The sequence below is a fragment of the Pseudomonas deceptionensis genome, assembly GCF_900106095.1.
Lineage (GTDB): Bacteria > Pseudomonadota > Gammaproteobacteria > Pseudomonadales > Pseudomonadaceae > Aquipseudomonas > Aquipseudomonas deceptionensis.
The window spans coordinates 3,116,739-4,039,484 of record NZ_FNUD01000002.1 but is presented as its reverse complement, the minus strand read 5'-3'; the positions used below and the strand labels follow the sequence as shown (position 1 = coordinate 4,039,484).

The 922,746-nt window shown below is 58.6% G+C and carries 817 protein-coding genes, 4 tRNA genes, 24 pseudogenes and 2 riboswitches (2 of these 847 running past the window's edge); of the genes and pseudogenes, 430 read left to right on the top strand and 415 right to left on the bottom strand.

The genetic code is table 11. The annotated features are described in order from the left end of the window. Window positions 1–2,071: the 3' portion of a DNA polymerase II gene (locus tag BLW11_RS18570; RefSeq protein WP_048360961.1), read on the top strand. Its footprint begins 293 nt before the window's first position; the window shows 2,071 of its 2,364 coding nt (coding positions 294–2,364); the start codon falls outside the window, past its left edge; its stop codon occupies window positions 2,069–2,071. On the opposite strand, the gene BLW11_RS18565 is transcribed toward BLW11_RS18570, so the two are convergent. The 3 genes from BLW11_RS18565 to BLW11_RS18555 form a co-directional block, all read right to left on the bottom strand. Next, the gene (locus BLW11_RS18565) at window positions 2,068–2,346 is read right to left on the bottom strand and encodes a hypothetical protein (protein WP_048360962.1); all 279 of its coding nucleotides are present in this window, start codon (window positions 2,344–2,346) and stop codon (window positions 2,068–2,070) included. The two genes, BLW11_RS18570 and BLW11_RS18565, sit on opposite strands and share 4 nt — an antisense overlap. A 68-nt stretch (window positions 2,347–2,414) precedes the next feature. Beyond that, the gene (locus tag BLW11_RS18560; protein ID WP_048360963.1) at window positions 2,415–2,816 is read right to left on the bottom strand and encodes a helix-turn-helix domain-containing protein; all 402 of its coding nucleotides are present in this window, start codon (window positions 2,814–2,816) and stop codon (window positions 2,415–2,417) included. A gap of 3 nt (window positions 2,817–2,819) precedes the next feature. Next, a complete protein-coding gene (locus tag BLW11_RS18555; RefSeq protein ID WP_048360964.1) occupies window positions 2,820–3,122 on the bottom strand; it encodes a type II toxin-antitoxin system HigB family toxin in 303 nt (100 codons plus the stop codon). A 202-nt stretch (window positions 3,123–3,324) separates the two neighbouring features. Here BLW11_RS18555 and crcB (BLW11_RS18550) point away from each other — a divergent pair, with 202 nt between their 5' ends. Both crcB (BLW11_RS18550) and crcB (BLW11_RS18545) read left to right on the top strand, forming a co-directional pair. Further along, complete coding sequence (crcB, locus tag BLW11_RS18550; RefSeq protein WP_048360965.1) at window positions 3,325–3,705, top strand: fluoride efflux transporter CrcB; 381 nt, start codon at window positions 3,325–3,327, stop codon at window positions 3,703–3,705. 16 nt (window positions 3,706–3,721) lie between these two features. Then, window positions 3,722–4,120, top strand: a complete 399-nt coding sequence (gene crcB, locus BLW11_RS18545; protein ID WP_048360966.1) for a fluoride efflux transporter CrcB — start codon at window positions 3,722–3,724, stop codon at window positions 4,118–4,120. Window positions 4,121–4,208: 88 nt separating this feature from the next. On the opposite strand, the gene kch is transcribed toward crcB (BLW11_RS18545), so the two are convergent. The 11 genes and pseudogenes from kch to BLW11_RS18490 form a co-directional block, all read right to left on the bottom strand. Further along, entirely contained in the window at window positions 4,209–5,384 is a 1,176-nt protein-coding gene (gene kch / locus BLW11_RS18540; RefSeq protein WP_048360967.1) for a voltage-gated potassium channel protein, read from the bottom strand. 90 nt (window positions 5,385–5,474) lie between these two features. Continuing rightward, window positions 5,475–6,533, bottom strand: coding sequence for a HoxN/HupN/NixA family nickel/cobalt transporter (locus BLW11_RS18535; protein ID WP_048360968.1), 1,059 nt, complete (start codon window positions 6,531–6,533; stop codon window positions 5,475–5,477). Between the two features lie 26 nt (window positions 6,534–6,559). Then, a complete protein-coding gene (gene yut / locus BLW11_RS18530; RefSeq protein WP_048360969.1) occupies window positions 6,560–7,540 on the bottom strand; it encodes an urea transporter in 981 nt (326 codons plus the stop codon). A 156-nt stretch (window positions 7,541–7,696) separates the two neighbouring features. Then, window positions 7,697–8,662 carry an urease accessory protein UreD gene (locus BLW11_RS18525; RefSeq protein WP_048360970.1) on the bottom strand — a complete coding sequence of 322 codons (966 nt, stop codon included), beginning with the start codon at window positions 8,660–8,662 and terminating at the stop codon, window positions 7,697–7,699. Further along, window positions 8,659–9,306: an urease accessory protein UreG gene (gene ureG, locus BLW11_RS18520; protein WP_048360971.1), complete on the bottom strand. Its 648-nt coding sequence runs from the start codon at window positions 9,304–9,306 to the stop codon at window positions 8,659–8,661. The genes BLW11_RS18525 and ureG overlap by 4 nt, the downstream gene beginning before the upstream one ends. 70 nt (window positions 9,307–9,376) lie before the next feature. Beyond that, a complete protein-coding gene (locus BLW11_RS18515; RefSeq protein ID WP_048360972.1) occupies window positions 9,377–10,063 on the bottom strand; it encodes an urease accessory protein UreF in 687 nt (228 codons plus the stop codon). A gap of 20 nt (window positions 10,064–10,083) precedes the next feature. Further along, window positions 10,084–10,755, bottom strand: a complete 672-nt coding sequence (locus BLW11_RS18510; protein WP_048360973.1) for an urease accessory protein UreE — start codon at window positions 10,753–10,755, stop codon at window positions 10,084–10,086. A gap of 82 nt (window positions 10,756–10,837) precedes the next feature. Further along, entirely contained in the window at window positions 10,838–12,556 is a 1,719-nt protein-coding gene (locus BLW11_RS18505; protein ID WP_048360974.1) for an urease subunit alpha, read from the bottom strand. Window positions 12,557–12,750: 194 nt separating this feature from the next. Further along, window positions 12,751–13,164: pseudogene (gene ureB / locus BLW11_RS18500) on the bottom strand (urease subunit beta); the annotation flags it as partial. Window positions 13,165–13,218: 54 nt separating this feature from the next. After that, window positions 13,219–13,521 (bottom strand): urease subunit gamma, encoded by a 303-nt coding sequence (locus tag BLW11_RS18495; protein ID WP_048360976.1) that lies wholly within the window; start codon window positions 13,519–13,521, stop codon window positions 13,219–13,221. Between the two features lie 525 nt (window positions 13,522–14,046). Then, window positions 14,047–15,147, bottom strand: a complete 1,101-nt coding sequence (locus BLW11_RS18490; protein ID WP_048360977.1) for an FUSC family protein — start codon at window positions 15,145–15,147, stop codon at window positions 14,047–14,049. A gap of 560 nt (window positions 15,148–15,707) precedes the next feature. Here BLW11_RS18490 and BLW11_RS18485 point away from each other — a divergent pair. The 4 genes from BLW11_RS18485 (at window position 15,708) to BLW11_RS18470 (ending at window position 19,366) form a co-directional block, all read left to right on the top strand. Further along, window positions 15,708–17,075, top strand: a complete 1,368-nt coding sequence (locus BLW11_RS18485; RefSeq protein ID WP_241486150.1) for a metal-dependent hydrolase family protein — start codon at window positions 15,708–15,710, stop codon at window positions 17,073–17,075. 111 nt (window positions 17,076–17,186) lie between these two features. Beyond that, window positions 17,187–17,846: an ankyrin repeat domain-containing protein gene (locus BLW11_RS18480; RefSeq protein ID WP_048360978.1), complete on the top strand. Its 660-nt coding sequence runs from the start codon at window positions 17,187–17,189 to the stop codon at window positions 17,844–17,846. A gap of 141 nt (window positions 17,847–17,987) precedes the next feature. Then, window positions 17,988–18,665, top strand: coding sequence for a type 1 glutamine amidotransferase domain-containing protein (locus BLW11_RS18475; RefSeq protein ID WP_048360979.1), 678 nt, complete (start codon window positions 17,988–17,990; stop codon window positions 18,663–18,665). A gap of 71 nt (window positions 18,666–18,736) precedes the next feature. Next, window positions 18,737–19,366 carry a glutathione S-transferase family protein gene (locus BLW11_RS18470; RefSeq protein WP_048360980.1) on the top strand — a complete coding sequence of 210 codons (630 nt, stop codon included), beginning with the start codon at window positions 18,737–18,739 and terminating at the stop codon, window positions 19,364–19,366. An 82-nt stretch (window positions 19,367–19,448) separates the two neighbouring features. Here BLW11_RS18470 and BLW11_RS18465 read toward each other — a convergent pair whose 3' ends face one another. After that, window positions 19,449–20,540 carry an NADH:flavin oxidoreductase/NADH oxidase gene (locus BLW11_RS18465; RefSeq protein ID WP_048360981.1) on the bottom strand — a complete coding sequence of 364 codons (1,092 nt, stop codon included), beginning with the start codon at window positions 20,538–20,540 and terminating at the stop codon, window positions 19,449–19,451. Between the two features lie 83 nt (window positions 20,541–20,623). Here BLW11_RS18465 and BLW11_RS18460 point away from each other — a divergent pair, with 83 nt between their 5' ends. The 6 genes from BLW11_RS18460 to BLW11_RS18435 all read left to right on the top strand — a co-directional run bounded on the left by BLW11_RS18460 (window position 20,624) and on the right by BLW11_RS18435 (window position 28,519). After that, window positions 20,624–20,923, top strand: a complete 300-nt coding sequence (locus BLW11_RS18460; RefSeq protein ID WP_088500160.1) for an ArsR/SmtB family transcription factor — start codon at window positions 20,624–20,626, stop codon at window positions 20,921–20,923. A 433-nt stretch (window positions 20,924–21,356) separates the two neighbouring features. Further along, window positions 21,357–22,844 (top strand): MFS transporter, encoded by a 1,488-nt coding sequence (locus BLW11_RS18455; protein WP_048360983.1) that lies wholly within the window; start codon window positions 21,357–21,359, stop codon window positions 22,842–22,844. 203 nt (window positions 22,845–23,047) lie between these two features. Continuing rightward, complete coding sequence (locus tag BLW11_RS18450) at window positions 23,048–24,367, top strand: MFS transporter (protein WP_048360984.1); 1,320 nt, start codon at window positions 23,048–23,050, stop codon at window positions 24,365–24,367. Window positions 24,368–24,452: 85 nt separating this feature from the next. Then, window positions 24,453–24,947 (top strand): sigma-70 family RNA polymerase sigma factor, encoded by a 495-nt coding sequence (locus BLW11_RS18445; protein ID WP_048360985.1) that lies wholly within the window; start codon window positions 24,453–24,455, stop codon window positions 24,945–24,947. 23 nt (window positions 24,948–24,970) lie between these two features. After that, complete coding sequence (locus BLW11_RS18440; protein ID WP_048360986.1) at window positions 24,971–25,948, top strand: FecR family protein; 978 nt, start codon at window positions 24,971–24,973, stop codon at window positions 25,946–25,948. Between the two features lie 156 nt (window positions 25,949–26,104). Next, window positions 26,105–28,519, top strand: a complete 2,415-nt coding sequence (locus BLW11_RS18435) for a TonB-dependent siderophore receptor (protein WP_048360987.1) — start codon at window positions 26,105–26,107, stop codon at window positions 28,517–28,519. A 45-nt stretch (window positions 28,520–28,564) separates the two neighbouring features. On the opposite strand, the gene BLW11_RS18430 is transcribed toward BLW11_RS18435, so the two are convergent. Beyond that, complete coding sequence (locus tag BLW11_RS18430) at window positions 28,565–29,716, bottom strand: MFS transporter (RefSeq protein ID WP_048360988.1); 1,152 nt, start codon at window positions 29,714–29,716, stop codon at window positions 28,565–28,567. A gap of 148 nt (window positions 29,717–29,864) precedes the next feature. On the opposite strand from BLW11_RS18430, the gene BLW11_RS18425 reads away from it, so the two are divergent. Beyond that, a complete protein-coding gene (locus BLW11_RS18425; RefSeq protein WP_048360989.1) occupies window positions 29,865–30,287 on the top strand; it encodes a RidA family protein in 423 nt (140 codons plus the stop codon). A gap of 135 nt (window positions 30,288–30,422) precedes the next feature. Here BLW11_RS18425 and uvrB read toward each other — a convergent pair whose 3' ends face one another. Further along, complete coding sequence (uvrB, locus tag BLW11_RS18420; protein WP_048360990.1) at window positions 30,423–32,438, bottom strand: excinuclease ABC subunit UvrB; 2,016 nt, start codon at window positions 32,436–32,438, stop codon at window positions 30,423–30,425. A gap of 324 nt (window positions 32,439–32,762) precedes the next feature. Between uvrB and BLW11_RS18415 the strand changes: the two genes are divergently transcribed. The 9 genes from BLW11_RS18415 to BLW11_RS18375 all read left to right on the top strand — a co-directional run bounded on the left by BLW11_RS18415 (window position 32,763) and on the right by BLW11_RS18375 (window position 44,484). Continuing rightward, window positions 32,763–33,959: an amino acid aminotransferase gene (locus tag BLW11_RS18415; protein WP_048360991.1), complete on the top strand. Its 1,197-nt coding sequence runs from the start codon at window positions 32,763–32,765 to the stop codon at window positions 33,957–33,959. A gap of 65 nt (window positions 33,960–34,024) precedes the next feature. Next, window positions 34,025–34,100: transfer RNA gene (locus BLW11_RS18410), tRNA-Asn, on the top strand. A gap of 426 nt (window positions 34,101–34,526) precedes the next feature. Further along, window positions 34,527–35,234 carry an HpcH/HpaI aldolase family protein gene (locus BLW11_RS18405; protein ID WP_074836949.1) on the top strand — a complete coding sequence of 236 codons (708 nt, stop codon included), beginning with the start codon at window positions 34,527–34,529 and terminating at the stop codon, window positions 35,232–35,234. 20 nt (window positions 35,235–35,254) lie between these two features. After that, the gene (locus tag BLW11_RS18400; protein ID WP_048360993.1) at window positions 35,255–37,351 is read left to right on the top strand and encodes a TonB-dependent receptor family protein; all 2,097 of its coding nucleotides are present in this window, start codon (window positions 35,255–35,257) and stop codon (window positions 37,349–37,351) included. A gap of 75 nt (window positions 37,352–37,426) precedes the next feature. Next, complete coding sequence (locus BLW11_RS18395) at window positions 37,427–38,626, top strand: ATP-grasp domain-containing protein (protein WP_048360994.1); 1,200 nt, start codon at window positions 37,427–37,429, stop codon at window positions 38,624–38,626. After that, on the top strand, window positions 38,623–40,404 hold the full coding sequence (locus BLW11_RS18390; protein WP_048361081.1) for an IucA/IucC family protein: 1,782 nt from the start codon (window positions 38,623–38,625) through the stop codon (window positions 40,402–40,404). Before BLW11_RS18395 ends, BLW11_RS18390 begins: the two co-directional genes overlap by 4 nt. Next, a complete protein-coding gene (locus tag BLW11_RS18385) occupies window positions 40,389–41,531 on the top strand; it encodes an MFS transporter (RefSeq protein ID WP_048360995.1) in 1,143 nt (380 codons plus the stop codon). Before BLW11_RS18390 ends, BLW11_RS18385 begins: the two co-directional genes overlap by 16 nt. Next, complete coding sequence (locus BLW11_RS18380) at window positions 41,528–43,303, top strand: IucA/IucC family protein (RefSeq protein ID WP_082136270.1); 1,776 nt, start codon at window positions 41,528–41,530, stop codon at window positions 43,301–43,303. The genes BLW11_RS18385 and BLW11_RS18380 overlap by 4 nt, the downstream gene beginning before the upstream one ends. Beyond that, entirely contained in the window at window positions 43,300–44,484 is a 1,185-nt protein-coding gene (locus BLW11_RS18375) for a type III PLP-dependent enzyme (protein WP_048360996.1), read from the top strand. The genes BLW11_RS18380 and BLW11_RS18375 overlap by 4 nt, the downstream gene beginning before the upstream one ends. Window positions 44,485–44,813: 329 nt before the next feature. On the opposite strand, the gene psrA is transcribed toward BLW11_RS18375, so the two are convergent. The 4 genes from psrA to phnD are packed head-to-tail and all read right to left on the bottom strand — an operon-like array spanning window position 44,814 to window position 48,430. After that, window positions 44,814–45,911, bottom strand: a complete 1,098-nt coding sequence (gene psrA, locus BLW11_RS18370; RefSeq protein WP_048360997.1) for an iron-containing alcohol dehydrogenase PsrA — start codon at window positions 45,909–45,911, stop codon at window positions 44,814–44,816. Between the two features lie 34 nt (window positions 45,912–45,945). Then, window positions 45,946–46,764 (bottom strand): phosphonate ABC transporter, permease protein PhnE, encoded by an 819-nt coding sequence (gene phnE, locus BLW11_RS18365; RefSeq protein WP_048360998.1) that lies wholly within the window; start codon window positions 46,762–46,764, stop codon window positions 45,946–45,948. A gap of 2 nt (window positions 46,765–46,766) precedes the next feature. Further along, the gene (gene phnC / locus BLW11_RS18360) at window positions 46,767–47,564 is read right to left on the bottom strand and encodes a phosphonate ABC transporter ATP-binding protein (RefSeq protein ID WP_048360999.1); all 798 of its coding nucleotides are present in this window, start codon (window positions 47,562–47,564) and stop codon (window positions 46,767–46,769) included. After that, window positions 47,561–48,430 carry a phosphonate ABC transporter substrate-binding protein gene (phnD, locus tag BLW11_RS18355; protein WP_074836869.1) on the bottom strand — a complete coding sequence of 290 codons (870 nt, stop codon included), beginning with the start codon at window positions 48,428–48,430 and terminating at the stop codon, window positions 47,561–47,563. Before phnD ends, phnC begins: the two co-directional genes overlap by 4 nt. A gap of 109 nt (window positions 48,431–48,539) precedes the next feature. On the opposite strand from phnD, the gene BLW11_RS18350 reads away from it, so the two are divergent. Continuing rightward, window positions 48,540–49,415 carry a LysR substrate-binding domain-containing protein gene (locus BLW11_RS18350; protein WP_048361000.1) on the top strand — a complete coding sequence of 292 codons (876 nt, stop codon included), beginning with the start codon at window positions 48,540–48,542 and terminating at the stop codon, window positions 49,413–49,415. Window positions 49,416–49,542: 127 nt separating this feature from the next. Here the strand turns inward: BLW11_RS18350 and BLW11_RS18345 are convergent, their stop codons facing one another. The 4 genes from BLW11_RS18345 to BLW11_RS18325 all read right to left on the bottom strand — a co-directional run bounded on the left by BLW11_RS18345 (window position 49,543) and on the right by BLW11_RS18325 (window position 53,929). Then, window positions 49,543–50,985 (bottom strand): MFS transporter, encoded by a 1,443-nt coding sequence (locus BLW11_RS18345; protein WP_048361001.1) that lies wholly within the window; start codon window positions 50,983–50,985, stop codon window positions 49,543–49,545. A 60-nt stretch (window positions 50,986–51,045) separates the two neighbouring features. Next, a complete protein-coding gene (gene aroE / locus BLW11_RS18340) occupies window positions 51,046–51,861 on the bottom strand; it encodes a shikimate dehydrogenase (RefSeq protein ID WP_048361002.1) in 816 nt (271 codons plus the stop codon). Between the two features lie 372 nt (window positions 51,862–52,233). After that, window positions 52,234–53,121 (bottom strand): dihydrodipicolinate synthase family protein, encoded by an 888-nt coding sequence (locus tag BLW11_RS18330; RefSeq protein WP_048361004.1) that lies wholly within the window; start codon window positions 53,119–53,121, stop codon window positions 52,234–52,236. A 25-nt stretch (window positions 53,122–53,146) separates the two neighbouring features. Continuing rightward, entirely contained in the window at window positions 53,147–53,929 is a 783-nt protein-coding gene (locus tag BLW11_RS18325; RefSeq protein WP_048361005.1) for an aldolase, read from the bottom strand. 159 nt (window positions 53,930–54,088) lie between these two features. On the opposite strand from BLW11_RS18325, the gene BLW11_RS18320 reads away from it, so the two are divergent. Next, window positions 54,089–54,631, top strand: a complete 543-nt coding sequence (locus BLW11_RS18320) for a helix-turn-helix domain-containing protein (protein WP_048361006.1) — start codon at window positions 54,089–54,091, stop codon at window positions 54,629–54,631. A gap of 46 nt (window positions 54,632–54,677) precedes the next feature. Here BLW11_RS18320 and BLW11_RS18315 read toward each other — a convergent pair whose 3' ends face one another. Further along, a complete protein-coding gene (locus BLW11_RS18315; protein ID WP_048361007.1) occupies window positions 54,678–55,148 on the bottom strand; it encodes a hypothetical protein in 471 nt (156 codons plus the stop codon). A 524-nt stretch (window positions 55,149–55,672) separates the two neighbouring features. Here BLW11_RS18315 and BLW11_RS18310 point away from each other — a divergent pair. Together BLW11_RS18310 and yghX are read left to right on the top strand one after the other, a co-directional pair. Then, entirely contained in the window at window positions 55,673–57,052 is a 1,380-nt protein-coding gene (locus BLW11_RS18310) for a flavin-containing monooxygenase (protein WP_048361008.1), read from the top strand. Between the two features lie 105 nt (window positions 57,053–57,157). After that, window positions 57,158–58,042, top strand: coding sequence for a YghX family hydrolase (gene yghX / locus BLW11_RS18305; protein ID WP_048361009.1), 885 nt, complete (start codon window positions 57,158–57,160; stop codon window positions 58,040–58,042). A gap of 3 nt (window positions 58,043–58,045) precedes the next feature. Here the strand turns inward: yghX and BLW11_RS18300 are convergent, their stop codons facing one another. Then, a complete protein-coding gene (locus BLW11_RS18300; RefSeq protein ID WP_048361010.1) occupies window positions 58,046–58,228 on the bottom strand; it encodes a DUF1289 domain-containing protein in 183 nt (60 codons plus the stop codon). A gap of 3 nt (window positions 58,229–58,231) precedes the next feature. Next, entirely contained in the window at window positions 58,232–58,600 is a 369-nt protein-coding gene (locus BLW11_RS18295) for a hypothetical protein (protein WP_048361011.1), read from the bottom strand. A gap of 429 nt (window positions 58,601–59,029) precedes the next feature. Between BLW11_RS18295 and mqo the strand changes: the two genes are divergently transcribed. After that, on the top strand, window positions 59,030–60,676 hold the full coding sequence (gene mqo / locus BLW11_RS18290) for a malate dehydrogenase (quinone) (protein ID WP_048361012.1): 1,647 nt from the start codon (window positions 59,030–59,032) through the stop codon (window positions 60,674–60,676). Window positions 60,677–60,762: 86 nt separating this feature from the next. On the opposite strand, the gene BLW11_RS18285 is transcribed toward mqo, so the two are convergent. The 7 genes from BLW11_RS18285 to BLW11_RS18255 all read right to left on the bottom strand — a co-directional run bounded on the left by BLW11_RS18285 (window position 60,763) and on the right by BLW11_RS18255 (window position 65,324). Further along, entirely contained in the window at window positions 60,763–61,614 is an 852-nt protein-coding gene (locus BLW11_RS18285) for a CAP domain-containing protein (protein WP_048361013.1), read from the bottom strand. A gap of 49 nt (window positions 61,615–61,663) precedes the next feature. Then, window positions 61,664–62,344 (bottom strand): hypothetical protein, encoded by a 681-nt coding sequence (locus BLW11_RS18280; RefSeq protein ID WP_048361014.1) that lies wholly within the window; start codon window positions 62,342–62,344, stop codon window positions 61,664–61,666. Window positions 62,345–62,347: 3 nt separating this feature from the next. Further along, the gene (locus BLW11_RS18275; RefSeq protein WP_048361015.1) at window positions 62,348–62,902 is read right to left on the bottom strand and encodes a UPF0149 family protein; all 555 of its coding nucleotides are present in this window, start codon (window positions 62,900–62,902) and stop codon (window positions 62,348–62,350) included. 63 nt (window positions 62,903–62,965) lie between these two features. Continuing rightward, window positions 62,966–63,322: a hypothetical protein gene (locus BLW11_RS18270; protein WP_048361016.1), complete on the bottom strand. Its 357-nt coding sequence runs from the start codon at window positions 63,320–63,322 to the stop codon at window positions 62,966–62,968. A gap of 124 nt (window positions 63,323–63,446) precedes the next feature. Then, complete coding sequence (locus tag BLW11_RS18265; protein WP_048361017.1) at window positions 63,447–63,848, bottom strand: hypothetical protein; 402 nt, start codon at window positions 63,846–63,848, stop codon at window positions 63,447–63,449. 25 nt (window positions 63,849–63,873) lie between these two features. Beyond that, window positions 63,874–64,329, bottom strand: a complete 456-nt coding sequence (locus tag BLW11_RS18260; RefSeq protein WP_048361018.1) for a GNAT family N-acetyltransferase — start codon at window positions 64,327–64,329, stop codon at window positions 63,874–63,876. Between the two features lie 17 nt (window positions 64,330–64,346). Continuing rightward, window positions 64,347–65,324, bottom strand: a complete 978-nt coding sequence (locus tag BLW11_RS18255; protein WP_048361019.1) for a threonine dehydratase — start codon at window positions 65,322–65,324, stop codon at window positions 64,347–64,349. 85 nt (window positions 65,325–65,409) lie between these two features. On the opposite strand from BLW11_RS18255, the gene BLW11_RS18250 reads away from it, so the two are divergent. Together BLW11_RS18250 and BLW11_RS18245 are read left to right on the top strand one after the other, a co-directional pair. Then, complete coding sequence (locus BLW11_RS18250; protein WP_048361020.1) at window positions 65,410–66,747, top strand: aminotransferase-like domain-containing protein; 1,338 nt, start codon at window positions 65,410–65,412, stop codon at window positions 66,745–66,747. A gap of 67 nt (window positions 66,748–66,814) precedes the next feature. Beyond that, window positions 66,815–67,039 carry a hypothetical protein gene (locus BLW11_RS18245; protein WP_048361021.1) on the top strand — a complete coding sequence of 75 codons (225 nt, stop codon included), beginning with the start codon at window positions 66,815–66,817 and terminating at the stop codon, window positions 67,037–67,039. An 18-nt stretch (window positions 67,040–67,057) separates the two neighbouring features. Here BLW11_RS18245 and BLW11_RS18240 read toward each other — a convergent pair whose 3' ends face one another. The 4 genes from BLW11_RS18240 to BLW11_RS18225 all read right to left on the bottom strand — a co-directional run bounded on the left by BLW11_RS18240 (window position 67,058) and on the right by BLW11_RS18225 (window position 69,711). Then, on the bottom strand, window positions 67,058–67,735 hold the full coding sequence (locus BLW11_RS18240; protein ID WP_048361022.1) for an RES family NAD+ phosphorylase: 678 nt from the start codon (window positions 67,733–67,735) through the stop codon (window positions 67,058–67,060). After that, window positions 67,735–68,136, bottom strand: coding sequence for an MbcA/ParS/Xre antitoxin family protein (locus BLW11_RS18235; RefSeq protein WP_048361023.1), 402 nt, complete (start codon window positions 68,134–68,136; stop codon window positions 67,735–67,737). The genes BLW11_RS18240 and BLW11_RS18235 overlap by 1 nt, the downstream gene beginning before the upstream one ends. Before the next feature lie 81 nt (window positions 68,137–68,217). Beyond that, window positions 68,218–69,327 carry a DUF1615 domain-containing protein gene (locus tag BLW11_RS18230; protein WP_048361024.1) on the bottom strand — a complete coding sequence of 370 codons (1,110 nt, stop codon included), beginning with the start codon at window positions 69,325–69,327 and terminating at the stop codon, window positions 68,218–68,220. Window positions 69,328–69,369: 42 nt separating this feature from the next. Then, the gene (locus tag BLW11_RS18225; protein WP_048361025.1) at window positions 69,370–69,711 is read right to left on the bottom strand and encodes an FKBP-type peptidyl-prolyl cis-trans isomerase; all 342 of its coding nucleotides are present in this window, start codon (window positions 69,709–69,711) and stop codon (window positions 69,370–69,372) included. A 307-nt stretch (window positions 69,712–70,018) separates the two neighbouring features. Here BLW11_RS18225 and BLW11_RS18220 point away from each other — a divergent pair, with 307 nt between their 5' ends. The 4 genes from BLW11_RS18220 (at window position 70,019) to BLW11_RS18205 (ending at window position 74,565) form a co-directional block, all read left to right on the top strand. Then, window positions 70,019–72,277: a FepA family TonB-dependent siderophore receptor gene (locus tag BLW11_RS18220; protein ID WP_048361026.1), complete on the top strand. Its 2,259-nt coding sequence runs from the start codon at window positions 70,019–70,021 to the stop codon at window positions 72,275–72,277. 125 nt (window positions 72,278–72,402) lie between these two features. Beyond that, window positions 72,403–72,693 carry a hypothetical protein gene (locus BLW11_RS18215; protein ID WP_048361027.1) on the top strand — a complete coding sequence of 97 codons (291 nt, stop codon included), beginning with the start codon at window positions 72,403–72,405 and terminating at the stop codon, window positions 72,691–72,693. Continuing rightward, window positions 72,690–74,228, top strand: coding sequence for a PepSY-associated TM helix domain-containing protein (locus tag BLW11_RS18210; protein ID WP_048361028.1), 1,539 nt, complete (start codon window positions 72,690–72,692; stop codon window positions 74,226–74,228). The genes BLW11_RS18215 and BLW11_RS18210 overlap by 4 nt, the downstream gene beginning before the upstream one ends. Before the next feature lies 1 nt (window position 74,229). Beyond that, window positions 74,230–74,565, top strand: coding sequence for a DUF3325 domain-containing protein (locus BLW11_RS18205; protein ID WP_048361029.1), 336 nt, complete (start codon window positions 74,230–74,232; stop codon window positions 74,563–74,565). A 119-nt stretch (window positions 74,566–74,684) separates the two neighbouring features. Here the strand turns inward: BLW11_RS18205 and BLW11_RS18200 are convergent, their stop codons facing one another. From BLW11_RS18200 to BLW11_RS18175, 6 genes are all read right to left on the bottom strand, one after another. Continuing rightward, complete coding sequence (locus BLW11_RS18200; protein WP_048361030.1) at window positions 74,685–75,353, bottom strand: amino acid ABC transporter permease; 669 nt, start codon at window positions 75,351–75,353, stop codon at window positions 74,685–74,687. A gap of 3 nt (window positions 75,354–75,356) precedes the next feature. Beyond that, window positions 75,357–76,085 carry an amino acid ABC transporter permease gene (locus tag BLW11_RS18195; protein ID WP_048361031.1) on the bottom strand — a complete coding sequence of 243 codons (729 nt, stop codon included), beginning with the start codon at window positions 76,083–76,085 and terminating at the stop codon, window positions 75,357–75,359. A 134-nt stretch (window positions 76,086–76,219) separates the two neighbouring features. After that, window positions 76,220–77,026: an ABC transporter substrate-binding protein gene (locus tag BLW11_RS18190; RefSeq protein WP_048361032.1), complete on the bottom strand. Its 807-nt coding sequence runs from the start codon at window positions 77,024–77,026 to the stop codon at window positions 76,220–76,222. Between the two features lie 183 nt (window positions 77,027–77,209). After that, entirely contained in the window at window positions 77,210–77,740 is a 531-nt protein-coding gene (locus BLW11_RS18185; protein WP_048361033.1) for a glyoxalase superfamily protein, read from the bottom strand. Between the two features lie 74 nt (window positions 77,741–77,814). Beyond that, on the bottom strand, window positions 77,815–79,203 hold the full coding sequence (locus BLW11_RS18180) for a sensor histidine kinase (RefSeq protein WP_048361034.1): 1,389 nt from the start codon (window positions 79,201–79,203) through the stop codon (window positions 77,815–77,817). Next, window positions 79,181–79,864 (bottom strand): response regulator transcription factor, encoded by a 684-nt coding sequence (locus tag BLW11_RS18175; RefSeq protein WP_048361035.1) that lies wholly within the window; start codon window positions 79,862–79,864, stop codon window positions 79,181–79,183. The genes BLW11_RS18180 and BLW11_RS18175 overlap by 23 nt, the downstream gene beginning before the upstream one ends. A gap of 199 nt (window positions 79,865–80,063) precedes the next feature. Here BLW11_RS18175 and BLW11_RS18170 point away from each other — a divergent pair, with 199 nt between their 5' ends. The 9 genes and pseudogenes from BLW11_RS18170 to BLW11_RS23890 all read left to right on the top strand — a co-directional run. Continuing rightward, the gene (locus tag BLW11_RS18170) at window positions 80,064–81,419 is read left to right on the top strand and encodes an MATE family efflux transporter (RefSeq protein ID WP_048361036.1); all 1,356 of its coding nucleotides are present in this window, start codon (window positions 80,064–80,066) and stop codon (window positions 81,417–81,419) included. A 1,002-nt stretch (window positions 81,420–82,421) separates the two neighbouring features. Beyond that, on the top strand, window positions 82,422–83,402 hold the full coding sequence (locus BLW11_RS18165; RefSeq protein ID WP_048361037.1) for a WD40/YVTN/BNR-like repeat-containing protein: 981 nt from the start codon (window positions 82,422–82,424) through the stop codon (window positions 83,400–83,402). Continuing rightward, window positions 83,399–85,825 carry an efflux RND transporter permease subunit gene (locus tag BLW11_RS18160; protein ID WP_048361038.1) on the top strand — a complete coding sequence of 809 codons (2,427 nt, stop codon included), beginning with the start codon at window positions 83,399–83,401 and terminating at the stop codon, window positions 85,823–85,825. The genes BLW11_RS18165 and BLW11_RS18160 overlap by 4 nt, the downstream gene beginning before the upstream one ends. Window positions 85,826–85,979: 154 nt before the next feature. Further along, window positions 85,980–87,224 (top strand): helix-turn-helix transcriptional regulator, encoded by a 1,245-nt coding sequence (locus BLW11_RS18155; RefSeq protein WP_048361039.1) that lies wholly within the window; start codon window positions 85,980–85,982, stop codon window positions 87,222–87,224. A gap of 93 nt (window positions 87,225–87,317) precedes the next feature. After that, window positions 87,318–88,085, top strand: coding sequence for an SDR family oxidoreductase (locus tag BLW11_RS18150; protein ID WP_048361040.1), 768 nt, complete (start codon window positions 87,318–87,320; stop codon window positions 88,083–88,085). Window positions 88,086–88,101: 16 nt separating this feature from the next. Further along, the gene (locus BLW11_RS18145) at window positions 88,102–88,935 is read left to right on the top strand and encodes an SDR family NAD(P)-dependent oxidoreductase (protein ID WP_048361041.1); all 834 of its coding nucleotides are present in this window, start codon (window positions 88,102–88,104) and stop codon (window positions 88,933–88,935) included. 218 nt (window positions 88,936–89,153) lie between these two features. Then, complete coding sequence (locus BLW11_RS18140) at window positions 89,154–90,191, top strand: 3-ketosteroid-9-alpha-monooxygenase, oxygenase component (protein WP_048361042.1); 1,038 nt, start codon at window positions 89,154–89,156, stop codon at window positions 90,189–90,191. Between the two features lie 27 nt (window positions 90,192–90,218). Then, a complete protein-coding gene (locus tag BLW11_RS18135) occupies window positions 90,219–91,400 on the top strand; it encodes an MFS transporter (protein WP_048361043.1) in 1,182 nt (393 codons plus the stop codon). Window positions 91,401–91,435: 35 nt separating this feature from the next. Continuing rightward, window positions 91,436–91,578: pseudogene (locus tag BLW11_RS23890) on the top strand (helix-turn-helix domain-containing protein); the annotation flags it as partial. Here the strand turns inward: BLW11_RS23890 and BLW11_RS18130 are convergent. Both BLW11_RS18130 and BLW11_RS18125 read right to left on the bottom strand, forming a co-directional pair. Continuing rightward, window positions 91,564–93,093 (bottom strand): SulP family inorganic anion transporter, encoded by a 1,530-nt coding sequence (locus tag BLW11_RS18130; protein WP_048361044.1) that lies wholly within the window; start codon window positions 93,091–93,093, stop codon window positions 91,564–91,566. The pseudogene BLW11_RS23890 and the gene BLW11_RS18130 sit on opposite strands and share 15 nt — an antisense overlap. 83 nt (window positions 93,094–93,176) lie before the next feature. After that, on the bottom strand, window positions 93,177–93,905 hold the full coding sequence (locus tag BLW11_RS18125; protein ID WP_048361045.1) for a carbonic anhydrase: 729 nt from the start codon (window positions 93,903–93,905) through the stop codon (window positions 93,177–93,179). Window positions 93,906–94,314: 409 nt separating this feature from the next. On the opposite strand from BLW11_RS18125, the gene BLW11_RS18120 reads away from it, so the two are divergent. Continuing rightward, complete coding sequence (locus BLW11_RS18120; protein WP_048361046.1) at window positions 94,315–95,328, top strand: AraC family transcriptional regulator; 1,014 nt, start codon at window positions 94,315–94,317, stop codon at window positions 95,326–95,328. A gap of 21 nt (window positions 95,329–95,349) precedes the next feature. Here the strand turns inward: BLW11_RS18120 and BLW11_RS18115 are convergent, their stop codons facing one another. Beyond that, the gene (locus BLW11_RS18115) at window positions 95,350–96,405 is read right to left on the bottom strand and encodes a permease (protein WP_048361047.1); all 1,056 of its coding nucleotides are present in this window, start codon (window positions 96,403–96,405) and stop codon (window positions 95,350–95,352) included. Between the two features lie 122 nt (window positions 96,406–96,527). After that, a complete protein-coding gene (locus BLW11_RS18110; RefSeq protein WP_048361048.1) occupies window positions 96,528–97,304 on the bottom strand; it encodes an IclR family transcriptional regulator in 777 nt (258 codons plus the stop codon). Window positions 97,305–97,475: 171 nt separating this feature from the next. Between BLW11_RS18110 and BLW11_RS18105 the strand changes: the two genes are divergently transcribed. From BLW11_RS18105 to BLW11_RS18095, 3 genes are read left to right on the top strand one after another with little or no spacing between them, the layout of a single operon-like run. Continuing rightward, the gene (locus tag BLW11_RS18105; protein ID WP_048361049.1) at window positions 97,476–98,237 is read left to right on the top strand and encodes an ABC transporter substrate-binding protein; all 762 of its coding nucleotides are present in this window, start codon (window positions 97,476–97,478) and stop codon (window positions 98,235–98,237) included. A 59-nt stretch (window positions 98,238–98,296) separates the two neighbouring features. Further along, window positions 98,297–98,953 carry an amino acid ABC transporter permease gene (locus BLW11_RS18100; RefSeq protein ID WP_048361050.1) on the top strand — a complete coding sequence of 219 codons (657 nt, stop codon included), beginning with the start codon at window positions 98,297–98,299 and terminating at the stop codon, window positions 98,951–98,953. Then, window positions 98,950–100,239, top strand: a complete 1,290-nt coding sequence (locus BLW11_RS18095; protein WP_048361051.1) for an NAD(P)/FAD-dependent oxidoreductase — start codon at window positions 98,950–98,952, stop codon at window positions 100,237–100,239. The genes BLW11_RS18100 and BLW11_RS18095 overlap by 4 nt, the downstream gene beginning before the upstream one ends. 4 nt (window positions 100,240–100,243) lie before the next feature. Here the strand turns inward: BLW11_RS18095 and BLW11_RS18090 are convergent, their stop codons facing one another. Beyond that, window positions 100,244–100,465, bottom strand: a complete 222-nt coding sequence (locus BLW11_RS18090; RefSeq protein WP_048361052.1) for a YgdI/YgdR family lipoprotein — start codon at window positions 100,463–100,465, stop codon at window positions 100,244–100,246. Window positions 100,466–100,638: 173 nt separating this feature from the next. Continuing rightward, complete coding sequence (locus BLW11_RS18085) at window positions 100,639–101,313, bottom strand: GTP-binding protein (RefSeq protein ID WP_048361053.1); 675 nt, start codon at window positions 101,311–101,313, stop codon at window positions 100,639–100,641. Window positions 101,314–101,573: 260 nt separating this feature from the next. Here BLW11_RS18085 and BLW11_RS18080 point away from each other — a divergent pair, with 260 nt between their 5' ends. The 3 genes from BLW11_RS18080 (at window position 101,574) to BLW11_RS18070 (ending at window position 104,089) form a co-directional block, all read left to right on the top strand. Beyond that, window positions 101,574–102,278, top strand: coding sequence for a YoaK family protein (locus BLW11_RS18080; RefSeq protein ID WP_048361054.1), 705 nt, complete (start codon window positions 101,574–101,576; stop codon window positions 102,276–102,278). A gap of 100 nt (window positions 102,279–102,378) precedes the next feature. Then, window positions 102,379–103,143: an electron transfer flavoprotein subunit beta/FixA family protein gene (locus tag BLW11_RS18075; RefSeq protein ID WP_074836867.1), complete on the top strand. Its 765-nt coding sequence runs from the start codon at window positions 102,379–102,381 to the stop codon at window positions 103,141–103,143. 16 nt (window positions 103,144–103,159) lie between these two features. Further along, window positions 103,160–104,089, top strand: a complete 930-nt coding sequence (locus tag BLW11_RS18070; RefSeq protein WP_074836947.1) for an electron transfer flavoprotein subunit alpha/FixB family protein — start codon at window positions 103,160–103,162, stop codon at window positions 104,087–104,089. 108 nt (window positions 104,090–104,197) lie between these two features. Here the strand turns inward: BLW11_RS18070 and BLW11_RS18065 are convergent, their stop codons facing one another. After that, entirely contained in the window at window positions 104,198–104,527 is a 330-nt protein-coding gene (locus BLW11_RS18065) for a hypothetical protein (protein ID WP_048361473.1), read from the bottom strand. 604 nt (window positions 104,528–105,131) lie between these two features. Between BLW11_RS18065 and selD the strand changes: the two genes are divergently transcribed. From selD to BLW11_RS18030, 7 genes are all read left to right on the top strand, one after another. Continuing rightward, the gene (gene selD, locus BLW11_RS18060) at window positions 105,132–106,166 is read left to right on the top strand and encodes a selenide, water dikinase SelD (protein WP_048361474.1); all 1,035 of its coding nucleotides are present in this window, start codon (window positions 105,132–105,134) and stop codon (window positions 106,164–106,166) included. Next, entirely contained in the window at window positions 106,166–107,260 is a 1,095-nt protein-coding gene (gene mnmH, locus BLW11_RS18055; RefSeq protein ID WP_048361807.1) for a tRNA 2-selenouridine(34) synthase MnmH, read from the top strand. Before selD ends, mnmH begins: the two co-directional genes overlap by 1 nt. A gap of 189 nt (window positions 107,261–107,449) precedes the next feature. Further along, the gene (locus BLW11_RS18050; RefSeq protein WP_048361475.1) at window positions 107,450–109,114 is read left to right on the top strand and encodes an AMP-binding protein; all 1,665 of its coding nucleotides are present in this window, start codon (window positions 107,450–107,452) and stop codon (window positions 109,112–109,114) included. 16 nt (window positions 109,115–109,130) lie between these two features. After that, a complete protein-coding gene (locus tag BLW11_RS18045) occupies window positions 109,131–109,898 on the top strand; it encodes an SDR family NAD(P)-dependent oxidoreductase (protein ID WP_048361476.1) in 768 nt (255 codons plus the stop codon). Between the two features lie 10 nt (window positions 109,899–109,908). Beyond that, window positions 109,909–111,102, top strand: coding sequence for an acetyl-CoA C-acyltransferase (locus BLW11_RS18040; protein ID WP_048361477.1), 1,194 nt, complete (start codon window positions 109,909–109,911; stop codon window positions 111,100–111,102). A 9-nt stretch (window positions 111,103–111,111) separates the two neighbouring features. Beyond that, window positions 111,112–112,239 (top strand): acyl-CoA dehydrogenase, encoded by a 1,128-nt coding sequence (locus BLW11_RS18035; protein WP_048361478.1) that lies wholly within the window; start codon window positions 111,112–111,114, stop codon window positions 112,237–112,239. A gap of 16 nt (window positions 112,240–112,255) precedes the next feature. Further along, window positions 112,256–113,029 carry an enoyl-CoA hydratase gene (locus tag BLW11_RS18030; protein ID WP_048361479.1) on the top strand — a complete coding sequence of 258 codons (774 nt, stop codon included), beginning with the start codon at window positions 112,256–112,258 and terminating at the stop codon, window positions 113,027–113,029. 58 nt (window positions 113,030–113,087) lie between these two features. Here the strand turns inward: BLW11_RS18030 and BLW11_RS18025 are convergent, their stop codons facing one another. From BLW11_RS18025 to BLW11_RS17995, 7 genes are all read right to left on the bottom strand, one after another. Next, window positions 113,088–114,239, bottom strand: coding sequence for an acyl-CoA dehydrogenase family protein (locus BLW11_RS18025; protein WP_048361480.1), 1,152 nt, complete (start codon window positions 114,237–114,239; stop codon window positions 113,088–113,090). Between the two features lie 3 nt (window positions 114,240–114,242). Continuing rightward, window positions 114,243–115,349 (bottom strand): enoyl-CoA hydratase/isomerase family protein, encoded by a 1,107-nt coding sequence (locus BLW11_RS18020; protein ID WP_048361481.1) that lies wholly within the window; start codon window positions 115,347–115,349, stop codon window positions 114,243–114,245. Between the two features lie 148 nt (window positions 115,350–115,497). Then, window positions 115,498–116,268: a 3-hydroxybutyrate dehydrogenase gene (gene hbdH / locus BLW11_RS18015; RefSeq protein WP_048361482.1), complete on the bottom strand. Its 771-nt coding sequence runs from the start codon at window positions 116,266–116,268 to the stop codon at window positions 115,498–115,500. A 115-nt stretch (window positions 116,269–116,383) separates the two neighbouring features. Continuing rightward, the gene (locus BLW11_RS18010; protein ID WP_016781241.1) at window positions 116,384–116,665 is read right to left on the bottom strand and encodes a peptidylprolyl isomerase; all 282 of its coding nucleotides are present in this window, start codon (window positions 116,663–116,665) and stop codon (window positions 116,384–116,386) included. A gap of 128 nt (window positions 116,666–116,793) precedes the next feature. Next, entirely contained in the window at window positions 116,794–117,675 is an 882-nt protein-coding gene (locus BLW11_RS18005; protein WP_048361483.1) for a lipase family alpha/beta hydrolase, read from the bottom strand. 108 nt (window positions 117,676–117,783) lie between these two features. After that, entirely contained in the window at window positions 117,784–118,872 is a 1,089-nt protein-coding gene (locus tag BLW11_RS18000) for a 3-deoxy-7-phosphoheptulonate synthase (RefSeq protein WP_048361484.1), read from the bottom strand. Between the two features lie 708 nt (window positions 118,873–119,580). Beyond that, entirely contained in the window at window positions 119,581–119,823 is a 243-nt protein-coding gene (locus BLW11_RS17995; RefSeq protein WP_048361485.1) for a DNA-binding protein, read from the bottom strand. 81 nt (window positions 119,824–119,904) lie between these two features. On the opposite strand from BLW11_RS17995, the gene BLW11_RS17990 reads away from it, so the two are divergent. The 20 genes from BLW11_RS17990 (at window position 119,905) to BLW11_RS17885 (ending at window position 143,475) form a co-directional block, all read left to right on the top strand. Next, window positions 119,905–120,285, top strand: a complete 381-nt coding sequence (locus tag BLW11_RS17990; protein ID WP_048361808.1) for a helix-turn-helix domain-containing protein — start codon at window positions 119,905–119,907, stop codon at window positions 120,283–120,285. Between the two features lie 115 nt (window positions 120,286–120,400). Next, entirely contained in the window at window positions 120,401–121,039 is a 639-nt protein-coding gene (gene gacA / locus BLW11_RS17985) for a response regulator transcription factor GacA (protein WP_019826343.1), read from the top strand. A 2-nt stretch (window positions 121,040–121,041) separates the two neighbouring features. Further along, complete coding sequence (gene uvrC / locus BLW11_RS17980; RefSeq protein WP_048361486.1) at window positions 121,042–122,865, top strand: excinuclease ABC subunit UvrC; 1,824 nt, start codon at window positions 121,042–121,044, stop codon at window positions 122,863–122,865. A 32-nt stretch (window positions 122,866–122,897) separates the two neighbouring features. Further along, window positions 122,898–123,455 carry a CDP-diacylglycerol--glycerol-3-phosphate 3-phosphatidyltransferase gene (gene pgsA, locus BLW11_RS17975; RefSeq protein ID WP_048361487.1) on the top strand — a complete coding sequence of 186 codons (558 nt, stop codon included), beginning with the start codon at window positions 122,898–122,900 and terminating at the stop codon, window positions 123,453–123,455. Window positions 123,456–123,521: 66 nt separating this feature from the next. Continuing rightward, a tRNA-Gly gene (locus BLW11_RS17970) sits at window positions 123,522–123,597 on the top strand. 536 nt (window positions 123,598–124,133) lie between these two features. After that, window positions 124,134–125,852 (top strand): ShlB/FhaC/HecB family hemolysin secretion/activation protein, encoded by a 1,719-nt coding sequence (locus BLW11_RS17965; protein ID WP_048361488.1) that lies wholly within the window; start codon window positions 124,134–124,136, stop codon window positions 125,850–125,852. Between the two features lie 30 nt (window positions 125,853–125,882). Beyond that, entirely contained in the window at window positions 125,883–136,760 is a 10,878-nt protein-coding gene (locus BLW11_RS17960) for a two-partner secretion domain-containing protein (protein ID WP_053069572.1), read from the top strand. Further along, complete coding sequence (locus BLW11_RS17955; protein ID WP_048361489.1) at window positions 136,760–137,230, top strand: hypothetical protein; 471 nt, start codon at window positions 136,760–136,762, stop codon at window positions 137,228–137,230. The genes BLW11_RS17960 and BLW11_RS17955 overlap by 1 nt, the downstream gene beginning before the upstream one ends. Before the next feature lie 22 nt (window positions 137,231–137,252). Further along, the gene (locus tag BLW11_RS24310; protein WP_082136273.1) at window positions 137,253–137,555 is read left to right on the top strand and encodes a polymorphic toxin type 50 domain-containing protein; all 303 of its coding nucleotides are present in this window, start codon (window positions 137,253–137,255) and stop codon (window positions 137,553–137,555) included. Beyond that, entirely contained in the window at window positions 137,512–137,877 is a 366-nt protein-coding gene (locus BLW11_RS17945; protein ID WP_241486167.1) for a MafI2 family immunity protein, read from the top strand. Before BLW11_RS24310 ends, BLW11_RS17945 begins: the two co-directional genes overlap by 44 nt. A 1,355-nt stretch (window positions 137,878–139,232) precedes the next feature. Continuing rightward, window positions 139,233–139,478 (top strand): hypothetical protein, encoded by a 246-nt coding sequence (locus BLW11_RS23885; RefSeq protein WP_053069573.1) that lies wholly within the window; start codon window positions 139,233–139,235, stop codon window positions 139,476–139,478. Further along, window positions 139,475–139,783: a DUF3630 family protein gene (locus BLW11_RS17925; protein ID WP_048361492.1), complete on the top strand. Its 309-nt coding sequence runs from the start codon at window positions 139,475–139,477 to the stop codon at window positions 139,781–139,783. The genes BLW11_RS23885 and BLW11_RS17925 overlap by 4 nt, the downstream gene beginning before the upstream one ends. 326 nt (window positions 139,784–140,109) lie before the next feature. Then, window positions 140,110–140,397, top strand: a complete 288-nt coding sequence (locus BLW11_RS17920; RefSeq protein ID WP_048361493.1) for a hypothetical protein — start codon at window positions 140,110–140,112, stop codon at window positions 140,395–140,397. Window positions 140,398–140,835: 438 nt separating this feature from the next. Next, on the top strand, window positions 140,836–141,348 hold the full coding sequence (locus BLW11_RS17910; protein WP_048361494.1) for a hypothetical protein: 513 nt from the start codon (window positions 140,836–140,838) through the stop codon (window positions 141,346–141,348). A 373-nt stretch (window positions 141,349–141,721) separates the two neighbouring features. Then, a complete protein-coding gene (locus BLW11_RS17900; RefSeq protein WP_048361496.1) occupies window positions 141,722–142,045 on the top strand; it encodes a hypothetical protein in 324 nt (107 codons plus the stop codon). Window positions 142,046–142,106: 61 nt separating this feature from the next. Beyond that, a complete protein-coding gene (locus tag BLW11_RS24200) occupies window positions 142,107–142,223 on the top strand; it encodes a colicin E5-related ribonuclease (protein WP_139272562.1) in 117 nt (38 codons plus the stop codon). Window positions 142,224–142,260: 37 nt separating this feature from the next. After that, window positions 142,261–142,341 (top strand): colicin E5-related ribonuclease, encoded by an 81-nt coding sequence (locus BLW11_RS24195; RefSeq protein ID WP_341864618.1) that lies wholly within the window; start codon window positions 142,261–142,263, stop codon window positions 142,339–142,341. Continuing rightward, window positions 142,332–142,652: a hypothetical protein gene (locus BLW11_RS17895; RefSeq protein ID WP_169774231.1), complete on the top strand. Its 321-nt coding sequence runs from the start codon at window positions 142,332–142,334 to the stop codon at window positions 142,650–142,652. Before BLW11_RS24195 ends, BLW11_RS17895 begins: the two co-directional genes overlap by 10 nt. Window positions 142,653–142,681: 29 nt before the next feature. Next, complete coding sequence (locus BLW11_RS17890; protein ID WP_241486168.1) at window positions 142,682–142,999, top strand: ParB N-terminal domain-containing protein; 318 nt, start codon at window positions 142,682–142,684, stop codon at window positions 142,997–142,999. A 41-nt stretch (window positions 143,000–143,040) separates the two neighbouring features. Continuing rightward, the gene (locus BLW11_RS17885) at window positions 143,041–143,475 is read left to right on the top strand and encodes a pentapeptide repeat-containing protein (RefSeq protein ID WP_244156421.1); all 435 of its coding nucleotides are present in this window, start codon (window positions 143,041–143,043) and stop codon (window positions 143,473–143,475) included. 110 nt (window positions 143,476–143,585) lie between these two features. On the opposite strand, the pseudogene BLW11_RS17880 reads toward BLW11_RS17885, so the two are convergent. Then, window positions 143,586–144,312: pseudogene (locus BLW11_RS17880) on the bottom strand (IS256 family transposase); the annotation flags it as partial. Here BLW11_RS17880 and BLW11_RS24020 point away from each other — a divergent pair. Beyond that, window positions 144,290–144,475 carry a hypothetical protein gene (locus tag BLW11_RS24020; protein WP_162200697.1) on the top strand — a complete coding sequence of 62 codons (186 nt, stop codon included), beginning with the start codon at window positions 144,290–144,292 and terminating at the stop codon, window positions 144,473–144,475. The pseudogene BLW11_RS17880 and the gene BLW11_RS24020 sit on opposite strands and share 23 nt — an antisense overlap. Here BLW11_RS24020 and BLW11_RS17875 read toward each other — a convergent pair. After that, window positions 144,450–146,414, bottom strand: a complete 1,965-nt coding sequence (locus BLW11_RS17875; protein ID WP_048361499.1) for an avidin/streptavidin family protein — start codon at window positions 146,412–146,414, stop codon at window positions 144,450–144,452. The genes BLW11_RS24020 and BLW11_RS17875 overlap by 26 nt on opposite strands. A gap of 750 nt (window positions 146,415–147,164) precedes the next feature. Here BLW11_RS17875 and BLW11_RS17870 point away from each other — a divergent pair. Next, window positions 147,165–148,436: an OmpP1/FadL family transporter gene (locus BLW11_RS17870; protein WP_048361500.1), complete on the top strand. Its 1,272-nt coding sequence runs from the start codon at window positions 147,165–147,167 to the stop codon at window positions 148,434–148,436. Between the two features lie 62 nt (window positions 148,437–148,498). Here the strand turns inward: BLW11_RS17870 and BLW11_RS17865 are convergent, their stop codons facing one another. Continuing rightward, window positions 148,499–149,407: a LysR family transcriptional regulator gene (locus tag BLW11_RS17865; RefSeq protein ID WP_048361501.1), complete on the bottom strand. Its 909-nt coding sequence runs from the start codon at window positions 149,405–149,407 to the stop codon at window positions 148,499–148,501. A gap of 127 nt (window positions 149,408–149,534) precedes the next feature. On the opposite strand from BLW11_RS17865, the gene BLW11_RS17860 reads away from it, so the two are divergent. The 11 genes from BLW11_RS17860 (at window position 149,535) to BLW11_RS17810 (ending at window position 161,377) form a co-directional block, all read left to right on the top strand. After that, on the top strand, window positions 149,535–150,362 hold the full coding sequence (locus BLW11_RS17860) for an HTD2 family dehydratase (protein ID WP_048361502.1): 828 nt from the start codon (window positions 149,535–149,537) through the stop codon (window positions 150,360–150,362). Window positions 150,363–150,384: 22 nt separating this feature from the next. Next, complete coding sequence (locus tag BLW11_RS17855) at window positions 150,385–151,548, top strand: acyl-CoA dehydrogenase family protein (RefSeq protein ID WP_048361503.1); 1,164 nt, start codon at window positions 150,385–150,387, stop codon at window positions 151,546–151,548. Between the two features lie 37 nt (window positions 151,549–151,585). Then, window positions 151,586–152,968, top strand: coding sequence for an MmgE/PrpD family protein (locus BLW11_RS17850; protein WP_048361504.1), 1,383 nt, complete (start codon window positions 151,586–151,588; stop codon window positions 152,966–152,968). Continuing rightward, the gene (locus tag BLW11_RS17845) at window positions 152,965–154,170 is read left to right on the top strand and encodes a CaiB/BaiF CoA transferase family protein (protein ID WP_048361505.1); all 1,206 of its coding nucleotides are present in this window, start codon (window positions 152,965–152,967) and stop codon (window positions 154,168–154,170) included. Before BLW11_RS17850 ends, BLW11_RS17845 begins: the two co-directional genes overlap by 4 nt. 35 nt (window positions 154,171–154,205) lie before the next feature. After that, on the top strand, window positions 154,206–155,033 hold the full coding sequence (locus BLW11_RS17840) for an HpcH/HpaI aldolase/citrate lyase family protein (RefSeq protein ID WP_048361506.1): 828 nt from the start codon (window positions 154,206–154,208) through the stop codon (window positions 155,031–155,033). An 86-nt stretch (window positions 155,034–155,119) separates the two neighbouring features. Further along, window positions 155,120–156,112 (top strand): TRAP transporter substrate-binding protein, encoded by a 993-nt coding sequence (locus BLW11_RS17835; RefSeq protein ID WP_048361507.1) that lies wholly within the window; start codon window positions 155,120–155,122, stop codon window positions 156,110–156,112. 149 nt (window positions 156,113–156,261) lie between these two features. Beyond that, window positions 156,262–156,900, top strand: coding sequence for a TRAP transporter small permease (locus BLW11_RS17830; protein WP_048361508.1), 639 nt, complete (start codon window positions 156,262–156,264; stop codon window positions 156,898–156,900). After that, window positions 156,897–158,177 (top strand): C4-dicarboxylate TRAP transporter large permease protein DctM, encoded by a 1,281-nt coding sequence (dctM, locus tag BLW11_RS17825; protein WP_048361509.1) that lies wholly within the window; start codon window positions 156,897–156,899, stop codon window positions 158,175–158,177. Before BLW11_RS17830 ends, dctM begins: the two co-directional genes overlap by 4 nt. A gap of 266 nt (window positions 158,178–158,443) precedes the next feature. After that, a complete protein-coding gene (locus BLW11_RS17820) occupies window positions 158,444–159,655 on the top strand; it encodes a YeeE/YedE family protein (RefSeq protein WP_048361510.1) in 1,212 nt (403 codons plus the stop codon). Window positions 159,656–159,772: 117 nt separating this feature from the next. Beyond that, window positions 159,773–160,636, top strand: a complete 864-nt coding sequence (locus tag BLW11_RS17815; protein WP_048361511.1) for a sensor domain-containing diguanylate cyclase — start codon at window positions 159,773–159,775, stop codon at window positions 160,634–160,636. A gap of 120 nt (window positions 160,637–160,756) precedes the next feature. Further along, window positions 160,757–161,377, top strand: a complete 621-nt coding sequence (locus tag BLW11_RS17810) for a LysE family translocator (RefSeq protein WP_082136281.1) — start codon at window positions 160,757–160,759, stop codon at window positions 161,375–161,377. 31 nt (window positions 161,378–161,408) lie between these two features. Here BLW11_RS17810 and BLW11_RS17805 read toward each other — a convergent pair whose 3' ends face one another. Beyond that, window positions 161,409–162,290 carry a LysR family transcriptional regulator gene (locus BLW11_RS17805; protein ID WP_048361512.1) on the bottom strand — a complete coding sequence of 294 codons (882 nt, stop codon included), beginning with the start codon at window positions 162,288–162,290 and terminating at the stop codon, window positions 161,409–161,411. 285 nt (window positions 162,291–162,575) lie between these two features. Between BLW11_RS17805 and BLW11_RS17800 the strand changes: the two genes are divergently transcribed. Further along, the gene (locus BLW11_RS17800; RefSeq protein WP_048361513.1) at window positions 162,576–163,013 is read left to right on the top strand and encodes an NUDIX hydrolase; all 438 of its coding nucleotides are present in this window, start codon (window positions 162,576–162,578) and stop codon (window positions 163,011–163,013) included. Between the two features lie 351 nt (window positions 163,014–163,364). On the opposite strand, the gene BLW11_RS24115 is transcribed toward BLW11_RS17800, so the two are convergent. The 7 genes and pseudogenes from BLW11_RS24115 to BLW11_RS17765 form a co-directional block, all read right to left on the bottom strand. Beyond that, entirely contained in the window at window positions 163,365–164,066 is a 702-nt protein-coding gene (locus tag BLW11_RS24115; RefSeq protein ID WP_048361514.1) for a S1 family serine peptidase, read from the bottom strand. 346 nt (window positions 164,067–164,412) lie between these two features. Continuing rightward, entirely contained in the window at window positions 164,413–165,465 is a 1,053-nt protein-coding gene (locus BLW11_RS17790; protein ID WP_048361515.1) for an alpha/beta hydrolase family protein, read from the bottom strand. A gap of 247 nt (window positions 165,466–165,712) precedes the next feature. Next, entirely contained in the window at window positions 165,713–166,093 is a 381-nt protein-coding gene (locus BLW11_RS17785; protein ID WP_048361516.1) for a hypothetical protein, read from the bottom strand. A gap of 389 nt (window positions 166,094–166,482) precedes the next feature. After that, a pseudogene (locus BLW11_RS17780) lies at window positions 166,483–166,803 on the bottom strand (LysR family transcriptional regulator); the annotation flags it as partial. 4 nt (window positions 166,804–166,807) lie between these two features. Then, window positions 166,808–166,987 (bottom strand): hypothetical protein, encoded by a 180-nt coding sequence (locus BLW11_RS17775; RefSeq protein WP_074836862.1) that lies wholly within the window; start codon window positions 166,985–166,987, stop codon window positions 166,808–166,810. Beyond that, entirely contained in the window at window positions 166,984–167,319 is a 336-nt protein-coding gene (locus tag BLW11_RS17770; RefSeq protein WP_048361517.1) for a DUF2388 domain-containing protein, read from the bottom strand. Before BLW11_RS17770 ends, BLW11_RS17775 begins: the two co-directional genes overlap by 4 nt. Window positions 167,320–167,351: 32 nt before the next feature. Continuing rightward, complete coding sequence (locus BLW11_RS17765) at window positions 167,352–167,735, bottom strand: DUF1090 domain-containing protein (protein WP_074836859.1); 384 nt, start codon at window positions 167,733–167,735, stop codon at window positions 167,352–167,354. 1,332 nt (window positions 167,736–169,067) lie between these two features. Here BLW11_RS17765 and BLW11_RS17760 point away from each other — a divergent pair. Further along, window positions 169,068–169,229 (top strand): annotated as a pseudogene (locus BLW11_RS17760) (integrase); the annotation flags it as partial. 33 nt (window positions 169,230–169,262) lie between these two features. On the opposite strand, the gene BLW11_RS17755 reads toward BLW11_RS17760, so the two are convergent. Further along, the gene (locus BLW11_RS17755) at window positions 169,263–169,886 is read right to left on the bottom strand and encodes a glutathione S-transferase family protein (RefSeq protein WP_048361519.1); all 624 of its coding nucleotides are present in this window, start codon (window positions 169,884–169,886) and stop codon (window positions 169,263–169,265) included. A 126-nt stretch (window positions 169,887–170,012) separates the two neighbouring features. After that, window positions 170,013–170,474, bottom strand: a complete 462-nt coding sequence (gene soxR / locus BLW11_RS17750; protein ID WP_048361520.1) for a redox-sensitive transcriptional activator SoxR — start codon at window positions 170,472–170,474, stop codon at window positions 170,013–170,015. A gap of 113 nt (window positions 170,475–170,587) precedes the next feature. Between soxR and BLW11_RS17745 the strand changes: the two genes are divergently transcribed. After that, the gene (locus BLW11_RS17745) at window positions 170,588–172,084 is read left to right on the top strand and encodes an MFS transporter (protein WP_048361521.1); all 1,497 of its coding nucleotides are present in this window, start codon (window positions 170,588–170,590) and stop codon (window positions 172,082–172,084) included. 62 nt (window positions 172,085–172,146) lie between these two features. Here the strand turns inward: BLW11_RS17745 and arsH are convergent, their stop codons facing one another. From arsH to BLW11_RS17710, 7 genes are all read right to left on the bottom strand, one after another. Next, window positions 172,147–172,845, bottom strand: a complete 699-nt coding sequence (gene arsH, locus BLW11_RS17740) for an arsenical resistance protein ArsH (RefSeq protein ID WP_048361522.1) — start codon at window positions 172,843–172,845, stop codon at window positions 172,147–172,149. Window positions 172,846–172,854: 9 nt separating this feature from the next. Next, window positions 172,855–173,325 (bottom strand): arsenate reductase ArsC, encoded by a 471-nt coding sequence (locus tag BLW11_RS17735; protein WP_048361523.1) that lies wholly within the window; start codon window positions 173,323–173,325, stop codon window positions 172,855–172,857. Between the two features lie 27 nt (window positions 173,326–173,352). Further along, window positions 173,353–174,636, bottom strand: a complete 1,284-nt coding sequence (locus BLW11_RS17730; RefSeq protein WP_048361524.1) for an arsenic transporter — start codon at window positions 174,634–174,636, stop codon at window positions 173,353–173,355. Window positions 174,637–174,658: 22 nt separating this feature from the next. Next, entirely contained in the window at window positions 174,659–175,006 is a 348-nt protein-coding gene (locus BLW11_RS17725; RefSeq protein WP_048361525.1) for a metalloregulator ArsR/SmtB family transcription factor, read from the bottom strand. A gap of 206 nt (window positions 175,007–175,212) precedes the next feature. After that, window positions 175,213–176,211 (bottom strand): NADP-dependent oxidoreductase, encoded by a 999-nt coding sequence (locus tag BLW11_RS17720; RefSeq protein WP_048361526.1) that lies wholly within the window; start codon window positions 176,209–176,211, stop codon window positions 175,213–175,215. A gap of 78 nt (window positions 176,212–176,289) precedes the next feature. After that, the gene (locus tag BLW11_RS17715; protein WP_048361527.1) at window positions 176,290–177,159 is read right to left on the bottom strand and encodes an alpha/beta fold hydrolase; all 870 of its coding nucleotides are present in this window, start codon (window positions 177,157–177,159) and stop codon (window positions 176,290–176,292) included. Between the two features lie 42 nt (window positions 177,160–177,201). Continuing rightward, window positions 177,202–177,990: an SDR family NAD(P)-dependent oxidoreductase gene (locus BLW11_RS17710; RefSeq protein ID WP_048361528.1), complete on the bottom strand. Its 789-nt coding sequence runs from the start codon at window positions 177,988–177,990 to the stop codon at window positions 177,202–177,204. A 146-nt stretch (window positions 177,991–178,136) separates the two neighbouring features. Between BLW11_RS17710 and BLW11_RS17705 the strand changes: the two genes are divergently transcribed. Further along, window positions 178,137–178,718, top strand: a complete 582-nt coding sequence (locus BLW11_RS17705; RefSeq protein WP_048361529.1) for a TetR/AcrR family transcriptional regulator — start codon at window positions 178,137–178,139, stop codon at window positions 178,716–178,718. Between the two features lie 79 nt (window positions 178,719–178,797). On the opposite strand, the gene BLW11_RS17700 is transcribed toward BLW11_RS17705, so the two are convergent. Genes BLW11_RS17700 through BLW11_RS17690 form a run of 3 tightly spaced genes read right to left on the bottom strand, consistent with a single transcriptional unit; the run spans window position 178,798 to window position 181,570 of the window. Further along, a complete protein-coding gene (locus BLW11_RS17700) occupies window positions 178,798–179,826 on the bottom strand; it encodes an alpha/beta hydrolase (RefSeq protein ID WP_048361530.1) in 1,029 nt (342 codons plus the stop codon). Between the two features lie 25 nt (window positions 179,827–179,851). After that, complete coding sequence (locus BLW11_RS17695; RefSeq protein WP_162200698.1) at window positions 179,852–180,355, bottom strand: cyclophilin-like fold protein; 504 nt, start codon at window positions 180,353–180,355, stop codon at window positions 179,852–179,854. Window positions 180,356–180,382: 27 nt separating this feature from the next. Continuing rightward, window positions 180,383–181,570: an MFS transporter gene (locus BLW11_RS17690; RefSeq protein WP_048361815.1), complete on the bottom strand. Its 1,188-nt coding sequence runs from the start codon at window positions 181,568–181,570 to the stop codon at window positions 180,383–180,385. A 128-nt stretch (window positions 181,571–181,698) separates the two neighbouring features. Between BLW11_RS17690 and BLW11_RS17685 the strand changes: the two genes are divergently transcribed. After that, complete coding sequence (locus BLW11_RS17685) at window positions 181,699–182,592, top strand: LysR family transcriptional regulator (protein ID WP_048361531.1); 894 nt, start codon at window positions 181,699–181,701, stop codon at window positions 182,590–182,592. 151 nt (window positions 182,593–182,743) lie between these two features. Here BLW11_RS17685 and BLW11_RS17680 read toward each other — a convergent pair whose 3' ends face one another. Continuing rightward, on the bottom strand, window positions 182,744–183,289 hold the full coding sequence (locus tag BLW11_RS17680) for a cysteine hydrolase family protein (RefSeq protein ID WP_048361532.1): 546 nt from the start codon (window positions 183,287–183,289) through the stop codon (window positions 182,744–182,746). Window positions 183,290–183,647: 358 nt separating this feature from the next. Between BLW11_RS17680 and BLW11_RS17675 the strand changes: the two genes are divergently transcribed. Both BLW11_RS17675 and BLW11_RS17670 read left to right on the top strand, forming a co-directional pair. Further along, entirely contained in the window at window positions 183,648–184,670 is a 1,023-nt protein-coding gene (locus BLW11_RS17675; protein ID WP_048361533.1) for a GlxA family transcriptional regulator, read from the top strand. Window positions 184,671–185,045: 375 nt separating this feature from the next. Next, window positions 185,046–186,260, top strand: coding sequence for an aldose 1-epimerase family protein (locus BLW11_RS17670; protein WP_048361534.1), 1,215 nt, complete (start codon window positions 185,046–185,048; stop codon window positions 186,258–186,260). A 96-nt stretch (window positions 186,261–186,356) separates the two neighbouring features. Here the strand turns inward: BLW11_RS17670 and BLW11_RS17665 are convergent, their stop codons facing one another. Next, window positions 186,357–187,262 (bottom strand): LysR family transcriptional regulator, encoded by a 906-nt coding sequence (locus BLW11_RS17665; protein ID WP_048361816.1) that lies wholly within the window; start codon window positions 187,260–187,262, stop codon window positions 186,357–186,359. 189 nt (window positions 187,263–187,451) lie between these two features. Here BLW11_RS17665 and BLW11_RS17660 point away from each other — a divergent pair, with 189 nt between their 5' ends. From BLW11_RS17660 to BLW11_RS17650, 3 genes and pseudogenes are all read left to right on the top strand, one after another. After that, window positions 187,452–188,462 (top strand): zinc-dependent alcohol dehydrogenase family protein, encoded by a 1,011-nt coding sequence (locus BLW11_RS17660; RefSeq protein ID WP_048361535.1) that lies wholly within the window; start codon window positions 187,452–187,454, stop codon window positions 188,460–188,462. A gap of 26 nt (window positions 188,463–188,488) precedes the next feature. Beyond that, window positions 188,489–188,743 (top strand): annotated as a pseudogene (locus BLW11_RS17655) (GNAT family N-acetyltransferase); the annotation flags it as partial. Between the two features lie 354 nt (window positions 188,744–189,097). Then, window positions 189,098–189,616: a cysteine hydrolase family protein gene (locus BLW11_RS17650; protein ID WP_048361536.1), complete on the top strand. Its 519-nt coding sequence runs from the start codon at window positions 189,098–189,100 to the stop codon at window positions 189,614–189,616. Window positions 189,617–189,640: 24 nt separating this feature from the next. Here the strand turns inward: BLW11_RS17650 and BLW11_RS17645 are convergent, their stop codons facing one another. After that, the gene (locus BLW11_RS17645) at window positions 189,641–190,861 is read right to left on the bottom strand and encodes a benzoate/H(+) symporter BenE family transporter (RefSeq protein ID WP_048361537.1); all 1,221 of its coding nucleotides are present in this window, start codon (window positions 190,859–190,861) and stop codon (window positions 189,641–189,643) included. Window positions 190,862–191,059: 198 nt separating this feature from the next. Here BLW11_RS17645 and pdxR point away from each other — a divergent pair, with 198 nt between their 5' ends. Beyond that, window positions 191,060–192,571 (top strand): MocR-like pyridoxine biosynthesis transcription factor PdxR, encoded by a 1,512-nt coding sequence (gene pdxR / locus BLW11_RS17640; RefSeq protein WP_048361538.1) that lies wholly within the window; start codon window positions 191,060–191,062, stop codon window positions 192,569–192,571. Here the strand turns inward: pdxR and BLW11_RS17635 are convergent. Beyond that, window positions 192,568–192,945, bottom strand: a complete 378-nt coding sequence (locus tag BLW11_RS17635; RefSeq protein ID WP_048361539.1) for a hypothetical protein — start codon at window positions 192,943–192,945, stop codon at window positions 192,568–192,570. The genes pdxR and BLW11_RS17635 overlap by 4 nt on opposite strands. 308 nt (window positions 192,946–193,253) lie before the next feature. Between BLW11_RS17635 and BLW11_RS17630 the strand changes: the two genes are divergently transcribed. Continuing rightward, on the top strand, window positions 193,254–193,544 hold the full coding sequence (locus tag BLW11_RS17630; RefSeq protein WP_048361540.1) for a hypothetical protein: 291 nt from the start codon (window positions 193,254–193,256) through the stop codon (window positions 193,542–193,544). Window positions 193,545–193,573: 29 nt separating this feature from the next. Here BLW11_RS17630 and chrA read toward each other — a convergent pair whose 3' ends face one another. Continuing rightward, on the bottom strand, window positions 193,574–194,791 hold the full coding sequence (gene chrA, locus BLW11_RS17625) for a chromate efflux transporter (RefSeq protein ID WP_048361541.1): 1,218 nt from the start codon (window positions 194,789–194,791) through the stop codon (window positions 193,574–193,576). A gap of 92 nt (window positions 194,792–194,883) precedes the next feature. Beyond that, window positions 194,884–195,777 (bottom strand): LysR family transcriptional regulator, encoded by an 894-nt coding sequence (locus BLW11_RS17620; RefSeq protein ID WP_048361542.1) that lies wholly within the window; start codon window positions 195,775–195,777, stop codon window positions 194,884–194,886. A 271-nt stretch (window positions 195,778–196,048) separates the two neighbouring features. Here BLW11_RS17620 and BLW11_RS17615 point away from each other — a divergent pair, with 271 nt between their 5' ends. Both BLW11_RS17615 and BLW11_RS17610 read left to right on the top strand, forming a co-directional pair. Beyond that, entirely contained in the window at window positions 196,049–196,480 is a 432-nt protein-coding gene (locus BLW11_RS17615) for a (R)-mandelonitrile lyase (protein WP_048361544.1), read from the top strand. Next, on the top strand, window positions 196,473–197,309 hold the full coding sequence (locus BLW11_RS17610) for an SDR family oxidoreductase (protein ID WP_048361545.1): 837 nt from the start codon (window positions 196,473–196,475) through the stop codon (window positions 197,307–197,309). The genes BLW11_RS17615 and BLW11_RS17610 overlap by 8 nt, the downstream gene beginning before the upstream one ends. Before the next feature lie 85 nt (window positions 197,310–197,394). Here the strand turns inward: BLW11_RS17610 and BLW11_RS17605 are convergent, their stop codons facing one another. After that, window positions 197,395–197,934 (bottom strand): DUF1523 family protein, encoded by a 540-nt coding sequence (locus tag BLW11_RS17605; protein ID WP_048361546.1) that lies wholly within the window; start codon window positions 197,932–197,934, stop codon window positions 197,395–197,397. A gap of 218 nt (window positions 197,935–198,152) precedes the next feature. Between BLW11_RS17605 and BLW11_RS17600 the strand changes: the two genes are divergently transcribed. From BLW11_RS17600 to BLW11_RS17585, 4 genes are all read left to right on the top strand, one after another. Beyond that, window positions 198,153–198,662, top strand: a complete 510-nt coding sequence (locus tag BLW11_RS17600; protein ID WP_048361547.1) for a sigma-70 family RNA polymerase sigma factor — start codon at window positions 198,153–198,155, stop codon at window positions 198,660–198,662. Continuing rightward, entirely contained in the window at window positions 198,659–199,609 is a 951-nt protein-coding gene (locus tag BLW11_RS17595) for a FecR domain-containing protein (RefSeq protein ID WP_048361548.1), read from the top strand. Before BLW11_RS17600 ends, BLW11_RS17595 begins: the two co-directional genes overlap by 4 nt. 273 nt (window positions 199,610–199,882) lie before the next feature. Next, window positions 199,883–202,288, top strand: coding sequence for a TonB-dependent receptor (locus BLW11_RS17590; RefSeq protein ID WP_048361549.1), 2,406 nt, complete (start codon window positions 199,883–199,885; stop codon window positions 202,286–202,288). Between the two features lie 85 nt (window positions 202,289–202,373). Further along, entirely contained in the window at window positions 202,374–203,399 is a 1,026-nt protein-coding gene (locus tag BLW11_RS17585; RefSeq protein ID WP_048361550.1) for a GlxA family transcriptional regulator, read from the top strand. Here the strand turns inward: BLW11_RS17585 and BLW11_RS17580 are convergent. Further along, complete coding sequence (locus BLW11_RS17580; RefSeq protein WP_048361551.1) at window positions 203,392–204,597, bottom strand: MFS transporter; 1,206 nt, start codon at window positions 204,595–204,597, stop codon at window positions 203,392–203,394. The genes BLW11_RS17585 and BLW11_RS17580 overlap by 8 nt on opposite strands. Before the next feature lie 157 nt (window positions 204,598–204,754). On the opposite strand from BLW11_RS17580, the gene BLW11_RS17575 reads away from it, so the two are divergent. Beyond that, window positions 204,755–205,204, top strand: coding sequence for a winged helix-turn-helix transcriptional regulator (locus BLW11_RS17575; protein ID WP_048361552.1), 450 nt, complete (start codon window positions 204,755–204,757; stop codon window positions 205,202–205,204). Between the two features lie 80 nt (window positions 205,205–205,284). On the opposite strand, the gene BLW11_RS17570 is transcribed toward BLW11_RS17575, so the two are convergent. From BLW11_RS17570 to BLW11_RS17560, 3 genes are read right to left on the bottom strand one after another with little or no spacing between them, the layout of a single operon-like run. Beyond that, window positions 205,285–206,466, bottom strand: coding sequence for an acetyl-CoA C-acetyltransferase (locus BLW11_RS17570; RefSeq protein WP_048361553.1), 1,182 nt, complete (start codon window positions 206,464–206,466; stop codon window positions 205,285–205,287). A 26-nt stretch (window positions 206,467–206,492) separates the two neighbouring features. After that, window positions 206,493–207,152, bottom strand: a complete 660-nt coding sequence (locus BLW11_RS17565) for a CoA transferase subunit B (RefSeq protein WP_048361554.1) — start codon at window positions 207,150–207,152, stop codon at window positions 206,493–206,495. 32 nt (window positions 207,153–207,184) lie between these two features. Beyond that, on the bottom strand, window positions 207,185–207,883 hold the full coding sequence (locus BLW11_RS17560; RefSeq protein ID WP_048361555.1) for a CoA transferase subunit A: 699 nt from the start codon (window positions 207,881–207,883) through the stop codon (window positions 207,185–207,187). Between the two features lie 134 nt (window positions 207,884–208,017). Between BLW11_RS17560 and BLW11_RS17555 the strand changes: the two genes are divergently transcribed. From BLW11_RS17555 to BLW11_RS17525, 7 genes are all read left to right on the top strand, one after another. Continuing rightward, window positions 208,018–208,911, top strand: a complete 894-nt coding sequence (locus BLW11_RS17555; RefSeq protein ID WP_048361556.1) for a LysR family transcriptional regulator — start codon at window positions 208,018–208,020, stop codon at window positions 208,909–208,911. A gap of 440 nt (window positions 208,912–209,351) precedes the next feature. Beyond that, entirely contained in the window at window positions 209,352–210,332 is a 981-nt protein-coding gene (locus BLW11_RS17550) for a quinone oxidoreductase family protein (RefSeq protein ID WP_048361557.1), read from the top strand. 13 nt (window positions 210,333–210,345) lie between these two features. Next, complete coding sequence (locus tag BLW11_RS17545; protein ID WP_048361558.1) at window positions 210,346–211,194, top strand: TauD/TfdA dioxygenase family protein; 849 nt, start codon at window positions 210,346–210,348, stop codon at window positions 211,192–211,194. Between the two features lie 42 nt (window positions 211,195–211,236). Then, window positions 211,237–212,289 (top strand): beta-keto acid cleavage family enzyme, encoded by a 1,053-nt coding sequence (locus BLW11_RS17540; RefSeq protein ID WP_048361559.1) that lies wholly within the window; start codon window positions 211,237–211,239, stop codon window positions 212,287–212,289. 90 nt (window positions 212,290–212,379) lie between these two features. Continuing rightward, window positions 212,380–213,711, top strand: coding sequence for an MFS transporter (locus BLW11_RS17535; RefSeq protein WP_048361560.1), 1,332 nt, complete (start codon window positions 212,380–212,382; stop codon window positions 213,709–213,711). 8 nt (window positions 213,712–213,719) lie between these two features. Next, the gene (locus tag BLW11_RS17530; protein ID WP_048361561.1) at window positions 213,720–214,040 is read left to right on the top strand and encodes a Rieske (2Fe-2S) protein; all 321 of its coding nucleotides are present in this window, start codon (window positions 213,720–213,722) and stop codon (window positions 214,038–214,040) included. Continuing rightward, a complete protein-coding gene (locus tag BLW11_RS17525; protein WP_048361562.1) occupies window positions 214,037–215,047 on the top strand; it encodes a YeiH family protein in 1,011 nt (336 codons plus the stop codon). The genes BLW11_RS17530 and BLW11_RS17525 overlap by 4 nt, the downstream gene beginning before the upstream one ends. A 58-nt stretch (window positions 215,048–215,105) precedes the next feature. Here BLW11_RS17525 and BLW11_RS17520 read toward each other — a convergent pair whose 3' ends face one another. After that, window positions 215,106–216,125, bottom strand: coding sequence for an AraC family transcriptional regulator (locus BLW11_RS17520; RefSeq protein WP_048361563.1), 1,020 nt, complete (start codon window positions 216,123–216,125; stop codon window positions 215,106–215,108). Between the two features lie 240 nt (window positions 216,126–216,365). Here BLW11_RS17520 and BLW11_RS17515 point away from each other — a divergent pair, with 240 nt between their 5' ends. The 6 genes from BLW11_RS17515 (at window position 216,366) to BLW11_RS17490 (ending at window position 225,675) form a co-directional block, all read left to right on the top strand. Further along, entirely contained in the window at window positions 216,366–216,932 is a 567-nt protein-coding gene (locus BLW11_RS17515) for an RBBP9/YdeN family alpha/beta hydrolase (RefSeq protein ID WP_193790197.1), read from the top strand. Window positions 216,933–217,041: 109 nt separating this feature from the next. Then, entirely contained in the window at window positions 217,042–218,904 is a 1,863-nt protein-coding gene (locus BLW11_RS17510; RefSeq protein WP_048361565.1) for a DUF1302 domain-containing protein, read from the top strand. 39 nt (window positions 218,905–218,943) lie between these two features. Beyond that, entirely contained in the window at window positions 218,944–220,302 is a 1,359-nt protein-coding gene (locus BLW11_RS17505; RefSeq protein WP_048361566.1) for a DUF1329 domain-containing protein, read from the top strand. A gap of 66 nt (window positions 220,303–220,368) precedes the next feature. Further along, the gene (locus BLW11_RS17500) at window positions 220,369–221,442 is read left to right on the top strand and encodes a WD40/YVTN/BNR-like repeat-containing protein (protein ID WP_048361567.1); all 1,074 of its coding nucleotides are present in this window, start codon (window positions 220,369–220,371) and stop codon (window positions 221,440–221,442) included. A 31-nt stretch (window positions 221,443–221,473) separates the two neighbouring features. Further along, window positions 221,474–224,011: an efflux RND transporter permease subunit gene (locus BLW11_RS17495; protein ID WP_048361568.1), complete on the top strand. Its 2,538-nt coding sequence runs from the start codon at window positions 221,474–221,476 to the stop codon at window positions 224,009–224,011. A 20-nt stretch (window positions 224,012–224,031) separates the two neighbouring features. After that, the gene (locus tag BLW11_RS17490; RefSeq protein ID WP_048361569.1) at window positions 224,032–225,675 is read left to right on the top strand and encodes a fatty acid--CoA ligase; all 1,644 of its coding nucleotides are present in this window, start codon (window positions 224,032–224,034) and stop codon (window positions 225,673–225,675) included. 15 nt (window positions 225,676–225,690) lie between these two features. On the opposite strand, the gene BLW11_RS17485 is transcribed toward BLW11_RS17490, so the two are convergent. The 3 genes from BLW11_RS17485 to BLW11_RS17475 all read right to left on the bottom strand — a co-directional run bounded on the left by BLW11_RS17485 (window position 225,691) and on the right by BLW11_RS17475 (window position 230,580). Next, window positions 225,691–226,812 carry a tryptophan 7-halogenase gene (locus BLW11_RS17485; protein WP_074836854.1) on the bottom strand — a complete coding sequence of 374 codons (1,122 nt, stop codon included), beginning with the start codon at window positions 226,810–226,812 and terminating at the stop codon, window positions 225,691–225,693. Next, window positions 226,802–228,832 carry a CTQ-dependent lysine 6-oxidase LodA gene (gene lodA, locus BLW11_RS17480; protein ID WP_048361570.1) on the bottom strand — a complete coding sequence of 677 codons (2,031 nt, stop codon included), beginning with the start codon at window positions 228,830–228,832 and terminating at the stop codon, window positions 226,802–226,804. The genes BLW11_RS17485 and lodA overlap by 11 nt, the downstream gene beginning before the upstream one ends. 410 nt (window positions 228,833–229,242) lie before the next feature. Then, window positions 229,243–230,580, bottom strand: coding sequence for an amidohydrolase (locus tag BLW11_RS17475; protein ID WP_048361571.1), 1,338 nt, complete (start codon window positions 230,578–230,580; stop codon window positions 229,243–229,245). 188 nt (window positions 230,581–230,768) lie between these two features. On the opposite strand from BLW11_RS17475, the gene BLW11_RS17470 reads away from it, so the two are divergent. From BLW11_RS17470 to BLW11_RS17430, 9 genes are all read left to right on the top strand, one after another. Beyond that, window positions 230,769–231,725: an AraC family transcriptional regulator gene (locus BLW11_RS17470; protein ID WP_048361572.1), complete on the top strand. Its 957-nt coding sequence runs from the start codon at window positions 230,769–230,771 to the stop codon at window positions 231,723–231,725. 186 nt (window positions 231,726–231,911) lie between these two features. Then, window positions 231,912–233,267 (top strand): benzoate 1,2-dioxygenase large subunit, encoded by a 1,356-nt coding sequence (gene benA, locus BLW11_RS17465; protein WP_048361573.1) that lies wholly within the window; start codon window positions 231,912–231,914, stop codon window positions 233,265–233,267. Further along, complete coding sequence (benB, locus tag BLW11_RS17460; protein ID WP_048361574.1) at window positions 233,267–233,755, top strand: benzoate 1,2-dioxygenase small subunit; 489 nt, start codon at window positions 233,267–233,269, stop codon at window positions 233,753–233,755. Before benA ends, benB begins: the two co-directional genes overlap by 1 nt. 69 nt (window positions 233,756–233,824) lie before the next feature. Then, on the top strand, window positions 233,825–234,835 hold the full coding sequence (gene benC, locus BLW11_RS17455; RefSeq protein WP_048361575.1) for a benzoate 1,2-dioxygenase electron transfer component BenC: 1,011 nt from the start codon (window positions 233,825–233,827) through the stop codon (window positions 234,833–234,835). 22 nt (window positions 234,836–234,857) lie between these two features. Then, a complete protein-coding gene (locus BLW11_RS17450) occupies window positions 234,858–235,619 on the top strand; it encodes a 1,6-dihydroxycyclohexa-2,4-diene-1-carboxylate dehydrogenase (RefSeq protein WP_048361576.1) in 762 nt (253 codons plus the stop codon). Between the two features lie 35 nt (window positions 235,620–235,654). After that, the gene (locus BLW11_RS17445; RefSeq protein WP_048361577.1) at window positions 235,655–236,773 is read left to right on the top strand and encodes a muconate cycloisomerase family protein; all 1,119 of its coding nucleotides are present in this window, start codon (window positions 235,655–235,657) and stop codon (window positions 236,771–236,773) included. A 173-nt stretch (window positions 236,774–236,946) separates the two neighbouring features. Beyond that, the gene (gene catC / locus BLW11_RS17440) at window positions 236,947–237,237 is read left to right on the top strand and encodes a muconolactone Delta-isomerase (protein WP_048361578.1); all 291 of its coding nucleotides are present in this window, start codon (window positions 236,947–236,949) and stop codon (window positions 237,235–237,237) included. 41 nt (window positions 237,238–237,278) lie between these two features. After that, window positions 237,279–238,223 carry a catechol 1,2-dioxygenase gene (gene catA, locus BLW11_RS17435; RefSeq protein WP_048361579.1) on the top strand — a complete coding sequence of 315 codons (945 nt, stop codon included), beginning with the start codon at window positions 237,279–237,281 and terminating at the stop codon, window positions 238,221–238,223. Window positions 238,224–238,456: 233 nt separating this feature from the next. Further along, the gene (locus tag BLW11_RS17430; protein WP_048361580.1) at window positions 238,457–239,872 is read left to right on the top strand and encodes an FAD/NAD(P)-binding protein; all 1,416 of its coding nucleotides are present in this window, start codon (window positions 238,457–238,459) and stop codon (window positions 239,870–239,872) included. A 51-nt stretch (window positions 239,873–239,923) separates the two neighbouring features. On the opposite strand, the gene mgrA is transcribed toward BLW11_RS17430, so the two are convergent. Continuing rightward, window positions 239,924–240,961, bottom strand: coding sequence for an L-glyceraldehyde 3-phosphate reductase (gene mgrA / locus BLW11_RS17425; RefSeq protein WP_048361581.1), 1,038 nt, complete (start codon window positions 240,959–240,961; stop codon window positions 239,924–239,926). 335 nt (window positions 240,962–241,296) lie between these two features. Here mgrA and BLW11_RS17420 point away from each other — a divergent pair, with 335 nt between their 5' ends. After that, a complete protein-coding gene (locus tag BLW11_RS17420; protein ID WP_048361582.1) occupies window positions 241,297–242,397 on the top strand; it encodes a polyamine ABC transporter substrate-binding protein in 1,101 nt (366 codons plus the stop codon). A gap of 89 nt (window positions 242,398–242,486) precedes the next feature. After that, window positions 242,487–243,587, top strand: a complete 1,101-nt coding sequence (locus BLW11_RS17415; protein ID WP_048361819.1) for a DmpA family aminopeptidase — start codon at window positions 242,487–242,489, stop codon at window positions 243,585–243,587. A 582-nt stretch (window positions 243,588–244,169) separates the two neighbouring features. Here the strand turns inward: BLW11_RS17415 and BLW11_RS17410 are convergent. Both BLW11_RS17410 and BLW11_RS17405 read right to left on the bottom strand, forming a co-directional pair. Next, entirely contained in the window at window positions 244,170–245,909 is a 1,740-nt protein-coding gene (locus BLW11_RS17410) for a dipeptidase (protein WP_048361583.1), read from the bottom strand. A gap of 103 nt (window positions 245,910–246,012) precedes the next feature. After that, window positions 246,013–246,795, bottom strand: a complete 783-nt coding sequence (locus BLW11_RS17405) for a helix-turn-helix transcriptional regulator (protein ID WP_048361584.1) — start codon at window positions 246,793–246,795, stop codon at window positions 246,013–246,015. Between the two features lie 93 nt (window positions 246,796–246,888). Between BLW11_RS17405 and BLW11_RS17400 the strand changes: the two genes are divergently transcribed. Both BLW11_RS17400 and BLW11_RS17395 read left to right on the top strand, forming a co-directional pair. Continuing rightward, window positions 246,889–247,713, top strand: a complete 825-nt coding sequence (locus BLW11_RS17400; protein WP_048361585.1) for a carbon-nitrogen hydrolase family protein — start codon at window positions 246,889–246,891, stop codon at window positions 247,711–247,713. Further along, window positions 247,710–248,810, top strand: a complete 1,101-nt coding sequence (locus BLW11_RS17395; RefSeq protein WP_048361586.1) for a polyamine ABC transporter substrate-binding protein — start codon at window positions 247,710–247,712, stop codon at window positions 248,808–248,810. The genes BLW11_RS17400 and BLW11_RS17395 overlap by 4 nt, the downstream gene beginning before the upstream one ends. A 1,299-nt stretch (window positions 248,811–250,109) precedes the next feature. On the opposite strand, the gene nikE is transcribed toward BLW11_RS17395, so the two are convergent. Genes nikE through nikA form a run of 5 tightly spaced genes read right to left on the bottom strand, consistent with a single transcriptional unit; the run spans window position 250,110 to window position 255,037 of the window. After that, entirely contained in the window at window positions 250,110–250,910 is an 801-nt protein-coding gene (gene nikE / locus BLW11_RS17370; protein ID WP_048361589.1) for a nickel import ATP-binding protein NikE, read from the bottom strand. Next, on the bottom strand, window positions 250,907–251,680 hold the full coding sequence (locus BLW11_RS17365; RefSeq protein ID WP_048361590.1) for an ATP-binding cassette domain-containing protein: 774 nt from the start codon (window positions 251,678–251,680) through the stop codon (window positions 250,907–250,909). The genes nikE and BLW11_RS17365 overlap by 4 nt, the downstream gene beginning before the upstream one ends. Further along, window positions 251,677–252,522 (bottom strand): nickel ABC transporter permease subunit NikC, encoded by an 846-nt coding sequence (gene nikC / locus BLW11_RS17360; RefSeq protein WP_048361591.1) that lies wholly within the window; start codon window positions 252,520–252,522, stop codon window positions 251,677–251,679. The genes BLW11_RS17365 and nikC overlap by 4 nt, the downstream gene beginning before the upstream one ends. Further along, a complete protein-coding gene (nikB, locus tag BLW11_RS17355) occupies window positions 252,519–253,460 on the bottom strand; it encodes a nickel ABC transporter permease subunit NikB (protein WP_048361592.1) in 942 nt (313 codons plus the stop codon). Before nikB ends, nikC begins: the two co-directional genes overlap by 4 nt. A gap of 2 nt (window positions 253,461–253,462) precedes the next feature. Next, window positions 253,463–255,037, bottom strand: coding sequence for a nickel ABC transporter substrate-binding protein (gene nikA, locus BLW11_RS17350; protein WP_048361593.1), 1,575 nt, complete (start codon window positions 255,035–255,037; stop codon window positions 253,463–253,465). 90 nt (window positions 255,038–255,127) lie between these two features. Here nikA and nikR point away from each other — a divergent pair, with 90 nt between their 5' ends. Continuing rightward, a complete protein-coding gene (gene nikR, locus BLW11_RS17345; RefSeq protein WP_048361594.1) occupies window positions 255,128–255,547 on the top strand; it encodes a nickel-responsive transcriptional regulator NikR in 420 nt (139 codons plus the stop codon). Here nikR and BLW11_RS17340 read toward each other — a convergent pair. Both BLW11_RS17340 and BLW11_RS17335 read right to left on the bottom strand, forming a co-directional pair. After that, window positions 255,538–256,698 carry a phytanoyl-CoA dioxygenase family protein gene (locus tag BLW11_RS17340; protein WP_048361595.1) on the bottom strand — a complete coding sequence of 387 codons (1,161 nt, stop codon included), beginning with the start codon at window positions 256,696–256,698 and terminating at the stop codon, window positions 255,538–255,540. The two genes, nikR and BLW11_RS17340, sit on opposite strands and share 10 nt — an antisense overlap. Continuing rightward, entirely contained in the window at window positions 256,695–257,537 is an 843-nt protein-coding gene (locus tag BLW11_RS17335; RefSeq protein WP_048361596.1) for an SDR family oxidoreductase, read from the bottom strand. Before BLW11_RS17335 ends, BLW11_RS17340 begins: the two co-directional genes overlap by 4 nt. A 136-nt stretch (window positions 257,538–257,673) precedes the next feature. On the opposite strand from BLW11_RS17335, the gene BLW11_RS17330 reads away from it, so the two are divergent. After that, window positions 257,674–258,696 carry a LacI family DNA-binding transcriptional regulator gene (locus BLW11_RS17330; protein WP_048361597.1) on the top strand — a complete coding sequence of 341 codons (1,023 nt, stop codon included), beginning with the start codon at window positions 257,674–257,676 and terminating at the stop codon, window positions 258,694–258,696. Window positions 258,697–258,747: 51 nt separating this feature from the next. Here BLW11_RS17330 and BLW11_RS17325 read toward each other — a convergent pair whose 3' ends face one another. Further along, on the bottom strand, window positions 258,748–259,812 hold the full coding sequence (locus BLW11_RS17325; protein WP_048361598.1) for a LacI family DNA-binding transcriptional regulator: 1,065 nt from the start codon (window positions 259,810–259,812) through the stop codon (window positions 258,748–258,750). A 182-nt stretch (window positions 259,813–259,994) separates the two neighbouring features. Here BLW11_RS17325 and BLW11_RS17320 point away from each other — a divergent pair, with 182 nt between their 5' ends. From BLW11_RS17320 to BLW11_RS17295, 6 genes are all read left to right on the top strand, one after another. Further along, on the top strand, window positions 259,995–261,086 hold the full coding sequence (locus BLW11_RS17320; RefSeq protein ID WP_048361599.1) for a fatty acid desaturase family protein: 1,092 nt from the start codon (window positions 259,995–259,997) through the stop codon (window positions 261,084–261,086). Between the two features lie 25 nt (window positions 261,087–261,111). Beyond that, window positions 261,112–261,432 carry a MocE family 2Fe-2S type ferredoxin gene (locus BLW11_RS17315; RefSeq protein WP_048361600.1) on the top strand — a complete coding sequence of 107 codons (321 nt, stop codon included), beginning with the start codon at window positions 261,112–261,114 and terminating at the stop codon, window positions 261,430–261,432. Then, a complete protein-coding gene (locus BLW11_RS17310; protein WP_048361601.1) occupies window positions 261,429–262,670 on the top strand; it encodes an NAD(P)/FAD-dependent oxidoreductase in 1,242 nt (413 codons plus the stop codon). Before BLW11_RS17315 ends, BLW11_RS17310 begins: the two co-directional genes overlap by 4 nt. 1 nt (window position 262,671) lies before the next feature. Further along, complete coding sequence (locus BLW11_RS17305) at window positions 262,672–263,517, top strand: sugar phosphate isomerase/epimerase family protein (RefSeq protein WP_048361602.1); 846 nt, start codon at window positions 262,672–262,674, stop codon at window positions 263,515–263,517. Window positions 263,518–263,653: 136 nt separating this feature from the next. After that, the gene (locus BLW11_RS17300) at window positions 263,654–264,793 is read left to right on the top strand and encodes a metallophosphoesterase (protein ID WP_048361603.1); all 1,140 of its coding nucleotides are present in this window, start codon (window positions 263,654–263,656) and stop codon (window positions 264,791–264,793) included. 221 nt (window positions 264,794–265,014) lie between these two features. Then, window positions 265,015–266,187 carry a sugar transporter gene (locus tag BLW11_RS17295; protein WP_048361604.1) on the top strand — a complete coding sequence of 391 codons (1,173 nt, stop codon included), beginning with the start codon at window positions 265,015–265,017 and terminating at the stop codon, window positions 266,185–266,187. 76 nt (window positions 266,188–266,263) lie between these two features. Here the strand turns inward: BLW11_RS17295 and BLW11_RS17290 are convergent, their stop codons facing one another. After that, entirely contained in the window at window positions 266,264–266,710 is a 447-nt protein-coding gene (locus BLW11_RS17290) for a hypothetical protein (protein WP_053069575.1), read from the bottom strand. 576 nt (window positions 266,711–267,286) lie between these two features. Between BLW11_RS17290 and BLW11_RS17285 the strand changes: the two genes are divergently transcribed. Continuing rightward, complete coding sequence (locus tag BLW11_RS17285; protein WP_048361605.1) at window positions 267,287–268,273, top strand: hypothetical protein; 987 nt, start codon at window positions 267,287–267,289, stop codon at window positions 268,271–268,273. 20 nt (window positions 268,274–268,293) lie between these two features. On the opposite strand, the gene BLW11_RS17280 is transcribed toward BLW11_RS17285, so the two are convergent. From BLW11_RS17280 to BLW11_RS24250, 3 genes are all read right to left on the bottom strand, one after another. Beyond that, entirely contained in the window at window positions 268,294–268,731 is a 438-nt protein-coding gene (locus BLW11_RS17280) for a YqaA family protein (RefSeq protein WP_048361606.1), read from the bottom strand. A 501-nt stretch (window positions 268,732–269,232) separates the two neighbouring features. Beyond that, complete coding sequence (locus BLW11_RS17270) at window positions 269,233–270,096, bottom strand: DUF4225 domain-containing protein (RefSeq protein ID WP_074836846.1); 864 nt, start codon at window positions 270,094–270,096, stop codon at window positions 269,233–269,235. Beyond that, on the bottom strand, window positions 270,089–270,880 hold the full coding sequence (locus BLW11_RS24250) for an Hcp family type VI secretion system effector (protein WP_338152530.1): 792 nt from the start codon (window positions 270,878–270,880) through the stop codon (window positions 270,089–270,091). Before BLW11_RS24250 ends, BLW11_RS17270 begins: the two co-directional genes overlap by 8 nt. Window positions 270,881–270,931: 51 nt before the next feature. Between BLW11_RS24250 and BLW11_RS17260 the strand changes: the two genes are divergently transcribed. Beyond that, a complete protein-coding gene (locus tag BLW11_RS17260) occupies window positions 270,932–272,974 on the top strand; it encodes a c-type cytochrome (RefSeq protein ID WP_048361607.1) in 2,043 nt (680 codons plus the stop codon). 514 nt (window positions 272,975–273,488) lie between these two features. On the opposite strand, the gene mrdA is transcribed toward BLW11_RS17260, so the two are convergent. Next, window positions 273,489–275,384 (bottom strand): penicillin-binding protein 2, encoded by a 1,896-nt coding sequence (gene mrdA, locus BLW11_RS17255; protein ID WP_048361608.1) that lies wholly within the window; start codon window positions 275,382–275,384, stop codon window positions 273,489–273,491. 193 nt (window positions 275,385–275,577) lie between these two features. On the opposite strand from mrdA, the gene BLW11_RS17250 reads away from it, so the two are divergent. Beyond that, a complete protein-coding gene (locus BLW11_RS17250; protein ID WP_048361609.1) occupies window positions 275,578–276,501 on the top strand; it encodes a 1-aminocyclopropane-1-carboxylate deaminase/D-cysteine desulfhydrase in 924 nt (307 codons plus the stop codon). Here the strand turns inward: BLW11_RS17250 and BLW11_RS17245 are convergent. Next, window positions 276,498–277,046 (bottom strand): cytochrome b, encoded by a 549-nt coding sequence (locus BLW11_RS17245; RefSeq protein ID WP_048361610.1) that lies wholly within the window; start codon window positions 277,044–277,046, stop codon window positions 276,498–276,500. The two genes, BLW11_RS17250 and BLW11_RS17245, sit on opposite strands and share 4 nt — an antisense overlap. A 95-nt stretch (window positions 277,047–277,141) precedes the next feature. Further along, window positions 277,142–278,098 (bottom strand): DUF1853 family protein, encoded by a 957-nt coding sequence (locus tag BLW11_RS17240; protein WP_048361611.1) that lies wholly within the window; start codon window positions 278,096–278,098, stop codon window positions 277,142–277,144. Window positions 278,099–278,202: 104 nt separating this feature from the next. On the opposite strand from BLW11_RS17240, the gene BLW11_RS17235 reads away from it, so the two are divergent. The 6 genes from BLW11_RS17235 to pepN all read left to right on the top strand — a co-directional run bounded on the left by BLW11_RS17235 (window position 278,203) and on the right by pepN (window position 284,828). After that, window positions 278,203–279,093 carry an NAD(+) kinase gene (locus tag BLW11_RS17235; RefSeq protein WP_048361612.1) on the top strand — a complete coding sequence of 297 codons (891 nt, stop codon included), beginning with the start codon at window positions 278,203–278,205 and terminating at the stop codon, window positions 279,091–279,093. Beyond that, entirely contained in the window at window positions 279,093–280,064 is a 972-nt protein-coding gene (locus BLW11_RS17230; RefSeq protein WP_048361613.1) for a metallophosphoesterase, read from the top strand. Before BLW11_RS17235 ends, BLW11_RS17230 begins: the two co-directional genes overlap by 1 nt. After that, window positions 280,061–280,933 carry a rhomboid family intramembrane serine protease gene (locus BLW11_RS17225; RefSeq protein WP_048361614.1) on the top strand — a complete coding sequence of 291 codons (873 nt, stop codon included), beginning with the start codon at window positions 280,061–280,063 and terminating at the stop codon, window positions 280,931–280,933. The genes BLW11_RS17230 and BLW11_RS17225 overlap by 4 nt, the downstream gene beginning before the upstream one ends. A gap of 137 nt (window positions 280,934–281,070) precedes the next feature. After that, complete coding sequence (locus BLW11_RS17220) at window positions 281,071–281,331, top strand: YeaC family protein (protein ID WP_048361615.1); 261 nt, start codon at window positions 281,071–281,073, stop codon at window positions 281,329–281,331. Beyond that, complete coding sequence (locus BLW11_RS17215; protein ID WP_048361616.1) at window positions 281,328–282,158, top strand: DUF2797 domain-containing protein; 831 nt, start codon at window positions 281,328–281,330, stop codon at window positions 282,156–282,158. The genes BLW11_RS17220 and BLW11_RS17215 overlap by 4 nt, the downstream gene beginning before the upstream one ends. A gap of 12 nt (window positions 282,159–282,170) precedes the next feature. Continuing rightward, window positions 282,171–284,828, top strand: a complete 2,658-nt coding sequence (pepN, locus tag BLW11_RS17210; protein ID WP_048361617.1) for an aminopeptidase N — start codon at window positions 282,171–282,173, stop codon at window positions 284,826–284,828. A gap of 64 nt (window positions 284,829–284,892) precedes the next feature. On the opposite strand, the gene BLW11_RS17205 is transcribed toward pepN, so the two are convergent. The 3 genes from BLW11_RS17205 to BLW11_RS24190 are packed head-to-tail and all read right to left on the bottom strand — an operon-like array spanning window position 284,893 to window position 287,073. Further along, on the bottom strand, window positions 284,893–286,119 hold the full coding sequence (locus BLW11_RS17205; protein ID WP_048361618.1) for an alkaline phosphatase family protein: 1,227 nt from the start codon (window positions 286,117–286,119) through the stop codon (window positions 284,893–284,895). 42 nt (window positions 286,120–286,161) lie between these two features. Next, entirely contained in the window at window positions 286,162–286,887 is a 726-nt protein-coding gene (locus BLW11_RS17200) for a FadR/GntR family transcriptional regulator (protein ID WP_048361619.1), read from the bottom strand. 60 nt (window positions 286,888–286,947) lie between these two features. Then, on the bottom strand, window positions 286,948–287,073 hold the full coding sequence (locus BLW11_RS24190; RefSeq protein WP_277620442.1) for a hypothetical protein: 126 nt from the start codon (window positions 287,071–287,073) through the stop codon (window positions 286,948–286,950). 66 nt (window positions 287,074–287,139) lie between these two features. Between BLW11_RS24190 and BLW11_RS17195 the strand changes: the two genes are divergently transcribed. Then, window positions 287,140–287,814: an MgtC/SapB family protein gene (locus BLW11_RS17195; RefSeq protein ID WP_048361620.1), complete on the top strand. Its 675-nt coding sequence runs from the start codon at window positions 287,140–287,142 to the stop codon at window positions 287,812–287,814. Between the two features lie 61 nt (window positions 287,815–287,875). Here BLW11_RS17195 and alr read toward each other — a convergent pair whose 3' ends face one another. Next, window positions 287,876–289,105, bottom strand: a complete 1,230-nt coding sequence (gene alr / locus BLW11_RS17190; RefSeq protein ID WP_048361621.1) for an alanine racemase — start codon at window positions 289,103–289,105, stop codon at window positions 287,876–287,878. Between the two features lie 290 nt (window positions 289,106–289,395). On the opposite strand from alr, the gene BLW11_RS17185 reads away from it, so the two are divergent. From BLW11_RS17185 to BLW11_RS17170, 4 genes are read left to right on the top strand one after another with little or no spacing between them, the layout of a single operon-like run. Beyond that, entirely contained in the window at window positions 289,396–290,433 is a 1,038-nt protein-coding gene (locus BLW11_RS17185; protein ID WP_048361622.1) for an isopenicillin N synthase family dioxygenase, read from the top strand. Between the two features lie 28 nt (window positions 290,434–290,461). Next, window positions 290,462–291,277, top strand: a complete 816-nt coding sequence (locus BLW11_RS17180; RefSeq protein ID WP_048361623.1) for a MetQ/NlpA family ABC transporter substrate-binding protein — start codon at window positions 290,462–290,464, stop codon at window positions 291,275–291,277. Beyond that, window positions 291,274–292,254: a methionine ABC transporter ATP-binding protein gene (locus tag BLW11_RS17175; RefSeq protein ID WP_048361624.1), complete on the top strand. Its 981-nt coding sequence runs from the start codon at window positions 291,274–291,276 to the stop codon at window positions 292,252–292,254. The genes BLW11_RS17180 and BLW11_RS17175 overlap by 4 nt, the downstream gene beginning before the upstream one ends. After that, on the top strand, window positions 292,251–292,922 hold the full coding sequence (locus tag BLW11_RS17170) for a methionine ABC transporter permease (protein WP_048361625.1): 672 nt from the start codon (window positions 292,251–292,253) through the stop codon (window positions 292,920–292,922). Before BLW11_RS17175 ends, BLW11_RS17170 begins: the two co-directional genes overlap by 4 nt. A 9-nt stretch (window positions 292,923–292,931) precedes the next feature. Here the strand turns inward: BLW11_RS17170 and BLW11_RS17165 are convergent, their stop codons facing one another. The 15 genes from BLW11_RS17165 to BLW11_RS17095 all read right to left on the bottom strand — a co-directional run bounded on the left by BLW11_RS17165 (window position 292,932) and on the right by BLW11_RS17095 (window position 307,028). Next, entirely contained in the window at window positions 292,932–293,372 is a 441-nt protein-coding gene (locus BLW11_RS17165) for an EamA family transporter (RefSeq protein ID WP_048361626.1), read from the bottom strand. 49 nt (window positions 293,373–293,421) lie between these two features. Then, window positions 293,422–294,777, bottom strand: coding sequence for an ATP-binding protein (locus tag BLW11_RS17160; protein WP_048361627.1), 1,356 nt, complete (start codon window positions 294,775–294,777; stop codon window positions 293,422–293,424). After that, the gene (locus tag BLW11_RS17155) at window positions 294,753–295,418 is read right to left on the bottom strand and encodes a response regulator (RefSeq protein ID WP_048361628.1); all 666 of its coding nucleotides are present in this window, start codon (window positions 295,416–295,418) and stop codon (window positions 294,753–294,755) included. The genes BLW11_RS17160 and BLW11_RS17155 overlap by 25 nt, the downstream gene beginning before the upstream one ends. Before the next feature lie 90 nt (window positions 295,419–295,508). Beyond that, window positions 295,509–295,952, bottom strand: a complete 444-nt coding sequence (locus tag BLW11_RS17150; RefSeq protein WP_048361629.1) for a hypothetical protein — start codon at window positions 295,950–295,952, stop codon at window positions 295,509–295,511. Between the two features lie 29 nt (window positions 295,953–295,981). Next, window positions 295,982–296,746: a COG4705 family protein gene (locus tag BLW11_RS17145; protein ID WP_048361630.1), complete on the bottom strand. Its 765-nt coding sequence runs from the start codon at window positions 296,744–296,746 to the stop codon at window positions 295,982–295,984. 90 nt (window positions 296,747–296,836) lie between these two features. Further along, the gene (locus tag BLW11_RS17140; RefSeq protein ID WP_048361631.1) at window positions 296,837–297,889 is read right to left on the bottom strand and encodes an ABC transporter ATP-binding protein; all 1,053 of its coding nucleotides are present in this window, start codon (window positions 297,887–297,889) and stop codon (window positions 296,837–296,839) included. After that, a complete protein-coding gene (locus BLW11_RS17135) occupies window positions 297,886–299,409 on the bottom strand; it encodes an ABC transporter permease (protein WP_241486169.1) in 1,524 nt (507 codons plus the stop codon). Before BLW11_RS17135 ends, BLW11_RS17140 begins: the two co-directional genes overlap by 4 nt. 69 nt (window positions 299,410–299,478) lie before the next feature. After that, window positions 299,479–300,495 carry an iron ABC transporter substrate-binding protein gene (locus tag BLW11_RS17130; RefSeq protein ID WP_048361632.1) on the bottom strand — a complete coding sequence of 339 codons (1,017 nt, stop codon included), beginning with the start codon at window positions 300,493–300,495 and terminating at the stop codon, window positions 299,479–299,481. A gap of 262 nt (window positions 300,496–300,757) precedes the next feature. Then, window positions 300,758–302,854 (bottom strand): flagellar biosynthesis protein FlhA, encoded by a 2,097-nt coding sequence (locus BLW11_RS17125; protein WP_048361633.1) that lies wholly within the window; start codon window positions 302,852–302,854, stop codon window positions 300,758–300,760. Window positions 302,855–302,856: 2 nt separating this feature from the next. Further along, entirely contained in the window at window positions 302,857–303,990 is a 1,134-nt protein-coding gene (gene flhB / locus BLW11_RS17120; protein WP_088500163.1) for a flagellar biosynthesis protein FlhB, read from the bottom strand. Next, the gene (gene fliR / locus BLW11_RS17115; protein ID WP_082136277.1) at window positions 303,980–304,780 is read right to left on the bottom strand and encodes a flagellar biosynthetic protein FliR; all 801 of its coding nucleotides are present in this window, start codon (window positions 304,778–304,780) and stop codon (window positions 303,980–303,982) included. Before fliR ends, flhB begins: the two co-directional genes overlap by 11 nt. A gap of 4 nt (window positions 304,781–304,784) precedes the next feature. Continuing rightward, window positions 304,785–305,057, bottom strand: a complete 273-nt coding sequence (locus BLW11_RS17110; RefSeq protein ID WP_048361635.1) for a flagellar biosynthetic protein FliQ — start codon at window positions 305,055–305,057, stop codon at window positions 304,785–304,787. Further along, on the bottom strand, window positions 305,057–305,824 hold the full coding sequence (gene fliP / locus BLW11_RS17105) for a flagellar type III secretion system pore protein FliP (RefSeq protein ID WP_048361636.1): 768 nt from the start codon (window positions 305,822–305,824) through the stop codon (window positions 305,057–305,059). The genes BLW11_RS17110 and fliP overlap by 1 nt, the downstream gene beginning before the upstream one ends. Then, complete coding sequence (locus tag BLW11_RS17100) at window positions 305,821–306,192, bottom strand: flagellar motor switch protein FliN (protein ID WP_048361637.1); 372 nt, start codon at window positions 306,190–306,192, stop codon at window positions 305,821–305,823. The genes fliP and BLW11_RS17100 overlap by 4 nt, the downstream gene beginning before the upstream one ends. Continuing rightward, window positions 306,189–307,028, bottom strand: a complete 840-nt coding sequence (locus tag BLW11_RS17095) for a FliM/FliN family flagellar motor switch protein (protein WP_048361638.1) — start codon at window positions 307,026–307,028, stop codon at window positions 306,189–306,191. Before BLW11_RS17095 ends, BLW11_RS17100 begins: the two co-directional genes overlap by 4 nt. A 446-nt stretch (window positions 307,029–307,474) precedes the next feature. Between BLW11_RS17095 and BLW11_RS17090 the strand changes: the two genes are divergently transcribed. The 18 genes from BLW11_RS17090 to BLW11_RS17005 all read left to right on the top strand — a co-directional run bounded on the left by BLW11_RS17090 (window position 307,475) and on the right by BLW11_RS17005 (window position 321,716). Beyond that, window positions 307,475–308,869, top strand: coding sequence for a sigma-54 interaction domain-containing protein (locus BLW11_RS17090; RefSeq protein ID WP_048361824.1), 1,395 nt, complete (start codon window positions 307,475–307,477; stop codon window positions 308,867–308,869). A gap of 50 nt (window positions 308,870–308,919) precedes the next feature. Next, a complete protein-coding gene (gene fliE / locus BLW11_RS17085) occupies window positions 308,920–309,252 on the top strand; it encodes a flagellar hook-basal body complex protein FliE (RefSeq protein WP_048361639.1) in 333 nt (110 codons plus the stop codon). Between the two features lie 31 nt (window positions 309,253–309,283). After that, a complete protein-coding gene (fliF, locus tag BLW11_RS17080; protein WP_088500164.1) occupies window positions 309,284–310,948 on the top strand; it encodes a flagellar basal-body MS-ring/collar protein FliF in 1,665 nt (554 codons plus the stop codon). Further along, the gene (locus BLW11_RS17075; RefSeq protein ID WP_048361641.1) at window positions 310,920–311,975 is read left to right on the top strand and encodes a FliG C-terminal domain-containing protein; all 1,056 of its coding nucleotides are present in this window, start codon (window positions 310,920–310,922) and stop codon (window positions 311,973–311,975) included. Before fliF ends, BLW11_RS17075 begins: the two co-directional genes overlap by 29 nt. A 10-nt stretch (window positions 311,976–311,985) precedes the next feature. Further along, window positions 311,986–312,678 (top strand): flagellar assembly protein FliH, encoded by a 693-nt coding sequence (gene fliH, locus BLW11_RS17070; RefSeq protein ID WP_048361642.1) that lies wholly within the window; start codon window positions 311,986–311,988, stop codon window positions 312,676–312,678. A 3-nt stretch (window positions 312,679–312,681) separates the two neighbouring features. Then, entirely contained in the window at window positions 312,682–314,001 is a 1,320-nt protein-coding gene (gene fliI, locus BLW11_RS17065) for a flagellar protein export ATPase FliI (protein ID WP_048361643.1), read from the top strand. 25 nt (window positions 314,002–314,026) lie between these two features. Next, the gene (locus BLW11_RS17060; protein WP_048361644.1) at window positions 314,027–314,464 is read left to right on the top strand and encodes a flagellar export protein FliJ; all 438 of its coding nucleotides are present in this window, start codon (window positions 314,027–314,029) and stop codon (window positions 314,462–314,464) included. A 76-nt stretch (window positions 314,465–314,540) separates the two neighbouring features. Beyond that, window positions 314,541–314,822: a flagellar biosynthesis anti-sigma factor FlgM gene (gene flgM, locus BLW11_RS17055; RefSeq protein WP_053069576.1), complete on the top strand. Its 282-nt coding sequence runs from the start codon at window positions 314,541–314,543 to the stop codon at window positions 314,820–314,822. Continuing rightward, window positions 314,819–315,253 carry a flagellar export chaperone FlgN gene (gene flgN, locus BLW11_RS17050; protein WP_048361645.1) on the top strand — a complete coding sequence of 145 codons (435 nt, stop codon included), beginning with the start codon at window positions 314,819–314,821 and terminating at the stop codon, window positions 315,251–315,253. Before flgM ends, flgN begins: the two co-directional genes overlap by 4 nt. 303 nt (window positions 315,254–315,556) lie before the next feature. Then, on the top strand, window positions 315,557–316,891 hold the full coding sequence (gene fliD, locus BLW11_RS17045; protein ID WP_048361646.1) for a flagellar filament capping protein FliD: 1,335 nt from the start codon (window positions 315,557–315,559) through the stop codon (window positions 316,889–316,891). Further along, window positions 316,891–317,274, top strand: coding sequence for a flagellar export chaperone FliS (gene fliS / locus BLW11_RS17040; protein WP_048361647.1), 384 nt, complete (start codon window positions 316,891–316,893; stop codon window positions 317,272–317,274). The genes fliD and fliS overlap by 1 nt, the downstream gene beginning before the upstream one ends. Further along, window positions 317,258–317,575, top strand: a complete 318-nt coding sequence (locus BLW11_RS17035; protein WP_048361648.1) for a hypothetical protein — start codon at window positions 317,258–317,260, stop codon at window positions 317,573–317,575. Before fliS ends, BLW11_RS17035 begins: the two co-directional genes overlap by 17 nt. 2 nt (window positions 317,576–317,577) lie before the next feature. After that, window positions 317,578–318,096, top strand: coding sequence for a hypothetical protein (locus BLW11_RS17030; RefSeq protein ID WP_048361649.1), 519 nt, complete (start codon window positions 317,578–317,580; stop codon window positions 318,094–318,096). 91 nt (window positions 318,097–318,187) lie between these two features. Beyond that, window positions 318,188–318,676, top strand: a complete 489-nt coding sequence (locus BLW11_RS17025; protein ID WP_053069577.1) for a flagellar hook-length control protein FliK — start codon at window positions 318,188–318,190, stop codon at window positions 318,674–318,676. A gap of 63 nt (window positions 318,677–318,739) precedes the next feature. Next, window positions 318,740–319,201, top strand: coding sequence for a flagellar basal body-associated FliL family protein (locus BLW11_RS17020; RefSeq protein WP_048361650.1), 462 nt, complete (start codon window positions 318,740–318,742; stop codon window positions 319,199–319,201). Window positions 319,202–319,208: 7 nt separating this feature from the next. Beyond that, complete coding sequence (locus tag BLW11_RS17015) at window positions 319,209–319,943, top strand: FliA/WhiG family RNA polymerase sigma factor (RefSeq protein ID WP_048361651.1); 735 nt, start codon at window positions 319,209–319,211, stop codon at window positions 319,941–319,943. A 2-nt stretch (window positions 319,944–319,945) separates the two neighbouring features. After that, a complete protein-coding gene (gene motA / locus BLW11_RS17010) occupies window positions 319,946–320,821 on the top strand; it encodes a flagellar motor stator protein MotA (RefSeq protein WP_048361652.1) in 876 nt (291 codons plus the stop codon). Next, on the top strand, window positions 320,808–321,716 hold the full coding sequence (locus BLW11_RS17005) for an OmpA family protein (RefSeq protein ID WP_048361653.1): 909 nt from the start codon (window positions 320,808–320,810) through the stop codon (window positions 321,714–321,716). The genes motA and BLW11_RS17005 overlap by 14 nt, the downstream gene beginning before the upstream one ends. A gap of 73 nt (window positions 321,717–321,789) precedes the next feature. Here the strand turns inward: BLW11_RS17005 and BLW11_RS17000 are convergent, their stop codons facing one another. The 3 genes from BLW11_RS17000 to flgA form a co-directional block, all read right to left on the bottom strand. Next, a complete protein-coding gene (locus tag BLW11_RS17000; protein ID WP_048361654.1) occupies window positions 321,790–322,572 on the bottom strand; it encodes a winged helix-turn-helix domain-containing protein in 783 nt (260 codons plus the stop codon). A gap of 160 nt (window positions 322,573–322,732) precedes the next feature. Next, window positions 322,733–323,605 (bottom strand): lateral flagellin LafA, encoded by an 873-nt coding sequence (lafA, locus tag BLW11_RS16995; RefSeq protein ID WP_048361655.1) that lies wholly within the window; start codon window positions 323,603–323,605, stop codon window positions 322,733–322,735. 109 nt (window positions 323,606–323,714) lie between these two features. Beyond that, a complete protein-coding gene (flgA, locus tag BLW11_RS16990; RefSeq protein ID WP_241486171.1) occupies window positions 323,715–324,425 on the bottom strand; it encodes a flagellar basal body P-ring formation chaperone FlgA in 711 nt (236 codons plus the stop codon). A 200-nt stretch (window positions 324,426–324,625) separates the two neighbouring features. On the opposite strand from flgA, the gene flgB reads away from it, so the two are divergent. The 12 genes from flgB to BLW11_RS16930 are packed head-to-tail and all read left to right on the top strand — an operon-like array spanning window position 324,626 to window position 335,169. After that, window positions 324,626–324,982 (top strand): flagellar basal body rod protein FlgB, encoded by a 357-nt coding sequence (flgB, locus tag BLW11_RS16985; RefSeq protein WP_048361828.1) that lies wholly within the window; start codon window positions 324,626–324,628, stop codon window positions 324,980–324,982. Between the two features lie 5 nt (window positions 324,983–324,987). Continuing rightward, window positions 324,988–325,416 (top strand): flagellar basal body rod protein FlgC, encoded by a 429-nt coding sequence (gene flgC, locus BLW11_RS16980; protein ID WP_048361656.1) that lies wholly within the window; start codon window positions 324,988–324,990, stop codon window positions 325,414–325,416. Beyond that, complete coding sequence (locus BLW11_RS16975; RefSeq protein ID WP_048361657.1) at window positions 325,416–326,141, top strand: flagellar hook capping FlgD N-terminal domain-containing protein; 726 nt, start codon at window positions 325,416–325,418, stop codon at window positions 326,139–326,141. The genes flgC and BLW11_RS16975 overlap by 1 nt, the downstream gene beginning before the upstream one ends. Beyond that, a complete protein-coding gene (flgE, locus tag BLW11_RS16970) occupies window positions 326,138–327,325 on the top strand; it encodes a flagellar hook protein FlgE (RefSeq protein WP_048361658.1) in 1,188 nt (395 codons plus the stop codon). Before BLW11_RS16975 ends, flgE begins: the two co-directional genes overlap by 4 nt. Before the next feature lie 9 nt (window positions 327,326–327,334). Then, window positions 327,335–328,063, top strand: a complete 729-nt coding sequence (locus BLW11_RS16965; protein WP_048361659.1) for a flagellar basal body rod protein FlgF — start codon at window positions 327,335–327,337, stop codon at window positions 328,061–328,063. 20 nt (window positions 328,064–328,083) lie between these two features. Then, window positions 328,084–328,869, top strand: coding sequence for a flagellar basal-body rod protein FlgG (gene flgG, locus BLW11_RS16960; RefSeq protein ID WP_048361660.1), 786 nt, complete (start codon window positions 328,084–328,086; stop codon window positions 328,867–328,869). Window positions 328,870–328,877: 8 nt separating this feature from the next. Further along, window positions 328,878–329,540, top strand: a complete 663-nt coding sequence (gene flgH, locus BLW11_RS16955) for a flagellar basal body L-ring protein FlgH (protein WP_048361661.1) — start codon at window positions 328,878–328,880, stop codon at window positions 329,538–329,540. Between the two features lie 14 nt (window positions 329,541–329,554). Then, window positions 329,555–330,658, top strand: coding sequence for a flagellar basal body P-ring protein FlgI (locus BLW11_RS16950; protein WP_048361662.1), 1,104 nt, complete (start codon window positions 329,555–329,557; stop codon window positions 330,656–330,658). 12 nt (window positions 330,659–330,670) lie between these two features. Next, window positions 330,671–331,798: a lytic transglycosylase domain-containing protein gene (locus tag BLW11_RS16945; RefSeq protein ID WP_048361663.1), complete on the top strand. Its 1,128-nt coding sequence runs from the start codon at window positions 330,671–330,673 to the stop codon at window positions 331,796–331,798. Continuing rightward, a complete protein-coding gene (gene flgK, locus BLW11_RS16940; RefSeq protein WP_048361664.1) occupies window positions 331,795–333,159 on the top strand; it encodes a flagellar hook-associated protein FlgK in 1,365 nt (454 codons plus the stop codon). Before BLW11_RS16945 ends, flgK begins: the two co-directional genes overlap by 4 nt. Before the next feature lie 35 nt (window positions 333,160–333,194). After that, the gene (gene flgL, locus BLW11_RS16935) at window positions 333,195–334,100 is read left to right on the top strand and encodes a flagellar hook-associated protein FlgL (protein WP_048361665.1); all 906 of its coding nucleotides are present in this window, start codon (window positions 333,195–333,197) and stop codon (window positions 334,098–334,100) included. Window positions 334,101–334,122: 22 nt separating this feature from the next. Continuing rightward, the gene (locus BLW11_RS16930) at window positions 334,123–335,169 is read left to right on the top strand and encodes a hypothetical protein (protein ID WP_053069579.1); all 1,047 of its coding nucleotides are present in this window, start codon (window positions 334,123–334,125) and stop codon (window positions 335,167–335,169) included. A gap of 22 nt (window positions 335,170–335,191) precedes the next feature. Here BLW11_RS16930 and BLW11_RS16925 read toward each other — a convergent pair whose 3' ends face one another. Next, window positions 335,192–335,566, bottom strand: coding sequence for an ASCH domain-containing protein (locus BLW11_RS16925; protein ID WP_048361666.1), 375 nt, complete (start codon window positions 335,564–335,566; stop codon window positions 335,192–335,194). Window positions 335,567–335,689: 123 nt separating this feature from the next. Between BLW11_RS16925 and BLW11_RS16920 the strand changes: the two genes are divergently transcribed. After that, window positions 335,690–336,406, top strand: a complete 717-nt coding sequence (locus BLW11_RS16920; RefSeq protein ID WP_048361667.1) for an AzlC family ABC transporter permease — start codon at window positions 335,690–335,692, stop codon at window positions 336,404–336,406. Continuing rightward, window positions 336,396–336,704, top strand: coding sequence for an AzlD family protein (locus BLW11_RS16915; RefSeq protein WP_048361668.1), 309 nt, complete (start codon window positions 336,396–336,398; stop codon window positions 336,702–336,704). Before BLW11_RS16920 ends, BLW11_RS16915 begins: the two co-directional genes overlap by 11 nt. Here the strand turns inward: BLW11_RS16915 and BLW11_RS16910 are convergent. Continuing rightward, window positions 336,691–337,512 (bottom strand): helix-turn-helix domain-containing protein, encoded by an 822-nt coding sequence (locus BLW11_RS16910; protein ID WP_048361669.1) that lies wholly within the window; start codon window positions 337,510–337,512, stop codon window positions 336,691–336,693. The two genes, BLW11_RS16915 and BLW11_RS16910, sit on opposite strands and share 14 nt — an antisense overlap. Window positions 337,513–337,633: 121 nt before the next feature. On the opposite strand from BLW11_RS16910, the gene BLW11_RS16905 reads away from it, so the two are divergent. From BLW11_RS16905 to umuC, 5 genes are all read left to right on the top strand, one after another. Next, complete coding sequence (locus BLW11_RS16905) at window positions 337,634–337,954, top strand: hypothetical protein (protein ID WP_048361670.1); 321 nt, start codon at window positions 337,634–337,636, stop codon at window positions 337,952–337,954. 127 nt (window positions 337,955–338,081) lie between these two features. Then, entirely contained in the window at window positions 338,082–339,368 is a 1,287-nt protein-coding gene (locus BLW11_RS16900; RefSeq protein ID WP_048361671.1) for an MFS transporter, read from the top strand. Between the two features lie 13 nt (window positions 339,369–339,381). Continuing rightward, window positions 339,382–340,857, top strand: a complete 1,476-nt coding sequence (locus BLW11_RS16895; protein WP_048361672.1) for a glycoside hydrolase family 32 protein — start codon at window positions 339,382–339,384, stop codon at window positions 340,855–340,857. A gap of 143 nt (window positions 340,858–341,000) precedes the next feature. Continuing rightward, window positions 341,001–341,429, top strand: a complete 429-nt coding sequence (locus tag BLW11_RS16890; RefSeq protein WP_048361673.1) for a LexA family protein — start codon at window positions 341,001–341,003, stop codon at window positions 341,427–341,429. Next, window positions 341,419–342,699, top strand: coding sequence for a translesion error-prone DNA polymerase V subunit UmuC (gene umuC / locus BLW11_RS16885; protein WP_048361674.1), 1,281 nt, complete (start codon window positions 341,419–341,421; stop codon window positions 342,697–342,699). Before BLW11_RS16890 ends, umuC begins: the two co-directional genes overlap by 11 nt. Before the next feature lie 20 nt (window positions 342,700–342,719). Here the strand turns inward: umuC and glcF are convergent, their stop codons facing one another. The 6 genes from glcF to BLW11_RS16855 form a co-directional block, all read right to left on the bottom strand. After that, window positions 342,720–343,937, bottom strand: a complete 1,218-nt coding sequence (gene glcF, locus BLW11_RS16880) for a glycolate oxidase subunit GlcF (RefSeq protein ID WP_048361675.1) — start codon at window positions 343,935–343,937, stop codon at window positions 342,720–342,722. Window positions 343,938–343,940: 3 nt separating this feature from the next. Beyond that, a complete protein-coding gene (glcE, locus tag BLW11_RS16875; RefSeq protein ID WP_048361676.1) occupies window positions 343,941–345,002 on the bottom strand; it encodes a glycolate oxidase subunit GlcE in 1,062 nt (353 codons plus the stop codon). Beyond that, window positions 345,002–346,501: a glycolate oxidase subunit GlcD gene (gene glcD, locus BLW11_RS16870; protein WP_048361677.1), complete on the bottom strand. Its 1,500-nt coding sequence runs from the start codon at window positions 346,499–346,501 to the stop codon at window positions 345,002–345,004. Before glcD ends, glcE begins: the two co-directional genes overlap by 1 nt. Window positions 346,502–346,708: 207 nt before the next feature. Then, the gene (locus tag BLW11_RS16865) at window positions 346,709–347,131 is read right to left on the bottom strand and encodes a glycine zipper domain-containing protein (RefSeq protein ID WP_048361678.1); all 423 of its coding nucleotides are present in this window, start codon (window positions 347,129–347,131) and stop codon (window positions 346,709–346,711) included. A gap of 164 nt (window positions 347,132–347,295) precedes the next feature. Beyond that, on the bottom strand, window positions 347,296–347,931 hold the full coding sequence (locus BLW11_RS16860) for a glutathione S-transferase family protein (RefSeq protein ID WP_048361679.1): 636 nt from the start codon (window positions 347,929–347,931) through the stop codon (window positions 347,296–347,298). A gap of 196 nt (window positions 347,932–348,127) precedes the next feature. Next, window positions 348,128–349,018 (bottom strand): LysR substrate-binding domain-containing protein, encoded by an 891-nt coding sequence (locus tag BLW11_RS16855; RefSeq protein ID WP_048361680.1) that lies wholly within the window; start codon window positions 349,016–349,018, stop codon window positions 348,128–348,130. 129 nt (window positions 349,019–349,147) lie between these two features. Here BLW11_RS16855 and BLW11_RS16850 point away from each other — a divergent pair, with 129 nt between their 5' ends. Continuing rightward, the gene (locus BLW11_RS16850; protein WP_048361681.1) at window positions 349,148–350,542 is read left to right on the top strand and encodes an MFS transporter; all 1,395 of its coding nucleotides are present in this window, start codon (window positions 349,148–349,150) and stop codon (window positions 350,540–350,542) included. 76 nt (window positions 350,543–350,618) lie between these two features. On the opposite strand, the gene BLW11_RS16845 is transcribed toward BLW11_RS16850, so the two are convergent. After that, the gene (locus BLW11_RS16845; protein ID WP_048361682.1) at window positions 350,619–351,263 is read right to left on the bottom strand and encodes a TetR/AcrR family transcriptional regulator; all 645 of its coding nucleotides are present in this window, start codon (window positions 351,261–351,263) and stop codon (window positions 350,619–350,621) included. Window positions 351,264–351,452: 189 nt separating this feature from the next. Between BLW11_RS16845 and BLW11_RS16840 the strand changes: the two genes are divergently transcribed. The 7 genes from BLW11_RS16840 (at window position 351,453) to BLW11_RS16810 (ending at window position 360,978) form a co-directional block, all read left to right on the top strand. Next, window positions 351,453–353,240 (top strand): ABC transporter ATP-binding protein, encoded by a 1,788-nt coding sequence (locus BLW11_RS16840; RefSeq protein ID WP_048361683.1) that lies wholly within the window; start codon window positions 351,453–351,455, stop codon window positions 353,238–353,240. After that, window positions 353,234–355,000, top strand: coding sequence for an ABC transporter ATP-binding protein (locus BLW11_RS16835; protein ID WP_048361684.1), 1,767 nt, complete (start codon window positions 353,234–353,236; stop codon window positions 354,998–355,000). The genes BLW11_RS16840 and BLW11_RS16835 overlap by 7 nt, the downstream gene beginning before the upstream one ends. Then, complete coding sequence (locus BLW11_RS16830; RefSeq protein WP_048361685.1) at window positions 355,000–355,941, top strand: ABC transporter permease; 942 nt, start codon at window positions 355,000–355,002, stop codon at window positions 355,939–355,941. Before BLW11_RS16835 ends, BLW11_RS16830 begins: the two co-directional genes overlap by 1 nt. After that, entirely contained in the window at window positions 355,941–356,885 is a 945-nt protein-coding gene (locus BLW11_RS16825) for an iron chelate uptake ABC transporter family permease subunit (RefSeq protein WP_048361830.1), read from the top strand. The genes BLW11_RS16830 and BLW11_RS16825 overlap by 1 nt, the downstream gene beginning before the upstream one ends. Beyond that, a complete protein-coding gene (locus BLW11_RS16820; protein ID WP_048361686.1) occupies window positions 356,882–357,643 on the top strand; it encodes an iron ABC transporter ATP-binding protein in 762 nt (253 codons plus the stop codon). Before BLW11_RS16825 ends, BLW11_RS16820 begins: the two co-directional genes overlap by 4 nt. A gap of 11 nt (window positions 357,644–357,654) precedes the next feature. Continuing rightward, window positions 357,655–358,650 carry a siderophore ABC transporter substrate-binding protein gene (locus BLW11_RS16815; protein ID WP_048361687.1) on the top strand — a complete coding sequence of 332 codons (996 nt, stop codon included), beginning with the start codon at window positions 357,655–357,657 and terminating at the stop codon, window positions 358,648–358,650. Between the two features lie 111 nt (window positions 358,651–358,761). Further along, window positions 358,762–360,978 (top strand): TonB-dependent receptor, encoded by a 2,217-nt coding sequence (locus BLW11_RS16810; protein WP_048361688.1) that lies wholly within the window; start codon window positions 358,762–358,764, stop codon window positions 360,976–360,978. Window positions 360,979–361,049: 71 nt separating this feature from the next. Here the strand turns inward: BLW11_RS16810 and BLW11_RS16805 are convergent, their stop codons facing one another. Further along, entirely contained in the window at window positions 361,050–361,937 is an 888-nt protein-coding gene (locus BLW11_RS16805) for a patatin-like phospholipase family protein (RefSeq protein ID WP_048361689.1), read from the bottom strand. 221 nt (window positions 361,938–362,158) lie between these two features. On the opposite strand from BLW11_RS16805, the gene BLW11_RS16800 reads away from it, so the two are divergent. The 6 genes from BLW11_RS16800 to BLW11_RS16775 all read left to right on the top strand — a co-directional run bounded on the left by BLW11_RS16800 (window position 362,159) and on the right by BLW11_RS16775 (window position 366,451). Then, window positions 362,159–362,797 (top strand): cytochrome b/b6 domain-containing protein, encoded by a 639-nt coding sequence (locus tag BLW11_RS16800; protein ID WP_048361690.1) that lies wholly within the window; start codon window positions 362,159–362,161, stop codon window positions 362,795–362,797. Next, the gene (locus BLW11_RS16795; protein WP_048361691.1) at window positions 362,794–363,579 is read left to right on the top strand and encodes a molybdopterin-dependent oxidoreductase; all 786 of its coding nucleotides are present in this window, start codon (window positions 362,794–362,796) and stop codon (window positions 363,577–363,579) included. Before BLW11_RS16800 ends, BLW11_RS16795 begins: the two co-directional genes overlap by 4 nt. A 70-nt stretch (window positions 363,580–363,649) precedes the next feature. Further along, window positions 363,650–363,946 (top strand): pentapeptide MXKDX repeat protein, encoded by a 297-nt coding sequence (locus BLW11_RS16790; RefSeq protein WP_048361692.1) that lies wholly within the window; start codon window positions 363,650–363,652, stop codon window positions 363,944–363,946. Between the two features lie 161 nt (window positions 363,947–364,107). Further along, the gene (locus BLW11_RS16785) at window positions 364,108–364,383 is read left to right on the top strand and encodes a metal/formaldehyde-sensitive transcriptional repressor (RefSeq protein WP_048361693.1); all 276 of its coding nucleotides are present in this window, start codon (window positions 364,108–364,110) and stop codon (window positions 364,381–364,383) included. 19 nt (window positions 364,384–364,402) lie between these two features. Then, complete coding sequence (gene dmeF / locus BLW11_RS16780; protein WP_048361694.1) at window positions 364,403–365,302, top strand: CDF family Co(II)/Ni(II) efflux transporter DmeF; 900 nt, start codon at window positions 364,403–364,405, stop codon at window positions 365,300–365,302. A 147-nt stretch (window positions 365,303–365,449) separates the two neighbouring features. Beyond that, window positions 365,450–366,451: a F510_1955 family glycosylhydrolase gene (locus BLW11_RS16775; protein WP_241486173.1), complete on the top strand. Its 1,002-nt coding sequence runs from the start codon at window positions 365,450–365,452 to the stop codon at window positions 366,449–366,451. 158 nt (window positions 366,452–366,609) lie between these two features. Here the strand turns inward: BLW11_RS16775 and BLW11_RS16770 are convergent. Then, window positions 366,610–366,696, bottom strand: a tRNA-Leu gene (locus BLW11_RS16770). Window positions 366,697–367,030: 334 nt separating this feature from the next. Here BLW11_RS16770 and BLW11_RS16765 point away from each other — a divergent pair. Together BLW11_RS16765 and BLW11_RS16760 are read left to right on the top strand one after the other, a co-directional pair. After that, complete coding sequence (locus BLW11_RS16765) at window positions 367,031–368,077, top strand: EamA family transporter (protein WP_048361831.1); 1,047 nt, start codon at window positions 367,031–367,033, stop codon at window positions 368,075–368,077. 61 nt (window positions 368,078–368,138) lie between these two features. Next, window positions 368,139–368,723 carry a DedA family protein gene (locus tag BLW11_RS16760; protein WP_048361696.1) on the top strand — a complete coding sequence of 195 codons (585 nt, stop codon included), beginning with the start codon at window positions 368,139–368,141 and terminating at the stop codon, window positions 368,721–368,723. Here BLW11_RS16760 and BLW11_RS16755 read toward each other — a convergent pair. The 3 genes from BLW11_RS16755 to BLW11_RS16745 form a co-directional block, all read right to left on the bottom strand. Further along, window positions 368,710–369,438 carry an anti-sigma factor gene (locus BLW11_RS16755; RefSeq protein WP_048361697.1) on the bottom strand — a complete coding sequence of 243 codons (729 nt, stop codon included), beginning with the start codon at window positions 369,436–369,438 and terminating at the stop codon, window positions 368,710–368,712. The two genes, BLW11_RS16760 and BLW11_RS16755, sit on opposite strands and share 14 nt — an antisense overlap. Continuing rightward, complete coding sequence (locus BLW11_RS16750; RefSeq protein ID WP_048361698.1) at window positions 369,435–370,001, bottom strand: sigma-70 family RNA polymerase sigma factor; 567 nt, start codon at window positions 369,999–370,001, stop codon at window positions 369,435–369,437. The genes BLW11_RS16755 and BLW11_RS16750 overlap by 4 nt, the downstream gene beginning before the upstream one ends. Before the next feature lie 102 nt (window positions 370,002–370,103). Continuing rightward, on the bottom strand, window positions 370,104–370,643 hold the full coding sequence (locus BLW11_RS16745; protein WP_048361699.1) for a DUF3455 domain-containing protein: 540 nt from the start codon (window positions 370,641–370,643) through the stop codon (window positions 370,104–370,106). Window positions 370,644–370,870: 227 nt separating this feature from the next. Here BLW11_RS16745 and BLW11_RS16740 point away from each other — a divergent pair, with 227 nt between their 5' ends. Next, a complete protein-coding gene (locus BLW11_RS16740; protein WP_048361700.1) occupies window positions 370,871–371,407 on the top strand; it encodes a DUF4174 domain-containing protein in 537 nt (178 codons plus the stop codon). Window positions 371,408–371,636: 229 nt separating this feature from the next. After that, window positions 371,637–372,248, top strand: a complete 612-nt coding sequence (locus BLW11_RS16735; RefSeq protein ID WP_048361701.1) for a LysE family translocator — start codon at window positions 371,637–371,639, stop codon at window positions 372,246–372,248. Here the strand turns inward: BLW11_RS16735 and punR are convergent. Beyond that, complete coding sequence (punR, locus tag BLW11_RS16730) at window positions 372,184–373,143, bottom strand: DNA-binding transcriptional activator PunR (RefSeq protein ID WP_048361832.1); 960 nt, start codon at window positions 373,141–373,143, stop codon at window positions 372,184–372,186. The genes BLW11_RS16735 and punR overlap by 65 nt on opposite strands. A gap of 119 nt (window positions 373,144–373,262) precedes the next feature. Between punR and punC the strand changes: the two genes are divergently transcribed. After that, a complete protein-coding gene (gene punC, locus BLW11_RS16725; RefSeq protein WP_048361833.1) occupies window positions 373,263–374,444 on the top strand; it encodes a purine nucleoside transporter PunC in 1,182 nt (393 codons plus the stop codon). A gap of 12 nt (window positions 374,445–374,456) precedes the next feature. Here punC and BLW11_RS16720 read toward each other — a convergent pair whose 3' ends face one another. Beyond that, window positions 374,457–375,320: an MBL fold metallo-hydrolase gene (locus BLW11_RS16720; protein WP_048361702.1), complete on the bottom strand. Its 864-nt coding sequence runs from the start codon at window positions 375,318–375,320 to the stop codon at window positions 374,457–374,459. A 127-nt stretch (window positions 375,321–375,447) separates the two neighbouring features. Here BLW11_RS16720 and BLW11_RS16715 point away from each other — a divergent pair, with 127 nt between their 5' ends. Next, window positions 375,448–376,251, top strand: coding sequence for a sulfite exporter TauE/SafE family protein (locus BLW11_RS16715; RefSeq protein WP_277620445.1), 804 nt, complete (start codon window positions 375,448–375,450; stop codon window positions 376,249–376,251). A 54-nt stretch (window positions 376,252–376,305) separates the two neighbouring features. Here BLW11_RS16715 and BLW11_RS16710 read toward each other — a convergent pair whose 3' ends face one another. Beyond that, window positions 376,306–377,001 (bottom strand): pirin family protein, encoded by a 696-nt coding sequence (locus tag BLW11_RS16710; RefSeq protein WP_048361704.1) that lies wholly within the window; start codon window positions 376,999–377,001, stop codon window positions 376,306–376,308. A 267-nt stretch (window positions 377,002–377,268) separates the two neighbouring features. Between BLW11_RS16710 and BLW11_RS16705 the strand changes: the two genes are divergently transcribed. Together BLW11_RS16705 and ggt are read left to right on the top strand one after the other, a co-directional pair. Next, window positions 377,269–379,758 carry a UvrD-helicase domain-containing protein gene (locus BLW11_RS16705; protein WP_048361705.1) on the top strand — a complete coding sequence of 830 codons (2,490 nt, stop codon included), beginning with the start codon at window positions 377,269–377,271 and terminating at the stop codon, window positions 379,756–379,758. A gap of 49 nt (window positions 379,759–379,807) precedes the next feature. Next, the gene (gene ggt, locus BLW11_RS16700) at window positions 379,808–381,640 is read left to right on the top strand and encodes a gamma-glutamyltransferase (RefSeq protein WP_048361706.1); all 1,833 of its coding nucleotides are present in this window, start codon (window positions 379,808–379,810) and stop codon (window positions 381,638–381,640) included. Window positions 381,641–381,755: 115 nt separating this feature from the next. On the opposite strand, the gene BLW11_RS16695 is transcribed toward ggt, so the two are convergent. Then, window positions 381,756–382,034 (bottom strand): DUF1652 domain-containing protein, encoded by a 279-nt coding sequence (locus BLW11_RS16695; RefSeq protein ID WP_420912229.1) that lies wholly within the window; start codon window positions 382,032–382,034, stop codon window positions 381,756–381,758. 252 nt (window positions 382,035–382,286) lie between these two features. Between BLW11_RS16695 and BLW11_RS16690 the strand changes: the two genes are divergently transcribed. The 4 genes from BLW11_RS16690 to BLW11_RS16675 are packed head-to-tail and all read left to right on the top strand — an operon-like array spanning window position 382,287 to window position 386,068. Continuing rightward, complete coding sequence (locus BLW11_RS16690) at window positions 382,287–383,105, top strand: helix-turn-helix domain-containing protein (protein ID WP_048361708.1); 819 nt, start codon at window positions 382,287–382,289, stop codon at window positions 383,103–383,105. A 48-nt stretch (window positions 383,106–383,153) separates the two neighbouring features. Continuing rightward, window positions 383,154–384,560 carry an NAD(P)/FAD-dependent oxidoreductase gene (locus tag BLW11_RS16685; protein WP_048361709.1) on the top strand — a complete coding sequence of 469 codons (1,407 nt, stop codon included), beginning with the start codon at window positions 383,154–383,156 and terminating at the stop codon, window positions 384,558–384,560. Between the two features lie 31 nt (window positions 384,561–384,591). Then, window positions 384,592–384,933: a cupin domain-containing protein gene (locus BLW11_RS16680; protein ID WP_048361710.1), complete on the top strand. Its 342-nt coding sequence runs from the start codon at window positions 384,592–384,594 to the stop codon at window positions 384,931–384,933. Window positions 384,934–384,988: 55 nt separating this feature from the next. Next, window positions 384,989–386,068, top strand: coding sequence for a polyamine ABC transporter substrate-binding protein (locus tag BLW11_RS16675; RefSeq protein WP_048361711.1), 1,080 nt, complete (start codon window positions 384,989–384,991; stop codon window positions 386,066–386,068). On the opposite strand, the gene BLW11_RS16670 is transcribed toward BLW11_RS16675, so the two are convergent. From BLW11_RS16670 to BLW11_RS16650, 5 genes are all read right to left on the bottom strand, one after another. After that, window positions 386,069–387,043: an NAD(P)-dependent oxidoreductase gene (locus BLW11_RS16670; RefSeq protein WP_048361712.1), complete on the bottom strand. Its 975-nt coding sequence runs from the start codon at window positions 387,041–387,043 to the stop codon at window positions 386,069–386,071. 17 nt (window positions 387,044–387,060) lie between these two features. After that, window positions 387,061–388,356: an MFS transporter gene (locus BLW11_RS16665; protein WP_048361713.1), complete on the bottom strand. Its 1,296-nt coding sequence runs from the start codon at window positions 388,354–388,356 to the stop codon at window positions 387,061–387,063. A gap of 64 nt (window positions 388,357–388,420) precedes the next feature. Continuing rightward, window positions 388,421–389,374: a sugar kinase gene (locus tag BLW11_RS16660; protein WP_048361714.1), complete on the bottom strand. Its 954-nt coding sequence runs from the start codon at window positions 389,372–389,374 to the stop codon at window positions 388,421–388,423. Further along, on the bottom strand, window positions 389,367–390,149 hold the full coding sequence (locus BLW11_RS16655; RefSeq protein ID WP_048361715.1) for a sugar phosphate isomerase/epimerase family protein: 783 nt from the start codon (window positions 390,147–390,149) through the stop codon (window positions 389,367–389,369). The genes BLW11_RS16660 and BLW11_RS16655 overlap by 8 nt, the downstream gene beginning before the upstream one ends. A gap of 84 nt (window positions 390,150–390,233) precedes the next feature. Continuing rightward, the gene (locus tag BLW11_RS16650) at window positions 390,234–391,259 is read right to left on the bottom strand and encodes a LacI family DNA-binding transcriptional regulator (RefSeq protein ID WP_048361716.1); all 1,026 of its coding nucleotides are present in this window, start codon (window positions 391,257–391,259) and stop codon (window positions 390,234–390,236) included. Between the two features lie 578 nt (window positions 391,260–391,837). Between BLW11_RS16650 and BLW11_RS16645 the strand changes: the two genes are divergently transcribed. From BLW11_RS16645 to BLW11_RS16620, 6 genes are all read left to right on the top strand, one after another. Beyond that, window positions 391,838–393,280 (top strand): serralysin family metalloprotease, encoded by a 1,443-nt coding sequence (locus tag BLW11_RS16645; protein WP_048361717.1) that lies wholly within the window; start codon window positions 391,838–391,840, stop codon window positions 393,278–393,280. Window positions 393,281–393,411: 131 nt separating this feature from the next. Next, complete coding sequence (locus tag BLW11_RS16640) at window positions 393,412–393,723, top strand: AprI/Inh family metalloprotease inhibitor (RefSeq protein WP_082136280.1); 312 nt, start codon at window positions 393,412–393,414, stop codon at window positions 393,721–393,723. A 122-nt stretch (window positions 393,724–393,845) separates the two neighbouring features. Next, complete coding sequence (locus tag BLW11_RS16635) at window positions 393,846–395,594, top strand: type I secretion system permease/ATPase (protein WP_048361719.1); 1,749 nt, start codon at window positions 393,846–393,848, stop codon at window positions 395,592–395,594. 17 nt (window positions 395,595–395,611) lie between these two features. Continuing rightward, window positions 395,612–396,913 (top strand): HlyD family type I secretion periplasmic adaptor subunit, encoded by a 1,302-nt coding sequence (locus BLW11_RS16630; RefSeq protein ID WP_420912230.1) that lies wholly within the window; start codon window positions 395,612–395,614, stop codon window positions 396,911–396,913. Between the two features lie 13 nt (window positions 396,914–396,926). Further along, the gene (locus BLW11_RS16625) at window positions 396,927–398,270 is read left to right on the top strand and encodes a TolC family outer membrane protein (protein ID WP_420912231.1); all 1,344 of its coding nucleotides are present in this window, start codon (window positions 396,927–396,929) and stop codon (window positions 398,268–398,270) included. A 26-nt stretch (window positions 398,271–398,296) separates the two neighbouring features. Beyond that, entirely contained in the window at window positions 398,297–400,144 is a 1,848-nt protein-coding gene (locus BLW11_RS16620; protein ID WP_048361722.1) for a polyurethane esterase, read from the top strand. A gap of 38 nt (window positions 400,145–400,182) precedes the next feature. On the opposite strand, the gene BLW11_RS16615 is transcribed toward BLW11_RS16620, so the two are convergent. Further along, entirely contained in the window at window positions 400,183–401,817 is a 1,635-nt protein-coding gene (locus BLW11_RS16615; RefSeq protein WP_048361723.1) for a methyl-accepting chemotaxis protein, read from the bottom strand. A gap of 280 nt (window positions 401,818–402,097) precedes the next feature. On the opposite strand from BLW11_RS16615, the gene BLW11_RS16610 reads away from it, so the two are divergent. Together BLW11_RS16610 and BLW11_RS16605 are read left to right on the top strand one after the other, a co-directional pair. Continuing rightward, window positions 402,098–402,928, top strand: a complete 831-nt coding sequence (locus BLW11_RS16610; protein WP_048361724.1) for an undecaprenyl-diphosphate phosphatase — start codon at window positions 402,098–402,100, stop codon at window positions 402,926–402,928. Further along, window positions 402,925–403,362 carry a DUF1294 domain-containing protein gene (locus BLW11_RS16605; RefSeq protein ID WP_048361725.1) on the top strand — a complete coding sequence of 146 codons (438 nt, stop codon included), beginning with the start codon at window positions 402,925–402,927 and terminating at the stop codon, window positions 403,360–403,362. The genes BLW11_RS16610 and BLW11_RS16605 overlap by 4 nt, the downstream gene beginning before the upstream one ends. Window positions 403,363–403,365: 3 nt before the next feature. On the opposite strand, the gene BLW11_RS16600 is transcribed toward BLW11_RS16605, so the two are convergent. Both BLW11_RS16600 and BLW11_RS16595 read right to left on the bottom strand, forming a co-directional pair. Beyond that, window positions 403,366–403,710 carry an MmcQ/YjbR family DNA-binding protein gene (locus BLW11_RS16600; protein WP_048361834.1) on the bottom strand — a complete coding sequence of 115 codons (345 nt, stop codon included), beginning with the start codon at window positions 403,708–403,710 and terminating at the stop codon, window positions 403,366–403,368. A gap of 5 nt (window positions 403,711–403,715) precedes the next feature. Next, window positions 403,716–404,624 carry a LysR substrate-binding domain-containing protein gene (locus BLW11_RS16595; protein WP_048361726.1) on the bottom strand — a complete coding sequence of 303 codons (909 nt, stop codon included), beginning with the start codon at window positions 404,622–404,624 and terminating at the stop codon, window positions 403,716–403,718. Window positions 404,625–404,748: 124 nt separating this feature from the next. Between BLW11_RS16595 and BLW11_RS16590 the strand changes: the two genes are divergently transcribed. Together BLW11_RS16590 and BLW11_RS16585 are read left to right on the top strand one after the other, a co-directional pair. Beyond that, window positions 404,749–405,360: an FMN-dependent NADH-azoreductase gene (locus tag BLW11_RS16590; protein WP_048361727.1), complete on the top strand. Its 612-nt coding sequence runs from the start codon at window positions 404,749–404,751 to the stop codon at window positions 405,358–405,360. A gap of 159 nt (window positions 405,361–405,519) precedes the next feature. Continuing rightward, window positions 405,520–406,551 (top strand): alpha/beta hydrolase family protein, encoded by a 1,032-nt coding sequence (locus BLW11_RS16585; RefSeq protein WP_048361728.1) that lies wholly within the window; start codon window positions 405,520–405,522, stop codon window positions 406,549–406,551. 33 nt (window positions 406,552–406,584) lie between these two features. On the opposite strand, the gene BLW11_RS16580 is transcribed toward BLW11_RS16585, so the two are convergent. The 7 genes and pseudogenes from BLW11_RS16580 to BLW11_RS16550 form a co-directional block, all read right to left on the bottom strand. Next, the gene (locus tag BLW11_RS16580; protein ID WP_241486174.1) at window positions 406,585–406,962 is read right to left on the bottom strand and encodes a tail fiber domain-containing protein; all 378 of its coding nucleotides are present in this window, start codon (window positions 406,960–406,962) and stop codon (window positions 406,585–406,587) included. Window positions 406,963–407,233: 271 nt separating this feature from the next. Next, window positions 407,234–408,421, bottom strand: coding sequence for an MFS transporter (locus BLW11_RS16575; protein WP_048361730.1), 1,188 nt, complete (start codon window positions 408,419–408,421; stop codon window positions 407,234–407,236). A gap of 275 nt (window positions 408,422–408,696) precedes the next feature. Next, window positions 408,697–410,850 carry a TonB-dependent siderophore receptor gene (locus BLW11_RS16570; protein WP_048361731.1) on the bottom strand — a complete coding sequence of 718 codons (2,154 nt, stop codon included), beginning with the start codon at window positions 410,848–410,850 and terminating at the stop codon, window positions 408,697–408,699. 318 nt (window positions 410,851–411,168) lie between these two features. After that, window positions 411,169–412,755 carry an ABC-F family ATPase gene (locus BLW11_RS16565; protein ID WP_074836841.1) on the bottom strand — a complete coding sequence of 529 codons (1,587 nt, stop codon included), beginning with the start codon at window positions 412,753–412,755 and terminating at the stop codon, window positions 411,169–411,171. A 20-nt stretch (window positions 412,756–412,775) separates the two neighbouring features. Next, window positions 412,776–413,088 (bottom strand): annotated as a pseudogene (locus tag BLW11_RS24110) (site-specific integrase); the annotation flags it as partial. A gap of 377 nt (window positions 413,089–413,465) precedes the next feature. Further along, window positions 413,466–413,675 (bottom strand): hypothetical protein, encoded by a 210-nt coding sequence (locus BLW11_RS16555; RefSeq protein ID WP_048361733.1) that lies wholly within the window; start codon window positions 413,673–413,675, stop codon window positions 413,466–413,468. A 670-nt stretch (window positions 413,676–414,345) separates the two neighbouring features. Continuing rightward, complete coding sequence (locus BLW11_RS16550) at window positions 414,346–415,296, bottom strand: LysR family transcriptional regulator (RefSeq protein WP_048361734.1); 951 nt, start codon at window positions 415,294–415,296, stop codon at window positions 414,346–414,348. Between the two features lie 130 nt (window positions 415,297–415,426). On the opposite strand from BLW11_RS16550, the gene BLW11_RS16545 reads away from it, so the two are divergent. The 5 genes from BLW11_RS16545 (at window position 415,427) to BLW11_RS16520 (ending at window position 419,765) form a co-directional block, all read left to right on the top strand. Beyond that, window positions 415,427–415,702, top strand: coding sequence for a DUF2798 domain-containing protein (locus BLW11_RS16545; RefSeq protein ID WP_048361735.1), 276 nt, complete (start codon window positions 415,427–415,429; stop codon window positions 415,700–415,702). A gap of 143 nt (window positions 415,703–415,845) precedes the next feature. Then, window positions 415,846–416,883 (top strand): zinc-dependent alcohol dehydrogenase family protein, encoded by a 1,038-nt coding sequence (locus BLW11_RS16540; protein ID WP_048361736.1) that lies wholly within the window; start codon window positions 415,846–415,848, stop codon window positions 416,881–416,883. Window positions 416,884–417,136: 253 nt separating this feature from the next. Further along, a complete protein-coding gene (gene hdeA / locus BLW11_RS16535) occupies window positions 417,137–417,451 on the top strand; it encodes an acid-activated periplasmic chaperone HdeA (protein ID WP_048361737.1) in 315 nt (104 codons plus the stop codon). A gap of 191 nt (window positions 417,452–417,642) precedes the next feature. Further along, window positions 417,643–418,155 (top strand): hypothetical protein, encoded by a 513-nt coding sequence (locus tag BLW11_RS16530; protein WP_048361738.1) that lies wholly within the window; start codon window positions 417,643–417,645, stop codon window positions 418,153–418,155. A 458-nt stretch (window positions 418,156–418,613) separates the two neighbouring features. After that, window positions 418,614–419,765, top strand: coding sequence for a PQQ-dependent sugar dehydrogenase (locus tag BLW11_RS16520; protein ID WP_048361739.1), 1,152 nt, complete (start codon window positions 418,614–418,616; stop codon window positions 419,763–419,765). Between the two features lie 48 nt (window positions 419,766–419,813). Here BLW11_RS16520 and eco read toward each other — a convergent pair whose 3' ends face one another. Further along, window positions 419,814–420,296, bottom strand: a complete 483-nt coding sequence (gene eco / locus BLW11_RS16515) for a serine protease inhibitor ecotin (RefSeq protein WP_048361740.1) — start codon at window positions 420,294–420,296, stop codon at window positions 419,814–419,816. Window positions 420,297–420,491: 195 nt separating this feature from the next. On the opposite strand from eco, the gene pgm reads away from it, so the two are divergent. Further along, window positions 420,492–422,132 carry a phosphoglucomutase (alpha-D-glucose-1,6-bisphosphate-dependent) gene (gene pgm / locus BLW11_RS16510; protein WP_048361741.1) on the top strand — a complete coding sequence of 547 codons (1,641 nt, stop codon included), beginning with the start codon at window positions 420,492–420,494 and terminating at the stop codon, window positions 422,130–422,132. Window positions 422,133–422,195: 63 nt separating this feature from the next. Here pgm and BLW11_RS16505 read toward each other — a convergent pair whose 3' ends face one another. The 4 genes from BLW11_RS16505 to BLW11_RS16490 all read right to left on the bottom strand — a co-directional run bounded on the left by BLW11_RS16505 (window position 422,196) and on the right by BLW11_RS16490 (window position 426,155). Next, on the bottom strand, window positions 422,196–424,067 hold the full coding sequence (locus BLW11_RS16505; protein ID WP_048361742.1) for a DUF3857 domain-containing transglutaminase family protein: 1,872 nt from the start codon (window positions 424,065–424,067) through the stop codon (window positions 422,196–422,198). A gap of 173 nt (window positions 424,068–424,240) precedes the next feature. Continuing rightward, window positions 424,241–424,714: a YbaK/EbsC family protein gene (locus BLW11_RS16500; protein ID WP_048361743.1), complete on the bottom strand. Its 474-nt coding sequence runs from the start codon at window positions 424,712–424,714 to the stop codon at window positions 424,241–424,243. A 79-nt stretch (window positions 424,715–424,793) separates the two neighbouring features. After that, a complete protein-coding gene (locus tag BLW11_RS16495; protein WP_048361744.1) occupies window positions 424,794–425,804 on the bottom strand; it encodes a zinc-dependent alcohol dehydrogenase family protein in 1,011 nt (336 codons plus the stop codon). 54 nt (window positions 425,805–425,858) lie between these two features. Further along, window positions 425,859–426,155, bottom strand: a complete 297-nt coding sequence (locus BLW11_RS16490) for an ArsR/SmtB family transcription factor (protein ID WP_019822791.1) — start codon at window positions 426,153–426,155, stop codon at window positions 425,859–425,861. Window positions 426,156–426,496: 341 nt separating this feature from the next. On the opposite strand from BLW11_RS16490, the gene hemB reads away from it, so the two are divergent. Both hemB and surE read left to right on the top strand, forming a co-directional pair. Beyond that, on the top strand, window positions 426,497–427,471 hold the full coding sequence (gene hemB / locus BLW11_RS16485; protein ID WP_048361745.1) for a porphobilinogen synthase: 975 nt from the start codon (window positions 426,497–426,499) through the stop codon (window positions 427,469–427,471). Between the two features lie 59 nt (window positions 427,472–427,530). Further along, window positions 427,531–428,307, top strand: coding sequence for a 5'/3'-nucleotidase SurE (gene surE, locus BLW11_RS16480; RefSeq protein ID WP_048361746.1), 777 nt, complete (start codon window positions 427,531–427,533; stop codon window positions 428,305–428,307). A 7-nt stretch (window positions 428,308–428,314) separates the two neighbouring features. Here surE and BLW11_RS16475 read toward each other — a convergent pair whose 3' ends face one another. Beyond that, complete coding sequence (locus BLW11_RS16475) at window positions 428,315–429,250, bottom strand: LysR family transcriptional regulator (protein WP_048361747.1); 936 nt, start codon at window positions 429,248–429,250, stop codon at window positions 428,315–428,317. Window positions 429,251–429,602: 352 nt separating this feature from the next. Here BLW11_RS16475 and BLW11_RS16470 point away from each other — a divergent pair, with 352 nt between their 5' ends. Continuing rightward, on the top strand, window positions 429,603–430,880 hold the full coding sequence (locus BLW11_RS16470) for a Wzz/FepE/Etk N-terminal domain-containing protein (protein ID WP_048361836.1): 1,278 nt from the start codon (window positions 429,603–429,605) through the stop codon (window positions 430,878–430,880). On the opposite strand, the gene modC is transcribed toward BLW11_RS16470, so the two are convergent. The 6 genes from modC to BLW11_RS16445 form a co-directional block, all read right to left on the bottom strand. Beyond that, window positions 430,877–431,965 carry a molybdenum ABC transporter ATP-binding protein gene (gene modC / locus BLW11_RS16465; RefSeq protein ID WP_048361748.1) on the bottom strand — a complete coding sequence of 363 codons (1,089 nt, stop codon included), beginning with the start codon at window positions 431,963–431,965 and terminating at the stop codon, window positions 430,877–430,879. The two genes, BLW11_RS16470 and modC, sit on opposite strands and share 4 nt — an antisense overlap. Window positions 431,966–431,967: 2 nt before the next feature. Next, window positions 431,968–432,648: a molybdate ABC transporter permease subunit gene (modB, locus tag BLW11_RS16460; protein WP_048361749.1), complete on the bottom strand. Its 681-nt coding sequence runs from the start codon at window positions 432,646–432,648 to the stop codon at window positions 431,968–431,970. Further along, window positions 432,649–433,416 (bottom strand): molybdate ABC transporter substrate-binding protein, encoded by a 768-nt coding sequence (gene modA, locus BLW11_RS16455; protein ID WP_048361750.1) that lies wholly within the window; start codon window positions 433,414–433,416, stop codon window positions 432,649–432,651. A 140-nt stretch (window positions 433,417–433,556) separates the two neighbouring features. Continuing rightward, a complete protein-coding gene (gene alkB, locus BLW11_RS16450; protein ID WP_048361751.1) occupies window positions 433,557–434,213 on the bottom strand; it encodes a DNA oxidative demethylase AlkB in 657 nt (218 codons plus the stop codon). Window positions 434,214–434,217: 4 nt separating this feature from the next. Beyond that, the gene (locus tag BLW11_RS24015; RefSeq protein ID WP_088500165.1) at window positions 434,218–434,385 is read right to left on the bottom strand and encodes a hypothetical protein; all 168 of its coding nucleotides are present in this window, start codon (window positions 434,383–434,385) and stop codon (window positions 434,218–434,220) included. Window positions 434,386–434,404: 19 nt separating this feature from the next. Then, window positions 434,405–434,707, bottom strand: coding sequence for a DUF1883 domain-containing protein (locus BLW11_RS16445; RefSeq protein WP_048361752.1), 303 nt, complete (start codon window positions 434,705–434,707; stop codon window positions 434,405–434,407). Between the two features lie 210 nt (window positions 434,708–434,917). On the opposite strand from BLW11_RS16445, the gene BLW11_RS16440 reads away from it, so the two are divergent. From BLW11_RS16440 to BLW11_RS16430, 3 genes are all read left to right on the top strand, one after another. Then, window positions 434,918–435,268 carry a lipoprotein gene (locus BLW11_RS16440; protein WP_048361753.1) on the top strand — a complete coding sequence of 117 codons (351 nt, stop codon included), beginning with the start codon at window positions 434,918–434,920 and terminating at the stop codon, window positions 435,266–435,268. 189 nt (window positions 435,269–435,457) lie between these two features. After that, window positions 435,458–436,108, top strand: a complete 651-nt coding sequence (locus tag BLW11_RS16435; RefSeq protein ID WP_048361754.1) for a c-type cytochrome — start codon at window positions 435,458–435,460, stop codon at window positions 436,106–436,108. Continuing rightward, window positions 436,105–437,031 (top strand): c-type cytochrome, encoded by a 927-nt coding sequence (locus tag BLW11_RS16430; RefSeq protein ID WP_048361755.1) that lies wholly within the window; start codon window positions 436,105–436,107, stop codon window positions 437,029–437,031. Before BLW11_RS16435 ends, BLW11_RS16430 begins: the two co-directional genes overlap by 4 nt. 49 nt (window positions 437,032–437,080) lie before the next feature. Here BLW11_RS16430 and BLW11_RS16425 read toward each other — a convergent pair whose 3' ends face one another. Together BLW11_RS16425 and BLW11_RS16420 are read right to left on the bottom strand one after the other, a co-directional pair. Then, complete coding sequence (locus BLW11_RS16425; protein ID WP_048361756.1) at window positions 437,081–437,362, bottom strand: hypothetical protein; 282 nt, start codon at window positions 437,360–437,362, stop codon at window positions 437,081–437,083. Window positions 437,363–437,393: 31 nt separating this feature from the next. Beyond that, the gene (locus BLW11_RS16420; RefSeq protein ID WP_048361757.1) at window positions 437,394–437,579 is read right to left on the bottom strand and encodes a hypothetical protein; all 186 of its coding nucleotides are present in this window, start codon (window positions 437,577–437,579) and stop codon (window positions 437,394–437,396) included. 263 nt (window positions 437,580–437,842) lie between these two features. Here BLW11_RS16420 and galU point away from each other — a divergent pair, with 263 nt between their 5' ends. Together galU and gorA are read left to right on the top strand one after the other, a co-directional pair. Continuing rightward, on the top strand, window positions 437,843–438,682 hold the full coding sequence (gene galU / locus BLW11_RS16415) for a UTP--glucose-1-phosphate uridylyltransferase GalU (RefSeq protein ID WP_048361758.1): 840 nt from the start codon (window positions 437,843–437,845) through the stop codon (window positions 438,680–438,682). 134 nt (window positions 438,683–438,816) lie between these two features. Next, window positions 438,817–440,175, top strand: coding sequence for a glutathione-disulfide reductase (gorA, locus tag BLW11_RS16410; RefSeq protein ID WP_048361759.1), 1,359 nt, complete (start codon window positions 438,817–438,819; stop codon window positions 440,173–440,175). 56 nt (window positions 440,176–440,231) lie between these two features. Here the strand turns inward: gorA and bcsC are convergent, their stop codons facing one another. From bcsC to bcsE, 9 genes are read right to left on the bottom strand one after another with little or no spacing between them, the layout of a single operon-like run. Further along, complete coding sequence (gene bcsC, locus BLW11_RS16405) at window positions 440,232–443,762, bottom strand: cellulose synthase complex outer membrane protein BcsC (RefSeq protein WP_048361760.1); 3,531 nt, start codon at window positions 443,760–443,762, stop codon at window positions 440,232–440,234. Continuing rightward, on the bottom strand, window positions 443,750–444,865 hold the full coding sequence (gene bcsZ, locus BLW11_RS16400; RefSeq protein WP_048361761.1) for a cellulose synthase complex periplasmic endoglucanase BcsZ: 1,116 nt from the start codon (window positions 444,863–444,865) through the stop codon (window positions 443,750–443,752). The genes bcsC and bcsZ overlap by 13 nt, the downstream gene beginning before the upstream one ends. Window positions 444,866–444,869: 4 nt before the next feature. Further along, on the bottom strand, window positions 444,870–447,197 hold the full coding sequence (bcsB, locus tag BLW11_RS16395; RefSeq protein WP_048361762.1) for a cellulose biosynthesis cyclic di-GMP-binding regulatory protein BcsB: 2,328 nt from the start codon (window positions 447,195–447,197) through the stop codon (window positions 444,870–444,872). After that, on the bottom strand, window positions 447,194–449,797 hold the full coding sequence (gene bcsA / locus BLW11_RS16390) for a UDP-forming cellulose synthase catalytic subunit (RefSeq protein ID WP_053069581.1): 2,604 nt from the start codon (window positions 449,795–449,797) through the stop codon (window positions 447,194–447,196). The genes bcsB and bcsA overlap by 4 nt, the downstream gene beginning before the upstream one ends. After that, window positions 449,790–450,524, bottom strand: coding sequence for a cellulose biosynthesis protein BcsQ (gene bcsQ, locus BLW11_RS16385; RefSeq protein ID WP_048361763.1), 735 nt, complete (start codon window positions 450,522–450,524; stop codon window positions 449,790–449,792). The genes bcsA and bcsQ overlap by 8 nt, the downstream gene beginning before the upstream one ends. Further along, window positions 450,521–450,757 carry a cellulose biosynthesis protein BcsR gene (bcsR, locus tag BLW11_RS16380; protein WP_048361764.1) on the bottom strand — a complete coding sequence of 79 codons (237 nt, stop codon included), beginning with the start codon at window positions 450,755–450,757 and terminating at the stop codon, window positions 450,521–450,523. Before bcsR ends, bcsQ begins: the two co-directional genes overlap by 4 nt. Then, window positions 450,727–452,370: a cellulose biosynthesis protein BcsG gene (bcsG, locus tag BLW11_RS16375; protein ID WP_048361765.1), complete on the bottom strand. Its 1,644-nt coding sequence runs from the start codon at window positions 452,368–452,370 to the stop codon at window positions 450,727–450,729. The genes bcsR and bcsG overlap by 31 nt, the downstream gene beginning before the upstream one ends. Beyond that, window positions 452,357–452,557, bottom strand: coding sequence for a cellulose biosynthesis protein BcsF (gene bcsF, locus BLW11_RS16370; protein ID WP_074836839.1), 201 nt, complete (start codon window positions 452,555–452,557; stop codon window positions 452,357–452,359). Before bcsF ends, bcsG begins: the two co-directional genes overlap by 14 nt. After that, window positions 452,554–454,101 (bottom strand): cellulose biosynthesis protein BcsE, encoded by a 1,548-nt coding sequence (gene bcsE, locus BLW11_RS16365; protein ID WP_048361766.1) that lies wholly within the window; start codon window positions 454,099–454,101, stop codon window positions 452,554–452,556. Before bcsE ends, bcsF begins: the two co-directional genes overlap by 4 nt. 544 nt (window positions 454,102–454,645) lie before the next feature. Here bcsE and BLW11_RS16360 point away from each other — a divergent pair. Then, entirely contained in the window at window positions 454,646–454,882 is a 237-nt protein-coding gene (locus tag BLW11_RS16360; protein ID WP_048361767.1) for an HP1242/YdcH family protein, read from the top strand. Window positions 454,883–454,908: 26 nt separating this feature from the next. Next, window positions 454,909–455,205 (top strand): putative quinol monooxygenase, encoded by a 297-nt coding sequence (locus BLW11_RS16355; protein WP_048361768.1) that lies wholly within the window; start codon window positions 454,909–454,911, stop codon window positions 455,203–455,205. A gap of 64 nt (window positions 455,206–455,269) precedes the next feature. Here the strand turns inward: BLW11_RS16355 and BLW11_RS16350 are convergent, their stop codons facing one another. Beyond that, window positions 455,270–457,042: an acyl-CoA dehydrogenase C-terminal domain-containing protein gene (locus BLW11_RS16350; protein ID WP_048361769.1), complete on the bottom strand. Its 1,773-nt coding sequence runs from the start codon at window positions 457,040–457,042 to the stop codon at window positions 455,270–455,272. Window positions 457,043–457,066: 24 nt separating this feature from the next. Next, window positions 457,067–458,689: an acyl-CoA synthetase gene (locus tag BLW11_RS16345; protein ID WP_048361770.1), complete on the bottom strand. Its 1,623-nt coding sequence runs from the start codon at window positions 458,687–458,689 to the stop codon at window positions 457,067–457,069. Window positions 458,690–458,870: 181 nt separating this feature from the next. Here BLW11_RS16345 and BLW11_RS16340 point away from each other — a divergent pair, with 181 nt between their 5' ends. Next, entirely contained in the window at window positions 458,871–460,673 is a 1,803-nt protein-coding gene (locus BLW11_RS16340; protein WP_048361771.1) for a PAS domain-containing sensor histidine kinase, read from the top strand. A 2-nt stretch (window positions 460,674–460,675) separates the two neighbouring features. Beyond that, the gene (locus BLW11_RS16335) at window positions 460,676–461,299 is read left to right on the top strand and encodes a response regulator transcription factor (protein WP_048361772.1); all 624 of its coding nucleotides are present in this window, start codon (window positions 460,676–460,678) and stop codon (window positions 461,297–461,299) included. Here BLW11_RS16335 and BLW11_RS16330 read toward each other — a convergent pair. Further along, the gene (locus BLW11_RS16330; protein ID WP_048361773.1) at window positions 461,286–462,689 is read right to left on the bottom strand and encodes an aminotransferase-like domain-containing protein; all 1,404 of its coding nucleotides are present in this window, start codon (window positions 462,687–462,689) and stop codon (window positions 461,286–461,288) included. The genes BLW11_RS16335 and BLW11_RS16330 overlap by 14 nt on opposite strands. Before the next feature lie 147 nt (window positions 462,690–462,836). Between BLW11_RS16330 and BLW11_RS16325 the strand changes: the two genes are divergently transcribed. Both BLW11_RS16325 and BLW11_RS16320 read left to right on the top strand, forming a co-directional pair. Next, a complete protein-coding gene (locus BLW11_RS16325) occupies window positions 462,837–463,472 on the top strand; it encodes a LysE family translocator (protein WP_048361774.1) in 636 nt (211 codons plus the stop codon). A gap of 86 nt (window positions 463,473–463,558) precedes the next feature. Continuing rightward, window positions 463,559–464,506 (top strand): site-specific integrase, encoded by a 948-nt coding sequence (locus tag BLW11_RS16320; protein WP_241486179.1) that lies wholly within the window; start codon window positions 463,559–463,561, stop codon window positions 464,504–464,506. Window positions 464,507–464,547: 41 nt separating this feature from the next. On the opposite strand, the gene BLW11_RS16315 is transcribed toward BLW11_RS16320, so the two are convergent. Together BLW11_RS16315 and BLW11_RS16310 are read right to left on the bottom strand one after the other, a co-directional pair. Continuing rightward, entirely contained in the window at window positions 464,548–465,636 is a 1,089-nt protein-coding gene (locus BLW11_RS16315; protein WP_048361776.1) for a polyamine ABC transporter substrate-binding protein, read from the bottom strand. Window positions 465,637–465,686: 50 nt separating this feature from the next. Next, entirely contained in the window at window positions 465,687–466,988 is a 1,302-nt protein-coding gene (locus BLW11_RS16310) for an NAD(P)/FAD-dependent oxidoreductase (RefSeq protein ID WP_048361777.1), read from the bottom strand. Between the two features lie 150 nt (window positions 466,989–467,138). Between BLW11_RS16310 and BLW11_RS16305 the strand changes: the two genes are divergently transcribed. Then, window positions 467,139–468,011: a LysR substrate-binding domain-containing protein gene (locus tag BLW11_RS16305; protein ID WP_048361778.1), complete on the top strand. Its 873-nt coding sequence runs from the start codon at window positions 467,139–467,141 to the stop codon at window positions 468,009–468,011. A 284-nt stretch (window positions 468,012–468,295) separates the two neighbouring features. Then, window positions 468,296–469,843: a TerC family protein gene (locus BLW11_RS16300; protein WP_048361779.1), complete on the top strand. Its 1,548-nt coding sequence runs from the start codon at window positions 468,296–468,298 to the stop codon at window positions 469,841–469,843. Window positions 469,844–469,901: 58 nt separating this feature from the next. On the opposite strand, the gene BLW11_RS16295 is transcribed toward BLW11_RS16300, so the two are convergent. Both BLW11_RS16295 and BLW11_RS16290 read right to left on the bottom strand, forming a co-directional pair. Next, entirely contained in the window at window positions 469,902–472,322 is a 2,421-nt protein-coding gene (locus BLW11_RS16295) for a glucose/quinate/shikimate family membrane-bound PQQ-dependent dehydrogenase (RefSeq protein WP_048361780.1), read from the bottom strand. A gap of 273 nt (window positions 472,323–472,595) precedes the next feature. Next, window positions 472,596–473,489 (bottom strand): LysR family transcriptional regulator, encoded by an 894-nt coding sequence (locus BLW11_RS16290; protein WP_048361781.1) that lies wholly within the window; start codon window positions 473,487–473,489, stop codon window positions 472,596–472,598. 123 nt (window positions 473,490–473,612) lie between these two features. Between BLW11_RS16290 and BLW11_RS16285 the strand changes: the two genes are divergently transcribed. After that, window positions 473,613–474,737, top strand: coding sequence for an NADH:flavin oxidoreductase (locus tag BLW11_RS16285; protein WP_048361782.1), 1,125 nt, complete (start codon window positions 473,613–473,615; stop codon window positions 474,735–474,737). Window positions 474,738–474,950: 213 nt separating this feature from the next. Here the strand turns inward: BLW11_RS16285 and BLW11_RS16280 are convergent, their stop codons facing one another. The 3 genes from BLW11_RS16280 to BLW11_RS16270 all read right to left on the bottom strand — a co-directional run bounded on the left by BLW11_RS16280 (window position 474,951) and on the right by BLW11_RS16270 (window position 477,649). Continuing rightward, a complete protein-coding gene (locus BLW11_RS16280) occupies window positions 474,951–475,376 on the bottom strand; it encodes an N-acetyltransferase (RefSeq protein WP_048361783.1) in 426 nt (141 codons plus the stop codon). A gap of 352 nt (window positions 475,377–475,728) precedes the next feature. Then, window positions 475,729–476,445, bottom strand: coding sequence for a DNA-binding protein (locus BLW11_RS16275; protein ID WP_048361784.1), 717 nt, complete (start codon window positions 476,443–476,445; stop codon window positions 475,729–475,731). A 41-nt stretch (window positions 476,446–476,486) separates the two neighbouring features. Continuing rightward, window positions 476,487–477,649, bottom strand: a protein-coding gene (locus BLW11_RS16270) for an IS3 family transposase (protein ID WP_088500166.1) whose coding sequence is annotated in 2 segments (ribosomal slippage) — window positions 476,487–477,397 and window positions 477,397–477,649 — 1,164 coding nt in all. Because the reading frame shifts where the segments join, the coding sequence is not laid out codon by codon here. A 62-nt stretch (window positions 477,650–477,711) separates the two neighbouring features. Here BLW11_RS16270 and BLW11_RS24105 point away from each other — a divergent pair. From BLW11_RS24105 to BLW11_RS16245, 4 genes and pseudogenes are all read left to right on the top strand, one after another. Continuing rightward, window positions 477,712–477,920 (top strand): annotated as a pseudogene (locus BLW11_RS24105) (antitoxin Xre/MbcA/ParS toxin-binding domain-containing protein); the annotation flags it as partial. Between the two features lie 289 nt (window positions 477,921–478,209). Further along, window positions 478,210–478,416, top strand: a pseudogene (locus BLW11_RS24100) (site-specific integrase); the annotation flags it as partial. Window positions 478,417–478,663: 247 nt separating this feature from the next. Further along, window positions 478,664–479,407, top strand: coding sequence for a fumarate/nitrate reduction transcriptional regulator Fnr (gene fnr / locus BLW11_RS16250; RefSeq protein ID WP_048361787.1), 744 nt, complete (start codon window positions 478,664–478,666; stop codon window positions 479,405–479,407). Between the two features lie 200 nt (window positions 479,408–479,607). Further along, window positions 479,608–480,171 carry a GNAT family N-acetyltransferase gene (locus BLW11_RS16245; protein WP_048361788.1) on the top strand — a complete coding sequence of 188 codons (564 nt, stop codon included), beginning with the start codon at window positions 479,608–479,610 and terminating at the stop codon, window positions 480,169–480,171. Between the two features lie 88 nt (window positions 480,172–480,259). Here the strand turns inward: BLW11_RS16245 and BLW11_RS16240 are convergent, their stop codons facing one another. The 3 genes and pseudogenes from BLW11_RS16240 to BLW11_RS16230 all read right to left on the bottom strand — a co-directional run bounded on the left by BLW11_RS16240 (window position 480,260) and on the right by BLW11_RS16230 (window position 481,873). Beyond that, on the bottom strand, window positions 480,260–480,496 hold the full coding sequence (locus BLW11_RS16240) for an Lpp/OprI family alanine-zipper lipoprotein (RefSeq protein WP_048361789.1): 237 nt from the start codon (window positions 480,494–480,496) through the stop codon (window positions 480,260–480,262). 241 nt (window positions 480,497–480,737) lie between these two features. Then, a pseudogene (locus tag BLW11_RS23865) lies at window positions 480,738–480,902 on the bottom strand (universal stress protein); the annotation flags it as partial. Between the two features lie 65 nt (window positions 480,903–480,967). After that, complete coding sequence (locus BLW11_RS16230) at window positions 480,968–481,873, bottom strand: universal stress protein (RefSeq protein ID WP_048361791.1); 906 nt, start codon at window positions 481,871–481,873, stop codon at window positions 480,968–480,970. A 203-nt stretch (window positions 481,874–482,076) separates the two neighbouring features. Here BLW11_RS16230 and BLW11_RS16225 point away from each other — a divergent pair, with 203 nt between their 5' ends. Beyond that, window positions 482,077–483,036 (top strand): sensor domain-containing diguanylate cyclase, encoded by a 960-nt coding sequence (locus tag BLW11_RS16225; protein ID WP_048361792.1) that lies wholly within the window; start codon window positions 482,077–482,079, stop codon window positions 483,034–483,036. Here the strand turns inward: BLW11_RS16225 and BLW11_RS16220 are convergent. From BLW11_RS16220 to BLW11_RS16180, 9 genes are all read right to left on the bottom strand, one after another. Continuing rightward, window positions 482,978–484,216 (bottom strand): MgtC/SapB family protein, encoded by a 1,239-nt coding sequence (locus BLW11_RS16220; protein ID WP_048361838.1) that lies wholly within the window; start codon window positions 484,214–484,216, stop codon window positions 482,978–482,980. The two genes, BLW11_RS16225 and BLW11_RS16220, sit on opposite strands and share 59 nt — an antisense overlap. A 259-nt stretch (window positions 484,217–484,475) precedes the next feature. Further along, window positions 484,476–486,107, bottom strand: coding sequence for a diguanylate cyclase domain-containing protein (locus tag BLW11_RS16215; protein WP_048361793.1), 1,632 nt, complete (start codon window positions 486,105–486,107; stop codon window positions 484,476–484,478). Between the two features lie 302 nt (window positions 486,108–486,409). Then, window positions 486,410–487,777: a sensor histidine kinase gene (locus BLW11_RS16210; RefSeq protein ID WP_048361794.1), complete on the bottom strand. Its 1,368-nt coding sequence runs from the start codon at window positions 487,775–487,777 to the stop codon at window positions 486,410–486,412. Next, entirely contained in the window at window positions 487,777–488,436 is a 660-nt protein-coding gene (locus tag BLW11_RS16205) for a response regulator (protein WP_048361795.1), read from the bottom strand. Before BLW11_RS16205 ends, BLW11_RS16210 begins: the two co-directional genes overlap by 1 nt. Window positions 488,437–488,447: 11 nt before the next feature. Further along, entirely contained in the window at window positions 488,448–489,092 is a 645-nt protein-coding gene (locus BLW11_RS16200) for a tetratricopeptide repeat protein (RefSeq protein ID WP_048361796.1), read from the bottom strand. A gap of 2 nt (window positions 489,093–489,094) precedes the next feature. Further along, a complete protein-coding gene (locus BLW11_RS16195; RefSeq protein WP_048361797.1) occupies window positions 489,095–489,898 on the bottom strand; it encodes an SDR family oxidoreductase in 804 nt (267 codons plus the stop codon). Continuing rightward, entirely contained in the window at window positions 489,885–490,559 is a 675-nt protein-coding gene (locus BLW11_RS16190) for an iron-containing redox enzyme family protein (protein WP_048361798.1), read from the bottom strand. Before BLW11_RS16190 ends, BLW11_RS16195 begins: the two co-directional genes overlap by 14 nt. Next, entirely contained in the window at window positions 490,556–492,037 is a 1,482-nt protein-coding gene (locus BLW11_RS16185) for an AMP-binding protein (protein ID WP_048361799.1), read from the bottom strand. Before BLW11_RS16185 ends, BLW11_RS16190 begins: the two co-directional genes overlap by 4 nt. Beyond that, the gene (locus BLW11_RS16180) at window positions 492,027–492,704 is read right to left on the bottom strand and encodes a thermostable hemolysin (RefSeq protein ID WP_048361800.1); all 678 of its coding nucleotides are present in this window, start codon (window positions 492,702–492,704) and stop codon (window positions 492,027–492,029) included. Before BLW11_RS16180 ends, BLW11_RS16185 begins: the two co-directional genes overlap by 11 nt. A 184-nt stretch (window positions 492,705–492,888) precedes the next feature. Between BLW11_RS16180 and BLW11_RS16175 the strand changes: the two genes are divergently transcribed. Both BLW11_RS16175 and BLW11_RS16170 read left to right on the top strand, forming a co-directional pair. Next, window positions 492,889–493,434, top strand: coding sequence for a cytochrome b (locus BLW11_RS16175; RefSeq protein WP_048361839.1), 546 nt, complete (start codon window positions 492,889–492,891; stop codon window positions 493,432–493,434). Between the two features lie 201 nt (window positions 493,435–493,635). Continuing rightward, the gene (locus BLW11_RS16170) at window positions 493,636–494,889 is read left to right on the top strand and encodes a ferredoxin reductase family protein (protein ID WP_048361801.1); all 1,254 of its coding nucleotides are present in this window, start codon (window positions 493,636–493,638) and stop codon (window positions 494,887–494,889) included. 72 nt (window positions 494,890–494,961) lie between these two features. On the opposite strand, the pseudogene BLW11_RS16165 reads toward BLW11_RS16170, so the two are convergent. Continuing rightward, window positions 494,962–495,096, bottom strand: a pseudogene (locus BLW11_RS16165) (lysis protein); the annotation flags it as partial. Window positions 495,097–495,885: 789 nt separating this feature from the next. Here BLW11_RS16165 and BLW11_RS24095 point away from each other — a divergent pair. Further along, window positions 495,886–496,095, top strand: coding sequence for a hypothetical protein (locus tag BLW11_RS24095; RefSeq protein ID WP_241486175.1), 210 nt, complete (start codon window positions 495,886–495,888; stop codon window positions 496,093–496,095). Window positions 496,096–496,567: 472 nt separating this feature from the next. Here the strand turns inward: BLW11_RS24095 and BLW11_RS16140 are convergent, their stop codons facing one another. Further along, window positions 496,568–496,795 carry a hypothetical protein gene (locus BLW11_RS16140; RefSeq protein WP_048361804.1) on the bottom strand — a complete coding sequence of 76 codons (228 nt, stop codon included), beginning with the start codon at window positions 496,793–496,795 and terminating at the stop codon, window positions 496,568–496,570. Window positions 496,796–496,911: 116 nt separating this feature from the next. On the opposite strand from BLW11_RS16140, the gene BLW11_RS16135 reads away from it, so the two are divergent. From BLW11_RS16135 to BLW11_RS23860, 3 genes and pseudogenes are all read left to right on the top strand, one after another. Then, complete coding sequence (locus BLW11_RS16135; protein ID WP_048361805.1) at window positions 496,912–497,178, top strand: hypothetical protein; 267 nt, start codon at window positions 496,912–496,914, stop codon at window positions 497,176–497,178. Between the two features lie 74 nt (window positions 497,179–497,252). Further along, a pseudogene (locus tag BLW11_RS16130) lies at window positions 497,253–497,542 on the top strand (DNA cytosine methyltransferase); the annotation flags it as partial. 103 nt (window positions 497,543–497,645) lie between these two features. Then, a complete protein-coding gene (locus BLW11_RS23860; RefSeq protein WP_139272560.1) occupies window positions 497,646–498,008 on the top strand; it encodes a hypothetical protein in 363 nt (120 codons plus the stop codon). Between the two features lie 560 nt (window positions 498,009–498,568). On the opposite strand, the gene BLW11_RS16125 is transcribed toward BLW11_RS23860, so the two are convergent. From BLW11_RS16125 to BLW11_RS16110, 4 genes are all read right to left on the bottom strand, one after another. Continuing rightward, window positions 498,569–499,621 carry a metallophosphoesterase gene (locus BLW11_RS16125; RefSeq protein ID WP_241486180.1) on the bottom strand — a complete coding sequence of 351 codons (1,053 nt, stop codon included), beginning with the start codon at window positions 499,619–499,621 and terminating at the stop codon, window positions 498,569–498,571. A gap of 402 nt (window positions 499,622–500,023) precedes the next feature. Next, the gene (locus tag BLW11_RS16120; protein ID WP_048361841.1) at window positions 500,024–500,443 is read right to left on the bottom strand and encodes a DUF6691 family protein; all 420 of its coding nucleotides are present in this window, start codon (window positions 500,441–500,443) and stop codon (window positions 500,024–500,026) included. A gap of 2 nt (window positions 500,444–500,445) precedes the next feature. Beyond that, on the bottom strand, window positions 500,446–500,880 hold the full coding sequence (locus BLW11_RS16115; protein ID WP_048361842.1) for a YeeE/YedE family protein: 435 nt from the start codon (window positions 500,878–500,880) through the stop codon (window positions 500,446–500,448). 485 nt (window positions 500,881–501,365) lie between these two features. Beyond that, a complete protein-coding gene (locus tag BLW11_RS16110; protein WP_048361843.1) occupies window positions 501,366–502,202 on the bottom strand; it encodes an MliC family protein in 837 nt (278 codons plus the stop codon). A gap of 149 nt (window positions 502,203–502,351) precedes the next feature. On the opposite strand from BLW11_RS16110, the pseudogene BLW11_RS16105 reads away from it, so the two are divergent. Next, window positions 502,352–502,522, top strand: a pseudogene (locus BLW11_RS16105) (arginase family protein); the annotation flags it as partial. 241 nt (window positions 502,523–502,763) lie between these two features. Here the strand turns inward: BLW11_RS16105 and BLW11_RS16100 are convergent. Further along, entirely contained in the window at window positions 502,764–504,098 is a 1,335-nt protein-coding gene (locus tag BLW11_RS16100; protein WP_048361844.1) for an ATP-binding protein, read from the bottom strand. Next, complete coding sequence (locus tag BLW11_RS16095; protein ID WP_048361845.1) at window positions 504,095–504,754, bottom strand: response regulator transcription factor; 660 nt, start codon at window positions 504,752–504,754, stop codon at window positions 504,095–504,097. Before BLW11_RS16095 ends, BLW11_RS16100 begins: the two co-directional genes overlap by 4 nt. A gap of 132 nt (window positions 504,755–504,886) precedes the next feature. On the opposite strand from BLW11_RS16095, the gene BLW11_RS16090 reads away from it, so the two are divergent. The 6 genes and pseudogenes from BLW11_RS16090 to BLW11_RS23855 form a co-directional block, all read left to right on the top strand. Further along, the gene (locus BLW11_RS16090; protein WP_048361846.1) at window positions 504,887–505,210 is read left to right on the top strand and encodes a PepSY domain-containing protein; all 324 of its coding nucleotides are present in this window, start codon (window positions 504,887–504,889) and stop codon (window positions 505,208–505,210) included. 85 nt (window positions 505,211–505,295) lie between these two features. Beyond that, window positions 505,296–505,766 (top strand): DUF2271 domain-containing protein, encoded by a 471-nt coding sequence (locus BLW11_RS16085; protein ID WP_048361847.1) that lies wholly within the window; start codon window positions 505,296–505,298, stop codon window positions 505,764–505,766. Window positions 505,767–505,791: 25 nt separating this feature from the next. Next, window positions 505,792–507,972, top strand: a complete 2,181-nt coding sequence (locus BLW11_RS16080; protein ID WP_048361848.1) for a PepSY domain-containing protein — start codon at window positions 505,792–505,794, stop codon at window positions 507,970–507,972. Next, window positions 507,962–508,966, top strand: coding sequence for an FAD:protein FMN transferase (locus BLW11_RS16075; RefSeq protein ID WP_048361849.1), 1,005 nt, complete (start codon window positions 507,962–507,964; stop codon window positions 508,964–508,966). The genes BLW11_RS16080 and BLW11_RS16075 overlap by 11 nt, the downstream gene beginning before the upstream one ends. After that, complete coding sequence (locus tag BLW11_RS16070) at window positions 508,963–509,664, top strand: VIT1/CCC1 transporter family protein (protein WP_048361850.1); 702 nt, start codon at window positions 508,963–508,965, stop codon at window positions 509,662–509,664. Before BLW11_RS16075 ends, BLW11_RS16070 begins: the two co-directional genes overlap by 4 nt. 413 nt (window positions 509,665–510,077) lie before the next feature. After that, window positions 510,078–510,188: pseudogene (locus tag BLW11_RS23855) on the top strand (IS3 family transposase); the annotation flags it as partial. 197 nt (window positions 510,189–510,385) lie between these two features. Here BLW11_RS23855 and BLW11_RS16060 read toward each other — a convergent pair. Next, window positions 510,386–510,868, bottom strand: a complete 483-nt coding sequence (locus BLW11_RS16060) for a helix-turn-helix domain-containing protein (protein WP_241486181.1) — start codon at window positions 510,866–510,868, stop codon at window positions 510,386–510,388. A gap of 168 nt (window positions 510,869–511,036) precedes the next feature. Here BLW11_RS16060 and BLW11_RS16055 point away from each other — a divergent pair, with 168 nt between their 5' ends. The 5 genes and pseudogenes from BLW11_RS16055 (at window position 511,037) to BLW11_RS16035 (ending at window position 514,375) form a co-directional block, all read left to right on the top strand. Beyond that, window positions 511,037–511,471: a hypothetical protein gene (locus BLW11_RS16055; protein ID WP_048361852.1), complete on the top strand. Its 435-nt coding sequence runs from the start codon at window positions 511,037–511,039 to the stop codon at window positions 511,469–511,471. A gap of 574 nt (window positions 511,472–512,045) precedes the next feature. Beyond that, window positions 512,046–512,255, top strand: a pseudogene (locus BLW11_RS24090) (EamA/RhaT family transporter); the annotation flags it as partial. Window positions 512,256–512,448: 193 nt separating this feature from the next. Further along, window positions 512,449–512,778, top strand: a pseudogene (locus BLW11_RS16045) (IS66 family transposase); the annotation flags it as partial. Between the two features lie 970 nt (window positions 512,779–513,748). Beyond that, window positions 513,749–513,973 carry a DUF2188 domain-containing protein gene (locus tag BLW11_RS16040; RefSeq protein ID WP_017136943.1) on the top strand — a complete coding sequence of 75 codons (225 nt, stop codon included), beginning with the start codon at window positions 513,749–513,751 and terminating at the stop codon, window positions 513,971–513,973. Between the two features lie 60 nt (window positions 513,974–514,033). Beyond that, window positions 514,034–514,375, top strand: coding sequence for a hypothetical protein (locus BLW11_RS16035; protein ID WP_048361853.1), 342 nt, complete (start codon window positions 514,034–514,036; stop codon window positions 514,373–514,375). Between the two features lie 57 nt (window positions 514,376–514,432). Here the strand turns inward: BLW11_RS16035 and BLW11_RS16030 are convergent, their stop codons facing one another. The 4 genes and pseudogenes from BLW11_RS16030 to BLW11_RS16015 form a co-directional block, all read right to left on the bottom strand. Beyond that, complete coding sequence (locus BLW11_RS16030) at window positions 514,433–515,473, bottom strand: DUF4062 domain-containing protein (RefSeq protein WP_074836830.1); 1,041 nt, start codon at window positions 515,471–515,473, stop codon at window positions 514,433–514,435. Between the two features lie 509 nt (window positions 515,474–515,982). After that, window positions 515,983–516,463: pseudogene (locus BLW11_RS16025) on the bottom strand (transposase); the annotation flags it as partial. 7 nt (window positions 516,464–516,470) lie between these two features. Further along, window positions 516,471–516,977, bottom strand: coding sequence for a P-loop NTPase fold protein (locus BLW11_RS16020; protein WP_048361855.1), 507 nt, complete (start codon window positions 516,975–516,977; stop codon window positions 516,471–516,473). A 76-nt stretch (window positions 516,978–517,053) separates the two neighbouring features. After that, complete coding sequence (locus BLW11_RS16015; protein ID WP_048361856.1) at window positions 517,054–517,926, bottom strand: DNA-binding protein; 873 nt, start codon at window positions 517,924–517,926, stop codon at window positions 517,054–517,056. A gap of 78 nt (window positions 517,927–518,004) precedes the next feature. Between BLW11_RS16015 and BLW11_RS16010 the strand changes: the two genes are divergently transcribed. Both BLW11_RS16010 and BLW11_RS16005 read left to right on the top strand, forming a co-directional pair. After that, a complete protein-coding gene (locus tag BLW11_RS16010) occupies window positions 518,005–519,114 on the top strand; it encodes a site-specific integrase (RefSeq protein ID WP_193790201.1) in 1,110 nt (369 codons plus the stop codon). A 350-nt stretch (window positions 519,115–519,464) separates the two neighbouring features. Next, a complete protein-coding gene (locus tag BLW11_RS16005) occupies window positions 519,465–519,935 on the top strand; it encodes an MbcA/ParS/Xre antitoxin family protein (RefSeq protein WP_048361857.1) in 471 nt (156 codons plus the stop codon). 140 nt (window positions 519,936–520,075) lie between these two features. On the opposite strand, the gene BLW11_RS23850 is transcribed toward BLW11_RS16005, so the two are convergent. Genes BLW11_RS23850 through BLW11_RS15990 form a run of 4 tightly spaced genes read right to left on the bottom strand, consistent with a single transcriptional unit; the run spans window position 520,076 to window position 524,928 of the window. Next, complete coding sequence (locus BLW11_RS23850; protein WP_139272558.1) at window positions 520,076–521,431, bottom strand: hypothetical protein; 1,356 nt, start codon at window positions 521,429–521,431, stop codon at window positions 520,076–520,078. Window position 521,432: 1 nt separating this feature from the next. Then, a complete protein-coding gene (locus BLW11_RS16000) occupies window positions 521,433–522,374 on the bottom strand; it encodes an ATP-binding protein (RefSeq protein WP_048361858.1) in 942 nt (313 codons plus the stop codon). A 9-nt stretch (window positions 522,375–522,383) separates the two neighbouring features. After that, the gene (locus tag BLW11_RS15995) at window positions 522,384–524,291 is read right to left on the bottom strand and encodes a hypothetical protein (RefSeq protein ID WP_048361859.1); all 1,908 of its coding nucleotides are present in this window, start codon (window positions 524,289–524,291) and stop codon (window positions 522,384–522,386) included. Next, window positions 524,281–524,928, bottom strand: a complete 648-nt coding sequence (locus BLW11_RS15990) for a hypothetical protein (protein ID WP_139272556.1) — start codon at window positions 524,926–524,928, stop codon at window positions 524,281–524,283. Before BLW11_RS15990 ends, BLW11_RS15995 begins: the two co-directional genes overlap by 11 nt. A gap of 433 nt (window positions 524,929–525,361) precedes the next feature. On the opposite strand from BLW11_RS15990, the gene BLW11_RS15985 reads away from it, so the two are divergent. From BLW11_RS15985 to BLW11_RS15965, 5 genes are all read left to right on the top strand, one after another. Further along, window positions 525,362–526,549: a site-specific integrase gene (locus tag BLW11_RS15985; protein ID WP_157395873.1), complete on the top strand. Its 1,188-nt coding sequence runs from the start codon at window positions 525,362–525,364 to the stop codon at window positions 526,547–526,549. Then, complete coding sequence (locus BLW11_RS15980; protein WP_082136286.1) at window positions 526,546–528,057, top strand: site-specific integrase; 1,512 nt, start codon at window positions 526,546–526,548, stop codon at window positions 528,055–528,057. Before BLW11_RS15985 ends, BLW11_RS15980 begins: the two co-directional genes overlap by 4 nt. Further along, window positions 528,057–530,402: a hypothetical protein gene (locus BLW11_RS15975; RefSeq protein WP_048361861.1), complete on the top strand. Its 2,346-nt coding sequence runs from the start codon at window positions 528,057–528,059 to the stop codon at window positions 530,400–530,402. The genes BLW11_RS15980 and BLW11_RS15975 overlap by 1 nt, the downstream gene beginning before the upstream one ends. After that, window positions 530,399–530,833: a hypothetical protein gene (locus BLW11_RS15970; protein ID WP_048361862.1), complete on the top strand. Its 435-nt coding sequence runs from the start codon at window positions 530,399–530,401 to the stop codon at window positions 530,831–530,833. Before BLW11_RS15975 ends, BLW11_RS15970 begins: the two co-directional genes overlap by 4 nt. 222 nt (window positions 530,834–531,055) lie before the next feature. Then, window positions 531,056–532,228, top strand: coding sequence for a M24 family metallopeptidase (locus tag BLW11_RS15965; protein WP_139272554.1), 1,173 nt, complete (start codon window positions 531,056–531,058; stop codon window positions 532,226–532,228). 156 nt (window positions 532,229–532,384) lie between these two features. On the opposite strand, the gene BLW11_RS15960 is transcribed toward BLW11_RS15965, so the two are convergent. From BLW11_RS15960 to speB, 5 genes are all read right to left on the bottom strand, one after another. Beyond that, window positions 532,385–533,083, bottom strand: coding sequence for an alpha/beta hydrolase (locus tag BLW11_RS15960; RefSeq protein WP_048361864.1), 699 nt, complete (start codon window positions 533,081–533,083; stop codon window positions 532,385–532,387). A 179-nt stretch (window positions 533,084–533,262) separates the two neighbouring features. Continuing rightward, window positions 533,263–534,951, bottom strand: coding sequence for a choline dehydrogenase (betA, locus tag BLW11_RS15955; RefSeq protein WP_048361865.1), 1,689 nt, complete (start codon window positions 534,949–534,951; stop codon window positions 533,263–533,265). Window positions 534,952–534,953: 2 nt separating this feature from the next. Next, window positions 534,954–536,522: a purine-cytosine permease family protein gene (locus tag BLW11_RS15950; RefSeq protein WP_048361866.1), complete on the bottom strand. Its 1,569-nt coding sequence runs from the start codon at window positions 536,520–536,522 to the stop codon at window positions 534,954–534,956. A gap of 142 nt (window positions 536,523–536,664) precedes the next feature. Beyond that, on the bottom strand, window positions 536,665–538,173 hold the full coding sequence (locus tag BLW11_RS15945) for an aldehyde dehydrogenase family protein (protein ID WP_048361867.1): 1,509 nt from the start codon (window positions 538,171–538,173) through the stop codon (window positions 536,665–536,667). A gap of 67 nt (window positions 538,174–538,240) precedes the next feature. Further along, a complete protein-coding gene (gene speB / locus BLW11_RS15940; protein WP_048361868.1) occupies window positions 538,241–539,239 on the bottom strand; it encodes an agmatinase in 999 nt (332 codons plus the stop codon). A 151-nt stretch (window positions 539,240–539,390) separates the two neighbouring features. Between speB and BLW11_RS15935 the strand changes: the two genes are divergently transcribed. After that, window positions 539,391–540,320, top strand: coding sequence for a LysR family transcriptional regulator (locus tag BLW11_RS15935; protein WP_048361869.1), 930 nt, complete (start codon window positions 539,391–539,393; stop codon window positions 540,318–540,320). Window positions 540,321–540,424: 104 nt separating this feature from the next. Here BLW11_RS15935 and BLW11_RS15930 read toward each other — a convergent pair whose 3' ends face one another. Further along, window positions 540,425–541,642: a M24 family metallopeptidase gene (locus BLW11_RS15930; RefSeq protein ID WP_048361870.1), complete on the bottom strand. Its 1,218-nt coding sequence runs from the start codon at window positions 541,640–541,642 to the stop codon at window positions 540,425–540,427. A gap of 160 nt (window positions 541,643–541,802) precedes the next feature. On the opposite strand from BLW11_RS15930, the gene BLW11_RS15925 reads away from it, so the two are divergent. Further along, window positions 541,803–542,369, top strand: a complete 567-nt coding sequence (locus BLW11_RS15925) for a helix-turn-helix domain-containing protein (RefSeq protein ID WP_048361871.1) — start codon at window positions 541,803–541,805, stop codon at window positions 542,367–542,369. A gap of 257 nt (window positions 542,370–542,626) precedes the next feature. Then, complete coding sequence (locus BLW11_RS15920; RefSeq protein WP_048361872.1) at window positions 542,627–544,228, top strand: ABC transporter substrate-binding protein; 1,602 nt, start codon at window positions 542,627–542,629, stop codon at window positions 544,226–544,228. Window positions 544,229–544,313: 85 nt separating this feature from the next. Here the strand turns inward: BLW11_RS15920 and BLW11_RS15915 are convergent, their stop codons facing one another. The 5 genes from BLW11_RS15915 to BLW11_RS15895 all read right to left on the bottom strand — a co-directional run bounded on the left by BLW11_RS15915 (window position 544,314) and on the right by BLW11_RS15895 (window position 552,742). Then, a complete protein-coding gene (locus tag BLW11_RS15915; RefSeq protein WP_048361873.1) occupies window positions 544,314–545,741 on the bottom strand; it encodes a sigma-54-dependent transcriptional regulator in 1,428 nt (475 codons plus the stop codon). Continuing rightward, window positions 545,710–547,188: a sensor histidine kinase gene (locus BLW11_RS15910; protein WP_048361874.1), complete on the bottom strand. Its 1,479-nt coding sequence runs from the start codon at window positions 547,186–547,188 to the stop codon at window positions 545,710–545,712. The genes BLW11_RS15915 and BLW11_RS15910 overlap by 32 nt, the downstream gene beginning before the upstream one ends. A 100-nt stretch (window positions 547,189–547,288) precedes the next feature. Continuing rightward, the gene (locus tag BLW11_RS15905; protein ID WP_048361875.1) at window positions 547,289–548,305 is read right to left on the bottom strand and encodes an SCO family protein; all 1,017 of its coding nucleotides are present in this window, start codon (window positions 548,303–548,305) and stop codon (window positions 547,289–547,291) included. Further along, entirely contained in the window at window positions 548,302–551,109 is a 2,808-nt protein-coding gene (locus BLW11_RS15900) for a multicopper oxidase domain-containing protein (RefSeq protein WP_048361876.1), read from the bottom strand. The genes BLW11_RS15905 and BLW11_RS15900 overlap by 4 nt, the downstream gene beginning before the upstream one ends. Window positions 551,110–551,266: 157 nt before the next feature. After that, window positions 551,267–552,742: a sensor histidine kinase gene (locus tag BLW11_RS15895; protein WP_048361877.1), complete on the bottom strand. Its 1,476-nt coding sequence runs from the start codon at window positions 552,740–552,742 to the stop codon at window positions 551,267–551,269. Between the two features lie 281 nt (window positions 552,743–553,023). Between BLW11_RS15895 and BLW11_RS15890 the strand changes: the two genes are divergently transcribed. Genes BLW11_RS15890 through BLW11_RS15875 form a run of 4 tightly spaced genes read left to right on the top strand, consistent with a single transcriptional unit; the run spans window position 553,024 to window position 558,650 of the window. Then, window positions 553,024–554,370: a hypothetical protein gene (locus tag BLW11_RS15890; protein ID WP_048361878.1), complete on the top strand. Its 1,347-nt coding sequence runs from the start codon at window positions 553,024–553,026 to the stop codon at window positions 554,368–554,370. A gap of 35 nt (window positions 554,371–554,405) precedes the next feature. Continuing rightward, a complete protein-coding gene (locus BLW11_RS15885) occupies window positions 554,406–556,655 on the top strand; it encodes an Ig-like domain-containing protein (protein ID WP_048361879.1) in 2,250 nt (749 codons plus the stop codon). A 57-nt stretch (window positions 556,656–556,712) separates the two neighbouring features. Beyond that, window positions 556,713–557,174 (top strand): curlin, encoded by a 462-nt coding sequence (locus BLW11_RS15880; protein ID WP_048361880.1) that lies wholly within the window; start codon window positions 556,713–556,715, stop codon window positions 557,172–557,174. A gap of 27 nt (window positions 557,175–557,201) precedes the next feature. Next, window positions 557,202–558,650, top strand: coding sequence for a curlin (locus BLW11_RS15875; RefSeq protein WP_048361881.1), 1,449 nt, complete (start codon window positions 557,202–557,204; stop codon window positions 558,648–558,650). 235 nt (window positions 558,651–558,885) lie between these two features. Here BLW11_RS15875 and BLW11_RS15870 read toward each other — a convergent pair whose 3' ends face one another. The 20 genes from BLW11_RS15870 to BLW11_RS15775 form a co-directional block, all read right to left on the bottom strand. Beyond that, entirely contained in the window at window positions 558,886–559,746 is an 861-nt protein-coding gene (locus BLW11_RS15870) for a CsgG/HfaB family protein (RefSeq protein WP_048361882.1), read from the bottom strand. Between the two features lie 31 nt (window positions 559,747–559,777). Continuing rightward, window positions 559,778–560,197, bottom strand: a complete 420-nt coding sequence (locus tag BLW11_RS15865) for a curli assembly protein CsgF (protein WP_048361883.1) — start codon at window positions 560,195–560,197, stop codon at window positions 559,778–559,780. After that, the gene (csgE, locus tag BLW11_RS15860) at window positions 560,194–560,556 is read right to left on the bottom strand and encodes a curli production assembly/transport protein CsgE (RefSeq protein ID WP_231984418.1); all 363 of its coding nucleotides are present in this window, start codon (window positions 560,554–560,556) and stop codon (window positions 560,194–560,196) included. The genes BLW11_RS15865 and csgE overlap by 4 nt, the downstream gene beginning before the upstream one ends. Window positions 560,557–560,582: 26 nt before the next feature. Beyond that, entirely contained in the window at window positions 560,583–561,122 is a 540-nt protein-coding gene (locus BLW11_RS15855) for a type II secretion system protein (RefSeq protein ID WP_048361885.1), read from the bottom strand. After that, window positions 561,097–561,471, bottom strand: a complete 375-nt coding sequence (locus tag BLW11_RS15850; protein ID WP_048361886.1) for a type II secretion system protein — start codon at window positions 561,469–561,471, stop codon at window positions 561,097–561,099. Before BLW11_RS15850 ends, BLW11_RS15855 begins: the two co-directional genes overlap by 26 nt. A 4-nt stretch (window positions 561,472–561,475) precedes the next feature. Then, window positions 561,476–561,949, bottom strand: a complete 474-nt coding sequence (locus BLW11_RS15845) for a type II secretion system protein (RefSeq protein ID WP_048361887.1) — start codon at window positions 561,947–561,949, stop codon at window positions 561,476–561,478. Window positions 561,950–561,951: 2 nt separating this feature from the next. Further along, complete coding sequence (locus BLW11_RS15840) at window positions 561,952–563,784, bottom strand: secretin N-terminal domain-containing protein (RefSeq protein ID WP_048361888.1); 1,833 nt, start codon at window positions 563,782–563,784, stop codon at window positions 561,952–561,954. Beyond that, a complete protein-coding gene (locus BLW11_RS15835; RefSeq protein WP_048361889.1) occupies window positions 563,781–564,305 on the bottom strand; it encodes a hypothetical protein in 525 nt (174 codons plus the stop codon). Before BLW11_RS15835 ends, BLW11_RS15840 begins: the two co-directional genes overlap by 4 nt. Further along, the gene (locus BLW11_RS15830; RefSeq protein WP_048361890.1) at window positions 564,305–564,853 is read right to left on the bottom strand and encodes a GspMb/PilO family protein; all 549 of its coding nucleotides are present in this window, start codon (window positions 564,851–564,853) and stop codon (window positions 564,305–564,307) included. The genes BLW11_RS15835 and BLW11_RS15830 overlap by 1 nt, the downstream gene beginning before the upstream one ends. Further along, window positions 564,840–565,385: a PilN domain-containing protein gene (locus BLW11_RS15825; protein WP_048361891.1), complete on the bottom strand. Its 546-nt coding sequence runs from the start codon at window positions 565,383–565,385 to the stop codon at window positions 564,840–564,842. The genes BLW11_RS15830 and BLW11_RS15825 overlap by 14 nt, the downstream gene beginning before the upstream one ends. Window position 565,386: 1 nt before the next feature. After that, window positions 565,387–566,190: a hypothetical protein gene (locus tag BLW11_RS15820; RefSeq protein WP_048361892.1), complete on the bottom strand. Its 804-nt coding sequence runs from the start codon at window positions 566,188–566,190 to the stop codon at window positions 565,387–565,389. Beyond that, the gene (locus BLW11_RS15815) at window positions 566,171–567,877 is read right to left on the bottom strand and encodes a GspE/PulE family protein (RefSeq protein WP_048361893.1); all 1,707 of its coding nucleotides are present in this window, start codon (window positions 567,875–567,877) and stop codon (window positions 566,171–566,173) included. Before BLW11_RS15815 ends, BLW11_RS15820 begins: the two co-directional genes overlap by 20 nt. Window positions 567,878–567,961: 84 nt before the next feature. Then, window positions 567,962–568,492 (bottom strand): response regulator, encoded by a 531-nt coding sequence (locus tag BLW11_RS15810; RefSeq protein ID WP_048361894.1) that lies wholly within the window; start codon window positions 568,490–568,492, stop codon window positions 567,962–567,964. A 219-nt stretch (window positions 568,493–568,711) separates the two neighbouring features. Beyond that, on the bottom strand, window positions 568,712–569,665 hold the full coding sequence (locus BLW11_RS15805; protein WP_048361895.1) for a peptidylprolyl isomerase: 954 nt from the start codon (window positions 569,663–569,665) through the stop codon (window positions 568,712–568,714). 13 nt (window positions 569,666–569,678) lie between these two features. Beyond that, window positions 569,679–571,229 carry a cytochrome c/ABC transporter substrate-binding protein gene (locus tag BLW11_RS15800; protein ID WP_048361896.1) on the bottom strand — a complete coding sequence of 517 codons (1,551 nt, stop codon included), beginning with the start codon at window positions 571,227–571,229 and terminating at the stop codon, window positions 569,679–569,681. Between the two features lie 9 nt (window positions 571,230–571,238). After that, window positions 571,239–571,883 (bottom strand): SCO family protein, encoded by a 645-nt coding sequence (locus BLW11_RS15795; protein WP_048361897.1) that lies wholly within the window; start codon window positions 571,881–571,883, stop codon window positions 571,239–571,241. Then, a complete protein-coding gene (locus tag BLW11_RS15790; RefSeq protein WP_048361898.1) occupies window positions 571,880–572,542 on the bottom strand; it encodes an SCO family protein in 663 nt (220 codons plus the stop codon). The genes BLW11_RS15795 and BLW11_RS15790 overlap by 4 nt, the downstream gene beginning before the upstream one ends. A 13-nt stretch (window positions 572,543–572,555) precedes the next feature. Next, window positions 572,556–574,484, bottom strand: coding sequence for a YncE family protein (locus BLW11_RS15785; RefSeq protein WP_048361899.1), 1,929 nt, complete (start codon window positions 574,482–574,484; stop codon window positions 572,556–572,558). A gap of 85 nt (window positions 574,485–574,569) precedes the next feature. Next, window positions 574,570–580,392 (bottom strand): manganese-oxidizing multicopper oxidase MnxG, encoded by a 5,823-nt coding sequence (gene mnxG / locus BLW11_RS15780; RefSeq protein ID WP_048361900.1) that lies wholly within the window; start codon window positions 580,390–580,392, stop codon window positions 574,570–574,572. 201 nt (window positions 580,393–580,593) lie between these two features. Further along, on the bottom strand, window positions 580,594–581,205 hold the full coding sequence (locus BLW11_RS15775; RefSeq protein ID WP_048361901.1) for a lytic transglycosylase domain-containing protein: 612 nt from the start codon (window positions 581,203–581,205) through the stop codon (window positions 580,594–580,596). 192 nt (window positions 581,206–581,397) lie between these two features. On the opposite strand from BLW11_RS15775, the gene gspG reads away from it, so the two are divergent. Together gspG and BLW11_RS15765 are read left to right on the top strand one after the other, a co-directional pair. After that, complete coding sequence (gene gspG / locus BLW11_RS15770) at window positions 581,398–581,832, top strand: type II secretion system major pseudopilin GspG (protein WP_048361902.1); 435 nt, start codon at window positions 581,398–581,400, stop codon at window positions 581,830–581,832. Between the two features lie 14 nt (window positions 581,833–581,846). Then, entirely contained in the window at window positions 581,847–583,034 is a 1,188-nt protein-coding gene (locus tag BLW11_RS15765; RefSeq protein WP_048361903.1) for a type II secretion system F family protein, read from the top strand. 953 nt (window positions 583,035–583,987) lie between these two features. On the opposite strand, the gene BLW11_RS15755 is transcribed toward BLW11_RS15765, so the two are convergent. From BLW11_RS15755 to BLW11_RS15740, 4 genes are all read right to left on the bottom strand, one after another. Next, window positions 583,988–585,112 (bottom strand): agmatine deiminase family protein, encoded by a 1,125-nt coding sequence (locus BLW11_RS15755; RefSeq protein WP_048361905.1) that lies wholly within the window; start codon window positions 585,110–585,112, stop codon window positions 583,988–583,990. A gap of 98 nt (window positions 585,113–585,210) precedes the next feature. Next, complete coding sequence (locus BLW11_RS15750; RefSeq protein WP_048361906.1) at window positions 585,211–586,323, bottom strand: extracellular solute-binding protein; 1,113 nt, start codon at window positions 586,321–586,323, stop codon at window positions 585,211–585,213. A gap of 1 nt (window position 586,324) precedes the next feature. Further along, window positions 586,325–587,233 (bottom strand): N-carbamoylputrescine amidase, encoded by a 909-nt coding sequence (gene aguB, locus BLW11_RS15745; protein ID WP_048361907.1) that lies wholly within the window; start codon window positions 587,231–587,233, stop codon window positions 586,325–586,327. A gap of 4 nt (window positions 587,234–587,237) precedes the next feature. After that, window positions 587,238–588,290 (bottom strand): agmatine deiminase family protein, encoded by a 1,053-nt coding sequence (locus tag BLW11_RS15740; RefSeq protein ID WP_048361908.1) that lies wholly within the window; start codon window positions 588,288–588,290, stop codon window positions 587,238–587,240. Between the two features lie 134 nt (window positions 588,291–588,424). Between BLW11_RS15740 and BLW11_RS15735 the strand changes: the two genes are divergently transcribed. After that, entirely contained in the window at window positions 588,425–589,288 is an 864-nt protein-coding gene (locus BLW11_RS15735) for a LysR substrate-binding domain-containing protein (RefSeq protein WP_048361909.1), read from the top strand. Window positions 589,289–589,424: 136 nt separating this feature from the next. Here the strand turns inward: BLW11_RS15735 and BLW11_RS15730 are convergent, their stop codons facing one another. Beyond that, window positions 589,425–590,327: a LysR family transcriptional regulator gene (locus tag BLW11_RS15730; protein ID WP_048361910.1), complete on the bottom strand. Its 903-nt coding sequence runs from the start codon at window positions 590,325–590,327 to the stop codon at window positions 589,425–589,427. Window positions 590,328–590,430: 103 nt separating this feature from the next. Here BLW11_RS15730 and BLW11_RS15725 point away from each other — a divergent pair, with 103 nt between their 5' ends. The 7 genes from BLW11_RS15725 (at window position 590,431) to pvrR (ending at window position 599,240) form a co-directional block, all read left to right on the top strand. Further along, window positions 590,431–591,201, top strand: a complete 771-nt coding sequence (locus BLW11_RS15725) for a sulfite exporter TauE/SafE family protein (protein WP_048361911.1) — start codon at window positions 590,431–590,433, stop codon at window positions 591,199–591,201. A gap of 905 nt (window positions 591,202–592,106) precedes the next feature. Continuing rightward, window positions 592,107–592,634, top strand: coding sequence for a fimbrial protein (locus tag BLW11_RS15720; protein ID WP_019822637.1), 528 nt, complete (start codon window positions 592,107–592,109; stop codon window positions 592,632–592,634). A gap of 61 nt (window positions 592,635–592,695) precedes the next feature. Beyond that, window positions 592,696–593,379, top strand: coding sequence for a fimbrial biogenesis chaperone (locus BLW11_RS15715; protein WP_048361912.1), 684 nt, complete (start codon window positions 592,696–592,698; stop codon window positions 593,377–593,379). A 103-nt stretch (window positions 593,380–593,482) separates the two neighbouring features. After that, on the top strand, window positions 593,483–596,020 hold the full coding sequence (locus BLW11_RS15710; RefSeq protein WP_241486182.1) for a fimbria/pilus outer membrane usher protein: 2,538 nt from the start codon (window positions 593,483–593,485) through the stop codon (window positions 596,018–596,020). Between the two features lie 11 nt (window positions 596,021–596,031). Then, a complete protein-coding gene (locus tag BLW11_RS15705) occupies window positions 596,032–597,072 on the top strand; it encodes a fimbrial protein (protein WP_048361914.1) in 1,041 nt (346 codons plus the stop codon). A gap of 332 nt (window positions 597,073–597,404) precedes the next feature. Next, window positions 597,405–597,851 carry a hypothetical protein gene (locus BLW11_RS15700; RefSeq protein ID WP_048361915.1) on the top strand — a complete coding sequence of 149 codons (447 nt, stop codon included), beginning with the start codon at window positions 597,405–597,407 and terminating at the stop codon, window positions 597,849–597,851. A gap of 183 nt (window positions 597,852–598,034) precedes the next feature. Then, window positions 598,035–599,240, top strand: a complete 1,206-nt coding sequence (pvrR, locus tag BLW11_RS15695) for a response regulator cyclic di-GMP phosphodiesterase PvrR (protein WP_048361916.1) — start codon at window positions 598,035–598,037, stop codon at window positions 599,238–599,240. 190 nt (window positions 599,241–599,430) lie between these two features. On the opposite strand, the gene BLW11_RS15690 is transcribed toward pvrR, so the two are convergent. Continuing rightward, window positions 599,431–600,060, bottom strand: coding sequence for a dTMP kinase (locus BLW11_RS15690; protein WP_048362032.1), 630 nt, complete (start codon window positions 600,058–600,060; stop codon window positions 599,431–599,433). A gap of 168 nt (window positions 600,061–600,228) precedes the next feature. Then, entirely contained in the window at window positions 600,229–601,599 is a 1,371-nt protein-coding gene (locus tag BLW11_RS15685; protein ID WP_048361917.1) for an aminotransferase-like domain-containing protein, read from the bottom strand. A gap of 137 nt (window positions 601,600–601,736) precedes the next feature. On the opposite strand from BLW11_RS15685, the gene BLW11_RS15680 reads away from it, so the two are divergent. The 10 genes from BLW11_RS15680 (at window position 601,737) to BLW11_RS15635 (ending at window position 615,981) form a co-directional block, all read left to right on the top strand. Further along, window positions 601,737–603,023 (top strand): hydroxymethylglutaryl-CoA reductase, degradative, encoded by a 1,287-nt coding sequence (locus BLW11_RS15680; protein WP_048361918.1) that lies wholly within the window; start codon window positions 601,737–601,739, stop codon window positions 603,021–603,023. 5 nt (window positions 603,024–603,028) lie between these two features. After that, entirely contained in the window at window positions 603,029–603,946 is a 918-nt protein-coding gene (locus BLW11_RS15675) for a hydroxymethylglutaryl-CoA lyase (RefSeq protein WP_082136295.1), read from the top strand. A gap of 58 nt (window positions 603,947–604,004) precedes the next feature. Then, complete coding sequence (locus BLW11_RS15670) at window positions 604,005–604,472, top strand: hypothetical protein (protein WP_048361920.1); 468 nt, start codon at window positions 604,005–604,007, stop codon at window positions 604,470–604,472. Further along, window positions 604,469–605,857, top strand: a complete 1,389-nt coding sequence (locus BLW11_RS15665; protein WP_082136288.1) for a tripartite tricarboxylate transporter permease — start codon at window positions 604,469–604,471, stop codon at window positions 605,855–605,857. Before BLW11_RS15670 ends, BLW11_RS15665 begins: the two co-directional genes overlap by 4 nt. A gap of 273 nt (window positions 605,858–606,130) precedes the next feature. Then, window positions 606,131–607,714 (top strand): efflux transporter outer membrane subunit, encoded by a 1,584-nt coding sequence (locus BLW11_RS15660; RefSeq protein ID WP_048362034.1) that lies wholly within the window; start codon window positions 606,131–606,133, stop codon window positions 607,712–607,714. Between the two features lie 29 nt (window positions 607,715–607,743). Next, entirely contained in the window at window positions 607,744–608,940 is a 1,197-nt protein-coding gene (locus BLW11_RS15655; RefSeq protein WP_048361921.1) for an efflux RND transporter periplasmic adaptor subunit, read from the top strand. 154 nt (window positions 608,941–609,094) lie between these two features. After that, window positions 609,095–612,172 carry an efflux RND transporter permease subunit gene (locus BLW11_RS15650; protein WP_048361922.1) on the top strand — a complete coding sequence of 1,026 codons (3,078 nt, stop codon included), beginning with the start codon at window positions 609,095–609,097 and terminating at the stop codon, window positions 612,170–612,172. Between the two features lie 295 nt (window positions 612,173–612,467). After that, entirely contained in the window at window positions 612,468–613,853 is a 1,386-nt protein-coding gene (locus BLW11_RS15645) for a GntP family permease (protein ID WP_048361923.1), read from the top strand. A gap of 29 nt (window positions 613,854–613,882) precedes the next feature. Then, a complete protein-coding gene (locus tag BLW11_RS15640) occupies window positions 613,883–615,520 on the top strand; it encodes an AMP-binding protein (RefSeq protein WP_048362035.1) in 1,638 nt (545 codons plus the stop codon). After that, the gene (locus tag BLW11_RS15635; RefSeq protein WP_048361924.1) at window positions 615,517–615,981 is read left to right on the top strand and encodes a MaoC family dehydratase; all 465 of its coding nucleotides are present in this window, start codon (window positions 615,517–615,519) and stop codon (window positions 615,979–615,981) included. Before BLW11_RS15640 ends, BLW11_RS15635 begins: the two co-directional genes overlap by 4 nt. Before the next feature lie 53 nt (window positions 615,982–616,034). Here the strand turns inward: BLW11_RS15635 and BLW11_RS15630 are convergent, their stop codons facing one another. After that, a complete protein-coding gene (locus tag BLW11_RS15630) occupies window positions 616,035–616,400 on the bottom strand; it encodes an avidin-fold protein (protein WP_048361925.1) in 366 nt (121 codons plus the stop codon). Between the two features lie 234 nt (window positions 616,401–616,634). On the opposite strand from BLW11_RS15630, the gene BLW11_RS15625 reads away from it, so the two are divergent. From BLW11_RS15625 to BLW11_RS15590, 8 genes are all read left to right on the top strand, one after another. Beyond that, entirely contained in the window at window positions 616,635–617,354 is a 720-nt protein-coding gene (locus BLW11_RS15625; RefSeq protein WP_048361926.1) for an IclR family transcriptional regulator, read from the top strand. An 85-nt stretch (window positions 617,355–617,439) separates the two neighbouring features. Then, window positions 617,440–617,832, top strand: coding sequence for a GlcG/HbpS family heme-binding protein (locus BLW11_RS15620; RefSeq protein WP_048361927.1), 393 nt, complete (start codon window positions 617,440–617,442; stop codon window positions 617,830–617,832). Further along, entirely contained in the window at window positions 617,829–619,043 is a 1,215-nt protein-coding gene (locus BLW11_RS15615; RefSeq protein ID WP_048361928.1) for an MFS transporter, read from the top strand. Before BLW11_RS15620 ends, BLW11_RS15615 begins: the two co-directional genes overlap by 4 nt. Continuing rightward, window positions 619,040–619,462 (top strand): SRPBCC family protein, encoded by a 423-nt coding sequence (locus BLW11_RS15610; RefSeq protein ID WP_048361929.1) that lies wholly within the window; start codon window positions 619,040–619,042, stop codon window positions 619,460–619,462. Before BLW11_RS15615 ends, BLW11_RS15610 begins: the two co-directional genes overlap by 4 nt. 100 nt (window positions 619,463–619,562) lie before the next feature. Next, on the top strand, window positions 619,563–620,075 hold the full coding sequence (locus BLW11_RS15605) for a PaaI family thioesterase (RefSeq protein WP_048361930.1): 513 nt from the start codon (window positions 619,563–619,565) through the stop codon (window positions 620,073–620,075). 212 nt (window positions 620,076–620,287) lie between these two features. Then, a complete protein-coding gene (locus BLW11_RS15600) occupies window positions 620,288–621,445 on the top strand; it encodes an acetyltransferase domain-containing protein (protein WP_048361931.1) in 1,158 nt (385 codons plus the stop codon). Between the two features lie 50 nt (window positions 621,446–621,495). Continuing rightward, entirely contained in the window at window positions 621,496–621,933 is a 438-nt protein-coding gene (locus tag BLW11_RS15595; protein WP_048361932.1) for a pseudoazurin, read from the top strand. Continuing rightward, complete coding sequence (locus BLW11_RS15590; protein WP_048361933.1) at window positions 621,930–623,273, top strand: OprD family porin; 1,344 nt, start codon at window positions 621,930–621,932, stop codon at window positions 623,271–623,273. Before BLW11_RS15595 ends, BLW11_RS15590 begins: the two co-directional genes overlap by 4 nt. 66 nt (window positions 623,274–623,339) lie before the next feature. Here BLW11_RS15590 and BLW11_RS15585 read toward each other — a convergent pair whose 3' ends face one another. Next, on the bottom strand, window positions 623,340–623,804 hold the full coding sequence (locus BLW11_RS15585; protein ID WP_048361934.1) for a copper chaperone PCu(A)C: 465 nt from the start codon (window positions 623,802–623,804) through the stop codon (window positions 623,340–623,342). A gap of 29 nt (window positions 623,805–623,833) precedes the next feature. After that, window positions 623,834–624,439 (bottom strand): SCO family protein, encoded by a 606-nt coding sequence (locus tag BLW11_RS15580; protein WP_048361935.1) that lies wholly within the window; start codon window positions 624,437–624,439, stop codon window positions 623,834–623,836. 399 nt (window positions 624,440–624,838) lie between these two features. Here BLW11_RS15580 and arnT (BLW11_RS15575) point away from each other — a divergent pair, with 399 nt between their 5' ends. After that, entirely contained in the window at window positions 624,839–626,527 is a 1,689-nt protein-coding gene (arnT, locus tag BLW11_RS15575; RefSeq protein WP_082136290.1) for a lipid IV(A) 4-amino-4-deoxy-L-arabinosyltransferase, read from the top strand. Beyond that, the gene (locus BLW11_RS15570; protein ID WP_048361937.1) at window positions 626,528–628,069 is read left to right on the top strand and encodes an ArnT family glycosyltransferase; all 1,542 of its coding nucleotides are present in this window, start codon (window positions 626,528–626,530) and stop codon (window positions 628,067–628,069) included. It begins immediately after the preceding gene. A 41-nt stretch (window positions 628,070–628,110) separates the two neighbouring features. Here BLW11_RS15570 and pssA read toward each other — a convergent pair whose 3' ends face one another. The 3 genes from pssA to BLW11_RS15555 form a co-directional block, all read right to left on the bottom strand. Then, window positions 628,111–629,454 carry a CDP-diacylglycerol--serine O-phosphatidyltransferase gene (pssA, locus tag BLW11_RS15565; protein ID WP_048361938.1) on the bottom strand — a complete coding sequence of 448 codons (1,344 nt, stop codon included), beginning with the start codon at window positions 629,452–629,454 and terminating at the stop codon, window positions 628,111–628,113. 160 nt (window positions 629,455–629,614) lie between these two features. Beyond that, entirely contained in the window at window positions 629,615–630,751 is a 1,137-nt protein-coding gene (locus tag BLW11_RS15560) for a glycerate kinase (RefSeq protein WP_048361939.1), read from the bottom strand. Window positions 630,752–630,855: 104 nt separating this feature from the next. Further along, window positions 630,856–631,953: a sugar diacid recognition domain-containing protein gene (locus BLW11_RS15555; protein WP_048361940.1), complete on the bottom strand. Its 1,098-nt coding sequence runs from the start codon at window positions 631,951–631,953 to the stop codon at window positions 630,856–630,858. Between the two features lie 158 nt (window positions 631,954–632,111). Between BLW11_RS15555 and BLW11_RS15550 the strand changes: the two genes are divergently transcribed. The 3 genes from BLW11_RS15550 to rarD (BLW11_RS15540) all read left to right on the top strand — a co-directional run bounded on the left by BLW11_RS15550 (window position 632,112) and on the right by rarD (BLW11_RS15540) (window position 635,612). Continuing rightward, window positions 632,112–633,428 carry an MFS transporter gene (locus BLW11_RS15550; protein WP_048361941.1) on the top strand — a complete coding sequence of 439 codons (1,317 nt, stop codon included), beginning with the start codon at window positions 632,112–632,114 and terminating at the stop codon, window positions 633,426–633,428. A 157-nt stretch (window positions 633,429–633,585) separates the two neighbouring features. Next, window positions 633,586–634,470 (top strand): EamA family transporter RarD, encoded by an 885-nt coding sequence (gene rarD, locus BLW11_RS15545; protein ID WP_048361942.1) that lies wholly within the window; start codon window positions 633,586–633,588, stop codon window positions 634,468–634,470. 260 nt (window positions 634,471–634,730) lie between these two features. Beyond that, complete coding sequence (gene rarD / locus BLW11_RS15540; RefSeq protein WP_048361943.1) at window positions 634,731–635,612, top strand: EamA family transporter RarD; 882 nt, start codon at window positions 634,731–634,733, stop codon at window positions 635,610–635,612. A 16-nt stretch (window positions 635,613–635,628) separates the two neighbouring features. On the opposite strand, the gene BLW11_RS15535 is transcribed toward rarD (BLW11_RS15540), so the two are convergent. Then, the gene (locus BLW11_RS15535) at window positions 635,629–636,924 is read right to left on the bottom strand and encodes an ATP-binding protein (protein WP_048361944.1); all 1,296 of its coding nucleotides are present in this window, start codon (window positions 636,922–636,924) and stop codon (window positions 635,629–635,631) included. A 4-nt stretch (window positions 636,925–636,928) separates the two neighbouring features. After that, window positions 636,929–637,630, bottom strand: coding sequence for a response regulator (locus BLW11_RS15530; protein WP_048361945.1), 702 nt, complete (start codon window positions 637,628–637,630; stop codon window positions 636,929–636,931). A gap of 171 nt (window positions 637,631–637,801) precedes the next feature. On the opposite strand from BLW11_RS15530, the gene BLW11_RS15525 reads away from it, so the two are divergent. The 3 genes from BLW11_RS15525 to BLW11_RS15515 are packed head-to-tail and all read left to right on the top strand — an operon-like array spanning window position 637,802 to window position 642,740. Then, window positions 637,802–638,956: an efflux RND transporter periplasmic adaptor subunit gene (locus BLW11_RS15525; RefSeq protein ID WP_048361946.1), complete on the top strand. Its 1,155-nt coding sequence runs from the start codon at window positions 637,802–637,804 to the stop codon at window positions 638,954–638,956. 2 nt (window positions 638,957–638,958) lie between these two features. Beyond that, on the top strand, window positions 638,959–642,060 hold the full coding sequence (locus BLW11_RS15520) for an efflux RND transporter permease subunit (RefSeq protein ID WP_048361947.1): 3,102 nt from the start codon (window positions 638,959–638,961) through the stop codon (window positions 642,058–642,060). Window positions 642,061–642,101: 41 nt separating this feature from the next. Then, window positions 642,102–642,740 carry a DUF1345 domain-containing protein gene (locus BLW11_RS15515; protein WP_048361948.1) on the top strand — a complete coding sequence of 213 codons (639 nt, stop codon included), beginning with the start codon at window positions 642,102–642,104 and terminating at the stop codon, window positions 642,738–642,740. A gap of 40 nt (window positions 642,741–642,780) precedes the next feature. On the opposite strand, the gene hppD is transcribed toward BLW11_RS15515, so the two are convergent. After that, the gene (gene hppD / locus BLW11_RS15510) at window positions 642,781–643,857 is read right to left on the bottom strand and encodes a 4-hydroxyphenylpyruvate dioxygenase (protein WP_048361949.1); all 1,077 of its coding nucleotides are present in this window, start codon (window positions 643,855–643,857) and stop codon (window positions 642,781–642,783) included. 332 nt (window positions 643,858–644,189) lie between these two features. Here hppD and BLW11_RS15505 point away from each other — a divergent pair, with 332 nt between their 5' ends. From BLW11_RS15505 to gloA, 3 genes are all read left to right on the top strand, one after another. Next, entirely contained in the window at window positions 644,190–645,737 is a 1,548-nt protein-coding gene (locus tag BLW11_RS15505; RefSeq protein ID WP_048361950.1) for an EAL domain-containing protein, read from the top strand. 255 nt (window positions 645,738–645,992) lie between these two features. Then, window positions 645,993–646,352, top strand: coding sequence for a histone-like nucleoid-structuring protein, MvaT/MvaU family (locus tag BLW11_RS15500; RefSeq protein ID WP_048362036.1), 360 nt, complete (start codon window positions 645,993–645,995; stop codon window positions 646,350–646,352). A gap of 538 nt (window positions 646,353–646,890) precedes the next feature. Beyond that, window positions 646,891–647,412 (top strand): lactoylglutathione lyase, encoded by a 522-nt coding sequence (gene gloA, locus BLW11_RS15495; protein ID WP_048361951.1) that lies wholly within the window; start codon window positions 646,891–646,893, stop codon window positions 647,410–647,412. Window positions 647,413–647,468: 56 nt separating this feature from the next. Here gloA and ahpF read toward each other — a convergent pair whose 3' ends face one another. The 3 genes from ahpF to BLW11_RS15480 all read right to left on the bottom strand — a co-directional run bounded on the left by ahpF (window position 647,469) and on the right by BLW11_RS15480 (window position 650,852). Continuing rightward, window positions 647,469–649,031, bottom strand: coding sequence for an alkyl hydroperoxide reductase subunit F (gene ahpF, locus BLW11_RS15490; RefSeq protein WP_048361952.1), 1,563 nt, complete (start codon window positions 649,029–649,031; stop codon window positions 647,469–647,471). Window positions 649,032–649,157: 126 nt separating this feature from the next. Then, window positions 649,158–649,721: an alkyl hydroperoxide reductase subunit C gene (gene ahpC / locus BLW11_RS15485; RefSeq protein WP_003445433.1), complete on the bottom strand. Its 564-nt coding sequence runs from the start codon at window positions 649,719–649,721 to the stop codon at window positions 649,158–649,160. A 192-nt stretch (window positions 649,722–649,913) separates the two neighbouring features. Beyond that, window positions 649,914–650,852 carry a site-specific integrase gene (locus BLW11_RS15480; RefSeq protein WP_048361953.1) on the bottom strand — a complete coding sequence of 313 codons (939 nt, stop codon included), beginning with the start codon at window positions 650,850–650,852 and terminating at the stop codon, window positions 649,914–649,916. A gap of 178 nt (window positions 650,853–651,030) precedes the next feature. Between BLW11_RS15480 and BLW11_RS15475 the strand changes: the two genes are divergently transcribed. The 23 genes from BLW11_RS15475 (at window position 651,031) to BLW11_RS15365 (ending at window position 674,385) form a co-directional block, all read left to right on the top strand. Beyond that, window positions 651,031–652,029 (top strand): DNA-binding protein, encoded by a 999-nt coding sequence (locus BLW11_RS15475; RefSeq protein ID WP_048361954.1) that lies wholly within the window; start codon window positions 651,031–651,033, stop codon window positions 652,027–652,029. Between the two features lie 167 nt (window positions 652,030–652,196). Continuing rightward, complete coding sequence (gene efeU / locus BLW11_RS15470) at window positions 652,197–653,039, top strand: iron uptake transporter permease EfeU (RefSeq protein WP_048361955.1); 843 nt, start codon at window positions 652,197–652,199, stop codon at window positions 653,037–653,039. 8 nt (window positions 653,040–653,047) lie between these two features. After that, a complete protein-coding gene (gene efeO / locus BLW11_RS15465; RefSeq protein WP_048361956.1) occupies window positions 653,048–654,241 on the top strand; it encodes an iron uptake system protein EfeO in 1,194 nt (397 codons plus the stop codon). 17 nt (window positions 654,242–654,258) lie between these two features. Beyond that, a complete protein-coding gene (efeB, locus tag BLW11_RS15460) occupies window positions 654,259–655,563 on the top strand; it encodes an iron uptake transporter deferrochelatase/peroxidase subunit (RefSeq protein ID WP_048361957.1) in 1,305 nt (434 codons plus the stop codon). 61 nt (window positions 655,564–655,624) lie between these two features. Beyond that, window positions 655,625–656,449, top strand: coding sequence for an iron uptake system protein EfeO (efeO, locus tag BLW11_RS15455; RefSeq protein WP_048361958.1), 825 nt, complete (start codon window positions 655,625–655,627; stop codon window positions 656,447–656,449). Between the two features lie 482 nt (window positions 656,450–656,931). Then, on the top strand, window positions 656,932–657,945 hold the full coding sequence (gene arnC, locus BLW11_RS15450; protein WP_048361959.1) for an undecaprenyl-phosphate 4-deoxy-4-formamido-L-arabinose transferase: 1,014 nt from the start codon (window positions 656,932–656,934) through the stop codon (window positions 657,943–657,945). Further along, window positions 657,942–659,933, top strand: a complete 1,992-nt coding sequence (gene arnA / locus BLW11_RS15445; RefSeq protein ID WP_048361960.1) for a bifunctional UDP-4-amino-4-deoxy-L-arabinose formyltransferase/UDP-glucuronic acid oxidase ArnA — start codon at window positions 657,942–657,944, stop codon at window positions 659,931–659,933. Before arnC ends, arnA begins: the two co-directional genes overlap by 4 nt. Next, entirely contained in the window at window positions 659,933–660,817 is an 885-nt protein-coding gene (gene arnD, locus BLW11_RS15440) for a 4-deoxy-4-formamido-L-arabinose-phosphoundecaprenol deformylase (RefSeq protein WP_048361961.1), read from the top strand. Before arnA ends, arnD begins: the two co-directional genes overlap by 1 nt. Further along, a complete protein-coding gene (arnT, locus tag BLW11_RS15435; protein ID WP_048361962.1) occupies window positions 660,814–662,463 on the top strand; it encodes a lipid IV(A) 4-amino-4-deoxy-L-arabinosyltransferase in 1,650 nt (549 codons plus the stop codon). Before arnD ends, arnT (BLW11_RS15435) begins: the two co-directional genes overlap by 4 nt. Further along, window positions 662,460–662,804: a 4-amino-4-deoxy-L-arabinose-phosphoundecaprenol flippase subunit ArnE gene (gene arnE, locus BLW11_RS15430; RefSeq protein ID WP_048361963.1), complete on the top strand. Its 345-nt coding sequence runs from the start codon at window positions 662,460–662,462 to the stop codon at window positions 662,802–662,804. The genes arnT (BLW11_RS15435) and arnE overlap by 4 nt, the downstream gene beginning before the upstream one ends. Continuing rightward, window positions 662,801–663,208, top strand: a complete 408-nt coding sequence (gene arnF / locus BLW11_RS15425; protein ID WP_048361964.1) for a 4-amino-4-deoxy-L-arabinose-phosphoundecaprenol flippase subunit ArnF — start codon at window positions 662,801–662,803, stop codon at window positions 663,206–663,208. Before arnE ends, arnF begins: the two co-directional genes overlap by 4 nt. Next, window positions 663,205–664,569 carry a UDP-glucose dehydrogenase family protein gene (locus BLW11_RS15420; RefSeq protein WP_048361965.1) on the top strand — a complete coding sequence of 455 codons (1,365 nt, stop codon included), beginning with the start codon at window positions 663,205–663,207 and terminating at the stop codon, window positions 664,567–664,569. The genes arnF and BLW11_RS15420 overlap by 4 nt, the downstream gene beginning before the upstream one ends. Before the next feature lie 74 nt (window positions 664,570–664,643). Next, entirely contained in the window at window positions 664,644–666,251 is a 1,608-nt protein-coding gene (locus tag BLW11_RS15415; RefSeq protein ID WP_048361966.1) for an ArnT family glycosyltransferase, read from the top strand. A 192-nt stretch (window positions 666,252–666,443) separates the two neighbouring features. After that, on the top strand, window positions 666,444–666,929 hold the full coding sequence (locus tag BLW11_RS15410) for an Hcp family type VI secretion system effector (protein ID WP_048361967.1): 486 nt from the start codon (window positions 666,444–666,446) through the stop codon (window positions 666,927–666,929). After that, window positions 666,926–667,642 (top strand): DUF4225 domain-containing protein, encoded by a 717-nt coding sequence (locus BLW11_RS15405; RefSeq protein ID WP_048361968.1) that lies wholly within the window; start codon window positions 666,926–666,928, stop codon window positions 667,640–667,642. The genes BLW11_RS15410 and BLW11_RS15405 overlap by 4 nt, the downstream gene beginning before the upstream one ends. A 517-nt stretch (window positions 667,643–668,159) precedes the next feature. Continuing rightward, the gene (gene pnuC, locus BLW11_RS15400; RefSeq protein WP_048361969.1) at window positions 668,160–668,723 is read left to right on the top strand and encodes a nicotinamide riboside transporter PnuC; all 564 of its coding nucleotides are present in this window, start codon (window positions 668,160–668,162) and stop codon (window positions 668,721–668,723) included. Then, window positions 668,720–669,256 carry an AAA family ATPase gene (locus tag BLW11_RS15395; protein ID WP_048361970.1) on the top strand — a complete coding sequence of 179 codons (537 nt, stop codon included), beginning with the start codon at window positions 668,720–668,722 and terminating at the stop codon, window positions 669,254–669,256. Before pnuC ends, BLW11_RS15395 begins: the two co-directional genes overlap by 4 nt. Window positions 669,257–669,642: 386 nt before the next feature. Continuing rightward, window positions 669,643–670,083 (top strand): hypothetical protein, encoded by a 441-nt coding sequence (locus BLW11_RS15390; RefSeq protein WP_048361971.1) that lies wholly within the window; start codon window positions 669,643–669,645, stop codon window positions 670,081–670,083. A gap of 1 nt (window position 670,084) precedes the next feature. Beyond that, window positions 670,085–670,660: a hypothetical protein gene (locus tag BLW11_RS15385; RefSeq protein ID WP_048361972.1), complete on the top strand. Its 576-nt coding sequence runs from the start codon at window positions 670,085–670,087 to the stop codon at window positions 670,658–670,660. 69 nt (window positions 670,661–670,729) lie between these two features. After that, on the top strand, window positions 670,730–671,503 hold the full coding sequence (locus BLW11_RS15380; RefSeq protein ID WP_048361973.1) for a hypothetical protein: 774 nt from the start codon (window positions 670,730–670,732) through the stop codon (window positions 671,501–671,503). Window positions 671,504–671,566: 63 nt separating this feature from the next. After that, complete coding sequence (locus BLW11_RS15375; protein WP_048361974.1) at window positions 671,567–672,247, top strand: C39 family peptidase; 681 nt, start codon at window positions 671,567–671,569, stop codon at window positions 672,245–672,247. 45 nt (window positions 672,248–672,292) lie between these two features. Then, window positions 672,293–673,033, top strand: coding sequence for a hypothetical protein (locus tag BLW11_RS15370; protein ID WP_048361975.1), 741 nt, complete (start codon window positions 672,293–672,295; stop codon window positions 673,031–673,033). Window positions 673,034–673,080: 47 nt separating this feature from the next. Beyond that, window positions 673,081–674,385, top strand: coding sequence for a transporter family protein (locus BLW11_RS15365; RefSeq protein WP_048361976.1), 1,305 nt, complete (start codon window positions 673,081–673,083; stop codon window positions 674,383–674,385). A 68-nt stretch (window positions 674,386–674,453) separates the two neighbouring features. Here the strand turns inward: BLW11_RS15365 and BLW11_RS15360 are convergent, their stop codons facing one another. Continuing rightward, window positions 674,454–675,779, bottom strand: a complete 1,326-nt coding sequence (locus tag BLW11_RS15360) for a sigma-54 dependent transcriptional regulator (protein ID WP_048361977.1) — start codon at window positions 675,777–675,779, stop codon at window positions 674,454–674,456. 330 nt (window positions 675,780–676,109) lie between these two features. On the opposite strand from BLW11_RS15360, the gene BLW11_RS15355 reads away from it, so the two are divergent. Further along, window positions 676,110–676,376: a hypothetical protein gene (locus tag BLW11_RS15355; RefSeq protein ID WP_048361978.1), complete on the top strand. Its 267-nt coding sequence runs from the start codon at window positions 676,110–676,112 to the stop codon at window positions 676,374–676,376. 58 nt (window positions 676,377–676,434) lie between these two features. Here BLW11_RS15355 and BLW11_RS15350 read toward each other — a convergent pair whose 3' ends face one another. The 4 genes from BLW11_RS15350 to cobW all read right to left on the bottom strand — a co-directional run bounded on the left by BLW11_RS15350 (window position 676,435) and on the right by cobW (window position 683,111). Continuing rightward, window positions 676,435–676,989, bottom strand: coding sequence for a vWA domain-containing protein (locus tag BLW11_RS15350; protein ID WP_241486183.1), 555 nt, complete (start codon window positions 676,987–676,989; stop codon window positions 676,435–676,437). 110 nt (window positions 676,990–677,099) lie between these two features. Further along, window positions 677,100–678,107 carry a magnesium chelatase ATPase subunit I gene (locus BLW11_RS15345; RefSeq protein WP_048361979.1) on the bottom strand — a complete coding sequence of 336 codons (1,008 nt, stop codon included), beginning with the start codon at window positions 678,105–678,107 and terminating at the stop codon, window positions 677,100–677,102. Window positions 678,108–678,266: 159 nt separating this feature from the next. Next, window positions 678,267–682,037 carry a cobaltochelatase subunit CobN gene (gene cobN / locus BLW11_RS15340; RefSeq protein ID WP_048361980.1) on the bottom strand — a complete coding sequence of 1,257 codons (3,771 nt, stop codon included), beginning with the start codon at window positions 682,035–682,037 and terminating at the stop codon, window positions 678,267–678,269. Between the two features lie 3 nt (window positions 682,038–682,040). Further along, window positions 682,041–683,111: a cobalamin biosynthesis protein CobW gene (cobW, locus tag BLW11_RS15335; RefSeq protein WP_048361981.1), complete on the bottom strand. Its 1,071-nt coding sequence runs from the start codon at window positions 683,109–683,111 to the stop codon at window positions 682,041–682,043. Between the two features lie 94 nt (window positions 683,112–683,205). Then, window positions 683,206–683,402, bottom strand: a riboswitch (cobalamin riboswitch). 177 nt (window positions 683,403–683,579) lie between these two features. Between cobW and BLW11_RS15330 the strand changes: the two genes are divergently transcribed. Then, window positions 683,580–684,869, top strand: coding sequence for a glycosyltransferase (locus BLW11_RS15330; RefSeq protein ID WP_048361982.1), 1,290 nt, complete (start codon window positions 683,580–683,582; stop codon window positions 684,867–684,869). Here the strand turns inward: BLW11_RS15330 and BLW11_RS15325 are convergent, their stop codons facing one another. Together BLW11_RS15325 and cobF are read right to left on the bottom strand one after the other, a co-directional pair. Further along, window positions 684,870–686,834, bottom strand: coding sequence for an acyltransferase family protein (locus BLW11_RS15325; protein WP_048361983.1), 1,965 nt, complete (start codon window positions 686,832–686,834; stop codon window positions 684,870–684,872). A gap of 69 nt (window positions 686,835–686,903) precedes the next feature. Further along, on the bottom strand, window positions 686,904–687,689 hold the full coding sequence (gene cobF / locus BLW11_RS15320; protein ID WP_048361984.1) for a precorrin-6A synthase (deacetylating): 786 nt from the start codon (window positions 687,687–687,689) through the stop codon (window positions 686,904–686,906). Between the two features lie 103 nt (window positions 687,690–687,792). Between cobF and BLW11_RS15315 the strand changes: the two genes are divergently transcribed. The 8 genes from BLW11_RS15315 to BLW11_RS15280 all read left to right on the top strand — a co-directional run bounded on the left by BLW11_RS15315 (window position 687,793) and on the right by BLW11_RS15280 (window position 697,184). Continuing rightward, window positions 687,793–688,728, top strand: a complete 936-nt coding sequence (locus BLW11_RS15315; protein WP_048361985.1) for an AraC family transcriptional regulator — start codon at window positions 687,793–687,795, stop codon at window positions 688,726–688,728. 140 nt (window positions 688,729–688,868) lie between these two features. Continuing rightward, entirely contained in the window at window positions 688,869–690,179 is a 1,311-nt protein-coding gene (locus tag BLW11_RS15310) for an ABC transporter substrate-binding protein (protein WP_048361986.1), read from the top strand. 118 nt (window positions 690,180–690,297) lie between these two features. Then, entirely contained in the window at window positions 690,298–691,224 is a 927-nt protein-coding gene (locus BLW11_RS15305; RefSeq protein WP_048361987.1) for a carbohydrate ABC transporter permease, read from the top strand. Between the two features lie 8 nt (window positions 691,225–691,232). Further along, window positions 691,233–692,063 (top strand): carbohydrate ABC transporter permease, encoded by an 831-nt coding sequence (locus BLW11_RS15300; protein ID WP_048361988.1) that lies wholly within the window; start codon window positions 691,233–691,235, stop codon window positions 692,061–692,063. Window positions 692,064–692,085: 22 nt separating this feature from the next. Continuing rightward, complete coding sequence (locus BLW11_RS15295; RefSeq protein ID WP_048361989.1) at window positions 692,086–693,189, top strand: ABC transporter ATP-binding protein; 1,104 nt, start codon at window positions 692,086–692,088, stop codon at window positions 693,187–693,189. Between the two features lie 14 nt (window positions 693,190–693,203). After that, window positions 693,204–694,679, top strand: a complete 1,476-nt coding sequence (locus BLW11_RS15290; RefSeq protein ID WP_048361990.1) for a mannitol dehydrogenase family protein — start codon at window positions 693,204–693,206, stop codon at window positions 694,677–694,679. A 67-nt stretch (window positions 694,680–694,746) separates the two neighbouring features. Further along, entirely contained in the window at window positions 694,747–696,240 is a 1,494-nt protein-coding gene (xylB, locus tag BLW11_RS15285) for a xylulokinase (protein ID WP_048361991.1), read from the top strand. Window positions 696,241–696,245: 5 nt separating this feature from the next. Then, entirely contained in the window at window positions 696,246–697,184 is a 939-nt protein-coding gene (locus BLW11_RS15280) for a carbohydrate kinase family protein (protein ID WP_048361992.1), read from the top strand. 158 nt (window positions 697,185–697,342) lie between these two features. On the opposite strand, the gene BLW11_RS15275 is transcribed toward BLW11_RS15280, so the two are convergent. After that, the gene (locus tag BLW11_RS15275; protein WP_048361993.1) at window positions 697,343–698,644 is read right to left on the bottom strand and encodes an OprD family porin; all 1,302 of its coding nucleotides are present in this window, start codon (window positions 698,642–698,644) and stop codon (window positions 697,343–697,345) included. 508 nt (window positions 698,645–699,152) lie between these two features. Here BLW11_RS15275 and BLW11_RS15270 point away from each other — a divergent pair. Together BLW11_RS15270 and BLW11_RS15265 are read left to right on the top strand one after the other, a co-directional pair. Then, window positions 699,153–700,004: pseudogene (locus BLW11_RS15270) on the top strand (ATP-binding protein); the annotation flags it as partial. A 71-nt stretch (window positions 700,005–700,075) separates the two neighbouring features. Then, the gene (locus BLW11_RS15265) at window positions 700,076–700,351 is read left to right on the top strand and encodes a peptidylprolyl isomerase (RefSeq protein WP_003445327.1); all 276 of its coding nucleotides are present in this window, start codon (window positions 700,076–700,078) and stop codon (window positions 700,349–700,351) included. Between the two features lie 43 nt (window positions 700,352–700,394). On the opposite strand, the gene BLW11_RS15260 is transcribed toward BLW11_RS15265, so the two are convergent. From BLW11_RS15260 to BLW11_RS15235, 6 genes are all read right to left on the bottom strand, one after another. Beyond that, window positions 700,395–701,612 carry an amino acid deaminase gene (locus BLW11_RS15260; protein ID WP_048361994.1) on the bottom strand — a complete coding sequence of 406 codons (1,218 nt, stop codon included), beginning with the start codon at window positions 701,610–701,612 and terminating at the stop codon, window positions 700,395–700,397. 41 nt (window positions 701,613–701,653) lie between these two features. Further along, window positions 701,654–702,043: a RidA family protein gene (locus tag BLW11_RS15255; RefSeq protein ID WP_003445324.1), complete on the bottom strand. Its 390-nt coding sequence runs from the start codon at window positions 702,041–702,043 to the stop codon at window positions 701,654–701,656. A 71-nt stretch (window positions 702,044–702,114) separates the two neighbouring features. Then, window positions 702,115–704,367 carry an ATP-dependent DNA helicase gene (locus BLW11_RS15250; protein ID WP_048361995.1) on the bottom strand — a complete coding sequence of 751 codons (2,253 nt, stop codon included), beginning with the start codon at window positions 704,365–704,367 and terminating at the stop codon, window positions 702,115–702,117. Continuing rightward, entirely contained in the window at window positions 704,364–706,013 is a 1,650-nt protein-coding gene (locus BLW11_RS15245) for a VRR-NUC domain-containing protein (protein ID WP_048361996.1), read from the bottom strand. Before BLW11_RS15245 ends, BLW11_RS15250 begins: the two co-directional genes overlap by 4 nt. Window positions 706,014–706,087: 74 nt before the next feature. Then, window positions 706,088–707,569 carry a hypothetical protein gene (locus BLW11_RS15240; RefSeq protein WP_053069586.1) on the bottom strand — a complete coding sequence of 494 codons (1,482 nt, stop codon included), beginning with the start codon at window positions 707,567–707,569 and terminating at the stop codon, window positions 706,088–706,090. Between the two features lie 321 nt (window positions 707,570–707,890). After that, window positions 707,891–708,913, bottom strand: coding sequence for a zinc-dependent alcohol dehydrogenase family protein (locus BLW11_RS15235; RefSeq protein WP_048361997.1), 1,023 nt, complete (start codon window positions 708,911–708,913; stop codon window positions 707,891–707,893). A gap of 278 nt (window positions 708,914–709,191) precedes the next feature. Here BLW11_RS15235 and BLW11_RS15230 point away from each other — a divergent pair, with 278 nt between their 5' ends. After that, entirely contained in the window at window positions 709,192–710,106 is a 915-nt protein-coding gene (locus BLW11_RS15230; RefSeq protein ID WP_048361998.1) for a LysR family transcriptional regulator, read from the top strand. 172 nt (window positions 710,107–710,278) lie between these two features. On the opposite strand, the gene BLW11_RS15225 is transcribed toward BLW11_RS15230, so the two are convergent. Together BLW11_RS15225 and BLW11_RS15220 are read right to left on the bottom strand one after the other, a co-directional pair. Further along, on the bottom strand, window positions 710,279–711,340 hold the full coding sequence (locus BLW11_RS15225) for an SDR family oxidoreductase (protein WP_048361999.1): 1,062 nt from the start codon (window positions 711,338–711,340) through the stop codon (window positions 710,279–710,281). Between the two features lie 36 nt (window positions 711,341–711,376). After that, window positions 711,377–712,093, bottom strand: a complete 717-nt coding sequence (locus BLW11_RS15220) for an SDR family oxidoreductase (RefSeq protein WP_048362000.1) — start codon at window positions 712,091–712,093, stop codon at window positions 711,377–711,379. 134 nt (window positions 712,094–712,227) lie between these two features. Here BLW11_RS15220 and BLW11_RS15215 point away from each other — a divergent pair, with 134 nt between their 5' ends. Next, window positions 712,228–713,130 carry a LysR family transcriptional regulator gene (locus BLW11_RS15215; RefSeq protein ID WP_048362001.1) on the top strand — a complete coding sequence of 301 codons (903 nt, stop codon included), beginning with the start codon at window positions 712,228–712,230 and terminating at the stop codon, window positions 713,128–713,130. A gap of 160 nt (window positions 713,131–713,290) precedes the next feature. Beyond that, window positions 713,291–713,992 (top strand): FadR/GntR family transcriptional regulator, encoded by a 702-nt coding sequence (locus BLW11_RS15210; RefSeq protein WP_425272782.1) that lies wholly within the window; start codon window positions 713,291–713,293, stop codon window positions 713,990–713,992. Between the two features lie 3 nt (window positions 713,993–713,995). On the opposite strand, the gene BLW11_RS15205 is transcribed toward BLW11_RS15210, so the two are convergent. The 4 genes from BLW11_RS15205 to BLW11_RS15190 form a co-directional block, all read right to left on the bottom strand. Continuing rightward, window positions 713,996–714,766 (bottom strand): hypothetical protein, encoded by a 771-nt coding sequence (locus tag BLW11_RS15205; protein ID WP_053069587.1) that lies wholly within the window; start codon window positions 714,764–714,766, stop codon window positions 713,996–713,998. A gap of 156 nt (window positions 714,767–714,922) precedes the next feature. Next, window positions 714,923–716,248, bottom strand: coding sequence for a metal-dependent hydrolase family protein (locus BLW11_RS15200; RefSeq protein WP_048362002.1), 1,326 nt, complete (start codon window positions 716,246–716,248; stop codon window positions 714,923–714,925). Between the two features lie 120 nt (window positions 716,249–716,368). After that, window positions 716,369–717,154 carry an alpha/beta fold hydrolase gene (locus tag BLW11_RS15195; protein WP_048362003.1) on the bottom strand — a complete coding sequence of 262 codons (786 nt, stop codon included), beginning with the start codon at window positions 717,152–717,154 and terminating at the stop codon, window positions 716,369–716,371. Beyond that, window positions 717,151–718,032, bottom strand: coding sequence for a fumarylacetoacetate hydrolase family protein (locus tag BLW11_RS15190; protein ID WP_048362004.1), 882 nt, complete (start codon window positions 718,030–718,032; stop codon window positions 717,151–717,153). The genes BLW11_RS15195 and BLW11_RS15190 overlap by 4 nt, the downstream gene beginning before the upstream one ends. 156 nt (window positions 718,033–718,188) lie before the next feature. Between BLW11_RS15190 and BLW11_RS15185 the strand changes: the two genes are divergently transcribed. After that, window positions 718,189–718,896: a FadR/GntR family transcriptional regulator gene (locus BLW11_RS15185; protein ID WP_048362005.1), complete on the top strand. Its 708-nt coding sequence runs from the start codon at window positions 718,189–718,191 to the stop codon at window positions 718,894–718,896. Between the two features lie 197 nt (window positions 718,897–719,093). Here BLW11_RS15185 and BLW11_RS15180 read toward each other — a convergent pair whose 3' ends face one another. Then, a complete protein-coding gene (locus BLW11_RS15180) occupies window positions 719,094–719,669 on the bottom strand; it encodes a TetR/AcrR family transcriptional regulator (RefSeq protein ID WP_048362006.1) in 576 nt (191 codons plus the stop codon). A gap of 115 nt (window positions 719,670–719,784) precedes the next feature. Between BLW11_RS15180 and BLW11_RS15175 the strand changes: the two are divergent. The 3 genes and pseudogenes from BLW11_RS15175 to BLW11_RS15165 form a co-directional block, all read left to right on the top strand. Continuing rightward, a pseudogene (locus BLW11_RS15175) lies at window positions 719,785–720,699 on the top strand (ABC transporter six-transmembrane domain-containing protein); the annotation flags it as partial. A gap of 299 nt (window positions 720,700–720,998) precedes the next feature. Further along, window positions 720,999–721,322 (top strand): gamma-glutamylcyclotransferase family protein, encoded by a 324-nt coding sequence (locus BLW11_RS15170; protein WP_074836820.1) that lies wholly within the window; start codon window positions 720,999–721,001, stop codon window positions 721,320–721,322. Window positions 721,323–721,329: 7 nt separating this feature from the next. Further along, window positions 721,330–721,821, top strand: a complete 492-nt coding sequence (locus BLW11_RS15165; RefSeq protein ID WP_048362008.1) for a GNAT family N-acetyltransferase — start codon at window positions 721,330–721,332, stop codon at window positions 721,819–721,821. Between the two features lie 150 nt (window positions 721,822–721,971). On the opposite strand, the gene BLW11_RS15160 is transcribed toward BLW11_RS15165, so the two are convergent. Beyond that, window positions 721,972–723,447, bottom strand: a complete 1,476-nt coding sequence (locus tag BLW11_RS15160; RefSeq protein WP_048362009.1) for an aldehyde dehydrogenase family protein — start codon at window positions 723,445–723,447, stop codon at window positions 721,972–721,974. Window positions 723,448–723,534: 87 nt separating this feature from the next. Between BLW11_RS15160 and BLW11_RS15155 the strand changes: the two are divergent. Further along, window positions 723,535–724,449 (top strand): annotated as a pseudogene (locus BLW11_RS15155) (AraC family transcriptional regulator); the annotation flags it as partial. 2 nt (window positions 724,450–724,451) lie between these two features. On the opposite strand, the gene BLW11_RS15150 reads toward BLW11_RS15155, so the two are convergent. Both BLW11_RS15150 and BLW11_RS15145 read right to left on the bottom strand, forming a co-directional pair. Next, window positions 724,452–725,201, bottom strand: a complete 750-nt coding sequence (locus BLW11_RS15150; RefSeq protein ID WP_048362010.1) for an SDR family NAD(P)-dependent oxidoreductase — start codon at window positions 725,199–725,201, stop codon at window positions 724,452–724,454. A 385-nt stretch (window positions 725,202–725,586) separates the two neighbouring features. Continuing rightward, entirely contained in the window at window positions 725,587–726,684 is a 1,098-nt protein-coding gene (locus tag BLW11_RS15145) for a collagen-like triple helix repeat-containing protein (protein ID WP_053069588.1), read from the bottom strand. A 517-nt stretch (window positions 726,685–727,201) separates the two neighbouring features. On the opposite strand from BLW11_RS15145, the gene BLW11_RS15140 reads away from it, so the two are divergent. Continuing rightward, window positions 727,202–727,648 carry an SRPBCC family protein gene (locus BLW11_RS15140; RefSeq protein ID WP_048362011.1) on the top strand — a complete coding sequence of 149 codons (447 nt, stop codon included), beginning with the start codon at window positions 727,202–727,204 and terminating at the stop codon, window positions 727,646–727,648. A 63-nt stretch (window positions 727,649–727,711) separates the two neighbouring features. Here BLW11_RS15140 and BLW11_RS15135 read toward each other — a convergent pair whose 3' ends face one another. Together BLW11_RS15135 and BLW11_RS15130 are read right to left on the bottom strand one after the other, a co-directional pair. Continuing rightward, window positions 727,712–728,056, bottom strand: a complete 345-nt coding sequence (locus BLW11_RS15135; protein WP_048362012.1) for an antibiotic biosynthesis monooxygenase family protein — start codon at window positions 728,054–728,056, stop codon at window positions 727,712–727,714. After that, the gene (locus tag BLW11_RS15130) at window positions 728,053–729,210 is read right to left on the bottom strand and encodes a cytochrome P450 (RefSeq protein WP_048362013.1); all 1,158 of its coding nucleotides are present in this window, start codon (window positions 729,208–729,210) and stop codon (window positions 728,053–728,055) included. The genes BLW11_RS15135 and BLW11_RS15130 overlap by 4 nt, the downstream gene beginning before the upstream one ends. Window positions 729,211–729,284: 74 nt before the next feature. Between BLW11_RS15130 and BLW11_RS15125 the strand changes: the two genes are divergently transcribed. Further along, a complete protein-coding gene (locus BLW11_RS15125; RefSeq protein ID WP_048362014.1) occupies window positions 729,285–730,040 on the top strand; it encodes an ArsR/SmtB family transcription factor in 756 nt (251 codons plus the stop codon). Here the strand turns inward: BLW11_RS15125 and BLW11_RS15120 are convergent. Continuing rightward, window positions 730,018–731,016, bottom strand: coding sequence for a LacI family DNA-binding transcriptional regulator (locus BLW11_RS15120; RefSeq protein WP_048362015.1), 999 nt, complete (start codon window positions 731,014–731,016; stop codon window positions 730,018–730,020). The two genes, BLW11_RS15125 and BLW11_RS15120, sit on opposite strands and share 23 nt — an antisense overlap. Window positions 731,017–731,305: 289 nt before the next feature. On the opposite strand from BLW11_RS15120, the gene BLW11_RS15115 reads away from it, so the two are divergent. Then, window positions 731,306–732,895, top strand: coding sequence for a carbohydrate porin (locus BLW11_RS15115; RefSeq protein ID WP_048362016.1), 1,590 nt, complete (start codon window positions 731,306–731,308; stop codon window positions 732,893–732,895). Between the two features lie 91 nt (window positions 732,896–732,986). Here BLW11_RS15115 and BLW11_RS15110 read toward each other — a convergent pair whose 3' ends face one another. The 3 genes from BLW11_RS15110 to melA form a co-directional block, all read right to left on the bottom strand. Beyond that, a complete protein-coding gene (locus BLW11_RS15110) occupies window positions 732,987–733,769 on the bottom strand; it encodes an SDR family NAD(P)-dependent oxidoreductase (RefSeq protein ID WP_048362017.1) in 783 nt (260 codons plus the stop codon). Between the two features lie 89 nt (window positions 733,770–733,858). Further along, entirely contained in the window at window positions 733,859–735,172 is a 1,314-nt protein-coding gene (locus BLW11_RS15105; RefSeq protein ID WP_048362018.1) for an oligosaccharide MFS transporter, read from the bottom strand. A gap of 177 nt (window positions 735,173–735,349) precedes the next feature. Beyond that, window positions 735,350–736,675, bottom strand: a complete 1,326-nt coding sequence (gene melA / locus BLW11_RS15100; protein WP_048362019.1) for an alpha-glucosidase/alpha-galactosidase — start codon at window positions 736,673–736,675, stop codon at window positions 735,350–735,352. A gap of 147 nt (window positions 736,676–736,822) precedes the next feature. Between melA and BLW11_RS15095 the strand changes: the two genes are divergently transcribed. The 10 genes from BLW11_RS15095 to abaF all read left to right on the top strand — a co-directional run bounded on the left by BLW11_RS15095 (window position 736,823) and on the right by abaF (window position 746,940). After that, entirely contained in the window at window positions 736,823–737,755 is a 933-nt protein-coding gene (locus BLW11_RS15095; protein ID WP_048362020.1) for an AraC family transcriptional regulator, read from the top strand. A gap of 40 nt (window positions 737,756–737,795) precedes the next feature. Continuing rightward, window positions 737,796–738,497, top strand: a complete 702-nt coding sequence (locus BLW11_RS15090; protein WP_048362021.1) for a cyclase family protein — start codon at window positions 737,796–737,798, stop codon at window positions 738,495–738,497. Between the two features lie 73 nt (window positions 738,498–738,570). After that, window positions 738,571–739,242, top strand: coding sequence for a GntR family transcriptional regulator (locus tag BLW11_RS15085; RefSeq protein WP_425272779.1), 672 nt, complete (start codon window positions 738,571–738,573; stop codon window positions 739,240–739,242). A 308-nt stretch (window positions 739,243–739,550) separates the two neighbouring features. Continuing rightward, entirely contained in the window at window positions 739,551–740,369 is an 819-nt protein-coding gene (locus BLW11_RS15080; protein ID WP_048362023.1) for an ABC transporter substrate-binding protein, read from the top strand. 10 nt (window positions 740,370–740,379) lie between these two features. Beyond that, a complete protein-coding gene (gene lhpI, locus BLW11_RS15075; protein ID WP_048362024.1) occupies window positions 740,380–742,146 on the top strand; it encodes a cis-3-hydroxy-L-proline dehydratase in 1,767 nt (588 codons plus the stop codon). Next, on the top strand, window positions 742,139–742,804 hold the full coding sequence (locus BLW11_RS15070; protein ID WP_048362025.1) for an amino acid ABC transporter permease: 666 nt from the start codon (window positions 742,139–742,141) through the stop codon (window positions 742,802–742,804). Before lhpI ends, BLW11_RS15070 begins: the two co-directional genes overlap by 8 nt. 10 nt (window positions 742,805–742,814) lie before the next feature. Further along, window positions 742,815–743,465 carry an amino acid ABC transporter permease gene (locus tag BLW11_RS15065; protein WP_048362026.1) on the top strand — a complete coding sequence of 217 codons (651 nt, stop codon included), beginning with the start codon at window positions 742,815–742,817 and terminating at the stop codon, window positions 743,463–743,465. Continuing rightward, entirely contained in the window at window positions 743,458–744,180 is a 723-nt protein-coding gene (locus BLW11_RS15060) for an amino acid ABC transporter ATP-binding protein (protein WP_048362027.1), read from the top strand. Before BLW11_RS15065 ends, BLW11_RS15060 begins: the two co-directional genes overlap by 8 nt. Before the next feature lie 66 nt (window positions 744,181–744,246). Continuing rightward, entirely contained in the window at window positions 744,247–745,278 is a 1,032-nt protein-coding gene (locus BLW11_RS15055) for a trans-3-hydroxy-L-proline dehydratase (RefSeq protein ID WP_048362028.1), read from the top strand. A 267-nt stretch (window positions 745,279–745,545) separates the two neighbouring features. Next, a complete protein-coding gene (gene abaF, locus BLW11_RS15050) occupies window positions 745,546–746,940 on the top strand; it encodes a fosfomycin efflux MFS transporter AbaF (RefSeq protein ID WP_048362029.1) in 1,395 nt (464 codons plus the stop codon). A 962-nt stretch (window positions 746,941–747,902) separates the two neighbouring features. Here abaF and BLW11_RS15045 read toward each other — a convergent pair. From BLW11_RS15045 to BLW11_RS24080, 3 genes are all read right to left on the bottom strand, one after another. Next, on the bottom strand, window positions 747,903–748,910 hold the full coding sequence (locus BLW11_RS15045; protein WP_048358011.1) for an Ldh family oxidoreductase: 1,008 nt from the start codon (window positions 748,908–748,910) through the stop codon (window positions 747,903–747,905). A 60-nt stretch (window positions 748,911–748,970) separates the two neighbouring features. Further along, window positions 748,971–751,112 carry a bifunctional mannitol-1-phosphate dehydrogenase/phosphatase gene (gene mtlD, locus BLW11_RS15040; protein WP_048358012.1) on the bottom strand — a complete coding sequence of 714 codons (2,142 nt, stop codon included), beginning with the start codon at window positions 751,110–751,112 and terminating at the stop codon, window positions 748,971–748,973. Window positions 751,113–751,718: 606 nt separating this feature from the next. Beyond that, on the bottom strand, window positions 751,719–753,134 hold the full coding sequence (locus tag BLW11_RS24080; protein WP_241486096.1) for a hypothetical protein: 1,416 nt from the start codon (window positions 753,132–753,134) through the stop codon (window positions 751,719–751,721). Window positions 753,135–753,389: 255 nt separating this feature from the next. On the opposite strand from BLW11_RS24080, the gene BLW11_RS15030 reads away from it, so the two are divergent. From BLW11_RS15030 to BLW11_RS15010, 5 genes are all read left to right on the top strand, one after another. Then, entirely contained in the window at window positions 753,390–755,582 is a 2,193-nt protein-coding gene (locus BLW11_RS15030) for a TonB-dependent siderophore receptor (RefSeq protein WP_048358013.1), read from the top strand. Between the two features lie 250 nt (window positions 755,583–755,832). Next, window positions 755,833–757,077, top strand: coding sequence for a multidrug efflux RND transporter periplasmic adaptor subunit MexE (mexE, locus tag BLW11_RS15025; protein WP_048358014.1), 1,245 nt, complete (start codon window positions 755,833–755,835; stop codon window positions 757,075–757,077). A 15-nt stretch (window positions 757,078–757,092) separates the two neighbouring features. Beyond that, on the top strand, window positions 757,093–760,272 hold the full coding sequence (locus BLW11_RS15020) for an efflux RND transporter permease subunit (RefSeq protein ID WP_048358015.1): 3,180 nt from the start codon (window positions 757,093–757,095) through the stop codon (window positions 760,270–760,272). Beyond that, on the top strand, window positions 760,269–761,678 hold the full coding sequence (locus BLW11_RS15015; protein ID WP_048358016.1) for an efflux transporter outer membrane subunit: 1,410 nt from the start codon (window positions 760,269–760,271) through the stop codon (window positions 761,676–761,678). The genes BLW11_RS15020 and BLW11_RS15015 overlap by 4 nt, the downstream gene beginning before the upstream one ends. A gap of 197 nt (window positions 761,679–761,875) precedes the next feature. Beyond that, window positions 761,876–762,931 carry a tetratricopeptide repeat protein gene (locus BLW11_RS15010; RefSeq protein ID WP_048358017.1) on the top strand — a complete coding sequence of 352 codons (1,056 nt, stop codon included), beginning with the start codon at window positions 761,876–761,878 and terminating at the stop codon, window positions 762,929–762,931. Between the two features lie 90 nt (window positions 762,932–763,021). Here the strand turns inward: BLW11_RS15010 and BLW11_RS15005 are convergent, their stop codons facing one another. The 5 genes from BLW11_RS15005 to BLW11_RS14985 are packed head-to-tail and all read right to left on the bottom strand — an operon-like array spanning window position 763,022 to window position 769,540. Beyond that, window positions 763,022–763,399 (bottom strand): response regulator, encoded by a 378-nt coding sequence (locus tag BLW11_RS15005; protein ID WP_048358018.1) that lies wholly within the window; start codon window positions 763,397–763,399, stop codon window positions 763,022–763,024. Between the two features lie 56 nt (window positions 763,400–763,455). Next, window positions 763,456–764,652, bottom strand: coding sequence for a hybrid sensor histidine kinase/response regulator (locus BLW11_RS15000; RefSeq protein ID WP_048358019.1), 1,197 nt, complete (start codon window positions 764,650–764,652; stop codon window positions 763,456–763,458). Beyond that, window positions 764,643–765,230: a chemotaxis protein CheB gene (locus tag BLW11_RS14995; RefSeq protein WP_048359449.1), complete on the bottom strand. Its 588-nt coding sequence runs from the start codon at window positions 765,228–765,230 to the stop codon at window positions 764,643–764,645. Before BLW11_RS14995 ends, BLW11_RS15000 begins: the two co-directional genes overlap by 10 nt. Before the next feature lie 17 nt (window positions 765,231–765,247). Further along, window positions 765,248–766,063 carry a CheR family methyltransferase gene (locus BLW11_RS14990; protein ID WP_048358020.1) on the bottom strand — a complete coding sequence of 272 codons (816 nt, stop codon included), beginning with the start codon at window positions 766,061–766,063 and terminating at the stop codon, window positions 765,248–765,250. After that, entirely contained in the window at window positions 766,064–769,540 is a 3,477-nt protein-coding gene (locus tag BLW11_RS14985; protein WP_048358021.1) for a response regulator, read from the bottom strand. It lies immediately after the preceding gene. A gap of 175 nt (window positions 769,541–769,715) precedes the next feature. Between BLW11_RS14985 and BLW11_RS14980 the strand changes: the two genes are divergently transcribed. The 5 genes from BLW11_RS14980 to cobM all read left to right on the top strand — a co-directional run bounded on the left by BLW11_RS14980 (window position 769,716) and on the right by cobM (window position 772,609). Next, window positions 769,716–770,078 (top strand): response regulator, encoded by a 363-nt coding sequence (locus tag BLW11_RS14980; protein ID WP_048358022.1) that lies wholly within the window; start codon window positions 769,716–769,718, stop codon window positions 770,076–770,078. Window positions 770,079–770,163: 85 nt separating this feature from the next. Then, a riboswitch (cobalamin riboswitch) is annotated at window positions 770,164–770,377 on the top strand. Between the two features lie 97 nt (window positions 770,378–770,474). Then, entirely contained in the window at window positions 770,475–770,663 is a 189-nt protein-coding gene (locus BLW11_RS14975; RefSeq protein WP_019827274.1) for a CbtB domain-containing protein, read from the top strand. Window positions 770,664–770,674: 11 nt separating this feature from the next. Continuing rightward, the gene (locus tag BLW11_RS14970; protein ID WP_048358023.1) at window positions 770,675–771,376 is read left to right on the top strand and encodes a CbtA family protein; all 702 of its coding nucleotides are present in this window, start codon (window positions 770,675–770,677) and stop codon (window positions 771,374–771,376) included. Beyond that, entirely contained in the window at window positions 771,373–771,798 is a 426-nt protein-coding gene (locus BLW11_RS14965) for a cobalamin biosynthesis protein (protein ID WP_048358024.1), read from the top strand. Before BLW11_RS14970 ends, BLW11_RS14965 begins: the two co-directional genes overlap by 4 nt. A 64-nt stretch (window positions 771,799–771,862) precedes the next feature. Further along, window positions 771,863–772,609: a precorrin-4 C(11)-methyltransferase gene (gene cobM, locus BLW11_RS14960; RefSeq protein WP_048358025.1), complete on the top strand. Its 747-nt coding sequence runs from the start codon at window positions 771,863–771,865 to the stop codon at window positions 772,607–772,609. Between the two features lie 281 nt (window positions 772,610–772,890). On the opposite strand, the gene nfuA is transcribed toward cobM, so the two are convergent. Both nfuA and BLW11_RS14950 read right to left on the bottom strand, forming a co-directional pair. Then, window positions 772,891–773,475, bottom strand: coding sequence for a Fe-S biogenesis protein NfuA (gene nfuA, locus BLW11_RS14955; protein ID WP_019827280.1), 585 nt, complete (start codon window positions 773,473–773,475; stop codon window positions 772,891–772,893). 112 nt (window positions 773,476–773,587) lie between these two features. Further along, entirely contained in the window at window positions 773,588–775,885 is a 2,298-nt protein-coding gene (locus BLW11_RS14950) for a fatty acid cis/trans isomerase (protein ID WP_048358026.1), read from the bottom strand. A gap of 155 nt (window positions 775,886–776,040) precedes the next feature. Between BLW11_RS14950 and metH the strand changes: the two genes are divergently transcribed. Next, window positions 776,041–779,751: a methionine synthase gene (metH, locus tag BLW11_RS14945; protein WP_048358027.1), complete on the top strand. Its 3,711-nt coding sequence runs from the start codon at window positions 776,041–776,043 to the stop codon at window positions 779,749–779,751. Between the two features lie 38 nt (window positions 779,752–779,789). Here the strand turns inward: metH and BLW11_RS14940 are convergent, their stop codons facing one another. Then, on the bottom strand, window positions 779,790–786,179 hold the full coding sequence (locus BLW11_RS14940) for an NEL-type E3 ubiquitin ligase domain-containing protein (protein ID WP_048358028.1): 6,390 nt from the start codon (window positions 786,177–786,179) through the stop codon (window positions 779,790–779,792). Between the two features lie 159 nt (window positions 786,180–786,338). Here BLW11_RS14940 and BLW11_RS14935 point away from each other — a divergent pair, with 159 nt between their 5' ends. From BLW11_RS14935 to BLW11_RS14925, 3 genes are all read left to right on the top strand, one after another. Continuing rightward, complete coding sequence (locus BLW11_RS14935) at window positions 786,339–786,557, top strand: DUF2970 domain-containing protein (protein ID WP_048358029.1); 219 nt, start codon at window positions 786,339–786,341, stop codon at window positions 786,555–786,557. A gap of 491 nt (window positions 786,558–787,048) precedes the next feature. Further along, entirely contained in the window at window positions 787,049–788,707 is a 1,659-nt protein-coding gene (locus BLW11_RS14930) for a nitrite/sulfite reductase (RefSeq protein WP_048358030.1), read from the top strand. Then, window positions 788,691–789,185 carry a DUF934 domain-containing protein gene (locus BLW11_RS14925; RefSeq protein ID WP_048358031.1) on the top strand — a complete coding sequence of 165 codons (495 nt, stop codon included), beginning with the start codon at window positions 788,691–788,693 and terminating at the stop codon, window positions 789,183–789,185. The genes BLW11_RS14930 and BLW11_RS14925 overlap by 17 nt, the downstream gene beginning before the upstream one ends. Before the next feature lie 30 nt (window positions 789,186–789,215). Here the strand turns inward: BLW11_RS14925 and BLW11_RS14920 are convergent, their stop codons facing one another. Then, the gene (locus BLW11_RS14920) at window positions 789,216–794,336 is read right to left on the bottom strand and encodes an NEL-type E3 ubiquitin ligase domain-containing protein (RefSeq protein ID WP_241486097.1); all 5,121 of its coding nucleotides are present in this window, start codon (window positions 794,334–794,336) and stop codon (window positions 789,216–789,218) included. Window positions 794,337–794,553: 217 nt separating this feature from the next. After that, a complete protein-coding gene (gene sohB / locus BLW11_RS14915; RefSeq protein WP_048358032.1) occupies window positions 794,554–795,573 on the bottom strand; it encodes a protease SohB in 1,020 nt (339 codons plus the stop codon). 206 nt (window positions 795,574–795,779) lie between these two features. On the opposite strand from sohB, the gene BLW11_RS14910 reads away from it, so the two are divergent. The 5 genes from BLW11_RS14910 (at window position 795,780) to BLW11_RS14890 (ending at window position 800,185) form a co-directional block, all read left to right on the top strand. Beyond that, window positions 795,780–796,490, top strand: coding sequence for a histidine phosphatase family protein (locus BLW11_RS14910; RefSeq protein ID WP_048358033.1), 711 nt, complete (start codon window positions 795,780–795,782; stop codon window positions 796,488–796,490). A 55-nt stretch (window positions 796,491–796,545) separates the two neighbouring features. Continuing rightward, entirely contained in the window at window positions 796,546–796,860 is a 315-nt protein-coding gene (locus tag BLW11_RS14905; RefSeq protein WP_048358034.1) for an SCP2 sterol-binding domain-containing protein, read from the top strand. Between the two features lie 197 nt (window positions 796,861–797,057). Then, entirely contained in the window at window positions 797,058–798,131 is a 1,074-nt protein-coding gene (locus BLW11_RS14900; protein WP_048358035.1) for a phosphotransferase family protein, read from the top strand. Window positions 798,132–798,140: 9 nt separating this feature from the next. Beyond that, entirely contained in the window at window positions 798,141–798,908 is a 768-nt protein-coding gene (locus tag BLW11_RS14895; protein WP_048358036.1) for an SDR family oxidoreductase, read from the top strand. A gap of 170 nt (window positions 798,909–799,078) precedes the next feature. After that, window positions 799,079–800,185, top strand: a complete 1,107-nt coding sequence (locus BLW11_RS14890; protein ID WP_048358037.1) for a Gfo/Idh/MocA family protein — start codon at window positions 799,079–799,081, stop codon at window positions 800,183–800,185. A 257-nt stretch (window positions 800,186–800,442) separates the two neighbouring features. On the opposite strand, the gene BLW11_RS14885 is transcribed toward BLW11_RS14890, so the two are convergent. The 4 genes from BLW11_RS14885 to BLW11_RS14870 form a co-directional block, all read right to left on the bottom strand. Continuing rightward, window positions 800,443–801,003, bottom strand: a complete 561-nt coding sequence (locus BLW11_RS14885) for a DUF1120 domain-containing protein (RefSeq protein ID WP_048358038.1) — start codon at window positions 801,001–801,003, stop codon at window positions 800,443–800,445. After that, window positions 801,000–803,477: a fimbria/pilus outer membrane usher protein gene (locus tag BLW11_RS14880; RefSeq protein ID WP_162200684.1), complete on the bottom strand. Its 2,478-nt coding sequence runs from the start codon at window positions 803,475–803,477 to the stop codon at window positions 801,000–801,002. The genes BLW11_RS14885 and BLW11_RS14880 overlap by 4 nt, the downstream gene beginning before the upstream one ends. Before the next feature lie 62 nt (window positions 803,478–803,539). Next, complete coding sequence (locus tag BLW11_RS14875; protein ID WP_048358039.1) at window positions 803,540–804,244, bottom strand: fimbria/pilus chaperone family protein; 705 nt, start codon at window positions 804,242–804,244, stop codon at window positions 803,540–803,542. Window positions 804,245–804,807: 563 nt separating this feature from the next. Beyond that, the gene (locus BLW11_RS14870) at window positions 804,808–805,449 is read right to left on the bottom strand and encodes a DUF1120 domain-containing protein (RefSeq protein ID WP_053069509.1); all 642 of its coding nucleotides are present in this window, start codon (window positions 805,447–805,449) and stop codon (window positions 804,808–804,810) included. Window positions 805,450–805,911: 462 nt separating this feature from the next. Here BLW11_RS14870 and BLW11_RS14860 point away from each other — a divergent pair. Beyond that, window positions 805,912–806,547, top strand: a pseudogene (locus tag BLW11_RS14860) (IS5 family transposase). A 415-nt stretch (window positions 806,548–806,962) separates the two neighbouring features. Here the strand turns inward: BLW11_RS14860 and BLW11_RS14855 are convergent. From BLW11_RS14855 to BLW11_RS24005, 16 genes are all read right to left on the bottom strand, one after another. Continuing rightward, window positions 806,963–807,622 carry a DUF1120 domain-containing protein gene (locus tag BLW11_RS14855; protein ID WP_048358040.1) on the bottom strand — a complete coding sequence of 220 codons (660 nt, stop codon included), beginning with the start codon at window positions 807,620–807,622 and terminating at the stop codon, window positions 806,963–806,965. 417 nt (window positions 807,623–808,039) lie between these two features. Continuing rightward, a complete protein-coding gene (locus BLW11_RS14850) occupies window positions 808,040–809,134 on the bottom strand; it encodes an NAD(P)H-dependent flavin oxidoreductase (RefSeq protein WP_048358041.1) in 1,095 nt (364 codons plus the stop codon). Then, complete coding sequence (locus BLW11_RS14845; protein ID WP_048358042.1) at window positions 809,131–810,036, bottom strand: enoyl-CoA hydratase; 906 nt, start codon at window positions 810,034–810,036, stop codon at window positions 809,131–809,133. The genes BLW11_RS14850 and BLW11_RS14845 overlap by 4 nt, the downstream gene beginning before the upstream one ends. A 14-nt stretch (window positions 810,037–810,050) precedes the next feature. Next, the gene (locus tag BLW11_RS14840) at window positions 810,051–810,848 is read right to left on the bottom strand and encodes a CoA-transferase subunit beta (protein ID WP_048358043.1); all 798 of its coding nucleotides are present in this window, start codon (window positions 810,846–810,848) and stop codon (window positions 810,051–810,053) included. Between the two features lie 11 nt (window positions 810,849–810,859). After that, window positions 810,860–811,735 carry a CoA transferase subunit A gene (locus BLW11_RS14835; RefSeq protein WP_048358044.1) on the bottom strand — a complete coding sequence of 292 codons (876 nt, stop codon included), beginning with the start codon at window positions 811,733–811,735 and terminating at the stop codon, window positions 810,860–810,862. 9 nt (window positions 811,736–811,744) lie between these two features. Next, on the bottom strand, window positions 811,745–812,638 hold the full coding sequence (locus BLW11_RS14830) for a VOC family protein (RefSeq protein WP_048358045.1): 894 nt from the start codon (window positions 812,636–812,638) through the stop codon (window positions 811,745–811,747). A gap of 186 nt (window positions 812,639–812,824) precedes the next feature. Then, on the bottom strand, window positions 812,825–813,760 hold the full coding sequence (locus BLW11_RS14825) for a bifunctional OB-fold nucleic acid binding domain-containing protein/MaoC family dehydratase (protein ID WP_048359453.1): 936 nt from the start codon (window positions 813,758–813,760) through the stop codon (window positions 812,825–812,827). Between the two features lie 5 nt (window positions 813,761–813,765). Continuing rightward, window positions 813,766–814,977, bottom strand: coding sequence for a thiolase family protein (locus tag BLW11_RS14820; protein ID WP_048358046.1), 1,212 nt, complete (start codon window positions 814,975–814,977; stop codon window positions 813,766–813,768). 144 nt (window positions 814,978–815,121) lie between these two features. Next, window positions 815,122–816,789, bottom strand: coding sequence for a DUF1302 domain-containing protein (locus tag BLW11_RS14815; protein ID WP_048358047.1), 1,668 nt, complete (start codon window positions 816,787–816,789; stop codon window positions 815,122–815,124). 86 nt (window positions 816,790–816,875) lie between these two features. Next, window positions 816,876–817,961, bottom strand: a complete 1,086-nt coding sequence (locus BLW11_RS14810) for an MBL fold metallo-hydrolase (protein WP_048358048.1) — start codon at window positions 817,959–817,961, stop codon at window positions 816,876–816,878. Continuing rightward, window positions 817,954–819,816: a long-chain-acyl-CoA synthetase gene (locus BLW11_RS14805; protein WP_048358049.1), complete on the bottom strand. Its 1,863-nt coding sequence runs from the start codon at window positions 819,814–819,816 to the stop codon at window positions 817,954–817,956. Before BLW11_RS14805 ends, BLW11_RS14810 begins: the two co-directional genes overlap by 8 nt. Next, complete coding sequence (locus BLW11_RS14800) at window positions 819,813–820,886, bottom strand: alkene reductase (protein ID WP_048358050.1); 1,074 nt, start codon at window positions 820,884–820,886, stop codon at window positions 819,813–819,815. The genes BLW11_RS14805 and BLW11_RS14800 overlap by 4 nt, the downstream gene beginning before the upstream one ends. 12 nt (window positions 820,887–820,898) lie before the next feature. Continuing rightward, a complete protein-coding gene (locus BLW11_RS14795; RefSeq protein WP_048358051.1) occupies window positions 820,899–821,528 on the bottom strand; it encodes a nuclear transport factor 2 family protein in 630 nt (209 codons plus the stop codon). A gap of 10 nt (window positions 821,529–821,538) precedes the next feature. Then, window positions 821,539–822,312, bottom strand: a complete 774-nt coding sequence (locus BLW11_RS14790; RefSeq protein WP_048358052.1) for an SDR family NAD(P)-dependent oxidoreductase — start codon at window positions 822,310–822,312, stop codon at window positions 821,539–821,541. A 30-nt stretch (window positions 822,313–822,342) separates the two neighbouring features. Continuing rightward, window positions 822,343–823,077, bottom strand: coding sequence for an SDR family NAD(P)-dependent oxidoreductase (locus BLW11_RS14785; protein ID WP_048358053.1), 735 nt, complete (start codon window positions 823,075–823,077; stop codon window positions 822,343–822,345). Window positions 823,078–823,350: 273 nt separating this feature from the next. Continuing rightward, the gene (locus BLW11_RS24005; protein ID WP_157395861.1) at window positions 823,351–823,524 is read right to left on the bottom strand and encodes a hypothetical protein; all 174 of its coding nucleotides are present in this window, start codon (window positions 823,522–823,524) and stop codon (window positions 823,351–823,353) included. Between the two features lie 479 nt (window positions 823,525–824,003). Here BLW11_RS24005 and BLW11_RS14775 point away from each other — a divergent pair, with 479 nt between their 5' ends. From BLW11_RS14775 to BLW11_RS14750, 5 genes are all read left to right on the top strand, one after another. Further along, complete coding sequence (locus tag BLW11_RS14775) at window positions 824,004–825,335, top strand: spinster family MFS transporter (protein ID WP_048358055.1); 1,332 nt, start codon at window positions 824,004–824,006, stop codon at window positions 825,333–825,335. Window positions 825,336–825,352: 17 nt separating this feature from the next. Continuing rightward, the gene (locus BLW11_RS14770; protein ID WP_048358056.1) at window positions 825,353–826,180 is read left to right on the top strand and encodes an alpha/beta fold hydrolase; all 828 of its coding nucleotides are present in this window, start codon (window positions 825,353–825,355) and stop codon (window positions 826,178–826,180) included. 85 nt (window positions 826,181–826,265) lie between these two features. Then, a complete protein-coding gene (locus BLW11_RS14765) occupies window positions 826,266–828,395 on the top strand; it encodes an oxidoreductase (RefSeq protein ID WP_048358057.1) in 2,130 nt (709 codons plus the stop codon). Between the two features lie 252 nt (window positions 828,396–828,647). Next, the gene (locus BLW11_RS14760) at window positions 828,648–829,001 is read left to right on the top strand and encodes a VOC family protein (protein ID WP_048358058.1); all 354 of its coding nucleotides are present in this window, start codon (window positions 828,648–828,650) and stop codon (window positions 828,999–829,001) included. Window positions 829,002–829,483: 482 nt separating this feature from the next. Next, window positions 829,484–829,786, top strand: a complete 303-nt coding sequence (locus BLW11_RS14750) for an addiction module antidote protein (protein ID WP_048358059.1) — start codon at window positions 829,484–829,486, stop codon at window positions 829,784–829,786. Between the two features lie 60 nt (window positions 829,787–829,846). Here BLW11_RS14750 and BLW11_RS14745 read toward each other — a convergent pair whose 3' ends face one another. From BLW11_RS14745 to BLW11_RS14700, 10 genes are all read right to left on the bottom strand, one after another. Beyond that, entirely contained in the window at window positions 829,847–831,229 is a 1,383-nt protein-coding gene (locus BLW11_RS14745; protein WP_241486098.1) for a DUF1329 domain-containing protein, read from the bottom strand. 109 nt (window positions 831,230–831,338) lie between these two features. Next, window positions 831,339–833,027, bottom strand: coding sequence for a class I adenylate-forming enzyme family protein (locus BLW11_RS14740; protein ID WP_048358061.1), 1,689 nt, complete (start codon window positions 833,025–833,027; stop codon window positions 831,339–831,341). 37 nt (window positions 833,028–833,064) lie between these two features. Further along, on the bottom strand, window positions 833,065–834,219 hold the full coding sequence (locus BLW11_RS14735) for an acyl-CoA dehydrogenase family protein (protein WP_048358062.1): 1,155 nt from the start codon (window positions 834,217–834,219) through the stop codon (window positions 833,065–833,067). An 11-nt stretch (window positions 834,220–834,230) separates the two neighbouring features. Then, window positions 834,231–835,421 carry an acyl-CoA dehydrogenase family protein gene (locus tag BLW11_RS14730; RefSeq protein ID WP_048358063.1) on the bottom strand — a complete coding sequence of 397 codons (1,191 nt, stop codon included), beginning with the start codon at window positions 835,419–835,421 and terminating at the stop codon, window positions 834,231–834,233. Window positions 835,422–835,561: 140 nt separating this feature from the next. Beyond that, window positions 835,562–836,731, bottom strand: a complete 1,170-nt coding sequence (locus tag BLW11_RS14725) for an acyl-CoA dehydrogenase family protein (RefSeq protein ID WP_048358064.1) — start codon at window positions 836,729–836,731, stop codon at window positions 835,562–835,564. Window position 836,732: 1 nt separating this feature from the next. Beyond that, window positions 836,733–837,911, bottom strand: a complete 1,179-nt coding sequence (locus BLW11_RS14720) for a lipid-transfer protein (RefSeq protein WP_048358065.1) — start codon at window positions 837,909–837,911, stop codon at window positions 836,733–836,735. A gap of 18 nt (window positions 837,912–837,929) precedes the next feature. After that, the gene (locus BLW11_RS14715; RefSeq protein ID WP_048358066.1) at window positions 837,930–838,349 is read right to left on the bottom strand and encodes a MaoC family dehydratase; all 420 of its coding nucleotides are present in this window, start codon (window positions 838,347–838,349) and stop codon (window positions 837,930–837,932) included. Further along, entirely contained in the window at window positions 838,321–839,454 is a 1,134-nt protein-coding gene (locus BLW11_RS14710; protein ID WP_048358067.1) for an acyl-CoA dehydrogenase family protein, read from the bottom strand. The genes BLW11_RS14715 and BLW11_RS14710 overlap by 29 nt, the downstream gene beginning before the upstream one ends. Before the next feature lie 10 nt (window positions 839,455–839,464). Next, window positions 839,465–840,442, bottom strand: coding sequence for a bifunctional MaoC family dehydratase N-terminal/OB-fold nucleic acid binding domain-containing protein (locus tag BLW11_RS14705; protein ID WP_048358068.1), 978 nt, complete (start codon window positions 840,440–840,442; stop codon window positions 839,465–839,467). A 54-nt stretch (window positions 840,443–840,496) separates the two neighbouring features. Beyond that, window positions 840,497–841,282 carry an SDR family oxidoreductase gene (locus BLW11_RS14700; RefSeq protein ID WP_048358069.1) on the bottom strand — a complete coding sequence of 262 codons (786 nt, stop codon included), beginning with the start codon at window positions 841,280–841,282 and terminating at the stop codon, window positions 840,497–840,499. A 143-nt stretch (window positions 841,283–841,425) separates the two neighbouring features. Here BLW11_RS14700 and BLW11_RS14695 point away from each other — a divergent pair, with 143 nt between their 5' ends. Then, window positions 841,426–842,211 (top strand): enoyl-CoA hydratase, encoded by a 786-nt coding sequence (locus BLW11_RS14695; protein ID WP_193790153.1) that lies wholly within the window; start codon window positions 841,426–841,428, stop codon window positions 842,209–842,211. Between the two features lie 566 nt (window positions 842,212–842,777). Here BLW11_RS14695 and BLW11_RS14690 read toward each other — a convergent pair. The 7 genes from BLW11_RS14690 to BLW11_RS14660 form a co-directional block, all read right to left on the bottom strand. Next, entirely contained in the window at window positions 842,778–844,364 is a 1,587-nt protein-coding gene (locus tag BLW11_RS14690; protein WP_048358070.1) for a FadD3 family acyl-CoA ligase, read from the bottom strand. Between the two features lie 19 nt (window positions 844,365–844,383). Further along, window positions 844,384–845,415: a ferredoxin--NADP reductase gene (locus BLW11_RS14685; RefSeq protein ID WP_048358071.1), complete on the bottom strand. Its 1,032-nt coding sequence runs from the start codon at window positions 845,413–845,415 to the stop codon at window positions 844,384–844,386. Then, window positions 845,412–847,163, bottom strand: coding sequence for an FAD-binding protein (locus BLW11_RS14680; protein WP_048358072.1), 1,752 nt, complete (start codon window positions 847,161–847,163; stop codon window positions 845,412–845,414). Before BLW11_RS14680 ends, BLW11_RS14685 begins: the two co-directional genes overlap by 4 nt. Continuing rightward, entirely contained in the window at window positions 847,160–848,905 is a 1,746-nt protein-coding gene (locus BLW11_RS14675; protein ID WP_048358073.1) for an FAD-binding protein, read from the bottom strand. The genes BLW11_RS14680 and BLW11_RS14675 overlap by 4 nt, the downstream gene beginning before the upstream one ends. Before the next feature lie 58 nt (window positions 848,906–848,963). Beyond that, the gene (locus tag BLW11_RS14670; protein ID WP_048358074.1) at window positions 848,964–850,151 is read right to left on the bottom strand and encodes an acyl-CoA dehydrogenase family protein; all 1,188 of its coding nucleotides are present in this window, start codon (window positions 850,149–850,151) and stop codon (window positions 848,964–848,966) included. Between the two features lie 219 nt (window positions 850,152–850,370). Then, window positions 850,371–851,945, bottom strand: a complete 1,575-nt coding sequence (locus BLW11_RS14665) for an amidase (RefSeq protein ID WP_048358075.1) — start codon at window positions 851,943–851,945, stop codon at window positions 850,371–850,373. Window positions 851,946–852,081: 136 nt separating this feature from the next. Beyond that, the gene (locus tag BLW11_RS14660; RefSeq protein WP_048358076.1) at window positions 852,082–853,518 is read right to left on the bottom strand and encodes a coniferyl aldehyde dehydrogenase; all 1,437 of its coding nucleotides are present in this window, start codon (window positions 853,516–853,518) and stop codon (window positions 852,082–852,084) included. A 173-nt stretch (window positions 853,519–853,691) separates the two neighbouring features. Here BLW11_RS14660 and BLW11_RS14655 point away from each other — a divergent pair, with 173 nt between their 5' ends. The 6 genes from BLW11_RS14655 (at window position 853,692) to BLW11_RS14630 (ending at window position 859,755) form a co-directional block, all read left to right on the top strand. After that, a complete protein-coding gene (locus BLW11_RS14655) occupies window positions 853,692–854,672 on the top strand; it encodes a flavin reductase family protein (RefSeq protein WP_048358077.1) in 981 nt (326 codons plus the stop codon). A 30-nt stretch (window positions 854,673–854,702) separates the two neighbouring features. Beyond that, entirely contained in the window at window positions 854,703–855,476 is a 774-nt protein-coding gene (locus BLW11_RS14650; RefSeq protein ID WP_048358078.1) for a glucose 1-dehydrogenase, read from the top strand. Between the two features lie 118 nt (window positions 855,477–855,594). Further along, complete coding sequence (locus BLW11_RS14645) at window positions 855,595–856,386, top strand: fumarylacetoacetate hydrolase family protein (protein ID WP_048358079.1); 792 nt, start codon at window positions 855,595–855,597, stop codon at window positions 856,384–856,386. A gap of 21 nt (window positions 856,387–856,407) precedes the next feature. Then, on the top strand, window positions 856,408–857,337 hold the full coding sequence (locus tag BLW11_RS14640; RefSeq protein ID WP_048358080.1) for an acetaldehyde dehydrogenase (acetylating): 930 nt from the start codon (window positions 856,408–856,410) through the stop codon (window positions 857,335–857,337). A gap of 10 nt (window positions 857,338–857,347) precedes the next feature. After that, window positions 857,348–858,370, top strand: coding sequence for a 4-hydroxy-2-oxovalerate aldolase (gene dmpG / locus BLW11_RS14635; RefSeq protein ID WP_048358081.1), 1,023 nt, complete (start codon window positions 857,348–857,350; stop codon window positions 858,368–858,370). 71 nt (window positions 858,371–858,441) lie between these two features. Next, on the top strand, window positions 858,442–859,755 hold the full coding sequence (locus tag BLW11_RS14630) for a spinster family MFS transporter (RefSeq protein WP_048358082.1): 1,314 nt from the start codon (window positions 858,442–858,444) through the stop codon (window positions 859,753–859,755). Here BLW11_RS14630 and BLW11_RS14625 read toward each other — a convergent pair. Then, window positions 859,728–860,807, bottom strand: coding sequence for an NAD(P)H-dependent flavin oxidoreductase (locus BLW11_RS14625; protein ID WP_048358083.1), 1,080 nt, complete (start codon window positions 860,805–860,807; stop codon window positions 859,728–859,730). The two genes, BLW11_RS14630 and BLW11_RS14625, sit on opposite strands and share 28 nt — an antisense overlap. A gap of 124 nt (window positions 860,808–860,931) precedes the next feature. Continuing rightward, complete coding sequence (locus tag BLW11_RS14620; RefSeq protein WP_048358084.1) at window positions 860,932–862,491, bottom strand: L,D-transpeptidase family protein; 1,560 nt, start codon at window positions 862,489–862,491, stop codon at window positions 860,932–860,934. A gap of 143 nt (window positions 862,492–862,634) precedes the next feature. On the opposite strand from BLW11_RS14620, the gene BLW11_RS14615 reads away from it, so the two are divergent. The 3 genes from BLW11_RS14615 (at window position 862,635) to BLW11_RS14605 (ending at window position 864,610) form a co-directional block, all read left to right on the top strand. After that, complete coding sequence (locus tag BLW11_RS14615) at window positions 862,635–863,339, top strand: murein L,D-transpeptidase catalytic domain family protein (RefSeq protein WP_048358085.1); 705 nt, start codon at window positions 862,635–862,637, stop codon at window positions 863,337–863,339. 70 nt (window positions 863,340–863,409) lie between these two features. Further along, a complete protein-coding gene (locus tag BLW11_RS14610; protein WP_048358086.1) occupies window positions 863,410–864,267 on the top strand; it encodes a GNAT family N-acetyltransferase in 858 nt (285 codons plus the stop codon). A gap of 91 nt (window positions 864,268–864,358) precedes the next feature. Beyond that, on the top strand, window positions 864,359–864,610 hold the full coding sequence (locus BLW11_RS14605; protein WP_048358087.1) for a Pathogenicity locus: 252 nt from the start codon (window positions 864,359–864,361) through the stop codon (window positions 864,608–864,610). A gap of 120 nt (window positions 864,611–864,730) precedes the next feature. Here the strand turns inward: BLW11_RS14605 and BLW11_RS14600 are convergent. From BLW11_RS14600 to BLW11_RS14585, 4 genes are all read right to left on the bottom strand, one after another. After that, window positions 864,731–864,805: transfer RNA gene (locus BLW11_RS14600), tRNA-Gln, on the bottom strand. Window positions 864,806–865,049: 244 nt separating this feature from the next. Continuing rightward, window positions 865,050–866,396: a glutamine synthetase family protein gene (locus BLW11_RS14595; protein ID WP_048358088.1), complete on the bottom strand. Its 1,347-nt coding sequence runs from the start codon at window positions 866,394–866,396 to the stop codon at window positions 865,050–865,052. Between the two features lie 22 nt (window positions 866,397–866,418). Further along, window positions 866,419–866,976, bottom strand: coding sequence for a helix-turn-helix domain-containing protein (locus BLW11_RS14590; protein WP_048358089.1), 558 nt, complete (start codon window positions 866,974–866,976; stop codon window positions 866,419–866,421). Between the two features lie 267 nt (window positions 866,977–867,243). Then, a complete protein-coding gene (locus BLW11_RS14585; RefSeq protein WP_074836806.1) occupies window positions 867,244–867,729 on the bottom strand; it encodes a GNAT family N-acetyltransferase in 486 nt (161 codons plus the stop codon). Between the two features lie 101 nt (window positions 867,730–867,830). Between BLW11_RS14585 and BLW11_RS14580 the strand changes: the two genes are divergently transcribed. Then, the gene (locus BLW11_RS14580; RefSeq protein ID WP_048358090.1) at window positions 867,831–868,367 is read left to right on the top strand and encodes a P-loop NTPase family protein; all 537 of its coding nucleotides are present in this window, start codon (window positions 867,831–867,833) and stop codon (window positions 868,365–868,367) included. Between the two features lie 267 nt (window positions 868,368–868,634). On the opposite strand, the gene BLW11_RS14575 is transcribed toward BLW11_RS14580, so the two are convergent. From BLW11_RS14575 to BLW11_RS14555, 5 genes are all read right to left on the bottom strand, one after another. After that, window positions 868,635–869,747, bottom strand: a complete 1,113-nt coding sequence (locus tag BLW11_RS14575) for a cupin domain-containing protein (RefSeq protein ID WP_048358091.1) — start codon at window positions 869,745–869,747, stop codon at window positions 868,635–868,637. A gap of 91 nt (window positions 869,748–869,838) precedes the next feature. After that, window positions 869,839–871,038 carry a 3-hydroxybenzoate 6-monooxygenase gene (locus tag BLW11_RS14570; RefSeq protein ID WP_048358092.1) on the bottom strand — a complete coding sequence of 400 codons (1,200 nt, stop codon included), beginning with the start codon at window positions 871,036–871,038 and terminating at the stop codon, window positions 869,839–869,841. Between the two features lie 64 nt (window positions 871,039–871,102). Then, window positions 871,103–871,741: a maleylacetoacetate isomerase gene (gene maiA, locus BLW11_RS14565; RefSeq protein ID WP_048358093.1), complete on the bottom strand. Its 639-nt coding sequence runs from the start codon at window positions 871,739–871,741 to the stop codon at window positions 871,103–871,105. A 21-nt stretch (window positions 871,742–871,762) separates the two neighbouring features. Further along, window positions 871,763–873,130, bottom strand: coding sequence for an MFS transporter (locus BLW11_RS14560; protein ID WP_048358094.1), 1,368 nt, complete (start codon window positions 873,128–873,130; stop codon window positions 871,763–871,765). An 87-nt stretch (window positions 873,131–873,217) separates the two neighbouring features. Further along, a complete protein-coding gene (locus BLW11_RS14555; protein ID WP_048358095.1) occupies window positions 873,218–873,916 on the bottom strand; it encodes a fumarylacetoacetate hydrolase family protein in 699 nt (232 codons plus the stop codon). 158 nt (window positions 873,917–874,074) lie between these two features. Here BLW11_RS14555 and BLW11_RS14550 point away from each other — a divergent pair, with 158 nt between their 5' ends. Beyond that, entirely contained in the window at window positions 874,075–874,998 is a 924-nt protein-coding gene (locus BLW11_RS14550; RefSeq protein WP_048359456.1) for a LysR family transcriptional regulator, read from the top strand. A 223-nt stretch (window positions 874,999–875,221) separates the two neighbouring features. On the opposite strand, the gene BLW11_RS14545 is transcribed toward BLW11_RS14550, so the two are convergent. Beyond that, on the bottom strand, window positions 875,222–875,437 hold the full coding sequence (locus BLW11_RS14545) for a hypothetical protein (protein WP_048358096.1): 216 nt from the start codon (window positions 875,435–875,437) through the stop codon (window positions 875,222–875,224). A gap of 307 nt (window positions 875,438–875,744) precedes the next feature. Between BLW11_RS14545 and BLW11_RS14540 the strand changes: the two genes are divergently transcribed. Beyond that, window positions 875,745–876,554, top strand: coding sequence for an NYN domain-containing protein (locus BLW11_RS14540; RefSeq protein WP_048358097.1), 810 nt, complete (start codon window positions 875,745–875,747; stop codon window positions 876,552–876,554). Window positions 876,555–876,806: 252 nt separating this feature from the next. Here the strand turns inward: BLW11_RS14540 and BLW11_RS14535 are convergent, their stop codons facing one another. Further along, window positions 876,807–877,454: a TetR/AcrR family transcriptional regulator gene (locus BLW11_RS14535; RefSeq protein ID WP_053069510.1), complete on the bottom strand. Its 648-nt coding sequence runs from the start codon at window positions 877,452–877,454 to the stop codon at window positions 876,807–876,809. 74 nt (window positions 877,455–877,528) lie between these two features. Here BLW11_RS14535 and BLW11_RS14530 point away from each other — a divergent pair, with 74 nt between their 5' ends. Beyond that, window positions 877,529–879,532 (top strand): amidohydrolase, encoded by a 2,004-nt coding sequence (locus BLW11_RS14530; protein WP_206540728.1) that lies wholly within the window; start codon window positions 877,529–877,531, stop codon window positions 879,530–879,532. A gap of 452 nt (window positions 879,533–879,984) precedes the next feature. Here the strand turns inward: BLW11_RS14530 and BLW11_RS14525 are convergent, their stop codons facing one another. The 4 genes from BLW11_RS14525 to BLW11_RS14510 form a co-directional block, all read right to left on the bottom strand. Next, a complete protein-coding gene (locus BLW11_RS14525; protein WP_048358099.1) occupies window positions 879,985–880,368 on the bottom strand; it encodes a VOC family protein in 384 nt (127 codons plus the stop codon). 89 nt (window positions 880,369–880,457) lie between these two features. Then, window positions 880,458–881,576 (bottom strand): S-(hydroxymethyl)glutathione dehydrogenase/class III alcohol dehydrogenase, encoded by a 1,119-nt coding sequence (locus BLW11_RS14520; RefSeq protein WP_048358100.1) that lies wholly within the window; start codon window positions 881,574–881,576, stop codon window positions 880,458–880,460. A gap of 118 nt (window positions 881,577–881,694) precedes the next feature. Beyond that, window positions 881,695–882,663: an ABC transporter substrate-binding protein gene (locus tag BLW11_RS14515; protein ID WP_048358101.1), complete on the bottom strand. Its 969-nt coding sequence runs from the start codon at window positions 882,661–882,663 to the stop codon at window positions 881,695–881,697. A 150-nt stretch (window positions 882,664–882,813) separates the two neighbouring features. Then, window positions 882,814–883,650: a HalD/BesD family halogenase gene (locus BLW11_RS14510; RefSeq protein ID WP_048358102.1), complete on the bottom strand. Its 837-nt coding sequence runs from the start codon at window positions 883,648–883,650 to the stop codon at window positions 882,814–882,816. A 108-nt stretch (window positions 883,651–883,758) separates the two neighbouring features. On the opposite strand from BLW11_RS14510, the gene BLW11_RS14505 reads away from it, so the two are divergent. Next, window positions 883,759–884,670, top strand: coding sequence for a LysR family transcriptional regulator (locus BLW11_RS14505; RefSeq protein WP_048358103.1), 912 nt, complete (start codon window positions 883,759–883,761; stop codon window positions 884,668–884,670). Between the two features lie 9 nt (window positions 884,671–884,679). Here BLW11_RS14505 and BLW11_RS24305 read toward each other — a convergent pair. Together BLW11_RS24305 and BLW11_RS14500 are read right to left on the bottom strand one after the other, a co-directional pair. Continuing rightward, a pseudogene (locus tag BLW11_RS24305) lies at window positions 884,680–884,784 on the bottom strand (lysis protein); the annotation flags it as partial. Window positions 884,785–884,845: 61 nt separating this feature from the next. Next, entirely contained in the window at window positions 884,846–885,151 is a 306-nt protein-coding gene (locus tag BLW11_RS14500) for a hypothetical protein (protein WP_074836804.1), read from the bottom strand. A 203-nt stretch (window positions 885,152–885,354) separates the two neighbouring features. Here BLW11_RS14500 and BLW11_RS24240 point away from each other — a divergent pair. Both BLW11_RS24240 and BLW11_RS24235 read left to right on the top strand, forming a co-directional pair. Beyond that, a pseudogene (locus BLW11_RS24240) lies at window positions 885,355–885,600 on the top strand (hypothetical protein); the annotation flags it as partial. 15 nt (window positions 885,601–885,615) lie between these two features. Beyond that, window positions 885,616–885,945 carry an HNH endonuclease gene (locus tag BLW11_RS24235; RefSeq protein WP_338152522.1) on the top strand — a complete coding sequence of 110 codons (330 nt, stop codon included), beginning with the start codon at window positions 885,616–885,618 and terminating at the stop codon, window positions 885,943–885,945. 974 nt (window positions 885,946–886,919) lie between these two features. Here the strand turns inward: BLW11_RS24235 and BLW11_RS24300 are convergent. Next, on the bottom strand, window positions 886,920–887,054 hold the full coding sequence (locus tag BLW11_RS24300) for a nucleoside triphosphate pyrophosphohydrolase family protein (protein WP_420912186.1): 135 nt from the start codon (window positions 887,052–887,054) through the stop codon (window positions 886,920–886,922). Between the two features lie 553 nt (window positions 887,055–887,607). Between BLW11_RS24300 and BLW11_RS14480 the strand changes: the two genes are divergently transcribed. Then, window positions 887,608–888,570 (top strand): DUF2971 domain-containing protein, encoded by a 963-nt coding sequence (locus BLW11_RS14480; protein ID WP_241486100.1) that lies wholly within the window; start codon window positions 887,608–887,610, stop codon window positions 888,568–888,570. A 172-nt stretch (window positions 888,571–888,742) separates the two neighbouring features. Here the strand turns inward: BLW11_RS14480 and BLW11_RS23840 are convergent, their stop codons facing one another. The 3 genes from BLW11_RS23840 to BLW11_RS14470 form a co-directional block, all read right to left on the bottom strand. Continuing rightward, window positions 888,743–889,399, bottom strand: coding sequence for a hypothetical protein (locus BLW11_RS23840; RefSeq protein ID WP_139272552.1), 657 nt, complete (start codon window positions 889,397–889,399; stop codon window positions 888,743–888,745). Between the two features lie 392 nt (window positions 889,400–889,791). Further along, window positions 889,792–890,895 carry a hypothetical protein gene (locus BLW11_RS14475; protein ID WP_241486101.1) on the bottom strand — a complete coding sequence of 368 codons (1,104 nt, stop codon included), beginning with the start codon at window positions 890,893–890,895 and terminating at the stop codon, window positions 889,792–889,794. A 227-nt stretch (window positions 890,896–891,122) separates the two neighbouring features. Beyond that, on the bottom strand, window positions 891,123–892,049 hold the full coding sequence (locus BLW11_RS14470) for a hypothetical protein (RefSeq protein ID WP_053069512.1): 927 nt from the start codon (window positions 892,047–892,049) through the stop codon (window positions 891,123–891,125). A 509-nt stretch (window positions 892,050–892,558) separates the two neighbouring features. On the opposite strand from BLW11_RS14470, the gene BLW11_RS14465 reads away from it, so the two are divergent. Continuing rightward, the gene (locus BLW11_RS14465; protein ID WP_048358106.1) at window positions 892,559–892,795 is read left to right on the top strand and encodes a hypothetical protein; all 237 of its coding nucleotides are present in this window, start codon (window positions 892,559–892,561) and stop codon (window positions 892,793–892,795) included. A gap of 355 nt (window positions 892,796–893,150) precedes the next feature. Here BLW11_RS14465 and BLW11_RS24075 read toward each other — a convergent pair whose 3' ends face one another. The 3 genes from BLW11_RS24075 to BLW11_RS14440 form a co-directional block, all read right to left on the bottom strand. Further along, window positions 893,151–894,461 (bottom strand): HEPN domain-containing protein, encoded by a 1,311-nt coding sequence (locus tag BLW11_RS24075; RefSeq protein WP_241486102.1) that lies wholly within the window; start codon window positions 894,459–894,461, stop codon window positions 893,151–893,153. A 748-nt stretch (window positions 894,462–895,209) separates the two neighbouring features. After that, window positions 895,210–895,353 (bottom strand): type II toxin-antitoxin system RelE/ParE family toxin, encoded by a 144-nt coding sequence (locus BLW11_RS24295; protein WP_082136218.1) that lies wholly within the window; start codon window positions 895,351–895,353, stop codon window positions 895,210–895,212. 87 nt (window positions 895,354–895,440) lie between these two features. Next, window positions 895,441–899,289 (bottom strand): glycosyltransferase, encoded by a 3,849-nt coding sequence (locus tag BLW11_RS14440; RefSeq protein WP_082136219.1) that lies wholly within the window; start codon window positions 899,287–899,289, stop codon window positions 895,441–895,443. 125 nt (window positions 899,290–899,414) lie between these two features. On the opposite strand from BLW11_RS14440, the pseudogene BLW11_RS24290 reads away from it, so the two are divergent. Next, window positions 899,415–899,507 (top strand): annotated as a pseudogene (locus tag BLW11_RS24290) (ribbon-helix-helix domain-containing protein); the annotation flags it as partial. Window positions 899,508–899,832: 325 nt separating this feature from the next. Here the strand turns inward: BLW11_RS24290 and BLW11_RS14430 are convergent. From BLW11_RS14430 to BLW11_RS14305, 27 genes are all read right to left on the bottom strand, one after another. After that, window positions 899,833–900,354: a lysis system spanin subunit gene (locus BLW11_RS14430; RefSeq protein WP_241486103.1), complete on the bottom strand. Its 522-nt coding sequence runs from the start codon at window positions 900,352–900,354 to the stop codon at window positions 899,833–899,835. Beyond that, complete coding sequence (locus BLW11_RS14425; RefSeq protein WP_048358109.1) at window positions 900,351–900,884, bottom strand: glycoside hydrolase family 19 protein; 534 nt, start codon at window positions 900,882–900,884, stop codon at window positions 900,351–900,353. The genes BLW11_RS14430 and BLW11_RS14425 overlap by 4 nt, the downstream gene beginning before the upstream one ends. A 56-nt stretch (window positions 900,885–900,940) precedes the next feature. After that, window positions 900,941–901,978: a phage late control D family protein gene (locus BLW11_RS14420; protein WP_048358110.1), complete on the bottom strand. Its 1,038-nt coding sequence runs from the start codon at window positions 901,976–901,978 to the stop codon at window positions 900,941–900,943. A 68-nt stretch (window positions 901,979–902,046) separates the two neighbouring features. Beyond that, window positions 902,047–902,256 (bottom strand): tail protein X, encoded by a 210-nt coding sequence (locus tag BLW11_RS14415; protein WP_048358111.1) that lies wholly within the window; start codon window positions 902,254–902,256, stop codon window positions 902,047–902,049. Further along, a complete protein-coding gene (locus tag BLW11_RS14410; protein ID WP_048358112.1) occupies window positions 902,231–903,076 on the bottom strand; it encodes a phage tail protein in 846 nt (281 codons plus the stop codon). The genes BLW11_RS14415 and BLW11_RS14410 overlap by 26 nt, the downstream gene beginning before the upstream one ends. Before the next feature lie 9 nt (window positions 903,077–903,085). Continuing rightward, window positions 903,086–905,710, bottom strand: coding sequence for a phage tail tape measure protein (locus BLW11_RS14405; RefSeq protein WP_048358113.1), 2,625 nt, complete (start codon window positions 905,708–905,710; stop codon window positions 903,086–903,088). Between the two features lie 35 nt (window positions 905,711–905,745). After that, window positions 905,746–905,868, bottom strand: a complete 123-nt coding sequence (locus tag BLW11_RS24185) for a hypothetical protein (RefSeq protein ID WP_254925087.1) — start codon at window positions 905,866–905,868, stop codon at window positions 905,746–905,748. Next, window positions 905,843–906,160, bottom strand: coding sequence for a phage tail assembly protein (locus tag BLW11_RS14400; RefSeq protein WP_048358114.1), 318 nt, complete (start codon window positions 906,158–906,160; stop codon window positions 905,843–905,845). The genes BLW11_RS24185 and BLW11_RS14400 overlap by 26 nt, the downstream gene beginning before the upstream one ends. Before the next feature lie 12 nt (window positions 906,161–906,172). Further along, window positions 906,173–906,676, bottom strand: coding sequence for a phage major tail tube protein (locus BLW11_RS14395; protein WP_048358115.1), 504 nt, complete (start codon window positions 906,674–906,676; stop codon window positions 906,173–906,175). An 11-nt stretch (window positions 906,677–906,687) separates the two neighbouring features. Continuing rightward, on the bottom strand, window positions 906,688–907,851 hold the full coding sequence (locus BLW11_RS14390; protein ID WP_048358116.1) for a phage tail sheath subtilisin-like domain-containing protein: 1,164 nt from the start codon (window positions 907,849–907,851) through the stop codon (window positions 906,688–906,690). 66 nt (window positions 907,852–907,917) lie between these two features. After that, window positions 907,918–909,228 (bottom strand): phage tail protein, encoded by a 1,311-nt coding sequence (locus BLW11_RS14385; protein WP_053069513.1) that lies wholly within the window; start codon window positions 909,226–909,228, stop codon window positions 907,918–907,920. 21 nt (window positions 909,229–909,249) lie between these two features. Further along, window positions 909,250–912,087: a hypothetical protein gene (locus BLW11_RS14380; protein WP_048358117.1), complete on the bottom strand. Its 2,838-nt coding sequence runs from the start codon at window positions 912,085–912,087 to the stop codon at window positions 909,250–909,252. Continuing rightward, complete coding sequence (locus BLW11_RS14375; RefSeq protein WP_048358118.1) at window positions 912,068–912,595, bottom strand: hypothetical protein; 528 nt, start codon at window positions 912,593–912,595, stop codon at window positions 912,068–912,070. The genes BLW11_RS14380 and BLW11_RS14375 overlap by 20 nt, the downstream gene beginning before the upstream one ends. Further along, a complete protein-coding gene (locus tag BLW11_RS14370; protein WP_048358119.1) occupies window positions 912,592–913,230 on the bottom strand; it encodes a phage tail protein I in 639 nt (212 codons plus the stop codon). The genes BLW11_RS14375 and BLW11_RS14370 overlap by 4 nt, the downstream gene beginning before the upstream one ends. Next, window positions 913,223–914,113 carry a baseplate assembly protein gene (locus BLW11_RS14365; RefSeq protein ID WP_048358120.1) on the bottom strand — a complete coding sequence of 297 codons (891 nt, stop codon included), beginning with the start codon at window positions 914,111–914,113 and terminating at the stop codon, window positions 913,223–913,225. Before BLW11_RS14365 ends, BLW11_RS14370 begins: the two co-directional genes overlap by 8 nt. Beyond that, window positions 914,110–914,436 carry a GPW/gp25 family protein gene (locus BLW11_RS14360; RefSeq protein ID WP_048358121.1) on the bottom strand — a complete coding sequence of 109 codons (327 nt, stop codon included), beginning with the start codon at window positions 914,434–914,436 and terminating at the stop codon, window positions 914,110–914,112. The genes BLW11_RS14365 and BLW11_RS14360 overlap by 4 nt, the downstream gene beginning before the upstream one ends. Before the next feature lie 4 nt (window positions 914,437–914,440). Next, window positions 914,441–914,635, bottom strand: coding sequence for a hypothetical protein (locus tag BLW11_RS14355; protein ID WP_048358122.1), 195 nt, complete (start codon window positions 914,633–914,635; stop codon window positions 914,441–914,443). A 55-nt stretch (window positions 914,636–914,690) separates the two neighbouring features. After that, a complete protein-coding gene (locus BLW11_RS14350) occupies window positions 914,691–915,272 on the bottom strand; it encodes a phage baseplate assembly protein V (RefSeq protein ID WP_048358123.1) in 582 nt (193 codons plus the stop codon). Further along, complete coding sequence (locus BLW11_RS14345) at window positions 915,269–915,760, bottom strand: hypothetical protein (RefSeq protein ID WP_048358124.1); 492 nt, start codon at window positions 915,758–915,760, stop codon at window positions 915,269–915,271. Before BLW11_RS14345 ends, BLW11_RS14350 begins: the two co-directional genes overlap by 4 nt. Next, window positions 915,753–916,418 (bottom strand): hypothetical protein, encoded by a 666-nt coding sequence (locus BLW11_RS14340; RefSeq protein ID WP_048358125.1) that lies wholly within the window; start codon window positions 916,416–916,418, stop codon window positions 915,753–915,755. The genes BLW11_RS14345 and BLW11_RS14340 overlap by 8 nt, the downstream gene beginning before the upstream one ends. Further along, window positions 916,415–916,735 carry a head-tail joining protein gene (locus BLW11_RS14335; protein ID WP_048358126.1) on the bottom strand — a complete coding sequence of 107 codons (321 nt, stop codon included), beginning with the start codon at window positions 916,733–916,735 and terminating at the stop codon, window positions 916,415–916,417. The genes BLW11_RS14340 and BLW11_RS14335 overlap by 4 nt, the downstream gene beginning before the upstream one ends. Before the next feature lie 2 nt (window positions 916,736–916,737). Next, a complete protein-coding gene (locus tag BLW11_RS14330) occupies window positions 916,738–917,733 on the bottom strand; it encodes a major capsid protein (protein WP_048358127.1) in 996 nt (331 codons plus the stop codon). 63 nt (window positions 917,734–917,796) lie between these two features. Then, complete coding sequence (locus tag BLW11_RS14325) at window positions 917,797–918,141, bottom strand: head decoration protein (protein ID WP_048358128.1); 345 nt, start codon at window positions 918,139–918,141, stop codon at window positions 917,797–917,799. Continuing rightward, window positions 918,138–919,298, bottom strand: coding sequence for a head maturation protease, ClpP-related (locus BLW11_RS14320; protein WP_048358129.1), 1,161 nt, complete (start codon window positions 919,296–919,298; stop codon window positions 918,138–918,140). The genes BLW11_RS14325 and BLW11_RS14320 overlap by 4 nt, the downstream gene beginning before the upstream one ends. Beyond that, window positions 919,295–920,779, bottom strand: coding sequence for a phage portal protein (locus tag BLW11_RS14315; protein WP_048358130.1), 1,485 nt, complete (start codon window positions 920,777–920,779; stop codon window positions 919,295–919,297). The genes BLW11_RS14320 and BLW11_RS14315 overlap by 4 nt, the downstream gene beginning before the upstream one ends. Continuing rightward, entirely contained in the window at window positions 920,779–920,985 is a 207-nt protein-coding gene (locus tag BLW11_RS14310) for a phage head-tail joining protein (RefSeq protein ID WP_048358131.1), read from the bottom strand. Before BLW11_RS14310 ends, BLW11_RS14315 begins: the two co-directional genes overlap by 1 nt. Before the next feature lie 2 nt (window positions 920,986–920,987). Beyond that, on the bottom strand, window positions 920,988–922,746 hold the 3' portion of the coding sequence (locus BLW11_RS14305) for a phage terminase large subunit family protein (protein ID WP_048358132.1). 257 nt of this gene lie beyond the right edge of the window; 1,759 of the gene's 2,016 nt are visible here — the last part of the coding sequence; the start codon falls outside the window, past its right edge — the gene reads right to left on this strand; it ends in the stop codon at window positions 920,988–920,990.

Here is a 922,746-nt window from a genome sequence, read left to right as displayed (position 1 = left end):
TCGTGCCGGGATCGATGTGTTCGAGGCCGATGTGCGCCCGCCCGAGCGTTTCCTGATGGAGCGCTTTATCACCGCGCCGGTGAGTTTCGGCGGCCTTGCCCAGGGCGATGGTCCGTTGCTGGACACGCGGATCAAACCCCATCCCGACTATCGCCCGCGCTTGAAACTGGTATCCCTGGACATCGAAACCAGCCCCCAGGGCGATTTGTATTCCATCGCCCTTGAGGGCTGCGGCCAGCGCCAGGTGTACATGCTGGGCAAGGCCACTGAGGCCGACACGGCGGTGGACTTCGACCTTGAGTTTTGCGCCACCCGGGGCGATCTGCTGCTACGCCTGAACCAGTGGCTGGCGCAACATGATCCCGATGCAATCATTGGCTGGAACGTCGTTCAATTCGACCTGCGGGTGTTGCATGAGCATGCCCGCCGCCTGGGTATCCCGTTGCTGCTGGGGCGTGCAGGCAGTGAAATGCAGTGGCGCGAACACGGCACCCGCAAAAACCACTTTTTCGCCAGTGCCGCGGGCCGATTGATCATCGACGGTATTGAGTCGCTGCGCTCGGCCACCTGGTCGTTTCCTTCCTTCAGCCTGGAAAACGTCGCCCAGACCTTGCTCGGTGAGGGCAAGGACATCAGCACGCCGTACCAGCGCATGGACGAAATCAACCGCATGTTTGCCCAGGACAAGCCTGCGCTGGCGCGCTACAACCTTAAGGACTGCGAGCTGGTCACGCGAATCTTTGCGAAAACCCAGTTGCTGACCTTTCTGCTGGAGCGCGCCTCGGTCACGGGCCTTGAAGCGGACCGCAGCGGCGGCTCGGTGGCGGCGTTTTATCACCTGTACATGCCCTTGATGCACCGCCAGGGGTTTGTCGCGCCCAATCTGGGCGACAAACCACCCCAGGCCAGCCCTGGCGGCTTTGTGATGGAGTCTCAGCCGGGCCTGTATGAGTCGGTGCTGGTGCTCGACTACAAAAGCCTGTACCCGTCGATTATCCGTACCTTTCTGATCGACCCGCTGGGGCTGGTGGAAGGGCTGCGCGACCCGAGTGACGAGGCCTCGGTGCCGGGCTTTCGCGGGGCGCGCTTTTCGCGAACCCGGCATTGCTTGCCCGCCATTGTCGAACGGGTGGCCAATGGTCGCGAAGTCGCCAAGCGCGAAAAAAACGCACCGTTGTCTCAAGCCCTGAAAATCATCATGAATGCGTTTTACGGGGTGCTGGGTTCCAGCGGCTGCCGCTTTTTCGACACGCGGCTTGCTTCGTCGATCACCCTGCGCGGGCATGAAATCATGCTCAAGACCCGGGCCTTGATCGAGGCCCGGGGTTACAGCGTGATCTATGGCGACACCGACTCCACCTTTGTCTGGCTGCGCAGCGAACACAGTGAAGAAGACGCCGCCCGTATCGGTCGCGAACTGGTGCAGCACGTCAATCAGTGGTGGCAGGCCCATGTACGTGACGAATACGGTCTCACCAGTGCCCTTGAACTCCAGTTCGAAACCCACTACAGCCGGTTCCTGATGCCCACGATTCGCGGAGCCGAAGAGGGCAGTAAAAAGCGTTACGCGGGGCTGGTCGTGCACCCGGACGGGCGTCGGGAGATGGTCTACAAGGGGCTTGAGACCGTGCGCAGCGACTGGTCGCCGCTGGCCCAGCAGTTTCAGCAGGCGTTGTACCTGCGCATTTTCAATCGTCAGCCCTATCAGGACTATGTGCGCGATTTTGTGCGCAGCACCCTGGCGGGCGAGCATGACGACCTGCTGATCTACCGCAAGCGTCTGCGTCGCCAGCTCAGTGATTACGAACGCAACGTACCGCCCCATGTGCGGGCGGCGCGGCTGGCCGATGAATACAACGACCAGCACGGTCGGCCCCGGCAGTACCAGAACGGCGGCACCATCAGCTACGTGATCACTGTGGCCGGGCCCCAACCGCTGGAGAACCGCACCGCAGAAGTGGATTACGACCACTACCTGACGCGTCAGCTACAACCGGTGGCGGACGCGATTCTGGTGTTTGTCGACGACGACTTCAGCGCGCTGGTGGGCGGGCAGATGGGGTTGTTTTAAGCGTCGCTGGCCGGTGTTGTCGACTTGGATTTGGCGCGGTCTTTAGCGGCCTTGGCCTCGGCGGCCAGGCACTCCAGGCAAAACTGCTCGGCGTAGGTCATGATGATTTCGGTGGTGTCGCCTTTGATCGTGCGCGAGCCTGCGAGGATGTAGCGCATGCGCTTTTCGGTGACGCCGATGCGCTGGGCAATCCAGGCAGGGGTCTGACCGATGCGGTCGACCAGTTTGTTGGCGTATTCGGTGGAGTGGTTGTAGCGCTCAGCGTTGGGAAACATAGGGGGTCCATAAACGTGGGGATAAAGCCGGAGGGCAGGGTACTCCTTTTCATCGCAATCGCCTGTATTTAAACCGCCGGGGTGACGGGATACCTGGCGGCTTCGGGTTTTGCCGGCCTGATCAAGCTTTCTGCCGGGATGCCAAACATCTCATGCAGTTTCCAAATCATGGGCAGCGTCAATGCTCGCTTGCCATTGAGCACCTCGTAAACCCGGTTCTGCCTTCCGATAGCGGGCACCAGATCGGCAGGTGACAGCCCGGACTGCTCCATCCTGAAGCGTATGGCCTCTATCGGGTTGGGCAGGTCTATGGGGAAGTGCTTCGCTTCATAGGCTTCGATCAAGGTGATCATGACATCGAAGTAGTCGCCTTGCGGTGTGCCTGGTTCCGGTTCTTTGTCGAACAGAGGGGAAACAGCCTTCAGGGCGTCCTGGTAGTCTTGTTCAGTACGGATTGGACGAATATTCATGGGTTACTCCATTTCAACGGTATCAGCATCAATGGCGTCGTACTGTTTGTGCGTACCGACGAATTTGATGTAAAGGGCGCTGTAGCGGTAAGCCACAGCGACCACGAGTCGATATTCGTTACCTTTGATGTTGAATACGACTCTGCTGCTTTTGAGAATGCTGGCCTGGCGAAACTGGGCCTTGATGTCGACGGGTGTTTGCCAGTTGGCCTGCCTGGCCTGATCTATCCAGCAAAGGAAAGACTGTTTCGAGCCCGGATGCTGTTGCCAAAATTTTTCGAGCGGACTGGTCGCAACAATTCTCATAGAACGATCCTAGTCCCACAGTGGGACTTTCGCAAGTGACTTCCATTTCTAAGCGGCTATTCAATTACCAAGTCCTCCTCGTTAATACCAGACACAACGTTCAAGAAAGTGTGTGGTGCCCCTCATGCTCCAAATCACGTGCCTCCTGGTAATTCTGAACTAGAGTTCCCCCCACTAACCAACAGGCACGAGAGGGAATTTCATGACTGCGCTGGATGTTTTTTGGGTCGGACTGGGAGGCGGGCTGGGGTCGCTGCTGCGCTGGTGGATAGGCCTTCGCGTGGGCCAGTTTTATAAAGGTCCGTTCCCGCTGGGCACGTTTTTGATCAACGTCAGCGGCGCCTTTGTGATCGGGTACCTGAGCATCCTGTTTACCGTGGACTGGCGCGACCGCTATGGAGATTTCCTGAGTGCTGCCGTGCTCACCGGTATTCTTGGCGGCTACACCACTTTCAGCAGTATGCAGCTGGATGCTTCCAAACTGGCCAAAGCCAAGGATCGTGCCTGGGCGGCAGGCTATCTGATCATTTCGGTACTGGTCGGTCTGGCCGCCGCCGCATTCGGCGCCTGGCTGGCGCGCTGACACAGGAGCAAACACCATGCTGAACATGATTATTCTGATTTTCGTCGGCGGCGCGTTTGGCGCCATGTGCCGCGAGTTTGTGATGCTGTCGGTGCCGCGTCTGGCCGATGGCTTTCCCATGGACATCTTTGTCGTCAATATCGTCGCCGCCTTCCTTCTGGGCGTGGCCACGTCGCTGTTCAAGAACAACCGGATCAATCAGTACGTACACGTGATGGTCGGCACCGGGATCATGGGCGGGCTTTCCACGTTCTCCAGTTTTGTGTTCGGCGCCGTTGAGATGATGAATGACCCGACCGGCGTATTTGTCTCCATCTGCTATCTGGTGCTCAGCCTGGTGATCGGTTTTGCAGCCGTTGAGCTGGGTTTGTTGGCCGGGGCCAAGGGCACGCCTGCCCCCGATACCTCGCAATAAAACATGATAAAGCCCTCAACTGTGGGAGCGAGCCTGCTCGCGAATGATCTTCGCGAGCAGGCTCGCTCCCACAGAACACCGCTCGTGTTTACGCCAGCGACGTACGCTTGCCGAAGAACATCTCGGTGATCAGGTCGTTGTTGATCTCATCGCCCTGCAGGGTACGCACCAGCAGCTCGCTGCCCAGCAGCGGCAACGACAGCACCATGGTCGGGTTGACGCGTTTGACCTTGGGCATGTTCCGCGTTTCGTTGACCAGCGCGATGATCTGGGTTTCGTCCCCGGCCACTTCCTTGGCGGCCAGAATGGTGAACACGTTCTCGGCGTCGCTGTCGCACAGGGTCACGATGTATTTGGCATCCGCTGCGCCGGCAGTTTTCAGGGTTGCAGCTGCCGACGGATCACCCTCAATAATGTCTGCCTTTTCGGGCAGGTCGTGCTGGCTGCCGGCGGCGCAGACGACGGTGACATGTTCGCCGCGATCGGTCAGGCCTTTGTAGACGTTCTGTGCCAGAGAGCCAACGCCGACGAGGATGTAGTGATTTTTACGGGACATGTGGGTAATCCTGCCTTTAACGATTCGTTGGATGTTGTTGCTGATCAGCGGGCCGGCAATGGACGCCACCGAGATCGCGAAGATGGTGATGCCCAGCACGATAACGGTCAGGGTAAAGAACCGGGCATCGGTGGTGTGCGGGACGATGTCGCCAAAGCCCACGGTCGACATGACCACGATGGCGAAGTAGAACGCCGAGGGCAGGTCGGTCACCGCCGGTGCAAACCCGTCGCCGATATAGAGCGTGCCCAGGGTGCTGTAGACAATCAGCGAGGCAATGCTCACCACCGCAAAGAAGCTGCCCGTGGCCAGGCTGTAGTGGTCAAACCGGCGCCAATAGAAGGCCAGTACTGCAATCGAGACCAGGGAAAGGATGGTCACGCCATCGGGTTTTTTAAGGATGAAAAAGTCAACGCAGACGGTGGCGATCAACAGCAACAGCGCGAAAAACCAGCTGATTCTGGACTTGATCAACAACCCCAGCGACATCAGCACCAGCACAAAGCCCACCACGAACCCCGGGATTTCCAGCAAGGCCAGAAAACTCAAGGCCTCCTTCCAGGTATCAAATGAGCCTGAGGTGCTATTGGCGTGAGCAACCCCGCGTTGCAACACCGGTAAGAACATGAGGAAGCCATTGATGGCCACCAGCAAGGCGACCCCATAGGCAAAGGTGATTCGATTTTTTACGTCCTGTAATAAAGTCATGGCACCTACGACGCGTCTGTTAAAGGGTGAGGGGAGTGTAGGTCAGGCTTTCCGGGCTGCCACATGCGATCTGCATGCTTGAGCCTCGTATCAGCGATTGGCAGCCAGTTGGTCATAACCGCGGATGTAGTAGTTGAGGGCTGAAATCAGCCAGCACAGCACAAACATGCCAATGATCCAGTAGCCAATTTCGCCGAAGTTTTCACTGATGGCATTGATCGGCGTCCATATACCGCCCGTTAGCTCAAGCTTTTCGGCAATCAGCCCCAGTGCTTCGACGCCACCGATAAACAGCGCGACCACCACCGAGGCGGCGGTGATGGTGATGTTGTAGTAGAGCTTGCGTACCGGTTTGGAGAACGCCCAGCCGTAGGCGCCGATCATCACGAAGTTGTCCAGTGAATCGATCAGGGCCATGCCCACGGCGAACAGCACCGGGAACACCATGATCGACCACAGGCTGATGCCGTGGGAGGCGCTGGTGGCGCTGATGCCCAGCAGGCCGATTTCGGTGGCGGTGTCGAAGCCCAGGCCGAACAGGAACCCCACCGGGTACATGTGCCAGCTTTTATTAACGAGGTTGAACACCCGGCCAAAGATCCGCGCCATCAGACCGCCCTTGTTGGTGGCTATCAGGTCCAGTTCTTCGGGGAGCAGGGTGTGGCCGGCCTTGACCTGTTTGAACTTCTTGTACACCGAGATCAGGATCACCAGGTTGAGCAGGCCGAACAGCAACAGGAACACCGAGGACACCAGGGTGCCGATCAGGCCTCCGGTTTCATGGAACCACTGCATGTCGTCCTTGAACGCCATGGCCGTGGCGGCAATCGCAAACGAGGCCAGCACCACAATGGTGGAGTGCCCCAGGGAGAACCAGGTGCCCACGGCAATCGGGCGCTGCCCCTGTTGCATCAGTTTGCGGGTGACGTTGTCGATGGCGGCGATATGGTCGGCGTCCACGGCGTGGCGCAGGCCGAAGCCGTACGCCAGCAAGGCGGTGCCCATCAATACCGGGTTGTTGCCAAACTCCATGAGAGCCCAGGCCCAGGCCAGAAGGTTGGCCAGGAGCAGCCCGGTCAGCAAATAGATGGCACGCCGCGTGGTGTTCGACGGTTGGGCGTTGGCCGGGGGGTGGGCAATCGCGGTCATGGACAGACTCCGGCACAGGATTAAAGTTATTGGCGGTGGACCGGCATCACATCTTTGTTGGGCACCAGGAATAACCATGAGGCCAGTACAAACGGCATGGTCAGGGTCGGGATACCCACCGGGGCCAATAGGGTATTCAAGGCACCCTGCACAAATACAGTGAAGATCACGCCGATAAGGGTGTAAGTCAGCACACGCCAGCTGGGCTTGTTGAAGGTCGAACCCAGGGCGATGGCGGTCAGCACGGCGCTGAATGCATACATGCCGTTGTTGATGCTGGCGTGCTCGGCCTGCAAGACCACGGCGACCAGCACCGCCAGCAGCGAGCCCAGCAGGGCGAATACGGCGGCCCACAACGACGACACTGCCAACCCGGCCAGAAACAGCACGCTGCCGATCACCGTGCTGATCAGAAACACTTCGGAGATCCCGTAAAACGTGCTTTTGAACAGGTCGATGCCGTCAAACAGGCTGCTGTTGTACGCGACCAGGTCGTGGGGCAGGTTGGGCACGGGCAGGGCGCTGGTGTTCAGGCCACCAAAGGCATAGCTGGCCAGCAGCATGGTCCAGGTCACCAGAACAAAGGGCGCCGTAAGGGCGGCGACTTTCCAGGTTTTCAGAATGTCGGCGATGCAGATGGTGACGATCACCGAGACTATGCTGCCCAGGATGATGCACATCCACAGGACGGGCGTGACATCCAGGAACGTGGGCAAGGCAGCGCCGACGAGGCAGCCGTTATAGCCGTACAGGCCGGCCTTCCATGACGTCTGGTCTCTGAGTTTTCGGCCAGTAAAGGTCGCTACGGCGGTCCCCAGTACGCTGCCATAGGCGACCGCCGAGTTGCCTTCGCCATAGGCGCCCACAAAGATCGCGGCAAAAAACAGCAGTCCGGTCAGGGGGTTGTTCTGGAACATCACCTGGGCACAACCACGCAGCGTGACGTCAATAAATTCAAGGACGACGTTGCCGCTCGCCACTTGTGTCCACTTGGATGCAGCTTCCATATTGACTCTCCCAATTGTGCATTCGGCCAAGAGCCGCCCTGATAATGCAATGTCCCCCAGTGGGAGCGAGCCTGCTCGCGAACAACCTTCGCGAGCAGGCTCGCTCCCACGGTTGATTTTTCTGTAGCCGCTGACGAACAACTCGAGGCTACATAGCTACCGCCAGAGAAACTGCGGCTGCAGTGTCAGGCCCAGAATTTCTTCGCGGGCGACTTTCCAGAACTCGCGGACTTGTGCCTTGACCTCACCGCTGTCATTGCCCAGCACCTTGAAGATCAGGCCGCAGTCGTTCGGCAGGCGGGTGACGCCGCTGGCCAGCCCCGCGGGCATGTCGAACAGCGCCGGAATGCGCGCCACAATCCGGTCGTGATGCTCCTTGGGGGTAAGCAGCACCACGTTGCCGAACACGTCGAAGGTCTGCATCACGCCAATGGCGTCCAGGCTTTCCTTCTTTGGCTCCAGGATGTACTTCTCGACAAACAGCTCGCGGCCTTCAAGGTTTTCGGCCGATACCCGTGAGGAGTACACGTCAAAGCCGAATCGCTCATCGGCATGGTGGTACTTGCGCCCCGACATCAGGATTTCGCAGTAGATCGCCGTCGCCGTGGGGTGGATCTTGATCTGGGTGTCGGTGATGAACCGCGCATTGCGATGGGGGATCAGCGGGTCGGGCATGAACTCCAGATAGCCGTTTTCCTCGACCCGCAAACACTGGATTTGCGAGGCATAGTTGGCATTCATCGAATGCACTTTGGTCGCTGACTGGGTGGTGACGTGCCCGCAGGCACCCACCCCGACATTGACGTCAGTGGCCAGACGGTCGCCCTGCAGCACGCAGCCCGAGGTCGAAATCATGGTGACGCAGGGCAGCTCGGGCATTTCTTCGTCCCAGTACAATGCCCGTTGCACCAGCGACGGTACACGCCGCTCCATATCTGCCAGTACGCTGCGATTGCCGCGCTTTTCAAAGCCCAGTCGCAGGTAGCCGCTTTTGCCTTCGACACCGCTTTGCATTTGCGGTGGTTCGTCCTGGTACTGCGACAGCTCCGGCGCATCGGTGCCTAATGAGTGAGCGCGAAGCCGTGACGGGGTGTTCACGATGTTCAGGCTCTGCGATGTCATGCAGTGACCTCGCTTTTGACCGCCGGTTTCTGTGCGAACAGGAACATGTGTTCGATCATGTCCACCAGTTCTTCAATGCCCTGGCCGGTCTTGCAGTTGGTCAGGATATACGGGCGGTTGCCGCGCACCACTTTGGTGTCGCTCTCCATCACATCCAGGCTGGCGCCCACATAGGGGGCAAGGTCGATCTTGTTGATGATCAGGATGTCAGCCTGCACCAGGCCCGGGCCGTTTTTACGCGGGATTTTTTCGCCTTCGGCCACGTCGATCACGTAGATGTAGAAGTCGGCCAGTGCCGGGCTGAAGGTCAGGGTCAGGTTGTCGCCGCCGCTTTCAATCATGATCAGGTCGCTGTCGGGGAATTTCTCTTCCATTTCCTCGACCGCTGCAATATTCATGCTCGGGTCTTCACGCACCGCCGTATGCGGGCAGGCACCGGTCTCGACGCCCAGGATCTTGTCTTCGTCCAGGATCCCCTTGAGGGTGCGCTTGACCTGCTTGGCGTCTTCGGTGGTCACGATGTCGTTGGTGATGATCAACGGCTTGTAGCCACGGTTGATCAGGATCGGAGTGATCACTTCGATGATCGCGGTTTTACCTGAACCGACCGGGCCGCCAATACCAATGCGAGTAATCTTTTTCACGATGCGTTCCTTAACAAGAATTGAAGCTGATTGAGCGCCGACACAGGCCGGCGCTGTTGATTCAAGTGGATCAGTTCATAAACAGCCGCACGTGGGCCTTCACGTGGACGGCGGCAAGCACATCGACAATCGGCACATAGGAGGACATCTGATCGATATCACCGATTTCGGCGATATCGCAGAAGGCTTCAATGTCGTGGTTGAGCTCGAACAGGATGTGCTGGGTGTCAAGGTGCGTGACCCGCATCAGGCGCATGGCGGCGCTGAGAATGGTCATGGCGACACCGTACTGGTGCATCACCACAACCTCCCTGGCGCCGATGCCCTGGGTCGACATCACCACGGCCTGGGTGACGGGGTAGGTGCCTGCCGCGTTGCCGGCCTTGATCTGTTCCAGCCACCAGCGCACCAAGGGTTTTTCGACGACATGGATCGACATTTCGGCCAGTTTTTTGCCCATGCGCGTGGCCATCAACCGGCTTTCTTCGTTGAGCTTGCGGTTATTGACCGCCCAATCAGCGCGCAAAATCCCGTCGCGGTCATCGGCGACGCATGCCCGGTGAGCGGCGACGACGCCCATGCCATCACAGCTGGCCGCTTGTTTGAGCGCGGTGAGCACAAAGCCCTTGAGGGTCGCGACATCGTGAACGATGCCTTTCTGAATGGCGGATTCCACGCCGTTCGAGAACGAAAAGGCACCGACTGGCAATACGGAGTCGCCAAACTGCATGATGCGAATTAGATCTGATGCGTTCATCAAAGCGCCTTCTGCCGGGTTCAGTGCTTATGGCTGTGAAACGAATGGCCGTTGTCGTGACTGTGACTGTGCGCGTCATGGCTGTGTACGCCCTGGATCTTCAGGGCGGCAGCCTCCAGCTTGTCTTGCGGGCTGGCGACGTGAACGTGGGTGTCGGTTTCTTCGGCTCCGCCAAACAGCAGGCGCGCCTCGGAGGTGGTGAGCAGAGGCAGGATTTCAGCGCCGGCGACAAAGGCGTACGGCAGGTGCTGAAAGCCGTGGGTGCGCATCACCGAGTCCATCATTTTGGTTTCGACCGTGAGGGGGATATACACCTCGTTGTGTTTGGTCACGGCTTTCCAGTGTTGGTTGCCCAGGGCGTGGCCCAGCTCGAAACTGGTCTTGATCAGTACGTCCAGGGGTTGTTGTTTAAGCTCCTTGAGGTCAATCACCATCACGTCGCGCAGGTTGAGTTGCACCACGACGGCGGTGTTGGTGGCCTCATCCCACAGCAGGATATCCCCGTCGCCGAGCACCACGTTGCGCTCCAGCGAGATACCCAGGTCCAGCCCGCCGAGGCTGGTGCGACGGCAGCGGCTTTTTTGCGCTTCACGTTGGTCCAGCACCAGAAGGTCGACGTTGGCGCCTTCGAGTTTTTGCTTCCAGCTCGGATCTTTCTTGGCGTTGCCCAGAATGTGTTCAATCAAAATCACGTCGCAAACTCCTTCCCTGAATCATTTGCCGGGCGTTTGCCACCGGGAATCAATCCATCCCCGGTGGCTGCCCGTTCAGGCGTTAGCCAAAGAAATAACGCTGGTTCATGGTGGCGACATCGATCGGTTTGCACGTGGCGTGCACACCGTCGACTTTCACCGCGAAGGTTTCCGGATCAACGTCAATGTGCGGCGTCTGGTCGTTGCGCACCAGATCCTTCTTGGAGATGCTGCGGCAGTTGCGTACCGCCATGACCTGACGGTCCAGCCCGGCTTTCTCCTTGACGCCGTCATCAAACGCGGCCTGTGACACGAAGGTCACGCAGGTGTCCTGCAAGGTCTTGCCCTGCGCCCCGAACATCGGGCGGTAGAACACTGGCTGCGGGGTTGGCAGGGACGCGTTCGGGTCGCCCATGGCGGCCCAGTTGATCATGCCGCCCTTGATGACCATCTTCGGTTTGGCGCCGAAGAAGCGCGGATCCCACAGCACCAGATCGGCCATCTTGCCGACTTCAACCGAACCCAGAACGTGGCTCACGCCTTGGGTAATGGCCGGGTTGAGGGTGATTTTGGCCACGTAACGCAGCACACGGAAGTTGTCGTTGTCAGGGCTGTCTTCCGGCAGTTTGCCGCGTGAGATTTTCATCGCGTGGGCGGTTTGCATCACCCGCAGCCAGTTTTCACCGACCCGGCCCATGGCCTGGGAGTCACTGGAAAACATGGAAATCACGCCCATGTCCTGCAACACGTTTTCGGCGGCGATGGTTTCGGGGCGCACCCGGCTTTCGGCAAACGACACGTCAGCCGGTACGTTCGGGTTGAGGTTGTGACAGACCATGATCATGTCGAACAACTCGGCCTGGCTGTTGACGCCGTAGGGCAGGGTCGGGTTGGTCGAACTCGGCAGCACGTTGCTCTGGCTCGCCACCTTGATGATGTCGGGGGCGTGACCGCCACCGGCGCCTTCAGTGTGGAAGGTGTGAATGGTGCGACCTTCGAAGGCATCGATGGTGTCTTCGACATAACCGCATTCGTTCAGGCTGTCGGTGTGAACCGAAACCTGGACGTCAAACTCGTCGGCAGTACGCAGCGCATGGCGCAATGCGTTGGAGGTTGCGCCCCAGTCCTCGTGAACCTTGAAACCGGCAACACCGGCAATCAGTTGCTCGACCAGCGGATCGCGGCCAAAGGAGTTGCCCTTGCCGAGCATGCCGACGTTGATCGGCAGCCCTTCCAGCGAGCGCAGCATCTGGCGAATATTCCACGGGCCAGCGGTCACGGTAGTGCCGTTGGTGCCGTCGGTAGGGCCGATGCCGCCGCCAAAGAAGGTGGTGATGCCGTTGGACAGCCCGTGATAGGCCTGTTGTGGCGAGATCAGGTGAACGTGGGTGTCGATCCCGGCAGCGGTCAGGATCAAATGCTCACCGGAGATGGCGTCGGTGCTCACACCCACCACCAGGCTTGGGGTCACGCCATCCATAGTGCTCGGGTTGCCGCTTTTGCCGATACCGGCAATCTTGCCGTCACGGATGCCGACGTCGGCTTTGATTACGCCCTGGATCGCATCGATGATGGTGACGTTGGTGATCACCAGGTCCAGTACGCCGTTGTCGCGGGTCAGGGTGTTGTCGGCCCCCATGCCGTCGCGCAGTGACTTACCGCCGCCGTATACAGACTCGTCTCCGTAGCCGCGCAAGTCCTTTTCGATCTCGACAAACAGGTTGGTGTCACCCAGGCGGATTTTATCGCCCGTGGTCGGGCCGAACAGCCCTGCGTATTCTTTGCGTGAAATGGTTGGCATCGGTGGCTCCTTTCTAATGCCGCGCATGCGTCAATGGCTCGACGGCGCGTATGCAAAAAATGAGAATGCGGTGGTTACTTGTCGTTGACGGGCTTGGACGGCTCGGAGAACTTGAAGCCGTGATCGCGCGCGCGCTGAATGGCTTGCAGTTTTTCCGGGCGCTCATGGTTGCTGGTGAGCTTGTCCGGTGCCCAGCCATCGACCAGGTTGTTGAAGCCGTAAAGGGTTTGCTTGCCACCGAAGGGAACCAACGGCACTTCAATTTCATCACCTGGCTCGAAGCGGATCGCGGTGGTGGACGAGATGTTCAGGCGCTTGCCAAAGGCAGCGGTACGGTCGAACTCAAGTGCACGGTTGACTTCGAAGAAGTGAAAGTGCGAACCAATCTGGATCGGGCGGTCACCGGTGTTGCGCACTTTGACTTTGGTGACAGGACGGTTTTCGTTGAACGTGATTGGCGTGCTGGCGTAGATGGTGCCGCCCAGAGGTACATCGGCTTCATTGCCCTTGTGTACGCCGCCGGGGTTTTTGGCGTGGGGGATGCTGTGGTTCGGGTGAGTGTCCTGGTGCGGACCTGATGTTTCTTTAGTTGTTTCTTTAGTGCTCATGACGGATTCCTCAACACGTGGCTGTCTTGCGTTAACCGGGTTTAAGGCAAGCGGTTACTTGATCGGGTCGTGGACCGTAACCAGGCGGCTGCCGTCGGTGAAAATCGCTTCTACCTGAACGTTGGGAATCAAGTCGCTGACGCCTTCCATTACGTCATCCTTGGTCAGTACTTTGGCGGCTAACTGCATCACATCCTCCACCGACTTGCCGTCCCGTGCGCCTTCCATTGCGGTCACGGTGATAATTGAAACAGCCTCTGGATAGTTCAATTTCAAGCCGCGAGCCTTACGTCGGAATGCCACGTCCGACAAGGTGTAAATCATCAGCTTTTCGACTTCTCTGGGGGTGAGCTGCATAAGCCCTCCTATCAACAGTGCGGTAAAAATTAATGTTCTGGAGTGTCGGTCAGGCGCGCGCGCATGCAAAAACACTTCACACGTTTCTTATGTGCGAAGGCTCGTTGGCTTTGGGGAGTAGTGTCTGGAGCAGGTTGTCGTTTCATAAGGCTCAACCGTTCAAATCCTTTAAGACGGGCGCGACCAGAGCCTAGACCATAATTTCCAGCAGGCCAGGCGATAAGGAATGGAGGTATTGAGGCGGTTGACACGATTGATTAATTGCTATCCTTGCAAATAAATCTATATAAAACAGATAGTTACAGTCATTAATGAAGGGCTGATAGCGACGTTTCTGAGTGTTGAAACGCCGTTTTTTGTAGGTTAATTCCTCACCTTTAGTGCGATAAGTCATCTAAATTAGTCTTAGAAGTCTCGAAATTAACGTCTTGCAGTGCTTGATTCAGTGTTTTTGAGGGCTGTGTGCACAGGCATGCACGTGGCACAGCCACCCTTGAAAGCACCGTTCAGAGGGGCGGCCAAGGGTTACTTTTCATCTGGCAGCTTGCCGTCTTTAAACAAGTGCCTGTGGCCGTTGTGATAAAGCGCGGTATGCAGCTGGTCATTGAAGTCAGTGAGCTGCTTGAGCATTTGCAAGCTCAGCCAGACATAGGCATAAAACGGCGTTTCGGTGATCTTGCCTTCAAGGCTTTTGAGTACCAGATCATTCAAGTCCTGGGTTTTCTGGCGCAGCTCACCACTGATCTGATTGTTTGAAATATCCATGCACAGCTTGTTCTGCAACGACTCGAGTGCCTGGGGGATCAACTGGTGAAGGCCGCTCAAGGCCGGTTCGCTTTCGATCAGCAAATGGCTTTCCCGTGAAGACCAGTACGCATCGATCATCAGGGTCATGGTTGCCAACAAGTTGCGGTGCAGGGTTTGCAGGGACTCGAACACTTCTTTCTTGAGGTTGGTCTCGTTGCTGGCAGGGGCTATCAAGTTGCGCAATTTGATGATCGCATCCAGCTCGTCCTTTAGCTGATCATCCATGTCCGGTCGCTCGGGCACCCTTGGCGAGAAGTACGCCGCATACAGGGTGTTGATCTGGCTCAGGCTTGCGCTGAGTTTGATCCTCAGGTCGGTGTAAGCCCGTTGCGGGTAGATGCTGGTGTACACCATCGCCAGCAAGGAGCCGGCCAGCACATAAATACTGCGGGTTATGGCCGATTCCATGTCATTGGGCGGCGCGCAGCTGACCACCGCCACTGTTGCGCCGATCAGCAAGGCCATATAAGGGCGTTTGCCAAGGGTCAGGTAACCGGCGATAAACATCAGGACTGCGGACCATAGCAGCATGAGGGGGAATGAATAGGTTTCCAGGTACAACCCGATCAGGCCCGACAGCGCGCCGATGATTGTGCCGCCGGTACGTTGCACTGCCCGTGACGAGACATTGCCCCAATAAGGTTGTGGGCCCATCACGATCAGCATGGTAATCAGGGCATAGGAGGCGCCGTCGAGTTTGAAATATCGGATGACGACAAAGGTAATCAGAAACGCCAGGCTGATACGGGTGGCATGAATCCAGCGACTGTATTTGCAGCTCAGTTGTTCCAGCTTTGAAATCTTTTTACCCAACTGCATAAAGTCCCCAACCTTTGTGATGGTTTGGGCTGCCAGCGTAGTTCAGGTTGGGCGGGTCCACCACTTGGGATGGCTCTGAGAGGGGGCGAGGAGGGAGCAGGCGTAAAAAAGGCCATTACCGTCATGGGGATCGGGTAATGGCCAAAAATCTCAACCAAAGAGAGTGTCAGGCATCAACCTGACGGGCGGCAATGTATCAATGCTCAAGTTAGTTAGCTAGCTAAGTGTGTGCGAAACTGTTTTACCTGATGCGCAATAATGGTGCATTGCAATGCCGGCCAGGCATGCCTCCTGCACAGAACCCTATCGGGGAGGATTAACCGCTCCCCGATCCTTGAGCCTCGTAGCCAAGGAATTTCAGTAAGCATCCCGTTTTTCGATCAGTGTTTTTAATTCGACCTATAGTCTCTGTTCCTGAAAATGCTTACGGAAAGCTCGATATGAGGCATAAATCTGCAGCGGGTAGTTCGCGCTTTACACCCAGTCATCGTGTTGAGCTTGAAGTGCATGACAGGTGCACCTGCAGTTCGCCGGACATACAGGATTTTCACGAGAGGATGATGCTCGATCTGTCTCGGCGTGACGTCTACAGCAGCATCAAGCCCAAGGTCGCACAGCTTTCTGATGCACGTTGCGTAAGTCCTTCAGGGCAAGGTGCTAACGCTGAATCGTCCGCAAGCACTCTATTGCTCAAAAATATTCGCTTATTTAACGGTAGCGTTGTGCTCGACGATAACGTCTGCATCCTGATCAAGGACGGGGTGATCGACGCACTTTTACCCGCCAATACTGATGTCGAAGGTGCCGTTGTTATAGATTGCGGTCGAAGGGTGGTGATGCCGGGATTAATTGATGCGCATTGGCACACTACTTTAGCGGGCATCACTCAACTTGACGCGATGAGTGCAGATCCAGGCTATATCCATCTAATTGCCGCCCGCGAAGCAGAACGTACCTTGATGCGTGGATTTACAACGGTGCGCGATCCTGGGGGACCTTCGTTTGCATTGAAGCGTGCAATTGATGAGGGCGTTATTACAGGGCCTCGTATTTTCCCTTCGGGCGCCATGATTTCACAGACGTCAGGTCACGGTGATTTCAGGATGCGATCCGAGATTCCTCGCAGTTCACTCAGGCCGCTGAGTGTTACTGAACAGCTGGGTGCTGCCGCCATAGCCGATGGTGATGCCGAAGTACTCAGGCGGGCAAGAGAGCAGCTCATGCTCGGGGCCTCACAGTTGAAATTGATGGCCGGTGGCGGCGTCGCCTCTGCTTATGATCATCTCGATAGCACCCAGTTTATGGAGTCAGAATTAAGAATGGCGGTTGAAGCCGCTGCCGATTGGGGCACCTATGTGATGGTGCACGCGTACACGCCCAGAAGTATTCAGCGTGCCATTCGAGCCGGTGTGAAATCGATCGAACACGGTCAACTGGCTGATGAGGAAACCGTGCGCATGATGGCAGACAACGACATCTGGTGGAGTCTTCAGCCTTTTCTGCAAGATGAAGATGCCAATGTTTATCCTGATCCTGTAAGGCGTGAGCGTCAGCGTGTGGTGGCTGAGGGCACCGCGAGAGCCTATGAGTTTGCGCAGCGCTTCAACATAAAAACTGCCTGGGGGACTGACATTTTGTTTAATCCGCAAAAGACGCCGAGTCAGGGAAGACAGCTTGCAAAATTGACCCGGTTTTACGCCGCACACGACGTAGTGAACATGGCGACAAAGATGAATGGAGCGCTTTTGGGTATGTCGGGAGCGCGCAACCCTTATCCCGGAAAAATTGGCCTGATAGAGGCAGGTGCATTGGCAGACCTGTTGGTTGTCGAGGGCGATCCCACGGTAAGCCTGGGGTTTCTGGAAGACCCGGACATCAACATCAGCATGATCATGAAAGGCGGGAAAATTTACAAAAAGAACTTTTAGTCATCAGTACCCCCTGCACAAAGCCACTGGAAAGCACGCGCCTGTTTAATTTCAGAATACCTGGCGCCATGACCATACTGGTTGTTCATGGGGTTGATATGAGGACGTGACATGGGTTCCCGGAGACTTAAATACGGCCTGTTGACGGTCGCACTGTTGATGACTGGAGTGGTGATGGCAAACGACAAGACACTGCTCACCGCCGTGAGGGACGGTGAGCTGGGCAGGGTGCAGCACCTGATCGCTGAAGGTGCCAAGCTCGACGATCGTGCGATTGATGGCAGCAGTGCGCTGCTGCTTGCAACCAGTGCGAACCAGATAGACATCGCCAGGGCATTGATCGAGGCCGGTGCCAACGTTAACCAGAAGAACCTGATCCAGGACAGCCCTTATCTGTTGGCCGGGGCAAGTGGGCGCAATGAAATCCTCAAGCTTGCCCTGGCCCATGGTGCCGATCTGAAGAGCACCAACCGCTATGGCGGCACAGCCTTGATCCCGGCGTGTGAGCGGGGCCATGTTGAAACGGTGCGCCTGCTGATCGCGGCAGGCGTTGATGTAAACCATGTAAATCGTCTGGGCTGGACCTGTTTGATGGAAGCCATAGTGCTCTCTGACGGCGGGCCGGCACATCAAGAGATTGTCAGCCAGCTGATTGAGGCCGGCGCCGACTTGAACCTGCCTGACGACAAGGGCGTGAGCCCGTTGCAACACGCGCAAAAGCGCGGCCAGACCGCTATCGCTCACGTGCTGCGCGCCGCCGGGGCTCACTGATTCACGGTCCTTGAGTTTCGGCTTTCCTCGTTGCACGTATTCAACAAACGGTGGTCGTACATAGTCCAGACAGTGCATCCAGCATACGCTCAAGGCAGATCACGTTGCCAAAGGCCAAACCGCAGCAATGAGGGCTAAGACATGAAAGTTCTGATGGTTCTAACGTCCCACGATCAACTCGGGGATACGGGCTTGAAAACAGGATTCTGGCTTGAAGAGTTCGCAGCGCCTTACTACGTCTTCAAGGATGCAGGGGCCGAGGTGGTTTTGGCGTCGCCAGCGGGTGGTCAGCCACCGCTGGACCCAAAGAGTGAATTGCCGGACTTCCAGACAGACATGACCCACCGTTTTAACGCGGATCCTGACGCCCGGCGGGCTTTGGCGAACACCGTCAAGCTGGAGACCGTCAGCAGCAAAGACTTTGACGCCGTGTTCTACCCTGGCGGCCATGGTCCTCTGTGGGATCTGGCCGAGTCGAAAACGTCTGTTGAGCTGATCCAGTCCTTCGAGCGATCCGGCAAGCCCATTGGTTTTGTCTGTCACGCGCCTGGGGCCCTGCGTCATGTGAAGGCCGCTGACGGCGCGCCGCTGGTTAAAGGTCGCCGAGTCACCGGGTTCACCAATGGTGAGGAGGCTGCCGTTGAGCTGACCGATGTCGTCCCCTTTCTGATCGAAGATGAGTTTAAAAGCCTGGGCGGGTTTTATGAAAAAGGTCCGGACTGGGCCCCCTTTGTCATTGAGGATGGCAAGCTGATCACGGGTCAGAACCCTGCGAGTTCTGAAGGCGTTGCCAAAGCACTTGTCGCCCAATTGAAGTAACCGCTGACGGCGCCCGGGCTTGTTGAAAAGTTCGCAAGCTACGGGTGTCCCCCTCATTAGAGAGAGTCTTCATGATCACACTTCACCACCTCAACGCGTCCCGATCGCTGCGTATTCTTTGGTTACTTGAAGAAATTGGAGAGCCTTACACCCTGATTCGCTACCAGCGTGATCCTGCCACTCGTCTCGCCCCGGCCTCACTGAAAAACATTCACCCGCTGGGCAAGTCACCGGTGATTGAGCTGGACGGACACGTACTCGTGGAATCCGGCGCCATAGTCGAATACCTGATCCGCCGGTTCGCACCCCGGCTGGAACCTGCGTTCAGTTCACCGGATTATCTTCAGTACCTGCAATGGATTCACTTTGCGGAAAGCTCGGCGATGGTGCCGGTGCTCCTTAAGCTCTTTACCCAGTTTGAGGTCAATGCAGGGACTCAGTTGAAGTTCCTGGACGGCTATACCCGGACTGAGTTTGATAAGGTCCTGGGGTTTCTGGACAGTGTGCTTGCGAACAGAACTTTTATCGTGGGAGACACATTGTCAGGGGCTGACTTCATGCTGGCCTTTGTTGCCCTCACGGTGGTCGAGCAGATGAAGTCAGGGGCGCAATACCCGCATCTGCAGGCATACCTGCAACGTCTGGCTGCACTGGACAGCTGGAAACGAGCATTGAAGCTTGAGAGTGAACTCGACAAATAGTTGAGGTGCGCGCCGCCCCTGAGAGATGAGAACGGGTGCCCGGGTACAAATGCCGCCAACAGCGCGGCATTTGCGGGGCAACTTATCTGTAGCGCTCAAGCCAATGGGCGTAGGGCGCGGGGAGTGTCCAGGAGGCTTTTTCAACGCCCAGTTCTTTGGCTGCAAAGTACGGCCAGTGCGGATCAGCCAAGTGAGCCCGGCCCACAGACACCAGGTCCAGCTGGCCAGATTCAATAGCGGCGTTTGCCAGTTGCGGAGTACCGAAGCCCCATGCAGACGTCACTGGCAGACCGGCTTCACGACGCACCCGTTCGGCGATCGGGCCCAGGAAGGCGGGGCCCCACGGAATATTGGTTTGCGGGATGGTGAAACCTACACTGACGCTCAGCAGGTCAAGCCCACCGTCCTTGAAGCGCCGCGCCAGTTCAATCGATTCAGTCAGCGTTTGCTCATCGCGACCGTCGTACTCGATGACCCCGAAACGCGCAGTGAGCGGCAGATTCTCTGGCCACACCTCACGAACAGCTGCCAAAGTCTCAAGCAAGAACCGGCTACGGTTTTCAAAGCTGCCGCCGTACTCATCGGTGCGCTGATTGGAGTGCTCCGAGAAGAAGCTCTGGCCCAGATAACCGTGCGCGAAGTGCAGCTCGATCCATTCAAAACCGGCATCACGGGCCCGGCGTGCAGCATCAACGAAGTCCTGGCGCACGCGGGCAATGTCTTGCAGGGTCATTTGCTGGGGGACTTTCGGCAGGTTGGCGCCGAACGCGACAGGAGAGGGCGCAAGGGTCTGCCAACCATTCGGATTGCCCTCAGCGATGTGATCATCGCCTTCCCAGGGACGGTTAGCGCTGGCCTTGCGACCGGCATGTGCGATCTGAATACCGGGCACAGAACCGGCATCCTTGATCGCTTTTACCATGGGCACGAAAGCCTGGGCATGGGCATCGCTCCAGATGCCAGCGCATCCGGGGGTAATACGCCCCTCAGGAGAAACGGCTGTCGCCTCAACGACAACCAGGCCAGCGCCGCCCCTTGCCAGGCTGGCCAGGTGGACCAAGTGCCAATCGTTGACCATGCCGTTTTCTGCCATGTACTGACACATCGGCGGAATGGCGATACGGTTTCTTAAGGTGACGTCTTTCAACGTGTACGGTTCGAACAGGGCAGACATGTGCAGGCTCCGGTAGATTGATTCGCTTGTTCGATAGTATTCGAAATATGGCATTCATTGAAAGCCTTCGTTATCATCGTCACATGCGTGCCTTCAAACATCCCATTCCATCCGACTTCATCCTCGAGCGTTTGCTTTACGCCCTGAGCGACCCCGTGCGTATCGAGATTGTCCGGTATCTGGCGGGTGTCACTGAAGCATCGTGCGGCGAGCTGGATGGCGGTCGACCCAAGTCCAGCATGTCCCATCACTTCCGGGTCTTGCGCGACTCAGGTCTTGTTCAGACGCGAAATGTCGGGACCACGCACATGAACTCACTGCGCTCGCAGGAGCTCAACCTGCGCTTCCCGGGCTTGCTGGATTGCATCCTCTCGCAAGCCTGAGTGGCTGGCGCTGTCTCATCAGCCGCCCGTTGTTTCTCGCCTTCTCGCCTTCTCGTGTTTTGTAGCTAACCTTCTCGAAAAAACCACATCTTGCTCTGCAAAAGTCAGGAGGCCGGCTGTCTGCTGTCGATCAGCATAGCGTCGTGTGCCGACTCTCCATTGTGTCCGATCCGGGCAAGCCAAAACCCATATTCCGGAGCGGGCTCCTATCGACCTGGTTCGAGTCAGCGACTTAACAAAGCTTCACATTTGAACAGCAGGGAAATGGGTGGGCTTCGGTTAGCATCGCGGCCCAGCCCTGAGCCGCAAGCAGGGCAAAAACGGCTTTGGGGATGTTGTGCGACCTCAAAGGCTGACCATTAAAGTGCTGTAATCCAGATAAAAAGGCTTATCTATTTTGTCCAGTGGTCATGCGAACCGTTGGTGGGTCCTGATGTCGGTCATTCTGGCTTTTATGCCGATTGTCCTGGATTACACCATTCTTCATGTCGCGGTTCCGTCACTCACCCTTGCGCTGCAAGCAACGGGTACCGAGATTCTGTGGATCATCGACATATACCCTTTGTTGATGGCCAGCCTGCTGATCCCCATGGGCACGCTTGCGGACAGAGTTGGCCATCGCCGAATGCTGCTGGCTGGTTTGGGTATCTTCTGCGCCGGTTCTGTATTGGCCGCCTTTTCTCCCAATGTTGGAGCGTTGATCGGGGCAAGGGCGTTCATGGCATTCGGCGGCGCCATGGTCATGCCCAGCGTCCTTGCGATTATTCGACAAACTTTTGAAGATGAGGGCGATCAAGCGGTAGCGCTGGGTATCTGGGGCGCTGTTGCCTCCACCGGTGCCGCCATCGGGCCCTTGGTGGGTGGAGCACTGCTTGAGCATTTCTGGTGGGGAGCGGTCTTCCTGGTTAACGTGCCTGTGATGCTCCTGGTCATACCGTTAGTCATTGCCTACATACCGCGACGCAGTGTGGTCGGCGATGGAAACTGGACCATCGGACAGTCCGTGATTCTGATTCTGGGCGTCATGGCAACTGTTTACGCCCTCAAATCGGGCTTTAAGACCGACAGCTCCCTTATCGAAACCGGTGCATGCTTTTTATTCGGTGCACTGATGCTTGTCTGGTTTGTGCGCAAACAGCTTCACACCTCTACCCCAATGCTTGATCTAAGCCTTTTTTCCATTCCGGCGGTCAGCACGGGTGTCGCCATGGCTGTCGTCACAATGGGAGCGCTTGCCGGGTTCGAATTGTTGCTGGCTCAAGAACTGCAGTTCGTCATGGGCCGTACACCCCTGGAGGCCGGTATTTTCATGATGCCGCTAATGATTGCGGCTGCAATCGGTGGGCCTCTGGCAGGCGTCATCCTTCGGGCAATTGGGCTCAGGTGGGTGGCGAGCTGCTCATTGTTGGTGTCCGCTGCAAGTCTGCTCGGGTTGGCCCATTTACACTTGGGCAGCGGCGGGGTAGCCGTTGTTGTGATGCTGGTGGCTTTGGGGCTCTCGCTCAGCATTGGTTTAACCGCATCGTCGGTGGCGATCATGAACAGTATTCCAATAGAGAAGGCTGGCTCTGCCGGAGCCCTTGAAGCCACGAGTTACGATCTTGGTACCGGATTGGGTATATCCGTCTTCGGTGTTCTTCTCGTATCCACCTATGAAAAATCAATACGCCTGCCTGACGGCATTCCAACAGCAATTGCCGAGACAGCCGTCCGGTCTATTGGTGAAACGCTGGTGGCCGCAAACAGTCTTGGAGGCATCCAGGGGCAGCAGCTCGTTGCAGCGGGGCAAAAGGCTTTTAGTGCCTCTCACAGCGTAGTTTTACTGACAGCGGCTGCACTCGTCGGCGCATTGAGCCTATTGGTCTGGTTTGTGTTGAGGCATCACAAACGCAGGTCGGGTGATTCGGGTGCCGTCAGTTGAAAAAGCACGCGCAAGCGCTTCGAGCGCACCCTGGAAGAGAAGCATTTTAAAGTCGTCAGGCTCACCGCCTTCTTGCCGCAGGGCTGGCGGATGCACAGCCCGCTCTCACAGGTTTTGCCGGTGGTTTCTCCAGGATTTGCTATGCTCGCGCCCTCGACCGCAAGCGCCAACATAGGCGTGTCCAGTTCACATTGAGCCTATTTATGTCTGCTGATACTCAAGCCACACCGGTGCGCTTTTCCCGTTCCGACTACAGAACCCTGGGCCTTGCAGCCCTGGGCGGGGCGCTGGAAATCTACGATTTCATCATTTTTGTGTTCTTTGCCCTGATCCTCAGTCAGCTGTTTTTCCCGCCGGACATGCCCGAGTGGTTGCGTCTGCTGCAAAGCTTCGGGATTTTCGTGACCGGCTATCTGGCGCGACCGCTGGGCGGGATCCTGATGGCGCACTTTGCTGACCATCTGGGGCGCAAGCGGGTGTTCAGCCTGAGCATCCTGATGATGGCGCTGCCTTGTCTGTTGATCGGGATCATGCCCACTTACGCCGAGATCGGTTATTTCGCCCCTTTGATCCTGTTGGCACTGCGGATTCTGCAAGGTGCGGCGGTGGGCGGGGAAGTGCCGAGCGCATGGGCATTTGTTGCCGAGCACGCCCCGGCCGGTCGCCGTGGTTATGCATTGGGTTTTTTACAGGCCGGGCTCACGTTCGGCTACTTGCTGGGCGCACTGACAGCCACATTGCTGGCGCAACTGTTCACCCCGGCGGAAATCCTCGATTACGCCTGGCGCTTTCCGTTCCTGCTCGGAGGGGTGTTTGGCGTGATTGGCGTGTGGCTGCGCCGCTGGCTCAGCGAAACTCCGGTGTTCCTGGCTTTGCGTGACCAGCGTGAGGGCAGGGCCGAGTTCCCGTTGCGCACCGTGCTGCGCGATCATCGCGCCTCATTGTTGCCGGCAGCCCTGCTGACCTGTGTGCTGACCAGTGCCGTGGTGGTGTTTGTGGTCATCACGCCTACCGTGATGCAGCAGCGCTTTGGCATGACCGCCAGTCATACCTTTGCCCTGAGCAGTCTGGGCATCGTGTTTTTGAATATTGGCTGCGTGCTGGCCGGGTTGATCGTCGACCGTATTGGCGTATGGCGCAGCATCGTGCTGTACAGCCTGTTGCTGCCGCTGGGGATCGGCTTGCTCTACGCCAGCCTGGTGGGCCAGTGGGCGTTGCCTGGCCTGGCCTACGCATTTGCCGGATTGACCTGCGGGATTGTCGGGGTGGTGCCGTCGGTGATGGTCGGTTTATTCCCGGCGCCGATCCGCGTGTCGGGGATCTCCTTCACCTACAACATCGCCTACGCACTGTGGGCCAGCACTACGCCGTTGCTGCTGATCGCACTGATGCCATGGAGCCCGTGGGTGTGCGTGGTGTTTTGCGCGCTGATGGGCCTGGTCGGTGTACTGACTGCCCGACGCTACGGGTTTGGCGGGGCCAGCCAGGTTGAAAAGCGCATGTTGGCCAAGGCTGAGATGTAAAGCGGCAACCCGGGGTCATCGCAATGATTGCTGCCTTTAATAGGAAGCATTACTATTCGCGCCCCACCCTTGTCAGTCCCGTGCGATGACTCAGAAAGTGCCCCGTCGAACGGGCTTCTTTGAACATTACGAAGAGTTGATCGGAACCTGGACCCGGCGCCTGCGCAATCGTCAGCAGGCGCAAGACCTTGCCCATGACACCTTTGTACGCGTGCTCGAATCCAATCCGGATGCGGTCGAGCAGCCGCGGGCGTATTTGCATCAGACTGCACGCAATATCGCGGTGGACGGTTTTCGCCGTGCAGAGTTACGCGACGCCAAGGAGCAGGCAGCCGTTCCCCCAAGTTCGTCGCAAACCGGCGATCCGGAGCAGTACATGCGCGCTATCCAGTTGGCTGAATCGGTCGAAAGGGCTTTGCAGGAACTCCCGCTTAATTGCCGCAAGGTTTTTGTCTGGCAGAAGATCGAAGGCCTGACCCAGGCCGAGATTGCCGAACGCTTGGGGCTGTCCAAGAACATGGTGGAAAAGTATATGATCCGCACCCTGCGCCACCTGCGTGAGCGGGTGGAGGCTCCGTGATGGCATCGGTAAAGGATTGCAGGATGGATACGCGTGACTGTACCTGTGGCAGCGCCAGCGTGCGCGACGCTGCCGCGACCTGGTTTGCGCGGGCGCAAGCGCAAACCCTGGGCGTGGCCGAGCAGGCCGAACTGGCCGCCTGGCGAGCGCAACACCCCTGCCATGAGGCGGAGTACCAGTGGCTGGCCAGTTTGTGGTCCGCCGCAGACCTGTTGCCCCAGGCCCGACTGCAGGCACTGTGCGAAGTCCCTTCCCCGAGGCTTGAACGTCGATCGTTTTTGGCTTACGGGCTGGCTGCGAGTGTCGTAGCTGTGGCAGCCGGTGCGGGTGTATGGATGCAACTGCAATCGTCTGCGGGTTATCACGCAGAATTTGCCACGGCCCTGGGCGAGCGCAGCACCGTCACCTTGCCCGATGGTTCATCCATCGAACTCAATGGCCGCAGCCGTATACGCGTCCACTTCGAACGCCGGCAGCGCAGTGTCGAACTGGAGCAGGGCGAGGGGATGTTCAGCGTGGCCCATGACGCGGACCGGCCCTTCGTGGTGCAGGCCGGCGCCGGTCAGGTGACGGTTACCGGTACCCGCTTCGATGTGCTGCGCGAGGGCGACCAGGCGCGGGTTGCTGTGGAGTCGGGGCATGTCCGGGTGCAAGGGGGGGATTCGCAGGCAGTGGTCAACCTGACGGCGGGGCTTGGCACTGTGGTCGATGCCCAGGGCCAGGTGGCCGCCGCTCAGCCGGTCAATACCCAGGCGCTGACGGCCTGGCGCAAGGGGCAACTGGTGTTCAATGACGCCAGCCTTGGCGAGGTGGCCGCCCAGGCCTCGCGCTATCGCGACAAGCCGCTGCATGTGAGCACGCCTGAGCTGGCCCGGTTGCGACTGACCAGCGTGTTTAAAACCGATGACACCGATGCACTGCTCAAGGCCTTGCCGCAGATCCTGCCCGTGGCCATCAGGACCCGTGCAGACGGCAGCCAGGAAATAGTCGCCAAAAAATAATCACGGATCAGATTCAGGTTTTTTTCGAGTTCTTCGTCTTCTTGTACAACTGCAACTGGTTTGCATTAACAGTCGCACTCAAGTGCGATCCACAGGGCAAGACTCGACGTGAAAAACAACAATCTTCGTGGGCGACTTTCCTCGCTTGAAACACCTTTGAGCACTCCATCTTCCGTTGCCCGGGCCCGCTGGTTGCCGCTGGCGCTGGCCCTGGCGGTCAGTGCCGCGATGCCCTGTGCGTTTGCCGGCGAATCCGCGTCGAGCGCAATCCATATCCAGTCCCAGCCCTTGGGCGCTGCGTTGAGCCAGTTGGCCCAGCAGACGTCGCTGCAGGTGTTTTTTAGCCCGCAACTGGTGGCTGGCAAGCAGGCTCCTGCGGTCGATGGCAACCTCTCCCCCGAGCAGGCCCTGGCCCGGCTGCTGCAAGGCAGTGGCCTGAGTTACGAGTTGAATGGCGATGCCGTGACCCTGCGTGCTGCGCCAACGGTCAGTGCCGCCGCCTCCGGCCCGTTGGAACTGGGCCCGGTGGATGTGAAGGTGGTCGGTAACTGGTTGAGCGATGCCAATGACGCGGTGGTGCAAAACCACCCCGGCGCCCGGACAGTGGTGCGCCGCGAGGCGATGATCGAACAGGGGGCGATGAACGTCAGTGACGTGCTCAAGCGCATCCCCGGGGTGCAGGTGCAAGCGTCCAACGGCACCGGCGGCAGTGATATCTCGCTCAACGTGGGCGTACGCGGCCTGACCTCGCGCCTGTCGCCGCGCTCAACCGTGTTGATCGACGGTATTCCGGCGGCGTTCGCGCCTTATGGCCAGCCGCAGTTGTCGATGGCCCCGATTTCCTCGGGCAACCTGGACAGCATCGATGTGGTGCGCGGTGCGGGCTCGGTGCGTTACGGACCGCAAAACGTGGGCGGGGTGATCAACTTCGTCACACGGGCCATTCCTGAAACCTTCCAGGGCGAAGTGGGCACCACGCTGGAGACCTCCGAGCGCGGTGGCTGGAAGCACATTGAGTCGGCATTTGTGGGCGGCACGGCTGACAACGGCATGGGTGCCGCGCTGCTGTACTCCGGGGTCAAGGGCGATGGCTACCGGGCCCGCAACAATGACAACGATATCGATGACGTGATGCTCAAAACCCACTGGGCGCCCACCGATCAGGATGATTTCACCCTCAACTTTCACTATTACGATGCCACCGCGGACATGCCCGGCGGCCTGACCCAGAAGCAGTTCGATGCCGATCCGTATCAGTCGGTGCGCGACTACGACAGCTTCACCGGGCGCCGCAAGGACGTGTCCTTCAAGTACTTGCGCCAGATTGACGACCAGACCCAGTTTGAAGTCCTGACCTATTACACCGACAGTTTCCGTGGCAGCAATATTGCCGCGCGCAACCTGCAAACCCTGGCGGCGTACCCGCGCAGCTACCACACCTTCGGCATCGAGCCGCGGGTGTCCCATGTCTTCACGCTGGGGCCGGTCACCCAGGAAGTCGGCCTGGGTTATCGCTACCTCAAAGAGGCGATGCACGAAGAGGCCAGCCAGGTTTACCTGGTCAACAACGTGCCAGTGCCGGGGCCAGGAGCGGATGGCCATGCGTATCAGGACCGCACTGGCGGCACTGAGGCCAACGCCTTCTATATCGATGACAAGATCGATGTGGGCAACTGGACGGTAACGCCGGGCATTCGCTTCGAGCGCATCAGCACCCAGTGGCACGACCGCCCGGTACTGGGCAACAACGGTGTGCCGGTGCTTGAGAAGAAGCGCAGCATCGACAGCAGCGAAGCCCTGCCGGCCCTGAGCGTGATGTATCACCTCTCGGACGCCTGGAAGCTGTTTGCCAACTACGAAACCTCGTTCGGCAGCCTGCAATACTTCCAGCTGGGGCAGGGCGGTGTCGGCGATGCGACGGCGGCTGGCCTGCGCCCTGAAAAGGCCAAGACCTACGAACTGGGTACGCGCTACGACAATGGCGTGTGGGGCGGTGAAGTGACGCTGTTCTACATCGACTTTGCCGACGAGTTGCAATACGTCAGCAACGATGTGGGCTGGACCAACCTGGGGGCGACCAAGCACCAGGGCCTGGAAACTTCGGTCCACTACGATATGTCGGCATTGGACGCGCGCCTTGACGGGTTGTCCCTGAATGCGGGCTTTACCTACACCAAGGCGACGGCTGAAGGGGACATCATGAACTTCAAGGGCCGCGACCTGCCGCTGTACTCACGTCAGGTGGTCAACCTTGGGGCGCGTTATGTGGTTAACCGCTGGACGTACAACGTCGACATGTTCGCCCAGTCCCAGCAGCATGCGCCGGGTACCGGCGGGGTGTACATCACCGATCCGACCCCGGACGGGCAGTACGGTGATATCCCGGGGTATGCGACCTGGAGCACACGCGTGGGCTACGACTTCGGGCCACAAGCGTCGAACCTGAAGGTGGGCGCGGGGATCAAGAACCTGTTCAATCAGGAGTACTACACCCGTTCCAGCGACAACAACTCCGGGATCTACCTGGGTGAGCCGCGTACCTTCTTCGTGCAGGCGAGTGTGGGGTTCTAGGTCAAAAGCGGCCTGACCCTCTCCCGAGGGTCAGGGGGCAGTGCTCTACACCCGCAAAATCCGCCCGCTGATGGCCACGGCCACCAGCATGGCGGTGATCAGCAAAAAGGCACTGCTCAGGCTGCTCGCATGGGCGATAAAGCCGATGGCCGCAGGCCCGGCCAGAATCCCCGCATACCCCAGGGTAGTAATGGCCGGCACGGCGATGTTTTCCGGCATTACGGTCTGCTTGCCGACGGCGGTGTACAGCACCGGCACAATGTTGGAGCAACCCACGCCCACCAGTGCGTAACCGAGCAGTGCGATTTCCCAGTTCGGTGCCAGCGTCGCCAGGGCCATGCCCGCGGCGGCAAACACGCCTCCCAATACAATCACTCGTCGGGCGCCCAGGTGCCTGACGATGGTGTCACCCATCAATCGGCCTGCGGTCATGGTCAGGGCGAACGCGGCATAACCAAGCCCGGCGTAGGCTTCGCCGATACTTTTCTCTGTGGTCAAAAACACGGCGCTCCAGTCCAGCATCGCGCCTTCGGCCAGGAACACGGTAAAACACAGCAAACCGATAAACAGCACCACGCCGTGGGGCACGGCAAATGCCGGTCCGCTACTTTCACTGCCATAAGGCAGCAGGTGCGGGGCCGCTTTGAGCAGGGCGGCGAGGATCAGCACAATGACCACCACAATCGCCCACAGGGGTGACAGGCCCAGCGCGAGCAGGGCGCTGACACCGGCTGCCCCGGCAATCCCGCCGACACTGAACAGCCCATGGAAACCCGACATCATATTGCGCCCGCTGGCGCGTTCGACGATCACGGCTTGCAGGTTGACGGTGGAGTCGACGGCGCCCAGCCCCGCGCCGAACACAAAGAGTGTCGCGACCAGCAACGGCATGGAACTGGCCGTCGCCAGCAGCGGCAGTGCGAGGCAGATCAACAGCGTGCCGCCGATCAATACCCGACGACAGCCAAAACGCGTGGCCAGAACCCCGGCGACGGGCATCGCCAGGATCGAGCCTGCGCCCAGGCACAGCAGCAACAGGCCAAGCGTGGCTTCATCGAGCCCGGCCCGCGCCTTGGCATAAGGCACCAGCGGTGCCCAGGCCGCGAGGCCAAAACCGGCAATGAAAAAGGCAATACGGGTCGACATTTGTTCGAGTCGCCCCGGCACAAGGGGCATTTGGGTGTTGATGGCGGTCATGGTCATCCTTGGGGATCGGGCTCTGGTGCGGTGCGGCGTAACATCCTTGCATATTTGCGGCATGTGCCGCGAGGGCACTGGCATGGGGATTGGCGACAGTGGTTGAATAGCGCGCTTGCCAACTCTACTGCCCCAAGGTGCGAATTTTATGGATAAGAACCTTCACCCTGCCGTGCAACTGATCAACCCGGCCGGGCTGTATGACCCTGCGCCCAACGGATACTCCCATGTCGCACGCCTGGCACCCAATGTGCGTCTGGTGTACACCGCGGGCCAGGGCGGTGAAAACGCCGACAGCGAGCTGTCCCCCGATTTCGCCGAACAGGTGCGCCAGGCATTTGCCAACCTGCAGATCGCCCTGGCGGCGGCAGATGCGCAGATCAAGGACGTGGCCAAGATCACCGTAATGATCGTTGATCACAGCATGGAGAGGTTGCACATTTTGGGCGCCGAAGTGGCGCGGGTCTGGGGCTCGCTGCCGGCGCCGGCCTGCACATTAATCCCCGTCCCGCGACTGGCGCTGGATGAAATGCTGTTTGAGGTAGAGGCGGTGGCGGCAGTGGCGGTGTAAGTGGGAGACTGAACCCGTCGTTAACGCGCAGTTACTGGATAAGCCGCGCTGCCTGGAAGACTTCGCGAGCAGGCTCGCTCCCACTTAGTTGAATTTTTTCTGTGCCCCTGTGGGAGCGAGCCTGCTCGCGAACGGTTAAACCTGCAACAACCGCTCCCTGAGCTTGCCAATTTCGTCGCGCATTTGCGCAGCGGCCTCGAACTCCAGGTCGCGGGCCAGGGCGTACATTTTCTCTTCCAGCTGACGAATGCGCTTGCTGATCTCGCTCGGCGAGCGCAGTTCGTTTTCGTACCTGGCGTTTTCTTCGGCGGCTTTGGCCATGCCCTTGCGCTTCTTGCTGCGCGAGCCCGGCACCACCGCACCTTCCATGATGTCGGCCACGTCCTTGAACACACCTTTGGGGGTGATGCCGTTGGCGAGGTTGAAGGCGATCTGTTTCTCGCGACGACGTTCGGTTTCGCCCATCGCCCGTTCCATCGACCCGGTGATCCGGTCGGCGTACAGAATTGCCCGGCCATTGAGGTTACGGGCCGCCCGGCCAATGGTTTGAATCAGTGAACGCTCCGAACGCAGGAAACCTTCCTTGTCGGCATCGAGAATCGCCACCAGCGACACTTCGGGCATGTCCAGGCCTTCGCGCAGCAAGTTGATGCCGACCAGCACGTCAAACACCCCCAGGCGTAGGTCGCGAATGATCTCGACACGCTCCACGGTGTCGATGTCCGAGTGCAGGTAACGCACGCGCACGCCGTGATCGGCAAGGTAGTCGGTGAGGTCTTCGGACATGCGCTTGGTCAGCGTGGTGACCAGCACGCGCTCTTCCAGGGCGACGCGCTTGGCAATCTCGGAGAGCAAGTCATCGACCTGGGTCAGCGCCGGGCGCACTTCGATTTGCGGGTCGACCAGGCCGGTCGGGCGCACCACTTGCTCGACCACGCGGCCCGCGTGCTCGGCCTCGTAATTGCCGGGGGTGGCCGAGACGAAGATCGTTTGTGGGCTGATGCGCTCCCATTCATCAAAGCGCATCGGCCGGTTATCCAGTGCCGACGGCAGGCGGAACCCGTATTCCACCAGGGTCTCTTTACGCGAACGGTCGCCTTTGTACATGGCGCCTACCTGCGGCACGCTGACGTGGGACTCATCGATCACCAGCAAGGCATCAGCCGGCAGGTAGTCGAACAGGGTAGGTGGCGGCGCACCGGACTCACGGCCCGAGAGGTAGCGCGAGTAGTTTTCGATGCCGTTGCAGTAGCCCAGCTCCATGATCATTTCCAGATCAAAACGGGTGCGTTGCTCAAGGCGCTGCGCCTCCACCAGTTTGTTGTTGGCGCGCAGGTACTCAAGGCGCTCCTTGAGTTCCACCTTGATGCCTTCAACGGCGTCGAGCAGGGTTTCGCGCGGGGTTACGTAGTGGCTCTTGGGGTAGAAGGTAAAGCGCGGCATCTTGCGGATGACTTCGCCGGTCAGCGGGTCAAAGGCGCTGATACTTTCGACTTCGTCATCGAACAGCTCGATGCGAACTGCTTCCAGGTCAGATTCGGCCGGGTAGATGTCGATCACGTCGCCGCGAACGCGGAACGTCGAGCGGGCAAAGTCCATGTCATTGCGGGTGTATTGCAGGTCGGCCAGGCGGCGCAGCAGCTCGCGCTGGTCGAGCTTGTCGCCGCGATCGACGTGCAACACCATCTTCAAATAGGTTTCCGGGCTGCCCAGGCCATAAATGCACGACACCGTGGTGACGATAATCGCGTCCTTGCGCTCCAGCAGCGCCTTGGTGGCGGACAGGCGCATCTGCTCGATATGGTCGTTGATCGAGGCATCTTTCTCGATAAAGGTATCGGAGGAGGGCACGTAGGCTTCGGGCTGGTAGTAGTCGTAGTACGAGACGAAGTACTCCACCGCGTTGTTCGGGAAGAACGACTTGAACTCGCCGTACAACTGCGCCGCCAGGGTTTTGTTGGGGGCGAGTACCAATGTGGGGCGGTTCACATGGGCGATCACGTTGGCAATGCTGAAGGTCTTGCCCGAGCCCGTTACCCCGAGCAGGGTCTGGTGTGACAGACCGGCCTCAATGCCTTCGATCATCTGGCGAATGGCTTCGGGTTGGTCTCCCGCGGGCTTGAAGCGGGTAACAAGCTGAAAATCGGGCATAACGGACCTCTGGGTTTGCCTCTATAAAGGCAGTGGCCTTTACAAGTGCATGCGACTCGGGCCGCAGGAATAAAACAGGATACCGCTAGTTATGGAGGTCATGTCTGACTGTTTCAAGGCACTGCTCTGATACGGGCATCCGCACAAAGATTGCAATTAGACCAGTGGCCTGAAAATAAACTCAAATACTTGGCCAAAACCGGGAATAGCCTGTTGCCCGAATCCTGATCGGCCTTATACTTGCTCCCCGTTTGTGCACCGCTCTAGTGCAATCGGCTGGAGCGTTGTCACCCCCTCCATACTCCATTCAGAGCCGCCGTAATAATGAGCCTGTTCTCCGCTGTCGAAATGGCACCACGCGATCCTATCCTGGGCCTCAACGAAGCATTTAACGCCGATACCCGTACCAGCAAAGTGAATCTGGGGGTCGGTGTTTATTGCAACGAGGAGGGACGAATTCCGCTCTTGCGTGCCGTTGTCGAAGCCGAAACTATTCGGGTTGCTCAGCACGCGTCGCGCGGCTACTTGCCGATCGACGGCATTGCTGCCTACGACCAAGCTGTGCAAAAGCTGTTGTTCGGTGCCGAGTCGCCACTGCTGGCCGCTGGCCGTGTCATTACAACCCAGGCCGTTGGCGGCACGGGTGCACTGAAAATCGGTGCTGACTTCCTCAAGCAGCTGCAGCCAGGCGCTGTGGTAGCCATCAGCGACCCAAGCTGGGAAAACCACCGCGCACTGTTCGAAACCGCGGGTTTTCCGGTGCAGAACTACCGCTACTACGACGCTGCCAGCCATGACGTAAACCGTGCCGGCATGCTCGAAGACCTCAACGCCCTGCCAGCCGGCTCCATCGTTGTGCTGCACGCTTGCTGCCATAACCCGACCGGTGTCGACCTGACGCCTGCTGACTGGCAGAACGTGCTGGACGTGGTCAAGGCCAAAGGCCTGATCCCGTTCCTGGACATGGCCTACCAGGGCTTTGGCGACGGCATCGACGAAGATGCTGCGGCAGTTCGCCTGTTCGCGGAGTCGGGCCTGAGCTTCTTCGTTTCCAGCTCGTTCTCCAAGTCGTTCTCGCTGTACGGCGAGCGCGTTGGCGCACTGTCGATCATCACCGAGTCCAAGGATGAGAGCGCTCGCGTCCTGTCCCAGGTCAAGCGTGTGATCCGCACCAACTACTCCAACCCGCCGACCCACGGTGCAACCATCGCCGCTGCAGTGCTCAACAGCCCTGAGCTGCGTGCAATGTGGGAAGAAGAACTGGCAGAAATGCGCCTGCGCATTCGCGGCATGCGCCTGCAAATGGTCGAGCTGCTGTCGAAAAAGGCTCCGGGGCATGACTTCAGCTTTGTGGCGCGTCAGCGCGGCATGTTCTCGTACTCCGGCCTGACCGTTGAACAAGTGACACGCCTGCGCACCGAGTTCGGTATTTATGCCCTCGACACCGGCCGAATCTGCGTCGCTTCGTTGAATCAGCGCAACATTGAAGCTGTTACTGACGCCATTGTTCAGGTCATCTGAATAATGCGTTGAGAAGTCATCGAAAGTGTTGACTTCTCTATTTATATCAGTAAGATAGACGCCATTCCGCGATAGCTCAGTTGGTAGAGCAAATGACTGTTAATCATTGGGTCCCTGGTTCGAGTCCAGGTCGTGGAGCCAGATAGTAAAAAAGCCGCTAGCGATAGCGGCTTTTTTTTGCCTGAAATTTGGTGTTTAGCGGTCTGATATCACTCAGGCTGAGCCCAGCCCCGTAGTTATCGGCTCACGTCCTCACTATCCACCAGCAGGGCTTTTGGATCGCAAGGGTTCAGAACGACCTCATGCCTCTACCACACCTATCACAGCACGCCACTGCTCAAGCGCCTGGAGATCAAGCAAACACTGGCGTTTAGCCAGCTAGGTACGATCGCCCCCATTTTTTATGCGCTCCATCACGTATATCGCTATTCGATAATAAAAATCGTTTACTCTCATCTGAGAATGATTATTATTGGCTTCAGTGTTGCCTCGCTCAAAGGACCTGTGTCAGTGATAAGAACCTCTCCGGTATTTTCCCGACTTCAAGAAGGGAAGCACGTGTACGGCATGCTCAATTCCCTCCCGTCACCCATGCTCTGCGAAATGCTCGCGTTTGCTGGGTACGACTTTGTAATCCTCGATCTTGAGCACTTGCTGCGTTCCGAAGAAGACATCATGCATTGCGTCCGGGCATGTGAAGCCGCAGGCATTTCGCCCTGGCTGCGCATACCGCAAGTGGATGAAAAAATGATCGGCAGGGCGCTGGACGCCGGTATCGAAGGCATTGTCCTGTCGCGCACCGAAAGTGCTGCGCACGTTCAGCGCGCCATCGAAGCCGCCCGTTTTCCGCCCTTGGGTAAACGCGGAATCACCGGCGGGCGCATTACCGGGTTCGGTCGCCTGCCATTACCCGAATACATCGAGCTGGCCAATCGTCAAACCCCCATTGTTCCCATGATCGAAAGCCGTGCCGGGGTCGACGCCCTCGGCGAAATCCTGCAACTGCCCGGGGTCGGCATGATCATGGAAGGCGCCCTGGACCTGTCTCTCGACCTCGGTCTGGGGCCTGTTCCCCTTGATTCTCAAGTCTGGCAAACGCTGCAACATATGGCCGATGCCTGCCTCGGCGCGGGAATACCTTTCTGCGCCAACCCCCGCACGGCTGAACAGAACGCGCTGTGGCGCGCCCGCGGGATCCGAAGCTTTCTGGCCGGTGAAGACCGAGGCTTGATGCATAACGCGTTGAAAGCCCGCCTGCATTCTCTCCAACAGTAAAAAGAGCTAACGAAGCCCAAATGAAAACAACAACAACTGCCCTGCATTTTTCACTCAGTTTAATCACGCTGGGTATCTGCCACAGCGCCATGGCCGCCGACAAACCCGCAGCACCTGCCAGCAGCGTGGAGCTGGCACCCATGACGATTCAGGGGGACGTCCTGGGCGCAGCCAGCGATCAGGAGGTGCGTACCTATGCCGGCAGCCGTAGCGTCGTCGACGCAAGCGATCTGAAAAAAGCCAGCGTTCGCGGTCTGGACGATGCTTTGCAGCGGGTACCCGGGATCAAGATTTTTGACGAAACCGGCACCGGCGCCTTGCCGCAGATTTCCGTGCGCGGGCTCTATGAGAGTCGCAGCGGCCGGATCCAGGCCTTGTCGGATGGCATTCCCCTGGCGCTGGCGCCTTACGGCCAGACCGGTCTGTCGTTGTTCCCGATGACCATGGCCACCGTCGACCGTATTGATATCGTGCGTGGGGGCGCAGCGGTGCAATACGGTCCGAACAACGTGGGCGGGGTGATCAACTTTATCAGCAAGCCGATTCCGCGCGAGTGGGAAACCACATTGCAGGAGAAGACCACCTTCAACGCTGGCGGGCGCCAGTTGTGGGACACCTACCTGGGCACCGGCGGCTACCTGACCGACAACTTCGGCCTGCAGCTGGACATCAACACCCTGAGCGGCGAATACGGTCGCGAGCATTCCGATACCGATGTGCAGAACTACCGTCTGCGCGGCCAGTGGAACATCGATGATGATCGAGACCTGAGCTTCGGCATCCAGCACTACAAGGCCGACATGGACCTGGCCGGAGCGCTCAGCGTGAAGGACTACAAGGATGATCCGCGCCAGTCGACACGTCCTCTGGACCGCTTCGAGGGCGACACCAATCGCGTCTGGGGCACCTACACCCAGCGCCTGGGCGCCATGGGCCCGTTTGACTCGGTGGAGTTCAGCTGGACCAACTTCGCCCACAACAGCTACCGCAACTTCGTGGTCGGCCTGCCGTTCACCCCGGACGGTACGGCAGTGACCAAGCAGGACGGCCCTCGGGACTTCAAGGTCTGGGGGACGGAGCCGCGCCTGAGCGCCACGATCGATGGCGACAACGTCGGCCAGACCTGGTTGCTCGGCGCGCGTTATGTGAGTGAAAACATCGACTACAAGGTCAACCGTCAGAGCGTCGCCACCGGCGTGACCACGCCGTTCCGCGACTGGAAGTTTGATGACGACGCCCGTGCGTTCTACATCAGCAACGCCATCAGCCTGTTCGACCGCCGCCTGACTATCACGCCCGGCGTGCGCTACGAAAACGCCCGCATGAATTACGGTGACGGCATCACCGGGTTCGAGCGCGAGAACAAATCCGAGGAGTGGCTGCCGGGTCTGACCGTGGGTTATCAGGCGAACGACGCCTGGTATGTCTATGCCAACGCCCAGAAGTCCCTGCGGCCACCGCAGGTCACGCAGATCGTCAAGGAGGGCGCTGTGGGGGCCGAACTGGCGTGGAACTACGAGACCGGCGTGCGCTATACCCCGTGGGACGGCATGCGCGTCGACTTCAATCTGTACCGCATCGATTTCGACGACCAGATCGCCTATAACGCCACGACCGACCGCTTCGACAACCTGGGCAGCACCCGTCACCAGGGTTTCGAAACCGACATTTTCTGGACGCCGCAAGCCATGCGTGATCTGGACCTGCATGCCGGTTATGCCTACCTCGACGCCAAGCAACGCAACGGCGTCTACAAGGACAACGAGGTCCCGTACTCCTCGCGCAACCAGTTCATGGTGGATGCCCGTTACCGCTTTGCCGAGCACTGGACCTACAACCTTGACGGCCTGTACATCAGTAAGGCCTATACCGATGCTGCCAATACCCGCGAAGAAAATGCCTCTGCCAGCGTGGGCGAATTGCCTGCTTACTGGGTCTGGAACACGGCCGTCGAGCGGGAGTTCCCGCTGGCAGACAAGAGCGTCCTGACCGCGTCTGCGGGCATCAGCAACCTGTTCAACCGCGAATATTACTTCCGCGGTATCGACACCAGCCCTTGGGGTCGTCAAGCCGCGCCAGAGCGTTCGCTCACCTTAGGCGTCAATTACCGCTTCTAAACCGCGCAGCCGCGCCTCTGAAAACCAGTTGCCCGATCCCCCGGGACGGGCAACTGCTGCCCCCAGGAAACAGCCATGCAACGTCCATTCGTCATCCTTGCACATGTCGCACACCCCGCTATTCTCGAGGGGTTTTTGCCTGCCGTGCACAAACGCGGGCTGCCGATTGTGGTCATTACGGACCACGCTCAGGAGCACCGCCGGCTGCTCGCCACCTCGCACATTTCACCGGACCGGCTGCACATCATCGAATGTGATGTGTTCAACCCGCTGGCTGTCATCGAGGTACTCAACGGTCAGGGTTTTGACCCCGTTGCCGTGTTCTCCAACAGCGACCACCTGCAAACCGCGACAGCGATAGTAGCCGAGGCATTTGACTGCCCGGGCAAGGACTGGCGCCTGTGCTACGCGGCGAAGAACAAGGCGGCAATGCGTGAGCGCATGCAGCGTCTGGGTTTACCCGGGCCATGGTTCCAGGTGCTCACATCGAATGCGCAACTGCCGGACGATGCACCATGGCCGGTGGTCGCCAAGCCCCGTGAAGGCGTCGCCAGCCTGGACGTTCGGCTGTGCCACAACGCTGCTGAGTTGAGCATTTACTGCGAGCAGTTCTGGCAGCAGCAACCGGACCGGGCGCTGTTGCTGGAAGCCTATATGGAAGGCCCGCTGTTCACCCTCGAAACCCTGGGCGACGGTCGCAATCTGCAAGCCATCGGTGGCTTCGACGTGACCCTTTCGCCACCGCCACATTTTGTAGAGCTCGCCGCGCGCTGGAACGGGCCACTCAGTTGTTCTCAGCGTGCGGGCGCGTTGGCCCAGGTGGCTGCGTTCGGGGTCAATTTCGGGGTCTGTCACAGCGAATTCATATTGACCGCTCAAGGCCCGGTACTGGTTGAAATCAACTACCGCAGCATTGGTGACGGCCGAGAGTTCCTGCTCGACCGGCTGCTGCCACAGGGCTGGTTCGACCGTATCGTCGCGCTGCATCTGGGGGGGAGCCTGGTCGACGCACTGCCGGCGAAATCCTCGGCAACCGTGCATTACCTTGTCGCCGACCGCTCGGGCCGCCTGGACCAGGCCAGCGCGAGCTTCAACGTCGAGCGGGAAGGGCATTGGTGCGATTACCGTGCTCTGCACCTTACTGGCGACACAGTGACCATCAGCCATTCCAACAAGGATTACGTTGGTGTTCTGCGACTGATTGCACCGGATGACGTGAGCCTCGAAACGCAACTGAACTCGACCCTGAGCGATCTGAAATGGGTGGTGGCATGAGCCTGCCTGTACCGGGCGCCGATCAGGCGTTCATTACCCGCCGCATCATCGATTGCTGCCTGCGTGAAGACATCCGCGGGGTGGTGAGCCAGGGTCATATTTGTCCGCTGCCCGATGACCTGAGCCAGCACGCACTGCAGCAGCCCGATGCACGCTGGCTGCGAATCGCTCATCTGGGCAGCGATGAACTCTGGCTGCCGGTGGTCAGGGCGTATCCGCTGCAGGACTGGATCGGTACGGGTGATACCTGGATCAAGGTGTCGGAGCACAATCAGATTGAAGTTCAACGCGGCTATCCGCTGTGGCTGGGCCACCTGAGCCACGGTCTGGATGACGAGAGCCTGACGCTGTTTGCGGCGTATCTGAAAGAAGCGGATTGTGCGACTGAACACCGGACCCTGTGCAATCAGGCCTATCACCAGCACGCTCCCGCACTGGCTGACGTGACCGGGCTCAAGGACTGGTCACAGAGGCTGCTGAAAATCGATCAGCTGGCGAGCTACCTGGACCACCCGTTCTATCCGACGGCACGGGCCAAGAGCGGTTTTGATGCCGCTGCGCTCAAAGCCTATGCTCCGGAGTTTGCACCGCGCTTTGAACTCAAGTGGCTGGCGATCCCCAACCACGCCCTGACCCTGACCAGCCCACAGCCACCGCACTGGCCGGACTTCGAGGAAGTCGGCCTGTCACCGACCCTGCACAACAGCCACTCATTACTGCCCGTACACCCGCTGACCTGGGACGAGCTGGAACAATACGGCCTGCCTGAAGGCACGCTCAAGGCTCCGCGCAGCGCCATGCAGGTCGAGCCCACGCTGTCCGTGCGCACCGTAGTGTGCGTCGATCAGCCCCAATGGCATATCAAGTTGCCGCTGCTGGTCAGCACCCTCGGTGCGCGCAATTTGCGTCTGATCAAGCCCGGCACACTGTATGACGGTCACTGGTTCCAGACCACGCTGTTGGCCCTGGCCGAGCGGGACCCGGCCTTGGCGTCGCGTTATGTGCACGTTGATGAAAAGCACGGGGGGCATGCCGCCGAAAGCCGTCACCTGGCCTATATCGTGCGCCGTTACCCGACGGGGCTGGAGAACACCACCCTGGTACCGGTCGCCGCATTGGCCAGCCCGCTTGCCGACGGGCGCCTGTTCCTCGAACAGCTGGTCGAACGTTTTTATGCCGGGTCATTGCAGCATTGGCTGGACGACTACCTTGACCTGCTGCTGCAGGTTCATCTGCGGCTGTGGCTGCGTTACGGCATTGCGCTGGAGGCCAACCAGCAGAACGCGGTGTTGATGTTCGAAGCAGGCCAGCCTTTGTGCCTGCTGATGAAGGACAACGACGCCGCCCGCCTGTGGCCCCAGCGCTTCGCCGCGAGCTGCCCGGACCTCGCCGACCTGCCGGCCACCTTGCAGGATGAGCGGATTCGCGTCGACAGCAGCCAGCCGTTGGCCGAGATGTTCTGCACTATCACCGTGCAACTGAACATCGTTGCGATCCTGGAAGCGATTGCCAGCGCCGGCCTGGCCACTCGAAGCAGCCTGTACGGCACGCTGCGTCAGCGGTTGATTGATTGTCTGCGGCAGCTCGAAGCCGAAGGCATCGACTGTGACGACGCACGCCGCTGGCTGCTGGACAGCCCGAAACTGCCGGTCAAATACCTGCTCAGCGCCGGCAGCCTGTTCAGCAAGGCGCATTCCGGTGCGAGCGATATCAACAAGTTCTATGGCTATAGCGCGGCGAACTTCCTGCTGGAGGAGGGTCCATGCAGCGCCGTCTGATCAGCAGCGTCTTGCTGGGGCATTACCTGTCGGCCTTCACGGCGCTGGGTATTCCCTTGTATCTGCCGCGCATCCTTGCCGATCTGGCGCCCGACACACCGGGCTGGGCCATCGGTGTGCTGTTTGTATTGCCCACACTGTGCACCGCCCTGGCGGCACCGGTCTGGGGGCGCTGGGCCGATCGGAACGGTTGTCGCCTGTCGTTGCTGCGTGCCCATGCGGGGCTGTTCGCGGGCTTTTTGCTGGCAGGCCTGAGCCCCAACCTGACGGTGTTCGTCGTGGCGTTGATCATCCAGGGCACCTTCGGCGGCGCGATGGCGGCGTCCAACGCCTACCTGTCGACCCAGTTCAAGGAGGGCGACCTGTCCCGCGCGCTTAACTGGACGCAGTATTCGGCACGCCTGGCGCTGATCAGTGGTCCGATTCTGCTCGGGTTGATGATTTCGCGAGGTTTGGGATTAAGCCTGTATCTCTACCTGGCCTGGTTGCCGTTGCTGGCCTTTGTACTTGTACTGCCGCTGCCCAAGGATGCTCCCAGGCATGTCCTGGACCGCAAGAAAACCGAGGCGGCGGGCGAGCTGCCGGATGACATGTCACGGCTGCTCGCGGTGCAGTTTCTGTTCAGCTTCGCGATGGTTGTGACCTTTCCCTACTTTGTGCTCTTCGGCGAGCAACTGAACATAGGCAACGATGCCTTGATCGGTCTGCTCTACAGCTTGCCCAACCTGGTTTACCTGCTGGCGTTGCCCTGGGTGCAGAAGCATCAGGGCAACCTGCTGCTGCCCGGGCTGGCGCTGCTGGCCATCAGTAATGCGCTGCAATTCTGGAGCGTGCAGGCCGAGCCGTTGTTCGCCCTGCGACTGCTCAGTGGCGCCGGCATGTTGCTCAGTTTTGTCGGGCTGCACCGTTGTCTGAGCCAGCGCAGCCGCAAAGGCAGCGCCGGTCGCCTGTTCGGCTGGTTCGACGCCAGTGGCAAGTGGGCCGGCACCGCAGCCGGTGTCACTGCCGCCGTGGTCAGTCAGACCTGCGGTATCGCATCACCCTTTCTTGTTGCGTGCCTGGCGGCCATGGCCGCCATGGTGCTCGCGCGCCCTCTATTGATGACTTCCCGGGAGATTCCTGCATGATGCCTGCCCTGAATACCGCATCGCCCAACACTGTCTCCCTGCATGACCACGCCCTCGATGGCGAAGCCCGGCGGCATGCCATCGAGTGCCTGCTCAATTGCTATCTGCGCGAATACGCGTTGCCGCGCAACGAAGCGGACCTGGATTATCGGGCGCAGGACCTGCCAATGAGCCTGCGCCAGGCCAACGGCCGTTGCATCGGCATTCGCCTGCCCGGTGGCCGGTTGGTTGTGCGCATTGACCGCGCCAGTCTTCTGGGCCGTTGTCACTACATCAGCGCGCCTTACTTCAAAGGCAGCAACCAGAGTTGGCGCCCGCTGGATGCCCAGGAACTGGCGAGCCTGCTGTGTACCCCGCTGAGTGGCGCCGAGCGTGTTGGCGAGATGCTGCAACAGGTCGCCAACAGCCTGCAGATCACCCGCACTTTCCTGCGTCATTCACGCCCGGCCAACGAAGCGGCCGACAGCCTGCTGGCGTCCGAGCAACATCAGCTGTGGGGTCACGCCCTGCATCCGACGCCGAAAAGCCGCGAGGGCATTTCCCATGCCGATTTGCTGGCCTGCTCGCCGGAAGTGGGGGCTCACTTTCAGTTGCACTGGTTCAAGGTCGAGCCGACGTTGATGCGTCATCAGGGCGAGGACCCGCGCAGTACGCTGCGCCAATTGTCAGGGCGTGACGATGCCTACCCGTGCCACCCCTGGGAAGTTGCCCGGGTGCTTGCCGACCCGCTGGTGCAACGTGCGCAAGAGCAGGGTTTGATCGAATACCTGGGGCCGCTTGGGCAGGCCATGTACCCGACATCGTCGGTGCGCACGCTCTACCATCCGCAGATGCCCTATTTCATGAAGTTCTCGATGCATGTGCGCCTGACCAATTGTGTGCGCAAGAATGCCTGGTATGAACTGGACAGCGCCGTGGCCCTGACCCGTCTGCTGCGGCCCGTGATGAGCGAGTTGGCGGTGCAGCAACCGGGCTTCATGCTGATGCCCGAACCCAGCGCCACCAGTCTGGACCTCAGCGCCCTGGGTACGCTGGAGGAGGCCCGTGAAGTCACCGAGTGCTTCGGTATCGTTTACCGGGAAAACCTGCCTGTCGCCGACCGCGAGCGGTATCGGCCACAAGTGGCCATGGCGCTGTTCACCTGGGATCAACAAGGCCGTAGCGTTTGCCGCCAGCAGGTACAGCGTTACGCCGATAACATCGGCTTGCCCGTTGAGCAGGCCACGCTGAACTGGCTGGATGCCTACGCTGCCCTGATGCTGGGCGGCGTGCTGTATTGCCTGTTCCGTCAGGGGGTGGCGCTGGAGCCGCACTTGCAGAACACGGTGATCGGCTTTGCTGAAGACGGGCTACCCGGCCGGGTCTGGATTCGCGATCTGGAAGGCACCAAGCTGGTGCCTGAAATCTGGCCTGCCGAACGCCTGAGCGAACTGGATGAACGCACCCGAAGTTCGGTCTACTACAGCGCGCAAAAAGCCTGGCAGCGGGTGGGTTACTGCGCGCTGGTGAACAATCTGGGCGAAGCGATTTTCCATCTTGCCAATGGCAGCGGCGCGCTGGAACAACAGCTGTGGGGACGGATCGGCGACCTGCTGCACGTGCAGTCCATGCGCCTTGGGTATCCGCAGCCACTGCGCGAGTTGTGCGCCGGCGGGGCCTTCCCCAGCAAGGAAAACTTTATGACGCGCCTGATGATGCGCGCCGACCGGGAGGCCGGTTACACCTTGCTGCCGAGCCCGCTTGCGATCATTGAACAGAGGAAACAGGCATGACTCTTCCGGCTGGCGTCACCCGACGCATCGAGCAGCTCAAGGCTGAACACGACGCGCCTTTGTGTGCCTACGTCTACGACTTGCCCGCCCTTGAGCAGCATGTAAGGACCATGCGTCAGGTGCTGCCCGAGAACTGCGAATTGTTCTACGCCGCCAAGGCCAACCCGGAAGCACGGGTGCTGAAAACCCTTGCGCCGTGGGTGGACGGTTTCGAGGCAGCGTCAGGGGGCGAGCTGACGTGGCTGCATGAGCAGTGCCCCGACCAGCCGCTGATCTTTGGTGGCCCCGGCAAACTGGACCGCGAACTGGACATCGCCATGCAGTACCGGATATCGGCATTTCATGTGGAAAGCGTGACCGAACTGCGTAGCCTGGCGCGCATTGCCCGCGAACGCGGCGTGCGGGCTCCGGTCATGCTGCGGCTTAACCTGAAGCTGGCCCAGGCCCCGCAGAGCCGCCTGGTCATGGGCGGCAAGCCCACGCCATTCGGCCTGGATGAAGAGGGGCTGGCCAGCGCGCTGCAATTGCTGCGCGAAGAGCCGTCGCTGGAGCTCAAGGGGCTGCACTTTCATATGCTGTCGCACCAGCTGGATGTCGATGCGCACCTTGAATTGATCCGCAGCTACTTCCTGACCTTCCGCCAGCTGTGCGCCGACCACGACCTGCAGCTGGCGCTGCTCAATGTCGGGGGAGGGATGGGCATCAACTATCAGGACGCGGCGCAGTCGTTCGACTGGCCAAGGTTTTGCGGGGGGCTCAAGGGGTTGATCGCTGAATACGACATGGGCGCGACCCGCATACGGTTTGAGATCGGTCGCTTTATCAGCGCTGCCTGTGGCTACTACGTCATGCAGGTGCTGGATATAAAAAGCAGTCATGGCGAGTTTTTCGCCATCGGCCGCGGCGGTACCCATCACTTCCGCACGCCCGCGGCTCAGGGGCACGACCATCCGTTCACGGTACTGCGGGGCAACCAGCCAGCACAGATCCGCGATCAGCCGGTTACGCTGGTGGGGCAGTTGTGTACGCCAAAGGATGTGCTGGCCAGGCAACAACCGGTGGCGCAATTGGCCATTGGTGATCTGCTGGTATTTACCCTGGCGGGGGCCTATGCCTGGAACATCTCGCACCAGAACTTCCTGATGCACGAACCGCCGCTGAAGGTGTTTATCGAGGGCTGACACCCCTTTTTTTGCGCAAGGTGTTGCGCGGGCTCAGAGAGCGCCCGCGCAATAAGGCCGGCTAGGGGGCGTTCTCAATCAGTTTGCGCGCCGCGTTGTCGCCTTAAAGCGGGCCAGGCAAGGCGCAGGCCGCAGGTAATGGTTGTTCCCTTGCCAAGGCCTGGAACGCAGCATGGCCCGCTTTAAGGCACAACCCGAAGGGCCGGGCCTGCTGTTGCGCAGGGCTGCGTTGCTCGAAGCTTATTTGGAGTGACCAAACTACGCTTCTCGCGTCTTGCCCTGCACAACAGCAGACCCGGCGCGGCGCGCAAACTGATTGAGAACACCCCCTAGGCACATAGCGCTTGTGAGCCGATAAAGTTTTTGCCTCTTGCACCCTGCATCGCGCAGTCAATCATCTCCCGGGCTTGCAGCGCGGTTATGCCGTAGTCGGTGAACTCGGTTTTCACTTCCAGGCGATGCAGAAACTCGCGCAACTGATCCTGGGCCTTGTGCAGGTCATTACCGAAGATGCGCTGCAGGGTGCGGTCCCGTGCCTGGTCGCGGCCCCAGGCCAGACCCAGCACCAGCGGCAGGCTGAACGAGCAGGCGATACCATGCGCCAGGCCGTAGCGCAGGGTCATTTCGTAGGAGATGGAATGGGCCAGGGCGGTTTTGGTGTTGGAGAACGCCAGCCCTGCCTTGAGTGCGGCCAATGCCATGCGCGAGCGCAATTCCTTGTTGGACAAGTCGCGATGCAGGCGCGGCAGGCACTCCAGGATGTCCTCGATGGCCGAGAGGGCGAGGGTGTCCGAAATCGGGTTGGCGTTGATGTTCCAGATGGATTCCAGTGCATGCGACAGGGCATCCAGCCCCGTTGATACAGTGACCGCAGCGGGAACCGTGAGCATTAACTGCGGATCGATAATGGCCACTTTGGGCCAGGTGCATTCAAGGTGCAGGGAGTATTTCTGTTGGCTGGCCGAGTCCCAGATCGTCGCCCAGGGCGTGACTTCGCTGCCGGTGCCCGCTGTGGTCGGCGCCGCGATCAGCTGCTTGCAGCGCGCAGGAACAAAGGGTTTCCCCGTGGCCAGCAAGGCCAGCAACTCATCGAAACGCCCCGACTCTGTGCCCACGATCAGCACTTTGGCCGTGTCGATGGCGCTGCCACCGCCCACTGCAATAACGGTGTGGCAATCGTGGGCGTTCTGCCAGAAATGCTCGTACGCAGTGCGTAACTGAGCGACGTCAGGATTGGGTTGGACATCTTCGATGATATAGACCAGACGGTCCCCCAGCAGGTCTTGAATCCGGTCGATCAGGCCCAGCCCGCGGGCTTCGGGAAAGGTGACCAGGGCGACCTTCTGGTGTTCGGTGATCGAGGCCAGTTCGACCAGGCTGTTCCAGCCAAAACGGGTATCAACCGGGTTGTAGAATCGTGCGCTCATGGCGGCTCCTTGGTGCTTGTCGCAGGAAGAACGTTTAGTGGCTGGATCCGCGCTGGATGGCGTTGCGCAACTTGCCGGACACCGCATCGGCGGCGATCACCATCAAGGTGATGACAATGATGCAGGTGGCGGTTTCCTGGTATTTGAACAACTTCAGGCTGCTCACCAGCTCGAAGCCGAGCCCGCCGGCACCGACCATGCCCAGTACGGTGGCCGAACGCAGATTGACTTCGAAGCGGTACAGGACCACCGCAATCCAGGCTGTGATGACTTGTGGCAACACGCCAAACACGATGACCTGCAGTGGCCGTGCGCCGGTGGCCTGTAGTGCTTCTATCGGGCCCTGGTCGATCTCTTCGATGCTCTCGGCGAAAAACTTGCCCAGCATGCCCAGGCCATGCAATGCCAGCGCGAGCACGCCGGGGAAGGGGCCCAGGCCGACCGCCGATACAAATATCAACGCCAGAATCAGTTCGTTGATGCTGCGGGTGAAATTAAGGAACTGGCGGGTCGCGTGGAACACCAGGCGATTGCGGCTCAGGTTGCGCGCCGCCAGAAATGACAGCGGCACGGCCAGCAACACGCCGAGCAAGGTGCCCCAGATAGCGATTTGCAGCGTCTCTACGGCCGGAGCCAGTAGCCGTGGGAGGATGCTCAGATCCGGTGGTACGGTGCGTGCGAGAAAATCACCAATCTGCGGCAAACCGGCAGCCAGTTCTCCCACGCTCAATTGCGCGCCCGTAGCGCTCCACTGAAGTGTCAGGATCACGGCCAGCACAATGGCGCCAGTGGTCAACCAGCTGCGCGGGCCGCGTGGCAGATCCACCGTCCACTGATAGTGTTGCTGTTTCATGCTTAAAACCTCAGTGGCGTGGCCGGGATCATTGCGTTGTCTGTTGCCGCAAGGGCTGTATCGGGCTCTGTGGCCTGGCCGGGATAAATGCGCTGCAAATCGGCTTCGGTCATGCTCGAAGCGTCACCGTCAAACACCATCCTGCCGTGGGCCAGGCCGACGATCCGGTCGCCAAACTCGCGGGCATAATCGACCTGATGAAGGTTGCACAGCACGGTGATGCCCAGCTCACGGGTGGCATCTCGCAGGTACTGCAACACCAGGCGTGCAGTCTTGGGGTCGAGGCTGGCCACCGGTTCGTCCGCCAGGATCACCTTTGGCCGCTGGGCCAGAGCCCGTGCAATGCCCACCCGTTGCATCTGCCCGCCGGACAGCGCATCGGTTCGCTGGTGGGCCTTGTGCGCCAGCTCTACGCGCTCCAGGCATTGCATGGCCAAGGCCACATCTTCGCGGCTAAACAGTTGCAGGATCGAGGTGAATGTAGACGCGGCACCCAGGCAGCCGGTGAGCACGTTCTTGAGCACACTCAGCCTTGGCACCACGTTATGGTGCTGGAAAATCATCGCGGCCTGGCGGCGCAGGGCACGGGTGTCGCTGCATGTCAGTGCATCAATGCCTGCCACGTTGAGCGTTCCGGAATCAGCCTGGACCAGGCGGTTGATGCAGCGCAGCAACGTGGACTTGCCTGCGCCGGACTGCCCCAGCACCACCACAAATTCACCCGCCGACACCTCCAGATCAATGCCGCGTAAAACCGGGTTGTCCCCGTAATGCTTGGTCAGCTGGCTGATACGGATCATTTCAGCCTCCGCAGGTCGAGGTTGAGCACTTTTGCCGTGTCGCGTACTACGTCGTACGCAGCATCGGAAGTGGGCTGGAAACCATCCAGCTGCCCCTGGTCACCCCATGGAACATCCTTGATCGAGGCGAGGGCAGCGGCCACTTTCTGCTTGAGTGCCGGGTCCAGATTTTTGCGCCAGACCATGGGCGACTCGGGAATCGGGCGTGAGCTCCAGACCACCTGCATGTCATCTGGCTTCACCAGACCTCTGGCCACGGCGTTCGCCAGGATGCGGTCGGCGACTGCGGCGGCATCAACCTTATGGTTGGCCACGGCGAGGATGCTTGCGTCATGGGAACCGGAGAAGATCACGCGCGAAAACAGAGTGGCTGGATCAAAACCTGCCTGTTCGAGCCCGGCCTTGGGGAACAGATGACCGGACGCAGAGCTGGGGTCGACAAAGGCAAAGGTGCGCCCCTTGAGGTCGGCCAAATCGCGAATGCCGCTGTCCTTGCGGGCCAGGATCAAACTTCGGTAGGCACTCTGGCCGGTGTTTTTGGTGACCGCCACTGCGAACGCTTCAACATCGGCCACCGAGGTCGCCAACACATAGGAGAAAGGGCCGAGGTAGGCCACATCCAGCTTGCCTGAGCGCAGCGCTTCGATAATGCCGTTGTAATCGGTAGCAACGAAAGGCTCGACAGGCATGCCCAGTTTGGTTTCGAGGCTGCTGAGCACCTGTTTGCTGGACTCGATCATGGCTTGCGAGTCTTCTGAGGGAATCAGGCCAATTCTCAGTTTGTCGGCTGCCGCGGCTTGGCCGGCAACACTGATGGATAGGCAGGCAATAGCGGCAACACGCAAGAAGCTGGAGAACTTTTTCATGGCATTCCACGAGGCTGTTTGAAGTTGCCCAAGGCTAGGAATGTCACGTGACAGTCATGCGATCAATTCAATATGGGTTTAAGCAGCCAACTATTGATGGAGTCTATGGATGTCTACCGCCAGGATGCGCGCTTTCCTCGCCGTGGCGCGCCACGGGAGTTTTAGTGCCGGGGCCAGAGCGCTGGGGCTCAGCCAGCCCACGCTGACCACTCAAGTACAGAGCCTGGAGCGCCAATACAACCTTGAACTGTTTCATCGTCGGGGGCGGCGCATCGAGTTATCCGATGTCGGTCGGCAATTACTGCCGATTGCCCAGGCGATGGCGGCACTGGATCTGGATGCACACAACCTGCTGCGCGACTCCGGCCAGCTGGACAGCGGGCAGCTAAAGCTGGGGGCCGTTGGCCCGTTTCATGTGATTGAGATGGTGGACAGCTATCTGAAGTGTCATCCGCGCATCGACGTTTCGATCCGGGTAGGCAACTCGGCGCAGGTGCTGGCCGATCTCGAAAGTTACGTCACGGATATCGCGGTGCTGGCGGGGCGGCATGAGCACCCCGGGCTCTGTACCGTGCATTACGCGCGTCACCCCATCATCCTGTTTGCTCACCATGAACACCCTTTCGCCGGGCGGGGCTCCGTGCGGCTTCAAGAGCTGGAAGGCCAGCGGTTGCTGCAACGCGAACCCGGGTCAACCACGAGGCTTGTACTGGAACAGGCCTTGCTGGCGGCAGAGGTAGCCCCGCGCATTGCCATGGAAGTGGGCAGTCGAGAAGCGCTGCGTGAAGCTGTGCTGCGTGGCATGGGGCTGGGAGTGGTATCCGAAGCGGAATTTATCGCCGACCCCCGTATCTGCACGATCCGCATCGAAGGCGATCCGCTGTACACCGAAACCTATCTCTATTGCCTCGCCGAGCGTCGCTCCAGCCGCCTGATCAGTTCGTTCTTTGATGTCGTCCTGCCCCAGGGCGCTCGTCGCACATGAGGGGCATTGCCGGGTGCAGAGTCGCAGTGCGCAGTTGCTCCGTTTCCCTCGGAGCTTGGGGCCCGACATAAAAAAAGCCTGCATCGCTGCAGGCTTTTTTGTGTGATTCAACTGCGCGCCCTGAGCATTACCTTGTCGCAGGTTGAACCACTGGTTGCGGTGTCACGCTTCCAACGCTGTGAGCTGGCATCATTTCCCAGGCATCACGGGGTTCATCCAGGTCGCGGTTAAGGGTTTCTGGCGTTTTGAACGTGGTGTACAGGGTGATCAGCGTCAGCAGCGACAGGTAGCAGGCAATGGGTACCCATGCGCCGATACCGGCGTTAGGGTCGCCGTCGTTGCTGGCCACGACCAGGGCGATCAGCCCGGCCCCGATCAGCGGGGCAATGCCGCCGGCGATGACGGCCGAGGCTTCCCGGGCGATGGAGACACCCATGTAGCGATGACGGGAGCCGAACAGTTCAGGCATCAGCGCCGCCTGAGTGCCGAACATGCCCCAGGTGCCGATGCCCAGTGCGATGGAGATGGCGATGATGCTCGCCACCACGTTGCCCTGGCTCAGTACCCACCATACCGGGAAGGCCAGTACCAGTTGCAGCAGCGCAAAGGCCCGATAAACCACCACCCGGCCAAAACGGTCGCTGAGTTTGCCGGCAATCGGTACGGTCAACGCGCCGAGGCTGGCGGCGCAGATCAGGGTCAGTACGCCCACCGGCCCTTGCAGGCCGACTACGCTAACGATGTAGCTCACGGCCAGGGCCTGATAAATCGAGGAACCGCCATTTTCACCCAGGCGCAGGCCAATGCCGATCAACAGTGTTGGTTTGGAATGTTTCATCGCGCTTTTGAGCGGGTTTTCGCAGACGCGTTTGAGTGCCTTGAGGCGGATAAAAGTCGGCGACTCCTTGAGTGACAGCCGCATGTACAGGCCCAGGGCAACGATCACCACGCTGCTGAAAAACGGTATGCGCCACAGTCCGCTTTCCAGGACGTTATCACTGCTGCTGACCACCGTGAAGTACACCACCGCCGCGAGGATGGTGCCCAGTTGAATGCCCAGGAATGGCAGGGCTGCGTAGAAACCGCGGCGGCCTTCGGGGGCGTACTCGGTCATCATCACTGCCGCACCGGCCTGTTCGGCCCCTGCGCCAAGGCCCTGGAGCAGGCGCAGGACCACCAGCAGTACTGGCGCCAGGTAGCCGACCTGGCTGAAAGTGGGGAGGGCACCGATCAAGGTGCTGGAAATACCCATCAGCAGCACCGTCGATGTCAGCACGAACTTGCGCCCCACGCGGTCACCGATCATCCCGAACAGCACACCGCCAAGGGGCCGTATCGCGAAGCCCAGGAAGTAGGTGCCGAAGCTGGCGATCAGGCTCATGGTGCGTGTCTGTTCAGGAAAGAACAGCGGGCCGAAGATCAGTGCAGCGGCCAGGGTATACAGGGCAAAGTCGTAGTACTCCAGGGCGCTGCCCAGGGAGCAGGCCCAGGCGGCACGGTGCAAATCCTTCTTGCGTTCAGGCTCGTCGACGGGCGGGGCAATGTCAGATGGGGCGTGATCGTGAGTCATGGCGGTACCTTCTGGTAGGTGCCTTTACGGCATCTTGTTATTGATAGGCAGCAGGGTTACTTACAATTTCAGCCTCTGTATTTCTTCAAGCATGGCCTGTTCCATGATGTCGATGGGGGCATCCTGGCCGGTGTACAACTCGATTTGCCGACACGCCTGGAGCACCAGCATGCGTGTGCCGGGTACGGTGCGGCAGCCCAGCGCGGCGGCTTGCAACAGCAGGGCGGTCTGCACGGGCATGAATGCCACGTCCATGACAATCAGGTGGCTGGCCAGGCGGCCGTCCAGCGGGTTGCTGTCAGGCTGTTTGAAGCCCACGGATGTCGCGTTGATCACGATATCGAAGGCCTGAGCGTCGAATGCGTCGAGGCTGCCGCCCCATTGCGCACCCAGGTCCTGGGTCAGTGCCTGGCCGCGCTCGGCGTTGCGGTTGAACACCGTGACCCGGGCCGCCGCGTGCAGGCAGCCGTAAACCACGGCGCGCGCTGCGCCGCCGGCACCGATCACGGCGACACGCTTGCTGCCCAGTTCGCAGACTTCCTGCAGGGCACGTACCGCCCCCAGGTAGTCGGTGTTGTAGCCGGTCAGTACACCGTCGATGTTATTGATGGTGTTGACCGCGCCAATCACTCGGGCTGACTCGTCGATGGCATCCAAATGCTCCATCACTGCCGTTTTGTAGGGCATGGACACGTTCATGCCGCGCACGCCCAGCGCCCGGATGGCCGCCACTGCGGCCCCCGGGTCTTCGACGCCAAAACAGACAAAGGTGTAGTCCAGACCCAGGGCCGCGTAGGCCGCGTTGTGGATTTTGGCCGAGAGCGAAAACGGCGTGCCCATGATCGAACCGCACAGGGTTGGCAGGGATTGGGGCATGGGGGCCTCCTTGTCTTGGATTTATGAGTGGGGCTATGTCGTCACTTTCAACCGAGGCTGCCTGTGTGTGCCAATCGTTTATGGTGATGCCGTGATCACGGATCGTGATCACCAAAAGAGCGGTGCCGCTGGCGTCAGATGTTTTGTGCTTGCCGCCAAGTGCCGGGGAAGTTTCGTAGCCGCTGAGAAGCGGAGCGAGGCTGCGTAAAACCATGCGGCGCATTTCTTCGGGCTTGAGCACGGTTACCTGATGTGCGGGGACGTTGTCCTCGATCGCCGCCTCGTACCACTCGTCAACTGCTACGCAACCTTCCCCCGTACCTGCAAGGCTGCGACCGGACACCACACAGGCTCAGATAAATCCCGGACTCATCAGCTCAGGGCGTCGAGCAGTCCTTGCAACTGCTTGCACGCGCCATCATCCAGTGCCGATACCGGCAGGCGCGGGTTGCCGGCTTTCAGCCCGGTGCTGCGCAACCCGGCCTTGATGGTTGCCGGCAAGCCGCCCTTGAGGATGAAATCCAGTAACGGCAGCTGACGGTAGAACAGCGCCCGGGCCTGTTGCAGATCGTTGGCCTGAACCGCTGCGTACAGCGCCAGGTTGAGCTCCGCAATCAGGTTGGGGGCTGCGGTGCACCAGCCTTTTGCGCCTGCGGCAAAGGCTTCCAGTGCCAGTGGATTGCAGCCGTTGTAAAACGGCACTTGCCCCTCGCCCAGCAGTTGCAGACGGTGCATGCGCTGGATATCCCCTGTGCTCTCCTTGACCATGGTGACGTTCTCCACGGCATTGAAAATCCGCAGGATCAGCTCTGGCGACATGTCCGTGCCGCTGGTGGCCGGGTTGTTATAAAGCATGATCGGCAGGTCGATGCTGCTGCCAATGGCCTGGTAGTGGGCGAGGATTTCGCTTTCGCTGAGCTTCCAGTAGGACGCAGGCAGCACCATGACCACATCGGCGCCCCGGGCTTGGGCGTACCGCGCGCGGCGAACGGCTTTGGCCGTGGTTAAGTCAGACACGCTGACGATGGTCGGCACGCGTTGGGCCACGTGCTGGATGCTGAATTCGCACACCCGGTCCCATTCGCTGTCACTCAGGTAGGCGCCTTCGCCCGTACTGCCCAGGGGGGCAATGGCATGAACGCCGCTGTCGATCAGGCGGTCGATGGAGAGCCCGAGCGCTTCCAGATCCAGCTGTTCGCCGTCAACTGAAAACGGGGTGATGGTGTAGCCGATGATGCCGTGGATATCAGGGGTCGACATGTCGAATTCCTTGGAGAAGTGGGAGTCAGTTGAGGCAATCGGCATGACGACGCAGGTTTTGCCGGACGTAGTAGTTGAATGCGGCGGTGTGGCGTTTGGGCCTGGCAATCCAGTCATGGGCTTCGCGGCCCAGTTCCGGCTGGATCGGCTTGATTTCGCCGGCAGCCATGGCCAGCAATTGCAGCCTGGCGGCCCGTTCGATCAGTTGCGCAATCACGCAGGCTTCTTCAATGCTGGCCCCGGTCGATAATTGACCGTGGTGGGAAAGCAGCACCGCCCGTTTGTTGCCCAATGCACCGGCAATCAGCTCGCCTTCTTCGTTGCCCACCGGTACACCCGGCCAGCCTTCGAGGAACGCGCAGTCGTCATACAGCGGGCACAGGTCCATGTGCGAAATCTGCAGTGGAACCTCCAGCATCGACAACGCGCTGACGTGGGTCGGGTGGGTATGGATGATGCAGTTCACGTCCGGTCGGGCGCGGTACACCCAGCTGTGGAAACGGTTGGCCGGGTTGGGCATGCCGTGGCCTTCGAGGACTTCCAGATCCTCGTTGACCAGCAGCAGGTTACCCGCGCTGATTTCATCGAAACCCAGGCCCAATTGCTGGGTGTAGTAGGTGCCGGGCTGCGGGCCGCGGGCGGTTATTTGCCCGGCCAGGCCGGAGTCGTGGCCGTTTTCGAACAAAATACGGCAGGTGAGTGCCAGCTTTTGCCGGTCAGTCCACGTATTATCCGCCAGGGTTTGTTGCATTTGACTCAGTGCTTGCTGGACCAGTTGGTCTTTGGGGAGCGCTAGTGTCTTGGCCATACAGGTGTCCTCTGATGCGTTCATTGAGCGTCGAGTGCGCCGTTCACTCATCTCTAGGGAGGGTATGGGTGACTGCAAATGACACGAAAGATCCTATATGACACAATGTGTCATTGGCAAGCGTGAGTCGTTTCCTTTTAACTGAGTTAACTGTTTTTTATGTCTATCCGATTGAAATTACTGAGAAAAAAACTCGGGATAAGCCTGGAGGCCCTGGCCGAAAAATCCGGCATGACCAAGAGTTATCTGTCAAAAATCGAGCGCGGGCTGAATACGCCGTCGATTGCGGCGGCCCTGAAACTGGCCAAAGCGCTGAATGTGAAAGTCGAAGAATTGTTCAGCGAAGAAAGCGCCAGGCTCGACAGCTACAGCCTGGTGCGCAGCGATGAGCGTCAATCGTTGGCGGCTAATGACCAGAGCCTTGGCTACGCGGTGCTGGCCCATCAGGTGGGGGAGCGCAGCATGCTGCCTTTCATGATTTACCCGCCCGCCGATTTCATCGACAAGGCCTTCAAGGAGCACACGGGCGAAGAGTTTTTATTCGTTCACGAGGGGCAGGTCGAAGTGGACTTCATGAATGAGCGTGTGTTGCTCAATCGCGGGGATGCATTGCATTTCAACGCGCAGAAACCGCACCGCATCCGTTCGGTGGGCGAGCAACAGGCACAACTGCTGGTGGTGGTGCATAGCGCCCAAGAGTGAGGCGGTGGGAGGGGGCTCGAAGCCGTGGCGGCTGAGCCCCGGACAATCACTGAACCGGCAGTTTTTCCAGCGCGGTACGCAACTCGTCAGCGGTAGCAAATTCCTGCTGGGAAACCAGCGTGCCGTCGTCCAGTTGCAACCACAGCACTTTCTCTTCAGCACCCGGGTATTGGGCGGCAATGCTGCCGTCGCGGTCGAGCACGACGCGGTAGCTGTAATCACGCATGGCCGGGATCGCGATGAATTTGCCGATCAGCGAAGGCATGCGTTGCACATCGGCGAGGAAAGCGACATTGCGCGCTTCCAGATAACCCTTCGGCTGGTTTTCCAGTGCGGCCTTGACCAGTTTGGAACCGTCCATATTGCGTGCCACCAGCAATACGCGGGTTTTGGTGTCCAGCGTGTAGGGCTGGTCGTGCTGGTCCATCAGGGTCCAGGGCGTCAGGCGTTCACCGATATTCGCCGCGAAGGCCTGCATGGACAGCGCGCTCAACAGCAGCACAAGTACAATTCTCACCGTTTAATACCTCTTGGTTGTGTAGCACCTGATAGGCATCAGGCACGCCGCGCATGGTATCCCATCAAGTCAGAGCAAGACCTTGCATTGAGCAGGGTCTTTGAGGGCGTTTGCATGCTGATTTGCGGCCCAGTCGGTGTCATTGATGCCTGTGATCCATCTCCACACAACCTTGTAATACAAATCCCTATCCGTTATAGGTAAAAGGTAATTAATAACCATAAGAGGCTAAATAAGCTCAATGTATGAGAACACACGCATCTTTTGCCCTTCGGGCCCGCGTTCTGCGCAATGCAGTAACGGATTCGGGCCGAGACATCACCCCCTTTCTCCTGGCTCATTGTTAGCCACACGCTTTCACGTTCCACCCACATCGCTGCGAGATGCCCTTGTTACGGGCAAGCGCAGTCGCTCGGTTCCTCCGCCGACTTTTTGATTTCTGAATGTGTTTTCACCACCCGGGGCTTGGCCTTTTTTGGGTGGGGTTTCTGTTTTTTCAGTTTTCAATCGGTTGAGGAAATTCTATGTCTGTTCGTGTCGCAATTATCGGTGCCGGTCCTTCAGGTCTCGCGCAGCTGCGTGCTTTTCAATCGGCGCATGCCAAAGGCGCGGTCATGCCGCAGGTGGTTTGTTTCGAGAAGCAGGCCGATTGGGGGGGGATGTGGAATTACACGTGGCGTACAGGCCTGGATGAGCACGGCGAGCCGGTTCACGCAAGCATGTACCGCTATCTCTGGTCGAACGGCCCGAAAGAATGCCTGGAATTCGCGGACTATAGTTTCGACGAGCATTTCGGTAGGCCGATTTCTTCCTATCCGCCTCGTGAAGTGCTGTGGGACTACATACAGGGCCGGGTGCGCAAGGCGGGGGTACGCGAATTCATTCGCTTCAATACGGCGGTCAAGCACGTCAGTTTTGACGAGGACACGCGCGAATTCACGGTCACGGTGTATGACTACGAGCAAGAGCAAACACAGACTCAGGTCTTCGATTATGTGATCGTGGCCAGCGGCCATTTCTCTACCCCTCATGTGCCTGAGTTTGAGGGGTTTGAGCGTTTTTCGGGGCGCATCATGCACGCCCACGACTTTCGCGAAGCCACGGAACTCACAGGCAAGGATCTGCTGATTATCGGCAGCAGTTACTCGGCTGAAGACATCGGTTCGCAATGCTACAAGTACGGTGCGCGTTCGATTACCAGCACCTACCGCACGCAGCCCATGGGCTACAAATGGCCCAAGGGCTGGGAAGAACGTCCGCTTTTGAGTCGTGTTGAGGGTGAAATCGCCTACTTCGCCGACGGATCAAGCAAACGGGTCGATGCGATTATTCTGTGCACCGGTTACAAGCATCATTTTCCTTTTCTGCCTGACGAACTGACCCTTAAAACCGGTAATCGACTTTGGCCGCTGGGCCTGTATCAGGGTGTTTTCTGGGAGCAGAACCCGCAACTGATCTACCTCGGCATGCAGGATCTCTGGTACAGCTTTAACCTGTTCGATGCGCAAGCCTGGTTCGTTCGCGACTGCATCCTGGGGCGCATTGCCTTGCCTGAGAAGGCCGTTATGCAGGCCGACAGCGCACGCTGGCGGGCCGAGGAAGAAAGCCTGGACACCACTGCATCCATGTACGAATTTCAGGGCAGTTACATCAAGCATCTGATCGAGCAGACCGATTACCCCAACTTTGATATCGATGCGGTAAATCAAATCTTCCTCAAGTGGAAGACGGACAAAAAGCGCGACATCATGGGTTATCGCGACAAGTCCTACCGCTCAGTGATCACAGGTACTACCGCTGTGCCCCATCACACGCGCTGGCTCCAGGCGCTGGATGATTCGATGGCCGAGTACCTGCGTGAAACGGCCAGTCAGGGCGGGGTCAATACGCTGCGTCAGCGTTAGCCCTCTGTGGTCAGCCTGGCGTTCTGCAGAACACCAGGCTGTTGGGCGATGCATATTGCTCTATGGTTAAGCGGGAACCGAGAACTGTCCAAAGGGAGTGACGCGATGCCCCGCCTTACCGCCAAAGACTTTGCCCCTGAATTGCTTGAGCTCTACGACTACTACGCCCACGGCCGGATTAATCGGCGTGAGTTTCTGGATCGAGCCGCGATTTTCACTGCAGGCGTGTCAGCACTCTCGGTATTGAGTGCACTGAGCCCCAACTACGCCCTTGCCGAACAGGTCTCTTTTACCGACCCGGATATCGTTGCCGAGTACGTCATGTATCCCTCGCCCAAAGGCCATGGCCAGGTGCGCGGCTATCTTGTGCGCCCCGCCAAGGCGACTGGCAAGTTGCCGGCCGTGGTGGTGGTGCATGAAAACCGCGGGCTTAACCCGTACATCGAGGATGTCGCCCGGCGCCTGGGCAAGGCGGGGTTTGTTGCCCTGGCACCCGATGGCCTGACGTCAGTCGGCGGCTACCCCGGCAACGACGAGCAGGGCCTGGCGCTGCAGCAAAAGGTCGACCCCACCCAGCTGATGAACGACTTTTTTGCGGCGGTGGAGTGGTTGATGCAACACGACGCAAGCACCGGCAAAGTGGGGATTACCGGTTTCTGCTATGGAGGAGGGGTGGCCAATGCGGCAGCCGTGGCCTACCCGGAATTGGGGGCAGCGGTATCGTTTTACGGGCGCCAGCCCGGTGCCGATGAGGTCGGCCGGATTCAGGCGCCGCTGATGCTGCATTACGCCGGGCTGGACACGCGGATCAATGAAGGCTGGCCGGCGTTTGAACAGGCGCTGAAGGCCAATGGAAAAGTCTATGAAGGGCATGTCTACCCTGGGGTAAATCACGGTTTTCATAACGATTCCACGCCTCGCTACGATGAAGCAGCGGCGACGCTGGCCTGGAACCGGACGCTGGGCTGGTTCGGCAAGTACCTGACGTAGCGCCTAACTGTTCTTTTTGCGCAGGCTCTTGAGCCGCGTGCTGGCGCGTTGCACGGCGGCCATTTTTTCCGGGCGCTTCATGCTCCGCCACTTGCGGATGTCTTCCTTGGTACGCCCGCAACTCACGCATAACTCGCCACTTAGCTGGCACACCGCAATGCACGGGTTTTCAATGTCTTTTGCCACGGCTCAGCGGCCTGTCTGCTTCTGGGCCAGACGCTTTGGCCAGTTGCCGCCGCAGCTGCGCTGGCATTCTTCTTCGGAGTCGAAATACACGTGGGCCGAGCCATTGCGTACCTTCACCTGGGCATCCGCCAGTGCCTGTGCCGTCAGCTCACCCATAAAGGTGGCCTCGCCATCAGCCAGGGCGAAGTCTTTACTGTCCTGGGTGTCGAATACCCAGACCACCTTCAGGCTGGCCGGGAAGGCCTCGTAGTCGACCACATGAGTCAGCCAGACAAACCCCGGGATCTGTGTTTTGGCCGTTTCGCAGACCTCGGTCAGGGAGGTAATCAGGCGGCGTTCAATCTGTGCCTGAGTGCGCTTGCTTAAAGACATGGGTGAATCCTGTTGATAGGCGGGGCAAAGGCGCGATTATACCTGAGCTTTATGCCCGGATTTGTCCTCTGTAGCCCGGCTGGCACTTCGCCCACCGTGCTGCCTGAGGTAGAATGTCGCGGCTAGTCGGCTGGCCGCCCCGGATTTTCGTTTCCACGCAGCTTCCCGGAAGGAGTTGTGAGCAGGCCGGACATTAAGGGAGTCGCATTAGTTACACCATAAATGTCACCCAAGTAGCTGAAGCCAAAACCAACAAGAGATCAGCGCCCAAGGTACATAAAGTGAGGTCTGTAACGTGCACAGGCCTTATATATCTGCCCGTTCCGGGCTTGAGGGATGACTCGATTGCAGGCGACAAGCCTGTGGTGGGTCGAAGGACTTCATGCTCCGCGTGCCGGGTAGATGGCGTTTTATCTTAGGTACTACAACATGTTCAAAAAAGTGAATAAGGGGCTACTGGGCCTGGCGCTGACCATGGGACTTTCGTCCGTGCAGGCTGCCGAGACCAAACAAGTCGACGTGCTGCTGATCGGTGGCGGCATCATGAGCGCTACTTTGGGTGTCTGGCTCAACGAGCTGGAACCTGGCATGTCCATGGAGATGATTGAACGTCTCGATGGCGTTGCCCTTGAGAGCTCCAACGGCTGGAACAACGCCGGTACGGGCCACTCGGCCCTGGCCGAGTTGAACTACACGCCTGAAGACAAGAACGGCAACGTTGAAATCCCGAAGGCCATTGAAATCAATGAAGCTTTCCAGGTATCGCGTCAGTTCTGGTCGTGGCAGGTCAAGAACGGTGTTCTGAAAGACCCGCGTTCGTTCATCAACTCCACTCCGCACATGAGCTTTGTGTGGGGCGATGACAACATCAAGTTCTTGAAGAAGCGCTACGAAGCTCTGCAGGCCAGCCCTCTGTTCGCGGGCATGCAGTACTCCGAAGACCCGGTTCAGATCAAGAAGTGGGTTCCGCTGATGATGGAAGGGCGTGACCCGAACCAGAAAATCGCGGCCACCTGGTCCCCGATCGGTACCGACGTGAACTTCGGCGAAATTACGCGCCAGTTTGCGGCCTACCTGCAAACCAAGCCTAACTTCTCGCTGAAACTGTCGAGCGAAGTTGAAGACATCAAGCGCAATGAAGATGGTTCATGGCGTGTGGTGTACAAAAACCTGAAAGACGGCACCAAGACCGAAACTGATGCCAAGTTCGTGTTTATCGGCGCTGGCGGCGGTGCACTGCACTTGCTGCAGAAGTCCGGCATTCCAGAAGCCAAGGAATACGCCGGCTTCCCGGTTGGCGGCTCGTTCCTGGTCACCGAAAACCCGACTGTAGCCCAGCAGCACTTGGCCAAGGCCTACGGTAAGGCTTCGGTTGGCGCACCACCGATGTCGGTTCCTCACCTGGACACCCGCGTGCTGGATGGCAAGCGCGTCATCCTGTTTGGCCCGTTCGCGACCTTCTCCACCAAGTTCCTCAAAGAAGGCTCGTACTTCGACCTGCTGACCAGCACTACGACCCACAACATCTGGCCAATGACCAAAGTCGGTATCGAACAGTACCCACTGGTTGAGTACCTGGCCGGCCAACTGATGTTGTCCGACGAAGACCGCTTCAATGCTCTCAAAGAGTACTTCCCGAACGCCAAGCCTGAAGACTGGCGCCTGTGGCAAGCCGGCCAGCGCGTTCAGATCATCAAGCGTGATGAAGAGAAGGGCGGCGTGCTGAAACTCGGTACCGAGATTGTCAGCGCCAAAGATGGCAGCATCGCAGGTCTGCTGGGCGCATCGCCGGGTGCCTCTACCGCTGCGCCGATCATGCTGACCGTGCTAGAAACCGTGTTCAAGGACAAGGTTGCAACGCCAGAGTGGCAAGCCAAGCTGCACCAGATCGTGCCGAGCTACGGCACCAAGCTCAACGGTTCGCCTGAGCGCGTTGCTCAGGAGTGGGCATACACTGCTGAAGTTCTGCAGTTGACTCCACCGCCTGCGATCCCTGCAGCAACCGCTACACCAGCAGCACCTGCTGCGCCGGCCAAGCCTGCGCCAAGCAACCCAGCGGCCGACATGGCGCTGTAAAAAAAAGCCCCACCTGACGGCCGTCGGGTGGGGCTTCTTTGTTCGCTTTATCCTCGCAAGATCCCTTCGCTACTCCCTCTGCGCATTTACTGCGTACCGAACAACGCCGTCCAGTAAATCCCTGCGTCACTCTTCGGGTCTACCGCATAGGCGGCACCCACCTCGCGAAACTGCGGGTTCATCACGTTGGCGCAATGGCCAGGGCTGGCCAGCCAGCCGTCAACCAGCTTGCGCGTGGTGTCTTGTCCGGCCGCGATATTTTCACCGATCTGTTGCGCGTCATAACCCGCCAGTTCAGCGCGATCGCCTGGTGTAGAGCCATCGCGACCTTTGTGATCGAAGTAGTTGTTATTGGCCATGTCCCGCGAATGGGTTTCGGCGGCGGTTGCCAGCGGGGCACTCCAGGTCAGCGGGGCTGCAGGGCCGAAGGCTTGGGTGCCGCACTGGCGTGGCTGGGTGCGGGCGCTGTTGAGCATTTCAAGTACCTTGCGGCCTTCGGCTTGCCAGTCGCCCAAGCGTGCCGCCAGCAGCGGGCGGGCCAGCACGATGCGCCAGTCGCGCTGGTCATGGCTGACGCCGATATCGACAAACTGAGGGTCCAGCACCACGCGACAGAAGCTTTCCTGCACGGCCTTCATGGCGGCCTGGGCATCGCGGGGGCCGGAGAGATTGATCGCCTGCACGTTGACCATCGGGTACGCAGCCCGTCCGAGTGCTTGCTGCAGATCCCCGAAGCTGCTGGCCGGCAGTATCAGCCGGGTGTCCGCCGACAACGGCGGCAGCTCTTGGGAGGGCTGCCCCCCGCACAGCTGGATCTGGCTGCGCCAGGCATTGATTGACTCGATCAGTTGCGACTCTTCGCTGGCGAAGGCCCAAGGGCCAAACGCCAGACCCAGGGTCAAGGCACCGAGGCGGGCCAGGGTAAAGTGAGTACGCATTTAGGTTCCCTCTAAGCGGAGTGCGCCCATGATGCGTTATTTCTGCTTTTTAGTCTTTTGCCTGGGCCACGAAGGCTTTGGCCCTGGCCGTCAGCTGGTCGATTTGACGGTCACGTTTTTTTTCCGCGTCGAGCATCGCCTTTTTGCCGTTGCGTTGCAGCAGGTAGGTATGGATCTGGCGCACTTCAGTGGAGTTGTAGATCGCTGCCACGTCGAGAACGCCCGTCAAGCCATCGCTGCTGTGGTCGCGGGTGTTCATCAGTACTTGCGGGCCGCGGGTACCGATGACTTGCAAACCCATGGCTTGAAACGCCGCTACCCTGGCCACTGAACAGCTCAGTTCGGTATGGGGGTAGCGGCGCACCACTTCTTGCACCATTGCCCGGGTGACACCCAGATGGCGATGGCTGGCCAGTTCTGCCATGTAGGCGATGGCGCAGGCCTGCGGGTCATCCTTGGTCGGCAGGTACAGAGCGAAGCCGGTCACCTTCAGTGGGTCTTGAGCGTCGGTCGCGACGATCAGCTCAACCGCAATACCCTTGGACCCGCCAAGGGCTTGCAGGTACAGGTGCACTTCAAAGCCAATGGCATATTGATAAATGCTGTACAGCAGGTTGCTCGGCGCGATTTCCATCGCGCTGATGTCGGTGAGGTGGTCGACCACCAGCTGCAGGATCTGGCTGTTGATCGGCTCGCTGACCGGGGTGTCGAAGTGGGTGAGGGTGGTCATGGATCAGCGCTGGCTCAACCAGAAGTCATGCAGTGCCCGTGCAGCCGGCGCAATGGCGGCAACAGCTTGCTGATGAGCCACCACGTCCAGGTCTTCGGGCAGTTCGAAGTTGTCCTGCTCGGCACAATCGGCAATGGCTTGCAGCAGGATGGCCTGGGGTGCAGGCAATGCCGGCCAGTTGCAGATAGCAACTGCGCGGGTGTAACCGAAGCACCACTCTTCAGCCAGCGTCACGTCTTGCCCCAGGTGCTCGGTCTGTTCGAAGCGGGGAGCGAATGCAACGCTGTCCTCGGCCAGTTGCCTGGCAAGGGTGTTGATGTGGCGCACGCTCAACTCGATGAACTGCTTGGCTTCCTGCGGGGTTTGCCAGGCCGGGTTCTGACCGCCCCAGATCGCCGGGAACCAATCGGCGATATCCACCCGTGTCGGGCTCGAAACCAGGGCCGTGAAGTAGCCGTCCAGTTCTGAAGGGTTGAGGACAGAGTGATCGTCGCCGTATTTGAGCAGCGTGTTTTCGATCACTTCAAAGTCGCTGGCGTTCAGGGGTTGGGATTGCATGTACGGGCTCCTTGGATGGGCGCGAGGGGCCTGACGTTTGCCGGGCAGGTTGATGACTTAACGTCAGTCCACAGACACGATGGACGAGAGTTCAAAGTATTTGAAGCCGGCCTTGGCCAGTGCCTTTTTGGCCTCTTGTTCGGCATTGAACCGGCTCAGGTCCTTGGAGTCGTGCACGAACAGGGTTTCTTCGCCGTCGAACACTTTGGTTACCCGCATCGTGACGCGAAGGATCGGGCCGCTGCGTTTTTTGGGCGCAGGTGATTGCGCCGGGGCAGGGGCAGCAACTTTCTTCGGGGCAGGCTTGGGGGCTGGCGCGACTTTGGCCGGGGCCGCTTCGACCTCGGGTTGAACAGGGGCAGCAGGTAGGTCAAGGCCGAGCGCTCTGCGCATGTCGTCCTCGGTGAATCCGGCACTCATGGTATGACTCGTTTAATTTAAAAGACGCGCTTATATGGCAGCCATTCGGGTTATGGCAAGTTAAATCATGTATCTGCTGCAAAATACGGCTATTTCATGGCCAAAGGCCCTTGCGAGAGCTGTTTCAGGTGTCACGGAACAGCCCTTGATCATCCAGTAATTTGTAGGCGATTTCGGGGTTTTTTTCCAGGGCCCGGCGAATGGCGGCCGGGATGGCTTGTCGTGTTTTGCGGCAAAGCCCCGGCTGCTCGGCCAAGCGAATGGCAATGCCTCGCATGGTGCGAACTTCAGTGACCCCCGGGTCGATCAGCACCTCAATCCCCAATTGCTCGCGCATGCGGCGGCGCAGATGCTCCAGATCGCTCAGGCTTTGAATATTTTCCAATCGATCCAGCAGCACCTTCTCGGCCTGGCGTGTGAGGCTGAAGATGCGCAGGTCGCTGTCTGGCGCCGCCAACAGCTGTTCCCGCTCGCAAATGCAGGCGCCGGGAGGGCAGGGTGAGCGAAGCACCGTTGAGGGAGTCATTGGGGCAGCATAGCCGCGTGATGATTCAGGCGTCCAGACGCAAGGCCATGATCACTGTGCGCTCGGCCCCGTGAAACTCATCGCGGACTTTTTGAAAACCCAGTTGCGCGTAGAACGATTCGGCGGTCAGCGATGAGGGCACCCGCAACTCTTCGACTTGCGCCGCCGTGGCGACTTCCTTGAGACGTGCCATTAATCGCTGGCCGATCCCGCGCCCCTGATGCCGCGGGCTGACGAACACACTGCGTACCACGGCCTGATCCAGGCTGGCGGTGCCGACCACGTGTTGCTCGACAACGGCCACGTACATCTGGCGTTGCTTCATCAGTGTCAGGATCGCGGCCGGGCAGAAGTGCTGCTCGACCTGGGCGATCACCTCGGGTGAATAGTCCCGGGCATTGGATTCACGCAAGGCGGCGATCACCACTTTGCTGATGGCTTGAGCATCATGGGCGAGGGCGCGTCGAATCTGGCACTGCATGCAGGCTCCTTGTATTTCTACAGTTGGGCAGAAGGTTCAACACCGTCGGCCAGAATCCCGGCATACAGCTGCCGGTCAATATTGGCCCCGCTCAGGATCAGGGCAACCCGTCGGCCCTGTTGCTGCGATTGCTCACGGATCAACCCGGCCAGCGCCGCGGCACCGGCCCCTTCGGCGGTGTTGTGGGTGGTTTCATGGTAGACCCTGATGGCGTGTTCGATCTCCCGGTCCGATACCCGAATCACCCGTGCCGCGCCTTGGGCAATAATGGCCAGGGCTTCAGGCAGCGGCTGGCGGCAGGCCAGGCCGTCGGCAAAGGTGTGGGCCGAGTCTGTGCAGACTACGCGGCCCTGTTCGAAGCTTTGTGCAAAGGCGTCGGCATGGGCAGACACCACGCCCACGATCTCGGTATTCAGGCCCAGCAGGTCACGGGCCTGGATCAACCCGCAAATCCCTGAGCCCATGCCAATGGGGACATACACCGTGTCCAGCTCTTCCACGGCTTCAAACAGCTCCAGCGCATAGGTGGCCACCCCGCGAATCAGATCGGGGTGAAAGGCGGGCACCAGATGCCATTGATGGGTGTTGGCCAATGCTGCGGCTTCGGCCCGCGCCTCATCGAAGTCTTTGCCGCACTCAATCACTGTCGCGCCCAGGGCTCGCATGGCGGCGTTTTTTTCCAGTGAGTTGCCTTCGGGCACCACGATACGGATCGACAGCCCCATGCTTCGGGCCGCCAGCGCCAGGCTTTGCCCGTGGTTGCCGCGGGTGGCGGTGACCAGCCCTTTGGTCTGTGGCTCCCGGGCGAGCAAACCCTGCACATACAGCAACCCGCCGCGCACTTTGAATGCGCCGGTAGGCGTGTGGTTTTCATGTTTGACCCACACGGTGCAACCCAGGCGATCAGCCAGCAAAGGCCAGGCCAGCTGCGGGGTGGGTGCCAGGGTCTGGTGCACGGCGTGTGCTGCAAGGCGAAGGGCATTCAAATCAAACATGGCGCACCGTCATCGAGGGGTTTGACTCGATTCTAGGCACAACGCATTGTATGGGCCGACCCTTATATTGCATGGCCAACAATAAATGTGGATACCGACGCTCAACGACACTGCCCAGCCCCGTTACCTGGCGCTGGTCGAAGCCATTGCCCAGGCCATCGCGTGCGGTGAACTGCAACCCGGCGCCCGTTTGCCGCCCCAGCGGCGACTGGCCTGGGCGCTGGGCTGGAACCCCAGCACCACGATGCAGGCGTATCGGGAGGCGGCGCGTCGACATCTGGTTTCGGGTGAGGTGGGCCGTGGCACCTATGTCCTGTCGGGCAGTCAGGAGGCAACCCTGTTCAGGCTGCAACACGCCGATGAACAGGCGACGCGAATCGATCTGAGGACCAATGTCCCGGCCATCGACCACCTCGGTGAAACGGATGCACAGGCCTTGTCCTGGTTACTCGACAGCCGCCAGGCGGTCCGTTTGCAGGGCTACCTGAGTGCGGTGGATCTGCTCCGGGCGCGTGTGCAGGGCGCACTCTGGTTCAAGGGCCGCGGGCTGGACCTGACGGTGGATAACGTCATGCTCTGTACCGGCGCCCAGCAAGGGTTGTTCACCGTGTTGTTGTCACTGTGCCAAGCCGGTGATCCGGTGCTGGTTGAAGCCTTTACCGCGCCGGGGATAAAGGCCGCCTGCGCGCAGCTGCGCCTGCCGATGCACGGGGTAGCGCTCGACCGGGAGGGCATCGTGCCGGAGGACTTTGACCGGATGATCCGCGCCACGGGCGCACGGATTGCCGTACTGACGCCGACCCTGCAAAACCCGACCTCGGCGGTGATGAGCCTTGAGCGCAAACAAGCGATTGCCCACGTCGCCCGGCGTCACGGGGTCATGGTGATTGAAGATGACGTGTACGGGGCACTTACCGACAGCCCGCCGCTGTACCGTTTTCTGCCCGAGCTCGCGGTGCTGGTCAGCAGCCTGTCCAAGACCGTTGCGGCGGGCGTACGTTTGGGATGGATCGTAGCGAGCCCTCAACTGCTGGGCCGCATTGATCCCTATGCCCAGTCGGCGCACTGGGGAGTATCGCCACTGTGCATGGCCATTGCTTGCCAATGGATCGGCGACGGCACTGCGCAAACGCGTGTGCAGTGGCAAACCCGGGAAGTTGCCCGACGCTGGCGGCTGGCAAAAAAGATCCTGGGCCCTTGGATGTATCAGACACAGACCCCTTCGCCCCATATCTGGCTGACGGTGGGCGAGGGTGAGAGCGCGCTTGCCGAGGCTTGCCGCGCCGCGGGGGTTGATGTGGTGCCTGCGGATGTATTTGCGGTCAAACCCACCGCGACCAATGCGGTGCGCATCAGCCTGACAGCGGCAGCCAGTGTCCAGGATCTGAAAGTGGCACTGGAGCGGATTGCGGGCAGGCGATAAACCTGTCGCACGCTGCTCACACGGGTCTTGTGTATCCTTGGGCGCCCGCATTGCTCAAGGAACTCCCATGCGCAGAGAAATTGGTTACTGGCACCGAGAAGGTCGCGAGTTGTTTTACTACCTGGAATTCATGCCCGAAACCGCTGAGTTCTACCTGACCTGTGAGCACATCCCCGGCGAAGGCGAGGGCAGTGTGCGCTCTGTATTGCTCAGCGAGGCCCGGGGCGAGCGCTACTACGAAGACGCGCTGCTGATCATCAAGGAAGAACTGTTCAAGCAGTACACCCTATAAGGTCGTGCCATCGCGGTTTCAACGCACCACTTCACTGACCTGCAACACCCAGGCGATGGTTTGCGACCTGTCGTCCCACACATAGCGAAAATGCGGGCCCTGCACCGGCAGCGAGAGCGCTGGCGGGCGGAACGCTGCCACGCATTCGTGGCCATCAAGCCGCATGCTGTTGTAGAGCAGGCCCCAGGCACGTTCTTCACGCAGGGGGCGGGCGAAAGCCTGGCAGAGGCCGTAACTGGAAGGTGATGGTTGGTGCAAGCCGGACTCGGCGCGGATGTCGATCATCGGTTGCAGCACCTGGTTGATGTAGGTGCGCATGGTGATCTCAATGCCGGGCTCCTGGGTGGCCCGCCAGAACTGCTCCTGATGAAAGCAGGTTTCGGCGATTGCCGCCTCAACGCTGCTGGCGCAGTAGTACACACCATAAGTGCCGTCGGTAAAGCGGCTGGCGCGGCCGATATGGGTAAAGGCGGCCATCACCGCAGTTGAGCCCTCGCCGCACAGCCGGTCCTCGGGCCTGACCCGGGCCAGCAAACCCGCCGTGTCACGCAGCCGGTCATTGGTCAGGCTTTCGAGGGCAAAGGCAATCTCCAGGTCTGCCGGGTCCAGAGTGTCTTCAAACACGCTGATGGGCGGGAACGCGCTGTTGATGATGCGATAAGCCTTGTTCCATTCAGGCAGCATTGCATCGGGCATCAGCCGCGCACTCCATCCAGATAACGGCGCACATCCGCCAGGTCGACCACCTGGCCTGCGAGCATGTAGCTCAAGGCGCTCTGCCCGTTGAAGGGCGCAGCCGTGTTGGGTTTGTGCACCCACTCATAGGCGCGATCGGGCTGGTTGCTGAACAGGATGCGCAATGCCTTGTGCACGCCCATCAGGTACGAAATGCGCTCCAGTGTGTCGTGGGGCAAGCGCACATTGGGCAGTTTTTTGTACTTGAAATAGGTGGTGTTGCCGATGGCCCCCAGCAGTGTGCATTGCTGCTCCTTGCTGCAACCCCAATGCTCCATCAGGTTGAAGAAAAAGGTCAGGGCCACACGACCGGCATCACCTGTTGTGATGTCGGGTTCGAGGTTTCGGGCTGCGAGTCCCATGGCGTTCTCCTGAATGTCATTAACTTTGACCATACTCCGCATATGAATTAATTCAATGGTTTTATTCGTATCCGAATTTTCTCAGTGTGCCGGTAGTGCCTTCGCCCGGCTAATGCAGCGCTGGCGACGATCATCGACCCGCTTGGCAAACCAGGCCGTGGTCAGTGTGCGGGTAATTTTCGGGCTTTGCAGGGTGATGCCCGGCAGCACGGCGCGGGGCAGGGGTTTGCCTTGCTGACGCTCGGCCAGGGCGAAGACACGCGTGTAGAGGTCAGTGTCATTGAAGTCCAGGCTGTCGCCTTTGAGCAGCTGGTTTCTGATGGCGCTGTCGCTGAGCTTCAGTTGCTTGCCCAGTGCCCGGACCGCCCGCTCGGTTGACCCGAGCGCATACGAGCCGGGCACCGTCAGGTCGCCATCCAGTGCCAGCGGGATGCCGGACGCCTGGCTCACGGCGTTCTGGAACGCGGCATTACGGCTGGCGTACCAGCCGGCATTAAAGTCGGCAAAACGGTACAGCGACTCGTTGTAGTCGACGGGGTAGCCCAGCAAGTGGGCGATGCCGAAATACATGCCGCCGCGCCGGGTAAAGACTTCCTGGCGGATCGAGTGGGCAACCGGGTAGGGATAGTCCCGCGCCCGTTGCTGGGCAAAGGCGATGCTGACCTGCATCGGGCCGCCGGTGTGCACCGGGTTCAAACTGCCAAACAGGGTTTTACCCATCGGCACCATGCCAATGAAATCATCAAAAATTGCGCTGAGCTGGCCTTCGGTGCGGGCGGCATCCAGGCGCTGGTTGTAGGTTTTGCCCGTAGGGGAGGTAATGTTCAGCGCGCTGTTGACCAAAAATTCCGGGATATGCAGCTTGCTGGCGCGACGGTTGATTTCCGTGCGGGCGATTTTGGCCAGGCCCGGCACCGGCGGGTCGGCCTGGAAGGTGGACTCCTGCTCGGTGACGGCGAGTACTGAGCACAGGTTTTCGTCGCTGGGGGCTAGCCCCTGGGCGGCAAAGGCGGCCTGGATGTCGGTGGCCCAGCCCTGGCGATCCGGTGTTTTGGCCGGCATCAATTGCACGATGCGGGCGCGGGTCTGTTCGGGGGTCAGGTTTGGCAGTGTCTGAGTGCCCTGACTGCTACAACCCGCCAGTGCCACTAGCGGCAATACCGATAAAAAATGCCTGAAAAATCGATTCACCCAGCCTGACTCCTTAAAAGTGCTGCTTATGTGCCGCCGCGATCAATCGTCGCGGGTGAGCACTTCCAGCAGTTCGATCTCAAACCTGAGGTTGGAGTTCGGTGTGATATGCGCGCCCATGCTTCTTTCACCATAGGCCAGATGAGCAGGAACCTTCAGTTCGCGCTTGCCGCCGACTTTCATGCCCATGAGGCCGATGTCCCAGCCCTTGATGACACGCCCGGTGCCAATCACGCACTGGAACGGCTTGCCGCGCTCAAAGGAAGAGTCGAACACCGTGCCGTCTTCGAGCCAGCCTGTGTATTGGGTGGTGATCAAGGCACCTTTGACCACGGCTTTGCCGTCGCCCGGCACAAGGTCGGTGATCTGAAGTTCGGTCGTCATGATGTGGGACTCAAAAAGTGAGGGGAAGAGGGCGGCTTGAGGCGGTGTTTCTCTCAATTCGAGGCATTTTTTGCAATGTTTTTAATTTTTTTTCTGTAGGAAAAGGCTCTAAAACAAAGGGATTGGGGAACTTGCGAATGAGGATTAGTGTCAATTGCGCTTTACTCTCAAATGAGAGTGTTTATCATTGCAGTCCTGGCAGTGCCGGGGAGAGCTAAAAAACGTCGTGTCCTTTCGGGTTCGTGCGACAGCGATTTCCAGCCTTTGGCCTGCTGAGCACACTCCATTGTTAAGGGATCAACTGGACATGTCGTCTCGATTCAACCGCAGTCATCTTTCACTGGCTTTCGTTGCCGCCCTGGCGTCACCCACCATTTTAGCCGATGCGCTTGAGCGCGATCGTGACGAGGTGCCGGTGGAAACCACCGACCTGCCGGTCGATGGCACCAGGCAAGCATTGCAACTGGAAGAAACCCGTGTTTTGGGCACTGCTGCCGAAGAGCTCAAGCAGGCGCCCGGGGTGTCGATCATCACGGCCGAAGACATCAAGAAACGCCCGCCGGCCAATGACCTCTCCGACATCATCCGTCGCGAGCCGGGCGTCAACCTGACCGGTAACAGCTCCAGTGGCGCTCGCGGCAACAACCGCCAGATCGACCTGCGCGGCATGGGCCCGGAAAACACCCTGATCCTGATTGACGGCAAACCGTCTTCTTCGCGTAACGCCCAGCGTTATGGCTGGAGCGGCGACCGTGATACCCGTGGTGAAACCAACTGGGTACCGGCAGAAGAAGTCGAGCGCATCGAAATCCTGCGCGGCCCGGCAGCTGCCCGCTACGGTTCGGGCGCCATGGGCGGGGTGGTCAACATCATCACCAAGCGCCCGTCCGACAAACTCAAAGGCTCGGTGACAGCGTACTACCTGTCGCCGGAAGACGATTCCGAAGGCATCAGCAAACGTACCAACTTCAACCTCAGCGGGCCGATCACGGATGATCTGGTGTTTCGTGTGTATGGCGGCGTGAACAAGACCGACGCCGACGATCCGGGCATCAACACCGCCGCGCAAGCCTCGCCCGACAGCGTTGTGGCCGGCCGCGAAGGTGTACGCAACAAGGACGTGAATGGCCTGATCAGCTGGCAGTTCACCCCCGAGCAATCGCTGGACCTGGAAGCCAGCTACAGCCGCCAGGGCAACATTTTTGCCGGCGACACCATGCTCAACAGCGGGGGTGACTTTGTTAACAGCCTCACGGGCAAGGAAACCAGCGTGTTGCAACGCAGCACCTTCTCCGCGACCCACAATGGTTCGTTCGACTGGGGCTCCACCAGCGCTTCGCTGAGCCACGACCTGACCCGTAACGCCCGTTTGAACGAAGGCCTGGCCGGTTATGGCGAAGGCGCACCGTCTGAAAGTGCCGGTAAATTTGAATCGCGCTTGCGCAACACCCGCGCCACCGGCGAAGTGAATTTGCCGTTGACCATGGGCACTCCCCAGGTGCTGACTTTGGGCGGCGAATACCTTTACGAGTCGTTGAACGACCCGGGTTCACTGCGCCCGCAAAGCTGGGATCCAGGTGCAAATGGTACTCCGGGCCTTCCCGGAACCGACCGAACCCAAACCAAGTCCACGGCCAACAGCTACGCGTTCTATGTGGAAGACAACATCGAAGTCGGCGCCAAGACCATCGTCACTCCCGGCGTGCGTTTTGACCACCACAGCGAGTTCGGCGGCAACTGGAGCCCGAGCCTCAACGCTTCGCACCAGATCACCGATGAGCTGAGCATCAAGGGCGGTATTGCCCGGGCCTACAAAACCCCGAACCTGTACCAGTCCAACCCCAACTACCTGTTGTACAGCCGCGGTGCGGGCTGCAGTTCGGTTGAAGTGAACATCGGTGGCTGCTACCTGGTGGGTAACCCGGACCTTAAGCCGGAAATCAGCGTCAACAAAGAAATTGGCCTGGCGTTCGATAAAGGCACCTGGCGCACCAGCGCGACGTATTTCCGCAACGACTACCAGAACAAGATCAATGCCAGCAACGAGGCGGCATTCCGCTTGCCAAACGGGCGTCGTGTCCTGCAATGGGAAAACAGCGGCAAGGCCATCGTACAAGGGGTTGAAGGCAATCTGTTCGTCAACCTGCGCGACGATCTGGACTGGAACACCAACCTGACCTACATGATCGAAAGCAAGGACAAGGAAACCGGTGATCCGCTGAGCATCATCCCCAAGTACACCCTCAACACCATGCTGGACTGGTACGCCACCGAGAAGCTGTCGGTTCAGGTCAGCGGTACTTACTACGGCAAGCAGGAAGCGCCAAAGCGTAACAATCGCGCCAACGAAGCACTCGACAAGTCGGTGCAGCAACCTGTTGACCCATACGGTCTGGTGGGTTTGAGCAGCGGTTATGAGTTCAACAAAAACCTCAGCGTGCGGGTGGGTATCAACAACCTGTTCGATAAGCAGCTGTACCGCAAGGGCAACGCAGACGAGGCGGGCGCACAAACCTATAACGAAGCGGGCCGTGCCTACTTCGCGTCGGTGACCAGTTCGTTCTGATAACAACGCAGGCCTCACTGCTCGCAGTGCAGGCACTTTCAGGCGCGACATCCGTGAGTAACGGGTGCCGCGCCGTTGTCGCATCTGGCACAGGCAAAACGCAGGGCTCGATGAAGGATCAATACATGAAACTCGCAACCTCGGCCTGGGTGCCGATCCTGTCTCGCACACTGGCCGCACTGGTGGGCGGTTATGTCTTTACCTACGCCTTTACTGCGGCGCTGGCCCGGCTGTTGCCGCTGGACAACGTCGACTCGATGATCGTCGCCAGCCTGCTGTCGTTTGTGATCTACACCTTCGCCATTTTGTGGGCGTTTGCTGCGCGCCATCAGTGGTCGGCATGGATGGGCGCGGTGCTCGCGGTGCCCCTGGCCGCCATCGGTTTTTGGCCTCAACTGCTGGAGCGCATGGGATGAAACAGACCCTGACCCAATCCATGGCCTGGTTGCACACGTGGGGCGGCTTGATTGTTGGCTGGCTGCTGTTCGTGATTTTTCTGACCGGCACCCTTGCGGTGTTCGATCAGGAGATCGACAACTGGATGAACCCCGAACTGCCCGCGCACCAGTTGACCGATGAACAGGCAGTGCAGCGTGCGCTGGGTTATCTGAGTGAGCATGAACCCGGCGCCAAACAATGGGGCATCAGCCTGCCTTACGCGCGGTCGCCGCAGCTACAGGCCTCGACCGGCGGGCGCCGTGACGGGGTTTCAGTCACGCTGGACCCCAACAGCGGCGAAGTGTTGCCGGTGCGCGAAACGGTGGGGGGGCGGTTCTTCTTCCTGTTTCACTTCACCTTGCACATGCCGCGCATGATCGGGATTTACCTGGTCGGCGCCCTGGCGATGGGCATGCTCGCGGCGCTGGTCAGCGGTATCGTGATCCACAAAAAGTTCTTCAAGGAATTCTTCACCTTTCGTCCTGCCAAGGGCCAGCGCTCCTGGCTTGACGCCCACAACGCCAGTGCCGTGCTGTTGTTGCCGTTTCACTTGATGATCACTTACAGCGGTCTGGCGATTTTTTTGGTGATCTACATGCCTGCGGCCATGGACGCCTTGTTCGATGGCAACCGCGAGGCCTTTTTCAAGGCCCAGGATACGGCGCCATCGGCGCTTGAAATCAAACGCCCGCAGGCGGTTGAACCTGCGCCGCTGGTGGCCATCGCGCCGCTGCTGGCCAAGGCCCGCGAGATCATGGGGCCATTGAGCGGGGTGAGCATCAGCAACCCGGGGCAGAGCAATGCCGAAATCCAGATTCGCCCGATCCTGGGTAATCGCATCGCCTTGATCAAAGGGGGAGGCATGCGCTTTGACGGGGTCACGGGTGAGCAGTTGTCCGGGCCGACCGAGATGCGCTCCACGGTGCTTACGCACCGGGTGGTTTCCGGGCTGCACTTCGCCCAGTTCGGTGGCTACCCGATGCGTTGGCTCTACTTCATCTGCGGCCTGATCAGCAGCGCCATGATTGGCAGTGGCCTGGTGCTGTTCACGGTCAAGCGCCGGCGCAAATACGCCAGCGAAAGCCGCGTTGCGCAGGTGCTGTACCGCGTGGTGGAAGCGATCAACGTCACCGTCATGGCGGGCTTGAGCCTGGCCTGCATCAGCTTGCTGTGGGGCAACCACCTGTTGCCGGCCGGCATGGCGCAGCGCAGCGATGCCGAGTTGAACGTGTTCTTTGGCGTGTGGGCGTTGAGCCTGCTGCATGCCTTGATCAGGCCACGGATGCAGGCCTGGCGCGAGCAGTTGGCGCTGGCGGGGGTGATGTGCCTGACCTTGCCGCTGCTGAGCCTGGCCACGGTCAACCAGCCGTGGGCACTGCACAGCAGCATGGGGCTGGAGCTGACGGCAATGGCGCTGGGTGCCCTGTTGCTGTGGGCGTGCTGGAAAGTATCGCAACCGGCGGTGGAGCGGGTGCCGCGTAAAAAGACCGCTGTTATGGCCGAGGTGAATTGACATGCTGGCTCATTTTTTTGCTGCGTTGGCGTTCGCCTACCTCGGCATGCTGGCGCTGTGCCAGGGGCTGGAGCGTCATTACAAACAGGTTTGGGGCAAAGCCCCTTCAGCCAGGTTGCGGCGAGTATTGCGGGTTGGCGGCTGGATCTGCCTGGGGCTGAGTTTGTACTTTTGTGGCAAGGCCTGGGGCTGGGCCATGGGGCCTGTTGGCTGGCTGGGGATGCTTTCGCTGGGCGGATTTGGGTTGCTGATGTTGCTGCCTTATCGTCCACGGTTGGCGGTGTGGCTGCCGCTGGGGTTTGTGCCGCTTTGGGCGGTGATTGAAACCCTGACCTGATCACTAACCCCTGTAGCCGCTGCCGAAGGCTGCGATGGGCTGCGTAGCAGCCCCGCTTTCAAGGCCGAAAGCGAAGGCCCTTCGGTCCTTGTCGCAGCCTGCGGCAGCGGCTACAGGTTCTAGCGTTTGACCAGACGATTGGCAATCACATCCAGGCTGCTGCAAAACACGAAGTACACCAGCGCCACAAACAGGAAGATCTCGGTCGGGTGCACCATCACCCGATTGCTGACCTGGGTGGCGACAAACGACAACTCCCCCACGCCAATCACATAGGCCAGCGAGGTGTCCTTGATCAGTGAAATCCACTGGTTGAGGAAGGAGGGCAGCATCATCGGCAAGGCTTGCGGCAGGATGATCAGTCGCAGCACTTGCCAGGTGCCCAGGCCCAACGCCTTGCCTGCCGCCCACTGGCCTTGCGGCAAGCTGCTGATGCCGGCATACACCGAGTGCGCCAGATACGCGCCGCCGATCAACGACAGGGCGCATACCACCGTGGCCAGCGCGGGCACATCGACCTTGAACACGATGGGCAGCAGGAAGTAACTCCAAAAAATCAGCATCACCACCGGAATCGCCCGCAAAAATCCCAGCACTGCGAGCAATACCCAACGTACCTTGCCGCGGATCATCACCAGTGCGACCCCGAGCATCAGCCCCAGCATTGCCGAGATGATCCCCGACAACAGGCTCAGCACCAGTGTCAGCGCCGCGCCGCCCAAAGGCCCGTTGGGCCAGGCGCCGAGCATGAAGTACGAAAAATTGTCGCTGATAACCGAAAAGTCCATGACTTACACCACTCCCTGGCGATACCACTTGCTGCGTGCAATCAATTGGCCGACCACTTCGATCAAGGCAATGCTGAGTACATACAGGATTGTGGCAAAACCGAAGGCCTGGAACGTCTTGAAGGTTTCGGTCTCGACTTGCCGCGAGGCATACGACAGTTCGGCCAAACCGATGGCCATCGTCAGCGACGAATTCTTCAGGGCATTCATGTATTGCCCCAGCAACGGCCCCAACGCCGTGCGCAGCGCTTGCGGGAATACGATGTAGCGCCACACCTGCGCAGGTTTGAAGCCCAGCGCCAGGCCTGCAGCCCGTTGCTCAACACGCACCGAGCTGATGCCTGCGCGAAACTCTTCGCAAATGAAGGCTGCCGTATAGAGCATCAGGCCCCAGAACCCGGCAATGAATTCAAAGGACGGCCATTCAATCTCCAACCAGCCCAATGTCAGGCTGCGCGGCTGGTTGAGCCACATCACCAGGCCTTCGGGCAGCATCGCCGTGACCCCGAAGTACCAGAAAAAAAGCTGCACCAGCAGCGGCGTGTTGCGAAACAGGGCCAGGTAGGCCCGTGCAGGCCACGACCACAGGCGCGAAGGCGAAATGCGTGCCAGGCACAGCAAAAATCCCAGCCCGGTAGCCACCAGGCAGGTCAGCAGGGAAAGGGTCAGGGTCAGAACAAAACCATCGAGCAGCCAGTGCAGGTATTGCGGGGCCAGCAGTTCACCGAACATAAAAACAGCGTCCATCTATAAACGAACAAACCCGTCCGGTTATCCGGGACGGGCTGAAGGATGCAGGAGCCGTGGGAGCGAGCCTGCTCGCGAAAAGCCTTCGCGAGCAGGCTCACTCCCACTCAGGCAGTGGCTTAGCTCTTGTCGCCGATCTTGTACAGACGGGTCAGCGGGGTTTTGGTGGTCGGGCCGAACCAGGCGTCATAGATGCCCTGTGCCTTGCCCTGGCTTTCCAGCTCGGTGAGGGTCTGGTTAACCACGTCAGTCAGGCGCGCTTCACCCTTGGGAATGCCGACGCCGATCAGGTCATTGGAAATGGTGAATGGCGGCACTTCGTACTTGTCCTTGTCCGGCACATTGGCCAGCAGGCCGATCAGCTTCGGGCCGTCCTGGGTGATGGCCTGCACGTTGCCGTTGCGCAGGGCGGTGAAGGCAAACGGGGTGTCATCGTAGGCCACTACTTTGGCACCCGGGAATTTCTCGCGCAGCACGCCTTCGTTGACCGTGCCCTTGTCGACACCGACGCGCCATTTGTTCAGTTCTTCAGGGGAGGTGAGGGTGCCTTTTTTAACGATGAACTGCTGCCCCGAGGCGAAGTACGGAATGCTGAAATTCACCTGTTCGGCGCGCTCCGGGGTGATGGTGAAGTTGGCCAGCACCAGATCCACCTTGTTCGCGACCAGCAGCGGCACACGGTTGGCCGGGTTGGTCGGCTGCAACTGCAACTTCACGCCCAGCTTGTCGGCAATGGCCTTGGCGTAATCCACGTCCAGGCCTTCAATCTGCTTGCTTTTGGCATCGACAAAACCGAACGGAGGGTTGCTGTCAAACGACGCCACCCGCAGCACACCGGACTTTTTGATGTCATCCAGACGGTCAGCGTGGGCCAGGCCAGACAAAACGGCCAGGGTCAGGGCGGTGAGGGCAGTGAGTTTTTTCATTTCGTTCTCATCATGAGTTGGAAGAGTTATGACGAGAGTCTTGCAGGAAATTTAGAGTTTAAAAAAGAATATAAAACGATTTAAATATATCGTTTTGGTATATGCGGAGAAGGTGTAATGACTGTGGTGTGCTTAAAGCACCTCGTGGGCTGCACTGCGATCGGGTGCAAGGCACCGGCAAAATCAGTATTGGCAGAACCTGATCCGATTACCGAAAGGGTCGTACACCTCCAGGACTTGCCCCCAACCTTGCTGAACAATATCCGAGCGCCCGTATTTGTAGCGTTTGCCAAGTAACTCATCCCGAAGCATTTCAATATTCTGCATGGGGATAAATGTCGTCGACCCCGGGCTCGCGTCGCCATGATGTTCGGACAGATGGAGCTGTAGACCGCTTCGGTTGATTCCCAGGTACAACGGTAGATCCGATTCGAACCGGTGCTCAAACTCGACGCTGAAGCCCAGAAAATCCAGATAGAACTCGCGGGCCTTGGTTTCGTCAAATATTCGCAATACCGGAATTGCTTTTTCGAACGTAGCCGCCTGCCGGGGACCTTCCTCTGGGAGCATTGCCGATGCGACGCTCCAGTCCGTGTAGCCCAGTTGCTGCGCGACCAGTTCGAGTGCTGTGGCGTGAGTGACTTCCTGATTGTTTCGGCCTAACGAAGCGTGCAAATTTTCGGCCATTTGCCTGGCTTTCTGGACTGAAATCATGGTTCCTCCTGGAGTTGAAACACTTTAGTGCTGCCATCGCCAACGGGCGATGGCAGCAGAGATAACACCGCTGCTTACCCCGGGTTTATCAGACTTTGCCGGCAGTGCAGGGTCAGCCAGGCGCCGCCGCTTTCACGGTTGCTCACGTCCAGGCTAAAGCCATGCAGGTTGACGATGGCGGCCACGATGGACAAGCCAAGACCAAACCCGGCGTGTGTCTCATCACAGCGATAAAAGCGCTGGAATACCGCCACCCGTTCGGCTTCGGGGATACCGGGGCCGGTGTCGAGAACTTCGATACGCAGGCTGTCGTTGTCGTCCGAGGCACGCAAAATCACTTCTCCGCCCGGCGGGGTGAATTTGATCGAGTTGCTCAGCAGGTTGGCCAGGGCTTCGAACAGCAGCGCACGGTCGCCGGTCAGGCTGGGCAGCGTCGGTGCCACGTCGAGCGTCAGCGTGACCTGGCCTTCTTCTGCCAGCGGCAGGTAAAAGTCATACAGCTCCTGCAGCAGTGGCAGCGGGTCGAGTTGCAGGAAGCCCGAGCGTCGTTGATGGTCTTCCAGTTCCGATATACGCAGCAAGCCGCGAAAACGTGCCATCAGGGTGTCGGTTTCGCCGATGACTTCGTCCAGTTGCAGCGCTTCGGGGGAGCCTTCGCCCGCCTGCTGGCGAATCCGGTACAGCTGGGCCCGCAAGCGGGTGAGCGGGGTGCGCAGGTCGTGGGCGATGTTGTCGCACACGCCCTTGACCTCGTGCATCAGCAGTTCGATGCGGTCGAGCATGGCGTTGACGATGGCTGCCAGCATGTCCAGCTCGTCACGCCGATTGGACAGCGGCAGGCGATAGGTCAAATCCCCCGCGACAATCGCTTCAGCGCTGGCCTGAATCGCCCGGATGCGCTGCAACGGACGGCGGCGCAGCAAGTGCCAGCCGGCAATGCCGGGGATGATGGTCAGCGACACCCCCCAGAACAGCGCATGCAAAATGATCCGGGTGACGGCAAACAGCGAGCCGTTGTCGCGCACCAGAACCAGCCAGCGCCCGTCGTTGGTCTGGGTGGCCACGGCATCGCAACTGTCTTGCGGCAGGTTGGGGTCGTCGGAATCGATGCAGGTGCTCAGGGCGTGGATCTGGCCATCCAGGGGCAAGCCCTCGGGGAATGACCGGATCGGTCCACTGAGCGGCTTGCGCTGTTCATCGAACAGGCCGTAGGCATCCACGGCACGCATGTCGAAGGTCATGCTGGTGGCCAGCGCTTCGTCCAGCTGTTCGCCTTCAAAGCGCGCAAACAGATGTTGGCGCTGCATCAGCGAATGCTTGGCCAGGCTGCCCAGGTAGTCCGAGACCTCGTAATACAGCACCCCCATGAGGATGCAGCTCCAGGCCACGAACAGAAAACTGTATAGCGCCAGCAGCCGGCTGCTGGAAGAACGCCAGCCCTTAGAGGGGTTCGGCAATGACATAGCCCGAGCCTCGAACGGTGCGGATCAGGGGCACCAGGCCCGGTGGGTCGATCTTTTTGCGCAGGCGGCCGATGTGCACGTCAATCAGGTTGGTGCCCGGGTCGAAGTGATAACCCCAGACTTCCTCGAAAATCATCATGCGCGAGAGGATTTGCCCGGTGTTGCGCATCAGGAATTCCAGCAACTTGTACTCGGTGGGCAGCAGGCTCAGCTGTTGATCGCTGCGGCTGGCTTCGCGGGTGATCAGGTTCAGCTCCAGGTCGCAGACGCGCAATGAGGTTTCGTACTTGTCCACCGGGCTCTTGCGCCGCAGCAAGACTTCAACCCGGGCCGCCATCTCGTCGCTGGCAAAAGGTTTGGTCAGGTAGTCATCGCCCCCGGCGCGCAGGCCGCGTACACGCTCGTCGACATCGGACAAGGCGCTGATCATCAGGATCGGGGTACTGACGCCGATGGTGCGCAAGGTGGTGACAATCGCCAGCCCGTCCAGCTCCGGGAGCATGCGGTCGAGGGTGATCAGGTCGTAGTCGCCACTGACGGCGCGTACCAGACCTTCGCGGCCATTGGCTACCCAGTCGACCTCAAGGCCGTGGCTGGTCAATTCAGCCACGATTTCTTTCGCCGTCACGGCATCGTCTTCAATGGTCAAAATACGGGTCATACCGTCACCTGATGGGCTTTTTCAGCGGTAAGCACATTTTGCCTACAAAATGCTGAAACGTTTCTTAATATTTCTTCACGTTCAGCGGGCTGTCAGGAAGCGTAGCCGAAATGCCTTTTATGCCGTGGGCCCAGGATTCAACATTCAGATACATTTGCGGTATAAACCTTTGACGTTTATTTCATCAGGCCCTCTCTTAATGCAAACCCCTTCGCAACGGCCGCTGTGGCAGATCTACCTGATCTTTCTGGCGCCGATGGTGCTGTCCAATTTCCTTCAGAGTTTTTCCGGCACGCTCAACGGTATTTATGTCGGGCAGTTGCTGGGCACCCAGGCGCTGGCAGCGGTGTCGGGGATGTTTCCCATCGTGTTTTTCTTTATCGCGTTGGTGATCGGCCTGGGGGCGGGGGCTTCGGTGCTGATCGGGCAGGCCTGGGGGGCGCGCGAGACCGCAATGGTCAAGCAGATCACGGGGGCCACGCTGACCCTGGGGGCGTTGATCGGCCTGGCCGCGGCGGTGCTGGGCAGCTTGCTGGCGCGGCCTGCCTTGCAGGCACTGGGCACGCCGGCCGACGTGCTGGACGAGGCGGTGGGCTATGCCCGGGTGATGATGCTGATCATGCCGTTGCTGCTGGTGTTTATTCTGTTTACGCAAATTTTGCGTGGCGTCAGTGACACGGTTTCGCCGTTGCTGGCGCTGATGGTGTCTACGGCGGTGGGTTTGCTGCTGACGCCGGCGCTGATCCTCGGCTGGACCGGGTTGCCACCGATGGGCATTCAAAGTGCTGCCTATGCGGGGCTGGTGGGCAACGTGCTGGCCATGCTGTTTCTGGTGCTGCGTCTGCGGCACAAAAACCATGTCATGGCGCCGGACCGCGAGCTGTTGGCCGCGCTGCGCCTGACCCCCGAAATTCTGGGCAAGGTGTTGCGCATCGGCTTGCCCACCGGCGTGCAAATGGTGGTGCTGTCGTTGTCGGAGCTGGTGATTCTGGCGCTGGTCAACAGCCACGGTTCCCAGGCTACAGCGGCCTATGGCGCGGTCACCCAGATCGTCAACTACGTGCAGTTTCCGGCGTTGTCGATTGCCATCACCGCCTCCATTCTTGGGGCCCAGGCTATCGGTGCGGGACGCATTGAACGTATAGGCGCGATCCTGCGCACAGGCCTGCTGATCAACCTGTGCCTGACCGGTGCCCTGATTGTGCTGGGCTACGTGCTGTCGCACTGGTTGCTGGGGCTGTTTATCACTGACGTCGATGCGCGGGTTCGGGCCGAACACCTGCTGCACATCATGCTGTGGAGCATTCTGGTATTTGGCTTCCAGGCGGTGATCGGCGGGATCATGCGGGCCAGCGGCGTGGTGCTGGTGCCGATGGGGATCACCATCTTCTGTGTGCTGTGCATCGAGCTGCCGGTGGCGTATGCCCTCAATGCCCACTTCGGTCTTGAAGGCGTGTGGATGGCGTTCCCCGTGACCTACATCGCCATGCTGGCGCTGCAAACCGCGTACTACCGGCTGGTATGGCGGCACAAGCAGATTCAGCGGCTGGTTTGAGTGTGTGAGGCTGCGCAGCAGTCGTTAAGTCAGCTTCCTCGGTTAATGAGGCACTGCGCGTGTAGCGGTTTTGCGACCGCTTCGCGCTCGTTCGCAGCCTCGTTCTACTCGTCAGCGGCTACAACACGGAATTGCTGGCGAATTTGTAGGAGCTGACGAGCCATGCGAGGCTGCGATCGGCTGCGTAGCAGTCGTAAAGTCAGCTTCCTCGGTTAATCAGGCAAACCGCGTGTACCGGTTTTGCGACCGCTTCGCGCTCGAACGCAGCCTCGTTCTACTCGTCAGCGGCTACAACTCGGAGTCGGTGGCGAATCTGTAGCCGCTGACGAGCCGTGCGAGGCTGCGTTCGGCTGCGCAGCAGTCGTAAAGTCAGCTTCCTCGGTTAATCAGGCAAACCGCGTGTACCGGTTTTGCGACCGCTTCGCGCTCGAACGTAGCCTCGTTCTACTCGTCAGCGGCTACAACACGGAGTCGGTGGCGAATCTGTAGCCGCTGACGAGCCGTGCGAGGCTGCGTAGCAGTCGTGATATCAGCTTCCACGGTTAATCAGGCATACCGCGTGTACCGGCTTTGCGACCGCTGCGCGCTCGTTCGCAGCCTCGTTCTACTCGTCAGCGGCTACAACACGGAATTGGTGGCGAATCTGTAGCCGCTGACGAGCCGTGCGAGGCTGCGTTCGGCTGCGCAGCAGTCGTAAAGTCAGCTTCCACGGCTAATCAGGCATACCGCGTGTACCGGTTTTGCGACCGCTTCGCGCTCGAACGCAGCCTCGTTCCACTCGTCAGCGGCTACCGGTGCAAAACCATTCTCTCTGGCCGTTTTTTCACTCCTCCATCCGGGCTAGGCCGTTTGGACGATGTGTGTGTGACCGACCAGTCCGATGATCGAAGGCAGGTTCTGGCCACTTCGCCGAGGAGGCAGCCAGGGCATCCAAGATAATAAAAAGAGGACTGGCTGCATGAACTCTGCCCAGCAACTGAATCGTGCAGCGAGGCATCTACCATGCGCTCATTAATCGGCTATCTGGTATGCCTGATTGTCGCTGCAACCATCGCGTTTACCTTCTCCCCCCGCACTGCCTCAAACGTCGCCTCGGCCCAATTGCGCCCGGATCGCCTGCAAATCAACGGCATGCTGTACCTCGACCAGCGTGTGGTCGCGGTGGGTGAGCGCGGCAATATTTTGCTCAGTGATGATCAGGGCGTGTCCTGGCAACCGGCTGCGGTCGAGCCGCAGCGTGATCTGACCCTGACCGCGCTGGTGGCGCTGGATGACAAAAACCTGTTGGCGGTGGGCCACGATGGCTGGATTTTGCGCTCCGTTGACAAAGGCGCGCACTGGACCGAGGTCCGCTATGACGGCGAAATCGCCGAGCCTTTGCTGGGGATCTGGAGTGCCGGCGGCAACCGCGTGATGACCTTCGGCAGTTTTGGCAAGTTTTACCAGTCCGATGATGACGGCCTCACCTGGCAAGCCCAGCCCATTGAGGTAGACAGTGCTCACCTCAATGGCATGGACGGCGGTGCGGATGGTCGGCGGATGGTGGTCGGTGAGCAAGGCCTGGTACTGCGCAGCGATGATGCCGGCCGCAACTGGAAAAAGCTGGAGCCGTTCTACAACGGTTCCTTGTTTGGTGTGGTGCGGCTGAGCCCGGATCGTTGGGTGGCCTACGGCATGCGCGGCCATGTGTTTGTCAGTCAGAATTTTGGCCGTACCTGGGACGCGGTGGCGGTGGGGAATCAGTTGCCACTTTACGGTCATGCGCTGTTGCCCAATGGCGGCGGGTTGCTGATTGTCGGGGCTGGCAGCTCCCTGGTGCGTCTGGACGGTAATGGCCACCTGGTCAGTGCCACTCGGCTGTCGGGCCTGGGGACATTGACTTCAGCGGTACTGGTGGATACCGGGCGCCTGCTGGTGGGCGGTGAACGCGGTGTGTTCCAGGGCACTGATGGCAGTGTTGCTGCACTTGGAGGTGCCAAGTGAGTCGCGAAAAAACTGCGGTAAACCGCGCGGTCGAGCGCGTTGCCGATCTGCTCATCACCTGGCGCAAGGGCTTGCTGGCGCTGTTTGTACTGCTGACCCTGGCCCTGGGCTACAGCGCCACCTATACCCAGCTGGACCCGGGCTTTAACAAGCAGATCCCGGTGCGCAACGCGTTTATGGTCAACTTCCTCAACTTCAGCCAGTACTTCACCGGCGCCAACCGCTTTCTGGTCAGCGTCAAGTGGAAGGGCGAGGGCGATATCTATAACCGCAAGTACCTCGAAACCCTGAACAAAGTCACCGATGACGTGTTCTTCATCAACGGTGTGAGCCGCGCCAGTGTGACCTCGCTGTTTACGGCCAACGTGCGTTACATCGAAATCACCGAAGACGGATTCTTTGGTGACGTGGTGGTGCCGCCGCGCTTTACCGGTTCCGCCGAAGACCTGTCCCAGGTGCGCAGCAACGTGGCCCGTTCGGGGCAGGTGGGGCGGCTGGTATCCAATGACTTGACGTCATCGATGGTACGCGCCGACTTGCAGGACCTGGACCCGCAAACCGGTAAATCGGTGTCCTATGCCGAGGTGGCCAAGCGGCTTGAAGATATCCGCGCCAAGTACAGCAATGACGATGTCGAGATCAATATCGTCGGCTTTGCCAAGCTGGTGGGTGATGTGGTCGACGGGCTGACCACCGTGATCGGTTTCTTCGTGATTGCCTTTGTGATCACGGCCCTGATGTTGTGGTTCTATTCGCGCTCATGGCGCCTGACCGTGGTGGCGCTGGCTGTGGCTTTGCTGCCGGTGGTATGGCTTCTGGGGTTGCTGCCTTTGCTGGGGCTGGGGATCGACCCGATGTCGATCCTGGTGCCGTTCCTGATTTTCTCGATTGGTGTATCCCATGCGGTACAGATGACCAATGCCTGGAAGCAGGATGTGCTGGGCGGCAGTTCGTCGGTGGAGGCTGCCCGCGGTGCCTTTTGCAAGATTTTCATTCCGGGCTCCCTGGCGCTGTTGATGAACGCCCTGGGCTTTGGCGTGATTATGCTGATCGACATTCCCATCGTCCATGAACTGGGGGTGACCGCCTGTATCGGGGTGATGCTGATGATCATCACCAACAAGCTGATGCTGCCGATCATTCTTTCGTACTTGAAGCTTGAGCCGAGTGCCATGGCCCAAGGGCTCAAGGTTCAGGGCAAGCACGCCTTGTGGTGGCGCCTGTCGGCGCTGGCCGAGCCGAAACCGGCGCTGGCGGTGTTTGTGATCAGCCTGCTGCTGTTGGGCGTGGGCGCCTGGAAGGCCCGGGACCTGGCGGTGGGCGATATTGGTGTCGGTGCGCCGGAGCTGCGGGCCGACTCGCGTTACAACCAGGACAACCAGAAGATCATCAACAGTTATTCCATCGGCCTGGATGTGATGTCGGTGTTTGTGCAGGTCAAGGGCATCGAAGAAGGTTGCCTGGCGCCGCAGGTGATGCGGGCAATCGAGTCGTTCGATTTTCAGATCCGCAGCGTGGCCGGCGTGCAGTCGGTACAGAGTGTGGCGGGCATGGGCAAAACCGTGATTGCCGGCAACAACGAAGGCAATCCGCGCTGGTCGGCAATCCCGGGTTCCGAGCGTGGCCTGAGTCAGGGCTCCCGGGCATATATGCCGGATGACGGGCTGGTGACGGAAGGCTGCCAGCGCATGCAGATCCTGGTGTTCCTCACCGACCACGAAGGTGCGACCGTCAGCCATGTGGTCAATGAAACCCAACGCATCATTGCCGGCCTGCAAGGGCCGAATGTGGAGTTCCTGATGGCGGGCGGCAACGTGGGCGTGATGGCCGCGTCCAACGAAGCGGTCAAGCAGGCCGAGGTGGTGATGCTGGCCGCCCTGTTCGGCTCGGTAGCGCTGTTCTGCTGGCTGACCTTCGGCTCATTTCGCGCAGTGCTGTGCATTCTGGTGCCGTTGGCGATCGTCGCCATTCTGTGCAACGCCTTGATGGCGACCCTGGGCATCGGCCTCAAGGTCGCAACCTTGCCCGTGATGGCGCTGGGCGTGGGGGTGGGGGTCGATTACGGGATTTATCTGTACGAGCGCATTGCTCATGAGATGGCCGACGGCAAGGACCTGCGCAACGCGTTTTACCAGGCCATGTGCCAACGTGGTACGGCGGCAGTGTTCACCGCGCTGACCATGTCCATCGGCGTCTGTACCTGGGCCTTTGCTCCCTTGAAATTCCAGGCCGACATGGGCGTGCTGCTGTCCTTCATGTTCCTGGTCAACGTGCTTGGGGCGATCTTTTTACTGCCCGCCCTGGCGGCCTGGTTCAACCTGGGGCGCCCGCTGGTCAAGGTTAAAACCGGCAGCCAGGAGGCGCCTGCCGGGCATTACCCGCTCAAGCAGAGCGTGGCGGCCAAGGACTCGTCAAACCGTTGAAACAGACCGCTTGTCGAGCTTGTATGGCGGTCAACATAAAGACACACTGAGTGGCTTTTGCGCAGTGCTACAGTGCATGCGCAAAAGCAGCCGCTGGTAATAAGAACAATAAAAAGGGTCGGTCCCGAACCTGACCCAATGCGAGGAAACATCCGTGGATACAGTGACCCTGAACCACCAAACCCTGGCCAGTCTGGGGCTCGAACTGGCTGATTACGATCACATGGTCGGCAGCTTCTACGACGGTGCGCTGGACCCGAAGATCATGGGGCGTAGTTTGTGCGCCGTACGCAAAATGTTCCAGGCCAACTACGCAACGCTGATCCTGCGAGTGCCCGACCAGCCGGATCTGGGCCTGATGATCGTGGCCGGCGATATCGAGGGCGAGGGTGAGCTGACGTATCAGACTTACCCGCAAGCTAATACCCCGTTCGCCGGGCAGGCGCTTGATCAGGTGTTCACGGTTGAAGACCTGATGAGCGAATCCGAGTGGGTGCAATCGCCGTACTTCAAGGCCTACTGTGCCAAGCAGGATGTCTACCATGTAATGGGCGCCGATATTTCGACCCCCGACGGTGGCAAGCTGCGCTTTCGTCTTACCCGGCCCAAAACGTCCCCCAAATTCTCCAGTGCCGAACGCGCGTTGTGCAGCAGCTTCCTGCCGCATTTGCGCCGGGCCCTGCACCTGCACAACCTGCTCGATCGCAGCGAGTCCATGAGCGAACTTTACGCACAGGCAATCAGCCGCCTGTCCGTGGCGACCATTGTGCTGGATGAAACCGGCAAGGTACTGCGCCTGAACCCGGTCGCCGAAGAAATCCTCAAGAATGCCGATGGCCTCAAGCTGGTGGGCGGCAGGCTGGAGGCGACCTACCCCAGCGACAACCGTGAGTTGCAGCGTCTGGTCAAACACGCCTTTAGTCAGGAAGTGCGCGATGGTGGCGTGACCGCCGACGCCATGTCCGTCACGCGGCCTTCGGGCCAGGTCAGCCTGGGGCTGGTGGTCGAGGCGATCCCTTCGCTGGAATGGGCCGAGGGCAAAAGCAAGCCGGCTGCGGTGATCTACATCCGCGACTCGGTTGGCAAGTCGCTGGCCAGTGAAGTGGTGACCAAACAGCTGTTCAATCTGACCAAGGCCGAAACGGCGCTGGCAATGGAACTGGCCAACGGTTTGTCCCTGGAAGAAGCCGCAGAGAACCTGAATATTCGGCGCAACACTGCCCGTGCGCATCTGCGTTCGATCTTCTCCAAGACCGGTGTGCGTCGCCAGACCGAACTGGTAAGGATTCTGCTGAACAGCGTGGTCGCGTTGGGAAAGCCCAAGTGCGCCTTGCGAGCGGCTGAGTCCGTGATAGTACCGGCGCCACAGTTGGCACGGCCGATTCGTAAAAGCGCTTAAGCACCGTCTACCGGCCGGCAGTGGCGATTGATCGCCACTGCCGGTTGCTCATCAGTCAGGCCACCGTGCGCCTGCATCATCAAGGAAAGTCTTATGCCAGTTACAGCTGTCAGTGGTTCCGCTTCCGGGATCGGCGCCGCCGTGTGCGCCGTTTTGCGGGCTGCGGGGCACCGCATCATCGGGATTGACCGGGCCAGCGCCGAAGTGGTCGCCGACCTGTCGACCCGTGCCGGGCGCCAGGCGGCGGTGGCGCAGGTACTTGAGCAGTCCGGTGGTGTGCTTGACGGGCTGGTGTGCTGTGCAGGGCTGGGGGTGACGGCGTCTTCAAGCAGTCTGGTGCTGGCGGTGAACTATTTTGGCGTCAGTGAGTTGCTTGACGGCCTGGCGGATGCTCTGGCCAAGGGTGAAAACCCGGCGGCACTGGTGATTGGCTCGGTGGCTGCCACTCAGCCCGGTGCAGATCAACAGCCGATGGTCGCAGCCCTGCTGGCCGGTGACGAGGCGCACGCGCTGGAACTGGCCAATGCACTGGGCCAGCCCCACATCGCCTACGCCAGTTCCAAGTACGCGGTGACCTGTGAGGCACGGCGCAAGTCGGTGCAATGGGCCGCGCAAGGCATACGCCTGAACGTGGTTGCGCCGGGCGCGGTAGAAACCCCGCTGCATCAGGCGGCCAAGGATGACGCTCGGTTCGGCAAGGCGGTGCGTGAGTTTGTGGCGCCATTGGGCCGTGCGGGCACGCCTGAAGAAATCGCCCGGGTGGTGGCTTTTCTGCAATCGGACCAGGCCAGCTTTGTGACCGGCAGCGTGGTGTTTGTCGACGGTGGCATGGACGCGATGGTGCGTGCGCAGCGCTTCTGACTTTTAAGGAATTCCCATGAACAAAGTGGCATTTATTACGGGCGCCAGTCGCGGCATTGGTCGGGAAACCGCTCTGGCGTTTGCCCGGGCAGGTTTTGATCTGGCCATCAGCGCCCGTAGCCTGGATGAAGGCGAAAACCATACCCACGGCTTGCGCAACCCGGACGGCACGGCACTGCCCGGCAGTCTGAATGCCACCGCTGCGGCGATCCGCGAGCTGGGCCGCAAGGCGCTGGTGGTACGCATGGACCTGCTCGACAGCGAGTCGGTGCTCGCGGCCAGCCAGGCGGTGCTTGCCGAATATGGCCGGGTGGATGTGCTGGTCAACAACGCGATCTACCAGGGCAGCGACCTTAACGCGCCATTTATGGAGCTGCAGCCCGAGACGCTGGAGCGGGTGTTCCAGGGCTATGTCATGACCCCGTTCCTGTTGACTCGGGCCGTGGTCAGCCAGATGTTGGAGCAGGGCGGCGGTGTGGTAATCAATGTCACCTCCGGCGCCGGTGAAACCGATCCGCCGGTGGCGGCGGGCAAGGGCGGCTGGGGTTATGCCTATGGCGCGGGCAAAGCGGCGGTGTCGCGTTTGTCGGGCATTTTGTCCGTGGAGTTCGGGGATCAGGGGATTCGCGCTTTCACCCTCAACCCGGGTGTCGTGACCACTGACGCCTTGCGCGCCACTATCGGCGACAAAGGCGTGATTGCCTTGCGTGCAGGCTCTGCGCCGCCGCAAGTGCCGGCTGCGGTCATGGTGTGGCTGGCGACCAGTGATGCAGCGGTGGATCATCAGCGCAAAACCATTCACTGCCAGCCGTTTGCCCGTGAGCACGGGATTGTTGAGGATTGGCGCTGATAAAGGCGGGCTCCCACCCTGTGGGAGCGAGCTTGCTCGCGATGGCATCCCCTCAATCTGTCTGAAACGCCGCGTTGTGCGTATCGCAGGCAAGCCAGCGCCCGCATGGATGTGTGCAGGGCGCTGCAACTAGTCCATCTGAACGATGAGCCAGTTAGTCACCTCGGTGAAGATCACTCAGTAAAGCGCCCTGGCCCTTAACCTGAGGAATAATAAAAATGACTAAACTCGCAGAAATCCACGTCGAGAATGCTTTGTCGCCGCGCTTTGGCCGTGGTTGGCATTGCCTGGGTGAAGCGGATGAATACCGTGATGGCAAGCTGCATACCCTGAATATCTTTGGCTCACGACTGCTGGCGTTCGCCACGTCCAAGGGCGAGATCAGTGTGCTCGACGCCCATTGCCCGCACATGGGCGCTGACCTGTCCCAGGGCACCATCGAGAATGACCGGGTAGTCTGCGCCTTCCACCACTGGCAGTACGATGCCAGCGGCAAGTGCGTCGAGATCCCTTACTGCAAGCGCATTCCGCCCAAGGCCAAAACCCGCGCCTGGCAGACCTGCGAAGTGAACAAGCTGCTGTTTGTATGGAACAACCCTGAAGGCAAGCCGCCCGCCGAAGACGTGGTGATTCCGCACCTGCCGGAGATGGACAGCGAAGACTGGCTGCACAGCTGGCACATGGACAAGCTGATCATCAACACCAACCCCCGCGAGCTGGTCGACAATCTGGTGGATGCCCAGCATTTCGGCCCGGTGCATGGCACGCCGACCAAGTACTTCCATAACGTTTTTGAAGGGCATATCGCCCAGCAGATTTTCCACGGTGACTCCGAGCGTCTGGGCGGCGATCTGGTGGCAGAGTCGGCCTATTACGGCCCGGCGACTCACCTGACGCGCATGAGTGCGGTGTTCGACGGGCAGGAAATCAAGTCCATCCTGCTCAACTGCCACGTGCCGATAGGCCCCAACAGCTTTGAGCTGCGCTTTGGCTGCATGGTGAAAAAAGTCCCTGGCTGGACCGATGCCCAGAACGAAGCGCTGGCGGTGGATTACGTGCAGCGCAACCGCGACTCGTTCTACCAGGACGTTGATATCTGGACCCACAAAGTGCGGGTCAACAACCCGGTACTGGCCGAGGGCGACGGTCCGGTGTATCAGCTGCGCGAGTGGTACCAGCAGTTCTTCACCGATGAAGCCAGCGTTCCGGCGAGCATGGCCGAGCGCCGTGAAATCACAACCGTAGATCAACGCTGAAAGAAGACTCCGTGAAGGGCACTGCCGATGATGCTGAATCCACGTAAAACGCTGACCTTTATGTTGGCGGCAAGCCTGGCGTCGACCATCGGCGGTTTGCCCTTCAATACATTGCCCATTTTGCTGGGGGCGCTGGCGGACAGTTTCAGCTTTGCACCGTCGCAAATCGGTCTGTTGGGCTCTGTGTGTTTCAGTGGCTACCTGGTGGGAACGCTGGTTGCGGTGGGCTTTATTGACCGCTGCAACTGGCGTGTCCTGACATTCGGTTGCGCGCTGGGTGCGGCGCTGGCGTTGCTGGCCTCGTCACAATTACCGGCGCCGGCGCAATTGCCGCTGTGGGCTTTGATCGGTTTTTTTGCTGCATTGATGACCTGCCTCGGGTTGCGGATCATGGCCGAAATGCCCAACAAGGAGCGGGCGTTTGGCATCCGTCAGGGCATTGAGCTTGGCCTGGTGGCGCTGGTGCTGTTTGTGTTGCCATCGCTGGTGATCAGCCATTTTCATTACGCCGGAGCCGCACGGGTATTGGCGGCAATGATTCTGTTGCTGAGCCTGAGCGCCTTCGCGTTGCCGCGGCGCAGTGACTTCTCGGTACAGACCGGTTTGGCTGAAGAGAGCTCCCTTCAAGGCCGCTTTCGCTTCCCGGTGCCGGCGTATTGGGCACTGGGATTTTTCTTTGTATTTGGCGCCGGGCAGATTGGCCTGTGGGCATTTCTTGAGCGTCTGGGGCATGGCCTGGAGGTGGCGCCGGGGCAGATGGGCGTGGTGTTCGCGGTGCTTAAACTGCTCGGCGGCGGTGCGGCGCTGGCGCTGGCCCTGATAGGCGACCGCCTCGGTTCACGCTGGCCGCACCTGTTGGTGCTGGCAGTGATCGGCACTGGCTTGCTGTTACTGGCCTACGCACAAGGTTTTGTGATGTACGCGCTGGGTGCCTGGATTTGGGAAGTGGGTTTCTGCTGGGGCTGCATTTACCAGACGGCCGCCGTTGCCCGTCTGGACCCGAGCGGTCGCTCGATCATGCTGATCCCGGCGGCGTTTGCCCTGAGCTCGATGGTGGGGCCGGCACTGGCGGGGCAACTGGTGGCGGACGGGTTTGCCGGGTTGTTGTGGCTGGCCCTGGCCACTGCGGTGGTGCCGGTGGTGGCGTTTGCCGGGTTGCTGGCCAAGCGTTTGGCGGCACCGTCGGTGGTGACGCCCGTACACGCCTGAGGTACAGGAAGATCGTGCAGGCAGTGCCTGCTGGCTGGCTGGCCGAGCCCGACCACAGCCATGCCGACATAGCCCAGCAACCGGGCTTTGCCGACACTCGCTCGTTTTACAAAGCCTTTCGAAAGTGGACGGGAACCATCCGGGGCATCCCCGGCGGTTGATTTCAGGCGGTGGCTGACCCCAGGCCGCGGGTGGTGCGCAGTCGGCCTTCCAGGCGTCGTTTCAACCCCTGAGGTTCAATGATCAGCTTCGAGCCCTTGGCAGCATTGGCCCGTCCCCATTCTTCAAACAACTCCAGGCAGGAGTGATCGATATAGCTCAGGTTGTTGAGGGGTACATGCACGATGCTGCCGGCCGGTACGCGAGCCAGGACCTGAGTCAATGCCGGTACTTTGAGGAAGGTCGCCGAGCCATTGAGCCGCAACTCCATTTCGCCGCTTTGGGGCAGATCAATCAGGCTGATTTTCAGGCGTGCTGCATTCCACGCCAGATTGGCCAGGGTCAGGCCGAAACCCAGCAGTACCCCGGTCAGCAAGTCAGTGAAGATGATTGACAGGGCGGTCGCCGCATAGGTCAGCATCGGCATGCGGCCATAGCGTGCCAGGCCGCGAAAAGCCTTGATGTCCACCAGTTTGATCCCGGTATACACCAGCACACCCGCCAGGCTCGCCACCGGAATGCTTTGCAGCACACTGGACAGCAACAGCACAAAAGCAAGCAGCCAAAGGCCATGGAACATTGCCGAAAGCCGGGTGGTGGCGCCTGCCTGAACATTGGCCGAACTGCGCACGATCACGCCGGTCATTGGCAGTGCACCCAGCACGCCACAGAGCATGTTGCCGACCCCTTGGGCCGTCAGTTCCTTGTCAAAGTCGGAGCGCTGGCCGTTGTGCATGCGGTCAACAGCCGCTGCGGACAGCAAGGTTTCTGCGCTGGCGATAAAGGCCACCGCAAACGCTGCGATCAACAGATTGGGATCGGCAAAGTTCAGCAGATCGGCCGGGCGAAGCCAGTCGATGGCATCCGCCAGATTTTCCGGAACTTCGACGCGCTTGACCTGCAACGCCATGATCAAGCTGACCGCCGTGGTCAAGCCCACACCGAGCAGGGCGCCGGGGACAAAGCGCAGCTTTTGCGGTCGTAATTTATCCCACGACCACATCACCACAATGGTTGCCAGGCCCAGCAGGCCTGCCTGCCAGCCAAGGGTTGGAATGGCTTGTGCCACTGCCTGCGGGAAGCCTGCAAGGTTATCAAGGCCTGAGGGTTTCGGGGCGCCGTCGAGCATCACATGTATTTGCGACAGCACAATCAGCACCCCGATCCCGGCAAGCATGCCGTAGACCACTGCCGGGGCAGTAACGCGGAACCAGCAGCCCAAACGCAAACGTCCGGCCACCAGTTGTAAAAAACCTGCCAGGAGCAGGATCGGCCCCAGCATGGCCATACCATGCTGGCGCACCACTTCGAAGACCAGCACGGCCAGACCGGCTGCCGGGCCACTGACTTGTAGCGGCGATCCCGCCAGCCAGCCTACGACCAGACCGCCGATAATGCCGGTGATCAAGCCTTTGGCCGGTGGCATCCCGGAGGCGATGGCGATGCCCATGCACAAGGGCAGGGCGACCAGAAACACAACCACAGAGGCCAATAGCTCCCGTGGCAATACTGCTTTTAATTGCGCAGCACGCATGATGATTCTCCCTAGGGGATTCTTGGGGCGTGGCAAGGCCTGGCGTCATGCTCGGCCGCCACCGCTACCTCGTTGGGATGTGTTTAGAAGCGCGCTTTAGGTGTCGCACAAGGGATTGCCTGGAGATTGTCCAGTGGCAGGAAGCAGCCTGATTCTGCGTCGTAGGCTTTGATTTGGCTGGTTTCAATGTTGTAGACCCAGCCATGGATAAACAACTGGCCGCTGGCCATGCGCGAAGCGACTGAGGGGTGAGTACGCAGGTGCTGTAACTGAGCTATCACGTTTTCTTCGGTGAGCACATGCATGCCTTCAGCTTCATTGACGCACGCACAGTTCTCCTGAACCATGCTCTTGGCCACTTCGGCATGGCGCAGCCAGGCTTTGACTGCGGGCATTTTTTCCAGGCTGAGCGGGTTAAGCACTGCGCGCATCGCGCCACAGTCGGAGTGCCCGCACACGATGATGTGCTGTACGCCCAGCGCCAGGTTGGCGTACTCGATCGCCGTGCTGACCCCGCCATTCATCTCGCCGTAAGGCGGTACGACGTTGCCGACGTTACGGGTGACGAACAAATCCCCAGGAGCACTTTGGGTAATCAATTCGGGGACGATTCTAGAGTCGGCGCAGGCGATAAACATCGCCCTTGGGCGTTGAGCTGTGGCCAGTTTTTTGAAGAGCTCTTTCTGTTGCGGAAAGACCTCGCGATGGAAGTGCAGAAAACCTTTAACAATGAGCTGCAGTGCTGCGCCAGCATGTTCCGTTTCAGGAGGGGCAGTCGCTGCAGCCGAGAGCTGTGTCACCTTGTTATCCATCGTTCATCCTCTGTGGTGGAGCAGGGGAATAGCTAATGCGAGTCATTTGTGACTCGTCGGTCACGTTAGCGCCCGAAACTTAACTGAACCTTAATTGACCGCTCTAGCACGGGTTTTAGATGAGAGTTCGCCCACTTTTTAGAGACGCTGTTGCGGGGCAATTACGGGAGGATTTATGTAGCCGCTGACGGGCTGCGCGAGGCTGCGATCTGGGGTGGTGGCCGGGCTGTTGTGGCTGGCCCTGGCCACTGCGTTGGTGCCAGTGGTGGCGTTTGCCGGGTTGCTGGCCAAGCGTTTGGCGCCACCGTCGGTGGCGACGCCCGTACACGCCTAAGGTACTACTGGCTTTTTGATCTGCGCTGCTTAAGATGGCCGACATCTAACGGACATCGGATTTGGATCAGGGGCCATGCTGAACAAGGACACCATCTCCATTTATCTGGTGCGCGAGGCTCTGTTGCAGAGCTGTGCGCCGGGTAGCGCCACGGACGAAGTGCTGCACAAGGTCGGCATTGCCCCCGCGCTGCTCGATCAGCCGGATGCCCGTGTGCCTGCATTGGTCTATGCGCGGATGTGGCGGCTGTTGGCGCGGCGTCTGGATGACGAGTTTTTCGGCATGGACCCGCGCAAGTTGCGCTCCGGCAGCCTGGAATTCATGTGTCGAACGGCCATGGCCCAGCCGACTCTGGCCCAGGGGCTTGAGGTGGTGCTGGGGTTCCTGTCGTTGATGTTGGAGCGCTTGCCGGCGCGGCTGGTGCGCCAGCAAAGCCTGGCGGAAATTGTCTTGCAGGAGCCTGACTCGAATCCGGGCCGTGGCTTCACCTACTTCACCTACTGGATGATCGTGCACGGTGTGGCCTGCTGGCTGGCCGGGCGGCGGATCCCGATTCTGGCGATAGAGTTGCGCTGTGCGACGCCCGATTACTGCGAAGACTACGAGGTGATGTTCTCCGAGAACCTGCGCTTTGACCGGCCCCGCACGCGGATGATTTTCGCGGCCGACTGCCTGGATGCGCCGATCAGGCGCAACGCCCAGGAGCTGAAGCGGTTTCTGGCCGAGGCGCCGGCCAATATCCTGGTCAAGTACCGCGACCCGCAAAGCCTGGCCAGCCAAATCAAGCAGGCGCTGCGCCTGCAGCCTGCCGAACAGTGGCCTGAGACCCCGGGCATGGCGCAGAGCCTGTGCATGTCGGCGTCGACCTTGCGCCGTCGTCTGGCGGACGAAGGGCAAACCTTTCAAGGTCTCAAGGACGGTGTGCGCAAGGAGCTGGCGATTGCCTGGCTGGCCGAACCCGACCACAGCTTTGCCGACATCGCCCTGCGCCTGGGCTTTGCCGACACCAGCTCGTTTTACAAGGCCTTCCGCAAGTGGTCAGGGACCAACCCGGGGCACTATCGCAGCCTGATTCTGGGCAGCAGCTGAATCACCGGGTTGCGGTGACTGTCAGAGCAACCACATCCCCACCAGCCCGCTCAGCACACCGACCAGCATGGTCATCAGTGCCACGCTGACCAGCACGCGGGCGTCGAAGTCCTTGCGCAGCATCAACAGCGACGGCAGGCTCACGCTCGGCAAGGTCATCAGCAGCGCCACGGCAGGGGCGGTGCCCATGCCCAGGGCCATCATGGTTTGCACAATCGGGATTTCTGCCGCCGTCGGGATTACGAACAGGGTGCCGATAATGGCCAGCGGCACCAGCCACATCAGGCTGTCGCTCATGGCGCCGTCTACATGGGGGAACAGCCACACACGTGCCGCGCCCAGCAACAGCACCGCCAGCAGATAGACCGGAATGGTGTTCCAGAACAGCTGCCACAAGGTGCGGCCCCAGCGGCTGAAGAAGTTCTGCTCATCAACCAGGCTGGCTTGCGACACCGCATCCAGTGCGGCCTCGGGGATGCTTTCAGGGCGCGAGATGCGTTGCGCGATCAACGAGACCCCCACCACCAGCACGATGCCCGCCACCAGGCGCAGCGCACTGAAGCCCCAGCCCAGCACAAAGCCCATGAACACCAGCGTCGCGGGGTTAAGGACAGGGTTGGCGATCCAGAAGGCGAGTGCGGCGCCGACCGAGACTTTTTGCCGACGCATGCCAGCGGCCACAGGGGCTGCGCAGCAGGTGCACATCATGCCTGGCAAGGCGAACAGGCCGCCGCGCAGGGTCGAGCCCAGACCGGCCTTGCCGAACAGGCGCAGCAGCCAGTCACGGGGGATCAGGACCTGGATCAGCGAGCCGAGAATGACCGCCAGCACGGCCGCTTTCCAGATCGCCAGGAAGTACACCTTGGCATAGGCCAGTGCGGCAGCGACGGGTTCGCCCTGGTTATCGTTGAGGATCGAAGCGCCGATGCTGTGGTTGTCGGCCGCGACAAAGGCCTTGAAGTAGTAGGGCGACCACTTGACGTAGTACAGGCCAATACCGGCTACCAGCAGAAACAGCAAAGGCTTCCACCAGAATGACCAGCCTCTGGTGGGCGTGGCTGGGGAGATACTGGACATAAAGAGTTACCGAACGCAGGGGAATAGCGCGGCATGATAACCGTAGTCGCCGAGGAGCGCAGCGAGGCTGCGATGGGCTGCGACGTTATCGCAGCCTCGCTGCGCTCCTCAGCGATTGCACACTACAGCGTCCTGATCGAATTGCTGATCGCCCGGGCGCACTGGATCACCGAGGAGGCCATCTTGTCTTCGGCATCCTGCAGGGTCCAGCGGCTGGTGGGCACCACTACATGCACGGCCGCTACCGGCACGCCGTTACTGTTGAAAATGGGTGCGGCCAGGGTCATGTCGCCAAGGAACATCTCTTCCTGGTTGGTGGCATATCCCAGTTTTCGGCAAGTCAGCACGCGGTCGAAGATGGCCGCCGTATCGGTCAGTGTGTGCCGGGTCAGCTCAACCCGCTTGCTGCTTGCAAGCAGCCTGTGCACTTCGTCATCCCCCAGGCCGCTCAGGTACGCCCGACCGGCGCCGGTGCAGTACATGGGGATGCGGCTGCCAATGGGCATATGGATCGGGATGAATTTTGGCGCCACAAAGCGCGAGACATAAACCATGTCCAGCCCGTCGGGCTCTGTCAGGTTGATGGTCTCACCGGTGATCTGGTTGAGCTCGGCCAGGTAGGGGTTGGCCACATCGACCAGAATGTCGGCAGCCAGATAGTTGTAGCCGATTTCCATCACCTTGGGGGTTAGCTGGAAGCGGCGGCTTTGAGTGTGCTTGCGTATGTAGCCCAGCTCCTCAAGGGTATGCACCATGCGCTGGGCCGAGCTTTTGCTGATGCCTGCCTCCAGCGCAATGTCGGCCAGCGTCATGGTGCGCCGCGCTGCTCCAAAGCCACGAAGTACGGCCAGGCCCTTTTCCAGTGACTGGTTGAAAAGAGGGTTGTTGCTATCGCTCATGGCGCATCCTTGGCATTTTTCAGGTACATAGATATCGATATGCGATATCTATAAATCTCTTTACGATTTAAGTAAATTGGTTATAGTCGATGCCGGCATTTTGTACCAGAGAGTGCAAGCGATGTTGAGTGCCGCATTGGAACAATAAAAGCGACCACAGGGAGATTCGCTATGCAAAAACCTTTTCAAGTACTGACGCTCGTATGCGCAATGGCTGCCGGATTGATTGGATCTGCCAGCGCCGTTGCAGAGCCTGTCTATAAGGTCGGTGCGACCGCAACGGGTATCCCGTTCACCTTCCTCGACATCAAGAGCGGCAAAATCCAGGGCATGATGGTCGACGCGGCCGAAGCCGTCGGCAAAGCCGGAGGGTTTGATACCGAAATCCAGCAAACCACGTTTGCTGCACTGATTCCCTCGCTGACCACCAACAAGATCGACCTGATTTCCGCCGCCATGCTCAAAACCCCTGAGCGTGAAAAGGTTGTGCAGTATTCCGATCCGATTTTCAGCTACGGCGAAGGCCTGATCGTTAAAGCTGACGATCAAAAAGAATACAAGACCATGGATGACCTGGCCGGTGAAGTGGTCGGTGCCCAGGTGGGTACAGTGTTCCTCGATGCGCTGAACAAGCACGGCGGCTTCAAGGAAGTGCGCAGCTACGACTCCATCCCCGACCTGATGCGCGACCTGAAGCTGGGTCGCATCAAGGCCGCCTTTGGTGATCGCCCGATCATCGCCTACCAGTTGGCCCAGGGCAAAAACCCGGACGTGAAACTGTCGAGCACCTACGTGCCGGTGGTGATGGGCGATGTATGCCTGGTCATGCGTCAGGGCGACGCCGAAAAGCTGGCGCAGGTCAACAAGGGCATCGCAGCGATCAAGGCTGACGGCTCTCTGCAACGCATCATCGAGAAGTGGCAGCTGAACTGATGACCCTGTGGCCCCCGCGTTGCGGCGGGCCACTTCTTGTAGCGTTGCGCAGGTAGTTTATGTTTCTCCAGGACGCGTTGGATTTTCTTCCGATTCTGCTCAAGGGAGCAGTGGTCACCGTGCAGGTCACGGCGGGCTCGTTCGTGCTCAGCTCAGTGATTGGCCTGTTGTTCGCGCTGATGATGGTTTCCAGGATTCGCGCCGTCGCATTGTTCGCCATTGGCGTGGTCAATGTGATTCGCGGCCTGCCGATCATCGTGCAGCTTTTCTATATCTATTTCGTATTGCCCGACTTCGGCATCCAGCTCAGCGCCATGCAGGCTGGCGTGGTCGGTCTTGGGATCGCCTACTCGGCCTATCAGGCCGAGAACTTCCGCGCCGGGATTCAAGCCATCGACCTCGGTCAGATCGAGGCTGCCGAGTCGTTCGGCATGCGCGGCCTGTTGATCATGCGCCGGATCGTATTGCCCCAGGCGTTTCGCATTGCCTTGCCGCCCTATGGCAATACGCTGGTGATGATGCTCAAGGACTCGTCGCTGGTGTCCACCATCACCGTGGCCGAGATGACCCGACAAGGGCAGCTCATAGCGTCTTCGACCTTTGAAAACATGACGGTCTACACCTTGGTGGCGTTGCTCTATCTGTCGATGAGTTTGCCGTTGTCGTATGGCTTGCGCCGTCTGGAAGGTCGTTTTGCGCTACGGAGGCGTACATGAAATCTTCGTCAACCTTGAAACTGCCGCCATCACTCTGGTCAGCCACGGCCCGCCCCGGTGCGCTGACACAACCGCTCAGGGAAAACAGGCACGCCGACGTGGCGATTGTCGGCGCCGGTTATACCGGGCTGGTGACAGCGCTACGGCTGGCGGAGTCGGGGGTCAGCGTGTGTGTGCTGGATGCGGGAGAACCCGGTTGGGGCGCATCGGGTCGTAACGGCGGGCAGGTGATCCCCGGGCTCAAGTACGACCCGGATCAGTTGATCGAACGCTTTGGTGCGGACCGCGGCGAGAAGATCATCCAGGCGTGCGGCGGGGCGGCGGACGAAGTGTTTTCGTTGATTCGCGAATACGGCATTGCTTGCGATGCAACGCGCAAAGGCTGGATCCAGCCGGCCTACTCCAGCAGCACGATGAAGACCCTGGAGCACCGTGCCAGGCAATGGCAACAGCGTGGCGTGGCCGCACAGTTGCTGGACAGCGACCAGGTCTGCCAGCGTATCGGGACCCGGAACTATGTCGGTGGCTGGGTTGACCCGCGTGCCGGCAGTTTGCATCCGCTCAATTATGCGCGTGGCCTGGCCCGATCGGCGTTGGGCCGAGGGGTCACGATCCACAGCGACACCCGGGTGACGGACTTGCGCCGGATCGGCCCGCAATGGCAACTGACCACTGCCCAGGGGCACTGTGTGACGGCCGAGCGGGTGGTGCTGGCCACCAATGGTTATACCGACGGTTTGTGGCCAGGGCTGCGGCAAACCGTGCTGGCGGCCAACAGTTTCATGATTGCGACCCGACCGCTTTCGCCAGAGCTGCGCAAAACCATTTTGCCGGGTGGGGAAGTGTGTTCGGATGCCCGGCGTTTGCTCCTGTACTTCAAACAGGATGCTCAGGGGCGTGTGCTGCTGGGCGGGCGAGGGCCTTTCGCCGAGCCGGGCCGGGCCGAAGACTGGGCGCATCTGGAGCGCTCGCTGGTCAGCGTGTTTCCGCAGTTGGCGGGTGTGGCGATTGAATATCGCTGGAGCGGTCGTGTGGCGTTGAACCACAGCGTGATGCCGCAATTGCACGAGCCGCAACCGGGCCTGTCAATCTTGATGGGGTACAACGGGCGCGGCATTGCGATGTCCAGCACACTTGGCAAACACCTGGCGGCCCGTATTTCGGGAGCCAGCGATGATTTCCCGTTCCCGGTCACACCGATTCGCCAAATCCCCTTCCACAGCCTGCAGCGATTGTATGTGGCAGCGGGGATCAGCTATTACCGGTTGCTGGACGCGTTGAACTAACCCTTCAATCCGACTTGATGGTCGCCACATCGGCGGCCTTGACCTGCACACGCTTGCCGGCGATGTCGACGAACTCATAAAGGCCGTCTTTGTTTGTGGTATTTGGCAGGTCTTTGGTCAGGTACTGCGTGCCGTTTTGCAAGGTTACAACGCTCGGGGTCGCGCAGCCCGCCAGTCCTAGCAGGGCTACCATAAGCAAGGGTAAACCGATAACGCTGATCTTCATGCATGTACCTTGAGCTGTAGGCAAGTAGTTATTGCTCGCGCAGGGCTTGATTGGATTGCCGGCGCTTAAACGCAGTTGCTGCATCTGACAGCGTTTTTTGTCGAGAGTGCGGCGGATAGTCGGGGTTTATGCTGAAAAACTCAAACGGTGAGCCGTTACGCGGCTGCAAGCGGTCAAGTCGGGCAGGCGTGGACGCCGTTGTCGAGGCCTTGTTTGTCGACGCGGCTGAGCAGGGTGGCCTTGCCGTCTTTCCAGGTCAGGGTCAGCACGTGCAGCGAATCAAAGTCATTGCCCGGCCAGTCTTCGGTCAGCGAGGTCTTCTTGCCCAGCGCCTTGCTGGCTACGCTGTTAATCAGTTCAGGCAAATAGCCGTTGGACCAGGCGGTGTAGATCGTTGCGTTGTGATACTTGTCATCGGTCAACTCATTGGCCAGTGCGCGGGTGTCATTGGCCGAGTACTCCAGGTTGATCGGCAAGCCCAGTTTGATGGCGCTGGGGTTGATGGTCATCAGCGGTCGTACGTAGCTGTAGGCGTCATCATCGGCGCCTTCTTCGACCTGGCGTGACGGGTTGGCGGCAAATACGTAGTTGGCCTTGCCGTAGCGTTGTGGCAGCAGGGTAGCCAAATCAATCGCCCGGTTCAGTCCCTGGCAAGTAAGCTGGCCAAGGCCGTCGGCGGGTTTTTCGGCATGGCGCAAAAACACCAGGGTCTGCACGCCGTCTACCGGCTGGGCAAAGACTTTTTCTGCGTGTACGCCCAACGTGACGGCGCCAGCAATCAGTAACAGCGGGATAGCCGCCAGTGCGTAGGGCTTGAGTCGAGGTTTTTTCCAAACGGACTGGGTCATGGGGCTCTTCTGTTTACATCTATTAAGGCCGACCTGCCCGGCACAGCGAGCGAATTCGCCCGTGTGTTGATCCTTGTCATTGACACACAGCCTATGCTCCTTATCCCTGAGCCAAGCGTTTATTAGACGTCTATTTCAAAATTGGTTCGATTTTACGTGCGCCAAATCAGGAATGATCCTATAGGCCGTGGTCTATGTTGGCTTTTTTGTATGACAAAATTGTTCTCATTTATCCAGGTATCCCTACAGAGGCTCCCTCAATGCTGCCAGCACCCCTTAGAAAACCGAGTAATCCCGTGCATGTGCGTGTTCGCGCCTGGCGCGGTCGGGTGGGGCTGGCAATGGTTGCCAGTTTGTCGGTACTGGCGGGCATGACCGACGCCATTGGCTTTCTGGCCACCGGCGATTTCGTTTCGTTTATGAGCGGCAACACCACGCGCCTTGCGGTGGCGGTAGGTGAGGGTGACCTGCGCCTGGTGGTGCGCCTGTTGTTTGCCGTGCTGGCGTTTATTGTCGGCAACGCCCTCGGCGTTTTACTGGCGCGTTGGGGCGGGCGCCGTGCTTTGCCGCTGATGCTGGTGATTGCGGGCCTGTTGTGCACGGCAGCGTTATTGCCGCTTGCCACCCAAGTGCCGGCGTTGCTGGCCGCGATTGTGGCGATGGGCATGCTCAATGCGGCGGTGGAGCAGGTCAATGGCTTACCCGTGGGGCTGACCTATGTGACTGGCGCCTTGTCGCGTTTCGGTCGGGGCCTGGGGCGTTGGATACTGGGCGAGCGGCGCAGCGGCTGGCGCGTGCAACTGGTGCCCTGGACCGGGATGTTGCTGGGCGCGGTATTGGGCGCTTTGCTGGAGGCGCAGTTTGGGCTCAAGGCCATGCTGTTCAGCGCCGGGCTTGCCGCAGTGCTGGGGCTCGCGACGTTGAGAATCCCGCGGCGCTGGCAGCGTGATTACATGCCGCGTTAAACCGCCTCTACCTCGAATGGCCGATACGCCCGCTTCAGCCTGCGGGGTAAGCTCGCTTTTGCCTTGGGCGAATGAACCTATACCCATCGAGGGACAAGCAATGAAGGTGCTGGCCTGTATCAAGCGCGTGGTCGATTACAACGTTAAAGTCCGGGTCAAAGCGGACAACTCCGGCGTTGACCTCGCCAACGTCAAGATGTCGATGAACCCCTTCTGCGAAATCGCAGTGGAAGAAGCCGTACGCCTGAAAGAGCGCTCTATAAAAGAAGGGGGTGTTGAGACTGAAGTCGTCGTCGTCTCCATCGGCCCGGCCAGCGCTCAGGAACAGCTGCGCACCGCGCTTGCACTGGGTGCAGATCGCGCCATTCTCGTCGAGTCCGCCGAAGACCTGACCTCGCTGGCCGTGGCCAAGCTGCTTAAAGCAGTGGTCGACAAGGAACAGCCACAGCTGGTGATCCTGGGCAAACAGGCCATCGACAGCGACAACAACCAGACGGGCCAGATGCTGGCTGCGCTGACCGGTTTCGGTCAGGGCACCTTCGCTTCGAACGTTGAAGTGGCAGGCGACAAGGTTGCAGTGACCCGTGAAGTAGACGGCGGTGCGCAAACTGTTTCGCTGAGCTTGCCGGCGATCATCACCACCGACCTGCGTTTGAACGAGCCGCGTTATGCGTCCCTGCCAAACATCATGAAAGCCAAGAAGAAGCCGCTTGAAGTGCTGACGCCAGACGCGTTGGGCGTTTCGACAGCGTCGACCAACCAGACCCTGAAAGTTGAAGCACCGGCTGCTCGCAGCGCGGGCATCAAGGTCAAGTCGGTGGCTGAACTGGTCGAGAAACTGAAAAACGAAGCGAAGGTGCTCTGAATTGGAGAGCTTGATCATGACTATTCTCGTAATCGCAGAACACGACGGCAAAGCACTGGCCCCGGCCACGCTGAACACCGTAGCCGCTGCCGCGAAAATCGGTGGCGACATCCACGTTCTGGTTGCAGGCCAGGGCGTTGGCGCTGTAGCTGAAGCGGCCGCGACCATCGCTGGCGTGGCTAAAGTGCTGGTAGCTGACAACGCGGCTTACGCGCATCAACTGCCGGAAAACGTGGCTCCCCTGGTCGCTGAGCTGGGCAAGGGTTACAGCCACATCCTGGCTGGCGCCACTTCCAACGGCAAAAACATCCTGCCGCGCGTTGCTGCGCAGCTAGACGTGGACCAGATCTCCGAGATCATCTCGGTTGAAAGCGCTGACACTTTCAAGCGCCCGATCTATGCCGGTAACGCCATTGCTACCGTGCAGTCCACTGCGCCGGTAAAAGTGATCACCGTACGTGCTACCGGTTTCGATCCGGTTGCCGCGACGGGTGGTTCGGCTGCGATTGAAGCAGTTGTAGCCGTTCACGATGCAGGCACTTCGTCGTTTGTTGGCGAAGTACTGGCCAAGTCGGACCGTCCTGAGCTGACCGCAGCCAAAATCGTCGTTTCCGGCGGTCGTGGCATGCAGAACGGCGACAACTTTAAATACCTGTATTCCCTGGCCGACAAGCTGGGTGCAGGCGTTGGCGCCTCCCGTGCCGCAGTGGACGCAGGTTTCGTACCCAACGACATGCAGGTCGGCCAGACCGGTAAAATCGTGGCGCCACAGCTGTACATCGCGGTCGGTATCTCCGGCGCGATCCAGCATTTGGCCGGTATGAAAGACTCCAAGGTGATCGTGGCGATCAACAAGGACGAAGAAGCACCTATCTTCCAGGTTGCCGATTACGGCCTGGTGGCGGATTTGTTCGAGGCTGTGCCTGAGCTGGAGCAGGCGATCTAACCCGCGCCAGAGGGATGTGTTTTTTGGGGAGACTCACGCTAAACATCATATTTCTGAGATGCAAAAAACCCCGGAGATTATCCGGGGTTTTTTATGGGGCAGGGGTTATCAGCTGTAGCTGTTAACTTTGACCAGTACCGGCGCGGTTTGCGCCTTTTCCCAGGTCAGGGTCAAGGTTTGCAGAACGCGCGCCATGTAGTCCGTATCGGCGGCGGCCTTCTTGCCCACGTAGCCTTGGCCACGGCGGTACATTTTGAGGTGGGCTCGCATTTGTGGGCGGTCCTCCTCGAATCTGGTTTCTTCCTTGCACGATGTCACGGCATCGATGCGAACATCACCGGCGTCATTGATCCACAGGATGTGGTCGTTCAGCGTGTCTTTCTGGGCGGCGAACAGTCGAGCCAGCTCATTAACAGTCGGTTGATTATTCAGGTTCATAGCTAACTCCTTGACCACTCGTTGATCTGTCTAATTGATTCGCGCAACTGCACCTGCAGCGCTACGTAGTGTCCATCTAAAGCAGATCCGTCTTGAGTTCGTCATATGTAGTCGTAAAACAAAGCACTACATAAAGAGCGTAAAGCGAAGGAGAGCAGCGTGAACCAGGATGCCAGGGTGACATGACGCATCAACCACAAGCCTCTTGAGGACGTTTCGCCAGCCTCTGTCGTCTTTGACGCGGACGATCAAGCCAGGTCAGCTTCATCAATTCTGCCTTGTGGGCAGTACCTATCCCGGAACAGCCCGACAGCTCGTCGAGCATGCTTGCAACAACCCTTTCCAGCGCTTCCGGTGGGGAAGACGTCTGCATAATGCTGGGGGAAAATCGTGTCGTCAATACATATGTAGTGATTATTTTCAGGCACTACATATGTGACTGGCGGGTCGATTTCCAGCATGCCGGTCATCCCCTTTGGCGAGCTGCTTCCCTGTGTGGGCGGGCTGCCTAGAGGCATTGCGCCCTGTGGTCTGTAGGCAAACGCCTGAGTGGACAGTGGCTCTGCTAGAATCTGGCGCTTTGACATTGACTAGAGGTGCCCCCATGAGCGAGCCGATCCGCCTGACCCAGTACAGCCACGGCGCGGGGTGCGGGTGCAAGATTTCGCCTCAGGTACTGGAAGTGATCCTCGCCGGCAGTGGCGCACAAAACCTCGATCCCAAGCTTTGGGTGGGCAATGCGTCACGTGACGATGCGGCGGTTTACGCGCTGGATGACGAACGCGGTGTGGTGTCGACCACCGACTTCTTTATGCCCATCGTCGATGATCCTTACGATTTCGGCCGGATTGCGGCCACCAATGCCATCAGTGACATCTACGCCATGGGCGGCGATCCGTTGATGGCGATTGCGATTTTGGGCTGGCCGGTGCATTTGCTGGCGCCTGAAGTGGCCCGCGAAGTGATTCGCGGTGGCCGCGCGGTGTGTGACGAGGCAGGTATTCCACTGGCGGGCGGGCACTCGATTGATACCCCGGAGCCGATCTTCGGTCTGGCCGTGACCGGCGTGGTCAACAAGCGCCACATGAAGCGCAATGACACGGCCACCGCCGGTTGCCTGCTGTACCTGACCAAACCGTTGGGGATCGGCATCCTCACCACTGCCGAGAAGAAGGGCAAGTTGCGCACCGAAGACATCGGTGTGGCACGGGACTGGATGTGCACGCTGAACAAGATCGGCAGTCACTTCGCCAGGCTGGAAGGCGTCAAGGCGATGACCGACGTCACCGGTTTTGGTCTATTGGGGCACTTGGTGGAAATGGCCGACGGCAGCCATCTGACTGCCCGTATCGAATACGCCAAAGTGCCGCGCCTGGACTCGGTCGAGTACTACCTGGAGCAGGGCTGTGTGCCCGGCGGCACCTTGCGCAACTTCGACAGCTACGCGAGCAAACTGTCGCCGCTGCAAGAACTGCACAAGCGCGTGCTGTGCGACCCGCAAACCAGTGGTGGCTTGCTGGTGGCGGTCACCCCTGAGGGTAACGATGCGTTCCTGAAAATGGCCGGCGAACAGGGCCTTGCCCTTGAGCCGATCGGTCAGTTGGTTGAGCGACAGACGTACGCGGTTGAGGTGTCATGATGGCTCATGACGTAACCGACTTCCGCGATCTGTTCCTCAATGATCGGCCGATGATGGACACCCGCGCGCCGATTGAATTTCACAAGGGGGCCTTCCCCGGCGTGGTCAACTTGCCGTTGATGACCGACCACGAACGTGAGCGTGTGGGGACCTGTTACAAACAGCAAGGCCAGCAGGCCGCTGTGGTTCTGGGGCATCAGCTGGTGTCGGGGCAGGTCAAGGCCGAACGGCTGCAGGCCTGGGCCGACTTTGCCCGGGCCAACCCCGACGGCTGCCTGTACTGCTTTCGCGGCGGCATGCGCTCGCAAATTGTCCAGCAATGGCTCAAGCAGGAAGCAGGGATTGACTACCCGCGAGTCACCGGCGGCTACAAGGCGCTGCGTACCTTCCTGATTCAGACCGTTGACGATGCCGTGGCGCAGTGTGACCTGATGGTGCTCGGCGGGATGACCGGCACCGGCAAGACCGATGTGCTGGTGCAGCTCGACAACAGCCTGGACCTTGAAGGCCATGCCAACCATCGTGGTTCAAGCTTCGGCAAGCGGGCTACCGGGCAGCCGTCGAATATCGACTTCGAAAACCGCCTGGCGATCGACCTGCTGAAAAAGCGTGCCAAGGGGCACGAGCGGTTTGTGGTGGAAGACGAAAGCCGCACGGTCGGCAGCTGCGCCTTGCCGCTGGCGTTGTATCAACGCATGCAGGACGCACCGATGGTCTGGCTTGAAGACAGCCTGGAAAGCCGCGTTGAACGCATTTTGCGCGACTATGTGGTGGGGTTGAGTGCTGAATTCACCGCCAAAAATGGTGAGCACGGCTTCACCCTGTTTTCTGAGCGTTTGCTCGAAAGCCTGTCAAATATCCAGCGTCGCCTGGGAGGCGAGCGTCATCAGCGCTTGCAAGCAGTGATGGAAGCCGCGTTGCAAGAGCAGGCCAGTTGCGGCGCGGTAGACCTTCACCGGGTCTGGATCGAGGCGTTGTTGCGGGAATACTACGACCCGATGTACGCCTTTCAGCGCGAGAAAAAGGGTTCGCGCATCGCCTTTGCCGGCGACCAGTCGGCGGTGCTGGAGTACCTGCAACTCAAAGCCCTGTAACCGCTGCCGCAGGCTGCGAGCTTTATGTGCTGAAGGTCTTTCGGCCCATATCGCTGCCTGCGGGTTCATGGCCAAAGCAGTCACCCAGCTTGAGCGGTTTGACCATTGTTGCAGAGCCTTCCCGGGGCGATTATCAGCAGGATTTTTCACGGTTCCCATCCTAAAAATAAAGACCGAGGGATTCTGCTGATGCGCGACTATCTGACCGCGATGACTGACTTTGACTACCAACGTACGGTGACGGGCGCACTGGACGGCCATTTGGCGGCAGTCAATGCCTGTGTCGAGTGCTGTGACCGGCACGCTTTGCCTGGTCGAATTGCGTTGTTCTGGGAGGGGCGCGATGCGAGCAGCGCTACGTACACCTTTACCTGGCTTCAGGACCAGGCCGCACGCTTTGCCAACTTTTTGCTGGCCCAAGGCGTAAAACGCGGTGACAAGGTGGCGGGTTTACTGCCACGCGATGTCGAACTGCTGGTCGTTGCCTTCGCCGCCTGGCGCATTGGCGCCATCTACCAGCCGCTGTTTACCGCGTTCGGGCCCAAGGCCATCGAGCACCGGCTCAACAACTCCGGCGCCAGGCTGGTGGTCACGGACGCGGTAAACCGCGCCAAACTCACCGAGGTCAATGACTGCCCGGCAATTGTCACGGTGGCAGGCGCCAAGGGTCAGGGGCTGGTGCGCGGTGATTTCAGCTTCTGGGCCGAGCTGGGCAACTACCCGGCCGTCTGTGAACCGGTAATGCTGACCGGCGAAGATCCGTTCCTGCTGATGTTCACCTCGGGCACCACGGGCCCGGCCAAGCCGCTGCTGGTACCGCTCAAGGCGATTGTCGCGTTCCAGAGCTACACCCGTGACGCGGTGGATCTGCGCCCCGAGGATTCCTTCTGGAACCTGGCCGATCCGGGCTGGGCCTACGGGATCTATTTCGGCATCACCGGGCCGTTGTCCATGGGCCATCCCATCACCTTTTACGATGGCCCTTTCACGGTCGAAAGCACCTGCCGGGTGATCAAGAAACTGGGCATCACCAACCTCACCGGATCACCCACGGCCTACCGCATGCTGATTGCCGCCGGGGATGCGTTCTCCAGCAAGGTCAAAGGCCAGTTGCGTGCCGTCAGCAGCGCCGGCGAGCCCTTGAACCCTGAAGTGATCCGCTGGTTCGCCGATGAACTCAACGTCACCATCCACGACCACTACGGCCAGACCGAAGTCGGCATGGTGCTGTGCAACCACCATGGACTCAACCATCCGGTGCACATGGGCGCTGCGGGCTTTGCCTCGCCGGGCCACCGTATCGTGGTGCTCGATGACAACCATCAGGAACTGCCTGTTGGCCAACCGGGGATTCTGGCAGTCGATCGCAGCCAGTCGCCGATGTGCTGGTTCGGCGGCTATCAGGGCTTCAAGACCAAGGCGTTCGTTGGCGATTACTACCTGAGTGGCGACACCGTGGAGCTCAACCCGGACGGCAGCATCAGCTTTGTCGGGCGCAGCGATGACGTGATCACCACTTCGGGTTACCGCGTGGGGCCATTCGATGTGGAAAGCGCCCTGATCGAACACCCTGCCGTTATCGAAGCCGCTGTGGTGGGCAAGCCGGACCCCGAGCGTACCGAACTGGTCAAAGCCTTTGTAGTGCTCAGCCCACAGTACCTGGGGGATGCACAACTGGCCGAAACCCTGCGCCTGCATGTGCGCCAGCGTCTGGCCGCCCATGCTTACCCCCGTGAAATCGAATTTGTAAGTGAACTGCCGAAAACCCCGAGCGGCAAGCTGCAGCGCTTTATTTTGCGCAATCAGGAAATCGCCAAGGCTGAAATGGCCGCAAACGCCAAAGTCACGGCATGACCCCAAGGAATCAATGATGCAAATCCAAAACAAGGTTTTTATCGTCACCGGTGGTGCATCGGGACTGGGCGCAGCGACCGCCGAGATGTTGGTGGCAGCAGGCGCCAGGGTGATGCTGGTCGACATGAATGCCGAGGCCGTGGCCGCACAGGCGGGCAAGCTTGGCAGCCAGGCCCGCAGTGCCGTGGCGGACATCAGCCAGGCGGATGCGGCGCAGGCGGCAGTTGAGGCCACGGTGGCAGCCTTTGGCGAGGTCAACGGGCTCGTCAATTGCGCGGGCATTGTGCGCGGCGAAAAGATTCTCGGCAAAAACGGCCCCCACGGGCTGGAGAGCTTCAGTCAGGTGATCAACGTCAACCTGATCGGTAGCTTCAACATGCTGCGACTGGCGGCTGCGGCGATTGCCGACAGCAGCGCCGATGCCGATGGCGAGCGCGGCGTGATCATCAACACGGCGTCTGTGGCGGCATTTGATGGTCAGATCGGCCAGGCTGCGTACGCGGCCTCCAAAGGCGCCATCGCCAGTCTGACCTTGCCCGCTGCCCGTGAATTGGCGCGCTTCGGGATTCGGGTAATGACCATCGCACCCGGCATTTTCGAAACGCCGATGATGGCCGGCATGACGCCTGAAGTGCGCGATTCGCTGGCCGCCGGCGTGCCGTTCCCGTCGCGTCTGGGCAAGCCTTGCGAGTACGCGTCGCTGGTGCGGCATATCATTGAAAACAGCATGCTCAATGGCGAGGTGATCCGTCTCGACGGCGCCTTGCGCATGGCCGCCAAATAAGGGGTGTGAAATGACAATTGCCAATGATCCGGTCGTGATTGTGAGTGCAGCGCGCACTCCAATGGGTGGCTTTCAGGGTGACTTCAAAGGCCTGACCGCGCCGCAATTGGGCGCTGCGGCGATCCGTGCCGCGGTCGAGCGCGCAGGGGTTGCTCCTGATGGTGTCGAAGAAGTGTTGTTTGGTTGCGTGCTGTCGGCCGGCCTCGGTCAGGCGCCTGCGCGCCAGGCCGCTTTGGGTGCCGGGCTGGACAAGGGCACCCGCTGCACCACGCTGAACAAAATGTGCGGCTCGGGCATGGAAGCCGCCATCCTGGCCCACGACCGGCTGCTGGCCGGTGGCGTCGATGTGGTGGTGGCCGGGGGCATGGAGAGCATGTCCAACGCGCCGTATTTACTCGATCGCGCCCGCAGCGGCTATCGCATGGGGCACGGCCGGGTGCTGGATCACATGTTCCTCGACGGTCTTGAAGACGCCTACGACCGTGGGCGCTTGATGGGCACCTTCGCCGAAGACTGTGCCCAGCTCCACGGCTTTAGCCGTGAGGCGCAGGATGCGTTTGCGGTGGCCTCGCTGACCCGGGCTCAGCAGGCAATCAAGGACGGCAGCTTTCGCGCCGAGATCGTGCCGGTGCAGGTCACCGTTGGCAAAGAGCAACGTTTGATCAGTGATGACGAGCAACCGCCCAAAGCCAACCTGGCCAAGATCCCGACCCTGAAACCGGCGTTCCGCGAAGGCGGCACCGTCACGGCGGCCAACTCCAGCTCGATTTCCGATGGTGCGGCCGCGTTGGTGTTGATGCGCCAATCCGAAGCAAAAAAACGCGGTCTTAAACCCTTGGCCGTCATTCATGGCCACGCCGCATTTGCCGATGAGCCGGGGCTGTTCCCGACCGCACCGGTGGGCGCGATCAAGCGCTTGATGAGCAAGACCGGCTGGAGCCTGGGTGAGGTTGATCTGTTCGAGATCAATGAAGCCTTCGCGGTGGTCAGCCTGGTCACCATGACCGAGCTGGATATTGCCCACGACAAGGTCAACATCTACGGCGGTGCCTGCGCCCTGGGCCACCCGATCGGCGCCTCGGGGGCACGGATTCTGGTGACGCTGCTCTCGGCACTGCGTCAGCAACATGCAAAACGCGGCGTTGCAGCCATCTGCATCGGTGGCGGTGAAGCCACGGCAATTGCCGTGGAATGTCTGTACTAAGGATTTCATATGCTGCCCACACCCGAACAATTACAAATCAGTGAAGCGGCCCGGCAGTTTGCCCAGGAACGTTTGAAGCCCTTTGCGGCTGAATGGGACAAGCAGCACCGTTTCCCCCGCGAGGCCATTGACGAGATGGCGCAACTGGGGTTTTTCGGCATGTTGGTGCCTGAGGAGTGGGGCGGTTGCGACACGGGCTATCAGGCCTACGCAATGGCCCTGGAAGAAATTGCCGCCGGCGACGGTTCGTGCTCCACGATCATGAGCGTGCACAACTCGGTGGGCTGCGTGCCGATTCTCAAGTTCGGCACCGAGCAGCAAAAACGCGAGTTTCTGGTGCCTCTGGCCAGCGGCGCGATGCTGGGCGCGTTTGCCCTGACGGAACCGCAGGCCGGCTCCGATGCCAGCGACCTGAAAACCCGGGCCCGCCGTGAAGGCGATTATTACGTGCTCAACGGCTGCAAGCAGTTCATCACCTCGGGGCAAAACGCCGGGGTTGTGATTGTGTTCGCCGTGACCGACCCGGCAGCGGGTAAACGCGGGATCACGGCGTTTATCGTACCCACGGATTCACCGGGTTACAGCGTGGCCCGGGTTGAAGACAAACTGGGGCAGCACGCCTCGGACACCTGCCAGATTCTGTTTACCGACCTGAAAGTGCCGGTGGCCAACCGTCTGGGTGAAGAGGGCCAGGGCTATAAAATCGCCCTGGGCAATCTGGAAGGCGGGCGCATTGGTATCGCCTCCCAGGCGGTGGGCATGGCCCGCGCTGCATTCGAGGCCGCCCGCGACTATGCCCGCGAGCGTGTGACCTTTGGGCAGCCATTGGTTGAGCATCAGGCGGTGGCGTTTCGTTTGGCTGACATGTCGACTGAAATCGCCGTTGCCCGGCAGATGGTGCGTTACGCCGCGGCCCTTCGTGATAGCGGTCAGTCGGCGCTGGTCGAGGCCTCGCAGGCCAAGCTGTTTGCTTCGGAAATGGCCGAGCGGGTGTGCTCCAAAGCGTTGCAAACCCTGGGCGGTTATGGCTACTTGAGCGACTTCCCGCTGGAGCGTATCTACCGCGATGTGCGGGTGTGCCAGATCTACGAAGGCACCAGCGATATCCAGCGCATGGTCATTTCGCGCAATCTTTGAACTGAGGACCTTATCGATGAGCTACGAAACCATTCTGTTGGACATTCATGGGCACGTGGGCCTGATCACCCTGAACCGCCCCCAGGCGCTGAACGCCCTGAATGCGCAGTTGATCCGCGAAGTGAACCAGGCGCTGGACACGCTGGAAGCCGATAGCGCGATTGGCTGCATCGTGATCACCGGTTCGAAAAAATCCTTTGCCGCCGGTGCGGACATCAAGGAAATGGCCGACCTGACCTACCCGCAAATCTACCTGGACGACCTGTTCTCGGACAGCGACCGCGTGGCCACCCGGCGCAAGCCGATCATTGCTGCGGTGGCAGGTTTTGCCCTGGGCGGCGGCTGTGAACTGGCGATGATGTGCGACTTCATTCTGGCCGGTGACAACGCCAAATTCGGCCAGCCGGAAATCAACCTCGGCGTGCTGCCGGGCATGGGCGGTACCCAGCGCCTGACCCGCGCCGTGGGCAAGGCCAAGGCCATGGAAATGTGCCTGAGCGGGCGCTTGATCGGGGCAGAAGAGGCAGAACGTTCGGGTCTGGTGGCACGCGTGGTACCGGTGGATGAACTGCTGGAAGAAGCGCTGAAAGTGGCGGCAACGATTGCCAAAAAATCCCTGCCGGTGCTGATGCTGACCAAGGAGTGCGTCAACCGTGCCTTTGAAGTCAACCTGGCTGAAGGCGTGCGTTTTGAGCGTCGGGTGTTCCATGGCCTGTTCGCGACCCATGACCAGAAAGAAGGCATGGCCGCATTTGTTGGCAAGCGCGAGGCCGAGTTTAAAAACCGTTAAAGCTCAAAGCCCCTCACCACGCCTCTCCAGCAGGGGAGGCGTGGTGAGGGGCGCTTGTTCAGATCAGATAATTCTTCAACTCCCGCGCAATCACCATTCGCTGAATCTCGCTCGAGCCTTCATAGATCTGGGTGATCCGCGCATCCCGGTAGTAGCGCTCCACCGGATAGTCTTCAAGGTAGCCATAGCCGCCGTGGATCTGGATGGCCTTGGAGCACACATACTCGGCCATTTCCGAAGCAAACAGCTTGGCTTGCGAAGCTTCTGAGAGGCAGGATTTGCCCGCGGTGCGCAGGCGCGCTGCATGCAGGATCAGCAGGCGGGTAGCATTGATCCGGGTTTGCATGTCGGCCAGCATGTTGGCGATGCTCTGGTGTTCGATGATCGCTTTATCAAATTGCACCCGGTCACGGGCATAACCCAGTGCCGCTTCGAAGGCCGCACGTGCGATCCCCAGTGCTTGAGCGGCAATGCCGATGCGTCCGCCTTCCAGGTTGGACAGGGCGATAGCCAGCCCTTTGCCGCGCTCACCCAGCATGTTGGCTTCAGGCACGGTGCAGTTGCTCAGTGTGACGGCGCAGGTGTCCGAGGCACGGATGCCCATTTTGTGTTCGGTGCGGTCGACGATAAACCCGGGGGTGGCGGTGGGCACCAAAAACGCCGAAATGCCTTTTTTGCCCAGGTTGGGGTCGGTCACCGCAAACACGATGGCCAGCTTGGCGCGTTTGCCATTGCTGACAAACTGTTTGGCGCCGTTGATCACCCATTGCCCGTCACGCAGTTCGGCCCGAGTACGCAGGTTGTGGGCTTCAGAGCCCGCCTGAGGCTCGGTCAGGCAGAAGCAGGCGATGGTCTGGCCGCTGGCAAGCTCTGCCAGCCAGGTTTGTTTCTGATCCTCGCTGCCGTACTTGAGGATAGGCCCGCAACCGACCGAGTTATGGATGCTCATCAGCGCGCCTGTGGCGCCATCACCGGCGGAAATTTCTTCCACGGCCAGGGCGTAGGCCACGTAGTCGACGTAGGTGCCACCCCACTCCTCAGGCACCACCATGCCCAGCAGGCCAAGTTCGCCCAGCTTGGCCACCAGTGCGTCGTCGATCCAGCCGGCTTTTTCCCAGGCCTGGGCATGGGGGGCGATCTCGCGGCGCGCGAAGTCGCGGGCCATGTCGCGGATCATCACTTGTTCTTCGCTCAGTTCGATGTCTTGCATGGCTCAGGCTCCCTTCGCGTTGAAGTCGGTGAAGAAACTGGCGACATGGGCCGGGTCGAGCGCGTCCAGGCTGGGCGGGTTCCAGTGCGGGGTTTTGTCCTTGTCGATAATCAGTGCGCGAACGCCTTCCATCAGGTCGCCACGGTCAAACCACTGGCGGTCCAGGTGCAGTTCCAGGGCGAAGCACTGTTCAAGGCTCAGCTCGCGGCCATGACGCAGTATTTGCAGGGTCACAGCCATTGCCAGTGGTGAGCGGGTTTGCAGCAGGTCAGCGGTTTCGTGGGCCCATTCGCGGGTGTTCGGGTCGCAGACGGCACGCAGGTGGGCGACGATGCGTGGCATGTCGACCTGGGAGAAAACGCTGTCGATCAGGGGTCGCAGCTTTGCCAGTGGCGGGTCGGGCAATACAGTGACTGCGAACGAAGCAATCAGCGTGGTCAGGTCATCAATGGGAGCATTTTGCCATTTGAGGGTGTCGAGGCACTGGTCCAGTTCAGGCAGTTTGCTGCTGTCCAGATAGCCGTCGGCCAGCCCGCAATACAGCGCATCGCTGGCGCGGATCTGCACGCCGCTGACACCCAGGTAGGTGCCCAGTTGGCCGGGTGTGCGGGTCAGGAAGTAGCTGCCGCCAACGTCAGGGAAGTAACCGATTGCCACTTCCGGCATTGCCAGCTTGCTGCGTTCAGTGACCAGACGCAGATTTGCACCTTGCACCAGCCCCATGCCGCCGCCCAGCACGAAGCCGTCCATCAGGGCGATCACGGGTTTGGCGTAGCGGTGCAGGGTCAGGTCGAGGGCGTATTCCTCTTCGAAGAACGCGGTGTGCAGGGTGTCGTTGTTTTGATAGCTGTCATACAGCGAGCGGATATCACCGCCGGCGCAGAAGGCTTTTTCCCCGGCGCCGCGCAGCACCACGGCCTTGACCTGAGGGTCTGTGGCCCAGGTATCGAGATGCTGCTGCAGGCTGCGAACCATCTCCAGGTTGATGGCATTGAGGCCGCTTGGCCGGTTCAGGGTCAGGTGGCCAACATGGTTGCGGACCTCGGCCAGAACCGAGTCCTGAATAAGTGCGACATCCGGTGTCGGTGAGGAGGAAACCTGAGCAGTCATCACTAACTCCCTGCTTTATATTATTTTTAGTGGGTGTTCACGGGCGAACGATAACTGATGCTAACAGTGCAAATTTGCCCATTACAACCCTGATAAGTGCAGGGTTGGTGTGCATATTTGCATGTATGGCATGCAGGAATGCGCGAACTTATTGCGCCAGCCAACCGCCGTCCACATTCCATGCGGCGCCGCGCACCTGGCTACCTGCCTCGCTGCATAAGAACAGCACCAGCTCGCCCAGTTGTGGCGGGGTTACGAACTCCAGGGAGGGTTGTTTTTCGGCCAGCAGATCGTGCTGCGCCTGATAGGGGTCAATGCCCTGGCTGATACGCTGATCAATCTGTTTTTGCACCAGTGGTGTAAGCACCCAGCCGGGGCAGATGGCGTTGCAGGTGATATTGCTGGTGGCGGTTTCCAGGCCGACGACTTTGGTCAGCCCGATCACACCGTGCTTGGCTGCCACATACGCGGCTTTGCCCACCGAACCCACCAGCCCGTGAACCGACGCGATATTGACGATGCGCCCCCAGCCGCGCTTGCGCATGCCGGGCAGGGTCAGGCGGGTGCTGTGGAACACGCTGGACAGGTTGATCGCGATAATGGAGTCCCAGCGCTCTACAGGGAACTCCTCAACACTGGCTACATGCTGGATGCCGGCATTGTTGACCAGAATGTCGATGCCGCCAAATTCACGCTCGGCATAGCTGATCATGTCGGCGATCTGGGCCGGGTCGCTGACATCGGCAGGGTGATGGCCAACTTTGACACCGAACTGTTCGATCTCGGCAATGACTTTGCTGGCATCGCCAAAGCCGTTAAGTATCAAGTCGGCGCCAGACCGGGCCAGGCTTTGGGCGATGCCCAGGCCGATGCCGCTGGTGGAACCGGTAACCAGAGCGGTTTTACCCTTAAGGCTCATATCCATTCCTCAGTACGATGGGTTCGTGACTGAGGAAACGTAGCACGTGGTTTGCAATTGCGGATACGAAACGGCCCACCAAAAGGTGGGCCGTTTTCACGCAGCGCGGGGAGGATTAGTCCTGGCGGCTGGTGACTTCCAGCAGGTGGTAGCCGAACTGGGTTTTAACCGGGCCCTGTACCACGTTGATTGGCGCGCTGAAAACGACGGTGTCGAATTCTTTAACCATCTGGCCTGGACCGAAAGAACCCAGGTCGCCGCCCTGACGGCTGGATGGGCAAGAAGAGTTTGCCTTGGCAACTTCGGCGAAATCAGCGCCGCCTTCGATTTGGGCTTTCAGTTCGTTGCACTTGTCTTCGGTGGCAACCAGGATGTGACGGGCAGTGGCTTTAGCCATGAGGGAGTACTCCTTTCAAGAAAGTGCCGAGCCTACCGGATTCATCAGGGTTTTTCTCGGCAAAAGTGCTGTTTCGGGTTTTTGCGGACTGGCGGATCACTGCCTGCCCGGGTGCTACCGGGCGGTTTTTATAAACCTTTATTTTTCAGAAGCTTGGCGTGTTCGACATAAAGCTCGACCGGATTGACGGTTTTTCTGCTCATGCGTGCCATCTGGTTGATGGTGTCAAGGTGGTCCAGGGGGTAGTCCGAGCGGATCACATGACCAAGGTGCGAGCTGAAGCGCCCGACCATTCCGTCATTCTCTTTGCTCTCTCGGGTAAAAAAGCTGCCGAATACCCGGCAGGCGTTGTGCAGAGGGTCGAGCAGGTTCAATGACTCCGACAGCCGTGAGCCTTTGATAATGCCGCTCCAAGAATAATAGAAAACATCATCCACCTGCTCGGGGCCCATCGCGCCCCAGGTTTCAGGCAGGCCCTGGGGGTATTTGAGGTTGAAGGCCGCGACGCCCTCGGTGGTCAAGGCATTGAGGGCGTTCAGTGCGTGCTGGGACAGGTGCGGGTGGCCGCTGAGGTTTGACAGGAATGCGCTGAATGCCGTGGTCAGTCTCGCAGCGACGGCTTCACCGAACTTTCCCGGGGCAAAGGCCTGACGCAAGCGGTCAGCCAGTTCCGAACCGTGGTTGGGGCCGCTGACAGACGTTACGGAGGCGACGGTTTCAGGGGCGATGGCTGCCACATAGCGCGCAGTCAGGGCGCCCTGGCTGTGGCCTATCAGGTTGACCCGCCGTGCGCCGGTCTGTTTGCGCAGGGCGAGAATTTGCTTGAGCAGCTGAACGCCACGTTCTTCATTGCCATTGGTTGCAGAAATAAACGGAATATAAACGCTGGCCCCACGGTAGTTGAGCGCTTCCTTGATGCCATTGAAATACTGGTGGGAGCCAATACGGTCGAATCCAAAAAGGCCGTGTATCAATAAAATCGGGTATTGCGTACTTGCAGAGTCATCCATGATCAATCTCGCCGGGTATTTTTAACTATAAAAACACCTTAGTCGAAATCGGCTTCGCGCAACCGCGGGCTTTGTCCGGATTGCGCTGAGGTTTGTCGAATGCGGTTGTCAGGCGATGGCGCGGGCAGTACAACGCTGCGCTTGCAGTTGGCGGGCTGCGTTGCGAAGCAGTCGCTCGGTTGCATCCCAGCCCAGGCAGCCGTCGGTCACGGAAACGCCGTAGCGCATGTTCGCGCTCAGAGGCTGGCAGCCTTCGAATAGATGGCTTTCGAGCATCATGCCAATCAGTGAATGATCACCTGCCAGGCGTTGTGCAAGCACATCGTTGAACACATCCGGCTGGCGCAGCGGGTCTTTGCCGCTGTTGGCATGGCTGCAGTCAACCATCAAGCGCGCGGGGATGGCGCTCTTTTCCAGCCCGGCGCGGGCCTTGGCCACACTGGCTTGGTCGTAGTTCGGGCCGCTGTGGCCGCCGCGCAGAACCAAATGGGTGTCGGGGTTACCGCGAGTTTCAACGATTGCCGGATGGCCCTGGCTATCCACGCCGAAGTGGCGATGGCTGTGTGCAGCAGAGCGCATGGCGTCACAGGCGATGGCGACGCCGCCGTCTGTACCGTTTTTGAACCCGACCGGCAGATCAAGGCCGCTGGCCATTTCGCGGTGGATTTGCGATTCGGTGGTGCGGGCACCAATGGCCACCCAGCCCAGCAGGTCGTCGAAGTATCCGGCTGCAATGGGTTGCAGCAACTCGGTTGCAACGGGCAGGCCCATGCGCAGCATTTCCAGCATCAGTTCGCGTGACAGGGTCAAGCCATGGGCCATGTCATCGCTGCCATCCAGGTGCGGGTCGTAGGCCAGGCCTTTCCAGCCCACCGTGGTGCGCGGTTTTTCGATGTAGGCACGCATGACCAGCAGCATGTCGTCGCGAACTTCGTGGGCCAGGGCAGCGAGATGGCTGGCGTATTCAAGTGCGGCGAGGGGGTCGTGGATAGAGCAGGGGCCGACAACAACCAGTAAACGGGAGTCTTCACCGTTCAGAATGGCGCGGATGGCCTGGCGCTGGCTGCTCACCTGTTCGCGAAGCTTGTCGCTCAGGGGCAGTTGCTGTTTGAGTTGCGCTGCGCTGGGCAGGCGACGGGTCGAAATCTTGGTAGTGGCAGTGTGTACGGCTGGCAGAGCTGAAACGGATGCGTTCATGGTGTGTGCTTCCTGGGCAGGCGGCGGGTTCTCCCGCGCGCTCAGCCCTACTGGGGTGTTCGACAATTGGCCAAACTGGCTGTGAGTGCTTGCGTGCCACCAATGTGGGTCCGTTCGGAGGCGGCAGGCTGTCCCGAACGGCGGCTGATAAATCGCCATGCAGTGCAAAGGTCGAAGCGGTAATAAGTGGCGTAGTTCATGGGGTAAATCCTCAAATTGATAATTGTCGGGGCCTGAAAAAACAAAACCCCCGATCGGGAAGCCGACCGGGGGTGAGAATTCTCTGGTAGGCGACCCCTAAGTAGTGGGCGCCGTGTGGGTATCAGGCGCGCCAGTGGCTAAACCAATACCCAAAATAAAATCGTGCAACGGAGTGCATGTTGTTCGCGCACACAGCTGCAGCCAGACGCGAATCGCGTGCGGTCTTGCAAATGTCTGTGGGGGCGTGATGCAACATGGGTTGTCTCCGATTGATGGATCGCAGCTTACTCGAGGCGAATGCACCTGTTCAATAAAAAAATACTATGCGGACTGGCCGTAAAGGCTATCGCCTGTACGTTTATAAGAGGAGGGCGGTATTTCTGCGGGGGCGTCCCGAACACTGGGGAGCCCTGTTTTCGGCCTTTCAGGCCCTGCAGCTGTACATGCAGCAATGGAGGAGAGCGGTCTGAATACTAAATCGGGAGTCACGACCGAATAGGTGCATACTCAAACGATCTCCTCACCTTTCATGTCTACCGAAAGTGTGGTCTGGGGGACGATGATGCCGTCCTTCATGCCCAGAAGAACCGCTACTTTGTGGGCTTCACCACGCTTCCCTTTTTTGCGCCCGGCGAGCACTTGATAAGTGGTAGCCGGGTCGACGCCATGTTCCCGAGCGAACTCTTGAACGGACTTTCCCTGGTGTTCCAGCCAAGCCTTGGCTTGTGCGGCAGTACGAATTCCGGTCATAGTTCAAAACCGTTCAAAGTTGTTTAATATTCATGGATTATACCATCCTTGCGGGTGTTTAAAATGGGATCCTACATCCAAATGAGTGGAATTGGTTTGCGCTTGCGCCAGGAAAGAGAGCGATTAGGTTTATCGCAGAAATCTTTTGGCGAAATTGGTGGCGTCGAGGCGAATGCCCAGGGCAAATATGAAAATGGCGATCGTGCGCCGAAGGCCGACTACCTCTCCCGCGTCGCAGTGCGTGGCGTGGATGTGCTTTATGTCTTGACGGGCACCCCTACGCCAACATTGATCGACAACCTCAGTCATATAGAAGAAAGGGTCCTGATCAGCTTCCGTGTACTGCACAAGGAAGATCAGGCCGCGATCCGCCGGTTGACCACGACCCTGGCCGAGTTCTCTGCGCCTCAATTGTTAAAAGAGCGCCTTGGACTTCAGAAACTCGATCCGGTCAAGGAATGAACCTTTACAGAATTTAACTTTTTAACGAGGATAGTTGACGCATGTCGGTAGGTTGGTTGAAGAGTTTTTGCTAAGGTGTCGGCAATCAAACAAGACCAATTTGCGAGGTGTCGACTTGATTCGGGTTCTAGTGGTCGATGATCACGATCTTGTGCGTACAGGGATCACACGAATGCTGGCCGATATCGAGGGTCTGCAAGTGGTCGGTCAAGCCGAGTCCGGTGAGGAATCACTGCTCAAGGCTCGTGAGTTGAAACCGGATGTAGTCCTGATGGATGTCAAAATGCCTGGCATCGGCGGCCTGGAGGCAACTCGCAAGATGATGCGCAGCCACCCGGACATCAAGGTGGTCGCCGTGACCGTGTGCGAAGAGGATCCTTTCCCGACGCGTTTGCTGCAAGCGGGCGCTGCGGGCTACATGACCAAAGGCGCAGGGCTGGCTGAAATGGTCCAGGCGATTCGCCTGGTGTTCGCCGGCCAGCGCTATATCAGCCCGCAGGTCGCCCAGCAATTGGCGCTTAAGTCCTTTCAGCCTGCCAGTGATTCCCCCTTTGATGCCTTGTCGGAGCGCGAAATCCAGATCGCGTTGATGATTGTCGGCTGTCAGAAGGTTCAGGTCATTTCAGACAAGCTGTGCTTGTCGCCCAAGACGGTCAACACCTACCGCTACCGTATTTACGAGAAGCTATCGGTCAAAAGTGATGTTGAACTGGCCTTGCTGGCTGTTCGCCACGGCATGGTTGATGCTGGTTGACGATGACTGACGTGTTCGATGCAAGTGCATTTCTTTCGACCTGCAGTGGTCGGCCTGGCGTGTATCGCATGTTCGACAGCAATGCGCGGCTGCTTTACGTGGGCAAGGCCAAGCACCTTAAAAAACGCCTGGCCAGCTACTTCCGCAAAACCGGACTGGCGCCCAAAACGGCTGCGCTTGTTGCCCGCATCGCGCAAATTGAAACCACCATTACCGCCAACGAAACCGAAGCGCTGTTGCTTGAACAGACGCTTATCAAGGAATGGCGCCCGCCGTACAACATCCTGCTGCGCGACGATAAGTCCTATCCGTATGTGTTTCTGTCCGACGGTGAATACCCGCGCCTGAGCATTCATCGCGGCGCCAAGAAGCAAAAAGGCAAATACTTCGGGCCTTACCCCAGTGCAGGGGCAATTCGGGAAAGTCTGAGCATCTTGCAGAAGACTTTTCTGGTGCGTCAGTGCGAAGACAGCTACTTCAAAAACAGAACGCGCCCTTGCTTGCAGTACCAGATCAAGCGCTGCAAAGCGCCCTGTGTCGGGCTTGTTGACCCAAAGGAGTATGCCGAGGACGTACGTCACTCGATCATGTTCCTTGAGGGGCGCAGTAGCGCGCTGACCGACGAGCTCAACAGTGCAATGGAGCAGGCCGCCAGTACCCTCGACTTTGAACGTGCCGCAGAGGTGCGTGACCAGATTTCCCTGCTGCGCCGGGTACAGGACCAGCAAAGCATGGAAGGCGGTACGGGGGACGTGGACGTGATTGCTGCGTTTGTGAACCCTGGCGGCGCCTGTGTGCATTTGATCAATGTGCGCGGCGGTCGGGTGTTGGGCAGCAAGAACTTCTTCCCTCAGGTCGGTATCGAAGAAGACGTGGCCGAAGTCATGGCGGCGTTTCTCGGGCAGTACTACATCAGCAGCCCCGAGCGCGACCTGCCAAGCGAACTGATCGTCAACGTGGAACACGAGAGCTTCGGGGCCATTATCGAGGCCATCGAAGAGCTGCGTGGCCGTGAGCTGGCGATCAGCTACCGGGTGCGCGGCACCCGGGCCCGATGGCAGCAGTTGGCCGTGACCAACGCCGAACAGGCCCTGGGGGCTCGCCTGGCCAACCGTCTGCATGTGGCGGCGCGCTTTGAGGCCCTGGCTCAAGTATTGAAGCTCGACGAGATTCCGCAGCGCCTGGAGTGCTACGACATCAGCCACTCCAGCGGCGAGGCAACGGTCGCGTCCTGCGTGGTGTTTGGCCCGGAAGGTCCGATCAAGTCGGACTACAGGCGTTTTAACATTGAGGGCGTCACCCCTGGCGACGACTATGCGGCCATGCACCAGGCGTTGATGCGCCGATTCAGCCGGCTTAAAGAGGGGGAGGGCAAGTTGCCCGACATCTTGCTGGTAGACGGGGGCAAGGGGCAGCTTTCAATGGCCCGTGATGTGCTCAATGAACTGGCCGTACCCGACCTGATTCTGCTTGGTGTCGCCAAGGGCGCGACCCGTAAAGCCGGTTTTGAAACCCTCTATTTGAATGACGCGGCCCATGAATTCACATTGAAAGGCGACTCGCCGGCCCTGCATTTGATCCAGCAGATCCGTGACGAAGCTCACCGTTTTGCCATTACCGGGCATCGCGCCCGCCGCGGCAAAACCCGTCGAACCTCAACCCTGGAAGGCATTGCAGGGGTAGGGCCGACCCGTCGCCGAGATTTATTGAAACATTTTGGTGGCTTACAGGAGCTGTCTCGTGCAAGCATCGAGGAGATCGCCAAAGCACCCGGGATCAGTAAAAAGCTCGCTGAGTTGATTTATGCAAACCTGCACAGCGAGTAGAATGCCACCTCACCTCGTAGCCAGTTGTGCCGATGAATATCCCTAATTTGATCACCGTACTACGCGTTCTACTTATTCCTTTCTTCATTCTGTTGTTCTACATGCCGTACAGCTGGAGTTATGTAGCCGCCAGCTCAGTCTTCGCATTTGCGGCGGCGACGGACTGGCTTGACGGGTATCTGGCCAGACGGCTGGAGCAAAGTACGCCTTTTGGCGCCTTTCTGGACCCGGTAGCTGACAAGCTGATGGTTGCCGTGGCGTTGGTTTTGCTGGTGCAAGAGCATCACAATGTGTGGTTGACCTTGCCGGCAGCGGTGATTATTGGCCGTGAAATTGTCATTTCCGCGTTGCGCGAGTGGATGGCAGAACTGGGTGCGCGAGCACAGGTTGCCGTATCGAACATGGGCAAATGGAAAACCGCGGCGCAAATGCTGGCCCTGATCATCCTGCTGGCCAACCCATCCGATTTCAGCTTCTGGGTTTTGGTGGGGTATGGGCTGTTGCTGGTGGCCGCCGGGTTGACCTTATGGTCGATGCTTCAGTACCTGCGGGCTGCCTGGCCGCATTTGAAGACAACCTCCGTAAAATAAATAAAACTTTTTGAATCAAGGGGTTGACGCATTCTTTTAAACCTATAGAATGCCCAGCACCAAGACGCGGGAATAGCTCAGTTGGTAGAGCACGACCTTGCCAAGGTCGGGGTCGCGAGTTCGAGTCTCGTTTCCCGCTCCAAATTATGGTTATGAGGGCATCAACTGAATTTCAGTTGCTCCCTTAAGCCTGTGAAAAGCGACCTTAGGGTCGCTTTTTTCGTTTGTGGAGTTCCATCAAGATCTCCCTCCAGCCCACGGAAAGTTGTACTGAATTCCGTCTTCTGAAATCGGCTGGCTCCCCCCCCAAAAAGACGACGTATGCAGGACGCTGGCTGATGACGCTGGCCCGGTCGACAGCTGAAAAATCACATAGGAAAAGCCCCGTAGCTGAAAAGCAACGGGGCTTTTTCGTTTCTGATTTTCGATTCAGGGCAACAGCCATGGTTTGAGTCAGCTCTGTGGCTTTGCGGGTGTCTTTGATTGTGTAGTGCATCACCCAAGGATTACCCGCAAGAACATTCTGTCCCTGCTTTCAGAACGGTCCTAAATACTTTTTAACCAAGAAAGTAAAAGATTCCGCCCTCGCTGGACCGCAGCAACTGCGCGGTCGTGCAAAGCGCAAAAAAGGCACTGGCTTGCTCACAGCCAAGTCAATGCGGCATGGACGGAATCAGCATGTTTAAATTTCTCCTTGGGAAGAGGTTGTTATCTTTGGTTTTGTTCGGTTGCCTGGCGGGACCGAGCTCTGCCGTGGCGGCCCCGCTACCGACACCGGGTGAGCAAGAGTTGATTCGTGATCGCCAAGAGCGATTGCTTGAAGAACAACGGCGCCGACTTGAAGAACTCCAGGCGTTACCGGGTAAAAAAGAGCCCCCCGCAACCCCGGTTGCCGCAACAGGCAGCCGCTGTTTTCCTGTTAAAACCATCGAAATCAAAGGCGCCGACAGCCTGTCCGCTGGTGAGCGCGAGGGTGTGCTCAAGCCTTACATCGGGCAGTGTCTTGGCGTAGCGCAACTTAACGAATTACTCAAAACCATCACTAACCTGTACATCGACAGGGGCCTGGTCACAAGTCGCGCTTATCTGCCGCAACAGGACTTGTCTAAAGGTTATCTGCAAGTGCTGGTGGTGGAAGGCAAGCTCGAAAGCTTCAAGAGCTCGGACAACAGTGGTCTGTCGAATCGCGAATTGGCCATGGTCTTTCCCGGACAGGATGGCAGTCAGCTTAATCTTCGAGAAATCGAGCAGGCGATTGATCAACTCAACCGCTTGCCTTCCAACAAGGCACAAATGGAACTGGCCCCCGGCAGTGAAGTGGGCGGCAGTACCGTGCTGGTGAAGAACGATCCGCAGCAGCTTTGGCGCGCTAGCCTGTCGCGTAACAATGACGGCCAAAAGAGTACCGGCGAGCAACAGTGGGGTACAGGTTTTGAATGGGACAGCCCGTTAGGCCTTGCGGATCAACTGGTTCTGCGCGGTGGGCATGACGCGCTCAGTGATCGCCTGAAAACCTCAAAGAACGCGATGCTTTATTACAACCTGCCATGGGGCTGGTGGAACTTCGCTTATACCTATAGCCAGAGTGGCTACCGTTCAGTCGTACAACTTAACGGCCATGGTTTTAAACAATCCGGGGACAGTGCAAACCATCAACTGCGTGCCGAGCGGGTGGTCCATCGCGACGCGATGAGTAAAACCTCCCTCAATACCGGTCTGGCGCATATGCGCTCCAATAACTACATCACAGATTCACGACTGCGCAACAGCAGCCACCGCCTCAGCGAATTTCAGGTTGGCATCAACCACGGCCGGCGCATCGCCAATGCCTTCGTCAACCTGGATGTCGGCATGCAAAACGGCATCGGAGCCTTTGATGCTCAAGGTAGTCACAACCTCAAGCGGGGCATGCCAAACGCCCGATACCGCAAATACACCGCGACCATCAGCTATTTGCATCCGCTCAAGCTATGGGGCGAGTCCTTCAGTTTTACCAGCATGGCCACCGGCCAACGCAGTGAGGATGTGCTGTTCAGCCCGCAACGCATGAGTTTGGGCGGTTCAGCCTCGGTGCGTGGTTACAAGGACCAACAGCTTTCCGGCGACAGCGGCGGTTATTGGCGCAACGACCTGCGCTGGTTGCGCCCGGTAACTCTGGACTGGCTGCGCCCGGTATTTACCGATTACGGCACCAGCCTCGGCTACGACCAGGGAGTGATACGCCACGGTCGCTACAGCCGGGAGCTAAGTGGTCGAGTCTCCAGCAATTCGCTGGAGCTGTTTGCCCGTGGCCGCAACCTCAGCGCCAGCGTGACCTTTGCCCACTCTCTGGAACGACCGGATGTGATCACCGAGCGCGAAGCACCGATCTATTTCCGTATGGATTTCTTCCTGTAATTCAACGCCTTGTTGCATCGAGAAACTGACATGGATGACCGTCTATTAGCCTTTTTGGCCCGCCAGCCTTCGGCGGCCATGCAACTCCGTGAGTCATTCTTGGGAATGCCAAAACGTGGACTGGCCTTTATTTTGGCCAACGCAATTTTCTGGCAGCCACTGCTGGTGCAGGCCGAAGGTATCGTCGTCAGCGGGCCAGGCACAAGCCTGGAAGCAGCGGGCAATGGCGTGCCCATCGTCAATATTGCTGCACCCAATGGCAGCGGCTTGTCGCACAACCAGTTCAGTGACTACAACGTCGGTGCCAATGGCCTGATCCTCAACAACGGTATCGACCGCACGCAATCGACCCAGTTGGGCGGAATCATCCTCGGCAACCCTAACCTGCATGGCAACGCTGCCAACATAATCCTCAACGAGGTGAACGGCGGCAGCCCCAGCCAGTTGCGCGGTTACACCGAAGTTGCGGGGCAATCGGCCAAGGTGATCGTGGCCAACCCGTACGGCATTACCTGTAATGGTTGTGGTTTTATCAATACTCCCAGCGTCACGCTCAGCACGGGCAAACCGGTCTTTGATAATGGTCGTCTTGATCATTATCAGGTCGATGGGGGCGCAGTGACCATCGACGGGCAGGGCTTGAACGCCAGTAACGTCGACCGCTTCGACATCATTACCCGCTCTGCGAAGATCAATGCTCAGATCAATGCGCGCAGTTTGACGGTGATTGCCGGTCGTAATGATGTCAACGCTCAGACCCTGAAAACCATTTCGCGCGCTGATGACGGCAGCGCCAGGCCGCAGTTGGCAATTGACTCCAGCGCCCTGGGCGGGATGTACGCGGGCGCAATCAAGCTGGTGGGCACCGAGGCCGGTGTCGGGGTGAGGCTGGCCGGTACGTTGGCGGCCAGTGGTGGCGATATTCAGCTTGATGCCAATGGGCATTTGAGTATGGCTCAGGCTTCGGCCAGTGGTGCTGTCAATATCAAAGCGGGGAGCCTCGATGCCCAAGGCATGGTTTACGCCGGAACCCACCTTGATGTGCAAGCCACTGCGGGATTGAACAATCAAAAAAGCCTAGCCGCTCGGGACAGCATTACGCTGAGCAGCGGCGGCCAGCTGACTAACGACGGCATCATCGAAGCCGGGGTCAACGCTGACAGTTCGCGCAATACAGATGGTGATGTGCACATCACCGCGCAGAATCTGACCAACACGAACGCGAGCATCATCGCCAGCCGTACCCTGACAACCAATGCCAAAACCCTGAACAACCAAGGCGGCACCTTGAATGCCGGGCAACTCGCCCGCATCCACGCAGGCTCTCTGGATAACCAGAACAAAGGGCGGGTTTTGAGTAACGGCAGTCTCGACCTCAAAGCCGATCGGTTGCTTAACAGCAAGGGCCTGGTTTCAGCCAGCAGCATTGACGCCCGGATCGGCAGTCTGGATAACCGCAATGGCATGCTCAATACCTTTGGTGCGCTGAGTTTGAGCGTTGACGGCACAGTGCAAAACCAGAGTGGTGTGGTGGTGGCTGACGGGAATGCACATGTCACCGCCGCCAGCCTCGACAACAGCAGCGGCCAGATTTCCAGCAAACAGAACCTCAAGGTTCAGGTGCAGGGACTCAACAACCAGAATGGTCAACTGATCGGCCAAGGTGTTGTCCACTTGGCCAGCAACACCCTGGATAACCGCCAGAGCGGTCTGGTCGGCGGCACCCAAGGGGTGCGGCTTGATGTGGCAGATATCGATAACCGCGGTGGCGAAGTCACGAGCCTGGCCGGCGTGACGTTGACCGGTGATCGTCTGGACAATAGAGGTGGCAAGCTCTCCAGCCAAAAAGACAGCAGGCTTGCCTTCAGCGCAGGTATAGAAAATAGCCAGGGTCTGATCAGCACTGAAGGTTTGTTAAGCATTTCGGCAGCGACTCTGGTTAACCGTCTGGGCAGCCTGTCCACTGGCGGCCCACTCAGTATCACCACCATAGGTGCCCTGGAAAACCGGGGAGGAAGCCTGGTAACCAACGCCGGTCTGGACGTGCGCAGCGCCAGTCTCGATAACAGCGAGAAGGGCACCCTGAGTGCCCGGCAGGCTCTACAGATCACTACCGGTCTGCTGAATAACCAGGGCGGCAGCATCAATACGGCCGATACCCTTGCTATCACGGCGGGTGAATTGAACAACCGTGACGCCAGCATCGTTAGCGCCAAAGCCCTGACCGCCAGCATTAAGGGACTGAGCCAGCAGGGCGGGCAACTGACCAGTAATACCGCACTCACCCTGGACCTCAATAACGGTCAGCTCAACAACGAGGGCGGCCTGATCAACGGGCCACTGCTGGTGCTGAAAAATCTCAAGGACGTCAATAACCGGGGTGGCGAAATCTCCAGTCGCCAAGGCTTTGCCTTGATGGCGGACAACCTCGATAACAGCAGTGGTCAGCTCCTGAGTGATGACGCGCTGACTCTGCGTATTACTCAGGCGCTGACCAACATCAAAGGCCTGATCGCCGCTGCGACGGTGGATGGGCGAGCGGCAAACCTCGACAACAGCTCCGGCTCCCTGGCCAGCCTTGGCGATCTGAAGCTGGATGTTCAGGGCCTGCTGAGCAACCGGCAGCAGGGTGTTATCGAAGCGGGCAACACCCTGACGGCCAACAGTGGCGAGTTGAACAACCAAAAGGGTTCGTTGCTGGGCAAGGCCATCACACTGGACTTCGGTGCCGCAACGGGCGACCTGAACAACGCTGGCGGCCTGATCACCACCAAAGGTCCCTTGATCCTCAAGCATCTGCGTGACCTGAACAACGGTGGCGGCGAAATTTCCACGACGCAAAGCCTTGGCCTGAGTGGCCGCAACCTCGATAACAGTACCGGCAAGCTGATCAGCAACAACCTGTTGGCCATCAATGGCGACAGCCTGCTCAATCAGGGCGGGCTGATCTCCGGCTGGCAGGGCTTGAGTGTCACCGGTACAACGCTCGACAACCGAAACAGCGGCAAGCTGTCCAGCCTTTACGGCAACCTTGACGTACACCTCAGCTCCAGCCTCCTTAACAGCGGTACAGGTGCTTTGGTCAGTCAAAAAAAACTGACCATTACAGCGGCCGATCTGGACAACAGCGATAAGGGCAATTTAACCAGTGCGGGCGCCCAAACCCTTCACGTCAGTGGTTTGCTGAACAATGCTCAGGGAGGTGTGATCGACAGTGGCGCGGCTCTAGACCTGAGCGCGCATGACCTCGACAACAGCGCTGGCAGCATCAAGGGAGCCACCGCCACAACCCTCGACCTGCCTGGCACCTTGACCAACACCCTCGGCAAACTGTCCAGTGGCGGCCCGCTGCTGATCCAGAGGGCGGCGCAGATCGACAACCAGGGCGGTGAACTGGTCAGCAGGAGCTTGCTGACCCTGTTGACTGCTGGGCTGGACAACCGCAATCGCGGCACAGTCGCGGCAGATGGCAAGTTAGACATTAGCGTCAGTGGCCTGGTGCAAAACAGCGATGATGGCCTGATTTACAGCCAGGACGCCGACCTGGAACTCACCGCGAACCGCCTGGACAACGCTCAGGGCAAGGTGCAAAGCAAGACTCGCCTGGATCTGGACATTGCCGATGATCTTGATAACCAGAACGGCAAACTGATCGCCCAAAACGGTGATCTGCACCTCAAAGCAGCCAACCTGGACAACCGGAGTGGCGAACTGGCTAGCCTCAAGGCTGACCTCGATGTTCGCGTAGTCGGCGTACTGCGCAACGGTTTGGCTGGTGTTGTCCAAGGCCAGCGTCTGAATCTGATCGCGAGCAGTGTCGATAACGTTGGCGGGCGTATCGCCGCGCTAACGGGGGATACCTTCATTGCCTCCGGCGCTTTCGATAATCGCGACGGTAGCCTCTTTGCCAAAAGCTCGTTGAGCGTTACCGGCAACTTCTTTGATAACGGCGGCGAGGTGGGCGGACGTTTGGCTGCACAGCAAGTCAGCTTCGATCTGAGCGGCGACCTGAACAACCATAAAGGCATCATTGAAAGTGCCAGCACCCTCAATGTCAGAGCCGCCAGTTTGGATAACCGGGCAGGGCAAGTGCGTACGCTGGAAACCAGCGGCAGTACCCTGTTTCAGATCGGCGGGTTGCTTGATAACCGCAACGGCACCCTTGAGAGTGCCAACACTGACTTGACGTTGCTCGCGGGCAGTTTCCAGAACGCTGGCGGCAATGTACTGCATTCAGGCAGCGGCACCTTCGCCATTGATCCCTCGCTCCTCGACAACGTGGGTGGCAGTTTGGTGAGCCGAGGCGGCTTGACCCTCAACCGGGATGTCTGGACCAACAGCAGCGTCATTCAGGCTGCGCGGCTGACAGTCAACGTCAATAGTCTCAATCAAACCGCCAGCGGCCAGTTGCTCGCTTCCGACCACTTTGACGGCACTGGCGCAAATTGGTCCAACGACGGTTTGCTCGCCAGTGACGCCAAACTGCGACTGAACCTCGATGGTACATACTCGGCCAGTGGCCGGATCAGCAGCCTTGGGACACTTGACCTAGGTGCTGCGCACCTGAACCTCAGCGAAGCCGCCACTCTGGCCGGTGGTGGTGATACCCGGGTCACTTTGGCGGGGCAGTTGAACAGCGCCGGGCGCCTGACCTCTGCGACGGATCTGAACCTGATTGCCAGTGATTTGATCAATACCGGCACTTTGGGCGCGGGGAACAGGCTGACAGTCAATACCGACACACTACTCAACCGAGATGGCCTGATTTTCAGCGGCGGCGACATGCAGTTGCTGGCTTCCAGCGTCACCAATGCCTATGCACAGGTCTATGCCCTGGGTGATGTACTGATCGCCAGAGACGCGGGCCAGACCAAAGCCGATTTACTGGATAACCGCTCGGGCAATATCGAGAGCGCGAAGAACCTCACCATCAGCGCCATGACCGTCAACAACGTCAGGGATGTGCTTGAGTACTCGGCCCATGAAAAAAGCTCGGTGACCGTTACCGAGCTTGATTGCAATGCTATCCCCATCGCGGGCTGTGACTTCCGCAGTGGCGGCCGTCGTAATGGCTTGTGGCGAATTGATGAAATCGACAGCCTGAAAATTACCCGCAGCACGCTTGCGTCAATGCTGAGCAGTGGCGCTGATCTAGAGATTAACGCCCATACACTCAATAACCAGAGCAGTACTATCGCTGCCACAGGCAACCTGACCGCCAACGCGGACACCATCAACAACCAGGGGGTGCAAGGGCAGGAGATCAAGACCACCCGCACTTACTGGAACTATGTCACACAGATTTTTGCAGCAGTTCCGGCGGCAGCCCACTTCAATGCCAAGAACAGCCCGACGCCTTCGGCCACTGTTGAAGCAGACCTGAGCTACTTTCTTGGCCTGTTGGGCGGCGGCAAACTCTCGCACACCACCAGTACCCGGAACATCGAGGGTCAGTCCTACGACGCCATCATCCAGGCCGGTGGCAGCGTCAACCTCAATGCCGGGCAGAACATCAACAACAGCGTTGTTCGGCCTTTTTACGCCTACGTTGCTGCCGGCCACACGCCAACCGAAACGGGCGTAGGGAGTGGCTACTCAACGCCGATTCACATCAACTCCCAGTTGCCACCTGATATGGCACAACAACAAGTCAATCCGGTGGGGCTACCCGGTTTTAACTTGCCTGAGGGCCAGAACGGGCTGTTCCGTCTGAGTGCACAAGACAGCAGCACTCCTGCAACCGACGGTCCGCAGAGCTGGAGCCTTGGCGGCTCCAGCGTCACCACGGTGGATCGCTCGCCCACCCCCCCGGTCGACCTCGGGGCCATAGCAGGCTCAGCAACCATAGTCGACGGCCAGACCATCAACCGCGTACAAGGCTTGCCTGACGCAAACACGGCTTCCCGTCCGCACAAGTACCTGATCGAAACCAATCCGGCACTGACCAATCTCAAGCAATTCATGGGGTCGGATTACTTGCTGTCGAAACTGGGCTACGACCCGGACCAGAGCCAGAAACGTCTGGGTGATGGTTTCTATGAACAACGCCTGATCCAGCAAGCCGTTATCGCCCGTACTGGCCAACGCTTTATCGATGGCCAGACCAGCGACGCGTCGACGTTCAAATACCTGATGGACAACGCCATCGCCAGCAAACAGGCGCTCAACCTGTCCGTGGGTATCACCCTCACAAGCGAACAGGTCGCTGCCCTGACCCATGACATTGTCTGGCTCGAAAACGCCACGATCAATGACCAGCAAGTCCTGGTTCCGGTGTTGTACCTGGCCCAGGCCAACAATCGGCTCGCTCCCAACGGCGCATTGATTGCCGGTAACGACGTCAACCTGATCGCAGGTAAAGACCTCAACAACGTTGGCACCCTGCGCGCCACCGAAAATCTCTTGGCCAGCGCGGGCAACAACCTCGTAAACAGCGGCCTGATTGATGCCGGCAACCGCCTCGACTTGCTGACGGGCAACAACCTGTCCAACAAGGCAGGCGGCATCATTGCCGGGCGCGACATCAGCCTGACGGCCAGCGGCGGTGATGTGCTCAATGAACGCACCGTCACCAGCCATAACAGCAGTAATGGCTATCGCACGGAACGTACTGACTTCGTGGACAACGCCGCCCGCATCGAAGCGGCGAACAGCCTGTCCCTGCAAGCCGGGCGCGATGTCAACAGTATCGGTAGCCTGATCAAAAGTGGCGCAGACACCACCATCAAGGCGGGTCGTGACGTCAACCTTGTTGCCTCAGAACAGCGCAACAGCCAGATCGCCGGCACATTGTTCCGTGGCGACAGCACCACCCAATACGGCTCGGTCATCGAGGCGGGCCGAGACTTCCAGATCGTTGCTGCGCGCGACATCAGTGCCATCGCCAGCCAGATTCATGCCGCTCGTGACATCGCCATGGCCGCCACCGGTGACCTGACCCTGGCCTCGGCGGCGAACGAGCAACACAGCTCACTCAATACCAAAAAAGTCAAAACCCGGGACGACCATGTCAGCCAGGTATCGACCACGGTCAAGGCCGGAGGCGATGTGACGTTGAGCGCCGGGCAGGACTTGGCGCTGATTGCCAGCCGGGTGGAGGCCGGTGGTGAGGCTTATCTGGTTGCGGGTGGGAATCTTGAACTCAAATCTGCAGAAGAGCAGGACTACAGCTTCTACAGCAAGACCAAAAAAAGCTCATCCGGAAAATCCTATCGCCTTAACGAAACCGATACCCAGACCAACGTAGGCAGCCTGGTTACTTCGGTTGGGAACAGCACATTGATGGCTGGCGACGATTTACTGATGCAAGGCAGCGGGGTTAATGCCGAGAAAGGTGCTGCCAAATTGATAGCGGGCAACGATATCCAGATCCTTGCCGTCAGCGATTCCAGCAGTGCGAGACTCGAGACCAGTAAAAGCAAAAGCAGTTGGGGTGGACTGAACTCAAGCAAGGTTAAGGACAAGGTCAATGAAACCAGCACCACATCTGTGGGAAGCATGGTTTCGGGTGACACGGTGAGCGTGGCTGCCGGGATAGACGTCAAAGTAACAGGCTCGGCGCTGGTCAGTACCGATGATCTGGTTGTTCAAGCCGGGCGTGATCTGACCGTTGATGCAGCAGTAAATACTTTCTCCCGAACCGAGATGCACAAGGAGAAAAAACGCGACCTGACAGGCGTTCTGACCGGAAACAACCTTGGGCTGGATGACATTACCGGTAATCAGCACCTGTCTATCAGCAGTCAAAAGCATAACGGTACAGCTCAGGAGACGACCCTGACTGGCAGCACCATTGGTTCCAGCAATGGCAACCTGACGTTAGTCGCCGGGCGTGAGCTGACTGTGTATGCCAGCGATGTAGTCAGCACCAGGGACATGAGTCTGAGCGGTTCCAACGTCACCATCGCCGCCGGTAACGAAACCGCGCATCAGACCACCAAAAACAGTTCCAAGAGCCTGGCCGTTGGCCGGGTAGTAGGGGGTATGGCGGTCGATACGGTCAACAGCATTCGTAACGACATAAGGGCTTCGCAGGAGGCTGACGACAGTCGTCTCAAGGCAGTCAAAGGAGCGCAAGCGCTGCTCTCGGCTTACAGCGCAGTCGACAACATGGACACCAGTGCGGCTAGCGTGTCAGAAGGTAAACCCGCCAATAGTGGCGGCTCGGTGATTAAAATCGGCACCGAGTTGGCCTCAACGAACAAGAAAAGCAGCAGCGATTACAGAACCGAAACCGTCAAGCAATCAACCCTCAACAGTGGTGGCAGCCTGGCCATTGTCGCTACGGGCAATGCACCAGACACCCAGGGTGATATTCACGTAATTGGCAGCAGTATCAAGGCCGGTGACACCTTGTTAATGGCGCAGAATGACATCATTCTGGAAAGCGCCCAGGAGAGAAAAAAGTGGGACAACCAGAGTAAGAACGACAAAACCAGTATTGGCGTCAGCTTCAATCTGGGCGAGCAATCAGGCTTCACCCTCGACCTTGGCGCACAAGTGGCCAAGGGCATGGGCAAAGGCCATGAAGTCAACCAGGTCAACAGTACGGTAGACACTGGGCTTCTGGTGCTCAAAAGCGGTCAGAACACGACGCTGGCTGGCGCTCAGGTTCGGGCGGATGCCATTAAGGCTGATATCGCTGGCAACCTGAACATGGCCTCACGTCAGGATCAAGCCAGCCAGAACAACAAGCAAACCAGCGGCGGCATGGGCGCGAGCATCTGTGTGCCACCCTTCTGTGTAGGCGCCCCGGTATCGGGCTCCGTCAACATCGCTGGAAGCAAAATGAACAGCGATTATCAGGCAGTGGCCGATCAAACGGGTCTGTCTGCGGGTAAAGGTGGTTACGACATCAATGTCGGTAAAAACACCACGCTTCAAGGCGCTGTGATTGCCAGCGATGCAACGGCAGACAAAAACCACCTCAGCACTGATCGGCTATTGGTCGGTGACATCAAAAACAAAAGCGAAATAAAAAGTCAGGCCGGGAGTTTGAGCTATTCAGGGGCCATGGAAGGAGAAGGGGTTGATGCCCGCTCGGGCGTAGGTGGCGCAATGCCGGTGCTGCTCAAAGATTCCGACAAGAGTAAAACTCGAAGCGCAATCAGCGAAGGCACCATCACCGTACGTAACCCTGATGGCGCCAATGATCTGGCAGGGCTGAACCGCGATACAGCCAACGCCAATCAGCATCTGGATCGGCCTGACGAAAAGGCCATGCAAGAACGTATTGACCTCATTCAAAGCTCGGCGCAGTTGTCCAGCAGCGTGATTAATACCGTGGCGAAAGCCAAGGCCGACGCGGCCGCCAAGCTGGCCAATGAGGCGACTACCCCAGAGCAAAAACAAGCGGCTGTAATCGCACTTGAAGACGCCAAGAGCTGGCAGGTCGGAGGCGATAAACGGCTGATGGCTGATATCGCATCGGGCCTGATCGCTGCAGGCCTGGGCGGGGCAACAGGGAGCACCGCTGTTGGGATTGTTGCTAACACGTCGTCCAATGAAATATTCAACAAAATCGGCGATTTCGCGACGGAACAACGAGATAAGGCCACTGACAGTGCGGTCAAGGCTGCCTGGGGTGAAGGTGGTGCAGCACGCATTTTGCTGCATGCCTTGGCAGGTGCGGCGATTGGTTTGTCGAGCGGTAGTGCGCAAAGCGGGGCGTTGGGGGCTGTGGCGTCAGCGGCTTTGATGCCGTCCATTGGTCAAGCACTGGCTGGCAGTGGGTTGTCAAAAAAGGAACAGGATGTAGTCGCTTCATTGATTGCGACTGGAGTTGGAACTGCGGCCGGATCTGTTAATGGTGCAGGCGGTGCGGTTGTCGCTGGAGGGGCTGGATTTGGAGTTGAGGCTTTTAATCGGCAGTTGCACAAGCAACAAGAAGTTCCAGTTCTGGAGAAAAAGGCTGAAGAGCTATACAAAACCTTAGGAATGCCTAGGTCTAGTGCTCTTTGGTTAGATTTGTTGATGATTGCTGCTGGTGGCGCCGTGGATGCTGCCGACGAAGCACGTTTGAACGGGTTGGTATTGCAATCAAAAGGTAATGATCCCGAGTCCCGAAATTTTACCGATGACTTGAGTGTTGCCAAAGGCATTGTTGCCCAGTTGGCGGCACAGAAAATCCCTTTGAATTGGAGTGATGGAAGCCAAATCATTGCGAATGGCGAGAAAGTCTTCGCGTTCAGAGCAACCGAAAAGCAGTTCAATGATTCTACGCTGTTCAATACGTCGGTTTTACACGGCCAAGGAGTGGTGTATGACCAGTGGCGGCAGTACGGTCAGGAGCAAACCGGGGAACACTCGAAGGAGATTGGTCAGCTATCGAGCTCTGAATCAAGTATAAAAGCGGCGACCCAGCGTTTGTCGGATTTGGCAGGGAAAGGGATCACAACAATCGCGCCCGAACTCGATGCTGCTATGCTGTTGATGCCTGCAGGTCAGGGCGCTAAGGTGGTTGTTGAGGCGATTCTGGCTAAAGTCGCGGCTGGGAAGGCTGCTGGTGTTGGTGCAAAAGGGGAAGTGTCCGGTCTTCTTCCGAAACCTGGTGCTACATCTATTCCTGCAAGTGGCTTAGGTGCTGGTGCAGCATTTAAGGTAGATTCGAAGCAGCTAGGTAAAAAGCTCGGTAAGCACGTTGAAGATTTCGGCGGCAACGCGGCTAGCCCAGCAGATCGTAAAATGGTACTTGATAAAATTCATGACGTTGGGAGTAACCCTGAAAAAGTAATCCCTGGGACTTTTGCTGGGCAAGGAGCAAATGGCGCACGGGGTGATGTTTTTTTCAGAGTTAAGGGTAATGATGTGGTTGTTACCAAGCCTGATGGAACATTCGTTACTATCCTGAAGGATGGGGTAACTCAGAATCCATCTGTACAGAGCGCATTGAAGGGAGGCGTCAGGTAATGAACTTTTCTGAACTTATGATTGCCTGGCTGTTAACAGTGCTCGGGAAGAAACTACTGTCAGTAAATGCTCTATTCCATGTGTTCTCTTCCGAGAGGGATTCTGCCCCTCAAGAGGTTGGCCTTATATTTGAAACTTCTGAAGTTGGGAAACTCTATGGTGGGCCTGATGGTGCGTCTATCTGTTTTTCTTTGAATCCGATTTCAAGCTGCGATCTAGGCGAATACGGTAGGCAAGAAGTTTTTTGTATTTCTGGTGAGCTTTATTTCTCCGATGTTGTAGGAAGGAGGTTAGTGTCAGCATCACTTGTGCAGTCCTTAGCAGAAGACGTAGTGATAGGCGTTGCTCTCTCGTTTGATAACGGCTTTTGCCTATCCATTTTGAACTTAGGTGATGAACTTTTTATCTATGATGAGATCCCAGAGGAAATAGTGATCAGTGAGGGGGTGAGCCTTACCTCTGTGAGTTAATGGTGCAAAAGCGACAGGCAAACTGCCTGTTCCCAACGATCTTCCGACAAATATCCATGCAGGACAGCAGGGGAAACATATCAGAGGCCATAATAACTTTGAGGAAGGACGTAGTTTTTTTAACAATGGCGTCGACCCGGCTGAACTTTTAGGTGGAGTCCACAGTGGTAAATATCCGATTATTGGTACCGGGGCTCGTGGTAACCCAATTGTGGATTTTGGAAGACCGGTAGGTATTGACGGGCGGACAGGGCAGCCTGTAACCAAAGGTCAAGTCCACTATGGGAAAAATGGTGCCCATATTGTTCCAGATGCGAGGAACTGAGATGCTATTCGCGACAAAATTGCCGGATTGGCTCGTGGCGTGCTTCCGCATTGCACTACTTGGCGAGATATACACTAATATTAGAGCCATCGCCGTCGGATATCATGATAGTGGTTTTGTGCTAATTCGATACTATCTTGATCGTCAGCCAACAGACTTTGATTTGGAGAGCCTGGAGGTTGTAGCTACAAATTTAGATGCACTGGGAGGGAAAGAGCAGGCGATCAACAAAATTGATATCCAGTGCGTGCATGCAGCGGGTGCTAAGCGAGATTTAGATCCGATTAGTGGATTTGTCTACTCTAGACGAGAGCACGAATAAAATGGTGCAAAAGCAACAACTAAGGTAATTACCGAGTTTGGGCCTATGAATCAGGGCCCGTTACCGAAAGGAATCGCGGACACATTTCGTAGCGGTACGTACTCAGAGGTCGTTACTCAACAACCGACCACGTTGTATCGTGTTTATGGTGGGACTTCGCAGGAGCTGGGTGGCTATTGGACAGCGACAAAGCCAGCGGACCCTGTCCAGTCGATTATTGACAGCGCTTTGAAACCCGAATGGGGGAGTACTGCTACAAAGGTGGTCAAAATTGAAGTTCCTATAGGAACTAAGTATTTTGAAGGCGTCGCTGCTCCTCAAGGTGGACTAGTTGGGGGTGGTAACCAGGTGTTGTTTCCGAAAGATTTCAAAATTGACACTTCTTGGATAAAGCAATGAATGAGTGTAATTGGGAAGTTGTAGAGGGGTTTTCATCTCCTAGGGAGTATGAACGATTTTCTGCCTGGATCACCGAACAGGTTAAATCTGGGATAACAGAGCAGACTCCTGTTCAGGACAGCTATGCGGGGCCAGGATTTGAAGAGAAATGGTTCAAGTGTATAGTGTCAAATGAAACGTGGAGATTGGTTTCCCCTCAAGCTCCTTTTAAAGGATATTGGGGGCCAGTTTAGAGAAGCCGGGTATTGAGTTGGTGCAAAAGGTAGTGCGTTCGCTGGGAAAAACATTGATGATTTGTCGAATGCAGGAAAACTGCTTGATCCGGCCGATAAATCAGGACAACTTTCATTAGCGGGTCGAGCACTCCAAAAACACGGTAGTCGTGAAGGCAGTGCGTTTCCTAGCGTTAAAGGGAGCCCTTCTGAAATCAACGCTCAAGGTCAAAAAATAGCTGACGAAATCTTGAGCAATCCGGCGGCCACCGTAACCTACAAAGACACCGGTAGATTTGGGAAGGTTATGGATGTGATTGCCCCTGATGGCCGTGGACTTCGCTACGATTCAAATGGGAAATTTATTGGTTTGTTGGAGCCCCCGAAGCCATGAATCTTTTATCTACTGTAATAACAAGCCCCCCAGATCGAGAGAATTGTGTATTCGAGATTTGGGCGGGGTCGAGTCAGTTGGCTGAGGTATCACATGAGCCAGGAAGACCAATTGAAATAGAAATTTATCCCCCCGTTGAGGGAGGTAAATGGAATTTCAATCTTGAGGACCTTATGACTGCTTTGCATCAGGCGACTAAGACTTTAGCTTCTCACGAATAAGTTGGGGCAAAAGGGACTCCTGCTTGGGATAACGCAATATCTAAAGCTGACGGAGACTTCGGGTATCTCCCGCCTGTCCGGCAAAACTATGTTAAAGATGTTTACGACTTACAAGGAACTGTGGACAAGATGCGTGCTAGCGGCGCTAGTGCAGAAGACGTCGCAAAGTATGCCTATGGCGCAAGAAACGAGCTAAAAATGAAGTGCAGGGAATATACACCTTCGGAAATGCTTGATGTAATTGACGCAAGAAACTTGGAGCGATATGGCAACAAGGTTGGACCTGCATTTGATGATCTAGTTAAAAAAGGTAAAACTTTTGATCAGATAATTGAAAGTTCTACACGGGCTGGCGGTGGAGACCTTTTCCAATGAAGAGATTTATTGATGATAAAGTTTATGCTCTTGGTCGTATGAAGTCTGGGGGGTTGTATGCGGAGCTTATTTCTGATGTGGGCTGGGAAGGTTTCCCTAATTATGCGGAGGAATTTATTAAGCTCTTCTCTGGTAGTATCATTAGTAGAAATGATGCTGTTGATACTAGAGTTTGGGGGGTGATTATAAAAGGCCAGTCCCTACGATTGGTTTACGAAGACTTTCCAGTGATGATTAGTTTGGAGTCGCAAAGTGAAGGGGGGGACCGATTTGTCGAAGAGTTAAGAGAGGTTTTGATAAGTTAGGTGGTACTTCGGGGCAAAAGGCGTTCCCTCTATTCCTGACTCAGGAGCAAGCAGTGCAGCTAATGCTGCTAGACTCAAAATGAAATGGTTGCTGAACAGGCGGCCGGAGCAAGGGCACCTACACAGATCACTAGCTATTCAAATCACGCATTGGAGCAATTTGCAGGAAGGGATGGCGGCATTGGTGTTAGCCCGTCTGCACTCAGTAGCGCTTGGTCTAGCCCTCTAAAAATTGAATATGTCCCTTCAAAGTACGGTCCAACATTCAGGTACACGGGGACGGATGCAGTCATAGTGGTCAATGCTGAAGGTAAAGTGGTCACCGGTTGGGGGAAATCATCTTCGGGGACTGGAAAATGAGCTGTGTCTTAACGAGCGCCCAATGGCAGCTTTTACTTGCGTTGTGCTTTTTAGTGGGAGAATTGCAACTGGAACTAGCTGAGAAATTACTTCATGGTTCAATATCATCGAGTGAGATTGACGAGCTATGCGAGCTGATTTCCAATGAGTTCATGATGAACGGCATAGAGGAAAGCTTTGAACCGAATAGTTATGGCCTTGAGCTAGAACTGCTTCTGGATGCTGTCAACAGAAGGCGCGGTCAAGCGCGTTAGTGTTTTGTAATTTTCCGGCTCTTTTGTTGGTGCAAAAGCCGCAGGTGAAGCAGCAATACCTGTGTCCGGTCGAGTGCAATCTCGTATAAATATTGCCAATGGGCGCACGGAAACTACCCCGCTCCGTGATACTGTAAAACCTGTATCTGCGGGCTTTGATCACGTTTTGAAAGGTCATTTCGACGTAGAAGTCTCCAATTCCCGCTCTGTGTTTACTATTAGCCCAAATGAGTTGAAGGGGGTTCTTCAGAGCAGCCCAGTCGCTAAGTCACCTTTTACTGCGCTACCAGATGGTCAATTTGTAAGAACTGTTGATACGGGCAGAGTCATCGGAACTACTACGTTGAAAGATGGAGGTGTTCCTACATCTGTGATAAAAGTATTTACTGATAAAGCAGGTAATTTGATAACAGCTTTCCCAGCTAAGGCAGTGAACTAATGCGATCTCTCCCTGTGTATGTGTGGCGTGAGCTTCAACTGGCTATGACGCTGCTAGATGAGAGTTCATCTTTAAGGGAGACTCTTGGGGTGGTTCTTTCGTGGATTAGGGGGAACTACAAATACTTCACGGTTGAGCCGTTTTTGACCTATGGGATTGATGAATTTTCGCATATTGATGAGAATTTGATGCCGGTTGAGTTTTCGTCCTTCCTGCCTAGCGATATAGCTCATTTAAAAAAAGTGATTTTTGGGTATCAAGCTAATGAGGCCGAGCCTATTGCGAGATTTCTACGTGACACAATGGAAGCGTTGATAACTGTTGAGGCCGATAGACAATGTCCTAGGTGTCAATCCGACGGGGTGCGTATTTTTATCGGTAGATATAACGGGTTGCTTGCTTACCAGTGTAACGTCTGTGGTCAGTCCACTTACTCAGATGGTTCTAAGGTGGGTGGTGGAGAGTTAGAGTTTGTGAGTGAGAAAAGACTACGAGAACTCAACATGATTTAATGGTGCAAAAGCGACAGGCGAAGCTGCAATTCATGTCCCTGGCCGAGTGCAGTCACGGATTAACCTTCAAACTGGTACAAACAAATTCGGCATGAATCATATCCTCAAGGAGCACTTGAGCGGAAAAGCCAATAAGAGTCAGTTTAATATGCCTGAAGGGGAGTTGCGGCAACTGTTGCAGAGTAATCAGGTGGTTAGCTCACCTGTTGTCAAAACACTTGAAAGCAAGACTCATGGAATTTTGTATGTTAGGCAGGTAGATGTTGGCAGGGCTATAGGGACGGACTACCTAAAAAACAATAATACAACCTCAATTATTACCACGCAACCTGACAGGTTTGGAAATATAGTTACGGCATTTCCGGGTATATAAATGAACAAGGCGGAGATTGAGAGTGAGTTGCTGGGGTCGCGTAAATGGTTCGACTCTAATGAGGCTGTTGCGATTAAGGATTTTCTTGCGAGAGAGTTCGGGGTGCTTATGAGTCTGTTTGTTCTGCATCACCATTTCGGTCAATCTGAAGAGCATTATGTGGTAATGATAGATGGGAAGTATATTGCGGAGCTTGAGGTGAGTAACAGCGAAATTGTGGGTTTTGATAAATATGAGCTTGCCAATTATTTAAAAGATAATCCGAAAATGCCAAGGCTCTTTAGGTTTCGTATAGAGACTGCACAGGCCCTAAGTGCCCTATAAATAGTAGTTTAACGGTGCAAAAGGAATTTCAATAACTATTGAACCAAAGATTGCCGATCAAATGGGCAAGCGGGGCTGGACGGAAAGCTCTACACAGTCTGTCATCGATAAACCAATCAAAACGGTTGTGACGAAAGATACTCGTTTTGATACTGTGTCGGGGGGGGCGCCTCAATGATCCAGCTACTGGGTATATCGCTAAGGACGGCTCTTATGTGGTGAGGAATGATCGCACGGGAGCGATTGTCCAAGTCTCTAATAAAAATGATCCTGAGTGGGTTGCGCCATGGGACTGATTGCAGAAGTGTCCGTAGAAGATTTGCCTGTTACTCCTACATTGATGTGGAATGGTACCCCTTTGTTTGATGTCGGCGATGGAGTTAGACTGGTCGACTATTGCAAAAATAATGGTATTGCAGTTCTTGGTATGGAAGGATTTAAAATCAATGGGAGTAAGAGGGTTTCAGATATAGATTGTATCGTTGATTTTTCTGCGTCGTTAAATGAAATAGATTTCGCTGTGAAGTCGGTGGAAGCGAGCAGGCTCATTATTGAAAGTATGATCGGTAGTGGGGTTTTGATGGAGTTTGTGTTGATTAGAGTTTAGTTGGTGCAAAAGCGACAGTTCAGGGGCCCTTGGTTTCTAAAGGGTCAGATGTTACGCCAGAGATCATTCAAAAAGCATTACAAGGGGATCTTGCTATTAGCGGTCAAAATTTTGTTTCATTATCTGCTATTCAGAGATATGTTGATCGCCTTCTTAAGGGGGATGTCGCTCCTCCAATTAAGATGGTTGGCAATGTGATTGTTGATGGGAATCATCGTTACATCGCTGCAAAAATTTTAGGGCGAAGTCCCGAGGTAGCACCAGGAACTTTGTCACCCAGTAAAGCTGGACAGACCAAATCTGTATCTGATGTGAAAATTGATCTGGTAGATTGGGGGAATAGATGATAACTATCTGCTTTCAGACAGGCGAGACCCTAGATTTGCCTTTGGACAATCTAGCTAATTCTATATTTAGTGGAATGGAGCTGCATCGTGCAATTTTTGACGGTTTTGATGTTTCTGGAGCTGACTTTACAAAATCGAATTTGAGAAATGCGTCTTTTAATTACTCTATATTGAGTGGTGCGGTACTGCATGGTGCTGCTCTTATGAATGCGACGCTAGTTGGGGCGCAGATGAAGAAGGTGGATCTTTCCGGTGTTGTCGCAATTGGGGCTGATTTTACCGAGGCAGATCTTTCATTGTCTGATCTAAGAAATGCTGATGTTTGTGGTGCTATTTTTATAAGGGCTAATTTATGCGGCGTTAATTTTGAAGTTAAAAGAATAGAAGGTGCTTTTTTTTCTGGTGCGATTTATAACGAGTTTACAGTTTGGCCTAAAGGTTTCGATCCTGTGATGTTTGGTGCTAGCGAAGTTTAATTGGAATTCTAGTCGGTGCGGAAGTGACAGTGCAGGGCTTTGAAGCAAAAGCGACAGGTGTCTCTCTGGACAACGTAGCCAGTAAGTGCCTAAACATAACTGATCACTTAACGCACAGTCATGTTGATCGATTCGATGGCGTTGGTGGTGTAGATCACTTTGCGAATTTCGGCTGGCTGGATAGTAAAAAACGGGATCATCCGAGGCCAGTTTCGCCGCCATGACAGGCTGATCGACTGATACTCAGCGTCCCATTTTGCTTCAAATTCGCAGAGCCGTTATTCAGCCAATTCAGCGCTGGCCGAGGTACAAATCAGCTTGAGATCAGCCGCGACTTCCTTCTGCCGTTTCCAGGACACGAAGTTCAAGCTGTTGCGAACCATGTGCACGATGCACAGCTGAATGACGGTTTTCGGGTAACCGTTTCAATCGCCTCAGGGAAGCCTTTGAGGCCGTCCACGCAGGCGATGAAGATGTCCTGCACGCCTCGATCTTCAGCTCGGTGACCAAGTGCAGCCAGAACTTGACGCCTTCGGTTTGCGCGCCCCACAAGCCCAGCACTTCCTTGTGGCCCGCCATATTGACGCCGATAGCCAGGTAAATCGCCTTGTTGCGCACTTTGACGTGAATGCAGCCCAGGTAGAGGATCGGGTGCAGCGCGTCCAGCGGCCTTACCTACCAGAGCTCGACCTTGTCACTCACCGCGTCGGTAATCGCCGAGATGAGGTTGGGAGAGACCTCTGTGCCGTACATTTCCTGCAAGTGCGCCTGATTTTCTCTGACACTCAAACTGCGAGCGTAGAGGGAGATGACTTTGTCATCGAAGCCCGTCCAGCGCACCGTCACCCGGCATAAAAGCAGCAACGGCTACCGCACCGAACGAACTTACTTCGTGGACAACGCCGCCCGCATCGAAGCGGCGAACAGCCTGTCCCTGCAATCTGGGCGCGACGTCAACAGTATCGGCAGCCTGATTATTTGTCTTGCCGAGAAAAGGTAAGGGACTTAACTCGTGTCTGCAAATAGCTATGCTCTGCAGTGGTTGGCGAGCTGGTCATGATCAGGAGGTTCACGTTTTGTTCTTTTAATTCGAGGGTCCCTGATAGAGACCGAGCTGTAGATCCCGCAAGTCCTGCCGTTGTGAGACTTACAGATTGCAATGGCAGCCCGCTGGTCTGGGCATTGATGTCGGTGAAACCGCAGATGTCGACTTCTCCTTCATCTGATGTCAGTCGGCCAAGTACATAACCAAATGCATGGTGACTGCACGCATGGATCCTCAGGCTCAAGCGGGTTCCATCTGTGGCCAGCCAGCTACCGCTCAAGGGGTCCGCTATCTCGGGCAACGATGATGGTGCTGCAAGAGGTCTTTCAGCGTGCACGCTGGCAACCCTGCGGAACGCCAACTTGTCGACGTAGGTTCCTTGCTCAACCCGCTCCGGGAAGTCACTACTGGCTACCAGCAAGTGCGATAGCACTAAAGTGTCTTCTCCCTTCACCCGGTGGATCTGCCCGCATAGCCCTGAAGACCAGTTCCAGCTGGGGTCAGCAGGACCTTCGCCCAGGGAGTGCCATTCGATGGCCAGTGCTATCGGAAGTCCCAGTTCCAGTTCTTGCTGAATGATGGAGGGCACTTGATAGCCGGTGACTTCGTATAGGCCTGTCGAGCCGGTAGATGACTGATAGGTACCTGATATCCGCCCCCTATCGACAGTGAGCGTCATTCTCGAACCGTAATCATTCTGCCAGGTACCCGCGGCCGACAGCGGCAGGAGAGGGGGGGCGGCCCGGGTAACAGAGTCGAGAATGCGCTTTCCTCGGGTTATGGCTCTGGGGGCGATATCGAAGTTTTTTGAGGATGACCGGGTAATGATCTGCGGCCCGTTCGGGCGATTGAAGAGCCATGCGCCAACGGGTGCCAGGGAGTAGGCACCGGGGCAACATTGCACCACGCGATACTCGTAGACGGTGTAGCAAAGCTCCATTACCAGAGAACCGACAAGTACCAGATCGGCAGGCCCCAATGGTTCGAACTGAGGAAGTGTCCGGCCTTTGTCGGGACCCTCCTCAATCAATACGTTGTAGGTGTCGGCCCCGAGGGTGATCTCGCCATCGGCAAAGCCAAGGACCACCTGCGGGTGGTCACCTTGAGCGATTCGTTCCAGGGTGTGGCGCATAAGCCGCTCGTCTCCTTTGAACTGGGAAGAGCCGGAGTCCAGGACAAAGGTCAGGTCTTTGGCCAGGATTTCGCCGCCGACGGCATAAGACATGAGTGGTGTGGACCAGATGTACTCCACTCCAGCCATTTTGCTGTAGAGGGACCATGGCAGAAACAGGTGAGGGCCTTGGGTCTTGCTGGCATCTACAGCGCCCAACTGGCAGCTGCCGCGACCCGAAACGGGATCCCAGTCGAAGGCGATAAAGGGCTGCTGCGGATCAATCTTGCCGGTGTTCATCAACTCCTGGAACACGAACGAACTACGGCCATCGGCATAGGTACTGCTGCAGGGCAGGCCAATACCACCGTCCCAGTCCAATTGGCGAAACTGTGAACTGGTGTAGTCCGTCGCCAGTAGAAGCCGGGTGGGCAGCGTTGTCTGGTTGACGATCAGCACGTCCGATCCCGACTCGACTTGCATCGTTCCCCATGGGCCAAAACTGTAGGGCCTTTGCAGGCAGTCGGTGAAGCTGAAGCTGCTGGAAGTCTTATGGTTAAACCGGCCAGCGCTGTAGTGCTGACAACGATCAGGTGCGCAGAGGCTGGAGGTCACCCAGGTGATGTTGGTTCCAGTGTCCAGTGCCAGCTTTAACGGTTGCCCCGGAGTGCCGATTTGAACGGTCGAGTACCACGGTGTGGCACCGTTGTTCTGGAAGGGGCCGCGATGCATGGCGAGGGTAAACCCCGCAAGCTGATATGTATTGTCCAAGGTGAACTCCATTTCCGACAATCGTGGTTGTCACCCTTGTGGGCGACGAGTTGAAGCAATGGATGCGGCAGGCATCCATGCTTGAGCCGCAATTCAAGCTCAGCCACAGGGTGGCTGATGTCGGTCACTGCCGATTGCTTTCGTCTGAAAGCGCGATAGGGTTCATTTCAGCCCGGTGTCTTGCCCTCGGTTTCGGGAATTAACAGTGCCAACGGCCCGGTTAACGGTGCTACAGCTTTTGCAGTCGGCGGGTATCTTGCTGGTTGTGCAGATCGAGGGTGAATTGCACAAAGAGGTGAATGGCGAAGTACAAAAGAGTTATTAACTTGATATGTAACTTGAGTGTCATGCCCAGGGGAAGTAAGTAAGGCGGTAGCGGGTCAAGTATCAGTGATGTGCTGGAAATTTCATGCGCTGACTTATATATAGATATAAGGCCATAAGCTTGTTTGTTTACTTGCTGAAGTGTGTTTTGGGGAAGGCAGGAGGCTGGGGTGGCGCTGCAAAGCCCTGCGCCAGACAGTTCGTCGCACATTCCGGTAACTTGAAAGTGGGTTTATTACAATGAATCGGAGCCCATAAAGTGTTTAAAAAGTCAGGTTCAATGGGTCGCGCAGATCATCCGGTATTTACGTGCTGAATAACGCGCCTATCTTGTAGAATTGTCCTACAGATATAAGTTTGTTTATAGAGAACAGCCTATGGCGCGCTGATAAAAATGTTGGTAGTTTCCGCACCCGTTGATCACAGGAAACTCTAATAATGAAAAAAGTAATGCCCAAGACCCTCCTTGCGCTTGCCGTTGCACTTTCGTCTTCACCGCTACTGGCCAGCGGTCTTGCTATTAATGAACAAAGCATCAGCGGGATGGGTACCGGGTTCGCAGGCCGATCGTCCTCTGCCGATGATGCCAGCACCGTGTATGGCAACCCTGCCGGCATGGCGCGCCTGAAGCAGGAACAGGTCAGTGCGGGTTCCGCCGTCCTCGTCGCAAAATCCGATATCAGCGATACCCGCAGTACCTTCGGCGGCAAGGAAGACGGCGATATGGTTCCGCTCACTGCGGTGCCCATGGGCTACTACGTCAAACCGATAGATGAGCACTGGGCTTTCGGCGTTGGTTTCTACGTGCCCTACGGTTTGATCACCGACTATGGCAGCGGTTTTGCGGGTCGCTACTTCGCCAACAAAAGCCGGATCCAGGTGATGACGTTCCAGCCAACGGTCAGTTACGCCTTTAACGATAAGGTGTCGATCGGCTTTGGTCCGACCATCAACCGCATCGACGGCGAATTGACTTCGCAGGTGCCAAACGTCCTCAGCCCTGGCAGCAACGACGGCAAGGTGAAGATCAAGGGTGATGACACCGCCTTCGGTTTCAATGCCGGCATTCTGGTGCAGGCCACTGACCAGACGCGTGTGGGCCTGACCTATCATTCCAAGGTCAGCTATCACCTCAAAGGCGACACCAAGGTCACCGGCGGCACGTTCAGCCTGCTGGGCCTTAGCGGGCAGAGCTACGATGCCAAGCTGGACCTGGACACGCCGGAGTCGGTGGACTTTTCGGTCACTCATCAGCTCAATGATGACTGGACCCTGTACATGGGCAGTACCTGGACACGCTGGAGCCGCCTGAAGGACATCACCGTCGAGAACAGCGGTGTCAGCCCGCGCCTGGGGGGTTCGCTCAACACCATCACCGAAGAACAGAACTGGCATGACACCTGGGCCCACGCCATCGGTGCCGCATATCAGCTGAACGCCAAGTGGGTACTGCGCACAGGTTTGTCGGTCGACCAGTCGCCGACCAACAACGCCAACCGCTCACCCCGAATTCCTACCGGGGACCGCACGGCCATCAGCTTTGGCGCCGGCTGGACGCCTGTCAGTAATATTACGGTCGATCTCGCGTACTCCTATCTGTGGGAAGAGAGCGTCAAGATCAACGACAGCTCGGCCACCAAGGGGGCTTACAGCTCCAGGTTCAAGAACAGCGCCAGCGGTTTCGGTTCGTCGATTACTTACCGTTTCTGATCCGTTACCTGCAGCGACTTCGATCCTGACTGCTCCACTGCGGGGCAGTCGCACTGGGGTGTTCAAGCATCCTGCTCTGCGGTCTTGTGGTGCGTCAGCAGGTTGTTGATCAGGGCCCGGGTCACTGTGGGCAGCGCTTGCAGGTCACGCACCAGCACACTTCGCTCACGAACCCGCCAGGGTTCGTCCAGCTCGATCACCGCCAACCCCATGGTGCGTTGATGACGACGGGCTGAAGACTCCGGCAATACGGCCAGGCCCACTCCCGCTTCGACCATCCGGCACATCGCCTCGAAACTGTAGACCTTGATCCGCATGTTCAGGGTCATGCCGTGCAGGGCTACCTGTTCATTCAAAAAACGCAGCAGGGTAGTGCCTTCGTGCAAGCCGATATGGGGGTAGGCCAGTGTCTCGGCCAGTTTGACCGTCTTGCGCCCGGCCAGCGGGTGGTCGAGGGGCGTGACCAGTACCAGCTGGTCGGTACTGAAGTGGATGACCTGCAAGCTGTCGGCCTCGACCGGGCCGGCGATGATGCCCATGTCCGTTGAGCCATCCATGACGCCACGCACAATGTCGCGGCTCAGCCGCTCCTGCAGGTCCACCGTCACGCCCGGTCGTTCGGCGAGAAAACCGGCAAGGATCTCAGGCAGGAATTCGGTGGCCGCCGTGGTGTTTGCGAAGATCTTGATATGCCCGCTGGCCTCGGCGCCGTACTCGGTGAACTCGCTTTTCATGTAGTCCACCTGGCGCATGATCACTCGCGCATGGTGCAGAAACAGCTCGCCCGCAGGGGTCAGCTCGACGCCCCGGCTATCCCGGTACAACAGGCGGCTGGCAAGGTTTTCTTCCAGGCTCTTGATCCGGGCACTGGCTGCTGCCGGCGAAATGAACGCCTTGCGCGCACCCTGGGTCAGGCTGGGGGACTCGGCGATATGGATGAACAGACGCAGGTCGACTAAATCCAGGTGCATGGCTGATGTCCGTTAGATGTGTTCAGCGTTAAGCAAAACCGAACGCCCCCTTACCGAAACGCAGATTCACAGATCGCCCTGCTTTTGGCAATCATGGCCAAAATAACAAGCCACGGGGATATCACCGATGAGCGATAACGCACTGGCCGCCTGGATCGGTCGTACCGAAGAGATCCACGAACATCTGAGCCTCGACCAGGTAACCCGTATTGCCGCCACTCTGGGGGAGCGGGTACCGCAGGCCGCAGAACCCTTGCCGGCGCTGTGGCAGTGGTGTTTTTTCCAGCCGGCGGTGGAAGAAAGCGGCCTGGGAGGCGATGGCCATCCGGCCCGCGGAGGCTTTCTGCCACCCGCCGACAACCGCCACCGCATGTGGGCGGGTGGTCGTGTCGAGTTTCACACTGCGCTCAAGGTGGGCGCCCGGGCGACGCGGATTTCCACCATCACCCATGTTCAGCAAAAGCAGGGCAAGACCGGCTCGCTGCTTTTCGTCACTGTGCAGCATGACTACCTGCAGGGCGGGCAACTGGCGATCCGCGAAGAGCAGGACATCGTCTACCGCGAGCCGACGCCACCCAAGCTCGCGAGCGGCGACCCGTTGCCCGAGGGCGCCTGGCAGGAGTCCGTCACGCCCACGCCCACTTTGTTGTTCCGCTACTCAGCAGTGACCTTCAATGGCCACCGCATCCACTACGACTGGCCTTACGCAACCGAGACCGAGGGCTACCCGGGTCTGGTGGTTCATGGGCCGCTGATGGCCACGCTGAGTCTACGCGCTTTCTGCCGGGCCAATCCCGCTGCACGCCTGCGGCGCTTCGCCTATCGCGGCGTTCGCCCGTTGATTGCGCCTCATCCCTTTGAGGTGAGCGGTCGTGTTATCGCTGCGGGCAAGGCCGAGTTGTGGGTGGGCAATGCCGAGGGTGTGGCCCAAAAGGGCGAAGTGACCTTCGATTGAATAATGACAATAAGGATCTGCAATGAATCCGTATCTGAACGAAGATTACAACGCCATTCGCGAGGGTGTGCGCGCCCTGTGTGCCGAGTTCCCGGCGGAGTACTGGCGCAAGATCGACGAAGAAAAGGGCTTTCCCGAAGCGTTTGTTGGCGCCATGACAAAGGCCGGCTGGTTGTCGGCAATGATCCCTGAACAGTACGGCGGCTCAGGCCTGGGGCTGGCAGAGGCTTCGGTGATTCTGGAAGAGGTCAACCACTGCGGCGGCAACTCCGGCACCGTGCATGGCCAGATGTACAACATGTTCACGTTGCTGCGCCACGGCAGTGAGGAACAGAAGAACTACTACCTGCCCAAACTGGCCAGCGGCGAACTGCGCCTGCAATCCATGGGCGTGACCGAGCCTTCTACCGGCACCGATACCACCAAGATCAAGACCACCGCCGTGCGCCAGGGCGACAGTTACGTGATCAACGGCCAGAAGGTCTGGATCTCGCGGGTTCAGCACTCGGACCTGATGATCCTGCTGGCCCGCACCACGCCGCTGGCGGAGGTCGGGAAAAAAGTCGACGGCATGTCGATCTTCCTGGTCGATCTGCGCGAGGCCATCGGCAACGGCTTGACCGTGCAGCCGATTGCCAACATGGTCAATCACGAGACCAACGAGCTGTTCTTCGACAACCTGCACATCCCGGCCAGCAGCCTGATCGGCGAAGAGGGCAAGGGTTTTCGCTACATTCTCGACGGGCTCAATGCCGAGCGTACGCTGATCGCCGCCGAGTGCATCGGTGACGGTCGCTGGTTCAATGAAAAGTCCGCGCAGTACGCCCGTGAGCGGGTGGTGTTCGGCCGCCCGATCGGGCAGAACCAGGGTGTGCAGTTCCCGATCGCCGAAGCCCACATCGAGCTGGAAGCCGCCGACCTGATGCGCTGGCGCGCCTGTGAGGAATACGACAGCGGGCGCAGCGCCGGCGCGGCGGCCAACATGGCCAAGTACCTGGCGGCCAAAGCCAGCTGGGAAGCGGCCAATGCCTGCCTGCAGACCCACGGCGGCTTCGGCTTTGCCACTGAGTACGACGTCGAGCGCAAGTTCCGCGAGACCCGTCTGTACCAGGTGGCGCCCATTTCCACCAACCTGATCCTGTCCTACGTGGCCGAGCACCTGCTCGAGTTGCCGCGTTCCTTCTAACCAGGCTCTGACATTAGCCCTCGATGGAGAACGCTGCATGAGTCAGCACACTCAAGCGCTCACGGAGTTTTTAGCCAACCTGCATTACGAGCAGTTGCCTGAAGCCGTTATCAGCCGCACCGAAGACCTGTTTCTTGACTGGCTGGGCTCGGCCCTGGCCAGCCAGGCTTCGCATCCGATCCCGTTGTTCGAGCGTTATGCGGCGAAGATGGGCCCGGCCAGCGGGCCGGCCGGCATTTTGGTCAATGGCACGTCCAGCTCCGCGTATTTCGCCGCGCTGGTCAATGGTGCCAGCTCGCACCTGGTAGAGCAGGACGACCTGCACAACAGCTCCGTGCTGCACCCGGCGACGGTGGTGTTCCCGGCCGTGCTGGCTGCCGCCCAGGACCTGGGCAAAACCGGCCGCGAACTGATCGTTGCTGCCGTCGCCGGGTATGAAGCCGGCATTCGTATCGGTGAGTTCCTCGGCCGCTCGCACTATCGCATCTTCCACACCACCGCCACGGTGGGCACCCTGGCGGCGGCGGTCGGGGTGGGCAAACTGATGGGCTTCAATCAGGAGCAGTTCACCGATGTGCTCGGCAGCGCGGGCACCCAGGCAGCCGGACTGTGGGAGTTTCTGCGGGATGCGGCTGACTCCAAGCAATTGCACACCGCCAAGGCGGCCGCCGATGGCCTGCTGGCCGCCTACCTGACCGCCGAAGGGCTGAGCGGCGCTAAAAACATTCTCGAAGGCGAGCAGGGCATGGCCGCCGGAATGTCCAGCGACGCCAATCCGGCCTGCTTGTCCGACCGCCTGGGCAGTCGCTGGGCACTGACTGAAACCTCGTTCAAGTTTCACGCTTCGTGCCGCCACACGCACCCGGCGGCGGATGCTTTGCTGGAGCTGATGCAGCGCGAGCAACTGCGGGCCCAGGACATTGCCAGCGTCACCACGCGGGTCCATCAGGGCGCCATCGACGTCCTGGGCCGCGTGCGGGTGCCACAGACCGTCCACCAGGCCAAGTTTTCCATGGGCACGGTGCTGGGCCTGATCGCTGTTTACGGCAAGGCCGGCTTGCCCGAGTTCCACCAGCATTCGCTGACCGATCCGCGCATCGCCGACTTTTGCTCCAGGGTGTGCATGGTGCTGGACGAGGAAGTCGACGGCGCCTATCCGCAGCGCTGGCTGGGGCGGGTGGAGGTGACCACGGTGCAGGGCCGGACCTTGCGCGGTCGCATCGATGAGCCCAAGGGCGACCCGGGCAATACCCTGAGTCGCGCCGAGCTGGAAGACAAGTTTCGCCGCTTGCTGGCCTTCTCGGGTGCGCGCAATGACGCACAGGCCACGGGCCTCATCGGGCGGGTCTGGCAACTGCGCCACCTTGACGACCTTGGCGTCCTGACCCGCCTCCCGGCTTCTGTAGAGAACGCATCATGACCGACACCATCGCCAAACCCCGCCCGCTGGACGGCATTACCGTCGTCAGCCTGGAGCACGCCATTGCGGCGCCGTTTTGCACCCGGCAGCTGGCCGACCTGGGGGCGCGGGTGATCAAGATCGAACGCCCCGGCTCCGGTGACTTCGCCCGTGACTATGACGAGCGGGTCAATGGCCTGGCCTCGCACTTTGTGTGGACCAACCGCTCCAAAGAAAGCCTGACCCTGAACGTCAAGCAACAGCCTGCCGGGGAGGTACTCGACAAGCTGCTGGCCACGGCCGATGTGCTGGTGCAGAACCTCGCGCCGGGTGCGGCAGAGCGCATGGGGCTGTCTTATGCAGCGCTGCATGAGCGCTTCCCGCGGTTGATCGTCTGCGATATTTCCGGCTACGGGGAGGGCGGGCCCTACGAGCAGAAAAAGGCCTACGACCTGCTGATCCAGAGCGAAGGCGGGTTTCTGTCCGTCACCGGCGGGCCGGGGGAACACGACATGGCCAAAGCCGGCTGCTCCATTGCCGATATCGCGGCGGGCATGTACGCCTACACCGGCGTGCTGTCGGCACTGTTGCTGCGCGACAAGACCGGCGAGGGCAGCCGCATTGATGTGTCGATGCTCGAAAGCCTGGTGGAGTGGATGAACTATCCGTTGTATTACGCCTACGACGGCGCTGCGCCGCCCCCCAGAGCCGGTGCCGCACACGCCACTATCTACCCCTATGGCCCGTTCCCCGCAGGTGACGGCGGCACGGTGATGCTCGGCCTGCAGAACGAACGTGAATGGCAGCAGTTCTGCAACAAGGTGTTGCTACAGCCGGGGCTGGCGCAAGACATACGCTTTAATGCAAACGCGCGGCGTTCGCAGAACCGTGCCGAGTTGCGGGCCATCATCGTTGATGCTTTTGCGCAGATGAGCGCCGATGAGGTCATTGCAAGGCTCGACGCGGCGTCGATTGCCAACGCCCATGTCAACGACATGGCAGGGGTTTGGGCACATCCGCAGCTTCAGGCCCGCGATCGCTGGCGCGAGGTGGACAGCCCCGCGGGCAAGCTGCCGGCGCTGCTGCCACCAGGTCGCAATAGCGCTTTTGAACCGCGAATGGATGCGGTGCCGCATTTGGGGGAACACACCGACAGCCTGCTGACCGAACTGGGTTATGGGGCGGATGACATCCAGGGTCTTCACCAACAGGGAGCGGTGTGAGGCTTTTGCCTCGCCCCCCGGCACGGAGCATCTTCATGGATCAAACCATTGTTCGTTCAGCGCTGTTTGTCCCGGCTACCCGGCCCGAACGTATTGCCAAGGCACTGGGCAGCGGCGCCGATGCGGTCATCGTCGACCTTGAGGACGCCGTTGCGGAAAACCTCAAGGCGCAGGCGCGGGCCAATCTGGACGCTTTTCTGGATGCCAACCCCCAGGCGCGGGTGCTGGTGCGCATCAATGCACCGGAACACCAACAGCAGGCGGCTGATCTGGCGTTATGCCTTCGTCAGCCCGGGGTGGTGGCCGTATTGCTGCCCAAGGCGCAAAGCGCCGCGCAGGTCGAGCGGGCTGCGGCGTGCGGCAAGCCCGTCTGGCCCATCATCGAAAGCGCCAGAGGCCTGCTGGAGTTGCCAGCCATTGCCCAAGCGGGCGGGGTAGAGCGCCTGACGTTCGGCGCATTGGATCTGGGCCTGGATCTGGGCCTGGCCAGCGGCACAGACGCTTCGCAACGGATTCTCGACCAGGCGCGCTACGCCATTCTCCTTCACAGCACGCTGGCGCATCTGGCGCCGCCGCTGGACAGCGTATTCCCGGACATCAAGAACAGCGAAGGCATGACCCGCATGGCTGCCGATGCCCGGGATATGGGTTTTGGCGGCCTGCTGTGCATCCACCCCAGTCAGGTTGCACTGATTCACGACACCTTTATGCCCGGCCATGAAGAGCTCGACCGGGCCCGGCGGGTTCTGGCGGCGGTCGCCAGCGGGGACGGGGTATTCGTGGTCGACGGGCAAATGGTCGATGCACCGGTGATCGAACATGCCCGACGAGTTTTGCGGCGAGCCGGTTCGCCGTATGCCTGAGTCGGGAGACACGCGGCATTTGCAACAAACGAAGTTCAGGCAACACCAGGCACTACCAAACTTATAACAACAAGAGGTATGTCCCCATGTTCAAGCACACCCTAAAGGCGTTGGTCTGCGCATTCCCGTTATTCGCAGGTTTTGCGAGCGCTGCCGACCCCATCAGTATCAAGTTCGCCCACGTCGTCGCCGAGCACACGCCCAAGGGGCAGGGCGCACTGCTGTTCAAAAAACTCGCTGAAGAGCGTTTGCCCGGGCAGGTCAAGGTCGAGGTCTATCCGAACTCCTCGTTGTTCGGTGACGGCAAGGAAATGGAAGCGCTGCTGCTGGGAGACGTGCAACTGCTGGCGCCGTCGCTGGCCAAATTCGAGCACTATTCCAAGCCGATCCAGATTTTCGACTTGCCGTTCCTGTTCAACGACATCAACGCGCTCGACCGCTTCCAGCAGAGCCCGCAAGGTCAGGCACTGCTCAAATCCATGGAGGGCAAGGGCCTGACCGGCCTGGGTTATTGGCACAACGGCATGAAGCAGTTGTCTGCCAACAAGGCGTTGTACGAGCCCAAGGATGCCCGCGGCCTGAAGTTCCGGGTGCAGGCGTCCGCGGTTCTGGATGAGCAGTTCAAGGCCCTGCGCGCCGCGCCGCGCAAGATGAGCTTTGCCGAGGTCTACCAGGGTTTGCAGACCGGCGTGGTCAATGGCACCGAGAACACCTGGTCGAACTACGAGAGCCAGAACGTGTATGAGGTGCAGAAGTTCTTCACCGAGTCCGATCATGGCGCCATCGACTACATGGTGATCACCAACACCAAGTTCTGGAACGGTTTGCCCGCAGACGTACGCAGCACCCTGGATGCGGTGATGGCCGAGGTCACGGTCGAGGTGAACAAGCAGGCCGAGGTGCTGAACGCGGCCTCCCGGCAGCGGATCGTGGACGCGGGCACCAGCGAAATCATCATCCTTACCCCTGAACAGCGCGAGATGTGGCGTGAGTCCATGCGCCCGGTGTGGAAGAAGTTCGAAGGCGACATTGGCGTCGATCTGATCCAGGCCGCCGAACAGGCCAACCAAAGCAGCTAAGCGCAGCCAGGACCCATGACTGTTGCGGGCGCTCCCGTGGGATCGCCTGCGGCAGCGTCTGCGGCGCGAAAGCCGGTGGCCAACATGCCGCCTGGACTTCATCGGTCCCATTGCTCGCTTCTCGACCGCTCTTTCAAGGGAGATAACCCATGCACGCTGTCGTTCGTGTCTGGAATCACGCGGAAGAAATGCTGGTGGCGTTCCTGCTTGCAGGCATGACCCTGGTCACTTTCGCGTACGTGGTGTTCAACAATCTTTATGGCATTTTCTACTCGCTGGGGGATTCGCTGCCCTTCGCCAACGAGGCCATGCTCGGCGTCGGCGACTCCATTCTGTACGTCGCCCAGGAGATGACCTGGAGCGTGGCGCTGACCAAGGCCATGTTCGGCTGGCTGATCTTTGTGGGCCTGGCCTGGGGCGTGCGCATCGGCGCGCACATTGGTGTCGACCTGCTGGTGCGCCAGTTCAACCCCGCCAACCAGAGGCGCATAGCCTTGCTCGCAGTCGCCATCTGCCTAGGCTACTGCGCCCTGATGGCCTACTCCAGCGAACAGTGGGTCGCCACGCTGTACCGGGTTGGTACCGGTGCAGAAGACCTGGACCGTTTCGGCATTCGTCAGTGGCATATCGTGATGATCGTGCCCATCGGCTTTGCCCTGATGTTCGTACGTTTCCTGCAAATATTTGTTCGCATCCTGCAGGGCAAACAGCAAGGCCTGGGCCTGCACAGTGAAGTGGATGACGCCGTGAAACTGGCCGAAAACGACAAGTCGGAGCACATCAAATGACGATCGCTTTCCTGTTTGTCGCCCTGTTCGTGCTGATGTTTATCGGCATTCCAGTGGCCATTTCCCTGGGGTTGTCCGGGGCCATGACCATCCTGTTTTTCAGCAACGACTCGGTGCGTTCGCTGGCGATCAAGCTGTTTGAAACCAGCGAGCACTACACGCTGCTGGCCATTCCGTTCTTTCTGCTGTCCGGTGCATTCATGACCAGCGGAGGCGTGGCCAGGCGCCTGATCGACTTCGCCAACGCCTGTGTGGGGCACATCAAGGGTGGCCTGGCCATCGCTGCGATCCTTGCCTGCATGCTGTTCGCGGCATTGAGCGGCTCGTCGCCGGCCACGGTGGCGGCGGTCGGCTCTATCGTCATCGCCGGCATGGTGCGCTCCGGCTACAAGCAGGATTTCGCCGCCGGTATCGTCTGCAACGCCGGGACCCTGGGCATTCTGATTCCGCCTTCGATCGTTATGGTGGTTTACGCCACCGCGACCGAAACCTCGGTGGGCAAGCTGTTTATGGCCGGTGTGGTGCCGGGCCTGCTGCTGGGCCTCGTGTTGATGGTCACCATCTACATCATGGCCCGGGTCAAAAACATGCCTGCGCTGCCGCGTGCCTCGTTCAAGGAGATCATGACCGCAGGCCGCAAAGCCGGTTGGGGCCTGATGCTGATCGTGATCATTCTGGGCGGCATCTACTCGGGTATGTTCACGCCGACGGAAGCAGCAGCCGTGGCTGCGGTCTATGCCGCGTTCGTGGCCATCTTCGTCTACAAGGACATGACCGTTCGCGAATGCCCAAAGGTGATTATCGAGGCGGGAAAACTGAGCGTGGTGCTGATGTTCATCATCGCCAACGCCATGCTTTTCGCCCACGTGCTGACCACCGAGCAGATCCCGCAGTCGATCACCGCCTGGGTGGTTGAGCAGGGTTTTACGCCGGTCGAGTTCCTGCTGGTGGTCAACATTGTGCTGCTGGTGGCAGGCACCTTTATGGAGCCCTCCGCGATTATCCTGATCCTCGCGCCGATCCTGTTCCCGATCGCCATGCAACTGGGCATCGACCCCATCCACCTGGGCATCATCATGGTGGTGAACATGGAAATCGGGCTGATCACACCGCCAACCGGCCTCAACCTGTTTGTCACCTCGGCAGTCACGGGCATGCCGCTGACCCGCGTGGTGCGAGCGGTATCGCCGTGGCTGCTGGTGATGCTGGCCTTCTTGGTCCTGGTGACGTACGTGCCTTTCGTTTCCCTGGCACTGCCGAACTGGCTGGGGATGTAATTACGACGCGGGGTGGGCGACTAAATCTGTAGCCGCTGACGAGTTGAACGAGGCTGCGCAACAGTCGTGAAGTCAGCGGCCTCGGTTAATCAGGCAAATCACGTGTAGCGGTTTTGCGACCGCTTCGCGCTCGAACGCAGCCTCGTTCTACTCGTCTGCGGCTACAAGCTGTCACCCAATAGCGATCTATACAGGCTCAGCCACCCGCTCAGGTTTATACTCGGCGTCCTCTGAATCAACCTACATCACACGTACCGAGATACCTCATGAGCAGCTCTCTTACCCTGACACCTGCGCGCAAGCCGCTTGCGCCGCTGGTGGCATTTGTCTTTCTGTTGTTTGGCGCCGTGTTCCTGCAAAACAGCGTCGGCTCGCGCCAGGTGCTGTTGCTGATGGTCGGCGCGGCGCTGGGCTTGACCCTTTATCACGCCGCCTTCGGTTTTACTTCGGCCTGGCGGGTGTTTCTCAATGATCGCCGTGGCGCCGGCCTGCGTGCGCAAATGGTGATGCTGGCCGTGGCGGTGGTGCTATTTTTCCCCGCGCTGGGAGCGGGAACCCTGTTCGGTCAGCCTGTGGTCGGGCTGGTGGCACCCATCGGGATTTCGGTCGTGTTTGGTGCCTTCATTTTCGGCATCGGCATGCAACTGGGCGGCGGGTGTGCGTCCGGTACCCTGTTCACGGTCGGCGGCGGTAATGCGCGCATGCTGGTGACCCTGTTCTTCTTTATCTGCGGTTCGTTGATCGCCACTCACCACGTGGATTGGTGGTTTGCGCTGCCCTCATTTCCGGCGACTTCGATCGTTAAAAGCTTTGGCGTTGTACCGGCATTGCTCGTGAGCCTGGCTGTGTTCGGGATTATTGCCGCAGTGACCGTGCGCCTGGAAAAGGCCCGTCATGGCACGCTTGAAGAGGGCGTAACCAGTGAGCACCGGGGTCTGCGCCGCTTTTTGCGTGGGCCATGGCCATTGGTATGGGGGGCGATTGCCCTGGCCTTGCTCAACTACGCCACGCTGGCATTGGCAGGGCGGCCGTGGGGCATCACCTCGGCGTTCGCGCTGTGGGGCGCCAAGGCGGCGAGCGGGTTGGGGGTCGATGTCGGCAGCTGGGGCTTCTGGCTGATGCCGGGCAATGCCAAGGCGCTGGCCGCGCCAGTGTGGGAAGACATCACCAGTGTCATGGACATTGGCATCATCCTCGGCGCACTACTGGCCGCAGGTCTGGCCGGGCGGTTTGCTCCCAGCCTGAAAATCCCGGCCCGTTCGCTGGTGGCGGCGGTGATCGGTGGTCTGCTGCTCGGGTACGGCTCGCGCCTGGCCTACGGCTGCAACATTGGCGCGTACTTCAGCGGCATCGCCTCGGGCAGCCTGCATGGCTGGGTGTGGCTGGTGGCTGCATTCATCGGCAATAGCGTGGGCGTGCGCCTGCGGCCGATCTTCTTCGAGGGCGAGCGCCTGAAACCGGCGTTGAGCGGCTGCTGAAATTGAAGGGGGCCATTTACCGTTTCCCCGTGCGCCGGCGTCGCGCAGCAATAGTGCAATCTCGTTTTGCCATCAGGCTATGATTAAGGTGATTTATCAACCGGACGCTCAAGTCTTATGCCCGTTGACCTGCAAGCTCTCTATCCCAAGCTGATCCACTTGATGCTGGACACGGTCTTTGTGGTCGACAGCGACAACCAGATTGCATTTGTGAGTGATGGCTGTGAGGCGTTGCTCGGCTTCCGGGCCAGCGAACTGACGGGAACCATGATCACCGATTACATGCACCCTGACGACCTGGCGATCACGCGGGCCTCCATTGTCCGGGTCATGAATGGTCAGGCCCACGTCGATTTCCGCAACCGTTACATCCGCAAGGATGGAAGCATCGTACATATTCTGTGGGCTGCTTTCTGGTCCCAGGAGGTGGGCGCGCGGATCGGCGTTGCGCGGGACGTGACGGCGCTCAAGCAGGCCGAGGACGAGTTGCGTTTCCTCGCCCATCATGACCCGCTGACCAAACTGACCAATCGCTCGCTGTTCAATGAGCGACTGGACTCGGCCCTGCGTACGTCGCGCCGGCACAAGAGCGCGCTGGCGTTGCTGTTTCTGGACATCAACGACTTCAAGGACATCAATGATGCTTACGGGCATGCGGTGGGCGATCGTGTGCTCTGCATGGCGGCGCGCCGGCTGGAAGATTGCGTACGTGAGACCGACACGGTGGCCCGGATGGGCGGTGATGAGTTCACGGTTCTGTTGACGGATATCCGCTCACCGGGGGAGATATCCGAGAAGGTGGCGCAGATTATCGCGGTCATGGCCGAGCCCCTGGGTGCTGAATTTGGCGGAATCACAATGCCGTCCTGCAGCATTGGCGTGGCCATTTACCCCGAGGACGGGGAGGACGCCGACACGCTGCTCAGCCATGCAGATGGTGATATGTACAGGGTCAAAAGGCATCGGTCTGCGGCCAGGTAAGCGCGATAACGCCTTCCCCCATTTATGGGAAATGGCTTTGCGCTCTTCGCTATAACGTTACAAGCAACCGGGAATTAGACTTGAGGGAGTGCAGTCCATGCGGTGATTGAGGATAAGAGCGTGCAAGAATTATTAAGCATCAACTGGCTGCTTTGGCTGTCAACCATGGCACCGCTGACCCTGAGTGCAGGTCCTGGCAACTTGATGGTTGCGACCTCCGGAGCTCAGAGCGGTGTACGTCGTTCGGTCCGGTTTATCGTCGGCCTGGACATCACATATTTCTTTCTCGCGGTGCTGGTCGGGTTAGGGCTTTATCACACGCTGATGAACAACCCGAGGCTGGTGTGGGTACTGCAAGTGCTAGGCAGCTTTTATATCTTGTGGCTTGGGGTGCGGCTGTTGTGTCGCCCGCTGAAAGCACCCAGCGACAAAGCCATACACTTGCAGTTTCGAGACGGCATCGTTGTGCAGTTGGGCAATGTGCAAGGCATAGTGATGTTGCTGGTGATGTTTTCCACCTTCACGCCCTCCGGTGAGACAAGCAGCAGCGTCGTGCTGATCTTGAGCGCTGCGCTGATTACGCTGAATTTCTTTTCGCACGTCATCTGGGTATCGATGGGGTCGACCGTGCAGAAACTGATCCAGGCGCGGCCCAAACTGCTGATGATCCAGAACGCGATGTTTGGGCTGATGCTGATCGCGGTAGCGCTCTGGATTTTCCTGCGTACCGGCTCGCTTTAAGCCGTCTTCATGACCCTCCAGGCAACGGTTGCTAGTGCATGGGGGCCGTTTTGCTCTGGAATAACTCCATCAGATAATCCACCACTTGATCGACGCGACCTACGCCTTGTGTGGCCTGATTGCGCAGAAGCCAGATATCGGAGCTGTGCAGGGGGCTATCGGCCAGGACCTGACGCAAGCCTGACTGGTGTGCAACATAGGTCGGTAACGCGGCGATACCAAGATCAGCTTCAACTGCCTTGAGCTGGGCATTGAGATTGGGCACGCGCATCCAGAGCTTCTGGTCGCGGCTCACCTCATTGAGCCATTGCGCGAGCGGCATATAAGACATTTCTTCAGTCCAGCCAATCAAGTAATGGTGCTTCAAGTCGTCAGGCTTCGCTGGCAGCCTGTTGGCGGCGGCATAGCCTTCAGAACAAAAAAGCCCCTGCATCAGTGTCCCGACCCGGCGCATGGTGAAGTTGCCGTTTTCGGGTCTGCGCAATCGGATAATGATGTCGCTATGGCTTTGCGTGAGTTTTGAAGACACCGCCGTGTTGATGAAGTCGAAGCTGATTTCGGGGTATTGATCACGAAAACCTGCCAGTCCAGGCATGATCAGGTGCGTGCCCATTAGCTCCGGGCAATCGATACGCACCTGCCCAGCCATCCGATTGCCTGGCTGCGACATCTGTCGCTCAATGAGTTTGAAGCGCTCCTGGGTCTCTAACGCCAGAGGAAGCAGTGCGCTGCCAGCTTCCGTCAGGAAATAGCCATTGGTGTTTTTCAGGAACAACACGGTGCTGAGCGAGTCCTCAAGTGCGGCAATCTTGCGCGATACCGTCGATGCCGAAACGTTGAGCGAGTTTCCCGCCTCGGTCACGTTGTTCGACTTGGCGACGAAGATAAAAACTTTCAGATCATCCCAATTCACGTTAACTAAGTACTCAAAAATGGAAAATCGATCCCCACTTGTTTCTATTCGAAATAATGAGCGGGCACGTTAATTTTTTTGCATGGAGCAAACCGGCAGAGTACTGAATCGCCCCGGGTTTCCAGGCACGGACCTCCTGGCACCCCATGCGTGCCAAGGTTTTAGAACGCCTTGTATAACAAGTATTATTGCCGCTCAAGAGGCCAGTCAGAATCTTGCCCGCACCCATTGCGTAAAGCTGAATGCGTATGATGGTGAGCTTTCATTTCAGATAAGGATATCGCGATGCTTCTCGAGAAGGTCTGCTCAGTCGTTCTGTCTTCTGCGCGGCGGCCCAAGATCCTTTTGTTCCGTCATCCTCTGGCTGGCGTGCAACTGGTGAAGGGAACTATTGAAAAGGGGGAGGCACCCTGTCGGGCGGCGCTACGTGAACTGGCGGAAGAGTCTGGTATAAACACCGCCACAATAGAAGACGATCTAGGATGCTGGGATTCCGGTCATCAGGGCCAGATCTGGTCGTTTCAACTGTGCCAGGTGATTGGGCCACTGCCCGAGCAATGGTCACATCAGACGCTTGATGACCATGGTCACCTCTTCGAGTTTTTCTGGGCTTCGCTCGACCATTTGCCTTATGGCGATTGCCACCCGGTTTTTCGTCGAGCGCTGGTCTTTTTATGCGAGGTCTTGGACGCACGCGGGCATTTGAGGGGCAAGCATTCTTAACTAAACTGACTAACTTATGCTTTCGGCCAGAAGCAGCCCTCCAAGTCAGCCTTAACGGCTTGGAGGTTTTAGGCAGTGACGGAGTTTTTGTAAAGGATGAAATAAATATACATCATTGCTTTGAAATTAATTTGCGTGCGCAGTATTAAGTTTTCTAATGATTAACGGGCATCAGTCATTGTGAAGTGGGTGTTTATCAATCAGGCGGTACGCAGGGCTAAGTGCGAAATAATTCCGTGCTCTTTTAATAAATATTTCAGGGCGACTGAAAAGTCAGCCCTGAAAATAGATAAGCATAAACTTGCTCGCGCTACGTCTGCAGGCGGTAAATAATTTTATTATTTACATGGCTTATATGTTCAGCGGTTTCAAACCTAATTCAGGGCAGAAATCAGTTTTCGGGGCAGGGGCTGTCGGGGCTTCTTGGTGATTAAGCTGAGCCTGGAACTTTCTCCACTCACGCGCAATAATTGAGTAAGGGACAAAAATACTCACCCTCTTGGCACCTCTTAAATCGGTCTGAGCAGGCACATCGTGTGGTGTGACCGAGTAGTAACCTTCATTGATACCGACAATGCTGCCGTCACTGCCAATGACCGGCCCACCCGACATCCCTTTGATCACTGGGGCATCGTGGATGCCATAAAGATCACCGCTATTTTCTTTTACATTGAGAAAGGGGGTTTGATACACCTTACCCTTGCCCGTGGTGGTCATCAGGTATGGACTTATCCCCACGGCAGTTATGTCCTCACCTAGACACGGTGCTCGCCATGAAGGGTATTGGCCGTCTGCTTTGTGCTTGATGAAGGCGAGGTCACAGCCTGTACTGCAGGAGTATGCGATATCGGGCAAGAATGGAGTATGTCGGGTCGTTACGGCGTAATCCTCGTTCCACTGCACTGCCGAGGCCGTATATAGCAACGGTGCTGGAAAGCCTGAGTAGACTACAAAGTATGAGTCATTAAATTGTCCCGATAAATCGGGCTTTACGAAGCCATTGCATCCTGCAATGGAAAGTGCTAATAGCAAAATACTAATTGTCTTGATCATTATAAATTATCGGCTCATAGGAATAATGCAGTCGAGTGTTACTGTCAGTAGTTTGACAACGTAGGGGATAGCGCCTAAATCATCTGCTTTAGTGGTCGCTGCATTACTTATAGTCGAGTTTTCAATAACATGAGTGCCTAAATCCAGTTGGGGACTATGAATTGCGCCTTGATTCGCAGACCTGTCCGAGCGGCCGCTTTTGGCTGACATCTGCCTTTCGTGATGGGCAGATATCGGCCGCGGCTGTCTAAAAACGTTTTTGATCGTAATAGGTGGCTGGATTCGACACAAAAATTGCGCGCCTGCGCAAATTGCAGGTCTGCCGAGTTGCTGAGTGCAAGCAATCCTAGAGGTCCACTTTGTTGTTCGCGGACTGCGTTAAAAACTCGCTGATCAGCGACGTAACCTGCTGTTGGATTACCTCGCGCGGGCGAGCATTGTCGCCGTCCCCGCAAATGATGCCATCGCCAGGAATGTCCTCTTCGAGCAATGCCACTGCACCTGGTTTGCAAATCGGCAAGAAGCTGAAATGGCTGGCGTCACTGATCTCGACATAGCGGCTGGACGCTTGGGGCAGGCGTGTGGCCAGGTTGGCGGACTCCAACTGAGCAGGCAGTTCCACCGACGGTGCGCCGGCAGCGATAACCAGCACCGGCACCGGCAGTGCCGCAAGGCTCTCATCGGTCATCCCGCGCGAGAGTCCAAGGTCCAAAGAAACCACAGCGGTGACGCGTTGATCGCGCAAATCGCCGGCCAGACCAGCCTTTAATGCCGGAGTACTCTCAGGGTTGATCGTTTGATAATTGGTGCAACTGGATAACTGCGGATGGAGTTTGCAGTCACGGGCAAACTGGGCCGGGTCGAAACGAGCACCGGCGATCTCCATTGCAGTCCAGCCGCCGAGTGAATGGCCCACTGCAGCAATTTGACGCTTTGCGACCACGCCAAATTTTTCAGGTTGAGTGGTGACCGCCTCAATGGCCCGATGCAGGTCAATGGGTCGCTGCCATAGCTGCGCCGCTGCTTTCGGGCTGCGATCATGGGTCGTGGTGCCGGGGTGGTTGACTGCCGCGACAATGTAACCCTTGTGGGCCAATGCACTCGCCAACCAGTTCTGATTGTTCCAATTGCCTCTGAACCCATGGGAGAGCACCACCAATGGGTGCTCGCCTGCAGAGGGTGGCGCGTTGCGAACCGCAGAAGCACCGACAAACACCACATCGTCGCCGATCAACTGTGGGGCGACGGTCGTTGTACTGGGATACCAGACGACCATCTCCAGCGGACGCTCATTGTGTGGGTCCAGCAGGGTGGAGGATTGAAAGCCGACAGAGTTGACGTCAGCGAGAGCGCTGGTCGTCATGCAGGTTAAAAGCAGGGCGCCGAGGGCTGGTTTCAATGGAGTTGTCTTCCTTGATTTAGATAGGGGTTCAGAACCTGAAACCCACCGATAGCGTGCATCACCGCTCGCAAGTTATAGAAATCCAGCGCCGTGCCCATGGGCGCGGCATCACGCCTTGAACGCGGGCTACGGGAAGGCGCTTTTTACACCCACCAGAAAGGCCAGGCCAGATGGCCTGGAGTCTACCCCTCCATCTCCATTCTGGACCTAAGGTACCTCCCCAATGCAAGCCAAGGACTAGCCTTCAGGGCAAAGTCAGAGTGATCAAGTAAGATCCCGACAGCACCGGTTTTCCCGAACCATCCACCAACTCGTATTGTTGATTGTAATAGCGACCGTCTGGACTGCTGGCAGCGAGCAACTTGACTTTGACGCTGGAGTGCCCGGCAGCACTGACAGAGCTGACCGGCTCAACACTGTGCACATTGACCGCACTGCCAAGCTGTGGGCTCGGGCACCTTTTGAACTCGAAGGTCGAACTCATTCTCACATTGGTAATACAGCCCGGCTCCACAATACTGCCGTGAAACTGGATAACGCCTTGGCCTAACGGGACGGCCGCCAAGCTAACACCGTTCAACGCAAAGACCAGGCTTGTACCTATCGCCAATCGACAATTGTCCATGCTAATGCTCCTTTGGATTGTAAGGAACGCATCGATAATTCTGGCTGATATCTTGAGTTTATTTTGGAAACGTCAAATGTTTTTTCTTGAACGTGAATTGCTCCTGATTTTTTAGAGTCAGTGGAGGTCCGCTTTTGTCCGATAGGGGCCTGTCGCAAAGGGCCGCAAACGGTCAAAAGTGGACGTATGCAGCCGGGGCTCCCCGGTTTTAATCACTCGGGCCGCCTGGTTTATGTTTTTCACATTCCGATAGCAAGCTCTTCGACATTCTCGCTTCCAAATAGGTTGTTTACCGTTTCGAAGGCGGTTCCCGGCATGGTTTGCATGGTAAACACTGCGAGCCGAGTCATAGCTCGGGATATGGGGGCATAGTAGAGATTGCGCGCGCGATCCATGTGCTTTTGAGCGAGTTCATGCACGTTCAACGTAATGTTCGGGTAGCGGCTGTAAAAGGCTTCCACCAACGGCCTGACCAAGTAGGTCGTGAAAGTTGGCGTCACCGCTATCCGCAGCGTTCCTCGATGGAGATCGCACACATCATGGATCGCACGCTTGCCTTCCCGCAGCTCCTGCGCCGCCCGCAATGCATAGCGCAGGTAAACCTCCCCGGCCTGGGTCAGGCGCGTTTTGCGCCCTGAGCGATCAAACAACTGCGCGCCGAGGCTTTCCTCCAGCTGCCGCACTTGCTGCGACAGCGCCGGTTGCGACACAAATTTATTTCACGCGAGAGGACGCGGCATTTGCTTTTTTTAGCCGTTCGATACGGCTCTTTTTGGCGTAATCGTCACGTGCTTGTGCAGCACCACCCACTGCTTGAATCCAGTCTCTGGTCGTGCAACCTGAAATACTCACAGTAAAAATAAGGGCGCCGGCAAGTAAAATCATAAGTTTCATGATGACTCCCCCAGTGACTCAGATACCGAGAGCAACAATAAACGTGTAGCCAACTCCATATCACTAACATCCAGGGCGGGGTCAGACGCCCGCAGCGCATTAATTGATGCCTCCAGATAAGGGCCGCGGATAGCACCACCGCTTGCAACAAAACTGCTCGCATCACCAAGTACGGACACGTTCAGTTTGTTGTCCTTGGAAGTGAGATAGGTTGTTCCACCGGACGTGCTGGATATGATCGTTTCAAGCCAAAAATCATTCATGGCCAGTGCCGAACTGGAAAATGTAGCCAGTGCGTAAAACGACATAACCTTAACCCATGCATTGCTCATACTGACTCTCATTATTTAATATCCATACACCACTAATCCTCTGTTGCGCGGGCTAATTGCCTGCGCGCGTGATGCAATTGCTCTCGGCATACTTTAACTTTACTTGGCGCGTCCTCTTCCAGCGCTTTTTCAAGTTGCTCACTTCTGTAAATAACCTCAGCCGCAGCGCTGGCTATTTTATTTTGACGACGTTCAATCGGGTCGTCCTGACAGTACCGCTTTACGTTGCGCAGGGCTGTTTCCAGTCCTGACTGCTTATATCGATTACCACTGAGTTTGGCCTGCTCTAATTGATACAGTATTTCATCACGACGTTCAGCACAGGTACTGTCATTATGACCCGCAGAGTAACCACTCATCAAGAGGCAACCCAGCCCAACGCCTAATGTCCATTGACTGACTACTTTCTTACGCATCTATAGGCCTCGGCACGATAACTTTAATTAAATAACAGAACCACTTTTGGGGCTTAACTTGTCCATCAACAGAACTCAGGTAACCGTCCACCGCCTTTCGCTGATGAGCGCGAGACAACGGTGTGCTACAACGGCCCAGCGCATCTAATGAATCGTGGGGGAGTGTTTGAGCAAACTCTTTATTAAAAGAGTGTGCAATAGGGCTATGGCAGGCGCGGGTGCTGTCTTGCGCAGGGTTAATATGACCACTTCTTGTTCTTTTTCGCCGAATGTTGCAGTCACGAACACAATGCCTTGTTTGTTCACGGCCACTAAGCGCTTCCAGACAGCGCGCCCTCCAAAATTTCCACGTTCAATACACAGCCAGTTGCACGCTACCATCATAAAAGGCAGTGCTATCTGAGTCCTTAAGTGGGTATTACTCAATATTACTCAATCTTACTGGCTTCCCGCGGGCCCTGCACGCACCTGCCATTTGCCGGATCTGGCGTAGATTGTTCGATCACTTCACGTACTGACAAGCAAGGGCTGGTACTGCCCAAAAGTTTCCTGCAGTCATACCTCTTGGCTGAGAACTTACTTGGCTCAATCTGAGGGGGATTTAAAATTTTCTGTGCCATTTTTTTGGTTTGAGCGGGCAGGCGTTAAGTTTGATTTACCGCCTCGCTACGATTTCCTTTAATCCCCCAATTATATGATCGATGTTTTGTTGCAATCGTGCACAGCCTTGATCCGTCCGGCTCTGTTCGGAATTCTGGCGAGCTTGCAGTGCCTGCGGAGTTAATATAATAGTGCTTAAGGCTTTATGTGGAGCTGGCTTGTTTCGTTGGTCTGCGAGTTTGAGTTTAGAATTACCAATGCCATAATTTCACTGGTTGTGCTCAGTAGCCTGAGCTTTTGATAAACCCTTAATTCCAGCAGTGGTCTTCAAAACAGCTTTAAGCTCAGGAGTGTTTAGCTGTTGCGCAGACACTTCAGCAGCTTTCTCAAGTATTTATATTTAACCTCGCCCGGCTTGCCCAATTTATGCGTCGCCTCGATAACGCTGTCGAACGCCCGATGTGTACGCATTGGGGCACTTCCAAGTAAACCTCTAACTCACATTTATTATTAAAAACTCATGCTCAACGCAAGAAACATCCCACTTCGGATAGACTTGTAATCAGGATGATCCCAAAGCAAAGCTGACCGACAACAAATGTCGTGTAGTCGCCACTCTATCGGGCTAAGGCAACGAAGGCTTTCATTTAACGCTCTGAATAGCCCCTGGTTTCGTAGACTCTTTCGAGAGGCTGCTTATGGCCGGTTAGCGACGGTTGCTCTGGTTAGCCATCCTCAGACCATCTATCCACTCGGCAATACGCTCGTATAGTCAAAGGCTGGGTGAAGGCCGTTGGCCTTGATCCAGCCATGTATGGCACACACACCATGAGACGTACGAAGGCATCACTGATCTATCGCAGGACGAAGAACCTGCGGGAGGCTCAACTGCTCTTCCTGAACTGCGAAAAAATCTCTGTTGCAGCGTCATGGAGTTCCATTTCTTCCGTACAGGAGATAGCTTTTTCGACGGCTCAAGCGTTCGTAATAGTCTCTCACGGCAGGAAAGTCCGGATGAGCAAGCGGTGTTTCAAACCACCGATTAACCGACAGCCCGATTGGTATGTCGGCGAGAGAAAACTCGCTACCTATGACGTAGGCTCCGGTTGAATCGAGCTGTCTATTGAGAATCTCCATGTGTCTCGACCAGTCATTGCAAGCGGTTGCCAGCGCATGGCTGTCCTGATGTTCAGGCGAATGCCTGACCAACGACATGAAGGCATAACTCCACGATTTGTTGAGATCAGACGCTTGCCAATCGATCCATTGATCCACACGCGCTTTGGCCCTCGCTTCAATCGGGTAAAGGTTGGCATTGTTGTAGCGGGATGCCAGGTAGCGAATGATCGAGTTTGATTCCCAAAGAATGAAATCGTCATCTTGGATGACCGGCACCATGGCATTGGGATTTAGCGTCAGAAATTCAGGTGCGTGCGTTGACCTGAAGCCAGACCCCCAATCCTCTCGCTCAAAGGGGATTTCAATCTCGGCGCATGCCCAGAGTACTTTACGGACATTGATTGAGGATGCCTTACCCAGTATGCGCAACATTCCATGTCCTTAATTTTGGAGAGTAATCGTGTCGAGGCTATCGCCCTGTCAAGAGAGTTGTCTAGTGTTCCCTCCTGGCCGATAGCACTCATTCACCTGCTGTCGACAAAACAGAACGGGTGAAGCTCACACGGTAGGCGCGGTGTCTTTCTCGAGCAAAACAGCGCCGCTCCCGAGCGAACTTAAACGATCACCCGGATTGCGCAGAGGGCAGTCGTCCATGGAGAGGCATCCGCAGCCGATACAACCGTCGAGCTGATCACGAAGCTGGGTCAGGCTGTGAATCCGCTCGGTCAGCAGGTCCCTCCAGTTTGTAGAGAGATTCGTCCAGTCTTTTGACGTCAGAGGTCGCCCTGAGGGCAGCTCGTCCAGTGCGGCCTTGATGGCGGCCAAAGGAATGCCCGCGCGTTTTGCGATTTTGATAACGGCAATGCGGCGAAGAGTATCCCGGGAATAACGACGCTGATTGCCTGCGCTCCGTTGCCCCTGAATGAGGCCTTTTGCATCGTAGAAGTGGACGGTCGCCACGGTGATGCCGCCTCGGCGGGCTAACTCACCGACAGAAAGTGGCACGCGGACATCGATCATGGGTTTCTACTCTCTCTTGACCTCATCTATACATGAGGTTTTATAAGGAGTGTCGGCTTGCCTTTGCAAGCCTTCATTCGCCGCTGCGGGTGAAATCAAGAGCCGGAGCTAACATGCACAAACGTCACGTGCCATCTGATCACTATTTGAAATCCGGGCCAGAGACGGTGGCGTCTGCGGATATCCCTCCCTCAAAAACGGGTTGGGCCGCTCTACTGTCTGGCTGGAATGGCGTGCGCTCGCTCGCGCTTGCAGGTGGCGTCGTCCTCCATGCGATCAATGTCTATATCGCCACTACCATTCTGCCATCGGTGGTCAGGGACATCGGCGGTATCGACTTTTACGCCTGGAACACCACGCTGTTCGTCACAGCGTCCATCCTCGGTTCAGCGCTGTCGGCGAGGTTGCTCACCAGCGCGGGGCCCCGCGGCGCGTACATCATTGCCTCGTTGGTGTTTGCGATCGGCACGTTCATCTGTGCATTCGCCCCCTCAATGCCCGTCATGCTCGCCGGTCGCATTATTCAGGGGCTAGGGGGCGGTTTTCTGTTCGCGCTGTCCTATGCCATGATCCGGCTGGTGTTCATCGAACCCTTATGGCCACGTGCAATGGCGCTGGTCTCCGGTATGTGGGGCGTGGCAACGCTGATCGGACCTGCCGTAGGTGGCATCTTCGCGGAGCTCGGCGTATGGCGCGCGGCGTTCTGGTCACTTATTCCAGTCGCATTGCTGTTTGCCCTGCTGGCTGTTGCCGTACTGCCGAAACGCAGCGCGGGTAAAACTGAACGCTCGCCGCTTCCACTCGTCCAGCTCGCTCTCGTGACGTCGGCGGTTCTCGTCGTTTCGGCCGCAAGCGTCTCGTCAACCCTCTCCTGGAACATCGGGGGGCTTGGCGTCGCCGCTGTCCTGACGGCGCTGCTGATAGTCACCGAAAGCCGCTCCAGCCGCAGGCTGCTGCCTGAAGGTGCATTTCGGATTACCACAGCGCTGGGAGCGCTCTATGCAACCATGTCGCTGCTTGCGATCACCGTTACCAGTGGCGAAATATTCGTGCCGCTTTTTCTTCAAGTCCTCCACCATCAGTCACCGCTTGCCGCTGGGTATCTTGCCGCGCTGATGGCGGCCGGCTGGACGTCAGGGTCAATCGCAAGCGCCGGGGCGAGCGGTAAAAACATAAGGCGTGCGATCCTCGCCGGCCCGGTCCTTGGCGTGGGCGGCATGGTGGCGCTTGCGGTGTTGATGCGCTCTGAAAGCGATGGTGGCTGGCTGGCGATCACACCAATCTGCGTCGCGCTTGTTGCCATCGGACTGGGTGTGGGGCTGGCCTGGCCGCATTTACTGACGCGTGTGTTTCAGGTTGCATCGGTCGGCGAGCAGGGCCTGGCCGCCGCGTCCATTACGACCGTGCAGTTGTTCGCCACCGCGCTTGGCGCGGCTCTGGCAGGGATGGTGGCAAACGTCGCCGGCCTCACCCATCCAGGAGGCATCACCGGTATGGCGAACGCTGCGGGCTGGCTGTTTGGAGTGTTCGCGCTGGCGTCCTTCCTTGGCTTTTTTACTGCCTTGCGCGTGGTTCGCCTTCACTCCAAAGCTAGACGTTTTTCAGGCTGACTTTGATTTCGGCATGTCCAGGCAACTGAATGATTGCCTCCAGCCATGCCGATGACACCCGTTCAGATAGAACGCTGGTTCACACGCGCCATCAGTTGCTCAGCCGATTCCTTGCGTTCTGAATAGCGATCCACCAGAAACTCCTGTCGGTCGCGCAGCAGTACGGTGAACTTCACCAGTTCTTCCATCACATCGACGACGCGGTCATAGAACGGCGAGGGTTTCATCCGGCCCGCCTCGTCGAATTCCATGTAGGCCTTCGGCACCGAGGACTGATTGGGGATGGTGAACATACGCATCCAGCGTCCCAGTACGCGCAGTTGATTGACCACGTTGAACGACTGCGAGCCGCCACACACTTGCATCACCGCCAGGGTTTTGCCCTGGGTGGGGCGAACGGCGCCGAGTTCCAGGGGAACCCAGTCGATCTGCGCCTTGAACACTGCCGACATCGCGCCGTGGCGCTCCGGCGAACACCAGACCTGACCTTCAGACCACAGCACCAGATCCCGCAGCTCCTGCACTTTGGGATGATCGACCGGGGCGTCGTCAGGCAACGGCAAACCGGACGGGTTGAAGAGGCGAGTTTCAGCGCCAAAGTGCTCAAGCAGGCGCGCGGCTTCTTCTACCAGCAAGCGGCTGAAGGAGCGTTCGCGGGTCGATCCGTAGAGCAACAGGATGCGCGGCTTGTGAGGGCTCGGCGTCGAAGGTTGCGCGCCATCGAACAGGGTCAGGTCCAGGTTGGGTAAATGCTCAGACATAAATGCTCCTTAAAGCATGCCGATTCGATCGAGCCCGGCTTTGAGCTCATCGCGGCTGAGACGGTTAAAGGGCAGCTCGAAAAAGGCTTTGCAGCGTTGTTCGATACGCGCCAACGTGGCGCGGAAGGCAGCGTCAACCGCCGCTTCGTCACCCGTCACATCGGACGGATCTTCCAGCCCCCAATGGGCTTTCAGCGCCGGGCCGAAATACACCGGGCAGCTTTCGCCGGCGGCCTTGTCGCAGACGGTGATCACGATGTCCGGCGGGTTGCCTTCGAAAGCGTTGTTGCCTTTGCTGTACAAGCCGTCAATCGACATCCCGGCCTGCTGCAAGGTGGACAGGCTGCGCGGCAACACCTGGCCTTTGGGGAAGCTCCCGGAGCTCACCGCCTCGAAACCCCAGGGGGCGAGGTGATTGAACATCGCCTCTGAAAGGATGCTGCGGCAACTGTTGGCCGTGCACATGAACAGGACTCGCATGGGTTGCTCCTGCCGCTTGTGGCGGCATTAGAGGCTCAGGCGCAGGGCCAGAGCCGAAAGGGTGATCAACAGAACCGGAAGGGTCAGCAGGATGCCGACCTTGAAGTAATAACCCCAGGTGATGCGCATGCCTTTGCGCTCCAGCACGTGCAGCCAGAGCAGTGTGGCGAGGCTGCCGATGGGGGTGATTTTCGGGCCGAGGTCGCAGCCAATGACGTTGGCGTAGATCATCGCTTCGCGAACCAGCCCCTGCGCGTCGCTGGCCTGGATCGACAGTGCGCCGATCAGTACGCTGGGCATGTTGTTCATCACCGACGACAGCAGCGCCGCCAACAGGCCTGTGCCCAGGGTGGCAGTCCACAGCCCCTGTTCGGCCAGGCGGTTGAGCAGTTGGGCCAGCAGATCTGTCAGCCCGGCATTCTTCAGGCCATACACCACCAGGTACATGCCCAGCGAGAACACCACAATCTGCCACGGCGCTTCGCGCAGCACGCGGCGAGTCGAGATTCTGTGCCCCTTGGCGGCGACGGCAAAGAGGATTGCCGCACAGGCTGCGGCCACTGCGCTGACCGGGATGCCCATTGGCTCCAGCGCGAAAAGCCCGACCAGCAGTATCAGCAGCGTCCAGCCGCCGACGATGAAGGTGGCGCGGTCCCGGATCGCGGTTTTGGGTTCCTGTAGCGCATCCAGTGCGTAGCGTTGCGGCACGTCTTTGCGAAAGTAGACAAACAGAACCAGCAAGGTTGCCGCGACACTGACCAGACTCACCGGCACCATCACCGACGCGTACTCGGCAAAGCCCAGCTGGAAGTAGTCGGCGGACACTATGTTGACCAGATTGGACACCACCAGCGGCAGGCTTGCGGTGTCGGCAATAAATCCGGCTGCCATGACGAACGCCAGGGTCGCGCCCGGTGAAAAGCGCAGAGCCAGCAGCATCGACATGACGATGGGCGTGAGGATCAGCGCCGCGCCGTCATTGGCAAATACCGCCGACACCGCGGCCCCCAGCAGCACGCAAAATGCGAACAACCGGTGGCCACTGCCCTTTGCCCAGCGCGCCACGTGCAGGGCGGCCCACTCGAAGAAACCCGCTTCATCCAGCAGCAAACTAATGATGATGACCGCGATAAAGGTGGCGGTCGCGTTCCAGACAATGGCCCACACGGTGGGGATGTCTTGCAGCGACACGGCACCGACTGCCAGCGCAATCACAGCGCCCAGGGTGGCGCTCCAACCGACGCCGAGGCCTTTGGGTTGCCAGATGACAAGAACGAGGGTGAATACAAAAACGGCAACAGCGACAATCATGGACGGCTCGCTCGATCAGGGGTCAACAGCAGGCGGTTTCGCGCACAGGGCGGCCATCCATGTTCTGCAGGCGGGCGGCGTTGTCCTTGAGCCAATCGGCGTTGGCCTTGAATGTCACCTTCAGGATCTCGTGAACCCAACCCGGCAGGGCTGGGTTGAGACGGTAATACACCCACTGGCCCTGACGGCGATCGAGCAGCAGGCCATTGCTGCGAAGTTGCGCAAGGTGGCGGCTGATTTTCGGTTGGCTGTCGTCGAGCGCACACATGAGCTCGCAGACGCAGAGTTCACCTAGATCAGATATGAGCAGGATGGCGCGGGCACGGGTCTCGTCGGCCAGGCTCTTGAAGACTTCGGGGGGCATGATCATGGAATGTGCTTTTAATATATGGTTAATCGAATATACGTATTTCCATATATTTAATGCAAGGTAAAAATTTGATGGCGGTTGGGTAATTCCACGTTTTGCGTGACAGCCTGAGGCGAGTGCGGCCATTGCAGGTGAGCGGCTGCATCCACCGCCCACAGCAGCCCGTCACGAAGGGCTGCTTATGCGCTGACTTTTTAGTCGGGCACTCACTTGATCGTAATGATCACTTTTCCTTTTGATCGGCCCATTTCCACATAGCTCAACGCATCCGATGTCGATTGAAAGGAGAAGGAACGGTCGATGACCGGTTTGATGACTCCGGCTTCGATGAGCGTGGTGATTTCTTTCAGTTGAGCGCCGTTCGCACGCATAAATAAAAATGTGTAGCTGACACCGTGTTTGCGAGCTTTTCTCCGGATACCGCTGCTCAACAAGCGCATCACTTGCCGCAACACCCAGGGCAAACGTTGCTGTTGGGCGAACGACTCCGTCGGCGGCCCCGAAATGGAAATAAGCTGGCCGCCACGCTTGAGAACCTTGAGTGATTTCTCCAGTACATCGGTGCCCAGGCTGTTCAGCACCACGTCATAATCGTGCAATTCATTTTCAAAATTTTGAGTCTTGTAATCGATGACTACATCCGCCCCGAGTGCCTTGACCCACTCGATATTCGGCGTGCTGGTGGTGGTCGCAACAAAGGCGCCAAAGTGTTTCGCAAGCTGGATAGCGAGGGTGCCAACACCGCCGGCACCGGCGTGAATCAGTACCTTCTGGCCCTTTTTCAATTGGGCGGTTTCGACCAGTGCCTGCCAGGCCGTCAGAGCGACCAAGGGGATGGAAGCGGCTTCGGCCATGTTGATATTGGAAGGTTTGAGGGCGAGCGCGTCCTCGTTCACGGCGATCAGTTGCGCAAATGTCCCGATCCGATTTTCAGGAGGGCGTGCATAAACCTCGTCTCCCGGCTTGAACAGCGTTACCGCCGAGCCGGTGCGAACCACCGTCCCGGCCAGGTCATTGCCCAGTATCAATGGAAATGAATAAGGCAGGATCAGCTTGAATTCGCCCGTTCTGATCTTCGAATCCAACTGGTTCACGCTGGCGGCATGCACTTGAACCAACACATCGTGGGCACCCGGTTCCGGGTCGGGCACTTCGCCAATACGCCCGTTCTGCTTGCCATAACCTTCGATAAAAAATGCCTTCATGATGATGCTGCTCTCGTCGGTACGAATGAGAATGTGGCAGTGGCCCTTAAAACATTGATGCAATAAGACCCGATGCGATCAGGCGTCAAGGAACACCAGCGCCTTCGCCACGAAATCAGCATAGTGCTGGAAAATCCCGCCGTGCCCGGCGTCCTCGTAAATGATCAACTGAGCGTCGGGAATGTGGTTCGACAGCGCAATCGAGTTCACGGTGGGCACCATGATGTCGCTGTCTCCGTTGGCTATCAGGGTCGGAATTCGCAGCCGGGCAAGGTCTTGCGGCGCCTGTTTACCCCATGCCGTAATGGCGCTCAATTGCCGTAGAAACGCGCGGGGCGTTGGGCCTTTGTCCCTATTGTTCTGGCGCTCCTGCAACCTCTTCAAAAAGGCTGACGCGGCGTGGCGTCCGTTGGTCGTTGAGGTAAAGAACAGGTAGAACTTGGGGTCTCGCAATGTCAGCAAGCCTTTTAAAATCAGCGGCCATGCTACCGAGCCGACTTTATCGATGCCTTCGCCACCGGCAGGTCCGGTGCCCGTGAGAATCAGTTTGCGCACCCGTTCGGGAGCCTTCAAGGCGATAGCTTGAGCAACAAATCCACCGAGTGAAAAACCGAGCAGGTCGACCTGATCAAAACCCAGCGCACGAATCAGAGCTATCCCGTCGTCAGCCATTTCACCAACGGTCAGTGGTGCAACTCCACCCGAACCCCCTATGCCGCGGTAGTCGACCGCGATGACCCGTCGTGTGGCTGCCAATCCATCTACGATCCGTGGGTCGAAGTTGTCCAGCACCGCCCCCCAATGATTCAACAGAACCAGAGGTACCGTGTGCCTGGGCCCTAAGTCACGGTAGACAAAGGGTATCCCTTCGACGGTGATCGATTGGTTAACTGCCTTGATGAACGGCATCTGCAATCCAGAGTGGTTTTGTGTACGCGTGGGGCTCATGTTTTCGTCCGAGTGCGTGGCGAGGTCGACATGCTCTAAAGGTCAGACAGGGGCTTGGTATCGTTGCGCAACCACTGACTGTTTGATCTGCGAAAGCAGGCCCTGACGCGCTGCTTGCAAGGCATTCCAGCGTTCACCTTCTTGCAGCGGCGGGATCGTCACTGGCTCGCGACGGTCGAAACCCACCAGTGCGGCATCGACCAGATCACCTGCTTCCATGATGTCGCTCAAGGTATTGATGTCGATACCGGCGCGATCCCAGATCTCTGTACGGGTGGCGGCCGGCAGAACGGCTTGCACGTAAACACCCTGGGGTGAGAGCTCCAGGCTAAGGCCCTGGGAAAGGAAAAGCACAAACGCCTTGGTCGCCCCGTAGACCGACATGCCGAACTCGGGAGCCAGGCCGACCACCGAGCCAATATTGATAATCGCACCGCCCCCCGATTTGGCCAGCCGTGGAGCGATGGCACTGGCGAGGCGTACCAGCGCGGTCGTATTGAGCGCTACCAGATGCGCGATGCTGTCGGTGCTTTGCTCGATAAAGCTGCCCGCCTGCGCGGCGCCGGCGTTATTGATGAGGATGCCAATGCTGGCGTCATCGCGCAGGCGTGCTTCCACGCGCGCCAAATCGCCAAGCTGGGTCAAGTCCGCCTGAAGAACATCGATGGCAACGTTGTGTTCGCTGCGCAACCGGTTTGCCAGTGTTTGCAGACGCCCATGGTCGCGAGCGACCAGGACCAGATCGTGCCCACGTTGGGCGAAACGCTCGGCGTAAATCGCGCCGATGCCGGTGGAAGCGCCAGTGATCAGAACGGTGGGGAGAGTGGTCATGGTGTTACCTCTTTTTCAGGGACGTCTGCAGTCATGCTGCTTTCAGTTATGATGATGATCATAATCTAAGCTGTCAATAATTTTGATTACGTCCAACATCTATGTACCATTGGCGCATGATTTTTGGCGCACATGAGGTGTTACACATGAGAGTGACCAAGGCCCAGGCCCAGGCAAATCGGGAGCACATCGTCGAGACGGCGTCTGTGGTGTTTCGCGAGCGTGGTTTTGACGGTGTAGGTGTGGCCGACCTGATGGCGGCCGCCGGCTTCACCCATGGTGGTTTTTACAAACACTTCGGCTCGAAGGCTGATCTGATGGCCGAAGCCTCCGCCAACAGCCTTGATCGCTCACTGGCTGGCGCCGATACACTCGATGTTCAGGGGTTTATCGATGCATATGTATCGAGGGATCATCGGGACGCCCGCGGCAGTGGTTGCACCATGGCTGCTTTGTGTGGCGACGCGGCGCGCCAGTCCGACGAGTTGAAAGCGGCGTTTGCCGAAGGGATAGAACGCACGTTGCAAACGCTGGGGGCCAAGTATCCATCGGGGCCTGACGCGCCGCCGGGGGAGGGAAGAGTGAAGATGATCGCCATGCTGGCACAGGCTGTCGGCGCGATCATGTTGTCGCGCGCCTGCCCGGATGACTCATCTCTGGCTGATGAAATACTTGAGGTTTGTCACGCTCAGATTACGGCTTCATTGCCTGCCCAGTCAGAGACTTAGCCACAGGGGCGCAAGTCTCGCAGATGTGATAATGCCTTGCGTGTTCGAGGCTGATTTACAGGGTGTGCCAGCTCTGTCGTCACTTCAGACTGCTCTGAAAAAAGCTCGCCAGCTTGTCAAAAGGAATGAGGTCCACACGATCATAGAGGTCAACATGGCCTGCGCCAGGAATGATGACGAGCTCCTTGGGTTGACCTGCGAGCTTGTAAGCTTCTTCGCTGAACTCTCTCGAGTGCGCGTCGGCTCCGGCAATGAACAGCATCGGGCGAGGTGAAATCGTCTCGATGTCATTGAACGGATAGAAGTTCATGAATTTGATGTTGCTGGTAAGCGTCGGGTGCGTGGTCAGCTCTTTGGACGAGCTGGCTGGTGTGTATTCGCCGCGCGGTGTGCGGTAGAAATCATAGAATTCACGCTGGATCGGGTGGGTGTTATCGTCCAGCTGATGCACCGTACCACTGGTGTAAAGGGTTTCACCGCCTGTGAACTCTGCATACCGTTGCTGCGCGGCTTGCGCGATGATCTCTTTGCGTTGCTCAAGCGTCTGCCCATGCTTCAGGCCATTGCGATTGGCTGCGCCCATGTCGTACATGCTGACCGTTGCGATGGCTTTCATGCGGGGGTCGATCTTGGCCGCGCTGATAACAAAGCTGCCGCTCCCACAGATGCCGAGTGCGCCTATCCGTTCTTTATCGACAAAAGGCCGGGTGCCGAGAAAATCCACCGCGGCGCTGAAGTCCTCGGCATAAATATCCGGCGAGACGGCATTGCGTGGCAGCCCCTCGCTTTCGCCCCAGAATGAAAGATCCAGGGACAGCGTCACGAAGCCTTTTTCTGCCATTTTCGTGGCATACAGATTAGCGCTTTGCTCCTTGACCGCGCCCATCGGGTGGCCAACAACAATCGCAGGGCTTTTGGTCTTGGCGTCGACGTTTTTGGGGATAAACAGATTGCCCGACACGTTCATTTGATACTGGTTTTTAAAGTTGACCTTCTGCACGGTCACTTTGTCGCTGGTATAGAAGTTATCCGCGCCGTTGGACATATCGGCTCCTGTTGCTGAGAGTGAACTGACAAGAAGCGTTAATAAGAGAATGATCTTTTTCATTGGAATCCCTATCGATGCAGAGTGGTCAGTTTTGGGAGAACGTCACTTTCACGGTATGTCGACCAAGCACTTGTGCCAGGTTCGCGTTGTCGTCCACACGTCCAAGGCGGGTGTATGGGTATGTCGATTCAAAGGTCGAATAGAAAACAACCAAGGTTTGCGTGCCATACAGCATCAGATCACCCGTGTGGATCGTTCCCGGTTTGCTCGCATTAGCGGGCAGGGCTTCAGAAAGGCTGGCGTATTTTTCATTACTGTTGAGATCGCTCATGTCCAGCGTCAGTGGCAGTAACGTGGCAAACGCGCGGGCTGCTGCGTTGTCGGCCAAGGTAATTGCGAAGCGTTGTTCGCCGACGGTCATCCACATGCGAGATTTCTCCGTGATCGAAGACGCCAACGCGGCATCATTCATAAGGATGTAACTGCCAAGCATGAGAGCTGAATACTGCAAACCACGCCAACGTAATAACCGCATGCCCCCGCAGTGGCGCTGCTCGGCATTTGCCCCAGGGCTAGTACTCTTGGTCATCACCTGTCTCCCGGATCGTCGCGTGACTCAAGCAGTTCGAGAGGGTGTCGAACGTGACGTCAGTAGGGTCACCGCTGCGCCAAGAAGCAGCACGGCAGCGCTAGCGACAAAAGTGCTCTGATAGCCGCGACTGTCGAACAGCAACCCTCCAACGGTAGAGCCCAGCGCAATGGCCAGTTGAATCACGGCCACCATCAGGCCGCCGCCAGCCTCGGCATTATTTGGCAAGGCCTGTGCGATCCAGCTCCACCAGCCCACCGGGGCCGCAGTCGCCAACAGCCCCCACAAGCCCAGCAGCACAGCAACGACAAGGGTCGAGCTGCCAAAAGGAATCAGTGCCAAAGCGATCAACGCCATCAAGACCGGAATTGTTATCAATGTCCGGAACAGACCGCGCCGTAGAAATCGGCTGATGATCAGGGTGCCGACAAAGCCCGATGCACCGATCACCAGCAAGATCAGCGACAGCGTGGATACATCGACGTGCGTTACCGTTTCAAGGAAGGGGCGCAGATAGGTGAACAGCGCAAACTGCCCCATGAAGAAGGCCCCGCAGCCGACCATGCCCAGTGCCACTGACCGATTCCTGAACAGTTTGAACACGCTTGCCGAGCCGGATACGCGTGACGCCACCTTCATGGGTGGCAGGCAGATATACATCCAGACGAGAGCAATAGCCGCGACGGGCACCACACATAAAAAAGCGCCGCGCCAGCCAATAATCGAGCCCAGATAGCTGCCCAGCGGTGCGGCAATTACGGTAGCCAGCGCGTTACCGCCGTTGAAGATGGCCAACGCCTTCGGCACCTGTGGGGCGGGCACCAAGCGCATGGCCGTCGCAGCGGACATCGACCAGAAACCGCCGATGACCACGCCGATGAGTGCACGGCCGACCATGTAAGTCAGATAGTCGGGGGCCAGCCCGACTATCAGTCCCGAGACGGCCATCAGCCCGGCCAGTGCCAACAGCAGCATCTTGCGATCGAGGGTTCTGGCAACCCACGAAATGCAGAGGCTGGTCAGCACGGCAAACGCCCCGGAAATCGCAATGCCTTGACCGGCCATCCCTTCGGTCACGTGAAGATCAACGGCCATCGGCGTCAGCAGGCTGACAGGCATGAACTCAGAGGCAATCAGGGCGAATACACAAAGCGTCATTGCAAAGACACCGCTCCAGCAGGCGGGAGCCTCGTTGCTGGTGGAAGCAGTGTTCATCGAGGCCTCACAGTCATTCGTTTTCATGCCGGTCATGGTGGCGAACGAATACTCACGCGACTAGCTAATGAATACTTAACAAGGCTATAAGTGTGGCTAATCAATACTCATAAAAGGCGTTTCGCACCATGGTCAGAAGGAACCTCAACGATCTGCTGTCTTTCGTGACAGTGGCGCGCGAAGGCAGCTTCACCCGCGCCGCCGGTGTGCTGGGCGTTACCCAATCTGCGTTGAGTCAAGCCATCAGTGGGCTGGAAGCACGCCTGCAGATCAGGTTGCTGACGCGCACAACCCGCAGCGTCTCGCCGACAGTCGCTGGCGAGCGGCTGCTCAAAGCGATCGGTAATCGCTTCGATGAAATCGAGGCGGAGCTGGATATCCTGACGCAAATGCGCGACAAGCCTGCGGGCACCGTACGCATCACCTGCGGTGATCATGTTTTACGCACGACATTGTTGCCCAGACTCACTGAACTGCTACACGAATACCCGGACATCAACGTTGAGTTCGACGTCAATTACGGGTTCAGGGACATCGTGGCTGATCGCTTTGATGCAGGCGTACGCCTGGGTGACACCATCGACAAAGACATGATCGCAGTCCCGATCGGCCCGCCATTGCGGATGGCTGCCGTTGCCTTGCCAGCGTATTTTGCTGCCCGTGGCATTCCCGAACATCCGCGCGACTTGATGAGCCATGGCTGTATCAACCAACGCATGCAGACATCAGGCGGGCTCTATGTATGGGACTTTGAGCAGCAAGACAGGCAAGTGAACGTGCGGGTAGGCGGTCAGCTCATTTTCAACACCTCGACCCATATCGTGGATGCGGCATTGGCCGGGCTGGGCATTGCATACCTGCCCGAGGAAGAGTTAGAACCGCATCTTCGCGAGGGCAGGTTGCAGCGTGTGCTTGAAGATTGGTGCCCACCGTTTTCTGGCTACTATTTGTATTACCCCAGCCGCCGACAACCCTCACCCGCATTTACGCTGGTTGCCAATGCACTGCGCAAAGCAGGGTAGAGAGGGTGTTCCCTTGTTCAAAAACATCAAGGACTGAACCGCACTCACACGGGTGAAGAGCAAGATTTTCGCGTCGGGCGTGGTGTGTCTCCACTGCGAGGTAAAACGAAAAAAATGATGCAAGGTTGTGATTGTTCATTCCCCGGCGGGCTTACGCCGAGAGATAGTCATCCACAGATTTAACCGTGCCGTACCCAAATTCAAAAGCTGCCATCATCGCTGCATGCACTTGAGCGGCTGGCACGTTGACGCCATTGAATGTGAGATCCAGGGTGGCACAGGCGTCATGCAGCACAGTAACCGGATAACCCATGTCCGCCGCAGCACGTACTACCGCGTCGATGCACATGTGGCTCATTGCACCAACCACCACGATATCCTGAACATCGAAAGCATCCAGCTGCTTCCTGAGGTCCGTGTCTCTAAAGGCGTTGATGTGTTTTTTAACAATCACGGGCTCATCACCCTCAGGGGCTACTGCTGGCTGAATTTGCACGCCGCTGGATCCCTTGACGAAAATGGGGGCCTGCGCATTATCGGATTCGTGCCGTATGTGGAAAACGGGGATACCTGTCTGTCGCGCATGGTCGATGACCCGGCGAGCATTCGCCACAGCCGCCTCGATGCCGCTCAAAGGCAATTTGCCTGTGGGCAGGTATTCGTTTTGTAGATCAACTACTACAAGACCTTGTTTCATGAACGATCTCCGATCAAATAATCAAAGTGATGATGCCCGGAGGCTGGGATAGTTGACGGGTAAGAAAACGGCCCTCTGCCTCGGCCCACACGGTTTAAATCAAAGCTTTCTTGAAGCCCTGGGAACGAATCAGCTGCGCATCTTCTTCATGCTGAGTGAACTGGGATGAATCCTGTTGGTACATCGCGCAGACCATTCTGGCCCAGTGCTCTGGAGCCCAACAGTGGCCTGAATGACATGTTTCGATATAATCGGGCCAAGTAATCAGCGCTGCAGGAGAGGCTCAAAGATAGTTGGCGCATCTCTTGGCGTGAAAAAAACTTCCGTGTGAGCGGTCTTCCCATTCTGAGGCTGCCTGATGCAAGCCATACGTGTTGCAGTTCTAGCGTTCAACGGCGTGAGCCTTTTTCACCTTTCTGTTCCAGGCGTTGTATTGGGTACCGCTCAAACCACGCCGGGTGAGCCTGAATACGAGGTTAACTTCTGCGCTGAAGTGCCAGGCATGCTGAGCAGTGACCAGGGCATTGGACTGTCTGTAACCCACGGCCTGGAATTGATGGAGGCGAGTGACGTAATTGTCATTCCCGCGTGGAGTGATCCGTCGGTCGCCGCATCTGCACAGCTTGTGAAGGCGCTGCAACTCGCCCACTCCCAAGACAAGTTGATCGTCGGGTTATGCCTGGGTGCATTTGTGCTCGGCGATGCCGGGCTACTTGACGGGAAAGAGGCGACGACCCACTGGGTGGCCCGCGACGAATTTGCGCGACGTTTTCCAGAGGTCAGTTTTCGGCCTGAGGTGCTCTATGTCAGTGACGGCAACATCATGACCTCCGCTGGAACCGTGGCGGCAATCGATTGTTGCCTGCATCTGGTACGCCAGCGTCTCGGTGCTGATGTCGCCAACCGCACCGCCAAACTGCTGGTGACACCGCCGCACAGGCAGGGAGGCCAGGCTCAATACGTAGAACACCCTGTACCGCAACTCTCCAGTGAGACTCATTTGTCTGATGTATTGGCGTGGGCTCGAATGAATCTGGCCGGTAATCTGTCGCTCGATGTCCTGGCTGACATGGCAAAAATGAGCAGGCGTACCTTTACCCGTCGGTTCAAGGAGGCCACCGGCACGACCGTATCCAAATGGTTAAACGCTGAACGTGTGCTCAGGGCGCAGGCGCTACTGGAAACGACGGAGTTATCAATTGAATGCATCGCGGATGAAGCAGGCTTTGGAACGCCCCTGTCTTTAAGGCAACAATTTGGCGCTCACTTGGGCACATCACCGTCTGAATACCGGAAAATGTTTTGCCTTGGAAAGAATCCGGAAAATGAGAAAAAGAGCGACAGCGTTCTGCAAAGTTGCACACCGGACTCTAGCCTTTAGGCGCCAGGGTGAAAGGACGTGGAGGCAGACAGATTGACCTCCCCGCCAAGATTAAATGCTCAGCAGCTTTTCCTGTAATTCAGCGCTGTGGCGCCAGATCGTTTCGCGCGCAGGATCGAGATCGTGAGGCAGGCCTGCGATATTGAACCCGCCCCCCCTTGGAGTGGCGAAGCAGGCAGCGTTGGCGCTCGGCTTGTGAGTTTTACGGCAGGGGTAGGGTCAGAAAATTTTCTGTCAGCTTTGGTGCCCTTGACTAAATTGCCCGATTTGCCCCAAATCTTTCTTGGTATTTCCCGGCTTTGTGTCGCTTTTTAAGCTTGCTGAAACGTTTCTTCAAGTCTATAAAAAGGCACAACTCCAAGAAAGGCTGCTCCCATGACCCCGCTCAAACTCTTTGTTTCCCTCAGCGCACTGTCCGTTGCCTCCAACGCCATGGCCTGGGATTACGTTCTGCTCGACACCGACAAGGCTGCCCAGAACTGGCAGATCACCAGCCAGCTGCTCGGCGTAAAAACCGACAAGCCCTTCAGCGTCACCCTGCGCACCTTGCACGGCGGTCGGCAGGAGGGTGTCAGCATCGTGGACATCGATAACGGTACGATGAAACTCTCGGTAGTGCCGACTCGCGGAATGAATGTCTTGCAGGCCTCGGTTGGTAATGTGCGCATGGGCTGGGATTCGCCGGTCAAGGAAGTGGTCAACCCGTCCTTCATCGAACTTAATGGCCGCGGTGGTCTGGGCTGGCTGGAAGGTTTCAATGAGCTGGTCACCCGCTGCGGATACGAATGGGTCGGCCACCCCGGCGTCGACAACGGCGAACTGCTGACCCTGCACGGTCGGGCCGCCAACATTCCTGCGAACAAAGTCACCCTGCATATCGATGAAAAACCACCGTACGTCATCACCCTTCGCGGCGAACTGAAAGAGCAGGCGTTCAAGAAGGTCGACTTCTCCGTAGCGACCGAACTGGTCACCGAGCCCGGCAGCGTAGTGTTCGCCCTCAACGACACCCTGACCAACAACGGCGACTATCCGAAGGAATACCAAGCGCTGTATCACAGTAACTTCAGTACCCCGTTCCTGGAGCAGGGCGCCCGTTTCGCTGCGCCGGTGAAACAGGTGTCGCCGTTCAACGACAGGGCCAAGGGCGACCTGCCCGATTGGCAAACTTACCGCGCACCTACCAAGGACTACGACGAAACGGTTTACAACGTGGTGCCGTATGCCGATGCCAAGGGCGATACGTTGACCGTGTTGCATAACAAGGCCGGCAGCCTGGGTGTTTCGGTCGGCTTCAACACTCAGACACTGCCCGTGTTTTCCCTGTGGAAAAACACCGATACCCAAGGCCAAGGCTATGTCACGGGGCTGGAGCCGGGGACAAGCTTTTCCTACAATCGCCGTTTTCAGCGGCCACTGAACCTGGTACCGACAATTGGGCCGAAGGAACACAAGCAGTTCCGCATCAGCTACAGCTTATTGGCAGATAAGGCGGCTGTGGATAAGGCCTTGAAGCAGGTAAGCGAGATTCAGGGTGGGCGGGAGACTGAGGTGCGGCAGACGCCGTTAGTTGATCTGACCAAGGGGTAGCACCGGTTAGAGCATTGTCGGCCGAAATTCCAGAGCCTCGGCCAAAGCAGGCTTTCGAGCTGAGCCGCTTTCTTCCAATTACATCAATGCACTCACTTACTCATCCTGACGATCCAGCCACGCGGTATGTAGCTGTGGAAATCGCGCCTGCAGCCATTCGATAAAAACCTGCACTTGCGGCGCCAGGTGAGTTCGGCTCGGGTACAACAGCGATACAGGCCGGGGGGCTGGTCGACAGGACTCCAGAATCTCCACCAAAGCGCCGCTATCAAGATGCTCGGCGACGGTGATGCCCGGGGCCTGAATAATGCCGAAGCCCGACACGCCGCACTGAACATACGCATTTGACTCGGTGACAGTGATGGCGGTGCTACTGACAAATGTTCGGTCCTGTCCCTGGACCAAGAAATGCCAGGGCAACGTCCTGTTGCTCTGGCCGGACAGAAAGTTGACGCCTCGATGGGCAACCAGATCCTCAAGGGTCTCAGGCCTGCCGTGGGCGTTCAGGTACTCGGGCGCTGCGCACGTGACCATGGTTGCCATCGCGATGGGGCGAGCGATCAGGGTTGAGTCCGGCAGATCGCCTATGCGTAATGCACAGTCGATTCCTTCGCCAACAAGGTCAACGGCTCGATCTGTGACACCCAGCACCATATTGATGCCCGGGAAGGTGTCGGTGAATTCTTTGAGGCATTTGATGAATTCCATTTGTGCGAACGCAGTCGGGATATCGACCCGAAGCCGGCCGACGAGCGTGGCCCCGGTACGATCAAACATCGTGGTCGCAGCAGAAATAGCCGCAAGAATTTCCTGTACCCGTTGATAGAACAGTTCGCCTTCGGCGGTGAGCGCCACTTTTCGCGTTGTGCGCTGGAACAACCGCACGCCCAGTGACTTCTCCAGCTCCTGAATATAGCGGGTGACCTGGGGCCGCCCGATTTCCAGCGACTCGGCGGCTTTCGTGAAGCTACCGAGCTCAGCCAGCCTGGCGAACAGTCGCATCGATTGCAGCAATTCCATGACGTTTCCCTGTGAGCCCCGGATGAATGAAGGCCGTGCAGTGTTTGTTGTCTCAGAATAGAACAATCATGTCTTTTTTTGCGTATTTATTGCGCGCCGCCAAAAGCGAAAGATGGCCCAAGGCGAACCGCTGTCGGTTTGCGACCATTGACGTGCATTTGGAGAATCACCATGAAAGCCTGGTTACTGAAAGATTTCGGACTCGACAACCTGCAATTGGGCGAGGCTGTGACCCCACAACCGAAAGCCGGCGAGTTACTGGTCAAGGTCGGCGCCGTGTCGCTGAACTTTCGCGACAAGGCTATCGTTGACGGCATCTATGAACCCCACATGGTGCCCAAACCTCTGATCCCGGTGAGCGATGCTGCCGGCACTGTGGTCGCGGTCGGTGACGGCGTCACGCGTTTCAAGGTCGGCGATCGGGTCAATTCCCACCTGTACTCCCGTTGGCTGGATGGCGAGCCGGGACCGAACGAACCGGATTACTGCTTCGGCTCACCACTGCCTGGCGGTCTGGCCGAGTACATGATCATCCACGAAGACAGCGCCGTGGGTGCACCTGCCAACATGAGCGACGAAGAAGCGGCCACACTGCCAATCGCCGCGCTCACCGCGTGGTACTCGTTGGTCGATTTTGGAAAGATTCAACCGGGTCAGACTGTGTTGGTTCAAGGCACCGGCGGGGTCTCCATATTCGCGGTGCAGATTGCCACGGCCCTTGGCGCCAGGGTGATTGCAACGTCGAGTAGCGACGAGAATCTGCAAGCCGTGAAGCGTCTGGGTGCGGTGGCCGGCATCAATTACAGAACCACGCCGAACTGGGCGGACGAAGTGCTGAAACTCACCGACGGCAAGGGTGTGGATTTACTCCTCGACGTGGCCGGTGGCAGCGGCATCAATCAATCGGTTGCCGCGACCAAGGCCTCAGGGCTTATTGCGCAGATTGGCTTTTTGACCGGGCAGACCGTTGAACTCAATTTGATGCCACTGATCTTCCGCCAGACAACCATTCGCGGTATCGCGGTAGCGCCGCGCTCGTCGTTCGACCGCATGAATGTATTCCTTGAAGAACACAACATCCGACCTGTTATCGATCAGGTATATCCGTTCGAAAGGGCCCGTGAAGCCTATGAACACCTGGCGAAAGGTGCGTTCGGCAAGGTTGTGATCAAGATCGCCTAGCACTATTCCAGACAAGGGCGGCTACTGTGCAGATACGCAAACTTACCCATGACGATTTGCCATGCGCCAGCGCCCTGTGCCTCGACGCGTTTATGCTGACGGTTGCGCCCTCGCTGTCGGCGCTGGGGGTGGAAACCTTTGCCAAGGTGGCCGCTGCGCAGGCGTTTGCCGACCGTATGGAGGGCGATAACCTGATACGGGTCTGTGTTGCGCAGGGGTCGATTGCGGGGCTGATTGAGTTCAAGAAAGGGCGCCACGTGGCGATGCTGTTCGTTGCACCGGCCTGATCTTTCAGGCGATGGAGAAGCGGTGCGGTGATCTTCGGGCTTGAGCACATGCTGAACACCCCCAAAAACAGGAGTCTCTTTGACCATGGATACACAATGTCCGGTCTGTATCGCAGCTAGTGTTGACGGTTTCATTGCGGCGCCGGGTTGTCAGCCCGGCGCCCTGCAGCTACTGTCAGCTCCATGAATCAACCACGCATTGCCTTGACCACGACCACCACGACCGCCAGAGGCGGGTCGTGAGAGGTGTCGTGAGCCAGTAACACACGAACTTCAAAGGCCCGCCAGTGATGGAAAGGGCCTTTTTTTTGCCCTTGTGTCGCTGGCTAAAACGCAAGGAAATGCACCATGTATGCACTGTTGATTCTGGATATGCAGGTCGGGTTGCTTCACGGCCCGGATAAGCCACAGGGTGGCGAAGCGCTGCTGGCCACGTTGAACAAACTGCTGGATAAAGCCCGGAGTGCGGGTGCCCCGATTTTTCTCGCCCGTCATATCGGTCCCCCGGGTTCGCCGCTCGACGCTGCAAGCCCGCTGACGCAACTGGTGCCGGAGCTGGTGTTGCAGGGAGACGAAGTGATTTTCGAAAAAAGCCGACCCAATGCCTTTGTCAGGACGGCCCTTGCCGATCAGCTACATGCTCTTGGCGTTCAAGGGGTGGTCATCGCCGGAATGAAAACCCAATATTGTGTCGACAGCACCTGCCGTGCCGCCCGAGACAGTGGGTTCGATGCTGTGCTGATCGCCGACGGTCATACGTGCTCCGACACCCCTGAGCTGAAGGCCGAAGCCATTGTGGCCCATCACAATGCGTCACTTGCTGGACCCTTCTGTCGCGTCATCCCCGCTGAGGCGTGGTGTTTCTAAGCGCACACGACAGACCGGTCCGGGTCAGGGCCGGTCTGTAGCGACGACCGGCTCGCGGCGCGCAAAACGGCCGTTGAGTACGGCGTATGCCAACAGACCTATCAGCAACCCCCAGAACGCGCCACCGATACCGAACAACGTAATGTTGGCGGCGCACGCCAGGAAAGTGATCAGCGAGGCTTCACGGGATTTAACGTCAGCCATGGCACTGGCCATGCTGGCGCCAATCGTGCCCAGCAACGCGAGCCCCGCCAGGGTAGTGATGAAGGTTGCGGGGAAGACCATAAACACCGCGGCAAGCGTTACCCCGAAAATCCCGACGAGGATATAGAACACGCCTGCAGCAACGCCGGCGATCCAGCGTCTGGAAGGATCTTCAGAGGCTTCCTTGCCGGTGCAGATGGCTGCCGTGATCGCGGCGATGTTGAACGCATGAGATCCGAACGGTGCCATGAGCAATGACCCCAGCCCTGTAATGACCAGGACAGGGTTGGCGCTGGTTTTGAAGCCGTCGTTGCGCAACACCAGCATGCCCGGCATGTACTGGCCGGTCAGGGTGATCAGAAATAGCGGCAACGCCACGCTGAGCAACGCATCCAGCGAAAACTCGGGCCGGGTAAATACCGGTGCGGCGAATTGCAGTTCCAGCCCCGAAAAATCCACGCGCCCCTGAGTCAGCAGGAAGGCCAGCCCCAGCCCCAGAATACCCACCACGGCGTAGCGCGCGGTAAAGCGCTTGAGCACAACGTAAGCGACGATCAGCAAGCCCACCAGCCCCGGGTCAATACTCATGCCGCCAAACGCACCGATACCGAATTTCAGCAGGATACCGGCCAACAAACCTGCGGCCACACCTGACGGGATCAGGCGGATGACTTTTTCGAACTGGCCGGACAAACCCAACAGCACGAAGGCGGCGGCGCTAATGATGTACGCCCCTATCGCCTCGGCATAGGGCGTGGTTGCCAGTGCGACGACCAGAAAGGCTGCCGCGGGTGTCGACCAGGCGGTAATGACCGGTTCGCGGGTCACCCAACTGAGAAACAGCCCGGTAATGCCTACGCCAATCGACACCGACCACACCCAAGAAGCCGTCAGCTCGGGGCTCAGCCCGGCCACTTTGGCGGCCTGGAAGATCAGAATGAACGTGCCGCCATAGTTGACGATGACTGAAATCAGGCCGGCAACAATCGGGTGGACCAGATCGCGTATGCGAAGGGGGGACGTGGGTGCAGAAGACGACATGTTTTCTTTGCTCCTTGCAAAGCGAGGTGCCTGACCTTGGGCGAGGCGCCATTTATAGCGCCAAAATGGCATGCCTTGCCCCAACACTTTTATGTGGTGCACCAGACCACTTTTTGTAAATGACGTAGCTGCGGCCAGAGTCCACGGCTAGACTGCCCCGGCCATTTCAGGCCCATTTTTTGAAGTCAGGCAGATCACATGGCAAAAACCTTCGAGCTGGAAACGCTGAAAATGCGACTCAACGATGCCGAGTTCCGGCTGCTGGATCTGCATCAGCGGATACAGCGCGCATTGCGGGCACTGATCCTCGACGGCGCCCTTGACCCGGGTTTGAAACTGCCCGCCACCCGGGCCCTGGCCAGCGCTTTGGGCGTTGCCCGCGACACGGTGGAGAATGCCTATGTCCAATTGCACCGTGATGGTTTCATCGTGCGGCGCGAGGGGTCGGGCAGCTATGTGTGCGAAACCCTTGGTACCCGATTGCACGGCGCGGCGCGCAGGCGCATCAAGCCCCGGGACATCAACAAAAACGGGGTTGTGCCGGGAGCGGGGCTGAGCCAGCGCGGGCGAATGATTTTAAGCAGCGGCGGGGTGAGCGATCAGCAGGTGATCAAGGCCTTTGCTACCGGCCTGCCGGAAACCCGCACGTTCCCCATCGATGTGTGGGGGCGCCTGCAACGTCAGGTCATGAAGGACCATCACGCCAGCGTGCTGCTGCATGGTGACCCGCAAGGTGCCGAGCCGCTACGCAAGGCCATCGCCACCTACTTGAACCTCGAACGCGGGGCCAGGTGTTCACCGGACCAGATCCTGGTGTTGAGCAGTACTCGTCAGGCCCTGTTCCTGTGTGCCCAACTGCTGGTAGACGCCGGTAAACCGATCTTGCTGGAAAATCCAGGCTATTTCGGCGCCAGGAAAGCCTTTGAAATGGCAGAGGCCAGGGTGGTGGGCATTGACGTCGATGCACAGGGCATCCGCACGGATCTGCTTCGGGCAGACCGCAGCGGCGCCAATTGCGTCTATGTCACGCCCTCTCATCAATACCCCACGGGGGCGACGCTGGCGCTGGAGCGCCGGCTTGAACTGGTCAATTGGGCTGCGGAGCAGGGCAAGTGGATCATCGAAGACGACTACGATAGCGAGTTTCATTACGACGGGCAGCCGACCGCCTGCGTGCAGGGTCTGGACAAGTACCAGCGCACGATCTACCTGGGGACCTTTAGCAAAACGCTCTACCCCGGGTTGCGAATGGGCTACATGATTCTGCCCCCCGAGTTGGTCAAGGCGTTCACCTACGCGCGCAGCATCATGGATGGTCACACGCCACAAATCTTGCAGCTGACACTGGCCCGCTTTATGGAAGACGGCCACTACAACGCCCATGTCCGGGCCATGCGCAAACTCTATGGCGCACGTCGAGCCATCACGCTCGACGCCATTGGCAAACACCTGGACGGAATTGTCACAGCCCTGCGCCCCCAGGGCGGGTTGCAGATCCCTTGTCTGCTTGCCGATGGCTGGTCGGAGGAGAAAACCATCCGCCAGGCCGCCAGCGCAGGGGTGCAGCTGTCCGGCCTCAGCCGGCTGTACGCCGGTGATGAGAAGAAACAGGGCTGGCTATTGGGTTACTCGTCCTTGACCGCTTATGAAATCGAGTCGTCCATGGTGCGCCTGGCCAACGCGCTGCACCCAAGGCAGGGGGCTGTTTAGCGACGATAGTAGCGTTGGTTGTCCTCGTAGCGGTGGCGCTTGTCCCGATCATGGTGGCGCTCCCAGTCACGACGGCGTTCGGCTTCCCGGCGGGCTTGCTCCCTGCGCCAATTGTCACGGCGCCAATCGTCGTTACGCGAGTGCCAGCGGCCGTCATGCCAGTATCGGTCGTCACGGGCAATCAGCTTGCCTGGCTGTTCGCCGGTCATGCTGCTCAGGGTCGGCCAGGGGCTGACGGCAGCCGGAGCCTGAACGGTGGCGACTTCAGTGGCGAAAACAGGGGTTGAGGTCCTCATTTGTGTTGCTGATGCCGGGCCCACTGCCGCGAACGCGAACAGGCCGATGAGCACCATCCGTGGGTCAAGGAATTTCATGGCGAAGAGAACCTCTGATGAACAAGTGGATAGGTGGCCATCTCGTTGCGGTAAACACGCAGGTGCGCGCTTGCCGGGCGAATGTGCTTGTTCACATAGACCGATATTCAGGGAAAAGTTCTGAAAGCCCGTTGCTTAAATCATCAAAGAGCGTCGATAGGGCGAGGGGCTGTGTGGGAGCGAGCCGGTGGTCGTTGCAAGCTGCCCGGTACTGGCGTTTGGCTAAACTCAATACATCGGGACGGATTGGTTTTGGGTGATGGCCATCCCGGATTGGAACCAGACAGTCACGCCCAAAGGAGACGATCATGTATGCGGTTATCAGGACCTACCTGGGTACTGGGGCAAGGCAGCTTTTCGATAGTCTGGAAGAGCACAAAGTCGATGTCGAAGCGACCCTGCGTGCAGTGCCTGGCCTCATCAGCTACACACTGCTGGACACTGGCGATGGCGGTACGGCGGTGACTGTTTGCACGGACAAGGCCAGCGCCGATGCGAGCTTGAAAATAGCGCGCGAATGGATCCAGAAAAATGCCTCGCATATCCACGCCAACCCGCCTGTCGTGACGGAAGGGCCGGTGATTGTGCAGATCACATAGCGCGTCCCTGGCATTGCTCTCGCGGCGGATCAAGCCGTGGTAAAGACGATACTCAGCACCCATCCCGCTACACCGCTTGCGATGACCACCAGCCACGGTGGAAGCTTCCAGAACATCAGCGCAACCAGGGCGAGCAGTGCCAGACCGAAGTCTTGCGGCTGGAGGATGGCATTCGTCCATACCGGTTGGTAAAGCGCAGCCAGCAGCAGACCGACCACCGCCGCGTTGATCCCGACCAGCGCAGCTTGAGTGCGCACGCTACGACGCAATTGTTCCCAGAACGGCAAGGCGCCCAGGATTAACAAAAAGGACGGAGCAAAGATTGCCAGCAGGCAGATCATGCCCCCGGCCCATCCTGAAGGGGCAGGGTTCATTGATGCACCGAGGAATGCCGCGAAGGTGAACAAGGGGCCCGGTACGGCTTGCGCGGCGCCATACCCGGCCAAAAAGGTTTCATTGCTGACCCAGCCGTAAGGCACTACCTCGGCTTGCAGCAATGGCAGAACCACGTGCCCGCCGCCGAACACCAGTGAACCGGACCGGTAGAAGGCATCCACCATCGTCACTGTCTGATTGGGCAGCCACTGGTTCAAGAGTGGCAGGCCAACCAGCAATGCCACAAACAGCGACAGCCAGATCGCCCCGGCCCGGCGGCTGATGCTGATGGGCAACGGTTCGTGCCCGCTGCTCTGCCCGGGTTTGAACAGCAGGAGGCCGGCAGCACCGGCAGCGGCGATCACGCTGACCTGCCCCCATGCGGACGGTTCAAGCAGGGCGACGCAGGCGGCAATCGCCATCAGGCTGACGCGTGGCACGTCCGTGCACAGGTTTCGTGCCATGCCCCATACCGCTTGAGCAACCACGGCCACGGCGACCACTTTGAGGCCATGCAGAGCGCCAGGGGGAAGGGCCGTGCCGTGATGCGAAATGCCCAGAGCAAACAGGATCAGAAGAACGGCTGACGGTAGCGTAAATCCGGCCCAGGCCGCCAACGCACCTCCATATCCCGCACGTGACATCCCCAGCGCGATGCCGACCTGACTGCTTGCGGGCCCTGGCAAAAATTGGCAGAGCGCCACTAAATCCCCATAGCTGCGGTCAGTCAGCCAGCGCCGTCGTGTCACAAACTCATCGCGAAAGTAGCCCAGATGCGCAATGGGACCCCCGAACGAGGTCAGCCCAAGGCGGATGAAAATGAGGAACACCGACCATGGGCTGTTGCGTGTATCGACATGAGCGTTGGCCATGCAGCTACCTACCTGGTTGAGCAGAACCGGTTCAATAATCGAACCACGATAACGGATTGCGGTGATTTAAACAGACCCGCTCGTGGAGCGGTTCAGGCCTTGTAACGCAATGCTTGTACCAGCAATTCAAACGCAGGTGACGCCTGGCGGCGACTTGGGTAGTAGAGGTGAAAACCCGAAAACCAGGGCGACCAGTCTTCCAGCACCTCGACCAAGCGCCCGGCCTTGAGATGGGGGATGACCAGATCGTGGGGGATGTAGCTCAACCCAAAACCGTCCAGCGCTGCTTCCAGCAACTGATAGACGCCGTTGTAGGTCACTTGGCCCGTCACGCGAACTTTGAGGCTTTCGCCATCCTTGGCAAATTCCCACGCGTACAGACCGCCGTTGGTGGGTAACCGCAGGTTATTGCACAAGTGATCAGTGAGCGCTCGAGGCGTCGCGGGTAATTCGCGGTTGGCGAAGTAGGCCGGTGAGCCAACCACGGACATCCGCAAATCCGGCCCGATACGCGTGGCAATCATGCCTTGCGCCACGTCCTCACCCAACCTGACCCCGGCATCGAAACCTTGGGCTGCGATGTCGACGAAGCTGTAATCGCAGCAGACTTCCACCGAGATGTCCGGGTACCTGGGCAGGAAGTCCTTCAGAACGGGCCGGATAATCTGGTCCAGCACATGGTCCATGGCGTTGATACGGATATTGCCAGCGGGGGTATCGCGCAGATCACTCAGGCCGGCCAACTCGATTTCGATTTCCTCGAAGTGAGGCCCCACACGTCTGATCAACCGTTCTCCCGCCTCGGTGGGCGAAACGCTGCGCGTGGTACGCGTCAACAATCGCAGCCCAAGCCGCGATTCCAGACCTCGAATAGTGTGGCTGAGCGATGACTGTGACACTCCGAGTCTGGCCGCAGCCTTGGTGAAGCTGCGCTCCTTCGCGACAGCGAGGAAGGCAAGCAGATCGCTGGCGTTTTCCCTAAGCATTGATGAGCAGCTCACATAAGTATTTACGGATTCTAGCGGCTAATCACGGTAATGCGCAGCTGCTAGATTTAGGGCCTTGCTCCCGATCCGTTGACCTGGCGTCCGATCCCGCAGCAAGTGGATCAGGACGCCGGGCTTTTCGCTCCGTCCTCCATTAATCCAGGTCGTCATCGACGGCTTTTGCCCCAAGGGGATCGTCATGCGAAGCCTCACAGCCACAGCGTTATCGCTGTCATTGCTCGCACTAGATCTGCCCGCAGAGGAGAAGTCCATGCTCATCATTAACCCCAACGGCTCACAACCTTCGGCCAAGGGTGCCGCCGATTATTTCACCGGTACTGTTCGCGTCGACGCGCCTTTCAAGGGGACACAAGAGGCCCGCGTCAGTGGCGCCACTGTGACCTTCGAGCCCGGTGCCCGCACGGCCTGGCACACACACCCTCTTGGACAGACCTTGATTGTCACGGCGGGTGCCGGCCTGGTGCAGGCGCAGGGACAACCGGCTCGCTTGATCAAACCTGGCGATACCGTGTGGATTCCACCCCATGTAAAACACTGGCATGGCGCGACTGCCACCACCGCGATGACTCATATCGCCATTGCCGAAGTTCTGGACACCAAGGTCGTGGACTGGATGGAGCAGGTCAGTGACGAGCACTATCAATCATTGGGCTCAAACCCCGCACGAGGTGTTTATGAATAACCGCCGTAAAGTCACCGTCGTCATCGGTGCGGGGTCGATAGGCCAAGCAATTGCCCGCCGGGTCAGCGCCGGTAAACACATCGTGCTGGCCGACTTGCGTCAGGAGAACGCCGATGCCGCCGCCAAGGTGCTGCTCGACGCGGGCTTCGAAGTGACCACGGCCTTGGTCGACGTCTGCTCCCGCGAGTCGGTCGAGGCCTTGGTGCAAGTGGCAACTGCCATTGGCGATGTCACCGGGGTGATCCATGCTGCCGGTGTTTCACCCTCCCAGGCGCCGGTCGCGACCATCTTGCGTGTGGACCTGTATGGCACGGCATTAGTGCTCGAAGCGTTCGGCAATGTGATCGCTGAAGGCGGGGCAGGGGTAGTCATCGCCTCGCAGTCTGGCCATCGTCTGCCCGCGCTGACACCTGAGCAAAACAAAGCACTGGCCACGACACCTGTCGAGGAACTGTTGGCGCTGGAGATGCTTCAGGCCGACAAAGTGACCGATCCATTGAACGCCTATCAAATTTCCAAACGCGCCAACTCGCTGCGTGTGATGGCTGAGGCCGTACGTTGGGGCAAGCGCGGAGCACGGGTCAACACTATCAGCCCCGGTATCATCTTCACCCCGTTGGCCAGAGACGAATTGAACGGTCCGCGCGGCGAAGGCTACCGGCGCATGATCAATCTGAGCGCCGCGGGCCGTGGCGGGACACCTGATGAAGTCGGTGCGGTCGCAGCGTTGCTGATGGGGCCTGAAGGGACGTTCATTACCGGCAGCGACTTCCTGATGGATGGCGGTGTCACCGCTGCCTACTGGTACGGCGACCTCGCGCCTCAGTAACTCGCCAGCCAACCCCGGGAATGCCGTTACTGACGTGCTAAAAACCCACGGGCAAAAAAAATGCGCTCCGTCAGGAGCGCATCGATCAATTTGCCGGCATTTGCGGGCGCCGTTTTGTGCGCCGTTTTACAAATACGGCAATGAATATCAACACCAGGCCCATCACGCTGAAGAACACCGTGTTGAACCATGGGAAAGGTTCGGAACGGCTGTTGGTGGCTTCGATCGCAGTGATGTTCGGGAACACCGAGAAGATCTTGATGCGCCATCCGTAGTACCGGATGAGAGCCAACTGCTGGGAGTCGCGGGAATAGCCCTGGGCCTTGGCCTGGATGTCTGCCGAGTCGAACTTGAAGTACCAGGGGAAGGACCAGCCGGTATCCTCGTTGCGATACACCATGACTTCCTTGGTGTCCGGGTCTTCCGTGTTGATGAAGTAAACATCCCGGGTAGGGCCGTCGGCCGGGTTTTCAGCGTTGATGACGCCGTTGTGATCGACCCGTTTGACTTCAACCCCCGTGACCATCACCACATCGTGCTGAGGCAGAAAGTAAAACAGCCCAAGCGCTACCGCGCCGACTGCGAGCAAGATGGTGCCCAGAATGATGCCCTTGAGCCACTTCATGCGAAAACCACGTACATAGCGAAATTTCCTGATTGCTGTTGATAGAACTGATGGCCGACCTTATCGCAGCCTGCGCAAGGGACTACAAGTTCTGCGTACTCCGGCTACATGATTTGTAGCAGTTTAGTGGTTCAGAAAGAAAAATAGCTTGGTTTCAAGATATAACACAAATTAGAATCACTCTCATTTACCTCGTCCTGCGCACAGGGGGTCTTGAGATGGTTGAACTCGCGACACCGAAAGAGCAGACCCTGCATGCGTTGTATCGCGACCACCGCAGCTGGCTGGAAAACTGGCTGCGCCGGCGCATGGGCAACGCCTGGGATGCGGCGGATTTGAGCCAGGATACCTTTGTTCGTGTGCTTGCCAGCGCCCAGCCACTGGCGGATTTGCGTGAACCACGGGCCTATTTGCTCACGGTCGGCAAGCGCCTGCTAAGCAACTTCTACACGCGGCGCAGTCTGGAGCAAGCCTATCTGGAGGCACTGGCACAGTTACCTGAGGAAAGTGTGCCGTCCCCCGAGCAACGCTGGCTGCTGCTCGAAACCTTGCAGGCGCTGGACGAATTGCTCGATGGCCTGGCGCCTGTGGTGCGACGGGCGTTTCTCTGGAGCCAGCTCGAAGGGCTGGGGTATCGGGAGATTGCCGAGCGCCTGAACGTCTCCGAGCGTACGGTCAAACGTTACATGGCCCAGGCCTACGAGCACTGTTTGCTGGTGGACGCTTGAAGCACCCTGAACCCTCATCCGCTATCCGCACTGTTGCCCGGGCCGCTGCCCACTGGCTGGCGCTGATGGAGTCCGGCACGGCCACCGAGCAGGATCGCGTGCAGCTGCAACAGTGGCGCGACAGCGCCGGTGCCCACGAGTCGGCCTGGCAGAAGGCTCAGTTGCTGCGCCAGCGCTTCAACACGCTGCCTTCGGCGTTGGCAATGGCCACCCTTGACCGGCCAGATCCGGGGCGCCGGGCAGTGCTGAAACAGGCGCTGTGTGTGGCCGCCGTGGTGCCGACGGCCTGGCTGCTGAGCCGCCAGTTGCCTGTGGACGTATGGCGCGCCGACCTGCAAACCGCCACGGGTGAGCATTCGCGTGTGCCGCTGGCCGACGGCAGCATGCTGCAACTCAATACCGCTAGCGCCGTCAATGTTGATATGCAAGCCCGGTTGCTGACCCTGGTGCGTGGCGAAATGGCGCTGAAAGTGTCGGGCAGTGCACCGATAACCATTGAGGCGCGCTACGGGCGCATCACGCTGAACCGAAGTGAAGTCTGCGTGCGTCTCAACCCGGGGGATTGCCAGGTTTCGGTGCTCAGCGGCACGGTGCAGTTGCAGCCATTGCATGGGCCTGCGTTGCTGTTGCGCGAGGGTCAGCAGGTCAGCCTGGGCGCGACGGGAGCAGGGGGCGTCAGCCCGTTCGATCCGTTGCAACCCGGTTGGCGCGAGCGAGTGCTGATGGCGCAAAACCAGCCCCTGGGGGATTTTTTGCGTGAGCTGAGCCGCTATCGCGCAGGTCTGCTGCGCTGGGAGCCGGCGCTTGAAACGCTGCGGGTCACGGGCAGTTTCCAACTGGACAATACCGACCGCATCCTGTCGCTACTGGCCGCCACCCTGCCGGTGCAAGTGCATGCCCGTACGCGGTACTGGGTCACGCTGGTGCCGAGAAATACGCCGGTGTGAGCACTAGCCTGACCTCTGAACGCTGAACGCTGAACGCTGATTCCTGATTCCTGATTCCTGATTCCTGACCTCTGAACGCTGACCCTGTAGCCGCTGCCGAAGGCTGCGATAAGGTCCGAAGGACCTTCGCTTTGAAAAGTACGAGCCCTTCGGTCTCGATCGCAGCCTTCGGCAGCGGCTACAGGTTTTCCCGGCTTTACAGATTTCGCTGTCCCTTTTTTTTACCTCGACGGTCATTCAAGGCAAGTGAATAAAATACGAGAGCGTTGTCCCATGCCTGCAGTACCGTCCTTGCGCTTGCGCCCGCTGTTTCGATTCGGGCTTGTGTTGACCCTCAGTACCAGCCCGCTGTTTGTCTCCTCCAGCTGGGCCGCCAGCGATGAACGCCGTACCTATGAAGTGCCCGCGGGCACTCTGGGCGCCGCTTTGACCCGTTTCGCCGGGCTGGCGGGGGTCAACCTGTCGGTGGACCCGGCGCTGGTCAGCGGTCACAACAGCAGCGGCCTGTCCGGCACGTTCGCGGTGCAGGAAGGCTTCACCCGGCTGCTACAGGGCTCCGGTCTGCAATGGGTACCCGTCGGGGATCAGGCCTATACCCTGATGCCCATGGCACACGACAGCGACAGCCTGCAACTGCCCAGCACCTCGATTCTCGGCGCGGAAGGCGGCGGGCAGGGCGACGTGTTCGCCGGCGGCCAGGTTGCGCGCCGGGGCTCCCAAGGGTTGCTCGGCTCGCGGGACTTTATGGAAACCCCGTTCAGCATGACCACCTATACCAGCGAGGCGGTCAAGAACCTGCAAGCCCGCACCCTGGGTGACCTGATCGGCAGCGACCCCTCGGTACGTGCAACCAACCCGGCGGGCGGGCGCTATGAGCAATTCACCATTCGCGGTTTCAGCCTGTTCAACAGCGACGTTGCCTATAACGGCCTCTATGGCATCTTGCCCACGTACACCATCGACATGGAAATGGCCGACCGCGTCGACATCCTCAAAGGGCCGAGCCAGTTGATCAACGGCATCTCGCCGCGGGGCAGTGTGGGCGGCGGCATCAACGTGGTGCCCAAGCGCGCCACTGACCAGCCGATCACCGAGTTTACCGGTAGCTACGCCTCCGACAGTCAGGTCGGCGGTGCCGTGGATATCGGCCGTCGGTTCGGTGACGAAGACCAGTTCGGGGTGCGTTTCAATGGCGTAAAACAGTCCGGCGATACTGAATGGGATCACCAGAGCGTGGACCGCGAAATGGCCGTCCTGGGCCTGGACTTTCGCGGCGAGCGGTTGCGCCTGTCGACGGATATCGGCCACACCGAACGCATCACCGACGCCCCGCAGGAGCGGGTGCAGGTTGGCCCCAAAGCCAAAGTGCCGGATGCCAACGATGTTCGCCACAACTACGCAGAACCCTGGAGCCGTGCCCACACCAAAGACACCTTTGGGGCCGTGAACGCCGAATATGACGTCAACGACTCGGTCATGGTCTACGGCGCCGCCGGGGCGCGCAAAAGCAACCACGACTTCCTGCGCCATGCCGTGTCGGTGACCAACGACGCCGGCGATTTCAACGTGCAGCCGCGGGACTTCACCCGTGACGAAAACGTGCGCACCGCCATGGCCGGTGTGCGCAACTGGTTCCATACCGGCGCGGTGAGCCATGAGGTCAATCTGGCGGCCAGTTACTTCTATATGGACTTCACCAATGGCGGAGCCCGGTATGCGACGTCGCCCAGCAACCTCTACCGCCCCGTTGAAACGCCCAGGCCCGGCACACCCACCCGGCTTGATCCCGAGGTCTACACCGAAAGCCGCTACAGCGGCGTGGCGTTGGCCGACACCCTCGGTTTTTTTGACGACCGCCTGCTCCTGACCGTTGGGGCCCGCTGGCAGCGGGTCAAGGTCGATGACTGGAACAATGACGTCAAAGGCAAAACCGGTTATGACGAAGAGAAAATCTCGCCGTCGGGCGGCATCCTGTTCAAGGCCACCGACAAGCTCTCGCTGTACGCCAACTACATGGAAGGCCTGAGCCAGGGCAAGATTGCGCCTTCGGTTTCGGTCAACGAAGACGAAATCTTCCCGCCGTTTATCAGCCGTCAAATCGAAGCCGGGGCCAAGTACGACACGGGCCCGTTCGCGATTACCGCCAGCGTGTTCCGCATCAGGCAACCGGCCTATGAGACCAATGCCACGACCCAGGTCTTTGGCCCTAATGGCAAGCGGCAGAACCTGGGGGCGGAAGTCAGTGTGTTCGGCGAACCGCTCCAGGGCTTCCGCCTGCTGGGCGGGGTGATGTACATCGACAGCAAACTGACGGATACCCTCGACGGTGCCTATGACGGCAACCGTGCGCCGGCCACGCCGGAGTACAACGTCAACCTGGGGGCCGAGTGGGATGTGCCCGCGGTACCGGGGCTGACCCTCACCGGGCGCGGCCTCTATTCCAGCTCGCAGTATCTGGACCAGGCCAACACCAAGGAAATCGACGCCTGGGAACGCTTCGACGTGGGTGCGCGCTACGCGTTCAAGGTCGACGAAAAGGCCGTGACCCTGCGGGCCAGTGTCGAAAACGTAATGGGCAAACGTTACTGGAGTTCGGCGGGTGCCTCGGACGACAGCGAGCCGGGCCTGACCCTCTCGACACCGCGAACTTACCTGTTGTCGGCAACGGTGGGGTTCTGACCTGACCCAATGATTGCCTATGCTGCCGGCAGGAGCTTTTTAGCCTGCCGGCGGTTAGCATGGTGCCTTGATTAACGCATCGCACATGGATCGCACCTTGATCGAACGACGCCAGTTCAGCACCGGCATGAAGGGCAAGAACCTTCGCTACCTCAAAGACAGCCCCGCCGATCCCGCCCCGATGGTCCGCACGGGTTTTGTGCTGCTTGAGCACTTTTCGCTGCCGGCGTTTACCCAGGCGCTGGACGCCATCATCACCGCGAACCTGCTGCGCGCCGATCTGTTCTCATCACGTACCTATGGCCTCAGCGAAGGCGAGGTGATCAGCGATCTGGGCCTGGTGATCCGGCCCGATGCGCGCATTGATCCTTCGATCATCGACGAGCTGGACCTGCTGGTCATTTGCGGCGGCTACAGGACGGAGCTGAAGATCGGCGACGAACTGGTCAGCCTGCTCAGGGCCGCTGCAAACGCGGGTATCACCCTGGGCGGGTTGTGGAACGGTGCGTGGTTCCTCGCCAGTGCCGGGCTGCTGGATGGCTACCGGTGTGCGATCCACCCCGAACACCGGCCGGCGCTGGTCGAAGTGGCCAGGGCGGCCCAGATCACCAGCGAACCCTGGGTGATTGATCGCGACCGCCTGACGGCCTCAAGCCCGGCCGGCGCCTTCCAGATGGCGCTGGGCTGGATCAAGGGGCTGCACGACAAGGCACTGGTGGAAGGGATCGAGGACATTCTGGCGTTTGAAGAGTCCCGGTATCGCCGGATCAAACCGGCGCAGAACATCTGCGTGAGCGCGCCCCTGCGTGAGGTGGTGAAGCTGATGGACGCCAACCTCGAAGAGCCGCTGGAGCTGGAGCAACTGGCGGTCTTTGTCGGCCGCTCACGCCGCCAGCTCGAACGTCTGTTCAAGGAGCAGTTGGGCACTACGCCACAACGTTATTACCTTGAGCTGCGCATCACCGAAGCGCGCCGTCTGCTGCAACACACCGAACTGTCCCAGGTCGATGTGCTGGTGGCCTGCGGGTTTGTTTCGCCCAGTCATTTCAGCAAGTGCTACAGCGCCTATTTTGGCTACCGGCCGTCCAAGGAAGTGCGCCTGATCAAGTAACGGGCTGGCGGCTTGCGTCAGTCGCCCCGGGCATGAGAGGCAACGTAATGAGCCAGAACCCGAGTGCCGCAAGGCTGACCCCGGCGCCAAGGGCGCACACACCCGTCCAGCCGTACGCCGCGTAGAGGGCTGTGGATGCCAGTGCACCCAGCCCGCTGCCAATGGCATAAAAGAGCATGTAGCAACCCACGATCCGGCTGTGGGAGTCGGGTCGGGCGTTGAAGATCATGCTTTGGTTGGTCACGTGAATGGCCTGCGCGCCAAGGTCGAGGATGATCACACCGATGATCAGCCACGCCAGTGAGTGGGGCGTTAGCCAGAGTGCCAGCCACGCCAGCAACAACAACCCCAGTGACCCACCGGTTGTCCGCTGGCCCTGTCCTTTATCTGCCCGGATTCCGGCCCGTGTGGCTGCAAGCGCACCCACCACACCCGCCAGGCCCAACGTGCCGATGGCGGTGTGCGAAAAGCTGTAGGGCGCCTGGGTCAGCAGAAAGACCAGAGCACTCCAGAAAATGCCGAGCACCGCAAAAATAAACAACGCCAGCATGCCGCGGATCTGCAGCACGCGATCCTCCCTGAGCAGGGTGAACATTGAGAGGACCAGCCTCCCATAAGGCATCGGCGCGCCAGACGGTCGCTGTGACGGCAAGACGTGGTAGAGGATAAGGGCCAGCACCATCATCACCAGCCCCGAGCCCAGATAAACCCAGCGCCACCCGGCCAGATCCGCGATCAGCCCCGCCGCCAGCCGTGACAGCAACAGGCCGATGACAACCGCGCCCTGAACCGTACCCACTACCCGGCCGCGTTCTTGGGGCAGGGCCGCAGTGGCGGCGAAGGCAATCAAGCCCTGGGTCATGGCGGTCCCCAACAGTCCGATCGTCAGCATGGCCAACAGCATGAGCACGGGGGAGCGGGTCATGCCGACACAGATCAGCCCGGCGATCAATGCGCCTGCCTGGGCCAGCATCAAGGTGCGGCGGTTGACCTGGTCACCCAAGGGCACGAGCAACAGCAAGGCCAGCACGCTGCCGACCTGGGTGGCGGTAATCACCCCGCCGACGGCGGCAGGGCTGATGGCAAAGTCCACCGCCACCTGATCAAGCAACGGCTGGGCGTAGTAAACGTTCGCCACACTCAACCCGCTGGCACAGGCAAGCAGCCCGACGAGCCCGCGTGGAATGCCCGCGGCCATCGCCGCAGTGGGGGTATGAAGTTGATCTGCATGCACGGGAATGCCTCTCGCCAGTCTAGTCTCGAATTAAGACTGGTTTCATTCTAGGTCAACCAGTCTTAAAATGAAACTTGTTGCGCCAAGCAACCTGATTCCCAGGGCAAGCAGAGGAGCCTGTATGACCAAACAGCACATTGAACCGGGTCAGAGTTGCCCGGTGGCACGGACTGCGGACGTGATCGGCGATCGCTGGTCGTTGCTGATTGTGCGAGACGCATTTGATGGCGTTCGGCGTTTCGGGGACTTTCAGAGTGGTTTGGGGGTCGCGCGCAGTGTGCTTACCAACCGGCTCAAGAACCTGGTTGAGGCCGGTATTTTTGAAGTGCGGCCAGCGTCTGACGGAACCTCGTACCAGGAGTACGTCCTGACCGAGAAGGGCAAGAGCCTGTTCCCGGTGGTCGTGGCTTTCAGGCAATGGGCAGAACAGTATTTGTTCGAGCCACACGAGGCGCACTCGCAACTGGTGGACACCGCCACAGGGCAACCCTTGGGCTTGATGCAGCCCGTCACGGCCCAGGGCGAGGTGATCGCTCCCGAGCAAACCCGGGTCAAAAAAAACCCGGCGTGACCGAAGTCACGCCGGGTGTGTTGCCAGCCAGCGCGTGGATATCGTGGATCCGAACGCTGGCTGTTTGAACGCTCTGCGGTTTAGCTGCGCTCGATGGCCAGGGCGACGCCCATGCCGCCGCCGATGCACAGGGTGGCGAGGCCTTTTTTGGCATCGCGTTTGATCATCTCGTGCAGCAATGACACCAGTACACGGCAACCCGATGCACCGATGGGGTGGCCCAGGGCAATGGCACCGCCATTGACGTTGACCTTGTCCATATCCCATTGCAGCTCTTTGCCCACCGCCAGCGACTGTGCGGCGAAGGCTTCGTTGGCTTCGATCAGGTCCAGCTGATCGAGGCTCCAGCCGGCTTTCGCCAGGCAGCTGCGGGTGGCCGCAACCGGGCCGATACCCATGATTGCCGGGTCTACACCGGCGTTGGCGTAACCGGCGATCCGTGCCAGTACCGGCAGGCCGAGGGCCTTGGCCTTGGTGGCGCTCATCAGCACCACGGCAGCGGCGCCATCATTGATGGTCGAGGCGTTGCCAGCAGTGACACTGCCGTCCTTTTTGAACGCAGGTTTGAGTTTGGCCAGGGCGTCAGCGGTAATCCCGGCGCGGGGCTGTTCGTCGACCTCAAAGGCCAGCGGGTCACCTTTGCGCTGTGGAATCAGGATCGGCGTGATCTCGTCAGCAAAACGCCCGGCTTCGATGGCTGCGCAGGCTTTTTGTTGCGAAGCAGCAGCGAAGGCGTCCTGCTGTTCACGTGTGAGCTGGTACTTGTCTGCCAGGTTCTCGGCCGTAATGCCCATATGGTAATCGTTGAAAGCGTCCATCAAGCCGTCGTGGAGCAGGCTGTCGACCATCTTCGCGTGGCCCATGCGCAAACCGGTGCGGGCAGCGGGCAGCACATAGGGGGCCAGGCTCATGTTTTCCATGCCGCCGGCAATCACCACCTCGGCATCGCCGCAACGGATCGCCTGGGTCGCCAGATGCAGGGCCTTGAGGCCGGAGCCGCAGAGCTTGTTCAGGGTCAGTGCCGGGACCGTGTGGGGCAGGCCCGCAAGGATAGCTGCCTGTCGCGCGGGGTTCTGCCCGCAGCCTGCGGTCAGTACCTGCCCGAGGATCACTTCATCTACCTGATTACCGGTCAGGCCGGTTTTTGCCAGCAATTGACGGATCACCGCAGCGCCGAGTTCAGCTGCCGGGACAGTGGCCAGCGAGCCCTGAAAACTGCCAATCGCCGTACGGGTTGCGGCGACAATAACGACTTCTTGCATTAAATCTCTCCTGAAAAAGGGGCGGGTCAGGCGAATTGCATTTCCGGGACGTGGTCCGGGACGATCAATTTACCAGCGGTTTTGCGCACGATCTCGTCAACGCTGACGCCGGGCGCGCGTTCCTTGAGGATAAATGCACCGTTGTCGATTTCCAGGTAGGCAAGGTCGGTCAGTACACGCTTGATGCAACCGGCGCCGGTCAGCGGCAGGCTGCAACGCGACAGCAGTTTGGACTCTCCGTCCTTGGATGCATGGGTCATGGTGACGATGATGTTGTCCGCACCGGCCACCAGATCCATCGCGCCGCCCATGCCCTTGACCATCTTGCCGGGGATCATCCAGGAGGCGATGTTGCCGAGCACATCGACCTCAAAGGCGCCGAGTACGGTGAGGTCGATATGGCCGCCGCGGATCATCGCGAACGATTCCGCCGAGGAGAAAATCGACGCACCGGTGCGGGCGGTAACGGTTTGCTTGCCGGCGTTGATCATGTCGGCGTCAGCTTCACCGACGCGGGGGAACGCGCCCATGCCGAGCAGGCCGTTTTCCGATTGCAGCATGACTTCCATGCCTTCGGGGATGTAGTTGGCGACCAGGGTCGGAATGCCGATACCGAGGTTCACATAGAAGCCGTCCTGCATTTCGCGGGCGACGCGCTGGGCCATTTGTTCGCGGGAAAGAGCCATGGTGGTACTCCGTCAGAGCTGGGGGCAGGGGATCAGGAGCGCTCGGTGAGCTGCTCGATGCGTTTTTCGAATGTGCCGCAAATGATCCGGTCGACGTAGATGCCGGGGGTGTGGATCTGCGTCGGGTCCAGCTCGCCGGGTTCGACGATTTCTTCGACTTCCACCACGGTGATCTTGCCGGCAGTGGCCGCCAGCGGGTTGAAGTTCTGCGCGGTGTGGCGGTAGATCACGTTGCCGAAGTGGTCGGCTTTCCAGCCCTTGACGATGGCGAAGTCGCCGGTGATGGACTCTTCCATCAGGTAGGCGCGGCCCTTGAACTCACGGGTTTCCTTGCCGTCGGCCACGGGTGTGCCGACCCCGGTGGCCGTGAAAAATGCCGGGATGCCGGCGCCGCCAGCGCGCATTTTTTCGGCGAGGGTGCCTTGTGGGGTCAATTCGACTTCGATTTCACCGCTCAGCAACTGCTTCTCGAACAGTGCGTTTTCACCCACATACGAGGCGATCACTTTGCTGATCTGGCGGTCTTCGAGCAGTACGCCGAGGCCGAAACCGTCGACCCCGCAGTTGTTCGAAACCACCGTCAGGTCGCGGATGCCCTGGCGCTTGATCTCATTGATCAGGTTCTCCGGGATGCCGCACAGGCCAAAGCCGCCAGAGATGACGGTCATGCCGTCCTTGAGCCCGGCCAGGGCCTCTTCGTAGGTCGCCACACGCTTGTCGAAACCTGCCATATGCACCTCTTTTATTTTTAGTGGTCGGTGGTTAGCCGTTTGTAGCGAGTGTTACTGCGTGAGATTGATTTGTTAAGTTGATTTTTACGGTTGATTGATAGATAAAACAAATTAATAAGCCTGAGGCAACGTTCATGACCGTGAAACAGATCCGCGCCTTCCTCGCCGTGGCCCAGAGCCTGAGTTTTGCCGTGGCCTGCGAGCGACTTCATTTATCGCAATCAGCCCTGAGCCTGACTATCAAGGCGCTGGAAGAGGGCCTTGGCGGGCGCCTGTTCAGCCGCACCACGCGCAATGTGGCACTGACGCCGGAAGGCGAGTCGCTGCTGCCCTTGGCCCGGCGGCTGATTGCCGACTGGGACAATGCCGAGGATGAACTGCGTCAGCGTTTCACCTTGCAACGCGGGCGCGTGACACTGGCGGCCATCCCGTCGTTTTCGGGCAACGTGCTGCCGGCCATCCTCAAGCTTTTTCGTGTGCGTTACCCCAAGGTCAACGTCACGGTAAATGACGTGATCAACGAGCAAGTGCTGGAAATGGTCCGCGACCGGCAGGTGGAGCTGGGTGTGGCGTTCGACCCGGGGCCGGGTTCGTCGCTGACGTTTACCCCGCTGTATCTCGACCGTTTTGTGGCGGTGGTGCCCCGTGATTCGGGACTGGCCGGGCGTGAGTTGATTGACTGGAAAACCTTGCTCGAACAGCCCTTTATTACCCTGCAGAGACCTTCTGCGGTGCGGGTGATGCTTGAGGAGCATTTGCAGGCGCGGCAGATGAAATTGCCGGTGGAGTTCGAAAGTCATCAGCTGGCCACGGTCGGGCGCATGGTGGCCAGCGGGTTGGGCGTGAGTGTGGTGCCGGCCTTGTGTGCCGAGCAGATGCGTGAACTGGGGGCGTGCTGCATCACTTTGCATGAGCCGGTGGTGGAGCGGGCCATTGGGGTGCTGACCAAGCCAGGGCATGAGCTGTCGGCGGCGGCCCAGGCGATGTTTGACAGTTTGTTTGAGCAGTGGCGGGTGGATCGAGGGTGACCTGCTCCAGGCGGCCGTATGGTCGGAACCCGTAGAAAGCCGTGATACATCGAATGGATATGTACTCGGTGTAGATACGGGCGCACTGCACAACAACTGATCCACCGAGTACATATCCAGCACTCGTGACCAACTGCAATTTTGGTTTCGCCCTTACGGCGAGGCACTTTTGTCAAACAGCCGAGTGTCGGACCACCACAAAAATACCCAAAAAGGCCTTGCCCCGTCGTACGGCCCTCGCTTCGCTCAGGTGTCCCTCACTCCGGCCCCGCTCCGTGGGCACGCCGCTGCCGAAGGCGGCCACAGGTGTTTGCAATGCCTGTCATGAAAAGAGAAGACGCTGTCGTCTGATGAGAAGCGCCCGCGCCGGCCGTTGTTTACATTCCAGTCCACGTGTATCGCCGTAGTGCGATCTGAACGCTGATTGGAGAGATAAAAGCATGGCCCAAGTCGTACGTTTTTACGAAACCGGTGGTCCCGAAGTCCTTCGGTTCGAGGAAGTTGAAGTGGGCGACCCAGGCCCCGGTGAGGTCAGGCTGCGGCATGTCGCCGTCGGCCTCAATTATGCCGATACCTACTTTCGCAATGGCACGTACCCGATCCCGATGCCCAACGGCATGGGGGTCGAAGCGGCCGGTATCGTCGCGGCAGTGGGTGAGGGTGTCAGCCATGTGGCGGTCGGGGATCGTGTCACGTACACCGGCTTTCTCAACACCCTGGGTGCCTATAGCACCGAGCGCCTGATCTCGGCTGCACCCCTGATCAAACTGCCGGAAAGCATCTCTTTTGAAACCGCTGCCGCCATGACCATGCGCGGTCTGACATCTGCTTATCTGATGCGCCGCATTCATGATTTCAAACCCGGTGACAGCATCCTGTTGCACGCCGCCGCCGGTGGCGTCGGGCTGATTGTTTCGCAGTGGGCCAAGCTGCTGGGCCTGAAGGTGATCGGTACCGTGTCCAGCGATGCCAAGGCTGAAGTGGCCCGCACCCATGGTTGTGATCATGTGATCAATTACAGCCACGAGGATGTGGCCAAACGCGTTCGAGAACTGACCGACAACGTTGGCGTCAATGTGGTGTTCGACAGTGTGGGCCAGAGCACTTTCATGGGCTCGCTGGACTCGCTCAAGCGCCGTGGCCTGATGGTCTGCGTGGGCACGGCTTCCGGCCCGATCCCGGCGTTCAACCCGGCGCTGCTGGCGATGAAAGGCTCGTTGTTCATGACGCGCCCGGCACTGGCCGACTACATCGCCGACCCGGCAGAAAAGGCCGATCTGGCCGGTGAACTGTTCGACCTGGTCGGCAGCGGCCGGATCAAGATCGAGATCAACCAGCACTACAGCTTGCAGGATGCCGTACAGGCCCACCGTGACCTGGAATCGCGCAAGACCACGGGCTCCTCGATATTCGTTATCTAAAGGAGGGCAGGTCATGCAAGTTGAACAACTTACCTGCCATATCGGCGCCGAGCTGATCGGCGTCAACCTTGTCGATGCCATCCATGACGCCGGCCTGTTCTCCGAGATCCGTGCCCAACTGCTCAAGCATCGCGTGTTGTTCCTGAGGGACCAGGACATCAGCCGTGCCGAGCACGTGGCCTTTGCCCGGCACTTTGGCGAGCTGGAGGACCATCCCGTGGTGGGCAGCCACCCGGACCATCCCGGACTGGTGCAGATCTATAAAAGCCCGGACAGCCCGGTCGACCGTTACGAAAACAGCTGGCACACCGATGCCACCTGGCGCGAGGCGCCGCCGCTGGGCTGCGTGCTTCGTTGCGTGGAGTGCCCCCCGGTGGGGGGCGACACCATGTGGGCCAATATGGTGGTGGCTTATGAGCGCTTGCCCCGCGACGTGAAGGCCGCGATCGAAGGCCTGCGGGCCCGTCACAGCATCGAGGCGACGTTCGGCGCGGCCATGCCGATCGAAAAGCGCCTGGCGCTCAAGGCCCAGTACCCGGACGCCGAGCACCCCGTGGTACGCACCCATCCGGAAACCGGCGAGCAGGTGCTTTTCGTCAATGGTTTTACCACTCACTTCAGCAATTACCACACCGCCGAGCGGGTGCGTTACGGCCAGGATTTCAGCCACGGTGCGTCCGAGCTGCTGCGCTATCTGATCGGCCAGGCCAGCATCCCCGAGTATCAGGTGCGCTGGCGCTGGAAGCCCAACAGCATCGCCATCTGGGATAACCGCAGTACCCAGCATTACGCGGTCATGGATTACCCGGCTTGCCATCGCAAGATGGAACGCGCCGGCATCAGTGGCGAGAAAACCTACTAAGCAAGCGCACCCACGCGAACAACAATAAAAAAGGAAACCCCCATGCAATTTTTCGACGATTCCCTGCACCCCGAAAACATGGAAAAAGTGGTCATTACCGTTGCCCCTTACGCCCCTGAGTGGATGCCGGAAGACTTCCCGGAAGACATCCCGGTGACCATGGATCAGCAGGTACAGAAGGCAGTTGACTGCTATGAAGCCGGCGCCACCGTACTGCACCTGCATGTGCGCGAACTGGACGGTAAAGGCTCCAAGCGCCTGTCCAAGTTCAACGAGCTGATTGGCGGTGTGCGTGAAGCCGTGCCGGACATGATTATCCAGGTGGGCGGTTCGATTTCCTTTGCCCCGGAAAGCGATGGTGAGGCGGCCCTGTGGCTGTCCGACGACACCCGGCACATGCTGGCGGAGCTCTCGCCACGGCCGGATCAGGTCACCGTGGCGATCAACACCATTCAGATGAACATCATGGAGTTGCTGTACCCGGAGTACCGCGAAGGTACCTCGCTGGCCGACCCGCTTTACGAGGCTGCCTACAGCGAAATGACCGTACCGGCAGGCCCGGCCTGGGTGACTGAACACCTCAAGCGTTTGCAGGCCAACAATATTCAGCCGCATTTCCAGCTGACCGGCATCCATGCTTACGAAACCCTTGAGCGCATGGTGCGCAAGGGCCTCTACAAAGGCCCGCTGAACCTGACCTGGATCGGTATCGGTGGCGGTTTCGACGGCCCGAACCCGTTCAACATGTTCAACTTTATCAACCGCGTACCGGATGGTTGCACGCTCACCTCCGAGTCGCTGTTCAAGAACATGCTGCCGCTCAATACCATCGCCCTGGCCATGGGCTTGCACCCGCGTGTGGGCACTGAAGACACCATCATCGATCAGCACGGCAAGCGCTTCACGTCCGTGCAGCAGATCCAGCAGACCGTACGCATTGCCCATGAACTGGGCCGTGAAATTGCTTCCGGCAAAGAGGCACGGGACATCTACCGCATCGGTGTGCAGTACGACACGGTCGAGCAAACCCTGTTGGCCAATGGCATGGCGCCCAACCGCAAGCCGGGTCAAAAAGGCGTACCGCGCCGCGACTGATGTGACACCAGGCAGGAAGCCCGGGGCTTCCTGCCTGCGCAGGACAAAAAACAACAATAAAAAACAGGTGCAAGACACCGAGGAGGCTGCATGGCCTATCACCACAGCTCTGTGGACGATGAAGAAGACACGTCGGCCGGTATCCCGCGCAGATATGCCTGGATTGTGTTCGCACTGACTTTTGGTTTGTTGATTTCCGATTACATGTCCCGCCAGGTACTCAATGCCGTATTTCCGATACTCAAAATCGAGTGGGCACTGAGTGACAGCCAGCTCGGCCTGCTCAGTGGCATCGTCGCGCTGATGGTCGGCTTGTTGACCTTCCCCTTATCGTTGATGGCCGACCGCTTTGGTCGCGTCAAAAGCCTGGCCCTGATGGCCATGCTATGGAGCCTGGCCACGCTGGGCTGTGCCCTGGCAGAGAATTACCAGCACATGTTGATTGCGCGCTTTATGGTCGGTGTCGGCGAAGCGGCCTATGGCAGTGTCGGCATTGCCGTGGTGGTCTCGGTGTTCCCCAAAAGCATGCGTGCCACCCTGGCCAGTGCCTTTATGGCGGGCGGCCTGTTTGGCTCTGTGCTCGGCATCGCCCTAGGCGGGGCAATCGCCGCCAAGTTGGGCTGGCGCTGGTCGTTCGCGAGCATGGCGCTGTTCGGCCTGGTACTGGCTGTGCTTTACCCGTTGGTCGTCAAGGAAGCCCGGATCGCTCCGCAACGCCTGGCCAGCTTCAGGAACAAGGGCAAAACGGTGCTCAAACGTCCGTTGCGCACGTTGTACAGCACCCGTTCGGTGATCGGTGCTTATGTGGGCAGTGGGTTACAGATGTTCGTGACTGGCAGCCTGATTGTGTGGATGCCCAGCTATCTGAATCGCTATTACGCCATGGGCGAGGCCAAGGCTGGCAGTGTCGCGGCAATCATGGTGCTGTGTTGCGGCGCCGGGGCAATCATGTGCGGCATGCTCAGTGACCGTCTTTGCCGTCAGTCACCCTTGCGCAAAATCGAAATATCCATCGCCTATTGCCTGGGCAGCTGCCTGCTGTTGTCGCTGGCGTTGATCCTGCCTGCCGGGCCTGTGCAGCTGGTGCTGATCGGTATGGGCATGCTGGTGGTTGCGGGTACCAACGGCACTTGCGCCGCCATGGTTGCCAACTTGACCCACTACTCGGTGCACGGCACGGCGTTTGCCACCCTGACCCTGGCCAATAACCTGCTGGGCCTGGCGCCGGGGCCATTTTTTACCGGCCGGGTATCGGACGTTATTGGTCTGCATGGAGCGCTTCAGTGGATGCCACTGATGAGCATCGCAGCGGCGGCAGTGTTCTTCTATACCCGCCACCATTACCTCAACGATGTGGATCGCGCCAAGGTTCAAGACGCTGTTGATGCGCCCTGCAAACCTGCATGCGAGGTGCTGTCGTGAGTGCTTTCATGCGAATTGCAGTGCCCGCCGAAAAGGTTCCGGCACCCGGGATGCGCACCTTGTTCGAGCCTGCGGGTAACAGCCTGGCGCTGTTCAATGTCGCCGGGAAACTTTACGCCATCGACGACAGTTGCCCGCATCAGGGCTCATCGCTGTGTGGCGGCCGCCTTGAGGGCCGGGTGATCCAGTGCTGTGCCCACGGCCTGCGCTTTGATCTGGCCAGTGGCTACCTGCTCAATTCCACCCGCCTGAAAGTCGCCAACTACCCGGTTGAGGTGGTCGACGGCCAGGTGTTTATTGTCCTCGCTGCACAGGTACTTGCCGTATGAGTGTCATCGCCCTGGCTTCTGCCAACAGCCGCGTGCGGGAACTGGCCCCCGGTTTTATCGTGAGCCTGACGGTCGCGGCAGCGGCGAGTTTTCTCTCTGAGCACTACGGTGCGCCCGTGATGCTGTTTGCCCTGTTGCTTGGCATGGCGCTGAACTTTCTTGCGGGGGAGGGTACGTGCAAGGCCGGTATTGAATTCACCTCCCGTACCGTGTTGCGCATAGGCGTGGCGCTGTTGGGGATGCGCATCACCCTGGAGCAGATCGCAGCGCTGGGCTGGAAACCCGTGGCACTGGTGGTGATTCTGGTGGTTGTGACCATCGTGGTGTCGGTAGTGGCGGCCAGGGCCATGGGCTTTCAGCGCCTGTTCGGCATGCTTACCGGCGGTGCCACGGCCATCTGCGGTGCCTCCGCGGCGCTGGCGCTGGCAGCGGCCTTGCCCAACCATCCGCAGAAGGAGCGGGCCACGCTGTTTACCGTGATTGGCGTATCGGCGCTGTCGACTACGGCCATGATCATTTATCCGATGATTGCAAACTGGCTTGAGCTCACACCGCAACAATCCGGGGTGTTTCTGGGGGCGACCATCCATGACGTGGCCCAGGTGGTGGGGGCCGGTTACAGCATGTCCACCGAAACCGGCGACACCGCCACCGTGGTCAAGTTGATGCGGGTGGCCATGCTGCTGCCGGTGATCGTGTGCGCCGCGATGATTACCCGCATGCAGGGCGCTGACCCGGCAGGCAAGCGACCGCCTTTGTTGCCCTGGTTTGCTGTGGGCTTTTTGCTGTTGGCGTGCATCAACAGTACCGGTTGGGTGGCGCCGGTGGTGCAGGGTTTTACCAATGAACTGTCGCGCTGGTGTCTGGTGGTGGCGATCAGCGCTCTGGGCATGAAAACCCAGCTCAAGGAGCTGGCCGCTGTGGGGATAAAACCCATCCTGCTGATGCTGGGGGAGACGGTATTTCTCGTGGTGCTGGTGCTGTTGCTGATGCACTGGGGCCTGTAAAACCGATGCTCCGTTTGCGGTCGCCTGTGCATGCAGGCGGCCGTTTTTTTGTGCGGGCTCAGTGGTCCTTACGCGGTGCGGTTTTGTGTTCGCTGCGCCAGACGGCGGGCGGCATGCCGAACTGGGAAATAAACCAGCGGGTGAACGAGCTGGGCATGGAGTAGCCGAGCATGTCGGTGATCCGGCCCAGGGAGTAGCCGGGGTTTTCCAGGTAGCGAATCACCAGGTCGCGGCGCACGTGATTGATCAATTCACTGAAACTGGCACCGTCATCTTCAAGGCGGCGCTGCAGGGTGCGCACGTTCATGCCCTGGCTCTGGGCAATCTGCTCGATGGTGGCGCGGCCCATGGGCAGCAGCAGGTAGATGGATTTGCGCACGTCGAATGCCAGTGAACAGTGGTTTTTGCTCTGCAGCGAATCCAGGTAGCGCTGGGCGTGGCGGGCCATGGCCGCATTGGCCAGCGGGTTGGCCGTGTCGAGGTTGGTGGCGGGGCAAACGATGCCGTTGAACTCGCAGCCAAAATCCACTTTGCAGCCGAAGATGCGGCGATGCACGCTCAGGTCGCTCGGCGCCTCATGGGTAAAGCACACATTGATCGGGCTCCAGTGCGCGCCGAGCAGGGCGGCACAAAAGCGATGCATGACGGCAATGGCCAGTTCGATGGCCTGGCGGTTGCCGGTGGCGACCTCAGTGATCAGCTCTTCACGAATGATCACGGTCTTGCCGGTCTCTTCAATGAAAATCGCCAGCGAGTCGTTGAGCAGGTGACGGTACTGCACGATCACTTGCAGGGCATCGCGCAGGTTGTTCTGGTGGCTGAGCAGCAGGCTCACCTCACCGAAGTCTGACAGGTGCCGCAATTCGGCCATGCGCAGGCCCAGGGTTTCGCAGCCGCTCTGTTGCGCTGAGTGCTCCAGCAAAGTGACGGCGGCGTTGGCCGGAATGTGTTGCTTGGGGTCACTGAGAATCGAGGTGCTCAAACCCGCTTGAGCCAACAGCGTGTTCACGTTCAACCGCAAGTGGCGAGCCACTTCCAGGTAGTTGGTCAGTGCGGCGGATCGGGCGAGAACGGTCATGGCGTGTATGTCTTCCCTTGGGTGACAAATAGAGGTCTCACGACCGCACTGCCGGGCATTTATAGAGGTTTGGTCGTGGAATGAAAAGTACCCGGGGGCAAACCAGCGGCCTCATCCGGTGTGGCTGTCATCAAAAGAGAAGTGGTTGACGCCAAATGTGAAGCGTTGGCACCGGGCCAAATCTACTGTGCAGCTAGCAGGTTCGCAGCGTTGACGAAACCTGCGATGGAGTGTGCAAAGGTGAATGAATCGATGAGTCAAACCACTGTTTTGATTGTTCCCGGCTTGCGTGATCACGTGCCGCAACACTGGCAAACGCTGCTGCAGGCCCGGCTGGGCAAGGTCCGCTCGGTACCGCCCCTGGAAGAAAACAAGCTCAGCCTCGCGGCCCGTGTGGATGCAATCCAGCGGGAGCTGCAGGCCATCAACGGCCCGGTGATTCTGGTCGCCCACAGTGCCGGCGTGCTGATGGTGGCGCACTGGGCGGCCTTGTATGACCGCCCGATCAAGGGCGCCTTGCTGGCTGCACCCCCCGACCTTGAGGCCACATGGCCTGAAAATTACCCGAGCCCGCAAAGCCTGCGGGCCAATGGCTGGGCCCCTTTGCCCAAGGGCGCACTGGGGTTCCCCTCGATCGTGGCCGCCAGCACCAACGACCACCTCGCCAGCCTGCAGGCAGTGACCGAAATGGCCCGGGGCTGGGGCAGTGAACTGGTCAACCTGGGGGCTGTAGGGCATCTCAATCCGGCCGCCGGTTACGGCGACTGGCCTCAGGCCGACGGGTTTATCCGCACCCTCGACCGCTAGTTCAAACACCCGAAAAACTCACCTCAAACATGCTCGCATCAGCGCCGGGACCCGGTGCGGGCCGTTGTTAAAACCAAAAAAACAAAAACAAGAAAACGGAGACAACGTCATGCACAACACGACAGGTCGCAGCCTGCTGGGCACAGCCATGCTGCTTGCCTCAATGCCCGCTGCCCAAGCCCTTGAACTCACCGACGGCACTGAAGACTGGGCCGTACGTTTCGATAACACGCTCAAGGCCAGCTATGGGCAACGGGTTGAGAACCAGAACGGGAAAATTGCCGACACCGCCAACCTCAACGATGGCGACAAGAACTTCAGTGTCGGTAGCGCAGTGACCCAGCGGGTCGATCTGCTGACCGAATTGGATGTGGTCTACCAAGGGAAAATGGGCTTTCGTGTCAGTGGCGCGAGCTGGTACGACCACGCCTATGACCATGTGGGCTCCAATTCCAACCCGTTCCCCGGGCAGGCGGGCAATGCGGGCAACCTGGTAGCCGCCCGTCCTGCCGGTGGCGGCGCGATCCGGCCCGGTGACTCGCTCAACGGTCATGCGCCGGTCAAACATGGACTGAGCAACTACACCGACCGTTATTACAACGGGCCGTCCGGTGAAATCCTCGATGCCTTTGTGTTTTACAGCACTGAAATCGGTGACGAGTCGATGCTCAGCGCCAAACTGGGCAAGCACAACGTCTACTGGGGCGAGACCCTGTTCAACGCGGCCAACGGTATCAACTACGGGCAGTCGGCCCTCGACCTGGCCAAGCTGTACAACGTGCCCGGTACCGAAACCAAAGAGCTGTTCCTGCCGCGCAACCAGCTCTCCGTGTCGTTCACGGTCAACCCTGAACTGACGTTGGGCGCGCAGTACTTCCTGGAATTCCAGAACTCGCGCCTGCCCGAAGGCGGGACCTACATGGGCGGCTACGACATGCTGGGAGAGGGCGCCGACGTTTTCTGGCTGCCCGTGCCGGGATTGCTGGGCGGGGCCGGAGCCTACTACGGAGCTCCCCGCGGGCATGATGTAAAACCGCGCAACTCCGGCGATTTCGGCTTGATGGCCAAGTGGAGCCCGGCCTGGCTCGACGGTACTCTGGGGTTTTACTACCGCAATACCTCGGACACCATGCCCTCGGTATTGATCAACGCGCCCAACCTGCACCTGCCAGGGCTGGCCGGCCTGCAAGGCGTCGAGTACCTGACCGCCTATGCCGATGACATCGACATCTACGGCATCAGCCTGTCCAAAAGCGTTGGCCCGGTCAGTGTCGGCCTTGACCTGAACTACCGCGAGAACATGCCGCTGGTGAGCAACTTCAGCACCATTAACTCGACGTTGAGTGCAGAGGCGGGCGCCGGGCTGGTCAACGGCGCCAACCTGATCGGTGCCGTACCGGGCAACGGCGATACCGGGCTGGCCCGGGGCAAGACCTTCCACGTGGTGCTCAACGGCCTGGTGAGTTTTGGCAAGACGCCGCTGTGGGACTCATCGTCGCTGGCGGTTGAAGGTGCCATGACCCATCTGGTGAGTGTCGACAAGGGCAAGCAGACCTTCAAGGGCGACTCCAGCTACCGGGGGGTCGACAAGGTCGACACCAATGCCTACACCCTGGCGGTCAACCTGACCCCGACCTGGTTCCAGGTCGTGCCGGGCGTCGATATGTTCATGCCGCTGTCCTACAACGTTGGCCTCAAGGGCAACTCGGCGGTCCAGCTGGGCGGCAACGAGAATGCCGGCAGCTACTCCATCGGCGTCGCTGCCGACATCTACCAGAAGTACAAGCTCGACCTCAAATACGTCGATGCCTTTGGCCCTTTCGATACCTGCGAAACCGGCTTCGACAACAACACCCCCGGGACCAATGGCCTGTACCAGTGCATCCCCGGCCAGATCACCTCACAGGCCGGTCTGTCGCCGCTGTTGAAAGACCGCGGGATGGTCACGGCTTCGTTCAAGACCACCTTCTGATTGACGCTCGAATTATAAAAACAAGTGGAGAGAATTCAGATGAAATTTCCAAGCAGTGTGCTGGCAATTGCCCTGGCAGCGGTGATCGCCGGCCAGGCCCAGGCGGGCGTATCGGCCCAAGAGGCCGCGAAGCTGGGCACCAGCCTGACGGGGGTGGGCGCCGAGATGGCGGGTAATGCCGACGGTTCGATCCCGCCCTACAAAGGCGGTCTGACCACGCCTCCCGCCAGTTTCAAGGCCGGTGACAGCATGCGCCCCGACCCCTTTGTCGACGAGAAGCCGCTGCTGGTCATCGATGGCAAAAACGTCGAACAGTACAAGGGGCTGTTGACCGCCACCACGGCGGAACTGGCCAGGCGTTACCCCACTTACCGCATTGATGTGTATCCCACTCACCGCACGGTCGCCTTGCCTGCGTCGGTGCTGGATAACAGCCGTAAAAATGCCACCGAGGCCCGGAGCCTCAATGGCGGCCTGGCCATCGACAACGTACTGCCCGGTGTGCCGTTCCCGATCCCGCAGTCAGGCAGCGAGGCCATGTGGAACCATCTGCTGCGCTACCTGGGTACCAATATCAGCAGCAAATATGACTCCTGGAACGTCGATGCGGCGGGGGTGCCGACACTGTCCACCACGGCACTGGCGTTCATGAATTATCCGATCTACGAAAACATGACCAAACCGGTCGCCGGCACCGATATTTTTTACCAGATGAAGCTGTACTACACCGGCCCTGCGCGCCGTGCGGGTGAGGCAATCATGCTCAAGGACTCGGCTGACCCCCTGGCCCAACCGCGCAAGGCCTGGCAGTACCTGCCCGGTCAGCGACGGGTCAAGCTGGCGCCGGACCTGGCCTACGACACGCCAAACCCGGGCACGGCCGGCACCAATACCTACGACGACACCTTCGTGTTCATGGGCGCGCTGGACCGTTACGACTGGAAGCTGGTGGGCAAGCAGGAACTGATCGTGCCCTACAACACCTACCGGCTGACTTACGCCGACCAGGCCAAGGCGCTGACCACGGCCAACCATATTGCCCCCGACTACGTGCGCTGGGAGAAACACCGAGTGTGGGTGGTGGAAGCCACGCTCAAGCCGGGTGCGCGGCACATCTACCACAAGCGCCGCTTCTACCTGGATGAAGACAGCTGGATCGCGTTGGCCTCCGACCAATATGACGCCAGCGGCAAGCTCTACCGGGGTGCCTTCACCTTCCTGAGCCAGAGCTACGACAAGCAGACCCCCGACACCACGCCGTTCATGATTTACGACCTGGTGGGCGGCAACTACAACATCAACGGCATCGTCGGGCCGTATGGCGGCATCAAGTACATCGAGACTCTGTCCAAAGTGCAGTGGGCACCGGATGCCCTGGCAGGGGCCGGTATTCGCTGAGTGACCGACTCTGACGCCGGGTTGCGCGCAGGTGCAGCGCGGCGTCGTTCTCCTGGAAGGTGCTGTATGGGTTCTTTGAAAAAAATCACGCGGGCGTTGCTCTTTTCGCTGTTGGTGCTGTTGCAGGGTGGCGCAGGGGCGGCAGCTTATGTGGATGTACTGGAGCTGCCGGCCGAGCCGAGTGCACTGGCCGTGCGCAGCCCTTTGGTAGGCATCACCCGGGCCGGTGAGCGCCTGGTCACCGTGGGGCAGCGTGGCCACATTCTGTATTCCGATGACGCGGGTCAGCGCTGGGTACAAGCCAGCGTGCCGGTGAGCAGCGACCTCAATGGGGTGTTTTTCCCCACGGCCACCCAGGGCTGGGCGGTGGGCAACGACGGTGTGGTGCTGCACAGCAGCGACGCCGGGGCGTCCTGGAGCAAGCAGCTGGACGGTCGGCAGATTGGCGACTTGCTGGTCAGGCATTACAGCGCGCTGGCCACTGCCGAACCCGCCAGCGAACAATGGCCCTTGTGGGTTGCCGAGGGTCAGCGCCTGGCCGCCGAGGGCGCCGACAAGCCGCTGCTCGACGTCTGGTTCGCCAACGACCGGCTGGGGTATGTGATCGGGGTGTTCAACCTGATCCTGCGCACCGAAGACGGCGGCCTCAGCTGGACGCCGTTCCAGGATCGCACCGACAACCCCCAGGGGTTTCACCTCAACGCCATCGCCTCGACCGGGGACGGTTTGTACATCGCCGGCGAGCAGGGCCTGCTGCTCAAATGGCAGGCTGACCAGCAGCGGTTCGCAGCCTTGCAGACCCCATATCAGGGCAGTTTTTTCGGGGTGATCGGCAAGCCCGGTGAAGTCATCGTCTATGGCCTGCGCGGCAATGTGTTGCGCAGCACCGATGGCGGCGGGCACTGGAGCCCGCTGAGCAATGACCTGAAAGTCAGCATCACCGCCGCCCTCGTCAATCCTCAGGGGCAGTACGAGCTGTTTACCCAGACGGGTCAGGCGCTGCTGGGCCAGGCACATGGCACGCGGTTGCAACTATTGGCGCAGCAGGCCCCGTCACCCGTGGCCGCCGCGGCGTTGGCGGCCGACGGTACGCGGGTAGTGGTGGGTAGCCGGGGTGCGCACGCACTGGCCGGCGAATAAGTCCTCGAACAATCAGAGCGAGAACCCAGACATGGGCAATATCAAGCAAGACACCATGCCGGTGATCCGCGATCTGCGTGACTTCGATCGCCAATCCGGCAACCTGCTGGAGCGGCTGGTGTTCAACTACCGCCCGTTGTTCATGTTGTTGATGGCGCTGGTCACCGTGCTGCTGGGCTATATGGCGCTGTCCCGTCTGGAACTGCGCCCCAGTTTCGAAAAAATGATCCCCCAGAGCCAGCCTTACATCCAGAACTACCTGGATAACCGCAAGTCGTTGCGCGGTCTGGGCAACTCGGTGCGGGTGGTGGTGGAAAACACCCGGGGCGATATCTTCGACCCCGGTTATCTGGATGTGCTCAAGCAGGTCAACGACCAGCTATTCATCACCGAAGGCGTTGACCGGGCCTGGATGAAGTCGCTCTGGAGCCCGGGCGTGCGCTGGACCGAAGTCACCGAGGAAGGCTTTCAGGGCGGGCCGGTGATGCCCGGGACCTATCAGGGTTCACCGGCGGACATCGAGCAACTGCGCCAGAACATCAATCGTGCCGGCATCGTCGGCAGCCTGGTGGCCAGCGACTACAGATCCAGCATGTTGATCGTGCCCCTGCTGGATAAAACCTCGGCCACCGGTCAGGGCATCAACTACCAGCAATTTTCGCGGCTGCTCGAAGAACAGCTGCGGGACAGGATCGAGTACGCAGGCGACAGCGCGGCACGCAAGTCCGGGGAGGAGGGCAAGGGTCAGTACAAGGTGCGGGTGATCGGCTTCGCCAAACTGATGGGCGACCTGATCGATGGCCTGATTCAGGTCATGATGTTTTTCGCCCTGGCCGTGATCACGTCGCTGGTGATCATCTATCTGTACACCCGTTGTGTGCGCAGCACCTTGCTGGTGGTGGGGTGTTCGCTGGTCGCCGTGGTCTGGCAACTGGGCATCGTGGCCTGGCTGGGCTATGCCATTGATCCCTATTCGGTGCTGGTGCCGTTCCTGATCTTCGCCATCGGCGTGTCCCATGCGGCGCAAAAGATGAACGGCATCATGCAGGACATCGCCCGTGGCACCCATAAGTTGATCGCTGCCCGTTATACCTTCCGCCGGCTGTTTATTGCCGGTGTCACCGCGCTGCTGGCTGATGCGGTGGGCTTCGCGGTGCTGATGCTGATCGATATCCCGGTGATCCAGGACCTGGCCATTACCGCCAGTATCGGGGTGGCGGTGCTGATCTTTACCTCGCTGTTGCTGATGCCCGTGGCGCTGTCTTACATCGGTGTCGGGCGCAAGGCGGCCGAGCGCGCCCTGAAAATAGAGACCCGCGCGGATGGGCACAAAGGCTTTGGAAAACTCTGGGATCTGCTCGACCGTTTCACCACCCGCAAATGGGCTACGGGCGCGGTACTGGTGGCAGTGCTGATGGGCATCGGCGGCTTTGCGGTCAGCCTGCACCTGCAAATCGGCGATCTGGACAGCGGCGCCCCGGAGCTTCGTGCAGACTCGCGCTACAACCGCGACAACGCCTGGATCACCAGCCACTACGCGCTGTCCAGCGACCTGTTCGCGGTGATGATCAAGACCGCACCGGAAGGTTGCCTTAACTACCGGACACTGATCCTCGCCGACCGCCTGGCGTGGCAACTGCAACAGTCGCCAGGGGTACAGGCAACGTCGTCGCTGGTGAACGCCGTGCGCCAGATCACGGCGGGGTCCTATGAGGGCAACCCCAAGCTCAACAGCATCCAGCGCAACCAGGACGTGCTCAACTATGCGGCCCAGCAGGCCTCGGTCAACTCCCCGGAGCTGTTCAATACCGACTGTTCGCTGATGCCGGTGATTGCCTTTCTCAAGGACCACAAAGCCCGGACCCTGGACGACGTGGTGGCTATTGCCGACAGATTTGCCAAAGACAACAGCACCCCGGACCGCCAGTTTCTGCTGGCTGCCGGTACGGCGGGCATCGAGGCCGCGACCAATATCGTGGTGCGCGAAGCCAACCGCACCATGTTGCTTTACGTGTACGCGGCGGTGACGCTGTTCTGCCTGATCACCTTTCGCAGCTGGCGCGCCACTCTGGTGGCCTTGCTGCCGCTGGTGTTGACCTCGATCCTGTGCGAAGCGTTGATGGTGTTTATGGGCATCGGGGTGAAAGTGGCGACCCTGCCGGTGATCGCCCTGGGCGTGGGGATCGGCGTGGACTACGCGCTGTACTTGCTCAGCGTGCAACTGCATTACCAGCGTCAGGGCCTGTCGCTGGGCGAGGCGTACCGCAAGGCGGTGTCGTTTACCGGCCGGGTCGTGGGGCTGGTGGGCATTACTCTGGCGGCCGGCGTGGTGTGCTGGGTCTGGTCGCCGATCAAGTTCCAGGCGGACATGGGTATCCTGCTGACCTTCATGTTCCTGTGGAACATGCTGGGGGCGTTGATCCTGATTCCTGCTTTGTCGTACTTCCTGTTGCGCGAGCCTGCGTTGCGCCGCCATGCTGGCGAGGATGAGTCAGCAACGGTGTGCGCCCGCGAGGCCGCCAACGGTAAACCATCGGGCATGCGTCATGCCCTCACAACGTCTGAGTAACCGGATCAGGAAGATCAGTCATGCTGAAAACAAAAATAATTGCACCCGCACCCGGCGCCTATGCGTACCCGTTGCTGATCAAGAGCCTGCTGCTGTCGGGTGAGCGCTACGGCGCCGCCAACGAGATCGTCTACGCCGACAAACTGCGCTACAGCTACACGACCCTCAACCAGCGCATCCGCCGGCTGGCCAATGCGCTGACGGCGGCCGGGGTCAAGGCCGGCGACACCGTGGCCATGCTCGACTGGGACAGCCACCGCTACCTGGAATGCTTTTTTGCGGTCCCGATGATTGGGGCCGTGCTGCACACGGTCAATATTCGTCTGTCCGCGGATCAGGTGCTGTACACCATGAACCACGCCGAGGATGACCTGGTGCTGGTGCATGATGATTTTGTGCCCTTGATCGAGCAGATCCATGACGGGCTGACCACTGTCAAAGGCTATGTCCGGCTCTCGGATAACCCCGCGCCCGACACCTTGCTGCCGATGCTGGGGGAGTACGAAAGCCTGCTGGCCGAGGCCTCGCCCGACTATGACTTTCCCGACTTTGATGAAAACTCGGTGGCGACGATTTTCTACACCACGGGCACCACCGGCAGCCCCAAAGGGGTGTATTTCACTCACCGCCAGTTGGTGCTGCATACCCTGACGGCCACGGGTTCACTGAGTGGCTACCAGAGCATGCCACTGGTGCGTTGCGATGACGTCTACATGCCCATCACCCCTATGTTCCACGTGCATGCCTGGGGCGTGCCGTATGTGGCGACCCTGATGGGAATCAAGCAGGTGTACCCCGGGCGCTACGAGCCCAACAGCCTGGTCCGGCTGTTCCGCGACGAAAAGGTCACGTTCTCCCATTGCGTGCCGACGATCCTGCAAATGATCCTGGGCTGCGAGGAGGCGAAGAACACGCGCCTGGACGGCTGGAAAATGCTCCTGGGGGGCAGTGCCCTGACCCTGGGGATTGCCGCCCAGGCCAGCGCCAAAGGCATCCAGATACACAGTGGCTACGGCATGTCCGAGACCTGCCCGTTGCTGTGCACCAGCTACCTGAGCGGGGTCGAACTCGAGCAATCCACGCAAGCGCAGCTCACCCTGCGCATCAAGACCGGGATGCCCACCCCGATGGTGGATCTTAAAATCGTTGATGCCGACGGCCATGCCGTTGCCCACGATGGCGAGGCCCTGGGCGAGATCGTCGTGCGTGCGCCGTGGCTGACCCAGGGCTATTTGCACGAGCCCGAAAAAGGCGCCGAACTGTGGCAGGACGGCTGGCTGCACACCGGCGACCTGGCCTCCATCGACCCTGCGGGCAGGGTCGAAATCAAGGATCGAATCAAGGATGTGATCAAGACGGGAGGCGAGTGGATCAGCTCCCTGGACCTGGAAAACCTGATCAGCGAACACGCCTCGGTGATCTCTGTGGCCGTGGTGGGCATTGCGGACGAGCAATGGGGCGAGCGGCCAATGGCGCTGGTGGTGTGCATCCCCGGGCACGCGGTCGACCAGTCGATACTTGAAGCCCATCTGCAACAGTTTGTAGCCAGTGGCCGGATCAACAAATGGGCCATACCCAAGCAGTTCGACTTTGTTGCAGAAATCCCGAAAACCAGTGTTGGCAAGATCAACAAGAAGCTGATCCGGGAGAATCAGCGTATCTAGTCAGACAGGGTTGGCTCAAGTCACGCCGGCGCTGCCCTGACGGCGAGCCCAGAACGGTTGATCGCTGAATCGGGTTTCGACGTTGTAATAGCTGCGTTTGAGAGTTTGATATTCCTGCACATGGCGCTGGATATCGTCGGCGTAAGCCGCTTGTTGCAGGGCGTGATCCTGGGCCCGGTCAATGCAGCTGGCGGCAAGTCGTGCGGCATGTATTCCAGTGCTCAGGGCGTAGCCGATACCCATGGACGACAAGGGATCAAACGCCGCTGCTGCATCACCCGCTGCAACCCAGCCACTCCCGCAACTGGGTTGCAACTGCTGTGAATGGGCAGGCCAGATATGCAACTCCTCCATCATGGTCCGTTCTACCAGGCGTTGGCGTGTATGGGGTGCCTGTGCCAGTGCGCTTGCCCAGAGCTGCGTGCGGTCGGCATGGGAGGCCTGCAAGACGTCGGCATCGGTCATCAGCACGGCAATCGTTCTGCCGTCCGGTATCGGTGCGCTGTACCACCAGCCCTGGCCAATGGCCTCGACCAATGAGCTGGCCTCGATCGGTGTATCGCTGGCGGCAAAGTAGGCTGACACGCCCACCAATCGGTCATGTTGCACGGTCTTTGCGCCCATTGCCCGGCCAAGCCAGGCACTGCGGCCACTGGCGTCGATCAGGTAGCGGCACGAGATCGGTTGACCGGTCTCATCGTCCAGTTTGACTGTCCAGCCTGATGCTTGCCTGTGGACCTGACTGATCCGTGTTCCCAGCACCAACTGTGCACCGAAACTGCGGGCTGCATTGGCCAGACCAGCATCGAAACGTGCGCGGTCCAGGTGCCAGCCGTGACCGCGACCGGTAAATAGAAAATCTCGGGTGCTGACCTGTGCATCCCCCCAGGCAGCCGTGAAGGCATGGGAAGGGGCAAAATTACCCTGGCGGAAATGCTCGCCAACCCCCAGATAGTCCAGCAAAGGCAGAACGGCAGGGGACAAGGTTTCGCCGACCTTGTCCTGTCCGTAGCAGGTTTGTTCCACCAACATCACCGAGAGACCGGTATGACGAAGCAGGGTGAGGGCGGCCGCACAACCGGCGGGGCCTCCCCCTGCAATCACCACATCAACGATCTTCGGCCCGCTAGCGGCCAATATGACCTCGCGCCGACATGGCCCCGAAGACCTGGATTTTCTCACGCTGCGGATCAGGCGCCAGATACCAGGTGTTGAAGAAGTTGACGTCAGCACCGCTCACCACGTTGGCCGCACTAGCCACCGCCACACTGGCACTGATGAAACGCTCGTTGTTGCGCTCGGTCTCCACGAAGTTGGGGAACAGGTCGCGATAAGGCCCTGTCACTTCATTGGTAATGAACCCCAGGTAATGCCAGGCCTGGATCATCTCCGAGAAGCTGTTGATGCCCCTGTTGTAGATCGACTGCATGCCCGCAGGTATGCCAGCCTGTTCCTGAGCCTGTGCCGAGAGATTGCCGGGGATAACGTTCCACGGGCTTTGTGGTGGCCACCAGTAGGCGTAGTACGCCGGTGCTTTGGGAATGCCGTCGGCCTTGTTGGTTTGCGGGTCTGTGAAGTTGATGTTCTGCACGGTGCACTGGTAGAAGTCCGACTGCCAGGGCGTGGCCATGCGCTTGGTCAAGTCTCCGGGTTCGCAACCCTGGAAGGTGGCCAGTGGGTCTGTTTCGTTTTCGTTCGGGTCCAGGCCATGCTGGCGGTAGAAGTCTGCATCGTGCCTGTGCTTGATCCGATAAGGCGCTTCATAGAGTTCCTTGCTGTAAAGGCTCCACGTGACCTCAATGCCAGGACAGAACGGCCCGCCCACGCAGTTGCCGATACTGGCGCGGTCCAGCGTGACGACCGGCGACACGGCCTCGCATTCACGGTTGTCAAATTTCCCGGCAGCCCACTGGCTCAACAGAAAGTACTGGGTACGGGTCAATGTCAGGAACTTGTCCAGCACCTCATTGCTGACAGAGTTGGAACCTGAATTGAGTGGCATCAGCGGGGCATTGCTGTCCTTGTCGAACAGCACGGCGGTTTGCCCGCCGGTAAAACCGTTTTCGCCCGGCTTGCGGAACAGGCTGAAATAGGCCTTGCGGTGGCTGAGGGATTTATCGCTAGCGTCAGTCGCATCGAAAGGCGCAGGCGAGAAGCTGTTGAGTGCCGGAATCGCAGCAACCCAACGGTAACCCGCCGGGCGCTTGATAATCGGTTCAATATCGCGCTGATAGTTGGCGATGTAATCAGTGTTGTACTGGCCCTGGCTGTACATTTGCGGGTCCAGGTTCAACTCCCGCACGCCTACATCGAAGGCCACATCATCCAGCGTGACAATGTTCTGCAACTCAGGTGCAAACTTGGGTGAAGCCACCACACACCAGGCCCTGAGGATTTGCGGGGCGCTGCCGTTCTTGAAAGTCACCTTGCAGGTAACCGGGCCATCAGAGATGTCGTCATGCCAACTGTCGGCCCCGGCAAAACTGGTGATGGGCAGATCGCCCCCGGCATTGCCGTAACCCCCCAGTACCAGCAACCGGCCCTGACTGTCGGTAAGGATTGCCCCCAACGTATCGATGGCCAGGCCCTGGCCCGGGTTACCGTTATTGCTTTTGTTGTACGTTGGAAACGAGCCGTGAGGATAGTCCTTGGGGATGTTGTCGCGTGCGAACTCCAGCTTGGGCTGCCGGGCCCCGGACACAGTTCGCGGACCTGGATCGATCAGCAACTCGCTTTGTCGCTGTGGCTGCGCAACGCTGCTGTTGCGCAACGGCACTTTACAGGCCTCGTAGCTGTTGAGAGCCCCCAGCAGCAGGTTGCCCTGCAATTCGCTGAAGGTGTACCAAGCAGCTTTTTTGTTGGCCAGGTGAACCGTCCACTCCATGCCGGCAATCGCGGGATCGTCGAGTGTCACCTCATGGCTGTAGCCATCATCCGCCACCGCAAACAGGCAGAAACGCGCGGCCTGACGCTTGACGCAGCCCATCCCGTCCTTGTACTGGCTAACATACACGGGGTGCATCTTATCCCGCACTTGATCTCCCTGTGGGCTGCAGACCAATGGTCTGCCGCCCAATTGCTCCGGGGCCAGATAAAAGTCAGTCAGGCTGTTGCCCACGCGGGCAATACCGATACTGGGACCGATTACATACTTCATTACTGCTCTCCTTGTCTTGCCTTCCATAGTCCCGCAGCCCATACACAGGCGTTGGGGTTTGCTTGCAGGTCACCGCAAGACGACAGGAGCCAATACAGCGTTACCAGACATATTTGGCCGGAACGTCAGTGCGTAATGTATGAGGCATAACAACAGCCCGGGCAGGCTGCCTGTTGGAATACGAAAGGGGGGGGAAAGAGCGGCGTCATGGGAAGGTCAGCCCCGGTACGCCGAAAACAGTCGGATACGAGTGTTCATCCTTGCAACTGTCCAGATTCCTTAGTCACTGAACCTTAGTTCGTGCCAAATAGATGTCAAATTGATATCGGATAGATGGCGCAGATTTCGGCTGAAGTACCACGTCGTCTGCACCGCGAGCAGCCCGCTCCCTCTGATTCAATCAAATGACCTCAGAGGCCGTGGCCCGCCCGCCCCGGATAATTCATCACAAATTGCACATGGGCCTTCACGCCCGTGGCCAGGGTTTTATCGTCGACGGTGAAGTAGGGGCTGTGGTTATTCGCTGCTTTGCTCATGTCCTGCCCTTCAGGCGTGGCCCCCAAAAAGACGAACAGGCCCGGCACCTTCTCGGCGTAATACGAGAAGTCTTCGCTTGGCGACAGGGATGATTCCAGTCGTTGCACCTTGCCCGGCGCCGCCAGTTCAAGCGCCGGGACCATGGCTGCGGTCAGTTGCGGGTCGTTGGTGGTAACCGGGGCATGGTTGACCAGTAGCAGGTTGGCTTCGGTCTCATAGGCACTGGCGATGCCTTGCACCAGTGGCGGCATTTTCTTCAGCAGGGTGTCGCGTACCTGCGCGCTGTTACTGCGGATGGTGCCGGTCATTTCCACGGTTTCGGGAATGATGTTGGCCGCTGAACCTGCATTGATAGTACCAACGCTGATCACGCCCATGCCCTGGGTCTGGTCGGCGCGCCGACTGACCAGGGTTTGCAGGCCGTTGATGATGCCTGCGCTGGCCACCACCGGGTCAACCCCGCTCCAGGGTGCCGAGCCGTGGGTCTGCTTGCCTTTGACGATGATGCGAAAACCGTCGCTGCTGTTGAGCACCGTACCGGCCTTGTAATACAAGTGGCCGGTTGGATAGCCCGCCATCACGTGCACGCCGAAGATGGCCTCGACCTTGGGCGAATCCAGGGCGCCGTCGCGGATCATCGCCTGCGCGCCAATCAGGGTGTCGGCTTCGAATTCGTCCACGTCCGCCGCACCTTCTTCAGCGGGCTGGAACAGGAACACCACGGTACCTGCCACCTGATCGCGGTGCTCGGCGAGGACTTTGGCTGCGCCCAGCAGCATGGCGGTATGGGTGTCATGGCCGCAGGCATGCATCACCGGCACGGTCTTGCCCAGGCGGATGCCGGTAGCCTGGCTGGCATAGGGCAGGCCGGTCATTTCCTTGACGGGGAGCGCGTCCATGTCGGCGCGCAGGGCCATCACCGGGCCCGGCAGGCCGCCCTTGAGCACGGCAACCACGCCTGTTTTGCCCACTTGGGTTCGCACTTGCAAGCCCAGGCTCTTGAGCTGGTCGGCGACCAGGGCTGCGGTCTTGAATTCCTGATTGCCCATTTCTGGGTTCTGGTGAATGGTGTTGCGCAGCGAGATCACCTGGGCATTGACCGAGGCAACGGCGGGGTCGACCCAGCTCAGGTCACCCGCCTGGCTCGTGGTGGCAGTCAGTGCGCTCAATAGCGCGAGGTACAAGGGGGCAGGGCGTAGACGAGCGAACATTGTTGTTCTCGGTGTGTTGTTTTAAGCCGCACAGGTTATGTCGTCTCACGCCGGTGTGGCGCACCCGGCCAGCTAAAAGTGTTCGATTACCGGACATTAGCCAGGAGTCCAATTGATCTGCCCCTGTGACCGTGCCTACTCTGCTGCACGTGACAACCATAATAATGACAACACCGAGTACCTTGCCGATGGATAGCCGCCTGCTGAGCGAGCGCAGTAGCGTGTTCCGACACGCAGACCCTCATGCTGTATCCGATTATGTTAACCAGCATGTCGGCCAGCACTGTATCGGCCTCTCCAGAACCACCCGGCCGCTGGCCAGCCTCAATCACCGAAAATTCGCCGAGCTCGATCTGTGCCGTATCAGTTATGGCGGCAGTGTGCGGGTGACTTCGCCTGCGCTGGAAACCATCTTCCACTTGCAAGTGCTGTTGAGCGGCAATTGCCTGTGGCGTGGCCCGAGCCGGGAGCACCATCTGGTGCCGGGCGAGCTGCTGCTGATCAACCCGGACGACCCGGTCGACCTGACCTACTCGCAGGACTGCGAAAAGTTCATCCTCAAGCTGCCGGTCCACGTGCTCGAATCGATCTGCGACGAACAGCGCTGGCAGCGGCCTGCGGGCGGCGTGCGCTTTGTGCGCAATCACTACCGGCTCGATGAACTGGAAGGGTTTCTCGGTTTGCTGGGCATGGTTTGCCAGGAGTCCGAGGCCAGCGACCCGCTGCTGCGGGTGCAGGAGCACTACACGCAGATTGTCGGCAGCAAGCTGCTGACCCTGATGCAGACCAATATCAGCCGTGAAAACCTTGCATCACCCCATGCCGGAATCGAGCGCATCCTCGACTACATCGAGCGCAACCTGAAGCAGGAGCTGAGCGGTGAAGACCTGGCCGTACAGGCGTGCATGAGCCAGCGTTCGCTGTACACCCTGTTCGAGCGCCAGCTGGGCGTTACGCCTTTGCAGTACATCCGCCAACGCAAGCTTGCGCGTGTCCACGCCTGCCTGAACGACCCGAGTTGCACGGTGCGCAGCCTGACCGAACTGGCGCTTGATTACGGCTTTTTGCATTTGGGGCGCTTCTCCGAAAGCTATCGCTTGCAGTTCGGCGAGCTGCCCTCAAGCACCCTCAAACGCCGGCATTGAAACACCCCCTCCCCACTGTGGGGGCGAGCCTGCTCGCGAATGCGCTTCGCGAGCAGGCTCGCTCCCACGATTGAAACATCCCCTTGGCGCACTAATCGGATAACGATCCGCAGTAAACGGATATTGCGCCTTGAATCGATTCCCTAACCTGACCCGGCCTGGATAATAACAACGGAGGCCCCGGCCATGTCCCTGGGAATCGATTACTTGAATGCCATGCTTGAAGACGACAAGGAGAAGGGCATCTATCGCTGCAAGCGCGAGATGTTCACCGACCCTGATCTCTTCGAACTCGAAATGACCCATATTTTCGAGGGTAACTGGATCTACCTCGCACACGAGAGCCAGATCCCCAACGTCAACGATTTTCTGACCACCACCATAGGGCGCCAGCCGATCTTCATCGCGCGCAACAAGGCCGGTGAACTCAATGCTTTCCTCAACGCCTGCAGCCATCGCGGCGCCATGCTGTGCCGGCACAAGACCGGCAACCGGGCCAGCTACACCTGCCCGTTCCACGGCTGGACCTTCAATAACAGCGGCAAGTTGCTCAAGGTCAAGGACCCGAGCGCGGCCGGCTACCCCGAAGGTTTCAATTGTGAAGGCTCCCACGACCTGACCAAAGTTGCCCGTTTCGAGTCCTATCGCGGCTTTTTGTTTGGCAGCCTCAACCCCGACGTCAAATCCCTGGCAGAACACTTGGGTGAGTCGGCCAAGATCATCGACATGATCGTCGACCAGTCCGCCGATGGCCTGGAAGTACTGCGCGGCGCCAGTTCCTATATTTTCGAAGGCAACTGGAAGCTCGCCGCCGAAAACGGTGCCGATGGCTACCACGTCAGTTCCGTGCACTGGAACTACGCTGCCACGCAAAACCAGCGCACCCTGCGTGAAGCCGGCGAAGAAATCAAAACCATGAGCGCCGGTAGCTGGGCCAAGAGCGGTGGCGGTTTCTATTCCTTTGAGCACGGCCATCTGCTGCTCTGGACCCGCTGGGCCAACCCCGAGGATCGCCCGGCCTACGAGCGCCGCGACGAGCTGTCCCGCGACTTCGGTAAGGCCCGCGCCGACTGGATGATCGAAAACTCGCGCAACCTGTGCCTGTACCCCAACGTCTACCTGATGGATCAGTTCAGTTCGCAAATCCGCATCGCCCGGCCCATTTCCGTCGACAAGACCGAGATCACCATTTACTGCATCGCCCCCAAGGGCGAGAGCAGTGAGGCGCGCACAAAACGTATCCGCCAGTACGAAGACTTCTTCAATGTCAGCGGCATGGCCACCCCGGATGACCTGGAAGAGTTCCGCTCCTGCCAGACCGGTTACGGCGCAGGTCGTGGCTGGAACGATATGTCACGCGGTGCCGAGCACTGGATTGAAGGTGCCGATGCCGGCGCCGAAGAAATCGACCTCAAGCCCTTGCTGTCCGGTGTTCGTACCGAAGACGAAGGCCTGTTTGTGCTGCAACACAAGTACTGGCAGCAAACCATGCTCAAGGCCTCGGCGTGCGAACCTGAGCTGATCCCGCTGGAGGCCGTGTAATGAACAGCCTCTATGGAGTGGTGTGCGAGTTTTTGTATCGCGAAGCGCGTTACCTGGACGACGGCCAGTGGGATCAATGGCTGGAACTGTACGCCGCCGATGCGAGCTTCTGGATGCCGTGCTGGGACGACAACGACACCCTGACCGAAGACCCGCAAAGCGAAATTTCGCTGATCTGGTACGGCAGCCGTGGCGGCCTGGAAGACCGGGTGTTCCGGATCAAGACCGAGCGCTCCAGTGCGACCATGCCCGACACTCGTACCTCGCACAACCTGAGCAATATCGAGATCGTCGACGAGGCCGACGGGCTGTGCCGCGTGCGTTTCAACTGGCACACCCTGAGCTTTCGCTACAAGACCACCGACAGCTACTTCGGCACCAGCTTTTACACCCTCGACCTGCGCGGCCCCCAGCCGCTGATCAAGGCCAAAAAAGTAGTGCTCAAGAACGACTACGTGCGTCAGGTCATCGACATCTACCACATCTGATCAACGCTGTGATGCGTACTTGAAGGTGCCTGCGGGCACCCGGGTCCGGCATTGCCTGCGAGGTACATTATGAGCTTTCAAATTGCGCTCAATTTCGAAGACGGGGTTACCCGTTTTATCGAAGCCAACGGCCAGGAAACCGTCGCCGATGCGGCTTACCGTCAGGGCATCAATATCCCGCTGGACTGCCGCGACGGTGCCTGTGGCACCTGCAAGTGCTTTGCCGAAGCCGGAAGCTACGAGCTGGGCGACGAATACATCGAAGATGCGCTGAGCGAAGATGAAGTTGCGCAGGGCTACGTGCTGACCTGCCAGATGCGCGCCGCCAGCGACTGTGTATTGCGTGTGCCGGCTTCTTCGACGGTGTGCAAGACCCAGCAGGCCAGTTTTGAAGCGAGCATCAGTGATGTGCGCCAGCTGTCCGAGAGCACGATCGCGCTGTCGATCAAGGGCGAGTCCCTGAGCAGCCTGGCCTTTTTGCCGGGTCAGTACGTCAACTTGAACGTGCCGGGCAGCGACCAGTCGCGGGCCTATTCTTTCAGCACGCTGCAAAAGGATGGCGAGGTCAGCTTTCTGATTCGCAATGTGCCGGGCGGGTTGATGAGCAGCTTCTTGACCGGCATTGCCAAGGCAGGCGACAGCATGACCCTGGCCGGGCCGCTGGGCAGCTTCTATCTGCGCCAGATCCAGCGCCCGCTGTTGCTGCTGGCCGGGGGCACGGGGCTGGCACCGTTTACCGCGATGCTGGAAAAAATCGCCGAGCAGGGCAGCCCGCACCCGGTGCATCTGATCTATGGCGTGAGCAACGACTTTGATCTGGTTGAGCTGGATCGCCTGCAGGCCTTGAGCGCCCGCATTGCCAATTTCAGCTTCAGTGCCTGCGTGGCCAACCCGCAGAGCCAGCACCCGCTCAAGGGCTATGTCACCCAGCACATCGAGCCATGCCATCTGAACCAGGGCGATGTCGACGTGTACCTGTGCGGCCCTCCGCCGATGGTTGAGGCGGTCAACCTCTATATCCGCGAGCAAGGCATAACACCGGCCAATTTCTACTACGAAAAATTCGCCGCTGCCGCTTGATTCCTTTTTAGACGAGGTTGCCATGAACAACAGATTCGACAACAAGGTCGCGCTGGTCACCGGCGCAGCCCAAGGCATTGGCCGCCGTGTGTGTGAACGCTTGCTGGCTGAAGGCGCACGCGTCATTGCGGTGGACCGTTCCGAGCTGGTTTTCGAGCTGCAGGGCGAGGGCGTGCTGACCCTGACGGCCGACCTTGAGCAATACACCGACTGCGCTCGGGTGATGGCTGAGGCGGTAAAAACCTTCGGCCGTCTCGACATTCTGATCAATAACGTGGGCGGCACCATTTGGGCCAAGCCGTTCGAGCACTACCAGGTCGAAGAAATCGAGGCCGAAGTGCGCCGTTCGCTGTTCCCCACCCTGTGGTGCTGCCATGCGGCGCTGCCCTACATGCTGGAACAGGGCCATGGCGCGATCGTGAACGTGTCTTCAATCGCCACCCGCAGTGTCAACCGTGTGCCTTACGGCGCGGCCAAGGGCGGGGTGAATGCACTGACCGCCTGCCTGGCGTTCGAGAACGCCGAGCGCGGCATTCGGGTCAACGCCACCGCACCGGGCGGTACCGAGGCACCGCCGCGCCGGATTGCGCGCAATGAAGCCCAGCCGACGCCGGACGAGAAAGTCTGGTACCAGCAAATCGTCGACCAGACCCTGGACAGCAGCCTGATGAAACGCTACGCCAGCCTGGATGAACAGGTCGGCGCGATCCTGTTTCTGGCCAGCGACGAAGCCTCCTATATCACCGGCGTAACCCTGCCGGTCGGCGGCGGCGACCTCGGCTGAAGGGCCGGTATCAAGTACCTGACGGGAACACTCAAATGAACCAAGTCCTGATTGAAAGCCTGACGACCCAGATCGTCGACCTGCCCACCATCCGTCCGCACACGCTGGCGATGCACACCATGCGCAAGCAGACCCTGGTGATCCTGCGCCTGCGTTGTAGCGACGGTATTGAAGGCATCGGCGAAGCCACCACCATCGGTGGCCTGGCCTACGGGTACGAGAGCCCGGAAAGCATCAAGGCCAACATCGATGCGCATCTGGCCCCGATGCTGATAGGCAAGCCAGCGGCCAATATCAATGCCGCCATGCAGACCCTGGACAAGATTGCCAAAGGCAATACCTTCGCCAAGTCCGGAATTGAAAGCGCGCTGCTGGATGCTCAGGGCAAGCGCCTGGGGCTGCCGGTCAGCGAGCTGCTGGGCGGTCGGGTACGTGACAGCCTGGAGGTGGCCTGGACCCTGGCCAGCGGCGACACCGCCCGCGATATCGCCGAAGCCGAGCAGATGCTGGATGTGCGCCGTCACCGGATTTTCAAGCTGAAGATTGGCGCCAACCCGCTGGAGCAGGATCTCAAGCATGTGCTCGCGATCAAAAAGGCCCTGGGTGATCGCGCCAGCGTGCGGGTTGACGTGAACCAGTACTGGGACGAGTCCCAGGCCATCCGTGGCTGTCAGGTGCTGGGTGACAACGGTATCGACCTGATCGAACAGCCGATTTCGCGGGTCAACCGCTCGGGGCAGGTGCGCCTGAACCAGCGCAGCCCGGCGCCGATCATGGCCGACGAGTCCATCGAAAGTGTCGAGGACGCCTTCAGCCTCGCGGCCGACGGCGCAGCCAGTGTGTTCGCCCTCAAGATCGCCAAAAACGGCGGCCCCCGCGCTGTGCTGCGTACTGCGCACATCGCCGAAGCGGCCGGTATTGCCCTGTACGGCGGCACCATGCTGGAAGGCACGGTGGGCACGCTGGCATCGGCCCATGCCTTCCTCACCCTCAAGCAATTGACCTGGGGCACCGAGCTGTTCGGGCCGCTGTTGCTCACCGAAGACATCGTTATCGAAGCGCCGCAGTACCGTGACTTTGAACTGCATATCCCGCGAACTCCGGGCCTGGGCCTGACGCTGGACGAAGAGCGTCTGGCGCGTTTCAGCCGTTGAGCAAAGCCTTGCAGGCGCCTCGATGTCTTCGCGAGCGGGCTCGCTCCCACAAATGGCATCCCGCGTACCCCGAGCCTGGGCCTGACGCTGGACCAAACCTTGTGGGAGCGAGCCTGCTCGCGATGAAGGCTCGCTCCCACAAATAGCATTCCCGTGTATTCAAGGAGAACCCCATGCTTTTCCACGTAAAAATGACCGTCAACCTGCCGCTGGACATGGACCCGACCAAGGCCGCGAAACTCAAGGCAGACGAAAAGGAACTGGCCCAGCGCCTGCAACAGGAGGGCAAGTGGCGCCATCTGTGGCGCATTGCCGGGCACTACGCCAACTACAGCGTATTTGACGTGGCCAGCGTCGAGGCATTGCACGACACCCTGCTGCAACTGCCGCTCTTCCCGTACATGGATATCGAGATCGAAGGGCTGTGCCGCCATCCGTCCTCGATCCACAGCGACGACCGCTAACGCTCAATTCCCTCGCATAAGAACAACATAAGGTGAGCCTCATGACCGTGAAAATTTCCCACACTGACGGTATTCAGAGCTTCTTCAAAGAAGCCGCCGGCTTTGGCAGCGACAACGGCAGCACGCGTCTCAAAAGCATCATTTTGCGTGTGCTGCAAGACAGCGCAAAAATCATCGAAGACCTTGAAATCACCGAAGACGAATTCTGGAAGTCCGTGGACTACCTCAACCGTCTGGGCGGCCGCTCCGAGGCCGGGCTGCTGGTGGCGGGTCTTGGCATCGAGCACTTCCTCGATTTGCTGCAGGACGCCAAGGATGAACAGGCCGGCCTGACTGGCGGCACCCCGCGTACCATCGAAGGCCCGTTGTACGTGGCCGGGGCCCCGCTGTCCGAAGGGCACGCGCGGATGGACGACGGCAGCGAGGAGGGCGTTGCCACCGTGATGTTCCTCGAAGGCCAGGTGTTCGACACTCAGGGCAAGCCGCTGGCCGGTGCCACGGTCGACGTATGGCAGGCCAACACCAAAGGCACCTATTCGTTTTTCGACCAGAGCCAGTCCGAATACAACCTGCGTCGGCGCATCATCACCGATGCCGAAGGTCGCTATCGCGCCCGCAGCATCGTGCCCTCGGGTTACGGTTGCGATCCGCAGGGGCCGACCCAGGAATGCCTGGACCTGCTGGGCCGTCACGGCCAGCGTCCGGCCCATGTGCACTTCTTTATCTCGGCCCCCGGCCACCGCCACCTGACCACCCAGATCAACCTGTCGGGCGACAAGTACCTGTGGGACGACTTTGCCTATGCCACCCGCGATGGCCTGGTGGGCGAAGTGCAGTTTCGTGACGACAGTGCCCGTGATGTGACGGGGCGTTATGCCGAGCTGACATTCGACTTCCAGTTGCAGCCGGCCACCGCCCCGGCAGCCGAACTGCGCAGTCATCGCCCGCGAGCGTTGCAGGACAACTGTTCGCCAGGCAACAGTTGAGCAACAGACTGAAGTGAATCCGGACACTGCGCGGGCTGGTCAAGCCCGCGCAGCCGCGTGCCCACACGAAATGTGTCATGGAGATAATCAACAGTCATTAAAACTGGCATGGCCTGTGCAAAAGCTCGTGCAATGGGTAGCTTCAGGAGTAACTCGATGCTCCGTGACAGGTACTGTGTCGGCCATCGATCCTGTGTTCAGCGCTTAAAAAATCCAAGAACGAGTGAATAGCCATGAATGAGCCGCAAACCGGACAGGCGACTCCCGCCATCCGTGAGGCCGATGTGTTGATTGTTGGCGGTGGGCTGAGCGGCGCCTTGTTGGCCATGCAGCTGCTGCGGTTGCCCGGTGCCCGGCAGATTGTCGTGGTGGAACCGAGGGCTGAACTGGGGCGGGGCGAGGCCTACAGCGCCACCGAACTGGGGCATACCTTGAACGGCAATGCGGCGCGCATGAGCGTCGAGCCGGACGATGCCGATGACCTGACCCGCTGGCTGCAAGCGTATATCGCTGACGGCGGCTGGCCCGAGTCCGATCAACAGTCGGTGCCGGTGGCCCAATTGTTCCCGCCACGCGGGCTGTTCGGGCTGTATGCCCGGCAACGTCTGGCCCAGGCGCTGGCCATTGGCGAGCGCAACGGGTCCAGCCTGACCCACGTGCGCGACGAAGTCATCGACCTGCAAACCCTTGAGCACGGGGTTGCGGTCACGCTTAAGGGCGGTGCCGCGTGGCAGGCCGGGGCGGCGGTGCTGGCCACCGGGATGTTCCCGGCCGCCCGTACCGCCCAGCGTCAGTCCAGTGGCCTTAACGCGGCGGCTCTGGACCCTTGGGATGTTGACGCATTGCGCGGGTTGCCTGTGGACGCCCGGGTGCTGATCATCGGCTCGGGGCTGACCATGGTCGATGCGCTGGAGTCGCTGAATCAGGCCGGGCATCGCGGGCCGATCGAGGTGTTTTCGCGACACGGCCTGTTGCCCCATGTGCGCCGTCAGCCACCCCCCTGGGAAGACTTTTTGAGCCAGGCGCCGGATCTGCGCAGCCCCTTGCAGTTGCTGCGTGAGCTACGGCGCCAATGTGCCCTCGCGCAGGCGCAGGGCATCGACTGGCAGGCGCCGCTGGACACCGTGCGGGTGCATATCGCCAGGCTTTGGAGCCAGGCCAGTGACAGGGAGCGCCGCCAGTTTGTGCGTCATGTGCGGCCCTGGTGGGAAAGCCATCACCACCGCTCGCCGCCCCAGGGCAATGCCTTGCTGGAGCGGTTGCTCAACGAAGGGCGGCTGAGTATCCGTGCGGCGTCATTGCAAGGGGTCGATAGCTCGGGCCCGCGGATTCGTCTGCGCTACCGTGGTCAGGATGAAGCGGTATGGGTAGAAGGGGATGGGCTGATCAACTCCACCGGTATCGAGTACGACTGGCGCCGGGTGGATAAAGCCTTGCCCCGGCAGCTGTTGCAGCGCGGGCTGATCCAGCCGGGTAATTTGGGGTTGGGGATTGCGGCGGACCCTGGCGGGGCGGTGTTGAATGCGGCGTCGGTACCGGCGCAGCGTCTGTTTGCCATGGGGCCGCCGCTGCGTGGCCAGTGGTGGGAAAGCACCGCGGTGACTGACGTTGCCTTGCAGGCCAAGGCGTTGGCAGAGCGGTTAGCGTGACAGACCCCGAACCTTCTTCCTTGGAAGAGGGTTCGGGGGAGGGGCTTTTGACTATTGCGCCGTAGACGGTTTTTTCCAGAGGTTGATCCCGCCTTCCTGGGCAAAATGGTCAATGCTGGCCAGTTCCTCCGGGCTGAAGGTCAGGTTTTGCAAGGCCCCGACGTTCTCGATGATCTGCTCCGGCCGGCTGGCACCGATCAGCGCCGAGGTCACGCGCGGGTCGCGCAGGGTCCAGGCCAGTGCCATCTGGGCCAGGCTCTGGCCCCGTTGCCGGGCAATCTCGTTGAGCGCCCGCACATGGGCAATATTGCTCTCGGACAAGTGCGAAGCCTGCAACGAGCCACCGCCCGGACGGTTGACCCGCGCATCAGCCGGTATGCCATTGAGGTACTTGTCGGTCAGCAACCCCTGAGCCAGCGGGGTGAAGGCAATCACGCCAGCGCCCAGCTCGTCGGTGGTGTCCAGCAGGTCCTGTTCAACCCAGCGGTTGAGCATGTTGTACGCCGGCTGGTGGATCAGCAGCGGCACTTTCCACTCCTTGAGAAAAGCGGCTATTTCCCGGGTCTTCACCCCGGAGTACGACGAGATCCCGATGTACAGCGCCTTGCCCTGTTGCACGGCCGTGGCCAGGGCGCTGGCGGTTTCTTCCAGTGGCGTATCGGGGTCGAAACGGTGCGAGTAGAAAATATCCACGTAGTCCAGCCCCATGCGCTGCAGGCTCTGGTCAAGGCTGGCCAGCACGTACTTGCGTGAACCGCCGCCCTGACCGTAAGGGCCGGGCCACATGTCCCAGCCGGCCTTGCTGGAGATGATCAGCTCATCGCGGTACTGCTTGAAATCTTCACGCAGCAAACGGCCGAAATTGGTCTCGGCGCTGCCGTAGGGCGGGCCGTAGTTGTTGGCCAGGTCGAAGTGGTTGATGCCCAGGTCGAACGCGGTGCGCAGCAGGGCACGCTGGGTGTCGATGGGCGTGCTGTCGCCAAAGTTGTGCCACAGCCCCAGAGACAGTGCCGGCAACACCAACCCGCTGCGGCCCACGCGGCGGTAAGGGATGGAATCGTAGCGGTTATCGGCAGCGGTATAAGTCATCGAATCCTCTTCGTTCAGGTGTGTTGGTACGTTGGATGGGCGTGGCGAGCATGCATAGTGCCTGTTTTGGAGGAGCAGGTTGCACATCCATTCATTCTGATTTTTTTGGCGGTGGCCCGGCACGGCCGGACATAGATTCGGACACGCATAATGGCCACAGCGATCCCCTTTTGGCCCGCTCCCCACTGTGAACCCGGGAGTCTGTCAGCAAGAATCAAGCCTACCCACCACACAACAATAAATTTGACCGTCCTTGCCCTTGGCCATTTGCAGGCCGCTGCCGTGTACAGAACATAACAACTATCGATCTCACGCCACATTCGGGGAACTGATCCATGGACACTATGAAACGCTTGCTGGGCGCCACTGTTTGCGGTCTGACCCTGCTGGCCGGCGCAGCGCATGCCGAACAGCGCCAATTGCGGGTCTACAACTGGGCGGACTACATCCTGCCGTCCGTACCCAAGGACTTCGCGAAACAGACGGGCATCAACGTGACCTGGGACTCTTTCGACACAAATGAATCCCTGGAAGCCAAACTGCTGACGGGCAACTCGGGGTATGACCTGGTCGTGCCGTCCAACCAGTTTCTCGATACCCAGATCAAGGCCGGCGTGTTCCAGAAACTGGACAAGTCAAAACTGCCCAACTGGCAGCATCAAGACCCCGCGTTGCTCAAGCTGCTGGAGACCAATGACCCCGGCAACCAGTACGCCGTGCCCTACATGTACGGCACGGTGCTGATCGGCTTCAACCCGGCCAAGGTCAAGGCCGCGCTGGGCGACGACGCACCGGTGGACAGTTGGGACCTGGTGTTCAAGCCCGAAAACATGGCCAAGCTCAAATCCTGTGGCGTGGCGATGCTCGATACACCTTCGGAAATCCTGCCGATAGCGCTGCATTACCTGGGCCTGGACCCCAACAGCCAGAACCCGGCCGACTATGAAAAAGCCAAAGAGCTGATGTTGAAGATCCGCCCGTACGTGACCTACTTCAACTCGGCCAAATACATGACGGACATTGCCAATGGCGATATCTGCGTGGCCATCGGTTACTCCGGCAGCTTTTACCAGTTCGGCAACCGGGCCAAAGAGTCGGGTAACGGGGTGGTGGTCGACTGGCGTCTGCCGAAAGAAGGCGCGCCGATCTGGTTTGATACGTTCGCCATCCCCAAAAGCGCGAAGAACGTCGCCGAGGCCCATGAGTTCCTGAACCACTTGCTGGAGCCCAAGGTGATTGCCGGTATCAGCGATTTTCTGGGTTACCCCAACGCCAACAAGGACTCGCTGGCACTGATCAACCGTGACATCACCGGCAACCCGAACCTGACGCCCACCCCCGAAGCGCTCGCCAACCTGTATGTGGTGCAGCCGTTGCCGCAAAAGCTGGAACGCGTGCGGACCCGGGTCTGGACCAGTATCAAGTCGGACAAGTAACCCCTCGGGGGTAGTGAATGGGGGGTATCGTCAAGTGCCTGCCGGGTTTCTACACTGGGGGCACTTTATCGAATGACGAGAACAACACCATGCGTATCCGTGAGCTTGGCATCACCATCGGTTCAGGCACTCCGGGCGTGTACAACGCCATTACCGATGTCCCCGGGGTTCGTGTCGGTCATCACACGCTCAATGTTGAAACCGACGAAGTTTCCATCCATTCCGGTGTGACCGTGATTGAGCCGCGGGCCGGGGCCACCCACCTGCAACCGTGTTTTGCGGGCGTGCATGTGCTCAATGGCAATGGTGACGCCACGGGGCTGGAGTGGATTCGCGAGGCGGGTTTGCTGACTTCGCCCATTGCCTATACCAACACCCACAGTGTTGGCGTGGTGCGCGATGCACTGGTGGCGGCCGAGCGGGAGATGGGCAAGCAGCACACCTATTGGTGCATGCCCGTGGTGCTGGAAACCTACGATGGCACGCTGAACGATATCTGGGGGCAGCACGTTACCGCCGAGCATGTGCACCTTGCCCTGCAAGCGGCCCGTAGCGGCCCGGTTGCAGAAGGCAACGTCGGTGGTGGCACGGGGATGATCTGCCATGAATTCAAGGGCGGGATCGGCACCTCTTCGCGGGTATTGAGCCCGGAGCAGGGCGGCTGGACCGTGGGCGTGCTGGTACAGGCCAACTACGGCGTGCGCGAAGCCTTGCGGGTGGCTGGTTACCCGGTCGGCACGGTGCTGGACGATGTGCCGTCGCCCTTTAAAAGCGCGGTCAATGTCGGCGTACCGGGCATGGGGTCAATCGTGATTACCATTGCCACCGATGCGCCTTTGCTGCCGCATCAATGCACCCGGCTTGCGCAGCGTGCCAGTGTCGGGCTGGCGCGGGTGGGCGGAGGTACCGAGGATTCCAGCGGCGATATTTTCATTGCCTTTTCGGTGGGCAACAACAACTTGCCGGCGGCCAACTTCGGTCATCCGGGTGAGCCGACAACGGCGTTGCAGATGGTCAATAACGACTACATTTCGCCGCTGTTCGGGGCGGCGGCGGATGCGGTTGAAGAAGCCATTCTCAACGCCATGCTCGGTGCCGATGACCTGAAAGGGTGTGGCAATACCGTGCTGGCGCTTAAGCCTGAGCGTTTGCTGGCTGCCCTTGAACAGGTGGGCTGGAAAGCAGTTTGAATGTTTGTGGGCGCCGGGCTTGCCCGTGAGGCATCCTCCAATCTGCTGTGGAAGCAAGCCAGCCCCCACAAAATCTGCGCCATGTGCCTGATTACTGTGGGAGCCAGCCTGCTGGCGAAGGGATCCCTGGAGGCCGTATGGCAGGGCAGGGACTCGCCGTAAGGGCGAGACCTGTGTACATATCCATTTGATGCGCCACGGCGTTTTACGGGTTCCGCCCTTACGGCGGCTCACTTTTGTCAAACAGCCACAAAAGTAAGCAAAAAGGCCTTGCCCCGGCGTACGGCCCTCGCTGCGCTCAGGTGTCCCTCGCTCCGGTCCCGCTCCGTGGGCACGCCGTGACGGGCCATCCTTGGCCCAACACGGCTCTCCCGGCATCCATGCCGGGAGACCCACTGCGCAGAACCTCCACTCGGCCTCCCGAAGGGGCGGGTAGATCAAGAGCAGATCAAAAGCCAAAGCCAAAGCAAAGCAACAGATTGCGCAGTACACAAACCCTGTAGCCGCTGCCGAAGGCTGCGATCGGGTTGGTGCGCCACTGCGACGAAGCGCCAGCAAAACCTGTGGCTAAAAGGGTGTGTCTCAGAGTTTTGGCAACTGCCCGATACGCGCCATCATCTCGGTCACGATCTGCAAGTCCAGCATGAACTGCTCCACCGTCTTGAACTCGTTGTCGTTGTGGCCGGTGTATTTGACGTCGGGCATGGCCAGACCAAATTGCACGCCGTTGGGCAACTCATGTACCGAAGTGGCGCCCGCCGATGTGCCGTACTTGTGCTCCATGCCCAGGTTCTCGGTGGCCACGGCCAGTAGCGCCTTGACCCATTCGCCTTCAGGGTTGCGGTACATCGGCTCGGCGATCGTGTAGTCAAAGGTCACCGGGACTTGCTTGCTCTTGCTCCAGGCATCCAGCTTCCCGGCGATTTGCGCCTGGAGCACTTGCGGGGACTTGCCCTTCGGCACACGCAGGTTGACCGCCAGCTTGAGGGCCTTGTCATCCAGCCCCACAAAGGTCAGCGAAGTGGTCAACGGCCCCATGAACTCATCAGAAAACCCGACCCCCAGCTTGCCACCCTCGTAGTCCAGCCCCCAGTTGTCGGCGCCATAGTGTGCAGCGTCGGTAATGTGGTTGTGCTTGAGGGCGATCTGGCCATCAACGCTGCTGATAAAGTCGAGCATCCTTGCCACCGGGTTCACCCCGGACTCTGGCTCGGAGGAGTGCGCAGAAACCCCTGTGACGGTCAGTACGACATCCTTGCCGACCACCTTGGCATTGACCTCGAAGTTTGCACCGTTGCGCTCGGCATACTCGGCACCGGCCTTGTTCAGGCTGGCGGCCAGTTCGGCAGGCTTGTCGGTGACAAAAGTGGCGACTGAAGTCGACGGGATCTGGTTGGTGGCCAGGCCGCCCGTGAGCGAGATGATTTCGGCGCCCTGGCCCTCGGCGTTACGCCGCGCAAAACTGGCCATGACGGTGCCGTAGCCTTTTTCTGCAATCACTACCGGGTAGCCGCCATCCAGCGCCAGGTTGTAGTTGGGCGTGGGGTTGCGTTCGAAGTAATAAGGGATGGCGTCGCCAGTGGTTTCCTCGGTGGTGTCCACCAGCAGCTTGAAGTTGCGGGCCAGCGGCAGTTTCTCTTCCTTGATCACCTTCATGGCGTACAGCGTCACCACGATGCCGTTCTTGTCATCCTCGGTGCCGCGGCCATACATGCGATCGCCGATCAGGGTGACTTTAAACGGGTCAAGTCGGGTGCCGTCCTTGAGTACCCAGTTTTCAGGGCTCACGGGCACCACGTCGGCGTGGGCATGGATACCCACCACCTCATCGCCACTGCCCTCAAGGGAAATTTCATAGACACGGTTGTCGATGTTGCGAAAGTTAAGGTCGAAGGACTTGGCCAGGTCCTGGATCTTGTTGCCGATCTTGATGAACTCAGGGTTCTTGTACTGCGGCACATCGTCCAGATTCACGGTCGGGATGGCGACCAGTTCACGCAGGGTCTGGGTGGCTGCGTTGCCGTACTTGAGCCGGGTATACAGGCCCAGCAGGCGATAGATATCGTTCTGCTGTTCGGCGGACAAGGTCTTGTTATCGAGGAAACCATCGATGGCAGGCCCCAGGTTGTCGGTCCTGGCCAGGTCACTCTTGGCCAGGCTGGCCAGGAACTGCCTGAAATCCGTGACCTTTTGATCACTGAAGGTTTTGAGAATGAGGCCGCTCTGTTGCGGGGTGATCGTGGCGTGAGCGCTGGTGGTGAACGCGCTGAGGCTGGCCAGCATCAGGGTTGCTGCGGCCAGTTGCTTGAGTGAGAAATCCATTGCGAGGGGCATTCCTTGGCAGTCGGTCAGGTAGAAATGTGGGGTGAATGAAACAAAACATTTCCAAACTTACACTGCAAGGAAGTGCAACGGTAGGTGCTTTTTATTCCTGCGCCTGCAAAAACAGCGAGAACAGCTCGGACTGTGACTTGATCCCCAGCTTGCTGTACATGTGCTTGCGGTGCACCTTCACGGTCTCGGCAGAGATCGCCAGTTTGCGCGCGATTTCCTTGTTCGAGCAGCCGCTGAGCAGCAGCAGGGCGACTTCCATTTCACGCCCGGTCAGTGGCGTAGTCAACTGCTCGGCTGCCGCTTCCAGGCGGCTTTGCCAGTTGGGCGTCAGCTCCGGGGCCTCCCCGGGTTCGCGCTCGAACATCAGGCGCTGGCGCATCAATGCGGCCACCCAGGGTTGCACCAGGCCCAGCAACGCGGTCTGTTCCAGGCTGAATCGGCACTGGTTGCCCAGCGACAGGCTGAGGGTGCGCTCGTTGTCGAGTTGTACGTTGATGTGCACCTCGTCAGTGACGACGTTCAGGCGGAAATAACGCTGATAGTAATCGGTCTGCTCAAAGCATTCCGGGGCCACGTCCTGCAGGCGGAACAACCCGGTTCGCGGTGCTTCGCGGTTGGCAATGTAGAACGGGTCCAGCAGGTACAGGCCCTTGAGATAGTCCTGGAACAGCGAGTCCATGCCGCCGTCTGCGCCGGGGGATTCGGCCAGCACCCGGGGTTTGCCGGCGCTGTAGACAAGCACCACCCAGTTGTCCACGGGCACATAGCGGCCCAGCAAACGCACCAGCGCGGTCCAGAAATTGGGCTGGTCGAGGGTTTCGATCACCCGGCCCATGGCGTCATGCCAGGCCACATCCTGCAGCGTCAGATTCATCTCACTACCCATTGGGTGTTACCCCATCGAAGTCATATATTGGCGCTGAGCGGCGCACCATACTCGGCTCATCCCTCCGTGCAAGGATCTGAGATGAACATTGAATTGGTGCAACTGGCAGGCCGTGACGGCGACACCGCTTATAACCTGTCGCGTACTCTGAACGCCATCGCCACCTGCGCTGGCGATACCGATTTACTGGTGTTCCCGGAGACCCACTTGACCGGTTTTGTCGGCGGTCAGCAATTGGCGCAGGTGGCCGAGCCCTTGACCGGTCCGACGCTGAAAGCCGTGTTGCAGGCCGTGCGTGAGCGTGATGTGAGTGTGGTGGTGGGCATTGCCGAGGCCCATAACGGGCGTTTCTACAACACCTCGGTGCTGGTGACGCCCGAGGGGATCGCGCTGCAGTACCGCAAGACCCATCTATGGCCAACCGAGCGTGGCGACTTCTGCCCCGGCGACCGTTTTACCACCGTGCTGTGGCGGGGCATTCGGGTGGGCCTGCTGATCTGCTACGACATCGAACTGCCGGAAACCGGCCGCGCCCTGGCGCAACTGGGCGCCCAGCTTATCATCGTCACCAACGGCAATATGGACCCCTACGGCCCTGTGCACCGTACTGCGCTTCTGGCCCGGGCCCAGGAAAACCAGATGTTTGCCGTAATGGTCAACCGCGTCGGGGCAGGGGATGACGGGCTGGTGTTCGCGGGCGGCAGCATGGCGGTCGACCCGTTCGGGCGGGTGCTGTTTGAAGCCGGGCGTGATGAAAGCCGTCAGGTTGTCGAACTGGATCTGGAGCAACTCAAGGCTGCCCGCCGCGAGTACGACTACCTCAAGGACCGTCGTTTGCTGCTCTCGGGAGAGCAGCTCGAGCATGCAGACGGTCGTCGCGAACTGTTGATCGGAGCAGGCAAATGAAGACACCACAGGTTATGCGCCTTGCGCTGGCAGCACTGTTGAGTTGCAGCATCGGCCATGCGGTTGCGGCCGGGCCCAAGGTCAATATCTACAACTGGTACGACTTTATCGCCCCGGACACGATGAAAAACTTCCAGGCCGATACCGGCATCAGCTCGATGTATGACGTGTTCGACAACAGCGATGTGATGCAAAGCAAGCTGATGGCCGGGCGCAGTGGTTATGACGTGGTCGTGGCCACCGGGGATCTGCTGCCCAACCTGATCAAGGCCGGGGTACTCAAGGAACTGGACCCCGCGCAATTGCCCAATCGCTCGCATCTGGACCCGGACATTCTGGCCAAGATGCAAAGCAACGATCCGGGCAATCGCTATGCCGTGCCGTACCTGTGGGGCACCACGGGGGTCGGCTATGACGTGGACAAGGTCAGGGCAATCCTGGGGCCGGATGCGCCGGTTGATTCCTGGGACCTGATCTTCAAGCCCGAGAACCTGAGTAAGCTGAGCCAGTGTGGCGTGGCCATGCTGGACGCTCCTGGCGAAATCATCCCCATCGCCTTGCATTATCTCGGGCTGCCTTACAACAGCACCAACCCCCAGGACTACCAGAAAGCGGAGGCGTTATTGCTGACGCTGCGGCCGTATATTCGCTATTTTGACTCGTCCAAATTCATCACCGATCTGGCCAACGGCAACGTCTGTGCGGTGGTGGGTTGGGCGGGCGGGGTGCAGGACGCGAGGACCGCCTCCCAGGTGGCCGGCAATGGCCGCGACATCCGTTACAGCATTCCCCGTGAAGGCGCGCCGATCTGGGTTGAAAGCATGGTGTTGCTCAACGATGCGCCCAACCCGCAGCAGGGCCTGGCGTTTATCGACTACATGCTGCGCCCGCAGGTGATTGCGCAGACCTCTACCTATCTCAAGTACCCCAATGCCAATCTGGATGCCAAGGCGCTGATTGACGAAAAGATCCGCGACAACCCGCAGATCTACCCTGGCAAAGACGTGATGGCCACCCTGTTTCCGCTTGAACCGTTGCCGCTGAAACTTGAACGGGTGCGCACGCGGGTGTGGAGCAAGGTTAAAAGCGGGACGTGATTTGAGCGTTGAGGCTACAGGCTGCACCTCTCTTTGTAGCCGCTGACGAGTAGAACGAGGCTGCGACCGGCTGCGTAGCAGTCGTAAAACCATGCAGCCTGGATTTTCAGGAAAAGTGCGGTTTCCGGTTTTTCGACCGCTTCGACGCAGTGGCTCACCAACCCGGTCGCAGCCTCGCGAAGCTCGTCAGCGGCTACAGGCTGCACCTCTCTTTGTAGTCGCTGACGAGTAGAACGAGGCTGCGATCGGCTGCGTAGCAGTCGTAAAACCATGCAGCCTGGATTTTCAGGAAAAGCGCGGTTGCCGGTTTTGCGGCCGCTTCGTCGCAGTGGCGCACCAACCCGGTCGCAGCCTCGCGAAGCTCGTCAGCGGCTACAGGCTGCACCTCTCTTTGTAGTCGCTGACGAGTAGAACGAGGCTGCGATCGGCTGCGTAGCAGTCGTAAAACCATGCAGCCTGGATTTTCAGGAAAAGCGCGGTTGCCGGTTTTGCGGCCGCTTCGTCGCAGTGGCGCACCAACCCGGTCGCAGCCTCGCGGAGCTCGTCAGCGGCTACAGACTGCGCCTGTCTTTGTAGCTGCTGACGAGTAGAACGAGGCTGCGATCGGCTGCGTAGCAGTCGTAAAACCATGCAGCCTGGATTTTCAGGAAAAGTGCGGTTTCCGGTTTTGCGACCGCTTCGTCGCAGTGGCTCACCAACCCGGTCGCAGCCTCGCGGAGCTCGTCAGCGGCTACAGACTGCGCCTGTCTTTGTAGCCGCTGACGAGTAGAACGAGGCTGCGATCGGCTGCGTAGCAGTCGTAAAACCATGCAGCCTGGATTTTCAGGAAAAGCGCGGTTTCCGGTTTTGCGACCGCTTCGTCGCAGTGGCGCACCAACCCGGTCGCAGCCTCGCGGAGCTCGTCAGCGGCTACAGGCTGCACCTCTCTTTGTAGCCGCTGACGAGTAGAACGAGGTTGCGATCGGCTGCGTAGCAGTCGTAAAACCATGCAGCCTGGATTTTCAGGAAAAGCGCGGTTTCCGGTTTTGCGACCGCTTCGACGCAGTGGCTCACCAACCCGGTCGCAGCCTCGCGGAGCTCGTCAGCGGCTACAGGCTGCGCCTCTCTTTGTAGCCGCTGACGAGTAGAACGAGGCTGCGATCGGCTGCGTAGCAGTCGTAAAACCATGCAGGCTGGATTTTCAGGAAAAGCGCGGTTGCCGGTTTTGCGGCCGCTTCGTCGCAGTGGCGCACCAACCCGATCGCAGCCTTCGTTCCTCGTCAGCGGCTACAGAGGTTAGAGGTTCAGAGGCTCGCTGTTTCAGGTCTGCAACTGCGGCTCACGGACTCTCCTGGCCCTCGGCATCGCCGGCAGCACCGCCTCTTGCAGGGTCCGTGCAGCGGGATGGGTAAAGCGCATCTGCGGCGTCACTTCCCGGTCTTCCACCAGTTGGCCGTTGGCCAATACCACCACCCGCTGGCAAAAACGCTGCACCAGGCTCAAGTCATGGGTAATCAGCAAAAAACCGGTACCCGACTCGCGCCGCACTTGCGCCAGCAAATCCAGAATCTGCACCTGCAGCACCCGGTCAAGGTTGGACAGGGCTTCGTCGAGAATAATCAGTTGCGGCCCGATCGCCATGGCTCTGGCGATGCCGGCGCGTTGCAGCTGGCCGCCACTCAGTTGCGCCGGCAGTTTGTCGATGTCGCCGGCTTCAAGCCTGACCTGTTGCAACAGTTGCTCAACCCGGGCCTTGCACGCATGGGGGGGCATGTCCGAAAGATGGCGCAAGGGTTCGGCAATGCTCCAGCCAATGCTGCGCTGGGGATTAAAGGCACTGAGGGCGTCCTGAAACACCATCTGCACGCTCTGCAAAAACGACGGCTGATCCTGCACCGGCTGGCCATTGAAGAGGATGCTGCCTTGATCGGCACTTTCCAGCCCCATCAGCAGGCGGGCCAGGGTGCTTTTGCCGCTGCCGCTGCCTCCCAGCAGGCCAAGGCTCTGGCCCTTGTGCAGGTCGAGGTTCAACCCGCTCAGTACCTGAACCCGGTGCCGTTTGCTGAACAGCCCGCCCGCGGTGTAACCGTGGTCCAGGTCGCGTACTTGAATAAAGCTCATGGCGCGCAGGCCTCCAGGGTCAGTGAGTGATGTGCCGCCAGCAGCGTGCGCGCTTCCTGGCTTTGCGGTGCATGGAACAGCGCATGCACATCGGCGTGTTCAACGATCCGGCCGTGGGCCATGACCGTGACCTGATCGGCGCAGCGCGCCACAACCCCCATGTCATGGGTGATCAGCAGCACGCCCAGGTTGCGTTGCTCCACCAGCCGCTCAAGCAGGTCGAGAAACCGCGCCTGGGCCACAACATCCAGGTCACTGGTGGGCTCGTCCGCCAGCAAAAAACGGCTGTCGGCGAGCAGGGCCAGGGCGATCATCATCCGCTGCAGCATGCCGCCACTGAGCTGGAAGGCGAATGAGTCGAGTACCCTCTGGGCATCGTGCAGGCCGACTTCGTGCAGGGTGGCGTGGATCAGCTCATCGGCCACTGCGCCGCGAATGCCCCGTGCATGCAGGGTTTCGAGGGCGTGCTGGCGCAGTGAACGTACCGGGTTGAACGCGCTGCGCGGGTTTTGCAGCACCAGTGCCACTTCGCGCCCCCGCAGTTGCGCGGGCTCCACCGTTTGCCCGTCGAGCAGCAGGGTCGCGCCGCTGCTGTGGACACCGGGCGGCAACAGATCGAGGATGCCCAGGCAGGTCAGGGACTTGCCCGAGCCGCTGGCGCCGACCAGCGCATGCACCTGGCCAGCCTTGAGGGTCAGCTCCACCCGGTCAACCAGGGTGCGCTGCTGGTGTTTGAGCGTCAGGTCGCGAATCGCCAATGTGTGCTTCATTCCTTGATCTCCGCCAGTACGCCGGGGTCGAGCCGGTCACGCAATGCATCGCCCAGCAGGTTGAAGGCCATGACCGAGATAAAGATCATCAGCCCCGGCCACAGCAACAGCTGCGGTTGGGTCCAGATAAATTCCTTGGCATCGTTGATCATCACGCCCCATTCCGGAGTCGGCGGGCTCACGCCCAGGCCGAGGAACGACAGGCCCGAGACGTGCAGCATCATATGGCCGATGTCCATTGACGCCAGCACCAGCAATTGGCCCACCACGTTGGGCATCACGTGCTGGCGCAGGCGGGTCAGGCGTGATGCGCCGGCCAGACGCGAGGCCAGCACATAGTCGCGGTTGCGCTGGGCCAGGACCATGCCGCGCACCATCCGCGCATACCAGGCCCAGTGGGACAGGGCGATGGCGATGATCACGTTGGTCAGGCCCGTGCCCAGCAAGGCAATCAGGAAGAACGCCAGCACCAGGGTCGGAAACGTCAGGAACATGTCGCACAGGCGCATCAGGACCATGTCGACCTTGCCGCCGACGATCCCTGCAATGCCGCCAATGACCACGCCCAGCACCAGCACCAGCGCCAGTACCAGCACCACGCTGCCCAGAGACAGTTGCGTGCCGACGATCAGCCGCGAGAGCACGTCACGGCCCAGATGGTCGGTGCCCAGCCAGTGGCTGGCACTGGCGGGCAGCAGGCGGTCGTCAAGGTTCACCAGGGTGGCGTCGTAAGGCGCCAGCCAGGGGCCGAACAGCGCCATCACCAGCAGCAGGGCCACCAGCACATAACCGATGCGCAGCCCGTGCCTTCTGGTTGTAAAAGTTGCAGTCAGTGCGCTCATGCCATCACCCCCGAAAGACGAGTACGCGGATCGAGCCAGGCGTAGCAGATGTCCACCACCAGGTTGCAGAGCACCAGCAGCGTGGTCAGCAGCAGGGTGAAGCACTGCATCACCGGGAAGTCGCGGTTAAGCACGGCGCTCACGGCGAAGCGCCCGACGCCGGGCCAGGCGAAGATGGTTTCGATCACCAGTGCGCCGCCCAGCAACTCGCCAATGTGCATGCCGGTGGCTGTCACCAGCGGCATCCAGGCATTGCGCAGGATATGGTCGCGCCACACCCGCTTTTCATTCAGGCCACGGGCCCGGGCGTAGAACACATGCCGCTGCTGGCGCACGTCGAGCAGGCTGGCGCGCAGCAGGCGGGCGTTGATCGACATCGACATCAGCGCAATTGCCAGCACCGGCATCAACAAGTGCTGCGGGCCGCCACGGCCCATCGGTGGCAACCAGCCCAGCCACAGCGAGAACAGGGCGATCAACAGGAATGCCAGCCAGAAGTTGGGCATCGACACGCCGATAAAGGTGATGAAACGCACCACCTGATCGGGCCAGCGGCCTTTCCAGCGGGCGGCCGCCAGGCCCAGCGGAATGCTCATCACCAGGGTGGTGAGCAGGGCCAGACCGCCCAGCTGCAGGGTGGCAGGCAGGTAGTAGAGAATGTCGTCGAGTACCGGGCGCCCGGTGATATAGGAGATGCCGAAGTCCAGATGCAGGGCATTCCACAGCCAGGTGATGTATTGCTCGGGCAGCGGGCGGTCAAGGCCCAGCGCATGGCGCGCCTCGGCCAGTGCGGTGTCGGTCGGCGGGATCTGCGACAGGCGCAGGTAATCCAGTGCCGGGTCACCATTGCCCAGGTGCAGCAGCACAAAGACGATCAGCGATACCCCCAGCAGCACCGGGATCAGCAGCACAAGTCGCAAAATGATATAGCGCAGCATGGTTATGGTTTCCCGGTGGTTGGGTGCATGACCTCGAACGGCACGTCAAACAGCGTGCTGCCGAACTGCACGTTGTCGACGTTTTTACCGCTGACACTGATGGCCGTCAGGTGTGAGATCGGCAGGTACACCGCCTGGTCATGCAGGGTGGTGAGGATTTCGCGGTAATCCCCGGCGCGTTTGTCTTCACTGGTTTCGCCCAGCACTTCAGCGATCTTGTGGTCGATCGCGTCCTTCATCGGCAAGCCGCGCTGAGCCATATAGTCCGCGTGGCCGGCGTAGCGCATGGAGCTGACAAACGAGTGCGGGTCATAGGGCGCACCCCAGGTGTCGGCGAAGATCATGCCGAATTTGCCCTCACGCTGGCGCTGGACCAGTGCGCCGTCTTCTTCAGCGCGCAATTTGACCTCGATACCGACTTTGGCCAGTTCGCCCTGAATGATCTCGGCCAGGCTTTTTTGCAGGGCGCTGGGGCCCAGAAACACCAGTTCGGTGCTCAGGGGCTTGCCGTCTTTTTCGCGAATGCTCTTGCCCGCCGGGACTTTCCAACCAGCGGCTTCCAGGGTTTTCTTCGCCTGTTCAGGGTCATAAGGCAATGGCTTGAGGCCAAGGTCGGCATACGGCATGTTGCTGGCAAACAGCGCATCGGCGCGGGGTTCCTGGCCATGCAGCACCTTGGCGATGATGGTGTCCTTGTCCACCGCCTGGTTGATTGCCTGGCGCACTGACAGCTCATTGGTGGGCGTCAGACCGGTGTTCATGGCCACCGTGCGGGTGGCCAGTGGTGCGGAAATGGCGGTCTTGAAACCCGAGTCCCGCAGGCGCACGAAGGTGCCCGGGGAGATTTCGCCGTCGGCGCCCTGGATCAGGTCGATTTCACCGGTTTGCAGGGCAATGGCGCGGCTGTCCGGGTCGGAGATGACCTTGACCAGTACTGAGCCATAGGCCGGTTTTTGGCCCCAGTACCGCTCGTTGCGCTCGAAGCGGTCATATTCGCCACGCCGGGTTTGCGCCAGTACCCAGGGCCCGGTACCCACCGGCGTGCCCGGCCTGGCGTCGGGTGCGCCAAACCGCAGCGGGCGTACTTGCGCCAGTTCCATCAGGGTCGGGTAGTAAGGGTGTTTGAGCACCAGCACCAATGTGTGCTCATCAGGCGCTTCGACGCGCTCCAGGGTCGAGACCAGTTCCATCCACTGATGGCGTTTGCTGTTGGCCAGCACCGCGTCCAGGTTGGCCTTGGCGGCGGCAGCATTGAACGGGCTGCCATCACTGAAGGTCACGTCGTCGCGCAGGGTGAAGGTGTAGGTCTTGCCGTCCGGCGACACGCTCCACTGAGTAGCGAGCCAAGGTTCCAGCGTGCCCTGTGCGGTGTAACGCACCAAGGGTTCATAGACCATGGCCTGGGCATACATCTGGTTTGGCGAATAGCCTCGGGGATCCAGCGGCCCAGCATTGGTCGGCCATGAATAGGTCAGCGTGGGGGCCGGATCGGCGGCCCAGGCCGTCGAGATGCCAGCGCTCAGGCAGGCTCCAATCATCCACAAGGCCAGCTGTTGTTTCGTCCGTGACTGCTTCACACTGCGTCTCCCTCAATTGATGGCTATTGGCCTGATCAGATGCTGGGTATGAAGTCTATGTCAAAAGTTCATAACTGCGAGGCCGATTAGATGCAGAGGGTCACTATTTCGCTGGACGATGCTTTATTGGCTGCCATTGATGAGCGGGTGGGCACCCACGGCTATCAGGGGCGCTCCGAAGCAATACGCGATTTATTGCGCGCCGGGCTGCTGGAACCGGAGAAGGGTGATCCTGACGATGCCTGCGTGGCGACCCTGAGTTATGTGTATGACCACGGCACGCGGGAGCTTTCCAAGCGGCTTAATACGGCCTTTCATGAACACCATGACCTGACCTTGTCGACGCTGCATGTGCACCTGGATCATGGCCGGTGCATGGAGGTGTCAGTGCTCAAAGGGAAGGTCGGGGAGGTGTCGGAGCTGGCGCGTCATGTGATGGCCGAACGCGGGGTTCGGCATGGCAGCGCGCAGATTATTCCGTTGGGAGAGACAACGGACGATCACGCCTGACGCTTGCTGCGCATAAGGCTGACCTGTTGTTCAAACACCGGATATGGCCAGCGTTCAGTCAGGGCTTGCAGCATCAACTGCTGCCCGGTCTTAGGCGCCATGCCGTGCAAGGGCGGATCGCTGTCGAGGTTGGTGGGAAATGAATAGCCGTCAGCTGCCGTCGCGATCACAGACGCCAGCCCCTGGTCATCCAGCTCATCCTGTTGCAGACGCTTGAGCAGGGCAGGGTAGAGCGCCTGCATCATGCGGTCGCGGTCCAGGCTTTCCATCGGTTTGCCAAACGCCGAGGATATTTGCAGCAGGTTGGCCATGCGCTGCCGATCTGCGGTGATATTGCTTCCGGCGGCATGAAACAGCGCCGGGTTGAAGAACAGCAGGTCGCCTTTGTTCAGTGCCAGTTGCACCGCGTATTGCTGGAAGTAGTCGTTAAATGCTTCGTGCCGCCATGCCAGATACCCCAAGTCGTACTGTTGTGAAAACGGCAGCAGCAGAGTGGGCCCTGTTTCCAGCGGCATGTCGGTATGAGCAATCGCCCCCTGCAACGTCAAATACTGCGACATCACCTGTAGTGGCAACGGAAAGCGCTCGACCTCGTCCACCGTCTGGAAGCCCAGGTGATAGTCGCGGTGAGGCTGCTGCGCCTGACCTCCCGGGTTCACGACATTGACCTGGGCGGTAATCTGAAAGTGCGGCCCCAGCCACGATTCAGCAATGAGCCCAAGCAACGGATTGGCGTAGTACTCGATGAACGAGTCGGGGGAGTGCAGCGCGGTTTTTTGCAGCGAGTTCCAAAGACGGCCGTTGGCCCCGGCCTTGGCAAAGTGGTCTGCGGCCTGCCCCTGCTGTGCTTCTTGAGCCAGGATTGCCGCCAACACGCGGCTATGCCGATCGATCACCCCGGGGTCACTGTAGGCCGCGCGCACCACCATCACCCCCGGTCCGTGGCGGAACAGATGATGCAGTTCGTTCTTCAGCGCCGTTGGGTCGCTTGCCAGGGCCTGGCGCAATGTATCGGCGTGATAAATCACCACCTTGCGCTGTACGGCGTTGCTATGGGGGTAGTCCGCCGGGTCGACGGTCTGTTCACACAGCGCTGCAAAGTCAGCCAGAGCCACCGTGTCTGCCCGTACAAAGGCCGCGAGGGGGGTCATGCCGCACCCAGTGTCAGCGGAGCCTCAGGTCGCGGCGTCGAGCCGTCACCGCAGCCCATTACACCTTGCTCCAGATCAATCACCGCACCGGTCATCATCCCCGACTCGCTGGACAGCAGAAACGCCACGCTGCGCGCCACTTCGGCAGGCTTGAGCAGGCGCCCGAACGGCATGCTCTGCTCTACCTCGGTGAGCCAGCCCGCTTGCGCGCCGTGATACTCGCGCTGGATCTGGTCCTCGTGGGGCGTGTCCATCCAGCCGATGTTCAGGCCGTTGACCCTGATCCGATTGCGCAGGGCGCTGAAGGCCACGTTTTTGGTGAGGATCGCCAGTGCGCCCTTGGAGGTCGCGTACGCCGAGAGAAATGATTGCCCGCCATGGCCACTGACACTCTGGATATTGACGATGGCGCCTTCCACGTTCTGGCTGATCATCAGCTTGATGGCTTCCTGCATCAGGAAAAATGGCGCCCGCACATTGACCGCGAAGATCCGGTCGAACAGCTCCGGCGAGGTGTCGAGGATGCTGCCGCGATCTGACATTCCGGCGCAATTGACCAGCCCGTGCAGGCTGCCGAAATGCTCACGGGCGGCGGCGATCACGGCGCGGCAATCTTCAACACGCTCCATGTCGGCTTCGACGAAAAAGGCCTGGCAATCGAGTTGCGCCAGCTGCCGCACCTGGTCCTCGCCTTTGTCGCGGCTGCGCCCGCAAATGATCAGGCCCGCTGCCCCCCGACGGGCCAGGGTATGCGCGACCGCTGCGCCCAAGCCTTGAGTGCTGCCGGTGACAACGAAAAACTGGCCTGCGAATTGAGTGGAGAAATCGGCTTCAGACATGAACGGCTCCTGCGGTTTTTATTGTTGTCGAGATCATCGGGTGACACCTCGTGGAACCGAGACTAGCATTGCACGCACCTCACGATTGCCCGAAAAGACCTCATAAAAACCTCAGTCTCAAGGCGTGCCTATCCCTATGCTCAGCCGTGCCAAACACTTCTCGATCAAGCAAATCGCCACTCAGGCGGCGGTCAGCAAAGCCACGGTTGACCGCGTGCTGCATCAGCGCGGCAGCGTTCACTACCAGACCCGGCGGCGTATCGAACAGGCGCTGGACGAACTGGAGGCACAGGAAAAAAACGGCCTGGCGGTGGGCCGAACGTTTTATGTCGACGTGATCATGGACACGCCCAAGCGCTTCAGCAAGGCGGTGCAAGAGGCCATGACCGCGCAACTGGGGAGCATGGCGCCGTTCCGCATTTCGCCGCGCTTTCATCTGTTCGAAGAGATCGATGCGCAGCAGATGCACGACCTGCTTGTGCGCTGCGCCGGGAAGGGCAGTCAGGGTGTGGTACTCAAGGCGGCTGATGAGCCGCTGATCAACCTGGCGGTCAATCACTTGGTCGCCGCAGGTATCCCGGTGGTGACGCTGGTCACCGATTTGCCCCAGAGCAAGCGCATTGCTTACGTTGGCATGGACAACCGCAATGCCGGGCAAACCGCCGCGTACCTGCTGTCCCGCTGGTTGGACACGGCGCCGCAAGAGGTCGCGGTGGTGATCAGCAGTGAGCGTTTTCGCGGCGAAGAAGAGCGCGAAATGGGTTTTCGCGCCTGGCTGCGCGGTCGTGCGCCGCACTTGCGGGTGCTGGATATCAGCGAGGGTTTTGGTGCTTATGAGCCGACTTTTGCTCGTGTGACTCAAGCGTTAAAGGCCTGCCCGAGTTTGAAAGCGGTGTACAGCGTGGGCGGTGGCAATCGGGCGATAGTCGATGCCTTTGCAGCCCTTGGGCGGCCGCTGGCGGTATTTATTGGCCACGATCTGGACGAAGAAAACCGCCAATTGCTGGCTGAGGAAAAAATGGCGGCGGTCATCGACCATAATTTGCAGATCGATGCCCGGCATGTGTTCTTGCATATTTTGCAATTCCACCGGCTATGGAAAGCGGAGTCTGTTGCGTCGTCCCAAGTGCAGATTGTTACGCCGTTCAATCTGCCTTGAATCAGCAACGTCAAAAGCCCTTACCCGCAAGGAGAGGGGATGCACCGGTCTCTACAGTGAGGGTGTGAAGCGCTGCGCATTCTCACTGGTGACGATCCGCAACGGGATATGGATGCGGTGCCGGAGCGGGTCGAACGCCGGCGCTGTTTGCAGCTCCACCAGCAAGTCCATCAGCGCCGTGGCGATCAGTTGTGGCTGGGAGTCCACCACCAGGGTGATCAGCCCTTGTTCCAGGGCCTGATGCGACAAGTCCGTCGATTCCGGCAGGATGCTGCACAACGCCGGACGTTTTGGCAGCTGCGCCAATGCGCTGATAATCCCGTCGCCACCCCCACCCACCACGCACAAACCGCGCAAGTCGGCATGCCGGGCCAACAACTCCAGTGCTGCCTCTTCGGTCACATGGTTGTTGTCCAGGTTGATCATGGCATCGAGCATCCTCAGCCCCGGTGCGTGTTCTTGCAGATAGCTGCGCAACCCCTCAACCCGCGCCTGATGACCGAGAAAACGGTGCCCGCCGAGCAACACCCCGACGCTGCCCTTGCGCGCGCTGCAGGTGTGCGCCAGCAACCAGCCCATGGTACGTCCAACCCGGTAATTATCCTGGCCGACATACGCCTCAAGCCCTTGCTCGTGAATATCCGACAGCAATGCAATCACCGGCACTCCGGCTTCTCTGATCTGTGCAAGGGCGGCATTGATCAGCGGATGTGAAAAGCTGACCACCGCCAGCCCGTCGTATTGCACGGCCAATTGCTCGATCTGGGCGACGATGGCGCTGGGGGTACGGTCGATCACGTACTCGAAGTGGCAGCTCAGGTTGGCCTGCGCCTGACGCTGCGCGGCGTCAGTGATGGCCGTCGCCAGGTTGGCGTAGAACGCTTGGGCGGTACCCAGCAACAAAATGCCAAAACGGTACGTCGGGCGACGCTCGCGGATGCGCTGGCCGATCAGGCGGGCGGCGAAGTAACCGACCGCTTCGGCGGCCTGAAACACCTGCTCGGCGGTTTCGGCGTTGACCGGTGCACGGGCGTTGAGCACCCGGTCCACGGTGGCGACACTCAGGCCCGCGTGGGTGGCGACTGTGGCGATGGTTGGGCGCTTATTGTTGTTCATGGTCAGCCCCGGAAAATGCCTTGATAGAAAACTATCAAGTCGCATTGAGCCCGGATGATAGCTTGATAGTGAATCTATTCAAGGCCTTGAGGGCAGAGGGGGCGCTCCCTATATTTTCTCCTGCGATGCACACCTGCATCCAGGCAAGTTCCAATAATAATCAAGCTTGCGGAGACCCCCTCATGCCTCATTCAACCCCACCCGTGCGTCGGGACTACAGTTTGACCGGCGCCGAAGCCGCCAACGCAGTGGAGAAGGGCCTGGCTTCGGCCAACTGGTATCAATGCCCGATCCCGCGCAAACGCCTTAAAGAACTGATGCAGCGCCGCGACGGTCCGGCCCTGCGCGATACCGCACTGTGGATACTGGCCCTCGCCGCCACCGGCTTTGGCGGCTACTGGTTCTGGGGCTCGTGGGCCTGCGTTCCGTTCTTCATCGCTTACGGCGTGCTGTACGGCACCGCGTCCAATGCGCGCTGGCATGAAATGGGCCACGGCACGGCGTTTAAAACGCGCTGGATGAACGATGCGGTGTATCAGGTGGCGAGTTTTATGTGCCTGTTCGAACCCCATGTCAGGCGCTGGAGCCACACACGACATCACACCGACACCATCGTGGTGGGGCGCGACCCGGAGATTGTCGAACCGCGGCCGCCGAGCCTGTGGCGGATGGTTCTGAGCCTGTTCAACCTGCCCCATGCCTTCAATACCCTGCGTTCGGTTTTGTGTCATGCCGCCGGGCGCCTGGATGAGCAAGAGAAAAGCTTTATCCCGCAATCCGAATGGCCAAGTGTGGTGCGCACCGCGCGGATCTGGCTGGTGATCTATGCCGTGGTGATCGGCTCGGCGTTGTACCTGCAAAGCTGGCTACCGCTGATGTTTATCGGCTTGCCGAGCCTCTATGGTGCCTGGCTGTCGTATCTGTTCGGCCTGTCGCAGCATGTCGGTCTGGCCGAGGACACGCTCGATCACCGCAGCAACAGTCGCACCATTTACATGAACCCGCTGCTGCGGTTTGTGTACATGAACATGAACTATCACCTTGAACACCACATGTACCCGATGGTGCCTTACCACGCGCTGGCGCAGTTGCACGCCGAGATTCGTGATGACTGCCCGGCGCCTTACCCCAACCTGCTGGCGGCCTTCGAGGAAATCATCCCGACGATCCTCAAGCAGCGCACTGACCCGACTTACTTCATTCATCGCTCAGTGGCGCAGACCGCGTCCACGCCCGGCACCCCGGCTGAACCCCGCGTCATCCCTGCCAACTAGGTTTTAACACTGCGAGGAAAAAATCATGACCGATCAATGGATCGACGTGTGTGCCGTGGACGATATCGACGAAGAAGATGTGATGCGCTTCGACCATGGCCCGCGTACTTATGCCTTGTACCGCTCGGCCGACAGTGAGTTTTTCGCCACTGCCGGGCTGTGTACCCATGAGTCCATCCACCTGGCCGACGGGCTGGTGATGGAGCATGTGATCGAGTGCCCCAAACACAACGGGCGCTTCGACTATCGCACCGGCAAAGCCCTGGGCGCGCCGGTGTGCGTCAACCTCAAGACCTATCCGGTGCGGGTTGAGGCGGGTCGCTTGCTGCTGGGAGTCGGGCCATGACTCCAGTTGATGCGCCACTGGTGATTCTTGGTGCCGGGCACGCCGGCGGACGTGCCGCCTTGACCCTGCGTGCCGAGGGCTATGGCGGTCGCCTGATCCTGATCGGTGACGAAACCCATGCGCCTTATGAGCGGCCTGCGCTGTCCAAGAGCCTGTTGCAGGGCACCTCGGATCTGGCGGGTTGCAGTCTGTGCGACAGCGCACATCTGGCAGACCTGGGGATCGAACACTGGGTCGACAACCCGGTGTTGGCACTGCACCCGGCGCAACATCGGTTGCAGTTGGCCGATGGCAGCGAGTTGAGGCACGCGGGTCTGTTGCTGGCCACGGGCGGCCGGGCGCGGCGCTTGCCCAATGTGCCTGCGCAGCTGGCCAATGTGCTGTATCTGCGCAGCCACGATGAAGCGTTGGCCTTGCGCGCAGGGTTGCAGCCGGGGGCGAGGGTGGTGATTGTCGGCGGCGGATTTATTGGCCTTGAAGTGGCGGCGACGGCGCACACGCTGGGCTGCCAGGTCACTGTGCTGGAAGCTGGCCCGCGATTGGCTGCCCGGGTGCTGCCCGAGCGCATGTCCGATGCGTTGCTGGATCTGCATCGCACTCAGGGCGTGCGGGTGCTGCTCAATGTGGCGATTGAGGCGGTGCTCGGCACCGCCCGTGCCGAGGCCGTGCAATTGGTCGACGGCCAGCTGCTGCCCTGCGATGTGCTGGTGGTGGGGGTGGGCATGCAGCCGAATATTGAGCTGGCCGCCGCCGCCGGGCTTGAAGTGGGGCAGGGCATTCGGGTTGACGCGCACTTGCGCACCAGCGCGGCGGATATTTATGCCGCGGGCGATGTGTGTGAGTTCCGGTTGCCGGGGCAGGAGGCATACCAACGTCAGGAAACCTGGCGCAATGCCGAGCATCAGGCCCATCACGCGGCGCTGAACCTGTTGGGCGCCCAATTGCCCTTCGACGCAATTCCCGGATTTTGGTCCGACCACTACGACTACGGCTTGCAGACTGTGGGCGTGATCGCCAACACGCCGCCCACGGCAAGCCGGGCCCTCGCGCACGGTGGTTTTTTGCTGTTTTACCTCGATGCGCAGCAACGTTTGCAAGGGGCGTGCGGCTGGGGACAGGGCAACAGTAACGCCCGGGATATCAAGCTGTGTGAACGCTTGATTGCCAGTGGAGTCCCGCTCGATCCCGGCATGTTGGCCGACGGCGCAGTGGCGCTCAAAAAATGGCTGAGGAGCTGAGATGCGCGAATTTCTGGTGTTTCAGTCACTGTGGGCGATGCAGGATCATCACGGGCAATGCGACCTGCCACTCGAAGCGCAGTTGGAGAAAATAGCCGCTGCGGGGTTTGACGGTATTACTGATCATTTTTGGCTCGCGCCCCATGCCGGGCACCTGAGCCGTGCGGCCAGGGCCCTGGGTCTACAGATCGAAGGCCAGGTATTCCCGCGTACCGTGGATGACCTGGCAGCGGCACTCGACGTCGCTTCGCGTTACGGCTGCCACCACCTGACACTGCAGGCCGACGTGCGGCCCCGCACCTTATCGCAGGCTATAAAGCTGGTCGAAGGCTGGCAGCGGCTGGCCGAGCAGGCGGACTTCCCGGTGTTGCTGGAAACCCACCGCTATCGTTTGACCAATGACTTGTTCTTCACCCTGGACCTGCTGGAGCAACTGCCAGATCTCAAACTGCTGGCCGACCTGTCGCACTACGTCGTGGGCCGTGAACTGCCCGAGACGGCCACGGCTGAAGACGATGAGTTGATCCAGCGCATTTTGCGCCACAGCTGGGGCTTTCACGGGCGGGTCGCCAGCAGCGGACAGGTGCAGGTGCCCATCAGCTTCGCCCGGCACCGGCCATGGCTGGACCGGTTTATAGGGTGGTGGCGGTATGGGATTGAAGACTGGCTGGCCCGTAGCGACACGCCGTCAAGCCTGTCGTTTACCTGCGAACTGGGGCCGCCGCCCTATGCCATCACCGGGGCCGATGGCCGCGACATCACTGACCGCTGGGCCGAAGCCTTGATGCTCAAGGAGCTGATACGCGGGGTATGGCAGGACTGTCAGTCCTCCAGGGGCGCCCGGTAAAAGCCAGACAAACCTGAGTGTTAAACGGCCTTGATATTGAATTGATGCTCCGTTGCTTGCGCGCTGATGAGTGAAAACCTGTTAAACATGCAGCTGCGATTGCATCGAGTACTCGCGGTTTTGAGCAGGAGCAGTCATGTTTCATTTAGTCACCGCGTTAATCAGTGTGTATGTCATTTGGCGTTTTATCTGGCCGCAACCCTGGAGCAAGTCCAGCAAGGTGCTGCTGAGCGCACTGCTGTTACTGATTGCCGAGCATCATCTGATCACCCGTGCTTTCTTTGGCAGCATGGCATCCCCTGAGGTCCCGGGTGTGGTGCTCACGGTGCTGGGTTGGGCATTCGGCAGCCTTGTGTTGATGGGGCTGCTGATGTTGATAAGGGATTGTGTCGGGGTGGCCGTCTTTGCCCTGTCGCGAAAAAAGGGGCGAGCCTTGCTTGCCTGGCGTCAACCGGCCGCAGCGCTGGCTGTGATCAGCATGGGCCTGTCTGCGGTGGGGGTGTGGCAAGCCATCCGTGTGCCGGACGTTAAAACCATGGAGATTGTGTTGCCGCGTTTGCCCGCCGAGTTCGATGGCCTGCGCATTGTGCAGCTCACCGACCTGCATGCCAGCAGATTGCTGCAAGCACCCTGGTTTGAGGGTGTAGTGAACAAGGCCAACGCACTGAAACCGGATCTGATCCTGATCTCCGGCGATCTGGCCGACGGCTCGCCCCAGGCCCGTGCAGACGATATACGGCCCTTACAGCATCTGCGCGCCCGATATGGAGTTTTCGCGATCCCGGGTAACCACGAATATTACGTCGACTACCTTAACTGGCTGCCGGCCTTCGATCGGCTAGGCTTGCACATGCTGCTCAACCAACATGTGCTGGTCACCCATAACGGGCGTGATCTGGTGCTGGCCGGGATCACCGACAAGGCTGCCAAGCCGTTTGATCTGCCGTTGCCGGATGTGGTGCAGGCCTTGAAGGGTGCACCTGAGGGTGATCCGGTCATTTTGCTGAGCCATCGCCCTACCGGTGCCGTGGTCAATGCAGGGCAGGGCGTTGATTTGCAGTTGTCGGGGCATACCCACGGCGGGCAGATTCTCGGGCCCCATGTGCTCACCCAGTGGGCCAATGAAGGTTTTGTTTCGGGGTTGTATGAGGTTGATGGCATGCGTCTGTATGTGAGCAACGGAACAGGCCTGTGGAACGGCTTTCCGATTCGTCTGGGGCGTGCGGCCGAGATAACCGAGATTGTGTTGCGCTCACCCTCGGTTCAAACCGACTGAAACCAAAGGTTGTAAAGGGCACTGGCGTTCGTGCGGCTAAATGCCTCGGCTGGACGCCAGATGTTCATCAACAGACGTTTGAGAAAACTATAGAATGCCGCCCGTGTGGTTCTGGCTCATCAGGCTTTCATGTGGCACGTGTTGTGTATGCAGCATTGGCAGCAAGGGAGGTCAAGTCATGGGCCGGTCAGATCATCGATAGCGAGTAGTTCACCCCTTAAATGAGCAACCCCACTTCTGCATCCCACTCAAACTGGCAACCGGTCATCGCACTGGCACTGGCCGCGTTTGTGTTCAATACCACTGAATTTGTCCCTGTGGGTCTGTTGACCGCCATTGGCAGCAGCTTCGATCTGCCTGTGTCACGGGTCGGGCTGATGCTCACGATCTATGCATGGGTGGTGTCCCTGGCTTCGCTGCCGATCATGCTGATGACGCGAAACGTTGAGCGGCGCAAGTTGTTGCTTGTGCTGTTCGGACTGTTTATTGCCAGCCACGTGCTGTCCAGCCTGGCGACCAACTTCGCGATCCTGCTGCTCAGCCGGATCGGGGTAGCGTTGTCCCATGCACTGTTTTGGTCCATTACCGCGTCACTGGCGGTGCGTCTGGCGCCAGAGGGCAAGCAGGTGCAGGCGCTGGGATTGCTGGCCACCGGTACGTCGCTGGCGATGGTGATGGGGGTTCCCCTGGGCCGTCTGCTGGGCGAAGCGATGGGCTGGCGCACCACCTTTATCGTGATTGCCGGGCTGGCTGCATTGCTGGTGTTTTGGCTGACCAAGACCTTGCCGTTGTTGCCGAGCCAGAACTCGGGGTCCCTCAGAAGCCTGCCGATTCTGTTCAAGCGCCCGGCGCTGGTGGCGATCTATGTGCTGACGGCCGTCGTGGTGACCGCCCAGTTCACCGCCTACAGCTACATCGAACCCTTTGTGCAGGGTGTGGCGGGCATGAATGGCAGCATGGTGACGCTGATTCTGCTGTTGTTCGGCGGTGCCGGGATCATTGGTTCGCTGTGCTTCAGCTGGTTTCACAAGTACAGCCCGCAGCGCTTTCTGATGGTGGCGGTGGGGTTGCTCACGCTTAGCCTGCTGTTGCTGTGGCCGGCCAGCGGCACGATTGAAACCCTGGGGGTGCTGAGCATTGTCTGGGGGATGGCGATCATGGGGTTCGGGCTGGCGTTGCAGTCCAAAGTGCTGACGTTGGCACCCGATGCGACCGATGTGGCGATGGCCATGTTTTCAGGGATCTACAACATCGGTATCGGCGGCGGTGCGCTGCTCGGTAGCTGGGTGGGTGGCCAGCTTGGTTTCGCCTACATAGGGCTGGTAGGTGGCTCGCTGGCAGGGCTGGCCCTGGCGTTCTATGGCTGGACCCTGTACCGGTTGAGCCGGGCATGATGGCGGTGTGTTGATACGCCGATATAGCCGCTGAACGCAGCCTCGTTCTACTCGTCAGCGGCTACAGGGTCAGCGATCAGGCCGACGTACTGACCATCGAACCCGAACCGCTGCTGCCCTGGGCCGTCAGTGCCTGCAGCAAGGCGGCTGTCGCTGCCTGCAACGCTGCCGTGGTCGCGGTGACCTGGGCCTGGGCCGCAGCGACGGCGGCAGTCTTGGCGTCTGCGCTCTGGTCACTGGCCTGAATGCTTTGCAGTGTCTGCATCTGCTGCATGAGCTGCTTTTGCAGTTGCGCGATCTGTTTTTTCAGCTGTTTGACCGTGTCCGAACTGTCATCGCTGTCGTCAGCCGGCGGGGCCGCATTGGCGTCTCTGGCCGCCCGGGGCTTGATCGAGTCCTTGGCTGCTGCGCCGGTATCACTCAGAGCCGTGCTGTCCTGTGGCTTGCCGGTGAACGTGTCTGCTGCGCCGGGCGCACTCTGGATATTGAGGCTGGATGCCAGGTTGTTGATGCTGCCGACCATGTGGATTCGTCCTTTAGCCCTGATGTCATTCAAGGGCATCGGCTGGTCGGGCCGCGGCTTTAGGCCAAAAGAAGAAATAAGGACGGGCGTTGGTTCTTGTTGGCCGAAAAAGTTAACAATCAATTTGCTTATCACTGGACGTGCGCAGACCTATAGCTATTCTCATCTTGCACATCACTTCGGCCCATCAGGCAGGTGCGCGCCAGCTACGGACCCGGCGCACCGCAACCCGATTCAACGTATTGAGTAGAGCAGGAAGGCAACAATCAAAAATAAAAAGTGCTTTTTTTTCAATGACGTGTGATAGGTTGATAGCCATATGCCACTATTTTTTCCGTTCCCCTGTTATCGCGCTGATATTATGGTGCTCAACTAAGGGTTAACTGCCGGGATCAAGGATGATGTCGCGCTGACTGGCGTCTGATTCGTCCTCCTTTGGCTGGTTTCTCTGGATGTGTTTTTTTGAATTTTCCCGAAGTCGTTCAATGACCCTGACGATTCTGGCGAGGCCCGCCTCGTGCGTTACGTATTGATCAGTGAATTGGCATCACGACCTCTTTGATCGGAGCGAACGCCATGCAGTTATTCAAAAAGCTGTTGAATATTCTGGGTCAGGCAGATCGCAGCCGCGAGCGCGCAGACAACCCGTTACTCATCCTGCCCGAGTTTGAAAGCCTCAAGCGCACGCTCAATATTGTTGAGTCCGCCAGGCGCCATGGCGAGCAGGGTTACCCCCCCGTGGAAGCCACCCGGCTGAGCGCGATTGAAGAAAAGGTGCGTACGACACTTGAGTCGGAGCGGCACAAAGTGCTCGCGTGGGGCGAGTCACGGATCAGCATGATTCAAAACCGCCTGAACGCGCTGGATATCACCGGCACGGTGAGTCGCTGCGCACAGTCTGATCAGGCGTTCGAGCTGGCCGCGCAGAGTTTGATAAGCGATTACGCACTACGCCTCATGCGCCTGGAGAACAGTGCGCGTGAGCGGGAGGCGGAGTTGTGTGCCTACAAGGCGCAGCAACATTCGGGGGTTGCCAAGTACCGCAAGCGTCGCAATGAAGCGCTTGAGGTGTATCAGGACGAAATTGCAGACGTGCGCAACGAGCTGATGGCACTCAAGCAAGCGTTCCTCGACAACCTGGAGTCGGATGTACTGGCCTGTAACGAGCAGGTGGTCAGCTACCAGTCCAACCTGGAAGAAAAACGCAGTATAAAACCGCGCCTGGCCAGTGGCTTGAACAAGACAGAGATGCTGTTGACGGGGCTTGTCCAATGCTATCGCGCCGAGAACCAGTTGCACCGCAATGGCCGGCGGGCTCCTGCTTACTTCACTGAGAACATTGCACTGCTGGCGATCAACTTGCCTGACAGCGACACGTCCGAGGACGAGGTGTGCCTGGCTTCGCAACAGCAAGCGCTGTCGCATCTGATCGAGCAGCTTGAGCAGATTCGCGGACGGATTCAGTCCTCGTTCTATGAAAAGTACAATCAGCTGATGCCGTTATCCTGGCTGCCGGAATACCCGCCGGTGATGGAAAGCAGCATCACTGCAAAAACCGTCTAAGGCCCACGGGGGCCGGGCGTTCACGCCCAGCCCAGGGTGGCAGCCGTCAACAGCAGGTACCTGGCCCCTTTGGCCAGGGTCACGATCAGCACAAAACTCCACAGCGGTTCGCGCATCACGCCTGCGATCATGGTCAGCGGGTCGCCGATGATCGGTACCCAACTCAACAGCAGCGACCATCGGCCATAGCGCAGATAGAACTGCTGGGCCTTGTCGAGTTTTTGCCCGCTGACCGGGAACCAGCGCTTGTGCCGAAATCGCTCGACCGAGCGGCCCAACACCCAGTTCAGCACCGAGCCGAGCACATTGCCCAGGGTGGCGACGCCCAGCAGCGTCAGCGCGACATACTTGCCGGACAGCAGCATGCCGACCAGCACGGCTTCCGACTGCATGGGCAGAAGCGATGCGGCACCGAAGGCGGCCAGAAACAGGCCCAGATAGCTGGTTAATTCAAACACTCAAGTTCCATCGGTTGAAGGGCGGCGGGCAGCTTGCTACAAAACCCCGGCCCCCTGCAAATCTGACGCCTGGCCGCGCTGGCTGTGGAAGCAGGCGCCCATCAAAACTATCCAGGGCTCACCCCCACAGCGGATCTGATCAACTACAGGTCGGATTCGCACAAAAAAGCTGCCCTTGTATCTGTTCGAATGATCCTCATCAGATCCTGTTGGAACGGGCCTGCACGCCAAAGCAGAGCCCTGCGATAGAATTAGCAATCATGAGTGTACGCAGGGAAATGGGCGGACCTTGTTCTCAACCGAGACGCCGCGAAGCGCTCACGCAAGCCAAAGACAGCTACGTACAAGTCCAAGTCAGGAACCCCCAAAGGAGATTTGATTTATAACAAAGGAATACATTAATCTCTGTATCTACGCAGAGGAGGCATGAACGGATGAGTATTCAAAAAATTCGTTATTATCTATCAGTGTGCTGCCTGGTCTTTGGGTGCTCAATACCACTCATGGGAATAATTGTCTGGGGGGTAACCGAAGTTTTTCCCCTCGAAGGACGAGCCTTATACATAGCCTACGCTTCAATCTATATTCCGTTAGTGATAGTTGGATTGCGCATTTATATGCCAAAATTAAGGGGTGTTGCGTAAATAATTTCGACACCAAGCACAGTTGCTCCTTATGGGTTTCTGAAGGGTGCGTGTCAGTAAGTGAGTTCAATGTTATCGCATCTGCCAAACCTTCAAAAAGCAAAGCCAGTGAACTGGCTTGCTGGTACGCCTTTTGATTGTTTATAGGATCGAATCTAAACAACTGTACGGCCCCAGGCTTGCGTACCGCTCGAAGCATGCCATATCCCGATAAAAACAAGTCGGTTGAGTAATACGCTACATTCCCACTGTAACTGTCTCTGAAAATAGCTTGATAAGCTCGCCTGATCGGGCCTCGAGCACTAAGCGCATCTGGGCCGTTATATATATTGGCCACCCCCTCTGCGATATTATTTGTGCCATGGGCGACCAGAAACGCACCCGGCACAACGCCTAATCCGCCAGTTGCTCCTGTAACCACTATCCCAGCCTCAACTTGCATGCCGCCCGCTAAAATCCCAACACCGTTTTGAGCATAAAATTTTGCCTTGGACTCAAGCTCGGCGTGCTCGGCTCTAATCTCTTGTAGCCCACGCCAGGCGCTGATAACCCCCTCATCAACGGCTTGTATAATCTGATTGGCGTAGGAGGAAACCAGTGAGCTAAAGCGTAGCCGGGTAAATCCATCAATAAAATGCCTGGTACCAAGGTAGCAACCGACAGTCGCCAAATCGGAAGCTGCCCTGGTCACATCGTGGATATCACAGGATTCTTCATTCATTCTCATTTCTCCAAGTGCTGTACGCGGTTGTGGCACCTGGAATATGAACCCAGCTAATGTCTCGATAACGAATAGATACAAGCTCTTGTGGTTCAGCGTCATTCATACGAACAGCATGGGGGACTTGCAGGCTAATATGTGCAATGCGTGCGCCGGATAGACGTATGGAATAATATTTTTCCTGGCCGCCTACCGAGGAGGTCCGATATAGATCTATTGTGCATTCAATTTCCTCGCGCTCATGTAAAGCACTCGCCAGCAGAGGTGAAGACTTGTCGATCCCCTTGGTAATCATGATAGGCATATGATTCCCCCGACCACCTCCCACGCTACCGTCACTCCCCGCTACCATGTCGTGAGAGTAGGCAAGCACTATGATTTCGTCTTGGTGAGTGATCTGGCATTTATTGCCAATAGACTCGCCAGAGCAACCAGCTGAAATCAATCCTTGATGTTTTCCTTTAATGCTCATGTAACTAAGGCTGGCCATATCTGACTCTTCTCGTTTTTGATGGGTGATCCTACAACGTTGAGAGGTGGGTTTTCTGTAGGACCTTTCGTAACTTAACGCAACATCTAGTTTTTTTATTCGGAAAAGGGTGTGGTATAGGGGTGTAAAAAATATCAAGCCCTGGATCCATAAAGGCAGACTCTTGAAATAGATGGGGAGGTTTAACAGCACCGAAACAAAAGAAAGTGATTGAAAATAATGACCTTGGTCAAACGCTCTACCTTTAAAAGCAGGTACAACCCACCCGTGAGGAGTCAATAACAAAACCAGCACGGCCCGCTTCGAGGGGACCACCCCAGATCGACGCCTTAAAGGAATAACGCGATGCTTTTTACCTTCCCGCGTCTGGCGCTTGCCGGCCTGACGTTGCTGTGCACTGTTCAGGCGCAAGCCAGTGAGCCGACACCGCCCGCCACCCCCGAAGAATCCCTGATCGAGCGTGGCCTGTACGTGGCCCGGCTTGGCGACTGTATCGCCTGCCATACCGCCAAGGACGGTGCCGTGATGGCTGGTGGTCTGGAACTTAAAACGCCGATGGGCACGATTTTTTCGAGCAACATCACGCCGGACCCCGAGACCGGTATCGGCCAGTACAGCTTTGAACAGTTCGACCGGGCCATGCGTGAAGGGGTCACCCCGGCGGGCCAGAATCTGTATCCGGCCATGCCGTATCCGTCTTACGCCAAGATGAGCGAAGACGATATGCGTGCGTTGTATGCCTATCTTTTACAGGGCGTCACCCCGGTCAAACAGGCGAACCTTGAGGCAGACATGAGCTTCCCGTTTAACCAGCGCTGGGGCCTGGCGCTGTGGAACCAGGTGTTTGTCGACAATCAGCCCTTTACTCCCGACCCGGACAAAAGTGCTGAGCTGAACCGCGGCGCCTATCTGGTACAGGGCCTGGGCCACTGCGGGTCGTGCCACACCCCGCGTGGTATCGCCTTCCAGGAAAAGGCCATGAGCGATGCGGGCAGCAGTGGCAAGCACTACCTGGCCGGAGAAACCGTTGAAGAGTGGCGCGCCTTGAGCCTGCGCAACTTGTGGACGGTGGAGGACACCGTGCAGTTGCTCAAGACCGGGCAAAACCGTTTTGCCACGGTATCGGGCAACATGGCGGACGTGATTCACCACAGCACCCAGCATTTCACAGACGCGGATCTGACCGCCATTGCCAGCTATCTGAAGTCCTTGCCGCCGGGCAAGGATGATTTGCCGATGCCTGCCGTGGCGGTCGAGCCGGTCAAGGCGCCGGACACCTTGTTCACCAGCCGTGGCGGTTTGGGTTACACCCAGTTCTGCGCCGACTGCCATCGCCCGGATGGCGGCGGAGTCAAAGGGATGTTCCCGCCGTTAAACGGCAACCCGGGCATTACGGCGGCCAACCCGACCACCTTGCTGCATATCACCCTGACCGGCTGGAAGACGCCGCAAACCGCGGCTCACCCGCGGGTTTACACCATGCCCGGTTTTGCCCGGCTGGCAGATTCCGAAGTTGCCGAAATCCTGAGTTTTGTGCGCAGCACCTGGGGCAATGACGCGCCGGCGATCACCCCTGCGCAAGTGGCGAAAATGCGCAAGCAGCTCGACCCTCAGACCACCGACGACACGGCGTTTGTTACTCCGCGACTGGCCAACCTGCTCAGTGCTGCGAATGCCGATCAGGTGGTGCGCGGCATGCGCCTGCACCTGCAAACCAAGGCATTGCTGCCGGACAACGTCGGCAATGCACTCAACTGCACCAGCTGCCATTTGAACGCAGGCACTGTGGCAGACGGCTCGCCGTTTGTAGGGGTGTCGGCATTCTTCCCCGGCTATGCGCCGCGGGCAGGCAAGGAAGTGACGCTGGAGGAGCGGATCAATGGCTGCTTCCGTCGTTCGATGGATGGCAAGCCGTTGCCGGTGGCTTCACCGGACATGCAGGCGATGGTGGCCTATTTTGACTGGATGAAAATGAACACCGTTGCGGGTGACAAGGTGGCGGGGCGGGGTGTGGGCAAGGTTGACCCGAACATCAAGCCCGATCCTGAAAACGGCAAGGTGGTCTATGCGCAGCAATGTGCGGTGTGCCACGGTGACAATGGCGAGGGCCTGAAGCACGCGGACGGCAGCTTCGTGTTCCCGCCGTTGTGGGGCGATGAGTCGTTCAATATCGGAGCGGGCATGGCGCGCACTTACACGGCGGCGGCGTTCGTCAAACGCAATATGCCGATCGGCTTTCACGAGAAATTCCCGTTGGGGCAGGGCGGGTTATCGGATCAGGAAGCGGTGGACGTGGCGCAGTACTTCTCGCACCAGCCACGGCCTGACTTTGTGGACAAGGCCAAGGACTGGCCCAAAGGCGGCAAGCCGGTGGATGCGCGGTATTGATCCTGCAATCGAGCTTTTGTGAGAGCTGGCCCGCCAGCGATGCTGGCGGTGAGGTGTTTCAGGTATACCGCTGAGATGTCATCGCCAGCAGGCTGGCTCCCACAGTGACCAGGCATGGCGCAGGTCTTGTGGGAGCTGGCCTGCCAGCGATGCAGGCGCTGAGGTGTTTCAGGTATACCGCTGAGATGTCATCGCCAGCAGGCTGGCTCCCACAGTGATCAGGCACGGCGCAGGTCTTGTGGGAGCTGGCCTGCCAGCGATGCAGGCGCTGAGGTGTTTTAGGTATACCGCTGAGATGGCATCGCCCGCAGGCTGGCTCCCACAGCGATCAGGCATGGCGCAGGTCTTGTGGGAGCTGGCCTGCCAGCGATGCTGGCGGTGAGGTGTTTCAGGTATACCGCTGAGATGTCATCGCCAGCAGGCTGGCTCCCACAGTGACCAGGCATGGCGCAGGTCTTGTGGGAGCTGGCCTGCCAGCGATGCAGGCGCTGAGGTGTATCTGCCAATCACAGTTTCAAACATGGGGTGTCGTATGTGGCTTGGCCGACGGGCTGGCGTACTGCGGTTTGAGCACCCCCTGGTTGTCCAGCAGCCAGGCATCCATCACCTTGCGCACCACGGGGCCAGCCACCCGGCCACCGGCTTCACCGTTTTCGATCATTACCGAGATCACGATCTGCGGGTCTTCCGCCGGGGCAAAGCCTACGAACAAGGCGTTATCGCGATTACGCTCGGCCGTTTTCAGGCGGTTGTAACGCTCCCCCTGTTTGATCGCCACCACCTGCGCCGTACCACTTTTGCCGGCAATCCGGTATTGCACACCCTGGGCCGCCGCACGGGCGATGCCACGCGGGTCATGCATCACCAGTTGCATGGCGTGGTTGACCTGGTCCCAGTCCCGGGGATCGCGCAGCACAAGATTGGGGATCGGGTGCTCATCCACCGGCGGCGTACCGTCAATGGTCCTGGCCAGGTGCGGGCGGTTCCATACACCTTTGTTGGCAATCAGTGCAGTGGCTTGCGCCAGTTGCAGCGGAGTGACCTGCATATAACCTTGGCCGATCCCCAGAATCACCGTCTCGCCCGGGAACCACGCCTGACGACGGGTGCTGCGCTTCCATTCACGGGACGGCATCAAGCCTGAAGACTCCTCGAACATGTCCAGCGACACCTTCTGCCCAAGCCCGAACTCCGCCATGTAATCGTGCATGCGGTCGATGCCCAGCTTGGACGCCAGATCATAAAAGTAAGTGTCGTTGGAACGCATGATGGCGGCGTTCAGGTCCACCCAGCCGTCGCCGCTGTGGTTCCAGTTGCGGTATTTGTGATCGACATTGGGCAGTTGGAAATAGCCGGGGTCGAACACGCGGGTCGAAGCTGAAATCACGCCACTGTCCAGGCCGGCAATCGCCACTTCGGGCTTGATGGTCGAACCGGGCGCATACAGGCCGCGCAGGGCCCGGTTGAACAGCGGCTTGTCGATGGAGTCACGCAGCCCCGAGTAGTCCCTGGAGCTGATGCCGGTCACAAACAGGTTGGGGTCGAAGCTGGGTTTGCTGACCATCGCCAGCACTTCGCCGGTTTTCGGGTCCAGGGCGATGATCGAGCCGCGACGGTCGCCCAGGGCTTCTTCGGCGGCTTCCTGCAGTTTGATGTCCAGGCTCAGTACGATGCTTTTACCCGCGATTGCATCGGTGTGGCGCAGCACGCGCATGACCCGGCCCTGGGCGTTGGTCTCGACCTCTTCAAAACCGACCTTGCCGTGCAGTTCGTTTTCATAAAACCGTTCGATGCCGGTTTTGCCAATCGACTGCGTGCCCCGGTACTGGGTGGCATCCACTTGCTTGGCTTCTTTCTCGTTGATCCGGCCGACATAACCGACCGAGTGTGCAAAGTGGTCGCCCTGGGGGTAGTGGCGTACGAACTGCGCCTCGACATCAATGCCCGGCAGGCGGAACTGGTTCACGGCCAGCAGCGCGATTTGCTCTTCGCTCAACTCGTACAGCAGGGTCGAAGGGTCAAACGGATGGCGGGCCTGCTTCATGGCCTTGGCGAACACGGCGCGATCTTCTTCGGGCAAATGCAGAATGCCCATGACCGTGTCCACCACCTTGGCGGTATCGCCGGCCCGTTCGCGGGTAATGGTCATGTTGAAGCTGGGCTGGTTATCCGCCAGCAACACGCCGTTGCGGTCGTAGATAAAACCACGCTCCGGCGGGATCGGCAGCACATGCACCCGGTTGTTCTCGGACACCGTCGAGTTGTAGTCGAACTCGGTGACCTGCAAGAAGTACATGCGGCCGATCAGGGCGCAACTGATCGCCAGTACCAGACCCGCGCACGCGATCAGTCGTTTGTTGACCAGGCGTTTTTCGCTTTCGTGATCTTTAAGAGGGATCGGCTCGGGCATGACTGGGGCGTCTCGCGTCAGTAAACAGATAGCAGCAGCCAGCAGGTCGTTAGCTGGCTACGAAATTCGGCGCACACCTTACCAAGAAGCCTGCGGTCGAGTCAGTTTATTGGTCAGGTTGCAGGTGAAAGCCGACAAGCTGTTGTGGTGGCGGCCTGTTGTAAACTCCCAGTCTTTTGAATGGAGCCCCTCAATGCTGCCCTTGATCGATTGGCGCCCCCATGCCCCTTTGCAGCGTTTGCACACTGACTGGCTAGAACGGGCCGGCGTTGAGGTGGCGGTGCTGCGTCTGGACCTGATTGATCCGCTGATCAGCGGCAACAAGTGGTTCAAACTCACTGAGCATCTGCTGGCGGCCCACACCGCAGGGGCCCATGGCTTGATCAGCCTGGGCGGTGCCCATTCCAATCATTTGCATGCACTGGCGGCGGCTGGCAAGCGCTTCGGGTTTGCCACGGTGGGGCTGTTGCGCGGCCATCCGCAGCAAACTCCCACCACCCTGGACCTTGAACGCTATGGCATGCAATTGCACTGGCTGGGTTTTGGCGGCTATCGGGCGAGGCATGAACCCGGTTTCTGGGCGCCCTGGCAGGCCTTGTATCCGCTGTTGCATCCGGTACCCGAAGGCGGTGGCGGGCTGCCGGGTGCTCTGGGTTGCATGCCGCTGGTGAGCAAGGTGCGCGAACAGCTGATGGATGCGGGTTGGGATGATTACGACGGTTGGTGGCTGGCGGCCGGCACGGGCACCACATTGGCCGGGCTGGTGCTGGGCGAGGGCGGTGCGCGTCAGGTATACGGCGCGCTGGCCGTGCCGGATGACCACGGCGTGGCGCCGCAGGTGGAGGCCATTTTGCAGGCGGCCGGTTGCCTGGAGCGCAATTTTGAATTGATCGATGCCAGTCGCGGCGGTTTTGCCAGGGTGGATGAAACATTGCTGGGGTTTATTCAGGACAGCGAAGCGGCCACGGGTGTGCCGCTGGAGCCGCTGTACACCGGCAAAGCGTTAATGGCGCTCAGGCAGGCGGTTGAGGCGGGGTTGATCGGTCGGGGCAAGCGTCTGGTGTTTGTGCACACCGGCGGCCTGCAAGGCCGCCGGGGGTTCGCAGTGCAGGCTTAACCGCGCTTGGGCAACATGCGCAGCAGGGTGTTGTCCTTGATCAGGTAGTGGTGCGCCAGGCCTGCCACGGCATGCAAGCCGATCAGCCAGTAGCCGATGGTGCCGCCCAGTTCGTGCCAGCTCTTGATTTGCTTGGCGAAGTCCACGTCCTTGAGGGTCAGGGCAGGCAGATCAACGCCGTAGAAGAACACGGTCTTTTCGTTGTAGCTGAGGATCAGATAACCCAGTACCGGCATGGCGATCATGAACAGGTAGAGGGCCCAGTGCATCAATGTGGCGAGGGCCGTTTGCCAGGCGGGTGGTGTCGGGGTGATTTTGGGGGCGGCGCCCAGGGTGCGGGCCAGCAATCGCAGCCAGACCAGCGTAAAGACCGTCAGGCCGAGCATGAAGTGCGCGTCTTTCATCAGGTTGCGACCGACACTGTCCTTGGGGAAGATCCCGCGAAACTCGATCGAGGCGTAGATCAGGACAAACAACAGCACCATGAACCAGTGCAGGGCGATGGACATTCGGCTGTAGCGATCGGCGGTGCTTTTCCAGGACATGGTGTTTCCTCACAGTTCAGGTCTAAAACCTCCGTTCTTGTTTGACGGAGTAGGGTTACTTTAAACGGGTTGTGCAATTTTGCCCTTGAGATGTGTCAGTTATCGGGGTTTCCCGGCACATTTGGCCAAAGATCAGATACCAGGAACAAGCGCTCGGCCTCTTCCCAGTTTCCCTCTTCTTTTTCAATCAGCCGGACCAGGAGCTGCGCCGGCGCCTGGGGGTGCAGTTCTGCCAGCCAGATGTTGAGCTGTTGCCGGGTCCATAAACCTTCAGAGTCATAGTGCGCCGGGGCCAGCCAGGCGTGCCGGGGCAGGGGTTGCCAGCAGCCGGCCGGGCTTTGGCGGACAAAGGCCGGCCAGTCGCTCTGGTGCAACCAGCGCCCGCGCAGGTGATGCGGGTTGGCGCCGGTCGGCGACGCTGAATGCCCGGGCCACGGATACAGCAGGTAGCCGCCCAGCCACAGGTGTGCGCTGAAAGCCTGAACATCAAGGCCGGTGAAGATTTCGAGGCTTTCAGGGCGGCTGGACATGGGCAGCTGATGCTGACTGAAGTGCCTGAGCTTGCGGTCCAGGCGGTCATTGCTGCCGGGGCCCAGCCATTGCGAAGGGTCCGTGCCGTCACCGTCCTGGGGGCCGAGGTAGAGCTTGATCGCCAGTTCGAGGTGATGAACGCCGTCACGGTCACGCAGCAGCAAATCCAGTTCGCCCAGGGTATGACCTCCCCGGCGGATCGGCAGGTTGGCGGCGATCAGTTCGACGCCCGGGGCATGCTGCACTGCAAATTGCCACAGCCGTTCGTAATAGCGCCCCAGTCGCCGGGTGGTCGCCAGTGCCAGCCACTGCTGCAGCGGCTCACTGTGCCTGTCCAGCGCCCGCAGCCAATGCTCCAGCTGGTCGGGTGCCTGTACCCAGTCGCTGCCAGCCAGGGGATGACGCTGTGGCCAGGGCGTTTGAATCAGCATCGGCGGGGCGAGAATCACCCACGCCAAATCCCGCACCTCAGGGTGACGCAATTGGCGGGGCAAGTTGAGCAAGTCAGGAAAGAGGATCATTGTGCGAGCATAGCTGTTTGCTCAAGGGCTGAAAGGGTTTTGTCTATCGCGCGCTTTCGCCCATAATCTCTGTTTTCGCACGTATTGAACCCCGCAGGAGCCCCATGGAGCAATTTCGAAATATCGGCATCATTGGTCGTCTGGGCAGCTCGCAAGTGCTCGACACGGTTCGCCGACTGAAAAAATTCCTGCTTGAGCGGCACATGCACGTGATCCTCGAAGACACCATTGGCGAAGTGTTGCCAGGCCATGGCCTGCAAACCTCCTCGCGCAAGATGCTCGGCGAAGTCTGCGACATGGTGATTGTGGTCGGCGGCGACGGCAGCTTGCTGGGCGCGGCCCGTGCCCTGGCCCGGCACAATGTCCCGGTGCTGGGCATCAACCGCGGCAGCCTGGGTTTTTTGACCGATATCCGCCCGGACGAGCTGGAGGTCAAGGTGGCCGAAGTGCTCGACGGCCACTATCTGGTTGAAAACCGCTTTCTGCTGCAAGCCGAAATCCGCCGTCACGGCGAAGCCATCGGCCAGGGCGATGCCCTCAATGATGTGGTGCTGCACCCCGGCAAATCCACGCGAATGATCGAATTCGAACTGCATATCGACGGTCAGTTCGTGTGCAGCCAGAAGGCCGACGGCCTGATTGTCGCGACGCCCACCGGTTCCACGGCGTACGCGATGTCGGCCGGAGGCCCGATCATGCATCCCAAACTCGACGCAATTGTGATCGTGCCGATGTACCCCCACACCCTCAGCAGCCGCCCGATCGTGGTCGATGGCAACAGCGAGCTGAAAATCGTCGTGGCCAAGGACATGCAGATCTACCCGCAAGTCTCGTGCGATGGCCAGAACCATTTCACCTGCGCGCCGGGCGACACCATCACCGTCAGCAAAAAAGCGCAAAAGCTGCGCCTGATCCACCCCCTGGACCACAACTACTATGAAGTGTGTCGGACCAAGCTCGGCTGGGGTAGCCGACTGGGCGGTAGGACTGACTGATGCTAGATCCAGCGCGCAGTTACGATTTGATCGGTGACGTGCATGGCTGTGCTCATACCCTTGAGCACCTGCTGGAGCGTCTGGGCTATCGCAAACTCGCCGGTATCTGGCGACACCCGCAACGGATGGCGGTGTTTCTTGGTGACATCATTGACCGCGGCCCGCGCATTCGCGAGTCGCTGCATATCGTTTACGACATGGTCAAAGCCGGTCAGGCCCTGTGCCTGATGGGCAACCATGAATTCAACGCGCTGGGCTGGTGCACACCTGCGCCTGCCGGCAGCGGCAAGCAGTTTGTGCGTGAGCACACCCCGCGTCATGCCCGCCTTATTCATGAAACCCTCGAGCAGTTCGAGCATTACCCGGGCGAATGGAACGAGTTCGTGAAGTGGTTTTACGACATGCCGCTGTTTGTAGACGCCGGGCGCTTCCGCGTGGTGCATGCCTGCTGGGATGCCGACGTGATTGACACCTTGCGCGCACAATTTGCGGACGGCTGCATCGACGAGCATTTTCTGCAGGCCGCCGCCGTGCCCGAAAGTTTTGCCAACCTGAGTTTCAATCGACTGTTGCGTGGCACCGATATGCGACTGCCCGATGGCATGACCCTGACCGGTGGCGATGGCCTGACCCGGGCGTTTTTCCGTACCAAGTTCTGGGAAGACGACCCCAAGACCTACGGCGATATCGTGTTCCAGCCCGATGCATTGCCCGAGCGGGTGGCGCAAAAAACGCTGTCCTCCACGGAGAAGGGGGCGTTGTTGCGCTACGGCAGCGATGAACCCCTGTTGTTTGTCGGGCATTACTGGCGCAGTGGCCGGCCTGCACCGATCCGGCCAAACCTGGCATGCCTGGATTACAGCGCCGTGCTGTACGGCAAGCTGGTGGCGTACCGCCTGGACCAGGAAACCCGACTCGACCCGAACAAGTTTGTGTGGGTCGATGTAGATCGCCCAGAGGCTATTCAATGAGTGCTGTTGCTGTTTTACGTTTGCCGCTGTCGACTGATCTCAGCGGTTTTGTGGGCTTGCTCAAGCGCATGCAAGTGCCGCATCGGGTCAGCGAGGAAGCGGGAGAGCTGGTGCTGTGGGCACCCGAAACCATCGTCGATGATGTGCGCAGTCTGTATGAGCGTTTCCCCATGGGCGACCCCGAACACGAACTGCCCATCGTTGAGCGCCCGGCTCCCATGCCCCGGCCCGGTTTTGCCCAACAATTGCGTGCCAGCCCGGCCACAGGTGTCGTGCTGCTGCTGTGCATCATCGTGGCGGTGGTGACGCAACTGGGGGACAACCTGTCCACCCTGAGCGGGCTGACGTTTGTCGATTTCAGCATTCGCGGCCAGTACATCCAGTTCAGCCCGTTGTCCGAGACCCTGGCGTCGGGGCAGTGGTGGCGGCTGTTTACCCCGATGCTGATCCACTTCGGCTTCCTGCACATCGCCATGAACGGCATGTGGTACTGGGAGCTGGGGCGGCGCATTGAAATGCGTCAGGGCAGCATCAACCTGATCGGGTTGAGCTTGCTGTTCAGCCTGGTGTCCAACTTTGCCCAGTACCTGTTTGGCGGCCCGAGCCTGTTTGGCGGGTTGTCGGGCGTGCTGTATGGCCTGTTGGGGCATGTGTGGATTTACCAGAAAATGGCGCCCAACCCCATGTATCACCTGCCTCGCGGGGTGTTGGTGATGATGCTGGTGTGGCTGGCGCTGTGCATGTCGGGGCTGGTGTCGATGATCGGCTTTGGCCAGATCGCCAACGCGGCCCATGTGGGCGGCTTGCTGATCGGTTGCCTGACCGGTTTGCTGGGCGGGCTGTGGGCGCGGCGCAAACAGACTGCTTAACTCTGTAGCCGCTGCCGCAGGCTGCGATGGGCTGCGATGGGCTGCGAAGCGGCCCTGCTTTTTTGAAGGTCCTCTGGACCTTATCGCAGCCTGCGGCAGCGGCTACAGGTTTATTTTTTTAGAGTGGAAACAGAACCATGTCTTCTTTCAACGAAATGATTCAAAACATCACCCCCGAGATCTATCAGAGCCTGAAACTGGCGGTAGAAATCGGCAAATGGGCAGACGGCAACAAACTCACTGCCGAACAGCGCGAGCTGTCGTTGCAGGCCATGATTGCCTGGGAAGTGAACAACCTGCCTGAAGACCAGCGCACCGGTTACATGGGCCCGCAAGAGTGCAGCTCCAAATCGGCGCCAGTGCCCAACATCCTGTTCAAGTCGGATGCTATCCATTGATTGAGATTGGTCGCGGTGCAATCAGCAAAATGTCGGCAAGTCTTGAAACGCCGACCGTTCAGTATGCGTTTCGTCTGGGCGATACCGAGGTACCGGTCAACCCGTTGATCGGCACCAGACTGCGTCTGGAATACCTGGGGCAGATCAACTGCTCCCACTGCGGACGCAAGACCAAAAAAAGCTTCAGCCAGGGCTACTGCTACCCGTGCATGACCAAACTGGCGCAGTGCGACGTGTGCATCATGAGCCCGGAGCGCTGCCATTACGACGCAGGCACGTGCCGTGACCCGTCGTGGGGCGAGCAGTTCTGCATGACCGACCATGTGGTGTATCTGGCTAACTCCTCCGGGATCAAGGTCGGCATCACCCGTGCCACCCAGTTGCCTACACGCTGGCTCGATCAGGGCGCCAGTCAGGCGCTGCCGATTGTGCGGGTTGCAACCCGTCAGCAATCGGGCTTTGTCGAAGACCTGTTCCGCTCGCAAGTGGGCGACCGTACCAACTGGCGTGCACTGCTCAAGGGCGATGCCGAGCCTGTGGACCTCGTCGCGGTGCGTGAGCAACTGTTCGAGAGCTGCGCCGAAGGCATGAAAACCCTGCAGGAGCGTTTTGGCCTGCAAGCGGTCCAACCTTTGTCAAATGTTGAGCCCATCGAGATTCGCTACCCGGTCGAGCAGTACCCGAGCAAGATCGTCAGCTTCAATCTGGACAAGGATCCGATCGTAGAAGGCACGCTGATGGGGATCAAGGGTCAGTACCTGATCTTCGACACCGGCGTTATCAATATCCGCAAATACACGGCCTACCAGCTGGCCGTGCATCAGTAAAAGGACTCCAGCATGCGCACCGAACAACCGCAAATGATCTACCTGAAGGACTACCAGGCGCCCGAGTACCTGATCGACGAGACGCACCTGACCTTTGAGTTGTTCGAAGACCACACGCTGGTCCATGCGCAACTGGTGATGCGTCGCAACCCGGCCCGTGGCGCGGGTTTGCCGGCGCTGGTGCTGGACGGCCAGCAGCTTGAGTTGCTGTCGGTCAGCCTCGACGACATCGAACTGGCGGATGACGACTATCAGCTCGGCGACAGCCATCTGATCCTGCACCCGACCGCCGAGCAATTTGTGGTCGATACCAGCGTCAGGATCCACCCCGAATCCAACACCGCACTGGAAGGCCTGTACAAGTCCGGCGGGATGTTCTGCACCCAGTGCGAGGCCGAAGGCTTTCGCAAGATCACCTATTACCTCGACCGCCCGGACGTGATGAGCAAGTTCACCACCACCGTGGTGGCCGAGCAGCACAGCTACCCGATCCTGCTGTCCAACGGCAACCCGATCGCCAGCGGCCCCGACGAAGACGGTCGGCACTGGGCGACCTGGGAAGACCCGTTCATGAAGCCGGCCTACCTGTTTGCGCTGGTGGCCGGTGATCTGTGGTGCGTGGAAGACACGTTCACCACCATGAGCGATCGCAACGTGGCGCTGCGTATTTATGTCGAGCCGGAAAACATCGACAAGTGCCAGCACGCCATGACCAGCCTGAAAAAATCCATGCGCTGGGACGAAGAGGCCTACGGTCGTGAATACGATCTGGATATCTTCATGATCGTGGCCGTGAACGATTTCAACATGGGCGCGATGGAGAACAAGGGCCTCAACATCTTCAACTCCAGTGCCGTGCTGGCCCGTGCCGAAACCGCTACCGACGCCGCTCACCAGCGGGTCGAGGCCATCGTGGCCCACGAATACTTCCACAACTGGACGGGCAACCGCGTGACCTGCCGTGACTGGTTCCAGTTGTCGCTCAAGGAAGGTTTCACGGTGTTCCGTGATTCGCAGTTCTCGGCAGACATGAACTCGCACACGGTCAAGCGCATTCAGGACGTGGCCTATCTGCGTACCCACCAGTTCGCTGAAGACGCGGGCCCCATGGCCCACGCCGTGCGCCCTGACAGCTTTATCGAAATCTCCAACTTCTACACCCTGACCGTTTACGAAAAGGGTTCGGAAGTGGTGCGCATGATCCACACCTTGCTGGGCGCCGAGGGTTTTCGTAAGGGCAGCGACCTGTACTTCGAGCGTCACGATGGCCAGGCAGTGACCTGCGATGACTTCATCAAGGCCATGGAAGACGCCAATGGCGCCGACCTGAGCCAGTTCAAACGCTGGTACAGCCAGGCAGGTACGCCGCGTCTGGCGGTCAGCGAGCACTATGATGCTGCGCAGAAAACCTACAGCCTGACCTTCGCACAAAGCTGCCCGGCCACCCCGGACAAGGTCGAAAAACTGCCGTTTGTGATTCCGGTCGAATTGGGCCTGTTGAACGCCCAGGGGGCTGAAATTGCCCTGCAACTGGCGGGCGAATCGGCTGCCGTGGGCACCAGCCGCGTACTGTCGGTGACTGAAGCCGAGCAGACGTTCACGTTTGTCGGTATCAACGAAAAGCCGTTGCCTTCGTTGCTGCGTGGTTTCTCGGCGCCGGTAAAACTGAGCTTTGCCTACAGCCGCGATCAGCTGATGTTCCTGATGCAACACGACAGCGATGGTTTCAATCGTTGGGATGCCGGCCAGCAGCTGTCGGTTCAGGTGCTGCAAGAATTGATCGCCCAGCATCAGCGCGGCGAAGCACTGGTCATGGATCAGCGTCTGGTTGCAGCCTTGCGCAGTGTGCTGGGCAATCAGCAGCTGGATCAGGCCATGGTGGCGGAAATGCTGTCGTTGCCGGGTGAGGCTTATCTCACTGAAATCAGCGAAGTGGCGGACGTTGAAGCGATCCACGTAGCCCGTGAGTTCGCGCGCAAGCAACTGGCCGAGAGCCTGTTCGACGGTTTGTGGGCGCGTTACCAGGCTAACCGTGAAGTGTCGAAAGTTACTCCATACGTGGCCGAAGCCGAACACTTCGCCCGTCGTGCCCTGCAAAACATCGCGCTGTCTTACCTGATGCTCAGCGGTAAACCGCAAGTCCTGGCAGCAGCGCTGGAACAGTTCGAGCACAGCGACAACATGACCGAGCGCCTGACTGCGCTGGCGGTGCTGGTCAACTCGCCGTACGAGGCAGAGCGGGCCGCCGCACTGGCCAGCTTTGCCGAACAGTTCAAGGACAACCCGCTGGTTATGGATCAGTGGTTCAGCGTTCAGGCAGGCAGCCCCATGCCCGGTGCTTTGCAGCGTGTGCGCGCGTTGATGGAGCACCCGGCGTTCACCCTCAAAAACCCGAACAAGGTGCGGGCCCTGGTCGGTGCGTTTGCCGGTCAGAACCTGATCAACTTCCATGCGGCGGATGGTTCGGGCTATCGCTTCCTGGCCGATCTGGTGATCCAGCTCAACGGCTTCAACCCGCAGATTGCCTCACGGCAGTTGGCGCCGTTGACCCGCTGGCGCAAATACGACAGCGCCCGTCAGGCGCTGATGAAAGCTGAGCTGGAGCGCATCCGCAGCTCGGGCGAGTTGTCCAGCGACGTGTTTGAAGTGGTCAGCAAAAGCCTGGCGTAAAAGCCGGGTCTGAAAAAGGCGCTGCCCGAGTGATCGGTCAGCGCCTTTTTTATGGCATCGACGTTCAGTCGGCCGGGGTGATCAGGCGCGACACCGGCACTTTATGCATGACCACGGTGTAATTGATGGGGCCTTTGAGCGCCAGGGGTCCGGTGTCGACATAGGTGTGCTGATAGTCCTGGAGTTTGGCGATGAGCTGGCCGTTGCGATAAATCTGCACAGGTGTGCCTGAGGGGCGGCCCGTACGCCAGGTCAACTTCATGCTGGCCTGGCCAGGTACTTTGCGGGCAGTCAGTTGCCTGACCCCCACCGGTCCGATCAAGGGCAGTCCATCCATTGAATACCCGGCAGCAGGGGGCAGGGCGCCCAGGTGGGCAAGCAGCGTGGGGGTAATGTCGGCCTGGCTGGCATAACCGTACAAACCATTATGGGCGGGGTTGCCCGGGTGTGCGATGGGGGCTGTCAGTTGCGCGTTGCCGGGCTTGTTCAGCGCGATAAAGGTGGTTTTCTCACTCAGGGTCTGTTTGCCATGGTCGTGGCCGTCGGGCAGGCGGCGGCCGTGATCGGGCGTGACTATCACTAACCAGTCTTCCAGTGGATGGTTTTTTTGACGACGCTTCAATGCTGACAGTAACTGGCCCACATGTTCGTCGACGCTCTGAATCGCCTGCTGGTAACGGGGTGAAAAGCCGTCTTTGTGACCCACCGCGTCGGTTTCGTCGAAGTGGGCGAACACCAGATCAGACTGCCCGTGTTCAAGCTCATTGACGGTCTTGTCGGCGACGCACGGGTCGACATCCGAGCAGTCGATGGCAAGGTCGATATAGCCGTTGGCAATGTCGTCGGCGAAGTTGTGATTAATGGTATTCCAACTGACGATGCTGGCCGTTTTACGGTGGGGGGCTGCGAGTTTGAGCAGCTTGAACACACTGGGCGCCTGATTGCGCCAGTCGTCGTTGTTGGAAGGAACGTGATGCCGGTCGACCCAGCTCCCGGTCAAAATCGTGGTCCAGCCCGGCCCGCTGCCTGTCGTTTGCTCGGTGCTTGTGCCGTCGACTCCGCCCACATAGCTTTTGGCGAGATTCAGCCGTGCGAGGTGGGGTGCCATGTGGTGTTCAATGGCTTGCTGGAGTTTTTCGTATTGCAGACCGTCCACACCGATCAGCAAGGCTTTATGGGTGCGGGCTTGAGGGGCATCGGGCGGGGAAAGGGGCGCCGCGCGGCAGACCAGGACGGCGGATATCAGGCTCAGGCCTACAGCAAGGCGCAGTGCGACAGTGGCGCGGTTCATGGTTTCTACCCTGCATGGCGGCGATTGACGGCTATCAGCAGTTTAGACGACGCCGGATTCTTGCCCCAGCACCACATCCAGCGCATTTCGCGCATCATCCAGTTGCACCAGCGTGGCATGCCGGGCGCCCAGGGCGTCGTGGTTTTCGATCGCGGTCAAAATCGCCTTGTGCCGGGGTAACGCCAACTCATGCAGGTTGGGGCGGCGATTGGAGTGCTTGAGTGCTTCACGCAGTGCCAGCGACAGCATGTTGCACAGGTTGGCCAGCAAATCGTTGTGGGTCGCGTCGGCAATGCGGCTGTGGAAATCCAGGTCCGGTTGCAGCAGTGCCTCGGGAGTCGGCGCGTTTTCCATGCGCTCATAGGCTTCGCGGATCGAGGCCACTTCCTCTTCCGTGGCGTGCTGGGCGGCGAGGGCGGCTACAGCGGGTTCGATGATGCTGCGCACGCTGGTCAGCAAGGCAAAAAACTCGTTTTGTGGCGAGCTTTGCATCAACCAGTGCAACACATCCGGATCGAGCATGTGCCATTCACGACGCGGCTTGACCACCGTGCCCACCCGGGGCCTGGAATACACCAGACCTTTGGCGACCAGCACCCGTGTGGCTTCGCGCAACACGGGGCGGCTGACGGCGTACTCTTCGCACAACAAGGCTTCGGCCGGCAGCTTTTCATCGGGTTTGACGCGCCCTGAAACGATCTGCATGCCGAGTTCCTGAACGATGCGCGCGTGCATGCTTTTGCGCTCGGAGGGCTGACGGTAATCCATTGGGCGCGGGTCGATCCTGTCGATGAAAAGCGCCGATCATAGCAGGCTTGATTGCACTCTTTAGAACTTCCAGCGGACCGATGCCGTGACGTTACGCGGGCAGCCGTAGCTGTTTTGGCCGTAGCGCAGGCTTTGCAGGTGCTTCTGGCGGGTCAGGTTGTCGAGGTTTCCTGGGGGCGCGAGCACATCGCGCTTTGTCGCAACCGGTCTATGCTGGGTGTTTGGCGCCGTGGGGGCGCAAGGGGAGCGGGTATGATTTCAGAGGGCGAAATGGTGGTCCGACTGTTGTTGGCGGCCTTTTACGGTAGCCTTATCGGCTTTCAGCGCGAGCATCATTTCTGGACCGCAGGGCTGCGTACTCACATGCTGGTTTCGACCGGTGCGTGCCTGTTCATGATCGTGTCGGCCTTCGGTTTCCAGCAGGCGCTGACCATGCCAGGAACCCAGCTGGACCCTTCGCGGATTGCGGCTCAGGTGGTTACGGGCATCGGCTTTCTGGGGGCCGGGTCGATTCTGGTTCGCGGCGAAGTGATCAGGGGGCTCAATACCGCCGCCAGCCTGTGGGCGGTGGCGGCCATCGGCCTGTCGGTGGGGGGCGGGCTGTATCTGTTGGGGCTGGCCGCGACATTCCTGATCCTGATGATCCTGGTGGTGATCAAGCCACTGGAACGGATCTACCGCGACTATGTCCAGATCCATGTGGTCAAGCTGGTGGCGCCATCCAGTGCATTGTCGTGGAAAACGCTCACCGAGCTATTGGGGCCGCGCGCGGACAGGATCAAACAGCTGGTGATTGAGCAGGGGCCAACCAAGGACACCGAAAGCGTCACGATCGAGTTCAGGGGAACCACCAGGGCGATGGCAGATGAAATGATCAGGGACATCCTGAAAGTGCCGGGTGTCAGGGAGGAATATGTGCCGACCTGACACCCTGCGGCCTGCGGGAGCGAGCTGGCTCACTCCCGCAGATGGTGTGTACCGGGCTCGGTTACTTTTCGATCAGGATTTTCGGGTTTGAGTTACCCCATACCGTGTACAGGTCGGCCAGCAGCGCACCGTTGATGTCTTCAACTTCCGCCTGGCTGATTTCGGACTTGCCTTGCTGCCCGAACAGCACCACTTCATCGCCGCTTTTCACATCAGGCGCGTCGGTCACATCGACCATCAGGGTGTTCATCGACACTTTGCCCACCACCGGCACGCGATGGCCATTGATCAGCACGATGCCTTTGTTGGTGAAGGCACGGCGGTAACCGTCGGAGTAGCCCACGGTGATGTTGGCCAGTTTCGAATCGCGGCTCAGGGTCCAGGTACGGTCGTAACCAACGGTGTTGCCCTTGGGGTAGCTGTTGACGGACGCCACGTGGGACTTGAACTGCATCACGCGCTTGTAGTCGGTGTGGGAGGGCACGGTGTCACCGAACAGCGCGCCACCGGGGCGGACCATGTCCAGGTGCGATTCGGGCACTTCCAGGGTGGCGAACGAGTTGGCCGCGTGCAGGGTGATTTTGCTGCGATCGAGCTGGGCCACGTCCATCAGCCACTGTGCCTGCTCGTTGAACGCCTTGAGACCGGCGCGCACGTCGTCCGCGTCCTCTACGGCGAAGTGGGTCATGATCGCCCGCACTTCCAGGTTTGGCACTTTGGTAATCGCGACGGCGTCACGGCGGCCCTGTGCGGTGGTCATTTCTACGCCATTGCGGCTCATGCCGCTGGAGTTCAGGCCCAGGTGAACCACCAGGGGGCGGCCGTGTTTTTCGGCAATCAGGCTGGCTTTGACGGCGAAATCGAGGTTGCCCACCAACTCTTCCATGTTGTACGGCAGTGCGGCTTCCAGCTCGCTCAGGGCGGCGGTGCGCACGCGGATCAGTTGGCCCTTGAAGCCGCTTTCACGCACCACACGGGCTTCTTCGTTGCTGGCAACACCGACGCAAGGCACGCCCGTGGCGATGATGGAGGGCATCAGCAGGCCGATACCGTGACCGTAGGCATCCGCCTTGAGCACGGCGCAGATTTTCGACTTGTCGCCGACGGTGGCTTGCAGCACGCGGATGTTGTGTTCGAACGCGGCTTTGTTGATCTCGACCCAGGCATTGCTGTCCTGTGTGTTGACCTGGGCAACGCCGTCGACCATCGACAGAGGAGGAGCGGCGAAGGCCGGGTTTTGCAGTAAAGCCATGCCCAGAGACAGGGCGAGAAGGGTACGGGTGAAGGGCATCAGCTGAGTTTCCATACGTTATTTTTTTTTAGGGGTGGGGCAGTGGGGCAATACTAGGATTGGCTTGTAGGAAATGTCACTCCCTGGGCCGCGGATCTGTCTGAAAGTGTCGTTGTGCCGTACAGGGCGGGGCTTTCACGCTGCAATGGCCTGAAAAAAGCTGCCTGAAATGAACCTAAGCTAATGCGAAAACGATATTTATTGCCTGTTTTTAAGATCGTTTAGCTTTAAGCCAACACCGGGTACCCATCGGTCCAGGATCTTTCAGCTGCTTCACAGGGGAGTGAGCCATGCCGCATACACGAGACATCATCGCCTTGCCCACACTGGACCTGTCGTTGCTTGATGGCACGGCGGCCCAGCGTCAGGGGTTCCTCGACGATCTGCGTCACGCGGCCCGTGATGTGGGTTTTTTCTACCTGACCGGGCATGGCATCGACAGCGTTTTATTGCAGCACGTGCAGGATCACGCCCGCCAGTTCTTTGCTTTACCGGACAGCGAGAAAGCCGCGGTCGGCATGATCAACTCACCGCACTTTCGTGGTTATAACCGCGCCGCTTCCGAGATTACCCGGGGCAAGCCTGACCTTCGCGAGCAGTTCGATCTGGGCGCCGAAAGGGAGGTGCTGGCGACCGATGAGAACAGCCCGCTCTGGGCGCGCCTGCAAGGCCCGAACCAGTGGCCGCAGACCTTGCCAACGCTCAAACCGTTGCTGTTGCAATGGCAGCAGGCAATGACCGGGATGTCACTGCGGCTGCTGCAAGCCTTTGCCCAGTCGCTGGCATTGGGGCAAGAGGCGTTTGATCCGCTGTACGGCGACAAGCCCAATGAACATATCAAGCTGATGCGTTATCCGGGGCAGGCGTCGGACGAGAGCAATCAAGGCGTCGGTGCCCACAAGGACTCGGGCTTCCTGAGCTTTCTTTTGCAGGACCAGCAGGCGGGCCTGCAAGTCGAAATCGAAGAGGGACGCTGGATCGATGCGCTGCCTCGGGCCAACACCCTGGTGGTGAACATCGGCGAATTGCTGGAGCTGGCCACCAACGGTTATCTGCGGGCCACGGTGCATCGCGTGCTGTCGCCTGCCGAGGGCAGGGAGCGTCTGTCGATTGCCTTCTTTCTCGGTGCGCAACTGGACGCGGTGGTCCCGCTTTACCCCTTGCCGACCGCATTGCTGCGAGAGGCCCGAGGCCCGGCCAGTGATCCGGCCAATCCGCTGTTTCGCGACGTGGGCTGGAACTACCTCAAGGGCCGCCTGCGTTCGCATCCCGATGTTGCCCAACGTTATTACGCCGATGCGCTGATCCCCAATGCGTTGAGCGCTTGAGCCCTTCACTCGATCAAGGATTACTGACATGTTCAAGAAAACAGGATTGACCCTGGCTGTGCTCGGCGCTCTGGCAGTTTCTTTCAATGTGCAGGCCCAGCAGCCGCTGCGCGTGGCCGCAGATGCGGTGCCCCATGCGCAGATTCTGGAGTACGTGCAAAAAATCGACCCGCAACTGAACCTGAAGGTCATCGAGATTCCGCCCGGCGTGAACTCGAATGAGCTGCTGGTGCATGGCGATGTGGATGCCAATTACACCCAGCACTTGCCATTTTTGCGCTCGCAGGAACAGGCCCTCGGGGTAAAGTTTGCCGTGGCGGCAACGGTGCATATCGAGCCTCTGGGGATCTATTCGCACCGCTACAAAAGCTTCGACCAGGTGCCACAAAAGGGCACGGTCGCGGTCCCCAATAACGTGACCAACCTGAGCCGCGCCTTGTACCTGCTTCAGGACAACGGCCTGATCAAGCTCAAGGAAGGTTTCAACGATCCGGCCGCCAATCAGGCGACCCCCAAGGACATTGCCGAGAACCCCAAGCAACTGAAGATTCTCGAAATCGAGTCGCCGCAGATTCCACGGGCGCTGGATGACGTGGACCTGGCGGTGATCAATGGCAATTACGCGCTGGAAGCCGGGCTGGTGCCGGCCAAGGATGCGCTTGGGCTGGAGAAGGTCGAGCACAACCCGTACGCCAATATCGTGGTCACCACCCTCAAGTTGCAGGACGACCCGCGGATCAAACAGTTGGCCAAGGATCTGGCTTCGCCGCAGGTGAGCAAGTTTATCACCGACAATTATTCCGGTTCGGTGATCCCGGTCGCTGCGCTGGACGCCAAGCCATGATCACTGTCGAGCAAGTGAGCAAAACCTACGGGGCAGGGCAGGCACCGGCTCTGGATCAGGTGTCCTTGAGTATTCCCGATGGAGCGATCTACGGGATTCTGGGGCGCAGCGGCGCAGGTAAATCGACGCTGTTGCGCTGTCTCAATCTGCTTGAACGGCCAAGTTCGGGGCGCATCCTGCTCGACGGTAAGGACCTTACCGCCTTGTCTGATGTTGAGCTGCGTCAGCAACGCCAGCGCATCGGCATGATCTTTCAGGGCTTCAACCTGCTGCACTCGCGCAATGTGTTCGACAACATCGCGGTGCCGCTGGAAATTGCCCGGGTCAGCAAAGAGCAACGCACGCGGCGTGTGCGTGAGTTGCTCGATCTGGTGGGTTTGAGCGACAAGGCGCTGGCGTTCCCTTCGCAGTTGTCCGGTGGCCAGAAGCAGCGGGTGGGCATCGCCCGCGCCCTGGCTGCGCGCCCGGCCTATCTGTTGTCTGATGAAGCCACCAGCGCCCTGGACCCGGACACCACCGCGTCGATTCTTGAGCTGTTGCGCGATATCAACCGGCAACTGGGCCTGACCATTGTGCTGATCACCCATGAGCTGGATGTGGTCAAGTCCATCTGTGATCACGCGGCTGCACTGGCCCATGGCCGACTGGTCGAGGCTGGGGCCATTGCGCAGTTGCTGGGCAACCCGGATTCGAGCCTGGGGCGCTCATTGTTGCCGGGTTACAGCACCACCTTGGGCAGCCAGAGCCAGGCGTTGGAATTGAGCTTTTTTGATCACCAGTTGGCCGCCCCGGTGATCAGCGATCTTATGCAGCAGCAAGGCGTACAGGTGAACTTGCTGGCCAGTGGCGTCGAGTCTGTAGGCGGTCGCCGGGTGGGGCGTTTGCGTGTCTCTCTGGGGCCGGACAGTGCCGAACCGAAATTGGGCCGGGTACTGGAGTTTCTCAAGCAACGCGGTGTCAGGGTGGAACGTTTATGAACCGAACGATCGAATGGAACGACATCCTGCAACTGGTGCTCAATGCCACCGGTGAAACCCTCTATATGGTGCTGCTGGCCGGGCTCTTTACCCTGGTGATCGGCCTGCCGCTGGGCGTGCTGCTGTTCATCAGCCGCAGCAACGGCCTGTACCCGATGCCCAGGCTCAACAAAACCGTGGGCGGGCTGGTCAATATTGGCCGCTCGCTGCCCTTTGTGGTGATGCTGATCGCCTTGATTCCGCTGACCCGGCTGCTGGTCGGTACGACGCTGGGCAGCACGGCGGCGGTGGTGCCGATCACCATTGGCGCCTTTCCGTTCTTTGCCCGGATTGTCGAAAATGCCCTGGATGAAGTGGACAAGGGTCGCATCGAAGCCATTCTGGCCATGGGCGGCGACATCTGGCATGTGGTTTTCAAAGTGCTGCTGCCCGAGGCCCTGCCCGCGTTACTGGCGGGCATTACCCTGACACTGGTGATGCTGATCGGCTTTTCATCCATGGCCGGGATCATTGGCGGCGGCGGTTTGGGGGATCTGGCGATCCGTTACGGTTACCAGCGCTTTAACAATCAGGTGATGTTTGCCACGGTCGTGGTGTTGGTGATTCTGGTCCAGAGCGTGCAAAGCCTGGGCGACCGGTTGGTGCGCTCCCTGGCTCATCGGCGCTGATGGCGCCTATTACTTGCGCCATGCCAGCAGCACGACGCCGACGGTGATCAGGCTGATGCCTGCCCATTGGCGGATGTCGAGCTTCTCTCCCAGCAGCGTCACCCCAAGCACCGCCACAATCACCACGCTGAGCTTGTCCACGGGGGCGACCAGCGACGCCTGGCCCAGTTGCAGGGCCCGGTAATAGCAGATCCAGGAGGCGCCTGTGGCCAGCCCGGACAACACTAAAAACAGATAGCTGCGCGCCGAAATCGAGCCCAGGGACTGATACTGGCCGGTGGCATACAAAATCAGCGCCAGGCTGACCAGCACGACCACGGTCCGCAGCAGGGTGGCGAAGTCGGAGTTGATGCCGGTGATGCCGATTTTTCCGAAGATTGCCGTCATGGCGGCGAACACCGCCGACAGCAGTGCCCAGAATGTCCAGGTTGAAAAGAAAGACGAGCCCATGGGTCATCCTGAATGTTGAGTGAAGGTGCTTATGAGCATATGCCAGGTTTCAGTGCCCGGCGGTTTTCAACCACAGCGACACGCATAACCCGCTGTGGTTGAGGCTGTCCGTGTACCCCAGTTCGATTCTGGCCCCGATGCGTTCGGCGATGGCCTTGACGATGGAAAGCCCCAGCCCTGAGCCCGTCTCGCCGGAGCCCAGGCTGCGATAAAACGGGTCAAAGATCCGCGCCTGTTCGTCCAGGGCGATGCCCGGCCCCGAGTCCCTGATCTGCAGGCACGCGCTGCCCTGTATCGGCTCAACGCTCAGATCGATTTTGCCGCCTGCGGGGGTGTAGCGGATGGCGTTGTCCACCAGGTTTTTGATCAGGGTGAACAGGTCCATCTCGTTGATCATGACCTGAACGTCCTCAACGCCTTCAACCCCGATATCCAGTTGCTTGCGCTCGGCCAACGGCAACAGGTCTTCCAGTACGCGGCGATACACGGCATGCACCGACACGGCGGTTTGCGGGCGCTCGCCGGCAAACTGCACGGCGGCCAGGCTCAGCAGCTGGTCGATCAGTTGCCTGCTGCGCTCAATGCCCCGGGCCAGGGGTTGCAGGCGTTCGCGGGCTGGTGCCGGCAGGTCTGTGGCCGCCAGCCGCTCGGCTTGCAGGGACAGCGCGGTCATGGGGGAGCGCAGTTCATGGGCCGCATCGGCAACGAAGCGGCGCTGGCTGTCCATGGACTGCGCTACGCGGGCGAGCAACCGGTTGATGGCCACCACAAAGGGCCGGATTTCCGTGGGCAGATGCTGTTCGTCAATCGGATGCAGTTCCTGTTCGGCACGCTGGTCGATTTGTGCGGCGAGGGTGGCGATGGGCCGGAACAGCTTGCGCACCAGATCGCCGACCACCAGCAGCAGCACGGGGAACAGGATCAGGAAGGGCAGCAAACTGCGCCAGGCACTTTCGCGGGCGTCCTTGTTGCGGGCGTCGACTTCCTGGGCGACGGCAATCCGCTCGCCCCGGGCGGTGGTCCTGACCAGCACGCGAAAGGCTTCGCCACCGACCTGCACCGTGGACAGGCCGTCAGCCAGGCTCGTGGGCAGGGGCAACGGGAGTGCGGCATCAGTGTTGGCCGGGGCATTTTTGCTGTCGGCCAGGTACTGGATGATCACTCGGGATTCTTCGTCATCACCCTCTGGCCCCTGGCCCCGGGGGTAATGCAGGGTCATCTGCTGGCGATCAAACAGCACGGCCACCTGGTGCAAGGTGTCGTCCTGCAGCTCGTGGGCTTCGTCCAGCGCCGAGAAAAACGCGAACACGCTGGCCAGTGCGGCGACCAGCACAATGGTCAGTGACAAGGCCACCGACAGCCTGAGTTGAACCGACTCGCTCAAACGTTTTTTGAAACCATCCATCCCATCCCCCTGACATTCTTGATGATGTGGCTGCCCAACTTGCGCCGCACGGCGTGAATCAGGAACTCGATGGCGTTGCTTTCAACCTCGTTGCCCCAGCCATACAGACGGTCTTCAAGTTCGCTGCGCGAGAGGATGGCCCCGGGGCGCAGCAGGAGCGCCTGCAGCAGGGCAAATTCGCGGCTGGACAGTGTGACGCCGCTATGCGTCTCGGTGCTGGCCTGCTTGGAGACAAGGTCCAGCGACACCACACCATTGCCGAGTACGGGCAGGGCGTTGCCACCCTTGCGCCGCAGCACCGCACGCATGCGGGCCAGCAATTCGGCCATGTCGAAGGGTTTTAGCAGGTAGTCGTCAGCCCCGCCGTCCAGCCCGCGCAAGCGGTCATCGAGGCTGTCCCGGGCGGTGAGGATCAGCAGGGGCACGGGGTTGTTGCCCCCGCGAATGCTGGCCAGCACTTGCAGGCCGTCCTTGCCGGGCAGGCCGAGGTCCAGCAGCACCATGTCGTAATGTTGGGTATCCAGTGCGCTCAGGGCGCCGGGCCCGGTTTTCACCCAGTCGGCGGCATAGCTCGCATCCGTGAGTGCGCCCTGGATCGCGTCGCCAATCATGGGGTCGTCTTCGACCAGCAGTATGCGCATGTCCCTCTCCGGCAAAAAAACAGGGCGCGGCAGTATTCACTGCCGCGCCTGTAGTGAAGCATCTGCAGGGCGGGTTGTCCGCCGCAGGTTTTACGCGCTGGCTTTCATCGAGTCGAAGGCCTTGAGCAGGTTGTCCATGGCCGCCTTGCAATCGGCTACGTTGGGGCTGCCGGCGCGCAGGGCGTCGAGCGCGTGGTCAATGGCCTTGTCCAGCACATGCCAGTCGCTGGCGGCCCGGGGTTTGATGCCCGCTTCGGCCGAATCCCAGGTGGTTTCCAGGTCCTTGATCCGGGTTTTGGCCCCCGGCAGGTCATTGCGGGCAACCAGCGCACTCACGTCAGAAGCGATGCTGCGGAACTCGGTCAGATCACCCAGCCGGGACCCTGCCGGGCTTTGCGCACTGGCGCCGCCGCTGACATCGACCGGCGAGTCGGCCGGCGAGTCGGCCGGTTTCGAGCACCCGGCGGTGATGGTCAGCAGCAGGATTGAGGAGGCGATGGCAATGCGGCGAATAAGGGTGTGAGTGTGGCCCATGATGATGTCCTTGATCGAAGTTAAAGGGTTCAGGCGGTAACGGCTTTGCGGTTGCCGACACTGATTTGCGCGGCGGCCACCAGCAGGACAATCACGCTGAGAAACAGGGCGCTGGTCCAGGTGGCGCCCATGCCCAGGCCACCGTAGGTCTTGGCCTGGGTCAGCAGGTCGCCCAGGGATGCACCGAACGGGCGGGTAAGGATGTAGGCGATCCAGAAGCTCAGTACGGTGTTGGCGCCCGTGCGCCAGGCCACGAGGGTGAGGGCAATCAAGGCTGCGAAGATGACCGCGCCGAGGGTGAAACCCAGGCCCAGGGCTTCGGTCGCCAGGTCACCGGCCGCGGTGCCCAGGGCAAAGGTGCAGAGCACCGTGGCCCAATAGAACAACTCGCGCCGCGGGGTAACGATTTCGTGGATCGACAGGCTGCGTTCGGTTCGGTACCAGACCAGAAAATTGAGCCCGAGCAACACGGAAAAAATCGCCGTGCTGGTGTACAGGCTGACGTCCAGCTTGTCGGTCAGAATATCGGTGATCTGCGTACCCACGATGCTGACCAGCACCACGGTCAGCCAGTAAATCCAGGGGGTGTAGGCCTTGGTCCGCATCTGGCAGAACAGCGCAATCGCCAGCAGGGCGGCCATGCCGAGGCTGGTCCAGCCCGCGCCGAAGCCGGCATCGACGGCCAGATAGTCGGCACCGGTTTCGCCCACGGTCGTGGACATGATCTTGATCACCCAGAATGACAGCGTCACCTCGGGCACTTTGTTCAGCCAACGGGCTGCTGTGGCATTCATGTGCGTTACCCCTGTTTTGCGCACCGTCATTGGCGCAGGACAGAAGGTACGGCACGACACTTAGCTGAGACTGAGGGCGCGCCGCTGATTTCACTGGGGCAGCACATGGGCCCGGCCCCGGGTTGTCAGTTGCACCGCAGTGCCGATGGGCGGTGCCTGCAGGCCGGGGCAGTGCACGGGCAATGACCGGCCCGGTTCGAGCCTGCCGGCGAGCAAGGTCACGGTCAGGGTGCAGGTATTACCGCCAAAGTCCCGCTCGGTCACCACCCCTGGACAACCGGACGGGTCGCCCGGGGTGACGTTCAGTTGCAGTTGTTCGGGCCTGAGCATGATCCTGGCCGCATGGCTGCTGCCCTGATGACTGACGGCAATGCGGCCCAGATCGCAATCGGCCCAGCCGCCTTCTATTTTTGCGGGCAGCAGCACCGCCTCGCCGAGGAACAATGCGGTTTGCTCGTCCCGAGGGTGCTGGTACAGCTCCAGGGGCTGGCCGGACTGCACCAGGCGACCCTGGCGCATCACGGCCAGCTGATCGGCAAAAGACAAGGCCTCGCCCTGATCGTGGGTCACCAGAATCGCCGTGACCCCCGCATCTGACAGCAGGCGGGTGACCATTTTGCGCATGGCGGCCCGCAACCCGGTATCCAGCGCCGAGAAGGGTTCGTCCAGCAGCATCAGCCGTGGTTGCTGCGCCAGTGCACGAGCCAGTGCCACCCGCTGTTGTTGCCCGCCGGACAACTCGTGGGGCCAGCGCGTGGCCATGTTTGCTTGCAAGGCCACGCTGTCCATCAGTTCAGCGATGCGTTCCTGCCGGGCATGGCCTTTGGTGGCGAGGCCGAAGCCTATGTTGTCGGCCACGCTCATGTGGGGGAACAGGGCGCCGTCCTGCGGCACATACCCGATCAGGCGCTGGTGGGCCGGGACTTCGCGGGTGCTGTCCACCAGGACCTGGCCATTGAGCGAGAGGCTGCCGGAGTCTGGGAACTCGAAGCCGGCAATCATGCGCAGCAGGGTGGTCTTGCCCGAGCCCGAAGGTCCGACAATCACCGTTCGACTGCCCGTGGGCACCGAGAGGGTGATGTTGTCCAGGGCGCACTGAGGGCCGAAGGATTTACAGATCGCGTTGAGTTCGAGGGCGTTCATCGGCCAGCCGTGCGTTTGGATTGTTGGTAAAGAAGCCCGGTCAACGGCAGCGACAGCAGGATCATGAGCAGCGCATAGGGCGCTGCTGCCGCGTAGTCGATTTCGCTGGTCATGGCCCAAAAGCCGGTGGCCAGGGTGCGGGTGCCGTTGGGTGCCAGGAGCAAGGTGGCGGTCAATTCATTGGTGATTGCCAGGAACACCAGCGCCGCCCCTGCGGCCGCGCCGGGTGCCGCGAGGCGCAGGGTAATCAGCCACAAGGCCCGGGCAGGGGAGCGACCGAGGCTGCGGGCCATGTTTTCCAGCTCTACCGGTGCCTGGGCAATGCCGGTGCGCAAACTCACCAGGGCCCGGGGCACAAACATCAGCAGGTAGGCCAGCAGCAGGGTGATTGTCGTCTGGTAGATTGGCCGGGCGAAGTGGATGGTCACGGTCACCAGTGCCAGGGCGACCACGATGCCGGGCAACGAACTGGTGATGTAGTTGCAGCTTTCCAGCACCCGCTGCAGGCGGCCGGGGGCGCGAATCGACAGCCAGGCAATCGGCACCGCCGCGCAGGTGGTCAGCACGGCGCCGGCCACGCCCAGCAACAGGGTTTGCTCCAGTGCCGGGAGCAGCTCGCTCCAGTGCCAGACCTGCGCGCCACCGGCAATCAGCCATTTGCCCAGGGTGAGCAGCGGCACGCCCAGTGCCAGCAGGCAGGTCGCGCCTTGCAGGGCCAGGGCGAGCACGGTGGTGCGCGTGCCCAAGCGCACGATCGGCTGCTCCCGGGCGCTGCCCGAGCCAACACGGGCGTAGCGGGCATGGCCCCGGGCGGCGGATTCGGCGGTGAGCATCGCCAGGCAGCACAGCGCCAGGACGGTGGCCAGCATGTTGGCCCCCGGACCATTAAAGGTGGACTTGAACTGATCGAAAATTGCCGTGGTAAAGGTGTCGAAGCGGATCATCGCGTACAGGCCGTACTCGGCCAGCAGGTGCAAACCCACCAGTAGCGCGCCGCCGCAGAGGGCCAGTCGCAATTGCGGCACCACCACCCGCCAGAAGACGGCCCAGGGCTTGAGCCCCAGGGACTGGGCCACGTCTTCGATGGCAGGGTCGAGCCGGCGCAATGTCGCGGCCACCGGCAAGTAAAGAAACGGAAAGTAGGCAATGACTGAAACCAGTACCCCGGCCGGTAACCCGTGAATTGACGGCACCAGGCTGACCCAGGCGTAACTGTGCACAAAGGCCGGCACCGCCAACGGCGCGACGGCCAGCAATGACCATGCGCGACGCCCTGGCAGGTTGCTGCGCTCGGTCAGCCAGGCCAGTGCGGTGCCCAGCACCACGCACAGGGGCAGGGTAAGCAGCACCAGCAAGACGGTATTGACCAACAGTTCGCCGACACGGGGGCGCAACACCAGCGCTTCGATCTGCTCCCAACCGACTTGCCACGACACACCGACGACAAAGGCAATCGGCAGCAAGGCCAGCAGCGAAACCAGGACAGCCAGACCGGTGATCCACGCGCCACCGCGGCCCATGAACCGGCCGCGGGAGGGTTTTGCCAGGAGGGCGGGTGCGATTCCCGCCGGCAGGGTTTCAGGCAGCAATTAGAGGAGTCCGGCCTGGGTCATCAGGGCGACGGCTTTTTTGCTGTCGAGTTGGGAGGCATCGACCGCCGGGGCGTCGAGTTGCTTGAGCGGCACCAGTTTCGGGTTTGACAGGGCGTTCTGGCCCACCGCGTACTCGAACGAGTTGCCCGTTTCCAGAATGGCCTGGCCGTCTTTGCCGGTGATCCACTTGAGGAACGCCTGAGCCTGCTCCGGGTGTTTGCTGGAGGCCAGCACGCCGCCGCCGGAGATGCTGACAAAGGCGCCCGGGTCCTGGTGCTTGAAGTAGTGCAGTGCGGTGTTTTTGCTGTTTTCGCCGGTCTTGGCCTGATCGACGAAGCTGTAGTAGTGGTAAATCACGCCGCTGTCGACCTGACCGGCATTGACGGCCTTGAGCACTGCGCTGTTGCCACGGTAAATCGACGCGTTGGCTTTCATTGCCTTGAGCCAGTCGAGGGTGGCGGCTTCGCCTTTAAGCTCAAGCACGGCAGCGACGATGGCCTGGAAGTCGGCCCCTGCAGGCGACACGGCCCAGCGGCCTTTCCAGTCCGGCGAGGCCAGATCGAGCAGGGAGGCAGGCAGCTGGGCGGCAGGCAGCTTGCTCGGGTTGTAGACGAACACCGTGGAGCGTGCGGCGATGCCCATCCATTTACCCTGCGCCGGGCGATAGGCTGAACCGACCTGTTCCAGCGTGGCGGGCGCAACGGGTGCCAACAGGCCGGCGTTGTCCACCAGCACCATGGCCGGGGAGTTTTCGGTCAGGAACACATCGGCCGGGGAGGCGCTGCCTTCCTGGACGATCTGGTTGCCCATCTCTGTGTCGTCGCCATTGCGTACGGTCACCTTGATCCCGGTTTCTTTGGTGAAGCCTTCGACCCAGGATTTGGTCAGGCTTTCGTGCTGGGCGTTGTAAACCACAATGCCGTCAGCCGGGTTGGCGGCATAGACGTGCCCGGCGCTGAGCAGTGCAGTGGTCAGCAGGGCGGCTTTAAACAAAGAGGGAATACGGCGGGTCATGGTGTGCAAGCTCCGGTTTTTTTGAGTTGTGCGGGGAGGCAATAAAGGCACTGCACAATGGCTGCGAATTCAATCGGAATCATTTGCATATGTATTCAGGAAATGTAGGGGCAGGAATGAGAAAAAAATGTCAAAAAAATCGTTACTGAATGTGATGAGGAGGGTGAGAAGCAGGCGAAGAATGAGTGGCGGGCAGGTTTGTGTCACTGCCCAACGCGCCCTCACCGGCCGGGAGAGGGCCAGGGTGAGGGGCGGCAGGAAGTCAGCCCAGGGTGCCGACGATATTGACGCTGATGTTCTCCGGGATTTCGTTCTGCGACAGCACGTGCAGCCCCGGGCTGAATACCCGCGCATAACGGGCCAGCAACGGGCGCAGTTGCGGCATCACGGTGAGCACCGGCGGGTGGCCGTCCTTGCGCAGTTTTTCCTTGACCACCGGCATCGCGTTTTGCAGCTGGTTGAGCAGGTTGGGCTCCACGGGAATGTTGTCCAGGCTCACCGGGCCCGCTTGCTGAGCAATGCTCAAGGCGCCCAGCAGGGTGTTTTCCAGGGCATTGTCGAGCACAAACACGCTGACTTCATCGCGGCGCCCGGTGATGCTCGCCACAATGTTGCGGCGCAAGGCGTAGCGCACGTCGGACGCCAGCAGCACCGGGTCCTTGGTGCTTTCGCTGCTTTCTACCAGCGCTGTGGCCACGGTGACGATATCGCGCAGTGAGATGTTTTCAACCAGCAATTGGCGGTACACCCGGTGCTGCTGGGTATAGGACAGCTGGCCCTTGAGGTTTTCCGTGAGTTTGGGTGCCAGTTCGGTCAGGCGTTGCATCAGGTTGTCGACGTCGTCGTGCTTGAAGATTTCCGCCAGATTGTCGCGAATCACCTTGTTCAAGTGAGTAGCGATGACCCCCGCACAATCAATGACCTGATAGCCCAGGTTCAACGCCCGGCTCTTATCGGCCGGGTTGATCCAGACCACAGGCATTTTGTAGGCCGGGTCAATGCCCAGGATGCCATCGACTTCGCCATACAGGTCGGCTGAGGGAATGGCCATCAGGTGATCGGCGTGAATCTCCGCGCCATCGATCTGCTCGCCGTTGATATGGATGGAGTAGTGCGCCGCCTTGAGCCGCAGGCTGTCGCGGATCTGGATCTCGGGCAGCAAAAAGCCCATGTTCTCCGACAGTGTCTGGCGCAAGCCGCGCACCCGCTGGGTCAGGGGCGCACCCGCCGCTTCGTTCACCAGCCCCACCAGTTTGTAGCCCAAAGACACCGACAGCCGCTCGACGTGGGGGATGTCTTCCCAGGCCAGGGTCTGGCTGCGCTCGTTTTGCATCGACGCGCTCAACGCGCTGACGGTTTCCAGCTCAGTGGCTTCGGCCGGTGGCTGAAAGCGCGAAACGCACCAGGCCACGCCAGCGACCATGGCGGCAAACCCGATGAATGCGGTGTGCGGCATGCCGGGCACGATGCCCAGCACCAGCAGAATCCCGGCCACGGTGTACAGCAGGCTTGGCGAGGCCAGCAGTTGCTTGCGCACCTGGGTGGTGATCTCTGCGGACTCGTTGATCCGCGTGACGATCAGCGCAGCGGCAGTGGACAGCAGCAGCGCCGGGATCTGGGCCACCAGGCCGTCACCGATGGTCAGCAGGGCAAATTGTTTGAAGGCCAGGCCGGCCGGCAAATCGTAGACAAACATGCCGATGGCAAAGCCACCGAACAGGTTGATGATCAGGATCAGGATCCCGGCAATCGCATCGCCGCGCACAAACTTGGAGGCACCGTCCATCGCACCGTAGAAGTCGGCTTCCTTGGAGATAGTCTGGCGACGTTGCTTGGCCTGGTCCTGGGTAATCAGGCCGGCGTTGAGGTCGGCATCGATTGCCATCTGCTTGCCGGGCAGGGCGTCCAGGGTGAAACGCGCCGTCACTTCCGAGATGCGTTCACCCCCTTTGGTGACCACCATGAAGTTGATGATCATCAGGATCACGAACACGATCATGCCGACGATGAAGTTACCGCCGATCACCACTTCACCGAAGGACTCGATCACCTTGCCCGCCGCACCGGTACCGGTGTGCCCTTCAAGCAGCACGATCCGGGTCGAGGCCACGTTGAGGGTCAGGCGCAACAGGGTGGTGATGAGGATCACCGTGGGGAACAGCGAGAAGTCCAGCGGGCTTTTGGACGACACGCTGACCATCAGCACCAGCACGGCCATGGCAATGTTGAAGGTGAACAGGACATCCAGCAGCAAGGGCGGTAGCGGCAGGATGATCATCGCCAGAATCGACAGGATGACCAGCGGGATCCCGATGCGTCCGCTGCGCAACGTCGGGAGAAGTGTGTTCAATACGTTCATGATTACGCCTTGTTCGCCATGCTTTCGGGTATCGGTAAATGGTCCGGCATCTGCGGTTTGGCCCGCATTCCGCGCTTGTACGCCTTGAGTTGCAGGATGTAGGTCAGCACATGGGCTACCGCGGCATAGAGCGGCGCCGGGATTTGCTGGTTGACCTGGGTGGTGAAGTAAATGGCTCGGGCCAGCGGCGGTATTTCCAGCACCTCAAGCTGGTTGGCAACCGCCATTTTGCGGATATACAGCGCCATGTCGTCGACGCCCTTGGCGATCACGAAAGGTGCCTGGGCCTTCTTGTTGTCGTACTTGATCGCCACCGCGTAATGCTGCGGGTTGACGATCACGGCATCGGCGTCCTTGATCACCTTGCTGATCTGGCGCTGGGAGATCTGGCGCTGGATCTGCTTGATCCGGGCCTTGACCTCGGGGCGACCTTCCTGGTTTTTGTGTTCTTCCTTGCGCTCCTGTTTGGTCATGCGCAGCTTCTTGAGGTGGAAGAACTTCTGGATCGGTACATCAATGGCCGAAAACACAACAAAAACCCCCATCAGGGCCAGGATTACGTCGAACACCATCGAAAATGCAGTACCGATGGCCGTGGGCAGGCTGGTGCGCTGCAGGGCGGTCAGTTGCGGGATGGCATCGCTGATCAGGACCCAGGCCACGGCTATCAGCACGGCGATCTTGACCATCGACTTGAGCAGCTCCACCCAGTTCTGTTTGGAGAAGATGCGCGCCAGCCCCGTGATCGGGTTGAGCTTGCTGAACTTGGGGTAGAAGTTCTTGGCGACAAACAGCCAGCCGCCCGGGATCAGTGAGAACACCACCACCAGCAGGCTGGCCAGCAGCAGCGGGGCGAGTATTTTCACGAACAGGAGCAGGTTGTGGCTCAGGATCAGGCCCAGGTCTTCCTGGGTGATTTCACTGGAGTGAAAGTTCAGGAACGAGATCCGGAAGCTCTCCATCAGCCCGTGGTAGTAGCTGGAAAACACCAGTTTGAGAATAAGCAGGGTCGCGATCAGCGAGACGGTGGTGGACAGGTCCTTGGAGCGGACTGTCTGGCCGTCTTCGCGACTCTTGCGCAGCTTCTGGGCCGACGCCTCTTCGGTTTTTTCCTGGGCGCTGTCGTTAGACATCAGGGCCTCCTTCGAGCATGACCCCGATGTTGTCCAGCAGGTCGCGGGTCAGGCGCAGGTAGCTTTCCGGCAGGTTGGGCAAGGTGATGTAGATGCATAACAGCCCCACCAGAATGGTGATCGGAAACCCAAGCGAAAACAGGTTCATCGAAGGCGAAATACGGTTAAGCAGGCCAAAGCAGAACTGCACCAGTACCACGCAGAACACCATGGGCAGGGTCAGCAGCACCGCGGCGCTGAACACCCAGGAAATGGCCTGGATGAAGATCGTATAGCTTGTAAAGTTGAGCCCGCTGCCCACCGGCCAGTGGATGAAGCTTTTGAACAGCACGCTGAGTGTCAGCAAATGCCCGTCGATGGACAAAAACAGGAACGCCAGCAGCACGAAATACACCTGGTAAACGATGGAGGACGAAGACACACCGTTCACCGGGTCGTTGTAACGGGCCATGGTCATGCCCATTTGCGATGAAACCACTTCGCCTACCACGCTGAATACGGTGAATACCAGTTGCAGGCTCAGGCCCAGGATCAGGCCGTAAGCGATTTGCTCAAGGGTCACGAGCACACCCTGGGCCGACAGGGGGTTGATGTCCGCCACCTGGGGCAAGGCACCGCCGATGGCCGCAGTCACGACCAGCGCCAGCAGCACCCGCACCTTTTTCGAGACAGCCTTGTGGTTGAACAGCGGGGCCATGCTGAACACCGCCAGCAGCCGGCAAAACGGCCACCAGTAGCCCTGCAGGGCGTGCAGGTACTGGCTGGCCTGCATCAGCGGTTCGGTCGGGTTCATCGGTTCAGCCCACCAGCGAGCCGGCGATCTTGAACGTCTCAATGAACAGGTCGCTGAGCTTGCGTAAAATCCAGTGCCCGGCGAACAGCAACATACCGAGGGTAATCAGCAGTCGTGGCAGAAAACTGAGCATTTGTTCGTTGATCTGGGTTGCAGCCTGGAACACGCTCACCAGCAACCCGCCCAGCAGGCTGGGCACGACGAGCACACAGACAATCAGCGCGGTGATCAGCACGGCGTTGCTCACCAGTGCGACGGCGGCTTCGGGGGTCATCATCAGGAACCTCCAAACGGCTGAATGCTGCTGGCCAGCGTGCCCATCAGCAAGGCCCAGCCATCGACCAGAACAAACACCATCAGCTTGAAGGGCAGCGAGATCATCATGGGTGACAGCATCATCATCCCCATGGCCATCAAGACACTGGCGACCACCAGGTCAATGACCAGGAAGGGCAGGAAGATCATGAACCCCAGCTGGAAGGCCGCCTTTACCTCACTCAGGACGAAGGCCGGCAGCAGCAGGGAAAAGTCCAGTTCATCAAGGTTTTCCGGCATTTTTTCATTGGCCAGCGCCACCATGGTTTCCAGAGAAGCCTTGTTGGTCTGTGCAAGCATGAAACCGCTGATGCTTTTTTTCGCCACGTCCAGGCCCTGGTCCATGGTGATCTGGTCATTCTGGAAGGGCTGGTAGGCGTCGTTGTAGACCTCTTGCCATACCGGGCGCATGACCAGCATGGTCAGGCACAGCGCAATGCCGATCAGGATCTGGTTGGGCGGGCTCTGCTGCAGGCCCAGGGCCTGACGCAGGATCGCCAGCACGATAATGAAGCGCGTGAAGCTGGTCATCATCATCAACATGGCCGGCAGAAAGCCGAGCAGGGTCATCATCACCAGGATTTGCAGCTTGATGCTCAGTTCCTGGCCGTTTTCGCCGTCATTGAGGCTGAACAGTGAAATTTCGCCATTGGCCGCCACTGCCCATTGCGGCAGCAAACAGGCGAGCAACAGCAGGGCACAGACGAGTGCCGGCTTGATCAACTTCATAACGCCAGATCGCTCAGGCTTGAACCGCTGAGCTCAACGATGCGCAGGCCGTAGTTGCCGTGAACCACGACCACTTCGGCCTTGGCGAACAGGGCACCGTTGACTTTGACGTCCAGCGGCGCGCCGGCCAGTTTGTCCAGGGCAATGATGCTGCTGGTGTCGACGTCCATCAGTTCGCGCAGGGTGATTTCGGTGGAGGCCACTTCCAGGGTGACGGTGACCGGGATCTTGCCGAAAAACTTCAAATCCTGTTGTGGCAGTGAAACCGCTTCGGGGGCAGCGCTGGACGGGCTGGTTTCGGCGTCAAAATCAGGCTGCGTATCGTTGAGCAGGTTGTCGAAATCGGAATCGGAAATGGAGCTGTTCATTGGCATTTAACACTGTCGAGAGAAGTTAAGAACAAGGCGCCGTCATCTTCGGAAATGGCACCGTGAAACAACTTTTGCTGTTTGATGTGGACTTCGCAGCGCTCCAGCAACCGCACCATCAGGATGTCGTCGACTTTGAGCGCCAGTACGCTGCTCAGAGGCAGCTGCGCGCGGGCCAGCACGCAATTGAGGTGCACCGGCAGTTGGGCGATGCGATGCCCGGTGTGTTCGGTTGGGGTTGAGGGCTGAGTCTCGGTGTGGCGACGAGTCAGTTCATCGACGACTTGTGCGTCCAGGTACAGGTGCACGGACGACTCGATACCGGTTGCGGGGCTGAAAAATACAAACTCCACGCAGTACCCCCAGTGAATGTCTTCATACGTACTGACGGTGGTATCGATATGCCCCAGAGGAGCGCCGCCCATCAGGATGCGGGCACAGATTTTCGAGATATCAATGCCCAGGCGCATGCGCATGCGGTTCTCGGATGCGCTGACCGGCGGCTCATCCTGAGCGGGTGGCGTGGAACCGCCGTAGTAACTTTCCAGCAACTCGGCCAATAAAGGGCGGTCCATACTGAAACCGATGTTGCCGATCCCGGTCATGTAACGGCATTGGGGCGAAGTCAATAAAGCCTCATGCACTTGAACGTCGCGCAAATCAGTGTTGATGCGGTAGGTGGTCAGGAAATAGTCACTGATAACTTTTGGGTATTTACCGGCCAGCTCTTTTATATAAGTCGGTACTTTATGATAGTAACGACCCAGTTTTTCGGGCTTCAAGAACATCAGGTCATCGACGGGCACTTGATGTTGAACTTTTCTATAACCAGTCATCGTGAAAGAGTCATTCCTGAATAGGTGTAACGTCATCCTGCGTGTCTCATGCCTGACCACAGGGCAGGTGATTCAGGTCCTGGAATCGAGGTTTGTGCATTCCGCTGCCGGCGTGGGTGGCAAGGGATGCTGGCGGGTCCGTCTGGCTGCGGCGAGTATAGGGATGAGCGTGTCGGGCATTAAATCAAAAACCATCAAATCGCCCTTTGATAAGGTTGATGTCGATTTGATGGTTACTGATTTCAGTAATGGCGCGTTGGCACCTACAGTTCGGCGGGTCACAGGAACGTGAGTTTTCAAGACGGCATTGAGCCCTTGCCCGAAAGGGGTCTACACCCGAAACGAACACGCACAGGCATCGCCGCTACATGAACATGATCCACCCGCGAACACGTTAATAAGTGGTGCACGTGGGTAAAGGCGATCCACTACGCAGGTATACCGTCATTAACTCTTTTAGTCCTACAGGCGTTGCGCCCTTTGAAGTTCGAACTGAACAGGCCTCTGTGATTGTAGTGGGCCATTCGCAGAACAAGGGTTATTCCATACTGGTCGACTGTTTGTCTGAGCAGCATTGCGCCGTGGCGTGCGTTGAAAGTTGCGCGCAGTTGCAAGGGTATTCATTAAGTCAGGCCACCCTGGTGTTTATGTTTGTCAGTGGTTTTTCAGGTCACGTGTTAAATGCCGAAACGGAAAACCTGATTCGCCGTGCCCCCCATATCAGTGTTATCCCGGTCGTTGAGTATGCCGAACAGGACAGGGCGACCGCCTTGCTGGAAAGAGGGTGTGTGGATTACCTGCTGGCACCCTTCAGTGCCGCGCAGATCACGGCCTTGTTGCAACGTCAGGCCGCTGCTGTCAGCGCCCAGGAAAGCTTTGTTTCGCGTTCGCCAGCAGCGCGTCGCCTGTTGGCGATGGCTCAGCGTGTGGCCGTCACGCGCGCGCCCATCCTGATCACCGGCGAAACCGGGACCGGCAAAGAGATGATGGCGCGCTATATCCACCGCTTTGCATCGGGTGATAACGCCCCTTTTGTCGCGGTCAACTGCGCGGCCATTCCCGAGCAAATGCTGGAATCCCTGCTTTTCGGCCACGAACGCGGAGCCTTCACCGGCGCGGTGACGGCCCAGTGCGGCAAGTTCGAACTGGCCAATGGCGGCACCTTGCTGCTGGACGAAATTGGCGAGCTGCCCCTGGGGTTGCAGGCCAAATTGCTGCGTGTGCTTCAGGAACAGCGCGTCGAGCGTCTGGGCGGGCACAAGGAAATCGCCCTGGATGTACGCATCATTGCCGCCACCAACCGTGATTTGAGCGAAGAAGTTGCCCAGGGGCGTTTTCGTTCGGATCTGATGTTCCGTCTGGATGTGCTGCCTTTGCACATCACCCCGTTACGCGAACGCCAGGAAGACGTTTTAGCCCTTGCCCAGCGTTTTATTGCCCGGTACGCCCCTCAGGAAGCCGCCGATGGCCTGCTGACCGACGAGGCCTGCCAGGCCCTGTTGCAGCATGACTGGCCCGGCAATGTGCGCGAGCTGGAAAACACCTTGCAGCGCGCACTGGTGCTGCGCCGGGGGCTGTTTATCCAGCCTCAGGACCTTGGCCTGACCGCCTGTGCCGCGCCCTGCAGTCCGTTGCAGACGCCCGGGATGGACGCCGGGGATGGCAAAGCGGCCCTTCGAGCCACCGGTAAATGGGCCGAATACCAGCACGTGCTGGACACCATTCGCAAATTTGACGGCCATAAAAGCAAGGCCGCTCAAAGCCTGGGCATGACCCCTCGCGCCCTGCGTTATCGACTCAGTGCGATGCGCGAGCAAGGCATCGCGATGCCGGCTTTCTGAGTTCCGCTGTTCACCTTTCAACCCTTATGCCTACCTCTGTGGAGCAACCCATGAGTTCAATCTTGAGCGTCCAGCAACAAATGCTGGGCCAGATGGAACAGGCCAAGAGCCTGATGCAGAACCCGATCATTCAACCTGCGGCCATGTTCGAGCAAACCGCCGGTGGCGGGATTGGTGCGGCGTTCGAGCAGGCCATGCGTTCGGTCGATGCCCGGCAGCATGTGGCGAGCAAGGCGATTGCCGACGTGGACAGCGGCAAAAGCGACAACCTGGCGGGGGCGATGATCGAGAGCCAGAAGGCCAGCGTTGCGTTCAGCGCCTTGCTGCAAGTGCGCAACAAATTGACCACGGCATTTGATGACGTGATGAGAATGCCGTTGTGACGGATAGTGAGTACTGAACGTGCTGCAAATAATGAACGATAAACTCAAGGCGCTGCTCGGCGGGTTGAAACCCGACCCGCGCCTTGGGCTGGTGCTGATGGCCGCCATAGCTGGCTTGCTGGCCGTCAGCGTGGTGTTTTACCTGTGGCGGGACCAGGGTTCCATGCGCTCGCTGTACGGTGCCGGCGAGGCTTACCCTGCCGCCGACGTGATGCAAGTGCTGGATGCCGACAAGATTGTGTATGAACTGCATCCACAGAGCGGCCAGGTACTGGTGCGCGAGGCCGATCTTGGCCGGGCGCGCATGCTGCTCAGCGCCAAGGGCGTGCAAGTGGCCGTACCGGCCGGTTATGACCTGTTCGACAAGGACGAGCCGCTGGGCACCAGCCAGTTTGTCCAGGATGTACGCCTCAAGCGCAGCCTGGAAGGGGAGCTGGCCCGCACCATCATGGCCCTCAAGGGGATCGATAACGCTCGCGTGCATCTGGCTTTGCACGAGAGCAGCTCCTTTGTGGTCAGCAACCGTGAGCCGGCCAAGGCCTCGGTCATGCTGCAAATGAGTCCCGGGGCGCGGCTCAAACCGGAGCAGGTGGGGGCAATCATCAACCTTGTGGCCAACAGCGTACCCAAGCTGCAAAGCAAGGATGTCAGCGTTGTCGACCAATACGGTGCGCTGTTGACCCGCGGGCTCAATGCCGATGGCGCGCCGGCCCAGAGCTGGCAGGTGGTCGACGAGTATCAGCTCAAGACTTCAAGCAATGTCGAGCAAGTGCTCGCGCCCATCCTGGGCAACGGCAACTACCGCATCAGTGTTACGGCCGATATCGATTTCAGCCAAAAAGAAGAAACCCTCCAGGCATTTGGCGATACCCCGCGTCTGCGGAATGAAGTGCTGCAGGATGAAAGCGTGCTGGACAAGCTGGCGATCGGTGTTCCGGGCTCGTTGAGCAACCGCCCGGTAACGCCTGTCGGTGGCCAGCAGCCGGCAGCCGGAGTACCGGCAAAGACCGCAGACCAGGGCGCGACCTCGATCCGCAAGGAGTCCACTCGCAAGCTGGACTACGACCAGAGTGTCACCCACGTCAAATACTCGCCGTTCAACCTGCGCAACCAGAGTATTGCGGTGGTGCTCAATGCCACCAACACCGAGGCTGACGGCGGCTGGTCGCCGCAAGCGCGAGCAGAGCTCGAAGCGATGCTCAAAAGCGCGGTGGGCTTCAATGCCGGCCGTGGCGATGTGCTGACATTGAGTGTGTTCCCGTTTGCCGCCACTGATATGTCGATTGAGCAGGCCGTCTGGTGGCAGGACGATAAAATCCATCAGCTGATCAAGATGGGCCTGTGTGGCCTGATCAGTCTGCTGTTGCTGCTGATGGTGGTACGCCCGGCCCTGAGCCGCCTCTCGGGGCGCAAGGAGCAACCGGTGCATCCTGCGCTGGAGGCAACTGCCGAGTTAAAGCTGGGCAGTGAACAGATGACCAAGTCGTTGGTGCCAAACAAGGAAAACGGCAACTTCGCGACCATGTTGGGCGAAACGAACCCGTTGTCTGAAATTTGTCTTCCCGCACCGGGTTCGGGGCTGGAGCTGCAAATCGAGCATTTGCAAATGTTGGCTAAAAACGACTCCGAACGCGTGTCGGAAGTGATCAAACAGTGGATAGGCCGCAATGAAACCAATGTCAACACGACCAGCTGATGTCATGCAGGAGTTGCGCGCCCGCACAGCGCAGAGCCGCACCATGAGCTCCCTTGAGCAAGCCTCGATCCTTATGTTGAGCATGGGCGACAGCGTTTCTGCGGGGGTGCTGCGGCACTTTTCCCGAGAGGAAATCGTCCTCATCAGCCAGGCCATGGCCCGCTTGAGCAACGTCAAGCAGCCGATGGTTTCAGAGGTCATCAGCCGCTTCTTTGACGACTACAAGGAACAAAGCAGCATCAAGGGTGCCTCGCGCAGCTACCTGTCGGGCATGCTCGGCAAGGCCTTGGGCAGCGACATTACGCGCAGCCTGCTGGACAGCATCTATGGCGAGGAAATCCGCACCAAGATGGTCAAGCTGGAATGGGTCGATCCCAAGCAGTTCGCCACCCTGATTGCCAAGGAGCATGCGCAGATGCAGGCAGTGTTCCTCGCCTTCCTGCCGCCCGGCATGGCCAGTGAAGTGCTTGAAAGCATGCCCAGCTGGCGTCAGGACGAGTTGCTGTATCGCATTGCCAACCTCAATGAGATCAATGGCGATGTGATCAAGGAGCTTGAGCAGTTGATCGAACGCAGCCTGTCGGTGTTGTCTACCCAGGGCTCGCAGGTGCGCGGGGTCAAGCAGGCGGCAGACATCATGAATCGCTTCAAGGGCGACCGTGATCAGATGTTCGAGCTGTTGCGTGCCCACGACACCTCATTGGTGGAGCGTATCGAAGATGAAATGTATGACTTCTTCATCCTGTCCCGCCAGAGCCAGGAAGTCTTGCAAACCTTGCTTGAGGTCATCCCGTTGAGCGAGTGGGTAGTCGCACTCAAAGGGGCTGAACCGGCCCTGGTCAAGGCGATTCAAGGGGCCATGCCGCGTCGTCAGATGCAGCAGATGGAAGCCCTGAACCGTCGTCAGGGGCCGGTACCCATGAGCCGGGTTGAGCAGGTGCGCAAGGAAATCATGGCGGTGGTGCGGGAGATGGCAACCGAAGGTGGTTTGGCCATTCAGCTGTTCCGCGAGCCAACCGTAGAGTGAGGGCTGTTCCGTGTCGATCAATGTGCTGAAAGACAAGCCCCGCGACTGGCGGCCCTATCGTTTTCCTCCGTTGCCGCAATCGCTGGCCCCGGAGTGGAAAAATGACCCCGTTGCGGTGCAGCGGGCCATTGCCGACGGTTTTCAGGAAGGCAATGAAAAGGGCTACCAGGAAGGCTTGATTCAGGGGCAGGAGCATGGTCAGCAATTGGGCTATGAGGCTGGCCGCGAACAGGGTTTGCAAGAAGGCTTGATGCAGGGCCGTGTAGAAGGGCGCGAGTCATTCGATCAGGCCAGTTTCCCTCTGGAAGAAGCTAACCGGCAACTGCGCAGCTTTTTGTCGGAGCTTGAGCGCACGCGGCGTCAGGAACTGCTGGCACTGGTCAAAAAAGTGTCCGAGCAAGTGATTCGCTGCGAGTTGACCCTGAACCCGACGCAGTTGCTGACCCTGGCAGAAGAAGCCTTGGCCGGCATGCCGCTGGAGACGACGGACGTGCATATCAACTTGCATCCTCAGGAGTTTGCCCGGATCAAGGACCTGGCACCCGACCGGGCCGCGAGTTGGCGCCTGGTGGCCGACGAGGCGCTGGCGCTGGGGGAATGCCGCATTGTGACGCCCCGGGCCGAGGTCGATGTGGGCTGTCAGCAGCGGCTGGACGCCTGTGTTGAAACCCTGTCGCAACATCTGCACCTGACCGAGGATTGATTCGTGCTCAAACCTTTTGCACTCAATGACGCTCTGCGCTCGCTGGACGACGTACAACTGGCCAAGGTCAGCGGGCGGCTGGTGCGCATGTCGGGCATTTTGCTCGAAAGTCTGGGCTGCCAGCGGGTGACCGGGCAGCGCTGCTATGTCGAGCAGTCCGACGGTGAAATGCTCGATGCGCAGGTGGTGGGGTTTAACCGCGATATCACCTATTTGATGCCGTTCAAGAAGCCTGTGGGCTTGAGCGCGGGGTCGCGGGTATTTGCGGCCAAGGAAGACGCCGCGCTGCACATCGATGAATCCTGGCTGGGCCGTGTGCTCAACGGCCTGGGCGAGCCGATGGACGATTTGGGCAAGCTGACCGGGCGCGATGAACTGCACGTCGAACTGCCCAAGGTCAACCCGCTCAAGCGTCAGCCGGTGAGCGAACCTCTGGACGTGGGCGTGCGGGCAATCAATGCCCTGCTGACCCTGGGCAAGGGTCAGCGCGTCGGCCTGTTTGCGGGCAGCGGCGTGGGTAAAAGCGTGCTGCTGGGCATGATCACGCGCCAGACCAAGGCTGATGTGGTGGTGGTCGGGTTGATCGGCGAGCGGGGCAGGGAGGTGCAGGAATTCATCCAGCACTCGCTGGGCCCCGAAGGTCTGCGCAAGGCCGTGGTGGTGGTGGCGCCGGCCAATGAATCGCCGCTGATGCGGCTCAAGGCCGCCGAACTGTGCCACAGCATTGCGGCCTACTTCCGCGATCAGGGCAAGGATGTACTGCTGCTGGTTGACTCCCTGACACGCTATGCCATGGCGCAGCGTGAAATCGCCCTTGCACTGGGTGAGCCTCCGGCGACCAAAGGCTATCCGCCTTCGGTTTTCGGCATGCTGCCGGAGCTGGTAGAAAGCGCCGGTAATGGTGAAAGTGCCGAAGGCAGCCTGAGTGCGATCTACACGGTACTGGCCGAAGGCGACGATCAGCAAGACCCGATCGTTGACTGTGCCCGGGCGATTCTGGACGGGCATATCGTGCTGTCACGCAAACTGGCCGACATCGGTCATTACCCGGCCATTGATGTGGCGGCTTCAGTGAGCCGCTGCATGAGCCAGGTGGCGGACCGCAAGCATTTGAACGCGGCGCGTTCCTTCAAGGAATACAGCAGCGTTTATGACGGTATCAAAGACCTGATCCCGCTGGGTGGCTATACGCCGGGGATGGACCCGGGAACGGACCGCGCGGTCAAGCTGGCGCCCAATATCGAGCGCTTCCTGCGCCAGGATGTGGGGGCCAGCGCCGAGCTGGGCATGAGCATCGATACGTTGCAGAGCATCGTCAAATGACGGTTTGTACCCAGGGGCCAGGGCGATGAAAAACCGGATCAATGTGCTCAATCGGCTGGCGCAGTTACGCAATATCCAGATGCGTCAGATCATGGGGCGGGTCAGCTACCAGCAGAATCTGTGTGAGCGTTATCGTAATAACATTACCGCCCTCAAGCGGTTGTGCGGCTTCACTAGCGCCACCACCACACCCTTGCAACGTCACAACCAGCAGCAGTACAAGGCCACGCTGCATGCCATGACCAACTTGCAGGTTCGTGAATTGAAACTGGCCGAGCAGACCCTGAGCCGCATCCAGGATGAACTGCAGCATGCGGTGCGCCAGGAGAAGGTTCTGGCTCAGGTGATCGACGACAAAATGCGCATTTGGCAGGCGACCCTGGCGCAGCAGGAACAGAAAATCCAGGACGGGCTGGCCAGCCAGACCTGGTGGCGGAACAAGGCTCAAGAAGTATTTATTTAAATTGTTGTCGACTGGATTTAAGTCACCCCGTCAAAGGGTCGCCTTTGCACAGTATCACCCAGTTCTGGAGCTCATCATGGAAATCACACGACAGCCTGTCATCAGTTTTACCCCTTCTGCCGAGCGCCCGGTGTCAGGCAGCAGTGAGCGCACCGGCAGCGGTCCCGTGACGCCAGTCAGCGCCCCTGCAGCAGTCAAACCGGGGCTGGAGCAAATCCACTCGGCACTGGGGCAATTGCCACAAGTGGACCTGGACAAGGTCGCCACCCTCAAGGCTGCACTGGCCGCAGGCTCGCTCACCAGCGACAGCGCCTCGCTGGCCGGCGCCATGCTCAACTATCACCGTGGTGAGCGGTGAGCCAGCGTGACCAGTTGCTGAAGGTTGTCGAGCAGGATGTGCACGACGATCTGACAGGTTTTGCCCTGCTGCACGAGTGGATGGGGCGTCTGCAAGTGGCGCTCATGGCCCGCGAAATTGTCACCATTACTGAGGCCAACGGCCATATCGTCGCGCTGATGGATGCTGCCAGTGCCCGTGCCCGCCGCCGCAGCAGAGTCCTGGAGGTGTTTCGCCTGGGAACTGATACCCGGGCGATGGACAGTCTGATCGGCCTGTATGAGCCCGTGCGCCGTGGGCACGTGGATCAGGCCTGGAAAACCCTGATTGCCAGTGTCGAGCGCTGCCGTGACCTGAATGAGCGCAACGGCAAGCTGCTGGCAATGCACGGCGAGATCTTCCAGCAACTGGCCCGACAAGACCCGGCACAGGTTTATTCCCCTTCGCTTTAGTCGCCCGCCCGTGTGGCATACCGCACGTCATGTGCCGGGCGGTCCTTTCACCGCAGTGATCCATTCCCCCAAGTCCGAATGTTCAATCAGGGTTAATTAACCCCTCATTCCGGTCGCCTTTGACACTCAGGCCCCGGGGCTTTGCTGCGGGTCAGGGTGCGGAAGCAGGCTTTCCACCCGCGGGTTTTACCGGTGCCGGAAGAGGAAGCCGCACTTCTCGATCAAATCAAAAAAATCCTTATAAAACATAATCTTATAAGTTGGCATTGGTTTTGCTATCTACCTATAGAGGAGCGATCACACATGGCAATCGATACAGACTACATCCAGACCCAGGCAAAAAATCTCGCGCAGTATGAAGTGCACAGGGAGTTGATGCAGGCCGAGCGCAATGAAAAAAAGTACAAGGCGCAATTGGCGGCCGTGACGCAACTGGACACCGCACTCAAGGCATTGGGCACGGCAGTGAAGGGGCTCAAAGGCACCGATAAAAGCATGCTGATCAACGCCGCCACGTTCAGCAAGGAAGGCATGGCCAGTGCAACCCTGGGGGCCAGCGCAAAGGAAGGCAGCTACCAGTTTTTTGTAGAGCAGCTGGCGAGCCGGCATCAGATCGCCCTCAGTGGGCTGGGCAGTAATGCCGCGGACTCTGGCAGCCTTTACATCAAACAGGACGGCGTGGAGTTTGCGGTTGACCTGAGTGCTGGCGACAGTAATGGCGATGGCAGTTTGTCCCAGGAAGAGCTGGCTGCTGCGATCAATGGCCACCCCGATAACAAGGGCGTTAAAGCCACCCTGGTGCGCAGCGGCGGTGAAGTGACGATGGTGTTGACCGCCGAAAAAACCGGCGAGCAGAACGCGATCGAGTTGCGCACCGATGCCGCGGGCAGTGCGCTGGAGACCAGCCTGGGTAACCCGCAAGTGCTGTCCGAGGCCAAGGACGCGATTGTCTATCTGGGGGCTGACGCTACCAGCGGCATAAAGCTTCAGCAAAGCTCCAATACCTTCAAGAACATGATCGATGGCGTCAGCCTGACGTTCAACAAGGTGCATCAGACCGGTGATGAACCGCTGGTGGTGGACATCAGTCGCGACCAGAAAGCGACCAATGACAAGCTCAATGAGTTTATTACCGCGATCAACGCATTGCTCGGCACCTTTGACACCCTGACCGCGTCGGGTGGTGAAACACAATGGCGCGGTGAACTGGCGGGAGACTCGGGCATTCGTGCAGTGGAGTCGATGATCAACTCGGTGCTTCGCACCTCGTTTGATGGCATCACGCTGATGGAGTTCGGGATTCTGGCGGACGCCAAAGGCAAGCTGAAAGTGGATAACAAAGCGTTCGAAAAGATGCTCGACGCCAACCCCGATGCCTTTGAAAAGCTGTTCTCGGGCAGGGACAACATGATCGACACGCTGGACAAAAAACTCGCGGCATACACCAGCGCCAGCACCGGCTCGATGAAGGCTCGCAAGGACAATCTCAACAGCATGCTGCAAAAGGTCGAAATCAAGTATGAGGAACTGGAAAACAAGTACCAGAACCACTACCAGCGCTACGTCAAACAATACACGCAGATGGCGCAGATCATGGCGTCAATGGAACAAACCTTAGGCATGTTTGGAAATAGATAATGAATGAAAGCTATGACGGGTACCGTGCAGTCGACCTTGAAGTTCGAGTGTGTTCGGCCTCGCCCTACGAACTGGTGCTGGTGCTGTTTGATGGCCTGCTCGACGAGTTGAGTCGAACACGCGGGCACATCGAAGCCAGGCATTTCGAACTCAAGGGAAAGTCGCTGGAAAAGTGCATGAACATTCTGAACGCACTCAACAGCACCCTCGATTACGAGCAGGGCGGCGAACTCGTGCACGATCTGTCACGGCTTTACGATTATTGCTTGCACCGTCTGGTGGAAATCAGTGTGTCGCTATCGGTAACCGGTATCGACGAAGTCATACACCTGATTGGACAAGTGCGCGAAGGCTGGGAAGGTGTGCATGCCGCACGCCGCTGATTTGCGCCGCCTGGCGCACTTGCGTCAATTGCTCGCCCTGGCCCTGGCCCAAGAGGACTGGGCGCGGATTCACGAGATTGACCTGCTGATCCGTCAGGGCTTGCTACGCCTGTGCGAGGGCGGTGAGTTTGCGCCCCGCACCCTTGCTGAGCTGGCACCGCTCAAGGCCTTGCACGGGCAGGCATTGCAAGCCTGCTCGCGCGAATGCAAACGCCTGAGTGACCTGCTTGAGAGTCATACCGAACATCAGGAAGGGCGCCGCGCCTACTCCCTGGCAGACAGCGTGCAGGCGGAGGGTTAGGCATGGGTATCTCCATTGCTATGCCGGGCGGCTTCGGCGCTGGCCTTGAACAGAGCAGCCTGCCCTTCGACAGCAGCTTGCCGGCGGACGAACTGTCCCCGTTGCCCTATGTACCTCAACAGCCCGAATTCGAGCCGCAATTGCCGGTACCGGATGTGTTGGCCAGTGCCGAGTCGCAGCAGGCCCAGGAGCAGGAGGTCACCGAACCAGTGCTTGATCCGGCGCTGGAATCAGTGGACCCGCAACAGTGGCTCAACATGATGTTGGGTCAGCAGGCCATTCGGTTGCAGGCACGGGACGACGCGGGCAAAACGACATCCAGTTTGCCTGGCGAGCGTTTGCTGGCTCGCATGGCGCCTGAGCCCCGGGCCCTGGCTCCTGTCCTTGAATCTCGCAGAGTGTTTGAAGCTCCTTTGCCGGTCCAGTCCGGCCCTGACGCAGGGTTCGAGCATTCGGGGACGGGCGACGGTCCAAGGTTGCCGCTTCCCGCTTCCCGCTGCGCCTGCGGCCCGCACGGGTGAGAACCCATGGATTGCAGCTACGGCAGTAACAGCAACAGCAACAGCAACAGCAACGGTTGCAGGCTCAGTCGAACCCCTGTCGAGCACTGAAGTGTCTGCCCTGACAACCGCGTTACCGGGCAGCAGCACAACGGCTGAACCGGTGCTTGAACGCGGGCTCAAGCTGGCTGCGCCGCAGGCCCGTTGGGGAGAGCAGATGCTGCATGCCTTGCGCGAAACCGTCGAGGTACAGGTCCAGCAACGCTTCCAGCAGGCCACGATCCGCCTCGACCCGCCCGAGCTGGGGAGCCTGGAGATTTTTATCAGTCACGAAAACGGGCGCTTGAGTGTGCACATTTCGGCGGCCCAAACCGATGTGGTGCGCTTGATCGCGGCCACCAGTGAACGCTTGCGCCAGGAACTGGTGGAGCAGAACACCTTGCAAGTGCAGGTTCAGGTTTCCAGCGATACCGGGGGGCATTCGCAACGGGAACAGGGCCGGTCTGCACGTGAACCGGGCATCGCCGATGCCATGGCTGAAGCCGAGGGCAGCGCCGTTTCGCCCAAGCGGCAAGACAGCGGCGTACTGGTGACTGTTTAACCCGACAAACAGCCTGCTGTGAGTCGCCCCTGAAACTGATCTACAAGTGGATTGAAATTTTTCATGTTGATGTCGCGTGTCATTTTATTAGTAGTGGGGCTTAACACGGTAATTACCGTTGGCAGTGTGGTGCTGGGCTATCTGTATCTGGCGCCGGCGGTCACTGCCAGTAGCGCGTCGAAATCCGAGGCTGAGGCGCCGCGCAAGGTCACTGATTATGGGTTTTACCCGATTGAAAAAATCGTCCTGAACCTGCCTGAACAAAGCCGGGAACGCTACTTTGTGCTCGATCTGGCCCTGCAGGCGGATCACAAAGTGCCTGTCAGTACCTTCAAGCTTATCGAGCCTCTGGTACGCAGTTCGGTGATTACATCATTGTCCCGGCTCAAGTTCAGCGAGCTGCGGCTGTTGGCCGTTGCCGATGTCCAGAGCCGGATAGAAGAACAGTTGAAACAGGACTTCGCGAGCAAGGGCATGGAGGTGCCGTTCACCAGTGTGCTTGTCAGCAAGCTCCTGGCGCAGTGATCGCACTATGAACAACGATCGTTTGGCCGATTACGGCCCGGGCAGCGCTGACCACTGCCCGCCAGTGCTGGCACCGGGTGTCGAGCAACACTGGATGCTGCAGTACTTGCCGCTGGTCAAGCGCATTGTCAATCAGCTGTCCTTGCAGGCCAGTCATGCGCTGGACCGTGAAGACATGGAGCAGATTGGCCTGATGGGTCTGTTACAGGGGTTGCGCCGCTATGGCACCCCGGATGAGTGTTTTGCACGTTTTGCAGCATTGCGTATTCGCGGGGCGATTCTTGATGAGTTGCGCCGCCTGGACTGGCGGCCCCGCCTGGTGCGCCAGCAGGCCCACAAGGTGCGCGATACCCTGCGTAGCCTGACCCGTCAGCTGGGGCGCCAGCCCCGGGACGAAGAGGTGCTCAAGGCCACAGGCCTGAACGACACCCAGTATCAGGCTTATCTCCAGGCGCAAGCGGCAGAAGCCATCGAAAGCCTGGATGTGCTGCTGCTCGATGGCCTCCGTGACTTTCAACAGTCAGGGGCAAACGTGGAAGAGCGGGTGCTCAGTGAGCGCCTGCTGATTCAGGCACTGGACTGCCTCAACGAGCGTGAGCGTCTGGTGCTGACGCTTTACTACCAACATGAGTTGAGTCTCAAGGAAATCGGCCTGGTGCTCGAAATCAGCGATGCCCGGGTTTGCCAGTTGAGTAAGCAGGCTATCGATAAGGCTCGTCATTTTTTAACCAAGAGTAATTGAACGTGCAGAAAGTTTTAGGTGCATTAATCATCATTGGCTGTGTGCTGGGTGGTTTTGCCATCGCCGGTGGCACCTTGTCGGTACTGTGGCAGCCCTCCGAGCTGCTGATTGTGGTCGGGGCTGCGCTGGGCAGCCTGATCATCGGCAACCCCAAGGAAGTGCTGCTGGAAATGTGGCACCAGGCCAAGGGTATTTTCTCGTTTCGCCGACGCGGCGAAGAGTTCCAGCGCGAGCTGCTGATGCTGCTCTATGAATTGCTCGAAACCGTGGAAGTCGGTGGCCTCAAGGCGCTTGATGCTCACATCGAAGAGCCGGAGCAGAGCGACCTGTTCAGCAAGTACCCGCTGATTCTTCAGGAAAAAAACCTGATGGCGTTTATTGCCGACAACTTCCGGTTGATGGCCATGGGCAAGATCACTGCCCATGAGCTGGAAGGTTTCCTTGAACAGGAACTCGATGCGATGCATGAAGCGCTGTTGCTGCCGTCCCGTTCCCTGCACAAGGTCGGTGAAGCCATGCCGGGGTTCGGGATTCTGGCGGCCATTTTGGGAATCATCATCACCATGGACAGCATCGGCGGTTCGGTAGCCGAAATCGGTGCGCACGTGGCCGCTGCCCTGGTGGGGACTTTCCTCGGGATTTTTTTCTGCTATTGCCTGTTCGAGCCGATCAGCAACGCGATGGCCCAGCGCGTACGGACAGAGTTGTCGGCACTTGAATGTGTGCGCACCACCTTGGTGGCGCATCTGGCGGGCAAGCCGACGCTGCTGGCAGTGGATGCCGGCCGCAAACTGATTGAGCAGGACGTTAAACCGGCCTTCAAACATCTCGAAACCTGGGTGACCAACTACGAGGACAGCCGCAATGAGGAGGCGTAATGAAATAAGTGATCAGATTATTGTCAAACGCCGCAGCAAGCGTGGTCACCAAGAAGTGCATAGCGGGGCATGGAAGGTGGCATTTGCTGACTTTGCCCTGGCCATGATGGCGTTGTTTATGGTGCTGTGGATTATCCAGCCCCAGGCCGACGCTGAACGCAAGGCTATACGTGCTCAAAGCGCTCCGTCAGTGTTTGAGGGCGGCGCAGGGATCTTCGACGGTGAAAGCAGAATCCCGTTTGACTTTACCGCTGTGCAGGAGCCGATTCCTGTCGAAACCGTTGCCCGGCAGGCGCCCGTGGACAACGGCCAGTCCCTGGAGACTGAGCGTTTTGACACTGAAGCCGACTTGCAAGCCCTGGCCAAGCTGATGAGCCTGCTGGCAGAGCGCGCGGATGCGCTGGCTAACGTCGAGGTGCAAGTGGTGCCTCAAGGCCTGCGGATTCTGATCAAGGATGATGACAAGCGCTTTATGTTCGAGCGAGGCAGCGCCAGGATCAACCCGCACTTTCGCGCGTTGTTGGGCACCCTGGCCAAGGAATTGGCAAAGGTCGACAACAAGCTGATCATCAGTGGTCATACCGATGCCACGCCGTTCCGTGGCAAGCGCGACTATGACAACTGGAACCTGTCAGGCGAGCGTGCGTTGCAGGCGCGTGGCGTTTTGGTGGCGGCGGGCTTGCCGGCGACAGGTGTGTTGCAGGTATCCGCCCAGGCGGATGTCATGCCCCTGCGCCCTGAAGATCCGCACAGCGGTGTAAACCGCCGGATTGAACTGTTGCTGCTGACCGGTCAGGCCGAAGCCTTGTACCGACAGTTGTTCAGTGACAGTTATGCGCAGTATGGCTTGGGCAAGGTTGACTACATCAAGCCTGTTGCGCTCCCGGGAGAGTAAACAGGGGTTAAGCGAAAGACCCTTCGCGCGGCCGTCCGGCCGCGCATTCTTTACACTTCATACCCGCAACGAGTTATTGCACACAGCTGAGCAAACGTGTGTCGCTGACGCTCTGGATCTCATTGGCATGCAGGATAAGGGTATTGTTTGTGCCCGTATTGTGTGAGCAATGGACCTGGTAATAGCCGTTAGCGGAGCCAACGATCGCCAGTTCAACCGGCTCTTCACTCAGGTTGATCATCCGCTCGCTCAGGGCGCGCGTCTTGCTGATCAGTTCATTGACTTTGGGCTGTTGCTGCTCAACGTACACGACGCTGCTGTTACCTGTTTTTTGCAGGCTGGCGTAGAGCTCGGTTGACGGTGAGGCGAAAAAATAACCGGTAATGACTGCCAGTGTGGCGCTGACGGCCATTGCCTTGCGGCGCAGGCCCGAACGCACAGGTGCTGCCATCACCGGCACCTGTTCCAGTGCCGGGGTGGCAGGCTGTTGCAGGGGCTGCTCAGGTGTTTTTTCGATGATAAAGGCGGGGTTGAAACGATAGCCACGGCGTGGAACGGTCTGAATGATTTGCAGGTTTTTTTCGTCGCCCAGCATCTTGCGCAGGGTATACACCTGCTGGTTGAGACTGCCAGGGCCGACCACGCGGTCGGACCAGGCATAGGCCACGAGGGTCTCACGATCGATCACCTGGCCAGGTGCCTGAATCAGGCGCTCAAGCAGTCGACCTCCAGAGTAACCCAACTCTACCGTGTGCCTACTTTCATCCTTGAACAAGGTCAACGTATAAAGCACTGGGCAAAAGTATGCCTGTTGATCGCCGTGCCCAGTCTTCATGTTCGCAGAAAGAGTGTTCATTAAGAGGCTTCGCTAGGTCTGGAGCGCAAATGTTACTACCTGATATAAACCATGTTCTGTAGGGTAATTCCGAACTTGCATTTTAAGTTGTATCTTAGACGCGAGCAAAAACGCCCCCGAATCACTTCGGGGGCGTTTTTTTGTATCCGCAGTCTGGTTATTAGCCCAGCAGGGACATAACCATGCTTGGCATTTGACCGGTTTGTTTGAGCATCGAAATGCCCGACTGCATCAGCATGGAGTTCTTGCTCATCATCGCGCTTTCGCTGGCGAAGTCGGCATCCATGATGCGGCCGCGGGCCATTTCGGTGTTGTCTTTCATGTTGGCCAGGTTGTTGGAAGTGTGGTTCAGGCGGTTGATGTTGGCCCCGAACTCACCGCGCACTTCGCCGACTTTAGCCAGGGCAGTGGCCAGCAAGTCGATTTGGGCGTTGGCCCCGCCGCTGGTGCTGATCTCGGTACCTGTGCCGCTGGTGGTGTAGTTGCTGGACAGTGCGGCCAGCTGGGTACCCAGGGCAGTGGTCTTGGCGCTGATGTCCAGCGTCAGGGTCTCGGCAGTGGTGGCGCCGATCTGGAAATTCACTGCGCTGCCGAACTTACCGGCGGTGCCGGTTTTGCTGAACAGTTTTTCACCGGCGAAAGCGGTGTTGTCCATGATGTTGCCCAGCTCTTTGCCCAACTGGTCGTATTCGGCCTGCATTGCCTTACGGTCGTCGTCGCTGTTGGTTCCGTTGGCAGACTGGGTGGCGAGGTCTTTCATGCGCTGCATGATGTCGGTCATTTCACCGAAAGCGCCATCGGAGGTCTGCAGCAGCGAAGAGGCATCGTTGACGTTACGCAGTGCAACGGCCATGCCTTTGGACTGTGCGCTGAGGCGGGTGGCGATTTGCAGGCCGGCTGCGTCATCGGCCGCCGAGTTGATGCGCAGGCCGGTGCCCAGGCGCTGCTGGTTGGTGGCCAGGGCGTTGTTGGTTTTGTTCAGGTTGGTCTGAGTAACCAGCGAGGAGTAGTTGGTGTGGATGGTCAAGGCCATGATCGGTATTCCTGATTCTGATTGAGTGTGGAGTGCGGAGGATGTTGTCCTGCCCGCTGCCACTCAAAGGGCGACCCTTGAATCGACCCGCTTAAGCCACCGATGCAAATTATTTGTCCGAGCGCTGAAATGTACTGCTTACAGCCCCGGCAGCGGTGACCTTGGCTTCGATGACTTTGCCGCTGGCGGCGTTCCTCACCCGGATCACCATGCCTTTGCGCCCATCCTGCAGAGCCTCGCCTTCAGTGCTGGCGTGAATGTCGCCGTGGTTGGCGGTCACCGTGACGCGTTCCCCGCGGCGCACCAGCCAGGGCGATACCAGCATGTCCCGGGTCAACATCTGTTGGCTGCGGGTTCGACGCTTGGCGCTGAGACCGGCCACTTCTTCTATATGACTGAACAGCCCGCGGCTCTGTCGGCTCAGGGCGACTTCCTGGTACGCGAGCATGGCGGGAGAGATCAGTTGCCCGCGTTCCAGCACCTTTGCGGCCACAACGGCCCGGGTAAAGACCGTGGCCTGGGCGGTTACCTGCACGGACCACTGCGGCTGGTCAGGGCAGGCCAGCGTCAGGCGCAGGCGGCCATAGCCTGGCCAAGCGGGTTCTGTTCCCTGGACTTGCAGCGGTTGCGAGCACGGCCCGGCTGGCGAATGTTCGGGCAGGGCAAAGATCTTTTGTGTGAAACGCGCGCCTTGCCAGCCCTCGGTAACGGTTTTATCTGCCAGTTGCCCGGTGAAGTAGTCGCGCACCGTCTGGTCGATTTGCCGGTCAAGGGGCTCTTGCGCCATGGCGCCTGTGCAGGCCAGCGCCAGCAGCAGCACGCTGAACCGTCCGGATGGGGAAACAGCGCTTCCCCATCGTCGCGTCAGGCGCGAAAAAAGCGGAAGAGGTACGGCCGTTTCTAACACTTTTGATTTCATAAAATTACTTATAAATCAGGTGGTTATAGTTGTTTTTTGAAGTGGGCACGCTTTCTGCAATCAAGGGTCGTGAGCTCAACTTCGATCAATGGTGCAAGGCAATGAGTATAAGGATAGATGACGCACTCGGTGTGCATATGCGGGCCCTCGGGCTGCATATGAAGCGTACCGAAATTCTGGCGGCCAACCTGGCCAACGAAGATACCCCGGGGTACCAGGCCCGTGATCTGGACTTCGCCGCCGAAATGAGCCGCCGCGCTTCCGCGCCGCAGTTTGGCGAGAGCGCCCAGGCCCGCTTGCAGTACCGCATGCCCGCCCAGGCTGCCCAGGACGGTAACACCGTCGAGTTGAGCGTAGAGCAGGCGGCCTTCGCCAAAAGCACATCTGATTTCCAAACCAGCCTGACCTTTCTCAACATGAAATTTCGAGGCCTCAAGCAGGCCATCGAAGGACGCTGATCATTATGGCTTTTGATTCTATCTACAAGATTGCCGGCTCGGCGATGAACGCGCAGACCGTTCGCCTGAACACCGTGGCCAGCAATCTGGCCAACACGGATTCGGCTGCCGGCAGTGCCAAGGATGTGTATCAGGCGCGCAAACCGGTGTTTGCCGCCATGTATGAAAACAACCAGTTGACCCGGGGCGCCGGCATGGGCGGCGCCCATGTCCAGGTCATGGATGTCGTGGTTTCCGGTCGCGAAGCGAAAAAACGCTATGAGCCCGACCATCCACTCGCGGACCGCACCGGCTCGGTGTTTTATCCCGATATCAACGAGATCGAAGAGATGACCGACATGATGTCTGCCACTCGCAGTTTTGAAACCGGTGTTGAAGTCCTGAACCGCATCAAGAGCATGCAGCAGGGCTTGCTCAAACTGGGAGAGGCGTAATGAGCGCGGTCAATAACGATGGCAACAACCTGAACGGCGTTGGGCAAGGCGGGCCCAGATCCAATGGGGCTGACATGCAAAACACCTTCATTCAGTTGATGGTTGCGCAAATCAAGAACCAGGACCCTACCAAGCCGGTGGACAGCAGCGAATTCCTCAGCCAGTTCGCCACCATGTCTCAAGTTCAGAGCATGGAAAAAATGGCGCTTCTGACAGAAAACAACATGGTGCTGCTGGAAAATCTGCAGTACCTGAGTGCGTCCACGCTCGTGGGCCAGGTCGTCAAGGTCAGCGTCGATCAACTGGACCTCAAGGACAAACCGGTGCAGGGCGAGGTGAAGCTGGAGCACAGCGCCTCGGATCTGACCGTGATCCTGACCGATGCCAACGGGGTTAAAACCGAGATCCCCCTGCCACCGAGCGAGCCGGGCCGCGTTGCTTTTGAGATAGACCCTGTTGCCCTGGGCCTGCCACCGGGCAAATACGACATTGAAGTCAAATCTTCCAGCGGTGAAACCCTGGGGGTTGAAGTCAAGAGCAAGGTCAACAGCGTACGCCTTGGCAGCGATGGTCCGGTGCTTTCACTGGACGGGGTCGGGGAAGTGCCGTTCTACAAAATTACCGAGTTCAGTGAAGCCTCACTGCTTTCGGGTCTGGGCGGGCCCGCTGGCCTTAACCCGTTTCAACGTTCCCTCAGTCAATTTTCACAAGGCCTGCGCCCATGAGTTTCAATATTGCCCTGACCGGTCTGAACGCCGTGTCCAACCAACTCAACACCATCAGTAACAACATCGCCAACGCCGGCACCGTGGGCTTCAAGTCGTCACGTACCGAATTTGGCAGCTTGTATTCCGGGACCCAGGCCATGGGTGTCAGTGTGCTGGGCCAGACCCAGAGCATGAGCCAGGGCGGTTCGCACTTCGGTACGGGCAACAACCTTAACCTGGCGATTTCCGAAGGCGGTTTTTTCGTTACCCGCACCTCCAGCGGCGACATCAACTACACCCGCGCCGGTGCTTTTGGCAAAGACCGCGAAAACTACCTGGTCGATGCCAGCGGGCAATACCTGCAGGGTTATCCGGTTGATGCGGCGGGTAATCTGCAAGTGGGTACGGTGTCGGATCTGCGCCTGCAAAACGGCAACCTGCCGGCCAAGGCCACGGGCACGATTGATTTTGCCACCAACCTGGATGCCAGCAAGCCTGCGGTCACCGTCACGCCGTTTGATCCTGCCAACCTCAACACGTACACCGACACCCAGACCACACCGGTGTACGACTCCCAGGGCAAGCAGCACTCGCTGACCCAGTATTTCGTCAAGACCGGGGACAACACCTGGGCCGCCTATTACGCCGTCGACAACACCCAAGTGGCCGGCCCGGTCGCGATGACATTTGACACTCGCGGCCAGCTTGTAACACCGCTGGCGCCGGTCAACGTCGGGTTTCCTCTACCGGGTGTGGATGCGATGAGCATCAATGTCGACTACACCGGCAGCACCCAGAGCGCTTCGGCCTTCGTGGTCACCAGGAACAACCCCAACGGCTATGCCGCCGGGGAAAATACCGGGGTCACGATAGAGAAGGATGGCAAGGTCTTCGCCACCTACAGCAATGGCGAGCGCATGTTGCAAGGGCAGGTGGTACTGGCCGGGTTTGCCAACCTCAACGGGCTTAAAAATGAAAACGCCACCCACTGGAGCGCCACGGGCGAGTCGGGCAACCCGCTGATCGGAACCCCGGGCAGCGGTTTGTTCGGCGACCTGACAGCTGGCGCGCTGGAAAACTCAAACGTCGACATGACCCAGCAACTGGTGGGCCTGATGGAAGGCCAGCGTAACTACCAGGCCAACAGCAAGGTGCTGTCGACCAACAAAGAGCTGACCCAAGTGCTCTTCAACTCCATCTGAGGCTGACCCATGGATCGTTTGGCATACACGGCAATGAACGCCGCCAGCCGCACAATGAGTTCCCTGGCCGTGCGCTCCAACAACCTGGCCAACGTCAACACGCCGGGCTTTCGCAGCGATCTTGAGCAGGCTGTCAGTGTGAAGGTTGAGGGTTACGGCTACGACAGCCGGCACCTGGCGCTGTCTCAAGGCAATGGCGTCAACCTTGCGCCCGGAGCGTTGATGGCGACCGGTCGCGACATGGACTTTGCGATCAAGGGCCCCGGCCTGATCGCAGTGCAAGGCGCCGACGGCGAAGCCTATACCCGCCACGGCAGCCTGCAGGTGGATGCCGACATGCAGTTGACGATCAATGGTCGCGCGGTACTGGGCGGGGGCGGGCCGATTGTGCTGCCCGAATTCGACTCAATCCGTATTGCCGCCGATGGGCGTATCTCCGTGCTGCCCCGTGGCGAGGTGGCGATGGTTGAAGTCGATCAAATCAAGCGGGTGGACGTGCCTGCCGGGCAATTGAGCAAGGACAACCGCGGGTTGCTGGTCACCCGTGATGGCGCCCCTGCTGCTGCGGATGAAAACGTGCAACTGGCCGCAGGTTTTCTGGAGGCCAGCAATGTCACGGCCATCGACGAGCTGGTGGGGACCATGAGCCTGAGCCGGTTGTTCGAGACCCAGGTCAAGATGATGAAAGCAGCCGAGGAGTTGTCCACGGCCGGTAACAGCATGATTCGCGGCAATTGATGCCCGACAGGAATTAACACATGAGCTCTGCACTCTGGATCAGCAAGACCGGCCTCGCTGCGCAAGACAAAGCGATGGCTACCGTGGCCAACAACCTGGCCAACGTCAACACCGTCGGCTTCAAAAGTGACCGCGTGGTGTTTGAAGACTTGTTCTACACCACCGAAGTACCGCCGGGTGCCCAGGCGGATGAAGTCAACACCGTGCCTTCGGGCATTCAGCTGGGCAGCGGCGTGCGGGTAGTGGGCACGCAAAAGGTCTTCACCGAAGGCAATATCCAGACCACTGGCCAGCCGATGGACCTGGCGATAAGTGGTCCGGGTTTCTTCCAGATCGAAGCCCCGAATGGTGAGACTTACTACACCGAGAGCGGGCAGTTGCAGCTCAATGCCGAAGGCATGCTGGTCAACACCCAGGGCCTGCCTTTGACGCCGGCGATCCAGCTGCCGGTGGGCCATAAAAATTTCATGGTGGGCACCGACGGCATTGTCACGGCGGTCCTGCCGGGCGGTACCGAGCCGGTGCAGCTGGGGCAAATCACCCTGGTCAACTTTGCCAACCCGGCAGGCTTGCAGGCCCTGGGCGGCAACCTGTATCAGGAAACCGTGGCCAGCGGCATGCCGGTGGAAGGCATCGCAGGCGAGGATGGCCTGGGCGTGATCAAGCAGGGCCAGTTGGAAGGTTCCAACGTCGAAGTGGTTGAAGCCATGGTCTCGATGATGGCCATCCAGCGTGCCTATGAAGCCAACGCCAAGGTACTGGACGCCTCGTCCGGTATGTTGCAGTTCCTCAATCAAACGGTCTGAGCAGGTCAATGCGTAATTTCATCCTGCTGTCTCTGGCGCTGGTGCTTACGGGTTGCCAGAGCTTTTCTGAAATGTTGCCTGACGAAGACTCCAGCGCTTTTGAACCGCTGCCTCTGGACTACAGCGTGCCGCCCACCACCAGCGGCGGCTTGTACCGCCAAGGTTACGGCGGCTCGCTCTACCAGGACAAACGCGCGGTGCGGGTGGGCGACATCCTGACCATCGTCCTCGATGAGTCGACCCAGTCGAGCAAAAGTGCGGGCACCAGCTTCGGCAAGAAGTCCGGAGTTGGCATCGACGCACCGACCATTTTGGGCAAGGCCGTTCCCCAGCTGGAAACCAAAATAGGCGCCGGTCGCGATTTTTCCGGCTCGGCCAACAGCTCGCAGCAAAACACCCTGCGCGGTTCGATTGCGGTGACCGTGCACAAGGTTCTGCCTAACGGCACCTTGTTTGTGAAGGGCGAAAAGGCACTGCGGCTGAATCAGGGTGACGAATTTATCCGCCTGGCAGGGCTGGTGCGCATGGATGACATCAACCGCTACAACCAGGTGTCTTCCCAGAGCGTGGCCAATGCCCGTATTTCCTATGCGGGGCGTGGTGTGCTCAATGACAGCAACTCTGCAGGCTGGCTGACGCGGTTTTTCGCCAGCCCCCTGTTTCCGATGTGAGTGGACAGTTTTTTATGCGAAGCGTTTTTAAATTCGGGCTGATGGTCTGGGCCTTGCTGCTGACCCTGCCTGCACAGGCCGCGCCGTTGATGGATCTGGTGGACATTGAAGGGATTCGTGCCAATCAGGTGGTTGGTTATGGCCTGGTGGTAGGGCTCGACGGCAGCGGTGACAAGAACCAGGTCAAGTTCACCAGCCAATCGGTGGCCAACCTGATCAAGCAGTTCGGGATCAACCTGCCGCCCAATGTCGACCCCAAGCTGAAAAATGTGGCCGCCGTGATGGTCACGGCCACTATCCCGCCGTCTTACAGTGCCGGGCAGACCGTGGACGTCACGGTGTCTTCCCTGGGAGACGCCAAAAGCCTGCGTGGCGGGCAATTGCTGATGACACCCCTGATGGGCGTGGATGGCGAGGTCTATGCCCTGGCCCAGGGTGCCCTGGTGGTGGGCGGTGTCACGGCCTCGGGGCGCAGCGGTTCCAGCATTGCAATCAACAGCTCGAACACCGGGCTGATTGCCAACGGCGGGACCGTCGAGCGCATGATCCCCAGCGATTTCAATGAGCGCAGCGATGTGATGCTCAACCTGCGCAAACCCAGCTTTCAAACCGCCAGCCGGGTTGCCGAGGCTGTCAATGCACGCTTTGGCTCCGGCAGCGCCACGGCTCTGAGCGGGACCAAGGTTTCGGTGACGGCGCCGATCTCCGGCAACCAGCGCATCAGCTACATGGCGATCCTTGAGACCCTGGATGTGCAGGAAGGCAGAACCCGGCCCAAAGTGGTGTTCAACAGCCGCACCGGGACAGTGGTGGTGGGGCAGGGCGTACGGGTAAAAGCGGCGGCAGTGGCTCACGGGACCCTGACCGTGACCATCAGCGAAACCCCGCAAGTCAGCCAGCCGGGTGCCTTTTCGGGCGGGCAGACAGCCGTTGTACCGCGCTCGGACATCGGCGTCAGCCAGCAGCGAAACCCCATGTTTGCCTGGCCGGACGGGGCTGAGCTGGACAGCATCATCAAGACGGTCAACAGCCTTGGCGCGACGCCCGATGACGTGATGAGCATTTTGCAGGCGCTGGAACAGGCAGGCGCGTTGAACGCCGAATTGATCGTGATTTAAGGCCGCATACCCATGAGCATTACCCCTATTTCGCACTCTCGTAAATCGGCTCAGGAGCTGTCTTCTGACCCGGCCGTTGCGCGCCAGGCGCGCCTGGAAAACGCTGCAGAACAGTTCGAAGCGATGTTCTTGCAGCAGATCCTCAAGCAAATGCGCAAGGCGGGTGACGTGCTGTCAGAAGGCAGCCCGCTGCGCAGTCGCCAGACCGACACCCTGCGTGAGTTTCACGATGAAGCGCTGGCCGAGACCCTGGCCAGCCACCGCAAGACAGGCATCGCCGACATGCTGGTCAAACAGCTGTCCCAGGGCGATGCGCCCAAAGCGCCTGCCTCTGCGCCAGCCCAGAACGGGCTGTGTGGCGGCCCGTCGGCTCCCCAGCCCTTCATGCCTGCGGGCAAGCAACTGGCGAGCGTGCGGGCTGTGCATCATGACTTGCCGCCCGCCGGGCCGAAGCCGCAGACGGTCGACAGTTTGCTGGCACCGATCGTCAACACCTGGCAGCGGGGTATCGACAGCCTCGGCAAAGGCGCGGCAGGGTTAATGGCACTGGTGGAAAAGGTCATCGTGCACGAATCGGGCGGGCGGGTTGCCGCGGTTTCCCCAAAGGGTGCCCGTGGCCTGATGCAGTTGATGCCCGGCACGGCACGGGAGATGGCCCAGGAGCTGAACCTGCAGTACAGCGAGCAACGCCTGACCCGTGATGGCGAGTACAACAAACAACTGGGCTCGGCATACCTGGACAAGCTGTTGAAGCGCTATGACGGCGCCACGGCGCTGGCGGTCGCGGCCTATAACGCCGGCCCCGCCCGTGTGGACCAGTGGCTCAAGAGCAACGGTGATCCGCGTCAGGGAACCATCAGCGTCAGCCAGTGGGTCGAGCGCATCCCGTTCAAGGAAACCCGCAACTACACACGCTCCATTCTGGCGGACCTTGGTCAGTCCCGCGTGCCCCTCAAGGTGCAGTCTGCGGCGCCGCACAACGTGGGCCTGCAGCCTGATGGCCCGGCGTTTAAGCCCCGGCCCGATCTGGTCGCCTCAAGAGGGCAAGACCCCACTTCCACCGTCAGCCGTGCAGCCGAACCGCGTTCACCGGCCTTTGCCCCGAACATGCGGGCTGCACGCAAGGAGATTGAATCATGAGCATGATGAGTCAGATTGGCTATTCCGGCGTATCCGCCGCGCAAATCGCGCTCAACGGTGCTGCCCAGAACGTCGCAAACATGTACACCCCGGGCTACAGCCGCCTGACCACGGTCATGGGATCGGTTGGCGGGCAAGGCCAGCAGGCGGGTGGCGGTGTCAGCGTGATTGGCGTAAAGCGCATGAGCGATGAGTTCAAGACCCAGCAATTGTGGCGCGCCACCACCGACATGAACTACTACCAGGCAGGCCAGGATTACCTGAGTTCACTCGAAGGCGTGATGTCGGGCGAGGGCTCCAACCTGAGTACCGGGCTCAATAACTTTTATGCGGCGCTGAGCGCGGCCAGTAGCAGCCCGGGCGATATCCCGATGCGCCAGCAGATCCTGTCTGAGATGAAAAACCTCACGCAGCGTTTCAACGGGCTCAATTCCAACATTGATAACCAGCTCAAGGCACTGCATGAGCAACGTTCGGCCATGAGCACGGAAATCAATGGCCTGACCAACAACCTGGCCCTGATCAACCAGAAAATCATCCAGGCCGAATCCACCGGCAACAACACGGCGGCCTTGCGTGACCACCGCGAACAGTTGGTGGGTGAGTTGAGCAAATACGCTGACATCCGTGTCACTGAGGGTCGTGACGGAGGCCTTAACGTGTCCCTGGCCAACGGTCAGCCTCTGGTGTCGGGTAAAACCGCCGGTCAACTGTCGATGAGCCTCAATGCCGCAGGCCAGCAGGAAGTGGCGCTCAGCTTTGCCGGTACCAGCTTCCCGTTGCGCCAGGACAACATGGGCGGCGCGTTCGGCGGGCTCTACGAGGTTGAACACAACAACCTGTTACCGGCCCGTGAAAACCTCAAGGAAATGGCCGGAGCGCTGGTGACCATGGTCAATGGCACCCTGGCCACCGGCTTCGATCTGGCCGGGAATCCGGGCCAGGCGTTATTGACCTTCAACCCCAACAGCAGCACCGGCCTGTTGCAAATGAACGATTTGAAACCCGAACAGCTGGCGTTGTCCGGCGTGGCTGGCGAAAGCGGCAACAATGAAGTGCTGCTGGCCCTGATCGACCTGAAAAACAAGCCTGTGACGGTGGGCGGCAGCTCTGTGACCTTGAGTGAAGCCTACAGCGGCATGCTGGGGGATGTGGCCAGTGCCAGCCGGCAGAACCAGGCTGACCTCAAGTCCGCCGGCACCGTGGCCGAGCAGGCGCAGAGCCAGCGCGACAGTGTCAGTGCGGTCAACGACACCGAAGAAGCCCAGTCGGTGATGGACTACAACAAGGCGTTGCAGGCCAACATGAAGGTCATTCAGACGGCCAACGCGATTTTCGACACCATTCTTGCTGCTGTCTGAAGCATCAGCGCCCCGATTTAAGGACAGGTAAGACCATGCGAATTTCCAACGCGCAAACCAGTGCCCTGATGCACGCCAACATGAACCGCAATGCGCAAGCCATTGGCAAGTTGCAAGCGCAGATCGGCAGTGGCCTGCGGATTCAAGTGCCATCGGACGATCCGATTGCCAGTGCCCGCCTGATGCGCATCGAGCGCGAGCAGGCCAGCCTGGGGCAGTACAACCTCAACATCGGCAAGGTTTCGGATGGCCTGGGTGCACAGGAAACCTATTTGAAATCCGGCTCGGACACCCTGCTCAGTATCCGGGACCTGCTGCTATGGGCCAGTAACGACAGCAACAGTGGCGAGGACCTCTCGGCCATCGCCAGCGAAATGTCGAGCCTGGAGCAGAGCCTCATGAGCAACTTCAACGCCAGGGATGAATCGGGCAACTATCTGTTTTCCGGCACGCTCAACAATACACCGGCCGTGACCTTCGACCCGGTGACCGGGACCTACAGCGTCACCGGCAACGATCAGCATCGCCAGGCGGTAGTCGGCAATGGCGTGTTGATGGATGACAACGTTACGGCCAAGGAGATCCTGGGGGCCGATGCCGACTTGCTGAATGATCTGCACACCCTGGTCAAAAGCTTGAAAACCGCACCCAATGACCCGGCTACCCGCGACCTGCTCAAAAGCACGCTGGAGCAACTGGACCTGACACACGGCCGGGTGATGGGGGCCATTACCGATCTGGGCGGGCGGCAAAACACCCTGACGCTGCTGGGTAATGGCAACGCCGATGTATCGCTGGTCAACCAGAAAATCCAGGGCGATCTGTCGCAGCTGGACCTGGGCGGGGCGTTCTTGCAAGTCAGCGGCTATGAGCTGGCGATGCAAGCCAGCCAGAAGGTCTACACCCGGGTGGCGGCCGTCTCCCTGTTTGACCTGATGTAAACCAGATTCCGGATAGCTATTGATGAAAGTTGTTAACGAACGCTCTGCCATTGCCTCCTATGACCTGGGCATGCGCACCCAGGCTCAATTGCGCGATACCGTTCCCCGACAGCGGGTGCGCACCCCCACGTTGCAGCAGGTTCAGCCGCCGGCCCGGCAACCGGGCAAAATGGCCGGTTTGAGCTTGCAGCTGAACCAGCAGTCCTCGTCGATCCAGTCGGCGCACCAGTATCTGACCCGGGTGACCGAGCAGTTGAGCAGCTTCAAGCGTGATCTGGGGCGCAGCCTCAATGGTGCAAGCAAGGGCACTCTGGACAGCGAGACCCTTGGCCGTTCAGTCAAGCACCTCAACGACCTGCTGGAAAACCGTAGCCGCTTGTCGGCAGCCAGTGTCGATGCCCAACTGGGCCTGAACCTGGATCAGCCCTTGCGCAGCCGGTTCAGCATCCAGGGCCTTGAGTCGATGAGCAACGTTCAGGCGTCCGGCAACGAAACCCTGTTGTTCAGCGCTGGCCGGCATATGGCGGGGCCGATAGCCGTGGTGCTGGACGATGACATGAGCAACAGCCAGATCCTGCGCCGTTTCAACACCAGCCTGGCCCAGGCTGGGTTGCATGCCGAGGTCACCGACGGGGCGCAATTGCGCTTCTCGGCTGCCGAGTCGCAGTGGGGCAAGCTCAGGGGCCAGATGTCGATTCAGGGTGAAGGCAAACTCTTCGACAAGGGCGGTTTTACGCCGGTGCAAAGCAAGGAAGAGAACCTGCTGGGCGCGCCGCTGATTGCCCCGCAGAACGTGAGCCGCCCCGAGCTGCGCAAGCTGCTGGACACGGTGGACAAGGGGCTGGTGCGGGTCAATGGCGTCATTGAGCAGCTCAACCAGCGTCAGGGCCACGTCAAGGAACAGATCAACCGCCACGAGAGCAAGGATGAAAAGCGCTGGGCCCATGACTTTGCCGGGCGTGTGTTTGAGCAGGGCAAAGGGCAGGGCACTGACTACATGCGGGTGGCGCAACTGGTGCAAAGCCAGTCCAGCGTTTCCCGGCACCGGGTTGTGGGGTTGATGGGCTGAGTGTCCAGACCCTAGGCGCGGGTTATTGAGCCGGCTGCGGGTCAGCTTCGTAAATGCCCCGTGCCGCGCGCATGCGCACCGGCGGCGTGAGGGGCCTGACGTCCTGCAGCTCCCATGCAAGCCAGCCCTCTTCGAAATAGTTGCCACAGGCAGCGGGCATGTCGGCGAGCACAAACGGGCGTACCGCTTTGACACGCACGATTGCCACGGCCATCCCCTCGGCATCTTCTTCACCGTCCAGATGAAGAAACCGCCGGTTTTCAACAATCAGCAAGTCCTCAAAAGGCTCCAGCTCTGGGTGCCAGCGCCGTACTTCAAGGGTTTTCTCGCCGCAGGCTATGCGGCTCCCTCCCGGGTGCACGATGGATAAGGCTTTGATGGCAAGTTCCTCAATCAACAGTCTGGGAAAACCACAACAGTGGCGGCAACTTGTAACACTTACCTGCTTTTCTGGATTAAATTCAACCTCCAAAAATACTGACAATAAAACAGCAGGTCGTGGCACAGAGGAGGGGATGCTTTGTTGAGTCGTGATAAGAGCCCGATCGAACTGGATTGGAGCGAAGTATGGGGGGGCTTCAAGCAACTGTTGCCCATTTCCCTGTTTGTGGTGGTGTTCGGGGTGGCCTTCGGTCTTGCTGCCGCCCAGACCGGGCTGGACGACGGGGCGAGCCTGCTGATGAGCACCCTGGTTTTTGCCGGTGCGTCGCAGTTTGCGGCGCTGGACCTGTGGGGCGCGCAGGTCCCCGTTGTTCCGTTGATCGTGACGGTTTTCGCGATCAATGCCCGGCATCTTTTGATGGGAGCGACTCTGTATCCCTGGTTGCGCGAGCTTCCCCGGGCCAAGCGCTACGGGGTGATGATGGTCATCTCGGACGCCAACTGGGCAATGTCGATGCAGGCATTCAACAGCGGCAAATCGGGTGTAGGCCTGATATTGGGCGGTGGCATTGCCTTGTGGGCCGCATGGGTGCTGGGCAGTTGGCTGGGCGTGTATTTTGGCAGCGAGATCCAGGACCCGGTGAGCCTGGGGCTGGACATGGTGATGGGCTGCTTCCTGCTGGCCATGGTGGTCGGGGGGCAAAAGAATCTGCGCATGCTGATCATCTGGAGCGTGGCAGCCGTGTCGTCACTGCTGGCGTACCGGTACTTGCCTGAAAACAGCCATGTGGTTGTCGGGGCGTTGGCCGGCGGCCTGCTGGGTGCGGTATGGATGGAGAAGAAGCATGAGCATTGATAGCGCAGGTTACGGCACCTTTATCATCATCCTGATCATGGCCGTGGTTACCCTGATCACGCGCCTGGGGGGTGTTTTCGTGATGTCCTTTGTGCCCATCAACTATCGGGTACAGCAATTTATCAGCGCGATGTCGGGTTCAGTGCTGGTGGCCCTTCTGGCGCCCCTGGCGCTTAACGGCGATAACGGCGCGCGGCTCGCCTTGCTGACCACGGCCGTCGTGATGCTGTTACTCAAGAAGCCCTTGCCCGCGATTGCCGCAGGCGTGGTTGCGGCAGCGGTGTTCAGGCATCTGTGAGGGGGCGGGATGACTGCTCGTAGGCCGTCGTCATGATCTGCCAGGTGTTCGCGTCGGCAGGGATCAAATGCTCGATACGTAACGAGGCCATCGTGATGTCGAGCGGCATGCCGAACGTGGTGAAGGTCGACATGAAATTCAGCTCGCCCTGGGGGGTTCGAATCCGGGTCAACACCAGCGGGGGCAGTTCACCGGCCACTGCGGGCGGGGAGTCCGGAGCTGTGAGGGTTTGCACCAGGCTTGCCAGCACAGGGTTGTCCAGCGCTTCTCGCGTTGCCCTCTGCCAGGCAAGGCTGCGTATCTCCTCCGGGTTGATCAAGTGGTCGCCCAGCCCCCCGGGTTGCAGCAGCGTAACCAGCAGGTTCAGCCCTTGTGCCGAGTCTGCGGGCAACCCGACCAGATCGAACAGCACACGGGTGCTGGCGTTGGCCGCCAGAACTTCCCAGTGGCTGCCCAGCACAATCGCCGGGGCGGGGTTGTTGGCGTGAAGTACATGAGTGATGGCGTCACGCACGGCGTCCATCGCCGGTGAAGAGAGCGGGGTGGCCTCGTAGCGCGGAGCATAGCCGCACGCGAGGAACACGCTGTTGCACTGCTCGAGTGGCACTTCAAGCGCCATCAACAGGTTGTGCAGCGTGCCGGGGCCTGGCCTGGCGCGGCCCGTCTCGATACAGCTCAGATGGCGTTGGGAAATGCCCGTGATCAAGGCCAGATCCAGCTGGCTCAACCTGGCCTGACGGCGTAGCAGGCGCAGTTGCGAGCCGCCTGTGCTCGGGGGCGTCGTGTGGGGGAAAGGTCGGCTGTTCATGGGTTAACTCTGGCAGTACCGGGGGGCTGAGTCCATGACCTGTGAGGTCATTGCTGAAGGGGCAAAAGTATCACTAACGTGTCCGTACTTATCACCCGCTTCAGCCTTATTGGAAGACGACATGAACCGACCTTATATCGCCCTCGCGGCATTGCTGGGTTTCTCCTTGTATACGGCAGGCACGATGTTGCAGGCCGACCAGTCGCTTGTTGCGTTCGGTCTTGGGCTGATGTCGAGCCCGGACACGGCTCAGGTCGTCATTGATCTTTATCTGCTCGCGGCCATGGCCTGCGTGTGGATGTATCGGGATGCCCGCGCCAAAGGCCGCTCGCTTGTTTCCCTGGTGCCTTATTTTCTGCTGACGGCGGTTTTCGTCGCCATAGGCCCGCTGTTGTATATCGTGATCGACGGGTTCAGCCGCAAACCGCAAGTTGCTGCCTGATACCACGTCTACACAGGCTGCTTCCCGCAGCCACGTCCACTGGAAATCCTTGACAGCGCCGCGTTTGCCCCGCGTAATGAAGCTGCGATGTTAACGTTAACTTAAATAAAAATAAGAGGGGCATCACATGCAACAGACGGTCAAGCGCGAGTATTGGCTTATCAGTGGTTTGCTGTTTTTTTTCTTTTTTGCATGGTCATCCAGCTATTCGCTTTTCTCTATCTGGCTCCATCGAGTCATAGGTCTCTCCGGTGCCGAAACCGGGTATGTGTTCGCCGCCAACGCGGTGGCGGCACTGTTGATTCAACCGTTTTATGGCGCGCTTCAGGACCGGCTCGGGCTGTCCAGGAAACTGCTGGTGTGGATCGGTCTGTTGCTCTGCGCCGCCGCCCCGTTTTCGATCTACGTGTATGGCAATTTATTGGCCCAGAACGTGGTGCTGGGCGCCGTGGTCGGCGCGGCTTTCCTGGCGCTCGCGATGCTTGCGGGTGTGGGCGTGATCGAGAGCTATACCGAGCGTGTGTCACGTCACATGGGGTTCGAGTTTGGCACTACCCGAATGTGGGGGTCTTTAGGCTGGGCTGCGGCGACCTGTGTGGCGGGGGTGGTTTTCAACATTGACCCTGACATCGCCTTCTACATGAGCAGTGCGGCTGGGGTCATGTTCCTGCTGATTCTGTCCCAACTGGACCTGAACCGGCTCAACCCGCCGGGCCTGCAAAAAAGCGGGGCCGCTCCGGTACGCATGGCAGACCTTTGGCAGCTGCTTAAAATGCCGCATTTCTGGGCGTTCAGTGTGTACCTGACCGGGGTTTGCGGGATCTACATGATCTACGAGCAACAATTCCCGGTCTATTTTGCGTCCTTCTTCGCCACGCCACAGGAGGGCACCAGTGCCTACGGGTACTTGAACTCATCCCAGGTGCTGATTGAAGCCGCCTTGCTGTTGTTGGCGCCCTGGCTGGTCAGCCGTACCGGAGCCAAGTACGGATTGATCCTGGCCGGCGCCATTATGTTTGTGCGCATCCTGGGCTCCGGGCTGGCAACGGACGTCTGGACGGTCGCGGCCTGCAAGATGCTGCATGCCATTGAGGTGCCGATCCTGCTGGTCTCGGTGTTCAAATACATTTCGCTGAACTTTGACGTGCGCCTGTCTGCTTCGATCTATCTGGTGGGCTTCCATTTTGCGCAGCAACTGACCGCCATGCTGCTGTCGCCGGTGGTGGGTTACGGTTATGACCAGTTTGGCTTTGCCAACGTTTACATCCTGATGGCCGGGCTTGTGGGGGCTTGTCTGTTGCTGTCCTGGAACCTGCTGCGCCCGGACCCGGTGCGCGCCGTAGAAAAAACGGCTCTCCCGGATGCACTGGCATTGCCCGCCATCGCTCAATCAGTTACCCGTTATGAACCCTGATAAGGACCAAACCATGCACGCTGCACTGTTGGATGAAGCGCACCGCGCCATTGAAAACAAACTGCCTGAACGAGGCCATGACTATCGCCTTGGCTATCACCTGTCGCCGCCGGCCGGGTGGATGAATGACCCGAACGGGCTGGTTTTTTTTCGCGGTGAATACCACATGTTTTACCAGCATCACCCGTATTCGGCTCAGTGGGGACCGATGCACTGGGGGCATGCCAAAAGCCGGGATCTGGTGCATTGGGAGCATCTGCCCATTGCCCTGGCGCCGAGTGAACCTTACGACCGGGACGGCTGTTTTTCCGGATCTGCCGTGGTCGCGGACGATACCCTGTACTTGATCTACACCGGGCACCAGTGGCTGGGTGAAACGCGCAATGACGATCAGATTCGTCAGGTGCAATGCCTGGCCAGCAGCGCGGACGGCATCACCTTCACCAAGCACGGCGTGGTGCTCCAGACGCCGGGTGACCCCTCGATCATGCATTGGCGTGACCCGAAGGTCTGGATGCGCGACGGGCAATGGTGGATGGCATTGGGCGCACGGCAAGGTGATGACCCGCAGTTGCTGCTCTATCGCTCCGCTGACCTGCACCACTGGGAGTACCTGAGCTGTGCGCTGCAAGGGCGGCGCGAGCAGGATGGCTATATGTGGGAATGCCCGGATATTTTCGAGCTGGACGGCTGCGACGTTTTTCTTTATTCCCCCCAAGGCCTCAAGCCCACTGGCTACGATAACTGGAACCTGTACCAGAACAGCTATCGAACAGGCCGGCTGGACGACAGCGGGCACTTCAACCCCAGCGGTGAACTGCACGAGCTCGATCATGGCCACGATTTTTATGCAGCGCAGACACTGCTGGCACCCGATGGCCGCCGCCTGCTCTGGGCCTGGATGGACATGTGGGAAAGCCCTATGCCCAGCCAGGCGCAGCACTGGTGTGGCGCGCTGTCGCTGCCGCGTGAATTGAGCCGTGACGGCGACCGGCTGCGCATGCAACCCGCCCGCGAGCTGGTGGCACTCAGGCAGTCACAGACCCTGTTGCAGGTTGATGAGGTCGCATCCGCCAGTCACGTACTCGATGTTCAGGGGGCGCTGCTGGAATTTGAGCTTGAACTGGACCTGGAAGGCAGCAGCGCCGAGCGCTTCGGGTTGGCGCTGCGCTGTAGTGAAGACGGGCAGGAGCGCACTTTGCTGTATTTCGATGCGACGGCCCGCCGCCTGGTGCTCGACCGCCAGTATTCGGGAGCCGGCGTGAGCGGTGTGCGCAGTGTACCGATTGCCCCGGGGCAAACGCGGATCGCGCTGCGGGTGTTTCTTGATCGCTCGTCCATCGAAGTGTTTGTCGACGAGGGTGCCTATACCCTGAGCAGCCGGATCTATCCTCGGCCCGACAGCCTGTTGGCCAGTGCCTTCGCCGTCAATGGCACCGGGTGTTTCGGGGCCATGTCGGTGTGGCGTCTGGCCGATCTTCAGATATAAGACAGGCCATCCGCGAGCAGGCCCCTACAGGCAGGGCTCTCGCGGATGACCGTCCTCTCGTCGAAATCCCTGACAGATAAATTGACCGGAATGTTCCTACGTTGTTAACTGTATATTCATACAGTTAGAATAAGGCGCGCGTCATGAGTTTCACTCCCCTGGGGCCTATTGCTGAAGATGGCATTCGCCTGCCTCTGTGCTCCTTCAAGGTTCCTGCCGGGTTTCCGTCACCGGCGGCGGATCATATCGACAAGGAGATTTCCCTCGACGAGCTGCTCAGTATCCGCGCGCCCCACGTGTATCTGGTACGGATCGATGGCGACAGCATGCAGGGCGCCGGGATTTTTTCAGGGGATCTGGCGGTGGTGGATCGTGCAATCGAACCCGGGCACGGCGATGTGGTGGTGGCGCTGCTCAACAATGACCCCGTCTGCAAGCGCCTTTGTTTGCGCGCCAAGAGCGTGATCCTGCAGTCCGAAAACCTGAAATACCCGGACCGTTATGTGCTGGAAGGTGATGAGCTTTCGATCTGGGGCGTGATCACCTATACCGTGCGCAGCCATGGCCACTAAGCCTGCCCCGGTTTATGGCCTGATTGACTGCAACAGCTTCTATGCCAGTTGCGAGCGGGTATTTCGCCCGGATCTGGCCAAGGTGCCCATCGTGGTGCTGAGCAATAACGACGGCTGCGTGATCGCCCGCAGTTATGACGCCAAGCCCCATGTGAAGATGGGCGAGCCGTATTTTCAGATCAGGCACCGGCTCGAGCAATTGGGGATTGTGGCGTTCTCGTCCAACTATGCGCTGTATGGCGACCTGAGCGAGCGCGTCATGAGCCTGATTGAGTCAATGGTGCCGGCAGTCGAGGTGTACAGCATTGACGAGGCCTTTGCCGACTTGACCGGTATCGTGGATGCTACCGCGACGGGGCGGCAGTTGCGCAGCCGGATTCTGCAATGCTCGGGTATTCCGGTCGGGGTCGGGATTGCTCATACCAAGACCCTGGCCAAGTTGGCCAACCATACCGCCAAACGGCTTCAGACTCATACGGGCGGGGTTGTGAACCTCTGTGGCGACCATGAACGTGACTGGGTGCTGCGCAATACTGCGGTGTCGGAGGTCTGGGGTATCGGGCGGCGCATGACCGTTCACCTTGAAAGTATGGGCATCCGCACTGCCATGGACCTGGCCAGGGCCGACCCCTGGATGCTGCGCAAAAAATTCAGTGTGGTCATCGAAAAGACCGCCCGTGAATTGGCCGGTACCTCGTGCCTGGCCCTGGACGAGCCCGACCCGCCCAAGCAGGAAATCTGTTGCAGCCGCATGTTCGGCAAGCGCCTGACCGAGTTGGCGCCCATCCAGGAGGCCGTGGCCACCTACATGATGCGTGCCTCGGAAAAGCTGCGGGCGCAAAAATCCTTCTGCAAGAAAATCCGGGTCAGCATTCGCACAGGCATGTTCAACCCGGACGAAGCGAAATACGCCAGAGGGGTGGTAGTGACCTTGCCGTACCCCACCGATGACGTGCGGTTACTGACCAAGGCTGCGGTCGATGCGTTGGGGCATGTTTTTCAGCCGGGGTTCAAATACAGCAAGGCCGAGGTGTTGCTGCTGGATCTGCGCCAGCCGGGTGAGTTCTCGGACGACCTGTTTGCGGTCAGTCAACCGGCAGACGCTTCAAAGGTGATGGCGGTACTGGATGCGATCAACGGGCGTTGGGGCAGGGGCACGCTGCGAGCGGCCAGCGTGCCGCGAAACCCCGACTGGGGGATGCGGCGGGAGATGATGAGCCAGAGCTATACGACGAAGGTGGACCAGCTCTGGCGTGTTTCGTGCCAGTAGCCGGCCTTCGCTGATTCGGCTCAGGGCAGTGCGGCTTCAACCAGTTCGATCCAGTGCCGTACCGGGGTTCTGCCTGCACTGTCGAGGTGGGACTGGCAGCCGATATTGGCCGTGGCAATCACGTCGGGGTGGCCGCTTTCCAGGGCCTGGAGTTTGTTGTCGCGCAGTTGCCGGGACAGTTCGGGCTGGGTCAGCGAATAAGTGCCCGCCGAGCCGCAGCACAGATGGCTGTCGGGCACGAGGGTCAGGTTGAAACCCAGGCTGGCGAGAATGGCTTCAACCGCCCCGGCGAGCTTTTGTGCGTGCTGCAAGGTGCAGGGGCAGTGGAACGCCAGGCGCTGATTGCTGCGCACGCGGAGTTTTTCCAGCGGCTCGTCGCGCAGCACTTCAACCAGGTCCCTGGCCAGCGCACTGACGGTTGCGGCTTTGCGGGCATAAGCCGGGTCGCTGGCCAGCAGGTGGCCGTAGTCCTTGATAAAGGCCCCGCAACCGCTGGCGGTCTGCACGATGGCCTCGGCGCCTTGTTCAATGGCCGGCCACCAGGCATCGATATTGCGGCGGGCACGGTCCAGGCCGCCCGCCTGAGCGTCCAGATGATAGTCCACGGCCCCGCAGCAACCGGCTTCGGGGGCGGCCGTCACGCTGATCCCCAGCCGGTCCAGGACTCTGGCAGCGGCCGCGTTGGTGTTGGGGGACAGCCCGGGCTGCACGCAGCCTTCGAGCATCAGTACCCGGCGCGTATGGCGGGTGGCGGGGCGTGGTTTTGCCGCCGGCACCTGGCGAGGCACCTTGATTTGCAGGGGGGCGGGCAGCCACGCACGCAGAACCTGCCCGCTGCCGAGCAGCTTTTTGAACAGCCCCGCATTGGGCACAACGCTGCGCAAGCCTTCGCGCAGCAAGCGCTGGCCGAGGGGCCTTGGTACTTGTGCATCGACCACGGCGCGGCCGATATCCAGCAAGTTGTGATAGTCGACGCCGGAGGGGCAGGTGGTTTCGCAATTGCGGCACGACAGGCAGCGGTCCAGATGCTGCTGGGTTTTCTGGGTCGCCTCGTTGCCTTCGAGCACCTGCTTGATCAGGTAGATACGGCCCCTGGGACCATCCAGCTCGTCACCGAGCAGTTGGTAGGTCGGGCAGGTGGCGTTACAGAAGCCGCAATGCACGCAACTGCGCAGGATGCTTTCGGCCTCCAGGGCGCGGGGAAGTTGGCGTGCGTGTTCGCTCAAGGTGGTCTGCATGGCTCAAAGCTCCGCGTACAGGCGCCCGGGGTTGAAGATGCCCTGTGGATCGAGTTGTTGTTTGAGGTTGCGGTGGTAGCGCATCAGGGTCTCCGGCAGCGGGTGGAACGGGCTGTCGACGAGGCCATGGCTGTAGCAGGTCATATGCCCGCCGACTTCGGCTACCACATTGCGAAGAAACGTCGCATCGGCGTCCGACTTGAGCCAGCGCTGGGCGCCGCCCCAGTCGATCAGTTGCCGTCCGGGCAGGGCCAGTTCGGGGGTGTTGTTGGGCAAGGACAGGCGCCAGAGGGGCTGGTCTTCATCGAAAAACGGCAGTCGGTGCTCGTTGAGGTCGGCCCAGAAGGACGGGGCCAGAAGCTCACCGCCCAGCCGCTCATGGGCCGCCGCCACCGAGCCTTCACCGCCTTCAAACCGCAGGTGCAGGCGCTGGCCATCGTGACACGCGGCGCTGATCGGCAGCGGTTGCTGGCCCCATTGCGCAAGGCGCAGCAGGGCATGACCGGCGTCCAGCTCCAGGCTGATGCTCAGGCATTGGCGCGGCTTGGGCAGGACCTTGAGGGACACTTCAGTCAGTACCCCGAGCAGGCCGTAACTGCCAGCCATCAGGCGTGACAAATCATAGCCGGCGACGTTTTTCATGACCTCGCCTCCAAACCGTAAATGCTTGCCGTGCCCCGTGATCACCCGTGTGCCGAGCACAAAGTCCCTGACCGAACCCGACCATGGCCGACGCGGCCCTGACAGCCCGCAGGCAATCATGCCGCCCACGGTGGCGGCGCCGAAGGAGGGCGGTTCGCAGGGCAGCATTTGTTGTGCCTCATCCAGCACCAGCGCCAATTCCGACAGCGGCGTGCCACAGCGGGCGGTGATTACCAGTTCGGTCGGGTCATAGCTGACGATGCCCCGGTGGGAGCGGGTATCAAGCACTTCACCCGCCACGTTGTGGCCAAGGAATATTTTGCTGTTGGCGCCCTGGATGCGCAGAGGAGTGGCGTACTGCAACGCCAGGTTGACCTGCTCCAGCAGCCTGCTGCTGTCATCGATATCTTGCGGACCGGGCATCAGAAACGCTCCAGATCAGGGAAGGGCAGCTGACCCATATGGACATGCATGGCGCCAAACTCGGCGCAGCGATGCAGGGTCGGAATGTTCTTGCCGGGGTTGAGCAAACCACCGGGATCGAAAGCGGCCTTGACCGCGTGGAACAGGGTCAGCTCATCGCTGTTGAACTGAGCGCACATCTGATTGATTTTTTCACGCCCCACACCGTGTTCGCCGGTAATGCTGCCGCCGACCTTCACGCACAATTCGAGAATCTTGCCGCCCAGGGCCTCGGCGCGATCGAGTTCCCCCGGCTGGTTGGCATCGAACAGAATCAGCGGGTGCATATTGCCGTCACCGGCGTGGAACACGTTGGCGACCCGCAGGTTGTATTCGGCCGACAGCGCGGCGATGGCTTGCAGCACGCCCGGCAGTTCACGGCGCGGTATGGTGCCGTCCATGCAGTAGTAATCCGGCGAGAGGCGGCCCACCGCCGGGAAGGCGTTCTTGCGCCCGGCCCAGAAGCGTACCCGTTCTGCTTCGTCCCTGGCCTGGCGCACTTCGGTGGCGCCGGCCTGTTCCAGTACCTGACGCACACGGTTGCAGTCATCGAAGACATCGGCTTCCACGCCATCGAGCTCGCACAGCAAAATGGCCTGGGCATCGACGGGGTAGCCGGCGTGGATAAAGTCTTCGGCGGCGCGGATGGCCAGGTTGTCCATCATCTCCAGGCCGCCGGGGATGATGCCGGCGGCAATGATGTCAGCCACGGCCCGCCCGGCTTTCTCGACAGAATCGAACGCAGCCAGCAGCACTTTGGCGGTCTGGGGTTTGGGCAGCAGTTTGACCGTCACCTCGGTAATGACCCCCAGCATGCCTTCGGAGCCTGTGAACAGCGCCAACAGGTCGAAACCCGGGGCGTCGAGGGCGTCCGAGCCGAGGGTCAAAGGCTCGCCTTCCACGGTCAATATTTCGACCTTGAGCAGGTTGTGCACGGTCAAACCGTACTTCAGGCAATGCACGCCACCGGCGTTTTCCGCGACGTTGCCGCCAATCGAACAGGCGATTTGCGAGGAAGGGTCCGGCGCGTAGTACAGACCGAACGGCGCCGCCGCCTGGGAAATCGCCAGGTTGCGCACCCCCGGCTGGACCCGTGCGGTGCGGGCATAAGGGTCGATGTGCAGGATAGTGTTGAAGCGCGCCATCACCAGCAGCACGCCTTTTTCCAGCGGCAGTGCACCACCGGACAAACCGGTGCCAGCCCCTCGGGCGACGACAGGAACATGCAGTTCATGGCAGATTCGCAAGATGCCTTGCACCTCGCCAAGGTGGCGCGGCAACACCACCAGCAGCGGCGTGGTGCGGTAGGCAGACAGACCGTCGCATTCGTACGGTTTGAGTTCCTCGCGCTGATGCAGGACCTCAAGGTCCGGCAAACGCGTGTACAAGGTGTGCAGCAACACGGCTTTATCGACGTCAGGCAGGGCGCCATCGACGCGTTCATCGTAAAGAATGTTCATGGCGGCTCACGACACTCGATTGTTTTTATTAGAGGTGTGTATGGACTCTAGAGCAGTCCTGGGCAGTTGCCCCTTTAAAAGGGGTTATGCCTGCACAGCAAAAGATCGCGGGGTACACAAACTGCGCGGTGTATGGGGGAGGGGAAGGGGCGAGCGCACAAAAAAGCCCGACACGAAGTCGGGCTCTTGACCATTGAAAACCGGTTTTCAATGGTTTTTATTTTTGTTTTTGTGCTTATGTTTGTGTTTACCGCCCGAGCTGTGCCGGTTGCCATCGTCGCCCAGATTGTTGCCGACCGCGCCACCCGCAGCGCCGCCTAGCCCCGCCCCTATGGCAGAACCGGTGGAGCCTCCGAGCTGACGACCGATGAGCGAGCCGCCAGCACCGCCGACACCGCCACCAATGGCGGCTTCGGTCTTGTTGCCTCTTGGCGCGCCAACTGCGCTGCCTGCAGCACCGCCGACGCCTGCGCCGATGGCTGCCCCGGTAGAACCGCCCAACTGTTGACCGACAATATTGCCCAACACACCGCCAACACCGCCTCCGACAGCGGCAGATCCATCTCCAGCGGCCATTGCTCCCTGCGATATCACGATGCCCAGCACAAGGACCGGTAATGTAAATCGCATGTGATTAACCTCAGTCGATAGTGATCAATAGATTTAAGCAGGAGCGAAATGATCCTGCCTGTGAACATATGGATGGTGCATCAGGAATAAAGTTCGATGCTGGCACTGCAATGGCCTGCCTTTGGGCTGGAATCGCAATCTGGTTCATTACCCATTGTGCGGTGTCAGGCGCCCGTCGCTGGATGGGGGAGCGCAACACCCCGTTGCACGGCCGGGCGCAGGGCAATTCGCTCGTACCATGCGCTCAGGTGGCGATACCGGCTGAAGTCAAAGTTGATGATGCGGGCGATATGCATCCAGCCGAAGGTCGCGATATCGGCAATCGAGTAATGCGCTCCCGCCAGCCATGGCTGGCTGGACAGATGTTGATCGAGTGTTGCGAACGTCGATTCCGTCAGTTGCCGCAGGCGGGCGATGGCGGTGGGGCTTGCAGGCTGATCAAACAGTTCGAAATGCACGCGCTGGCCCAGGAGGGGCCCCATGCTCGAGGTGTGGAACATGAGCCAGGTAATGGCCGACCAGCGTTCAGAAGGCTCCGCAGGCAATAGCTGTGCTGTCTTTTCGGCCAGATAAAGCAGGATGGCGGCAGACTCGAACAGGGTGATGCCCGTCGCGTGGTCAACCAGAACGGGGATGCGCCCATGGGGGTTGAGCTTGAGAAATTCGGGCTGGCGGTGTTCGCCCTGCTCGATATGAACATGGCGAAGGGTATAGGGGAGTTCCAGCTCCTCCAGGGCAATGGTGATCTTGAAGCCGTTGGGCGAACTGTCGGTATAGAGCGTCAGGTCAGGGGCGGTCATTACAGGGCCTTTGGAGAACGACGGGGCAGTCAAATGGTGAAGAGGCACCCTAGCCGTCGGCACGCTGAATTTAAAACGATGTTTTATCCACTATGGGATCAGATTTTCTAAACCCTGCCTTGCGCGAAAGCGCGTCGCGATGGCACGCCCCTGATGAGCTGAATCAATAGTGCAGGGAGCGATCCTGAAAGGTTCGTTAAATCACCCCCTGGGCTTCTTCCATGATCCAGTCCACGAATGCCTTGACCTCTTCTCTGTGCAGGGCGTCCTGGCGGGTCACCACATAGTAGGCAAAGCGCGCAGGCCAAGGTTTATCCAGGACCTGGACGAGGCGGCCGGCGTTGATTTCTTCCAGCGCGTATTCCCGGGGTACCAGGGCTAGCCCTTGACCGGCCTCGGCGGCCCGAATCAGCAGGAAATCATCTTCGAACGCTGTGCCGCGTTCGGCGCGCGGATCTTTGGCGACGTCGTGGGCCGCGAGCCAGAGGGACCAGTCTGTCCGGTCAGCGTCATGCAACAGCGCAAATTCAAGACAATCCGCCGGGTTAGTGATTTTCGGGCTTGCGGCCATCAGGGCGGGACTGGCTACCGGCACCATCACGGGCGCCATCAGGCGGGTGACTTGCAAACCGGGATAGTTGCCCAGCCCGTGGCGCAGCGCCACATCGACCCGGTCCCGGCGCATGTCGGCCACGGCGGACGTGGCTTCAACCCTGACTTCGATGTGCGGGTGGCGCAGGTTAAAGCGACCAAGGCGCGGCACCAGCCACGAAGCGGCAAACGTCGCGACCGTACTGATGGTCAAGGTCTGCCGGCACTTGATGGCCTCCAGCGACTGCAATGCCTGTTGCATGTTTTCAAAGGCCTGGAGCAACACGGGATGAACGCTGGCCCCGGCTTCTGTCAGGCGCAAACCGCTTCGCTCCCGTGTGAACAGCGCCATGCCGACCCGATCTTCCAGCAAGCGAATCTGCTGGCTGACAGCACCTGAAGTGACACTCAGCGCTTGAGCGGCCGCCTTGATACTGCCGCGTTGCCCGACTTCAACAAAGGTACGCAACGCGAGAAGGGGCAGCGACGTGGCCATGGGGTTTAGTTTTCCTGACTTTTGAGAGCACAAATGATCGTTTCCGCACAACCGGCGTGAGGACGATGATACAGCGTGTTTAGAGGTTCTAATCAAGTTTAGTAAAACTAAATCTATAGGGGTGTACGAATGAATAATCCTCGCTGGCGGCTCTGCCTCATTTTGTTATGCACGACTCAATTTGTGGCATTGCTCGACTTCTCTATCACCATGATCCCCTTGCCGCAGATTCAGGAAAGCCTGGGGTTCACGCCTGGAGCCTTGCAGTGGGTCATCAATGCGTACGGCGTCGCCATTGCGGGGTTTCTGCTGTTGGGTGGGCGCGCTGCCGACATGTTTGGCCGTCGCCGGGTATTTCTGCTGGGGCTGGTGATCTTCACTCTGGGCTCATTGCTCGGCGGTTTCTCGCAGAGCCCCGCAATGCTCATCGTGACCCGGGCCATGCAAGGCTTTGGCGCGGCCCTTTTTTCACCGGCTGCTTTTTCGTTGTTGCTGGCGCTGTTCCCTGACGAGAAATCGCGCAACCGTGCGCTGGGGGCCTGGACGGCCGTGGCTGCAAGCGGTTTCGTTGCAGGGCTGATTCTGGGTGGGATCATCACTGATGCGCTGGGCTGGCGCTGGGTGCTCTGGATCAATGTCCCTGTGGGTGTGCTGGTGATTGCCCTGGCAGGCTACCTGCCAGAAGGCAAGCGCGAGGCTTCAATGGCCGCGATGCGCCTCGACATCGGCGGTGCGGTTCTGGTCGCGTCGGGTGCTGCAACGCTGGTGTTCGCGTTTGCCAACAGCGAGCACGTCGGCCTTGCTTCGCCCGTCACTTACGGGTTGATTGCCCTGGCCGTGGGACTGCTCGGCGTCTTTGTCTGGGTTGAAACCCGGGTCGAATACCCGCTGATGCCCATTCCGATTTTTTGGCAGCGCATGACCGGTGGCGCAAACCTGGTGTCGTTGCTGGCGAATACCGCGCTGGGGCCGACGTTTGTCGTTGTGGCGCTGTATATGCAGGAAATCCTCGGTTTCACCGCTACTCAGACAGGCCTGGGGCTGTTGCCGATGGCGATTGCCTTCACGCTCTCCAGCGCCTGGGTAGGGCCCTCCCTGATCGCAAGGGTAGGGACCAAACCGGTGATTATGGGCGGCATGACGGTGTTTATCTGTGGGCTGGCCTTGCTGGGTGTTTCCCTGGCCGTGGACACCTCCTGGGCTGGTTCGATTCTTCCCGGGACGTTGTTGGGGGGCATTGGTTACGGCATCGCATTCCCGGCCTGGACCGTGGCCGGTATTGAAGGAGTCGATGCGGTCGATCATGGTTTGGCGGGCGGCATGCTGACCACGACCCAGGAAGTGGGTTCTGCGGTCGGCCTGGCCGTGGGTGTCGCGGTGAGCATCGCCGTGCTGGCGGACGGGGGCAGTGCGGTGCAGGGCTTCAGCTACGCCATTCTGGTATCTGCCTGCATGGTGGCGGTGGGTTTTTTGTGTGCTGCCCTCATCTTGCCAAACAAGACTGCCCGGTTATCGTTGGCCTGACCGTCGGGCGCCTGTTGTAGAAACCCAGTGAGTCACCAGAGGGCTCACCGGGCAGGTGCCGGGGGCTTGATAGCGTTTATGACGTGCCCTCAAGCTCCCGGCCATCTGCCTGCACTTCTTCCTCCAGCAACACCAGCGCGCCGACAATGAGCGCGTACATGCCTTGATCCAGCTCGACCTCCATCTCCGCTTCTTCCGCGGCCCGATCCGCCTCCAGCAAGGGGTCGCGGCCAGTGACCGAATACACCGTGTCGGCCACCGCGATGCCATGGAAGGCCACAGTTGCCAGCAACCAGCGTGCGCGCTCCTTTGAAATGCCATAGGCATCCGCGATATGGCTCTGGTGCTGGTCGATCTTGGCGAGCATGGGTTGTGTCGCCGCCAACCTGCGGATGACGTAAGGCGTCAGCCCGGGGTGCGCCTTGACGAACACGCGTACCGAGGTGGCAAACACAACCATGTACGCCCTCAACCCGCCATGGCGCTCAGCGTCGGCCAGCGGTATTTGCCAGCGGGTGAAGATCTCCTCGGCAACCATGCTTTTGAGCGCCTCCAGGTTCGCAACGTGCTTGTAGAGCGCCATATGGCTGACCCCCAATGCGGCCGCGACGCCGACGAAGGTAATACCCGGCAAGCCGATCTTGATGCCTGCTTCGACGATGCGTTCTCGCGTGATGGTGCGAGGACGCCCTCGGGTAGCGGGTGGTTGTGGCGCTTTCATGACTGATCCCTGGACGGTGGTGACAGTCTTGTAGCCGTCTTGTCAGCATTTCGCAAATTAGTTTATAGTCATGCAACTAATTAAGTTTCCGATTCCCGGAGCGATTCTATGCAACCCGACGCTCCTCACATCCCCCGCAGGAAGGCGAGAGCCATCCCACTCCTCTGAATTTCTGGACGCTTTATTTCCATGGACACTCATGACTCGGCCTCGGCCAAAACGAAGGTGCGCGGCCCGATCAGCCAGGTATTGAACCCAATCCGCGGGCGCCTGATCGTTGCTGCCATGCTCGCCGCGGTGGGTGCGATGCTGACGCTGGTGCCACTGGCCGGCATCGCGCATATCGCCAGGATGGCCCTGGGTGACGCCGGTATTGCGCCGGGCGAGGTGTGGTGGGCGGTGATCGTGGGGGTGGCGAGCCTGTGCGCCGGCATGCTGCTGATATCCGCCGGTGAACTGCTCGCCCACCTGGCGGACAACCGCATCACCCATCACCTGCGCCTGGCGATCGTTCGGCGTCTGAGTCGCGTGCCGCTGGGCTGGTTCACCAGCCGGGCCTCGGGCGAGGTCAAGCAGGCGATGCAGGACGACATCAATACGTTGCACAGCCTGACCGCGCATTTCTACACGACGGTGGGGCGGGCAGTTGGCGCGGTTCTGATCTCGGTGGTTTACCTGTTTTCGATGGACTGGCGCATGGCAATTGTCTCGACCCTGCCGTTTGCCGGGTTCTTCCTGTTCTTCGCCAGGGCCATGAAGGCCAGTGAGGCGAACATTCAGAACTTCGCTGCGGGGATGGGCCGTATCGACAATGCGGTTGTCGAGTTCGTCAACGGTATTGCAGTGGTCAAGTCATTCAGTGCCAGCGGCAAGGCCCACAGCAGTTACCGCGAGGCAATCGATGACTTCGCCCAGGCCTTCATCGGGTTCACCCGGCCTTTGGTGACGCCGATGGCCAATGCCAACGCGATGATTGCGCCGGTCACAGTGCTTGGCGTGGTGCTGGTCTTCGGTACGTTGTTCGTGGTGCTGGGCTGGATCGCCCCACTGGATGTGCTGCCGTTCGCCCTGGTGACTCCTGGCGTTTGCGGGCCGTTGCTATTGCTGCACTACATCACCCATGACCTCAACCACGCGACCGGCGCCGCCCGGCGCGTGCAGGCCTTGCTGGATACACCCGTACTGGAGCAACCGGCGCCGGGCATGCAGCGGTCGCCTGCAGGTACCGAGATTCGTCTCGAGCACGTTGGTTACGGCTATGACGCCGGGCGCCAGGTGCTCTCGGATGTCAGCTTCACGCTCAAACCCGGCACGACGACGGCTATTGTCGGGCGCTCCGGTGCGGGCAAGTCGACCCTGGCGCGACTGCTGCTGCGCTTCTTCGACCCGACAACGGGGCGTATTACCCTGGGTGGCGTGGATCTGCGCCATATCGAGACTTCAAGCCTTTACCGGCACATAGGGTTTGTCTTGCAGGAGGTGCGCCTGATCCACGCCAGTGTGCGCGACAACATTGCCCTGGGCAGACCGTCGGCCAGCCAGCAGCAGATCGAGGCCGCAGCGCGCACCGCGAATATCCATGAACGCATCCTCGACCTGCCGCGCGGCTATGAATCGGTGATCGGCGAGGACGCGCAGTTTTCCGGCGGTGAACAGCAGCGGGTGAGTATCGCCCGCGCCGTGTTGCTCGATCCGCCCGTGCTGGTGCTCGACGAAGCCACGGCTGCAGCCGATGCCGAAAGCGAAGTCGCTATCCAGGATGCGCTGTCGCGTTTCGCCGAGGGGCGCACGCTATTGGTCATCGCCCACCGGCTCGACACCGTGATGCACGCGGACCAGATCATCGTGCTCGACAACGGCTCCGTGCTCGAACAGGGCCGCCATGGCGAACTGCTTGCTCGCGGCGGGCTTTATGCGCGTTTGTGGGCACAGGGTGGCTATTCACATTCCGAAGAACTGGCGGTGTCGTCATGCTGAAGCCCTTTGTTCAACTGCTGGGTGAAGATGCGCCCGTTTTGTGGCGCTACGTCTGGATGGCGGTGTCGTATGGCCTGCTCAGTGGATTGACCCTCGCCACGCTGGTACCCGTTCTGGAGCGCTTGCTGGCAGGGGATGTACGCGGCGCTTCGTTGTGGCTGATCCTGACGCTGGCCGGCACGGTCGCCTGCTGGGCGTGGCGGCGCCAGGTGGAGAGGGCAGGTGTGGCCGTGGGTGTGGCTATCTTGCAGGGCGCGCGCCTGCGCATCGGCGATCATGTGGCGGGCCTGCCCCTGGGCTGGTTCACGGCGCAAAATACCAGCCGCCTCGGCCATGTCATTACCCAGGGGATGATGGCCGTCGCGCAACTGCCGGCCCATGTATTCACGCCGGTGATCACCGGCGCCGTGACGCCGCTGGTGATCGTGGCGGCGATGTTTGCGTTGCACTGGCCTATGGGCCTGATTGCGTTGCTCGGGCTGCCGGTGCTCGTGGCCGGGCTGCTGCTGACTGCCCGCCTGGGGCGGCGCGCCGACCGTGCTTTCCAGCATCACTTCGCCGACGCCAGCCAGAGGATGGTCGAGTTCGCCCAGGCCCAATCGGTGCTGCGCGCCTTCAATGGCGGGGGTGGCGGTACGCAGCTGCTCGAACAGGCCATCGACCGGCAGCGCCGGTCCGGCATGCGCCTGATCTGTCAGTCCACACTCTCGGTGGTGCTCAATGCCTGGCTAGTGCAGGCTGTCTTCGCGGTATTGCTGATCGCTGCGGCCCTGTGGCTCAACGCTCATTCGGGGCTCACGCTGGATACCGGCTCGGTGGTTGCCGTCATTGTCGCGCTGCTATTGACCAGCCGCTACATCGATCCGTTGCTGGACGTGGCCAGCTATGCCGAGATTCTGCGTGGCGCGTACAGCCAGCTTGAGGCGGTGCAAGGCGTTTTCGCGGCCGAGCCCCTGCCGGAACCGGAGCAGCCGCAGATACCGGTTGATGGCTCCATCGAATTGCGCGAGGTGAGCTTGCGATATGCGCCCGATCAGCCCTGTGTGCTGAGCGGCGTGAGCCTGCGTATTGCACCGGGCAGCATGACTGCGTTGATCGGTGCCAGCGGCTCGGGCAAGACCACGCTGGTGCGCTTGATTGCGCGGTTCTTCGATGCGAGCCAGGGCAGCGTGCTGATTGGCGGAGTGGACGTGCGACAGATGTCCAGTTCACAACTGGCTGACCAGATCAGTCAGATTTTCCAGGACACTTACCTGTTCCAGGGCAGCATTGCCGACAACATCCGCATCGGCCGCGCAGATGCCAGTGCTGAAGAAATCCTCGAGGCTGCGCAGCAGGCCGGTGTGACTGAGCTTATCGGGCGCCTGCCACAGGGTCTCGACACCCCCGTTGGTGAAGGCGGTGCACGCCTGTCAGGCGGTGAGCGCCAGCGCATCGCCATTGCCCGTGCGCTGATCAAGGCTGCACCCATCTTGCTGGTGGACGAGGCCACCGCGGCGCTGGATGCGGAAAATCAGCTCGTCATCGCGCAAGCGCTGTCCAGGCTGCGCGGCCGGCACACACTGGTGGTGATTGCACACCAATTGTCCACCGTGTCTATGGCTGATCAGATTGTGGTGCTCGATCATGGTCAAGTCGTTGAGCACGGCTCACCGGCTGCATTGCGCGCCAGTGGCGGGCGTTATGCGCATTTTCTGGAGCAACGCAGGGTTGCCAAGGGCTGGCGTATCGCCGCGCCGTCGAACAGCGGGCAAGCCTGATGCGGGCACGATGGTTTGCGTTGTTTGCCATGCTTTGCGTCGCGTCGCTGCTGACAGGGGCCCGGCAGTTGGAGTGGATGCAGCTGTTCTCACCGTCGGGCGATGCCTGGCTGACGCTTACAGCCAGCCGTCTGCCGCGTCTGGCGGCACTGGTGCTGACGGGGGTTGGGCTGTCTGTGTGCGGGGTGATCCTGCAGCACATTGTGCGCAACAAGTTCGTCGAACCGGGCACAACGGGTGGGCTGGATGCGGCCAAACTCGGCCTCCTGGTGTCGCTGGTACTGGCACCATCTGCCGGTACGCCGGGCCGAATGCTGTTTGCACTGGTGTTCTGCTTCGCCGCGGGCCTGATTTTTGTGTTGATCATCCGCCGTATCCAATTCAAGAGCACGGTACTGGTACCGGTGATCGGGCTGATGTATGGCGGCGTGCTGAGCGCCATTGCCGAGTTCTACGCCTATCGCAACAACATCATGCAAAGCATGCAGGGCTGGCTGCTCGGGGACTTTTCGCGGGTTGTGCAGGGCAGCTACGAAATCATCTATCTGGTCCTGCCGATCGTTGCGCTGACCTACTTGTATGCACACCGTTTCACCGTGGTCGGCATGGGTGAGGGCATGGCCACGAGCCTGGGCCTCAACTACCCGGCAACCGTGGCGTTGGGCTTGCTGCTGGTGGCAGTCACCGTATCCGCTACAGTCATCACCGTCGGTTCGATCCCCTTTGTCGGGCTGGTCATCCCCAATCTGGTCGCGCTGCGTTATGGCGACAACCTGGGCCGCACGCTGCCCATCGTTGCGCTGGGTGGCGCGTCATTAATGTTGGTCTGCGACATTCTCGGGCGCCTGCTCATTTACCCGTTCGAGGTACCGATCGGCCTGACCGCAGGCAGCGTGGGCGGCGTGCTGTTCCTCGCGCTGCTGATCTGGAGGCACCGATGATGCGCCTGCAGCCACGGCATGCCGTGTGGGTTGTCGTCACCCTGGCACTGGTTTTTGTGTTCATGCGCTCGGGCCTGGATTTTGACTACGTGATCCCCAAGCGGATCGCCCGGCTGACGGCCATGCTGATTGGCGGGGTATGCGTCGCCTGGTCGTCGATCACGTTCCAGACCCTTACGGGCAACCGGATACTGACGCCGGCAATCATGGGCTACGAGGCCGTCTTTGTGCTGTTGCAGGCCCTGCTGGTGTTGTTTCTGGGCAGCTACAGCACGGTTCTGCTCGGCATCAACGGCAACTTTTTGCTGTCCGTGCTGGTGATGCTTGGGTATTCGTGGGCCATCCATCGCTGGTTGTTCCGGGACGGCAAAAGCAACGTGTACTTCCTGCTGCTGATCGGCCTGGTACTGACCATGGTCATCGGTACGTTTACCCAGTTTGTCCAGCTCAAGGTCAGCCCTGGCGAGTTCTCGGTCTTGCAGGGCTTCAGCCTGGCCTCCTTCAATCGGGCACAACCCCAGCAGTTGTTCTACTCGGGGCTTGTGGTGGCTGCGGTTTGCCTGGTGGGTCTCAAGACCTTGCCGACCCTCGATGTGCTCTCTTTGGGGCGTGATCAGGCCATGTCCCTGGGGGTCGACTATCGGCGCAGCGTGCGCCTGCATCTTGCGCTGATCGCGGCGCTGGTCGCGGTGTCGACCAGCCTTCTGGGGCCCACGGCTTTTATGGGCATCTTTGTGGCGAACATCACCTATGCGCTGGCCCGAACCTTCAGGCACCGAGTCACGCTGGCACTGGGAAGCGTGATTGCCGTCGGCATGTTCATCGTCGCCCAACTGCTGGTCGAGCATGTTTTCAACTACAAGACCACCGTCGGCATTCTCGTCAATCTGGTGTGCGGCGGGTATTTCCTGGTGTTGATGGTACGTACCCGAGGAGCTCCATGATCACTGTCCACGACCTCCATAAGACCTATGGCGCCAAGACTGTCCTGAGGGGCGTCGACGCCTGCTTTCCAGCCCGGCGCCTGACGTCGCTTATCGGCCCCAATGGCGCAGGCAAAACCACGTTGCTGATGATGATCGCGCGGCTGATGGAGCCTGGCCGCGGAGACGTCCGCATCGAGGGCTGCCCGGTCACTGGCATTCATATCGGTGAATATGCCCGGCGCGTCGCTACCTTGCGCCAGTCCCCAGACTTCAACCTGCGCCTGACAGTGCAGGAATTGGTCGCCTTCGGGCGCTTTCCCTACAGCCGTGGTGCGTTGACCCGTGAAGATCAGCGGGTGATCGACGACGCCATCTCGTTCCTGTCGCTGGAACCGTTGCGCCATGCCTACCTCGACGAACTCAGCGGTGGGCAGCGGCAGATGGCCTTTCTGGCGATGACCATCGCTCAACAGACGGACTGTCTGCTGCTGGATGAGCCGCTGAACAACCTCGATATCAAGCACGCCGTGCAGATCATGCGGGCGCTGCGCCGGCTGTGCGACGAACACGGACGCACCGTGATCCTGGTCGTGCATGACATCAACTTCGCGGCCAGCTATTCCGACCACATTGTTGCGATGAAGGGCGGGGCGGTGCATTGCGCCGGCAGCGTTGACGAGGTGATTACCCAAGCCCGGCTGGGCGAACTGTACGGGCTGGACTTCGAGATCACTGAGGGTCAGCGCGGGCGCCTGTGCAACTACTTCAACCCATAAAGAGAAGCGAAATGACCTCCCATCACAGATATCGGTTGTGGCCGCTGGCCGTGCTGATCGCCGCGACTGTCGCGGTGCAAGGGTGCAATGAGAAACCGGCCGAACCGCCACGGGCAGCCACTGAGTTGCAGGTGGGGCAGGCGGTGTTTGCGCCGGTCGTGGTGCAACACCAGTTGGGCACCACCGTGATCGAGCGTGCGCCACAGCGTGTGGTCGCACTTGACATGAATGAGGTCGATTTCCTCGACCAGTTGGGGGTGCCGGTGGTGGGCATGCCGAAGGATTTCGTCCCGCAGTTTCTGGCTAGCTATAAAGATTCGCCGAGTGTCGAAGATCTGGGCTCGATTGTTCAGCCCAACCTGGAACGGGTCCATGGCGCCAGACCTGACCTGATCCTGATCACCTCGCTGCAGGCCAATCACTTTCGGGAACTGAGCGAAATGGCCCCGACGATTCATTTCGATGTCGATTACCGCGATAGCGAGGCGCGCCATATCGAGGTCATCCGGGAACACCTCCTGACTCTGGGGCAGATCTTCGGCAAGCAGGCGCTCGCGCGTCAGAAAATCATGGCGCTGGATGCCAAGGTCGAGGAGGCCAGGTGCATCACCCAGGATCGCCCCGAGAAAGCACTGGTGGTGCTGCACAACAACGGCGCCTTCAGCTCCTTCGGCGTGCAGTCGCGCTACGGGTTCATCTTCAATGCGCTGGGCGTTAAGCCGGCCAGCCCGATGGCCGAAACCGGCCTGCATGGCCAGCCGATTTCCAGTGAATTCATCCAGCAGGCCAACCCCGACATCATCTATGTGGTGGACCGAACGGCCGTAATGGAGCGTCGCCCGGTGATGGGCGCCGAGAGCATGGGCAACCCGCTGTTGCGCCAGACCAATGCCTGGAAAAACCATCGGGTGATCTTCGTCGACCCCCAGGCCTGGTACGTAACCGGGGCCAGCCCGACCTCTTTGAAGCGGGTGATCGATGATGTCGTCAGGGGCTACCGGGACTGAGGCGTGCAGGGCCTTTGCCCGCTGCATATTTGACGTTTATCGATTCTCATTAAAAACATCCCTTTCATTCAGATTAATAAAAACATCTTTTCAATTGAACGGAGTCATAGCGTGCGTAAACGCCACTTTCACACCCGTATTGCGCCCCAACGCGCAGTTGTTGCCTCGAATCGCACGGCTGTTGCAGTGCAGGGCGTACTCCTTGGCCTGACCCTGGCCGTATCGGGCCTGCCGGCCCATGCCGAGAGCTTGCCGAACGAAGAAGAGGGCGTCTCGACGCTGCCTGCCACGATGGTGGAAGGCGAAATGGCGTTGCCTTCCGAGTTGCCAGCCGCCTATGCGGGCGATCAGGTGGCCTATGGCAGCCGTGTTGGCCTGCTGGGCAACAAGGACTTTATGGAAACGCCATTCAGCACCATCAGCTACACGGAAAAATACATTGCCGACCGTCAGGCCCAAAACATCACCCAGGTCATCGCGGCGACCGACCCTTCGGTCTTCAGCAACGGCCTGACCGGAACCTTCAGCGAGAACTACTCCATCCGTGGTTTCGCCAGCAACATCAGCGACGTGACGATAGGAGGCCTGTATGGCGTAGCACCTTACTACCGGATCTCCCCGGAAATGTACGAGCGCATCGAGGTGCTCAAAGGCCCGTCGGCCTTGCTCAATGGCATGCCGCCGGGTGGTTCGGTAGGCGGCACCGTCAATCTGGTGCCCAAGCGTGCGGGCGACGAGCCTTTGACGCGACTGACAGGGACCTACATGTCCGATGCGCAGTTCGGCGGCCATCTCGATGTGGGCCGGCGCTTTGGTGAAAGCCAGCAGTTCGGCGTGCGCTTCAACGGCGTATACCGTGATGGCGACGGCGCAATCAACCATCAGCAGCAGAAAGCAGAACTGACGTCGCTGGGACTGGACTGGCGTGGCGAGCGCATGCGCCTCTCTGCCGATCTGTATGAAAGTGAAGATCGTGTGCGCGGGCAGAACCGCGGGATCAACCTGGACAGTGGCGTGGCGGTGCCCAAGCCACCCAAGGCCGACACCTTGCTGAACCCTGATTGGGCCTTCGTGGAGACCAAGGACCGGGGTGCGATCGTGCGGGGTGAGTTCGACCTGAGTGACAGCCTTATGGCCTATGCGTCTTACGGCACCAGCAGGACCCACTACACCTACAGCGGCACCATGCTGGCTACCGTGATTAACGAGGCGGGTGACTTCAAGACCAGCATGGGCCAGTTGAAGATGGACCTGGAGAAAACCTCGGGGGAGGTTGGCTTGACGGGTAACTTCCAGACGGCCGCGATCAAGCATCACTGGACCGTAAATGCCACGCACTACGGCGACACCCAAAAGGACTACGGGCGTCGCTGGGTGCCGGACGCGGACTGGATCACCAACATCTACAACCCGGTGTGGGGGCCGGCTGCGGCCAAGAGCTTCCCGTACATTGCTCATACCGAAACCCGCCTGACCAGTTACGGGGTCGCGGATACGCTGTCAGTCCTGGACGACCAGGTGCAATTGACCCTTGGCGTACGCCGCCAGCAGGTGCTCACCGACTCCTTCAGCACCTCCACCGGAGCGCGTACCAACCGTTATGACGAAGGGGCAACCACGCCTGCGGCGGCGTTACTGGTCAAGCTCACCGAGAATGTTTCCGTGTATGCGAACTACATCGAAGGCCTGAGCAAGGGCGCAACCGCGCCGATGACGGCGGCGAATGCGGGGGACGTATTCGCACCCTACAAGTCCAAGCAGAAGGAAGTTGGCGTCAAGGTGGACCTGGGGGACTTCACCCACACCCTGAGCCTGTATGAAATCACGCGCCCCAACAGCTACATCGACCCGGCCACCAATGTCTTTTCCTTTGGTGGCGAGCAGCGCAACCGTGGCATCGAGTGGGGGTTTTTCGGCTCGCCGCTGCACGATGTGCGCCTGATGGGCGGCGTGGCCCATGTCGACCCCAAGATCACCAAGGCTGAGGGCGGCATCAACGAAGGCAAGACCGCCACCGGCCTGCCCACGCTGCAAGGAAAATTGGGTGTGGAATGGGATACCCCGGTCATGGATGGCCTGACACTGACCGCCAATGGGACATCGGTCTCAAAGCAGTACATCAGCGACGACAACGCGCAGTCGATTCCGGGCCACACCATCTATGACTTGGGCGCACGTTACGCCGCTCAGGTTGCCAGCCGGCCGGTGACATTACGGGGCAGCGTGACCAACGTGACCAACAAGGCCTATTGGGGAACGCCGCTGCTGTCGAGCCTTGGCCTGGGAGCGCCGCGCACCTTTGAGCTTTCTGCGACGGTAGAGTTCTAAGGAGGAGGGCGGGCCTGAAGTTCTGGCGGCGTGCCGCCAGGATTTTTACTGCATGAATGCCAAGGGCCACATCAGCCGGGTGAAGGTCCCCCATCATCAACATGATGAGTGTGAGCCAGCAACGAATCCGGTACCCCTACGCGTATCAGCCCGCCGCCTTCGATCCACGTTTTGGTTGAATGACAAGCTCGTTGCAGCAGCTGATCAGTCTGGTTGAAATCGAAGACAGAAGCGTCTAGCGGGCACAATGGAGGGACTACATGGATAGCCGCACGGGCTTTGTACAATTCGATATCACGCACCAGTTGACGCATGCTCATCAGGTTCAGCGTGTGCAGGGCTAACGCAACCAGCCCCTTTGGTGGGCACAGACAAGCACAACCGAACCCGGTTGGCAGCACTACAACCCGCGTTGCTCCCAATGCAACCGCACTGGCAATCGGGGTGTTGCTGGTTACTCCGCCGTCGACCAAGAATTTTTCGCCGACCCTCACGCTGGGAAACACCAGCGGAATCGCCGCACTGGCGAGCAGCGCTTGTTCCGCATTGCCACTGGACAGAAGCTCTTCAGCACCGGTGAGTAAATTGGTGGTGACAATATGCAGGGGCAATTGGGTATCTTCGATTAATTCAACCGGCAGCGATCTGCGCACTAAACGCTGCAAGGCTGAGGCGCTCAGAAGATGACCCCGCCGGTTCAAGATGCCCTTCAGGGTATCGAGTATCGAAAATGGGAACACATCGGACTGACGCAAGCCGCGCCAAAAATCCGCGAGCTCGTCTACGCCCTTTGCATTCGGCCTGGCGGCGAAGTAGGCACCGTTGATGGCTCCGACCGAAGCGCCAACCACCAGGTCGAAAGCAATCCCGGTCTCAACCAGAGCCTGTAGCATCCCGACCTGAACTGCGCCAAGGCTCCCGCCACCCGCGAGGACAAGCGCAGTTTTTACTGTTGGCATGGCATCCCCCACCTAAAAACTTCTCCAGACCTTACAAGCCTAGCTGGGCGGCGACTGCAACCGCCGGAATGTTTGAGGCTTCGGAATCAGACATCTTCAACAATAAGGCAAATTGGGCGTTCGGTTACTCATGGGCCCTCTTGAAGGAAGGCATTGTGTTTTGAGTTAGCGTCTACACTGAAACGTGGGTTGCGACGTTGTTAAAACCTGGAGCTTCTCCAATGCCAACTGCACCTGAAACGACCAGTGCCGCTACTCTGCATCCGAAGAGTAGCCATCCTCGTTGGTTGAGATTGGCGCATTGGCTGAATGCGCTCGCGGTGTTGGTGATGGTCACCAGTGGATGGCGGATCTACAACGCTTCCCCGCTTTTTGGCTTTAGTTTTCCCAAGTCGATCACCTTGGGTGGCTGGTTGGGCGGCGCGTTGCAATGGCATTTCGCAGCCATGTGGATGCTGGTTGCAGTCAGTCTGTTCTACTTGATCATCAACGTTGTCAGTGGTCGTCTCTCGCGGCGTTTTTTTCCGGTATCACCCAAAGGCTTTTTTCATGACCTGGGGTCTGCACTCCAAGGGCGGTTGGGGCATGCCGATCTTGGTCAGTACAACCAGGTACAGCGTGTGGCGTACTTGTTCGTGATGCTCGACATCACGGTTCTGGTGATTTCCGGGCTGGTACTGTGGAAGTCTGTTCAGTTCCCGCTATTACGTGAATTGCTGGGCGGCTACGACAGCGCCCGGTATGTGCACTTCATTGCGATGTCTCTGATGGTGGCTTTCATCGCCGTGCACTTGGTGATGGTCGCGCTGGTTCCGAAGACGTTACTGGCCATGATTATCGGCCACAAGGAGCACGTATGAGCAAGCGTGCGCAAAACCCAAAGCTTGACGAGGCGTCCATCCTGATGGACGCACGGAAAATCATTGCGCCTCAGATCGAAGATCGTTCACGCCGCTCCTTCCTGTTGCGAAGCTTGACCTTGGGCGGTGTGGCCATGCTGTCCGGCTGCAATATCACTGATAGCGATAACGTTGAAACCGCCCTGTCCTCCATATCGCGCTTCAATGACAGGGTACAGGGCTGGCTGTTCAACCCTGACGCCATGGCCCCCACTTACACCGAGTCGATGATTACCCGCCCGTTTCCCTTCAATGCCTTTTACGGCATTGACGAAGCGCCCGTTGTCGATGAAGACAGTTACCGGCTGGAAGTAACAGGCATGGTCGCCGACAAGCGCAGCTGGAAGCTTGAGGAGTTGCGAGCCATGGCCCAGATCGACCAGATCACCCGGCATATCTGCGTCGAGGGCTGGAGCGCGATCGGCCGTTGGGGCGGCATACGTTTCAGTGATTTCCTCAAGCGCATTGGCGCTGACACCGACGCAAAGTACGTCGGCTTCAAATGCGCCGACGATTACTACACCAGTATCGACATGGCCACGGCACTGCATGCTCAAACGCTGCTGACGCTGACCTACGACGGTGCCGTACTGCCGCGTGAGTATGGCTTCCCGATGAAGCTGCGCATGCCCACCAAGCTCGGTTACAAGAACCCCAAGCACATTCAAGCGATTTTCGTCACCAATACCTATCCGGGTGGTTACTGGGAAGACCAGGGCTACAACTGGTTCGGTGGCAGCTGACGCCCATGGCAACCTGAATGCGCGGCCCGGGCTGCGCTCGTACGCAACCTGAGTTTCAAGGAGCCTCACTATGAAAACGTTAACGACTGCAATACTGGGTATTTGCCTGGCAGTGGGCGTCGCAGCTGTGCATGCCGACGATACGATGTACAACGGCACCATGAAAAAAGACGCTATGTCCAAAGATACGATGCAACAGGGCACCATGAAAAAAGACACTATGAAAAAGGATGCGATGCACAAAGACGCTATGAGCAAGGGCACGATGAACAAAGAAACCATGGGCAAAGACACCATGAAGAAAGAGGCCATGCCCAAAGACGTCATGAAAAAAGACGATATGAATAAGAGTGACATGTCCCAGTAGAGCAGGGCGTCACAGGGAAAATGTAATGCGTTTGGAAAACCCGCTTCGGCGGGTTTTTTGATGGTATTTACCGGGATCTAACGAGGAGACTGGTATTGACGAGCTTGTATAGGTATAGGGGGTATGCCTATTATGCGCGACTTATTGAGGAGGGGCATTCCATGGGTCATGTCGCAGCCAACAAAGACGCTCTTCTAAAACGCGTAAAACGCATCGCCGGACAAATCCAGGCGCTTGAGCGGGCATTGGAATCGGATCTCGATTGCGCCAAAACACTGCACCTTGTTGCAGCCACTCGCGGAGCCATCAACGGTTTGATGGAGGAAATCATCGAGGACCATGCGCGGGAGCATGTCGCGAACCCTGCTCTGAGCGAAGAAGAGCGTAACAAGGGTGTCGAAGAGCTGCTTGAAGCCATTCGTCGTTACTCCAAGTAAACGCCTTCAGGAATCACTCATGAGCAGCATTAACTACACCCATGACCACGTGTTCCTTGGCTCAGCGCACGACGATAATGCCAAGCGTACGCTTTGGGTTGTGGCACTGACCGTTGTGATGATGGTTGGCGAGATCACCGCCGGCTATATCACTGGGTCGATGGCGTTACTGGCCGATGGCTTTCATATGGCAACCCATGCCGTAGCATTGGGTATCGCGGCCGTCGCTTACGGATACGCAAAACGCCACGCTTCCAGCCAGCGATACAGTTTCGGTACCGGGAAGGTAGGAGACCTGGGCGGGTTCGCCTCGGCGCTGATTCTCGGTATGGTCTCCCTGGGAATTGGCGTTGAGTCTGTCATGCGGCTTTTGCAGCCAACGGACGTGCAGTTCGGCACGGCTACGCTCATCGCGATTGCCGGTTTGATCGTCAACATTGCCAGCGCCCTGCTGCTGGGCCATGGGCACGATCATGATGATCATGGCCATGCCCATCACGGGAGCGACAACAACCTGAAATCGGCCTACGTCCACGTCATCGCGGACGCGCTGACTTCGGTTCTGGCCATAGTGGCACTGCTCGCCGGCCGGTATCTCGGCTGGGTGTGGCTGGACCCGGTCATGGGAATCGTCGGCGCCATCGTTATTGCGCGGTGGGCATGGACCTTGATGGGAGTCACAGCAGGTGTACTGCTGGATCAGACCGATGCGCATGTTGCCGAGGAAATCCGCGAACTGGTTGAGACGCCGGGGGATGCCACCATCACGGACTTGCACGTCTGGCGGGTTGGGCCGCAAGCCCATGCAGCCATTGTCAGCGTCCTGGGTGAGGCCACTGTGAACGCCGACAGCATTCGTGAACGTCTCAAGCCGGTTCACGAAGTCAGCCATCTAACGGTCGAGTTTCGACCGGTCTGATTCAGCCCAAACCGTTGCCTCGAAAGAGGCACGCTGCGGGGGGGGCTGAAAATAATCCAGGGGCTATGAGCTACAGTTGTATTGCCTCCTCGCTATGTACTCCTTTGGTTGAGAGGCTGGTCTTGGGTGTAGGTGCTGGGTACCTTTTTGATCGGCGAAACTTCATTCGAAGACGAGGTATCCATTAGCCAGATATCCATAGGCAAGGGCTCAATGACGATTGGAGAGTGGACTATGGAACTGGGAAAGCCTCTACGCTGTGCGTTATCGATTGGATTGTTGATGGGGCTCGTACATCTGACTGCCGGTGCCGCGACGACGGTCACCCTGAAGCATGTCCATGGGCTCGCTTTCAGCCAGGATGGGCAACAGCTTTCTATCCCCAGCCATGACGGACTGGCGTTATACCGTGATGGACACTGGAGCAAGGCTCCAGGGCCGGAACACGACTTTATGGGCTTTTCTGCTGGCCGTCAGGCGATCTATAGCAGCGGCCATCCGGCCAGTGGCAGTGGCCTGGCCAATCCTCTCGGGATAATCAAGAGCAGTGATGGGGGAAGTACCTGGCAGCCGCTTGGGCTTCAAGGAGAGTCTGATTTTCATCTGTTAGCCAGTAGTTTCGACAGCGGAGCCCTCTACGTTTTCAACATGCACCCGAACTCGGAAATGACCTCAGCTGGCTTGTACTACCGCCTGAATGACGGAGCCAGCTGGCAGCAGGCTTTGGCGCAAGGGATAGGATTAGATCCGAGTGCATTGGCGGTGCATCCCACGGACAGCAAAACAGTTGCCGTGGCGACCGGCAGCGGCTTGTTTCTATCGAGCGATGCCGGCGAGCACTTCCAGCCCCTTCTCCAGAACGTTCAGGTGCTAAGCGTCAGCTTCAGCATCGACGGAAAGAGCTTATGGTTCGGCAGCTTTAACAAGGTACCGCAGCTCTCGATCCTGGACCTGAAGACCCACGAGATCAACGCCCTCGGTTTGCCACCCCTAAACCAGGATGCCGTCGCTTACCTGGCGCAGAGTCCGGCTAATGCCAAGGAGTGGGCGATGGCGACTATCAATCGTGACGTCTATTTGTCGCAAGACGAAGGCAAGACCTGGAAAACCATTGCGCAGGCGGGACAAACATTAGAGTCAGTCAACTGACGACGCTTGCACGCGCGATTCTGGCGCTGAGTCGCGCTTGGTGAGAACTCTGTTTTTTGTGTTCTGGCAGGAGGCCAGGGGAGGGGCGGGGATGGACAATTGCGGAACAAAAAACAAAGGGCCTGCACGAAGAATCTCATGCAAGCCCTTGATTTGTTTGGTGCCCGAAGCCGGAATCGAACCGGCACGTCCTTACGAACGGGGGATTTTAAGTCCCATGCGTCTACCAGTTTCGCCATTCGGGCGGTAGCGCTATAAAGCGGTCAGTAAGGAAGGTGCTTTAACGAACAAAGTACTCAAGAGCCTGCGTGACAGGTGGACGAATATATAGAGCCTGTGCCAATGAGGCAAGTTCGATAACGTCCATTCAGGTACATTTTTTTGTCCGATGCCTGCCTAAAACCGTCGAAAAATCATAGATATATAAAATGTCGCGGGCTTTGTGTCGGTATAGCGCCGGTTTCGCGTGAGGCAAATCCTGTGCTGGCATTGACCTGTATCGGGCTGCTGATTTCTCTGTCGGCCGATATCTGCGGGCTAAGCTAGGCTGCTTGCACGACGGATACAGAAGTGGATGTGATGAATACGAGTGTGATTTACGCATTGGCAGCGGCGGCGCTGTTTGGTGCCAGTACGCCATTGGCCAAACTGCTGGGCACCGAAGTACCGCCGGTGATGCTGGCCGGGTTGCTGTATTTGGGCAGCGGCCTGGGGCTGTTGGTGGTGCGCTGTATCCGCGATCGCGGCTGGACGGCGTCCGGGCTGAGTGCAAGTGAGTGGCCGTGGCTGATCGGGGCGATTGTGTTTGGCGGCATTTTGGGGCCCGTGGCGCTGATGTTCGGTTTGACCCTGACCAGCGGCGCAACCGCGTCCTTGATGCTCAATCTGGAGCCTGTGCTGACAGCCCTGTTGGCGTGGGTGGTGTTTAAAGAAAATGCGGACCGGCGGATTGTGCTGGGCATGCTGGCAATCATCGCCGGGGGTGTTGTGTTGTCGTGGCCGTCCAGCTCGGTAGCAACGCAGGAGTTGACCTGGCTCGGGCCCTTGGCGGTGGCGTTTGCCTGTTTTTGCTGGGCCATTGATAACAATCTGACGCGTAAGGTGTCCGCTTCTGATGCGCTGTTTATCGCAGGTGCCAAAGGGTTGTTCGCCGGGCTGGTGAACTGCGCGATTGCGTTCACGCTGGGCGCCAGGATTGTCTCGTTTGACGTGCTGGCCCCGACCTTGCTGATCGGCTTTCTGGGCTACGGCGTGAGCCTGGTGCTGTTTGTCCTGGCATTGCGCGGCCTGGGCGCTGCACGCACCGGGGCGTACTTTTCGACAGCGCCTTTTCTGGGCGCGGCCATTGCCATCCTGGTGCTGGGGGAGTCGGTATCACTGCTGTTTTGGGTGGCGGCGGCGTTCATGGTCTTCGGTGTGTGGTTGCACCTCACCGAGCGCCATGAGCATGTCCATCTGCATCAACCGCTGGAGCACGCTCATCGCCACACCCACGATGCCCATCATCAGCACGAACATGCTGAGGATGTACCTGAAGAGGTGTCCCACAGCCATAAACACCAGCATCCGCAGATCAGTCATAACCACCCGCACTTTCCGGATATTCACCATCGACACCGGCACTGAGTGGTAGATTGCGCCAGATGGACGACGTAACACCCTTTTTCAATGGAGCAACAGCGTGCACATGTTTGAACACATCGATTTCAATTACTTGCTCGCCACCTATGGCTATCTGGCCGTGTTTATCGGCTGTTTGCTGGAAGGTGAAACCATCCTGATTCTGGGTGGCATGGCGGCGCACCAGCATGTGCTCAAGCTCCTGCCCGTGATCGGTTACGCCAGCTTGGCGGGGATGCTGGGTGATCAGGTGCTGTTCTGGGTCGGTCGTTATTTTGGTGCCCGTCTGTTGCCGCGCCTGCACAAGCAACAGGCCACCATCGACCGGGTGACGCAACTGATCAATCAACATCCCTCGGTGTCGATTTTTTCAGTGCGCTTTTTGTATGGCATGCGGCTGGTGGGGCCGATGGTGATCGGTGCGTGCAAGGTCTCGCCGCTGAAGTTTTCCTGCATCAACGCCCTGGGCGCGGTCGTGTGGGCGACGTTGTTTGCCTCGGGCGGGTATTGGGCCGGGGAGTTTCTGGAGAGGGCGCTGGGCGACCTGAAACCCTATCGTTTGCCGATTGCGATGTGCGTGATTGCGCTGATGGTGGCCGTGGCGCTGGTTCGTCATTACCGGGCCAAACAACAGGGCCTCAAATCACTTTGACAGCCCGGCCGATAAATTGAATGGGCCCTGTGGGTTTGCCGACCGGTGAGCCGTTGGGGCCTTCAAGGGTCAGCTCAAAGAGTTGATCGGGCTCAAGCGGCGGCAGGCGATCAAGCGGTATGGACAAGGTTTGCCCCGGTTTGACCAGCCCCAGGGACACCGGCCCATCCCAACCTTTGCCCTTGGTCCAGAATTCCAGCGCCTTGTCTGCCGGGACCTGCGCCATGCCCAGCGGAATCAGCTGGATCTGCTGGCGGTTGCTGGCCTGGATCACCCAGCCCGGAGCCTGGTTTTGTGGCGCCACCAGCACCACCACATAGGTGGGCGGGGCAACGCTCGGGGCGGTGGTCAACAACACCGTTCCCAGCACCAGCGCTGCGGCCAGCCCCGCTGCAGACAGGCCGCGCCACAAGGGCAGCAGGTTCCACCAGGAGGTAGCGGCCGGCTGCTGAGTGTGAGGCGCGGGCTCATTCAATGCGTTCAGGCTGCGTTCGATTCGTGGCCACAGCTGTGCTGAAGGCGTCTGTGGCGGAACAAGGTCGTTGAGGGGCAGCAATCGCGCCTCCCAGCGCCCGACCGCCGCTTGCAGCTGGCCGTCATGGCGCAGGCGTTGCTCAATGGCGCGGCGTTGCGGCGCGTCGAGCGTCCCCAGCACGTATTCGCCCGCCAGTGCGTCAAGCTCTGCCGGGTCGTTGTTGTCAGGTTTGAAAGTCATCCCATGCACTCGCGCAAGGCGCTCAGGCTGCGTTTGATCCAGGCTTTTACAGTGCCCAATGGCGTGGCCATTTTTTCGGCAATCTCGGCGTGGGTATAGCCGTCGACATAGGCATGCACGATACACGTGCGTCTGGCCGGGTCGAGCTGCTCAAGGCAGCCATGAATCCGCTCGGCGCCGGTTCGCCATTCAAGTGCATCCTGCTCCTGGTGCCTGCCATCGAGCGTGGCCAAAGGCTGTAATGCCAACTCGCTGTCATCGCTGACCTGAATCTCCAGACGGCTGTCGCGGACAAAATTCAGGGCCAAGTGCCGGGTCACGCTGAAAATCCACCCACGGGCGGAGCCGCGCTGAGGGTCGAAGCTGGCAGCGCGCATCCAGATCTTGATAAAGGCGTCGTGCACGATGTCTTCCGCCAGTGCGTTGTCGCGGGCTATACGTTTGGCAACGCCCAGCAAGCGCGCGCTTTCCTGGGCATACAGGGCCACGAGCGCCTGCCGTTCGCCGCGGGCGCAGGCAAACAGACAGGCTTCATAGTCAAACAATGGCTCAGGTAGCGTCACTGGGTTCAGCCGTTACAGGTGGGACATCCCCAAGTCATTGGCCCGGGCTCCATCGAGGCAGCGTAGACGATTTTCTCTGACGCCCGCGCGTGCTTCAGTGTTTTAGCGGTTGGCCCAGAAGACATAGTCCGCCTGATACGGCACTAGTTGTTGCTCGCCCTTGTTGGCAGCCGTGCATTCGCTACCGGGTGCCACGCCGCCCTTGAGCGCGACACGCTGGATGTAACTCACGCTGCTCATGGCGCCTTTACCCTCGGCCGGGTTGGCCTTGACCAGCTGGTACGGCAAGTTACCGGCGCCGGCTGGGGCTACCGCAAGCTGGGTACCCGTGACCCTGGAACCGTCCAGGGCTTGCCAGGTGGCGGGCGGGCCAAAGTAGGTGCCTACTTGTTTACCATTTGTGTCGTTGAGTTTCGCCTTTGGGCCTACAAAGAACCATTCCATCTGACCGGGCGCATTGGCTTTTTCTTTACATTCGTAAGTGATTTCTCCTACGCCAACTGTCGTCATCGCCACCTTGTGACCTTCGGGAACCCTAATGTTTTCGGGTAGCTGGGACTGTGCATAGGCGCCCGGCGTCACCAAAAACAGTGCGGCGGCAAGTGTTACGCTGGCATGGCTGATCAAGGTTTTTGCGTTCATGTACCTGACTCCTGATGGGATAACAGCTCGTTGGCTGTTACAGGTACTACCCCCGGGAAGGGGGTTTGGATGCAGTTGCAAAAAATAAACATGAAAGGCAAAGTCCGGGAACCCGGTTGCGTGACTGAACCCTTGGCCTAAGCTTTGAATTACAGGCTCAACGCCAAGGGTTTCAAGGCATTGGCAACATGCTCGCGAAGCCGGTCCGATAATAAAAGGAGGTCTGGATGTTTATCCGATTATTGATCCTTGCCAGTGTGCTGTTAACAGGCACCGTGCAGGCTGTTGAAGTCCCAAACCCCCTTGATCAGGATCGTGGCAAGTTTCGCCCTTTGGTCATCGTTGCCCGTGAAGAGGCTGACCCGACGCTGGCACACCTCAAAAAATCCCTTGAAGACCCGGCCATCAAACAGGCGTTCGATGAGCGCAACATGGTGCTCTACACAATTGTCGGCATTACTGGCAAACGTGATGGCAAAGACCTTGAACCCCAGAGCACGATGTCGCTGATCCGCGGGCTCAAGCCCGGGATGATTATTGACAAGGCCAAAGTGATTCTGATCGGCAAGGACGGCGAGAAGAAAGTCGAGACAGCGGGCGATGTGGACCTCGGCGAGCTGTTTAAAACCGTCGATGCCTTGCCTGCGGCCGAAAAGGAAACCCAGGCCCCGGTTGTGGCTGAAACACCTGCCAAGGGCGCCCCCGCGGGCAAGTCGGCTAAGCCGGTAAAAGCGGCAAAACCGGTCCAGGCCCTGGATGACTGAAGGTCATTAAAAGACAGCCAAAAAAAGGCCCGCTGGGGGGAGCGGGCCAAATGGGATTCATTAAAGGAGTGAATTGAATCTAGGCCAGACGATGTGAAAGTCATGTGAAAGCCATGTGCACAAAACGATCAAAATGTGTGTGGTCAAAATAGTAGCCATCTGTAGCGTAATGCCAGCACGGTAATCCGATAGGGTGAGTCCATCACTCCCCTGACAGCCGGACAACACCATGCCGTTCTCCCTCGAATTGATTTCTGCCTTCGCACTGTTTGCGTTTGTCTCATCCATCACCCCCGGCCCCAATAACACCATGCTGTTGGCCTCAGGGGTCAACTTCGGCTTCAAACGCACCATCCCCCATGCGCTGGGCATCAGCTTCGGCTTCATGTTCCTGGTGCTGGCGGTCGGGCTCGGCCTTGGCGGTGTGTTCAAGGCCGTGCCCATGGCCTATACCGTGTTGCGTTACCTGGGTGCGGCGTACTTGCTGTACCTGGCCTGGAAAGTGGCCACTTCGGGGCCGGTTTCCGAGTCGCAGGCGGCCCATGGCAAGCCTCTGGGGTTCTGGGGCGCAGCGGCTTTTCAGTGGGTCAACCCCAAGGCCTGGGTGATGGCCATCGGTGCAATCACCACCTACACCCCGTCCCAGGGGTATATCACCAATGTGTTCATCATTGCCCTGGTCTTTGCCGTCATCAACTTGCCCAGCGTGTGTGTCTGGGCCGGCTTCGGCAGTGCATTGCGCTCAGTGCTGACCAAGCCCAAATGGTTGCTGGCATTCAACCTGACCATGGCGATTCTGCTGGTGGCGTCGCTGTATCCGATTCTGTTTGATGTTCATTAAGCCATTCCTGGCTCAAGGTCTGGGTATCGCCCAGGTATTCCAGCAGCCAGCTCATGGCCGGGGAATGATTTTTCTGGGCCCAGGCAATGCACGACGGGCTGGCCGGGAAGGGCCGTTGCAGGTCCAGCGCCACCAACAGGCCTGTTTCGATCAGGGGCTGTGCCAGATGAGCAGGCACCATGCCCACGCACAGCCCGTCGCTCAGGCAGGCCAGCCCGGTGGCCCAGTCGGGCACCATCATCCGGCGCTGGTTGTCCAGGGTCCAGGTGTCGCGCTTGGGCAGGCTGCGGGAGGTGTCGTCCATGCACAGCGCAGGGTAGGGGCGCAGATGGTCGTCACCCAGCAAGCCTTCAATCGAGGCCAGCGGATGCCGCGGGCTGGCCACGCATAACCAATGCAAAAAACCCATGTCGCGAAAGGCAAAGCTGCCTGCCACCGGAACCGCGCGCGTGGCGCCGATCACGATGTCGGTGCGACCGTCGACCAGTGCATCCCATACGCCGTTGTACACCTCGTACTGGACGATCAGTTCCACGTCGGGAAAGTGGCGATAGAAGTCGATCACCATTTGCCGGCATCGCGGGTGCTTGATGATCGAGTCCACGGCCACGCGTAACTGGCCGCTCCAGCCATTGGCAACCTGCTGGCACAGGCGTCGGGTGCCGAGCATTTTTTTCATCACGTCCCGGGCTTCCTTGACAAACATATGCCCGGCCGGCGTCAGCTCTACATCCCTGTGACGGCGCACAAACAGAGGGACTGCCAGCCACTGCTCCAATTGGCGCACGGTGTAGCTGACAGCGGAGGGGACGCGATGCAGCTCCTGGGCCGCACCACTGAAACTGCCGTGGCGGGCCACCGCATCAATCACATCCAGGGAGTATTCGGACCACATGTCTTTGCCTTTAAAAAATTTGATGCCAGTTTGCAATTATTATCGCTTCACAAGCAAATCCTCTGATGGATAATGCTCGCCAGTCAACAAATTGTTTGATGGCAAGTTTTTGGGTGCACATGAAGAACTCTTTTGGTTTTACCTGCTATCTCGCCGTGCTCAGCATGCTGGGCTATCTGGCGATGGATATGTACCTGCCGGCTTTCGGCACATTGCGCAGCGAATTGGGGCTGTCTGCCGGTGCCGTGGGCGCGAGCCTGAGCATCTTTCTGGCCGGCTTTGCCTTTGGCCAACTGCTCTGGGGGCCGCTGTCCGACCGTCTGGGGCGCAAGCCTGTGCTGCTGGCGGGCCTGTCGCTGTTCGCGCTGGGTTGTCTGGGCATGTTCTGGGTTGATAACACCGTGCTGCTCCTGAGCTTGCGCTTTATTCAGGCCATCGGTATCTGTGCGGCCGCCGTGACGTGGCAAGCGCTGGTGATTGATCGCTACCCGGCCGACAAAGCCAATCGCGTGTTTGCCGGCATCATGCCGCTGATGGGTCTGTCACCGGCGTTGGCACCGTTGCTGGGGGCCGTGGTGTTGGGACATTTGGGCTGGCAGGCGATTTTCGCCGTGCTGCTGGGGCTGGCAGTGATGCTGATCATCCCCACGCTGCTGCTCAAGGAAACCCCGCGCACAGCGCCAAAAACGGCCCAGTCGGGGGTCAGCTACTGGCAGCTACTGCGTACGGCAAGCTTTAGCGGCAACGTAATGGTTTTCGCCGCGTGCTCGGCCAGCTTCTTTGCCTGGTTGACCGCCTCACCTTTCATTCTGGGTGATATGGGCTACAGCCCGAGTGATATCGGCTTGAGCTACGCCTTTCCTACACTGGCCTTTATGGTTGGCGGTTACAGCTGCCGCAGCGCGTTGCAGCGGGTCAGCGGCCGCGTGCTGTTGCCGTGGTTGTTGTTCGCCTATTGCGCCAGCATGGTGGGGTTGTATCTGGTCGCGATGTACACCGAACCGACACTGGCCACCTTGCTGATTCCGTTCTGCCTGATGGCGCTGGTTAACGGTGCGAGCTATCCGATTGTGGTTGCGAATGCGCTGATGCCCTTCTCGGAAAACTCCGGCAAAGCGGCTGCCTTGCAGAATACCTTGCAGCTAGGGTTGTGCTTTGTGGCCAGCCTGCTGGTGTCGACCTATATCAGCCAGCCCCTGCAAATCACTGTGGAAGTGATGCTGGCCACCGCGCCGCTGGCGGTGCTGGGTTACTTGATCCAGCGGCGCAAGGCAAACGCCGAAACGCTTGCCACGTCCTGATCGCAGGCGAGCTCAGAACTGGTTTAGCGGGATTTTCAGGTAGCGGATGCCGTTGGCTTCCGGGGCGGGCAGCTCGCCCGCTCGAATATTGACTTGTACCGCCGGCAACATCAGCACAGGCATCGCCAGGGTGGCATCACGTGACGTGCGCAGGGCCACAAAGCTGTCTTCACTGATGCCATCGCGCACATGGATATTGCCGTCGCACTGCGCCTGCACCGTGGTGCTGCACCGGGCTTCGCGCTCGGGCGGCGGGTAGTCATGGCACAGGTAGAGCGTGGTATCGGGTGCAAATGCCAGCAACCGCTTGATTGAGCGATACAGCTGGCGGGCATCGCCGCCCGGGAAGTCACAGCGGGCAGTGCCCACGTCGGGCATGAACAGGGTATCGCCGATAAACAGCGTATTGCCCTCCACACAAAAGGCCATGTCCGCCGGAGTATGGCCCGGTACGCTCAAGGCGCGCGCCTGGAGCCGACCTATCTGGAATACCTCATCGGGCTCGAACAGGTGATCGAACTGCGAGCCGTCCAGTTGCAGCTCGGGCTCAAGGTTAAAGATGTTTTTGAACGCCCGCTGCACATCGCGAATACCGGCGCCGACGGCGATTTTGCCGCCCAGTTTTTGCTTCAGATAAGGCGCTGCGGAAAGGTGGTCAGCGTGGGCGTGGGTTTCGAGCAACCACTGCGGGCGCAAGCCGTGTTCGATCACAAAGGCCGCAATTTCATCGGCGTTGGTGGTCGAGGTGTGTGCACAAGTGTGGTCATAGTTCAGTACGCAGTCGATAATCGCGCACTGACTGCCTTCGTGTTCAAACACCACATAGCTGTAGGTACACGAAGCGCTGTCAAAAAATGCCTGTATCCGAGGTTCCATAGTGATTGCCGTGGTTGAGTAAGCCCTGAACACTATAGAGCCTTGATGCCTGAAATTGATCCTGATGTTTTCAGGGTGTGTCGTCAGGCCTGGCGCTCGTGCTCTTCACGCTGGACCGAGGTTAGTTGTGTCGCTTGAGATTTTTTTCGGAATTATGGTGGGTTTGATTCTCGGCCTTACGGGGGCGGGGGGCGGCATTTTGGCCGTCCCGGCCTTGGTGATTGGCCTGGGCTGGTCAATGACCCAGGCAGCGCCCGTGGCATTGATGGCGGTGGGGGCTGCGGCGGCGCTCGGGGCGATTGATGGTTTGCGCAAAGGCTTGGTGCGTTATCGGGCAGCGACCTTGATGGCCGTGCTGGGGGCGGGCTTTACCCCGGTGGGTCTTTATGTGGCTCACCGCCTGCCTGAAAGCGGGCTTAGCGCGCTGTTCAGCCTGGTGCTGATCGCGGTTGCCGTGCGCATGGCGCGTCAGCCCCGCAGCCTTCAGCCTCTGGCACAAGCACCGGGCGGGCAGGGCTGGGAGCAAAAAAACTGCATGCTGGATGAAACCACCGGCCGTTTGAAATGGACGCTCAAGTGCTCTGCAACCCTGGCGCTGGTGGGATCGTTCTGCGGGCTGCTGACAGGGTTGCTGGGGGTGGGGGGCGGATTTTTGCTGGTGCCGGCGTTCAAGCAACTGACCGATATCCGCGCTCATGCCGTGGTTGCCACGTCCTTGATGGTGATTGCCCTGATCTCGCTCACGGCCATCATCGGGGCACTGTACAGCGGTGTACGCATTCCGGCCGAGGGGGTGATTTTTATCCTGGCCTGCATGGGCGGGATGCTGGTGGGGCGCATGGTTGCGCCCAAGGTATCGGCGCAGGTACTGCAATTGGGCTTCGCCGTTTTGTGTGTGCTGGTCGCAGGGGCCCTGTTGTACAAAATCTAGGCACAAAAAAAAGACCGGGCACCCGCAACGGTGTCCGATCTTTTTCGTGTGGCGTCAGGCGATATCGACCAGCACGATCTCGCTGTCTTCGATCGCCGTTACCCGCAGTACAGACTCATCCACAATGGCTACACCATCCCGTGCACCGGCACGCAGGCCGTTGACCTCGATCACCCCCGTGGCGGGCACCAGATAGGCGCGACGCCCGCCGTCCAGCCGGTACTCGGCGGTTTCGCCGGCCTTGAGGTTCGCCGCGACCAGGCGGGCATCGGCGCGGATGCGCAGGCTTTCATGGTCGCCTTCCTTGCCACTGGCCAGGGTGACAAACCCTTCACGCTGACCTTTTGGGAAAGGCCTGGCGCCCCAGGCAGGCGCATCGCCTTCCTGATTCGGAATGATCCAGATCTGGAAGATTTTGGTGGGCGTCGGCTCCAGGTTGTACTCGCTGTGGGCAATCCCGGTGCCCGCGCTCATGACCTGCACATCGCCCGCTTCAGTGCGGCCCTTGCTGCCCAGGTTGTCTGCGTGGCTGATGGCACCTTCACGGACATAGGTGATGATTTCCATGTCGCGGTGCGGGTGTTTCGGGAAACCGGTGCCGGGGGCGATCACGTCATCGTTCCACACACGCAGGTTGCCCCAGTTCATCCGCTGCGGGTCATGGTATTCGGCGAACGAAAAGTGGTGATGGGCGTCCAACCAACCGTGGTTTGCGCCGCCCAGGGTATTGAAGGGTCTGAGTTCAAGCATGATGCGTCTCCTGTTCAGGTTACCCGTGGGATGTGAACGGTTACCCGGTTGATGATGGGATGATTCTCCATCAGTAACATATCGATAAAAAGCTTAAAAAATGCTTCAAACCAATCGAATAAATAGATGCGTTTGCAGATCAGTAAATCGTGATTTACCTTCACTGCAAGCTCTAAATGGCTGATGCCCAAGCAATTAGCTAGATCTCTGAGCCTAATGCAGCGACCATAGCCCCCCGCCCGGACAGCCTCACACCCTGGAGTCAGCGTGCCGCAACACAATCCCGATCTGCCTGAAGAACTGGCCCCCATTACTCAATTGCCACTGCTCAAGCGTCTGGCTGCGCGACTGTTTGGCAACGGCCTGAGCCGTTTGCGCGCCCGGCATGGGGCGTCCTGGCTGCAAGGCCAGGCGGACGGGTTTCGCAGCGGGCACAGCGCCGGGGTCGATTACGGCTTTACAGAGGGCCACGCCGAAGGGCTGGAAGAGGGCCGTCAGGTGCTGTTTATCAGCGACCAGCGCCCGCAGGAGCTGCGAGCTCCCGGTATTGATGACCACCTGTTCGATGACTGGCGTCTGCCCCTGGGGCCCGAACTGAAAAAGCAGATCAAGGCCGACGTGGCTGCAATCCTGCCCGAGCATGCCCAGCCCAGTGCTGCCCAATGGAAGATGATCTTCAGCGATACACCGTCAACCTCGGTGGTCGCCGGTGCCGGGGCAGGCAAGTCGACGTCGCTGGTGCTGCGTATTTTGCTGCTCACCCACTATCTGGGTTTTGAACTTGGCTCGATGACCGTGGTGACCTTCACCCGCGAGTCACGCAAGGACTTCATCAGCAAGCTGCAGGAGATTTTTGCCCTGTGGGGGCGCACCTTGTCGCTCAAGGAAGCCCGTGAGGTGGTGCGCACCTTTCACTCGCGCATATTGCCCATGGTGCGCAGCTTGCCCGGCTACGGCCAGTTGCAGGCATTTGAGACCCTGAACACGCGCAGCCTGTTCAACGACGAAGAGAGCGACAGCAACCCGTTCGATTTGCGCATCAACGACGCCCAGCGCCAGCAGCTCAATGCGTGCTACCACAGCCTTTACACCCGTGATGAACGCTTCCGCCAGACGTTGGCACCCTTGTGCCGGCATGCCTTGCAACTCAAGGAGCTGGAGCGCGATCACCCTGACGTGCAAAAGCGCATGGCGGTGACCGAACTGGCCGCCAAGCGCGACGAAGAGCTCTGCGACACCCTGGAAGATCTGTGGTTTGCCGCGGGTGCTTGGCCGATCCAGGGCATCGAACCCAATCGCGAAATGGTAGAAATCAATGGTTCATCGTTCCATTGCCACGGCTATATTGCCGAGCTTGATGCCTGGGTGGTATTGGGTTTCGACCCTCGGGAGAACCCGCAAATTTGCCGCCCCGGCGCGAAACTCAGTGTGCGGGCCGAGTGGGCAGTAAAGCGAACCCTGTTTCGAGCTTTCTGCAACAAGCCATTGATATGGCTAGAAAATTACGACTCTGCAAAGCGTGTTATCAGCGCATTGGCAGGGGATGCCAGTGCCGGCCCGGGGTTTGATTACAAGCTCAAGGGTGAGCTGGGTTCAGCGCCGTTGCTCGACAGTTTTGTGGCGGCGGCAAGCTTTATCGAAAACCTGGGGCTCGACGTGGCAGCGGCCGTGGCGGACATGCGCTTTGCCAAAGATGATCCGGACCGTTTCTTCTTCGAAGCCCTGAGCCTGTACTGGCGCGCGCTGGAAGACCATCTGTTGGCGCAAACTCCGCCGGTCATGACCTACAACCGTATGTTCTCGCTGTTTGGCGAGAACACCCCGCAGAACTTCAAACTGCTGGGCGACGAGCAGCTGCGGCAGCTGTCGCACTTGATGATTGATGAGTTCCAGGACGTCTCGCCGCAGATCGTGTCCTGGTTGCGGGCCAGCTTGCGCGAGATTCGCAGCCGTGGCCCGGCGATGCATGTGGGGCGCGGGGCCCAGCGTTCTTCGCTGCTGTGTGTGGGGGATGACTGGCAATCGATCTACGGTTGGCGCGGCAGCTCGCCCAAATACTTCATGGAGTTCAACAAGGAATTCCCGTCGCCCGCCACCACCCGGGTGATGCTCAGCGACAACTTCCGCAGCCATCAGCACATCATCGATGCCGCCGAACATATCGTGCGCGCCGCACCGTCCATTGCCGGCAAACGGGCCAAGGCCAGCGGCGAGCCCAAGACGCCCGTACCGGTGAATGTCCTGCATCGCGACGATCAAGGCCTGGCTGCCCGGCTGATCGACCACTACAACGCTGGCGACAGCGTGTTAATGCTGTATCGAAAAAGCAGCGATAAGCTATTGATTGAGAGAGATATACAGTCAGTGGTAAGTCGGGATGCCAGCTTGGCGCCTGCCGACCGCAGGCTCAAACAACTGACATACCACAGCTCCAAAGGCTTGCAGGCCGATGCGGTGTTCTTGCTGGGCGACTGCCAGCACCTGACGTCTTCGCCCTACAAGAATCAGGTGTACCGCATGGCGGGCCTGGGCAAGGACGGCGATCCAGAACCTTACGACAGCGCGCAGAAGGACGAGATTTTGCGGTTGGCGTATGTCGGCATCACCCGGGCGGTCAAACATTGCTACTGGTATCTGGAAAACCAGGAAGCTCAAGGGCCGAACGTCCCCAAAGCCTCTGACCGGATACCCCGCGGCAAGGCGTTCTTTGAAGATTTGCGTACCCCGTCAAGCGTCAGCAATGCCCATGGTGGGTGACGCCTGAATAACAACAATCAGTAGTTTTTGCCTGTAGAAGGAACTCATTTTGATTATCAGCTTGCGTGCCAAAAACAACAGTGCCCGTGTGATCGGTGTATCAGCGCTGGCCCTGTGGCTCAGTGGATGCGGTACAGAGCCTTCGGCACCGCATAAAACCCCCGAGTTGCCGCCTGCGCCCGAAATCTCCTCGGGTTTTCGATCAGACATGGCCCCGGTACACGCCACTCGCCACATGGCCGCAGCGGCCAACCCGCTGGCCACCGCTGCCGGGCAGCAGATGCTGCGCCGGGGCGGGTCTGCGATTGATGCGGCGATCGCCATGCAAGCGGTGCTTGCGCTGGTCGAGCCTCAGGCCAGTGGCATCGGTGGCGGTGCTTTCATTCTGTACTGGGATGGCAAGCAGGTTCAGGCCTTTGATGGCCGCGAAACGGCCCCGGCAGGTGCCAATACGCGCATGTTCCAGGGGGCTGATGGCCAGCCGATTCCATTCACGGAAGCTCAGATAGGCGGGCGTTCGGTGGGTGTGCCGGGCGTGCTCAGAGCACTGGAAATGGCCCACAAGCAACACGGCAAACTGCCTTGGCGTGATCTGTTCCAACCCGCTATCCAACTGGCCAATCAGGGCTTCCCTGTGTCCAAGCGGTTACATACCCAGATCGCGGCCGACAAATTCATTCCCGGTTCACCGGAAATGGCCAGTTACTTCCTGACGCCACAAGGGCAGGCCTTGCCCGTGGGCACCTTGCTGAAAAACCCTGAGCTTGCCCGTACCCTGGACGCCATTGCCACACGCGGTGCGGATGCTTTCTACCAGGGCGCGGTCGCGCAGGCGATGGTGGACAAGGTCGGCGCCCACGCCCGTCCGGGCACACTGTCCCTGGCGGATGTCAGCGGTTACCGGGCCCGGGAGCGCCAGGCGGTGTGCGGTGACTACAAAGAGTGGCGCGTCTGCGGCATGCCACCGCCGTCTTCGGGGGGTGTAGCCGTACTCCAGACCCTGGGGATTCTCGAGGCTTTGCAACGTCAATCGCCAGCGCTGGACCTGGCCAGGATGCCCCCGGTGCCGAGCAGCACGGGCACAGGTGTGGAGCCTTCGTCTTCGGCAGTCCACCTGATCGCCGAGGCCGAGCGCCTGGCTTATGCTGACCGGGCGCTTTATCTGGCGGACAGCGACTTTGTGCCCGTCAATGTGAAAGGGCTGACCGACAAGGCCTACTACGCGACAAGGGCGGCGCTGGTGGGCGAAAAAAGCATGGGCCGTGCCGAGGCGGGTATCCCGGCCGGCATCAACCTGGCACTGGCACCTGACCGGTCGGCACTGCGTATTTCCACCTCGCAGATTGCTGCGGTCGACGATCAGGGCGGGGCCATCTCGATGACCACTTCGGTCGAAGCCGCGTTCGGCTCGCATGTCATGACCCATGGCTTCATTTTGAACAACCAGCTCACCGACTTCTCGTTTGTTCCGGAGGAAAACGGCAAGCCTGTCGCCAACCGCATCGAGCCAGGCAAGCGCCCGCGCTCTTCGATGGCCCCGACCCTGGTGTTCGATCGCAAAAGCGGCGAACTGGTTGCCACGGTGGGTTCCCCCGGTGGCTCTCAGATCATCGAGTACGTCAACAAGTCGGTCGTTGGCCTTGTGGACTGGAAACTCAACCCCCAGGACGCAATCAGCCTGCCCAACTTCGGCAGTCGCAATGTGGGCACCGAGCTTGAGGCCGGCATGGTCAGCCCGTCACTGGTGCAGCAGTTGAAGGACCGTGGGCATGAGATATCCCTTATCGAAATGACCAGTGGTACCCAGATCATTGCTCGGGATGAGAACGGATGGGTCGCCGGTGCAGACCCGCGTCGTGAAGGCACTGCATTAGGGGATTGAGGCTGACGGAAAGGGCCCATGAGCGGCGCTTATGGGCTTGAGCCTGTTTCTAGAAATGATCTGTAAGCATCTGATTTTAATTGATAAAAAATCAGTACCTGATGTTTATTCTAGATCAGGCCTGCGCCTGCCAGGCCATCGGCGGTACGAAGCTTTCGAGCTCGTCTTCCACGGCCTGGATGACACGGCCCACCTGGCCCAGGCTCATGACCGTAGCGCAGGGGATGCCGGCAATGGCAATCACGGTTTCGCCACTGGCACGGTCAAACAGGCGGGCGATCATGCTGCCCGGTGCGTCCATGGTTGCTTCGAAGCCCATCGGATGAAAATGCCAGCGCATGAGTTGGCAGGCATTCGGGAAAGTGATTCTGTTGACGCTGTCCATTAGGTGCATAGAGCAATTCCTTTAGCTCAAGGTGTCGTGCGGTCAACGCTGATCGCATATGTTTGCAACTGTTTCGCGCTCAAAACTAGCATTCAAAAGCGGTGGTGCTAAGCCTTTTTTCCTGTGGTGATCACTTGTTTGGCCGGCTTTTGATGTGAATCATGCACTTAGCCGATTTATCTTCTGCGTTTGCCCCTCCGCGCGCCCATTGAGGCCCGTGAACAAACGCGTCACTCTTGGTTTTTTTGTTTCGAGCGTTCTATGCCAGCTCCCGACGACGGCCCCGAAGATACCCGCGCCACCGGCGAAACCGTGATGCGCTACCACCTGTGCTGGAAACATCGGGATCTGGACGGGGTGATGGCGCTGTATCACCCCGACGTGATCTACAACGACTTCTTCCAGAACCGGGCCATGGCCCTCGATGAGCTGCGCGAATACGTGCAGTCGTCCATGCCCAGAGAGCCGGACGAAGCGCTCGAGCACAGCGATCGCATTCGCCTGGACGGCAATACCGCCTTCATTCAGTACCGGATGACCTTGCGCGGCAGTCAGGGGCTGGTGTCGTTCCGGGCCAGCGAAGCCATCACGGTGCGTGACGGGTTGATCTGGCGGGTCAACGAATACGCCTCACTGGTCCACGAACGGCCCCCCAGCCCGGAGGGCCAAGGATCGCTGCGGCCTGCGGTCAGCCGCCTGGGGCTCTCGGCCCGGCAGCTGAGTTTCATGGCCCAGGACCTGCAAACCTATTTCGAGCACCAGCAACCCTGGCTCGACCCCGAACTGGACTTGCAGGAAGTGGCCAGGGCTTGCGGCTATACGCGCAACCAGATGTCGTATCTGCTCAATCAGGTACTGGGGCAAAGCTTTTACCGCTATGTGAATCAGGCACGGCTGCGTCATGTACTGGCAGCAATGGATGTGGCCAATGCGCCCGTCAAAGTCGATGAACTGGCATTTTCGGCGGGGTTTAACTCGATTTCCGCGTTTTACAGCTGTTTTCGCCAGCACACCGGGCAGTCACCCAAGGCGTATGCCAAACAAATTTCTTTGCGGGCACGCACACAAGACGCGCCCTGAGGCCAGCGACTAGGATCGACCCATTCTTGGATCGGTGTGGAGTCGGTGATGCCAGCATGGCGCTCAATCAGTTTATGGATGGACCAGCTCGGGGACGATCTCGCACCCCGGCCGCCGCTTGAGCACGATCTGGATGTCGACGTGGTCATTGTCGGGGCCGGTTACACCGGGCTCTGGACGGCGTATTACCTCAAGCGCCATGCCCCTGAACTGAGCATTGCCATCGTTGAAGCACAAACTGCAGGCTTTGGCGCATCGGGCCGCAACGGCGGCTGGCTGATGGGCAACCTGTTGGGCGAAGACCGCTTGCTGGCCGGCTTGCCGTCGCAGCAGCGTCGTGAGTCCTTCGACTTGCTGCATGGCATTCCCGATACGGTGAAAAGCGTCATCGACCGCGAAGGCATCGACTGCGATTACCGCAAAGGCGGCGCACTGTTTTGCGCGGCGCGCTACCCCGAGCAGGAAGCCAGTTTGCGCAGCTATCTGGCCAGCCTCTACGCCGAAGGCCTGAACGAGTCCGACTACCGCTGGCTGAGCCCGGCTGAACTGGCACAGCAGATCCGTGTGGCCAAGCCTTATGGCGGGATTTTCACACCGCATATAGCAACCATCCACCCGGCCAAACTGGTACGCGGCCTGGCCCGCGCGGTTGAGCGCATGGGGGTGCGGATCTTCGAACAAAGCCCGGTGACGGAGTGGCGCGCAGGTTTCGCCCGCACCGCCAAGGCCCAGGTGCGTAGCCGTTGGGTGGTACCTGCCGTTGAAGGCTACGCCAACACCCTGGCGCCCTTGGGGCGTTATCAATTGCCGGTACAGAGTCTGATGGTGGCCACAGAACCTTTATCGCCAGCGATCTGGGACGAGATTGGTCTGGCTCGGGGGCAGGCTTTCAGCGAAAGCAGCCGCCAGGTCACCTACGGCCAGCGCACGGTAGACAACCGTCTGGTCTTTGGGGCCCGGGGCGGTTACCAGTTTGGCGGACGTCTGCGCGAGAACTTCGACCTCAGCGAGAGCGAAATCGAACTGCGTCGCTATCTGTTCAGCGAGCTGTTCCCGCAACTTAAAAACGTCGAGATCAGCCATGTGTGGGGCGGCAATCTGGGGATGTCGCGACGCTTTCAGCCGCACATGCTCTGTGATCGCCAGCAGGGCATTGCCCTGGCGGGCGGATACGGCGGAGAAGGCGTGGGCGCCAGCCACTTGGGCGGGCGCACGCTGGCCGACCTGATTTTGCAGCGCGACACCCTTGAGGTCAGACAGCCCTGGGTGTTGACCGAAGGCGGGCTGGGGGCACTCAAGGCCTGGGAGCCGGAGCCCTGCCGCTGGCTGGGTTACAACGCGATCATCCGCAGCTTTGTGTACGAAGACAAAACCCTGGCCAACCCAAACAGCCCACCCTGGCGTCGGCAATTTGCCAGCCGCATGGCCGGGCTCATGGAAGGCTTTATGCGTTAACCCGACATTTTTCGTTGAACAGGAACGTCCCATGAGCATCACGCAATTCAAGAACACCGCCCACGTGCAACTGCAAGAGTCGTTTCCCGTTGCCGTGCCGCTGGGTACTCCGGTCGCGGTCACCTCGGTGACCTGTGTAGAACGTAACGACGGCGTCGAAACCGGTATCTGGGAATGCACCCCGGGCCGTTGGCGCCGCCAGATCATGGAGCAAGAGTTCTGTCACTTTATTCAGGGCCGCTGCACCTTCACCCCGGATAACGGTGAAACCCTGACCATAGAAGCAGGCGATGCACTGATGTTGCCTGCCAACAGCACCGGAATCTGGGATATCCAGGAAACCGTGCGCAAGACGTATGTATTGATCCTTTGATCGCCGAACCCTGCCAATAAAAACAGCTGCCCCAAAACATGCAAGGAATCGAATCATGATCCGTATGACCCTGTTGCCCCTGATGCTGGCCGGTACGCTGTGTCAGGCCGCCGAAACGGTGAAGGTCTATAACTGGTCGGACTACATTGCCCCCGACACGATGAAGAACTTCCAGCGCGATACCGGTATTGCTTTCAGCTATGACGTGTTCGACAGCAACGAGACGCTGGATGGCAAGCTGATGACGGGCTCATCCGGTTATGACGTGGTGTTTCCATCCAACCACTTTATGGCGCGGCAGATCCAGGGCAAGGCCCTGAAGAAACTCGACAAGAGTCAGTTGCCGAACTGGAAAAACCTCAACCCGGTGCTGCTCAAGGCACTGCAGGTCAACGATCCGGGCAACGAGCATGGTTTCCCTTACCTGTGGGGCAGTACCGGGATTGGCTACAACATCGCCAAGGTCAAGGCTGTGCTGGGGGACGACGCGCCGGTGGACTCGTGGGACTTGATCTTCAAGCCCGAAAACATGGAAAAGCTCAAGTCCTGCGGCGTCGCCATTCTCGACAATGGCCCGGAAATCCTGCCTGCGGCGCTCAACTACCTGGGCTTGCCCCATCACAGCAAGAACCCGGCTGACTACAAGAAGGCTGAAGAGCTGCTGCTCAAGGTCCGGCCTTATATCAGCTACTTCCATTCATCGAAGTACACCAGTGACTTGGCCAACGGCAATATTTGCGTGGCAGTTGGCTTCTCGGGAGACATTCTTCAGGCCGAAACCCGGGCCAAAGAGGCCAACAATGGGGTGCAGATCGGTTATTCGATCCCCAAGGAGGGGGCTGCCATCTGGTTCGACATGGTCGCCATGCCGGCGGATGCGCCGGACGAAAAGGCCGCTTACAGCTTTATGAACTACTTGCTGCGCCCGGACGTGATGGCCGGGATCACCAACTATGTGCATTACGCCAACGGCAACGAGCAGGCCGATGCCTTGGTCAGCCCTGAAATCAAGGCTGACACCAAGGTCTATCCAACCCCTGCGATGATGGACAAGCTGTTTGCGCTGGAGGCCATGCCGCTGAACATTGACCGGACCCGCACTCGGGTGTGGACCACGATCAAGGCCGGCCGCTGATCAGCGCAATGCTTGCGGGTTAACCAGGTTGGCCGGACGATCACCGGCCAATGCCGCCAGCAGGTTCTCCACGGCGCAGCGCGCCATGGCTTCACGGGTTTCGTGAGTGGCCGAGCCGATATGCGGAGTGGCCACCACGTTGTCCAGTTGCAGCAAGGGTGAAGTCAGCTCCAGCGGCTCGCGCTCGAACACGTCGAGCCCGGCGCCGCGGATCTGGCCTTGCTGCAAGGCGTTGATCAGCGCCTTTTCGTCCACCACCTTGCCGCGAGAGATGTTGATGAAGATGCTTTCGGGGCGCATCAGGGCAAACTGCTCGGCACCGATCAGGCCCTCAGTCTGGGCGGTCAGGGGCAGGGTCAGGCAGATAAAGTCCGCTTGCTGCAACAACTCGTCCAGGCTGCGGTATTGCGCGTTGAAGCGGGCTTCGACCGCAGGCTTTGGCGAGTTGCTGTGGTAGATCACCGGCATCCCGAACCCAAAGTGGCCGCGCTGGGCCAGGGCTTCGCCGATACGGCCCATACCGATAATGCCCAGGGTTTTGCCATGCACGTCGGTGCCGAAATGCTCGGGGCCGACGTTTTTTTGCCATTGGCCATTACGCACCAGATTAGCCAGCTCCACCACGCGCCGGGCGCTGGCCAGCACCAGTGCAAAGCCGGTGTCGGCCGTGGTTTCGGTGAGCACGTCCGGGGTGTTGGTGAGCAGGACCTTGCGCTCGGTCAGGTAGTCGATGTCGTAGTTATCGACACCCACCGATACGCTGGACACCACCTCCAGCCCGGGCGCCAGATCCAGCAGCTGTGCATCCAGCTTGAGGCTTGCACCCAGGATGCCCTGGGCCTGGGGCAGGGCAGCGCGCAGCTGCTCCATGCCCTGGGCGTCAAGCCGCTCGATCAGGGTGACATGGGCGTGGGCTTCCAGGCGCTGCATCAGCGCGTCGGACAGTTGTTTGTAGAGCACGACATGTTTTTTCAAGGGAGTCACCAACCTAATCAAGAGTGGGCCAGACGTTGCGAAGCATCGTGTTGGGGGACGGCAGGGTCTTTGGCGGCGGGTTTGAGCATCACCGTGAGTACGACTGAAATCATCAGGGCGCCGCTCATCAGCAGGAAGGACGCACCTGTTGAGCCGGTCGAGCTGTTCAGATAACCGACCAGGTAGGAACCGGCAAAGGAGCCCAGCGCACCCATGCTGTTGATCAGCGCCATGGCGCCGCCTGCCACGTTGGAGGGCAGGATTTCAGGGATGATGGCGAAAAACGGGCCATAGGGTGCGTACATGCAGCCGCCGGCAATCACCAGCAACACGTAGGACCACCAGAAGTGTTCGGCCCCCAGCATGTAGGAACCGTAGAACGCGATGGATGCGATCAGCAGCGGTGGCCAGACGAAGCGTTTACGCTTTTGCAGTTTGTCCGAGCCCCAGGACACCACCAGCATGGCGATCACGGCCGCCAGATACGGCAGGGCCGAAAGCCAGCCGGCTTCGATCATGTCCATCTGCGCGCCTTGCTTGAGAATCGACGGCAGCCACAGCACAAAGCCGTACACCCCGATGCTCCAGCAAAAGAACTGCAAGGCCAGCAGGATAACGGCGGGAGTACGGAACGCGGCGGCGTAGTTCTTCACCGGCTTCATGCCCACTTGCTCGGCATCCAGCGCGTTTTGCAGGTCGAGCTTCTCCTGGTTGCTGAGCCATTTGGCTTCGCTTGGGCGGTCATCGGCCAGGCGCCACCAGATAAACGCCCAGAGCACGGCTGGCAGGCCCTCGACGATAAACATCCAGCGCCAGCTGTAATGTTGCACCAAGTACCCCGAAACGACGGACATCCAGAGCATGGTTACCGGGTTGCCCAGGATCAGGAAGGTGTTGGCGCGCGAGCGTTCGGCACGGGTGAACCAATGGCACAGGTACACCAGCATCGCCGGCATCACGGCGGCTTCAACCACCCCGAGCATGAAGCGGATCACGATCAGCCAGTAGGCGCTGGACACCACGCCGGTCAGCGTGGCGAGGCTGCCCCAGAGGATCAGGCTGACAAAAATCAGTTTCTTGACGCTGTTTCTCTGCGCGTAAATCGCCCCCGGAACCTGGAAGAAGAAATACCCGAGGAAAAACAGCGCACCCAGCAATGACGAAAGGCCGGGGGTGATGTTCAGGTCTTCAGCCATCCCGGAGGCGGCTGCAAAACCATAGTTGGCACGGTCAAGGTACGCCAGGCTGTACGTGATGAACACGATCGGCATGATGTACCACCACCGGCGGGCAGCGAGTTTCAATGAGTGCATAGTGGTGCTCCTGAGCTTGTTTTTGTTTTGCGCAGCAGGTAACGGGTCAAGCTAAAAAGGTCGTTTAGAGGGGCGCAGGCAGCGCGTTGTGTTCGAGCAGTTCGGCGCGGGTCGGCAGGCCTTCCATATCGCCCCGGCTCTGTACGGCACGGCTGCCGATCCAGTTACCGCGCTGAACTGCCTGGGCAAACCCGAGGTTCTCCAGCAAGGCGCTGATCACACCGACGGCAAAGCCATCACCCGCACCCACGGTGTCGATCACGTTGGCAACCGGCACTGCCGGCACAAACTGTTCAACCTGGGCCGTGCGATAGAACGCACCCTTGGCCCCCAGTTTGATGATCACGGCCTCGGCGCCCTGGTCGAGATAGAACGCGGCAATATCGGCCGGATCTTCGTAACCGGTCAGCAGCCGGCCTTCGCTCAAGCCCGGCAGTACCCAGTCGGCGTGGGCGGCGAGGGCGTTGATGTCGCGGATCATCTGCTGCTCACTGGCCCACAGCGAAGGTCGCAGGTTGGGATCGAACGACACACTGTTGCCAGCGGCACGCATGGACTTCATCAACTCGAACGACAATTCGTTGCAGCTGGCCGAGAGTGCGGGCGGGATGCCGGTGGCGTGCAGGTGCCGGGCGCTGAGCAGTTGCGGGGTCAGTGCACTGCGGCTCAGGTGGCTGGCAGCGGAGCCACGGCGGAAGTACTCCACCTGCGGGTCACTGCCATCTTCCACCCGGGACTTGAGCTGAAAACCGGTCGGGTTGTGGGGGTCGATTTCAACATGCTGGCAGTCCAGCCCTTCAGCTTGCAGCGTGTTGAGCACGAAGCGGCCAAACGAGTCGGCACCCACACGGCTCAACCACGTCACATTGAAACCCAGGCGGGACAAGCCAATGGCGACGTTGCTGTCAGCACCGGCGATGCGCTTGTGGAACAGCTCGACCTGCGCCAGATCGCCGGTGTGTTCGGCCACCAACATGGCCATGGTTTCGCCAAACGACAACACATCAACCTTAGACATGGCTCAGCTCCTGTTGCTTTTGGCTCAAACGGGCCAGTACGGCGACGTGTTCCCGGGTCAGGCAGTCAAGGTCCGAGCCTTGCAGCGGGTACTCGATGGCCCGTGTCAGGCCATGGGGCATGTGGGTCATCAGGTGTTGCCACTGTTGCAGGTCGGCGGCGGTGGGCGGTGTGGCGACGAGCTTGCCATCCTGGCGACGGTTCACGCCCTTGCAGTGCAGGTAGGTGACGTAGCGACCCAGCAGGCGGGCGGCGGTAGTGGCCGATTGGTCCTGCCAGTGCCAGTTGCCGATATCGAAGGTCATGCTGATCGGTGCCTGCTGCTGGTCGACCTGATCGAAAAAGCGCTGCATGGGCTCGATCCGCCCGCCGTACGAGGTCTGATCGTTTTCAACCAGCAAGCGCACAGGCTGCTGGTTGAGGCAGGCCGCCAGGTTTTGCAGGTCACAATGCTCGGTGAAATAGCCCAGCGACACTTTCAACCATTGGGCGCCGAACGAATGGGCGCGCTGCAAGGTGGCAAGCAGTTGGGTGTTGGGCCGTGACTGTCCGGCTTCCCACAGTTCCAGTGGCGACGAGAACACGCACTCAAGACCCTGCTCTTGCACGGCCTGGCTGAAGGCGGCCGGGTCTTCGCTGGTCAACAGCTCTTCGCGCAGTTCGATACGGGACACGCCGGCGCTGGCCAGCAATTCGATGAAGCTGTGTTGTCCGCGCTGGCGAACCAGGTCGGCGCCGTAACTCGACAGGCTGATGGATACGGGAAATGCAGTCATTATTATTAATCTCTGAAACCGGTTTCATTTTGTTGTGTGTTAAACCGCCGGCTACCAGGTCAAGGGTGGCCAGCGGGTAAAGTGTCAGGCAGTCAGGGGTTGCGTTGAGCCGCGCGTAATCAGTTGCGCCGCGAAACTCAGCTCGCGGGCCGGGGACTTGTCGCCACCCAGGCGTTTAAGCAGGCAGTCGAAGGCGTTGGCGCCAATCTGTTGCGTGGGCTGGGCCAGGGCGGTGATGCCGTTGCCCACCAAGGGGAACCATTCCAGGTCATCCAGGGCAATCAGCCCCACGTCTTCGAAAAGTCGACAGTTCAGTTCGCGTAACACCTGGGTGCACGCCAGCGCGGCGAGGCCGTTGGCGCAAAACAGCGCCTTGGGCCCGTTGCCGGGTGATTGCAGGAACGACTCGATGGCGGCGCGCAGGCCTGCCCCGGTTTTAACCACGGCGCCGCGCAGGGCAGGGCGTGCCACCAGTTGGGCGGTGAAGCTGTTGACGCGCTCGACCCGCGAGCTGGTGCCATCGACCGGCTCGCTGACCATCAACAGGTCGCGATAACCCTGTTGCTCAAGATGCTCCAGGGCCATGCGCACGGCGTCTGCGTTGTCGAGGCCCACCAGGTCGGTGTGCAGTTGTTCGACTTTACGGTCGATCAGCACGATGGGCATTTCCCGATGCAGTTCTTGCAGTGCGTCAGGGTCATGGCCAAGGGTGTTAAGGATCAGGCCTTCGATATTGTACGAACGCAGTGCAGCCAGATGCTGACGCTCTTGTTCGTCATCCAGGTCGGTGTTGCACACCACCAGGTTGTAGCCGTGCAGGCGGCAGGCGGTTTCGACGCCATGCATGACGGCAATGGAATAGGGGTTTCGAATATCGGCCACCAGCATCCCGATCAGTCGCGTACGTCCGCGCTTGAGGCCTCGGGCCATTTGATTGGGGTGGTAGCCCAGCTCATTGATCGCGCGCTCGATACGCTCGGCGATGGCTTCGGAGAGCAAGGCGCGGTCTTCGCCAATAAAGCGCGACACGCTGGCCTTTGACACGCCGGCACGCTGGGCAACATCGAGCATGGTCACGCGGGTGCGTTGAGCTGCAGAAAAACTGTTCACGGCCTGAAACCTTTTATTTGAGTTATCGCAGGCGGTTTCGCGTGAGGGCGCTGAAACCGGTTTCAGGAGAACTCAAATCCCCCGGCTTCGTCAAGTCCCGCGTTGAGGTTCTTGTGGTTGCAGACGAGGAACGAGGGAGCGATTAGACCGCCATACGGCCCTGCAAAGAGCACGTTTTAAATAGCTTATAGCGACGCGTAGTTATCCATGGGCGACACTTAGCGTGATAACTTCGCTATGTAATACTCGGATATTTAGTTAGATGATGACTGTTATTTAAATGCAAGCAGTCGCTGCGACCAAAACGAATGAGGTGTTCAGTTATTTAAACTAATTGTCCCGGACCGGGCAGTCAGTATTTGATCGTCGCCGGGATAAAAAAATACTTCCCGTGTAATGCTCAATGTTTACGGTCATATGCCCAATTGTTGTTAGTTGCTCGCAAAATAGTACTGGACTGGATATTTCAGCATGTGTCAGTTTCTGCCGGCCATATAACGGCGAGTGATAGGACGATCTCGCCAAGGGGTCGTCGATGTCTGTCAAAACTTTCTACTGCTAAACAAGGAAATGTTTAAATGTCGAAACTTAAAGAGAAAGCGGCACTGTCTGTCGGCCAGACCCAGGCGGCAAATGTCAGCAGTTCCGTCTTCACTCAGATTGATAACTTCAGTCATTTCTATGATCGCGGCAATCATCTGGTCAATGGCAAACCCTCGTTCACCGTCGACCAGGCGGCCGATCAGCTGACCCGTTCCGGCGCCAGTTGGCATGACCTGAACGGCGACGGCGTGATCAACCTCACGTACACCTTCCTGACAGCGCCGCCTGTCGGGTATGCCACCCGCGGGCTTGGGACCTTCAGCCAGTTCTCCGCGTTGCAAAAGGAACAGGCCAAGCTGTCGCTGGAGTCCTGGGCAGACGTCGCCAAAGTGACCTTCACCGAGGGGCCGGCAGCCCGTGGGGACGACGGTCACATGACCTTCGCCAACTTCAGTGCCAGCAACGGCGGTGCGGCGTTTGCCTATCTGCCAAGCAGTGCGCGCAAAGGCGAGTCGTGGTACTTGATCAACAAGGACTATGAGGTCAACAAAACCCCGGGCGAAGGCAATTACGGCCGTCAGACCCTGACCCACGAAATCGGCCACACCCTGGGGCTGTCGCATCCCGGCGACTACAACGCCGGTAATGGCAACCCGACTTACCGCGATGCGGTCTATGGCGAAGACAGCCGTGCGTACAGCGTCATGAGCTACTGGAGTGAAAGCAACACCGGCCAGCATTTCACCAATAGCGGCGAAGGTGCATACGCATCGGCTCCTTTGCTGGATGACATTGCAGCGGTGCAGAAACTCTACGGCGCCAACCTTGAAACCCGTGCCGACGACACCGTTTACGGTTTCAACTCCACGGCTGACCGTGATTTCTACAGCGCAACGTCAGCCAGCTCCAAGCTGATTTTTGCGGTGTGGGACGGTGGCGGCAATGACACCCTGGATTTCTCCGGCTTCACTCAAAACCAGAAGATCAACCTGACAGCAGGTTCGTTCTCTGACGTGGGTGGGATGACCGGCAACGTGTCGATTGCACAGGGCGTGACAGTCGAAAACGCTATCGGCGGTTCGGGCAATGACCTGCTGATTGGCAACAGTTCCGACAACGTGCTCAAGGGTGGGGCCGGCAACGACGTGCTCTACGGCGGCGGCGGTGCTGACACGCTGTGGGGCGGCACCGGTGCTGATGTGTTTGTGTTTGGCGCGGTGTCAGACTCTGCACCCAATGCCGCCGATATCATCATGGACTTCCAGTCCGGCATCGACAAAATCGACGTCTCGGCCATCACCAAACTGGCCGGGCTGAACTTTGTCGACGCCTTCACCGGGCGTGCCGGCGAAGCGATTGTGAGCTATGACAAAGCCAGCAATCAGGGCCACTTTGCCGTCGATTTCAGCGGCCATGCGGTCGCTGATTTCCTGGTCAGCACCGTGGGTCAAGTGGCAACTTACGACATCGTCGCGTAAGCAGGCCGGTACAGGAGCAGCGCGCAAGCGCTGCTTTCAGGGGTCCTGAACACATGAACTGCAGGCTAACCGGATTTTTCAAAGTGATGGGGTGTATCGCCGCATTGCTGACTTTTTCTACAGAGAGCGCCATGGCCAATTCCTTGCTGCTGCTGAGCCCCGCACAACTGGCGGGCAACTGGACGTTTTATCCGCAGGACGATGTGGATCAGGCCTGTACGGTGCGGCTGATTGCCGAAAACAGGGCCTTCAGCCCCGAAGTGAAATGTTTGCAAGCCTGGTTGGGCGAAGTGCCGAAAAGTTGGTCGCCCACCCCGGACGGCTTATTCCTCATGGGCAACGACGGTACCGATATAGTGCATATGAACCGTATTGAACCGGGGCACTATGAAGTGCAACTTGGCGCTCAAAGAATATTGGTGATGGTGCGCGCCAATAACTAAGCGGTATTAACGCGCAACTTCTGGCGTAAAGGGCTGAGCGGGTAACCGCCCGGCGCAGCTCGCGGGTGTCTGTGGGTTTTTTGCGTGCAGGTACGCAATGCTTAATCTATCAAGGAAGAGTCATGAAGCGGCTGAAGAACAGTCCCGTCGCCCCCTTGTTGCAGGCGCTGGGTGACTATAAAAATATCCTGATCAGCGTGGGGTGTTTTACGGCCTTGATCAATATATTGATGCTGGTGCCGTCCATTTACATGCTCCAGGTGTATGACCGGGTGTTGTCCTCGCAAAACACAACAACACTGGCCATGTTGTCTTTGATGGTGGTGGGCTTTTTCATCTTTATCGGGCTACTTGAAACGGTGCGCAGTTTTATTGTTATACGCATCGGCAGCCAATTGGAGCGCCGGTTTAACCAGCAGGTGTACCGCGCCGCCTTCGAGCGCAATCTGTTCAGCGGTCAGGCTCATGCCGGCCAGGCGCTGGGGGATTTGACCCTGATCCGCCAATTTGTCACGGGCCCAGCGCTGTTCGCTTTCTTTGATGCGCCGTGGTTTCCCATCTATTTGTTCGTGATTTTCCTGTTCAACACCTGGCTCGGGGTGTTGGCGACGGCAGGCGCGCTGTTGCTGGTGGGGCTGGCCTGTGTCAACGAAATGATGACGCGCAAATCCCTGGGCCTGGCCAGTGTGTACTCGCAGCAGTCCAGCCAACTGGCCACCAGCCATCTGCACAATGCCGAGACCATTCAGGCCATGGGCATGCTGGGGGTGCTGCGCAAACGCTGGTTCAACTTGCATTCGCGGTTTCTGGCCGAGCAAAACAAGGCCAGCGACACCGGGGCAGTCATCGGTTCGCTGAGCAAGACCTTGCGTCTGTGCCTGCAATCACTGGTGCTTGGCCTGGGTGCCTTGCTGGTGATTCAGGGCGACATGAGTGCCGGGATGATGATTGCCGGTTCGATTTTGATGGGCCGCGTGTTGAGCCCCATCGACCAGCTGATTGCCGTGTGGAAGCAATGGAGTTCGGCCCGGCTGGCCTATCAGCGACTGGACAGCCTGCTGCGCGAGCATCCGGCCAGTGAAGACAACATGGCGTTGCCGGCCCCCAGGGGGCAGGTGAGTTTTGAGCAGGTCAGCGCCGCGCCGCCGGGCCAGCGCCTGCCCACGTTGCATCAGATCAGTTTCAGCCTCAATGCCGGCGAGGTGCTTGGGGTGCTGGGCGCGTCGGGTTGCGGCAAGTCGACCCTGGCGCGGGTGCTGGTGGGTGTATGGCCAACTCTGGCTGGCACGGTGCGTCTGGATGGCGCGGATATCCATCAGTGGAACCGCGATCAACTGGGGCCGCATATCGGCTACCTGCCCCAGGACATCGAGTTGTTCAGCGGCAGCATTGCCGAAAATATCGCCCGTTTCCGTGACAGCGACCCGCAACAGGTGGTCGCAGCGGCCCAGCAGGCCGGGGTGCACGAGATGATTTTGCGCCTGCCACAAGGCTACGACACGGTGCTGGGGGACGAGGGCAGCGGCTTGTCGGGCGGGCAAAAACAGCGCGTGGCACTGGCCCGGGCCTTGTACGGCAGGCCGAGCCTGGTGGTGCTCGACGAGCCCAACTCCAATCTCGATGCCGTGGGTGACGCGGCGCTGACCCGGGCAATTGCCCAGCTCAAGGGGCAGGGCTGCACGGTGATACTGGTGACCCATCGCTCATCATCCCTGGCCCAGACCGACAAACTGCTGGTGCTCAATGAAGGCCGCACCCAGGTCTTCGGGCCCAGTGCAGAGGTGCTCAAGGCGTTGTCCGGGGCACAGCAACAACACGCCGGCGCACAGACGGCGCCCGCCAGTACCCATCGCCAGAGTGCCGACGCATGAGCAAGGAAGCTCCCATCATGAGTGATGACCATCAGCCACAACGTGGGGCCGGGTTTTACGTCCGGGCAGGTTGGGTGCTGACTATTCTCGGCGCCGGAAGTTTTTTTGTGTGGGCCAGCCTCGCGCCGCTGGATGAGGGCATTCCCGTTCAGGGCACCGTGGTGGTGTCGGGCAAGCGCAAGGCAGTGCAGTCGTTGGGGCCGGGGGTGGTGAGCCAGATTCTGGTACGCGAAGGGCAGACGGTGCATCAAGGAGAACCGCTGTTTCGCCTGGACCCGACGCAGGTCGAGGCCGATGTGCAATCGCTGCGAGCGCAGTACCGCATGGCCTGGGCCAGTCAGGCCCGCTGGCAAAGTGAGCGCGACAACCTTGGCCGGGTCAGTTTTGCGCCGCAGTTGAGTGACGACCCCGACCCGCGCCTGGCCCTGGTGCTCGAAGGCCAGCAACAGCTGTTCAGCAGCCGGCGTGAGGCCTTCGCCCGTGAGCAGAGCGGTCTGAAGGCCAGCATCGAAGGCGCCACGCAACAGTTGGCCGGCATGCGCCGGGCCCGGGGTGATCAGTTGGCTCAGGCCGATTCCCTGCGTCAGCAACTGAGCAATCTGCGGCCATTGGCTGACAACGGCTATATCCCGCGTAACCGGCTGATGGAATACGAACGCCAGCTGTCGCAGATTCAACAGGATCTGGCACAGAACGTCGGCGAAAGCGGGCGTATCGAGCAGGGGATTCTGGAGTCGCGGCTCAAACTCGCGCAGCACATTGACGAGTATCAGAAGGAAGTGCGCACCCAGCTGGCCGAGGCTCAACTCAAAACCCTGACCCTTGAGCAGCAACTGGCTTCGGCCAGCTTTGATCTGCAACACAGCGAAATCAATGCGCCAGCGGACGGTATCGCGGTCAACCTGGGGGTACACACTGAGGGTGCGGTGGTCCGGGCCGGGGAAACCCTGCTGGAAATCGTGCCCCAGGACGCGCGCCTGGAAGTCGAAGGGCGCCTGCCAGTGAACCTGGTGGACCGGGTGGGCAGCGAGTTGCCCGTGGACATTCTGTTTACGGCGTTCAATCAGAGCCGCACGCCACGGGTGTCGGGGGCGGTGAGCCTGGTCTCGGCAGACCAGTTGCTCGATGAAAAAACCGGCATGCCGTACTACGTGCTGCGCAGCACGGTCAGTGATCAGGCGCTGGAAAAACTCAACGGGCTGGTGATCAAACCCGGCATGCCGGCCGAGATGTTCGTACGCACGGGTGAGCGCTCGCTGCTCAATTACTTGTTTAAACCACTGCTGGATCGCGCAGGTTCTGCGCTGACTGAGCGTTAGGATGCTGCGACCTATGAAAAGAGCTTCCCGGTTGGGCCTCACGCTTGCGCTGTGGCTCGGGGTCACGGCCAGTGCACAGGCAATGGGGCTGTTTGAGGTGTACGAAGAGGCGTTGCGCAATGATCCGCAGTTCCTCGGTGCAATCCAGGAGCGCGACGCGGGCCTTGAAAGCCGGGTCATTGGCCGCGCCGGGCTGCTGCCCAAGCTGTCCTACAACTACAACAAGGGGCGCAACAACTCCAAGGCCACCTATCTCAACGAGCGCGGCAACACCCACGATGACCGCCACTACAACAGTTACGGCTCGACCTTTATGGTGCAGCAGCCGCTGATCGACTACGAGGCGTATGCCAATTACCGAAAGGGCGTAGCCCAGGCGTTGTTTGCAGATGAGGTCTTTCGCAGCAAAAGCCAGGAACTGCTGGTGCGGGTGCTGACGTATTACACCCAGGCCCTGTTTGCGCAGGATCAGATCGACATCGCTCAAGCCAAGAAAAAAGCCTACGAGCAGCAGTTTCAGCAGAACGAGCACCTGTTTCGCCAAGGGGAAGGGACGCGCACCGACATTCTGGAAGCCGAGTCGCGTTACGAGTTGGCCACCGCAGAAGAGATCCAGGCCTTTGATGAGCAAGATGCCGCGTTGCGTGAGCTGGGCGCCCTGATGGGGGTGGCAGTACTGGGTATCGAGCAGTTGACGCCGCTGGCCCGCAGTTTCAATTCATTGCCGCTGGAACCTGCGAACTTTTCGACCTGGCATGCCATGGCCCTGGCCAACAACCCGGTGCTCGCCTCACAGCGTGAGGCGCTGGAGGTGGCACGGTACGAAGTCGAACGGAACCGGGCAGGGCATCTGCCCAAGCTCAACGCCTACGCCAGTGTGCGCAAGATGGAGTCCGAGAGCGGCAATACCTACAACCAACGCTACGACACCAACACCATAGGTATTGAAGTCAGCCTGCCCCTGTACTCGGGGGGCGGGGTGTCGGCGTCGGTGCGTCAGGCCAGCAGCAACCTGTCCCAGGCGGAATACGAACTGGAGGGCAAGACCCGGGAAACCCTGATTGAGCTCAGGCGCCAATTCAATGCGTGTTTGTCGGGTGTCAGCAAGTTGCGGGCCTATCAGAAGGCTCTGGTCTCGGCCGAGGCGCTGGTGGTTTCGACCCGGCAAAGCATTTTGGGCGGCGAGCGGGTCAACCTTGATGCATTGAACGCCGAGCAGCAGCTCTACAGCACGCGGCGGGATCTGGCCCAAACCCGTTACGACTACTTGCTGGCCTGGACCAAATTGCACTTTTACGCGGGCACGTTGCGTGAACAGGACCTGGCACGGGTGGATGAGGCTTTTGTGGCGCGATAGTTTTATCAAAGAGGAGAGTAAAAACCATGGCGATTTTTGACTACATGGATGTGGGATCAAACGTTTCAACGGCTCTCGTTAAAGATGCGCTGGCCATCACGCTTTACAGTTATCACAACCTCGACAACGGCTTTGCCGTGGGTTACCAGAAAAACGGCATGGGCACCGGGCTCCCCGCCACGCTGGTCAAGGCCGTGCTCGGCGGGACCGACTCGCAGGGGGTGGTGCCGGGGATTCCCTGGAACCCGGATTCAGAAAAACTCGCCCGCGAAGCCGTGGAAAAAGCCGGCTGGACCCCCATCAGCGCCGAGCAACTGGGTTACGCAGGCAAGGTTGATCAGCGCGGCACTTTCTTCGGTGAAAAAGCTGGCTATGGTACGGCTCAAGTGGAGATCCTCGGCAAGTACGGCGCCGATGGCCAGCTGACGTCCATTGGCATCGGGTTTCGCGGCACCAGCGGGCCACGGGAATCGCTGATCACGGACTCCATTGGCGATGCCATCAGCGATTTGCTGGCCGCTGTCGGGCCTGGGGATTACGCCAAAAACTACAGCGCCAATGCGTTCGACTCATTACTGGGCAAAGTGGCCGCCTTTGCCGGTGCCCAGGGGTTGGCCGGCAAGGACGTGCTGGTCAGTGGCCATAGCCTGGGCGGTCTGGCGGTCAATAGCCTGGCCGATTTGAGCGGCGATCACTGGTCGGGTTTCTATCGTGATGCGCGTTACATCGCCTTTGCTTCGCCCACACAGAGCGAAACCACCTCCAGCGTGCTGAATATCGGCTACGAGAACGACCCGGTATTCCGCGCTCTGGATGGCTCGGATTTCAATCTGTCGTCCCTGGGGGTACACGACGCGCATCAACCGTCAGCCACCAACAATATTGTGAGTTTCAACGATCACTACGCCTCCACTGCGTGGAACCTCATGCCCTTTTCGATTGCCAATGTCTCGACCTGGGTCACGCATTTACCCAGCGGCTACGAAAGCGGGATGACGCGGATTCTCGACTCGGCGTTCTACGACTTGACGGGCAAGGACTCGACCGTCGTGGTTGCTAACCTGTCGAACCCGGCACGGGAAAACACCTGGGTTCAGGACCTGAATCGCAACGCCGAGCCCCACAAGGGCAGTACGTTCATTATTGGCAGCGACGGCAACGACCTGATTCAGGGCGGGCGCGGCAATGACTTCCTGGAAGGGCGTGAGGGCAATGACACTTTCAGGGACAGTGGTGGCCATAACATCATTCTGGGCGGTAAAGGCATCAATACCCTGGACCTGCAACAGGCCATGAATCGCGTGGAAGTGGTCAATGACGGGCACGGCACCCTCTATGTGCGTGATGAACACGGCGGGCTCAGCATTGCCCGGGATATCAGCCTGTTGTCCACGCAAGAGCCGGGCTGGCTGGGGATGAGCAAAACCGTGGTCCATCGGGTTGCCGATGACGGCTTGTGGGCCGGCAATAGCCGCAGTGACTACACCGGCTCGGTGAAGGCAGGGGCCGGGGACAGCACGCTCAAGGCCGGTGAACACGGCGACTGGCTACTGGGGCAGGGCGGCAACGATCATCTGATCGGTTCGCGGGGCAATGATGTGTTTATCGGTGGCGCGGGCAATGACTTGCTGGAGTCGGGGGGCGGGATCAATACCTTCGTCTTCAGCGGGCATTTCGGCAACGATACGCTGCTGGGGTATCAGGCGACCGACACGCTGCTGTTTCTGGGGGTTGATGGCGGGTACAACGCCGACTACCGGGCCCACGCCAGTGCTTCGGGGCACGATACCGTCCTGAGCTTTGGCAATGACTCGGTGACGCTGGTCGGCGTTGGGCTGGCCTCGCTGGCGGGCAACGACATTGTGATTGCTTGAGGCGCGGCAGGCTGCAAGCGTGCAGCCTGCCGCTGCGTTCACACCCTGAACTGGCGCAACAGCCCATTGAGTTGCACGCTCAGTTCCTTGAGGTGAGCACTGGCAACGCTCGACTGCTCCGCAGCCTGGGCGGTGCCTTGGGACAGCTCTGCGGCGCGGGTCACGTTCTGGTTGATGTCTTCCACCACGTGAGCCTGTTGCAGCGTGGCGCTGGCAATGGACGCATTGAGGTCATTGAGATTGCTCAGGGCCTGGCCAATGCTGGTCAGGCTCTGCCCGGCCTGTGTGGCCTGCTCGATGGTCAGTTGCGAGGCTCGACTGCTGCTGCCGATCACATCCACGGCGGCCTCGGAATGCTTTTGCAAACCTTCGATCATGGTCTGAATTTCGGCCGTGGATTTTTGCGTGCGCTGGGCCAGCAATCGTACCTCGTCAGCCACCACCGCAAAGCCCCGGCCTTGCTCGCCTGCCCGTGCGGCTTCAATCGCTGCGTTGAGGGCCAGCAGGTTGGTTTGGTCGGCAATCGAGCGGATCACTTCAAGCACGCTGCCAATCTCGCTGCTTTGTGTGGCCAGGGTGCGGATCACCTCTACCGCTTGATGGATGGTGCCCGACAGTTCACCGATCTGCTGCAGGCTGGTATCGATGTTCTGCTGGCCAAGGTCGGCTTGCGACTGGGCGCCGCGCATTTCGCTGGCCGCGTGCTCAGCGTTTTTGGCCACTTCTTGCACGGCGTAGGTCACTTCGTTGATCGCCGTGGCCACCTGATCCATTTGCAGGGCTTGCTGCTGGCTGCGCTGCTGGGCGTCGGTCGCGTCGCTGCCCAGCGCTGTGGAAGATTGTTCCAGAGCAGTGGCGGTGGCTTGCAGATGGCTGATCACATTGCGCAGCTTGGCGGTGAAGGCATTGAAGTGCTGTGCCAGCAGGGTGACTTCATCCCGGCCGTGGGTATCGAGGCTACGGGTCAAGTCGCTTTCACCGCTGGCGATATTGGCCATGGCCTGCACGGCTTCTTGCAACGGTCGCACGATGCTGCGGGCAATGAGTGTCACCAGTAGCGCCATCACCAGCGCGATGCCCACGCCAGCCCAACTGGCCTTCCAGGTCTGGGCGCGGAACTCGGCCTGCATGTCGTCGATGTAGACCCCGGAGCCGATCACCCAGCCCCAGGGCTCGAAGAGTTGCACATACGAAGTTTTTTGCACCGGTGCTTCGGCCCCCGGCTTTGGCCAGCGATAGTCCACCATGCCGGCACCTCGGGTTTTCGCGAGGCTGGCCATTTCGTTGAAAATCGCAAAGCCGTCCGGGTCCTTGACGGTCGACACGTCCTTGCCGTCAAGCTTGGGGTTGGTGGGGTGCATGATCATGAAAGGGCGCAGGTCATTGATCCAGAAGTAGTCGTTCTGGTCGTAGCGCAATTGGCTGATCACGGTGAGCGCCTGCTGTTGCGCGGCCTCACGGCTCAGGCTGCCGGCTGTTTCCAGGCCGTGGTAATACGAGAGAACGCCGCTGGCCGCTTGCACCACATGCCGGGTTTTCTGGGCTTTGCCTTCATACAAATCGTCATGTATCTGCTTTAGCATCAATAAGCCCAACGCCAGCAGCATGGCCATGGCCACGATCAAGATCAGCCACAAACGTCGGCTGATGGACAACCCGCGCAGGGTATTCATAAGTAGTCACTCCGTATTTTTGTTCTTGTGGTGATTCACTGAACAACTTTCAGACTTGTCTGTCAGACAACACCGGGGATATGTCATAGCAGCGAAAGTGGAACGTGTCTGATAGGATCTCGGCCGAAATTGGCAAAGCTTCATCTTTATTGATTTCTGACAGTTTTTTCACACCGCTGTGGTGAACATGGCACACCTGTAACCCACTCTACGGCAGCGGTTGCAAACACTTAATCATGACTAATCAGCTCTGCATGAGGCAGGGCTTTATGGGGGAATAATGGATCTTTGGACTGCCGCTCAGGCGTTGATACTGGGCGTCGTAGAAGGCTTGACGGAGTTTTTGCCGATCTCGAGTACCGGCCACCAGATTATTGTGGCCGACTTGCTGAATTTTGGCGGCGAGCGGGCGATGGCGTTCAACATCATCATCCAGCTGGGTGCGATTTTGGCTGTAGTCTGGGAATTTCGCCGCAAGATCATCGACGTTGTCGTCGGTTTACCCACCAAACCTGAAGCGCGACGCTTCACCACCAACCTGATCATCGCGGTGATGCCGGCAGTGGTCCTGGGGGTGATTTTCGCCGACGTCATTCATGAGTACCTGTTCAACCCGATTACCGTTGCCACGGCATTGGTCATCGGCGGCATCATCATGCTGTGGGCCGAGCGTCGCCAGCATGTGATTCGCGCCGAAACAGTGGACGACATGACCTGGAAAGACGCGGTAAAAATCGGCTTTGCGCAATGCCTGGCGATGATTCCCGGCACTTCGCGTTCCGGCTCGACCATTATCGGCGGCCTGCTGTTCGGCTTGTCGCGCAAGGCGGCTACCGAGTTTTCATTCTTCCTGGCCATGCCAACCATGGTCGGTGCTGCCGTGTACTCGGGCTACAAATACCGTCATCTGTTCCAGCCTGACGATTTGCCGGTGTTCGCCATTGGTTTCGTGACCTCGTTCATTTTCGCCATGATCGCGGTACGGGCATTGCTGAAGTTCATTTCCAACCATAGCTATGCCGTGTTCGCCTGGTATCGCATTGCATTTGGTCTGCTGATCCTGGCCACCTGGCAGTTCGGCTGGATCGACTGGTCAGCAGCGTCCGCGTGAAAAAGCAGGTTAAAGACCGGCGCGCGCAAGTCGTCGCGCCAGAGCGCAAAGGCACGCCAATTCGCGGCTTGAAGCTCAAGCTGCTGGTGTTCGCGCTGCTTTGTGCGTTGCCGGTGGGCGGCTCGGTGAATGTGATGCTCACCGGTATCAGTCGGGTGCCGTTGCTGGCCTATGGCATTGCCAGCATTCTGGCGTTTGGCCTGTACTGGTACGACAAACAGCAGGCCAAGGCGGGGCAGTGGCGCACGCCGGAAAATGTCTTGCACGGGGTCGAGCTGCTTGGCGGCTGGCCGGGGGCCTTGGTGGCTCAACAGATGTTTCGCCACAAAACCCGCAAGTTGTCGTATCAGGTGTTCTTCTGGCTGATTGTTGCGCTGCACCAGGTGGTATGGATTGACGTGCTGTTCTTGAAGATGAGCTTTGCGAACCTGTAACGATCAGAGCAACAAACCGATCTGACGCTTTTTCGCCAGCTTGCTGACCACCAACTGGTGGGAGCGGCGCAACAGGTCTTGCAGTTCTGCAGCGCCCATCGGGTAGGGCGCTTGCATGTTGATCCAGTACGCCCGCGCCAGATATGGCGACGGGCGTATGCCTGGACGGTCTACATAGCCCAGAAACAACTCTTTTTCGACCTTGAACGAAAGCCCGTCCTTGTTGAGGTTGAACAGGGCAAACATCTTGCTCTGGTCGACATAAAACACCTGAACACCTCCCCATTTCACGTCTTCCTTGACGCCCGGCAGGCTGCGGCAGAATTCGGCTACGTCATGTTTGGTCATCTGGGTCATAGCAGTTTGTCTCCACAGCTTTCGAATGACTCGACCAAGTGGTCGATCCAGGCCCTGACGGCAGGCATCACCCCGCGCCTGTGAGGGTAAACCGCATGCAGCCAGCCCCCTGGCAGTGTCCATGAGGGCAAGATTTGAACCAGCTGCCCGTCTTGCAGTTCCTGTTCGCAATACATCATGGGCAGTACCGTAAAGCCCAGGCCGGAAAGGGTGCAAGCTTTGCGCACGACAAAATCGTCAATCCCCAGCCGCGCCTCAAGCACCAGGTTACAGGCCTTGCCTTGCTCATCGAGCATGCGCAAATGAACCATGCGATCAGGCTCAAGCGCACCCAGCAGCGGCACGTTTTTCAAGTCGTCGGGGCTATTGACCGGCCACTTGCGGGCAAACTCGGGGCTGGCCACCATCACGGTACGGGCCTGACGCAGGCGACGTGTCACCAGCAACGGGTCCTCATCGCCTTCTTCGCGCACGCGCAAAGCCACGTCGATGCCTTCGGTGACCAGGTCGACGCGCCGGTTGAGCAGGCTGACTTCCAGCTGGACCAGAGGGTAAGCCTGCAAGAACGTACTGATGACGCCGGGCATGAACTCATGGGCCAGGCCTACGGGGCACGAAACGCGCAAGCGGCCCCGTGGCTCGCTGGACATGCTGGCCACTGCCTCGTCGGCCATTTCTGCTTCCAGCAGCATGGCCTGGCAATGGCGCAGGTAGCGCTCGCCCACCGCCGTGAGTTTGAGCTGGCGGGTCGTGCGCTGCAGCAGGCGGGCGCCCAGGCGCTCTTCAAGCTCGGCCACCCGTCGCGACAGGCGTGACTTGGGAATCCCCAGCAGGCGGCCCGCTGCGGCGAAACCACCGGCTTCGACCACCTTGGCGAAGTAATACAGATCATTGAGGTCTTGCATGGCGGGCTCACTGTCCTACAGATGGGACGAACTATCGCATGGCGGCCGACTTATCGTCGATTGCTTTCATCTATAGCATCACCTCCATCAGATCGCCCAGTGGCGGTCCTCACCGGAGATCACCATGAAACTATTGCATATCGATTCGAGCATCCTGGGCGACAACTCCGCTTCGCGTCAGTTGAGCCGTGAAGTGGTCAAGGCCTGGCAGGCTGCCGATCCAGAGGTTGAAGTCAGCTACCGCGATCTGGCCGCCGAAGCCATTGAACACTTTTCGGCCGCGACTCTGGTGGCTGCTGGCACACCGGCAGAGCTGCGTGATGCTGCACAAAAACACGAAGCACAATTGAGTGCTGACACCCTGGCGCAATTTCTGGCGGCTGACGCGGTAGTGATCGCGGCACCGATGTACAACTTCACCATTGCGACCCAGCTCAAGGCGTGGATCGACCGTATCGCGGTTGCCGGCCAGACTTTCCGCTATACCGAGGCCGGCCCTGAAGGCCTGTGCGGCAACAAGAAAGTGATCGTGGTATCGACCTCGGGCGGCCTGCATGCTGGCCAGGCCACAGGCGTGGCCCATGAGGACTACTTGAAAGTGATACTGGGCTTTATGGGCATCACTGACGTCGAGTTTGTGCGTGCCCACGGCCTGGCATACGGCGACGAAGTGCGCAGCAAAGCGATGAACGATGCCCACGCGCAAATTAAGCAGGATCTGTTCAGCGCAGCGTAAGTAATCTGAACCGCGGCAACGACTAAACTCTGTACTCTGGACGTCAGCGGGATGACCAGAATACGGAGTATTTTGCGTTTGGCTTGGGTTGTGCAGGGTTGAAGGTCAACGCTCTGGCATCGCCGGTTGCAAGCCACACGCCATCAAAGGTAAGCATCCATGATGCGTCTATGCGCGGTACTGGCATTGTTGCTGGCATATTGCCCCCTCGTGGTGCAGGCCGAGCCGCAGGCCCACTGGAGTGTGGGTTTTCATCGCTTGAGTTTTCTCGATCCGCTGGACGATCAGCCCATGCGCGCCATCGCCTTTTATCCGTCCGCGCAAGCTGAAGGGCTGACCAAAATGGGCAACTATGAGGTCGAGGCCACCGAAGACGCCAAAATTGTCACAGGTCGCTATCCGCTGCTGATGCTGTCCCACGGCAATACCGGCACGCCCCTGGCGTTACATGACCTTGCAACCTCACTGGCCCGCAAGGGCTTTGTCGTGGTGGCGGTTATTCACCCCGGTGACAACTATAAAGACCACAGCCGCCTGGGTACCCTGAGCAACCTTTATGGGCGGCCAATGCAGATATCGGCGGCCATCAGCGCAACCCTGGCTGATGGCGATTTGTCCCCCTATGTACATGACGATCAGGTAGGGGTGATTGGCTATTCGGCGGGAGGGGAAACGGCGTTGATCCTGGCCGGCGCCGAGCCGGATCTGGACCGTTTGCGGCGTTACTGCCAGGAGCGGCCGGAGGACCATGATGCCTGCACGACCAAGGGTGAACTGATCGCCGATCGCGATGACCTGGTCCCTGTTTCTGATTCACGTGTGCGAGCGCTGTTGCTGATGGCCCCGTTAAGCCTGATGTTCGGGCGCCAAACCCTGGCGGATGTGCATGTGCCCGTGTTGCTGTACAGCGGCGAAAACGACAGCCTGGTGTTCCCCGACATGAACGCCGACGCCCTGGCGCGCAAATTGCCGATGGAGCCTGAGTTCAAGGTTATTCCCGGCGCGGGGCATTTTGTATTTATGGCGCCATGTACCGACGAGCAAATGACGGCAATGCCCGGGCTGTGTACAGATGCCGAAGGGGTCGATCGCGAAGATGTACATCGTGATCTGATTTATGAGGCGGGGCGGTTTTTCAGCAAGACCCTGGGGTCCGTACCGGTCAGAAAAACTGCTTCGACCAGTCAGTAGGCTTGCCCTGCTGACTGGCTCCACTGGAAACGATCAGTGCGTCTTGTTGGCTGCTTCCAGTTGCTTGATCCGCGCATCCATTTCGCGTACCGATTCGATCAACGGTGCAACCAGTTTTTCGTAGTCCACGCGCAGGTATTCTTTATCTTCTCGAATTAACTGCGGATAGACTTTTTGTACATCTTGCGCAATCAGTCCGACGTCCTCATGCCCACCGTTTTTCCAGTTGAACGTCACGCCCTGGAGTTGCAGCAGCTTGCTGGTGGAGTCAGTCAGGGGGCGAATATCTGTTTTCAGCTGTGCGTCGCTGAAAGGGCAGCAGGGCCAGCCATGGGGCGGGGCATTCAGGTCAACCTCTGCTTGTGCAACAGTGTTCAACCCCAAGTACAAAGCGGGAACAGCGACAGTCATTATCAATGCACGCATTTTTTATTATTACTCTATAAGAATATTCAGTTGTTGGTATAGGCAGCTCACGCCGAACTTAGTCAGCGGATCGAATATTGTCGTAAGAGATTTACTTCGCAATAGTAGCTATGTGCCTGAAAGGATTCTTGATGTTGCAGAGCGGTGTTTCGCCTGAAGATGCTGGCTGTTTGCTAACTTCAGACGTTAGTCTTAATTTTTAAATATATTTCATGTGCCGTGCAACGGAAGTTGCCTGTAAGTTAAATTTCTGAACTTAGGAAGTTTTGCGTAAGGATAAACCTACAGTAAGTATCAGCCCCAGAATACTTAGCAGTGCAGCACTGAAGAAAATCCACGGGTAACCCATGTTTAATGCAATCGCGCCCATGATCGGGCCCGCGATGGCCAGTGCCAGATCGAAAAACACCGCGTAGGCACTCAGCCCAGCCCCCCGGCTGCTAACGGGCACTTGCTTGACCGCCTCGACGCCAAGCGCCGGGTACACCAGCGACAGGCCAAAACCCGTAAGGCCGGCACCTGCCAAGGCATAGGCAGGGCCAGGCGCCAACCACAGTAATGTCAGGCCGACAGTTTCGATGGCCATACAGGCAATCGCCACGGTGTAGCCGCCCAGGCGGTTGATGCTGTTGGTAAACACCAGCCGCGCGAGAATAAAACACACCCCGAATACCGACAGGCAATACGCCGCGCCGACCCAGCCGCGGTCGATATAAAACAGGGTGATAAAGGTGGTCAGCGTGCCATAGCCAATGGAGGCCAGGGTCAGGCTGATGCCATACGGAGCAATCAGGCCGAACACCGACCAAAAGGGCAGGCGTACGCCGCTTATCACCGGGATTGAAGGCTTTTTGCGAATCAGCAGCAGCGCGAGCAGTGCCAGCAGCAACAGCGCCACGCCCAGACTGGCGAAGCCCAGCCGGTCGATCATCACCACACCCAGCGGCGCACCAATGGCGATGGCGCCGTAGGAGGCAATTCCGTTCCAGCCAATGGCCCGGGCGGTGTGTTGGGAGCCGACCTGGCCGATACCCCAAGTGATGGTGCCGACGCCGATCAGGCCCTGGGCGATACCCAGGAAAACCCGCCCGACCAGCAAAATGCCCAGGCTAAGCCATGGCCATTGCTCCAGCATGACGGCCAGGGTGGTGAGCACGCCGCTGATGGCGATCCCGATCAAGCCATAAACGATGGCCGGCTTGGTCCCTAGACTGTCTACCAGTCGCCCGGCCGAGGGGCGGCTGAGCAGCGTCGCCAGATACTGCGAGGCAATGGCCAGGCCCGCGATCACGGCGCTGAAGCCCAATTGGTCATGGACATAACCGGGCAATACGGCAATCGGCAAGCCGATGCAGATAAACGCAATGAAGGTGTAAAACACGATCGACAGGATTTGCAGGGTAACCGACAGGGAACTCTCGCAGGGTGGGTGTTGCGCGGGCATAGACGAAGCATCCGGCTGACGGTCAATGACCGTCATGATGGCGTGGCCCAGGAATAAATGAAAGCAGGCTAACTATAAGCCTGGCGCTGCCACCGCGATGGCCGCTACGGCGCGGGCTGAGCGCTGGAGCGCTGTGAGACTTGAGCATGCATGATTAAAAAGGCTGGTGAGGACTCCCCAAATGGCCTTCGACGCTTTGCAGAAAATGGATGGTTTGCGGCATTTCAGTACCGCATGCCACCCATGTGCCGGTGTAGCGCATCAGTTGTCGCGTGTCACAGCGTCCACTTCAGCGAAAACATCAGGTTGCGCGGATCGCCGTAAGTCCCCGAGCCGCTGGCAGTAGGGATGCCCTGCCAGTATTTTTGATCCAGCACATTGTTCAAGTTAACCCGTGCATCCCAGTGCTCATCCAACCGATAGCCGGCCATCAGACCAACCACGGCATAAGGATCCTGCTCGGCATGACCGTTGCCGACCCGGCCATAGGTTGCGCTTTGCGCCAGCACGTCGGCGCCAATGCGTGCTTTGGCAAACGCACCTTGCAGGTGGTAAGTGGTGGCCGCCTTGAACAAATGCTTGGGCTGGTTGGGGGCGAACAGGTTGCCTTTGTCGAAAGCCTTGTCCTTGACGTACTGGCTCAACACCAGAGTGTAGGCGGCAGATGCCTGCCAATCCGGGGTGAGGGCGCCACTGATTTCCGCATCCAGACCACGGCTGCGGACTTCGCCTGCGGCTTCGTAGCACGTACGGTTGGTGGCCAGGCAACTGGCGGGCTGGGTGTCGAGTGCATAGGCGCGGTTTTGCTGGGTCATGTCGAACAGCGCCAGCGATGCGTTCAGTTCACCGTTGAAGTACTCGCCCTTGATACCGACTTCATAGCTGTCCCCGGTCATCGGCTTGAGCACCGAACCTGCTACGTCCTGTTGCGTTTGCGGTTTGAATATTTCGGTGTAGCTGGCATAGACCGAGTAAGTGTCGTTGATGTCGTAGACCACGCCAGCATACGGTGTGACTTGCTGAGTGACCTTGTAATCGCCGGTGCCCGAGCGGTTGTCGTATTCGTACCAGCTCAAGCGGGAGCCGATGATGACGTGAAGAGGGTCGAACGGGTTGAAGCGAGCGGCGGCATAGACGCCTTCTTCCGTCGCGGTGTTCTGGCTTTGATACGGTGTACGGTCAGCAATGTCCGGCTTGGGAATCACACCCGGGTCGAAGTTGTAGATATCGATCGGCGTCCCCTTGGCCCAGAAGCCACCTTTTTGGTCGAATTTTTCCTGGCGACGGCTTGCGCCTATCGTCAGCTCATGTTCGCGGCCAAACAAGCGGAACGGGCCCGAGAGCGAGCCGTCGAGGTTGGTCTGTACATCGGTGGTGTCGTATTGGCCCGAGGACTGTGTAAACCCGCCGCCCTTGGCCGCGCTCAAATAGCTGGAGAACGTGTTGGACTCGGCCCAGGTCTTGGCGAATGCCAGCCTTGAGGTCCAGCCGTTGTCGAAGCGGGTGGTGAGGTCGGTGAACAGGCTGACGTTGTCCCGATCCCAATAGGCCCAGTCGTTGCTGAGGAAGGTCGACCGCGACAAGTGCAAGTCTTCGCCATTTGGGCCTGCTGGCAGGCTGCCCCAGTCCGAGGTTGCGTCGTCCCGTTGTTTGGAGGCACCGAAGCTCCAGGTGGTTGCATCGCTCAGATCAGCTTCCACAACGCCGTAAAAAGTCTGGCGTAGCTTGTCGCGCTCATCGATATAGCTTTTGTTGTCTTCATAGGCGGCCACGACACGGCCGCGCAGGGTTCCCGAGTCGTTGAGCTTGTTTGAAGCGTCAACCTCTGTGCGGTAGCGATCCCAGCTCCCGGCGCTGGTGGTGATGCTGACCTGCGGCGTTGCGGTAGGGCGCTTGCGCACCAGGTTCAGGGTGGCTGACGGGCTTCCGGCACCGCTCATCAGGCCGGTCGCGCCGCGGACTACCTCTACGCGGTCATACATGGCCAGATCCGCTCCGGCAATGGTGTCCAGAGTGAAAGTACTGAGACTGGTGGGCAGACCGTCGTACATCAGGTTGTCGATGATAAAGCCGCGGGCGAGGAACTGTTGGCGATCCCCACCGAACTTGCGCAGGGTGATGCCCGGTGCGTACTTGACCACATCGTTGAGGTCGTTCATGCCCTGGTCATCCATGCGCTGGCGGGTGATGACGCTGACCGATTGCGGCGTTTCGCGGATCGACAACGGCAGGCCGACAGCCGTGCTCATGGCGCCGGTGGTATAGGAACCGCTGCCTTCGGTGGTGGCGTTATCGGTTATCACGCTTTGGACATTGATCTTCACTTCACCGAGATTCAGCGGGCCAGGACTGGCCTCAGCTGCAAGGGTTGCAGCCGAAAAACCCAGTGCCAGGGCACCGGTCAACGAGGGGATAAAGGAACGGGGCATCAGGTAGATCCTGCGAGTGGAGAATACTAGTGCCGGTCAGTCAGAAATTTCGCGGTGATGAATACTTGTTGTCTGACAACGGACTACGCCATAGCCCGATACTAGAGACTTATTCGCAGGTGTAAATAACAATCGTTCACATATGGGTATGTTTTTCATTCGCTCTAATGGAGTAGGTCTCCCAAGCCAATCCAGCAGGTGCGGTATTTTCAGACGCCAGAAACGCCAATGCCCCGACAAGTCGGGGCATTGGTCTTTGGTCCTGCTCAGGTTGCTCAGTCACAAGCTGGTGCAGGTGGCCGTTCGCAGTGTCTCAAATCAGAACACAACGCCCTGGCTACGCAGGTAGTCATCGTATGTGCCGCTGAAGTCGATCACGCCACTTGGGCTCAGCTCGATAATACGAGTGGCCAGCGAGGATACGAACTCACGGTCATGGCTGACGAATACCAGAGTACCCGGGTAGTTCTCGAGTGCCAGGTTGAGCGCCTCGATGGACTCCATGTCCAAGTGGTTGGTCGGTTCGTCCATGATCAGCACGTTGGCTTTTTGCAGGATCAGCTTGCCGAACAGCATGCGACCTTGCTCACCACCGGAAATCACCTTGACCGACTTGAGGATGTCGTCGTTGGAGAACAGCATGCGGCCCAAAGTGCCACGTACCATTTGCTCGCCTTGAGTCCACTGGCCCATCCAGTCGAACAGGGTCATGTCGTCTTCGAAGTCGTGGGCATGATCCTGAGCGTAGTAGCCCAGCTCAGCGGCATCAGTCCACTTCACAGTACCGGCATCCGGGGTCAGTTCGTTGACCAGGGTGCGCAGCAGGGTGGTTTTGCCGATACCGTTCGGGCCAATGATCGCGACGCGCTCGCCGGCTTCAACGGTGAAGCTGAAGTCCTTGAACAGAATCTTGCCATCAAAGCCTTTGGCCATGTGCTCGACCATGACTGCCTGACGGTGCAGCTTTTTATTCTGCTCAAAGCGAATGAACGGGCTCACACGGCTCGAAGGCTTGACCTCGGCCAGCGTGATCTTGTCGATCGCCTTGGCGCGGGAGCTGGCCTGCTTGGATTTCGAGGCGTTGGCCGAGAAGCGGCTGACGAACGCTTGCAGTTCGTTGATCTGGGCTTTCTTCTTGGCGTTTTCCGACAGCAGTTGCTCGCGCGACTGGGTAGCGACGGTCATGTACTCGTCATAGTTGCCCGGGAACAGACGCAGTTCGCCGTAGTCCAGGTCAGCCATGTGGGTGCAGACACTGTTCAGGAAGTGCCTATCGTGGGAGATGATGATCATCAGGCTGTTGCGCTGAGTCAGAATGTTTTCCAGCCAGCGGATGGTGTTGATATCCAGGTGGTTGGTTGGTTCGTCGAGCAGCAGTACTTCAGGATTCGAAAACAGTGCCTGAGCCAGCAGAACGCGCAACTTCCAGCCTGGCGACACTTCGCTCATCGGGCCGTTGTGCTGTTCGATACCGATACCCAGACCCAGCAGCAGTTCGCCTGCACGGGATTCAGCGGTATAACCGTCCATTTCGGCGAACTCGGTTTCGAGTTCGGCAACGGCCATGCCGTCTGCTTCAGTCATTTCCGGCAGCGAATAGATGCGATCGCGCTCGGCCTTGACCTTCCACAGCTCCTCGTGGCCCATGATCACGGTATCGATCACGGTGAATTCTTCGTAAGCGAACTGGTCCTGGCGCAACTTACCCAGACGCACGTTCGGCTCCAGCATGACCTGCCCGCCGGATGGCTCAAGGTCGTCGCCGAGGATTTTCATGAAAGTGGACTTGCCGCAACCGTTGGCACCGATCAAACCGTAACGGTTACCTGCACCAAATTTTACTGAAACGTTCTCGAATAGCGGCTTTGCGCCGAACTGCATCGTGATATTTGCTGTGGAGATCAATTACTTTACCTATCAATAGCTTAGAGTTCGCTGGTTTCAGCCGATACCAATTTGATACCAATTTGGAGCTTTTCCAGCTCGCTCCAATCTGAGCTTGAGTCGATCCAACGCGCATAAGTAGACAGCAACATTTGGACGCTAGGGCCAAGCTGCTGGGAAATGAAGGCGGGATTCAAACCGGACATTAAGCATATTGTCGCATAGGTATGGCGACAGTTGTACGGTGGACGGGATCTGATTCCGGGTGTTTCCAGGGTTTGGGCCCCTTTCTTTGTCTAAATACCGGCCTCGAGGTCGGTAAGCGCTGTTCTTTGACGGCGGAAAAATGAGCGGTGCGCCCGGAATTTGCGACACAGCTCTTTAGCCGGTGCTTTGGATGGGAATCCCCTGGCGTTTTTGGCGTGGGCCGAACGCTACTCATCGCCAGCAAGAAGCCAGGCGAACAGCGCGATCAAGAGGATTAAAGAGACAAGGTTATTTTGAGGAGCTGAAGGCTCCGGTTTTTTATTGCGCGGTTCGGGTGTTTGCCCCGAGACGTGAGACGCCATGATTAAACCCTTCGCTGATTCAGCCGCCCGCGGGCATCCAATTCGGAAGGGAAAATAAAGAATTCAGGTTCGCCGGGGCAATTCAGGCGATTCCTGTTTGTGTGCGGGAAGGTTCCCTTTTCAGAGGCAGATGGTATGTAATACGCCCAAAACCAGCAGATATCAGTGAAGCGTAATGACCCGGCGGCTTTCGCCAATCCTGATTCTGTCCAGTGCACGGTTCAACGCGTCCAGGGCATCGAGAAGGGCTTTTGCTTCAGCTTCCCGACCATCCCCCCAAAGTCGTTCGGCCATTTTGTTCAGGGCCTGGATCGACCTTTCTATGTCGGCAGCCGTGACGGCCTGGCTGTTTGCGGGATTCTTTTTCGGCATTATCCAAACTTCTTCGGGGCCCGATCGATGAGGGTCATGATCTGGCAAGGCTGAGCAATTGTACTGCCTCGCTTGCGTAACGACAGGGCTGAAGTGTTTGCAGGGCGCCCATGGCCCCCAAATAGCATCCTCTGCGTGGGTGGGAGCCAATAACTTCCTGAACAGGTCCGGGAAGCATTAATGGTTTAGTTTGGGACTCAATGACTGTGCAGTCATGTAAACAGGATTAATACTAAAGTATTGCAAGTGTGCAGCAGTGCACACTCTAGTCGGACACGATCTGACCAAAACACTGAAACTAAAACAATCACCGGCTGATGCGGATTTTTTTGTGCGTTAGTTCACAGATAAATGTACCTGTGTCGCCTCGGAGTACGTAAAGGGTTGCCCTGTAAGCGGCAGAGGTGCGGGTGCAGTGAAGGTCGCGCATCTTTCGGTAAGCCCAGTTCCAGCCACGCCTGTTTGTGACGTTCATGTTATTCATTCCTTGAATGGTTCGATGGCTGAGTGTACCAGTACATTAAAAAACAGTACTCATCCGTAGCGTTTATTTTTCTGCTTACAGTACAGATATGTGCACTACGTTTTAGTGATATATCGTTTTGAGTGTATTGAATTAGGGGTGTAATTCAAATAGTGATCGCACCAACTTAGTGCGCATGGAAAGCGCTCAATAAACAGGTGTGGAGTACGAAATATTGTCTTTTGGCCAGCGCATTTTCAGGTGTTCGGCTAAGTATTCGATAAAGGCTTTAACTTTTGGTGTCATGGCTGCGCGATCCTGTACGCAAGCGTAAATATCCAGGGGTTCTGCGTAGGACTCGGTCGATTCATGGCTGTTTTTCAGCAGCGTGATAAGTCGGCCAGATTCTATATAGGGCGCAGCCACGAACTCGGCAAGGCGCGCAATCCCGGCACCGTGGATCGCCATTTGCGTCAGTGCGTCGATATCGTCACTGATCGCGGTGAAATTCAGCGGTGCGTAGTAGTGCTGCCCGTCGCGGATAAACCCCCAGCGCAGCAAGCGCCCGTCCAGCGGGTAGCGAAAGGCCAGGCAGGCGTGCTGCTGGAGCTCTTCCGGGGTGCGGGGCGTGCCGGCTCGAGCCAGATAGGCCGGGGAGGCGCAGACGATAAAAGGAACAGAAGCGATCTTGCGCGCGACGATCCCTTCCTCCAGCTGAGGTTTGATCCGCAGGCTCAGATCAATGCCTTCCTGAATGTGATTGATTTTGCCATCAGTGGTGCACAACTCAAGCCTCAACCGCGGATAGCGCGTAGCAAAGCCCGCAATCAACGGGGCCAGCACGTGCCGCCCGAACGCGGAGGTCGACGCAATGCATAGCCGACCCTGAAGTTCGGTTTCGCCATTGCTGAGGGCCAGCTGTGCCGACTCCAGGTCGGAGGCAATGTGCCTCACTCTGGCATAGTACAGCGTGCCGTTTTCGGTCAGCGCCATGCTGCGGGTGGTGCGTTGCAGCAGGCGAGTGCCCAGATGTTCTTCCAGGCGGTTGATGGTCTGGCTCACGGCCGCGGCACTGATCCCCAGCTGTTTGGCCGCGCCTACGATGGAGCCTGTTTCGACCACTTTGATAAAGCTGGCAATTGCCGATAACAGATTCACTTTGGATGGGCTCGAGAAGGCTATTCGTAAGGTTTTCTTTATAAAGTAACTATCGAGAGGCGTCTAGTTGTAGGTTTCTGAACTTGTTAAGGTCCTTCATTCCTTAGGTTGAAGCTGGAAATGGACTGATATGACGTCGAAACAATCTTCTAACACCCTGTCCGTGAAACGCCTGAAGCTATCTGCACAGGCCACGCCGTATGTGTTCGCGTTTTACATGTCGGCAATCATGGCTTTTCTGATGTGCCTGGTGATCACTGCTGCTAACTCGGGCATTGAGGGGGATTACCTGAGTAATGTGCTGCACGCCTATCAACTGGCCATGCCCGTTGCCTTTCTGTGCGTTCTGGTGGTACGCCCGATCGTGAGCAGACTGGTGTCTGCAACAGTCCATCCGCACCGTTAGTCTGACAGGCATTTATATGACCTGTGGCAAGGGTGTTCCTGAAAAAGGCTGCTTAACTGCACCTGTGTTTTTCGGGGCTGCCGTGCAGGATGCACATCAGAGGTAGCCGCAGCTGTTTCTTGATCCGGTAAAGGAAAACCACCATGAAAGCGCTTACCTATCAGGGGCCAGGCGAGAAATCCTGGTCCGACATCCCCAAACCGGTCATCGATAAACCGACCGACGCCATCGTGCGTATCCTTCACACCACCATCTGCGGAACCGATCTGCACATCCTCAAGGGCGATGTGCCAGAAGTCACTCGAGGCACCGTTCTGGGCCATGAGGGTGTAGGCGTGGTTGAGGCGGTCGGCCCGGCCATACGCAATTTCAAGCCCGGTGATCATGTGCTGATTTCATGCATCACCTCCTGTGGCAGTTGCGCCAACTGTCGGCGTCAGATGTATTCCCACTGCGCAGATGGCGGGTGGATCCTGGGGCATACGATTGACGGAACCCAGGCTGAATATGTGCGTATCCCCCATGCCGATAACAGCCTCTACCCGGTGCCTGCCGGGGCAGATGAAGAAGCCTTGGTGATGCTGAGCGACATTTTGCCGACCGGCTTTGAAATCGGCGTGCTCGCGGGCAAGGTCAAGCCCGGAGACAGCGTCGTGATCGTCGGCGCGGGCCCGGTGGGCATGGCGGCTTTGTTGACGGCACAGTTTTATTCTCCGGCCCAGTTGATCATGGTGGATGGCGATACCAACCGGCTCGAAGTCGCCCAACGGTTTGGCGCCACGCATGTGATCGATATCAATACGCAAAACGCGGTCGAGCGCATATTCGAGATTACCCATGGCGTGGGGGTCGACGTTGCGATTGAGGCCGTGGGTATTCCAGCCTCCTTTGACACCTGCCAATCGGTCATAGCCCCGGGCGGGAGCATCGCCAACGTGGGTGTGCATGGCAAAAGTGTCGAATTGCACCTGGAAAAGCTGTGGATCCAGAACGTCACCATCTCCACCGGGCTGGTGAATACCAATACCACGCCCATGCTGATGAAAACCGTGGCGTCCGGGAAGATCGATGCAGGCAAGTTGATTACCCACCGCTTTGCGTTATCCGAGATCCTGCAGGCGTATGAAGTGTTCGGCAATGCGGCCAAGGAGAAGGCCATGAAAGTTATTCTTTCTCAATAAAATGTAATGCCGGCCGCCAGCATGTAGTTGCTGTCGGCCGGAGAGGCTCATGGGTGCATTAAAGGCGGATTTATATAAAATCATCGCCAAAGTTACTGTGCTTATTGTTTGGTTGTATAAAAGTGTCGTGCGATACGTCCGTATTAAAAAGATCTAAAGTTGACTGTTTTTTTGACAGGTACACGGTCTGCGACTATGTTCTTTGCGGCAGCAATACACGTTACTGAATCTTTGATAATAGGGATATTTGCATATGAAGAAGCACATTCTGTTAATGGGCGCTGTGGGTCTGGTTGCACTGTCTACGTTGGCTCAGGCTGAAACCAAACAGCCTGTATCGAAATGGACGTGCGCGGATTTCCTGGCCGTTGATGAAAGTTTCCAGCCGACGGCTGTAGGCTTGGGTGAGGCGATTAACAAAAAGGGCAAAGTTGAAGATGCGGTGCTGGATGTAGACGGTATCGCAAAAATCACGCCAATCGTTGTGACAGCCTGCAAGGAAACCCCAAAAGAATCCTTCGTGAGCAAACTCAAGTCTGAGTGGGCAAAAATCAAGAAAGACGTGTAACCCACGCCAAGCCTGTACTTCCCAGGAGTACAGGCTGACTCCCTGCTTGGCCCCCCCGCGAAGTTAAAATATCCCCCCGTTTTTTTGAATTTCCTGCCCCGCCAACCCTCTACATGAAGTCAGGCCTGCCTTGCTGGCCAGAAGGGCGTAGTAGACTACGCTCGTGTTATCTCTTTGTGTCGGGGAATCTTATGTTAATCAAGTCATTAGCCGAGCTTGACCGTATCCGTGACGAGTGCCGCTCCATGGTCACCAAACGTTCGGCAGTATCGGCAGGTGCTGCTGCAATTCCGATACCCGGGCTCGATATCGGTACGGATGTGGCGCTTTTGGTTGAAATGCTACCGGCGATCAACAGCAAATTCGGGTTGACCCCGCATCAGATCGAGCAGATGGACTCGCGATCCAAGCGCCTGATCATTGTGGCGGTCACCGGCATTGGCAGTGAAGTTATCGGAAAATTCATCAGCCGAACCCTGGTCATGTCGTTGGTGCGCAAGATGGGCGCCAAGGTTGCGACCAAGTCAGTGATTCGCTTTGTGCCTTTTGTGGGGCAGGCGGTAGCTGCAACCATCAGCTTTGGCGTGATGAAAATGGTCGGCAATGGCCATATCGAGGATTGCTACCAGGTATGCCGTGAGGCGCTGCTGGCCCAGGCGCGTGAGTCAACGGTGATCGAGATTGGTCCTGAAATCGACGTCTGACACGTTTTGTTAACCTTAAAGCCGAACCTGTTGCGCAAAAGCTCATCAAAGGTTTTAGGTCGACTCGAAGTGGAGGGCGTGATGAACAGGGCTATATCCAGTTTTTTACTCCTGCTGATGGGGGGCATGCTTGCCGCCCAAGCGCAGGCTCAAGCGTTGCCGGACCACCAGTCCCGCGCAGCACTCCCGGCCCAAGCCGAACGAATCGCGCAAAACACTCCGTTAATCAACACCCCTCCTGCGAACAACCCGATCCGGCGCATAAACCCCAACAGCCGTCAGGGCACGGGGGATTCTGTTCCGGGCGCTCGGGCCCCCTCGACTGCCCCCATACAGCCAAGACCCTCCATCGAAAATGGCCAGATCGGTAATGGCTATCCCCGCAGCCAAACACCTCCAAAACCCGCCGCACCGCCCCTCCAGCCTCGGGACGAACCCTATTGAACAAGGAATGGTTGATGTTGAGAAAAACCTTGCTGGCCACGCTGTGCGCCTCGGCGCTGTTAAATGTGGCATTCACGGCTCATGCCGACGGGCAGAAGACCTTTGTAACCGAAACCGGAACGATCACGGCAACCCCCGTCGTTGAAGGGCTCAACCACCCGTGGGCGTTGGCTTTTTTGCCCGACAGGCAAGGCATGCTGGTGACTGAGCGTGCGGGTAACCTGCGTGTCGTCAGCCAGGACGGCAAGCTGTCAGCGCCACTCTCGGGCGTACCGCAGGTGTGGGCCAAAGGGCAGGGCGGATTGCTCGACGTGGTGTTGTCGCCCAGCTTTGGCGAGGACCGCCTGGTGTACTTGTCTTACGCTGAGGGTGGCGGTGAAGACGGCAAGGCCGGAACCGCCGTCGGCCGCGGTCGTTTGTCGGAAGACCTGACCCGTTTGAGCAATTTTGAAGTGATCTTTCGTCAGGAGCCCAAGCTGTCTACCGGCAATCACTTTGGCTCACGTCTGGTGTTCGACCGCGATGGCTATCTGTTTATTGCCCTTGGTGAAAACAATCAGCGCCCGACCTCCCAGGATCTCGACAAGTTGCAGGGCAAGATTGCCCGCATCTACCCTGACGGCCGTATCCCCAAGGACAACCCTTTTGTGGGCCAGGCAGGCGTCAGGCCCGAGATCTGGTCCTACGGTCATCGCAATCAGCAGGGGGCAACGCTCAATCCGTGGACAGGCACCTTGTGGACCCATGAACACGGGCCCAAGGGCGGTGACGAAATCAACCTGATCGAGCGCGGCAAAAACTACGGCTGGCCGCTGGCAACCCACGGTATTGACTACTCCTCCAAGCCCATTTCCGAAGCCAGGGGCCAAACGGCAGAGGGCACCCTCGGCCCTCATCACGTCTGGGAAAAATCCCCCGGGATCAGTGGCATGGCGTTCTACGACGGGGACCGCTTCAAGCCTTGGCAACATAACCTGTTCATTGGTGCCCTAGCGGACAAGGACCTGATCCGGTTGCAGCTCGATGGCGACAAGGTCGTGCATAAGGAGCGTCTGCTGGGCGATCTCAAGGCGCGAATCCGCGACGTGCGCCAGGGCCCGGACGGGTATCTGTATGTGTTGACTGATGAAGATGACGGCGTCTTGTATCGCGTGGGGTTGCAGTAGCCAAAAAGCCTGTAGCCGCTGCCAAAGGCTGCGGCTACAGGTCATTCATTACTCGCTCACAGCCTGCTTGACCTGCTTGGAAGCAGACCAGATGCGGTAACGCACTTCGATGTCTTTGGGCGCGTAGACCACGATGGGCAGCTTGCTGTTGTAACGCAGCATGAAACCATCGCCTACCACCGGTACAAACTCGGGGTGGGCCTTGCCTTCGGGGCACGCCATCATCGTACTCATGGGGCCGCTGACCTTGTTCAGGCGATACATCGGGTAGCCCCAGCCCTTGAGGGTTTTCTCTTCCAGTTTGCCGCCCAGGCGCTGCTGATTGCAGTCGACCTGCAACGTCTTGCCCGCGATGATTTGGACTTTGTAGTCGTCTTCATTCTTCTGCTTGGGCAGATGAATGACCTGACGGCTAAAGCCCGCCTCGGCTTTAGGGTAGGGGGCGACGTCTTCCAGTTTGGCGGCGTTGGCCACGCTGCACAGCATACTCACGGAGAGTAGAACGGCTGCGCTGATCACCAGTGGTTTCATGCTGCTTCCTTATTTCAGTGCTAAAAATGTGCGTCCAGGTGAAGTAAACAACGTGTCTGGATCAACCTCAGACAACGAATAGTGCATTAAAGTGCAAAACAGATCACTGGGTGTGGATAGATTGCTTCGCGTCGATGTCGAACTGCCAGTAAACTGCCTTTTTTCCTCCGAATCACTTATTTCCCGAGGTTTTGCATGACACTCAGTCCTCTAGCGGGCAAACCGGCTCCGGCTCAGTTGTTGGTCGACATTCCACGACTGGTGACCGCCTACTACACCGGCCAACCCGATGCAGCGATTGCGACTCAGCGTGTTGCGTTCGGTACTTCAGGGCACCGCGGCAGTTCGTTTGAGTTGAGCTTCAATGAGTGGCATGTATTGGCTATCAGCCAGGCCATTTGCCTCTATCGCCAGATGAAGGGCATCAACGGTCCGCTGTTTGTCGGTATCGACACCCACGCACTGTCGACCCCGGCAGGCGCCAGCGCACTTGAAGTGTTTGCGGCCAACGGCGTAGAAACCATGATCGCCGCTGACGACGAGTACACGCCGACTCCGGCCATCTCCCACGCAATCATTTGCTACAACCGTGGCCGTACCAGCGGCCTGGCGGACGGCGTGGTGATTACCCCGTCCCACAACCCGCCTGAAAGCGGTGGCTTCAAGTACAACCCGCCAAACGGTGGCCCGGCCGATACCGATGTCACCAAGTGGATCGAGGCCAAGGCCAACGAACTGCTGGCCGCCAAGCTGGCCGGGGTCAAGCGTATGGGTTACGAGCAGGCCCTCAAGGCCAGCACCACGCACCGCCATGACTACCTGAACACCTATGTTGCCGATCTGAAAAACGTGATCGACATGGACACCCTGCGCGGTGCCAACCTGCGTCTGGGCGTTGACCCGCTGGGGGGGGCAGGTGTGCGCTACTGGTCGGCAATCGGCGAACACTACGGCCTGAACCTGGACGTGGTGAACACCAGCGTAGATCCGACATTCCGCTTTATGTGTGTGGACTGGGATGGCCGGATCCGCATGGACCCGTCCTCCAGCTATGCCATGCAAGGCTTGATCGGGCTCAAAGAGCGTTTTGACGTGGCATTCGCCTGTGATCCGGACCACGATCGCCATGGCATCGTTACGCCATCTGGCGGCCTGTTGGCGCCGAACAACTACCTGGCCGTGTCCATCGACTATCTGTTCCAGAACCGCCCGCAATGGCGCGCGGATGCTGCAGTCGGCAAGACAGTGGTCAGCAGCGGCCTGATTGATCGTGTCGCTGCTCGCCTGGAGCGCCGCCTGTTCGAAGTGCCGGTGGGCTTCAAGTGGTTTGCCGATGGCCTGTTTGAAGGTTCGCTGGGCTTTGGCGGTGAAGAAAGCGCGGGCGCTTCGTTCTTGCGCCTGGACGGCAGCGTCTGGTCGACCGACAAGGACGGTCTGATTCCATCGTTGCTGGCTGCAGAGATGACGGCCCGCACCGGCCGCGATCCTTCGCAGCTGTACCAGAAAATGACTGAAGAACTGGGCCTGCCGTTTTCGACCCGGGTCGATGCCAAGGCCACCCCGCAACAAAAAGCCCTGCTGGGCAAACTGTCGCCGGAGCAGGTCAAGTCCACCACGCTGGCGGGTGAGGCAATCACCCAGATCCTCAGCCACGCGCCGGGTAACAATCAGGCGATTGGCGGGCTTAAGGTCATGACGCAAAACGGTTGGTTTGCGGCACGGCCTTCAGGCACCGAAGACATCTACAAGATCTACGCCGAAAGCTTTATCGGCGATGAGCATCTGAGCCGCCTGGTTGAGGAAGCGCAAGTGCTGGTCGATACCGCTATCGCGTAAACACCCACAAAAAAGCCTGACCCTGCAATGGGGTCAGGCTTTTTTATGGCGGTCTGAAAGCTATCAGCCCTGGGTGATGAGATGCACCACTTGCTGCATGTTTTCGTTGCATGCACGGGCTTGCCGGAGCATCGCTTCGAACGGCGCGCTCATGATCACGTCGTGAGTGAGCCAGCTGTGTTTTTGCGTCATGGCGTACAGGTAACGGTACTCATCCTTGTTGCGCTTGCTGCTCAGTTCCATATCGAACCACGGTGAACTCACCTTGCAGGTTTTGATCTCCTTGCCGACCTTGGCACCCGACAGGGTGATGTCGTAGGTTATTTTCTCGGGGTCTGCCATGTACAAATCAGCCAGTTGCCCGGTCCGGCGATAGTTCATCAGGCTGTCCCAGCGCTCGCTCATGAATGCAGGCTTGTAAACTTGCTGGCCGGACAGGTTTTCCAGTGCGCGAAGGTTCGTCAGGCTGGCGTGCACCTTGTAACGTTCGGGCACCACAAAGCCGGTTTTCTCCCGGTTGATCTTGCAATCGCTGATTTCCTTGCCGAAGTGGTTGCACAGGTTCAGATCCGTAGCGGAAACCCCGGAGTCGGTGTCGGCGTAGCTGAGTTGCATGAGCGTCATCTGCCCCATCTCGACCTCAGCGGTTGTACGTGCCTGGCCTTCGCGATTGAAGTGCTCGAACTTCTTCACACCCATGCTCAAGCTCGGCAGCGCTTCGGGGATGTGGTCCTGGCGCACCTTGCCTGCGGCATCGATAACCAGCGCCCAGCGATTCTGGATGTCAGGCATGCTGCGCCCTGGCAAAAACACCGGGTTGGTGGGGTCAAGCCACCAGACCTGACCGTTTACTTCGGCCCGCACGATTGCGTGATTCGCTGAGTTGGTGCCCGGCAGCAGAAGGCCCATCGGGTTCGTGCCCCGGCTGACCCAGCTGGTTTCTGCTTTTATGCCACTGGCCTTCAACATGGCGGTCAGCAGTACCGAAAGGTCTTTGCAGTCGCCGTAGCCGCGCTCTTCGATCTCACTCAGGGTGAATGGCACGTAGCCGCGGTCAGTGGCGCGCCAGTCGCCCATGTAGCGGTATTGATCATGAATGTACTGCATCAAACCGGACACTTGCTGGGCGGGCGGCAAACCCTTGAGCCCTGACACGGTTTTGGCGGCGCTCGCCGGCAGCCCGGCAGTCACAATTTCGTTGTAGCGTCTGGCGAGGTTGCCAAAGTGATCCTGCACCTGGCCGGAGCTGCCGATTTCAACCCGCGGCAACTGGCGAATGTAGGCGTTGCCGGCTTCATTGATGTAATTCACGAAGCGGGGTTTTTTCTGTTCGATTACCAGGGTCTTGTTGTCGGCAGACGGGGTGAACGTGAAATCTTCCATTAGCTCGCTGCGCCACACAATTGGCTGCTCGGCGGTAAAAGTGCTTTTGAATATATCCGAGCGGGCAGGGGAAGGGCCGAACGTCATAAGGTAATGGAAGTGATCCATCAGCGGTTTGGCCATCGTATGCTCACGAACGGTGTAGGTGAGTTGAGTGCCAATGCGCAGGTTCGGAAAGGCAATCGAGGTTTGTCTGGCCCGTAAAAAACCCTGATCCGGGTTAGGCGCCATGCGCGTGTCGATTTGCGATGGGGCCAGTGCCACCGGCTTGGCGCCGGGTTGTGTCGAGTGGGCGTCGATGATCTCCAGTTGGTCCGTCTCGGGAAAGCTGAAGTCAATGCGCGACAGCATCTCTCGTCCATTGTTGGTGAGGATGGTGTAGCGGAATGTGGTGGTGCAATCGGTGCTGGTGTCTTTGTTGAAATGGCAGGCTCTTTGCGTTTCGCCTGCCAAGGCGGCCTCTGACTCTGGTTGCAATGCCGCGAAAGACGACAGGCTGACCATCCCCAATGTTGCGCAAATCAATGATTTGCTGAAAGTAAAGCGGTGCATGAGCGCCTCAGGTTAGTCCCTTGAAACAGCACCCTGCGACGTTTTAATTATCTTCAAATTGATCTGTAGGGTGCTGCGCGAACGGCGGATGATAATCGATCGCAACTGCATTTTCTACATTGCAAGGCCATTCGCGTCGCTAAAAGTACCGTGCCAGAGCCTTCGGCAGGGTGTCAGGCGGCAGGAAGAGGCTGGCAGACATCGACCCACTGCGCGTTGACCAGGTCGGCCATACGTGTAGGGCAGATCTTTACGGCGGTGTGGGTGGCCCCTGCCGCAGGCATGACTTCGGTAAAGCTTTGCAGGGAAATATCACAGTAGACAGACAGCTCAGTGGCCAGGCCGAAAGGGCAGACACCACCCACGGGATGACTGGTGAGTGCCACGACCGTATCTGCGTCCAGCATCTTGGCTTTACTGCCCAGCGCATCCTTGATTTTTTTGTTATCGATACGGGCATCGCCGCGGGCGACCAGCAGTACATTGCGCTCGCCGACACGAAAGGCCAGGGTCTTGGCAATTTGCCCGGGTTCCACGCCGTGGGCCTCGGCCGCCAGTGCCACGGTGGCCGTGCTGGTGGTCAATTCGATGATGTGCAGGTCAGGGGCGTGGGCGTTGAAAAATGCGCGTACGGATTCAAGACTCATCAGGCTCGGCTCTTTGGGCAAAACCTGAATCTAGAGAAGCCGATGACGCACTGTCAATGCGCCATCGGCGATACCGCGTTTAGATGTCCAGGATGATCTTGCCGAAATGCTGGTTCGTTTCCTGGTATTTGAACGCCTCGACGATATCGCTCAGCGGGAAGTGACGATCAATCACAGGGCGGATGCCATTGGCATTAATGGCGCGCACCATGTCTTGCTGCTGGCTGCGGCTGCCGACCAGTACGCCTTGCAAACGCACTTGTTTGATCAGCATCGGCACAAAGTTCATGGAGCCTGTGACGCCACTGAGGATGCCGATGATCGAGATATGCCCGCCCACCCGGATGGCAATCATGGACTGCTCAAGGGTCGCAGGGCCGCCGACTTCAATGATGTGATCTACGCCGCGGCCACCGGTAAGTGCCAGGGCTGTTTCGCCCCACTGGGTGTCCTTGCGGTAGTTGATGACGTGGTCCGCGCCCATCGCCTTGAGGCGTTCCAGTTTTTCGTCGCTGGAGGAGGTGGCAATCACCGTGGCACCGGCCATTTTGGCGAATTGCAGGGCAAAAATCGAAACCCCGCCCGTGCCTTGTACCAGTACCGTGTCCCCTGGCTTGAGGGAATCATCGGCCATCAGGGCGCGCCAAGCAGTCAGGCCGGCGGTGGTCAGAGTCGATGCTTCGGCATGGCTGTAGCCGGTCGGCGCGAGGGTGAACGACGTGGCCTTGGCGGTTACTTGCTCACGGGCATAGCCGTCGATGCCATCGCCGGGCACGGTCACAAAGCCTTCAACCAACGGGGTGCCGTCGATCCAGTCCGGGAAGAAGGTGCTGACCACCGAATCGCCGACCTTGAACTCGCTGACATCGGCGCCTACGGCAATCACTTCACCGGCGCCATCGGCCATGGGAATGCGTTTTTCGCTCGGTCCCCACATGCCGCTCACCACGGCAAAATCGTGATAGTTCAGAGAGTTGGCGTGTAAACGTACAGTGATTTCACCGCTGCGGGGTGCAAGGACTTCGCTCTCGCCAACCACTACATTGTGATATCCGCCGCCAGGTTGGACGAAGATAGTTTTAGTGCTCATGGGGCTTCCTCATATTTTTACATTACGCGTAATAACGAAATGTAAGGGTAAAAATTACAACTCGATTTTCAGCCTGGCCGCAAAGTCGTCGATCGCTTGCTCATTGCGGCGGTAGTACGTCCACTTGCCAATGCGCGTGGTCAGCACAAACCCGGCGCGCTGCAGAATGGCCAGGTGCGCTGAAGCCGTGGAAGGTGACAGCCCGGCCTTGTGCTGCAAATGGGTCACGCACACGCCAATCGCAGGATCACCATGATCCTGGGGCGGGAAATTACTGAGCGGGTCTTTGAGCCACTCCATCATTTGCATGCGAGTGTCATTGCCCAGGGCTTTGAGCTGTTCGAGAATCATGGGAGGCGATATTACGCTTTTTTACGAAATGTTCAACATGGAACGCAATGCCGGTCTGTTGCCGCTGCCGAAGGCTGCGACAGGGGCCGCAGGACCTTAACATTCGGTCAAAAAACGGGGGATGCTTCGCACCCCATCGCTGCCTGCGGCAGCGGCTACAAAAAAAAGCCTGTGGGTTGTTAGGGTATTCCCACAAAAAAAAACCCCGCGACAACCGGCCGCACGCAGGGCGGATGTTTTGCATTTGTAGGTTCAATCCTGTATTTGTTGCCCCATTGAGCCTTGGCCAAGGCTCGTCTGTTTTTACGTTTGTTTTATGAACCTGCCCATCAGGAACCATGATGCCTAACCAGTTCCCCGCCGTTCGTCCGCGCCGCCTGCGCCGCTCCCAGACCCTTCGCGACATGTTCCAGGAAACCGAATTCAGCCTGAACGATCTGGTGTTGCCGATTTTTGTCGAAGAAGAAATCGACGACTTCGTGCCGATCACCAGCATGCCCGGCGTGATGCGTATCCCTGAGTCGAAGCTGGCAGGTGAAATCGAGCGTTATGCCCGTGCAGGCATCAAGTCGGTCATGCTGTTCGGTGTTTCCCACCATCTGGACGCCACCGGCAGCGATGCCATGCGTGAAGACGGGCTGGTCTCGCGTATGGTCCGCATCAGCAAGGATGCTGCGCCGGACATGATTGTGATGAGCGACACCTGCTTCTGTGAGTACACCTCCCACGGCCATTGCGGCGTGATGCACGACCACGGTGTCGACAATGACGCGACCCTGATCAACCTGGGCAAGCAAGCGGTAGCCGCCGCCGCCGCGGGTGCGGACTTCATTTCGCCATCCGCCGCCATGGATGGCCAGGTGCAAGCGATTCGCAGCGCACTGGACGGCGCAGGCTTCCTGGATACCTCGATCATGGCTTACTCCACCAAGTTCGCTTCGGCACTCTACGGTCCGTTCCGTGAGGCCGGCGGCAGCGCACTCAAAGGTGATCGCAAGTCATACCAGATGAACCCGATGAACCGCCGCGAAGCCATTCGCGAGTCGTTGCTGGACGAGCAAGAAGGCGCAGACGTGCTGATGGTCAAGCCTGCCGGGGCTTATCTGGACATTATTCGCGACATCCGCGAAGCCTCGCGCCTGCCTCTGGCGGCGTACCAGGTGAGCGGCGAGTACGCGATGATCAAATTCGGCGCCCAGGCCGGTGCCATCGACGAAGCCCGCGTGGTTCGTGAAAGCCTGGGTTCGATCAAACGCGCCGGCGCCGACATGATCCTGACCTACTTTGCGATGGATCTGGCGCTGCAGGGGATTTAAGGCGTGAGCGGCAAGTCTTCCGCTTGCCGCCAGCGATTCGACATAAAAGGAGTTTATTCATGCAAGGCGCTCGGCTCGAACGAATCCTGATCACCAACGATGACGGCATTGACGCTCCCGGCCTTGAAGTACTTGAGGCCGTGGCCCGCGAGTTGGCAGATGAAGTCTGGGTGGTTGCTCCTGACCACGACCAAAGCGGTATTTCCACGGCCATCAGCATTCACCATCCCTTGCGGGTAACACCCCGTGGCGAGCGACGCTTTTCAGTCTCCGGAACACCGGCCGACTGCGTCGCGATGGCTTTGCAGCAGTTGATGGACAAGCCCCCGCAGTTGTTGCTGTCAGGCATCAACAAAGGCGCGAACCTGGGGGTTGAAACGCTGTTTTCCGGTACTGTGGGCGCCGCCATGACCGGCCTGTTGATGGGTATTCCATCGATCGCCTTGAGCCAGTACTTTACCCACCGCAACGCAGTACGCTGGGACACGGCGCGCACGCTGGCCCCCGGGGTGATCCGTCAGTTGCTGGGTAAGGGCTGGGAGCAGTCGGCATGCCTGAACATCAACTTCCCGGACGTGCCGGCCGAAGAGGCCGGGCCGATGCAAATCACACGTCAAGGCGCCGGGCGCATGGACGGTGTGAACTCGACCGAGCGCACCGACTTTCGCGAGTCCAAGTACTACTGGCTCAGCATCACCCGCCATCAGCACCCTGAAGCACCCGACACCGAAACCCAGGTGGTCACCCAGGGCGGGATCTCGGTGACGCCGCTGGAGTTCGATCGCACTGCCATTGCCCTGCGCGAGCAATTGCACGCGGCAATTAAAACCGTCTAGAACAGCCTCACGCCCAATGCGCCGGGTCATCCACGATGGCCTGGTGCACATCAAGCACTTTGGGGATTTCCTGCTTCAGGAACTCGACCCAGGTTTTGACCTTTGCATCCAGAAACCGTCGTGAAGGGTAGAGCGCGTAGATGCTCTTTTCATGCAGCCGGTACTGGGGCAGCAGGCGCACCAAAGATCCGCGCTGATAAGAACCTACCGCCACATAGTCGGGCAGCAGGCAGACTCCGAGCCCGGCCTCGGCAGCTTGCGCCATCGCTTCGGCCACGTTGACCTGGAACACGTTCCCGGGGCGGATCACTTGTTCGCCCTGGTCGTCACGGAAGGTCCAGCTGTCGGTAAACAGCGGGTCAACCAGATGCAGACAGCGGTGGTCATGCAGATCGGCCGGGGCCTGCGGGCTACTCCGGTCCTTGAGGTAAGAGGGCGCAGCACTGATGACGCTGAAGATGCTGCCCAGCTGTTGGCCAATCATTTCCGAGTCCGGCAGGTTGGCTGAAAGCGTAATGACGACGTCATGGCCTTCTTCCAGCAAGTCGGGTTGGCGCTGGGACAGCGTGAGGTCAACGTTGACCTGCGGGTAGAGCTCCGCATAGCGGGCCGCCAGCGGTGCCAACAACTGGATCCCCAGCCCCGTGGTGGACTGCACTCGCAAATGGCCGCGCGGGATCAGGTGTGCACCGCCAGCCTCGGCATTGGCGTCTTCTATTTCACCCAGGATCAGTCGGCAGCGCTCCAGATAGCGCGCGCCGACTTCGGTCAGGGCCAAACGCCGGGTACTGCGTTGCAGCAACCGGGCCTGCAACGAGGACTCCAGCTCGGACAGCAAACGCGAGGTTTGCGCGGTGGAATAGCCTAACGCCTGTGCCGCAGCGGTAAAACTGCCGGTCTCGACCACGCGGACAAACACCCGCATCGCCTGAAAAATATCCATGCTGATTATTACCCCACACGTAAGCGTGTTTTCTGGTGACGGCAATAATTACACAGACCGTACAGGTCTGGCGCGCTGAAATAGGCACGGCACACCTACTTTGTCGACTGAGCTAGATAAATTCTTTATTGTTTGTGAGTTAATTCTGAAAAAAGAACAGGGAAACACTTAATCTTATTAAACCTACGAGATATCACTTTGCTATCGCTTGATTTTAGCGTGCTATCTGCTTGATTTATATGGGTGAGGATCTTTCTTAGGAATAGTCTGTCATACAAAGGTCATTTTTCTGTGTAGGGTGTTTATTCTCAGCAGCCATCTTGACAAAAGATCTAACAATAAGGTGCGTTTTTTGACTACTTACCACAATCCAAAAGCACAAAAGCCTGGTCCTGAGATCGATTTGTTTGAATTGGCTCATTCGTTTTGGCAGCAAAAAAAACTGATTGCGGCAACCGCTGCCCTGGCCGGGTTTATGGCCCTGGGTTATGCCCTGTGGGCGCAGCCGGTCTACCAGACCAGCAGCCTGCTGCGGCCCGTAGCAATCAACGAACTCGATGCGCTTAACCGTTCCGAGGTCTACAAGTTACCGCCTGAAGATGCGTTGCTTAAGGTCGGCTCGGCGCTTGAGTCCTACGACACACGGTTGAATTACTTTCGTACCCATCAGGACTTGTTCAAGCCTCTGGAAAGACAAGGCATAAGCCTTGAGCAAAGTTTTGAGCTTTTTAACCGCGATGCAATCAAATTGACATTGCCCGAACCAAACAAGGCCGGCGCACTAACCTCGTCTATAAAACTGGAGCTGACCTATCCAGGTATGGTTAACGGCGTAGAAATACTTAATGGTTTTGTTGAATACGCGATCAATAACCAGCGCGAACAAATCAGTGCTGATCTCAAGGTGATTATCAATAACAGGCTTAGAGAGCTGGAAGCCAAAATCAATGCGGCCCGTTCAAGCTATCGCTCCGAAAAAGAAGGGGAGATCGCTACGCTGGTCGAGGCTGACACACGCAAGCGAGCGGAGTTGGAGGATGAGTTGCAGGCCTTGCGCCTGGAGCTGAAAATCGAACGTGACGCACGTGTTGCCCAGCTCAGCGAAGCTATTTCCATCGCCAGGTCACTGGGATACACACACCCGACCACGCCGATGTCTATTGCAGACTCGGTACAGGGCTCGTCCTCCAGGCAGATGCGCACCGAAATCACGTCGCAAACCATGCCGCTGTACTTCATGGGGACTCAAGTCCTTGAGGCCGAGCGTGCCGCATTGCTCAAGCGTACAAACGACGACTTCACAGACGAGCGCATTGCTAAAACCACCAAGAAGTTGAAACTGCTTGAGGTCAATCGTCGAGTTGAAATGCTCGTCAATCGCACGAACGAGGACCTGTATCTTAAATATATCGAGCCTTTGCGTGCCGAAGCCGTTCGCCTTGGCAGCCTGAATACCGACATGAGCCGACTGGGGTTGGCGAGTATTGACCGCATGGCTCAGACGCCGACTGATCCGATCAAACCGAAAAAAGCCCTGATTGTCGTACTGGGCGTGCTGGTGGGCCTGCTAGTGGGGCTATGCATCGCGACGGCCCGTTACCTGATAAATCGGCGCAAACAGGCGCTTTAAGCCAGTACCGCCACCGACTTGATCTGTGCCCATAGCGACTGCCCGCTGACCAGGTTCAACTGGTCACGGGAGTAGCGGGTAATCCGTGCCAGCAGGGCCGTACCGCCCGCATCAAGGCGCAGCAGAACGTGGGCCTGATTGTCGGCCGGGGTTTCGCCGATTACAGTCACACGCAGGCTGTTGAGGATGCTGCTGTGTTCGCCGGGGTTGAGGCTCAAGCTGATATCCCGGGCCTGCACCTTGACGCGCAAGGTCTGACCCACAGCCATCTCGGCATGGGCCACCCGCAGCTGCTGGGTACTGCCAGGCAATTGCAGGGTCAGTAGCTGGTAGGCAGCGTCGTAGTGGCTTACCCGGCCCTCAATGACCACCCCGGCGTCATCTCCGCGCGCCAGTGGCAGGTCCAGCCTGGCCAGGGTCTCACCAATGGGGCCGCTGGCAAGCACCTTGCCTTCGCTGAGCAGCACGATATGGTCTGCCAGGCGAGCAACCTCGTCCTGGGAGTGACTGACATAGAGCACCGGGATATCCAGTTCGGCGTGCAGGCGCTCCAGATACGGCAGGATCTCGCGCTTGCGCTGGCTGTCGAGCGCGGCCAGGGGTTCGTCCATAAGCAGCAGCTTAGGGCTTGTCAGCAGCGCACGGGCGATGCCGACCCGCTGGCGTTCGCCGCCCGACAAATGATTGGGCGCGCGCTCCAGCAGGTGAGTGATGCCCAGCAACCCCGTTGCGTGAGCCAGATCCACCCGCCGTTCCTGACGCGGGATACGGCGCATACCGAACTCCAGGTTGGCCCGCACCGAAAGATGAGGGAACAGGCTCGCCTCTTGAAAAATGTAGCCCAGCGCGCGCTTGTGTACCGGCACGAAGAGACCGCGCTGGCTGTCTTGCCACACCTCATCATTGATCTGCACAAAAGCCTGGCTGGCACGCTCAAGGCCGGCAATGCAGCGCAAACAGGTGGTTTTGCCGGAACCAGAGTGGCCGTAGAGTGCGGTCACGCCCTTGCCGGGCAGTTGCAGCTCCAGATCCAGGGAAAAACCGGGGTAGTGCTGTTGCAGCCGAAGGCTGATGTGCGACGTCATGTTCAGCTCCAGCTGGTTTGGGACTTGCGGCTTGAATACAACGCCAGCAGCACCAGAAAGGAAAACACCACCATCGCCCCAGCGAGCCAGTGGGCCTGCGCATATTCCAGCGCCTCGACGTGGTCGTAGATTTGCACCGACACCACCCGGGTTTTTTCCGGGATGTTGCCGCCGATCATCAGCACCACGCCAAACTCACCGACGGTGTGGGCAAAACCCAGAATCGCCGCAGTGATAAAGCCGGGCCGGGCCAGAGGAAAGACCACGGTGAAGAAGGTATCCCACCGGTTCGCCCGCAAGGTAGCGGCGACTTCAAGCGGTCTGGGACCGATGGCCGTAAATGCGTTCTGCAGAGGCTGTACGACAAAAGGCATGGAGTAAATCACCGAGCCGATCACCAGCCCGGCAAAACTGAACGTCAGGGTGCCGAGCCCGAGGAACTGGGTGAACTGACCAACGTACCCGTGGGGGCCCATCGTCAGCAGCAGATAGAAGCCAATGACGGTGGGGGGCAGCACCAGGGGCAGCGCCACGATCGCCCCGATGGGGCCGCGCAACCGCGACCGGGTATGCGCCAGCCACAGTGCGATTGGAGTGCCGACCACCAGCAAAATGACAGTGGTCAATGACGCCAGTTGCAGGGTCAGCCAGATCGCAGCGAAGTCAGCACTCGTGAGCGGCATTTACAGTTGGTAACCGTAGGATTGGATGATGGCAGTCGCTTTTGGACCCTTGAGGTACTCGGCCAGTGCCTTGGCGGCAGGATTGTTCGCACCCTTTTTGAGGATTACGGCATCTTGCCTGATCGGATCATGCATGGCCTGCGGAACAATCCACGCCGAACCGCTGCTGACTTTGCCGTCTTTATAGATCTGGGACAAGGCTACAAAACCCAGTTCGGCATTGCCGGTGGAAACAAACTGGAAGGCCTGGGTAATGTTTTGCCCTTCAACGATCTTGTCTTTGACTTTGTCGGTCAGGCCAAGCTTGGCCAGCACTTGTGTGGCCGCCAGCCCATAGGGGGCCGCTTTGGGGTTGGCGATGGACAGGTGCTTGAACTGGTTGCCAGTCAGCGCCTTGTCCGTGCCATCGATATAGCCGTCTTTGGCAGACCACAACGCCAGCGTGCCAATGGCGTAGGTGAATCGCGAGCCCGGGACAATATCGCCGTCTTTTTCGAGTTTCTCGGGCGTACTGTCATCCGCCGCCAAAAAAACCTCGAACGGTGCGCCGTTTTTGATCTGGGTATAGAACTGGCCGGTAGCGCCATAGGCCGCTATCAACTTGTGCCCGGTGTCTTTTTCAAAGTCGGTGGCTATGGCCTGGATCGGTGCGGTGAAGTTGGCTGCCACTGCAACCTGCACTTCATCTGCTTGGGCTGAGGCGAAGGCGAAACACCCGATTACGGCAGCAAACGCGGAGGGGATAAAGGGGCGAGCACGAACGTTCATGACAAAACTCCATTAGAGGCGAGGGCAGCCCATCGTTATTGGTTTGTGTTGGGCAGTCAGGAAGATAATCGCTATATAAAAATATATACAGCGCTTTGTCGTGCAAGGAGCAGGAGGAGGGGCACAGGGAGTGTTTTGGCCTAGCCGGCCTGGCGCAAGGTGATATTGATCCGCTGTTCGCCCAGCAAGTCGTGTTGCCCGGGTTTGATTGGCATCACCCCGTGAAAGCGCAAGCGGTCCACACCGCCCCAGACCATGATGTCACCGTGGAACAGTGAAATACGCTGAGCCGGGGCGCTGCGCTCAAACCCGCCGAACTGAAAGATTGCCGGCAAGCCCAGAGAAATCGACACGATGGGCGCCGAATAGGAGCGCTCGTTTTTGTCCTGATGCAGCGACATTTTGGCGCCTGGTGCATAGGCATTTATCAGGCAGGCATCGGGTATGAAATCGGCAAAGCCGGCGGTTGCCGCCGCTGCGTGTGCCAACGCGAGGAAGACTTCCGGCATGGGCGGCCACGGGCGAGCACTCAGCGGATCGACATGGCTGTAGCGGTAACCTTCCCGGTCGGTGGTCCAGCCCAGATCGCCGCAACTGCTGAGGCGGGCGGACATTGTGAAGCCACCGGGGGTCTGCATCCGGCGCAAGGGCGATTGGCCCAGCACGCAGTCAAGGGCGTCCAGTAGCGCCCGGGCCCTGGGCAGGGCAAACCCGCGAAGCACAAACCCCTGCTCGCTGATGCGCTCGACGCGGGCGGGCTGTTGCAGGTCCTGCTCGGCAAACAGGTCCAGAGACATGGGCTTAGAGCGCCTTGCTCGCCTTGATGTCGGTGATTGTATCGCCAGCATCGCCGTGGATTTTCTCAAGTGCTGCGCGGGCTTCTTCTTCGGAACCCGACGAAAGTTGAGCAAACTCAAAACGACGCTCGCCATTGAGTTTGTACTTGATCACGTATTTGGTGGTTTGCACGGTATGTCCTGCCTTGGGTTTAGCGAAGTTTGGAGCTGGAGCGACGCACGATTTTAATGGTCGGCTGGAAGCTTGGCTTGCGGGTTACGCTGATGGCCCGGGTGGTGACGGTGTCAATGGTGATGTTCCAGAAACCGGTGCTTGGTGCAGTGATCCGGGCCGGGAAATCCTTGAACGCGCCGCCATGGTAGGAGTGGCGGCCACCATTTTTGAAGCTGCGAAAGTGCGCATCGCTCATCAGGCGGATGTTGCAGGGCTGGGAGCACTCGATTACGACGATGTCGTCTTCGTTAAGGTGCTCACGCTGGTGAATAAATTTCATTGGGGCTCCAAAAGGGGGGCATTTACCGAAAAATCAGCACGATAGCACGTGCTTTGGCCCGGTCTGGGGGCTAAAGGGGGGTATTATGCCGTGATGCGGGTGAGTTTGACGCAAAACGTGGATAATCCGCCACTATTGCGTATTTATTCACTATGGCCAGGGAGAAATTCTGAATTTTTACGGTCGTAGGATCTTTAACGGAGAATGTATATGAAGTGGGGCGTACTAGCGGCGATGCTGGTTTTGGGGGGGTGTGCATCCGTCACGGATATCGAACAGACATTGCCCACGCTGAATGTGATTTCGGGCAAGAAGCCGGATGCCTATGCTCAATGCCTGGTGCAGCAACTGTCCACTACACGCAGGGCTCCTCAGATAGAGCCGCACAAAGATGGATTCCGGGTCATCGTCCCGCAAAAGCTGACGTCCAATCCGACGGCAGTCATTGATATCGAAGAGCGCTCCGGCGGCAGCAGCATCAAGGTCTATGAAAGCATGTCCAACGTGCCAGTGCGCCCGGGCGACATCCGCAAAGCCGCAACACACTGCATTTCAGGCTGATTGAAGCCCGGCTTCGGTTAACCCGCCGCTGTACCCCGAACCTGACGAGTGCTCTGCGCGGCGTCAGGTTTTTTTTCGGCTCAATAGTGTGTTCATGCCAAAGCAATGTTGTGACCGGGTGTTAATTCTCCTACGCTCTATATGCTTATATTTTATAGGCCTAAGCATATAACAATAATGGAGCTGGTCATGATTCCACTAAAGCGAACGCTATTGAGTAGCGTGATGCTGTTTACCGTGAGCACTATCCAGGCACAACCGGCCCCCAACATCTACTTGCAGGGCGGAGCCCAACCGGGTGCCACCGCCTGCGTGGCTTGCCACGGTGCAGATGGCATGGGGCTGGCTCCAGCCGGGTTTCCGCGATTAGCCGGTATATCTGCCGATTACCTGAGCAAGCAGTTACACGATTTTCAAACGGGCAAGCGGGTCAGCCCTGTCATGCAACCCCTGGCCAAGTCGTTGACCGATCAGGAAATCGCCTCGGTCACGGCCACCATTGCGGCCATGCCGGCACCTGCCGTGCCTGCCATCAATCGTGCGCGCATGCCCGACGGACCGGGTGAAAAACTGGCCTTGCGCGGTGCCTGGGACCGACAGATCCCCGAATGCGTCAGCTGTCACGGGCCTGGCGGCGTAGGCGTGGGCAGCGCGTTTCCACCGCTGGCCAATCAACCAGCGATGTACCTGACCGCACAGCTCAACGCCTGGCGCGATGGCACGCGCCACAACGATCCCAACGATTTGATGGGTCATATCGCCAAGTCCATGACCGAGGACGAAATCAAGGCGGTCGCCGAGTATTTCGCCAATGTGGGTCACAAGGAGGTCACCCCATGAAAATTCTGATGCCGGTCTGTGCATTTTCAATTCTCCTGAGCTCCGGGGTGCATGCGGCGACCATTGCCATGGAGGATCAGTCCCAGATTCAAACCCCTCCGGTTCCCGACAAGGGCGTGACGTACTTCCAGCCGCCGCAACAGAGCGAATTGCCAGACAACGCCTACGGCAAAATGGTCATGGATGGCTATGCCCTGTTTGTCGACACCAGACGCCAGGCGCCAAAGTTTGTGGGCAACGGCCTGAACTGCACCAACTGCCACCTGGATCAGGGGCGGCTGGCCAACTCGGCGCCACTGTGGGGGGCTTACCCCATGTACCCCGCGTACCGAAAAAAGAACGACAAGGTCAATACCTTTGCCGAACGCCTGCAAGGCTGCTTTCAATTCAGTATGAACGGCGGCACACCTCCGGCTGCGGATAGCCGGGAAATCACGGCGCTGTCGACCTATGCCTACTGGCTGTCGACCAAGGCGCCCGTCGGTGTTGAACTGCCCGGTCGAGGCTACCCCGACGTGCCCGAGCCTAAAGGCGGCTACAACCTGGTCCGGGGTGCCGCGGTGTACAAGGACCAGTGTGCGATTTGTCATGGCGATAACGGGCAAGGGCAAAAGGCAGGCGATGATTACGTGATGCCGCCGCTATGGGGCAAGGAGTCCTACAACTGGGGGGCCGGCATGCACCGTATCAACACGGCTGCCTCATTCATCAAGCACAACATGCCGCTGGGCAAGGCCAACAGCCTGAGCGACGAGCAGGCATGGGATGTGGCTGCGTATGTAAACACCCACGAACGCCCACAGGACCCGCGTCTGGTCGAGGGTTCAGTGGAGAAAACCAGGGTCAAGTTTCATGCGAATGACGGGGTAAACGTTTACGGCCAAACCGTGAATGGCGTGCTGATCGGGCAAGGTACAAAGTAATCCCTGATTGCCGCTAAAGCCTTGCGCTTTAGCGGCATCACTCAGCAAGCTATTTGCATGCCACCACAATGTTGCGGCTTTTGAAATTACCGACATCAACGCCCAGGGTCTTGTCTTGCTCCTCGAGCGCAGGGGTACCATCGGTGCCGATAATGGTATAGCCGGTGCCAGCACAAGAGGCTTCTGCCTTCTCGTAGCACTTGGCCCACGACATGGCTTCGCCAGAGCAGTCTATGCTCAACCCTTGCTTGCCGTCAGCAAGGTAGGTGTTGGACGCCGTAGCACAGCCACCAAGCGAAACCAGAGCGAGCAATGTGAGAATTTTTTTCATCGTAGTGTGATCATCACGAAAATGGGCTTGTTTATTTTTTGTTGCGCCGGCGGGCGGGCGGGGCAGGCTGGTCCTGAAGCACCGAAGCGACCTCTACAGCGGCCTCTTGCGAGCTGAAAGGACCTGCAATGTTCTCACCCGATGCGTCAAACACACACCATTGGCCCGATTCATCGGGTTTGATTTCATAACCGTTGACACTGACTGTTGCGGACATCGACGAGCTGCCTGATTGGCTGGATTAATGGGGGGATGATAGCGTAAGGGCATCAAGTAAGTGTTAATGCCTTTACAAGCAGACAAGTGTGCTATTTCATTGGTTCCAGCACCGCAATCGACAATCAAAATCTCCCGTCAAGGAACTAACGGGATTTTTTTTATCTAAGTTGGCATCGGTTTGCTATCGGGAGGCATTGTAACGTCGATGCCGCCTGATTAGACTGCGCCAAAATTGGAACGTACGCCCCTTTAAGGACTCATATGATCAAGAAATGCTTGTTCCCAGCAGCCGGTTACGGCACTCGCTTTTTGCCAGCGACCAAGGCCATGCCTAAAGAAATGCTGCCGGTGGTGAACAAGCCACTGATCCAGTACGGGGTTGAAGAAGCACTGGATGCTGGCTTGACTGAAATTTCGATCGTCACGGGCCGCGGCAAACGCGCTCTTGAAGACCACTTCGACATCAGCTATGAGCTGGAAAACCAGATCAAGGGCACGGACAAGGAAAAGTACCTGGTCGGTATCCGCCGCCTGCTGAGCGAGTGTTCGTTCTCGTACACCCGTCAGACCGAAATGAAAGGCCTGGGTCATGCCATCCTGACCGGCCGCCCGTTGATCGGCGACGAACCGTTCGCGGTCGTACTGGCGGACGACTTGTGCGTCAACCTGGAAGGCGACGGCGTCCTGACGCAGATGGTCAAGCTGTACAACCAGTACCGTTGCACCATCATCGCGATCCAGGAAGTTGATCCGCAAGAGACCAACAAGTACGGCGTGATCGCTGGCGAAATGATCGGCGATGACCTGTACCGCGTGCGCAACATGGTTGAAAAACCGGCACCTGAAGATGCACCGTCCAACCTGGCCATTATCGGCCGTTACATCTTGACCCCGGACATTTTCGAGCTGATCAAGCAGACCGAGCCGGGCAAAGGCGGAGAAATCCAGATCACCGACGCCCTGATGAAACAGGCGCAAAACGGTTGCGTGATTGCTTACAAATTCAAGGGCCAGCGCTTTGACTGCGGCGGCGCTGAAGGCTACATCGAAGCTACCAACTTCTGCTTCGAAAACTTCTACAAAACCGGTAAAGCTTACTAATAGCCCCGGCCTGTAGAGCGCTTCAAAAGAAAGCCACCCTCGGGTGGCTTTTTCGTTTTTTTGCCTTCGACAACCTCTGGCGCTGGTCAATCGCGCTGGAGTGATTATGCTGATGGACTGCCTGGGAGATAGAAATGGCCTACGAATTTGATTTGTTTGTAATTGGTGCGGGTTCCGGCGGCGTGCGTGCTGCGCGTTTTGCTGCAGGTTTCGGCGCAAAAGTGGCCGTGGCCGAGAGCCGTTATTTGGGCGGTACGTGCGTTAACGTCGGTTGTGTGCCTAAAAAGCTACTGGTTTACGGTGCGCACTTCGCTGAGGATTTCGAGCAGGCCTCCGGGTTTGGCTGGAGCCTGGGTGAGGCGAAATTTGACTGGACGACGCTGATTGCCAACAAGGATCGCGAGATCAATCGCCTGAACGGCATTTACCGCAACCTGCTGGTCAACAGTGGTGTGACCCTGATCGAAGGCCACGCCAGGCTGACCGGCCCCAACGAAGTGGAAGTCAACGGTCAGCGCCATACCGCCAAACACATTCTGATCGCCACCGGTGGCTGGCCACAGATCCCCGAGATCCCGGGCCATGAGCACGCGATCAGCTCCAATGAGGCGTTCTTCCTCAAAGAGTTGCCAAAGCGCGTGCTGGTGGTGGGGGGTGGTTATATCGCGGTTGAGTTCGCCGGGATTTTCCATGGACTGGGCGCCAAAACGTCCTTGCTGTATCGCGGTGACATGTTCCTGCGCGGTTTTGACGGTGCAGTGCGCAAGCATTTGCACGAGGAGCTGACCAAGCGCGGCATGGACGTGCAGTTCAACGCCGATATCGAGCGTATCGACAAGCAGCCTGACGGCAGCCTGAAAGCCACGCTCAAGGATGGTCGCGAGTTGATGGCCGATTGCGTGTTCTACGCCACGGGGCGTCGCCCGATGCTGGATAACCTTGGGCTCGAAACCACCGGGGTGAAACTGGACAAACGCGGCTTTGTGGAAGTGGACGATCTTTACCAGAGCGCCGAGCCGTCGATCCTGGCCATTGGCGACGTGATTGGTCGCGTTCAGCTGACACCGGTGGCGCTGGCAGAAGGCATGGCCGTAGCACGCCGCCTGTTCAAGCCTGAGCAGTATCGCCCGGTGGATTACCGGATGATCCCGACGGCGGTGTTCAGCCTGCCCAACATCGGCACAGTGGGCCTGAGCGAAGAGCAGGCCATTGAAGCCGGGCACAAGGTGCAGATTTTCGAGAGCAGCTTCCGCCCTATGAAACTGACCCTCACCGAGTGCCAGGAACGTACGCTGATGAAACTGGTGGTCGACGCCGACACCGACAAGGTGCTGGGTTGCCATATGGTAGGCCCGGAGGCAGGGGAGATCGTGCAGGGCCTGGCGATTGCCTTGAAAGCGGGTGCAACCAAACAGCACTTCGACGAAACCATCGGGGTACACCCGACGGCCGCCGAAGAGTTTGTGACCATGCGTACACCGGTCAAACGCTAAGGCCCGTAGCAGCTGCCGCAGGCTGCGGCAGCTGCTACGTTTATGCAGTTGCGTTGTTACCTGAAGTCGGCATACGGGATCAGCGGCTGCACCGGCATTGGCAAGTTGCCTTGCCACACATCGAAGGTGTAACGCAGGTACAGCATCGCCCGGCTTGGCGCGTAGCTGTCACTGTGTTGATAGAGCAAGCCACCCCCCAGCACCAGATTGTCCGTCAACCTGCGTTCTGCCAGCCCCTGCACGCGGTAGCCGATGCCGGTGCTGCTGCCGCCCGACGTCTGCCCCAGGCCATCGGACAGCTCGAAGCCTGCATTGTCCAGTTGCTGCAACAGCTTGTCGTTCAACCCGCTCAGCGGATACAGGTCGTTGGCATCGGTCTTGGCATACGACCAGCTCACCGAACTTTCCAGTGACACCGACCAGTTAGCGGTACGGAACGCATAGTTCAGCGGCACGCCGATCGAGTAGTACTTCTGTGGGCTGTAGTAGCCGCCCTGGCCCAGGGTGTACTCGCTCAGGTCCTTGTCATAACCCCAATACATCAGTGTCAGGCCGGTGCGCATACGCTCGTCGGCGCGCTCGACCAGGCGATAGTAGTAACCCGCCATGGCTGTGCTCTTGTGGTTGTCTTCCACATTCTTGCCGCGCAACCAGTGCTGCCCGAAACTGGCCCATACGCCATCCACGCCCCCTTCGTCGTGGCTCAGGCTCAAGGTCACGCCGTTGGAAGTCACGCCGCCCCAGGTGACGCCGGTATTGAGGTCCTTTGCGCCGGCGTAAGACAGGATCGAGTTGCTCATGGGGCGACGCGAACCGGTCAGGGTCCAGCCCAATGAGCCAATCTTGCTGCTGTAGCCCACGCCGCCCAGCCAGTTGGGAACTTTGAAGGTGTCGGGTGTGCGCCCGATATCGACGTTCCACACCTCGTTCTTCCACCCGGCCGCCATCATGGTGCCGTTGGCCGATTGCGAGCGGTCATCACAGCCCGAGAAATCCGGGCCGGTGGTGCCTTTGCGCCTTACCGACACACCACAGGTACCGTAGTTCTCGCGAACCAGGCCGTCCGGGTCGGCCTTGAATTTGCCGGCATCCATATCGAGCTGTTCAGCGCGTACAAATCCTGTGCCGTCGGAAACCGGCAAGTCCAGTTGCAGAATGGTGGTCCGGGTATCTGTATCCGACGTGCCTGCAGATGCGCTGTCCGAACGCCAGCCGTAGTCGGTGTACAAGTGCAATGTCGGGTTCTGCCGTTGGTACAGCTCATCCACGTCGCTGCGCAGACTACGTGCCAGCCATTGATCATCGTCCTTTTCGCGGCTGGCCATCGTCATGGCGCGGTCGTCACGGGGGTTGGCCTGCTCAGGGCTGATCAACCCGGCCGTGGCCATGCTTTTGGCGTAATAATCCAGCGCCTGTTGCGGCTCCTTGGCAGCGATCAGCCGTGCCGCATCGCGGTACATCAGCGGGTCGGCCTGCGGGGTATTGAGCAACTGTGTGTACATTGCCCGGGCTTTGTCGGGTTCACCCACAGCGGCCCACGAGTTGGCCACGCGGCGCAGTTGCGACGAGGTCAGCACGGTGCCAGTGGCGGGCTGGAACTGTGCCAGTTGCTGACGGGCGGCGGGCAACTGTTTGCTGGCAATCAGGGTCTCGATTTGCCCCAGTCGTGCCTCGGTGTTGTCCGGCTGGCTTTTCAATACCTGGCTGTAGAGGTTTTGCGCCTGGGCGTAATCACCACGCTCCTGGGCCCAGCCGGCGACCGTCATCAGCTCGCTGGTGTCCGGTTTGCTCATCAACAGGGCAATGGCTTCGGGCTCTTGGCCGGCCGCTCGCAGACGGTCGGCGCGGGCAATCAGCTCGTTGCGTTGCAAGCGAGCGTCCAATTCACGCATGGAGTCGGTCCATTGAGACCTTGGCAGTTGTTCCAGCGTGCTCAAGGCGCTGGCATCGCGGTCGCTGGACGACAGATACAGTGCGTAGGCATACACGGCCTCAGGGTTTTTCCCCTGGCGGCGCATCAACTGCTTGAAACTGTCATCGGCGGGGCCGGGTTGATTGATCTGGCGCTGGGCATTGGCCAGGCGGTAGGTCAGCCAGGGCTCATCAGGGGTTTTGTCGCGGATCTTGCTCAACAGGGCCACCACTTTCGGCCAGTCCTTGTTGGCTTCGGCCGTGGCGGCTTGCTGATTCAGTTCGTCCAGTTCAATGCTTTGGCGCAGGCCGGCGAAGTCCTTCTGGCTCGAAGCGGGCAGGCTGTCGAGGAAGCTCTTGGCCTTTTCCGGGGACTGCGCGCTGTACAACCGCATCAGGCCACGCACGGCACTGCCGTTAGTAGGCTCCAGACGGCGGGCCTGCAACAGCAGGGCTTCGGCCTGGATGTCATCGTGCTCGGCACGGGCAACATTGGCCAGACCGATCAGCGGGTCGGCGTCCCCCGGCTTGGTCTTGCGGGCTTGGGCGTAGGCGTTGCGCGCCGCGGCCGGGTTGTTTTGTTCGAGGGCCTTGTCGCCCTGGCTGAGCAGCATCCGGTAGTGACTGGCGTCCATCAGGTCCTGCCATTTGCTGATGTTGGACGTGTCCTGTTCCTTGGTCCGCGCCGTGGCGAAGTTGGTGTTGGCCTCGGAGTACCGGCTCTGGCGGAACAGGGCCATACCCAGTGCGCCATAAAGGGTCGGGTCATCGGGGTATTGCTTGAGGGCCTGACGCAACTTGGCTTCAGCCGCCACCGGGTTGCGGGACTGGTCGATCATCTGCTTGCCTTGGGCGCCGGCGTTCCATGCCGGGTCACCGAGCAAGTGCTGCTGTTGCTGCAGGTTTTTACTGGCTTCACCAATGAGCGGGGAAGACGGGTAGCGCGTTACAAACGCCTGCCAGGCCTGAGCTGTCGATCGATCGACGGGCAAGCTGCTGAGGTAGGTGTATTCACGTTCGGCCGCCGCTTTGCTGGCAAGCGGGTCGGTGGACAGTTGTTGCAGTACGGCCAGGGCTTCCTGGGGGCGATTTTCCCGGAACAACAGGTCGGCCAAGGTTTGGCGCAGGCCTGCGTTGCCAGGGTACTGTTTATCCAGTACCTGCAGTTGCTCGATGACTTTTGGGTGCTGACCCGCGATGTTGCTGCGGATGCGCAGATACTCCAGCGCCGTGGCGAAATCCGGCGGGGCATCACCAAACAGGCGCTCGAAGATCGCCGCCGCTTCTTCCGGTCGCCCCGCGGCGGCAAACAGCCGCGCCTGCTGCAAGTCTTTCTGGCTTTGCGGGTCTTGCAACTTCATCAGGCTCTGGCCCTGACGCAGTGCCGCAGAATTGGGGGCAACACTTTGCAGTTGAGCAAGGAGTTGCTGGGCCAATTCAGGCTTTTTATCCAGTATTGCCTGGCGAATCGATGCCACCAGCGCCTGGGGGTTGTTCGGTGCGATCAACTGCAATCGGGCCAATGAGGCGCGTACCAGGTCCTCGCGGTACATGGCCTCACCGACCCGCACCTGCTCCAGTAGCCACTGTTGCTGCTCCTGCACGGTGGTCGGTTGTGCGATGGCTGCGGTGGACAAACCACCGAGCAAGAAAGCCCATGTTGTTATTTTTGGCATGTTTCTATCCACGCAGGTAATAGCTGACCATCCTTGTCAAAGCGATAGCGTTGTTCATCCCAGCCCTGACCAAACAGCAGCAGTGACTGGTTGTAATAAGCATCGGCCGCGGGCGGCTGTTGCTGAATCTTTTGCTGTTGTACCGCGAGCGCGGGGGAGTTCAGGCTGGCCAGCAGTGGCAGCATTGCAGCGCTGAACCCCACCGGACCGGTTCCGGTGTATGTACCGGTCAAGGCATTCACGCTTTCTGGCACATAGCCCAGCGTTTGCGTGAGGCTGGCCATGGGGGCGAAGTGCTTTTGCAGGGTTTGGCGATTGGGTGCGTCCTGCGCCAGCATGCCGACCCACAGGTAGACACGAATGGCATCGTAGTCGCCCAGCGAGCCGTCTTTTTTGCTGTCGGGGGCCCAGCCCCCGGCGGCTTTCCACAACAACCAGTCAGGCGCAAACCCCTTGGGGGACCCCTCGATCAGCATGCGCTGCTGGTTGCTCCCAAGTTCTGCCCAGATGGGTGCGATCCGGGCAAAGCGTGCCAGCAGTTGCGGCGGCAAATAGCTGGGGTTGAGGCGCCAGCCTTTAGGGCTGTCAAAACCGATATCACCCGGCAACAGCATCAGGCCCAGCCCGGGCAATTTGCGCAGGCTTTGCGCCGCACTGCGCCAGAGCAGGTTTTGGCCCAGCGTCACGTACTCTGGCAACTGCCACAGCCGACCGGCTTCGAGCAGGCTGTAGGCGATCCACAGATCGGCGTCGCTGGCATTGTTGGGGTCCAGGATCTGCCACTTGCCGTTTTTGCCAAGCCCCCATTGCCACGCCGGCAAATGCGCTTCAAGGTTGCCGCCCGCCAGGTTGTTGCGGGTCCACTCAAGAATGCTGGCGAAGCTTTTCTTGTCGTTGGCCAGCAAGGCAAAAAACAGCCCGTAGCTCTGACCCTCGGACGTGGTGGCCATTTTCGCCGACGAGCCATCAATGATGCGCCCGTCGGCGCTCATCATGGCGCCCTTGTAGCTGTCCCAGGCCGGCCAGTCACAGGCTGCCGCACTCGCCACCAGAGGTGCGCAGCCCAGGGCTGAAGTCAGGGCGAGTGCCGCAAGCCGTTGCATGGCCTTAGTCATCCTTGTGCAGTCGGCGGTTGGCCGCCCAGCTCAGGGCACGCCACAGCAGGAAGGCAGTGAGCAGCACACTGATTACGGCCAGCACGGCCAGCAGTACCGGGTGCTCGGACAGTTGATACCACAGCAGCAGGTACCACGGCAGGTTGCCGACAAAGTACTGATCGCCCACCAGCTGGCTGTAAACGCCGCTGCTGCGCACCAGTGAGACGGAGCCCGAGACAGCATCCAGCTTGCCGCTGTCGCCCATCACTTCACGCAACAGGTTGTAGTCGGCGTCATCATTGCCCAGCAGCGCGACAATGCTGCGCTGGTTGTGGCTGGGCGACTGCATGCCCACGATTGCCGCGATCGGCGCCTGGGCTGTCACTTCAACCTTATTGGCGGGCTGGTTGCGTGCGTCCGGTTTAAGGCTGCGGCGATTGTTTGCGTCGATGGGGGTGGTGCCGTAAGGCTGTACCAGCATGTCGCGCTGGCGTTGCAGCAGAACGTTCAGGTCCGGGTTGTCGCGCAGGTCCGGGGCCATTTCGCCCAGCAACAGCAGATCGGCATCCTGTTTGGACGCCGTTTGCCAGTCATCGCTCAAGCGCACGCCGAAGGCCGGATAGCCCGAACGGGCAGAAATGCTGGCCACGGTTTCAAGCAGGGTGCTGATTTGGGTCGGTGTGCTTTTGGACGGTACTACCACGATGGATTCGGACATGTCGGCCATGCGGCTGAACGGGAAGCCACTGCGGGCGAATGCCTTGAGGTCCGGCATGCTGAGGTAGTGGTGATAGCCGGACATGTCGATAGTCGAGTCTTCGTCGATGATCGCCTGGGTGTTGGTCGGCAGGATGGTCTGGCAACGGTCGCGCTGGGAACTGCCCATGGTGCTGGCGAAGTTGAAGTCGAAGCGCAGGCGGTTGCGGTCACCGATCTTGAGCGAGGGTACGATCAATTTGTCGTTGACGTTGGCGGTGTCGTTGGACAGCACCGACAGGCGCAGTTCTTCGAGGTTGCTGGTGTCTTTGCGCTTGAGCGGCAGGCTGGTGATGAACTGGTCGTTGAGGCTGATGCTCAGGTTCGAGTCATCACTGGCCGACGGCGCGGTATAGCGGTACTGGGTGCGCAGCGGGATACCCTGGTTACGCCATACGAACAGGTCAGGCGGCAGGTTGATGTCCAGGGTAATCGGGCGCGGTTGCAGCCCGCTGACTTGCAACTGTTGCGGGTAGGAGATCAGTTCGGCAAATCGTACTGGCCGGTCGGTACGCATCCATGCCGGGGCATCGTAAGGTTTGCGCGGTTGCAGCTCCTGGACATTGTCGATGGTCACGCGTGAGCCGCGTAACAGGTGACCGCCCAGGGCCAGAGCCTTGGCGGCGGTGGCGAGGTCTTCTTCGTTACGGCCCATGACCAGCAGGATCTTGCTGTAAGGCGCGTCCGGGTGGTCGATCATCTCGACCACGGGGGCTGTCACGGCCGGGAATTTCTCCAGGTCGCTCATAAAGGCCGGGCGGTGATCGTTGGTGGCGAACACCACGGTCGGCTGGATCGCATCCTTGCTTTGTACGCCCGGCAGGTTATCGAACAACACCGGGAAGTGCGCACCGCGCCAGTTGGACTGGCTACCGAAGTACGAGGCCAGAATGGCGGCCGCTTTCTGTTCACCCAGGGTCGGGTTGGCGGCGAACACAAACGGCAGTTCAAGCTTGCTGCTGTTGCGTGGGTCGAAGAAGGGCAGCGGGAAAAACGCCAGATCGTTTTGCACGCTCAGCGCCTGCTCTTGCAGGGTGATGCCGCTGCCACGGCTGATATTGACCCACAAGGTGCTGTTGGCCGGGTCTTCGCATATGTCGGTGTAGTGGCCGACAAACTCCAGGCGCACCCGGTTGAAGTCCGAGATCAGTCGCGGATCAAGGGCCATTTTTTGCGTGGTTTTACGCCCGAGCTGATCTTTCTCGATAGGCACTACGCCCATCAGCACGTCGTTAAGGTAAACCCGGATATGTGAAATCGTCGGGATCAGTGCCGGCGAAGGGGTGTACTCCAGCTGCAGGCTGGCATCGCTGGCAATCCGGTCGCGACGCAGGCTGAATTCCACCTGTTCGGCGCTGCTGATACCCAGCAGCAAGCTGTCAGAGGCGCGCCCCAGTTGCTCAAACGTATAGGTGACCGGCCAGCTCGGCAGAGTCTGGTCCGTCTGGGCAAACCCGGTGGTGGACACCGGTGTGGCCGCAGGCAAATTGCCCGGAAGGGGCAAGGGGGCCGACATCAGTTGTGAGGCGAAGGTCATCAGCGCGAGGCTGGCGAAGACAGCTTTTTTAGTTAGACGACTCATGATCTGCTCACTGGCCGGGAGATAAGGGGGGTGGATGCTTTGGGCATGCGCGGCAAAAAGCTGCCCAGCCACTGAAGAGCGCGCAAGAAAGGTCGAGCAATGACGCGGACCCACTCAGGCAAATATTCATAAAGGCGGTAATAGCCTTTGACGCCCAGGGCGAGAATTTCTTTAAGGCTCTGGATCGGCTTGTCGGCTTCAAACCCGCTGTTGTGATCCAGCCAGGCATCGGCGCGGCCAAAGGTGCACTGAACGAATGCGATTTTTTGTTCGGGCGGCAACTGAGCAAAGCTCAGGCCCATGAACATGTCGCGCGAACGGGTCAGAATGCCGTTGAACACAAACTCTCGGTTACCCCGCTGAAGGATCAGCGAAACCGGCGTGCCGACGGGCAGTTGTTGCGGCTGGTTCAATTGCAAACCAACCCCGCCGTCCGAGTAGTCGAGCAGTTCGCAGGGGTAGCTGTGCCCGTCGGTCAGTTTGATCGCGCCCGGCAAGCGGGTGAGTACCCGGTGGGTGTTGCGCACCTGGCGCACTTCGGCCGCCACCGCAACGGCGGCACCGATGATCAGCAGGTTGTAAACCACCCACAGCACGCTGACGATGACGGTGAAGATCTCGTCCTTGGGCCCGGTAAACAGGCGCCACACGGCAAAACCCAGACCGAGCACGTTGAGCAGCGACAGCACCAGATAGGGTTTGGCGGTCTGCCAGTCGAACTGGTTCTCCTCCATCATGCCGCCCTTGGCCGTGACGTTGAACTTGCCCCGCGAAGGGCTGAACAGGGCCACGGTGGTCGGCCGGGCGATGTACCAGGCCAGCACCGTTTCGTAGACCTCGCCCCAGAATGTCTGGCGATACGCGCCTTGCATCCGTGAGTTGGTCAGGCTGGCGTGGATCATGTGCGGCAACACGTAAAGCAGGATCATCACTGCCGGCGCATAGATGATGTAGGCGTGCAGCACCAGAAAGGCCAGGGGCGCGGTGAGGAACACCAGACGCGGCAACCCCACCAGAAAGTGCATCATGGCGTTGGTGTAGCAAATGCGCTGGAAGATCGTCAGGCCCTTGCCCAGCAGTGGGTTGTCGGTCCGGAAAATCTGCACCATGCCCCGGGCCCAGCGGATGCGCTGGCCGATATGCGCGGACAGGCTTTCGGTCGCAAGGCCGGCTGCCTGGGGGATACGCAAGTAGGCGGAGGTCCAGCCATTGCGGTGCAAGCGCAAGGCGGTGTGTGCATCCTCGGTCACGGTTTCGACAGCAAATCCGCCAATGGAGTCAATCGCGGTACGCCGCACGATGGCGCAGGAACCGCAGAAAAACGCGGCGTTCCACATGTCGTTGCCGTCCTGGATCAGGCCGTAGAACAACTCGCCTTCGTTGGGGCGGTTACGGAACGTGCCCAGGTTGCGCTCGAACGGGTCCGGCGACAGGAAGTGGTGCGGGGTTTGCACCAGTGCCAGTTTCGGGTCGCGCAGAAACCAGCCCACGGTCAATTGCAGGAAGGAGCGGGCAGGCATGTGGTCGCAGTCGAAAATCGCCACCAGGTCGCCGTCGATCAGAGTCAGCGCATGGTTCAGGTTGCCGGCCTTGGCATGGCGGTTGTCGGTGCGGGCGATGTAGTTGATGCCCACTTCATCCGCGAACGTCTTGAAGCTGGGACGGTTGCCGTCATCGAGCAAGTGGATGCGCAACTTGTCTTTTGGCCAGTCGATGCCCAGTGCCGCGTACACCGTGCCACGGGTCACGGACAACTCTTCGTTGTAGGTCGGGATCAGCAGATCCACCACCGGCCATTGCTCCGGGTCCGGGGGCAGTTGCGCCGGCTGGCGGTTAAGCGGCCATGAGGTTTGCACGTAGCCCAGCAACAGGATCAACCAGGAGTAGGTCTCGGCCACCAGCAGAATCAGGCCGCAGATCAGGTCAAGGTTGTCATTCCAGTTCAGGGTCGAGGTGTAACGCCACCACAGGTAGCGGCACGAGACGATCACGGACAACACGATCATCAGCAGGGTCGGGAAACGCCCCGGCATTCGCCGCACCAGCATGGCCAGCACCCACAGCAAGACAACGAAGACCAGCTGCGCAAGATAGCCGAAGGGCTCGGTGATACAGATCAGGATCAATACCAGCGCCAAAACGCCAATGGCGATGTAAAGCACCTTGCGCACCGGCCAGTGCATGTTGCTCCACCAATGGGAGCCTTTATTCACTTGCGGGCTGATGGCTGCTGGCAGTCGCTCAAAGGAATTGGACAGCAGGTTCCATGGCCGCTGCACTATTGCCAGCAAGGCCGACAGGGCTGAGCCCACACGCCAGCGGATACGTTGACGGCCTGTCTTGTCCTGATCGGGGGTGCGTACCAGCAGCAACCACAGGGTTTGCACGACGTAGCGCAACGGGTCGCCAATGGTGGCGCGCTTGTCGGCCAGGTGCGGGTACAAGCGCCGACGCTGTTCACGCAGGGCCTTCCAGTTGGGTGACTCAAGGCGCAGGAAGATCCAGCCCACGGCCTGGATCACGGCCAGCGTGAAGGCGGTGAAACGTGTGCAGTTCTGCTCACGTCGCAGATAGGTATAGGGGAACCAGTGCTCAGCCATTCATGCCTCCCTTCCGACTGCCACGCAGCAGGCACCAACTGGCCAGGCTGATAATGTCGTGGGCAATCAGGCTCCCCGGCGAATAACGGCCGGCCGGCTCGCTTCTGGCCAGCGCTTCGCCCATGGCTTCGTCGGCGTGCAGGCTCAAGGGGACAAGAGCATGGGCATAGCGATGTTGCCAGATCAGTACCAGATCGCGTTGCAGCTGGCTGGCGGCATCGTATCGGTTGATCAGGAACAGCGGTGTTTGGGCAAGTTGCGGTTGCAGCAGCACATGGCACGCGGCATCGGCATTGAGCACCATGATCGCAAGGTTGCAGTGCGGGTTGGCCACATGCCCCGGCAAACGCTGCGGCAAATCGAAGAGCACCCAGTCAAAGGCATTCCCCAGCGCGGCCTGGCGCTGGCTCCAGAGTTGAGGCTGCTCCAGCAACAAGGTGTCGAGCTGATTGTATTCTGCCGGTTGCAGCTGCCCGTAAGGCAGCACACACAGGCCGGGTTCAACACTCCAGGCATGTTCATGCCAGGGTTGCTGGTCCAGGGTTGCCCGGGCCCAGCCCTCTTGCGGAGCCAGGTCCAGGTTGAAATGCAGGCCCAGGGAATTCTCCGGGCACATGTCCACCAACAGGACTTTCTGGCCCAGCTCATGCAACGCGTACCCCAGGGCCGCCAGAGTCGAACTGGTCCCTACGCCACCGCGAACGCCACGTAAACTCATTGCAATCATGGGGCTTGCTCCGGGTCTTTTTGCAGATCCAGAGGCTGCTTGTAGCGTGATTCCAGATAGGCCAGCAATGGCCAGCGCTCGAAGGCCTGCAGCAGCTCCATGTTCGCCGACACGTCGACATAATCCAGGGCGTGCAATTCCATCATCGACTTGAGGCGTGCAATGTCATCGGCCCGCTCTTTGCGCGAAAGGATATCGGCACTTATTTGAACCGCTGTGGGTAGGGTAGCCATCCACCGTTCTCCTTGATTCGCACATAGGGCTTGCCGTTGTAATCGAGCACAACTGTCCCTGAGTTTTCCGATACTTTCGGGGTTTGTGGCAGATCGGTCAGCAGCTTCGACCAGTCCACGCTCTGGCCATTACTGAGCGCAGGGTCGGCATACAGCCGGGAAATGATTTCTGCCACGGCCAGGTAACTGCTTGGCTCAGTGACATGAACCGGTGCGGTTTGCGCGTTGTCGCCCATGTTGATCAGCTTGATGCCCACCGGCACATGGGTAATGGAGTCGCTCGGGATTTCGCGCATGCCGGCAATTTGCATCCGGTCACCATGCAGCGCTGCGCCATGCTCGGGCACGATAGCCACTACTACGCGACGACCGCTTTTTTGCAGTTCCTTGAGGAAGGCATTGAGGTCATCGAGCAAGATCTGCGCCCGGCTGCTGTAGTCGGCAGGTTGGGTGCCGCCGTCAGCCAGCACTTGCCGGTTGCCGTCGTGCAAACTGGTGGTGTTGTAGAACAGCGCCATGTTGGGTGTGTTTTCGGCAATACGGTGCTGCCACCACTTGCTCAACACATCACGGTCACGCCAGATCGGTGAGCCGTCAAAACCGACGTAGTTGCGCGGCAGGCCTGGCGGGGTAACACCCAGCGCCGGCGGCGGCAGTTCGCCCTGTTCGCGAACTTCCTGAAGGAAACCGTCGAATGCCCCGGTGTGGTTGAGCATCAACTCATCGGTAAACCCGAGCTTGCGCAAGTCGTCGAACAGCAGGCATTGGTCTGCCGGTGGCTTGTACAGTTGGGTGTGGGATGTCTGGCCACAGCTGGCGCGCAACAGGCGAATGGCGGCAGGGCCGCTGTACGCCGTGGCTGAGTTGAAGTTGTCGAAAATCACGTCCATCTGGCCAAACAGCGGGTTGTCACGCAGACCCACTGCATCCAGGTCGTCCCAGGCCATGGAGCAAATGTTGATTACCAACAGGTCAAAGGGTGGCGGCTTGACCGCGGGCTCTTTGAACTCGACCTTGCGGGTCGATTCGCTGAGGTAGAACTTGTCCAGGTAACCGTTGAGCGTCGCGTCGTCGGGCTCGCCCGCGCTGCTGGTATTGCCGGTTGCCGCCGGAGTGCCGGCCATCAGCGGCGCGGCCGTAGGTGGCAGCAGCCATTGCAGGTTGCCCATGCCCAGCCAGGCAAAACCCAGCAGGGTGAGTGTGGTCAGGCGCACCCACTGGTTGAGGAACATGTAGCCAACGATCAACAGCAGCAACATGGCGCACACTTGCCAGTCGATAAAGCGTCCCAGCAGCTCGACTATATAGTCGAACGAGAAATCCAGTACGCCGGGCTGCGCGAGCAAGCGGCTGAACGGCGGGAACCAGGTGTCCTGATACAGCAGGGCCACGGCCACGGGGATGGCAATCAGCGTGCGCGCACGGCGCAACAACGGGTTAGCAACAGGGATCAGCAATACCACGGCAAAGATCAGATTGGGCAGGACCTGAAAATTCAGATGGCCCGTCCAGGCCAGCAGGAATTTGGCCAGAAAATACAGGTTCCAGGCGCCCAGACCGCGCCAGGGGCCTGCAATTTTTTGCGCCGGGGCGTCAGATTTAAACAGACTCATCGGGCGTTCTCTGAGCAGGGCTGGCAGGCACACGGCGTCGAACGCCGCGTGATTTCATATAACGAGGTGACAGGTACTGCCCGAAATGATTCTTCAGGGCTATTCGTATGCGCTGCGAAAACAGCGTCAGCAGTACGGTCACCACGCAGGTCAATGCGATGACATCAATCAGCTCTGCAAACGTCATGACTGTGGCTCACTGATAGGCAGCGTTATTCTTTGAGGGGCCAGCGGCGCACATTCGCTGGCGCCGGCCATTGGCACGATTGCCGGGCTCTCGACGGGGATATGCAAGTACGACGGCACCGGCCCGGCCTGCATGAAGACTTCTGCAGGCAGCTCGGATAACCCGCTCAGAACACGGCGTTCAGTGAACATGTCACGCCAGGGCAGGCGGCAGATGTTGCCCAGGGCCGGGTCCAGACCGTCCGCGCGGCAGGCAAACAGGAACAGGTACAGCTCGCCGCCAAGCAGGCAGGCAATGTCACCGAAACGGCGCAGGCACATCTGATTCAAAAACAGCTCTTCGCCAAGCCCCGGTACCGGCTGGAATTTCATCAGCTGATGGGTGACTTCGCCTGAACTGTCTTTATAGATCTGTGCAACGGCTTCATAGAAATCACGGGGGCTGATCAGCCCGCGAATCTGCGGCGGGCGCTGACGTTCAAGCAGGGTCTCGAAATCGATGTTCTGGCTGTATTGCCATCGCTGGCCCTGGATGCTTTCGATCATGCTCAAAAACCGTGAGAGCAGGGTGCCGTGGGGAACAATCAGGTTGGCCCCGCACGCCAGCAGCAGGCGCTCATCGCGGTAGCGCACGGAGGGTTCCATTTCCCGCACCACGATTTTCAGCTCGGGGCCGCTTTGCTCGCGCAAGTCGTGCAGCTGCTGCGCCAGTTCCAGCAGCTGGTAACTGTTGTCGATGCCCACAATGATGGTGGCCGCACGGGCTGTCTGGGCAGCCTCAAGCAATGCTTCGCGGCTCTCGAACAGGTACCAGTGCTTGGACATCGACGGCGCGCCTTCCAGCACGGTGCGCTCGGCGAAGTACACGTGCTGATCGTCAGCGACCCGGGGTTGGGTATCGATTTCGGTTTGCGGGATCAGGGTCAGGGCATTGCCCTGGTCCGACAGTTTGAACTCCTGACCGGCAGTGACGCCCAGCTCGTTGTGCCAGAAGTGCAAGTGGTAGCGCACATCGCCGTTGTAGCGATACAGGCGGCTCAGACCGGCCAGGGTCTGGTTCAGTTGCAGTAACTCGGTATGCAGCAGCGCCGCTTCACCGTAGGTGATCACCAATAGTGTTGCATTGCGTTCCAGCAGCCACGCGCACATGCGCTCACACCAGCGTTGCAGTTGGGACGCCGTGGTGCTGTCACCCCAGCTGCTTGCAGGCAGAACCAGCAGGATCTGACTTGAAGGCACAATGCGTGCACGACTAAGGTCGCGGGTCAGCGTGGCCAGCCCGGGCTCGATGAACTTTTTGCCGATTTCGAACAGCTTGAGCTTGTCGGGACCGCGATCGGGAGCGAGGTCGCTGATGATGTCTTGCACCGAGCCGGCGCCGGCAATCAGTGTGGCGGGCACGTGCTCGGGGATCTCTTCAATGAATTGCCGGGCCAGTAGTCTTGCGTCAGCCGGCTGATCCACCGTGACCCAATACACACTGCCTGAACACATCTGGACTTGTTGATCCAGAAATCCATGTATGGACAAACTGATAGGAACCAAGCGTTATCTCCCCCCGGGGAAAAACATGTTTCAAAGCCTGTTCCGCTGCTCTCCAGAAGGAGCAATGCGTGATGGCTTCGTGGGTCAACTTGTTTATGGCGCCAATCATATGGCCACCATCAGATTAGCAAGTCTGACCCATCTAATTTTTTTTAGAGGTGCACGGTCTACATTTTCTAAAACAAGCGTAGTACTACAGTCCGCGATGTGTATGAAAGAACTCATCTTATCACCGGAAAATTCCCAAACCCATGATTCTCGGTATGAAATGTCAAAATAACAACGCCGAGGATGTTTTAGTCAATAAATTGGCGCCACCCCTGGAGGGGGCGGGGAGCACGGGTTTCGGCCCGTCCCATGGTTGTGCACGGGTGTAACATTCCTGAGAAGGTTGGGGCCAGGGGGCACTAAAGTACTCACTTGGCTTTCTGAGCGACCTATTGCGTGCTATTGATTAAGTGGGTTCAACGTGAACTGAATATTTTTGATCGGGCTCGCCCTCAGAGCCTGACCCCCGCAACTGAAATGTCCATGAGGTGTAGATATGCCAGTCAAGCACGACTTGTTACAGGACTTGGGGCTTACTAAGGAGGCAGTCAGCAAATTTCGCAGCGAAAACGCTCATCTGAACCAGCTGTTTATCCAGTACAGCGAAAAAGATGCCGAAGTCGTTGAGGCCGAAGCCAACGATGCCATAGGTGTCCCTGATGACGTGCTGAAGAAGCTCAAGGAGCAAAGGCTCTTGATCAAGGATAAAATCGCGCAAATATTGGGCGCTTAAGCCACAGCACGCTGCAGGAAGTAGATATGCCCCACATCATCAAAATTGTTGCCACATTGCGTGCCAAGCCAGGGCATGGAAAAACCGTCGAGCAGGCACTGCGCGCCTGTGTAGAAGGCTCGCGCGCCGAGCCTGGCTGTCGCTTCTATGACTTGCATGTGGATCGCAGTGATCCTGAATGCTTTGTGTTTATTGAAGGCTGGGCAGACATGGACGCCATCGAGCACCACAAAACGACCCCGCACTATCAGGCGATGGCCCACGCCGTAGGTGATTTGCTGGCGCATCGCGAAGTGTTGTTGCTGGACGAGCTGAGCATTTAGCCCTCAGTGCAAGGGTGCAACACCACACGGCGGCCCTGAACGGGCCGCCGTTTTTATTGGGTTCTTAAAAGCTCGCGGCATCGAGCTCGAACAACGATGCGCAGCCTGCCCGGATGGCCTGCTCCAGGCTCAAGGTACGCGGCAGCAAACGGCTGAAATAGAACCGGGCGGTCGCCAGTTTGGCGCTATAGAACGTAGGGTCGGCATCCAGCGAACGTTGCGCCACATCGGCCATTCGCGCCCAGAGCCAGGCGTAGGCCACATAGCCGAACAGGTGCAGGTACTCGACACAGGCGGCGCCTGTTTCGTTGGGGTTGGTCATGGCCCGTGTTTGTAGCCAGTCGCTGACATCCTCAAGCCGCTGCACGGCCTCCAGCAATTCGCTGGCGTAGGGCTTGTCGGGCCGTGCGGCGAAGTCTCGAATTTGCGCGGTAAACAGGCGCAGGGTTACGCCGCCATTGGCGATCACTTTACGGCCCAGCAAGTCCAGGGCCTGAATCCCGTTGGTGCCTTCGTAAATCTGCGCAATGCGCACATCACGCACCAATTGCTCCTGGCCCCATTCTCGAATGTAACCGTGACCACCCAACACTTGCTGGCCCAGCACGCAGCTGTCGAACCCGGTGTCGGTAAAGAAGGCTTTGGCCACCGGGGTCAGCAAGGCCACCAGTGCACTGGCCGTCTGTTGCTCCTGCGGGTCGGCAGAGAACTTGGCCAGGTCCAGTTGCTGGCCCACATAACTGGCAAAGGCCCGGCCGCCTTCGGTCATGGCCTTGATGGTCAGCAGCATGCGTCGCACATCGGGGTGCACGATGATCGGGTCGGCAACTTTGTCCGGTGCCACGGCCCCGGTCGGTGCGCGGCTTTGCAGGCGCTCACGGGCATAGGTGCGGGCGTTCTGATAGGAGGCCTCGGCGCACCCGATGCCCTGAATGCCGATCGACAGGCGTTCGTAATTCATCATGGTAAACATGGCCGCCAGGCCCTTGTTGGCTTCGCCTATCAACCAGCCGCGGGCGCCGTCAAAGTTGATCACGCAGGTGGCCGAAGCCTTGATCCCCATCTTGTGTTCGATGGAGCCGCAGCTCAACGCATTGCCATGGCCCAGTGAACCGTCGTCATTGACCAGCACTTTGGGCACCAGAAACAACGAGATGCCCCGTGGTCCGGCCGGAGCGTCCGGCAGCTTGGCCAGCACCAGATGGATGATGTTTTCGGTCAGGTCCTGGTCGCCGCCAGTGATGAATATTTTGCTGCCGTTGAGAGTGAAACTGCCATCCGGCAGCGGTTCGGCGCGGGTGCGGATAATCCCCAGGTCAGTGCCGGCATGGGCTTCGGTCAGGCACATGGAGCCGGCCCAGCGGCCTTCGTACATGGGTGGCAGATAGGTGCCTTTGAGCGCGTCGCTGGCGTGGGCATCAATGGCCAGGCAGGCACCCGATGTCAGCGCCGAATACAGGGCGAAACTGGAGTTGGCACCATAGAGCATCTCTTCGAATTGCACGGCCAGCATCTTGGGCATGCCAAGCCCGCCGAATACAGGGTTGCCTGACAGGCCGACCCAGCCGCCCTCGATGTAAGTGTCGTAGGCGGTCTTGAAACCCTTGGGCGTACTGACCTTGCCCGCCAGCCATTGGGCGCCTTCCTCGTCGCCACTGCGGTTGAGCGGGGCAATCAGCTGGCCGGTGACTTTGGCCGCTTCTTCGAGAATTGCATCGGCGGTATCGGCGTCCACATGGTCAGCCAGTGCGGGCAGCCGGGCCCAGAGTGCGGGGGCCTCGAAGACTTCGTGCAGAACGAAACGCATGTCGCGCAGTGGGGCATTGAATTCAGGCATTACAAAAAACCTCGAGGGTAGTGGTTACAAGGCTTTGGCCATGTCGCGCAGCACGTACTTCTGGACCTTTCCCGTCGAGGTCTTGGGCAGCAGGGTGAAGACCACGGTGCGCGGGACCTTGAAGCCGGCCAGGTGTTCGCGGCAAAAGGCGATGATTTCCACCTCGCGCACCTGCTGGTGATCGGCCTTGAGGGTAATGAACGCACAGGGGGTTTCGCCCCATTTCTCATCCGGGCGGGCTACCACTGCGGCTTCCATGACGCCGGGGTGGCGATACAGCACGCCTTCAACCTCAATGGTGGAGATGTTCTCGCCACCGGAAATGATGATGTCCTTGAGGCGGTCGCGAATCTCGACGTAGCCGTCCGGGTGGCACACAGCCAGGTCGCCGGTATGGAACCAGCCGCCCTCGAAAGCTTCGGCCGTGGCGCTGGGGTTCTTCAGGTAGCCCTTCATCACCGTGTTGCCGCGCATGAAAATCTCGCCCATGGTTTCACCGTCACGGGGGGTGGGGATCATGGTTTTCGGGTCGGCCACCATCACGCCTTCCAGCGTGGGGTAGCGCACGCCCTGTCGGGATTTGATCTGTGCGCGTTCGGCCAGCGGCTGCTCATCCCACTTGTCATGCCAGGCACAGATAGTTACCGGGCCATACACCTCGGTGAGGCCATACACATGGGTCACCTTGATGCCCATTTCTTCAACGGCGCCAATCACTTTGGCCGGAGGCGCAGCGCCGGCGACCATCGCATGTACCGGGTGGTCGATCGCGGCCTTGGCCGACTCTGGCATGTTGACCAGCGCGTTGAGCACAATCGGGGCGCCGCACAAGTGGGTGACCTGATGCTCGCGGATCAGGTTAAGGATCTTTTGCGGATCAACCCGGCGCAAAAACACATGCACGCCGGCCAGGGCGGTGATGATCCACGGGTAGCACCAGCCGTTGCAGTGGAACATCGGCAAGGTCCACAGGTACACCGGATGGTTGCCAATGGCCCAGACCATCTGGTTGCCCAGGGAATTGAGGTAAGCACCGCGATGGTGGTACACCACACCCTTGGGGTTGCCCGTGGTGCCAGAGGTGTAGTTGAGCGCAATGGCCTGCCACTCATCTGCTGGCCACTGCCAGTCGTACTCGGGGTCGCCTTCAGCCAGCACCGCTTCATAATCCAGCGCGCTGACCGGCTGGCCTTCACCGTACTCCGGGTCATCGACATCGATAATCAGCGGCGGATGGTCAAGCATGGCGACTGCGGCATGGATCACGTCATGGAATTCACGGTCGGCAATCAACACCTTGGCTTCACCGTGGGCGAGCATGAAGGCGATGGCTTCGGCGTCCAGGCGTACGTTGAGGGCATTGAGCACCGCGCCGATCATGGGCACCGCGAAATGCGCTTCCAGCATGGCCGGGATATTGGGCAGCATTACCGCCACGGTGTCGCCCTTGCCAATCCCGCGCCCGGCCAGGGCACAGGCCAGGCGGCGGCAACGGCTGTAGGTCTGCGCCCAGGTACGGCGGATTGAACCGTGAATCACCGCAGGGTAATCGGGGTAGACGCTGGCGGTACGTTCGATAAAGCTCAGGGGGGACAGGGCAATATGGTTTACGGCAGACGGCTCAAGGCCGTGTTCAAAAATCGACATGAGGGTCATTCCGGTGGCTGATTGTTAGCTCTATGGCTGCCCGTTCTGCCAGTGGCGATCGGGTCAGTTTGATGTCCGGTCTGACTTATAGCCCACTCAGGGTTTGATATGGAAGTAATACCTAAGCACTATAGTAGTTGTACTATATGAAAAACCTTGCCCCCTGACGCCAGGATGCACCATGCCGATTGCCTTGATGACGTATGACCCCCAACCCTCTGTGGTGCTCGACGCAGACGGGCTGGCGCAGACGGCGAACCGGGCGTTGACCGCTTTGCTGGCGGGCAAGCCGCTGAGTCACGTCAGCACGTTGTTGCCGAACAATCTTCGCGAGCTGATCCGTGCCTGCCTGCAACAGGGCCGGGCCATTGAGCAGGTAGAGGCGCAATGCAACGAGCAGATCTGGCTGTGGACGCTGATCCCTGACCCCGACAGCCAGTGCGTTGTGGCACGCGCACGTGAGGCGAGCACGGAATTACTGGCGGGGCGAGAGGCGGCCAGGGCCCGGCGCCTGTACCGGCTGATTACCGAAAACACCACAGACCTGATCTCCCGACACACCCCTGACGGGCGCTTTCTGGATGCGTCCCCGGCTTCCTGGACCTTGCTCGGCTATTGGCCCGAAACCCTGCGGGGCACATTGGCCCAGCGCCTGTTTCATGCCCATGACCTGGCGCAGGTGGTACGCCAGGCCCGCGATGCGCTGGCGCTGGATGGCTATCACACCATGACGTATCGGATTCGCCATCAAGCGGGGCATTACCTGTGGTTTGAAACCGCCAGCCGGGCAATACGTGAAACCTATACCGGGGCCGTGGTGGAAGTGGTCAGCGTGTCGCGGGATATCACCGCGCGCATTCAGGCCGAAGAAAACAAGCGGCGACTGGCCGATGTGGTAGAGGCCAACCCGGACCCGGTGTTGTTTATTGACCCGGCGGGCGGGGTGTCTTACCTCAACCCGGCCGCCCGCCGCATCCTCGGCTTGCTGCCCGAACAGGGCATGCCCGAACTGAGCGCATTTTTGCCCGCCCAGGCCCTGGCGATTCTGGAGTCCAGCGGCTGGAGCAGTGCCGAGCAGCAGGGTTTGTGGAGCAGTGAAACCCGCCTGTTGCCAGTGAACGGCGAGCCTTCGGTCCCGGTGTCGCTACTGTTGCTGGCCCATCGCTCGACGGCCGGTGAGCGGTTCTTCTCGCTGGTCGCCCGGGACATGCGCGAACGGGAATTGCGCGAAGCCCAGCAGCGTCATCATCAGGACGAGATGGCTCACACGGCGCGACTGATCACCTTGGGTGAACTGGCGTCCGGCATTGCCCACGAAATCAATCAACCGTTGGCGGCGGTGGTCAATTACGCCAACGCCAGCCAGCGTTATCTGCAAACCCTGGGCACTAACCCTGAGGCCGTCGAGCGGGTGGCTCAAGGGCTGGAACGGATCAACCTGCATGCCAACCATGCCGCTGAAGTGATCAAGCGGCTGCGTAGCTTTTTGCGCAAGGGGCGACGCAACCTGCAAGCGCTGGATGTCAGCGAGGTGGTACGCCAGGCCGTGAGCCTGTGCGCGTGGGAAGCCCGTGAGCGCAACGTGACCATCGAGCAGCAATTACCGGACACGCTGGCGCCGGTGTATGCCGACCGGGTGCTGCTGGAGCAGGTGCTGCTCAATTTGTTGCGCAATGCCATCGACGCCAACACCGAACAACACCCGGGCCAGCCCTCACGCATTACCTTGCAGGCGCAAGCACTGGCCGGGGTGCTGCACATCAGCGTGCAGGATCAGGGGCCGGGCGTGAGTGCCGGGCAACTTGAACAGCTGTTTACGCCGTTTTACACCAGCAAGGTGGATGGCCTGGGGCTGGGCTTGTCGATGAGCCGCAGCATCATCGAAGGCTTTGGCGGTGAACTGGAGGCCCGGCCCCGGCCCGAAGGTTTATTGATGTGCTGCAGCTTGCCCCTGATGGGGTCACTCAAACCAACAAGAGAATAAACATGACAACTGTGGTGTACGTGGTGGATGACGATCAGGGCATGCTGGATTCGACGGTCTGGTTACTGGAATCCGTGGGCCTGAATGCGCTGGCTTTTACCAGTGGCCAGGCCTTTCTGGATGCCTGTGACCCTGCGCTCAGCGCCTGTGTGGTGCTGGATGTGCGCATGCCGGCCATGGGCGGCCTCAACGTGCAACAAGCGTTGCAGGAACGCGGTATCAAGATGCCGGTGATTTTTGTCAGCGGTCATGCCGATGTGCCCATCGTGGTGCGTGCCTTCAAGGCGGGTGCCCATGACTTTATCGAGAAACCCTACAACCAGCAGCTGCTGCTCGATAGCGTGCAACAGGCTCTGAGTGGTGGGACCGCGCAGCAAACAGCCAGCCAGGAGCAGATTCAACTCGAAGCACGGCTGCAGAGCCTGACACCCCGTGAGCGGGATGTGTTCCTGCCCCTGGTCAAGGGCTACACCACCCGGGAAATTGCAGAGCAACTGGCGGTAAGCCCCAAAACCATCGACCTGTATCGCTCCCGGGTCATGAAGCGCATGCAGGCGCAGCATTTGCCGGATCTGGTGGGCATGGCCATTGCGGCCGGGCTGGTGGACCCGCTCAGGCTGCGTTAGCCAGTAACGCTTCGACGGCCGCCATGACAGCAGGTGTGTCGGTATGGGCCACGTTGAAGCGCATGCAGCGGCGCAGTTCGGGGTCAAAACCGAACAGCACTCCCGGCGCGTGCACCAGGCCCCGGGCAAGTGCCTGTTGCGCCAGTGTTTCGGCGTCGAGCCCGGCAGGCAGGGTGGCCCAGATAAACATGCCGCCCACATAGGGCACGCTCAACGTGAAGCCCAGCCCCTGCAGCCAGCCGGCTACCCGCGCACCACTGGCCAGCAGCCCTTGCACCACGCGCTTTCGGTGCTTGTGGTAGGTGCCGTCGTTGAGCATTGAGCACACCACCTGTTCGAGCATTTCCGAGGTGATCCCGCCGCACATCAACTTCATCTGGGTCAGTTCGGCCGCCATTTGCGGCGAGGCCACCACAAAACTCACCCGCAGGTTGGCACTGAGGGTTTTGGAGAAGCCGCTCAGGTAGGTCACTTGCTCCAGGCCCGCCAGCGCCACCAGTCGCGGTGGCGGCTCGGGGTGAAGGTCACCGTAGAGATCGTCTTCGATGATCGAGCACTCATGACGCTTGGCCAGTTCCAGCAGCCCGTATGCCTGGCTCGGTGTAAAAGAATGGCCGGTCGGGTTATGCAACAGGCCGGTGGTCAGGTACAGCGTCGGCCGGTGCTGGATAAACAGGTTTTCCAGTGCGTGCAGGTCAAGCCCTTGAGCGGTGCGCTCCAGCGTCACGACATGCACGCCGTGCAAGGCCAGGTTGGCGTGAAAGTTGAAATAGCACGGCATGTCCAGCAGCACCGTATCGCCGGGTCGCACCCGCAGGCGCAGCAGCATGTCCAGTGCCTGCACGGTATTGGCCGTCGTAATGATCTGCTCGATGCCGACATCCAGTCCCTGGCTCAACAGCTTCTGCTGCAATGCCAGACGCAATGGCACATAGCCCGCAGGGTCGCCATAGCCGGTCAGGCGCAAGGCTGGCGAGCGACTGAGCTGGCGCACAGTGGCGCGAATGGCGCTGGGCTCCAGCCAGCTTTCAGGCAAATGCCCGCTACCGGGACGCAAGGCGCCGCTGGCGCCGGTCAGTGAACGGCGCAAAACGCTGCTCAAATCCTGCGGCAACAGGTCAAGACCCATGGCGCGCCTGGCAGGGGGTGTTTTAGACGCAACAAAGTAACCCAGCCCCTGACTGGAGGTAATCCGGCCTTGCCCGCGCAAGCGATCCAGCGCCTCAATCAGAGTGAACTTGCTGACGCCCCAGTGTTGGGTCATGACCCGGGCAGAGGGCAATTTGCTGCCAGCGCCGAACAGGCCCTGATCAATGGCCTGGCCCAATGCATCAACAATCTGCTGGACCTTGGAAATGCCCGGTTGGAACGAAACGGTAGGTAGGTGCATGCAGGGCCTCGTACTTTACCGGTCATGCTACCAGTAAAGGTCGGTAAAGTTCGCAGGGGGTTCATCTGCCCATCCAGATGCCTCCTGCCTAGACTGGCGCGTCGCTCGCACAGGTTCGAGCGCTGATTTAGGGATGCAACCTTCGCAATGGCCACACAACTGACACTCGTTTCCTTTTCTTATTTTCTGATCTTCTGCGCCACCATGACCTTCAGCCCCGGGCCTATGACCCTGCTGCTGATGGGATTCGGCATGCAGGAAGGCTTGAAGCGCTCCATGCCGGTGCAACTGGGCGCCAGTGCGGCGTATCTGGTGTCGATTCTGATTTTTGCCGTGGGATTTGCCGAGCTGATCAAGGGTAATCCGTTGATCAGTCGCGCACTTCAGTACGTCGGCGTGGCCTATCTGCTGTATCTGGCGTATCGGCAATGGAACAGCAAAGGGCTGGCGCTGGATCGCACTGCAACCCTGGACAGCGGTTTCAAGGGCCGTTTTGGCAAGGGCCTGCTCACCGGCTTTTCCAACCCCAAGACCATTGTCATGTTCAGTGCCGTGTTCCCGCAGTTCGCCGGGCAGGGCAGTGCTACCCGGGCGCAGGATCTGGTGGTGCTGGGGCTGGCCTTTTTGTTGTTGCAGTTCGCCAGCGGCTGCCTGTATTGCTACTTCGGGCAGCGCATTCGCCGGGTGCTGCAAAGCCCGTCGCGCCAGGTGTTGCTGCAAAGGGCTACGGCGCTGATGCTGCTGGGTGTGGCCCTGATGCTGGCGCGGGGGTTTGAGCGCTAGCAAATCGCTATAAGTACACGGGCGAAACATGACTATGGGTTATATTACGGTGTGTTTCAGCCCGTACGAGATTGGTTTTGTCGACTATTGACCCTGCAGTAACGCTGGTTTCAGCCATTGAGTTAAATCAGGTTCAAGCCCCTGTGGCGCTTTACCTTCAGCGCCTTGCGCCGTCCAGCCGCCAGACCATGCGTTATGTCTTGCAGGACGCGGCAGATCGGCTGGGCGTTGAAGATGTCGCGATCGATGAATTCCCCTGGCATCACTTGCAACCCGGGCACATCACGGCGCTGGTAGCTGCGTTGCGCGAGGACGGTTATGCGCCCAATACCTCGTCGCTGTACGTCAATGCCATTCGCGGGGTGATGAACCAGGCCTGGCAGCAAAACCTGATCACCCAGGATCATTTGCTCAAGGTGCGTGCGGTGAAGGCGGGCGGGGGCTCGCGTCTGATCAAGGGGCGCAACCTGCGGCGTAACCTGATTCGCGAATTGATGGATGTCTGTGCGGCAGACCCACGGCCACAAGGGCTCAGGGATGCGGCGATCATTGCGATTCTGTATGGCTCCGGGATGCGCAAGTCCGAGTCGGTGAACATGGACCTTTGCCAGATCGATGCCGAACAGCGCAGCTTGCAGGTGCTGGGCAAGGGCAATAAGGAACTGATCAAGTTCGCCCCGGCCTGGGCCTTTGAAAAACTCGACGCGTGGCTGGCGTTTCGCCGGGAGAACCTGCCGGAAGGTGTGGGTGATGACGCGTTCCTGTTCAACCGCATCCGTCGCGGCAACCACATCACCCGCGAGCGCATTACCAAACATGCGATCTACTACATCGCCAAGCAGCGGGGCAAGCAGGTAGGGGTCGACATCATGCCCCACGACTTCCGGCGCTCGTTCATCACCCGCGTGATTGAAGAGTACGACGTGTCCATCGCACAAAAACTGGCCCACCACGCCAACATTGCCACCACCGTCAGCTATGACGTGCGTGATGACAATGAGCGGCGCAATGTGACAGACCGGTTTTTGTTGTAGAGCCACCCTCGGCAGCTCCTGCGGCCAGAGAGGCCTGGTTATCAGGTGTTGGTTTTAAGCTTGGTCCACAAGCGGGTGCTCAGGCGTGCGATTTTGGCGGGCAGGTCTTCTACGGTGAACAGCGTATCCACCACCTCTTTTGACGGGTAAATCGCCGGGTCTTGCTTCACTTCCGGCGACAGTTCGGCGTCCGCCGCCAGGTTGGGGTTGGCGTAGTGGATATGGTTGCTGATATTGGCGATCACTTGCGGCGTCAGCAGGTAGTTCATGTAGGTGTAGGCGTTCTTTTCATGGGGCGCGCCTTTGGGCATCACCACCATGTCGAGCCACAGCGTCGAGCCTTCCTTGGGAATCGAATAAGCGATATTGATCCCGTTCTTGGCTTCTTTGGCACTGGCCGCTGCCTGCACCACGTCACCGTTAAAACCGATCACTGCACAGATATTGCCGTTGGCCAGATCGCTGATGTATTTGGACGCGTGGAAGTACTGAACATAAGGCCGGATTTTCAGCAGTGCCTGCTCGGCTTTCTTGTAGTCTTCCGGGTCGTGGCTGTGGTGCGGCAAACCCAGGTAGTTGAGGGTGATCGGCAGTACCTGGGTCGGGTTGTCGATGATCGCGACCCCGCACTGGCTGAGTTTTTTGATGTTCTCTTCATCAAAAAACAGGCTCCAGGACTGAGTGACATCGGTAGTGCCGAAGATCGCCTTGATCTTCTCGACGTTGTAACCAATCCCCGCGGTGCCCCACATGTAGGGGTAGCCATACTGGTTGCCGGGGTCGTTCACTTCCAGTTTTTTCATCAGAACCGGGTCGAGGTTTTTCCAGTTGGGCAACTGGCTCCTGTCCAGCTTCTGGATGGCGCCGGCCTTGATCAGTCGGGACAGAAAGTGGTTCGAAGGGCTGACCACGTCATAACCGGTATTGCCGGTCATCAACTTGGACTCCAGCACTTCGTTGCTGTCATGAATGTCGTAGGTGGCCTTGATCCCCGTTTCCTTGGTGAACGTGGTCAGGGTGTCGTCGGCGATATAGCCGTTCCAGTTGGAGATATTGACGCTCTCGTCCGCATGGCTGACTGTCGAAAACGCTGCGAGCATTACCGCAAGGGAAACCGAGTTGATGTGCATGTTCAATCACCTTTTCAAGGAGCTTTTATTCTTTTGTGATGTGAGAGGCTTCAGATTTCTGTCTTGGCCCTGACTGCTTCCATGCGCATTCGTAATACAGCACCGATATCGAAGAGCGGGCGGGGCGGTAGCCAGCCTGGCTGGGCTCTGTCCATGACCGACTGGAGCAGGGGAGAGCTGGCGCCGGATGCGAGTTCGGCGAGCAGGCGGCCCCACAGGGTGCCGCGGGCAACCCCCGAGCCATTGCAGCCGGCCACGGCATAAACACCGTCTTCGACCTTGGCAAAGTAAGGCTGGCCGCTGCGGCTGGCGCTCAGATGCCCGGTCCAGGTGTAGTGAATGTCTTGCTCACCCAGGCCGGGGAAACGACGCTGCAAACCCAATACATGGTGTTTGCGCCGCTGCAACAGATCACTGGCGGATAAATCCCGGGTGCGGTATTCCGCCGTGTTGCGGATCATCACCCGGCGATCGGGTGTCAGCCGAACCGTAGCGCCCAACGGGCGGGTCGACAGAACGCCCCAGGGCTCGACATTACCGATGGCCTGATATTCCTTGTCGGTCAACGGGCGGGTCAGGCTGGCGCTGAGCTCCATGGGGAAGGTCGCGCTGTGGGTGATCCCGGCGCGGGGAATAAATGCATTCAGACACACCAGCACCTGAGAGGCCTCAATGTTGCCCTGAGTCCCCTTGGCTCGAATGCGCCCGCCACTCAGGCGTTCAAGCCCGGTGATCTCGGTGTTTTCAAAGAGCGTTACATTGGCTGGCAATGCATCCAGCAGGCCCTTCACGTATTTCGCAGGCTGCAGCAACGCGTTGCCATTGCCGCACCAGATGGCCGCCTGGTAATGACGGGTACCGAGTTTTTGGGCCAGTTGCGCGCCTTCCAGAAACTGCGCGGATGCGCCCACGGCGCTCAGGGTTTGGAGTTTGGCCTCGACATGGGTCAGCTTGCGCGGGTCGTTTACCGCAAAGTAGTAACCCGAATCCCGGTACTCGCACTCAATGTTGTGGCGGGCAATCCGCATGCGCACCTCATCACCGGCCGCCTGCCCAATCGATGAGTCGACTGCAAATCCTGCGAACCCGCCCTTGCCGATCAGCTCATCATCGCCAGGGTTTTCGTGGGCCACGGCGTACCCGGAATTGCGCGCAGAAGCCCCTTGCGCAGCCCGCTGGCGGTCCACAACAACGATGCGCGCTTCAGGGTGCAGCTGCGCCAGTGAATGGGCCGCACTCAGCCCGGTGATACCGCCACCGATGATCAGCCAGTCGGCTTTTTCAGGACCTTTGAGGTGATCTCGGCTGGGGGAGCTTCCTGCCAGGGCAATCCAGCCACATTCATTCTTCACGTTTCACCTCGCTTGACGGTCGTGGTGTCGTACCCAATGCATGCACTAATCGCATGACTACTTGTGGGTCGCACTCTCTATAGCTGGAATTTATGCTGAGCGTGGTGATATAACCAACGTTATAAATTCATTGATTGATGCTGAATACGCATGGATAAAGTTCGCCACGTACCGTCACTTCAAGGCTTGCAGGCGCTGGTAGAGGTTGCTGACTCGGGCAGTTTTACCCAGGCGGCACAAACGCTGTGTTTGACCCAAAGTGCAGTTAGCCGAAAGGTTCAGCAACTGGAGGCGCACTTTGGCGTCGCCCTGTTCGCCAGAACCAGCCGCAGCGTGCGGATGACCCCCGAAGGCGAGCAGGTGCTGGCCAGTGCCCGCAGCATTCTTGAGCAATTGAAAGCGCTTGAAGACCGCCTTTCGCCGCAAGAGCGACCCTTGCGCATTCGTATGCATGTGTCACTGGCTGTGCGCTGGCTATTGCCAAAGCTGAGCGATTTTTACCTGCAATACCCGGATATTGCCCTGTCGATCGAGACGGTAGCCACCGAGGTTGTCGAGCCGGGCAGCGACAGTGACGCCTATATCCTCTATCTGCCCCGGCCCTCCAGTGACCCGGCCTGCATGGCGCTGTTTGACGAAGCGCTGGTGCCGGTGTGCGCGCCGGGCATGGGGCCGCTGACGTCAGTGGACGATCTGGTGCGCTTTGCGCTGCTGCATCGCTCGGCCGATCAGCAGGCCTGGATCGATTGGCTGTCAGCCAACGGAGGCAAGCCATTGGCGGCCTACAGGCATATCCCGTTCAACCTTGATGAGTTGGCACTGGACGCCGCTGCCCGCGGCCTGGGGGTGGCGGTCACGGATATGACGCTGGCTGCGGAGTCCATTCAGCGGGGTGTGCTGGTGATCCCGTTTGGAGAACCGCTGAAAACCGGCGGCAACTACTCGTTGTGCCTGCAGCCCTCAGCCGCTTCGCATCCGGCGTGCGCTCGCGTGTGGCAATGGTTTGCCCAACAAGTCGAATAATGGGGCAGGGGAGTGTTTGTTAAATCTTGTAATAAGTCTGCACGCAGGAGTTGTGTAGTATCGCTGTAGGATTACGTCCCCAATTCACTATAGGTTTGTATGAACACCCTTCAGGAACCACCCAGTCGCTGTTATCAGCCGGCCACACCCTCCCGCTTGATCATCGGTATCGAGCGCGCAGTACCTTTCTTTTGCCCTCCGTTTTTCGAAAGCACATCCGTTGCTTCGTTTGCCTGTGCGCGCTCATCGTTAACCCTGAACCTTCGTGAGATTGACTGATACCTATGGAATGGATTGCAGATCCCACGGCCTGGCTCGGCCTGTTGACCCTGATTGTGCTGGAACTGGTACTGGGCATTGATAACCTGGTGTTTATCGCCATCCTGGCGGACAAGCTGCCGCCGGAGCAGCGCGACCGTGCCCGGGTAATTGGCCTTACGCTTGCACTGGTCATGCGCCTTGGCCTGCTGGCCAGCATCTCGTGGATTGTCACGCTGACGGCGCCGTTGTTTGAAGTCTTCGACAAGTCGTTCTCGGGCCGTGACCTGATCATGCTGTTCGGCGGTCTGTTCCTGTTGTTCAAGGCGACGATGGAATTGCACGAACGGCTGGAAGGGCATGTGGCCGAACGCACATCAAGCATGGGCTACGCCATGTTCTGGCCGATCGTGGCGCAGATTGTGGTGCTCGACGCTGTGTTCTCCATGGACGCGGTGATTACCGCAGTGGGTATGGTTGACCATCTGTCCGTGATGATGATTGCAGTGGTGTTCTCTATCGGTCTGATGATCATTGCCAGCAAGCCGCTGACCAAATTCGTCAACAGTCACCCGACGGTGATCATGCTGTGCCTTGGCTTCCTGATGATGATCGGCTTCAGCCTGACCGCCGAAGGCCTGGGCTTCCATATTCCCAAAGGCTACCTGTACGCAGCCATCGGCTTCTCGATTCTGATCGAAGTGCTGAACCAGATTGCCCGTGCACGTCGCAAGAAAAGCGTGCAGGGCATGCGCCCCATGCGTGAGCGCACGGCCCATGCCGTAATGCGGTTACTGGGTGGCCGTACGCTGCATGCCGATGAGGTGGGGGAGGAGATTGCTGACATGCTTGAAGGCGGCGATGACAAGGAAGTCTTCCACCGACGTGAACGCGTGATGATCAGTGGCGTACTGCAACTGGCAGAGCGTCCGATTCGCACGGTGATGACGCCACGGGCCGAGATCGATCATATCGACCTGTCGGACTCGGCAGACACCATTCGCACCACGCTGATGCACTCCTCGTATTCCCGTTTGCCCCTGATCCGGGACGGGCGAGTTGACGAACCGCTGGGCTTTGTCCACAAAAAGGAACTGCTCAAAGAGCTGCTGGCCGGTCACGAACCCGATCTGGAAGCCATGGCGCGCAAGGCTGTCAACTTGCTGGACAGCTTCACGATCCTCAATGCGCTGGAGCAGATGCGCAAAGAGTCGACGCACATTGCGTTTGTGGTGAACGAGTTTGGTGATTTTATTGGCCTGCTGACCATGACCGACATTCTGGAATCCATTGCCGGCGAGTTGCCTGATGCCAGCGAGATCGAAGGTCCGAATATCGTTACCCGGGAGGACGGCTACCTTGTGAGCGGCGCCTTGAACCTGAGCCAGATTCGTCAGCACACCGGCTTTGCAGCCAAGGCCACCGATGACTATCAAACGCTTGGCGGGATGGTCATGAGCATGCTGGACCGTCTGCCCATGGTGGGCGACAAGCTGGTATGGGAAGGCTGGTACATGACCGTGGTCGAGGTTGAAGAGCGGCGAGTGACGCGGGTGTTGTTGAGCAAGGCCTAGTCGGCCTGACTACTGTGGGAGCCAGCTCCCACAGTAGTTTATGCCACTGGACTAACGCTTATTGGCTGTCAGGCAGCGCATAAGCGATCACATAGTCACCGCGATCAACCGACTGGCGTGCACCACCGGCAGTGATGACGATGTACTGCTTGCCGGTTTTGGGTGACACAAAGGTCATCGGGCCACCCTGGCTGCCTACCGGCAGGCGGGCTTTCCAGGCTTCTTCCCCGTTGGCCGAGTTAAAGGCGCGCAGGTAGTAGTCCTGGGTCCCGGCGATAAAGATCAGGCCACCCTGGGTGGACAGCGTCCCGCCCAGTGTCGGCATCCCGATGGGCAGTTGCAGGCCCATTTTGATACCCAGCGGGCCGGTGTCCTGAACAGTGCCAACCGGCACTTGCCAGGCAACTTTCTGCGTCTTCATATCGATAGCCGTCAGCGTGCCGAAAGGCGGCGCCTGGCACGGAATGCCTGCAATCGACAGGAAGCGGTTCTTGTTCACGGCATACGGCGTGCCTTTGAGCGGCACTGCGCCCATGCCGGTGTTCAGTGCTTCACCGCCGGAAGAAGCCTTGGCCTCTTTTTGCTGAGGCACCATCTGGACCCACAGCCCCAGACGCATGTCATTGACGAAGATAAAACCGTGTACCGGGTCGGTCGACAAACCGCCCCAGTTCATGCCGCCCAGAGAACCCGGGAAGCTCAGTGACACATCGGTGCCCGGTGCGGTGTACAAACCCTCGTAGCGCATTTTCTTGAACGAGATACGGCACAGCATCTGGTCGAACGGGGTGGCGCCCCACATATCCGACTCAGTCAGAGTCTGCGCGCCAATCTGCGGCATGCCCACCGATTTTGGCTGAGTGAGCGAGTAGGGCTCGTTCGGGATGTTGGCTGCCTTGACCGGTACTTCTTCAACCTTGGTCAGCGGCTTGCCGGTATGGCGGTCCAGTACAAAAATCTGCCCGGCCTTGGTACCGATCACCAGCGCAGGTACCTTGCTGCCGTCCACCGTGGTGAAGTCCATCAAGGTTGGCTGCATCGGCAAGTCGAAGTCCCACAGATCATTGTGGACGGTTTGATACACCCACTTTTCTTCACCGGTGGTAGCGTTAAGTGCCAGCACGGATGCGCCGTACTTGTGATTCAGTGCCGTGCGATCCACGCCGTAGATGTCGGTGGACGAACTGCCCATCGGCAAAAACACGGTGTTCATCAGCGGGTCATAGGACATCGGCGCCCAGCTGTTCGGCGTGCTGCGAACGTAGGTCTGGCCTTCAGCGGGTGCTTGTTTGTCTTGCGGGTTGCCCGGGTCGAATGCCCAGCGCATGGCACCGGTCATGACGTCGAAACCGCGGATCACGCCGCCTGGCATGTCGGTTTGCACGTTATCGGCAACACGACCGCCCACCACCACGGTAGTGCCCGCCATCAAGGGCGCGGAGGACAACTGATAATACGAGTCCGGGACATTGCCCAAACCGGTTTTCAGATCAACCTGGCCATGGGTGCCGAAGTCCTGGCAGAACTTGCCGGTGTCCGCGTCCACAGCAATCAGGCGCGCATCAATGGTGTTGGTCAGCAAGCGACGCTGGCACGCAGCACCGGGGGCAACCGTCACAACCGCGGCCGGCGTGCTGCCATCCGTTGGCTGGGTGACAGCGGCAGTGGCGTCAAAATAGGCCAGGCCGCGGCAACGCTGCCAGACGGCTGATTCGGCGTTGATGTTGTTTTTCCACAACTCTTTGCCGGTGTCGGCATCCAGCGCGATCAGGTTGTTGTGCGGCGTGCAGATAAATACCTTGTCGCCCACTTGCAGCGGGGTCATCTGATCTTCCGCGCCGTTGCCGTTACTGACAGCCACGTCACCGGTCTGGTAAGTCCAGGCCGGAACCAGTTTGGACACGTTGCTGCGGTTGATCTGGTCCAGCGCAGCAAAGCGGCTGCCACCTTCATCATTACCGTAATGGGCCCAGTCTTTCTGGGCGTTGGCCGGATCGACCCTGGTCAGGCCCGGGCCGTCACCCGTTGGCGCGATCGACGCGTGGGGCTGGAACATCCCCCAGGCACCGGCAGCGATACCTGCAGCCAGTACCGCACTCAGTGCGTAACCCGCGTTACCGCTCAGACCGTTGGCTTTGCGCAGCGTCGGGTAGACCAGCGCAACGACCAGGCTTAACACCGCCAGGGCAAACAGACGTGAAACCAGAGGCCAGAACACCAGCCCGGCATCGATCACCGCCCAGAGAATGCTGGCCAGCATGACAGCGGCGAACAACCAGGCCCCCGACAAGCGCTGTTTAAACAGCAGCACGGATGAAACGATCATCCCGATACCGGCAAGCAGGAAGTACAGACTGCCGCCGAGGGTGGCGAGGTAACCGCCACCGGCTACAAACAGCAATCCAAAGACCAGTACGCCCAGAGCGGCGACCCAGATGGGCCAACGGCTTACCGAGGCCGGAGGTTGAGACTTAATCATGTTGCATGACCTTATTGATACATGAGCGGTGGGAGGAGGGCATGGCCTATAGCTGCTTGCAGGATAAGCATAGGCGCAGCCGAAGTTTCTGTGCTCGTCGAGACCCCATGCGGCTCAGGGCGGCAGGCCGGGAAACGTTCGCAACAGTTATGTACTAAACAGTTAGTTCTTGGACTTTAACAAAAACAGGGCCCTGCGACAAATTGTCAGTGCCGAGTGGCGGGGGGATTTCACCAGGGAGGGAGGAGTCGCAGGCAGGGATGTGGCCGTTCACTAAGAACCGGATTTGATGATGTTATCCATCTCTTCTTCCAACGCATTCAAAAACACTTTCACTCGGGTGGGTGTAAATCGTCGACTCGGAGTGACGGCCCATACTGATAAGTCCTCCATTTTGGCGTCGTTCAACTCGATCAAGACCAATGTACCGTTGCGCACTTGTTGAATGACATCCCAGGACGTCAGCATCGCCAAGCCAAGCCCCTCGGTCGCGGCAGTCCTGACGGCGTCCACGCTGCTAGTGCTGACTCGCCCGAAAACGCGCTTGCGCTTCATCTCACCATTGATGATGAACGGCCAGCGTAGAACGGCCTGAAGCAGTATGCAGTGGTGGGCGTCAAGGTCATCCAGAGTCTTTGGTGTGCCGTAGCGGTCTAAATAGTCTGGCGATGCGCAAATGACTCGCGGGTTATGCGCAATGCGCCTGGCTACCAATTCTGAGTCGCTCAGTGGCGCCAAACGAAGTGCCAAGTCCAGGCCTTGACCGACGATATCGACAACCTTGTCCGAGAAATCCAGCTCAACCCTTAAGTCAGGATGGGTTTCCAGCAATCGGGAAAGCAGTGGCACCACAATGGATTTTCCGAAAACGCTCGGAGCCGTCATCCGCAAAACGCCCTGAGCTTTCGCTGCTGACGGCATCAACTCGCTTCTGGCACTGTCCTCGGCATCGGTCATGGTGTTGGCGTAGGGCAGAAACAGATCGCCTTCCGACGTCAGTGATACTGACCGGGTGGTGCGGTGAAACAAGCGCACCCCCAACTCCTCCTCAAGCGCTGCTACACGCCTTGAGACCTGCATTGGCAGCACATCAAGCTGTCTGGCGGCGGCTGACAGGCTCCCCGTCGAGACGACTGCCTGGAATATCCTCAAGTCGGAAATCAGCACTTTATATCCCTTTATGTTAAGCCCGCTTCACATAGGCGTGTCTTGGTCTGCGACTGATCGCCCTCTAGTATTCCTTTCAATAATGTCCTTAACCACTATTAATAATGTCTTTGAGAGGAATCTATGACCGGGCTGAAAAAAACTATTCTATCGCCTCACGATATCAATGGCGCGGTGTCTCGCAATCGTCTCGCGGTCGCGCCGATGACGCGGGTCACTGCAACCGAGGAAGGTCTTGCGACGCAAACCATGCAGGACTATTACCTGCGTTTTGCTCAAGGTGGGTTCGGGTTAATCATCACCGAGGGGTTGTACACGGATAAAGCGTTTTCGCAGGGCTATCCAAACCAGCCTGGCTTGGCTGACGAGGAACAAGCTCAGGTGTGGGCGAAGATTAACCACGAACTCCGGGCCCAAGGCTCGCTGGTGTTCGCCCAGATCATGCATGCAGGTGCACTCAGTCAAGGCAGCCGATATCGCACTCACACCGTAGGCCCTTCAGCGGTCCAGCCAGTTGGCGAGCAGATGTCCGTTTACTACGGCGAAGGGGCTTACGCCATGCCGGTTGAAATTACCGAAGCGGAAATTGCGCAGGTCATCCAAGGGTTTGCAGATACCGCTGCACGCGCGGTAGAGACCGCAAACTTTGACGGAATCGAAATTCATGGGGCGAATGGCTATTTGCTTGATCAGTTTTTGACGGCGCATACCAACTTGCGCAAAGACAGATGGGGAGGGGACATGACGCAGCGCATGAGCCTGCTTATTAATGTTGTAACGGCTGTGAAAGAAAAGGTGGGCCAGAAAGTACCTGTAGGTGTTCGGATTTCTCAGGGCAAGGTCAACGACTTCAAGAATAAGTGGCTAGATGGAGAAGGTGACGCCCAGATCATTTTCAGCGCTTTGGCAGACGCGGGTGTCGACTTTATTCACGTTACCGAACATGAAGCGTGGCAACCTGCCTTTGAGGGAGGGCAAGACAGCCTGATTACACTGGCGCGTAAATTTGCTCCAGGCATCACAATCATCGGAAATGGGGGCCTGCATGATCCGGCTCATGCGGGCGAAGCGCTCAACGCAGGTGCGGACATGATTGCTCTCGGGCGGGGTGCGCTAAGCAATCCTGATTATCCGGTGATCCTGGAAACCAACCAAATGTTCAGGGCATTTGACGGTTCAATTTTACAGCCCATTGCAGACATCAAGGTAAGCGAGCTCGAACTGGAACTGGAGGGATGCTTAAGCTAGTGGAAAAAGGATTTAATTAATAACTCAACTAAAGAACTATTTAGTAGAGTTATAACCAAGTGGAATATCAGGGTGTAAAAACCCTGCAGGATCCACGACTAGAACTTTAGTGCTGCTGTAGCTCATCTGCGAGGCAGTCGACATCGCCAACACGCAGTGGCCATGCAGCACGGGGTTAGAGCAGTCAGTACACCAAGTTCCGATAGGAGCGAGTCAGCTCTCATAGACCATCACGTACTCGTGATGGCCTGTATGCTCATCCACCGACTCTGCGTCCAGCTTAAATCCCTGGGACCGGTAAAAGGCGATACTGGGGATGTTCTCCTTGTAAACGGTCAATGTCAGCTCATCGTGCTGCGTTTTCACATGGCTGAGTAGCCGCTTGCCGAAACCTTTGCCTTGATACTCGGGATCTACAAACAGCGCAGCCAGATGATGAGCAATCACAGAGCAAAATCCCAGCACCCGGGATGACTCTTCGATAACGAAGGTCTCTGACGCAGGGATATATATCTCACGCATATTTTCTATCTGAGATTCCCAGTAGCTCTTGTCGATAAAGTCATGGGCTTTCACCGAGGCTTCTAGCCAGATCTCCAGAACGCGTTCTATATCGCGTGATTCAAGTTTTCTTATCATGCTCGATCCTTTCTTTGAGCGCGCGGACATTCCAGATCCCGCACAGTGCAAAGCCTGCAATCATGCAGCAAGGCGATGGCAATCTCAAAGCGCTCGGTTTTAGGGATGGATGTGCTGACCGAAAGAGAGACTTGGCCACGACAGCCTCTGAAATCTGACCTCCACTGACCCTGACGCCCCAATACGATGGTTCGCATAATGTATATTATGTTAAACGAATGCCGTTTCAATGGTGTTGCAATCATAGGCTCATCGGAGTACCCGGAAGTAAAAATCCAAATTTTTGGGTACTAAATATCCAAATTTAGATTTCCTTCCCCATTTTGGATATTTCTTTCTATGACGCTCACACCTATCTTTCGCGCTTTGAAGCTTTTGCAAGCTCCATCGACAAATCCATTACTCGCGCTTGGCTGTTCGCCAGGTCCTGCTCAAGCTTTGTGGTTTTGAGTAAATGCATCTGATCTTCCGCGCGCCTCTGTTTCAGAGTGTGTTGCTCGAAATGTTCGATTTGTCTCTTAAGGTTATCGTTGATTTTCTCCAGCTTCGCGGTGAGCTCCCGCAACTGACTATTCTCAGATTCAGCTCTCGCTGTGCGTGCGGTCAGATGATTCATCAATTCTTGATCATTCCAAATCTTCTGGGTCGCTTGTTTAAGTTCAGACCTAACCTCTACGCCGTGTTTAATCTCAACTTCTAATCTGCGCGAGACCCTGAGTTTGTCTTTCACATTCGCAGCCCATCTAGCTCGAAGCCGATCCTCGAGTTCTTGGATTTTTCGCCGTTCCTCAGCCGTTGCTGAACTCGCCGCTTCGACTATTTCGGCGTACATAGACCTCATCAACGCTTGGAGCCGATCAGGAAATTGGTGGATGTAATCCTCTGGTGAAATATTAGATTTCTGTATCAAGGAAATATCCTTGAGAAACCTTGAAATCGTTGATAACGAGCCACTACCTATCTGCGTGCGTACGGCTCCGCATGTTACCTTAAGCCCTTGCTTTTTGAGCTCCGTGACTGCGTCTAAAACCCGGTCAAAGGTAACGTAGTTGTTTTTGGGATCTGACATGTGTTCACCCTGCCTTCGGAATTGAATCCATATTGTAGTGGTCAACTAATCCCGGACACTGCGTTAAGTTTTTTCTCGGCCTGAGCCGGTGGCAGCCCACCATTAAATTGGTGCGGTCGAATCCAGTTGTACCGGTGCATCAAAAAATGGCTGATATCCCGCTGAGCTTGTTGGACCGTCGCGTAGCCCATGGTCGGTATCCACTCGGTTTTCAGGCTCCTGAACACCCGCTCCATCGGCGCATTATCCCAACAATTTCCTCGCCGGCTCATGCTCTGACGCATGCGATATCGCCAAAGGCGCTGGCGAAAACTCCGGCGTCCATATTGCGAGCCCTGGTCGGAGTGAAACAGCAAACCCTGAGGCTTCCCTCGCTGCTCGTAAGCCATGTCCAAGGCCTTGATGACCAAGTCGGCATCCGGCTTTCCCGACAACGCCCAGCCCACAACACGGCGGGCAAAAAGATCTAGCACAACCGCCAGATACTGCCATTTCCCTTGAGCCCAGATGTAAGTGATATCGCCACACCAGACGTGGTCAGGAGCGGGCACATCAAACTCTCGGTTCAAAATATTAGGGATGTCGAGTCGCTCGACCGTTGCCTTTTTGTAAGCATGCGATCCCGGTTGTTTGCTGACCAACTCTAGCTCGCGCATCAGGCTGCGCACTTTGAATCGCCCGATCTGCTCGCCGTCGTCCTGCATCATGGCCATGATGCTACGGCTACCGGGAGCACTGCGGCCTTGGGTGAACAACTCGCTCACCCGACTGCGCAATCGAAGGCGTTCTACATCCGGTGTGCGGCGCCTGAGACGCCGAGCGTAGTAGCACGAGCGGGTCACTTCAAACACCTTGCACAGCCAATCAACCGGCTCGTGGATGCTCAACTGGTCAATCAGCGCGAACGCTCGAGATCTTCCGACATCAAGAGCGCGGTAGCCTTTTTTAAGATCGATTTTTCCCGCTCAAGGCGAGCAATTCGGGCTTCCAGCTCTTGGATTTTCTGCTGCTCCGGGGTCAGCGCTTTGCTCTGCGGGGTGACGCCCGTGCGTTCTTGCTGCACCTGGTCGACCCATCGGCGCAAAGCCGACTCGCCGACACCAAGCGAGCGGCTGGCCTCAATGAAGCTGTAATCCTGCTTGAGAACGAGGTCGGCAGCCCCGCGTTTGAATTCAGCGGAAAAGGTACGGCGTTGTTTGGTCATCTGACACCTCGATCTGGCGAGTATTCTCGCCTAAAAGGGTGTCCGGTTTCATTAGACCACTACAAAAGAGCGCGGTGGCCTTTCAATTCGCGAAGGTTCTAGAACACGAGACGACAGTTTTTGGCACGCAGCGGCTTGCCGAAGAATGGCTCGATCGACCTTGTAAGCACCTTGCAGGCAATGTTCTTCTTAACCTTATCGATAACCCCATCTTGGGTTTCAGGCTGTCGAGGACTACCTAGAGCGGATTGAGTTAGGGGTTTACCAATGACCTTCCGGTCTCAGGTGAGGCAAGAACATGGTCATACAGGCCAAAGGCCTTCAAAAAGCTGCGCAAATCTGAGCTGCCGTAATTGATGCTTTAGTCGCTCAATACAGCCTTCACGTTCGGTACGCTGGTCGCACAAGGGAAAGATTTATTTACTTTAAGACTGTTTAAAGCCTTAAGGGAAAGATTTCTTTTCCTTAAAGAGAAATTATTTTTTTGAATTTATGAGGTTGCACTATTTTTCAGGAGTGCCCGGAAGTAAACATCCAAACTCATGTTTCCTACCTCATTTCGGGACAACTGGAAGCCTACAATGGGTTCGTTTGAGTACGACGGTGAAAACTGGTGGTTCAACGTTGTCGGTAAGGGCAACAAGGCCGCGAAAATTAGCGTGCGAGACGAATGCATTGAAGCCTACTTGAAGCGTTATCGGACCACCCTCTCCCTTTCCCCCTTGCCGTCTTACAAGGAGTCAGATACCCGTGCCCCCACCCTGTCCGCTCTATTTAAGCTCCCCTGCGTCTGCGCAGCCCCCCCCCATCTATGTCGTGTGTCTCCAGTTGCGGTACATGCATTGGGAGCTGAACGGTCACCGAAGAGTGTGTGATGTGAACGTCATGCACCTTTGAAGGGCCACGTGTTCAGACCCGCTCGTCTGTTATCACACCAAGCAGGTAAATGAGCGATATGTGCAACTTCACCTCCCCCTATGCTTACCGAGCACATTCTCAGATGGCGCTCCCTCCATGTCAGAAGTCTTGGCTCTGCACATTCACCACCTCAAGGCTGCTTGCTCCAGCTGCAGCGTGCTTGAGCTGTGTTTGCCGATTGGTTTGACCGGGACGGAGGTCGAACGTCTGGATACACTGATAGTGCAACGCCTTAAGGTTAAAAAAGGGGTGGCGCTCTACAGGACCGGGGATCCACTGCGCTCGCTTTACGCAGTTCGCACAGGTTCATTTAAAACCAGCATGGTGTCAGTCGACGGGCGCGAACAGGTCACCGGCTTTCATATTCCTGGCGAGATGCTGGGGCTGGACGCCATCAGTGCCGATGAGCATGTCTGCAATGCGTTTGCCCTTGAGGACAGCGAAGTGTGCCCTATCCACTTTGCACAACTGGAGAAACTGGCGCAAAACCTGCCGTCGCTGCAGCACAACCTCAACAAGCTTCTTAGCCGCGAAATCGTCCGTGACCACAGCATGTTGATGCTTATGGGCAACATGAACTCTGATGAAAGGATGGCAGCTTTTTTGCTCAACCTGTCGCTGCGTTTCAGTACCCGTGGTTATTCTTCCAGAAGCTTCGTGCTGAAAATGCGACGGGAAGAAATCGGCTCCTACCTGGGGTTGCGACTTGAAACCATCTGCCGGGGCATTGCGCACCTGCGCGATCAAGGGCTGGTCAGCATCGCAGGACGAAACGTCACTATCCTTGACATGGAAGGACTCAAACAACTGGTTGCAGGCTGTCATCGGGCTCCGATGTGAGAGAGCGGATGCCCACTTGAATGGCGATTTTTCAATAGCAGAATATGCGCCCTCCCCGCCACCAACGGCTGATAGTTCACCTTTGTGTCAAGAAAATCTGATCCAGATCAGACTCAATGGCTGTCAGCGAGGTAGAAAGGTATGAACCGCGCGGTTTTTCATGGCGCGTCAGCCTTTTAAACCCGATAGAGGATTGCCCCATGCTGACTGTCAAAGAGCACAACGACCAGGCTGCTGCAGCCTACGCTTGGCCAGGTGGACAACACTGGATTGAAGCGCTCGGGGATGGTCGCCACGTATTGATTCGGCCTCTGACGGAAAATGACCGGGAGCGGGAAGTCGTCTTTGTCAAACGTCTGTCCCCCGAGTCCCGGCATATGCGCTTTCTCACACAGGTAAATGAGCCGGGCGCTGCCATGCTCGATCAATTGATGGATATCGATAATCACGATCGTATGGCTTACATCGCACTGGTCCACGAAAATGGCAGCCTGATCGAGATAGGCATAAGCCGCTATGCAGCAACGGGCGAGGATGAATGTGAATGTGCGATAACTGTCGCGGATGACTGGCAGCATCTGGGGCTGGGCACGCTCTTGATGGAGCATTTAATCAAGGCCGCTCGCACGAACGGTTTTACCTCTATGTATTCCCTTGATGCCTCCAGCAACAACCTTATGCGTCAGTTGGCTTCAGCGTTGGGCTTCAAGACCCATAGCGATCCAGACGACCTGCACCAAGTTATCCATCACCTTGATCTTTAACACCGCCATTCGCCTCTGCCGAGAGGCCGGCGATGCCCCCAAACCGTGCGGCCCGTGCGAGCTAGACGTGATTTAGATTGCGTCGAATTCATCTGTGCGGCGATACCTTCGGGGCCGTAGGTCGGGTTCGCTGATTGGCTTCGTCGGCAGCCTGCTGGGCCTGTTCGGCCTTTAAGTAGGCTTCGTCAGCATGCAAGCGCGCGGTTGCCGCGTTGTCCTCTGCAGACTCTAGACGCGCGTTCCACTCCTGTTCATGCTGATGACTGCACCCAGCGGTTGTTATCAGCATTAAAGCCAGCAATGAGATGGACAAGCATTTACGCATGGTTGTTCCTCTGCAGCGTGGTTTCGAAAAGGTGAGTTAAAGGAGGAAGTATCCGGGGCTGTCCGGGATGGCATTTGATCTTTATCAATAAATCGGAAACTGCAGGGAGCATGTCGGGTCATTGCATGGCAAACAGGTTCATGAAATACCTTGGCTTTTTATTGCGGTTGTCTGACCGCCAGCACACTGCCGGGCACGGAATACAGGGCCCGCTTCGTATTACTGCCAATGAACCGATCAAATCCTTCCGGGTTTCCCACAAATGAACCATGGGTGTAGGTTCAATGAATGAACGTATGCCCAAAGCCGCATCACACGCCTTTGCCAGGGCCACTGCACGTAACAGTGCTGGCGAGTGATACAGCGTATGGTCGGCAATCAGCAGCAAGCGTTGATATTGGCTCATCACACACACTCTTCGAGTGCCGGGCAAACCTGCCAGCAGATTCTCAGCATCAGTGACCGGACGCTCTACGGCTTGATCGCCAGCACGCTACACGGCGCCTTTTGCAACAGACCTTCTGCAGTTGAGCCCAACCACTTGCTCAAGCCCCGATGCTGCACCGTACCCATAACGATGACGTCACTCTCATGATCCCGGGCAAAGTCACAGATACTCAGCAGTGGCGAGCCCTCTATGAAATGACGGTGCTCAAGAGGCACGCCGTGGCGATCGGCAAGGGATGTAAATGCATCATGTTGTGACTCCCCAAGCGCTTCATAGAGGCCGGTGGCCAAGGGGAGCACACCAACCCCCATGTCCATGGCATACACCGCGACCCAGTCATAAACATGCACCAGTTCGAGCTGAGCATTGCATTGCTCAGCGAGCTTGCTGGCCGCTTCGAGTATCTGGTCATTGAAGACCAGGTCTTGCTGTTCACTGCGCAACACATCGACAATTGCCAGCACTCTGCGCGGAAGCGGGTTGCGTGAGTGCGTCACCAGATGTACCGGGGCCGGGCAGTCGCGCAACAGTTGCCAGTCCAGTGGCGTGAAAAAGACACGTTTCAAGGCTGTTTCTTCCTGGACATCCTTGATGATCAACGCCAGTGACATGTCATTGACGAAGTGCAGTATCTCTTCATAAGGGTGATGGACCCACAGCACCTCACTGGTGACTTTAACGCCATGTGTGCTCATCAAGCCGGCTTGCTCTGCGAGCCATTGCCGGTGGGTTTGCAAGTATCCGTCCCGGGCAAGGTTGATTTGCTCGGGGGCGAACAGGCCTGCAACAGCCAGGGCCTGTAAATAATCAAACGCCACGATATGCAGCGGTAATTGCATTGCAAGCGCCAATGCCCCTGCCCGCCCGAACGCAGGTGTGCGAGTCATTGTCTGGGGGGCAATCAACAGTAAGCGCTTAGTCTGGGACATAATACACCTCGGCCAAAGGCCGCTTCAATGCGTGAGTAGGTGTTCAGATTGAGCTTTATGTGCCCTGGCAACTTGATCTTTATCAGTTGCAGACGCTCTTTGTGACGCCGCCCGTTCAGTTGATTTTGATCAACACCCTTCCAGCCTTTTGCACCTAGGCTTCATTAAACTATCGCGCAACGATGGCGGTATCGGAGGGTGCAATGATCGAAACTGACCAGCAATTACTGTTAAGGGCGTTTGATGCTGCGTCTAACCCGGTATTGGTCACGGAGCGGACAGGGTGCATCGTCTGGATCAATAAAGCCTTTTGCCTCCTGAGCGGCTATTCGAGGCAGGAGTTGATTGGCAAAACCCCGCATCTCCTTGCTTCGGGCAGACAAAGTACGAGCTTCTACTGCAATCTGTGGCTGACGATACTAGCAGGTCTGACCTGGCGGGGGCAGATGGTTGAACGGCGCAAGGATGGAGGCAACTGCATGGTCAATCAGGTGATTACTCCAGTGCTCGACGACCACGGCGTTGTGACCCATTTCATCGCCATCCTGCATAACGTCCAAATCATGGATGACGAGCGCGCGGCCATGCAGCAGTTGGCGTTCCACGATGCCCTGACCGGGCTGCCGAACCGCAGTTTATTCCTGACGTTGCTCAACCAGTCGATCAATCACGCCGGTAAACACTGTCAGTCATTGGCGTTAATGTTCATAGACCTGGATCATTTCAAATCCGTTAACGACAGCATGGGTCACGCTTGTGGGGACAAACTGCTGTATGCCGTGGCTGAACGTCTTGGCCAGTCTGTTCGCAGTTCCGATGTCGTCTCCCGTTTAGGCGGAGACGAGTTTGCAATCATGATTACCGGCATGGACACGCCGGAGAGTGTTGAAGCTCTGGGCAACAAATTGGTCGCCACGATGAGTCAGCCGTTCATGATCGATGCACACCGTGTAGAAATCAGCATCAGCGTCGGCATAAGCTTGTTTCCCGTCAATGGCGCCTGTGTCGAAGAGCTGCTCGGACACGCTGACAGCGCGATGTACCAGGCTAAAAGATCCGGTGGCAACGCCTGTTGTTTGAGTCTGACGACCAGGCTTAACACCCTCAGTGCACCCAGACTCCCCCCCACAGAGACAGTGTCAGCAATATCTGGCCCGGGATGACGTAGGCTGCAAATCGTCTGCCTCCGCTGACCCAGGCCACCAGGCACTTGCTGATGGAATTACTGCTGATTGCAATTACCGTGGGAGTAGCAATGGCAGAAAACGGCAACAGCCCTGCCTTGGCCAGGGAGGCAATGGACGCGGTCGAGGAATGCGGGTCGGCAAACCCAGTAAAGGTGGCGGTCAGCATCACGCCCACCTGACCGAAGTGGCTGAGCATTGCGGATGACAACAGGGTAATGCCAGTCATGGTCAGCGTCACGATCAATGCGAGCTTGAGATTGAATGCGCCTTCAACCTTTATCGGTGCACTGCACCCTCCTGTTGTGTTGTGAAACAACAAGCAAGCTCCGTATAGCGCGGTATTGATGAATCCGCACAGCAACGGCGTCCACATGCTCTGCAAAAGAGCCGGGTCAACCGCCACAAGGATCAGGCCGATCTGCGTGATGGTAGCCAGATTGGAAAGGACAGCTGCCGCGCTGAGGATTTTGACATTCGCTGGCTCACTGATGACCCGCTGTCCCATGGTGGCAATTGTTACGGTACTTGAGGCGAACCCTGAAGCGATGGCGGAGATTGCATAGCCGTAACGTGAACCCAGAATACGAACTGCAATATGCCCCACTGCTCCGATCACCATCAACAACACGGTAAGAGTGCAAATGGTCCGTAGATTGATGGCAGCATAGGGACCAATGAAACGATCCGGCACCAGTGGCAACACTACGAGCGCTGCAATCAGCAAAATTAGTCCGTCGCGTATTTCTGCTTCGCTCAACTGACTGATTGCAAAGTGATGCAGTTTCTGGCGATAGGTCAGCAATCCCGCGATCACTACTCCCATGGCAATGGCCAGCTCCGGTGCAATGCTGCATAACGCACCGAGTATTAAGACCGAAAATAATGCGACTTCGCTCGTGACTCCCGGGTCATGACTCTGGTGTCGCCAATAAGCCACCGAGACAAGCAATGCCAGACCGGTTGCCACGATCCCTACCAGCAGGCCTCCGCCGACCTGCATCGCGCCATAGCCCAACAATGCGGTGATCGCGAACGTGCGCAAGCCGGCACAGGCGCGACTGTCCCTCCGCCCCTTGCGCCGTTCGCGCTCAAGACCAATCAGCATCCCGATCCCTAGCGCAGCTGCCGCTCCTGCAATATCAAGAGTGTCGTTCATTGTTCCCCCGCCCTCGTTAGCCATTGAGCGCTGTAGCGATCTTTGAAATCGCCGGCTTTGCTCTGCCGCAACCCGGGCGAGCAAGCTGATTGCATCGTTGATGATGCCTCCAGGTTTGATTTCAAGAATGCAGAGGTTCGACGGGGGGCAGATTGATAATGGTCAACAATTTGCGGATGGACGGAACTGGGGGGTTAGCGCACAGTGTTTCGACTGCCCCGGTAAATGCTGGAAGAGCATGTTCAGAGCCGGCAACCGTTTAGACCCGGCAGGCCATGTACCGGCCACGCCCGGCTTTTTTGACTTGGTACATAACCTGATCAGCTGCTAATAGAAGCTCATCCGAAGAGCTATCCCCATCACCTAGAGCAACTCCTATCGAAACGCCCACGACGCAAACTTCTCCTGCAATAAAAAAAGGAGAACTTAGTGCGTCAATACATTTGGCCGCTATTGTGTGTGCGGTATCTTCTGCATTATCGCCAAGATCAGTTGCAACAACGATAAATTCATCGCCTCCGATCCGTGCCAACGTATCGCTTTCCCTTATGATGCTTGAAAAACGCTTCGTTACCTGGCGCAAAACCTCGTCCCCGGCCTCATGACCCAGGGTGTCATTAATATATTTAAAGCCATCTAAATCCATGAATAACAACGCCACAACCGTATGTTGCCTTTGTGCCAGAGTCAACACTTGTCGCAGCCGTGCAGAGAGATAGGCTCTGTTGGGTAAACCTGTGAGGGGGTCATGAAGAGCAATTCTTTTTAGTTCGGTCTGATTCTCGTTCAGCTTGAGCAGCAAGCGATTGAAAGCTGTAATCAGATGTCCAATTTCATCGTTGTAAACAACAGGTATCGGGGCCAGTGGTATTTCATCCCGTGTCATGCGGTCAGCTTGGGCGACGGCGTGGAACAGATGACGAAAAACTATATACAGTCCGGCTGATGACAAAATGGCGAATAAGAAAATTGCCACCACGGCACCTTTAATCAAAAAAATCTGAACGCGACTCACTAATGCAAACGCTTCTTTGTTTGGCAAACTGGCTACAACAAACCAGCCCGTACTCGGCACAGATGCCATGGCCGAAACAACTTCAACACCTCCCGAGTTAGTCGTCAGGCCTGCGCCACGAAACCCCGCAACGGCACTGTCATAAAGTGTGTTGATGCCCGGGGCTGGTGTTGATTTAAGTGTTATGCCAAGCGCTGAAAACGTGACGAGCATTTTATCTTTCGGAAATACTACTTTCACCCAACCTGCTGGATTATCCATGCTTTTGTTGAGCAATAACTCCATAAATCCAGGCGCAGCCAGCGCGGTAAAGCCGACTAATATAGCCTGCACTTTACCGGTATCGTTAAAAATAGGCGCTGCTATAGGTAACATCGGTTCCTTGAGGCCCCCCGCCAATTCGGGGCGACCGATGAGCGAACGGCCGGCACGCCCCGCTTCAATGTAATCCCGATCAGAATAGTGAACGGTTGCTTGTCCCTTCTGGGCAGGATAACCCGCGAGCAATTGACCGTCCGGGCTGACGATGAATAATCCTACAGAAAATAGAACCTGGTACTCGTAATGCTCTTTGAGCCAAACACTCAACTTTCCAGGCTGGGCGATGAGATCAATGGGTAATGATACAGCAAGACGCTGAATCAACATCTGACGCTGGGTGATTTTCCTATCAATATCATGAGCAACATAAGTGGCAAGCGCTAACTGTTGCTTTTTTACGACTGTGCTCAACTCTTCATGCAGAAACTTGGTCAGCGCATACTCGCGTATGACAGCACCAAAAATGACAATACACAACGCCACCAATAGCAGTCGTGTGACAATGCTATTCAATATTTTTGAGGGTTTTAACAGCAAATAATATTTTTTAGGCATTTTGGTAGTATAGCCGGATGAGCTGCACCAGGAGTTTTTTCGGGCGCATGCATGGCGCCTTCATTTTCAGACGCTGGCTACCGTAATGATGTGTGGCCGCGGCTGTATTAGACGTCTCGCCCTCTTTCGCTTGTCGGAACATGAAGAGCCACCACTTCAAATAACCAAGACTGGATTGACTGAAACCCTGTTGTCCCAATTTTACAATTGCGTGACTAAGGGTTGGTGCGTGGCGCGCTAACCAATTCGTTGATCGACCAAGTCACAAATTTACCTACATTAGATGAACGCAGTGATGGCCTTTAAAAACGCCAAATCTCTAACGTTGCACAGAGCCCCCCACATGCACGATTTTCTAGGCGGACCTCCCCTCCTAAGTGAACAGCAATCGCCTGAACAATCGTCAATCCCAACCCGGCTCCCTGATCATTTCTGCGACTATAAAAGCGCTCAAAAAGCCGCTCACGTTCCGACTCATCAATCCCAGGCCCATCGTCCTCAACTGAAAGCGCGTAGTGATCGATTTTTTTAGCTAATCGCACGGTAATCAATCCGTTGGCAGGGGAGAAATTGGCAGCGTTGGTTACCAAGTTATTCAAAGCAATATTGATTGCCGAAGCATCAACCCGGACAGGGCTAATCTCACCATTGACATCAAAAACCAGTTCTAACTTTTTACTCAATAACCAAGGAGTTAACTGAACCAGGCTTTCACGAACCGTGGCGGCAAGATCAATGTATTGAGGAGTACTCACGCCTGGTTGCGGCTCCATTCGAGCCATGGTGAGCAATTGGTTGACTAACCGACTGGTACGGTCCACACCTGCAATCAAATACGCCAGTGATTCACGACGCTCCAGCTCGGTACCCGCCTCCAGCAAGTTTTGCGCATGTACCCGTAGCACAGCCAGTGGCGTGCGCATTTCATGGGCAGCATCGGCGATGAAGCGCCGCTCACGGCCTAGCACTTCTTGGATTTGCGCGAGCATCCGATTCAGCGCTGCTTGCATGGGTTCCAGCTCACTGGGCAACGGTGCCATGTGCAGAGGTTCCAGAGACCCGCTGTCGCGCGCCCGCAATGTTGCCGCCATATTTGCTAGAGGCTTGAGCCCCCAACCAATTGCAAGCCAGATCATTGCGGCTAAAATCAGACTACCTAGAATATTGGGCCACAGGGTGTGACGTACGATCCGATCCACTAAGTCCGTACGCACGTCGTCTCGCTCACCGACCCAGATACGGAGCTGGTTCTGTTTGTCTTCAAGCATAAACGCACGCCATTTACGGTTGTTCAGGTCAACGACATCGTTGAAACCAGGCATGTCTGGGGGTGAGTTCAAGGTTGGGGCACTGGCAGTGTGCACCAGCACATCCCCCTTGGAGTCCCAGACTTGAAAAGCGATCTTTGATTCATAGGGATGACCATCAGTCCGTGGCTGTGCTTCGCTCAAGGCTTTGTTGAACGCTTGATAAAGATCAGCTTGCTCTTTGCTGGCCAACGGCATGCGCATCACTCCCTGCAGTAATCGGGCGTTTTGCGCCAGTTGGGCGTCATAGACTTCAGCAATTTCATGATTACTGTCGTGCAGGTTGAAGACGCTGATTACCCCCAGACCGGCGAGCAGTAAGCCAATGATAAGCGTCAATGTGCGACGCCGGATCGACATCATCAACTCTCCTCCATCAGGTAGCCGACACCACGTATAGTACGAATTAGGTCGCTTGAAAACTTCTTGCGCAGATGATGTATATGCACTTCCAGCGTGTTGCTTTCAGCTTCCTCACTCCAGCCGTAGAGCAACTGCATCAGGTGATCGCGGGTCATAACGCGACCAGGTGGCGAGAGCAGCTCATGGAGTAACTGATACTCCTTAGGTGTCAAAGCCACCGGTTTACCCTGATAGCTGACTTGCTGCGTTCCTGGATTCAAACTGATACCCGCGTGCTCTATCAACATCTGGGCTCGCCCAGCACTTCGTCTTAACAAAGCGCGTATACGCGCCTTGAGCTCGGCTAGATCGAAGGGTTTGATCAAGTAGTCGTCTGCTCCGGCATCCAGACCGGCAATACGGTCTTCGGTAGCATCCCGGGCGGTTAGAATGAGTACTGGCAGATTAGAGCTACTGTCTCGCAGACGGCGCAGCACCTCTAAACCGTCCATTCGCGGAAGGCCGAGGTCGAGTATTGCCAGATCAAAACTTTCGCTGAGTAGCGCATGTAAAGCGCTGCTACCGTCCTGCAGCCAATCGACGGTATAACCCTCGCGCACCAAGGCTTGATAGATACCTTCGCCGAGCGCAACATCATCCTCAATCAGTAATAGCCGCACACAGACTCCTGTCAGTTAATTTTTTTATTCACGTCCACCAGCAAAACCTCGATCTCTTTGCGTCGTCCTGTATCGGCCGTTTCCCGTCCTGGTCGGGGCGCGGCAAGCAAGGCTCTTTGCAAAGCATTTTTGGCCTCAACATAATGTTTTTGACGGTAAAGGTGGTCACCCCAGAAGTACAGACTATCGATGCCTGTAGGGTTCAGTTGCAAGGCCTGTTTGAGCAACTGTTCTGCTTTGTTGGCATCGCCGAAACCTATGGGCCAGCCAGGTACACGGTCATACAAAGCTGCAAGGCTTGTGTATGCAGAGCCTTGCAGAGCTTTAGGATCAAGGGCTAAGGCTTTTTCTAAGTCAACCTTCGCCTCTTTCACTTTGCTCAATGCGCCGAGACCTCCCTGCGCACCAGCCCAACTGCTAGTCACAATACCGGACCAAATCCAGGCTTCGGCCACGGATGGGCGCTCTTGGGTGAACGCAGTAGTTTGAGTCGCCAGTTTTTCGAAGGCGGCAGTACGCTGTTCAGTAGGAACTTCGTACTGGATATATGCCCAGCCTTCCTGAATTCCGGCCAGGCGTTGTTCGTCAGCAGTATCGATGGCCCAGACACTTGGGCTCAACGCCACCAAAAGCAAGCATGCTGTGATTCTTTTCATGATTAGCGCTTCTCTCTTTCAGGCTTAGTACTCAGGCGGCGAATCAGAGGCAAGTGTTTACGTAGCCCCTTGTCCACCAAGTGGGGAAAAAGGCTATTGAGCCGTACGAAAAAGCGCTCCTTCCAGCCTAAGTACAAATCCCGGCGGTCACCTGCAATAGAATGAACCACAGCCGAAGCAACGGTTTGTGGATCATCAACCCCAGCATTCAATGCATCGTTCAGTACTTGAGCCGCAGAGCTATTCATCGTGGTACGAGTGGCACGTGGAGCAACATAAAGCACGCCAACCCGGGTGTCCGCCAGTTCCCGCCTAAGGGCTTCAGAAAACCCGCGCAGTGCAAACTTGGTAGCGCAGTAGCTGGCATAACCGGCATAGCCAATGGAGCCATACGTCGAACCAACGTTAACCACCATCGCACTGTCTGCCTGCTTAAGCAGCGGCAACAGCAACTTGGTCAGACAAATCGGGGCGCTGATATTCACCGCCAACATTGCGTTGATTTCTACGTCATCAAGCTGTTCAAGCATGGCAAAGTGATTGACTCCGGCAGCATTGATCAACAGATTGATGCCGCCTATAGCCTCAGCGGCGGCTAACACTTTGCGCCGCTCAGCAGAGCACGTCAGATCAGCGGCAACCCAGCACAAATGCTGCGGATAGCGCGACAGCAGCGGTGCAAGCGTTTCCCGGTGCCGGGCTACCGCCAGCACGCGAGCACCACTGGCACAAAGGGCATCGGCAATTGCCAGGCCGATACCACCACTGGCACCGGTCAGGACCACACGAGCCTCAGACAGTCGCATGCAAGCTCACCTGGTCACGTGGCAAACCGCGAAACATGTCGGTATAGAGTCTGTAGACCACTTTCGAGGCGTGAATAACAGCAGCCTGGTCGGCAGGGTCATCGAGCCTGTTCATCAGACGGCGGTAAGTCTGCATGTGTTCAACGTCGAGGGAGCCGTGAGAACTCAGATAACTGAAAGCGCTTTCCGGCAGCTCAAGACGCTCACGAATGCTGCCTGCAGCGTGGGTGGCCAAAGCAATGCTGGTGCCCTCCAAAACATTTACCATACCGAACAGACCAACAGGGTTGTCACGGGCGATCAAGTCGTAGAGGAAACTGACCATCAACTCGATCGGTAAAGACGGTCGCCCATCCCGTACCGCTGCCTTGTCTGCGCCGCAAGCCTCAATGTCGTTGAGTACCCATTGCTCGTGCCCGTACTCATCTTCAATATATTCGCAGACTGCTTTGCGCAGCCATTCTAGGCGCGACGGCAGACGACTGCCACACGCCATCATCAACGGTACGGTGTGACGCACATGGTAATAGGCCTGAGCCAGAAAAGCCCGGTAGCTCTCCAGGCTTACCTTGCCTTCGAGGGCATCGCGGATGATTGGCAAAGTGAACAGCTCATGACGTTCTTGCTTGGTAGCTTCTTGGAGAGTGTCGAAAAAATTCATGATGTGGATCCTTCGGAAAAAGCGAATTGAGTAAGCTGCACCTGGTAATGCTCGACGATGGCGTCGCGACGTGGCCGGCCATTTGCGGTGAGAAAACCATTCGAGGGGGTGAAAGGTTGATCCAGCCGGGTCCAGTGATGGACTTGAGCGTAATCGGGCAAGGCTTCGTTGGCTTCAGCTACGGCAGCGGCCAGATCAACGTCGGCACAATCGGGACGATGGGGCCAGAGCAGAGCGTGATTACCAGGCATTGCTTCGCCGTAGACAAAGGCCTGCGCAATATGGCGGCCCTGGGTCAGTTCGGCTTCGACCCATTCAGGATTTACATTGCGGCCGAAGCTGGTGACAAACTGATGTTTCTTGCGTCCTCTAAGGTAGAGATAACCTTCGGGATCAAACTCCCCAAGATCCCCGCTTGGCCACCATTGTTCAACGTGCGGTGCCTCACCTAGATAACCGAGCAGAGGAGACCCCTTGATCAGCACTTCACCGTCGTCGGCCAAGCGGATGTCCACATGCGGCAGGGGGCGCCCCACACTGCCGGGACGCTGGGAACCTGGCCGATTCAGGCACACTACCGAGGCGCACTCCGAGAGTCCGTAGCCTTCGTAAACTGGCAGGCCCTCCCGATGCGCACGATGCAGCAATGCTTCGCTGACGCGGGCCCCGCCCACAGCCACAAAGCGTAACGACTGCGGATTGAACACTCTCTGCTCGGCAGCGCTGACCAATATCAACAGTAGTTGCGGCACCAGAATCAGGCTTGCCGGCGCACGGTTGGCCAAGCAACCAAGCAAACGCGCCACATCGACGCCGCTGGCGCCCTCAATGCCCAGGGTGTTCTGGCTTGGTAAACTCAAGGTCGCCCCCGCGTATAGCGCGGCGTAGCACCCGATATTTTCCAGCAAGATCGCCAGAGGCAGCAGAGCCAGGTGATGCTGCGAATCGGTAGGTTTGCTCGCATGATCCAGCTCACGAACGACCCTCAAAATCGCTTCGGCGCTTAAGCAAACACCTTTGGGGGTTCCGGTAGTGCCCGAGGTGAAGGTCAGTTTGGCAGTCCCTTCGTGCATCGGACTCACGCCGCTGAAGGCTTTACTCCAGAACACCCCGCTACGCACATATCCTGAGGATTCCAGTTCTACTTCCAGATGCGGCTCAGCAATCACCCGCTCAGCCTGGCTCTGTATCAAACAATGCTTACGTTGTGCCGGGCTAAAGAATGGCGGCAGCATGAGACAGGTCACGCCTTCAAACAGAGCAGCCAGGTCCCAGAGAATGAGTTCAGCGCCGTTGTCCAGCGCCAGTGCAATAACCTTGATCTGTTCATCGCGCAGTCGCTGCTGGCGATACATCACTTCTGCGTAGAGCGTGGCGTAGTCCAGTTTCAGTTGATCGCCCCACAAGGCGATGGTGCTGGATTTCTGTTCAGCGTGGCTGCGCAACATGTGTTTGAAACGTTGGATTTCAAGCGACATGACTGGACTCCTCACCGGACAATGTCAGCCCAAGGCGACCGAACAGTCCCGTAGTGTGCAGATGATTAAAGCCGGCCTGGATGTTACCGACGTGCACACAAGGCTTGCTTTCGTAGTAACTGCCCCACTCGTGTTGGTCATCACCCAATCGCGCCGGATCGGCGGCACAGAGTGTCACCGGCTTCAATCCAAGCCGATGGAAGCTGTTCACCAAGCCCGCGTTGCCAGTAAACGCCACCCACTCCTGCCCGCCCATGGCCAATAAATAGGTGATAGCTATGATGCTCAAACGTGCACTGCCAGTGTCGCTGGCTACCAGGTTACCTACCTCGACTATGCCCGAGCGTTCCACGGGACGACCCGCTGTGGCACTTATCAGCGGATCAATCGATTCATCCAGATAGCGTTCCAGAAATAGCGGCTCGGCACTCGCCCTGCGAACACCCGCTACCGCAAAGAGTTCACCCGCAGCGTCACTCATACCGAATAGCTCGGGCATAAAATGACGGATGTCGGCACCGTGGGCTGTTAGGAAGCGTTGTTGAATAAAGGCTTCAAAAACTGGACGCTGGGGGTCATCTGGCAGCGCTCTAGCCAGACACATCTGAGAATTTCCGACGTGACCGAAGCGCAGTGGTAAGGGAATTTTCCAGTCGAAATGGGGCATTGCTGACTCCTCCCGGGATCATGTTGGGAGGAGTATCGGGAGCATTTCTTAACGAAGTCTGAAGATCACCTTCAGACTTCATTAAGACTCTGACTATAGGTTGACATACGTCGATTCGGTTACAGGCCGAATCCAGGCAACACGAATAATTCGAATGCCTGCAATGACTCTTTCGAGGCCTCTCATGACCCACGATTCAGTTGCTCAGCGTTACGCAAATCTGTCGATTATTTTGCATTGGTTAATACTGGCGCTATTTTTCGGTGTTTACGCTTGTATAGAGATCAAGGGATTACTACCTCGAGGCAGCACATTCAAGGCCCCCTTGCTGGGAATGCATGCCATGTTCGGGATGGCTATTTTCGCACTGGTATGGGTCCGGCTTCTGGGGCGTTTGAAACAACGCCCGCCAATCTTGCCCCGTCCTCCTGCCTGGCAGAGGACATTAGCCTTTCTGACGCACATCTCACTTTACGTGCTTATGATTGCCACACCCGTGCTGGCCTGGTTAATGCTCAGTGCCGCAGGCAAATCCGTTCCGTATTTCGATTTTACGCTCCCCTCGCCCATAGCTCTGGATCCCGATATGGCGAGGCAGTTTAAAAACTGGCATGAATGGTTAGGCAGTGCTGGATATTGGCTAATCGGTCTACACGCCGGCGCAGGACTTTTCCATCATTACCTAGTTGGCGATAACACACTGATTCGAATGCTACCCAGACGCCACTAGCCGGACTTGCTTACACGCCTTATGTGTTTATCTGTAACTCTCTCGATTACCGACGAGGCTCACACTTCACGTGCCATGGTGCTGATCGAGATCACCCTCCCTTTTTTTGTAACCTGCTAAGGTCTGAGATACGTGCCTTCTCAATGAAGATGAAAGTAAATTTTCAAACCATACCTCGGGTTGCTAAAAGGAGCATAAGCGTTGAAAAACTGGCACTGGATCGTCGGTTTATTGTTAATCACAACCATATCTCTGCTAATCGAGATCCCTGTCAATACTTGGCTAACCTCGGCGACCCTGAGTTTGGTACTCGGCGCGACAGCCATGGTTTACATGGCTGCGTCCTGCCTGCTCGCGAGTCGCTGGAGGGTGATTGAAAACATTTTTGGTGGCTTGGACCGAGTCTATGATGCGCATAAATGGCTAGGTGTCTGGGCCTTGGTATTTGCCACCTACCACTTTGTTTTCAAGGCCAATCTGGATGCCTGGAACAGCGTACCTATTTGGGAGCTGCCCAAGTACTGGACCCGGCTCGTACGTCAATTGAGCTACGTCGCCCTGGGCTTGATTGTTCTGCTCGCCTTAAACCGTAATATTCCCTACAACGTCTGGCGCTGGTGGCACAAACTGTCCGGCCTATTGTTCTTGATCGTAATTGTGCACTGGCTCAGCTTTAAATCACCGATTACTTTGACTAGCCCTTCCGGGGTATGGCTGGTCTCACTATGCGGATTGGGTGTGATTGCAGCAGTCTACAAATTAACGCTGTACCCCTTTGTCGCCCGCGCTGGCGAATATCGGGTAACCGCAGTTACGAGCAAAAATGGAACACTTCACTTAACACTCACTCCGGTACACAAAGGGTTCGCCTTCAAACCTGGGCAATTTGCTTTTCTGGCGATGAAACAAAATGGCCTGCGAGAGCCTCATCCTTTCACCATTGCAAGCGCCAATGATGAAAGTGGACAGATCGAGTTCTTGATACGGCCACTGGGGGACTACACCAAAAAACTGACCGAACAGGTCAAGATTGGCATGCTCGCAGATATTTACGCCCCATATGGCCGCTTTAAACGCCAGCCCCAGGCTGAACGCGAAATCTGGATTGGCGCAGGCGTGGGCATCTCACCATTTGTTTCCTGGCTGAAAGATCCTGGCGCTAAAAATCTGGATAAAGCGACCCTTGTATATTGCTTCAATCCCGCTCGCGCCTTCCCGCCCGCAGAGCACTTGCTCGGTATGGCACAAGCTCGAGGCGTCGAGTTTGTGAGCAATGACAAGGGTCTCGATGTACTGGCCGAAACAATGCGTCAAGCCGTTAAAAAAACCTCCCCCGACAAGGTTCAAATCAGTTTCTGCGGTCCTAAGGGCCTATTGGTTAACGTTCGTGAAATTATGCGAGCACTGAATATTCCACAAACTAACTTGCACATCGAACTTTTTGAATTCCGGTAAATAATCAACACTAGAACACTGAGCCCTCTGAGTGAAATACTCCGATTACTACAGGCCATGGGTCTAAATCCATCACTCTGAGACGAACACACCTGCAACATAGGTCTTACAGGCCTGAAACGCGATCAATCCTTGATCGCCGTAGCTGGTGATACCGATAATTCGTTGAGCATGCGCTGGCTCATGTTGGGCTCTATGAGCTGCATGAGCCACGCAGCCGGTGCCGCTGGTGGTTAGTGTCTGTCGCGTCAAGTTGGACTCCGGGATCACATCGAGCAGCTTCAGGCCGGTTTCTACAGGATCAAGGTTGGTATCTGCAGGGCCTTCACCCTCTCCCGCGTCATCCTTGCGACCCTGCGCCATGTTCAAGCTCGGCGTTCACCGCCAAGGCGCGATGGTCGCCGCAGCGATGCGCCGACAGATCGTCACACCGCTCTGCTTGCTGCTAGTCGGAGTGATGACTATGCAAGGTCTTGATGATAGCGGGATGGCTCGACGTAATCGCCGCCCCAGTGAGCGCAGAGGCGGCGAACTGAGAATTACGCGCCGCGCTGACTCTTTTGATCTGGTCGGTTAATCCGAATTAACCAGCGCCACGACAGCCTGTCGCTAACTGCCAGAGCCCTTGGTACTCCCCAGCACCAGGATGCATCTGACTGTGCTCCAGCTTTGTTACGGCTTGAGCAAAGACCGATGCGGATGCCAGTCCAGCAGACACTGCACACCTGTATCACCCCTTACCTGCTGACACTCAAAACGGAGGACTCAGCCTATGCACAAGTAAATCGTGAAGGGCACGCCCGCACAGCCTTGTTCTTACATTCGGTGGCTTTTAAGAGTGCAACACAGCCCGGTTTCGACTGGGCTTTTTACTGCCTGCAGTTATTCCTCAGCTCACCCTTGTCGTAAGGTCTGAGTGCCGACGAATACCCGTAGCCCAAGTCGAGGATCGACCATGCACCCATCAATCGCTCAGCGATCAACGTTCTCGACGGGTTGCGCGCACGAGCCCAGCAGGCCACGGCCGAGTTCTACAAAAAGCCCGGCGTACAACCGCCACCGCTGGCCCCGCTAATCATCGTGCGCCCGAGCGGCAACAACACCTTTTCGCTGATCAATCAGGCTATAGGCGCAGTCGTAGCCGAGCGCTTCGGCTACAACAACGTCATTACCTATGCTCGTGAGCTAGAGGCAAAAGCAGAGTAGTTCAACGCTAAGCAGTTCGGAAAATTCCTGAACTGCTGGACTTTGCGCATTGGCATCACGCTGACAGTGTTCGCCTTCTTCGGCAGTCACATGTGAAGCGCGTCAACGCATCGGCACAACGACGCCTTGGCAAACCCAACACCACCTGCCTCCCAGAGGGCTTGAAGAGGCAAGCCATGGGCAGATCTGCAACCGAACAGAAGCGTGATAAGCGCGACCGCGAGAGGCTGAGTACGAAGGAAAAAGAAGCACTCGTGCTGTCACGAACGATTGTCACAGCTCTTTATCACAACGATGACGCCCCGCTGAAACGAACCATGGCGCGTACCGGGATCGATGGGGACAGGATCTGATATCGCGCTTCATTCGCGGCGCCAACCAGATGAGTGAAAAGCAATTGGCAGGCCTTATTAGCCTTCCGTAACTGACATTCTAAATATCATAAACAAAAAATATGAGTGCCTGATAGAACCTATTCGTACTTATCAGCAGACCTAAAAAAAGCTCTTGCCCAGAGTAAAATAGCGCCAATAAAAAATGGAGGCCAAACTATTAATGCAAACTGCTCGGGATCAAACAGGTAGTCTAATCTTCCGATTTCTAGATAAAAAAGTACTAAAAGTATAGCCCCTACTAATAAGGACCCCACCCCTAATACTACGAGAGATATCTCAACAAGGCTGCGCTGCGTGGCATTCATGTAGAAGCTCCTTTTTCAGTCATATCCAGATGCCGCCCTATAAATCAAGTTTCGGCACTCTTATCTCTAAAACCCGTTACCTCAATTTGGGTAAGGATAGCCTATGCCATGTACACATGGATAAATCTCTTCTCGACTTCAAAACTGAATACGGCGGGAATGCTCGCAGTGGCGTGCATTTGCTTGAAACGATCACTGTAGTGATTGGCTGCGGGACTGCCGCTTTATTCCTCGCACATGCCCTTTGGGTCGTGAACAAAATGCAAAAACTAGACTGCTGGCGCGCTGGAAGCACTGACAGTTACACCAAAGAGGTGTCATCTGCACACGCAGCTCCGCCAAACAAACCCAAGGTCAAGGCAGCGACAGAGTTTGTGGACTAAAGCAAATAAGCAGAATGTCGCAGTCTTCCGGAGCAGCTAATGCGACAACAGTGATAAGGCGACACGCAGTATCTGCGCCGACCATCACTACCCACGACCGCCTGGCACTGGTCGCCATGACCATCAAAGGCACTCCGCATGTGATCGTCGATATGTGCCTATGGATGCTGTAACCGGCTTAGCAGTACAAAACCACGGCTTCTCGGGCGACTACATCATCAGCCATCGCGTCGACGGTAAGTCCTTCACCAAAACCCAACAGGTTCATATGTGTGGCAACAGCGTCAGCCCACCGTCGATGGCTGCGCTGATCAGAGCTAACGCCCCTTGGATGATGAAAGAGAGCCGAGCAAATGCCGCCTGAATAAGGATTTCATCGCTAGCATTACCAAGAAATAGACTTTAACAGCCGAAATCTATAGTTTTACCTACCTAACAAGAACATGCATCGTTATGGAGAGTGAAGCATGAGTACCTTCTCAGAGAGATTCAAATACATAGAAGTAAAAAATATCGGTGGACAGTTTCATGTCTCCTGGAACTATCAAGGCGCCCCAGGAGGGCTGTCACGTCTTGCTCAATGCGAGCGACTAGAAGGTTATATTGATGGTTTCATTGATGGGTTTCTTGAGGCGCTAGAAATTCCAAACGGACAAATCCATCGATCACTTAGCTCAAAATGTACAATTACCGATCTTGAAGAGCATGTAGCGCTGAAACTAAAAAAACTCCTTATTGGACTTTTTGAGCCGTTTATAGCCCATGAACATAAGGCTCAACATGTTAATTCTGAAAAGCATTCAATAAGGCAAAACTACTGCGCTGCCTGAGCGCATGACAAACTATTCTGGCTTGCGCTTCCTAGAAGCGCTTACTCGTCTGTCTATCAAAACCGACTCATCTCACCCCCCCCCCCCCCCCCGCAACAAAACCTCTCCCAATTCAAAGTCAGCCGTTATAGCGGCAAGTACGATGTCATCCTGAAGAGGTCAAATTGATCAAGCCAGCCCAAGTCGTGCGCGATGACATGGGTTCGTTTCAGCATCCAGATATGCACGACTTCGACGAAGGTGACGGCGACAAGTGCAAAGAGATCCTTTTCAAGTGCGGCTATTGCACCCAGATGATGCCATGAGTCTGGAGGTGAAGCATATGCTAATCGAGGATATATGAACTAGGAACAACACCATTGCTCTACTTGTTTTATCTTGAACATATCCGGGCGACAGTTTAATTTTGTGGTACGGAAGTGTTTCAGCCCTATTCATGCGCCCGATCGACAAAATAACCCTATAGCGCCCATCAATTAGCAAAACGTACGCTCCCCCTATAGACAGCTCAGCTACTGCAAAAGTAATCTTTCGGGTACGTCTATAACGTCAGGGGTGACTCACTGTGCTAACTGCATACTGGTCCCTTGTGGTTCATCGGGCAGTAAACAACCTTTAGCCATCCACGGACATTCTCTAACCCAGCGATAACAAACTTCCAGGCCACCTAGATCATTGTAATAAGCTAACCGCAGTTGATTGGCATCCAAGTCGAGCTTAGCAAAACCGGCTGACGATGTAGAGAATGTACTATCAGGCGCAGGCGTCTTAAGGGCATAAAGGCTCTGACCTCCAGCACCGGAGATGACCCAAGCAGGCTCCCCTGCACGCAACAGCAATTGCTGATTGTGATCATGACCTGATAAAAGCATATCCACTTTGTTGCGCTGTAAAGCCGGTAACAGCCTGGCCACCAGATCCGAGTCATCACCATGCTGACCTTGATTGCGTACAGGGTGATGGGACGCCACGATTCGCCATACAGGAGCCGCTCCGCCTGCCTGAAATGCCTGATCAATCAAGTCAATTTGCTGTTGCAAGCTTTCACGTGGCGCCGATGTGTCAAGGAATACCATGCGCACCAATGGCCGCCCGTCTACATCACCGAAATCCTTGACGTAAAAGCTCGCAGGCATCTGCCAGCGGCCTGACCCCTTGTGCTGTTGCCCGTACTCGATCTCATACTTTTGCGACACTGGGTAATCATGGTTACCTAGCACAGGGTAGAACGGTACATGACTGAGCCAGCGGCCCCAATAAACACGCTCGAACTTGATTTGCCAGCTGAGGTCATGAGTACTGGTTAACGAGTTACCGTAAAAATTGTCGCCTAGAAGCACCACCATGTTCAGCCGCCCCTCAGTGGACGCAACTTTCTCCATGGCTTGACCTACTTGCCACTGCAGCCACTTGCCGCTGCCTTGATCACCCACAGCTATCATTGACACCGACGCGGGATCTAAGCCGCTCAAGGGTACATAAGGTGCGGGTGGCGTAAATAGCCAGTAGCCGCCCGCTGTCAGCAGAAGAGCGAAGGTCACTCCCGAGCAAAGCGCAATCCTCCGGAGCATCGAACGTTTTTCAACCATCAAAGGGGAAATTGTGCGTTTCAATTAATGCACTCACAGGGTATCGCCAGAAAGGCGGGAAGTTCAGTTCGAACTTACGCCCAATAAATCACACCTGTTGTTCATTCTTCGTTAAAAACTGAAGTGTTTTTCATATCTTTTCTGTCCGATACTCTTTTCAGGGTGGCACGAGGTCGACCATTGATAAGCGACATATGCCGTGCCCATAGTGCGGTGCATTACTGGCGTGTAAGAGCCATCGCCAAGCCCACATAGTGAAATAGTTTCGGAACTCCACCCTAAAGTTTAGGATTCATGCTGCGCGTAAAAACGTTTTTACACACTCTGGGCCAAAAACGGCACTAAACTATCCACTCCCCACACGCCGATCACACGGATAGACCGAGGCAAATGAGAAGCAGTCCGGCAGTAATACGCAGGCTTCGGTCAATGGTTGCGCCGGCTCTCCAGCGCGGTAAACAACAACATGCCGGCCAGCATGGCCAACATGAAAACGATCACTTGCCAGCGTCCTGTCAGCAGAACTGCCACTGCGGGGCCAGGACAGATGCCCGCTATTCCCCAGCCGATGCCGAACAACAGGCTCCCGCCGATCAAGCGCTTGTCCAACTCACGTTTGATCGGAAGCTGCATTGGCTTTCCCAGCAGCGAACTGGATTGTCGGTGTGCCCATGCTAGCGGGCCAACGGCCACGGCGATTGCCCCGACCATGACTAATCCCAAGGACGGGTCCCAAGCACCGGTTAGGTCCAGGAAAGCGAGTACTTTGCTTGGGTTGGCCATCCCTGCCAAAAGCAGCCCCAAACCGAACAGCAGGCCAGTAATGAACGCAGTCAGTTTAGTCATTTTCAACCCCCAAGCAGATGACGCAAGACAAACACCGTGACGAAACCACTGAACATGAAACACGCAGTAGCAACCATCGATCGCGGCGAAAGGCGCGATATGCCGCATACCCCATGGCCACTGGTGCAACCTGATCCGTAGCGTGTGCCGATACCCACCAATACACCGGCGACGATCAGTCCGAACCAGCCACTTTGGAACTCAATCTTTGGTAGCGAGGAGAACGAGCCCCATAGAAGCGGCGAGATAAGCAGGCCTAGGAGAAAAAGCGCTTTCTCACTCCCCCCCTCACTCCCTCGCTGTAAAAGACTGCCAATCAGGCCACTGATACCTGCGATACGCCCATTAGCGACCACGAATAGACTGGCCGCGAGACCAATCAATGCGCCACCGGCAAGGGATGACCAGGGAGTGAAGTTAAGCCAGTCGACATTCATGAAACTTCTCCATAACAAAAGTGTTGATACAGGGTCTGGGATTTGTGCTCTCACAAATCTTGTGGGATCGGAAGGTTGATCTCCCTGAAGGGAGTCATCGAAGAACGACTGAAGCTTGTCGTAGTCAATTCAAAGAAAAAATATCAAACATAGATGACTACTGCGCAACGCTCCGGGTCTATGTACTATCAGATAATGGTGAGTGCCACCTTAAACATACTTTCACTAAAGCTAAAGTCGACATCGTTGAGCTAATGGATGTCCCGTAGCCCGGCCCCACTCCAGCGCGGACCCAGTGGAGTACTGAGTACTTGTTGGATTGGTCGCTTTTGGCAGATTTATGCCTGTCACGGTCGGCAGATATTGGTAGAAAACAGAGAGTCAGGCAGGTCTGATATCGGCCGGTGCATCCTTTCACGAAAGCTGCCTCAGGCTACTTGCTAGCTTTCGCCAGAATGCAATTACCCAGCTGACTGGATCGTTGCTCAAGGTTTTCTTTTGCAATGTGATTCGGGCGCACCGTATCCCCAAGTGATTATAGTTTCGTCCTGATGTTCCCAAAGAGTTTCATTGCGTCCAAGGTACTTTACGCCACTGCCACTTGGCTGCTGGTACATGAGCGATACGCTGTCTCCACGCTCGGCGATTAATGTCGGCGGATCGGTTTTAAAGAACATGGCAGCAATCTCTCTGGCAGGGTTGCCCTCGCATTCGTAATAGACAGGACCGGTTTCCGGTACCAATCGGTACCGTGCTTGCAACTCGGCGATGCGGCGCTGGTACTCCATGCGCAAGCATGCACCGACGTAATCACTCTTCCAGCAGTCGTCGCGACCCTTTATCCATCCACGTTCTTCTGCTTTAAGCCGGGGTGGATGCTCGTTGCCGGCCTTGACTCTCGCGCTGGCATAAACTTCCGACAGATTGCGATCGAGCACGGATAACGCCTTGTCCTCACATATCATCGCTTCGATAGCGCCAGGCTTCACCTTGGCGCAATCGTAAGAAGGGCCAGGCGTCTCATTGACTATCGACGATTTTTCCGTACTGCCCCCAGTCACTTGCATCCCATTGATATGCTGATCAATGTATTGGCACCACTGATCGGAACTTCGTTCAGGGACATTTGCCCCATCGCGAACCCCTAATTTGAATTCGATCACTGATTTCCATTCATCGGAGCCTATATCCGGCCCATGCCCTTGCCCGTCAGTTGTATGGAATCTCTTATCGACTGATTGATACCATGGATAAGTGCATATCGATTGCGCCTGAGCAACTCCTGTGGCACCAACCAACAACAAAACCAAATATTTTCTCATGCGTGGCCCCTTTTGATTTAAGCAGTCGCCAACCTTATCGCACCGCCGTTTTTGGCCGGTCGCCGTCCCTGATGGATGTCCTATTTGGCCGATTTTGTTGAAAAAATCGTATTTCAAAATGGCCTGAGCTCAGGCACACCCAGAGGAGGCTATGCGGAGGTTTATCAACTTTTCATGCCTTTGAGATTTTGCGTGGGCTGCGAGGCATTAATGTCATAGGTATGGATGTGGCAGAGGTTGCACCTGCCTATGACCAAGCAGAGATAAGCGCGCTGGCTATGGAAATGATCTGCCCTTATGCCGCTCAACATAAATTCTAATGGTGCTATGCGACCTTGCAGATCTAATAAATAGCCTTAGCGGAGCTTTGGCTTATTTTTGCTAGAGACTCAGTTTGGCGACAGCATAACTCCTGTTGAGGATGATGCTGTCGCCAATGACCAATTAATAAAAAGCCTGAATCGCAAACTATCCCTAGCAGAGGGCTTAGCGAATTCTAGCGCCGTGCTGTTAGACGTCAATCCGATGCGATACTGATAGCCGTCAGGGCTCAATCCGCATTTACCTTGGCAGACACAAAAACTGAACGCTGACTTCAAACCCCTCCTTCCGACCTGTTGCTGGCGAGGCCAGGGTTAAAGTCGCCTTGACCCCTATCGCAATCGTTTTCGCAATAGCCAAACCCAGCCCTGAGCCACTGGCTTCGCTGTTTCCCCGCACAAATCGTTCGGTCAGGCGCTGCAATACTGCCTCAGGCACGGCCGGACCTCCGTTGATCACCTGCAGCAGCGCCTGGTCTGTGAGGCTGACTTCAACCGGCTGGTCCACGGTACCGTACTTCAACGCATTTTCGATCAGGTTGCGCAGTAGGATGCCAAACGCGTCAGGATCAATCGCTGAATAAACACTGCTCTGGGTCGGCAGTCGCAGTTGGATTCTTTGCCCACTGTTGCGATTCCACTCGTCGACCCCATGGGCCAATAACGGGATCAGGTCCTGGGGCGCCTCGGATAGCAGCCCACCACCCTCGGCCTTGGCTAGTTGCATAAGCTTTTCCGAGAGCCTCGCCAGGTCGCGTAATGAGTTTTCGATCTTCGCCGCCCGCACGCGTAACGGGCCTTCTGGCGCTTCCTGGTGCAAGCGCTGAATCTGCGCCAATGTCGCGGCCATCGGCGTGCGCAGTTCATGGGCGCTGTTTGCGGTAAAGCTACGTTCGGCCTCCAGCGTCTTGCGTAAGCGCTCAAGCAAGTGGTTGACCGCGTCGGCCAGTGGGTCGATTTCTGCCGGCAGTCGTGCCACGTTGATCGGTGACAAATCCCCTGCACCCCGAGCTTCCAGGGCGCGACGATAGGCCAATACGCTGCGTAAGCTAATGCGCACAAATAACCAGGTGCCCAACAGGCTGACAGGGATCAGCGCCAACAACGGCAGCAACAACGCAAACAAGGCTTCCCGCGCCGCTTCACGGCGATGAGCCAGCGGTTCGGCAATCTCAATGAACAGTGTTTTGCGCAGCGCGCTCGCGCCATATAGCCGATACTTGTCAGTGGTGGAAAACCCTTCCCCCGGCTGTTTATTGAAGATCTTCGGGTTGGCGTCATGGGATTGCATCAAAATCCGGCCCTGCGTATCGCGCACCAGGTACGTTAGGTATTCCTTGTGCATTTTCAAGGTGGCCACGTGTTGTGCTTCGCGGGGCGCTTCGCGGTTGCTAATCTCCAGTACGGCCAAGGGCAGGATGCGTTGCGCGGTCTCTTCCAGGGCGCTGTCGAACGCCTCATTCAACTCATGTTGTACCACCAGCCAAGCGCCGACGGTCGCCCCCAGCCAGAGCAATGTCATGCCCAGGGTTAACCCCAGGCCGAGGCGCTTTTGCAGGCTTATCGACGACTTCATACCGGTGTCAACCGATAACCCATGCCACGAACGGTTTCAACTAGGTCGCGTCCCAGTTTTTTGCGCAGACGACTGATATAGACCTCGATGGTGTTGCTCTCTATCTCCGCGCCAAAAGCGTACAGGCGCTCTTCGAGTTGGGACTTCGAAAGCAACGCATTGGGACGCTGTACGAATGCCTCGAACAGCGCCCACTCGCGTGCGGTCAAGTCCACGGTGGTACCGGCGCGCTGAACTGTGCGAGCGTTCATGTCGATCTGCAGTTCACCGAGTTTGATCTGCGGGTTGGGGTTGCCGCTGTAACGTCGGGCCACGGCTGCCACCCGGGCCGAGAGTTCAAACAGGTCGAACGGTTTAACCAAGTAATCGTCGGCTCCGGCATTGAGGCCGGCAATGCGATCGGATATTTGGTCCTGGGCGGTGAGGATAATCACCGGGGTCACGTTGCCCGCTGAGCGCTGCTCGCGCAAAAAGTCCAGCCCGCGACCGTCCGGCAACATCAGGTCCAGCAGGATCAAGTCATAAGGCGTGGTGCGCACGCTATTGCTCGCGTGGTTCAGGCGCTGCACCCAATCGACGGCATGACCATCGTCGGCGATTTGTTCGCGCACTGCCTCCCCCAGCCCGGGGGCATCCTCGACCAATAAAACCCGCATCTGCTACCTCATCCTGATAAGTGTCGTGCAGTACCTTAACCGCCAAACCTGAGGTGAATCTGAAGATTCAGCTGGTTGTCAGGAATGCACCTTAGGGTATGCCACAGATGCCCATCCGGCAGGAGACAGATCATGAAAACCGCTTTTATTGCACGTACTGCGCTGTTGAGCCTGTTGCTCAGCGCAAGCGTCCTCGCTGATGACGACTGCAGCGAGCCCGCCAGCGATTGGCAACCGCGGGAAACCTTGCGTCAACGCGTGGAGCAGCAATACGGCTGGAGCGTGCAGCGCATCAAGGTCGACGACGGTTGCTACAAGCTCAGGGGCACTGACCGCAGGGGCAACGCCATCGAGGCGCGTTATGCACCCGCCTCCCTGCGTCTGCGCACGTTGCACGTCAATTTCGGCGACGACGGTGATGCCCGAGACTACCTCGTCAGCCCGGGTGCTGAATGAGCATTTCGATTTTTTCCAGGGCTTTCAGGCTGTTGTCAGCCAGCAAGTTCAGGCTCTCGCTACAACGCTCAACCAGGACGTCCTCATGAAAAAAATCATCGCTGCAACTTTCCTCGCCGGCGCCATTGCCTTGCCGGGGCTGGCCCAGGCCCGTGAAGTGACCCTGACGACCCAGCTCAAGGACTACAACGGTAACGATGCGTACCTGGCGATTTACGTCACCGATGCCAATGGCCAGTACCAGAAAACCCTGTGGGTCGCCGGCAAGAAGGCCAAGTACTACCGGCATTTGACTGACTGGGCCCGCGGCAGCGGCCAGAACCCCAGGGAGTTTGACGGGGTCAGCGGTGCCAGCGTGGGCAGCGGACGCACCCTCAAAGTCAGTGTTGAATTGGCAGACACCTTGATTGATGCCGGGTATCAGATCCGAATCGACAGCGCCGTGGAGAACCAGCGTGAAGGCCGAGCCGACATCAGCGTGCCCCTGACCACCCAAGGATCAGGCAAGCCGGCAACCGGCAGCACTTACGTCAACGCGTTTACTTACGACCTGTAGCAACCACCACTCCTGGAGGCTGAACATGCTTCGCCAGTGTCATTCGCTGCCCGGTCTGATCGCCGCCCTGTTGGTCATGATATTGGCCATCAGTGGCGCGGTATTGTCGGTTGATCCGGCTCTGGAACGCCTGCACAACACGTCCACCGTTGCCGGCCAGCTTAATGTCGGCCAGTTGGCGGAAGGCGTCGCCCGTCACTTTCAAGGCGTGGAGCAAATCCAGCGCACCGCCTCCGGCACGGTCATCGTTTACTACAACCGCGATGGCCAGTCCGGGGCGGAAACGGTTGACCCACTGACCGGCCAGGGCCTCGCGCCCTCCGCGCCGTCCGCCTTCACCCGCTGGGTGAAAGACTTGCACCGCTCGCTGTTCATGGGCACACAGGGCCATGGCGTGTCGGGCGTCGGTGCGTTGCTCATGTTGATCCTGTCAGTGTCCGGCGCGTTGCTGCTGGCCCGGCGCCTGGGTGGCTGGCGCAATTTGCTGCGGCCACTGCGCGGTACGTTCAGCCAGCGCTGGCATGCGGAAGTCGGGCGCCTGGCCTTGCTCGGGCTGCTGCTGTCGGCAGTTAGCGGGCTGTACATGGCCGCCACGACCTTCGGCTTGATCGCCGACGGCAGCCAGAGTGAACCGGCCTTCCCCACCCACATCAGCGCCGGCCCGGCGTTACCGGTGGCGAAACTGCAAGCCTTGCAGGCCATCGACCTGAATGACCTGCGTGAACTGGTCTACCCGAGCCCGGGCAATCCAAACGATGTGTTCTCTCTGCGCACGTCCCAGGGTGTTGGCTACGTGGACCCGGTCAGCGGCGCCCTGCTGTCCTATCAACCCCACGACTCAATGCGCACCGTCTACCAATGGATCTATCAGTTACACACCGCAGAAGGCCTCTGGTGGCTGGGCTTGCCACTCGGGCTCTGTGCCCTCTGTGTGCCATTGATGAGCGTGACCGGCATCCTGCTCTGGTGGCGCCGTCGCAAAGCCGGTCCGAACATTCGCCACAACAGCCCTGCTCACTCCGCCGACAGCGTGATTCTGGTAGGCACTGAAAACAACACCACATGGGGGTTTGCCAACACGTTGCATGCGGCCTTGCATCAGGCTGGGTACCAAGTGCATAGCGCGCCCATGAATGAATGGAAAGGCAAGTACCGCAACGCCCAGAGACTATTGATCCTCACCGCGACCCACGGTGATGGCGATGCACCGGCGTCGGCCGCGCAGTTTCTGGCACGGCTGAACCACGAGGGCGTCAAACCCGGCCAGCCCTTTGCAGTGCTGGGGCTTGGGGACCGCCAGTTTCCACAATTCTGTCAGTACGCCCATCAGGTGCAGGCAGCGCTGGAACTGGCCGGTGCCTCACCGTTGCTGGGGCTGGAAACCGTCAACCGCCAGTCTTCCCAGGAATTTGCGCGCTGGGGCCACGCCCTAGCCACAGCACTGGGGCATGACTTGGCCCTGGCCCATACACCGGAGCCACCGCGCACCTATCAACTGGAGCTGGCCGAGCGCATCGCTTATGGCGAAGAAGTGAATGCGCCAACCCACGTCCTGCGCTTCAAGGCGCACAGTGAACTACCGGGCTTCCAGGCAGGAGACCTGGTAGGGATTATCTCGGCGAATAGCCCAGTACCGCGTTTTTACTCGTTGGCCAGCAGTTCCACGGACGGCGTGCTCGAGATTTGCGTACGCAAACACCAAGGAGGCCTCTGCTCGCAACTCCTGCATGGCCTGGACATCGGCGCTTCGGTCGAAGCCTTTATCCAGCCCAACCCACAGTTTCGTCCTGCGTCGGGCGCACACCCGGTGATCCTGATCGGTGCCGGTACCGGCATTGGCCCCTTGGCCGGCTTCATTCGCAACAACACTGCCCGCCACCCGATGCATTTGTATTGGGGCGGGCGCAACCCGGCCTCGGACTTTCTGTACGAGCCTGAACTTAACCGCTACCTGGCAGACCAGCGACTTACCGCCTTGCGCGCGGCTTTTTCCCAGGTACAGAACGGTAGCTACGTCCAGGACCGGCTGCTCACTGATGCACTGTCCTTGCGCCGGCTGGTGGAAAAAGGCGCACAAGTACTGGTTTGCGGCAGTCGTGAAATGGCCAAAGGCGTGATGCAGGCCCTGGATGAAATATTGGCTCCGCTGAACCTGAGCGTGCTGACCCTCAAGGCACAAGGACGCTACCGTGAAGATGTCTACTGATGTGCAGCGCTACAGCCTGAACGGCGAGACCATGGGCACCCGCTACACCGCGGTGTTCTATGCGGCGGCCGGGATCGACACCGACGAGATCGGTCAGCGCCTAGCCCACGCTGTGAGCCGGGTGGACCGGCAAATGTCTACCTGGAAAGCCGGCTCTGACCTCAGCCGCCTCAACGCGGCCCCCGAGCATGAGTGGCTGCTAGTGCCCAAAGAGCTGACCACGGTGCTGGCGGCCGCGCTGCGGGTCAGCCAGCAATCCGGGGGCGCCTTCGACATCGCCGTCGCAGACATGGTGGAAGCCTGGGGCTTCGGTCCCGGCGAACAGACGATCACCGAGCAGGCGCTCATGATAGCGTCGCCACGCGCTCGGCTTTGCGCCAGCGCGGGACTGGAGGTAGACACGCAACGCAATCGGGTACGCAAGCGGGCGCCTCTGAAGCTGGATTTGAATGGCATTGCCAAAGGCTTTGGCGTCGATGAACTGGCCCTTTGCCTGGAAGCGTCAAGCATCACCCGCTACCTCGTCGGCATCGACGGCGAAATGCGCGCCCAAGGCATGAAGCCTGACGCCCAACCCTGGGTCGTGGCGATTGAAAAACCCTGCCGGGGCGTGCGAGAAGTCATGGGCGTGATGGAACTCAGCGACGCCGCCATCGCCACGTCCGGGGACTACCGACACTGGGTGGAGGTAGGTGGGCAAACCTACGCCCACACCATGAACCCGTTTACCGGCGCACCACTGTGCAACACACTTGCGGCGGTCACCGTCGTGGCTGCCTCATGCATGCTTGCCGATGCCTGGGCCTCGGCACTGCTGGTGCTGGGCGAAATCGAAGGCCCACGCCTGGCGCAAGCACGTGGCATGGACGCACTGTTCGTGGTGCGCGACGGTGAACAGCTAAAAGAAATATCGATTGTAGGCGGCAAACAGCAAGCGCAGGCTGAGGCCGCCGAATCCAACCTCGTCAATAACCTGAGTCCCGTTAACCCATGAAATTCATGCACAGGCACACCGAGCTCCACCGCAGTGACCGTATCGGCTGGCTGCGTGCTGCAGTCCTGGGGGCCAATGACGGGATCGTCTCCACCGCCAGCCTGTTGATTGGCGTCGCCGCCGCCAACGCCACCCACTCCACGCTGATCGTGACCGGTATGGCCGGGCTGGTGGCGGGCGCCATGTCCATGGCGGCGGGTGAATACGTTTCCGTGCACTCCCAGGCCGATACCGAACAGGCTGACTTGTCGCGGGAACGGGCCGAACTGGCCAGCAACCCGAAATCCGAACACAGCGAGCTTGCCCACATCTACATGCACCGAGGGGTATCATCCGACTTGGCGCACCAGGTGGCCGATCAATTAATGGCGCACGATGCACTGGGCGCACACGCCCGAGACGAGCTAGGCATCAGCGAAGCACTCACGGCCAAACCACTGCAAGCCGCACTCGCCTCAGCCGCCAGTTTCGTGCTTGGCGCCGCGTTGCCCCTGGCGGTCATTTTCATCGCCCCGTCCCACAGTGTAGTGCCGTGGATATCTGGCATGTCGCTGATATTTCTTGCCGGCCTTGGCGCCATTGCAGCCAAGGCCGGGGGTGCAAAAATAGGGATCGGCGCTTGGCGGGTAACCCTCTGGGGGGCGTTGGCCATGGGCATTACGGCAGCCGTGGGGGTGCTGTTCGGGGCGGTGGTTTAGTACGCAGCCGCGGTCCAACAACACAAAAGGCGCCCGATCCTCGATGGGGCGCCCTGTTTGCGTTAGAAACTAGACCTCGCCGACGAAATTGCTCGCCTTCAGGGCGATATGCCCGACTAGATCGATAGCACCGTAGGGCTCTGCCCTACCACCCGGTCTGCCTTGCGACGCGGCAGGAGCACGGGACGACGGAGCTGTCCCACGCGCCTTTGCAGAGGCTAAATAAAACGAGGAAAGGTAAAGGGGACACTTCACCCGGGACTCCGCTCGCCGCGACGATGAAGCTATCACGACGAGCCGAGGTCTCGACCCTTGACCTAAAGTTCCATCGTGGAACTTTAGATGATATCTGAAGTGGTCTAATGATTCCGGACACCCATTTAGGCGATTATGCTCGCCTAAATGGGTGTCCGATGAACAAGCAACGTCGTTCTTTTTCCGCTGAGTTCAAACGCGAGGCCGCAGCTCTCGTGCTCTATCAAGGCTATAGCCATATAGAGGCCTGCTGCTCGCTCTGGGTGGTCTAGTCCGTGTTGCGTCGCTGATCGCATCGGGCGCAGGGCCGTATTTACCTTTGGTGCATTTGAAGCGCTCCAGTGAAAAACGATCAAAATTTCACCAATGAGCGGCTTGTAAGCAATGGAGATGGGACAGCAAGACGTCAGCAAATGGAGTAGTTTCGCATTTGCTGTCACAGGGTTCTAAATCAAAGTCATTAGACTCACTGAGGTTGATTTACTGAAAGTTTCCAGTAACGGTTAACAGTTGATTTGGATAGGCCTAGCTCTCTTGAAATCTCTGCTTGGTTGAGGCCGCGCGCACGAAGTTTCATTACGGATGCCAAATTGACACCATTGGTGGGCTTACCAGGTTTTCTCGGAACAATCTTTCCACCGTTTAACTGAGATCGTAGCTGGGCCATTCCTTCTCGGGTCGAGAACGCATCCAGCGTCGCAGAAGCACGCTGAATTATTTGTTCTGGGTCTGCGTCTTCTCGCAGGGCTACACACAGAGCAACCAAGGCTACAAAATCGAAGTTCAGCGCGCTGGCGAGATCATCAAGCTTGCCGATGGATATATTGACTTGAGCTTGCTCTAGGGAACTGATGGTGCGTCGTACTGTAACGTCGGCGAGGTCTTCATACGCGAGACCTTTCATCCGTCGTATAGTCCTGATAGCAGCCGCGATTTCGTGATTGAGCACCCAACAATCCTCAAATATGAGGATAGAGCCACATTGCGGCCATTCCGATAAACGCACTATAATGCTCGTATTGGAATATCCATCCATTTGGGCGCTGCCAAGCTACCGGATGTCGACCCGCAGCCCCGTTGTTCTGGGTTGAGCTGTAGGTGCCACTCAGGAAAAAATATGTTTAGAACGATGCGTGAAGCTGAACTGATGCCCAATATTTTTAGAGCAGCAAATGGTTTTCAGTTCTGGTCTCTTGTGGAGCTAGAAACCATGTGGCCATGGTTCCACGTAGAGACTATCGACTCCAGGAGTAATGGCATACATCAAGGGGTTGTTCTTGCTCCCAGCGTTCCGCTTCTGGTGGATTTGATCGGAGGACAAAGCAAAACAGCTTGGATCAACCAAGTCCAAGTTGTCACCCCTGGTGAGATCAATGGCACAGGTAGTTGGAGAATGGAGGCTCTGGTAAGTCTTCATGAACTAGTTGATAGCGCAGGGCAGATCGTAGGACATGCATATCAAGTCGCGACCGGAACAGAGTATTCAACTGTCGCAGATTACGATCAGCACAGGCGTAATTTACTATATGCACCCAAAGCATCAGATTTCTAGCAGCGGAAGGTGGTTTTGAAGATAAAAATTTAGCTAGGTCCACATAAGTGAGGAACTGCTTAGCTGAATACCATTGGCCATCCAATACATTTCCATAGCGCTCTTGGGAGTGCTTAACCCTTGCTATTTCAAAAAATTGATCTAGAGATCCTCCTATGGGCCTTGATCAAAAACACTGAGCAAGCTATCTATCCGATGTAGCTAGGTATACGAGGCTTGCCGCAACTGCTTTGTATTAACTGAGTATCATGAGGTATGACAATGCGATGAAAGGCCGACAAAAAGTAAAAACCCGCAAGTGGTATACAAAATCAACAGCTGAAGCCGAAGCCCGACAGCAACTCCAAAATCGGTCTGAAAATCAGGGAAGGCTTCTCGACATTGCGGCGAAAAATGATAGCAAGCTGGAACCTATTGGACGACTTTCCGGTTGAAAAAATCTAAGCTCATCTTTAAAGCATCTCGACCGTTGAACAATCGCTCAACATACCTGGATCATGTCGGACGCTCTTAAAAGGCGTGAGAATTGATACCTTAGCTTCTAGAAACTTCGCGACCTCATTGAGCACTACAGTACTTCCGCTTGATCGCGGATATTGGGCCGGTGCGTTCGCTGACCGTGACCTTCCTTATCCCTCCCTTTGGCGTGCTGTGGGGTGTGGTGTTCCTTGGTGAACGTCTTTCGGTCGCGCATTTGTACGGCGGCGGGCCTATCTGTTTAGCTGTGTGGTTCGTTCTCAGCAAGAGCACACCGAAGCAAGAACCCTCACCAGCTTCGGATTGATCCAACAACTTAACTGCCCTCAGCGATTTCTCATCTGATTGGCTGGTGGCCACTTAAGTGAATACCTTGTCTTGGTCACGCTGCGTCTGGTAGATGACTTGGCCGGACGGATACCCTAGAACGTCAGAGAGATGTATCCGTACGGCTAGACACCTCACAGCAGCGCGGGATGGCGGTAACCGTCCGGCCAAGTCATCTACTCATCAGCAAAGCACTCGATTACAGCCTGAAACGCTGGGCAGCGCTGTCGCGATACCTCAATGACGGGGCCGTACCCATAGACAACAATTGGGCGGAAACCCAAATTAGGCCATGGGCGCTTGGACGCAAAAACTGGCTCTTCGCAGGGTCGTTGCGCTAAGGAAAACGGGCTGCGGCAATCATGAGTCTGATTCAGTCGGCACGCATGAACGGGCATGACCCGTATGGCTATCTCAAGGATGTGCTTACGCGGTTGCCGACACAGATGGCTATTGAGATTGGACAGTTGCTGCCGCACCAGTGGGTAGCTCCATCGCATTGATCAAATGGGCGTAACCCACTAGATTTCCCATTTTTCCCCTGTCGTTGGCTAGATTTTCTTAACCGCGCCAAGATTTTCTTAAAATGTGCGCCGAACACTCAGAAAATATTAACCGAAAATGGCCGCGCAACCACTATTTTTGGGGTTTTCGCTTATTGGCGGTAAGCGTCCCGCAATCAAACCTTGCCGCATTGCGCTTTCTGAACGACCTGGGCTTTGAACGGTTTGGGATAAGAGCTACGTTGGCGCATGGAAATCCTAGCGATAATGGTGATAGCGTTCGCTTAAAAATACGCGGACACCATCGTCCTTAATGCTGGAGTTCGGTAGGTGACTTGGCCGGACGGTTACCGTTCAGCGCGACACAACCGTCGTTGGACTTCGTGGATGATCGGCATGGCATTTAGGAAACGGATGTCTGCCAGTCCCGCCCACATATTTGGCTGTCCTACAGTCGGGAAAATCATCAGTTTGACTGAATCGCAACCCACCCCGTCACAAGTGCTCAATTATCTGCGAAATGAAATGCGATAGCTGTAGCTCTGAGACAGATGGGGGGCGACTCCCGTACGCTCGCAATTTCTCAGTGTTGGAATATGCAACCGAAGCCAGTCACGCTAGCGATTTTATGCCTGCCACAAAGGGCAACTACCGGCCAAAAGCACACTGTCCTCCAGCGCGGGAGTAGTTCAAAAGCATGTCGAAAACCTTGGCGTAGATTTCTGCATTTCATAAGCCCAAAGCCTAGCTAGCCTGATCATCTTTTTTCATGGATATAGTAGAGGAGCAGCCGCGTCGCGAATCGGCGAGGCACTTCTGCTTCTGCACGTAAGCTTGAGCAAGACAGGCCGATTTGCTGAGAAAAAGCACTACATACATGCACTACCAGTCGATCTAGCACTACATGTTGTATTTGCCCGTTTCGATGCTACCTTCTACTAGGCTGGCAACTCACTAGTAGAGGTGTTCCATGGCAGGCAAAAATCAGCACGTCGTGAAACGTGATGAAGGCTGGGCGGTTCGGGGTGAGGGGAATACTAAAGACACCTCCCACCATCGGACTCAAAAGGAAGCTGCTGACGCGGCTCGTCAGATAGCTCAAAACCAAAAAAGCGAGGTGCTCATCCACGGCCGGGACAACCTGATCCGTGAACGTGACTCCTATGGCAACGACCCCCATCCTCCCAAGGGCTGATTACGACCTCATAGCGTCTCCGGAAGGAGGCGCATCCTGGGCTTCAATAAGGTATTCGGTATGAAGATCGTAACGGTGGTTCACGTGCACCTGAACCGAATCGGTTCTACCCGAGGCGGGTTTGGAAGTCATAAGCGACTGACCACCTATGCAGAAGCATCTGATGCAGAAATCGAAACCCTTCGAGATCTAGTGATTTCGATTGCCGAACAAAATGGTGAGGCACCTGGGTCTCTGGACGACCTTCGCCATGAACGGCAAAGCGGCCACCCTCCCCAGGTTAAGGTCTTCAACATTCATGCGCCCAGCACTTTATTCAGCGAGCCCTATGCATATTGCGAAGCCTTTCCAGCGCTCAAGGCTGACAACCGGATCTTCAAGCTAGAAGAACTGCCAAGCTGAGACACGAAGGGTTCATTGTTGCTTATCCGCCATCCGTCTGCTGGCCACGCTCAATTCTTAGGAAAGCTTGCGCCCTATTCGGAACAAAGCGTCTTCCAGCCACTGGTTGAAAATGCCCTGTGACGCTGGAATCAGCAGTTTTCTTTCCTCAATATTTTTCTCACTGCGGTACGGCATGGACATCGACGATGCAGGGGTTGTTGGCGGCTCGGCGTAGACTTGGTGAGAAATTCCGTAGATCCCCAGCTGGAACCAGCCTCCCTTACCTCGGCTAATCAAACTAAAAGCTTCTTCCGCAAAACGTTTTAGCCGGCTGGGCGAGAGGTAGTAGGAGGCAAAATATTCGCCGTCCTTTGCTGGGGCTGCCAGAGGAATAGAGAGCCAAGTCATCCCATTATCGTGATGCCGCCAAGAGGCCTCCGCATCTAGGCCGGTGATGTCTCCCTCGTTAAATGACTTGTAACCACCCTTGATAGAAACCAAGCCCGCCTGAGAAAGCTTGAGGAAGAATTCATCATGCTGGGTGTGTATGGAACGCAACGTACCCGAGAGAATGGGCTGCGGCAGAAACACGAGTTCAAGGCGATCTTCACGAGGCCGGCTATTCCAATTTCGGCTGTTGCTACGATTCTGCAGGTGCTGAACGAACTCCTGTTCGGAAATGGCGCTGCGACTGGCTGCAAGTTGGCTTAGCCCCTGGATGATTTTGTCTGAGAGATCGCGATCACCTGTGAAGGTGGAACGGAAAAGGCCGTCGACGTAATCGGAAACCTCCCAGTGAAAGCGCTTTTGATCATCCTCTACCGGAACCTCTTCCAGAAAAGCCAGGATGGGTTTATTGGCAGCTTTGGCGCGATGGAACTCCTGCTGAGTGACGGACTCACCTGTGTGGGTTTTGAAGCCGAAGTCCGCGCCAAGAATCAGCACCACTACGTCGGCCTGGTCAACCTCAGTCATGCATGCGACTTCAGATGAATAGGGTCGTGCACCAAAATCCTCACACATCACCGGGATGTGCCCCAACAGAGAAACTGCTTTTTTGGCGGCCGCACGATAGTGCTCAAAATTACGTACTACAGAGCTGATAAACACGTTCATAGCAGTCCTCATCACTTAGGCCACATCCGTTTCGCCTCATCATACCGGCCGCTTTGCTCGAAATGACAGTAGCCGAAAAAAGCTAGCCGCTGAATAGCCCCCGATTTCGTAGATACTGACTGCTTTTAGCTGATTGCTGCCTGTCGTGAGGAGCAGCAAGCGGCCCAGAGTGTGTAAAAACGCTTCGCCAGAATTGAAGTGAGCGCGCCTGCGTTAAATCTTGGCGAATGGCATTCCACTTAACCACCAGTTTGCATTGCTACTGACCAGCCATTTACATTCGACTTGACCAGTTGTTTGCATGGGATCTGACCAGCCCACGGGGCGGCCTTGACCGGCAGAAATCGGCCGATTCTGTTGAAAAAGTCGGATTTTCAGTTCGACTGAACTCAGGCACGGCTACCACCGGAGAACCTACTCACCACATTGAGTAGTTTCTCGTCCCTTCGTTGACCTTTGTTGCTCTGTTATTGGGTTAGTTTGAGGTTTGTTGCCTAGTGCAGGCGCACCTATCCCGTGGCAGGTGGCCCTTGAGAGGTAAGTTTGGCCAGTCGACGCAGGTTCTGTACCGCAGCCGCCAGCGTGAACTCATCGGTCGCGCTACTCATGCCACGTAGTCGCAAGCGATCCAGTTTCAGGATGCGCTTGAGGTGGGCAAACAACATTTCGACCTTCTTACGTTCGTGGCGAGAGCGCACGTACTCCGGCGTCGCTGCGATGCGTCGGGCCACTTCACGAGCGGCTTCATGGACGCTGCGGGCGATCTTGCGAATCGAAGTGTTCGGGCAGTACTTGGCTTTCATCGGACACGTCGCACAGTCGGTCTGTCTGGATCGGAAAATGATGGTGTTGGCTTTCGTGACGTGCGAACGCTCGCCATTCGCTGCGCAACGCGTTGCCGGCTGGGCAGCGGTATTCCTCAGCCTCTTCATTCCAGTCGAAATCGTTGCCCGAGAAACTGTCGTTCTTGCGCTCGGTTTTGTCCCACACCCTGCACCTACCTATGCACAGAGTAATACCCATCAGTGTTTGCACGGTGGGGTTCGTCGTCCGGGTACCGAGGTAGGACGTTACGAGTGCCGAACCGAGAAACAGCTGTAGGTAGCGGGTCATTCCATCCACCAACTCTGCGCTGGCATTGATCCGCCGCCCATGCTGATGCATGACCTTGGCCAGTTTCTTGCCGTCTTTGCTTTTCCTTTCGCCGAATAGCGCGTGAGACCTCATCGAAAAACGACTCGCTCAGTTTCTCCTGAGCGGTCCACTCCCAAGGGTTGTGCTCGATGACTTCAAGATGTGGTGTGGCGATTAACTCCTGAATGGCCAGATTCTTGATCGAACTCCTGCCGCTGCCCCATGGCCCCGTCAGGGCAATGACCAGGCACTCTTGGTTTTTCCAGCCGACAATCGCCGCTGCAAGGTTTTTAGCAAATGCGGAGCGCCCCAGTAGATCCTGCTCGGCAGCTTTGATCGGTCGGTCATTAGCGAAACCCAATTCATCCATCGCCCACTCCCTGTGATGTGTCATGCCCAGCTGTGGAAGCTCAGGCGCCGTATGCTGAAGATGTAGCCTAACGTGCTTACTTCGCTGGCGAAGGTACCGGCTTTTTCCTCGCTCGTGTCTTACGTTCGCTGACTGGCAATGAGCGCAGTTGCACTAACTGCTGCTCCAGCGTGTCGCCACGCGCCAGCTGTGCTGCGGCATTTTGCAGTGCCTGACCCAGCGCGTCCTGAGCACCTTCAAGCCTTTGCTGCAAATGCTCAAGTTGGTAGCCTGCTTCCTTCACTTGGGCGGTCATATGCTTGCTCTCTTCCCGGGCACGATCGACTTCACGATGTGCACGATCCTCGACCCCGCGCACGTAGATCTCCTGCGCTACACGTTCCTGCTCGGCTTTGCGTCGCAAGTCATTCAGCTCCTGATGCAAGGTCTGGCTGTGCTGTTGCCCGTCACCGCGCTCCCGCAGCAGGCTGTCGCGCTGCTGCTGCAGGTCTAGAATCTGCGTCGCACGCTGTTCCAGAAGCGCCTCTAGGTCCGCCAAACGAGTCTCGCTAACTTGCTGTGCCGCTTGGGCGACCATCGCATGCTGTCGAGCAAGTGCAGCGTCCTGACGAGCCTGGTCCTCTACGACGGCAACTCGCTCACGCTCGGCGGTCACGACCTGACGTTGTTCGGACAGTCCCTGCTCAGCAACGGCCTGTGCCAGATGAATTGCCTGTTGCCACACGGCGACAAAGGCCTGCGAGACCCCCGCCGGCAAAGTCGGCAGGCGAGTCTCGCTGCTCAGCCTTTCGGCCAGACTCGCCCACCATTGATCGAGCAGACCACCAACCCGCGCGGGGCTTCCGCGGCCCAGCTCCAGGCGCACTCGCTCCACCGTCGGCCGTTCGCCACGGGCTAAGACTGCGTCGGCGGCGGCAAATACCTCGTTTTCCGGCACCCCTACTGCCATGACTTAACTCCCCGTATATTAGGTCTGATAATTAAATGTTATCCGACGTTATTGTTTGAATATTGGAATTATCATACGTTGAACGTATTAAATATTACAGATCAGTTGGCTTTGGTCGACGAAATGCCGCTCGACCCGCAATCCTTGGCGCTCCACGCCCAGGAAGCCGCGGCGGCGTTTATTGCCGCCGGCACCGCGGCCAACACAGTGCGCAGTTATCGCAGCGCCCTCGCCTACTGGTCCGCCTGGCTGCAGCTGCGTTATGGCCTAGCGCTGGGTGATGGGGCACTCCCCGCGCCAGTGGCGGTGCAATTCGTCCTGGATCACCTCGCGCGGCCGCTGGCCGACGGCGGTTGGGTGCACCTGCTGCCGCCAGGCATCGACGCCCTACTGATCGCTGCCCGGGTCAAAAGCAAGCTGGGACCACTGGCGTTCAACACGGTGAGCCATCGCCTAGCCGTTTTGGGCAAATGGCATCGGATCAATGAGTGGGACAGCCCGACCGAGGCGCCGGCGTTAAAAACTCTGCTGCGCGAGGCACGCAAGGCGCAGGCACGCCAGGGCGTGAACGTGCGCAAGAAAACCGCGATCGTGCTCGAGCCGTTGCAGGCACTGCTCGCCACCTGTGACGACGGCGTGCGCGGCATACGTGACCGCGCCCTACTCTTGCTGGCCTGGAGCGGTGGCGGTCGGCGTCGCTCGGAAGTGGTCGGACTGCAGGTCAGCGATGTGCGTCGACTGGATGCCGACACCTGGCTGTACGCGCTCGGCGCGACCAAGACCGACACCGGTGGCGTTCGTCGGGAGAAGCCGCTGCGAGGTCCTGCAGCGCAGGCCCTAGCAGCTTGGCTGGCCGCCGCTCCCGCCGACAGCGGTCCGCTGTTTCGCCGGCTGTATAAGGGCAATACGGTGGGGCGTTCGGGATTGTCAGCAGACCAGGTCGCGCGCATCGTCCAGCGACGCGCGAAACTGGCGGGCCTGGAGGGCGATTGGGCGGCGCACAGCTTGCGCTCGGGTTTCGTGACCGAGGCAGGACGCCAGGGAGTACCATTAGGGGAAGTAATGGCGATGACAGAACACCGGAGCGTCAGCACGGTGATGGGGTATTTTCAGGCCGGTTCGCTGCTAGGCAGTCGGGCGAGCCAATTACTGCCCATCGTCCCGGAACGTGATGGCGGGAACTCCTAGCTAATGGCGACCGGTGATTAGCATTAGATCCAATTCGTTCGCGACAGGGAGGACTACGGCTTCAATCCCAAGCACAACACCCATAACACCTCCTCCTCTATCAGCCTGCCATGTGCACCAAAGCCGGCCAGACAGGCAGAGTCCTTAAAACCGATTCTCACTCGTTGGTCTAGAGCGCGACTATCGGGTCGAGATTAAGGTCGCCTTTCTCATGCATTCGATCTGTAATCCACGACACCCCGACGGTGCCCGCAAGCGGCGTAATGATTCATTGCTGTATGTCATAGTCCTATCGCTGAGGCAATCCGGGGCTGGGGAGGTAGCAAGCTACACTGACGGAGGATCTGTGTATGTCAACAACAAGTCGTACTCACGGCCGTGGGGTGATCACGCCCATGCGTCCCACGACTTACCTGCTACACCCTGATCCCGATGAGTTCAGCCCAGCACAGGTGTTCCGCCACGTTGCGCATGGCTTCGCTTTTGTGGATGTTCAGAACTTGTTATCAGCCACCACTCACTGCGGCGATGAACAGGTGTGGAGGCGAATACTAGGGCAGCCCCAGAGCCGACAACGGTCACGGCGCAGGCAGAGACCTGCCCGACTGACACCACCGCAGAGTGCCATCGCCCTGCACTACGCCTGCACCGTAGAACTTGCCAACGAGGTTTTCGGTTCGCTGGCACTTGCTGAAGCTTGGCTGGTTCGACCCTGCTTCTATTTGGGTGGAGAGTTGCCGCTCGACATGTTGACCAACGCTGTGGGCTTTCAAGCCCTCAAGGCATATTTACAACAACTCGCCTACGGCGTTTATGCCTAGCCTGGTCGATGACTTCAGCCCATGTTACAGAGACCTGAGGTAGCGATGCCCAAACCCTTCATCGCCTCCTAGCTATCCGAGCACTAGACTCAGAATAGCCTTGGGGAACCCCTGTTACGACAAGCCTTAGCTCGGGGCATCTATACGACAAGGTGCTTGGAGGCGAGATTTCCATCAACGTGATCGCCTTGAGCAGCGCACACGACCATTAACGCGCCACCACTGCCACTGCGAGACAGCAAATGTTGGCGCTGAGGATTACGGCAGTTACAGCGAAACTTGTAAGAGGACTTCCGTAACAGCGTCACGCCACGGTCATCTGGAAAATAAATCACTTCAGATCTACAAATTACAAAAAAATCGTGCCCTTCGGACACGTAATATTCCAAGCGTGCCAGGATAGTTAAAAAAACCAGTACTGCTTCACGGTAGCTCCAATTTGTCAGCAAGGGAGCCGGCTTCGTATTCTCTGCGTTATTAGGTGAGAAGTCATGAAAGTCACTACCTGAGCTCGGCCATATATTATAAGATGCTTTCAGGCACAGAAGAATAAATGCCACCGCTAGGGCGCAGAATGATGTAGTCTTAGGTTGGCCATCAGGATAACCTGCTATTTCGCACCCCTCCTCGAAGCAACTAAAATGTTTGCCCAAAAACCTGACTTTCACACGGTGTAATACTTCATGTTGCGAATGCAACCGCAGATAATCACCCAAATGAAATGGAGAGTCAGCACGGTATAAGCGGTCATGTAGATAGGTTCTGAACCGGCCGATGCAAGCAATCGGTGGTGAAAATTGTCGATACCCTGACAGGCTTTCAGGGCTACGCATATCGAACAGCCGCTCACCCGGCCCCGAAAGTTCGGCACGCGCAAGACTTGACTGGTAATACAGGCCGCTGTAACCGCTCTCCGCAGTGTCGAGGCCATAAATCTCCCGGTACCAACGAGCTTGGGCACTACCAAAGTAATCTAGCGCACTCTGTAGCTTAGGTGAGCGGCGCATCCTTATCTCACGGCGAAGTCCGATGTCTTGGAAGCCGCATTTCCCGCAAACCTCCAAAGAGCGAGGTATGCTTTGAGCAGGACTAAATCCCTTATAGAAATGCCGCCTACAGCCATTACAGGCCACACTTAACGCACGTTTATGTAAAGGGCACACGCGATGTAGGCAGATCGAATTAAATACGGAGTGGTAACCAAAGTTTAGACATTCAACGCAGAAAGTTAGGACAGCTGTTGGGCTATTCAGGGCACTCACCGGCGCATGCATCCAAGGCAAATGCCCCGTCACTCTTGGCAGAACGTCGTCCAGGGCGCTTTCAATCTTGCGGGTGATCAGCCATTGACTTCTGTCACCATTTCCCACCCCTCCTCCGAGTCTTTTCGCTAGCTCGGGTAAAGAGATGAAGTTGCCATGTGATAATTTTAAATAAATCGAAAAAATCGATTCATATGGCATAGGTCCACATTCCGGATAATAGAGACTCATCATTCTAAGCCTTCATGTCAGTTACGTTTTTGCAAAAATCCTTAAAATTGCTTTCGCGAACGGCCTCTTCAATCAAGTCTTGCGGCACACTTAGTGCTTCTGAGTCTTCATCGCTCAATATCAAAAATAAATAGGCGACCACCAACGCGACGTGCTCCATGGGTAAGTTGTTAACATATTTTCCGGCGGCGATGCGCGACATCTCACGCCAGAGATCAGCTGCAATGCTGGTTAGTCTAAACCCCGCTGTATATGCTTGTGGAAGCACGTTTCTGGTAAAACTGTACCCGCAAAGTTTTTCTTCAGCACAGTCATCATAGAGTTTTAGCACCTGATTTAACTGGGCAATTGTGGTGACACCATGCAATGGGCGGATATCAGACAAAAACCTACCAATGATATGTCTGTCATCATTACGAAGAAAGTCAGCCACCACTTTGTCGATGGACGGCATCGCAAATGAAATGACGGTCATGGTTATTTTGTCGGCGCGCAATTTATTGTAAATGTCCGCCAGCTGTTTGTAGTCAGAAATCGAAAGCCTTGAAAGCTCATCGATCAAGAGCACAATCTGCTTTGCATTGCGTAACTCAGCTCTAGTCTTAAGGCGTTCCAGCAACATGGACCGACGTTGGACAAAAGACGTTCTCGCTTTGGGAAGAATACCTTCCTGATCGATGAGCTGGTGAATAATAGAGGAATAGCGGAGCGCATCAGCATCTTTATTCATCGCGGGTATCATGACAACATATACATTCGGGAAACGCTTAGGAATTTCCTCAAGCAAGGCTTCGCAACACACAGTTTTTCCCACCCTTGGCTCGCCAGTGTAAACCACGCCTGTCTTGCGCATCAGCACTTTGAAGCAGGCATTTTGAACCACGGCCAGCAAAGTTGGGGTGTTTAATCTATAGTCTCTACTTAGTATGGGATGAGAATGCTCCATGAGTTCCTCCTACTTGAGAATATCCAGGTTTTTCCAGCGTTCGCTCACGGTCGGCTTCTGTGATTCGCCGTTCTCCGCAGAGTCATTAATCGGCGCTTCAGTATCCTGCCCCCTACACTCCACGCTGAGTCGCTGCAATTCACGGTTATTTGCGGGACTGGAATGTGCTCTCATGTGCCTGCGCCAGGCGAGCAACGGGTTCTCGCCCTCCAAGATTTCAAATTCGCGCTTATAAAGTGCTCGGTTCACTAAGCGCCTAGTCGTCACGCTGTGAGCAATCTTGCGCCATGCTGCTTCAACCGTTAATACGCCGAAGAAAATCCCGCTAGGCAAATAAGCCTCAACGGTTCGATAATCGCTTGGGGTAATTCGGATGGTAAGTGCGGTATCTATCAGACCTGCGGAATTTGCCAAGTCTGGACTAGTATAAATGGCTTGATCCAGTTTGATTCGAGGTCTGATACCCTTCTCCATATTGCCAGTCACCCGTGCTGTTCGAGTACTGCTGCCCAGAGCGATACTGTTTAAATACGCCTCGGACGATGTGGTCAAGAGGGTTTGTCGATCATTGCAATAGGCTAATAGCACTTCCAGCGGGCTGTTTGCCTTGTTTAATCCGCCTTGGGGGATACTATTGTAATTGGCCGTGTAGACATCCATCACCTCTAGCGCATCATCAACATCGATTTGATAATAGATAGCAGCTTTCTCAGGCGATTCGGCGCGCCCGCTTTCAGGAGACGATCCGGTTGTGGATTCAATCTGGTGCATAACCCTCGAAGCTATTCGCTTAAATAAAGCCTCGACTTTAGATCTTCGCGCTGGTTGTTTAAGAGGTCCGAAGTTTATACCAAACCCAACAGCATGTAGAGCTAGTTCATACACCTGATTTGCATGATGCTGCATCGCATTATCCAAACACACCGCCCCCCAAGTATGATTTTTTAATGCTGGAATAGAATAGCCCGGCATGCCTGCTGAGTCAGAGTACTTCAAGCCAGATACATGTAGTTGTTGCCGGGGTGTCCAGCAGCCGGTGTAGGCATCGCAGATCAAATCTACCAAGTCTTGCGCTCTTATCTCACTGGAAAACACAAACTTCATAGCCAGTACAGCGTTGCTTCTCCTGCATACGGCTGCAATTATCCATATGCGGCTTATAACATCGTTAGTTTTGATCCGCCTGTCTCCGGTGATGTTCAGGACAAAGAATGCATCTACATGATACGAGTCGATCTCAATAAGATCGAAGACGTCATAGTTGTCAAAAAGCGGAGGGCGCCCGGTACCAGCTCTGGAATGGGTCAAAGCAAGCTTGCCTCCTGTCGCAAGCGCTGCCCTTTCAAAATCGCTTTCCAAAATCTCATTTATATATTTTCTTATTGTTCTACTCGCTCCACGTGGCTGATTGAGTGGCCATTCATCTGCACGCACCCCCTCGGTTTTGCAGATATTACAAAATAGTGCACATAGATGTTTTTTATCGTAGCGAGATCCGTGCCCAAACCTAAAGTCCTTGCGAAATACTTCAGGCACAAATTTCTCAGCTATTTTTGGATATTTCCCAAGCGTATAACTAAGGGCGCCGGAAAGACCACCCTGTGCTTCAGTGTGTTTATGGGGTAGCTCTTTGCGCCTGACGTTTGAGCTCGTGCGAGAGTACGGTACCAGCCCCGCTTCGCCTAAATAAACCCCCTCGACCAGAATAACTGTATAACGCTTGAAGATTCTGGTCAGTTCACTTTCACTTATGCCTGTCTGTTCTCGAATTTCTCGCCCGGTATAGCCATCCAGCCTCATATCAATCGCTTTCTTTCGCCTGAGGAAGAGCTCCCGATCCTCCTCACTCATGGCGGAGCTATCTACCTCTTTATACCCAATAGATATAACTTTTTCCTTCGTGACTTTAATGCTCATTAGAACTCCAGCGAGTATCTTGGCTGAAAAAGCTAAACTCAAAATCGACAAAGATCACACGTTCCAAGAATAGGCGCGCAAAGGTGACTAAAATTAAATTTCGCTCAAACTCAGGAAATGCTGATAAAAATCCGCGCAATGTCCCTGACCGGATTCGTAGAATATATTTAATCGCGTTGTCGCGGAGCGCCAATGGAATGTATTGTTTTCTGCATCCTGCGAGAAAGCTTGTGACCTTCAGCAAAGGGAGTATGTGATCTCGCCTAGGCGTCCAATCATTGTCGCTAAACTCCCTATACTTGTATCTGAAGCGGCTTGCCGCCAAGACTTTTTCTGAAAAACCTTCAGTATATCCTTCAGTCTGCAAGTAGTGCAGTTCGTTATTCCCTTCCACAGGAACAACCTCTACGTGATAATTCAAAGTTAACTTAGGATTCTGAGCAAGCTCAATTGCGCCGGGTTTGAAGCTAAATGTTTTAACTGAGGGAGAGAATTCTAGAAACAACAGCCAATGCGCCAACTGCCTGTCGGTCGAAAGCAACAAAACCTCATCAACCAAGCAGCTGTATACGGCCCAAAGATTTCCGAAGTGTTGTCCGCGTTTGGTAAAATATGATGTCCTGCTGCGCTTAGGCATAGCCACCCCCATTTTAGGTGTGGATATGCTGATCCTTATCTCAATTCCTTATGATTGGGGCATTCCAAAAAAATCCTTGACCATAACGATAGTCACCGTTTCTCTACAGTGCAAGACGGTACACTATCTTTACAAGCTAATAGATACTGTGAAACCAATAGCCTGCCTCTATTTGGATCATTACCTACAGCTATCTTTTGCGGTGACCGGCAGGAGGAGAAAAAAGCGTCAAAATAAACAAGAATCCAGCTTAGCCAGATGGAATTAGCATATGTTTTTTCTACTATTTTCTACTTAGGAGGATTTTGAAGGTTTTCTTCCGGGTGCTATCGGGCCCCTTCGAAACGGTCTGGGTGAAAATCGACCTCTTGCCAGGTCTATGCATTAGTCCCTAGCATCTCGGACCATGACATGCATAAACCTACGCAACACCATGATTCCACAATCGACCAAAGGCTGGCTGCTGATCGACGACCTTAGCCTGCCCAGATACTGGGCTACATTATGGGCAGATGTGCTCAGAGCTCATCTTGCCCAAACCACCCGAGGGGCTCACCTTTACGCCATTGAGAGGCTCTACCAGATAACTGACCTGAAAATTGGCATGGGGTCGTTAGATCGGATGCTTTTCGAGCTTGATATGCCCTCGATCGAAACTGCGTTAACTACGTTTTTATCGACGCTAAGAAACGACGGTAACCGTCGAGGGATCAACAACAATCAAGCCTGGGCTTCGGCAACTAGTTTCGTTTCCGATATCGTCTCGCACCTTAGCGTTTCAAGTGAACCACACTACGGCAATATTCAAAGCCGTCTCTTGAGGCTTGATCGTCTTTACTCTCAAGTTTCACCGACACGTCCTAGGCCTCCAGCAGGTATTCGCGCGTTACCCGCTTCGGTAGTGGAAGATCTATTTGAAATATTTTCACCAGAGTCGAAGCGTAATCCGTTTCGCAGCCCCATACTTCGGTGGCGTAATTTCCTTATCTTTCTATTGATGCTCCACCTTGGTTTGCGACGCGGCGAAGTAGCCATGTTGTCCTCAGATGCGATCAAGTCGGACTATGATCCCAGCGCGGGGCGTGAAAAATATTGGATTAACATCACCGAAAACCCCTATCACGAAGAAGATCCACGCTTCAACGCACCGAGCCTTAAAACTGCAAATTCGCGGAGACAATTACCGCTATCAGAAGAAATTGTTGCGGTTGCCGATGTTGTTCAAGGCAGCCGCCGTCGGGCTCCTCATAGCTACTTATTAGGATCGCAAAAATTAAAACCTTTGTCGCTTCGCTCTATTCATCGGATCTTTGAGATAGCAAGTGAACAGCTATCACCGCATGCTCGTGAAATATTATCAAATCAGGGAAGGTCACATATCAGTGCGCATGATTTACGCCATACGTGCGCAGTTTACCGGCTAGGTCGATATGTAGCTCTCGGTGACGAGCTAGATCTTGCAAGTGAGAAGCTCCGAGTGTTTTTTGGATGGTCACCCTCCTCTCCAATGCCTCGGCATTATGCGAGAGCATATTTCGAATCAGATTCGGCAGACATATGGAGTGAAACATATGATCGTTTGGTTTCTACGCTTAGATCCATAGGTGGAGTTTTGCCATGATGGACGCAACGAAAAAAATAGAAGCTGAGCGCCTCTCAAATATAGCTGCAGAACTTCCAAAGCTTTCAACGGTGATTCGATATTATGATGATTTCGAGGACAAATTTAATTCGATCCGTGACCCTGAGGACTCTGATTGCTGGGATATCACATATGACGGCGAAACATGTCGCCTCGTTTTTTCGGGGATACCTGTACCCCTAAAACAAATAATCAAACATATAGCCGTCGATGTATTTTCAAGGATGGACGCATCTGGAGCAGAAAAAATTTGTCGGGGACTTATAAATAATTGCACTAAACGCCATCATATTGTAAGCGCCCTGACTGTAAGCCCTGAGGAATATAGAAGACTCTGGATTAATGAAATCTCAGCATCCGAGCCTTGGAGCTATTGTCGGGATATAAGAGTAATGCTTCACTCACTTTGCAACCAGTCTATAGCCGGTTGGAAGCCCGAATTACGCGCCTACGTTAGCCTATTGGAATCACCTCGGCGGGATATCTATAAGACAGTTCGCACCGGAGAATGTTTTCTTCCGTTGGAGCATCAGTCACTGATAATCGAACATTTAGATACACTGGCAGCCCGCGTATTGAAAGACAAGGGTTCAATATCGACCACAACGCTGCGTGATTCTTGCCTATTAATACTAAGTCACCAGTACGGCGTAAGGCCTGGACAATCTGCACGAGTTAAATACATTGATGTTCGTTCATATGAAAGCGGTGCTGTTCATCTGTCGCTTCCTCTTTTGAAACAAAGGGGAGCAGAAACCATGAGAAAAATAACACGGAAAATAAAAATAGAATGGTGCCCTATATTTATAGAGTACACCAAGAGACATCACACTATCATAAGTGGCAATGCTCCTTTGGATAGCTATTTTAAGCTAGCTCCAAAACAGCTTTCGGCAATCCTAAGTAATCTTATGGAGAAACTAACTGGTACCCGTTGGTCACCAACCGATCTGAGGCACACTGCGGCTCAGCGCTTAGCCGATGCTGGGACATCTCATATTGTTCTGTCTGAGTTCATGGGGCATTCAACAACATTGAGCGCGAATGTATATTTTGACACCTCACAAACTCAAGCTCAAAGGATCAATCAAGCGCTCGGTATATCTCATATATATTCAACGGTAGCGAGTGTTGCTAAAACGCGCACTATCGATAAAGACAAGCTTCTGAACTTGCCGGCTGATCAACAAATAGGAGGAGTGCCTCACGGCATCCCAATAGCAGGGATTGGAGGGTGTACAATAGGTCAGTCCGTGTGCACGAAAAACCCAATATTAAGTTGCTATACCTGCCGAAAATTTATGCCCTTAGCGGATCCAGCTATCCACGAATCCGTTGTCGAAACTTTAAGGCCAATAGTGAGCGAGTTCCTTAATGCATCTCGATTCAATGATGAAAGTCCAGCGTACACGCAACTCAAACGAATGTTCCAGGCGGCACTTGACGTTTCAGAAGAGATTAAGCGCGGCAACGGTAAGGTAAATTGATGAATACCTTTTATACTAATTATATTCTGTCTGCGAAGACGATAGCTTCAACGAAGGGACTTGAATGGGATTTGCCGCACGATACATCAGGTAAAGTGTCAAAAAACGCACGCTGGGACCTTGCGAGTATGGCAGGAATGGTGACGCCCCCCTTTTTTTGGCATTCCAGTTTATCATATGATAACAAAGCGCTGGAGGTTCTCAACGACTTGCGCCAAAGACAATCCCTTACGCCGATGTGCGTTCAGCCACTATCTAGGCACTGGCGAGACTACTACCAGGCAGTGTTGATAAATGAAATTTTGGTAAAAAAGAATAAGCCAGGTCACGCCTTAATTAATATAGGTCGGCCGCTGAGAATTATTGCTACCTGTGCGGGAAACGAAGAGCCTTGGGATTTAACAGCCGCATCCGTGGCTCTTGCCTATCGTGTAGCATTGAGTATTGGAACGTCAGGCAAGCTCGCCGCTAACGTCGCGATGATTGTGCGTACAATAATTGATGGGCAGCATGTCGCTAATCGCTCACCACTTGCGCAATATTGCGTTCACCAATCGGCATCAGGTATTAGTAATGATTCCGTCGCCAATCTGAAGAAAAGCAATAACACATACCGCCGTACAGATAAAGTTAAATTGGAGTTGGCAGAACGTAAAGATAGCGCAAAGTTACCGAGCGAAAAAGCATTTTGGGAGCTAATTCGTATAATATTTACTGAGCAGCCTAAAACATTCGTTGATGCCATCCGGTTCAACCAACTAAAATTGGCAGTTGCCACAGGTTTTAGAATCGGAGAGAGTATTCTTCTTCCGCTTAACTGGGCCAAATGGCACGATTACTATACTCCCAATGGAAGTCTAGCAGGGACTCAAGGAGGGATCTCGCGTTCGCTAGCTATCCGCCATTTCGCGGAAAAACAGGCTTGTGATACTGATGCGTCAGGCGTACTACTATATGAAGCCATTCAGCACGTTCCGACCATTTTTGAAGAGCTAGTTTCGGAAGCGTTTAGTGAAGCGGAAAGGCTTACCGGACCATTACGTGACCGACTCAGGCTCCAAATAAATACTGGGCGATTATTGCCAGAGTTTAATCAGTCTGAATTGGTCCCCGCTTGGGATATCTATAGTCGGATGTCAGGCTCTATATGGTTTGCCTCCCCTCCTCTCCCTTCAGATTTAATAGATAAATATCGCGTGTCATTTGACCCCGCATATCTTGATGAGATGCGAAGAATACAAATTTCTCAGATCCCAGTGCATGGCGTATCGCCAAGCTGCATGAAGTATTTTAAAAAACTACCTATCATTATTAGGCACAAAAATGGAGATGCATTTGAAGGAAAGGTGGACTGGAAAAGAGCGTATCTCCGAGTAAGTGAGGTTGAAACTCTTATGCGTGAAACCATGACTACAAAGCTACCAGACTGTGCACCTTTTAGATTGAGCAATGCAGAGGTTTTATATCCATCTGAATTGATGTTTCTTATGCCCATACGTGCACTTATCGAGGAGCGAAATGGAGGGATTCTTGATGTGAATCGATATTTGTCTGTAGGGCGAGCCTCGTCCCTTGATATGCAAAATCATCTTGGGGCTAGTGCTAATAATATTTTTTCAAGATATGGTCAAGATGACGCTGACCGCGAACTTAAACTTAATACTCATTCACTTAGGCACCTTCAAAATGCGGAGTTGTTCCGGCTTGGTGTTGCCGACACAATTATTACAAAAAGATTTAATCGGAAAAGTGTAACCCAGAGCTACGTCTATGATCACCGGAGTCTGTCAGAGGCGCTTGCGAACATAGATATTCCGCAAGAAGCAGAGTCAATCGCGCCTAGAGCACGTGAGACTCTGAAAATGATCATGGCTGGAAAAATACGTGGACCTATAGTTGATGAGTTTTTGAAAATTCAGAGTGAGTTAGGTGATGAGCACGCGTTTAACTACTTATCGGTAGAAGCTGATGGCTTACATGTGACGCCTTATGGGTTTTGTGTTAATAGCTTTACAGTTGACCCGTGCTCCAAGCACTTGGAGTGCTTCGACTGCCGCCACTTGGCCCGTTCTGAAAATCCGCAAGAACAAGCCACATTAGAGAACATGAAGCTTAAGATGATCGAGGTTGTGAATATCATTGAGCTCAACCCACAAGAAACGCGGAATATTGGCTGGCAAAACCAGCTTAATCACGCTAAATCTAGACTTAGTAGCCTAGAAGTTATGATTAATACACCACCATCAATACTGGTTTTTCCGAATGGGCAGGATCGATACCGTTCCTTAGAGAAAATGGCCAGCGGCAGCATTATGGACACACCGAAGAAATGGAGTCCTGAATGAAACCGGACGAATTAAAGGTTATCCTACAGAGAATGCTTAGTAACGGTGTTAAAATCACCGCCCGTTCCGTGATTAGAGAGCCCGACTGCATGCTAAAAAATCCGAGTGATATAACTCGGCAGCCCATGCGTCGTGCGGTACTCGATGAGTATCAGGCCCGACAACAAGAAGTAATCGCCCTAGTTGAAAAAACAGATAGTCATTCAAGAACCAACTTGCAGCAACGTTTAGCTCTGCTTTCGCAAGAGTATCAAGAGTTACGTAGCGAACGGGACTTACTAATTGCATCCCATAAAGCAATGCTCTTAGCTGTCGGAGAATTGGGTGGCATCGCTGTATGGCGAAATTTTTTCCAGGATTGGGAGCTTACGAGGGCCAAGCTAATAGAGCTACGGGCGTTGCCAACCGCTGAAATCTACTCAGTGCCCTAGCCCAGCTTACAAACCAATAGCATCCACTGTGTTTGTGGTGCCTTGTTAATTTATTTTGTTAAGCTCAGTCTTATATAGCCATAACTCAAGGAGGCGGTTCACATCGTGATGCAAACCGCCTCTAAATAAAGCGTAAGCTGTCAGAAGGTGGCTTATCGTCAACAACATGTATCCCTAAGCTGATCAGGAAGCCGCCCTCACCCTCACTTAGGAAATACACTTTTGCTGACTAATCGAACACCCCGGTCTGAATATGAAAATCGCTGGAAGCGCGCACAAGCAGTCGCTAAAGCGAATGGCGTGGAGGCCCTTGTGGTTTGGGGTAAAGGGGGTGGCACTGTCGACACCGCAAACGACCTGATCTATCTCGCTAACTATTGCCCTGTTTTCCCATACGCTCCGGACCTGCCTGGTCACTGGTCTGGGCTTTCTCATGGAGCGGTCATTATCCCTGTGTCAGGTGAACCCATTCTGATCACCGAGTCACCCGCGATCAGACGGGATGTGATTGCCGTTCAAGATGTTCGCTCGGCAAATGGCTTCGTTCCCGACAAGGTTGCATCAACACTGAAAGAACTGGGGCTCAGTAACGCCCGTGTAGCTTTGGTGGCCGGTCCTTGGCTGGTCGCCTCCATCTACAAACGACTGCTCTGCGCCGCCAGCGACGTACAGTTTGTGGAGCTCGACTATGCCATCGAAGGGTTGCGAACGCACAAATCAGCTTTTGAATTCGAGCTCCTGCGCGAAGCTGCCGACGTCGGCAATGCCTCGATGGAAGCAATGATGAAGAGCGCTTCCACACCAGGTACCACTGAAGCTGATGCTGTGGCTGCCGCCTACAATGTAGCGATCAAGCACGGCGCGGCCATGATAGATGCCGCCTGCGCCTCTGGGCCTCATTCGTCTTTTTACGCACACGGAATGGCGCCGCAATGGACCACACGCAAGCTAGACACGGGAGACATTTTTCACTGTGATATGTATGGCGCAGCAGTGGAAGGCTACACCTGGGACTTCTCTCGCTCGGTGGTAGCGGGAGGCAAGTGGAGTGCCGCACAAAACGAAGTCTACGATGGTGCAATTGCTGCTATCGAGGCTGGCGTTGATGCCTGTAAGCCCGGGGTCTCGGCTCATGCACTGTATGACGTTGTGCTTGAGGTACTGCAGAGCAGAGAAATCTACTGCGGCTACCCTCTTCATGGTCACTCCTACGGAATTGGTTGGGAGTCTCCATGGCTGGTGCCAGGCAACGAAACAACTATCGAAGCGGGAATGGCAATAGCCATCGAGTGCATGGCGGGCCGGGAGGACGTAGGGTTTGTGAAGTTTGAGCACAACATCCTTGTTCATTCTGACCGTATCGAGCTCATCTCAACCTGCCCGGCGCGCCTGTAACACCGGTAGCTGCCCAGACTTGCACTGGCTTACGCAAAGCAAGCCGCTCGCCTGAAAAGATGAGCGGCTTTTTTGTGGCCAGGCTTTGTCGACTTCGGATTTACTATGGGGCTACGTGATCTCGCCTCCTCCCCTAAGCCCCGTGATAAATACCAACTACCCTTTGGCCAGATCCTTTGCAGCTTCATCGATAAGCGCTGCCACTTCGACCGGCTTTGAAGCCAGAGACGCATGGCTTGCTTTCAAGGTAATGACCTTTCTGGCGCCCAACCGTTTAGACATACGCACCTGATTTTCTGGCGCAATCATCCTGTCCTCACTGGATATCTGATACCACGACGGTTTCTTCTTCCAGGCGGGAGACGTGATGGTGTCGCCAAAAGTGCTGGCCAGCGGGGCTTTCTGGGTGATGCCCATCACCAACCCCTCGTCCGTAGTCAGATCCTGGCAGAAGCTTTCATGGTAGAGCTGCGGGTTAACCCACAAATAACCATCGCTATCAGGCACAAGGTTTGACGCCGCGACCGGCACATGTTCCTGAGTGATGCCGCCGGGGCTCTCACCCGCGTCCGGGGCAAATGCGGCGATGTACACCAAACCCACGACGTTCGGCTGATCGCCAACCTCAGTGATGACGGCACCACCATAAGAATGGCCTACCAGCAAGACCGGCCCCTTCTCCTGAGCAATCATCTTGCGAGTGCGCTCTGCGTCATCTGCAAGTGAAGTCAACGGCAGTTCAACCGCGCGAATAGACGTATAGCCCGTGCGTAACAGTTCAGCGATGACTTTGCTCCAATGGGCAGCACCGCCCCAAAAACCATGCACCAATAGAATCGTGGGTTTCTCGTTCATCAGATGACTCCCGGTTTCGTCGCTATCAGTTAAATGTAGTTTGAATCGCCCCGGATTCTCTAGACACCTTAGCCAACCCTTCCTCAACTGCGACGAAGACCTGACAGGAGCACTACGATTGTAGGCATGCCTGTTGAAACCGTACGCATGAGCTTACGAACAGCCGCTCATGAACTGAATCAAACCCTGACATTGCGCTCGGGAAGCGCTGTGCGCTGGCTCGTCTGCCAGTCTTGTGCCAGGCCGACTGCAACTTCCGAAGCAGGCAGCATTTGCCGCCCGCGAACCAGGTCGGATGCCCGTTCGGCGAGCATGATGGTCGGCGCATTGAGGTTGCCGTTGGGCTCGGTTGGAAACACTGACGAGTCGATGACACGTAAACCTGCAAGCCCCCTCACCCGCAACTCGGAATCAACCACTGCCATCTCATCTTCCCCCATGCGACATGAGCCACACGGATGATAGGTACTCTCCAGATTCGCGCGCACGAAGGTGTCGATGTCTTCATCGCTATTTATATGAATCCCGGGTGCAATTTCGTCATCACGAAAGCGGTCCATCGCAGGCTGCCCGATGATTTCCCGGGTCAGGCGTATGCAGCGACGAAAGCCTTCGCGGTCCTCCTCGCGTTGCAGGTAGTTGAACTGAATCTGCGGATGCTCGTAAGGGTCAGCTGAACGAATGCGCACATAGCCGCGACTCTTGGGTTTGTTCGGCCCGGTGAGCACCATGAAGCCATGCCCCTTGATCGGTTTATTGCCGTCATAACGCATGGCCGCCGGCAGGAAGTGAAACTGGATATCCGGCCACAGAAGGCGCTTGTCGGAGCGGATAAAACCACCGGCCTCAAAATGATTGGTCGCGCCCAGTCCATCTTTGAACAACAACCAGCGCAGGCCGATCATCAGTTTGCTCAAGGGATCCATCTTGCTATTGAGCGTCACCGGCTCCTTGCAGCCGAACTGGATATACACCTCGGCGTGATCCTGAAGGTTCTCGCCGACGCCGGGCAGTTCATGCCTGACCTCAACCCCGGCCTTGCGCAATACCTCTGCCGGGCCTATGCCGGAACGTTGCAACAGATGCGGCGAGCCGATAGGACCGGCCGACACCAGTATTTCCCGGTTGCAGAACACCTCATGGTTCCGGCCTGCGCAGTCATAGCTGATACCCACCGCCCGCTTGCCCTCCAGAATAATGTGCCGGGTCATGGCCCGGGTCACCACGGTCAGGTTTGGCCGGCCCATGGCAGGCCGTAAATAGGCGTTGGCCGTCGAGCAACGAACGCCATTTTTTACCGTCATGTGCATGGCACCGAAACCTTCCTGCATAAAGCCATTGCAGTCATCGGTCTTGATGTAGCCCGCTTCAGCACCGGCTTCGACCCAGGCGCCGTACAACGGATTTTTCATGTTATTGCCGTTGGTGGTATGCAGCGGCCCGTCCTGCCCGCGGTAACTGTCGCCGCCCGATTCGTAGCATTCCGCACGTTTGAAGTAAGGCAAGCAATTGCGGTACCCCCAACCCTGGGCACCCAGGCTCTCCCACTCATCAAAATCGTAAGCATGGCCGCGGATATACACCAACCCGTTGATCGACGATGAACCGCCCAATACCTTGCCCCGAGGGCAATGGATACGACGACCGTCGAGGAAAGGCTCCGGCTCGGTTTCATAGCGCCAGTTGTACTTTTTGGTATTCATCGGGATCGAAAATGCACTGGGCATCTGAATCAACACACTGCGGTCGCTGCCGCCAAATTCCAGTACCAGTACTGAGGTGTCAGGATCCTCACTCAGCCGGTTGGCCAGTACGCAACCTGCCGAGCCTGCGCCGATGATGATGTAATCGTATTTTTGGACAGTCATGGTTAGCTCCCGACAGTCGATGGGGTAAACGCTGGCAACACGGGCTGGGGGAGATCATCGCCAGGGGTGTACTGCGCAGCTGTATGCTCGATGTGTTGGATGATTGACTCTTCACGCTGCAGGTCGATTGAGCGGCTGAGCCAGTAATACACCAGCCCCGACACGATCAAACCAACGAGCCAGGCAATGTCGATGCTGCCGAGTGCTTTTGCGAGCGGGCCGACATAGACCTCGCGCTGCTCGACACCGTCATAGATGTAAAAGAAAGGGATCATTGACACAAAGCCGATCGCGTACGCGGCGATCCCGCGCAGCCCCCAGCTACCGTAAAGATTGCTTTTGGGCATAAAGAAGTGCGGGATGGCGTAACGGCCCTTGCGAACGAAGAAGTAGTCAGTGAGGTTGACCGATGTCCACGGCACCAGGAAGTACAGCATCACCACCAGGTAGATACCCAGCACCGACAGGCCTTTACCCGAACTCTGGATGCTCAGGGCCACACCCAGTTGCAGCAAAATCACAAAGCCGATAGCCAGGATCCGCGCCCTGCGTGTCGGCTCAATGTGTTTGATCGAATCGACGCAGGTCAGTGTGGTCAGCTTGGCGCTGTAGATATTCATCGCAATGACCGGCAGAAAAGCCAGAATCGTGATGATCACGACGGCTGTGCCGAGCAGCGGCGACACGGTGTTACCCACTTGCCCGAGCGCGACCAGTACATCAGTAGAATTGAGATGGTCGGCCAGCCACCCTCCCACCGCAATCATCCACGCGCCAGACAAGGAGGCGCCCAGAAAAATCACCGCAATCAGCTTTTTGCTTGAGGTGTTTTTGGGCAAGTAACGCGAGTAGTCAGACACATAAGGCGCGTAAGCAATGTTGTAACTGGCCGCCGCGGCGAACTGGGCGATGAAGCCCGTCAGGTTGAAGCCGCGAGGGACAGGAGCTGCATCGCCGGCAGCGAGCACCGGCAACGGCGCATCTGGCACCCAGCCCATCAACACCGCCAGGGTCACCAGACCGTAAAGCGGAATCGACAGGCACAACGCCCACTTGAAACTGCGGTGCATCCAGTCATGGCCCAGGATCGCCAGAATCGCCGCCGGGGCCGTCACGGCCACGGCGATCACGACCGGATCGAAGCCAAATAACGTGTGCAGACCTTGCATCATCAACACCAGGTTAACAATGTTAAAGCCCGCGAACACAAAGAGCGTGGCCAACAGGACCAGGATCACGCCCCGATAGCCGAACTGTGCACGGGACTGAATCATCTGCGGGAGGCCCAAATGCGGCCCCTGCGACCCATGAAACGCCATGAACAAGGTGCCAAACATGATCCCCAGCGTGCCGGCGAGCGTCGTCCATAACGCGCTCAGCCCCACACTGGGGCCGACAAAGCCGATGGTCATGGTAAAAAACGTGAAATTGCCGAGAAACCAGAAAGGTCCCTGACTCGAGAGCTTGTCAGTGCGCTCGTGCTCGGGAATGAAATCAATGGAATGCCCTTCGACGACAAAGGTGTCGTCCTGGGCCACAGTACTCGCTGCAGGCTTGGCGTGAGTGTTCATGATGGGCTCTTAATTATTATTGAAGATCATGACGAGATGACTGCATTTTTCAGCTTTACCACCCCGCAGACGCCCTTCCCTTTACGCCTGCGGGGTTCAAAGGCGCCACTGGCGCCTGCTAGCGATGTACGCCGGCCACCCTTCAGGGCAGCGTGATCCATACGGCCTTGGTCTCCAGTAAGTGATCGAGCTGTTCCGGGCCCAGATCCTTGCCAAAACCGGATTGCTTGTAACCACCAAATGGCATCGACGGATCGATGGTGCCGTGCGCATTGACGTAGACTGCACCGGCACGCAGCCGTGGAATCAGGCCATGTACCCGCCCAAGATCGTTGGAATACAGGGCAGCGGCCAAGCCGTAAGGCGAATCGTTGGCCAGCGCCAAAGCTTCTTCGTCATCGTCAAAGGGTGCAGTCACCAGCACCGGACCAAACACCTCCTCCTGGACGATGCGCATATCATTGCGGCAATGGGCAAAAATGGTGGGTTCCACGAAGAAACCCGGGCCCTCAACAGGTTGCCCGCCACACACCAGGACAGCGCCTTCACGCTTGCCGGTTTCGATGTAGTCGCTGACTCGCGCCTTCTGCTGCGCCGACACCAGTGGGCTGATAAAGCACTCGGGGTCCAGCCCCGGCGCCATTTTCAGCGTGCGGGTATAAGCCACCAGCTCACGCAGGAATTCGTCGTAGATACTGCGATGAACATAGGCCCGGGTACCGGCGTCGCACACCTGCCCCGAATTGAAGAAAACCCCGTTGGCAATGGCCTGTGCGGCGGCTTTCAGGTCGGCATCGGCCAGTACGATAACCGGCGATTTCCCCCCGAGCTCAAGCGTCAGGCGCTTCATGTCTTCCAGTGCGGCACGGCCAACCGTGAGGCCTACAGGCGTCGAGCCGGTAAACGTGAGCTTGTCGATGCCCGGATGTGTGGCCATGGCCGCCCCGACAACGCTACCGCGCCCGGTCACAATGTTAATCACCCCGTCCGGAATCCCGGCTTGCTGTACCAGTTCGGCGAAACGTAAAGCCGACAAAGAGGTCAACTCGGCGGGTTTGACCACCACGGTACAGCCTGTTGCAAGTGCCGCACCCAGCTTCCAGGCCATGGTTTGCAGCGGAAAGTTCCAGGGCACGATGGCCCCGACGACACCCACCGGTTCCTTGCGCGTATAGGCCAGGTAGTTGCCTGGTAATGAAGGTTCTACAGTGCGGCCATGGAGCTTGGTCGCCCAACCGGCGAAGTAGCGCAAGGTATCAACTGTTCCCTGAATATCAACGTCCCGGGCCTGGGCTGCAGACTTGCCCATGTCGATAGATTCGATTTCTGCCAGTTCAAGGGCATTGAGTTCGATCAAATCAGCCAGGCGGTGAATCATTCGCTCGCGTTCTGCCGGTTTGGCCTGGCGCCAGGCGCCGCCGTCGAACTGTGCCCGGGCAGCTTGCACGGCACGGTCCAGATCCTGGGTGGTCGCCATTGGAATGCGGGTCAAAAGCCCCTCGGTCGAAGGCTCGATAACGTCGCTGGTCTGCCCGTCACTGGCCTCGACCCAGGCACCGCCGATAAACATCCGCTGCGCCTTGCCAATAAAGGTTTGGGTCGCCTCGCTTACTCCAAATTTCTGCAAGTACTGCTTAACAATCGTATCCATTTTTAATTCTCTCTGGTCGTGGCTCAAGCACCACGCAAGCACTGGGTCGATAGCCCCGGGTTGCTGATCAGGCCGGTGTCAATTCACTCATCATTCGCTTGGCTTGGGCCCGCTCATGGAAGATGAAACCGATACTGTTGAGCAGCAGTTGCGCGGCAAGAATCGAGGTGATGCCCGACGGGTCATAAACCGGTGCAACCTCTACCAAGTCCATGCCCACGATGTTGCCTTTGCTGCGTTTAACCAGAGCCTGGATGATTTCCAGCACTTCGTAATAGAGGAAGCCACCATGGCTGGGGGTGCCGGTACCCGGTGCAATGGAGGGGTCAAAACCGTCAATGTCGATAGTGATGTAGTAATTGATGTTTTGCGGAATCAGGGCCAGCACGCCCTCTGTACCGAGGCGGCGCACATCGCGTACCGAAAGGATTTTCGAACCGGCGCTATGGGCCGCCTCATAGTCGTCGCGGTTGGAAGAGGAGACATTGCGGATACCCATCTGGGTCATGCCGACAATGTGGTTCATTTCAGACGCTCGGCGCAGCGGGTTTCCATGCCCGTAGCGCACGCCATGCCGCTCATCAACGAAGTCCAGGTGCGCGTCGAAGTGAATGATATGGATCGGGCCGCGGCCTTCGAACGCCTTGATTACCGGGGCGTGCACCGAATGATCGCCCCCGAGCACCACAGGCATGACGCCGGCATCAAGAATTTTGCGCACTGCAAACTCAGTATTTTCATTACTGGTCGCCATGTCGGTATGCACAATATCGGCGTCACCCACATCGACCATCCGCACGTCCGATGCTGTCAGGTACATCACATCGTCTTCATGATCGTAAGCGCCGCTATGGCCAAACGAAAACAGCGTCGATGCCTCACGAATGCCGCGTGGTCCAAAACGAGCTCCGGAGCGCCACTGCGTTCCCATGTCATTGGGTACGCCAAGGATCGCGACGTCGGCATCCAGGGCATCCCAATCGGTACACACCGGGGACTTGGCAAAAGTGCAGTGCCCCACAAACGGCAAGTTCAGGCGACCGGATTCATAACCATTGTTCGACATTTAAGGCATCTCCAATTCTTGTTATTGACTCAGCAGTACTGTTGCGCGACCGCTGATGGAGTGACTATGAGCGCAGGTATGGGTAGTAAAAATGCTAAACATCCGATACTTATATCGGCATTCCCGATGCTCGTACGGATGGAGATTCAACGTGATTCAACTGCACGATGTTGATCTGAAACTGCTCAGGGTGTTTGCGACCATTGTCAGGTGCGGCGGCTTTTCTGCTGCACAGGCGGCATTGAACGCAGGCCAGTCAACCATCAGCGAGCAGATGACCCACCTGGAGACCCGGCTGGGGGTCAAACTCTGCCAGCGCGGGCGCAGCGGCTTTCGCCTGACCGAACAAGGCGTGGCCATCCACGAGGCAACTCAGCGTCTGCTCTCAGCCGTAGAAAATTTCTGCATGGACGCCGACGTACTCAAGCAACACATCAGTGGCAAGCTCAACCTGGGGATTATCGACACCACCATTACCGATCCGGGGTCGCCTATCCCGCGCACCACCCAGCGCTTTGTGTCCAGAGGCCATGATGTCCACCTGAACGTGTATGTCGGCACCCCGGCAGAGCTGGAAGAACGCGTACTTGACGGCCGCCTGCACCTGGCCATCGGGCACTTTCCGATCCACGTACCGGGGTTGCTGCAAGCGCCGCTGTATGAGGAAGCACTGGGGTTATATTGCGGGCGGCGGCACCCGCTCTATGGCAGTAAAGCCGAAGGAAGCGAACTGCTCGATGAAGTCGGTACCAGCCGGATTGTCGCCAGGGGCTACATGCAGCAATACGATCTGGAGCACTTGGGGGTCAGCAAGGCGGCAGCCACTGTGGACAATATTGAAGCCTTGGCCATCCTGCTGATCTCGGGGGCCTATCTGGGCTTTTTGCCCACCCATTTCGCCAGCCAGTGGATCAAGACCGGCGAAATGCACCAACTGGCGCCCAACAGCTTGAAGCTCATGTCACCCTTCGATGTGATTACCCGGCGAGGCATTGCCCCGCCGCCGATACTTCAAGCCTTTCTCGAAGACCTGGCCGCGTGTTCGAACATGGCACCCATGACCTCGCTAACGAAAAAATGACGCCTCAAGGGCCAAATCGCATTGGGCGTGGGGTGCCTTACTGTTTCAAACAAATGCCGTGGCGGTTGGGGATTTAGCCTCGTCACAAGCCTGCCTTCAGGCCTTTAGGCCTCCAGCCCGAACGGATCGTCTACGCAATGGCTCGGCTGGGTAAACCAGCGCGGGCCAGTGGCGGTCATGTAGAAGTGATCCTCCAGGCGAATGCCGAACTCCCCCGGCACGCAAATCATCGGCTCATTGGAGAAGCACATGCCCTCGGCCAGTGGCGTCTGATCACCACGCACCAGGTAGGGTCCTTCGTGAATGTCCAGGCCGATGCCATGTCCGGTACGGTGCGGCAAGCCGGGTAACTGGTAGTCCGGGCCGAGACCGGCGGCTTCCAGGCTAAGCCGCGCGGCGGCATCCACCGCCTGGCAGGGTTCGCCCAGACGCGCGGCGTCGAAGGCTGCCTGCTGGGCGGTTTTTTCCAGGTTCCATATGGCGCGCTGGCGATCGTTCGGGGTGCCGAATACGTAACTGCGAGTGATGTCCGACTGGTAGCCGTGGAGCAGGCAGCCCGTGTCGATCAGCACCATGTCGCCGTCCTTGAGCACCTGCGCGTGCTTCACCCCATGGGGGAAAGCGCTGGCCTCGCCAAACAGCACGATGCAGAAAGTCGAACCCGGCGCGCCCACCTTGCGGTGCGCCTCGCGGATGAATTCGGCAACCTCGGTAGTGCTGATGCCTGCGCGCAGGATGCTGGCGGCAGCCTTTTGCACTTCCAGGGTCATGTCTTTGGCGCGCTGCATCAGCGCCAATTCTGCAGGGGACTTGTGATACCGGCACGGGTTTGTCACGCAAGAAGCGTCTACGAACTCGAAGCCCGATTCGAGGCGGCGGATACCGTCGAACATGAAGAACGCCAGCGACGGGCACAGGCCCACCACAGCATCGGCAGCGATGCCCATTCCCGCGAGCATGTCGAGCAGCAGGCGGTAGGGACTCTCGTGCTCATGCCAGCCATGGATAGCCCCGTCTACCTCGCGGAAATCGCGGATGGTGCCCTCTTCGAATGCCGGGGCGATATAGGCCAGCGGTCCATTGGCGGGCAGCACCGCGCCGACCATGCGTTCGCTCGGACTCCACTTCACCCCGGTGAAGTAGCACAGGTTGCTGCCAGCGTTCAGGTAGATGGCGGCGATGCCCTGCTCGTGCATCAGGCCCTGGGCCTTGGCAATGCGTGACTGGTATTCGTCGAGGCCGATGGGCTTCATGCCCGCGGTCATCTTCACCAGGCCGGCCAGCGCCTGTTCCGGAGTTTTGCCACCTACGCCCACTGTCATCTCGTTCTCCCGAATTATATTGCAGTGGACGAAATTTAAGCCTGACTTAAATAGTCGTCAATGCATATTTTCAGTGCTACTTAACATCAACAAGGCTAAAAGCCTTTTCTGCAAGGCGTCGCCCGCTATACTTGCGCCTTTCAGAACACGAGCCACGCCAATGACCGCAGAACTGATCGGGGAACGGCTGCGCCGCTATCGCCGTGCCGCCAACAAGACCCTGAACCAAGTCGCCACTGAATCAGGCCTCACTGCCAGCTTCCTGTCCCAGGCGGAACGTAACCTCACTGGCGTGTCCATCTCCTCGTTGGCCAGAATCGCAAAATCCTTGGGCATTGCGCTCAACATACTGTTCGACCAGCCCGCCCAGCCTCAGCCCGATTCCCACCAGGGCCAGCGCGTGCGCTACACCATAGGCAGCCAGCCGCTGGTCTACGAGCGCCTGTCCAGCAACTTCCCCGGCAACCTGGTCAATGCAATGAAGATGACCATGGCGGTGGGCTACCAGTCCGAGCTCATCTCCCACGAAGGCGCAGAGTTCACCTATGTGCTCTCCGGGCAAATCGTCTACACCATCGAAGGCCACAACTACCCGCTTGGCCCCGGGGGCTCGGTGCATTTTGACTCCACCAAGCCGCATTCCATCGCCAACGCTGGCGACGATGTTGCCGAAGTACTGGTGGTCACCACCATGGGCGGGCTACTCGACGATCGCCCCGCGGTCTGACTTGGCACGCTTAAAAATTAAGCCTGACTTAATTTAAGTTGAAATTGATTTTAGAATGACTTAAGTTTTCCCTCGGCCGGTGGCGGCGCGAGCACCCCTCTCCCTTTAGCGCAACCGCCCGAGCCAGGACGACGGCCTTCGGCTTTCTGTCCGCAAATGGCGGGCAGCCTACAGCCCGTAAAGCCGCAGGGTCAGGTGCATCCCCCTGGAATGACTACCTGATCTGCCGCCCTCAAAATAAAAACAATGAGGTTCGCATGCGCAAAAAAAACACGCTCAAAACCATGATCGCCGCCGGCCTGATCCTCGGTTGCTGTTTGACCCACGCCGCCAGTAACCTGGTGTTCTGCTCCGAAGGCAGCCCCGCGGGCTTCGACCCAGGCCAATACACCACGGGGACCGACTTCGACGCCTCAGCCGAAACCGTATTCAACCGCCTCTCGCAGTTCGAACGTGGCAGCACCAAGGTCATCCCGGGGCTGGCGACCAGCTGGGACGTTTCTCCCGATGGCCTGACCTACACCTTCCACCTGCGTGACGGGGTCAAGTTCCACACCACCGACTACTTCACGCCGACCCGCAACTTCAACGCAGACGACGTGCTGTTTACCTTCAACCGCATGCTCGACAAGGACATGCCGTTCCGCAAGGCCTACCCCACCGAATTTCCTTACTTCACCGACATGGGGATGAACGAAAACATAACCAAGGTCGAAAAAGTCGACGACCATACCGTCAAGTTCACGCTCAACGGTGTCAACGCAGCCTTCATCCAGAACATGGCCATGAGCTTCGCCTCTATCCAGTCGGCTGAATACGCGGACCAGTTGCTCAAGGAAGGCAAGGCCAAGACCATCAACCAAAAGCCGATCGGCACTGGCCCGTTCGTGTTCAGCAAGTACCAGAAAGACGCCCAGATTCGCTTCAAGGGCAACAAGGACTACTGGAAGCCTGAAGACGTGAAGATCGACAACCTGATCTTCGCCATCACCACCGACGCCTCGGTGCGCATGCAAAAGCTGAAAAAGAACGAATGTCAGATCACCGCCTTCCCGCGCCCGGCCGATATCAAGCCGCTGCAGGAGGACAAGAGCCTCAAGATGCCGAGTCAACCAGGCTTCAACCTTGGCTACATCGCCTACAACTTCACCCGCAAGCCGTTCGACAAGCTCGAAGTACGCCAGGCGCTAGACATGGCGGTAAACAAGCAATCCATCATCGACGCCGTTTACCAGGGCGCCGGCCAGTTGGCCGTCAACGGCCTGCCGCCGACCCAGTGGTCCTATGACGAGACCATCAAGGACGCCGGCTATAACCCGCAGAAGGCCAAGGAACTGCTAAAGGCTGCAGGGGTGAAAGAAGGCACACAAATCACCCTATGGGCCATGCCGGTACAGCGCCCCTACAACCCCAACGCCAAGCTGATGGCCGAAATGCTCCAGGCCGACTGGTCCAAAATCGGTATCAAGGCCAACATCGTCAGCTACGAATGGGGTGAGTACATCAAGCGCGCCCACGCCGGCGAGCACGACGTCATGCTGATCGGCTTCACGGGCGATAACGGTGACCCGGACAACTGGCTGGGTACCCTCTACAGCTGCAACTCGGTCAACGGCAACAACTTCGCCAAGTGGTGCAATGATGGCTACGAAAAACTGGTGAAGGCCGCCGCGGCTACCACCGATGTGGAAAAGCGCACCGAGTTGTACAAAGAAGCGCAGCGTGTCCTGAAAGCGCAGGTGCCGATCACCCCGATCGCCCACTCCACGGTCTACCAGCCGATGCGCACCAGTGTGATGGACTTCAAGATCAGCCCCTTCGGACTCAGCAGTTTCTACGGCGTCTACAACGAACAGTGAGTGACACGGGCCGGCCAGGCGGCCCCTTCGCCTTCCCGAGCCGGCGCCAGACCTGTGCCGGGGCAGTTTCGGCTCTGGCGCCGGGTCACCACTGCCGCTTGTCCGGGCGTTCGAGACCCAGCTTTTCTATCCGGTAGCGCAGCATGTCTCGGCTCAGCCCCAGCAGACGGGCTGACTTGGTGACGTTCCAGTCGGTCTTGTCGAGCATCTTGCGTACCATATCGCGCTCGACTTCCGGCAGGCTCATCGACTCGACATCGTTGTACACCGGGCGAGGCTCGTGATATTTCGCTTCCTGTAACACCAAAGGTTCATCTACCAGGCTCAAGCAGACGTTCAGTTGATGCGCGGCAATAGTGTCGCTCTGGGCCAGCAGCACTGTTTGCTCAAGCATGTTGCGCAGCTCGCGCACATTGCCCGGCCAGCTGTAACTGAGCAGCAACTCTTCGGCCTGGTTGCTGAAATGCAGGTGCGGCTTGCCATAGCGTTTGCCATGACTGGCCAGGAAGTGCCGCGCCAGCAACAGAATGTCCTGACCCCGGCTATACAGTCGCGGTACTTTGATCGAAATGATGCGCAGACGAAAGAACAGGTCTCGACGGAATTTACCCTGTTGAACCATCTGTTCGAGGTTACAGTTGGTGGCACTGATAACGCGCAGATCGACTTTGCGTTCCTTGACCGAACCGACTCGGCGAATGGTCCGGTCTTCCAGTAATTTGAGCAGCTTGGCTTGCAGCAGCAGGTCCATTTCCCCTACTTCGTCGAGAAACAGCGTACCGCCATCGGCTGCTTCTACCAGCCCCACACGACGGTCCTTTGCATCGGTGAAAGCCCCTTTCTCGTGACCGAAGAGCTCAGACTCCACCAGGTTGGACGGAATCGACGCACAGTTGAACTCAATGAACGGGCCTTTGCTGCGTGGCCCGTCGAAATGCAGGGCCCGCGCCACCAGTTCCTTGCCAGTGCCGGTCTCGCCTTCCACCAGCACAGGCGGCAAGTCGGTGTTGGCCATCCGGCGCTCGGCGTCGAGCAACTGGGCAATGGTGCCCTTGAGGTACTGCATGGGCGCCGAATCGCCGATCAAGGCCTGAACCCCTGATTTTTGGGCCTCACGCTCCTGGTAAAACGACAGGGTGCGCTCCATTCGGTCAGTCGCCATGGCCTTGTCCAGCAACAGCTTGAGCTCGGCCAGGGCCACCGGTTTGGTGACGTAGTGGAAGGCGCCCTCCTTCATCGCAATCACCGCATCCTCTACGTTGCCGTAACCGGTCATCATGATCACTTTCAAATCCGGCGCGCTGTCGAGCAGCTTCTGGATCAGGTCATGGCCACTCATGCCAGGCAGTGAGTTGTCGGTCAATACAACGTCGGGGGTGAAGGTCGTCAACTTTTGCAGCGCGTCTTCAGCCGAATGGCAGATCGTCACCTCGAAGTTTTTACGCTCCAGGTAAGTCTGAATATTCTCGGCCAGAAGCTGGTCATCCTCGACCAGCAGTATGCTGTGCTCCATATGCTTCTCCCGTTGCCACTTTGAAGTTGAGTCGCACGCGGGTTCCTTCCTGCTCTCGGCTGGTCAGTTCGACCGAACCTTCGAAACGCTCCATAATTCTTTTAACTAACGCCAAACCGACGCCCAAACCGCCTTGTTTGGTGGTAAAAAACGGTTTAAAAACCACCTGTTGTTGCTGCGGGGTCATGCCTTTACCCGTATCGCTCAAGGTCATGCTCAATTGCCCCGGCTGCGAGGATTCGATATCGATCATCAGCACGCCCCCCTTGGGCATGGCCTCCAGGGCGTTGGCAAACAGACTGTTGAGGATCTGCGTGAGCAGCACTTGCTGGCTGACGACCGGCTCATACGCCGGCGCATTGAAGCGTACTTCGACATTCGAACTGCGGATCAGGGGTTCGAAAGCGCTCAAGGTATCTTCAAGCGCCAGCACCAGATCCACGGCTTCGGACTCTTCCGTGGCCGGGCGCAAAGACACCAGCAGCTCACGGACCCACCGCGACATGCGGTCCACCTGGCTGATGATGTCTCCGATGTTTTTCTGTGCGCCCTGGCTGGCTAGGCCCTGGGACAGTTCGGCGCTTGATCGGATATTTGCCAGTGGGTTGCGCAAACTGTGGGCGACGGCCGACGACATGGCCCCCAGGGCGACAAACGTTTCGTTGGCGATCAGCTGCTTTTGCTGGCTTTCGAGCAACCGGGCGGCGCGCCGCACAATCCAGAACAATGCCAGGTAGATCACCAGCCCGCCCAATATCGTCGCCAGCCAGATGCTCTTGAAACCGCGCTGGATGCGCGCCACCAGGTCCGCGGGTTCCTTGTAGATTTCCACCATGGCGATGACGTGACTTTTGTCAGCGTTAAACATCGGAATGTAGTTTTCGACAAACAGGTAATCGGGCTCGTGCAGCAGTCGCTGCTCGGGACGTTCATCGTCAATTTCGTGGTAACTGGTGGATACCGCCTCCTTCATGTCAAAGGACTGATCCAGTTCATCGTCATTTTCAATACGCACGCCAATCAGTTCAGGATTGGTGGACCAGACTACCGTGCGATCATGGGCATACACGGTGGCTAAAAGCAGATCCGGCAGATGCTCCACATGGTCAAGAAACTCGATGCGCGCAGTTGCCCGCGTCTCGGGGGCAACGTCCGGATAAGCCTTGTCCTGACGCGGGTCGAGCATCTCGCCCATCGTGCGGCCGGACGTGATGGAGGCATGCCGGATCTCTGCGGCGCCAATGGCCTGGATAAATTGTGCGGTGAGGATCGAGTCCCGTTCAATGCTCTCCTCGACCAAAAATCGCGTAGATATGTAGCCAAGTCCCATGGCTACGGCGGCGATGATCAGAAAGCTGCCCAGCGAAAACCAGCGCAGCAGGTTGAACTGCCCACGTTTTAGCCATTGCGTATCAGGATCGATCACTGTTTTATCGGGTAACGGCATGGGTGTTCCCCGGTTGCTGATCTGAGTCCTTTCAGTCGAGTTCAGAGTCAGTGTAGGCGCCCGTTATAAAGACGGACGATACGATGATGTTATTTTGCCTCTACTGCGCTTGCGCCGACAGAGACAGCTGGCGATCCGTTTCTTCCTGCAGAAATCCAATGATTGCCTGTGCCGCATTTTCATCCAGCCGCAGGTTGGGCATCGGGATCTTGCCGTAACGCTCAAACAGCGCCAGCGCAACAGGATCCTTCTGCGCCAGCATGCGGTCCGGCTCACGAATCCAGCGGCTCAGCCAGGCGGGGTCGCGCTGTCGAGTCACACCGATCAGGTCAGGGCCAATACTGCGCATGCCGATGCCTTGCCCGTCCTGCATGCCCAGGCTGTGGCACGAGGCGCAGCGTGTACGAAACAGCTCCTCACCGTTGCTTGGCGGGCGTATTTCGGGGGCATCGACATAGCTCTGTTCGAGGCTGGGCTGCTTCCAGTTTTGCAAGGTATTGGCCAGTTGATCCGCCAGAATCCAAGGACTTTCAAAGGGCGAAGCCTTCATCCAGCGACCGGTTTGCTGATTGCCTACGATCAGGCTCAGGTTGTGATCCTTGGTCCGGCCATTGTCGACACCGTCAATGAACAACCCGAGTTTGTGCCGCAGTTCGGTCACAGCGTCGAACTCTCCGGTGAGAAACTGCCAGCCGGGGCCTACCTTGAAACGTTGCGCATATGCCTTGAGCACCTGGGGTGTATCGCTCAAGGGATCGATACTGATGGAGTAGAAGAAAATATCCTTGCCGACCCGCTCACCCAGCAATTTTTGAACCTGGCGCAGGCGCGCCGTTTCAAGCGGACAGGAGTCACTGCACGAGGTGAAGATAAAATTGATCACCACCACCTTGCCCTTGATCATGTCATCGAAAAAATGCACTTGCCGACCGTCCTGGTCGGTCAGCAGGGTGTTGGGGAAGTAGTCTTCGCCCCAGGGCGTTACCTGTTCGCTGACCGGTGCCGGCTCGGCTTCGTGGCCGACACACACCTGAGTCCCCAACAGGCAGGTCACCAACAACACCACGTACATGCGCAATGCGCGGCAGAGTGCTTCGCTGACCCCCTCAAGGTTCATTTGGTCACCTGCACTTGAGGGCCCACGCCGTCGCCCTTGCGGAAAGTAGGCAATGCGGCCGAATTGACATAGCGCACCCCGTCCCAGCTCGGCAGCGGGGTCGGCATCAACTGGAACTGCCCCGGTTTCTCTATGTCCCAACGCAACAGCATGGAGTTGTCCTCATGCTGGGTGTTGTGACAATGCTCCATGTAGGTACCGGCAAACTCGCGGAAATTGATCGCCATTTCGACGCTGTCCAGCCCATCCTTTTCCGAGCCGATACGGTACACATCCTTGCGGGCCCACTTTTCCCATTCCGGCGGAGCCTTGCCGCCCCGGCTGAGAATGATCCCTTCTTCGAAGTGCACATGCACCGGATGGCTCCAGCCCTTGCCGCCAGCCTTGATGTTCCACACCTCAAGCGTGCCGAACCCGGCAGTGCCTGCATCGGTGGGGCCGCTGGCCAACTGGGTGGCGGCATTGAGCCGCCGTGGGTCCATGGCGTAGCCAAAACCGCCATCGGTCTTGACCGTCCAGGGCGCTTCGTCGGTGCCATCAGAGCGGCCGAAGATGAACGTACGGTGGCGTGCCTTGGCCAGCAGCACCTTGTCTGCCGCATTGTCGCGGTGCAGCTTCAGCGGGATCATGACCAAGCCTTCGGCCTTGCCCGGCTTCGCAGGTTCATAGGCGGCAGGGTCCATGGCCAAGTCCTGGCCGGTGTAGGCCTTGACGTTGAACTGCATCACCTTGCCCACCGCCGGATCGCCTTTATCCCACTGCGGGCCTTTGCTCGACTGCTTGATCACCGCCAGGTACTTCTCGGAGAGCACATCGCCCAGTGCTACGGGTTCTTTGGGACCCTTGCCATCGTCATGCACCAGCAGGTTGACCATGAACAGCTTGTCCCCTGGCTTGATACCGTTTTTCGCGAAATTGACGATGATGTCAAAGCGCTCGGCGATGCCCTGGGTGGGCAGGATTGCGTTGTGATTTTGCTTGTCGCCGTCTGCATCCAGGTCCATGGAGCCGTCAAAAGGAACGCTGTGCTCCATGATGTTGCCGTCGTTGGCGATCATGTGGAACGGCACGCGTGCATAGGAAACTCCGGAACCTTTTGGCCCTTGAAACTCGCCGCCGGTGCCTTTGATTTCACGCACCATGGCCAGTTTGAAGTAGCGCGATACCGAGCCGTTGAGAATCCGAAGCCGGTAGCTGCGGGCACGCACGTCGAGAGACGGCTTCCACTGCCAGTTCACCAGCATCTGATCGCCGATGAAACCGTCGGTATTGAACGGGTTGAACCACAGCTGACCATTGGCATCCCAGGCCTTGTCGGCGAGTACCAGATTAACGTCGTAGTCGCGGTTGCCCCACGCCAGCGCGCTACCACTGGGCAAGCGCAGATTGACGCCGTCGTTCACCGATTCGTTGCCACGGTCCAGGGCGCTGTAGTAGTTCATCATGGCCGCGTTGCCCTTGTAGACATTCTGCGCGGTGAAATCGAGCATGTGGTCGTGGAACCAGTGGGTGCTCATGGTTTCGCGCCAGTCGCCACGGATCTTGATCGTGCCATTCTCGCAAGTCTTGCGGCTCGGCTTGAGATCGTTGGTCCACAGGGTTTCACCGGGCGAACACGGGAACGCTGCACGGGGATCATGGGCGTCGGTATTGATGCTGTCGTAGCCGGCCAGCTGGATCGGCCAGCGATAGTCGTAATATTGACCGGGGAAGAAGAACGCGTTGGCATAACCGTCGCTTTCCGCAGGCGCATGGCCATTGTGTTCATGGGTGCTGATGGTGTGCAGGCCAAAGCCCATGTTGGCCGCGGGGTCGATCGGCAAGCCGTTGTAGTGCCGCATCAGCACCGGCTGACCGTAGCGCACCATCAACAGCTTCGGTGGCAAGGTACCGTCGAAGGTCCAGACCGAATTGTGGTTTTGCACCGGCATGCTCGGGTGAAAGCGCGCATCAACGCCTTTGGCAGTGCCGTCGGTGGCCGGTATGCCCGCCACGTTGTGGTACAGACCACCGGGGCCGAACTCGCCCAGCGCATAACCGTGCATCTGCCGACTGTCCCGCAGGCCGCCATTGGTCCGCGCGCCGGTTTGCACCGTTTTGTAGGCCAATTGCGGGTAAAACTCGTTCCAGCGCTGATGTGACCAGCCCTTGCCTGGCGGACGCCCTTCAGCAGACGAGCCAATGCGGCGGTTGAGAAAAAATTCGATCTGCGCCTGCCACGGGTTGCGATCCACGACATTGGAAAACTGGCTGGGAAACGGTGTAAGCCCCGGTTGACGCAAGAAAGCGTCGAGGGCCGCACCCGGTGGCGCACTGCGTGCGACGCTGGTGGGGTCCTGCTGCGGCAGCGGGCCAATCGCCGCTGGCGGAAACCCCAAGGGTGCTGCAGGTGTGGTCGGGTCAAGCTTTTCGGGACCGAACTCTTCGAACAGTACCAATTGCTGAGTAAACGGCTGCGCGCCGAACAACGGGCTGGGTTTGCCGTTGGTGGGGTAATTGAAGCTGGTCTGCTGCGCGGGCGGCAGGATGTTCTCCTGACGTTCGGTATCACGAGAGCCTTTGACGCCATCGGGCAGGTCGAAGGAGTCAAGGTTGGCTTCCGGCAAGGACAGGATGGCGTTCAAAGCTGCCGGTTTGTCAGCCGGTTCATCTATATAGGCAGACGGGTCTGAAGGTTCGGGCTGTCGTTCGTCGTCAATGGGGCTGGCCCGCAGAGGCGTGATGCCCAGGATCATTGTCAGCAGAACGCTCAGCGGAGCTAGTAAACCGAGCCACTTGGAAGAGAATCGCGCTTTTGTGTCCATTACCAGCCGCCTCGAAGTCATGAAGGGGGTAATGGGGACATTGCAAGGAGCTCGCCATTTTTAAACAATTACTTACAAATAAAATAAACCGATAAAAAACAAAGGCCTATGCATAGCTCTCTTGTGTGATTTGAGGCCTTCAGCAGGAGCTCACCCGCTATTGGGGAAAGCTCACACCCAATTTCTGGGGCATTAACTTGAATGAAAGATGTACGCAGGTCCCCCCCTCCTTGGAGCTTTGCAGGCTTGCCGAGCCCCCATAACGCTCCATGGTCCGCTTGACCAGCACCAGCCCTACCCCAAGCCCACCTTGTTTTGTGGTGAAAAACGGGCGGAACGCCATGCTGCGTTGCTCTTCGTTCATGCCTTTGCCGTTGTCACTCAGCACTACGCTCACGCTGCCCGCATCGTTTGAAACCAGAAAAATAGTCAAGGTTCCACCCTTGTCCATGGCGTCCAGAGCGTTGGACAACACACTGCTGAGAATTTGGCTCAACTGCAGTTGCTGGCTAAGCACCAGCGGTGTGGATTGCGGTTCGAACTCAACCCGAATACAGGCCTTGGCAATCTGCTGTTCGAACGTCACCAGGCTGTCATACAGCGCCGCTACCAGATTTACCGGTTCGGCCTCGCCACTGAGCGGGCGCAGGGATTGCAGCAGTTCGCGAACCCACTTGGACATCCGGTCAACCTGAAGCACGATATCGTTGATGTTCTTGTGGGCCGCGCCACTGTCGAACTCCAGCGCCAGCTCGGCACTGGAACGAATGGTCGCCAACGGGTTGCGCAAACTGTGGGCAACCGCCGAGGACATTTCCCCCAGCGCTACAAACGTTTCGTTGGTGACCAGCTGTTTTTGCTGGGCTTCCAGCAGCATGGCAGCCCTGCGTACTATCCAGTACAGCCCCAGGTAAATCAGCCCGCCGCCCACAGCGGTGGCCAGCCAGATCAGCAGCAAACCACGAGCCATGCGTTCGATCAGGTCGCTGGGCTCCTTGTAGATCTCGACCATCGCCGTGACCTTGTCGCCATCGGCATCGAACAACGGAATGTAGTTTTCGATGAAGACGTATTTCGGCGGGACTAAAAACTTCTGTTCCATACGTGCTTCATCGACACTGTGATATCGGGCCGACACGGGCGTTTTGGCGTTGAAGGCACGGTCCAGGTCTTCGTCGGAGTTGATCGTCGCACCGATCAACGCCGGGTTGGTCGACCAGATTACCGTGCGGTCAGGTGCATAGATGTTGGCAAGGATTACGTCGGGCAAGTGCTCGATATGATCAAGGAACTCACCTCGGGCCTTGGCGCGTGCCTTGGGGTCAACGTCGGGGAAATCCTTGTCCTGGCGCGGGTCGAGCAATTCGCCCATGGTCCTGACGTTGGGTATCGAGACATGCCGTACCTCGGCCGAGGCAATCGCCTGGATGAACTGGGACGTCAGCAACGCATCGCGGTGTACGCTCTCCGAAATCACAAATTGCGTCGCAACAGTACCCAGCGCCACTGCCACAGAGCCGATCACGGCGAGGCTGATCAGCGAGTACCAGCGCAGCATATTGAACGCTGGCTTGCGTGAGCCCGCACGTTCATTGGCCTGGTCGACCCGCAGTGTTTTAGTCAGCACATTCATTGACGTTGCTTCCAACAATGCCCCTCTAGGGTTATAGCCCACTTACGGGCGTTTGCCCGACTGCGGGTGTACCTCACCTTCCATTCCCCGCTGCCCCCCAACTGACCCCAGGAGTGGGGACAGATGCCCGGCCGGAAAAATTGGCGGGCAACGTGCTGAACACCCTGAGGCTCTTGTAGTCGGGGCTTGCAGGGCCATGGAGGCCAGTTGGTATGGAATTTGCCAAAACCCTCCTAACTGGCCCACCTCCGAGGGGCAGGTTTCCATTAGAGGGAATACACATGCACCCTTTACTGTCCAAAACAGCGGCCGTTCTGGTCGTCAGCTCACTGGCCCAAGGCATCTCCCAAGCGGCGCTGTTTGCAGTCGATACCGGGCCTTACACACCTGCCAACGGGGGTTTTGCCGCCTGGTATCAGGACAGCCATGGCCGAACCCTCGACTTGTGCCTGTCCAAAGCGGTGAGTTCCCGGGTGCCAGGCACACCGGCTGCGCCTACCTACATGTGCAACCTGCTGCCAACTCCCGGCGTGTTTGATGATGCACAGCCCGTCGTCTTCCCCACCAACTTCCCTGACGAAGCATTCTGGTTCACCGCTGACGGCGCCATCGTCGATGCCGCCAGGGGGATCAACCTGGCCTACGGTTCTGCCATCGAAGCGGCCTTCGCTGCGGAAGAGCCGATCGAGGGTGATCAGATCAGTTTTGCCCGCGTGCGGATTCGCGTCGACGTACCCACTGCCGGTACGTATGTGATCACCCACCCCTACGGCATCGAGGTGTTCAACATCGACACACCGGGGCGCCGGGCAATCAATATGACCAGGGACATCGGCATCGGGGCCCCCAAAACCTATGATGGCGCCCTCAAGGGCGATATCGGTCCGTTCCTGCGCAGCGTTAACGGCCCCTACACCGAAACCAATCCGGTGAGCGGTGGCGCCGAGCAATTCATCGGCGACCCTAACCTCAACGAAGCCGTGACCGGCAGCCCGTTCAACACCAACTACATTCGCATCGAAGGTCCTGGCGGGCTGGATTTACGCAGCACGGTGTTTGCTGTCTCGGGCAAATTATCCACCGTGGTACGGCCAACACCTCTGATCACCCAGCGCAGCACCTACTCACGCAAACAGGGTGCCAGTGCCCCCATCGCTCAGCAGGATGTGTTTGTCCTGGCGCCGCCGCCTCCGGCAGATGTAGTGCTTAGCAGCAGCACCCCCGCGCTGAAACTGACCGAGGCTGATACCACCGGAAACTGGTACGTCCAGAACTCGGTCAATCCGACCTTGCCGACCACCTTGCAAGTCACCGCCGACAACCATCTGGCGATTGCCAGCAGTACACCGACCACCCTGCCCATGGCCCTGACCGACCTGGTGGTGATCCAGCGTGCTGAATACAGCCTGAGCTCAGGGCAACTGACGCTCGTGGCCTCGACCAGCGATGAAACATCGCCGCCGGCGCTTACCGCCACCTCCGGCACCGGTGCTGCCATCGGCGCACTGAGTGGTAGCGGAGCGGTGAAAACGTTGGCCACGGGCATCTCACCGATCCCGCCAGCCAAAGTCCGCGTGACGTCATCCAATGGCGGCAGCGATACCGAAGAAGTGGTCATTGTGCAATGAACGCTCACATGTGCAGACCCTCATCAGGAGGCATCATGAACAATTGGCCACGCCTGGCGCTCAACGCCCTGGGACTGACTCTATCGCTGACCGGCAGCGCATTCGCTCAACTCGCAGCCGTCGACCCTGGTCCTTACACCTTCGCCACGGGGAAATTCCCCATGTGGTATCAGGACAAAAATCTGCTGTCGATGGAGCTGTGCCAGTCCCGGGCGGCAAGCTCGCGGGTAGCGGTCAGCGTGCCCCCGGCTTACATGTGCACGCTGCTGCCGGAGCCGGGCATTTACGACGATACCCAGCCGATGGTGTTTCCGGACAACTGGCCACCAGAAGCCTTCTGGTTCCTTGCCGAGACCACCATCCCCGCGGTGGGTAACAGCGGTTTTGAACTGGACGCCTACGTGGCCGGGATCGAAGCCGCCTTTGCCTCGGAAATCCCGGTGGATGGCGACCAGCAGAGCTTTGCGCGCATCCGCATCCGGGTCTCGGTTCCCGTGGCAGGGGTCTACACCATCACCCATCCCTACGGCGTAGAAACCGTCAACGTGACCACTCCGGGGCGACGGGCAATCAACATTACCCGAGACGTCGGCATCGGGGCGCCGGGCAACTTCAGCGGTGCGGTAAACGGTGCCATCGGGCCGTTCCTGCGCAGCGTCAACGGGCCCTATACCGAAGTGAACCCGGACACCGGCGCCGTAGAAACCTTCGTCGGTGACCCCAACCTCACCGAACTCGTGACCGGCAGCCCCAACAACACCAACTTCGTGCGTATCGCCGGGCCCACGGGCACTATCCAGACCAGCCTTTTCACTGTCGCCGGCAAGGTGCTCGACAGCCGGGCGCAAACGTCGGTAGAAATTCCACGCGCGACTTACCGGCGGACTGCTGCCGGCGCCGGCAGCAGTACTCGGGTTGAAGTGTTCGCCAAGGCGGCGAATACTTCGTCCGTGTGCTTTCGCGAATCCATTGCCCTGGTCGCCGGTCCACCCCAGTCGCCTTGCCAGACCAACCTGATTGGCGACAACAATGGCCTTTTCTTCGGGCAGCGCTTGCTTACTGGCGCCGTGCCGCCGGTCGTGGTGATAACCGCCACCAACCCCACTGGCACTACACGCCCAACCTCTGTATCGAGCAAGCTGACTGACCTGGTGAAAATCCAGACCGCGCGCTACAGCTGGGACAATAAAAGCCTTCTCATAGAGGCTACCTCAACCGATGAGGTGGCCATTCCTGACATGGTTGCCCAAGGCTACGGGCGTCTGTCCAAAACCGGAACCTTGCAGAGAATAACCGTCTCCGGCCTGGTTCAACCTCCAGCCAGTGTCACCGTCAAATCTGCAGCGGGTGGCAGTGATACCGAACCCGTCGTTGTGGTCGGGACTGCCCCGAACATAGGCGAGAATCAGCCGCCGATAGCCATTGCCGATACCGGCAGTACCAGCTTCGGCGTGCCGATCACCCTTAACCTGCTGGCCAACGACAGTGACCCGGATGGCAACATACCGCTCAGCATCACCGCGTTGACCCAGCCCCCTGCAGGGCAAGGCACGGTGGCCCTGAGTGGCAGTACTGCGGTGATCTACACCCCACCGGCAGTGGTCAATGCACCGTTGACCGCCACCTTCACCTACAAGGCACAAGACATTAAAGGCCTCGCCTCGACCACCGCTGCCACCGTCAGCATTACCGTTGCGCCAAACCGGCCACCGGTAGCGGTCAACGATGCCGTCGCGACCCTGGGTGTCGCCATTCCGATCAGTGTGCTGGCCAACGACACCGACCCGGAAGGCAACTTGCCGCTGGCAGTCGCCAGCTTCACCCAACCGGCAGCGGGTCGCGGCACGGTCACCAGTAATGGCACGGTACTCACGTACACCCCGCCAGCCACGGTGACAGCGGCCTTTACCACGACCTTCACCTACATCGCACGGGACAGCCTGGGTGCGCTCTCGACAGCACCCGCCACGGTGACCGTGCAAGTCTCGCCAAGACCGGCGGCGGAAACCTTTACCGTCACCACGGCAACCGTCTCGGCACGCTCCAACAACCGCTTCACCTGGGACTTTGCCGGTACTTCATCGGTAATCACCGGCAATACCATCACCATCCAGGTCACCACCCCCACCGGGCTGGTCACTTTGGGCACTACCACAGTACCGGTGACCGGGCGCTGGCGGCTGACGGTGAGTAACATCACCACGGTGGCGCCTTCGGCCAACCCGACCGCGACCATCACCTCGTCCCAAGGCACCGTACGCACCGTGTCGGTTACCGCGAACTGAGCCTGCGCCCCATCAGCCTTTCGCTGATGGGGCGGGTCTCCTGCCGGAGGACAACCCATGAACACTTCAACCGTCGCCCTGCTCTGCATGCTTGCGCTCAGTTGCAGCGCGGGAGCGCAGGCCGATGACTTGATGGAAAACGACGACCTTGCCGCCACTGCCGACCTTGGCGAGTTGCCCGCGCCGGTTGGCCAGCAAGCCTTGATCAACCAGTACGGACAGGCCAATACCGCGCACGTGCAACAGAACGGCCAGTCACTGCTCGGCACCATTGTCCAGTCGGGCAGCAATCAGGAAGCCTTCATCCTGCAACAGGGCAACGACCTGATGGCAATCATCACCCAGCAAGGCAGTGGCAATAGCGCTGACATCAGCCAGAGCGGCAGTCACAACCGTGCGCAGATATCCCAGAACGGCAACAACAACGACGCCACCATCAATCAGGCAGGTACGGGGCTGCAAAGCGCCGTCAACCAGGCCGGCAATGGCATGAGCGTTTCAGTCAAACAATATCGCTAAAGCACTGCGCTACCTGGAGGTTTCATCATGTTTAAACTGACGCCCCTCACCGCCGCCATCCTGGTCATTGTCAGTGCCCAGTCCATGGCTGACGACAGCCTGTCCACCCAAAACCAGTACGGCACGGCCAACATTGCCGATGTGAAGCAAAGCCAGGCCCCGCTCAGCACCGCCAACCAGCAGCAGTCAGGCCAGGGCAACGACGCTGCCGCGGTACAAGACCACGCGACCAGCCCCATAGAGCAGCATCAGGAGGGTGATTACAACGCGGCTTACGGCGAGCAACTGTATGAGAACGCCAGCACCATCACCCAGCAACAGCTCGGATCCTTCAACGTCAGCCACGCCAGCCAGTCAATCGGCGAAGGGGGCAGCGTCGCGCTGCAACTGCAGCAAGGCGTCGGCAACTTTTCGTTTATCTATCAGGACAGTCAGGACGGGACCACGGGCAAAACGTTCCAGTTCGGCGACAGCAACGAAGCCAATATCGAGCAGATGTCTGCGGGTGTCGCCAACAATGCCCTGGTCATCCAGTACGGCAATGCCAACTACGGCACGGCTGAACAGGTGTTCCACACAGCCGGCCAGATCGATATCAACCAGGCAGGCGATGGCAACTACGCCTACGCCGATCAGCGCAACGGCTTGGGTGGCAATGTGACGGTCAACCAGTACGGCGATTACAACGGCACCGAAGTCTGGCAAGAGACCCAGACCGGCAGCCTGACCACCATCAATCAGTACGGACTGAGCAACGAAGCGGTGGTCGACCAAAGCTTTGGCGAGAACAACTTCGCCCAGATCCTGCAGGTGGGTGATCTGAATGCCATCTACGCCGACCAGTTTGAGTCGGTCAGCTCGACTTTGGCGCTTTACCAGGAAGGCACGGGCAACGTGCACTTCACCTATCAGGCCGGTGAAAACCAGGTGCTCACGGCCACCTCGCTGGGTAATGACAACAAGGTCTACGCCAGCAACTGGAAAGGCCCGCAAGCGGGTGGCCAGTTTGGCAAGGACCAGCGCGCAACGGTCAACCAGGTGGGCAGTGGCAACGTGGCCAGCTTCACCCAGGACGGCGTCGGCCACATCATGACGACCCATCAGTCAGGCACCGGCAACGCAACCACCATCAGTCAGGCCGACAACTACAACGAGCTGTACTTCGATCAAAACGGCAGCGACAACATCCTCATCGCTGACCAGCGCGGCACCACCAACCTGGCCCAGGGCTTCTCCAGCGGCGACGGCAACAGCACCACGTTCGAACAGTCCGGCAGTGGCAACCAGGCGTACACCGCACAACTGTATGGCAGTGACAACCAGATCACTGTCAAACAGGCAGATACACAAAACGTGGCTTACGTGACCCAGGGCGGGACAGGCAACATAGCCCGTGTCGACCAGAGTGGCGTAACGCAACTGGCGACCGTGCAGCAATCCGGTTCGGCCAACCAGGCGTCCGTGTTTCAGCAGTAAACCCGAGGCAAAAAAACCGCGGCCCCTTCATACGGGGCCGCGGTTTTTTTATGGCTGCGCAGGCTGCGTGCCTGCCAGTCATCGCGAGCAGGCTCGCTCCCACGGGTGTGGTTTGAGGTGTTGCGGGCACTGCTGAACCTGTGGGAGCAGGCTCGCTCCCCCCCACACACATTGAGTACTGCAAAGCCTGTGGGAGCGAGCCTGCTCGCGATGACTGGCACACGTAGTAATTCGGTTATTCAGCGTCGGGGTCTATTTTGTTTTGGGACAAGTAACGGCCCAGCGTTTCATTCTGCAATGGGGTTGAGCTGTCTCCCGCCACCTGCCACATCTTGCGCTCAATGCCCTGGGCCACCAGATGCCCGACCGCCGATTCAATCGCCGACAAGACACACAGCTGCGCCGGTTCGTTGGTGGTGTAGCCCACTTCGGCCTCAAGCAGTTTCTTGAACTCGATGAACTTGAATACCCCGGCACTGCGGGCTACCGAGTAGATGGTCTTGCTGGTCATGACATTCGCCAGTACCTGGCCGCTGCGCACATCCACCGCCCGCAGGTTTACCGATACCTGATCGACCCGATACTCCCGGGCAATGTCGATGCCCAGATAACGCGCGCCCTCCCCGCCGCTGCGCACGTTGGTGTCGTAGGCAATGATGCCGCCTTCGAGCATCAGGTTAGCCGCCTGGAGCGGTGGCAGCTCACCCTGGATATTGATCGGCGTATCGGCTTTTTTCTGCGAGGCACGAATGATCTTGCGCTCGGTCAGCAGGTTCTGCAGGCCTTCACGCTCAAGCACCACGAACCAGCCGCTGGACTGCATGGCGTCCATCAACATGCTCGCCGCACCCTGGGTGACGCTCGTGGAAAACGAGCTGGCCGGCGTCGGCTTGTATTGCCCGGTCTGATCGCGAAAGTTGTAAACCACGGCCATCAGACGGCCTTTGGGCCGGGGCATTTTCAGCAAGTCATAGTAGGTCGACGCCCGAGGTGTCAGGGTCGGTGCCTCGGTATCCTGTTCGGCCGATACCGTGTCGCGCAGGCTGCAACCCTGCAAGGCGGCACACAATAGCCCCAGCATCAGTATTGTCTTCATGTCCATTTCTCCCCATCGACCCAAAGCCCCATCAGGGAGCGAGGCCATTAACCTGGATTTCCGAGATTTCACCGGTCGCCCGGTCGGTCACGACAATGGTCAGTGCCCCGGAGTCATCGGTAACGTTGACGATAAAAGCGTCAGTGGACAGGCTCCCCGTGTTGCCGGTGGAGATGTTGTCCAGCAACTGCCCCAGCAACCGCGACTGCAGTTGGCTGGTAAAGCGTTCGAGGGCCGAGGTGCCGACAGGCGTGATTCGCGCTTTGATGTCAGGATCGTCGAAGTCATTCTGCGACTGGGCATTGTTCAGCAACCATGTGCCGTTCAACGGGTTGCCGCCAAACGACGGGTTAATGGGCGTGTAGACCAGCTCGGTGGCCTGGGCCAGACCACAACCTCCCAGGCAAAACAGCCAGAGGCAGGCATGCTGCGCACGTGTTTTTGTTTTCATAGTTCGTCCCTCTCAAGGTCCGTGGTGTCTTGCAACAAGGTTTCCAGCTTGCGCTGGACAATCTGCCCGCGGACCAGGTCGGCAGCCTCGTAGGCTTCGTCCTTGAGTTCCACAGTGTTAGGGGCCAAAAAGCGCCGGTACACCAGGCGCTGCTGATATTCCACCGTGACCAGGCTGCCCCAGCGTGCAGAAGGTCGCTCGCGTACCACCAGGTTGAAATCCATCGGGCTGGTAGCACGCAGGCGCTCACTGAACGCGTAGTAAAAGTCATGGCCAATGTGTGAAATCGTGTCATCGACGATAAAGCCCAGCATTTCTTCGTCCCCCCTGGCCGCACCGAGCGGCATCAGCAGAACCATGGCCACGGCGGCCCACGTGCGGCATTTCATGGCTGCACCCCCTGCCGGGCCCCGGACGGCCCCTTGTTCCGCCCGGATGTGCCGTCGAGAAAGGCTTTCTCGGCAACAAATTGCCAATCCGTGTAACTGGCCATTCCGTTGAAGTCCGACCACTGACCGGGAAAGTCCGCCTGTTTGAGCGGCTTGTCAGTGGACGGGCTGCTGACGCCCGTTATGCGACCGTCAAAACCGCGCTGCAGGCTCCACTCACCGCCCCCGATCGGGTCCGGATAAAGCTGGCGGATATGATGTTTGGCATCGGGGAAGCGCTCGTCCTGCAACAGGTCTTCGAGGGCTTTGGGGTATTGGGCCAGGCCCGGCGAAACGCGGTAGTAGCTACGCAACGCTTGGGCATACTGAGTGCCGACCCACAGCAATTGACGTTCGCGATCGCGGCGCGCAGCGGTCGACCACAACTGACCGGCACTGGCCAGCCCCATGCCCATGAGCATGATCAGGAACAGCACGCCCAGGTAAGTGAACCCACCCTCCCCTGACGGCCTACCACTCGGAATAAAGACTGCCATCACGCGCCCTCCCGGTTGCACCGCTTTTGATGTCTGCCACCCCGCCCGCCACGCCTTCAGGCGGGGGCACCAGGACCCAGGTGTCCTTGCGTTCGGCAATCGGGTCCATGGGCGGATTGCGCAAGTAGCGTTGCTCCACCAATTGCTCCAGGGATTCGGGGTAGTGCCCGGTGTCGCCGTAGTAGTGATCCAGTGCTTCGCGCATCGCCGACAGGCTCTGGCGCAAGGTGGTTTCCCTAGAGGCTTCAAGGCTGTTGAAGTAGCGCGGCAAGGCGATGGTCATCAACGTGGCGATGATTGCCATGACCACCATCAGCTCCAGCAGGGTAAAACCTTTTTCCCGGCGCATAAGCTCACCACTCCCGGTACGCAATGCCGTTGAGCCCTTTGCCCCGGGCCTTGGAGTACACGTCAAACACGTCCTCACCTTCACGCGGGCTTTGTGCCGAGCTGTCGTAGGAGCGCAGCCCCCACCCGCCCTCGTCGTCGCGTTTGACCGATGTCAGCGGGTCATGGGGCACTCGCCGCAGAAAGTACAACTTGGCACCCTTGGCGCTGCGCACATCACGTACACCCTCCACCAGCACTTGCAGGTTCGGCGGGTAGCCGCTGCTGTTCAGGGACTTCTCGATGTAACCGGCGTCGAATGCGCGCTTGTAGGCGTCGATGGCATCGCGAATCTGGTACAGGGCGGTGCGCAGTTCCTGTTCCTTGCCCCGGCGCACCACGGTCTCGGTCAGCGGCGCCGCCATGCCGGCCAAAAGGCCGATCAGGGCCAGCGTCACCACGACTTCGATCAAGGTAAAACCACGTTGCGAGGCGTTCATGATCAAGGCTTCTCTACGAAAACCTGGGTGGTGGTGGCCACCGGGCTGTTGATGATTTCGGTGCGGGTCGCAGGCGCCATCCCGCGCTCAGGGGCCTGTATGTGCATGCTGGTTTCGGTGCCTGTAGGGAATTCCATGTCCGAGGGGCTCTGGTACGGCAGGTTGCGCACGATGCGTGGGGTGATCGACAGCACCAGTTCCGATTGGCCAACGGTGTCCTTGTTGCTCCCGAACAGCCGGCCCAGCCATGGAATATCACCCAGCCCCGGGATCTTGTTGCCGGTGGCGCCATGGTCGTTGCGCACCAGCCCGGCGAGGATCTGGGTTTCACCGTCGTGCAGGCGCAGTGTGGTCTGGGCATTGCGGGTGTCGACCTGGACCGGGATCGTGCCTTGACGGGTGGGTTGCAGCGGCGTGGCGTTACTGACTTCCAGGGCGATCTTGATCGCCACTTCGTTGTTCAGGTGCACGGTGGGCTGGACTTCAAGCTTGAGGCCGACATCGAGGTAGGTGACGCTTTCGGTGATCACCGGGCCCTGAGTCGAGGGCACTGCAGTGGCGCTGATAATAGGCACGCGCTGACCGATATGAATGCGCGCCTGTTCGCGGTTGCTGACCCGGATCACCGGGCTGGCCAGGGTATTGATGTCGTTGTCCTGAGCGTTGATCTTGGCCTGGGGCGATGGCGAAATGCTGATCCGGCTGGAAGTGATGCCCTTGAGTTGATCCAGCACCGTCACATCCCCGCCCGCACTGTTCAGAACCCCGAAAGTGTTCGGCCATTGCAGGCCGAGTTCGAGAATGCGCTGGCGGGCGACTTCCATGACTTCCACTTCCAGCACCACTTCAGGGTTGGACTGGTCCTGGGATTGCAGCAGTTTTTCCGCCATGCGAACGGCATCTTCGCTGTCGCGCATGGTCAGTGTGTTCAGGCGCTCGTCGACGAATACATCACGGGTTTTGAGCATGGTCTTGATCATGTTCAACGCGGTGTTGGCGTCGATGCTGGTCAAGTAGAAGGTGCGCATCACCAGCTCTTGGTAGTCCTTGAGCTTCTGCGGCGAATCCGGGTAGATCAGCAAGGTGTTTTCGTTCACCACTTTCTGGTGCAGCTGGTTCTGCTGCAGCAACAAGGTCACAGCGTCTTCGATGCGCACGTCACGCACGAAGATGGTGGCTTTCATGTCCGGGCGCAGGTCCTTGTCGAAGATGAAATTCAAACCGGCGACCTGGGACAGCACTTCGAAGATCGTCTTGAGGTTGGCATCGCGAAACTCCAGCGTCACCGGCCGATCAAGACGGGTACGCAGTTGTGGGTACTGCACGACATTGCGGCTTTGAACCAGGCGAATGCTGCCTTGCAGTTCCAGGGCACCGTCATTTTTCGGGTCCAGTTCCAGTATCTGCTTGACCTGACGGTCGGCGCCGTAGATGTCGCCGCGACGCAGGTCGCCCCGGGCCAGTTCCAGCTTTTCATCCATGCTGCGCAGGTAGTCCAGTTGACGCAGGGAGTCCTGGGCACGACGGTTGTTCGGCTCGATGGTCAAGACTCGGCCGTACCCCATGCGGGCTGCCGCAAAACTGCGCTTGGCGCGGTCCTGGTCGGCTTCGGTCATCAGCGCCGTAATCGAGCGGGCACGGCCATGGCTCAAGGCAAGGTGCAATTCGGTATCGCGGGGATTCTCGCGCAGTCCGTCCTCGATCCGTGCCAGGCCGGCTTCGTACTGGCCCGCCTCGATCAACTCGCTCGCTTCCTTTTGCGCGACCTTTGCAGTGCTGCACGCGACGAGCACGGCGCATAAGCCAAGGCTCATCATCAAACGGGATCGGTTCATTGCGAGCTCCCCACAGACAGTGTCTGAGACAAATGCAGCGGCAGGTAGACGAAGCTCAGCTCCACATCGGAAATGCCCTCGATCCGCCACGTGTTGTCGATTACGTCGCCTTTGCGCACGACGTATAATTTTTCTCCGTCCTGCAAAAACACTTGCAGGTCGCGACGGTCATCAAGCCTGCCGACAAATTGAAAAGGGATGGGGGGTAAGGTCGGGGCCTGTTCGGCCGGGGTCACGGCAACGGGTTGTTCGATGACCGTGGCAAGGACCGCTGCAGCCTTCCAGCTGTGAGCGGAAAACAGATCGCCGACAGGGCTCAGGTCGCGAATCGGTGCGGCCTTGGCCGTGGTCGATACAGCAGGCAAGTCTCCCCGCAAGATGGAAGGTTTTTTGCCCGTGGGTGCAGCGACGGCAAGCTGATCGTCGCTCTCCTCCACCGGTTGCAGGTATCCGGCGCCCCAGGTCAGCGCCGCAGCCACGGCGAAGAATCCTGCCCAGCCCACCACGCGTTTAGTGTTCATCATGACCTCGACAGATAAAGGGTCATGCGGATCCGGCCAGTCAGGTCGGTGTCGGCGATCTTTTTACGTTGAAACTCCACGTCCTCCACCACCACCGCCGGCAACTGCCCCAGCAAGGCGTGAAGAAAGCGACGCAGTTGCGGATAACTGCCGCGTACCGGCAGCAAAATCTGATAACGCGCCAGGTGGGTCTTGGGGTCGATGCCCAGGGAGTATTCGCCACGAGCCAGGGTGATGTGCTCCTGGGCGGCCAGGGCATAAATCTTGTCGATGGCCACGGTTGCCTGGGGCTGGGACGGTAACTTGCTGTGAAAATCGTCAAGCTGGCGTTGCGGGCCGGCCGGAGCTGCCACGCTGCCGTCTTCGACACGGGCCAGGTACTCGCTGGCTTCACGGGTCTGTTGATTGAGCTGCTGCAGTGCTTGCCACTCGGGCATCAGTACGGCCGGGCCATACACCAGCGCAATCAGCACCAGCGCCGCTCCGGCCAGGCCGGGAACGCCGAGCCCCTGGAGGTACTCGTAGACAATCAGCCTAGGGATTTGCATCGCCAATCTCCCAGGTCGCCGACAGGTTGAATTGCACCGGGTGTTCCGGCACGTTGGCGACGATTTCGTGACTCAGCAGTGACACATCGGACAGCTCGTCACTGGCCTCCAGGCGCCGGTGAAAGTCGAGCATGGCTTCCAGATCGCGAGCTTCGGCACTGATGCGCACCTGGCCCTTGCGGGCATCCGGGGTCAGGCTCAGCAAGGCGATGTTGTCCAGCGGCAGGCTTTCCAGGGTGGCAAACAGACGCTCCCAGGGGCGGCGCAATTGCTGGGAGACCTTGCGCATCTCCGCCAGGTTCTGCGCCTGTTCGCGGGTTTGGGCCGCAGTCAAGCCGCCCTTGGCGCCGCTGTTGCCAGTCAGCACCCGTTGGGTGGTCTGCAAGTCACCTTGCTGTTGTTGGGCCAGGGCGCTGAAATGCTGCTGCCCCACAAGGCAACCCGTTGCAAGCAGCACACCGGCCACCAGCAGGCTCCAGCCCAAGGGGCCCGACCGGCGAGACGGCTGAAAATCGAGCATGAGCGCGCGCATGTCAGGCCACCGCCCGGGACATGGCATACAGGCTGTCACGTACGCCGGTGCGGTCCTCATCAAGCGTACACAGCAGCACACCCGGCACCTCGGGCGGTGAGTCCAGCCGTGCTGGCGCATGCAGGTAAATGCTCAAGGGGCGATCGCTGCTGGACGCTTGCAGCTTGAGCTCACGACTGATCAATGCGCTCAGTGCCGCATCGCTGTCGCTACTGCCCACTGAACGCACTGCAGCCCAACGCCCTTCTCGCGCCAGGAGCAACACGCTGCGCACCGGCTCGGCCACGACAAAGAGGAAATCGTCAGTACTCAGGCGTTTATCGAAGTGATTGAACGCAGCCATCAAGTACGGCTGGACCGACCTCAGGCGCAGGCCGCGCCCCGCGACCAGGCTGCGCAAACGCTCCAGCAGTGCTTGAGGCAAGGCTGCCGCGATCCGGTCATAGCCTGCCGGCTCGGCCGACAGCACCAGACTCCAGGCCTGGCCCGGTGCGCCGTAAAGGTCCTCGAAACACAGTTTGGCGAACCCCAGCAGCTCATCGGGACGGTTGATCTGCTCGCTCCAGGGCACCAGGCAAAAGCGGCTGAAGTGCCCGGAGATCACCACGCGCAATTGAGCCCCTGTCGCCGCATGTTCGCCAAGAAGACGGTCAAGGGTTTCCAGGGCGACCGCCCAGGCATGGAAACCTTCGTCGATAAAGCCGACGCTGCTCAGCCACCGGATTTCGCCGACGCGGCACTGGCCAAGGCCGACACCACTGGCGCCAAGCACGGCCACATACTGATCACGAGATAAAAGTGACACGGTTGATCTCCTCGAGCGTGGTCCGCCCTTCCCGCACCAGTTCCAGGGCAGACTCGCGCAGCAGGCGCAAGCCACGGCTACAGGCCAGGGCCTTGATTTTTGCTACGGGCTGACGCTCGACGATCATCTGGCGCAGTTCATCGTCCAGGTGCAGCAACTCGGCAATGGCCGTACGCCCGCGATAACCGGTACCCCGGCAATGGCCGCACCCCTTGCCGTGGACGAAGTGGTAGTCAGAGACCTTGTGTGGATCGAGCCCGGACAGTTGCAACTCATCGGCACTGGGCTGATACGGCGTGCTGCACGTTGCACAGACCAGACGGATCAGCCGCTGGGCGAGCACCGCGTTAAGGGCCGAGACCAGGCTGTAGGGATCGATTTCCATTTGGGTAAATCGGCCAATCACGTCGAACACGTTGTTGGCGTGGATGGTGGTGAACACCAGGTGCCCGGTGAGGGCTGATTGCACGGCAATCTGCGCGGTGTCGGGGTCACGGATTTCACCGACCATGATCTTGTCCGGGTCATGACGCAAAATCGAGCGCAGACCGCGGGCGAAGGTCAGGCCTTTTTTCTCGTTGACCGGAATCTGCAGGACGCCCGGCAGCTGGTATTCCACCGGGTCTTCAATGGTGATGATCTTGTCCACGCCGTGGTTGATCTCGGTGATCATGGCGTAGAGGGTGGTGGTCTTGCCGCTGCCGGTGGGGCCGGTGACCAGCACCATGCCGTAGGGTTCGGCCGCCAGCCGCCGCAGTTGGCGCAGGGTTTCATCGGCGAAGCCCAGGGCCTGCAACTGTACACCGCTGACCTTGTCGGCCAGGTCCTGCTTGTCCAGCACCCGCAGCACCGCGTCCTCGCCAAAAATGCTCGGCATGATGGACACCCGAAAATCGATCTGGCGGCCACTGATGCCAATCTTGAAACGGCCATCCTGAGGCACACGCTTCTCGCCGATATCCAGTTCGGCCATGACCTTGACCCGGGATATCACCTGTTCGGCGAACTCGCTGCCCTGAATCTTGCTGATGTTGTTCAGCACCCCGTCGATCCGGTACTTGATCACCAGGCCGCCACCGGTAGTGCCCAGGTGGATATCGCTGGCGTGCATTTTCAGCGCGTCATAGAGGGTCGAGTTGACCAGCTTGACGACAACGCTGGCATCTTCACTGATGCTGGTCAGGGACAAGCTTTGCAGGTTGTCGCTTTCAACATGGGTATCGGCCTGGGCGTTGAGCGATTCCACGGCATGAAAGCTTTCTTCATGACGGGCCAGATAGGCCTTGAGGTCATCGGCATGCACCAGGTACAGCGGCGCGCCATGCAGGCAATCATCGATCCAGGCCAGGCGCGCAGTATCAAAGGGATCGGCAAACACGCCAATGACCGTTTCGTCGTGGCGCAGCAGCATGAACTCGCGTTTGAGGCACTGGGCCAGAGTGACCCGGTCGAATACCGGGGTGGCCTTGAACAGGGTGTCGGTATCCAGAACGGGGTAGTGCAACGTTCGGCCGAGGCATTCGATGAAAGGCATGGGGGCCAGTTCACAGAGTACTCCCAGGGCCTCCAGAACCCGCTCCCCTGAAGTAACAGCGAGGGCGCGGGCCTGGGCCAGTTGCTCACTGGAGAAAGGAGGCGGTACGCAGTCCGGCAGTGCCGGTTCTACGGCAAGGGATAGACGGTCCATGGCTTGCTCTCCAACGCCGGGGGCTTGACGCCCTGTCGACGCGGCGAGCCATTGCGGCCTGGGCCGGAACGTCTTGTCGCGTCACTACTTCCCGGTGAGCAAGTGTTCGTCGTCAGGGGCAATGGATGCCGTTTTTCGTCGGCGATCCTCCAGCACCCAACTGCCGTCGTACAACTGCAGCGGGAAACTCTCGTTCCTGTTCTTGCGTCGTTCGACGAATCCTTCAGAGCGGCTGTGGCTGGTACCCGATTTGCGGCTCACCCCTAAAAGGTCAAAAATTGCTCGTGCCAGTTCTGCCAATGGAAACGGCTTGAACAGGATATGACTGACTCCACGCTGGCGGGCCCGATCACACACTTCAGTGGTGGGGTGCCCGGTAATCAGTACAAAGTGACACGTCCTGTTCTGGCGAACGGTATCGAGAACTTCAAAACCTTCCATATCGGGCAAGCGGTAATCGAACACCACCACATCGGGTGCAAAACTCTCTGCTACACCAATGGCTCTGGCACCTTCGTGCGCTATCCGGACTTCCAGCCCTTGCGCCTGCAGATACTCCTGCAGGTTTTGTGCAAGCAACTGCTCGTCATCAACAACCAATACTTTGTTCACCAAGGTGGACTCCTTGTAACTGCAGGTCCGAGTATCAAGCCTGACAGAGTGCTCACCTTACTTAGGCTTGAGCACACTTCATGCCAGGCAGCGCAGCGGTCTTAATGCCGCTGCATCTCCTTGATATTCATTATGAAAAAATATCCCGGTTACTCCGTCCCCCCAAAGACGGGGACGCGCACGGGTGTGATTTTGAGCTTTTCCCCACTATTGGGGCCAGCTTCAATAACTGTCAGTGCGCTCGATGCGGTTGCGCGACCGTAGCTGCTCCAGGACCTCGAGACGCGCTTGCGACTGTTGCTGTTGGGCGAGGTAAGTGCGAACCATTGCAAATCCCTGTTCTTCTGTGACATCAACTGCATCCAAGTGGTTCTGCAAATAAATAAGATGCCAGCCCACCGCGGTGCGGACCGGCTGGCTGATGTCGCCCACGGCCATGGCAAAGACCACCGCGTCGAACTCAGGCAGCATGCGCCCCTTGGGAAAGTAGCCAAGATCCCCGCCTTCGATGGCGGAAGAACCTTCGGAACGGCTTTTGGCAATGTTGGCAAAGTCAGCGCCCTGAGTAATTTCCCGACGTACCTCTACCAAGCGTAGACGCGCAGCCTCAATTGTGGCGTCGCTCGCCCCCTGAGCCACCTTGATCAGAATATGCCGGGCATGGACTTGCTCCGGCCGATTCATCTCGGACCGGTGCTCCTCATAATAAGCACGCACCTGTTGTTCATCCGGCGCGGCAACTGTTGTCAGTTCAGCAAACACCTTTTGTGCCGCCAGTTCGCGGCGGGTGTACTCGGTATAACTGGCCTCGTCGAAGCCGGCGTCGTTTAGCTTGCGCGCAAACACTTCGGTACCACCCACTGCCTTGCGCGTCTTCTCGACCTGATCGTTAACCAGCGCGTCGCTGATAACAACGTCGCGCTTGACGGCTTCCTGCCAGAGCAATTCCTTGTCAATCAGGGCGTCCAGCGCCTTTTGACGCAATTGCTGATAAGCCTTGGGGTTGCGGATGTTGCCCACTGCCCGCCCCTGGTCTTCCAGGTACTCGGCGAAAAAACGCTCAAGGCGAAATGCGGGGATTTCTTCGCCATTGACCCGTGCGACGACGGGCTCATTGCTGCACAACGCTACCGGGCCCCAAAGGGTCAGCAGGATCAACCAATTATTGAGTTTCATAAGGGGTCTCCGGTCAGGGCATCGCAGCAACAGGTTTATAGGGGGCTACCAGGTAAAAGCGCTGATCCGGCAGTTCCAGTGTGACGATATGGGCACCATTGAGACCCAGGCGGCGGCCGGGGCCGAAGCTGATCTGCGGCGTCAGCCCGGTGGCAAAGTCATGCAGACCTTCCAGGGCACTGACCAGCTTTTCGCGACTGGCATCCCTTCCGGCCTGTTTCATGGCTTCGGCGAACAACAGCATCGAGCTGAAGGCGCCTACTTGCACAAAGGCATACTGCCCGCCAAGGCCCCCGGATTCGCGAACCCGGGTCAGCGCCAGACGTCCGGCAGGCGTCCAGTCACTGGGTATGAAGGGATAGGCAATAAACACCCTGCGGGAAAACTCAACGGGTACTTGAAACAGATCCCCCGCCACCTGCTGCGCCATGGCAAACAGATAAGGCGCCTGCCCTGCCGCCTGCAAACGGTTGGCGAGACTGCTAAAACCGCCACTGCTGCCCAGGTAAAACACCGAGCGGGAAGCTGACGGGAGCGGCTCCTGCACCGGGTCGTAGGCCTGCACATGGACGTCCTGCCAGGCATGGGCCTGCAAATAGAGGCCAAGTTCATCCGCGGCCTTCTGCTGGCCGGGCGCGCCGGCGTACAGGATCAATGTTGGCCCTTGCAACGCCACAAGCTCCTGGCTGGCGAAGTCGGCCAGCGCAATCAACTGCTCACGCAACCCCGGCAAGGGCTCGAAAATCAGCCTGCTGGACTGGCTCGTGCCGAGCAGCGACAGCGCACCGATCAGCGGAACGCCCGCCTGCTCCAGGTGCCGTGCAAGCTCGGTGTCGAGTGCCGGGGCCAGGGGCGCGATCAACGCGAAAACCTGTTCCTGATCAATCAGCCAGCCCAGCGCCTCCTCGGCACTGGCGCGATCCGGGCCGGGATCGAGGATGGTCAGGCGCAACTGCCGACCATGAATGCCACCTGCCTGGTTGATTTGCGCCACTGAGCCATTGAGCACCGCGGCGATGGTGGCACCCTCTTCGGCCAGCGGCCCTTCGGTGGGCAATAAAGTCCCCAGGTTTATGCTATTGGCCTCGAGACCGGGATCACGATCATCCGCCACGCGCTTGAGATAAGCCGTGAGATTACGCTGGTCGCTGATTGACAGGACGAACTGCGGCATGGCCGGGTCGAGCCGATTGCCGCCGGGGTCACGGCCCTCCTGAATGGCCCGGGCCAGCGCACCGTCCGAATACGCCGGGTAGCTTCGACCATTGACTTGCTGCTGGCCATGGAGGCTGCTGAGCCGTGACCAGCTCAGGTCTGGCGGCCGTACACCCCCTTCCGGGCGCCCGAGCCCGTCGGTGCCGTGACAGTTGGCGCAGGGCAGGCTGGTGGCGGGCAACAACATACCGGCCGCGCCAACCCTGGCCATGATGGGCTCACCACTCGCCGATACACCCTCCCGGTACAGGCGCTTGCCGGCACTTTCGTCGGGGGTCAGTGGCAATGCCTGGGCACAGGGAATGACGCCTGCGAGCATTAACATTGCAAGGGCGAGTGCGGTTTTCATGGGACACGCTCAACGCCCGACCACAGGCATTGTCAGCAACTGCAAGCGTTGGGCAATGGCGGCAGCCGGGGCATCGGGGCGGATCTTGCTCCAGCGCTTGTTGGCCACATCACCCACAATCAGCTGCGTGGAGTGCTGCTCGGGGGTTGGCACGATCTGGCCGATGCGCCCCAGCACCAGCTCCATCTGCGCCTTGTTGCCGGTCAAAAAAAGCCAGTGGGGATCATCGACCCCTTGTTTCAAGGTGTAAGCCTTGAGCACCGCCGGTGTATCACGCAGCGGATCACTGGTAAGGGAAATAAAAGTAATGCCATCGGCCTTGTCCCCCAGCACCTCACGCACCTCCTTGAGCTTGCGGGTAACCAACGGACAGGCATCGTTGCAACTGGTAAAAATCACGTTCAGCAACACCACGCGGTTTTCCAGGGCGTCGCTATAGAAGCGCAGGGTCTGACCGTTCTGGTCCAACAGCGGGGTGTCGGTAAACCAGGTTTTTGCATCGCGGGTGCCGGTGGCCGGTGAAGCCACTGCAGCGACCGCAGCGACCGCAGCAGGTTTTTCAGGTGCCGGAGGGTTATGCCCTTCGTGGGCGAGCGCCACCGTGCTGACCAGGCAAACACACACACTCAAAGCGATACGGTCGAGGGCTTTCATGGCTGCTGCTCCATTGCAACGGCGGTGTGTTTGGCATGGGCACCGCGCTGCCCGCTGAGTTTTTCCACCTCATGGATCAGCACCGCCGGGTCGGTGAAACCATAAAAACGGGTCCAGTGCCGGCTATTGCCGTCGCCCACCAGAATCAGCGGTGCATGATTTTTCAAGTCGCCGCTGAACGTACCCAAGCCCTTGAGCGTGTCATTGACCGACTGGGTCGAACCCGTTAGCCAGCTCCAGCCCGGACCGCTCTGAAAGGCACGGGCGTATTCATTCAGCCGGCCGCTGTCGTCACGCTGCGGGTCGATGCTGATGGAGACCAGTTGCACTTCGCTGCCCACCCGCGCGCCCAGCTGTTTCTGCACTTTGCCCATGATGGAGGACACCACCGGGCAGACTGTGGTGCAGCTGGTGTAGATGAAGCTCATGACTACGATTTTGTTGGCCACCAGATCCGGCTCCAGATGCACCGACTTGCCGTTCTGATCAACCAGTGCGACGTCGGCAAAACTGACCGGGGCGCTCTGGGCGCTGGCGGGAGTTGGCGCCATGTCATGGCCGGCATGTTCATCCGCCGAATGGGACTGGGCCTGGGCCTGGCCAATACCGTAAGCCAACAGCCAGAAAGTCGTGAAAGCACACTGCGCAAATCGGTTCATGTCGATTTCCTCTTCAATGAGCAGCGCCGGGGATAACCCGCACGCTGGCAAAAGTCTTGTCGTCGAAGCCCGCCCCCAGGGACGCAGCGCGCACATGCAAGTACCAGGCACCCGGCTGGTCAAGGGTCAGCGGGACTTCGTACACACCCTCGCCCACCTCCCGCGCCGCCACCGACTGCGCCCGCGAGGACGGCGCGAGGAAGTAACGCACCCGGACATCCTTGACCCCGCTGCGCTGCGTTCTTTGCTTGCCCTGAACAATGCGAAAGCGCACCACGTAAGGGCTGCCAAGGGCCGTCGTGGAGGTATCGAGCATGAACTCGACCTTGGGCACGCCCGCCACCTGGGTAGCCTCTGTCGCCGGTTCAATATCCGCCGTGAAGCAGTGGATGATGTTCGGTTGGTTGAGCAGGAAGGCCACATCGAAACGTCCGGCGGGGGGCAGCTTGATCCGCGCGCTGTAGAGCCCTGGCGAGACTTCCCGCAGGCTGCGGTCAATCACCAGCGCGGCCCGCGCCACTTGCCCGCGGTTGGGGTAGCCGGACATCGGGGCATTCATGCCCTCGGCGTAAAAGTAGGTGGTGTTGTCCACCGGGTTGACCACAAACACCGCATTGTCGTCCCGCGACACCGCCAGGCTTGAGGCCAGCGGCAAATCACCGGCCAGGCGCGGCGCCTGGGGGCCGGCTTCGAAGCCCTGGGTGATCGGGGTACGCCCTTCCCCGAGCGACGCGAGGTTGATCATCGTGACCTTGGCCGACGCCAGGCCGCGGATGTAGGCATAGGCCTTGGTGAACACCACTTGATAGGGTTCGGCAGACACCGCCACGTCGTGGATCAGCGAATCGTTGCTGGCATCGATGATCGACGCCTGGTTTTCCAGGGTATTGAGCACAATGCCAAAGCGTCCGTCGGCGCTGAAACCCATGGGCCCCAGGCCCTGTTTGAGCCTGATGACCCGGCGTACCGTCAGGCTTTGGGTGTCGACCACCGTGACCGTGCCGTCCTGGCCGTCAGCGACATAGACGGCCTGGGACAGTGGCGAAAAGGCGATCGACAACGGGTGCGAGCCGGTCTTGAGTTGCTTGCTCAGGGTCAGGCTGGCGATGTCGATGATGCTCACCGTGCCGTCATCGCGGTTGCTGACAAACGCATGTCGGCTGTCCTTGCTGAAGGCGATCTCATGGTGGCCGGCACCGGTTGCCACATGCTTGAGTGGTTTGAGGCTCTGCGCATCGATCACCGTCACCCCGGACTGCTCGGGGGCCTTGGCATTGTTGCCCACCCACAGCAGGCGTTCGTCCGGTTGCAGGGCCACGCGGACCGGGTTGCTGCCCGCCGCGACCGAATCGATCAGCTTGAATTGCTCGCTGTCGATCACCGCCACGGCATCGGCCTTGGGCATGGACACAAACACCCGCTTGTTATCTCTGGGCGTGATCCAGTCCATGGGCGGCTGTTTCAGGTCGATGCGCGATAACGTACTGGTGATCCCCCCTACTGACACTTGCGGGTCGACCACCGACACACTCGCGTCACGGTTCATCACCATCAGGAAGTAGCTGTTGAGATCCAGCAGCGGCCGGGCGCCGATGCTCGACTTGAGAAACACCCCGACCCGCGACTTGCAGCTGCGCTCACGTCCCTGGGCCAGGTCGGCGGCAACGGCTTGCGGGTCAAGCCAGGCGCCCGGTGCAACGCCCGCCAGAGGCTGGCCAGACGTGGCGTCGGTGATCCGGAAACGCACATCGGCGAACTCTCCTTCACGCAATACGCCGTCTTTGGCCAAAGGCTGTACGTTCAAGGCGACAGTCACACCGTCACGCACCAGCCTTTGTTCCCCCTTACCCTGTGTTTCGGCCGCCCAGCACCCGCCCCCCAGGGCGCTCAGTGTTGTTGCGAGCAGCCACCCACACACACCGGTTCCAATGGCCTTGCTCATTGTATTTCTCCCCGTCAAATCCTCGCTTGCCACCCCCTGAACAGCAGGAGCGGGCTTGCTTGCTCCTGCTGGTACGCACGGTCCGTCAAGGTGCCGGCGCAGGTTCGGGCTCATTGGAGACCCGTAACAGTCCCCACAACCCGGCGGTGTTGCCGTAGGCGGCGTAGTCCCGAAAGAGGTAGTCCCCCGGTATTGCATTGATGCCCCCGGCACTTGGGTGCATGAAACTGAAGTGCGCCGCTGGCAGGACGCTTTCATGGGCGCCGACATACATCGACATCGGGTTCAAGCCAAACCGCACCGAGCCCACGCCAGGCGTGCCCATTGGATAGCCACCGGTGTCGCTTTTTTCCGACTGGAACGGGTTAACTGACCACACGTGCCCGTCCAGCTGGAACGTGGTGCCACGACTGCCGCCGGTAGGCATCAGGATGTGGGTGCGGAACGGTTGCCCCGGTTTCACATAGAGCACCGGCGTTTGCGGATCGCCTCCCACCAGGGCGTTGCTGTATGCCATGTGCGCATTGGGCACGTCAGCGTAGCCGCTGCCACCGGCATGGCCGAACGGTGCATCGGGGGCCAGCCCGAAGCGGTACCACAGCGGTTCGGCCTTGTAATTGATCGCCATGCTGGAGTTGTCCTGCGGGTCCGTAGGCACCCCCAGGCCTTCAGCTGCGATACCTTCCACTGGCCGACCGCCGGCCCAGCGAATGTTCAGGGCTTTTTGCCAGACCATCGCAAAGTCGCGGTAAACAGCCTGGCCCGGCGCAGTCACGCTGGCATTGACCTTGCGGATATCGTCAACCCAGGTGGCCCCCACCGGCAGGATACTCATGGCACCCCCCAGGCCTTTCTGCGGCTGCTTGATCACATCTGACGGGGTGAAATTCAACCCGCCGAACTCCACGGCCGTGGCGTTGATGTTGTCGACACTGCGACCCAGTTGCGTGATCGGCTTGCCTTCACGCTCCAGGTGACCGGCGTAGTACTGATAGGTGCGGCTTGGGTAGGCACCGCTGTTGCCAACCCTGGGAGCTACGGTCTGCACCGGGTTGGCACCGACGTTGGCACCATCAGACTTGGTGATGTCGTATGCCAGCAGTTGCGCATGCAGGCCAACATGGCTGGACGGGCGCATCAGGTTGTTGCTGAAGGTGCTCGAGCCGTCACTGCCATTTCGATCACGCTTGACCACACCTTGCATCACGGCGGTCTGGGTCAAGTCGGGCATGACGCTCGGCAGACGGTTTTCCAGTGTGATGTTGATGCAGTCCCCGGCCGTTGCGCGCAACACCAGCGGTTCGACGGGCACACCGGGCTTGAGCTTGCCGCTGACCGGGTCCAGGTCGGCCTTGCGTACATAGAGGATGGCCGTCGGGTCATGCAGCGGGCCACTTTGCCCGCCGATGGTCATGGTTACCCCGTCCTCGGGATCGGTCACAGTGACACGCGGGATACTCACCGGCCGCGAGTTGTACACCAGGGTTCCGCCAGCGGGTTTCAATGGCCCGCCCACATGCTGGCCAATGCCTGCCGGATCGCCGAGGGTCAGCCCCAACGGATTGCCGAGGATGTCGTTGGCCAGTGCGGCGACTACGTCATAGTTGCGCTGCACAGTGGGACGGGTACCGATGCCATTGGGATTGGCGCTGATTCTTGGGCACGAGCCATCGAAGGCCACGGTGTTGCGCATACCGGCCGGTTTCGGGTTGTTCGGCAGCGCAAACAGGTCGGTACGCTGGGCGGTGTAGTTGCGCATCACACCCCAGATCCCGCTCCAGTAACCTTCAATCGAAGCGTCCATCGAGTACAGGTAATCCCCGGTGGTCGCCGCCGAACTGGACAACATCGAGATCGGCGCGATAAAGCCCATCTGCTCGGAAATCCCGATCATCTGCGAAGCGCGCCAGCCGGAGTTGGAGCTGTTGCCGAAGCCCGAGCCGCTTTGCAGCCACTTCACGCCGTGCAGCGTCACGTTGTGCTCTTCCTCATGACCACCGGCATGTACCCGCAGCCGCACATTGTCACCCGTGTAGGTACGCAACATCGGTGTGAACGGGTCGCCCGGTTCGGCGCCACCCCGGTTGATGTGCGGCGGAAACAGGGTGGTGCCGCCGGTTGGCCCGGTGGCGGACGTGATCAGGTTCGGCGCCAGGTTCATGGCCGGAATCGCCCGGTCGGTGCGGCTTTGCAGCGCATACGAGAGGTCGCCGCCCAGGCCGTCCGCCTGCATGCCGCGCTTGCCGTCGGGGCCGACCTTGTTCGGGTCATATACCCGCAACGCCAGCGGTTCATTGCGGTAATTGATCACGAACATGCCAGGGTCATCCACGGAGATGGCCTGTGGGCATGGACGAGTTGGGCAACCCGCGACCCGTCCGCCCTGCACTTCGACAATGCCTTCGAGCAAGCTGCTGGCATTACTGCGCACCGGCGGGTTGATGGCGTAGCGGAAGCTGTCTGCCGTGGCCGGAAAAGCCTGGGGATTGGGCACGCCATTGGGCCCTGCGCCCACATAGACACCGGCTTCATAGGCGTGCTGGAAATCGCTGTATTCGAGGAAGAACTCACGGAAACTGTCGTTCTTGCCATCGCCATCCAGGTCTCCGGTGGACACCACGGCCTGCCACGAGGTCGGCCCGCCGTCCTGACGCGCGCCGCTGTACAGGGGCTCGCCGGTTTCGGCGTGGAACCAGGTGGAACCGGCCGGTTCGGCCAGCACGGTGGCGTACAGGCCAATCTGTTGATGCGTCGATGGGCCCAGATGGTCGTGGGTGAAAATCGTGCCCAGGCCACGGTCAATCCCTTTTGTATTGACCACCGGGTCGATAAACCAGCGCTGCATCGCGGTGCGCGCCCCTACCCAGTCAGCCCGGCCGAACTGGCCGAAGTACGGGTGATTTTTGGCTTTCGGGCAGGCTGGTGTGCCATCACGCACATCTGCGCCCGTGCACTGGTTGAACGTGCGGATCGCATGGATGCGTTCCTGCACGGCGCCGGGGGAAAGCACACCGTCTTCGTAGTTCCAGCCGTTGGCCGAGCCGTCTGCGGCGGTCAGGTCCCATTTAGGCAGGTGGATATGTTGGCCGATAACGTCGGTTGGGGTTCGTACCTGATAATCGTCCATCTCATAGGTGGCCGGCACCAGGTTGGTCTGCTGGTACTGCACGCAGTCAAAGGTGTTCATGCGCATCACCAGTGGCTCTGGCGGGCGCTGCTTGGTGATCACCGGCCAGGCGTCTTCCCACAGGGCCAGAATGCGAGCTTGGGGAAAATGGTAGCCAACCTTGTTGTACACCGCGTCGAACTGAATATTGGCTGCCTTGTAGATCCGTGGACGATCGGCGGTAAAGGTCGAGGAGCCGGTGAACGATATGCCGTCCATGCGCTCGCCGCTATTGAACTCGCCGGTTCCGGCGGTGCTGGTCAGGCGTTTTTGCCGATCATCCATGCACGGTTCGTAATACGGCGCGCCTGCAATGGGCAACGCGCCGTTGGTGCGGAAGTTGCGCGCGACGATTTGCTTGCCGGGCAAGAGGGCAAAGCTGGGATGGTCTTTTTTCGCGTGGAAGGCCATGGCGGCCTGTTCGACCTCGGTGCCCTCTTCAGGCATGTAGATCGGCTTGGCCCGCGTCACTTCCTTGGAAAAGTCCAGCGAGGTCGTCACGGTGTGAGCCTCGCCACCGGCAGAGAAACCGGCCAGGGAGTGTCGTCCCAGGCCGCCGTCCCACCCTCCGGACTGAGCCGGGTCCAGGTTGGCCCACAACGCCTTGCCGCTGGTTTTCAGTGCCTGAGCCTTGCCCGCATCGAGCATGTCCAGTGGCGGGGTCGGCGGGCGCTGGCCGACGGAGCTTTCCATGCCGCCAATCCAGAACGGATAGCCGGGGTTTTTCAGGCTGCCGTCAGCATTGCGGTTGGCTTCACTGCGGTCCACCAGGGCCAGCGAGCCAATGGCCTGGGCGCCGCCACCGCGATGCACGCCGTCGTCATCGTCATCGTCGTCCCCTGAAGCGACCAGGGTTTCGCTGATTCTGGGCACCACAGCCACCTTGCCCGGCATCGGCGCCATTGCCTTGCCGGGCAACGGCACAACGGCCGGTATCGGGGTGCCCGCCACGATTTCTCCATCGGGCAATGCCCGGGCCCCGGCTGCGGGTTTGCCGCTGCGCAAGGCGAAAGGCTTGGTGTGATAACCGTCGCTGCCCTGTTGTGACACTTCCAGCCGGGTGCCTTCTTCAAACACATCGTGCACCCGCCACATGGCCCACATGCCCTGGGCAAAGTGCGGGTAAAAGTGGCAGTGATAGATTGCATCACCGGCCACACGGTTGCGGTTACCCGAGCCACCGTTGGCAATTTCGTAGGTGTAACCGGCCCCCGGACCAATCCCCTGGGCGTCTACATAGTCGGAGTTGTCATCGTTGGGATTGAACAGCCATTGATGGCCATGCAAGTGGAAGATGTGTTGCTCATGCCCGTTATGGGTATTGCGAAACTTGACGAAGTCACCGATGTAACTGTGGTTGACGTTGGACGGCTCGGAGGGATACAGCGCCATGCTCGCCTTGACCCCGGTTTGCTCGGCACGGGGTACTTCGCCGGGACGAATGCCCTCCAGCCCGACGTTGGCCGGTACGTCCACCAGCATCGCCACGTCGCCGACGGTGTGCGAACTCAGGAAAAACTCTTCGTACGCGCAAGACAGGCAGTCGTGCATCGGCCCGACCCCGAGACGGTTGGCGACCACTTCGGCCCCCATGCCGCCTGATCCATAGTTGATCATGAACGAGTCCCGTGTTGGCTCAAGTACATGGGCCATGACCGGGTCTGCCCAATACGCCGGAAAGGCCTGGGTGACAGCGGTTTCATCCTGGAACTGCGAGGCAAAATCACGGAAGGGTTCGAGGCGATTGGGCAACGCGGGATTGCGTTTGCCGATGGATTCCAGGGGATAGGTCGCAGGCGGGAAACTGCCGTCGGCATTGCTGCCCATGACGATCGCATCGCTTTCGCTGGAGATGATTTCATTGCCGTCGACCATGTTGATGATCGGCGTACCGGCCTTGCCTTCACGGATCCAGGGTTGGCGCTGCGGGTAGCGGGCCTGGTAATCGACAATCGGCTGGCCAGTGGGTGTGCGCCCGCTGGAGGCCAGGCGCATTTCTTCTTCAGTCACGGTATTGCGATAGTTGCGACCGCCCTTGGGCATCACCACCACCTCACCGAACAGACCGTTGGCCACGTTGCCTGCATCCCCTTCACCCCCGAATGTCGCGCCACGGCTGCTGGCTGCGAATGCGCCTTCGCGCTCGGCATAAAGCGTGTAGGAACGGGTCGCTCCGGGGGCAACCAGGGTATTGGCGTTGCGCCCGGTGTACGAGGAAATATCGTCGATACTGTTGACCGCTTGCAGGCCGTTGACCTGGAACCCCACATGGCGGTCAGCCACTTGTTCGTCAGCCTTGAAGTTGTTGTTGCCTTCTTCGACTTCAACTTCAACTTCGCCTTCTACCTCGCCCTCGCCCTCGTCTTCCTGGCTGCCGGGGTTGGCCTGGTAAGCCAGCAGGTTCTGCAAGTTGATGGTCAGGCAGTCACCGGCGGCAACCCGCAACACCAGTGGCCGCGGGCGCTTGTCGGGTCGCAGCGAGACCTTGCCCGGAACCGCCGCGCCGCCCATGTTCAGTGGCTGGTCGTGGTCATCAACCACATCACGGCGCAGGGCGAACATCATGCCGTTGACGTTCTGCGCACCCAGGCGGTTGAACATCAGCGGCTGGTCCAGGGCGACGATGTTCGCCACCAGATTGCGTTCACAACGTGCTGCCGCCTGGGCCGTTTCAATGCCGATCAGTGGCGTGACCAGTAACAGCAGGTTTAACAAGTGATGAGCGTGGGGGATGCCGGTCATGATCACTGATCTCACTGTAGGTGCTCAGGGAGTGATGCTCGCTAAACCCGATACTGCATAGGCCATGCCATAAATATTTTTATTGGTATTCAACTAGTTACGCTTTGAATCTATTAATACGGGGGATATTCCCCACCCTTTCCCCACTTTCTGTACTGCCCGATTTACCCAAACTCTGGGTAATCAGCCCCGTCACCAAGTTCACAGCGGCGCGTCTACTGGCAGGCCCTGCAACCGCCGGTACTGGCGCAGGACGCTGGGCACATAGCGCTGGGTTTCGGCAAACGGGGGAATCACTCCGCCACGACTGAGCACGGCTTGCGGCCCGGCGTTATAGGCCGCCACGGCCAGGGCGATATCGTTGTCAAACAGGGTCATCATGCGTTTGAGGTATTTGGCCCCGCCCTGAATGTTGGACTGGGGGTCGTAGACGTCCGTAACCCCCATTTCCCGGGCCGTATCGGGCATCAACTGCATGAGCCCACCCGCTCCTTTGGGTGATGTAGCCCTTGGGTCGTAGTTGGACTCGTGCTGAATCACCGCCGACAACAGCGCAGCCGGCAACTGATTGGCCGCGGCGGCTGCCAGTACCATTTCGGCATAGGGTTGTGCGGCAATCATCTGCGGCTGTTGATTGATGCTGGCCTGGGCCTCTGCAGACTCGCGAATCACACGTTCATAGTGCCGCCCCGGGCGGTGCACGTTGGACAGCACGTAGCTGCCATTGGCGTCCCGGAATACAAACACATCGGCGTGTACGACAGCGCTCATCAGCAGTGCGCCAAGCAGTGCCGTGGTCATTGTCCTGGTCATTTTTGCCTCCCCGACCTGCCCCTGAAAATGGGGGTAATGCCCCAATGGACGGTCGCGGGTTAGCCCTATGCAAGCACCGAGCCGTAACATAAAAGGGCCGGATTACGGGGGCTTCAGGCACATCAAGAGGTCTGAGCATGGCAATTGCATAAGCCTTGCTGGCGACTGTGCTGCCCACTGTGTGAGGTCATCATGAATCAGCGTTTGCGTTGTGCACCGCAAACCCAACACGGGTTCACCCTGCTCGAATTATTGGTGGTACTGGTGGTCCTCGGGCTGTTGGCGGGCATCGTCGCGCCGAAGTATTTCGCCCAGCTGGGCCGTTCCGAAGTGAAAGTGGCCAAGGCGCAAATCGAGGGCCTGGGCAAGGCTCTGGATTTGTACCGGCTGGAAGTCGGCCACTACCCCTCAACCGAGCAAGGCTTGCAGGCACTGGTCACCGCGCCCAGCGACGAAACCCGCTGGACAGGCCCATACCTGCAGAAAAAACTGCCCCAGGACCCGTGGGGACGTAACTACACCTACCGCTACCCCGGTGAAAACGGTGAATACGACCTGCTGTCCATGGGCAAGGACGGACAGCCCGGTGGCGATGGCGAAAACGCCGAAATCACCAGTTGGCAATGAAGGGAGTCGCAACGATGCGCTTTCATCTCAAGGCAGTGGGCAAAACCGGCGTGGTCTCAATGACCGTCGAGGCCCAGGGCGATGGCGAAGCCCGGCGCATGGTCGAAGATCAGGGCATGCGCGTGGTCAGCCTGCAGGCCGAGCGCCGCTGGCGTGCGTGGCATCTGCATCATCGCGAGACCTTCAACCTGGTGTTGTTCAGCCAGGAGCTGACCACCTTGCTCAACGCGGGCCTGCCGTTGATCGATGCGCTGGAAAGCCTGGCCGAAAAGGAAAACGCCCCCCAGGCCCGTAAAACCTTGAGTGAGCTGGTTCGCCTGCTGTACGAGGGCAAATCCTTCTCACAGGCTTTGGCCCAGTTGTCGGCCGTGTTCCCCCCGCTTTACGTTGCCCTGGTGCAATCGAGCGAGAAAACCGGGGCCGTGGGTGATGCGCTGGGGCGTTATGTCAGCTACCGGCAACGCATGGACGAGGTGCGACAGAAGATCATCAGTGCATCGATCTACCCACTGCTGTTGCTGGTGGTGGGCAGTGGCGTGGTGCTGTTCTTGATGGGCTACGTAGTACCCCGCTTCAGCCTGGTGTTCGAAGGCCTGGGCGAGAATTTGCCGTGGCTGTCACAGCTGCTGATGAACGGAGGGATGTTCCTGCACGCCCATCAGGGCGAGTTTTTCGGTGCTGTGGTGGCGAGCATCGTCGCCCTCACCTTCCTCCAGCGCCGGCCGGCCTTTCGCCGGGGCGTTGGCCGATTGATCGAAAAACTTCCGGCGGTCCATCAACGCATCGTCATGTATGAACTGGCACGATTTTATCGCTCCCTGGGCATTTTGCTGCAAGGCGGCATCCCGTTGGTCACCGCCATGGGAATGGTCCGTGGCCTGCTGACGGTGGCGTCCTGTCAGCGTCTCGATCAGGCCTGCGAACGGGTGCGCGAAGGCCAGTCACTGTCGGCCGCGCTGGAGCTCAATCATTTGGTGACGCCGGTATCCCTGCGCCTGCTGAGGGCTGGCGAACAGTCCGGCAATCTTGGGCAAATGATGGAGCGTAGCGCCGACTTCTATGACGAAGAAGTCGGCCGCTGGATCGAATGGTTCGTGCGCCTGTTTGAACCCTTGCTGATGACCTTCATCGGCCTGCTGATCGGGGTCATCGTGATCCTGATGTACATCCCGATTTTCGAACTGGCCTCCAGCATTCATTGATCATCAAACGCCTGCCCCGCTCAGTAGCCTCGTTCTACTCGTCAACTGCTACGTAATTCCCCCCGAACAGCTCCACCAACTGACGGACCATGCAAAGGAGGTGCATTAGGCGGCGCAGCAGCAGAGCTGCTTGAGTGTAGGGTGCGTGGAGGGCATGTCTGGCGCTTTAACTTGACCTGATAAGTCAGATTAAAATCTGAAACTTTGCCGCTCAAAACTTGAATACCAGAACATCAACGGCCTTCCTTCGACTCGCCCTCACAACACTATCGAGTAAGAGTCGCATTGGTAAAATAGAATGCTTATCGGTAGCGACGGTTACTCATCGGATGATGTAACTGCTGACTTGATCTGGCAACAAAGCAGCGCTATTGCTTAGCGCTGCCAACATAATAAAAAACAGGGAGTGTCGTGATGCCAAGGTACGTTGTTGTCCCCGCTATACCCAAGGAAACCGGATCAAAGCGCATTGGGTCGCGATTCTATTGCACCACTGCCCCGATAGGTTTCAATATCTATGACAGTGAGGCCCAGTGCAGGCTCCCAGACAGTTATGCCGCTCGAAATGAGGCTGATGAAGCATGCGAGCAGCTCAACGCTGAGCGCCTTCAGAACATGATGGTTGAACGCGATTACGCCAGTTAACCCTGTTATGGGTCTACACGCAGGTATCACGTAAAACAAACAAACATGGCTGGCGTAGTCCTCTAAAAACTTCATTGATTCAAATGAATGTCATTTAAAATAATAATATTCATTCGGGTTAATATCCGGCTGCTGGTTGCGCCAGCGCCTGTTCTTTTAGACGGGAGTTACTTGTCACAGGCTCCCATTCCTCTATACAGGCGCAGCCTTGTATCAGATAGAAGCTGGAGTCGTTTGCGTTGTCTGGATCATCGCCCCTGGCCTCGAAGAGGCCTTACCCGGTTTGTAGAAGGCACCAGTGATCAAGACTAAGCCAAAGGCTGGTGACTGGTCACACAGTGGATCCCGCCGCCACCTGCGGCGATGGCATCGATATTGAGCTGCACCACCTCACGGTCCGGGTAGAGCTCTGACAACAATTCATAGGCTTTCGTATCTGCCGCCTTGTGACCGAATTCGGGCGCAATGACCGCACCATTGATCACGAAGTAGTTGATGTAACCCGCAGCGAAGTCGGGATTTTGTTTGCTGAATCTGTTCTGTCGTGGGTGCATCGGAGGAGATACGGTATGCACTTGCAGCTTGCGGCCATCGGCATCAGTGGCGTTTTTGAGAATGTCCAGGTGCACAAGCGTCACTTCATGGTCGTATGACTGCGGGTCATTGTCGAGGTTGGCGATCACGACCCCTGGCTTGACGAAGCGGGCGTAGAAGTCGACATGGGCGTCGGTGATGTCCTTGCCTTTGATTCCAGGCAGCCAGATGATTTTGCGCAAACCAAGTCTGGCCTTCAGCTCTTCCTCTACGTCAGCCTTGCTCCAGCCGGGGTTGCGGTTAGTATTGATCCAGCTGCTTTCGGTCATGATCCCCGTGCCGTGGCCATCCACTTCGATACCACCCCCCTCGCCCACCAGCTGGCTGCGGATGTAGCTGGCGTGCGCATTCCTGGCAACCAGAGCGGCCAGCTGCGCATCGTCGGCATGCTGCTGCTTGTTGCCCCAGCCGTTGAAGTTGAAATCCACAGCACCTAGCCCACCCTCTCCATCGATGACGAAGTTGGCCCCGATATCACGCATCCAGATATCGTCCAGTTCCGTAGTAACAAAGGTGATGTTTGCCGTGCCGCATTTTTCCTCGGCCAAATCCCGCTCGTTCTCGCGACAGAACACGGTTACCGGCTCATATTCGGCGATAGTGCGAGCGATCAGGCCTAAGGCATCTTGCACGTCAGGCGTGAAATCTTCCCAGATGACCTCCTGGGCACCAAAGGCGATGAAAGCCCGCTGGTGTTTGTCGCCCTCATCCGGCATATGCCACCTACCCTTGTTGGCTGCGACCGCCCGGGCAGCACTCAGGCCAAGTCCCATTGACGCTGCGGCGCCTAGACTGGCGACTACGGATACCTGCTTCATAAACTCACGACGTGTCGACATAGATGTATCTCTCATTTCTTGTCGCTGCATTGTTTGGAGGGCTGCAACTGCAGCCGCCAATTCTGCCCATGGGGGGGCAAGACCCCTTTTGAGGCCGACTATCTGGTTGGGCTAGCGGCGGCGGTCTTGAACTTGGTCCAGGCTCGCATGCGCGCACGCATATCGGCTTGAGGCACATCTTTGCCCGGGATCAATCGTTCGTAGGTGACATCATCGAGGTAAATGTCCGGGTTGTTACGCATCATTGAATCGACATTCGGACGTGCCTTGGCATTCGAAACAGGATAGCCGGTGAAGTTACTGATGGCTGCCATGTTCTCTGGGCGCATGACGAAGTTGATGAACGCATAGGCGTATTCTGGATGCTTGGCGTCGATTGGGATCGCCATGGTATCCATCCACACCGTGGTGCCTTCGCGCGGAATGTGATACTGGAACGCAGTTTTCTTGCCTGCTGCATCTGCAGCCCGTTGCGCCTGAGTCATATCCCCGCTGTACCCGAGCGACAGGCACAAGTTGCCGTTGACCAGATCGCTCACCGGTTGCGACTGGAACTTACGGATGTACGGCCGTAGCTTGAGCAATAGTTCACTGGCCGCAGCCAAGTCCTCCGGCCTGGCGCTGCGTGGCTCACGGCCGAGGTAGTTGAGCGTTACCGCCAGGACTTCGTCCGGCGAATCGATCAGGGAGATACCGCAGTCCGCAAACTTGGCGGCCAGTTCCGGCTTGAACAGCATGTCCAGGCTATGCACCGGAGCATCCGGCATGCGTTGTTTGATCTGCTCGGTGTTGTAGGTCAGGCCTATGGTGCCCCACGTATAGGGGACGGTGGCCTTGTTCGAGTAGAGATAATGCGTACGCAGCTTCTGCAGGCCTGGCTCAATATCATCCAGGGCCGTGAGCTTTGACTTGTCCAGTGGCTGCAGGCTGCCGGCACGCATCAGGCGTTCGCCAACAGTGTCGCCCGGGAATATCAGGTCATAACCACTGCCGCCAGCCATCATCTTGGCTTCCAGTGTCTCACTGCCATCCATGACGTCGTAGATCACCTTGATCCCGGTTTCGGCGGTAAATCTGGCGAGTGTGTCCTCGGCGAAGTAGTCGGCCCAGTTGTACAACTTCAGGGTCTTGTCATCCGCCTGTGCTGACGACAAGGCACCGCTTAGAGCCAGCCCTAGGGAGCAGAGCAATAGTTTGCGGGTTACGTTCATATCAAACCCCTTGAGTATTCCAGCGAGGATTAATGTGACGGCCATCCTGGCTTAACAGAGCCCCGTACATTTCTGGACGGCGGTCGCGGTAGATACCCCACGTCAGGCGCTCTTCGCGCATGGCGGACAAGTCCAGGCTGTGTACCAGCACGCCGGCGCTGTCGCGGTCAGCCTCGGCCAACAGTTTGCCCTTGTGATTGCAGATAAAGGACGAGCCGTAGAAGTTCATCTGCAGGGTTGGATCGGTAGTTGCCACTTCTCGGCCGATGCGGTTGGAGGCCACAACGGGCAGGATGTTTGCGGCGGCATGGCCGCGCATGGTCATCTGCCAGTGGTCACGTGAATCCAGTGCTGTGCAGCCAGGTTCAGAGCCAATGGCGGTGGGAAACAGCAAGACTTCAGCGCCCATCAACGCCAGGCAGCGTGCGGTCTCCGGGAACCACTGATCCCAGCAGATGCCCAACCCTATGCGCCCAAAAGCAGTGTCCCAAACACGAAAGCCCGTATCGCCAGGACTGAAGTATTCCTTCTCCTGATAACCAATGGCGTTTGGGATATGTGTCTTGCGATACACACCCAGCAGCTGCCCATTCGCATCAGCCACGCTAAGCGAGTTGAAGCAGGCATTGCCCGCCTTCTCGAACCAGCTCAACGGCAGCACCACACCCAACTCTTTGGCCAGCGCGGCAAAGCGCTTGAGTACTCGGCTTTGGTGATATTCCTCGGCCAACGCCAAGTGTTTGTGATGTTGCTCGATGCAGAAATACGGTGTGGCAAACAGTTCCTGCAGCAGGATGACCTGAGCGCCCTTGGCGGCAGCGTCACGGACCAACTGCTCGGCATGATCGAGGTTTTGTTTCAGGTCCCAGGTGCAGGGCATCTGGGTTGTGGCAACAGTCAAAATGGTCATCGCATTAACCCTTCAGTGGCCAGGCTGGCTGTTGCTGGGTAATGCAATGCACTCCGCCGCCGCCATGAGCCAGATGATTGATCCGCACCGGTACCACTTCTCGCCCCGGGAAGGCCCGACCCAACACTTCGGCAGCCACCCTGTCGGCATCAATGCCGTAGGCCGGCATGATGATCGCGTCGTTGGCGATGTAGAAGTTGGTGTAAGAGGCACAGAACACTTCAGCCCCGGAGTCCACAGCCTCGGTGGCTTCAAACAACTCGATCAGCTCAAACTTGCGGCCTTGGGCATCAGTGGCGAGTTCCAGCGCACGACGGTTTTCACGTACTACTTCGGCATACACCGAGTCTTTATCGTGGGTGGCGTCCACCAGCAGGACGCCTGGGCGGGCGAAAGCGCACACACCATCGACATGGCCGTCGGTCATGTCGCCGGTCACATAGTTTGGGTCTCCCGGTAACCAGACAGTCTTTTTCACACCTAACAGGCGAGTGAAGATCTCCTCCATCTCAGCCTTGCTCATGCCAGGGTTACGGTTAGGGTTGAGTAATACCGACTCAGTGGTGATCAAAGTGCCTTCGCCATCCACATGAATGGCGCCTCCTTCGTTACTTAGCGAGGTCCCGAAGCACTCCACACCGAGGTGATTGAGTACGCGGCGGGCCAAGCCTTCGTCCAGGTCAAAGGCAGACTTACCGCCCCAGGCGTTGAAGCGCCAGCTCACACCCGCCAGGCCCTGTTGCGGGTGGCAGACGAAGCTCGGGCCCGAGTCCCTGCACCAGCTGTCGTTCACTGCCAGCTCGATCAGTTGAATGTTTGGCCCGCACAGCGCCTTTGCGCTCGCTGCCGCTGAAGGGTCAACGATCATTTTCACCGGTTCAAAGCGGGCAATGGTGTTGGCTACGCGAGCGAAATCCTCTTGCACCAGAGGCAAGGTCACGCCCCAACCGTTCTCCCACAGGGCTTTGTTGTGCGGCCAAACCATCCAGGTCGCTGCGTGCTTGGCCCACTCTGCCGGCATCCACCAGCCACTGTTTTGAATTTCATTCTGCTGCATGACAAGTACCTTTGAGTTAAGTCATTGTGTTCAATGAAAACTGCCTGTGTGGTCTTGGCATGCATGCTACGTTCGCAAAAACGGCTAAACAAACGATGTATTTTGCGTACAAATGATTAGAGGAACTTATCAGAATGCTCAAACACTGGCCGCCTCTTGGCACCCTTCGCGGCTTTGAAGCCGCTGCTCGATTGGGCAGTTTCCACAAGGCAGCCGCAGAGCTGCACCTCACACAGTCGGCGATCAGTCAGCAGATTCGTAGCCTTGAGGCCTACCTTGAACAGCCATTATTCTTTCGCAATGGACGCAGCGTCAGCCTGACCGATGCTGGCCATGACTTACTCAGCACCACCCAGGCTTTGCTGCAGCAACTTGCCGTCGGGATTCGCCGCCTGGGCCAGTACCACAAACCCAACCAACTGGTACTCAACACCACCCCAATGTTCGCCCGTCACTGGTTGCTGCCACGCTTGGCAGATTTTCGTCGCCAGCATCCGGACGTGGATCTCTGGATCTTCAGTACCGATGAAGTCCCGGACATGGTCAGCCAGACCATCGACCTCGCTGTGCGGGATGACATCAGTCCCCAGGCCGAATGCAGCTTTAAGGTGCTGTACGCTGACCGCCTGTACCCGGCTTGCCACCCCAGCGTACTGGCAGTTCCAAGTGAACAGCGCACTACTCTTCACGGCGAGCGGGAAATGGACTGGAGCCACTGGGAAGTGGAGGCCGGAATCGATGTAGGCCAGAAGGACCAAGGGCTGAACTTCTCCGATCCCGGCCTGCTGCTGGATGCTGCTTGCTCCGGTCTGGGTATCGCCTTGGTCAGTCAATTATTGAGTCGACAGGCACTTGCCAATGGGCTGTTGCAGCCCTTGGTCGAGGAAACCATTCGCGGCCCTAACTGGGCTTTGCTGACCCATCGTGACAGTGAGAACAACCCGCTTGCGCGGAGCTTCAGTGAGTGGTTGCTTAGCAACCTGGTAGCAGAAGGATAAGTAACTTAACGGCCCTGGATCAAAGCTCGGCGGCTTATCGACCACTTGATTGACCGCCTGGACTTTTAACTCTTCGAAGCAGCGTGAGTTGCTTATGGCACCTCCCGATTGACCTGATTTTAAGGCGTGGAGGTGTCTATAAAACCCGAGACGAGTCAGTAAATGCCTCTCGAAAGTGCTCAACGAAAGCCGCTACCAGAGTGGAATCGCGCTCGTGATGGGCAAGAACGACCCCGCTTTCACAACCCTCATCTGTTATATCAATGGCATGCAAGGATGAAGCTTTAACCATTGAGACCGGAAGCAGAGCAATGCCGAAACCTGCCTGGATCAGCAACGACTGTGTGGTTTTTAACGAATAAACCTGCGCTGACTTCGGAGCAAACCCTGCACGCGCGCAAAGCTCAAATGTAAGATAACTAAGTCCGCCTCGCTTTGGATGTGCTATCGAGACGAATGGCTCGTCTCGCAACTCGGCAAGCGATATGGATTGTCTTGATGACAGAGGATGGGTTGGGCCGACGGCGACGACAACTTTCTCACTAAACAGAGTAATCAGTTTAATATCATTTAATTGATGTAACACCGGCAACCGAAACAGGCCTACGTCAATGCGATTGTTAACTAAATTCATCAGTTGTGTTTCTGAAGACTCCTCCGAGACTTCAATTTGAACATCGCCCATGCACTCCAGATAAACCCCAAGCGCATCTTTTAACTTCCCTATGAGCGGCACTGTGCTGGCATGGCCAAGTCGCAACGTACCACTTTGACCATTGCCTACCGAAGTAGCCAGTCGAGCTGCGCTGTCAACGTCAATGAGAATTGATTTAGCCCTTGGCAAAAAGGCTAACCCGGCATGTGTCAGATGGGGCTGTCTTGCAGTGCGCTCGAACAAAAGCGTACCGAGGTTACTTTCTAACTCCTTCATTTGTCGACTTAGCGCTGACTGAGCAATAAACAGTCTCTGTGCGGCGACACTGAAGCTTCCATGTTCTGCGATCTCTACAAAATATCGCAACTGCTTCATTGATATCATAATAGCTATGCCAAAATGTGATCGGTAATGTGTTTTTTCCATATTAGTAGATTGCTACCCTGTTGGGTAGGGTTATAAAAAACACGTCATGGAAGCCCCGATAATGCCAGATGCTTTTCTCCACATCCCTTTCGACAATGCAACCTTGGCAATCATGTTCGTGACCATCAGCCTGGCATACGTCATATTTTCTATTGCAGGTTTTGGAACGGCACTGGTAGCGGGACCTGTGTTAGTGAATTACATGCCTCTGTCGCAAGCTATTCCTCTACTGGTACTCCTTGACTGCGTCGCTGCATTTGGAAAGCTGGCGCGTTCTCACAAGCATGTGGTGCGCATTGAACTCGCCAGGCTGCTGCCATTCATGGCCATTGGTAGCGTGGCGGGTATAGCAGTGCTACTAAAAACCAAATCGGACGTCTTAATGCTCGCGATGGGATGTTTCGTGACTTTATACGCGCTGTATATGCTCACACAGCCTATACGAACCCGTTATATATCTGCGGCCTGGGCAGTGCCCCTGGGGGTAGGCGGCGGGCTGTTTGGCGCCCTCTTTGGCAGCGGCGGTTTCCTCTACGCGATTTATCTGAACGGCAGGACAAGCACTAAAGAGCAAGCCAGTTCCACTCAAAGCACATTGATTGGAATTAGTACCCTCGTACGCATTACCATGCTCACCATCGCCGGGGCATACGCCGATCTTGCGTTAGTTGTGGCAGCGATCTACTTATTGCCAGCCTTGTTCTTGGGGCTTTGGGCCGGCGAACATATCTCATTCAAAATATCTCGCAGCACGTTCACCACACTCATAAACATAATCATATTGGTCAGCGGGATGACTCTTGTGTACCGAGCCTATTTCGGTATCAATTAAAAAGGTCTCGCAGACGAGGACACTGGATTTGGCGGGACTGCCAACGCTCCCCCGCGGCTGCTACTAGATCCGTCAGCAGAAATGCATGTGGTTGGCGCCGATGGAATCGTGCCCTGGGTGAGGACGGAACCTCCAATAAATCAACCCATGTCGTTGCGTGTACCGACTGTGCAGACCTGTCCCGGACAGTCTGCGCAACACCTCAAAAAGCCCGCCTGGCACGAAACCTCTATCAGTCCATGCGTCTCGGCCACTTTCGCCCCGGCTACCCAGCACTGCGATTACACCGCCGGGGTATTTACCGAAGAGCATACAGCCCCTTTTACGAGACACTTGCTCCCGCCAAGAAAAAAATTTACATCTAATTAGCACTCGTCTCAGAGGAGATTTCCTCACGGGAAAAATGTGAACGCTGTCTGTTTTTTGACGATGGATTTCGTTTAGCAAGAACTATGGAAAGCTTCAGTCATGTGCCTGACCGCCTGATCAATTGCGTTTCCAGAGTATCCACACCACTCGACACGTCATTAACAAGACACCTGATTATCTTAAATGCATAAATAATATTATGCAGACATACATGCGGCGTCAATAAAACGACACCCAACAAGATACAGGCAAAAGCGCCACTGTATTGACATGTCAATTTGGACTCGGCAATAATCTTTCAATGTCATCGAGTATGTTGAAGCGATTATCACACACACCGTGTATTGCCCAGCAATTAGGCGATCTGACATACCCTAATAGATAGTTTCTTGATCCGCTTTGCCCATGATGCGTCATGGCTCAGGCGGTGGTCATTATTTATTATAAAAATTTTATCACCCTTTAGTTGCGGGCTCATTCAAAAGAGTTCTGCCAGTTGTTTGCTTGCCCCTCTATTAATTGATGAGTAAAGAAAAATGAAAAAAATTGTATTGTCCGTAGCTGCACTGACACTGTCCATGAGTGCTTATAACGCAGTGGCTGCAAATGGCAACGTAGCCTTCACCGGCGAAATTGTACAGTCCACCTGTAAAGTGTCGGATCAAGACCAGAACAAACAAGTTTACCTGGGTAAATACCCAACCACTGCATTCCCGACGTCGGGTTCTACTAGCGGCGCGAAAGCTTTCGACATCAACCTCGAAAAATGTGAAGCCGGTGATTACACCTTGCGTTTTGATGGCAACACTCCAGCGGGCCATCCAGAACTGTTGTCTGTGACTGGCGGCGCAGGCGGTGTAGGTATTGAAGTACTGGACCACAATGGCGCCACATTGCCAATCAGCCAGAACGTTACCAGCCCCGCGCTCGTCACCGTTGCTGCTGACGGCGCTAACCCGGGCTCTGCCACATTCAACCTGCGCGCCCGTTACAAGTCTTACCAGGACGTTGTAACGGCAGGTCAGGCGAACGCTACCGCGACATTCGCTATCGAGTACAAGTAAATAACCCCGCAGGAGAATCACTGGCCAAGGATGGCCACTTTTCTGAGCGCTTGAACCCCTTATGAAAAAAGTACTCTTGTGTGCGTTGCTCGCCTGTTCCGCGAACACGTTTGCTGGCATTCAGGTAGATGCAACACGCGTTATTTATAACAGTGACAGCAAGTCCGCATCGCTCTCTATCAATAACGACAGCGAGGAAACCTACATGGTTCAAACCTGGCTGGATACGGGTGATGCAAGTCAAATACCGCGCGACATACCGATTATTGTGACGCCCCCCATCTTGAAACTGGCGCCTCATAAAGAGGCTGTTTTACGCTTTATCTATTCAGGGAAAGGACTAGCACAAGATCGCGAATCCCTGTTCTGGGTCAATGTACAGGAAATTCCACCTGCCCCTAAACAGGACAATGTACTGCAAGTAGCGATTCGTACGCGTATTAAATTATTTTACCGGCCACAGGCGTTGCAAACCAACTTGCAAGCCCAGGCTGAAGCCTTGAAATGGCAGCGTCAAGGCCAGGCGTTAACCGTGACCAATAACGGCCCCATGTACGTAACACTAGGTATTTTAACGCTCAGCAACGGCGATAAAACCTGGAAAGTAAATGCCGATATGGTCGGCCCATATGACAGTCTCAAAATTGCCCTGCCATCAAATGCACAGTCCGCAAATGGCCTGTCGTTTACCTATATCAATAATTATGGCGGGCACACCGAGATCAAAAACGTCTCGTTGAAATGAGTCATGCTTCGCAGGGGAAAGAGTCGTGGTGCACCTAAAAACAGCTACACACAAGCTGACACGCAGAATTAAAATGGTTAACCGCGCAGGTTATTTTTATGTTGTGCCATTTCTACTCGCCCCTCTTGCCAAGGCCACGGACCAGTTCAACACGTCATTCATTCGTGGCAACGAAAATGCGGCTCAGGTGGCGGCACTTTCGGGCAGCGACGATATTCTGCCCGGCAGCTATCCGTTCGACGTTTTCCTGAATGGTCAACGCATCGATCATCGTGATATTGAATTCAAAAAGCTCGCCCCCGACCAGCCAATCGTGCCGTGCCTGACGGCTCTGGCTTACCGGGGCTACGGGATCAAGCTGTCCGATCGCCAAGTGCAAGATCCCACGGGGTGCTTTGCCTTGAACAAAGAAGTCCAGGGTGCACAGCTGAGTCATGACGCTGCGCTGCAACGCATGGACATTGAGGTGCCGCAATTATTTCTGGAGCCTCGCGCGCAAGGTTCCATCTCACCCAAGGTTTATGATCAGGGCGTGAATGCCGCCTTTATCAATTACAACTTCAATGGTAGCCACAACCGTTACGGCCATCAGCAAGCGGATAAATCTTCGGATTACTCCTTTCTGAGCCTCAACAACGGTATCAACGTCGGCAGCTGGCGATTGCGAAACAACTCTACGCTGAGCCAGCAATCAGGCGCGGGTTCCAGTTTCGATAATATCTCGACCTGGGCTGAAACAGATATTGTGCCCTGGCGTAGCCGTTTGATCATTGGGCAAACCAACACCAACAGTAACGTTTTCGACAGTATTCAGTTCCGTGGCGCGCAACTGTCGAGCGCCAATGACATGTTGGCAGAGAGCCTGCGTGGATACGCCCCGGTAGTGCGCGGGGTTGCATTGACCGCTGCCCGGGTTGAAGTCCGGCAGAATGGTTACACGATCTACAGCACGAACGTCCCCCCTGGCCCGTTTGCGCTTACCGATATTTACCCCAGCTCTTTAAGCGGCAATCTGGATGTAACGATCACTGAAGCCAATGGCTCAAAAAGCAGCTTTACCCTGCCCTTTTCCTCGGTGCCCAACATGTTGCGTGAAGGGATCTGGGACTATCAGCTGACAGCCGGCAAGTACCATGACGGGACTACCCACTACCAACCGTCATTTGTACAGGGCACTTTGTCACGCGGGATGACTTATGACGTTACGCCCTACGGCGGTCTGATGGTGGCGCAGAACTATCGTTCCGCCGTAGCAGGCTTGGGTAAAAACATGGGCCGTTGGGGCGCGGTGTCGTTCGACGCATCTTACTCCGACACCGACCTGGCCAACGGCGATAGCAAACAGGGTCAGAGCGTGCGCTTCTTGTATTCCAAGTCGCTGAGCGACCTTGGGACCGAATTTCGCATTGCCGGTTACCGTTATTCGACCTCCGGTTATTACGACTTTTCTGATGCCGTAGCTGAACGTGACAGCTATGAAAACGGCACTTACCGTAACGAGTACTACGATGAAAATGATTACCGCAATCTGGGTGTGCCAGGTTGGGCAGAGTCTCGTCGTCGGACCACTTATACCAACAACTTCGGCAATAAACGCCAACGTGTCGAGCTGTCTATCAACCAGCGCATGGGCGCCAGTTCGACGTTATATGCCAACGTGAGCAATCAGTCTTACTGGGGCGGCTCCAGTGAAGACCGAACGGTGCAGGCAGGTTTTAACAGCAGCTATAAAAATACCAGCTATGGCATTTTCTATCAGGATAGCCGCAGTAACTATGGCTATAAGGACCGCAGTGTGAATGTGACCGTATCGGTTCCGTTCAGCTTTTTCAGTAAGGAATCGTCAGACATGACGGCCAGTTTCAATGTCGGTCACAGCGAGCAGTCGGGTAACACCTACAGCTCTGGCCTGAGTGGCACGGCACTTGACGATGGCCGGCTCAATTACGTAGTACAGACCGGACATGACGAATACTCCGGGCAGACGTCCTCGGCCAACATCGGCTACCAGGGCAACAAGGGCCTGATTAACGCGGGTTATAGCTACAGCAACGACTACCAACAGACCACGCTGGGCGTGTCAGGGGGCATCGTGGCACACGCACGTGGGCTCACGCTGACCCAGCCGCTGCAAAGTACATTCGTACTGATCGAAGCCGAAAACGCCAAGGGCGTGCGCCTGGAAAACCAGCCAGGCGTGGAAATTGACAGCTCCGGCTATGCAGTCATGACTTCTGCTACTCCTTATCGTCACAACCGTATCGCGTTACGGACTGAAGACATTGGCAGCGGCCTGGATATCCCGTTGGCGGCCAGGGATGTGGTGCCAACACGTGGGGCTATTCCTCGTGTGACGTTTGAAACTCACTCCGGCCAAAGCCTTTTGGTACACAGCACGATGAGCGACGGCAACTCGCCTCCCTTGGGTGCCAATATTTTCAGCGCGACAGGCAAAAACAGCGGCACGGTTGGCACTAACGGAGACATCTACATCTCGGGTGCCTCCACGGGTGATCTCTTGTTGGTGAAATGGGGAGCCGGCATAAACGAAACGTGCTCATTGCGCGTGCCTGAGTTGGCCGTCATGGAAGAACAGAACATCGGTTATCAAGAGCTTTCGCTGGCCTGCGTGAAGCCATAAAAGGACACCATATGTTTTTTTTATTAACGCATAAACATCGTGGACTGACCGCCGGATTGATAATCACTCTGGCAGCGGTCTCATCTAATAGTTATGCCTTGTCATGTAAAAAGAACGGCAGCATCCGTCAGGATATTGTGCTCGCTGAACAGATCAAGGTCTCTACTGCCAATACCGTGCCGGGCGCATTGCTGTGGCGCTCCCCGACGTTCACCTCGACCTTCCAGTGTGTTGACGATCGAAACCATCCTGGCGGGGAAAATGCCTACCTGTATTGGGACCCCAAAAACAATTTGAAGAGCATTCATAATTCAATTGAAATAGGGGTTAACTACGGCAGTATTGACTACAAGTTGGTGAATTCAGCACGGCAAGATATCGGCCCCGGAACACGTTGCCGAAAAAGAGGCTCTACCTGCTTGTCGCCTGCGCAATCTCTCAGTTTGACGGTGTCCTATTCGATATATATAAAGGCCACCGGAGCCGCACCGCCACCGGGCGGCAGGATAACCAACACCGGGTCGTACTCCTTGTTCCAGGTCGATGGTGTGGGCGGACTTAACAATGTCGCCGACAGCAACTTCAATGCCTATGTATCCGGGCTGGGCAATATCAGGTTTATCTCGTGCAACCCTAAAGTGACCGTGACTGCAAATAATGGCTCGGCTGTAAACTTTGGCAGCATTCCACGTCAAAATGCCAGGGTGGGGTTCATCGAAAAACAGGTGCCCTTCTCCATAAGCGCCGACATCTCAGGGCCCGACAGTGGCCAGGATTGCCAGGGACAGGTTCTGAACGCCAGCTTCAGCTCGACATACCCCGTGCAGGACACAACCACTATCCTGCCGACCAGCAACAGCGGCTTCGGGATTGTGCTATCACAGCAAAATACACCGATGAGCTTTATCCCTATGAACACCCCCGTAGAACTGGGACTGGTCAATGGCACCAACGTCAGAAAAAACTTTTTAGCGAGCCTTAAGTGGCTCAGTACTACGCCTAAAGTTGGCCCTTTTCGAGCATCTGCGAACATCGATATTACCTTCAAGTAATATATACTGGCCACCTGCCACTAATGATGAGTACCGCGATGCACAAACAACATCAGCCTTTTGAAGCGCTGTACCTTTACCCGCTATTAATGTGAGGTCTCTTTAATAACACCGGGTGCGGACTATGCCCTCACCCTCTATAACCACATTAATTGGCATGGATTTACATAATCTGTGCCCTGGCGTCATCAACAGCACTAAAGCCGATAACTTGATCACCGAGTATTGCTTCTGCGACGGGTGACTGCCGGGCAAAAATCTATTGCCCCCCGCACATACATACAACATATGCGACATCAGGACTGCATATAGCTCCAGGAGGAAGAAGCGTTATGAATCAAAGTAACAACGTAGAAGTCACATCTGCAGAAAAACTCGACGTGACCATTCCACAGAACCTCTATGAATCCCTAGTGACTCTTGCCACTCGACACGACCGGAGCATAAGCGGCGAAATAAAACAAGCGTGGATGCAGTGGACCGATCAGCTATCGAGCCTGAAACTCATATTGGCGCTTCTTACATCCCAGAACGGCAACGCGGCTGAATCAACCGATACGCACATCAGTCTTCGTACGACACCGAGCAACATAAAACACCACCTTTGCAAGTTCAAAACAGGCCAAGTGCACCAAATTAAAGAACAAGCAAACATCTTAATGGTTTCGATGAATACCGTTATTTTGAAAGCATTAGTGTGGTGGGTTAATACCTGGAAGCGTGTAGACCTTCTCAATTCGGGTGTCATGAGTCTGCCCGAAATCCATCTCGACTCGTAACGAAAGTTGCCCGTATCACGATTTAAATCCTGGCGTTGATAACCGTTTCGCACGTTTTTAACTGACTGGACGGCATGGGCATGGATGCCCACTGGTGGCCGGCCGGGCTCGTGTGAATGCGGGAATGAATCACTGGCTGACCAAGCCTTTTACTCCCTTTCAACACAACTTAAGGAGGGACCCGTGAAGCCCTATCGTGTACTGATCGTTGAGGCGCATCCTTTTCAGCTTGAGTATGTGCTGAACGTTTTTAATGAGGTTGGCGGCTTTACCGTAGACACCGTCCGGGATGGTGTTTTCGCGCTGGAGTGTCTAGCCCTTCATGCCTATGATTTGCTTCTCTGCGACTTACTTATGCCCATCATGGACGGCGTGCAATTGATCCAGAAAGTTGCTGCCCTGGAACAACCACCAGCGCTGGCATTGGTCAGTGCCGCGCCGCGCCGCATGCTGGTCAGTGCCGAGTTGGCGGCTAAAAACCTTGGGCTCTCAGTCCTCGGCCTGATCGCCAAGCCGGTTGAGACCGATGCGCTCAGGCATTTGAAAGCACGGCTAGCGGTAGCCCGACTCAATGCTGAATCGGCCTGCGTACATACCCTTAATATTGACCCGCGAAGTATCGAACTGGCCATGAACAATGGGCAGATTCAAGCCTGGTTCCAACCCAAGATATCGCTGCGTAATGGCAACATTCTCAGTGCCGAAGCCCTGGTGCGCTGGGCCCATCCAGAATCCGGGCTGTTATTGCCCAAAGATTTTCTATCCGCACTGATCAGCCTGGGGCTGGAAGAGCGACTACTGTGGCTGATGCTCGAGCAAACCTTGCAGGCGCAAAGGCAGTGGCGCGCGCGGGGCCGGGATGTGCCTGTGTCAATCAACTTGCCTACTCACTTACTGAATGAGCACGACTTGGTTGACCGTTTGCGCAATTACGTTGTGAACCATGGTACAGAGCCGAGCCGCATCGTATTTGAGTTGATGGAAAGCTCAACCACCGAAGAACTGGGCAATTATTACGCCGGCGCTTGCCGCTTGCGCATGATGGGGTTTGGTTTGGCCCAGGATGATTTCGGCAAGGGTTTCAGCTCCTACTTCAATCTGATCTCCACGCCCTTCAGTGAGCTCAAGATAGACCGTTCATTGGTGCATGGCTGTGCTGAAAATGAAAGTCTGGCCTGCGCCCTGATCAGTCTCGTGCAACTGAGCCGAAAACTGGGGCTTACAGTGGTCGCTGAAGGTGTAGAGACCCGGGCAGAACTCGACTTTCTGCGCAGTATCGAATGCGACCAGGCCCAAGGCTTCTTCATCGGTGGCGCCACGTCATGCAGCGACTTTGCAGCAGAGTTGTACTCTTACCCATTCAACCGTCCAGCCTTGAGTGTCAGGTGAAGCCTGTGCAAAGCCGATTCACTGTTTAGGTGTAAAGGTGTTGAAACCGGGCTAACAAACGCTCACGCAGGCCAGGGCGCAACCATTGAGGTCGAGACCTGCCTCGGTGTCACTTGCCACGGCACCGTGGAAAGCATCAGCCCAGAGTCCAGTTCCAGTTTTTCACTACTGCCTGCAAACCCGCACTGCGCTATGGCATGTGTGCCGTGGCAGAGATCAATTGATTAATCTCGGATACCACCTGCATCGTTGCGTCTTCGATCGTGCCTTCGTTACGGCATAAAACCCAGCCGTGATCTGCAGTCGCTCGCTCGAACGCCCGGGTACAAGCGACATGTTCTTCCAGTTTATGGATCACCGTACTGCCCAGCCCGCGCGATCGTGCTGCTGCCCTCGCCCATGAAATTTCAGGGGCGGTGACAACCCCAACGTGCAGGTCCGGTACTCGCACGTTTCGATCAATGTTCAACCGCAGGATCTCTGCAAACGGGACTGTCCGGCGAAACGCGGCATCCGACGGATACCAGCGATCGATCAGGATGATGCTGTCCGTTGGCTGTTCAGTCAGTACGTGACGGGAAATCCAGCTACGGCTGTCAGCAAGGCGCTCACAAACCCGCAATTCCAGGTCCCGGCCGGGATTTCTGACGAGTTCGTGAACCAGGGCCATTGTTTCAGCCCTGCTGGGATCGTTGTTTCTCTCGCAAAGCCGGATCACCTTCTTGTTGTCAGCCCTCAGTACTTTCGTAATGGCCTCCAAAAGTGTGGTTTTGCCGGTTCCCTTGGGGCCATCCAGTGACACAAACAACGGACGGTTCAAATCCCGCAATAGCATCTTGCTTCCTCAACGATTAAACATAAGTGATGGCGGAAGATTTCGAGCGTACGCGCTGATCCATCAGCTAAACGCCCCATGATAGCGTGTGCGAGGACTGAGTCAGGTCCATATCTGGACACCGGCTCCCCTATGGCCTGCTTCCCGGCCCTTTCAGCCCCTCAGTACGGCCTTGAGCAGCGGATCGTTCAGGTACGCGACATTCAATCTCGTCCATGGATTCACGCGCGACTGCTCCGGTGAAAAAATGTGCCCGGGGGCAATCATGAAACCCTTTGGCAGCAGCTGTCGCGTCAGCTCCCTGGCGTCGTCGATGTGGGGGAATCTGGCCCACAGATAAAGGCTTTGCTCCGGACGCACAAATACCTCGGCCCCAATCTCATCCAGCATCTGCAAACCCGCCGCGGTGGCCGCTTTCAGCCGTTCTTGAAGGCGGATCAAATGCCGCAGGAAATGCCCCTCCGTCAGGATGACATCCACGGTTCGCTCACAAAGCTCCGATGTGCTGGTATGCAGCAGCATCTTCAGGTCACCCAGTTCATCGATGACGTCTTTGCTGCCGGCGATAAACCCCACCCTCAATGCCGCAGAAACAGATTTGGAAAAGCTGCCCACGTACAGTGAACACTTCAACTGATCCAGCGCAGAGACCTTGATTGCCGATGCCGGTTTGAAGTCTGCCAAAGCGTCGTCGTCCACCAGGATAAAGTTGTGTTCTTGCGCCAACTGAACCAGCCGATGAGCCTTACCGGGTGAAATGTCGGAGCCCGTCGGGTTGTGCCCCACTGACTGAATGAAAAACAACTTGGGCTTGTGCAGAAGAAGATGCTGTTCGAGTACTTCCATGTCCGGGCCATCCGGCAATCTGGGCACGGACAGCATCCGCGCGCCTTGCAGTTGCAGCTTGCCGAATAACGGGTAATAGCCCGGGTCCTCGACACACACGTAATCTCCAGGGGCAATGAAGCGACGGATGATCAGGTCCAGCGCGTGATTGGCGCCATGGGTGGTTACGATCTGGCGAGCACTGGCCGTAATCGAATAGCTGGCCAGTTTCTGCACCAGGTGCTGACGAAGCGCCGCATTCCCCAGCCGATTGCCGTACCGGAACAGCGTCGTGACGCCGATACGCATGATCTGCCGCGTGAACTTGTCCAGCCGCAAATCCATCAACCACTCAACGGGCGGGAAACCTTCACCGAGTGGCGAGTGCCCGGGCTCACGCACAAACTGCTGACGCATGAGCCAGATGGTGTCCATCGCACGGGTGAATGGCTGTGGTTCTTCCGGCTCGCTGCTGATCGGAGCGCCCTGTTTGACGAAGAAACCCTGCCCGTGGCGCGCCTCAACGAGCCCCTGGGAAGCCAGCGCCTCGTAAGCGTTGATCACGGTATTTTTCGAATAACCAAACAGGCGCATGCACTCGCGCAGTGAAGGCAGGCGGTCTCCCACCCGGTACGTGCCGTTGCCAATCTGCTCGACCAGTGATGCCGTCAGTTGCTGGGCAAGCGTCTGTCGCACCATCGCATGGATTCCTGAATGAAATAATTGCAGAGGGTACAGCTTAGGTACTGTCTGTCCAAACTGTACCTTTTTAACTAAGACACATGCGAATAGGGTGACGGCAACTCAACAACAATAACTGCACGAGAACCCTCCCCATGAGTATCGACTCCCGCCTCCCCATGTTCCGCAGCATGTCGCCCGCCGAGCGTTTGGGGCATTTGCAAGAGCTGCTTGAGCTGCCAGAAGGTGATGTCGCCCTGCTACGCGATGCCGGCGCCCTCCCCCTGGAAATTGCCGATGGCATGATCGAGAACGTCATCGGCAAGTTCGAATTGCCGTACGCCGTCGCCAGCAACTTCCAGATTAATGGCCGCGACGTCATCGTGCCGCTGGTCGTTGAAGAACCTTCGGTCGTCGCCGCCGCTTCGTTCATGGCCAAACTGGCACGCGAAGCTGGCGGTTTCCAGACTTCCAGCTCGTTGCCGCTCATGCGGGCCCAGGTGCAGATTGTCGACATCGAAGACCCTTTCAATGCCCGCCTGAGCCTTTTGCGCCGCAAGGACGAAATCATCGAACTCGCCAATCGCAAGGATCAACTGCTTAACCAGCTAGGCGGCGGTTGCCGCGACATTGAAGTACACACCTTCGCCCAGAGCCCTCGCGGCCCGATGCTGGTTGCGCACCTTATCGTGGACGTGCGCGATGCCATGGGTGCCAACACCGTGAACACCATGGCTGAAGCCGTGGCCCCGTTGATGGAAGAGATTACGGGGGGCAAGGTTCGACTGCGCATCCTGTCCAACCTGGCCGATCTGCGCCTTGCCCGCGCCCAGATCCGCATCGCGCCTGAACTGCTCACCACCACAAGCTACAAAGGCGAGGATGTCATTGAAGGGATCCTCGACGCTTACAACTTTGCTGTGGTCGACCCCTACCGTGCAGCCACCCACAACAAAGGCATCATGAACGGTATCGACCCGCTGATCGTCGCCACGGGCAACGACTGGCGTGCGGTGGAAGCCGGTGCACACGCCTATGCCTGCCGCAACGGGCATTACGGCTCCCTGACCACCTGGGAAAAAGACAGCAAGGGCCATCTGGTGGGAACACTGGAAATGCCCATGCCGGTCGGACTGGTCGGCGGCGCTACCCGGACTCACCCGCTGGCTCAACTGTCGTTGCGCATCCTGGGTGTGAAGACGGCGCAGGAACTCGCTGAAATTGCGGTGGCGGTCGGGCTTGCACAAAATCTGGGCGCGCTGCGTGCGCTGTCCACCGAAGGCATCCAGCGGGGTCACATGGCCCTGCACGCACGCAACATTGCTCTTTCGGCGGGCGCCAGGGGTGAGGAAGTCAACTGGCTGGTCACACAGATGGTCGAATCCCGTGATGTGCGCTCAGACAAAGCGGCTGAACTGCTTGAACAAAAGCGTGCGCAGTAATGATCATGGCTGACAATCATGTGCGTCTGGTTGAGGTGGGTGCGAGGGACGGCTTGCAGAACGAAAAGCGGACATTACACCCGCAGATCAGGGTGCAGCTGCTGGAAATGCTGGCTGACACAGGCTTGCGCACGCTGGAGGCCGGAGCATTTGTTTCACCGCGCTGGGTGCCGCAGATGGCGGGATCTGACGACGTGCTCAAAGCGCTCAGCGTTCGCCCCGGCGTCACCTGGACTGCACTTGTACCCAACGTGAAAGGTCTGGAAGCCGCAATGGCAGCAGGTTGCCGGGAGGTCGCCGTATTCGCCGCAGCCTCCGAAGCGTTCTCACAAAAGAACATCAACTGTTCTATTGCGCAAAGCCTGGCCCGCTATCAGGACGTCATGGTGCTTGCCCGCGATGCCGGTGTGAGGGTCAGAGGCTACGTGTCGTGTGTCATGGGTTGCCCCTTTACGGGCTACGTCAAACCTGAGGCCGTCGCGGCAGTCAGCGCATCGCTGTTTGCAATGGGCTGCCATGAGATCAGTCTGGGCGACACCCTGGGTTCGGGAACACCCGCAGCGACGAAATCGTTGATCGATGCCTGTCGCCAGGTTGTACCCGTCAGCGCTCTCGCCGGACACTTCCATGACACCTATGGCATGGCAATCGCCAATATCCATGCTGCGCTGGAAGCGGATGTACGGATTTTTGACAGCTCGGTTGCCGGCCTGGGAGGCTGCCCGTATTCGCCGGGCGCCACAGGCAATGTGGCCACTGAAGATGTGATTTACCTGCTGAACGGCCTGGGGATGACACATGGCGTCGATCTTGATGCGCTGATCGATGTCGGTGAGTTCATCAATGCTCAACTCGGCCGGGAAACAGCGTCCAGAGTCTCCCGCGCTCTGCTTGCGAAACGTGGTCGTTTACAACCCAGTTAAACCGCATCTCTTCACCTTCATAACAATAAAAGCCCTCAGGGGCAGTGGGAGAACCTTTATGAAACCCGAACTGTTTGAAGTATGGGGCGACACGGTCGACGGTCGTCACCTGATTTACGCCATTTGCATTGGCGCAATCGTCAGCCTCGGCGCGTACTTCATAGCCCGGCAACTGCTCGTGGGCTGGGTAGCCGACGCGCAGATGGCACGTGCCTACGCGATGCTGGTGGGGATTGTGGGTTGCCTGGCAGGCGGCGCCATCAGTGCCACGCTGTTCAAACCCAAGCGCAACGTCGTGGAGCACCTGGCAGATCCGGCCTGGCGTTCAAAAATCCTGATCGAGTTGCAGAACGAATATGGCCCCCTGGGGAGCCTGGCGGACCTGCCGCCCGCCACGATTGCGGAGCTGCGTGAAATGGATCTTTATGATCTTTTCGCTGAGTATGACAAAGGTCTTCACACGAGCCCCGACGAGCCCCCGGTCAAGACGGTCAGCGCAACAAGCATCGAGGGTGGCCGGTCATGATCGAACCTCTCCTGGACCAGATACTGATCGCGGCGGGCATGGGTTTTCTGGGGGCCGTCATTTTTGCCGGTATCGGACTCATCTCGGGCAGCGATGAAACGACTACGCTCGCCCCGTTAACCTTGCTGGTGGTGCTGCTGGGCGTGCCTGCGGCAGGCGTGCTGACCTTTTTCCTGGCAGGTGCCGTGGCCAAACACATGACCCATGCCGTACCGACGGCCCTCCTGGGAATCCCTGGCGACACCATGGCCACGCCCCTTATGCGTGAAGCCAACTTCCTGCGCAATCTGGGCGTCCCGCACATTGCCCTGCGCAAAATGATTTCGGGGGCGGTGATTGCCGCGCTGATTGCGGTTCCGATGGCTGTTTTGTTCGCCGTCATGCTCGCGCCGTTCGCAGACATGATCAAACACGCGGCGCCTTGGGTTTTCCTGCTGGCGGCGATCGCCATTGCATGGTTTTCCAAAGGTCGCCTGGCGGCCGTACTGACACTGATTCCCTTCGTCCTGGTGATTGTCGGCCTGCAAAGCATCACCGGGCAGTATGGGGTCAAGCTCAGTGTCAGTTACTTTCTGGGCATCGCCATCGGCCCGCTGATCGCAGCTCTGTTTTCCATGCTGGCCCCGGCCGAGCGAGAAACCATGCGCCGCCAGCAAGTGCGCACTTTTTCACTCTCGCCCGACGTAAAAAGCTGGGGTGGTTTTTTCCCCAACCCGCTGAAAGTACTGGATAGCAAACAGAGCATGTGGACGGCCATCACCGCCGTCATCTCCAGCGCGACCTTTGTGTTCAGCCCGGTTGCCATGACTGTCATCATGGGCGAGCTCGTCGGCTCAAGGGTCAAGCATGTGTACCACCGGCTGACCACCGTCATCACGGCCCGTAACGGGGTCACAGAGTCGACCTACCTGGCCGAAGCGCTGATCCCGCTGATCGCTTTCGGCCTGCCACTCAGCCCGGTCGCCGCGGGCCCGGCAGCGCCGCTGTTCAATGCGCCTCCGCGCTTTAGCGTCGACACGGCAACCGGCCAGGTACACAACTTGCACTCCCTGCTCAGCACCTGGGAATTTCTTGGGTACGGCATGCTGGCAGTGATCATCGCCATTCTGATCGCTTACCCGTTCACCATGAATTACGCACACCGTGCAGCGTCCTATGTGTCGCGCAACATCAGCCACGAAGCCGTGATCTCGACCTTTGTCGGGCTCATCCTGGTGATTGGCATCTGGGAAGGCGGCCTCCTGGGGTTACTGGTGATCATCACCATCGGCCTGCTGGGCGGGTTCCTTTCACGTTTTCTGGGCTTCAACATTGGCGTGCAGTTCATGGGCTATTACACCGCCGTTCTGACGGTTCCGGCCCTTGTTGCCCTTCTGCACACATGACGCCTCGCAGCATGAACACAGCATCCCTATAAGAAATAGCCACAAGCCTTACTCACGACCGGCCAATAAAGATTCCCTCTATTGGCGGTCTTCCCACTCTTGAATTAACGTTAACCCACCTATTCCACGTGACTTGAAACCCGTCACCCCGCCCTTTTGCAGGGGGCGGTTTGATGAGCCGGTGCTCTTTTCCCAACAAAGGCGTTAACCGGCTGATTAATCAGGGCCAATATGAACGAGCAGCTTCGCCAGCGCGCCGCGGGACCGCAACGGATGACGCGTATCTGTGCCCTTTTTCGACCCCCACACCTCCTGACTCCACTGAGCCTGCTGTGCCTTGCCTTGGCGGGCTGTACGGTGGGGCCGGACTTTGAACGCCCCGATGTGGCCGCCAATGCCGACTACTCACGAGAACAGCTCACCACCACCGCCCGGGCAGACATTGAGGCCGGCGGCGCGGCACAGCGGCTGATCGCCGGGATGGATATCCCCGGGCAATGGTGGACGCTGTTTCGCTCTCCGGCACTGAACGCCCTGGTCAAGGAAGCCTTGCAGGCCAACCCGGATGTCGGGGCCGCCCAGGCCTCATTGCGCCAGGCCAACGAATTGGTCTATGCCGACCAGGCGTCGCTGTTCCCCTCGGTAAACGGCAACGTGTCAAAAACCCGCCAAAAAATATCGGGGGCCACGACGGGGGCGCCGACGTCGCCCATTCTCACGGTGAGTTCCGCGTCGCTGAGCGTGTCCTATGCCCCTGACGTGTTCGGCGGCACTCGCCGGCAAATCGAATCCACCACGGCGCAAGCCGAGTACGAACGCTTCCAGCTGGAGGCGACGTACCTCACGTTGACCTCCAATGTGGTGAATACGGCCGTCAGCCTTGCCTCTTTGCGCGATCAGGTGGCCGCCACCGGAGAAATCATCCGGCTCCAGAGCGACCAGCTTGACCTCCTGCAGGCTCAGCGGCGACTGGGTGCCATCGCCGATACCGACGTCCTCACGCAGCAGACCGCACTGGCGCAAACCCGTGCCACCCTGCCCCCGCTGCAAAAGCAATTGGCCCAGACCCGCAACCAGTTGATGGCCTACCTGGGCCGGTTCCCCAATCAGGATCGGGACGAGCGCTTTAACCTGGCCTCACTGCACCTGCCGCAGGAGCTGCCGGTCAGCCTGCCCTCCGCCATCGTCGGCCAGCGGCCGGATGTGCGTTCTGCCCAGGCTCAACTGCATCAGGCCAGCGCCGATATTGGCGTGGCCGTGGCCAATCAGCTGCCGCAATTCAGCATTACCGGGGCCCTGGGCTCCACGGCGGCGAGCGGCACAAAACTGTTTTCAGCGGGCACCGGGGTCTGGAGCCTGGCCGGTTCGATCATCCAGCCGATCTTTGATGCCGGCGCACTCGAACATCGCAAACGCGCCGCCGTGGCGGCCTATGACGAGTCGGCGGCCCGTTATCGGGGTACCGTGATCACGGCGTTCCAGGATGTGGCCAACGCGCTCCGGGCGCTGGAAGCCGATGCCGAAGCGCTCAACCAGCAGGTCGCGGCTGAACAGTCCGCCCAGGCCAACCTGGACCTGGTGCAAGCCCAGTTCCGACTCGGAGCGGTGCCGTACATCAACCTGCTCACGGCCCAGCAAAGCTACCAAAACACCGTGCTTGCGCGGGTCAAGGCGCAGGCCGCCCGATACAGCGACACCACTGCCCTCTTCCAGGCACTGGGGGGTGGCTGGTGGAACCGCACCGACGTGGACCCTGCCACTGCCGGCAGCCCTGACCGCTTTGGCCTGCCATCGTGGCAAGAGATCATGCCGCCCCACAGAAAGGCTGCTCCGGCCGGTGCGACACCGCTCGACTGAGCTGAATCATTGAAACAGTGAGGACACCCATGGCTGACGTCAAGACTGCCTCCCCCCCGCCATCCGGAGCCAGCGCACCGGGCGGCCCGCGCAAGCGCCGGCTGTGGCGGCCGATGATTATCATGGTCGGGGTGGTACTGGTGATTGTCGCGATCATTGCCGGGGTCAAATTCATGCAGATTTCGGCCATGATCGCCCAGTCCAAGGTGCCCTTGCCCGCCGCTGTGGTGACGGCCATGCACGTGCCGTTCGACGACTGGCAGCCCCGTGTCTCCGCCGTGGGGTCGATCAAAGCCGTCAAAGGGGTGGATGTGACTACCGAAGTGGGCGGCATTGTGCGCACCCTTGGCTTCAAGCCCGGGCAAGAGGTGGCAGACCAGGCCCTGCTCGTGCAGTTGAATGCCGACTCGGACATCGCCCTGCTTCATTCCCTTGAAGCCACTGCCGACCTGGCCGTCATTGTCCTCAAACGTGACAAGGCCCAACTGGCGGTAAACGCCGTGTCCCAGGCACAAGTGGACACAGACACTGCGGACCTGAAGGCCAAGCTCGCCGCCGCAGAACAGCAGCGGGCGCTGGTGGCGAAAAAAACCATCCGCGCCCCTTTTGCCGGACGTATCGGCATTACCGGCGTCAACCCCGGTCAATACCTCAACCCCGGCGACAAGGTAGCAACGCTGCAGACCTTCGATCCCATCTACATCGACTTCACGGTGCCACAGACCCAGCTGGAGGCCATCGACATCGGCCAGGAGGTCTCGGTGACTGCCGACGGCCTGTCCAACCAGACCTTCACGGGCCGCATCAGCACCATCGACACCCAGTTCGACCCGACCACACGCAATGTCACGGTCGAAGCGACCGTCCAGAACCCCGGTCACAGCCTGGTGCCCGGCATGTTTGCCCGCGCCCTGGTCGACTCCGGCACGGCGCAGCGTTACCTCACTGTTCCGCAGACATCCGTTACCTACAACCCATATGGCACCACGGTGTTCATCGCCACTGCGAAAAAGAACGACAAGGGTGAGGACGTACTGACAGCGCAACAGACCTTCATCAAGACCGGACCAACCCGGGGCGATCAAGTCGCGATTGTGTCCGGCGTGAAGGAAGGCGATCTGTTGATCACCAGCGGCCAGATGAAGCTCAAGAATGGCTCGCCGGTGCAGATCAATAACAGCGCCGCGCCGCTGAACGACCCTGCTCCGACTCCCCAAGAACACTAGGGTCTGTTGACGTGTGGTTGTGGCCGCGCCGATAGCCCATGTGGTGCAGGGCAAGGCGCGAGCAGCGTGGTTTAGTTGTTCTAAATAAGCTGCGAGCAACGCCGCCCAGCGACGCGGCTCACAACCAAACGTCAACAGCCCCTAAGGGTGCCCCATGAAGCTTACCGATACTTTTATCCAGCGACCGGTCTGGGCCGTGGTGGTCTCGCTGTTCATCATGATCCTGGGGCTGCGCTCGATCTTCGAGTTGCCGGTCAACCAATGGCCGCGCACCGAAAATGCGGTGGTCACCATCACCACCGCTTACTACGGTGCGGATGCGTCCACGGTCGCCGGTTTTATCACCCAGCCGCTTGAGTCGGCCATCGCTCAAGCTCAGGGCATCGACTACCTGTCCTCGTCGAGCATCACCGGTGTATCGACCATTACCGCCACGCTGCGGCTGAACTTCGACGCCAGCAAGGCGCTGACCGAGATCAATACCCAGGTCAACTCGGTCAAGAACCAGTTGCCTGCACAGGCACAGGAGCCGGTGTTATCAGTGGCTGTCGGGCAAACCACGGACGCCATGTACCTGGGTTTCTACAGCGACACGCTGCCCACCAACAACATCACCGATTACCTGGTGCGGGTGGTCAAGCCCAAGCTGGATTCGATCCAGGGCGTGCAAACCGCAGAGATTCTTGGCGGGCGTCAGTTCGCCCTGCGCGCCTGGCTGGACCCGGACAAACTGGCGGCGCACAACGTCACTGCCCAGGACGTGTCCACCGCCCTGGCCAACAACAACTTCCTGTCTGCCGTGGGCTCGACCCGGGGGCAAACCGTGACGGTCGACCTGACGGCCGGGACCGATTTGCACTCCGTGGATGAATTCAAACGGCTGATCATCAAGCAGAAAGGCGATGCACTGGTGCACCTAGAGGATGTTGCCATCGTCACCCTGGGTGCCGAAAGCTATGACAGCAGCGTGGCGTTTTCCGGCAAGCGGTCGGTGTTCATCGGCATCAAGGTCGCGCCCAATGCGAACATCCTCACGGTCGCCACCCATGTGCGCGAAGCGTTCCCCGAGCTGCAATCGCAATTGCCCGCCGTGGTGCGCGGCGACATCGTCTATGACTCCACCGAGTTCATCAATACTTCGATTTACGAGGTGGTGAAGACCCTGGTTGAGGCCATGGCCATTGTGTCTGTGGTCATCTACCTGTTCCTCGGCTCATTCCGGGCGGTGATTGTGCCGTTGGTGGCAATCCCGCTGTCGCTGGTCGGGACCTTCTTCGTCATGTACCTGCTGGGTTACTCCATCAATCTGCTGACGCTTCTGGCCCTGGTGCTGGCGATCGGTCTGGTGGTCGACGACGCAATTATTGTGGTCGAAAACGTCGACCGCCATATCAAGGAGGAAGGCAAAGGCGTGCTGGAAGCTGCGCTGGTGGCGGCGCGGGAGCTGGGTGGCCCGATCATCGCGATGACCGTAGTGTTGATCGCCGCGTACGTGCCCATCGGGCTGCGCAGCGGCCTTACGGGTGCGCTGTTCAAGGAGTTCTGTTTTTCGCTGGCGGGTGCCGTGACCGTGTCCGCCGTGGTGGCGTTGACGCTCTCGCCGATGATGACCTCCCGGCTGTTCAAGCCCGGGCAGGAAGAGGGTCGCTTCGCCCGCCGGCTGGATCAGTACTTTGACTGGCTGCGGGGCCGTTACCGCCGCGTACTGTCGGGCGGTTTAAACATGTGGCCGGTGCTGGTGACGTTCGGCTTTGTGCTGTTCCTGCTGGTCGCTGCCAGCGGCATGACCGCCAAAAGCGAACTGTCGCCCACCGAAGACCAGGGGCTGGTGTTCATGCAGATCAAAGGCGCGCCGACCGCCTCGCCCCAGCAGATGGAGCGCTTTGCCGACCAGGCTTTCCAGATAGCCAACAAGGAGCCGGAATACGCCCAGATGTTCCAGCTTACCGGGCTGCCCGCACTCAACCAGGGCCTGGGCGGTGTGCTGCTCAAGCCCTGGAACCAGCGCACCCGGTCCCAGGCCGAACTGGTGCAGGACCTTCAGCACAAGTGGAACCAGGTGCCGGGGGCAACCGTCGCAGCCTTCCCGCTGCCGTCGCTGCCGGGGGCCCAGGGTTTGCCGGTGCAATTTGTGATCACCACCACCGACTCGGTGGAAAACCTCAATGAAGTGGCCCAGGCGGTGATGGACGAGGCACAAAAACAACAGTTGTTCTGGTTCGCCGACATGGACCTGAAGCTGGACAAGCCACAAGCCAGGCTTGTGGTCGACCGGGAAAAAATTGCCGCACTGGGCATGACTCAGGCAGACGTCGGTGCAGCGCTGTCCGCCGCACTGGGTGGCAACTACGTGAACTACTTCTCGACGGCCGGGCGCTCGTACAAAGTCATTCCCCAGGTGTTGCAGGTTGACCGCCTCAACCCGGACCAGATTCTCGATTACTACATTCGCACCCCGGCCGGGGCCATGATCCCGGCGCGCACGGTGGCGCATATCGAGACATCAACGCAGCCGGAGTCGATCAACCACTTCCAGCAACTCAACTCGGCGACCCTTTCAGGCGTCAGTGGCGTGGCCCAGGGCGAGCTGCTGGCCAAGCTGGACACGATCCTGAGCAACGTGGCGCCATCGGGTTACACGTCGGACTTCTCGGGCGAGTCGCGCCAGTTCATGCAGGAGTCAGGCGGCTTCGTCGGGCTGCTGCTGTTCTCGATTCTTATCGTCTACCTGGCCCTGGCCTTCCAGTTCGAGAGTTTCCGCGACCCGGTAGTGATTCTGTTCTCGGTGCCACCGGCGCTTTTTGGCGCGCTGGCTTTCATCACCATGGGGTTCGCGTCCATCAACGTGTACACCCAGGTGGGCCTGGTAACGCTGCTGGGGCTGATCACCAAGCACGGGATCCTGATCGTTCAGTTTGCCAACGAATTGCAGCGGGCAGGCCACGGCAAGCGGGAGGCCATTGAAGAGGCTGCCACCGTGCGCCTGCGGCCCATCCTGATGACCACGGCCGCGATGGTGCTGGGCGTGGTGCCTCTGGTCTGGGCCTCCGGTGCCGGTGCTGCGGGGCGCCATGACATGGGGCTGGTGATCTTCGCCGGGTTGTCCATCGGCACCCTGCTGACGCTCTTCATGGTGCCGGCGATGTACATGTTTATCGGCAGCACACACCATCAGCAAGCCACGCAGCCGCACCCTGGCCCGCACGACGAAGAAGCGGCCGGATCACTTTGAAATCCTCGCCTGACCTGAAGCGGGTCGTCACCGTGCCGGATGCTCAGGGCATCTGGCCCACGGCCCTTGCTTCGCGACCCGGGTACCTCGACTTGAATTGATGCAACCTGCAGATGTGATCCAATCCGGTTGACATGTCACAGTGCCTGCTCTAGGTTGACGCAAACGTAAACGTAAGCTCTGTCGATTTCGCTGCGCTTTGCGGATACAGCGCATCCGCGCTGCCCGGGAAGAATGTCGTAATGGACAGCAAGCCGCACCCAACGTCAAAACAATAATTATAAGAGAACCACCCATGAGCACGATGGCGATCCTGATATCCCTTCTGTTGTTGATGTTTCTCGCCTACCGGGGCGTGACTGTACTGATTCTGGCGCCGCTGATGGCCGCCCTGGCGGTACTGCTCAGCGGTGCCGCGACGGACATCATGCCCACCTATACCCAGCTGTTCATGAAAGAGCTGGGCGCCTACCTGATCAAGTTCTTCCCCCTGTTCATCCTGGGTGCGCTGTTTGGCAAGCTGGTGGCGGACTCCGGGGCAGCGCATACCATTGCGGACTGGTTCATGCATCGCCTGGGCCGCCGCCACGCAATCCTCACAGTGGTGCTGGCGTGCGCTCTGCTGACGTATGGCGGCGTCTCGCTGTTCGTCGTGGCCTTCGCCGTCTACCCCATCGGGGCGGCAATCTTCCGGGAGTCCGGCACCCCCAAACGCTACATGCCCGCCGCCATCGCGCTGGGTGCCTTTACCTTCACCATGACCGCACTCCCCGGCGCCCCTTCGATACAGAACGCCATTCCCACGGCCTACCTGGGCACCACCACCTTCGCTGCGCCGGGCCTTGGCATCATTGCCTCGATCGTCATGCTGTGGATGGGCACCTGGATCTTGCAGTCGCGGGCACGCAAGGCCATGGCCAACGGCGAAGGCTACGGCCCCCATGACGACGAATTACCGTCGAATGAGGGCGTAAAAAGACCCGGACTGCTCGTAGCCCTGTTACCCATCATCGTGGTGATCGGCCTGAACGCCGCCTTCAGCTACTGGATCCTGCCTTCGCTGGACCTGAGCGTTTTGCGGGAAGAACGCTTTGGCAACATCGATCCGCAGAGCGTCATAGGGCTGTGGTCCGTGCTGTTGGCGCTGATGTGCGCCATCGTATTTGTAATCCTGCTCAACTGGCGACGCTGGGAGAACCTGACGGTCACCATCAACAAAGGCACCATCGGCGCGCTACTGCCGATCTTCAACACGGCCTCGGAAGTGGCCTATGGCGCGGTGATCGCCGGCATGGCCGGTTTTGCAGTGATCAAGGACACCATTCTCAATGTCTCGCCGGATCACCCCCTGATATCGGCCGTGCTCAGCATGAACGTGCTGGCGGGTATTACCGGCTCCTCGTCCGGTGGCCTGAGCATCGCCTTCCGCACCCTTGGCAGTGACTACCTGCGCATGATCGAGGCGGCGGGCATCAGCCCGGACCTGTTTCACCGGGTCGCCACCATTGCTGCCGGAGGGCTGGACACCCTGCCCCACTCGGGCGCGGTGATCACCCTGCTGGCGATCTGCAACCTGACGCACCGCCAGTCCTACCCGCAAATATTCATGATGACGACCGTTGTGCCCATGACCGCTTTGCTGGTGGTGATGGTGCTGGGTTCAACGTTCGGCAGCTTCTGACCATGGCGCATAACAACAAGGATTTGACCATGAACACTTCGCCCACCGCTGCCGACCACCCGCACTCGGGTACCCCGGACCGTTTCAACATCGCACAGGTGTGTTGCGACCGCTGGGCCGCGGAGCCCGAACGCATTGCGATCATTCAGAAAAACGCCGACGGCTCAGTTCAGCAACACAGCTTTCTGACCTTGCAACAGCACGCCAACCGCCTGGCCAACAGCTTGCGCGAGCACGGTGTGCAGGCGGGTGACCGGGTCGGGATCATGCTGCCACAAGGCCTGGAGGCCGGCACCGCACACATCGCGCTGTACAAGCTGGGGGCGATCGCGGTTCCGCTGTTCAAACTGTTCGGTACCGATGCCATCGAGCATCGCGCGTCGAACTGTGCCATGCGCGGCCTGATCACTGACGCCAGCGGCCTGCAGAAGATCGAAGGCATCCGGTCAAACCTCCCCGAATTACAGTTGTGCTATGTCATCGATGCACCCGCTCAGCGTGCCGACGTGCTGGATTACCATGAGCAACTCAAGCGCCACAGCGACCGGTTCGAGACCCTCGACACGGCGGCGCAAGACCCGGCGCTGATCATCTACACCTCGGGCACCACGGGCCATCCCAAAGGTGCACTGCATGCCCATCGCGTGCTGCTCGGACACCTAGCCGGCGTGCGCAGCTCCCACGACGGGTTCCCCCTGCCTGGGGACCGGATGTGGACCCCGGCCGACTGGGCATGGATTGGCGGGTTGCTCGACGTGCTGTTGCCTGCCTGGTACCACGGCGTACCGGTGGTGGCTTACCGTGCCGACAAGTTCGTCGCCGAAGACGTGTTCGGGCTGATCGAAGAGCTGGATATCAGGAATGTCTTTTTCCCGCCAACGGCTCTAAAACTGCTGCGCCCGGTAGAAAACCCGCAGCAGCGCTGGCAGCTTTCACTGCGCTCGGTCGCCAGTGGCGGCGAGTCGCTGGGTGACGAGCTTCTGGCCTGGGGCGATCAGGCACTGGGGGTGCGGATCAACGAATTCTACGGCCAGACAGAGTGCAATCTGGTGGTCTCATCCTGCGCCAGTCAGGGTGTCTACCGGGCCCACGCCATAGGCCGGGCGGTCGACGGCTACAACGTTGCCATCATCGATGACTATGGCGTGGTCGTGCCAACCGGCGACTCAGGGCACATTGCGGTGGCGACGCCCAACGGCAGCCAGATGCTGCGCTATTGGGAAAACACCCAGGCCACCGAGGAAAAGTACATCAATGGCTGGCTGGTGACCGGCGACAAGGGGTCGATGGATGAAGACGGCTACATCTTCTTTCTTGGGCGCAATGATGACGTCATCACGAGTGCGGGCTATCGCATTGGCCCGACGCCAATCGAAGACTGTCTGATCAAGCACCCGGCGGTAAAGCTGGCCGCTGCCATCGGCAAAAAAGACCCGATTCGCACTGAGGTGGTCAAGGCCTTCGTCGTACTCAACGAAGGCTACGCCGCCAGCGACACCACCATAAAACAACTGCAGGCCCACGTACGTGCCCAGCTGGCGGCCCATGAGTACCCTCGTGAAATTGAGTTCCTCGACGAACTGCCGATGACCACCACGGGCAAAATCATTCGCAAGGCCCTGCGCGAACGCGAAGAACAACGAACTGCCATGGAGCTTGATGCATGAACTTTTTAGGAAAAGCCTTCGACGAAATCACCGAGGGTGAAACCTTCGGCCAGTCGCTGACCATCGACGCCTCGCACATCAGCCGCGCCTGCGGGATGTTTGGCGACTTCAACCCGCTGCACAGCGATGCCGAGTTCTGCGCCAAAAGCCGTTTCGGCCGGCCTATCCTGCATGGCCCGATGACCAGCGCCTTCATGTCCGCCTCCATCGGCATGTACTTCTACGGCACTGCCGTGGCGTACCTTGAGCACAACTGCCGGTTCGTTGCCCCGGTGTTCGCGGGCGACACCCTGAGCGTCCAGTGGACCATCGCACAAACCCTGGAAAAACCCCGCAGCAACGGCGGGATTGCCGTATTGCGCGGTCAATGCACCAACCAGCGCGGCGAACAGATTGCCGAGGCCACCGGCAAAATCCTGCTCAGTAACCGCATGCCACTGGCTGCCACACAAGCGGTCTGATCAAGCCCTGCCCCTGAACCGTCGGCCCGGACGGTTCAGGGATGGCGGGCAAGCTACCCGGGCAGCTCGACATAGCTCGACTCCCCACCACCGGTCGCCCCCGACAACCAGCCCCACACAAAACTCAGCGTGGTGCGCCCCGCCTGATCAACACCTACCGTGCCCCGTGACCAGCCAGAAAGCAGCTCACCCTCGGTGGTCAGGCATTGAAAGAGCAGTTCGATGGTATCGGCGCCCGTCACGCGCCCGACTTGATTGCCGATGCGTATCCGGCCGCCCTGGTAAGTGCCTGAAATGGCATTGTCTTCAACACGGTAATGAAACACCGTGCCTGCACCCGACAGCCCATGGGTATTGCCTGCCACGGAAAACCGGCGATTGTGCAAACGTTCGCCAACTTCAGAAAAAGGGGTTTGCATACGAATCGCGTCCTGTGGTCGAGAGGTTCCATTTCTGCCCGGGATGATCCTAACCCATGCCCGCAAGCTCTCAACACCCGGGTCACGGGTAAATTCATCACGCGCAATGCCAAGCGTGTGATGTACGCTCCCGACGCGTGCAGTTGAAGTCGTATATTTTAAAAGCCCCAACACCGTCACGCAGGTAAATACCTGCCCAACAGCTCAGTGCACAGGCAAACGAACCTTCAGCCCATGATCAACGAAAACAGAGGCATACAGTCGGTCGAGCGCGCGATGCTGATTCTCGAATCCATCGCAGCGGCAGGCGGTGAGATCCGTCTGGTGGACCTTGCAGCGCACACTGGTTTGCATAAAAGCACCTTGCACGGCCTGCTCAATACCCTGGCCGCCATGGGCTACATCTCCCGGCGCGGGACTCACTATGCGCTGGGGTTGCGACTGCGCGAGATTGCCCAGCCGTTGAATGATGCCGATGCCCGAATCCGTGAGACCTTTGCCCCGGCGTTGCGCATGCTGGCCGAGCGCACGGGCGAAACCTGTTTTCTCGCCGTGCCCTGCGGAACACGTGAGTATCTTTATATGGATGCTCTGGAAGGCAGCGCCAGCCTGCGCGTTGCCAGCCCCCGCGGGCGTCGTGCCGGGCTGACCACTTCGGCCATCGGCAAAGTGTTCCTGGCATTCGACGAGGACTTGCGCCGCAGCCTGCGTCGGGCCCACCTGCTGCCGGCCGCGCTGGAAGTGGAGTTGGCCAGGATCGTAACCGAAGGCTATGCCCTGGACCTTGAAGAGGCCGAACCCGGCCTCAACTGCGTAGCGCTGCCGCTGCGCCTGCAAGGCCGGGTGGTCGCAGCCCTCGGCGTGGCGGCCCCCGCATCGCGCCTGCCAAAAAGCGCATTGCGTACGCTGGCGATCCGGGCCATGGGCGAAATGTTCGACATCATCAAACTTTAGAGGCCAGTGCCTGTGGCCATATTCCCTTGAACAGCAAAGGTCGGGATCATTCCGACTCTGTCGCTAGACTCAAGGGAATACTGGAATGTTTGAACAACTGTCTCTGCAGGTCATCCATCGTGCAAAAAGCCTGGCACGTGACCAGGGTTTCACCGTTTGCATCAGTGTGGTCGACGATGCCGGACTTTTACGCCATTTCGTCCGTATGGATGACGCCGTGCCCGGTGCCATCGATGTGTCGATCAAAAAAGCACGCACTGCCGCACTGTTCCGTACTGATAGCGCCGATCTGGGCAGGCAGGCGCAACCGGGCGGTGCCATCTACTCGCTGGAAGCCACCAATGGCGGGTTGATCAGTTTTGGCGGTGGCGTGGTACTGCACGATGACCTGGGCAAGGTCATCGGTGCCGTCGGGGTCGCCGGTGCCACGGTCGAGGCGGATCAAGCCATCGCTCTGCTGGCGGCCGGCCGAACATGAGCCGCAGCACGCAGCCCATACACCCCGGCGTACTCGCGTTGGCGGTGACTGCCTTCGCAATCGGCATGGCGGAATTCATTGTGGTGGGCATTCTGCCGGCCATCGCGTCTGACCTCGACATCCCTCTGGCGAGTGCGGGGAGCCTGGTCGGTCTGTATGCACTGGCGCTGGCCATCGGTACACCGCTGACCGTTCTGGCACTGGCACGGCTGCCACGCAAACCGGTCCTGCTGACGCTGATTGCGCTGTTTATGGCCGGTAACCTGCTGTCCGCCCTCTCCACGGATTACCCGGTGTTACTGGCTGGACGGGTCCTCACTGCGCTCGCCCATGGCAGTTTCTTTGCCATCGGCGCAACCGTCGCCGCCAACCTGGCGCCAAAGGGTCAGGCGAGCAAAGCCATCGCGATCATGTTCGCCGGCCTGACGCTGGCGATGGTCATCGGTGTGCCGATCGGCAGCTTCCTGGGTAATGCCATGGGCTGGCGGCTGCCGTTTTATGCGGTCGCATTGCTGGCTGCATTGGCCTTGATCGCCACCGCCCGCTGGTTGCCCCACGCACCGACCCCGCCCTCGGGCAACTCGCGCGGACAGCTGGCAGCACTCAAGCACCCGGCCATTTTGGCGATGATGGCCGTGACAGCGCTGGGTTTTGGCTCAAGCTTTGCCGCCTTCACCTTTATCACGCCGATCCTGACAGATATCAGCGGCTTTTCTACCGCGACCGCCAGCGTGCTCCTGGTCGTATTCGGCGCGGCCACCCTGGTGGGCAATCTGGTCGGGGGCCGGCTGGCATCGGCAATGGGCTGGCAACCGGCATTGCGAATGATCTTCATGCTACTGGCGCTGACCCTGGCGGGTGTCGCCCTGCTGATGCCCTATCAAGGGCCAATGGTGGTGATGCTGTTTTTCTGGGGCGCACTGGCATTCGGTCTGTCACCGGCGGCCCAAGCCGGGATGCTGGCCACCGCCGAACGATTCACCCCGCAAGCAGTGGCGTTCGCTTCAGCGCTGAACATCTCGGCATTCAACCTTGGCATTGCACTGGGAGAAACCAGCGGCAGCGCTCTGGTCGGCAGCGGGCAGATGTCATTCACCCCATGGGCAGGCGTGGCGACGGTGATCCTCGCGCAATTGCCGCTGATCTGGCTGGTCGCCCTCAACCGAAAAGACTCACGCTTTCATTCCCCCACGACGCAGGTAAAAACATGAGTGACGTCCATATCCAAATTACGATCAAACGCCCGGTTGAACAGGTCTGGGCACTGCTGGGAGGCTTTGACTGGCTGCCCCGCTGGCTGGATGTCATTGCCAGCAGCACCCTCAGTGACGCAGGACGCTTGCGTCACCTGACAACCGTCGACGGGGTGATTATTGTCGAGCGTCTGCTCACGTTTGACGAAGCCGGGAAGACCTACAGCTATGCCCTGCTGCAAGGCCCGGCGCCAGTGACTGACTATATCGGCACGATGTCCGCCCGGGACGATGGCAAGGGCGGCACCCTCGCCAGCTGGGCAAGCAGCTTTGTGGTTCAGGGTGCCGATGAAGCCGGGATCGTGGCGCACTTCGACGGGTTTTATCGCGCGGGGCTGGAGCGGCTCAAAGCAGTGGTTGAGGCTGAGGCGCACTGATCAGGAACATCCCGGGGCCGAGAACAGCTACAAAAAGCCGCGCACGGAGGCGTGGCTTTACGTTAACGTAAGGCATACATTTTTTAAGGATGATCAAGGTATGTCTCAGCTCGCCCCCTCCTTGCAAGACACTGCCGCGCCTGAAGGCGTTTGCTACGGCTGCGGCAACGACAACCCCCACGGCCTGCATATCAAGAGCTATTGGCACGAGGATGGCGTGCATGTGATAGCCGAGCACCTGCCGGATGCCAAATATTGCGGCTGGCCCGAGCTGGTGTACGGCGGTCTGATCGCAATGCTGGTCGATTGCCATTCGAACTGGACGGCCATGGCCTGGCACTACCGCATGGAAAACCGCGAAACAGCCAGCCTGCCGCGCATCAATTGCGTCACCGGCAACCTGGGGATCAAGTTCATCAAGCCGACACCGATGGGCGTGCCTCTAACCCTGCGTGCGAAGGTTGAAGGCGATGTGGGGCGCAAAACGCGTGTCATCTGTGAGGTGTATGCAGGGGATGTGCTGACGGCTGTCGGTGACTCGGTTTTTGTTCGCGTCGACACCGGGCAACTGGCTACGGCCGCCCATGGACTGCATCCGACACCTTTGGCTTGAGGCCATCGCGTTGCATCTGCAAAACCGGGGCGCCGTGGTTTTGCAGATGGCTGCGCAGCCGAACGTGGCCTCGTTCTACTCGTCAACGACTGCAGGAGCTTCGCTGACCTGACGCCATATTGAGAATTCTTCTCAAAAAAATGACGATGAGCCTATTATGTTATAAGGTAACTACAACCTTAAGCATACCCTCATCATGTGTGACCTCCTCAATGACCACTGCTGCCCCCCCTCCAAGCCAACGCCTGCTCTCCATCGATGCCCTTCGGGGCCTGGTGATTCTATTCATGCTGCTGGACCACGTGCGCGAGACGTTCTTTTTGCACCGTCAGGTGGCCGATCCGATGAACATCGAAATCACCGACCCGGCGCTGTTTTTCAGCCGCACGCTCGCTCACCTGTGCGCCCCGGTGTTTGTGTTGCTCACCGGCCTGTCGGCGTACCTGTACGGCGAAAAATATCAGGGCACGCGGGATGTCTCGGCGTTTCTGTTCAAGCGTGGCCTTTTTCTGGTGGTGCTGGAATTTACCCTGGTGAACTTCGCCTGGACTTTCCAGTTCCCGCCAACCGTGATTTACATGCAGGTGATCTGGGCCATCGGGGTCAGCATGATCGCCCTTGCCGCGCTGGTGTGGCTGCCACGCCCTCTGCTGCTGTTGCTCGGTATCGCCATCATCGCCGGGCATAACGTGCTCGATACCCTGCACTTTCCGGTCGGTTCGGCGATGCATGTACCTTGGGCCATCTTGCATGACCGTGGCTGGATCGAGTTCTCGGACAGCTTGCGTCTGCGCACCTCGTACCCGGTATTGCCGTGGATCGGCGTGATCGCGCTGGGCTATTGCATGGGCCCCTGGTTCGCCCGCTCAGCGTCTGCCGTCACGCGTCAGCGTTACCTGCTACTGGCCGGTGTGGGTGCGTTGCTCGGGTTTGTCGCGCTGCGTTTGCTCAATGGTTACGGCGAGGCGCCGTGGGTGAACTACGGCAATGCCACGCAAACCCTGATGAGTTTCTTCAACATCACCAAGTACCCGCCTTCGCTGCTGTTCATCGCCTTGACCCTGGGTCTGGGGCTTTTGCTGTTGCTGGGTTTTGAACGTGCCCGCCAAGCCACATGGATCCGCATCCTTGCGGTGTTCGGCGCGGCGCCGATGTTCTTTTACCTGCTGCACCTGTACGTGCTCAAGGTGCTGTATCTGGCGAGCGTTGGCCTGTTCGGCTTAAACCAGGGCAGCTACTTCGGTTTTGACGGCATCGGCGCTGTCTGGTTGACCGCCGTACTGTTGGCCACGGCACTGTACTTGCCGGTACGCTGGTTTGCCGCGTTGAAAGCACGTCGGCGTGATATCACCTGGCTCAAGTATTTATGAGCCTGAGATTCCCGTGCACTGCCCTTGATTGATTAACTGGATAGCCGAACATGCGAATTACATCCCTGACGCTATTGCTTGGCGTAACCCTGCTGTTCTCCACCGCGCAGGCCCAAACCCACGAAGTGAAAATGCTCACCCGCAGCGCCACCGCTGGTATGGTCTTTGACCCGGACTACCTGCAGATTGCTCCCGGCGACACGGTCAAGTTTGTCCCGACACAAAGCGGCCATAATGCTGCCACATTGCCTGGCTTGCTGCCCGACGGCGCGGTGCCTTTCAAAGGAAACATCAATCAAGAAATCGAGCAGACCTTTAGCCTGCCGGGGCTGTACGGCATCCAATGCACTCCGCATTTGGCAATGGGCATGGTGATGCTGATTCAAGTGGGCGAGCCCGCCGACCTGCCTGCGGTATTGCCAGCAGGCTTGCCCAGCCGTGCACTCGACCGCTTGAATGCCACTTTGGCGCAGCAGGCCCGACCATGACCGTGGCGGTCACCCGCTCCGCCTTCCTCTTGGCCCTTGCGAGCCCATTGGCCCTGGCCGACTCGGCCCAATCCCGGGCCAATGGCTTTATCGAAGACAGCACCTGGAGCCTGCTCAACCGCACGGTCTATGACAACCGCGAGTACCGCCACGGCGCCAGCAACAGCGGCGCGCGCAATGCCTACAAGCCGCGAGCGCAACGCAACGGCTACGCCGAAGAGTGGGCTTACGGGCTGATGGGCACCTTGCAGTCGGGCTTTACTCAGGGCCTGATCGGTGTGGGTGTCGATGCCCACGCCTACCTCGGGGTCAAGCTGGACAGCGGCGGTGGCCGTGCCGGCAAGGCGCGCCTGCTTGGGCTGGATAACGACGGCTACCCCAAGGACGATTTCAGCCGCGGGGGCGCGGCGTTGAAGCTGCGCCTGTCCAACACGGTGGTGTCCTATGGCGAACAGCGGGTCAAAACGCCGGTTTTCAGCTCATCCGACAGCCGCCTGTTGCCCGAGACCGCCAACGGCGTGTTTCTCACCAGCAACGAATTCAACGCACTGAAAATGGTGGCCGGGCATTTCACCGAGAGTACCGACCGCAACGCCAGCAGCCATGATCAGGGCTTTGTAGTGAACTACTCGAATGCCGTCAAAGGGGATGCATTTGACCTCGCCGGCATGGTTTACACCCCGAGCAAAAACCTCAGTGCCAGCCTCTACAGCTCCCGCTACCAGGACACCTGGAACCAGCAGTACCTGGGCGCCACTTTCAGCCAGGCGATTGATGAAAACCGCTCGCTGTCGCTGAACTTCAACCTGTACCGCACCACCGATGAAGGCAAGGCACTGTCGGGCAACATCGATAACACCACCTGGAGCCTGCTGAGCACCTACGCCCAAGGCCCGCACAGTTTCAGCCTGGGTTATCAGAAGGTGCATGGCGATACGCCGTTCGACTACGTGACCCGAGGTGCGATCTTTATCACCAACGCGGTGCAACTCTCAGACTTCAATGCGCCCAACGAGCAGTCGTGGCAAGCGCGCTACGATCTGGCGATGACGCCCTGGGGCATGCCCGGCCTGGTGCTGAGCGCCGCTTATGTGCGCGGCAGTCAGATTGACGGCAGCCATGTGGACCCCCGCGGCGGCTATGCCTATCTGGGTTATGGCAAAGGCGGCAAGCACTGGGAGCGGGATCTGGAAGCGCGTTATGTGGTTCAGAGTGGAACCGCCAAGGGCACCATCGTGTCATTGCGACACAACGTGCACCGAGGCAACACTGCACAAGCTGAGCTGGATACCGACCAGATCCGTCTGGCCATTGAATACCCGCTGACAGGAAGGATTTAAACCTTCAAGCCTTTGGCAAACGACCCGGCGGCGGTCGTTTGCCAATAAGGCAGCCTCAATCGGCTATCAGTGCTTCATCGCGCCATGATCATGCATCGGCATGCTGTTCAGCGCGCGAGCTTTGGCGGTGACGTCGATCGATTCTTTGACACCTTTGGCGTCCTCGACAATCAGGGTCAGCGGTACGTCATCGCCCTCTTTGATCTGGCCTACCAGATCAATCAGCATCACGTGGTAGCCCTCAGGTTCGATAGCGATGGTTTTACCGGCCGGCAAGGCCACCGAAGTCACTGGCTTCATGCTCATGACGTCGTTTTTCATCGTCGACTCATGAATCTGCACGGTTTTGGCAACCGGGGATTTGACCTCAACCAGCTTGCTGTCGCGGTCAGCAGTAATGTGCATGAACGCACCGCTGGCAGGCTGCCCAACGACAGTGGCGCGCACCCAGGCATCGTCCACCACGGTTTGCGCAGAAACGTGCAAGCTCAGGCCCAGCAGCGACAACAACAGGTAGTTAACAGGTTTCATGGCGTTGGCTCTTTCAAAGGGAACGTGGATCAGCAGACCGACATCACGGTCAGCAGGTCTTCGGTGCACTGTTTGGCCGACAGCGAAGGCGACAGGCCGAGGCGCAAAATGCCGCGGGTATCAAACACAAAGCTGGTGGCGGTGTGGGCGATGGTGTACGACGAGCCGCTTGGCTCTTTTTCGTAAAACACCTTGAACTCTTTGGCCGTGGCGGCGGTTTCTTCCAGCGTGCCGGACAGCGCAATAAAGCTCGGATCGAACGCTTTGACATAGGCATCGAGCATGGCCGGGGTGTCGCGCTCCGGGTCCAGGGTGATAAACACCACCTGCAACCGGTCGCCGTCCGGGCCCATCATTTTCTTGACCTGTGCGGCGCGCGCCAAAGCCGTTGGGCACACCGCGGGGCATTGGGTGAAACCGAAGAAAATCATCGGCATCATCCCGCGAAAGCTGCCCAGCATCATCTCATTGCCCTGGGCGTCCCTGAGCTTGAACTTTCGCCCCAGGATTTCATTGCTCAAGTCTTTACCGTACTTGTACGACAAACCACTGCCTGGATCGCAACCCGCCAGCAAGCCGAGACTGAGCAAGCCAAGGCCCGCGACAACATGGCGGCGAGTCAGTAATTGATTCATGTAGGTTTCCTTTAAGCGGTCTTGATCTGACGATAAAAACCTATGCCCTGCGCGACATCAGGCAGGGTTGTACGCTTCACGACCGATGGATTTCAGGTCAAGTGCGTACGATTGCTGTGGGATAGACGTGTTTCATGAGCGCAGAATTTACCACTCTCCCCGGCTGGTCGCACGGCGGGTATGCCCTTCAATGGTGCACTTTGCTCGTCGAGGCCAGCAAAACCGCGGCGATCCGGCAAGGCTGCGACAAATCGACTCAGGCAGGTTCCGGGGCTGGATTCGGGCCCCTCACCCCGTGGCCATCCGTTTTTTTCACATTGGCTTCACTTCGCCCCAACCTGCCCCCGATTAACGTGTCGGCCATAATTCACGTCCAACACGGGCTCGCAAATGGAAAGCATGGTTGCGGCTGCACCTTACAAATCACAGGCCCATAGCCTGGAACGCTGGGCTTTACCCAGCCTGATCCTGGCCTTTGTGCTGTTTTACCTGGTGCCATTGATGAGCCATGGGTTGTGGATCCCCGACGAAACCCGCTATGCCCAGATCAGCCAGGAAATGCTCCATAGCGGTAACTGGGTCGCGCCGCATTTCATGGGCCTGCGCTACTTCGAAAAGCCGATTGCCGGCTACTGGATGATCGCCATCGGGCAAGCGGTGTTCGGGGACAACCTGTTCGGGGTACGCATCGCCTCGGCGGTCAGCACCGGGCTGAGTGTGTGGCTGGTGTGGTTGATCGCCGGGCGGCTGTGGAATGACCCGCTCAAGCGCTTCGCCAGCACCCTGCTCTATATGAGTTTTGGACTGGTCGCCGGGCAAGCCGGCTACGCCAATCTTGACCCGCAATTCACCTTCTGGGTCAACCTGAGCCTGGTAGCGCTCTGGTTCGCCTTTGACAGCCAGACCCGCCGTGGACGCCTGTGTGCGTGGGGCGTTTTGGGTCTCGCCTGCGGCATGGGCTTCATGACCAAGGGCTTTCTGGCCTGGCTGTTACCGGTGGTGATCGCCGTGCCGTATGCCCTGTGGCAGCGCCGGATGAAGGACGTTCTGATCTACGGCCCGCTGGCGATTCTGGTGGCCGTGGCCGTGTGCTTGCCGTGGGTAGTGGCGATCCAGCATCAGGAACCCGATTTCTGGCAGTTCTTCTTCTGGAACGAGCACATCCGCCGTTTTAGCGCCACCGATGCGCAACATACCCAACCCTGGTGGTTTTACCTGCCCATCCTGCTGGCAGCCAGCCTGCCGTGGGCGGCACTGCTGCCCTCAGCCCTGATCGATGCCTGGAAGCAAAAACGCCAGCCTGCTATGGGCTTTCTGTTGCTGTGGATGCTGCTGCCCCTGGCCATCTTCAGTTTGAGCAAGGGCAAGCTGCCCACTTACATCATGCCGTGCCTGCTGCCTTTGGCGCTGTTGATGGGCCATGCACTGGCGACATGGATCACCCAGGCACGCAGCCGCACAATCCGTATCAATGGCGTGCTCAATACACTGCTGGCCATGGCCGGGCTGGTGGGGCTGCTCTACGTGCAACTCACCCGTCCGGTGTACGACAGCACCGAGGTTTTCAACCTGTCGCTGGGGTACATCGTGTTGCTGGGCTGGTTGCTGAGCAATGCCCTGCAGGCCCTGCAACCCTTGCAACTGTGGGCCGCTCCGGCCCTGGGCATGGGGTTGCTGGTAGCCTTGTTGCCCACAGCGATGCCGGGCGACATCGTGAACAGTAAAATGCCTGATCAATTCATTGCCGAGCACGTGCAGGAGCTGGGCCAGACCAGCACCTTGCTCAGCAATGATCTGGGTGCCGCGTCAGCCCTTTCCTGGCGTCTGGGCCAACCTGAAGTCAACCTGTACAACACTGTGGGCGAACTGAAATACGGTTTGAGCTATGCCGATTCAGCTGCGCGTCAGGTAGATATGGATAATATCGGCCGTTGGATGAAAGAAGCACAGCTACGCGGCTCTGTGGGCGTGGTCATGCGCGTTCATTCGGCACTGGAAACCCAGGAAGTCGAGCTGCTGCCCTTGGGTGGCAAGCGCTACGAGCGTGGCAATCTGGCGATATTCATCTTCCCCAAGGTTCAGCCTTAAATGATCGACATCAAACGCTGGAACTCCGAGCAAAAGGCCTTGCTGGTGTTGTTGGCCGCGTCTGCCGTGCTGTTGTTGCTGGGGCTGGGGTCGCGGGAACTCTGGGGCCCGGAAACCCGCTGGGCCAATATCGCCCTGCAGATGCTGCAAAGCGGTGACTACCTGGACCCTTACCTCAAGGGCTCGCCCTACTACGACAAACCCTTGCCCTCCTATTGGCTGATCACTGCCACCGCCGGGCTGATGGGCGGCCTGGGCCATTGGTCGCTGCGCCTGTCGTCGGTGCTTGCCGCCTGGCTGAGCGTCTGGCTGGTGTACGCGATCGGCGAACAGCTGTTTCGCAAAGGCACCGGGCTGATTGCCGGCTGGATGCTGGCCACCACGTTTTACTTTGTGTTTTGGGCGCGGGTGGCCACGGCCGACATTCTGACCGTGTTCGGCCTGCTGGCAGCGGTGTGGTGGTACTGGCGCGGGCCTGAAGACACGCGCCTGAGCCGTTACTGCGTGTTCTTCCTGCTGCTGGCAGTGACTTCACTGCTCAAGGGGCTGATCGGTTTTATCCTGCCCGGGCTGGTGCTGCTGCCTCATCTGTTGAGCGAGCAACGCTGGAAACGTCACCTCAACCTGCGCCTGGTGTTGGCGTTACTGATTGCCGGGGCGGTGTACATGCTGCCCTTTGTGTTGTCGCATCTGTATGGCGCGACCACCTATGGCGAAAGCGGGTTGGGCCTGGTGCTGCGTGAAAACGTGGTGCGTTTCTTCAACCCCTTCGACCATATGGGGCCGATTTACACCTATCTGATCTACTTGCCGGCGTACACCCTGCCGTGGGCACCGTTCTGGATGATAGGGCTGTGGGTCGCCGTGCGTCAGTGGCGGCATATCGAACCCAATACGCGATGGCTGGTGTGGGGGCTGGGATTGTTGTTTGTATTCTTCACCGCCAGCGGCAGCCGTCGCAGCTATTACGTGCTGCCGTTGGTGCCCTTTGCCCAGTTACTGGCCGCCTGGTGGGTCACGCGGCGGATGGCGCAAGGCAAGAGCAGCGCCCGTGGCTGGAAGATCGGCTTTGGCGTCAGTGCGACAGTGCTGCTGTTGGTACTGGGCGTGTTCTACCCCTGGTCCAACGGCGGCGGCGGGGTTGTCCAGTTCGGTCAGGACGTCAAGGCGCGGGCCAGCGAGCAAGCCCCTTGGGATCAGTGGCGCATGGTGATGATCGATGTCGATAACAAGCTGCCGATGTATGTGCAGAACCAGGGCGAGCCGTTTTTCTATGTCGAGCAGGGCCAGGACTTCCCCCGTGAAGGCGACAGCGCCGGCTTGATGGCCTGGCTGGACAAAACCAGCGGCCAGCATTTCAACCCGCAACGCACACTGATCTTCGCCCAGTACCGCAGCGGCGACCCCCTGCCCCTTGGCTACCTGAGCGTGGATCACCAGACCCTCACCAGCCAGCCCGATAACGGTGACCGGCTGCTGCATCGGCGTGAAGGCGGGAGTGTTGTGTATCTGCCCGCCGTGGTGGACGGGAGCACCAGGTAACTGGCTGCAAGCTGCAAGCGAGGCCGCTTGCAGCTTGCAACTCAGAGAATCCGGTACAACAACCGTTCGATCCGCACCCGGCTCACGCGGCGCAGGAACTTGGCCACTGCTGGCGGGTAATCCGCCAGGGTTTCCAGATCCTTGAAGTTGTTGATGCGCTGGGTGTCGGCAAAGATGGCGTCCAGCTCTTTGCGTCGTGGCTCGAGCAGTTCGCGCCGCGGGTCATCGATCAGCAGCCCGTTTTCCAGATCCAGCCGGAACGCACGCGGGTTGAGGTTATTGCCGGTCAGCAAGGTGTAGCGGTCATCCACCCACATGCCTTTGAGGTGATAGGTGTTGTCGCCTTCACGCCACAGGTGCAGGTTCAGCAAGCCGTTATCGATCATGCGCTGATGGCTTTTGGCAAACCTGCGCAGGCTCAACTCGTACAGATACGGCAACGCCGCGATGACCTTGAAGGGCTCGCTCGGCGGGATGTAGAAGTCGTTGGCCGTCTTGTCGCCGACCACGATATCAATCCGCACACCACGCTCCAGGGCCCGATTGATTTCGCGGGTCACGGGCAGCGGCAGGTTGAAGTACGGCGTGCAGATCGTCAGCTGTTGCTGGCTGGTGGCGATCAGTTCGCAAATCACCCGGCTCAGCGGGTTGTTTTTGCCAACCCCCAGCAGCGGGCTGACCGATAGACCAAAGTGGCCGACGGTGCCGGTGCTGGTGTCGTAGCTGGCTTTTTTCAGATGGCTGCGCAAATCACCAATGGCACTGCGCAGGCTGCGGGTGGTCGGCAGTGTTGGCAGGTCCAGGCGATGCACGGCCCGGGTCTCGATCAGATCTTGCTGGACAAAACGCTGCATGGTGTCGGCCAACTGCTTGTTGTGCAGCAGGTGGTAACGGTCGAAACGGTACTTGTCGAGCTTGTGCAGGTAGACGTTGTTCAGGCTCGCACCGCTGTAGATCACGCAGTCGTCGACAATAAAGCCCTTGAGATGCAACACCCCGAACAGCTCGCGGGTTTGCACCGGCACGCCATAAATCGGCACGTGGGTCGGGTGTGCTGCAGTTTGCGCCTGATACCAGGCCGCATTGCCGGGCTGTTTGCCCGCACCGATCAGGCCACGCTGGGCCCGCAGCCAGTCGACCACCACTACGATTTCAAGTTCGGGGCGCGCTGCTTTGGCGGCGTGAAGGGCATCCAGGATCTCCTGGCCGGCCTCATCCTGCTGCAAGTACAAAGCCACCAGCGTGATGCGATGGCGGGCGCCCGCGATCTGCTCCAGCAGGCAGCGACGAAATTCAGCCGCACTGGGCAAGATGCTGAACGCATCGGCGGACAACGGAAAGCTGCGCAGTTTGGGCAGCAAGGAGCGTTTGAAGAGCGACGGCATAGGGCTCGCTAAGGGTCGAATGCGAAGAACCGCAAAGCTTACACGATTCTGTGATCTGTAGCCGCTGTCGAGGAACGAGGCTGCGATAAGGGCCGAAGGACCTTCTGTGCGGATAAAAGGCATGGGTCGCTACGCAACCCGTCGCAGCCTTCGGCAGCGGCTACAAGGTCCGCAGGATCAGCAAACGCGCAATGTCCCGCGCCCGGTCTGTCAGTAATTGCGGCGCCCGGGCGCAGGCGTCCTGCAGGCTCATCGGGCCGCTGGTCAAAGCGAATGCCGCGTTGATCCCGTGCTCGTACAAGGCCTGATAACCCTCGCCAAGTGTGCCGGCCAACACCACCACCGGCACGCCCTGGGCCTGGGCAATGCGCGCAACGCCAAACGGGGTTTTGCCGCGCAAGGTCTGTGCATCAAAACGACCCTCACCGGTGATCACCAGATCGGCCCCTTTGACCGCTTCGGCCAGCCCGACCAGCTCTGCCACCACTTCAACCCCGGCGCGGAACTGCGCACCGAAAAACGCCTTGGCGGCAAAGCCCAGCCCGCCTGCGGCCCCCGAACCCGGCTCCTGACGTACATCCTTGGGCAAGACCCGGGCGCAATGATCGGCAAAGTGCCCCAACGCCTGATCCAGTAACCGGACCTGCTCGGGTGAAGCACCTTTTTGCGGGCCGAAAATTGCCGAGGCGCCCTGCTCTCCGCACAACGGGTTGTTCACGTCGGCGGCAATTTCAAAACGTACCCGGGCCAGTCGCGGGTCCAGGCCGCCCAGATCGATACGGGCCACCCTGGCCAATGCCAGACCGCCGCGCGCCAGACTATTGCCCTGCTCGTCAAACAGCCCCAGGCCCAACGCTTGCAGCGCGCCAGCCCCGGCATCATTGGTGGCACTGCCGCCGATGGCCAGGATGACGCGCCGGGCGCCCGCATCCAGCGCGGCCCTGATCAACTCGCCGGTACCGAACGTGCTGCTGACGCACGCATCGCGCTGCCCCGGCGCAACCAGCTGCAAACCGCTGGCTTCAGCCATTTCAATGATTGCCGTGTGGCTGTCCGGCAACCAGCCCCAATGGGCTTCGACGGGCGCACCCAACGGGCCCTGCACCTGATTGCGGCGTAACTGGCCATTACCCGCGGCCACAATGGCCTCAACCGTGCCCTCGCCACCGTCAGCCATCGGGCATTTGACCAGTTGCGCGTGGGGGAAAACATCGGCCAGCCCGGCGGCGATGGCATCGGCGACTTTTTCGGCACTCAGGCTGTCTTTGAACGAGTCGGGGGCAATCACGATTTTCATGGGGCGCATCTCCAGTTCTTATGCATCCATGCTGCCAGTAACCGGGCATAAACACGCCAGTCGGGCGCACAAGCAATCACAGGGTTTGTTGTTCATTCTGACAATCAGCTCTGTGCCAGCAACTGCACGCCCAGGTACAAGGCCAGCATCCCGTTGAGGCTCAAGGGGTCGACCCCGCTCAATTCGGCAATACGCTCCATGCGATAGCGCAGGCTGTTGCGATGAATGCCCAGGGCGTCTGCACAGGCCTGGCTCTGGCCGTCGTGCTCACACCAGCTGCGCAGCGTGGCAATCAGCTGCCCGTTGCTGTCCTTGGCCACGACCTTGTGCAGCGGGCCGAGCAACTCTTCAAGGGCATCGTCATTGCGATGGCGCCACAGCATCACCGGCAGCCGGTAGCGGTTGAGGGTCAGCAGCCGTGTGTGCGGCAACACATCACGGCCATAGGCCAATAAATCACCGACCCGGCGATAACAGCGGCGCAAGCCTTTGAGTGCATCGGCCTGGCCGCCCGCCGCAACGCGCAGCACCTGCCAGCCCTGGCTGTCGAGTTTCTCCAGCAGGCGCACGTCATCGAGCGCAGCCGTTGCCGGCCGACACCACAACAGCGAACCCGTCGCGGGGCTCACACACCAGCTGTCCGGATAGCGCGATTGCAGCCACGCACTCAGGGCCTCGGCACTTTGGCCCTTGCCCAGCTCGAACAGATACGGAATCCGCGACAATTGTGGCTTGAGCCCCAATTGCTGCGCTTCGTCGATCAGGCGCGGGGAATCACCGCCTTCACTCAGCAGCAAGGCCACCAGGTCATCACAGCGCTGACGCCGCCACTGTTGCTCGGCCTGCTGATAGCGCTGACCAACCAGCATTTCGGCGGTCATGCGCACCAGTTCGGCGTAGGTGCGCAGCAGTTCCGGCTCGCCCGTAAGGCCCAGCACGCCAATGAGCCGCTGATCCAGGAGCAACGGCAGGTTGATGCCCGGCTGCACGCCTTTGAGGCACTTGGCGGTTTGCGCGTCGATTTCGACCACCCGTCCATTGGCGAGCACCAGTTGCGCCCCTTCGTGCCGGGTGTTGATACGCTCGGGTTCGCCACTGCCCAGGATCAGGCCCTGGCTGTCCATAACGTTTACGTTGTACGGCAGGATGGCCATCGCGCGATCCACGATGTCCTGCGCCAAATCATGATCCAGTTCAAACATAGGGTGACAATCCTTGGAAACGTTTGTTCACGGGCACAGGTGACGCGGGAAAATGCTGTGCGGTAGCACAAAGACAGCGGCGCTGTGGTGACCGAGACTCGAGCTGCGGTCAACGTTACCCCTGGATCGTGAAAAATCATAATAAAGAGAGACATCAAATGTCACAGAGCGCCACCGCGTCGCTGATCAGCGATGACGATAAAAACGCCATCTACAAGCGCATCACCCTGCGTTTGATCCCCTTCATTTTCATCTGCTATCTGTTCAATTACCTCGACCGGGTAAACGTCGGCTTTGCCAAGTTGCAGATGCTCGACGCACTGAAGTTCAGCGAAACCGTCTACGGCCTGGGCGCCGGGATCTTCTTCATCGGCTACGTGCTGTGTGGCGTACCGAGCAACCTGGCCCTGACCCGGTTCGGCCCGCGGCGCTGGATCGCGGTGATGATGATTACCTGGGGCACCTTGTCCACCTGCCTGATGTTTGTCACCACGCCTGCCGGGTTCTACACCCTGCGCTTGCTGACCGGCGCCGCTGAGGCGGGTTTCTTTCCGGGCGTGGTGCTGTATCTCTCGCAGTGGTTCCCGAGCTTTCGCCGTGGCCGGATCATGGCACTGTTCATGTGCGCCATCCCGGTCTCGGGCCTGATTGGCGGGCCATTCTCGGGTTGGATCCTCAGCCACTTCGCTGCAGGCCAGGGCGGTCTTGCCGGCTGGCAGTGGATGTTCCTGCTGCAAGGGATTCCCACTGTGGTGCTGGGCGGCCTGGCGGTTTACCTGCTCAGCGACAGCTTTGCCAACGCCAAATGGCTGGGGGCACATGAACGGGCGGTACTGGAAGCCGACCACCGCCTGGATGCCGCCAGCAAACCGGCCTCGTCTTCGACCGACTCGCTGCTGGCCGTGTTCAAGAACCCGGCCATCTGGGCCTTTGGCCTGATTTACTTCTGCATTCAGAGTGGCGTGTACGCGATCAACTTCTGGCTGCCCTCGATCATCAAGAACCTGGGTTTCAGCGATACCCTGGTGATCGGCTGGATCAGCGCGATCCCGTACCTGCTGGCGGCGGTGTTCATGCTGCTCGTGGGCCGCTCAGCTGATTTGCACAAGGAGCGCCGCTGGCATTTGGTGGTACCGATGCTTATGGGCGCGCTGGGCCTGGTGATTGCGGTGAATTTCGCCACACAACCGGCCATTGCGATCCTGGGCCTGACCATTGCCACTATGGGCGCCCTGACCGGTTTGCCGATGTTCTGGCCGGTACCTACCGCGATGCTCAGCGCCGGTGCGGCAGCGGGCGGCCTGGCACTGATCAACTCGATGGGGCAGATGGCCGGTTTCCTCAGCCCGTATCTGGTGGGTTTCGTAAAAGACGCCACCGGCTCCACCGATGCGGCCCTGTACTTCCTGGCCGCCGTGATTGTGGGCGGCAGCCTGCTGGCACTGCGCATGACCCGGGGCATAAAACACGCGTAAAGCGCTTGCTCCCACAGTGATTGATGCCAAACCTCAAAAACTGTGGGAGCACGCTCCCACAATGGAGACCCGCTCACTTTTCGATTTGCCCTGCAGCCACCAGAGCCTCAAGCTACACACCTCTAATAATCAAAATGTTTGTTTCAACGAGGCTGTTGTGTCCAAAGGTATTGTTCTATCAGTTCTGGCATCGAGCCTGTTCGGTGTCATGTATTACTTCACATCCCTGCTCTGGCCCTTGAGCGGCGCCGAAATCTTCGGCTGGCGGATGCTCCTGACCCTGCCCTGCATGACCCTGTTCATGTGCTTCTCCGGCGATTGGCGGCTGGTGCCGGTGATCGTCTCTCGGCTTCGTCAGCAACCCCGGTTCTTTGCCGTACTGGCCGCGTCCAGTGCCCTGGTGGGGGTCCAGCTCTGGCTGTTTTTGTGGGCACCGCTCAATGGCCACAGCTTGGACGTCTCCCTGGGTTACTTCCTGTTGCCGCTAACCATGCTTCTCACCGGGCGCATGGTGTATGGCGAGCAGCTCTCGCACCTGCAAAAAATCGCCGCGGCACTGGCCACCCTGGGAGTCGCCAACGAGGTGTACCGGGTGGGCGGTTTCTCCTGGACCACGCTGCTGGTTGCCATCGGCTACCCCCTGTACTTCGTGCTGCGTAAACGCGCAGGCACCGACAACCTTGGCGGTCTGTGGGTGGACATGTTGCTGCTGATACCGATGGCATGGTGGTTTGTGCAAAGCGGAGAGCAAGGGTTTGATGTAGCAAGCCAGCGCCCGGCCCTGTATGCACTGATCCCGCTGCTGGGTGCCATCAGTGCCCTCGCGTTGATCAGCTACATCCTGGCCAGCCGCATGCTGGCCTTCAGCTTGTTCGGCCTGCTCAGCTACGTAGAGCCGGTATTGCTGGTGCTGGTGGCGTTGCTGCTGGGCGAGAGCATCAGCGCGGGGCAATGGATGACTTACCTGCCCATCTGGCTGGCCGTGGTGGTGCTGATTTTTGAAGGATTCAAACATCTGGTGCGTCAGCGCAGGTCGATGTAACGGCCTGTGGGGGCCGAAATACACGGCTCCCACGCCCGTTGACGGTATTTCTGCCTACCGTTAATCGTTTATTTCAAAAACACGAACGCTCGTTTTAAACGACTTTGGCCCAGTATTTGCTTGGGCTTTTTAAAGTTCAGCATACATAACAAGAATCAGTCCCAAGTGACTGGTTTAAAAGGCATTTGCCAACGACCCCCAACAGCCTCAAGCTACATGCCCACTCAAACGAGTAACGTTGTAGATCCATTGAGGTTGTTGTGTCTAAAGGCATTGTTTTATCGATTTTGGCTTCCTGTTTGTTCGGCGTCCTGTACTACTTCACTTCCCTTCTCTGGCCCCTTGATGGCCAGGAAATCTTCGGCTGGCGAATACTCATATCGCTGCCCTTCATGACACTCTTTATCTGCCTCTCCGGCGACTGGAAATGGGTCCCCATCATTTTCAATCGCTTACGCGATAAACCTCTACTGATTCCTTGCGTATTGCTCACCAGCTTCCTGGTCGGCCTGCAGCTGTGGATGTTTATGTGGGGGCCGCTGAACGGGCATGGTCTGGATGTGTCACTGGGTTATTTCCTGCTGCCACTGACGATGATCCTCACCGGACGCATCGTGTACGGCGAACACCTGTCGCACTTGCAGAAAATCGCAACCGCCCTTGCTGTCATCGGCGTGGCCAACGAGCTGTACCGCACCGGCGGTTTCTCCTGGACCACATTGGTTGTGGCTATCGGCTACCCGATGTACTTCGTCCTGCGCAAGAAAATCGGCATCGATAACCTTGGCGGCCTGTGGCTGGACATGCTGTTGATGGTTCCGGTTGCACTGTGGTTTGTACTGGCAGGTTCCCATGTCGATCTCGGCGCCCAGCGCCAGGCCTTGTATGCGCTGGTACCGCTGATGGGCGTCATCAGTGCGGCGGCAGGCTTCGCGTACATTCTGGCCAGCCGCCTGTTGCCGTTCAGCCTGTTCGGTCTGCTCAGCTACGTTGAGCCCGTGCTGCTGGTCGCCGTCGCCCTGTTGCTGGGTGACAGCCTGGAAGACGGTCAATGGCTGACCTACGGCCCGATCTGGCTCGCGGTCGTGGTGCTGATCATTGAAGGCTTGAAGCATGTGAGCCGACAACGTCGCTCCATCTAAGCCGCTACACCTCGCTTCAAGCCGGCAACCATAGCTTGAAGCGAGCGCCGCCCAGCGGCGATTGCTCAACGCTCAGCGTGCCGCCCTGGGCTTGCAGGGCTCGCCGACTGATCGCTAGCCCCAGACCAAACCCCCCGGTTGCCCGGTCCCGGCTGCGATCCAGACGATAGAACGGTTCAAAAATCCTTTCGCGTTCCTGCTCGGGAATCCCGATGCCATCGTCATCCACCCACAACTCACAGCCTTGCGCCGTGACGGTCACCCCCACTTGAATCCGCCGGTCGCAGTAACGCATGGCATTGCGCAGCAGGTTCTGCAGCGCTCGCGCAGTCAGGCGCGGATCAAGGGCAAAGCGTTCCTGGGTGCCGTGCAGCAGAACGTCCAGCACGATCTCGGGAGCCTCCAGCTCTTCATCGAAACTGCCGAGAATGCTGTCGATAAACTCATCCAGGGACACCTCTACCCGCTCAGGCACCAGCGAAGGGCTTTGCAGGCGGCTGAACGACAACAGCTCCAGCACCAGCTCATCCAGCTCACGTATGTGCCCCACCAGCACCTGCAAGCGCTCGCGGCTGTCCTGAGGCAGGTCATCGCACAGCACCAGCGCCAGGCCAAAGTCCAGGCGGGTCAAGGGGGTACGCAATTCATGGGACACGGCGTTAAGCAAATCACGCTGCTGATTGAGCAGGTTTTCCACGTCCTGGGCCATGGTGTCGAACACCGTGGCCAGGCCGTGGATGTTGGAGCTGCGGGATATCTGCGTACGCTCGCTCAGTTGCCCCTGACCGATGCGCTCCGCCGTGAGCTTGAGGCGCTCCAGGTCACGCCAGTGCGGACGCAGCCACAGCAGCAAGCCACCCAGCAATGCAGCGCCAATCAGGACGTTGATACTCCAATACAACACACTCATGTCGAAGGGGTCCGGAGGCATCACCCATTCAATGGCAAGTTGCTCGTCCAGCGGGGAAACCACCAGCGTGCGCCAGCCCCAATCGCCAATGCGCAACACGCCCTTCCCTTGCTGCAACTGGTGCTGTTCCTGGGCGCTGAACTTGGAATCAGTAATGGGCAGCAGATTGACCTGCATCGGTTCAAACTGAGCGTCGAGTTCGCGGGCAAGGGCTGGCCATTGCTCAGTGGGCAGATGATGGAACTGCTTGACCAGCAGGGTCTGCATACCCCGCGACATGTCGACGTTGTAGTTCATGAAACGCTCATGAAACAGCGACACGATCACCCCGGGCACCAGATAACTGGCCAGGGCAAACGTCACGATGGTCACCAGGTAGAGGCGTATCAGAATCTTTAACATGGGTTCAGCATTCCCATTCCGAGCGGCTGAACAAGTAACCCTTGCCCCACACGGTCTTGATCTTGCGCGCTTCGCCGGCGCAGTCATCGAATTTGCGCCGCAGCTTGGAAATCGCCACATCCACCGAACGGTCAGTACCGTTGAACTCGATACCCCGCAGACGCTGCAGAATCTGGTCACGGCTCAGCACTTCACCGGCATGCCGTGCCAATACCACCAGCAGGTTGTACTCGCCGCTGGACAGCTCGATAACCTGATCGCGCCAGGTGACCGTGCGTTCAGACAAGTCGATGCACAGGTTGCCGATCATGATCCGGTCACTGGCCACCTGGGGCTCGGCCAGGCTGCTGCGGCGTAAAAGCGTGCGCACACGGGCGAGCAATACACGGGGCTCGCAAGGTTTTGTCACATAATCGTCGGCACCCATCTCTAGCCCCAGAACCTGATCATGACTATCGTCGCGGGCTGTCAACATCAGGATCGGCAGGCTGGCCGACTCGGTACGCAGCAAGCGGCAGACTTGCAGGCCGTCGAGCCCCGGCAACATCAGGTCAAGAATGACCAGGTCAGGAGGGTTGCTTCTTGCTCTGTCACATACTTGATCGCCACGTGCGATCACGCTGACTTGATAGCCATTGCGCTCCAGATAGCTGGCAATCAGCTCAGAGAGCGCAACGTCGTCTTCGACCAGCAAAATAGTGGGCATAATAAATGCTTACAACCGGGGGAAAACCCGAAGGATATACAACCTCGCAGGGATAGACCCAAAACCTTCACACTTTTTCACACACCCTCTACATAGCTTCACAACGCCCCTTGCGTGCTGCGCTTAGCATGCCAAACAGAAACATCCCGCATATTTAAGAAGGCACGATCGTTGAAAAAGCTCTTCGCCCCTCTATTTCTCACGGCCATGGCTCTGGCCCTCAGTGCCTGCGACAAAAGCCCGGCCGCTGAAACCAAGGCCCCTTTGGCCAAAGTACGTACCGAAGTCATCGCCACGGCGCCACTGACTGTCAATAACGAATTGAGTGGGCGCGTGGTCGCCCCGCGCGTGGCGCAAGTCAGTGCCCGGGTTGCAGGCGTGGTACTCAAACGTGTGTACACCGAAGGCAGCGAAGTCAAACAAGGCGATGTGCTGTTCCTGATTGACCCGGCGCCCTTCAAGGCCGACCTGGACAGCGCGCAGGCCGCGTTGAGCAAGGCACGGGCCGTTGCCTTGCAGGCAAAACTGCAGGATCAGCGCTACACCGAACTGATTGATATCAACGCCATCAGCCGCCAGGACCATGACAATGCGCGGGCGGCTGCACAGCAGGCCAATGCCGACGTTGCCGCCAACCTGGCCGCTGTTCAGCGAGCCAAGCTGAACCTTGGCTACGCCACCGTGACGGCCCCGATCTCGGGCCGCATTGGCCGTGCGCTGGTGACTGAGGGTGCACTGGTCGGCCAGGGCGAAGTCACGCCGATGGCACGCATCCAGCAACTGAACCCGATCCATGTCGACCTGACGCAGTCCACCCGCGACCTCGACAACCTGCGCGAAGCCTTCCGTGCTGGCGAACTGCAACAGGTCGGCAAACAGCAGGCCAAGGCCACATTGATTCGTGAAAACGGCAGCCTTTACCCGCTGCCGGGCAAGTTGCTGTTTACCGATGTGACGGTGGACCCGAGCACCGGGCAAATCATTCTGCGCAGCGAGTTCCCGAACCCCGACTACGACTTGCTGCCGGGCAGCTTTGTGCGGGTTCGCCTGGAGCAGGCGGTCAACAAGGAAGGCATCAGCGTGCCGCAGCGCGCGATCCTGCGTGACAGCGCCGGCATTGCCCAGGTGCTGTTGCTCGATGTCGAGAACCGTGTGCAGCTGCAGCCTGTGCAACTGGGCAGCGCCCACAATGATCGCTGGACCGTTAATGCAGGCCTCAAGGCCGGTGACCGCATCGTCATTGAGGGTGTGCAGCATGCACGCCCCGGCGAGCAAGTTCAGATCGATGACCCGACACTCCCTCTCGCACACTCCACGGATCAGTGAGCATGCCGCAGTTCTTTATCGACCGCCCGGTCTTTGCCTGGGTCGTTGCGTTGTTCATTCTGCTGGCGGGGGCTTTGGCCATTCCGCAGTTGCCAGTGGCCAAGTACCCCGACGTAGCACCTCCGCAAGTCGAGGTGTACGCCATCTACCCCGGTGCCTCCGCGCAGACCCTGGACGAGAGCGTGGTCAGCCTGATCGAGCAGGAGCTCAACGGCACTGACGGCTTGCTGTACTTCGAATCCCAGAGCAGCCTGGGCAGTGCCAGCATTACCGCGACCTTCAAACCCGGTACCGACCCGGAAATGGCGCAGGTCGATGTACAAAACCGCCTTAAAGCGGTTGAGTCGCGCCTGCCGCAAGCGGTTATCCAGCAAGGCCTGCAGGTCGAGAAAATCTCCTCGGGCTTCCTGATGCTGGTAACCCTGACTGCCGACAGCAGCAGCGCGCTGGATGAGGTCGCCCTCAGTGATTACCTTGCGCGCAACGTGATGAACGAAGTCAAACGCATCGACGGGGTCGGCAAGGCCCAGCTGTATGGCGCCGAACGGGCGATGCGGATCTGGATCGACCCGCAAAAGCTGATCGGATTCAACCTCACCCCGGCGGACGTCAACCAGGCCATTGCCAGTCAAAACGCCCAGGTATCGGCGGGCAGCATCGGCGACTTGCCGGGGCGCTCCACCCAGGAAATCACCGCGACGGTACTGGTCAAAGGTCAGCTCTCAACCCCGCAAGAGTTCGGCGACATTGTTCTGCGCGCCAACCCGGACGGTTCGACGGTGCGCGTCAGCGATGTCGCCCGGGTGGAAATCGGCAGCCAGGAATACCAGTACGGCACGCGCCTTAACGGCAAACCCGCCAGCGCCTTCAGCGTAAAACTGGCCCCGGAGGCGAACGCCCTGAACACGGGCAACCTGATTCGCGCCAAGATGGACGAACTGAGCCGCTACTTCCCGGCCGGTGTTGAATACACCATCCCGTACGACACCACGCCGTTTGTAAAAGTCTCGATCACCAAGGTCATCTACACCCTGGTCGAGGCCATGGTGCTGGTGTTTGCCGTGATGTACCTGTTCTTGCAGAACATCCGCTACACCTTGATCCCTACCCTGGTGGTGCCGGTGGCGCTGATGGGCACCTTCGCCACCATGTTGGTGCTGGGGTTCTCGATCAACGTACTGACCATGTTCGGCATGGTGCTGGCCATCGGGATTCTGGTGGACGATGCCATCGTGGTGGTGGAGAACGTCGAGCGGATCATGGTCAGCGAAGGGCTTTCGCCCCGCGAGGCAACCCGCAAGGCCATGACGCAAATCAGTGGCGCGATTGTCGGCATCACTCTGGTGCTGGTGGCGGTGTTTATCCCGATGGCGTTCATGCCGGGTTCGGTCGGCGTCATTTACCAGCAGTTTTCGCTGTCGATGGCCACCTCGATCCTGTTCTCGGCGTTCCTGGCCCTGTCACTCACGCCGGCGCTGTGCGCGACCCTGCTCAAGCCCATCGCCAAGGGTGAGCACCATGCCAAGGGCGGTTTCTTTGGCTGGTTCAACAAGAAGTTCGATCGCCTGTCAGAAGGTTACGAGCACTGGGTGGTACACCTGATCAAGCGTAGCGGCCGTTACCTGCTGGTGTACGGCGCCTTGCTCGTGGTTCTGGTGGTGTGCTTTGCACGTCTGCCCTCCTCCTTTTTGCCTGTCGAAGACCAGGGCTACACCATCACCGACATCCAGCTGCCGCCGGGTGCCAGCCAGAACCGCACGATCGACGTGGTCGAGCAGATTGAGGCGCACAACGCCAGCGAGCCGGGCGTGGGTAACACCACGATGATCCTGGGCTTCAGCTTTTCGGGCAGCGGACAAAACGCCGCCCTTGCCTTTACCACCCTCAAGGACTGGTCGGAACGCGGTGCCAAGGATTCAGCATCCGCCATCGCCGACCGGGCCAACGGGGCCTTCAGCGAACTCAAGGACGCAGTCGCCTTCGCCATTTTGCCGCCTCCGGTCAGTGGCCTGGGCACCTCCAGCGGTTTTGAGTTCCGCCTGCAAGACCGTGGCGGTGTTGGCTATAACACGCTGATGCAAGCCCGCAGCGAACTGCTGGCACTGGCTGAAAAAAGCCCCGTGCTGGCCAATGTGCGCGAAGAAGCATTGGCAGAAAGCCCGCAAGTGCAACTTGAGGTCGATCGCAAGCGCGCCAATGCACTGGGCATTTCCTTTGCGGACATCGGTGCGGTGTTGTCCACGGCTGTAGGCTCGGCCTATATCAACGACTTCCCGAACCAGGGCCGCATGCAGCGGGTGGTGGTTCAGGCGGAAGGCGATCAACGCAGCCAGGTCGAAGACTTGCTGAAAATGCATGTGCGCAACGACCTGGGCAAGATGGTACCGCTCTCGGCCTTTGTCGAAGCCCGCTGGATCCAGGGCCCGTCCCAGCTGACGCGTTACAACGGCTACCCGGCGATCAGCATTTCCGGCGAATCGGCTGCAGGGCACAGCACCGGCGAAGCGATGGCTGAAATGGAACGCTTGGTCAGCCAGCTGCCGACAGGCCTGGGGCTTGAGTGGACAGGGCTGTCGCTGCAGGAGCGGGTGTCCGGTGCGCAAGCGCCGATTCTACTGGCGTTGTCGCTGCTGATCGTGTTCCTGTGCCTGGCTGCGCTGTACGAAAGCTGGTCGATACCGACCGCCGTGTTGCTGGTGGTGCCGTTGGGCGTGCTGGGTGCCGTGCTGGCAGTCACGTTGCGCGGGATGCCCAACGATGTGTTCTTCAAAGTGGGCCTGATTACCATCATTGGCCTGTCGGCGAAGAACGCCATCCTGATCATCGAGTTTGCCAAAACCCTCTACGACGAAGGCCATGACCTGGTGGATGCCACGGTGCAGGCGGCGCGTCTGCGTCTGCGCCCGATCGTGATGACCTCTCTGGCCTTTATCCTCGGCGTGGTGCCATTGGCACTCGCGACCGGTGCCAGTTCGGCCAGTCAACAGGCCATCGGCACCGGGGTGATCGGCGGGATGATCGTTGCCACCCTGGCCGTGGTGTTTGTACCGGTATTCTTTGTGGTGGTGATGAAACTGGTCAGAAGCAAGCCACGACAGAGTTAAGGCTGCTAAGGTGCTGTAACACTCAGTGACATGGATTGTTTATGCCGCACCTAGCCCGCACCCATCCTCGTTTGACCGCTGCCACCCTGCTCGGGGTGGCAGTCGGAATCTTCGCCCCCGCCTCTACCGTGACCACCAAATTCCTGCTCGGCTGGAATGCCGGTGTCTGGCTGTATCTGGCATTGACCTTATGGCTGGTGATCCGCTCCAAAGCCTGCGACGTGAAACGCACCGCTGGAGTCGAGGACGAAAATGCCAGCATGGTGCTGTTAACCGTGTGCATTGCCGCGATTGCCAGCCTGGCCGCGATTACCCTCGAACTGTCAGGCAACAGCAAGCTCAGCCATAACGATCAGCTGATGCACTACGCCTTTACCGGGCTGACGGTGGTGGGATCGTGGTTGATGATCGGGGTGATTTTCAGTCTGCATTACGCGCGACTGTTTTATAACAACGAAGGTACGGAGCCGGCATTACGCTTTCCGGAGGGGGAACTGGACCCGGATTACTGGGACTTTCTGTACTTCTCTTTCACCCTCAACGTTGCGGTGCAAACCTCGGACGTGTGCATCGCCACCCGCGAAATGCGCAAAGCCGTACTGGGGCATTCGCTGCTGGGGTTCTTGTTCAACACAGCCGTGCTGGGGTTTTCGATCAATATTGCGGCGGGGTTGTTTTAGAAGTCGGATAGCCGCCGGACAGGGTCCGGCGGCCCTTCTTTTAGTCGGTGCTCAGCACACCGCGGCGCACCTGGTCGCGCTCGATGGATTCAAACAGCGCCTTGAAGTTGCCTTCGCCAAAGCCGTCATCGCCCTTGCGCTGGATAAACTCGAAGAACACCGGACCCATCAGGGTTTCCGAGAAGATTTGCAACAGCAAACGCCTGTCGCCCGAATCTGAAGAACCGTCCAGCAAAATACCCCGCGATTGCAACTCATCGACCGGCTCGCCGTGGTTCGGCAAGCGGCCTTCAAGCATCTCGTAGTAAGTTTCTGGCGGCGCAGTCATGAAGCGCATGCCGATTTTCTTCAGTGCGTCCCACGTCTTGATCAGGTCATCACTGAGGAAGGCGACGTGCTGAATGCCTTCGCCATTGAACTGCATCAGGAACTCTTCAATCTGGCCCGCGCCTTTGGACGACTCTTCGTTCAACGGGATACGGATCATGCCATCCGGTGCGGTCATGGCCTTGGAGGTCAGGCCGGTGTATTCGCCCTTGATGTCGAAGTAACGAATTTCGCGGAAGTTGAACAGCTTCTCGTAGAAGTTGGCCCAATAAGCCATACGGCCGCGGTACACGTTGTGGGTCAGGTGATCGATGATCTTCAGGCCCGCACCCACCGGGTGGCGGTCTACGCCTTCGATAAATACAAAATCGATATCGTAGATCGAGCTGCCTTCGCCGTAACGGTCAATCAGGTACAACGGCGCACCACCAATACCTTTAATGGCAGGCAGGTTCAGTTCCATCGGGCCTGTCGGAATGTGCACCGGCTGGGCGCCCAGTTCAAGGGCGCGGGTATAAGCCTGTTGCGCATTGCGCACACGAAAGGCCATACCGCACACTGACGGGCCGTGCTCTGCCGCGAAGTAAGACGCGACACTGTGAGGCTCATTGTTGAGGATCAGGTTGATATCGCCCTGACGGTACAGGTGCACGTCTTTAGAGCGGTGGGTCGCAACCTTGGTGAAGCCCATGATTTCAAACACGGGTTCAAGGGTGTTGGGTACAGGGGACGCGAATTCGATGAACTCAAAGCCCATCAGGCCCATTGGATTTTCGTATAGATCTGCCATTTTCGGCGCCTCATCATGGTCATTTTTAGAGTTGACTGGGTCAGTTGCTAAGAATGCTGAGGCTGGCAGGTGGCGCGCAGGAGATCCCGCGCACACTGCGCGCAAGGAAATCACCGTAAATCAGTTGGAACCCGAATCGCTTCATTTCGATCCATCTCTTACGCGGTAGGGCTTCTGCTTGCAGAAGTCGTTATTCTTGTATGCGTAAGCCGATTCTACATGGCGTAATCATGTTTGTCCTACGTCATGTGAAATAGCCTTAAACCAATGCTAGCCTTACCCGGATGCACCCGCTTTGTACCGCTCTCCCCCCTTCGCTCGCAGGACTCTGAATGCCATTAGCGCTGAAATTGACCCGAAAATGGACTGATCGCTATGCGCTGATTTTGCTGAGTGGCCTGCTGCCCATTGTCCTGGGCATGTTCATCATTTTTTGGCAGGCCAACCGATCGCTGGAGTGGGAAGCCACTGAAACGGCCCGTGAGGCGGTTCGTCAGTTTGACTTGATGCTGGACAATGCCGCGATGGCGGCGGACGCGGTCTTGCCACTGGCTGGTCAGGATTGCCCACAGGTTGAACTGGCCCTGCGTGACCAGGTGACGCGCCGACCGTTCGTGCGATCCGTAAACCTGGTGTGGGAAAACCAGATTTATTGCACATCCCTGTTTGGCAGTTTTAAAGAAGCCGTTAATCCGGCGGACTATAACGACGGCGTACTGTGGCTGCTGCCCGGAAATCCGGTGACACCTGACGAACCCTTGTTGATCTATCGACGCGAAAAAGATCACGCCGGTGTCATTGTCAGCCTGTACGGCTTTCACCTGGTCAATGTATTGGGCCTGATCAACCAGTACACGCAGTTAATGATTCAAGTGGGCGACAACTCGATTGACCGTTTTGGCCAAGTGCGCAATACACCGCCCGGGCCATATCCGGTAACCCCCGTCACAGTGCCTTCCACGCACTACCCTTACAGTGTTGTCGCAGGGTTTAGTTCCGGTACCGTCTGGCGTTTTGTGAAAGGTCAATACCCTGGATTCATGGCGCTATTGATCTTCCTGGGCATGATCTCGGCGGCCACAGTTAATCAGCTGAAAAAGAGTTCATCTTCACCCACCCATGAATTGCAGCGGGGGCTGGAGGCTGAAGAGTTCATTCCTTATTTCCAGCCGGTAGTGCGCGGGGACACCAAACAATGGGCAGGCGCCGAAGTACTGATGCGCTGGAAGCACCCCACAGAAGGCCTGGTGCGCCCGGACTTGTTCATTCCATTCGCCGAGCACTCGGGGCTGATTGTGCCAATGACGCGCTCACTGATGCGCCAAACGGCTGCATTGCTTGCTCCTCATACCCACACCATGGCCCCCGGCTTTCATTTGGCGTTCAATATTGCAGCCCGTCATTGTCAGGACCTGAAACTGATTGAAGATTGCCGCGAGTTTCTGGACGCATTCCCCACAGGGCATATCAAACTGGTACTGGAGCTCACCGAGCGCGAGTTGATCGTACCCACTGAAACAACTCACGCGTTGTTTGCTGCATTGCACAGCCTGGGCGTGATGATTGCCCTGGATGACTTTGGCACCGGGCATTCCAGTTTGAGTTACTTGCGCGAGTTCAACGTCGATTACTTGAAAATCGATCAGAGTTTCGTCGCCATGATCGGCTCCGACGCCCTGTCCAGGCATATCCTCGACAGCATCATCGAGCTGAGCGTAAAGCTGGACTTGGGCATTGTTGCCGAAGGCATAGAAACAGAAGAGCAAAGCCAGTACCTGGCCGCACAAGGCGTTGAGTTTTTACAAGGCTATCTGTTTGCACGGCCTATGCCGTCGGCAGACTTTGTCACGTCTTTAGTGGCACGCTTAACGCCCACTTAATAACAAACAACCCCACTCAAAGGCGATTATAAAAATAATCGTCTTTTTTTAGATATGACGCCTGCATTGCTTGGCAGTGCGTGAATTAACAACTACAATTTTTTTTGTCAGCGTAACATTTTTAAATATTTGTTTTAAAAGGCCCGCTTGTACGGGTTAACTTTCTGGACAGTCGCCCTGCCTGTCTTGTGCATTCCAAACATCATTAATTCGATTCGGCCTCACACCGCCGAACCTACGAATGGAGTAATGACTTTGTCTAGACTTGCTGAGTTTCGCGCTGCTGAAAAGGCACTCCAGGAACAGTTGGCTCAATTGGAAGCTTTGAAGAATGATGCCGGATTGAGAAAAGAAATCGAGTTCGAGCAAAAGCTGCTGGGCTTGATGAAAACCTACGGCAAAAGCCTTCGTGACATCATCGCCATTCTTGACCCCAAACCCTCTGCTGCAAAGGGGGCGGCCGCGCCCAAACAGCGCAAGGCGCGCGTATTGAAGGTGTACCAGAACCCCCACACGGGCGAACTGATAGAAACCAAAGGCGGCAATCATCGCGGCCTTAAAGCCTGGAAAGAAGAGTACGGCGCAGCCACGGTAGATTCCTGGCTTCGCGCCTGAAGTCTGCACACAATCAAAGCCCTGTCTTCACAGGGCTTTTTCATGCCCGGCTACATGGGTTCAAGTTGTTTAAATACAACGACATAAATGTATTCAAAATGGCTTAACTGCCCGCCACTTGCGCAGCGCCGTTAGTGCCCGCGCCCACAGGCGTAACTTGGACACCCTGCAGCCTGCTCAATCATATGTATTGATTAATGCCCCCCGAACGTGAATAACCCTGCGCTAAAGCAGTAATACTTTGTAGGAATTGCCTTATTGCTCAACCCGCTCAACCGAAAGGTCATAAAGAGCCCGGCGCTTCACAATTTTTTCACATGGATGGTCACAGGATAGGGGCTGCTAAAGGACTAGCGCCCCATGCCCGCTTCGGCGGGCTTCTTTTTGCCTGCGATTTGCCCTGCCCCCCGCTTTTCGCAGTGCAGGTATACCCCCCTCCCTGAAAACGGGTTTGGCGCATGACAGCCACATTCCGTATCATTCCCCCATCACGCTCACCGTAGCGACCGACCACCTACGCATCATTTTCGGAGGGTTCATGAGCCTGCAAGACCTGAACAACATCCCTGGCGTAACCGCCGCACCAGACAGCGCTACCCAAAATTTCGTATTCAACCACACCATGCTGCGTGTGAAGAACATCGAAAAATCCCTGGACTTCTATACCCGCGTCCTGGGTTTCTCGCTGGTCGAGAAGCGTGACTTCCCTGAGGCCGAATTCAGCCTGTACTTCCTGGCACTGGTCGACAAGACGCAGATCCCCGCAGACGACGCCGCGCGCACACTGTGGATGAAGTCGATTCCCGGCATCCTTGAGCTGACCCACAACCACGGCTCGGAAACCGATGACAGCGTGGCCTACCACAACGGCAACACTGACCCGCGTGGTTTTGGCCATATCTGCATTTCAGTGCCGGACATCCGTGCCGCCTGTGAACGTTTCGAAGCCCTGGGCGTGGATTTCCAGAAGCGCCTGAACGACGGCCGCATGAAGTCACTGGCATTCGTCAAAGACCCGGACGGTTACTGGGTTGAGATCATCCAGCCGCAACCGATGTAAATATCGGACGCAAAAAAAACCCATGATCGCTCATGGGTTTTTTTATGTGCGGCTGCTTATTCCGGTGCAGAGGAGCGGATCAAGTGATCGAACGCACTCAGCGAAGCCTTGGCGCCCTCACCGACCGCAATCACAATCTGCTTGTACGGCACCGTGGTCACGTCACCGGCCGCGAAGATGCCGGGGATGGACGTTTCACCGCGAGCATCGACAACGATCTCACCGCGAGGCGACAGCTCAACAGTGCCTTTGAGCCAATCCGTGTTTGGCAGTAGGCCGATTTGCACAAAGATGCCTTCCAGCTCGACCGTGTGCACATCACCCGACTGACGATCCTTGTAGCGCAGACCGTTCACTTTCTGCCCGTCACCGATCACTTCGGTGGTTTGAGCGTTGGTGACGACCTTCACGTTGGGCAAGCTGTGCAGCTTGCGTTGCAGCACTGCATCGGCGCGCAGCTTGGTATCGAACTCAAGCAGGGTCACGTGAGCAACGATACCCGCCAGGTCGATAGCCGCTTCGACGCCGGAGTTACCGCCACCGATCACCGCAACCCGTTTGCCCTTGAACAGTGGGCCGTCGCAGTGCGGGCAGTAAGCAACACCGCGGCTGCGGTATTCCTGCTCGCCAGGTACATTCATTTCACGCCAGCGGGCACCGGTGGCCAGGATCACGGTCTTGGCTTTGAGCGAAGCACCACTTGCAAAGTTGACCTGGTGTAGCTCGCCCGACTTGCCCGGGATCAACTTGTCGGCGCGTTGCAGGTTCATGATATCCACGTCGTACTGCTTGACGTGTTCTTCAAGCGCGGTCGCAAGCTTTGGCCCTTCAGTTTCCTGAACCGAGATAAAGTTCTCGATGGCCATGGTGTCCAGCACCTGACCGCCAAAACGCTCAGCCGCCACACCGGTACGAATGCCTTTACGTGCAGCATAAATGGCCGCTGCAGCACCGGCCGGGCCGCCACCGATCACCAGCACGTCAAAGGCATCCTTGGCGCTAATTTTTTCGGCCTGGCGCTCAATGGCGCTGGTATCCAGCTTGCCCAGGATCTCTTCCAGACCCATGCGGCCCTGACCGAAGTTGACACCGTTCAGGTAAACACTGGGTACCGCCATCACTTGACGATCATTGACCTCGTCCTGGAACAAGGCGCCGTCAATCGCCACGTGGCGAATGTTCGGGTTCAGCACAGCCATCAGGTTCAGCGCCTGAACAACGTCAGGGCAGTTCTGGCAAGACAGCGAGAAATAGGTTTCGAAGTTGAACTCACCTTTAAGGGAGCGGATCTGTTCAATGACTTCGGCACTGGCTTTCGATGGGTGGCCGCCCACTTGCAGCAAGGCCAGCACCAGCGAAGTAAATTCGTGGCCCATCGGGATGCCTGCAAAACGCAGGCTGATATCGCCGCCCGGGCGGTTCAGCGAGAACGAAGGCTTGCGCGCATCGTCACCGTTGTCCAGCAGGGTAATCATGCTGGAAAGGCTGGCGACTTCTTTTAACAGGTCGTGCATTTCACGGGATTTCGCACCGTCGTCGAGAGAAGCGACAATCTCGATCGGCTGTGTAACCCGCTCCAGGTATGACTTCAACTGTGCTTTCAGATTGGCGTCCAACATACGGGCGATCTCCTTTGAATATTGATTCTGTAAAAAAAACGCCCGAGCGAATGTCGCCCGGGCGTTTTGAGGGCGATGCTGCTTACTACTCAGGTGCGGATCACCGCCCCGGCCTGATTCACAGACTTAGATCTTCCCGACCAGGTCAAGCGATGGAGCCAAGGTGGATTCACCTTCTTTCCATTTGGCCGGGCAAACTTCGCCTGGGTGGGCAGCAACGTACTGGGCAGCCTTGATTTTGCGCAGCAGCTCGGATGCGTCACGGCCAACACCGCCGTCGTTCAGTTCAACGATCTTGATCTGACCTTCCGGGTTGATCACGAACGTACCGCGGTCAGCCAGACCAGCTTCTTCGATCAGAACGTCGAAGTTGCGGGAGATGGTCAGCGTAGGGTCGCCGATCATGGTGTACTGGATTTTGCCGATGGCTGGCGAAGTGTTGTGCCAGGCAGCGTGAGCAAAGTGGGTGTCGGTCGACACGCTGTAGATCTCGACGCCGAGTTTCTTGAACTCTTCGTAGTTGTCAGCGAGGTCTTCCAGCTCAGTCGGGCAAACGAATGTGAAGTCGGCTGGGTAGAAGAACACCACAGACCACTTGCCTTTCAGGTCAGCGTCCGAGACTTCCACGAAGCTGCCGTTTTTGTAGGCAGTTGCTTTGAACGGTTTTACATGGCTGTTGATGATAGGCATCGTTGACTCTCCGTCAGGGTTGAAAAGTTGATGAGGTGAATCCTAACAACACATTACGTATCTGGCTCATTGGCAAAGCTGATGCTCGCGATTGGTTTTAGCTATCAGGTGACGTTATAGATAGAAGAAAGCTAACGCTAAAACACACCTTCCAAATATGGGCCACCGCTCAGGCTTTCAACTTGACACGGATCAGTTACCAATTTGTTTCTCGGCCATCATGCGCATCCCCGTAAACGGGGTCGCTTCAACATAGCGCATGGCTGACTTAACGTCCTTCCAGCCGACGTAATTCATCAGCGACTTCAAATCCCAACCACTTTGATGCGCCCACGTCGCAAATCCGCGACGCAGTGAGTGGCTGGTGTAGTGCTCGGCGGGGATGCCGGCGCGCTCCAGCGCCTGGCGCAACAAGGGGATCACGCTATTGGCATGCAGCCCCTCTTCACCCAGATTGCCCCAGCGGTCGATCCCGCGGAACACCGGACCGCGCACCAGCGCGGCGGTATTGAGCCACTCGATATAGGCCCGCACCGGGCACAGACGCAAGAGCGCCGGGGTCTGAAAGGTCTTGCCCAGGTTGTCGCGGTCACTTTTGCTGCGCGGCAGGTACAGCGTAATCCCTGAACCTGCGACTGCCTGTACGTGCTCGATCTGCAAGCGGCACAACTCATCGCTTCGAAACCCGCGCCAAAACCCCAGCAATATCAACGCGGCATCGCGCCTGGCGCGCAACAGCCCCGGCCGATCATCGCTGGCTAGCGCGGCCAGCGCTTCGCCTTCAAGCCAGTCGACCACCTTCTCCAGATGCTGCAACTGCAAGGGCTCGGCCTGCTTCTCTTGCATCGGATGCAAAGCGCGGATGCCCTTGAACACCTTGCGCACCACCGGCGCCTTGGTCGGGTCGGCGAAACCCTGGCTGTTATGCCACTGGGCGATGGCCGACAGGCGCAGCTTCAGCGTGTTGATCGAGAGCTGGCCGGCATGAGCCACCAGGTAGCGCGCCACGCTGTCACTGGTAGCGGGCAGAAACCCGCCCCACGTGACTTCGAAGTGCTCGATGGCAGCCCGATAGCTACGGCGGGTGTTGTCGCGGGTCGCGGCATTCAGGTAGCGATCCAGCTCGCTCATGGGCAGTTCTCTTGATTGGCGTACTGAAAACGGGCCTTAAAAGCAGTTCCAAGGCTCTAACACGGGATAATACCAGTATATCCCGCCTCTTAATTCACAAATAAAGACAAAGTTAATGTACTCATATAGTATGTAATTACATGATACATACCACAGTACATAATCGTAGGAGATCACCATGGCCCGTGGCGGCGTAAACAAAGCGGTTGTTCAAATTGCGCGCACGGCGATCCTGGCCCGCGGCGAACACCCGAGCATTGATGCGGTACGTATCGAGATGGGAAACACCGGATCGAAAACCACTATCCATCGCTATCTCAAAGAGCTGGACGAAGCGGATACGCGCCGCGGAGTTCCTCGTGAGCAGATCGATGACGAACTGACCGAACTGGTCGCCCGCCTCGCCCAACGCCTGCAGGAACAGGCGCAAGAGCCCATCGACCGGGCCCAGGCGCATTACGAACAGTTGAAGACCGGGCTGCAGGAGCAGTTGGCCGACGCGCAGCAGGCACAGGTACAACTCCAGCAGCAGCTTGAGATACAGGGCAGTGCGCTAAGCCAGGAAACGTCGAATCTGGAATCCACCCGTTCCATGCTGCAAACCGAACAGACCCGCAATGCCGCCCTGAATCAGGCCTGCAGCGATTTTGAGCTGCGCCTCCAGGACCGCGACGAGCAAATTCGCTCACTGGAAGACAAGCACCTGCACGCCCGCGATGCCCTCGAGCACTACCGCAGCGCCGTCAAGGAGCAGCGCGAACAGGATCAGCGTCGCCACGAAGGGCAATTGCAGCAAGTCCAGATGGAACTGCGCCAGGCTCAGCAAAGCGCGCTGGTACGCCAGGATGAAATCACCCAGCTGCACCGTGACAACGAGCGCGTGCTGAGCGAGAGCCGTGCACTGAGCAAAGAACTGAATCAGGCCAACGATCAGCAGCACAGGCTGAACAACCTCAACGGCCAACTGAATGGCCAACTGAGCCAGCTGCAAAGCGAGTGCACCTTGCTGCAGGAGCGCTTGCGCGTGGCCACACAAGACAGCGAAGGGTTGAAACTGGCACACAGCGAAGCCAAAGAGGCCAACGCCGAACTGGTCTTGAGAGCAATAAAGGCCGAAACGGCGCTGGAAAGCCTGCAAACACTGAAAAAGAATGAAGAAGAGAGCCAAACCTTGTAGTCGCCGACAAGGAACACTGGGCGCGATCGGCCTGGCGCGCCCTCCTGAATAAACCGCCGTCTTCGTTCAGCTACCGTTCAGCAAATGCAATCGATTCTTGTTTGGCAATACGTATCAGTATGTTACAACTTAGCACCCTAACTAATTTGTAACGCGGTGCTCTCACCATGCTGGTTCCATTTCTGATCATGCTGCGCGAAGGGATTGAGGCCGCACTTATCGTCGGCATCATTGCCAGTTACCTCAAGCAAACCGGGCGCGGGCAGTGGATGCCCGCCGTGTGGATCGGCGTGTTCCTGGCAGCCGCATTGTCGCTGCTGGTGGGCGGCGGCCTGGAGCTGATGAGCGCGGAATTCCCGCAGAAACAACAGGAACTGTTCGAAGGCATCGTCGGCCTGATCGCCGTGGGCATCCTCAGCTCAATGGTGTTCTGGATGCGCAAGGTGGCGCGCTCCATCAAACACTCCCTGCACACTTCCCTCGATCACGCCCTGACCGGCTCCCGGCATCAAGTCACCGCACTGATCGCCATGGTGTTCTTCGCCGTCGCCCGTGAGGGGCTGGAAACCGTGTTCTTTCTGCTCGCCGTCTTCCAGCAAAGCGAAGGCCCTGCCGCACCACTGGGCGCCCTGCTCGGCCTGGTACTGGCAATCTTCGTGGGCTTTGCGATTTACAGCGGCAGCCTGCGCTTGAACCTGGGCCTGTTCTTCCGCTGGACCGGGCTTTTCATTCTGGTGGTTGCCGCAGGGATTTTGGCCAACTCGGTGCAAGCCCTCCATGAAGCCGGCCTGTGGAACCACCTGCAAGACGTGGTGTTCGACATCAGCGCACACCTGCCAATGGACGGCCCGCTGGGTTCCGTTCTGGCCGGCATGTTCGGCTATCAAGACGCACCTACCGTCAGCGTCCTCGGCGCCTACGTGATCTATCTGGTGGTGACGCTGGCGATGTTCTTTCGCCCGACAGCGCCGACCACCACGGCACACACCCCCTCTGTAACACACCCATAAGGTCAAGCATGCCTACCCCTGCAAGCGGTACCCCCCCACGCGCATTGCGCTGGGCGGTGGCCGGCTCGGTGATCGTGATGATCGCGGCCGGCGGGTTGTTCTACTACGCCTCGCAACTGGCTGCGGCCAAGCGCAAAGCCCATGGCAACGAAGTCACAGTCACCATTCATCCCCATAGCTGTGAACCCAATGCACTGACCGTACCGGCCGGGTTCAACAGCTTTCGTATCGTCAACGCCTCGGAACGGGCGGTCGAGTGGGAAATTCTCGACGGCGTGCTGGTGGTCGAAGAGCGCGAGAACATCGCCCCAGGCCTGAGCCAGGTGATCAACGCAACCCTGGCACCCGGGGATTACGCCATCACCTGCGGCCTGCTCAGCAACCCCCGCGGTACGCTGCACGTGACACCGACTGCCGCGTCCGAGGCCAGCGCCAATGCACGACCGTCGATGGTGGCATTTATCGGCCCGCTGTCAGAGTTCCGGGTTTACCTGAGCAGCCAAAGCACGGCACTGATCAGGGCCGTGGATGCACTGTCGCAAGCCATTGCCGCCGGCGATCTGCAACAGGCACAGGCTTTATATACTCCCGCTCGCGAGGCGTACCAGCGGCTGGCCCCGGCCGCGCAACGACTGGCCGAACTGGACAACGCCATCAACGCTCGCGCCGACTACTTCGAAAAACGCGAACAAGACCCGGGCTTCACCGGCTTCCATCGCCTGGAGTACGGACTGTTCGATCAGCGCAGCACACAGGGCCTGGCGCCGATTGCCCGGCAACTGCAAGCCAATGCCGTACAACTCAAGCAACAGCTGCTGGCGCAATCGCTGCCACCCGAGCAACTGGTCAGCATGGTTGCCCGCACCCTGCACAACCTGGCCGATACCCGCGCCAACAGCGGCGAAGAAGAACGCTACAGCCATATCGACCTCAATGGCTTTGCCGCCAACCTGCAAGCCTCACGCAAGGTGGTTGATCTGCTGCGCCCGTTACTGGCGAAGAAAAATGCCGACCTGCTGCACACCCTCGACAGCGCCAGTGCTTCGTTGGAAGCCGAACTCAATGACATGAAAACCCCGCTGGGCTACCGCACCTACGACACGGTCAGCGCCCCGCAGCGCCAAAAAATCAGTAACCAGGCCAAGGCTGTGGCCGATGCACTCGATGGAATCGATCCCGCCCTCGGCCTTAGCGGCCTGTAATTGCAGACGAGACGCACATGAGCGATTCAGAACACACCCCGAACGAGTTCAACCTGCAACGCCGTCGCATCCTTATGGGCATGGGAGTCGCAGGTGCGGCACTGGCCGGTGGCGCCCTGAGCTGCCCGGCCATGGCGGCGAGCAGCCCGGCAAACGCACAGGTGACCCAGGCACCCAGCAGTGACAAAACCCGGGATCATCACGACTTTATCGGCCAGCACCAAAATGGCATCGTCACCCCGCGCCCTGCCGCCGGCATGCTGGTGGCCTTCGATGTGCTGGCCGCCGACCGTGCAGACCTGGAGCGCCTGTTCCGCACCCTGAACGAGCGCATTGCCTTCCTGATGAAGGGCGGCCCGGTACCCCAGGTTGACCCCAAGTTGCCACCGGTTGACTCCGGGATTCTCGGCCCCGTCGTAACCCCGGACAACCTGACCGTCACGGTGTCGGTGGGCGAGTCCCTGTTTGACGAGCGCTTCGGCCTGTCGCCCCTCAAACCCAAACGCCTTAGCCGCATGCAAGGCTTTCCCAATGACGCACTGGAACCTGCGCAATGCCACGGCGATCTGAGCCTGCAGTTTTGCGCCAATACCGCCGACACCAACATTCACGCCCTGCGTGACATCGTAAAAAACATGCCCGACTTGCTGCTGGTGCGCTGGAAGCAAGAAGGCACCGTACCGCCACAAGCCCCGGCAAAACCCGGCGAACCGGCGCAGAGCGCGCGCAACTTCCTGGGCTTTCGCGACGGTTCGGCCAACCCCGACTCCAACAACAACGCGGCCATGAACCAGATTGTCTGGGTACAACCCGGAAGCGACGAGCCTGCCTGGGCGGTCAACGGCAGCTACCAGGCGGTGCGCATCATTCGCAATTTCGTCGAGCGCTGGGACCGCACCCCGCTGCAAGAGCAACAAAGCATCTTCGGTCGCAACAAGGCCAGTGGCGCCCCTATGGACGGCACCCGCGAAACCGACGTGCCGGATTACAGCAAAGACCCCCACGGCAAAATCACCAAGCTGGACGCCCATATCCGCCTGGCCAACCCGCGCACTCACGAAACGCGTAACAGCCTGATCCTGCGCCGGCCCTTCAACTACTCCAACGGGGTCAACAAAAACGGCCAGTTGGACATGGGCCTGCTGTTCATCTGCTACCAGAGCGATCTGGACAAAGGCTTTATCGCCGTGCAAACCCGCCTCAACGGCGAACCGCTGGAGGAGTACCTCAAACCGGTGGGCGGCGGTTACTTCTTCACCCTGCCGGGCGTGCGCAGTGACCAGGATTTCATTGGCCGCGCCTTGCTCGATGCGAGTGCTTAGCAGGCGCTTGCGCCGCAAGCAGATGCACACATCACCCCCTCAACCAACCGGAAAAAGTCCCATGAAGAAGACGCCGCTCGCACTGTTCCTGGCCCTGGGTTTGCTCCACACCCCGCTCTCGGCACTGGCTGCAACCGCACCACTGGACCTGGTGCAACCTGTTTCGGACTACAAAATCTACGTCACCGAGCAACTGGATGAGCTGGCCAGCAACACGCAGAAATTCACCGATGCCGTGAAAAAAGGCGACCTGGCCACGGCCAAAAAGCTCTACGCACCGACCCGGGTGTACTACGAGTCGATCGAACCGATTGCCGAGCTGTTCAGCGACCTCGATGCCTCGATCGACTCCCGGGTCGATGACCACGAAAAAGGCGTAACCGCACCCGATTTCACCGGGTTTCACCGCATCGAATACGGCCTGTTTTCAGAGAACAGCACCGAAGGTCTTGATCAGTTGGCCGACGGCCTGAACAAAGACGTGAAAGACCTGCAAACTCGAGTCGCCGGGCTGACCTTCCCGCCCGAAAAAGTCGTCGGCGGTGCCGCAGCCCTCATGGAGGAAGTGGCCGCTACCAAGATTTCCGGCGAGGAAGACCGCTACAGCCACACTGACCTGTATGACTTCCAGGGCAACGTGGACGGCGCGAAAAAGATCTTCGACCTGTTCCGCGTACAAATCGGGCAGAGCGACAAGGCCTTTGCCGCCAAGGTGGATAAAAACTTCGCCACGGTGAGCAAGATCCTGGCCAAGTACAAAACCGCCGACGGTGGTTTTGAGACCTACGACAAGGTCAAGGACAACGATCGCAAGGCGCTGGTCGGCCCGGTCAATACCCTGGCCGAAGACTTGTCGACCCTGCGTGGCAAGCTGGGTTTGAATTAAAAAAATGCTTTTAACAGCGCCAACCGATGTGACATTCGTCACATATCCGCAGGTTGGCGCTACGGCATTTTTGCTCTAAAAAACCCTGCACTTTATATTTAAAGCCTTCAACAGCTGTTCAATTTCGTTCAATTGATGTAAGAATCTGAGCACGCCAGACGGGCGCTGTGGGCTTGGAAAGACCAGGTTGTCCCTTACAAAGGCTATTCCTGAATAGCACCTGTCTAGTGTTTAGAAAACATGGACTGTTGATCTAACTTTCATAGGTTTTTCACAAAGTTGCGTTTAACGTATAGACCTGCCTCATAGGGTGACCCCCCTGGAGTTAGCAGGAAAATCATGTAGATAACGCAATTTATTAACTTTACGTTTGTATGTAATAGTCTTTACTCGTGAAGGGCGCGAGCCTCTAAAAGTGCGCTTGAGTGGGGCCGACTTAGACATGTCGTCTTGTGCCATTGAAACTGACTGGAACGAAAAATTTGAAACCCTACCCTATCCAGTGTGTGTCGATCGTCATCCCGGTCTACAACGAAGAAGAGAGCTTGCCCGAACTCCTGCGCCGCACTGAAGCGGCCTGCGCGCAGTTGAGCCAGGCCTATGAAATCGTGCTGGTCGATGACGGCAGCCGGGACAAATCGGCGCAAATTCTTGAAGAAGCGGCCGAGCGTGAAGGCAGCCACGTTGTCGCGGTGATCCTCAACCGCAACTACGGGCAACATGCCGCGATCATGGCCGGCTTTGAGCACTCAAAAGGCGACGTGGTCATTACCCTCGATGCCGACCTGCAGAACCCGCCGGAAGAAATCCCGCGCCTGGTCGCACAAGCGGCACTGGGTTACGACGTGGTCGGCACCGTGCGCAACAACCGTCAGGACTCCGCCTGGCGCCGCTGGCCTTCGCGCCTGATCAACATGGCCGTGCAACGCTCCACCGGCGTAGCCATGAGCGACTACGGCTGCATGCTGCGCGCCTATCGCCGCTCCATCGTCGACGCCATGCTGGCCTGTCGCGAACGCAGCACCTTTATCCCGATTCTCGCCAACAGCTTTGCCCGTCATACCACTGAAGTGCTGGTAGAGCATGCTGAGCGCGAACACGGCGACTCCAAGTACAGCCCGATGCGCCTGATCAACCTGATGTTCGATCTGATCACGTGCATGACCACCACCCCGTTGCGCCTGCTGAGCATTATCGGTTTCAGCATGGCGGTACTGGGCGTGCTGTTCGCCATCGCGCTGGTCATGTTGCGCCTGATCTTCGGCGCCTCCTGGGCCGGCCACGGTACTTTCGTACTGTTTGCGGTGCTGTTTGTATTCACCGGCGGGCAATTTATCGGCATGGGGCTACTGGGTGAATACCTGGGTCGCATGTACAGCGACGTACGGGCCCGGCCACGATTTTTCATTGAGAAAATCGTTCGCGCCGAACCTGAAGCTTCTTCTGTTCCAACTAGCAACCCGACTTCTACTACTTCGACACAGGTCCAATCATGAGTTTGAAAGCCGTTGTTTTCGCCTATCACGATATTGGCTGCACAGGCATCGAAGCCTTGCTCAATGCAGGCTACGAAATTGCTGCTGTGTTTACCCATGCTGACGACCCGAAAGAAAATAACTTTTACGGCTCCGTCGCCCAGCTGTGCGCCCGCAAAGGCATCCCGGTACATGCACCGGAAGACGCCAACCACCCGCTGTGGATCGAGCGCATCCGCAAGCTGAACGCCGATTACATTTTCTCGTTCTACTACCGCAACCTGCTGGGCGAAGAGCTGCTGGCCAGCGTCAGCAAAGGTGCTTTCAACCTGCACGGCTCGTTGCTGCCACGCTACCGTGGTCGCGCACCGGCCAACTGGGTACTGGTCAACGGCGAAACCGAAACCGGCGTTACCCTGCATCGCATGGTCAAACGTGCCGACGCTGGCGACATCCTGGCCCAGCAGCGCATCAGCATTGAGCGTTCCGACACCGCACTGAGCCTGCACGCCAAACTGCGCGAAACCGCGGCCCAACTGCTGGCCGAAGCCTTGCCGCTGCTGCCTGAAGGCAAGCTCAAGGAAACCCCGCAAGACGAATCCAAGGCCACCTACGTGGGCCGCCGCACCGCGGCCGATGGCCTGTTGCAGTGGAGCCGCCCGGCCGAAGAGCTGTTCAACCTGGTTCGCGCTGTTACCCAACCGTACCCGGGCGCTTTCTGCGCCGTGGGCGAGCACAAACTGATTGTCTGGGGCGCCGAAGTGGTTGCCGGCAATCAGGGCCATGCACCTGGCCAGGTCATCAGCTGCGACCCGCTGCGCATTGCCTGCGGCCAGGACTCCCTGATCGTCACTGCCGGTCAGCGCAATGACAACGGCCTGTACTTGAGCGGCCCGCAACTGGCCCGCGAACTGGGCCTGGTTGAAGGTTCGCGCCTGCGTGGCAGCGAGTCCGGTCGCCCGGCACGTCGCACCCGCGTCCTGATCCTGGGCGTGAACGGTTTTATCGGTAACCACCTGTCCGAGCGCCTGCTGCAAGACGACCGTTATGAAGTGTACGGCCTGGACATCGGCTCCGACGCCATCGACCGTCTGCGCAGCCACCCTAACTTCCACTTTGTGGAAGGCGATATCAGCATCCACACCGAGTGGATCGAGTACCACATCAAAAAATGCGACGTGGTCCTGCCGCTGGTGGCCATCGCAACGCCAATCGAATACACCCGCAACCCGTTGCGGGTTTTCGAGCTGGACTTTGAAGAAAACCTCAAGCTGGTTCGCTACTGCGTCAAGTACAACAAGCGCGTGATCTTCCCGTCCACGTCCGAAGTGTATGGCATGTGCCAGGACAAGAACTTCGACGAAGACACCTCCAACCTGGTGGTTGGTCCGATCAACAAGCAGCGCTGGATCTACTCGGTTTCCAAGCAACTGCTGGACCGCGTGATCTGGGCCTACGGCACCAAAGGCCTGAAATTCACCCTGTTCCGTCCGTTCAACTGGATGGGCCCGCGCCTTGACCGCCTGGACTCGGCTCGTGTTGGCAGCTCGCGTGCAATCACCCAGCTGATCCTGCACCTGGTGGAAGGTACCCCGATCCGTCTGGTTGACGGCGGCGAACAAAAACGCTGCTTCACCGACGTGGCCGACGGCATCGAAGCCCTGGCACGCATCATCGACAACAAGGGTGGCAAGTGCGACGGCCAGATCATCAACATCGGCAACCCGGATAACGAAGCAAGCATTCGTCAACTGGGCGAAGAGTTGCTGCGTCAGTTCGAAGCTCACCCGCTGCGTGCCAACTTCCCTCCGTTTGCCGGTTTCCGCGACGTTGAAAGCCAGTCGTTCTACGGCACAGGCTATCAGGACGTCAGCCATCGCAAGCCCAGTGTAGAAAACGCCCGTCGCCTGATCGACTGGACGCCGACCACCGAGCTGAGTGAAACCATTGGCAAGACCCTGGATTTCTTCCTGCGTGAAGCCATGGTAGAAATCGCGGAAAAACGCTGATGCAAGCTGGACTACGTATTGATGTCGACACGTACCGTGGAACCCGTGAGGGGGTTCCGCGGCTACTCGAACTGCTCGACGAAGCCCAGATCAAAGCCACGTTTTTTTTCAGCGTGGGGCCGGACAACATGGGTCGCCATTTATGGCGGCTGATCAAGCCCCAGTTTTTCTGGAAGATGATGCGCTCCAAGGCGGCCAGCTTGTACGGCTGGGACATCTTGCTGGCCGGCACCGCCTGGCCGGGCAAACCGATCGGCAAGGATCTGGGGCACTTGATGCGCCAGACCCTGGCCGCCGGCCATGAAGTTGGCCTGCACGCCTGGGATCACCACGGCTGGCAGGCCAATACCGGCCGCTGGAGCGAGGCCCAACTGATAGAGCAGATCCGCCGTGGTGTCGAGACGTTGAGCGACATCACCGGGCAGGCCGTCGAGTGCTCGGCCGCCGCCGGTTGGCGGGCTGATGAACGCGTAGTCCAGGCCAAGGAAACCTTTGGCTTTCGTTACAACAGTGATTGCCGCGGGCACAGTCTGTTTCGGCCAAGGTTGGTCGACGGCAGTCTGGGCGCGCCGCAAATCCCTGTGGATTTACCCACCTTCGATGAAGTGGTCGGACCGCAGATCAGTGCCGCCGATTTCAACTCATACATTCTTGATCGCTTCAGCCCGCAAAAGCTGAATGCGTACACCATCCATGCTGAAGTAGAAGGGATTCTAATGGCGAACGACTTCCGTCAATTACTGGCTCAAGCCCGTGCCCGCGACATTCACTTTCAACCCTTGCGCGACTTGCTCCCCGTCGACCTCAACAGCCTGCCTGCCGGGCAGTTGAGCCGTGGTGTGCTTGAAGGCCGCGAAGGCTGGTTGGGAGTGCAGCAGCCATGACTTCACGCTGGACAATACCGCTGCTGGTTTTAGCCTTTGTTGCGTTTTACCTGTTGCCACTGGGCACCCACGGCTTGTGGATTCCTGACGAAACGCGCTATGCGCAAATCGGCCAGCAAATACTGGTCGACGGTAACTGGATCACCCCGCACTTCATGGATTTGCGTTACTTCGAGAAGCCGATTGCCGGCTACTGGATGATTGCCATTGGCCAGGCCATTTTTGGTGAAAACCTGTTTGGCGTGCGCATTGCGTCCGCCATCGCCACCGGCCTGAGTGTGTTTCTGGCCTATGCCGTGGCCCGCCGGTTGTGGAATGACCCGCGCAAAAGCTTTGCCTGCGCCCTGGTGTACATGACCTTTGGCCTGATTGCAGGCCAGGCCGGGTATTCCAACCTCGATCCGCAGTTCACCCTGTGGGTCAACCTGAGCATGGTTGCGTTGTGGTTTGCCGTTGACAGCACCCGCCCCCGCGATCGCCTGATCAGTTGGGCCGTACTGGGTTTTGCCTGCGGTATGGGTTTCATGACCAAAGGCTTTCTGGCCCTGCTGTTGCCCGTGCTGATCGCCCTGCCCTACATGATCTGGCAAAAGCGTTTTCTGGAGCTGGTCAAGTACGGCCTGGTGGCCATGCTGGTCGCCGCCGCCGTCTCGCTGCCGTGGGTACTCGCGGTTCACGCCCAGGAGCCCGATTACTGGCGCTTCTTCTTCTGGCACGAGCACATTCGCCGCTTTGCCGGTGAAGACGCCCAGCACGGTCGTCCATGGTGGTTCTATCTGCCGTTGATGGTTGTCTCCAGCTTGCCGTGGGCAGCCTTGTTGCCCGTTGCATTCAAGGACGCCTGGAAAAACAAGCGCCATGCCAGCATTGTGTTCGTACTGCTGTGGTTGCTGCTGCCGCTGGGCTTGTTCAGCCTGAGCAAGGGTAAATTACCGACCTACATCATGCCGTGCATGTTGCCGTTGGCCCTGTTGATTGGCCACGCGATGATGCAGCGGGTTGAGCAGGCCAAAACGTCAGCCTTGCGCTTCAATGGTCTGGTCAACCTGATCGGCGGCAGCGCAGCGTTGCTGGCCCTGGTCTACTTCCAGATCAAGCAGCCGTTCTATGAAAACGAACCGCAGCACCTGGCCTTGCTGGTTGTCGTGCTGCTGACGTGGATCGTGACCAGCCTGCTGACGTTGAAAAACCCGCTGAAAATGTGGGCTGCGCCTGCCCTGGCGATGGGTGTTCTGGTGCTCGCACTGCCTGCGGCCATGCCGACCAGCGTGGTGCACAACAAGATGCCCGACCAGTTCATCCTCGAGCATATGGACGAACTGTCCCAGGCCAAAACCTTTCTGAGCAACGACCTGGGCGCAGCCTCTGCCCTGGCCTGGCGCCTGCGCCGGCCGGACGTGACGCTTTACAACACCCAGGGCGAAGTCAAATACGGCCTGACCTATGACGACGCCAAAGGCAAAAGCATCGGCCTGGCCGATATTGGCCAGTGGATGATTGACGCCCGCCGCCAGGGCTCTGTGGGCGTGGTGATGCGCGTCAAGGACAGCGACGAAAGCCATGAAATGGACGCGTTGCCCAAAGACGCCAAACGCTATGACGAAGGCAACATGGTGATTCTGATTTTCCCGCAGATCGCTCCATGACCCTGACACTCCTGCTGCTGGCTTGCCTGCTGACCTGTGCCGGCCAGATCGCCCAGAAATACGCGGTCGAGAGCTGGCGCGGGATCGACACCGGGGTGGCGCAAAAACTGCGTTCGCCCTGGTTGTGGCTGGCACTGCTGTGCCTTGGCCTGGGTTTGCTGGTGTGGTTGCTGGTGTTGCAACGGCTGGAGGTCGGGATTGCTTACCCGATGCTCAGCCTCAATTTTGTACTGATCACCCTGGTGGCCCGCTACCTGTTTAAAGAAGCCATCGACCTGCGCCATTGGTTGGGCGTCGGGTTGGTGATTGCCGGGGTGGTTTTGCTGGGACAACACGCATGAACCTGCGCCGTGGATTTGCCTTTGCCTCAGGCAGCGTGCTGCTGGTCAGCGGTGCCCAACTGGGTATGCGCTGGAGCATGACGCGCTTGCCGCAGCCATCTCAATGGCTGACCGCAATCAGTCAGGGTGATGTATCGCTCATCGCGCTGGGCGTGGTGTTTGGCGCAATCGTCGCCTACGCACTGTCGATGCTGTGCTGGCTGCTGGCCCTGCGCGACTTGCCGCTGGGCCGGGCGTACTCGCTGCTGAGCATCAGCTACGCGCTGGTGTATTTGCTGGCTGCCAGCCTGCCGATTTTCCATGAAAGCTTCACGCTTTCAAAAACCCTTGGTGTGACCTTGGTCATTCTGGGGGTGCTTACGATCAACTCTCGACGTACCCCAAGTTCCAGGAACTGCGCATGAAAATCAGTGTAATTGGTAGTGGTTATGTTGGCCTGGTGCAGGCGACGGTACTGGCGGAAGTCGGCCACGATGTGATCTGCATGGACATTGACCAGAAGAAGGTCGAATTGCTGCAGCAAGGTCACGTGAGCATTTTTGAACCCGGGCTTTCCAGCCTGGTGCGTGAAAACCTTGAGAGCAACCGCCTGCGCTTTACCAGCGATGAAAAGCTCGCCATCGAGCACGGCCAGGTCCTGTTCATCGCCGTCGGCACTCCGCCCAGCGAAGACGGCTCGGCAGACCTGGGCCAGGTGTTCTCTGTAGGTGACGCGGTTGCCCGCCACCGCAAGGAACCACTGATTTTGGTCGAGAAATCCACCGTACCGGTTGGCACCGGTGACGCGCTGACCGCCCATATCAACAAGGCCCTGGACCAAACTGGGCGCACCCTGCAATTCGACGTGGTCTCGAACCCCGAATTTCTCAAGGAAGGTTCGGCGGTCAGCGATTGCCGTCGCCCGGACCGCATCATCATCGGCTGCGCCCGTGAAGAAGTGCGCGAAGTCATGCGTGACCTTTACGCGCCCTTCAACCGCAACCATGACCGCATCATTTTCATGGACCTGCGCAGCGCCGAACTGACCAAGTACGCCGCCAACTGCATGCTGGCGACCAAGATCAGCTTTATCAACCAGATCGCCGAGCTGGCCGAGCATCTGGGAGCCGACATCGAAGCCGTTCGCCTGGGCATCGGCGCCGACACCCGTATTGGCTACCACTTCATTTACCCTGGCTGCGGCTATGGCGGTTCGTGCTTCCCCAAAGACATGCGCGCGCTGATCCACAGTGCCCAGCAGGTCAATTGCTCAAGCGACCTGCTGCAAGCTGTCGAAGCCATCAACGAACGTCAGAAACACAAGTTGTTTGACCGTATCAATGCGTTCTTCAAGGGCGATCTTAAAGGCAAGACCTTTGCCCTGTGGGGCCTGGCGTTCAAGCCCAATACCGATGACATGCGCGATGCGCCAAGCCGTGTATTGATGCAAGCCTTGTGGGCCGCGGGCGCCGACGTACGCGCCTTTGACCCCGAAGCCATGCAGGAAACCCAGCGCCTGTACGGTGACGAACCGCGCCTGAGCCTGATGGGCACGCCGGAATCGACGCTCAACGGTGCGGACGCCTTGATCGTGTGTACCGAGTGGCAGCAATTCAAGGCCCCTGACTTTGACCTGATCAAGCAGCGCCTCAAGACCCCGGTAATTTTCGATGGCCGCAACCTGTATGAAGGTGAGCGCCTGGCGCGCATCGGCTTGCAGTACTTCCCGATGGGCCGGGGGGAATCGTGCAACCTGCCGGTGTCCCAGGGCGCAACGGCCGTTTGATTGGGTAATCACGCCGCCATTGGCAACAATGGCGGCGTTTTTTTTGTTCGTAGATTGAGTCAAGGAGACTCGACATGCCTGCCGACTTCAACCGCATAGCCTTGCTGACACAGCGCAGGCATTCCCTGATTCTGGGGGCACTGGCATTAGTGCTGTTTATCCTGGGCAATCATCAAGAGGCAGCGATCGGCTTTGATTCGCGCTTTGTCATGTTTGCCAACGAGATGATGCGCCACGGCCCCGGTTTCTTTCCGACCACCTATGGCCAGCCCTACGCTGACTACAGCGCAACCTCGACCGTGCTGACCTGGTTACTGTCGCTGCCCCTCGGCAAGGTCACCAGCCTGACCGCATGGCTGCCCACTGCATTTGCCAGCGCCACACTGGTCACCTTGATGTATCGCCTGATCGCACCGCAATCGAGCACCTGGGCCCTGGTCAGCGTGGCCTTGCTGTTGCTGAGCATGACCTTTGTAACTGAAACCCGAGCTGTTTCGCTGGACCAAATGCTCGCAGCCGTGAGCTTCAGCGCATTCTATCTGGCCTACTCCCACGAGCACTTCGGAGCGCCTCGCCGGTACTTCTTGCTCCTGGCCCTGCTGGTACTGGGGTTTGCCATTCGCGGCCCGATCGGCCTGGTGATCCCTACCGGTATTGTCTGCAGTTTCTACCTGCTTAACGGCCAGTGGCGCCGACTGATCACCTTCGGGCTCCAGGCTCTGGTTCTGCTGGTGCTGTGCATCGGCACGTTGCTGATGCTGGCCTGGATCAGTGGTGGCGAAGACTTTGTCCATGAAGTGATCCGCATGCAGGTGACCGGGCGCATGGACGGCACCGAAGGCGCAAGCAGCGTGCTGTATTACTTCACCAGCTCCATGGGCAACTATGCGCTGGCTTACCCGCTGGCGATCGCCGTGCTGGTGGCGATCCTGGTTGCCGGGCGCAAACAGTCCGGGCCGGCCCTGCAACTGGTCAAATACTGCGTTGCAGCCGCTCTGGTGGTGATGATCGGTCTGTCGATTCCTCAAGCCAAGAAAGCCCGATACCTGCTGCCCATGATGCCAATGGTCGCGATCATTGCAGCGTATCCGTTTCAAGTGATGCAGGGCCGGGTGTTTGGCGTTTTACGCGGCTTCATTCAAGGCATCTTTCTGCTGTTGCCGGGCTTGTTGATTGCCGGGTTACTGGTTGCCCGCTCGCGTTTTGGCGAGCAACTGCCTGCATTGAACGGCACTTTCATGGTGCTGGCGGTTCTGCAGCTGCTGGCTGTGGGCTTGCTCTTCAAAGCCCAATGGCGCATGGCCGGGTTGGCGGCGTGTGCGGTTCTGGCGCTGTGGAGCAGCTACATCATGGTGTATGAACCGGCCGAACGCAGCCTGTACGACACCCGCGCATTCACTCAAAAAACCATGCAGTTGATCGACCAGGCACCGGCACCGCTGGTACTGCACGGCATGGGCAAAGACGCCAAGGCCATCAAGTTCATGGTCAACGTGAACCGCGACCTGCTACCGCTGTTCACGCAATCGCCAGCAGAGCTGAGCGCATTGCCAGCCCCGGTCTGGATCGTCATGGACCGCAAGGATTACGAGGCCCTGCAAGGCAGTGAACTGGGCAACATCGCACCGGCACTCAGTGGCCGCTTCGATAAAAACGATTACGTGTTGCTGCATATGCGTTGATCACTGGGGTGGGTAACGGCTGTCGAGACAAAACGCAAAATCTCGTCGCGCAGAGTACCCACCTGCTTGAGAGTTGGACCAGTACTGCAAGTGCCCAATCTAGACACATCTTGCGTACCTTTCAGATGCCTCCTACGACCCGGCAGTCTTCTGCACTTTAGACTACCGGGCTGGCAATCAGGAGTTGCATACATGGCTACCCACGGATACATGACTATTGCAGGCAACGCTCAAGGTTTGATTTCAGCTGGCTGCTCAAGCCAAGACTCTATTGGCAACAAGTGTCAGTCAGGGCATACCGACGAAATAATGGTGCTGTCTTACACTCACAACATGGTCAATATCGGCAATATTAACAAGCCAACACATCGTCCAATTTTTATTACCAAAAACGTTGATAAAGCCTCTCCGCTCCTCGCTCAAGCACTCTCATCCAGAGAAGAGATAAAGTGCACAATCAACTTCTATCGTGTCTCTTCTTTTGGCCTACAGGAAAAGTTCTATTCAGTTTCGATCAATGGCGGGGTTATTGCTGATCTAACACTTGAAATGCCTCACGCGATTTTGCAGAACGACGCCGAACCACAAGAACACATAGCCATCCGTTATCGAGATATCACGTGGACCCACCACATAGCTGGCACCAGCGGCTACAGCACGTGGGGAAATGACGAATGAAATCAGCTAACGAACCTTGCATACCTAGTAGCTGTGATTACTGGATGGTCAGTGCGGCCGCTGCAAAACTTGGCAGCCAAGCCAGCACATTAGGTGTTAGACACATCAAAGACGGCACGCTGCGTTTGCAATTCAACCGCGAAGTCGCTTATTACGCCAAAAGCATTGTTAATGATGTGTCGCAGGGGAAAAAGACCCCTGAAGAGGGATTGAAAGCACTTAAGGATGAGCAAAACAGTTTGCTTATCCAGGCTAGAGAGGTTGCCTTAAGAGGAGCAAGCGTTATTTCGGGAGCACTTCAGTTTGCTGCGGGGGCAGGTATTTGCTACGCCTCGATGGGTACGCTGTGTCTATTTGCGGGCGTGCCCATGATGCTCAACGGCGCTAACAACAGCTATGAAAGCGTTCATAACCTTGTCAAAAACCGTTCCGATACCGTGGGGCCACTTAGAACCGGTTATCGCGCCGCTTCTGGAATGCTGGGCAAAGGTAATTGTGAAGCCGATGTTGCTTATGGGGTGGTTGACTTGAGTTCGTCAGCCTACGGCATTGGCAAAATGGTATTAAAGCCCGATGCCTGGCGTTTGTTCAGGTATGTGAAGACGGACTATGTGAGAGGGTATAAGGTCGCTACGCGCAGAGGGTTCTTCTTCGATAGATTTGCGGACGTTATAACTGCAAGCACTGTGTATGGCGCGTGTGACACGCCTTAATGAGTAACTTTATTTTTTATCCCGTCTTTATACTTATAACGGTGCTTTTATACTGGCCTTCCTTTTGGGCGTACTACGCGTGGTCAGGTCGTCGTTATTCCGCTTTTAAGTTCTGGGGGGTTGGGAGCTACAACGTACTGTGTGCGACCATTCACAATTTTTTTGTGCGAGACAGCACTTTACCATTTATGGGGCATGTCGATAATGCCGTAATGGGTTGGTTATCCCTTGTTATGATATTTGTCCATATCTCTACATTTCCGGCTGAATGGGAACGAAAACGCTGGTTTTCACGACAGTAAACGCTAGGAGTGGAACGAACCTGCGTTCGAGTTGGTGAGCCACTGCGACGCAGCGGTCGCAAAACCGGAATACACAATATGTCTGTTTAACCATGGAAGCAGACTTTACGACTGCTGCGCAGCCGGACGCAGCCTCACACTGCGGCCTATCAAACCCACAACCATCCCCGCTGCAGGTACAATCCCCGCCCTTCACTCTCATCCAAGGAATCCCAATGTCAGGGCTCGAACTGTTTGCCGCCGCACTCGGCGTGATAGCCGTCTGGTTGACGGTCAAGCAGAACCCTTGGTGCTGGCCCATTGGTCTGGTGATGGTGCTGCTTTATAGCTGGATTTTTTTCGGCCTCAAGCTGTACTCCGGCATGTTGCTGCAAGTGTTTTTTGCCCTGCTGCAAGTCTATGGCTGGTGGCAGTGGACCCGCGCAGGCGAGCAACATGAAGGCCGCGTCGTAACCCGGTTAAGATCCCTGCACGTGGGGTTGGGTCTGGTTATCGGCGCCGTGGGCAGCCTGGCATTGGGCGCCTCGATGGCGCACTGGACCGACTCCCAGTTCCCTTGGCAGGATGCAGCGCTGACCGCTTTCAGCCTGGTCGCCCAAGTGTGGATGGCCCAAAAACGCCTGCAGTGCTGGGCACTGTGGTGTGTGATCGACGTGCTCTATATCGGTTTCTTTGCTTACCAGGATCTGTACGGGACGGCGGGCCTGTACGCCCTGTTCGCGATCATCGCCATTCAAGGCTGGCGTGACTGGCACCGCGACCCGGCGCTGCGCACATGAAGGTGCTGGTACTGGCAGGGCCGGAGTCGAGTGGTAAAAGCTGGCTGGCTGCGCAATTGCAGCAGCACTTCGGCGCCATTCTGGTGGGCGAATACGTCCGTTACTTCATCGAACAAAACCCTCGGGACACCTGCCTGGCAGACATTCCGGCGATCGCCCGTGGTCAGCTTGACTGGGAAGATCAGGCACGGAGCCAACAGCCCGAGCTGCTGATTCTGGACACCCATTTGCTCAGCAACATGCTGTGGAGCCAGACCCTGTTTGACGACTGCCCTGACTGGTTGGAAGCCGAACTGCTAAGCCGCCATTACGACCTGCACCTGCTGCTGTCGCCCGAGGGCGTGGAGTGGACACCCGACGGTCAACGCTGCCAACCCTCGCTGGCTGAACGTCAGGCGTTTTTCAACGCCAGTGCACAATGGCTCGATCGCCACCAACAACCCGTACAGGTGGTTAATGGCGATTGGCAGGCTCGACAGCAACAGGCTTTTGCAGCGGTTAAACAATTAATTGCCCCCGCAAGAAACTTATAAACAAAGTATTAGTCTTTTAGTAATGGCACTTGAAACCTTGAACTTTTCGCCCTGCAAGTTAAAGGTTTCAGCACCCTGAAGTTGTCCATTACTGAAACAGTCACTCGGCGCCAAAGCCGCTAAAACACTGAGGTCACGCCTTTTCCGGTTTAGTGTAAAGCCCGTGAAACACGCCCCGATAAAGCATTAAAACAGTGTGCCCGCCTGACCGTAGGCTTATTCAAGCGGGTGTGTGTGCGTCTCACGTTTGAGACACACTTGTCGGTGCACACAACGACACTGTTGCAACAGCTGTTGTTTTTAAAGGTTAAACAAGAAGTGGCACAGCTTCTGCTCTCTCCTTAATACGCTGACTAGGGCCAGCGTCGAATAAAGGGAGCACGAACATGCGTCACCTCTATCGCGGTAACCATTATTTGCTGACAGTTTGTAGCTTGAGCGCCTTGATGGGTTTGTGCAGCGTCGTCCAGGCCGCTCCTAATGGCGAGATCGTGGTGACACGTACGGTTCAACCCTATGCGGTGGGCAACCCGCCCATGCATCCCGACCCTGATCCGCGCACCGTCAATGCCAACCCTTCCGCACAAGTGATAGGTGTAACCGGTGAGCTCACTGATGGTGACTTTGCCGGTGTGAGCACCGGTGCTTCGATCAACCGCATCATCATCCCCCACGCCAATTCATTGCCCGGGCTCAACAACAGCAACGGCCTGCCAGGCATGACCAACGGCCATGGCGGCGGCAGTGGCGGCACTATATCCAACACGATAGGCAACAGCATCGAACAGGGCATGCGCCCACTCTCAGTGTTGAGCCAGGGGAAATAACATGACTGCCCGCCGACTGCCCGTACTGATTGCCGCATTGCTTGCCAGTGTCAACGTAATGGCTGCCTCCGATAACAACGCCGAGATCAACAATTCCGGTGCTGATTTTCATGGCAACGTCACGATCAACCAGGCGGCCGGCGATCAGCAGCAGCAAGTCAACGTCCGGGCGGTTGCCCTCGGCACCTCGGCACACGCCTCAACCTCCGTCACCCAAAAAATCAATACCCCTGCCGATCCTTCGCTCAATGCCAAGGCAGCAATTCTCGGCAACTCATTCAGTAATGGCACCGGCGTGATCGGGATCAACCAGTCGGCCGGTGCCAACAACCAAATGGTCAATGCAGTGCGGATAGGCATCAGTGCCCAGCCTCAAGGCATAGACGACAGCGTCCTGTCACAGCAGAACGTGGCGCTGATACCAGACTCGGGCACTGCACCCCCCACCAGCGGCAGCCGCCAGGTCGTGACAGGCGACCAGGCCTTCACCGGCAGCCGCGGGGTGGTGCAGTTGAACCAGAGTGCAGGGGTGGGGAACCGCATGGCTAACACCCTCAACATACGGGTTGCTGACTGACCCGAGAGCAACGTAGTGCAATTAGAAAGTGCCAACACTTAACTCACTATTGAAGCACGGAGAAACATCATGAAACCGTCAAGCGCTCTGAAACCTCTGGCTTTTGCTATGGCCGCACTTCTGTCCGTAGCCGCATATGCTCACAACGATGGCCCACCACCTCCACCGTCTTACACAATGGACCCTAATGCGGGGGCTGCAGCTGTTGTGATTGACGTGCAAAACAGTCACAACAACAAAGTGACCAACAAAGCGATCAAAAACACCGCTACCGTAAAAGACTCCGTCAAAGGGGCTGAAGGTAACATGGGTGTCAACGCCGCAGCCGGCTCGGGCAACCAACAAGACAACGCCGTTGCAATCGCAACCGCTGACGAAACGTTCGTCTTTGGTACCGCCGCATCACTGACCAGCGCAACCCAGACCAACAGTCATAACAACGACCACAACTACGGCACACAAAATAACGCCAAGCTGGAAAGTTCAGGCAATGGCAGCTCAGGCAATGTGGGCATAAACGTGGCTGCTGGTGACTTCAACCAACAGAAAAACAACCTGGCCATCGCCGTATCCAATGGCCGTATTGCAGGCGCGGGCGCAACCGCCAACCAAACCTCGAACAACCTGTCGGTGATCAACGAAGCCGGTGCGTCGTATCTGAGCAACGTCAATACCTGGGGCCAAAGCTCGCACCACAACAATACCCCTGTTGTGAACAACGCCACCATGGACCATTCGTTCAATGGCATGTCGGGTAATGGTGGTGCCAACATCGCAGCGGGTGTGGGCAACCAACAAAGCAACTCTCTGTCCATCGCTGCTGGCTGCAAAGTCTGCATGTAATCGCGACAGCTAAAGGAGGGTCTCGTTTACGAGACCCTTTCTCTACCCCAAGGCGTATTCATCATGCGTATTGCTGCCCTCTCCTTAATGCTCTGCCTGGCCGGTATGTCCCAGGCGGCACAGATGCCAATCGCTGCCATGCCTGGCGGCAATCTGGTGTTCAAGCAGGTGCAGAGCATCCGTGAGCGCCGTTTCACAGACATCGTTGAACAAAAAACCGATTTCAGTTGTGGTGCCGCGGCGCTTGCCACCGTACTGCGCCAGGCCTACTGGCTGGATGTCGACGAAGACCAGATTATCAAGGGGATGCTGCAAAACGCAGATCAGGACCTGGTACGCACCCAAGGCTTTTCCATGCTCGACATGAAGCGTTACGTCGAAAGCATCGGCATGCGCGCACGGGGCTACAGGATCCCGGCCCAGAGCCTTGAAAGTGTAAACATTCCTGTTGTGGTGCTGCTGGACATACGTGGCTACAAGCACTTTGTCGTCCTGCAACGCACCCAGAAAGACTGGGTCTACATCGGCGATCCGGTGCTGGGCCACAAGCGTTATTCCCATGAAGATTTCCTCAAGGGCTGGAATGGCATCGTGTTTGCTGTCATCGGCCCCGGCTACGACAAAACCAACGCGCTACTGACGCCCCCTGCTCCGCTAACGGCAAAAAACCAGCTGGACAGCTTCAGCCCGGTCAAAGATGCAGAGCTGATGGACTTCGGGTTTATCCAAAGCGACTTTTTTTAGGTGTGCCAATCATGGCGACGGGGCCAGACGCTCCTGGAGCAACACATGAAAACTCACTATTGGCTGATTGCCGCATGCCTTGCGGGCAGCCTCCCCGCCCACGCGGCCTCGACCTTTAAACCGGTCGAATTGAAAGACTCGGAAATGTCTCAGTTACGCGGACGCTTTGTCATGCCGGGCCGGATCATCAGTTTTGGCATTGTGATGAACAGTACATGGACCAGCAGTAACGGCGGGATTGTGGGCGCTTCGACGACCATGACCATGCAAAATACCGTCGAACCCCGGTTCTATGTCTCTACTTACAGCTCCGCCGGCAGTGGCGCACCGGTCTCTGCAGGCACCGGCTCGGTGACAGGTGGCACAGGGCTGACCACCGGCCAGGGCGTAACCCAGAGCGTGCGGGCTGCTGGCGACAACAACACGGCCTACAACAACGTCGACATCAATGTCAGCGAGGCCAACCAGGCCCCAGTGGTGAACCAGCAAGGCGTCTTGCTGAGCGCCAATACCCCCATCACACAAACAAGCGCAGCAGGCAATCTGACCGTTTCCGCTACGGGCGGTGGTGTCCAGGTGGCAATCCAGGCCAATAACAATCAGGGCAGTTCATTGCAACAAATCGCTCAAGGTGGCGTGTTACAGAGCACAACACTGTTGGGTGGAGGCAACTCGGTGAATAACCTCACCCAGCTTAATGTCGTGTTGCGCAACAACATGCCAAGTTCAGGGGCGCTCGATTGCAACCTTAGTCCGTTAAAAGGTCTTCGCAACATGGGATATTGAACTAGGCTAACGTCTTACAACTCGATCTATTCTGGGCGGCCTATTTCATGCATCGAACGTTAACTTTTCGCGCAGTCGTATGTATGAGCACTCTTCTACCGTCAGCCCTGCTTTATGCAGCGCCTGATGGTGATGTAGAGCTACTGAAAAAAGAACTACTGGAGCTTCGCCAACGTTACGACCAACAACAAAAAGCCTTGGCTGTGCTTGAACAACGGGTTCGTCAAGTTGAAGACCAACCGGCAGCACCAGCCCCCAGGCGTCTGGCCAAATCTCCGGCCGACATGAAAGGCAACCAGGGAGTCATCGCAGCCAGCGGTGGCGCAGCAGGTGGCGCTGCAAGCGCTGCAGGCGGCAGCTCTTACGGGCAGTCCTTGAAGGATGACTCAGCACCCGCCCAGAGCGTGGTCAACCTTTACGATGAGGCCAGCGGATTTTTCGGCGGTGGCAAGTTCAGCCTCGAAACCGGCATCACGTATTCGCGCTATGACACACGTCAGCTGATACTCAATGGCTTCCTGGCCCTTGACTCGATTTTCCTGGGCAACCTCAACCTTGATCGCATCAAGGCAGACAACTGGACTCTGGACCTGACCGGCCGCTACAACCTGGATAACCGCTGGCAGTTCGACGTGAACGTACCCGTGATCTATCGCGAGTCGACTTACCAGTCCGGTGGTGCCAACGGCGGTGATGCTCAAGCCACTTCAGAACAAACCGTCACCCGCGACCCGACCATTGGCGACGTCAACTTTGGCGTGGCTTACAAGTTCCTCGACGAATCGGTAAATACACCTGATGCGGTCTTCAGCGTACGGGTCAAGGCCCCTACCGGCAAAGACCCGTTCGGGATCAAACTGGTTCAATCGGTTGATAACACCAACGTCTTCACCCCTGAAGACCTGCCGACCGGTAATGGCGTGTGGTCGATCAGCCCCGCCGTCTCCGTGGTTAAAACCTTCGACCCGGCCGTACTGTTCGGAACCCTGTCGTACACCCACAACCTCGAAGAGTCGTTTAGCGATATCAGCTCAACCAACAACCTGAAACAGCCGGGCAAGGTCAAACTGGGTGACAGCTTCCAGATTGGCGCAGGTGTGGCGTTTGCGCTCAACGAGAAAATGAGTATGTCGTTCTCGGTGTCTGACCTGATTCAGAAAAAGAGCAAGCTCAAGCAGGACGGCGGGGACTGGCAAACAGTTACTACCAGTGATGCCAACGCGGGTTACTTCAACGTCGGCATGACAGTTGCTGCCACCGACAACCTGACCATTGTGCCAAACCTGTCGATTGGCCTGACGGAAGATGCGCCGGACTTTACCTTCAGCCTGAAATTCCCGTACTACTTCTAAAAAAACCGATAAAAGTAAAAGGCCCGCAGCGCTCAAGCACTGCGGGCCTTTTGTTTTTCTGGATGGGGCTAGCGGATGTGATGCTTGTGCAGCAACCGGTAAAACGTCGGGCGCGAAACCCCCAGCACCTTGGCGGCCAGGCTCAGATTATCGCCGTGCCTGTCCAGCACCTCGCTCAACGCCTGACGCTCCGCCCGGTCCTTGTACTCTTCCAGGGTACCCATGGTGCCCGCAAAGGCCGGGCGCGACTCCAGCCCCAGGTCATGGGCCTCGATCTGGCGCCCTTCCGCCAGAACCAGCCCCCGGCGCACACGGTTGGCCAGCTCGCGTACATTGCCGGGCCAGGCGTGATTAACCATGGCAATCAGGGCGTCATTACTGAAAGTGCGGGGGCGGCGACCGGTTTCCAGACTGTAGTAATTGGCAAAATGGTTGGCCAGCATGGCCAGATCACCATGACGCTCACGCAAGGGGTCCGTGATCACTTGCAGAACGTTGAGCCGGTAGTACAGGTCTTCGCGAAAACGCCCGCTCACAATCGCGGCCTCGAGGTCCACATGGGTGGCCGCCAGCACCCGCACATCGACAGGAATGGGCTGGCTGCCGCCGACCCTTTCTATGTGTTTTTCCTGCAAAAAGCGCAGCAGATTGGCTTGCAGTTCCAGCGGCAGGTCGCCGATTTCATCCAGGAACAGCGTGCCACCATGGGCCGCCTCGATACGTCCGATCTTGCGCTGATGGGCGCCCGTGAAGGCGCCTTTCTCATGACCAAACAGTTCTGACTGGATCAGGTTCTCCGGGATGGCGCCGCAATTGATCGCGACAAAGGGCATGGTGCTGCGCAAGGACTGGCGATGCAGGGTACGGGCGACCAGCTCTTTGCCGGTACCGCTTTCACCCCGGATCAGGATAGGTGACTGGGTGGGCGCGAACTTGCCGAGGATTTTGCGCATGTTGCGCATGCTCGTGCTTTCACCCAGCAGCTCATCTACCCGCCTGTCGGCGTGGGTGACCACCCGGCCACGCAGTCGCGCCATGCCGAAGGCCCTGCCGAGCGTGACTTGTACCCGGGAAACATCGAAGGGCAAGGTATGAAAATCAAAAAACCACTCGCAGACAAAATCCCCCACATTCCTCAGTTTCAGGACATCCGGGGTCAGCACCGCAATCCACTCGGTACCGCTGCGGCTGATCATGTCTTTCACTGCTTCGGGGCGCTCAAGATGAGCAGGCTGCAACCTGAACAGCCCTACGTCGCAAGCTCGATCAACAACAGTTGCCAGGCTGCAACTGTCTACGGCCCAGCCCAGCGTTCGCAGCCCGGGGAGCAACTCATGGCAATCTTCACAGGGTTCCACGACCAGCAGACGTCGCGCAGATGACATCGTGAGCATGACTGTTCCTTGGCGCCAAATAAATAAAAAAGCAATAGAAACAGTCCCTTGTTCGACTCAAGCGTAACCTTAGCAAGACTGTGGGCGCGTTCAGGATCGTTTCTTTATAACGTTAATAGCCAATTAAACTGTGCGCACCCAAATGAATGGGGGCAAAGTTTGCAGGCACGTCAAAAATTGATCTGGATCAGTCGGGTGAAAATACTTTTAAAAAAGTGACGAAAGTGTGTGACCTGATGCCGGTCAGAAGTCATCAGTACAAGTAACCAACCGAACGGTAAGCCCAGCCGACGGTTAATCACTTGATGGGCACACCAGAGAGACGACCCTATGAACGCCCCGCTCCGTTTCAACGAAGCTCTTTTGATTGCCGGCCACGCCTTTGAACCTTTTCAATGCGTTGCCTGGGCTGCACAGGACGGCCACGGCGAATTGAGCCTGACCGTTATCGACCGCACCAGTACCCGTATCGGCCGCAAACAGATCCCGCGCAGCGCCTGCGCAGATGCCGCCCAACTCGAAAGCCTGCTGGCACAAGCCCGGGCCGAGCTGAGCAGCGAAGGCTACGCGCTGCAGCCTTGGGTAATGCCGGCTTAATCAGCTTTACAGCTGACGTGGGGGATCGGGCCTCGCTCCCCCATTTTGCTTTCAGCCTCTACACCAGATTCAACCCGTCGATATGCAGGTATTCTGCATTGAGCTCCAGCGCCATCTGACGGGATCGGCCCAGACGAATCGGGCCTCTCTCGATATCGATCAGCAGCCCCGGGCAGTCAATCGCGGGCAAGGCCGGCCACTCCTTCAAACGACCATCGGTCAGCAACAAAAAGCGCTGCTGTTCCTGTGGAAATTGCTTGCGCCGACCATCGAGCCACCTCGCCACCTCGCGCAACGCTTCCAGCAACGGCGTACCGCCTCCTGCACCCAAACCCTGTAACCATTCATCCAGGGCTTTCGACGCCTTCGAGCCACTGACCTGCCACTGCGGCGCATGCCCGCTGGCCGTCATCACGGCCACCCGGGCACGCTGGCGATAAGCATCCTCAAACAGCTGGGCCAACACGCCCTTGGCATCGCTCAGCGCCTGATGGCGACGGGTCGAGGCGGACGCATCCACCACCACAAGCCACAGTTCCTGTGCGCTGCTTTGCCGGGTTTTAAATGCCAGATCGGCACGCTGACGCGGGCGCCCGCCGAGCAAGGTCTTCACCCAATCAACCGCCCCGTTGTCGGCACTGCGACAGGTGCCCTGCTTGCCCGTACTGAGCTGGCCTGCCTGGGGTCTGGCATCCGCCCCCTCTGCCGGTCGAGGGCGAATGCCTAAGGCTTTTTTGGCCAGCTCGGCACTTCACGGCGAGCGCCGGATGCCTGGGGCTGGGCCGGTAACTCGCCCCACTGGCCCTGGCCGGACCGGGGTGATGCGCTGCTCGATTGCGGCGGTGATTGCGGCGGCTCGGGCGTAGGTGCCTGGCCGGTGGATTCGCGGCGACGATGGCGCAAGGCGAACTCGGCCACCGCATCGATATCGTCCAGACTGATCGCCGTTGCCCCGCGCCATGCCGCATGGGCCCGCGCCGCCCGCAACCACACCAGATCGGCGCGCATGCCGTCCACTGCCGCGGCAAAGCAGCGCTCGGTGATCACGGTCAGGGCCTGATCATCAAGGGCGATGCCGTGCAACAATTCACGTGCCTGCTGGCAGCGTTCGCGCAAGGCGTCCTGCTGCGGGGCCCAGTGCGCACAGAAACCTTGAGGGTCGGCATCGAAGTCCAGCCGACGGCGAATGATTTCTCCACGCTCGGCCGGTGGCGGCTGACCGCTCATGGCGACGTTCAGGCCAAAACGGTCGAGCAACTGCGGGCGCAATTCACCTTCTTCGGGGTTCATGGTGCCAATCAGCACGAAGCGCGCGGCGTGACGATGGGAGATACCATCGCGCTCGACCACGTTGGTGCCGCTCGCTGCCACATCCAGCAGTACATCCACCAGATGGTCGGCCAGCAAATTCACTTCATCGACATACAGCACGCCGCCGTCGGCCTTGGCCAGCACACCGGGCGAAAACTGCGCCTTGCCCTGCCCCAGCGCCGCATCCAGATCGAGGGTACCCACCAGCCGCTCTTCAGTGGCGCCCAGGGGCAAGGTGACAAATTGACCGCTGGCCAGCAGGTCCGCGAGGCCCCGGGCCAGGGTCGACTTGGCCATGCCGCGCGGGCCTTCGATCAGCACGCCGCCGATTTTCGGGTCGATGGCCGTCAGGCACAGCGCCAGTTTCAAGGCCTGCGCGCCGACCACCGCCGATAACGGGAAATGCGGGGTGTCAGTCATGTTTTCGGGTTCCAATTCGTAGAATGTTGATCGACTTCAATAAAGCCCTCACCCCAGCCCTCTCCCAGAGGGAGCCGATGTGTGGTGATGCGAAAATCCTTAACATCCCCCAATCAGTCCCCTCTCCCACTGGGAGAGGGCTAGGGTGAGGGTCGCTTTTTACTCTTCTTCTATATCCAGCAACAGGTTTTCCAGTGCCTCGCGGTACTCGCCAGGCTCACCCCAAAGCCCGCGCTGCTGGGCTTCCAGCAGGCGTTCGGTCATGTCGCGCAGGGCATGGGGGTTGTGCTGCTGCACAAACTCACGGGTGTCAGGGTCCAGCAGGTAGGCATCCGCCAGCAACGCGTACTGGTGGTCGTCAATCAAATGCGTGGTGGCGTCAAACGCGAACAGGTTATCCAGGGTCGCAGCCATTTCGAACGCGCCCTTGTAGCCATGACGCTTGACCCCGTCGATCCACTTCGGATTCGCGGCACGGGAACGAATCACCCGGTTCAGCTCTTCCTTGAGACTGCGGATTTTTGGCAGGTCTGGCTGGCTGTGGTCGCCGTGATAACTGGCCGCGGCCTGCCCGCTCAAGCTCTCAACCGCAGCCAGCATGCCGCCTTGGAACTGATAGTAGTCATTGGAATCGAGCAGGTCGTGCTCGCGATTGTCCTGGTTTTGCACCACCGCCTGCACCTGGCTCAACCGCCGGGCAAACTGGCCGCGTGCGGCGGTGCCTTCATCGGCGCCGCCATAGGCATAGCCGCCCCAGTTCAGATACACCTCGGCCAGGTCATCGCGGCTTTGCCACAGGCGGCCATCAATCGCGTTCTGCACGCCGGCGCCATAAGCCCCGGGCTTGGCGCCGAACACCCGCCAACCTGCCTGGCGTGCCGCCAGTTCCGGTGCCAGCCCGTCACGCTCCAGCTGTTCACGTTCACTGCGCACCCTGGCTGCCAGCGGGTTGAGGTCGTCCGGTTCGTCCAGCGCCGCCACCGCCTGCACAGCAGCATCGAACAGACGGATCAGGTTGGCAAACGCATCGCGGAAGAACCCCGACACGCGCAAGGTCACGTCCACCCGCGGGCGGTCCAGCAGGCTGACCGGCAGGATTTCAAAGTCATCGACCCGCTGACTGCCAGTGGCCCACACCGGGCGCACGCCCATCAAGGCCATGGCCTGGGCGATATCATCACCGCCCGTGCGCATGGTGGCCGTGCCCCACACCGACAACCCCAGCTGCCGCAAATGGTCGCCGTGGTCCTGCAAATGACGCTCGAGGATCAGGTTGGCCGACTGAAAACCAATCCGCCAGGCCGTGGTGGTCGGCAGGTTGCGCACATCCACGGAAAAAAAGTTGCGCCCGGTCGGCAGCACGTCCAGACGGCCGCGACTCGGCGCACCACTGGGCCCAGCCGGCACAAAGCGCCCGCCGAGGGCATCGAGCAGGCCTTGCATCTCGGCCGGGCCGCAGGCATCCAGACGCGGTGCCACCGTATCCAGCAGCGCGTCGAAAATGGCCCGCACCTCAGCCCATTGCGCGGTATCCGGCAACTGCAGGCGGCCCTCCAGGGCCTGTTCGATCAGTTGCGCGGCGTACAGTTCCAGACGTTCGCGGGCATCCCCCGCCGTGCGCCAGCGCTCATCACTGACCGCTCGCAATTCGGCAGGCTGGCGCGCCGTCCAGGGTTCGGCCAGCGCGCAGTCCAGCGGGTCGAAGCCCAGCTCAAAGGCTTTGGACAGCGCCCGCAGCACGCTCGATTGCGCGCCACGACCATCGCCACGGGGGATGCGCAACAACGCCAGCAAGGTATCGATACGCAGACGCCCGGCTGGCGACTCACCGAAGATATGCAGCCCGTCGCGGATTTGCGACTCCTTGAGGTCGCATAAATAGGTGTCCAGCCGGGGCAGCCAAATCGCTGCATCGGCATCGCTGTCGAGGTTTTCGTCCAGTTGCAGCTCGCGGTCGATATGGGCGTCACGCACCAGTTTGAGAATACTGCGCTGCAACTCGCGGGCACGACGCGGATCAAGCAATTGGGCGTCGTAATACTCGTCGGCCAGCAGCTCCAGATCACGCAACGGACCGTAGGTTTCGGCCCGGGTCAGCGGCGGCATCAAATGGTCGATGATCACCGCCTGGGTCCGCCGTTTGGCCTGCGCGCCTTCGCCCGGATCGTTGACGATAAAGGGATAGACGTTGGGCATGGGCCCCAGGATCGCGTCCGGCCAGCAATGCTCGGACAGCCCGACGCCCTTGCCCGGCAGCCATTCCAAGTTGCCGTGTTTGCCCACGTGCACCACCGCGTGGGCGCCATAGGTGTGGCGCAACCAGAAGTAGAACGCCAGATAGCCGTGGGGCGGAACCAGATCGGGGTCGTGGTACACGGCGCTGGCATCGACCTGATAGCCCCGCGCCGGTTGAATTCCGACAAAGGTCAGGCCAAAGCGCAGCCCCGCAATCATCAACCGCCCGCTGCGGAACATCGGGTCGTTGTGTGGCTCACCCCAGCGCTCGGTCACCGCCTGGCGATTGGCCTCGGGCAACGCATTGAACATTGCCAGGTACTCGTCCAGCACCAGGCTTTGCATGCATGGGCGCAGGTCAAGGCTGTCCAGATCATTGCTGACCCCGCCCAACAGGGCCTGGATCAGCGCCGTGCCGCTCTCGGGCAACGCGCAGTCCACCGGATACCCTTGAGCCTGCAAGGCCCGCAGGATATTCAGCGCCGCCGCCGGGGTGTCGAGCCCCACACCGTTGCCGATGCGGCCATCGCGGGTCGGGTAGTTGGCCAGGATCAGCGCAACTCGCTTTTGCGGGTTCGCCACGCGGGCCAGCTCAACCCAGCGCCGGGCCAGTTGCGCGACAAAATCCATCCGTTCGGGTTGAGCGCGATAACACACTACATCCGATTGGCTGCGCTCACTGCGCCATGCCAGGTCCTTGAAGCTGATCGGGCGGCTGATAATCCGCCCGTCCAGCTCCGGCAATGCTATGTGCATCGCCAGATCGCGGGGCCCCAGGCCTTGTTCACTGGCCCGCCACCCCGGCTCGTTGTCCTGGGCGCAAATGGCCTGAATCACCGGGATATTGCGCCGAAACGGGCGCAGGTGCGGCGCTTCGGGGCTGGACTGGGCAAAGCCGGTGGTATTGAGAATGACCCCGGCCTGCACTTCATCCAGCAGCGCTTCAACCACTGCCATGCAACCCGGCTCTTTAAGGCTGGCCACGGCAATCGGCAAGGGGTTGAGCCCGGCAGCCAGCAAGCGCTGGCAAAACACATCGACAAACGCAGTGTTGGCTGCCTGCAAATGCGAGCGATAGAACAACAGCGCAGCAACCGGTTGCCCGGGGACCCAGTCGGCCTGCCAGTCCTTGAGTTCGGCATTGGCGTGGGCCGGATGATAAATCGCGGTACGCGGCAGGGTTTGTGGTTCGTCCCATGGGTAATCACGGCCCAGCCATTCGCTGGCCAGGCAACGATAAAGCTGTAGTGCGTTATGCCGCCCGCCCTGACGCAAAAAGTGCCACAGCCGCTCGCCCTGTTCAGCGGGTACGGTGCTCAGTGCAGCGAGTTCCGGGTCGGGACGGTCGTCACCTGGCACCAGGATCAGCGTCACGCCGCGCTCGGCCAGTTGCACCAGGCGCTCAATGCCGTAGCGCCAATAGCCGATGCCGCCGTGCAACGACAGCAATATCACCTTGGCGTGTTGCAGCACTTGATCGACATAAAGGTCGACCGAGCCATGGTTTTGTACCTGCATCGGGTTGGCCAGACGCAAGGCTGGATAATCTTCAGGCAACTGCTGCGCCGCTTCGGCCAGCAGTGCCAGGCTTGAATCACCGCTGCACAGGATCACCAGCTCGGCGGGGGTCTGGCCTAAATCGGCAATATTGTCGTCCGATACAAAGCCACCGGGCTGGGTCCTGAGCAGATGCATGGCTTACTCGCTCAACGCTTTACGCAAAGTGGACTCGAGCAGTTCGGCGTCCAGGTCCTGGCCGATCAGCACCAGTTTGGTAACGCGCGACTCATCCGCAGCCCAGGCGCGGTCGAAGTGCTTGTCAAAGCGGGTACCCACGCCCTGGATCAGCAAACGCATCGGCTTGCCCGGGATCGCCGCGAAGCCTTTGACCCGCAGAATGCCGTGTTTGACCACCAACTGGGTCAGGGCCTCCATCAATACGCGCTCTTCACCCTGTGGCAGCTCGATGGAGATCGAGTCAAAGGCATCATGGTCGTGATCGTCGTGACCCTCATCGCCATCGTGGTGATGGTCGTGGTGGCTGTGGCGGCCATCGATATGGTCTTCAGAACCGGCGCCCAGGCCCAGCAGCACGTCCAACGGCAAGCGGCCACTGCTGGCTTCGATGATTTTGACCGCTGGCGGCAGCTCTTCAGCCACTTCGGCGCGCACTTTTGCCAGGTCTTCAGGGCTGATCAGGTCGGCCTTGTTGAGGATCACCAGGTCGGCACTGGCCAGTTGGTCAGCGAACAGCTCGTGCAGCGGCGATTCGTGATCCAGGTTTGGGTCGAGCTTGCGCTGGGCGTCAACCTGGTCCGGGAAGGCGGCAAAAGTGCCGGCGGCCACGGCCGGGCTGTCGACCACGGTAATCACCGCGTCCACGGTGCAGGCGCTGCGGATTTCCGGCCACTGGAAAGCTTGAACCAGCGGCTTTGGCAGGGCCAGACCCGAGGTTTCGATCAGGATATGGTCGATGTCGCCACGGCGCGCAACCAGCTCACGCATTACCGGGAAGAACTCTTCCTGCACGGTGCAGCACAAGCAGCCGTTGGCCAGCTCATAGATGCGGCCGTTGGCTTCTTCTTCGGTGCAGCCGATGGTGCATTGCTTGAGGATTTCGCCGTCGATGCCCAGCTCGCCGAATTCATTGACGATCACCGCAATGCGACGGCCCTGGGCGTTATCCAGCATATGGCGCAACAGCGTGGTTTTACCCGAACCGAGAAAGCCGGTAACGATGGTGACGGGAGTTTTGGCCAGTGTTTTCATCGGATGCCCTTTGGCAAAGCGGCGGGCATACGGGACGACGACCGCAGGCAGTGTGCGGTCAACATTCGCCACCGGATCACCCCGCCCGGTTGAAGTAAGAATCTGTCACGAGGCAGGTCTCCTGGCTTACGGCTGGGTATCAGCAGGGCTGATTCCGACCTTGCGCCTTCCCGCGTGTTGCGCAGTGGCATGGCAAGATCATTGACCGTTTACAGTTGCGGGGGCAGCCGCGGCATACCGCGTTCCCTTCTTAGCTTCGCATAGCGAAGAACCTCGAACGCGCAAGGCTACGCAGTGCTTTGTAACAGGTCAACAGACTACTGTGGGGGCCAGACTGCTGGTGATGGCATCGCTGGCAGGCCAGCTCCCACAGGGATCGCGCAAAACCTGACTGCAGGGATCGGTGCTGCATGCAGTTGTGTTCTAATTGCCGCCTTTTTTCAGCCTCAGCGCTTCAAGGATCTGTCCATGCCGTCCACCCCTCCAACCCGCGTCCTGATTATTGGCTACGTGTGGCCCGAACCGCGTTCTTCGGCGGCCGGTGGGCACATGATGCAAATCATTGAGAGCTTTTTGCAGCAAGGCTGGCACATCACCTTCAGCAGCCCCGCCGGCATTGGCGAGCACAAGGCGGACCTGGCCGCGCTGGGCATTGATGAAGTCGCCATTGAACTGAACAACAGCAGCTTTGATGCCTTTATCACTGAGCTGGCCCCGGACATCGTGCTGTTCGACCGTTTCATGATGGAAGAACAGTTCGGCTGGAGGGTTGAAAAGCACTGCCCCGACGCTCTGCGCGTGCTGGAAACCTCCGACCTGCAAAGCCTGCGCGACGCCCGTCAGCAACAGCTCAAGGCACGGCTCAAGCACGATACCGACCTCAACGATTTCAGCAGTCTGTTCGCCCCGGCCCAGCGCGAAACCTTCGAACAGATGGCCGGCACAGACCTCGCGCAGCGGGAAATAGCCGCGATTTACCGCTGCGACCTCAACCTGATGATTTCCGAATACGAAATCGACTTGTTGGTGGAGCAGTTCCACGTGCCCAAGGCCCTGCTGCACTGGTGCCCGCTGATGGTCGACAGTGTGCCCGCAACGTTCGTGCCCTATGAACAGCGCCAGCACTTCCTGAGCATCGGCAACTTCCGTCACGCGCCTAACTGGGACGCCGTGCTCTGGATGAAAACCAGCATCTGGCCGTTGATCCGACAACAGCTGCCCGCCGCGCAGCTGCATGTCTACGGCGCTTACACCCCGCCCAAAGCCACTGCGCTGCATAACCCCGCGCAAGGTTTTCACGTACTCAACTGGGCTGAAGACGCCCTTGAGGTGATGAGCAACGCGCGGATCTGTATGGCGCCGCTTCGTTTTGGCGCAGGCATCAAGGGCAAAATCGCCGACGCCATGCTCTGCGGCACACCCAACCTGACCACCCCCGTGGGCGCCGAAGGCATGCACGGCGATCTGCCGTGGGCCGGTGCCATCGAGCAAAGCGCCAGCGCAATCGCGGCGGCGGCGGTCGAGCTGTACCAGAACCCCGAGGCCTGGCATCAGGCCCAGCAACACGGGCAGGCACTGCTGGCGGCGCGTTACCTGCAGGGCACCCACGGCCCGGCGCTGGTAGAGCGAATCGAAGCGTGCCGCGCCGGGCTTGAGCAGCACCGGCGCAACAACTTCACCGGGGCAATGTTGCGCCATCACCAGCACAAAAGTACCCAATACATGTCGCAGTGGATCGAGGCAAAAAACCGGGTCTGACTAGCTGTTACGCCAGATGTTCAGCAGCACTTCGGTGAAAGACGGCTCCAGCACCCGATTGCCATGGCCGCTGAGATGGTTTGAGTCGAAAAACAGCGGCTGGCCGTTGGTGTCATAGGCCGAGCACACAGGGCCCGGACACAGCAGCGGGAACGGGTCCCAGACGGTCAGGCTGGAGTGCTCACGCTGCAACAGGTCCAGCAACTGCATTTGTGAAGCGCGCAGCCGTTCCAGCTGCCTGCTTTCTACCGTCAGGCCCTCGGCGCAAATCGGGTTCATCCGATTGAACCAGTCCGAACAGCGAGCCGCCGGTGCCTTGAACAGTGGTTTGGGGGCATCGATCAAAACCCGGACGCTTGCGGCCGCCAGCCGCGCCAGCGTGAGCTCGGCCGAGGCTAGGGCTGCGGCGTAACTCTCTGGCGTCAGCAGGGACAGGGCCTGATCGAATGCAACATCTTGCAGCTCCGGCATGCGCAATGAGGCCAGAAACACAATGTCGCCCGGCCTGGCCCGGCTTTCGATATCACGCAGATCTGCTTCCTGACGCTGCGCACAATCGGGCGGATCGGCGGCCATCAGACTTACCACTGCGCACCCGCCCTGCTCGTACTCCACCACCTTGATCCCGAGTGTCAGCGACACACTGTTAAGCAGCGTACGGTAGGCCGCCGCATGCGAATCCCCGATCACAAACAGCTGCCGTCCGTTAACCCGCGGGTCCTCGATCTTTACGACGTCTTCCCTTGGGTAATGCCTGTAGGCATACCAGGTATAGGTGTCACGGGTTTGGCTCAGGGATAACTGCTCAGTGTTGTCCGTCACCCAAAACGCCGACCACCAGAGCAGGCCGACAGCGATGAAACTGACGGCGAACGTACTCCAGGCATGGCGCTGCCACGCTGATTTACCGGTGCGCACGGGGATTTCAATCCAGTGGTAAGAGGCTGCCGCCAGCGCCAGCACCACCACCGGATACAGCAACTGAACGACCAGCAGCTCTGTCCCCGTGGTCCAGCGTAAAAATACTGCAACTGGCCAGTGCCACAAATACAGGGAAAACGACAGACGACCAATATAGGTCACCCAGGACGCTTGCAGCAGGCGCTGCAACGGCGAGCCATAACCGTCTGCCGGGAGTGCCAGCGCAGCGATCATCAGCACAGCGCCCAGCACCGTCACCATCGCCCACGGGAACGGGAAGTCCTGGCCTTCGGCGTACACAAACCCCGCCAGTACCAGCGCCAGACCGCTTGCCAGCAGCAGGCTGGCAGTGGCCCTGGAGCGCAGTGAAGCGCGCCGTGTATCAATCATCTGGAACAACATGGCCCCTGCGGCCATCTCCCAGAAACGGCCGGGCAGCAAGTAAAAGGCCGAGAGCTGATCGGCTTTTGTCTCCATGGCACTGACCACCAGCGAGGCGATGGCCAATACCGGCAGGACGGCCCACACCAGAGCGCTGTGTTTTTTATAACGAAGCCACAGGAAATACAGCACCGGGAAGACCACGTAAAACTGCTCTTCAACCCCCAGCGACCAGGTATGCAAAAAAGGGTTGAGCTCGGCGCCCGGCGTAAAGTAGGTATCGGGGTTCCAGGCCAGCACGATATTACTGACCCCAAAAAAGGCAGCCAGCCCGGTACGATTGCTCTGTTCACTGAGCCATGACTGAGGCACAAACAGGGCCGACACCAGGAAAGTGGCCACCAGCACAACCAGCAGCGCCGGCAAAATACGCAACAGCCGGCGCCGATAGAACGCTTTCAGATAGTCGACAAACCCCGAGTGCCCCCGGTCGCACAGGGACTGGCTGATTACATAGCCCGAGATCACGAAAAACAGATCGACCCCGGTGAAGCCACCGGGGAGCACGTTAAGAAAGTCGGCATGAAAGAGGATTACAGCGATTACGGCGATGGCTCGTAGCCCATCTATTGCCGGGAGGTAAGCCGGGGAAGCTTTACGCATCGTATTTCCTGCTTTTTGTTATTCGTCTGGAACGCGAAAGCTACCTCCCACCCAGAATTGATACCGTAATTACGATCGGACTTTCATGTAGGAATCAGGTCGATCTACAGGTCGTCTTCTTAGTAGATACGTGTCCATCACCCAGCCCTTGCGCTCTCTGGCCGCGCTGCGGGCCTGTTTGATCTGCTCGCAGACGTCAGCCAGCTTGCCGGCGATCAGGATTTCGTCTGCCGTACCGATGTAGGCGCCCCAGTAAATGTCGATGTCTTCATCGACAAAGGCCTCGAAGGCACAGTGGGCATCAAGCATGACCACCACGTTGTCCAGGTCTGCCGCCACCAGCCGTCGGCCGGTGGTGATACGGATCGGCTGGCCGATCTCATTCAGGGGAATGCGATGCCGGGCTGCCAGCGCCTGCACGCTGCTGATGCCGGGGATCACCTCATAGTCAAAACCGCTGCAACCGTTGGCCCGCACCCGGTCCAGGATGCGCAGGGTGCTGTCATACAGCCCCGGCTCACCCCACAGCAGGAACGCTGCGCACTCACCGTCGGCCAATTCGTCCTCGATCAGTTGTGTAAAGACCTCGGCCCGACGCTCATGCCAGTCTTCAACGCCCTGGGTGTAGGACGGCGTTGCGCTGTCGCGCTTGGGGTCGCTGACCTGAACCACCCGATAACTCGGCTCGCGAATGTAGCGCCGGCAGATTTCAAGGCGCAGGCGCACCAGGTCGTCAGTGGTCTGGCCCTTGTCGAGCACAAACAACACCCGGGCACGGTTCAGCGCATTGATTGCCTGCACGGTGATGTGCTCCGGGTCGCCGGCGCCGATGCCGATCAATAACAGTGTTTTCATCGTGTCTTACCCCTCGGACAAGCCGCAAGATTAACCGTCGCTGGCAGGAATAAGGCGAAGACGGCATGATCAGTGACATAAGAAGACTGAATTCGGCCCGACCATGACTCGACTCGCCAGAGCTACAGACCCGTCCTACGAACTGATGGACGACCACAACGGCCTGTCAATCATCTATCGCCAGCATGGTTTCCCCTGCCCCCTGGTGCGCTGGCATTTCCACAAGGAATACGAGCTGCACCTGATCGTGGCCAGCAGCGGCAAGGTGTTTGTCGGCGACTATATCGGCAATTTCCATCCCAGGTCGTTGTTCCTTACCGGCCCCAACCTGCCCCACAACTGGATCAGCCAGGTGGCCGAGGATGAAGTGGTGCCCACCCGCGACATGCTGGTGAACTTCACCGATGAACTGTTTGAAGGCGCCGCCTCGGTATTTACCGAACTCAAAACCCTGACCCCGATGCTGGAACGGGCGCACTACGGCATCGAGTTTCGCTGCCCCCACACGATCCGCAAGGCCATGGGCCTGATGCAGACCATTGCCGACTCCACGGGCGTGACCCGCCTGGGGCATTTTTTGATCTTGCTGGAGCTGCTGGCCGAGTGTGATGACTATCAGTTGCTGTCGGGCGTGACGTGCGGGCAATTGGCCGACGAGCAGACCATCGACCGTACCAACCGGGCCGTGGATTATATTTTTAGCCACTACGCCCGCGAGCTTCCGCTCGAAGAAGTGGCTCACTACATGGGCATGAAACCCACCTACTTTTCCAGGGTGTTCAAGCAGGCCACAGGGCGCTGCTTCATCGAGTTCGTCAATCGCCTGCGCATCAGCAAGTCCTGCGAACTGCTCGCCGACGGCCAAAAGCCCGTAACAGACGTGTGCTTTGAGTCAGGTTTCAACAATATTTCCAACTTCAACCGCCGCTTTCAGCAGCTAAAAGGCATGACGCCGTCACACTATCGGCGCCTGGCGGTGCAGCGTTTGACCGAGCAAAACCAGCCGCCACTGAGCGAACGCCTGCGAAGTGCAAAATAGTATCGGTTCGAGTGCTGCCAGTGATTTGTCACGACGGTGATTGAAGGCTGTAATCCGCCCAAGCGCTTGCTCCGGGCGAGCCGCCATAAAAACAATAACCGTCCTTCAAAAGCCGTCTGGCCAATGAAGTGGAGTGCTCAATGAATATTCCTGTCAAAGCGTTATGTGTCGCTACGTGCATGACCCTCAGCGGCTTGAGCCTGGGCGCGCAAACCCTGACCATTGCCACGGTCAACAACAGCGACATGATCCGTATGCAAAAGCTGGCCAAGACCTTCGAGAGCGAACACCCCGAGATCAAACTCAACTGGGTGGTGCTGGAAGAAAACGTCTTGCGCCAACGCCTGACCACGGATATTGCCACCCAGGGCGGCCAGTTCGATGTGCTGACCATCGGCATGTACGAAGCCGCACTCTGGGGCGACAAGGGTTGGCTCGAACCCATGACCGACCTGCCGGCCACCTACGCCATTGATGATGTGTTCCCCTCGGTACGCGATGGCTTGTCGGTCAAGGGCACGCTCTACGCCCTGCCGTTCTATGCCGAAAGCTCCATGACCTATTACCGCACCGACCTGTTCAAGGACGCCGGCCTGACCATGCCCGAGCACCCGACCTGGGAGCAGATCGCAGCATTCGCCAAAACCCTGAACAAGCCCGAGAAAGAGCAATACGGCATTTGCCTGCGCGGCAAAGCCGGCTGGGGCGAAAACATGGCGCTGATCACCACCATCGCCAATGCCTACGGCGCGCGCTGGTTCAATGAACAGTGGCAGCCCGAGTTCACCGGGCCCGAGTGGAAAAACGCACTGAACTTCTATGTCGGCACCCTGAAAGCTTCTGGCCCGCCGGGTGCGACCAGCAACGGTTTCAACGAAAACCTGGCGCTGTTCAACAGCGGCAAGTGCGCGATCTGGGTCGATGCCAGTGTCGCGGGCTCGTTCGTCACCGACCACACCCAGAGCAAAGTGGCCGATCACGTCGGTTTCACCTTCGCCCCCCAGGCGGTCACCGACAAGGGCAGTGCCTGGCTCTACTCCTGGGCGCTGGCGATCCCCACCAGCTCCAAAGCCAAGGACGCAGCCAAAACCTTCAGCACCTGGGCCACGTCCAAGGAATACGGCGCGCTGGTTGCCGAGAAAGACGGCATCGCCAACGTGCCGCCCGGCACCCGTAACTCGACCTACACCGATGCCTATCTGAAGGCGGCGCCGTTTGCCAAAGTGACCCTCGAATCCTTGAAAGTCGCCAACCCCAAGGACCCGACGATCAAACCCGTGCCTTACGTGGGCATTCAGCTGGTGACCATCCCCGAGTTCCAGGCGGTGGGCACCCAGGTCGGCAAGCTGTTCAGCGCTGCGCTGATTGGCCAGACCACGGTGGATCAAGCGCTCACGGCGGCCCAGCAAAGTACCGAGCGCGAGATGAAGCGAGCGGGCTATCCCAAATAGCAGTACCTGCAAGGCTCAAATTCTGTGGGCGCTGAAGTTCCTGTGGGAGCGAGCCTGCTCGCGAATGGCCTTCGCGAGCAGGCTCGCTCCCACATAAAGCAATTCAGGTGAATTCAAAATGACGACTTCAACTGTCACCGCCGCGCTCGGCGCTCCGCCTGCGGCGCGCCGATCGAGGCTGTTCAACCCTGGCTGGTTTCTGGTCACGCCCTCAGTGGCGCTTTTGCTGCTGTGGATGATCGTGCCACTGGGCATGACCCTCTACTTTTCGCTGATCCGCTACAACCTGCTGTACCCCGGCGAAAACCAGTTTGTAGGCCTGGAAAACTTCACCTACTTCCTCACCGACTCCGGCTTTTTGCCCGGCGCGACCAACACTCTGCTGCTGGTGGGCAGTGTGTTGCTGATCAGCGTGGTGCTCGGCGTGTTGATCAGCGCCTTGCTGGAGGCCAGCGAATTCATGGGCCGCGGCATCGTGCGGGTGCTGTTGATCTCGCCGTTTTTCATCATGCCCACCGTGGGTGCCCTGATCTGGAAAAACCTGATTTTCCACCCCGTGTCCGGGGTCCTGGCAGCCGTGTGGAAGCTGTTCGGCGCCCAGCCCGTTGACTGGCTGGCGCACTACCCGCTGCTGTCGATCATCATCATTGTGTCGTGGCAATGGCTACCCTTCGCCATTTTGATTCTGATGACCGCCATGCAGTCGCTGGACCAGGAACAAAAAGAAGCCGCCCGCCTGGACGGTGCAGGGCCCATCGCGATTTTCTGGCACCTGACCCTGCCCCATCTGGCGCGCCCCATTGCCGTGGTGGTGATGATTGAAACCATCTTCCTGCTGTCGGTTTTCGCCGAGATATTCACCACAACCAACGGTGGCCCCGGCTATGCGTCGACCAACCTGGCATACCTGATCTACAACCAGGCGCTGGTGCAGTTCGATGTGGGCATGGCTTCGGCCGGTGGTTTGATCGCCGTGGTCATCGCCAATATCGCGGCCATCATCCTGGTGCGCATGCTCGGCAAAAACCTGACAGACAAAGCCTGAGGCCAGCCATGACTCTTCAACAATCCCGCCGCCTGCAAAGCCTGCTGCTCGGCACCCTGGCCTGGGCCATCGCGATCCTGATTTTCTTCCCGATCTTCTGGATGGTGCTGACCAGCTTTAAAACCGAGCTCGATGCGTTTGCCACACCGCCGCAATTCATCTTCACCCCGACGCTGGAGAACTACCTGCACATCGAAGAGCGCAGCGGCTATTTTCGCTTTGCCTGGAACTCGGTGGTGATCTCGTTCACCGCCACCGCCTTGTGCATGTTGATCGCGATACCGGCGGCCTACTCGATGGCGTTCTACGAAACCAAACGCACCAAGGGCACGCTGCTGTGGATGCTCTCCACCAAGATGCTGCCGCCGGTGGGCGTGCTGATGCCGATCTACCTGCTGGCCAAGACATTTGGCCTGCTCGACACCCGCACAGCGCTGATCATCATCTACACCCTGATCAACCTGCCGATTGTGGTCTGGATGATTTACACCTACTTCAAGGACATCCCCAAGGACATCCTCGAAGCCGCCCGCCTGGACGGTGCCACCCTGTGGCAGGAGGTCGTCCGGGTGCTGCTGCCCATCAGCAAGGGCGGGCTGGCCTCGACCCTGCTGCTGTCGTTGATCCTGTGCTGGAACGAGGCGTTCTGGTCGTTGAACCTGACGTCCTCCAGTGCCGCACCACTGACCGCTTTGATCGCGTCCTACTCCAGCCCCGAAGGCCTGTTCTGGGCCAAGTTGTCGGCGGTGTCGACGCTGGCCTGTGCACCGATCCTGATTTTCGGCTGGATCAGCCAGAAGCAACTGGTACGCGGCTTGTCTTTCGGTGCGGTTAAATAAAAACAACGAGTGGAGGCCCATCATGGCCAACCTGAAAATCAAGAATCTGCAAAAGGGTTTCGAAGGCTTTTCCATCATCAAGGGCATCGACCTTGAAGTGCATGACCGCGAATTCGTTGTATTTGTCGGCCCCTCGGGGTGCGGCAAGTCCACCCTGCTACGCCTGATTGCCGGTCTCGAAGAAGTCAGCGATGGCACCATCGAGCTGGATGGCCGCGACATTACCCAAGTCAGCCCGGCCAAACGCGACCTGGCGATGGTGTTCCAGACCTACGCCCTGTACCCGCACATGAGCGTGCGCAAGAACATGTCGTTTGCCCTCGACCTGGCGGGCGTGCCCAAGGCCGAGGTCGAGAAGAAGGTCAACGAAGCGGCGCGAATCCTGGAGCTCGCGCCCTTGCTTGAACGCAAGCCCAAACACCTGTCCGGCGGGCAGCGTCAGCGCGTGGCCATTGGCCGGGCGATTGTGCGCAACCCCAAAATCTTCCTGTTCGATGAACCGCTGTCCAACCTCGATGCGGCGCTGCGGGTGCAAATGCGCCTCGAACTGGCGCGCCTGCACCAGGAGCTGCAAGCGACGATGATTTACGTGACCCACGATCAGGTCGAAGCCATGACCCTGGCCGACAAGGTGGTGGTGCTCAATGCGGGCAAAATCGAACAGGTTGGCACGCCGCTGGACCTCTATCACCAACCGGCCAACCTGTTTGTCGCCGGGTTCCTCGGCACGCCGAAAATGGGCTTTATGAAAGGTAAGGTCAGCCGTCTCGATGGCCTGGGTTGCGAAGTCGAACTGGATGCGGGCACCCGCATCCAGCTGCCGTTGAGCGGTGCTTCGCTGAGCCTGGGCAGCCACGTGACCCTGGGCATCCGCCCCGAACACCTGAACCTGGCCAAACCTGGCGACTGCACCCTGACCGTCACCGCCGATGTCGGCGAACGCCTGGGCAGCGACACCTACTGCCATGTGATTACCGCTTGCGGCGAGCCCCTGACCATGCGTATCCGTGGTGATATGGCGAGCCAGTACGGTGAGCAATTGCACTTGCACCTGGACAGTGAACATTGCCACTTATTCGATGCAAACGGGCTGGCCCTCACCCGTCCATTGCGCGCTGCTGCCTAATCGAGATTGCACCCATGAAACTCAATCGCCGAAACCTCGACAATCTCACCCACCAAGTGGCTAAACCTGCCTACCTTGCCAGCGATACCCGCCAGGGCATCGCCCACATCGGGGTGGGCGGTTTTCATCGCGCCCATCAGGCGTATTACACAGACACTTTGATGAACCAGGGCCGCGATCTGGACTGGAGCATCTGCGGTATCGGCCTGCGGGCAGAGGACCGCAAAGTGCGTGACGATCTGGCCAGCCAGGACTACCTCTACACCCTGTTCGAACTGGGCGATGGCGACGATACCCAAAGCCGGATCATCGCCTCGATCAGCGGCATGCTGCTGGCTGAAGACGGCATACAGGCGGTGATCGACAAACTGGCCAGCCCGGCTATCCGCATCGTTTCGCTGACCATCACCGAAGGCGGCTATTGCATCGACGACAGCAGCGGCGAGTTCATGGTTGCGCTGCCACAAATCCAGCACGACCTGGCCCACCCCAAGGCGCCGACAACGGTGTTTGGCGTGCTCTGCGCTGCCCTCGCCCAGCGCCGGGCGCAGGGCACGCGGGCCTTTACCCTGATGTCCTGCGATAACTTGCCGCACAACGGCAACGTGGCGCGCAAGGCTTTGCTGAGCTACGCCGCCTTGAGCGATGCCGACCTGCATGACTGGATCGCGGCCAACGTCAGCTTCCCCAATGCTATGGTCGACCGGATTACCCCCATGACCAGCAACGCCCATCGCCTGCAACTGCACGATCAACTGGGGATCGACGATGCCTGGCCAGTGGTGTGCGAGCCGTTTATCCAGTGGGTGCTGGAAGACAAGTTCGCCGATGGCCGCCCGGCCTGGGAGACCGTCGGCGTACAGCTCACCGACGACGTGACACCCTATGAAGAGATGAAAATAAAACTGCTGAACGGCAGTCATCTGGCGCTGACTTACCTGGGGTTTCTCAAGGGGTATCGCTTTGTCCACGAGACCATGAACGATCCGTTGTTTGTGGCTTATATGCGCGCTTACATGGACCAGGACGTAACCCCGCAACTGGCGCCGGTACCCGGCATTGACCTTGGCGCCTACAAGGACACCCTGGTGGAGCGTTTCTCCAACCAGGCCATTGCCGACCAGCTGGAGCGCGTGTGCTCCGACGGCTCGTCCAAATTCCCCAAGTTCACCGTCCCCACGATCAACCGCCTGATCAGCGATGGCCGCGAATTGAAACGCGCTGCGCTGGTGGTTGCGGCCTGGGCGCTGTACCTCAAGGGCGTGGATGAGACCGGCCAAATCTACGCCATCCCCGACCCGCGGGCCCATTTTTGCCAGGCGCTGGTGGCCGACGATGCACTGGTCGTGCAGCGGTTTTTGGCTGTGGAAGAGATCTTTGGCAGTGCGATTGCTCAATCGCCCGAGTTTGTGGCAGCGTTTGAGTGGTGCCTGAACAGCTTGCGTGAAGCGGGTGTGAGCGGGACGCTGGAGAAACTGCTGCGGCTTTGAACAACCCTCACCCCAACCCTCTCCCATAAGGAGAGGGGCTTTTGATCTGGCTAAAAACAGGTTCTGCATGAACACTCGCAACTTATTCCTAGGCATCGACTGCGGCACCCAGGGCACCAAGGTGCTGGTACTCGACAGCCATACCGGCCAGGTCCTGGGGCTGGGCGCAGCGCCGCATGTGCTGATCCAGGCCGAAAACGGCCGCCGCGAGCAAGACACCGAGCAATGGCTGCACGCGTTGCAGGACGCCACCCGCCAGGCACTGGCACAGGCCGGGGTCAGCGGCCAGCAGATTCAAGGCATCGGCGTCTCTGGCCAGCAACACGGCCTCGTGCTGCTGGATAAGCACGGCGAGGTATTGCGCCCGGCCAAGCTCTGGTGCGACACCGAGTCAACCCCCGAAAACCGCCAGTTGCTGCACTGGCTGGGCGGCGAAGCCGGTTCTCTGGAGCGCCTCGGGCTGGTGATTGCGCCGGGCTATACCGTGTCCAAGCTGCTATGGACGAAAATCCATCACCCGCAGGTCTTTGGGCAGATCGCCCATATCCTGCTGCCCCACGACTACCTCAATTACTGGCTCACCGGCCGCTGCTGCACTGAGTTCGGTGATGCCTCGGGCACGGGCTATTTCAATGTCCGCACCCGCCAGTGGGACCTCGATCTTTTGCGCCATATCGACGCCGAGGGCCGGCTTGAGCGGGCACTGCCTGAATTGATCGGCTCCGAACAGCCGGTCGGCACCCTGCGCCCCGAGGTGGCCAGAATGTTGGGGCTCAACCCCGGGGCCGTGGTCTCCAGCGGTGGCGGCGACAATATGCTGGGCGCCATCGGCACCGGCAATATCGAACCTGGAATCATCACCATGAGCCTGGGCTCATCGGGCACGGTGTATGCCTTTGATCCACAGCCGCAGGTCAGCCCGGATGCCGCGGTGGCCAGCTTTTGCTCCTCCAGCGGCGGCTGGCTGCCCTTGATCTGCACCCTGAACCTGACCAATGTCACCGGCGCCGTGCGCGACTTGTTCGAGCTGGGGCTGGACGCCTTCAATCAACTGGCCGGCCAGGCACCGATCGGCGCTGAAGGTGTCAGCCTGCTGCCGTTTCTCAATGGCGAACGGGTGCCCGCCCTGCCCGATGCCCGTGGCAGTATCCAGGGGCTGACACTGACCAACATGACCCGGGCCAACCTCTGCCGGGCAGCCATGGAGGGCACCACGTTCGGCCTGCGCTACGGCCTGGACCTGCTGCGCCGCAACGGCGTGCAAAGCCACACCATACGGCTGGTGGGCGGCGGTTCGAAAAGCCCGCTGTGGCGCCAGATGGTTGCCGACATCATGGACACCCCGGTGGTGTGTACCGAACAAAGCGAAGCCGCTGCGCTGGGCGCGGCGATTCAGGCAGCCTGGTGTGTTGCAGGCGGCGAGCAGACCCTGGCCGAACTGTGCCAGCGTTGCGTGCGCCTTGCCCCCGCCACTCAAACTTCGCCCGACGTCAGAAACGTCGCGGCATATGAACAGGCCTACAACCGCTACCGACAACAGGTCGCGGCCTTAACCGAGTAAACGTTATGTATCTGATTTGTGGGGAAGCGCTGTTTGATTTTTTCGCCCAGGCGGACAGCGGCGAACAGGCAAACAAAGTGGAGTTCAAGGCCATTGCCGGAGGCTCTCCGTTCAACGTCGCCGTGGGTTTGCGACGTCTGGGGATCGAGAGCGCACTGTTTGCGGGGCTGTCCACTGACTATCTGGGCCGACGCCTGAAGCAGGTCCTGCTGGACGAAGGCGTGAGTGACCGCTATTTGCTGGACCTGGACGCACCAACCACACTGGCCATGGTTGCCCTCGACGCCAACGGCTCGCCCGCCTACAGCTTTCGGGGCGAAGGCTGCGCCGACCGCCAGGTTCACAGCCATCATCTGCCTGAGCTGGGGCCTGAAGTACGGGGGCTGCACGTGGGGTCTTTTTCGTTGGTGGTGCAACCGATTGCCGACACCTTGCTGGCCCTGGTCAAGCGTGAAAGCGGACGCCGTCTGATCAGCCTCGACCCCAATGTGCGGCTTAACCCCGAGCCGGACATTGAAGTGTGGCGCCAGCGGATCAATGAGCTGATCCCCTATGCCGATGTAATCAAGGTCAGTGATGAAGACCTTGAGTTGCTGTATCCGGGGCAAGACCCGCAGCTGATCGCCCGGTCATGGCTGAGCCAGCGTTGCCAGCTGGTGTTTTTGACCCGTGGCAGCCAGGGCGCCAGTGTCTTCAGCCGCGAACACGGCCAGCGCTCAATCCCCGCCAGTGCGGTGACCGTCGCAGACACCGTGGGTGCCGGGGATACCTTTCAGGCCGCCGTGATTGCCTGGCTGACCGAGCATGAGCTGGACTCAGTAGAAGGGTTGCAACAGTTGACTGCGTCCCGGCTCGACACCCTGCTCGACTTCGCCAGCCGGGCAGCCGCCCTTACCTGCAGCAAGACCGGCCCCGACTTGCCGTATCGCGCTCAGCTGATGTAACCGCCGCCCTGTAGCCGCCGCAAGACCTTCAGGGTCGCTGCGGCTACAGATACTTCAACTGTGGGAGCGAGCCTGCTCGCGAAAATCATTCGCGAGCAGGCTCGCTCCCACAAGGGCCTTGACCGGCAACGGAGTATCTACTGACTTGTGCGTGTTGCTTACCAGATCGACAGGTTATAGCTGACGATCAGGCGAGTCTCATCCACGTCACGGGCGAACTGGGCGTAGTTGGTGCGGTAGGTGGCATTGCGCAAGCGCAGGCTGACGTCCTTGAACGTGCCGCTCTGCACGATGTATTTGAGCTCGCTGTCGCGCTCCCACTCCTTGCCTTCTTCGGTGCTGCCCACCACCTTGATGTGGTCGCCATTCACGTAGCGGGTCAGGAACGACAGACCGTCAATGCCGATAGCCTTGAAGTCATAGTCGTAACGCAGTTGCCAGGAACGCTCCTGGGCATTGGCAAAGTCGTTGACCTGCAAGTAGTTGACCAGGTACGGGTTGCTGCCATCCAGGTACGGCATCGAGGTGTCGCCGTTCATGCGCTGCCAGCCCGCGCTGACTTTATGCCCGCTCACCGAGTAACCCAGCATCGCCCCCAGGGCACGGTTGTCGATGGTCGAAGCCTTGGCCGAGCCCGCGTCATCACTTTTAAGCAGGCGCACATCGGCCGACAGCACACCCGGCCCCACCGGCTGGCTTGCCAGCAAACCGACAAACTGCTGACGGTAGATGTCTTGCAACTCGGCATAGTGGTACTGCGCAGTCAGGCGCTCGTTGACCTTGTAGTCCAGACCGTACATGTTGAAATGGTCGGCGGTGATGTTGCAGGCATAACGCTTGTTTTTGCAGTTCAGGCGCAGGTCCTGAGCGTCGGTGGAATCCCGCGCGGTGTAGCGGTCAAGGCGCGAAGCCATGAACTTCAGGTTCTTGATGTCCTGGGACACCAGCATGGCGCCGTTGAACATGGTCGGCAGCAAGCGACCATCGTTGTACTTGAGCAACGGCAGGTCCGGCAGCAGCGCGCCGTACTTGAGCACGGTCTGTGACACACGCATTTTGGCGGTCAGGCCCATCTTGGCGTATTGATCCTTGGAACGACGCGGATCGTTGCCGGTCGAAGGCAGCAGGCCGCTGTTGCTGTCGGCCGGGCTGGAGTCCAGTTTCAGGCCCAGCATGCCCAGTGCATCGAGACCAAAACCGACAGTGCCTTCGGTGTAACCCGATTGCAGATTGAGGATAAAACCTTGCGCCGTTTCATCACGCTTGGAGGCGCCCTGAGGGTTTGAGGTGTTGCCATCGCGAAAGTCGCGGTTGAAGTACACCGTGCGCGCTTCCAGTTTTGCGCTGCTGTCTTCAAAAAAACCACCGGCCTGTGCCGGCGCGGCAAAACCGGCACACACTGCAAGCGCGCCCAGGCGAGTAACCCGGCTCTGCGCCAGCAATGAAAAAGGGACAACCATGAACAAGCTCCAACAGCGAATATTGGCGAGATATGACCCACCAAAAAAATGGCCGCAATTGTACGAAAGGCTAGGGTCTGTTGACGTTTGGTTGTGGCCGCGCCGATAGCCCATGTGGTGCAGGGCAAGACGCGAGCAGCGTGGTTTGTGTTCCAAATAAGCTGCGAGCAACGCCGCCCTGCGCCACATGGGCTATCGGCCCTTCGGGTCGCGTGTCAAATTTCGCCAGGCTGCGTTGCAGGGCTTGAGAAGGGAACAACCATTCCCTTCGCCCTGCGCCTTGCCTGGCAAAATTTGACCCAGCGACGCGGCTCACAACCAAACGTTAACAGACCCTAGGCCTTGGCCTCATTCGACCTTAGTCGCACTGGCAAAACCGGGGCTTGCAACATGGTTGATAGCTTTGAGCCGGTATCCGGCATTAAATAGACTTACTTTGAGATTCATCCTGGGAACCACCATGGCAGTCAAGAGTTCAAGGCGGCGCCAGCGCTTGCAGGCCAGCGCCACCGAACAAGCCTTGCTTGAACTTAACGAAACCCTCGAGGCGCGCGTGCTCGAGCGCACCCGGGCGCTGGCCGAGGCCAACCTGCAACTGCAACGCGAAATACTCGAACGCGCACGCGCCGAAGAGGCTTTGCGCCATGGGCAAAAAATGGAAGCCGTGGGTCAGTTGACCGGAGGCATCGCCCACGATTTCAACAACATGCTCACCGGCATCATCGCCAGCCTGGATTTGATGAAGCGCTTTATCGCGGCGGGCCGTATTGGCGAGGTGGAGCGCTTTGCCGATGCGGCCGTGGCGTCCGCACACCGGGCCGCCGCGCTGACCAACCGCCTGTTGACGTTCTCCCGCCGGCAGTCACTGGACCGCAAGCCGCTGGACCCCAATCAGCTGGTGAATTCGCTGCAGACACTGTTCAGCAGTTCCAAAGGCGCGCACATCGACTTGAGTCTCGAACTGGGCCACAACATCTGGCCGGTAAACACCGACACCGGGCAGCTGGAAAGCGCCCTGCTCAACCTGATGATCAACGCCCGCGATGCGATGCCTGAAGGTGGGACCCTGGTGATCAAAACCGCCAACCAGTACCTCGATGCCCGTGAACTGAGCACCCTGGAAGCGATTGATTCAGGGGACTATGTGATGCTGCAAGTCAGTGACACTGGCACGGGAATGACCCCGCAAGTCCTGGCCAAGGCCTTCGACCCGTTCTTCACCACCAAGCCTGTCGGCCAGGGCACGGGGCTCGGGCTGTCCATGATCTACGGGTTTGCCCAGCAATCAGGCGGGCATGTCAGCATCAGCAGCCAAAGCGGCAGCGGTACCTGCGTGCGCTTGTACCTGCCGCGCTACCACAGCCCTGAAGGCAAAACTCAGGCATAATCCGCGCCCTCGCAATAAGCCCCACAGTTCCAAGGTAAAGTCCCATGAAAGCTCAAGCCCGTCATATCCTGGTGAAAACCGCCGAAGAAGCCGAGTCGCTCAAGCAACGCATCGCCAAGGGCGAAGCCTTCGATGTGCTGGCCAAAAAATTCTCCACGTGCCCGTCAGGCAAGCGCGGGGGGGATCTGGGGGAGGTGCGGCCGGGGCAGATGGTTGGCGTTATCGACCAGATCATCTTCAAAAAGCCGTTGCGGGTGGTGCACGGGCCGATCAAAAGCAAGTTCGGCTATCACCTGGTGCAGGTGTTTTACCGCGATTGAGAACGGCCCTCACCCTCGGGAAGAGAGTGAGGGCTTTTTGGCCTCAGAACTCTATGGCAAGGCTCTCAACCACATTCGACTGCTCGTCCACCAGGCAGCCAGTACGCCACTTGTCAAACGTCAGGCAAGGGTGCGAGGTGCCAAAGCTGATGATGTCGCCGATGTGCAGCTCAGTGCCCGGCGCAACGGTCATAAAGGCATGCTGGTCCATCACCGCCGTGACCTTGCACCCGCTGACGTCATCCCCCACTGCCGGCAGTACCCCTTCGCGATACCGCTTTAACGGTATCGGCAAACCCGCGTCGTAGGCCACGTCACGCTTGCCCAGCGCAATCACTGCAAAGCCGGGCTCGGGCAACGATTGCACATGGGCCCAGACTTCCAGCGCCGGGCGCAAGCCTTCCTGCAAGTCGCTGCGACGGTCAAGCACGCAGCATTGCGCCTCCTTGTAGATACCGTGGTCGTGGACCACGTAACTGCCGGGGCGCAGCACGCTGAGAAAACGCCCGCTGGCAGCCTCGGCTTCGAAGCCTTCGGCAATCAGGTCGTACCAGGCCGAGCCCGATGCGGTGATGATCGGCTTGTCCAGCGCAAACGCGCCGTCACGTTGCAACTGCAGCGCCAGACGCACCAGCGAAGCTGCAAACGCACGAATCCCGCTGACCGCGTGTTCGCCGTGGATCACGCCTTCGTAACCCTCGATCCCGGTCAAAGCCAGGGCCGGTTGTGCCTTGATGGCCTCCGCCAGCGCCATGACTTCTTGCTCGGAACGGCAGCCACAACGCCCGCCCACCACGCCGTACTCGATCATGACATTCAGGCGCTGGCCGCGTTCGGCGAAAAACGCCCCCAATGCCGCCACGTTGTCGGGGTGATCGACCATGCAGTGAAACTCGAACCCGGGGTCTGTCAGCAACCGGGCAATCAGCGCCATATTGGCCCGACCCACCAGCTGGTTGGCCATGAGCACGCGACGCACACCGCCGGCATAGGCCGTGCAGGTCTGCACCGCGCTGGCCAGGGTCAGGCCCCAGGCGCCCTGCTCCAGCTGACGGCGAAACAGTGCCGGCGTCATGCTGGTTTTGCCATGGGGCGCGAGCACTGCACCACTGCGGGTCACAAAGTCCTGCATCCAGCGAATATTGTGCTCCAGCGCGTCACGGTGAATCACCAGCGCGGGCAAGCTCACATCACGTACCAGGCTGTCGCCGGGGCTGGCAGCGCCTTTAAGCACCGGGGCTTGGTTCAGCGTCTTCGACACACTCGACTCCTCACGTATTGTTTTTATGCGCGATAACGGTGTTAGCGCTTGGCTTTGTAGGCAATGCAGTCGATCTCGACCCGGCAATCGACCATCATCATCGCCTGCACACAGGCACGTGCCGGGGCGTGTTCGCTTTTGAAGTACGAGGCAAATACCTTGTTGAAGCTCCAGAAATCGCGGGGGTCTTGCAGCCAGACACCGGCGCGGACCACGTCTTCAAGGCCATAACCGGCTTCTTCGAGGATCGCGATCAGGTTTTGCATGGTTTTGTGGGTTTGCTCGACGATCCCGCCATTGATGATTTCGCCGTTTTCCATGGCCACCTGACCGGACACATGCAGCCAGCCGTCAGCCTCAACCGCACGGGCGAAAGGCAAAGGCTGACCACCTGCACCCACTGCGCCGGTACCAAAACGTTTGATGCTCATAGGGGGAACTCCACTGTAGGAAAGGCGCCTCATGCGCCGCTGGTCGAACAGTGTGCCACAACGTCGCACCCTCAACCCAATCGCCACCAGCTCGGCAGCAACTGCTGCACTTTGCGTTCGGCAAAGCGGTCGTCAATCAAAAACAGCGTGCCCTGGTCGCTCTGGGTGCGGATCACCCGCCCGGCGGCCTGCACTACTTTTTGCACACCCGGATACAGGTAGGTGTAGTCATACCCGGCGCCAAACAGTGCGGCCATGCGCTGTTTGATCTGCTCGTTGACCGGGTTGAACTGGGCCAGCCCCAGGGTCGCCACAAAGGCGCCGATCAACCGCGCACCGGGCAGGTCAATGCCTTCACCGAAGGCGCCGCCCAGCACTGCAAAGCCGACACCCTGGCTCGACATCGTGAACTGATCGAGAAACCCCTGGCGCGCCGCTTCATCCATGCGCCGCGCCTGCAACCACCGGGGGATGTGCGGATGGCGCTCGGCGAGCAGTTCGGCGACCTGCTGCAAGTAATCGAAACTGCTGAAAAACGCCAGGTAGTTACCCGGCCGCTGTTCAAACTGGCGGGCGATCAACTCGACAATCGGCGCCAGTGAAGCCTGGCGATGCACAAAGCGGGTAGAAATCTGGCTGATCACCTGCACGTGCAGCTGCTCGGCCTGGAACGGTGACTCGACATCCATCCACACGGTGTCCGCCGGCAAACCCAGCAGGTTGGCGTAGTAGGTTTGCGGGCTCAGGGTGGCCGAGAACAGCACATTGCACCGGGCGCTGGCCAGACGCGGGCCGATGAAGGCGGCAGGCACGATATTGCGCAGGTTGAGCTGCGACAAACGCCGTTTGCCGTCTTCGCGCAGGCTGACATCAAACAGAAAGTGCGCGTCAAACAGCTCCGCCACCCGGTTGAACTGCAAGGCTTCAAAGTAGAACCCTTGCAGGTTGCCGCTCAGCCCCTGAGGGTGATCGTTGAGGTAGTCACCGATGGCGGTGATGCACGCACTCAAGGCACTCAGCCATTTGGCCGGCAGTTGCGAGTGAACCTGATACGGCCCGACTTGCTCCTTGTGCAGGGCGTTCCATTCACGGTTCAGGCGCTTGAACGGTTTGTCGAGCGCTGCCGGGGCGGTGTGGCGCACGTTATTTAGGGTCTGCTGGTCAAGGCTTGCGCTGTACATCTGGCGAGCGCGTTCCACCAGGTTGTGAGCCTCGTCCACCAGGGTCGCAACCCGCCACTGGCTGGCCTGGGCCAGGCCATAGAGCAGCGCCGTAAAGTCGAAGTAATAGTTGTAGTCGGCGATCACCACATCCGCCCAGCGCGCCATCTCCTGGCTCAGGTAGTACGGGCATACCCCGTGTGCCAGGGCTACGCCGCGCAGGGTCTGTTGATCGAGGGGCGAGCGGGCAACCGCCTCCAGCCGCGCGGCCGGCAAGCGATCATAAAAGCCCTTGGCCAGCGGGCAGGAGTCGCCATTGCAGGCGTTCTGCGGGTATTCGCAGGCCTTGTCCCGCGCTACCAGCTCCAATACCCGCAGCGGCGCGTTCAGGGCCTTTGGGTAGAGCACCTGCGCCGCATCCAGGGCCAGCTTGCGCCCCGGGGTCTTGGCCGTGAGGAACAGCACCTTGTCGAGCTGCTGGCCGGGCATGGCCTTGAGCAGCGGGAACAGGGTACCGATGGTTTTACCGATCCCGGTGGGCGCCTGGGCCATGAGACAGCGACCGGTGCTGGCCGTCTTGTAGACCGCCTCGGCCAGGGCCCGTTGCCCGGTGCGGAACCCGGCATGGGGGAAGGTCAGTGTACGGGCGGCCTCATCCCGAGCAATGCGATGGGCCATTTCCTGCTCGGCCCAGCTCAGGAACAACGCACATTGCTGATTGAAAAACTGCTCCAGGTCCGCGGCCGACCAGCGCTCCTGAAGCCGGGTTTCCTTTTCGCTGACGATATCGAAGTACACCAGCGCCAGGTTGACGTGCTCCAGTTGCAGGCTCTGGCACAACAGCCAACCGTAGACCCGGGCCTGCGCCCAGTGCAACTGGCGATGATTGGCCGGGATGGCGGCAAAATCGCCGCGAAAGGTTTTCACTTCTTCCAGCACATTGCCTGCCGGGTCGTAGCCGTCTGCCCTGCCCCGCACGGTCAAGGCACCGTACTCGCCTTCCAGGCTCAGTTCTGCCTGATACTGTCCACCGCGCCGCGCCGCCACCGTACGGTGCCCGGCAATCCCCTGCTGGGCCGTGGGCGAAGGCGTGAAGCGCAAATCCAGATCTCCCGCCTTGGCCGTGAATTCGCACAGGGCGCGCACCGCAACGCGATAACTCAAACCTGGGGCTCCTGCCATTGCACGTAGCACACGGTGACCGGCATCTGATGCGCTTCGCAAAAGGCCAGCCAGCGCAGCTGGTTGTCTTGCAAACGATCGCCCGGGCCCTTGACCTCCAGCATGCGGTAGGTTTTTTGTGCCGGGTAAAACTGGATCAGGTCAGGCATGCCGGTGCGGTTGGCCTTTATATCCAGCAACAGGCGCCGGAACCAAAGCTTCAGGTGCGCAGGCGGCAAGCACTCCAGCGCCTGTTCGAGCAGGGTCGGGTTCAGGTAATTCCAGGCCACAAAGGACGACTGCACACCGTATTTGGCAGCATACGCAGCGCGGATGGTGTGCAGGTAACGCCCGTCGTCCAGCTGTGCCAGGCAGGCGTCGAACAGCTCGGCACGGCGCAGGCCGAAGTCCTCCTCCAGCAGGTCGGCCGGGCCACTCTGAAACGGGTGGAAAAACGCCCCCGGCAACGGCGCAAAGATGGCCGGCCAGCACAGCAAGCCAAACAGCCCGTTGATCAGGGTATTTTCCACATAATGCACCGGGGCCTGGGGCGCATGCAGGTGCGCGACCATCATGAGTTCAACGCAGGTGGCGTCGTCCCGTGGCAGGCTGAGGTCCAGCCGGTCGGGTGGGCCGGGCCTGGAAACCGCAAGCGCCGATAGCCCGAGCTTGCGCCTCAACCGCGGGATGATCCGCAGCAGATGCTGCTGTTCGGCATCAGTGCGCGGCGCCTGTTGCGCAGTGTCTGCCAGGCTCAGTGCCTGCGCGTACTCACCCTGACGCTCAAGCACCCGGATGCTGCGCTGGCGTGCATCAGGGTGCTGGCTCTGCTGGTAGACCTGCAACGCCATTGGCAAATCGTCGATGCGTTCCAGGTGCTGGCCGAGTTGAAACAGCAAGCGAGCGCGACGTCGTTGCAGCCATCGGTTATCCGCCTGATAGTCGAGCACCCGTTGCAACACTTCAGCCACACAGCCCCCCGCCTCGAACTGCTCACGGCAGGCATACAGATGCAAATAACCATCAATGTCGGCCCGATTGCGCAGCGCCCGCGACTCATGGCTGAAGTCGACTTGTTCGTAAGTGAACAGGCCCAGATCCGCCAGCACCAGGTCTGACCAGCTCTGACTGAGGTTGCCAAAAAACATCAGCCGCAGGCGATCGCACAGGGGCCGGTGGTTGAGGGTGTAAAGCGGTTCTGTCAGGTCGGGATGCCACTGGGCCAGGCTTTGATGCTGGGTAAAATCCACCGCCAGCGCCGCCAGCCACTCTGATTTTTTAGCCTTGGGCTGCACGATATGCCCACTGAAACGGGCCAGGATTTCAGGCTTTTGCAGGACTTCGAACACCTCGGCCAATGCCAGGGGCGCCTGATCACTGAGCCAGCCTGAGGCCAGCAAGGGGGCTGCGGCCTGAGACGCATCGCCGATTTCCGGATAGCTCAGCTTGCTGGCCCGAAAATGCTGACCCTTGCGCATCACCATGCGTACCCACAACGCTTGCGACGTGCCGGGCAGCTCGGAAAACCCGGCAATAAAGCGGTGCTCGTCATCACTTAACACGTCGTCATAACGGGCAGCGATCCAGCCGAGTACATGCTGGAAATTCTTCAGGTAGTAAAACGGGTCTTCAAGGGGATTGGAAATCACGGGCAGAACGGACCACTGGCTTTTGATACTGGATATGCGTACAGATATCAGTTTGCCCAGTGTTCTGGCAAATCCTATTGGATGAGCGGCGCGCCATAACACGCAGGGGCCGAGTGCCAGGGCTGCCTGTTCGGGTCGTGGGCCCAAAGGGCGGCAATCAGGGAGCGGCCTTGCCTGAAGTCGATATTTTGCATGTGGTACAGCGCTTGAAGTGAGTCCAGAGGCAAGCCGCTCACCGACACCAGCCAGGTCGCATCCTCTTGTAATGATAGGGGTTGCCCCATCAGCACCTGCCGGAACCCGTTGAGCAACGCCAGCTTTTCGGGGTAGCACGCTTGCAAGAACGCTTGCAGACCACGGCCCTGGTCAACAAAAGGTGAGCACATAAAACACCCCAACTGCTCGTCACTGACACCGTGCAGCTCTCTCAGGTATTGGGTAGCGGCACCGTGCAATTTTTCTATTCTTTTGGCCGTATTAAAAGCCGCCCCCAATTGCTTGACCAGTTGCCCTTTAAATCGCTCATTGCACTCGTTCTCCATCGAAGCACGGCGCAAGTAGGCATCTACCCCGACGCTGTATTCAACGCCGTATTTATAGACCCCACGCAATCCGTGCTCGTGGGCGGCCAATAACACGACAGCAGCCTGAGGCTCTTCTATATCCAGCACTTTTATATTCCAGGGGCCCTCTACAAACATCAGTACCTGAGAGCGCGAAATATCCACTTCCTGGGACAGGCAATCAAACACATTAATGACGTTGATCTCATTGGCGGCTGCGCCACCCCCGACATCACCCTCCGATGCCGTTGACAGGCGCAACAACTGTTTATAGTCGTCATCCAGCTTGCAGCACAACTTGATCACACTTTCGAGCCCCTCCCGCTGCCCGCCCTGCAACACATGCCCCTGCTGGTGAGCAACCCGCCGGATCCACGCCATGTATTGCCCAAGGCGGGCAGGCGGGCGACGGTCAATCAAGGCGTCTACCTCACCGCCCCACTCGCACGCACGGTGATACAGCCTGGCCCGTGACAACAGGTCGGAGTAAAAGAACGTGGCCCGCGCATCCCCCTGGGTCAGGTGCCCCGACATCAGTACCTGCGTGCGATTAATGACCGATGTCAGGCGTTCAAAGGCTGCCGGCGCCTGCAATCGGGTCACCTCGTGCTCATCCACCAACAGCAACTCCACTCGGTTGTCGTCATAGACAAACAACCCACTGCATTGAGCCTGAATACGGCCCATTACATTGGCAGTCAATCGCGGCTGGCGCAGTATGGCAACGCGCAACATGAATGTATCGGGCGAACGCCCCGCAATACTGAGCTGGGCTGCCCGTAAAAAAGCCAATGCATAAGCGCACTCCTTGCCCCCCTCGTGAACCACTATGACCCGATAGCGCCCGATATTGTCCACGCCCCCCGCCGCCACCAATAAACGCTGAATCAACAGTTGCAAAGCAATACGTTCGGGACGGCTGAAACAACCCAATAGTCGCTGAAGCACTTGTTGATACACAAAACACATTGCTTGTTCATGGAAGTTGTTCATGGATGACTCCTCCAGTTCGAGCACTGCATTATCAGCAGCCCAACTGGACGCGCCCACATTTACCTCTACCCTCCGCCCCGGAACAGACGCAGCGCACATACGCACAGGAATAGCCCTACATAAAATCCGCTAAAAAAATACAATATGTAGCATGTGACATATTTGTGAATAATTTTTTTCCCCTGCACGGGCCTGAAACGGTAAAGGGCCGTGACGCCCCCTTAAACAACCTGTTTGCCCGGGCACACAAAAAAGCCCCTGAACGCAATGTTCAGGGGCTTTTTTCAGCCGTTGACTTGAGTGCTGCCCGGCAGCGCGGGTTCAGGCCGGGGTCAGTTGCAGCGCGACTCGCCCGCGGCATGGGCAATCGTCCATATAGCGATGCGCCTCAACGTACTGCTCAAACGGGAACACCCGTATTTCCAGTGGCGTCAGCACCCGGTCAGCGGTCAGCTGGTTGATGTCGCGCAGAGCGCGCTTCATGGCTTCCTCATCCTGAGCAATGCCCAGTTCCGGCTTGCCGGTGAAGTTGCCGATGCAGTGGACAAAAAACTTGATGTTCTTCTGGAAGCAGGCACAGCCCGGGAAGCGGGTTTGATTGCCGCCTTGCAGGCCATACAGCACCAGACTGCCACGAGGTGCCAGCACGTCACCCAACACCGACATTTGCGGGCCGCCCAGGCCATCGAGCACCACGTCCACGCCTTTGTTGTCGGTGATCTTGTTGATCTGCATCAGCAGGTCTTGCTCTTCGGTGACGATCACTTTGTCGGCACCCAGGCTCAGCAGGCATTCGCGCTCGGCGGCGTCTTTGGTCGCGGCAATCACCTTCAGGCCCAGCGCCTTGCCCAACTGCACAAACGAAGGTCCGGCGCAGTGGCTGGCATCGGTGATCAACACCGTTTGCCCGGGCTTGACCTGCGCCAGATCGACATAGGCGAAGTAGGCGATCAACAACGGCGTGTAATGCACGCTGGCTTCAACCGCAGACAATACGTCCGGGTAGCGGGTCAGCGTGGAGCGCGGCATCAAGATCAGCTCGCCATATGTGGGGTAGTCGTTGGCGCTTTGGCCGGGAAAGCTGGCGACCTTGTCTCCGATGGCCAGATCATCCACGCCCGCGCCGACGGCGGTGACAACACCTGCCATTTCATGGCCGATACCGGCAGGCAGCCGGGCCTGGCTTGGGGCCAGATTCTGGCGCCACAGCACGTCGTACCAGCTGATGCCAATGGCTTCGACACGGACCTGCACTTCGCCAGGCGCAGGCGCGGCGACTTCGTGCTCTTCGCACTTGAGCACTTCGGCCGGACCAAACTTGTGAAAACGGATCGTGCGCGACATTACAAACCTCGCCTAATTAATCGCTAATACCACGGGACTTTATCCGGGCTTTGTGCGCAAGACTAACAGACAGCATTAATAGTCGACATGCCTGACATTGATCCGCAGACAGATTGCTAGCCGGTGCGCCCCCTAAAAACCAAGGAAAACCGCCGTAAATAGATGAGAAACCTTCGCCATGTAAGATCAAAACAAAATCTACCGAGTGACGAAAAAACGATTTTGCCAGTAAGATCCGTTACCTCACTACCTGTTGACTCCCCTGTGAAGCCTGCCCGATGAACCGTAACGACTTGCGTCGCGTCGATCTGAACCTGCTGATCGTCTTTGAAACCCTGATGCATGAACGCAGTGTGACCCGCGCAGCCGAGAAACTTTTCCTGGGGCAGCCGGCCATCAGTGCAGCATTGTCACGCCTGCGCAATTTGTTCGATGACCCGCTTTTTGTGCGCACAGGGCGCAGCATGGAACCCACCGCACGGGCGATCGAGATTTTTGCCCTGCTGTCACCGGCCCTGGACTCGATTTCCACGGCGGTGAGCCGCGCGTCAGAGTTCAACCCGGCCACCAGCACCTCGGTGTTCCGGATCGGCCTCTCGGACGATGTCGAGTTCGCGCTGCTGCCCCTGCTGCTCAAGCGCTTGCGTGCTGAAGCGCCGGGTATCGTCCTGGTGGTGCGGCGGGTCAACTACATTCTGATGCCGCCCCTGCTGGCTTCGGGCGAAATCTCGGTGGGCGTCAGCTACACCAGCGACCTGCCTGCCAATGCCAAGCGCAAGGTATTGCGGCGCAGCCGGCCCAAGCTGTTGCGGGCCGACACCATGCCCGGCGCAATGAGCCTGGATGACTTCTGCGAGCGGCCCCACGCCCTGGTCTCATTTGCCGGCGACCTGAGTGGCTTTATAGACACCGAGCTGGAAAAAATGGGCCGCAAGCGCCACGTGGTACTGGCCGTACCGCAGTTCAATGGCCTGAGCACCCTGCTGGCGGGCACCGACATCATCGCCACCGTCCCCGACTACACCGCCGAAGCCCTCACTGCGGCCGGCGGAGTACGCGCCGAAGATCCTCCGCTGGAGGTGCAAAGCTTTGAACTGCACATGGCCTGGCGCGGCGCCCAGGACAACGACCCCGGCGAGCGCTGGTTGCGCTCGCGGATTCAGATGTTTTTTGGGGACCCGGACAGTCTTTGATCGGCTACAAAAATGGCCAAAACGGGCTGTGGTGTACGAACGCTACCGCGACCCTGCGCGAAGGCAGCGCCACAGAACGAAAGCCGTAATCTCGTACCCACAAAATGGCGACAGCGGCTCAAAAAATCTTGAGCCGCTTTTCAGTTACCGTATCAACTGCGGCTTACATAGCTTAACTAGCATCGCTGCTCGGTATGAATCCCTTGTCCGAAAGCCATTTCAAGGCATCAACCATGATCTCTTCGTTGTTCACAACCTCAGTGAACCCGGCACGACGGATCTTGTTCATATCGGAAATCATGTCGAACTCGGTGTTGAAAATGAAATCACCAAACGGCCAGCCAACCAGCTTTTCATAGGGCAAAGTGTCGAGGTTATGTTCACTCGCCAATCGCTCCCAGTCCTGCGCCTTACCCGGCATATGCTTGGCGAGGGAAAACGGCTGAGGCGTGGCAACATCCATCTTCAGCGCATCGGCGATCTTGATCCAGATGCGCTCCCAGCGCACAGGTTCACCCACCAGGTTGAAAGCTTCGTTACGTGCATTCGGTGCCAGCGCTGCCCAAAGGCTTGCACGTGCCAGCCAGTGCGCATCAGTGAATTGAGCAACTACCTCACGGTATGTGCGCATGGAGCCTGGGAACCGCAGAGGTACGCCTGCCTGCTTGCTCAGCGCAGCGAAGACGCCGATCACCATCGCGATGTTCATCGGGTTGCCGGCGATATCGCCTACCACTACATCGGGCCTGAGTATGCTCCAATCCAGGCCGTCACTGACCTGCCTTGCCCTGAGCAGATCCTCTTGGGCGTAGTAGAAGTTGGCCGCCACGTGCCGAGGGTCATCTTCATAAAAAGGTGCGACACACGCCCCCAGATGTACGCCGTAAACCTTCGCGCCCTGGTAGTGCACAACCCGCTTCAGTGGTGCACCGTTTGCCTTTAATCCGTCGAGTACGTTACGCAGCATCTCGGTGTTGATTTCAGACTCGCGCGCCAACTCCGCATGGGTCTGCAACGCCGCATAAAAGACGTGGGTAGTATCAGAGGCGGCTTCAAGTGCTCGCCGCGTTGCCTGGGCATCACTCAAATCACAATCGATAGCCTCAACCCCGGCAACGCTGGTTTTACGCAAGGCACGAACGGTCCAGTCGTTTGCGCCGAGCAGCGTTTCCACCAGTGCACTGCCAATGATGCCGCTGGAACCCACGACCAGTGCTACGTGTTTATCGCTCATTGGAAAACCCTCGTTGTGAAGTAAAAAGCGTAGGCATCAAGCAATGCGGCCACCCCCATCGACATGGAGAACAGTACCGTTGATAAAACCATTCCCCATCAACGACAACGCGGCGTCTGCGAGATCATCAGCCTGACCAACACGCCCGACCGGAAGGCTGCCCGCTACGCTGTCGAACAAGCCTTGACGGTCTTCGGCACCCAGGAAGTCCCACGTTGGCGTATCGACAACGCCTGGCGACACTACATTGACCCGCACGGGTTTGATTTCCAGCGCCAACGTCATGGCAAAACCTTCGAGCGCTGCGTTTAACGCTGCGACAATCGAAGCCCCCGGGGCTGGACGATAGGCCGCCAGCCCCGAAAAGAACGTAATCGAGCCGTTTTTCGCGATGTGGGGTGCAGCGTATTTCGAGGCATAAAACGGCCCCCAAAACTTTGACACGAGCATTGATTCGACTTGCTCGGTCGTGAGATCAGACACTGCAGCGAACGTCAGCTCAGCGGCAGTCGTCACCAAATGATCGAACGCGCCTATTTTCTCGAACGCGGCTTTGACCGCTGCCTCGTCCCCCAGATCAAACGCGATATAGCTCGCCCGATCACCCAGCATAGCTGCCGCATTGTCGAGCTTGGCGGCATTACGACCACCGATGACCACCGTTCCACCGGAGGAAATCACCTTTTTGGCCAATGCTAGGCCCATACCGGAACCCCCACCGAGAATGACTACTTTTTTGCCTTGATATGACATACAGGTTCTCCCAATCTTCAGGGCTCACAGGGGCGCGAGATGCGTTCGCCGCAAGCGCATACGTAAAGTAGCCGTTAGCGTATGCTTACGAATAATGACTAGGTAGATCCAAAAAAGAGAAGCAGCTTTGCACTATGGGAAAGCCAAACATACTCGATGGAATACCGGAGCTTGTTGCCACTGTTGAGGGAGGAAGCTTCAGCGCAGCAGCGAAGATCCTTGACTCGTCAGTTGCAAACCTCAGCCGCAAGGTGGGCGCGCTGGAAAGCAGGTTGGGGCAACAGTTGTTGCAACGCACGGCGCGCGGCTGCATACCGACAGAAGCGGGACAGGCCTTCTATAAGCAATGCCGCGGGCTGATGGACGGAATTGAAGAGGCCCACGATGAGGTTCGCTTGGGTCGCTCACAACTGAGAGGGAATATTAAAATCAGTTTGGCGGGGCACTTCGCAGAAACCACGCTTCCGCCATTATTGGCAGAGTTCGCGTTGGCGTATCCAGGCATTCACCTGTTTATCAATGTCACTGCGCGCAACGTCGACCTGGTCAGCGAAGGCGTCGATATAAGCGTCAGGCTCGGCCCACTTGCCGACTCGAACCTGATCGCCAAGCGCCTCATCACGTTTCCTCTTCGCACACTGATTGCCCCTTCCCTGCTGACGTCGGTATCCGGTTGCAAGCATCCTGGAGAGTTGCCGCCAGCGCTGTGCCTATCATTACTGGGTCGACGCTGGAGCTATCGAAAAGGCAAAAGCGTGCATCACCTTCAACCAATGGGTCGGGTCGGCAGCGACAGTGGCCTGGCGCTCGTCGCCGCAGCGCGCAGTGGCCTGGGGATCATCCAGGTACCCAGCTATTACGGTAATGGTGAAGTCAAACGGGGGAAACTGATTCCGATGTTTGGCGACTGGCAATCCGAGGACGAATTCGAATTTTTCCTGGTCTTTCCTCCCACTCGCTACATTCCCGAGCGGGTACGCACATTGGCCAACTTCTTACAGAATCGCTTGGGATTTACGGATCAGCCTGACTCTTGAGTATCACAGAGTCGGTCATGGTGACACTCGCGTCACGGCGTTAGCCAAACCGCTCTGTGTATAATGGAATAGATGGGATCTCAGGATCTATCGCGTCAGTCGAGAATTAATTAATAGAAAAACCAGCTCAACCCCCCGTCCCGCGCCTATCACTGGTTGAATCCACTATCGAAGCATTCGTTCGCTGATCGATCAGCGCGTCTGGAAGGTCGGTGAGTGCATTCCCAAGGAAGCGGAGCTCGCCGAACAATTCGCGGTTGGGCGCAACACCGTCAGGGAAGCAATACGCGTGCTTTCACACGCGGGCATGCTGGAGGTTCGCCAAGGCGATGGTACCTATGTGCGTCGTGAGCTGGACCCTGCCCAAACGGTCAGCAAGCTGAACCGTGCCGGTCTGCGCGATCATATCGAATTGCAGTGCCTGCTAGAGTCCGAGGCGGCTCGTTTTGCTGCCCGGCGTCGTACGCCTGAAGATATAGCTCGCCTGAAGGGCGCCCTCGCCGTCCGCGGTGAATACACCAGCGAAAGCATTCTCGACGAGTTCCTGGACCGTGACCGCGACTTCCATGTCGCGATCGCAACCGCTTCACACAATGATGCTTTGCAGGCGCTATATGCCTATTTCACCGCCTCTATTAACAGCCATACGAAAAGCATCTTTTCAGATGCTGATCTCCCAGAGCCAAGCCTCGCTGATCACCACGCGATCCTCGATGCGATCGTTGCAAGTGACGAAGAGGCTGCAGCCTCTGCAGCACGCAACATGCTTGTGCCCTTAATCGATAAACTTGACGCGTTGCTGGGCACACGCCCGGGCAATGCCAAGTGGATTAATCGAATCGGCGCTACGTTCTGGAAGTAACCGTTACAAAAACCATTTGAATATGATGTTTGGGGAGACTCTTTCGTAGCGGTCTCCGCCAATGTCATAGTGATGGGTCTCGACCCTTACGCCCAACTGAAAGGCGCCGGCTTTGTCGACGTGCCACAGCACCTCGGGGCGAGTGAAATACTCGGTGCCGTTGTGATCGGTGCCGTTGATCAACGAGAGCAGCGTGAAGTTAAACTGCTGACCGGCAATCTCCCAGGGTTTGGAGATCAGGTAGGAGCGCCACAGCCAGGTCGGGTCGTTGTAGTTAGTGGTGCGCTGCAACAGCCCCGACTCAAAATAAGCGAATCCAGGTACGTCGAAGTTGAGCGAAAGTCCGTAGTTTCTTGAACGGAAATCGCCATAGCTGGCGTCTTCCCAACGGGCGATCAGCGACACATCGGTAATTGGCCCAAATGCAAATGACCGGCCTGTCATCTTGCCCAGACTTAGCCTTGGGTTGGCGACCAGTAAGCTCTGCGAGTCTTTGCCTGACCCACCAGAAGCGGCCCCCTCCCCTCCAACGTCGTGACCTTTATACAGTTCAGCATCCAGGTAAATATCGCCGTACTTGAAGGTGCTGAAGTGCTCGAACTGGTAAGTCGTCAGGTTCTTGTCTGACGTACCCGTGCCCAGAATAGGATCCGCCTTGGAGTTTCCCGTTGCCATGGCACTCAGCACGTTGATATTGAATTCAGGGTAGTCAGCCGCATAGCAAAAACCCGGAAAACCACACAGTACTGCAGCGGGGATTATTATTTTTTTCATGGTCTATCTCGATTGTTGTTTTTATGGAGACACACAGCTACGCCGCACGCAGACGGGATCGGCGAGCTTCAGGCAAAGAGCATTCAAGACCCTGATCCTGCGATCAGTGCCGGGTTATCGGACGAATTGAATCAAGGCGCCGTGAGGCGCCCTGGATCAGGAGTGGGCAGTTACCCTGGCGGTTTTATGGGCTGGCATATGGTGGATGACAGCGCCCGGAGGCTGGATCTGAAAAGAGCTTTTGTGGATCACACCGTCTTTCATGACCAGCGCGATTTTTTCAGGGTCTTGCAGCACCTTGATATCTGCCAGCGGGTTGCCGGTGACCAACATCAAGTCAGCCAGGAAGCCCTCCTTGACCTGGCCCAGCTCACTGCCTTGCATCATGATCTGGCCACCGTAACGGGTCGCCGAAATCAGCGCTTCCATGTTGCTCATGCCCAGGTAGGTGGTGAAGTATTCGAGGTCCATGGCGTTGGTGCCGTGTGGCATCCAGGCAAACCCATAGTCACCTCCGGGAAGAACCCGAATGCCCCGTTTATGCATTTTTTGCAGGGTTTCACACGCGGCTTCCAGCTCGCGTTTGTAGCCCATTTTTTCTGCAATCGCCGGGGTAACACCCCATTCGGAGGCGTTGTAGGTGGTGCGAATCAACCAGGCCAGGCCAGGCGCGACGAAGTGTTTTTCCTTGTTCGCTTCGAGCATGTCCAGTGCTTCTTCGTCTGCGAAGCTGGCGTGGTAAATCATGTCGATGCCGTAACGCACACACTGTTTGACCGACTCCGCCGAGCGCGCATGCGCTGCGACGCGCTTTCCGAAGCGCTTGGCTTCGGAAACCAGCATAGCGATTTCTTCTTCAGCAAACGGCGAGGTTTCTGCCGCAATACCGGCAATGTATTCGCCGGAAAGATTGATCTTCAGGTGATCGACGCCGTACTTGATGAAAGTTCGGACGGTCTTGCGAATCTCTTCCGGGCCGCAGCACAGGGCGCCGAAGTTCAATTCGGGAAAAGGCAGGTGCGGCAGGGTATTGTCGCCCAGCGCGCCGATGGTCGACACTTCCTGACTGCCGGCAAGATAGCGCGGGCCTGGAAATTGACCCGAGTTGATCGCGTTACGCAGCACAACGTCCAGCCGCGCTTTCGCCGCAGCTGCACCGATGCAGGATGTCCAGCCCATATCGAGGTAGCGCTTGGCGACGCCGACGCACCAGAGGATGTGTTCTTCAGGCGGCATCATTTGAATGGCGGCCAGGGAAGGTTGGTCATTCCACGAGAAGTGGGTGTGGGCTTCGGTCATGCCGGGCATCAGAAACGCGCCCTTACCATCGATGGTTTGCGCATCGAGGTCGTGCAGCTTCGCGGTGCCGCGAACAATGCGTTTGATGCGATTGTCCTCAACCAGCACGCTGCCTTTGTAAGGCTTGTCACCGCTTGCGTCGAAAATGGTGACATTCGTGAATGCAATCTTATTGTTATGCATCTGAATTCTCCGAAATCTTTTATCAGGGATACACAGCGCCTGAACGCGTTGGCGGCTGTAGAAACACTCCTGCTTAAATCATGGCGGCCGGCTTCAGGCGAAGGCCGACTGCCATGAAGCTCACGCAATAGACTGGTAGAACTGCTTGAGCTCGGCGATGCACTGCACGGGCTTTTCGAAGGTCGTCCAATGCCCGCATTCGTCAAACGTCACCATGCGCCCCTTGGCCAGGCGCTCGGTAAAGGCTTTGACAGCCGGCCCGGGAGCCACGCCATCCTGATCGCCGGTCACCAGCAGCACCGGCGCAATGATGTTTTCCACTGTGGCGGGTTGGGCTTTCGACAGCGCCTCACAACTCTGACTGTAGCCCTCGGCAGGCTGACGCATGATGCATTCACGCACCAAAGCGACAACGGCAGGCTGGCTGTCTTTGGTTTGCTGGGCGGTGGCACCTTTTACGATCGCATCGGCAATGTCCTGCATCGCCTCTACTCCACCACTACGGGCCAGATCGGCACGGGCCTGAATACCTGGGCGGCCCGCATCCGGTGGAGCCAGCAGCGGACCGAACAGCGCCATGCTGTTCACCCGGGCGGGGTGCCGTGCAGCGAAGTGGGCGGCTACGATGGTGCCCATCGAGTGGGCGACGACGTGAACTTTGTCGACGCCCAACGCTTCAAGCACGTGTTCAACCGTCTGCACATACAGCTCAATCGAGAGCGGCTTACTGGCCAGCGCGGAGCGCCCGCTGCCTGGCAGGTCGAAGCGAATAACCTTGAAGCCGTCAAAGGCTGGCAGAACTGGGGTCCAGGTATTCGAAGAACCGCCCAAGCCGTGAATGCACAGCAGTGGATCGCCTTCCCCTGAAACCTCGACGGCAATGCCGTTCAGGATCTGGGTAGTCACTCTGCCACCTCATTCTCCAGAGCGCCGATGCCGACGATTTCGATGCGAACGACATCGCCCGACTGCAAGAAGCGCGGCGGCGTAAAGCCGATGCCCACGCCCACTGGGGTGCCGGTCACGATCACGTCACCTGGTTTGAGCTCGATGCCGGCGGAAATGGTTTCAATCAGGTGTGGAATGTCGAAAATCAGCTGGCCGATGTTGGAGTTCTGGCGTAGCTCACCATTGACCCAGCACTGAATGGAGGCATCCGCGACATTGACTTCGTCGGGCGTGGAAATCCATGGGCCCATCGGCGCAAAGCCGTCGAGTGATTTGCCCAAGAACCATTGGCGGTGGTTCTTCTGCAGGTCACGGGCGGTCATGTCGTTGACAATGGTGTAGCCAAATACGTGAGCGTAGGCGTCCGCCTTGCTGATGCCAAGGCCGCCTTTACCGATGATCACGGCGAATTCAGCTTCGTAGTCGAGTTGATCCGTTACATCGGCGTGACGTGGAATTTTGTCGCCTGTGGCAATGACGGTGTCGGGAGTTTTGGTGAAGACCACCGGAAATTCTGGTGCAATTTCACCGTCTTTTGCGCTGTGGTCGAAACCGGACTTGCTGAATTCGGCTGCGTGCTCGTGATAATTCTTACCCACGCAAAACAGGTTGCGACGCGGCAGCAGGGGCGCCTTGAGTGTCACGCCTTCCAGCGACTGACCCTCACCGCTCGGCACCAGATCAGACTTCAGCTGATCCCACTGTAGTACCAATTGGTTCATGTCACCCGAGAAGCCGGAAATCAGCTCGGAAACAGGCCAAAATCTTTCAGATTCGCTATTCACGAGTACAACAGACAGTTCGCCGGCGGCGTTTTCAATGGTTGCAAGCTTCATTGTTATTGGTCCTATTTTGGTCTATTTTTGGTTCAACTTGAACCGAATATAGGACCACAAAAGAACCATTGCAACCATTTTTTTGCAGCCTTAGACCAATTGGTATACCTTTCACTCCTACACACCCTTAATCCTCCTTAATAAAAGGCTTTCAGCGTGAGTGAAGCAGTGGCTCAAAAGTCCGTACGTGCAGATGGCGCACGGAGCTTGGCCAAATACCTCGTCGAAGAGATCGAGAGCGGCCGACTTGCCGCGGGGCAAAAGCTGCCCGCAGAACGAGAACTGAGTGAGTCCTTCCAGGCTTCCAGAGGTTCTGTCAGACGTGTACTTTCCAACCTAAAAGAAATGGGGCTGATTACTCAATCCGTGGGCAGCGGCACCTTCGTTGCAGACAATGTGCGCTTGGTAGCCCCCGCTGTTGAACACCGCGCCTCAGCTGTTCAAACAAGCCCTGCCGAGTTGATGGAGGCACGTCTTCTGATCGAAACCCAGATGCCCAACCTGATTGTCCGGTATGCCACGGCAACGGACTTCGAGAAGATGGACGAGTGCATTATCCGATCAGAAGCCGCCACGACCATTGAGGAATTCGAGCATTGGGATGGCGCTCTCCACCAGGCCTTTGCTGAAGCCACTCACAATAGCCTCTTTTTGAAAATCCTTGAGCTCACCACGCAAATCCGTGAGGAAGGTGAATGGGGTCGCCTGAAGAAAAACTCGTTGACCCCGGAGCGGCGCAGTCAGTACGAAGTGCAACATCGTGCAATTGTCGATGCCCTGCGCGACCGCGACGAGAAGCTCTCACGCGATCTGATTGAAGCTCACCTGTTACAGGTCCAGCGCAACCTCTTCGGTCGCAACTAGAACCCTTCTGCACTATTCGCAGCCGCATCAGTCCTACATGCTGAATTGAACCAGGATTCCCGTTCACTATCGCTCGTGTACTTGACTCGCGCAGGGGCTCAATGGGGGGCATGTCTTCGGATTGTAGTCATTAAAAATTCGTACCAGAGCCCTAGCGAGGTGCTTTTTGGGGATCCGGACAGCCTCTGCCCCCCTGATCAGCTGCGCCCCAACAGCAACCCCGCCACCTCCAGCACCTCATCCAGCGCCGCGCCAGCCGCTTCGCCAGAAGGCTGCAACAGCAGATCGTCGGCATACCCCATCGCCTGGGCGAAGATTTGTCGTGCGGCCCGTGTCGGGCTCGCGCACGCAAAAACCTGCGCCGTAACCCCACGCTCAATGATCTCGCCCAGCATGGCATTCCACTGGGCGTTGACGCTCAGGTACGCCGTCGCCAGATCAGCGTCATGCATCGCTTCATCCCAGGCATCCAGCCAGAGCGCCCAACCATCGTCGGCAGAGGCCGGCAGGCAGGCTGTCAGGAAACCCACCAGCGCCTCTTGAGGCGGCAAGTGCTGTAACGGCGTGTAGATGTCTGCCAGCTGCTCATCGGCAAAACGCACAAAGGCTTCGCGGCGCAGTTCCTTCCAGTCAGCGAAGTAATGGTAGATGTGGCTGCGGGACAACCCTGCGTGTTCCGCCAGATCGCGGGTAGAGACATCGGCAAAACCCTTGGTGCGAAACAGCTCCAGGGCGGCGGTGAGGATCTGGTCTTTACGGTCGATACGCGACATGTGGAAACAACCCCGTGGCGCAAGGCTGATAAACGGCGCTTGCTTATTGAGCGGTCGCTCAAAGATAATTGAGCAGTCGCTCAATAATAGCGCTTATCTTCCATTCGGTGTACCCATGCCAGTCGTCACGCCACACATCCTGATCGAACCCGGTAAAACGTCCGAACCACAATCGGCCAGCCAAACCCTCAAAGGCATTGCCAGAACCTACCCCGGCAAACTGTTTTTCACCCTGTCGCTGGTGGGGCTGGAGAATGCGCTGCTGTTGGCCTACCCCCTGTTTGCCGGCTTTGCGGTGGACTCGATCATTCGCGGCGATGTGAGCAGTGCACTGCTTTACGCCGTGGTGGTGCTGGCATTCTGGATTGTGGGGGCTGCGCGCCGGGCGCTGGATACCCGAACCTTCACGCGCATTTATGCGGATCTGGCGGTGCCGGTGATCCTCAATCAGCGCCTGCAAAACCAGACTGACGCCGTGGCTGCGGCACGGGTGGTCCTTGCGCGCGACTTCGTGGATTTCTTCGAGAAGCACATCCCGACCATCGCCACCGCGCTGCTGTCCGTGATTGGTGCTGCCGTGATGTTGCTGGTGATCCAGCTGTGGGTCGGCCTGGCGTGCCTGGCGGTGTTGCTGGTGTGCGCAGCACTGCTGCCGCGTTTTTCCCGGCGCAATCAGGAACTGTACGAACGGCTCAACGACCGGCTGGAACAAGAGATCGGCCTGGTACAGAGCGTCGGTGCGAAAACGCTGCAACGCCATTACCAACTGCTTTCGAAGCTGCGGATCTGGCTCTCGGACCGCGAGGCATCGGCCTATCTGTTTGTGGGCGTGATTTCGGCCATCCTGTTCGTGATCGCCATCAGTCAACTGGCCCTGTCACCGGCTGTAAAAGCCGGGCACGTGTATGCGGTCATGACTTACCTGTGGATGTTCGTCAGCAGCCTGGATGAAACACCTGCCATTGTGGATCACTGGGCCCGCCTGCGGGATATCGGCAAGCGGGTAGATCCGGGGTTTGGTGAGAAAGCCCAGGGTCGAGATGGCAATCAGCATTCTTGCGAGGTGCCATCGACGCCATCATCCACCTGTGCAATACCACTCACGCCCGATTCAATGGCGGTTTCAGTTTGCATGACTATCCGCACTACCAAGGGCGACCTTAACTGTGCTGGTCGGCGTTCCGATGTTTAACGCCGTCGCGACATGATCTACCTCCGAACAGCGGGACATCACCATTGGAGACTGCATTCACTGATCGCTTATTTTCTGATTGCCCTGAAGCCTGCCCATCAGTCACGCTCCCGCACTTTTGAATGAAAGGAGCAAACGTGGAGCGTCTATTCGTTTATGGAACCCTGGGCCCGGGCGGGCCAAATGAGCATGTAATGACCAACATCGGTGGCACATGGGAGCCCGCCTCGCTAAAAGGCCGCCTGGTTCAGGCCGGCTGGGGCGCAGAGATGGGGTTCCCGGGGTTGGTGATTGCTGAAGATGGCGATGAAATTCACGGCCACGTGTTCTGCTCCGGGAACTTCCCCATGCACTGGCAGGCCCTTGACGATTTTGAAGGGGCTGAATATCAACGTGTCCTGACCCAGGTAACCTTGGGGAATGGCTCGCTGATTGATGCCCACGTCTACGCACTGCGCTAGGAATCCCATGACCGAGATCACATTCAGGCAGCCAACGCTCAAGGATGCCGAGCGTTGTTACCAGATAGAAACCAGCGCCTATGAAGGCGACGAAGCCGCTACGCTTGAGAAAATCCGCACCCGGATTGCCGGTTACCCGCAAGGCTTCCTCATCCTCGAGCAGGGTGGCGAGATAGCGGGCTTCATCAATAGCGGTTGCGCCCACAACGTCGTCATGTCGGACGAAGAATTCAAAGAGCTGATGGGCCACGATCCATCGGCGCCCAATGTGGTGATCATGTCCGTCGTTGTATCGCCTGAGCATCAGGGCAAGGGCTTTTCAACGCTGCTGATGCGCAGGTTTGTCGAGCAGATGCAGCGTCTGGGCAAAAAAACCATCCACCTGATGTGCAAAGAACAGCATGTCGCGCTGTATGCAAAGCTGGGTTACCAGTACGTTCAGCCCTCGCCGTCTGACCATGGCGGCATGGCTTGGCACGAAATGGTCATGGACATTTGATTGCCTCACCGAGCGCTTAAACCTGCGCCGGGCTCTGAGCCAGACCCGGCAGGTCATCCAGTCCAGCCAGAAGCGAAATGGCGGGCAGGACTTCACGCTTGAGCCCCCATAGCATCCGGGATGCTCAAGGGCTTCAACGTCAGTTCAAAATCATACCGGTGAAAACCAAACTGCGGGCACTTGTGCCTGCACCGTAATGGTCTTGACCTGGGTATAAGCATTCAGCGTTTCCCGGCAGAACTCCCTGCCGATGCCGCTATTTTTATACCCGCCAAATGCGGTGCCATCGGTGATATTCGAGTAGCGATTGATCCAGACCGACCCTGCCTCCAGCCGCGAAGCCGTCTGCATGGCATGCTTGAGGTTGCCGGTATAAATACCCGCAGCCAGCCCATATTCGCTGTCATTGGCCTGAGCAATCATGGACTCATAATCGTCCCACACGATCATCGATAAAACCGGCCCGAAAATTTCCTCCTGGCAAATCCGCATCTCATTGCGAGCCAACAGTAGTGTGGGCTGGATAAAGTAGCCTTGCTCGCATCCCTGAATGGCAACCCGCTCACCACCTGCGAGCAACTCGGCACCCTCTTTCACACCCTGCCCTATGTATTCCAGAACGCGCTGACCTTGACGGGCGCTGACCAGGCAGCTCACCCGAGAATCCTCTGCCAGCGGGGAGCCCACTTTCACGCGATTGAACGAAGCAATCAGCTTTTCCCGGAAAACGGTGGCAATGTCCGCATGCACGAACAATCGGGTACCAGCCAGGCAGGATTGCCCGTTGTTATGAATGGCGGCAAACGTAGCATTATCGACCACCGCATCAATGTCCTCAATATCAGGGAACACGATATTGGCGCTCTTGCCTCCCAGCTCAAGGGTCGAGGGCACAAGGCGCCTGGCAGCCACCCCGGCAACGATCCTGCCCACTTCGGTACTGCCGGTGAACGACAGCTTTCTGATCAGAGGATGTTCGCTCAGCGCTGAACCCACTGTTTCACCCCGCCCGGTAACCATATTCACAACGCCGCCGGGGAAAATCCTGTTGATCAACTTGCCCAATTCAAGGGTCGACAAGGAGGCGTTTTCATCCGGTTTCAACACCACCGTATTGCCCGCCACCAACGCTGGTGCGAGCTTGAACGCAGCCATGATCGCCGGCGCATTCCATGGGATGATCTGCCCGCAAACCCCTAGCGGCTCTCGTTTTGCGATGCTGTAACCACCTTCGATCTCACGTCCGCTGTCTTCATGAGCCATGATCACCGATGCGAAATACCGGTAGTGGCGAACCGCAGTCAGATAGTCCTTGCGCACTTCGCTGATACACCGGCCCACGTCATGGGCATCAATCATTGCGAGGCGTTCGCTATGCGCCTCGATTTCGTCCGCCAACAGGTTAACCAGACGAGCGCGTTTCTGTTGACCAAGCGCACGCCAGGCTGGAAACGCTATGTGGGCAGCCTTCACCGCCCGATCGACATCCGCTTCATCGCAATAACGGATATGCGCCAGATGATGACCGGTCGCGGGGTCGACAGCAGCAAAGGACCGCTCTTGGGCATCCGCTTCAAAAACACCATTGATCAGCGGCCCATAATGTTTATCGAACTCAACTCGCATGCAAAAACCTCATCTTTAAACCTGAAAACTGGATTAACTCTGCTATAAAGCGCTAATTACTTTGTCAAACGTCCTGAAAGGTGAAGCATGGATCCTCTGTCCGACGTCCTGGCTTTATTGAGAATTCGTAATTACCACTGCGCCACGCTCACACTGGGAGGCGACTGGGCGTTCAACTTTCCCCAAAGAGATGGCATCAAATTCACCGCCGTGATTAAGGGCCAGTGCTGGCTGCATGTGCAGGGTGAACAGCAGCCCCTGCAACTTGCTCAAGGCGACTGCTTCCTCATGACCCAAGGCATGCCATTCACGCTCTACAGCGATATGTCACAGCCGGTCATGGCTTCAGAAGGTCACTTTCAAACGCTCGCGGCAGATGAACTGGTGTTCAGTCATGGTGGCGATGACGTTCTGCTGGTCGGTGGCCGCTTTGACTTCACCGGCACTCCTGCCCGGTTACTGCTCAGCTCTCTGCCCTCGCTGGTTTATGTGCAAGGCAACGAACCACAGGCGTCGATCCTGCGCTGGGCCCTTGAACGGTTCACCTCGGAATTGCACCAGCAACGCCCTGGCCGATCGCTGATGACTGAGCATCTGGCGCATATCATGTTGCTGGAAGTCCTGCGCACCCATCTTGCAATCCTGGGCAGCAGCGGCAGCGGCTGGTTTCATGGTCTGGCCGATCGCAATCTCAGCCGCGCCCTGAGCGCGATGCATGGCGACCCGGCCTGCCGCTGGACCGTCCAGCAGCTGGCGCAACAGGCAACCCTGTCACGCTCGGCCTTTGCCTTGCGTTTCAAGCAGGTAGTCGGTGTGGCACCCATGGAATACCTGACCTGCTGGCGCATGTTGCTGGCCAGTGATCGCCTGCAAAACACCGGTGACTCAGTAGCAACCATCGCGTTTTCGTTGGGCTATGAGTCAGAGAGCGCTTTCAGCACCGCATTCAAGCGCGTCATGCTGCAATCGCCCCGCAATTATGTCCGTGAGCAATCAGCCCGCAATCAGTGCAGCCCACCGCCGATCACGAGTATCTCACCGGTGATCCAGCCCGCATCTCCCGACGCCAGAAAGGCCACAGCCGGGGCGATATCCTCAGGCTGACCGATGCGGCCCAAGGGCGTAATGGCCTCGATTTTCTGGCGAAAGGCGTCTTCAAAAAATCCGCTCGCGTGCACGCCCTCAGTCTCCACCAACCCCGGGTTGACCGAGTTGACCCGGATTTTTTTGGGCCCCAATTCATTGGCCAGGGTACGGGTGATGGCGTCAACCGCCCCCTTGGAGGCGGTGTAGACCGCAGAATTGGCAGGTGTAAAGGAGGTGACGCTGGAGCTGATATTGATAATGCTGCCGCCCGCAGGATTGAACACCTCGACCGCGGCCTGGGTACATTGGATCAGGCCCAGCACATTGAGGTCGAACTGGCGGTGAAACTCGTGCTCGGTGATATCGGCCAGAGCGCTGGTGGCGTAAACACCGGCATTGTTGACCAGAATATCGATATGACCGAATTTGCCGGCAATGGTCTTGAACAGCGTCTTGACTTCAGACTTGTTGGAAACATCCGCCTGAACCGCACAGGCCTTTGCGCCAGTCTGCACAATCTGCGAGACCACCCGGTCGGCATCCTCGCGGCTGTGGGCATAGTTGACGATCACGGTTGCGCCATCCCTGGCCAATTGCCTGGCAATTGCTGCGCCAATTCCTTTTGAGGCTCCGGTCACCAGTGCGATTTTGTTCTGCAGCTTTTTCATGCTTGCGTCCTTCAGAGGCTGGCTCAAATCAGTGAAGCCAGCTTAAAAGCAACGCAACGGACGGTTAATAGCCAGTACTCCAGAAAAGCTTCGTGATCGTCCAGCGTTTAGCGCGCACCACTGCACCCGCCTCGCGCAAGCGCTGCAGGCACAGTGCGTCGCAGCTCGATTTGTGACCCTCGAGATCCGCCTAACCATAGGTGGTGACGTAATCAAACGTATCTGGGAGACCAGTACCAAGCACGCTCAGAAGTTTGTCGATACGGGTTATTGAACAATTCCGTGGACAACGAGGTGCGAAGTTCAACTTCAACACAGTGATCGTGTCACCCAGGACTGAGCCTGGGTGACACGAAACCGTGTGTAGCGTTGTGTAGGTGTCAAATTAGTTTTTCTTGCCCAGGTTCCCCAGCCCGCCAAGCAAACCGCCCAGGCCACCCAAGCCGCCAGTGGCGGTGCCGGTGTTGCCCTGGCCGCCTGCCGAACCGCCGGTCCCGCCCACACTGGCCAAACCGCCCGTTACAGGACCCAGCAGACCACCGGTGCCAGAGCCAGTACCGCCCAGGCCCAGCAGACCACCGGTGCCGCTGCCAGTACCGCCCAGACCCAGCAAGCCACCGGTGCCGCTGCCAGTACCACCCAGACCCAGCAGGCCGCCGGTGCCGCTGCCAGTACCACCCACCCCCAGCAAGCCGCCGAGACCGCCCGCGCCGGAACCGGAACCTGCAGGCGGATTCAGGTAGCCACCGGTTTTACCCACTGCGCCACCTACACCGCCAAGCACATCACCCACCAGATGGGTAACCGGGTTATTCCCGGTGCCTGCCACTTTGTCACCCAGCCCACCTACCGTACCGCCGACTTTTTTCAGCAGACCATCCACAGGTGCCCCGAGGCCCGTGGTGGTGCCCACTTTACCGGTCACGTTTTCGACCAACGAGATCACGGGCACGACCACCTTGTCATTCACGCCGCCGGTCACGTTACCCAGCGCGCCGCTGGTCACGTTGGTGGTCAAGGTGTTGCCCAGCATGGTCACGGTGGTACCAACCTTGTCCACCAGCCCGCCAGCAGTGCCGGTGACTTTACCCACCACGCCGCCTACCAGCGGGACCTGACTGATCGGCGTTTTGTCCAGTAACGTGCTGACACCCGTGCCGAGTGACGAAACACCTTTGCCGACGTCACTGACCCCATGGGTGACACCGGCCACGGTGATGCCCAGCGAGTTCTTGTCTGTGCCCAGTGACCCCAGACCATGGGTCACCCCATCGGTAATGGAGGTCACGGCATTGCCGGTATTGACCACCAGCCCACCGGCTGCCCCGACCACCGGGACCTTGGTCAAGGTTTCGCCCACACCGCTGACCACGCCGCCAACACCGCCCACGGCAGTGCCGACCTGACCCAGTACCTCGCCTGTCACCAAAGGTGTTTTGCCGGCGCCGGGATTAACTGGATCTACCGGATCTACCGGGGTCACAGGATCCACCGGAGTCACAGGATCAACGGGCGGAGTACTCGCAACGCTGCTTCTGTGTCCACCACCGCCGCTATGGCACCCGGCGAGGCTAACGGTCATTACCAACAATAAAGCCGTACTTGTTTTCAACCACAATTGAGTGTTCATGATCAGTTCCCTGCGTCTGTAACGCCTGAGCTCAAAGACCTCTGCCCTGACGTCAGAGGTACATTCCTTGCGATCAGACATATCAACGCCGCAGGCTCTAACTCACAATTCACAACTTGGTATTAACGCTATCCAACTAACGCTCTACACGGCCCGAAAGCTAATGCTTAAGGTGTAGCAAACGCCGCAAAACACCTCATTTCAAACCCGGGCGGCAGGCAACCCTACTTAAGGTATAAGCACAATTAATTGAACCCCACACCCTGTTTATGCACCCGCCGCTGGTCAACGGGCCGTGCAGCGTGTGGCAGGTCTTCTACGCTCTACCCGTGAGTTTTCAGCGAGCCACCCTCTGCTTTGAGGTGCAATCATGCCCACCCACACCCTCCGTCTTCACCGTGTTATCAAAGCCCCGCCAGAGCGCGTCTACCGCGCATTCCTGGATGCCGATGCCCTGGTCAAATGGCTACCCCCGAACGGCTTTACCGGCAAGATCCATCATCTGGATGCCAGGGCCGGTGGCGATTACAGAATGTCGTTTACCAATTTCAGTACGGGCCAGAACCACGCGTTCGCCGGGGAATATATTGAACTGGTGCCCCATGAGCGTATTCGGTACACGGACACGTTCGATGACCCGAACCTGCCGGGCGTCATGCACACAACGGTCTCTCTGCGCGAGGTGTTCTGCGGTGTCGAGTTAACGATTGTGCAAGAAGGCATACCCGAAATGATCCCGGTGCAGGCTTGCTATCTTGGCTGGCAAGAATCGCTGGTGCTGCTCGCCAAACTGGTCGAGGCCGACATTCAGCAATGACAGGGTGGACGCCCTCCCCACACACCATCAGGCTCGCACCCCGGGTAATTGACCCTAAGTGCTTCACTCGTGAATCCGCCTGCTGTCGGTGGGTGCTTGAGCACGATCCTCAAGGCTGTAGTCACGCACAACCTGGGCGATGCGAAGGTGATAGTCATCGAATATTTCCTTTCGCCCTGCTGACTGGGCTGTGCGGTGCAACTCGATGCGCCGCCACTCCCCGATGGCCGCCTCGTCGCGCCAAAATGATAACGACAGCAGTTTTGTGGGCTCACTGAGGCTTTGAAAACGTTCAATGGAAATAAAACCATCCACTTCAGCCAGCAAGGGTTTGAGCTCACCCGCAAGGTCGAGATAACGCTGGTACTGCGCTTCGTGTGGCCAGGCTTCAAAAATGACGGCGATCATTGCGTGTGCTCCTGATGATAAAAACGCGGAATCCGGCCATTCAGTGAAGGCAGGTAACGCCACTGCAATGCATCTGCACTGAATGCGGGCTGTCGGCGCAGCAATGCCTGAATGGCATGCGACGCGATACTCAGCGCAAGTTGCTGACCAGGGCACTCATGCCGTGCGTAGCCAAAACTGAAGGTTCGCCGCGCAGGTCTGTCGAGCTGGAAACTGTCGGGGTCGGGATTGGCCCACGGGTCCCTGTTGGCGCTGGCCAATAACAACAGAACGGTATCCCCCGCCGCCAAAACGCGATCGCCTACCGTGCATCGCGCTGCCACAAACCGTCGGGTGTTCTGCACCGGCGAGTCATGCCGCGCCACTTCGGCTACCAGCTCGACCGCCCGCTGCGGTGCCTGCCGCACGCTTTGCAGCAGGCCGGGTTGCTGCTGCAAAGCGACCAAGGTGTTGCCGATCAAGCCTGCGCTGGCCTCACAGGTCTGTGATAACAGGCCGATCACGTTGGCAATCAAGGCATCACGGTCCGGCCAGTCGCCTGACTGATGCTGGCTATAGATGTGATCCAGAACACCGCGTTCCTTGCCCTCACTGCTGAGCAACCCATTGAACAAGTCGCCAAGCCTGACAGCGGCGACGTCAGCGGCGTGCAATTGCGCTTCATCGCTCAACGGTGAAAGGCAGGCGACAAAATCCCGGGTGCGCTCGGCGACTTCCTGCAATTGGCCGCAAGCGAAACCCAGCAAATCCGCGACAACCGACACGGGCAAGGTGAAGATCAGCGCATTCAGCTCTTCGAACGGGTCACCGGGCGAGTCGAACAGACGCATCACGCTGTGCGCGATACTGGCGGCCCCTATTGAGGCCAGGACAGGTGCAATGACACGCCTGGGGCATCGATGCCGCTCCCCTTCGTTCATCCGCATCAAATGACCGAAAACCTGCCCGGCCGAGCCATGAGCAATGGCACAAGGCACGGGCTCACCCGGTGGTCGAACCAGGCAATCGGGGTGGGTCGCAATGGCCTCCACGGCCCGGGCACTGCTCGCAATCCATAGCCCGAGCCCAGGGTCAAACCACAGCTCGCTGTGCTGCCTGAGCTGCTGGTAGTAACCGTACGGATCGGGATGTGTGGCGGCTTGAAACGGCGTCATTGTGCAAGTCCTGTTCACAAAGAAGCGCTACTATCGAACATCTTCAGTGCCCACGATTCGCTCAGGAGCGAAATATGGATTGCCTCGACAGTGAAACATCCTTGTCCCGGATCGCGGGTGCCATCGCCGAACCGGCACGGACAAAAATGCTGTGTTCACTGATGGATGGCCACGCCCGTACCAGCACGGAAATGGCCGTCATCGCCAACGTCAGCCCGTCCACCGCCAGCGCGCATTTGACCCGGCTCAAAGAGGATGGGCTGATCACGCTGTACATACAGGGCCGGCATCGCTACTACAGCCTGGCAGACGCGCATGTCGCCCAGGCACTTGAAGCACTGATGGTGATCAGCCAGAACGCCGCGCCAGCCTTTGTCCCCACCACCCCTGACAGATTGCAGTTCGCGCGGACCTGCTATGACCACATGGCAGGCACATTGGGCGTGCAGTTCCACGACCATCTCATTGACTCAGGCTGGTTAACGCCGGGCCTGGACGCCAGCAACACGTATCAACTGACCCCGGCCGGGGAAAATGCAATGAAGGAACTCGGGCTTGAGATAACCGCCATCAAGGCGCAGCGGCGTCGCCTTGCGTGTCCATGCCTGGACTGGAGCATGCGCCGTCCGCATCTGGCCGGTGCCCTGGGCGCTGCTTTTTTGCAACTGTTCATCGACCGCAAATGGGTCACCCAGGACCTTGATAGCCGGGTACTCGCATTAACCCCCAAGGGCCGCAAAGCGTTCTGCACCCGATTCGGGCTCACGCTTGAGATGGCCAGCCAGGCCCGTCCCGTATCGATACCGGTTACAGCGACATACGCTCAATAACCGGGCATTTCACCTTGTGGGTGAAGGGCTCGTCCCGGTTTTCGATCAGGTGCAGGGCGGCGCGGCAGCCCATCTCGTAATAGGGCAGTTGGACAGTGGTCAACGGCGGATAAAACAGCTCTGCAACGCCCACCATATTGTCGAAACCCAGCACGGCAACATCACCCGGTATCTTCAGGCCCTGGCCGAGCAAAAACTGGTAAGCGATCAGGGCAATACGGTCATTGCCACATATCAGCAGGTCAAAGCCCGGCCCGGCCGGGGACTCAGCCAGCTGGCGTTTGAGTTCGGTAATGGTTTCGTCATAGCCATCATCTGTCGACAGGTCATATTGCAGGACGCTGTCCAGAGGAATATCGGCCTCCATCAGGGCACGGGACAAGCCTTGCTGGCGTAACCCCCAGGCCATGCTGTTGCGCGGCAGGTTGATGCACAACGGGCGGCGATAGCCCTTTTGCAGGGCCCGGCGTACGGCTTGATACTGGCCGTCTTCATCATCGGAGACATAGCACGCCACGCCCGGGCTGCTGCTCATGCAGTTGCTCAGTACCAAGGGGTAATTGCGCAGCACTTCGGGGATGTCCAGCTCACGCAGTTGCATGGCGCTGAAGACGATCCCGTCCGGTCGATGGGACAGCATCAGGTCGATGGTCTGCTGGTTGGGCGGGGTTTCGAAGACGTTGATGATAAACACGCTCCAGCCGTTGTCCCGCGCGGTACGCTCCAGCGAGAGCAGCATGTCCACGGCAAACGGCGTGGTCGCCGTGTCGAGGGCGAACACGCCTATGGTCTTGCTGCTGGAGTGGCCACCGCGGATCTTGCGCGCAGACTCGCTGGGCACATAGCCCAGCGCCTCGATGGCCTGGCGAACCTTCGCCAGGGTGTCGGCGTTGAGCTTTTGCGGGGTGTTGATCGCCCTGGATACTGTCATCAGGGAGACCCCTGCCAACCGCGCAACATCTTTAACCGAAGCCATTTACAACTGCCCTTGTGTGATTCTCGGTGCATGGGTCATAACCGGCAGGAGCATGACAGCAAGCCTGTGGTGGCGCAAATGCCTGCCGATCCGTCTTGCGCCCTGCCCGCCATCTTGAGCACCCGAAAAAAACCTCGCCCCCGAACCCTGATTGCCCGGCTTTTCAGTGCTGTGGCATGCCCTGTTGAAGCGAGTTGTGTTAACGTTACCAGAACAGCTGTCCGGCGCATGAAACCCTGGCCCGGCAACTGGGTGCAACCCTGAAAAAACAATAATAAGAGGCTTATCAATGGACTTAGTTGCCCTGCGTCCCTGGGCAGGCTTGTGCCTGCTCGTCGCGGCCACCCCGCTTATGGCGGCAGCCCCGCCCAGTATCGAGGAGCGTCTCGCCAGGCTGGAGGCCAGGACTGCTGCTGCCGAAGCACGGGCTTCGACGGCCGAGAGCGATGCCAGGGTATTGCGCGACCAGCTTGAACAGCTCAACAGGCAGGTCACGGGCAAACCCCGGGCACCTGCCGGCGATAACACCGGGCTGATTGCAGCGAACCCGGCGCCGCCCCCGGCAGCACCTGCAACGCTGACCGCCCCTGCAGCCAGCTTGAACGATGGCTTCTCGTACACCGCCTATGCCCGCTCCGGCACGATCATCAACCAGGCGGCCGGTGCCGGTCATGGCAGTGCCTACATGACCCCGGCCGGTTCGGTAGGCGGCGCCATTGGCCGGCTTGGTACCGAGGTCGATACCTACATAGGCTTGAGCCTGAGCAAGGAGATGTACGCCAGCAACGGCACCCGGTCCACGTTCGTTGCCACCATCGCCGACGGGGTCGAAAACCCTAACGACTGGACTGCCGAAGACAGCGAATTCAACGTGCGCCAGGCCTACTCCCAGCTCGACAATCTGGCCTCGTTCCAGGACAGCACGATGTTTCGCGATGCAAAACTGTGGGCAGGCAAGCGCTACGACCGGGACAACTTCGATATCCACTGGCTGGATTTCGACGTGGTGTCCGTGGCCGGTACCGGTGGCGGTATTTATGACGTGCGCCTGAGCGAAGACTGGCGCATAAATGCCTCGGTGATCAGTCGCACCTTCGGCGACCTCAACACCGATAACGACAAGGACATCAGAAGCTACATCGCCACCCTTAATCAGTTCTTCGACGATGGCCGCTGGCAAGTCATGCTCAACGGCATCGAATCGCGGCAGAACAATGACCGCCTGAAGGTACAGGACGCGGCTGGCAACCTGACGCGGCGCAACAAGGCCGGCTACACACCGGCAGAAAGCGGCACCCACGCCATGCTTGCTTATCATCAGCCGGACTTTTTCGGCCGTGAAGGCATGTTCAAGACCGCCGTGTTTTATGGCAAGGGCCTGGGAGCAGAAATCAAAAGCGTGGGTTCGGACGGTGAATTACTTGATCAGGCCGAAGCAATGCGCCTGGTGGCCTATGGTCAAACGCACCTCAATTCCGACTGGCGCATCGCCCCGGCCCTGGTCGCCGAACACAGTAAAAACCGCTATGTGCCGGGTGACGACTATCGCTGGGTGACCCTCAACCTGCGGCTTGCCAACGAACTGGCACAGAATTTTGAAATGGTCTACGAACTCAGCTGGCAGGCAATGGACCTCGATCCACAGGGTTATTCTTCGCGTCAGGCGGTGAGCGGGGACTTCTGGAAGTTCACCATAGCGCCGACCTTCAAACCCGAAGTCGGTGACTTCTTCACCCGCCCGGAACTGCGCTTGTTCGCCACCTATATGGACTGGTCAAAGGCGCTGGATGGCTACTCCGACAGCGATGATTTCGGCCAGAAAGGCTTCAAGTCCGGCGGGGTCTGGCAACTCGGGGTGCAGATGGAAACCTGGTTCTGACAACAAGCAGGCAGACCTCAATCCCTGTGGGAGCCGCCTGCCGGCAAGCGGGTTCCCACAGTCATCAGGCATAGCGCGGCTGCACCGACCTTTACACCCAACCACCATCAACAATGAAGTTCTGCGAGGTGCACATCGCCGATGCACTGGAGGCCAGGAACAGCGCCATATTGGCGATATGTACCGGTTCCAGCGCTCCGGGCAGGCACTGGCTTCGTTCGATCAGCGCCCTGGCCGCCTCATCCACCCACAACGAAAGTTGCTTCTCGGTCATGACCCAGCCCGGCACCAGCGTATTGACCCGAATGCGGTCCGGCCCCAACTCACGGGCCAGCGCCTTGCTCATCCCATGTGTCGCAGCCTTGCTTGCGGCATACACCGGATAGCCGCTCGAACCGGTCATCCAGCCAATGGAACCGAGGTTGATAATCGACCCTCCGCCAGCAGCCCTCATCATCGGCGCCACGGCCTGAACCGCAAAGAAGGCATGCTTGAGGTTGACTGACACCATCTGGTCGAAACGCTCTGAGTCAACACTCTCAACTGTGTGCCGCACATCATTTGCGGCATTGTTGATCAACACCGTGATCGGCCCCAGAGTCTCCTGGAAAGCCCTGATGGCTTGCTGATAAGCCTCGACCCGGGTGATATCGCAGCAGGTAAAACTGACGTCATGTCCCGCCGCGCTCAAGTGCGCTTCAAGCCGTTCACCGGCCTCACGCGCCATGTCGACAAACGCCACCCTCGCCCCCTGCCCGGCGAAGGCCCGAACCATGGCCTCACCAATCCCCGAAGCCCCGCCCGAAATCAGCACAACCTTACCCTTGAGGTCCGGATAAACAGGCTGTGAGCCCTCTATTGTCGTCAATGTCATGTCATTACCTTTTGATTAATCAGACACAAAGCACAAGGCGCGCAGCCCGAAAAACAGACCACGCGCCCGGTGCAGAACAGGGATCAGCGTTACTTTGCAACCACCGGCTGTGACAGCACCTGAGCGGCAACCACTGCCGTAATTGGCTTGGGCTTGCCCAACCGATCGGGCTTCCTGTGCTTGCCACTGTCGAGGGTGAAGATTGAGACGAGGGTAAACAACAACGCCGAGCTGCCCAGCAGGATGTAGGTCTGCCGGAAACCGTACACCTCATACATATGGCCGGCCAACGGCGAGATGATCGCAGCCCCTACCCCCTTGGCAAAAACAAACGCCACCATGTAAATGGTGGCCGACAGCCGCGTTCCGAACACGTCCTCGATGTACTTGAACATGCCGATAAACACCAGGGGCACTTCCAGGGCGTGGAGCATCTTCAACGCCACCACTTCAAACGTCGTCGTCGCGAGCCCTGAACCTGTGATGCGCACCCACATCACCAACCCTGCAATGATCAGGGCATTCTTGCCACCAATGCGGTTCAGCAAGCCGGGGATCAGGAACATACCCAGTGCAACCATGCACTCCGTAAGTGTGGTGACAAACCCGAACACTTGCGTGCCTTGCTGCGGCGAGTCGAAGAAACCACGGAAGTAATTCACAAACTGCTGGTCAAAAATGTCGTACAGGCAGGCGACACCGACCACATACAGCACCAGAAACCAGAAGCGTCGATCCAGCAACAGGCTGCCAATGGCGGCATAGGAAACGGGGGGCGTTTTATCCGGGGCATCACCCGAAGGCATCGCGTTCAGGCACGGTTTGATGCGGTAGACGAGCACGGCCATCAGCACCGCACACATTGAACCGAGCCAGAAAATCGATTCGGGATTGGTGCTGATCAGCATCCCCGAAATCGCCGCCGAAAAACCGAAACCAATGGCACCGAACATCCGCACCCGACCATAGGGGATATGGTTGGCCCGACAGGCTTTTTCGATATACACCTCCAGCGCACCACCGCCAGCGGCGAAGGTAATGCCCAGGTAAACACCACCCACCAGTGCAGCCAGCATCAGGTGGGAGCGCAGCAGCGGCGCAAATACCCAGTTCATGAAGGGCGCCAGCAAAATCAACAGACCGATGACCACGCACAACAGATGCTTGCGATGATCCAGGCGATCGCTCAGCACACCGAACAGCGGCTGGAACAGCATGGCAAACACCGCTTGGGAGCCAAACATCAAACCGATAGCGCCGGCATCCAGTGTGCCGACATCCCCCAGCCATACCGCAAGAAAAGGCGCCGTTCCGCCCGTGATGAAGTAGTAGAAAAAGAAGATCATGCCGTATTTGAAAAACGGCAGAACCCCGCCAGTTGCAGTACCGAGCGTCAAGTTCATAGGTCCACCCTGGACTCATTGTTTTTATGGACAAACGTGCCTTGACTGCTCACTCGCGCGTGCTTGAACGCCAGCCTCGGTGAATCCGCGGATCGCGCCAGGGGCTGGCCAGTGGTCAAGGCAGTTTGACTGGTACTTCGGGTAGAATTTCAGGCTAAGACCGCAGGTTCCCCGCGCTTACCCCAAGTGTGGCAACCAGCCCTCGTGTGCCTCGATCAGGTCGTCGACCATGGTCGCAATTTCGTCGAGGCTCAGTTCGGCGGCGGCATGGGGGTCAAGCATCACGGCCTGCTTGACGTGGTCGCGACGACCACTGGCCAGGGCTTCCACGGTCAGGAGTTGAACGTTGATATTGGTTTGCATCAAAGCGGCAAGACCTACCGGCAGATTACCTACCCGGGTCGGTTGAATACCATTGTGGTCCACAACGCAGGGCACCTCTACGCAGGCATTATCAGGCAGATTGCTGATCAGTCCAGCGTTCATCACGTTGCCGTTAATAACAGTCGGTATACCTGTGAGTTCGGCCTCGATGATCAGTGATGCATATTCATGGCTGCGGCAAACCTTGACCCCTTCACCGTTGATCAGCGCCTGTTCCTGCACGCCCCATTCGCTGATCTGCTCCTCGCAACGACGCAGGTATTCATCCAGCGGAATATTGAACTGCTCGATCAGGTCAGGACGGTGGCGCTTGATGAACCAGGGCACGTATTCGGCCAGGTGCTCGGAAGACTCGGTCGCAAAATGGCCGAAGTGCTTGAACACTTCGTAGCGCACCCGGTTCCAGTCAGGGACCTTGCCTTCATCGAGCACTGCGCGGATACGCGGGTAAAGATCCTCGACGCTGCCATCGGCCAGCAGGCGCTCGAACGAGGTGTAAAAGGACATGTGGTTAATGCCGGCACAGCGATAGCGGATCTCTTCGACAGGCACGCCGATGTCCAGCGACAGCTCTTTGGCCGTGCCCTGTACGGAGTGGCAGAGCCCGACCGTGCGCACCTCGGGAACAAAGCGGTTGAGGGCCATGCAGTTGATGGCCATCGGGTTGACGTACTGCAACATCAGGGCGCCGGGGCACAGTTCGCGCATGTCCTTGGCGATGTCCACCAGCACCGGGGCGGTACGCAAGCCACGCATGATGCCGCCGATGCCCAGGGTATCGCCGATGGTCTGGCGCAGGCCGAAGCGCTTGGGGATCTCAAAGTCGGTCACGGTACCTGGCTTGTAGCCTGCAACCTGAATCATCGTGACCACATAATCGGCCCCTTCCAGCGCTCGCCGGCGATCGGTCGTCACTTCGATCCGTGGCGACACACCAAGGGACTCGGCGATCTTGCCGGCCACCATTTTCGAGGTTTCCAGGCGGTGCAGGTCGATATCCATCAACGCAATATGCGCATTGCGCAACAGCTCGACGTGCAGCAGGTCGCCCAGCACGTTTTTCATGAATACCGTGGAGCCGGCACCTATCAGGGCGATCTTTGTGGTTTTGAAAGTCATCTGCTTATCCTTGTTCTATTCGCAGTGGACACAGGTAAATAAATATCAGAGCATCACGACGGTTCAGGCCTGACAGAGGCTTGCCGGGAACCGCTTGATATCTATGGTAGGAGGCGGCCCACCACCTGAATAGACGAGATTTATGCGATGACGGGTAGTTTTGTGCTCAACGACATGATGGCAAGAGGGCCGGCAATAAAAGTCATTTCGCTGCCCCGCGGCAGACATCAGCTGCACACCATGCCGACCAATGCCGGATACGACCGGGTACAGGACGCGTCCTATTGCTGGGACGGTCGCAGGCGTGGCGACACCCCGTTCGTGATCCTGCAACACACCCTTGCCGGCGAGGGCAATTTGCGGTTCGAGGGGCGCCACCACCGGCTCAACCCCGGGGACACGATGTTGCTGCTGGTCCCCCATGACCATTGCTATTGGCTAGAGGCTGGCAAGAGCTGGGAGTTCTTCTGGGTCGCCATGTACGGCAAGGAGGCGCTGCGGCTGCAACGGGAATTGCTGGCGGAGCGCGGGCCGGTTTTACAACTGACCGGCCAGACCATTGAGGCCCTGGCCACCAATATTGATACCTTGATCCACACCCCGCAATTGACGGCTGGCCGCGCCTCCGCGCTGGCCTATGAAGCGCTGATGCTGCTGCATGATGACTTGTGCGTACAGGATCCCACCCTCCCCACCAGCGGCTCGTGTGTGGTGGCGACTATCCAGAACCACGTGCACGCCTGCCTGAGAACGGGGCCGGACAAACACAGCCAGCCCACCGACACGGATGAGCTGGATGTGGCCAGCCTGGCCCGTATCGCCGGGCTGAGCCGCGCCCATTTCTCCCGGGTGTTCACCCGCGCCGCCGGTATGTCACCTGCCGAGTATGTGCTGCACGAACGCATGAAACGCGCAGCACATCTTCTCGAAGTCACCGATCTGTCGATCAAGGCCGTTTCACTGTCGGTCGGCATCAGCGACCCCAACTACTTTTCGAAACTGTTCCGCCGCGCGTTTTCCCTCTCACCCAGTGAGTTTCGCCTGAGCGGTTTTTACGTCAATAATCTGGGGACAAACTAAAAGACGCCATTCCCCGACCTTCTTAAAGAGGAAGCCATTGATGCAGAACATTCAATTTGACCGGATTGTTGACCTCAGCCACCTGATCACGCCCGACCTCCCCGTCTGGCCCAATGACCCGCCAGTGATTTTTACGACCCAGGCATCCTTGCAAGAGGACGGCTATTACCTGCGCAACTTCAGCATGGGCGAGCACAGCGCAACCCATATGAACGCCCCCAACAGTTTTTACCCCGATGCCATGGGCATCGACGGCTACAAGCCTGAGGCTCTGGTTCGACCGGCAGTGGTTGTTGATGTCCAGGCTCACACCTGTAGCAACCCTGACTATGTGATCAGTGCTCAGGACATCGAGCTCTGGGAGCAGGTCAACGGAGTCATTGCCCCCGGCTCTGTTGTGCTTTTCCATACCGGCTGGCAATCGCGCTGGCTGGAGCCCGGGAGGTTTATCAATGCCGACGCCCAAGGTCTGCACTTCCCAGGCGTCGGCGCCGCCGCGACCCGGTTCTTGCTGGAGCATCGCGCCATCGCCGGAATCGGCATCGACACCCACGGGGTGGACCCGGGGCAGGAAACATCCTTTGCCTGCAATCGTCTGGTACTGGCGCAGGGTGGCATCATCCTCGAGTGCCTGAACAACCTCGACCGGTTGCCACCAACGGGCAGCACGCTGGTTATTGGCGTACTACGCCTACAGGCGGGATCAGGCTCACCCGCCAGCGTGCTGGCGTTTGTACGCTGAGCGACTACCGGCACACGGCTCCCCCGGGCGAATTCGTATACCATATTTGCTTTCCCTGGGAATGACGACGACCGTGGCCCACCCAAAATTCAATGCTCCTGACCTTGGCAACTCACCTTCCACGTCGGAAATCATCACCCTGCATCTGCGCGACGCCATTGTGGCCGGGCACTTCGCTGAAGATGAGCCGATTCGCCAGGACGATATCGCCCGCCAGTTCAATGTCAGCAAGATCCCCGTGCGCGAAGCCCTCAAGCGGCTCGAAGCCGAAGGTCTGGTTATGTTCCAGCGCAATCGCGGGGCTATGGTCACGCGGATTTCAGAAGCCGAACTGGCGCAGATGTTCGAAGTGCGCATGCTGCTTGAAGACAAGCTGCTGCGCCTGGCCATCCCCAACATGACCGAAGAGACCTTCACCCGAGCCGAACGCATCTGCCAGGAGTTTGTCGGCGAGGATGACGTGGGCCGTTGGGCCGAACTCAACTGGGAACTGCACGCCTGCCTCTACGAGCCTGCACAACGACCCTTTATGATCAGCCTGATTCGCTCGGTCAATGACAAGCTTGAACGCTACCTGCGCATCCAGATGAGCTTGTCGGCAGGCAAGCACCGCGCCGACCACGAACACCGGCAAATCCTCGACGCCTGCCGCGCCGGTGATGTGGAGCTGGCTGTGGGGCTGCTGGACGAGCACATTGCCGGGGTCTGCAAAACCCTGTTCGAGCACCTGCCCCAAAGCCATTGACCGACACCCGTACTGTGCTGATTTCGTCATCGGCGCAGGGCAAAACCATCAAGCCATTTGCGCGGCGTGGAAAAGCCCGTGTTCCGTAGTGGGGCACGCCACACCGCGCTGCTCCCTTCTGTAACACCCCCCCGCTACCCATCACCGCAAATCTGCGTTTCACCGCACCCTGGAGCGGCGTAAAAAACACCCCGCGCACACTATTTCAGGGCATGTAGGAAAAATCGGCACAGCGATTGCTAAATAAATATCGTATACGAAATCCCCAATCCGATATTCAACAGCACTTCAACGACTCCGAGGCTTCTATGAAAAACCCCGTATTTGCCGTAGCCCTCAGCGCTGTTCTCAGTAGTTCCTTTATCGCCACGGCCCAGGCCGACAAGCTCGATGACATCATTGGTTCGGGCAAGCTGCGCTGTGCCGTGACCCTGGATTTCCCGCCAATGGGTTCCCGTGACGAAGCCAACAAACCGGTGGGCTTTGACGTGGACTACTGCAATGACCTGGCGAAAGTACTCGGAGTCGATCCCGAAATCGTCGAAACCCCCTTCCCCGACCGTATCCCGGCGCTGGTCTCCGGGCGTGCGGACATCATCGTAGCGTCCACTTCCGACACCCTGGAGCGGGCTAAAACCGTGGGCCTGAGCATCCCTTACTTTGCGTTCCAGATGGTGGTGCTGACCCGCGACAATACCGGCATCAACAGCTTCGACGACCTCAAGGGCAAGGCTCTGGGCAACACCAGCGGCACCTATGAAGCCATCGCCCTGGAAAAAGACGTGAAAAGCTGGGGCAGCGGCTCGTTCCGCGCTTATCAGTCGCAAAACGACACCCTGCTGGCCGTCGCCCAAGGCCATATTGAAGCCACCGTCGTCACCAATACCGTGGCCGCAGCTACCCTTAAATCAGGCAAGTACAAAAACCTGAAAGTCGCCGGTAACGCGCCTTACGTGGTTGATTACGTGTCCCTGGGAGCCAAACGCAACGAGTACGGCCTGCTCAACTACCTCAACCTGTTCGTCAACCAGCAAGTGCGCACCGGGCGCTACAAGGAGCTGTGGGTCAAATGGGTCGGGACCGAGATTCCACCGGCTGATCTGACCGTACCTCACGTCTACTACTGAGGTATCCAGCATGTCTGGGAAATCTTCTCTTGCCGGTCGCAGCCTGGTTGACGGCGCTGCCTTTGGCCCACTGCTGCACGCCGATGTCGGCCTGAGTTTCTGGGGCGGCGTCGACCCCTGCAGCGGTGAGGTGATTGACCGTCACCACCCGCTCAGCGGCCAATGCCTGGCCGGCCGGGTGCTGGCGATCCCGAGCGGGCGCGGCTCCTGCACGGGCAGCAGCGTGCTGATGGAGTTGATCAGCAATGGCCACGCGCCCGCCGCACTGGTATTGGCCCAGGCCGATGAGATTCTGACCCTGGGCGTGCTGGTTGCACAGACGCTGTTCGGGCGTTCCCTGCCGGTGCTCTGCATCGGCGAAGAGGCCTTCGCGGCCTTGGGTGACAAGGGGTTCGCCCGCGTCGATGGCACCCACCTGCATCTGTTCGATACACAGCCCCGCGATGCCTGGACCCCGCGCCCAGGCGACGTACAACACGACAATCACTCGGTGCGGCTCACCGCACACGACCGGGCACTGCTTGCCGGCGAGTTCGGCAAGGCTGCTCAGGTGGCCATGCAGATCGTTCTGCGCATGGCGCAGCTGCAAGGGGCCGAAGAACTGATCGACATCACTCAGGCCCATATCGACGGCTGCATTTATACCGGGCCTTCAAGCCTGCGTTTTGCCCGACAACTGGTGGAATGGGGCGCCAAAGTACGGGTGCCCACCACCCTCAATTCAATTTCGGTAGACCAGCGCCGCTGGCGCGAACTGGGTATCGACCCGGCACTGGGCGAACCGGCCAGCGCCTTGGGCGACGCCTACATGGCCATGGGTGCACAACTGAGTTTCACCTGCGCCCCTTACCTGCTCGACAGCGCGCCCAAGGCGGGCGAGCAAATCGTCTGGGCCGAGTCCAACGCGGTGGTTTACGCCAACAGCGTGCTGGGGGCACGCACGCTCAAATACCCCGATTATCTGGATATCTGTATCGCCCTCACCGGCCGTGCACCCCTCACTGGCTGCCATCTGGACGCTCGGCGCAAAGCCCGACTGCACGTCGAACTACCGCCCCTGGCCAACCTCGATGATGCGTTCTACCCCTTGCTGGGCTACCACATCGGCGCGCTGGCCGGCAGCCGTATCCCGCTGATCTCGGGGCTGGAGCAGTATCACCCGGACCTCGACGACCTCAAGGCATTCGGTGCGGCCTTTGCGACAACCTCCTCGGCGCCGCTGTTTCATATCGCCGGGGTGACCCCCGAAGCGCTCGACCCGGCACAGGTGCTGGACGGCCCGTTGCCGGTGACCCGTATCACCCTGCCGGACTTGCTGCTCAGCTGGCAGGAACTCAACAGCGCACGCGACCCCGGTGTGGACGTAGTGTCCCTGGGCAACCCGCATTTTTCCCTCAGCGAATTCGCCCATCTGGCCCGGCTGTGCCAGGGCCGCCACTGCCACCCGCACGTGGTGCTGGCGATCACCTGTGGCCGTGCCGTACTGGAACAGGCCCGCGCCGCCGGGCATATCGCCGTGATCGAAGCCTTCGGCGCAACGCTGGTCTGCGATACCTGCTGGTGCATGCTCGGTGAGCCTGTCATCCCGCCAGCCGCCAGAAACCTGATGACCAACTCGGGCAAATACGCCCATTACGCCCCCGGCCTGGTGGGGCGCAAGGTGCATTTCGCCAGCCTCGCCGAATGTGTGGATGCGGCGTGCAGCGCCACGGCCAGCGGTCGCTTGCCGCAGTGGCTGCAAACCGCTGCCTTACTGGAGAACCCCGCCCATGTTTGATTACACCTTCCAATGGCGATCAGCCCTGCGCGCCTTGCCGGACATGCTCGCCGGTGCCCTGGTCACGTTTGAAACCGCAGTGCTGTCGATGATCTTCGGGGTACTGATCGCCCTGGCCCTGACCGTAATGCGCGAAAGCAAAAACCCGATGTTGCGCGGTGTCGGCAACGTCTGGGTGTCCATCGCCCGCAACACCCCGTCGCTGTTCCAGATCTATGTCCTGTACTTCGGCCTGGGCTCCCTGGGCCTGCATGTCAGCTCATGGATCGCACTGCTGGCCGGGATCACGTTCAACAATGCCGGCTACCTGGCCGAAAACTTTCGCGGCGGCCTCAAGGCCGTGCCCGAAACCCAGATTCGCGCCGCCCGCTCCCTGGGCATGAGCGCGTTCCAGACCTACCGCATGATCGTTGTCCCGCAGTTGTTGCGCATCGTGTTCTACCCGCTGACCAATCAGATGGTCTGGGCCGTGCTGATGACCTCGCTGGGGGTGATCGTCGGGCTCAACAACGACCTCACGGGCGTTACCCAGGACTACAACGTCAAAACGTTCCGCACCTTCGAATACTTCGCCCTTGCTGCGGCGCTGTATTACCTGATTGCCAAGGCGATCGTTGCAGTAGCCCGGCTGTTGGCCTGGCGACTGTTTCGTTACTGAGGACGAACCCATGTTTTCCACCAGTTTTACCTGGAACGACTTTATGTTTTTGCTGGAGGGGGCCTGGGTCACCCTGCAGCTGACCACATGGGCCATCGTGCTCGGTACCCTCGCGGGCCTGCTGTTCGGTCTGCTGCGGGCGCTGCTGCCACGGGCCAGCCTGCCGCTGGCGTGGGTGCTGGATGTGTTTCGCAGCGTGCCGTTGCTGATCCAGTTTGTGCTGTTCAACTCGCTCAAGAGCATTGTCGGCCTGAACATCAGCGCTTTCAGCGTCGGCTGCATTGTGCTCGGGGTCTACGCCGCCGCGTACTTCACCGAAATCGTGCGCAGCGGCGTACTGGCGGTGCCGTCCACCGTACGCCGGGCCAGCCGGTCCCTGGGCCTGAGCTACCTGCAGGACCTGCGCTACATCGTGCTGCCCATCGCCATGCGCGTGGCGTTTCCCGGCTGGCTCAACCTGGTGCTCAGCTTGATGAAAGACACCGCGCTGGTGATGTGGATTGGCATCGTCGAACTGCTGCGCGCCTCGCAAACCATCGTCACCCGTATTCAGGAACCGATGCTGGTGCTGTGCATCGCGGGCCTTATCTATTACGTCATGAGCCTGGTGGTTGCCCGCCTTGGCGCTCGCCTGGAAAAAAGGTGGCAAGAAAATGATTGAGATCGACAACGTCCACAAATCCTTCGGCGACCTTGAAGTGGTCAAGGGTGTCAGCCTGACCGTCAACAAGGGCGAAGTGGTATCGATTATCGGCGGCTCCGGCTCCGGCAAGTCGACCCTGCTGATGTGTATCAACGGCCTGGAGCCGATCCAGAAAGGCCATATCCGCGTCGACGGGATCGAAGTCCACGACCGCGCCACCAACCTCAACCACCTGCGGCAAAAAATCGGCATCGTGTTCCAGCAATGGAACGCCTTCCCGCACCTCACCGTGCTCGAAAACGTAATGCTGGCGCCGCGCAAGGTACTGGGTAAAAGCAAGGCCGAAGCCGAGGCCCTGGCGGTGCAGCAACTGACCCACGTGGGCCTGGGCGACAAGCTCAAGGCCTTCCCGGGCAAGTTGTCCGGCGGCCAGCAACAGCGAATGGCCATCGCCCGCGCCCTGGCCATGTCGCCGGACTACATGCTGTTTGACGAAGCCACCTCGGCCCTCGACCCCCAGCTGGTGGGGGAAGTGCTGGACACCATGCGCATGCTCGCCGAAGACGGCATGACCATGGTCCTGGTGACTCACGAAATCCGCTTTGCGCGGGATGTGTCCGACCGCGTGGCGTTCTTTCGCAATGGCCTGGTGCACGAAATCGGCACCCCCGATCAAGTCATCGGCAACCCCGTGCACGCGGAAACCGCGGCCTTTCTCAAGTCGGTCAAATAGTTCAGATCACCGTGGGCGCGGGCTTGCCCGCGATGAAGTTCACACAGACACAACAAGGAGCAAACCATGCGTTCATCGAAAGTCATTCATGTGGTCAGTTGTCACGCCGAGGGCGAAGTCGGTGATGTGATCGTTGGCGGCGTGGCCCCGCCACCCGGGGCCACGGTGTGGGAGCAGTCCCGCTGGATTGCCCAGGACGAAACCCTGCGCAACTTTGTGCTCAATGAGCCCCGTGGCGGGGTGTTCCGCCACGTCAACCTGCTGGTGCCGGCCAAGGACCCGCGGGCGCAAATGGCCTGGATCATCATGGAACCGGCCGACACGCCGCCGATGTCGGGTTCCAATTCCATTTGCGTGTCCACCGTGTTGCTCGACAGCGGGATTCTGCCGATGACCGAACCCCAGACCCGGCTGGTGCTCGAAGCGCCGGGCGGGCTGATCGAAGCCGTGGCCGAGTGCCGCAACGGCAAGGTGGAGCGGGTTGAAATCAAGAACGTGCCCTCCTTCGCCGACCGCCTGGATGCCTGGATCGAAGTGGAAGGCCTGGGCTCGATCAAGGTCGACACTGCTTATGGCGGCGACAGTTTTGTGCTCGCCGATGCCAAGGAGCTGGGGTTCTCCATCAGCCCTGACGAAGCCAAAGACATCGTCGAGATGGGCCTGAAGATCACCCGCGCCGCCAATGAACAACTGGGCTTCGTCCACCCGCTGAACCCTGACTGGTCGCATATTTCCTTCTGCCAGATCGCCGCCCCCCTGGTGTATGAAAACGGTATCGCCAGTGGCGCCAACGCCGTGGTAATCCGCCCCGGCAAGATCGACCGCTCGCCCTGTGGCACCGGTTGCTCGGCGCGCATGGCCGTGTTGCAGGCCAAGGGCGTGTTGAAAGTCGGGGACCGTTTTGTCGGGCGTTCGATCATCGGCTCCGAATTCCATTGCCGCATCGACTCCATGACCGAAGTCGCCGGGCGAGCGGCCATCTATCCCTGCATTTCCGGGCGCGCCTGGATCACCGGCACCCACCAGCACATGCTCGACCCGAGCGACCCGTGGCCACAAGGGTATCGACTGTCTGATACCTGGCCGGGAGCCCATTAACACGCTGGAATCTGCGCACATCTGTAGCCACTGACGAGGCACGAGGCTGCGATAAGGTCTGAAGGACCTTCAAAAACACAGGGCGGTTTCGCCGCCTATCGCAGCCTCGTGCCTCGGCAGCGGCTACAGGGTCGCCACAAGCCCGGATTGATTAGCACAACACACTCGAAATAAATCGTATACGAAATACTATTTATACAGCCGAAGGCAACACACCATGACCGATCGCCCCGGCCCCAGCTTTCATGCCCCTACAGGACACACAGCATGTCGACACAACCTTCTCACGCTACAACCACCCCGGCGGGACTAAAACGCGTCGTGGCCGCCGCCATGGCCGGCACCGTCGCCGAATGGTATGAGTTTTTCCTTTATGGCACGGCCTCGGCACTGGTCTTTGGCCAGTTGTTCTTCCGCCAGACCGACAGCCCGATTGACGGCATCATCGCGGCCTTTGCCCTCTACGCGGTCGGCTTTCTGGCGCGCCCCTTGGGCGGACTGGTATTTGGTCACTACGGGGACAAATTCGGGCGCAAGCGCCTGCTGCAACTGAGCCTGGTGGTGGTGGGCATCACCACCTTCCTGATGGGTTGCCTGCCCGGCTTCGAGACGATTGGCTACGCCGCGCCGGTGCTGCTGGTATTGCTGCGCCTGATTCAGGGCTTCGCTTTTGGCGGGGAATGGGGCGGCGCCATTTTGCTGGTTTCCGAACACTGCCCGGACAATCGCCGGGGCTTCTGGGCCAGCTGGCCGCAAGCCGGGGTGCCCGCCGGCAACCTGGTCGCCACCGTCGCCTTGCTGCTGTTATCGACCACCCTTTCAGAAGCTGACTTTCTTGCCTGGGGCTGGCGTATCGCGTTCTGGTTCTCCGCGATTGTGGTGCTGATCGGTTACTGGATCCGCACCAGCGTCGACGACGCACCGATCTTCAAGGAAGCCCAGGCCCGTCAGGCACAAAACAAGCAACAGCAACTGGGCGTGGTTGAAGTGCTGCGTCACCATTGGCGCTCCGTGCTGGTGGGCATTGGTGCACGCTTTGCGGAAAACATCCTGTACTACACCGTGGTGACCTTCTCGATCACCTACCTGAAACTGGTGGTACACAAGGACACTTCGCAAATCTTGCTCCTGATGTTCGGCGCGCATCTGCTGCACTTCTTCCTGATCCCGCTGATGGGTTACCTGTCTGATCTGGTGGGGCGCAAACCGGTGTACCTGGTGGGAGCCGTGCTCACTGCGTTCTGGGGTTTTGTCGGTTTCCCGATGATGGACACCGGCAACAACTGGCTGATCATGGCGGCCATCACCCTGGGCCTGGCCATTGAATCGATGACCTACGCGCCTTACTCGGCGTTGATGGCCGAGATGTTCCCGACCCATGTGCGCTATACCGCCTTGTCGCTGTGCTATCAGGTGGCGCCGATCTTTGCCGGCTCACTGGCCCCGCTGATCGCCATCACCCTGCTCAACAAGTATCACAGCTCCACGCCGATCGCCTGGTACCTGGTGGGTGCCTCGGTGATCTCGGTCATAGCCGTCAGCCTGACCCGTGAAACCCGCGGCAAGTCGCTGCGTGATGTGGATGCCGAATCAGCAGCGCGCATCTCGGCGCTGGACGACAGCACCGCAGCAGCGCCGCGTCGTGGTGATTCATTGGCGTGAACCCACGCTCTGTAGCCGCTGACGAGTACAAAGCGGTCGTTAAGACGGAACACGCGGTTTGCCTGATTAACCGCGGATGCTGATTTTACGACTGCTGCGCAGCCGAACGCAGCCTTCGTTCCTCGTCAGCGGCTACAGGGTTCGCCGCCTGTTGCTCTTCGTAGCCGCTGACGAGTCGTGCGAGGCTGCGTTCGAGCGCGAAGCGGTCGTAAATACGGAATACGCGGTTTGCCTGATTTACCGTGGACGCTGATTTTACGACTGCTGCGCAGCCGGACGCAGCCTTCGTTCCTCGTCAGCGGCTACGGGGTTCGCCGCCTGTTGCTCTTCGTAGCCGCTGACGAGTCGTGCGAGGCTGCGTTCGAGCGCGAAGCGGTCGTAAATACGGAATACGCGGTTTGCCTGATTAACCGTGGACGCTGATTTTACGACTGCTGCGCAGCCGGTCGCAGCCTTCGTTCCTCGTCAGCGGCTACAGGGTTCGCCGCCTGTTGATCTTCGTAGCCGCTGACGAGTCGTGCGAGGCTGCGTTCGAGCGCGAAGCGGTCGTAAATACGGAATACGCGGTTTGCCTGATTAACCGTGGACGCTGATTTTACGACTGCTGCGCAGCCGGTCGCAGCCTTCGTTCCTCGTCAGCGGCTACAGGGTTCGCCGCCTGTTGCTCTTCGTAGCCGCTGACGAGTCGTGCGAGGCTGCGTTCGAGCGCGAAGCGGTCGTAAATACGGAACACGCGGTTTGCCTGATTAACCGTGGATGCTGATTTTACGACTGCTGCGCAGCCGGACGCAGCCTTCGTTCCTCGTCAGCGGCTACAGGGTTCACCGCCTGTTGCTCTTCGTAGCCGCTGACGAGTCGTGCGAGGCTGCGTTCGAGCGCGAAGCGGTCGTAAATACGGAATACGCGGTTTGCCTGATTTACCGTGGACGCTGATTTTACGACTGCTGCGCTACACATTGTCTTCAGTTCAGCAAGGCTTGAAGATCGTTGTACAAAGCCTGGGGAATCTGGACGCCTTCCACCTGGCTACGCGCCCGCGCCTCATACCGGCGTTGCGACGGCAACCGCGCACCCTGCCCCTCAATACCGGCAAACAACCCCTCAGCCCGAGCCAAATGCTGATCGGTTGCAGCCCCCAGAAAACGCTGCGGATCAAACGCAATAATCAACTCGCCATGGTACGGCGAAGACTTGCTCCCCGCGTCATACGCCAACGATTCAGCACTGGTCAAATCACCGATCAAAGGCCCGGCAATCAGCTCCACCATCGCCGCCAGTGCCGAGCCCTTGTGACCGCCGAACGTCAACATCGCCCCCGCATCAAGCACCACATTGGGATCTGTACTCGGCTGCCCGTGTGCATCCACCCCCCAGCCCTCAGGAATCGCCTTGCCGGCCCGGCGATGCAACTCGATATCACCGCGGGCAATCGCGCTGGTAGCAAAATCAAAGACAAAGGGATTGCGGCCCTCCCGTGGCCAGCCAAACGCAATCGGGTTGGTGCCAAATACAGGTTGATTGCCCCCCGCTGGCGCTACCCAGGCATGGCTCGGGTTACAGGCCAACGCCACCAGACCGGCCGACGTCAGTTGCTCAATCTCCACCCACAATGCAGAAAAATGCACACACCGATTTATCGCCAGCGCCGCAATACCGTTAGCCCGGGTTTTTTCCTTCAGCAATGGCAAGCCCGCCTGAAACGCCAACTGAGAAAAACCGCCCCCCGCATCCACACGCACGATCGAAGGCGCCTGATCGATGACCTGCGGCACGGCATCAGGCGAAACCTTGCCTGCACGCAGCGAATTGACACACCCCAACACCCGGTACAGTCCGTGGGAAGCGCAACCGTCGCGCTCCCCGGCCAGCACCGTATCGCTCACCGCGCGGGCATGGGCCGGGTTGAAACCGTTATGCAACAAGATGGATTCGGCCAGCTCATACGCTTGGGCCAGGGACAGTCGGATCATGGTCAGCTCCTTAACAGACCTTCCAGACTGGCCCATTACAGGGCTCGCGGCTTGATCGATTCAGGCCGGGGCCATGACGAATTCGGCACAACCCGGCTCAAGCGCCGCCAAACGATGGAAGTGCCCGGTAATGGCCTCCACCAACGCCGCATCCTGTATCGGGTGCAACCCCGGATACGGACGCCCGTTGTAGCTCCCGCTGTAGGTCAACACCGCCTCGACGCTGCCGCTGTCCTGGTACAGGGTTCGCATCAACAGGCACTCCTGATCCTTGCTGTCGGGGCAACGCAGCGCGTAATGCAGGGCCAGGGCACTGCCAAACGCCAGCGCGCTGCTGTCGATGCCGTGCTTTTGGGCCAGGTCGATACTGCGGAAAATACGCTCGTTACGTTGCAGCTTACGCAGCGGGTCCCGACCCACACGGGCGCAGGGGTCCTTGAACGACGTGCTGCAACGCTCCAGAAAGGTTTTCGAAAAGTCCGCAACGGCCTGAGCCATGTGCGGGTACTCAGCCACCAGCGCCGGGCCGACTTCCCGGTCAATCAAGTGTCGTGCCAGGGCGTTGACCCGCGGATCTCCCATGCCCTGCCCCAACCAGGAATGCCCCAACAGGCTGGCATACCAGGCAATGATGGCGTGGGGGCCATTCCACAGCAGGTTTTTCATCACCTGGGTCTGGGTGATGTCGTCCACGGTTTTTACCTGGCGCATTCGCTCCAGCAGATTGCTGCACCGCTCGGCATACAACGGCATGTCCGACTCGCTGTTGAACAGGATCAGGTGCAACTGACTCAGCGCATTGCTGGACTGGGCGAAGGGCCGAAAACGGCTGATCAGCCGCTCGTACTCGGGCACTGGCGTCTTGGCGCAGACTTTCGGTGCATCGGCCCCATCACTCAGGCTGTTCTGGAACATTTTCGACTTGATGCGCAACTGGCGCACCAGCGACTCGGTGGAGATTTTAGAGACGATGCGGCTGACCACGGTCTCGGCAAAATGCGTATTGGCCAGGATCTTCTGGCACATCTGGGGGCTGACCAGCAGCTCCAGTTGCGCTTGCACGTGACGACGAACAAAGTCCGCGCCACCAACTTTGTTCAACACGATCAGAATCGTCAGTTCCCGGCCGCGACGTTCATACCGACGGACCAGGCCCCTGGCAATCACATCCGCCTGTTTGCGGATCGCAGGCTCGGGCAGGGTGAGCCCGACGATTTCCGCCACGTCGTACATGTTGATCACCGCCTCGGCGTCGTCCATGTCGATCATGCGCAGGTTTTCGATGGTCTGATCGAAAGACGTGGCGCCATAGCGCACGCTGAACCGGCCGAACGCCTGGATGGTGTCGCGCAACATCCGCGAACGGGTCGCCGCAATGATCTCGCACGGCCGCGTGTAGCCGTCCCAGTGAGAAAAAATCTGCGTCAGGTAGCCGCCGCCCATCGCGCCAAAACCGTGAATACCGGCACTGAACTGGTTGAGGGTCTGGGGGAAGGTTTCGGTGAGTTCCGGGGTGCCCAGGTCGGGCATGCAATCATTCAAGTCACCCAAAAACTGGTGCATGTTCTGATAAGCCTTCAACGCCCCGGCCTTGACCTCGGGCGCCGGTGGTTTGATGTCTTCGATCAGGATCGGCTGCCCTTCGGCGCGGATCGCTGACAGCAGGCCGTTTTCAGAGTCCTCCAGCATCAGGCAATGCCCGGGCAAGCAATTGAGCGCGCTGGCGGCCTTGAGGAAAATCTCCGGATGGGGCTTGCCCTGGGTCACTTCATCGCCGCACACGGTGATGTCGAAATACTTGAGCACGTTGGCATTGATCAAGTACTCCTCGGCGATGGCGCGCCGGCTCGACGTGGCCACGGCCATGGTCAGGCCGTACTTGCGCAAGCGCTCCAGCACTTCCAGCAGGCCGTCCTTGATCGGCACACCATGATTGCGTACATGGGCCAGTTCAAGTTCGTCGGCGCGCTGCCTGACCTGCGCATACGGAAAGTCCTCACCGTGATTTGCCTTGGCCAGGGCTTCGGCTTTTTTGGCGCTCAAGCCCAATGAGCCCATCAGTGTTTCTTCACTGAGCGGCGTGCCGTAAATCTCGAGGGCGGCCTGCTTGAGGGTTTTGAAGCGCAGGCGCTCGGTGTCAAACATGGTGCCGTCCATGTCGAAGATGGCACTGAAAATTCTTTTACCCTGAAAATAAATCATGAGCACAGCTCCTTGTAATGCGAGGCTTCTTGGTTAGCTCGCTGAAACGCTTCGGATCAAAAAGTGGTTTCAAATACAAATGCCGGGCAGCAGGACGCGCCGTTAAAAGCGGGGCGTGAGCGCACCGGAATGGCGAGTGGTCAGCAATAATCAGGCGGGGGGAAGTAACAATGGCGCCAGTTGGCGCAGCTGCCCGAGAAGCAGGGTCTCAGGAGAGGTAAAGCGGTGTTTGCAAGAAGGCGAAAAACAAACCCTGTGACTGCATTGATGCAGCGTTTGACGTGAGGCCCACAACTCGCAATCAGGGATGCGACGTGTGAGCCGAACGGGCGATTGATACGTGTGATTCCATCCATATGACGTTGAAAATCCCTACATTTTTGTGAGTCGACTTCTTAGCTATACCCCATCCAAAGCCTATAAATCAAGGTTTGCGCCACTATTGACCTGTTGTTCGAGAGGGTGTGGCCGCTGCCGCACGCTGCGATGAGCGGCGCTTACAGAAACACTTCAACCGTGGGAGCGAGCCTGCTCGCGAAGATTATTCGCGAGCAGGCTCGCTCCCACGGGGAGGACTGAACGGTTACCGAGTCTCTACAAACGGCATCAGACTTCGCTGTTCCAGATAACCGTGATATTGCCGCGGTACATGCTGCCGGAGTGGTCATCAATCATGCTTTTTACCTGATCGCGAGCCACTTCAAAGTGCAAGGCTGCGGGGCGGTTGTCCAGGTATTGGTTGGGTGAAAAAAACTGAGGGTTTGTACTCAACAGCAGTCGGTTGACCGGTTGGTTTGAGGCATCGCGCAGACCGTTGGGCAGCGTCACTCGCGTCTCCACAGGCACTTCATGCCCTGCGGGGTTCTTGATCGCGCACTGATCGCTCAGCATGTACTCGCATTGCAGCTCTATGCTGAACCTCGTGGAGGCCCACATTTTGAAGCCCTGATCGGCAGCCAGCTTTTGTGGACGGCGCCCGTTGTTCAACCATTGCTGCCAACCGCCTTCAGGGTTGAGGGCCACGGAACCGTACCCCGGCGGGAACTGAAACTTGAGGGTGTGTTCAACACTCAAGGTGAAATTCATGGTGACGAGGGGGTCGGTAGAGGCCAGATTATCGCCAAAGTCGAAGTCCTTGCCCGGCCCCACTGTGTAATTGATCGAGCCTCGGTAAATGCCGCTCTCCATTTTCAGCGGATCAGGGCTGGTCATCAGGTAAGACACACTGGCATTGCGCACCAGAAGCTTATCGATCACATACGCAGGAGATTTTCCACAAGGCGCTGCCACCGGTGTGGACCAGAAGTAATCGGCGTCGATATAACTGGTAGTACTCATCAATGCCCCCAGCACACATGGCGCAGGGGCATTGTACGACCAGGGCAACCCGTCCCAAAGGATAGTGTTGGCTCCATTGGGACCCACATCTTGCTTATCGATAATATCGTAAACACTGCGGGTACGATTGCTCGCGCTGAAGGCAGTTATGGAAAATTTCACCTCAGCTGTCTGCCCCGACGTACTGGTCACTTGAATGGATCTGACCTCGGCTGGGACCTTGATCATCGCACCGTCTCGAATATTTGCGTGCTTGGCCAGAATCGGGCGTTGAGTCTCCGGCTCGATTCCAAGACGAATACTGTACAGCCCTCGGGAATTGCAAAAAGACGGGAACGAGTTGCACAAACCGGAGTTGGGCGTGGTGTTTTTAAACGTGTTGACCTGTGGATTGTTCGGATCGGGTGAAAAACGTGCGGAAATTTCCACTGTTGCCGCCTGAGCCTGTGGCGTTGAAAACCCGACCAGGATGGCCAGACAACCACCCAGCAAACACCTTGCAAGTACGCGCCCTCTTGAGCGCTCCCCCTCATAAACCTTCATGGTTTGAACACTCATATTGATGCTCTTGCAGCCCTCAATCAGCTCTAACGTGTGCGGGGCGCTGAGGGTCGGATGTGGACAATAAACCCACTGAGTAAGTGGGGATGCTTGCGCGCGGGTACGGCAGAATAGTCGGTGCATGCAGTGGGCATGAACAATGATAAACCCGGTTTTAATTGTCAATTATTCGGAGATTTCACGCGTATCAAATCATGTCAACAACTATCAAAATGAAATTTACGTGGTGCCCTGGCTAAAACCAAAGGGTATGAATGATGGCCTCTATCGCTCCCCGCAGGAGGGTCAGAGGGTGCTTTGCCCGGGTGGTTAGGTATGATGGCGCGCTTGATAAACAGGCCTTGGATTCGAGCCTGTCCCATCCTTCAGGAGCTGCGCATGAAGATGCTTTACCGGACTTTCACCCAGGCAGAGTCCGCACCGCGGTTCACGCGCAGTTTGCTCGGTGTTGGCATGCTGCTGGCCAGCAGCATGCCTGTGGCGTACGCGGCAAAAACCGAACTGCCTGCGACGGCAGTCACCGCCGGGGATAACGGCGCTTACCAGGCCGACAACGCCTGGGTCGGTGGTTTCGAGGCGGCACCGCTGCTCGATACCCCGGCGGCGATTTCGGTATTTACCGATGCGTTGATTGAGGATCAACAAGCCCGTCTGCTCAGCGATGTGCTGAAAAATGACGCCTCAGTGGGAGAAAGTTATGCCCCTGTCGGCTATTACGAAAATTTCGTGGTGCGCGGTTTCTCGCTGAATTCGGCCAGCAGCTACAAGATCAATGGCCGCACCATCACCGGCGAGCAGAATGTCGGGCTGGAAAACAAGCAACAGGTCGAGTTGCTCAAGGGACTTTCGGGCTTGCAAAGCGGGGTTTCCGAGCCCGGCGGCGTGGTCAATTACGTGACCAAGCGCGCAGCCGATGTGCGTTCGGTCACCGTCTCGACCGATGACCGCGGCAGCGGCTACCTGGCCACCGATGTGGGTGGCTGGTTCGGCAGCGAGCAGCAGTTCGGGCTGCGCGCCAACTTCGCCCATGAAGACCTCCATTCCTATGTTGAACATGCCAATGGCCAGCGTGATTTCGCGTCGGTGGCGTTTGACTGGAACATCAGCCCGGATGCGCTGCTGCAACTGGATGTGGAGTATCAAAACAAGGAGCAGCGTTCGGTGCCGGGCTATCAATTGCTCGGGGGGGCGGAGCTCCCGCACCACGCCTCGCCGAAAAAGCTGCTGGCCCACCAGAGCGGCTCCAAACCGGTGACCATTGATTCGCTGAACATCAACGGCAACTTCGAGTACCGCTTCACAGACAACTGGAAAGGCAACCTGAGCGCCTCGCGCAGCAAGGTGGTGATCGACGATTACAGTTCGTTTGCGTGGGGTTGCTACGGCTCGGACAGTTGCGCCAGTACGGCGGTGCCCAACTACTTCAGCCCCGAAGGCAATTACGACATATACGACTTCCAGAGCCCGGACGATACCCGGCGCAATGACGAAGTACAGGCCGCGCTGAGTGGTCAGTTTGATACGGGCGGCATCGGCCATGAACTCACCGTCGGTACCAGTGCATTCAGGCGGGTGGTGGACCAACGCGAGCTGGTCAACGAAATGATCGGCAGCGGCAATATCGATAGCGAACCTGAAGATTTCACCCGTTACGACGGCCCGGTCCAGGACAGCTATCGCCGTCTGGACAGCCGCCAGTACGGGGTGTTTTTCAATGACAGGATCAGCTTCAACGATCAATGGCAGACCGTGCTGGGCGGGCGCGAAGTGCGTCTGGATGAGCGCACCTTCGACGCTCAGGGCGACACCACCCGCCATACGCAACGCTATGAGTTTCTGCCCCAGGTCGCGCTGCTCTACAAGCCGGTGCAAAACATGACGCTGTACACCCGCTACAGCAAGGGCTTGTCCCTGGGCGGCACAGCGCCGTGGTATGCCACCAATAGCTCCGAAATCCTCGCCCCTACCGTGTCACGGCAGATCGAAGCCGGGATCAAGTACGACTGGCGGCGTATCAGTCTGAGTGCCACGTTGTTCCAGATCCGTCAGGACTACCAGTACGCATGTCCCGATGCGACGCCGGGTGAGTTCACCTTCGTGCAACAGGGTGAGCAGAAAAACACCGGTCTGGAACTCGCCGCCAACGGCCGGGCCACTGAGCGCCTGCAGATTGCAGCCAGCGTGGCGGCGATCCGTTCCCGGGTGACCGGCAGCGGCACAGCCGAATATGAAGGTCACCAGACCATCAACGTTCCGACCCTGCGCGCCAGCCTCTACGGCGACTACGCCCTGCCCTGGGTCGATGGTCTGGCCCTGCTTGGCGGTGTGCAATACAGCGGCAAAAAATACGCCAGCCAGCAAGGTAACGTTCAGGCGGATGCCTACGCCATCTTCAATATCGGCAGCCGCTACAGCACCCGTATCGAAGGTTACGACACCGTGTTCCGGCTGAGCGTCGACAACCTGTTCGACAAGCGCTACTGGCGTGATGTGGGGGAATACATGGGCGACAACTATGTGTTCCAGGGTGCCCCGCTGACAGCGCGGCTGAGTGCTTCGATCAATTTTTGAGGCAACCGTGGGAGCGAGCCTGCTCGCGAAGGTCTTGCCAGGCGTCTTCGCGAGCAGGCTCGCTCCCACGAAAACGACATATTCATGCAGAATTTAATTGATAGCACCCTATCAAAAAGCGCAGGCTAGAGGGCTCCGTTACGCTTTGTATCATTCTGAATGATATTGATCTTCGCTGGGTTCGATTCGTGCGCCAGCACTCGCGCCAGCATTATCCGCCCATCTCAATAGATTGGCGGACTCCCCTCTCATGGAACAGTCACTGAAACATTTGCGCTTCCCACTCGCGGCTTTGGCCATTGTGGTGATGAGTGCATGCGGCAAAACTCCACAAGCGACTGCTCCTGCTCCCGCTGCAACAGTCAGTGTGGCCAGGGTGCTTGAACAGCCGGTCAATGAATGGGACGAATTCACCGGCCGGCTCGAAGCACCGCAAACCGTTGAAATCCGTCCACGCGTGTCGGGCCAGATTGATCAGGTCGCCTTTACTGAGGGCGCCCTGGTGAAAAAGGGCGACCTGCTGTTCCAGATCGACCCGCGCTCGTTCCAGGCCACTGTGCGCCAGCTTGAAGCCCAGGTGCAGCAAGCCCGCGCCAATGCCAGCCGTACCGAGAACGAAGCCCAGCGCGGCGAACGCCTGCGCCAGAGCAACGCGATTTCGGCCGAGCTGGCCGACTCGCGCACCACCGCAGCCCAGGAGTCCCGCGCCGGGGTCGCCGCCATCCAGGCACAACTGGATCTGGCCAAGCTGAACCTGAGCTTTACCCGGGTCACTTCGCCGATCACCGGCCGCGTAAGCCGTGCCGAAATCACGGCGGGCAACATCGTGACCGCCGATGTCACCCCGCTGACCAGTGTGGTGTCCACCGACAAGGTGTACGCCTACTTCGATGCTGACGAGCGTGTGTTCCTCAAGTACAACCAGCTTGCCCGTGACGGCCAGCGCGGCCAGAGCACGCCGGTCTACCTGGGCCTGTCCAACGAAGAAGGCAACCCGCATCTGGGCCAGATGAACTTCGTCGATAACCAGGTCAACCCGAAGACCGGCACCATCCGTGGTCGCGCCGTGTTCGACAACACCGATGGCCGCTTCACACCGGGCCTGTATGCACGCCTGAAACTGGTGGGCAGCGGGACCTATTCGGCCGTACTGATCAATGACGAAGCGGTCGGCACCGACCTTGGCAAGAAGTTCGTGCTGGTGATGGGCGCCGACAACACGTCGGCGTACCGCGCCGTCGACCTGGGACCGAAGATCGAAGGCCTGCGCATTGTTCGCAGCGGGCTGAGCAAGGACGACACCATCATCGTCAAGGGCTTGCAGAAAGTACGCCCTGGTTCGACGGTGACGCCTGAGGTGATCCCCATGGCCAACGAACAGACCCTCGCCGCACTGGCACAACAACGACAAGCCCTGGAAGCCAGCAACCTGCCACAAGTGAAGCCCGCCCAAAGCGCGCCGAAACTGGCCAGCGTCGCGACTCCTCGCGGTTAAGGGACGATAACTCCGATGAATTTTTCCCAGTTCTTCATCCAGCGGCCGATTTTCGCCGCTGTACTTTCATTATTGATCCTGATTGCGGGCGGCATTTCGCTGTTCCAGTTACCGATCAGTGAATACCCGGAAGTCGTTCCGCCTACCGTCGTGGTGCGCGCCAGTTTCCCGGGGGCCAACCCCAAAGTGATCGGCGAAACCGTCGCCGCGCCGTTGGAACAAGCGATTACCGGTGTTGAAAACATGTTGTACATGTCTTCGCAGTCCACCGCTGACGGCAAAATCACCCTGACCATCACCTTCGCGCTGGGCACCGACCTGGACAACGCTCAGGTGCAGGTGCAAAACCGTGTGACGCGTACGCAGCCCAAGCTGCCCGAAGAAGTGACGCGCATCGGTATTACGGTGGACAAGGCATCCCCCGATCTGACCATGGTTGTGCACTTGACCTCACCGGACAAGCGCTACGACATGCTGTACCTCTCCAACTACGCCATCCTCAACATCAAGGATGAACTGGCGCGGTTGAACGGTATCGGTGACGTGCAAATGTTCGGTATGGGCGACTACTCGCTGCGCGTGTGGCTGGACCCGAACAAAACCGCATCGCGCAACCTGACCGCCACCGATGTGGTGACGGCGATCCGCGAGCAGAACCGCCAGGTTGCCGCAGGTGCCCTGGGTGCCCCGCCCGCGCCGAACGCCGCTAGTTTCCAGCTCTCGGTGAATACCCAAGGCCGTCTGGTCACTGAAGAAGAGTTTGAAAATATCATTGTCCGCGCGGGCGATGATGGCCAGATCACGCGCTTGAAAGACATCGCCAGAGTTGAACTGGGCTCCAGCCAGTACGCCCTGCGTTCGTTGCTGAACAACCAGCCTGCGGTGGCGATCCCGATCTTTCAGCGGCCGGGCTCCAATGCGATCCAGATTTCCAACGACGTTCGGGCCAAAATGGCCGAATTGAAGAAGGGCTTCCCGGAGGGCATGGACTTCGACATCGTGTATGACCCGACGATCTTCGTGCGTGGCTCTATCGAAGCGGTGGTCCACACCCTGTTCGAAGCACTGATTCTCGTGGTGTTGGTGGTGATCCTGTTCCTGCAGACATGGCGCGCTTCGATCATCCCGCTGGTCGCTGTGCCCGTATCGCTGATCGGTACGTTCGCAGTGATGCACATGTTCGGCTTCTCGCTCAACGCTTTGTCGCTGTTCGGACTGGTGCTGGCCATCGGCATCGTGGTGGACGATGCCATTGTGGTGGTGGAGAACGTCGAGCGAAATATCGAGCTGGGGCTCAACCCCGTGGACGCCACCAAGCGTGCGATGCGCGAAGTGACCGGCCCGATCATCGCCACAGCACTGGTGCTCTGCGCGGTGTTTATCCCGGCAGCCTTCATCTCGGGCCTTACCGGACAGTTCTATAAGCAGTTCGCCCTGACCATTGCGATTTCGACCGTGATCTCGGCCTTCAACTCGCTGACCCTGTCCCCGGCACTGGCAGCCGTCTTGCTCAAAGGCCATAACGCGCCGAAAGACCGCTTCACCCGCATACTGGATCGCCTGTTCGGCGGCTGGCTGTTTGCACCGTTCAACCGGTTCTTTGTTAAAGCCAGTAACGGTTACGTTGGCACGGTACGTCGCATCATTCGCGGCAGCGGCATCGCGATGCTGGTGTACGCAGGCTTGATGGTGCTGACCTGGGCCGGCTTTGCCCACACCCCGACCGGTTTTGTGCCACCGCAAGACAAGCAATACCTGGTGGCCTTCGCCCAACTGCCGGACGCCGCGAGCCTGGATCGCAGCGAAGAAGTGATCAAGCGCATGTCCGAGCTGGCCCTTAAGCAGCCAGGCGTTGCCAACTCGATCGCCTTCCCCGGCCTGTCGATCAACGGTTTCACCAACAGTCCGAACAGCGGCATCGTGTTTGTTGCACTTAAGGACTTTGACCAGCGCAAAGACCCGAGCCAGTCGGCTGCGGCCATTGCTGCCACGTTGAATGCCGAGTTTGCGGATATTCAGGAAGCCTACATCGCGATCTTCCCGCCACCGCCGGTACAAGGCCTTGGCACCATCGGCGGGTTCCGCCTGCAAGTCGAGGACCGCGGTGGTCTGGGTTATGACGAACTGTACAAAGAAGTGCAGAACGTGATTACCAAGAGCCATAACGTGCCGGAACTGGCCGGGTTGTTCACCAGCTATCAGGTCAACGTGCCACAAGTCGATGCCGCTATCGACCGGGAAAAAGCCAAGACCCACGGCGTTGCCATCAACGACATCTTCGACACCCTGCAGATCTACCTGGGCTCGCTGTATGCCAACGATTTCAACCGCTTCGGTCGTACTTATCAGGTCAACGTTCAAGCCGAACAGCAGTTCCGCCTGGAGCCCGAGCAGATTGGCCAGCTGAAAGTGCGCAACAACAAGGGTGAAATGATCCCGTTGGCGACCTTTATCAAGATCAGCGACACCGCAGGGCCCGATCGCGTGATGCACTACAACGGCTTTGTGACCGCAGAAATCAACGGCGGTGCAGCACCGGGCTACAGCTCGGGGCAGGCAGAAGCCGCGATGGAAAAACTGCTCAAAGAAGAACTGCCCAACGGCATGACTTACGAATGGACCGAGCTGACGTACCAGCAAATCCTTTCGGGCAACACCGCACTGTTCGTGTTCCCGCTCTGCGTACTGCTGGCGTTCCTGGTACTGGCGGCTCAATACGAGAGCTGGAGCCTGCCGCTGGCGGTGATCCTGATCGTACCGATGACGCTGCTGTCGGCGATTACCGGGGTGATTCTCTCGGGCGGTGACAACAACATCTTCACCCAGATCGGATTGATCGTACTGGTGGGGTTGGCGTGCAAAAACGCGATTCTGATTGTCGAGTTTGCCAAGGACAAACAGGAAGAAGGCATGAGCCCGCTGGATGCGGTACTCGAAGCCTGCCGCCTGCGTCTGCGGCCGATTCTGATGACCTCGTTCGCGTTCATCATGGGTGTTGTGCCTCTGGTGCTGTCCAGCGGTGCCGGTGCTGAAATGCGCCACGCCATGGGTGTTGCCGTGTTCTCCGGGATGCTGGGTGTGACCTTCTTCGGCCTGTTGCTGACGCCGGTGTTCTACGTATTGATCCGCCGCTATGTGGAGCGCAGTGAAGCGCGCAAAGCGGCCAAGCACCTCAAGTTGGAGTCGCAACAATGAGCCTGAAAGTCTTCCTGCCAAGTCTGCTGGTGCTGGCCTTGAGTGCCTGCGCCGTTGGCCCGGACTACCAAACGCCCAAGACCGAGCCGGCGCAGATCAGCGCCGACAACCTCAAGGGTTTTGACCGGGCGCATTTTGAAGGGATCTGGTGGCAGCAGTTTGACGACCCGACCCTCAACCAGCTGGTGACTGAGTCCCTGGCCGGCAACCGCGAGCTGCGCGTGGCGTTTGCCCGCCTGCGTGCGGCACGGTCGATTCGTGATGACGTCAGCAATGACGCCATGCCGACCATCACCAGCCGGGCCAGCAGTGATCTGGGCAAAGGCCAGATCCCCGGCACAACCGAAAAGCGGGTCAACAGTGAGCGCTACGACCTGGGCCTGGACATGGCCTGGGAGATCGACCTGTTTGGCCGCATCCAGCGCGAACTGGAAGCCAGCGATGCCGACGAGCAAACCGCCGCCGCTGATCTGTACCAGCTGCAAGTCACCATGATTGCCGAACTGGTGGACGCCTACGGTGAACTGCGCGGTGCGCAATTGCGCGAGCGCATTGCCCTGGCCAACCTGAAAAACCAGCAAGACTCCAAGGCCATCACCGAAAGCCTGCGTGATGCAGGCGTAGGCGACCAACTGGACGTCGTGCGGGCTGACGCCCGTTTGGCCGCCGTTGAGGCCAGCGTGCCGCAGCTTCAAGCTGAACAGGTGCGTGAACGCAACCGCATCGCCACGTTGCTCGGTCAGCGGCCGGAACAGTTGAGCGTGGACCTGAGCCCCGCGCAGCTGCCGGCCATTGCCAAGGCGCTGAACATCGGCAACCCCGGTGACTTGCTGCAACGCCGACCCGACATCATGAGCGCCGAGCGCAAGCTGGCAGCGGCCACGGCCCGTATCGGGGTGGCCAAGGCCGATTTGTTCCCGCGGGTCAGCCTCAGCGGCTTCCTGGGCTTTACCGCCGGGCGCGGTTCGCAAATAGGCTCGGCTGCGGCCAATGCCTGGGCACTGGGCCCTCGCATTACCTGGCCGGCGTTTGACCTGGGCAGCGTGCGGGCCCGCCTGCGCGGTGCCGGCGCCGAAGCCGATGGCGCACTGGCCAGTTACGAGCAGCAAGTACTGCTGGCCCTGGAGGAGTCGGAAAACGCTTTCAGTGACTACGCCAAGCGACAGCAGCGTCTGGTGTCGTTGATTCGCCAAAGCGAATCCAGCCGCACGGCGGCGGATCTGGCGGCGATTCGGTACCGCGAAGGCACGGTGGATTTTCTGGTGTTGCTCGATGCCCAGCGCGAGCGCCTGGCAGCCGAAGACAGCCAGGCCCAGGCCGAGGTTGAGCTGTATCGCGGCGTCGTAGCGATCTACAAGGCACTGGGTGGCGGCTGGCAAGTCGAGACGGTGGCCAGCGCCAACTGATTTAACGAGCTCCTTTGGTTGGCCGCAACCAACCATTTTTTAGCCCCGCGTTCATTCGGTCGCGGGGCTTTTTTTTGCCTGTAAATCAAGGGTCCCTCACCCTCCGGCTAAAGGTCCCGGGCCACATCGCCATTTGACTCCAGCCCCCCACTGTCCCAATCTTGCACCTCATCCGCACGCCTGTTTCTGGATATTGCATGTCTCAGCCTCGCCGATACCTTGCTGTAAGCCTTCTGTCTGCAATCATTGCCGCCGGCCTTTGGTATTCGATGCGCCCTGCTCCGACCGTTCCAACGCCCACGGTGAGCCAGCGTTACTCCATCGCACTCGACATGGCCCACAACGGCAAGCCCGGCGCCGCCCGGGTGCTTTACCAGCAACTGGCCCGCAATGACCTGTCAGAGAACCGGCGCGCCGACCTGCATGCCGAACTGCCCAACTACCCCAGCCCCCAGGCGCTGAAACTGGCCGACAACGACTTGCACAACGACTCACCGCTGGTACGCGAAGCTGCCATCCGCAGCATTAGCGGCCTGGTGCCCAATGCCCAGCGCACCTTGCTGCTCGGCCCCTTGCTGGATGACCCCGAGCAACGCGTGCGTTTTGCAGCAGCCAATGCCCTGCTAGGGTTGTCACCGGATGAACAGGGGCTGTACTTCGGGCCGTTGCAGCAAGTGATCGACGAGTACGAACGCGATCTCTTGACCCGTCCCGACGACCCTCAGGCCCAGGGCCAGCTCGCCCGTCTGTACCTTCACGAAGGCCAGCTGGATGACGCACAGACCGCCCTTGAAAAAGTCACCCGCCTGGACCCGGACAACCTCAAGGCTGTAGTCGCCCGCATTGAGCTGCTGGACAAGCGCGGCAAGGCCGAACAGGCACGGGAACTGCTGGCCAGGCAACTGGAAGCCCACCCGGATTCGGCCTATCTGCAACATGCATTGGGGATCTGGCTGCTCAATCACGGCCAGACGGAATACGCCCTGCTGGGGCTGGCCAAGGCCGTCGAGCTGGAACCCGACAACAGCGATTACCGTTACAAACTGGCCACGGCCCTGCATGACCTCGACCAGCTGGAAGCCGCACAACGTCAGCTCGAAGAACTGCTGCAACGCCAGCCCGCCAACCGCAAGGCACGGGTCTTGTTGATCAATTACTGGAAAGAGGCCGGGCAGTTGCAGAATGTGCAGGTGTTGCTGGCGCAACTGGAGCAACAGAACCCAGACGATCCGGCGTTGCAGCAGGGGCTGTAGCTGCCACATGCGGATTCAAGCCCGTGGGAGCGAGCCTGCTCGCGAACGGCCTTCGCGAGCAGGCTCGCTCCCACAGAGGGAACAGCGTACTTACGCCAGCAGCTTCTGGATCTGCTCTTGCAGGGTGTCGAGGTCAAACGGTTTGGCCAGGATCGGCGCGGTCAGGGTGATCGGGCTACCCGTGTCACGGATTTCAGCCGGGTAACCACTGATGAAAATCACTTTCAGATCAGGCCGCAACTTGAGCGCCGGCTCGGCAATCTGCACCCCCGAGATCCCCCCGGGCAGGCGGAAGTCAGTCACCATCAAGTCCAGATGGGGCTTGCTCGCCAGTATCTCGAACGCCTGCTCGCCGTTTTCGGCCTGCAACACCCGGTAGCCCTCGCTCGACAGGTAGGCGCTAAGGACCATCAGGATCGAAGGATCGTCTTCGACAATCAGAACAACATCTTGCGCATCTTCACTCATGGGAAACCTTAATCCGGATCATTGCTGCCAATACGACCGTGAACGCGGCCACAAGTTTAAGTCTTTTGTACCCGCGGCAGGCGAACCCTGAACAGGGCACCCTCACCCAGCGCGCTCTGCACTGTGATTGTTCCGCTGTGGGCGGCTACGATCTGCTCCGAGATAAACAGGCCCAACCCCAGGCCTGCCGTCGCATGGCTGGCTGAAACCCGCTCAAATTGCTGGAAAACCCGCAGCTGGTTTTCTTTGCTGATCCCGATGCCCTGGTCACGCACGTCAATCACGGCGTGGTCACCGTCGATATACACAGACACATCAATCGGCTTTTTTGCACCATAACGCAAGGCGTTGGTCAGCAAATTGGAAATCACCTGCTCAATCCTGAACTCGTCCCACTGCCCCACCACCGGCGGCCCCGGGTTGAAGTTGACGGTCGATTGCGCCGCGCTGATTTGCGCCGCGAAGCTTTGGATCAACTGGGCCACGGTCTGGGTCAGATCAAACTGCGCCGGCCGGATCGACAGCTTGCCAGTGCGGATGCGCGAGACGTCGAGCATGTCTTCGATCAGGCGGATCAGGCTCTGGATCTGGCGCTCGTCGCGCTCCACCATGGCGTGCATCTTGTCCATGGTGAACGCCGCGGCGTTATCCCGGGCCAGGTGCATCTTGCGCAACTGGGTTTCCAGGATCAGCCCGTTGAGCGGGGTTCGCACTTCATGGGAGACGATCGACATAAAGTCATCGCGCATGCGCACCGCATGCTCCAGCTCGACCTGGGTCAACTGCAACTGCGCCAGCAGGGTTTCCTGCTCGCGACGGCTCTGTTCCAGGGCTTCGACCTGTTGCTTCATGGCCTTGCTCTGGCGATAGAGCTCGACGAACACGTTGACCTTGCTTTTGACCGCATGGATATCCAGCGGTTTGTGCAAAAAGTCTACCGCGCCGCTTTCATAGCCCTTGAAGGCGTAGTTCATCTCGCGCCCGGCGGCACTGACGAACACGATGGGGATGTTTTTGGTCTTCGCCGTGCCACGCATCAGCTCGGCCAGTTCAAAACCGTTCATGCCCGGCATTTGCACGTCAAGAATGGCCATGGCGAATTCATGCTGCAACAGCAACGACAGCGCCTCGTCCGCAGACAAGGCCTTGTACACGATGCGATCTTCGCGTTTGATCAGCGCTTCAAGCGCCAACAGGTTTTCCGGCAGATCATCAACGATCAGCAGCTTGGCTTGAATATCACTTAGTAGCATTCGATATGTTCCAGCTCGACTAGCAGACGGCCGATGCCGCGAAGGGGAAGGATGCAATCCGGTTGGAAAAGCTCCAGTGCCGCGCGCGGCATGGTCGAAACCAAGGCTTCGTCAGGGTCCTGGATGATGGTCAAACCGCCTTGCTGCTTGACCGTCTTCAGCCCCTGAGCACCATCCTGATTGGCGCCCGTCAGTAAAATCGCGGCCAGACGCTGTTGGTACACATCGGCCGCGGACTCAAAAAGGTAATCAATCGAAGGGCGCGAGTAATGCACCCGCTCCTCCCGACTCAAGGAAAAACTGTAATCGTGCTCCACCGAGACGTGATAGCCGGGGGCGGCAAAGTACAGCGTGCCCGGCACAATCGGCTCCTTGTCATCGACTTCCTTGACCGGCAACGCCAGACGCCGGGCAAACACCTCGGCCAACTGGCTGCGACGCGCGTCCGGCAAGTGCAGGACCACGATGATCGGCAGCCGGAAGCCGGGCTTGAGCCCGGAAAAAATGGTCAACAAGGCTTCGACACCGCCCGCAGAAGCGCCGATCACCACCGCCTCTACAGGGCGCCGGTGAGCCATGGGGCTATGTTCGCCCGTCATAGCTTGCGGTAGATCCGCTCTTGCTTGAGCAAGGGCGTGAACTGTTTGCTGTAGTCCGAAAAGTCCAGGGTCTCTTTGCTGCCCAGCATCAGGAACCCCCGATGGCACAGCGACTCATGGAACAACCCAAACGCCCTGTTTTGAAGACTTTTATTGAAGTAAATCAGTACGTTACGGCACGAAATTAAATTAGTTTCAGAGAACACGCTATCGGTCGCCAGGCTGTGATCGGCGAAGGTCACGTTCTCACGCAGGGTCTTGTCAAAGATCGCGTAGTCGTAGGCCGCGGTGTAGTAATCGGCAAACGAGCGCTGCCCCCCGGACTTCTGATAGTTGTGGGTATAGGCGCGAATGTTCTCCAGGGAGAAGATCCCCTGCTTGGCTTTTTCCAGGGAGCGCGGGTTGATGTCAGTCGCGTAGATGATCGTGCGATCGAGCAGGCCCTCTTCGCGCAGCAGGATGGCCATAGAGTAGACCTCCTCGCCGGTGCTGCAACCTGCAATCCAGATCTTCAGCGAAGGGTAGGTCTTGAGGATGGGCACCACCTCCTGGCGAATGGCCAGGAAATGTTCCGGGTCGCGAAACATCTCGCTCACCGGAATCGTCAGGTACTGCAACAACTGCATGAAGGCCGTAGGGTCGTGCAGGATCCGCTCCTGCAAGGCCGAGATGGTCTTGCAGTCAAGCTGGCGCAGCGCATGATTGACCCGGCGCTTGATCGAAGCGCCGGCGTAATCGCGAAAATCATAGCTGTACTTGAGGTAGATCGCTTCGATCAGCAGCCGTAGCTCGATGTCGGTGTTTCGGTGCACTTAGAGTCGTTCCATTTTCGGTAGCCAGACCCGGATCAACGAAAACAGTCGGTCCAGGTCAATCGGTTTGGCCAGGTAATCGTTGGAGCCCGCCTGCAGGCAGCGCTCCTGATCGTCCTTCATGGCCTTGGCAGTGACCGCAATGATGGGCAGCTTGCGCCAGCGCGGGTTCTTGCGAATTTCAACGGTGGCTTCGTAGCCATCCATCTCAGGCATCATCACGTCCATCAATACCAGGTCGATATCTTCCACTTCATTCAGGCGCTCGATGGCTTCGCGGCCATTACGGCCAATGACCACAATGGCGCCCTTTTGCTCCAGGGCACTGGTCAGGGCAAAGATGTTTCGAACATCGTCATCCACCAGCAAAATCTTGCGCCCCTCGAAGACCTTGTCGCGGCTGCGGGCGGTCTTGAGCATCGTTTGCCGCTCATGGGACAACTGAGATTCAACTTTGTGCAGAAATAATGTCACTTCATCGAGCAAGCGCTCCGGGGAACGCGCGCCCTTGATGATGATCGAGCGCGAATACTTGCGCAGCTCGGCCTCTTCATCGCGGGTCAGGTTGCGCCCGGTGTAGACGATCACCGGCGGGAACGAACAGATGTCTTCGGTGGACATGCGCTTGAGCAAGTCACCGCCCAGCATGTCCGGCAGCTTGAGGTCGATGATCATGCAGTCGTAAATATTGCTGCGCAGCAGGTCGAGTGCCTCCTGAGCAAAACCGACTGCGGTGATTTCAATGTCTTCGTCGCCGATCAGGCGGGCAATGCTGTCGCGCTGCAGGTCATCGTCTTCAACCAGCAGCACCCGTTTGACCTTCTGCGTCAGCTTGGCTTCAAGCCGGGCGAACACGTTTTTCAGTTCTTCGCGGGTGGTCGGCTTCACGGCATAGCCCACCGCGCCCATATGCATGGCCGCTTCGACACGGTCCTCGACAGAAATGACGTGCACCGGAATATGCCGGGTGGGCGCCAGGGCCTTGAGACGCTGCAACACGGTCAGCCCCGAGTGATCCGGCAAGCGCATGTCCAGCAGGATCGCGTCAGGAATGAACTGTGACGCCAGGCTGAAACCTTCATCCGCCCCGTGGGCAACCAGGCAGCGATAGCCCAGTTCATGGGCAAGATCGAAGAGGATGCGCGCAAAGTTTGGCTCATCCTCGATCACCAGAATGCAGCGCGTGGCAAACGGTGCCTGTTCACGGTCATCCATGAAGCGCGGGATCTCGACCGGAGCCACCACCTCAAGCAGCGGCCGGGCCTTGGGCACCACCGGTGCGACCCGTGGCGCGGCGCCAAGCGGGGTGGGTGCAGGCTCCCCGGCCTGCTCCACATATTCTTCAGGCAGGATCAGAGTGAAGATGCTGCCCTGCCCCGGTTCACTGCTGACGCTGATCGAACCACCGAGCAGCGTTGCCAGATCACGGGAGATCGACAAGCCCAGGCCCGTGCCGCCATAGCGGCGGTTGGTGGTGCCATCAGCCTGGCGGAACGCTTCGAAGATGCTGTCCTGTTGCTCGGCAGAAATACCGATGCCCGAGTCGCTGACCGTGAAGGCAATCCCTTCGCCCGGCTGACGCAACACGGTCAGGCTGACCTGACCTCTTTCAGTGAACTTGATGGCGTTGGACAGCAGGTTTTTCAGGATCTGCTCCAGGCGCTGGCTATCGGTGTAGATCATCGGCGGCGTGCCTGGCTGCACCTGCACCTCAAACCCCAGTGCCTTTTCTCCCGCCAGCGGCTGGAACATGCTGCGCAGGCCCTCGACCACTCGCGTCACGCTGGTGTTCTCGGGGCGCACTTCAAGCTTGCCCGCCTCGACCTTGGAGATATCCAGAATGTCGTTGATGAGGTTGAGCAAGTCATTGCCGGCCGAGTAGATCGACTCGGCAAACTTGACCTGCTCCGAGGTGAGGTTCTGCTGCGGGTTTTCGGACAGCAATTTGGCCAAAATCAGAGAGCTGTTCAGCGGTGTGCGCAGCTCATGAGACATGTTGGCCAGGAATTCAGATTTGTACTTGCTGGAGCGCAGCAGTTCCTCGGCACGCTCCTCAAGTTGCACTTGCACCTGATTGAGCTGGGTGTTCTTGCGGTCCATGGCGTCACGCTGGCCGGCCAGCTCTTCGTTGGTCTGCTCCAGCTCTGCCTGCTGGGTTTCAAGGCTAGTCTGCGACTCTTTGAGGATGCGCGACTGCTCTTCGAGTTCTTCGTTGGCGGTTTTGAGTTCTTCCTGCTGCACTTGCAGCTGCTCATTGAGCTGCTGGGTCTCGGCCAGCACTTCTTGCAGACGCTGACGGTAACGGGCCGCCTCGATCGACATGCCGATATTGTCGGCAATCAATTCGAACAGCTCGACATCACGGTCCTCCAGAGGCCTGAGGAAGCCCAGTTCAATGACCCCGTTGACCCGTTCGTCATCACTGGTAGGCACCACCAGCACGCTGCGCGGGCTGCCTTCGCCCAGCCCGGAACTGACCTTGATGAAGTAGTCCTGCGGCACGTTGTCCAGGCGAATCAACTGATCCTGCTGTGCGGCCTGCCCCACCATGCCTTCGTCATTGTGAATGAACTGGCCCAGGGCTTCCTGTTCCCGGGAAAACCCATAACTGGCCACGCGCGTCAGGCCGCCGTGGTCTTCACGCACATAAACAGCCGCCACCACCGACCCCAGGTACTGGGCGCAGAACTGCAGGATATTGCGCCCCAGGGTATGGAGCGACAGGCGCCCCAGCACCTGCTCGGCCAGTTCGGTCTGCCCGTTGCGCAACCACGCCTGTTGCTCCAGTCGCTGCGCCGTCTTGATTTGTGACTCGAAGTTACTGTTGTAACTCTTTGATAATTCGATTAAATCACGACGACCTATATAGGCCAGAAAGCCGCTCAGGCCCAAAACGAACAACAGGTACAGGCCAATACTGAGAACCGTCGTACGGCTGACATCATCATTGCGGGCGACCCGCAGTTGTTGCTCCATCTGGATGAAGTCGTCGTATTGCGTGCGAATCTCATCGGTCAGGCGCTTGCCACGGCCAGCCTGCACAGCTGCACGGTAGTCACCGTTCTGGGCGCGGGCTTCGACCATCGACTGGGCGTAGGCATTCCACTCGTTCTGCAGCGCCTCAAGGCGCTTCAGGCGATCGACCTGCTGCGGGTTGTCGCTGACGAGGGCCTGCAAACTCTGCAACTGAGCCGTGATTTTCGGTTTGGCCACGGCATAGGGGTCCAGAAATCGCTCATCGCCGGTGATCAAAAAACCGCGCATGCCGGTTTCAAGATCAACCGTCAACTTCATCGCTTCGTTGGCGTTATTGATCACCCGGTCGCTGTGCTCGACCCACTTAATCACCGACAGCAAATAGCTGATCATCACCACGAAAAGCACAGCACTGAGCACGCCAACGGCCAGTGGCAAGCCGACGTTGCGACTCAGGAGCTTGCGAAAGCTTCGCTCATCAATAGATGCAGGTGAGTTCATTATTCAGGCCCGTGGACTGTCATAAAAAGAGGAGTTTGCAGGATTACCGAGTTTTTATTCTACTTTCTTACCCTTATAGGTACATTTACGTTCAAACAAACCCATTTGAATGCAGTCCAAGGCTATGCTTGCAGGTCATGAGACCCGCGCTTGAATTTTTATCGAGACCATCACTATGCCCGCAACACCCTCCACCATCCTTGTGGTCGAAGACGACGCCATTGTCCGGATGTTGATCGTAGACGTACTGCAAGAACTGGAGTTCAGCGTACTTGAAGCCGACGGCAGCGAGCGCGCCCTGGAACTGCTTGAGGACAAGAGCCAGCACATTGACCTGTTGATGACTGACGTCGGGCTGCCGGGCATGGACGGCCGGGCACTGGCCAGCAAGGCCCGCGAGTTGCGCGACCGGCTGCCGATCCTGTTTGCCAGCGGCTACGCCGAAAACCTCGATGTGGCAGAAGGCATGGCGGTGATCGGCAAGCCCTTCTCCATTGAGCAGTTGCGCAGCAAGGTCACCAGCATGCTGACGGCCTGACCTGTCGCCGCTGCCGCAGGCTGCGATGGACAGCGCTGCGGCTACAAATGCCCCTTGAATTGACGGTTTCAACGGGCTGTGCTTTCCTACACACCTTGTATCAGGTGCCCTTCACAGGGTGAAACGGGAAACCGGTGCGTCAGGCGTTAATCGTCCTGGCAAGTCCGGCGCTGCCCCCGCAACGGTAAGCGAGAGAAACATCAAATCCACTGTGCAATGGCATGGGAAGGAGATGTTTGCAGGCTCAAGCCATTGAGCCCCTCGCAAGCCCGGAGACCGGCCTGGTCAATTTTGAATAACAAACCCGCGGTGGGCGGGCGCTGTTAAACCCTGCGAGCTTCGTTCGCGGGGTTTTCTTGCGCTTTGCTGCCCGTCGTCTGACCAGAGGCAAGCGCCATGTCCATCAGCACCAGCCGTACCCATTCCGCCGCAACCACCGCAACCCAAAGTCAACGTATTGTGGCCGCTGTCGGCGCTGCTGTGCTGGGGGCTTTTCTCGTCTACTTCGCCGGTTTCTCCCACATCGATGCGGTGCATAACGCGGCCCATGACACCCGTCACAGCTCCGCCTTCCCGTGCCATTGAGATTGCCTGCCATGATTAAGCGTATTGCTCAAACCGCAGGCTTCACCGGCTTGCTGGCCGCCCTGCTGCTGACCGTGCTGCAAAGCCTGTGGGTGTCCCCATTGATTTTGCAGGCCGAAACCTACGAAAAACCGGCTACCTCCGAAGTGCACGAGCATGCCGACATGGCGATGCCTGCCCACGAGCATGATGCCGAAGCCTGGGAGCCGGAAGATGGCTGGCAGCGTGTGCTGTCCACCACGGGCGGCAACCTGGTGGTAGCGGTCGGTTTCGCCCTGATGCTGGCGGGCTTGTACACCTTGCGTGCCCCGACCCGCACTTCCCAGGGCCTGCTCTGGGGCCTGGCCGGTTATGCCGTGTTCTGCCTGGCGCCAACCCTGGGCTTGCCGCCTGAACTGCCGGGCACTGCCGCGGCTGACTTGCTGCAGCGCCAAATCTGGTGGGTCACCACCGCGGCCTCGACCGCAGTGGCAATCGCATTGCTGGTGTTCGGCAAGCATTGGGCACTCAAGGTGCTGGGCGTGGCGATTGTGGTGGTGCCGCATATTTTTGGCGCACCTCAGCCACTGGTGCATTCCAGCCTGGCACCCGAAGCACTGGAGTCGCAGTTCAAGATTGCCTCGCAACTGACCAACCTGGTTTTTTGGCTGGCACTGGGCGCGATCAGCGCCTGGCTGTTCCGCCGCAAGTCTGAAGGCCAGTACTCGGCATGACCATAACCGGCACCGCGCCAATCCTGGTGATTGGCCTGGGCTGCCGCCAGGGGTGCAGCGCTGAAGAGCTTTTGAGTTTGATCGAGGGCTCTCTGGCCCGGGCCGGGATCGCACTGAGTGCGGTCCGCGCCCTGGCAAGTATTGACCTCAAACGCCAGGAACCCGGCCTGCTGCAGTTGGCAGCACAGCTGAATGTGGGGTTTGAGGTGTTCAGTGCAGGGCAACTTGCCCCATATGCACCGCAACTGAGTCACCGTTCGGATATTGCGTTCGAGCAAACCGGTTGTCTTGGCATTGCCGAGAGTGCCGCATTGGCGCTGGCCGAACAGCTCGGCGGTGCGCCGGCTGACCTGCTGATCACGCGACAAAAATCGCCCGTTGCCACCTTTGCGTTGGCCTGCGTCATGCAAAAACCGCGATAATCCCCCGCCTCACTATGAGCGTTGTTCAAGAACAGCTCTATCTCGACCCTTTCAAGAGACTGCCATGACTGTTTATTTCATCGGCGCCGGGCCCGGCGATCCAGAGCTGATTACCGTAAAGGGCCAGCGCCTGATTCGCAGCTGCCCGGTGATTATTTACGCCGGTTCCCTGGTCCCGGCGGCGGTACTGGAAGGTCATCAGGCACAACAGGTGGTTAACAGCGCCGAACTGCACCTTGAACAAATCATCGCGCTGATCAAGGCGGCCGATGCCAACGGTCAGGATGTGGCCCGCGTGCATTCCGGCGATCCGAGCCTGTATGGGGCCATTGGCGAGCAAATTCGTTGTTTGCGCGAGTTGGGCATCGCCTTTGAAATCATTCCGGGGGTGACTGCCACGGCGGCCTGCGCGGCCATTTTGGGCGCTGAGCTGACCTTGCCCGACATCTCGCAAACGGTGATTTTGACCCGTTACGCAGAAAAAACCGTCATGCCGGCCGGAGAAGAACTGGCCAGCCTGGCGAAGCACAAGGCGACCATGGCCATTCACCTGGGGGTCAAAAACCTTGAGAACATCGTTGCCGAGCTGACCCCGCACTACGGCATCGATTGCCCGATTGCGGTGATTCACCGTGCCAGCTGGCCGGATCAGGACTGGGTGGTCGGCACCTTGGCGGACATCACGCAGAAGGTTCAGGCCAAAGGTTTCAAGCGCACGGCCTTGATCCTGGTGGGCCGGGTGCTGGCCAGCGACAATTTTGCGGATTCGTCGCTGTATCGGGCGGGGCATGCGCATTTGTATCGCCCATAAGCCTGCAACCCGTAGCCCTGTAGCCCTGTAGCCCTGTAGCCGCTGAGGAGCGGAGCGAGGCTGCGATCGGCGACGAAGTCGTCGTAAACCCAGTAATCGAGGTCTGTCTGAAGCATCCGGATTGGATGGTTTCACGACTGCTGCGCAGCCGATCGCAGCCTCGCTCCGCTCCTCAGCGGCTACACGATATGTACCAGCCTCAAAAAAAGGCATAAAAAAACGGTGCTCACGGGGCACCGTTTTTTCTTCAACTTCGCAGCGAACACCCTGTTACCGATAACTCAGTAGTAGGCGTTTTCTTTCTGCGAGTGGTCGGTCACGTCACGTACGCCCTTGAGCTCCGGCACACGCTCAAGCAGGGTGCGCTCGATGCCTTCACGCAAGGTCACGTCCGCCTGGCCGCAGCCCTGGCAACCGCCACCGAACTTGAGCACCGCAATACCGTCTTCAACCACTTCAATCAGGCTCACCTGACCGCCGTGGCTGGCCAAACCGGGGTTGATCTCGGTTTGCAGGTAGTAGTTGATGCGTTCGTTGATCGGGCTATCAGCGTTGACCATCGGCACTTTGGCGTTGGGCGCCTTGATGGTCAACTGACCACCCATGCGATCAGTGGCGTAGTCCACCACGGCGTCGTCCAGGAAGGGTTCGCTGAACGAATCGATCCAGGCCGTGAAGCTTTTCAGGCCAATGGCTGTGTCTTCAGATTTAACTTCCGCCGGCTTGCAGTAAGCAATGCAGGTTTCGGCGTACTGGGTACCGGGTTGGGTGATAAAGACGCGGATACCGATACCCGGGGTGTTCTGCTTGGACAGCAGATCAGCCAGGTAATCGTGGGCAGCGTCGGTAATCGTTATGGCGCTCATGGAATCTCCTCGCAGACATAGGGCGCAGTTTACGCCAATCGGCGCGCCTGACAAAGTCCTAGTATTTTTGTCAGGAAAGCCACGCCCCCATGTCTTCAGATCTGGTGGCGGATTACAGGTTTTCGTAGCGGTTCATATCCAGTACGCCTGCTTCGACCGGGTCGGTTTCATTGATGTACTGCCCGATATCGTGGAAGTACTGCCAGAACTGCGGATGGCTGCGGCGTATCCCCCAGCGCTCGACGATGGTATCGAAGGTTTGCTGGTCCTGGCATTGCTCCATCGCAGCCACAAACGAGGGCACATCGCCAGCCGGGATATTGAACATGAAGTTGGGGTAGCTGCTGAGTACTCCCGGGTAGATGGTCAGGGTGTCCAGCCCCGGCTGCAGGCGGTATTCCTCGCCCATCATGAAGGCCACATTGGAGTGCGCGCGATTGCGCAGCATGCTGTACATCTCGCGCTTGCCCCCGCTTCCTTCGATGCGCAGCATGGTGGCTTCAGGCAATTGGTTGATCACCGCCAGCCCCGCCGCAGGGCGCGCGGTCAAACGGCTGAGCGATTGCTCGGCGTATCTGAACTCCTGGGCAATATCGGGCCTTGAACAGAACGCCCCCGAGCAACGGTTGATCGGGTCCGGCCGCGCATTCAGGGTGCCGGTGCGCTCGATCAGCTTTTGGGCGAAGTCGCGCTTGGGGTCTGCCGGGTCGAGTTTCATGCCGGACGGGGTGTCGGTATCAATCTTCTGATAGTCCATCCACATCTTCAGCTTGCCACTGTTCTGATACCAGTCGCTGAGGATGCCCGAGCGCGAGTCCGCCGGCATCAGGCGCAGGAAGTTGACCTCGGCGCCATTACGGATCAAGTCGAAGTACAAACGGGTCTGCGCCTGGTGCGAGACGTTGCCGAACACATCAAAGTTGACCGCCAACTGGTAGTAGGTGCGTTCCAGCAACGGATAGTCGAACAGCCACATCGTTTGTGGAATTTCGCCGATCAGGCCCTTGCTGACACTGGCGCTGTCGAAGTGGCGAAACACCGTCAGCAAGGCATTGTCGTTACCGGCCCACAGGGTCGACCAGCTCGGCGGCGGCATGTCGGCATAAGCCTCCTGGCGCAGCTTTTCATAATCGTTACGCTTGTCGCGATAGTTGTGCCACAGCGAAATAACACTGCCAACGTCGTCGATCTGGCCGGGCATCGCCAGCAATGGCGTTGCGATGCCCCGGTAGACCGCATCGGTAACGTAGCGATCGCGGGCAGGCTCCTGGAACACGGTCCAGAAGTTGTCGCGAATCACATCGGTCGCGATCTGCCCGCGGCACACCGGCCCGCGGATAAAGGTGCGCACAAAATACTCGGCGTTATCGAGCATGAACTGATAACGCGCCACCGCGGGGATCGCTTCAAAGGTTTCAAACGGATTGGCCCGACCACGCGGCCCGTAGCCCGGCAGTGACGTGGCATGCCAGTCGCCGCTGTAGAACAGCTGCTTGACCCGCGCCAGCTTGTGCTCCCCCATCGGGTAGGTGATGTGGGTTTTGTGCACAATCACGCCCTGTACCGGTATCAGGCGGTAGTAAAAGGCGGTACCGGGATCGTCGTTTGGCCGACGGGTAGCGATCAGGTCGACCGGCTGCCCGCTGGGCGTGCGCGAGCGGACCCATTGGAAGAAATGCCCCGGCACGCCATTGTCGAAATAGGCATGGGCCAGGAACAGATGCTCATACAACCAGCGCCCCACCAGCGCTTCAGTCGAACCGGAGCGGTTGAGCAGTTCTTCCCACTCGGCAATCTGCGCCGCCTCGCCGGCCGTGGGCTTGATTGCATGCTGATCGACGGGGGCGCCCTGCCCCAGCCAGGTTTGTACGGTGTGGTACTGCTGGTCTGTCAGCCCGGTGACGGCCAGGGGCATGCCCTCTTTGGGGTGGCTTTGGGCGTAGGCATTGAACTCGCCCGGCGCCGGGCAGACGTTTTCGCGGTTAAGACCCAGCATGATTTCTTCGGGCAACTTCGCGTTGGGGGTCAGCGGCGTGCTGTGCCCCAGCTCCAGCATGCGCGCCATCAAGGCCGCTTGCGCACCCTGGGCGTCGAGCACCGAGTAAAAGCCTTTGTTACGCCACTCGTTCGGGCCGCTGGCATCGTAAAAAATTCGCGTCGGCGCGACGGCATCGACGCGGTCGCCCTTGTACACCGGCACTTTGCTTGCCCCCCGGGTGGCGCCCTCCGCGCTCCCCAGGTTCAGCTGGCAGGCCGCGTCATTACAGGCGTGGCAGGCAACGCATTTTTCAGTAAGGATCGGCTGGATGTCCCGAGTGTAGGAAATCAGCGGGCTAACCAGCGGGGCTTGTGCCAACGCGGTACTGCACACCACCAGCGTCACGGCGCCAGTGAGGAGGCGAAAAAACATGTGCCATTGTCCTGATATCAAAAAATATATCGCGATTCTACCCGTGCAGCACCCGCTTTAACATGAATCAAATTCATGTAAATCAGCAGGCACTCAAATCCCACGCAGGTTTGTTATGCTTTGGCATCTTTTGCATGGCTCTAACAGGTAGTCCTATGTCTGACCGCAGCGCTCGTCTCCAAGCACTTCAGCAAGCCCTCAAAGAGCGCATTCTGATTCTCGATGGCGGCATGGGTACTATGATCCAAAGCTACCGCCTAGAGGAACACGACTATCGTGGCACACGCTTTGCCGACTGGCCGAGCGACGTCAAAGGCAACAACGACCTTTTGATCCTCAGCCGCCCCGATGTGATCGGTGCCATTGAGAAGGCGTATCTGGATGCCGGTGCCGACATTCTCGAAACCAACACCTTCAACGCCACCCAGGTGTCCCAGGCCGACTACGGCATGCAGGCGCTGGCCTACGAACTAAACGTAGAAGGCGCACGCCTGGCACGCAAAGTGGCCGACGCCAAGACCCTAGAAACCCCGGACAAACCGCGCTTTGTTGCGGGCGTGCTCGGCCCTACCAGCCGTACATGCTCGCTGTCGCCGGACGTGAACAACCCCGGCTACCGCAACGTGACCTTCGATGAACTGGTAGAAAACTACACCGAGGCCACCAAGGGCCTGATCGAAGGCGGTGCCGACCTGATCCTGATCGAAACCATTTTCGACACACTCAACGCAAAAGCCGCCATTTTCGCCGTACAAGGCGTGTTTGAGGAGCTGGGCGTCGAACTGCCGATCATGATTTCCGGCACCATCACCGATGCCTCCGGCCGTACCCTGTCTGGACAGACCACCGAAGCGTTCTGGAACTCCGTGAGCCACGCCAAGCCGATTTCGGTCGGTTTGAACTGCGCCCTGGGCGCCAGCGAGCTGCGTCCGTATCTCGAAGAGCTGTCGAACAAGGCCAGCACCTACGTCTCGGCTCACCCGAACGCGGGCCTGCCCAACGAATTCGGCGAGTACGACGAACTGCCGTCCGAAACCGCCAAGGTCATTGAAGAGTTCGCCCAAAGCGGCTTCCTGAACATTGTCGGCGGTTGCTGCGGCACCACGCCGGGCCATATCCAGGCCATCGCCAATGCCGTGGCCGGTTACGCCCCGCGCCAGATCCCGGACATTCCGAAGGCCTGCCGCCTTTCGGGTCTGGAGCCGTTCACCATTGACCGCAGCTCGTTGTTCGTCAACGTCGGCGAGCGTACCAACATCACAGGTTCTGCCCGCTTCGCCCGCCTGATCCGCGAAGACAACTACACCGAAGCCCTTGAAGTGGCGCTGCAACAGGTTGAAGCCGGTGCGCAGATCATCGACATCAACATGGACGAGGGCATGCTGGACTCGAAGAAGGCCATGGTGACCTTCCTCAATCTGATCGCCGGCGAGCCGGATATCTCTCGCGTACCGATCATGATCGACTCCTCCAAGTGGGAAGTGATCGAAGCGGGCCTCAAGTGCATCCAGGGCAAGGGCATCGTCAACTCGATCAGCATGAAAGAAGGCGTCGAGCAGTTCAAACATCACGCCAAACTGTGCAAGCGCTATGGCGCCGCAGTGGTAGTGATGGCCTTCGACGAAGCCGGTCAGGCCGACACCGAAGCGCGTAAAAAGGAAATCTGCAAACGCTCCTACGACATTCTGGTCAACGAAGTGGGCTTCCCGCCGGAAGACATCATCTTCGACCCGAACATTTTTGCCGTGGCCACCGGTATTGAAGAACACAACAACTACGCCGTGGACTTCATCAACGCCTGCGCTTATATCCGCGACGAGCTGCCGTATGCCCTGACGTCGGGCGGCGTGTCCAACGTATCGTTCTCGTTCCGTGGCAACAACCCGGTGCGTGAAGCGATCCACTCGGTGTTTTTGCTGTACGCGATCCGCAACGGCCTGACCATGGGTATCGTCAACGCCGGCCAGCTGGAGATCTACGACCAGATCCCGACCGAGCTGCGCGACGCTGTGGAAGACGTGGTGCTCAACCGCACCCCGGACGCCACCGACAACCTGCTGGCCATTGCCGACAAGTACAAGGGTGATGGCAGCGTCAAGGAAGCCGAGACCGAAGAGTGGCGCGGCTGGGAAGTCAACAAGCGCCTTGAGCACGCACTGGTCAAGGGCATTACCACCCATATCGTTGAAGACACCGAAGAGTCGCGCCAATCCTTCAAGCGCCCGATCGAAGTGATCGAAGGCCCGCTGATGTCGGGCATGAACATCGTTGGCGACCTGTTTGGCGCCGGTAAAATGTTTTTGCCGCAGGTGGTGAAATCCGCCCGCGTGATGAAACAGGCCGTGGCCCACCTGATCCCGTTTATCGAGCTGGAAAAAGGCGACAAACCGGAAGCTAAAGGCAAGATCCTGATGGCCACCGTCAAGGGCGACGTGCACGACATCGGCAAGAACATTGTTGGCGTGGTGCTGGGCTGTAACGGTTACGACATCGTGGACCTGGGCGTGATGGTGCCTGCGGAAAAAATCCTGCAGGTCGCCAAGGAACAGAAGTGCGACATCATCGGCCTTTCCGGCCTGATCACCCCGTCGCTGGATGAAATGGTCCACGTCGCTCGCGAAATGCAGCGTCAGAACTTCTACCTGCCGCTGATGATCGGCGGCGCGACCACCTCCAAGGCGCACACGGCGGTCAAGATCGAACCCAAGTACCAGAACGATGCCGTGATCTACGTCACCGACGCGTCACGCGCCGTGGGTGTGGCCACACAGTTGCTGTCCAGGGAACTGAAACCCGCATTCGTTGAGAAAACCCGCCTTGAATACATTGAAGTGCGTGAGCGCACCGCCAACCGCAGTGCCCGTACCGAGCGTTTGAGCTACCCGGCCGCCATCGCTAAAAAACCGCAGTTCGACTGGAGCAGCTACCAGCCGGTCAAACCGACCTTCACCGGAGCCAAGGTGCTGGACAACATCGACCTTAAGGTGCTGGCCGAGTACATCGACTGGACCCCGTTCTTTATCTCGTGGGATCTGGCCGGCAAGTTCCCGCGCATCCTGACCGACGAAGTGGTCGGCGAAGCCGCTACCGCGCTGTATGCCGATGCCCAGGAAATGCTCGCCAAGCTGATCGACGAAAAGCTGATCAGCGCCCGTGCCGTATTCGGTTTCTGGCCAGCCAATCAGGTGAACGATGACGATCTGGAACTGTACGGCGACGATGGTCAACCTTTGGCCAAACTGCATCACTTGCGCCAGCAAATCATCAAGACCGACGGCAAGCCGAACTTCTCGCTGGCCGACTTTGTCGCACCGAAAGACAGCGGCGTAACCGACTACGTCGGTGGCTTTATCACCACCGCCGGGATCGGCGCCGAAGAAGTGGCCAAGGCCTACCAAGACGCGGGCGACGACTACAACTCGATCATGGTCAAGGCCCTGGCCGACCGTCTGGCCGAGGCCTGCGCCGAATGGCTGCACCAGCAGGTGCGGACCCAATACTGGGGTTATGCCAAGGACGAGCAACTGGGCAACGATGAGCTGATCAAAGAGCAATACAGCGGCATCCGCCCTGCCCCCGGCTACCCGGCGTGCCCTGATCACACCGAAAAAGGCACCCTGTTCGCCTTGCTCGACCCCGAAGCAGAAGAAATGCGTGCCGGCAAAAGCGGCGTGTTCCTCACCGAACACTACGCCATGTTCCCGGCAGCAGCGGTCAGCGGCTGGTACTTCGCTCATCCGCAAGCCCAGTACTTTGCGGTGGGCAAGGTCGACAAGGACCAGGTCGACAGCTACACGGCGCGCAAGGGCCAGGAGCTGAGCATCACCGAGCGCTGGCTGGCGCCTAACCTCGGCTATGACAACTGAGTAACCCGGCTACAGACAGCTCCTGCGGGGGCTGTCTGTCAAACCGGCGCAATCTCATCGCGCTCACGCTGCGACAAGCGAGTCAGTAACGCCCGCCGTTCGATTTTCCTCCTCTCAGCCATGGCTTCTATTTCGCGATTGTAGGCGCCACCCAGTTCCGGGTGTTGATCCTGCAGGGCTTCAGCCTCCAACTCATATCGCTGCTCAGCCAGCAAGAATTCTGAGGCGTATTTACGCTGCAGATAGCTCACCCAGTAATCCTGACTGATCAGTTGCTCCATCAAGAGCGGTGATTTTTCTGCCGTAAGCACCTTGATGTAAGCCTCCTCTATATCGTGATCAGTCACGCCAGAAGCGTTTCTGAACAGCATCTGCGTCGGCTGCCTGGGCAAATCCAGGCGTTTGGCCAAACCGATGCGATAGGCCAGACGGATTTCGGCCGGGTCACGTTGAGGGTGCAGGCTGATGGCGCCACGCGCGATCTCTTCCACCTGGCCCAATCGGAACAGGCTGGTGGCCAACTTGAGCAATACCGGGCCTTCTTCGCCAGGAACGACTGACCTGAGGGCGTTGAACTCATGTACCTTCACTTCAAGATCGCTGAACAACAGAATTCGCCCGTCCCCGCAGGTCATGGGCGAGCGGGCGATGATAAACAAGTCTTTGCGTAGCGTTGAATCCATCTCGCCCGCTTCGAGCACACTCCATACCCGGCGGGCAAGATCGGCCTTGTCCTGGATGAAGTCACGGCTGTGTTTCAACTGCGCCAGCAAGTGAAAGAGGCCTTCGCTTCCCTCTTCGGCGCGCAGCGCATCCCAGATCCCGTGCCTTGGCGAGTCCTGTGGGATATTTTCAAACCAGCGCTTCTTTTGTTCCTCCTGCGGCTCCGCGCTTGGATGAACCAGGTCTTCATCCGACTCATCGGAAGAGCCCGCAGCTGCACCCTCCTCCATCAATGCGCTTTCAATATCTTCACGGTCGTAACCAAGGCTATTTCCCGAAAGGTCCAAATAGTCCCTCAACTCGGAATACCCTGTGTTCGTCAGCAGATTATCGGTCAGATCGGTGCTGGCCATCAGCTCGTCGTTGTGACCGTCAAAGAGTTCAACGGGGATGTATTCAATCTGGTTATTGCTCAGATTCAAGTTCCTGAGCGTTGGCGTATTGAGCACCCGTGTAGGCCAGCGCGAGAGGTTATTGCCTCTCAAAAACAGGGTTTGCAGCTGGTTGAAACCCGTCAGGTCAAAGCTGTCCAACCTGTTGTAATTCAGATCAAGCCACTCCAGTCGTGCCAGCGACTGCAGCTGGTGCTGCAAACGCCCGGCATCGTTGAGCTGGTTGTAACAGGCCTCAAGCCGGGTCAGGTTGTCCAATGACCCGACGGCATCGGGCAAGTGGCTCAGGGTATTGTTATTGAGCCGCAGGGTTTCCAGCCCGGGAAACCCGCTGATAAAAGCGCTGGAGCCTTCGGCACTCAGCCTTACCCCGTTCAGGTTCAGTGTTGTGACATGGGCCAGCGGCTGGGCCAGTTGCGGCAGATCGCCAAGGCAAAGATCCGAGAAATCAAGGTCATGGATAGCTTCTTGCGCCTGGGTTGCGGCAGCTCCCAACGTATGACGCCAGGACTGAACAATCCGATCTGCTGCCCGCCTGCGGTCAACAGCGCTCACCCAGCGCCCACCTTCCCTGTAGCTGGGCATGTCTATCCAGCGATTGAGCCGCAAAATCAAGTCATCATGCTGGCGGCTCCACTCACCCAGACGGGCATCGATTTCCAGCGCGTCCAAACCTTGGCCACGCAATTGCTCGATACACTCAACCGCCTCGACCAGCGTTAAATCGGGGTTTAACCGTTGCAGCAAAGCGGCCGGAGTCACGGGTGAATGACTGCTCTCAGACACCTGGCGCCCGGGCAACAACAACTCGGGATTATCCGAAACCTCTTCGGGGAAAAACTCGGGGGTGGCCCCGGTTCGGCCTGTAGCCAGTAGATACGGGCTGATATCACACACACTCTGGCCCCCAGTACGCTGTGAGTAAGCGAGCAATTGGGCACAGCTTGAAGGGGTCAATCGGCATCCGCGCAGTTGCGTACCCGACATCAGGTCTTCATGCCCCTGCAAAGCGCCCTCAGGGATATCGCTGATGGCGCTGCGACTCATATTCAATCGACGCAACTGTGGCAGTTGCAAGGCGCCTACGGGCCATTGCTTTATGCCGCTGAGGCTGAGGTCAAGAGACTCAAGCCGGGTCAGCGCGCTGACATCCAGTTCTGTGACACGATTACCCGACAAACTCAACGTTTTCAGTTCGCTCAAGCGATCCAGCAGCCCCTGCATCGAGGGCGTAACTGTCAGTTCGTTAAAGGTCAGGTCCAAGTCAGTGATCTGAACGAGGCGTCTTAGCACATTCGGCAGTGAAGTCAGACCGTTACGACTGAGGTTCAACACTTGAACATTGGCAAACGAACCCAGAAATCGATCAAGCACCTCCAGAGGCATGCCCAGGTTATTCAGATCCAGATGCTGCACATGGGCAAACCCGTGTTCGGGCAACACGGGCAAATCATGCAGCCGACCTCCCGACAGATCCAGATGCCCGGCATGTGAAGCTTGCCGCCACGAAGGGCCCGGGCTGACAGCATCGAACCCCAGCCGACGGGAAATACCGAGACTCCAGCAGTGTTGAATTTTGTCTACCACTTGCCGGCGAAAGAACACATCGGCGTTCAACAGCCTGTTGTTCTGCCAGGTATCCAGCGCCGCGTTGAGTGCCCGGGACTCTTCATGGAATGCATTTACGCGCGCAAACAAGTCAGTCATCCCCTGCTCCCTCAGGGTGAACTGAGCCACAACCCTGTCGGCAAACGGCTGGTTGTGAGGGATAAAACGCTTCAGACAGCCTTGGCAGTAACCGGCTATCCACTGTTCCATATCCATCAAGTGCCCCGGATGACCCTGCAGGTACTCATAGGCTCGCTTGACCGCCGGAGGATCGATTTTTGACCAATCCAGTCGCAACCCTCGCCACAAACGCGGGTGCCCCGAAAACAGTTGTTCGGGCAATGACTCAATCAGCGAGCCGGACAGGTCGAGGACTTCCAGATGTTCAAGCGCTGAAAGCCCAAGGGGCCACTCCTCCAGAGGGCCGCAAAGGCGCAAGGCACGCAGTTGCGGCCAGCCACTGACGTCCAGTGCCCCCACGTGCCCCGTCAGCGATAATCGCTCGATCTGCGACAGCGATTGCAGTCGATTGATAAATGGCTGCGTGAACCCCTGCCAGCCCGCATCCAGGGACAACTCCTTGATTTCGGGCAATAAGCTCAAACCATCGGCCACCCGTATCTGGTCTGACGAGTGGATGTTCATTTCAAGGCGCTGCACGCCGCTAAATCGCTTCACAAAGCCCATGTGCGGATCACTCAGCATCAAGCCAGTGTCCAGTTTTAATGTCCTGACATGCGAAAAGTCTGCTTCCAGTACGGGGTAATCGCTGACCCACCCAAGGTCAAATTCAAGGTTGAGGTAAGAAGAAGGCTCACCGTTGCGCAGCAACCCTTCCCGCCAACACGCTACAAGCCTGTCACTAGCATGCTGGCGCATCCTCTGGCTGAACGTGTCTCTGGTGCCATCGACCCACTGCTGCAGCGCGGTGCGCAACGTATCCAGCTCGCGCTGTTGGGTCGTCAGGAAGTGATAAACCTGCTGATCGGACTGGCCTTCATTCAGGCGTCTGCGTATGTAATGGCTGGCCTGCTCGTCGGTCATGTTGGGATAGACCACGCGCATCCGCGACATCAGTGAGGAATCAACTTCCAGCACCTCGCCTCTGCCAGACAACGGGTAGCCGATCTGGCCATTGAGCTTTTGCAGCCTTGGGCTGGACCGGGGAACGCGCAGTTTTAAAGCGCGGGCCATCTCACGGCGATGGGAGGTCGCGTATCGCGCCACTGCCTGGGGCAGTTCGGCGCCTGAAATACCCGGCAATTGCGCGCGACAGTGTACTGCCAATTGTTCACTGTCCAGGGACGCCAGACTCTGGCGGTACAGGCCCGCCAACGCGCGGTTCAAACGACCTTGCTGGGCCAGGGTGCGGGCCAGATCATCGATTTTACCCGGCACCTGTCGGGTCTCGTGCAAGGGTGTCGGGGCATGTGGCCCGAACTGTTCAAGCACTTCCCGGGCCGCCCGTTCTGAGAGCATGGGATGCCTGCGACGAAGCAAATCGACATCGGCGTTTGGCTGCAAGCCGTCCTGCACACGCTCAAGCCCGAACTGTTCCAGGGTATCCATCAACAATGCAGGCACTGGCAGGCCATCGACATGAATTTTGCGCAGCTCATCGTCGGAGATGCCGCTCACATCGCCAATCTGGGCCAGGGTCTGGTCATCGAACGCCAGGGTATCGTGACCCAGCCTGCGCAGCAGCGTCTCGCGCGACCATTGCAAGGGCTGTTCATGATTATGCCGCCAGGCCCCGCCATCATTGTGTTTGAGTAGCGGTTGCCAGGCCGTGCTGTCCGTTGGGTGTTTGATCCGCCAGGCTTTGAGTGCGGGATCGAATGTCTGCTCGTAGACGTGCCGGTCGATCCGCACCCAGGTTTTGCCGTCGACCAGGTACTGCCCCAGCGCATTGGGCTTAACCTGCGGACCGAACGACACATCGCATTGATAAGGCACAAGGTCCGGTTTCCAGAGTCGGGTTTGCGCATTGGGCAGCACGATGTGTGTGAGTTGGTCGACCCATTTGCTCAGCTTTGCCGTTGGGATTTTCCCGATCCCATAACCTGCGCCGCCGATCGCACCAGCCAGCGCCACATTGACGGCAACGGACTGCAAATGCGCCCAGGCGCCATCCACATCGCCAACACTCCATGATTCGATACCGTGATAGATCTCCATCCCCATTTGCAGGGCCATCACCGCCATCATGACCTCGCCCACACCGGGAATGAAAAACGCAGCAACATTGACCGCGTCCATCCCCAAACCCAGCCAGTAATCAAGACGCTGCTGCAGCAACTTGCTGTCGGCATCGGCCGTTGGCACCGCGAGCAACCGGGCATTGGCCTTGAGCCGCTCAAGATGCAGGCCATACAACGCCGTAAACAGCTCGCCGGGGCGGGACTCGATATAGGCTTGAGCCAGTTTGAGGTCCACCTCATCAACATAAACCGGCGCTTCTTTTCCCCTTGGGTCTGGTGCCTTGCTGTAAAGCTGATGGTTCAGCCGCAAAACAAATGCCTGGGCATCCCCTTGGGGCACCAGCTTGGCGAACAACTGTTGGTAGGCCGGGGACCGCAGGTTCATGCCCAACTCATACTGGAACGCTTCCAGCGACGGGTATTCCTTGAGTGGATACAGGGGGGCGCCTGGGATCCAGACCACCAAGCGTTCCATGTCGGGTTTTTTCATGACGGGCATCTGGACCCCGAAGTCGGTGTCCACCCACTCCGTCACCGGTAGCGTTGAGCGATACGGCCCAATGATCAACACCTGATCCAGGGTAAATCCATACAGTTGCAGTTGGCTGAAGACCACCGGCTTTGCGTCAAGCCTGGGGCTTGGGTCGCCATTGAGCACTGCACGTACCATGTAAAAAGCAGGTGCAGAGACATGCTTTTGCATGAACGCCGCGTGCAAGTGGACTCCCAGCAGTGCTTTTTGCGCCTCCTGCAGGTGGTGGCGCACTCTGGATGCCCTGGCTGGCGCATCGAACACCTCGCTTAGATGGTCCTGATACTGCTGCCCCAAATCCAGGGCCCGGCAAATCTGCGAAAAGACCTCGGGGGTCATGGCTAGCCTTTCACGATAACTAAAACCGGGCACAGGTGTGAGGTTGTCCAGCTCTTGCTCGAACATGCTGACGATAGGTTTGAGTCCATGCACCAACGCATCGCCGATTTGGAGGGCAATGTCAGGAGCCGGTTCAGGCGTCCAAATATCAAGTGGCAAAGAGCCTTCAGGCGCCAGGGCGCTGACCTGACCGTTGACCGGCAATGAAAACGCTTCATTGCCTTCAAAGTTCATGAGCGCCGCTTGCAACAGGCTTTGATGTTGCACGGGCTGGTTGCGCCGAAGATAGAACAGCCGGTTCTTGTTGACATCCATGCCCTGGCCAGCAGCGCTGTGACTGTGCAGGGCCTCCTTGAGCCGGGGCTCGGCAAATTGGGTGATCCCTTGCAGATCCCCGAGGATTTTGGCCAGAGCCGTATTAGCCAGACGACTGCGTACCTGACTGGCAATCAGGGCCTGGCGTAACCACAGTGGGGCGTTGGTAAACCACACGGGCGGTTCATCCTGCGACACCAACCCCGGTTTAAGACGTTTGATATCAGCCACATGACTGTGTTTGATCCAGCCTGGCAGCTTGCCTTTTATAAATGCAGCATGTGGTCCCAACCCGTTGCGTATGTACGAACCTTCCATAGCGTATGTCTTCCTGAAACTCGTTTGAATGAGCTTCACTAAAACGAAAGGCTGAGCACTGTGGGCATTAGATATGTACTGGCTGGCGAAATACCCGCTCATTGGTATGGGTATTAGCTACGCTAAGTTAAGCATCCCCCCTGGATAGCCGAGGGCCCTATGGACGATCCTGCCCAAAATAAGCCACCCACCTTCTGGCAAGTGCTGCACAGCGTGATGGCCGCCGCATTTGGCGTACAAAGCGCAAAAAACCGGAAACGCGACTTTACCCACGGCAAACCCAGCCAGTTCTTGCTGCTGGGCTTGCTGTTTACCGGGGTATTTGCGTTGACCCTGTTCGGGATCGTCAAGTTGGTGCTGCATCTGGCGGGGGTATAGATGACGGCTATCAGCAAGCTGTTCTGTAGCCGCTGACGAGGATCGAAGGCTTTACGACTGCTGCACAGCCGGTCGCAACCTCGCTTCGCTCCTCAGCGGCTACACGCTCGCAGGAGTCTGGACAGGTTGTTGGAGTGCTACTGGTGACTGACCCAGAACACGGCGGTGGATACCACCAGGATAATCATGAAAAAAATGGCCCATGCATCGACCTTGCTGTCGCTTTTACGCACTTTGACTGGAGTACTCATCGCATCGCCTCTTTTGTATTTTTATGGGTGATTGCTTGAAGACATACTGAGTAAAGTCCAGCAATGCCCTTCTCACAAGTAAGGGATTGAGAATCAACCGCTTATAGTCGTTTTGGTTCTTTGCATATGCTTAAACATCACTTTTGCGCATAACTACAAACTGGTATCGTGCCCCGCTCCGTGGGGAGTGCGCGGCCGTGCGCGCAGATAAGCTGTTAGCAGCCTGAGAACAGGACCTATATGTACGTATATGACGAGTACGATCAGCGGATCATCGAGGACCGCGTAAAGCAGTTCCGGGATCAGACCCGACGCTATCTGGCAGGTGAGCTGAGCGAAGAAGAGTTCCGCCCCCTGCGCCTGCAAAATGGCCTTTATGTTCAACGCTTTGCCCCGATGCTGCGGGTTGCGGTGCCTTATGGCCAACTGACTTCGCGCCAGGCGCGAATGATGGCCAAGATCGCTCGCGACTACGACAAGGGCTACGCCCACATCAGTACCCGCCAGAACGTGCAATTCAACTGGCCCGCACTGGAAGATATTCCGGACATCCTGGAAGAACTGGCAACCGTGCAGATGCACGCCATTCAGACCAGCGGCAACTGCCTGCGCAACGTCACCACCGACCAGTTCGCCGGTGTCGCTGCTGATGAGCTGATCGACTCGCGCCCCTGGTGTGAAATCGTGCGTCAATGGACCACGTTCCACCCGGAGTTCGCCTACCTGCCACGCAAATTCAAAATCGCGATCAATGGCTCGGCTTCCGACCGTGCGGCCATTGAAGTGCATGACATTGGCCTTGAGCCGGTGTTCAACGAAGCCGGCGAGCTCGGTTTCCGCGTACTTGTAGGTGGCGGCCTGGGCCGTACACCGGTAATCGGCGCATTCATCAATGAATTCCTGCCGTGGCCAGACTTGCTGAGCTACCTCGAAGCCATCCTGCGGGTTTACAACCGCTATGGCCGTCGCGACAACAAGTACAAGGCGCGGATCAAGATTCTGGTCAAGGCACTCACGCCTGAAGTGTTCGCCGAGCGTGTCGAAGCCGAAATGGCTCACCTGCGCGGCGGCTCAAACACGCTGACCGAAGCCGAAGTGCAACGTATCGCCAAGCACTTCGTGGATCCGGACTACAAAGACCTGCCTGACTTCGGCGCTGAACTGGCCGAACTCGACAAGCAGCACCCGGGCTTCGCCCGTTGGCGTACCCGCAATACCCTGGCCCACAAAAAGCCGGGCTATGTCGCTGTCACCCTGTCGCTGAAGCCTACCGGCGTCGCACCGGGGGATGTGACCGACAAGCAGTGGGACGCCATTGCCGAAATGGCCGATCGCTACAGCTTTGGCCAACTGCGTACGTCCCACGAACAGAACATCATCCTGGCCGACGTGGAAGAAAACCTGCTGTTCGCCATGTGGGGCGAGTTGCGCGAGAACGGTTTCGCCACACCGAACATTGGCTTGCTGACCGACATGATCTGCTGCCCGGGCGGCGACTTCTGCTCGCTGGCCAACGCCAAATCGATCCCGATTGCCGAGTCGATCCAACGCCGCTTTGAAGACCTGGACTACCTGTTCGACATCGGTGAGCTGGACCTGAACATCTCCGGTTGCATGAACGCCTGTGGTCACCACCACGTCGGTCACATCGGGATCCTGGGTGTCGACAAAAAAGGCGCCGAGTTCTATCAGGTGTCTTTGGGTGGCAGCGCCAGCCGTGATGCCAGCCTGGGCAAGATCCTGGGCCCTTCGTTCGCCCAGGACGCCATGCCGGACGTGATTGAAAAGCTGATCGACGTGTATGTTGAAAAACGTACCGAAGACGAGCGTTTCATCGACACCTACCAACGTATCGGCATCGAGCCTTTCAAGGAGCGCGTCTATGCAGCGAATAATTAAGAACAACGAAGTCATCGACGAAACCTGGCACTTGCTGCCCAAGGAAACCACCTTCGACGAAATCTCCAACTGCGACGACCTGATCGTCCCGTTGGTGATGTGGCGCGAGCACGGCCATGCACTCAAGGCCCGTGATGGCGGCCTGGGTGTGTGGCTGGACAGCGATGAAGAAGCCGAAGAGCTAGGCGAAGACGTGGCGCACTTTCAGGTAATTGCCCTGAACTTCCCTGCCTTCACCGATGGTCGCAGCTACTCCAATGCACGCTTGCTGCGTGACCGTTATGGTTACAAAGGCGAATTGCGCGCCATTGGCGATGTGCTGCGCGACCAGCTGTTCTATCTGCATCGCTGCGGTTTCGACGCGTTCGCCATTCGTGCCGACAAAGACCCGTACGAAGCACTGCAAGGCTTGAAGGATTTTTCGGTGACCTACCAGTCCTCGACCGACGAGCCGATGCCGCTGTTCCGCCGGCGCTGATCCCATGAAGGGGCCTGAGCCTTGCGAGGCTCAGGCCCCTCTCATTGATTGACCGGTGCCCAGCGGGTGTTCCTGAAGTTCCTGGCGGGTCAGCTGTGTGACCACCAGGACTCTGGTCTTTCCCCGTGCATCGCCCAGCTCATTGGACTGCGCGACATAGTCGTTGCTCGACATGCTTTCGCGGGCCATGTAAAGAACGTCCATGCGCTCATCCAGAGGCTGGTCGGAATCAGTGAACGCCTCGGGGTATTTTTTCTCCAGGAACGCGATCCAAAAATCTCTTTTTTCTATCGAAACCGTCATGGGCTCCAGCTTGTCCTCTGCAAGCACATAGGCTCTGGCGATTTCAAGCTCAGCCGGGGTCACCCGGGCAATCCTTTCAAAACGCATGCTCTTGGGCCTAGCCGGCAAATTCAGGTCATGGGCCAATTTAACCTGATAGAACATCTGCACCTGCAACGGATCAAGTTCGGCGATCTGGCTTCTGACCCCTGCCGGACTTACCAGTTCAGCCAGACTCAATGCTTCAGGTGTGCCCAGCCGATAGGCCACTCCTTGCTGCTCCACCGCATCCAGACTGCTCAAGGGGGCAGACGCAAAAGGCGGGACGACCTCATCCACCAGTTCTTGCAACTGGCGTACATAGTCAAGTTGTTGGAGCTGAATCGCGGCCAAGCGCGTCTCGATAACGGTATTCACATGTTTGTTCAGCAATTCGATATGGAATAAACCGTGGGCCAGCTTCAACAGGCTCTCTTCGGTGTTAACTTCGGTTTGCGCAATAAAAACCTGATGTTGCAACTCCATATCGGCAAAAATCATCGCAATCCCGTCGCTACAGGTCTGAGGATCCGAGGCAATGCCAAAAACCCGTTCGCGCAATTCCTGGTGATCGTGCATCGCACTGATCAAGGTCCAGATCCGCTGAGTCAAGTCTTCTCGCTGCTGTAAAAATTGCGCAGAGGTGGTCATGTCTTCCAGTACCCGGAAAAAATCGGCTGATCCCCCGGAACGGAGTAAATCGCTCCAAAGGGCTTGTTGTTCATGGGTGGGTAAAGCTGACCAAGGGCTGATACCCCGCGGTGGAACAGCATGCTGACGCTGTAAATCAATACCCAAGTCGATGCCGTGTTCGCGGTGATAGATCTGCAGGCGACGTTGCGAGTCGGCATTCAGCGGGTTGTCGTGCAAGGACGTTACCCGGTTGAGAGCGACTCGGTCAGCAACCAGCACTTCACGCGGGATATGGCTGATGGCGTTATCGCGCAGATCAAGGGTCTGCAACTGAGCAAGGTGCTCAACCCCATCCGGCCATTGCGTTATGCCTGTATAGCGCAACAACAAGTGCTTGAGCTCACGCATTGGCCACACCTGCACACGTCTGCCCAGCATATTGCCGGTGAGATTCAACGATTTGAGCTTGGTCAGGCCCGATAAAATGGCCACTGCCTGATCGTTCAGGACAATCTGGTTACCTTGCAGGTTAAGATCGCGCAGTTGTGGCATCTGCGCGATTGAAACCGGCAGTTCGGCCAAGTGACTACTTTTGAGGGACAAAATCCGCAGATTGCGAAACTGGTAGAGAAAACCCGAGGGAAATTTAGCGTTGGATGAATTGGCCAGATGCAATGCGCTTATATGACCAAAATCTGCCGATAACGCCGGGAGGCTATCCACCGGCCAGGCTTTAAGATCCAGTTCATACCCAGTGTGACCTTCAATCTGGACACTGGGCGTCTGCCTGCGCCAGGCACGAATCAACGCCTGACTCATTGCCCGCTTGACCTCTTTTGCCAGCAAGCTGCGCGGCCCATTGTAAGGCTGGGTCCAGACGCTTGAGCCAACCCACTCTTCAAGGTCGCTGCACAAGGCAGTGAGTTCAGCTTTGAGGTTTACCAGCGCACGGCTCATGAGTGCAACAGGCATTTTAAGCCGGTATAAGAACTGTCCGGCTTGCACCTCGCTCATTAACGGGTAAAGCTCGACAACAAGGTTCTTTAGCCGGCTGGGCTCGGATGCTGGCAAAATACGCCCGGAACGGCCGCCCAAGGTGTAACCCTGCCGGCCATCGGCCAGGCGCAGAGGTGATTTAAACCAGGGTTTTATGCTGTACATGCCGAGTTGTTTTGCGACCCTGGAGCGCTGTTGCGCAGCCAGGCTGGCAACTTTTAAGCGCAGGTCGTTACCCGGGTCAATACCCCTCAACCCAATGGCTGAACGTTCAGTAGGGGTCAAGGCTTTGAGCACACAACTCAATAAATCAGGGCTGCGGTAAACCTCCCCGGTTGAGCCATGAAACTCGTAGATATCTGCATCTTTAAAAATCTCGCGCCGATAGACCGTGCCACTACCCAGAGGCTCAAATATCTGCCGCGTAGTTTTATCAAGCAACAAAAAAACCGTATTGTCGGGCCACCCTTGCAGATCCGGCAGTGTTTTCCAGGCGACAAGAGTGCTGTCAGCGCTGCCCAGCGCCTTATGAAACCCTCCTTCAATCGAGCGGTTCACGCGCAATGTCTGTACGTAGCTGCGAGCCTCCTCCAGCACGACCAGCGGCAGGGTCCCGGTGGCTGTCAACTGCACCTTTTGCTCTGCTGTCATCTGATCAAGCAACTCTTCGACCACGGCCACCGGCAAGCTGGGAAACTGGCGCTTAAGGTTGGCCGTGTCAGCTGTTACCACCTCTGAAGCGTTATACAGCCGATCAAGCAGTGGCCCCTTGGTGCTTTGGGCATGCTCACCCAATTTGCGCGTCAGGACAGGTAGCTGCTGCTCAAGCCCTGGCAGCCCCTCACCCAGCAGCACCTCGATCTGCTGCGATGACAAACCCTCAAGGGTGACCTTGAGCAAATCCCCGTTGTTGATTTGCCCTTGCGCCAGTTGCAGCCTGGAGTGCAGCGACGCCAGCTCAACCCCGTATTCCTTGTAATTCACACCCTCTGCATCAACAACACGCAACACCTTTTCTTGTGGCCATCCCGGCAAGCGGGTCAATAGTTCCAGCTGCAAGTCCGCCTGTTCAACCGTTCCGGTATTACCCTGCTTCATGTGCGTAATAAAGGTCTCGATCCTTTCACTCAGGCGCACACGCTTGAGACTGTCGAGCAGCAAAGGCGGCGGCGGCAGGTTATCCATCAGCAATCGGCGCAACACCGCCACGGATGTGTTGGATGCCGCCAGCACCTGATCAACGCCAGCATCCGTGATTGCTTCGGCCTGGTGTCCAAGGCGGCGGAACAGTTGCAGCGCAGAGCCGTGCAGCAGATTGTCCCACTCGCAAACCCACATCCCGCGTTCGTTATGAAACATGCGGGGCGTGTAAGCATCGGGATCTGTGGGATGCCGCAGATGACAGCGGCCCTTGTCCGACTCGATGCTGACCTCAAACACCCGGCCCTCCAACTTGATAAAGGACTGATTGTCGACCCTGTACAGCCCTTGTTCATCAGGGACCAGGCCCGCAAGAGAGACATGCTTGAACTCATAAGGTGCAAGGTCCGGCTTGCACAAGCGGCTATGCCCCTTTACCAACTTGACCGGCAGCAGGGCATCAACCACCGGCTCGGGCTGCAGCGCTCTGGCGGCAGCCCCGGTACTAGCGAACAAGGCAATGTTTTGCACGATATCAAACAGATGCTCAAGGGCTGCGGCGCGGTCGTTGTGTTGCCAGGCTTTTATGCCCTCATACACTTCAACACCTAACTGCAGCACACTGCTTGCCAGCAGGATCTGACCCAAAACCGGAACAAACCCCAGCGCCAATCCCAGTAAACTTATCCCTGCATTCAGGTACATGGCCTGGCGCTCCAGACGGCTTCGGGTGTCTTCATCCTCCGTGGGCACTACTAATTGTCGGGCGTCGTCTTTTATCTGTGCCAAGTGCAATAGCCACGCCACTTCGAACGGATCGCCCGACTGCGGCTTGTGCCCGGTCTGCCTCAACAGTTCAGGTTCATTAATGATGGGCGGGCGCCGCAGCAAGAGCGAGTCCCAGGTCATCTGTTTGATATTGGTGCGTCGGATAAATTCGGCGCGATGACGCAGCGGGACCCGCTGCACGAAATAGTCGCAAAAGAGCGAAGCCTTTAACCATTCCCACAGTTGAACCTTAAACTGTTCAAACGTCTCGAATTGGTAAAATGATCGTTGCGGCCCATCCGGCAAATACACAACACACGATTGGCGCTGTTGTACCGGTTCTCGTTCCGGCCAAAATATTATTATCCCGGGCACTTCAAAGCCAAGAATTTCAAACGTGCTGTGTACCGGATTAATAATATCTGACCGGTTGACAGGCGATATCAGCAAATTAATCATGAGTGCGTAATTCAGGGGCGTTACTTCAGACTTCATATAAGCGATGTGCAATGCCGAGGCGAACTCCTGGCGTTTGTTCATACTGAACGCCGCTTTAATTCTGTAGGTTTCAGAACGTGGGTCATCCACTGGCCATTGCTCATTGAGGGGTGAAAACACCCTGTCCAGATGCGACTGGTACTGCGAGCCCAGATTTAACTCGCGGCAAACTTCAGCAAACTTTTCCGGCGTAAGTCCGGTATGGGGTAGTTGCTGATTACCTCTGACCGCGTAAATCGTGGAGCCTGAAGCAAAGCCTGCGGCCTGGGTCTGAGACAGTTGAAAGTTTTGCATCGCCGCTTGCAACAGGCTGTGCCGGTTAATACTGGCCACCAAATTGAGCTCCAGTGACTGCGGCACCAGCACCTCGGGAAGCAACTGCCGGATCAGTGAGTCGACCAACCTCAATTGCTGATTGGCAATGAAGATCACGATATTGCTCAACAGATGAACTTCCTTGATGCCGCTGGTTTTAGGATTAACATCCGAATGACCGTGGGCGGCCAGTTCCTGCACCAGTAACGGCTCGGCAAACTGCTCAATCGGGGTGATTTTTGCCAATATTTCCGACACGACCAATTGTGCTTCACGGGCGTGTTTCATACTGTCGCGCAAGGCTTGACGCAAATAAGCCGGCGCCGTCACAAACCAGTACGGTAACAAGGATGCTATATAATCCTCATGTTTGTTTTCTGCCAGCAGATTACCAAACGCTGCAGAGCGTTCGATAACCGCCAGCTCGCTCACGGACACAGGGGGCAAGGAAAGAGTTGTCATCATGAAAGTCCAGGTCATTAGTCAATGCTCAAGCTTATACGCAACCTTGCTTGTGACACTGTTAATTACCTGATCAACTACTGTGATATACGCACTAAAGATTGAGACTAAACAGTATATAACTACCGCTCTTGATGCAAAGTCCACCCTCCCTGCTTAATTGTTTTTTCCTGTAAGAGCGGTCTCATTACAACGCTCTGCCACGACATGAGCTGTCGGGGCAGAGTACAGCCTTTTACCAGAAGCGCTGCTGGGTCAAACGACTCCACAGCGAGTCAACCACCCGCTCTGCCGAAGTGCTGGCCGCCAGCCCCACGCGCTCTTGCAAACTTTTACGCTGGGCATAGTGCAAGTGATAGAGCTGGGCATTTTTGGCCCGCTCGGACAAATACTCGTCGCTGGTTTTAAGTTCATCGACCAACTGTATTTCAACCGCCGCCACACCCAACCAGACTTCACCGGTCGCCACTTCATCAATCGCCAGTTGCGGACGGTACTTGGCCACGAAGTTTTTGAACAACTGATGGGTAATGTCCAGGTCCTGCTGAAACTTCTCACGGCCTTTTTCGGTGTTTTCACCAAACACTGTCAGCGTGCGTTTGTACTCACCTGCGGTCAGGACTTCGTAGTCGATATCGTGTTTTTTCAGCAGTCGATTGACGTTGGGCAACTGCGCCACGACGCCGATGGAGCCCAGAATCGCAAAGGGCGCACTGATAATTTTCTGCCCGATGCACGCCATCATATAGCCGCCACTGGCCGCGACCTTGTCGATGCAGATGGTCAGCGGGATGCCCGCCTGGCGAATACGCGCCAGTTGCGACGACGCCAGGCCATAGCTGTGCACCATGCCGCCGCCGCTTTCCAGTCGCACGACCACTTCGTCAGTCGGCTTTGCCAGAGTCAGCAACGCGGTGATTTCGTGACGCAGGCTTTCAGTGGCAGAGGCCTTGATGTCACCTACAAAGTCCAGGACAAAGACCCGCGGCTTTTCATCCGGTTGTTTTTTCAGCTTTTTTTCAGTTTTAGCGCTTTGCTTGTGCAGTGCCTTAAGCTCGCTCTTGGACAATAGGGACTGCTCCAGACGCTCGCGCAGGCCTTTGTAAAACTCATTGAGTTTGATGACCTGCAATTGCCCGGTCGCACGACGCCCTTTGCCACGCAATGCCGCAAGGGTCACCAGGACCACCACAATGGCGACCACCAGAGTCACGGTTTTAGCCAAAAAACTGGCGTACTCGGCAAGAAATTCCACAGCCTCTCCTTAAAACGTCTGCAACCCCCAGGTCAGGGCTGCTCAATGACAACCAGCATACCGGCGCCAACCGGGGCCTGCCACCCGGGAAATACCTTGCCTTCGGACGTCAGAAGGAATTCAAACAAGCGTATGTTTTTTCATTGACAGCCACTTGCCATCCTCCTAACCTCGCCTGACTTTGAACGCACCGGGATGACGCGCACGTGGGCAGCATCTATTTAATCAGACATGGCCAGGCCTCCTTCGGAGCAGACGACTACGACGTGCTGTCGCCGCTGGGCGTCAGACAGGCGCAAGTCGTGGGTCAGCATCTGGTTGATCTGGACCTGCGCTTTGATCGCTGCGTGTCGGGCGAGCTGTTGCGTCAGCAAGACACCGCACGCCATGCCCTGGCGCAATTCAGCGCTGTGGGGCTGCCCGTACCGGCCCTGGAAACTGACGCTGCGTTCGACGAGTTCGATGCGTTCGCCGTACTGGGCGCCCTGCTACCGGGCCTGCTGCCGGACGAACCCGATGCCATTGCCGCCATGCACAATGCTGCCCACAACCCGGCGGAGTTCCAGCGCATCTTTGAGCTGATCATCGCCCGCTGGCTCAGCGGCACCTATGACACCCCACAGCTGGAAACCTGGCTGGGCTTTGTCGAACGGGTCCAGGCGGGCCTGAACCGCCTCCTCGACCTGGCGCGTAACCAGCAGACCATCGCCGTGTTCACCTCCGGCGGCACCATCACTGCCCTGCTCCACATCCTGACCCAGATTCCAGCCAGCGATGCCTTCAAGCTGACCTGGCACATTGCTAACACCTCGCTCAGCCTGCTCAAGTTCCAAGGCCGCGAGGTCTCCCTGGCTTCCTTCAACAGTCATGTGCATTTGCAACTGTTGAAGACGCCGTCACTCATCACTTATCGTTGAGCGTCGGCAACCGCGGCCTTCGGGCCGCCGTAACCCACCACAAAAGGATCGAACCATGACTTCTGTAGCTGATGCCGTTCAAGCAATGAAAGCCAAATTCAACCCAGCCGCTGCTGCTGGCCTGGACCTGGTTTTCGGTTTTCGCATTGATGACGACAAAAACTTCTCGCTGATCGTCAAAGACAGCACCTGCGAACTGAAGGAAGGCGAAAACCCGGACGCTCAAGTGACTCTGGTCATGGACGGCGAAACACTGGAAGGCATCGTCAGCGGCGAAACCGACGGCATGCAAGCGTTCATGGGCGGCAAACTGCGCGCTGAAGGCGACATGATGCTGGCCATGAAGCTGAGCGAACTGTTCCCGGCTTAAGCCACACGCGTCACAAAAAACCGGAGCCCACGCACTTCGGTTTTTTTTCGTCTGTGCTTCACTCAAAGGCTATCAAGCACGCTGATTACCCACTAACACCCCTACCTATTAAGGCCGTGCTTGCCTTGTCGATACTGCGTCAGCCCATTAGATTGGCGAATGTTGTCAGGCCTAAAATATAAGCAGAAGAGATAGACATGGCGCTTACCGACTCGTCCACCCGCATCCGCTCTGGCGAAGAACTCGACGCCGGCCACATTGATCCCTGGCTCAAGGCCCATATCCCCGGACTCACCGGGCAACCCGAGATCAGCCAGTTCCCTGGCGGCGCGTCGAACCTGACCTACCTGATCCAATACCCCGGCGTTGAGCTGGTACTGCGCCGCCCGCCGTTTGGCCACAAGGCCAAGTCGGCCCACGACATGGGCCGCGAGTTCCGCATCCTCAATCAGCTCAAGGATGCCTTCCCCTACTGCCCGAAAGCCTACGCCCACTGCACCGACGAGTCCGTGATCGGCAGCGATTTTTATGTCATGGAGCGGCTCAAGGGCATCATCCTGCGCGCCGATCTGCCGCCAGAGCTGGGCCTCACCCCCGACCACGCGCGCACCCTGTGCCAAAGTTTTATCGACAAGCTGGTGGAGCTGCACAAGGTTGATTACACCGCCTGCGGCCTGAGCGACCTGGGCAAGCCCGACGGCTATGTGCAACGCCAGATCGGCGGCTGGTGCGAGCGCTACGAAAAAGCCCTGACCCCGGACGCACCGCGCTGGGAAGCGGTCAGGGACTGGCTAAAAGCCAATATGCCCGCAGACCACCCCACCCCCGCCATCGTTCACAACGACTACCGCTTGGACAACGTGATCCTCGCCTCACAGAATCCGATGCAGATCATCGGCGTACTGGACTGGGAGCTGACCACCCTGGGCGACCCGCTTATGGACCTGGGCAACACCCTCGCCTACTGGATTGAAGCCGACGACCCGGCCCCGGTGCAGTTGATGCGCCGCCAGCCAAGCCATGCGCCCGGCATGTTGACCCGTCGCGAATTCGTCGACTACTACGCCGAACGTTCAGGGATTCAGATAGATAATTACGACTTTTACTACACTTATGGCCTGTTCCGTCTGGCCGGTATCGTTCAGCAAATCTACTACCGCTACTACCACGGCCAGACCCAGGACAAACGCTTTGCTCAATTTGTACAGATGAACGCCCTGCTTGAGCAGATGAGTCTCAAGGTCATCGCCCCCAAAACCCGCGCTCGCTAAGGAATCCGCATGTCCAGGACTCAACTGTTCGACCTCGATGGCAAAATCGCCTTTGTTTCCGGTGCCAGCCGCGGTATCGGCGAGGCCATCGCCAAACTGCTGGCCCAGCAAGGCGCCCATGTGATTGTGTCCAGCCGCAAGCTCGAAGGCTGCCAGCCGGTGGCCGACGCGATCATCGCCGACGGCGGCAAAGCCACCGCCATCGCCTGCCATATCGGCGAAATGGAGCAGATCACCCAGACCTTCGCGAGGATTCGCCAGGACTTCGGGCGCATCGACATTCTGGTCAACAACGCCGCGACCAACCCGCAGTTCTGCAATGTGCTGGACACCGACCCGGGGGCCTTCCAGAAAACCGTAGACGTGAATATTCGCGGTTACTTCTTTATGTCGGTTGAGGCCGGCAAGCTGATGCGTGAGCACGGGGGTGGCAGCATCATCAACGTGGCTTCGATCAACGGCGTATCACCCGGCGTGTTCCAGGGCGTGTACTCCATGACCAAAGCCGCGGTGATCAACATGACCAAGGTGTTTGCCAAGGAATGTGCGGCCTTCGGCATCCGCTGCAACGCCCTGCTGCCGGGGCTGACCGATACCCGATTCGCCTCGGCGCTGGTCAGCAATGACGCCATCCTCAAGACCGCACTGCAGCAGATCCCGCTCAAACGCGTGGCCGCCCCCAGCGAGATGGCCGGTGCCGTGCTGTATCTGGCCAGCGATGCGTCGAGCTACACCACCGGTGTGTCGTTGAACGTGGATGGCGGTTTTTTGTCGTAGCCCAAAAGCACTGAATCCGAAACCAACCCGGCCAGCCCCTTCTCCCTCGGGAGAGGGTTGGGGGGAAGGCACAAAGACCTCAATAAATTTTAATTTCCACTTATTGCAATTACAGAATATTTATTCCATTAATAGACCTTCTGAAAATAATAATTCAAAGGGTTCAGGCTATGCGTCGTCTTGGAATTGGTTTGATTGGCACCGGCTTTATGGGCCGGGCCCATGCACTGGCATTTCGTAACGTCAGCGCAGCGTTTGAACTGCCGGTGCAGTTGCACCTCGCCGCACTGGCCGATGCCGACGCCGAACGCGCCCGGCATTGCGCCAGCGCCTGGGGTTTTGAGCGCGCCCATGGCGACTGGCAGCAACTGATCGCCGATCCCGGCGTCGACCTGATCGCCATCACCACACCCAACCACTTGCACTTCCCCATGGCCATGGCCGCCATTGCGGCGGGCAAAGCCGTGTACTGCGAAAAGCCGCTGGCGGTCAGCCTGGAGCAGGCCGATGAGATGCGCCTGGCGGCAAAGGCTGCGGGGGTGGTTACGCGGGTGGGTTACAACTACCAACACAACCCGATGCTGGTACTGGCGCGCGAGATGATTGAACGGGGCGAATTGGGCCGCCTGATCAGCTTTCAGGGCGAGTTCAGCGAAGACTTCATGGCCGACCCGGCCTTGCCCTGGTCATGGCGCTGCGAACCGAGCCACGCCGGTGGCGCGCTGGCGGACCTGGGCAGTCACTTGCTGGCGATGGCGCGGTATCTGGTGGGTGACATTGAAGCCGTATGTGCCGACAGCCAGACCGTCCACCCGCAACGCCCGGCCAGCCACCACAACAGCGAACTGCGCAGCATCCTGGTCGACGACCAGACCCACGCCCTGCTGCGGTTCAGCAATGGCGCACGCGGCACCTTCAGCAGCAGTTGGCTCAAGCACGGTTACAAAAACCACCTGAGTTTTGAAATCAGCGGCACCCTCGGCACCCTGAAATTCGATCAAGAGCGCCTCAATGAGCTGCAACTGTGCAAACACGGCCAAGGGGGATTCGAGCGACTGCTGGCCGGGCCCGCGTTGCCCGGGTATGCCGCGTTCAGCCCGGCGGCAGGTCATCAGCTGGGGTACAACGAACTCAAGACCCTGGAAGTGCACGCCGTGATCCAGGCCTGCGCCGGCCATCCCGCCCCCGGCCCCGACTTTGAAGAAGCCTGGCAAGTAGAGCGCCTGGCCGCCGCCATTCGCGTGGCAGCGCAGGAGCAGCGTTGGGTCGCGCTTTAAAGCGCTCGTACTGTAATTACATGGACTCGCCCAAGCCGAGGCGTTCATACCCCACGGTGGCATTCTTAAGAAACCAACGACAGCGAGGGCGAGTCCCTGAAAAAGAATACGACGAGAGTTCAGACCCAACCAGCCGGTTTTTCGGCGCTCGAGCCAGTCTCGGTAGATCTTGCAAAGAGAGTCTTTCAAGTGGCCGTGGATCATTCATCAGGTCAGGTGATATCCGAGGATCGAATCGAGTCCCGCGCGAGGCGCAATCAGAAGGTGTCGATGGAAAATTGCCCGCCTCCATTCCATTGACTTTGGGAGCGAACCCGCGTGTCGCGCATATCGACGTAAGTCGATACTTCCACTTGCGCACTAAACTTCGAACCTCGCGCTATCTGGTTCTGATAACCCGGTGTCAGACTGACACCGGGACGTAGCTGGTTATCAGAGTCTTGCATGCCCCCTTCGCCATCGCGAACCATCAGGTGTACCGGTTTACCATCGAGCTGGGCACTGAGCACCTTGAGGGTGAAAAAACCGTCCTGGGCGAAACGATAACCTTGGTCAGTGGCACGCTCACCGGTAAACCCCAGTGCTACACCTGTGTTCTCGGCACAGCTCAGATTCAAGCTGATGACCCGCGTGCCAACCAGCAGGCGCTGGCCTTCACGGGCGCCTTGCATCAGTTGCGTACGCTGGGTTTGCCCGAAGTCCAGCACCGGCTGGCTGACCGTCAGGGCACACTCATCGGCACTGGCTGTGCCTGAAAGACACCAGAGCAATGCCGCGCCACTGATTGCCCGAATACGTGAACACAGCACAAATTTCATAACGCTTGCTCCTGTACGTTGTTGCATACGGCATTGACGGTTTCAAAAAAGGCCTCGGTGTCGGCCTTTGGCGCCAGGGTGAAGTCCAGCACGCAGGTTTTATCAGCGGGTAGCGCCACCGTCAGACGCGCACCGGGCTCAACTGTGGGCAGGAACACCTGCCCCTTGTCGACCACCGTGGTGACATACTGATTGCTGGATGACACTGCCAGGCCTTTATCCAGAGGGCGTCCATCGGCGTAGGTCGCATTCAGTAAAATGCGACGGGATGCCACTACGCCGAAGTCGACGTTGGTAACCGATCCGCGACCGACTTTCAGCTCCTTGTAACCGTTGACGATATCCACATTTCGCGGAAGGCTTTTGGCGACAATTTCCATGCGGTTGTTCTGGTAAGCCTGCATTCCGGGGGCAACCGCCTTGCCCCAGGCATCGGTCCAGACCGGGCCTTGTGGCGTGGTGACTTTCACCCCGCTCACATCACCCACCGAGAGGATGCTGTAGGTGTCGTTCACCTCGTAGGGGCTGAACGTAATGCCTTCATTATGGGCAACCACCCCGCCGGTCAAGCTGGCGTTGTAAGAGGTGGAATCCTTGCCGCTGCGCGAGTAGCCCAGGTTCGCCTGGGTGTAGCGTGGCAACAGGTTGGTTGAAACCGAAAGGTCAGTCTCACGGTTCACACTGTCGCGCTCGCCCTGCATACGATACCCAAAGGTATCGTTGATCTGCTGGCTATAGGAGGCACCCGTGCGCGTACCTCGCTCGTCGTTGTTGACGTAAGTTCTGAGGGATCCCTTGCCCAACGGCATCGTGACCGACAAGTAGGCGGCATTTCCATGACCATAAGGGCCGGTTTCGCCCAGGCTTTTCTCAACGTTCAACGAGACCGTGGCATGCTTGAAGTTCTTCGACCAGGAGCCCAGCAGACGCTGGGTAGACTGATTATCAAACTGGCTCGAGTAACTATGGGAAAGCCGAAAGCCGCCCAGCGTCTCGTCCGACCAGCTAGCCGATGTGGTGAATTGATCGCGGTAGCGCGTTTGATACCATTGCGCATCTTGCTGACGGTACGTGGTATCCGCTAGATCTCGATAGCCTTCGGTCTGGTGCGTGGCGCTCAGCCCCAGGGACAGCTTCTGCGTGGCCTGGGTGCTCAGGGAGGCACTCACTTGGGTGCCCTTGCGGCTTTCATCGGTAGCATTGGAAACCACTTGGCGCAGGCCAAGGCTGGTTGTGGGTGTGAGCCCATGATGGGTGGCCCATCCAGCAGCCTGATAACCGTCGGCAGCCATCAAACCGGCGGTAGCGGTGGTGTGACGGTTCAAGGCCCAGGTACCACTGCCGGTCACGACATTGGGCTTCGCGCTGCTGCGATCACTGCCCAAGGGCCGATATTGGCCGGCGGCAAAGGAGTAACCGGGCGCTGCACCTTGCACACCACCGCCAAAGCTGGCCGCGGGGATGCTGAACATGCGGCGCGAGCCGTCGGCTTCAATGATAGTGACATCCAGGTCAGTGCTGGTGCTGAGCAAAGGCAGGTTGGTCAGGGTAAAGGGGCCTGGTGGCACCACCGACGATTGAATCAGCGCACCGTTTTGCCGCACCTCGACCCGCGCCGTTGAATTGGCCACACCCTCCGCCACGGCCCCGCTGTTGCGTGCCCCGGCGCGTAAACCGTCTTCAGGCACAATCTGGACGCCCGTAATGGCATCGCCGGAAAACAATGAGTTGGCGATATTGATCTGGCCGCCCTGGAAGGTCGACTTGAGGCTGGTGAAGGTTTTTTGACCATAGGTGTACAAGTGTTCCGTACGACTGTTGCCATCGTACGCGGTGTAACTTTGCCGACTGCGCACGAGCCAGTCACCTATATTGAAGCCCGCGACCGTATCCAGAGAGCGAAATTCGCTGCGACTGTTACTGAACACGCTGTTCATGCCCAGCAGGCTGTAATTGAGCAGGGCCGCAGTGCCGCCTTCGGCAAACGAACCAATGTCGGAGTCAGGCGCACGAAGCGCGTCGGTCGGTACAACTAACCCGACTTCGCCCTTGCCCGGTTTGAGCTGTACCTGGGTCATTGGGTAGGTAGCAAGAAAGCGGGCGTTGATGTCTTCAGGTTTTTTTTCAGCCTGCCCCGGGTTGAGCAACTGTGCAGCGTCGAGCAGCGCCGTGGTAAAGAGCAATTGCCCCTCTTTATCAAAGGTCGCAATGGCACGGCCCCTGGAGCCACCGTTCACGGACAGGCTCACGGCGTGCGCGCCTTCGGAAAAGCGTGGCGCATCGGCAAAATAGCTGGCTGCTTTAGGATCGATGTTGCGTCCCTTGAGCATATCCAGGTCAAACTCAACCGATTCGGTCGCGACATCAGGGCCGGATACCGGCAAGCTTTGTGACGCTGCGGCGTGGATTTGTTCGGTGAAGAGCATCACCCCCATAAGCACAGGGCAAACTCGCCAGATGTGGGCGCTAGTCATAAATGAACTCAGAATAGTGAAGGCGCCATCGGCTGAGCTCCCTGGCGTCATTGCTTGAAAAATCAGCGTTCGATCGGTGCGGTGTACTGGTCGACCGAGTAGCCGTAGACCGTCGCGGGTGACAGGGTCGCATCGGTCAGAGTGGCGAGGGTGGCAGCGGGCACATCCAGCGTGATGACCTCACCGGGCAACACGTAGGCCCGCGGCAATTGCACCAACGTGTTGGCCGGGTTCAGTTTGACGGCCTGATCAAGTCGCACCACGTAGGCATCCGGGTTGGCCACTTGCAACTTGCCGTTTTGCACTGACCACTGGAGTCGACGCCAAGGCTCTTTGTCCTTGGCCAGGCCCTTGGGGTTGATGATCACGGGCAGGTTCTGGCGAACGTTCATGCTCACCCGCATCCCGGCAGATTTATCCTTGGGCGGGATACCTTCGAAAATCACCCGACGCAGGCGCTGGACTTTCAGCGGCTCGGAGGTTTGTAAAAGAAATCGAATAGCCTGGGTTTCGCCCGCTTCGACCCGAGTGACGGGTGGGGTCAATACGATAAGATTTTCATCATCGCCTTCGATGGGCAGAATGTGGCTGTAAAGTAATGCCGGGGGACTGTCGGAGTTCTTGAGGTTGATGCTGGTTTCGCCATCGGCCTCATCGAGAATAACGACGGACGTTTCCGGAATCATACCCGCTGCTTGTACAGGGGCCATGGTCAGGGCCGATATAAAGAACGTCCCGCAAAACAGGTACAGCCATTTGAAAATCATTGTGAGCATCCACTAAAAAATTAAAAATAGGCATGAACCCGCCACTGCCGGACACAAACGATCCACGCGGGGCTTTAAAACGATTCAGAGGCCTGACAACACATTAAATGCATACGGACAACTTGCAACTCAAACATGGAACTCCAAAAACCGCATTAAATATATGACCTGCAGTGACTACAAACAAACAACTTCAAAAGTGGCAAGGTCATCAATATTTTTAGTGTCGGCGATCGACAAACTATTAGACCTGTCGATAGCGGCTCTGACTGTGCACGTCGGCTCGATCGATTTGTGAGCGCCAAACACAAGAGACTCCGTGCGTTCAGCATAACCAAACATGGCAACATGTACCTATGAAAGAGGCGACCATTTTAGAGCGCCCAATTACACCAGCATTACCCGGCCAGTAGCGCCATTAATAACTATTGCAGGAACAGTCGAAGATGCACACTCATCGACTGCAGTTAGCGCAAACTTCATGGGCGTATCGCAAACAACATTCAGCGTGGCGAACTGTTCCTGCAGCATAACGGACTAGCCGCCCACTATGAGAAATTGACTTACAGGTATTTCACTTCCAGGGTCGCCAGACCATCAATATTGATGGTGTCAGTAATCGGCAAGTTTTCGGTCTTGTCTACAAAGGAGTAGACACCCAAGTCAACTGCAACAGAGGTGTGAGGGGTGGGAGCGGCGGCCGTACCATCACCAAAACCGACAACGCTTCCATCCGCGTAAATATTGCCAGTGAACGCGGCCCAGGTAGTACCGCCATTAGTGCTTTGCAAGCGATTTACCGCACCGCTGTCAGCCGTTTCATTACTGATACTCAACCAGTAACCGCCAATGGATGCCCCATTGGCGGCCGCCCCCAAACCGAACATTGGGCTGGTGGTGCCATTCAATTCTGGAACCGCCGTTGCACTGCGCTCATCCACCAGGCTGAAGCCAAACTTCACGGGGGCATCACAAGTCACCGTGAGACTGGTGGCTTTATCGGGAAGTCGGGTCTGCTCGGAGGCGCTCAGCGAGCTCGCCAGAATGTTGCCGTAATCAATGGTTGAACCACCAGTAAAGACCGGTTCACACGCGACCGGGGTAATGGTCCCGATCAACTTCAATTCTGCAGTGGTTGCAGCACTGGCCATAACCGGAAACATCAGGGCAGAAGCCACCAGGGTATAACCTATCGTCTTTTTCATTATTTCTTCTCTATATTGGAGTGATTCAACATGGCATTGCAGACATAGCTATTTCTACAGCCATATTTTATTGGTAGTTTTGAGCACTGAATATAAGACGAATCTTAGTTTTGCAGTTTTATATCCCTGAGCGTATTACGCCACCCGACCTTCCTCACCTCGCCTATAAAGGCTCTATTACTTGTTATTGACTGTCGACGTGCGCCTGCCAACAGTCATGAGGGCAAGGGTCAATACTGTTCGCGCTTTAAGATTTGTCTTATGGTCCATATCCTTGCCTCTTTTCAATATGGAGTTTCACACCAGACTATTTGGGATTGCGAACTGATGATTGGCGCCACGCAGTGCCCAATCCCAGAGGCTCCTGCCTTAGGTTCTGTACGAAATCAGCCGAAACCAATTTGAAACCCATAAACATCGAGATTCAGTAAAGTCCGCCACTATCAAAGGCAGGAGCCCATAATGGCAAAACGGTACGAACTCCCCGGCGCAACCTGGGATTTGGTTGCGGATGTCTTCAACGAACCTCGCCGTAGCGGGCGCTCGAGAGCAGATGATCGCTTGATGCCCAACGGGATACGTTGGGTGCTCTGTTCGGGCGCCGAAAAAAAGAGGGCCTGAAGAACCGCAAGATCATGTTCTCGGACGCAGCCGGGGCGGCCTGACCACCAAGATACATATGCTGTGCGATTCCAATGGTGTGCCACTGAAGTTTCTATTATCGGGCGGACAAGCCAGCGATATCGCTTCAGCCAGCCGTTACTCGACGTAGCCTATATAACCAGCAAGCGATGCCGATGGTTGCAGGCGGATAAAGGCTATGACGCCGAAGCGTTACACCGCTAGTGCGACCGATGTGGGATGCAGCCGGTAATTCCTCTACGCAGCATGAAACGCAAACCAAAACCGGGGTTGCCGAGGCTCTTTAATTGTCACAAGTACCGGCAAGGCAACAGTATTGAACATATGTTCGGCTGACTGAAGGAAAACCGCCGGATTGTTACCCGCGTCGACAAGCTTGCAAGAAGTTATGCTGTCATGGTCTCGCAGGCTTGTGCGTTCGTTGGTTGTGCCAAAGGTGGATTAAATGATCGGTAATCTCGGCGTTTTCAGACGATAAACGCGGCTGATAGCGATAGCACGTAATGCAGACTACGAAGGACAGGTACGCCAGCTTGACTCGATCAACGGCGTAACGCCGGGTGTTTTCCAGGGTATGTATCTGGCGAGCGATGCGTCTAGCGAGACCTGCGGGGTTGCGCTGAATGTGGGAGGTGGGTTTCTGACCTGATTCGCTCCACAGTTGCTTGGCATCTCACCAGGAGTTCAATTTTGCTGACTAAAACTACACTAATTTTAGCCCACAGCATGAGCCTCAAAAAAAGTACGCTGACCAAGGCTAAGAACACACACTTGGCCAGCGTACCTTTAAGTGATGGTACAGCACTACAAGCCAGGACCATCAAAAGCAATTGAGACGTTACTTACTGTCGACACACTCAACAATCTTTAATTACAAGTACACAACTTCGAAGCTACCCAGCCCATCAATCTTGATTTCGTCGTTAAGCGGCAGTGTGTTGGCTGGAGCAATCGAGGCATTAACTTTAAGGTCCACTGTAATGGACTTGTGAGCGGAAGGCGTGTCGCTCGAAGTGTCAACCCCAAAACCCAGGATATCGCCATTCGCCAAGTAACTATTTGCCGCGGCCGATTTAAACCAAACAGCTCCTTCGTCTTGGGAGAACAGGCGACTTACAGTACCTGTATCGGAAACCTCATTGGAAACTCTCAGCGTGTAAGCGCCAATCTTCGCTCCATTCTCGGCATCCCCCAGCCCGCTCATGTAAGTTTCACCCCTGCCTGCTATGGCTACCCCACTTGCCTTAGACGCGGAACGATCATCCGTTCTGCGGATGGCAAACTTTACGGCTGATTCACAGACCACGGCCAACGTGGTGTTTTTTTCGGGCAAGTTGGTCTGCACGGCAACGTTCAATGTATTCGCTGGAATGGTGCCGTAATCAATAGTAGAGCCGCCCGTAAAATTGGGCACGCATGCCGCGGGGGTAATAGTACCAATCAACTTCAACTCGGCCGTCGTCGCAGCACTTGCAAACATCGGCACCATCAATGCAGACGTCACAGCGCTAACTGCAATAAGTTTTTTCATTTTAGTTACTTCTCTTTTATCTGTATACACAACAGCATGCTTTTAAAGCGGATCAGAAAACGGGTCACATCATCTAATCAAAGTCAGCCTTCTCTGCCCACACGATTCATCCATGGATACGATCAAATGCAGTAATCCCTACTGCTGGAGAAATAATGACAGCGCTACAAATTCCTGACTATGAGACTAATCTTAATCAGCACTTTTCCCATCAAGCTACAGGCAGGATGCATGCATCAGCGGCGGCTTCGAAACGGACTACAATGCTATCCTTGCGTTGCCTGCCAGGGAGCTGCGCCGCCATTCGGGTGACCGCTCAGGTTCCCCCTGCCAGACCGTAGCGTCTGCATAGCAATCAAGCCCACTCCCACAAGTTGAATATTGCTCACACAATCTGATGCTTGAAGTCCCATTGCCTCAGCGCTGGTACCGGTCGCCCAAGGCCTGATGTCGTACGTTAACCGCCACCAGGCAGCGTTCAGCCTCTTGCACCATCTCATCGATCAGCTCCTGGCAAGTCTTCAACTCGCCAATCGCCGCCGCCACCTGCCCGCACGGCAAGATCCCTTCATCCGGCACGCCATCCACCATGGAGCGCTGCAACAGCACCGGCTGGTTGGCGGCCATCACCGTTTGCGACAAGGCTCCCGGGTCTTCCTTCACCGACTGGGCAAACACGCTGAGCATATGTCCCAGGCTCATGCCGGTCTGTTGCTTCCACTGCCAGGCGCTGCCCAGGGCAATGCGCAAACGGCCAAAGGCACTGGCCTTTTCCAGACGATTGATAAACGCGTTTTCAATCATCCGGTGGCGCATGCCGTCCACCGCCGTGGTCACGCGGATTTTTTGCGGGTCGGCGACTTTTACGTAGCGCTCCAGCGTGGCAATGGGCGTGGGCGATTCTCTGGTCATCAAGAACCGCGTGCCCATGGCAATCCCTGCCGCCCCTGTGGCCAACGCCCCTGCCAGACCACGGCCAGTGGAATAACCACCCGCCGCTATGACCGGCACCCGTACCGCATCCAGTACCTGTGGCAGCAATATGGTGCTCGGCACACCACCGGTATGCCCGCCCCCTTCGCCGCCCTGGATGGTGATCATGTCCGCGCCCAGCTCCACTGCCTTGAGCGCGTGTTTGAGTGCGCCCACGGTGGGGATGCACAGCACGCCGGCCTTTTTGAAACGCTCGATGGTATGACGATCCGGCCCGCGACCATAACTGACCGCGCGCAAGCGGTATTCAATGGCCAGGTCCACGCACTGCGCGGCGTTCTCCTGGAACATGTGGAAGTTGAGACCGAAATTGCTGCCGCCGGTGGCCTCGATCACCCGCTGGATCTCGGCTTCCAGCTGATCTGGCGCAATGGTCGCTCCGGCCAGAAACCCGAAGGCACCGGCCCGGGTGCTGGCGATCACCAGGTTGGCATCCGCCACCCAGCCCATCGCGGTTTGCACGATGGGGTAACGACAGCCCAATGCATCGGTCAACGCCGTTTGCAGGTACTCGCTCATCGACGTTCACCCGCAGCCGTCTTGTTCGCTTCAATCATCGCCTTGGCGTCGTAGCCGCCGAGCTTGTCGCCCGACAGCAACTCGTTATGGCTATGGGCAAAGTGGTGCCAGGCAAACACTGCGTCCATGGCCGTGCGCTTGCCCTGCAGGTCTTCGACGTGGTTGATCGCCTGCTTGGTCAACGCCAGCCCCATGCGCGGCTGTTTGGCGATGGCCGCTGCCAGCGCATAGGTGCCGGCTTCCAGTGCCTCGCGGGCAAACAGGCGGTTGACCATGCCCATTTGATAGGCACGCTCGGCGCTCATCCGGTCGCCGGTAAACAGGAACTCTTTGGCAATGCGCGGGTTCAGTTCGTAGGGGTGGGCAAAATACTCCACTCCCGGAATCCCCATGCGCACTACAGGGTCCTGGAAAAACGCATCGTCGCTGGCCACGATCAAGTCGCACACCCAAGCCAGCATCAGCCCACCGGCAATGCACGCGCCCTGCACCATGGCAATGGTCGGCTTGGGCAACTCGCGCCAGCGCCGGCACATGCCCAGGTACACCTCCTGCTCGCGGGCATACAGGTACTCGCCACCCGGCTTGTTGGTGTGATCCCACCACAGGCTGGCACGATCAAACGACTTGTTGATATCGCGCCCCGGCGTGCCGATATCGTGCCCCGCAGAGAAGTGCTTGCCATTGCCACGCAGCACAATGACCTTCACCGCGTCGTCATTCACGGCGCGGCGAAAGGCATCGTCCAGGGCATAGGTCATCTGCGAGTTTTGCGCATTATTGACGGTGGGCCGGTTCATGGTCAGCGTGGCAATGCCATCGGCCACGTCATACAGCACCGGTTCTTCAGTTTCATACACAGCGGTATCAGCCCGCTGCACAAATTCGCTGTCACTGCTCATGACGATTCCTTGCCTTAGGCCTGACGGATGCCGGGCGGGTTGCCCTTGAGCGCAGCTGCGCGATAGTCATGGGGGTCGAGCCGGCGGATCACTGCCAGTTGCTCCGGCGTCGGCGCTACGGTCTGCTTGAGGTCGGCAGCCTTGAGCAACGGGAAGCCGGTCTTTTCCTGCACTTCTTCAAAGCTCACACCTGGGTGCAGGGAGCGAACCTGTACCGCCCGGTCCGGGCCGCCGAAGTCCATCACGCACAGGTCGGTGACGATCAGACGAATGTCCATCAGGTCGCGGCGCATGCCCTCTTCCCAGCGCTCATCCTTGAAACCGACGCCCGACACCATGTCCACTTCACCCGAAACAAACGCCCGGGTGTTATGGCTTGGCACGAAGAACGAGTTGATATGGTTGATGCTGTTGCCCGGCAAGCCACGCACGCCGAGCATCGCCACTTTGGGCTTTTGATAGTCGCCGATACACGACAGGTTGGTCTGGCCCCAACGGTCGATCTGGGTGGGTCCGATCATCGCGTGACGGCGCCCGCCCCATACACATTCAAAGACCCGCTCGAACGACAGGTAGCCCGAGTAACGCGGCACATAGTCGCCACGGGGCCCCAACGGGATCGGTTCTTCCACCAGAAACGCTTCGCTGTCGGTCATCAACAGTTCAGGGCTGTGGGTCAGTTTGGCCAGGCTCGCGCCCAGACGCGGGATCACGCCCAGGCCCGAAGCAATCACTTCGCCGTTGCCGCGCCAGGCTTCGCAGGAGGCCACGATCAACAGTTCAGCCAGGGTAAATTCGCACGTAGCAGTCATATTCATACTCCTTAAAACACGGGCAGCGCCAAGGCGCTCAGTCGATCGACACCGCCATTGCTGGCTTGATAGGCGCTCTCGCCCGGGGTCACAAACTCCGCCATGTAGCCTGCCCAGCCGCCTTCTTCGGCAGCACTGGCGCTGTAGCGTTTCAGATGGCTCATGTCCCAGCCGTAGTCGGACGGGCACGACGTCGGGTGCGCGCCGAACGGTGCATGCACCACGCCGCTGACCAGGTAACGCTCGAAGGTGTTGAAACGGGCCTGGGTGGCATCCAGGCTCAAACGCTCCTCGATGCGCTCACAGGACACAAAGCACTGCTTGGCGGCACGGGCGAACAGATGGTCGAAATACGGATCGGGGCCGGTGACCAGGGTGTTGCCCAGACGGTCTGCCACGTTGACGTGCAAGAACGCCATATCCAGATTCAGCGCCGGCATGGCCAGCAGCACCTCGCCATCGTCATAAGGCGACTGCACCTGCTTGATGTCCGGATTCAGGCGGCTGACATCGGTGGCCAAACCGCAACGGGTCGGCAAAAACGGCAAGCGCATGCCCGCGGCGCGCAGGCCCCATTGCAGCATGCCTTCGTCCAGTTCCATCAGCTCCAGCTCGCCGGCCTCGCGGGCCTTGCGAAAGTAGGCTTCGAGCGGGATCGCATCGAGGGTGGCAAAGCCGAACACCAGTTTCTTGACCTTGCCCGCAGCGCAGAGCATGCCGACTTCAGGACCGCCATAGGCCACCACGGTCAGGTCCTTGACGTCCGAGCGCAGGATCTCGCGCACAATCGCCATGGGCTTGCGCCGCGGGCCCCAGCCGCCAAAGCCGATGGTCATGCCGTCGCGCAACTGGCCAACCACGTCTGCCGCTGTCATTTGCTTGTTCATCGTGACTCCTTACTGTTCTTGGCCGACGGAAAAATCGTGGCCCCACAGGCTTACCCGGGTGAATTCAAAAGCGCTGTGGTCTTGCCAATCCACCAGCAAGCCGCCATAGCCGTACTCCAGGTCAAAGCCCGAAGGTGTTTTCATGTAAAAAGAGGTCATGCGGTCGTTCAGGTGCTGGCCCAAAGTGGCCGACAACGGCACGTCGTGGGCGATACGCCGGTCGTGGGCGCGGCCCACTTCGGTCATGGACTCGACCTCGACCATCACATGCACGCAGCCCGATGGCACCGGGTATTCAGCCAGTGCCAGGCTGTGGTGACGGCTGTTTTTGCAATGCAAAAAGTGGATGCGCACCGGTGGTGCCGACGGGTCCGGGCGGAAGTTGAAAATGTCCGACAGCTCAAAGCCCAGCACGTCCTTGGCAAAGGCCAGGGTGGCATCGAAATTCGGCGCAGGCAGCACGGTGTGCCCCAGGCCCATGTCACCGGTGACAAAGCCCGGCACACCTTGAGGCGAGACAAAGGGTTGGCAATCGGAGCGATGGCCCCAGCTCAATTCATGGCGGTTGCCCGAAGGGTCGGTGACATGCAGCAGCGCTTGCACACCGCGCTGATCGCACTGCTCTGCGGTGCCCGGGCGCCAGCTGACATCGGCTTGATCCAGCACCTGAATGGCGGCATTGAATGCCTTTTCACTGGCCAGTTCCCAACCGGAGGCCAGATAGCGCGACTCGCCACCAGGCACGATCAGCATGCGAAACGGACGCTCATCCATCTTCACGTACACGCCGCCGGCGGGTGCTTCGCTGACCATCATCCCGAGCACGTCCTGGGCATAACGCTGCCACTGAACGGGGTCCTGGGACTCTGCAACGAAGTAGCTCAAACCACGAATGTCGATCATGTGCCTGCTCCTCAATGCCTGTATTTATTGGCTTGGGGCAGTATGGGAAGGATGGGGGCGGGGCTCATCGTCCGTTGAGACTAAAGCTCGATTGGCGCAACACACATAAAACAGTGGGAGCGAGCCTGCTCGCGAAAGCGTGTTGACTGGATGATCGCTTTCGCGAGCAGGCTCGCTCCCACGGGATTACATATAGAGAATCACCAGCTCATTGATCACCGATGGCCGCTCGCTGCCCAGTACATGAGTATTGAGCTCAAGAGTCAGTTGAGTACCGCTTTTGACCCGCTCCACACGCTTGACCCGCGCCCGGGCATGGATCGTCGAGCCTGCGGGTACCGGCGCCGGGAAGCGCAGACGGTCCGAACCGTAGTTGATCATGTTGCTGAAGCCGGTGATCTCGTACCCCAGGTTCAGCTTCATCCGCGATTGCAGGATCTGCACCAGCGCACCATGGGCGATGGTGCCGCCAAACGGGCTCTGCTTGCGCGCACGCTCAGGGTCGGTGTGGATCCAGTAGTCATCACCCGACAGCTGGGCAAAGGTGTCGATCAAGGCCTGATCCACCACCACCTGATTGCTCCACGGGCTGAAGTCTTCACTGATCAATGACTGCAGTGCCGCCTCGTCATCCAGCGCAATCTGGCGTACCGCCGCTGCTTGCACAACCGGCTGCTCGACGGTCTTCATCGCCTTCAAGGCCACAGGGTCCTTGTCCATCCCGGTGAAACGCAGCAACCGCGCGCCCTTGCCATCGACTTCGGCAAACACCGGTTGCAGGCGCATGCCGATGGTCACTTCGGACTCGTCCAGGCCCACCAGGTTGCTGTTGATCCGAACGCCCTGATCCAGTTCAATCACCGCCAGCATCTGCGGCATTTCATCGGCGAAGTCCGGCAGGGTCGCGATGCGGGTCACGGTATAGCTGTACAGCGTCGCCCCGCCGCTGACTTCACGCCAGGTCAGCGCATGGGCAAAGCACGCCGGGCAGTGCCGGCGCGGGTAAAACACCCAGTGGCTGCACTGGTCGCACTGCTGAATCAGCAGGCGCTCAGCCTTCAGGCCTTCCCAGAACGGTGCAGAAATCTCGGTCGGCACCGGCATTGGTTTGTTGTTCGACATCGCAATCATGCTCCCTGAAGAATCAATGCACCCTGCTCGCTCATCACCCCACCGGTGCCTGAGACGTACACCGTGTCGCACTGCTTGAGCTGACGCTCACCGGCTTCACCGGCGATTTGCGTCACAGCCTCGATCACCTGGCTCATGCCACCGGCCGAACCGGCCTGGCCAAAGCTGAGCTGGCCGCCGTGGGTGTTCATCGGGAAATCGCCGCGCCAGGTCAGGTCGTGCTCGCGCACAAAGCTCATGCCCTCGCCCTTGGCGCAAAAACCGGCGTCTTCCAGGGTCAGCAAGGCGGTGATGGTGTAGCAGTCGTAAATTTGCGCGGCGTCCACATCTGCCGGTTTGAGCCCGGCCATGTCGAAGGCGCGGCGCGAAGCCGGACCGATCGGGGTGTGCAGCATGTCGTGCGCATAGGACGGCGACTTGAACGCCAGGTGCTCGCCGAAACCGGTAATGAATGACGGGCGTTTGCGGGCACGGGCGGCCACTTCTCTGGACGCGATAATCATCGCGGCGCCACCGGCCACCGGCATGACGATTTCCAGCACGTGCAGCGGGTCGGCCACTTTTTTGCTGGCCAGCACTTGCTCGATGGTCAACGGTTGCCCGTAAAACATGGCTTGCGGGTTGTACTGCGCATTGGTGCGCTGGTCGACTGCGATTTTGGCCAGCGCCCGTGGGTCGTAGCCATACTGCGCCGCGTAGCGCTGGGCGATCATCGCGTAGCCGGTGTTCTGGCCCATGTGGCCGTAGGGCAGGTCAAACTCGGCTTCGGGTGCGCCGAACGCGGTGCTGTGGCCACCGAAGCGCATGGCCCGGGCCATCCAGCTGGCGTCTTCATCCGGGCCCATGGGCGCCATGCGCGCAGGCAACACGCACAGGACCGCCTGGCACAAACCCAGCTCGATGGCGGCGGCAGCACGCCAGACCATGCCGACCGAGGTACAGCCGCCAAGGTCGACGACTTCGGCAAAATTGAGACGCAAGCCCAGGTATTCGGCGGCCATGGCCGGTACGAACACCGAGGCTTCATGAAATTGCGGGCCATTGATCACCAGCCCGTCGAGGTCGGATGCCTGCAAACCGGCATCGCGTAACGCCTGGGCAGCCAGGTCGGCAACTTGCTCCAGATGGAACATGCGCGGGGCCGTGGCGTATTTCTCCGGCTTGTACTGAGCGCTGCCAACAATGGCCGCGTGACCTTTAAGACCCATAGGTTTCTCTCTATTCCAGTTGCACCATGACTCTGTAGCCGCTGCCGCAGGCTGCGATGGGTTGCGCAGCGACCCTGCTTTTAAAAGCGAAGGTCCTGCGGCCCTTGTTGCAGCCTGTGCCAGCGGCTACACAGTTGTGCAGTTTTAGAAGGTGTATTTCATCGAGAACGTGGCGTAGTCACGGTCTGCCAGCGGGCGATAGATCGGGTCAGGTGACCCCAGGTATCCGATGTACTTGAGCGACACTTCCAGGTTGCTCAGGTACTTGAAGGTCGTGCCCGCACTCAGGCGGCGATCACCGGCCACCCCGGCGATGGTCCCGGACATCGGAGCAGCACCGCTGAACACGTCCGAGAAGGTGAACGGAACCTCAAGGTCCCAGCCCTGGAACACACCCGGGTAACTGAACGAGGCGCCCACGGTGTACGCACTCGCCGAGCGGGTGCGCCATGCCGTAGCAGTCTTGTAGGTGTAGTCATTGGACGGCTGCACCGACGGTGCCAGCGACGGCAACAGTGGCAAGCCTTCGAGGTTCGGGGCCGCCGACGTATCGTCCGCATGGTCCGCACGCACGGTAACGATTTCACCGGTCAATGTGGTCTGGCTGGCCCAAGGGCGGTCACCCAGAATGCGCATTGCCGACAACTGGAACTGCTGGCCCTTGCCCTTGGCAGGCACCGGGCCCAGTCCGGTATTGACCATCACCGGTGCGCCGTCACGATAGGACCACTCCGCCCCCAACTGGTATTCACCCAACTTGGTGGTGGCACTGACACCGGTCAGTTTGATGTCTTCAAAGTACTTGACCCGATAACCGTTGGCCTTGTAAGCCAGACCGCCCGGACCACCTGGCGCCGGGTCCCAGCCAATCAAGGCGGTGGCCGGGTTTTTATCGTGGTAGACCACATGGAACAGCGACATCTCGATGTCAGTGATCGGACGCCAGCGGATTTGCGCACCCCATTGGCCGCTGTTACGTGGTTCGTCGGTACCCAGATAAGGCACCTTGTTGTTCCCCATGTACAAAAACTCGCGGCCCGGCCCGATCACGTCCGAGGTCGACAGGAAGCTGCCCACCGGTGGCAGTTCGGTGCCCTTCCACTCGTACTGCACGTAGCCGCCCAAGGTGACTTCAGGGTTGATCCGGTACGAAGCCGAGAACTGCCCGACCGGCAGCAACACTTCCTTGACCTCAACCCCCGGCTGCGCGGCCTTTACCGCATCGGACGGGTTCTGTACGCCGTTGACGCCCGGGTAGTAAAGGCTCTCGCCCCACGACTCGATATGGCGACCGGCCTTGACGTCGAGCATGGTGTCGTTCTCGAAGCGCCAGCCGCCGAACACGTAGGCGTCGAGCAATTTGGTGCGGCCACCGCTGTAGTAGCGCGTGTCGCTGGTGAACTCGTCATTGCTGCCGTACTTGTTGACGGTGGCCGGTGAGTCGTTGTCATTCTTGCGGTGGTACACGTCGTCATAGAAGGTACTGGCCCGTACGACCGCGCCGTAGTTGTCCTTGCGCAAGATCATCTCGCCCAGCGCGCCCACCCGGTTGGTGGTGAGGCTGTGCTGATCGAAGTTGCGGTTCGGGTCATCGGCGTTAACGCCCATCAGCCTGTTGCTGGGGCTGGCCAGGCGCGTGCCTATGCCGTAACTGGTGGTGACCGACCAATCAATGGTGGTGCCGTCTTCAAACTCGATGGTGTCCCCTGCCCACAACGGGCTGGATACCAGTGCAACCGCGATCGCCAGGCCACTGACCTGATAGCCGTGCGAGCGCTGCCCAAGACATTTATTGTTATTTTTATTGATCACTCTGCCTCTCCTGATTGACGACTCGATGGCCGCCTCGATGGGTTCAAGCGTCATTGCGTTCTGCATACCGCGCCTATAGCTACTGCTCAAAACAACTCAAGCGGGTCGAACTTCACGACTCCTGTCGGGGCTACCCGATAACGATGCAGCCCTCCTTGTTCCTCACGAACGAGCGCCCCCTCGGCCATAAGGTAATTGGCGTGAGCCAACGTCTCCCCAAGCGCCATCAGTTCGTCAAAACGACCTGACAGTTTCTTAAACAACACCGCCATCATCTCCAGCGCCGTGCGCGGTTCCTCGCAGGCCTGGAGCAACTGCTGCAAATGTTTGAGATGGTGATCGCGCAACTGATCCAGTCGCAGATGCAGATTGAAAAACGGCCGCTCATGGGCCGGCAGCACCAGCACGCTGTCGGGGATCACGCGCAGCCGTTCGATAGAGTCCAGCCAGTCACGCAATGGATTGGCTTCAGGTTCGGGGACATACACCGCAATGGTCGAGGTGATACGGGGCAACACCTGATCGCCCGAAATCAGCAACCCGTCGTCCGGCGCGTACAGACACGCATGCTCCGGCGAATGCCCGTTACCCATCACCACCTCCCAGCGGCGACCGCCGATGTTGAGCCGGCTGCCATGGCTCAAACGGGTAAACCCGGCGACCAGCTGCGGACGAAAGTGCTCGCCCTGGATCAGCGGCAGCAACGATGTGGCGCGCTCTGCACTGAACCCGGCCTTTTGATAGAAATCGAGAAACGCCCAGTCCGGCTCAGCAGCCTTTGGCGGGCCGTGATGCAGCGCCTGAAACTCACCCTGAGTCATCAATACCGGGCAGCGGAAACGTTCAGCCAACCAACCGACCACGCCAGTGTGATCACTGTGAAAATGCGTGCAGATCACCGCCTTGAGCGGCAAGCCCGAGAGCACCTCTACAAACACTTGCTCCCACACCTCACGGCATTGATCGCTGTTGAGGCCCGTATCGACCGCCACCCAGCCATCGCCGTGACGCAACAGATACAGGTTGATGTGATCGAGCCCGAACGGCAGCGGCATGCGCAGCCAGAGCACGCCCTCGGCTACTTCCTGCACCTGGCCGCTGGCCGGAGCCTGCGGCCACGGGTAACGCAGACCGTCACGCCATTCATGCCCTTGGGCGTCGAATTCACTCATGGCTGCTGCCTGCAAACGGCAGCAAACCGGCACGGGCCAGCACGTGCAGCGAATACGGCTGATAGGTGCGGGTGTTTTCATCACGCACAAACAGCGGGTCGGCAAACAACCCCGGTGCATAGCCCTGACGCTGCAGATCAACCTTGCGCAACTTGAAGGTACTGGTCAGGTCTGCTGCCGCCGAAACCCGCACAAACACCGGCGCCGCATAACGCGGCAAACGCGCTTCGGTCAGTTCATAGAAAGCCTGCGGATCAAAGCTGTGCCCGGCCTGCATCAGAATCGCAGCCATGCCGGCACGCCCTTCGTGCTCGGGCACCTGGACGCCGTACACGTTGATCAGCTCAAGGCCTGGCATGTCGCTGAGGGTGTCCGCCACTTCAAGAGTCGAGACGTTTTCGCTTTTCCAGCGGAAGGTATCGCCGATGCGGTCTACGAAGTAGAAATAGCCGTCGTCGTCGTAGCGCAGCAGATCGCCCGAACTCCAGTAGGCGTCCCCGGCCTGGAACACATCACGGCGGATCTTGCTCTCGCTGGCAGCCGCGCTGGTGTAACCCTCGAAACGCCCGCCGCCAATTTGCGGATGGTCAACGATAAAGCCCATCGCCTCACCCAATTCACCGGGTTGGCACAGCTGATAAAACCCGTTTTCGTCCCGCGGATGACTGTCGCTTTCGACGTCGTAGCGCACCAGTCGCAGGTTGGTGCGGCTCCAGTCCGGCACCCGGCCACAAGAACCCACATAGTTGTCGACGTTGATCAGGTTGGCGTTGGCTTCGGTGGCGCCCCAGCCTTCAAACACCTGGATCGGGCCGAAGCGGTCCAGCCAGCGCTGCCACGATTCAGGCGTCAGGCCTGCACCAAGCATGTGACGCAGGCTGTGTTCGCGCTCACCGGCCACCACGGGCTGATTGAGCAGGTAACGGCAAATTTCGCCGATGTACTGGAACACGGTGATCTGGTTGCGGCGCACGTCGGGCCAAAACTCACGCACGCTGAACTTGCGCCGCACCACAATGCTTGCGCCCACCCGCAAGGCGGTCGACGTCACCGAAGTGGCGGCCGCGCCGTGGTACAGCGGCAGGCAGCAATAAAACACGTCTTCACAGGTGGCGCCCAGGGTGACTTCCATCACGTCACCCGAGGACATCCAGCGCATATGGCTGTAGCGCGCCGCCTTGGGCAGACCGGTGGTGCCTGAGGTAAAAATCAGCAACGTGGTGGTTTCAGCCGTCACGGCGGCACGTACTTCACGGGGGAAGACCGTGCCTGGGGCACGGGCAATTTGCTCGCCAAAATGGATATCGACACTGGCCGGCAATTCACCGACAAAGGGGTTTTGCCCATCCTCGACCAGCCACAACGGCACATCCGGCAGGCCTTCAGTGCTCAGCAGATTGGCCAGGCATTCCTCACCGACCACCACCGCCTTGGCCGCGGTGGATTGCAGTGCATGGACCAGAGGCTTGCCGTTGACCTGGGTGTTGATAAACGCCACCACGGCGCCGAGCTTGACCAGCCCGAACCAGCAGAAGAAAAACTGCGGACGGTTCTCCATGGCAATCGCGCACACATGGCCCGCACGCAGACCCTTTTCGTAAAACACGTGGGCCATGCGATCGGCCTGAGCATTGACCTGGGCGTAGCTGAAGCGCTGGTCGCCATCGATCAGGAACGTGCGTTCAGGAAAAGCCTGCGCCTGCGCTTCAAGACGGTCGGCCAGGGTGTACAGGTCTGCCGGTTTGATCCGGGCACTGGCCGCAGCACGCAAATCCAGCAGCGCCTGGGTGTGCTCCCGCGGCACCGGTTGCTGCCTTGGCGCCGTTGCAGTACTGATCCGGGACATGTCGTTCATTGCGCCACCGCCTCGCCCAGCGGGTAATCGCTGTAGCCTTCGGGGCCCGGGGAATACAAGGTCTTGCGGTCGAAACGGGCCAGTGGCAGCCCCTTGCGCAGACGCTCGACCAGATCCGGGTTGGCAATAAAGTGACGGGCAAACGACACCGCCTCACCCTGCCCGGCCTGCAGCGCAGCCTCGGCCGACTCACCGTCAAAACCGTCATTGAGGATCAGGCCGTTGCTGCAATGGCGCTGGGCCAGGGCAAAGGCATCCAGCTCAGCCAGAGGCGAACGCATGATGTGCACGTAAGCCAGCCCCATGGGTTCGGCGGCCTTGCACAGCGCTACGGCGGTGGCCATCGGGTCTTCGTCATCGATGTCATTGAACGGGTTGCCTGGACACAGGCGCAGCGCCACGCGCCCGGCACCGATGGCCGAGGCCATGGCCGCCAGCACCTGCGCCGGGAAGCGCACGCGGTTCTCGACGCTGCCACCGTACTGGTCGTCGCGCAGGTTGCTGCCCGAGGCCATGAACTGCATTGGCAAATAGCCGCTGGTGCAGTGCAACTCAACCCCGTCGAACCCGGCTTCGCGCGCATTCAACGCGGCCTGGCGATATTCCTCGATGACCTGAGCGATCTCTTGCAAAGACAGGGCCCGGGGTTCATCGGTGTCCACCATACCGGCGGTGTCGGTGAACAGCTGGGTACGTGCGCGCAGGGCCGACGGCGCTACCGTCGTCGCCCCTGCCGGCTTGTTATGGGCGCTGGAGGCACGGCCTACGTGCATCAGTTGCAGCACAATCAAACCGCCTTCGGCGTGGACCGCATCGGTCACGGCCTTCCAGGCGGCGATCTGCTCGGCGTTGTAAATCGCCGGGGTACGGCAATAGCCCAGGCCACTGGCTGAAGGCGCAGTGCCTTCGGCAACGATCAGCCCGGCCGACGCACGCTGACGGTAGTACTCGACCATTTCGGCAGTCGGTACCCCGTGCTGATCGGCGCGGCTGCGGGTCATGGGTGCCATGACGATACGGTTGGCCAGCTCAAGGTCACCGAGGCGCACAGGTTCAAACAAAATACTCATAGGGGTGGCTCCTTAGCGCACGCGAATTTTCGGTGCGCCAGCCCCACGGCGCAGGGTGGCAAGAAAGTGTTCGACCGGGGCCGCTGTAGCCACTTGGGGCAGCTGATCCTTGTCCGGACGATTGGCCCAGAACTCGGTCCAGGACGGGAACAGGTCGTGGAAAGTGCCGGCGTAGGGTTCGCGCCCCGGCCAACGCATTTTTTGCGTGCCAATCGGTGGCTTGTTGAGGTCACTGGCGTACCAGTAGCACGGCAGGCGACGACGGAAATACCAGCGGCCCTGCATCCGCTCATAGTCATCCCAATAGAGCATTTGCATGGTGACCCACTCGGGGCCGGTCTCGTGCTCGTTCTTGGAATACACCACGCCCACGGCATGGTCAGGGTCGGTGAACTCGATCAGGTGCTGGCCAAGGTGATGGGAGGTGCCATGAAACTGATCACGCAAAGTGTCATCGACCCAGGCTTTAAGGTGCGCACGCCCGGTTTTTTCGCGGCCGACGCGGATGTCTTCGGCAAACAGATTGACGTGGGCATCGAGGTCGCGCATGTCCAGCGACAACGAATATTTGCCGGCCAACTGGCGAATTTCTTCTATCGACTCCAGCCGATCGAGACGGGCAAGCAAGGCGTTCTGTTCCATAAAAGGGTCCTTATTCCAATACCGTGTACAGCTCGCTGCTGCGCCCGCCATCGACCGGCAAGCAGGCGCCGGTGATATACGAGGCTTCGTCGCTGGCCAGAAACAGAATGGCGTTGGCCACTTCTACGGGTTGGCCGACGCGCCTGAGCGGGATCAGTTTTTCGGTATTGGTGCGGGTCTTGTCGTCGGTGAGCATGCCGGCCGTGGCGGGCGTCTCGACCACACCCGGGCTGACCACGTTGCACCGAATGTTGTGGCTGGCGCCTTCGCTGGCGGCGGCGCGGCTGAAATTGATCACCGCGGCCTTGGCTGCGCTGTAGCCGGCCATCCATGGCGTACCGAACTGGCCGCAGATCGATGCCAGGTTGATGATCGACCCGCTGCCCTGAGCGCGCATCAGGCCCATGGCCGTGCGCGTCCCCCAAAAGGTGCCGTCCACAGTGGTCGCAAAATTGGAGTGCCAGTCAGCGGTCGAGGTGCTGTCAATCGCACCCCAGCTGTAGGCCATGGCATTGTTGACCAGAATATCCAGTCGGCCGTGGCGCTGTGCCGCCTCGCTGATGGCGGCAACATAAGCGGCTTCATTGCTGACATCGGCCACCGCGCATTCTGCCTGGCCACCGCTGTCACGGATCTGTGCGGCAACCGCTTGCAGCGGCTCGATGCGACGACCGCAGAGCACCACCAGGGCGCCCTCTTCGGCAAACCGCAGTGCCGTGGCCGCGCCAATGCCGGAACCGGCACCGGTGATAAATGCAACCTTGTCTTGTAAACGAGTACCCATGAGCTGCTCTCCCATTGCTGTGCCCGGCGTTTAGATAAACGCCATGCCGCCGTTGACCGCGAGGTTTTGCCCTGTAATGAATGCCGCATCATCACTGGCCAGGAAGGCAGCTACGCGAGCGATTTCATCGGTTTCACCCATGCGACCCAGAGGGATGGCCTTGAGCATGCTTTGCATCCAGTCTTCCGGGATGTCGGCCATCATCGGGGTGTTGGTCGGACCGGGAACGATGGTGTTGACGCGGATGCCGTTGCCGGCCAGTTCGCGGGCCATGCTGCGGGTCAGGCCCATCACGCCGGCCTTGGCTGCGCAGTAATGGCTTGGACCTTCACCGGTCAGGGCGGCGGTGCTGGAGATGTTGATCACCACGCCGGGGGTGGCGGCCTGAAGCATCAGTTTTACGGCTTCACGACTGCAGAAGAACGTACCGGTGAGGTTGACGCCGATGACTCGCTGCCAGTTCTCGTCCGGGGTTTGGGCGAACGCGTCAATCGAACCGATGCCTGCGTTATTGACCAGCACATCGAGGCTACCGAAGTGCGCGTGAACGGCGGCCATCGCGGTGGCGACAGAATCGCTGTCGGCGACGTTGCAGCTGATGGCAAGAGCGTTGTCGCCCAGCCCTTCAATGCTTTGGCGTGCGGCTTCCAGGTTGATGTCGGCTGCGACAACCTTTGCACCCTGCTCGGCAAAATGACGAACAATCGCCCGCCCCATGCCTTGACCTGCGCCCGTTACAAACGCCACTTTATTCAGCAACTTCATATCGTTCTCCCACCTGCCCGATTACGGCCCGCCCGTAAGCACCGGGCGGTGTATGGGAGCAATCATTGACTGGAGGAAAAAGCTGAACATCGTCCGATGGGACTAAGCAGCCCACCGCCTTGTAGCCGCTGACGAGTAGAACGAGGCTGCGATCGAGCGCGTAGCGGTCGTAAAACTGGTACACGCGGTCTGCCTGATAAACCCTGAAAGCCGGCTTTACGACGGCTTCGCCGCCGGACGCAGCCTCGCGGAGCTCGTCAGCGGCTACAGATTTCACCACATACCCGCCGTGTAGCCGCTGACGAGTAGAACGAGGCTGCGATCGAGCGCGAAGCGGTCGTAAAGCCGGTACACGCGGTATGCCTGATAAACCGTGAAAGCCGGCTTTACGACGGCTTCGCCGCCGATCGCAGCCTCGCGGAGCTCGTCAGCGGCTACAGATTTCACCACATACCCGCTTTGTAGCCGCTGACGAGAAGAACGAGGCTGCGATCGAGCGCGAAGCGGTCGTAAAAACGGTGCACGCGGTATGCCTGATAAACCCTGAAAGCCGGTTTTACGACGGCTTCGCCGCCGGACGCAGCCTCGCGGAGCTCGTCAGCGGCTACAGATCTCACCACATACCCGCCGTGTAGCCGCTGACGAGTAGAACGAGGCTGCGATCGAGCGCGCAGCGGTCGCAAAACCGGTACACGCGGTATGCCTGATAAACCGTGAACGCCGGGTTTACGACGGCTTCGCCGCCGATCGCAGCCTCGCGGAGCTCGTCAGCGGCTACAGATCATGAGTTGCGCGCCTCGCAGATATCCTCAGCGACTATCCGACCGGTTACTGCAATATGACCGGCTGGTCTAAATGGACGATGTACCCGCCACGCACTTCATGGAATAACGGATTCACTAGAACAAAAACCGGGAGAGCCCGCCGTGTCCATACCCTTGCGCCCCACCTGGCGAACTCATTACGCATTAGGCGTTCTGGCTGCCATCTATATCTTCAACTACATCGACCGGCTGCTGATGGCCATTTTGATCGAGCCGGTAAAAGCCGAGTTCGGCATTTCCGACACCGGTATCGGGCTGCTTTCAGGCGTGACCTTTGCGGTCTTCTACACCATTTTCGGCTTTCCGCTGGGGCGCCTGTCTGACCGTATCGGCCGTAAAAAAGTCATCGCGTTCAGCTGTATCGCCTGGAGCGTAATGACCATTTTCTGCGGCTTTGCCGCCAGCTTCACGATGCTGGTGATCGCCCGCATCGGGGTGGCCATCGGCGAAGCCGGCGGCACCGCGCCGTCCATGGCCATGGTCTCGGACCTGTACCCGCCGGAACGCCGCTCAACCGCCTTGTCGGTCCTGATGCTCGGCTCAAGTCTGGGGGCGATTTTCGGGCTGGGCCTGGGCGGCTGGATCGCTCAGCACTACGGCTGGCGTTTCGCATTTATCGTGATCGGCGCACCGGGGATCTTCCTCGGGCTGCTCTTGCTGCTCACCGTGCGCGCGCCCAAACCCGCCATGCTGGTCAACGCCAATCAAGTGGCGCAAGCCCACTGGGCCGTCACGGTTCGGGAGCTGTTCCAGACCCCGTCCTTTCTCTGGATTGTGCTCACCGGCGGCTCTGCCGCCATTGCCGGGTATGCCATCGGCACCTGGAGCCCAAGCTTTCTTATCCGCTCCCACGGCCTGAGCCTGCAGGACGCCGGGCTGCTGGCCGGGGTCGCAGGCGGCGCCGGGGCCACGTTCGGCACCCTGACCTGCGGCATTTTGTGCGACCGCCTGGCGCGCCGTGACAAGGGCTGGCAAATAGGCGTACCGCTGCTGGGCACCCTGATCAGCATCCCGTTCGCGCTGGCGTACTTCCTGTGGCCGGTGGGCACCGCGTTCTATGTGGGCAGCACGCCCGTGCCGACCGCCTTCCTGTTCTACGGCGTGTTCAGTTTCTTCGGAACCTGGTGGGCAACGCCGTGCCTGGGCGCCATTTCCCATCTGTTCCCGGCCACCCGACTGGCGCAGGCCACCGCGATTTTCGTGATGTCCATGACCCTGCTCGGCGTCGGTGTTGGCCCGTTGCTGATCGGCATGCTCAGTGACGGCTTTGCCCACACCCTGGGCAACGAAGGCCTGCGCTATGCCCTGGCCTCCTGCGTCTCGCTGCTGGTGCTGGCGTCTGTCTTTCTGGCCATGGCCTTGCCGCGCTATCGCAACCACCTGATGAATAAGACCACGCCCCCAGCACCGCTGGCCGACGCGGCCACTGCCTGACTTTTGGAGATTGAGTGATGACCGAACAAGACCTTCCCCTGCCCATCGGCCACTTTGTGACACTGGACAGCGGCCTGCGCCTGCACTTTCTCGATGAAGGCAGCGGCCCGGTCGTGTTGTGGCTGCACGGCAGCGGCCCGGGCGCCAGCGGCTACAGCAACTTCAAAGGCAACTACCCGCAGTTTGTTGCCGCCGGGTTTCGCAACCTGGTAGTGGATTTGCCGGGCTTCGGCCGCTCCGACAAGCCTGAAGATGCCCAGTACAACCTGGACTTCTTTGTCAGCGCCATGTCGGGGTTTCTCAAGGCTGTCGGGGTCAAGCGTGCGACCTTGCTCGGCAACTCCCTGGGCGGCGCCATTGCCCTGGGCCTGGCGCTGGCCGAACCCGAGCGCGTCGAAAAACTGATCCTGATGGCCCCCGGCGGCGTTGAAGACCGTGAAACCTACTTCAAGATGGTCGGCATTCAACGCATGGTCGAGCTGTACAACGCCGGCCCCCTGGGCATCGAGCAAATGCGCCGGATCATGAGCCTGCAACTGTTCGACAGCTCACAGCTGGACGACAGCCTGCTGGCCGAACGTGTCGCCGTGGCCGTACACCAGCCGCGCAACCTGTTCACCACCATGATGGTGCCGAACATGACCGAGCGCCTCGAAGAGCTGCAAGCACCCATCCTGGGTTTCTGGGGCACCGACGACAATTTCAACCCGGCCAGTGGCGCGCTTAAAGTATTGAACCACGCCCCGAATGCGCGCTTTATCATGCTCAACCGCTGCGGGCACTGGGTGCAGGTTGAACACCGCGAACTCTTCAACAAGGCGTGCCTGGAATTTTTGCGCAGCTGAATGCAGCGCCCTGAACACGCATGACCAACGGCTGCCTGCGGGCGGCCGTATCCCCTTCCAGACACACGCTCGGGCTGAAATAACAATGACAAAATTCCCTCAGTTGCTGGCACCCGGTCGCATTGGCTCCATGGCGCTGCGCAACCGCATCATCATGGCGCCCATGGGCTCCAACTTCGCCGAAGCCGATGGCCATTGTGGCGAACGGATTCAAGCCTATTACGAGGCCCGCGCCCGTGGCGGTGCGGGGCTGCTGATCATGGGCGTATGCTCGGTGGCGTTCCCGGCCGGGACGGCCGAGCCGTTCCAGGTCGGGGTGTCGAGCGATGACTTTATCCCGGGGCTGAGCCGCCTCGCCGAGCGTGTCCACCAGCACGGCGCCAAAATCGCCATGCAGTTGCAGCACGCCGGCAAGACCTCAGTGCGTGACATGGCCGAAGGTCGGCAACTGTGGGTGCCATCGGTACCGCCCGTACTGCAAAGCGACATGATGGCCGCACTGACCCCCGAAGAGCTGGCCAACTTTGTCAGCTCCATGAAGCGCCGCGCCGAAGGCTCACCGGTCCGCGTGATGGACAGCGATGACATCACGCAGATGATCGACTGGTTCGCCTGTGCCGCCGAGCGCGCCCAACGCGCCGGTTTCGACGGCGTAGAGCTGCACGCGGCCCATGGCTACATCATTGCCGGCTTCCTGTCGGGCTATTACAACCAGCGCGAAGACGGGTACGGCGGCTCGCTGGAAAACCGTGCCCGGCTGCTGCTGGAGATCATTGCCGCGGTACGCGCCAAGGTCGGCAACGAATTTGCCCTGTGGCTGCGCCTGGACGCAGAAGAACTGCACACCCCCGGCGGCATCAACCTGGAAGACGCCAAGGCTGTGGCGCGCATGGCCGAAGCGGCAGGGGTGGATGCCGTCAGCGTATCGGCCAGTGCCCGTATCACCAATGGCGCGGTGTTTACCGAGGCCCCACTGGTGCACCAGCCAAGCGGGTTTATCGAGTGGACTGGCGCGATCAAACGCAGCGTGCAAGTGCCTGTGATCGCCGTAGGGCGCATCGAACCGGATGCCGGTGAAGCCGCCCTCAAGCGCGGCGACTGCGACTTTATCGCCATGGCCCGCAAACTGCTGGCCGACCCCGAGCTGCCGAACAAACTGCTCAACGACCAGGAGTCCAGCATCCGCCCGTGCATTTACTGCTACGTGTGCGTCAGCCAGATCTTCGTCAACGAACGGGTCAAGTGCGCGGTTAACCCCATGACCGGCCATGAATTCGAATACGTGATCGGCCCGACAGCCAGCCCCAGGCACCTGGTGGTGGTCGGTGCCGGGCCTGCCGGGATGGAAGCGGCACGGGTTGCTGCCTTGCGCGGGCACCGCGTGACCTTGCTGGAGCGCAGCGACCGCTTGGGCGGCACGCTGTTCTTTGCCGGCCTGGCCTACGCCGAAAACGCCCGCCTGCTGGACAACCTCAAGGTTCAGGTGCAGCAGTCTTCCATTGATATCCGCTTGAACACCCAGGCCAGCCCCGCCCTGCTCCGTGATCTGGGGGCCGATCAGGTGCTGGTGGCCGTAGGCGCCGAGCGTGCGGCACCGGCGATCCCCGGCGCTGACCAGGACCACGTGTGGAGCGGCGACGAACTGCGACGCCTGATGACCGGCGACCGCGCCGATGAAATCGCCAGGCGCAAACTGTCCTTCACCCAGCGCGCCCTGATGAAAGCCGGCAGCCTGACCGGCATCACCGACAGCCGTGAAGCCATGGAAAAACTGTCTCGGGTATGGATGCCTCTGGGCAAGCGCGTGACCATCATTGGTGGCGGGCTGGTGGGCCTGGAACTGGCGGAATTTTTGATCGCTCGCGGGCGTCAGGTATGCGTGCTGGAAAGCGGCACCCACCTGGGCCGCGAACTGGCCATCGTGCGGCGCTGGCGGGTGCTGCATGAGATCCGCGTGCACGGCGGCCAGTTGATCACCGGCGCCACCGTGACCGCCATTGACGGCCATTGCGTGCGTTATCAATTGGCGGATGGGCAAACCGCAGAGAGCCAGGCCGACTCGGTGGTACTGGCCATCGGCGCACAACCCAATACCGACCTGCTGGACGAACTGACCCGCGCCGGGTTGACCGCCACCAGCATTGGCGACTGCCAGAGCATCGGCTACATCGAAGGCGCCATCAGTGCAGGGCACAAGGCCGGGCGCGAGGCCTGAAAACACTTGAGCCGCGCCGCGCTTCTGCGGGAGCGAGCCTGCTCGCGAAAGCCGTAACCCTACGGCGTTCTTGATTCCTTCGCGAGCAGGCTCGCTCCCACCGTTGAAGGCACAGGGACCTTCTGGCTTATTCGTCCTTTTCTACGAAAGTGAGGCAGGCAAAGGCGGTCTTGATTCACCGCAGCGGAAAAGGCATTCGGGTGGCGGACACGGGTTGGCTTATCTATATTCCACGGACACAAGGAGCGACCCGTGACCACAGACAACCGCCACAACAAAATCGACAACCTCGAATTCAACGTCCACGACATTGCCCGCAGCAAAGCATTCTATGGCGCGGTATTTGGCTGGACCTTCACTGACTATGGCCCCGCTTACAGCGAATTCAGCGATGGCCGCCTGAACGGCGGTTTCACCACCGGCGAGGCGGTACGCCCGGGTGGCCCGTTGATCATCCTGTACGCAGATGACCTGGCGCAGGCGCAACAGGCAATCATCACCGCAGGCGGGCAGATCACCCGCCCTGAATTCAGCTTCCCGGGCGGCAGCCGCTTCCACTTCACGGACCTGGACGGTTATGAACTGGCGGTCTGGACGCAGGCATAACGACTCACTCTCCTCTTGCAAAGCCCTCCTCCCTTGACCCCGGTAATGACTCGTTTCAATACCGGGGCCAACTGCAGCCCCGTAACTCGAACTTAAGTAAACACCCTGCACAATCTTGCGATTTGTCTGAATTGCCCCTCGAAACACCACCCCTCTAACTCTCAGCAGTCACCCTCTACCACATTGGATGTGGGTCTCTTAAGACGAACAGCCGCAATTTGCGGTTAAGTGCCATTGATCAGAAGTAGCCTAAAAGCTACATTCATTATGATTGAGATAAGACATTACGTCAGCGAAACGGGCTGTGACCATTATCAGCAATGGTTGGACCACCTTAAAGACCGATCAGCCAAAGCACGTATCACCGTCAGGGTGAACCGGCTTTCTGCTGGGGCCTTGGGTGATTGCAAACCCTTGGGTAGCGGCGTGTGGGAGCTTCGAAGAGCCATGCGCTGCTGGAACGAATATCAAAAGAGGATGCCATGAACAGAACCAAAAGCCATGACGAGTCAGTGATCGAAATGATCCGTCAAGATCCTGAATTTGCCGTCGAATACCTGCGCATCGCCTTCGAGGAACTGGATGCAGACGGTGGCCAGGCCAGTTTTCTGACCGCATTGCGCCACGTGGTTGAGGCGCGAGGCGGTATGGCAGAGATTGCCGAAAAAGCCGGGCTGTCCCGCGAAAGCCTGTACCGCGCCCTCTCCCCCAAAGGCAATCCGACGCTGCGAACCATGCGCCAGGTAGTGCATGCCACCGGAATGACGTTTGCCTCTCTGACCTGACAAAAAAAGCCCCGTCGTTAACCGACAGGGCTTTTGCTGTTACATGCAAGGTTTAACCGCTTAGCGCCCCATCGCCCGTGCCGCATCGGCGGTGTACTGGTCCGGGGTGAATTTGCCTTCGTTGAGGATCGGACCTTTCTTCGCTTCGTTGGTCATGCCGTAGCCGGTGTACTGCCCCGAGTTCAAGTCCATGAAGAACTGCGAACCCGCCTGCCAGCCGCTCATGTCCGGGTGGTAGTAGTAGTTGATCATGGCGTGTTTCCACAACTGCCCACGGGCGTCGTAGTTGTCGGCCATCACCGAGTTCCAAGTGTCTTCATCGACAAACAGCACGCGCTTGCCGTACACGTGGCGGTAGCCTTCTTTCAGGTCGGCTTCCACCACCCACACGCGACGCAGTTCATAGCGCATCAGGTCTGGATTGGGGTGGTTGGGGGTCAGCATGTCGGCGTATTTGACAGTGCCGGCGTTGGCTTTGTAGGCGTTGGCCGGGCTGTAGATTTCACGCTTGCCGATCAGTTTCCAGGTAAAACGCTCCGGCGAGCCGTTGAACAAACGGTCTTCGTCGACGGTCATGGTGCCGTTGGTGCCGATCATCGGCTGGTCATAACCGTAGCCCGGCAGCAACCGAACGCGGCGGGTGGACGGGCTGTAGCTCCAGGCCTGACGCGGGTTGGTCTGGAAGTCGTAGGGTTCGTGGGAGATGCTGATCACGCCGTTGTCACGCGCCGGTTTAAGGGTCGTATTGTTGCCCATGGCCTGAATCTTGTCTTCAGTTTTAGGCTCCACCGTCGGCGAGTTGGCCTGCGACAAACCCCGTGCATAAGCACGGCCCCAGCCAATGCTGCCGTTGGGCAACACGGACGCCAGGTCACTGGTTTTTTCTTCAGTCCAGGCACGGGCCGGAAGCTGGTGGTTCCACAACACTTCCATACCGCTTTTCGGGATCGGGAACGGTACCTGGCCCAACCCTTCAATGCCCATGCCATCGTTGACCAGCTTGGCGTTCAGGGCATTGCTCATGGCGCGGCGGCACACGTAGTCCGGGTAGCGGAAATCACGGTGGCCCGGGTAGATGTTCATCTTGTAGGTGGTCGGATAACGCTTGAGCAGCGCTTTCTGGCCTTCGGTGAGTTTGTCTTCGTACTGGGCCATGTTTTGCGCCGTGATCACCAGGATCGGCTTCTCGGCAGCATAAGGATCAACCGGTTGGTCACCCGAGAATTTAACGTGGTTCCAGCCCGGTACTTCGCCCAGGTACTTGCCGGTATACGGCGGGATGGTGCCCGCTGCGTTACCCGCCTGTTCTGCCCCGACACAGGTCAGCTCTTTGCCCAGTTTGGCCGCTTCTGCGGGCGAAACCTGAGCCGATGCGCTACCGATGGCGACCACATTGACGGCCATGGCGGCTGCGAGCATTACGCCTGTTCTTGTTATTTTCATGTATTGCCTCCTACGCGAATAAGGCTTGCTGAGGGGTATGCGTCCATTCTTCGCCATCTACAGGCGAGTACATCGTCCACAAAGACTAGAGGGGGCTCGAGCAGCCCCCTCAGGCCGTTACCAACAACTCTTTGAGCAAGCTTTTGAGCATTTTTCCCGAGGCATTGCGGGCAAACGGCGTGTGCTGGACATGGATCTGCGCCGGGACCTTGAAGCTGGCCAGACGCTGCCCGATAAAGCTGCGCACCGCTTCGCTGCCCGGGGTCGAAACCGGGTCGCCACGCACCACCAGAAACACCACCTCGCCCAGCACATCGTCAGGTACTGCAAAGGCCGCTGCTTCGATCACGCCGGGCATTTCACAGGCGCAGGACTCGACTTCGGCCGCGGAGATTTTTTCGCCACCGCGATTGATCAGGTCCTTGGCGCGATCCGTGATGTAGAGGAAGCCTTCGTCGTCCAGCAAGCCGATATCGCCGGTGTCGAGCCAACCCTCTTGCAAGGTCTGGGCGCTGGCTTCAGGCAGGTTCCAGTACGCACTCATCAGGGTGGGAGAACGCAACCAGATCAACCCGCTGACCCCGCTGGGCAACGGCCGGTCCGGGCTGTCGCCGATGCGCACGTCAACAATCGGCAAGGGCCAGCCGGCCGATGCCGGCTTGTAAACAAACTGATCACCGCCAATCGCCGCACAGATCCCGTTGCTTTCGGTCAGGCCATAGCCACTGCCACCGACCGCTTCGGGTTTGCGCTGTGTGAGGTGGGCCAGCAGGCTGCTGGACGGTGCCGCGCCCCCCAGGCCCAGACCAAACAGGCTGACGGTGTCGGCGCTGCCAAAACGTGGAGAGGTCAGCAGTTGCTGCATCATCACCGGCGCGCCATTGAATTGGGTGCACTGTTCATCGCGGATCAGGTCGAAGGCTTTTTCCACGTCCCACTTGTACATCAGAAGCAAGCGCCGACCACTGCGCAAGGCCAGTAAAAACTGTGCATGCAGACCGCTGACATGGAACAGCGGCACCGCCATCAACGTGGTGGGGGCATAGCCGCTGTTGATCACCACGCTGATGCGTTCTGGCGAGCTGAGCGCGCAAAACGCACCCTGAAACTCCAGCGCCACCAGTGCCTGGCACACCGCGCCATGGGTCGACAGCACGCCCTTGGCCAGGCTGGTAGTGCCCGAGGTGTAGAGGATCATGGCCGGGTCACTGGCACTGACTTTCTGCACAGGGGCGCTGATTAACGGTGCGGCCAGCAGGTCTTCCAGACGCCGGCAATGCTCATCCAGCGGCGCGCCTGCGCTCATGCCCACCACAATGGTCGCCAGCCCCTGCTCACGCAGGTCGTTGATCAGCAGTTGCAAGCGCGGCTCGTCGCACAGCAGCAAACTCGCCCCGCTGTCCTGCAAACCATGGAACAGCTCATCACGCAGCCCCCAGCTATTGAGCGGCACGCACACCGCACCGCAGCGCTGAATGGCGGCAAACGCCACCAGCCAGGCCGGCTGGTTGCGCATGGCAATCGCCACACGATCACCTTTGCGCAGGCCAAACCGCTCAACCATTTGCCCGGCCAGGCGATCCACCTGATCGAAAAACTGGCTGAACGTGAGCCGCTGCTGCTCCCACACCAGAAATTCGCGGTCAGCATGTACGCGGCCACTGTCAATTGCTGCCCACACACTCGGGGCGGTATGGCGAAAATACTTCGCCCCGCCACCTTCAGGTGTCAGCACTTCAAAAGGCGAACCGGCACCAACCAACTGCTGCCATGCGCTCTGCCATTGCTCAAGTTTCATCTTGTTATTCTCCGGACTCGAACAGTTCGCTACAGGCTCAAGCGTGCACGAGCTCCAGGGCTCCATAGCGCTCGCAGTGGTAATCGGCATCGCCCAGGCAAGCCTGGGCCACCCGGATACGCTTGAGGTAAAGCCCCACATCCAACTCGTCAGTAACACCAATGCCGCCGTGCATTTGCACCGCCTCATTGACCACCTTGAGCGCCATCAGGCCTGCCTTCCACTTCGCCAGACTGGCCAGACGCTGACGCTCGACCTCACTCAGGCCTGTGTCGTCCAGCGCTGCCAGACCGGCCATCACGGCGCTGCGCGCCAGGGCCAGTTCCACATACAACTGGGCCGCGCGGTGTTGCAGCGACTGGAAGGTGCCGATGGCCACATCAAACTGGACACGGGTCTTGAGGTAGTCGAGGGTCATTTCGAAGAGTTTTTCGGCCATGCCCAGCATCTCGGCCGCCAGGCACACGCGCCCGCGATCCAGGGCGATATTCAGCGCCGGGCCGGCAGACCCGGCAGTGCCGAGCAATGCATCGGCCCCGACCTGTACCTGCTCCAGATGCAGACGCGCATGGTTGCGCGAATCGATCAGCGGCAACGGGATAACGCTCAGGCCCGGCGCACCGGCCGGCACCAGAAACAGGCTGATGCCCGCCTGCGAAGACGCCGTGGCGTCCGTCTGTGCCGCCACCAGAAAACCGTCGGCACCCACCCCGTCAATGACGAAATACTTGTCACCGCTCAGGCTGTAGCCATCGCCCTTGGGCATGGCGTGCAAGGTCACCTGTGCCGGGTTGTGCCGTGGTCGTTCGTCCAGGGCCAGAGCCAGGCGGCGTTCGCCACTGATGGCCGCCGACAGCCAGCGATCCTGCTGCTGTGCATTGCCCTGCAGGTGTAGCAAGGAGCCGCTGAGCACCACGCTGGAGAGCAGCGGTGAGGCGCTGAGGTTACAGCCGATGGACTCAAAAATAGGGCCCAGGCCCATGCAGCCAAAGTCCAGCCCGCCGAGGTTTTCGGGGAACGGAATCGCGCTCCAGCCCAACGCCACCGCGTCTTGCCACAGCCGGGTGTCAAAGCCGTTGGCCTGGGGCTCATCGCGCAAGGCACGCTGGTGGGCCACCGGGCTGCGCGCCGCCAGAAACTCGCGGGCACTGTCGGCCAGCATCCGTTGATCTTCGTTATAGAGCAGGTTCATGGTGGGTTTCCTTACTTCACGTCAGGCAGGCCGAGGACCCGCTTGGCGATCACGTTGAGCTGGATTTCTGACGCGCCGCCAGAGATCGTCAGGGCAAAACTGTTCAACCAGCCGCGGGTGATGGCCTGTTCCTGAGGACTGAAAGCGCCCTTGTCCCAGCCCAGCGCGTGATAACCCATAACGTCCAGTAGCACTTCGAACTTGTCGCGTTCCTGTTCGGTGTGCACCAGTTTCATGATCGACATCAGCCCGCTGACGTCTTGCCCGGCGCGGGCTTCTTCACCCATGCGCTGCACGGTCAGGTTGTAACTGTGTTCGTTCATTGCACTGGCGACGGCCCGCGCCACCAGCGCTTGCTCGCCCTGCCCCACAGGCTCGGGCAGGTACTGGCTGACCAGCGGCAACAGGTGGAAGTGAGTCGGCAGGCTGAACTCGCCGAACTTGGACATGGCCTTGCGTTCGTGCTGCAACAGGCGCTTGGCCAGGTTCCAGCCACCATGCAGTGGGCCAATCAGCTGGCTTTTAGGGACTTTGACGCCATCGAAAAACACCTGGCAGAAAGCGGATTTGCCGCTGATCAGGTCAATCGGGGCCACGCTGACACCGGGGCTTTTCATGTCCAGCACGATCAGGCTGATACCCGCGTGTTTGCCGGCTTTTGGATCAGTGCGCACCAGGGCGTACATCCAGTCCGACTTGTCGCCGTAGGAGGTCCAGATCTTGCTGCCGTCGACCACAAAGTGATCGCCCGCATCGCGGGCCGAGGTTTTCAGGCTGGCCAGGTCAGACCCGGCATTGGGCTCGGAGAAACCCTGGCACCAGCGCACTTCACCGCGCGTCATCGGGGTCAGCAGGCTTTTCTTCTGCTCTTCGGTACCGAACTCCAGCAGCACCGGGCCCAGCATCCAGATGCCCAGGTTGATTTGCGGCGGGCGACACTTGAGCCGGCGCAGTTCGCTTTCCAGCACGGCGTTGTATTCGGCGCTCAGGCCGGCGCCGCCGTATTCGGCTGGCCAGTCCGGGCAGAACCAGCCCTTGTCGCGCATGCGCTCAAACCACACTTGAGCGTCTGCATTGGGAAACTCGACATCGTTCGCGCCCCACACCAACTCGCCTTCAGGGATGGCCTTGCGCTGCGACGGCGGGCAATTGGCTTCAAGCCAATCGCGGGTTTGCTCTCTGAACTGGTCAATCGCGTTCATTTCTCTACCTTTCAGTTCTTGTAGCCGCTGCCGAGGTACGAGGCTGCGACGGGCTGCGCAGCGGCCCCGGTGGCTTTGAAGGGCCTGCGGCCCTTGTCGCAGCCTCGTACCTCGTCAGCGGCTACAGTTGTCGGCAATGGTTAGCGTTGGGTACGCGGCATGCCCAGGCCGAATTGGGCAATCAACTCGCGCTGGATTTCGTTGGTGCCGCCGCCAAAGGTCAGGGTCACCGAGGCGCGGACTTCGTACTCCAGATCCCCCTGCAGCAAGGACGCCGCCGAACCGCCACGCACCAGGCCATTGGCACCGACGATGTTGCTCAACACACGCAAAATCTCGATCGCCGATTCCGAGCCATACACCTTGGTGGTCGAGGCCAGCGCTACATCCATGCGCTCACGCTCAAGGTCGGCCGCAATGCGCAGGTTGATCAGGCGCATGGCTTCAAGCCGCGCGTAGCACTGCGCCAGCCCGGCGCGAACCCAGGCTTTGTCAGTGGCCCGAACGCCGCTTTCATCCGCCGCCCTGGCCCACGCCAGCACCCGGCCAAACAGCCCGACAACCTTGTCCGACCAGGCGCCCAGGCCCAGACGTTCGTGGTTCAGTTGCGCGGTGATCAGCTTCCAGCCGCCATGCAACTCGCCCACCAGCATCTGCGCAGGTACCCGCACGTTGTCGTAATACGTGGCCGCAGTCGGGTTGCTGGTGGTCGGGATCACCGTGGTCGAGAAACCTGGCGCCTGGGTGTCGAGAATCAGGATCGACACACCCTTGTGCCGTGGCCGCTCCGGGTCGGTACGCGCAGCCAGCCAGATGTAATCGGCCGACTCGGCGCCCGAGGTCCACAGCTTGCTGCCATTGACCACAAACTCGTCGCCTTCAAGGCGGGCCGTGGTTTTGAGCACGGCCAGGTCGCTGCCGGCATCCTGCTCGGAATAACCGATGGCGAAGATGATTTCGCCCGCAGCGATGCCTGGCAAGAATTTGGCCTTTTGCAGTTCGGTACCATGGGCCATGAGCGCAGGCCCAACGGTGCTGATGGTCACAAACGGCAGCGGTGCCCCGGCAATGTTCGCTTCTTCAAAGAAGATAAATTGCTCGGTGGGGCCGTAGCCCTGACCGCCGTGTTCCTTGGGCCAGCCCACCGCCAGCCAGCCGTCGCGGCCCATCTGGCGGATGGTGTCGCGGTACAGTTCGCCGCCCTCTTTACCGCGCAATTGCTCACGCAGCTGCGGGGTCATCAGGTTTTGGAAGTAGTCCCGCACCTTGAGGCGCAGGGCGTGCTGTTCGGGTGTGAGGTCGACGAACATGTCAGGCTGCTCCCAGAATCAGGCCGCTGGTTGGCACGCCGGTACCGGCCGTCACCAGCACGTTTTCCACGTTATCGACCTGGTTGACCGCGCTGCCGCGTACTTGACGTACCGCTTCAGCCACGCCATTCATGCCGTGGATATAGGCCTCGCCCAACTGCCCGCCGTGGGTATTGATCGGGAACTTGCCGCCACGGGCATGGTGCCCGGCGCGGATGAATTCCTTGGCTTCGCCGCGCTCGCACAGGCCGAACTCTTCGAGTTGCGGCAGCACAAACGGGGTGAAGTGGTCGTAAATCACCGCGGTTTGCAGCGCCTCGGGGCCCAGGCCCGACTGGCGATACAGCTCTTTGGCAACCACGCCCATCTCCGGCAGGCCGGTGATGTCGTCGCGGTAGAACGAGGTCATGATCTGCTGGCCCGAGGTGATCCCCTGGGAGCCGGCCTTGATCATCACCGGCTTCTGGCGCAAGTCCTTGGCGCGCTCGGCCGAAGTAATCACCATCGCCACCGCACCATCGGACTCCTGGCAGCAATCGAGCAAGTGCAGCGGCTCGCAGATCCAGCGCGAAGCCTGGTGTTCTTCCAGGGTGATCGGCTTGCCGTAGAAGAACGCCGCCGGGTTGGTGGCGGCAAAATCACGTACCGCCACGGCCACGCGACCAAAGTCTTCAGAGGTGGCGCCGTAGGTGTGCATGTAGCGCTGGGCAAACATGCCGACCCATGACGCCGGCGTATGCAGGCCGTGGGGCATGTACCAGCCGTAGTTGACGTTCTCGAAGATCGGCGTGGAAGCAAAGCCGTAACTGCCGCTGCCGAAGCGATACCACGAACGCTCGTTCATGGCCCGGTACACCACCACCACTTTGGCCACACCGGTAGCCACGGCCATGGCCGCGTGCATGATCGGCGCACAGGCTGCGCCGCCACCGTGGGGCACCTGGGAGAAGAATTTGACGTCCTTGCAACCCAGCAAGCGGGCGATCTCGTATTCCGGGACTTTGTCCACCGAGTACGAGCTGAAACCCTCAACCTCGGACGGGTCGATACCGGCGTCTTTCAACGCCGCCAGCGTGGCTTCCAGCGCCAGGCGCAGCTCGGTACGGCCGGAGTTCTTGGAGAATTCGGTCGCGCCCAGGCCAACAATGGCCGCGCTGCCGGAAAGTGACGATTGCGTCATGTGTGCTGTCTCCCGCTATCAGGGCAGAACCAGCGCGACCGTACCGGTCACGTGGTTGCCCATGGAATTTTTGCCGCTGAGGGTGATTTCCACCGTGCGGGTGGCGGCGTCCTGGCCCGTAACCGCGCCATTGAAAGTCATGCAGTCGCCGGGGTAATTCGGCGCGCCGAGCTTGATCTTCAACGAGGCAAAACGTGCCTCGGGGCCGGCCCAGTTTTCGACATAATGCTGCACCAGCCCGTTGGTGGTGAGGATGTTCATGAAAATGTGCGGCGAGCCCAGTGCCTGGGCCGCGTTCAGGTCATGGTGGCCGGGAAAATAGTCGCGGGTGGCGATAGCGCCGCCGGTGACCAGGCCCACGGTGATCGGGATCGCCAGCTCCGGCAGGGTTTCGCCGGGGCGCACGTCGTCAAAGCGCTTGGTGTTCTGCAAGGTCATATTTCCATCCCAGCTTGTCGTTATGGCTCAGCCAGTCGCCGAGGCGTTCAAGGCTTGCTGCCGATCCACCCAGGGCACAGCCCAAAGCGCGGCTCCAGTAGAGAAAGCGATGCATCGGGTACGTCAGGTCGACGCCGATACCGCCGTGTACGTGCTGGGCGTTGTGCCCGATCAGGTGCCCCGCTTCACAGGCCTGCCAGGCCGTGGCCAGTGCTTCGCTCGGTGCAGGCAAGCCCGCGTCCAGGCGATAGCACAACTGCCACAGGCAGCTGCGCAAGGCTTCGAGGGCGATATGGGCGTTGGCCATGCTCATCTGCACGGCCTGAAAGCTGCCGATGCTGCGTTCGAACTGGCGACGCTCAGTGACGTACTCCACGGTGCGACGGATTTGCACGGTACTGACCCCCAGCTGCAACGCTGCCAACGAGGCGATGGCGCGCGGTTCCAGCCAACTCAGGGCAGATGCCGGGAGCAGTTGCTCAGGAGTGATCTGCAGCGCGGCGATGCGTAAATCTGCAATTGCTTCGCCGTGGGTCATGCGGCCCGGCACGTGCTCGATCGCCTTGTTTGCCAGCTCGACCAGGGCCAGACGGGGCTGCCCCTCGGCGGTCACCAGCAGCAAGGCCGCCTGCGACTGCTCGGCCAGGGCCAAAGCAGCAACCCGGCCATCGACGCGCCACCCACCGCCAGCCGCGACGGCGTGCAACTCAATACCCTGTGCGTTGTTCAGACCGCTCAGGTCCAGGCTGAGCATCGCCCTGCCCGCTGCCGCGTCCACCGCCCACGCCTTCAAGGACGGATCGGCAAACTGCGCCAACGTGGCGGCCGCCAGTTGATGGCGCCACAACGGTACCTGGCCCAGCGCCCGTCCTTGAGCCTCCAGCACCCGCATCAGCTCGGTCATGCCCAGCCCGCTGCCGCCCTGGGCTTCAGGGATGGCCAGGGCTTGCAGGCCGGTTTCCACGCACAGCTGCCACAGCGGTTCCATAAAGGCCTGTTCGCTGGTGTCGAACTGGCGCAGGCGGTCATCGGTGCAATAGTCGGCAAACACACTGCCGGCCATTTCAGAGATGGCGACCTGGTCTTCGGTAAATTCGAAATCCATGCTGGCTTCCTTATGCGATCACAGGCCGGAACATCGGCAATGTCAGCTCGCCGTCGAAGGTCTGGAACTCCAGCTGCAAGGGCTGGCCAATGTTCAACTCTTCGCGCTTGACGCCCACCAGCCCCGCCACCAGACGCACACCCTCCTCCAGCTCGATCAGGCCGATCGGGTTGGGATGGTCGAACGGCGCGACTTCGGGGTAATGCATGATCACGAACGAGTACAGACTGGCGCGGCCGCTGGCCTGCACACTGTCCCAATCAAACGAGTGGCACTCGATACACACCGGCGCCGGTGGATGGCGCAGGGTCTGGCACTGGGTGCAGCGCTGGATCAGCAGCTTGCCGGCATCGCAGCCTTCCCAGAAAAACCGTGTGTCGTCGCTCATGCCCGGCTTGGGACGCTTGACCGCCGGGGCGCTCTCAACCTTGGCCGGTGCCGCTTCGGCGCTGTGGTTCTGGGTCGGGCGGAACTTGAAGACGCGGAACAGCAACTCGCCCACGGCTTCGTCGCCACTTTTGTGCTCAACGAAATAGTTCATCACCAGGGTGACGAAAAACCCGGTGCCCAGACCGGTGGTTTTTTCATCGCCCACCGAGTCCAGTCGGGTGGTGTAGTAGAGCTTTTCACCGGGCCGCAGGTTACGGTTGAAGGTCAGTTCGGAGTTGACCGCGACCACAGACGGGTAGCCGTAAGACTCGATCAGCTTGAGCACTTCGTACGGGTTTTCGGTGGTCGAGCCCGGTGCGTAGTTGTTCAGATGGAAGCCTTCCATGCACCACACCTGCAACATCGCAGGCGGCGCCACCAGCCCGTCCTGCGCGCTGTTGGCAGCAAAGGCCGCATCGGTGTAGAGCGGGTTGTCGACGCCCATGATCTCGCACCATTGGCGGATCATCGGGGCGTTGACTTCGTCCCAGGCGTAGACGCGACCATATTCACGCCCCACCAGGGCGCGCACGTCGGTTAGCAATTGAGAATCAGCCAAGTTCGTCTCCTGCGTGTTGAGAGCGGCAACCCACTGGTCGCCGCTGAAGGTCGATCAGTGCGCGGCGCTTTGCGCTGCATCCAAAAATGCTGGGCGTTCGCCGCCGCCGTGCAACAGCAGGTTGCAGCCGCTGGCATAGCCCGCCATGGGCGAAGCGATAAACAGACAGGCGTTGCCGATATCTTCGGGCAGCGCCATGCGCCCTGCGGGAATGCCGGCGCTGACCGCGGCGATGCCGTTTTCGTCGCCGTAATGCAGATGGGATTGCTCGGTGCGTACCAGCCCCGGGCTGACCGCGACGACGCGCACCTTGGGCGCCCACTCCACGGCCAGCGACTGCACCAGGGCCAGCACCCCGGCCTTGGCCGCGCCATAGGCGGCGGTGCCGGGGGATGCGCGCAAGGCGCTGATGCTGCCGATAAAGACAATGCAACCGCCCTCGACCTGTTGCTGCATCAGGGCGTTGGCCTGTTGCGCGACATTCAAGGGGGCGATGAGGTTGAGGCGGATAATGCCTTCGTGAAAACGTGGTGAAGCTCTGCCGGCATCGGCCGAAGGGCTGCCGCCCGCGTTGTTGATCACCACATCGAGGCGACCGAAGTCGGCGCGGATGCCGTCAAACAAGGCTTTGAGCGAATCCAGATCGCGCACGTCGCAGGCCATGAAAATCGCCTTGGCCGAGCCTGCCCCGGGCAACACCTCGGGTGCCGCCCTGCCGCACACGATGACCTGCGCACCGGCCTCCAGAAAGCTGCGGGCGATGCCTGCACCGATACCTTTGGTGCCGCCGGTGACCAGCACCACCTTACCGCTGTAGTCCAGCCCTGAGAGTTGGCCCATGACGTGCTCCTTTTCTACTGATGGAGCCACTCTAGGGGCAATCCGGGGGCTGCTCGTCGTCTGAACGGACGATGAAGCCCGAGCGGGTGAACGCAACAATCCAGCGCACGCTGTGGTCACAGCCCCTGTTAATGAGGAACCCCATGTCAGACCCATCTGCCGCGCCGGTATTGCTTGAATTCCCGGCCCAGGGCGTGGCCCTGCTGCGCCTTAACCGCCCCCAGGCCACCAACGCCTTGAGCCTTGAACTGCAGGCTCTGTTATCGCGTTACTTCAGCGAGCTGGCAGACAACCCGCAGGTTCGCTGCATCCTGCTGACCGGTGGCGACAAAGTGTTTGCCGCAGGCGGCGACATCAACAGCATGGCCGGGGTGGGCCCGATTGATATTTACCAGCGCCATACCGAACGCGTCTGGGCGCCGATCCAGCATTGCCCCAAGCCGGTGATTGCCGCCGTGTGCGGGTATGCCTATGGCGGCGGCTGTGAACTGGCAATGCTGGCGGACATCATCGTCGCCGGGCGCGGGGCAAAATTTTGCCAGCCGGAGATCCGCATCGGAATCATGCCGGGCATTGGCGGCACCCAGCGCCTGGTGCGCGCCGTGGGCAAGGCCAAGGCCATGCGCATGGCCCTGACCGGGCAACCGATCACTGCTGAAGAAGCGTGGATTTCGGGACTGGTCAGCGACCTGGTAGACGATGACCAGGTGCTCGAACATGCGCTGAAAATGGCCACCCTGATCGCCGCCATGCCGCCACTGGCGGCGGAGCAAATCAAGGAAGTGATACTGGCCGGTGTGGATGCACCGCTGGAGACCGGCCTGGCGCTGGAACGCAAAGCCAATGCTCTGCTGTTTGCCTCAAAGGATCAGAAGGAAGGGATGCTGGCGTTTATTGAGAAACGTACGGCGCGGTTTGAAGGCAATTGAGGGAAGAACCCAGTCCTCATTCCGTAGCCGCTGACGAGTAGAACGAGGCTGCGATCGAGCGCGAAGCGGTCGCAAAACCGGTACATGCGGTATACCTGTTGAACTTTACGACTGCTGCGCAGCCGGACGCAGCCTCGCGGAGCTCGTCAGCGGCTACAAATGTCACCACATATCCGCGTTGTAGCCGCTGACGAGTAGAACGAGGCTGCGATCGAGCGCGTAGCGGTCGCAAAACCGGGACATGCGGTATACCTGTTGAACTTTACGACTGCTGCGCAGCCGGACGCAGCCTCGCGGAGCTCGTCAGCGGCTACAAATGTCACCACATACCCGCGTTGTAGCCGCTGACGAGTAGAACGAGGCTGCGATCGAGCGCGCAGCGGTCGCAAAACCGGTACATGCGGTATACCTGTTGAACTTTACGACTGCTGCGCAGCCGGACGCAGCCTCGCGGAGCTCGTCAGCGGCTACAAATGTCACCACATATCCGCGTTGTAGCCGCTGACGAGTAGAGCGAGGCTGCGATCGAGCGCGAAGCGGTCGCAAAACCGGTACATGCGGTATACCTATAACAACCCCGCCCGCAACTCATTCTTGGCCACTTTGTTCGACGCATTCACCGGCAGCGCCTGATAAAACCGCACCAACCTCGGCACTTTGTAGTTGGCCATATGCTCGCGCGCCCACAGGATCAACCCGGCTTCATCCAGTACATGCTCATGGCGCAAAACCACGCACGCACACCCCACCTCCCCCATACGCTCATCCGGCACGCCAATCACCGCCACCTGGGCAATCGCCGGGTGCTCGATCAGCCCGGCTTCGATCTCTGCCGGATAACAGTTGAAACCACCGACGATAAACATGTCTTTCAAACGATCGGTGATGCGCAAGTTACCCGCCGCATCCAGCTCGCCAATGTCGCCCGTGTGCAGCCAGCCTTCACTGTCGATGGTTTCAGCCGTGGCTTTGGGGTCTTCGAAATACCCTTGCATCACGTGAAATCCGCGCAGGCAAATCTCCCCCGTGCTGCCCGCCGGCAAAGGCCGGTTGTGCGGGTCGCGGATGCTCACTTCAGTGCCCGGGATCGCCCGGCCACTGGTACCGGCAATGGTGTGCGCCGCATCAGACGGGTCACAAATGGTCGCCAGCCCGCCGCATTCGGTCAGGCCATAAGCGGTGGTGACCACCGAAAAACCCAGCTCGCGGCGCATCCGCTCGATCAGGATCGGCGGAATGGTGGCCGCGCCCGTCACCGCAATGCGCAGGCTCGACAGATCGGTTTCGGCCAGCTTGGGATGGGCCAGCATCGACAGGTACAAGGTCGGAGGCCCCGGCAGCACGTTGATGCGCTCGGCGGCAATGCGCTGGAACACCGCTTCGGCGTCAAACACCGGGTGCGGCAGGATCGTGGCTCCGGCCAGCAGGCAGGTCAGCCAGCCCGCCTTGTAACCGAAGGCATGAAAAAACGGGTTGATCACCAGGTAACGGTCACCGGCCTGCAGACCGATCACCTTCACGTACTCGCTAAAGGCGCGGATGTTTTGCCCGTGACCGCTCATCACACCCTTTGGCTTGCCGGTGGTACCGGAGGTAAACAGTAAGTCGCTCAGGTCATCGGCGCCCACGCCGCTCGCCCGCGACAGCGCCGCCGACTCGCTGACGGCCGCGCCCAGGGCCAGAAAACCATCCCAGTGCAGACCGTGGGGGCTGCCTGCTGCCGTCTCGCCCAGCAAGACCTGGCACTCAAGGTTCGCCGGCCGATACGGGGCCAGCAACGCCAGATAGTCCGTCCCCAAAAAGACCGGTTGCACAAACAACAGGCGCGCACCGCTGCGCTGCAGGATGTCGGCCGCTTCGCTGCCTTTCATGCGGGTGTTGATCGGTACCATCACCGCCCCCGCACAATGGATGCCCAGTGCGGCAATGATCCAGTCGCGGCCATTGGGCGCCCAGATCGCCACCCGGTCACCCTTGCCGATGCCCACGGCCATCAGGCTGCGGGTCACGGCCAGGGCCAGGCGTGGCAGTTCGCTGTAGTCGGTGCACTCGCCATGCTCTTCAATGGCGGTACGTCCGGCATGTTGCTGTGCTGCGTTGAACAGCATTTGCGGGATCGAACGCGGCAGGCTCTGTTGCTGGCTGGAAGTCATCGCACACTCGTCAGGCTGATTATTCAGGGAAGCACACGCGCAGCTGTGAGCTGTTGGGTACCGATTGGCACGCCAGCACCCAGCCGTCGTTCAGTTCTTGTTGGTCAAGGGCATCGTTGCGCAACATCTCGACGCTGCCGAGCTCAACCGTGCACATGCAGGTCGCGCAGGAACCCACCAGGCAGGAGCTCGGGGGCTTCAGGCCGGCACGCAGCATGGCATTGAGCAGGGTTTCGCCTTCGGCACAGGGCACTTCGAACTCTTCACCGTCGAGGCGCACCGACAGCTGGCTGCCGACGACATCGGTATTGACCGGCGCCGGGGCGGCCACGCTGCCTTCTTCGGGCAACGAGACAAAACGCTCGACGTGGATACGCCCATGCTCCATGCCGATGTCATGCAAAGCGCTGACAGCGGCGTCCATAAACGGGCCTGGACCACAGATAAATGCCTGGGCATGCACAAAGGGCCTGGCCATTTGCGCCAATTGCGCGACTGACGGAATGCCCTGTACCGAATCCAGCCAGTGAATCACTTGCAAGCGTTGCGGGTAGGCGCTGGCCAGGGCCTTGAGTTCACCGGCAAAAATCACCGAAGCCTCATCGCGGTTGGCGTAAATCAGCAGGACCCGGCCGGTACCGGCAATCAGGGCCGAGCGCAGAATCGACAGCACCGGGGTTACCCCGCTACCGCCACCGAACAGCACAAAATCATCGTCAAAATGACGGGGCACAAACACCCCGGCCGGGGCCAGAACTTCCAGCTGATCGCCTTCACGCAATTGCTGGCACAGCCAGTTGGATGCACGCCCATCGCGCACCTGCTTGATGGTGACGCGCAACGGCTCATCTTGCAGCGGGGTGCTGGACAGCGAGTAACACCGCGGTAACCAGCCACCCTCAAAGGGCACGCGCAGGGTTAAAAACTGCCCGGATTTATAGGCAAACTGTTCACGCAAGGCCTGGGGAACGTCGAATACAAGGGACCTGGAGTCCGATGTTTCAGCCACGATCTGCGCCACGCGCAGGGAGAAATAGGAAGGCTGGGTCATTGGGTTGTCCCATGTAATTTCTGTGGGAGCGAGCCTGCTCGCGATGGCAGCGCCGCGTTAGCTGCATCGCGAGCAGGCTCGCTCCCACAGGTTGTAGAAAAGGCCGCACGCCCGGCCCGGCGGCCCGAAAACACGCAGTCGGCCAGTGACAAACCACTGATGTACAGGTGTGATGCAACACCAATCGCGGTGCGCCCGGCACTGAACAGGCCGGCAATCGGCCGGCCCTGGTCATTGAGGACCGCGCCGTTGCTTTCATCGACTTTAAGCCCGCCCAGGGTCAGCGCCCCCAGTGGGAAAATCGGGTTGCCTACGCTGATGTCGCAGGCATAAAACGGCCCTTTGTCCAGCACCTGACGGCTGCCTTCAGACTTGCCAAAAGCATCCGGTGCTTCGCCCCGGGCCCCTGCGTTGTAGGCGCGCAGCGCGCCACTCAATTCGCCGGCCTGCATGCCGCAGGCGTTGGCCAACCGGTCAGGGTTTTCACCCTTGCGCACTTTGAGCAGCATCAGTGCCAGTGCAGGCAGTGTCTGGAACCACCAATAGCCGCCAAACAGCGCCTGACGTATCGCCTGTTTGCGCAAGCGCGCATCCAGCACCAGCCAGGCCTGGCCGCCCTGTTCTTCGCACAGTGGCTGGCCGAGGGTGGCGCCGTAGACTTCTTCATTGCAAAAACGCTGACCGTTGCTATTGACCACAATCCCCTTGGGCCAGCAGTGCGGCGGGTTGATAAAGCGCCATGCCGACACCCTGCTCAGTCGCTCGCTTTTGGCGCCTACCGACTGCCCCAGCAGCAGGCCGCTGCCATCGCAGCCGGTGGCACCGACCTTGAAGTTGCGGCGAAATTTGGGGGCATGGTCGCGGATCAGTTCGCGGTTAAAGATAAAACCGCCGGTGCTCAGGATCACACCGCGTCGCGCCCGGATCAGAACCGGTTGCCCATGGTCACGCTCAAGCTTGCTGACTTTTTGCCGCAGGCGGTCACAGTAACCGGGGGCAAAGTTTTGCAGGCGCTCGGCCCGTGCCGCCAGCCGTGCGTGCTGACGCGCCTGGGGGCTGCCCGCCGGCAGGCTCCAGAATTCGGCGCCGATCACCCGCCCGCTGTCGTCCACCACCAGTCGCCGCGCGGCAGATTGCAGCAACGGTTGCACCCCGGCGCGCAGGCAAGCGTCTTTGAGGTGGCCGTACAGCACGGCGCCGCACTGGCCCTTGCCCACGGTGCGATGCCCGCGCGGCGCGGGCGGTTCAGCACCAGCATGGGATGGCACCAGTTCGTTGCCGGAGTAATACAGAAAATAGCCATCGGACGGGTATGACGTCTTGCCCCCCGGCGGCAGGCTGTGACCGTAGCTCGCACCGTGACCTTCGAGCCAGCTGAGGTTGGCGATGCTGTCGTCGCAGAATTTTTGCAGTGTATGGTCGCTGACCACGCCCTGGGTTTCGTGTTTGAGATAATCAAACATCGCCTGGGGGCTGTCGCTGAAACCGGCCGCCTGCTGGTGCCGGGTACCGCCGCCGGCATACACCACCCCGCCACTTTTGGCACTGGCCCCACCGCCGGTGAAGCGGTCGGCAACGATCACGTCTGCGCCGGTGCTGCGCGCTTCCAGCGCAGCACAGGCGCCGGCCGCGCCCCAACCGATCACCAGCACATCGCAGGTGTCGTGCCAGTCCCGGCTACCCAGCCGGTCCGCCTGCAACGGGGCGAGAATCTTGCTGTTGCTGCTGACGTATCGGGCTCGACTCATGACAGGGCCCGTACCTTGGCGCTGGCTGTCACAGACACACCGCTGGCGATATGGTTGGCCGCAATGTAGCCGAAGGTCATCGCCGGGCCCAGAGTGCCGCCGGCACCGGGGTAGCTGATCCCCATCACCGAGGCCGAGCAGTTGCCAATGGCATACAGCCCGGGGATCGGCTGACCGTCTTCGCGCACGACCTGGGCGTGCTGGTTGGTCAGCAGGCCACCTTTGGTGCCAATGTCCCCGGCATCCAGGCGCATGGCGTAATACGGGCCTTTGCGCAGCGGTGCCAGGCACGGGTTGGGCTTGATATTGCTGTCGCCGTAGTAGCGGTCAAACACGTTGCCGCCGCGATCGAAGTCCAGATCCACGCCTATTTGTGCATAGCCGTTGATCGTTTGCACGGTGCTGTTCAACCCGTTGGCATCGACGCCGATTTGCATCGCCAGCGCCTCCAGGCTGTCGGCCTTCCAGTAGACGGTGTTGAGCCATTCCTTGCGCAGACGGCTGTCGGGCACCACTTGGGCCGGCATCAGCGGACCCATGGCGTAGGTGTAACGGAAGTGGCCATCGAAGATCACCCAGGACGGCACCGAACGGCCGCCGGTTTTCTGGTTGTCCCGGTACATGGCATCGACAAATTCCAGGTACGGCGCCGCTTCGTTGACAAATCGGTGCCCCAGGCTGTTGACCACGATGGCCCCCGGGAACGCCCGTTCGGCAAAGACGCCACGGGGTTTTTCTTCGCCGGGTACGGCAATGGTCGGCGCCCACCAGGCCCAGTCCATCAAGGCCGTGGCGGCACCGATACCGAGCCCCGCCTCAAGCGCAGCCCCGGTGTTGTTGCCCGGTGGCGTGGCGCTCCAGCTGGCACGGGTGGGTTGCGGCAGGTATTTCTCGCGCAGGGTCTGGTTTTGCTCAAAACCGCCCGAGCCAAATATCACCGCGCGGCGGGCCTTGAGTTCCAGGGTCTTGCCGCCGGTCTCCACCTTGATGCCGCACACCCGGTCGCCGTCCAGCAACACGTCCTTGAAGTCGGTGTTGAGCCACAGCGGCACGTCGCGGTCCATCAGGGAGCGGCGCAGGGACGCTACCAGCGAACTGCCCAGCGCCGCGCGGCGGTCGTATTTGCTTTTGCGCCGCCATTTGAAGTCGAGCTTGTAGCGCGCCATCAATTTGAAAATCAGCCATTGCCAACCAAAGCTGCGGGCCATGGCTTTGTGGGCATCCCGTGCAGTCCAGGCGATGCGCCCCATCAGCAGGGTCGAGGGCGAAGGTTTGCGCAGGTTGGGCAGTTCTTCAGCCAGCAGGCTGGTGTCGAACAGCTCGGGGTCCAGGGTGCGACCGCCTGGCAAGGCGCCGGGCAGTTGCGGGTAGTAATCGGGATATTTGTCGGCCACTGCATAACGCACGCGGCTGTTGCCGGTGAGCTTTTTGATCATCGGTGCGGCGTTGTCCAGGTACGCCTGCAGGCGGACCGGGTCGCCGTGTTCACCGGTGGCGGCCTTGAGGTATTGCATCGACAGTTCAGGGCTGTCCTGCCCGCCTATGGCTGCAAAGTAATGGTTGTTCGGGATCCAGATGCCGCCGCCGGAAATCGCCGAGGTACCGCCGTATTTATCGCTTTTTTCGACAATCAGAACCGACAGGCCCTGATCAGCCGCAAACAGGGCCGAGGTCATGGCGCCGGCACCGGAGCCGACAACAATTACGTCATAGCTGGACTGAGACTGATCGTGAGCCGTCATTATTGTTATGCCTTGCGCTGAGGTCAGAGGTTTATTACGGGGTCAGGGGTGGCCCCGATCAAACAAAGGGGTCCGCGTTGGGCAGGCCCAGTTGCACAAGGCCGTAGCTGCGACGGTAAGCCGCCTCGTTATTGGCGATATGCCCACGAGCCTGGTGCAGGTCACGGAAGAAACGCGCCACCGGGTTGGTGTTGTACAAGCCCGACGCCGCCATGCAGCGCAGCAGGTCACTGACCCGGTCGGCACACACATTGGTGACGTGGGAAGACTGGTAGCGGTACAGCAAGCGGGTTTCCACATCCGGGTATTCCCCGCTTGCGGCCAGCGCCAGCAGGTGCCCGTAGTTGCGCATCAGCACCAGCTTGAGCGAGTCGACGGTGATGATGGCATCGGCAACGGCAGCTTGTGCGGCCGGGTCTTCGGCTGTTTTGGCGCCGTGCTTGCCGATGTGTTTTGCCGCGTTGTCGCGGAATTCGTTGATGGCCCCTTGCAGGGCGCCCAGGGCCGAGGTCGATACGGCGCGGGCAAACACCTGGGCAAACGGGATGGAGTACATCGGGTTGGTGTTGGTCAGGCGCCCTGGTGTGGCTTCGATGCTGTAGTTGTTGGTGCGCTGGACCCGATGGGCCGGGACAAACACGTCTTCGACAACGATGTCGTGGCTGCCGCTGCCGCGCAGGCCCAGCACGTCCCAGTTCTGCTCAATGCGGTAGTCGCTGGCCGGGATCAGAAAAGTGCCGTGTTCGGTAGGGCCGGTTTCGTCTTGCGGCACGATGCCGCCGAGCAGGCACCACTGTGCATGTTGGCTGCCGCTGGAGAACCCCCAACGCCCGCTGACCTGATAACCGCCCTTGACCGGCGTCACCTTGGCCACTGGCATATAGGTGGACGCCACAAGCACGGAGCTGTCTTCACCCCACACATCACGCTGGGCTTCAACCGGGTAACGCGCCAGTTGCCACGGATGCACACCCACCACGCCAAAGACCCAGGCGGTGGACATGCAGCCTTCGGCCAGGGTCATCTGGATTTCAAAAAAGGTGCGCAGGTCCACTTCATGCCCGCCCCAGATCTTGGGTTGCAGGGCGCGGAACAAGCCGGCTTCCTGCATGTCACGAACGGTTTCATCGGGCAGTTTGCAATCTTTGTCCGCCTGGGCCGAACGGCTTTTTAGCGCAGGTATCAGGTTGCGCGCGCGTTGCAGCAGCTCAAGCTCTATCGGACTTTTCTCTCGTATCTGATCCATCCGTGTGTTCTCCGTCAGTCTCGCGCTGCGCGAATGCGCGGGCGGTGTATGACGAATAATCCGGCCTGGCACGCTGTGGATCATCGTCAAAGCGGACTAGGCCTGGGCATCACACGGAACTTGTGCGCGTGCCGGGATAACTTCGCGAGCAGGCTCGCTCCTACAATGACCCTGCAAGCCCCAGGTTATGAGAGCGACATGGAACCTGGGGGAGCAGGCTTAGAGAACTGGCAGCCTGGCAAAAGGCCGATCCTGTTCAATCTGCGCACTCAAACGCAGCAACACGTCCTCGCCCCCCAACGGCCCGGTAAACATCATGCCAATCGGCAAGCCGCTGTCGCTCATGCCCACCGGCAAGGAAATGGCCGGCTGGCCGCTGACGTTCGCCAGTACGGTAAAGGCGGCACTGCCCATGGCGTTATGGGCGTAACTGTCCCAGGGCTGGTTGAGGCTCAGCAGACCAAGGTCCGGGGTAAGGTTGGCGGTGACCGGCGACAGGATCACGTCATAGGTATCGAACTGCTGCTCCATATAGCCGCCGATGGTTTCAAACGACTGGCGCGCCCGATACAAGCCCTCCCCGGTGACTTTCTGCGCGCGGTCCAGTACCACCTGGGTGATGCGCTCGTAATCGTCTGCCGTGGCGGCGCGACCCAGCACCTGCTCGCGGTCATGGACCATGGTCAGCAACGCGTCGCCAATCACCGAACCATGGGCACCGAACAACTGGCGCGGGTCGACATTCAGGCGCACTTCTTCGACGTTGTGCCCCAGCGCTGCCAGGCGTTTGGCCGTGTCGTCCAGCACCTTGGCCACGGCAGGGTCCAGCGGCGAGCCGGTCAGTGAGTCGCGCACCAGGCCGACACGCAGACGACCGGGGGCGGTGCGCAGTTCTTCTACATACGGGCGCACCAGGGGCTTGGCCCAATACGGGCTGCCGGCTTCATGGCCCTGACCGGCATCCATAAACAACGCCATGTCACGCACGTTACGCGACACCACGTTGGCCACGCTGGCACCAAACCAGCCTTCATATTTGCCCGGACCGCTGGGCGTGCGGTAGCGGGTCGGCTTGAGCCCGACCAGGCCGCAATAGGACGCCGGAATGCGAATCGAGCCGCCGCCGTCAGTGGCATGGGCCACCGGCACAATACCCGCCGCCACCGCTGAGGCCGCGCCACCGGACGATCCGCCAGCGCTTTTGGCCAGGTTCCACGGGTTGCGGGTTTGCCCCCACAGCAGCGACTCGGTGGTAGTGGTCAACCCGAATTCCGGGCAGGTGGTTTTGCCGAACGGCACGGCTCCAGCGGCCTGGTAGCGCGTGATCAGGGTGCTGGTGTGCGGGGCTGGCGGTGCATTTTTGTACAGCCGGCAGCCGTTTGAAGTTGAGGTGCCTTCCAGGTAGGTGTTGAGGTCCTTGATCAGGATGGGCACCCCGGCAAGCGTGCCCGTGGCGGGTGCGCCGCTGGCACGACGGGCCTTGAGCAGCGCAGTGGCGTACTCGTCATGGCGCATGTTGACGGCATTGACCTTGGGGTTGACCGCATCGCAACGGGCCATGGCCGCCGACAGCAGGTTTTCAGGGCTGATTTCACCTTTTTGCACGGCGTTGGCCATGTCCCAGGCATCCATTTGCAGATAGTCCCCAGGGGATATACCGCTGGAACCGGCCGCATTGGCAAAGCGCCCTAGCAGGCCTGCACCCACAGCCAGAGCACCGGCCTTGAGTACATGACGACGCTGCCAGCCGGGGGCAAGTTGCGTGTCTTCGGGGGTAGAGGCTGGGATTGGCAAAGTATCACTCCGATTTACATTTTATTTTTGTAAAAAATACATGCACCCCGTGGGAGCGAGCCTGCTCGCGAAGGGCGCGGCGCGCTTGAGGTCTTCGCGAGCAGGCTCGCTCCCACAGGGGGGGGCACAGCGTTTTTCAGTCGGCAGTGACCATCGACTGCATCGTGGGTAAAAAGTGCTCGCCATAGGGCGGCAGCAGGCCCCATTCGCGGCGCGGGTCATGGGCCGGTGCCTTGTACACGCTGCGCATATGGCTGAATTCGAGAAAACCTTCGCGCCCGTGGTAATGCCCCATGCCGGATGCCCCTACCCCGCCAAATGGCGCGTCGTGCAGGGCCGCGTGCATCATCACGTCGTTGATGCTCACACCACCGGAGATCGTGTTTTGCAGCACATGGCGCTGCTCTTCTTCGTTCTGGCCAAAGTAGTACAGGGCCAGCGGGCGTTCGCGGGAATGGATGTCGCTCAGCGCCTGATCAAGACGCTCATAGGGCAGCACCACCAGCGCCGGGCCGAAGATTTCTTCGTGCATGATCCGGCTGTCGCGGGCCGGGTCGATCACCACTTGCAGCGCGCGACGACGGGTGCGGGCATCGGTCTCAGGCGCCTGCGGGAAGCATTCAACCCGGGCACCCCGCTCGCGGGCGTCCTGCACATAGCCGTCGATACGTTGCGCATGCCGGGCATTGACCACCGCCACCACGTCCGGGTTGTCGTCCGTAGTGGGCAGCAACTCGCTGTAGGCCGCGCCCAGCAGGCCAATAAAGTCTTCCATCAGCGCGCGTGGCACGTACACCACGTCCGGGTTGATGCAGATTTGCCCGCCGTTGTTGGCTTTGGCCACCGCAATGCTGAAGGCCGCCTTGGCCAGGTCGGCGCTGCGGGAAATGATCACTGGTGATTTGCCCCCCAGCTCCAGGGTCAGGGGCACCAGGTTTTCAGCCGCATTGCGCATCACCGAGCGCGCCACGGCGGTGCTGCCGGTAAACACCAGATGATCGAAGGGTTGCGAGGTAAAGACCTGCGCCAGTTCGGCGTCGCCGGTCACTACACCGATTTCCAGCGGGTCGAACAGCTCGGCAAAGGCCTGGGCCAGCACCTGGGCGGTACGCGGCACCACTTCCGAAGGTTTGAGAATGGCCCGGTTGCCCGCTGCCAGTACGCAAGCCAGAGGGCTGAGCAAGGTAAACAGCGGCGCATTCCAGGTACCCAAAATGCCGATGGAGCCTTTGGGCTGGTGCATGACCCAGGCCTTGGCGCCCATCTGGTCATAGGGTGAAAACACGTGCCGCGGCTCGTCTTCAACCCAGTGGTCAAGGTGGTCGCGCGCATACTTGAGCGATGCCAGTGAGCCCAGTACGTCGTTCATCAACGAAAAGCCCTGGGGCCTGCCACCAAAATCCGCATCCATGGCTTCTACCAGCGGCTGCTGATAGCGCACCAGCAACTCTATCACCCGCTGAATCCGGTCCCGCCGCTGCTCTGCAGTGACGAGCCCTGCCTGGGTAAAGGCTTTTTTTTGCGCCGCCAACAGGCTGGACAGCTGTTCTGGAGCAGTGCTGCTGAACGTCATGGATGAGTCCTCTGATACACCGGTTCAATGAGCCGACGCTAGCGAATCCACCTCCTGAACGCCTCGTCCAATCGGACGATAATCGGCTGTATTCGTTAGTCCATTAAGACGATGTAGCGCCCCGCTGCCGGGGGAATACTGCCAGCACGAAAATTCAATCCATGGGGTTCGTCATGGCAATGCAAAGCAGTTTCGATCCGCAGGCATTCCGTACCGCGCTGGGCACCTTCACCACCGGGGTGACGATCATCACCACTCAGGCTGAAGACGGTTCGCCCATCGGCATTACGGCCAACAGTTTTAACTCGGTGTCACTCAACCCGCCGTTGGTGCTGTGGAGCCTGGCCAAGTCCGCCCGCAGCCTGCCGGTGTTCAGTTCCGGCAAACACTGGAACGTGCATGTGCTGTCCACCGAGCAGGAGCCGCTGTCCGGCCGCTTTGCGATGCAGGGCGAAAACAAGTTTGCCGAGATCGAACTCGACAACGGCATCAGCGAAGCGCCGCTGCTGCAGGACTGCACCGCCCGTTTTCAGTGCCGCACCGCCTTTCAGTATGAAGGGGGCGACCATGTGATCTTTGTCGGCGAAGTGCTTGCCTTTGATCACAGCGACCGCGCACCGCTGGCCTTCCAGAGCGGCCAGTACGCCCTGGCGACCCGCAAGCCACGCAGTGAACTGCGCCTGGCGACCACCCCGCCACCGCCTGAATGCAGCTACACCGAAGACTTGCTCGGGTACCTGCTGGGCCGCGCCCATTACCAGTTGCTCGATGCCCTGCATCGTCTGCTGAGCAACCAGAAACTGGATGAGCATGCGTTTTTCATCCTTTCGGTGCTGTGCATCCGTGACAACCTGACCCTGGACGAAATCAACACCTTCGTCGGTTACACCGGGCACGTGGTCACCGTAGCCAGCATGCGTTTCCTTGAAACTCAAAACCTGGTCGCCCTCGAAGGCAGCCAGCAGGCACCGCGCTATGTGCTGACCGCCACCGGTCGCGAGGCGTCGCTGCAGCAGTTGGCGCTGGCCAAGGCGGTGGAAGAGAACGTGTCGGCCAAGCTGGGCCCTGGCGATGCCCAGGCGCTCAAGGTCCTGCTCAAGCGCCTGATCGCCGCCAGCGACCCGGGCCTGCCTGACCTGTGGGCGCCGCGTTAACGCTTTACCTAAAAAGGACAAGGATCATTTATGAACATCATTGAGCGCTTCAACCTGACCGGTAGCGTGGCCGTGATTACGGGCGGCGGCCGCGGCATTGGCCGCGGGATCGCCCTTGCCTATGCCCAGGCGGGCGCCGACGTGGTACTGGCAGCCCGCACCCTGGGCGATGTTGAAGCGGTGGCCGAAGAAGTCCGTGCCCTGGGACGTCGCGCCCTGGCCGTGAGCTGCGACGTGAATGACACCGAACAGCGCAGCGCGCTGGTGGCCCAGGCCCGTGAGCAGATGGGCCGCATCACCCACCTGGTGAACAACGCCGGCGGCGCCGGCCCAAACGATCCGCTGACCCTGAGCGTTGAGCGCTTTGAAGAGATCATGCGGTTCAACGTGTCTTCGGCCTATCACCTGTGCCAGCTGTGCGTGCCGCACATGCGCGATGCGGGCAATGGCAACGTCATCAATATCACCTCGGGCGCAGCGCGTTATGCGCAAACCCAGTTCAGCGCCTACGGCACTGCCAAGGCCGCGCTGAGCCATATGACCCGTTTGCTGGCCCAGGATTTCGCGCCGCTGGTGCGGGTCAACGCCATTGCTCCGGGCCCGGTCCTGACCGACGCCCTGAACCGCGTCCTGCCGGTGGCGATGCGCGAAGGCATGATCAAGGCCACCCCGCTGCAAAGCCTGGGCGAAGTCGAAGACATTGCCGCCGCTGCGCTGTACCTCGCCACCCCGGCTTCGCGCTGGGTCACCGGCAAGATTCTGGAAGTGGATGGCGGCGCTGAATCGAGCGTGTGGCCGGGCTGAGCCAAGACTAAACCGTGGGAGCGAGCCTGCTCGCGAAGCTCGTTCGCGAGCTGGCTCGCTCCCACACGGGATTTTCTGCAGAGCCCTCACCGGGATCTGGCTTTAAGAGAGCGTATTAATGGACACACAGTTGATTGAAGCCATGGGCGACGAGCTGTTTCACGCGCTGCGCGAGCGCCGCAGTGTGCAGCCGCTGACCCAGCGTTACCCGGACCTGACCCTGGAAACGGCCTACCGGATCTCCCTGCGTTTTTTGCAGCGACGTGAAGCCCTGGGCGAACAGGTGATCGGCAAAAAGATCGGTGTCACCAGTCGTGCCGTGCAGGAAATGCTCGATGTGCATCAGCCCGATTTCGGTTTTTTGACCGACCGCATGCAGGTCGCCGACAACAGCGACGTGAGCTTCAGTGCCCACCAGTTGGTTCAGCCCCGCGCCGAGGGCGAGATCGCCTTCATTCTGGGCGAAGACTTGCACGGCCCCGGCATCACTGCCGAGGACGTCATGGCCGCCAGTCTTTGGGTGGTGCCGTGCTTCGAGATTGTCGACTCGCGTATCGCCGACTGGAAAATCCGCATTCAGGACACCGTGGCCGACAACGCTTCGTGTGGCGTGTTCGCGTTGGGTGAACAACGCATCAACCCCCGTGAACTGGACCTGGCCAAGGTCGAGTTGCACCTGCTCAAAAACGGCCAACCGGCCGGTAACGGCTTTGGCTCGGCCGTACAGGGCCATCCGTGTGAAGCCGTGGCCTGGCTGGCCAACACCCTGGGCAAGTTCGACATTCCGTTTCGCAAGGGTGAAATCATCCTTTCCGGTGCCCTGGCGCCGCTGGTGCCCGTGCAACCCGGTGATGAGGTCAGCCTGACCCTCAGCGGTCTGGGCTCGGCCCGGCTGCGCTTCGTGTCCTAAACCCCGTTCGAGACCTTTCCCATGAACAAAAAGATCAAATGCGCCGTCATCGGGCCGGGCAATATCGGCACCGACCTGCTCTATAAATTGCTGCGCAGCGACGTGCTGGAGCCGGTATGGATGGTGGGCATCGACGCCACGTCCGAAGGCCTTGGCCGCGCCCGCGAGATGGGCCTCAAGACCACCAGTGACGGGGTCGACGGGCTGTTGCCTCATGTGCTGGCGGACAACATCCAGATTGCTTTCGATGCCACGTCGGCTTACGTCCACGCCGAAAACAGCCGCAAGCTCAATGAGCTGGGCGTGCTGATGATCGACCTGACGCCCGCCGCCATCGGCCCGTACTGTGTACCGCCGGTTAACCTCAAGGCCAACCTCAAGCGCGGCGCGATGAACGTCAATATGGTCACCTGCGGTGGCCAGGCGACGATTCCGCTGGTGGCCGCCGTGTCCAGCGTGCAACCGGTGGCGTATGCCGAGATCGTTGCCACCGCCGCCTCCAAGTCGGTCGGCCCGGGTACGCGCAAGAATATCGACGAGTTCACCCGCACCACCGCCAGCGCCATCGAGCAGGTAGGCGGTGCTAAAAAAGGCAAGGCGATCATCATCGTCAACCCGGCCGAACCGCCGCTGATCATGCGCGACACCGTGCATTGCCTGACCGAAACCGAGCCGGATCAAGCCGCGATCACCCTGGCCATTGCCAACATGATCGAGCAGGTGCAGCAGTACGTGCCGGGCTACAAGCTGGTCAATGGCCCGGTGTTTGACGGCAACCGGGTATCGATCTTCATGGAAGTCGAAGGCCTGGGCGACTACCTGCCCAAGTACGCCGGCAATCTGGACATCATGACCGCTGCCGCTGCGCGCACCGCCGAGATGTTCGCCGAGGAAATCCTCAAGGGCGAACTGCAACTCAAGGCATCCGCCACTCAACCTGCCCTCGCTTAAGGAGCCGACCATGGATCTTCGCGGCAAAAAAATCACCGTGCATGACATGTGCCTGCGCGACGGCATGCACCCCAAGCGTCACCAGATCACCCTGCAACAGATGAAAGACATCGCCTGTGGCCTGGACGCTGCCGGCGTGCCATTGATTGAAGTCACCCACGGCGATGGCCTGGGCGGCAGCTCGGTGAACTACGGCTTCCCGGCGCACACCGATGAGCAATACCTGTCGGCGGTCATCCCGATGATGAAGCAAGCCAAGGTATCGGCCCTGCTGCTGCCCGGCATCGGCACCGTGGATCACCTGCAGATGGCGTATGAGCTGGGGGTCAACACGATCCGCGTCGCCACCCACTGCACCGAAGCCGACGTGTCGGAACAGCACATCTCCTATGCCCGCAAGCTGGGCATGGACACGGTGGGTTTCCTGATGATGGCCCACATGAACAGCCCTGAAGGGCTGGTCAAACAAGGCAAGCTGATGGAGAGCTTCGGCGCCAACTGCGTCTACCTCACTGACTCGGCCGGCTACATGCTGCCCCACGACATCAAGGCCCGGGTGGAGGCCTTGCGTGCGGCCCTGCACCCGGACACCGAGATCGGCTTTCACGGCCACCACAACCTGTCGATGGGCGTGTCCAACTCCATTGCGGCCATCGAAGCCGGGGCCACGCGAATCGATGCGGCGGCGGCCGGGCTGGGCGCAGGTGCGGGCAACACGCCGATGGAAATCCTGGTGGCGGTGTGTGACCGCATGGGCATCGAAACCGGGGTCAGCGTGTTCGGCATTCAAGACGTGGCCGAGGACCTGGTGGTGCCGATCATGGACTTCCCGATCCGCAGTGACCGCGATGCCCTGACCATGGGTTACGCCGGGGTGTATGGCTCGTTCCTGCTGTTCGCCAAGCGCGCCGAGAAGAAGTACGGCGTGCCGGCGCGCGAGATTCTGGTGGAAATGGGCCGACGCGGCATGGTCGGTGGTCAGGAAGACATGATCGAAGACACCGCCATGACCCTGGCCCGCCAGCGGGCCTGAGGCGTTGCTCCTTGCCAGAGGCGCTGACGGGGTCAGCGCCTTTGGCGTTTTTATCTGACAGGAAATCATCTATGTCCAACGCTCAGGTCGGCTGGCGCAGCCACGCTTTGCTGTTGTTGCTGGCGGCCGTATTTGCCGACAACTTTGTCGGGCGCCAGATTCTGGCGGTGATGATTGAGCCGATCAAAATTGAGTTCGGGGTCAGTGATACCGCAATGGGGCTGATTTCCGGCCTGGCGTTTGCCGGTGTCTACGCCCTGCTCGCCTTGCCCGCCGGGCGCCTGGCCGATCGCATGTCGCGCACCCGCCTGCTGGCAATGGCCTGCCTGTTATGGGCCGTGGCCACCATGCTCTGCGGCCTGGCCGTAAGTTTCTGGATGCTGGCCGTGGCGCGTATGGCGGTTGCGGTGAGCGAATCGCCGACCACCTCGGCGTCGATGTCGATCATTGCCGATCTGTACCCCCCGCACCGGCGCTCGTTTGCCATCAGCTGCTTCACGGCCGCACCGACTTTTTCGGCGGTGATCGGCCTCAGCCTGGGCGCCTGGGTGGTGGAACACTATGGCTGGCGCACGGCGTTTATCGTGATCGGCATGCCCGCGCTGCTGTTTTCCACGGTGCTGGCCTTTGTCGCGAAAGACCCGGCCCGGGGTCGCTGGGATCTGGCCAGCGCCCATGCGGCCCATCCATTGCAAAGCCTGGGCAGTGAAGCGCGCAAGCTCTGGGCCCTGCCCGCCTACCGCTGCCTGATCATGGCCGGCGGCCTGACCACTCTGAGCTCGTATGCGATCGGCATGTGGAACACCAGTTTTCTGGTGCGCTCCCACGGTTTGTCGCTGCAACATGCCGGGCTGTTGGCCGGGTTTATCTGCGGTGGTTTTGCCGGGATCGGCGCGTTGTTCAGCGGCTGGCTGAGCGACCACCTGACACCGCGCAACCCGCACTGGCAGGTGGGAATACCGGTGATCGGCCACGTGGCAGCCATCAGTGCGCTGTTCGCCTACTTGCTGTGGCCCAACACGGTGTGGGCGCAACTGGGCGGCGTGCCAATCCCCAGCTCGATGCTGTGGTGCGCGTTCTACAGTTTTTTTGTGGTGTGGTGGGTGGCGCCGTCGTACAACCTGGTCACGCAACTGGTCCCGGCCAACCGCCGGGGCACGGCAATGGCCTTGCAGACCATCATTTCAACCCTGCTGGGGGTTGGCGTCGGGCCGCTGCTGGCCGGTCTGTTCAGCGATGCGCTGCTCCCGGCCTTCGGCGTTGAGTCGCTGCGCTATGCGCTACTGCTGGTGAGCTTGCCGGTGCTGGGTGCGATCGTGCTACTGATCCGCACCTCCAGCCATGCCGCGCAAACCCGTTATGTGCATGCAGAACGCGCGGTGTAGTCATCGACAAATTTGCGGGTCAGTTCATAGGACGACAGGTTCGCCGTGCGTCCCGGGCTAAGGGGGAATGCCTGACCGGCCCACAGGTTGATGAAATCGCCGCTGCCCTCGGACTTGGCCTTCAAGGGCAGCAGCACCCCGCCCGCCAACGGAAAGGCCGGCGCCAAGGGGTTGATCGGGCCCAGTTCGCGCATCACCCGGTTGACGATGCCGCGGGCCGGGCGGCCAGTAAACAGGTTGGTCAACGCTGTTTGGCTGGCGCTGGCTTCACGCAGGGCCCGGTGGTGGGGCTGGGTGATGGTGGCCTCGGCACAAAACAGGTACGCGGTGCCGATTTGCACAGCACTGGCGCCCAGTGCAAACGCAGCGGCGATGCCCCGCGCATCGGCAATCCCGCCTGCGGCAATCACCGGCACGGATACCGCATCAACGATCTGTGGCACCAGGGCAAAGGTGCCGATCTGGGTAGTCAGTTCGCGGCTTAAAAACATTGCCCGATGCCCACCGGCCTCGTAGCCCATGGCGATGATTGCGTCACAGCCATTGCGTTCCAGCCACCGGGCTTCTTCCACGGTGGTGGCAGAACTGAGCACCTTGGCACCGCAGGCCTTGACCCGCGCCACCAGCTCGGGGGCCGGCAGGGCGAAGTGAAAACTGACCACTTCGGGGCGCAATTCTTCGACCAGCGCGCAGGTGGCCTCATCAAAAGGTGCACGGCTTGACACCGGGGTCGGCGCGTCATAATCGGCGCCAAGCTCGGTGTAATAGGGTTTGAACAGCGACTTCCACTGCAAGGCTGCGGCTTCGTCGTACTCGGGAGGTTGATGGCAGAAGAAGTTCAGATTCAGGGGTTGATCGCACGCGGCACGAAATACCGCCACTTCGGTGCGGATCGATTCCAGAGTCAGCGTGGCACACGCCAATGAGCCCAGACCTCCGGCATTCGCCACACCGATCATGACCTCTGCTCCGGCACCCAGCATGGGCGCCTGGATGATGGGGTGAGTGATATTCAACAAATCGATAAAACGAGAATCGGGCCAGCAGGTCATGAGGACTCTCACGGTCAATAATCGAGGGGTGGATACTAAACCGTTTCTGTCGCCGCCAAGGAGCGCATTGAGCCTGTGATCGGCTGCGCGCCTTGACGGCGACAACGATTGCAGGCGCCCAGGGTTATTTTTTACTGGCCAGTGCCGCGATCAATGCCGGGTCATGGTCGTAGATATCCGGCGCATACGTTACTTTGCCGTCCTTGTTCGCCTGCGCCGTCCAGTAGGTCATCAGGATCGGCGTCGGGCTGGACAGCCTGAACTCGTGGGTCAGCCCTGTACCCAGCAACTCCTCGGTACGCGCTTTCTCGGCCGGGGTCACCAGCAAGTCCCTCAGCTCGAACACCGACTCGACCCGCACGCAGCCCGAGCTGAAAGCACGCGGGCCTTTGCTGAACAAGGCCTGGCTAGGGGTGTCGTGCAGGTACACCGAAAACGGGTTGGGGAAGCGGATGGCGATCCGGCCAAGGGGGTTTTTCGGCCCGGCCCCCTGACGCAGCAAAATATTGCCCGGGCGGTCCCAGTCGATGTCCTGGGCCGCCAGGGGCTGGCCGTTGCTGTCCAGAACCTGCAGGTTCTGCCGGCTCAGGTAGGACTGGTCACGACGGATCTGCGGCAGTTTATCTTCGCGAAAAATGGTCGGCGGGATGGTCCAGGTCGGGTTGAGCGTCAGCCGGTTGACCCGGGATTTGAGCAACGGGGTCTGGCGTTCGGCGCGCCCCACCTGGGTGCGGGTCTGCCATACCGGCACGCCGTTCTTGTAAACGGTCAGCTGCGCGGCCGGTACATTAACCAGCAAACTGGTGGGCTCAAGGTCCCGGGCCATCCAGCGAAAACGCTCCAGGTTGATGCGCAGTTGTTCACGTCGCTGCGCCGGGGTGACGTTCAGCTCTTTCAAGGTGCCCGGCCCGATCACGCCATCGGCCTGCAACGAGTGATCGAGCTGAAAACTCTTCACCGCTGCCGCCAGCTCATTGCTGTAGTGGTGATCGACGATCGCCGGCTGATGGCTCAGGTAGCCCTCGCTGGCCAACCGCTTGGCCAGTTCGGGAACCCGCGCATCCTGCATCCCGGGACGCAGCAAGGGGCCGCTGGCCAGCGGTTGCCATTGAGGCAACGGCTGCTGACGCTGGTGCGCGTACACCCGGCGCAGGTTTTGATACAGCTCATTTTGCGGACGCGCCCTTTCGAAGGCCCGCGCCACGTCCTGCAGCCCCGGGCCAGCAAAGGCCAGGACCTCGGCCTGACGGTCTTGCGGCACCTCGCTGGCATGCCAGACCGGCTCGAAGCGTGACTGTTGCAGGCGACCGTAATGCAGGTCCTGCAGCGCTTGCAGGTACTGCTGGCTGATCTGGATGTCGGCACACAGGTCACGGGCTGAAGGCAACGTATAGTCGCGAGGGTCAAGACCGTCATCAGCCAGTTGCGCCAGCGCCGTTTGCAAGGCGCTCAAGCGCCCGTTGACCGACCATACCGGCTGATTGCCCTGCTCCTGATAAAAACCCTGCAGCAATCGAAGCGCGGGCTCATTGACCCCGGGGGCCAGGCCAGGGCAGGTCTGGGGCAGTTGCGTGAGTGCCTGTTGCACCGGGTTTACGGCATCGACCTGTAAGGAATCGGCTACAGCGACCAGTGGCGCAGTCAGTAAGGCAATGCTCAAGTAAAATGCGCGTTTTTTGAACAACTGCTTAACTCCAATCAATGGCCGTCACCTGGAAGGTCAACTGAATCAGCAGTCACGGCAAACCCACAGGCTAGCATCTAAAACAGGACCGCCAAGTTATCGGCGCTGGATTGCTGGTCTGACAACACGAGAAACCGCTCCTCATGCTTAAATTTTTACGCCGCTTTTGCCTGGCAGCCATCGCACTGAGTGCAACCTGTAGCACTGCTTACGCCGCCAACCCGTTACTGCTCAACACGCTCGGCCATGCCGCCCCCGAACTCAACCCCCAAGCCCTCAAAGGCGCCCTGAGCGCCATGCAGTGCGCGGTCAACAACGGAGTAAAACCCGCCCGGCATCTGGCTGTAATCGATTACTCGCTGCCGTCAACTGCTCGCCGTCTCTGGATCTTTGACCTGCGCCAGCAGACGTTGGTTCTGCGCGATCTGGTGGCCCACGGTAAAAAATCCGGTGAAAACTTTGCCACCAGTTTTTCCAACAGCGAAGGCAGCAACCAGTCCAGCCTGGGTCTGTTCAGCACCCAGGAAAGCTACGAGGGCGCCCATGGCTACTCGTTGCGCATGGACGGCCTGGAACCGGGCATCAATGACCAGGCGCGCGAACGTGCGATCGTGATCCACGCCGCCGATTACGTGAACCCGCAATGGAGCAAGAGCCAGGGCCGTATCGGTCGCAGCCTCGGCTGCCCGGCCGTACGCCCGCAAGTGGCGCGCCAGGTGGTCGATAAACTCAAGGACGGCCAGTTCATGTTCGCCTGGTACCCCGATAAACGCTGGCTGCAATCCTCGGCTTACCTGAACTGCCAGCCACGGCAGGTAGCGAGCATCGTATCGGCCAAGCGCAGCTGATGCACCGTAGGGCTTGAAAGTGCAGGCGCAATACCGGTAGAAAGCGCACACATGTTCAGGGAGATTCACCATGTCTGCGCAGCACCCGATTGCCTGTATTTATCGCCCGATGACCCCCGCTGATTTACCCGCCGCCCACGAGCTGTCGATGCGACTGAAGTGGCCCCATCGCCTGGAAGACTGGGCCCTGATGCAACGCTCATTTAAAGGGTTTGTGGCATTGGAGGGGGAGCAACTGATCGGTACGTCATTTGCCTGCCCTCAGGGTGCGTTCGCGACCATTGGCCTGGTGATTGTCGACCCTGACTATCAGGGCCAGGGAATTGGCCGCGCGTTGATGGAGCTCACATTGTCGGCGTGCGCGGCCTCTACCCCGATACTCAATGCCACTGTCGCCGGGGCTCTGCTCTACACCACTCAAGGCTTTGTCGAATTCGGCACGGTTGAACAGCGCCAGGGCCTTGCCGGGGCCGTAGCCCTGGAACCGCTGGCACCGGATGAAGAGTGCCGCACCCTTGGCGCAGCGGATTTCCCCCGGCAGATCGCACTGGCCAACGCTGGCAGCGGCATGGACCGCCACGCCATACTCTCCCACCTGCAAGACACGGTTGTGCATTCGGCGGGCATCGTGCGCGATGGACAATTGCAAGCGTTTGCCCTGCTACGCACCGCAGGTCGCGGCCACTGTATCGGCCCGGTCATTGCCCAAAACCCGGAACAGGCCAAGCACCTGATAGCCGCTCTGCTCGCCCGGATCCCGGGCCAGTTCGTACGCATCGACGTGTCGGTGGACAGCGGCCTGTGTGAATGGCTGGGCCTGGCAGGGCTTGAATGCGTGATCAGCGTGACCCAGATGGCACTCGGCACGCCCCCACAACCCCGCGGGGATGTGCGTCAGTTCGCGCTGATTTCCCAGGCGATGGGTTGACCGTGTAAAGGGATGTTCAGGCTCCTGTTGAGGAGCCCTCTCCGCTCGGGCAAACTCCGCTGTTGCATTGACCGATAACAGGAGTTCAGGGATGCCGTTTTCACAGACAGAACACAATGCCTTGCTGGCCCTCAAGGGCGTAGGCCCGACCGTGATCGCCCGTCTTGAGCAGATGGGCATTGACTCGCTGGCCGTGCTCAGCCAGGCGAGTACAAGCGACATCCTGGCTCAGGCATCGGCAGCAACGGGATCGACGTGCTGGAAGAACAGCCCTCAGGCCAGGGCTGCGATTAACACGGCCATTGAGTTTGCAAAGGACGCTCATCTGAGCACAACCGGCTAGAAGTACGGGCAGGCGTGATCGCTCAATCTGTCGATAGAAAGCAGTCAGGGATGTCATCGGTGGGATGGGCGAGTGACGCAGATGGCGTCATGCCTGGTGAAGCGAGTTGAAACTGGAAAATGGCAGGGGCGGCTGGATTCGAACCAACGCATGGCAGGATCAAAACCTGCTGCCTTACCGCTTGGCGACGCCCCTGTATCTGTTGCGATGAGTGCCTGGCACTCTGTACTGCTGCTTGCAGCCTGCGAATGTTGCCATTCGCTGCGAGCCGGTTAGGGTTCGCTGCAAGAACGGGCGCAAATATACCAACACTCTTTGGATTGGGGAAGCACTTTTTAAATAAATTTATTCAAAAACAGCTACTTAGTGCTGATCATAAGTATTTGCGCCCATCAGGCCCTCGCCGAGGACCTGATGCTGGCCTTCAGTAACACGGTGCTCAAATAAACCAGCGGTACTCGCGGGCGCTGATCTCTTGCATAAATGCCAGATGGTCCTGACGCTTGTTCTCGCAGTACACGTCGACAAACTCGGCACCCAGGCCTTCGCGCAGTTCTGGCTGATGCTGCATTGCCAGAACCGCCTGCAGCATGTCCAGCGGGAAGCCGATGCCACTGTTGCGGTCTTCGTTCAGTGGCAGGATCGGCTCCTTGCCCGCCTCAAGCCCGTGCTCCAGCCCCACCAGAATCGCCGCCAGCACCAGATAAGGGTTGGCATCGGCGCCCGCCAGGCGATATTCGATGCGCAGGTTTTTTGCGTCCGAATCAGGAATGCGCAGACAGGCATCCCGATCCTCATAACCCCAGCTCGCCTGGGTGGCGATATTGGTCGTGCCCCCCAATCGGCGAAACGAATTGTGGTTAGGGGCAAAAATCGGCATGCACGCCGGCAGCAACTCCAGGCAACCCGCAATGGCGTGTCGCAGCGGTTGTTGCTGTTGCGCCGCCAACAGATTGTTGCCAGCCCCGTCGTACAGGCTGACATGCACATGCATGCCGCTGCCCGGGTGCTGCAGGTAAGGCTTGGCCATAAAGCTGGCGCGATAACCATGCTTGAGGGCAACCCCGCGGGTGCTGCGGCAGAACAGGGCCGCCCAGTCAGCGGCACGCAAACCGTCGTCGAGATGACCAAAATTGATTTCAAACTGACCGGGGCCGAGCTCCGCGGTGATTACCGTGGCGTCGATCCCCTGGGTTTGAGCCGCGTCGACCATGTCATCGAGCACCGGTGAGAATCGTGACAAACGCTCGATATGCATATTGGGCTGGTCGTCAGCATCGTCGCTCAGCGGGTCACGGGGGAACTGCGGCAAACCCTCACGCAACTGTTTATCAAACAGATAGAACTCCAGCTCGAACGCCACCACCGGGTGAATGCCTTTGCGCGCCAGGCGGGCCAGCACCTGGGCCAGGACTTCACGGGGCTCAAACACAATCGGCTGTTCGGTGCCGTCCGACGTAATCAGCATTTGGCCCAGCGGCTTGTCTTCCCAGGTCACCGGCTTGAGCGTACCCGCCACCAGACGCCTTACGGCATCGGGGTCGCCGTCGTTGAAGCAATAATCGCCAATCTTGAACAGCCCGCCCTGCACACCCAGCAGCACACAGTTTTGCGGCAACTTGAGCACGCTGCCCGCCGCCACTTTTTCCAGCATGTCGATGGGGTAGCGCTTGCCATAAAAATGCCCGGGGATGTCCAAGGATATCAGGTCGACATAACGCACCTCGGGGTTGCGTTGGCGAAAGGCACGCACTTCGGCCAGCAAATCAGAGCAGACGGCATCCATCATGTGATTCCTTTTTTGTTATTCAGGTGTAGACCCAGAGCACTCGCGTGAGCTGCTCTGTCTGGTTGGCGTAACGGCAGCGGGTGTGGCTGTCAAACTGGAAACTGTCCCCGGCGCTCAAAGTGACCGGCTCATCGTCGTCACCCAGCCACAGCGTCAATTGGCCTTCGAGCACATACCCGCCCTGCTCCGAGCTATCGGTCATGTGCCGGTCGCCACTGCTGGCACCCGCCTCCAGCAGGCTTTCGAGCATGGAGAACGAAGCCCGGATTTTCGGCGATACCAGAATGTCGGTAATCCCGTTGGCGAAGTACAACGTGCGGCGCTCGTCCGGGCGCGTCACCCAGGGCAACTGTTTGGGTTTGGGCAGGTTGTAGAAGTAGGTGGTCGGCACATCCAGGGTTTCGCTGATGGCCGTCAAATCAGCCACGGTAGGCTGTGACAGGCCACGCTCAACCTGGGACAGAAACCCCACCGAGCGGCCGATTTTGTCGGCCAGCTCTTTCAAGGTGTATTTCTTGTGCTTGCGCAGGTCGTGAATAAGGATCGCCAGGGCGGCGATTTCTTCTTGCTTGTTCATGGCGCGAAATCCGAAAAATGACTGTTCAAATGCTGACACGCAGCCCCTGGTCTTCCCTGACTGCCAGCGTCGGAGAGCGGCGAAGGTATACCGGCACACGGGGGGTATCGGTTGTGAACTGCGTGAACATCCGGGGCGCCATGAAATTATTAATTTATAATTTCATGAAAAACTACATCTTAAATTTCACGGCCGCAAGGTTAATTTTCATTCCCCGCCCATCAACACCCCGGTGTTCCAGTAGCGACGGATGACTCCGCCAGCCGTTTAACGGCGTGCAGCCCAGAGCATTGTCTGGACCATGATGTGGGGATGGCTTTGCAAAGGTTCCCACTCATCCACGAAGTTGAAGCCCTGCTTCAGATAGAAGCTGGCGGCCCGCGCGTTGTCCGGGGCTACGTCCAGATATACCTGCTCGTAGCCTTGCTCCAACGCACAGGACTTCACCGCGCCCACCAGTCGGCTGGCCACGCCAGAGCCTCGCAAGGCCGGGGCAACCCACATGCCGATCAAGTTGAATCGATTAGCCCCGCTCACCCCGGCACCGATCATGCCCAGCGGCAGACCGTCCTTGATGGCCAGCCAGAACCGGGTCCCTGTCTCTGACGCAGCGCGCTGCATCCATTGCGCGTCCGTGTAGTCAGCGGCCGCTTGGTAACTGACACCAAACGCTGTCGGCGCGTCCAGCAGCGCAGCCAGGCGGACCTGCTTCAACAGCATCCAGTCCTGTTCTTGAGCGAGTCTGATATCCATATGCGTCCTGATTAATAGTGAACACGAGCACGCCTGGCCCCTATAACTGGCCCTGCAAAACCGGCACAATTGCCGGCTTTTTTCTCGACTGGAAAGTCTACATGCAACGGATTGTAATTCTGGGCAATGCCGGTAGCGGCAAATCCACCCTCGCCCGGGCCATCGGCAAACGCCTGAACCTGCCCGTGGTGCACCTGGACACCCTATTCTGGGAGCCCGGCTGGGTCGAGCCCGAGGCGGAGCAATTTCGCTCGAGGGTCAGCGAAGCAATCACGGCGGATGCCTGGGTGTGTGAAGGCAACTATGCCCGCCGCACCTTCGACCTTCGCCTGCCACGTGCCGACCTGGTTATCTGGCTCGATACGCCCCGGCTCACCTGCTTCACCCGGGTGCTCAAGCGCCACGTAATGAACCGCACTCGCCCGGATATGGCGGCGGGCTGTGCAAACAAGCTCGACCGGGAGTTCCTGAGCTTCGTGTGGAACTTCGACCGCGGCTATCGCCCCGGCATCGAAGCAGCACGCCTGGCCATAGGCCCGCAGGTACCGACAGTGCACCTGCGGCGCACCCGGCAGGTTGCTGCATTTGTCGAAAGTTTGGCTGTACGGCCTGAAACTGGCCTTCAGGCCAGCTCGTGATTCTGAATTTTCAGGGGTAGCACGGGTTGCTCATGGCACCTCCTGAGTGGCCTCAGTTCAAGGCAAAGAGGTATCTGCGAAACCCGGGGCGATTCAGGGCAGACATTGGATGTTGGGTGGGCACTTCTGACTGTGGATTCAACCGGTCACAAAATCCAAAGCGGCCATGGATATGTAACAGCTGCTGAAGGCTGCCCTCGCCTGTAAGGCCCCGCGGGCCTCAGTGCAGGAGTGCTCTTCAGCAGCGAACCGATCCGGGTAGATCCATCAGCTCAATTGGCCGTTGATCATCGTGCGGTCAAAATTCAGTCGCTCCATGATTGGTGCGTCCGAAAAGCTGAACAGGTCGAATTGGCTTTCAGCCTGCAGCGACCAACTGATCCAGGATGGAATGACGAACAGGTCACCTTTTTCCAGGATGCGGCTTACACCATCCAGTACGACACACCCCTTGCCCTCGAAAACCTGAAAGACCCGCGAGCCCACTTCTCGACGCTCTGCTGACACCGCGCCAGCGCGCAGACGATGAAACTCGGCGCGTAGGGTGGACATGATGTCGCCCCCGGTGGTCGGGTTGACGAAGCGCACTGCCGCATGACCTTTTTCCAGGACACCGGGATAGCCCTCCTCTTCAAGTTTCAATTGCTCAGCGAGGGCGCGATCAGTGTGCTCCCAACGATAGGCTCCAATGGGCGAGCTGACGGTGTTCGCAAGGCCGGACAACGGTCGCAGGCCCGGATGACACCACAGGCGTTCGCCTCGCGAGTATTGCGGCGTGGTGATATCGGTAAGCTTTTCCGAGCCAAATTCAAAGAAACCGACATCGTTCTGGTAAGAGAACGGGATGTCCAAGCCGTCTATCCAGGCCATGGGTTTGTCGGTCACATTCTGATGGCCGTGAAAGTTCCAGCCCGGCGTCAACAACAAGTCGCCACGGCTCATGCGTACCGGGTCGCCATTGACCACGGTCCAGACACCCTCACCTTCGATCACGAAGCGGAATGCATTCTGCGCGTGGCGATGTTCGGGGGCTGTTTCCCGCGGGCCCAAGTACTGGATGGCACACCACAAGGTCGGGCTGATGTAGGGGCGACCCTCGAGACCCGGATTGCCAAGGCCAATGGCCCGGCGCTCACCGCCACGACCGACCGGCACCAGATCACCGGAGCGCTTGGCCAAGGGATACAGATCGGACCATTTCCAGATATGTGGTACGGCGCGCGGCATGGGATGTTTGGGCATCAGGTTACCGATCTGCGTCCACAACGGCATCATGTGTCCCGCTTCGAAATCGGCATAGAGTTGGCGCAACTCCGGGGTCTCATCTGGGTTCATGGCGTTGTGAACGGTGGCCGGCTCAACTGCGTCAGGTTTGGACATGACTGCGAATTCTCATTCAATTAGGTGGCGATGCGGGGACCCGGTTCAAGGCCAAAAGTCCACGCGGATGGCAAGCGAAGCAATGACCGGATCAGTGCTTCATGCAGTTGTTCAAACTCCAGCCATACAACCACTGGAGCGAATCGTAAAACTGCTCTTGCGTACGACCGTCCCACAGTTGATTGCGCACTTGACGCTCGACACCTTTGGCGTGGTAAAGGCGCCCCATCTCGCGGGCCGACCAGAGGATTCGGGCCGTGCGCGGAATGCGGATGGTTTCATACAAGTGGAAGGCTTGCGCCAAGTCAAAATTGCAGTGTTTGATCGCCTGCCCCAGTACTACGGCGTCCTCCAGTGCACTGCACGCCCCCTGAGCCAGATATTGAGTCATCGGGTGAGCCGCGTCGCCAAGAATTGTGACTCGGCCTTCGCTCCATTTGTCCACGGGTTCGCGATCTGCCGTGGCCCAGCGGCGCCATGAAGTCGGCCGATCAAGCATCTGGCGTGGGCGCGGATGAATACCCTCGAAGTAGCTAAGTACTTCTTCCTTGCTGCCCTCGGTAACACCCCACTCTTCCTGTTGATTGCTATGGAAAGTAACCACCAGGTTGTATTGCTTGCCACCGCGCAACGGGTAATGCACCAAGTGACAACGCGGGCCTGCCCAGAGCATTGGGGCGTTGACGCGCAAGTCCTCTGGCATGTCTTTTTCATCCACGACTGCGCGATACACCACATGCCCGGTCACGCGCGGCAACTCGCCATGCAAGGCATCGCGCACCACGGAGCGAACGCCGTCGCAGCCGATCACCGCATCGGCGTGGTAGACGTTGCCATTTTGGTCGACCAGGGTTACGCCATCGGCGTCCTGCTCAAGGCTTTTAATGCAGACCGAAGTCTTGAACTGGATCAGCGGATTGTTTTGTACTGCCTCCAGGATCGACAGGTGAATGTCTGCACGGTGGATCACACCATAGGGGTTGCCGAAGCGCTCGCGAAACGCTTGGCCGACCTCGATGCGAGCGACTTCGTGGGCATCGACTGCATCCATCATGATCAGATGATCGGTGAACACCGAGCGACTGCGGGCCGCAGGCCCCGCGCCCAGCGCGTCTAGCGCTGCATAAGCATTCGGTCCCAGCTGGATGCCTGCGCCGATCTCGCCAATATGATCAGCCTGTTCCAGCAGCAATACAGCGATACCTTGCTGAGTCAACGCCTGTGCAGCAGCGAGGCCGCCAATGCCCCCGCCAACGACAATAATCGACTGTTCTTGGTTTTGTGCAGTCATTATTCGAGTCTCCAGTATGTTGCAGCGCAGGCTTCAAACATGGACAGCGAAGCCTGCGGATCAGTCATAAAATGAAATCAGGTTGACGTGCAGGTGCTGCGGCCTCGAAGGCTGGCAGTTCCAGGCAATGGCGATAGACGGCCATGATCCGCGGGTAACCGGACAAGTCGCAGCCCATACGCTCGGCATTTGCCACCTGAGGCACCAGGCAGCACTCAGCCAGACCTGGTTTGTCACCCACGCAGTAGTTACCGCTGTCATTACGTTGCAGTAACGCTTCAACAGCACTCAGGCCTTCGGCGATCCAGTGCTTGTACCAGGCTGACTTTTGCTCGGCAGTGATCGCCAAAACCTTCTGCAGGTAATTGAGCACTCGTACGTTGTTCAGCGGATGGATATCGCAGCCAATCAGGTTGGCGATTTCCAGCACACGGGCACGATGCAGGGCATCAATCGGGATCAGACGCGGCTCGGGGTGCAGAGTCTCGAGGTAGTCGATGATGGCCAGAGATTGAGTCAACACGGCACCGTCAGTTTCAAGCACCGGTACCCCGCCAATCGGGCTCAGCTCGCGATGAGCAGGACTGCACTGCTGGCCCTCACGCAGGTTGATGCCTTGGTAGTCGTAAGGTAGCCCCTTCAGTGCGAGCGCGATGCGCACCCGGTAGGAGGTGGAGCTATTGAAGAAACTGTAGAGCTTCATGGTCATGTTTCCTGTGGTGTATCAATGAACGGCGAGTGACGGCTGCGCCTGAGATCGGCTGTAGCGCAGGCTCATCAGGAAAATCGCGGCGCTGGCCAGCACAGCGGGAACCATCAGGAGGGTGAAGACGCCGCTAAAGCCCATGCCCATGCCTAACATCCAGCCACCGCCAAGGGTGCCAAGCACTGCGCCGATGCGGCCCACACCGTGAGCCCAACTGACTCCGGTGGCGCGCATTGCGGTCGGGTAGAAGCCGGCCGCCAGCGCATTAGCCCCAACCTGAGAGCCGCTGATGCAAAAGCCCATGCTGAAAACCCCGAGAACCAACAGGGTGAATTGATCATGGAACAGAGCGATGAGCATCAGGGAGAAAGCGCCCGCGATGTAGGCGCAGACCAATACCCGGAATGGGTTGAAGCGATCCATGGCCCCGCCCAGGAAAATGGCCCCCAGGGTCCCGCCGACCTGAAACATGGCGCTGACCCGCGCCGCCTGGCTGAGTGACAGGCCTGTGTCCTTGACCAGGATCGGTAACCAACTGGTCATCATGTAGATGATCAGCAGGCTCATGAAAAATGAGCTCCACAACAGCAGGGTGCCTGCACGATGGCTGCCACTTAGAATCTGGCGGATAGGCGACTGACGCGGGCTCGATTCACCGATGCCATCGTGAATGTCAAAACTGACATTACTCGGCAGCGGTTGCCCCGAAAGTCGCTGCAAAATAGCGCTGATCCGTGCAGCAGGCGCCGAGCGCTGTACCAGAAAGCGCACCGACTCAGGCAAAAACACGTAGAGAAATGGAAGGCACAACAGGGGTAATACACCGCCGAGAAACAGCACGCTGCGCCAACCGAACGCCGGCACCATCTGAGCGGCGACAACCCCTCCGAGTGCTGATCCCAGGGTGAAGCCGCAAAACATGGTGGTGACCATCAACGAGCGACGGCGTTGCGGGCAGTATTCGGACGTCAGGGTGATCGCATTGGGCATGGCGCCACCCAAGCCAAGTCCGGTCAGGAAACGCATGATGGTCAGGCTGAAGACATCTTGTGAGGCACAGGAAGCAAGGCTCCAACCGCCGAAGAATAAAACGGAAACCAGCAAGATGGTTTTGCGACCGAAACGGTCAGCCAGCGGACCGGCGATGAAAGCACCGAGCATCAGACCCAGCAGTGAAGCGCCGAGCACCGGATTGAGTTGCGCAGGCGTCAAACCCCACTCGTCGCGCAAGGCGGGGGCGATGAACCCGACGGCGGCAGTGTCCAGGCCATCAATTGCCGTCACTAAAAAACACAAACCCAGAATCATCCACTGGTAGCGGCTGACCGGTCTGCTGTCGATGAAGTCTTGTACATCCACACTGTTATTTTTATCAGTGGAAGACATGAGTGAACCCTCCGGGCCAGCGCAGTGCGGGCCACGTATTGGTACTTCAATCCGGGGCCGACGGCGTGGAGCCGACCCCGGAACGTGTTAAACGATGTCGACCTGTATCTCGCCCAACCCTTCAACGCCACCGGTCATGCGCTCGCCGACCACCACTGGGCCCACACCTTCAGGTGTGCCGGTCATAATCAAGTCGCCAGGCTGCAGTTCGAAGAAGCGCGAGAGGTAGCTGATGGTTTCCGGTACCGACCAGATTAACTTGTCAATATCACTGCGCTGCTTGTCCGTGCCGTTCACCTGCAGCCACAGTCCAGCCTTGCTTGGGTGACCAATTTGGCTGGCCGGGTGCACAGGGCCGATCGGCGCCGAGGCATCGAATGCCTTGCCGATTTCCCACGGGCGGCCCATTTCGCGCATTTTCATCTGCAAGTCACGGCGGGTCATGTCCAGGCCAACGGCATAGCCATAGACATAGTCATTCGCCTGCTCCAGCGAAATATCCCGACCCGCCTTACCAATGGCTACAACGAGCTCGATTTCGTAGTGGTAGTTGCTGGTTTCGGCCGGATAAGACAGTTCCAGTGGCTGGAAATAGGCGACCGGAATCACCGCGTCGGCAGGTTTGCAAAAGAAAAATGGTGGTTCACGGTCAGGATCGAAGCCCATTTCACGGGCGTGAGCGGCATAGTTACGGCCTACGCAATAAACGCGGCGTACCGGAAATTTTTGCTCACTACCAACGACCTCCAAGGTCACAGGGGCTTGAGGCTCGAATACGTAGCTCATTGAAGGGCTCCAGGCAAAGGGTAGGTCAAGCTGACCACGGCAAGCAGGTTGCGCTGGCATGCAGCTACCACCGGCGTTGGCCCATTAAAAACCTGCCAGCCTTAAGCGAATAATGATATTTTCCGATGCATCCATACTTTTTTACGTATATGAGCACCATGACCTGGACAACCCGTTTGCGCCTGCGACACCTGCAACTGCTGATCAGCCTCGCCGAAACCGGCAGCGTCAGCGACGCCGCCCGTATCGCCAATACGACACAGCCAGGGCTGTCAAAATGGCTCAAAGACTTGGAGGAAGATGCCGGTACCATACTGTTCGAGCGCCATGCTCGCGGGTTGCGCCCAACGGCCCAGGGAGACTTGCTGATCAACCACGTGCGACGCATCCTGAGCGAGATGGAGCGGGCCCAGAGCAATATGGATGCGCTCAATGAAGGCAGCGCACCGAACATTGCCATCGGTACATCGCCTGCATCGGCGCCCAGCCTGGTACCCGATGCCATCGCTCATTTTTTGGCCATGCACCCTCGGGCACATATCTCTCTACAAGAGAGCACCATGAACGTACTGCTCGAAAGGTTGGAGCGTGGTCAACTGGACCTGGTCGTCGGGCATTTAGACAGCTATCAGCCGCGCGAGACGCTGAACAGCGAGATGTTGTTTCGCGAACCTATTCAGGTCATAGCCCGCCCGGGGCATCCATTGACCTTGAAATCGGACCTTACCTGGGATGATCTTCAGGCTTTCAAGTGGATACTCTGGCCTGAGAGTACGCCCATTCGCCAGCGACTCGACTCAGCCTTGAGCAATGCGGGGCTCAAGCCCTTACCTTGTCAGATCGAGTCATCATCACTGATGGCCAACCTGTGGCTGTTACAAACCAGCGATATGCTCTCAGTGGCCTCTGGCCGGGTCGCAAAGCATTTCACTCATCGCGGCCTGGTCAAAGCTCTGGATTTTGAAATGGACGCTGAAGGCTGCATCGGTGTCTGTTGGCGCGATGAGCCCTACATCGACAACGCAGTTCTGGATTTTCGCGAATGCTTGCTTAAAGCTTCTCGCGTGGGGGCCAAACTTTAGGCTACCACCTTGGCAAAAGCCTGACTGGGCTTGCAGGAGATACCTGTGGAAGGCGTTTACATGGCCGAGCTTCTGACCGATGTCATTGAGACGACTTGCAAAGCGCTGCTGGCCAAGAGCAATTTCTTACTCCGCCGCGACACGACTGCGTGATACCTGAAAACGTGTCGCGGAAACTTGAGTTGGCTTGGCAACGCGAGTCGCTGCGAGTCTGTCGCGACGATTAAACGGATCGGATATGGCTACGATTATTTTCACAGTGTGAAGACCAGCGCCCAGCTGCAGCACTCGCCTCACTCTGCAGGTCGCAAAGCTTTTTATAGGCTTCGTCGTCTGCCAGGTCGGGGGCAGTATTCATATAGTCGTCGACTGCCTTGGCCCTAGCTGCAAAATCATCAGAAAGACGTTCGGCCTCCAAAAAATAGGCTTGCCTGTTCATTAATCTGCTCCTTGATCCGACCCGGTGCCGGAGCAAAATAAATACTCCATCTAACTGCAAATTGCCACCATCTCACTGCCGTATCCGGTCACGGAGGGCGGCGCTATTCTGAGGTAAAGCCCATGCCTACATTAATCGCCCCTGATTTCCTGGACGCCTTAGACTGGATCCTTTTGGCCTATTTCTGCCTGTCGTGACTGGCAGAAATCGGCCGGTATTGTCGGTGAAATATAACGGGTGAAGCGGCGGATCCTATGTTCATCCGTGATTTAACGGTATGTTGAAACCATCAACTTAAGGACGACCCATGGCCATCCACGCACCTGCCCCTACGCAAAAACACTTGGCAGTGTTAATCGACGCCGACAATGCACCAGCAGCCATTATCGGAGGCTTATTCGAAGAAATCGCCAAGTACGGTGTCGCCAACGTCAAGCGGATCTATGGCGACTGGACCGGTCCTCAGTTGGGCGGATGGAAAAAGGTGCTACTCGAGCACTCGATTCAGCCTATCCAACAGTTCGCGTACACCAAAGGCAAGAACGCTACAGACAGCGCCTTGATCATCGACGCAATGGACCTGTTGTACACCCGGCGCTTCGACGGCTTCTGCCTGGTTTCGAGCGACAGTGACTTCACCCGCCTCGCTTCGCGATTACGAGAAGAGGGTTTGACCGTCTACGGGTTTGGTGAAGAGAAAACCCCTAGACCGTTCGTCTCGGCCTGTGACAAGTTCATCTATACCGAATTGTTGCGCAGTGAGGTGCTTGTTGCTGCGAATAACGGACATGATCGACCCGATCCCGAGCCATCCGCAGAAGTCGAGCCCGTCAAAGTCGCCAGTACGCCTATGGTTAAAAGGCTGCCCAAGGCCCCCGTAAGTTTCATCGCAAAGATCCTCGATGACATTGCCGACGAGGACGGCTGGGCTCACTTGGGTGCACTGGGCACCAACATCAGCAAATTGAGACCCGAATTCGACCCTCGCACCCATGGTTATAAGAAGCTCAGTGAGTTGATCAAGGGCTATCCGGATACGTTTGAACTGCAAACGAGAGGAACAACGGGAGTGGGAGGTTCAATACTCTATGCTCGGCGCCGACAGGCAAGTTCGTAGCACCTGCCACCAACGACCGCACTTTGGTGGGAGCTGCCCCTCGTAACGGGTTGATATCGGCCAAAAAAGGCTGCTTAAACTTTGCATCGGTGCAGATCTTTTCAAGATAAGCGAGAACCTGTTGCTTATGCAGCTTCGCCAAAATGTGCGGCTGATCGGTCTGGCCGCTGTACTCGGCTGAAGCATTGATAAATGCGCACATTTTTCTATCCCCACTTCAGCAAGGCTCATCATCAACACCAGGGTGAGTAATCACACTAATAACTCGTGCTCGAATTCAGCCGCACTAAGTGTGTTAACCGCTGACAAAAGCAGCCGAGACTGCCATTTCTGATGCGCCCGCCACATCAGCCCACGCGCTGCACCTTGTTCGATACAGACTTGTTTGACCACATCCCACGTGCGGTACACGTACCGCACCAGCTCTGTGAGCTCACTCTGGGGCCACTGGCAACCATGCTTTCTCAGCAACTTCAGCATACAGTCGAGCTGAAAAGCTTCATGCTCGACTTCCAGCTCACGCAACGCCGGAATCACATCCATGGCCTGCCAAAGCGCGCCATAGCCGGAAAACTCCTGCTCGACCAAGTCGATCATGTCATCCAGCGCGCTCCAGGTTTCAATCAGGCCTGACTCACCCTCGAAAATTACCTTTTCCCGACCGCGGATAGCATCCAGCCATTGCTTTCCAAGGCGATAAACAATCGCCTCTTTGTTCGGAAAAAAACGATAGAGCGAACTGATGTCGATGCCGGAGCGCTCCGCAATGGCATTGGTGTTGAGCATGGTAATACCACCCTCCTTGAGTAATTCCAGCGTCGCTTGCTCGATCTTCTTGATGATTTCAAGGGTCCTTTGCTGGCGCGGCTCTCGGCGCATTTTCAAGTCTTGCGGAATCATCCCGTGCCCAGCCCCTTAGCTTTCATTGGTACGCATTTCACATCGACTTGTCCGGCAGAGTCAAACCGTAGCAATTGACGCCTGGAAAGAACGCTGGTAAAAATTTAAATTACAGCAATTGCTGTAATTTAATCGGAGATTTTATGCGGCTTAAATCAAAACAACACCTGACGCCTTCCTCCCTCGTTTTGCTCTCTGCTCTCGCTGGATGCAGTCAAGCATCAGCCGTCGACAACAACAGCAACACGGTGTACGTCAACGGCCAGATTTATACTCAGGATGCCCAGCGCCGCAAGGTCGAAGCCATCGCCGTTTCGAATGACAAATTTGTCTACTCCGGTAACCGGGAAGGTGCAGAAGGCTTTATCAGTCAGGGCTATCGGGTGGTGGACCTTGGCGGCAAGATGGTTTTGCCAGGGCTGCACGACAATCACATTCACGCACTAGGCACCGTCCCGCTGGATGCATGCGACCTCGAAGGCAAGAGTGTGAATCTTGAGCAACTGGCCAACAAAGTGAAGGAATGCTTGCCTCGCTATGCCAGTGAACCCGGTGCCTGGCTGAAAATAGACCAATGGGTTCCCTATGAAAACAATGAACCCGCCGGCACCTACAAAACCATCCGCCAAACGCTGGACGCGGTCGCTGATGGCCATCCGATCATCCTTTCCGGCGTAGATGGCCACGCCAGTGCCTACAACTCGAAAGCCTTGAGCATGGCTCAAGACGATAACGGCAATACCGTTGGCTTCAATGCCAAGACCCTGAGCAAAGGGGGAGTATTTGCCGACCTGGCACCCTACGTTAGCTTGGACAGCGGTGTGGTTCGTGACGCGGCCAAGGAAAAAATTCCAGTAGGTAACTTCGACATGTTTGCCCAAGAGGTGGGCGATCCACGCGGCGAAGCCATTTATGGTGCCATTCTGCCGAAAGTCGCACGCGTCATGGCGCAAAGCGGCATCACTAGTATTCAAGATGCCTGCTCTAACGATTTTATCCGCGAACAGTTTGTGAAAATGCAAGAGCAGGACTTGCTGAACATGAGGGTAACTGCCGCCACCTGCTTCATTGCTGACGACTACAAAGGCAAGGTAGATATAGCCGGACACCTGAAAAAGGCTCAAGAAGTGCGTGCCGCATTTGCCAACAACCCGCTGATCAAAGCGGATGCGGTGAAAATCTTTGCCGATGGCGTGCTCGAAGGTGACCCCTTCAGCAAACCACCGTTCTCACCCAACGCCGGCATGCTGCACAACTATCAGACACCACACCTCAAACAGAACGAAGAGACTGGCATCGTCACGGTCACAAAGAACAGTGACGACTCGAAGAAAAACGGCATCGTCAATTACAAGGCTGAAGACTTCAAGAATTACGCCACTGCACTCGATGCGGACGGCTTCAGCATCCATGTCCACAGCGTTGGCGATCGCGCCACCCGCGTTGCGATTGATGCACTGGAAGCAGCTCGTCAGCGCAATGGCGATCACCCTATTCCGCACACCATTGCCCACTTGCAAATGGTCCACCCGGACGACCAAAAACGGCTCGGCGAACTGGGTGTTTATCTCACTTACACCTACGCCTGGATCAACGAGCAACCTGAATATGACATGCTGATCACCCCGTTCCTTGAGCAAAGTAAAAAGGGCCAGGACATCAACGACGTGCTCTACAACCCAAAAAGTTACACCTGGGGAGCCGTCTACCCGGTAGGTAGCACAGCTAAAGCCGGCGCCGTACTGGTGGCGGGCAGCGATGCGCCTGTCGACTCTCGCGATCCACGGCCCTTCATGAACATCGCAGCAGGTATCACTCGCGCCCTCCCGGGGAAGCCCGCCTACAACGCCAAGCAGAGCGCTACGCTAGAGCAGATGCTGGATGCCTACACAATCAATGGCGCCCGGGCTGTACGTCAGGAGAAAATCATCGGTTCGATTGAGCCGGGCAAGTCAGCCGACTTTATTGTCCTGGATCGAAACCTGTTCGACTTGGTCCAACAGAATAAACCTGAACAAATCGCCGACACCCAAGTCATGCAGACTGTGTTTCGTGGCAAAACGGTCTATAGCCAATAAATAGACACAGCCTAAGATGGAAGGCGTCTTGTGCGGCAAATGCCTGCCCGTTAAGGCGATATGCCTCGCCTTTTGCCGCAAGCATAAAAAACCGATGCCTGAGCCGGCATCGGTTTTTTATGCGCCTTACTCCGGCACTTGAAATGACCTTGTAGTGGTCAGAGACTGATACGCCTGCCACATAGGTTTCACAAGCATGCAACGCGATCGCCCTGGATTGCCGCAGGGCCGCTCTTCAAGTTCACCCCGCTCCCCTGCGCCCATTGATACCCTCCCATTCGGCATCTTCCCCCTAGCCTGCGAACGACCGTTCTTTGGCCGAAAGCAGCCGATCGTTGCGAACAGCTAACGATCGGGTTCCTGTCATACGAGCGCTAAAACATAGTCATTGAATCGCCGCTTTTAGAAATGGGCAGAGTCACATGAGAGTCAATGCCCAGCTCGAATAAAGTTTAGGCCGGCTTGAAGCAGTACGCGGCTAGTTTGTTACCGTCTAAATCTCGGGCATAGGCGGCATAAGCGTCAGGAGCCCAGCCCCGTACCCCCGGGGCACCTTCGTCGGTGCCGCCACAGGCCAGCGCAACAGCGTGGAAGGCATCAATTGCGGCGCGACTCGGTGCTTCAAAGCTGATAGTTACACCGTTGCCGACGCTCGCAGGAGCGCCGTTTGCCGGTTTTAGTACAAAAAACGACGGGGCATCCTCACCCCAAATCGATCCATTTTCTTCCAGATCAGCAATACGTTTCTGGCCGAGTGCGCCGAGCACATTGTCGTAAAAAATGCGGGCCTTATGCAGATCGTTGGTACCAACGGTGACGTGTGTGAAGATACTCATTTTGATGCTCTCCTTATTGAAACAAGATGTCGGACATTTCGGGTTGTTCGTGCGCGAGACGTCTAATACTCAACGCCTGGACGAGTCAATCAGCGATCGAAGTGGATAACGGTACGAATGCTCTTGCCTGCATGCATCAACTCGAAGGCCTTATTAATGTCTTCAAGCTCCATCGTGTGGGTTATGAAGGTGCTGAGCGGGATTTCGCCGGCCTGGGCCTTCTCGACATAAGTGGGCAATTCACTGCGGCCTTTTACACCGCCGAAAGCCGAGCCACGCCAAACGCGGCCGGTCACGAGCTGGAACGGTCGAGTACTGATTTCCTGGCCCGCGCCAGCGACTCCGATAATCACTGACTCTCCCCACCCCTTGTGACAGCACTCCAGGGCTGCGCGCATGAGATGAACGTTACCAATGCATTCGAAGGAGTAATCCACGCCACCCTGCGTCATCTCAACGATGACTTCCTGGATTGGCGCTTTGTAGTCTTTGGGGTTGATGAAGTCGGTAGCTCCCAGCTGCTTGGCAATATCGAATTTGGCCGGATTGATGTCGATCGCAATTATTCGACTGGCCTTGGCCATGACAGCGCCTATTATCGCGGCCAGGCCGATACCGCCCAGACCGAAGATCGCCACGCTGGCGCCCTCTTCTACTTTTGCCGTGTTGAGTACCGCACCAATGCCGGTCGTCACTGCGCAACCAAGAAGGCAAACCTGCTCCAACGGAGCCTGCTTCGGAATCTTGGCCAGCGAGATTTCCGGCAACACTGTGTATTCGGAAAAGGTCGAGGTACCCATATAGTGAAATAAGGGCTGGCCTTCGTAGGAGAAGCGAGTGGTGCCATCGGGCATCAGCCCCTTACCCTGAGTTGCACGGATCTTCTGGCAGAGGTTGGTCTTCCCGGATTTGCAGAATTTGCAGTCGCCACATTCCGGCGTGTAAAGCGGAATCACATGATCACCAACCGCCAGAGAAGTCACCCCCTCACCTACCGCCTCGACAATACCCGCGCCTTCATGGCCAAGAATGACGGGAAAGATCCCTTCGGGATCGGCACCGGACAAGGTAAACGCATCGGTATGACAGACGCCTGTCGCAACAATTCGTACCAGCACCTCACCGGCTTGCGGCGGCGCCACATCGATTTCCACAATTTGCAGTGGCTCGTTCGCCGCGAAGGCGACAGCCGCTCGTGATTTGATCATATTCGTAATTCCCGGACGCGAAGAGGAGCCGCCTCTGTGTCGAAGCAGTCAATATCAGTGATTAATTTGTGTTCTGGGAGACGTTACAAAGAGAGGGCATCCTTGCCCTCTAGACCGGTCAGAGCGATGCCTCGATCTTTTTTGCCGCTGTTTCATCGACCCAGGCGTGCCAGACTTCCGGGTGCTCCTTGAGAAACATTCTGGCCAACTTCGGAGAAGCGATACGCTCCTGGGTCATCCTCGCCAGGTTCTGATTCAACAGATCAATCGGAATATTGACCTTCTCCAGAACCGCGACCAATTCAGGAGCCTGCTCATGGAAAGCCTTGGAAATGCCGACCATAGTGATGACGTTTTTATTGGCCCCGGTCTTTTCTTCCAGTCTGATCGCGTCAATCTGACCCATAAGCGGCGTCGGTGACCAATAGTAGAACAGCACCGGCTCACCGCGTTTATAGCTGGACAGAACCGTCACATCCAGTGCCGCACCGGTTCCAGGCCGGAAGTTGGTAAAGCTGTTTTCAAGACCGTACTCTTTCAACATCTCGGTATTATCTTGCTCACAAATCCACCCCGCAGGACAGTTGTAGAAGCGGCCTTTGGACGGTTCCTCCGGGTCTCGAAAAACCTCTGGATATTTGCTCAGATCGGCAACCGTTTTGAGATCTGGCGCTCGAGCCGGTTTATTACGCTTAGTGTCCCCCTCCACGACATAACGCGGCACGTACCAACCCTGAGTCGCACCAATAATCGGAGCACCTATCCCAACAACCGTCCCGGCAGCTGAAGCTTTTTTCCAGACTTCGCTACGCTCCATCCACTCTTCGCCAAATACTTGAATGTCGTTGCTGGCCAGAGCGGTTTCAAGAATGATGGTATTACCCACCAGTTGGTCGGTTACACAACCGTAGCCATCCCTGAGCACGATCATCATGATGTCGGTAAGGAGCATCCCGCTCTCCCAACTCAGGCCGGCAAATTTCACCGGCTTGCCCGACTCACACCATCCTGAAGCCTGGCTTGAAGTACTGCCAACGAGCAAACCGAGAGTGAGCAACGAGGCCAGCAAGCTCTTCCTGTTTTTCATGATCAGACGCTCCAAATCATTATTATTGTGGGCAGCGAACTGTTGAGTGCGTCACAGGAACAAACGAGGCCATCAGGTCTGGTATGTTCATGTGCGCATACACGTAAAGCGAAGACGTGAATCAATTGCTCTTATTGCTATTGGCCAAACTTAAACTGGATCTACGCAGGTGCGTCCGTAAAACAACTGGCGAGCGTATGCACTGAACTCAACATTGGGCTGATCAACGTACGCAAACACAGCATTAAGCCTCAACCGATCCCCTTGCACCGGCGTTACTCTGTGCAATGAATAGCGCCCTCGGAACAATGTCAGGGTGCCGGGCACTTGAGGCAAAACCTCTATCTGCTGTGTTTTCGGGTCATCAAGGAACTGCCTGACTGCTTCATAACAATCGTCGTTTTCATTGCGCAACATGCGCACGTACTCAAAGTCCCCACCGGCGCTCGCCGCCTGGAGGGAGAGCGTTACGCTGAAGTCGGAACGATCAAAGTGCCATCCCAACTGCTGCCCTGCGGTGAAGCCCTGCAAGTTAAGGGCGGCTAACGAATCAGCGTGGCGATAGAGCACGTCTAGAGCCAACACATCTTTGATGAAAGCCAGGACTTCGTCCGACTCATAGATCTTTCTGATTAAATGTTCGGCCGGAATATCGGCATAAGCCACTGTGTCTTTGGCCGTGCTCATCAATCGGCGTAGCGGATGTTCCGGGTCAACGCTTTCATCTTGCGGCTTGAAGTAAACCGTGTGACTTTCCCGAAAATGAAACATGCCCGAGTGCATGGCAAGCGTCTGCTCAGCCATTGCGACAACCGATTGGTTGCGAACAAACCCGGGGAAGATCGCAACGCCATCTTCTCCCAGCAACGACTGACTTTGAGCAACCAGTGCACGATAAGTGGAACTGGTGCGATCCGTAATGGGGTAAAGCTCGAGGTCGATGATATCGCCCAGAGTTAATGCCGGTGTGTTAGGTAGGGTATTCATTATTGTTGGTCTCCAGTGGCTCTGCTGGATTCAGATTGCATCGACACTAAAAACAAGTCACGCTCGTAATTTTACGTAATTTTGTGAATTATTTTCAGGTCGCTCACCATGAGACTCACCCTGGATCACCTTGTGATGCTGCAAACCTTGTCGGAGGTTGACTCGATAACCGCCGTTGCAGAGCGTTTATGGCTGACGCCCTCGGCAGTCAGTCACCGCCTGCGTGAAGCCGAACGGCGGCTAGGTGTGAGCCTAACGGAAAGAACTGGGGGAAAGCTCAGACTCAGCCCTGCTGGCGCGCGTCTGGAACGTGCTGCCAAAGACATCATCGCGATACTCAATGAAGCCGAGTCTGAAGCCAGATCCATGGCGAGTGGCGTCACAGCATTTGTACGCATGGGTGTAACCTCATACGGCCCGTTCCGCTGGATTCCAAAATTCATCAAGCATTACTCAAGTCTGCGGCCAGACATAGAAATCACACTGGTGACCGTACCCCGCAATGACGTTTACGCGAGCCTGATGCAAGGAAGACTCGATGTATCCATCATCGATGACGGCATGGTTCCTAGCGGTGTCGCCAAGTTGCCACTTTTTCGGGATGACTTGATTGCGATAATGGCAACCGATCATCCCCTTGCGGGAAGAAAAAGTATCTACGCGCAAGACTTCAAGACCTACAACCTAGTGACGTACTCGACCGATCGCGCTAGCGGCTGGGAATATGACCGCTTCTTCGCCCCCGCCAGTATTTTGCCGCGCCGCATGATCACAGTGGAGTTGATTGAAGCTATCGTCGAGTTGGTACGATCAGGTTACGGAATCAGCATCTTGCAACGTGACTTAGTGACCCCCAGCCTTGAGCGCGGTGAACTTACGTGGGCGGCCCTGAATGACGGTTTGGATATCGCCTGGAACGCAATCATCCGCCCCTCGGAACGAGAGAATAGTGAAGTAAATCAAATGGTTACAGAACTTAGTTCCTGGATTAAAAGTGTAGGACTACCAGGGCACAGCTAATCACTGGTCAGCGTCGAGTTGGACTGACAGCCGAAGGTCAGCAGTAGCAAGGCGATCACGCAGACGGGCTGGTTTGGTTTTTTTTTCATCAGTAAGAGCTCGGTAATGGGCTTGGGCTTACTCCAGATAATAAAAAACCCGCACTCGGCGGGTTTCTTCGAATCGGCGTGGGTAATTATTGCGGCTGTATGCCTTTGATTTTCTCCAGGCGCATTGGATAGCCATTGGCTGGCTGAACCACAGTCTCGCTTTCAACAGTTTGAATGATCTTGCCATCGGCATCTCTAGTTACTGCCACTGTCTTGCTGTAAGTGCTCTGTACAACGCAGCCATTCATCAACAATGCCGCGCCGACTACAGCCAAAAACTGGATGCCTTTCACTTTGTATTTCCTTACCTGGATAATTTCGGCGCCGACTTTAGCAGGCTTTATGCCACTATTGCCAACACCATGGGCTGGGAACTCCCTTGTTGAAGGCATGCCTTCTTCCGGGTAAAAAAATACCCGCACCTGGCGGGGTTATGTATTGCTGCACGGGTAACTTGGCCGTACTGGCCGCAGACTTGAAACGAGATAGCCTTCGGCGTCCAGCTTCCAGGCTCGCACCTGGGTTCGATAATCACGACATTGGCGCTCCGTGCCCGCTACCTTCTACCCATCCTCGATGGCTTCCAATTGCTCAGCCACGAACTTGGACGATCTGCCTTAGTGCACTTTGCATCGATGCCCGCGGCGACCGGTACAGCAAGTCAGTGGAGATTGCGCCCAATAGCGTCTACCTCTCTGAGCATCTGGAAAACATGACCGAGCATTTTTACAAGGAGCTGCGCGACTCAGCCAATCAAAAGCAGATGGTGGCTTCAGGATGGATCGCCACTCCCGAAACGATGTCGCTGGACGAAGCGCATGCCGCACGGGTCTTCGAAGCAAGAAAACGAGCTCTGATGGACGCCGAAACGGCGGCAGCTGGAGAGAACGGGGCGGCACTCAGAACCGTATATCGTCGCAGTAGAGCTATCTGCGACTACGTTTTAAAAAGGGCAGCCGGAAATTGCGAGAGCTGTGAGAAGCCGGCACCCTTCATGAAGACAAACGGATCACCATATCTAGAGCCGCACCACATCAATCGATTATCAGATGGCGGCCTGGATCATCCACGTTACATAGGCGCTATCTGTCCGGCCTGCCACCGCGAAATTCACTATGGATTGCACGGCAGGGTAAAAAACGAAGCGTTAAAAGCGTACGTCGCGAGTATCGAGCCGAAGTCTTAGCTGCTTCCAAATCAGTTGTGCTGCAGCCTGGAACACCTGAGTGGCACTCTCATAACCCTGGATCGCTGGCCTTGGTCACCGTAACCATCAAAGGCACGCCGCCGATGGCTGCACTAGCTCGAGCAAATGATCCGTGGCACGAAATCAAACACCGAGCAGCCGTCACATAACTCAAAACCATGGAGGCTGTGATGCGTGAAGGGATATGGAGGGGTTAAGCCTGCATCGCCCTTGGGAGGAAAAACTGCTGAGCTGCCCGCACTGGAAACCGTCGAGCAGTCGAAATAGATGTGATCAATGAACTAAAGCTTTGAGTCTTTGGCCTAGATTGGCAGGGAGTAGATTAACTCGAAGCTCAATACTTAAGCCCATTGATCACTGCCCATTACTAAGGGCGGGTCCCAACAAGCAATCCGGGACTCCTGCTCGCTACACGTTCTCAAATTCAGCTCCTGAAATACGCTCAACGAACACCCTACTTTTACCAAAGACATTTGCTCCCGTCTAAGACCGCTTCTGCATATGCGCCATTCCTTTAAGGCCAGCCGCTATAGCTGCAAGGACGAAGTCGTGCCTTATCTTAAGTGTCATCACGGTTGTTCGATGCGCGTCGGAACGGGCAAGTGGATCTCCACCCTTACCATCGACCAAATGCGTTACGCCCGTGAGGCAATGGACAAAAAGATCAAGGCTGCCGAGGAGTCGCCAAAACGTCCCGTATGGCGGGTGTGTCGTGGCGGGCTCTGCGAGGAGAACTGCCGCGAAGAGGATAGTGATTTCCATATCCTCCAGCTTGCCTAGTCAGATCTCACTAATGGGCTGAGCCGTGTGCGCTTTGTTTTGCCAAGCGGTCTCAATCTCTCGTATTCCAAAAGGCAGCGTTCGATCAGTTCCTTGACCGTCGCCCTGATATGGTTTGCCCGCTCGATGCCACCGGGCTGGTCAAGCGCCACTTCCCGCTTCCGAACCCAGGCTTAGGGTTTGGCGGCCTGTTTACGGGCGAAGGTCTGGCTCTCTTGGTAGACTTGCACCCCATCACGAAACAGGCGTATTTGTGCCGTGTAACTGATGCTGCCGTCGGTGCGCTTGCGTGCTCGGATAGTGGCCATGATCGACTGGTACAATTGTTGTTTGGATTGGTAATTTGTACCAATAAACTCCAAAACACGCCCTTTTACCCCCTAAAACACGCCTTGAACACGTAGAGCAAAATGCTAGAAAAAACAGCTACAACCCACGTAAACAAAGGCTCTGCGGTGTCCAGGCGCTTTAGCGTGGCCCCTATGATGGATCGAAACCACTGACTTGAAAAAAACCTATTAATCAATAACTTATCTTTGACAAAGGTGTTGCTGTAGCAAAATTAGAGCAACCAGTGAGACCTGATTAAAACCGCTACTTAAGCGCTCTCCCCCGATCCGTCCAATTAAAGACAGTACGAGTTCTTGTCTTTTCCTACAGCGTTCTGCTGACTGATAATTTCTCCTAGCACTCCATAACTGACAGTGCTGTATAAGGATCTGCTTTCGGCCACCAGCGGTCATTCAGATGTGTTACGAATTCAAGGGCGATTCACAGGCCTTGTGTAGCAGATAAAATTGGTGATGACTCGTGAAGGTTGTCCAACTCTATGATTGCTGTCGCCCACAGGGACCTGCTTTGATGACAAATAAAGAGCCAAAAAGCCTGTACAAATATCTCGGCTTCAGTGATCGCATGGTGGAGCAGCTTTACCACGGTAAGGTTTACTTTGCAGATCCTGGAACATTCAATGATCCGCTAGATTGTCGACCTGTTGTGGTAGCAGGGACTCAAACCATAGATGGGTTACAGTTGCTTCTAAAATTGATGGTTCTCCGACGGGTTGAAAAAGAGACGTCAGCATCCTTGAAGCGCCTGAGGTTGCGAGGAGAGAAATTAGACGTTCATCGTGCCAAGCTTGGGAATAGTGAAGTCAATGAGGTTATACGAGGTATCGAGTACTATATTACCGACCCCGAAGTTCGTGATCCCGCTGCGTATTTCAAACAAGCACTGTTAAACCTCATTCAAGATGAAGTTAAGAAAACGCACGCGACTGGCGTTCTATGCCTAAGTGAAAAAGTCGATAGTCCTCTGATGTGGTCACACTACGGCCAACAGCACCGTGGCGTGTGCATTGAATACGATGTTACTAAGCTGGAGTTTTCATCTATTAGACGGGTTGTATATGGTGGAGACCGCCAGATTTCCGCAGACTGCTTGCTCAGGTGGATAGAAGGCGGAGATTTGATTTCGCAACATGAAGTCGAACGAGCATCATTGCTAACGAAATCTAGCGAGTGGCGGTACGAAAAAGAATGGAGACTGCTAGGGCCAATCGGTTTGGACCGCAGTCCTGCACCGGTCAAATCCGTTACATTCGGCATGAACTGCCCGCGTGCTATTACTGAATCAATCATGTCAATGTTCGGAGGGGAGACGTCAGCTGTGAGATTTTGGCAAATTATGGAACCGAGCTCCAATTTCAAGTTGAGACGTCAGAGAATTCACTTCGATGATTCGATGAAGCCAATTCAACATGACTACTCAGAAATGCTTGATGATCTGGATGCCCTCTTAGGTGAGGCGTCCCTGCATATCTGACCCCCAACCTCAACTCCGTTTGGTCGACTTGAACGGCCAAAAGTAGCTACTTATTGACCGTTTTTTGCCGCCGTTAAAGGCCCGATATCGGCCAACAGCGGTCATATCGTGTCTGAAAAAGCTGGGGCAACTCCCCCCTCCGCGCGGATGAGCCTAAGAATGTTTTCTCACTTTACTCATCTACAAGGGCGAAAATTACCGTGAAAGCACAAGTCTGAGGTCCGGCAATTGCCCAGTCGACAGACTTTGCTTTTCCCATATAACCACTGTTATTTGAAAAGCGGGCATCTGTATTGGGGGACACTTGTATTGGCGAGCCATCCGCAATTAATCGCACGTACGAACTCAATGGATCTTTGCAATCTTCGGGGCGTTTGTCCGGGGTGCCAATATTCTCAACGGTAAACGCAAACGATCGTGGAGAGTCCAATCTCGCCAAAGGAAAGACTGCTGGTTGTAATCCTTGCTTGGAAGAGGAATAAGGGATATTCGTCTTTAATGCAGGAGCCCGTTGAATTGTTCCAGTTGACGCGATGCCAGTAGAAAATCTTGTCAAAAGAAAAATTTCTTTACCAACAAGAAGAACTGTAGATGGCCCCACAATATTCTCAATTGAGTTGCCATCTACGTTCAGCGAAACTTTCCCTTTGCTAATAAAAAACAGGTAATTCGCTTTCTCACCTCGCACAAGTGGGAGAGCGTCGTTATCACCTATTGACCATTCGACACCATTTGGAATAATTATTCCTGTTGGTGCAGGCTCATCTGTAGAGTATGCAGTGAAGGGCAATAGCACTGTGGCAAAAATGGCGCAAATAGATACTCTCATCTTTTCACCCTAAGTTTGATCTGCAGTACAAATGAAAAAACTATTTACTTAGCATAGCCTAACTTCAAATAGACACCAGGCGGTGTATAGCTGCTCCTCACGAGGGGCAGCTATTGGCAGAAAGCTGGCCTCCGTGAGCGACTGCTTTCGGCCAAAAGCCGCCGGTCGGGTCCGGCGGTTTCCGACCCGCGTCCGTCATTCAGAACTGGCTAATTGTCAAAAGTCAGACAATTTGTTCTTGCCGATGCCGATTTGATCCAGTTGCCGAAATGCCACTGATCCAGTCTGACTCCTCTCGACCCTTCGCCTACGCTAGATTTATACCAATTTGGAGGTGGGGCTGTCTTGCGTCGGCACGTGGGTCAATTCTACGTTGGCGTCAACAATCATGGTTAGGCCCGGTCACTTACCGGGGCGAACTCCGCTCTGACGAAGTATGTTTTTTCTTCGGATTCCAGATTTGAAAGTCCAGCCTGCGCGCCAGCCTCAACCAGCTTCACTTTGACTGACAGCTCGAAGTTTTTGTCTGTCGAGAACGAGGTACTTTCTTTAATTTCAAGGGACGCTGTCAGGCAACCACCCACTTCGCGGGCGAACACGACTGCTTTCCAGGATGGCTCATAGGAGAGCCAAAAAAAACTTTCACGATCTACTTTGCTATCTGCTTTCCAAGGCCGGCCGGCTAACGAGAATTCACGAGTATTCAGCGTATCGGTATCGCGTTCGGTTTTACCGGTGTAACCGACGTCGCCGCCACCCATAGGGCCGACTTGCACCGAAGCTTCGGCAGTGACGACGCTACGGTTTTTGTCCGAGGCTTTTTTGGTGATGCTGATTTTGGTCGCGCCGAGATGAACCAAAAGCTTGATCAACTCCGATTCACGCTCCTCCAGCAGGATTGCGTCGTAGCTGTCGCTTGGGATGTAAAGGTTGCCGTTATCCGGGGTCGAGTAGTCGGACAATGGGTGTTTACGGTATGTCTTGCCAACGACTGGGTGCCCGGGCTGAAAACGGTAGCCTTCCTCATTTGCTTGGCTGCGAGACAGCGAATGGTGTTGTACGTACAAGGTGAGTAATCGAGCCTCCTCAAGCTTAGCATCATCCAGGTCATCACTTTTTAAGGCGCGATCCTTTGTGAAACCAGTCAACAAACTTGGAACCCCAAGTAATGCGGAGGCCATTAAAGCCGTCGGTAGGAGTGGTGCAGCGAATAGACTCGCACCTCTGCCAAGTACTGCCGCGCCTGCAATGCTTGCAAGCGCGGCACCTGTTATAGCTCCTTGATGTTCGTCACGGTCTGGCATAGTGAAATTTACTGAGGAGCTGTTGCCGCTGCCTTGTGCTGGGTCGCAGATAATTGGTTCTTCGACAATGTAGATCAGGTCTAGCATTGGGTAACGCTCCTTGTCGTGCCTATTCGGGGTTTCATTGAGCTGTTGCGTCATGATCATTTGCAATGACAGACCTGCACATCTCAATCCTTTTGTGTCGGCCACATTTGGGTCACCTTGAGAGTTCTTTCCAACGCTGGATGCGGAGTCTCTGCGGAGGTTACGTGAGGTGTTGGGGTTGAGCTAATTTATAAAGCCTTTATGACGGGCATTAGCCGGCTGAGGCGACTTACTGCTGCGCCCAAATCATGACAGCGTAGAACCCCTCACAGAGGCGAGCATTGCAGTGCCCCCGCAGCTTGGAATTAGAGGCGGTAACGGCGTTAGTTGTATCACTCGGATTGAAGCGCACCGCGGAGCTTGGACCCTCTAGCTTTTATGCGATCGAATGCATTAGCCGCCTGACTGCCCCAGAGTTGTAATCTCTTGTTCTGCTGTTCTTGTGTCCTACGAATCTCGGTGACCATCAACTGATTCACGTTGAAAAGCGTATCCGAAGAAGGTAACAGCATGTGGGCGGCCTTTGACAAACATGTGATGCTGCACGCCAACTGTAATCGTCCTGCCTCAGAACTACCGTTCCAATTGAATCGAGGGGAACACATTAGTGCGGCCATGAGCTCAAGCAGGGCTAAGTGCTTCGCTTGGGCGCTTTTTACGGGGCTTTGTGGCAAGTTTTGGAGGTACCAGCGGAATTCGTCGGCACTTTCTCCGCTCAATGGATTTAGGAGCTCCGCAAAAGAGTCTTCTGCAAATCTTTCGCTCCGCGGACCAGTACCAGTCAATTTGAGGACTAACTCAGGATGGGTGAATAGCCGGCAGCCTTTGCCTTTGCCCTCACACTCCACCGCCATTGTCACTGCTTCGCCCAGCACGAATTGTCCTATAGATTTTGCGACGCTGTCTGGCTCAATAATTTCACCGTAAGCGATACCGCCACGACAAAGAACGCCAACCCTTGTTAGAGCCCACATAAGATCTTGAGCCGCTTTGGCCACTGCGGCTGCGTCTTTCGACCAAATAAATGCGCAATCAGATAGCTGGGTAACCTTGATATTTTCGTATCTTTGTTTTACGTCTTCTAAACAGGTACGAAAGGCCACCAGCAATTTTGCGCAAAAAAAGTGCTCGTTCCATTCTGAGATCTTCTTAACTCCCCAAGCCTCATAGTCTTCAGGGGTGAGCTTGACCTTTTTCTTGGTCAGATTGCTGATCCCCAGGATATCGAGGTAGAGAACTGCACCTTGGTAATGAACCATATTTATCCTTAAGGGCGCGCGTCATTGGAATAGTGCGTTTGAACACGTTGATAGCTGATGAGGGCTGAATCACAAGTTACGGACATTTTCGTTCGCTTTAAGCAAGAACTCAAATCCTATACCGGCAACCTTCACAACTCGGTCACTCGGCTAATAGACTGAATCGCCCCGAAGTGTCTAGACACATCGAAGGGCTGCTTTTGGCCGAAAACAGCCTTTCGCGAAGTGATGTTATGGGTCGAATTTGGATATTGGGCTCTAGGAACCGCTGGCTCTGACACTAGCACCCCATGCTGGAGACTGTAACCACCTAAAAATTTGTTTCAAAAAGATAATAGTGCATTCAGACGGTGAGAATACATCCTCTTTTCTGTACTTATGCAAACGTTAAGCAATGGCCTGTAGTGGAAGTGGAGGTTTTGCGCAAATTCGAGGCCGCTCTAACCATACTTAGTTTCTGGGCAGTGTGGTACTTTTATGGGCCATATAAACCCGATCAGGATCGATCCATGCTAAAGGACAAAGTTAAACTCAACCCAGGTGAAGAGCTGAAGCTCGATAGCTCTCGCACCAAAGGCTTCATGGGAGAAGAGGATATCGATGAATATTCTGTCGTAGACCCTGAAGGGAACATCGTAGGGAGGGTTACATACACCAGTCACATGGCAGTGAAGGGTTTCAAGGTGACCAAAACGGTATGCCAGATCGATAACGCCGGGAAGGTGATTGTCGACGTGCGCTGGTAGTTCGAACTGATCGTGCCGGACCGATCCTCGGCGATTGCCCGGCACGCAAGCCCAGTACTATGTCAAATTTGAGCGTTGAACACATGTAACCTATTGAAATATTGAGAAATTACCAGATCGTCATGAAGCCAGAAATTGAGCTTATTGTCCTATAAGAATCAATAAGTCAGCGCTGTATTTTGCTATAGACAAATGCCTTATCGATGATACAAAACCTGAACTGAATAGCACATTTGCGCCTCTTATTTTTGACATGGATCTCCTAACGAGTGGCTGCTAGTAGATCTAGATCGAAAGGTAAAACGGCTGGCAGCAAAGGACCAATAGCTAATCATAGGTTCATCACCCTAGCAAGCTAGGGCTTCACGCCGTCGCCCTGCTTTTGAAGCATTGCAGAAAGGCGATCCGTCTGTTCTTTGATCTTAACTCTGCTGTCGTGGCCTTTCGAGATTAGTCCAGTAATTTCCAGGATGGCCCAGGCAGCCCACTTGCTGACTTTGGTGATATCACTATCTGATACGTGGCTATGCCTTGCGTCGTGCACTGCTCTGGAGCGTAAGTCGTAAAGTGCCTCAATCTCTTTCTCAAGGTCCCTCCAAGTCTCTAAGCTGGAAAAACCGAAGTCTCCAAGCGTGAGTAATGCGGTCAACCCACGTTTAATTTTGCTGGTGGTTTCCCCCGAATTTTCAAATGAAAAGAAGCATTCAATACAGCTCCAAAATTTCACCAACTGCATCTCTGCAGATGTATCAGCCTGTGCATCGAAGAACCAATAAATGGCGCGTCGGACTGCATGCTCTGCGTCACTATCACTATCCCCTTGGATGATTTTAGTTAACTCAGAGAACCACTCGGATGTCTGTAACCCCTCGACATGACTAGCATCGAGGGTTATTGATTGAAATCCTTTCATAGATGAACTCGTGCATAGCTCATTTGACAGTGTCTCAATTGAAAACCACGTCGCCGCACTAGGCCTGACTCGACCATCCATACTAGGTGTCAATCGGACAGCGCAGCCACCTCTCTCCAAAACGGTTGTCAACGAGACTGCAAGTAAACCGCATGCAGCTTTTACATCTTCGAAAAAACGCCGCTCCGCATATCCCCTACTCCCTGTAATTTCAGCGGAAATCCAGAGGCCTCGTTTCATTCGCGCCCAAGTCCCACTAATCATGGCTTCGTTAGCAACGCAACTCTCAAGTATTGCTAAGTCAGGAGTTTGCACATTTAATCTACCGATTCTCATCTGATCCACACCGCAGAGACTTAATCCGTCGAGTGTTGTGTAGAACCTATGCATCATTATTTTTCTCTGCATGGCAGCCTCCAGTGAGGTAAGAAAGGGGGCGATTGTTTTTTGAGGTGCCTCCTGTTCGTACATACGGCCTAACTCCATTTTACATGCCTGATAAATATCGTCAGATAAAACGAAGTCACGACTTGGCAGATTCGCACCTACCGTTTCCACCAAGCGCAGAAAGCTTTCATTCGCTTTATCAGAAAGGTAAATCACACCGCCGCTGGGAGTTTTGATCTCTCGATACAACCTCTCCCACTGCTCTAACTCCTTGAGTGCTTTGGGCGCCGACATCAACTCCTTCGCCCGAAACAATGTGGCAAGATCGTTTTCAGCTGCTCTTCGTATTTTAGAAAGCATATCCATTAATACAACCTACGAGTCCATTAGGGGAGTGCAATTATAGTGCATGGCCCAGTCCAGGGCCGCAACACAATAAACGCTTGAGTCCGTAATTCAATTAACTCAACGTATTAATATCAGTAACCGGAGGTCTTTCACCTCAAGCTTGTCCCATAGTGATTTTTTTCAGTTCTATCTGTCGTATATAACGCCACTCAAACCTCGACTACGCTCTAGACTCATCTACCGAGAATCTTTTAGTACAAGAGTAATCTAAAATCTAAACAATCAGGGGAGCATTCAACTTCACAGGATTATTAAACGTACTGCAGTCTTAAGTTAAGCTCAGACATAAGCTGTACTCTGTAGTGCACGTAATATGCGCCCCTACTTTTCGGAAATCGATGCCCCTCCTCTCCAGCATCCTGTCGAACAAACACAAACCAAAATCACGCGATAAATCCTCATTGAATACCAATGGTTAGCGACTTACCGCACGCCTGCGTATATTTACGTAGCGTCTCCCGCGAGGGTGAGTGCTTGCGGCTGGCCAACGACATTTCAATTCGGGCCAGCGCCTTAGGTTTGACAGCCATGCGTTCCTGTGTGAGCCAGGTGAATTTCCGCGCTTACAACAGCACGTCTAGAGCGGTAATTTCGTCTTGCAGGCCAGAATAGGCATCCGCAAATGCAGCGTCTTCCTGACTGCGTCAAGCTGCATAGTCTTGTGGGTTGAACACTACTGGTGAGTATCCGTCAGCTTTTAGCGTATTCATAAAGTAACATCCTTGATTCGAGCCCGGGTGAACCTCAAATCAACCGCAGGGATTTGCTGCGCATTTTTGATAAAACCGTGCAAGATTACAATGCGCTGCCCAATCAACGTGAAAAACAGCGCTCTTCCGATCCCCCGCATCTTTGGCGCTAATCTCAAACAGCATATCGCCTAACGTTACAAGTTAGACTAGCACTCAGCAACTGAAGACACAAAACTTAATTTTCCTTATAACACCAGACCTCTTCTTCGAGCAACTTCAACTAACCAAGCAGGAAGTCGCCCCTGGCACTGATCTCGGTAACATTTAAACTCTTCGCGCCAATTAACAGCTGATTCACTGGGGCTATTATTTTGTTCGGAAGCTGCAGCCATTATAAAAAATGCACCTTTATGAGACTGCCTCTGAGAAACATCTAATGTTCCCCATTGAACCAAAGCACATTGAACTGCTTCTTGACTTCCGGTCAAACAAGCCACTACAAAAAAATGACTAAAGTTTAAACTACGCTGTTTTCGCTCATCACCTATCTCAGGTACGCCATCATTTAACAGTGGAGCTGTTAGTATGCCAGAGGCTAACCAACTCCAGAAAAAAACCATTATTCGAGCATTTTCCTGCTCAAACTTATATCGCTCAAGCTTATACTTTGAAAGATCCATAAATATAGTAAAAACATCATTTGCTTTAGACGCCGCCTCTTCAAATTCGCCATATGCAGCCAAATGTACAATGTGGTTAGCTATAGAGCTAGCAAGCATAGGCCTATATCTTTCAGGCTTATTTTTTTCCAAATCAAAGGCAATCTTTAATCCTTGCCTAGAAACTTTCACTGCATCTTCAGCAAGCCCCATACCTACCAAGTAAGTCGCTTGATTACTTAGTGATACTGCCATGTCATACATTAGTTTTTTTGACTTTGGCTCTGGAAATTCTTGATAAATAGCTAATGCCTTCTTCGCTGCCTTCAGCGCCTCTTCCGAGTAACCAAGATCGTCCGAGAAATTAGCAAAATTACCTAGAGCGGTTGCCATTTCATGTTTAACCCCCTCAGGATCAGACAGCATTAACTCTTGGTACACACTTAAAGACTGCTCATTAATAGCTAATGCATCTTCTGTTAGACCCAGTGCAGCTAGGCGATTAGCATGATTATTGAGTGCAGTAGCTAGATCCACTTTGAATACATGAGGCTTTATTAACGCAAGTTCGCGGGAAATATCTAAACATTGCTTGGATGCTTGTAACGCATCCATATTATTGCCTTGACGCATTAAAGCAAGAGCTAAAGCTGCCAGGGCCTCCGCATGCATTCTTGCTTCATCCAGCGTTGGCTTTTTGCTCCTTTGCTCTGCTCGCTTAGTTACGATACTTTGAGCCACGAGTACAGCCAGCCCAGCCAAGGGAAAAAGCCCATATCTAAAGCGAGAACTAAGAATCCCAGCCACTTGCCACTGACGCGCAATTGGCAATCTTAAAAATGCACGCTCGATAATTTGCGGCAGTGGACTCGGTGTTTCTACGCATACTGAAACGAGGTCGTCTGCACAGCTTAGAAAGTTATTTACCAGCGCGTCTTCAACCAATGCTGAAACATCTGTTCGGTTACGCAATAATCTAGCAAGCACGGTTAAGCACGACTGTCGTACGCGACTTCCTCCCAAGTTGAGCAATATGCTGAGTAACTCTGGACCATTGAAACCAAGTAGTGTCTGCGCTACTAAAGCCTCGCCGATTAAGTCTGGACGCAAGCCTTGCAATCCCTGACGATCGGGATAAAGCGGGGATAAAGTTCTAAATAGGTACTTTAGGGATACTTTATCCTCGCCTATTTTTTTCCAGACGTCCTCTAGTGACCGTACGGTAGCGATACCATTACTCAAAGTGGCCAGCGTCATCAAATAGCCCGCTTGTCGGTCAAGATTACTACCTTCGCGACTTAATTCTGCTAAAGCCCTACTCCAGTAACGTTTCTCATGATTAACAAGAGCTCGGGGAAGTGCTTCTGCAGACTTTGGCCGCTCTCCACGAAGGGCCATTAATGCAGCCATTTGAATATAAAGAGGGAGAGAAAAGTGCGCTCCCTTAAGATCCGGATGATGCTCAGGCGGATTGATTTGCAAAACACGGGAAAAAGTATGTATAGCAAGACGGTAAGCTTTTTGGCGCTCAAGCTCATTATCATGCAACTGCGGCATGGGAAACGGACCACTGCTGGCAGGACCATCTAGTAGAGATTCACAGAGTGGCTCTTTCGATGATAATGCCCCCCACCATTCGCCACCGTCACGTGCAAGCAACAATATTCGGACCTTTAGTGCATCCTTACTAGCTAGCAACAACTTAAGCAGTGTCAGCAGTAGAGGCTGACGAGTTTCAGCGTAGTCAATTACAATACAGCATGGCTGACCTGACAGAGTGAGTAGATTGATAGGCTGCGAAATCTGGCTAGGTGTGCAATCTCCGGTCAAAAATCCAGCTTGCCACCCTTTACCTATCATTCGTCTACAAAGTTCTAGAGCAAGCCTAGTTTTACCGCACCCACCCGCCCCAGTTACAAGTCTGACACATATGGGATGTTGGACAGACGTTGCCCATTCAAGTTGCGATTCCAAGAAAGGTTCTGCCTTGGGATCAAATGGCACGATCGCTTCTTCTGCACGTAATAATCGGCTGTCACTCAATCCACTGCCGGGTCGCCAATACGGGCTAGGAAGCTCGAGAAAATTAATATTTTGTTTTGGAAGCAAGGGCGAAGGGATATGTGAATCAGTGGTGCTAGGTAAGACTTCCTGCTCTATCTCAATCGTCCAGCCGAGCGCGTTGAGCACCTGTCTAGCACAATTTGCCCAAGTGAATTTGCTGCTCATAACCTCACGTAACCGAGCTGCTTTTTGACGAGCCTCTGGTGAGTTCTTGGCAACACTAATTATAGCCTGAGCCAACTTACTAACATCTTTTGGGAGAAAATATGGCTCGCTACTACTACCAGCCACATCTATATGCATGACACATGACAGGTAAACGCCATCCTCGAACTCCTTAAGCATCCTGAATGCGCCACTCTTGTTACTGATGATTAGCGGTACCCCTGCCGCGATAGCTTCCCACGCAACCAATCCAAAACCTTCATGCCAGGAAGGCATCATCGCTACACTAGCACTCCGAAGATCATCAAATAACTCCTGTCTATCTGTCGTGAACGGCAAAGCATGTAAATTAAAAGCGCGTCCTGCATATTCTTCAGCGAACTTAATTAAAGCTATTTCTGCTTCCGCATGTTGCCCACAATAGCTTTTTTCAAAATCTACACCGCGCAGCGTAAGCATAGGTTCATTTTCACCACGCAATACATCAGGCAGCCCCATATTTTCATCAGCTTGACGAATCGCACTTGCAAAAGCTGCAACACCTAGATGCGCCTGTTTTATTCGCTTCGCATCTTCGCTAAGTCTACCACTGATAAAACCTTTAAAATTTCTTGGTGCAGTTTTAACGATGATGTCCGGCAAACCAGGAATTAAAACGGGCACGCTCAAAGCATCCCGTATATCTGCGAGTGCATCGCCTAAAAGTGGGCCTACTGCCAAGACTACGTCTGCACTTAGGAATAGCTGTTTTTGCTCAACTTCTTTCTTTTTAGCAATAGCGCTACTCTCAGCAAATGCCTCGTATCGACTGTAGCTCATATGATGAATCAAGGCGGATCTTCCACCGCGCGCTTTGCTAGCAGCGCATGCGATTGCACCCGTTATACGGTCATGTCCCAACCACACTGTTTGATCAATTAACGTGGGGACTTTATGTACTTGCAACGCTTGCCAGATAGCAGCTTCCAAATCAGGCGAAAACGTATGCTCACTCTCACGACCAAGTGAGACAAGAAGCACTTGCTCAGCAAGAGCACTTTTTATCTCAACATCGGTTGCATATAAAACCACGCAAACCGTTACTATTCGCTGATAAAAAGCCGATGCAAACGCACCGATCAAGTCCTGATTAAAACTATTGATCCCCCCGAACTGGCTGCCCCATCGAGTAGAGAAAGCAATCATAGTTTTTTCAGGGAGATTCATAGGTTACCGAAGGGGAGATTTTGTGGAAGGCAAAGATTACAGGGATTCGCTCTATGTATAAACCAAATTAAGCGCGCCTAGCTTTGCTCAGAGCAGGAGCCTTAACTGACTAGCAAGATGGCTGGATCAAGGCGCAGATTGAAGCCGGGCACTACACCAATGACAGCGAGTACATACGAGATTTAATCCGCCGAGAGCAAGAGCGCAACGCCGAAATTTAAGGCAGCAGGCTATCATCGTGCCTTCGCCCCTGAAGCGTTAAAACTGAGCATATTGAGCAAACATTGCTGAGTATCGTCTTACTCCGGCAACCGATCTGATCTGGCGATACGCAAGCAGGCCCGTCGGTATATCGACATGCTGACAATTGCTTTTGCAGTGCTGGCAGAGCAGCCGAAATAAGCTCCAGACTGTAAGAGCATTCGACCTGACTATCGCCGCCGTTGTGTTGAGCAGCACATGATCTACTTCCGGATTACCGCCTATGGGATTTCTATCATTCGTGTTCTGCTCGAGCAGATAGATTCATTGCGGCGCTGTAAACTAACCCGCTACTCCCCGTACATACTCCTGACATGCTGCCAAGGCGATCAGTCCCTCATCACCTTCGCCGACGATGCCGATAATTCGTTGAGCATGCGCTCGGTCAAGTTGGGCTCTCTGAGCTCCATGAACCACACTGCCGGGGCCGGCGGCGGCTGGCACTCCACTGCAACGGTTTGTATCCGTTGCGGCGAGTAAGGCTGACAGCCGCAGGTCAGCAGTAGCAAGGCGATCACGCAGATGTATTTGTTTGGTTTTTTCATCAGTAAGGGCTCGGTAATGGGCTTGGTCGCTGGCTGCCAGCAACTGCTCCAGGGCGAGACGCTTGCCCTGCTCCGCGATGATTAGCGCTGAGTTGGCATTGGCCAGATGGGTCAGGGTTGTTTGATGGGAGGTTTCTTGTTTGGCCAGTTGCTGGCCGTAGGCGTTGGCCTGCCACGCCCATGCAGCCCATGCACTGCCACCCATAAGGCCAAGCGTTAGCAGCAATGCCCCGCCCCACTTCAACGCATCGAGGTTCACGCCAACACCTTGAGCGCCCGGGCATAGAGTGCCTGCCGATCGGCCGCGCCATTCTGGCCACCGTTGATGCGATGGGTGATCTTGTCGAACTGGCCTGCGTCAGCCAAGGTGCTCAGGCCCTTGGTCGCCCAGAACCATGCTGCCGACATGCAGGCGTGCTTTGGCTTTTCCAGCAGCTCGGGCTGTTTGATCAGGTCAAGGCCCAGCCCTTCGCCGCAGGCCATGTAGTTGGCCCGGCCGGTGATCTGGATCAGGCCACGCCCCCGGTACTTGGAGCCGTCGCCGGCCACGGTGTTGCCCAGATCTTTGCGGCCTTCGTATTTGGCTTGGGCAACCGTTGGGCCCCAGATTTCCTTAACGTATTTGAGCTGGCCGGACTCGTGCCCAATCTGCGCGATAAACGCGGCCACGCGCTTGGGGCCAATGATCTGGTAATGCACCATCGCGGCGTTGAGTACCGGCACAAAAACGCCGGCAACTGGGCCGGCGTTGGGGAGAATCTGCAGGAGTTGTTGCTGGGTAATCGACATAAGTTGCCCTTACGAAAAAGCCCGCACAAGGCGGGCCGGGGGTGGGGATTTTCGGGTTAGAGTTGAACGATTTTCAGGGTTTTCTCGGGCTTCTTGCCTTTGACCTTGGCCTTTCCCTTCTTGCCGGCGTTGCACTCGATCGTCGTCGACCAGCCAGACTGGGTGAATACCTGTTCCCGGGATTCCACCAGGTACTCGCCATTGAGCCCATCCTTGAACCCCTGTGCATTGATCATCCGTTCTGCGAACAGATCAGAGCGCCCGGGCATTTCCAGTCGCACACCTGCAGTCGAGCGGTTGAATGCGGCCAAACGCGCCTTGGCGGCCTGTTCGGCGGCGGTCTTGTTCGGGTGGATATGCCGATCTGTATGCACCGGCGGCAGTCCGTCCGGGGCGTCGTCGTTGTTCAGATTCACCACCGCCAGTTTGCCGGTGGCTTTGTCCTGGTACTTGGTGCTCACAGCCTTGTGGGTCGAGCGATCGCCCAGCCGAAAGCTGTAGCGGCTGACGTCCGCTTTGTTGATGGTCACGACGCCCAGCGTCTTGCCGCTGGCCGTGACACCGCCCTGACGCAGCATAACGATCAACTTGCCGTCAGCGACCTTGGCCGTGCAGTCGTGCTGCCGGGCCAGCCGGGTAATGAAATTGAAGTCTGATTCCCCCAACTGGTCAGCCCGGGGCACGATCGTGGCCACCGTACAGGCTGGCTCCCAGCCGTTACGCCGCGCCACGGTGCTGACGATGGTGGCCAAGCTATCGCCCTCCCAGCTACCGCTACGGGTGGTCTTGCCGCTGCCGCGCATATCGCTAGCCTTGCCACGTATCACCAGCGTGTCCGGAGGGCCGGAGACTTCGACCTCATCGACCACATAGCGGCCCTCCCGGGACAAGGTCGACCCGGCATAGCCCAGATAGATTTCGATGCAGGCACCGCGAGACGGCAACGTCACGGCGCTGTCGCGGTCGTCAATGCGCAACTCAAACTCGTCCGATTCCATCCCGGGCTTGTCCGAGGTACGCAGCAGCAACAGCCGGTCGTTGATCATGCGGGTGATGTCGCTGCCATCGGCGACGATGCGAAAAACGGGCGTCATATCCAGCTCCAACAAAAAGCCCCGCACAAAGGCGGGGCTCAGGTTTTAAGTCGCGTTACGCGTAACGATCAGCTCCAGAGCTGGACGGCCTGCTCATCGCTGGCCAACGCCAAGTCCGGCAACACGATCAGCAAGCCGCCGCGATACGGCTCAGGCTCGGCGGCCAACCCGGGGTTGGCTTCCAGCACAGCCTCCACGCTGCCGTTGAGGTGCCCATAGGCGTTGTGACAAATGGTGTAGAGCTTGTCGCCGTCAAGCGTTCTGCAGGTCCTCGCCATATCGGACGAACTCCAAACTAAAGCCCTGCTTGCGGGGAATTCCGCCCTGCAGGAACGCGCTCTGATCCTCGGTGATCGAGGTCAGGCACCAATCTCCCAGGACGTAGCCATAGCCCGTGGTCAGGCCCAGCGGCACCAACATCCCGCCGATGCTGCGCAGGGTGTCCAGTTGCTTGAGGCCGCCCCGGTGCCCGGGAAAGATAGAACCCTTGAGGGTGACTTTGTCGTCACCCATACCCACCGCCTGCTGTGCCGGCCGACGCATCAAGCGCTCTTGCGAGGCCCAGCGGAAACCGCTCTGCCGGTTCAGTTCCTCAAAGGCTGCCGTATCCAGATTGAAGTAATACGGCGGTGCTTCGTGCTTGTGCGGCTGCAGGATCAGCAAGTGGGGGAACGGCTTCACCGCTTCCACCGCCGGGGTGGTGTCGGTGGCAAAGATGCTGGTCGGCAGGATGTTGCCCAACGCAGGATTGATCTTGCCGGCAATCTGGTTGATCGCGCTCTTTGCCCGGGTTGCCTGATCACCCAGAACCTCCAGCCGCTGCTCGATCTGCGAGGCGGCGCGGGTGGCTTGGTTGTAGACCGCAACCACCGCGCCCACTTTGGCCTGTGCGGCACTGATACCGCGCATAACCCGCTGCAGCTTTTCCCCAACCATTGGACCAATGACCGGCAGGGTCTCCAATTCCGAGGCCGCACCGGACATTTCACTGATTGCCCCGTTTACCGGCCCCATCATCCCGTCAAGACTTCGCCGCCCTGCCTCACCGGCCGTGGCCAAGTAACTGACCGTGCTTTGCATCTGCTCCATATAGGGCATATCACCTCCTTACCCGATGTGTGGGGCGTCGTATAACGTGCGGTCATTGGCCAGGCGGGCGTTGTCTTCCATCTGCCGGGCGAAGTCATTCAAATGGCCCTGCATCATGGGTTGCAGCTTGCGCATCAGCTCGTCGGGGTCTTTCACATCACCCTGCACCGTAATGGGCATATGCGGGGCAAAAGTGAACTGCTGATCGATCGGCGCAGGCTTGGATTCAGACTTGAACACCAAAGGCGACGGGGCTTGTGACCGACCGGACTGCGCGCTCATCGAACGCACCACATCACCCGGCTCTGCATCGCTGCCAAACAGCGACTTGGCAAACGACGTTTTGCCGAACATACCGCCCACGGTGTCGCCACCCATGCCCCCCAGGAACGCGCCAACCAGCCCGCCCATCGCCGTGCCAATGATCGGAACAACGGAGCCGATCGCCGCACCGGCCGCTGCACCCGCCACCGACCCGGCCAAGCCACCGGCAGCACCGCCGTAGCCTTCGGCTTTCTCTTGGGCGGTCTTGGCTGTGGTGTAGGTGTCAAAGGCCTTGATGCCCGCCTCAAATAGCGAGCCGGCAGGGATGGCTTTCCCCGCCTTGCTGATAGTGCCAACGGCGTTCATCAATCGAGCGCCCAAACGCGGCGGTACGGGTAGCGGTACCGGCGGGCGTGGCGGACCCCGGCGCCGCGATCGACGCCCACCGCGACCGCCACCCGAACCACCTCCACCGATTTCCCGGGCGTTGACCACAAAGACCTTCTGCGTGTGGTCAGGCCCGGCCTCATCGTCTCCGCCCTTCGCCTCCCGGATGACATCGAGCAGCTTCAGGCCGGTTTCGACCGGGTCCAGTTTGGTATCGGAGGCGCCCTCACCTTCCTTATCCTCGTCCTTGCGGCCAATCAGTGCATTGAGGCCTGCCGAGACCAACGACTTGACCGCATCCCCCTTCTCGTCGTCGCCCCCGTCACCCAGTGCGTCCTTGGCGTTGGTGACAAAGACCGACTGCACACCGGCACGATCTGCACCACCGCCACCCAGTCCGCCCCGGGCCAGATTGACCAGTCCCCGGCCGATCTTGAGCGCACCCAACAAACTGGTCACCACACTGGCCCCGGTGGCCAGCGCCGTCAGCCCCATCACCAGCTTGGGCGACTCGTCCGACAGTTTGGTGATGCCCTTGACCACCGTAGTCAGTCCGGTGGCCACCGCATCCGTAACGGGCTGAATGGCATCCCCCACGCTGCGCATGGCGTCGTTGCCCGCCTGAATCGTCTCGGCCCATTTTTGCGACGAGGTGTCGCGCCGTTCCGACAGGTTTTTGTCCAAGATCCCAGAGGCTCCGGACGCCTCGTTTTTAAGCTGCTCGTACAGCGCCTTGTTCTGCACATAAGCCGTCAGTGCTGACTTGACCTGCATGTCGGCAAAGATATCGCCGGTGCGCAGGGCCTGCTCCAGACTGCTGAGCATGGCCTTGGCTTTTTCCGGGTTCGCCTCTTTACTGATCTGGGCCGTGGCCTCGGCCATCTTCGCGGCTTTCTTCGGGTCGGTGGCTTCGATGTACCGCTTGGCCAACCCAAAACTGGCCTCCAGCGTGGACATGCCACCCTGAATGCCGGTGTTGAGCGAGCCCTGGTAATCAATGCCCGCCTTTGAATAGGCTTCCACCACTTCACCGGAACCGATCTTCTCCATCCAGTTTTTGAGGTTGTTGGCCGCTTCGTCGGAGGTGCCGGCAGTTTTCATCTGAACTTGGAGCATTGCCCCCAGCTGCGTCACCGCGTCCATACCGGTGATGCCCTGTTTCTGCATGCTTGCGAGCAGTTGCGGGAACCAGCGCGCCATGTCGCTGGCTTCAAAGCTGCCCGCCTGCCCTTGGAATGCCACCGCCTCCAGCGCCTTTTCCAGCACCTTAGGGTCGGTGATATTGGCGTTACTCTGCAGTGCTTGGATCATCTTGGCGGTGTCGACACCAGACGAGCCCTGCCCCACGACGAACTTGGCCGCCACCGGCGCAAACTCCATCGCCTGCTTAAGGTCCATCCCTGCGCCGACCAACTGGTTAACCACATCGGCCACTTCGTTGCGGCCCATGCCGATATCGTTCGACGTCGCGATGATGCTGCGCGACATATCGGCCTCTTGCGCCGATCGGGCCACGCCGGCCTTGATCGCAATGTCACGGATGATCGCCTGATAATCGGCGCTGACCTTACTTGTCGCGGCCACCAACCCTGTCGCAACAACGCCCTGGGCTACGCCGGCTTTGACTTGCTGTTTGCCCTGACTGATTTGGTTATGGCCTTTAACCTTCAGTTCAGCGCTACGCCCGGCACGACCCAGGCGGTCGTATTCCTTAGCCAGCCGGCCGACTTCCACGCCTTCCTTGCGCAGTACGCCGAGGTTTCGCTCCAGCCGGTTCAGCAGCGCTTGCGCACCCTTCTCACCTGCAGCGTGAGCCTTTCGCCACTCGTCACGCAGGCGCATGGTTTCGCCAATCGTGCTCTGCAGTACCCGGGCTTTCTTGCCTTGCTCACTGAGCTTTTTGACGCGGCTTTCCACATCCTTAAATGCAACGCCCACGGTCGAGCTCACCGCTCCGCCGATCACCAAGCCGAGCGACATGTTGTTTGCCATAGGAGTGCCCTGTTACGTGTAGCGGAGGAAGCAGCTCAGTCCGTGAGCCACCACAGCATGCGGTTAAACGGCATGGCCTCGATCTCGCTGGCCGAGAAGTGAAACTCCCGGGCCAGGTACTTGGCCGCCGCTTTAATCGTGGTAGGCGTAAGGTTCATCATCTTCGACCAGGCGAAAATAACCGGCCTGCAGGCGGTTGTAGTCGACGATGGTCATGGCGCTAATGTCCTTGTCGCCGGACCCCGTGAGGGATGCGAACAAGATCAGCTCGCGCTTTTCAGCATCACCGCAGGACTGGACGGTGGCTTGCTGTACATCCTTGACGGTGGGTGCGCGTAGGCTGATCCGATCGACTTGGATTTGGTTGATCTCGGTCGGTTTGCGCAAGGTGATGGTGGCACCTTCGGCCGTCAGTTCGAGCCAGCTTGGCAGTTTTTTAGTAGCAGTCATGTTCATTGTTCCTTAGAGGCCCAGGGCGTTTCGCACGTCAGCCAGTTGGTCCACGCCATCAATGACGCGCACGCAGTTGATCGGATCGATTTCAAACATCACGCGCCCGTCGATTTCGAGCTTGTAGTAGGTGACGTCCACGGCGTACTTGAACTCGGCCTTGGAACCGGCCGACCACTCACCCGGGTCGACTTCACGCAGGCCGCCACGCAAGGTGGCCACCACCGCCGTTGTGGCACCTTTCTGGCCCTTGAAGGCACCGCGAAACGACGCGTCAAAACCGGTCTGGTCAAAGGTGCCGAAGTACTTCAGCACCTCACGGCGGATACCGTTGGTGGCAAAGCTGGCCTCCAGCTTTTCCAAGCCCATGTCCATTGCCACCGAGGCATCCATACCGCCGCCGCGATACTCCTCGGTCTTTACCGTGACCTTGGGCAGGCTCAGGCTGGGGACGTCGCCCTGCAGGCTCATGCCTGCGACAAACATGTTGGTGTTAAACAGGGTTTGCGGAATCATTGAACGCCTCCTTAGGCTTCCAGAACTTCAGTCAGCCACTGGTTCGTGACTTCAATTTGGAAAATCGGGTTTTCCGCCGGCGGCACATCGGTAAAGCGGATGGTCCAGTACACCTTGCCCTGCTCGATCTGCGTAGCTGTGGTCTTTTCAAGGTCGGGGTAGACTTCGAAATTGATCACCGCGCCCTGGGCTTTCAGGTCGCGCATAAAGGCATTGATCGTCTCCGTTACGTCCTTGACGTAGGTCTTGGTGATGCCCCGGTCGACCGCCCATTTCATGCCCGCCTGAATCGCGTCCATCACCATGTCGGTGGTGCGCACACGGGTAACAAAGGCCCACTTCGCATCCGAGGACAAGGTGCGGTTGCCCCACAGGCGATAGCCCCCGTCACGGATGATGGTGGTGATATTGGCGCCGTTGAGCAGGTTAGCGCGGCAGGTCTTGTCACCGTCCAGGTACTCGACTGGGCGCACCGTGCTGGTGATGCCGGCAATCTCTTTGTTCGACGGCGACGACCAGAAACCAAAGCGCGAATCGGTCTGCGCAAACAGGCCTGCAGCGATCGCAGAACCCGGCACCGACACGTCGCCGTTGAGCGCTGTGCTCCACTGCTTGACCGCCGGATCAACCATAAACAGGCGCTTGGAACCGAAGTTCTCGGCGTAGGCGATCGCCGCCTCATCGGTGGTATTGGGCCCATCGATGATGCCGATCGCCTTCAGCTTGCCGGCCAATACGTCCATCGCGGTGGCCACCGCTTCCGTGGCGCTGTGCTTGGGCGCAATGACTAGCCGCGGCTGCAGGTTGAACAGGCTTTTGCCATCGAGCAGCGCCTGCAGGCCGGTACGCGTGCCGTCCGCCGAGACACCACCGATGATCGCACTGGTCAGCACGGCCGCCTCGGTATCCGCTGGCACACCGACCGCCACGATGGCAGCTGCCGACTGATTGAAAATCGCCTTGCACGCCCGGGTGATTGCCGAGTCAGCGCCGAACGCGGCCACCGCTTCACTCTCACGGGTCAGCAAGGTGGGCACGTTGGTCTCCACCAGACCCAGCCCGGGGGTGAAGGTATCGACCAGGCCGATGATCGAGGACGAAGGCAACGCGATTACACGGGCGCCGGTCTCGACCAGCGACACGGTAATGCCGTGAAAGAAGTCGGTAGAACTCATGGTTTTCTCCATAGAAACGAAAAAACCGCCCTATAGGCGGTTGCAGTACAGCGCTGGAACTGGTGTTTACATCGGTGTGACGCGATAGCCGACAGCGATCCAGCGAAAGCCGAATTGCTGAATCTGGCCCACATATTCTGTAAAGCTGAACAGGCACTCCGAAGCGGTAGTGTTTTGTTCGTTCAGCGCACAAGTGACCGTAGCAGCCGAAACAATGCCGCCGGGATACTGTGTAATGACCGGAATAACGATAAAAGGCTTGGTATCAAACGGATAAGTAAAAACAACCTTTGTCGTAACCATGCCGCCGGGCAAATCGCCCATCGCCCGGCTTCCCCACTGCACAAAAAAACCGGTGTCCTTATCCCACCAGTAACCCGCCGGGTCGTGGTAGAAACTGGATGGCACACCGGCGCCGATACCTGCCCGGGCTTCAGCCGGTGTGCCGCCACCAGTTCCCCCGCGAGCGACGGGCAAAATGCCACTGGTCAATTTGCCAGCATCCAGCGCAGCCAGAGCTAGCTGGATGTTGACGTCGCCGCTACCGTCGAACCAGCCCATACCGGTGGCAGCGCCGCCAAAGGTCAGCGCCCGGCCGGTCTGCAGCTTGGTCGCGGTACCGGCGTTAGCCGAGGTCGGACGGCTCAAGGTGCCAGTGGTGATCTTGGCGGCATCGAGCGACGGAATATCCGCTGCCAGTAAGGATTCGGCCTTAACAACCAAGCCCTTCGCAGTCACGGTCACCTTGGAGTAGGTGCCTGCCTTGATGCCCGTATCAGCCAATGTCAGGGCGATTTGAGCATTGTCCGACCCATCAAATTGAGCCTCGCCCGTCGCTGCACCTGATACCGAAATAGTGCGCGCCGTTTTGAGTTTGACGGCACTCCCCGCCTCGCCCTTTCCGATCTCTTCGCGCACGGTCGAGAGGGTCGCTGTCACCAGCGTCGGGTCATCCTGAATCGTGATATTCGCCGTGCTGCTGACGAGGATCTGCAGCCGAATACCTTGGGTGCGCCCGGTGCCCTGAGCCAGTGTCGGCTTGTAGGTCGGCGGATAGCTGGCCACCGCCACCAGTGCACCGGTCGAGTCATACAAACCAACCTCACGCACCCACCAGCCGCCCACATTTGACGGCAGGATCAGCTCGGCACTGATCACCGGCCGGTCGGCGCGCACTGTCAGGCGGTTCAGTTTGAGGCGCAAATTTTCGTTAACCAGGTTCTTTTGCAGCTTCGACGGAATCGGGGTAATACCGTTACCGTCCCCAACGCCCATGTGGGTGATGTTCCAGGGCGTGCCGTTTGCGATCGCTTTGGCCTGCTGAGCCGCGCCAACATCCGTCAGCATGGCGATGTACAACGTGTTTTGCTCTGCCATGAGTGTGCCTAATTGAGTGGTTTACGTTGGCATGGGAGCGCCGTAGATATTCGCTCCGGGGCCAAGGTTGCGGTACAGGATGTACAGGCCCAGGCCGCGCAGAATCTCGCCGGCCCAAAAGCCGAAGAACATGCCGTTGTCCGTGCCCAGCCGTACTGCCGGCGACCAACTGCCGTTCATGGGCTGACCCGGTACCGGCGTCACCACATAGTTGTTCTGCAGCTCGGTCACACAGGCTTCGATCAGATCATCCAGTCCCGCCACCTGACAGCCTGCCAACCCCGCCAGACATGCACCGGCCAACCACAGCCCGGTCACATGGCCGGTGAAACCATCCGGTTCAGGCTGCGGCACACTGGTCATCGGAAAGTCAGTGGGCAGGATGCCGCCTGAGGCTTTTACAAACTGGACCAGCCAGCCCAGCCAGTTTTCCGCGTAGGCCTTGAGCTTTGGCGGTACCGCCCTGCCCTGACTGACCAGCTCGTACCACCCCCGGCAAGCGCCCATCATTGCCCGGGGCTGATAACCGCTCCACGCCGTGCCGTAGCCCCAGTGGTACATGGTCCAAGAATCCGGATCCCCGTACTTGTAGTTGTCCCAACGGTTCCACACATAGGCCGACGCGCCCGGCCCAAGCTGGCCGAATTTCTGCGCGTACCACTGCTGCGAGTCATACAGAAACTCGACCATCTGATTGAGCTTCGGCCCGTACTCATCGAGAGGGTCGATACAGTAAATCAGCGGGTACTGATAACCCGGGTACGGCATGCCATGCCAAGCCCCGATCTGGTCCGTGCCCTCGGCGTAGATGTTGGAAAACGGAATCACACCCGGGCAGTACGCCAGTGAGTCATCTCGGTAATTTACGATCGTGCAGTCGCCCACCAACGCCCGGAATTTGGCTTGCCCCTTGATCGTCAGCCGGTAGTTGAGGGTGTAGCCATCCTCGGCCGCAAAGGCCGGGGGGACGTCATTGATGCAGTAATACGAGAACGTCAGATTGGTGTCTGAACTTTCATCCATCAGGACTGAAAAGCCGTCCAGCTCCGTATAGACCGGCGCATTTGGCTCTGGACGATCTGCCGCACCGGGCTGGTAGCCCGACAGCGTGGCGTCTTCGGGCCGGATCACCAGCGTGACCCAGGCACCTGCCGTTGCCGGCAACATCCACCACCAACGCCACCCGTCATCATCGACAATGCGCAGATTGAAATTGCCGTCAGCGCGGTAGGTGATGCTCTGCAGTGGCGCCTTTTCGGTGGGCAACAGCCAGTGTCCGACGCTGTACCAGCCGTCATCGGTGGGGAAAAACGAGCTGACCACGTTGCCGCCGCGCCCCTCGAAAATCCCAGGCTCGTAGCCTTCTTCGGACACGATATCGTCCGAGTGCGAGACGGCGCGCAAGTCGGCCATGATGTACTCGGAACCGTCATCCTTGCTCAGCCGGGTAAAGCTGCTGAGCGGGATATCGTGGGTGACCACCTCAATGTTCGACACCGACTTGGGCAGCGCACAGCTGTACTTGATCCCGCTTCCCTCGGCCTTGCTGGACGAAACCACCAGGTCGACCTTGGCATTAAGCGGCGCATTGAAGGTGTCGACACCGCCGTAACAGGTGCGCACCAGTGAGTCCTTGCTGATACGAAACCACACCGCCTGCTGCTCCAGCGAGACTTGCGCCGACTGATCACAATCTACGGTGATATAGCCCATCGAATCGCGGCTGATCACGGGCGCCGCATCACTTGGGTAGCTGAACTGGTAGGCGATACCGTCTGTGTAAGGCGTCAGTTCGGTGCGGCTTTGGCGAAAAAATCGGTCGCTGGAGTCAATCTGCGTGTACTCATGGGCGGTGAAACGGCAGGCGTCCATCGCCTTCTTGTAGCGGGTTTCACCAGTGATACGCCACAGCATGTAGCAGGCATCCATGTACCACTGCTCGCCGTCCGCCGCGTTGCCCATTTGGTTGACGCTGCCCGGCAACGGCACGTGCAACGGCCGGTTGTGCTGCACCGCGTTACGCGGAATCAGGTAGCCGCCATGCTCAACCGGTTGGCGGGTGGCATAGTTCAGCTTGTGCTCCCCGTTCACCGCCGTGTTTTTGAGTTGGACCTGACCGCGTTCTTCCAGCGGGTGGCCATCAGAAAGCACGTCGCCATCGGCATTAATCTTTTGCCCGGTCCAGGCAATGATCCAGTCCACATCGAACTGATTACCCGCCTTATCCCAATCAATCGAGCCGTCTTCTTTAACCGCCTGCACTGTGGCGTTGACCGCCTCCCAGGCCAACGCGCCGTCAAATGCAAAGGTGGCTTTGTCCAGGTACTCACCCCAATGCGGTTCGCCGTGGGGGATGCTCAAAGCGCCGCTGGTGAATTCAAAAGGAACGCCCTTGAAACCGCTGTGCGTGGGGTCAGCTGCATCAATCGGCCAGTTGGCCAACACCGGTTCTTTTGAGTTGACGATCCAGTTGGCAATGCGCCGCTGGGGGACTTCGGGGATCGGCTGACCCGCGTAGAAAAACGCCTCGTATGCCTCCCAGTGCCACACTGCAGCATCCAGAAAGTGCTGATCTTTGGTCGCAAGATACGCATGGGCATAGCCGAGAATATGCAGCGCCTGCCCCTCGGTGGTGCCGTCACCGTTGGGTTGATACTCCATTTGCGAGTGGGCAATAAAGTGCCGGTTGTTGGCCAGCACGCCCTGCAGGTTTTGCGCGAAGTGCTGCAGCGTGGCGTCGTCGGTGTCGCCAGTGTTATTGCGCAGAAAACGGTGATGGCCTTCGATCATGCTGAGTGCATTGTTCAGGCCGGTTTGCTGGCTGACCGGGCGACGACTGTTAAGCGGGGACAGATGCATCGAACCAACTCCCATCATGAAAGCCCAACCAACCGTTACCGTCTGACATAAATGTCAGTACGTCCGCGGCGCCTGCCTCGTAGGCCAGCACCGGTGGACGCTTGCTCGACCAGTGAACGCTGGCAGGGAATGTGACTTTGTTCGCCCCGGTGCCCTGACGCAGGCGCACGGTGAATGACCAGGTGTAGCCCGGTGGCACATCGGTATTGAGAAAGCTAAGTGCGCATTGCGGCTTATCCAGTGTCACGTCGAAGAACGACACGCCGTTGGTGTAAGCCACGTCCAGAGCCAGCGCTGCGCCGGCGGACTGGATCGCCTGCTTACGCGGCAGCAACAGGCCACCGGTCAAGTCGGTGATCATCTTGGCCAGTGCCAGGAACGTGGGTGAAGGCCCGGAACCCGTCTCGACGACCACTTCTGCAGGCTGGTGAACAATGTCATGAGCCGTTCGCGCGGCTGTTTCCAGCATCTCGATAGCCGCCCGTTGGCGGTCTGAAAGTTCGGTCATGTAACCCTCATCAGGCCCGGTAAGGCGAAGTTGGCGAAGTAATAGAGATCATTGGCCGACAGCTCCAAGTTGATCAGGTCGAGATCGTCAGACCACAGTTCAGGTGAGGAAATAGTCACCTCGTCACCCGAAGAAATACCGGCGCCGATGTAGTAACTGCCGTTCGGGCTATAGGTGATGCTCAGGCCCACCAGATGCCGACTGAGCGGCTTGGTGTCGTTGATCATCCGCTCCAGCTCGGCAATGCCCGTGTCGCTCAGGCCGCTGTCAAACAGGGCCAGGCTCATGGTGAAGGTGCCCGGTTCACCCATCGGCTCCAGCTCGTACCACTCGACGATCTCCAGAATGTCCGCAAACGGCTCGACCACCCGGCGCAGCGCGCCTACGGTGCCCTTGCGCTTGTGAACCTCAAACGCATCCGTGACAACCTTGCGCTTGATGGGCTCGGACCACTCTGGGTCCCAGCGATCGACACTGCGCTGGATGGCCAGCCAAGGCAGCAGAGCCGCCGGGCAGTTCTCGACCGAGTGCATCTGGCGCAGCACGTTGGCTAGGGTTCGGTCACCGGAAGAAAGCTGCGCAAGCGCCTGTTCCAATGGCGTGCGATTGAACGGCAACAGGCTGGAATCACTCATCAGTGCCACCGATTCTGACGCTGGCATTGGTGCAGTTGGCCGCTTGATGATCGAGCACCACCACATCCGCCGCCGGGTGAATCAGCTCGACCCGTTGTACCCGGGACACATGCAGCGCGGCATGAATGGCCGAATGACGGATATCCCGGCCCAGACGGCGCTGCGTGTTTACATAACGTTCGAGTGAAGCGTTGGCCTCGGCCAGACTCAGTTCCATTTCCGGGCCCGGATAGAGGTACAACACCGCCTCAATTTGATAGTCGATCAGCTCGGCCGACTGCACCAGGAGCCGATCGCCAACCGGGCGCACGTCCTCATCGCTGAGGGCCACTCGGACCTTTTCCAAGAGATCCGCCGAGGCCTGACCATTGCCCAAACGGCTCAAGATGCTGACCAGCACCGTGGCCGGGCTCGGGCTACTGGCCCTGGCATCGGCCACCCGACCGTCTGCCGACAGTGCGTGAAATACATAAGCATCCCGGGGGCCCGCGATCGACATCCCCTCAAATGCCAGCAAGGTCCGCTCGACCAGCGAATCGTCCGACTCGTATTGCGCCTCGATCGGCGGCACGGCAATGGGATCAGCCTCGACCACGATCAGGCGTTTGACGTTGTAATTGGCCGCCAAATGATCCACATCGCTGCCCCGGGCAAACGCCAACAGCAGCGCCTTGGCCGCGTCATTGATCCGCGCCCGTTCCATCATCTTGTCGTAGGCGCGCTTTTCCAGCAGCTTAACCACCGGTTCAGACTCCAGCGGGGCCGACCAGTTGTTACCCATCAAAGCGCGAAAGTCAGTCAGCGCCTCCTGATACAACGCCTCAAAATTCAGCGGCTCCAGCACAAGCGGTGCCGGCAAGCGGGACAGGTCCAATGTGCTCATACAGTCACGTCCAATAGCTTGCTGTCGCCCAGATAAGTGCCCGACAGGCGAAAGGTGATACGCCCGCTCAGCACGGACACGACTTGAACCCGGGTCAGTTCCAGACGCGGCTCCCAGCGCTTCAGGGCGCGGGCGGCTTCGGCCTGGACCGCACTCTTCCAACCCTCTGAAATGGGCAAGTCGACAAAGCGGCGGATCGTGCTGCCGTACTCGGGACGCATCAGCCGAGACCCCAGAGGCGTGGTCAAAATGTCTTCAATGGACTGCAGCAAGTGATCAAGGCCCGAGATAGGCAGCCCAGTGTGGCGGTCCATTCCGATCATGGGGCTACTCCGGCAGGCGCTCTAAGTCTGGGTGTTTATCGAGAAAGGCCTGCGCTTCGGCGTCCAATCCCTCGACGCGGTGAGCGCTGACCTGCAGCGTCCGCCCCTTGGGCATCACCAGGACGCGAGAAATAAAGGCCCGGTCTCGGTAATTGACCGGGCTTACAGGCTTGTCGATCGAGACGGGTTTGCTCGTCATCGTTTTCTCCAGGTAGAAAAAAGCCCGCATAGAGCGGGCTAGTTGAAGGTTGGTCTTAATGCTTGTGGTTTGGCGTGTTGCCACTGGTGTCGATGATTGCTCCACCACCGTTGATATCGCCCGTTACGCGCAACCCGCCGTTGATCAACACTTCGCCGTAAATTGTGACGTCACCATCGAGCGCGATCGTCCCGGACGTGACCACCACAGCGCTATCCGTAACGTTCGCGGATGAGCCACCCACCTTGATATCCACCGAGCCGGTCGGCAGCACAATGCTGTAACTGTGGGCCTGCCAGTCATAAGTCAGCGACCCGCCATCGTCGAACAACCAGCGCTCGACGTGATCACGGTTATCCGGCGCTGGTCCGGCATCGCCAAACAAGCCTGGCACAAAGGTGCCTTGTGAAACGTCACCGCTCGGACTGAGCAAAGCGCCCTGCTCGCCCATGCTGGGCACCCGCCAGTGCCGCGCCTTGCCCGCCGCCTGACTGTGCCAGCGCACCCAGGCACTGACCCACTCGCCATCAGACACCCGACACACGGGAGGCCTGACCGTCAGATCCAGAGCAACCACATAGCAACTCTTGACCACCCCGGCGATCATGCGGTCATGTTCGGCAAGGGCGTGGCTCACGGGTCCACCTCATCGCCCACGCTGAACACCAGTGAACCGGGTTTCTCATCCGGCCACGGCCATTCCGTTTCACCCAGGTAAATCGTCTGGGTCCACTCAACCAGCCACACGGTGTACCCATCCAGCTCCGGACGGGTCCAGTCCTGCGTTGAACGCTTGAACTCGGCAGGCTCAACCGCCAGGCCCCACGTCTGAGTGCGCAACAACACCGCCAGTTGCGTGGCCAAGTGAATGGCCTGCTGGTAATGCTGGTCGCGGATCACATCGACAATTACCCGGGCTTCAAAGGTTACGTTCAGGGTGCTTTCGCCGGTGCCGATATCGGTACCGGGCTCAATCTCGGCGATGTCGAGAAACACGGCAGGCAGCGGGATATGCTGCTCGATGTCAGGCCAGAAGCGGACCAACTGGACACCTAACAGTTTCTCCTGCAAATGCTGTTCAATGGTTTGATACAACAGGTCGAGGCTAAACGGCTGCTCAGACACGGCGCGTCCCCTTCAGGTATTTCTGCAATTCAAAATTCATTTCTTGCCGGAGGATCTGCAGCAGGCGCTCGTCGGCCTTGCGGCTCCAGGCTTCGAAGTGAGGTCGCACCGAGTCGAGCGAGATCTTGGCCTTGGCCAACGGAAAGCGGTCGCTATTCTCCCCGACAAAACCGGAGCTGGCCCCGGTCTGCGAAGTGACTTCGCTGTCGGGGTAGTCGGCCCGGGCGAAGTGTTTACTGGCGGTACGAATCCAGATATCGGCCTGATTGCCGTACACCTTTTTGTAGAAGGCGCCGCGATAGCGACGACTGCCCACCGACACACCGGCCTTGGTCTGCCGTGGTCGCCCTGCCCGGCTGGCCTCCAGCGGGTTGATGCCGAACCAGAGCTTGCCGCGCATCGCACCGCCCGCGATCGGGTAGCTGCGCAAACGCTGCCGCACCGCCTTGACCGCGATCCGCTCCTGCTTGCCCACGGCCCGGGCGATATGTGTAGCAAGCCAGCCCAGGGTTTTGTTGATCGCACGGCGTTGCGCATTGGCAGCGGCTTTGGGTACCAGCGTGGCAAGTGCTGCAAACGCTTTCAGGTCCTCGGACGAGACCTGAATATTGAACATCCCGCTGCTGGCCCTGTTCTCACTAAAGCTGCCAATGCTCATGCGCGCTTCCTCAAGATCAGCGATACCAGCCCATCACCGCTGGGCTCCAGCTGCAGCAGGTCGTAGTCGCCACCACCGTCCAGATCGGGCAAGTCGATGGTGACCAGTAGCCCTTTGCTCAGACCATCCGAGTCCGCGACCCGCACCACAAAGTGCGGCTCGCGAAGGCCGGTATTGAGACGACCGATCTGCGGCTGTTTCCACGGTGCCGAGAACATCCCCAGCACCGGTTCGGCGCGACCTTCGATGCGCGCGGTATCGCCCAGTACGTCGAAGATCACGCTGTCGATATCGGCCACTAGATCACGAATGCCCACGGTTACAGCTCCAGCAGGATCTGCGCCAGGGGACGCGTGCACATGTGCAACGGGTTAGACTGAGCTTCGCCGGCCATACCCTTGTTGAACGGCAGCGGCTCGATCTTGCTGTAGTACGGGATGCCTTGGGTGTTGACCGTTTCCATGTAGTCCGCCGGGGCGAACACGGAGATGTACAGATCAGGGACGCCTTCAGGGATCAACAGCGCCTTGTCGTCATGGATGAACGAAACGCCCGCGACCTTGCCGCGATAGCGTTCCCAGACAATCCCACCGAACTCGAAGCTTTCCCGGGCATCGCCGCGCAGAGACGCGGCCTGCATGGTGTTGAGGTAGGTTTCCTTGACCGATGTGTGGGAGACCAACTTGTTCCAGAAATTCTTGCCGCAGAATGCGCGAGAGCCAGTGCTGGTGATGCTACCCAGTGCATCCTCCTGCAAGTCCAGAGCCTCAGAGCAGCGCACACGCAAATCAGTCGCTTGGTCGTTCAGACCCATAGACTGTTTTTTACGTGTCACGCCAAAAGTCTTGTAGAGATCGAGCAGGACCGTGGTGCCATCGGCATCCAGGATCTGACCGTTCAAAGCCCCCATGCGCTGGAATTCGTGGGTCGCATCCAACTGACGGCGGGCCTTGGACAGACGCCGGTTAACCACATCCTGCACGGCTTGCAGCTCGCTGCGGGTACCGAAGGCACGGATGCCCTGAATCTCGTCCGCCTTGATGGTGAAACGTTCCGGCAAGTGCACGGTGTTGAAAGGGATCATGTGACGCTTGGTACCAGCGACCACCAGGCCGGAAGTGCCACGTTCACCCGCTGGCACCAATGCCAGGGTGTCACCGTCTTTTTCGATCTGCACGGTCAGGGTGGTGATGCCCTCTTCACGGAACAGGCCGAGGCTGCTGATACGACCCGGCAAATACTCCTGATCATTGAGTGCAGCAGTCAACGACGAAACACTAAATGCATCGTCTTCAAAAATGGCGATATCGGCCATGAGGTACTCTCCATAAACGAAAAATCCCGCACTTGGCGGGACGGGTAAACAGGGATGCTCGCCTTAGCGGACGATCAGGAAGTGGGCAGCCAACGCCTTTTCAGCTGCAGGATCAAGACCGGTCAGGTGCACTTCGCTGATCTCGGCCAGACGCACCACGGCACGACCGCGACGCACGACATCCGACTCACCCAGCGGGCCGTAGAGAATGGCGACAGCGTTTTCCGTGCCGTCCTCCGCAGTCGGCTGATACGGCGCAAACTCGCCGGTGGCGGTGATCAGGCCCAGAATCTGGCCGGGTTCAAGCGCAGCCCCGGCCGCAACGTTGATAGCTTCACGCGAGATGTTGCCGGCCCCCTCGGACAAGAGGAATTCACCGGCGTGGCGCTGTTCGTATTGGATCGTCATGTTCTCGTACCTTTTGCAGATTTAGATTGACCACTTTGCGCCGACTGACGCGCCGCCCAGATTGAGGGTGGATCAGGTTGTTTGGCCTGAATTTTCGGTACCGGGTCATCGCTGATCGGCAGGCTGTTGTCGATTTCAAAGCCACCTCCACTGACCAGCTTGTCGAACAGGCGCCCGCGTACCGCTTCAGCACTGAGCCCAGCCGCGACAAACTCCTGGGTGAACTCCGGCAAACGCGCCGCAACGCATAGGTCGCGCACAGCCTTAGCGTTGGTCAGCGCGGCATTAACTGTGGCCTCGTCGGCCAATTTGGTATTACTGATCAACGACTCGATCAGGTTGCTGATCCCGGCGGCAGTGCAGCTTTGCGTGATCAACAAGGCCAGCTTGGTCGAGTCCACGATGGGAGGCTTTTCGGGTTCAGGTGGAATGGGGGCCGGAGTTGGTTCTGGGCCTGGCTCCGGCGGTTCATCCAGCTGGGCCAGCAATGCCTGCGGGGCGTGCTGATAACGCTGCAATGCACCACCTTGGCCAAGGCAGGCTTTGACAGAGACGCCCTCGCCTACTTCATCGGCCAAGCCCAGGGCTACCGCTTCGCTGGCCGTGAGCCAGGTTTCAGCATTCACCATACGCCGGAGTTCAACTTCGTCGATGTCGGGTGCCTTGGCTTTATAGGCCGCGATGATGGCTTCCATCGCCTGATCCAGTGCCGTAGCGACCTTGCGCAAGTCTTCTGCATCGCCTGCGGCGTAGGTCCACGGGTTGTGGATCATCAACATGGCGTTGGACGCGATCACAACCTTGTACGCGCCACACACCGCGACACTGGCCGCGCTGGCTGCTAGGGCATCAACCCGGCCGGTGCAACGCTCGCCCAGACGCGACAGCGCATTGTGAATGGCCAGACCGTCAAACAGGTCACCGCCGACGCTGTTGAATGCCACTACGATAGGCGACACTCCGTCATCCAATGCGGCCAAGTCGCGGACAAACTGGTTGGCAGTGATACCCCAGGTGCCGATCTCGCCGTAGACGTAGACCTCAATGCTTCGGGTCTCGGCCTCGCCGCTGGCTTTCAGGCTGTACCAGTGTTTGTTCTGCGGCGCCGGAGGGTCACCGGCCTTGTTGAAAATCCGTATCGGATGCTGCTTGATCATGGTGTCTCCTTGTCAGCGGCCGGTTCAGGCTGGTCGACGAGCGTTTTGTAATTGAGGCCGAGCTTTTGGGCGCGAGCCTGATCGGCGGCGTTTTCAGCATCGACGGTTTCGGCGTCATAGCCCGAACGCAGGACCATTTCGCTGCGGGAGTTGAAGCCCGCGTTGACCTCCATCATTCGCGCCTGAATGTCCTGCACCGGCTGGATATAGGCCCAGCCCTGCGGTACCCAGCGGGTGCGCAGGTATTCGCGGCGCCGTTGCGCGTAGTTGTCCAGCTTGAGGCGACCGGCCAACACGGCCATGTCCATCCAGGCTGCGCGAACCGGGCGGCACAACTGGTGCACGTACACGCCGAATTGAAGTTGTTCCAGGCGACGGCGGAATTCGTTGAGTACGACCCGCAGAGCTCGGTCGTTCACCTCGCGCATATCACCGGTGAGAATTTCGTAAGGCGTGCCTGTACCGGCGGCAGCGGCCATCAGTTGTTGGCGCATAAAGTCCGGGTAGTTGTTGCCCGCGTCCGGCGGTTTGGAAAACTCCACCTCCTCGCCCGGACCCAGTTCCTGCATGGTTCCTGGCTCCAGCGCGACCATCGGCGTGAAGCCATCGCGGTCTTCGGTCAACAATTGGCCGGTGACCGGATCGCGGGGTTGCTGTGTGGCCTCGGGTGGCGGCCGAGAGATAAACCCGGCAAACAGGTTGGCTACCTCCTGACGAAACAGCACCGCATCGTCGTAGTTGTCCAGGCTGCGCAAGCGCTTGAGCACCGGCGCCAATCGCGGCACACCGCGCAACTGCCCGGATTCAACTGGCTCAAAGATATGCAGCACCTGCTCGGCTGGTATCCGCACCAACTGGTTGTAACCGGCGTTTAACGACGACGCATCGCGGGGATGCACCCGGTACATGTGATACGCCACGCGCTGGTGAGCCGGGTTGAACTCAATCCCGGCGCGGATGCTGTTGCCGTTTTTGGCAGGCTCAAACTTGTCGTGTGGCACAAACTCGGGGGCCAGCACCTGGAGCTGTAGCGGTACCGCCAGATTTTCGTCCTGGCCCCGTGGTCGCAGGCGCACAAAGCATTCACCGGCGGTTTCGACGGTGCGGGCAATCAATGCTTGCTGCCCGTAGAAGTCGGTCAGGCCATCAGCATCCGACTCATCCACCCAGTCCTCCCACAGCTCCTGCTGCACTTTGCGCAGGGTGTCGTCCTCGATCTTGGGTCGTGGGGTGATGCCGGTGCCGATCAAGTTGCTGACGCGCTTGTCGATGACGTTGAAGGCATACGGATCATTACGCACCGCCGCCCGCGATCGAGCGCGCAGATTGCGCAAGGCCGGGGTGTTGATGCTGTTGATACTGACATCGGGGGCGTCCCAACTGGCCGAGCGCCTGCCCTCTCCAGCTCCTTCGTAGCTGGCTTTGATCCGCTCCGGCAGCAAAAAACCATTGCGGGTCAGGGTTGGATATTGGCGTGGCATTAGAGTCCCTTGCCTCCGTGGTAGAGCCGTATGACCCGCGAGCGTGGCCCTGCCGAGGCGACCAGCGAAGTGCGGATCTGATAGCGGGCCTTAAGCAGCTCATCCACCGTGCGGTACTCCACGGTGCGATCGGCATAGCGCACAGTTTTCTCACCGCGAGCGATGGCCGCCTCAACCGCGTCGAGGTGCTTCTGGGTAAAGGACATAATCAGCGTCTCTTGAGATAGCCGCTACTGGAGCTGCGACGTTGAGGGGGTCGTGCAACCGGCTGCGGTGGTGCGGCCGGGGTTGGGGTTGGAGCACGTTCAGACGGTTGCTCAACTGGTAACGTCTGTGTTGCAGCTGGCAGTGCAACGCGTTCGACTGGCGGGGGCTTTTCGTCGAACAACCCGGCCTGTGCCAAAGCCTGTCGAATGCGCTCCCAGTCGTGTTCCTTGTAGCGGTTCAGGCCGAGGTAGTGCGCCATTGCCAGGTTGTACACCATCAGGTCGAGCGCTTCGTTGCGCTCGGCTTTACCTTTGACCCACTCGATACGTTTGTAGCCTTTGACGTAGCGCGCGACCTTACGCTCGGCCACACACTGATCAAAAAAGTCGTCCGGCAAGTCATTTGCAAAGTGCAGCGCCCCAGGCCCGTCTTCAAACGGGTAGCGGTTGTAGATCCAGTCCTTGGCGGTGTCAGTACCGACAAACCACAACTCGGCACCGTTGCGCTCGGTCTGGCCTTTCCAGGTCACGTCTACCATCGAGGGGCGTTGCGCGATCACCGGCCTGCCCGGTTTGCTCGCCCCCTTGATGGCAAAGATGTTGCGCCACCGGCGAAGGCGGCAGAACTGGTACACCTCGTCTGTGTGGCGACCACCAGAGTCGACGGCCGTGGCCAGAATGCCGAGGCTGACGCCACACGGATGCGGGTAACGCAGCTTGAGCTTGTCATCGAGCACAGCCCAGGTGCGTTCGTCCGCCGGGTCACCCCAGATCACCTGGTAGTCGATGACCCAGCGCTCCATACCAACGCCCCAGCCCATGACCATCAGCTCCAGCCGGTTGGCCTGTACGTCGACCGATGCGGTGAGCATCAGCACCCGATAGGCCATAGAGCCCAGGCCGTAGGTTTCACGGCCGGCACGCTCTTTCAGTACTTCGGCTTTGGTCTGCTCCTGAGCGCTGTCCCATACCTTCGCCAAACGGGTGTTGTAAAACACCTGCATGGGCTCAAGGTCGCCACGATTTTGTGCCTTCTTGGCCTTTTCAAACTGCTTGGCCAGCGAGCGCCAATCCGTCCAACCGAGTGGTGCATACAGTGCGTTGAGATGAAAGCCGATGGTTTCGCCATCACCCGGTGCGTGCGATCGCCATTCACCCCGAGCCAGCATCTGCCCCTTGTGGTGTTCCTCGATCAGCACATCACACTCCGACCCAGCGCACTGGTAATGCACCAGGTTGAAGTCGGCCGAGTAATGCAGGTTTTCCCATTCAAGAACCTGCATGTGGCCGCAGTGCGGGCATGGCACGTAGTAATAACGCTGATCGCTGGTCTCAAACAGATCGGCGATGCGCGAAGCGCCCTTGATCGTGGGCGAGCTGGAGAAGTAAAACTTGGCGTTGCGCCCGAACGTACTGCCCCGGGTTTCGGCCAGTTCGATCGGATCGCCCTCCTCACCCACGTCCACATCCCAACGATCGATCTCATCGCCGTAGATATAGCGGGCCGACAGTTCGGCCAAGTTGGCCGCCGAGCCTGCAGTGGTGACGTACAGCGAGCCGCCCTCAAACTCCTTGGTGTCCATCGTGTTGCGCGAGTCACGCGATCGGTTGGCCGCGACACGCTCAGACAGGACCGGTGTGGCCTTGATGGTCTTGCTGATCCGCGATGACACACGCTTGGCCAAGCTAAGGCTGGGCAGCAAAGTCAGGATGTTGGACGGCACCATGTGGATCAGGCCGCCGATCCAGTTCAACGCGATC

Excerpts from the sequence above, each read along its gene's own strand:
- BLW11_RS24200 (WP_139272562.1), top strand. The coding sequence starts at position 142,107 with ATGGGCAAGCGGGGCTGGACGGAAAGCTCTACACAGTCTGTCATCGAT.
- BLW11_RS15010 (WP_048358017.1), top strand. The coding sequence starts at position 761,876 with ATGTCTCAGCCTCGCCGATACCTTGCTGTAAGCCTTCTGTCTGCAATC.
- BLW11_RS16540 (WP_048361736.1), top strand. The coding sequence starts at position 415,846 with ATGAAAGCGCTTACCTATCAGGGGCCAGGCGAGAAATCCTGGTCCGAC.
- BLW11_RS14880 (WP_162200684.1), bottom strand. The coding sequence starts at position 803,477 with ATGACTAGCGCCCACATCTGGCGAGTTTGCCCTGTGCTTATGGGGGTG.
- BLW11_RS18255 (WP_048361019.1), bottom strand. The coding sequence starts at position 65,324 with ATGTTTGATTTGAATGCCCTTCGCCTTGCAGCACACGCCGTGCACCAG.
- dmeF (WP_048361694.1), top strand. The coding sequence starts at position 364,403 with ATGAGCAGCATTAACTACACCCATGACCACGTGTTCCTTGGCTCAGCG.
- gorA (WP_048361759.1), top strand. The coding sequence starts at position 438,817 with ATGGCCTACGAATTTGATTTGTTTGTAATTGGTGCGGGTTCCGGCGGC.
- BLW11_RS17615 (WP_048361544.1), top strand. The coding sequence starts at position 196,049 with ATGCTCATCATTAACCCCAACGGCTCACAACCTTCGGCCAAGGGTGCC.
- BLW11_RS18120 (WP_048361046.1), top strand. The coding sequence starts at position 94,315 with ATGCTGAACAAGGACACCATCTCCATTTATCTGGTGCGCGAGGCTCTG.
- umuC (WP_048361674.1), top strand. The coding sequence starts at position 341,419 with ATGGCCACTAAGCCTGCCCCGGTTTATGGCCTGATTGACTGCAACAGC.
- BLW11_RS15680 (WP_048361918.1), top strand. The coding sequence starts at position 601,737 with ATGAGTATCGACTCCCGCCTCCCCATGTTCCGCAGCATGTCGCCCGCC.
- pgm (WP_048361741.1), top strand. The coding sequence starts at position 420,492 with ATGACACTCAGTCCTCTAGCGGGCAAACCGGCTCCGGCTCAGTTGTTG.
- BLW11_RS15910 (WP_048361874.1), bottom strand. The coding sequence starts at position 547,188 with ATGCCGTTACCCGATAAAACAGTGATCGATCCTGATACGCAATGGCTA.
- BLW11_RS16790 (WP_048361692.1), top strand. The coding sequence starts at position 363,650 with ATGAAAACGTTAACGACTGCAATACTGGGTATTTGCCTGGCAGTGGGC.
- fliF (WP_088500164.1), top strand. The coding sequence starts at position 309,284 with ATGAACGATAAACTCAAGGCGCTGCTCGGCGGGTTGAAACCCGACCCG.
- BLW11_RS24300 (WP_420912186.1), bottom strand. The coding sequence starts at position 887,054 with ATGGCCACTATCCGAGCACGCAAGCGCACCGACGGCAGCATCAGTTAC.
- BLW11_RS18515 (WP_048360972.1), bottom strand. The coding sequence starts at position 10,063 with ATGAACGCATCAGATCTAATTCGCATCATGCAGTTTGGCGACTCCGTA.
- BLW11_RS16640 (WP_082136280.1), top strand. The coding sequence starts at position 393,412 with ATGGCCAATTCCTTGCTGCTGCTGAGCCCCGCACAACTGGCGGGCAAC.
- BLW11_RS15640 (WP_048362035.1), top strand. The coding sequence starts at position 613,883 with ATGAACACTTCGCCCACCGCTGCCGACCACCCGCACTCGGGTACCCCG.
- BLW11_RS15080 (WP_048362023.1), top strand. The coding sequence starts at position 739,551 with ATGAAAAACCCCGTATTTGCCGTAGCCCTCAGCGCTGTTCTCAGTAGT.
- BLW11_RS15795 (WP_048361897.1), bottom strand. The coding sequence starts at position 571,883 with ATGAAAGCCCTCGACCGTATCGCTTTGAGTGTGTGTGTTTGCCTGGTC.
- BLW11_RS15070 (WP_048362025.1), top strand. The coding sequence starts at position 742,139 with ATGTTTGATTACACCTTCCAATGGCGATCAGCCCTGCGCGCCTTGCCG.
- hbdH (WP_048361482.1), bottom strand. The coding sequence starts at position 116,268 with ATGAGCCTTAAGGGTAAAACCGCTCTGGTTACCGGTTCCACCAGCGGC.
- BLW11_RS14805 (WP_048358049.1), bottom strand. The coding sequence starts at position 819,816 with ATGAACGACATGTCCCGGATCAGTACTGCAACGGCGCCAAGGCAGCAA.
- BLW11_RS14795 (WP_048358051.1), bottom strand. The coding sequence starts at position 821,528 with ATGGAACAGAACGCCTTGCTTGCCCGTCTCGATCGGCTGGAGTCGATA.
- BLW11_RS18235 (WP_048361023.1), bottom strand. The coding sequence starts at position 68,136 with ATGGGACTCGCAGCCCGAAACCTCGAACCCGACATCACAACAGGTGAT.
- BLW11_RS14985 (WP_048358021.1), bottom strand. The coding sequence starts at position 769,540 with ATGAACTCACCTGCATCTATTGATGAGCGAAGCTTTCGCAAGCTCCTG.
- BLW11_RS17130 (WP_048361632.1), bottom strand. The coding sequence starts at position 300,495 with ATGACCCGCCGTATTCCCTCTTTGTTTAAAGCCGCCCTGCTGACCACT.
- BLW11_RS18415 (WP_048360991.1), top strand. The coding sequence starts at position 32,763 with ATGAGCCTGTTCTCCGCTGTCGAAATGGCACCACGCGATCCTATCCTG.
- BLW11_RS14420 (WP_048358110.1), bottom strand. The coding sequence starts at position 901,978 with ATGACGCCCGTTTTTCGCATCGTCGCCGATGGCAGCGACATCACCCGC.
- BLW11_RS18275 (WP_048361015.1), bottom strand. The coding sequence starts at position 62,902 with ATGCAATCCCAACCCCTGAACGCCAGCGACTTTGAAGTGATCGAAAAC.
- pssA (WP_048361938.1), bottom strand. The coding sequence starts at position 629,454 with ATGCCGTCGCTCTTCAAACGCTCCTTGCTGCCCAAACTGCGCAGCTTT.
- BLW11_RS18135 (WP_048361043.1), top strand. The coding sequence starts at position 90,219 with ATGATGCTGAATCCACGTAAAACGCTGACCTTTATGTTGGCGGCAAGC.
- BLW11_RS16745 (WP_048361699.1), bottom strand. The coding sequence starts at position 370,643 with ATGAACGCAAAAACCTTGATCAGCCATGCCAGCGTAACACTTGCCGCC.
- BLW11_RS18425 (WP_048360989.1), top strand. The coding sequence starts at position 29,865 with ATGGATAAGAACCTTCACCCTGCCGTGCAACTGATCAACCCGGCCGGG.
- BLW11_RS16930 (WP_053069579.1), top strand. The coding sequence starts at position 334,123 with ATGAAAGTTGTTAACGAACGCTCTGCCATTGCCTCCTATGACCTGGGC.
- arsH (WP_048361522.1), bottom strand. The coding sequence starts at position 172,845 with ATGTCTGAGCATTTACCCAACCTGGACCTGACCCTGTTCGATGGCGCG.
- BLW11_RS14355 (WP_048358122.1), bottom strand. The coding sequence starts at position 914,635 with ATGACGAGCAAACCCGTCTCGATCGACAAGCCTGTAAGCCCGGTCAAT.
- BLW11_RS15580 (WP_048361935.1), bottom strand. The coding sequence starts at position 624,439 with ATGAATCAATTACTGACTCGCCGCCATGTTGTCGCGGGCCTTGGCTTG.
- BLW11_RS16035 (WP_048361853.1), top strand. The coding sequence starts at position 514,034 with ATGAAGATCGTAACGGTGGTTCACGTGCACCTGAACCGAATCGGTTCT.
- BLW11_RS18180 (WP_048361034.1), bottom strand. The coding sequence starts at position 79,203 with ATGTCATTGCCGAACCCCTCTAAGGGCTGGCGTTCTTCCAGCAGCCGG.
- BLW11_RS15215 (WP_048362001.1), top strand. The coding sequence starts at position 712,228 with ATGGGAAAGCCAAACATACTCGATGGAATACCGGAGCTTGTTGCCACT.
- BLW11_RS15650 (WP_048361922.1), top strand. The coding sequence starts at position 609,095 with ATGAAGCTTACCGATACTTTTATCCAGCGACCGGTCTGGGCCGTGGTG.
- BLW11_RS16890 (WP_048361673.1), top strand. The coding sequence starts at position 341,001 with ATGAGTTTCACTCCCCTGGGGCCTATTGCTGAAGATGGCATTCGCCTG.
- BLW11_RS18115 (WP_048361047.1), bottom strand. The coding sequence starts at position 96,405 with ATGTCCAGTATCTCCCCAGCCACGCCCACCAGAGGCTGGTCATTCTGG.
- BLW11_RS17110 (WP_048361635.1), bottom strand. The coding sequence starts at position 305,057 with ATGATGACCCCCGAAGCCGCCGTCGCACTGGTGAGCAACGCCGTGCTG.
- BLW11_RS15135 (WP_048362012.1), bottom strand. The coding sequence starts at position 728,056 with ATGATCGCCGTCATTTTTGAAGCCTGGCCACACGAAGCGCAGTACCAG.
- BLW11_RS14590 (WP_048358089.1), bottom strand. The coding sequence starts at position 866,976 with ATGAACAAGCAAGAAGAAATCGCCGCCCTGGCGATCCTTATTCACGAC.
- BLW11_RS15515 (WP_048361948.1), top strand. The coding sequence starts at position 642,102 with ATGCCGCACCTAGCCCGCACCCATCCTCGTTTGACCGCTGCCACCCTG.
- BLW11_RS17670 (WP_048361534.1), top strand. The coding sequence starts at position 185,046 with ATGACCCCGCTCAAACTCTTTGTTTCCCTCAGCGCACTGTCCGTTGCC.
- BLW11_RS16090 (WP_048361846.1), top strand. The coding sequence starts at position 504,887 with ATGAAAACCGCTTTTATTGCACGTACTGCGCTGTTGAGCCTGTTGCTC.
- BLW11_RS15555 (WP_048361940.1), bottom strand. The coding sequence starts at position 631,953 with ATGTTTGAACTGGATCATGATTTGGCGCAGGACATCGTGGATCGCGCG.
- BLW11_RS16600 (WP_048361834.1), bottom strand. The coding sequence starts at position 403,710 with ATGACCAAACATGACGTAGCCGAATTCTGCCGCAGCCTGCCGGGCGTC.
- BLW11_RS18505 (WP_048360974.1), bottom strand. The coding sequence starts at position 12,556 with ATGCCAACCATTTCACGCAAAGAATACGCAGGGCTGTTCGGCCCGACC.
- BLW11_RS16000 (WP_048361858.1), bottom strand. The coding sequence starts at position 522,374 with ATGGAGCATTCTCATCCCATACTAAGTAGAGACTATAGATTAAACACC.
- BLW11_RS18030 (WP_048361479.1), top strand. The coding sequence starts at position 112,256 with ATGAGCTACGAAACCATTCTGTTGGACATTCATGGGCACGTGGGCCTG.
- BLW11_RS15685 (WP_048361917.1), bottom strand. The coding sequence starts at position 601,599 with ATGGTGCGACAGACGCTTGCCCAGCAACTGACGGCATCACTGGTCGAG.
- BLW11_RS17695 (WP_162200698.1), bottom strand. The coding sequence starts at position 180,355 with ATGACCAAGAGTACTAGCCCTGGGGCAAATGCCGAGCAGCGCCACTGC.
- BLW11_RS14920 (WP_241486097.1), bottom strand. The coding sequence starts at position 794,336 with ATGACCTGGACTTTCATGATGACAACTCTTTCCTTGCCCCCTGTGTCC.
- BLW11_RS18110 (WP_048361048.1), bottom strand. The coding sequence starts at position 97,304 with ATGAGCGATAGCAACAACCCTCTTTTCAACCAGTCACTGGAAAAGGGC.
- BLW11_RS16635 (WP_048361719.1), top strand. The coding sequence starts at position 393,846 with ATGAAGCGGCTGAAGAACAGTCCCGTCGCCCCCTTGTTGCAGGCGCTG.
- bcsC (WP_048361760.1), bottom strand. The coding sequence starts at position 443,762 with ATGCCAAAAATAACAACATGGGCTTTCTTGCTCGGTGGTTTGTCCACC.
- BLW11_RS17270 (WP_074836846.1), bottom strand. The coding sequence starts at position 270,096 with ATGAATGAAGAATCCTGTGATATCCACGATGTGACCAGGGCAGCTTCC.
- BLW11_RS15530 (WP_048361945.1), bottom strand. The coding sequence starts at position 637,630 with ATGCCCACTATTTTGCTGGTCGAAGACGACGTTGCGCTCTCTGAGCTG.
- BLW11_RS16785 (WP_048361693.1), top strand. The coding sequence starts at position 364,108 with ATGGGTCATGTCGCAGCCAACAAAGACGCTCTTCTAAAACGCGTAAAA.
- mtlD (WP_048358012.1), bottom strand. The coding sequence starts at position 751,112 with ATGATTTATTTTCAGGGTAAAAGAATTTTCAGTGCCATCTTCGACATG.
- BLW11_RS17225 (WP_048361614.1), top strand. The coding sequence starts at position 280,061 with ATGAGTGCTGTTGCTGTTTTACGTTTGCCGCTGTCGACTGATCTCAGC.
- BLW11_RS18320 (WP_048361006.1), top strand. The coding sequence starts at position 54,089 with ATGTCTATCCGATTGAAATTACTGAGAAAAAAACTCGGGATAAGCCTG.
- crcB (WP_048360966.1), top strand. The coding sequence starts at position 3,722 with ATGCTGAACATGATTATTCTGATTTTCGTCGGCGGCGCGTTTGGCGCC.
- glcD (WP_048361677.1), bottom strand. The coding sequence starts at position 346,501 with ATGAACATTCTTTACGATGAACGCGTCGATGGCGCCCTGCCTGACGTC.
- BLW11_RS17405 (WP_048361584.1), bottom strand. The coding sequence starts at position 246,795 with ATGAATCTGACGCTGCAGGATGTGGCCTGGCATGACGCCATGGGCCGG.
- BLW11_RS17660 (WP_048361535.1), top strand. The coding sequence starts at position 187,452 with ATGAAAGCCTGGTTACTGAAAGATTTCGGACTCGACAACCTGCAATTG.
- BLW11_RS14505 (WP_048358103.1), top strand. The coding sequence starts at position 883,759 with ATGAGACTCACCCTGGATCACCTTGTGATGCTGCAAACCTTGTCGGAG.
- BLW11_RS18295 (WP_048361011.1), bottom strand. The coding sequence starts at position 58,600 with ATGTCTTTAAGCAAGCGCACTCAGGCACAGATTGAACGCCGCCTGATT.
- BLW11_RS17565 (WP_048361554.1), bottom strand. The coding sequence starts at position 207,152 with ATGGCTCTTTCCCGCGAACAAATGGCCCAGCGCGTCGCCCGCGAAATG.
- BLW11_RS14875 (WP_048358039.1), bottom strand. The coding sequence starts at position 804,244 with ATGATTTTCAAATGGCTGTACCTGTTTTGCGGGACGTTCTTTATATCG.
- BLW11_RS16895 (WP_048361672.1), top strand. The coding sequence starts at position 339,382 with ATGCACGCTGCACTGTTGGATGAAGCGCACCGCGCCATTGAAAACAAA.
- flgK (WP_048361664.1), top strand. The coding sequence starts at position 331,795 with ATGAGCATGATGAGTCAGATTGGCTATTCCGGCGTATCCGCCGCGCAA.
- BLW11_RS18270 (WP_048361016.1), bottom strand. The coding sequence starts at position 63,322 with ATGAGTGCCGGATTCACCGAGGACGACATGCGCAGAGCGCTCGGCCTT.
- BLW11_RS14380 (WP_048358117.1), bottom strand. The coding sequence starts at position 912,087 with ATGCATCTGTCCCCGCTTAACAGTCGTCGCCCGGTCAGCCAGCAAACC.
- BLW11_RS17995 (WP_048361485.1), bottom strand. The coding sequence starts at position 119,823 with ATGACCGGAATTCGTACTGCCGCACAAGCCAAGGCTTGGCTGGAACAC.
- fliR (WP_082136277.1), bottom strand. The coding sequence starts at position 304,780 with ATGAACCCGACCGAACCGCTGATGCAGGCCAGCCAGTACCTGCACGCC.
- BLW11_RS14940 (WP_048358028.1), bottom strand. The coding sequence starts at position 786,179 with ATGGAAGGTTCGTACATACGCAACGGGTTGGGACCACATGCTGCATTT.
- phnC (WP_048360999.1), bottom strand. The coding sequence starts at position 47,564 with ATGATCCGTATCAGCCAGCTGACCAAGCATTACGGGGACAACCCGGTT.
- BLW11_RS15030 (WP_048358013.1), top strand. The coding sequence starts at position 753,390 with ATGAAGATGCTTTACCGGACTTTCACCCAGGCAGAGTCCGCACCGCGG.
- BLW11_RS15720 (WP_019822637.1), top strand. The coding sequence starts at position 592,107 with ATGAAAAAAATTGTATTGTCCGTAGCTGCACTGACACTGTCCATGAGT.
- BLW11_RS17185 (WP_048361622.1), top strand. The coding sequence starts at position 289,396 with ATGCCGCATACACGAGACATCATCGCCTTGCCCACACTGGACCTGTCG.
- BLW11_RS15015 (WP_048358016.1), top strand. The coding sequence starts at position 760,269 with ATGAGCCTGAAAGTCTTCCTGCCAAGTCTGCTGGTGCTGGCCTTGAGT.
- BLW11_RS17395 (WP_048361586.1), top strand. The coding sequence starts at position 247,710 with ATGAAGACACCACAGGTTATGCGCCTTGCGCTGGCAGCACTGTTGAGT.
- BLW11_RS15240 (WP_053069586.1), bottom strand. The coding sequence starts at position 707,569 with ATGAACAACTTCCATGAACAAGCAATGTGTTTTGTGTATCAACAAGTG.
- BLW11_RS16295 (WP_048361780.1), bottom strand. The coding sequence starts at position 472,322 with ATGATTAAGTCTCAACCTCCGGCCTCGGTAAGCCGTTGGCCCATCTGG.
- BLW11_RS17060 (WP_048361644.1), top strand. The coding sequence starts at position 314,027 with ATGAAAAACCGGATCAATGTGCTCAATCGGCTGGCGCAGTTACGCAAT.
- BLW11_RS15060 (WP_048362027.1), top strand. The coding sequence starts at position 743,458 with ATGATTGAGATCGACAACGTCCACAAATCCTTCGGCGACCTTGAAGTG.
- BLW11_RS16440 (WP_048361753.1), top strand. The coding sequence starts at position 434,918 with ATGAAGTGGGGCGTACTAGCGGCGATGCTGGTTTTGGGGGGGTGTGCA.
- BLW11_RS15405 (WP_048361968.1), top strand. The coding sequence starts at position 666,926 with ATGAAATCAGCTAACGAACCTTGCATACCTAGTAGCTGTGATTACTGG.
- BLW11_RS14725 (WP_048358064.1), bottom strand. The coding sequence starts at position 836,731 with ATGTTCGTCGACCTCACACCCGAACAGCACGCCCTGCGCCTCAAGGTG.
- BLW11_RS17860 (WP_048361502.1), top strand. The coding sequence starts at position 149,535 with ATGAGCGATAACGCACTGGCCGCCTGGATCGGTCGTACCGAAGAGATC.
- BLW11_RS17715 (WP_048361527.1), bottom strand. The coding sequence starts at position 177,159 with ATGAGCCCCACGCGTACACAAAACCACTCTGGATTGCAGATGCCGTTC.
- BLW11_RS16680 (WP_048361710.1), top strand. The coding sequence starts at position 384,592 with ATGAGCATCACGCAATTCAAGAACACCGCCCACGTGCAACTGCAAGAG.
- pdxR (WP_048361538.1), top strand. The coding sequence starts at position 191,060 with ATGGCAAAAACCTTCGAGCTGGAAACGCTGAAAATGCGACTCAACGAT.
- BLW11_RS16095 (WP_048361845.1), bottom strand. The coding sequence starts at position 504,754 with ATGCGGGTTTTATTGGTCGAGGATGCCCCCGGGCTGGGGGAGGCAGTG.
- mgrA (WP_048361581.1), bottom strand. The coding sequence starts at position 240,961 with ATGACTTATACCGCTGCCGATAACCGCTACGATTCCATCCCTTACCGC.
- BLW11_RS17875 (WP_048361499.1), bottom strand. The coding sequence starts at position 146,414 with ATGGAGTTCACCTTGGACAATACATATCAGCTTGCGGGGTTTACCCTC.
- BLW11_RS15775 (WP_048361901.1), bottom strand. The coding sequence starts at position 581,205 with ATGACCAGGACAATGACCACGGCACTGCTTGGCGCACTGCTGATGAGC.
- BLW11_RS15985 (WP_157395873.1), top strand. The coding sequence starts at position 525,362 with ATGATTCCACAATCGACCAAAGGCTGGCTGCTGATCGACGACCTTAGC.
- BLW11_RS15915 (WP_048361873.1), bottom strand. The coding sequence starts at position 545,741 with ATGGAGCACAGCATACTGCTGGTCGAGGATGACCAGCTTCTGGCCGAG.
- BLW11_RS18325 (WP_048361005.1), bottom strand. The coding sequence starts at position 53,929 with ATGGCCAAGACACTAGCGCTCCCCAAAGACCAACTGGTCCAGCAAGCA.
- BLW11_RS17945 (WP_241486167.1), top strand. The coding sequence starts at position 137,512 with ATGGGAAAAATGGTGCCCATATTGTTCCAGATGCGAGGAACTGAGATG.
- BLW11_RS18450 (WP_048360984.1), top strand. The coding sequence starts at position 23,048 with ATGTCTGCTGATACTCAAGCCACACCGGTGCGCTTTTCCCGTTCCGAC.
- BLW11_RS15845 (WP_048361887.1), bottom strand. The coding sequence starts at position 561,949 with ATGAACGCCTCGCAACGTGGTTTTACCTTGATCGAAGTCGTGGTGACG.
- BLW11_RS15475 (WP_048361954.1), top strand. The coding sequence starts at position 651,031 with ATGGCCCGTGGCGGCGTAAACAAAGCGGTTGTTCAAATTGCGCGCACG.
- BLW11_RS14545 (WP_048358096.1), bottom strand. The coding sequence starts at position 875,437 with ATGAACAGGCAAGCCTATTTTTTGGAGGCCGAACGTCTTTCTGATGAT.
- BLW11_RS14670 (WP_048358074.1), bottom strand. The coding sequence starts at position 850,151 with ATGGATCAGATACGAGAGAAAAGTCCGATAGAGCTTGAGCTGCTGCAA.
- psrA (WP_048360997.1), bottom strand. The coding sequence starts at position 45,911 with ATGAGCGCACGATTCTACAACCCGGTTGATACCCGTTTTGGCTGGAAC.
- BLW11_RS16085 (WP_048361847.1), top strand. The coding sequence starts at position 505,296 with ATGAAAAAAATCATCGCTGCAACTTTCCTCGCCGGCGCCATTGCCTTG.
- BLW11_RS16500 (WP_048361743.1), bottom strand. The coding sequence starts at position 424,714 with ATGAGTCTTGAATCCGTACGCGCATTTTTCAACGCCCACGCCCCTGAC.
- BLW11_RS17145 (WP_048361630.1), bottom strand. The coding sequence starts at position 296,746 with ATGAATGCCACAGCAGCCCGTTGGCTGAACAAAGTGCCCGAGGTGACG.
- bcsG (WP_048361765.1), bottom strand. The coding sequence starts at position 452,370 with ATGAGTCTGTTTAAATCTGACGCCCCGGCGCAAAAAATTGCAGGCCCC.
- dctM (WP_048361509.1), top strand. The coding sequence starts at position 156,897 with ATGACGATCGCTTTCCTGTTTGTCGCCCTGTTCGTGCTGATGTTTATC.
- BLW11_RS24115 (WP_048361514.1), bottom strand. The coding sequence starts at position 164,066 with ATGATCAAGACAATTAGTATTTTGCTATTAGCACTTTCCATTGCAGGA.
- BLW11_RS17285 (WP_048361605.1), top strand. The coding sequence starts at position 267,287 with ATGCAGTTATTCAAAAAGCTGTTGAATATTCTGGGTCAGGCAGATCGC.
- BLW11_RS18490 (WP_048360977.1), bottom strand. The coding sequence starts at position 15,147 with ATGCAGTTGGGTAAAAAGATTTCAAAGCTGGAACAACTGAGCTGCAAA.
- BLW11_RS16965 (WP_048361659.1), top strand. The coding sequence starts at position 327,335 with ATGGATCGTTTGGCATACACGGCAATGAACGCCGCCAGCCGCACAATG.
- BLW11_RS15180 (WP_048362006.1), bottom strand. The coding sequence starts at position 719,669 with ATGTCGCGTATCGACCGTAAAGACCAGATCCTCACCGCCGCCCTGGAG.
- BLW11_RS14685 (WP_048358071.1), bottom strand. The coding sequence starts at position 845,415 with ATGACCCAGCCTTCCTATTTCTCCCTGCGCGTGGCGCAGATCGTGGCT.
- BLW11_RS14375 (WP_048358118.1), bottom strand. The coding sequence starts at position 912,595 with ATGACCGAACTTTCAGACCGCCAACGGGCGGCTATCGAGATGCTGGAA.
- BLW11_RS17095 (WP_048361638.1), bottom strand. The coding sequence starts at position 307,028 with ATGACTGGTTATAGAAAAGTTCAACATCAAGTGCCCGTCGATGACCTG.
- BLW11_RS15370 (WP_048361975.1), top strand. The coding sequence starts at position 672,293 with ATGAAAACTCACTATTGGCTGATTGCCGCATGCCTTGCGGGCAGCCTC.
- BLW11_RS14870 (WP_053069509.1), bottom strand. The coding sequence starts at position 805,449 with ATGAAAAAGACGATAGGTTATACCCTGGTGGCTTCTGCCCTGATGTTT.
- BLW11_RS15805 (WP_048361895.1), bottom strand. The coding sequence starts at position 569,665 with ATGAAACTCAATAATTGGTTGATCCTGCTGACCCTTTGGGGCCCGGTA.
- BLW11_RS18050 (WP_048361475.1), top strand. The coding sequence starts at position 107,450 with ATGCGCGACTATCTGACCGCGATGACTGACTTTGACTACCAACGTACG.
- BLW11_RS15785 (WP_048361899.1), bottom strand. The coding sequence starts at position 574,484 with ATGAGCAAGGCCATTGGAACCGGTGTGTGTGGGTGGCTGCTCGCAACA.
- BLW11_RS14840 (WP_048358043.1), bottom strand. The coding sequence starts at position 810,848 with ATGACTGCTACGTGCGAATTTACCCTGGCTGAACTGTTGATCGTGGCC.
- BLW11_RS17870 (WP_048361500.1), top strand. The coding sequence starts at position 147,165 with ATGAAAAAAGTAATGCCCAAGACCCTCCTTGCGCTTGCCGTTGCACTT.
- BLW11_RS17295 (WP_048361604.1), top strand. The coding sequence starts at position 265,015 with ATGAGCAACCCCACTTCTGCATCCCACTCAAACTGGCAACCGGTCATC.
- BLW11_RS14980 (WP_048358022.1), top strand. The coding sequence starts at position 769,716 with ATGCCCGCAACACCCTCCACCATCCTTGTGGTCGAAGACGACGCCATT.
- BLW11_RS15330 (WP_048361982.1), top strand. The coding sequence starts at position 683,580 with ATGCCGTCCACCCCTCCAACCCGCGTCCTGATTATTGGCTACGTGTGG.
- BLW11_RS15395 (WP_048361970.1), top strand. The coding sequence starts at position 668,720 with ATGAAGGTGCTGGTACTGGCAGGGCCGGAGTCGAGTGGTAAAAGCTGG.
- BLW11_RS14580 (WP_048358090.1), top strand. The coding sequence starts at position 867,831 with ATGCAACGGATTGTAATTCTGGGCAATGCCGGTAGCGGCAAATCCACC.
- BLW11_RS14315 (WP_048358130.1), bottom strand. The coding sequence starts at position 920,779 with ATGCCACGCCAATATCCAACCCTGACCCGCAATGGTTTTTTGCTGCCG.
- BLW11_RS17140 (WP_048361631.1), bottom strand. The coding sequence starts at position 297,889 with ATGAACGCCCTCGAACTCAACGCGATCTGTAAATCCTTCGGCCCTCAG.
- BLW11_RS14740 (WP_048358061.1), bottom strand. The coding sequence starts at position 833,027 with ATGAAACTTGAGCAATGGCAGAGCGCATGGCAGCAGTTGGTTGGTGCC.
- BLW11_RS18260 (WP_048361018.1), bottom strand. The coding sequence starts at position 64,329 with ATGCAGTGCCAGATTCGACGCGCCCTCGCCCATGATGCTCAAGCCATC.
- BLW11_RS15970 (WP_048361862.1), top strand. The coding sequence starts at position 530,399 with ATGAAACCGGACGAATTAAAGGTTATCCTACAGAGAATGCTTAGTAAC.
- cobN (WP_048361980.1), bottom strand. The coding sequence starts at position 682,037 with ATGCATCTGCTCAGGACCCAGCCCGGTGGCTTTGTATCGGACGACAAT.
- BLW11_RS14715 (WP_048358066.1), bottom strand. The coding sequence starts at position 838,349 with ATGACCTTGCAGAACACCAAGCGCTTTGACGACGTGCGCCCCGGCGAA.
- BLW11_RS15960 (WP_048361864.1), bottom strand. The coding sequence starts at position 533,083 with ATGAACGAGAAACCCACGATTCTATTGGTGCATGGTTTTTGGGGCGGT.
- BLW11_RS16840 (WP_048361683.1), top strand. The coding sequence starts at position 351,453 with ATGGACACTCATGACTCGGCCTCGGCCAAAACGAAGGTGCGCGGCCCG.
- BLW11_RS16765 (WP_048361831.1), top strand. The coding sequence starts at position 367,031 with ATGAATACGAGTGTGATTTACGCATTGGCAGCGGCGGCGCTGTTTGGT.
- BLW11_RS17470 (WP_048361572.1), top strand. The coding sequence starts at position 230,769 with ATGGATAGCCGCCTGCTGAGCGAGCGCAGTAGCGTGTTCCGACACGCA.
- betA (WP_048361865.1), bottom strand. The coding sequence starts at position 534,951 with ATGACTGTCCAAAAATACGATTACATCATCATCGGCGCAGGCTCGGCA.
- BLW11_RS18125 (WP_048361045.1), bottom strand. The coding sequence starts at position 93,905 with ATGGATAACAAGGTGACACAGCTCTCGGCTGCAGCGACTGCCCCTCCT.
- BLW11_RS14825 (WP_048359453.1), bottom strand. The coding sequence starts at position 813,760 with ATGTCGAACAACAAACCAATGCCGGTGCCGACCGAGATTTCTGCACCG.
- BLW11_RS17755 (WP_048361519.1), bottom strand. The coding sequence starts at position 169,886 with ATGTTGCGCATACTGGGTAAGGCATCCTCAATCAATGTCCGTAAAGTA.
- BLW11_RS17320 (WP_048361599.1), top strand. The coding sequence starts at position 259,995 with ATGCCTCATTCAACCCCACCCGTGCGTCGGGACTACAGTTTGACCGGC.
- BLW11_RS16080 (WP_048361848.1), top strand. The coding sequence starts at position 505,792 with ATGCTTCGCCAGTGTCATTCGCTGCCCGGTCTGATCGCCGCCCTGTTG.
- catC (WP_048361578.1), top strand. The coding sequence starts at position 236,947 with ATGCTTTTCCACGTAAAAATGACCGTCAACCTGCCGCTGGACATGGAC.
- BLW11_RS16945 (WP_048361663.1), top strand. The coding sequence starts at position 330,671 with ATGAGCATTACCCCTATTTCGCACTCTCGTAAATCGGCTCAGGAGCTG.
- BLW11_RS15410 (WP_048361967.1), top strand. The coding sequence starts at position 666,444 with ATGGCTACCCACGGATACATGACTATTGCAGGCAACGCTCAAGGTTTG.
- BLW11_RS17665 (WP_048361816.1), bottom strand. The coding sequence starts at position 187,262 with ATGCGACTGTTCGCCAGGCTGGCTGAGCTCGGTAGCTTCACGAAAGCC.
- BLW11_RS16795 (WP_048361691.1), top strand. The coding sequence starts at position 362,794 with ATGAGCAAGCGTGCGCAAAACCCAAAGCTTGACGAGGCGTCCATCCTG.
- BLW11_RS18375 (WP_048360996.1), top strand. The coding sequence starts at position 43,300 with ATGACTCTTCCGGCTGGCGTCACCCGACGCATCGAGCAGCTCAAGGCT.
- BLW11_RS16590 (WP_048361727.1), top strand. The coding sequence starts at position 404,749 with ATGAAACTATTGCATATCGATTCGAGCATCCTGGGCGACAACTCCGCT.
- BLW11_RS15885 (WP_048361879.1), top strand. The coding sequence starts at position 554,406 with ATGAACAATTGGCCACGCCTGGCGCTCAACGCCCTGGGACTGACTCTA.
- BLW11_RS17500 (WP_048361567.1), top strand. The coding sequence starts at position 220,369 with ATGGGTTCTTTGAAAAAAATCACGCGGGCGTTGCTCTTTTCGCTGTTG.
- dmpG (WP_048358081.1), top strand. The coding sequence starts at position 857,348 with ATGGATCTTCGCGGCAAAAAAATCACCGTGCATGACATGTGCCTGCGC.
- flgM (WP_053069576.1), top strand. The coding sequence starts at position 314,541 with ATGGAAATCACACGACAGCCTGTCATCAGTTTTACCCCTTCTGCCGAG.
- BLW11_RS15095 (WP_048362020.1), top strand. The coding sequence starts at position 736,823 with ATGACGGGTAGTTTTGTGCTCAACGACATGATGGCAAGAGGGCCGGCA.
- BLW11_RS17895 (WP_169774231.1), top strand. The coding sequence starts at position 142,332 with ATGGGACTGATTGCAGAAGTGTCCGTAGAAGATTTGCCTGTTACTCCT.
- BLW11_RS15700 (WP_048361915.1), top strand. The coding sequence starts at position 597,405 with ATGAATCAAAGTAACAACGTAGAAGTCACATCTGCAGAAAAACTCGAC.
- BLW11_RS18495 (WP_048360976.1), bottom strand. The coding sequence starts at position 13,521 with ATGCAGCTCACCCCCAGAGAAGTCGAAAAGCTGATGATTTACACCTTG.
- BLW11_RS15160 (WP_048362009.1), bottom strand. The coding sequence starts at position 723,447 with ATGCGAGTTGAGTTCGATAAACATTATGGGCCGCTGATCAATGGTGTT.
- BLW11_RS14630 (WP_048358082.1), top strand. The coding sequence starts at position 858,442 with ATGTCCAACGCTCAGGTCGGCTGGCGCAGCCACGCTTTGCTGTTGTTG.
- BLW11_RS18485 (WP_241486150.1), top strand. The coding sequence starts at position 15,708 with ATGCTCGATCTGTCTCGGCGTGACGTCTACAGCAGCATCAAGCCCAAG.
- BLW11_RS18040 (WP_048361477.1), top strand. The coding sequence starts at position 109,909 with ATGACAATTGCCAATGATCCGGTCGTGATTGTGAGTGCAGCGCGCACT.
- BLW11_RS16285 (WP_048361782.1), top strand. The coding sequence starts at position 473,613 with ATGACCGGGCTGAAAAAAACTATTCTATCGCCTCACGATATCAATGGC.
- BLW11_RS17430 (WP_048361580.1), top strand. The coding sequence starts at position 238,457 with ATGAATGAGCCGCAAACCGGACAGGCGACTCCCGCCATCCGTGAGGCC.
- BLW11_RS14890 (WP_048358037.1), top strand. The coding sequence starts at position 799,079 with ATGCGTCGTCTTGGAATTGGTTTGATTGGCACCGGCTTTATGGGCCGG.
- BLW11_RS15280 (WP_048361992.1), top strand. The coding sequence starts at position 696,246 with ATGTATCTGATTTGTGGGGAAGCGCTGTTTGATTTTTTCGCCCAGGCG.
- BLW11_RS14975 (WP_019827274.1), top strand. The coding sequence starts at position 770,475 with ATGTCCATCAGCACCAGCCGTACCCATTCCGCCGCAACCACCGCAACC.
- BLW11_RS15125 (WP_048362014.1), top strand. The coding sequence starts at position 729,285 with ATGGATTGCCTCGACAGTGAAACATCCTTGTCCCGGATCGCGGGTGCC.
- BLW11_RS17125 (WP_048361633.1), bottom strand. The coding sequence starts at position 302,854 with ATGAACGTATTGAACACACTTCTCCCGACGTTGCGCAGCGGACGCATC.
- BLW11_RS16350 (WP_048361769.1), bottom strand. The coding sequence starts at position 457,042 with ATGCCTGAATTCAATGCCCCACTGCGCGACATGCGTTTCGTTCTGCAC.
- BLW11_RS16490 (WP_019822791.1), bottom strand. The coding sequence starts at position 426,155 with ATGATTCTCGAACAGCTCAAAGCCCTGGGCAATGACACTCGCATGCAA.
- BLW11_RS15840 (WP_048361888.1), bottom strand. The coding sequence starts at position 563,784 with ATGAACCGATCCCGTTTGATGATGAGCCTTGGCTTATGCGCCGTGCTC.
- BLW11_RS15005 (WP_048358018.1), bottom strand. The coding sequence starts at position 763,399 with ATGAGTGAAGATGCGCAAGATGTTGTTCTGATTGTCGAAGACGATCCT.
- BLW11_RS16585 (WP_048361728.1), top strand. The coding sequence starts at position 405,520 with ATGATGCGTCTATGCGCGGTACTGGCATTGTTGCTGGCATATTGCCCC.
- BLW11_RS15560 (WP_048361939.1), bottom strand. The coding sequence starts at position 630,751 with ATGAAAATCGTGATTGCCCCCGACTCGTTCAAAGACAGCCTGAGTGCC.
- BLW11_RS15945 (WP_048361867.1), bottom strand. The coding sequence starts at position 538,173 with ATGGATACGATTGTTAAGCAGTACTTGCAGAAATTTGGAGTAAGCGAG.
- BLW11_RS17700 (WP_048361530.1), bottom strand. The coding sequence starts at position 179,826 with ATGAAAAAGATCATTCTCTTATTAACGCTTCTTGTCAGTTCACTCTCA.
- BLW11_RS16015 (WP_048361856.1), bottom strand. The coding sequence starts at position 517,926 with ATGGCAGTAGGGGTGCCGGAAAACGAGGTATTTGCCGCCGCCGACGCA.
- BLW11_RS14520 (WP_048358100.1), bottom strand. The coding sequence starts at position 881,576 with ATGATCAAATCACGAGCGGCTGTCGCCTTCGCGGCGAACGAGCCACTG.
- aguB (WP_048361907.1), bottom strand. The coding sequence starts at position 587,233 with ATGACCATTTTGACTGTTGCCACAACCCAGATGCCCTGCACCTGGGAC.
- BLW11_RS24080 (WP_241486096.1), bottom strand. The coding sequence starts at position 753,134 with ATGCACCGACTATTCTGCCGTACCCGCGCGCAAGCATCCCCACTTACT.
- BLW11_RS15220 (WP_048362000.1), bottom strand. The coding sequence starts at position 712,093 with ATGTCATATCAAGGCAAAAAAGTAGTCATTCTCGGTGGGGGTTCCGGT.
- BLW11_RS17510 (WP_048361565.1), top strand. The coding sequence starts at position 217,042 with ATGCACAACACGACAGGTCGCAGCCTGCTGGGCACAGCCATGCTGCTT.
- BLW11_RS14390 (WP_048358116.1), bottom strand. The coding sequence starts at position 907,851 with ATGAGTTCTACCGACTTCTTTCACGGCATTACCGTGTCGCTGGTCGAG.
- BLW11_RS16280 (WP_048361783.1), bottom strand. The coding sequence starts at position 475,376 with ATGATAAGAAAACTTGAATCACGCGATATAGAACGCGTTCTGGAGATC.
- BLW11_RS16685 (WP_048361709.1), top strand. The coding sequence starts at position 383,154 with ATGCCAGCATGGCGCTCAATCAGTTTATGGATGGACCAGCTCGGGGAC.
- BLW11_RS16100 (WP_048361844.1), bottom strand. The coding sequence starts at position 504,098 with ATGAAGTCGTCGATAAGCCTGCAAAAGCGCCTCGGCCTGGGGTTAACC.
- BLW11_RS17705 (WP_048361529.1), top strand. The coding sequence starts at position 178,137 with ATGAGAGTGACCAAGGCCCAGGCCCAGGCAAATCGGGAGCACATCGTC.
- BLW11_RS14470 (WP_053069512.1), bottom strand. The coding sequence starts at position 892,049 with ATGGTTCATTACCAAGGTGCAGTTCTCTACCTCGATATCCTGGGGATC.
- BLW11_RS17245 (WP_048361610.1), bottom strand. The coding sequence starts at position 277,046 with ATGTCCTGGAAAAGCACCGCCGATCGCTACAGCCGAATGTCCATCGCC.
- BLW11_RS15875 (WP_048361881.1), top strand. The coding sequence starts at position 557,202 with ATGTTTAAACTGACGCCCCTCACCGCCGCCATCCTGGTCATTGTCAGT.
- BLW11_RS15385 (WP_048361972.1), top strand. The coding sequence starts at position 670,085 with ATGACTGCCCGCCGACTGCCCGTACTGATTGCCGCATTGCTTGCCAGT.
- BLW11_RS18535 (WP_048360968.1), bottom strand. The coding sequence starts at position 6,533 with ATGACCGCGATTGCCCACCCCCCGGCCAACGCCCAACCGTCGAACACC.
- BLW11_RS16720 (WP_048361702.1), bottom strand. The coding sequence starts at position 375,320 with ATGGAACCTCGGATACAGGCATTTTTTGACAGCGCTTCGTGTACCTAC.
- BLW11_RS15925 (WP_048361871.1), top strand. The coding sequence starts at position 541,803 with ATGACCGCAGAACTGATCGGGGAACGGCTGCGCCGCTATCGCCGTGCC.
- BLW11_RS17820 (WP_048361510.1), top strand. The coding sequence starts at position 158,444 with ATGAGCAGCTCTCTTACCCTGACACCTGCGCGCAAGCCGCTTGCGCCG.
- BLW11_RS15290 (WP_048361990.1), top strand. The coding sequence starts at position 693,204 with ATGAAACTCAATCGCCGAAACCTCGACAATCTCACCCACCAAGTGGCT.
- mrdA (WP_048361608.1), bottom strand. The coding sequence starts at position 275,384 with ATGCCCGAGCCGATCCCTCTTAAAGATCACGAAAGCGAAAAACGCCTG.
- BLW11_RS15365 (WP_048361976.1), top strand. The coding sequence starts at position 673,081 with ATGCATCGAACGTTAACTTTTCGCGCAGTCGTATGTATGAGCACTCTT.
- BLW11_RS17630 (WP_048361540.1), top strand. The coding sequence starts at position 193,254 with ATGTATGCGGTTATCAGGACCTACCTGGGTACTGGGGCAAGGCAGCTT.
- BLW11_RS18130 (WP_048361044.1), bottom strand. The coding sequence starts at position 93,093 with ATGCGTGCTGCGCAATTAAAAGCAGTATTGCCACGGGAGCTATTGGCC.
- arnT (WP_048361962.1), top strand. The coding sequence starts at position 660,814 with ATGACTTCACGCTGGACAATACCGCTGCTGGTTTTAGCCTTTGTTGCG.
- BLW11_RS16200 (WP_048361796.1), bottom strand. The coding sequence starts at position 489,092 with ATGAAAAGAATCACAGCATGCTTGCTTTTGGTGGCGTTGAGCCCAAGT.
- BLW11_RS17100 (WP_048361637.1), bottom strand. The coding sequence starts at position 306,192 with ATGAACAGCTCCATTTCCGATTCCGATTTCGACAACCTGCTCAACGAT.
- BLW11_RS23850 (WP_139272558.1), bottom strand. The coding sequence starts at position 521,431 with ATGATGAGTCTCTATTATCCGGAATGTGGACCTATGCCATATGAATCG.
- BLW11_RS14730 (WP_048358063.1), bottom strand. The coding sequence starts at position 835,421 with ATGAACGCGATTGACCAGTTCAGAGAGCAAACCCGCGATTGGCTTGAA.
- BLW11_RS18385 (WP_048360995.1), top strand. The coding sequence starts at position 40,389 with ATGCAGCGCCGTCTGATCAGCAGCGTCTTGCTGGGGCATTACCTGTCG.
- BLW11_RS17725 (WP_048361525.1), bottom strand. The coding sequence starts at position 175,006 with ATGATCATGCCCCCCGAAGTCTTCAAGAGCCTGGCCGACGAGACCCGT.
- BLW11_RS16335 (WP_048361772.1), top strand. The coding sequence starts at position 460,676 with ATGACAACTGTGGTGTACGTGGTGGATGACGATCAGGGCATGCTGGAT.
- BLW11_RS17900 (WP_048361496.1), top strand. The coding sequence starts at position 141,722 with ATGAACAAGGCGGAGATTGAGAGTGAGTTGCTGGGGTCGCGTAAATGG.
- BLW11_RS15110 (WP_048362017.1), bottom strand. The coding sequence starts at position 733,769 with ATGACATTGACGACAATAGAGGGCTCACAGCCTGTTTATCCGGACCTC.
- BLW11_RS17925 (WP_048361492.1), top strand. The coding sequence starts at position 139,475 with ATGAAGAGATTTATTGATGATAAAGTTTATGCTCTTGGTCGTATGAAG.
- BLW11_RS15255 (WP_003445324.1), bottom strand. The coding sequence starts at position 702,043 with ATGAGCATCAAACGTTTTGGTACCGGCGCAGTGGGTGCAGGTGGTCAG.
- BLW11_RS17170 (WP_048361625.1), top strand. The coding sequence starts at position 292,251 with ATGAACCGAACGATCGAATGGAACGACATCCTGCAACTGGTGCTCAAT.
- BLW11_RS16915 (WP_048361668.1), top strand. The coding sequence starts at position 336,396 with ATGAGCATTGATAGCGCAGGTTACGGCACCTTTATCATCATCCTGATC.
- BLW11_RS18390 (WP_048361081.1), top strand. The coding sequence starts at position 38,623 with ATGAGCCTGCCTGTACCGGGCGCCGATCAGGCGTTCATTACCCGCCGC.
- cobW (WP_048361981.1), bottom strand. The coding sequence starts at position 683,111 with ATGAAAACACTGGCCAAAACTCCCGTCACCATCGTTACCGGCTTTCTC.
- BLW11_RS14510 (WP_048358102.1), bottom strand. The coding sequence starts at position 883,650 with ATGAATACCCTACCTAACACACCGGCATTAACTCTGGGCGATATCATC.
- phnD (WP_074836869.1), bottom strand. The coding sequence starts at position 48,430 with ATGAAAAAGTTCTCCAGCTTCTTGCGTGTTGCCGCTATTGCCTGCCTA.
- bcsA (WP_053069581.1), bottom strand. The coding sequence starts at position 449,797 with ATGGCTGAGCACTGGTTCCCCTATACCTATCTGCGACGTGAGCAGAAC.
- BLW11_RS15715 (WP_048361912.1), top strand. The coding sequence starts at position 592,696 with ATGAAAAAAGTACTCTTGTGTGCGTTGCTCGCCTGTTCCGCGAACACG.
- BLW11_RS14525 (WP_048358099.1), bottom strand. The coding sequence starts at position 880,368 with ATGAGTATCTTCACACACGTCACCGTTGGTACCAACGATCTGCATAAG.
- BLW11_RS14615 (WP_048358085.1), top strand. The coding sequence starts at position 862,635 with ATGCTTAAATTTTTACGCCGCTTTTGCCTGGCAGCCATCGCACTGAGT.
- BLW11_RS15480 (WP_048361953.1), bottom strand. The coding sequence starts at position 650,852 with ATGAGCGAGCTGGATCGCTACCTGAATGCCGCGACCCGCGACAACACC.
- BLW11_RS16710 (WP_048361704.1), bottom strand. The coding sequence starts at position 377,001 with ATGCTTGAACTCAGACCCTTCAATACCCTGGGCGGCGCAAACCACGGT.
- BLW11_RS14680 (WP_048358072.1), bottom strand. The coding sequence starts at position 847,163 with ATGAGTCGAGCCCGATACGTCAGCAGCAACAGCAAGATTCTCGCCCCG.
- BLW11_RS18150 (WP_048361040.1), top strand. The coding sequence starts at position 87,318 with ATGCCAGTTACAGCTGTCAGTGGTTCCGCTTCCGGGATCGGCGCCGCC.
- BLW11_RS14370 (WP_048358119.1), bottom strand. The coding sequence starts at position 913,230 with ATGAGTGATTCCAGCCTGTTGCCGTTCAATCGCACGCCATTGGAACAG.
- BLW11_RS17015 (WP_048361651.1), top strand. The coding sequence starts at position 319,209 with ATGAACAACGATCGTTTGGCCGATTACGGCCCGGGCAGCGCTGACCAC.
- BLW11_RS15600 (WP_048361931.1), top strand. The coding sequence starts at position 620,288 with ATGACCACTGCTGCCCCCCCTCCAAGCCAACGCCTGCTCTCCATCGAT.
- yghX (WP_048361009.1), top strand. The coding sequence starts at position 57,158 with ATGCCCCGCCTTACCGCCAAAGACTTTGCCCCTGAATTGCTTGAGCTC.
- BLW11_RS14895 (WP_048358036.1), top strand. The coding sequence starts at position 798,141 with ATGTCCAGGACTCAACTGTTCGACCTCGATGGCAAAATCGCCTTTGTT.
- BLW11_RS16115 (WP_048361842.1), bottom strand. The coding sequence starts at position 500,880 with ATGAATGTCGACTGGCTTAACTTCACTCCCTGGTCATCCCTTGCCGGT.
- BLW11_RS14930 (WP_048358030.1), top strand. The coding sequence starts at position 787,049 with ATGTACGTATATGACGAGTACGATCAGCGGATCATCGAGGACCGCGTA.
- BLW11_RS14535 (WP_053069510.1), bottom strand. The coding sequence starts at position 877,454 with ATGATTCCGCAAGACTTGAAAATGCGCCGAGAGCCGCGCCAGCAAAGG.
- BLW11_RS15835 (WP_048361889.1), bottom strand. The coding sequence starts at position 564,305 with ATGAACACTAAACGCGTGGTGGGCTGGGCAGGATTCTTCGCCGTGGCT.
- BLW11_RS18175 (WP_048361035.1), bottom strand. The coding sequence starts at position 79,864 with ATGACCCGTATTTTGACCATTGAAGACGATGCCGTGACGGCGAAAGAA.
- BLW11_RS17775 (WP_074836862.1), bottom strand. The coding sequence starts at position 166,987 with ATGAAACTTATGATTTTACTTGCCGGCGCCCTTATTTTTACTGTGAGT.
- BLW11_RS14800 (WP_048358050.1), bottom strand. The coding sequence starts at position 820,886 with ATGAGTATTTTGTTTGAACCTGTGCGCCTCGGTGACCTTGAGCTGGCC.
- BLW11_RS17610 (WP_048361545.1), top strand. The coding sequence starts at position 196,473 with ATGAATAACCGCCGTAAAGTCACCGTCGTCATCGGTGCGGGGTCGATA.
- BLW11_RS15825 (WP_048361891.1), bottom strand. The coding sequence starts at position 565,385 with ATGCGCGCGCTCATGCTCGATTTTCAGCCGTCTCGCCGGTCGGGCCCC.
- BLW11_RS17865 (WP_048361501.1), bottom strand. The coding sequence starts at position 149,407 with ATGCACCTGGATTTAGTCGACCTGCGTCTGTTCATCCATATCGCCGAG.
- BLW11_RS15610 (WP_048361929.1), top strand. The coding sequence starts at position 619,040 with ATGAGTGACGTCCATATCCAAATTACGATCAAACGCCCGGTTGAACAG.
- BLW11_RS15675 (WP_082136295.1), top strand. The coding sequence starts at position 603,029 with ATGGCTGACAATCATGTGCGTCTGGTTGAGGTGGGTGCGAGGGACGGC.
- BLW11_RS17475 (WP_048361571.1), bottom strand. The coding sequence starts at position 230,580 with ATGTTCGCTCGTCTACGCCCTGCCCCCTTGTACCTCGCGCTATTGAGC.
- benB (WP_048361574.1), top strand. The coding sequence starts at position 233,267 with ATGAACAGCCTCTATGGAGTGGTGTGCGAGTTTTTGTATCGCGAAGCG.
- BLW11_RS16340 (WP_048361771.1), top strand. The coding sequence starts at position 458,871 with ATGCCGATTGCCTTGATGACGTATGACCCCCAACCCTCTGTGGTGCTC.
- BLW11_RS14480 (WP_241486100.1), top strand. The coding sequence starts at position 887,608 with ATGACAAATAAAGAGCCAAAAAGCCTGTACAAATATCTCGGCTTCAGT.
- BLW11_RS15375 (WP_048361974.1), top strand. The coding sequence starts at position 671,567 with ATGCGTATTGCTGCCCTCTCCTTAATGCTCTGCCTGGCCGGTATGTCC.
- flgL (WP_048361665.1), top strand. The coding sequence starts at position 333,195 with ATGCGAATTTCCAACGCGCAAACCAGTGCCCTGATGCACGCCAACATG.
- arnE (WP_048361963.1), top strand. The coding sequence starts at position 662,460 with ATGACCCTGACACTCCTGCTGCTGGCTTGCCTGCTGACCTGTGCCGGC.
- BLW11_RS14710 (WP_048358067.1), bottom strand. The coding sequence starts at position 839,454 with ATGGATTTCGAATTTACCGAAGACCAGGTCGCCATCTCTGAAATGGCC.
- BLW11_RS18250 (WP_048361020.1), top strand. The coding sequence starts at position 65,410 with ATGTGGATACCGACGCTCAACGACACTGCCCAGCCCCGTTACCTGGCG.
- BLW11_RS16900 (WP_048361671.1), top strand. The coding sequence starts at position 338,082 with ATGCAACAGACGGTCAAGCGCGAGTATTGGCTTATCAGTGGTTTGCTG.
- BLW11_RS18105 (WP_048361049.1), top strand. The coding sequence starts at position 97,476 with ATGCAAAAACCTTTTCAAGTACTGACGCTCGTATGCGCAATGGCTGCC.
- BLW11_RS16040 (WP_017136943.1), top strand. The coding sequence starts at position 513,749 with ATGGCAGGCAAAAATCAGCACGTCGTGAAACGTGATGAAGGCTGGGCG.
- BLW11_RS24185 (WP_254925087.1), bottom strand. The coding sequence starts at position 905,868 with ATGAACCTTACGCCTACCACGATTAAAGCGGCGGCCAAGTACCTGGCC.
- BLW11_RS16355 (WP_048361768.1), top strand. The coding sequence starts at position 454,909 with ATGCCCCACATCATCAAAATTGTTGCCACATTGCGTGCCAAGCCAGGG.
- BLW11_RS16195 (WP_048361797.1), bottom strand. The coding sequence starts at position 489,898 with ATGCGACTGTCTGAGGCTCGTGTGGTCCTGACCGGTGCCAGTGGTGGT.
- BLW11_RS15755 (WP_048361905.1), bottom strand. The coding sequence starts at position 585,112 with ATGTCGACACGTCGTGAGTTTATGAAGCAGGTATCCGTAGTCGCCAGT.
- BLW11_RS16110 (WP_048361843.1), bottom strand. The coding sequence starts at position 502,202 with ATGAGAAAATATTTGGTTTTGTTGTTGGTTGGTGCCACAGGAGTTGCT.
- BLW11_RS15520 (WP_048361947.1), top strand. The coding sequence starts at position 638,959 with ATGCCGCAGTTCTTTATCGACCGCCCGGTCTTTGCCTGGGTCGTTGCG.
- BLW11_RS15420 (WP_048361965.1), top strand. The coding sequence starts at position 663,205 with ATGAAAATCAGTGTAATTGGTAGTGGTTATGTTGGCCTGGTGCAGGCG.
- BLW11_RS14340 (WP_048358125.1), bottom strand. The coding sequence starts at position 916,418 with ATGAGCATTGGCAGCTTTAGTGAGAACAGGGCCAGCAGCGGGATGTTC.
- BLW11_RS16595 (WP_048361726.1), bottom strand. The coding sequence starts at position 404,624 with ATGCAAGACCTCAATGATCTGTATTACTTCGCCAAGGTGGTCGAAGCC.
- BLW11_RS14310 (WP_048358131.1), bottom strand. The coding sequence starts at position 920,985 with ATGTCCTTTACCCAGAAGCACCTCGACGCGGTTGAGGCGGCCATCGCT.
- galU (WP_048361758.1), top strand. The coding sequence starts at position 437,843 with ATGATCAAGAAATGCTTGTTCCCAGCAGCCGGTTACGGCACTCGCTTT.
- BLW11_RS14845 (WP_048358042.1), bottom strand. The coding sequence starts at position 810,036 with ATGAGCAGTGACAGCGAATTTGTGCAGCGGGCTGATACCGCTGTGTAT.
- BLW11_RS17570 (WP_048361553.1), bottom strand. The coding sequence starts at position 206,466 with ATGCAAGAAGTCGTTATTGTCGCCGCAACCCGTACGGCGATTGGCAGT.
- gspG (WP_048361902.1), top strand. The coding sequence starts at position 581,398 with ATGAATCAGCGTTTGCGTTGTGCACCGCAAACCCAACACGGGTTCACC.
- BLW11_RS14645 (WP_048358079.1), top strand. The coding sequence starts at position 855,595 with ATGGACACACAGTTGATTGAAGCCATGGGCGACGAGCTGTTTCACGCG.
- BLW11_RS14830 (WP_048358045.1), bottom strand. The coding sequence starts at position 812,638 with ATGATCGACATTCGTGGTTTGAGCTACTTCGTTGCAGAGTCCCAGGAC.
- uvrC (WP_048361486.1), top strand. The coding sequence starts at position 121,042 with ATGACTGACGTGTTCGATGCAAGTGCATTTCTTTCGACCTGCAGTGGT.
- BLW11_RS18075 (WP_074836867.1), top strand. The coding sequence starts at position 102,379 with ATGAAGGTGCTGGCCTGTATCAAGCGCGTGGTCGATTACAACGTTAAA.
- BLW11_RS14935 (WP_048358029.1), top strand. The coding sequence starts at position 786,339 with ATGGACGATCCTGCCCAAAATAAGCCACCCACCTTCTGGCAAGTGCTG.
- BLW11_RS16825 (WP_048361830.1), top strand. The coding sequence starts at position 355,941 with ATGCGCCTGCAGCCACGGCATGCCGTGTGGGTTGTCGTCACCCTGGCA.
- BLW11_RS14950 (WP_048358026.1), bottom strand. The coding sequence starts at position 775,885 with ATGTTTTTTCGCCTCCTCACTGGCGCCGTGACGCTGGTGGTGTGCAGT.
- BLW11_RS16545 (WP_048361735.1), top strand. The coding sequence starts at position 415,427 with ATGACGTCGAAACAATCTTCTAACACCCTGTCCGTGAAACGCCTGAAG.
- BLW11_RS18190 (WP_048361032.1), bottom strand. The coding sequence starts at position 77,026 with ATGAAAAAACTCACTGCCCTCACCGCCCTGACCCTGGCCGTTTTGTCT.
- BLW11_RS17520 (WP_048361563.1), bottom strand. The coding sequence starts at position 216,125 with ATGACCGTTCTCGCCCGATCCGCCGCACTGACCAACTACCTGGAAGTG.
- BLW11_RS16815 (WP_048361687.1), top strand. The coding sequence starts at position 357,655 with ATGACCTCCCATCACAGATATCGGTTGTGGCCGCTGGCCGTGCTGATC.
- hdeA (WP_048361737.1), top strand. The coding sequence starts at position 417,137 with ATGAAGAAGCACATTCTGTTAATGGGCGCTGTGGGTCTGGTTGCACTG.
- BLW11_RS14850 (WP_048358041.1), bottom strand. The coding sequence starts at position 809,134 with ATGAGCGAGTACCTGCAAACGGCGTTGACCGATGCATTGGGCTGTCGT.
- BLW11_RS15635 (WP_048361924.1), top strand. The coding sequence starts at position 615,517 with ATGAACTTTTTAGGAAAAGCCTTCGACGAAATCACCGAGGGTGAAACC.
- BLW11_RS16530 (WP_048361738.1), top strand. The coding sequence starts at position 417,643 with ATGTTAATCAAGTCATTAGCCGAGCTTGACCGTATCCGTGACGAGTGC.
- BLW11_RS17410 (WP_048361583.1), bottom strand. The coding sequence starts at position 245,909 with ATGGATTTCTCACTCAAGCAACTGGCCGCAGCAACCCTGATGCTGGCC.
- fliS (WP_048361647.1), top strand. The coding sequence starts at position 316,891 with ATGAATGAAAGCTATGACGGGTACCGTGCAGTCGACCTTGAAGTTCGA.
- BLW11_RS16820 (WP_048361686.1), top strand. The coding sequence starts at position 356,882 with ATGATCACTGTCCACGACCTCCATAAGACCTATGGCGCCAAGACTGTC.
- BLW11_RS14650 (WP_048358078.1), top strand. The coding sequence starts at position 854,703 with ATGAACATCATTGAGCGCTTCAACCTGACCGGTAGCGTGGCCGTGATT.
- cobF (WP_048361984.1), bottom strand. The coding sequence starts at position 687,689 with ATGAAAACACTGTTATTGATCGGCATCGGCGCCGGCGACCCGGAGCAC.
- uvrB (WP_048360990.1), bottom strand. The coding sequence starts at position 32,438 with ATGCCCGATTTTCAGCTTGTTACCCGCTTCAAGCCCGCGGGAGACCAA.
- BLW11_RS14405 (WP_048358113.1), bottom strand. The coding sequence starts at position 905,710 with ATGGCAAACAACATGTCGCTCGGCTTGGTGATCGGCGGAGCGGTGAGC.
- BLW11_RS16805 (WP_048361689.1), bottom strand. The coding sequence starts at position 361,937 with ATGCCAACAGTAAAAACTGCGCTTGTCCTCGCGGGTGGCGGGAGCCTT.
- BLW11_RS16185 (WP_048361799.1), bottom strand. The coding sequence starts at position 492,037 with ATGTCGCTTGAAATCCAACGTTTCAAACACATGTTGCGCAGCCACGCT.
- BLW11_RS17680 (WP_048361532.1), bottom strand. The coding sequence starts at position 183,289 with ATGAAACAAGGTCTTGTAGTAGTTGATCTACAAAACGAATACCTGCCC.
- maiA (WP_048358093.1), bottom strand. The coding sequence starts at position 871,741 with ATGAAGCTCTACAGTTTCTTCAATAGCTCCACCTCCTACCGGGTGCGC.
- BLW11_RS18395 (WP_048360994.1), top strand. The coding sequence starts at position 37,427 with ATGCAACGTCCATTCGTCATCCTTGCACATGTCGCACACCCCGCTATT.
- BLW11_RS15305 (WP_048361987.1), top strand. The coding sequence starts at position 690,298 with ATGACGACTTCAACTGTCACCGCCGCGCTCGGCGCTCCGCCTGCGGCG.
- BLW11_RS23885 (WP_053069573.1), top strand. The coding sequence starts at position 139,233 with ATGCGTGCTAGCGGCGCTAGTGCAGAAGACGTCGCAAAGTATGCCTAT.
- BLW11_RS18470 (WP_048360980.1), top strand. The coding sequence starts at position 18,737 with ATGATCACACTTCACCACCTCAACGCGTCCCGATCGCTGCGTATTCTT.
- BLW11_RS17030 (WP_048361649.1), top strand. The coding sequence starts at position 317,578 with ATGGGTATCTCCATTGCTATGCCGGGCGGCTTCGGCGCTGGCCTTGAA.
- BLW11_RS18345 (WP_048361001.1), bottom strand. The coding sequence starts at position 50,985 with ATGACTCACGATCACGCCCCATCTGACATTGCCCCGCCCGTCGACGAG.
- BLW11_RS15830 (WP_048361890.1), bottom strand. The coding sequence starts at position 564,853 with ATGCAAATCCCTAGGCTGATTGTCTACGAGTACCTCCAGGGGCTCGGC.
- BLW11_RS17585 (WP_048361550.1), top strand. The coding sequence starts at position 202,374 with ATGGATCGCACCTTGATCGAACGACGCCAGTTCAGCACCGGCATGAAG.
- mnxG (WP_048361900.1), bottom strand. The coding sequence starts at position 580,392 with ATGACCGGCATCCCCCACGCTCATCACTTGTTAAACCTGCTGTTACTG.
- BLW11_RS16615 (WP_048361723.1), bottom strand. The coding sequence starts at position 401,817 with ATGAATACCCTGCGCGGGTTGTCCATCAGCCGACGTTTGTGGCTGATC.
- BLW11_RS15390 (WP_048361971.1), top strand. The coding sequence starts at position 669,643 with ATGCGTCACCTCTATCGCGGTAACCATTATTTGCTGACAGTTTGTAGC.
- BLW11_RS17235 (WP_048361612.1), top strand. The coding sequence starts at position 278,203 with ATGGAGCAATTTCGAAATATCGGCATCATTGGTCGTCTGGGCAGCTCG.
- BLW11_RS17835 (WP_048361507.1), top strand. The coding sequence starts at position 155,120 with ATGTTCAAGCACACCCTAAAGGCGTTGGTCTGCGCATTCCCGTTATTC.
- benC (WP_048361575.1), top strand. The coding sequence starts at position 233,825 with ATGAGCTTTCAAATTGCGCTCAATTTCGAAGACGGGGTTACCCGTTTT.
- BLW11_RS18195 (WP_048361031.1), bottom strand. The coding sequence starts at position 76,085 with ATGTTCGGTGAACTGCTGGCCCCGCAATACCTGCACTGGCTGCTCGAT.
- BLW11_RS17020 (WP_048361650.1), top strand. The coding sequence starts at position 318,740 with ATGTTGATGTCGCGTGTCATTTTATTAGTAGTGGGGCTTAACACGGTA.
- BLW11_RS15895 (WP_048361877.1), bottom strand. The coding sequence starts at position 552,742 with ATGAATGTGCTGACTAAAACACTGCGGGTCGACCAGGCCAATGAACGT.
- BLW11_RS18405 (WP_074836949.1), top strand. The coding sequence starts at position 34,527 with ATGCTCAATTCCCTCCCGTCACCCATGCTCTGCGAAATGCTCGCGTTT.
- BLW11_RS14360 (WP_048358121.1), bottom strand. The coding sequence starts at position 914,436 with ATGATCGGAATGGACCGCCACACTGGGCTGCCTATCTCGGGCCTTGAT.
- BLW11_RS16675 (WP_048361711.1), top strand. The coding sequence starts at position 384,989 with ATGATCCGTATGACCCTGTTGCCCCTGATGCTGGCCGGTACGCTGTGT.
- BLW11_RS15665 (WP_082136288.1), top strand. The coding sequence starts at position 604,469 with ATGATCGAACCTCTCCTGGACCAGATACTGATCGCGGCGGGCATGGGT.
- BLW11_RS17735 (WP_048361523.1), bottom strand. The coding sequence starts at position 173,325 with ATGCGAGTCCTGTTCATGTGCACGGCCAACAGTTGCCGCAGCATCCTT.
- pgsA (WP_048361487.1), top strand. The coding sequence starts at position 122,898 with ATGAATATCCCTAATTTGATCACCGTACTACGCGTTCTACTTATTCCT.
- mnmH (WP_048361807.1), top strand. The coding sequence starts at position 106,166 with ATGGCTCATGACGTAACCGACTTCCGCGATCTGTTCCTCAATGATCGG.
- BLW11_RS14625 (WP_048358083.1), bottom strand. The coding sequence starts at position 860,807 with ATGACCTGCTGGCCCGATTCTCGTTTTATCGATTTGTTGAATATCACT.
- BLW11_RS14575 (WP_048358091.1), bottom strand. The coding sequence starts at position 869,747 with ATGTCCAAACCTGACGCAGTTGAGCCGGCCACCGTTCACAACGCCATG.
- xylB (WP_048361991.1), top strand. The coding sequence starts at position 694,747 with ATGAACACTCGCAACTTATTCCTAGGCATCGACTGCGGCACCCAGGGC.
- abaF (WP_048362029.1), top strand. The coding sequence starts at position 745,546 with ATGTCGACACAACCTTCTCACGCTACAACCACCCCGGCGGGACTAAAA.
- BLW11_RS16850 (WP_048361681.1), top strand. The coding sequence starts at position 349,148 with ATGAATAATCCTCGCTGGCGGCTCTGCCTCATTTTGTTATGCACGACT.
- BLW11_RS14550 (WP_048359456.1), top strand. The coding sequence starts at position 874,075 with ATGACCTGGACAACCCGTTTGCGCCTGCGACACCTGCAACTGCTGATC.
- BLW11_RS18100 (WP_048361050.1), top strand. The coding sequence starts at position 98,297 with ATGTTTCTCCAGGACGCGTTGGATTTTCTTCCGATTCTGCTCAAGGGA.
- BLW11_RS16665 (WP_048361713.1), bottom strand. The coding sequence starts at position 388,356 with ATGCACTCATTGAAACTCGCTGCCCGCCGGTGGTGGTACATCATGCCG.
- BLW11_RS17200 (WP_048361619.1), bottom strand. The coding sequence starts at position 286,887 with ATGGATTACCGTCAGCCCTCCGAGCGCAAAAGCATGCACGCGCGCATC.
- BLW11_RS16625 (WP_420912231.1), top strand. The coding sequence starts at position 396,927 with ATGAAAAGAGCTTCCCGGTTGGGCCTCACGCTTGCGCTGTGGCTCGGG.
- BLW11_RS17525 (WP_048361562.1), top strand. The coding sequence starts at position 214,037 with ATGAGTGTCATCGCCCTGGCTTCTGCCAACAGCCGCGTGCGGGAACTG.
- BLW11_RS14330 (WP_048358127.1), bottom strand. The coding sequence starts at position 917,733 with ATGGCCGATATCGCCATTTTTGAAGACGATGCATTTAGTGTTTCGTCG.
- BLW11_RS17180 (WP_048361623.1), top strand. The coding sequence starts at position 290,462 with ATGTTCAAGAAAACAGGATTGACCCTGGCTGTGCTCGGCGCTCTGGCA.
- BLW11_RS18560 (WP_048360963.1), bottom strand. The coding sequence starts at position 2,816 with ATGAATATTCGTCCAATCCGTACTGAACAAGACTACCAGGACGCCCTG.
- BLW11_RS17840 (WP_048361506.1), top strand. The coding sequence starts at position 154,206 with ATGGATCAAACCATTGTTCGTTCAGCGCTGTTTGTCCCGGCTACCCGG.
- BLW11_RS15765 (WP_048361903.1), top strand. The coding sequence starts at position 581,847 with ATGCGCTTTCATCTCAAGGCAGTGGGCAAAACCGGCGTGGTCTCAATG.
- BLW11_RS14325 (WP_048358128.1), bottom strand. The coding sequence starts at position 918,141 with ATGACGATCCAATACGAACAGCGCCACGCCGGTGAATTCCTCTTGTCC.
- BLW11_RS14735 (WP_048358062.1), bottom strand. The coding sequence starts at position 834,219 with ATGAACCTGCTCTATAACGAAGATCAACGGATGCTGGCCGACAGTGCC.
- BLW11_RS17855 (WP_048361503.1), top strand. The coding sequence starts at position 150,385 with ATGAATCCGTATCTGAACGAAGATTACAACGCCATTCGCGAGGGTGTG.
- BLW11_RS17305 (WP_048361602.1), top strand. The coding sequence starts at position 262,672 with ATGCGCGAATTTCTGGTGTTTCAGTCACTGTGGGCGATGCAGGATCAT.
- BLW11_RS18085 (WP_048361053.1), bottom strand. The coding sequence starts at position 101,313 with ATGACCCAGTCCGTTTGGAAAAAACCTCGACTCAAGCCCTACGCACTG.
- BLW11_RS17155 (WP_048361628.1), bottom strand. The coding sequence starts at position 295,418 with ATGCGCATACTGCTGGTCGAAGACGACCCCATGATTGGCGACGCGATC.
- BLW11_RS18475 (WP_048360979.1), top strand. The coding sequence starts at position 17,988 with ATGAAAGTTCTGATGGTTCTAACGTCCCACGATCAACTCGGGGATACG.
- BLW11_RS17290 (WP_053069575.1), bottom strand. The coding sequence starts at position 266,710 with ATGGTCGGCAGCATCAACAACCTGGCATCCAGCCTCAATATCCAGAGT.
- BLW11_RS18020 (WP_048361481.1), bottom strand. The coding sequence starts at position 115,349 with ATGACTGCTCAGGTTTCCTCCTCACCGACACCGGATGTCGCACTTATT.
- BLW11_RS16075 (WP_048361849.1), top strand. The coding sequence starts at position 507,962 with ATGTCTACTGATGTGCAGCGCTACAGCCTGAACGGCGAGACCATGGGC.
- BLW11_RS14835 (WP_048358044.1), bottom strand. The coding sequence starts at position 811,735 with ATGAACAAGCAAATGACAGCGGCAGACGTGGTTGGCCAGTTGCGCGAC.
- BLW11_RS15615 (WP_048361928.1), top strand. The coding sequence starts at position 617,829 with ATGAGCCGCAGCACGCAGCCCATACACCCCGGCGTACTCGCGTTGGCG.
- BLW11_RS18280 (WP_048361014.1), bottom strand. The coding sequence starts at position 62,344 with ATGACCACCCTCACCCACTTCGACACCCCGGTCAGCGAGCCGATCAAC.
- BLW11_RS16215 (WP_048361793.1), bottom strand. The coding sequence starts at position 486,107 with ATGCCTAAAAAATATTATTTGCTGTTAAAACCCTCAAAAATATTGAAT.
- BLW11_RS15505 (WP_048361950.1), top strand. The coding sequence starts at position 644,190 with ATGCCATTAGCGCTGAAATTGACCCGAAAATGGACTGATCGCTATGCG.
- BLW11_RS18225 (WP_048361025.1), bottom strand. The coding sequence starts at position 69,711 with ATGACGACCGAACTTCAGATCACCGACCTTGTGCCGGGCGACGGCAAA.
- BLW11_RS15570 (WP_048361937.1), top strand. The coding sequence starts at position 626,528 with ATGATCGACATCAAACGCTGGAACTCCGAGCAAAAGGCCTTGCTGGTG.
- BLW11_RS15865 (WP_048361883.1), bottom strand. The coding sequence starts at position 560,197 with ATGAAAACAAAAACACGTGCGCAGCATGCCTGCCTCTGGCTGTTTTGC.
- BLW11_RS15020 (WP_048358015.1), top strand. The coding sequence starts at position 757,093 with ATGAATTTTTCCCAGTTCTTCATCCAGCGGCCGATTTTCGCCGCTGTA.
- BLW11_RS14500 (WP_074836804.1), bottom strand. The coding sequence starts at position 885,151 with ATGCCTTCAACAAGGGAGTTCCCAGCCCATGGTGTTGGCAATAGTGGC.
- BLW11_RS18400 (WP_048360993.1), top strand. The coding sequence starts at position 35,255 with ATGAAAACAACAACAACTGCCCTGCATTTTTCACTCAGTTTAATCACG.
- BLW11_RS18005 (WP_048361483.1), bottom strand. The coding sequence starts at position 117,675 with ATGGATGACTCTGCAAGTACGCAATACCCGATTTTATTGATACACGGC.
- BLW11_RS17620 (WP_048361542.1), bottom strand. The coding sequence starts at position 195,777 with ATGCTTAGGGAAAACGCCAGCGATCTGCTTGCCTTCCTCGCTGTCGCG.
- catA (WP_048361579.1), top strand. The coding sequence starts at position 237,279 with ATGACCGTGAAAATTTCCCACACTGACGGTATTCAGAGCTTCTTCAAA.
- BLW11_RS18140 (WP_048361042.1), top strand. The coding sequence starts at position 89,154 with ATGACTAAACTCGCAGAAATCCACGTCGAGAATGCTTTGTCGCCGCGC.
- BLW11_RS17765 (WP_074836859.1), bottom strand. The coding sequence starts at position 167,735 with ATGCGTAAGAAAGTAGTCAGTCAATGGACATTAGGCGTTGGGCTGGGT.
- flgC (WP_048361656.1), top strand. The coding sequence starts at position 324,988 with ATGGCTTTTGATTCTATCTACAAGATTGCCGGCTCGGCGATGAACGCG.
- BLW11_RS15790 (WP_048361898.1), bottom strand. The coding sequence starts at position 572,542 with ATGAACCGATTTGCGCAGTGTGCTTTCACGACTTTCTGGCTGTTGGCT.
- BLW11_RS17535 (WP_048361560.1), top strand. The coding sequence starts at position 212,380 with ATGGCCTATCACCACAGCTCTGTGGACGATGAAGAAGACACGTCGGCC.
- BLW11_RS18430 (WP_048360988.1), bottom strand. The coding sequence starts at position 29,716 with ATGACCGCCATCAACACCCAAATGCCCCTTGTGCCGGGGCGACTCGAA.
- BLW11_RS16660 (WP_048361714.1), bottom strand. The coding sequence starts at position 389,374 with ATGTCTAAGGTTGATGTGTTGTCGTTTGGCGAAACCATGGCCATGTTG.
- BLW11_RS17845 (WP_048361505.1), top strand. The coding sequence starts at position 152,965 with ATGACCGACACCATCGCCAAACCCCGCCCGCTGGACGGCATTACCGTC.
- BLW11_RS18220 (WP_048361026.1), top strand. The coding sequence starts at position 70,019 with ATGTCGTCTCGATTCAACCGCAGTCATCTTTCACTGGCTTTCGTTGCC.
- BLW11_RS16120 (WP_048361841.1), bottom strand. The coding sequence starts at position 500,443 with ATGACTAAACTGACTGCGTTCATTACTGGCCTGCTGTTCGGTTTGGGG.
- BLW11_RS17530 (WP_048361561.1), top strand. The coding sequence starts at position 213,720 with ATGCGAATTGCAGTGCCCGCCGAAAAGGTTCCGGCACCCGGGATGCGC.
- BLW11_RS15900 (WP_048361876.1), bottom strand. The coding sequence starts at position 551,109 with ATGGACACAAAAGCGCGATTCTCTTCCAAGTGGCTCGGTTTACTAGCT.
- BLW11_RS16325 (WP_048361774.1), top strand. The coding sequence starts at position 462,837 with ATGGCCACACAACTGACACTCGTTTCCTTTTCTTATTTTCTGATCTTC.
- BLW11_RS15730 (WP_048361910.1), bottom strand. The coding sequence starts at position 590,327 with ATGATATCAATGAAGCAGTTGCGATATTTTGTAGAGATCGCAGAACAT.
- BLW11_RS16175 (WP_048361839.1), top strand. The coding sequence starts at position 492,889 with ATGACCCACGATTCAGTTGCTCAGCGTTACGCAAATCTGTCGATTATT.
- BLW11_RS16315 (WP_048361776.1), bottom strand. The coding sequence starts at position 465,636 with ATGCACATCAACTCGGTTTCCCTTGCGGTAATGCTCGCAGCGTTTTCG.
- BLW11_RS15975 (WP_048361861.1), top strand. The coding sequence starts at position 528,057 with ATGAATACCTTTTATACTAATTATATTCTGTCTGCGAAGACGATAGCT.
- BLW11_RS17165 (WP_048361626.1), bottom strand. The coding sequence starts at position 293,372 with ATGGGCTCGTCTTTCTTTTCAACCTGGACATTCTGGGCACTGCTGTCG.
- BLW11_RS18565 (WP_048360962.1), bottom strand. The coding sequence starts at position 2,346 with ATGTTTCCCAACGCTGAGCGCTACAACCACTCCACCGAATACGCCAAC.
- BLW11_RS18525 (WP_048360970.1), bottom strand. The coding sequence starts at position 8,662 with ATGACATCGCAGAGCCTGAACATCGTGAACACCCCGTCACGGCTTCGC.
- BLW11_RS16740 (WP_048361700.1), top strand. The coding sequence starts at position 370,871 with ATGTTTATCCGATTATTGATCCTTGCCAGTGTGCTGTTAACAGGCACC.
- BLW11_RS14885 (WP_048358038.1), bottom strand. The coding sequence starts at position 801,003 with ATGAAATTTGTGCTGTGTTCACGTATTCGGGCAATCAGTGGCGCGGCA.
- BLW11_RS16645 (WP_048361717.1), top strand. The coding sequence starts at position 391,838 with ATGTCGAAACTTAAAGAGAAAGCGGCACTGTCTGTCGGCCAGACCCAG.
- BLW11_RS18080 (WP_048361054.1), top strand. The coding sequence starts at position 101,574 with ATGCTGCCAGCACCCCTTAGAAAACCGAGTAATCCCGTGCATGTGCGT.
- BLW11_RS17420 (WP_048361582.1), top strand. The coding sequence starts at position 241,297 with ATGGACACTATGAAACGCTTGCTGGGCGCCACTGTTTGCGGTCTGACC.
- BLW11_RS14925 (WP_048358031.1), top strand. The coding sequence starts at position 788,691 with ATGCAGCGAATAATTAAGAACAACGAAGTCATCGACGAAACCTGGCAC.
- BLW11_RS18310 (WP_048361008.1), top strand. The coding sequence starts at position 55,673 with ATGTCTGTTCGTGTCGCAATTATCGGTGCCGGTCCTTCAGGTCTCGCG.
- metH (WP_048358027.1), top strand. The coding sequence starts at position 776,041 with ATGTCTGACCGCAGCGCTCGTCTCCAAGCACTTCAGCAAGCCCTCAAA.
- lafA (WP_048361655.1), bottom strand. The coding sequence starts at position 323,605 with ATGGCCTTGACCATCCACACCAACTACTCCTCGCTGGTTACTCAGACC.
- BLW11_RS14415 (WP_048358111.1), bottom strand. The coding sequence starts at position 902,256 with ATGGCGAGGACCTGCAGAACGCTTGACGGCGACAAGCTCTACACCATT.
- BLW11_RS15090 (WP_048362021.1), top strand. The coding sequence starts at position 737,796 with ATGCAGAACATTCAATTTGACCGGATTGTTGACCTCAGCCACCTGATC.
- BLW11_RS17495 (WP_048361568.1), top strand. The coding sequence starts at position 221,474 with ATGGGCAATATCAAGCAAGACACCATGCCGGTGATCCGCGATCTGCGT.
- melA (WP_048362019.1), bottom strand. The coding sequence starts at position 736,675 with ATGACTTTCAAAACCACAAAGATCGCCCTGATAGGTGCCGGCTCCACG.
- BLW11_RS18025 (WP_048361480.1), bottom strand. The coding sequence starts at position 114,239 with ATGCAAGACATCGAACTGAGCGAAGAACAAGTGATGATCCGCGACATG.
- glcF (WP_048361675.1), bottom strand. The coding sequence starts at position 343,937 with ATGCAGACCACCTTGAGCGAACACGCACGCCAACTTCCCCGCGCCCTG.
- fliE (WP_048361639.1), top strand. The coding sequence starts at position 308,920 with ATGAGTTCAATCTTGAGCGTCCAGCAACAAATGCTGGGCCAGATGGAA.
- BLW11_RS15645 (WP_048361923.1), top strand. The coding sequence starts at position 612,468 with ATGAGCACGATGGCGATCCTGATATCCCTTCTGTTGTTGATGTTTCTC.
- BLW11_RS14675 (WP_048358073.1), bottom strand. The coding sequence starts at position 848,905 with ATGACGGCTCACGATCAGTCTCAGTCCAGCTATGACGTAATTGTTGTC.
- BLW11_RS15345 (WP_048361979.1), bottom strand. The coding sequence starts at position 678,107 with ATGACTGACACCCCGCATTTCCCGTTATCGGCGGTGGTCGGCGCGCAG.
- BLW11_RS17555 (WP_048361556.1), top strand. The coding sequence starts at position 208,018 with ATGACCGTGAAACAGATCCGCGCCTTCCTCGCCGTGGCCCAGAGCCTG.
- BLW11_RS24295 (WP_082136218.1), bottom strand. The coding sequence starts at position 895,353 with ATGCGGGGGATCGGAAGAGCGCTGTTTTTCACGTTGATTGGGCAGCGC.
- BLW11_RS17990 (WP_048361808.1), top strand. The coding sequence starts at position 119,905 with ATGAGTGGAATTGGTTTGCGCTTGCGCCAGGAAAGAGAGCGATTAGGT.
- BLW11_RS15870 (WP_048361882.1), bottom strand. The coding sequence starts at position 559,746 with ATGAAGACAATACTGATGCTGGGGCTATTGTGTGCCGCCTTGCAGGGT.
- yut (WP_048360969.1), bottom strand. The coding sequence starts at position 7,540 with ATGGAAGCTGCATCCAAGTGGACACAAGTGGCGAGCGGCAACGTCGTC.
- BLW11_RS14765 (WP_048358057.1), top strand. The coding sequence starts at position 826,266 with ATGACAAAATTCCCTCAGTTGCTGGCACCCGGTCGCATTGGCTCCATG.
- BLW11_RS17000 (WP_048361654.1), bottom strand. The coding sequence starts at position 322,572 with ATGAACACTCTTTCTGCGAACATGAAGACTGGGCACGGCGATCAACAG.
- BLW11_RS17960 (WP_053069572.1), top strand. The coding sequence starts at position 125,883 with ATGGATGACCGTCTATTAGCCTTTTTGGCCCGCCAGCCTTCGGCGGCC.
- bcsB (WP_048361762.1), bottom strand. The coding sequence starts at position 447,197 with ATGAGTCGTCTAACTAAAAAAGCTGTCTTCGCCAGCCTCGCGCTGATG.
- BLW11_RS17240 (WP_048361611.1), bottom strand. The coding sequence starts at position 278,098 with ATGATCCTCTTTCCTGACTTGCTCAACTTGCCCCGCCAATTGCGTCAC.
- BLW11_RS17830 (WP_048361508.1), top strand. The coding sequence starts at position 156,262 with ATGCACGCTGTCGTTCGTGTCTGGAATCACGCGGAAGAAATGCTGGTG.
- BLW11_RS18070 (WP_074836947.1), top strand. The coding sequence starts at position 103,160 with ATGACTATTCTCGTAATCGCAGAACACGACGGCAAAGCACTGGCCCCG.
- BLW11_RS18380 (WP_082136270.1), top strand. The coding sequence starts at position 41,528 with ATGATGCCTGCCCTGAATACCGCATCGCCCAACACTGTCTCCCTGCAT.
- fnr (WP_048361787.1), top strand. The coding sequence starts at position 478,664 with ATGTCAGAAGTCTTGGCTCTGCACATTCACCACCTCAAGGCTGCTTGC.
- BLW11_RS15735 (WP_048361909.1), top strand. The coding sequence starts at position 588,425 with ATGCTCAAACACTGGCCGCCTCTTGGCACCCTTCGCGGCTTTGAAGCC.
- nikB (WP_048361592.1), bottom strand. The coding sequence starts at position 253,460 with ATGCTGCGCTATATCATTTTGCGACTTGTGCTGCTGATCCCGGTGCTG.
- BLW11_RS18285 (WP_048361013.1), bottom strand. The coding sequence starts at position 61,614 with ATGCGTACTCACTTTACCCTGGCCCGCCTCGGTGCCTTGACCCTGGGT.
- BLW11_RS16345 (WP_048361770.1), bottom strand. The coding sequence starts at position 458,689 with ATGTCGATTTTTGAACACGGCCTTGAGCCGTCTGCCGTAAACCATATT.
- BLW11_RS18555 (WP_048360964.1), bottom strand. The coding sequence starts at position 3,122 with ATGAGAATTGTTGCGACCAGTCCGCTCGAAAAATTTTGGCAACAGCAT.
- BLW11_RS17035 (WP_048361648.1), top strand. The coding sequence starts at position 317,258 with ATGCCGCACGCCGCTGATTTGCGCCGCCTGGCGCACTTGCGTCAATTG.
- BLW11_RS18465 (WP_048360981.1), bottom strand. The coding sequence starts at position 20,540 with ATGTCTGCCCTGTTCGAACCGTACACGTTGAAAGACGTCACCTTAAGA.
- BLW11_RS14410 (WP_048358112.1), bottom strand. The coding sequence starts at position 903,076 with ATGCCCTATATGGAGCAGATGCAAAGCACGGTCAGTTACTTGGCCACG.
- BLW11_RS15000 (WP_048358019.1), bottom strand. The coding sequence starts at position 764,652 with ATGCTACTAAGTGATATTCAAGCCAAGCTGCTGATCGTTGATGATCTG.
- BLW11_RS17205 (WP_048361618.1), bottom strand. The coding sequence starts at position 286,119 with ATGAACCGCGCCACTGTCGCACTGCGCCTTGCTGTAGGCCTGAGCCTG.
- alkB (WP_048361751.1), bottom strand. The coding sequence starts at position 434,213 with ATGTCTCTGGACCTGTTTGCCGAGCAGGACCTGCAACAGCCCGCCCGC.
- arnF (WP_048361964.1), top strand. The coding sequence starts at position 662,801 with ATGAACCTGCGCCGTGGATTTGCCTTTGCCTCAGGCAGCGTGCTGCTG.
- BLW11_RS17800 (WP_048361513.1), top strand. The coding sequence starts at position 162,576 with ATGCTTCTCGAGAAGGTCTGCTCAGTCGTTCTGTCTTCTGCGCGGCGG.
- BLW11_RS14560 (WP_048358094.1), bottom strand. The coding sequence starts at position 873,130 with ATGTCTTCCACTGATAAAAATAACAGTGTGGATGTACAAGACTTCATC.
- BLW11_RS15590 (WP_048361933.1), top strand. The coding sequence starts at position 621,930 with ATGACCGTGGCGGTCACCCGCTCCGCCTTCCTCTTGGCCCTTGCGAGC.
- BLW11_RS17415 (WP_048361819.1), top strand. The coding sequence starts at position 242,487 with ATGCGTATCCGTGAGCTTGGCATCACCATCGGTTCAGGCACTCCGGGC.
- selD (WP_048361474.1), top strand. The coding sequence starts at position 105,132 with ATGAGCGAGCCGATCCGCCTGACCCAGTACAGCCACGGCGCGGGGTGC.
- BLW11_RS14995 (WP_048359449.1), bottom strand. The coding sequence starts at position 765,230 with ATGGCTCACCGGCGCCCTGTAGAGGCGGTGGTGATCGGCGCTTCTGCG.
- BLW11_RS16735 (WP_048361701.1), top strand. The coding sequence starts at position 371,637 with ATGCCGTTCTCCCTCGAATTGATTTCTGCCTTCGCACTGTTTGCGTTT.
- BLW11_RS16975 (WP_048361657.1), top strand. The coding sequence starts at position 325,416 with ATGAGCGCGGTCAATAACGATGGCAACAACCTGAACGGCGTTGGGCAA.
- punC (WP_048361833.1), top strand. The coding sequence starts at position 373,263 with ATGAAGAACTCTTTTGGTTTTACCTGCTATCTCGCCGTGCTCAGCATG.
- BLW11_RS17850 (WP_048361504.1), top strand. The coding sequence starts at position 151,586 with ATGAGTCAGCACACTCAAGCGCTCACGGAGTTTTTAGCCAACCTGCAT.
- BLW11_RS14425 (WP_048358109.1), bottom strand. The coding sequence starts at position 900,884 with ATGTCGATTACCCAGCAACAACTCCTGCAGATTCTCCCCAACGCCGGC.
- BLW11_RS15705 (WP_048361914.1), top strand. The coding sequence starts at position 596,032 with ATGTTTTTTTTATTAACGCATAAACATCGTGGACTGACCGCCGGATTG.
- BLW11_RS18245 (WP_048361021.1), top strand. The coding sequence starts at position 66,815 with ATGCGCAGAGAAATTGGTTACTGGCACCGAGAAGGTCGCGAGTTGTTT.
- BLW11_RS17955 (WP_048361489.1), top strand. The coding sequence starts at position 136,760 with ATGAACTTTTCTGAACTTATGATTGCCTGGCTGTTAACAGTGCTCGGG.
- BLW11_RS18460 (WP_088500160.1), top strand. The coding sequence starts at position 20,624 with ATGCGTGCCTTCAAACATCCCATTCCATCCGACTTCATCCTCGAGCGT.
- BLW11_RS17505 (WP_048361566.1), top strand. The coding sequence starts at position 218,944 with ATGAAATTTCCAAGCAGTGTGCTGGCAATTGCCCTGGCAGCGGTGATC.
- ahpC (WP_003445433.1), bottom strand. The coding sequence starts at position 649,721 with ATGCCTATCATCAACAGCCATGTAAAACCGTTCAAAGCAACTGCCTAC.
- crcB (WP_048360965.1), top strand. The coding sequence starts at position 3,325 with ATGACTGCGCTGGATGTTTTTTGGGTCGGACTGGGAGGCGGGCTGGGG.
- BLW11_RS16245 (WP_048361788.1), top strand. The coding sequence starts at position 479,608 with ATGCTGACTGTCAAAGAGCACAACGACCAGGCTGCTGCAGCCTACGCT.
- BLW11_RS16305 (WP_048361778.1), top strand. The coding sequence starts at position 467,139 with ATGGATAAAGTTCGCCACGTACCGTCACTTCAAGGCTTGCAGGCGCTG.
- BLW11_RS14770 (WP_048358056.1), top strand. The coding sequence starts at position 825,353 with ATGACCGAACAAGACCTTCCCCTGCCCATCGGCCACTTTGTGACACTG.
- BLW11_RS15890 (WP_048361878.1), top strand. The coding sequence starts at position 553,024 with ATGCACCCTTTACTGTCCAAAACAGCGGCCGTTCTGGTCGTCAGCTCA.
- BLW11_RS16230 (WP_048361791.1), bottom strand. The coding sequence starts at position 481,873 with ATGTCCCAGACTAAGCGCTTACTGTTGATTGCCCCCCAGACAATGACT.
- BLW11_RS18455 (WP_048360983.1), top strand. The coding sequence starts at position 21,357 with ATGTCGGTCATTCTGGCTTTTATGCCGATTGTCCTGGATTACACCATT.
- speB (WP_048361868.1), bottom strand. The coding sequence starts at position 539,239 with ATGTCGAACAATGGTTATGAATCCGGTCGCCTGAACTTGCCGTTTGTG.
- lhpI (WP_048362024.1), top strand. The coding sequence starts at position 740,380 with ATGTCTGGGAAATCTTCTCTTGCCGGTCGCAGCCTGGTTGACGGCGCT.
- BLW11_RS14790 (WP_048358052.1), bottom strand. The coding sequence starts at position 822,312 with ATGGGTACTCGTTTACAAGACAAGGTTGCATTTATCACCGGTGCCGGT.
- BLW11_RS15300 (WP_048361988.1), top strand. The coding sequence starts at position 691,233 with ATGACTCTTCAACAATCCCGCCGCCTGCAAAGCCTGCTGCTCGGCACC.
- BLW11_RS14660 (WP_048358076.1), bottom strand. The coding sequence starts at position 853,518 with ATGACGTTCAGCAGCACTGCTCCAGAACAGCTGTCCAGCCTGTTGGCG.
- BLW11_RS15295 (WP_048361989.1), top strand. The coding sequence starts at position 692,086 with ATGGCCAACCTGAAAATCAAGAATCTGCAAAAGGGTTTCGAAGGCTTT.
- BLW11_RS17685 (WP_048361531.1), top strand. The coding sequence starts at position 181,699 with ATGGTCAGAAGGAACCTCAACGATCTGCTGTCTTTCGTGACAGTGGCG.
- BLW11_RS15115 (WP_048362016.1), top strand. The coding sequence starts at position 731,306 with ATGGACTTAGTTGCCCTGCGTCCCTGGGCAGGCTTGTGCCTGCTCGTC.
- BLW11_RS18350 (WP_048361000.1), top strand. The coding sequence starts at position 48,540 with ATGTCTACCGCCAGGATGCGCGCTTTCCTCGCCGTGGCGCGCCACGGG.
- fliP (WP_048361636.1), bottom strand. The coding sequence starts at position 305,824 with ATGAAGTTGATCAAGCCGGCACTCGTCTGTGCCCTGCTGTTGCTCGCC.
- BLW11_RS14695 (WP_193790153.1), top strand. The coding sequence starts at position 841,426 with ATGTCAGACCCATCTGCCGCGCCGGTATTGCTTGAATTCCCGGCCCAG.
- BLW11_RS15225 (WP_048361999.1), bottom strand. The coding sequence starts at position 711,340 with ATGAGCGATAAACACGTAGCACTGGTCGTGGGTTCCAGCGGCATCATT.
- BLW11_RS16070 (WP_048361850.1), top strand. The coding sequence starts at position 508,963 with ATGAAATTCATGCACAGGCACACCGAGCTCCACCGCAGTGACCGTATC.
- nikR (WP_048361594.1), top strand. The coding sequence starts at position 255,128 with ATGCAGAGGGTCACTATTTCGCTGGACGATGCTTTATTGGCTGCCATT.
- BLW11_RS15205 (WP_053069587.1), bottom strand. The coding sequence starts at position 714,766 with ATGAAAAAAATAATAATCCCCGCTGCAGTACTGTGTGGTTTTCCGGGT.
- BLW11_RS17300 (WP_048361603.1), top strand. The coding sequence starts at position 263,654 with ATGTTTCATTTAGTCACCGCGTTAATCAGTGTGTATGTCATTTGGCGT.
- BLW11_RS14365 (WP_048358120.1), bottom strand. The coding sequence starts at position 914,113 with ATGAGCACATTGGACCTGTCCCGCTTGCCGGCACCGCTTGTGCTGGAG.
- BLW11_RS18240 (WP_048361022.1), bottom strand. The coding sequence starts at position 67,735 with ATGCCCGATGCAATGCTGCCTGAATGGAACAAGGCTTATCGCATCATC.
- BLW11_RS16655 (WP_048361715.1), bottom strand. The coding sequence starts at position 390,149 with ATGACTGCATTTCCCGTATCCATCAGCCTGTCGAGTTACGGCGCCGAC.
- BLW11_RS17315 (WP_048361600.1), top strand. The coding sequence starts at position 261,112 with ATGACCGATCAATGGATCGACGTGTGTGCCGTGGACGATATCGACGAA.
- BLW11_RS16430 (WP_048361755.1), top strand. The coding sequence starts at position 436,105 with ATGAAAATTCTGATGCCGGTCTGTGCATTTTCAATTCTCCTGAGCTCC.
- BLW11_RS17400 (WP_048361585.1), top strand. The coding sequence starts at position 246,889 with ATGAACATTGAATTGGTGCAACTGGCAGGCCGTGACGGCGACACCGCT.
- BLW11_RS18445 (WP_048360985.1), top strand. The coding sequence starts at position 24,453 with ATGACTCAGAAAGTGCCCCGTCGAACGGGCTTCTTTGAACATTACGAA.
- modC (WP_048361748.1), bottom strand. The coding sequence starts at position 431,965 with ATGACGTCGCACATCAGCCTTCGGCTGCAACAGCACTACCCCGGTTTT.
- BLW11_RS15235 (WP_048361997.1), bottom strand. The coding sequence starts at position 708,913 with ATGTCGCGCACGATCCGTTTTCACAAGTTTGGTCCGGCCGAAGTGCTC.
- BLW11_RS16845 (WP_048361682.1), bottom strand. The coding sequence starts at position 351,263 with ATGAAAGCGCCACAACCACCCGCTACCCGAGGGCGTCCTCGCACCATC.
- BLW11_RS15360 (WP_048361977.1), bottom strand. The coding sequence starts at position 675,779 with ATGCTCACGATGTCATCTGCGCGACGTCTGCTGGTCGTGGAACCCTGT.
- modB (WP_048361749.1), bottom strand. The coding sequence starts at position 432,648 with ATGCCGCTCACGAGTGCTGACTTCGCTGCGATCTGGCTGACCCTGCAA.
- BLW11_RS16475 (WP_048361747.1), bottom strand. The coding sequence starts at position 429,250 with ATGGATATTTTTCAGGCGATGCGGGTGTTTGTCCGCGTGGTCGAGACC.
- BLW11_RS23840 (WP_139272552.1), bottom strand. The coding sequence starts at position 889,399 with ATGAGAGTATCTATTTGCGCCATTTTTGCCACAGTGCTATTGCCCTTC.
- BLW11_RS14605 (WP_048358087.1), top strand. The coding sequence starts at position 864,359 with ATGCCGTTTTCACAGACAGAACACAATGCCTTGCTGGCCCTCAAGGGC.
- BLW11_RS15800 (WP_048361896.1), bottom strand. The coding sequence starts at position 571,229 with ATGAAAACCGCACTCGCCCTTGCAATGTTAATGCTCGCAGGCGTCATT.
- BLW11_RS18265 (WP_048361017.1), bottom strand. The coding sequence starts at position 63,848 with ATGACTCCCTCAACGGTGCTTCGCTCACCCTGCCCTCCCGGCGCCTGC.
- BLW11_RS17250 (WP_048361609.1), top strand. The coding sequence starts at position 275,578 with ATGCTGCCCTTGATCGATTGGCGCCCCCATGCCCCTTTGCAGCGTTTG.
- mqo (WP_048361012.1), top strand. The coding sequence starts at position 59,030 with ATGTTCAAAAAAGTGAATAAGGGGCTACTGGGCCTGGCGCTGACCATG.
- BLW11_RS14965 (WP_048358024.1), top strand. The coding sequence starts at position 771,373 with ATGACCATAACCGGCACCGCGCCAATCCTGGTGATTGGCCTGGGCTGC.
- BLW11_RS16610 (WP_048361724.1), top strand. The coding sequence starts at position 402,098 with ATGGATCTTTGGACTGCCGCTCAGGCGTTGATACTGGGCGTCGTAGAA.
- BLW11_RS18330 (WP_048361004.1), bottom strand. The coding sequence starts at position 53,121 with ATGTCGACCCCTGATATCCACGGCATCATCGGCTACACCATCACCCCG.
- BLW11_RS15815 (WP_048361893.1), bottom strand. The coding sequence starts at position 567,877 with ATGGACCGTCTATCCCTTGCCGTAGAACCGGCACTGCCGGACTGCGTA.
- BLW11_RS15880 (WP_048361880.1), top strand. The coding sequence starts at position 556,713 with ATGAACACTTCAACCGTCGCCCTGCTCTGCATGCTTGCGCTCAGTTGC.
- BLW11_RS14395 (WP_048358115.1), bottom strand. The coding sequence starts at position 906,676 with ATGATTCCGCAAACCCTGTTTAACACCAACATGTTTGTCGCAGGCATG.
- BLW11_RS15065 (WP_048362026.1), top strand. The coding sequence starts at position 742,815 with ATGTTTTCCACCAGTTTTACCTGGAACGACTTTATGTTTTTGCTGGAG.
- BLW11_RS16800 (WP_048361690.1), top strand. The coding sequence starts at position 362,159 with ATGCCAACTGCACCTGAAACGACCAGTGCCGCTACTCTGCATCCGAAG.
- BLW11_RS17690 (WP_048361815.1), bottom strand. The coding sequence starts at position 181,570 with ATGAACACTGCTTCCACCAGCAACGAGGCTCCCGCCTGCTGGAGCGGT.
- BLW11_RS14610 (WP_048358086.1), top strand. The coding sequence starts at position 863,410 with ATGTCTGCGCAGCACCCGATTGCCTGTATTTATCGCCCGATGACCCCC.
- BLW11_RS16695 (WP_420912229.1), bottom strand. The coding sequence starts at position 382,034 with ATGCACCTAATGGACAGCGTCAACAGAATCACTTTCCCGAATGCCTGC.
- BLW11_RS17600 (WP_048361547.1), top strand. The coding sequence starts at position 198,153 with ATGGTTGAACTCGCGACACCGAAAGAGCAGACCCTGCATGCGTTGTAT.
- BLW11_RS17490 (WP_048361569.1), top strand. The coding sequence starts at position 224,032 with ATGCTGAAAACAAAAATAATTGCACCCGCACCCGGCGCCTATGCGTAC.
- BLW11_RS14900 (WP_048358035.1), top strand. The coding sequence starts at position 797,058 with ATGGCGCTTACCGACTCGTCCACCCGCATCCGCTCTGGCGAAGAACTC.
- BLW11_RS18205 (WP_048361029.1), top strand. The coding sequence starts at position 74,230 with ATGCTGGCTCATTTTTTTGCTGCGTTGGCGTTCGCCTACCTCGGCATG.
- BLW11_RS18000 (WP_048361484.1), bottom strand. The coding sequence starts at position 118,872 with ATGAACGCATCCGTTTCAGCTCTGCCAGCCGTACACACTGCCACTACC.
- bcsQ (WP_048361763.1), bottom strand. The coding sequence starts at position 450,524 with ATGATTGCAATGAGTTTACGTGGCGTTCGCGGTGGCGTAGGGACCAGT.
- arnT (WP_082136290.1), top strand. The coding sequence starts at position 624,839 with ATGGTTGCGGCTGCACCTTACAAATCACAGGCCCATAGCCTGGAACGC.
- BLW11_RS18145 (WP_048361041.1), top strand. The coding sequence starts at position 88,102 with ATGAACAAAGTGGCATTTATTACGGGCGCCAGTCGCGGCATTGGTCGG.
- BLW11_RS15310 (WP_048361986.1), top strand. The coding sequence starts at position 688,869 with ATGAATATTCCTGTCAAAGCGTTATGTGTCGCTACGTGCATGACCCTC.
- BLW11_RS15605 (WP_048361930.1), top strand. The coding sequence starts at position 619,563 with ATGTCTCAGCTCGCCCCCTCCTTGCAAGACACTGCCGCGCCTGAAGGC.
- BLW11_RS15630 (WP_048361925.1), bottom strand. The coding sequence starts at position 616,400 with ATGCAAACCCCTTTTTCTGAAGTTGGCGAACGTTTGCACAATCGCCGG.
- BLW11_RS17540 (WP_048361559.1), top strand. The coding sequence starts at position 211,237 with ATGCAATTTTTCGACGATTCCCTGCACCCCGAAAACATGGAAAAAGTG.
- BLW11_RS16950 (WP_048361662.1), top strand. The coding sequence starts at position 329,555 with ATGCGAAGCGTTTTTAAATTCGGGCTGATGGTCTGGGCCTTGCTGCTG.
- BLW11_RS16865 (WP_048361678.1), bottom strand. The coding sequence starts at position 347,131 with ATGCGATTTACATTACCGGTCCTTGTGCTGGGCATCGTGATATCGCAG.
- BLW11_RS15670 (WP_048361920.1), top strand. The coding sequence starts at position 604,005 with ATGAAACCCGAACTGTTTGAAGTATGGGGCGACACGGTCGACGGTCGT.
- aroE (WP_048361002.1), bottom strand. The coding sequence starts at position 51,861 with ATGCCCCAATCCCTGCCAACCCTGTGCGGTTCGATCATGGGCACGCCG.
- BLW11_RS17325 (WP_048361598.1), bottom strand. The coding sequence starts at position 259,812 with ATGAACAACAATAAGCGCCCAACCATCGCCACAGTCGCCACCCACGCG.
- BLW11_RS15660 (WP_048362034.1), top strand. The coding sequence starts at position 606,131 with ATGACGCGTATCTGTGCCCTTTTTCGACCCCCACACCTCCTGACTCCA.
- BLW11_RS18170 (WP_048361036.1), top strand. The coding sequence starts at position 80,064 with ATGCAAACCCCTTCGCAACGGCCGCTGTGGCAGATCTACCTGATCTTT.
- BLW11_RS17075 (WP_048361641.1), top strand. The coding sequence starts at position 310,920 with ATGAAACCAATGTCAACACGACCAGCTGATGTCATGCAGGAGTTGCGC.
- arnA (WP_048361960.1), top strand. The coding sequence starts at position 657,942 with ATGAGTTTGAAAGCCGTTGTTTTCGCCTATCACGATATTGGCTGCACA.
- BLW11_RS16360 (WP_048361767.1), top strand. The coding sequence starts at position 454,646 with ATGCCAGTCAAGCACGACTTGTTACAGGACTTGGGGCTTACTAAGGAG.
- BLW11_RS17560 (WP_048361555.1), bottom strand. The coding sequence starts at position 207,883 with ATGGCAGGTTTCGACAAGCGTGTGGCGACCTACGAAGAGGCCCTGGCC.
- BLW11_RS15595 (WP_048361932.1), top strand. The coding sequence starts at position 621,496 with ATGCGAATTACATCCCTGACGCTATTGCTTGGCGTAACCCTGCTGTTC.
- BLW11_RS18010 (WP_016781241.1), bottom strand. The coding sequence starts at position 116,665 with ATGGCTAAAGCCACTGCCCGTCACATCCTGGTTGCCACCGAAGACAAG.
- BLW11_RS17580 (WP_048361551.1), bottom strand. The coding sequence starts at position 204,597 with ATGGCCGCGGGCATTCCACGCGGGCTCGTCGGGCTGCTTGCCTGTGCC.
- bcsF (WP_074836839.1), bottom strand. The coding sequence starts at position 452,557 with ATGACGTTTGCAGAGCTGATTGATGTCATCGCATTGACCTGCGTGGTG.
- BLW11_RS17450 (WP_048361576.1), top strand. The coding sequence starts at position 234,858 with ATGAACAACAGATTCGACAACAAGGTCGCGCTGGTCACCGGCGCAGCC.
- BLW11_RS23860 (WP_139272560.1), top strand. The coding sequence starts at position 497,646 with ATGAGTACCTTCTCAGAGAGATTCAAATACATAGAAGTAAAAAATATC.
- BLW11_RS18185 (WP_048361033.1), bottom strand. The coding sequence starts at position 77,740 with ATGATTTCAGTCCAGAAAGCCAGGCAAATGGCCGAAAATTTGCACGCT.
- BLW11_RS17910 (WP_048361494.1), top strand. The coding sequence starts at position 140,836 with ATGCGATCTCTCCCTGTGTATGTGTGGCGTGAGCTTCAACTGGCTATG.
- BLW11_RS16830 (WP_048361685.1), top strand. The coding sequence starts at position 355,000 with ATGCGGGCACGATGGTTTGCGTTGTTTGCCATGCTTTGCGTCGCGTCG.
- BLW11_RS14515 (WP_048358101.1), bottom strand. The coding sequence starts at position 882,663 with ATGAAAAACAGGAAGAGCTTGCTGGCCTCGTTGCTCACTCTCGGTTTG.
- gloA (WP_048361951.1), top strand. The coding sequence starts at position 646,891 with ATGAGCCTGCAAGACCTGAACAACATCCCTGGCGTAACCGCCGCACCA.
- BLW11_RS14400 (WP_048358114.1), bottom strand. The coding sequence starts at position 906,160 with ATGACTGCTACTAAAAAACTGCCAAGCTGGCTCGAACTGACGGCCGAA.
- BLW11_RS15740 (WP_048361908.1), bottom strand. The coding sequence starts at position 588,290 with ATGCAGCAGAATGAAATTCAAAACAGTGGCTGGTGGATGCCGGCAGAG.
- BLW11_RS15920 (WP_048361872.1), top strand. The coding sequence starts at position 542,627 with ATGCGCAAAAAAAACACGCTCAAAACCATGATCGCCGCCGGCCTGATC.
- flgH (WP_048361661.1), top strand. The coding sequence starts at position 328,878 with ATGCGTAATTTCATCCTGCTGTCTCTGGCGCTGGTGCTTACGGGTTGC.
- BLW11_RS15950 (WP_048361866.1), bottom strand. The coding sequence starts at position 536,522 with ATGAACACTCACGCCAAGCCTGCAGCGAGTACTGTGGCCCAGGACGAC.
- BLW11_RS16495 (WP_048361744.1), bottom strand. The coding sequence starts at position 425,804 with ATGAGCACTAAAACTATCTTCGTCCAACCTGGCGGCGGATATCACAAT.
- efeU (WP_048361955.1), top strand. The coding sequence starts at position 652,197 with ATGCTGGTTCCATTTCTGATCATGCTGCGCGAAGGGATTGAGGCCGCA.
- BLW11_RS16435 (WP_048361754.1), top strand. The coding sequence starts at position 435,458 with ATGATTCCACTAAAGCGAACGCTATTGAGTAGCGTGATGCTGTTTACC.
- BLW11_RS15980 (WP_082136286.1), top strand. The coding sequence starts at position 526,546 with ATGATGGACGCAACGAAAAAAATAGAAGCTGAGCGCCTCTCAAATATA.
- BLW11_RS15585 (WP_048361934.1), bottom strand. The coding sequence starts at position 623,804 with ATGAAACCTGTTAACTACCTGTTGTTGTCGCTGCTGGGCCTGAGCTTG.
- efeB (WP_048361957.1), top strand. The coding sequence starts at position 654,259 with ATGAGCGATTCAGAACACACCCCGAACGAGTTCAACCTGCAACGCCGT.
- BLW11_RS15850 (WP_048361886.1), bottom strand. The coding sequence starts at position 561,471 with ATGCGCCGGGAAAAAGGTTTTACCCTGCTGGAGCTGATGGTGGTCATG.
- BLW11_RS15275 (WP_048361993.1), bottom strand. The coding sequence starts at position 698,644 with ATGGTTGTCCCTTTTTCATTGCTGGCGCAGAGCCGGGTTACTCGCCTG.
- eco (WP_048361740.1), bottom strand. The coding sequence starts at position 420,296 with ATGAAACCACTGGTGATCAGCGCAGCCGTTCTACTCTCCGTGAGTATG.
- BLW11_RS15535 (WP_048361944.1), bottom strand. The coding sequence starts at position 636,924 with ATGTTAAAGATTCTGATACGCCTCTACCTGGTGACCATCGTGACGTTT.
- BLW11_RS14820 (WP_048358046.1), bottom strand. The coding sequence starts at position 814,977 with ATGGGTCTTAAAGGTCACGCGGCCATTGTTGGCAGCGCTCAGTACAAG.
- BLW11_RS17965 (WP_048361488.1), top strand. The coding sequence starts at position 124,134 with ATGTTTAAATTTCTCCTTGGGAAGAGGTTGTTATCTTTGGTTTTGTTC.
- BLW11_RS14720 (WP_048358065.1), bottom strand. The coding sequence starts at position 837,911 with ATGACGCAATCGTCACTTTCCGGCAGCGCGGCCATTGTTGGCCTGGGC.
- BLW11_RS15150 (WP_048362010.1), bottom strand. The coding sequence starts at position 725,201 with ATGAAAAAGCTGCAGAACAAAATCGCACTGGTGACCGGAGCCTCAAAA.
- BLW11_RS15625 (WP_048361926.1), top strand. The coding sequence starts at position 616,635 with ATGATCAACGAAAACAGAGGCATACAGTCGGTCGAGCGCGCGATGCTG.
- BLW11_RS15045 (WP_048358011.1), bottom strand. The coding sequence starts at position 748,910 with ATGATCCGACTGTCCCTGGCCCAAGCGTATGAGCTGGCCGAATCCATC.
- BLW11_RS16630 (WP_420912230.1), top strand. The coding sequence starts at position 395,612 with ATGAGTGATGACCATCAGCCACAACGTGGGGCCGGGTTTTACGTCCGG.
- BLW11_RS17745 (WP_048361521.1), top strand. The coding sequence starts at position 170,588 with ATGCACAAACGTCACGTGCCATCTGATCACTATTTGAAATCCGGGCCA.
- BLW11_RS16225 (WP_048361792.1), top strand. The coding sequence starts at position 482,077 with ATGATCGAAACTGACCAGCAATTACTGTTAAGGGCGTTTGATGCTGCG.
- BLW11_RS15120 (WP_048362015.1), bottom strand. The coding sequence starts at position 731,016 with ATGGCTTCGGTTAAAGATGTTGCGCGGTTGGCAGGGGTCTCCCTGATG.
- soxR (WP_048361520.1), bottom strand. The coding sequence starts at position 170,474 with ATGATCGATGTCCGCGTGCCACTTTCTGTCGGTGAGTTAGCCCGCCGA.
- BLW11_RS16910 (WP_048361669.1), bottom strand. The coding sequence starts at position 337,512 with ATGAACAGCCGACCTTTCCCCCACACGACGCCCCCGAGCACAGGCGGC.
- BLW11_RS16835 (WP_048361684.1), top strand. The coding sequence starts at position 353,234 with ATGCTGAAGCCCTTTGTTCAACTGCTGGGTGAAGATGCGCCCGTTTTG.
- BLW11_RS16300 (WP_048361779.1), top strand. The coding sequence starts at position 468,296 with ATGGAATGGATTGCAGATCCCACGGCCTGGCTCGGCCTGTTGACCCTG.
- BLW11_RS17445 (WP_048361577.1), top strand. The coding sequence starts at position 235,655 with ATGAACCAAGTCCTGATTGAAAGCCTGACGACCCAGATCGTCGACCTG.
- BLW11_RS15905 (WP_048361875.1), bottom strand. The coding sequence starts at position 548,305 with ATGAACCTTGAGGGGGTCAGCGAAGCACTCTGCCGCGCATTGCGCATG.
- BLW11_RS15315 (WP_048361985.1), top strand. The coding sequence starts at position 687,793 with ATGACTCGACTCGCCAGAGCTACAGACCCGTCCTACGAACTGATGGAC.
- BLW11_RS18045 (WP_048361476.1), top strand. The coding sequence starts at position 109,131 with ATGCAAATCCAAAACAAGGTTTTTATCGTCACCGGTGGTGCATCGGGA.
- BLW11_RS17365 (WP_048361590.1), bottom strand. The coding sequence starts at position 251,680 with ATGAAGCACACATTGGCGATTCGCGACCTGACGCTCAAACACCAGCAG.
- BLW11_RS18440 (WP_048360986.1), top strand. The coding sequence starts at position 24,971 with ATGGATACGCGTGACTGTACCTGTGGCAGCGCCAGCGTGCGCGACGCT.
- BLW11_RS16020 (WP_048361855.1), bottom strand. The coding sequence starts at position 516,977 with ATGGATGAATTGGGTTTCGCTAATGACCGACCGATCAAAGCTGCCGAG.
- BLW11_RS15620 (WP_048361927.1), top strand. The coding sequence starts at position 617,440 with ATGTTTGAACAACTGTCTCTGCAGGTCATCCATCGTGCAAAAAGCCTG.
- BLW11_RS17220 (WP_048361615.1), top strand. The coding sequence starts at position 281,071 with ATGTCTTCTTTCAACGAAATGATTCAAAACATCACCCCCGAGATCTAT.
- fliD (WP_048361646.1), top strand. The coding sequence starts at position 315,557 with ATGGCAATCGATACAGACTACATCCAGACCCAGGCAAAAAATCTCGCG.
- BLW11_RS16445 (WP_048361752.1), bottom strand. The coding sequence starts at position 434,707 with ATGAAATTTATTCACCAGCGTGAGCACCTTAACGAAGACGACATCGTC.
- BLW11_RS17195 (WP_048361620.1), top strand. The coding sequence starts at position 287,140 with ATGATTTCAGAGGGCGAAATGGTGGTCCGACTGTTGTTGGCGGCCTTT.
- chrA (WP_048361541.1), bottom strand. The coding sequence starts at position 194,791 with ATGGCCAACGCTCATGTCGATACACGCAACAGCCCATGGTCGGTGTTC.
- BLW11_RS17135 (WP_241486169.1), bottom strand. The coding sequence starts at position 299,409 with ATGGGCCGCGGTGGCGCGTGGATCACCGGTCTGGCTGTCCTGGTTTCG.
- BLW11_RS17645 (WP_048361537.1), bottom strand. The coding sequence starts at position 190,861 with ATGTCGTCTTCTGCACCCACGTCCCCCCTTCGCATACGCGATCTGGTC.
- bcsR (WP_048361764.1), bottom strand. The coding sequence starts at position 450,757 with ATGGCTACCCTACCCACAGCGGTTCAAATAAGTGCCGATATCCTTTCG.
- BLW11_RS14810 (WP_048358048.1), bottom strand. The coding sequence starts at position 817,961 with ATGAGTGAATTCGACGCCCAAGGGCATGAATGGCGTGACGGTCTGCGT.
- BLW11_RS14385 (WP_053069513.1), bottom strand. The coding sequence starts at position 909,228 with ATGGCAGAGCAAAACACGTTGTACATCGCCATGCTGACGGATGTTGGC.
- modA (WP_048361750.1), bottom strand. The coding sequence starts at position 433,416 with ATGAACGTTCGTGCTCGCCCCTTTATCCCCTCCGCGTTTGCTGCCGTA.
- BLW11_RS17005 (WP_048361653.1), top strand. The coding sequence starts at position 320,808 with ATGAGGAGGCGTAATGAAATAAGTGATCAGATTATTGTCAAACGCCGC.
- BLW11_RS15550 (WP_048361941.1), top strand. The coding sequence starts at position 632,112 with ATGTCACAGAGCGCCACCGCGTCGCTGATCAGCGATGACGATAAAAAC.
- surE (WP_048361746.1), top strand. The coding sequence starts at position 427,531 with ATGCAAGGCGCTCGGCTCGAACGAATCCTGATCACCAACGATGACGGC.
- BLW11_RS16190 (WP_048361798.1), bottom strand. The coding sequence starts at position 490,559 with ATGAATTTTTTCGACACTCTCCAAGAAGCTACCAAGCAAGAACGTCAT.
- BLW11_RS17230 (WP_048361613.1), top strand. The coding sequence starts at position 279,093 with ATGCTAGATCCAGCGCGCAGTTACGATTTGATCGGTGACGTGCATGGC.
- BLW11_RS18095 (WP_048361051.1), top strand. The coding sequence starts at position 98,950 with ATGAAATCTTCGTCAACCTTGAAACTGCCGCCATCACTCTGGTCAGCC.
- BLW11_RS16005 (WP_048361857.1), top strand. The coding sequence starts at position 519,465 with ATGTCAACAACAAGTCGTACTCACGGCCGTGGGGTGATCACGCCCATG.
- efeO (WP_048361956.1), top strand. The coding sequence starts at position 653,048 with ATGCCTACCCCTGCAAGCGGTACCCCCCCACGCGCATTGCGCTGGGCG.
- cobM (WP_048358025.1), top strand. The coding sequence starts at position 771,863 with ATGACTGTTTATTTCATCGGCGCCGGGCCCGGCGATCCAGAGCTGATT.
- BLW11_RS15380 (WP_048361973.1), top strand. The coding sequence starts at position 670,730 with ATGAAACCGTCAAGCGCTCTGAAACCTCTGGCTTTTGCTATGGCCGCA.
- BLW11_RS18210 (WP_048361028.1), top strand. The coding sequence starts at position 72,690 with ATGAAACAGACCCTGACCCAATCCATGGCCTGGTTGCACACGTGGGGC.
- BLW11_RS16505 (WP_048361742.1), bottom strand. The coding sequence starts at position 424,067 with ATGCACCGCTTTACTTTCAGCAAATCATTGATTTGCGCAACATTGGGG.
- BLW11_RS16055 (WP_048361852.1), top strand. The coding sequence starts at position 511,037 with ATGTTTAGAACGATGCGTGAAGCTGAACTGATGCCCAATATTTTTAGA.
- BLW11_RS16240 (WP_048361789.1), bottom strand. The coding sequence starts at position 480,496 with ATGCGTAAATGCTTGTCCATCTCATTGCTGGCTTTAATGCTGATAACA.
- BLW11_RS14585 (WP_074836806.1), bottom strand. The coding sequence starts at position 867,729 with ATGGATATCAGACTCGCTCAAGAACAGGACTGGATGCTGTTGAAGCAG.
- BLW11_RS15995 (WP_048361859.1), bottom strand. The coding sequence starts at position 524,291 with ATGAGCATTAAAGTCACGAAGGAAAAAGTTATATCTATTGGGTATAAA.
- BLW11_RS14640 (WP_048358080.1), top strand. The coding sequence starts at position 856,408 with ATGAACAAAAAGATCAAATGCGCCGTCATCGGGCCGGGCAATATCGGC.
- BLW11_RS16905 (WP_048361670.1), top strand. The coding sequence starts at position 337,634 with ATGAACCGACCTTATATCGCCCTCGCGGCATTGCTGGGTTTCTCCTTG.
- BLW11_RS17335 (WP_048361596.1), bottom strand. The coding sequence starts at position 257,537 with ATGTCTGAAGCCGATTTCTCCACTCAATTCGCAGGCCAGTTTTTCGTT.
- BLW11_RS14970 (WP_048358023.1), top strand. The coding sequence starts at position 770,675 with ATGATTAAGCGTATTGCTCAAACCGCAGGCTTCACCGGCTTGCTGGCC.
- BLW11_RS17160 (WP_048361627.1), bottom strand. The coding sequence starts at position 294,777 with ATGGATGGTTTCAAAAAACGTTTGAGCGAGTCGGTTCAACTCAGGCTG.
- BLW11_RS16220 (WP_048361838.1), bottom strand. The coding sequence starts at position 484,216 with ATGAACGACACTCTTGATATTGCAGGAGCGGCAGCTGCGCTAGGGATC.
- BLW11_RS16855 (WP_048361680.1), bottom strand. The coding sequence starts at position 349,018 with ATGGCCACGTCGCTGCCCCTTCTCGCGTTGCGTACCTTTGTTGAAGTC.
- arnD (WP_048361961.1), top strand. The coding sequence starts at position 659,933 with ATGCAAGCTGGACTACGTATTGATGTCGACACGTACCGTGGAACCCGT.
- BLW11_RS17785 (WP_048361516.1), bottom strand. The coding sequence starts at position 166,093 with ATGGACAATTGTCGATTGGCGATAGGTACAAGCCTGGTCTTTGCGTTG.
- BLW11_RS17730 (WP_048361524.1), bottom strand. The coding sequence starts at position 174,636 with ATGATTGTCGCTGTTGCCGTTTTTGTATTCACCCTCGTTCTTGTCATC.
- BLW11_RS15655 (WP_048361921.1), top strand. The coding sequence starts at position 607,744 with ATGGCTGACGTCAAGACTGCCTCCCCCCCGCCATCCGGAGCCAGCGCA.
- BLW11_RS16580 (WP_241486174.1), bottom strand. The coding sequence starts at position 406,962 with ATGACTGTCGCTGTTCCCGCTTTGTACTTGGGGTTGAACACTGTTGCA.
- BLW11_RS14570 (WP_048358092.1), bottom strand. The coding sequence starts at position 871,038 with ATGACTGCACAAAACCAAGAACAGTCGATTATTGTCGTTGGCGGGGGC.
- nikE (WP_048361589.1), bottom strand. The coding sequence starts at position 250,910 with ATGAGCTTTATTCAAGTACGCGACCTGGACCACGGTTACACCGCGGGC.
- BLW11_RS17675 (WP_048361533.1), top strand. The coding sequence starts at position 183,648 with ATGCAAGCCATACGTGTTGCAGTTCTAGCGTTCAACGGCGTGAGCCTT.
- BLW11_RS17340 (WP_048361595.1), bottom strand. The coding sequence starts at position 256,698 with ATGACCCCCCTCGCGGCCTTTGTACGGGCAGACACGGTGGCTCTGGCT.
- BLW11_RS14465 (WP_048358106.1), top strand. The coding sequence starts at position 892,559 with ATGCTAAAGGACAAAGTTAAACTCAACCCAGGTGAAGAGCTGAAGCTC.
- hppD (WP_048361949.1), bottom strand. The coding sequence starts at position 643,857 with ATGGCAGATCTATACGAAAATCCAATGGGCCTGATGGGCTTTGAGTTC.
- BLW11_RS15750 (WP_048361906.1), bottom strand. The coding sequence starts at position 586,323 with ATGAACGTAACCCGCAAACTATTGCTCTGCTCCCTAGGGCTGGCTCTA.
- BLW11_RS17150 (WP_048361629.1), bottom strand. The coding sequence starts at position 295,952 with ATGGGCCACACTCACACCCTTATTCGCCGCATTGCCATCGCCTCCTCA.
- BLW11_RS16210 (WP_048361794.1), bottom strand. The coding sequence starts at position 487,777 with ATGATGTCGATCCGGCGTCGCACATTGACGCTTATCATTGGCTTACTG.
- mexE (WP_048358014.1), top strand. The coding sequence starts at position 755,833 with ATGGAACAGTCACTGAAACATTTGCGCTTCCCACTCGCGGCTTTGGCC.
- nikC (WP_048361591.1), bottom strand. The coding sequence starts at position 252,522 with ATGAGCGCACTGACTGCAACTTTTACAACCAGAAGGCACGGGCTGCGC.
- BLW11_RS16760 (WP_048361696.1), top strand. The coding sequence starts at position 368,139 with ATGTTTGAACACATCGATTTCAATTACTTGCTCGCCACCTATGGCTAT.
- BLW11_RS15990 (WP_139272556.1), bottom strand. The coding sequence starts at position 524,928 with ATGCCTAAGCGCAGCAGGACATCATATTTTACCAAACGCGGACAACAC.
- BLW11_RS18480 (WP_048360978.1), top strand. The coding sequence starts at position 17,187 with ATGGGTTCCCGGAGACTTAAATACGGCCTGTTGACGGTCGCACTGTTG.
- phnE (WP_048360998.1), bottom strand. The coding sequence starts at position 46,764 with ATGAAACAGCAACACTATCAGTGGACGGTGGATCTGCCACGCGGCCCG.
- BLW11_RS16180 (WP_048361800.1), bottom strand. The coding sequence starts at position 492,704 with ATGCCCCATTTCGACTGGAAAATTCCCTTACCACTGCGCTTCGGTCAC.
- BLW11_RS14700 (WP_048358069.1), bottom strand. The coding sequence starts at position 841,282 with ATGGGCCAACTCTCAGGGCTGGACTACAGCGGTAAGGTGGTGCTGGTC.
- BLW11_RS14595 (WP_048358088.1), bottom strand. The coding sequence starts at position 866,396 with ATGGATGCCGTCTGCTCTGATTTGCTGGCCGAAGTGCGTGCCTTTCGC.
- BLW11_RS15325 (WP_048361983.1), bottom strand. The coding sequence starts at position 686,834 with ATGCGTAAAGCTTCCCCGGCTTACCTCCCGGCAATAGATGGGCTACGA.
- BLW11_RS17330 (WP_048361597.1), top strand. The coding sequence starts at position 257,674 with ATGCTCAGCCGTGCCAAACACTTCTCGATCAAGCAAATCGCCACTCAG.
- BLW11_RS14655 (WP_048358077.1), top strand. The coding sequence starts at position 853,692 with ATGGCAATGCAAAGCAGTTTCGATCCGCAGGCATTCCGTACCGCGCTG.
- BLW11_RS15415 (WP_048361966.1), top strand. The coding sequence starts at position 664,644 with ATGCCTGCCGACTTCAACCGCATAGCCTTGCTGACACAGCGCAGGCAT.
- BLW11_RS17650 (WP_048361536.1), top strand. The coding sequence starts at position 189,098 with ATGTATGCACTGTTGATTCTGGATATGCAGGTCGGGTTGCTTCACGGC.
- pepN (WP_048361617.1), top strand. The coding sequence starts at position 282,171 with ATGCGCACCGAACAACCGCAAATGATCTACCTGAAGGACTACCAGGCG.
- BLW11_RS17815 (WP_048361511.1), top strand. The coding sequence starts at position 159,773 with ATGCCCGTTGACCTGCAAGCTCTCTATCCCAAGCTGATCCACTTGATG.
- BLW11_RS15140 (WP_048362011.1), top strand. The coding sequence starts at position 727,202 with ATGCCCACCCACACCCTCCGTCTTCACCGTGTTATCAAAGCCCCGCCA.
- BLW11_RS16030 (WP_074836830.1), bottom strand. The coding sequence starts at position 515,473 with ATGAACGTGTTTATCAGCTCTGTAGTACGTAATTTTGAGCACTATCGT.
- BLW11_RS17590 (WP_048361549.1), top strand. The coding sequence starts at position 199,883 with ATGCCTGCAGTACCGTCCTTGCGCTTGCGCCCGCTGTTTCGATTCGGG.
- BLW11_RS15165 (WP_048362008.1), top strand. The coding sequence starts at position 721,330 with ATGACCGAGATCACATTCAGGCAGCCAACGCTCAAGGATGCCGAGCGT.
- BLW11_RS18215 (WP_048361027.1), top strand. The coding sequence starts at position 72,403 with ATGAAACTCGCAACCTCGGCCTGGGTGCCGATCCTGTCTCGCACACTG.
- BLW11_RS18090 (WP_048361052.1), bottom strand. The coding sequence starts at position 100,465 with ATGAAGATCAGCGTTATCGGTTTACCCTTGCTTATGGTAGCCCTGCTA.
- BLW11_RS17575 (WP_048361552.1), top strand. The coding sequence starts at position 204,755 with ATGACCAAACAGCACATTGAACCGGGTCAGAGTTGCCCGGTGGCACGG.
- BLW11_RS14540 (WP_048358097.1), top strand. The coding sequence starts at position 875,745 with ATGGCCATCCACGCACCTGCCCCTACGCAAAAACACTTGGCAGTGTTA.
- BLW11_RS16140 (WP_048361804.1), bottom strand. The coding sequence starts at position 496,795 with ATGAATGCCACGCAGCGCAGCCTTGTTGAGATATCTCTCGTAGTATTA.
- BLW11_RS24235 (WP_338152522.1), top strand. The coding sequence starts at position 885,616 with ATGGACGCCGAAACGGCGGCAGCTGGAGAGAACGGGGCGGCACTCAGA.
- BLW11_RS24075 (WP_241486102.1), bottom strand. The coding sequence starts at position 894,461 with ATGGATATGCTTTCTAAAATACGAAGAGCAGCTGAAAACGATCTTGCC.
- BLW11_RS14320 (WP_048358129.1), bottom strand. The coding sequence starts at position 919,298 with ATGATCAAGCAGCATCCGATACGGATTTTCAACAAGGCCGGTGACCCT.
- BLW11_RS17260 (WP_048361607.1), top strand. The coding sequence starts at position 270,932 with ATGCTTTTTACCTTCCCGCGTCTGGCGCTTGCCGGCCTGACGTTGCTG.
- BLW11_RS17720 (WP_048361526.1), bottom strand. The coding sequence starts at position 176,211 with ATGAAGGCATTTTTTATCGAAGGTTATGGCAAGCAGAACGGGCGTATT.
- BLW11_RS18200 (WP_048361030.1), bottom strand. The coding sequence starts at position 75,353 with ATGGACTTTTCGGTTATCAGCGACAATTTTTCGTACTTCATGCTCGGC.
- BLW11_RS15265 (WP_003445327.1), top strand. The coding sequence starts at position 700,076 with ATGAAAGCTCAAGCCCGTCATATCCTGGTGAAAACCGCCGAAGAAGCC.
- BLW11_RS14440 (WP_082136219.1), bottom strand. The coding sequence starts at position 899,289 with ATGAATCTCCCTGAAAAAACTATGATTGCTTTCTCTACTCGATGGGGC.
- bcsZ (WP_048361761.1), bottom strand. The coding sequence starts at position 444,865 with ATGCAACGGCTTGCGGCACTCGCCCTGACTTCAGCCCTGGGCTGCGCA.
- BLW11_RS16755 (WP_048361697.1), bottom strand. The coding sequence starts at position 369,438 with ATGACTTTCAAACCTGACAACAACGACCCGGCAGAGCTTGACGCACTG.
- lodA (WP_048361570.1), bottom strand. The coding sequence starts at position 228,832 with ATGAAGTATGTAATCGGTCCCAGTATCGGTATTGCCCGCGTGGGCAAC.
- BLW11_RS16690 (WP_048361708.1), top strand. The coding sequence starts at position 382,287 with ATGCCAGCTCCCGACGACGGCCCCGAAGATACCCGCGCCACCGGCGAA.
- glcE (WP_048361676.1), bottom strand. The coding sequence starts at position 345,002 with ATGCCCGGTCCGCAAGATATCGATGACAGCAGCAGGCTGCTGGAGCAG.
- BLW11_RS16420 (WP_048361757.1), bottom strand. The coding sequence starts at position 437,579 with ATGTCCGCAACAGTCAGTGTCAACGGTTATGAAATCAAACCCGATGAA.
- BLW11_RS15190 (WP_048362004.1), bottom strand. The coding sequence starts at position 718,032 with ATGAAGCTTGCAACCATTGAAAACGCCGCCGGCGAACTGTCTGTTGTA.
- benA (WP_048361573.1), top strand. The coding sequence starts at position 231,912 with ATGTCCCTGGGAATCGATTACTTGAATGCCATGCTTGAAGACGACAAG.
- BLW11_RS16425 (WP_048361756.1), bottom strand. The coding sequence starts at position 437,362 with ATGAAAAAAATTCTCACATTGCTCGCTCTGGTTTCGCTTGGTGGCTGT.
- BLW11_RS17770 (WP_048361517.1), bottom strand. The coding sequence starts at position 167,319 with ATGAGCAATGCATGGGTTAAGGTTATGTCGTTTTACGCACTGGCTACA.
- BLW11_RS15130 (WP_048362013.1), bottom strand. The coding sequence starts at position 729,210 with ATGACGCCGTTTCAAGCCGCCACACATCCCGATCCGTACGGTTACTAC.
- flgB (WP_048361828.1), top strand. The coding sequence starts at position 324,626 with ATGAGTATAAGGATAGATGACGCACTCGGTGTGCATATGCGGGCCCTC.
- BLW11_RS15855 (WP_048361885.1), bottom strand. The coding sequence starts at position 561,122 with ATGGCAGTCTTTATTCCGAGTGGTAGGCCGTCAGGGGAGGGTGGGTTC.
- BLW11_RS14785 (WP_048358053.1), bottom strand. The coding sequence starts at position 823,077 with ATGAAGTTGCTGAATAAAGTGGCGTTTGTAACGGGCGCAGGTCAAGGC.
- BLW11_RS14555 (WP_048358095.1), bottom strand. The coding sequence starts at position 873,916 with ATGAGCTACGTATTCGAGCCTCAAGCCCCTGTGACCTTGGAGGTCGTT.
- BLW11_RS17545 (WP_048361558.1), top strand. The coding sequence starts at position 210,346 with ATGCAAGTTGAACAACTTACCTGCCATATCGGCGCCGAGCTGATCGGC.
- hemB (WP_048361745.1), top strand. The coding sequence starts at position 426,497 with ATGCCTAACCAGTTCCCCGCCGTTCGTCCGCGCCGCCTGCGCCGCTCC.
- BLW11_RS16330 (WP_048361773.1), bottom strand. The coding sequence starts at position 462,689 with ATGCACCTACCTACCGTTTCGTTCCAACCGGGCATTTCCAAGGTCCAG.
- csgE (WP_231984418.1), bottom strand. The coding sequence starts at position 560,556 with ATGGTTCTGCTGATGCCGCTCGGTGCGGCCAGGGGGGACGAAGAAATG.
- pnuC (WP_048361969.1), top strand. The coding sequence starts at position 668,160 with ATGTCAGGGCTCGAACTGTTTGCCGCCGCACTCGGCGTGATAGCCGTC.
- BLW11_RS18165 (WP_048361037.1), top strand. The coding sequence starts at position 82,422 with ATGCGCTCATTAATCGGCTATCTGGTATGCCTGATTGTCGCTGCAACC.
- BLW11_RS15200 (WP_048362002.1), bottom strand. The coding sequence starts at position 716,248 with ATGCATAACAATAAGATTGCATTCACGAATGTCACCATTTTCGACGCA.
- BLW11_RS15055 (WP_048362028.1), top strand. The coding sequence starts at position 744,247 with ATGCGTTCATCGAAAGTCATTCATGTGGTCAGTTGTCACGCCGAGGGC.
- punR (WP_048361832.1), bottom strand. The coding sequence starts at position 373,143 with ATGTGGTCCGAATACTCCCTGGATGTGATTGATGCGGTGGCCCGCCAC.
- BLW11_RS18035 (WP_048361478.1), top strand. The coding sequence starts at position 111,112 with ATGCTGCCCACACCCGAACAATTACAAATCAGTGAAGCGGCCCGGCAG.
- BLW11_RS16860 (WP_048361679.1), bottom strand. The coding sequence starts at position 347,931 with ATGACCGCCCCTGACCTGACGCTCTATACCGACAGTTCGCCCAACGGC.
- BLW11_RS17550 (WP_048361557.1), top strand. The coding sequence starts at position 209,352 with ATGGCCCAAGTCGTACGTTTTTACGAAACCGGTGGTCCCGAAGTCCTT.
- alr (WP_048361621.1), bottom strand. The coding sequence starts at position 289,105 with ATGCCCTTCACCCGTACCCTTCTCGCCCTGTCTCTGGGCATGGCTTTA.
- BLW11_RS17635 (WP_048361539.1), bottom strand. The coding sequence starts at position 192,945 with ATGAAATTCCTTGACCCACGGATGGTGCTCATCGGCCTGTTCGCGTTC.
- BLW11_RS16620 (WP_048361722.1), top strand. The coding sequence starts at position 398,297 with ATGGCGATTTTTGACTACATGGATGTGGGATCAAACGTTTCAACGGCT.
- BLW11_RS16520 (WP_048361739.1), top strand. The coding sequence starts at position 418,614 with ATGTTGAGAAAAACCTTGCTGGCCACGCTGTGCGCCTCGGCGCTGTTA.
- flgE (WP_048361658.1), top strand. The coding sequence starts at position 326,138 with ATGAGTTTCAATATTGCCCTGACCGGTCTGAACGCCGTGTCCAACCAA.
- nfuA (WP_019827280.1), bottom strand. The coding sequence starts at position 773,475 with ATGAGCGCCATAACGATTACCGACGCTGCCCACGATTACCTGGCTGAT.
- BLW11_RS17710 (WP_048361528.1), bottom strand. The coding sequence starts at position 177,990 with ATGACCACTCTCCCCACCGTTCTGATCACTGGCGCTTCCACCGGCATC.
- ahpF (WP_048361952.1), bottom strand. The coding sequence starts at position 649,031 with ATGTTGGACGCCAATCTGAAAGCACAGTTGAAGTCATACCTGGAGCGG.
- BLW11_RS16570 (WP_048361731.1), bottom strand. The coding sequence starts at position 410,850 with ATGCCCCGTTCCTTTATCCCCTCGTTGACCGGTGCCCTGGCACTGGGT.
- BLW11_RS16575 (WP_048361730.1), bottom strand. The coding sequence starts at position 408,421 with ATGCCCGCGCAACACCCACCCTGCGAGAGTTCCCTGTCGGTTACCCTG.
- BLW11_RS15930 (WP_048361870.1), bottom strand. The coding sequence starts at position 541,642 with ATGACAGTGGGCGTAGGTGGCAAAACTCCGGAACAGGCGCTGGCCGGC.
- BLW11_RS16275 (WP_048361784.1), bottom strand. The coding sequence starts at position 476,445 with ATGTCAGATCCCAAAAACAACTACGTTACCTTTGACCGGGTTTTAGAC.
- BLW11_RS15230 (WP_048361998.1), top strand. The coding sequence starts at position 709,192 with ATGAACCGTAACGACTTGCGTCGCGTCGATCTGAACCTGCTGATCGTC.
- flgG (WP_048361660.1), top strand. The coding sequence starts at position 328,084 with ATGAGCTCTGCACTCTGGATCAGCAAGACCGGCCTCGCTGCGCAAGAC.
- BLW11_RS17175 (WP_048361624.1), top strand. The coding sequence starts at position 291,274 with ATGATCACTGTCGAGCAAGTGAGCAAAACCTACGGGGCAGGGCAGGCA.
- BLW11_RS14750 (WP_048358059.1), top strand. The coding sequence starts at position 829,484 with ATGAACAGAACCAAAAGCCATGACGAGTCAGTGATCGAAATGATCCGT.
- BLW11_RS14905 (WP_048358034.1), top strand. The coding sequence starts at position 796,546 with ATGACTTCTGTAGCTGATGCCGTTCAAGCAATGAAAGCCAAATTCAAC.
- BLW11_RS15725 (WP_048361911.1), top strand. The coding sequence starts at position 590,431 with ATGCCAGATGCTTTTCTCCACATCCCTTTCGACAATGCAACCTTGGCA.
- BLW11_RS14690 (WP_048358070.1), bottom strand. The coding sequence starts at position 844,364 with ATGACTTCCAGCCAGCAACAGAGCCTGCCGCGTTCGATCCCGCAAATG.
- BLW11_RS17605 (WP_048361546.1), bottom strand. The coding sequence starts at position 197,934 with ATGAAGTGGCTCAAGGGCATCATTCTGGGCACCATCTTGCTCGCAGTC.
- BLW11_RS14855 (WP_048358040.1), bottom strand. The coding sequence starts at position 807,622 with ATGAAAAAACTTATTGCAGTTAGCGCTGTGACGTCTGCATTGATGGTG.
- efeO (WP_048361958.1), top strand. The coding sequence starts at position 655,625 with ATGAAGAAGACGCCGCTCGCACTGTTCCTGGCCCTGGGTTTGCTCCAC.
- BLW11_RS16135 (WP_048361805.1), top strand. The coding sequence starts at position 496,912 with ATGGATAAATCTCTTCTCGACTTCAAAACTGAATACGGCGGGAATGCT.
- BLW11_RS16555 (WP_048361733.1), bottom strand. The coding sequence starts at position 413,675 with ATGCCGAAAAAGAATCCCGCAAACAGCCAGGCCGTCACGGCTGCCGAC.
- BLW11_RS14745 (WP_241486098.1), bottom strand. The coding sequence starts at position 831,229 with ATGAAAATAACAAGAACAGGCGTAATGCTCGCAGCCGCCATGGCCGTC.
- BLW11_RS17310 (WP_048361601.1), top strand. The coding sequence starts at position 261,429 with ATGACTCCAGTTGATGCGCCACTGGTGATTCTTGGTGCCGGGCACGCC.
- kch (WP_048360967.1), bottom strand. The coding sequence starts at position 5,384 with ATGACTTTATTACAGGACGTAAAAAATCGAATCACCTTTGCCTATGGG.
- BLW11_RS18065 (WP_048361473.1), bottom strand. The coding sequence starts at position 104,527 with ATGAACCTGAATAATCAACCGACTGTTAATGAGCTGGCTCGACTGTTC.
- BLW11_RS15105 (WP_048362018.1), bottom strand. The coding sequence starts at position 735,172 with ATGAACTTGACGCTCGGTACTGCAACTGGCGGGGTTCTGCCGTTTTTC.
- BLW11_RS15355 (WP_048361978.1), top strand. The coding sequence starts at position 676,110 with ATGAACGCCCCGCTCCGTTTCAACGAAGCTCTTTTGATTGCCGGCCAC.